The organism is Bacillus sp. Au-Bac7, from assembly GCF_021341655.1.
Lineage (GTDB): Bacteria > Bacillota > Bacilli > Bacillales > Cytobacillaceae > Niallia.
On the sequence record NZ_JAJTTG010000002.1, the window covers coordinates 1 to 883,260 of the forward strand.

Annotated in this window: 887 protein-coding genes, 21 tRNA genes, 17 pseudogenes, 12 riboswitches and 1 other annotated feature; of the genes and pseudogenes, 534 read left to right on the forward strand and 391 right to left on the reverse strand. The window is 36.9% G+C overall.

Going from position 1 to position 883,260, the window contains the following annotated elements:
• Window positions 1-234 precede the first annotated feature (234 nt).
• The 14 genes and pseudogenes from LXM54_RS28455 to LXM54_RS08590 form a co-directional block, all read left to right on the forward strand.
• Window positions 235-1,275 (forward strand): annotated as a pseudogene (locus LXM54_RS28455) (sensor histidine kinase); the annotation flags it as partial.
• Between the two features lie 15 nt (window positions 1,276-1,290).
• Window positions 1,291-2,217 (forward strand): methyl-accepting chemotaxis protein, encoded by a 927-nt coding sequence (locus LXM54_RS28460; RefSeq protein WP_442780451.1) that lies wholly within the window; start codon window positions 1,291-1,293, stop codon window positions 2,215-2,217.
• 351 nt (window positions 2,218-2,568) lie between these two features.
• Window positions 2,569-4,413 (forward strand): bifunctional homocysteine S-methyltransferase/methylenetetrahydrofolate reductase, encoded by a 1,845-nt coding sequence (locus LXM54_RS08535; RefSeq protein WP_233314799.1) that lies wholly within the window; start codon window positions 2,569-2,571, stop codon window positions 4,411-4,413.
• Between the two features lie 88 nt (window positions 4,414-4,501).
• A complete protein-coding gene (gene metE / locus LXM54_RS08540) occupies window positions 4,502-6,793 on the forward strand; it encodes a 5-methyltetrahydropteroyltriglutamate--homocysteine S-methyltransferase (protein ID WP_233314800.1) in 2,292 nt (763 codons plus the stop codon).
• Between the two features lie 326 nt (window positions 6,794-7,119).
• Complete coding sequence (locus LXM54_RS08545; RefSeq protein WP_233314801.1) at window positions 7,120-8,379, forward strand: hypothetical protein; 1,260 nt, start codon at window positions 7,120-7,122, stop codon at window positions 8,377-8,379.
• A gap of 518 nt (window positions 8,380-8,897) precedes the next feature.
• On the forward strand, window positions 8,898-9,206 hold the full coding sequence (locus LXM54_RS08550; protein WP_233314802.1) for a PTS sugar transporter subunit IIB: 309 nt from the start codon (window positions 8,898-8,900) through the stop codon (window positions 9,204-9,206).
• 35 nt (window positions 9,207-9,241) lie between these two features.
• On the forward strand, window positions 9,242-10,513 hold the full coding sequence (locus LXM54_RS08555; protein ID WP_233314803.1) for a PTS sugar transporter subunit IIC: 1,272 nt from the start codon (window positions 9,242-9,244) through the stop codon (window positions 10,511-10,513).
• A 30-nt stretch (window positions 10,514-10,543) separates the two neighbouring features.
• On the forward strand, window positions 10,544-10,828 hold the full coding sequence (locus LXM54_RS08560) for a hypothetical protein (RefSeq protein WP_233314804.1): 285 nt from the start codon (window positions 10,544-10,546) through the stop codon (window positions 10,826-10,828).
• Between the two features lie 37 nt (window positions 10,829-10,865).
• Window positions 10,866-11,992, forward strand: a pseudogene (gene anmK, locus LXM54_RS08565) (anhydro-N-acetylmuramic acid kinase AnmK).
• A gap of 18 nt (window positions 11,993-12,010) precedes the next feature.
• The gene (locus tag LXM54_RS08570) at window positions 12,011-13,096 is read left to right on the forward strand and encodes a DUF871 domain-containing protein (RefSeq protein WP_233314805.1); all 1,086 of its coding nucleotides are present in this window, start codon (window positions 12,011-12,013) and stop codon (window positions 13,094-13,096) included.
• Between the two features lie 173 nt (window positions 13,097-13,269).
• Entirely contained in the window at window positions 13,270-14,133 is an 864-nt protein-coding gene (locus LXM54_RS08575; protein WP_233314806.1) for a MurR/RpiR family transcriptional regulator, read from the forward strand.
• 26 nt (window positions 14,134-14,159) lie between these two features.
• Window positions 14,160-14,666, forward strand: coding sequence for a kinase (locus tag LXM54_RS08580; RefSeq protein WP_233314807.1), 507 nt, complete (start codon window positions 14,160-14,162; stop codon window positions 14,664-14,666).
• 462 nt (window positions 14,667-15,128) lie between these two features.
• Window positions 15,129-15,731, forward strand: coding sequence for a hypothetical protein (locus tag LXM54_RS08585; RefSeq protein ID WP_233314808.1), 603 nt, complete (start codon window positions 15,129-15,131; stop codon window positions 15,729-15,731).
• 25 nt (window positions 15,732-15,756) lie between these two features.
• The gene (locus tag LXM54_RS08590; protein ID WP_233314809.1) at window positions 15,757-16,401 is read left to right on the forward strand and encodes a hypothetical protein; all 645 of its coding nucleotides are present in this window, start codon (window positions 15,757-15,759) and stop codon (window positions 16,399-16,401) included.
• Window positions 16,402-16,442: 41 nt separating this feature from the next.
• Here LXM54_RS08590 and LXM54_RS08595 read toward each other — a convergent pair whose 3' ends face one another.
• On the reverse strand, window positions 16,443-16,913 hold the full coding sequence (locus LXM54_RS08595; RefSeq protein ID WP_233314810.1) for a DinB family protein: 471 nt from the start codon (window positions 16,911-16,913) through the stop codon (window positions 16,443-16,445).
• A gap of 118 nt (window positions 16,914-17,031) precedes the next feature.
• Between LXM54_RS08595 and LXM54_RS08600 the strand changes: the two genes are divergently transcribed.
• The 7 genes from LXM54_RS08600 to LXM54_RS08630 all read left to right on the forward strand — a co-directional run bounded on the left by LXM54_RS08600 (window position 17,032) and on the right by LXM54_RS08630 (window position 23,169).
• A complete protein-coding gene (locus tag LXM54_RS08600) occupies window positions 17,032-18,072 on the forward strand; it encodes a hypothetical protein (RefSeq protein ID WP_233314811.1) in 1,041 nt (346 codons plus the stop codon).
• A 92-nt stretch (window positions 18,073-18,164) separates the two neighbouring features.
• Window positions 18,165-18,332 carry a hypothetical protein gene (locus LXM54_RS08605; protein WP_233314812.1) on the forward strand — a complete coding sequence of 56 codons (168 nt, stop codon included), beginning with the start codon at window positions 18,165-18,167 and terminating at the stop codon, window positions 18,330-18,332.
• A gap of 150 nt (window positions 18,333-18,482) precedes the next feature.
• Window positions 18,483-19,736 (forward strand): DUF445 domain-containing protein, encoded by a 1,254-nt coding sequence (locus LXM54_RS08610; protein WP_233314813.1) that lies wholly within the window; start codon window positions 18,483-18,485, stop codon window positions 19,734-19,736.
• A 125-nt stretch (window positions 19,737-19,861) separates the two neighbouring features.
• A complete protein-coding gene (locus LXM54_RS08615; RefSeq protein ID WP_233314814.1) occupies window positions 19,862-20,347 on the forward strand; it encodes a hypothetical protein in 486 nt (161 codons plus the stop codon).
• Window positions 20,348-20,483: 136 nt separating this feature from the next.
• Complete coding sequence (locus LXM54_RS08620) at window positions 20,484-21,818, forward strand: 6-phospho-alpha-glucosidase (protein WP_233314815.1); 1,335 nt, start codon at window positions 20,484-20,486, stop codon at window positions 21,816-21,818.
• A gap of 80 nt (window positions 21,819-21,898) precedes the next feature.
• Window positions 21,899-22,687 (forward strand): MurR/RpiR family transcriptional regulator, encoded by a 789-nt coding sequence (locus LXM54_RS08625; protein WP_233314816.1) that lies wholly within the window; start codon window positions 21,899-21,901, stop codon window positions 22,685-22,687.
• A complete protein-coding gene (locus LXM54_RS08630) occupies window positions 22,684-23,169 on the forward strand; it encodes a PTS sugar transporter subunit IIA (protein WP_233314817.1) in 486 nt (161 codons plus the stop codon). Before LXM54_RS08625 ends, LXM54_RS08630 begins: the two co-directional genes overlap by 4 nt.
• Window positions 23,170-23,203: 34 nt before the next feature.
• Here the strand turns inward: LXM54_RS08630 and LXM54_RS08635 are convergent, their stop codons facing one another.
• Window positions 23,204-23,947 carry an SDR family NAD(P)-dependent oxidoreductase gene (locus LXM54_RS08635; protein ID WP_233314818.1) on the reverse strand — a complete coding sequence of 248 codons (744 nt, stop codon included), beginning with the start codon at window positions 23,945-23,947 and terminating at the stop codon, window positions 23,204-23,206.
• A gap of 223 nt (window positions 23,948-24,170) precedes the next feature.
• On the opposite strand from LXM54_RS08635, the gene LXM54_RS08640 reads away from it, so the two are divergent.
• The 5 genes from LXM54_RS08640 (at window position 24,171) to LXM54_RS08660 (ending at window position 28,917) form a co-directional block, all read left to right on the forward strand.
• Window positions 24,171-24,701, forward strand: coding sequence for a sugar O-acetyltransferase (locus LXM54_RS08640; protein WP_233314819.1), 531 nt, complete (start codon window positions 24,171-24,173; stop codon window positions 24,699-24,701).
• 160 nt (window positions 24,702-24,861) lie between these two features.
• Window positions 24,862-26,310, forward strand: coding sequence for a MocR-like pyridoxine biosynthesis transcription factor PdxR (pdxR, locus tag LXM54_RS08645; RefSeq protein WP_282581442.1), 1,449 nt, complete (start codon window positions 24,862-24,864; stop codon window positions 26,308-26,310).
• 4 nt (window positions 26,311-26,314) lie between these two features.
• Window positions 26,315-27,223: a D-alanine--D-alanine ligase gene (locus LXM54_RS08650; RefSeq protein ID WP_233314821.1), complete on the forward strand. Its 909-nt coding sequence runs from the start codon at window positions 26,315-26,317 to the stop codon at window positions 27,221-27,223.
• Between the two features lie 101 nt (window positions 27,224-27,324).
• The gene (locus tag LXM54_RS08655) at window positions 27,325-28,203 is read left to right on the forward strand and encodes a DMT family transporter (RefSeq protein ID WP_233315610.1); all 879 of its coding nucleotides are present in this window, start codon (window positions 27,325-27,327) and stop codon (window positions 28,201-28,203) included.
• A 276-nt stretch (window positions 28,204-28,479) separates the two neighbouring features.
• On the forward strand, window positions 28,480-28,917 hold the full coding sequence (locus tag LXM54_RS08660; RefSeq protein WP_233314822.1) for a S1 domain-containing RNA-binding protein: 438 nt from the start codon (window positions 28,480-28,482) through the stop codon (window positions 28,915-28,917).
• A 160-nt stretch (window positions 28,918-29,077) separates the two neighbouring features.
• On the opposite strand, the gene LXM54_RS08665 is transcribed toward LXM54_RS08660, so the two are convergent.
• Entirely contained in the window at window positions 29,078-29,956 is an 879-nt protein-coding gene (locus tag LXM54_RS08665) for a VanW family protein (RefSeq protein WP_233314823.1), read from the reverse strand.
• Window positions 29,957-30,295: 339 nt separating this feature from the next.
• On the opposite strand from LXM54_RS08665, the gene LXM54_RS08670 reads away from it, so the two are divergent.
• Complete coding sequence (locus LXM54_RS08670) at window positions 30,296-31,081, forward strand: class I SAM-dependent methyltransferase (protein ID WP_311315930.1); 786 nt, start codon at window positions 30,296-30,298, stop codon at window positions 31,079-31,081.
• A 38-nt stretch (window positions 31,082-31,119) separates the two neighbouring features.
• Here LXM54_RS08670 and LXM54_RS08675 read toward each other — a convergent pair whose 3' ends face one another.
• Together LXM54_RS08675 and LXM54_RS08680 are read right to left on the reverse strand one after the other, a co-directional pair.
• Complete coding sequence (locus tag LXM54_RS08675) at window positions 31,120-32,274, reverse strand: MFS transporter (protein ID WP_233314825.1); 1,155 nt, start codon at window positions 32,272-32,274, stop codon at window positions 31,120-31,122.
• Window positions 32,275-32,327: 53 nt separating this feature from the next.
• Window positions 32,328-32,951, reverse strand: coding sequence for an RraA family protein (locus LXM54_RS08680; protein ID WP_233314826.1), 624 nt, complete (start codon window positions 32,949-32,951; stop codon window positions 32,328-32,330).
• Between the two features lie 253 nt (window positions 32,952-33,204).
• On the opposite strand from LXM54_RS08680, the gene LXM54_RS08685 reads away from it, so the two are divergent.
• From LXM54_RS08685 to LXM54_RS08715, 7 genes are all read left to right on the forward strand, one after another.
• Window positions 33,205-33,384: an isocitrate/isopropylmalate family dehydrogenase gene (locus LXM54_RS08685; protein ID WP_233314827.1), complete on the forward strand. Its 180-nt coding sequence runs from the start codon at window positions 33,205-33,207 to the stop codon at window positions 33,382-33,384.
• A gap of 44 nt (window positions 33,385-33,428) precedes the next feature.
• Complete coding sequence (locus LXM54_RS08690) at window positions 33,429-33,857, forward strand: substrate-binding domain-containing protein (RefSeq protein ID WP_325169571.1); 429 nt, start codon at window positions 33,429-33,431, stop codon at window positions 33,855-33,857.
• 25 nt (window positions 33,858-33,882) lie between these two features.
• Window positions 33,883-34,275: an aspartate/glutamate racemase family protein gene (locus tag LXM54_RS08695; RefSeq protein WP_233314829.1), complete on the forward strand. Its 393-nt coding sequence runs from the start codon at window positions 33,883-33,885 to the stop codon at window positions 34,273-34,275.
• 41 nt (window positions 34,276-34,316) lie between these two features.
• Window positions 34,317-34,556 carry a hypothetical protein gene (locus tag LXM54_RS08700; RefSeq protein ID WP_233314830.1) on the forward strand — a complete coding sequence of 80 codons (240 nt, stop codon included), beginning with the start codon at window positions 34,317-34,319 and terminating at the stop codon, window positions 34,554-34,556.
• A 147-nt stretch (window positions 34,557-34,703) separates the two neighbouring features.
• Window positions 34,704-35,624 (forward strand): hypothetical protein, encoded by a 921-nt coding sequence (locus LXM54_RS08705; protein ID WP_233314831.1) that lies wholly within the window; start codon window positions 34,704-34,706, stop codon window positions 35,622-35,624.
• A 158-nt stretch (window positions 35,625-35,782) separates the two neighbouring features.
• Window positions 35,783-37,864 carry a TerD family protein gene (locus LXM54_RS08710; RefSeq protein ID WP_233314832.1) on the forward strand — a complete coding sequence of 694 codons (2,082 nt, stop codon included), beginning with the start codon at window positions 35,783-35,785 and terminating at the stop codon, window positions 37,862-37,864.
• 345 nt (window positions 37,865-38,209) lie between these two features.
• Window positions 38,210-38,362, forward strand: coding sequence for a hypothetical protein (locus LXM54_RS08715; RefSeq protein WP_233314833.1), 153 nt, complete (start codon window positions 38,210-38,212; stop codon window positions 38,360-38,362).
• 143 nt (window positions 38,363-38,505) lie between these two features.
• Here LXM54_RS08715 and LXM54_RS08720 read toward each other — a convergent pair whose 3' ends face one another.
• Window positions 38,506-39,321 carry an alpha/beta hydrolase gene (locus tag LXM54_RS08720; protein WP_233314834.1) on the reverse strand — a complete coding sequence of 272 codons (816 nt, stop codon included), beginning with the start codon at window positions 39,319-39,321 and terminating at the stop codon, window positions 38,506-38,508.
• Between the two features lie 121 nt (window positions 39,322-39,442).
• Here LXM54_RS08720 and LXM54_RS08725 point away from each other — a divergent pair, with 121 nt between their 5' ends.
• The 6 genes from LXM54_RS08725 to LXM54_RS08750 all read left to right on the forward strand — a co-directional run bounded on the left by LXM54_RS08725 (window position 39,443) and on the right by LXM54_RS08750 (window position 46,677).
• Entirely contained in the window at window positions 39,443-41,059 is a 1,617-nt protein-coding gene (locus LXM54_RS08725) for an ABC transporter substrate-binding protein (protein WP_233314835.1), read from the forward strand.
• Window positions 41,060-41,148: 89 nt separating this feature from the next.
• Window positions 41,149-42,105: an iron-hydroxamate ABC transporter substrate-binding protein gene (locus tag LXM54_RS08730; protein WP_442780434.1), complete on the forward strand. Its 957-nt coding sequence runs from the start codon at window positions 41,149-41,151 to the stop codon at window positions 42,103-42,105.
• A gap of 60 nt (window positions 42,106-42,165) precedes the next feature.
• Window positions 42,166-43,176, forward strand: coding sequence for a FecCD family ABC transporter permease (locus tag LXM54_RS08735; protein ID WP_233314836.1), 1,011 nt, complete (start codon window positions 42,166-42,168; stop codon window positions 43,174-43,176).
• A gap of 13 nt (window positions 43,177-43,189) precedes the next feature.
• Window positions 43,190-44,185: a FecCD family ABC transporter permease gene (locus LXM54_RS08740; protein WP_233315612.1), complete on the forward strand. Its 996-nt coding sequence runs from the start codon at window positions 43,190-43,192 to the stop codon at window positions 44,183-44,185.
• A 9-nt stretch (window positions 44,186-44,194) separates the two neighbouring features.
• Entirely contained in the window at window positions 44,195-44,929 is a 735-nt protein-coding gene (locus LXM54_RS08745) for an alpha/beta hydrolase (protein WP_233314837.1), read from the forward strand.
• 341 nt (window positions 44,930-45,270) lie between these two features.
• Window positions 45,271-46,677, forward strand: coding sequence for an MFS transporter (locus LXM54_RS08750; protein ID WP_411411380.1), 1,407 nt, complete (start codon window positions 45,271-45,273; stop codon window positions 46,675-46,677).
• 85 nt (window positions 46,678-46,762) lie between these two features.
• On the opposite strand, the gene LXM54_RS08755 is transcribed toward LXM54_RS08750, so the two are convergent.
• Complete coding sequence (locus LXM54_RS08755) at window positions 46,763-47,932, reverse strand: ROK family transcriptional regulator (RefSeq protein WP_233314838.1); 1,170 nt, start codon at window positions 47,930-47,932, stop codon at window positions 46,763-46,765.
• Between the two features lie 229 nt (window positions 47,933-48,161).
• On the opposite strand from LXM54_RS08755, the gene uxaC reads away from it, so the two are divergent.
• The 13 genes from uxaC to LXM54_RS08815 all read left to right on the forward strand — a co-directional run bounded on the left by uxaC (window position 48,162) and on the right by LXM54_RS08815 (window position 60,645).
• Window positions 48,162-49,565, forward strand: a complete 1,404-nt coding sequence (gene uxaC, locus LXM54_RS08760) for a glucuronate isomerase (protein ID WP_233314839.1) — start codon at window positions 48,162-48,164, stop codon at window positions 49,563-49,565.
• A 201-nt stretch (window positions 49,566-49,766) separates the two neighbouring features.
• The gene (locus LXM54_RS08765) at window positions 49,767-50,612 is read left to right on the forward strand and encodes an AraC family transcriptional regulator (protein WP_233314840.1); all 846 of its coding nucleotides are present in this window, start codon (window positions 49,767-49,769) and stop codon (window positions 50,610-50,612) included.
• 19 nt (window positions 50,613-50,631) lie between these two features.
• Entirely contained in the window at window positions 50,632-51,519 is an 888-nt protein-coding gene (locus tag LXM54_RS08770; protein WP_233314841.1) for a sugar phosphate isomerase/epimerase family protein, read from the forward strand.
• Window positions 51,519-52,682 (forward strand): Gfo/Idh/MocA family protein, encoded by a 1,164-nt coding sequence (locus LXM54_RS08775; protein ID WP_233314842.1) that lies wholly within the window; start codon window positions 51,519-51,521, stop codon window positions 52,680-52,682. The genes LXM54_RS08770 and LXM54_RS08775 overlap by 1 nt, the downstream gene beginning before the upstream one ends.
• A gap of 26 nt (window positions 52,683-52,708) precedes the next feature.
• Window positions 52,709-53,719 carry a Gfo/Idh/MocA family protein gene (locus LXM54_RS08780; RefSeq protein WP_233314843.1) on the forward strand — a complete coding sequence of 337 codons (1,011 nt, stop codon included), beginning with the start codon at window positions 52,709-52,711 and terminating at the stop codon, window positions 53,717-53,719.
• Window positions 53,719-54,570, forward strand: a complete 852-nt coding sequence (locus LXM54_RS08785; RefSeq protein WP_233315614.1) for a sugar phosphate isomerase/epimerase family protein — start codon at window positions 53,719-53,721, stop codon at window positions 54,568-54,570. The genes LXM54_RS08780 and LXM54_RS08785 overlap by 1 nt, the downstream gene beginning before the upstream one ends.
• A gap of 252 nt (window positions 54,571-54,822) precedes the next feature.
• Window positions 54,823-56,091 carry a lactate racemase domain-containing protein gene (locus LXM54_RS08790; RefSeq protein WP_233314844.1) on the forward strand — a complete coding sequence of 423 codons (1,269 nt, stop codon included), beginning with the start codon at window positions 54,823-54,825 and terminating at the stop codon, window positions 56,089-56,091.
• 19 nt (window positions 56,092-56,110) lie between these two features.
• Window positions 56,111-56,881 carry an SDR family oxidoreductase gene (locus LXM54_RS08795; protein ID WP_233314845.1) on the forward strand — a complete coding sequence of 257 codons (771 nt, stop codon included), beginning with the start codon at window positions 56,111-56,113 and terminating at the stop codon, window positions 56,879-56,881.
• Between the two features lie 58 nt (window positions 56,882-56,939).
• Window positions 56,940-57,767, forward strand: coding sequence for an ATP-dependent sacrificial sulfur transferase LarE (larE, locus tag LXM54_RS08800; RefSeq protein ID WP_233314846.1), 828 nt, complete (start codon window positions 56,940-56,942; stop codon window positions 57,765-57,767).
• Window positions 57,768-57,840: 73 nt separating this feature from the next.
• A complete protein-coding gene (gene larB, locus LXM54_RS08805; RefSeq protein WP_233314847.1) occupies window positions 57,841-58,620 on the forward strand; it encodes a nickel pincer cofactor biosynthesis protein LarB in 780 nt (259 codons plus the stop codon).
• On the forward strand, window positions 58,601-59,506 hold the full coding sequence (locus tag LXM54_RS27930; protein ID WP_267913334.1) for a LarC family nickel insertion protein: 906 nt from the start codon (window positions 58,601-58,603) through the stop codon (window positions 59,504-59,506). Before larB ends, LXM54_RS27930 begins: the two co-directional genes overlap by 20 nt.
• Window positions 59,503-59,985, forward strand: a complete 483-nt coding sequence (larC, locus tag LXM54_RS27935) for a nickel insertion protein (protein ID WP_396953821.1) — start codon at window positions 59,503-59,505, stop codon at window positions 59,983-59,985. The genes LXM54_RS27930 and larC overlap by 4 nt, the downstream gene beginning before the upstream one ends.
• 15 nt (window positions 59,986-60,000) lie before the next feature.
• Window positions 60,001-60,645 carry a HupE/UreJ family protein gene (locus LXM54_RS08815; RefSeq protein WP_233314848.1) on the forward strand — a complete coding sequence of 215 codons (645 nt, stop codon included), beginning with the start codon at window positions 60,001-60,003 and terminating at the stop codon, window positions 60,643-60,645.
• A 47-nt stretch (window positions 60,646-60,692) separates the two neighbouring features.
• Here the strand turns inward: LXM54_RS08815 and LXM54_RS08820 are convergent, their stop codons facing one another.
• The 3 genes and pseudogenes from LXM54_RS08820 to LXM54_RS28470 all read right to left on the reverse strand — a co-directional run.
• The gene (locus LXM54_RS08820; RefSeq protein WP_233314849.1) at window positions 60,693-61,214 is read right to left on the reverse strand and encodes a CBO0543 family protein; all 522 of its coding nucleotides are present in this window, start codon (window positions 61,212-61,214) and stop codon (window positions 60,693-60,695) included.
• Window positions 61,215-61,325: 111 nt separating this feature from the next.
• Complete coding sequence (locus tag LXM54_RS28465; RefSeq protein ID WP_442780452.1) at window positions 61,326-62,273, reverse strand: methyl-accepting chemotaxis protein; 948 nt, start codon at window positions 62,271-62,273, stop codon at window positions 61,326-61,328.
• Window positions 62,274-62,288: 15 nt separating this feature from the next.
• Window positions 62,289-63,032 (reverse strand): annotated as a pseudogene (locus tag LXM54_RS28470) (HAMP domain-containing protein); the annotation flags it as partial.
• A gap of 1,048 nt (window positions 63,033-64,080) precedes the next feature.
• Between LXM54_RS28470 and LXM54_RS08830 the strand changes: the two are divergent.
• The gene (locus LXM54_RS08830) at window positions 64,081-64,881 is read left to right on the forward strand and encodes a carbonic anhydrase (protein WP_233314851.1); all 801 of its coding nucleotides are present in this window, start codon (window positions 64,081-64,083) and stop codon (window positions 64,879-64,881) included.
• A 61-nt stretch (window positions 64,882-64,942) separates the two neighbouring features.
• On the opposite strand, the gene LXM54_RS08835 is transcribed toward LXM54_RS08830, so the two are convergent.
• Both LXM54_RS08835 and LXM54_RS08840 read right to left on the reverse strand, forming a co-directional pair.
• On the reverse strand, window positions 64,943-65,251 hold the full coding sequence (locus LXM54_RS08835) for a spore coat protein (protein WP_233314852.1): 309 nt from the start codon (window positions 65,249-65,251) through the stop codon (window positions 64,943-64,945).
• Window positions 65,248-65,457 carry a hypothetical protein gene (locus tag LXM54_RS08840; RefSeq protein WP_233314853.1) on the reverse strand — a complete coding sequence of 70 codons (210 nt, stop codon included), beginning with the start codon at window positions 65,455-65,457 and terminating at the stop codon, window positions 65,248-65,250. Before LXM54_RS08840 ends, LXM54_RS08835 begins: the two co-directional genes overlap by 4 nt.
• Window positions 65,458-65,874: 417 nt before the next feature.
• Here LXM54_RS08840 and LXM54_RS08845 point away from each other — a divergent pair, with 417 nt between their 5' ends.
• Genes LXM54_RS08845 through LXM54_RS08855 form a run of 3 tightly spaced genes read left to right on the forward strand, consistent with a single transcriptional unit; the run spans window position 65,875 to window position 67,615 of the window.
• Window positions 65,875-66,102, forward strand: a complete 228-nt coding sequence (locus LXM54_RS08845) for a spore coat protein (RefSeq protein WP_233314854.1) — start codon at window positions 65,875-65,877, stop codon at window positions 66,100-66,102.
• A complete protein-coding gene (locus tag LXM54_RS08850) occupies window positions 66,095-66,463 on the forward strand; it encodes a spore coat protein (protein WP_233314855.1) in 369 nt (122 codons plus the stop codon). The genes LXM54_RS08845 and LXM54_RS08850 overlap by 8 nt, the downstream gene beginning before the upstream one ends.
• Window positions 66,464-66,478: 15 nt before the next feature.
• A complete protein-coding gene (locus tag LXM54_RS08855; protein ID WP_233314856.1) occupies window positions 66,479-67,615 on the forward strand; it encodes a zinc-dependent alcohol dehydrogenase in 1,137 nt (378 codons plus the stop codon).
• A gap of 66 nt (window positions 67,616-67,681) precedes the next feature.
• Here the strand turns inward: LXM54_RS08855 and LXM54_RS08860 are convergent, their stop codons facing one another.
• Window positions 67,682-68,128 carry an Rrf2 family transcriptional regulator gene (locus LXM54_RS08860; RefSeq protein ID WP_233314857.1) on the reverse strand — a complete coding sequence of 149 codons (447 nt, stop codon included), beginning with the start codon at window positions 68,126-68,128 and terminating at the stop codon, window positions 67,682-67,684.
• Between the two features lie 202 nt (window positions 68,129-68,330).
• Between LXM54_RS08860 and LXM54_RS08865 the strand changes: the two genes are divergently transcribed.
• From LXM54_RS08865 to LXM54_RS08890, 6 genes are all read left to right on the forward strand, one after another.
• On the forward strand, window positions 68,331-69,197 hold the full coding sequence (locus LXM54_RS08865) for an SDR family oxidoreductase (RefSeq protein ID WP_233314858.1): 867 nt from the start codon (window positions 68,331-68,333) through the stop codon (window positions 69,195-69,197).
• 33 nt (window positions 69,198-69,230) lie between these two features.
• Window positions 69,231-69,833 (forward strand): NADPH-dependent FMN reductase, encoded by a 603-nt coding sequence (locus tag LXM54_RS08870; RefSeq protein ID WP_233314859.1) that lies wholly within the window; start codon window positions 69,231-69,233, stop codon window positions 69,831-69,833.
• Window positions 69,834-70,169: 336 nt separating this feature from the next.
• Window positions 70,170-70,874, forward strand: coding sequence for a response regulator transcription factor (locus tag LXM54_RS08875; RefSeq protein ID WP_233314860.1), 705 nt, complete (start codon window positions 70,170-70,172; stop codon window positions 70,872-70,874).
• On the forward strand, window positions 70,871-71,872 hold the full coding sequence (locus LXM54_RS08880) for a sensor histidine kinase (RefSeq protein ID WP_233314861.1): 1,002 nt from the start codon (window positions 70,871-70,873) through the stop codon (window positions 71,870-71,872). Before LXM54_RS08875 ends, LXM54_RS08880 begins: the two co-directional genes overlap by 4 nt.
• Before the next feature lie 86 nt (window positions 71,873-71,958).
• The gene (locus LXM54_RS08885) at window positions 71,959-72,723 is read left to right on the forward strand and encodes an ABC transporter ATP-binding protein (protein ID WP_233314862.1); all 765 of its coding nucleotides are present in this window, start codon (window positions 71,959-71,961) and stop codon (window positions 72,721-72,723) included.
• Window positions 72,698-74,557 (forward strand): ABC transporter permease, encoded by a 1,860-nt coding sequence (locus LXM54_RS08890; RefSeq protein WP_233314863.1) that lies wholly within the window; start codon window positions 72,698-72,700, stop codon window positions 74,555-74,557. Before LXM54_RS08885 ends, LXM54_RS08890 begins: the two co-directional genes overlap by 26 nt.
• A 50-nt stretch (window positions 74,558-74,607) precedes the next feature.
• Here the strand turns inward: LXM54_RS08890 and LXM54_RS08895 are convergent, their stop codons facing one another.
• Window positions 74,608-75,378, reverse strand: coding sequence for an SDR family NAD(P)-dependent oxidoreductase (locus LXM54_RS08895; RefSeq protein WP_233314864.1), 771 nt, complete (start codon window positions 75,376-75,378; stop codon window positions 74,608-74,610).
• 156 nt (window positions 75,379-75,534) lie between these two features.
• On the opposite strand from LXM54_RS08895, the gene LXM54_RS08900 reads away from it, so the two are divergent.
• On the forward strand, window positions 75,535-76,131 hold the full coding sequence (locus LXM54_RS08900) for a TetR/AcrR family transcriptional regulator (protein WP_233314865.1): 597 nt from the start codon (window positions 75,535-75,537) through the stop codon (window positions 76,129-76,131).
• Between the two features lie 130 nt (window positions 76,132-76,261).
• On the forward strand, window positions 76,262-77,161 hold the full coding sequence (locus LXM54_RS08905; protein ID WP_233314866.1) for a 3-hydroxyacyl-CoA dehydrogenase: 900 nt from the start codon (window positions 76,262-76,264) through the stop codon (window positions 77,159-77,161).
• A 38-nt stretch (window positions 77,162-77,199) separates the two neighbouring features.
• Here LXM54_RS08905 and LXM54_RS08910 read toward each other — a convergent pair whose 3' ends face one another.
• Window positions 77,200-78,099 (reverse strand): LysR family transcriptional regulator, encoded by a 900-nt coding sequence (locus tag LXM54_RS08910; protein WP_233314867.1) that lies wholly within the window; start codon window positions 78,097-78,099, stop codon window positions 77,200-77,202.
• 110 nt (window positions 78,100-78,209) lie between these two features.
• Window positions 78,210-78,941 carry a rhamnogalacturonan acetylesterase gene (locus LXM54_RS08915; RefSeq protein ID WP_233314868.1) on the reverse strand — a complete coding sequence of 244 codons (732 nt, stop codon included), beginning with the start codon at window positions 78,939-78,941 and terminating at the stop codon, window positions 78,210-78,212.
• A gap of 298 nt (window positions 78,942-79,239) precedes the next feature.
• Between LXM54_RS08915 and LXM54_RS08920 the strand changes: the two genes are divergently transcribed.
• The gene (locus LXM54_RS08920) at window positions 79,240-81,471 is read left to right on the forward strand and encodes a helix-turn-helix transcriptional regulator (RefSeq protein WP_233314869.1); all 2,232 of its coding nucleotides are present in this window, start codon (window positions 79,240-79,242) and stop codon (window positions 81,469-81,471) included.
• Window positions 81,472-81,527: 56 nt separating this feature from the next.
• Here LXM54_RS08920 and LXM54_RS08925 read toward each other — a convergent pair whose 3' ends face one another.
• On the reverse strand, window positions 81,528-82,412 hold the full coding sequence (locus LXM54_RS08925) for a carbohydrate ABC transporter permease (RefSeq protein WP_233314870.1): 885 nt from the start codon (window positions 82,410-82,412) through the stop codon (window positions 81,528-81,530).
• Between the two features lie 367 nt (window positions 82,413-82,779).
• Here LXM54_RS08925 and LXM54_RS08930 point away from each other — a divergent pair, with 367 nt between their 5' ends.
• The 10 genes from LXM54_RS08930 (at window position 82,780) to LXM54_RS08975 (ending at window position 93,045) form a co-directional block, all read left to right on the forward strand.
• Window positions 82,780-83,691, forward strand: a complete 912-nt coding sequence (locus LXM54_RS08930; RefSeq protein WP_282581473.1) for an ABC transporter permease — start codon at window positions 82,780-82,782, stop codon at window positions 83,689-83,691.
• 24 nt (window positions 83,692-83,715) lie between these two features.
• Complete coding sequence (locus tag LXM54_RS08935; protein ID WP_233314872.1) at window positions 83,716-84,378, forward strand: YesL family protein; 663 nt, start codon at window positions 83,716-83,718, stop codon at window positions 84,376-84,378.
• Window positions 84,329-85,855, forward strand: coding sequence for an extracellular solute-binding protein (locus LXM54_RS08940; protein ID WP_233314873.1), 1,527 nt, complete (start codon window positions 84,329-84,331; stop codon window positions 85,853-85,855). Before LXM54_RS08935 ends, LXM54_RS08940 begins: the two co-directional genes overlap by 50 nt.
• Window positions 85,856-85,915: 60 nt before the next feature.
• Entirely contained in the window at window positions 85,916-87,037 is a 1,122-nt protein-coding gene (locus LXM54_RS08945; RefSeq protein WP_233314874.1) for a glycoside hydrolase family 88/105 protein, read from the forward strand.
• 2 nt (window positions 87,038-87,039) lie between these two features.
• Window positions 87,040-88,374 (forward strand): glycoside hydrolase family 28 protein, encoded by a 1,335-nt coding sequence (locus LXM54_RS08950; protein WP_233314875.1) that lies wholly within the window; start codon window positions 87,040-87,042, stop codon window positions 88,372-88,374.
• Window positions 88,371-89,270: a dienelactone hydrolase family protein gene (locus LXM54_RS08955; protein ID WP_233314876.1), complete on the forward strand. Its 900-nt coding sequence runs from the start codon at window positions 88,371-88,373 to the stop codon at window positions 89,268-89,270. Before LXM54_RS08950 ends, LXM54_RS08955 begins: the two co-directional genes overlap by 4 nt.
• Window positions 89,240-90,163, forward strand: coding sequence for a pectinesterase family protein (locus LXM54_RS08960; protein WP_233314877.1), 924 nt, complete (start codon window positions 89,240-89,242; stop codon window positions 90,161-90,163). The genes LXM54_RS08955 and LXM54_RS08960 overlap by 31 nt, the downstream gene beginning before the upstream one ends.
• 14 nt (window positions 90,164-90,177) lie before the next feature.
• Window positions 90,178-90,639, forward strand: coding sequence for a hypothetical protein (locus LXM54_RS08965; RefSeq protein ID WP_233314878.1), 462 nt, complete (start codon window positions 90,178-90,180; stop codon window positions 90,637-90,639).
• On the forward strand, window positions 90,596-92,140 hold the full coding sequence (locus tag LXM54_RS08970) for a glycoside hydrolase family 43 protein (RefSeq protein WP_233314879.1): 1,545 nt from the start codon (window positions 90,596-90,598) through the stop codon (window positions 92,138-92,140). Before LXM54_RS08965 ends, LXM54_RS08970 begins: the two co-directional genes overlap by 44 nt.
• A 146-nt stretch (window positions 92,141-92,286) precedes the next feature.
• Window positions 92,287-93,045, forward strand: a complete 759-nt coding sequence (locus LXM54_RS08975) for an NAD-dependent epimerase/dehydratase family protein (RefSeq protein WP_233314880.1) — start codon at window positions 92,287-92,289, stop codon at window positions 93,043-93,045.
• A gap of 161 nt (window positions 93,046-93,206) precedes the next feature.
• Here LXM54_RS08975 and LXM54_RS08980 read toward each other — a convergent pair whose 3' ends face one another.
• The 6 genes from LXM54_RS08980 to LXM54_RS09005 form a co-directional block, all read right to left on the reverse strand.
• Window positions 93,207-94,097, reverse strand: coding sequence for a sulfite exporter TauE/SafE family protein (locus tag LXM54_RS08980; protein ID WP_233314881.1), 891 nt, complete (start codon window positions 94,095-94,097; stop codon window positions 93,207-93,209).
• A gap of 202 nt (window positions 94,098-94,299) precedes the next feature.
• Window positions 94,300-95,292, reverse strand: coding sequence for an ABC transporter ATP-binding protein (locus tag LXM54_RS08985; RefSeq protein WP_233314882.1), 993 nt, complete (start codon window positions 95,290-95,292; stop codon window positions 94,300-94,302).
• Window positions 95,282-96,289, reverse strand: a complete 1,008-nt coding sequence (locus LXM54_RS08990) for an ABC transporter ATP-binding protein (protein WP_233314883.1) — start codon at window positions 96,287-96,289, stop codon at window positions 95,282-95,284. The genes LXM54_RS08985 and LXM54_RS08990 overlap by 11 nt, the downstream gene beginning before the upstream one ends.
• Window positions 96,286-97,188: an ABC transporter permease gene (locus tag LXM54_RS08995; RefSeq protein WP_233314884.1), complete on the reverse strand. Its 903-nt coding sequence runs from the start codon at window positions 97,186-97,188 to the stop codon at window positions 96,286-96,288. The genes LXM54_RS08990 and LXM54_RS08995 overlap by 4 nt, the downstream gene beginning before the upstream one ends.
• A gap of 14 nt (window positions 97,189-97,202) precedes the next feature.
• Window positions 97,203-98,156 carry an ABC transporter permease gene (locus tag LXM54_RS09000; RefSeq protein ID WP_233314885.1) on the reverse strand — a complete coding sequence of 318 codons (954 nt, stop codon included), beginning with the start codon at window positions 98,154-98,156 and terminating at the stop codon, window positions 97,203-97,205.
• Window positions 98,157-98,240: 84 nt separating this feature from the next.
• Window positions 98,241-99,791, reverse strand: coding sequence for an ABC transporter substrate-binding protein (locus LXM54_RS09005; protein WP_233314886.1), 1,551 nt, complete (start codon window positions 99,789-99,791; stop codon window positions 98,241-98,243).
• A 292-nt stretch (window positions 99,792-100,083) separates the two neighbouring features.
• Here LXM54_RS09005 and LXM54_RS09010 point away from each other — a divergent pair, with 292 nt between their 5' ends.
• From LXM54_RS09010 to LXM54_RS09020, 3 genes are read left to right on the forward strand one after another with little or no spacing between them, the layout of a single operon-like run.
• On the forward strand, window positions 100,084-101,418 hold the full coding sequence (locus tag LXM54_RS09010; RefSeq protein ID WP_233315615.1) for an LLM class flavin-dependent oxidoreductase: 1,335 nt from the start codon (window positions 100,084-100,086) through the stop codon (window positions 101,416-101,418).
• Window positions 101,419-101,443: 25 nt separating this feature from the next.
• The gene (locus LXM54_RS09015; RefSeq protein ID WP_233314887.1) at window positions 101,444-101,776 is read left to right on the forward strand and encodes a hypothetical protein; all 333 of its coding nucleotides are present in this window, start codon (window positions 101,444-101,446) and stop codon (window positions 101,774-101,776) included.
• A gap of 45 nt (window positions 101,777-101,821) precedes the next feature.
• Window positions 101,822-102,994, forward strand: coding sequence for an amidohydrolase (locus LXM54_RS09020; protein ID WP_325169572.1), 1,173 nt, complete (start codon window positions 101,822-101,824; stop codon window positions 102,992-102,994).
• A gap of 169 nt (window positions 102,995-103,163) precedes the next feature.
• Here LXM54_RS09020 and guaD read toward each other — a convergent pair whose 3' ends face one another.
• Window positions 103,164-104,528, reverse strand: a complete 1,365-nt coding sequence (gene guaD / locus LXM54_RS09025) for a guanine deaminase (RefSeq protein ID WP_233315616.1) — start codon at window positions 104,526-104,528, stop codon at window positions 103,164-103,166.
• Between the two features lie 168 nt (window positions 104,529-104,696).
• Window positions 104,697-104,798, forward strand: a riboswitch (purine riboswitch).
• Between the two features lie 154 nt (window positions 104,799-104,952).
• Between guaD and LXM54_RS09030 the strand changes: the two genes are divergently transcribed.
• The 7 genes from LXM54_RS09030 (at window position 104,953) to LXM54_RS09060 (ending at window position 113,429) form a co-directional block, all read left to right on the forward strand.
• Window positions 104,953-106,296, forward strand: coding sequence for a nucleobase:cation symporter-2 family protein (locus LXM54_RS09030; RefSeq protein ID WP_233314889.1), 1,344 nt, complete (start codon window positions 104,953-104,955; stop codon window positions 106,294-106,296).
• A gap of 22 nt (window positions 106,297-106,318) precedes the next feature.
• A complete protein-coding gene (locus tag LXM54_RS09035) occupies window positions 106,319-107,308 on the forward strand; it encodes an aromatic ring-hydroxylating dioxygenase subunit alpha (RefSeq protein WP_233314890.1) in 990 nt (329 codons plus the stop codon).
• 224 nt (window positions 107,309-107,532) lie between these two features.
• Window positions 107,533-107,997, forward strand: coding sequence for a hypothetical protein (locus LXM54_RS09040; RefSeq protein WP_233314891.1), 465 nt, complete (start codon window positions 107,533-107,535; stop codon window positions 107,995-107,997).
• A 67-nt stretch (window positions 107,998-108,064) separates the two neighbouring features.
• A complete protein-coding gene (locus tag LXM54_RS09045) occupies window positions 108,065-108,910 on the forward strand; it encodes a hypothetical protein (protein ID WP_233314892.1) in 846 nt (281 codons plus the stop codon).
• 181 nt (window positions 108,911-109,091) lie between these two features.
• The gene (gene licT / locus LXM54_RS09050) at window positions 109,092-109,934 is read left to right on the forward strand and encodes a BglG family transcription antiterminator LicT (protein WP_233314893.1); all 843 of its coding nucleotides are present in this window, start codon (window positions 109,092-109,094) and stop codon (window positions 109,932-109,934) included.
• Between the two features lie 126 nt (window positions 109,935-110,060).
• Window positions 110,061-111,926, forward strand: coding sequence for a beta-glucoside-specific PTS transporter subunit IIABC (locus tag LXM54_RS09055; RefSeq protein WP_233314894.1), 1,866 nt, complete (start codon window positions 110,061-110,063; stop codon window positions 111,924-111,926).
• 63 nt (window positions 111,927-111,989) lie between these two features.
• Window positions 111,990-113,429: a glycoside hydrolase family 1 protein gene (locus LXM54_RS09060; RefSeq protein WP_233314895.1), complete on the forward strand. Its 1,440-nt coding sequence runs from the start codon at window positions 111,990-111,992 to the stop codon at window positions 113,427-113,429.
• 166 nt (window positions 113,430-113,595) lie between these two features.
• Here LXM54_RS09060 and LXM54_RS09065 read toward each other — a convergent pair whose 3' ends face one another.
• Window positions 113,596-114,054: a DUF2262 domain-containing protein gene (locus LXM54_RS09065; protein WP_233314896.1), complete on the reverse strand. Its 459-nt coding sequence runs from the start codon at window positions 114,052-114,054 to the stop codon at window positions 113,596-113,598.
• 437 nt (window positions 114,055-114,491) lie between these two features.
• Between LXM54_RS09065 and LXM54_RS09070 the strand changes: the two genes are divergently transcribed.
• The 4 genes from LXM54_RS09070 to cydC are packed head-to-tail and all read left to right on the forward strand — an operon-like array spanning window position 114,492 to window position 120,331.
• A complete protein-coding gene (locus LXM54_RS09070) occupies window positions 114,492-115,844 on the forward strand; it encodes a cytochrome ubiquinol oxidase subunit I (RefSeq protein WP_233314897.1) in 1,353 nt (450 codons plus the stop codon).
• On the forward strand, window positions 115,841-116,854 hold the full coding sequence (locus tag LXM54_RS09075) for a cytochrome d ubiquinol oxidase subunit II (RefSeq protein ID WP_127739823.1): 1,014 nt from the start codon (window positions 115,841-115,843) through the stop codon (window positions 116,852-116,854). Before LXM54_RS09070 ends, LXM54_RS09075 begins: the two co-directional genes overlap by 4 nt.
• A 28-nt stretch (window positions 116,855-116,882) precedes the next feature.
• Window positions 116,883-118,616 (forward strand): thiol reductant ABC exporter subunit CydD, encoded by a 1,734-nt coding sequence (gene cydD, locus LXM54_RS09080; protein ID WP_233314898.1) that lies wholly within the window; start codon window positions 116,883-116,885, stop codon window positions 118,614-118,616.
• Window positions 118,613-120,331 (forward strand): thiol reductant ABC exporter subunit CydC, encoded by a 1,719-nt coding sequence (cydC, locus tag LXM54_RS09085; protein WP_233314899.1) that lies wholly within the window; start codon window positions 118,613-118,615, stop codon window positions 120,329-120,331. The genes cydD and cydC overlap by 4 nt, the downstream gene beginning before the upstream one ends.
• A 210-nt stretch (window positions 120,332-120,541) precedes the next feature.
• On the opposite strand, the gene LXM54_RS09090 is transcribed toward cydC, so the two are convergent.
• On the reverse strand, window positions 120,542-120,844 hold the full coding sequence (locus LXM54_RS09090; RefSeq protein WP_233314900.1) for a hypothetical protein: 303 nt from the start codon (window positions 120,842-120,844) through the stop codon (window positions 120,542-120,544).
• Window positions 120,845-121,503: 659 nt separating this feature from the next.
• Here LXM54_RS09090 and LXM54_RS09095 point away from each other — a divergent pair.
• The 4 genes from LXM54_RS09095 (at window position 121,504) to LXM54_RS09110 (ending at window position 126,419) form a co-directional block, all read left to right on the forward strand.
• Window positions 121,504-121,719 carry a hypothetical protein gene (locus tag LXM54_RS09095; RefSeq protein ID WP_233314901.1) on the forward strand — a complete coding sequence of 72 codons (216 nt, stop codon included), beginning with the start codon at window positions 121,504-121,506 and terminating at the stop codon, window positions 121,717-121,719.
• A 780-nt stretch (window positions 121,720-122,499) separates the two neighbouring features.
• Window positions 122,500-122,805, forward strand: a complete 306-nt coding sequence (locus LXM54_RS09100) for a hypothetical protein (protein WP_233314902.1) — start codon at window positions 122,500-122,502, stop codon at window positions 122,803-122,805.
• 860 nt (window positions 122,806-123,665) lie between these two features.
• Window positions 123,666-124,475 carry a class I SAM-dependent methyltransferase gene (locus tag LXM54_RS09105; RefSeq protein ID WP_233314903.1) on the forward strand — a complete coding sequence of 270 codons (810 nt, stop codon included), beginning with the start codon at window positions 123,666-123,668 and terminating at the stop codon, window positions 124,473-124,475.
• A 504-nt stretch (window positions 124,476-124,979) separates the two neighbouring features.
• Window positions 124,980-126,419, forward strand: coding sequence for a glycoside hydrolase family 5 protein (locus LXM54_RS09110; RefSeq protein ID WP_233314904.1), 1,440 nt, complete (start codon window positions 124,980-124,982; stop codon window positions 126,417-126,419).
• Between the two features lie 66 nt (window positions 126,420-126,485).
• Here the strand turns inward: LXM54_RS09110 and LXM54_RS09115 are convergent.
• From LXM54_RS09115 to LXM54_RS09140, 6 genes and pseudogenes are all read right to left on the reverse strand, one after another.
• Window positions 126,486-127,676 (reverse strand): annotated as a pseudogene (locus LXM54_RS09115) (chromate transporter).
• A 196-nt stretch (window positions 127,677-127,872) separates the two neighbouring features.
• Window positions 127,873-128,829, reverse strand: a complete 957-nt coding sequence (locus tag LXM54_RS09120; RefSeq protein WP_233314905.1) for an MSCRAMM family adhesin SdrC — start codon at window positions 128,827-128,829, stop codon at window positions 127,873-127,875.
• Window positions 128,830-128,855: 26 nt separating this feature from the next.
• A riboswitch (cyclic di-GMP riboswitch) is annotated at window positions 128,856-128,942 on the reverse strand.
• Between the two features lie 332 nt (window positions 128,943-129,274).
• Window positions 129,275-129,619: a hypothetical protein gene (locus LXM54_RS09125; RefSeq protein WP_233314906.1), complete on the reverse strand. Its 345-nt coding sequence runs from the start codon at window positions 129,617-129,619 to the stop codon at window positions 129,275-129,277.
• Between the two features lie 130 nt (window positions 129,620-129,749).
• The gene (locus LXM54_RS09130) at window positions 129,750-130,427 is read right to left on the reverse strand and encodes a VOC family protein (protein ID WP_233314907.1); all 678 of its coding nucleotides are present in this window, start codon (window positions 130,425-130,427) and stop codon (window positions 129,750-129,752) included.
• 303 nt (window positions 130,428-130,730) lie between these two features.
• Window positions 130,731-130,913: a DUF1272 domain-containing protein gene (locus tag LXM54_RS09135; protein ID WP_233314908.1), complete on the reverse strand. Its 183-nt coding sequence runs from the start codon at window positions 130,911-130,913 to the stop codon at window positions 130,731-130,733.
• Between the two features lie 63 nt (window positions 130,914-130,976).
• Window positions 130,977-131,537, reverse strand: coding sequence for a cysteine hydrolase family protein (locus tag LXM54_RS09140; protein ID WP_233314909.1), 561 nt, complete (start codon window positions 131,535-131,537; stop codon window positions 130,977-130,979).
• Window positions 131,538-132,112: 575 nt separating this feature from the next.
• Between LXM54_RS09140 and purB the strand changes: the two genes are divergently transcribed.
• From purB to LXM54_RS09175, 7 genes are all read left to right on the forward strand, one after another.
• Window positions 132,113-133,477: an adenylosuccinate lyase gene (gene purB, locus LXM54_RS09145; protein WP_233314910.1), complete on the forward strand. Its 1,365-nt coding sequence runs from the start codon at window positions 132,113-132,115 to the stop codon at window positions 133,475-133,477.
• Window positions 133,470-133,982: a GNAT family N-acetyltransferase gene (locus LXM54_RS09150; RefSeq protein WP_282581469.1), complete on the forward strand. Its 513-nt coding sequence runs from the start codon at window positions 133,470-133,472 to the stop codon at window positions 133,980-133,982. The genes purB and LXM54_RS09150 overlap by 8 nt, the downstream gene beginning before the upstream one ends.
• Before the next feature lie 5 nt (window positions 133,983-133,987).
• Window positions 133,988-134,773 carry a transporter substrate-binding domain-containing protein gene (locus LXM54_RS09155; protein ID WP_233315618.1) on the forward strand — a complete coding sequence of 262 codons (786 nt, stop codon included), beginning with the start codon at window positions 133,988-133,990 and terminating at the stop codon, window positions 134,771-134,773.
• Window positions 134,774-134,787: 14 nt separating this feature from the next.
• On the forward strand, window positions 134,788-135,465 hold the full coding sequence (locus LXM54_RS09160; protein ID WP_233314911.1) for an amino acid ABC transporter permease: 678 nt from the start codon (window positions 134,788-134,790) through the stop codon (window positions 135,463-135,465).
• Window positions 135,466-135,477: 12 nt separating this feature from the next.
• Window positions 135,478-136,218 (forward strand): amino acid ABC transporter ATP-binding protein, encoded by a 741-nt coding sequence (locus tag LXM54_RS09165; protein WP_233314912.1) that lies wholly within the window; start codon window positions 135,478-135,480, stop codon window positions 136,216-136,218.
• Between the two features lie 5 nt (window positions 136,219-136,223).
• Window positions 136,224-137,363, forward strand: coding sequence for an amidohydrolase (locus LXM54_RS09170; RefSeq protein ID WP_442780435.1), 1,140 nt, complete (start codon window positions 136,224-136,226; stop codon window positions 137,361-137,363).
• Between the two features lie 180 nt (window positions 137,364-137,543).
• Window positions 137,544-138,872, forward strand: coding sequence for an LLM class flavin-dependent oxidoreductase (locus LXM54_RS09175; RefSeq protein ID WP_233314913.1), 1,329 nt, complete (start codon window positions 137,544-137,546; stop codon window positions 138,870-138,872).
• 522 nt (window positions 138,873-139,394) lie between these two features.
• Here LXM54_RS09175 and LXM54_RS09180 read toward each other — a convergent pair.
• The gene (locus tag LXM54_RS09180) at window positions 139,395-142,049 is read right to left on the reverse strand and encodes a YhgE/Pip domain-containing protein (protein ID WP_233314914.1); all 2,655 of its coding nucleotides are present in this window, start codon (window positions 142,047-142,049) and stop codon (window positions 139,395-139,397) included.
• Between the two features lie 333 nt (window positions 142,050-142,382).
• Here LXM54_RS09180 and LXM54_RS09185 point away from each other — a divergent pair, with 333 nt between their 5' ends.
• From LXM54_RS09185 to LXM54_RS09200, 4 genes are all read left to right on the forward strand, one after another.
• Window positions 142,383-142,721 carry a hypothetical protein gene (locus LXM54_RS09185; RefSeq protein ID WP_233314915.1) on the forward strand — a complete coding sequence of 113 codons (339 nt, stop codon included), beginning with the start codon at window positions 142,383-142,385 and terminating at the stop codon, window positions 142,719-142,721.
• 262 nt (window positions 142,722-142,983) lie between these two features.
• Window positions 142,984-143,751: an SDR family NAD(P)-dependent oxidoreductase gene (locus tag LXM54_RS09190; RefSeq protein ID WP_233314916.1), complete on the forward strand. Its 768-nt coding sequence runs from the start codon at window positions 142,984-142,986 to the stop codon at window positions 143,749-143,751.
• Window positions 143,752-144,163: 412 nt separating this feature from the next.
• The gene (locus LXM54_RS09195) at window positions 144,164-144,625 is read left to right on the forward strand and encodes a YrhA family protein (protein ID WP_233314917.1); all 462 of its coding nucleotides are present in this window, start codon (window positions 144,164-144,166) and stop codon (window positions 144,623-144,625) included.
• Window positions 144,626-145,400: 775 nt separating this feature from the next.
• Window positions 145,401-146,384: an NAD(P)-dependent alcohol dehydrogenase gene (locus LXM54_RS09200; RefSeq protein WP_233314918.1), complete on the forward strand. Its 984-nt coding sequence runs from the start codon at window positions 145,401-145,403 to the stop codon at window positions 146,382-146,384.
• Between the two features lie 248 nt (window positions 146,385-146,632).
• Here LXM54_RS09200 and LXM54_RS09205 read toward each other — a convergent pair whose 3' ends face one another.
• Window positions 146,633-147,166 carry an MEDS domain-containing protein gene (locus LXM54_RS09205; RefSeq protein ID WP_233314919.1) on the reverse strand — a complete coding sequence of 178 codons (534 nt, stop codon included), beginning with the start codon at window positions 147,164-147,166 and terminating at the stop codon, window positions 146,633-146,635.
• A gap of 437 nt (window positions 147,167-147,603) precedes the next feature.
• On the opposite strand from LXM54_RS09205, the gene LXM54_RS09210 reads away from it, so the two are divergent.
• Window positions 147,604-149,007, forward strand: a complete 1,404-nt coding sequence (locus LXM54_RS09210; protein WP_233314920.1) for a M24 family metallopeptidase — start codon at window positions 147,604-147,606, stop codon at window positions 149,005-149,007.
• 357 nt (window positions 149,008-149,364) lie between these two features.
• Here the strand turns inward: LXM54_RS09210 and LXM54_RS09215 are convergent, their stop codons facing one another.
• Complete coding sequence (locus LXM54_RS09215; RefSeq protein WP_233314921.1) at window positions 149,365-150,000, reverse strand: pentapeptide repeat-containing protein; 636 nt, start codon at window positions 149,998-150,000, stop codon at window positions 149,365-149,367.
• A gap of 925 nt (window positions 150,001-150,925) precedes the next feature.
• Between LXM54_RS09215 and LXM54_RS09220 the strand changes: the two genes are divergently transcribed.
• The 4 genes from LXM54_RS09220 (at window position 150,926) to LXM54_RS09235 (ending at window position 155,099) form a co-directional block, all read left to right on the forward strand.
• Complete coding sequence (locus LXM54_RS09220) at window positions 150,926-151,477, forward strand: DUF5412 family protein (protein WP_233314922.1); 552 nt, start codon at window positions 150,926-150,928, stop codon at window positions 151,475-151,477.
• Between the two features lie 393 nt (window positions 151,478-151,870).
• Complete coding sequence (locus LXM54_RS09225; protein ID WP_233314923.1) at window positions 151,871-152,854, forward strand: metal-binding protein ZinT; 984 nt, start codon at window positions 151,871-151,873, stop codon at window positions 152,852-152,854.
• Between the two features lie 115 nt (window positions 152,855-152,969).
• Complete coding sequence (locus LXM54_RS09230) at window positions 152,970-154,511, forward strand: metal ABC transporter solute-binding protein, Zn/Mn family (protein WP_233314924.1); 1,542 nt, start codon at window positions 152,970-152,972, stop codon at window positions 154,509-154,511.
• A 417-nt stretch (window positions 154,512-154,928) separates the two neighbouring features.
• Entirely contained in the window at window positions 154,929-155,099 is a 171-nt protein-coding gene (locus LXM54_RS09235; RefSeq protein WP_233314925.1) for a hypothetical protein, read from the forward strand.
• A gap of 55 nt (window positions 155,100-155,154) precedes the next feature.
• Here LXM54_RS09235 and LXM54_RS09240 read toward each other — a convergent pair whose 3' ends face one another.
• The 4 genes from LXM54_RS09240 to LXM54_RS09255 all read right to left on the reverse strand — a co-directional run bounded on the left by LXM54_RS09240 (window position 155,155) and on the right by LXM54_RS09255 (window position 157,426).
• Window positions 155,155-155,310, reverse strand: coding sequence for a hypothetical protein (locus LXM54_RS09240; protein ID WP_233314926.1), 156 nt, complete (start codon window positions 155,308-155,310; stop codon window positions 155,155-155,157).
• Between the two features lie 75 nt (window positions 155,311-155,385).
• A complete protein-coding gene (locus LXM54_RS09245; protein ID WP_233314927.1) occupies window positions 155,386-155,526 on the reverse strand; it encodes a hypothetical protein in 141 nt (46 codons plus the stop codon).
• Between the two features lie 61 nt (window positions 155,527-155,587).
• The gene (locus LXM54_RS09250) at window positions 155,588-155,758 is read right to left on the reverse strand and encodes a hypothetical protein (protein WP_233314928.1); all 171 of its coding nucleotides are present in this window, start codon (window positions 155,756-155,758) and stop codon (window positions 155,588-155,590) included.
• Window positions 155,759-156,088: 330 nt separating this feature from the next.
• Window positions 156,089-157,426, reverse strand: a complete 1,338-nt coding sequence (locus LXM54_RS09255; protein ID WP_233315620.1) for an aminotransferase-like domain-containing protein — start codon at window positions 157,424-157,426, stop codon at window positions 156,089-156,091.
• A gap of 116 nt (window positions 157,427-157,542) precedes the next feature.
• Between LXM54_RS09255 and LXM54_RS09260 the strand changes: the two genes are divergently transcribed.
• From LXM54_RS09260 to LXM54_RS09295, 8 genes are all read left to right on the forward strand, one after another.
• Window positions 157,543-158,472: a DMT family transporter gene (locus LXM54_RS09260; protein WP_233314929.1), complete on the forward strand. Its 930-nt coding sequence runs from the start codon at window positions 157,543-157,545 to the stop codon at window positions 158,470-158,472.
• Between the two features lie 197 nt (window positions 158,473-158,669).
• Window positions 158,670-159,188, forward strand: a complete 519-nt coding sequence (locus LXM54_RS09265; protein WP_233314930.1) for a general stress protein — start codon at window positions 158,670-158,672, stop codon at window positions 159,186-159,188.
• Window positions 159,189-159,248: 60 nt separating this feature from the next.
• On the forward strand, window positions 159,249-159,806 hold the full coding sequence (locus tag LXM54_RS09270) for a hypothetical protein (protein WP_233314931.1): 558 nt from the start codon (window positions 159,249-159,251) through the stop codon (window positions 159,804-159,806).
• 638 nt (window positions 159,807-160,444) lie between these two features.
• The gene (locus LXM54_RS09275; protein ID WP_233314932.1) at window positions 160,445-160,726 is read left to right on the forward strand and encodes a hypothetical protein; all 282 of its coding nucleotides are present in this window, start codon (window positions 160,445-160,447) and stop codon (window positions 160,724-160,726) included.
• A 175-nt stretch (window positions 160,727-160,901) separates the two neighbouring features.
• On the forward strand, window positions 160,902-161,342 hold the full coding sequence (locus tag LXM54_RS09280) for a MerR family transcriptional regulator (RefSeq protein ID WP_233314933.1): 441 nt from the start codon (window positions 160,902-160,904) through the stop codon (window positions 161,340-161,342).
• A 305-nt stretch (window positions 161,343-161,647) separates the two neighbouring features.
• Window positions 161,648-162,250: a GNAT family N-acetyltransferase gene (locus tag LXM54_RS09285; RefSeq protein ID WP_233314934.1), complete on the forward strand. Its 603-nt coding sequence runs from the start codon at window positions 161,648-161,650 to the stop codon at window positions 162,248-162,250.
• Window positions 162,234-163,226: an alpha/beta hydrolase family protein gene (locus tag LXM54_RS09290; RefSeq protein ID WP_233314935.1), complete on the forward strand. Its 993-nt coding sequence runs from the start codon at window positions 162,234-162,236 to the stop codon at window positions 163,224-163,226. The genes LXM54_RS09285 and LXM54_RS09290 overlap by 17 nt, the downstream gene beginning before the upstream one ends.
• Window positions 163,227-163,397: 171 nt before the next feature.
• Window positions 163,398-163,886, forward strand: coding sequence for a pyridoxamine 5'-phosphate oxidase family protein (locus tag LXM54_RS09295; RefSeq protein ID WP_233314936.1), 489 nt, complete (start codon window positions 163,398-163,400; stop codon window positions 163,884-163,886).
• 69 nt (window positions 163,887-163,955) lie between these two features.
• Here LXM54_RS09295 and LXM54_RS09300 read toward each other — a convergent pair whose 3' ends face one another.
• Entirely contained in the window at window positions 163,956-164,372 is a 417-nt protein-coding gene (locus LXM54_RS09300; RefSeq protein ID WP_233314937.1) for a hypothetical protein, read from the reverse strand.
• Window positions 164,373-164,589: 217 nt separating this feature from the next.
• Between LXM54_RS09300 and LXM54_RS09305 the strand changes: the two genes are divergently transcribed.
• The 4 genes from LXM54_RS09305 to LXM54_RS09320 all read left to right on the forward strand — a co-directional run bounded on the left by LXM54_RS09305 (window position 164,590) and on the right by LXM54_RS09320 (window position 167,706).
• Entirely contained in the window at window positions 164,590-164,976 is a 387-nt protein-coding gene (locus tag LXM54_RS09305; protein WP_233314938.1) for a hypothetical protein, read from the forward strand.
• Between the two features lie 52 nt (window positions 164,977-165,028).
• Complete coding sequence (locus LXM54_RS09310) at window positions 165,029-165,673, forward strand: NAD(P)-dependent oxidoreductase (RefSeq protein ID WP_325169559.1); 645 nt, start codon at window positions 165,029-165,031, stop codon at window positions 165,671-165,673.
• Between the two features lie 585 nt (window positions 165,674-166,258).
• A complete protein-coding gene (locus LXM54_RS09315) occupies window positions 166,259-166,465 on the forward strand; it encodes a hypothetical protein (RefSeq protein ID WP_233314939.1) in 207 nt (68 codons plus the stop codon).
• A gap of 113 nt (window positions 166,466-166,578) precedes the next feature.
• Window positions 166,579-167,706 (forward strand): SH3 domain-containing protein, encoded by a 1,128-nt coding sequence (locus tag LXM54_RS09320; protein ID WP_233314940.1) that lies wholly within the window; start codon window positions 166,579-166,581, stop codon window positions 167,704-167,706.
• A gap of 121 nt (window positions 167,707-167,827) precedes the next feature.
• On the opposite strand, the gene LXM54_RS09325 is transcribed toward LXM54_RS09320, so the two are convergent.
• The gene (locus tag LXM54_RS09325; protein WP_233315622.1) at window positions 167,828-168,700 is read right to left on the reverse strand and encodes a YitT family protein; all 873 of its coding nucleotides are present in this window, start codon (window positions 168,698-168,700) and stop codon (window positions 167,828-167,830) included.
• Between the two features lie 214 nt (window positions 168,701-168,914).
• On the opposite strand from LXM54_RS09325, the gene LXM54_RS09330 reads away from it, so the two are divergent.
• Both LXM54_RS09330 and LXM54_RS09335 read left to right on the forward strand, forming a co-directional pair.
• Entirely contained in the window at window positions 168,915-169,424 is a 510-nt protein-coding gene (locus LXM54_RS09330; RefSeq protein WP_233314941.1) for a CBO0543 family protein, read from the forward strand.
• A gap of 54 nt (window positions 169,425-169,478) precedes the next feature.
• Window positions 169,479-169,634, forward strand: a complete 156-nt coding sequence (locus LXM54_RS09335) for a hypothetical protein (RefSeq protein ID WP_233314942.1) — start codon at window positions 169,479-169,481, stop codon at window positions 169,632-169,634.
• 103 nt (window positions 169,635-169,737) lie between these two features.
• Here LXM54_RS09335 and LXM54_RS09340 read toward each other — a convergent pair whose 3' ends face one another.
• Window positions 169,738-170,187 carry an RrF2 family transcriptional regulator gene (locus tag LXM54_RS09340; protein WP_233314943.1) on the reverse strand — a complete coding sequence of 150 codons (450 nt, stop codon included), beginning with the start codon at window positions 170,185-170,187 and terminating at the stop codon, window positions 169,738-169,740.
• A 165-nt stretch (window positions 170,188-170,352) separates the two neighbouring features.
• Here LXM54_RS09340 and hmpA point away from each other — a divergent pair, with 165 nt between their 5' ends.
• The 31 genes from hmpA (at window position 170,353) to LXM54_RS09490 (ending at window position 183,893) form a co-directional block, all read left to right on the forward strand.
• Window positions 170,353-171,549: an NO-inducible flavohemoprotein gene (gene hmpA, locus LXM54_RS09345; RefSeq protein WP_233314944.1), complete on the forward strand. Its 1,197-nt coding sequence runs from the start codon at window positions 170,353-170,355 to the stop codon at window positions 171,547-171,549.
• A gap of 311 nt (window positions 171,550-171,860) precedes the next feature.
• A tRNA-Glu gene (locus LXM54_RS09350) sits at window positions 171,861-171,935 on the forward strand.
• Window positions 171,936-171,941: 6 nt separating this feature from the next.
• Window positions 171,942-172,017: transfer RNA gene (locus tag LXM54_RS09355), tRNA-Val, on the forward strand.
• A gap of 7 nt (window positions 172,018-172,024) precedes the next feature.
• A tRNA-Thr gene (locus LXM54_RS09360) sits at window positions 172,025-172,100 on the forward strand.
• A gap of 16 nt (window positions 172,101-172,116) precedes the next feature.
• Window positions 172,117-172,192: transfer RNA gene (locus LXM54_RS09365), tRNA-Lys, on the forward strand.
• A 5-nt stretch (window positions 172,193-172,197) separates the two neighbouring features.
• Window positions 172,198-172,282, forward strand: a tRNA-Leu gene (locus LXM54_RS09370).
• An 18-nt stretch (window positions 172,283-172,300) separates the two neighbouring features.
• Window positions 172,301-172,375: transfer RNA gene (locus LXM54_RS09375), tRNA-Gly, on the forward strand.
• A 7-nt stretch (window positions 172,376-172,382) separates the two neighbouring features.
• Window positions 172,383-172,459, forward strand: a tRNA-Arg gene (locus LXM54_RS09380).
• A gap of 3 nt (window positions 172,460-172,462) precedes the next feature.
• Window positions 172,463-172,539 (forward strand) — tRNA-Pro (locus LXM54_RS09385).
• Window positions 172,540-172,560: 21 nt separating this feature from the next.
• Window positions 172,561-172,636, forward strand: a tRNA-Ala gene (locus LXM54_RS09390).
• A gap of 29 nt (window positions 172,637-172,665) precedes the next feature.
• Window positions 172,666-172,742: transfer RNA gene (locus tag LXM54_RS09395), tRNA-Met, on the forward strand.
• A gap of 6 nt (window positions 172,743-172,748) precedes the next feature.
• Window positions 172,749-172,825 (forward strand) — tRNA-Ile (locus LXM54_RS09400).
• An 18-nt stretch (window positions 172,826-172,843) separates the two neighbouring features.
• Window positions 172,844-172,936, forward strand: a tRNA-Ser gene (locus tag LXM54_RS09405).
• Window positions 172,937-172,958: 22 nt separating this feature from the next.
• Window positions 172,959-173,032: transfer RNA gene (locus tag LXM54_RS09410), tRNA-Met, on the forward strand.
• A 3-nt stretch (window positions 173,033-173,035) separates the two neighbouring features.
• A tRNA-Asp gene (locus LXM54_RS09415) sits at window positions 173,036-173,112 on the forward strand.
• Between the two features lie 29 nt (window positions 173,113-173,141).
• Window positions 173,142-173,225, forward strand: a tRNA-Tyr gene (locus LXM54_RS09420).
• A 12-nt stretch (window positions 173,226-173,237) separates the two neighbouring features.
• A tRNA-His gene (locus LXM54_RS09425) sits at window positions 173,238-173,313 on the forward strand.
• Window positions 173,314-173,331: 18 nt separating this feature from the next.
• Window positions 173,332-173,403, forward strand: a tRNA-Gln gene (locus tag LXM54_RS09430).
• A 34-nt stretch (window positions 173,404-173,437) separates the two neighbouring features.
• Window positions 173,438-173,511: transfer RNA gene (locus LXM54_RS09435), tRNA-Gly, on the forward strand.
• Window positions 173,512-173,520: 9 nt separating this feature from the next.
• Window positions 173,521-173,597 (forward strand) — tRNA-Ile (locus LXM54_RS09440).
• A 9-nt stretch (window positions 173,598-173,606) separates the two neighbouring features.
• Window positions 173,607-173,681, forward strand: a tRNA-Asn gene (locus LXM54_RS09445).
• Between the two features lie 37 nt (window positions 173,682-173,718).
• A tRNA-Arg gene (locus tag LXM54_RS09450) sits at window positions 173,719-173,792 on the forward strand.
• 287 nt (window positions 173,793-174,079) lie between these two features.
• Window positions 174,080-175,159, forward strand: coding sequence for a GGDEF domain-containing protein (locus LXM54_RS09455; protein WP_233314945.1), 1,080 nt, complete (start codon window positions 174,080-174,082; stop codon window positions 175,157-175,159).
• Between the two features lie 411 nt (window positions 175,160-175,570).
• Window positions 175,571-176,995, forward strand: coding sequence for a D-xylose transporter XylE (gene xylE, locus LXM54_RS09460; RefSeq protein ID WP_233314946.1), 1,425 nt, complete (start codon window positions 175,571-175,573; stop codon window positions 176,993-176,995).
• A 233-nt stretch (window positions 176,996-177,228) separates the two neighbouring features.
• Window positions 177,229-177,374: riboswitch (cyclic di-AMP (ydaO/yuaA leader) on the forward strand.
• A gap of 75 nt (window positions 177,375-177,449) precedes the next feature.
• Window positions 177,450-177,596, forward strand: a riboswitch (cyclic di-AMP (ydaO/yuaA leader).
• A 42-nt stretch (window positions 177,597-177,638) separates the two neighbouring features.
• Window positions 177,639-177,803, forward strand: coding sequence for a hypothetical protein (locus LXM54_RS09465; RefSeq protein WP_233314947.1), 165 nt, complete (start codon window positions 177,639-177,641; stop codon window positions 177,801-177,803).
• On the forward strand, window positions 177,800-177,880 hold the full coding sequence (gene kdpF / locus LXM54_RS28475; protein WP_396953832.1) for a K(+)-transporting ATPase subunit F: 81 nt from the start codon (window positions 177,800-177,802) through the stop codon (window positions 177,878-177,880). The genes LXM54_RS09465 and kdpF overlap by 4 nt, the downstream gene beginning before the upstream one ends.
• Before the next feature lie 20 nt (window positions 177,881-177,900).
• On the forward strand, window positions 177,901-179,574 hold the full coding sequence (gene kdpA / locus LXM54_RS09470; protein ID WP_267913336.1) for a potassium-transporting ATPase subunit KdpA: 1,674 nt from the start codon (window positions 177,901-177,903) through the stop codon (window positions 179,572-179,574).
• 14 nt (window positions 179,575-179,588) lie between these two features.
• Window positions 179,589-181,643, forward strand: a complete 2,055-nt coding sequence (kdpB, locus tag LXM54_RS09475) for a potassium-transporting ATPase subunit KdpB (RefSeq protein ID WP_233314948.1) — start codon at window positions 179,589-179,591, stop codon at window positions 181,641-181,643.
• Between the two features lie 27 nt (window positions 181,644-181,670).
• On the forward strand, window positions 181,671-182,234 hold the full coding sequence (gene kdpC / locus LXM54_RS09480) for a potassium-transporting ATPase subunit KdpC (protein ID WP_233314949.1): 564 nt from the start codon (window positions 181,671-181,673) through the stop codon (window positions 182,232-182,234).
• A gap of 67 nt (window positions 182,235-182,301) precedes the next feature.
• Complete coding sequence (gene kdpDN / locus LXM54_RS09485) at window positions 182,302-183,474, forward strand: KdpD-like non-kinase potassium sensor (protein ID WP_325169560.1); 1,173 nt, start codon at window positions 182,302-182,304, stop codon at window positions 183,472-183,474.
• The gene (locus LXM54_RS09490; protein WP_233314950.1) at window positions 183,471-183,893 is read left to right on the forward strand and encodes a CBS domain-containing protein; all 423 of its coding nucleotides are present in this window, start codon (window positions 183,471-183,473) and stop codon (window positions 183,891-183,893) included. The genes kdpDN and LXM54_RS09490 overlap by 4 nt, the downstream gene beginning before the upstream one ends.
• 41 nt (window positions 183,894-183,934) lie before the next feature.
• Here LXM54_RS09490 and LXM54_RS09495 read toward each other — a convergent pair whose 3' ends face one another.
• The gene (locus tag LXM54_RS09495) at window positions 183,935-185,131 is read right to left on the reverse strand and encodes an ornithine--oxo-acid transaminase (RefSeq protein WP_233314951.1); all 1,197 of its coding nucleotides are present in this window, start codon (window positions 185,129-185,131) and stop codon (window positions 183,935-183,937) included.
• Between the two features lie 285 nt (window positions 185,132-185,416).
• Here LXM54_RS09495 and LXM54_RS09500 point away from each other — a divergent pair, with 285 nt between their 5' ends.
• Window positions 185,417-186,154 carry an IclR family transcriptional regulator gene (locus LXM54_RS09500; RefSeq protein WP_233314952.1) on the forward strand — a complete coding sequence of 246 codons (738 nt, stop codon included), beginning with the start codon at window positions 185,417-185,419 and terminating at the stop codon, window positions 186,152-186,154.
• Between the two features lie 71 nt (window positions 186,155-186,225).
• On the forward strand, window positions 186,226-187,890 hold the full coding sequence (locus tag LXM54_RS09505) for a M20/M25/M40 family metallo-hydrolase (protein ID WP_233314953.1): 1,665 nt from the start codon (window positions 186,226-186,228) through the stop codon (window positions 187,888-187,890).
• Between the two features lie 8 nt (window positions 187,891-187,898).
• Here LXM54_RS09505 and LXM54_RS09510 read toward each other — a convergent pair whose 3' ends face one another.
• Entirely contained in the window at window positions 187,899-188,372 is a 474-nt protein-coding gene (locus LXM54_RS09510) for a CBO0543 family protein (protein WP_233314954.1), read from the reverse strand.
• 107 nt (window positions 188,373-188,479) lie between these two features.
• Complete coding sequence (locus LXM54_RS09515; RefSeq protein WP_233314955.1) at window positions 188,480-189,682, reverse strand: CynX/NimT family MFS transporter; 1,203 nt, start codon at window positions 189,680-189,682, stop codon at window positions 188,480-188,482.
• A gap of 292 nt (window positions 189,683-189,974) precedes the next feature.
• A riboswitch (SAM riboswitch) is annotated at window positions 189,975-190,076 on the forward strand.
• A gap of 76 nt (window positions 190,077-190,152) precedes the next feature.
• Between LXM54_RS09515 and mmuP the strand changes: the two genes are divergently transcribed.
• From mmuP to LXM54_RS09540, 5 genes are all read left to right on the forward strand, one after another.
• Window positions 190,153-191,559: an S-methylmethionine permease gene (mmuP, locus tag LXM54_RS09520; RefSeq protein ID WP_233314956.1), complete on the forward strand. Its 1,407-nt coding sequence runs from the start codon at window positions 190,153-190,155 to the stop codon at window positions 191,557-191,559.
• The gene (gene mmuM, locus LXM54_RS09525; RefSeq protein ID WP_233314957.1) at window positions 191,534-192,469 is read left to right on the forward strand and encodes a homocysteine S-methyltransferase; all 936 of its coding nucleotides are present in this window, start codon (window positions 191,534-191,536) and stop codon (window positions 192,467-192,469) included. The genes mmuP and mmuM overlap by 26 nt, the downstream gene beginning before the upstream one ends.
• 802 nt (window positions 192,470-193,271) lie before the next feature.
• The gene (locus LXM54_RS09530; RefSeq protein WP_233314958.1) at window positions 193,272-194,393 is read left to right on the forward strand and encodes a CdaR family transcriptional regulator; all 1,122 of its coding nucleotides are present in this window, start codon (window positions 193,272-193,274) and stop codon (window positions 194,391-194,393) included.
• A gap of 123 nt (window positions 194,394-194,516) precedes the next feature.
• Window positions 194,517-195,785 carry a GntP family permease gene (locus LXM54_RS09535; RefSeq protein WP_233314959.1) on the forward strand — a complete coding sequence of 423 codons (1,269 nt, stop codon included), beginning with the start codon at window positions 194,517-194,519 and terminating at the stop codon, window positions 195,783-195,785.
• Window positions 195,786-195,809: 24 nt separating this feature from the next.
• On the forward strand, window positions 195,810-196,940 hold the full coding sequence (locus LXM54_RS09540) for a glycerate kinase (RefSeq protein WP_233314960.1): 1,131 nt from the start codon (window positions 195,810-195,812) through the stop codon (window positions 196,938-196,940).
• 34 nt (window positions 196,941-196,974) lie between these two features.
• Here LXM54_RS09540 and LXM54_RS09545 read toward each other — a convergent pair whose 3' ends face one another.
• On the reverse strand, window positions 196,975-197,748 hold the full coding sequence (locus LXM54_RS09545; RefSeq protein WP_233314961.1) for a DeoR/GlpR family DNA-binding transcription regulator: 774 nt from the start codon (window positions 197,746-197,748) through the stop codon (window positions 196,975-196,977).
• A 219-nt stretch (window positions 197,749-197,967) separates the two neighbouring features.
• Here LXM54_RS09545 and LXM54_RS09550 point away from each other — a divergent pair, with 219 nt between their 5' ends.
• The 6 genes from LXM54_RS09550 to LXM54_RS09575 all read left to right on the forward strand — a co-directional run bounded on the left by LXM54_RS09550 (window position 197,968) and on the right by LXM54_RS09575 (window position 203,952).
• Window positions 197,968-198,720, forward strand: coding sequence for an ABC transporter ATP-binding protein (locus LXM54_RS09550; protein WP_233314962.1), 753 nt, complete (start codon window positions 197,968-197,970; stop codon window positions 198,718-198,720).
• The gene (locus tag LXM54_RS09555; RefSeq protein ID WP_325169561.1) at window positions 198,713-200,044 is read left to right on the forward strand and encodes an ABC transporter permease subunit; all 1,332 of its coding nucleotides are present in this window, start codon (window positions 198,713-198,715) and stop codon (window positions 200,042-200,044) included. The genes LXM54_RS09550 and LXM54_RS09555 overlap by 8 nt, the downstream gene beginning before the upstream one ends.
• Before the next feature lie 307 nt (window positions 200,045-200,351).
• A complete protein-coding gene (locus LXM54_RS09560) occupies window positions 200,352-201,365 on the forward strand; it encodes an extracellular solute-binding protein (RefSeq protein ID WP_233315625.1) in 1,014 nt (337 codons plus the stop codon).
• A complete protein-coding gene (gene phnW / locus LXM54_RS09565) occupies window positions 201,362-202,450 on the forward strand; it encodes a 2-aminoethylphosphonate--pyruvate transaminase (protein WP_233314963.1) in 1,089 nt (362 codons plus the stop codon). Before LXM54_RS09560 ends, phnW begins: the two co-directional genes overlap by 4 nt.
• Window position 202,451: 1 nt before the next feature.
• Window positions 202,452-203,291: a phosphonoacetaldehyde hydrolase gene (phnX, locus tag LXM54_RS09570; RefSeq protein WP_233314964.1), complete on the forward strand. Its 840-nt coding sequence runs from the start codon at window positions 202,452-202,454 to the stop codon at window positions 203,289-203,291.
• A gap of 166 nt (window positions 203,292-203,457) precedes the next feature.
• Window positions 203,458-203,952: an LURP-one-related/scramblase family protein gene (locus LXM54_RS09575; protein ID WP_233314965.1), complete on the forward strand. Its 495-nt coding sequence runs from the start codon at window positions 203,458-203,460 to the stop codon at window positions 203,950-203,952.
• A 371-nt stretch (window positions 203,953-204,323) separates the two neighbouring features.
• Here the strand turns inward: LXM54_RS09575 and LXM54_RS09580 are convergent, their stop codons facing one another.
• Window positions 204,324-204,956 (reverse strand): esterase/lipase family protein, encoded by a 633-nt coding sequence (locus LXM54_RS09580; RefSeq protein ID WP_233314966.1) that lies wholly within the window; start codon window positions 204,954-204,956, stop codon window positions 204,324-204,326.
• A gap of 324 nt (window positions 204,957-205,280) precedes the next feature.
• On the opposite strand from LXM54_RS09580, the gene LXM54_RS09585 reads away from it, so the two are divergent.
• Window positions 205,281-205,775: a hypothetical protein gene (locus LXM54_RS09585; protein ID WP_233314967.1), complete on the forward strand. Its 495-nt coding sequence runs from the start codon at window positions 205,281-205,283 to the stop codon at window positions 205,773-205,775.
• A gap of 346 nt (window positions 205,776-206,121) precedes the next feature.
• Here the strand turns inward: LXM54_RS09585 and LXM54_RS09590 are convergent, their stop codons facing one another.
• Complete coding sequence (locus tag LXM54_RS09590) at window positions 206,122-206,529, reverse strand: helix-turn-helix domain-containing protein (RefSeq protein ID WP_233314968.1); 408 nt, start codon at window positions 206,527-206,529, stop codon at window positions 206,122-206,124.
• A gap of 348 nt (window positions 206,530-206,877) precedes the next feature.
• Here LXM54_RS09590 and LXM54_RS09595 point away from each other — a divergent pair, with 348 nt between their 5' ends.
• Window positions 206,878-207,342, forward strand: a complete 465-nt coding sequence (locus tag LXM54_RS09595) for a hypothetical protein (protein WP_233314969.1) — start codon at window positions 206,878-206,880, stop codon at window positions 207,340-207,342.
• Window positions 207,343-208,007: 665 nt separating this feature from the next.
• On the opposite strand, the gene LXM54_RS09600 is transcribed toward LXM54_RS09595, so the two are convergent.
• Together LXM54_RS09600 and LXM54_RS09605 are read right to left on the reverse strand one after the other, a co-directional pair.
• The gene (locus LXM54_RS09600; protein ID WP_233314970.1) at window positions 208,008-208,298 is read right to left on the reverse strand and encodes a GNAT family N-acetyltransferase; all 291 of its coding nucleotides are present in this window, start codon (window positions 208,296-208,298) and stop codon (window positions 208,008-208,010) included.
• A gap of 30 nt (window positions 208,299-208,328) precedes the next feature.
• Window positions 208,329-208,544, reverse strand: a complete 216-nt coding sequence (locus tag LXM54_RS09605) for a (4Fe-4S)-binding protein (RefSeq protein ID WP_233314971.1) — start codon at window positions 208,542-208,544, stop codon at window positions 208,329-208,331.
• 1,226 nt (window positions 208,545-209,770) lie between these two features.
• Here LXM54_RS09605 and LXM54_RS09610 point away from each other — a divergent pair.
• From LXM54_RS09610 to LXM54_RS09650, 9 genes are all read left to right on the forward strand, one after another.
• On the forward strand, window positions 209,771-210,109 hold the full coding sequence (locus LXM54_RS09610) for a hypothetical protein (RefSeq protein WP_233314972.1): 339 nt from the start codon (window positions 209,771-209,773) through the stop codon (window positions 210,107-210,109).
• A gap of 19 nt (window positions 210,110-210,128) precedes the next feature.
• Window positions 210,129-210,584 carry an Imm6 family immunity protein gene (locus LXM54_RS09615; protein WP_233314973.1) on the forward strand — a complete coding sequence of 152 codons (456 nt, stop codon included), beginning with the start codon at window positions 210,129-210,131 and terminating at the stop codon, window positions 210,582-210,584.
• A 428-nt stretch (window positions 210,585-211,012) separates the two neighbouring features.
• Entirely contained in the window at window positions 211,013-211,519 is a 507-nt protein-coding gene (locus LXM54_RS09620; RefSeq protein ID WP_233314974.1) for a hypothetical protein, read from the forward strand.
• Between the two features lie 153 nt (window positions 211,520-211,672).
• Window positions 211,673-212,278 (forward strand): DUF6060 domain-containing protein, encoded by a 606-nt coding sequence (locus tag LXM54_RS28230; RefSeq protein ID WP_233314975.1) that lies wholly within the window; start codon window positions 211,673-211,675, stop codon window positions 212,276-212,278.
• Between the two features lie 94 nt (window positions 212,279-212,372).
• Entirely contained in the window at window positions 212,373-212,591 is a 219-nt protein-coding gene (locus LXM54_RS09630; RefSeq protein ID WP_233314976.1) for a hypothetical protein, read from the forward strand.
• A 474-nt stretch (window positions 212,592-213,065) separates the two neighbouring features.
• Window positions 213,066-213,914 (forward strand): BglG family transcription antiterminator LicT, encoded by an 849-nt coding sequence (licT, locus tag LXM54_RS09635; protein ID WP_233314977.1) that lies wholly within the window; start codon window positions 213,066-213,068, stop codon window positions 213,912-213,914.
• Between the two features lie 109 nt (window positions 213,915-214,023).
• Complete coding sequence (locus LXM54_RS09640; RefSeq protein WP_233314978.1) at window positions 214,024-215,895, forward strand: beta-glucoside-specific PTS transporter subunit IIABC; 1,872 nt, start codon at window positions 214,024-214,026, stop codon at window positions 215,893-215,895.
• Window positions 215,896-215,910: 15 nt separating this feature from the next.
• Window positions 215,911-217,359 (forward strand): glycoside hydrolase family 1 protein, encoded by a 1,449-nt coding sequence (locus LXM54_RS09645; RefSeq protein WP_233314979.1) that lies wholly within the window; start codon window positions 215,911-215,913, stop codon window positions 217,357-217,359.
• A 50-nt stretch (window positions 217,360-217,409) separates the two neighbouring features.
• Window positions 217,410-218,162: an SDR family NAD(P)-dependent oxidoreductase gene (locus tag LXM54_RS09650; RefSeq protein ID WP_233314980.1), complete on the forward strand. Its 753-nt coding sequence runs from the start codon at window positions 217,410-217,412 to the stop codon at window positions 218,160-218,162.
• Window positions 218,163-218,533: 371 nt separating this feature from the next.
• On the opposite strand, the gene ycaC is transcribed toward LXM54_RS09650, so the two are convergent.
• A complete protein-coding gene (gene ycaC, locus LXM54_RS09655) occupies window positions 218,534-219,178 on the reverse strand; it encodes an isochorismate family cysteine hydrolase YcaC (protein WP_233314981.1) in 645 nt (214 codons plus the stop codon).
• A 1,336-nt stretch (window positions 219,179-220,514) separates the two neighbouring features.
• On the opposite strand from ycaC, the gene nirB reads away from it, so the two are divergent.
• The 10 genes from nirB (at window position 220,515) to rbsB (ending at window position 231,048) form a co-directional block, all read left to right on the forward strand.
• Entirely contained in the window at window positions 220,515-222,926 is a 2,412-nt protein-coding gene (gene nirB / locus LXM54_RS09660; RefSeq protein ID WP_233314982.1) for a nitrite reductase large subunit NirB, read from the forward strand.
• Between the two features lie 15 nt (window positions 222,927-222,941).
• Entirely contained in the window at window positions 222,942-223,262 is a 321-nt protein-coding gene (nirD, locus tag LXM54_RS09665; RefSeq protein ID WP_233315626.1) for a nitrite reductase small subunit NirD, read from the forward strand.
• A gap of 21 nt (window positions 223,263-223,283) precedes the next feature.
• On the forward strand, window positions 223,284-224,123 hold the full coding sequence (locus tag LXM54_RS09670) for a formate/nitrite transporter family protein (protein ID WP_233314983.1): 840 nt from the start codon (window positions 223,284-223,286) through the stop codon (window positions 224,121-224,123).
• 24 nt (window positions 224,124-224,147) lie between these two features.
• Window positions 224,148-224,927 (forward strand): uroporphyrinogen-III C-methyltransferase, encoded by a 780-nt coding sequence (gene cobA, locus LXM54_RS09675; RefSeq protein ID WP_233315627.1) that lies wholly within the window; start codon window positions 224,148-224,150, stop codon window positions 224,925-224,927.
• A 461-nt stretch (window positions 224,928-225,388) separates the two neighbouring features.
• The gene (locus tag LXM54_RS09680) at window positions 225,389-226,375 is read left to right on the forward strand and encodes a LacI family DNA-binding transcriptional regulator (protein WP_233314984.1); all 987 of its coding nucleotides are present in this window, start codon (window positions 225,389-225,391) and stop codon (window positions 226,373-226,375) included.
• Window positions 226,368-227,246 (forward strand): ribokinase, encoded by an 879-nt coding sequence (rbsK, locus tag LXM54_RS09685; RefSeq protein WP_233314985.1) that lies wholly within the window; start codon window positions 226,368-226,370, stop codon window positions 227,244-227,246. Before LXM54_RS09680 ends, rbsK begins: the two co-directional genes overlap by 8 nt.
• 2 nt (window positions 227,247-227,248) lie before the next feature.
• Complete coding sequence (rbsD, locus tag LXM54_RS09690; RefSeq protein ID WP_233314986.1) at window positions 227,249-227,647, forward strand: D-ribose pyranase; 399 nt, start codon at window positions 227,249-227,251, stop codon at window positions 227,645-227,647.
• Between the two features lie 14 nt (window positions 227,648-227,661).
• On the forward strand, window positions 227,662-229,143 hold the full coding sequence (locus LXM54_RS09695) for a sugar ABC transporter ATP-binding protein (RefSeq protein ID WP_233314987.1): 1,482 nt from the start codon (window positions 227,662-227,664) through the stop codon (window positions 229,141-229,143).
• 43 nt (window positions 229,144-229,186) lie between these two features.
• The gene (rbsC, locus tag LXM54_RS09700; RefSeq protein WP_233315628.1) at window positions 229,187-230,110 is read left to right on the forward strand and encodes an ABC transporter permease subunit; all 924 of its coding nucleotides are present in this window, start codon (window positions 229,187-229,189) and stop codon (window positions 230,108-230,110) included.
• A 17-nt stretch (window positions 230,111-230,127) separates the two neighbouring features.
• The gene (gene rbsB / locus LXM54_RS09705) at window positions 230,128-231,048 is read left to right on the forward strand and encodes a ribose ABC transporter substrate-binding protein RbsB (protein WP_233315629.1); all 921 of its coding nucleotides are present in this window, start codon (window positions 230,128-230,130) and stop codon (window positions 231,046-231,048) included.
• A gap of 39 nt (window positions 231,049-231,087) precedes the next feature.
• Here rbsB and LXM54_RS09710 read toward each other — a convergent pair whose 3' ends face one another.
• The 3 genes from LXM54_RS09710 to LXM54_RS09720 form a co-directional block, all read right to left on the reverse strand.
• Window positions 231,088-231,687, reverse strand: a complete 600-nt coding sequence (locus LXM54_RS09710) for a response regulator transcription factor (RefSeq protein WP_233314988.1) — start codon at window positions 231,685-231,687, stop codon at window positions 231,088-231,090.
• Window positions 231,684-232,817: a sensor histidine kinase gene (locus LXM54_RS09715; RefSeq protein WP_233314989.1), complete on the reverse strand. Its 1,134-nt coding sequence runs from the start codon at window positions 232,815-232,817 to the stop codon at window positions 231,684-231,686. The genes LXM54_RS09710 and LXM54_RS09715 overlap by 4 nt, the downstream gene beginning before the upstream one ends.
• A gap of 110 nt (window positions 232,818-232,927) precedes the next feature.
• Window positions 232,928-233,959: a fatty acid desaturase gene (locus LXM54_RS09720; protein WP_282581466.1), complete on the reverse strand. Its 1,032-nt coding sequence runs from the start codon at window positions 233,957-233,959 to the stop codon at window positions 232,928-232,930.
• Between the two features lie 221 nt (window positions 233,960-234,180).
• On the opposite strand from LXM54_RS09720, the gene LXM54_RS09725 reads away from it, so the two are divergent.
• From LXM54_RS09725 to LXM54_RS09750, 6 genes are all read left to right on the forward strand, one after another.
• The gene (locus tag LXM54_RS09725) at window positions 234,181-234,798 is read left to right on the forward strand and encodes a hypothetical protein (protein ID WP_233314990.1); all 618 of its coding nucleotides are present in this window, start codon (window positions 234,181-234,183) and stop codon (window positions 234,796-234,798) included.
• A 337-nt stretch (window positions 234,799-235,135) separates the two neighbouring features.
• Complete coding sequence (locus tag LXM54_RS09730; protein ID WP_233314991.1) at window positions 235,136-235,612, forward strand: DUF2975 domain-containing protein; 477 nt, start codon at window positions 235,136-235,138, stop codon at window positions 235,610-235,612.
• A gap of 10 nt (window positions 235,613-235,622) precedes the next feature.
• Window positions 235,623-235,835, forward strand: coding sequence for a helix-turn-helix domain-containing protein (locus tag LXM54_RS09735; RefSeq protein ID WP_233314992.1), 213 nt, complete (start codon window positions 235,623-235,625; stop codon window positions 235,833-235,835).
• 20 nt (window positions 235,836-235,855) lie between these two features.
• Window positions 235,856-236,089, forward strand: coding sequence for a hypothetical protein (locus LXM54_RS09740; RefSeq protein WP_233314993.1), 234 nt, complete (start codon window positions 235,856-235,858; stop codon window positions 236,087-236,089).
• A 296-nt stretch (window positions 236,090-236,385) separates the two neighbouring features.
• Window positions 236,386-237,087, forward strand: a complete 702-nt coding sequence (locus LXM54_RS09745) for a CPBP family intramembrane glutamic endopeptidase (protein WP_233314994.1) — start codon at window positions 236,386-236,388, stop codon at window positions 237,085-237,087.
• Window positions 237,088-237,276: 189 nt separating this feature from the next.
• Window positions 237,277-237,414 (forward strand): hypothetical protein, encoded by a 138-nt coding sequence (locus LXM54_RS09750; protein WP_233314995.1) that lies wholly within the window; start codon window positions 237,277-237,279, stop codon window positions 237,412-237,414.
• Window positions 237,415-237,856: 442 nt separating this feature from the next.
• On the opposite strand, the gene LXM54_RS09755 is transcribed toward LXM54_RS09750, so the two are convergent.
• The gene (locus LXM54_RS09755; protein ID WP_233314996.1) at window positions 237,857-238,525 is read right to left on the reverse strand and encodes an O-methyltransferase; all 669 of its coding nucleotides are present in this window, start codon (window positions 238,523-238,525) and stop codon (window positions 237,857-237,859) included.
• A gap of 109 nt (window positions 238,526-238,634) precedes the next feature.
• Between LXM54_RS09755 and LXM54_RS09760 the strand changes: the two genes are divergently transcribed.
• The 12 genes from LXM54_RS09760 (at window position 238,635) to LXM54_RS09815 (ending at window position 248,397) form a co-directional block, all read left to right on the forward strand.
• Window positions 238,635-239,543 (forward strand): LysR family transcriptional regulator, encoded by a 909-nt coding sequence (locus LXM54_RS09760; protein ID WP_233314997.1) that lies wholly within the window; start codon window positions 238,635-238,637, stop codon window positions 239,541-239,543.
• A gap of 362 nt (window positions 239,544-239,905) precedes the next feature.
• The gene (locus LXM54_RS09765; protein ID WP_233314998.1) at window positions 239,906-240,229 is read left to right on the forward strand and encodes a hypothetical protein; all 324 of its coding nucleotides are present in this window, start codon (window positions 239,906-239,908) and stop codon (window positions 240,227-240,229) included.
• Between the two features lie 692 nt (window positions 240,230-240,921).
• Complete coding sequence (locus LXM54_RS09770; RefSeq protein ID WP_233314999.1) at window positions 240,922-241,581, forward strand: suppressor of fused domain protein; 660 nt, start codon at window positions 240,922-240,924, stop codon at window positions 241,579-241,581.
• A 161-nt stretch (window positions 241,582-241,742) separates the two neighbouring features.
• Window positions 241,743-242,657 carry a DoxX-like family protein gene (locus LXM54_RS09775; RefSeq protein ID WP_233315000.1) on the forward strand — a complete coding sequence of 305 codons (915 nt, stop codon included), beginning with the start codon at window positions 241,743-241,745 and terminating at the stop codon, window positions 242,655-242,657.
• 3 nt (window positions 242,658-242,660) lie between these two features.
• Window positions 242,661-243,269 (forward strand): DUF4166 domain-containing protein, encoded by a 609-nt coding sequence (locus tag LXM54_RS09780; protein ID WP_233315001.1) that lies wholly within the window; start codon window positions 242,661-242,663, stop codon window positions 243,267-243,269.
• Entirely contained in the window at window positions 243,238-244,812 is a 1,575-nt protein-coding gene (locus tag LXM54_RS09785; protein WP_233315002.1) for a YndJ family protein, read from the forward strand. Before LXM54_RS09780 ends, LXM54_RS09785 begins: the two co-directional genes overlap by 32 nt.
• A 168-nt stretch (window positions 244,813-244,980) precedes the next feature.
• Window positions 244,981-246,165: a YhgE/Pip domain-containing protein gene (locus LXM54_RS09790; RefSeq protein ID WP_233315003.1), complete on the forward strand. Its 1,185-nt coding sequence runs from the start codon at window positions 244,981-244,983 to the stop codon at window positions 246,163-246,165.
• A 43-nt stretch (window positions 246,166-246,208) separates the two neighbouring features.
• A complete protein-coding gene (locus LXM54_RS09795; RefSeq protein WP_233315004.1) occupies window positions 246,209-246,745 on the forward strand; it encodes a PadR family transcriptional regulator in 537 nt (178 codons plus the stop codon).
• Between the two features lie 91 nt (window positions 246,746-246,836).
• Complete coding sequence (locus LXM54_RS09800) at window positions 246,837-247,223, forward strand: PTS system mannose/fructose/sorbose family transporter subunit IID (protein ID WP_233315005.1); 387 nt, start codon at window positions 246,837-246,839, stop codon at window positions 247,221-247,223.
• A 34-nt stretch (window positions 247,224-247,257) separates the two neighbouring features.
• Complete coding sequence (locus tag LXM54_RS09805) at window positions 247,258-247,899, forward strand: copper homeostasis protein CutC (RefSeq protein WP_442780437.1); 642 nt, start codon at window positions 247,258-247,260, stop codon at window positions 247,897-247,899.
• A 211-nt stretch (window positions 247,900-248,110) separates the two neighbouring features.
• Window positions 248,111-248,272, forward strand: a complete 162-nt coding sequence (locus LXM54_RS09810; protein WP_233315006.1) for a Fur-regulated basic protein FbpA — start codon at window positions 248,111-248,113, stop codon at window positions 248,270-248,272.
• Window positions 248,269-248,397: an FbpB family small basic protein gene (locus LXM54_RS09815; RefSeq protein ID WP_233315007.1), complete on the forward strand. Its 129-nt coding sequence runs from the start codon at window positions 248,269-248,271 to the stop codon at window positions 248,395-248,397. The genes LXM54_RS09810 and LXM54_RS09815 overlap by 4 nt, the downstream gene beginning before the upstream one ends.
• Before the next feature lie 45 nt (window positions 248,398-248,442).
• On the opposite strand, the gene LXM54_RS09820 is transcribed toward LXM54_RS09815, so the two are convergent.
• Both LXM54_RS09820 and LXM54_RS09825 read right to left on the reverse strand, forming a co-directional pair.
• Window positions 248,443-249,483 (reverse strand): HAMP domain-containing sensor histidine kinase, encoded by a 1,041-nt coding sequence (locus tag LXM54_RS09820; protein ID WP_233315008.1) that lies wholly within the window; start codon window positions 249,481-249,483, stop codon window positions 248,443-248,445.
• Window positions 249,480-250,154 (reverse strand): response regulator transcription factor, encoded by a 675-nt coding sequence (locus LXM54_RS09825; protein ID WP_233315009.1) that lies wholly within the window; start codon window positions 250,152-250,154, stop codon window positions 249,480-249,482. The genes LXM54_RS09820 and LXM54_RS09825 overlap by 4 nt, the downstream gene beginning before the upstream one ends.
• 164 nt (window positions 250,155-250,318) lie before the next feature.
• Between LXM54_RS09825 and LXM54_RS09830 the strand changes: the two genes are divergently transcribed.
• The 8 genes from LXM54_RS09830 (at window position 250,319) to aroQ (ending at window position 257,809) form a co-directional block, all read left to right on the forward strand.
• A complete protein-coding gene (locus tag LXM54_RS09830; RefSeq protein WP_233315010.1) occupies window positions 250,319-250,537 on the forward strand; it encodes a hypothetical protein in 219 nt (72 codons plus the stop codon).
• A gap of 200 nt (window positions 250,538-250,737) precedes the next feature.
• The gene (locus LXM54_RS09835; protein ID WP_233315011.1) at window positions 250,738-251,682 is read left to right on the forward strand and encodes a ring-cleaving dioxygenase; all 945 of its coding nucleotides are present in this window, start codon (window positions 250,738-250,740) and stop codon (window positions 251,680-251,682) included.
• Window positions 251,682-252,287 carry an alpha/beta hydrolase gene (locus LXM54_RS09840; protein ID WP_233315012.1) on the forward strand — a complete coding sequence of 202 codons (606 nt, stop codon included), beginning with the start codon at window positions 251,682-251,684 and terminating at the stop codon, window positions 252,285-252,287. Before LXM54_RS09835 ends, LXM54_RS09840 begins: the two co-directional genes overlap by 1 nt.
• Before the next feature lie 152 nt (window positions 252,288-252,439).
• Window positions 252,440-253,456: a LacI family DNA-binding transcriptional regulator gene (locus LXM54_RS09845; RefSeq protein WP_233315013.1), complete on the forward strand. Its 1,017-nt coding sequence runs from the start codon at window positions 252,440-252,442 to the stop codon at window positions 253,454-253,456.
• Between the two features lie 517 nt (window positions 253,457-253,973).
• On the forward strand, window positions 253,974-255,173 hold the full coding sequence (locus LXM54_RS09850; protein ID WP_233315014.1) for an MFS transporter: 1,200 nt from the start codon (window positions 253,974-253,976) through the stop codon (window positions 255,171-255,173).
• A 40-nt stretch (window positions 255,174-255,213) separates the two neighbouring features.
• Window positions 255,214-256,392, forward strand: coding sequence for an MFS transporter (locus tag LXM54_RS09855; RefSeq protein WP_233315015.1), 1,179 nt, complete (start codon window positions 255,214-255,216; stop codon window positions 256,390-256,392).
• 48 nt (window positions 256,393-256,440) lie between these two features.
• Complete coding sequence (locus LXM54_RS09860) at window positions 256,441-257,340, forward strand: quinate/shikimate dehydrogenase (RefSeq protein ID WP_233315016.1); 900 nt, start codon at window positions 256,441-256,443, stop codon at window positions 257,338-257,340.
• 25 nt (window positions 257,341-257,365) lie between these two features.
• Entirely contained in the window at window positions 257,366-257,809 is a 444-nt protein-coding gene (gene aroQ, locus LXM54_RS09865; protein WP_233315017.1) for a type II 3-dehydroquinate dehydratase, read from the forward strand.
• A gap of 47 nt (window positions 257,810-257,856) precedes the next feature.
• Here aroQ and LXM54_RS09870 read toward each other — a convergent pair whose 3' ends face one another.
• Complete coding sequence (locus LXM54_RS09870; protein ID WP_233315018.1) at window positions 257,857-258,492, reverse strand: NAD(P)H-dependent oxidoreductase; 636 nt, start codon at window positions 258,490-258,492, stop codon at window positions 257,857-257,859.
• 73 nt (window positions 258,493-258,565) lie between these two features.
• Window positions 258,566-258,883 (reverse strand): winged helix-turn-helix transcriptional regulator, encoded by a 318-nt coding sequence (locus LXM54_RS09875; RefSeq protein WP_233315019.1) that lies wholly within the window; start codon window positions 258,881-258,883, stop codon window positions 258,566-258,568.
• A gap of 378 nt (window positions 258,884-259,261) precedes the next feature.
• Between LXM54_RS09875 and LXM54_RS09880 the strand changes: the two are divergent.
• The 4 genes and pseudogenes from LXM54_RS09880 (at window position 259,262) to LXM54_RS28235 (ending at window position 262,774) form a co-directional block, all read left to right on the forward strand.
• Window positions 259,262-259,759: pseudogene (locus LXM54_RS09880) on the forward strand (VOC family protein).
• 18 nt (window positions 259,760-259,777) lie between these two features.
• Complete coding sequence (locus LXM54_RS09885) at window positions 259,778-260,974, forward strand: DUF4085 family protein (protein ID WP_233315020.1); 1,197 nt, start codon at window positions 259,778-259,780, stop codon at window positions 260,972-260,974.
• Between the two features lie 196 nt (window positions 260,975-261,170).
• Window positions 261,171-262,262: a low temperature requirement protein A gene (locus tag LXM54_RS09890; RefSeq protein WP_233315021.1), complete on the forward strand. Its 1,092-nt coding sequence runs from the start codon at window positions 261,171-261,173 to the stop codon at window positions 262,260-262,262.
• 86 nt (window positions 262,263-262,348) lie between these two features.
• Window positions 262,349-262,774 carry a PH domain-containing protein gene (locus tag LXM54_RS28235; RefSeq protein WP_233315022.1) on the forward strand — a complete coding sequence of 142 codons (426 nt, stop codon included), beginning with the start codon at window positions 262,349-262,351 and terminating at the stop codon, window positions 262,772-262,774.
• Window positions 262,775-262,809: 35 nt separating this feature from the next.
• Here the strand turns inward: LXM54_RS28235 and LXM54_RS09900 are convergent, their stop codons facing one another.
• The 4 genes from LXM54_RS09900 to LXM54_RS09915 all read right to left on the reverse strand — a co-directional run bounded on the left by LXM54_RS09900 (window position 262,810) and on the right by LXM54_RS09915 (window position 266,160).
• Window positions 262,810-263,541: an ABC transporter permease gene (locus tag LXM54_RS09900; protein ID WP_233315023.1), complete on the reverse strand. Its 732-nt coding sequence runs from the start codon at window positions 263,539-263,541 to the stop codon at window positions 262,810-262,812.
• Window positions 263,534-264,457: an ABC transporter ATP-binding protein gene (locus LXM54_RS09905; RefSeq protein ID WP_233315024.1), complete on the reverse strand. Its 924-nt coding sequence runs from the start codon at window positions 264,455-264,457 to the stop codon at window positions 263,534-263,536. Before LXM54_RS09905 ends, LXM54_RS09900 begins: the two co-directional genes overlap by 8 nt.
• Window positions 264,458-264,524: 67 nt before the next feature.
• Window positions 264,525-265,502 carry a sensor histidine kinase gene (locus LXM54_RS09910; protein ID WP_233315025.1) on the reverse strand — a complete coding sequence of 326 codons (978 nt, stop codon included), beginning with the start codon at window positions 265,500-265,502 and terminating at the stop codon, window positions 264,525-264,527.
• The gene (locus LXM54_RS09915) at window positions 265,456-266,160 is read right to left on the reverse strand and encodes a response regulator transcription factor (protein WP_233315026.1); all 705 of its coding nucleotides are present in this window, start codon (window positions 266,158-266,160) and stop codon (window positions 265,456-265,458) included. The genes LXM54_RS09910 and LXM54_RS09915 overlap by 47 nt, the downstream gene beginning before the upstream one ends.
• Window positions 266,161-266,288: 128 nt before the next feature.
• Between LXM54_RS09915 and LXM54_RS09920 the strand changes: the two genes are divergently transcribed.
• Window positions 266,289-266,444, forward strand: coding sequence for a hypothetical protein (locus LXM54_RS09920; RefSeq protein WP_233315027.1), 156 nt, complete (start codon window positions 266,289-266,291; stop codon window positions 266,442-266,444).
• A gap of 29 nt (window positions 266,445-266,473) precedes the next feature.
• Here the strand turns inward: LXM54_RS09920 and LXM54_RS09925 are convergent, their stop codons facing one another.
• Complete coding sequence (locus LXM54_RS09925; protein WP_233315028.1) at window positions 266,474-266,827, reverse strand: VOC family protein; 354 nt, start codon at window positions 266,825-266,827, stop codon at window positions 266,474-266,476.
• A 174-nt stretch (window positions 266,828-267,001) separates the two neighbouring features.
• Window positions 267,002-267,083: riboswitch (cyclic di-GMP riboswitch) on the forward strand.
• Window positions 267,084-267,236: 153 nt separating this feature from the next.
• On the opposite strand from LXM54_RS09925, the pseudogene LXM54_RS28480 reads away from it, so the two are divergent.
• The 3 genes and pseudogenes from LXM54_RS28480 to LXM54_RS09935 form a co-directional block, all read left to right on the forward strand.
• Window positions 267,237-267,593: pseudogene (locus LXM54_RS28480) on the forward strand (PAS domain-containing protein); the annotation flags it as partial.
• A gap of 135 nt (window positions 267,594-267,728) precedes the next feature.
• Window positions 267,729-268,031, forward strand: a complete 303-nt coding sequence (locus LXM54_RS28485) for a methyl-accepting chemotaxis protein (protein WP_442780454.1) — start codon at window positions 267,729-267,731, stop codon at window positions 268,029-268,031.
• Between the two features lie 241 nt (window positions 268,032-268,272).
• Window positions 268,273-268,737, forward strand: a complete 465-nt coding sequence (locus tag LXM54_RS09935; RefSeq protein WP_233315030.1) for a C40 family peptidase — start codon at window positions 268,273-268,275, stop codon at window positions 268,735-268,737.
• Window positions 268,738-268,807: 70 nt separating this feature from the next.
• Here the strand turns inward: LXM54_RS09935 and LXM54_RS09940 are convergent, their stop codons facing one another.
• Window positions 268,808-269,284: a hypothetical protein gene (locus LXM54_RS09940; RefSeq protein ID WP_233315031.1), complete on the reverse strand. Its 477-nt coding sequence runs from the start codon at window positions 269,282-269,284 to the stop codon at window positions 268,808-268,810.
• A gap of 179 nt (window positions 269,285-269,463) precedes the next feature.
• Window positions 269,464-270,444: a CgeB family protein gene (locus LXM54_RS09945; RefSeq protein ID WP_233315032.1), complete on the reverse strand. Its 981-nt coding sequence runs from the start codon at window positions 270,442-270,444 to the stop codon at window positions 269,464-269,466.
• 162 nt (window positions 270,445-270,606) lie between these two features.
• On the opposite strand from LXM54_RS09945, the gene LXM54_RS09950 reads away from it, so the two are divergent.
• Entirely contained in the window at window positions 270,607-271,218 is a 612-nt protein-coding gene (locus LXM54_RS09950; RefSeq protein WP_233315033.1) for a polysaccharide deacetylase family protein, read from the forward strand.
• Between the two features lie 25 nt (window positions 271,219-271,243).
• Here LXM54_RS09950 and LXM54_RS09955 read toward each other — a convergent pair whose 3' ends face one another.
• From LXM54_RS09955 to LXM54_RS09965, 3 genes are all read right to left on the reverse strand, one after another.
• Window positions 271,244-272,320, reverse strand: coding sequence for a tetratricopeptide repeat-containing glycosyltransferase family 2 protein (locus tag LXM54_RS09955; RefSeq protein ID WP_233315034.1), 1,077 nt, complete (start codon window positions 272,318-272,320; stop codon window positions 271,244-271,246).
• A 58-nt stretch (window positions 272,321-272,378) separates the two neighbouring features.
• Window positions 272,379-272,657 carry a hypothetical protein gene (locus LXM54_RS09960; RefSeq protein WP_233315035.1) on the reverse strand — a complete coding sequence of 93 codons (279 nt, stop codon included), beginning with the start codon at window positions 272,655-272,657 and terminating at the stop codon, window positions 272,379-272,381.
• A gap of 126 nt (window positions 272,658-272,783) precedes the next feature.
• Window positions 272,784-273,572, reverse strand: a complete 789-nt coding sequence (locus LXM54_RS09965) for a HipA family kinase (protein ID WP_233315036.1) — start codon at window positions 273,570-273,572, stop codon at window positions 272,784-272,786.
• 222 nt (window positions 273,573-273,794) lie between these two features.
• On the opposite strand from LXM54_RS09965, the gene LXM54_RS09970 reads away from it, so the two are divergent.
• From LXM54_RS09970 to LXM54_RS09980, 3 genes are all read left to right on the forward strand, one after another.
• Window positions 273,795-274,382: an NAD(P)H-dependent oxidoreductase gene (locus LXM54_RS09970; protein WP_233315037.1), complete on the forward strand. Its 588-nt coding sequence runs from the start codon at window positions 273,795-273,797 to the stop codon at window positions 274,380-274,382.
• Between the two features lie 251 nt (window positions 274,383-274,633).
• Window positions 274,634-277,393 (forward strand): sensor histidine kinase, encoded by a 2,760-nt coding sequence (locus tag LXM54_RS09975; RefSeq protein ID WP_233315038.1) that lies wholly within the window; start codon window positions 274,634-274,636, stop codon window positions 277,391-277,393.
• Between the two features lie 45 nt (window positions 277,394-277,438).
• On the forward strand, window positions 277,439-278,260 hold the full coding sequence (locus LXM54_RS09980) for a CheR family methyltransferase (protein ID WP_233315039.1): 822 nt from the start codon (window positions 277,439-277,441) through the stop codon (window positions 278,258-278,260).
• A gap of 29 nt (window positions 278,261-278,289) precedes the next feature.
• Here LXM54_RS09980 and LXM54_RS09985 read toward each other — a convergent pair whose 3' ends face one another.
• Complete coding sequence (locus tag LXM54_RS09985; protein WP_233315040.1) at window positions 278,290-279,429, reverse strand: PP2C family protein-serine/threonine phosphatase; 1,140 nt, start codon at window positions 279,427-279,429, stop codon at window positions 278,290-278,292.
• Window positions 279,430-279,677: 248 nt separating this feature from the next.
• On the opposite strand from LXM54_RS09985, the gene LXM54_RS09990 reads away from it, so the two are divergent.
• Window positions 279,678-279,986: a nucleoside 2-deoxyribosyltransferase gene (locus LXM54_RS09990; RefSeq protein ID WP_325169573.1), complete on the forward strand. Its 309-nt coding sequence runs from the start codon at window positions 279,678-279,680 to the stop codon at window positions 279,984-279,986.
• 47 nt (window positions 279,987-280,033) lie between these two features.
• Here LXM54_RS09990 and LXM54_RS09995 read toward each other — a convergent pair whose 3' ends face one another.
• On the reverse strand, window positions 280,034-280,189 hold the full coding sequence (locus LXM54_RS09995; protein WP_233315041.1) for a hypothetical protein: 156 nt from the start codon (window positions 280,187-280,189) through the stop codon (window positions 280,034-280,036).
• A 113-nt stretch (window positions 280,190-280,302) separates the two neighbouring features.
• On the opposite strand from LXM54_RS09995, the gene LXM54_RS10000 reads away from it, so the two are divergent.
• The 9 genes from LXM54_RS10000 (at window position 280,303) to LXM54_RS10045 (ending at window position 289,829) form a co-directional block, all read left to right on the forward strand.
• The gene (locus LXM54_RS10000) at window positions 280,303-281,184 is read left to right on the forward strand and encodes an aldose 1-epimerase family protein (protein ID WP_233315042.1); all 882 of its coding nucleotides are present in this window, start codon (window positions 280,303-280,305) and stop codon (window positions 281,182-281,184) included.
• A gap of 321 nt (window positions 281,185-281,505) precedes the next feature.
• A riboswitch (TPP riboswitch) is annotated at window positions 281,506-281,615 on the forward strand.
• Between the two features lie 80 nt (window positions 281,616-281,695).
• Window positions 281,696-281,801: riboswitch (TPP riboswitch) on the forward strand.
• 54 nt (window positions 281,802-281,855) lie between these two features.
• Window positions 281,856-282,365 carry an energy coupling factor transporter S component ThiW gene (gene thiW / locus LXM54_RS10010; RefSeq protein WP_233315044.1) on the forward strand — a complete coding sequence of 170 codons (510 nt, stop codon included), beginning with the start codon at window positions 281,856-281,858 and terminating at the stop codon, window positions 282,363-282,365.
• 21 nt (window positions 282,366-282,386) lie between these two features.
• The gene (locus LXM54_RS10015; RefSeq protein WP_233315045.1) at window positions 282,387-283,727 is read left to right on the forward strand and encodes a solute carrier family 23 protein; all 1,341 of its coding nucleotides are present in this window, start codon (window positions 282,387-282,389) and stop codon (window positions 283,725-283,727) included.
• The gene (locus LXM54_RS10020; protein WP_233315046.1) at window positions 283,724-284,860 is read left to right on the forward strand and encodes a LuxE/PaaK family acyltransferase; all 1,137 of its coding nucleotides are present in this window, start codon (window positions 283,724-283,726) and stop codon (window positions 284,858-284,860) included. The genes LXM54_RS10015 and LXM54_RS10020 overlap by 4 nt, the downstream gene beginning before the upstream one ends.
• A 2-nt stretch (window positions 284,861-284,862) precedes the next feature.
• Complete coding sequence (locus LXM54_RS10025; protein WP_233315632.1) at window positions 284,863-286,320, forward strand: acyl-CoA reductase; 1,458 nt, start codon at window positions 284,863-284,865, stop codon at window positions 286,318-286,320.
• 15 nt (window positions 286,321-286,335) lie between these two features.
• Complete coding sequence (locus tag LXM54_RS10030) at window positions 286,336-287,103, forward strand: 3-oxoacyl-ACP reductase (protein ID WP_233315047.1); 768 nt, start codon at window positions 286,336-286,338, stop codon at window positions 287,101-287,103.
• A 402-nt stretch (window positions 287,104-287,505) separates the two neighbouring features.
• On the forward strand, window positions 287,506-288,078 hold the full coding sequence (locus tag LXM54_RS10035; protein ID WP_233315048.1) for a VanZ family protein: 573 nt from the start codon (window positions 287,506-287,508) through the stop codon (window positions 288,076-288,078).
• 111 nt (window positions 288,079-288,189) lie between these two features.
• Window positions 288,190-288,627: a YfmQ family protein gene (locus LXM54_RS10040; RefSeq protein WP_233315049.1), complete on the forward strand. Its 438-nt coding sequence runs from the start codon at window positions 288,190-288,192 to the stop codon at window positions 288,625-288,627.
• A 380-nt stretch (window positions 288,628-289,007) separates the two neighbouring features.
• Window positions 289,008-289,829 carry a uroporphyrinogen-III synthase gene (locus tag LXM54_RS10045; RefSeq protein ID WP_233315050.1) on the forward strand — a complete coding sequence of 274 codons (822 nt, stop codon included), beginning with the start codon at window positions 289,008-289,010 and terminating at the stop codon, window positions 289,827-289,829.
• Between the two features lie 40 nt (window positions 289,830-289,869).
• On the opposite strand, the gene LXM54_RS10050 is transcribed toward LXM54_RS10045, so the two are convergent.
• Window positions 289,870-290,184: a DMT family transporter gene (locus tag LXM54_RS10050; RefSeq protein ID WP_233315051.1), complete on the reverse strand. Its 315-nt coding sequence runs from the start codon at window positions 290,182-290,184 to the stop codon at window positions 289,870-289,872.
• Complete coding sequence (locus LXM54_RS10055; RefSeq protein WP_233315052.1) at window positions 290,184-290,519, reverse strand: DMT family transporter; 336 nt, start codon at window positions 290,517-290,519, stop codon at window positions 290,184-290,186. The genes LXM54_RS10050 and LXM54_RS10055 overlap by 1 nt, the downstream gene beginning before the upstream one ends.
• Before the next feature lie 68 nt (window positions 290,520-290,587).
• Window positions 290,588-290,691: riboswitch (guanidine-I (ykkC/yxkD leader) on the reverse strand.
• A gap of 141 nt (window positions 290,692-290,832) precedes the next feature.
• On the opposite strand from LXM54_RS10055, the gene LXM54_RS10060 reads away from it, so the two are divergent.
• Window positions 290,833-291,411 carry a hypothetical protein gene (locus tag LXM54_RS10060; RefSeq protein WP_233315053.1) on the forward strand — a complete coding sequence of 193 codons (579 nt, stop codon included), beginning with the start codon at window positions 290,833-290,835 and terminating at the stop codon, window positions 291,409-291,411.
• Window positions 291,412-291,751: 340 nt separating this feature from the next.
• On the opposite strand, the gene LXM54_RS10065 is transcribed toward LXM54_RS10060, so the two are convergent.
• The 3 genes from LXM54_RS10065 to LXM54_RS10075 form a co-directional block, all read right to left on the reverse strand.
• A complete protein-coding gene (locus LXM54_RS10065; RefSeq protein WP_267913343.1) occupies window positions 291,752-292,498 on the reverse strand; it encodes an amino acid ABC transporter ATP-binding protein in 747 nt (248 codons plus the stop codon).
• Window positions 292,499-292,514: 16 nt separating this feature from the next.
• Entirely contained in the window at window positions 292,515-293,174 is a 660-nt protein-coding gene (locus tag LXM54_RS10070; protein ID WP_233315054.1) for an amino acid ABC transporter permease, read from the reverse strand.
• Between the two features lie 66 nt (window positions 293,175-293,240).
• Complete coding sequence (locus tag LXM54_RS10075; protein ID WP_233315055.1) at window positions 293,241-294,014, reverse strand: amino acid ABC transporter substrate-binding protein; 774 nt, start codon at window positions 294,012-294,014, stop codon at window positions 293,241-293,243.
• 564 nt (window positions 294,015-294,578) lie between these two features.
• Between LXM54_RS10075 and LXM54_RS10080 the strand changes: the two genes are divergently transcribed.
• Together LXM54_RS10080 and LXM54_RS10085 are read left to right on the forward strand one after the other, a co-directional pair.
• Entirely contained in the window at window positions 294,579-294,803 is a 225-nt protein-coding gene (locus LXM54_RS10080; RefSeq protein WP_233315056.1) for a hypothetical protein, read from the forward strand.
• An 8-nt stretch (window positions 294,804-294,811) separates the two neighbouring features.
• Window positions 294,812-295,129 (forward strand): hypothetical protein, encoded by a 318-nt coding sequence (locus LXM54_RS10085; protein ID WP_233315057.1) that lies wholly within the window; start codon window positions 294,812-294,814, stop codon window positions 295,127-295,129.
• A 102-nt stretch (window positions 295,130-295,231) separates the two neighbouring features.
• Here LXM54_RS10085 and LXM54_RS10090 read toward each other — a convergent pair whose 3' ends face one another.
• Both LXM54_RS10090 and LXM54_RS10095 read right to left on the reverse strand, forming a co-directional pair.
• Window positions 295,232-295,705, reverse strand: coding sequence for a DUF3278 domain-containing protein (locus tag LXM54_RS10090; RefSeq protein WP_233315058.1), 474 nt, complete (start codon window positions 295,703-295,705; stop codon window positions 295,232-295,234).
• A gap of 4 nt (window positions 295,706-295,709) precedes the next feature.
• A complete protein-coding gene (locus LXM54_RS10095) occupies window positions 295,710-295,901 on the reverse strand; it encodes a helix-turn-helix transcriptional regulator (RefSeq protein WP_233315059.1) in 192 nt (63 codons plus the stop codon).
• A gap of 397 nt (window positions 295,902-296,298) precedes the next feature.
• Here LXM54_RS10095 and LXM54_RS10100 point away from each other — a divergent pair, with 397 nt between their 5' ends.
• The 21 genes from LXM54_RS10100 (at window position 296,299) to LXM54_RS10200 (ending at window position 310,665) form a co-directional block, all read left to right on the forward strand.
• On the forward strand, window positions 296,299-296,973 hold the full coding sequence (locus LXM54_RS10100) for a response regulator transcription factor (protein ID WP_442780438.1): 675 nt from the start codon (window positions 296,299-296,301) through the stop codon (window positions 296,971-296,973).
• Window positions 296,970-298,397 (forward strand): HAMP domain-containing sensor histidine kinase, encoded by a 1,428-nt coding sequence (locus LXM54_RS10105; RefSeq protein WP_233315061.1) that lies wholly within the window; start codon window positions 296,970-296,972, stop codon window positions 298,395-298,397. Before LXM54_RS10100 ends, LXM54_RS10105 begins: the two co-directional genes overlap by 4 nt.
• A gap of 96 nt (window positions 298,398-298,493) precedes the next feature.
• A complete protein-coding gene (locus LXM54_RS10110) occupies window positions 298,494-298,637 on the forward strand; it encodes a hypothetical protein (protein ID WP_233315062.1) in 144 nt (47 codons plus the stop codon).
• A gap of 69 nt (window positions 298,638-298,706) precedes the next feature.
• Window positions 298,707-299,189 (forward strand): DUF456 domain-containing protein, encoded by a 483-nt coding sequence (locus LXM54_RS10115; protein WP_233315063.1) that lies wholly within the window; start codon window positions 298,707-298,709, stop codon window positions 299,187-299,189.
• A gap of 185 nt (window positions 299,190-299,374) precedes the next feature.
• Window positions 299,375-299,776 (forward strand): hypothetical protein, encoded by a 402-nt coding sequence (locus LXM54_RS10120; protein WP_233315064.1) that lies wholly within the window; start codon window positions 299,375-299,377, stop codon window positions 299,774-299,776.
• Window positions 299,777-299,883: 107 nt separating this feature from the next.
• Window positions 299,884-300,159: a hypothetical protein gene (locus LXM54_RS10125; protein ID WP_233315065.1), complete on the forward strand. Its 276-nt coding sequence runs from the start codon at window positions 299,884-299,886 to the stop codon at window positions 300,157-300,159.
• Window positions 300,160-300,475: 316 nt separating this feature from the next.
• Window positions 300,476-301,138, forward strand: a complete 663-nt coding sequence (locus LXM54_RS10130) for a hypothetical protein (RefSeq protein WP_233315066.1) — start codon at window positions 300,476-300,478, stop codon at window positions 301,136-301,138.
• A gap of 336 nt (window positions 301,139-301,474) precedes the next feature.
• Complete coding sequence (gene pssA / locus LXM54_RS10135; protein WP_233315067.1) at window positions 301,475-302,008, forward strand: CDP-diacylglycerol--serine O-phosphatidyltransferase; 534 nt, start codon at window positions 301,475-301,477, stop codon at window positions 302,006-302,008.
• The gene (locus tag LXM54_RS10140) at window positions 301,999-302,487 is read left to right on the forward strand and encodes a DedA family protein (protein ID WP_233315068.1); all 489 of its coding nucleotides are present in this window, start codon (window positions 301,999-302,001) and stop codon (window positions 302,485-302,487) included. Before pssA ends, LXM54_RS10140 begins: the two co-directional genes overlap by 10 nt.
• 137 nt (window positions 302,488-302,624) lie before the next feature.
• Window positions 302,625-302,801 carry a DUF2500 domain-containing protein gene (locus LXM54_RS28245; RefSeq protein ID WP_233315069.1) on the forward strand — a complete coding sequence of 59 codons (177 nt, stop codon included), beginning with the start codon at window positions 302,625-302,627 and terminating at the stop codon, window positions 302,799-302,801.
• Window positions 302,802-302,822: 21 nt separating this feature from the next.
• Window positions 302,823-303,038 carry a DUF2500 domain-containing protein gene (locus LXM54_RS28250; protein WP_411411222.1) on the forward strand — a complete coding sequence of 72 codons (216 nt, stop codon included), beginning with the start codon at window positions 302,823-302,825 and terminating at the stop codon, window positions 303,036-303,038.
• 243 nt (window positions 303,039-303,281) lie between these two features.
• On the forward strand, window positions 303,282-303,434 hold the full coding sequence (locus tag LXM54_RS10155) for a hypothetical protein (RefSeq protein ID WP_233315070.1): 153 nt from the start codon (window positions 303,282-303,284) through the stop codon (window positions 303,432-303,434).
• A 228-nt stretch (window positions 303,435-303,662) separates the two neighbouring features.
• Entirely contained in the window at window positions 303,663-304,109 is a 447-nt protein-coding gene (locus LXM54_RS10160; protein ID WP_233315071.1) for a hypothetical protein, read from the forward strand.
• A gap of 535 nt (window positions 304,110-304,644) precedes the next feature.
• Window positions 304,645-305,742 (forward strand): polysaccharide deacetylase family protein, encoded by a 1,098-nt coding sequence (locus tag LXM54_RS10165; RefSeq protein ID WP_233315072.1) that lies wholly within the window; start codon window positions 304,645-304,647, stop codon window positions 305,740-305,742.
• 60 nt (window positions 305,743-305,802) lie between these two features.
• Window positions 305,803-306,441: a DUF3885 domain-containing protein gene (locus LXM54_RS10170; protein WP_233315073.1), complete on the forward strand. Its 639-nt coding sequence runs from the start codon at window positions 305,803-305,805 to the stop codon at window positions 306,439-306,441.
• A 143-nt stretch (window positions 306,442-306,584) separates the two neighbouring features.
• On the forward strand, window positions 306,585-307,448 hold the full coding sequence (locus LXM54_RS10175; protein WP_233315074.1) for an aminoglycoside phosphotransferase family protein: 864 nt from the start codon (window positions 306,585-306,587) through the stop codon (window positions 307,446-307,448).
• 170 nt (window positions 307,449-307,618) lie between these two features.
• Window positions 307,619-308,008 (forward strand): hypothetical protein, encoded by a 390-nt coding sequence (locus LXM54_RS10180; RefSeq protein WP_233315075.1) that lies wholly within the window; start codon window positions 307,619-307,621, stop codon window positions 308,006-308,008.
• A gap of 81 nt (window positions 308,009-308,089) precedes the next feature.
• Entirely contained in the window at window positions 308,090-308,713 is a 624-nt protein-coding gene (locus tag LXM54_RS10185; protein WP_233315076.1) for an alpha/beta hydrolase, read from the forward strand.
• Window positions 308,714-308,774: 61 nt separating this feature from the next.
• A complete protein-coding gene (locus tag LXM54_RS10190; protein ID WP_233315077.1) occupies window positions 308,775-309,593 on the forward strand; it encodes a hypothetical protein in 819 nt (272 codons plus the stop codon).
• A gap of 265 nt (window positions 309,594-309,858) precedes the next feature.
• Window positions 309,859-309,999 carry a hypothetical protein gene (locus LXM54_RS10195; protein WP_233315078.1) on the forward strand — a complete coding sequence of 47 codons (141 nt, stop codon included), beginning with the start codon at window positions 309,859-309,861 and terminating at the stop codon, window positions 309,997-309,999.
• A gap of 111 nt (window positions 310,000-310,110) precedes the next feature.
• Window positions 310,111-310,665 (forward strand): hypothetical protein, encoded by a 555-nt coding sequence (locus LXM54_RS10200; protein ID WP_233315079.1) that lies wholly within the window; start codon window positions 310,111-310,113, stop codon window positions 310,663-310,665.
• A 107-nt stretch (window positions 310,666-310,772) separates the two neighbouring features.
• On the opposite strand, the gene LXM54_RS10205 is transcribed toward LXM54_RS10200, so the two are convergent.
• The gene (locus tag LXM54_RS10205; protein WP_233315080.1) at window positions 310,773-310,952 is read right to left on the reverse strand and encodes a hypothetical protein; all 180 of its coding nucleotides are present in this window, start codon (window positions 310,950-310,952) and stop codon (window positions 310,773-310,775) included.
• Window positions 310,953-311,132: 180 nt separating this feature from the next.
• Between LXM54_RS10205 and LXM54_RS10210 the strand changes: the two genes are divergently transcribed.
• Together LXM54_RS10210 and LXM54_RS10215 are read left to right on the forward strand one after the other, a co-directional pair.
• Entirely contained in the window at window positions 311,133-311,948 is an 816-nt protein-coding gene (locus tag LXM54_RS10210; protein WP_233315081.1) for a lipid II flippase Amj family protein, read from the forward strand.
• Between the two features lie 63 nt (window positions 311,949-312,011).
• The gene (locus tag LXM54_RS10215; protein ID WP_233315082.1) at window positions 312,012-312,515 is read left to right on the forward strand and encodes a DNA topology modulation protein; all 504 of its coding nucleotides are present in this window, start codon (window positions 312,012-312,014) and stop codon (window positions 312,513-312,515) included.
• 200 nt (window positions 312,516-312,715) lie between these two features.
• Here the strand turns inward: LXM54_RS10215 and LXM54_RS28255 are convergent, their stop codons facing one another.
• A complete protein-coding gene (locus LXM54_RS28255; RefSeq protein WP_233315083.1) occupies window positions 312,716-313,249 on the reverse strand; it encodes a DUF6241 domain-containing protein in 534 nt (177 codons plus the stop codon).
• A 194-nt stretch (window positions 313,250-313,443) separates the two neighbouring features.
• On the opposite strand from LXM54_RS28255, the gene LXM54_RS10225 reads away from it, so the two are divergent.
• From LXM54_RS10225 to LXM54_RS10235, 3 genes are all read left to right on the forward strand, one after another.
• Entirely contained in the window at window positions 313,444-313,965 is a 522-nt protein-coding gene (locus LXM54_RS10225; RefSeq protein WP_233315084.1) for a ClbS/DfsB family four-helix bundle protein, read from the forward strand.
• Window positions 313,966-314,043: 78 nt separating this feature from the next.
• The gene (locus LXM54_RS10230; protein WP_233315085.1) at window positions 314,044-314,598 is read left to right on the forward strand and encodes an SF0329 family protein; all 555 of its coding nucleotides are present in this window, start codon (window positions 314,044-314,046) and stop codon (window positions 314,596-314,598) included.
• Window positions 314,599-314,675: 77 nt separating this feature from the next.
• Window positions 314,676-315,110, forward strand: coding sequence for a hypothetical protein (locus LXM54_RS10235; RefSeq protein ID WP_233315086.1), 435 nt, complete (start codon window positions 314,676-314,678; stop codon window positions 315,108-315,110).
• Window positions 315,111-315,278: 168 nt separating this feature from the next.
• On the opposite strand, the gene LXM54_RS10240 is transcribed toward LXM54_RS10235, so the two are convergent.
• Complete coding sequence (locus LXM54_RS10240; protein ID WP_233315087.1) at window positions 315,279-315,986, reverse strand: YceI family protein; 708 nt, start codon at window positions 315,984-315,986, stop codon at window positions 315,279-315,281.
• Window positions 315,987-316,286: 300 nt separating this feature from the next.
• Here LXM54_RS10240 and LXM54_RS10245 point away from each other — a divergent pair, with 300 nt between their 5' ends.
• Both LXM54_RS10245 and LXM54_RS10250 read left to right on the forward strand, forming a co-directional pair.
• The gene (locus tag LXM54_RS10245; protein WP_233315088.1) at window positions 316,287-316,982 is read left to right on the forward strand and encodes a response regulator transcription factor; all 696 of its coding nucleotides are present in this window, start codon (window positions 316,287-316,289) and stop codon (window positions 316,980-316,982) included.
• Window positions 316,963-318,210 (forward strand): sensor histidine kinase, encoded by a 1,248-nt coding sequence (locus LXM54_RS10250; protein ID WP_233315089.1) that lies wholly within the window; start codon window positions 316,963-316,965, stop codon window positions 318,208-318,210. Before LXM54_RS10245 ends, LXM54_RS10250 begins: the two co-directional genes overlap by 20 nt.
• Before the next feature lie 45 nt (window positions 318,211-318,255).
• On the opposite strand, the gene LXM54_RS10255 is transcribed toward LXM54_RS10250, so the two are convergent.
• From LXM54_RS10255 to LXM54_RS10265, 3 genes are all read right to left on the reverse strand, one after another.
• Window positions 318,256-319,266: a FecCD family ABC transporter permease gene (locus LXM54_RS10255; protein WP_233315090.1), complete on the reverse strand. Its 1,011-nt coding sequence runs from the start codon at window positions 319,264-319,266 to the stop codon at window positions 318,256-318,258.
• A 5-nt stretch (window positions 319,267-319,271) separates the two neighbouring features.
• Complete coding sequence (locus LXM54_RS10260) at window positions 319,272-320,249, reverse strand: FecCD family ABC transporter permease (RefSeq protein WP_233315091.1); 978 nt, start codon at window positions 320,247-320,249, stop codon at window positions 319,272-319,274.
• Between the two features lie 64 nt (window positions 320,250-320,313).
• Window positions 320,314-321,276: an ABC transporter substrate-binding protein gene (locus LXM54_RS10265; RefSeq protein ID WP_233315092.1), complete on the reverse strand. Its 963-nt coding sequence runs from the start codon at window positions 321,274-321,276 to the stop codon at window positions 320,314-320,316.
• Window positions 321,277-321,599: 323 nt separating this feature from the next.
• Between LXM54_RS10265 and LXM54_RS10270 the strand changes: the two genes are divergently transcribed.
• From LXM54_RS10270 to LXM54_RS10305, 8 genes are all read left to right on the forward strand, one after another.
• The gene (locus LXM54_RS10270; protein WP_233315093.1) at window positions 321,600-325,352 is read left to right on the forward strand and encodes an alpha-L-arabinofuranosidase C-terminal domain-containing protein; all 3,753 of its coding nucleotides are present in this window, start codon (window positions 321,600-321,602) and stop codon (window positions 325,350-325,352) included.
• 151 nt (window positions 325,353-325,503) lie between these two features.
• The gene (locus LXM54_RS10275) at window positions 325,504-326,514 is read left to right on the forward strand and encodes a serine hydrolase domain-containing protein (RefSeq protein ID WP_233315634.1); all 1,011 of its coding nucleotides are present in this window, start codon (window positions 325,504-325,506) and stop codon (window positions 326,512-326,514) included.
• Window positions 326,515-326,620: 106 nt separating this feature from the next.
• A complete protein-coding gene (locus LXM54_RS10280) occupies window positions 326,621-326,821 on the forward strand; it encodes a helix-turn-helix transcriptional regulator (protein ID WP_233315094.1) in 201 nt (66 codons plus the stop codon).
• Entirely contained in the window at window positions 326,818-327,501 is a 684-nt protein-coding gene (locus LXM54_RS10285) for a DUF3169 domain-containing protein (RefSeq protein WP_233315095.1), read from the forward strand. The genes LXM54_RS10280 and LXM54_RS10285 overlap by 4 nt, the downstream gene beginning before the upstream one ends.
• Before the next feature lie 56 nt (window positions 327,502-327,557).
• Window positions 327,558-327,845, forward strand: coding sequence for a DNA-binding protein (locus tag LXM54_RS10290; RefSeq protein WP_233315096.1), 288 nt, complete (start codon window positions 327,558-327,560; stop codon window positions 327,843-327,845).
• A 160-nt stretch (window positions 327,846-328,005) separates the two neighbouring features.
• Window positions 328,006-329,229, forward strand: a complete 1,224-nt coding sequence (locus LXM54_RS10295; RefSeq protein ID WP_233315097.1) for an MFS transporter — start codon at window positions 328,006-328,008, stop codon at window positions 329,227-329,229.
• Window positions 329,230-329,295: 66 nt separating this feature from the next.
• Window positions 329,296-329,619, forward strand: coding sequence for a hypothetical protein (locus LXM54_RS10300; RefSeq protein ID WP_233315098.1), 324 nt, complete (start codon window positions 329,296-329,298; stop codon window positions 329,617-329,619).
• Window positions 329,620-329,658: 39 nt separating this feature from the next.
• On the forward strand, window positions 329,659-331,239 hold the full coding sequence (locus LXM54_RS10305) for a hypothetical protein (protein ID WP_233315099.1): 1,581 nt from the start codon (window positions 329,659-329,661) through the stop codon (window positions 331,237-331,239).
• Window positions 331,240-331,277: 38 nt separating this feature from the next.
• On the opposite strand, the gene LXM54_RS10310 is transcribed toward LXM54_RS10305, so the two are convergent.
• The 3 genes from LXM54_RS10310 to LXM54_RS10320 are packed head-to-tail and all read right to left on the reverse strand — an operon-like array spanning window position 331,278 to window position 335,011.
• Window positions 331,278-332,642 carry an MFS transporter gene (locus LXM54_RS10310; RefSeq protein WP_233315100.1) on the reverse strand — a complete coding sequence of 455 codons (1,365 nt, stop codon included), beginning with the start codon at window positions 332,640-332,642 and terminating at the stop codon, window positions 331,278-331,280.
• A 33-nt stretch (window positions 332,643-332,675) separates the two neighbouring features.
• The gene (locus LXM54_RS10315; protein ID WP_233315101.1) at window positions 332,676-334,211 is read right to left on the reverse strand and encodes an FGGY-family carbohydrate kinase; all 1,536 of its coding nucleotides are present in this window, start codon (window positions 334,209-334,211) and stop codon (window positions 332,676-332,678) included.
• A 23-nt stretch (window positions 334,212-334,234) separates the two neighbouring features.
• Window positions 334,235-335,011, reverse strand: a complete 777-nt coding sequence (locus LXM54_RS10320; protein ID WP_233315102.1) for an SDR family oxidoreductase — start codon at window positions 335,009-335,011, stop codon at window positions 334,235-334,237.
• A 214-nt stretch (window positions 335,012-335,225) separates the two neighbouring features.
• Between LXM54_RS10320 and LXM54_RS10325 the strand changes: the two genes are divergently transcribed.
• From LXM54_RS10325 to LXM54_RS10390, 14 genes are all read left to right on the forward strand, one after another.
• Window positions 335,226-336,350: an ROK family transcriptional regulator gene (locus LXM54_RS10325; protein ID WP_233315103.1), complete on the forward strand. Its 1,125-nt coding sequence runs from the start codon at window positions 335,226-335,228 to the stop codon at window positions 336,348-336,350.
• Between the two features lie 130 nt (window positions 336,351-336,480).
• Window positions 336,481-337,233: a GNAT family N-acetyltransferase gene (locus tag LXM54_RS10330; RefSeq protein WP_233315104.1), complete on the forward strand. Its 753-nt coding sequence runs from the start codon at window positions 336,481-336,483 to the stop codon at window positions 337,231-337,233.
• Between the two features lie 147 nt (window positions 337,234-337,380).
• On the forward strand, window positions 337,381-337,680 hold the full coding sequence (locus LXM54_RS10335) for a hypothetical protein (RefSeq protein ID WP_233315105.1): 300 nt from the start codon (window positions 337,381-337,383) through the stop codon (window positions 337,678-337,680).
• A 168-nt stretch (window positions 337,681-337,848) separates the two neighbouring features.
• Complete coding sequence (locus LXM54_RS10340; protein WP_233315106.1) at window positions 337,849-338,445, forward strand: YdeI/OmpD-associated family protein; 597 nt, start codon at window positions 337,849-337,851, stop codon at window positions 338,443-338,445.
• 124 nt (window positions 338,446-338,569) lie between these two features.
• Window positions 338,570-339,445, forward strand: a complete 876-nt coding sequence (locus LXM54_RS10345; protein WP_233315107.1) for an AraC family transcriptional regulator — start codon at window positions 338,570-338,572, stop codon at window positions 339,443-339,445.
• 129 nt (window positions 339,446-339,574) lie between these two features.
• Window positions 339,575-340,282 carry a DNA alkylation repair protein gene (locus LXM54_RS10350; protein WP_233315108.1) on the forward strand — a complete coding sequence of 236 codons (708 nt, stop codon included), beginning with the start codon at window positions 339,575-339,577 and terminating at the stop codon, window positions 340,280-340,282.
• 24 nt (window positions 340,283-340,306) lie between these two features.
• A complete protein-coding gene (locus LXM54_RS10355) occupies window positions 340,307-343,468 on the forward strand; it encodes an ATP-binding cassette domain-containing protein (protein WP_233315635.1) in 3,162 nt (1,053 codons plus the stop codon).
• A 22-nt stretch (window positions 343,469-343,490) separates the two neighbouring features.
• Window positions 343,491-343,913 (forward strand): hypothetical protein, encoded by a 423-nt coding sequence (locus LXM54_RS10360; RefSeq protein WP_233315109.1) that lies wholly within the window; start codon window positions 343,491-343,493, stop codon window positions 343,911-343,913.
• A gap of 345 nt (window positions 343,914-344,258) precedes the next feature.
• The gene (locus LXM54_RS10365) at window positions 344,259-345,773 is read left to right on the forward strand and encodes a DHA2 family efflux MFS transporter permease subunit (RefSeq protein WP_233315110.1); all 1,515 of its coding nucleotides are present in this window, start codon (window positions 344,259-344,261) and stop codon (window positions 345,771-345,773) included.
• A 545-nt stretch (window positions 345,774-346,318) separates the two neighbouring features.
• Complete coding sequence (locus tag LXM54_RS10370; RefSeq protein WP_233315111.1) at window positions 346,319-346,948, forward strand: hypothetical protein; 630 nt, start codon at window positions 346,319-346,321, stop codon at window positions 346,946-346,948.
• A 431-nt stretch (window positions 346,949-347,379) separates the two neighbouring features.
• Window positions 347,380-348,351 carry a LacI family DNA-binding transcriptional regulator gene (locus LXM54_RS10375; protein ID WP_233315112.1) on the forward strand — a complete coding sequence of 324 codons (972 nt, stop codon included), beginning with the start codon at window positions 347,380-347,382 and terminating at the stop codon, window positions 348,349-348,351.
• 447 nt (window positions 348,352-348,798) lie between these two features.
• Window positions 348,799-349,533, forward strand: coding sequence for an SDR family NAD(P)-dependent oxidoreductase (locus tag LXM54_RS10380; protein ID WP_233315113.1), 735 nt, complete (start codon window positions 348,799-348,801; stop codon window positions 349,531-349,533).
• Window positions 349,534-349,650: 117 nt separating this feature from the next.
• Entirely contained in the window at window positions 349,651-350,157 is a 507-nt protein-coding gene (locus tag LXM54_RS10385) for a DinB family protein (protein WP_233315114.1), read from the forward strand.
• Between the two features lie 133 nt (window positions 350,158-350,290).
• A complete protein-coding gene (locus tag LXM54_RS10390; RefSeq protein WP_233315115.1) occupies window positions 350,291-350,863 on the forward strand; it encodes a cysteine hydrolase family protein in 573 nt (190 codons plus the stop codon).
• A gap of 305 nt (window positions 350,864-351,168) precedes the next feature.
• Here LXM54_RS10390 and LXM54_RS10395 read toward each other — a convergent pair whose 3' ends face one another.
• Complete coding sequence (locus LXM54_RS10395; RefSeq protein WP_233315116.1) at window positions 351,169-351,630, reverse strand: MerR family transcriptional regulator; 462 nt, start codon at window positions 351,628-351,630, stop codon at window positions 351,169-351,171.
• A 365-nt stretch (window positions 351,631-351,995) separates the two neighbouring features.
• Here LXM54_RS10395 and LXM54_RS10400 point away from each other — a divergent pair, with 365 nt between their 5' ends.
• From LXM54_RS10400 to LXM54_RS10425, 6 genes and pseudogenes are all read left to right on the forward strand, one after another.
• On the forward strand, window positions 351,996-352,847 hold the full coding sequence (locus LXM54_RS10400) for an aldo/keto reductase (protein WP_233315117.1): 852 nt from the start codon (window positions 351,996-351,998) through the stop codon (window positions 352,845-352,847).
• A 52-nt stretch (window positions 352,848-352,899) separates the two neighbouring features.
• Complete coding sequence (locus LXM54_RS10405; protein ID WP_233315118.1) at window positions 352,900-353,910, forward strand: quinone oxidoreductase family protein; 1,011 nt, start codon at window positions 352,900-352,902, stop codon at window positions 353,908-353,910.
• A gap of 169 nt (window positions 353,911-354,079) precedes the next feature.
• Window positions 354,080-355,246, forward strand: coding sequence for an MFS transporter (locus tag LXM54_RS10410; RefSeq protein ID WP_233315119.1), 1,167 nt, complete (start codon window positions 354,080-354,082; stop codon window positions 355,244-355,246).
• 189 nt (window positions 355,247-355,435) lie between these two features.
• Window positions 355,436-355,645, forward strand: coding sequence for a cyclase (locus tag LXM54_RS10415; protein WP_233315120.1), 210 nt, complete (start codon window positions 355,436-355,438; stop codon window positions 355,643-355,645).
• Between the two features lie 327 nt (window positions 355,646-355,972).
• Window positions 355,973-356,137 (forward strand): hypothetical protein, encoded by a 165-nt coding sequence (locus tag LXM54_RS10420; RefSeq protein WP_233315121.1) that lies wholly within the window; start codon window positions 355,973-355,975, stop codon window positions 356,135-356,137.
• A gap of 129 nt (window positions 356,138-356,266) precedes the next feature.
• A pseudogene (locus LXM54_RS10425) lies at window positions 356,267-356,618 on the forward strand (glyoxalase superfamily protein).
• Window positions 356,619-357,275: 657 nt separating this feature from the next.
• Here LXM54_RS10425 and LXM54_RS10430 read toward each other — a convergent pair.
• Entirely contained in the window at window positions 357,276-358,694 is a 1,419-nt protein-coding gene (locus LXM54_RS10430) for an MFS transporter (RefSeq protein ID WP_233315122.1), read from the reverse strand.
• 608 nt (window positions 358,695-359,302) lie between these two features.
• Here LXM54_RS10430 and LXM54_RS10435 point away from each other — a divergent pair.
• Complete coding sequence (locus LXM54_RS10435; RefSeq protein WP_233315123.1) at window positions 359,303-360,535, forward strand: MFS transporter; 1,233 nt, start codon at window positions 359,303-359,305, stop codon at window positions 360,533-360,535.
• Window positions 360,536-360,547: 12 nt separating this feature from the next.
• The gene (locus LXM54_RS10440) at window positions 360,548-362,017 is read left to right on the forward strand and encodes a glycoside hydrolase family 32 protein (RefSeq protein ID WP_233315124.1); all 1,470 of its coding nucleotides are present in this window, start codon (window positions 360,548-360,550) and stop codon (window positions 362,015-362,017) included.
• Between the two features lie 41 nt (window positions 362,018-362,058).
• Here LXM54_RS10440 and LXM54_RS10445 read toward each other — a convergent pair whose 3' ends face one another.
• Window positions 362,059-362,889, reverse strand: a complete 831-nt coding sequence (locus LXM54_RS10445) for a helix-turn-helix domain-containing protein (RefSeq protein WP_233315125.1) — start codon at window positions 362,887-362,889, stop codon at window positions 362,059-362,061.
• Between the two features lie 151 nt (window positions 362,890-363,040).
• On the opposite strand from LXM54_RS10445, the gene LXM54_RS10450 reads away from it, so the two are divergent.
• The 5 genes from LXM54_RS10450 to LXM54_RS10470 all read left to right on the forward strand — a co-directional run bounded on the left by LXM54_RS10450 (window position 363,041) and on the right by LXM54_RS10470 (window position 368,964).
• The gene (locus LXM54_RS10450; RefSeq protein WP_233315126.1) at window positions 363,041-364,186 is read left to right on the forward strand and encodes a Gfo/Idh/MocA family protein; all 1,146 of its coding nucleotides are present in this window, start codon (window positions 363,041-363,043) and stop codon (window positions 364,184-364,186) included.
• Window positions 364,183-365,076: a sugar phosphate isomerase/epimerase family protein gene (locus tag LXM54_RS10455; protein WP_233315127.1), complete on the forward strand. Its 894-nt coding sequence runs from the start codon at window positions 364,183-364,185 to the stop codon at window positions 365,074-365,076. Before LXM54_RS10450 ends, LXM54_RS10455 begins: the two co-directional genes overlap by 4 nt.
• Before the next feature lie 132 nt (window positions 365,077-365,208).
• Entirely contained in the window at window positions 365,209-366,702 is a 1,494-nt protein-coding gene (locus LXM54_RS10460) for a sugar porter family MFS transporter (protein ID WP_267913345.1), read from the forward strand.
• A 398-nt stretch (window positions 366,703-367,100) separates the two neighbouring features.
• Window positions 367,101-368,156, forward strand: a complete 1,056-nt coding sequence (locus LXM54_RS10465) for an acetamidase/formamidase family protein (protein ID WP_233315128.1) — start codon at window positions 367,101-367,103, stop codon at window positions 368,154-368,156.
• Window positions 368,157-368,331: 175 nt separating this feature from the next.
• Window positions 368,332-368,964: an esterase/lipase family protein gene (locus tag LXM54_RS10470; RefSeq protein ID WP_233315129.1), complete on the forward strand. Its 633-nt coding sequence runs from the start codon at window positions 368,332-368,334 to the stop codon at window positions 368,962-368,964.
• Window positions 368,965-369,016: 52 nt separating this feature from the next.
• Here LXM54_RS10470 and LXM54_RS10475 read toward each other — a convergent pair whose 3' ends face one another.
• Window positions 369,017-369,793: a hypothetical protein gene (locus LXM54_RS10475; protein ID WP_233315130.1), complete on the reverse strand. Its 777-nt coding sequence runs from the start codon at window positions 369,791-369,793 to the stop codon at window positions 369,017-369,019.
• A gap of 200 nt (window positions 369,794-369,993) precedes the next feature.
• Here LXM54_RS10475 and LXM54_RS10480 point away from each other — a divergent pair, with 200 nt between their 5' ends.
• The gene (locus LXM54_RS10480; RefSeq protein ID WP_233315131.1) at window positions 369,994-370,629 is read left to right on the forward strand and encodes an esterase/lipase family protein; all 636 of its coding nucleotides are present in this window, start codon (window positions 369,994-369,996) and stop codon (window positions 370,627-370,629) included.
• A gap of 51 nt (window positions 370,630-370,680) precedes the next feature.
• Here the strand turns inward: LXM54_RS10480 and LXM54_RS10485 are convergent, their stop codons facing one another.
• The 5 genes from LXM54_RS10485 to LXM54_RS10505 all read right to left on the reverse strand — a co-directional run bounded on the left by LXM54_RS10485 (window position 370,681) and on the right by LXM54_RS10505 (window position 374,595).
• Complete coding sequence (locus LXM54_RS10485; RefSeq protein WP_233315132.1) at window positions 370,681-371,331, reverse strand: ABC transporter ATP-binding protein; 651 nt, start codon at window positions 371,329-371,331, stop codon at window positions 370,681-370,683.
• Between the two features lie 20 nt (window positions 371,332-371,351).
• Window positions 371,352-372,203 (reverse strand): hypothetical protein, encoded by an 852-nt coding sequence (locus LXM54_RS10490; RefSeq protein WP_233315133.1) that lies wholly within the window; start codon window positions 372,201-372,203, stop codon window positions 371,352-371,354.
• The gene (locus LXM54_RS10495) at window positions 372,190-372,969 is read right to left on the reverse strand and encodes a hypothetical protein (RefSeq protein ID WP_233315134.1); all 780 of its coding nucleotides are present in this window, start codon (window positions 372,967-372,969) and stop codon (window positions 372,190-372,192) included. Before LXM54_RS10495 ends, LXM54_RS10490 begins: the two co-directional genes overlap by 14 nt.
• A gap of 1 nt (window position 372,970) precedes the next feature.
• A complete protein-coding gene (locus LXM54_RS10500; protein WP_233315135.1) occupies window positions 372,971-374,104 on the reverse strand; it encodes a hypothetical protein in 1,134 nt (377 codons plus the stop codon).
• 146 nt (window positions 374,105-374,250) lie between these two features.
• On the reverse strand, window positions 374,251-374,595 hold the full coding sequence (locus LXM54_RS10505; RefSeq protein ID WP_233315136.1) for a hypothetical protein: 345 nt from the start codon (window positions 374,593-374,595) through the stop codon (window positions 374,251-374,253).
• Between the two features lie 356 nt (window positions 374,596-374,951).
• Between LXM54_RS10505 and LXM54_RS10510 the strand changes: the two genes are divergently transcribed.
• The 8 genes from LXM54_RS10510 (at window position 374,952) to LXM54_RS10545 (ending at window position 384,727) form a co-directional block, all read left to right on the forward strand.
• Window positions 374,952-376,496 (forward strand): alpha-amylase family glycosyl hydrolase, encoded by a 1,545-nt coding sequence (locus LXM54_RS10510; protein WP_233315137.1) that lies wholly within the window; start codon window positions 374,952-374,954, stop codon window positions 376,494-376,496.
• A gap of 425 nt (window positions 376,497-376,921) precedes the next feature.
• A complete protein-coding gene (locus tag LXM54_RS10515; protein ID WP_233315138.1) occupies window positions 376,922-377,464 on the forward strand; it encodes a hypothetical protein in 543 nt (180 codons plus the stop codon).
• Window positions 377,465-377,643: 179 nt separating this feature from the next.
• Window positions 377,644-378,510, forward strand: coding sequence for a MurR/RpiR family transcriptional regulator (locus tag LXM54_RS10520; protein ID WP_233315139.1), 867 nt, complete (start codon window positions 377,644-377,646; stop codon window positions 378,508-378,510).
• 279 nt (window positions 378,511-378,789) lie between these two features.
• Complete coding sequence (locus tag LXM54_RS10525) at window positions 378,790-379,827, forward strand: zinc-dependent dehydrogenase (protein ID WP_233315140.1); 1,038 nt, start codon at window positions 378,790-378,792, stop codon at window positions 379,825-379,827.
• Between the two features lie 37 nt (window positions 379,828-379,864).
• Window positions 379,865-380,689 carry a class I fructose-bisphosphate aldolase gene (locus LXM54_RS10530; RefSeq protein WP_233315141.1) on the forward strand — a complete coding sequence of 275 codons (825 nt, stop codon included), beginning with the start codon at window positions 379,865-379,867 and terminating at the stop codon, window positions 380,687-380,689.
• A 14-nt stretch (window positions 380,690-380,703) separates the two neighbouring features.
• Window positions 380,704-382,245, forward strand: a complete 1,542-nt coding sequence (locus tag LXM54_RS10535) for a xylulokinase (protein WP_233315142.1) — start codon at window positions 380,704-380,706, stop codon at window positions 382,243-382,245.
• Between the two features lie 81 nt (window positions 382,246-382,326).
• Window positions 382,327-383,661 (forward strand): MFS transporter, encoded by a 1,335-nt coding sequence (locus tag LXM54_RS10540; RefSeq protein ID WP_233315143.1) that lies wholly within the window; start codon window positions 382,327-382,329, stop codon window positions 383,659-383,661.
• A gap of 100 nt (window positions 383,662-383,761) precedes the next feature.
• Window positions 383,762-384,727 carry a 2-hydroxyacid dehydrogenase gene (locus LXM54_RS10545; protein WP_233315144.1) on the forward strand — a complete coding sequence of 322 codons (966 nt, stop codon included), beginning with the start codon at window positions 383,762-383,764 and terminating at the stop codon, window positions 384,725-384,727.
• A gap of 56 nt (window positions 384,728-384,783) precedes the next feature.
• Here LXM54_RS10545 and LXM54_RS27970 read toward each other — a convergent pair whose 3' ends face one another.
• The 3 genes from LXM54_RS27970 to LXM54_RS10555 all read right to left on the reverse strand — a co-directional run bounded on the left by LXM54_RS27970 (window position 384,784) and on the right by LXM54_RS10555 (window position 386,400).
• Window positions 384,784-384,915 carry a hypothetical protein gene (locus tag LXM54_RS27970; protein WP_267913346.1) on the reverse strand — a complete coding sequence of 44 codons (132 nt, stop codon included), beginning with the start codon at window positions 384,913-384,915 and terminating at the stop codon, window positions 384,784-384,786.
• Window positions 384,916-385,196: 281 nt separating this feature from the next.
• On the reverse strand, window positions 385,197-385,763 hold the full coding sequence (locus tag LXM54_RS10550) for a hypothetical protein (RefSeq protein ID WP_267913347.1): 567 nt from the start codon (window positions 385,761-385,763) through the stop codon (window positions 385,197-385,199).
• A gap of 121 nt (window positions 385,764-385,884) precedes the next feature.
• Window positions 385,885-386,400 carry a DnaA N-terminal domain-containing protein gene (locus LXM54_RS10555; protein WP_233315145.1) on the reverse strand — a complete coding sequence of 172 codons (516 nt, stop codon included), beginning with the start codon at window positions 386,398-386,400 and terminating at the stop codon, window positions 385,885-385,887.
• Between the two features lie 648 nt (window positions 386,401-387,048).
• Here LXM54_RS10555 and LXM54_RS10560 point away from each other — a divergent pair.
• The 4 genes from LXM54_RS10560 (at window position 387,049) to LXM54_RS10575 (ending at window position 390,654) form a co-directional block, all read left to right on the forward strand.
• Window positions 387,049-387,420: a DUF956 family protein gene (locus LXM54_RS10560; RefSeq protein WP_233315146.1), complete on the forward strand. Its 372-nt coding sequence runs from the start codon at window positions 387,049-387,051 to the stop codon at window positions 387,418-387,420.
• A 490-nt stretch (window positions 387,421-387,910) separates the two neighbouring features.
• Window positions 387,911-388,885 carry a mannose/fructose/sorbose PTS transporter subunit IIA gene (locus LXM54_RS10565; RefSeq protein ID WP_233315147.1) on the forward strand — a complete coding sequence of 325 codons (975 nt, stop codon included), beginning with the start codon at window positions 387,911-387,913 and terminating at the stop codon, window positions 388,883-388,885.
• Window positions 388,886-388,917: 32 nt separating this feature from the next.
• Window positions 388,918-389,724: a PTS mannose/fructose/sorbose transporter subunit IIC gene (locus LXM54_RS10570; protein ID WP_233315148.1), complete on the forward strand. Its 807-nt coding sequence runs from the start codon at window positions 388,918-388,920 to the stop codon at window positions 389,722-389,724.
• An 18-nt stretch (window positions 389,725-389,742) separates the two neighbouring features.
• Complete coding sequence (locus LXM54_RS10575; protein WP_233315149.1) at window positions 389,743-390,654, forward strand: PTS system mannose/fructose/sorbose family transporter subunit IID; 912 nt, start codon at window positions 389,743-389,745, stop codon at window positions 390,652-390,654.
• 88 nt (window positions 390,655-390,742) lie between these two features.
• Here the strand turns inward: LXM54_RS10575 and LXM54_RS10580 are convergent, their stop codons facing one another.
• Window positions 390,743-391,435: an ArsR/SmtB family transcription factor gene (locus tag LXM54_RS10580; protein ID WP_233315150.1), complete on the reverse strand. Its 693-nt coding sequence runs from the start codon at window positions 391,433-391,435 to the stop codon at window positions 390,743-390,745.
• Between the two features lie 135 nt (window positions 391,436-391,570).
• On the opposite strand from LXM54_RS10580, the gene LXM54_RS10585 reads away from it, so the two are divergent.
• Both LXM54_RS10585 and LXM54_RS28490 read left to right on the forward strand, forming a co-directional pair.
• Window positions 391,571-392,461: a DMT family transporter gene (locus LXM54_RS10585; protein ID WP_233315151.1), complete on the forward strand. Its 891-nt coding sequence runs from the start codon at window positions 391,571-391,573 to the stop codon at window positions 392,459-392,461.
• A gap of 301 nt (window positions 392,462-392,762) precedes the next feature.
• Window positions 392,763-392,960, forward strand: a complete 198-nt coding sequence (locus tag LXM54_RS28490; protein WP_396953806.1) for a DUF3953 domain-containing protein — start codon at window positions 392,763-392,765, stop codon at window positions 392,958-392,960.
• 194 nt (window positions 392,961-393,154) lie between these two features.
• Here the strand turns inward: LXM54_RS28490 and LXM54_RS10590 are convergent, their stop codons facing one another.
• From LXM54_RS10590 to LXM54_RS10600, 3 genes are all read right to left on the reverse strand, one after another.
• Window positions 393,155-393,301, reverse strand: a complete 147-nt coding sequence (locus LXM54_RS10590; protein WP_233315152.1) for a BH0509 family protein — start codon at window positions 393,299-393,301, stop codon at window positions 393,155-393,157.
• 674 nt (window positions 393,302-393,975) lie between these two features.
• Window positions 393,976-394,806 carry a sulfite exporter TauE/SafE family protein gene (locus LXM54_RS10595; RefSeq protein ID WP_233315153.1) on the reverse strand — a complete coding sequence of 277 codons (831 nt, stop codon included), beginning with the start codon at window positions 394,804-394,806 and terminating at the stop codon, window positions 393,976-393,978.
• A gap of 149 nt (window positions 394,807-394,955) precedes the next feature.
• Window positions 394,956-395,837, reverse strand: a complete 882-nt coding sequence (locus LXM54_RS10600; RefSeq protein ID WP_233315154.1) for a LysR family transcriptional regulator — start codon at window positions 395,835-395,837, stop codon at window positions 394,956-394,958.
• A 608-nt stretch (window positions 395,838-396,445) separates the two neighbouring features.
• Here LXM54_RS10600 and LXM54_RS10605 point away from each other — a divergent pair.
• The 28 genes from LXM54_RS10605 to LXM54_RS10735 all read left to right on the forward strand — a co-directional run bounded on the left by LXM54_RS10605 (window position 396,446) and on the right by LXM54_RS10735 (window position 425,273).
• A complete protein-coding gene (locus tag LXM54_RS10605) occupies window positions 396,446-397,381 on the forward strand; it encodes an HNH endonuclease (protein ID WP_233315155.1) in 936 nt (311 codons plus the stop codon).
• Window positions 397,382-397,640: 259 nt separating this feature from the next.
• On the forward strand, window positions 397,641-398,414 hold the full coding sequence (locus LXM54_RS10610; RefSeq protein ID WP_233315156.1) for a sunset domain-containing protein: 774 nt from the start codon (window positions 397,641-397,643) through the stop codon (window positions 398,412-398,414).
• 195 nt (window positions 398,415-398,609) lie between these two features.
• On the forward strand, window positions 398,610-399,224 hold the full coding sequence (locus LXM54_RS10615; protein WP_233315157.1) for a hypothetical protein: 615 nt from the start codon (window positions 398,610-398,612) through the stop codon (window positions 399,222-399,224).
• Between the two features lie 473 nt (window positions 399,225-399,697).
• Entirely contained in the window at window positions 399,698-400,534 is an 837-nt protein-coding gene (licT, locus tag LXM54_RS10620) for a BglG family transcription antiterminator LicT (RefSeq protein WP_233315158.1), read from the forward strand.
• A gap of 96 nt (window positions 400,535-400,630) precedes the next feature.
• Entirely contained in the window at window positions 400,631-402,526 is a 1,896-nt protein-coding gene (locus LXM54_RS10625; protein WP_233315159.1) for a beta-glucoside-specific PTS transporter subunit IIABC, read from the forward strand.
• 29 nt (window positions 402,527-402,555) lie between these two features.
• Window positions 402,556-403,995, forward strand: a complete 1,440-nt coding sequence (locus LXM54_RS10630) for a glycoside hydrolase family 1 protein (protein ID WP_233315160.1) — start codon at window positions 402,556-402,558, stop codon at window positions 403,993-403,995.
• On the forward strand, window positions 403,982-404,659 hold the full coding sequence (locus LXM54_RS10635; protein WP_233315161.1) for a YczE/YyaS/YitT family protein: 678 nt from the start codon (window positions 403,982-403,984) through the stop codon (window positions 404,657-404,659). The genes LXM54_RS10630 and LXM54_RS10635 overlap by 14 nt, the downstream gene beginning before the upstream one ends.
• Before the next feature lie 169 nt (window positions 404,660-404,828).
• Window positions 404,829-406,457, forward strand: coding sequence for a PAS domain S-box protein (locus LXM54_RS10640; RefSeq protein WP_233315162.1), 1,629 nt, complete (start codon window positions 404,829-404,831; stop codon window positions 406,455-406,457).
• A 115-nt stretch (window positions 406,458-406,572) separates the two neighbouring features.
• Window positions 406,573-406,929 carry a hypothetical protein gene (locus LXM54_RS10645; protein ID WP_233315163.1) on the forward strand — a complete coding sequence of 119 codons (357 nt, stop codon included), beginning with the start codon at window positions 406,573-406,575 and terminating at the stop codon, window positions 406,927-406,929.
• Between the two features lie 434 nt (window positions 406,930-407,363).
• Entirely contained in the window at window positions 407,364-407,579 is a 216-nt protein-coding gene (locus LXM54_RS10650; RefSeq protein ID WP_233315164.1) for a hypothetical protein, read from the forward strand.
• A 155-nt stretch (window positions 407,580-407,734) separates the two neighbouring features.
• Complete coding sequence (locus tag LXM54_RS10655) at window positions 407,735-408,163, forward strand: hypothetical protein (protein ID WP_233315165.1); 429 nt, start codon at window positions 407,735-407,737, stop codon at window positions 408,161-408,163.
• Between the two features lie 327 nt (window positions 408,164-408,490).
• A complete protein-coding gene (locus tag LXM54_RS10660) occupies window positions 408,491-409,957 on the forward strand; it encodes a DHA2 family efflux MFS transporter permease subunit (RefSeq protein ID WP_233315166.1) in 1,467 nt (488 codons plus the stop codon).
• A gap of 213 nt (window positions 409,958-410,170) precedes the next feature.
• Window positions 410,171-412,210: a penicillin-binding protein PBP4(5) gene (gene pbp4, locus LXM54_RS10665; protein ID WP_233315167.1), complete on the forward strand. Its 2,040-nt coding sequence runs from the start codon at window positions 410,171-410,173 to the stop codon at window positions 412,208-412,210.
• A gap of 87 nt (window positions 412,211-412,297) precedes the next feature.
• Window positions 412,298-412,690, forward strand: coding sequence for a BlaI/MecI/CopY family transcriptional regulator (locus tag LXM54_RS10670; protein WP_233315168.1), 393 nt, complete (start codon window positions 412,298-412,300; stop codon window positions 412,688-412,690).
• The gene (locus tag LXM54_RS10675; RefSeq protein WP_233315169.1) at window positions 412,690-414,486 is read left to right on the forward strand and encodes a BlaR1 family beta-lactam sensor/signal transducer; all 1,797 of its coding nucleotides are present in this window, start codon (window positions 412,690-412,692) and stop codon (window positions 414,484-414,486) included. Before LXM54_RS10670 ends, LXM54_RS10675 begins: the two co-directional genes overlap by 1 nt.
• A 105-nt stretch (window positions 414,487-414,591) precedes the next feature.
• The gene (locus tag LXM54_RS27975) at window positions 414,592-415,950 is read left to right on the forward strand and encodes a penicillin-binding transpeptidase domain-containing protein (protein ID WP_267913348.1); all 1,359 of its coding nucleotides are present in this window, start codon (window positions 414,592-414,594) and stop codon (window positions 415,948-415,950) included.
• A 1-nt stretch (window position 415,951) separates the two neighbouring features.
• Window positions 415,952-416,629: a penicillin-binding transpeptidase domain-containing protein gene (locus tag LXM54_RS27980; protein ID WP_267913349.1), complete on the forward strand. Its 678-nt coding sequence runs from the start codon at window positions 415,952-415,954 to the stop codon at window positions 416,627-416,629.
• Window positions 416,630-417,094: 465 nt separating this feature from the next.
• On the forward strand, window positions 417,095-417,748 hold the full coding sequence (locus LXM54_RS10685) for an LXG domain-containing protein (RefSeq protein ID WP_233315170.1): 654 nt from the start codon (window positions 417,095-417,097) through the stop codon (window positions 417,746-417,748).
• On the forward strand, window positions 417,742-419,340 hold the full coding sequence (locus LXM54_RS10690) for a pre-toxin TG domain-containing protein (RefSeq protein ID WP_233315171.1): 1,599 nt from the start codon (window positions 417,742-417,744) through the stop codon (window positions 419,338-419,340). The genes LXM54_RS10685 and LXM54_RS10690 overlap by 7 nt, the downstream gene beginning before the upstream one ends.
• A gap of 9 nt (window positions 419,341-419,349) precedes the next feature.
• Window positions 419,350-419,898: a hypothetical protein gene (locus tag LXM54_RS10695; protein ID WP_233315172.1), complete on the forward strand. Its 549-nt coding sequence runs from the start codon at window positions 419,350-419,352 to the stop codon at window positions 419,896-419,898.
• The gene (locus tag LXM54_RS10700; protein ID WP_233315173.1) at window positions 419,895-420,110 is read left to right on the forward strand and encodes a hypothetical protein; all 216 of its coding nucleotides are present in this window, start codon (window positions 419,895-419,897) and stop codon (window positions 420,108-420,110) included. Before LXM54_RS10695 ends, LXM54_RS10700 begins: the two co-directional genes overlap by 4 nt.
• Window positions 420,111-420,569: 459 nt before the next feature.
• Window positions 420,570-420,926, forward strand: coding sequence for an SMI1/KNR4 family protein (locus LXM54_RS10705; RefSeq protein ID WP_325169574.1), 357 nt, complete (start codon window positions 420,570-420,572; stop codon window positions 420,924-420,926).
• Between the two features lie 504 nt (window positions 420,927-421,430).
• Complete coding sequence (locus LXM54_RS10710) at window positions 421,431-422,039, forward strand: immunity protein Imm33 domain-containing protein (RefSeq protein WP_233315175.1); 609 nt, start codon at window positions 421,431-421,433, stop codon at window positions 422,037-422,039.
• Between the two features lie 140 nt (window positions 422,040-422,179).
• Window positions 422,180-422,563, forward strand: coding sequence for an immunity 22 family protein (locus LXM54_RS10715; protein WP_233315176.1), 384 nt, complete (start codon window positions 422,180-422,182; stop codon window positions 422,561-422,563).
• 348 nt (window positions 422,564-422,911) lie between these two features.
• Window positions 422,912-423,439, forward strand: coding sequence for a restriction endonuclease (locus LXM54_RS10720; RefSeq protein ID WP_233315177.1), 528 nt, complete (start codon window positions 422,912-422,914; stop codon window positions 423,437-423,439).
• A gap of 35 nt (window positions 423,440-423,474) precedes the next feature.
• Window positions 423,475-423,657 carry a hypothetical protein gene (locus LXM54_RS10725; protein WP_233315178.1) on the forward strand — a complete coding sequence of 61 codons (183 nt, stop codon included), beginning with the start codon at window positions 423,475-423,477 and terminating at the stop codon, window positions 423,655-423,657.
• Window positions 423,658-423,865: 208 nt separating this feature from the next.
• Window positions 423,866-424,927 (forward strand): NAD(P)/FAD-dependent oxidoreductase, encoded by a 1,062-nt coding sequence (locus LXM54_RS10730; protein ID WP_233315179.1) that lies wholly within the window; start codon window positions 423,866-423,868, stop codon window positions 424,925-424,927.
• A 151-nt stretch (window positions 424,928-425,078) separates the two neighbouring features.
• Window positions 425,079-425,273 carry a hypothetical protein gene (locus LXM54_RS10735; protein ID WP_233315180.1) on the forward strand — a complete coding sequence of 65 codons (195 nt, stop codon included), beginning with the start codon at window positions 425,079-425,081 and terminating at the stop codon, window positions 425,271-425,273.
• A gap of 90 nt (window positions 425,274-425,363) precedes the next feature.
• On the opposite strand, the gene LXM54_RS10740 is transcribed toward LXM54_RS10735, so the two are convergent.
• Window positions 425,364-425,603 (reverse strand): DUF378 domain-containing protein, encoded by a 240-nt coding sequence (locus tag LXM54_RS10740; protein WP_233315181.1) that lies wholly within the window; start codon window positions 425,601-425,603, stop codon window positions 425,364-425,366.
• 180 nt (window positions 425,604-425,783) lie between these two features.
• Between LXM54_RS10740 and LXM54_RS10745 the strand changes: the two genes are divergently transcribed.
• The 19 genes and pseudogenes from LXM54_RS10745 (at window position 425,784) to LXM54_RS10830 (ending at window position 441,352) form a co-directional block, all read left to right on the forward strand.
• Window positions 425,784-426,074 carry a hypothetical protein gene (locus LXM54_RS10745; RefSeq protein WP_233315182.1) on the forward strand — a complete coding sequence of 97 codons (291 nt, stop codon included), beginning with the start codon at window positions 425,784-425,786 and terminating at the stop codon, window positions 426,072-426,074.
• Window positions 426,075-426,248: 174 nt separating this feature from the next.
• Complete coding sequence (locus LXM54_RS10750; RefSeq protein WP_233315183.1) at window positions 426,249-426,854, forward strand: hypothetical protein; 606 nt, start codon at window positions 426,249-426,251, stop codon at window positions 426,852-426,854.
• Between the two features lie 249 nt (window positions 426,855-427,103).
• On the forward strand, window positions 427,104-427,370 hold the full coding sequence (locus LXM54_RS10755) for a hypothetical protein (protein ID WP_233315184.1): 267 nt from the start codon (window positions 427,104-427,106) through the stop codon (window positions 427,368-427,370).
• Between the two features lie 302 nt (window positions 427,371-427,672).
• Window positions 427,673-429,076 carry a glycoside hydrolase family 1 protein gene (locus LXM54_RS10760; RefSeq protein ID WP_233315185.1) on the forward strand — a complete coding sequence of 468 codons (1,404 nt, stop codon included), beginning with the start codon at window positions 427,673-427,675 and terminating at the stop codon, window positions 429,074-429,076.
• A gap of 23 nt (window positions 429,077-429,099) precedes the next feature.
• Window positions 429,100-430,425, forward strand: coding sequence for a PTS sugar transporter subunit IIC (locus tag LXM54_RS10765; protein WP_233315186.1), 1,326 nt, complete (start codon window positions 429,100-429,102; stop codon window positions 430,423-430,425).
• Window positions 430,426-430,557: 132 nt separating this feature from the next.
• Window positions 430,558-431,280: a GntR family transcriptional regulator gene (locus tag LXM54_RS10770; protein WP_233315187.1), complete on the forward strand. Its 723-nt coding sequence runs from the start codon at window positions 430,558-430,560 to the stop codon at window positions 431,278-431,280.
• Between the two features lie 263 nt (window positions 431,281-431,543).
• Window positions 431,544-431,891, forward strand: coding sequence for a hypothetical protein (locus tag LXM54_RS10775; protein ID WP_233315188.1), 348 nt, complete (start codon window positions 431,544-431,546; stop codon window positions 431,889-431,891).
• A gap of 182 nt (window positions 431,892-432,073) precedes the next feature.
• Complete coding sequence (locus LXM54_RS10780) at window positions 432,074-432,496, forward strand: hypothetical protein (RefSeq protein WP_233315189.1); 423 nt, start codon at window positions 432,074-432,076, stop codon at window positions 432,494-432,496.
• Window positions 432,497-432,622: 126 nt separating this feature from the next.
• Window positions 432,623-433,084, forward strand: a complete 462-nt coding sequence (locus LXM54_RS10785) for an HNH endonuclease (RefSeq protein ID WP_233315190.1) — start codon at window positions 432,623-432,625, stop codon at window positions 433,082-433,084.
• Window positions 433,085-433,181: 97 nt separating this feature from the next.
• A complete protein-coding gene (locus LXM54_RS28495) occupies window positions 433,182-433,373 on the forward strand; it encodes an IS3 family transposase (RefSeq protein WP_442780455.1) in 192 nt (63 codons plus the stop codon).
• 105 nt (window positions 433,374-433,478) lie between these two features.
• The gene (locus LXM54_RS10790; protein ID WP_233315638.1) at window positions 433,479-434,261 is read left to right on the forward strand and encodes a transporter substrate-binding domain-containing protein; all 783 of its coding nucleotides are present in this window, start codon (window positions 433,479-433,481) and stop codon (window positions 434,259-434,261) included.
• A gap of 29 nt (window positions 434,262-434,290) precedes the next feature.
• The gene (locus LXM54_RS10795; RefSeq protein ID WP_233315191.1) at window positions 434,291-434,956 is read left to right on the forward strand and encodes an amino acid ABC transporter permease; all 666 of its coding nucleotides are present in this window, start codon (window positions 434,291-434,293) and stop codon (window positions 434,954-434,956) included.
• A gap of 26 nt (window positions 434,957-434,982) precedes the next feature.
• Complete coding sequence (locus LXM54_RS10800) at window positions 434,983-435,711, forward strand: amino acid ABC transporter ATP-binding protein (protein ID WP_233315639.1); 729 nt, start codon at window positions 434,983-434,985, stop codon at window positions 435,709-435,711.
• A 407-nt stretch (window positions 435,712-436,118) separates the two neighbouring features.
• Window positions 436,119-436,384, forward strand: a pseudogene (locus tag LXM54_RS10805) (hypothetical protein).
• 543 nt (window positions 436,385-436,927) lie between these two features.
• Complete coding sequence (locus LXM54_RS10810) at window positions 436,928-437,536, forward strand: hypothetical protein (protein WP_233315192.1); 609 nt, start codon at window positions 436,928-436,930, stop codon at window positions 437,534-437,536.
• Window positions 437,537-437,802: 266 nt separating this feature from the next.
• Entirely contained in the window at window positions 437,803-438,516 is a 714-nt protein-coding gene (locus tag LXM54_RS10815; RefSeq protein ID WP_233315193.1) for a lipoprotein YvcA, read from the forward strand.
• Between the two features lie 4 nt (window positions 438,517-438,520).
• On the forward strand, window positions 438,521-440,422 hold the full coding sequence (locus LXM54_RS10820; RefSeq protein ID WP_233315194.1) for a DUF6792 domain-containing protein: 1,902 nt from the start codon (window positions 438,521-438,523) through the stop codon (window positions 440,420-440,422).
• 15 nt (window positions 440,423-440,437) lie between these two features.
• A complete protein-coding gene (locus LXM54_RS10825; protein ID WP_233315195.1) occupies window positions 440,438-440,785 on the forward strand; it encodes a hypothetical protein in 348 nt (115 codons plus the stop codon).
• A gap of 288 nt (window positions 440,786-441,073) precedes the next feature.
• The gene (locus LXM54_RS10830) at window positions 441,074-441,352 is read left to right on the forward strand and encodes a hypothetical protein (protein ID WP_233315196.1); all 279 of its coding nucleotides are present in this window, start codon (window positions 441,074-441,076) and stop codon (window positions 441,350-441,352) included.
• Between the two features lie 255 nt (window positions 441,353-441,607).
• On the opposite strand, the gene LXM54_RS10835 is transcribed toward LXM54_RS10830, so the two are convergent.
• Window positions 441,608-441,988 carry an HAD-IA family hydrolase gene (locus LXM54_RS10835; protein ID WP_267913377.1) on the reverse strand — a complete coding sequence of 127 codons (381 nt, stop codon included), beginning with the start codon at window positions 441,986-441,988 and terminating at the stop codon, window positions 441,608-441,610.
• A gap of 387 nt (window positions 441,989-442,375) precedes the next feature.
• Here LXM54_RS10835 and LXM54_RS10840 point away from each other — a divergent pair, with 387 nt between their 5' ends.
• The 20 genes from LXM54_RS10840 (at window position 442,376) to LXM54_RS10935 (ending at window position 461,356) form a co-directional block, all read left to right on the forward strand.
• Window positions 442,376-444,043, forward strand: a complete 1,668-nt coding sequence (locus LXM54_RS10840; protein WP_233315197.1) for a DUF262 domain-containing protein — start codon at window positions 442,376-442,378, stop codon at window positions 444,041-444,043.
• 252 nt (window positions 444,044-444,295) lie between these two features.
• Window positions 444,296-444,571 carry a DUF4145 domain-containing protein gene (locus LXM54_RS10845; RefSeq protein ID WP_442780441.1) on the forward strand — a complete coding sequence of 92 codons (276 nt, stop codon included), beginning with the start codon at window positions 444,296-444,298 and terminating at the stop codon, window positions 444,569-444,571.
• A gap of 19 nt (window positions 444,572-444,590) precedes the next feature.
• Complete coding sequence (locus LXM54_RS10850; RefSeq protein ID WP_233315199.1) at window positions 444,591-446,510, forward strand: hypothetical protein; 1,920 nt, start codon at window positions 444,591-444,593, stop codon at window positions 446,508-446,510.
• 4 nt (window positions 446,511-446,514) lie between these two features.
• The gene (locus LXM54_RS10855; protein WP_233315200.1) at window positions 446,515-447,366 is read left to right on the forward strand and encodes a hypothetical protein; all 852 of its coding nucleotides are present in this window, start codon (window positions 446,515-446,517) and stop codon (window positions 447,364-447,366) included.
• The gene (locus LXM54_RS10860) at window positions 447,356-448,117 is read left to right on the forward strand and encodes a hypothetical protein (RefSeq protein ID WP_233315201.1); all 762 of its coding nucleotides are present in this window, start codon (window positions 447,356-447,358) and stop codon (window positions 448,115-448,117) included. Before LXM54_RS10855 ends, LXM54_RS10860 begins: the two co-directional genes overlap by 11 nt.
• Window positions 448,118-449,107: 990 nt before the next feature.
• Window positions 449,108-449,563, forward strand: a complete 456-nt coding sequence (locus tag LXM54_RS10865) for a PTS sugar transporter subunit IIA (protein ID WP_233315202.1) — start codon at window positions 449,108-449,110, stop codon at window positions 449,561-449,563.
• A gap of 2 nt (window positions 449,564-449,565) precedes the next feature.
• Window positions 449,566-449,889, forward strand: a complete 324-nt coding sequence (locus tag LXM54_RS10870) for a PTS fructose transporter subunit IIB (RefSeq protein ID WP_233315203.1) — start codon at window positions 449,566-449,568, stop codon at window positions 449,887-449,889.
• Between the two features lie 18 nt (window positions 449,890-449,907).
• Window positions 449,908-451,023, forward strand: a complete 1,116-nt coding sequence (locus LXM54_RS10875; RefSeq protein WP_233315204.1) for a PTS fructose transporter subunit IIC — start codon at window positions 449,908-449,910, stop codon at window positions 451,021-451,023.
• 137 nt (window positions 451,024-451,160) lie between these two features.
• Window positions 451,161-453,794: a mannosylglycerate hydrolase gene (gene mngB, locus LXM54_RS10880; RefSeq protein WP_233315205.1), complete on the forward strand. Its 2,634-nt coding sequence runs from the start codon at window positions 451,161-451,163 to the stop codon at window positions 453,792-453,794.
• A gap of 153 nt (window positions 453,795-453,947) precedes the next feature.
• Window positions 453,948-455,867 (forward strand): BglG family transcription antiterminator, encoded by a 1,920-nt coding sequence (locus LXM54_RS10885; protein ID WP_233315206.1) that lies wholly within the window; start codon window positions 453,948-453,950, stop codon window positions 455,865-455,867.
• 143 nt (window positions 455,868-456,010) lie between these two features.
• Window positions 456,011-456,484 carry a DUF1672 family protein gene (locus LXM54_RS10890; protein WP_233315207.1) on the forward strand — a complete coding sequence of 158 codons (474 nt, stop codon included), beginning with the start codon at window positions 456,011-456,013 and terminating at the stop codon, window positions 456,482-456,484.
• A complete protein-coding gene (locus LXM54_RS10895; protein ID WP_233315208.1) occupies window positions 456,444-456,902 on the forward strand; it encodes an AHH domain-containing protein in 459 nt (152 codons plus the stop codon). Before LXM54_RS10890 ends, LXM54_RS10895 begins: the two co-directional genes overlap by 41 nt.
• Complete coding sequence (locus tag LXM54_RS10900; RefSeq protein ID WP_233315209.1) at window positions 456,902-457,387, forward strand: hypothetical protein; 486 nt, start codon at window positions 456,902-456,904, stop codon at window positions 457,385-457,387. Before LXM54_RS10895 ends, LXM54_RS10900 begins: the two co-directional genes overlap by 1 nt.
• Window positions 457,387-457,815 (forward strand): SMI1/KNR4 family protein, encoded by a 429-nt coding sequence (locus LXM54_RS10905; RefSeq protein WP_233315210.1) that lies wholly within the window; start codon window positions 457,387-457,389, stop codon window positions 457,813-457,815. The genes LXM54_RS10900 and LXM54_RS10905 overlap by 1 nt, the downstream gene beginning before the upstream one ends.
• 337 nt (window positions 457,816-458,152) lie before the next feature.
• Entirely contained in the window at window positions 458,153-458,494 is a 342-nt protein-coding gene (locus tag LXM54_RS10910) for an EndoU domain-containing protein (protein WP_233315211.1), read from the forward strand.
• A 13-nt stretch (window positions 458,495-458,507) separates the two neighbouring features.
• Window positions 458,508-458,918: a hypothetical protein gene (locus LXM54_RS10915; protein WP_233315212.1), complete on the forward strand. Its 411-nt coding sequence runs from the start codon at window positions 458,508-458,510 to the stop codon at window positions 458,916-458,918.
• Window positions 458,919-459,694: 776 nt separating this feature from the next.
• Complete coding sequence (locus LXM54_RS10920) at window positions 459,695-459,865, forward strand: hypothetical protein (RefSeq protein ID WP_411411965.1); 171 nt, start codon at window positions 459,695-459,697, stop codon at window positions 459,863-459,865.
• A 17-nt stretch (window positions 459,866-459,882) separates the two neighbouring features.
• On the forward strand, window positions 459,883-460,185 hold the full coding sequence (locus LXM54_RS10925) for a barstar family protein (RefSeq protein WP_233315642.1): 303 nt from the start codon (window positions 459,883-459,885) through the stop codon (window positions 460,183-460,185).
• Between the two features lie 216 nt (window positions 460,186-460,401).
• Window positions 460,402-461,007, forward strand: coding sequence for a hypothetical protein (locus LXM54_RS10930; RefSeq protein ID WP_233315213.1), 606 nt, complete (start codon window positions 460,402-460,404; stop codon window positions 461,005-461,007).
• A 19-nt stretch (window positions 461,008-461,026) separates the two neighbouring features.
• On the forward strand, window positions 461,027-461,356 hold the full coding sequence (locus LXM54_RS10935) for a hypothetical protein (RefSeq protein WP_233315214.1): 330 nt from the start codon (window positions 461,027-461,029) through the stop codon (window positions 461,354-461,356).
• Window positions 461,357-461,683: 327 nt separating this feature from the next.
• On the opposite strand, the gene LXM54_RS28500 is transcribed toward LXM54_RS10935, so the two are convergent.
• Window positions 461,684-461,926: a VanZ family protein gene (locus LXM54_RS28500; RefSeq protein WP_442780457.1), complete on the reverse strand. Its 243-nt coding sequence runs from the start codon at window positions 461,924-461,926 to the stop codon at window positions 461,684-461,686.
• A gap of 108 nt (window positions 461,927-462,034) precedes the next feature.
• On the opposite strand from LXM54_RS28500, the gene LXM54_RS10940 reads away from it, so the two are divergent.
• The 7 genes and pseudogenes from LXM54_RS10940 to LXM54_RS10970 form a co-directional block, all read left to right on the forward strand.
• Complete coding sequence (locus LXM54_RS10940) at window positions 462,035-462,514, forward strand: hypothetical protein (RefSeq protein WP_233315215.1); 480 nt, start codon at window positions 462,035-462,037, stop codon at window positions 462,512-462,514.
• 78 nt (window positions 462,515-462,592) lie between these two features.
• Window positions 462,593-462,958, forward strand: coding sequence for a YwqJ-related putative deaminase (locus tag LXM54_RS10945; protein WP_233315216.1), 366 nt, complete (start codon window positions 462,593-462,595; stop codon window positions 462,956-462,958).
• Window positions 462,942-463,403, forward strand: coding sequence for a toxin-antitoxin system YwqK family antitoxin (locus tag LXM54_RS10950; RefSeq protein WP_233315217.1), 462 nt, complete (start codon window positions 462,942-462,944; stop codon window positions 463,401-463,403). Before LXM54_RS10945 ends, LXM54_RS10950 begins: the two co-directional genes overlap by 17 nt.
• Window positions 463,400-464,104: an endonuclease V gene (locus tag LXM54_RS10955; protein WP_233315218.1), complete on the forward strand. Its 705-nt coding sequence runs from the start codon at window positions 463,400-463,402 to the stop codon at window positions 464,102-464,104. The genes LXM54_RS10950 and LXM54_RS10955 overlap by 4 nt, the downstream gene beginning before the upstream one ends.
• Before the next feature lie 310 nt (window positions 464,105-464,414).
• A complete protein-coding gene (locus LXM54_RS10960; RefSeq protein WP_233315219.1) occupies window positions 464,415-464,675 on the forward strand; it encodes a hypothetical protein in 261 nt (86 codons plus the stop codon).
• 206 nt (window positions 464,676-464,881) lie between these two features.
• Window positions 464,882-465,391, forward strand: a complete 510-nt coding sequence (locus LXM54_RS10965) for an ankyrin repeat domain-containing protein (RefSeq protein WP_233315220.1) — start codon at window positions 464,882-464,884, stop codon at window positions 465,389-465,391.
• A gap of 659 nt (window positions 465,392-466,050) precedes the next feature.
• A pseudogene (locus tag LXM54_RS10970) lies at window positions 466,051-466,216 on the forward strand (recombinase family protein); the annotation flags it as partial.
• Window positions 466,217-466,227: 11 nt separating this feature from the next.
• Here the strand turns inward: LXM54_RS10970 and LXM54_RS10975 are convergent.
• Window positions 466,228-466,305: pseudogene (locus tag LXM54_RS10975) on the reverse strand (recombinase family protein); the annotation flags it as partial.
• Between the two features lie 445 nt (window positions 466,306-466,750).
• Between LXM54_RS10975 and LXM54_RS10980 the strand changes: the two are divergent.
• From LXM54_RS10980 to LXM54_RS11035, 12 genes and pseudogenes are all read left to right on the forward strand, one after another.
• Window positions 466,751-467,155 carry a DUF302 domain-containing protein gene (locus LXM54_RS10980; RefSeq protein WP_233315221.1) on the forward strand — a complete coding sequence of 135 codons (405 nt, stop codon included), beginning with the start codon at window positions 466,751-466,753 and terminating at the stop codon, window positions 467,153-467,155.
• 220 nt (window positions 467,156-467,375) lie between these two features.
• Window positions 467,376-467,636 carry a metal-sensitive transcriptional regulator gene (locus LXM54_RS10985; protein ID WP_127742315.1) on the forward strand — a complete coding sequence of 87 codons (261 nt, stop codon included), beginning with the start codon at window positions 467,376-467,378 and terminating at the stop codon, window positions 467,634-467,636.
• 76 nt (window positions 467,637-467,712) lie between these two features.
• Window positions 467,713-467,940, forward strand: a complete 228-nt coding sequence (locus tag LXM54_RS10990) for a sulfurtransferase TusA family protein (protein WP_233315222.1) — start codon at window positions 467,713-467,715, stop codon at window positions 467,938-467,940.
• 59 nt (window positions 467,941-467,999) lie between these two features.
• Window positions 468,000-468,479, forward strand: a complete 480-nt coding sequence (locus tag LXM54_RS10995; RefSeq protein WP_233315223.1) for a DsrE/DsrF/DrsH-like family protein — start codon at window positions 468,000-468,002, stop codon at window positions 468,477-468,479.
• 44 nt (window positions 468,480-468,523) lie between these two features.
• Entirely contained in the window at window positions 468,524-468,886 is a 363-nt protein-coding gene (locus tag LXM54_RS11000) for a rhodanese-like domain-containing protein (RefSeq protein WP_233315224.1), read from the forward strand.
• Window positions 468,887-468,913: 27 nt separating this feature from the next.
• Window positions 468,914-469,210 (forward strand): rhodanese-like domain-containing protein, encoded by a 297-nt coding sequence (locus LXM54_RS11005; protein WP_127742323.1) that lies wholly within the window; start codon window positions 468,914-468,916, stop codon window positions 469,208-469,210.
• A 53-nt stretch (window positions 469,211-469,263) separates the two neighbouring features.
• Window positions 469,264-469,839: a sulfurtransferase TusA family protein gene (locus LXM54_RS11010; RefSeq protein WP_233315225.1), complete on the forward strand. Its 576-nt coding sequence runs from the start codon at window positions 469,264-469,266 to the stop codon at window positions 469,837-469,839.
• An 18-nt stretch (window positions 469,840-469,857) separates the two neighbouring features.
• Entirely contained in the window at window positions 469,858-470,253 is a 396-nt protein-coding gene (locus tag LXM54_RS11015; RefSeq protein WP_233315226.1) for a DsrE/DsrF/DrsH-like family protein, read from the forward strand.
• 39 nt (window positions 470,254-470,292) lie between these two features.
• Window positions 470,293-471,427: pseudogene (locus LXM54_RS11020) on the forward strand (MBL fold metallo-hydrolase); the annotation flags it as partial.
• Window positions 471,428-471,450: 23 nt separating this feature from the next.
• Window positions 471,451-471,678, forward strand: a complete 228-nt coding sequence (locus tag LXM54_RS11025) for a sulfurtransferase TusA family protein (protein WP_233315227.1) — start codon at window positions 471,451-471,453, stop codon at window positions 471,676-471,678.
• A gap of 49 nt (window positions 471,679-471,727) precedes the next feature.
• Window positions 471,728-472,504: a sulfite exporter TauE/SafE family protein gene (locus LXM54_RS11030; RefSeq protein ID WP_233315228.1), complete on the forward strand. Its 777-nt coding sequence runs from the start codon at window positions 471,728-471,730 to the stop codon at window positions 472,502-472,504.
• A 489-nt stretch (window positions 472,505-472,993) separates the two neighbouring features.
• A complete protein-coding gene (locus tag LXM54_RS11035) occupies window positions 472,994-473,464 on the forward strand; it encodes a ferritin-like domain-containing protein (protein WP_442780458.1) in 471 nt (156 codons plus the stop codon).
• A 41-nt stretch (window positions 473,465-473,505) separates the two neighbouring features.
• On the opposite strand, the gene LXM54_RS11040 is transcribed toward LXM54_RS11035, so the two are convergent.
• Window positions 473,506-474,216: a DUF421 domain-containing protein gene (locus LXM54_RS11040; protein ID WP_233315229.1), complete on the reverse strand. Its 711-nt coding sequence runs from the start codon at window positions 474,214-474,216 to the stop codon at window positions 473,506-473,508.
• Between the two features lie 808 nt (window positions 474,217-475,024).
• On the opposite strand from LXM54_RS11040, the gene LXM54_RS11045 reads away from it, so the two are divergent.
• From LXM54_RS11045 to LXM54_RS11055, 3 genes are all read left to right on the forward strand, one after another.
• On the forward strand, window positions 475,025-475,966 hold the full coding sequence (locus tag LXM54_RS11045; RefSeq protein ID WP_233315230.1) for a DUF1672 family protein: 942 nt from the start codon (window positions 475,025-475,027) through the stop codon (window positions 475,964-475,966).
• Window positions 475,967-475,979: 13 nt separating this feature from the next.
• A complete protein-coding gene (locus LXM54_RS11050; protein ID WP_233315231.1) occupies window positions 475,980-478,091 on the forward strand; it encodes an SA1320 family protein in 2,112 nt (703 codons plus the stop codon).
• A 104-nt stretch (window positions 478,092-478,195) separates the two neighbouring features.
• Entirely contained in the window at window positions 478,196-478,477 is a 282-nt protein-coding gene (locus tag LXM54_RS11055; protein ID WP_233315232.1) for a hypothetical protein, read from the forward strand.
• A 143-nt stretch (window positions 478,478-478,620) separates the two neighbouring features.
• Here the strand turns inward: LXM54_RS11055 and LXM54_RS11060 are convergent, their stop codons facing one another.
• Window positions 478,621-479,091, reverse strand: a complete 471-nt coding sequence (locus LXM54_RS11060) for an SHOCT domain-containing protein (RefSeq protein WP_233315233.1) — start codon at window positions 479,089-479,091, stop codon at window positions 478,621-478,623.
• A 1,109-nt stretch (window positions 479,092-480,200) separates the two neighbouring features.
• Between LXM54_RS11060 and LXM54_RS11065 the strand changes: the two genes are divergently transcribed.
• From LXM54_RS11065 to LXM54_RS11075, 3 genes are all read left to right on the forward strand, one after another.
• Entirely contained in the window at window positions 480,201-480,521 is a 321-nt protein-coding gene (locus tag LXM54_RS11065; RefSeq protein ID WP_233315234.1) for a hypothetical protein, read from the forward strand.
• A 5-nt stretch (window positions 480,522-480,526) separates the two neighbouring features.
• Complete coding sequence (locus LXM54_RS11070) at window positions 480,527-480,970, forward strand: FAD-dependent monooxygenase (RefSeq protein WP_233315235.1); 444 nt, start codon at window positions 480,527-480,529, stop codon at window positions 480,968-480,970.
• 372 nt (window positions 480,971-481,342) lie between these two features.
• Window positions 481,343-482,098 (forward strand): SDR family oxidoreductase, encoded by a 756-nt coding sequence (locus LXM54_RS11075; protein WP_233315236.1) that lies wholly within the window; start codon window positions 481,343-481,345, stop codon window positions 482,096-482,098.
• 453 nt (window positions 482,099-482,551) lie between these two features.
• On the opposite strand, the gene LXM54_RS11080 is transcribed toward LXM54_RS11075, so the two are convergent.
• Window positions 482,552-482,914, reverse strand: coding sequence for a hypothetical protein (locus tag LXM54_RS11080; RefSeq protein WP_233315237.1), 363 nt, complete (start codon window positions 482,912-482,914; stop codon window positions 482,552-482,554).
• Window positions 482,915-483,351: 437 nt separating this feature from the next.
• On the opposite strand from LXM54_RS11080, the gene bla reads away from it, so the two are divergent.
• The 7 genes from bla (at window position 483,352) to LXM54_RS11115 (ending at window position 488,756) form a co-directional block, all read left to right on the forward strand.
• Window positions 483,352-484,326: a class A beta-lactamase gene (gene bla / locus LXM54_RS11085; protein ID WP_233315238.1), complete on the forward strand. Its 975-nt coding sequence runs from the start codon at window positions 483,352-483,354 to the stop codon at window positions 484,324-484,326.
• A gap of 93 nt (window positions 484,327-484,419) precedes the next feature.
• Window positions 484,420-485,022, forward strand: a complete 603-nt coding sequence (locus LXM54_RS11090) for a hypothetical protein (RefSeq protein ID WP_233315239.1) — start codon at window positions 484,420-484,422, stop codon at window positions 485,020-485,022.
• A 272-nt stretch (window positions 485,023-485,294) separates the two neighbouring features.
• Window positions 485,295-485,981: a hypothetical protein gene (locus LXM54_RS11095; protein ID WP_233315240.1), complete on the forward strand. Its 687-nt coding sequence runs from the start codon at window positions 485,295-485,297 to the stop codon at window positions 485,979-485,981.
• Window positions 485,982-486,323: 342 nt separating this feature from the next.
• The gene (locus LXM54_RS11100; RefSeq protein ID WP_233315241.1) at window positions 486,324-486,605 is read left to right on the forward strand and encodes a hypothetical protein; all 282 of its coding nucleotides are present in this window, start codon (window positions 486,324-486,326) and stop codon (window positions 486,603-486,605) included.
• 89 nt (window positions 486,606-486,694) lie between these two features.
• Window positions 486,695-487,162, forward strand: coding sequence for an Imm6 family immunity protein (locus LXM54_RS11105; RefSeq protein WP_233315242.1), 468 nt, complete (start codon window positions 486,695-486,697; stop codon window positions 487,160-487,162).
• A 358-nt stretch (window positions 487,163-487,520) separates the two neighbouring features.
• On the forward strand, window positions 487,521-488,261 hold the full coding sequence (locus LXM54_RS11110) for a hypothetical protein (protein ID WP_233315243.1): 741 nt from the start codon (window positions 487,521-487,523) through the stop codon (window positions 488,259-488,261).
• A gap of 300 nt (window positions 488,262-488,561) precedes the next feature.
• Entirely contained in the window at window positions 488,562-488,756 is a 195-nt protein-coding gene (locus LXM54_RS11115) for a hypothetical protein (protein ID WP_233315244.1), read from the forward strand.
• A gap of 74 nt (window positions 488,757-488,830) precedes the next feature.
• Here the strand turns inward: LXM54_RS11115 and LXM54_RS11120 are convergent, their stop codons facing one another.
• Both LXM54_RS11120 and LXM54_RS11125 read right to left on the reverse strand, forming a co-directional pair.
• Window positions 488,831-490,315, reverse strand: coding sequence for an aldehyde dehydrogenase family protein (locus tag LXM54_RS11120; protein ID WP_233315245.1), 1,485 nt, complete (start codon window positions 490,313-490,315; stop codon window positions 488,831-488,833).
• A 184-nt stretch (window positions 490,316-490,499) separates the two neighbouring features.
• Window positions 490,500-491,375 carry a LysR family transcriptional regulator gene (locus LXM54_RS11125; RefSeq protein ID WP_233315246.1) on the reverse strand — a complete coding sequence of 292 codons (876 nt, stop codon included), beginning with the start codon at window positions 491,373-491,375 and terminating at the stop codon, window positions 490,500-490,502.
• 124 nt (window positions 491,376-491,499) lie between these two features.
• Here LXM54_RS11125 and LXM54_RS11130 point away from each other — a divergent pair, with 124 nt between their 5' ends.
• The 12 genes and pseudogenes from LXM54_RS11130 (at window position 491,500) to LXM54_RS11185 (ending at window position 504,245) form a co-directional block, all read left to right on the forward strand.
• Entirely contained in the window at window positions 491,500-492,411 is a 912-nt protein-coding gene (locus LXM54_RS11130) for an ACP S-malonyltransferase (RefSeq protein WP_233315247.1), read from the forward strand.
• Window positions 492,390-494,042: a malonate decarboxylase subunit alpha gene (gene mdcA / locus LXM54_RS11135; protein WP_233315248.1), complete on the forward strand. Its 1,653-nt coding sequence runs from the start codon at window positions 492,390-492,392 to the stop codon at window positions 494,040-494,042. Before LXM54_RS11130 ends, mdcA begins: the two co-directional genes overlap by 22 nt.
• A 1-nt stretch (window position 494,043) precedes the next feature.
• Entirely contained in the window at window positions 494,044-494,868 is an 825-nt protein-coding gene (locus tag LXM54_RS11140) for a triphosphoribosyl-dephospho-CoA synthase (RefSeq protein ID WP_233315249.1), read from the forward strand.
• 18 nt (window positions 494,869-494,886) lie between these two features.
• Window positions 494,887-495,186 carry a malonate decarboxylase subunit delta gene (locus tag LXM54_RS11145; protein WP_233315250.1) on the forward strand — a complete coding sequence of 100 codons (300 nt, stop codon included), beginning with the start codon at window positions 494,887-494,889 and terminating at the stop codon, window positions 495,184-495,186.
• Entirely contained in the window at window positions 495,176-496,849 is a 1,674-nt protein-coding gene (mdcD, locus tag LXM54_RS11150) for a biotin-independent malonate decarboxylase subunit beta (RefSeq protein ID WP_233315251.1), read from the forward strand. Before LXM54_RS11145 ends, mdcD begins: the two co-directional genes overlap by 11 nt.
• Window positions 496,843-497,457 (forward strand): malonate decarboxylase holo-ACP synthase, encoded by a 615-nt coding sequence (locus LXM54_RS11155; protein ID WP_233315252.1) that lies wholly within the window; start codon window positions 496,843-496,845, stop codon window positions 497,455-497,457. Before mdcD ends, LXM54_RS11155 begins: the two co-directional genes overlap by 7 nt.
• A 111-nt stretch (window positions 497,458-497,568) precedes the next feature.
• Window positions 497,569-497,820, forward strand: a complete 252-nt coding sequence (gene cdiI, locus LXM54_RS11160) for a ribonuclease toxin immunity protein CdiI (RefSeq protein ID WP_233315253.1) — start codon at window positions 497,569-497,571, stop codon at window positions 497,818-497,820.
• Between the two features lie 462 nt (window positions 497,821-498,282).
• A complete protein-coding gene (locus tag LXM54_RS11165) occupies window positions 498,283-499,677 on the forward strand; it encodes a M20/M25/M40 family metallo-hydrolase (protein WP_233315254.1) in 1,395 nt (464 codons plus the stop codon).
• Complete coding sequence (locus tag LXM54_RS11170; protein ID WP_233315255.1) at window positions 499,649-500,893, forward strand: MFS transporter; 1,245 nt, start codon at window positions 499,649-499,651, stop codon at window positions 500,891-500,893. Before LXM54_RS11165 ends, LXM54_RS11170 begins: the two co-directional genes overlap by 29 nt.
• The gene (locus LXM54_RS11175; protein ID WP_233315256.1) at window positions 500,862-501,509 is read left to right on the forward strand and encodes a GntR family transcriptional regulator; all 648 of its coding nucleotides are present in this window, start codon (window positions 500,862-500,864) and stop codon (window positions 501,507-501,509) included. Before LXM54_RS11170 ends, LXM54_RS11175 begins: the two co-directional genes overlap by 32 nt.
• 13 nt (window positions 501,510-501,522) lie before the next feature.
• The gene (gene menC, locus LXM54_RS11180) at window positions 501,523-502,647 is read left to right on the forward strand and encodes an o-succinylbenzoate synthase (protein ID WP_233315257.1); all 1,125 of its coding nucleotides are present in this window, start codon (window positions 501,523-501,525) and stop codon (window positions 502,645-502,647) included.
• Between the two features lie 676 nt (window positions 502,648-503,323).
• Window positions 503,324-504,245 (forward strand): annotated as a pseudogene (locus LXM54_RS11185) (glycoside hydrolase family 1 protein).
• 89 nt (window positions 504,246-504,334) lie between these two features.
• Here the strand turns inward: LXM54_RS11185 and LXM54_RS11190 are convergent.
• Window positions 504,335-505,285 (reverse strand): site-specific integrase, encoded by a 951-nt coding sequence (locus LXM54_RS11190; RefSeq protein ID WP_233315258.1) that lies wholly within the window; start codon window positions 505,283-505,285, stop codon window positions 504,335-504,337.
• A 388-nt stretch (window positions 505,286-505,673) separates the two neighbouring features.
• On the opposite strand from LXM54_RS11190, the gene LXM54_RS11195 reads away from it, so the two are divergent.
• The 6 genes from LXM54_RS11195 (at window position 505,674) to phoU (ending at window position 510,677) form a co-directional block, all read left to right on the forward strand.
• The gene (locus LXM54_RS11195; RefSeq protein ID WP_233315259.1) at window positions 505,674-506,564 is read left to right on the forward strand and encodes a phosphate ABC transporter substrate-binding protein; all 891 of its coding nucleotides are present in this window, start codon (window positions 505,674-505,676) and stop codon (window positions 506,562-506,564) included.
• Window positions 506,565-506,632: 68 nt separating this feature from the next.
• Window positions 506,633-507,556: a phosphate ABC transporter permease subunit PstC gene (pstC, locus tag LXM54_RS11200; protein ID WP_233315260.1), complete on the forward strand. Its 924-nt coding sequence runs from the start codon at window positions 506,633-506,635 to the stop codon at window positions 507,554-507,556.
• On the forward strand, window positions 507,556-508,443 hold the full coding sequence (gene pstA / locus LXM54_RS11205; RefSeq protein WP_233315261.1) for a phosphate ABC transporter permease PstA: 888 nt from the start codon (window positions 507,556-507,558) through the stop codon (window positions 508,441-508,443). Before pstC ends, pstA begins: the two co-directional genes overlap by 1 nt.
• Before the next feature lie 16 nt (window positions 508,444-508,459).
• On the forward strand, window positions 508,460-509,218 hold the full coding sequence (gene pstB, locus LXM54_RS11210) for a phosphate ABC transporter ATP-binding protein PstB (RefSeq protein ID WP_233315262.1): 759 nt from the start codon (window positions 508,460-508,462) through the stop codon (window positions 509,216-509,218).
• A 12-nt stretch (window positions 509,219-509,230) separates the two neighbouring features.
• On the forward strand, window positions 509,231-510,004 hold the full coding sequence (gene pstB, locus LXM54_RS11215; RefSeq protein ID WP_233315263.1) for a phosphate ABC transporter ATP-binding protein PstB: 774 nt from the start codon (window positions 509,231-509,233) through the stop codon (window positions 510,002-510,004).
• A gap of 13 nt (window positions 510,005-510,017) precedes the next feature.
• Window positions 510,018-510,677: a phosphate signaling complex protein PhoU gene (gene phoU, locus LXM54_RS11220; RefSeq protein WP_233315264.1), complete on the forward strand. Its 660-nt coding sequence runs from the start codon at window positions 510,018-510,020 to the stop codon at window positions 510,675-510,677.
• Window positions 510,678-510,880: 203 nt separating this feature from the next.
• Here the strand turns inward: phoU and bglA are convergent, their stop codons facing one another.
• Both bglA and LXM54_RS11230 read right to left on the reverse strand, forming a co-directional pair.
• Window positions 510,881-512,320 (reverse strand): 6-phospho-beta-glucosidase BglA, encoded by a 1,440-nt coding sequence (gene bglA, locus LXM54_RS11225; RefSeq protein ID WP_233315265.1) that lies wholly within the window; start codon window positions 512,318-512,320, stop codon window positions 510,881-510,883.
• 14 nt (window positions 512,321-512,334) lie between these two features.
• Window positions 512,335-514,233, reverse strand: a complete 1,899-nt coding sequence (locus LXM54_RS11230) for a beta-glucoside-specific PTS transporter subunit IIABC (protein WP_233315266.1) — start codon at window positions 514,231-514,233, stop codon at window positions 512,335-512,337.
• 158 nt (window positions 514,234-514,391) lie between these two features.
• Here LXM54_RS11230 and LXM54_RS11235 point away from each other — a divergent pair, with 158 nt between their 5' ends.
• Window positions 514,392-515,102, forward strand: coding sequence for a GntR family transcriptional regulator (locus tag LXM54_RS11235; protein ID WP_233315267.1), 711 nt, complete (start codon window positions 514,392-514,394; stop codon window positions 515,100-515,102).
• Window positions 515,103-515,183: 81 nt separating this feature from the next.
• Entirely contained in the window at window positions 515,184-516,464 is a 1,281-nt protein-coding gene (locus tag LXM54_RS11240; RefSeq protein WP_325169563.1) for a glycosyl hydrolase family 18 protein, read from the forward strand.
• Window positions 516,465-516,511: 47 nt separating this feature from the next.
• Here the strand turns inward: LXM54_RS11240 and LXM54_RS11245 are convergent, their stop codons facing one another.
• Entirely contained in the window at window positions 516,512-516,784 is a 273-nt protein-coding gene (locus LXM54_RS11245) for a hypothetical protein (RefSeq protein ID WP_233315268.1), read from the reverse strand.
• Window positions 516,785-516,894: 110 nt separating this feature from the next.
• Window positions 516,895-518,013: a tyrosine recombinase XerS gene (gene xerS, locus LXM54_RS11250; RefSeq protein WP_233315269.1), complete on the reverse strand. Its 1,119-nt coding sequence runs from the start codon at window positions 518,011-518,013 to the stop codon at window positions 516,895-516,897.
• Window positions 518,014-518,371: 358 nt separating this feature from the next.
• On the opposite strand from xerS, the gene LXM54_RS11255 reads away from it, so the two are divergent.
• Complete coding sequence (locus tag LXM54_RS11255) at window positions 518,372-519,205, forward strand: Cof-type HAD-IIB family hydrolase (protein WP_233315270.1); 834 nt, start codon at window positions 518,372-518,374, stop codon at window positions 519,203-519,205.
• Window positions 519,206-519,255: 50 nt separating this feature from the next.
• Here the strand turns inward: LXM54_RS11255 and LXM54_RS11260 are convergent, their stop codons facing one another.
• Complete coding sequence (locus LXM54_RS11260) at window positions 519,256-520,272, reverse strand: Gfo/Idh/MocA family oxidoreductase (RefSeq protein ID WP_233315271.1); 1,017 nt, start codon at window positions 520,270-520,272, stop codon at window positions 519,256-519,258.
• A gap of 169 nt (window positions 520,273-520,441) precedes the next feature.
• Here LXM54_RS11260 and LXM54_RS11265 point away from each other — a divergent pair, with 169 nt between their 5' ends.
• Window positions 520,442-521,305: a MurR/RpiR family transcriptional regulator gene (locus LXM54_RS11265; protein ID WP_233315272.1), complete on the forward strand. Its 864-nt coding sequence runs from the start codon at window positions 520,442-520,444 to the stop codon at window positions 521,303-521,305.
• A 43-nt stretch (window positions 521,306-521,348) separates the two neighbouring features.
• Entirely contained in the window at window positions 521,349-522,143 is a 795-nt protein-coding gene (locus tag LXM54_RS11270) for a MurR/RpiR family transcriptional regulator (protein ID WP_233315273.1), read from the forward strand.
• Between the two features lie 24 nt (window positions 522,144-522,167).
• Here the strand turns inward: LXM54_RS11270 and LXM54_RS11275 are convergent, their stop codons facing one another.
• Window positions 522,168-523,151: a Gfo/Idh/MocA family protein gene (locus tag LXM54_RS11275; protein ID WP_233315274.1), complete on the reverse strand. Its 984-nt coding sequence runs from the start codon at window positions 523,149-523,151 to the stop codon at window positions 522,168-522,170.
• Window positions 523,148-524,167 carry a Gfo/Idh/MocA family oxidoreductase gene (locus LXM54_RS11280; protein WP_233315275.1) on the reverse strand — a complete coding sequence of 340 codons (1,020 nt, stop codon included), beginning with the start codon at window positions 524,165-524,167 and terminating at the stop codon, window positions 523,148-523,150. Before LXM54_RS11280 ends, LXM54_RS11275 begins: the two co-directional genes overlap by 4 nt.
• A gap of 421 nt (window positions 524,168-524,588) precedes the next feature.
• On the opposite strand from LXM54_RS11280, the gene LXM54_RS11285 reads away from it, so the two are divergent.
• The 8 genes from LXM54_RS11285 (at window position 524,589) to LXM54_RS11320 (ending at window position 531,731) form a co-directional block, all read left to right on the forward strand.
• Entirely contained in the window at window positions 524,589-525,905 is a 1,317-nt protein-coding gene (locus tag LXM54_RS11285) for a PTS sugar transporter subunit IIC (RefSeq protein ID WP_233315276.1), read from the forward strand.
• Between the two features lie 197 nt (window positions 525,906-526,102).
• Window positions 526,103-526,393 (forward strand): hypothetical protein, encoded by a 291-nt coding sequence (locus LXM54_RS11290; protein ID WP_233315277.1) that lies wholly within the window; start codon window positions 526,103-526,105, stop codon window positions 526,391-526,393.
• A gap of 208 nt (window positions 526,394-526,601) precedes the next feature.
• Entirely contained in the window at window positions 526,602-527,009 is a 408-nt protein-coding gene (locus tag LXM54_RS11295; RefSeq protein ID WP_233315278.1) for an ATP-binding protein, read from the forward strand.
• Between the two features lie 31 nt (window positions 527,010-527,040).
• Window positions 527,041-527,385 (forward strand): STAS domain-containing protein, encoded by a 345-nt coding sequence (locus LXM54_RS11300; protein ID WP_233315279.1) that lies wholly within the window; start codon window positions 527,041-527,043, stop codon window positions 527,383-527,385.
• A gap of 24 nt (window positions 527,386-527,409) precedes the next feature.
• Complete coding sequence (locus tag LXM54_RS11305) at window positions 527,410-528,747, forward strand: SpoIIE family protein phosphatase (protein WP_233315280.1); 1,338 nt, start codon at window positions 527,410-527,412, stop codon at window positions 528,745-528,747.
• Between the two features lie 26 nt (window positions 528,748-528,773).
• Window positions 528,774-530,813 carry a LuxR C-terminal-related transcriptional regulator gene (locus LXM54_RS11310; protein ID WP_233315281.1) on the forward strand — a complete coding sequence of 680 codons (2,040 nt, stop codon included), beginning with the start codon at window positions 528,774-528,776 and terminating at the stop codon, window positions 530,811-530,813.
• Window positions 530,814-530,948: 135 nt separating this feature from the next.
• Window positions 530,949-531,089 carry a hypothetical protein gene (locus LXM54_RS11315; RefSeq protein WP_233315282.1) on the forward strand — a complete coding sequence of 47 codons (141 nt, stop codon included), beginning with the start codon at window positions 530,949-530,951 and terminating at the stop codon, window positions 531,087-531,089.
• A 291-nt stretch (window positions 531,090-531,380) separates the two neighbouring features.
• On the forward strand, window positions 531,381-531,731 hold the full coding sequence (locus tag LXM54_RS11320) for a hypothetical protein (RefSeq protein WP_233315283.1): 351 nt from the start codon (window positions 531,381-531,383) through the stop codon (window positions 531,729-531,731).
• 1,379 nt (window positions 531,732-533,110) lie between these two features.
• Here the strand turns inward: LXM54_RS11320 and moaA are convergent.
• Window positions 533,111-534,124 carry a GTP 3',8-cyclase MoaA gene (gene moaA / locus LXM54_RS11325; protein ID WP_233315284.1) on the reverse strand — a complete coding sequence of 338 codons (1,014 nt, stop codon included), beginning with the start codon at window positions 534,122-534,124 and terminating at the stop codon, window positions 533,111-533,113.
• Window positions 534,125-534,241: 117 nt separating this feature from the next.
• Between moaA and ric the strand changes: the two genes are divergently transcribed.
• Window positions 534,242-534,949 carry an iron-sulfur cluster repair di-iron protein gene (gene ric / locus LXM54_RS11330; protein ID WP_233315646.1) on the forward strand — a complete coding sequence of 236 codons (708 nt, stop codon included), beginning with the start codon at window positions 534,242-534,244 and terminating at the stop codon, window positions 534,947-534,949.
• A 42-nt stretch (window positions 534,950-534,991) separates the two neighbouring features.
• On the opposite strand, the gene LXM54_RS11335 is transcribed toward ric, so the two are convergent.
• Genes LXM54_RS11335 through LXM54_RS11390 form a run of 12 tightly spaced genes read right to left on the reverse strand, consistent with a single transcriptional unit; the run spans window position 534,992 to window position 547,502 of the window.
• On the reverse strand, window positions 534,992-535,564 hold the full coding sequence (locus tag LXM54_RS11335; protein WP_233315285.1) for a molybdenum cofactor guanylyltransferase: 573 nt from the start codon (window positions 535,562-535,564) through the stop codon (window positions 534,992-534,994).
• Window positions 535,565-535,581: 17 nt separating this feature from the next.
• Complete coding sequence (locus tag LXM54_RS11340; protein WP_233315286.1) at window positions 535,582-536,298, reverse strand: YwiC-like family protein; 717 nt, start codon at window positions 536,296-536,298, stop codon at window positions 535,582-535,584.
• A 28-nt stretch (window positions 536,299-536,326) separates the two neighbouring features.
• Window positions 536,327-537,016: a Crp/Fnr family transcriptional regulator gene (locus LXM54_RS11345; RefSeq protein WP_233315287.1), complete on the reverse strand. Its 690-nt coding sequence runs from the start codon at window positions 537,014-537,016 to the stop codon at window positions 536,327-536,329.
• Between the two features lie 30 nt (window positions 537,017-537,046).
• Window positions 537,047-537,529, reverse strand: a complete 483-nt coding sequence (gene mobB / locus LXM54_RS11350; protein WP_233315288.1) for a molybdopterin-guanine dinucleotide biosynthesis protein B — start codon at window positions 537,527-537,529, stop codon at window positions 537,047-537,049.
• Window positions 537,526-538,788 carry a molybdopterin molybdotransferase MoeA gene (locus LXM54_RS11355; RefSeq protein WP_233315289.1) on the reverse strand — a complete coding sequence of 421 codons (1,263 nt, stop codon included), beginning with the start codon at window positions 538,786-538,788 and terminating at the stop codon, window positions 537,526-537,528. Before LXM54_RS11355 ends, mobB begins: the two co-directional genes overlap by 4 nt.
• Window positions 538,789-538,833: 45 nt before the next feature.
• Window positions 538,834-539,484, reverse strand: coding sequence for a response regulator (locus LXM54_RS11360; RefSeq protein ID WP_233315647.1), 651 nt, complete (start codon window positions 539,482-539,484; stop codon window positions 538,834-538,836).
• A complete protein-coding gene (locus LXM54_RS11365; RefSeq protein ID WP_233315290.1) occupies window positions 539,480-540,538 on the reverse strand; it encodes a sensor histidine kinase in 1,059 nt (352 codons plus the stop codon). The genes LXM54_RS11360 and LXM54_RS11365 overlap by 5 nt, the downstream gene beginning before the upstream one ends.
• A 4-nt stretch (window positions 540,539-540,542) precedes the next feature.
• Window positions 540,543-540,995, reverse strand: coding sequence for a GAF domain-containing protein (locus LXM54_RS11370; protein ID WP_233315291.1), 453 nt, complete (start codon window positions 540,993-540,995; stop codon window positions 540,543-540,545).
• Between the two features lie 35 nt (window positions 540,996-541,030).
• On the reverse strand, window positions 541,031-541,720 hold the full coding sequence (gene narI / locus LXM54_RS11375; protein WP_233315292.1) for a respiratory nitrate reductase subunit gamma: 690 nt from the start codon (window positions 541,718-541,720) through the stop codon (window positions 541,031-541,033).
• Window positions 541,717-542,295: a nitrate reductase molybdenum cofactor assembly chaperone gene (gene narJ / locus LXM54_RS11380; protein ID WP_233315293.1), complete on the reverse strand. Its 579-nt coding sequence runs from the start codon at window positions 542,293-542,295 to the stop codon at window positions 541,717-541,719. The genes narI and narJ overlap by 4 nt, the downstream gene beginning before the upstream one ends.
• Complete coding sequence (gene narH, locus LXM54_RS11385) at window positions 542,288-543,850, reverse strand: nitrate reductase subunit beta (RefSeq protein WP_233315294.1); 1,563 nt, start codon at window positions 543,848-543,850, stop codon at window positions 542,288-542,290. The genes narJ and narH overlap by 8 nt, the downstream gene beginning before the upstream one ends.
• A complete protein-coding gene (locus LXM54_RS11390) occupies window positions 543,840-547,502 on the reverse strand; it encodes a nitrate reductase subunit alpha (protein ID WP_233315295.1) in 3,663 nt (1,220 codons plus the stop codon). The genes narH and LXM54_RS11390 overlap by 11 nt, the downstream gene beginning before the upstream one ends.
• 480 nt (window positions 547,503-547,982) lie before the next feature.
• On the opposite strand from LXM54_RS11390, the gene LXM54_RS11395 reads away from it, so the two are divergent.
• Window positions 547,983-549,482 carry a nitrate/nitrite transporter gene (locus tag LXM54_RS11395; RefSeq protein WP_233315296.1) on the forward strand — a complete coding sequence of 500 codons (1,500 nt, stop codon included), beginning with the start codon at window positions 547,983-547,985 and terminating at the stop codon, window positions 549,480-549,482.
• A gap of 125 nt (window positions 549,483-549,607) precedes the next feature.
• On the opposite strand, the gene LXM54_RS11400 is transcribed toward LXM54_RS11395, so the two are convergent.
• Window positions 549,608-550,093 (reverse strand): Lrp/AsnC family transcriptional regulator, encoded by a 486-nt coding sequence (locus LXM54_RS11400; protein ID WP_396953803.1) that lies wholly within the window; start codon window positions 550,091-550,093, stop codon window positions 549,608-549,610.
• A 356-nt stretch (window positions 550,094-550,449) separates the two neighbouring features.
• On the opposite strand from LXM54_RS11400, the gene LXM54_RS11405 reads away from it, so the two are divergent.
• Complete coding sequence (locus tag LXM54_RS11405; RefSeq protein WP_233315297.1) at window positions 550,450-551,643, forward strand: hypothetical protein; 1,194 nt, start codon at window positions 550,450-550,452, stop codon at window positions 551,641-551,643.
• 120 nt (window positions 551,644-551,763) lie between these two features.
• On the opposite strand, the gene LXM54_RS11410 is transcribed toward LXM54_RS11405, so the two are convergent.
• The 3 genes from LXM54_RS11410 to LXM54_RS11420 are packed head-to-tail and all read right to left on the reverse strand — an operon-like array spanning window position 551,764 to window position 553,693.
• Window positions 551,764-552,555 (reverse strand): ABC transporter permease, encoded by a 792-nt coding sequence (locus LXM54_RS11410; RefSeq protein WP_233315649.1) that lies wholly within the window; start codon window positions 552,553-552,555, stop codon window positions 551,764-551,766.
• A gap of 2 nt (window positions 552,556-552,557) precedes the next feature.
• Window positions 552,558-553,457 carry an ABC transporter ATP-binding protein gene (locus LXM54_RS11415; RefSeq protein ID WP_233315298.1) on the reverse strand — a complete coding sequence of 300 codons (900 nt, stop codon included), beginning with the start codon at window positions 553,455-553,457 and terminating at the stop codon, window positions 552,558-552,560.
• Window positions 553,454-553,693 (reverse strand): PLD nuclease N-terminal domain-containing protein, encoded by a 240-nt coding sequence (locus tag LXM54_RS11420; RefSeq protein WP_233315299.1) that lies wholly within the window; start codon window positions 553,691-553,693, stop codon window positions 553,454-553,456. The genes LXM54_RS11415 and LXM54_RS11420 overlap by 4 nt, the downstream gene beginning before the upstream one ends.
• 166 nt (window positions 553,694-553,859) lie before the next feature.
• On the opposite strand from LXM54_RS11420, the gene LXM54_RS11425 reads away from it, so the two are divergent.
• On the forward strand, window positions 553,860-554,399 hold the full coding sequence (locus LXM54_RS11425; RefSeq protein WP_233315300.1) for a helix-turn-helix domain-containing protein: 540 nt from the start codon (window positions 553,860-553,862) through the stop codon (window positions 554,397-554,399).
• 45 nt (window positions 554,400-554,444) lie between these two features.
• Here LXM54_RS11425 and LXM54_RS11430 read toward each other — a convergent pair whose 3' ends face one another.
• The 5 genes and pseudogenes from LXM54_RS11430 to LXM54_RS11445 form a co-directional block, all read right to left on the reverse strand.
• Window positions 554,445-554,858 (reverse strand): VOC family protein, encoded by a 414-nt coding sequence (locus tag LXM54_RS11430; RefSeq protein WP_233315301.1) that lies wholly within the window; start codon window positions 554,856-554,858, stop codon window positions 554,445-554,447.
• Between the two features lie 111 nt (window positions 554,859-554,969).
• The gene (locus tag LXM54_RS11435; RefSeq protein ID WP_233315302.1) at window positions 554,970-555,233 is read right to left on the reverse strand and encodes a hypothetical protein; all 264 of its coding nucleotides are present in this window, start codon (window positions 555,231-555,233) and stop codon (window positions 554,970-554,972) included.
• 115 nt (window positions 555,234-555,348) lie between these two features.
• The gene (locus tag LXM54_RS28505; RefSeq protein WP_442780459.1) at window positions 555,349-556,296 is read right to left on the reverse strand and encodes a methyl-accepting chemotaxis protein; all 948 of its coding nucleotides are present in this window, start codon (window positions 556,294-556,296) and stop codon (window positions 555,349-555,351) included.
• Window positions 556,291-557,424: pseudogene (locus tag LXM54_RS28510) on the reverse strand (HAMP domain-containing protein); the annotation flags it as partial. The pseudogene LXM54_RS28510 and the gene LXM54_RS28505, both read right to left, overlap by 6 nt.
• Window positions 557,425-557,620: 196 nt before the next feature.
• Entirely contained in the window at window positions 557,621-558,181 is a 561-nt protein-coding gene (locus LXM54_RS11445) for a GNAT family N-acetyltransferase (RefSeq protein WP_233315304.1), read from the reverse strand.
• Window positions 558,182-558,320: 139 nt separating this feature from the next.
• On the opposite strand from LXM54_RS11445, the gene LXM54_RS11450 reads away from it, so the two are divergent.
• Window positions 558,321-559,148 (forward strand): GNAT family N-acetyltransferase, encoded by an 828-nt coding sequence (locus LXM54_RS11450; protein WP_233315305.1) that lies wholly within the window; start codon window positions 558,321-558,323, stop codon window positions 559,146-559,148.
• A gap of 48 nt (window positions 559,149-559,196) precedes the next feature.
• Here the strand turns inward: LXM54_RS11450 and LXM54_RS11455 are convergent, their stop codons facing one another.
• From LXM54_RS11455 to LXM54_RS11490, 6 genes are all read right to left on the reverse strand, one after another.
• Window positions 559,197-559,913: a hypothetical protein gene (locus LXM54_RS11455; protein ID WP_233315306.1), complete on the reverse strand. Its 717-nt coding sequence runs from the start codon at window positions 559,911-559,913 to the stop codon at window positions 559,197-559,199.
• Between the two features lie 174 nt (window positions 559,914-560,087).
• Complete coding sequence (srtB, locus tag LXM54_RS11460; RefSeq protein WP_233315307.1) at window positions 560,088-560,837, reverse strand: class B sortase; 750 nt, start codon at window positions 560,835-560,837, stop codon at window positions 560,088-560,090.
• A 78-nt stretch (window positions 560,838-560,915) separates the two neighbouring features.
• A complete protein-coding gene (locus LXM54_RS28260) occupies window positions 560,916-563,087 on the reverse strand; it encodes a phosphatase PAP2 family protein (protein WP_325169564.1) in 2,172 nt (723 codons plus the stop codon).
• A 199-nt stretch (window positions 563,088-563,286) separates the two neighbouring features.
• Entirely contained in the window at window positions 563,287-563,766 is a 480-nt protein-coding gene (locus LXM54_RS11480; protein WP_233315308.1) for a DUF2628 domain-containing protein, read from the reverse strand.
• Between the two features lie 141 nt (window positions 563,767-563,907).
• Window positions 563,908-564,387: a hypothetical protein gene (locus LXM54_RS11485; RefSeq protein WP_233315309.1), complete on the reverse strand. Its 480-nt coding sequence runs from the start codon at window positions 564,385-564,387 to the stop codon at window positions 563,908-563,910.
• 35 nt (window positions 564,388-564,422) lie between these two features.
• Window positions 564,423-565,313 carry a helix-turn-helix transcriptional regulator gene (locus LXM54_RS11490; RefSeq protein ID WP_233315310.1) on the reverse strand — a complete coding sequence of 297 codons (891 nt, stop codon included), beginning with the start codon at window positions 565,311-565,313 and terminating at the stop codon, window positions 564,423-564,425.
• Window positions 565,314-565,438: 125 nt separating this feature from the next.
• Between LXM54_RS11490 and LXM54_RS11495 the strand changes: the two genes are divergently transcribed.
• Window positions 565,439-565,909, forward strand: a complete 471-nt coding sequence (locus LXM54_RS11495) for a hypothetical protein (protein WP_233315311.1) — start codon at window positions 565,439-565,441, stop codon at window positions 565,907-565,909.
• Between the two features lie 32 nt (window positions 565,910-565,941).
• Here LXM54_RS11495 and LXM54_RS11500 read toward each other — a convergent pair whose 3' ends face one another.
• From LXM54_RS11500 to LXM54_RS11535, 8 genes are all read right to left on the reverse strand, one after another.
• A complete protein-coding gene (locus LXM54_RS11500) occupies window positions 565,942-566,778 on the reverse strand; it encodes a Cof-type HAD-IIB family hydrolase (RefSeq protein WP_233315312.1) in 837 nt (278 codons plus the stop codon).
• A 102-nt stretch (window positions 566,779-566,880) separates the two neighbouring features.
• The gene (locus LXM54_RS11505) at window positions 566,881-567,642 is read right to left on the reverse strand and encodes an alpha/beta fold hydrolase (protein WP_233315313.1); all 762 of its coding nucleotides are present in this window, start codon (window positions 567,640-567,642) and stop codon (window positions 566,881-566,883) included.
• A 198-nt stretch (window positions 567,643-567,840) separates the two neighbouring features.
• Entirely contained in the window at window positions 567,841-568,899 is a 1,059-nt protein-coding gene (locus LXM54_RS11510; protein ID WP_233315314.1) for a PrsW family glutamic-type intramembrane protease, read from the reverse strand.
• A gap of 207 nt (window positions 568,900-569,106) precedes the next feature.
• Entirely contained in the window at window positions 569,107-570,798 is a 1,692-nt protein-coding gene (locus LXM54_RS11515; protein ID WP_233315315.1) for a DUF6044 family protein, read from the reverse strand.
• Between the two features lie 152 nt (window positions 570,799-570,950).
• The gene (locus tag LXM54_RS11520) at window positions 570,951-571,769 is read right to left on the reverse strand and encodes an ABC transporter permease (protein ID WP_233315316.1); all 819 of its coding nucleotides are present in this window, start codon (window positions 571,767-571,769) and stop codon (window positions 570,951-570,953) included.
• A 12-nt stretch (window positions 571,770-571,781) separates the two neighbouring features.
• Window positions 571,782-572,552 carry an ABC transporter ATP-binding protein gene (locus tag LXM54_RS11525; RefSeq protein ID WP_411411811.1) on the reverse strand — a complete coding sequence of 257 codons (771 nt, stop codon included), beginning with the start codon at window positions 572,550-572,552 and terminating at the stop codon, window positions 571,782-571,784.
• Window positions 572,553-572,622: 70 nt separating this feature from the next.
• Window positions 572,623-573,624, reverse strand: a complete 1,002-nt coding sequence (locus tag LXM54_RS11530) for an ABC transporter substrate-binding protein (RefSeq protein WP_233315317.1) — start codon at window positions 573,622-573,624, stop codon at window positions 572,623-572,625.
• 27 nt (window positions 573,625-573,651) lie between these two features.
• Window positions 573,652-575,088, reverse strand: coding sequence for an aryl-sulfate sulfotransferase (locus LXM54_RS11535; protein ID WP_233315318.1), 1,437 nt, complete (start codon window positions 575,086-575,088; stop codon window positions 573,652-573,654).
• A 401-nt stretch (window positions 575,089-575,489) separates the two neighbouring features.
• Here LXM54_RS11535 and LXM54_RS11540 point away from each other — a divergent pair, with 401 nt between their 5' ends.
• Entirely contained in the window at window positions 575,490-575,846 is a 357-nt protein-coding gene (locus LXM54_RS11540; RefSeq protein WP_233315319.1) for a hypothetical protein, read from the forward strand.
• A gap of 205 nt (window positions 575,847-576,051) precedes the next feature.
• Here LXM54_RS11540 and LXM54_RS11545 read toward each other — a convergent pair whose 3' ends face one another.
• The 5 genes from LXM54_RS11545 to LXM54_RS11565 all read right to left on the reverse strand — a co-directional run bounded on the left by LXM54_RS11545 (window position 576,052) and on the right by LXM54_RS11565 (window position 580,340).
• A complete protein-coding gene (locus tag LXM54_RS11545; protein ID WP_233315320.1) occupies window positions 576,052-577,068 on the reverse strand; it encodes a 2,3-butanediol dehydrogenase in 1,017 nt (338 codons plus the stop codon).
• Window positions 577,069-577,389: 321 nt separating this feature from the next.
• Window positions 577,390-578,217 (reverse strand): methyl-accepting chemotaxis protein, encoded by an 828-nt coding sequence (locus tag LXM54_RS11550; protein ID WP_233315321.1) that lies wholly within the window; start codon window positions 578,215-578,217, stop codon window positions 577,390-577,392.
• Window positions 578,218-578,228: 11 nt separating this feature from the next.
• On the reverse strand, window positions 578,229-579,065 hold the full coding sequence (locus LXM54_RS27985) for a methyl-accepting chemotaxis protein (RefSeq protein ID WP_325169565.1): 837 nt from the start codon (window positions 579,063-579,065) through the stop codon (window positions 578,229-578,231).
• Between the two features lie 538 nt (window positions 579,066-579,603).
• A complete protein-coding gene (locus tag LXM54_RS11560; protein ID WP_233315322.1) occupies window positions 579,604-580,089 on the reverse strand; it encodes a kanamycin nucleotidyltransferase C-terminal domain-containing protein in 486 nt (161 codons plus the stop codon).
• A 20-nt stretch (window positions 580,090-580,109) separates the two neighbouring features.
• Window positions 580,110-580,340 (reverse strand): nucleotidyltransferase domain-containing protein, encoded by a 231-nt coding sequence (locus LXM54_RS11565; RefSeq protein ID WP_233315323.1) that lies wholly within the window; start codon window positions 580,338-580,340, stop codon window positions 580,110-580,112.
• Between the two features lie 247 nt (window positions 580,341-580,587).
• On the opposite strand from LXM54_RS11565, the gene LXM54_RS11570 reads away from it, so the two are divergent.
• Entirely contained in the window at window positions 580,588-581,070 is a 483-nt protein-coding gene (locus tag LXM54_RS11570) for a PH domain-containing protein (RefSeq protein ID WP_233315324.1), read from the forward strand.
• Between the two features lie 93 nt (window positions 581,071-581,163).
• On the opposite strand, the gene LXM54_RS11575 is transcribed toward LXM54_RS11570, so the two are convergent.
• The 5 genes from LXM54_RS11575 to LXM54_RS11595 all read right to left on the reverse strand — a co-directional run bounded on the left by LXM54_RS11575 (window position 581,164) and on the right by LXM54_RS11595 (window position 586,079).
• On the reverse strand, window positions 581,164-582,081 hold the full coding sequence (locus LXM54_RS11575) for a hypothetical protein (RefSeq protein ID WP_233315325.1): 918 nt from the start codon (window positions 582,079-582,081) through the stop codon (window positions 581,164-581,166).
• Between the two features lie 545 nt (window positions 582,082-582,626).
• Window positions 582,627-583,157 (reverse strand): SMI1/KNR4 family protein, encoded by a 531-nt coding sequence (locus LXM54_RS11580; protein ID WP_233315326.1) that lies wholly within the window; start codon window positions 583,155-583,157, stop codon window positions 582,627-582,629.
• 88 nt (window positions 583,158-583,245) lie between these two features.
• Window positions 583,246-584,160, reverse strand: coding sequence for a tetratricopeptide repeat protein (locus tag LXM54_RS11585; RefSeq protein ID WP_233315327.1), 915 nt, complete (start codon window positions 584,158-584,160; stop codon window positions 583,246-583,248).
• Window positions 584,161-584,260: 100 nt separating this feature from the next.
• Window positions 584,261-585,175, reverse strand: coding sequence for an iron-hydroxamate ABC transporter substrate-binding protein (locus LXM54_RS11590; RefSeq protein ID WP_233315328.1), 915 nt, complete (start codon window positions 585,173-585,175; stop codon window positions 584,261-584,263).
• 241 nt (window positions 585,176-585,416) lie between these two features.
• Window positions 585,417-586,079 (reverse strand): serine/threonine protein kinase, encoded by a 663-nt coding sequence (locus LXM54_RS11595; protein ID WP_233315329.1) that lies wholly within the window; start codon window positions 586,077-586,079, stop codon window positions 585,417-585,419.
• Window positions 586,080-586,282: 203 nt separating this feature from the next.
• Between LXM54_RS11595 and LXM54_RS11600 the strand changes: the two genes are divergently transcribed.
• On the forward strand, window positions 586,283-586,831 hold the full coding sequence (locus LXM54_RS11600) for a flavodoxin family protein (RefSeq protein WP_233315330.1): 549 nt from the start codon (window positions 586,283-586,285) through the stop codon (window positions 586,829-586,831).
• Window positions 586,832-586,870: 39 nt separating this feature from the next.
• On the opposite strand, the gene LXM54_RS11605 is transcribed toward LXM54_RS11600, so the two are convergent.
• From LXM54_RS11605 to LXM54_RS11630, 6 genes are all read right to left on the reverse strand, one after another.
• Complete coding sequence (locus LXM54_RS11605) at window positions 586,871-587,401, reverse strand: dihydrofolate reductase family protein (RefSeq protein WP_233315331.1); 531 nt, start codon at window positions 587,399-587,401, stop codon at window positions 586,871-586,873.
• A gap of 134 nt (window positions 587,402-587,535) precedes the next feature.
• A complete protein-coding gene (locus tag LXM54_RS11610) occupies window positions 587,536-588,594 on the reverse strand; it encodes a BtaManbiosPhlase (protein WP_233315332.1) in 1,059 nt (352 codons plus the stop codon).
• Complete coding sequence (locus LXM54_RS11615; RefSeq protein WP_233315333.1) at window positions 588,591-589,535, reverse strand: DUF1861 family protein; 945 nt, start codon at window positions 589,533-589,535, stop codon at window positions 588,591-588,593. Before LXM54_RS11615 ends, LXM54_RS11610 begins: the two co-directional genes overlap by 4 nt.
• A gap of 30 nt (window positions 589,536-589,565) precedes the next feature.
• On the reverse strand, window positions 589,566-590,396 hold the full coding sequence (locus LXM54_RS11620; RefSeq protein WP_233315334.1) for a carbohydrate ABC transporter permease: 831 nt from the start codon (window positions 590,394-590,396) through the stop codon (window positions 589,566-589,568).
• The gene (locus LXM54_RS11625) at window positions 590,383-591,261 is read right to left on the reverse strand and encodes a carbohydrate ABC transporter permease (RefSeq protein ID WP_233315335.1); all 879 of its coding nucleotides are present in this window, start codon (window positions 591,259-591,261) and stop codon (window positions 590,383-590,385) included. Before LXM54_RS11625 ends, LXM54_RS11620 begins: the two co-directional genes overlap by 14 nt.
• Window positions 591,261-592,580 carry an extracellular solute-binding protein gene (locus LXM54_RS11630; RefSeq protein WP_233315336.1) on the reverse strand — a complete coding sequence of 440 codons (1,320 nt, stop codon included), beginning with the start codon at window positions 592,578-592,580 and terminating at the stop codon, window positions 591,261-591,263. The genes LXM54_RS11625 and LXM54_RS11630 overlap by 1 nt, the downstream gene beginning before the upstream one ends.
• A 294-nt stretch (window positions 592,581-592,874) precedes the next feature.
• Between LXM54_RS11630 and LXM54_RS11635 the strand changes: the two genes are divergently transcribed.
• Window positions 592,875-593,897: a LacI family DNA-binding transcriptional regulator gene (locus LXM54_RS11635; RefSeq protein ID WP_233315337.1), complete on the forward strand. Its 1,023-nt coding sequence runs from the start codon at window positions 592,875-592,877 to the stop codon at window positions 593,895-593,897.
• 35 nt (window positions 593,898-593,932) lie between these two features.
• Here the strand turns inward: LXM54_RS11635 and nrdF are convergent, their stop codons facing one another.
• From nrdF to nrdI, 4 genes and pseudogenes are all read right to left on the reverse strand, one after another.
• The gene (gene nrdF, locus LXM54_RS11640) at window positions 593,933-594,919 is read right to left on the reverse strand and encodes a class 1b ribonucleoside-diphosphate reductase subunit beta (RefSeq protein ID WP_233315338.1); all 987 of its coding nucleotides are present in this window, start codon (window positions 594,917-594,919) and stop codon (window positions 593,933-593,935) included.
• A 59-nt stretch (window positions 594,920-594,978) separates the two neighbouring features.
• A pseudogene (locus LXM54_RS11645) lies at window positions 594,979-595,938 on the reverse strand (ribonucleotide-diphosphate reductase subunit alpha); the annotation flags it as partial.
• A gap of 551 nt (window positions 595,939-596,489) precedes the next feature.
• A pseudogene (locus tag LXM54_RS11650) lies at window positions 596,490-597,623 on the reverse strand (ribonucleotide reductase N-terminal alpha domain-containing protein); the annotation flags it as partial.
• Window positions 597,583-597,984, reverse strand: coding sequence for a class Ib ribonucleoside-diphosphate reductase assembly flavoprotein NrdI (gene nrdI, locus LXM54_RS11655; RefSeq protein ID WP_233315339.1), 402 nt, complete (start codon window positions 597,982-597,984; stop codon window positions 597,583-597,585). The pseudogene LXM54_RS11650 and the gene nrdI, both read right to left, overlap by 41 nt.
• 1,134 nt (window positions 597,985-599,118) lie before the next feature.
• On the opposite strand from nrdI, the gene LXM54_RS11660 reads away from it, so the two are divergent.
• A complete protein-coding gene (locus LXM54_RS11660) occupies window positions 599,119-599,244 on the forward strand; it encodes an FbpB family small basic protein (protein WP_233315340.1) in 126 nt (41 codons plus the stop codon).
• 220 nt (window positions 599,245-599,464) lie between these two features.
• Window positions 599,465-599,860: a sporulation protein gene (locus LXM54_RS11665; protein WP_233315341.1), complete on the forward strand. Its 396-nt coding sequence runs from the start codon at window positions 599,465-599,467 to the stop codon at window positions 599,858-599,860.
• A 50-nt stretch (window positions 599,861-599,910) separates the two neighbouring features.
• Here the strand turns inward: LXM54_RS11665 and LXM54_RS11670 are convergent, their stop codons facing one another.
• Window positions 599,911-600,165 carry a hypothetical protein gene (locus tag LXM54_RS11670; RefSeq protein ID WP_233315342.1) on the reverse strand — a complete coding sequence of 85 codons (255 nt, stop codon included), beginning with the start codon at window positions 600,163-600,165 and terminating at the stop codon, window positions 599,911-599,913.
• A 202-nt stretch (window positions 600,166-600,367) separates the two neighbouring features.
• Between LXM54_RS11670 and LXM54_RS11675 the strand changes: the two genes are divergently transcribed.
• The 4 genes from LXM54_RS11675 to LXM54_RS11690 are packed head-to-tail and all read left to right on the forward strand — an operon-like array spanning window position 600,368 to window position 605,572.
• Entirely contained in the window at window positions 600,368-600,664 is a 297-nt protein-coding gene (locus tag LXM54_RS11675; RefSeq protein WP_233315343.1) for a hypothetical protein, read from the forward strand.
• A gap of 22 nt (window positions 600,665-600,686) precedes the next feature.
• Window positions 600,687-601,013 carry a hypothetical protein gene (locus tag LXM54_RS11680; RefSeq protein ID WP_233315344.1) on the forward strand — a complete coding sequence of 109 codons (327 nt, stop codon included), beginning with the start codon at window positions 600,687-600,689 and terminating at the stop codon, window positions 601,011-601,013.
• 13 nt (window positions 601,014-601,026) lie between these two features.
• Complete coding sequence (locus LXM54_RS11685; protein WP_233315345.1) at window positions 601,027-604,683, forward strand: multicopper oxidase domain-containing protein; 3,657 nt, start codon at window positions 601,027-601,029, stop codon at window positions 604,681-604,683.
• A gap of 22 nt (window positions 604,684-604,705) precedes the next feature.
• Entirely contained in the window at window positions 604,706-605,572 is an 867-nt protein-coding gene (locus LXM54_RS11690; RefSeq protein WP_233315346.1) for a hypothetical protein, read from the forward strand.
• A 29-nt stretch (window positions 605,573-605,601) separates the two neighbouring features.
• On the opposite strand, the gene LXM54_RS11695 is transcribed toward LXM54_RS11690, so the two are convergent.
• Entirely contained in the window at window positions 605,602-606,414 is an 813-nt protein-coding gene (locus LXM54_RS11695; RefSeq protein ID WP_233315347.1) for a hypothetical protein, read from the reverse strand.
• A 161-nt stretch (window positions 606,415-606,575) separates the two neighbouring features.
• Here LXM54_RS11695 and LXM54_RS11700 point away from each other — a divergent pair, with 161 nt between their 5' ends.
• Together LXM54_RS11700 and LXM54_RS11705 are read left to right on the forward strand one after the other, a co-directional pair.
• On the forward strand, window positions 606,576-606,986 hold the full coding sequence (locus LXM54_RS11700; protein WP_233315348.1) for a hypothetical protein: 411 nt from the start codon (window positions 606,576-606,578) through the stop codon (window positions 606,984-606,986).
• A 13-nt stretch (window positions 606,987-606,999) separates the two neighbouring features.
• Window positions 607,000-607,410: a FixH family protein gene (locus LXM54_RS11705; RefSeq protein ID WP_233315349.1), complete on the forward strand. Its 411-nt coding sequence runs from the start codon at window positions 607,000-607,002 to the stop codon at window positions 607,408-607,410.
• 1 nt (window position 607,411) lies between these two features.
• Here LXM54_RS11705 and LXM54_RS11710 read toward each other — a convergent pair whose 3' ends face one another.
• The 6 genes from LXM54_RS11710 to LXM54_RS11740 form a co-directional block, all read right to left on the reverse strand.
• Window positions 607,412-608,944, reverse strand: coding sequence for a copper resistance CopC/CopD family protein (locus LXM54_RS11710; RefSeq protein WP_233315350.1), 1,533 nt, complete (start codon window positions 608,942-608,944; stop codon window positions 607,412-607,414).
• A gap of 148 nt (window positions 608,945-609,092) precedes the next feature.
• Window positions 609,093-609,872, reverse strand: coding sequence for a hypothetical protein (locus LXM54_RS11715; protein WP_233315351.1), 780 nt, complete (start codon window positions 609,870-609,872; stop codon window positions 609,093-609,095).
• 171 nt (window positions 609,873-610,043) lie between these two features.
• A complete protein-coding gene (locus LXM54_RS11720; RefSeq protein WP_233315352.1) occupies window positions 610,044-610,466 on the reverse strand; it encodes an SMI1/KNR4 family protein in 423 nt (140 codons plus the stop codon).
• A gap of 41 nt (window positions 610,467-610,507) precedes the next feature.
• Window positions 610,508-611,050, reverse strand: a complete 543-nt coding sequence (locus LXM54_RS11725) for a GNAT family N-acetyltransferase (RefSeq protein WP_233315353.1) — start codon at window positions 611,048-611,050, stop codon at window positions 610,508-610,510.
• A gap of 592 nt (window positions 611,051-611,642) precedes the next feature.
• Window positions 611,643-611,807: a hypothetical protein gene (locus LXM54_RS11735; RefSeq protein ID WP_233315354.1), complete on the reverse strand. Its 165-nt coding sequence runs from the start codon at window positions 611,805-611,807 to the stop codon at window positions 611,643-611,645.
• Window positions 611,808-611,907: 100 nt separating this feature from the next.
• Window positions 611,908-612,276: a hypothetical protein gene (locus tag LXM54_RS11740; RefSeq protein ID WP_233315355.1), complete on the reverse strand. Its 369-nt coding sequence runs from the start codon at window positions 612,274-612,276 to the stop codon at window positions 611,908-611,910.
• A 282-nt stretch (window positions 612,277-612,558) separates the two neighbouring features.
• Between LXM54_RS11740 and LXM54_RS11745 the strand changes: the two genes are divergently transcribed.
• The gene (locus LXM54_RS11745) at window positions 612,559-613,836 is read left to right on the forward strand and encodes an MFS transporter (RefSeq protein WP_233315356.1); all 1,278 of its coding nucleotides are present in this window, start codon (window positions 612,559-612,561) and stop codon (window positions 613,834-613,836) included.
• 31 nt (window positions 613,837-613,867) lie between these two features.
• Here the strand turns inward: LXM54_RS11745 and LXM54_RS11750 are convergent, their stop codons facing one another.
• From LXM54_RS11750 to LXM54_RS11770, 5 genes are all read right to left on the reverse strand, one after another.
• Window positions 613,868-614,431, reverse strand: coding sequence for a CBO0543 family protein (locus tag LXM54_RS11750; RefSeq protein ID WP_233315357.1), 564 nt, complete (start codon window positions 614,429-614,431; stop codon window positions 613,868-613,870).
• 36 nt (window positions 614,432-614,467) lie between these two features.
• Window positions 614,468-615,049, reverse strand: coding sequence for a CBO0543 family protein (locus LXM54_RS11755; RefSeq protein WP_233315358.1), 582 nt, complete (start codon window positions 615,047-615,049; stop codon window positions 614,468-614,470).
• Between the two features lie 130 nt (window positions 615,050-615,179).
• Window positions 615,180-615,863, reverse strand: a complete 684-nt coding sequence (locus LXM54_RS11760) for a DUF554 domain-containing protein (protein WP_233315359.1) — start codon at window positions 615,861-615,863, stop codon at window positions 615,180-615,182.
• Between the two features lie 87 nt (window positions 615,864-615,950).
• The gene (locus LXM54_RS11765) at window positions 615,951-616,769 is read right to left on the reverse strand and encodes a MerR family transcriptional regulator (protein WP_233315360.1); all 819 of its coding nucleotides are present in this window, start codon (window positions 616,767-616,769) and stop codon (window positions 615,951-615,953) included.
• Window positions 616,770-616,851: 82 nt separating this feature from the next.
• A complete protein-coding gene (locus LXM54_RS11770) occupies window positions 616,852-618,792 on the reverse strand; it encodes an LTA synthase family protein (RefSeq protein ID WP_325169575.1) in 1,941 nt (646 codons plus the stop codon).
• Window positions 618,793-619,172: 380 nt separating this feature from the next.
• Window positions 619,173-619,278, forward strand: a riboswitch (guanidine-I (ykkC/yxkD leader).
• 70 nt (window positions 619,279-619,348) lie between these two features.
• Here LXM54_RS11770 and LXM54_RS11775 point away from each other — a divergent pair.
• The 5 genes from LXM54_RS11775 to atzF all read left to right on the forward strand — a co-directional run bounded on the left by LXM54_RS11775 (window position 619,349) and on the right by atzF (window position 627,709).
• Window positions 619,349-620,719 carry an APC family permease gene (locus LXM54_RS11775; RefSeq protein WP_233315361.1) on the forward strand — a complete coding sequence of 457 codons (1,371 nt, stop codon included), beginning with the start codon at window positions 619,349-619,351 and terminating at the stop codon, window positions 620,717-620,719.
• Window positions 620,720-620,791: 72 nt separating this feature from the next.
• Window positions 620,792-620,898, forward strand: a riboswitch (guanidine-I (ykkC/yxkD leader).
• 47 nt (window positions 620,899-620,945) lie between these two features.
• On the forward strand, window positions 620,946-621,674 hold the full coding sequence (locus tag LXM54_RS11780) for an urea amidolyase associated protein UAAP1 (RefSeq protein WP_233315362.1): 729 nt from the start codon (window positions 620,946-620,948) through the stop codon (window positions 621,672-621,674).
• Window positions 621,674-622,324, forward strand: coding sequence for an urea amidolyase associated protein UAAP2 (locus LXM54_RS11785; protein ID WP_233315363.1), 651 nt, complete (start codon window positions 621,674-621,676; stop codon window positions 622,322-622,324). The genes LXM54_RS11780 and LXM54_RS11785 overlap by 1 nt, the downstream gene beginning before the upstream one ends.
• A 17-nt stretch (window positions 622,325-622,341) precedes the next feature.
• The gene (gene uca / locus LXM54_RS11790; RefSeq protein WP_233315364.1) at window positions 622,342-625,995 is read left to right on the forward strand and encodes an urea carboxylase; all 3,654 of its coding nucleotides are present in this window, start codon (window positions 622,342-622,344) and stop codon (window positions 625,993-625,995) included.
• Window positions 625,955-627,709, forward strand: coding sequence for an allophanate hydrolase (gene atzF, locus LXM54_RS11795; protein WP_233315365.1), 1,755 nt, complete (start codon window positions 625,955-625,957; stop codon window positions 627,707-627,709). The genes uca and atzF overlap by 41 nt, the downstream gene beginning before the upstream one ends.
• A 44-nt stretch (window positions 627,710-627,753) precedes the next feature.
• Here the strand turns inward: atzF and LXM54_RS11800 are convergent, their stop codons facing one another.
• The 19 genes from LXM54_RS11800 to LXM54_RS11890 form a co-directional block, all read right to left on the reverse strand.
• Window positions 627,754-628,200, reverse strand: a complete 447-nt coding sequence (locus LXM54_RS11800; RefSeq protein WP_233315366.1) for a GNAT family N-acetyltransferase — start codon at window positions 628,198-628,200, stop codon at window positions 627,754-627,756.
• A 118-nt stretch (window positions 628,201-628,318) separates the two neighbouring features.
• Entirely contained in the window at window positions 628,319-629,509 is a 1,191-nt protein-coding gene (locus LXM54_RS11805; RefSeq protein WP_233315367.1) for a GTP-binding protein, read from the reverse strand.
• 61 nt (window positions 629,510-629,570) lie between these two features.
• Window positions 629,571-629,930 carry a hypothetical protein gene (locus LXM54_RS11810; protein WP_233315368.1) on the reverse strand — a complete coding sequence of 120 codons (360 nt, stop codon included), beginning with the start codon at window positions 629,928-629,930 and terminating at the stop codon, window positions 629,571-629,573.
• Between the two features lie 67 nt (window positions 629,931-629,997).
• Window positions 629,998-630,267: a 30S ribosomal protein S14 gene (rpsN, locus tag LXM54_RS11815; RefSeq protein ID WP_233315369.1), complete on the reverse strand. Its 270-nt coding sequence runs from the start codon at window positions 630,265-630,267 to the stop codon at window positions 629,998-630,000.
• A gap of 73 nt (window positions 630,268-630,340) precedes the next feature.
• On the reverse strand, window positions 630,341-630,490 hold the full coding sequence (rpmG, locus tag LXM54_RS11820) for a 50S ribosomal protein L33 (RefSeq protein WP_084347913.1): 150 nt from the start codon (window positions 630,488-630,490) through the stop codon (window positions 630,341-630,343).
• 179 nt (window positions 630,491-630,669) lie between these two features.
• Entirely contained in the window at window positions 630,670-632,856 is a 2,187-nt protein-coding gene (locus LXM54_RS11825; RefSeq protein WP_233315370.1) for a bifunctional diguanylate cyclase/phosphodiesterase, read from the reverse strand.
• 111 nt (window positions 632,857-632,967) lie between these two features.
• A complete protein-coding gene (locus LXM54_RS11830) occupies window positions 632,968-633,192 on the reverse strand; it encodes a hypothetical protein (protein WP_233315371.1) in 225 nt (74 codons plus the stop codon).
• 1 nt (window position 633,193) lies between these two features.
• The gene (locus LXM54_RS11835) at window positions 633,194-635,392 is read right to left on the reverse strand and encodes an alpha-galactosidase (protein WP_233315372.1); all 2,199 of its coding nucleotides are present in this window, start codon (window positions 635,390-635,392) and stop codon (window positions 633,194-633,196) included.
• A 19-nt stretch (window positions 635,393-635,411) separates the two neighbouring features.
• Window positions 635,412-636,434 carry a LacI family DNA-binding transcriptional regulator gene (locus tag LXM54_RS11840; RefSeq protein ID WP_233315373.1) on the reverse strand — a complete coding sequence of 341 codons (1,023 nt, stop codon included), beginning with the start codon at window positions 636,432-636,434 and terminating at the stop codon, window positions 635,412-635,414.
• Between the two features lie 248 nt (window positions 636,435-636,682).
• Window positions 636,683-637,927, reverse strand: coding sequence for a sensor histidine kinase (locus LXM54_RS11845; protein ID WP_233315374.1), 1,245 nt, complete (start codon window positions 637,925-637,927; stop codon window positions 636,683-636,685).
• A 140-nt stretch (window positions 637,928-638,067) separates the two neighbouring features.
• Complete coding sequence (locus LXM54_RS11850) at window positions 638,068-638,511, reverse strand: cell wall hydrolase (protein ID WP_233315375.1); 444 nt, start codon at window positions 638,509-638,511, stop codon at window positions 638,068-638,070.
• A 173-nt stretch (window positions 638,512-638,684) separates the two neighbouring features.
• Window positions 638,685-640,226 (reverse strand): MFS transporter, encoded by a 1,542-nt coding sequence (locus LXM54_RS11855; protein WP_233315376.1) that lies wholly within the window; start codon window positions 640,224-640,226, stop codon window positions 638,685-638,687.
• 570 nt (window positions 640,227-640,796) lie between these two features.
• Window positions 640,797-641,276, reverse strand: coding sequence for a hypothetical protein (locus tag LXM54_RS11860; RefSeq protein ID WP_233315377.1), 480 nt, complete (start codon window positions 641,274-641,276; stop codon window positions 640,797-640,799).
• Between the two features lie 166 nt (window positions 641,277-641,442).
• Window positions 641,443-641,646 (reverse strand): DUF3953 domain-containing protein, encoded by a 204-nt coding sequence (locus LXM54_RS11865; RefSeq protein ID WP_233315378.1) that lies wholly within the window; start codon window positions 641,644-641,646, stop codon window positions 641,443-641,445.
• Window positions 641,647-642,285: 639 nt separating this feature from the next.
• The gene (locus LXM54_RS11870; protein WP_233315379.1) at window positions 642,286-642,708 is read right to left on the reverse strand and encodes an OsmC family protein; all 423 of its coding nucleotides are present in this window, start codon (window positions 642,706-642,708) and stop codon (window positions 642,286-642,288) included.
• Window positions 642,709-642,811: 103 nt separating this feature from the next.
• Window positions 642,812-644,458 (reverse strand): FAD-dependent oxidoreductase, encoded by a 1,647-nt coding sequence (locus LXM54_RS11875; RefSeq protein ID WP_233315380.1) that lies wholly within the window; start codon window positions 644,456-644,458, stop codon window positions 642,812-642,814.
• Window positions 644,459-644,485: 27 nt separating this feature from the next.
• Window positions 644,486-645,784, reverse strand: coding sequence for an arsenic transporter (locus LXM54_RS11880; RefSeq protein ID WP_233315381.1), 1,299 nt, complete (start codon window positions 645,782-645,784; stop codon window positions 644,486-644,488).
• 14 nt (window positions 645,785-645,798) lie between these two features.
• The gene (locus tag LXM54_RS11885) at window positions 645,799-646,158 is read right to left on the reverse strand and encodes an ArsR/SmtB family transcription factor (RefSeq protein WP_233315382.1); all 360 of its coding nucleotides are present in this window, start codon (window positions 646,156-646,158) and stop codon (window positions 645,799-645,801) included.
• 241 nt (window positions 646,159-646,399) lie between these two features.
• The gene (locus LXM54_RS11890) at window positions 646,400-647,254 is read right to left on the reverse strand and encodes a YitT family protein (protein ID WP_233315383.1); all 855 of its coding nucleotides are present in this window, start codon (window positions 647,252-647,254) and stop codon (window positions 646,400-646,402) included.
• Between the two features lie 326 nt (window positions 647,255-647,580).
• On the opposite strand from LXM54_RS11890, the gene LXM54_RS11895 reads away from it, so the two are divergent.
• Entirely contained in the window at window positions 647,581-648,579 is a 999-nt protein-coding gene (locus LXM54_RS11895) for a DUF3231 family protein (protein ID WP_233315384.1), read from the forward strand.
• A 48-nt stretch (window positions 648,580-648,627) separates the two neighbouring features.
• Here the strand turns inward: LXM54_RS11895 and LXM54_RS11900 are convergent, their stop codons facing one another.
• The 5 genes from LXM54_RS11900 to LXM54_RS11920 form a co-directional block, all read right to left on the reverse strand.
• Window positions 648,628-648,846, reverse strand: coding sequence for an RNA chaperone Hfq (locus tag LXM54_RS11900; protein WP_233315385.1), 219 nt, complete (start codon window positions 648,844-648,846; stop codon window positions 648,628-648,630).
• Window positions 648,847-648,973: 127 nt separating this feature from the next.
• Entirely contained in the window at window positions 648,974-650,338 is a 1,365-nt protein-coding gene (locus LXM54_RS11905; RefSeq protein ID WP_233315386.1) for a cytochrome P450, read from the reverse strand.
• 126 nt (window positions 650,339-650,464) lie between these two features.
• On the reverse strand, window positions 650,465-651,013 hold the full coding sequence (locus tag LXM54_RS11910) for a hypothetical protein (protein ID WP_233315387.1): 549 nt from the start codon (window positions 651,011-651,013) through the stop codon (window positions 650,465-650,467).
• 142 nt (window positions 651,014-651,155) lie between these two features.
• The gene (gene celB, locus LXM54_RS11915) at window positions 651,156-652,469 is read right to left on the reverse strand and encodes a PTS cellobiose transporter subunit IIC (RefSeq protein WP_233315388.1); all 1,314 of its coding nucleotides are present in this window, start codon (window positions 652,467-652,469) and stop codon (window positions 651,156-651,158) included.
• 231 nt (window positions 652,470-652,700) lie between these two features.
• Window positions 652,701-653,945, reverse strand: a complete 1,245-nt coding sequence (locus LXM54_RS11920; protein ID WP_233315389.1) for an ATP-binding protein — start codon at window positions 653,943-653,945, stop codon at window positions 652,701-652,703.
• 262 nt (window positions 653,946-654,207) lie between these two features.
• Between LXM54_RS11920 and LXM54_RS11925 the strand changes: the two genes are divergently transcribed.
• Window positions 654,208-654,720, forward strand: coding sequence for a DUF3231 family protein (locus LXM54_RS11925; protein ID WP_233315390.1), 513 nt, complete (start codon window positions 654,208-654,210; stop codon window positions 654,718-654,720).
• 44 nt (window positions 654,721-654,764) lie between these two features.
• Here LXM54_RS11925 and LXM54_RS11930 read toward each other — a convergent pair whose 3' ends face one another.
• From LXM54_RS11930 to LXM54_RS11970, 10 genes are all read right to left on the reverse strand, one after another.
• Entirely contained in the window at window positions 654,765-655,226 is a 462-nt protein-coding gene (locus tag LXM54_RS11930) for a hypothetical protein (protein WP_233315391.1), read from the reverse strand.
• 163 nt (window positions 655,227-655,389) lie between these two features.
• Window positions 655,390-655,776, reverse strand: coding sequence for a hypothetical protein (locus tag LXM54_RS11935; protein WP_233315392.1), 387 nt, complete (start codon window positions 655,774-655,776; stop codon window positions 655,390-655,392).
• 24 nt (window positions 655,777-655,800) lie between these two features.
• Entirely contained in the window at window positions 655,801-656,211 is a 411-nt protein-coding gene (locus tag LXM54_RS11940) for a hypothetical protein (RefSeq protein ID WP_233315393.1), read from the reverse strand.
• 2 nt (window positions 656,212-656,213) lie between these two features.
• Window positions 656,214-656,426 (reverse strand): helix-turn-helix transcriptional regulator, encoded by a 213-nt coding sequence (locus tag LXM54_RS11945; RefSeq protein ID WP_233315394.1) that lies wholly within the window; start codon window positions 656,424-656,426, stop codon window positions 656,214-656,216.
• Between the two features lie 148 nt (window positions 656,427-656,574).
• A complete protein-coding gene (locus LXM54_RS11950) occupies window positions 656,575-657,894 on the reverse strand; it encodes an ATP-binding protein (protein WP_233315395.1) in 1,320 nt (439 codons plus the stop codon).
• A 318-nt stretch (window positions 657,895-658,212) separates the two neighbouring features.
• Window positions 658,213-658,626, reverse strand: coding sequence for a GNAT family N-acetyltransferase (locus LXM54_RS11955; RefSeq protein WP_233315396.1), 414 nt, complete (start codon window positions 658,624-658,626; stop codon window positions 658,213-658,215).
• Between the two features lie 81 nt (window positions 658,627-658,707).
• On the reverse strand, window positions 658,708-659,910 hold the full coding sequence (locus tag LXM54_RS11960) for a diguanylate cyclase domain-containing protein (RefSeq protein WP_233315397.1): 1,203 nt from the start codon (window positions 659,908-659,910) through the stop codon (window positions 658,708-658,710).
• 147 nt (window positions 659,911-660,057) lie between these two features.
• On the reverse strand, window positions 660,058-661,374 hold the full coding sequence (locus LXM54_RS11965) for a hemolysin family protein (protein ID WP_233315398.1): 1,317 nt from the start codon (window positions 661,372-661,374) through the stop codon (window positions 660,058-660,060).
• Between the two features lie 244 nt (window positions 661,375-661,618).
• Window positions 661,619-662,083, reverse strand: a complete 465-nt coding sequence (locus tag LXM54_RS28265) for a CBO0543 family protein (protein ID WP_325169566.1) — start codon at window positions 662,081-662,083, stop codon at window positions 661,619-661,621.
• Window positions 662,073-662,570, reverse strand: coding sequence for a CBO0543 family protein (locus LXM54_RS11970; RefSeq protein ID WP_233315399.1), 498 nt, complete (start codon window positions 662,568-662,570; stop codon window positions 662,073-662,075). Before LXM54_RS11970 ends, LXM54_RS28265 begins: the two co-directional genes overlap by 11 nt.
• 147 nt (window positions 662,571-662,717) lie before the next feature.
• Window positions 662,718-662,817: riboswitch (purine riboswitch) on the forward strand.
• A 55-nt stretch (window positions 662,818-662,872) separates the two neighbouring features.
• Between LXM54_RS11970 and LXM54_RS11975 the strand changes: the two genes are divergently transcribed.
• On the forward strand, window positions 662,873-664,069 hold the full coding sequence (locus tag LXM54_RS11975) for an MFS transporter (RefSeq protein ID WP_233315400.1): 1,197 nt from the start codon (window positions 662,873-662,875) through the stop codon (window positions 664,067-664,069).
• Between the two features lie 190 nt (window positions 664,070-664,259).
• Here LXM54_RS11975 and LXM54_RS28270 read toward each other — a convergent pair whose 3' ends face one another.
• On the reverse strand, window positions 664,260-667,796 hold the full coding sequence (locus tag LXM54_RS28270) for an NTTRR-F1 domain (protein WP_325169567.1): 3,537 nt from the start codon (window positions 667,794-667,796) through the stop codon (window positions 664,260-664,262).
• A 189-nt stretch (window positions 667,797-667,985) separates the two neighbouring features.
• A complete protein-coding gene (locus tag LXM54_RS11990) occupies window positions 667,986-668,753 on the reverse strand; it encodes a TSUP family transporter (RefSeq protein ID WP_233315653.1) in 768 nt (255 codons plus the stop codon).
• 112 nt (window positions 668,754-668,865) lie between these two features.
• Here LXM54_RS11990 and LXM54_RS11995 point away from each other — a divergent pair, with 112 nt between their 5' ends.
• The 3 genes from LXM54_RS11995 to LXM54_RS12005 all read left to right on the forward strand — a co-directional run bounded on the left by LXM54_RS11995 (window position 668,866) and on the right by LXM54_RS12005 (window position 671,669).
• Window positions 668,866-669,651 carry a TrmB family transcriptional regulator gene (locus LXM54_RS11995; RefSeq protein ID WP_233315401.1) on the forward strand — a complete coding sequence of 262 codons (786 nt, stop codon included), beginning with the start codon at window positions 668,866-668,868 and terminating at the stop codon, window positions 669,649-669,651.
• An 84-nt stretch (window positions 669,652-669,735) separates the two neighbouring features.
• Complete coding sequence (locus tag LXM54_RS12000; protein ID WP_233315402.1) at window positions 669,736-670,596, forward strand: HAD family hydrolase; 861 nt, start codon at window positions 669,736-669,738, stop codon at window positions 670,594-670,596.
• Between the two features lie 197 nt (window positions 670,597-670,793).
• Complete coding sequence (locus tag LXM54_RS12005; RefSeq protein WP_233315403.1) at window positions 670,794-671,669, forward strand: DMT family transporter; 876 nt, start codon at window positions 670,794-670,796, stop codon at window positions 671,667-671,669.
• Window positions 671,670-671,913: 244 nt separating this feature from the next.
• Here the strand turns inward: LXM54_RS12005 and LXM54_RS12010 are convergent, their stop codons facing one another.
• The 4 genes from LXM54_RS12010 to LXM54_RS12025 form a co-directional block, all read right to left on the reverse strand.
• Entirely contained in the window at window positions 671,914-673,779 is a 1,866-nt protein-coding gene (locus LXM54_RS12010) for a beta-glucoside-specific PTS transporter subunit IIABC (protein ID WP_233315404.1), read from the reverse strand.
• A 71-nt stretch (window positions 673,780-673,850) separates the two neighbouring features.
• Complete coding sequence (eutH, locus tag LXM54_RS12015) at window positions 673,851-674,924, reverse strand: ethanolamine utilization protein EutH (protein WP_325169568.1); 1,074 nt, start codon at window positions 674,922-674,924, stop codon at window positions 673,851-673,853.
• Window positions 674,925-674,950: 26 nt separating this feature from the next.
• A complete protein-coding gene (locus tag LXM54_RS12020) occupies window positions 674,951-675,985 on the reverse strand; it encodes a Gfo/Idh/MocA family protein (protein WP_233315405.1) in 1,035 nt (344 codons plus the stop codon).
• Between the two features lie 28 nt (window positions 675,986-676,013).
• The gene (locus tag LXM54_RS12025; protein WP_233315406.1) at window positions 676,014-677,294 is read right to left on the reverse strand and encodes an apiosidase-like domain-containing protein; all 1,281 of its coding nucleotides are present in this window, start codon (window positions 677,292-677,294) and stop codon (window positions 676,014-676,016) included.
• Window positions 677,295-677,525: 231 nt separating this feature from the next.
• Between LXM54_RS12025 and LXM54_RS12030 the strand changes: the two genes are divergently transcribed.
• Window positions 677,526-678,578, forward strand: a complete 1,053-nt coding sequence (locus tag LXM54_RS12030; RefSeq protein WP_233315407.1) for a LacI family DNA-binding transcriptional regulator — start codon at window positions 677,526-677,528, stop codon at window positions 678,576-678,578.
• A gap of 83 nt (window positions 678,579-678,661) precedes the next feature.
• Here the strand turns inward: LXM54_RS12030 and LXM54_RS12035 are convergent, their stop codons facing one another.
• The 4 genes from LXM54_RS12035 to LXM54_RS12050 form a co-directional block, all read right to left on the reverse strand.
• Window positions 678,662-679,378 carry a DUF4386 domain-containing protein gene (locus LXM54_RS12035; RefSeq protein ID WP_233315408.1) on the reverse strand — a complete coding sequence of 239 codons (717 nt, stop codon included), beginning with the start codon at window positions 679,376-679,378 and terminating at the stop codon, window positions 678,662-678,664.
• A 47-nt stretch (window positions 679,379-679,425) separates the two neighbouring features.
• Entirely contained in the window at window positions 679,426-679,644 is a 219-nt protein-coding gene (locus LXM54_RS12040) for a helix-turn-helix transcriptional regulator (protein WP_233315409.1), read from the reverse strand.
• Between the two features lie 2 nt (window positions 679,645-679,646).
• Window positions 679,647-680,093, reverse strand: coding sequence for a hypothetical protein (locus LXM54_RS12045; protein WP_233315410.1), 447 nt, complete (start codon window positions 680,091-680,093; stop codon window positions 679,647-679,649).
• Window positions 680,094-680,301: 208 nt separating this feature from the next.
• On the reverse strand, window positions 680,302-680,700 hold the full coding sequence (locus tag LXM54_RS12050) for a cytidine deaminase (protein WP_233315411.1): 399 nt from the start codon (window positions 680,698-680,700) through the stop codon (window positions 680,302-680,304).
• 218 nt (window positions 680,701-680,918) lie between these two features.
• Between LXM54_RS12050 and LXM54_RS12055 the strand changes: the two genes are divergently transcribed.
• On the forward strand, window positions 680,919-681,413 hold the full coding sequence (locus LXM54_RS12055; protein WP_233315412.1) for a DMT family transporter: 495 nt from the start codon (window positions 680,919-680,921) through the stop codon (window positions 681,411-681,413).
• Between the two features lie 372 nt (window positions 681,414-681,785).
• Here LXM54_RS12055 and LXM54_RS12060 read toward each other — a convergent pair whose 3' ends face one another.
• The 9 genes from LXM54_RS12060 to LXM54_RS12100 form a co-directional block, all read right to left on the reverse strand.
• A complete protein-coding gene (locus LXM54_RS12060; RefSeq protein WP_233315413.1) occupies window positions 681,786-681,971 on the reverse strand; it encodes a hypothetical protein in 186 nt (61 codons plus the stop codon).
• A gap of 121 nt (window positions 681,972-682,092) precedes the next feature.
• Window positions 682,093-682,275: a PspC domain-containing protein gene (locus LXM54_RS12065; protein ID WP_233315414.1), complete on the reverse strand. Its 183-nt coding sequence runs from the start codon at window positions 682,273-682,275 to the stop codon at window positions 682,093-682,095.
• 32 nt (window positions 682,276-682,307) lie between these two features.
• Window positions 682,308-682,784, reverse strand: a complete 477-nt coding sequence (locus LXM54_RS12070; RefSeq protein WP_233315415.1) for a small multi-drug export protein — start codon at window positions 682,782-682,784, stop codon at window positions 682,308-682,310.
• Between the two features lie 76 nt (window positions 682,785-682,860).
• The gene (locus LXM54_RS12075) at window positions 682,861-683,196 is read right to left on the reverse strand and encodes an MmcQ/YjbR family DNA-binding protein (protein WP_233315416.1); all 336 of its coding nucleotides are present in this window, start codon (window positions 683,194-683,196) and stop codon (window positions 682,861-682,863) included.
• 41 nt (window positions 683,197-683,237) lie between these two features.
• A complete protein-coding gene (locus tag LXM54_RS12080) occupies window positions 683,238-683,450 on the reverse strand; it encodes a DUF6366 family protein (protein ID WP_233315417.1) in 213 nt (70 codons plus the stop codon).
• A gap of 99 nt (window positions 683,451-683,549) precedes the next feature.
• Window positions 683,550-684,320 (reverse strand): PHP domain-containing protein, encoded by a 771-nt coding sequence (locus tag LXM54_RS12085; protein WP_233315418.1) that lies wholly within the window; start codon window positions 684,318-684,320, stop codon window positions 683,550-683,552.
• Window positions 684,321-684,350: 30 nt separating this feature from the next.
• Window positions 684,351-685,160: an energy-coupling factor transporter transmembrane component T family protein gene (locus LXM54_RS12090; protein WP_233315419.1), complete on the reverse strand. Its 810-nt coding sequence runs from the start codon at window positions 685,158-685,160 to the stop codon at window positions 684,351-684,353.
• Entirely contained in the window at window positions 685,139-686,842 is a 1,704-nt protein-coding gene (locus LXM54_RS12095; protein WP_233315420.1) for an ABC transporter ATP-binding protein, read from the reverse strand. The genes LXM54_RS12090 and LXM54_RS12095 overlap by 22 nt, the downstream gene beginning before the upstream one ends.
• Entirely contained in the window at window positions 686,839-687,696 is an 858-nt protein-coding gene (locus tag LXM54_RS12100; protein ID WP_233315421.1) for a cell division protein FtsQ, read from the reverse strand. The genes LXM54_RS12095 and LXM54_RS12100 overlap by 4 nt, the downstream gene beginning before the upstream one ends.
• Window positions 687,697-687,859: 163 nt before the next feature.
• Between LXM54_RS12100 and LXM54_RS12105 the strand changes: the two genes are divergently transcribed.
• The gene (locus LXM54_RS12105; protein WP_233315422.1) at window positions 687,860-688,675 is read left to right on the forward strand and encodes a MurR/RpiR family transcriptional regulator; all 816 of its coding nucleotides are present in this window, start codon (window positions 687,860-687,862) and stop codon (window positions 688,673-688,675) included.
• Between the two features lie 44 nt (window positions 688,676-688,719).
• Here the strand turns inward: LXM54_RS12105 and LXM54_RS12110 are convergent, their stop codons facing one another.
• From LXM54_RS12110 to alsS, 11 genes are all read right to left on the reverse strand, one after another.
• Window positions 688,720-691,500, reverse strand: a complete 2,781-nt coding sequence (locus tag LXM54_RS12110; RefSeq protein WP_442780446.1) for a family 78 glycoside hydrolase catalytic domain — start codon at window positions 691,498-691,500, stop codon at window positions 688,720-688,722.
• Window positions 691,490-692,830 carry an MFS transporter gene (locus LXM54_RS12115; RefSeq protein ID WP_233315424.1) on the reverse strand — a complete coding sequence of 447 codons (1,341 nt, stop codon included), beginning with the start codon at window positions 692,828-692,830 and terminating at the stop codon, window positions 691,490-691,492. The genes LXM54_RS12110 and LXM54_RS12115 overlap by 11 nt, the downstream gene beginning before the upstream one ends.
• A 205-nt stretch (window positions 692,831-693,035) precedes the next feature.
• A complete protein-coding gene (locus LXM54_RS12120) occupies window positions 693,036-693,293 on the reverse strand; it encodes a DUF2798 domain-containing protein (protein ID WP_233315425.1) in 258 nt (85 codons plus the stop codon).
• Between the two features lie 23 nt (window positions 693,294-693,316).
• Window positions 693,317-693,643 (reverse strand): antibiotic biosynthesis monooxygenase family protein, encoded by a 327-nt coding sequence (locus LXM54_RS12125; protein WP_233315426.1) that lies wholly within the window; start codon window positions 693,641-693,643, stop codon window positions 693,317-693,319.
• Between the two features lie 124 nt (window positions 693,644-693,767).
• Entirely contained in the window at window positions 693,768-694,208 is a 441-nt protein-coding gene (locus LXM54_RS12130) for a MarR family winged helix-turn-helix transcriptional regulator (RefSeq protein ID WP_233315427.1), read from the reverse strand.
• A 155-nt stretch (window positions 694,209-694,363) separates the two neighbouring features.
• A complete protein-coding gene (locus LXM54_RS12135; protein WP_233315655.1) occupies window positions 694,364-694,732 on the reverse strand; it encodes a DUF2750 domain-containing protein in 369 nt (122 codons plus the stop codon).
• 215 nt (window positions 694,733-694,947) lie between these two features.
• Window positions 694,948-696,384 carry a glycoside hydrolase family 1 protein gene (locus LXM54_RS12140; protein ID WP_233315428.1) on the reverse strand — a complete coding sequence of 479 codons (1,437 nt, stop codon included), beginning with the start codon at window positions 696,382-696,384 and terminating at the stop codon, window positions 694,948-694,950.
• A gap of 301 nt (window positions 696,385-696,685) precedes the next feature.
• Window positions 696,686-697,585, reverse strand: a complete 900-nt coding sequence (locus LXM54_RS12145; RefSeq protein ID WP_233315429.1) for an NAD(P)/FAD-dependent oxidoreductase — start codon at window positions 697,583-697,585, stop codon at window positions 696,686-696,688.
• A 79-nt stretch (window positions 697,586-697,664) separates the two neighbouring features.
• Complete coding sequence (locus LXM54_RS12150; RefSeq protein ID WP_233315430.1) at window positions 697,665-698,090, reverse strand: Rrf2 family transcriptional regulator; 426 nt, start codon at window positions 698,088-698,090, stop codon at window positions 697,665-697,667.
• 196 nt (window positions 698,091-698,286) lie between these two features.
• The gene (gene budA, locus LXM54_RS12155; RefSeq protein WP_442780447.1) at window positions 698,287-699,060 is read right to left on the reverse strand and encodes an acetolactate decarboxylase; all 774 of its coding nucleotides are present in this window, start codon (window positions 699,058-699,060) and stop codon (window positions 698,287-698,289) included.
• Between the two features lie 51 nt (window positions 699,061-699,111).
• Window positions 699,112-700,827 carry an acetolactate synthase AlsS gene (gene alsS, locus LXM54_RS12160; protein ID WP_233315431.1) on the reverse strand — a complete coding sequence of 572 codons (1,716 nt, stop codon included), beginning with the start codon at window positions 700,825-700,827 and terminating at the stop codon, window positions 699,112-699,114.
• A 152-nt stretch (window positions 700,828-700,979) separates the two neighbouring features.
• On the opposite strand from alsS, the gene alsR reads away from it, so the two are divergent.
• Window positions 700,980-701,867: an acetoin biosynthesis transcriptional regulator AlsR gene (alsR, locus tag LXM54_RS12165; RefSeq protein ID WP_233315432.1), complete on the forward strand. Its 888-nt coding sequence runs from the start codon at window positions 700,980-700,982 to the stop codon at window positions 701,865-701,867.
• A 92-nt stretch (window positions 701,868-701,959) separates the two neighbouring features.
• Here alsR and LXM54_RS12170 read toward each other — a convergent pair whose 3' ends face one another.
• The gene (locus LXM54_RS12170; RefSeq protein ID WP_233315433.1) at window positions 701,960-702,883 is read right to left on the reverse strand and encodes a LysR family transcriptional regulator; all 924 of its coding nucleotides are present in this window, start codon (window positions 702,881-702,883) and stop codon (window positions 701,960-701,962) included.
• A gap of 131 nt (window positions 702,884-703,014) precedes the next feature.
• On the opposite strand from LXM54_RS12170, the gene LXM54_RS12175 reads away from it, so the two are divergent.
• Window positions 703,015-704,058: a 2,3-butanediol dehydrogenase gene (locus LXM54_RS12175; RefSeq protein ID WP_233315434.1), complete on the forward strand. Its 1,044-nt coding sequence runs from the start codon at window positions 703,015-703,017 to the stop codon at window positions 704,056-704,058.
• Between the two features lie 43 nt (window positions 704,059-704,101).
• Here LXM54_RS12175 and LXM54_RS12180 read toward each other — a convergent pair whose 3' ends face one another.
• The 6 genes from LXM54_RS12180 to LXM54_RS12205 form a co-directional block, all read right to left on the reverse strand.
• Window positions 704,102-704,482: a VOC family protein gene (locus LXM54_RS12180; RefSeq protein WP_233315435.1), complete on the reverse strand. Its 381-nt coding sequence runs from the start codon at window positions 704,480-704,482 to the stop codon at window positions 704,102-704,104.
• A gap of 24 nt (window positions 704,483-704,506) precedes the next feature.
• A complete protein-coding gene (locus LXM54_RS12185) occupies window positions 704,507-705,067 on the reverse strand; it encodes a maltose acetyltransferase domain-containing protein (RefSeq protein ID WP_233315436.1) in 561 nt (186 codons plus the stop codon).
• A 25-nt stretch (window positions 705,068-705,092) separates the two neighbouring features.
• Entirely contained in the window at window positions 705,093-706,292 is a 1,200-nt protein-coding gene (locus tag LXM54_RS12190) for an MFS transporter (protein ID WP_233315437.1), read from the reverse strand.
• A gap of 360 nt (window positions 706,293-706,652) precedes the next feature.
• Complete coding sequence (locus tag LXM54_RS12195) at window positions 706,653-707,840, reverse strand: Ger(x)C family spore germination protein (protein WP_233315438.1); 1,188 nt, start codon at window positions 707,838-707,840, stop codon at window positions 706,653-706,655.
• Window positions 707,841-708,014: 174 nt separating this feature from the next.
• On the reverse strand, window positions 708,015-709,007 hold the full coding sequence (locus LXM54_RS12200; protein ID WP_233315439.1) for a DUF3231 family protein: 993 nt from the start codon (window positions 709,005-709,007) through the stop codon (window positions 708,015-708,017).
• Window positions 709,008-709,156: 149 nt separating this feature from the next.
• Window positions 709,157-709,735, reverse strand: coding sequence for a DUF6944 family repetitive protein (locus tag LXM54_RS12205; RefSeq protein WP_233315440.1), 579 nt, complete (start codon window positions 709,733-709,735; stop codon window positions 709,157-709,159).
• A 179-nt stretch (window positions 709,736-709,914) separates the two neighbouring features.
• On the opposite strand from LXM54_RS12205, the gene LXM54_RS12210 reads away from it, so the two are divergent.
• Window positions 709,915-710,124, forward strand: coding sequence for a hypothetical protein (locus tag LXM54_RS12210; protein ID WP_233315441.1), 210 nt, complete (start codon window positions 709,915-709,917; stop codon window positions 710,122-710,124).
• A 94-nt stretch (window positions 710,125-710,218) separates the two neighbouring features.
• Here LXM54_RS12210 and LXM54_RS12215 read toward each other — a convergent pair whose 3' ends face one another.
• A complete protein-coding gene (locus LXM54_RS12215) occupies window positions 710,219-711,010 on the reverse strand; it encodes a phosphotransferase family protein (protein ID WP_233315442.1) in 792 nt (263 codons plus the stop codon).
• A 140-nt stretch (window positions 711,011-711,150) separates the two neighbouring features.
• Between LXM54_RS12215 and LXM54_RS12220 the strand changes: the two genes are divergently transcribed.
• Window positions 711,151-711,939 carry a PhzF family phenazine biosynthesis protein gene (locus LXM54_RS12220; protein ID WP_233315443.1) on the forward strand — a complete coding sequence of 263 codons (789 nt, stop codon included), beginning with the start codon at window positions 711,151-711,153 and terminating at the stop codon, window positions 711,937-711,939.
• Between the two features lie 251 nt (window positions 711,940-712,190).
• Here LXM54_RS12220 and LXM54_RS12225 read toward each other — a convergent pair whose 3' ends face one another.
• The 5 genes from LXM54_RS12225 to LXM54_RS12245 form a co-directional block, all read right to left on the reverse strand.
• Window positions 712,191-712,574 (reverse strand): DUF3221 domain-containing protein, encoded by a 384-nt coding sequence (locus LXM54_RS12225; protein ID WP_233315444.1) that lies wholly within the window; start codon window positions 712,572-712,574, stop codon window positions 712,191-712,193.
• A 93-nt stretch (window positions 712,575-712,667) separates the two neighbouring features.
• Window positions 712,668-713,216, reverse strand: coding sequence for a DUF4240 domain-containing protein (locus tag LXM54_RS12230; RefSeq protein WP_233315445.1), 549 nt, complete (start codon window positions 713,214-713,216; stop codon window positions 712,668-712,670).
• 160 nt (window positions 713,217-713,376) lie between these two features.
• Complete coding sequence (locus LXM54_RS12235) at window positions 713,377-713,961, reverse strand: hypothetical protein (protein ID WP_233315446.1); 585 nt, start codon at window positions 713,959-713,961, stop codon at window positions 713,377-713,379.
• A gap of 117 nt (window positions 713,962-714,078) precedes the next feature.
• The gene (locus LXM54_RS12240; RefSeq protein ID WP_233315447.1) at window positions 714,079-714,735 is read right to left on the reverse strand and encodes a hypothetical protein; all 657 of its coding nucleotides are present in this window, start codon (window positions 714,733-714,735) and stop codon (window positions 714,079-714,081) included.
• Window positions 714,736-714,754: 19 nt separating this feature from the next.
• Window positions 714,755-715,492, reverse strand: a complete 738-nt coding sequence (locus tag LXM54_RS12245) for an alpha/beta fold hydrolase (RefSeq protein ID WP_233315448.1) — start codon at window positions 715,490-715,492, stop codon at window positions 714,755-714,757.
• 303 nt (window positions 715,493-715,795) lie between these two features.
• Between LXM54_RS12245 and LXM54_RS12250 the strand changes: the two genes are divergently transcribed.
• Entirely contained in the window at window positions 715,796-716,341 is a 546-nt protein-coding gene (locus tag LXM54_RS12250) for a PadR family transcriptional regulator (protein WP_233315449.1), read from the forward strand.
• Between the two features lie 42 nt (window positions 716,342-716,383).
• On the opposite strand, the gene LXM54_RS12255 is transcribed toward LXM54_RS12250, so the two are convergent.
• From LXM54_RS12255 to LXM54_RS12285, 7 genes are all read right to left on the reverse strand, one after another.
• Window positions 716,384-717,244 (reverse strand): phosphotransferase, encoded by an 861-nt coding sequence (locus LXM54_RS12255; RefSeq protein ID WP_233315450.1) that lies wholly within the window; start codon window positions 717,242-717,244, stop codon window positions 716,384-716,386.
• 141 nt (window positions 717,245-717,385) lie between these two features.
• The gene (locus tag LXM54_RS12260) at window positions 717,386-717,943 is read right to left on the reverse strand and encodes a histidine phosphatase family protein (protein WP_233315451.1); all 558 of its coding nucleotides are present in this window, start codon (window positions 717,941-717,943) and stop codon (window positions 717,386-717,388) included.
• Window positions 717,944-717,993: 50 nt separating this feature from the next.
• Complete coding sequence (locus LXM54_RS12265; protein ID WP_233315452.1) at window positions 717,994-718,203, reverse strand: hypothetical protein; 210 nt, start codon at window positions 718,201-718,203, stop codon at window positions 717,994-717,996.
• Between the two features lie 225 nt (window positions 718,204-718,428).
• On the reverse strand, window positions 718,429-719,382 hold the full coding sequence (locus tag LXM54_RS12270) for an NAD-dependent epimerase/dehydratase family protein (RefSeq protein WP_233315453.1): 954 nt from the start codon (window positions 719,380-719,382) through the stop codon (window positions 718,429-718,431).
• Window positions 719,383-720,200: 818 nt separating this feature from the next.
• The gene (locus LXM54_RS12275) at window positions 720,201-720,398 is read right to left on the reverse strand and encodes a hypothetical protein (protein WP_233315454.1); all 198 of its coding nucleotides are present in this window, start codon (window positions 720,396-720,398) and stop codon (window positions 720,201-720,203) included.
• 476 nt (window positions 720,399-720,874) lie between these two features.
• Window positions 720,875-721,756, reverse strand: coding sequence for a MurR/RpiR family transcriptional regulator (locus LXM54_RS12280; RefSeq protein WP_233315455.1), 882 nt, complete (start codon window positions 721,754-721,756; stop codon window positions 720,875-720,877).
• Window positions 721,757-721,802: 46 nt separating this feature from the next.
• The gene (locus LXM54_RS12285; RefSeq protein WP_233315657.1) at window positions 721,803-722,366 is read right to left on the reverse strand and encodes a TetR/AcrR family transcriptional regulator; all 564 of its coding nucleotides are present in this window, start codon (window positions 722,364-722,366) and stop codon (window positions 721,803-721,805) included.
• A gap of 158 nt (window positions 722,367-722,524) precedes the next feature.
• Between LXM54_RS12285 and LXM54_RS12290 the strand changes: the two genes are divergently transcribed.
• Window positions 722,525-723,445, forward strand: a complete 921-nt coding sequence (locus LXM54_RS12290) for a DsbA family protein (protein WP_233315456.1) — start codon at window positions 722,525-722,527, stop codon at window positions 723,443-723,445.
• Between the two features lie 15 nt (window positions 723,446-723,460).
• The gene (locus tag LXM54_RS12295; RefSeq protein WP_233315457.1) at window positions 723,461-723,769 is read left to right on the forward strand and encodes a monooxygenase; all 309 of its coding nucleotides are present in this window, start codon (window positions 723,461-723,463) and stop codon (window positions 723,767-723,769) included.
• A 660-nt stretch (window positions 723,770-724,429) separates the two neighbouring features.
• On the opposite strand, the gene LXM54_RS12300 is transcribed toward LXM54_RS12295, so the two are convergent.
• The 7 genes and pseudogenes from LXM54_RS12300 to LXM54_RS12330 all read right to left on the reverse strand — a co-directional run bounded on the left by LXM54_RS12300 (window position 724,430) and on the right by LXM54_RS12330 (window position 728,820).
• Complete coding sequence (locus tag LXM54_RS12300; RefSeq protein WP_233315458.1) at window positions 724,430-725,263, reverse strand: hypothetical protein; 834 nt, start codon at window positions 725,261-725,263, stop codon at window positions 724,430-724,432.
• A gap of 170 nt (window positions 725,264-725,433) precedes the next feature.
• A complete protein-coding gene (locus tag LXM54_RS12305; protein ID WP_233315459.1) occupies window positions 725,434-725,871 on the reverse strand; it encodes a GNAT family N-acetyltransferase in 438 nt (145 codons plus the stop codon).
• A gap of 84 nt (window positions 725,872-725,955) precedes the next feature.
• Window positions 725,956-726,753, reverse strand: coding sequence for a phosphotransferase enzyme family protein (locus tag LXM54_RS12310; RefSeq protein WP_233315460.1), 798 nt, complete (start codon window positions 726,751-726,753; stop codon window positions 725,956-725,958).
• Window positions 726,754-727,084: 331 nt separating this feature from the next.
• Entirely contained in the window at window positions 727,085-727,396 is a 312-nt protein-coding gene (locus LXM54_RS12315) for a DUF6980 family protein (protein ID WP_233315461.1), read from the reverse strand.
• A 98-nt stretch (window positions 727,397-727,494) separates the two neighbouring features.
• Window positions 727,495-727,674 carry a hypothetical protein gene (locus LXM54_RS12320; protein ID WP_233315462.1) on the reverse strand — a complete coding sequence of 60 codons (180 nt, stop codon included), beginning with the start codon at window positions 727,672-727,674 and terminating at the stop codon, window positions 727,495-727,497.
• 237 nt (window positions 727,675-727,911) lie between these two features.
• Window positions 727,912-728,556, reverse strand: a pseudogene (locus tag LXM54_RS12325) (LysR family transcriptional regulator substrate-binding protein); the annotation flags it as partial.
• Window positions 728,557-728,583: 27 nt separating this feature from the next.
• On the reverse strand, window positions 728,584-728,820 hold the full coding sequence (locus LXM54_RS12330; protein WP_233315463.1) for a LysR family transcriptional regulator: 237 nt from the start codon (window positions 728,818-728,820) through the stop codon (window positions 728,584-728,586).
• Between the two features lie 112 nt (window positions 728,821-728,932).
• Between LXM54_RS12330 and LXM54_RS12335 the strand changes: the two genes are divergently transcribed.
• Window positions 728,933-729,382 (forward strand): rhodanese-like domain-containing protein, encoded by a 450-nt coding sequence (locus tag LXM54_RS12335; RefSeq protein WP_233315464.1) that lies wholly within the window; start codon window positions 728,933-728,935, stop codon window positions 729,380-729,382.
• Window positions 729,383-729,593: 211 nt separating this feature from the next.
• Here LXM54_RS12335 and LXM54_RS12340 read toward each other — a convergent pair whose 3' ends face one another.
• From LXM54_RS12340 to modA, 6 genes are all read right to left on the reverse strand, one after another.
• A complete protein-coding gene (locus LXM54_RS12340) occupies window positions 729,594-730,292 on the reverse strand; it encodes a hypothetical protein (protein ID WP_233315465.1) in 699 nt (232 codons plus the stop codon).
• 674 nt (window positions 730,293-730,966) lie between these two features.
• Complete coding sequence (locus LXM54_RS12345) at window positions 730,967-731,566, reverse strand: histidine phosphatase family protein (protein WP_233315466.1); 600 nt, start codon at window positions 731,564-731,566, stop codon at window positions 730,967-730,969.
• Between the two features lie 250 nt (window positions 731,567-731,816).
• On the reverse strand, window positions 731,817-732,452 hold the full coding sequence (locus LXM54_RS12350) for a LysE family transporter (RefSeq protein ID WP_233315467.1): 636 nt from the start codon (window positions 732,450-732,452) through the stop codon (window positions 731,817-731,819).
• A gap of 138 nt (window positions 732,453-732,590) precedes the next feature.
• A complete protein-coding gene (locus LXM54_RS12355) occupies window positions 732,591-732,806 on the reverse strand; it encodes a hypothetical protein (RefSeq protein ID WP_233315468.1) in 216 nt (71 codons plus the stop codon).
• Between the two features lie 80 nt (window positions 732,807-732,886).
• The gene (modB, locus tag LXM54_RS12360) at window positions 732,887-733,543 is read right to left on the reverse strand and encodes a molybdate ABC transporter permease subunit (protein WP_233315469.1); all 657 of its coding nucleotides are present in this window, start codon (window positions 733,541-733,543) and stop codon (window positions 732,887-732,889) included.
• Between the two features lie 5 nt (window positions 733,544-733,548).
• Window positions 733,549-734,358, reverse strand: a complete 810-nt coding sequence (gene modA / locus LXM54_RS12365) for a molybdate ABC transporter substrate-binding protein (RefSeq protein ID WP_233315470.1) — start codon at window positions 734,356-734,358, stop codon at window positions 733,549-733,551.
• Window positions 734,359-734,507: 149 nt separating this feature from the next.
• Between modA and LXM54_RS12370 the strand changes: the two genes are divergently transcribed.
• Entirely contained in the window at window positions 734,508-735,431 is a 924-nt protein-coding gene (locus tag LXM54_RS12370; protein ID WP_233315471.1) for a helix-turn-helix transcriptional regulator, read from the forward strand.
• 39 nt (window positions 735,432-735,470) lie between these two features.
• Here the strand turns inward: LXM54_RS12370 and LXM54_RS12375 are convergent, their stop codons facing one another.
• Both LXM54_RS12375 and LXM54_RS12380 read right to left on the reverse strand, forming a co-directional pair.
• Entirely contained in the window at window positions 735,471-736,013 is a 543-nt protein-coding gene (locus LXM54_RS12375; protein ID WP_233315472.1) for an RBBP9/YdeN family alpha/beta hydrolase, read from the reverse strand.
• Between the two features lie 37 nt (window positions 736,014-736,050).
• Entirely contained in the window at window positions 736,051-736,467 is a 417-nt protein-coding gene (locus LXM54_RS12380; RefSeq protein WP_233315473.1) for a hypothetical protein, read from the reverse strand.
• 116 nt (window positions 736,468-736,583) lie between these two features.
• Here LXM54_RS12380 and LXM54_RS12385 point away from each other — a divergent pair, with 116 nt between their 5' ends.
• The 3 genes from LXM54_RS12385 to LXM54_RS12395 all read left to right on the forward strand — a co-directional run bounded on the left by LXM54_RS12385 (window position 736,584) and on the right by LXM54_RS12395 (window position 738,974).
• Window positions 736,584-737,099 carry a CBO0543 family protein gene (locus LXM54_RS12385; RefSeq protein WP_233315474.1) on the forward strand — a complete coding sequence of 172 codons (516 nt, stop codon included), beginning with the start codon at window positions 736,584-736,586 and terminating at the stop codon, window positions 737,097-737,099.
• 241 nt (window positions 737,100-737,340) lie between these two features.
• Window positions 737,341-738,405, forward strand: a complete 1,065-nt coding sequence (locus LXM54_RS12390) for a saccharopine dehydrogenase family protein (protein ID WP_233315475.1) — start codon at window positions 737,341-737,343, stop codon at window positions 738,403-738,405.
• A gap of 89 nt (window positions 738,406-738,494) precedes the next feature.
• Window positions 738,495-738,974 carry a hypothetical protein gene (locus LXM54_RS12395; protein ID WP_233315476.1) on the forward strand — a complete coding sequence of 160 codons (480 nt, stop codon included), beginning with the start codon at window positions 738,495-738,497 and terminating at the stop codon, window positions 738,972-738,974.
• A gap of 30 nt (window positions 738,975-739,004) precedes the next feature.
• Here the strand turns inward: LXM54_RS12395 and LXM54_RS12400 are convergent, their stop codons facing one another.
• A complete protein-coding gene (locus LXM54_RS12400) occupies window positions 739,005-739,271 on the reverse strand; it encodes an HPr family phosphocarrier protein (protein WP_233315477.1) in 267 nt (88 codons plus the stop codon).
• A gap of 38 nt (window positions 739,272-739,309) precedes the next feature.
• Window positions 739,310-740,482, reverse strand: coding sequence for an MFS transporter (locus LXM54_RS12405; protein WP_233315478.1), 1,173 nt, complete (start codon window positions 740,480-740,482; stop codon window positions 739,310-739,312).
• A 232-nt stretch (window positions 740,483-740,714) separates the two neighbouring features.
• Between LXM54_RS12405 and LXM54_RS12410 the strand changes: the two genes are divergently transcribed.
• Entirely contained in the window at window positions 740,715-741,602 is an 888-nt protein-coding gene (locus LXM54_RS12410; protein ID WP_233315479.1) for a LysR family transcriptional regulator, read from the forward strand.
• 67 nt (window positions 741,603-741,669) lie between these two features.
• Here LXM54_RS12410 and LXM54_RS12415 read toward each other — a convergent pair whose 3' ends face one another.
• The 5 genes from LXM54_RS12415 to LXM54_RS12435 form a co-directional block, all read right to left on the reverse strand.
• Entirely contained in the window at window positions 741,670-742,710 is a 1,041-nt protein-coding gene (locus tag LXM54_RS12415; RefSeq protein WP_233315480.1) for an NAD(P)-dependent alcohol dehydrogenase, read from the reverse strand.
• Between the two features lie 142 nt (window positions 742,711-742,852).
• The gene (locus LXM54_RS12420) at window positions 742,853-743,092 is read right to left on the reverse strand and encodes a hypothetical protein (protein WP_233315481.1); all 240 of its coding nucleotides are present in this window, start codon (window positions 743,090-743,092) and stop codon (window positions 742,853-742,855) included.
• A gap of 29 nt (window positions 743,093-743,121) precedes the next feature.
• Window positions 743,122-743,262: a hypothetical protein gene (locus tag LXM54_RS12425; RefSeq protein ID WP_233315482.1), complete on the reverse strand. Its 141-nt coding sequence runs from the start codon at window positions 743,260-743,262 to the stop codon at window positions 743,122-743,124.
• A 111-nt stretch (window positions 743,263-743,373) separates the two neighbouring features.
• On the reverse strand, window positions 743,374-744,150 hold the full coding sequence (locus LXM54_RS12430) for an AraC family transcriptional regulator (protein ID WP_233315483.1): 777 nt from the start codon (window positions 744,148-744,150) through the stop codon (window positions 743,374-743,376).
• Window positions 744,151-744,173: 23 nt separating this feature from the next.
• Window positions 744,174-744,752, reverse strand: coding sequence for a LysE family translocator (locus LXM54_RS12435; RefSeq protein ID WP_233315484.1), 579 nt, complete (start codon window positions 744,750-744,752; stop codon window positions 744,174-744,176).
• 164 nt (window positions 744,753-744,916) lie between these two features.
• Between LXM54_RS12435 and LXM54_RS12440 the strand changes: the two genes are divergently transcribed.
• From LXM54_RS12440 to LXM54_RS27990, 4 genes are all read left to right on the forward strand, one after another.
• Window positions 744,917-745,231, forward strand: coding sequence for an ArsR/SmtB family transcription factor (locus tag LXM54_RS12440; RefSeq protein WP_233315485.1), 315 nt, complete (start codon window positions 744,917-744,919; stop codon window positions 745,229-745,231).
• 82 nt (window positions 745,232-745,313) lie between these two features.
• On the forward strand, window positions 745,314-745,742 hold the full coding sequence (locus tag LXM54_RS12445; protein WP_233315486.1) for a DMT family transporter: 429 nt from the start codon (window positions 745,314-745,316) through the stop codon (window positions 745,740-745,742).
• A gap of 12 nt (window positions 745,743-745,754) precedes the next feature.
• Window positions 745,755-746,222, forward strand: coding sequence for a DMT family transporter (locus LXM54_RS12450; protein ID WP_233315487.1), 468 nt, complete (start codon window positions 745,755-745,757; stop codon window positions 746,220-746,222).
• Between the two features lie 230 nt (window positions 746,223-746,452).
• Window positions 746,453-746,575 (forward strand): hypothetical protein, encoded by a 123-nt coding sequence (locus LXM54_RS27990; protein WP_267913362.1) that lies wholly within the window; start codon window positions 746,453-746,455, stop codon window positions 746,573-746,575.
• A 57-nt stretch (window positions 746,576-746,632) separates the two neighbouring features.
• On the opposite strand, the gene LXM54_RS12455 is transcribed toward LXM54_RS27990, so the two are convergent.
• The gene (locus LXM54_RS12455; RefSeq protein ID WP_233315488.1) at window positions 746,633-747,148 is read right to left on the reverse strand and encodes a GNAT family N-acetyltransferase; all 516 of its coding nucleotides are present in this window, start codon (window positions 747,146-747,148) and stop codon (window positions 746,633-746,635) included.
• Between the two features lie 126 nt (window positions 747,149-747,274).
• Between LXM54_RS12455 and LXM54_RS12460 the strand changes: the two genes are divergently transcribed.
• Window positions 747,275-747,910, forward strand: a complete 636-nt coding sequence (locus LXM54_RS12460) for a YczE/YyaS/YitT family protein (RefSeq protein WP_233315489.1) — start codon at window positions 747,275-747,277, stop codon at window positions 747,908-747,910.
• 43 nt (window positions 747,911-747,953) lie between these two features.
• Here the strand turns inward: LXM54_RS12460 and LXM54_RS12465 are convergent, their stop codons facing one another.
• The 9 genes from LXM54_RS12465 to hutP all read right to left on the reverse strand — a co-directional run bounded on the left by LXM54_RS12465 (window position 747,954) and on the right by hutP (window position 759,386).
• The gene (locus tag LXM54_RS12465) at window positions 747,954-749,180 is read right to left on the reverse strand and encodes a TolB family protein (RefSeq protein ID WP_233315490.1); all 1,227 of its coding nucleotides are present in this window, start codon (window positions 749,178-749,180) and stop codon (window positions 747,954-747,956) included.
• 112 nt (window positions 749,181-749,292) lie between these two features.
• Complete coding sequence (locus tag LXM54_RS12470; RefSeq protein WP_233315491.1) at window positions 749,293-750,063, reverse strand: TerC family protein; 771 nt, start codon at window positions 750,061-750,063, stop codon at window positions 749,293-749,295.
• Between the two features lie 275 nt (window positions 750,064-750,338).
• Window positions 750,339-751,505, reverse strand: a complete 1,167-nt coding sequence (locus tag LXM54_RS12475) for an FtsW/RodA/SpoVE family cell cycle protein (RefSeq protein WP_233315492.1) — start codon at window positions 751,503-751,505, stop codon at window positions 750,339-750,341.
• Window positions 751,506-751,631: 126 nt separating this feature from the next.
• Window positions 751,632-752,957 carry an amidohydrolase family protein gene (locus tag LXM54_RS12480; RefSeq protein WP_233315493.1) on the reverse strand — a complete coding sequence of 442 codons (1,326 nt, stop codon included), beginning with the start codon at window positions 752,955-752,957 and terminating at the stop codon, window positions 751,632-751,634.
• Window positions 752,958-752,970: 13 nt separating this feature from the next.
• Entirely contained in the window at window positions 752,971-754,230 is a 1,260-nt protein-coding gene (locus LXM54_RS12485; protein ID WP_233315494.1) for a Zn-dependent hydrolase, read from the reverse strand.
• Complete coding sequence (hutI, locus tag LXM54_RS12490; protein WP_233315495.1) at window positions 754,227-755,501, reverse strand: imidazolonepropionase; 1,275 nt, start codon at window positions 755,499-755,501, stop codon at window positions 754,227-754,229. The genes LXM54_RS12485 and hutI overlap by 4 nt, the downstream gene beginning before the upstream one ends.
• Before the next feature lie 14 nt (window positions 755,502-755,515).
• Entirely contained in the window at window positions 755,516-757,174 is a 1,659-nt protein-coding gene (gene hutU / locus LXM54_RS12495) for a urocanate hydratase (RefSeq protein WP_233315496.1), read from the reverse strand.
• A 64-nt stretch (window positions 757,175-757,238) separates the two neighbouring features.
• Complete coding sequence (hutH, locus tag LXM54_RS12500; protein ID WP_233315497.1) at window positions 757,239-758,750, reverse strand: histidine ammonia-lyase; 1,512 nt, start codon at window positions 758,748-758,750, stop codon at window positions 757,239-757,241.
• 207 nt (window positions 758,751-758,957) lie between these two features.
• Complete coding sequence (gene hutP / locus LXM54_RS12505; RefSeq protein WP_233315659.1) at window positions 758,958-759,386, reverse strand: hut operon transcriptional regulator HutP; 429 nt, start codon at window positions 759,384-759,386, stop codon at window positions 758,958-758,960.
• 397 nt (window positions 759,387-759,783) lie between these two features.
• Between hutP and LXM54_RS12510 the strand changes: the two genes are divergently transcribed.
• The 8 genes from LXM54_RS12510 to LXM54_RS12545 all read left to right on the forward strand — a co-directional run bounded on the left by LXM54_RS12510 (window position 759,784) and on the right by LXM54_RS12545 (window position 769,069).
• On the forward strand, window positions 759,784-760,377 hold the full coding sequence (locus tag LXM54_RS12510; RefSeq protein WP_233315498.1) for a GNAT family N-acetyltransferase: 594 nt from the start codon (window positions 759,784-759,786) through the stop codon (window positions 760,375-760,377).
• 51 nt (window positions 760,378-760,428) lie between these two features.
• Window positions 760,429-761,226: a MerR family transcriptional regulator gene (locus LXM54_RS12515; RefSeq protein ID WP_233315499.1), complete on the forward strand. Its 798-nt coding sequence runs from the start codon at window positions 760,429-760,431 to the stop codon at window positions 761,224-761,226.
• Between the two features lie 193 nt (window positions 761,227-761,419).
• Window positions 761,420-762,229, forward strand: a complete 810-nt coding sequence (locus LXM54_RS12520; protein ID WP_233315660.1) for a TrmB family transcriptional regulator — start codon at window positions 761,420-761,422, stop codon at window positions 762,227-762,229.
• Window positions 762,230-762,305: 76 nt separating this feature from the next.
• Window positions 762,306-763,037, forward strand: coding sequence for an AzlC family ABC transporter permease (locus LXM54_RS12525; RefSeq protein ID WP_233315500.1), 732 nt, complete (start codon window positions 762,306-762,308; stop codon window positions 763,035-763,037).
• Complete coding sequence (locus LXM54_RS12530) at window positions 763,028-763,366, forward strand: AzlD domain-containing protein (RefSeq protein ID WP_233315501.1); 339 nt, start codon at window positions 763,028-763,030, stop codon at window positions 763,364-763,366. The genes LXM54_RS12525 and LXM54_RS12530 overlap by 10 nt, the downstream gene beginning before the upstream one ends.
• 294 nt (window positions 763,367-763,660) lie before the next feature.
• Window positions 763,661-764,299: a nitroreductase family protein gene (locus LXM54_RS12535; RefSeq protein WP_233315502.1), complete on the forward strand. Its 639-nt coding sequence runs from the start codon at window positions 763,661-763,663 to the stop codon at window positions 764,297-764,299.
• A 486-nt stretch (window positions 764,300-764,785) separates the two neighbouring features.
• A complete protein-coding gene (locus tag LXM54_RS12540; protein ID WP_233315503.1) occupies window positions 764,786-767,494 on the forward strand; it encodes a beta-glucosidase in 2,709 nt (902 codons plus the stop codon).
• Between the two features lie 93 nt (window positions 767,495-767,587).
• Window positions 767,588-769,069: a glycoside hydrolase family 30 protein gene (locus LXM54_RS12545; protein WP_233315504.1), complete on the forward strand. Its 1,482-nt coding sequence runs from the start codon at window positions 767,588-767,590 to the stop codon at window positions 769,067-769,069.
• Window positions 769,070-769,212: 143 nt separating this feature from the next.
• Here LXM54_RS12545 and LXM54_RS12550 read toward each other — a convergent pair whose 3' ends face one another.
• From LXM54_RS12550 to argS, 3 genes are all read right to left on the reverse strand, one after another.
• On the reverse strand, window positions 769,213-769,539 hold the full coding sequence (locus LXM54_RS12550; protein WP_233315505.1) for a hypothetical protein: 327 nt from the start codon (window positions 769,537-769,539) through the stop codon (window positions 769,213-769,215).
• A gap of 338 nt (window positions 769,540-769,877) precedes the next feature.
• Complete coding sequence (locus LXM54_RS12555) at window positions 769,878-770,177, reverse strand: hypothetical protein (protein ID WP_233315506.1); 300 nt, start codon at window positions 770,175-770,177, stop codon at window positions 769,878-769,880.
• Between the two features lie 109 nt (window positions 770,178-770,286).
• Window positions 770,287-771,969, reverse strand: a complete 1,683-nt coding sequence (gene argS, locus LXM54_RS12560; RefSeq protein WP_233315507.1) for an arginine--tRNA ligase — start codon at window positions 771,967-771,969, stop codon at window positions 770,287-770,289.
• A gap of 40 nt (window positions 771,970-772,009) precedes the next feature.
• Window positions 772,010-772,234: a binding site (T-box leader), on the reverse strand.
• Between the two features lie 505 nt (window positions 772,235-772,739).
• On the opposite strand from argS, the gene LXM54_RS12565 reads away from it, so the two are divergent.
• Window positions 772,740-773,846 (forward strand): GGDEF domain-containing protein, encoded by a 1,107-nt coding sequence (locus LXM54_RS12565; protein ID WP_233315508.1) that lies wholly within the window; start codon window positions 772,740-772,742, stop codon window positions 773,844-773,846.
• Window positions 773,847-773,891: 45 nt separating this feature from the next.
• On the opposite strand, the gene LXM54_RS12570 is transcribed toward LXM54_RS12565, so the two are convergent.
• Together LXM54_RS12570 and LXM54_RS12575 are read right to left on the reverse strand one after the other, a co-directional pair.
• Window positions 773,892-775,301: a 6-phospho-beta-glucosidase gene (locus LXM54_RS12570; protein ID WP_233315509.1), complete on the reverse strand. Its 1,410-nt coding sequence runs from the start codon at window positions 775,299-775,301 to the stop codon at window positions 773,892-773,894.
• 22 nt (window positions 775,302-775,323) lie between these two features.
• Window positions 775,324-777,249, reverse strand: a complete 1,926-nt coding sequence (locus LXM54_RS12575; protein ID WP_233315510.1) for a beta-glucoside-specific PTS transporter subunit IIABC — start codon at window positions 777,247-777,249, stop codon at window positions 775,324-775,326.
• 189 nt (window positions 777,250-777,438) lie between these two features.
• On the opposite strand from LXM54_RS12575, the gene LXM54_RS12580 reads away from it, so the two are divergent.
• Both LXM54_RS12580 and LXM54_RS12585 read left to right on the forward strand, forming a co-directional pair.
• Window positions 777,439-778,260, forward strand: a complete 822-nt coding sequence (locus tag LXM54_RS12580; protein WP_233315511.1) for an STAS domain-containing protein — start codon at window positions 777,439-777,441, stop codon at window positions 778,258-778,260.
• Between the two features lie 146 nt (window positions 778,261-778,406).
• Complete coding sequence (locus tag LXM54_RS12585; RefSeq protein ID WP_233315512.1) at window positions 778,407-779,243, forward strand: STAS domain-containing protein; 837 nt, start codon at window positions 778,407-778,409, stop codon at window positions 779,241-779,243.
• 39 nt (window positions 779,244-779,282) lie between these two features.
• Here the strand turns inward: LXM54_RS12585 and LXM54_RS12590 are convergent, their stop codons facing one another.
• On the reverse strand, window positions 779,283-779,414 hold the full coding sequence (locus tag LXM54_RS12590) for a YuzL family protein (protein WP_233315513.1): 132 nt from the start codon (window positions 779,412-779,414) through the stop codon (window positions 779,283-779,285).
• Window positions 779,415-779,486: 72 nt separating this feature from the next.
• A complete protein-coding gene (locus LXM54_RS12595; RefSeq protein ID WP_233315514.1) occupies window positions 779,487-779,978 on the reverse strand; it encodes an HIT family protein in 492 nt (163 codons plus the stop codon).
• A gap of 273 nt (window positions 779,979-780,251) precedes the next feature.
• Here LXM54_RS12595 and LXM54_RS12600 point away from each other — a divergent pair, with 273 nt between their 5' ends.
• From LXM54_RS12600 to LXM54_RS12610, 3 genes are read left to right on the forward strand one after another with little or no spacing between them, the layout of a single operon-like run.
• Entirely contained in the window at window positions 780,252-780,626 is a 375-nt protein-coding gene (locus tag LXM54_RS12600; protein WP_233315515.1) for a DUF2089 domain-containing protein, read from the forward strand.
• A complete protein-coding gene (locus LXM54_RS12605) occupies window positions 780,627-781,016 on the forward strand; it encodes an SHOCT-like domain-containing protein (RefSeq protein WP_233315516.1) in 390 nt (129 codons plus the stop codon).
• Window position 781,017: 1 nt separating this feature from the next.
• Window positions 781,018-781,290 (forward strand): hypothetical protein, encoded by a 273-nt coding sequence (locus LXM54_RS12610; RefSeq protein WP_233315517.1) that lies wholly within the window; start codon window positions 781,018-781,020, stop codon window positions 781,288-781,290.
• A 188-nt stretch (window positions 781,291-781,478) separates the two neighbouring features.
• On the opposite strand, the gene LXM54_RS12615 is transcribed toward LXM54_RS12610, so the two are convergent.
• Both LXM54_RS12615 and LXM54_RS12620 read right to left on the reverse strand, forming a co-directional pair.
• A complete protein-coding gene (locus LXM54_RS12615; protein WP_325169569.1) occupies window positions 781,479-782,513 on the reverse strand; it encodes a glycoside hydrolase family 88 protein in 1,035 nt (344 codons plus the stop codon).
• Window positions 782,514-782,561: 48 nt separating this feature from the next.
• The gene (locus LXM54_RS12620; protein ID WP_325169570.1) at window positions 782,562-783,713 is read right to left on the reverse strand and encodes a DUF2264 domain-containing protein; all 1,152 of its coding nucleotides are present in this window, start codon (window positions 783,711-783,713) and stop codon (window positions 782,562-782,564) included.
• Window positions 783,714-783,880: 167 nt separating this feature from the next.
• Here LXM54_RS12620 and LXM54_RS12625 point away from each other — a divergent pair, with 167 nt between their 5' ends.
• Window positions 783,881-784,753, forward strand: a complete 873-nt coding sequence (locus LXM54_RS12625) for an AraC family transcriptional regulator (protein WP_233315518.1) — start codon at window positions 783,881-783,883, stop codon at window positions 784,751-784,753.
• A gap of 25 nt (window positions 784,754-784,778) precedes the next feature.
• On the opposite strand, the gene LXM54_RS12630 is transcribed toward LXM54_RS12625, so the two are convergent.
• The 5 genes from LXM54_RS12630 to LXM54_RS12650 all read right to left on the reverse strand — a co-directional run bounded on the left by LXM54_RS12630 (window position 784,779) and on the right by LXM54_RS12650 (window position 787,591).
• Window positions 784,779-785,204: a stage III sporulation protein AH gene (locus tag LXM54_RS12630; RefSeq protein ID WP_233315519.1), complete on the reverse strand. Its 426-nt coding sequence runs from the start codon at window positions 785,202-785,204 to the stop codon at window positions 784,779-784,781.
• Between the two features lie 51 nt (window positions 785,205-785,255).
• Window positions 785,256-785,756, reverse strand: a complete 501-nt coding sequence (locus tag LXM54_RS12635; protein ID WP_233315520.1) for an NUDIX hydrolase — start codon at window positions 785,754-785,756, stop codon at window positions 785,256-785,258.
• 55 nt (window positions 785,757-785,811) lie between these two features.
• On the reverse strand, window positions 785,812-785,994 hold the full coding sequence (locus tag LXM54_RS12640) for a hypothetical protein (protein WP_233315521.1): 183 nt from the start codon (window positions 785,992-785,994) through the stop codon (window positions 785,812-785,814).
• Window positions 785,995-786,053: 59 nt separating this feature from the next.
• Entirely contained in the window at window positions 786,054-786,647 is a 594-nt protein-coding gene (locus LXM54_RS12645) for a hypothetical protein (RefSeq protein ID WP_233315522.1), read from the reverse strand.
• Window positions 786,648-786,754: 107 nt separating this feature from the next.
• Window positions 786,755-787,591: an AraC family transcriptional regulator gene (locus LXM54_RS12650; RefSeq protein ID WP_233315662.1), complete on the reverse strand. Its 837-nt coding sequence runs from the start codon at window positions 787,589-787,591 to the stop codon at window positions 786,755-786,757.
• 157 nt (window positions 787,592-787,748) lie between these two features.
• Between LXM54_RS12650 and LXM54_RS12655 the strand changes: the two genes are divergently transcribed.
• On the forward strand, window positions 787,749-789,467 hold the full coding sequence (locus tag LXM54_RS12655) for a glycoside hydrolase family 2 protein (RefSeq protein WP_233315523.1): 1,719 nt from the start codon (window positions 787,749-787,751) through the stop codon (window positions 789,465-789,467).
• A gap of 75 nt (window positions 789,468-789,542) precedes the next feature.
• Here LXM54_RS12655 and LXM54_RS12660 read toward each other — a convergent pair whose 3' ends face one another.
• Both LXM54_RS12660 and LXM54_RS12665 read right to left on the reverse strand, forming a co-directional pair.
• Window positions 789,543-790,001: a DUF2691 family protein gene (locus LXM54_RS12660; protein ID WP_233315524.1), complete on the reverse strand. Its 459-nt coding sequence runs from the start codon at window positions 789,999-790,001 to the stop codon at window positions 789,543-789,545.
• Between the two features lie 36 nt (window positions 790,002-790,037).
• The gene (locus LXM54_RS12665; protein WP_233315525.1) at window positions 790,038-790,451 is read right to left on the reverse strand and encodes an Lrp/AsnC family transcriptional regulator; all 414 of its coding nucleotides are present in this window, start codon (window positions 790,449-790,451) and stop codon (window positions 790,038-790,040) included.
• A gap of 127 nt (window positions 790,452-790,578) precedes the next feature.
• Between LXM54_RS12665 and LXM54_RS12670 the strand changes: the two genes are divergently transcribed.
• On the forward strand, window positions 790,579-791,340 hold the full coding sequence (locus LXM54_RS12670; RefSeq protein ID WP_233315526.1) for an MBL fold metallo-hydrolase: 762 nt from the start codon (window positions 790,579-790,581) through the stop codon (window positions 791,338-791,340).
• Window positions 791,341-791,472: 132 nt separating this feature from the next.
• Window positions 791,473-791,841, forward strand: a complete 369-nt coding sequence (locus LXM54_RS12675) for an MmcQ/YjbR family DNA-binding protein (protein WP_233315527.1) — start codon at window positions 791,473-791,475, stop codon at window positions 791,839-791,841.
• A gap of 285 nt (window positions 791,842-792,126) precedes the next feature.
• Here the strand turns inward: LXM54_RS12675 and LXM54_RS12680 are convergent, their stop codons facing one another.
• From LXM54_RS12680 to LXM54_RS12700, 5 genes are all read right to left on the reverse strand, one after another.
• Window positions 792,127-792,585 (reverse strand): hypothetical protein, encoded by a 459-nt coding sequence (locus LXM54_RS12680; protein WP_233315528.1) that lies wholly within the window; start codon window positions 792,583-792,585, stop codon window positions 792,127-792,129.
• Window positions 792,586-792,835: 250 nt separating this feature from the next.
• Window positions 792,836-793,087 carry a hypothetical protein gene (locus LXM54_RS12685; RefSeq protein WP_233315529.1) on the reverse strand — a complete coding sequence of 84 codons (252 nt, stop codon included), beginning with the start codon at window positions 793,085-793,087 and terminating at the stop codon, window positions 792,836-792,838.
• Window positions 793,088-793,171: 84 nt separating this feature from the next.
• Window positions 793,172-793,630 carry a YrvL family regulatory protein gene (locus LXM54_RS12690; RefSeq protein ID WP_233315530.1) on the reverse strand — a complete coding sequence of 153 codons (459 nt, stop codon included), beginning with the start codon at window positions 793,628-793,630 and terminating at the stop codon, window positions 793,172-793,174.
• Between the two features lie 120 nt (window positions 793,631-793,750).
• A complete protein-coding gene (locus tag LXM54_RS12695) occupies window positions 793,751-794,710 on the reverse strand; it encodes a LacI family DNA-binding transcriptional regulator (protein WP_233315531.1) in 960 nt (319 codons plus the stop codon).
• Between the two features lie 122 nt (window positions 794,711-794,832).
• Window positions 794,833-794,979, reverse strand: coding sequence for a hypothetical protein (locus tag LXM54_RS12700; RefSeq protein ID WP_233315532.1), 147 nt, complete (start codon window positions 794,977-794,979; stop codon window positions 794,833-794,835).
• Between the two features lie 170 nt (window positions 794,980-795,149).
• Between LXM54_RS12700 and LXM54_RS12705 the strand changes: the two genes are divergently transcribed.
• Both LXM54_RS12705 and LXM54_RS12710 read left to right on the forward strand, forming a co-directional pair.
• Window positions 795,150-795,500 carry a hypothetical protein gene (locus LXM54_RS12705; RefSeq protein WP_233315533.1) on the forward strand — a complete coding sequence of 117 codons (351 nt, stop codon included), beginning with the start codon at window positions 795,150-795,152 and terminating at the stop codon, window positions 795,498-795,500.
• Between the two features lie 210 nt (window positions 795,501-795,710).
• The gene (locus tag LXM54_RS12710) at window positions 795,711-797,345 is read left to right on the forward strand and encodes an alkaline phosphatase (protein ID WP_233315534.1); all 1,635 of its coding nucleotides are present in this window, start codon (window positions 795,711-795,713) and stop codon (window positions 797,343-797,345) included.
• 68 nt (window positions 797,346-797,413) lie between these two features.
• Here LXM54_RS12710 and LXM54_RS12715 read toward each other — a convergent pair whose 3' ends face one another.
• The 23 genes from LXM54_RS12715 to LXM54_RS12825 form a co-directional block, all read right to left on the reverse strand.
• On the reverse strand, window positions 797,414-798,016 hold the full coding sequence (locus tag LXM54_RS12715) for a hypothetical protein (RefSeq protein ID WP_233315535.1): 603 nt from the start codon (window positions 798,014-798,016) through the stop codon (window positions 797,414-797,416).
• A gap of 42 nt (window positions 798,017-798,058) precedes the next feature.
• Window positions 798,059-798,571 (reverse strand): GrpB family protein, encoded by a 513-nt coding sequence (locus tag LXM54_RS12720; protein WP_233315536.1) that lies wholly within the window; start codon window positions 798,569-798,571, stop codon window positions 798,059-798,061.
• Window positions 798,572-798,584: 13 nt separating this feature from the next.
• Window positions 798,585-799,169 carry an AAA family ATPase gene (locus LXM54_RS12725; protein ID WP_233315537.1) on the reverse strand — a complete coding sequence of 195 codons (585 nt, stop codon included), beginning with the start codon at window positions 799,167-799,169 and terminating at the stop codon, window positions 798,585-798,587.
• A 174-nt stretch (window positions 799,170-799,343) separates the two neighbouring features.
• Entirely contained in the window at window positions 799,344-800,585 is a 1,242-nt protein-coding gene (locus tag LXM54_RS12730) for an MFS transporter (RefSeq protein WP_233315538.1), read from the reverse strand.
• Window positions 800,586-800,962: 377 nt separating this feature from the next.
• Entirely contained in the window at window positions 800,963-803,245 is a 2,283-nt protein-coding gene (locus tag LXM54_RS12735) for a glycoside hydrolase family 3 N-terminal domain-containing protein (protein WP_233315539.1), read from the reverse strand.
• Window positions 803,246-803,259: 14 nt separating this feature from the next.
• Window positions 803,260-806,385 carry an alpha-mannosidase gene (locus LXM54_RS12740; protein ID WP_233315540.1) on the reverse strand — a complete coding sequence of 1,042 codons (3,126 nt, stop codon included), beginning with the start codon at window positions 806,383-806,385 and terminating at the stop codon, window positions 803,260-803,262.
• 26 nt (window positions 806,386-806,411) lie between these two features.
• On the reverse strand, window positions 806,412-809,408 hold the full coding sequence (locus LXM54_RS12745) for an endo-beta-N-acetylglucosaminidase (RefSeq protein ID WP_233315541.1): 2,997 nt from the start codon (window positions 809,406-809,408) through the stop codon (window positions 806,412-806,414).
• Between the two features lie 444 nt (window positions 809,409-809,852).
• A complete protein-coding gene (locus LXM54_RS12750) occupies window positions 809,853-810,767 on the reverse strand; it encodes an ROK family protein (RefSeq protein ID WP_233315542.1) in 915 nt (304 codons plus the stop codon).
• A gap of 4 nt (window positions 810,768-810,771) precedes the next feature.
• Window positions 810,772-812,157: a glycoside hydrolase family 1 protein gene (locus tag LXM54_RS12755; RefSeq protein ID WP_233315543.1), complete on the reverse strand. Its 1,386-nt coding sequence runs from the start codon at window positions 812,155-812,157 to the stop codon at window positions 810,772-810,774.
• Window positions 812,158-812,177: 20 nt separating this feature from the next.
• The gene (locus LXM54_RS12760) at window positions 812,178-813,683 is read right to left on the reverse strand and encodes a response regulator transcription factor (RefSeq protein WP_233315544.1); all 1,506 of its coding nucleotides are present in this window, start codon (window positions 813,681-813,683) and stop codon (window positions 812,178-812,180) included.
• Window positions 813,676-815,460: a sensor histidine kinase gene (locus LXM54_RS12765; protein WP_233315545.1), complete on the reverse strand. Its 1,785-nt coding sequence runs from the start codon at window positions 815,458-815,460 to the stop codon at window positions 813,676-813,678. The genes LXM54_RS12760 and LXM54_RS12765 overlap by 8 nt, the downstream gene beginning before the upstream one ends.
• A gap of 96 nt (window positions 815,461-815,556) precedes the next feature.
• Entirely contained in the window at window positions 815,557-817,011 is a 1,455-nt protein-coding gene (locus LXM54_RS12770) for an ABC transporter substrate-binding protein (RefSeq protein WP_233315546.1), read from the reverse strand.
• A 209-nt stretch (window positions 817,012-817,220) separates the two neighbouring features.
• Window positions 817,221-818,675 carry an ABC transporter substrate-binding protein gene (locus tag LXM54_RS12775; protein ID WP_233315547.1) on the reverse strand — a complete coding sequence of 485 codons (1,455 nt, stop codon included), beginning with the start codon at window positions 818,673-818,675 and terminating at the stop codon, window positions 817,221-817,223.
• 23 nt (window positions 818,676-818,698) lie between these two features.
• Window positions 818,699-819,688, reverse strand: a complete 990-nt coding sequence (locus LXM54_RS12780; RefSeq protein WP_233315548.1) for a carbohydrate ABC transporter permease — start codon at window positions 819,686-819,688, stop codon at window positions 818,699-818,701.
• Between the two features lie 48 nt (window positions 819,689-819,736).
• Window positions 819,737-820,666, reverse strand: a complete 930-nt coding sequence (locus LXM54_RS12785) for an ABC transporter permease (protein WP_233315549.1) — start codon at window positions 820,664-820,666, stop codon at window positions 819,737-819,739.
• 183 nt (window positions 820,667-820,849) lie between these two features.
• The gene (locus tag LXM54_RS12790; RefSeq protein WP_233315550.1) at window positions 820,850-823,960 is read right to left on the reverse strand and encodes an alpha-mannosidase; all 3,111 of its coding nucleotides are present in this window, start codon (window positions 823,958-823,960) and stop codon (window positions 820,850-820,852) included.
• Window positions 823,961-823,977: 17 nt separating this feature from the next.
• Window positions 823,978-825,858, reverse strand: coding sequence for a beta-N-acetylhexosaminidase (locus tag LXM54_RS12795; RefSeq protein ID WP_233315551.1), 1,881 nt, complete (start codon window positions 825,856-825,858; stop codon window positions 823,978-823,980).
• 19 nt (window positions 825,859-825,877) lie between these two features.
• On the reverse strand, window positions 825,878-826,501 hold the full coding sequence (locus tag LXM54_RS12800; RefSeq protein ID WP_233315552.1) for a YesL family protein: 624 nt from the start codon (window positions 826,499-826,501) through the stop codon (window positions 825,878-825,880).
• 15 nt (window positions 826,502-826,516) lie between these two features.
• Window positions 826,517-827,842 carry a glycoside hydrolase family 125 protein gene (locus tag LXM54_RS12805; RefSeq protein ID WP_233315553.1) on the reverse strand — a complete coding sequence of 442 codons (1,326 nt, stop codon included), beginning with the start codon at window positions 827,840-827,842 and terminating at the stop codon, window positions 826,517-826,519.
• Complete coding sequence (locus tag LXM54_RS12810; RefSeq protein WP_233315554.1) at window positions 827,839-830,541, reverse strand: alpha-mannosidase; 2,703 nt, start codon at window positions 830,539-830,541, stop codon at window positions 827,839-827,841. Before LXM54_RS12810 ends, LXM54_RS12805 begins: the two co-directional genes overlap by 4 nt.
• Window positions 830,542-830,801: 260 nt before the next feature.
• A complete protein-coding gene (locus LXM54_RS12815; RefSeq protein WP_233315555.1) occupies window positions 830,802-831,557 on the reverse strand; it encodes an SDR family oxidoreductase in 756 nt (251 codons plus the stop codon).
• A 306-nt stretch (window positions 831,558-831,863) separates the two neighbouring features.
• Window positions 831,864-833,063 (reverse strand): MFS transporter, encoded by a 1,200-nt coding sequence (locus LXM54_RS12820; RefSeq protein WP_233315556.1) that lies wholly within the window; start codon window positions 833,061-833,063, stop codon window positions 831,864-831,866.
• A 197-nt stretch (window positions 833,064-833,260) separates the two neighbouring features.
• A complete protein-coding gene (locus LXM54_RS12825; protein ID WP_233315557.1) occupies window positions 833,261-833,662 on the reverse strand; it encodes a MerR family transcriptional regulator in 402 nt (133 codons plus the stop codon).
• A gap of 168 nt (window positions 833,663-833,830) precedes the next feature.
• Between LXM54_RS12825 and LXM54_RS12830 the strand changes: the two genes are divergently transcribed.
• Window positions 833,831-834,163 (forward strand): carboxymuconolactone decarboxylase family protein, encoded by a 333-nt coding sequence (locus tag LXM54_RS12830; protein WP_233315558.1) that lies wholly within the window; start codon window positions 833,831-833,833, stop codon window positions 834,161-834,163.
• Between the two features lie 4 nt (window positions 834,164-834,167).
• A complete protein-coding gene (locus LXM54_RS12835; RefSeq protein WP_233315559.1) occupies window positions 834,168-834,563 on the forward strand; it encodes a cupin domain-containing protein in 396 nt (131 codons plus the stop codon).
• A 43-nt stretch (window positions 834,564-834,606) separates the two neighbouring features.
• Here LXM54_RS12835 and LXM54_RS12840 read toward each other — a convergent pair whose 3' ends face one another.
• Window positions 834,607-835,521: an AraC family transcriptional regulator gene (locus tag LXM54_RS12840; RefSeq protein WP_233315560.1), complete on the reverse strand. Its 915-nt coding sequence runs from the start codon at window positions 835,519-835,521 to the stop codon at window positions 834,607-834,609.
• 187 nt (window positions 835,522-835,708) lie between these two features.
• Here LXM54_RS12840 and LXM54_RS12845 point away from each other — a divergent pair, with 187 nt between their 5' ends.
• The 3 genes from LXM54_RS12845 to LXM54_RS12855 all read left to right on the forward strand — a co-directional run bounded on the left by LXM54_RS12845 (window position 835,709) and on the right by LXM54_RS12855 (window position 838,603).
• Entirely contained in the window at window positions 835,709-835,996 is a 288-nt protein-coding gene (locus LXM54_RS12845) for an HPr family phosphocarrier protein (RefSeq protein WP_233315561.1), read from the forward strand.
• A gap of 281 nt (window positions 835,997-836,277) precedes the next feature.
• A complete protein-coding gene (locus tag LXM54_RS12850; protein WP_233315562.1) occupies window positions 836,278-838,011 on the forward strand; it encodes an ABC transporter ATP-binding protein in 1,734 nt (577 codons plus the stop codon).
• A gap of 175 nt (window positions 838,012-838,186) precedes the next feature.
• Window positions 838,187-838,603 (forward strand): DUF1284 domain-containing protein, encoded by a 417-nt coding sequence (locus LXM54_RS12855; RefSeq protein WP_233315663.1) that lies wholly within the window; start codon window positions 838,187-838,189, stop codon window positions 838,601-838,603.
• A 46-nt stretch (window positions 838,604-838,649) separates the two neighbouring features.
• Here the strand turns inward: LXM54_RS12855 and LXM54_RS12860 are convergent, their stop codons facing one another.
• The 16 genes from LXM54_RS12860 to LXM54_RS12935 form a co-directional block, all read right to left on the reverse strand.
• Window positions 838,650-839,114, reverse strand: a complete 465-nt coding sequence (locus tag LXM54_RS12860; RefSeq protein ID WP_233315563.1) for an NUDIX domain-containing protein — start codon at window positions 839,112-839,114, stop codon at window positions 838,650-838,652.
• 2 nt (window positions 839,115-839,116) lie between these two features.
• Entirely contained in the window at window positions 839,117-839,662 is a 546-nt protein-coding gene (locus LXM54_RS12865) for a uridine kinase (RefSeq protein ID WP_233315564.1), read from the reverse strand.
• A 27-nt stretch (window positions 839,663-839,689) separates the two neighbouring features.
• Complete coding sequence (locus tag LXM54_RS12870) at window positions 839,690-840,298, reverse strand: transglutaminase-like domain-containing protein (protein ID WP_233315565.1); 609 nt, start codon at window positions 840,296-840,298, stop codon at window positions 839,690-839,692.
• A 54-nt stretch (window positions 840,299-840,352) separates the two neighbouring features.
• Complete coding sequence (locus LXM54_RS12875) at window positions 840,353-840,550, reverse strand: acetyltransferase (RefSeq protein ID WP_233315566.1); 198 nt, start codon at window positions 840,548-840,550, stop codon at window positions 840,353-840,355.
• A 109-nt stretch (window positions 840,551-840,659) separates the two neighbouring features.
• Window positions 840,660-841,295, reverse strand: a complete 636-nt coding sequence (locus tag LXM54_RS12880; protein ID WP_233315567.1) for a GyrI-like domain-containing protein — start codon at window positions 841,293-841,295, stop codon at window positions 840,660-840,662.
• Window positions 841,292-842,182 carry an anti sigma factor C-terminal domain-containing protein gene (locus LXM54_RS12885; protein WP_233315568.1) on the reverse strand — a complete coding sequence of 297 codons (891 nt, stop codon included), beginning with the start codon at window positions 842,180-842,182 and terminating at the stop codon, window positions 841,292-841,294. The genes LXM54_RS12880 and LXM54_RS12885 overlap by 4 nt, the downstream gene beginning before the upstream one ends.
• A 140-nt stretch (window positions 842,183-842,322) precedes the next feature.
• Window positions 842,323-843,057 carry a polysaccharide deacetylase family protein gene (locus LXM54_RS12890; RefSeq protein ID WP_233315664.1) on the reverse strand — a complete coding sequence of 245 codons (735 nt, stop codon included), beginning with the start codon at window positions 843,055-843,057 and terminating at the stop codon, window positions 842,323-842,325.
• A gap of 474 nt (window positions 843,058-843,531) precedes the next feature.
• Window positions 843,532-844,128: an NADPH-dependent FMN reductase gene (locus LXM54_RS12895; RefSeq protein ID WP_233315569.1), complete on the reverse strand. Its 597-nt coding sequence runs from the start codon at window positions 844,126-844,128 to the stop codon at window positions 843,532-843,534.
• A 16-nt stretch (window positions 844,129-844,144) separates the two neighbouring features.
• The gene (locus LXM54_RS12900) at window positions 844,145-845,128 is read right to left on the reverse strand and encodes a ring-cleaving dioxygenase (RefSeq protein ID WP_233315570.1); all 984 of its coding nucleotides are present in this window, start codon (window positions 845,126-845,128) and stop codon (window positions 844,145-844,147) included.
• 144 nt (window positions 845,129-845,272) lie between these two features.
• Complete coding sequence (locus LXM54_RS12905) at window positions 845,273-845,662, reverse strand: DoxX family protein (RefSeq protein WP_233315571.1); 390 nt, start codon at window positions 845,660-845,662, stop codon at window positions 845,273-845,275.
• Window positions 845,663-845,752: 90 nt separating this feature from the next.
• On the reverse strand, window positions 845,753-846,691 hold the full coding sequence (locus LXM54_RS12910) for a ring-cleaving dioxygenase (protein ID WP_233315572.1): 939 nt from the start codon (window positions 846,689-846,691) through the stop codon (window positions 845,753-845,755).
• 231 nt (window positions 846,692-846,922) lie between these two features.
• Window positions 846,923-847,540, reverse strand: a complete 618-nt coding sequence (locus LXM54_RS12915) for an NUDIX hydrolase (RefSeq protein ID WP_233315573.1) — start codon at window positions 847,538-847,540, stop codon at window positions 846,923-846,925.
• Between the two features lie 12 nt (window positions 847,541-847,552).
• Window positions 847,553-847,927, reverse strand: a complete 375-nt coding sequence (locus LXM54_RS12920; protein ID WP_233315574.1) for a nuclear transport factor 2 family protein — start codon at window positions 847,925-847,927, stop codon at window positions 847,553-847,555.
• Window positions 847,928-847,941: 14 nt separating this feature from the next.
• Window positions 847,942-848,190 carry a hypothetical protein gene (locus tag LXM54_RS12925; protein ID WP_233315575.1) on the reverse strand — a complete coding sequence of 83 codons (249 nt, stop codon included), beginning with the start codon at window positions 848,188-848,190 and terminating at the stop codon, window positions 847,942-847,944.
• 241 nt (window positions 848,191-848,431) lie between these two features.
• Entirely contained in the window at window positions 848,432-849,334 is a 903-nt protein-coding gene (locus tag LXM54_RS12930) for a DMT family transporter (RefSeq protein WP_233315576.1), read from the reverse strand.
• Window positions 849,335-849,433: 99 nt separating this feature from the next.
• Window positions 849,434-850,342, reverse strand: coding sequence for a DMT family transporter (locus tag LXM54_RS12935; RefSeq protein ID WP_233315577.1), 909 nt, complete (start codon window positions 850,340-850,342; stop codon window positions 849,434-849,436).
• Window positions 850,343-850,466: 124 nt separating this feature from the next.
• On the opposite strand from LXM54_RS12935, the gene LXM54_RS12940 reads away from it, so the two are divergent.
• Window positions 850,467-851,348, forward strand: coding sequence for a LysR family transcriptional regulator (locus LXM54_RS12940; protein WP_233315578.1), 882 nt, complete (start codon window positions 850,467-850,469; stop codon window positions 851,346-851,348).
• A gap of 59 nt (window positions 851,349-851,407) precedes the next feature.
• On the opposite strand, the gene LXM54_RS12945 is transcribed toward LXM54_RS12940, so the two are convergent.
• The 6 genes from LXM54_RS12945 to LXM54_RS12970 form a co-directional block, all read right to left on the reverse strand.
• A complete protein-coding gene (locus tag LXM54_RS12945; RefSeq protein WP_442780462.1) occupies window positions 851,408-852,403 on the reverse strand; it encodes a glycosyl hydrolase family 18 protein in 996 nt (331 codons plus the stop codon).
• Window positions 852,404-852,766: 363 nt separating this feature from the next.
• A complete protein-coding gene (locus tag LXM54_RS12950) occupies window positions 852,767-853,213 on the reverse strand; it encodes a GNAT family N-acetyltransferase (protein WP_233315580.1) in 447 nt (148 codons plus the stop codon).
• Window positions 853,214-853,288: 75 nt separating this feature from the next.
• Window positions 853,289-853,666 (reverse strand): VOC family protein, encoded by a 378-nt coding sequence (locus tag LXM54_RS12955; RefSeq protein WP_233315581.1) that lies wholly within the window; start codon window positions 853,664-853,666, stop codon window positions 853,289-853,291.
• A 155-nt stretch (window positions 853,667-853,821) separates the two neighbouring features.
• A complete protein-coding gene (locus tag LXM54_RS12960) occupies window positions 853,822-854,787 on the reverse strand; it encodes a DUF4097 family beta strand repeat-containing protein (RefSeq protein ID WP_233315582.1) in 966 nt (321 codons plus the stop codon).
• On the reverse strand, window positions 854,788-855,387 hold the full coding sequence (locus LXM54_RS12965; RefSeq protein WP_233315583.1) for a DUF1700 domain-containing protein: 600 nt from the start codon (window positions 855,385-855,387) through the stop codon (window positions 854,788-854,790).
• Window positions 855,380-855,700 (reverse strand): PadR family transcriptional regulator, encoded by a 321-nt coding sequence (locus LXM54_RS12970; protein WP_233315584.1) that lies wholly within the window; start codon window positions 855,698-855,700, stop codon window positions 855,380-855,382. The genes LXM54_RS12965 and LXM54_RS12970 overlap by 8 nt, the downstream gene beginning before the upstream one ends.
• 240 nt (window positions 855,701-855,940) lie before the next feature.
• Here LXM54_RS12970 and LXM54_RS12975 point away from each other — a divergent pair, with 240 nt between their 5' ends.
• Both LXM54_RS12975 and LXM54_RS12980 read left to right on the forward strand, forming a co-directional pair.
• Window positions 855,941-856,408 carry a flavodoxin domain-containing protein gene (locus LXM54_RS12975; protein ID WP_233315585.1) on the forward strand — a complete coding sequence of 156 codons (468 nt, stop codon included), beginning with the start codon at window positions 855,941-855,943 and terminating at the stop codon, window positions 856,406-856,408.
• The gene (locus LXM54_RS12980) at window positions 856,398-857,282 is read left to right on the forward strand and encodes a hypothetical protein (RefSeq protein WP_233315586.1); all 885 of its coding nucleotides are present in this window, start codon (window positions 856,398-856,400) and stop codon (window positions 857,280-857,282) included. Before LXM54_RS12975 ends, LXM54_RS12980 begins: the two co-directional genes overlap by 11 nt.
• 77 nt (window positions 857,283-857,359) lie before the next feature.
• On the opposite strand, the gene LXM54_RS12985 is transcribed toward LXM54_RS12980, so the two are convergent.
• The 7 genes from LXM54_RS12985 to LXM54_RS13015 form a co-directional block, all read right to left on the reverse strand.
• Entirely contained in the window at window positions 857,360-859,102 is a 1,743-nt protein-coding gene (locus LXM54_RS12985) for an ABC transporter ATP-binding protein (RefSeq protein WP_442780463.1), read from the reverse strand.
• 85 nt (window positions 859,103-859,187) lie between these two features.
• The gene (locus LXM54_RS12990) at window positions 859,188-860,945 is read right to left on the reverse strand and encodes an ABC transporter ATP-binding protein (RefSeq protein WP_233315587.1); all 1,758 of its coding nucleotides are present in this window, start codon (window positions 860,943-860,945) and stop codon (window positions 859,188-859,190) included.
• A 288-nt stretch (window positions 860,946-861,233) separates the two neighbouring features.
• A complete protein-coding gene (gene cls, locus LXM54_RS12995) occupies window positions 861,234-862,685 on the reverse strand; it encodes a cardiolipin synthase (protein ID WP_233315588.1) in 1,452 nt (483 codons plus the stop codon).
• 196 nt (window positions 862,686-862,881) lie between these two features.
• Complete coding sequence (locus LXM54_RS13000) at window positions 862,882-863,385, reverse strand: MarR family winged helix-turn-helix transcriptional regulator (protein ID WP_233315589.1); 504 nt, start codon at window positions 863,383-863,385, stop codon at window positions 862,882-862,884.
• A 312-nt stretch (window positions 863,386-863,697) separates the two neighbouring features.
• A complete protein-coding gene (locus LXM54_RS13005; RefSeq protein ID WP_233315590.1) occupies window positions 863,698-864,369 on the reverse strand; it encodes an NAD(P)H-dependent oxidoreductase in 672 nt (223 codons plus the stop codon).
• 101 nt (window positions 864,370-864,470) lie between these two features.
• Window positions 864,471-864,764: an HPr family phosphocarrier protein gene (locus LXM54_RS13010; RefSeq protein ID WP_233315591.1), complete on the reverse strand. Its 294-nt coding sequence runs from the start codon at window positions 864,762-864,764 to the stop codon at window positions 864,471-864,473.
• 344 nt (window positions 864,765-865,108) lie between these two features.
• Window positions 865,109-865,306, reverse strand: a complete 198-nt coding sequence (locus LXM54_RS13015; RefSeq protein WP_233315592.1) for a hypothetical protein — start codon at window positions 865,304-865,306, stop codon at window positions 865,109-865,111.
• 298 nt (window positions 865,307-865,604) lie between these two features.
• Between LXM54_RS13015 and LXM54_RS13020 the strand changes: the two genes are divergently transcribed.
• Complete coding sequence (locus LXM54_RS13020; RefSeq protein ID WP_233315593.1) at window positions 865,605-866,351, forward strand: SDR family oxidoreductase; 747 nt, start codon at window positions 865,605-865,607, stop codon at window positions 866,349-866,351.
• A 173-nt stretch (window positions 866,352-866,524) separates the two neighbouring features.
• Here LXM54_RS13020 and LXM54_RS13025 read toward each other — a convergent pair whose 3' ends face one another.
• Window positions 866,525-867,607 (reverse strand): transposase, encoded by a 1,083-nt coding sequence (locus LXM54_RS13025; protein WP_233315594.1) that lies wholly within the window; start codon window positions 867,605-867,607, stop codon window positions 866,525-866,527.
• A gap of 346 nt (window positions 867,608-867,953) precedes the next feature.
• Window positions 867,954-868,208 (reverse strand): HPr family phosphocarrier protein, encoded by a 255-nt coding sequence (locus LXM54_RS13030; protein ID WP_233315595.1) that lies wholly within the window; start codon window positions 868,206-868,208, stop codon window positions 867,954-867,956.
• A 318-nt stretch (window positions 868,209-868,526) separates the two neighbouring features.
• Between LXM54_RS13030 and LXM54_RS13035 the strand changes: the two genes are divergently transcribed.
• The 3 genes from LXM54_RS13035 (at window position 868,527) to LXM54_RS13045 (ending at window position 871,045) form a co-directional block, all read left to right on the forward strand.
• Window positions 868,527-868,937 (forward strand): MerR family transcriptional regulator, encoded by a 411-nt coding sequence (locus LXM54_RS13035; protein WP_233315596.1) that lies wholly within the window; start codon window positions 868,527-868,529, stop codon window positions 868,935-868,937.
• A 195-nt stretch (window positions 868,938-869,132) separates the two neighbouring features.
• On the forward strand, window positions 869,133-870,308 hold the full coding sequence (locus tag LXM54_RS13040) for an MFS transporter (RefSeq protein ID WP_396953854.1): 1,176 nt from the start codon (window positions 869,133-869,135) through the stop codon (window positions 870,306-870,308).
• A 29-nt stretch (window positions 870,309-870,337) separates the two neighbouring features.
• A complete protein-coding gene (locus tag LXM54_RS13045) occupies window positions 870,338-871,045 on the forward strand; it encodes an SDR family oxidoreductase (protein ID WP_233315598.1) in 708 nt (235 codons plus the stop codon).
• 52 nt (window positions 871,046-871,097) lie between these two features.
• Here LXM54_RS13045 and LXM54_RS13050 read toward each other — a convergent pair whose 3' ends face one another.
• From LXM54_RS13050 to LXM54_RS13070, 5 genes and pseudogenes are all read right to left on the reverse strand, one after another.
• Window positions 871,098-871,994: an EamA family transporter gene (locus LXM54_RS13050; RefSeq protein ID WP_233315599.1), complete on the reverse strand. Its 897-nt coding sequence runs from the start codon at window positions 871,992-871,994 to the stop codon at window positions 871,098-871,100.
• Window positions 871,995-872,234: 240 nt separating this feature from the next.
• Window positions 872,235-873,188 (reverse strand): sensor domain-containing diguanylate cyclase, encoded by a 954-nt coding sequence (locus LXM54_RS13055; protein ID WP_233315600.1) that lies wholly within the window; start codon window positions 873,186-873,188, stop codon window positions 872,235-872,237.
• A gap of 101 nt (window positions 873,189-873,289) precedes the next feature.
• The gene (locus LXM54_RS13060) at window positions 873,290-873,484 is read right to left on the reverse strand and encodes a hypothetical protein (protein ID WP_233315601.1); all 195 of its coding nucleotides are present in this window, start codon (window positions 873,482-873,484) and stop codon (window positions 873,290-873,292) included.
• 136 nt (window positions 873,485-873,620) lie between these two features.
• Window positions 873,621-874,169 (reverse strand): GNAT family N-acetyltransferase, encoded by a 549-nt coding sequence (locus LXM54_RS13065; protein ID WP_233315602.1) that lies wholly within the window; start codon window positions 874,167-874,169, stop codon window positions 873,621-873,623.
• Between the two features lie 46 nt (window positions 874,170-874,215).
• Window positions 874,216-874,677: pseudogene (locus LXM54_RS13070) on the reverse strand (GNAT family N-acetyltransferase).
• 100 nt (window positions 874,678-874,777) lie between these two features.
• Between LXM54_RS13070 and LXM54_RS13075 the strand changes: the two are divergent.
• A complete protein-coding gene (locus LXM54_RS13075) occupies window positions 874,778-875,599 on the forward strand; it encodes a MerR family transcriptional regulator (RefSeq protein ID WP_233315603.1) in 822 nt (273 codons plus the stop codon).
• Window positions 875,600-875,703: 104 nt separating this feature from the next.
• Here the strand turns inward: LXM54_RS13075 and LXM54_RS13080 are convergent, their stop codons facing one another.
• From LXM54_RS13080 to LXM54_RS13095, 4 genes are all read right to left on the reverse strand, one after another.
• Window positions 875,704-876,282, reverse strand: a complete 579-nt coding sequence (locus LXM54_RS13080; protein ID WP_233315604.1) for a hypothetical protein — start codon at window positions 876,280-876,282, stop codon at window positions 875,704-875,706.
• 607 nt (window positions 876,283-876,889) lie between these two features.
• Complete coding sequence (locus tag LXM54_RS28515; protein ID WP_396953853.1) at window positions 876,890-877,093, reverse strand: YjcZ family sporulation protein; 204 nt, start codon at window positions 877,091-877,093, stop codon at window positions 876,890-876,892.
• A 145-nt stretch (window positions 877,094-877,238) separates the two neighbouring features.
• On the reverse strand, window positions 877,239-878,090 hold the full coding sequence (locus LXM54_RS13090) for a protein-glutamine gamma-glutamyltransferase (protein WP_233315605.1): 852 nt from the start codon (window positions 878,088-878,090) through the stop codon (window positions 877,239-877,241).
• 217 nt (window positions 878,091-878,307) lie between these two features.
• Window positions 878,308-878,694: a collagen-like protein gene (locus LXM54_RS13095; RefSeq protein ID WP_233315606.1), complete on the reverse strand. Its 387-nt coding sequence runs from the start codon at window positions 878,692-878,694 to the stop codon at window positions 878,308-878,310.
• Window positions 878,695-879,477: 783 nt separating this feature from the next.
• Here LXM54_RS13095 and LXM54_RS13100 point away from each other — a divergent pair.
• A complete protein-coding gene (locus LXM54_RS13100) occupies window positions 879,478-880,524 on the forward strand; it encodes a hypothetical protein (protein WP_233315607.1) in 1,047 nt (348 codons plus the stop codon).
• A gap of 789 nt (window positions 880,525-881,313) precedes the next feature.
• The gene (locus LXM54_RS13105) at window positions 881,314-881,892 is read left to right on the forward strand and encodes a CBO0543 family protein (protein ID WP_233315608.1); all 579 of its coding nucleotides are present in this window, start codon (window positions 881,314-881,316) and stop codon (window positions 881,890-881,892) included.
• 187 nt (window positions 881,893-882,079) lie between these two features.
• Here the strand turns inward: LXM54_RS13105 and LXM54_RS13110 are convergent, their stop codons facing one another.
• Entirely contained in the window at window positions 882,080-882,883 is an 804-nt protein-coding gene (locus tag LXM54_RS13110; protein ID WP_233315609.1) for a glycosyltransferase family 2 protein, read from the reverse strand.
• Window positions 882,884-883,260: the final 377 nt, after the last annotated feature.

Below are 883,260 nucleotides of genomic sequence, written 5' to 3' on the forward strand. Positions count from 1 at the left end.
TTTTAGGACAGTCTTTTTTAAAACAGAATAAGACTTCGGTAATGTTTCCCATGTTCCTGCTAAATTGTTCTTACTCATTGATTCTAATAATAATACACCGATATATTCTGTAGGAAGGTTTTTTGAGGCAACATTAAATTTTGATAGGAAGCAGGAAAACAGGTGAAACGAATGTCCATAAAAGCTAAAACATTGGTGTTCTTAATGCCATTAGTATTTTTAACACTGTTAGTGATGACTGTTGTTTCTTACAATACCTCTCACGATTATATATCTAATGAAATTGATCAGAAATTACATTATCAGTTAGAGTCTGTGACGGGTGACATTCAAGGAACGATAGACAGGCATACTGCCTTTTCAATAGGAGTTGCTGATGTCTTAGAGCAGAATGCAACTAGCTACACGCTTCAAGATCTGCACGCTATTTTTGAAGGACAACTAGCGGGAAATCAAGATGTTTACGGAATGGGAATTTATTTTGAACCGTACCAATATAAAGAAGGCACCAAGTATTTCAGTACGTACAGCTACAGAGAAGGGGACAAGACTACCTCGACGGAAATCTATAATAATCCTGATTATGATTATCCTAATCAGATTTGGTACAAGGTTGGTAGCGAACTTGGGAAGGAAGCAGGGATAGCTTATACAAAACCGCTGTTTGATGAAAGTACGAATGCGACACTAATCACTGCAGCAATGCCAATATACAACGGCAAAGATGAATTGCAGGCAATTGTAACTAGTGATATTAATTTAGGAGAAATTCAAACACTTATTTCTGAAACACAAGTTGGAGAACAGGGTTGGGCATTTCTTCTAGATAATGAAGGCGAATATATCGCAGCAAAAGACGAAGATAAAGTTATGAAGTTAAACATTAAAAATGAACAAAATAAAGATTTAGCAGCACTGTCTGCTTCCATGCTTTCCGGTAAAGAAGGGGAAAGCTACTTCACGGAAGACGGGGAAGAGTACTTTGTGCAATATACTCCGATAAACGGTACAAATTGGATATTAGGAATGGTAATACCGAAAGCAGAATTAACAGAAGCATCTCAATCAATATTGTATTATTCGCTGGCTATTGGAATTGTTGGTGTCCTTATTATTGCAGCAGGTATAATTTTCTACTCTTCTTATTTGTCACGAAATGTTAAGAAAGTGAATGATCTTTCTGTAGATATGTCAAATGGTGACTTAACGAATGAACTCCATATTAACAGCTCTGACGAATTTGGTGTAATGGCTGCTAATTTTAACAAAATGATCGGAAACCTTCGAAATATGATTAGAGAAGTTGCCGGGAATTCTGAATCAGTTTCTAAAACTTCTTATGAATTAAGCGAAGGGGCATCTGAAACGACGAAGGCAACAGAACATATTGCAGCAGCAATACAAGAGGTTGCGGAAGGTTCCAAGGTCCAAACAGACAGCTCGCAACAAATAGTTGCAGCAATGGAAGAAATGAGTTCAGGTATTCAAAGAATTGCCTCTTCTTCAGTCGATATGTTGGAGAATTCGTCTGACGTCATAGAAAAAGCAAAAGATGGCCGTCATTCACTAGAAAAGACGTCGACACAAATGCAATCTATTCATGCAAGTGTGTCGCAATCTGCTGAGGTTGTGAAGAGATTAGGAGAACATTCGCAAAGAATAGGAGATATAGTGAAGGTAATATCAGATATAGCTAATCAAACGAATCTTTTGGCACTTAATGCTGCAATTGAAGCAGCACGCGCAGGGGAGGCTGGCAAAGGATTTGCTGTAGTAGCTGAAGAGGTTCGTAAGCTAGCAGAAGAATCTGACGCATCTGGTAAGGAAATAGTAGAAATTATTTCTACCATCCAGAAGGATACAACGCTTGCAGTCGATGTGATGGAAAACGGAACGAAGGAAGTGCAAGCAGGGATGGACGTAGTTCATGAGGCTAATGCTGCATTTTTAACAATCTTAGAATCTATTCAATCCGTTGACAGTCTAATCCAGGAAGTTTCCTCATCGTCTCAACAGATGTCAGCAGCATCTGAGGAAATTACAGCTTCTGTAGAACAATTGTCAGATATTGCACAGAATGCATCTGACAATACCCAAAATGTTGTTGCTAGTACAGAGGAACAGCTTGCAACAATGACAGACTTAAAGAACGCAAGCAGCCATTTACAAAGCATGTCACAGAAATTACAGGAACAAATTTCACAATTTAAAATATAAAGCATTGTTAAAGGCATGAGTTCAAGCGTGAAACTCATGCCTTTTTAACTTTTTACGGGCAATAAATATGACTGCCATCCCCTCATTATATAGTGACTTTGACAAAAAAAGGGTATAGCTCTTAATTATAACAGCTGATTACTTTTATCCGTTACACTATAGCCATTTAATCATGATAAGCTACATACAACGTTAGAGAGACACAGAAAAGGAGGTGGCATTCCCTACCGATTTCTAGAATAACAATTAGGAATTCGAAAGTGCATTGCGAGTGTTTTGAATATTCAATTATATATTAGTTTTAGATTTTGCTTACTAAAGTAATAGGCTGACTAAAGGAGGAGGGATAGAATGAATTTTCGGGATGAGTTGAAAAAGCGAATTTTGATTGGTGATGGAGCCATGGGTACCCTTCTCTATTCAAACGGAATTGATAATTGCTATGAAGAGCTCAATATTACCCATCCTGATCGGATTGAAACGATTCATACTGCTTACTTGGAAGCAGGAGCAGATATACTCCAATCCAATACATACGGTGCGAACTACTTTAAATTAAAACGATATGGCTTGGAGGAAGATGTTAGCAGCATCAACAGAAAAGGCATATCCATTGCCAGAAAAGCAGCCAAAGGAAAAGCATTTGTATTTGGAACTATCGGTGCGTCAAGAAGCTTTCGTAAGTCTGATCTCGAGTTGGATGAAATTAAAAGAAGCTTTCGTGAGCAATTATACAGCCAGCTGATGGAGAATCCTGATGGCCTGCTTTTAGAAACGTATTATGACTTAGAAGAATTAGAGACAGTATTAAAGATTGCTCGCAATGAAACGGAACTTCCAATTATTGCTAATGTTTCTTTGCATGAAAACAGCTATTTACAGGATGGTGTCCATTTAAATGATGCCTTTCTCAAATTAGAGGCATTAGGCGCAGACGCTGTTGGAATCAATTGTCATTTAGGACCACATCATATGATTCGCTCTCTCGAAGAAGTGCCGCTCCCTAACAACGCCTTTCTTTCCGTCTATCCGAATGCCAGCCTTCCAGAATATATAGACGGACGTTTCGTTTACGAAGCGGTCCCTGACTATTTCGGCTCAAGTGCCGTAAGTTTGCGTGAACAAGGAGCACGGATTATTGGGGGCTGTTGCGGAACAACACCAAAACATATTGCAGCAGTAAAAAAAGCACTTGGAAATCTTACACCAATTACGGAAAAACAGATTAAAGTGCGTAAAATCGAAGTAATAGAAGTTGCTAAAAGTGAAAGTAAAAAAGGGCTGCATGAAAAAGCGAAGTCCGAACGAACGATTCTTGTTGAACTGGACCCGCCCAAAAAACTGGGGATTAAAGAATTTATGAGAGGTGCGAAAACACTGCATCAAGCAGGTGTCGACTCCATCACACTAGCAGATAATTCTTTAGCCAGCCCGCGCATAAGCAATGTCGCTCTCGGAACGAAGCTGAAGAACGAGATTGGCTCAGAGCCTCTTATTCATATTACTTGCCGTGACAGAAATATGATCGGCTTGCAGTCCCACCTGATGGGCTTGCAAACTCTTGGACTAAGTGAACTATTAATTGTGACTGGCGACCCTTCCAAGCTTGGTGATTTTCCAGGGGCAACAAGTGTTTATGATTTGTCATCATTTGATTTAATTAGTCTTGTCAAACAGTTTAACGAAGGGTTGTCGTATTCGGGACAAAGTCTAGGGCAGCGCACCAATTTCAAAATAGCAGCAGCCTTTAATCCGAATGTCCGCCATCTGGATAAAGCAGTCCAACGACTAGAGAAGAAAATAGCATGCGGCGCTCAATCTTTTTTGACCCAGCCAATTTTTTCTGTAAACCAGTTGGAAGAGGTATATGAAGCTACTAAACATCTTGAAACACCTATTTTTACTGGTATTATGCCGCTAACAAGCGCTCGAAATGCTGAATTTATCCATAACGAAGTGCCAGGCATAAAGCTGCCCGATGATGTCAGGCAGGCGATGGCCTCATGCGGCAATGACCCATTAAAGGCCCGGCTTGAGGGAATTGCAATTGCTAAGGAACTAGTAGCTGCCGCTGCAGAAAAATTTAAAGGAATTTATTTAATCACGCCTTTCTTACGATTTGAAATGACGGAGGAGCTAACAAAGTATATTAGAGAACTGGACAGTGAGCGCTTTGTTGAAGTGACTGCTACCTGAGTAATGACATAGGATCATGTTTTTACTGTTTTAATACCAATTAATTCTATAAGAAAACCTAATATTAAGATGCAGGAGGAATATAATAATGAAATTAATTAGTACTGTTATTGGCTACCCTTACATTGGTGAAAATCGGGAATGGAAGCGTTGTGTCGAATCTTTTTGGAATCAGAAAATTTCAAAAGAGCAATTTATTGCTGATATGAAAGCAATTAGACTGAATAACTTGAAACGCCAGCAAGCATTTGGCCTGGATTTACTCACTGTCGGAGACTTTACTTTTTATGACCGTATGCTTGATTTAGCTGCAATGTTCGGTTTAGTGCCAAGCCGTTATGAGTGGTCTGGAAAAGAAGTAGATTTGACAACATACTACACAATGGCACGCGGCGGGAAAGATGCTGTAGCTTGTGAAATGACAAAATGGTTTAACACAAACTATCACTATATTGTTCCTGAATTTGAAAATAAGCAATTGTCGCTGACAAATAACTATATTTTAGATTATTTTATAGAGGCAAAGGAAGAATTAGGACTTTTAACAAAGCCTACAATTATTGGACCGTTTACGTTCGTACAGCTAGCGAAAGGTTATGATAAAAAAGCAAAAGAATCGTTTGTATTAAAGCTTTTACCACTGTATACACAAGTGTTTCAACAGCTTATTGATGCAGGAGCAGAGTGGATTCAGGTCGAGGAGCCTGCATTAGTACTGACACTAAGCGAAGAAGATATTAAGCTTGTTAAAGAAATTTACAAGCAATTATCAATAGAAGTGCCAGCCGCAAAAATCATGCTGCAAACGTACTTTGAAGCACTTTCCGCATATCAGGAGCTGACACAACTGCCTGTTGCTGGGATTGGTCTTGATTTTGTTCATGGAGGAGAGGGAAATATCCGCTCTATCCAAAAATATGGTTTCCCTAAAGAGAAAGTATTAGGGATTGGACTAGTAAATGGACGAGATATTTGGAAGGCAGATTTAGTAGAAAAAGCGGCAACAACACAGTCTTGTTTAGCATTAAGCGGTGTTAAGGAGGCTTGGATTCAATCATCCTGCAGTCTGCAGCATGTACCTGTTACAACTGTTTCTGAAAAAGCACTAGATGCTGCTTTACAGGATGCTCTGTCGTTCGCAGATGAGAAAATAGCAGAGTTGATTCAAGTAACGTCTTATGTACGAAACGAAACGTTGACAAATGAAATTGCCCTTACACAGAGTAAACTGAAAATTGATGCACTGGCAAGGCATGAAGCAAGAAATAATCACAATGTTGGTCAGCTAGTTTCTAGCGTGCAGCCTCAGCATTTTTCACGACCTGCTGTCTTTAAGGAACGACAAGCATTACAGCAAGAAGAACTGCAATTACCGGATTTTCCAACAACAACAATCGGCAGCTTCCCGCAGTCTGATCAGGTGAAGCGGACACGAACAGCATGGCGTAAAAAGGAAATTACCGATGCTGAATATGCACAGTTTGTCAAAAATGAAACAGCACGCTGGATAGAAATCCAGGAGGACATCGGACTTGATGTGTTAGTAACTGGAGAATTCGAGCGGACAGATATGGTCGAATACTTTGGTGAAAAGCTTAGAGGAATCGCCTTTACAAAGCAAGCATGGGTCGTTTCATATGGTTCACGGTGTGTGAAGCCGCCAATTATATATGGCGATGTAGAATGGATCGCTCCGATGACAGTGAAAGAAGTCATAGAAGCACAAGAGTTAACGGAAAAATATGTGAAAGGCATGTTAACAGGGCCAATTACCATTCTAAACTGGTCTTTCGTCCGTGATGATATATCCCGAGAACAAGTAGCAAATCAAATAGCGTTAGCATTGAGAGAGGAAATTAGCGTGTTAGAGGAAGCGGGCATTGCGATTATTCAAGTAGATGAACCGGCACTGCGTGAAGGCCTGCCGTTACGTAAGGAAAAATGGGGGGAATATTTAGAGTGGGCAGTGAATGCATTTAAGCTTGCCACATCAAGTGTAAAGAATGAAACACAAATTCATACACATATGTGCTATTGTGAGTTCAATGACTTTTTAGACACTATTCGCGCCTTAGATGCAGACGTCATTTCAATTGAAACGTCGAGAAGTCACGGAGAGCTGATTCATTCACTTAAGCAAAACGCATATGAGCTAGGCATTGGATTAGGTGTGTATGATATTCACAGTCCGCGTGTTCCAAGTATTCAAGAAATTGAAACAATCTTAAACGACAGCCTAGAAGTTATTGCAAAAGAACAGTTCTGGGTGAATCCTGACTGCGGCTTGAAAACACGACGCGAGGAAGAAACAGTACAATCCCTTAAAAACATGGTAGCGGCAACACAGAAATTGCGTGAGCAGGTTAAACAAACGGTATAACAATAAATGGGGCAGCATATACAGGTCCTGCTCCACAATATTTATTAGTCTAAAAAATGATTGCTAAATAGACAAAAGGTCTTCTATGCACCAACAGATAGAAGACCTTTTGTTTTTTTGGGTATTTTTTTGCTAAAACTTTTTTTATCAGAACTCCATTATATCCGATAAAAGGCGGAAATCTAGAGAGGACCATTAAAAGTAAATATAAAGTAATGAGTTTGTAATCCTGTGATAAGAAAGAAACAGTAAAAAAGAAGTTTCCGAATGATACAGGCAATTGCTGGTAATATTAATAAAGACACCGAGTCGAGGGGGACTAACATATGCCGCATCAAAAATTCCAGTCAGCTAACATAAGACCTCGTTATGCAAAAGGCACAATATCAGCATGGGGAGTAAATTCTGCATATCCTCGCACTCCATGGGTTGCTGCTTGGTGGTCTGCTGCCTTTCCAGGGTTTGGGCATATGTTTCTCGGTAAGTACCTCCATGGTTTTATGCTGATTATTTGGGAGCTCGTTGTAAACAGTCAGGCCAATGTAAACATGGGGATTATCTTATCCATGCTAGGAAGATTCGAGGAAGCAAAGGCAGAAATTAACGAAAATTGGTTCCTGCTTTATATGGCAGTGTATGTATATAGTATATGGGACAGTTACCGCTGTGCCGTAGAAATTGCAAAAAGCCATGTACTTGCAGAAGTGGAAGACGCTCCTATCTCTCCATCTGCTGTAACCTTTTTCGATGTTGTCATACTTGATAAGAAAAATCCCTGGGTAGGATTTTTCTGGTCGTTATTATCGCCTGGCTTAGGTCAACTATATGCCGGCAGTACAATCGTTGGCACCTTAGTTTTAGCTTGGTGGATATATGTTGCTTATCAAGCAAGTGCAGTTAGTGCTTGGCTTCATTCGTTTCTCGGTGATTTTCCGAGTGCAACAGCTGCTCTTGATTTGCAATGGTTTCTTTTTCTACCGTCAATGTATGCCTTTGCCATATATCAAGCATATACAGCAGTAATAGAAACAAATACATTATATGATATTGAGCAAATTCGTTTCCTTAGAGTGAGGGATGAAAACTTGTCAGAACACAACACATTAGATAATAATACAGTCCAAATTATCGCTACATTTGAACATTCTCCCTTTGTTGAAATGGTCATTCATGAAATGGAAAAGCAGGGAGTAAAGCCGCAGAATATTGTGGCTTTACCGATGGAAAATCTTGATGATCAATTACATATAGTAGACTCTATCCATTCCGTTGACGGCAGAAGTATTCTTGATGGAGCGATGCTTGGCGGTTCTATCTTTATGGTTTTAGGCTCTATCTATGGATTCGTCTTGTATTTAGGACCAATTATTTGGGGCTTGCTTGGTCTAATTGGTGGTTTTTTAATAGGTTTGTTTATTGAAATAGCACTTAAGAAGAAAAAGAAAATTAAATTTTTCTCTAATCGTAAAAGCGAGGTACTATTACAGGTAACTTGTAATAAATCTCTGCAGGAGCAGATGATTAAGATTCTTAAATCCCGGAAAGCCAATAGTTTTCTGGTGATGCCTCAACGGATTAATAGTTAATGTTTATCACGATAAGGGTGCAGATAATATCTGCACCCTTTTTGTCATTCATGTTTAGTATGCTTACCGCGATTAAAATTTACGAGTGCTTCTAATGCAAATGTACCAATACCTAATGAGATTAGAGAAGGCAGCCGGATGTTTTGTTGCCTTTACATACATGTTTTGAGAACGAATCCAGCCTTTGTTTGTGCCTCTTTCATGTAACATGTAACCTGCATGGTATAAGTTGCTTTCTTCCCGGGGATTTGAGGGTCTATTTACATATTGGCTGGGCGGTATCCATATTTCCATTACTCTGTCCAGATTGCCGAGAACTTTTAAAAAATTAGTTTGTGAGCCAACAAAAACATCTCTTAGTGGATTCTCGGCAGCTATTAGCAACACTTTATAAAGATAGTTATATTTGAAATTTTATAACATATTATTTAAATATAAGTTGAAACATTATTACAAAAACGTTATACTCATTTTTAGAAAGCGCTATCAAAATTTGGATATGTAAAGGAGAGGTTAATATGAAAGTTTTGTTTGTATGTTCTGGTGGAATGTCTAGTTCCATTTTGGTGAACACACTAAAAAAAGAAGCCAAAAATGATGGCTTAATATTGGATGTATTAGCAGTTGGCGCGACTGACTTTGCTTCGGAAATCCGCAACGGTTGGGATGTGGCAATGGTTGCTCCTCAAGTCAGACACCGTTATGACAGTTTTAAAGAATCTGCTGATGAAGCAGGTGTTCCTTGTGGGGTTATCCCTTCACAAGCCTACAGCCCCCTTGGCGGACCAGCTTTATTAAAGCTACTGCACGAATTAACCAAGAAATAACAGGTGAGCTAGTGAACAATTAGGAGGGAATATAAATGGATAAGTTTGTAGACTTTTTAGAAAGAAATCTTTCTACTCCCATGGCAAAGCTATCTGAGCAAAAACATTTACGGGCTATCCGCGATGGGGTGGTTTCCGCATTGCCGTTTATAATCTTTGGCAGTATCTTTCTGATTATTGCTTTTCCACCAGTGAGTGCTGATTCTGCTATTGCAGCTTGGGCGAGTAAACATGCAGCAGAAATCTTAATTCCGTACCGGTTAACAATGTTTATCATGACTTTATATATCACGTTTGGAATAGGCTATAGTTTATCTCAAAGCTATAAGATTGATCCTCTTTCTGGTGCGCTGCTTTCTACTGCTGCATTCTTATTTACGATTGGTGTCCAAACGGTAGAGGAGGTCGGCTTTGTCCTGCCGATGGCTAATCTTGGAGGACATGGTCTGTTTGTTGGTATGATCGTTTCGATTTTTTCTGTAGAAATTCTCCGTTTATGCAAATCGAAGAAAATTATGATAAAAATGCCAAGTTCTGTGCCGCCTTCTGTCGCAAGGTCGTTTGAAGCGTTAATACCTGTGACCCTCGTATTAACCGTTATTGCGCTTATTACTGTCGTTTTTGGGATAGATACCCATTCGATTGTAGGCAAAGCAGTTGCACCACTCATTAAAGCCGGTGATACGTATCTTGGAGTCATTCTGCCAACATTTTTAATTACTTTCTTTTGGTCCTTTGGAATTCACGGTGTCTCCGTTGTTGGAGCAGTTGCCCGCCCCGTTTGGGAAGTGTATTTAGCTAATAACTCCGCAGCAGTTGCGGCTGGAAACAATATTCCGCATATTGCTCCTGAAACATTTTTTCAATGGTTTATTTGGATTGGCGGATCTGGTGCAACATTAGGATTAGTCATTGCGATGTTATTAACAGCAAAATCAAAATATAGTAAAGCAATGGCAAAGACTACGATTATTCCAAGCTTATTTAATATTAACGAGCCGGTAATCTTTGGTGTCCCGATTGTATTAAATCCACTATTAATTATTCCATTCATTATTACGCCATTAGTGGGAGCAACTATTGCCTATATAGCAACAGCAATCGGAATGGTCAGCCCAACCTATGTAATGGTGCCATGGACCTTGCCAGCTCCAATTGGTGCCTATTTAGCAACAGGCGGGGACTGGAGAGCTATTGTAATAGTTCTTATTAATCTGGTTCTTTCTGTGCTTATCTATTTACCATTCTTTAAAATATATGATAATAAGCTCGTCACCCAAGAAAGCGAAGAAAAATCCGCAGCGTAAGGTAATGTGTTTATTACAGGGGGGAAGCAAATGAGAAAGACACAAAATCTGCTCTTTTTTAGCTATAAAAGTGCCGCGATTTTCTTTAGCTTAATACTCATTTTTAATCTTGTCTTTGTTCCTCTTTTAAGTGCTACTGGAGTAAATCAGCAAGCTGCATTAAGTATTGTCAATAGCATTGGAATCAGCAGTGCTTTAACATTTGTGATTGTCTGGATTGAACGTAAATTAAACAATAAAAAGCATGTAATTACATTATTTCTAGCATTATTAGTAGGCTGCTCATTAGGTTGTTTCTTATTAGTATTTGGATAAATGGAGGTGTACTTATTTGGCATATGTTGTAGGCCTTATGTCTGGAACATCATTAGATGGAGTTGATGTGGCATTAGTCAAAATAGACGGCTGCGGTATGAAAACAAAGGTTGAACTGATTGAATTTATGTCGTTTCCTTATTCCAAAGACATAAAAAAGGAAATCCATGATTCATTTTCAATTGAAACTTCAAACAGCGCACTAATCTGTTCTTTAAATTTTAAGCTCGGTGAAATTTTTGCAGCTGCTGTTACCGATGTTTGTAAAAAGGCAAAGCTTGCCTTGGAAGACCTTGATGTCATCGGATCACATGGACAAACCATTTATCATCAGCCCTATCAAACAGAAGGCTTGAGCCCGTCTACCTTTCAAATTGGCGAGCCAGCCGTTATTGCCTATCAAACAAAAACAGCTGTAGTATCTAATTTCCGTACAATGGATATGGCGGCAGGAGGACAAGGTGCACCACTAGTTCCATATACAGAGCTTCTTTTATATGGCAGCAGGGAAAAATCGATAATTCTTCAGAATATAGGCGGTATTGGAAATGCCACCGTTTTGCCGAAGGCTGCTGCCATAGAAGATGTGCAGGCGTTTGATACCGGTCCGGGAAACATGATAATAGATTATCTTTGCGAAAAGTTTTACGGGGTTCCTTTTGATAATAAAGGAGAAATTGCAAAAACCGGCAATGTTAATAAAGAATTGCTGGAACACTGTATGGAAATTCCGTTTATCCTTGCTTCACCACCAAAATCAACAGGGAGAGAATTATTTGGCACAGCATTAGTAGACTCCCTAGTAAATGCCTATCCGCAAGTTTCCGAACATGATTTTGTGACAACAATGACCATGTTTACCCAAAGTCCATAGCTGAAAACTATAAAAAGTTTATCTTTCCCACTACTAAAATAGACGAAGTTGTTATTGGCGGAGGCGGGTCTTACAATAAAATGCTGCTTGTGATGCTACAACAAGAGCTTTCAGAGTTTTGTCAGGTAATAAGGCAGGAGGATTTAGGTTTTTCATCTGAAGCAAAAGAAGCAATAGCGTTTGCTATCTTAGCAAACGAAACGATGAATAATTTACCAAGCAATGTTCCTAAAGCAACAGGAGCTAAGCAGGCGCTTATCCTTGGTAACATTACACCAGTTCCATTTTAAAATAGAGAGGAAACTTTCATGAAAAAGTTAGGAATATCCCTATATCCTGAGCATTCCACAATGGAAAAAGATAAACAATATCTTCAACTGGCCCATAAGTACGGCTTTGAAAAGGTGTTTACATGTCTGTTGTCCGTTAATGGTCAACAGAAGGACATTATGAAAAATTTTCAAGAAATTTGTTCTTTTGCAAATGATCTAGAGATGAAAGTAATGGTCGATATAGCACCGAGAGTTTTAACTGCTTTAGGAATTTCCTATAATGACCTGTCATTCTTTGCAGACATGGGTGCTTATGGCATTCGCCTAGATGCAGGTTTTTCTGGAAATGAAGAAGCAATCATGACACATAATCCCTTTGGGCTAAAGATTGAAATTAATATGAGCAATGCTACTAATTATTTAGATAATATTATCGCTTATCAGCCTAATCGAGATAATTTAGTAGGTTCCCACAATTTTTATCCGCATCGTTATGCAGGTTTAAGTTATTCCCATTTCAACAAATGCTGTGATCTGTTTAAAAAGCATAATATAAGCACAGCTGCTTTTATTAATTCACAAGCAGCAACATTTGGCCCGTGGCCAGTTACTGAAGGGTTGTGCACACTAGAAATGCATCGTAACCTTCCAATAGAAACACAGGCTAAACACTTATTTGCGACAGGTCTGATAGACGAAGTGGTCATTGCTAATGCCTATGCTTCAGAAGCCGAAATGAAGGTGCTAAGTCAGCTTAACAGCAACATACTGACCTTCAAAACAGAATTATATAACACGATCACAGAGCTTGAGAAAAAAATTGTGCTAGATGAATTTCATTTTTACAGGGGTGATGTTTCCGATTATTTAATCAGGTCTACGCAATCACGAGTGAAATATAAACAGGAAGACTTTAAAGCAACAAACACGCCTAACATTCGCCGCGGAGATATTCTTATAGAAAATGAGCGATACGGGCAGTACAAAGGAGAGCTGCAAATCGCTCTGCAAGATATGGAAAACTCGGGAAAGACAAATGTGGTTGGCCGTATTGTTCCTGAGGAAGTATTTTTATTAGATTTTCTGCAGCCATGGGGGAAATTTCAATTTACATTAGAATAGTTTAGAGTGGCAAGCCTCAAGCATCTTGTATCTTTGAGGCTTGCTTTTCGCTAGTTTTTAGAGTTTTAATCAAAAACCTATTAGTCAGGTAGCTTTTCTTGATAAAATAAATTCAGTACTATAACACTAAGTGGATTATTTTTTACAACAGAGAGATTGAAAAGGGGGAAACTATGACTTCCGTTAATATATTAGTGAGAATTGAAAGTATTATTGAAGAGCTGCCCAAGTCAGAAAGAAAGGTCGCACAATACATATTAGAAAATGCCAATGATATTGTACGAATGTCTGTTCATGAATTGGCTATGCATGCAAATGCCAGCAGTGCTGCGGTCATCCGCTTATGCCGTTCCATTGGAGTGGAAGGTTATTCAGATTTAAAGCTGTCTCTTTCATCCCAATTTTCCCATTCTTTGAAAAGCAGCTTTTCTGATATTGAAAAAAACGAAACAACCCAGTCCATTAAGGAAAAGATTGTCTCGAATTCAGTACAGGTTATTAAAGAAACTGCTTTAGAATTAGATGATGAAATGATTGATAAAGCAATTGAAAGTATAAAGCATGCAGATGTTGTATATGTGTATGGTTTAGGAGCTTCATCTCTTGTAGCAAATGATATTATGCAAAAATGGTCCCGCTTAGGAAAAGTCGTTGTAGCAATCCAAGATGCCCATATTTATGCTTCCATCCTTTCAGGAGCTTCAAAAAATTGCATCTTCTTCTGTGTGTCGAATACAGGTGAGACAACGGAAGTACTTCGCCTTGTTGATATCGCAAAGGAGTCTGGCTGTCAAACCATTGGACTAACCCGTTTTGGTCATAATACCTTATCACAAAAGGTTGGATTATCCTTACAATATGTGCGCGCACCAGAAGCACAGTTCCGCAGTGCTGCTACAAGCTCGATATTCGCCCAATTCCTAACAATCGATATTATCTTTTATGCCTACGTATCTAAGTATTATGATGATAGTATTGAAAAAATTGTAAACTCGCGAAACGCAGTAATGGAGTTCACCCAGAAAAATAAAGGATAAATATTTTCTAAAGGGGACCATTAATAATGGAATCTAAGTTAATAATTTTGCGTGGAAATTCAGGCAGCGGTAAAACTACTGTAGCAAAGAGTATTCAAGACCATTATGGTACTGCCACACTGTTAGTTTCCCAGGATACAATCCGCCGAGATATGCTAAAGGTTCACGATAGAGAAGGGAACCTATCTATTGATCTGATTCGTCAAGTTGCTGAATATGGAAAGAGCAAATGTAAATATGTTATTGTCGAAGGGATACTGAATAAAATCCGCTACGGTAACATGCTCCATAACCTAATTGATTTCTATGATGGAAAGGCATTTACCTATTACTTTGATCTAACATTCGAAGAAACAGTCAAACGCCATAATACCCGTGATAAGAAGTTGGAGTTTGGAGAAGATGCCATGCGCTCCTGGTGGATTCCTAACGATTACTTAGGAGTGGCTGGTGAAAGAAAATTGACTAATGAATTGTCACAAAAAGAGGTAGTAAAGTTAATTGTGAAAAATCTGGAAGAAGAAGGTAAATGAGTGCCTGCAGCGAAATAGTATAGAAGAGGTCGTCCTAGTTGGACGGCTTTTATTTTTGAAGAATTTATTATATCAAAGAATATCACTCTCATTTTTCCCCTGGAGGTAGCAACTCTATGCAGATTGAAACAAAGCATCTACTAATAATTATTTTGATTAATACAATATGTATAGGGTTAAGCACATGTTTATTTTTTTCGGTTTAATGAATATAAGATTTTATCGTCACTGGATAAGCATTTACTTAGGCTTATTCTGTTCAATTGGTTTTTCCTATTTTTTTAATATATTAAATGTGGATATTTCAACCGATTCACCGCCAAGCGAGGAGTATTTCGATTTATTTTTGGATATTATTGTATTTTCCTTTCTACAACTAATCATTTTGCTTTGTTTAAACGGAATTACCTCTATTATAAAAAAACTTACACAAAGAACTACATAGGAAGAGGGGGCTTGTTCTTGACCAAGATTCATATAACAGCAGAGCCATTTAATTCAGAGGAGGATTATTTACTATTTGAAGAAGCTCGAGTATTGTCTAAAATATATATTGGTCCTTCGGAATATGAGAATTATGATGAGGAAACGAAGCAATTTTTATATGACTTTCTATGTAAACAAAATGAATTCTCCCTTTTTGTTGTATTTGAAGCATATAAAGACTGTACAGAAGAACTGGAATCTAAATTAAAACAGAAAAGCATTCCATATTCATTAGGCTATGTAGAACCAAAACAAAAGGGATATCCGGTCTTTAGAATTACAATAAATAATCCTTCTGCGCTGAACCTTGTTTTAGAGGAAAGCTTTTGGTTTGCAGGATCTAATCAGTTTTATGCTGTTTCTTTTTCAGATAATATTACCTATAAGCAGAAACTTACTAAAGGTTTATTTGGCAGACAAAAGCAATCTCTAGTTCCGTGCTTTAATATGAAAGAAGCAGCAACGGTTATTGTAATTTGGCATGATGGGCAAGGGTTTACTATCTATACGAATGATCTCCGTTATGCATCATTGGATGAGCTAATCAATCATCTGCCGAGCGGAACGATTATAGACTAATAGCGGAATGTAAAGGGTGAAATCAATGGATCAATTATGGTTAAAGGAAGAGGATTTGCAGGAGGTGTTGAAAGAGCATTTTTTGCCTGTTAAAACTGAATTTTTGCAGACTTCGCCTAAAGTTTACTATCTCAGCGTGGATGAAAAACATGATAACAGTGAGCGAGATTATTTAAAGAAATTCTTATTTGCTGCTAATACCTTTCCTTTATATCTATCACTTTATTTGGAAACTAATAACGTCGAAGAATACTTAACTGACTTTGACGCACTAAGTTTAGAATACAATGTCCAATATTCATTAGAAAAAAGAATCTACCATAGTTCTAGAAGAATAAGAAGTTTCTATCATCCAGCGTATATAACTGTGAAGTTTATGGATATAGATACTCTTTCGCAAATTATTAATGATACCTATATACAAGCGGTCATGAATGATTTTTATGCCATTTCGTCAATCAATAATGTGCAGTTCCATTATAAGAAGAGAACAGCAGTCGTTCCTTTAAAACCAAATTCTTTTTACATTTCGATTGGTCATGACGGGCATGGTTTTTATTTGTTTTCTAATGAAAAAAGATATTCAAGCATTAATATGGTGATGGAAAATCTACCAGCGGAAACAGAGCTTACACAAATTAATGATAAACTTGTGGAGGATATGGAATAGAGCAGAACTGGTGGTGCATAATACTTATGCACCACCTAAACTCAGTCCCAGATACGAACTCTTGGGATATCGGCTGTTCTTAAATAATCCAGGAGCTGACCGGTGTGAACAGACTCATGATAGGCGACGCGCAACAGCATATCTCCTAGCTCTCTTATGTAACCAGATTCAGAGCGGTCAATTTTTATTTTAATTAAATCTTCTTCTGTAAAGGATTTTATCGTATCTAGAAAACTATTACGATAAGGCTCAGCAATTTCTAATTCTGCATCAACAGTTGAATATGGTCTGCCTTCAAAGGGGGAATCAAATACAGCTAAACTTGCCCTGTTTTTAATGGCCAAATGATAATAATGCTCGCTTTCAAGTACATGTCTAATCATTTCAATACAGCTCATTGCTTCATTGTCCGGCTTCCAGAATAATTTTTCTGAGGGGATAGATGTCCACACTTTTATACTTCTTCTTCTGACTTCTGCAAAGTTTAATAGAATTAAGTCAATTGAATTCATCTAAAAACCTCCTTTACTAATATCTATCATTATACAATAATGGAACTTAAAGTTAATTCTAAAACTTGGAACTTATTTCATACTGATTCGTATTAGTGTGTTGGAGGGAGTAAATGGAATGAGCAGACTAACAAAACCATTGCCGGTATCAATCGTTTTAGGAATACTTGTATTGGCATTTCAATTTACGAATGTCGCTACTTTTGCTAATTTTACAGGGATATCCTTTTGCTTTTTACTGCTGACGTTATTGATTCATGAACTAGGTCATGTGTTGTTCGGAGTTTGGGCAGGGTATCGGTTCAACTTTTTAACGGTAGGACCACTAACAATTGAAAACAGTGACAGAATGCATATTAAAGCGAATGACAGCTGGTTCTTGTTTGGTGGTGCAGCAAGCTGTTCCCCTTTAACAGACGACCTGACTGCAATTGCCAAGCAGCATAAGCTGTTTGCAGCAGGGGGACCAGTCTTTTCAGCGGCTGCTGCTTTAATCAGTTTAAGTATCGGAATACCAATGGACTTAGATCTAGCTATATATCTCGGATTGTTTAATTCGGCTATTTTCATTGTAACGATATATCCAACCAATGGGGCGTTAAAATCAGATGGAAGTGTTTTACTCGAGCTATCAAGAGGGGGAGAACAAACGAAAGAATTTCTGGTATCGCTTTTGTTGCTGAAAGAAATGAATTCTCCCTTACATCCCTCCGAGTGGTCCGAAGAATTAATAGACCGGGTAAAAACAATGAAGCCTTCTTCTGACAATATTATGATTGCGTATATGATTTTTTACTACACGTTATTGAAGGATGGCTATGACTGTGCCAGTGCTTTAATTGAACCGTATAAGCAAATACCAGTAACGAAGAAGAATAAATTATCTCTGCAATTTATCAGCCATATCCGACAGTTAGATTCTATTTTCAGTGGCAATAAAAATCTTGAAGAGATGAAAAAACTTCATGAATACTTGAGTCCGCTAGAGCCTGTCAGTTATAAAAGAAGTGAAGCTATTTTAGCAAAGTTAAAAGGTGATGAACAACAAGCGCATCAAAAAATAGCAGAAGTTTTGAAGGAAACAAAAAAAAGGAAAAAAATATACGGTTTCTTTTATGCAGAAGAACAATTAACGGAACTATTAAAAACGAAACAATAATAGAATCATACTTGTTCTTTCTGTTTGTTAAAAGCAGTAAATATAGATATAATTAACCAAAAGGCTTGTACAAGAAAAGTGGGGTTTTTTACGTGAGTTGGGTAGATGTTAATTTATTATTTATTCCTATTATATGGTTAGGGAAAATAGGGATTTTTATATTTGCAGTTTGGTATGCTTGGAAGCTATTGAAAATACAAAAAGAAAAAAACAGTATTCTTAGAGAAATCTCTGCAAAACTCAATCGACTGGACAAATAATAGAATTTTTTATAGATTGTATAGAGAGCCGGATGAAAAATTCGGCTTTTTTGCTTAGTGCTGCTCTTAAATACGATATTTTCTGTGATTGGCGGTTATAATAAGAAAAGAATAGATAAATTTTAATATTATTTAAGGATGAGGAAAAAGATGTCTATGAAAACAAAATCAAAAAAATTAGCTGTATATTCCTTGATTATTATGGGGATTGGTTATATTGCAACAGCACCGTTTGATGATTCTATTTGGATCAGATTGCTGCAAGGCGGATTTGAAGCCGGTCTTGTTGGTGGGTTAGCAGATTGGTTCGCAGTTACCGCATTGTTCCGTCACCCCCTTGGACTGCCGATACCCCATACTGCATTATTGCCTAATAATCGAAAAAGGGTTACAAATGGATTGGTTACAGTCTTGAAAAACGATTGGCTTTCTAAAGAAAGCATCCAAGATAAGATAAAGGATATCTCTTTTACAGATAAGCTCCTTCCAACCATTACAGATCTTATAACGAAAGGTTCTTTAAGAGTTGGAATCATTAAAGGGATTAAGAAGCTTGTTAGCAATATAGAGCTTGAAAAAATGGTCCCGTTTATTAAATCACAAATAACACTGACACTATCTACTGTTGAAGTGAAAAAAATTATTGAAGCGATAAGCTCAAAATTAGTTAATGAAAATTTCGATGAAAAAGTATTAGACCATGTGCTAAAAAAAGCCGATAACTGGTTAAGGCAAGAAGAAACAAAAAGCAAGCTTGGCAGTGTTTCCATGAATGTAATTAACCGGATTGAAGCAGATGGAATGCTTAAATTTGCGTTAAGGTCCATTGAAAGCTTGCTCAGCGAGGAGAAACTTGGCAACATCGTGCAAAATTTACTGTTGAGCGGTGTAAGAAGCTTGCAGCATAAAGGACAGCCAAACCGTGAAGCTTTAGTCCAGTATATTCGCAAAGAAATGGAAGCAATGAATGAGAATGAACAGCTGATAGAGGGAATCGACAAGTGGAAAAATCAGTTGATTTCTGAATGGGATTTAGACAGCACTATAATGGAAAGCCTACAAAAAATACAGCAAAATATCCTGCTTCAATTGGACGATGAAGAGTTTATTGATGCTTATTTGATTCCAATGTGCTTACACTTTCTTGGCATGGTTCAGAGCAACAGCAAGACTATTGATGCATGGTTACAAACGCAAATTACAATCCTGATTGAAAAGAACCATGCAAAAATTGGTGATCTTGTGCAAGAAAACTTAGATAAGCTTGATAACGAAACAATGATTGACATGATTGAAAACAATATTGGAAAAGACTTGCAATGGATTCGTGTTAACGGAGCTATTTGCGGGTTTATTATTGGGATTATCCTGACGGGTATCCATGGTTTAATTCAGTTAATGTAATTAATTAAAAAAAGCTGCGTGAAGCAGCTTTTTTTACTATTTTCTAGCATGTTATCTGAAACCTTTTCCTATTAAAGTGCGTATCTGTTTAAGCATATCTAAAAAGTAAAAGGGAGTTATATAATTTGAAGTTCTTTATATCAGAAGATCACTGGGATCTAGCAGGATATCAACAAAACTTGCAAAGTATTAGCCATCGCTTTGATTCAGACACAGCTGAATTCGTTCTTAATCATTCCTTTCATGATGCCAGCATCAAGGATATGAAACTGGTTAATCATTTTGACAACAACAGCAAGGAGGATATGGAAGACCCAACAACTATCATAATGATTATTAAGCATTATGATGACTTACTGTATGAAGTAATATGGAGCCAAGTTAGAAGGTTTTTCTTTGACTTTGATATTACACGAAATGTGTATGCTAACAGTGATAGCATTGCCTTTGATGGGATGCGAGGTATTGATGAGTGGGGCTATGACGAAATTACCGCTATTGATGATAAGCTGTTATCACATGAAATCGATTTGTTTTCGCAAACAAAAATTATCATTATATGTACAAGTATTCAAATAAAACTTTATACTGGCAAATCTTCAAAGCTTTAAATAGCAGCAAAACGAACCAACCGCTGGGACTTTTCCCAATGTCCTTCGAAACACTTATTTACAATAAAAAATCGAGTATACTCGCCTTAAGGATTAGTTCATACTAATCAATCAAACTAGAGGTGAGGGATTTTTTATGAAAAAGAACTCAGTTGTTATTGCTGGCGGAGGAAGTACTTATACTGCGGGAATTGTGATGATGCTAATTGAAAACCAGGATAAATTTCCTTTAAGAAAGCTGAAGTTTTATGATAACGATAAAGAACGTCAAGAAACAATTGCGAATGCTTGTGAAATTATCATTAAGGAACGTGCTCCTGAAATGGAGTTTGTTGCAACAACAGACCCAGAAACAGCGTTTTCTGATGTTGATTTTGTGATGGCACATATTCGTGCTGGCGGTCTGAAAATGCGTGAACAGGATGAGAAGATTCCTTTAAAATATGGAGTTGTTGGCCAAGAGACATGCGGTCCTGGTGGCATTGCCTATGGAATGAGGTCTATCCCAAAAGTAGTGGAATTAATCGACTATATGGAACAGTATTCACCGAATGCATGGATGTTAAATTATTCAAATCCTGCTTCCATTGTAGCGGAAGCTACCCGGATTTTGCGACCTGACTCAAAAATTATCAATATTTGCGATATGCCTGTAGCTATTAAAAAGTCCATGGCAGACATATTGGGGTTAGAATCTGAAAATGATATAATCGAACGTTACTATGGTTTAAACCACTTCGGCTGGTGGACAGAGCTTTATGATAAAGCGGGCAATGACTTAATGCCACAGCTGAAAGAGCATGTTAAAAAATGGGGCTATGGAGCTAAAAATGACGGCATTAACAATCCGCTGTTAGCTGAATCCAGCTGGATGGATACATTCACAAAAGCAAAAGATATATATGCTGTAGATCCAGACACTTTACCCAACACCTATTTAAAATATTATTTATACCCAGATTATGTTGTCGAGCATTCTAATCCATCCTTTACGAGAGCAAATGAAGTAATGAATCATCGTGAGAAGAATGTGTTTGCAGAATGCAAACGTATCGCCGAAGCTGGTACAGCAGAAGGGACAAGCATTGAAGCAGGAGAGCATGCAGAATTTATTGTTCAGCTTGCCGGTGCCCTTGCGTACAATACGTACGAAAGAATGTTGTTAATTGTTCCAAATAATGGAGCGATTGCCAATGTCGATCCGAATGCAATGGTTGAGATTCCTTGTTTAGTAAGCAAAGCAGGCGTTGAGCCAATATCAATCGGCACCATTCCTCAGTTCCAAAAAGGGTTAATTGAGCAGCAAGTATCTGTTGAAAAATTAGTTGTACAAGCATATTTAGAAAAATCATATCAAAAGCTTTGGCAAGCACTGACACTTTCACGAACAGTGCCAAGTGCAAGTGTTGCAAAAGATATATTGGATGATTTAATTGAAGCAAACAAGGATTTTTGGACAGAGCTTCATTAAGAATAGATGTATTGCTAAAATGAAGTAACAGGGTAAGAAGTTCATACCCTGTTACTTTTTTACAATGGAAGGAGATTCCGATGAGTCTGGAGGAATTAATTAATAATAACTATGACTATTTAAGTGATACAGATTTAACGATTGCTAAATATGTGCTTGCAAATAAAGAAAAAATCGGCAAGCTAGGAATTAATGAATTAGCTAAAAATAGTTTAGCCTCTAAATCATCCATTTTAAGATTTTCCCAAAAGTTAGGGTTTAGCGGCTATAGTGAATTTAAAAATTTTGTAAAATGGGAAATAAATGATTCTGAAGATACTCCAGAGCAGAACGAGCTTTTTGATCAAATTCTCCAAGATGTTCAAAAAACGATGCAATATTTAAATAATGTCGATCTTTTACCCATTTATAAAGCGATTGAAGCAAGTAAAAATATCTATGTTATTTCTACAGGCTTTGCACAGACAAATCAAGCTGCAGAGCTGCAGCGTTTGTTCTTATTGATTGGCAAACCAGTGCAGCTAATTCCGGGAATGTCGCATACGAATGAATATAAGCGTATTATTGAAAAGCTGACAAGCGATGATTTAATTATATTGCTGTCATTGTCCGGAGAAAATCCAAATCTGCAAGGCTTACTGGATATACCAGCAGTAAAAGGAGCAAAAATTATCTCGCTTACCAATTTTAAGAGTAATTGGCTATCAGGGCATTCGGATTTGAATTTATATGCATCAAGTTCAAAGAACCCTAACCCTAAAAATTGGTGGATACAATCAGCGTCGGCTTTTTTCATTGTGGTAGAAGCGTTAGCATTTGGCTATATCGATTATATAAATAGTAAGGGGCAGGAAGGGGAGACTGAATGATGAAAAGGAAAAAAGCACAGGTTTGCATACATAGTCCTATCAGCGGCGAAATCATTCCGTTAGACAGTGTGCCAGATCCTGTATTCTCAAGAAAAGTATTCGGAGAGGGTCTTGCAATCATTCCTGTTAACGGCGATATTCATGCACCAATAACAGGCACAGTGCTCCAAATTTCCGAAGCAAAGCATTCTATTGCCATAATGACAGAAGAGGGACTTGAAGTATTGCTGCAGTTAGGGTTAGAAACAGAAGAGTTAAACGGAGAAGGCTTTCACATTTTGGTTAAGCCTGGGGAGAAGATCCATGCTAGAGACCATATTGGGATATTTAATCTATCCATTCTTGAAGAAAGAGGGAAGGAAATTATTTCGGTGCTTGTTTTTCCTAATTTAGAAGATAAGGACGGAGAAATATTGGTAAAGGGCTTTGGGGAAGTTAGAGCTGGTTTAGAGATAGCTTCTATAAACTACGATAATAAATAACCCTCGATTGCTAACAATCGAGGGTGAATTTTTATTATATTGCAGTATAACCACCATCAACAAACACTGTTGTACCTGTAACAAAGTCGTTTTCTGCTAAGAACACAACAGCATGTGCGATTTCCTCTGGGTTGCCTAAACGGCCAATTGGGTGTTTTGCAACTAAACCATCGTAGAAATCACCTAAAGCTTCTTTGCTAACCATGCCAGACTCGATGAATCCTGGAGCTACTGCATTTACACGAATATTGCGATCTGCATATTCTAAAGCTAATGATTTTGTAATTTGGTTTACTGCTCCTTTACTTGCAGCATATGGAATGGAAGTTGGTTCGCCAACAGATCCTAAGATAGAAGAAGTGCTGATAATAGAACCTCCGCCAGTTTTTAGCATTTCACGAATTGCATATTTTGCACCATAGAATACGCCGTCTTGGTTAATCGCAATTACGCGTTTATATTCCTCAGCTGTTAGCTCATGTGTTGGTTTTTGTACTCCTACACCAGCATTATTAAAGATGATATCTAGTTTGCCAAAATGTTTAACCGTTTCAGCAACTAAATTTTCAACTTCACTTTCTTCAGCTACATTTGCTTTTACAAATAAAACGTCCTCATATTTTTCTTTGAGTTCTTTTTCAACTTCTGCTCCTGCTTCTGCATTATAATCAGCTAAAACAACTTTTGCTCCTTTATCTAGGAAAGCCTTTACAGTTGCTAGTCCAATACCAGAAGCACCGCCTGTAACAATTGCCACTTTGTCTTGTAAGTTTGTCATGAAGAATTCCTCCTATTTATTTCTACGTTTTTTTATTATCTCTTATCTACACTTTTATAGTACTCCTATTGTCGAAACTTGTCAATTAAAGAATCTCAAATTAATATATTTCGTTTATAGAAATAAAAACATCTACATATAATCTAGATAGATATTAGTTTCAGCAGAGAATACGATTAAATACTATGTTAAAATAAGTAAAACCATATAGGAGGACATATATATGAAAGAGAAGATCTTCTATGAACGGGGTACAGCTGATTTAAAAAGAAAGACTATTCGAGCACACAAGCTTGTTCGGGAATTTAATGAAAGTGCAGTGGAAGATTCAGCAAAACGAGAGAAAGTTATAAAGGAGTTATTTGGCAGTGTTGGCGAAAATCCTTCGATTGAACATAATTTCCACTGTGATTTAGGCTACAATATTCATGTTGGTGATAACTTTTACACCGGCTATAATTGCACTATTTTAGATATGGCAGAAGTTAGAGTCGGGGATAACTGTATGATTGGCCCCAATGTTGGAATATATACTGCTGGTCATGCAATTGAACCTAAGGATCGGAATAAAAGTGGGTATGGAATTCCTATTACGATAGGCAACGATGTGTGGATTGGCGGCAGCTGTGTAATTTTGGCTGGGGTCAATATCGGAGATAATTCTATAGTAGCGGCAGGTTCTGTTGTGATAAAAGATGTTCCGCCTAATACAGTTGTTGCTGGAAATCCAGCTAAAGTCATTAAAAACATCTAATACTGAATTTTTTGTAGAGCATAGCTGCCTTCTGGCGGCTTTTTATATTTTACTTAGCCACATAAATCTTCCGAACCACTAAATGTTAAAAATACACTTTAGGTGGACCTTTTGAAAATGCTGTGAGCATGTAAAAATGTAACTTAAGGAGATGAATAAAGTGTTTAATGATTTTAAGCTCGTCGAGGGGCGACCTGTCTATATTCAGCTTAAAGAATATTTAAAAAGAATGATAACTAACGGGCATTTGGTTGAACATCAAAAGCTGCCGTCGACGCGGGAGCTCAGCTCAGAATTATTCATTAGCCGCAATACCGTTTTAACGGCATATGCAGATTTAGAACAGGAAGGACTTATTTATGCGGTAAAGGGAAAGGGTAATTTTGTTAGCCGTGTTGAAACCTTTAAGTCTCCGTCTATACAAGTAAATTGGGCAGAAAAACTGAGTGAGCAAACACTGCTCGCAGAAAAACACGATCTGATGAAGCATGGAGTGCGCCGTAACAAAGATGTGATTTCCTTTAATAGTATCGCACCTGACGAAAAGCTGTTTGATGTCGAAAATTTCAAACGGGCTTTTCTGAATCGAATGGCTATAGAAGGAGACGTTGTCCTGAATTATGGCTATGCCAAAGGGTATAAACCGCTAATCGACTACTTGCTTCATTATATGGAAGTAAAAGGCGTTGATATTAAAGATAAAGATATATTAATTACAAATGGATTTACAGAAGGTCTCGATATTCTGCTTTCATCTCTAAACAGGAAGCAGCGCCGGATTATTTGTGAAAATCCAACCCATCACTCTGCACTTAAATTATTCAGAATGCATGGCTATGAAATTGACGGCATTGACATGGAAGATGACGGCATCAATATTGATATGCTTGAGGACCTCTTGGCAAAAAATAATTATGACTTTGCTTATTTAATACCGTCCTATCATAACCCAACCGGAATTGTTACATCTTCTGAAAAAAGAAAGAAAATAATGGAGCTGTACTCAGCATATCAAATTCCAATTGTGGAAGACGGTTTTAATGAAGAATTGCGGTACTCTGGCGCACATTTAGCGCCATTGGCAGCATTCGCGGGGAACGGCAATAATGTCATTTATACAAGCAGCTTCTCTAAAATACTGTTCCCAGGTTTAAGAGTCGGCTGGATTTTAGCAGACAAAGAGTTAATTTATTATTTGGAGAGCATGAAAAGAGCTCGTACCATTCATACATCTACTCTAGATCAGGCAATATTGTATCAGTATTTAAATGATGGCTACTTTGAAAAATATATAAAAAAAGCAAGATCTGTTTATAAGAAAAAGTATGAATTGGCAGTTCAGTATTGTAATAAATACATTCCATTGCGAAGAATAACCGGCGATGGCGGTCTCCATCTATTCATTGAATTGGATAAGTCGATCGATTCACAAGAGCTCTTAAAGAAATGTTCTCAAAAAGGCGTGGTTTTTGCCCTTGGAAATGATTTTTATACAGACAACAGCGGAAATCATACAATGCGGTTAGGATTTTCGAGACTAAAGGAAGAAGACATTATTACTGGGATTAAACTGATAGGAGAAACCTTAAAAAAACATTATGGAGGTTAGAAGAATGAGAGTTGGCGTAATAATGGGTGGAATTTCATCCGAAAAACAAGTTTCTTTGATGACAGGGGAAGAAATGATTGCGCATTTAGACAAAAATAAATATGAGATAATCCCAATTTGTCTTGAGCATAAAGAAGAAATAATCGCTAAGGCAAAAAATCTGGATGTCGCACTTCTGGCGCTTCATGGCAAATTTGGAGAGGATGGTGTTATTCAAGGCACTCTGGAAACGATGGGTGTTCCTTATACAGGCAGCGGTGTGCTTTCCAGCAGTTTATGCATGGATAAAAATATCTCGAAAAAAATCATCCGCTATGAAGGCGTGTCAACGCCAGACTGGATTCATCTTACTAAGGCAGAACTTAAGATAGAGAAAATAGAACAGATGGGTTATCCGGTGATTGTAAAACCTAATTCTGGCGGGTCAAGTGTAGGAGTGAAAATTGTCTATGACCGAAAAAACTTACTAGCCGCCATTAATGAAGTATTTAAATGGGACACTGAAGCAATTGTTGAAAAACATATCAAGGGTGAAGAGATTACTTGTTCCATCCTAAACGGAGAGCTTTTACCTGTCATATCAATTCGCCATAAAGGAGAGTTTTTTGATTATAACTCGAAATATGATGACACAGCTACTGTGGAAGAAGTAGTCCAGCTGTTGCCAGAAATGGAAGCACGCGTTTTTTCTGCTGCGATGAGCTGTTATCAGTCTTTAAAATGCAGCATTTATGCACGAGTAGATATGATGCTAGAAAGTGGGATTCCATATGTCCTTGAAGTTAATTCATTGCCAGGTATGACGAAGAACAGCTTGCTGCCAAAAAGTGCAGAGTCTGCAGGAATTTCCTACAGTAAGCTCCTTGATTTAATCATCGAGTCTTCCATTAAGGAAAGGAAAATGCATGCATGATGCATAAGTTTACCGATCTCCAACATTAAATAGGGAATACTACAAAGAATTACTACTATGTAATAAAGAAAGGCAGGCAAACATAGTTGGCTAGAGAAAAAATGGGTATGCTGCTTGGATTAGTTGGTGTCATTTGCTTTAGTTTAACACTCCCTGCTACTAGTGTTGCAGTTGATTACTTTGGAACGACAGTTGTCGGGTTAGGAAGAACAGTTTTCGCCGCTATTTTAGTTGTAATCGTATTGATTGTCCACAAGGAAAAGCTCCCTTCCTTTCACCAATTCAAAAGTCTTATTATCGTTGCACTAGGAGCAGTGTTAGGGTTTCCGCTCCTAACGTCCTGGGCAATGGAGTCTTTGCCAGTTTCTCATGGAGCTGTTGAAGTAGCTCTGCTGCCATTAGCAACAGCTGGGTTTGCCATATACAGAGCAGGCGAAAGGCCTTCTCTTAAATTCTGGCTTTCAAGCTTCATAGGTTCTGCTGCTGTTGTTATCTATGCGCTGAATTTAGGGTTCGGCCAATTACAATTAGCTGACATTGCCCTGCTTGCCGCAGTAATACTGCTCGGATTTAGTTATGCAGAAGGCGGAAAGCTCGCAAAAGAACTAGGAAGCTGGCAAGTGATTGCCTGGGCAATTATAATTGGCGCTCCCTTTTTTATTATCCCAGTTGCCATGCATTTAACAGCTGATATGCTTCACGCACCATTCACCGCGTGGCTCAGTTTAAGTTATCTCGCAGTTGTAAGTCAATTTCTAGCTTATGTCGCCTGGTATAGCGGAATGGCAATCGGCGGGATCGCCAGAGTTAGTCAAATTCAATATTTGCAACCGTTTTTTATGATATTGTTTTCAGCTGTTTTCTTAGGAGAGACTATTTCTGTTGTAACAATTGTGATTGCTGTAATCGTTGTTCTCTCTGTAATTATTGGCAAAAAAACAACTGATGGTAAAAATTTTATTAAAAATGACAAGGGATAATCTTAAGCTGCCAATTGGCGGCTATTTTATTGGGTTTTTTAGGACATTAAAAAGGGAAAATCAACAAAATGACAGAAGTGTTTTTATTTTATTAACGATACTTTCAGTCAGAGTGTTGATACTGATATTATGGCAGTTCTATCGTTAAACTTGAATTAATATTAAATGCAGCCGACATGACAGAGCAGGAAATGATACATTGGGAAAGCGTCTTGTCAACAAATCGAATTTTTGTTATAATTAGTTGTTTTGTATAAGATAAGGAGGCAAAAGATATTGTCTATTGAAATAGGAAGTAAATTGCAAGGTAAAGTAACTGGTATTACTAATTTTGGAGCATTCATTGAGTTACCTGAGGGAAAAACAGGACTTGTGCATATTAGTGAAGTGGCAGACAGCTATGTAAAAGATGTAAATGATCATCTGAAAATTGGTGATATGGTACAAGTAAAGGTTTTAAGTGAAAAAGAAGGAAAGATTGCTTTATCTATTAAGCAAACGATAGAAAAGCCGGAAGGTCAGTCTTCTTATAAACCACGAACTCGCCCAGCACAAGGACGTGGAAACAATGACCGTTCTAAAGGGAATTTTAAACCAAAAGAAACATTTGAAGATAAAATGGCAAAATTCCTAAAGAGCAGTGAAGAGAGCTTATCATCTCTTAAACATAATACAGAAGGTAAAAGAGGTGGACGAGGAGGCAGGCGTGGATAATAATGCATGTTTTAGCTCTTATTAATGTTAAATAATGATGAGCTTTATACTTGCGCGCTTGCAACTGCAATAGAGTCTACTTGATATCTATCTTTGATGGGTTACTTTGATTCATAAAAAATACTCCCAAGTTAGTTAACTTGGGAGTATTTTTGTTTTTCTAAGGAAGATATGGCACCTGCTTAGGTGTGTATGTAATTACATCAGAAGAATAAATATCCACTTTAATATGGTTATTGATGGATCGAGCAAGTATGAGTATTGGCTGATTATAATCATTTTTAAAAACCAAATCAGGTCCATCCCAGCTTACAGTGGCATCTCGATTAACAGGAACGTAAGAAACACCTCTGCTATGTGTAAATCGCTGGACAATATTTAAGCCTGCGTTATCGACTGCATTAAATAGAGTAGAGGAAACTTGGCAAATTCCTCCCCCAAATTGTTCAGAGTATTCCCCGTTTACAATGGCTGTAGATGGTAAATAACCTCGTTCCATTGTTCTTTCACCAACCACTTTATTAAACGAAAAGCTTTCCCCTGGAAATAGGACATAATTATTGATTGCTTTTGCAGCAAGATTAATATTGTTATTACGTTCTTTGTTATATGGATTAAAGAAAGTAATATACTGTCCAATTTTTTCTCCTCTAATATTGCCGAGCAATTCACTATCTACTCGAGGATAATTGGCTCTTATAGGAATATCCAGCGCAGCTGAACCGTTAGAGAAAAAATAGTCATACACCTTATCTGTAAAAACGGCCCTGTTTAATCGGTAGCCAACCTGTTCTGAGATAATACTGCCGTTTGTATCAATAATCGCATTTTTAGGTTTTTTACTTATTTGCTGATCTATTTCATCCATAAAACTCTCCAGCTTATCTGTATCTAAAAAAGGCAATACAGGGTATTGCATGGAAAAGTTAGAACGATTAACTACAAACATTTCCTCGCCTTTGTTAGTAATTATTAAATCATCTGTCATCGTCATTTGTTGAGTATACATGATTAGTGCAAGCATCCAACTAAAATACATATCCAAAAACCCCCTATAATAAGTATGAAATGAAAGCCTGCATTTTATGTAGTCTAAAATGCTACGAATACTAACAAGGATGTCATCATGTATTGGTAGACGTTCTCATTCTTCCATTGATAAGTAATAGTAAGAGGGATGAATTTGGAATAGCCTGCCATTTGTGGTAATGGCTATAGTATTAGGTATAACGCATCTTTTGTGCGGGTATGCGGATTTTTTATTATTGTTTTTAAGAAGAAAATGCAGCGTAATAATTAAATGTTATGGAGAACCATTAGTATTTCCGATGATAATCTTCATTAATATGATTGTATAGTATAGGTAGAGGTGATGAGAATGAATGATAAAAACTTCAATGATGTAAAGGCGGAGGTAAAGCTACAATTTGGAAAGAACGCTAAAAAATATGTAGAAAGCAAAAGCCATTCAAAAGGAGAAGACTTACAACTTTTGCTAGAATGGACTGCGCCGAAAGAGAGTTGGACTGTCTTAGATATAGCTGCTGGGGGCGGTCATGTTACAAAGCTCTTAGCTCCTCAAGTTAAAGAAGTGTATGCAACAGATTTAACAGTTGAAATGTTAAAGGAAGCAAAACAGTTCTTAGATGTATATGCATCCAATATACACTTCATTGTGGCAGATGCTGAAAATCTGCCGTTTTTAGACGAAAGCTTTGATTTAGTGACATGCAGAATTGCGGCACACCATTTTCCGGATGCCAAGGAATTTTTAAAAGAATCACATCGGGTTCTTAAACCGGGAGGAAAGCTGCTATTAATTGATAATATAGCACCAGATGAGAGTAACTTTGATGAGTTTATTAATACATTAGAACGATTACGCGACAGCAGTCATGTTCGCTGTTACACGCGGAATGAGTGGGAAAGCTGGATTGACGAGACTGGTCTTGTCCTTGTGAAATCCAAAGTTAGAAAGAAACAGATGGAATATAAAAGCTGGGTAGAACGAACAACATCTTCTCTAGAGCAGATTAAGAAAGTTGCAAAGTACATCGATAATACTGAAGTAAATGTACTAGATTACTTTGGGTTTCAATTGGAGGAAAGTGAGGTGCTCTCCTTTAAACTCGATGAATGGATGGTGCTTTTGGAGAAGAAATGAACACGAAAAAGATAAGCTGCCACCAGCTTATCTTTTTATTATTTGTTTATTTCAACTGTACCTCCACCATTAGTCTTGTTTTCTTTAATAAACCAAGAACCACCAATTAAGAAAAAGCCGCTAAAAAGAAAAACAGATAAAATTCCCATCCACGTGCCTACTATTCCGAAAAATATTGGTGCAATTAATTGGGATAGTCTATTGGTAGAAAGTCTTAACCCTAGCACTTCCCCAGTTCTGTTTAACGGTGAAGCGTTATAAGTAGTAGTCAGAGATAACGGCTGGCCACAGCCAAGACCAAAGCCCATCAAGCAGCTAAAGACACAATAAAAAGTCAGACTTCCGGTAAATGGAATAAGCAGAAAAGATGCACCGGCCAGCAGAACAGAGATAAATAAAATATAGTCTCTGCCCATAATTAAAAGCAGTCTCGGTAAAATAAAGCGAATTATAATCATCGCTAATCCTTGTAATGAAATAACGAGCCCAATTTGTGAATTGGATAAATGTGACTCCTTTGCAAGAATAGGAAAATAGGCAACGAAAATATCTCTAGAATACAAAACTAAGGCACTTGAAAATAAAGCCTTCTTTAATAAGGGTATTTTTAATAACCCAATTGATTCGATAATGCTTTTCTTCTCACCCACATCCTTTTTAATGGCAGGTATTTTTAAGCTTATGATAATAGGCAGGATAGATAATAGCAGGGAAATGAGAAACACACTATTATAATTATAGTGTTCAGAGATATATCCCCCAAGCATCGGACCTAATACAGAAGCAGCAGCAACTGCCATGCCAAACATACTGAAATATTGATCTCGATTCGATTCGGTAGCTATAGTACCTATAACATTTTGCAGAGAAACAGCGATAAAAATATTCGATATCCCTACAATTAACTGACTAATATACAAAGCCGAAATAGAGGTGGAAAAGTATGGGAAAAACATACCTACAGCTAATCCAATCATCCCAAAAATAACCGGATAACGATCTCCATACTTATCAGCTATTCTGCCAGCATGTAAAGCAAAAAGAAGTGGGAAGAAGGAGAACGCAGCGGTTAATATACCTATTTCAAATGTATTTGATCCTAAGTCAGATGCATATAACGTAATAATTGGACGAGTAATATTAATAATTAATTGAAAAGCAAAAACAGAAAATATTATTATTCTCAACATCATATTTATCTCCCCATAATAAAAAGGAAGAGCAGATGTCTTCCTTTCATGAATACTTATTTTGCAGAATGAATCATTTGATCAAGATATATAATAATTTCTTCTTTATTGCCTGAGATTTGTTCTTCTCTTGCTTTATCTTTTTCCACTCTATCAAGTGAGTTTGCCAATATTTCTTCTTCCTGTTCCTGTGGAATTACGACAACACCGTCAATATCGCCGACAATGATATCACCTGGTTTTACCGTAACACCTCCGCAAGAAATCGGGATATTAATCTCTCCCATGCCAGCTTTTCCTCCAGCTGCTACAGTTGTCCCTTTACAAAAAACAGGGAAATCGAGATCTCTAATGCCATTTATATCTCGGATTGCACCATCTACAACAAATGCACCAGCCCCAAGCGTTTTTGCCATACCAATTACAAAGTCCCCGGCAGCAGCTCTGTATGTATCTCCCTTAGCATCGACAATAATAACATCATTAGGTTTTGACTCTCTGATGGCTTTTAGAACGGCCAAATTATCACCAACTGGAATTTTAACAGTAAGTGCTCTGCCAGCAAAAGAATATTCATCCTTAATTGGCTTTATAGAAGGGTCCAGATTATTTAATCCATTCATAGAATCGGAAATCGATGTAGTAGGAATGCCTTTAAATTGCTCTATTATGTTCTCCATAAGCCTCTCCCTTGTTATTATATTTTCTACCATTATACAAAAAAACCACTATATTATAGAAATCAATATAAGTTATTGTTATCGATAAAAAAAAGTAATGGTTAATATGATCACACCGGTGGATAGGAAAATAAAAAATAGTTATGGATAAACATAAAAAAGCGATATTTCATTTATCGTTAGCTTTATATTACAGTGATAGTAGAAATTCAATATTGAAAATCTATAAGCACAAACGAAATAGGGAGATGAGATGATGAAGGCATATAAGTTAGGAGTATTACAAGGTGATGGCATTGGGCCAGAAATTGTAAGCGCTACAGTAAAGGTTTTTAAAGCAGCTGCACAAGAGTTAGATGTAAAGTTTGATTGGATAGAGCTTCCAATGGGGTGGGAAGGAATTGAAAAGATGGAATTGGTCCTGAAATTGTAAAAGCATAAATTCATATTGGATTTGTAAGAGGAGATTACAAGTGGATTGGAGGAAAAAGATTATTACTAGAAGAGAACTTATCATTAGTATCTTATAGTAAAATCGATTTGGCAGAACTTCCAACATTACCCCGAATTGATTATATATGTGATGTTAAACTTCAAGATATGATAGATACATGGTGGTCAGAGAACTTTTCCGTTCCCCCGAAAGTTGGAATTAAAGTAGATAAAACAGACACTTGCAGGGAAATGGTAGCACATGATTTAGGGTATGCGATAATGCCCAGCTTAGTTATTAAAAACACAGAGAATTTATATCAGCTGCCCTTAAATGATAAAGATAATAATCCAATAACTAGACACACTTGGATGTTCTACAATCAAGATGACTATAATTTGAAATTAGTAAGAACCTTCATTGAGTTTATGGACGAAATAAACTTCCAAGATATGATATCTAAACAAAATTAAATTTTAAAGTGATGGAGTGTAGAACATGAACAAATATAAAGTCGGTTTAATCCATGCTACACTAAATTCTGTTAACCCAATACTGGAAGCTTTTGCGAAGAATTTTCCTGATATAGAAACGATTAATTTCATGGATGAGGGACTGCTCAGAGCGCTAGATAAAGAAGGAGAAATTACAGCAGCATTAGTAGAACGCTTTGCGAGTTTGCTAGAACGAGCGGTGGATACAGAAGTAGATGGAATCCTTCTATCCTGCTCTGCTTACAGTCCGACAATTACCGAAATGCGCAAAAGGTTTCCGCAGCTTCCAATTGAAAATGTAGATGATGCCATGATTGAACAAGCCGTTAAGCTGGGGAGTAAAATAGGTGTCGTTGCAACAGTAGCTACTGCTGTCCGACTACGGAAAAAGCAGTAAAAGACAAGGCTGATATCTTGGGAAAAGAGGTAGAGGTTTTAGTGGAAGTTAATACAGAAGCATTTGCTGCTCTAAATAACAAAGAATTTGAATTGCATGACAGCCTTATTGCAAGCAGTGTAGAAAAGCTTCTCAATAATCAAGTAGATCTAATCATACTGGCTCAACTTTCAATGGCAAGAGCAAAGACTGCTCTAAAGCATGTTGCCATTCCGATTTTAACTAGTCCAGAAATTAGTTCTAATAAGATTGTTAGTGAAATCGAAGCATTTTACCGCTAAAATAAGTGAGACCTTCATTAGAATGAAGGTCTTTTTTCATTATCAAAATAACTTTCTATAAATGAATTATAATTGCCATGTTATACTTGTATTGGAATTATAATACATATATCTGGAGTGAGACAGCATTCCAGACAGGGGGACTTGATGATTTCATCTATTGTTTACATAGTGTTAGTAGTTGGGGGATTATTGTATTTAATCAAGAAAAAGAGTGATTCAGAAGCCTATTTTTCTTTAAAAATAATTGGCTATTATATATTAGGTGTATTTGCATTTAAATTTAATGGAATTGCCTTACCGCTTGGCTTTATCATTTATTTACTGTTTTTCCGACCTAAGTTAAATACGCCTATTAAACGTCAAGCAGCCATCTTTGGTTTCATTATATTTATAATCGTACAATGGATCACACCAATTGCTGTAGATAAATGGGAGAGCCGCACGATAAATCTTGAACATGAAATTGGTTCGGTATATAAGCTTAATTTTGATAAAGAGAACGATTTGGTTATGAAGAAATTAAAACTTAAAGATGGTGAAATTAAGCTCACAAATTTTAACTTGCAATATACTAAATCAGGCAAGCCGACAGAATTAAGCTGGGATTTAATTCAGCAAGATCACTTTGACATAGTATATTATAGTATTAATTATGTAGTGGATAAGAATAGGTATGAAATTTCTAAAAGTCATTTTGAAGCCTGGGATAATCTTATTTCTTTAGTAGATGCCAAGTATTTCTTTGTAAATATGAACGCGCTTAATATTGCAGACATTACAAATGCTAAAGGAAGTTTGTCTACTTTTGCGATACACAGCTTTGGCGAAAGAACGCAATATGGTTTTGCTGAAAATGAACCTCATGTTATTTCAAATGGAGAAATAAAGAAATTAGATGAAAAGCAGTTACCAGTTGAAGGTTTTTCTATCTCAACATATGCTCTGAAAAAAATGAGTGAAGAGACAGATGAGCAAGGTAATATTACTCAAGAGGGATGGGAAGGTACAGCAACAACTGATTATCTCTTTGATATAACTGCTGTTGAGGAAGAAGAAGAATTTTAGTAGTAGATTACCATATACAAAGGCAAACCTTTCAAAGGTTTGCCTCTCTTTATTATTAAACTGAGTTTCCATATTATATTAATTATGTAAGTTATTATTTTATTTTTTTACTAAATGATGATATAACTAGAAAGGTATTTATTTATAAGAGGTGAATAATGATTAATCAAATCTACTTACGAAGAAAAAATAAACTCATCCTAACCAAAGGCAATGACCATACGCCTAATCTCCATTACATAGCCACCATCTTAGCCAATTTTGAATCACTAGGCTACACATTTTCTAAATCTATCATTGATACACTATATACATATTCCGCAAACCAGCTTAATGAATTCTATTTATCCACCATCGATAATTTGAAAGAATTATTGGGTGCAAATAAGACCTATAAGCCAATGTATCCGAACTTTCCGCAGCAGGTGATGGAAGCGAGCGATGCAGAACTATTTGTAAACGCGCTTATACATTATTTGTCAGAGGGGACAATATTGCCTGAATATGAGCAACAGACAAGACTGCCGTTGTATGACAGAACAGAGCAAAAAGTGATAGCCCTTGGTTCGACTGACGATTTTTTGATGATTTTCCGAAACTTGCTTTCTTCAAAAACGTCCCTTTCAGCAACTGACAAGGCAGACTTGGAGTATGCCTTCTCAAGCTTTCCTGAAATGGCCTGGCAGCTTATACCGCGAGAAGTGCCTTTGAAGGAGAATATTGCTTTACTTGGAAAGTTATTATTGGAGAACAACTTAGATCATAAGATTCTGTTTCAATATGTTAAAACAGCTACAGATGTCCTGCGGATTGCTGTGTCTCTTTCGGATGGGGATGTCAGCTTAGCTGCAAGTACACGATTTAAGAGCTTTAAAAGAAAGGAGAGACGTTTACTTCTAACGCTTCTTGAAAACTGCGGCAATATCGAAGAGGATATGAAAAGGTATAAGAACAGATGGATTAGGTTAGGAGAGCGGCTCCATCCAGGAGAATATAAGCAATTTAAAAAGGCGAACGAAGCTTTTTTCAAGCTGAGAAATAATGAGCATATTCCTACATTTAATGGTCTTGTTGCAGAGGCACTGTGCACAAAGCGAATGGATGATGCTATGACTTTTTTGTCTGAAAGACCAGGTGAATTTGCGCGCAAGCTTGATCACCTATTAAGACTTCATCACCAGCCTGAGATTGTGATCGAGAATTTTAAGGCAATTGCTGAAAAAGTAGAAACGACGGTGCTGTTGCAAGTAAGAGAACATTTTAAAAACAGGAATGCAGGAAATGAAAAAAGATCATTTTTTCCTAAAGGAAATGTAGCGAAGATGTTTGTAATAGACAATAATCTCCCTGACATTGCAGAGGAAGTTTGTGAGGAAATTGTGTGCATTTGTGACAACAGTTTAATCAGTATTTATAAGCAAAGGGGTCCGATTGGAAAGGTTTATTTGGACGAAGCACTAAAAAATTATCTTGTGCCATTTTCCCAGCGCTCCGCTAATAAGTCGGTTAAAGCTGTTGTGAGAGGATCTAAGCTGGATGTGGCAGAGTCCATGAAGACAATTAGAACTTTTCTTTATTGGAAAGACGGCTCGAAAGATTGGGGCACAGATATCGATTTATCCGCCGTTATGTATGATGAAGCCTGGGGATATTTGGAACATGTTTCGTATACGAACTTAAGATCAGCTAAGTATAAATCGAGTCATAGTGGTGATATTACTTCAGCACCAGCAGGCGCAAGTGAGTTCATTGATTTGGATATACAGTCGGTCCGTAATTTCGGCGGAAGGTATATTGTCTTTTCTATCCATTCTTTTAGCGGTGAGGCATTTAATGAGCTTCCAGAATGCTTTATGGGCTGGATGAGCAGAGAAAATCCTAATTCCGGGGAAATATATGAGCCAAAAACAGTCGAGAATAGAATGGATATTACATCTGATTCTAAGATATGTATTCCAATGATACTTGATTTACAGGATAATAAAATTATTTGGACAGATGTTGCACTTCGAACGGATCCATATTTTGCTAATAATGTAGAAGAAAATCAAATGGGAATGGTGTTGATGGGAAAGGCATTAACTTCACTTGTCAAACCGAATTTATATGATTTATTTAAACTTCATATTGAGGCACGAGGAGAGTTTTGTGCTACAATAGAGGAAGCAGATTTAATTTTCTCTGTTGATAAAGGGATTACTCCTTTTGATCTTGATCTCATTGTTTCAGAATATCTATAGTATGAATACATATTGGGCTATTATCTATCTTCCTTCTAACTCTTATATCTTGTAAATCGTTAGATGGATTGCTTTCCCAATTAATATAAAGGCTATGCTATACCTTCCTTCTTAAACTCTTAAGTTTTATCGAACTTAGGTATGGCAGTTTCCTTTATAAAGTCAGGCTTTATAATAAGCCTGGCTTTATTTATTGTTGTTAGGTGATTTATCCTAATTTATGAAACTATTTGGAATGTAAAGAAAAACCTACCAAAAAAGTGTATAATAGAAGTGAACTACATATATTTGATGCGGGTGGTGCTGGTCACTCTTTCCCTTATGGTGAAGGAGGTGAACACGCCAATGGATTTTCTAAAGACTCTGCTGGAGAATACTGTCACAGTATTTTTCACTGCTTTTGCTGCAGCTTACGCACAGCGCTTAGCGGGCAAAAGGAAAAAAGAGCAAAGAAAAACCACCCCGCGCCACAAACGTAAGGGTGGTTCTTCTCGCTAATCTAATATATTAGCCTGACCGCACCGCCCGATATGGCAGTAGTTCAGGGCCAAGGAGTTACCCGCTCCTTGGCTTTTTCTAGTTTATGCTTATAGTTACATATTATACCCAAGCTACTATTAATTCAAGCAAAACAGTATAGTTTATTTAATTTGCTGTTTAATATCATTCATGAACAAAATCGTTTTGTTAATGAGCGGCAGGAGAACTGTCGTGTGATCCTCTCCTGGAAATTCGAGAAATTCACTATCAAACTTAGCAGAAACATGTGTTTGAAGTTCATCATTAAGTTTCTTCGCTTTTTCATTCATTTGTGAAAAATGATCTCTTTCCAATTCTCCGCTTGTGATAAGGAGCTTCGCTTTCGGCTCAGTTTCCATAAACTTTTGCTTTGCAGTATTTAAAAAGTCTTCATTCCAATGGATGGAGGGGCTGCTTGCCACATAATACTGAAAGGAAGAAGACGAAGTAAATAATGCAGAAAGTACGAATAAACCGCCAAGAGAATGACCGACAATCGTCTGTTTTTCGGTATTAACCTCATATTTTTGTTCAATTTGGGGCTTAAGTTGTTTTTCAATAAAAGAAAGAAACAAGCTTCCGCCGCCCCCTGGTGGAAAGTCCCTGTCTATGGGATGGTAGGATAAGAAATCTATCTCAGGTGAGAAGGTAAAGTCAAAATATCTACTGTCATTAAATGGTTCTGTTGTTTCATAACCGATGCCCACAATAATATGCGGTTTTTTTCCTGTAATCTCTCCCCGTCTAGTCTGCAGATTCATACTTTCTGTGAAACTGGCAAAGATAGAGTTTCCATCTAGTACATATATAAGTGGAAAACCATCTTCAGGCGCAGGTGAATCAGGAACAGATACGAATATTTTATATAATTGCTGATTTCCTTGTGACAAGATAGACCAGCATTCTGTATGCGGCAAGGTATATGGTTCTGTCTTCATACTTTCCTCCGTTTCATTTAAGTGCAGGCTATCTTTATTAATTGGTTAAATTTTGGTATTATTAATGAAAATGATTATCAATATCATCAAATATTTTAAAGGGAACTGGTGAGGAAAACAAGTGGCAATCATAAAAAATAATAATATTTGGAAAAATTTCTATTTAGACTTGAAGAGCATCAAGCGCATTCACAAGCAAAGCAAGGAAAATAAAATTACGTCTTATTTCGATTTAATATATATTCAGACTGGCAGAGGAACCATTACGATCAATAAAGAAGTGAAGCAATTTGCCAGCCACCAGCTCCTCGTCATCCCGCCAAGCAGTACATATAAACTTACATTTGCTGGTGATGTAGATTATTATCTTATTTCCTTTCAAGTGTTCTTGAAAGACAAGGAGGAAGAGATTCAGCCCTACTTAGACAGCTTGGCATGTATGCAGCAGCAGGTAATACCTTATCATCAAGAGGCGGCAGTACTAATAGAGGAAATGTATCGCCTTGAAGGGGAGGACACCCCTTACCTCCATTTTCTGCAGAGAGCTAGGCTTGATGAGGTATTCTTTCATTTATTGTCCTATAAAAAGCACGACACACCTAATGATACTCTCTTAGCAATCGAGGAAACAAAAAGGTATATGGAAGCTCATTTTCATGAACGCTTAAAGATTGATATGCTGGCACAGCAGGCAGAGCTTAGTCCTAAATATTACTCAGAAATGTTTAAAAAACAATACGGTATTACGATAAGCGATTATATTACGAGATTACGTGTAAATAAAGCTAAACAACTATTGCTGATGACAAAAGACAGCATTCGTTCTATTGCCAGTTCTGTCGGCTATGCGGATGAATTCTACTTAAGCAGAAAGTTTAAACAAGCAGTCGGCATTTCTCCATCGGCATATCGGGAGAAAAGACATAGAAAAATAGCTTCCTATGATTTCGCAACAACAGGACATCTGCTGGCGTTGCAAATACTTCCATATGCAGCCCCCATTCATCCGAAATGGACGCTTGATTATTATGAGCAGTACAAAGATGATATTATCTTCCATCTCGAGTCTTATCGAAAGCATACAGAATGGCGCAAAAACATTGTGAAGCTAAAGAGGGCAAAGCCCCATCTAATTATAGCGAAACAGGAAATAACTGCAGACGAAAAAGCAGAATTAGCTAAAATTGCTCCTGTCTTTTATTATTCAGAGCAGGACAATTGGAAAGATCAGTTTTTTCAGATAGCAGAATATTTGAACTGCACAAAAGAAGCAAAGGATTGGATGGATTTCTATGAAAATCAGGCATTAAGTGCATCTGCGCAGCTAGCTCCATATTTAAGCGGAAAAAAAGGACTAGTCATCAGTCTTTTCAAGGATAATTACTATTTAAACCGCTCTAGAACCATTATAGAAGTAATCTATGAAGAGCTGCAGATAGGCTCTGCACAAGAGAAAGACAAATGGAAGCATAATGAACAAATATCAATAGATACTGTTATGGAAATGCAGCCAGATTTCCTTTTAATGAATATACGCCAGGATGAGGAAACGCTAAAACATTGGGAGACTGTCAGGACATCGGTGCATTGGAACAATATTGAAGCTGTGAAACGCCAGCAAGTTTATTACATCCAATCAGATCCTTGGAATGAATGCTCTGCAAGCTCTCATCTTCGTGTTATTCATAATCTATTAGAATTGATTACGGAAAAAGTACAAGTAAATGAGAGGAAATAATCCATGTTCCAATAAAAGATAGTTTTGTATAATCCTAATTGAAAGTGGTTATCAATATCAATTAGACTATATAAAAGGGGAAGATCTTCGTGAAAAAATATGCATTTATTATAATGTTAGGTATCCTGCTTGTAATTGCAGCTGCCTGCGGAAAAGAAGAGTCTGCAGGTAGCAGTGAAAAACCTGCAGAGGAAGCAAGTGCTGATACGACAAAAACCATTACATTTTTAGATAAAGAATATGAAATTCCAAGCAATAGTACTAAAATTGTTACAGCAAGTCAGGAAGCAATGGAAGATGCAGCTGTGTTAGGAGTTAAACCAGTAGGAGCAGTAGCAACTGGTGGCGAGTTTCCTGCATTTTTAGGAGATTCCATGTCTGAGGCTCAAGAAATTGGTGACAAATTCCAGCCGAGCACAGAGAAGCTCTTGCAATTAAAACCGGATGTCATTCTTGGAACAAGCAAGTTTCAAGCAGATGTCGTGGAAAGCTTAAATAAAGTCGCACCAATGATTCCGATTTCTCATATTTCTACTCATTGGAAGGATAATCTGCTTGTTTTGGCAGAGATTACGGGTAAAACAGCGGAAGCTGAAAAGTACATTTCTGATTACGAAGCAAGTGTAAAGGAAACAAAGACAGCAGTTGCGGAAAAAATTGCTGATAAAGAAGTTGTAATGGTCAGAATTCGCAGCGGTAGCATTTTTATATACCCAGAGAGTGTGTATTTCAATCCAGTACTTTACACTGATTTAGGACTTACAGTACCAGAAGAAGTAAAAGCAGCTAAAGCCCAAGAACAAATTTCATTGGAAAAGCTGGCTGAAATGAATCCTGATTACTTGTTTGTGCAATTTGAGGAATCTGAAAATCAAGAAAATAAAGACGCATTGAAGGATTTCGAAAGCAATGCTATATGGACGAACTTGAATGCAGTTAAAGACGGACATGTATATGTAAATGCAATTGACCCAATGGCAGCAGGCGGTACAGCTTGGAGTAAAACAAACTTCCTAGCAGCTTTTAAGAAAGAATTAGGGCTGTAAAATAACAGTACTTGTCCAGAACTCCTGGACAAGTACTAATTGTATATAAGGTGAATATGTATGTATCAAAAAAAACTGGCAACCTATTTAATTATTATATTATCTCCAATCTTGTTTGCGCTCGTAACGCTTCTTTCCATCCGATATGGTGCAACAGACACATCCTTTAAGGATATTTTTGCAGCTGTTTTCCATTATGATCCAGATAATATGCAGCAGACAATCGTGAGGAGTTCAAGAATACCAAGAGCAGTTGGTGCCTTACTGATTGGGATACTATTAGCTGTTTCGGGAGCATTAATGCAAGGCATCACAAGAAATTATTTAGCATCTCCATCCATAATGGGAGTGACAGACGGCTCTGCTTTTTTTATTACCATTTCATTTATCTTTTTGCCTAATTTATCTTCCTTTCAGCTATTATGTCTTTCATTTTTTGGATCACTGTTTGGCGTGGCACTTGTAATGGGCTTGGCAGCATTCGTGAAAAACGGCTATTCGCCAGTCAAGCTTGCGATAATCGGGACGATTATCGGAACATTTTTAAGCGGTGTATCCTCCAGTCTCGCCTCCTATTTCCAAGTTTCCCAAACAATGAGCTTTTGGTATAATGCGAGGCTTCATCAAATCGATTCACCTTTATTAACGTTTGTTATTCCATTTGCCTTAGTTGGAATTATTATATCGATGTTTTTATCGAAATCAGTGACAATCCTGTCTTTAGGCAAGGATCTCGCGACAGGATTGGGACAAAAGACAAGATGGATTCAGCTGTTATCTATGGCAGCAGTCGGCTTAATGACAGGAATATCAGTGGCATTGGTCGGAAAAGTTGGCTTTATCGGACTGATTATTCCCCATATCACAAGATATCTTGTCGGAAGTGACTATCGGGCCGTTATCCCGTGCGCCGGCATTTTAGGCGGAGTATTTTTAGTTTTCTGTGATGTGATCAGCAGGTTTGTCAATTACCCATTTGAAACACCGATTGGCATCATTACATCCTTCATCGGTGTTCCTTTCTTTCTCTATTTAATTAAGCGAAAGGGAGGAGGCGATCAGCGTGTTTAACAAAAGATTTTACATAACCGTATTTGTTCTGATTGTCCTTATCCTTGCTGCAGGTTATTACAGCATCACAAATGGTGTGTATCCTATCACCTTCTCGCAGTTTTATGAAAGTTTGTTCCGCATACGTCCGCAGGAGGATATTGATTTAGTACTATTTGAATTAAGGCTGCCAAGACTTGTGCTTGCCTTGCTGATTGGCTTTGGCCTTGGTGTTGGCGGTGCGGTCCTTCAAGGCATTACAAAAAATGGACTTGCAGATCCGGCCATTCTTGGTATAAACAGTGGAGCCGGAGCTTTTATTGTTGCATATATGCTCCTTTTTCAAGGAACCTTCTCTGGCGATCAGCTCCTGATGAAGCTGTTAATGCCGCTGATTGGTTTAATCGGCGGATTGTTTGCTGCTACGATTATATTCCTGTTAGCATGGAACAGAATTAGCGGCCTTGATTCCCAGCGTCTGCTCTTAACAGGAATTGCAATCAGCACAGGGTTTGGATCACTGTCCATGTTTCTGTCTCTAAAGATGAAAGCACAGGACTTTGAAATGGCAACTGTTTGGCTTAATGGGACCATCTATAATGCTACATGGACATATGTCATTTCCATACTTCCATGGTTTTTACTTGTCGTACCCTTCATCCTCTTTAAAGCTTACAAGCTCGATTTATTCCGCCTCCAAGAAAATGTCATGAAAGGTCTTGGCATACAAGTGGAGAAGGAGAAGTGGCTGTTGATGGCAGGTGCCGTTATATTAGTAAGTTCATGTGTGGCAGTTTCCGGAAGCATTGGATTTATTGGACTAATCTGTCCTCATATCGCTAGGCTTCTAGTTGGATTGAAGAACCGTCATTCCTTGCTAGTTTGTGGGCTTGTCGGCATGCTGCTTTTGACAGTAGCTGATTATATCGGCAGAAGTGTTGTCGCACCGGCAGAAATATCTGTAGGTATTATACTAAGCATTATCGGAGCACCATATTTCATCTTTTTATTAGTAAAAGCAAAAGTTTAGGAGGCAAGAATGGAAGAGTTAATTGAAAAAACAGTTGGCGGCAGGAAGCTGTACATCTGCTTGCCTCCAAGCTACTATCAAACAGATCAGCATTATCCTGCCGTGTATGTGCATGATGGACACTATTTATTCTCCAGTAATTTGGCTAAGTTAAAAGAGTCTTATCAAGTAAATGAAATCAAAGAAGTGATTCTTATTGGAATGGAGCCTGTTGATAGACTTCATGAATATACTCCATGGCCTGCGGAGAGTTTAGTACCAGCCTTCCCTGATTTTAAGGGGGAAGGAAAAGAATATTTGCATACTTGGGAAGAGTCTATTAAAGCATATATAGATAGTCAATTCCGCACAATACCTGATATGAAGGAAACGGGTATGCTCGGAGCTTCTTTAGGAGGACTAATTACGCTGTTTGCCTTGTTTTCTACCAGTGAGGTAATCGGGAAGTACGGTCTACTATCCCCATCCTTATGGTTTCCAAATATGCTCGAATTTTTAGAGAATGAAGAGTGCTCTCCTGAGAAAAAGAAGCTGTATTTATATGTTGGCAGTGAAGAAGGAAAAGGAAAAACGAATATACAGCAGGAAATGGTTCAGTCTGTGCAAAATGCGAATGGCATCCTTGAACGAAAGGGATTTTCTCAGCAGCAGCTGCTTTTTGAAGTAAGGCAAGCTGCTAATCACCAGCGGGAATACTTTATTGAGCAATTTATGGTGGCATTGCGCTGGCTATATAAGAAATGAAACGATGCTTTTTAAAAGCATCGTTCTTTTTTGTATAAAAATTTAAAAAAGCGCTTTCAAAAAGTGTTTGACGAACGAGTTAGAGGGTGTTAATCTAATAACGACCAATTAATTAGTTCATTAAACAAATTAATTATGGCATCATCAGTTAGTTTGGTCTAGTGTGTTTTATGAAATGTAAGGGGTTACAAATTGTGAAGCAGAGGGGAGGAATAATGTTTTTCTATGCTAACAACGGATTGAATGTTCATAGCTTACAGTACATCTAAAGATAATTGCATAAGCACCGACTGATTTATTTGAAATTTCCGTCTTATAATTACAATTCTGTTGGAGGGATAATGATGGCTCAAACAAACAGAGAGCTAGTAATACCAGATGTAGACAGGAAAGTACAAAAATTTGGAGTTAAAGATCAGTTAGGTTATTTATTTGGTGATTTTGGCAATGATTTCTTTTTTATACTAGTAGGTTCGTTTTTAATGGTGTATTACACAGATGTCTTTGGTCTAAGTCCTGCAATGGTAGGAACGATTTTCCTTATTGCTCGTCTTTGGGATGCAGTTGCAGACGTAACATGGGGCCGTTTTATTGACACGAGAAAGCCAAGTAAAAATGGAAAGTTCAAACCATGGATTTTCAGAATGTCTTTTCCTCTCGTGTTTTCAGGAGTGTTGATGTTTATACATATTCCCGGCATGTCAACAGGCTTCTATGAAGCATATGCCTTTGTGACATATATTTTATGGGGAACATTGTATAGTACGGTAAACATTCCTTACGGATCAATGGCTTCTGTCATTACAAGTGATCCTGTCGAGCGTACGTCTCTGTCAAGTTTCCGAACAATGGGGGCAACTTTAGCTGGGTTAATTGTAAACGTGATAGGACCGTTAATTGTATTTGTCGATAATAAAGCAGATCCTAGCCGTTTTTTTATGGCCGCCATCATTTTTGCAGTTCTTTCACTATCCTGTTATATGGCATGTTACAAGATGTCAACGGAACGTATTACAGAGACAAGAAAGGAAGGCAAAACCTCGCTGAAACGGACATTACAAGGGGTAGGGAAAAACAAGCCGCTTCTGATTATCCTTATTGCTTCACTCGTTTTTATTATGAGCTCTATGTTAAAGGGAGCTGTTGATGTATATTTGTTCAAAAATTATTTTGATAATGCAAAAGCATTAAGTATTTCAGGGCTTATTGCGACAGCTGCCATGTTTATTGCGATAGTAATTGCAAAACCGCTAGTTGCAAGATTTGGGAAAAAAGAAGTGGCAGCAGCAGGCTTGCTGCTTTCCGTAATAGATTATTTGCTGCTCTATTTCTTATCAGATATTAGCGCTAGTCAATTCCTTGCAATCTCTGCAGTTGGAATGTTTGGTTTTTCGTTCTTTGGGATTGTTGTTTGGGCATTTGTCACAGATGTAATTGATTATCATGAATTCATAACAGGCATGAAGGAAGATGGGACGATTTACTCTATTTATTCATTTGCTCGAAAGGTAGGGCAAGCAGTTGCAGGTGGATTAGGTGGAACGGCACTTGCTGCAGTTGGTTATAGTGCGTCATTAGACGTGCAATCAGAAAGCACGTTGCAAGGCATTCATACCCTTGCGACATTGTTGACAGCAAGCTCTTTATTTCTAGTTTTCTTGCTGCTTGTATTCTTATACCCGCTCAGCAAAAAGAAAACGCTACAGCTTGCACAAGATCTTGCTGATAGAAGGAATGCTGCTAAATAAATATGGGAAGGATAGCTGGATTGCAGCTATCTTTTTTTTGCCAAAAGCAAACGAAGCCCCAACTTAGGTGAGGCTTCGTTTAGTCTTAAGCATTGCTTTCAAGAGAAAAATTGAGCATTGGCACATCGAGAAAGTTTTTAATTGCTAATGCACACGCACCTAAAACTACAGCACCTTTACCCAATGGGGAGATTAACAGCCCTTGATAATGGCTGGTGGAAGAGGTCAGATTCGCTTTAATTTTTTCGAGCGAATCAGGATAGATATGCAGCAATTCACTCTCCAGCACAAGTGTATCAGGATTGTACATGTTAATTAAATTATTCAGACCGATGGAAAGGTAGTAAAGAAGCTGTTCCATTAAGTCAATTACCTCTTGGTCGCCGCTTTCAATCCAAGCTTGGATTTGGTCATACGTTAAATCCTCCAGATTTCTGGCTGAAGAAAGCTGTTCAAATATACTTGCTTCAGAAGCATACTTCTCCCAGCAGCCCTTGTTTCCACAATTACAGGGCTTTCCGCCAGGAACGATAATCATATGGCCGGCTTCCCCAGCGAAGCCATCATACCCACGGAAAAACTCATCATTCATCATCATACCGATGCCAATACCAGAGTATAGAGTTGTACACAATAAATAGTCAGTTTCATGGTGCTGATAGACCCTTTCTGCAAAAGAACAGAGATTAGCATTGTTCTCTATATATAAAGGAATGTCTATTTCCTTTTTTAAATCTTCTTTCAGATGGATGTTGCTCCAGTTAAGCCGAGGGACGAAATGTATAATTTCATCCTTTGATACTAATCCGTGAATAGCAATCACAATACCGACAATTCCATATTCGCTTACAGGCGTATTTTCTTGGAAATTCTTTATCTCCTCTATGAGGATATGTAAAATCTTAGCGTAATCATTGGTTTTCAATTCAACAGATTTAGTGGAAACTGGCTGGCCGAGAAGGTCTGAAAGAATGAAGGAGATTTTGCCGCTATCCAAATCAATACCAAGAGCAAAACCTGCACTTCCATTTAAGGAAAGCATAATTGGTTTTCGGCCAACTGAATTATGCTCAAGCTGTGTCTCGACAATTAAACCTTCCTCTAAAAGATCAGCCACTTGAACAGAAATGGTCGCTCTCGTTAAATCTGTAACCTTAGACAAATCTGCTCGTGAGATCATACCTTCTTTAATAATATTTCTTATAATTGAGGAGCGATTAATTCTTTTTATGTATGCTGCATCACCAGTAATCATGTGATCCTCCATTGGTTTTATATATTGATATATTTAATATTAGACTACCCTTATTATACCAGCAACATTTAACAAAACCTCTGTTAAATCTGTAATCTGCATTGACTAACAAATTTAAACATGTTACATTATGTGTGGAATTAATTTGTTTAGTGAACAAATTAATATAAAATAAAATGTAAATGCTTACAATAACTTGAGAAAACATATGAATGGGAGAGGGGAGCATATGAAGAAATTTCTAGATAATGATTTCTTATTAGATACGAATACGGCAAAACAGTTATATGAAAATGCGGCTACCAGTTTACCAATTTTTGATTTTCATTGCCATTTAAATCCGCAAGAGGTTTGGGAAGATAAAACATACGAGAATCTGACAGAGCTATGGCTTAGTGGAGACCATTATAAATGGAGAGTCATGCGTATTCATGGTGTGGATGAACATTTTATTACTGGAGATGCCAGTGATTGGGAGAAGTTTAAGGCTTGGGCTGAAACAGTGCCATACCTGATTGGCAATCCTTTATATCACTGGACACATATGGAACTAAAAATGTATTTTGGTATTGATCAACTGCTTAGTCCACAAACAGCCTCTGAGATATATGAACAGTGCAGCCAATTGCTTAAGACATCGCAATTCACTGCAAGAGCATTGATAAGAAGATCAAATGTTACATTTATCGGAACAACAGATGACCCCATTTCCCCGTTAACATACCATCAATTATTGAATAATGATGAGACATTTAAAACGATCATTGCTCCTACTTTCCGGCCTGATGGGGCACTATTTATAGAAAGACCAGCATTTAGTGAATGGTTAAAAAAATTAGCAGACGCTTCTGGAATTCAGATTGATAATTTAGACAGCTTATTAGCTGCATTGAAAGAGAGAATTGATTTTTTTCATCAAAATCGCTGCTGTGCATCTGATCATGATATCCCTAAGATGGAATATATGGATACGACAAAGGAAAACATTGAAAGCATCTTTCAAAAAGGTATGAAAGGTATCGAGCTGACAGAAGAGGAAACAGGATGCTATCGTTCCTTTTTGTTAAAAGAGCTAGGGAAAATGTATGCGGAAAAACAATGGGTCATGCAATTACATATAGGGGCGATGCGCAACAATAACACAAAAATGAAGAAGCTTATTGGACCAGATACTGGTTTTGATTCAGTCGGAGAAGCTAATCATGCGCAAGCGCTGGCTGCATTTCTTGATGCCCTTGACCAGGAGGGTGCTTTGCCGAGAACCGTTTTATACAATCTTAATCCAAAAGACAATCCCGTACTTGCCGGCATGGTTGGAAATTATTCAGAAAAGGGTGTGTCTGGAAAAATTCAATTTGGTTCAGGCTGGTGGTTCAATGATCATATCGATGGTATGGAAAGGCAAATGAAGGATCTTGCGAATGTAGGGATGTTGAGCCATTTTATTGGAATGCTGACAGACTCACGGAGTTTTCTCTCATATGCCCGCCACGATTATTTTCGCAGGATTGTATGTAATCTTTTCGGTAATTGGGCAGAATCCGGTTTGGTACCATACGATATGGACCTGCTTGAGGAAACAATTAGAAACATTGGATTTCAAAACGCAGAGCGATACTTTTTAGTAAGGTAATTGTTAGCATGCAGGGTGTTTCTAGAAATTTTACTGAAACTGCTTTTAAAAAAGCAATTTCAGTAAAAAAAACAGCAGATTTCAGCATTTTTAGAGAATGTATTATGTTCCAGAAAGCAATACAATAGAAACAGGTTCTTACTTTAATAAAAAAATGATAACGCTTACCAAATGGGGTGGTTTTAGCTGGAGCAATGGATAATGGCCTATTACAGGATGCGAGGAATGGAGACGGCAGGCTTTGAGTTTCATTCACATCACGAATACGAGATATATTTTTTTCACTCGGGAGACTGCAAATATCTAATAAATAACCGGATTTATGAACTGCAGCCGGGAGATATTTTATTGATGGACGGATTAACATTGCATAAACCGAATCCATCGTTAGAAACCCCCTATATTAGAAGTGTCATTCATTTTTCACCAGCTTATTTACAGGAAATTTTGCATGTGCTTGGAATGGAAGCTTTGCTGGACCCCTTTCGAAAACTGAACAACTGCCTCCTTCGAACAGGCTATGATAAGTCAGCAAAGCTGGTGGAAGAGAAAATGAGTCAAATCAGTAGCCTATTTGCAATCCATCATAAACAGGAAAATAATCAACCAGACATATTAGAGGCAGAAGTGAAATTAGAACTTGTACAGCTGCTTGTAGAGATTTACAAAATGAGCAAAAAAGATTTACAGATGTTTCCGGCAAAAAGACCAGAAAAGGAAATTCATGCCGAGATGATAGCATCGTGGATTGATGAGCATTTTACGGAAAAAGTCAGTTTAGACAGATTAGCTAAAGAACGAAATTTAAGCAAATATTATACATCTCATGTCTTCAAGGAAATTACGGGGTTTACGGTGATGGAGTACTTAATGGGCTGTCGTCTTAATCATGCCAAATATTTATTAGAAGTGGAGCCACATCTTCCGTTATCTCAAATTGCGCAGAAATCAGGCTTTGAAAGTATTTCTCATTTTAGCAGGTACTTCAAAGAAAAGGTAGGAAACACGGCAAGAAATTATCGAGCACTAAAGACTGGCCAAAAATAGTTAAGGAGGCTTTATAAAGATGAATAACCTATTGATTTCAGGGTTTTCAGATGAGATTTCTGCTGACTTTAATACACAGCTTGAGGTAGTTAAAAAGCTTGGCATGCATTATATATCCTTGCGTGGAATTGACGGAAGAAATATTGGTGATTTTTCGGTAGATGAAATAAGGGATGATGTTTTACCCCGTTTGCAAAAAGCAGAAATCGGTGTTTCGTCTATAGGATCTCCAATAGGCAAGATCCTAATTGATGACGACAGCGGCTTTGAAGAGCAAAAGCAAATGCTCCACACAATATGCAAGATTTGCAGCTTGCTTGATTGTAAGTATATCCGAATTTTCAGCTTCTATATTCCGAAAGGGGAAGAAGCAGACAAATATCGAGAGAATGTTATTAGTAAATTAAAGGAATTGGCTGCAATTGCTAAATCATATGATATTATTTTGCTCCATGAAAATGAGAAGGATATTTATGGGGATATTGGCCGGCGCTGTAAAGAGATTTTGCATGAAGTAGGCTCAGCTTCTTTTAAAGCAATTTTTGATTTTGCTAATTTTGTACAGTGTGGTGAGGAACCAAAAAAATGCTATGACCTTTTGAAGGATGACATCGTCTATATTCATATAAAAGATGCAGTATCAGAAACTGGACAGAATGTAGTATGCGGTACTGGGCAAGGCAGAATTACAGAAATATTGGAACTGGCAATGGACGAAGGCTATCAGGGATTTTTGACACTGGAACCGCATCTTGTGTTATTTGATTCGCTAAAGGACTTGGAGCTGGAAGAATCGCTTCACTTTATCGAAAACAATGAAGCACTTACAGGAGCGAGTGCCTACAAGCTGCAATATGAGTCATTGCTAGACATTCTTAACCAAATTACAAGTAAGGAGGAAGTATAATGGGCAGCAAAGTGAGATTAGGTGTTATTGGGTTAGGAGCTCAAGGAGGAGCATATGCTGACTTTTTGGCAGAGGGGCGAGTCGCAAATATGGTGCTAGGGGCGATTTGTGATATTGATCCAGCAAAAAAGACAGCAGCAGCTGAGAAGTTTCCTGGTATTCCTTTTTATGATAACTATATTGACATGGTTAAAGGAAGTGAGATAGACGCAATCGTCACATGCGTTCCTCATTATCTTCATCCTGAAATGGCGATTGAAGCATTAAAAAGAGATATTCATGCACTTGTTGAAAAACCAGCAGGTGTTTATACAAAACAAGTCAAAGAAATGAATGATTTTGCAGCAACAAAACCGGAATTAACCTTTGGGATTATGTTTAATCAACGGACAAATCCACTTTACCAAACTTTAAAGAGTTTAATAGATACAGGGGAAATTGGCAACATCCGCCGCACAAACTGGATGATAACAACATGGTGGAGGCCGCAAGGATATTATGACCAAGGAGCATGGAGAGCCACTTGGAATGGTGAAGGCGGCGGTGTCCTTGTGAATCAGGCGCCCCATCAAATTGATTTGCTGCAATGGATTTGCGGGATGCCAAAGAAAGTTTATTCTAATGTGAAATATGGATTTCAGCGCAATATTGCTGTGGAAGATGAAGTAACTGCATTGCTTGATTACGGAAATGGTGCGACAGGTGTGTTCATTACTTGTACACATGATGTAATAGGGACGGACCGTTTTGAAATATTGGGAGACAAGGGGAAAATCGTTGTTGATGACAGTCAGAAAATAACGATTAAACGCCTTGTTAAACCAGAGTCAGAAATGAGTGCTACTATGAGCATGCATGAGGTGACAAAAATATTTATGGGCGGCAATACACAAGAGCTCTATTCAGAAGAGGTGCTAGAATTCGAGAGTGTTTGGGGAGAGCAGCATATCGCTGTTTTGGAAAATTTTGCAGCTAATATTATAGACGGCACGCCGCTCCTTGCCCCTGGTTCTGATGGAATCAATGGGGTTGCACTGGCAAATGCCATTCATCTGTCGAGCTGGTTAGACAAAGAAGTAGAGCTGCCAATTGATGAAGAGGTATATCTAGCTGAGTTAAACAAAAAGATAGAAGCGGAAAAACTAAACCCAATTAAAAGCTGACATGGGTTGCAGGAGGGGAGATTGGAATGCTGAAAGCAGCGGTAATTGGACTTGGTGATATCTCAAAAATTCATCTTGCCGCCATACAGGCAAACCCAGATGTGGAATTAACGGCAGTATGTGATGTAGACCCGAAGCGTAAAGCAATAGTGCCTCATGTGAATTTTTACGAAGATTATGAAGCAATGCTGGCAGAGGAAGTGCTGGACTGTGTACATATTTGCTTGCCGCACTATCTTCACTATCCTGCAACAGTAGCTTGTGTGGAAGCGGGCATTAATGTCTTTCTCGAAAAGCCTATCGCATTGACTCATAAAGAGGGTTATTCCTTAGTGGAACTAGAAAAAAAACATAAGCATGTGAAAATCTGTGTGTGCTTACAGAATCGGTACAATAAAACAGTTGAAGTGCTGAATGAAATGGTTGAAAGCGGCCATTATGGTCCAGTTCTGGGAATAAAGGGGCTGGTTACATGGAATAGGCCAAAGGCTTATTATGACGTAAAACCGTGGCGAGGCAAGATGAAGTATGCCGGCGGTGGCGTAATGATTAACCAATCGATTCATACTTTAGATTTAATGCAGCTCCTCGGGGGAGACATAGATTCAATCAGAGGATCAATCGATCAATTACTTGATTATGAAATAGAGGTGGAGGATACAGCAAGTGCTCATATTCAATTTGCCAACGGTGCCACAGGGTTGTTCTTTGCGACGATTTCATATGAACGAAACTCCAGTGTAGAGCTGCAAGTCACATTTAAGGAAGAAAAATTTACGATTAAGGACAGTATTTTAACAAGAGCTAATGAAGAGGACAAAAAGATAGAATTAGCAACAGATGACAGACTTACTGGGACGAAGTTCTATTATGGAGCGAGCCACGCTAAGCTTATTAATCGGTTCTATCAATGTATTGCATCAGACAGCGACAAGTATACCCATGTGAAGGAAGCCCTTATGTCCATGAAAATGATTGATGCAATCAGGCAATCATCAGAAGAAAAAAGACGTGTCAGAATGGAGGAGCTAAATTGATGAAAAGCGGAAAAATAGGTGTTCAAATGTTCAATTTAAAAAATAAAATAGAAGAATTGGGCGTCTATGAAACAATGAAAAAAATTCATGAGCTGGGCTACCACTATGTAGAAGTCACACAAGTTCAAATGACAGAGGAAAATGTGTCTGAATTGAGAAGAGCAAGCTTAGACTTTAATATCAAAGTCGCAGCGATCAGCGCCCCCCTTGATTCAATGCCAGGGAGCCAAGGTGAATCTTTAACAGCAGATTTTGATAAGATTGTCAGTGATTGTATAACATTAGATTGTAATTTTATTAGAATTGGTATGATGCCTGTTAATTTAATGGGAGATAAAATCAAGGCGATGGAGTATATTACCGAAGCTGAAAAGATGGCCGAACGGCTCAAACAGCATGGAATAGAGCTGTATTACCATAACCATCATATTGAGTTTGAGAAATATGACGGGAAGTGCCTGCTGGATATTATGAGAGAGCAAACGTCCAATCTCGGCTTTGAACTCGATGTTCACTGGGCCCAAAGAGGAGGCGCAAACCCGATAGATGTCATCAATCGTTTTGCCGGGCGTGTCTCACTCATTCATTTAAAGGATTATCGCATCGGACCAATTGATTTAGGAGATTTAAGGGATATGTCCGATTTCATGAGCAAATTTACAGGTAATATTGAATTTGCTGAGCTTGGCACAGGCAATCTGGACATTAAAGCGATTATGGAGATTGGAAAAAAAGCGGGCGTTCAATATTTTCTGATTGAACAAGACGACACATATGGAAGAGATCCATTTGATTGCCTTAAAGAGTCAGGAGACTATTTAAGACAATTAGGGTATGCAGATTTGTTCTGATAATCGGAACCTCATGCTTAATTAATAGTTAGAGGTCCTAAATATTGGGACTTCTTTCTTATTGGTTTTAGTTTGACATCGGATTTAGCATCTAATAAATGATTGACGCAAATTTCCGATAATGATAATATACATTTAATTAATTAGTTTGCTAAACAAATTAATATTTACGTACCAATAGATTCTAAAATTAATATATTTTTAAGGATAAATGGAAGGGTTTACAACGCAGTGGGCTAAGGAGTGATGTAGATGGGTATTCTTGAAGAATTATTAAAAGACATACCAGTCCCAAAAATGGCAAAAGTGAAGGTTTCATTTGATGATAGCAAAATAGATGATCTCGGTTCCGTCTTAATGAAGAAGTTACAAAGTGAGCAAATAGTAAAAAATATTAAATCAGGCATGGAAATAGCCGTTGCTGTCGGAAGCAGGGGGCTAGATCGAATCACCGAGCTTACTGCTGTAACAGTGAAATTTCTCAAAGGTTTAGGTGCAAAACCTTTTATAGTCCCAAGCATGGGCAGCCATGGTGGAGCAACGGCAGAGGGCCAGAGAGCCGTTCTCGAGCATCTTGGTATTTCGAAAGAATCAGTAGGAGCAGAGATTCGTTCCTCCATGGAAGTAGAGCAGGTCGGCAAATTAGCGAATGGTTTACCAGTATATGTAGATAAATATGCCTTGCAAGCAGACGGCATCGTGGTGATTAACCGCATCAAGCCACACACAGCCTTTCGTGGACCTGTTGAGAGCGGCATTATGAAGATGATAAGCATTGGTCTGGGCAAACAAAAAGGTGCTGAGGCCTGTCATCAAATGGGATTTAAATATATGGCAGAAAACGTTCCTGCCATGGCAAAGGTCATTATGAAGAAAACCCCCTTTCTGTTCGGTGTAGCGACAGTGGAAAATGCATTCGATAAAATAGCCACGATGGAAGTGCTGACACCAGAAGAAGTGATTGAAACGGAGCCTGCCTTGCAGATAAAAGCAAAGTCATTATTGCCTAAACTTTTTTTTGACCAGCTTGATGTCCTTGTGATTGATGAAATCGGCAAGAATATTAGCGGTGACGGAATGGATCCCAATATTACTGGCCGCTATCCTACGCCATATGCATCAGGCGGCCCAGATGTAAACAAGATGGTTGTGCTAGATGTCACTCCACAATCAGAAGGAAACGCGAATGGTGTTGGAACGGCAGATTTCACCACACAACGTTTGCTCAACAAGATGGACAGAGAAGGGACGTATGCTAATGGCCTGACCTCCACTGTTGTAGCACCAACAAAAATTGCCACAACATTGCCAAACGATAAAATGGCTCTTCAAGCAGCAGTGAAAACATGCAATATCTTAAACTTTCACGATGTTAAACTTGTTCGCATTAAAAACACCTTAGTATTAAGTGAGATTGAAGTATCTGAAAGCTTACTTGAATATGTGAACAATCATCCTAATATGGAGCAAATTACTGGCCTTTATGAAGTTCCTTTTAATGAGCAAGGCAATTTATTTTAGACGATGAGGAGAGAAATTGATGTCAACACTATTTGATTTAAGCGGTAAAGTGGCGGTTGCAGTAGGAGGAAACGGTGTGTTAGGATCCTCGATGGCAAAGGGCTTGGCAGAACATGGTGCAAAGGTAGCGATTGTTGGCCGCAATTTAGCTAAAGCAGAAGAAATAGTCCACGAAATAATCCAAAACGGCGGCGAGGCAAAAGCATTTTTTGCAGATGTTTTAACAAAGGACTCACTCTTAAAAGCAGCAGACGAAATAGAACAATGGGCTGGCTGTTGGGATATTCTTCTTAATGCACCTGGCACTAATAGTGCAACACCTTTTTTTGAGATTGACATGGATGAATGGGATCGAATCATGGATGTTAACCTAAAAGGGATTGTGTTAACTTGTCAGATTTTTGCTGAGAAGATGATAAAACATGGCAAAAAGGGCAGCATTATCAATATCTCTTCTGTTTCTTCCACAACACCCCTCTCAAGAGTATTCACATACTCGGTTTCAAAGGCAGGGCTCAATAGTGTCACCCAATTTTTAGCTCGTGAATTTGCTCCGTATGAAATTCGTGTCAATGCTATTATTCCAGGTTTTTTCCCGGCAGAGCAAAACAAAAAGATTCTTGATCAAGAAAGGATAGAAGACATAATGAAGCATACGCCGATGAAACGATTCGGGGAAGCAGAAGAGCTTCAAGGTACAGCGGTTTGGCTTGCCTCTGATAAGGCGTCCAGTTTTGTGACAGGCGCTTTGATTAGGGTAGATGGCGGATTTGGAAGTATGACAATCTAATGAAAGAGCGTATCAATGCTTTTGTAAAAAAATCTAGATTAGGAAGGGTGCTAAAGACATGCCTGCAAAAAAATATGAACTTCTAATGTCTATACTTCAGGAAATGAAAACGGTTGTTGTTGCATTTTCAGGAGGTGTGGACAGTACCTTTCTATTAAAAGCAGCGGTAGATGCTCTAGGAACAGAAAATGTTCTGGCAGTAACCGCAGACTCCGAAACATACCCGACAAGCGAGTTGGAAGAGGCGAAGTCACTTGCGGTACATATTGGTGTTAAACATATCCTTATAGAAACCTCTGAATTAGCGATTCCCGGTTACTCGGAAAATACAAAAAACAGATGTTATTTTTGTAAAAGCAGTTTGTTTGATCATATTATTCCAGTTATGGAAGAGGCAGGATTTAACAATGTCATCTATGGGGTCATCGCTGATGATAGGAATGAATTTAGACCAGGCATGAAGGCAGCAAAAGAAAAAGGGATTCGGGGACCGCTTCAAGAAGCGAATTTGTTTAAAGCGGAAATCCGCGAGCTTTCGTATGAGCAAGGACTGCCGACTTGGAATAAACCATCCTTTGCATGTCTTTCCTCAAGAATTGCCTATGGCGATAGGATCACAAAGGAAAATCTTACAAAGGTAGAAAAAGCAGAAGCATTTCTAAAAACACTTCAAATCCGTCAAGTGCGAGTCCGCACCCATCAGGATATCGCCAGAATTGAGGTAGAGCCAGATGATATGAGGAACGTACTGGAAAAAAACAAGTTTATCGTGAGTGCATTGCAGGAATTCGGCTACAAATATATCACTTTAGATTTAATAGGCTACCAGAGTGGCAGCATGAACAAGGCACTAGCAGTAAAGGATAACTCAAACTTTTCTATTTAGAAAAGATAGCACAATATGTGTAAGGTATGCATCTCTAATTTAAATCGAAAAACCATCTCTGAGGGGGACCAACATGCTGGAGGAAATTTTGTCTCAAGTTCAAAGTGGTATGTTAAGCATAAATGAAGCTAAAAAGAAGTTAGCAACATTTGAGAACTTAGGATTTGCGAAAGTAGACCATCACCGCAATAAACGTCAAGGCTTCGCAGAAATCGTCTACGGGGAAGGGAAGGAAGCAAAGCATATTATTTCCATCATCCAATCCTTAAAAAAGCGGAACAATCAGGTTCTCGTGACGAGAGTTTCTAAAGAAAAAGCAGAAACGATTCAAAGCGTATGTCCAGAGTTTATCTATAATAAAACAGCTCGTGTTCTCTATTGGAAAGAACCGATTGAGAGGGAAGCTAAAGCTACCGATAATGGCTATATTGCAGTCATTTGTGCGGGCACATCGGATTTAAAAGTGGCAGAAGAAGCGGCAGTCACAGCAGAAGTGCTCGGAAGTGAGGTGCGTCGCATTTATGATGTAGGAGTTGCAGGAATACATCGCCTGTTCAATCATCTGGAGGAAATCCAGAATGCAACTGTTTCTGTAGTTATAGCTGGAATGGAAGGAGCACTGCCAAGTGTTGTTGGCGGCCTTGTGTCACACCCGGTAATCGCTGTGCCGACAAGCGTAGGCTACGGTGCCAATTTCAACGGCTTATCCGCATTATTAACTATGTTGAATTCCTGTGCATCAGGAATAAGTGTTGTAAATATAGATAATGGCTTTGGCGGCGGCTATAACGCTGTCCTAATCAATCAAATCGCACAGAAAGGAGTAAGAAAAAATGAAAACGCTCTACTTTGATTGTTTTTCTGGAATAAGCGGTGATATGGTAATTGGCGCATTAATCGATGCGGGAGCTGACCCAGAATTCTTAGTTCAAGAACTGTCCAAACTTAAGATGGAAGATGAATACAAGCTTGTATGGAAGAAGGTTGTCAAAAATGGAATCAGCAGCACGAAATTCGACGTAATTTTGGTGGATAATTTAACAGAACATAGTATTGCTGGCGACAGTGGGGACCATAGCCATAAACACACACACAGCCACGACGATGATCCTAACCATGAGCATTCACACAGCCACGACGATAATCATAACCATGAGCATTCACACAGCCACTACGATGATCATAGCCATGAGCATTCACATCATCACAATCATAATCATAGTCATCAACACCGCTCTTATAAGGACATTGTGGAGCTTATACAGAGCGCTGACTTTTCTGATGATATTAAAAATACAGCATTGAAAATATTTGAGAAAATTGGCCGAGCTGAAGGACATATACATGGTATGCCCTTAGAACAAGTGCATTTTCATGAGGTTGGTGCAGTAGATTCCATTATTGATATTGTTGGGACTGCTATCTTAATCCATCATCTGGAGGTTTCTGTCATTAAGGCTTCCGCTCTCCCTGTTGGCACTGGCAGAATTAAGATTGATCACGGGATATATCCTGTACCTGCTCCTGCAACCCTGGAAATTCTGAAAGAAATTCCAATTGAACATACTAAAATTCGGGGCGAGCTGACTACTCCGACAGGTGCCGCTATTGCTGCCGCATTGGCAGACGAATTTTGTGCATTTCCATCTATAATGGTGCAATCTATCGGTTATGGTGCTGGCACAAAAAATTTTGCTGAACATCCAAATGTTCTGCGTGTAATTATTGGGGAGCAATGATGGATAATCTAGTTCATCCTTCTAATGAGGAGCATATCGATAGAAATATGATTAAAGTGGAAGTGAACTTAGATGATATTTCTGGGGAAGTGCTCGGTTATGTAATGGATTTATTGTTCGATGCTGGAGCCAACGATGTTTTTTATACTCCTATTTACATGAAGAAAAATAGACCGGGAATACTGCTGCAATTGTTGTGTTCACTGGAAAAACTAGCAGAAATAGAAAAGGTTCTTTTTATAGAAACTACCACACTCGGTGTACGTTATTATCCAGTTACTGTCCATCGGCTTGAAAGAAGATTTAGATATGTTGAGACAGAGTGGGGGACAGTAAAAGTAAAAGAGGGCATCTTGCAAGGACAGATTGTGCAGCGGGCGCCAGAGTATGAAGAGTGTAAAAAAATAGCAGTGCACCATCAAGTTCCACTGAAAAGAGTATATGAACAAGTGTGGCGAAATGGGGAAGTCAGGGAATAAAGGGGGGAGCCTGTGATGATTTTTCAATTCATATCTGTGTTATTTTTAGGATTAATACTTGGCATAAAGCATTCATTAGAACCAGATCATATTATAGCTGTATCTACTATTGTCAGTAAGGATAAACGACTTTCCAGATCAACTTTAGCAGGCGCCTTTTGGGGAGTTGGCCATACAGCAACATTATTTGTTTTTGGAATATTGATTGTATTGCTAAAAGGGGAACTTGCTGATAAATGGGTAATGACCCTCGAATTTATAGTTGGTATAATGCTCGTATATTTAGGCAGCAAAAATATTTTTTTTGATAAAATCAAGAATATTAATAAGCAAGCTGAACGGACTTCACTTATTAAAGTTACTTTTATAGGAATTATTCACGGTCTTGCAGGAAGTGCAGCTATGGTAATATTAACGATGTCAACCGTCTCTTCTGTTTGGCAGTGTGCCTTGTACATACTCGTTTTTGGAATAGGAACAATTATTGGAATGCTCGTTTTTACCACAATTATTGGCATACCATTTGTGTATAGCACGAAAAGTGTTCGGACAAATAAGCTGCTAGTAAGATGTGCTGGGTCGATAAGCTTTGCATTTGGTCTTTATTATATGTACTCAATCGGGATAACAGATGGATTGTTTAGTCTCTGGATAAAATAAATTCGTATATAGAAAAAGATAGCTGCCTAAGTTGCTGCTATCTTTTTCTACATCCACAAATTTCTAAAAACATTCCCCAATGACTTCTTTTTCCAGTGACTTTTTCCAAAGAACCAGACATGGAACAGACGCGAGCAGTAATAAGTAAGCCAAACAGTCGTAAAGCTCCAATACCATTTCCAGTTTTCATATTGAATCAGCTTCGTGTATTTAAGTGCTAATAATTCACCAATAATGATAAAACCGGTATGGAGAAAGTAGTATCCTATTTTAACTAAGGGTCCTTTTTTTTCAGGATAATAGGAATTAAATAAGGCGCATAGTGCTGGGTATCCAATATATTCAAAGGTAAAGCTGCCCTTATATGTTTTTTTGAAAAAAAGCCGTACAGGATAGTTGATGGCATCCTTCTCTACCACTAATAAACCAAAAAGCCAGGTAATCACTAGTTTGAATAAGAAAGCCAAGACTGCTGTTCGTGACTTTTTCTTTGGGATAAGTTTGAAGAGAATGATTAAGCTTAAGGCCAATACAAAACCTTCGATGATTTTTTCCTTTTTATACTTCATTCAGCTCACCTCATATACTGAATAATGTTGCCAAAAAGGTTAATCTTATGTAATTTCTCTCCAGAAAATCATAAAAAATGCCCAAGGTTCATTTACCTTGAGCAGTTTGATTCAATCATTTATTTCTCCATCTGCAATCTTAAAGCGGTGAACTAATTTTTCCAGTTCTTCAGACAGCTTAGATAAAGCAGTCGCTGATGCAGACACTTCCTGGAAGGAAGCAGTTTGCTCTTCTGTTGCAGCAGCGACTTCTTCTGTGTTTGCTAATGTTTTGTTAGAGCTGTGTGCGATTTCTTCCATTGACTGCTGAACGCCTTGCACCTCTGTTGTAATTTGGTCTGTTGTAGAAGCAACTTCTTTAATATGACCAGCAACAACCTCGATGCTGTTCAGTATTTCTTTAATATGTGAATTAGTTCGATCCGCCAGTTCCATTCCAGAATTCACATTTTCCTTTACAAGGGTCATATTCTCCACTGTTTCTAATGAATGATTCTGAATAGTGTTGATTAATGTATCAATATGGTTGGCAGAAGTACTTGTCATATCTGCCAATTTTCTCACTTCATCAGCAACGATGGCAAAGCCTTTACCATGTTCACCAGCTCTTGCCGCCTCGATAGCCGCATTTAGGGCAAGCAAGTTCGTTTGTCCGGAAATTTCCTGAATATTGTTCAAAGTATCTTTTATTTCATTGATGCTTGAGACTAAGGAGTGCAGGCCATTTTCTGCTAATCCAACCGAATGGTGGATAGTGCCCATCTGTCCTTGCATTTCGGCCATTGCCTGTTCACCATCGTTTGCTTTTCCTTTAATACGGTCTGATTCTTTTGCTACATGGTTCGCTTTAGTTGATACATTTAAGACATTTTGTAAGGAATTATTAACTCTGTTCAGACTTTGCTGTGCAGAATTGTTTTGCTCATTACTGTTTTCCGAAATCATCTGTATCGAGTCAGCGACTTGCTCTGCTGTTACTCGTGATTGCTCCATGCTTGCAGCAAGCTCATCTGAGGATTGGGCAACAGACTTAGAAGTTTGTCCAACTTGTGAAATCATGGATCTTAGAGAAGCAACAAATTCATTGAAGGAAGTTGCCAAATGAGCAAATTCATTCTTACCACTTACCTTCACACTTTTAGTCAAGTCTCCGTCACCTGATGCAATTTCAACCATCTGCTTATTCATGATGTTTAATGGGCGTAAAATCGAACGCAGCAGTATAAAACCTAATCCAATACTTAAACCTGCTGCTAATATAATGATAGTAATTAATGTAGTTTTTGCCATATCACTGTTTTTTTCATTATCTGCTTCAATTTGACTAACATTCTCATTTATTTGTTCTACCAGCTTGTCAACAGCAGGATCAAGGACTTCTTTTCTTACATTTCTTAAGTCACCAAAATGCAATGCCTCCGAATCAGAAGGACTATTATTGAATGTGTTGACAACTTTGTCACTCATAGACGTATAAGATTGGAAGCTAGTTTCTAGTTGCTCAATACTGTCTTTATACGTTTGATAAATTGATAACTTCTCCATAGAAGTTAGCGTATCTTCAATGTTTACAGCCTTTTCTTTAATTCCATCTGTATACTGGCTGTCACCTGTCAGTAAGAACCCTCTCTCATCATTGGACATTCCTGCAAGACGATACTGAACATGTGTAACGAGACGCTGCATCTCTTTTGCTTCATTTAATTTTTTAGAATAATCCTCTGCATTATGAAGGCTGTTATTGCTGTAAATACCAATACCAACTAAAGAAAAAAGCAAAACAGTCAGTATGATAATTAATTGTGTTTTAATTTTCATTCTCCAACCTCACTCATCTTAACATATATTTCTAGATGTTATATCGGTCCGTTTGAGTGAATTTGAAGAGGTTTTTCGGAAGATGATGTGGAGTTTAGGAAGAGGGAAAGGTTGTGAGCGATTACAAATTTTTTAAATCAATTTTTTTTATATACATAATGAAGAACACAATACTAGTAAGAAAATAATAAATACCTAGAATAGGTAAACAATCGGCGGCTATAACTATTAAACCACCTGTATTCATTAATAATCTCCAAATAAAAAAACTAATTAGAAATACGAACGGAACAACAATGAAAAGGACAGTGAAGATAAAGTTAATTTTATTCGCCACTATATAAATCTCCTTTACTATATTAATTCCAGCTGGAATTGGTAAGTAACAATTTTAGAGTTGCAATCATAATAGAAAAGAAGGCTTATGAAGACTCTTTAGTTTTGCTTTTACGATATTTTACAATGTCATATATAGCTCGGAGTGAAAAAATGATAATACCTAAAGCAATAATCCTTTTATCGTTATCAATAACTCGAATAAACAAAATAACAAGTATGACATAGCACAATAGATTAATAATTAAATTTGTTAACTCAGATTTGAACACGAATATCATTCCCTTTAGTTTGTTTATAAATATACGATTAATAATTAATAATGTTTCAGATATTTAATTTAGTCATTCGACTTTATATTAATTATCACTTTTATTACAAATATTTACTTTGTTTAACGCAATATACATTCATATATGAAAGAGGTTAATAGACATCCTGCTTAGAATGCTTGTGTAAAATTGGGTGAGCACTCCTTGTTGCAAATTCCAAAGTACTCAATATCTGTATTTTTATAGGTTTGTTATTAATCATACATCTATATTCATGAATAGTTAAGAGAGTCTAGTTTTTCGAATAAAGTTAAAAATGGTAAAATAAATCTATTTTTCATATGTAAGCGATTAACAAAAAATAACTATGTATGTATTATTATGGAAATTTAGTATCTTATTAATATAAGTTTTAATAAAAGAATGGGGAGACATTAACGATGAAAAAGATACTTGTATATCCATTGTTAGCTGTTGTCAGTGTATTTGGGATGGGAGCCTGTTCGACAGAAACTGGTGCAGGATTAAAAGCAGAAAAAGAAAGAGAAATCGATGCTGCGCATTGGTCTTATGAAGGAGACACTAGTCCTGTTCACTGGGGAGAATTAGGTCAAGCAAACTTAGCTTGTGTTGATGGAACGGAACAGTCACCCATTAATATTGATTTCTCTCAAGTAGAAGCAGAGACATCTGAAGGGGAGACGGAAATTAAGTATAAGTCTTCGTTCTTTACTCTTCAAAACAATGGGCATACAATTCAAGCAAATGCAGTAGACAAAAGCAATACGGCTGTAATTAACGGGAAGGAATACAACCTTGCACAGTTTCATTTCCATACCCCGAGCGAACATCAATTTAACGGAAAAAATTATGAGATGGAGCTTCATTTAGTTCATAAAGATGAAGATGGGAAGATTGCAGTTATTGGTGTAATGATTCAGGAAGGGAAAGAAAATAAAATATTAGCTGATTTATGGAATCAACTTCCACAAGAAGAAACAAAGGCAGATATCTCCTTAACTAAACCAGTTGATTTAAGTGCATTGCTTCCAAAAGAGCAAACTGCCTTTCATTATGATGGATCTTTAACAACACCGCCGTGTACAGAACAAGTAAACTGGACTGTGTTTGAAACACCAATTGAAATGTCGAAAGAACAAATTGAGACATTTCGACGAATTTTCCCTGACGACCATCGTCCCGTTCAATCTTTAAATGAACGAATCATCATAAAGAGCTAAGGAAGGCAAATCTGAACAACAAAAGCTAAACAATTTAGCTTTTGTTGTTTCTATAACAGTGTTACTTATCCTGCTTATTTGGAAGGCTTAAGGCTGTGTCTGTTGTTTGCAAGTCTACATTCAGCTGTTCATTCACATTGCTGGGATGATAGTAGCCGTTTGCTACCATATAATCACTGATTTTGCCATGTAAGTCTATCGCATCATGCAATTGTTTGTTCAACACGCAACGGACCTCCGGGGTAGCAGCCTCCGTAATCGCAAAAGCATAGTTTCTTATGCCAGATTTGGCGGAAATTAATAAATCTGTGGCAATAACCTGATCCGTAATATCTCCTAAGCCGATAAGGTTTTGCATAATTCCATTCATAATACATTGCCTCCTTGCTGAGCCAGCAAGCTCCTAAGTGCTTCGACAGCCTCACGAGATTGTGCCGCATCTAGATTAAGAATATCTTGAAGTGCGGCATCTTTTGCTAAAGTACCCATCGTTGTTGATTTAGTCAAGCATGTATTTTTAAATGTAAGAAGTTCATGAAGTTCTAAGCTTTCATGCAACCCTAAATTTCTTGGCATATGTTAATCCTCCTTCATAACACTTGCATACATAGTCCTTGTTATAATTTCACTAATAAAAGAGTTTATGCACTGTCTTACACTCATCCTGAGTTCCTGAATTTTCCTTCCAATTCCGTTCATTTTCTCGGCTGATTTATACAAAATAAACAGGAGAGATGAGGTGGAAATATGCCAAATGGCAGAGGTACACATGGGTTTGCAAATATAGAATCATTTGATTCTAACCGAAAAGTGCAAGAAAGACCGAGTAAAGAAAAGTTCGAACAGTCAAAACCAAAAAAATAAATAAAATAGAAATACTTCAACAGGTATAGTCTTGTTGAAGTATTTTGTATTAATCTGGAATTTTTGCAATCCGCATAAAGGAAAGATTGTAAACGAAAAATACTTTAGTAAACCTATGGAGGTGAGTGTATGGAGACTAATGGCTTAGCAAACCATGAGACATTAGAGCTGCATGAAATGCTGAATTTCAAAACAACTTGTGTAATTAAATCCAAGATGATGTCCGGTGTCGTCTTTGATCAGGAATTAAAGGCGTTAATGGAGAAGGATGTGGAGCAATCCATTCAGGCACTGGAATATTTGCAAAACTTTTATAAAATGCCTAACCCAGTTTCGGAGGAGAACTACAATGATTAAAGATTACTTAGAGGTGGAAAATGCGGAAGGCATGCCGGAAATGGCTGATTCTGCATTAGCGCTGGAGTTTTTGCTGAGCATTAAGACTGGTGTTCGAAATGCTGCGACTGCCTTGTCTGAAACGGTAACACCAGATTTACGGGAAGCTTTTCGGATTCAGCTTGAGGCAGGGTTGGCTTTACATGAAGAAGTGTCGAGCTTCATGATGAAAAAAGGGTGGCTGCATCCATATAATTTAGAAGATCAATACAAGATGGATTTAAAGTCTATTGAAGGTGCTTTAATGATTGGAAAGATGGATTTATTTCCTGGAGATACTTCCCGCCTTGGCATGATGGCGCAAATAGATGACGATGAATAAGAAAGGATGTAAAGAATGAAGGCTGTTACTTTCCAAGGCATTAAAGATGTAAAGGTTAAAGAAGTGCCGAGTCCAAAGATTGAAAAGAGTGATGATATTGTTATAAAAGTCACCACTTCAGCAATATGCGGATCTGATCTTCACTTAATACATGGAATGATTCCGAACTTTCCAGAAGATTATATTATCGGACATGAGCCAATGGGGATTGTCGAAGAAGTGGGACCTGACGTGAAAAATCTCCAAAAAGGGGACAGAGTTATCATTCCGTTTAACGTGGCTTGTGGGGAATGCTTCTTTTGCAAAAATAATCTAGAAAGCCAATGTGATAATTCTAATGACAATGGTGAAATTGGTGGTTTTTTTGGTTACTCCGATTTAACGGGAGGCTATCCTGGCGGTCAGGCTGAATATTTGCGTGTGCCATATGCCAATTTTACCCCATTCAAAATACCCGAAAATTGTGAAGTTGAGGATGAACAATTGGTACTGCTGTCAGACGCAGCTTCTACTGCTTTTTGGTCCGTTGATAATGCAGGTGTAAAGGATGGAGACACAGTGGTAATCCTCGGCTGCGGTCCGGTAGGTTTGCTGGCCCAAAAGTTTGCATGGTTTAAAGGCGCAAAAAGAGTTATCGCTGTGGATAATCTCGAATATCGCCTGCAGCATGCAAAAAAAACAAATAAAGTCGAGACAGTTAATTTTGAGCATCATCCCAATACAGGTGAATACTTAAAGGAGATAACAAAGGGCGGAGCGGATGTTGTCATCGATGCAGTTGGTATGGACGGGAAAATGACACCGATGGAATATCTCGCTACTGGCTTAAAGCTCCATGGCGGAACATTGAGTGCATTAGTTATTGCCAGTCAGGCTGTTCGCAAAGGCGGCACCATTCAAGTAACCGGCGTATATGGCGGAAGATATAACGCTTTTCCTTTAGGCGACATCTTTCAAAGAAATGTTAATATCCGTTCAGGACAAGCTCCTGTCATCCATTATATGCCTTACCTATATAATCTTGTATCACAAGGCAAGATGGATTTCGGTGATGTAATCACACATGTCATGCCCCTTAGTGAGGCAGAAAAGGGCTATGAATATTTTGATACACGAACAGACAACTGTATTAAAGTTGTCCTTAAACCTTGAATTAATAAAAACTAACCCACAAACATTCCGTGCAGCTATGCAATGCTAGTGGGTTAGTTTTTTTATTTATGAGCTACTTGTCATATCTTTCTCTTTTTGCTCAATATCTTTAATGATATCCTCAATTGTCACATTTTCCAGCTCTTTTTCTAAGGCTGTTTGGGCTGATGATAAAACAGGCGTAATCGAATCCTGAATGTTTCTGCCGACAGGGCAGTCACGCAGCGGATTTTCATGTACACTGAATAATTCCTGCTCTTTAACCACATCAACAGCTTTATATACATCTATCAAGCGGATGTCAGTAGGAGGTTTTGCAAGTTTAGCCCCTGCAATCCCCGGCTGCACTTCAATCAACCCGTTTTTTTTGAGCATCCCCATAATTTTCCTGATTAACGTTGGGTTTGTGTTAACACTTCCCGCCAAAAATTCAGAAGAACTGACTCCCGCTTTATTAATTTCCAATAAAGCTAATATATGAACACCAACAGTAAATCTGCTGCTTATTTGCATTTAACTCACCTGCTTATACGATTATGATGATCTTAAATAGAATAAAAAGTATTATACATGATATTCCCGAAAAAATAAAAAAACATTCTCGTTGACAAACACTATAGAAGTATCTATGATGAATACAGGTATTCGAAATAATTACAGCAATAATATGCATGATAACATCATTACATGAATAAATTTACTTGGAGGAATTGCAATGAAACTATTAGTAACTGGAGCAACTGGCAAATTAGGAAGCAAGGTGGTGAAGGAATTACTTAAAAAAGTGCCTGCAGAACAACTGGCAGTGAGTGTCCGCAATCCAGAGAAAGCAGAATGGATTTCTGCGCTTGGAGTGGAAGTTCGCCAAGGCGATTTTAATCAGCCTGAAACTTTGGCTGCAGCTTTTGCAGGGATTGACCGTTTGCTTATCATTTCAGCAGATGGAGATAACGAAACAAGAATCCGCCAGCATACAGATGCAGTAGCCGAAGCCGAGCGTGCTGGAGTGAAATTCATCGCATACACAAGTATCGGCAATGCACAGGCAAGCAGCAATTTCCTTGCTCCAACACATAAAGCAACAGAAACAAGAATTCAAGAGTCTGGTATACCATATTCTTTCTTGCGCAACAACTGGTACTTAGAAAATGAAAGCTCCAGCATCCAAGGAGTTCTAGCAGGAGCAGCATGGGTAACATCAGCAGGAAACGGCAAAGTCGGCTGGGCATTACAGCAGGATTATGCAGAGGCAGCAGCGATAGTGCTTTCTGGAACTGGTCACGAAAATACAATTTATGAACTTTCTGGCCCATTGCTAACAACGGATGAAATTGCCGCAGAGCTTGGTGCTGTTATTGGGGCAAATGTTGCTGTACAGCATGTGGATGATGCTGCTTACACAGAGATTATGAAGGGCGCAGGTGTTCCAGAGTTTCTCCTGCCAATGCTTGTTAATATTCAAAAAGACATCCGTGAAGGAACATTAGAAATTGAAAGCAATGACTTTGAAAAGGTGCTTGGACGTCCAGTAACATCTATTCGTAAAGGATTAGAGCAAATAGTCAAAGAAAACACTAAATAAGAGATCTTTCTCTTGTGACAGGTGGTTGATAAAATGAGTTTTTTCAAAAAGATTTTTGGGAAACAAACAGAGGAGGATGAGACAATGGCAGTTGAAAAGCTAAATATCGGGATTATTTTAGGAAGCACTAGAGAAGGTAGAGTAAGTCCGCAAGTAGGGGCATGGGTGAAAGAAATTGCTGACAAACGCGGTGATGCTAATTACGAAGTCGTTGATATTGCTGAATTTAATCTGCCGTTTCTTGGCACTACAGATGGCAGTGAGCCAAGTATAACGGCATGGAATCAAAAGCTCAACAGCCTAGATGGATTTGTCTTTATCGTTCAAGAATACAACCACAGTATCACAGGAGCATTAAAAAATGCCCTTGATTCAGCTCGCGAAGCCTGGAATAACAAAGCAGCTGGGATAGTAAGCTATGGTTCAACAGGCGGAGCTCGAGCTGCAGAACATTTAAGAGGGATTTTAGGGGAACTATTGATTGCCGACGTGCGTGTTCATCCAACTTTATCCTTATTCACAGATTTCGAAAATGGCTCTGTATTTAAGCCAGCTGATCTGCATCTTACAAATGTAAATGCAATGCTTGACCAAGTAAATGCTTGGAGCGGCGCTTTAAAAACAATAAGAAAGTAAAGATTTATTATAGATAAACCGGGCATCCGAAAGGATGGCCGGTTTTTTGCTTCATACGTTTCAGCTAAAAAAAGTGTTGATTTTCTCGCTCCGGAAATTGGAAATATGGCTATCGCATACGTTTAACTCTATTATTATAATTTTTAAATGGCCTAAATTAGCGCAAGCGCCTAATCCGTTTTATCAATTATAAGTACCAATTATAGATGTATACATCGCCTATACATCGCCTTTAAAGATGCTGCTTGTGCAGAGAGCGTTTTACGATTTTATGAATTTTTTGTCGCTGCTCCCATTCTATGCCATAATGGAAACTGAAATAAGGAGTGATCAAACATGCAAAAAATAATGATTGTTGAGGATGACCCTAAAATTGCAACCCATTTAAAGACGCATATTGAAAAATATGGTTATGATGTGACGTGTGTCATTGATTTTGAACATGTAATGAATACATTTTATGAAATAAATCCAAATCTAGTGCTGTTAGATATTAATTTGCCAAGCTTTGATGGTTATTATTGGTGCAGGCAAATTCGCAAGGAATCGGTTTGTCCTGTGATTTTTCTTTCTGCAAGGATAGGGGAGATGGATCAAGTGATGGCATTAGAGAATGGCGGAGATGACTATATAACAAAGCCGTTTAGTGCAGAAATTGTAATCGCAAAAATCCGCAGCCAGCTGCGCCGTGCTTACGGGGAGTATGCCAGCATTCCAGAAAGCCGAATATTAGAAAACGCTGGTCTAAGATTCTATCCAGAGAGACTCGAGCTTACCTATAGAAGCAAGAGTATTTCTTTATCAAAGAAAGAAGCAGATATTATTGAAAGCTTGATGGAACGATATCCTCGTGTGGCTGGACGAGAGGATTTACTGGAAAAGCTGTGGGATGACCAAAGCTATGTAGATGAAAATACATTGAATGTTAATATTACAAGAGTCCGTAAAAAGTTTCAGGAAATTGGCTTACACGATGCAGTGGAAACTGTAAGAGGAGCAGGATATCGGTTACATGTATCATGGTCGGCGGAAAAGAAATGAGATTATTCTTAAAAGAGCATACGTTGTTGATTTTTGTGCAGGCTGTGCAAATGCTCCTTTTTCTTTCGATTTTTTGGTTTGATGGCTATCGAGATATTAAGCTGTTTGCTTACGCTGTTTTTCTCAACTTTTTCATCCTTGTTAGTTATTTCCTATATTATTATTTATCACGGCAGAAAATGTACAAGCGTTTAAATCAGCCGCTGGAAACGCTTGATGACAGCTATCAAAAAACAGATGATGCCCCGATTTCTAAAGCCTTCGATGAGTTGATGCGAACTCAATACAAACTTTTTCAAAATCAATTGAAGCTAGTTGAAAAAGAGCAGGAAGAGCATCGTAAGTTTATGGACCAATGGGTGCATCAGATGAAAACCCCATTATCAGTAATTGAACTCACTGCCCAAAATTTAGATGAACCTGAGTCATCCAGCATCCGCGAAGAGACGGAAGTAATGAAGACTGGTCTGAACACAGTTTTGTATATAGCCAGGTTAAAAACAATAGAGCAGGATTTTCATATCAAGCCGGTAAATCTAGCAAAATTGATAGATGAAGTGAACGGTGAGAATAAACGCTTTTATATCAGGAACAAGGTTTATCCTAAGCTAGAGGTGCAAAAGCCAGGAATGACAGTCGAGACTGATGAGAAGTGGCTGTTTTTTATTCTCACCCAGCTTATTAGTAATGCAGTTAAATATTCTTCTGGGATTAGTAATCGGATTGTTATTTCCATTTATGAAAGAGAGAAACAAGCCATTCTGGAAGTAAAGGATTTTGGAATTGGCATACCAGAAAGCGATAAAAAGCGGATTTTCGATCCCTTTTTTACCGGAGAAAATGGCAGAAGGTTTCGGGAATCTACAGGGATGGGACTGTATTTAACGAAGGAGACGCTGAAATATCTCGGTCACCAGATTGAAATGGAGTCAGCATCAGGTAAAGGTACAACTTTTCGCATCGTTTTCTCGGACACGCAAAACCTTACAAGCTTGTAAGGAAAGTGTAAGAAGAATCGATAGTTAAGCACTACTTTTGCAAGGTATACTAATCACAGGTCAAAAGCAGAAAAGGAGATCTTGTGATGTTAGAAGTGAACCAGGTCAGTAAAATATATGAAGGCAAAATTGCTTATAAAGCATTAAATAATATAAATTTATCTGTTGAAAACGGCGAATTTGTAGGAATTATGGGACCCTCTGGCAGTGGGAAAACGACTCTTTTAAATATGATAGCAACAATTGATGAGCCAACGACTGGCGAGATATTGATCAATGGTAATAATCCGCATCAGCTCAAAAGAGAGGAGCTGGCAAAATTCCGCAGACGGGAGCTGGGCTTTGTATTTCAGGATTTTAATTTGCTGCATACCTTAACGGTAGAAGAAAATATTGTTCTTCCGTTGACACTCGATGGCAAAAAAGTAAAAGAGATGAAACAAAAGGCACAGGAAATCGCGGGAAAATTGGGGATTACCGCTATTATGAATAAGCGCACCTATGAGATTTCTGGAGGTCAGGCGCAAAGGGCAGCAGTGGCAAGGGCGATGATTCATGTCCCTAAATTGCTGCTTGCTGATGAACCAACCGGAAATTTAGATTCGAAGTCGTCCAAAGATGTCATGGAAATGCTGGAAACGATAAATAAACAGGAGCGCACAACGATGCTACTTGTGACTCATGATCCGCAAGCAGCCAGTTACTGTAATCGGGTAATTTTTATTCGGGACGGCAATTTTTATTCGGAAATTCATCGCGGCGATAATCGCCAAGCCTTCTTCCAAAGAATAATTGATACACTTTCTTTACTAGGAGGAGATGGGCATGACCTTTCGCAGATTCGCGTTTAATAATGTTATCCGCAACAAACGACTGTATGCAGCCTACTTCCTAAGCAGTATGTTTACGGTGATGGTATTCTTCACATTTGCGATTTTCGCCTACCATCACGTTATATCTGGAAGTGACATGAATTCCTCCGTACAACAAGGGATGAATATTGCAGGAGGAATCATCTATGTCTTTTCCTTCTTCTTCATACTATATTCTATGAGTTCCTTCTTGAGCACCCGGAAGAAAGAGTTAGGGTTATTGATGATGCAAGGGATGTCCGTTAGGCAAGTTCGTCTCATGATATTCATGGAGAACATGGTAATCGGTTTTTTTGCAACCTTAGGCGGTATTTTATTAGGATTGATTTTTTCTAAAGTGATATTATTAATCGCAGAAAATGTGCTTGTTTTGGATGACGCGCTAAACTTTTATTTTCCTACACAAGCCATTATCATCACATTTCTTTCGTTTATATTGTTGTTTTTGTTTATTTCGTTATTTGTTTCCTATATACTACGCAGTCGCAAGCTCATCGATTTAATCAAAGGAAATAAGAAGTCAAAAGGTGAACCAAAAGCTAATATCTTTTTAACGATTTCTGCAGTATTGCTGATTGGAGTTGGCTATGCAGCTGCTCTAATAGTAGAAGGTGCTGTCGTGATTGTCGCGATGCTGCCAGTAGTAATAGTCGTAATTATCGGTACTTATCTGTTGTTTACACAGCTGAGTGTATATATCATCCGCAGATTGAAACATAACAACAACATATTCTGGCGAAAAACAAATATGATTCTTTTTTCTGATTTATCCTTCCGGATGAAGGATAATGCCCGTACTTTTTTTATGGTTGCCATTATATCTACAGTAGCCTTTAGTGCAATCGGAACATTGTTTGGGTTTCAAACCTTCCTAACGGCAGGGCTGAAAAATAACAATCCTTATACGTTTGACTATATAACGGTAGATCAAGACAAGGAAGATGTTGCTTTTATAAATGAAACAATCAAGGAAGAAAAGATGGAAGCAAATCATGAGCAAACCCAGCTCCGCTATTATGAGGTAGGACAAGATCATATCTTTATAACTAGTGAAACAGAATTTAATCGATTTGCTGTTTTATTGGGAGAAAACACAATTAATATTGGCAAAGGTGAGGTTAAGGTAGTTGAATTTACCGGCAATGAATTTGGCCAAACGGAAGAATTACTTAAACAACCGTTAAAATTGAATTCAGGTACATCCTTGGTTCCAAAAGAAGTGATTTATTCCAGAGCCCTTCCAGCAACGGATTCTTATTATGTAGTTTCTGACCAGGACTTTGAGGAACTGCCAGCTCCTTTAAGTGAGGAGAGCTATCATGCATGGCAAGTCACAGAAGGGCAAGACAATATTATAGCAGCTTCCAAAAAGATAGAAGAAGTAGTTCCTCCTTATGAATTTTCTGCTAAGGATTATAGTATCTATCAGCTCAATAAGCAATATGGCTTAGTATTATTTGTAGGCTTGTTTATTGGAATAGTCTTTTTTGTTTCAGCGGGAAGCTTTCTATATTTCCGACTGTACGCAGATTTAGAGGAAGACAAACAGAAGTTTCGGTCTATTGCCAAAATGGGATTAACAGAGAAAGAATTGAAGAACGTTCTTACAAGACAAACGGCAATTCTATTCTTTACGCCGATTTTGGTGGCACTGATTCATGGGGCAGTTGCACTAACAGCGTTATCACATTTATTTTATTATGATTTAACAAAAATATCCACAGCAGTACTAGGTGTATTTACATTAATCCAAATAATTTACTTTGCGATTGTCCGCTTTTTTTACACAAAGCAGGTTAAAAATGTCCTTTGATGAAGGAAAAAAAGCAGCAGCTCGATGATGGAGCTGCTGCTTTCGTATGATTATCTGCTTGTATAACCAGCATCAGCATGGATAGTTGTTCCTGTTACATAAGATGATTGGTCGGAAGCTAACCATAGGCTTGCTTGTGCGATTTCAGCCGGTTGGCCAAATCTTCCTAACAAGCTGAGCTGAGGAGCGAATTCTTCTTCTGTCTGCCCTGTTTCTTCCAAGGAGCCGCGCAGCATTGGTGTATCGATTGCACCTGGTGCAACTGTGTTGACACGGATATTTTTGTCGCCATTTTCTAATGCAGCAACCTTTGTCATTCCAACAACGCCATGCTTTGCAGCCACGTATGCAATATTGTTCGGCTGAGGACGGAATCCGCTCACAGAAGAAATGTTGATGATGCTGCCGCCTTCACCTTGTTTAATCATTTGCTGTAATTCATATTTCATGCAAAGAGCTGTTCCAGTCAAATCAACAGAGATTAATCTGTCCCAATATGCCTCATCAAATTCAGCCGCTGGAGCATTGTCTGGAGTTAATGCTGCGTTATTTACTGCAACATCAAGACGGCCGAATTTTTCTACTGTCTTTGCAACAAGGTTTTGGACTTGCTCTGATTTAGAAATATCAACCTTTACAAAGTAAGCTGTACCGCCAGCAGCTTCGATTTCAGCTACTGCTGCTTGTCCTTTTTCTTCATTAAAATCAGCTACTACCACTTTTGCCTTTGCTTCTGCAAATAGTTTTGCCGTTGCAAGACCCATGCCCATTGCAGCACCAGTTACTATGGCAACTTTTCCGTCTAGTACAGGAAATGTCATACTATATCAATCCTTTCGAGTTTTAGATTATATTTATCTGCAATTAAAGCTTAGATTATTTATGAAAGGGCTTCAATATGCAATAATAATGAATATGTACGAAAACATACAAATGATAATCATTTGTCTAGTAAAATTATTAAAGGAGTCCTTCCATTGTCTACTATTTATCCAGATAAACGGGTTAAAAGAACAGTTGAAAATTTCAAGGCAGCGTTGTTGGAATTAATGAAAAAGAAGCATTTTCAAGATATTACCATCACTGAAATTGTTCATGCTGCAGATTATAATAGAGGCACCTTTTATGCACACTATAAATGTAAAGAAGAGCTTTTAGATGAGATTATAGAGGACATGTTTGAGTTGATGGATGAAGCATATAAAAAGCCATATGAGCATTTATCTATCATTGATTTTCACAAGCTGTCTGCCAACGCTATTGTATTATTTGATCATTTTTTGGAGCATAAGGAGTTTTACAAGCTGATGCTGTCTCCTGAAACAAATTATTCCTTTAAGGAAAAAATGATTAACAGGCTAGATCAGCTTTTCAGGTCCGAATTTGAGTTCTTCACAGATGATGTAGATTCTGATATTGATATCAACCTTTTTTCTACTTATAGAATTCATGGGATAATCGGCATTCTGCTGCAGTGGATCGACAGTGATTTTCAGGAACAGTCCGATTATATGGGAAAACAGCTTATACATATATTAAGGTTTTCTACACCAACAGTGTCCGTAAAGAAATAAGACAGCACTTATCTTAAATAAAACTTAAAGTAAATTAAGTTTTATTAACTTTATTTAATATATAATCTATTTTAAAATAGTATTGTAGTACTAAATAGTTTATTAATTGTACAAAGGGATGGTATAAATCATGGAATTCAAACAAATCACAGTTGCAGGCAGCGGGGTTTTAGGAAGCCAAATCGCTTTCCAATCAGCTTTCCACGGTTTCAATGTAACAATTTATGATATTAATGATGAAGCACTGCAATCAGCGAAGGAAAAAATCAACATATTAAAAGGTCGTTATCAGAAGGATCTAAATGCCAGCCAAGAGCAGGTAGATGCAGCCTTTGGCCGTATTTCTTATTACAGTGACTTGGCAAAAGCAGCTGCTGATGCAGATTTACTAATTGAAGCAATACCAGAAATTGTGCCAATAAAAACAGAGTTTTATCAAAATCTTAGCAAAGTAGCACCAGAAAAAACTGTTTTTGCCACAAACTCATCGACATTATTGCCGAGCCAGTTTGCTGAAGCAACTGGGCGTCCAGAGAAGTTTTTGGCACTTCACTTTGCTAATGAGATTTGGATTAACAATACAGCGGAGATTATGAAGCATCCAGGAACAGACATGAAAGTGTTTGATCAAGTAGTCGACTTTGCTAAAGCAATTGGAATGGTGGCGCTGCCTCTACATAAGGAGCAGCCAGGATATATTTTGAATTCCTTGCTTGTGCCACTTTTAGACGCTGCTGAGCTGCTTTTGTCAAGAGAGGTTGCTGACGTTGAAACTATCGATAAAACATGGATGATTGCTACTGGCGCTCCAAAAGGACCTTTTGCAATCCTTGACGTTGTCGGCATCACTACATCTTACAATATTGTGAAAGCCAAAGCAGAAGCAACAGGAAATCCAGAATTCAAAAAGTTGGCAGAGCTCTTGAAAACAGAGTATGTTGACAAAGGTAAACTTGGGGTTGCAACAGGAGAAGGCTTCTATAAGTACCCAAATCCTCGCTTTATGGACCCTGATTTCTTGGGAAATTAATATAATAGAAAGCCTTCCGAATTCGGAAGGCTTTTTTGCTATATTAAATCCTGCAACAGATGCTCTGTAAACTGATCAATCATTTCTGGGCATTTTTCATTTTTTCGTGTCACACGCCATAAATAATTAGAAAGGGTAAGATACTCATTGATAGAAATCGTCACCACCTCATCTTTTAGATGTGGCGGCAATGCTCGAATAATATAGTCATTTGTAATCGTGATCGCATTCCGTTGCAGCACCATTTGTAAAAGCACGTCCCCATTATTTGTTGTCAATGCAATCCTGTTCCTCAAGTTATCTGGAAACAAATCGTCGGCAATTTTCTTCAAATAAGGATCATTGTACAGGACAATTGATTCATTCATTTCGTTAATGATTTGGTCAAGAGAGATTTTATTGTTGAATCTCAAGATAGAGCTTTTATTCACGGCAAGCACCACTTCGACCCTTTTAATCGGTTCCCAATCTAAAGCCACATCATGATTGTTTGATCCAAGTGAAACAAATCCCATATCTGCATGGCCGTTTTTAACCTGTTCGAGCACTGCAGCTGTATCTTCCTCCATCACCTGGACATTAATATAAGGATAGTTTTCACGGAATTCGAGGGTATTATTAATGATTTGTGAGACTAGCCCGGGAATCGTGGCAATAACAATATTTCCGTACTGATTGTTTTTTGAAACAGCAATATCATATTTGAGCCTGTCGATTGTTTTCAAAACGGTAACAGCATGCTGGATAACTTTTTTGCCTTCCGCTGTTGGGGTTACACCTTTTCGTGAACGTGTAAACAGCAATACGTCTAATTCTGCCTCTAATTGCGTAATCGAGAGGCTGATTGCTGGGACTGTCATTAAATTCTTTTTAGCGGCATCAGTAAAGGAGCCTAGTTCTCCGACGTCCACTAAATATTGAAGCTGGGTTATATTCATGTTTGTCACCTTAAATATTTTTTAAGATTAGCTTTTGTTCCTTAAAGATATTTTATCAAATATTTTGAGAAGAGGGGTAAAATGATAGGTGAAAAACTTAAAGTAAGTTCCTAGTTGTGGAGAAAACCGCTGAGCTTTTCATTGTCCGAAGTATCTAAGCCGTTTAATAATTCTTTTATCGGTAGATTACTTTCCTGCATTGCCGCGACAATTAATTGAGCTGTCATTGCAGCTCCTGCTTCATTAAAGTGGGTATTGTCTATAATACCTTCTGGATAGTTTTCAGATTGGCCAGGAGGTAGATGTAAAAAATAATCCTTTGATTTTTCTTCACCGGCAGCATTCAAAAACTCGCGAGTTATTTTATGAATATCCAGTACTGGCACCTTGTTTTGTTTGGCAAATTCAATCATTGCCTTTGGATAATCGCCAACTGAGTTCTCGGCAATCTTATTTCCAACAAAATTGCGTCTAGTAACAGATGTCAATAATAAGGGATGGGCATTTACACTTTGTGCAACCTGAACATATTTAAGTAGGTTTTGTTGATAATCTTCATAAGGATGTGTACCTCTTTCAGGATCTTCAAGTTTTTGATCATTATGGCCAAATTGAATAATCAGGTGATCTCCTGATTTAATGCTCTTTTCAATTGCTTCTAAATGACCTTCCTTAATGAATGATTTCGTACTTTTGCCATTAATCGCACGATTATCAAGTCTGACATTCTCCTTAACATAAGCTTGGAAGGCTTCACCCCAGCCTGTTTCTGGTCGCTTTTCCGGTACTTTAATCGCAGCTGTCGAATCTCCAGCTATGAAAATAGTTGCTTTTTTTCGCATTTATACCACCTCTTCTTATTATTTATCCAATTTTTTCAAATTAGGTATATGCACACGTTAACACTATTATGTATAATCATATTAGTACGATTGTTTTTGATAATTATGAATTATGAGTTAACGCTTACATATTATAATTTAAAGGTTTAAATGTCAATTACAATTAGAAAACTGGATTACTATAGACTAGTGGCATATGAAGAAAGCTAATTAGACCTCCTAATATGATGGAAATTAAGGTATTATAAAATGATAACGCTTACAAGTTGCGAGGAATTTTAATGAAGGAGTGATGGTATTGTTTAAAAAAACGCGAGTGTTTTACAGTCTTTTTATTCCGTTTTTCTTAGTAGGAGTCGGACTTGTTGCAGGGTTTAGTATTTTTATTTATAACTCTACCTACGAATCTGTTGAGGAAAGTTTTTTAACAGATAAGAAAAATTATACAAACCAAATCCTTCAGAACGTGGAACAGAAGGTAAGAACAATCGAATATGGATTTACGGCATACAGTTCCACTTCCAATTTTGAAAATATTTTTAATAATCCATTATCAGGAAAAGATTTCTCTGTTTATCGCGATATCAAAAAAGAAATGAGCTATATCGAAATGATGGGGATTGAAGGAAGTCACTATAGTTTGATTAGCTTAACAGAGCATTGGGGAATTATCGAAGGTTCTTTAAAAACTCTGCCGAAGGATGAAGTAACAACTTATCAAAAAGATTATGTATCTGATTCGAGCAGAAGTCTTTTTTGGAAACCAATCAAGAATGGTATTCAAATGGTTATGACTTTACCTATTTATCAAAGTGAAAAATTTGCGTTAGGAATAGCCAATATTCCCAAGTTAAGCATTGATAAGATCGTTGGTGATAATAAACAACTGGTGCAAATATATAATCAAAAGGAAGAGTTGATTTATTCACGTACAGGAAATGATAGGAAGTTGTCGGAGGAAAGCTCTAAAAAACTAACAGCAGCTGCAATGGAAAATGGACAAAGTTCGAGTGTAATAGATACTGAAGACGGCAAAAAATACGTTTTTACCCGCTCAGATTATAATCATTGGCTTTACATAGTAGAGATTAATGAGGGGGAAATAGGAAGTATCATCCATAATACGCGAATAGGGCTTTTGATTGCATCAGCAATTTTAGTTCTGCTTGTTGGCTTCATTTCTTTTCTGTTAGCTGAGTCCTTTTCACGTCCGATAAAAAGAATCCAAGACAAGCTAGACATTCAAAGGGTAAATCTTAAGCAAAATGAACTTTCCTTGTTAGCAGAATCTGTAGAAAGAGTAGTTGGACAAAAAGAGGTTCTGACAGCAAGTCTTACCATGCAAAAACCACAGTTAGAAACCTTATTTGTTTTGAGTTTATTTAGAAAACGCATAACAGAAAACGAGGTCATTCACCGTCTGGAGCAGTTTGGTTACCATTTCGATGAAAATAAGGTATTTTATACTGGGTTAATTCAAATAGACAGCATAGATGAACAGCTAATGGACGATAGAAACATATTTTTATTGGCTATTAATAATATTGTGGAAGAAATGATTCCGAAGACGGAACGATTAATTCCGATTGTTTTAAATGATGAGATGCAAGCAGTCATCTTTGTCCTTGATAAAGAGGACCAAGAAGCTGAGCGGCGGATTATGAAGTATTATGAAGAAATTCAAATAGCTGTAAAAAAATACTTGAATATTGTGATAAGCGCAGGTATAAGCCCTGTTTATGATACTTTAATAGAAAGTAAAAAGGCAGTGGACTTAGCTAAAGAATCACTTCATTATCGCGTGAATGTTGGTTCAGAATCGATTATATTCTATTATGATATCGCTTCGATTCTAAATGATGCGTCCATTTCAAAATTTCCTGTCGAGTTACAGAATGAGTTAATGAATGCGATCCGGTCGGGGGACGAAGAAGTTGTCATTGCGATGGTTGGAGTATTAGTGGACGAAATTTTTCGCTTAAATAAAAACCCGATAAGCTTAGGAGTTACCTTAATAAGAGTCATAAATGAGTTAGTCCAGTTAGGCCAGCTGTTAGGTGCAGAATCAAAAATCTTTGAAAATATAAAAAAGATGTATCAAGCAGCGATAACAGTCTATCATCCGGAAAAAATTAAGCAAATGCTAATCATTGATTTAATAAAGCCAGTAATCATTAGCACGCAAGATAAAACAGAGCGTGGCTTTAAATCTCTGTCAGAAAAAATGGTCTATATTATCCAAACGGAATTTGATGAGGAGATATCTCTTGATATAATTGCTGACCGCTTGCATTATAATCCTAACTATTTAAGCAATGTCTTTAAAAAAGAATATGGGCAGACCTTCGTGGATTATTTAATGAATTATCGTTTACAAATGGCTCAAACCTGGTTAAAAGACACAGATTTAGCGATAAAAGATATCGCAGAGCGTTTGAAATATCGGAACCCGCAAAATTTTATCCGTTTTTTTAAAAAGAAATTGGGCATAACGCCAGGGGACTACCGAAAAGAATATCGGCATTCCTAAAGAATACAATAGAAAAAGCTTCTGCTGCGCTTCCAGAAGCTTTTTCTTGTTAGACATTACCCTTTGACAGATCCAACCAAGGCACCTTTTACTAAGTACTTCTGTACAAATGGATAAGCAATAAGCATTGGAACCGTTGCAATTACAATGACAGCCATTTTAATTGTTTGAGCAGGAGGAACCACATCTACAGAGGAACCCTCGGCTTGCATACCGCTAGATACAATAACTATCTGGCGTAATAATACTTGAATCGGCCATTTAGAGGAATCATTGATGTATAAGATTGCTGTCATATACGTATTCCAATAGGTCACTGCATAAAAGAGGGAAATAGTTGCAATGGATGGCAAGGCAAGAGGCAGCATGATTTTTAAGAATACACCAAAATCGGTGCAGCCATCCATTTTCGCAGATTCTTCCAAACTATCGGGAAGGGCTTGGAAGAAATTCCTCATTATAATAAGGTTAAAAGCATTAATGGCGACTGGCAGAATTAAAGACCAATAAGAATCAATCAATCCGACTGATTTAACAACTAAGAAGGTTGGTATCATTCCTCCGCTGAACAGCATCGAGAACACAACAATGAAATTAACGAAATTTCTTCCGAATAAATATTTCCGGGATAGACCATATGCCATTAAAGCAGTAAGAACCATACTCACCAAGGTTCCAATACCAGTAACCCCAATCGAAACGGCTAAAGATTTAAATAGAGTTGGAGTTGATAAAATATACCGATAAGCATCGAGAGAGAAGGTACGAGGAAATAAGATAAACTTTCTCGCTACCACTTCCTGTGTGGATGCAAACGAACTGGCGATCACATTGACAAATGGGAGGAAACAAATGAGTGCGATAATAATTAATATCGTTCCATTAATTATGGAAAAAGCCCGGCCTCCTTTAGTCATTTTTTTCTTTTTTGTTTTCATCATATAAATCCTCCTTCATTTACAGTTTAAAGATAAGCCTACCTTATCATTCAAAATAATATTACGTATATAATCACTATCCTACATTGATAAAAAAGAATGAAGAAAACGCTTTCTATGTGTTCGTGAAGAGAAAAAACAGGATAATCATTTCAGGGAAAGAAGGATAATCAAAATCAAATATTATCGTTACAAACGTTGGTAAAACAAAGTTTGTAAGCGTAATCATAAAATGATTATGTACGTAATTATTTAGATTCAGTAAGCTTAAACCAGAAAGATATTTCACAATTAAAGGAGGAGTAAAATGGGAGGTGCTGTGAACCCAAATCATACTTTGCCAACCTTGTCTGTTAAGCAGGAAAAAGTAATGCGGAGGCAAAAGATCCTGGCAGGGATAAAAACGAATAAGCTCCTATATTTGATGATTTTCCCTGGAGTGCTTTATTTTTTAATATTTAAATACTTACCGATGGCGGGACTTATCATCGCATTTCAGGATTATCAACCATACTTAGGAATTCTGGAAAGTCCGTGGGTGGGTCTTAAACATTTTATCCGATTATTTACGGAACCTACTTTCTTCATGTTATTGAATAATACGTTAATTTTGTTTGCCTTAAATATTGTAATCTTCTTTCCATTACCGATTATCCTGTCACTCATGCTAAATGAAGTGAAAAACAAATATTTCAAATCAGGAATCCAAACCTTGATTTATATTCCGCACTTTATGTCTTGGGTAATCATTGTATCCATCACTTATGTTTTCTTAAATGTAGATGGTGGGGTTATTAATGAATTATTAGCAACCATGGGATTTGAGAAAATCAGCTTTTTAACGTCCCCCGATTGGACACGAACGGTTTATATTAGTCAAATAATATGGAAGGAATTAGGATGGTCAACGATTATTTATCTAGCTGCTATTACTGCTGTTGATACACAATTATATGAAGCTGCTGAAATGGACGGTGCTGGTGTTTTAAGAAAAACCTGGCATGTTACGCTACCAGCGATTCGTCCTGTTATAATTACGCTCCTAATCTTAAAAATCGGAAGTACCTTAGATTTAGGCTTTGAGCATATGTATCTTTTACTTAATTCATTAAACAGAAGTGTTGCTGAAATATTCGACACCTATATTTATACAGCTGGGCTGAAGAATGGGCAGCTAAGCTTTAGTACAGCAGTAGGTTTATTTAAAGGTATTGTTGGATTGATATTAGTTATTTTAGCTAACAAACTAGCTAAAAAATTTGGAGAAGATGGCGTGTACTAATAATTCCAGAAAGAGGGGACTACGATGCTCAAATCGGTAGAAAAAATAAATTCCATTTTTACCAGCATCCTAAATTTAGTTTATGTAAATATATTGTGGGTTTTATTTACTTTATTAGGATTAGGTGTGTTTGGGATCGGCCCTTCTACTTACGCCTTAGTTAGTATATGCCGGCAATGGATTCGCGGAAACAGCGTCCCTGTTTTTAAGACCTATTGGCAGTATTATAAAGAAAACTTTAAGGAATCGGTTATCATTAGTTGGATTTATCTTTTTGTTGGCTTTGTTTTAGTTGTCGACTTATTGACCGTGACCAATTGGTACTTAAGAGTGGCATTATTGATTGTAGGCTGCATCTATTTGTTATCTCTCGTATATATCTTTCCAATTATGGCCCATTATAATTGGAATGGAATATTCTTGAAAATAAAGATGTCCTTTCTATTTGGCATAGCCTGTCTGCAATATTCGCTGATCTTTTTTCTAGTGGCAGGTGTACTTTATTGGGCAGCGATCACTTTTTTTCCAGGCGTTTTAACCTTTTTTGGAGTAAGTTTCCTCTTCTTCCTAATCACTTGGACTGCCAATCAAGTGTTTACCAGAATGGAAATCGAAGATGCTAAAGAAGCAAATATAAATGAAAAGGAGAATTGTAATGAAAAAACCAATGGTATCAAAGTTAGCTAGCGTTAGTCTTGCAAGCATGCTGCTGCTTGCAGGATGCAGTGGGGCAAAAACTAGCAATAATTCAGCAGATGGTGAAAAGGATAATGGCAAAGCAGAGATCACCTGGCTGAATATTCTCCATACCGCTTCACCTCCAACAGATACTATATTAAATGAACTTGAAAAGAAAACGGATACAGAAATTAAATTCTCGTGGATTCCCGATGCTTCAAAAGAGGAACGTATAAATACTGCATTAGCTTCAGACTCTTTGGCAGATATTGTTACGTTAACGATTTTAGAAAATTCTTCAGTCAGAAACGCACTGAAATCTGGTATGTTCTGGAATATTGAAGAGTATCTAGATGAATTCCCTAACTTAAAAGCCATTCCCGAAGATATGCTAAAATCAGCTTCTACAGAGGGGAAGCTTTATGGTGTACCATTCCAAAAAGACTTAGCAAGAAATGGTGTGGTTCTTCGTAAAGATTGGTTAGATAACTTAGGTCTTGAGGTTCCTAAAACAACAGAAGAATTAATGGAGGTTGCAAAAGCATTTACAGAGAACGACCCAGATGGCAACGGTAAAGATGATACAACTGGTTTCATGGACCGCAGTGATTTAGTGTATGGCGTATTCAAAACAGTAAGTTCTTATTTTGGAACACCAAACACTTGGGAAGTGGACTCCAAAGGCGACTTTGTAGCAGAGTTTGAAACAGACGGATACATTGAAACAATGGATTATATGAAAAAGTTATATGAAAATGGCTGGATAAATAAAGATTTTGCTGTAACAGCGAAGACTGACCAGCAGCAAAACTTTGCTCAAGGAAAAGGAGGTATTTATGTTGGTGCCTTATTTGACGCGAAAAATCTCGAAACAATGGCAGCAGGAATCCAGGATAATATGGAACTTGCTCTAGTTAACGATATGACATCAGCGTCTAATTCTGATAGAGCGATTTGGTCTGGAGGTAATGGGATTGGCGGATTATTAGCATTTCCACGTTCAGAAGTTAAGGATGAAAAGGAATTGAAAAAGCTATTAAAATTTGTTAATGATTTAATAGATGAAGATAACTATACATTAATGACATATGGAATTGAAGGTACCCATTATAAGCTTAACGATGATGGTGCCTATGAAATTATTAATCAGGATTTATGGCAGCAGGAAGTTCAGCCATTTGCATCTTCGCGACCTAATGAAACCGGTTACAACTTGAAGGATCCTAACCCAATCAAGGCCGAAGCTGATGAAAAAATAGCTGAAAACGCAGAATACGCCCTGATGAATCCTGCAGTTCCATTAGAATCTCCAACTTTTACAACTCAAGGTTCTGAATTACAAAAGATTATTACGGACGCTACCTATCAATATATCTTAGGTGAAATCTCCCTAGCTGACTTTAAGCAAGCAGTTAAGAATTGGAATGAACAAGGAGGAAAAACAATCAAAGAAGAATATAAGGAAGCATATAAAGCTACAAATTAATGGTTTTCTCCATTGAATGGTGAATTAAAAAGTTAACTTCTGAAAGAAAAGGAGTAGAACATGAAAATGAACTGGTCTGTTAAAACAGCGAACTCCATTATGGAAAGACTGCCCCGCTTATATGAAGACAGAGGCAACAATGGAAAATGGTCCTATGATTATGGAGTTATATTAAAAGGCTTTGAAAAAGTGTGGAGGCAAACGGGAGAACAGAAGTATTTCAACTTTATTAAGGACAATATAGATTATTTTGTACAGGAAGATGGTTCCATAAGAGGCTATCACTTAGAGGAATATAATATTGATCACATTAACAATGGAAAGCTTCTATTTGTGCTATATAGAGAAACCGGGGAAGAGAAGTATAAAAAAGCTTGTGAACTATTGCGGAGACAGTTAGAAGAACATCCGCGCACATCTGAAGGTGTATTCTGGCATAAACAAATTTATCCATACCAAATTTGGCTGGACGGATTGTATATGGGCTCTCCTTTCTATGCAGAGTATCAGACAACTTTCGCTAATGGGGAAGGTTTAGAGGATATCATTCGGCAGTTTAAGCTAAGCTATGAGCATTTACTAGATCGAGAGACAGGGCTTTTGTATCATGCATGGGATGAACAAAAAGTGCAGCCATGGGCCGATCAAAGAACAGGATTGTCAGCAAATTTCTGGGGCCGTTCGATAGGGTGGTATTTGTTAGCAGTAGTCGATACGCTGGAAATACTTCCGGAAAAAACGTTAGGCCGTGATTATCTTGTCCGAATTTTAGAGAACACACTGCAAGCACTAGTAAACTACCAAGATGAGAAGAGCGGTGTTTGGTATCAGGTAACAGATAAAGGAAATGAAAAAGGAAATTACTTAGAAGCGTCATGCAGCAGTATGTATGTGTGTGCGATAGCAAAAGGTATCCGTTTAGGAGTTTTGAATCGAAAAGCATGGGAAGCACAATTAAAGAAATCTCATCAAGGCTTATTAGAGGAATTTGTTCTGTTAACGAAGGAAGGCTGGGTGAATCTAAATAAAACTTGCCAAGTTGCAGGACTAGGCGGTGCTGATAAAAGGGATGGCTCGTATGCCTATTATATTAGTGAACCGATTATTTGTAACGACCAAAAAGGGTTGGGAGCTTTTTTGCAGGCTTTAGCTGAATTTGAAGAAGTAATAAAAGAGGTGTAGCCATGACAACTTATACGATAAAAGGGATTGAAGTACTAAAGGATGGTGAATTATGTACCACATCTATCCAAACAGCGATTGATGAAGCCTATGAAAATGGCGGTGGTACGATAAATATTCCTGCAGGTGAATACTTAACCGGAGCGTTATTTTTAAAAGACAATATTGAATTGAACTTGTCGAGAGGTGCTGTATTGAAATTTTCCAACAAGCAGCATCATTACCCTGTGGTAACATCTCGTTGGGAAGGTGTCAAAAGAGAGGTTTATGCATCTTGTTTGTATGCTGAAAATGCAAAAAACATTTCTGTAACTGGATTTGGAACGATTGATGGAAATGGAATGGAGTGGTGGGACATATTCCGAAACCAACGGGAGAAGCTCGCCTATCCACGTCCCAAGCTTATTAGTTTTGATGGATGTGAAAATATCACCATTAAAGATGTGACACTAATTAACTCACCAAGCTGGACGGTTAATCCAATCCGTTGCAACAATGTGACCATTGATAATGTGTCGATCTTTAATCCGTCAGACTCACCGAATACAGATGGAATTGATCCGGAATCTTGCTCCAATGTAAGAATCAGCAATTGCCACATTGATGTAGGAGATGACTGTATCGCCATTAAATCCGGAACAGAAGATACAGCAGAACGTGTTCCTTGCGAGAATATCACGATTTCAAACTGTACGATGATTCATGGGCATGGAGCTGTTGTATTGGGCAGTGAAATGAGCGGTGATATCCGCAATGTGACCATTAGTAACTGTGTTTTTCAAGATACAGATCGAGGGATTCGCCTAAAATCACGCCGGGGACGCGGCGGTGTAGTAGAGGACATTCGCGTTGATAATATTGTGATGGACAGAGTAATGTGTCCGTTTATATTAAACTTGTATTATTTCTGTGGTCCCCGCGGAAAAGATAAATATGTATGGGATAAAAATCCTTACCCAATAACAGAGGAGACTCCGATGTTTAGACGGATCCATTTCTCCCATATTACAGCTCGCAATGTCCATGCAGCAGCAGGCTTTATTTATGGGTTAGCGGAACAGTATGTGTCAGAACTCAGCTTTAATCATATCGATATCTCCATGGCTGAAAATGCTATTACAGGGAAACCGGCAATGATGGCTGGAATTGAGGATATGAATAATCGCGGTTTTTATGTTGGCTATGCCAAAGATGTCTTGTTTAATCGCGTGTCAGTTGAGAACCATGAAGGCCCAGCCTTCCATATTGAATATTCAGAGGATATTGAGGTAACTCATTGTAAGTCCAAGAATACTAAAGCGGAAGAAGAACTTCTTAAAGAAGTGGAGGTCAAGTGAAAGACAAACAGCTAAGGAAATTATTTGAACTTTTAGGAGAACGCTCAAAACCAGAAGCCTTATCTGCAGAGATAGTTAGGCTGGAGGAACGAAACGGATATATATTGGAAAGTTTAATGCTGGGATTAAATGGCTTCGAAAAGGTGCCAGCCTATTTTGCCAAACCGCAGAACGCAGACGGCGCACTACCAACAATTATCTTTAATCACTCCCATGGCGGGAATTTTGATCAAGGGAAAGAAGAACTCCTAACTAGCAGTACGTATTTACAAAATCCCTCCTTTGTAGAAGAGATTACAGGGCTTGGCTTTGCTGTTTGCTGCATTGATATGTGGGGATTTAATGAGCGAAAAGGGAGACAGGAAAGTGAACTTGTTAAAGAGATGCTCTTAAATGGCCAGACATTGTGGGGGATGCGTTTATACGATAACTTGACACTGCTTGATTATTTAGAAACCCGGCCGGATGTAGATTCTAGCAGACTAGCAACCATCGGTATGTCTATGGGCGGTTTGATGAGCTGGTGGTTAGCTGCACTTGATGACCGTATTAAAGTGTCTGTTGACATAGCTGGTCAGGTTCATATCGAGACACTGATTCAAAAACGCGGTTTGGATCATCACGGTTTCTACTATTATGTGCCTCGGTTTTTAAAGTGTTTTTCCACTTTAGGAGTTCAAGAGCTGATAGCGCCAAGGCCGCGCTTAAGCCTGGCAGGCAGGGATGACAGAATGTGTCCAATAGAAGGTGCCAAATATTTAAACGAACAACTGCAGAAAACATATACAAACCAACACGTTCCTCAAAACTTTGAAGGCTTTATGCTTACAGGAGGGCATCAAGAAACAAGGGAGATGAGGGCATTATGGAAAAAGTTCTTAAAGAAACATCTTTAAAGAGGTTAATTGTTGGCAGAAATGAATTTTGTGATTTTTCCAGTATTCAATCTGCATTAGATTATTGGCAGGATGAACAAGGACCATTTGAGCTAACGGTTTTGAGTGGAGACTATTATGAAAACATCCTTCTGTATCAATCAGACATTTCCATAATTGGTGTTGGAACGGTAAGAATTATTGGCAATCGGTTTGCCTTACAAAAAAATGAGCAGCAGCAGGAAATAGGAACCTTTCAAACAGCCACTTTTTTTATCAATGGATCTAATATAGCAATCGAAAATATTGACATGATTAATAATGCAGGACCAGGAGAGAAGGTGGGGCAGGCGGTAGCTCTCTATAATGAAGGAACTAATGTTATGTTCAAGAGTTGTTCTTTTAGAGGTTATCAGGACACGATTTGTCTCGGGCCATTGCCGCCCCTGCAAAAGAACGGACAATTATTCTCCACTCCTGAAATCAAAACATCTTTAGATGAGCACAGCTGTCATTTTAGCGATTGTTATATCGAGGGTACAGTCGATTTTATCTTTGGCGGTGGTGCAGCGGTATTTCAAAGCTGTGAAATTAAATCATTAAGAAGGCCGAATAACGCCGAAGGCTTTATAACGGCAGCCTCCACTCCTGAAGGCAAGAAGGGGTTCCATTTTGAACACTGTTATTTAACAGGGGAAGAAGACGTTGCAAATGTGTTTTTAGGAAGACCATGGCGTTCGTTTGCAAAAACTACTTTTGCCAATTGTCGTATCGGCGCACATATTCATCCAACGAGATGGGATGATTGGGATAATCATCACAACCGAAAAACGGTTATGTTTAAAGAATATAAAAATATCTATTACTCTAAAAAAGAGTTAGTCATGTTGGATTGGATTAATTTTATGGAATAGAAAGGGTTTGAAGAATGAAGCGAAAATGGGAAGTAATCATTGGCTTGGCAGGTGTTATTCTTTGTGTCATTCTTTTGGGCGGTTTTTCCTTAACCATTACGACCATGGAGGAAAAAACTTTTGCAGACACAGTCTTTCCGATTCTGCAGGAGGATGTTTCAACGAACTATCTGTCTGAGAGTTTCACAGCAGTGAAAGCACTGGCTGTATGGTTTGGCGTTACCTTATTGATTGTGCTTAGTTTAACTTTACCAGCGACAGTATGCATCTGGAAAAACAGGTATCCTAAGTGGGCAGCTTTTCTTTATTTGGCAGCCGGTCTGACAACTTTAATTGGAACCCAATTTATTGCTTTCCCATTAGCTTTTCTCTTTTTTATAGCTGCAAGCTTATGTTTATTTAGAAAAATAAAGAATGGAGAAGGAGCAGATTATGTATCGATCAAAAGTCAAAAATCCAATATTGCCCGGGTTTAATCCAGACCCTAATGTCCTGAAGGTCGAGGATACTTATTATATTGCTGTTTCTTCATTTGAATGGCTGCCGGGAGTACGTATCTATCAATCAAAGGATTTAGTCAATTGGGAGCATAAGACAGATATTTTAACCTATCAAGTCGATTTACGGGGAAACCCCCAAAACGGAAGTATCTGGGCTCCGCAAATTAGTTATGATAAGGGATTATTTTATCTCCTCTATACAGATGTGAAAAGTACGAAGCGGCCATTTAAAGATTCTCACAATTATTTAATTACTGCCCCAAGTATTGAAGGGCCTTGGTCGAAGCCAGTATATTTAAACAGCAGCGGTTTTGATCCATCCTTATACCATGATGCAGATGGACGGAAGTGGTTGTTAAATGAAATTTGGGATTATCGCATGACAACCGGAAATAAATCAGCAGGAATTGTGATGCAAGAATATGATAGTGAGAATCAAGCATTAATAGGACCTGTTTATAAAATTTTTGATGGCACAGAATTGGCTAAAACAGAAGCGCCTCATCTATACCATCATGGTGATTATTACTATTTAATTACCGCAGAAGGGGGTACAGGGTCAGGCCATGCTGTGACAGTATGCAGATCGAAGGAAATTACAGGTCCATATGAGGTGGATCCTCATTATCCGATGCTGACAGCAAGGGATAAACCAGACTCCCCCTTGCAGTGTTCAGGTCATGGCAGCATCGTTCAAACGCCAACAGGAGAATGGTATATGATCTATTTATGTACGCGGCCCCTGCAAGGAAATGCCGCTATATTGGGACGCGAAACTGCCATCCAGGAGGTTTATTGGACAAAAGACGGCGGCAATGGTCCGTTGTTAGAAACAGAAATCGTTACTGTAAATGAAGTAGATCAAAGAAAAAGTACCGATTTTAAAGATGATTTTAACGGTAATCTCGATAAAGAATGGAATACACTGCGGATTTTGGCAGATGAAACATGGTGCGATGTAAAGAGCCGTAATGGGTATTTACGAATGTCCTCTGGTGACTCGATTCAATCCTTATTTGAGCATCATATACTCGCCGTCCGCCAAAAGGATTTTCATTTTAGCGCTGAAACAAAGTTAGACTACACTCCAAAAACATATAACCAAATGGCAGGTTTACTCTTGTATCTCAACGATACTAATTATTTGTATGCCTACTTAACATTTGATGAAACACACGGCCGCGTCATTCGCTTAATGAAATGCGCAGATGGCGAATTTACTTTAAATCCAGTGATTGTAAAGCTTGAACAAGGAGAGGTAGAGCTTAAGGTGGAAGTGAATGGACCTGTTGCTAATTTTTATTATCGTATGGAACATATCTCTGCTTGGCAGGAAATCGGAGCAGCCCAAGATGTGATGTTCCTATCTGGAGGATTTACCGGGAACTTTGTCGGGATTGCTGTCCATGATATGGACCGAAAAGCGAGCTCTTATGCAGATTTTGCTTACTTTGAGTATGTTGGATTGGATAGCTAATAGTTTTAGAGGAGTAAGAGAGAAGTGATTGCACTAGCAAATTACTTCTCTTTTTTGTATTCACAATGTTTATTATTCTGCCTGATGGATATCTTTTTATATAGAAGTAGTAAATATTACTAGGCTTAATTTAATGGAGGAGAATAATGAAAAAGAAAGTTACCATTATTGGCGGTGCTGGGACAATTGGGTCGATTTTATATCAAGGTCTGCGCAGCAAATACAAGATTGTCATACTTGATAAAAAGGCACCTGAACAGGCAGTTGATTTCGTAGAGGTAAATGCAACAGATTACGAATCGCTCCTTCACAGCATTCCCAAAGATTCAGATGCATTGATTAATTTACTAACGATTAAATCTCATAATGACTTAAAGAATGTAGATAAGTTTAATGATATGACGAAAATTCACTTTATGGCTTCGTTTTATGTTATGCATGCTGCAATTACGTTAGGAATTCCTAAGGTAGTCTATGCGAGCAGCAATCATACGACAGATTATTATGAGAAAGATGGTTTTTCAAGGTTAGGAAGGGAAATTACAACAGCGGATTATCCTTACTCGAATGGACTATACGGCGTTCTAAAGCTTGCTTCCGAAAATATTGGCCATATTCTTACACATCAGCCTGAAAATAATCTTTCGGTAATTAATTTACGAATTGGAAGTGTACATCCAGACGAAATTCAAGCTGTAGAAGAAAATGATCGTTTGCACAGAACCTTGCTAACCCATGAAGATGCGGTCCAGCTTTTTGACTTGGCCCTTGAGTCAACAGTAAGATATGGTACCTACTATGGTGTTTCAGAAAATCCTCATAAACCATGGTCAACAGAAAACGCATGGAAACAGCTTGGATTTCTTTCACAGTCCAATGCAGCAGATATTTTAAAAAGAAACTAAGACTATTTTTCATGTAGAAAATGTTAACGTTAACATAATTCTGCTTTATAAGGAGTGAAGTGCTAAACGAATAGGTTGATTTATCATTTTTTGAATAGCGCATGACAATAAAATAACATCCCTTGAATCATATGACGATACAAGGGATGGCTGTTTCCTTTTTATGCAGAAATATTAGTATTGCTTTGTTTCTTATAAGCTTTAACTTTGTTTACAGCATAAATGATAGATATTACCCACACTACAATAATGGCAGCATATATATATGGATAGGCAGCTTCATTAGTAATCCATGAAGTCAAGAGTGTGCGAGCATTCACCAATATGATAAATCCACCAACCAGAACACCCATCAGCTGGGCATGCAGCTTGCGGACAAGCCATGCTGCGATTGGTGCGGCGATTATGCCGCCGATCATCAAGGCACCTACCCACAGCCAGTTAACCTGTTCCCAGCCTAAGGAAATGAAAAATCCTAATGTTGCAGATACTGCAATGGCGAACTCACTTGTATCAACAGTTCCAACCACTTTACGCGGGCTGATCCCCTTCTTTGATAGCAAAACTGGTGTTGCTATCGGACCCCAGCCGCCGCCGCCTGTCGCATCTGCAAACCCAGCGATTAGTCCTAGCGGAATGGATTGCTTGCGGCTTAGTGATAAGCTCTTTTTTTCTTCAGAGGGACGGAAGTTAAATAAGAAACGTACTAACACATATAGTCCTAGTAATAATAGGAACAAGGAGATATAAGGTTTTGCTAAGTCACCTGGCAGATTGCTTAAAAAAGTTGCCCCTAAGAAAGCCCCGATTGAGCCTGGAATAATCAAACGATAGACTGTTTGCTTATCGACATTGCCAAACTTAATATGCGATGCCCCAGAAGCAGCTGTAGTGACGACTTCCGCTAAATGAACAGATGCAGAAGCAACAGCAGGTGCGATTCCGAAAGTAAGCAAGAGCGACGACGATGTAACTCCGTAAGCCATTCCTAATGATCCATCAATCAATTGTGCCAACAGGCCGATAAATGCAAAAATAATCAATTTTTTCATGTTCAATACCCCTTAATATTATTGAAAGTATAAAAAAAGGGCGTAATCCTATATATGCAGTAATTGCAATAAAGGTTACGCCTTCGGTGTTCCGATCAGCTTGCCGATTTTTTAATTTTCTAAATTAAGATGATTATAAAACACACAATTCCTACCTGTCAACTTATATTTAATATATTAATATCCATATTAACTTCATTATTTATCCTTCGTACAAATGACATTTCACAGTCCGTTCCGTTTGTACCTGTATATTTTTCGGTACTTCTGTTTTGCAGCGATCGAAGGCGACTGGGCATCTAGTGTGAAATACACAGCCTGACGGCGGATTAAGAGGGGAGGGGATCTCTTCCTTTATCACCATTTTTTCTCGTTTGCTCTCTGGATTTAACAGTGGGACTGCTGAAATTAATGATTTAGTATATGGGTGCAATGGGTCTGTAAATAATTCCTCTGTAGGAGCTTGTTCGACAAGGTTGCCTAAGTACATAACTCCAACTTTATCTGCGATATGTCTGACAACACTAAGATCATGAGAGATAAATAAATAGGACAAGTTCAGCTCTTTTTGCAGGCTTTTTAACAGATTAACAATTTGTGCCTGGATAGAAACATCTAAGGCGGAAACTGGCTCATCACAAATGATTAACTTTGGCTCAAGGACTAGCGACCGGGCAATACCAATACGCTGTCTTTGGCCGCCGGAGAATTCATGTGGATACCGACTGTAATGTTCTTCATTAAATCCCACCTTTTTTAATATCTCTAATGCTAGGTTCTTTCGTTCCTGCTTTGCTCCTATCTTATGAATCGCCAGTGATTCCTCAATAGAATAGCCGACTTTTTTTCGTGGATCCAATGAGGTATGAGGATCCTGAAAAATCATTTGCAGCTCTTTGCGCACATATTTTAAAGCGGATTTTTTCAGCTTGAAAATATCTTTATTCCGATAAAGCACCTCGCCATTTGTCGGCTCGACAAGCTTTAAGAGCGTTCTTCCTGCAGTGCTTTTTCCACAGCCTGACTCACCTACTAATCCGAACGTTTCACCCTCGTAAATGTCAAAAGAAAGGTCTTCGACTGCTTTAATAAAGGCTTTTGTTTTTCCTAACGAAGTTCTCACAGGATAATATTTCTGCAAATTTTTCACTTGAAGGATCGGTTTTCCTCTGTTTAAGGTTTGCTCAGTCTGCATACAGTGTGTCTCCTTTCTTTACCTCATCATAATGCCAGCAGCGGACACGGTGGTTTTTTGCGACTGTTTCTAAAAGAGGCATTTTACTTTCGCATCTGCTTGTTGCATACTTGCATCGCGGTGCGAACCGGCAGCCTTTTGGAATTTGAAACAGGGAAGGAACAGTGCCCGCAATGCTGTGTAAATAATCAACTCGTTCACCCTCAATTTGAGGCACAGACTTCATTAAACCAATTGTATAAGGATGAAAGGGCTGTTTGAAAAGAGTCTGCACATCTGTTTCTTCAATTACCTGCCCTAAATACATCACAGCGACTTTTGTACACATATTGGCAATCACACCAAAGTCGTGGGTTATGAGGATAATCCCCATATTCAGCTGTTTCTGAAAAGAAGTAATTAATTCGAGAATTTGTGCCTGAATAGTTACATCCAATGCAGTTGTCGGCTCATCAGCAATCAACAGCTTAGGCTGGCATGATAACGCCATGGCAATCATAACCCGCTGCCGCATCCCGCCGGAAAGTTCATGAGGGTATTCCTTTGCCCTTTGTTCAGGGGAAGGGATTCCAGTGAGCTTCAGCAGTTCGACAGCTTTTTGGTATGCCTCTTTTTTTGTGGCAGATTGATGAATCCGAATTGATTCTGCGATTTGCTTGCCGATAGGCATTACAGGATTCAGTGAGGACATGGGATCTTGAAAAATCATCGCAATATCATTGCCGCGCAGCTTCTCCATCTTTTTCTTGTCATACTCCAAAAGGTTTTCCCCGTTAAACATAATCTTTCCATTATAAAAGGTGCTTTCTTCATCGAGCAGCTGGAGTATGGCTTCTGCTGTCACGCTTTTTCCGCAGCCGGATTCCCCGACAACTCCCAATATTTCACCTTCCTCCAGTTCGAATGAAACACCGTCAATAGCCGAGACCTCTCCTTGATGTGTGGCAAAGTCCACTTGCAAGTCCTCGATTTTAAGCAATGGCAGCACCTGGCTCATTTTCTTTTCCTCCTCCTCACAGTTTGTTTGCTTTTTGGATCAAGATGATCTCTTAAGCCATCGCCGAACAGGTTGAGTCCAAGCACGATTAGTATGATGAACAGGCCGGGAAATACGGTCATCCACCAAGCATTGTATATAGCAAGCTTCCCATCATAAAGCATATTGCCGAGGCTTGGCAGGGGAGCAGGAATACCAGCACCAAGAAAGCTGAGTGATGCTTCCGTTAAAATAGTGACAGCAAAGACAAATGTCACTTGTACAATGAGCGGAGCAAGGATATTTGGAGCAATATGCAAAAAGAGAATTCGCAATGAACTCGCTCCTTGTGCTTGTAATGCCTCAATAAAAACCTTTTCCTTCACAACTAAGGCAGCGGCCCTGACAATCCTTGCTATAGAAGGGATGAAGACAAGAACAAGGGCGATGATAACATTAATTGATTTTGGTCCAAGGGCAGACATAATCGCAATCGCCAGCAGAATAGACGGAAAAGCAAACAACCCGTCACATATCCGCATAAAAATATGATCGAGCAGCTTGTAATAGGAAGCTAGCAGCCCGACAGTCAGACCAATACCAGAAGCGATTAAGGTTACAGTTACTCCAATCATTAAGGAGATTCGAACACCGTACATCGTCCTGCTGAACACATCTCTTCCAAAATTATCGGTCCCAAACCAATGGGCATTAGACGGTGCAGCTAAGCGGTTTTTTGGGTCGATTTCTAAAATCTCGTACGGAGAAACAAAAGAGGCGAACACTCCTATTAGAGTAGTTATAGTTAGCAGAATACTTCCCGTAAGCAGCAATCTGTTGGAAAAAAACCGGCTCTTTTTTTTGACTGTTTTTCTGCTGGTTAATGGCTTATTAACTAGTACTTTCGTGCTTTCTGACATGTTTTTCTCCTTTCTTAGACTTGATAAGAATTCCGAACCCGTGGATCAATAACGGCATATAACAAATCAACGAGCAGGTTCATCAGTACATAGACAACTGTTATCATCAACACAGCTCCTTGTATGACTGCATAATCACGGCGATTAATGGACGAGACAATCAGCTGGCCAAGACCGGGAATATTAAATAGTGATTCGGTAACAGCAGCTCCAGTGACAAGCCCTGCGAAGGATTCGCCAATCACAGTTAAAATCGGGAGAAAGGCGACCCTCAGAGTATGCTTTAACAAAATGGCCTTTTCACTGACACCTTTCGCCTTTGCTGTCTTGATGAAATTTTCCGATAAAGTATCAAGAAGGGAGGACCTTGTCATTCTCGTAATAAGTGCGGCTTGAATCGTTCCAAGAGTTATCGAAGGCAAAATAAGATACTTTAGATGCTCCCAGATTCCTTGACTTAAAGGAGCATAGCCTGATACTGGCAGGATTTTCAGCTGAACCGCAAAAATCATAATCAGAAATGAGCCTAATAGAAAGCTAGGTATCGAAATTCCGATTAAACTAGTTCCGGAAATCAAATCATCTTTAACCCGTCCTTGGTTTTTAGCTGCAGTTATCCCAAATAAAAGGGCGATGCTGACACCGATAAGTTGGGAAAGAACAGCGAGAGAAAGCGTCGGACCGGCATTTTCCAAAAATGCTGTAAGAACTGGCTTTCCGAGAAAATAAGAAGTGCCAAGATCACCTTGTGCGATATTAGTGAGCCAAATGAAAAATTGAGCCAACAACGGTTTATCAAGACCGAGTTTTTGATTAAGTTCTGCTATTTGCTCAGGAGTTGCACCTTCTCCTAAAATAATCATGGCAGGGTTACCTGGCGTTATATGGATGATTAGAAAAACAACGACAGCAACGACTAACAGTACGGGAATGAGTGACAAAAGCCGTCTTATAATATATCCGCCCATGAAATCTTCCTTTCAAAATTGATAATTAAAATGGAAGAAGCAAGACAGGAGTAAGTAAGCACAAGTCTTGCTTCTTAAGTAGTATTAATTGTTTTTTAGACTGATATTATAAAAGACAGGTCCAAGATTGAACTCATAGCCGTCTACTTTATTGGTAACAGCATTTAAGGCAACTTTATGTCCAATTAAAGTAAATGGCAGTGTATCCCACACATACTTTTGGGCAGCATCAATCGCAGGTCTGGCGTCCTCCACATTGTCAGCAGCCTTAATAGCTTCTAAATATTTAGTTGATTCTTCAACAGGCGCACCATATGAAGTCCAAAAGCCTTGGAAAATCGTGGAGCGTGCAGCCCAATCAACAGGGTAAAGATCCCAGCTACTTGTATCCGTTAATTTTTCACCGAATGTTGCCCAATCATATACTTCCAGTTTTACATTGACACCAATATCCTCTAATTCCTGTTGGACAACCACAGCGGTATTATATTGATCCTGATAGTCACGGGAAGTCAAAATCTTGATTTCTTCGCCTTTATAGCCAGCTTCTTTCAAATATTGCTTTGCTTTATCTTGATCATGCTGATTATATGCTGAACTGCCAGCTTCACTGTAATAGTTCGGGAATTGCTTATTAACAATAGAAGAAGTTAACTCATAGAAATCAGAACTTCCATAAGAGCTGGACAGGATGTCTTCAGCATTTATGACCGCATTGACTGCTTTTCTTGCGTTTAAGTCTTTGAAAAATCCTTCTTGTGAATTATAAAAAAGACCTAAGAAACCGCCAGGCGCTGATTCAAGGGTAGCAGTCTGTGCCCCTTCGACTTGCTGTGCATTATCACTGGATATTCCTAATGCAATATCAAATTGTCCAGTCGTCAATCCAGAGATTCTTGTAGATTCATCGGTAATAAAACTGATTTTAATTTCATCTAGATGTGGTTCTTTTTTTAGTTCTCTGCCATCTGAAGAGTAGTCAGCAAATTTTTCTAAAACTAAATATTGATTTTGTTTCCATTCCTTCACTTTGTATGGTCCAGTTCCTATATATTCTGTTGCCCCTTCATCTGGCGCATTTTCAATAATTTCTTTAGGCATAATAACGGCTGCGGGAATTGGATCGGCGAGCAGTGCAAGCGTATTTACATTAGGTGTTTTTAAATGGAGCTCCACTGTATAATCGCCTGTTTTTTTAACGATTGCTCCAATAAAGTTTGTTTTGCCGAGAGAAGAAAGCTTAATCCATCTATTAATAGACGCTTCTACATCATCTGCCGACATTTCTTGGCCATTATGAAACTTTACGCCTTTACGCAACTGGAATGTATATACTTTCTTATTTTCACTTACATCAATTTTTTCGGCTAAATCTGGTACAACATTGCCGCTGTCATCAAGAATAACGAGCTTTTCATAGATACTCCTTGTTGCATCCTTTACGGAAGAGTTACCGGTGATTTGCGGATCAAGTGTGGTAGGCTCACTTTGAAAAGCGATATTCAACGTTCCTCCATCTTGAACTTCATTGTCCGTTTTGTCAGAACTGCTTGTTGTGCCAGTATTGTTGCTGCAACCAGCCATTACGAATACAACAAGTAATAATGACAGCCATTTGTACTTTGTTTTTTTCAAAGTAATACCCCCTGTAGCGTGTAGTTTAATTCCTACTATTTAACTTTGTATTGTAGGATTAGTGCTTATGCTAACATCTGACAGAAGATTTGTTAAATTAAAAAAACTAATAAATGACTTTAAAAATACTGATTTTTGGAATTGAGAACCGTCTAGTTACCCGTATTAATAAAATTAAAGCATGACTTTAAAAATACTAATTATACATTTTCAAATTTTTGGTTTATGATAATCAAAACTATTCCTACAAGATTTGTTGGTATTTAAAAAAAGCTAATGGAGGATGAGAATGATGACAAAGAAAAAACAAATTCAATTTGGTGTTATGCTGCACGGCCCTGGAGGACATATGAACGCATGGAAAGATGAATCTGTTCCTGCAGACGCTAGTGTAAATATCGAATATTATCAATCTATCATTAAGCAGGCAGAAGAAGCTGGGTTCACGTTCGCTTTTGTTGCTGATGGTCTTTATATTAATGAAAAATCGATTCCTCATTTCTTGAACCGATTTGAGCCGTTGACGATTTTATCTGCGCTTGCCACCATTACTAAAAATATCGGTTTAGTCGGGACAGTATCTACTTCTTATAGTGAACCATTCACGATTGCTCGCCAGTTTGCTTCGTTAGATAAGCTGAGCGGCGGCAGAGCAGGCTGGAATGTTGTTACTTCTCCATTAGAAGGATCAGCAGAAAATTACAGTAAAGCAGATCATCCTCACCATGCGTTAAGATACGAAATTGCCGAAGAGTACTTGCAAGTGGCCAAAGGCTTGTGGGATTCGTGGGACGATGACGCATTTGTAAGAGACCGCTCAACGGGACAGTTTTTCGATCCAGAAAAATTGCATACCTTAAATCATACCGGCAAGCATTTCTCTGTCAAAGGTCCATTAAATATCGAACGTTCAAAGCAAGGTCAGCCGGTTATTTTTCAAGCTGGCTCATCTGAAGCAGGGAAATACCTTGCTGCAAAGGACGCTGATGCTGTTTTTACTAATTCGAATTCATTTGAACAAGCTAAGGCTTTTTATGATGACGTCAAAAATCGGGCAGAGCAGCTTGGCAGAAGCAAGGATGACATCAAAATCTTCCCTGGCATCCACCCGATTGCAGGCAGAACTATTGAAGAGGCGGAAGAAAAATATGCAGCTATTCAAAATCTTGTATCCATAGAAGAAGCATTAAATTACTTAGGAAGATTCTTTGACCATTTCGATTTCAGTGCCTTTCCTCTTGATGAGCCTTTTCCTGAAATTGGGGATGTCGGTGCAAACAGCTTCCGTTCTACAACAGACGGCATCAAAAAACTGGCGAAGGAAAATGGCCTATCATTAAGAGAGGTTGCCCTGCAAGTAACAACCCCGAAAAGCGCTTTTTTTGGAACATATGAGCAAGTGGCAGACCAGCTGATTGCTTGGATTGACGGTGGTGCTGCAGATGGCTTCATATACGGTGCCCCAGTGCTTGGCAGCGGTTTGTCTGATTGGATTGAACACATCCTGCCAATTTTGGAAAGCAAGGGCTATTACAATAAGGAGTATACTGGTACAACGCTCCGCGAGAATTTAGGTTTAGCATACAAGCATAGCCAATACGAAAAACAGCCAATTAATCAAAAATAAACTTACAGGGGAGGAAGGAATTCACATGCTGCTGGATTATGGGCTTGTCGTCTCAAAAAAAGTATTTCGAATCAAGAAAAGGGAAGCATTTGCTCATTGTGAATATCTTCATTTTCCCGAAGTTCGGTTCTTTCAATGGTGCAATGAAAAATACAAAATAAATAAAGGGATTTACCATACAATTGATGAATGGTTTTATTCACACGGAATTCATAATATCATCAGCAGACGGATTCATGTTATTGCTTACTTAGAATATTTGTGGGAACAAGAGCAATTCCAAACAGACAGCAAGTATGTCAAATTTGGGAGCGGCGGGTTAGTTAAATCACTTAAGCAATTTCTGGAGGAATCTTAAAAGCAGCTTATCGGAAAGGGAGGATGAAAATTGGGATTAAATATAGTGAGCGATAATAAGAATGAACTGGAAAGTCATTTAATTGATGTTCGCAGGAATCTTCATGCTGAACCTGAACTTTCTAACCAAGAAATAGAAACTTCCAAGAAGATAAAGAAATGGCTGGAAAACGCAGGGATTTCCGTGCTGGATGTACCATTGCAAACAGGTATCATTGGCGAAGTTAAAGGAAAGTCTGATGGGCCGGTTGTTGCTATCAGGGCTGATATTGATGCCTTGCCAATTAATGAGGAAGCTGTCAGCTCATTCCAATCTACTATTCCTGGTGTAATGCATGCATGCGGCCATGATTTCCATACAGCTGTTATAATTGGAGCCGCTTATTTGCTGAAAAACAGGCAGGACAGATTGCGGGGAACAGTCAGAATTATCTTCCAGCCGGCTGAAGAAACTGGCCATGGTGCCAAATCTATTATAAATTCAGGCGGTTTGAACGCAGTGGAGGCAATATTTGGCCTACACAATGACCCGCTTAGTGAGGTCGGTGTCCTTGGTGTAAAGGAAGGCGTGTTAACAGCGGGAGTTGACCGGTTCGAAATTAACATAAAGGGAAAAGGCAGTCATGCTGCAAGACCACATGAAGGTATTGATCCTATCGTAATTGCCGCTGAAATTATTTCAAGATTACAAGCAGTTATAAGCAGAGAAACGAAGCCGAGTGAAACAGCCGTTATCAGCGTCACACAAATCCGCGGCGGCAACACTTGGAATGTAATTCCTGAGACAGTTTACTTAGAAGGCACTGTAAGGACATTTAAGGAAGATATTCGCGAAACGATACGAAAAAAAATCGAGCGAGTCATTAAAGGAATAACAGAAACATATGGCGCAAAAGGGGAACTAAGCTGGCATGCTGGCCCGCCATCTGTTAATAATGACCCAGAATGGACCAACTTTGCGAGCCATATTGCAAAAACAAATGGCTATAAAGTAGTCGAAGTTGAACCAACATCAGGAGGAGAGGATTTTTCCTTTTACCAGCAATTAATTCGTGGTGCTTTTGTTAATATCGGCGTATCTGGTGAATATGGTCTTCATCATCCAAAATATACACTGAATGAAGAAGCGATATTGCCGGCGGCTTATTACTTTGCAGATCTTGCAGAACAGGCGTTAAATAAGATTTATGCAGAAAATTTTGCAAAAAAATCTAGCTGAGTGGAAGTAGATTATAAGCTTAAAAGGACCCTATGAAGAGTCCTTTCAAACGGAAGACAAACTCTCTATTATTAAAGAGTTGTCTTCTTTTTTTATTTTTACGGGGTGAAGTCTCATCTCATAACACAGGCAAGTGATAATGAATGTTCGTGTTTTGCTAATTCTATTACTAACGTGAATGAACCTTCTCTCCTTGGACCCACACTTCTTTAATGTTTTCTGGACGAACAAGGTATAGTATTTTTTGGAAAATATCATCTAATTCTTCCTCTGAATTAAAAATAGGAAGCTTAGCTGCGGGCGCTTTTGTATCAATAATTTGAACGTCCCACGAATAGTTTTCTGCTATTTTTCCTATAGGCAGACTTAAGCTTTCACCACCGCCAGCCGTAGCTAAATAAAAGGCTTCATGAATGGAAATGCGAGAATCTGGCACACCGCGCTCTTCTGCAGAAAGTGCAGTGCTGACACCATCTTCTAGCATGCGAGACGAGACGACTGCTTGCTTTGCATTGTCATAAATACTTGGCGTTGCGCCTGCTGAAATATCGGTTCCAAGGCCAATATCAATTCCCATTGCTTGAAATCGTTTTAAAGGTAAGACACTGTTGGCGAAATATGCGTTCGATAATGGACAATGACTAATGGCAGTGCCGGTGCTTGCAAACAATGCAGCATCGTTGTCATCAAGGAAATTGCAGTGAGCCATAACTGATTTTTCGCCTAGCAATCCAAAATCATTAAGTGCAAAAGCGTCATTTTTTTGCAATCTATCTTTTACATATTGGTGTGCCCAATCACTTTCACTGCAATGGGACTGTATATGAGTGTCATATTTAGCAGCCAAATCACCTAGTCCTTTCAACGCTTCGTCTGAACAGCTTGGTATAAAGCGAGGTGTAACAACAGGGTAGACGCCTTGCTTCACATCTTTGGCTAATTCCTGTACGGCAAGGATAAACTCCTCTGTATCTTTAAGAGCTGTTTCTGTATCAGCATCACGGTAATAGAGAGGATTTTGTTCTGGATCATCCATCACTACTTTTCCTACAAGGCCTCGTTGTCCTTTTTTTGCACAAATCTCTGCTAATAATAAGCTTGCTTCTTTGTGAACTGTCGCGAAATAAAGCACAGTTGTAGTTCCATTGGCGAGTAAGGTGCTAACTAAATCTTCATATACTGTCTCAGCAAATGATAAATCTGCATATTTTGCTTCAAGGGGGAAAGTATACGTATGCAGCCAATCATATAGCGGGAGATCAAGGGCAGTCCCTGATTGTGCCCACTGCGGAGCGTGAACATGTAAGTCGACAAAACCAGGTAAAAAATATTGGCCTTCATCTAATTGCCGAAAGTTGGCATCTTCTTTGTGTGCAGTTAAAAGGGAAGCATAATCCTCTTCTTCAGGGCTAACAATCTTTTCGATTAAGCCTTCAGCATTTACAAAGAAGAGATGGTTTTTCAAGATATTTACTTTTTCAGGAGAATAACTAGTGAATGCAGTGCCGTGAAAAATATACGTATAATTAATAATAAACACCTTCCTATTGTTCGTGTTTTATGTTAATATAAACATTGTAATGGATGATTAGTAGCTAGTCTACAGAAAATCATATCGCTTTGCTAGATTTAAAGAAACAAGAAAAATTATTTTTGAAAAATATCTTGAACTTAATAAATTTCGTGGTATTGTAGTAACAAACCAAAATTAAATAGTGTTTTTCATATAATCGTGGGGATATGGCCTACAAGTTTCTACCTGTTTACCGTAAATAAACTGACTATGAAAAGCTAAAAGAATGGCTTATGAATATAGGTCTATTCTTTTGATACTTTGAACTATGAAGCTCGAAGTACATGCTTTTCTGTTGTCTGGAAAAGTATGTATTTCGAGCTTTTTTGCTGGTAGAAATTTTTGATTATATGAATGTCTAATAACCTATAGGGGGAATGGGGAAATGGAAAAAGAGATGAAGGAGACTATCACGGAACAAAAAGAAAAAATTTCCGTTGGCAAGTCGATTTTTCTAGGTTTACAGCAAGTATTAGCAATGGATTTATTTATTCCGCCAATTATTTTGGCCGGGTTACTTTCTTTTTCCGTATCAGATAGTGCCTTATTGATTCAAATGACGTTTATCGCATGCGGAATTGCCACGATTATTCAAGCAGGATTTGCCATGAGGCTTCCAGTTATGCAAGGGCCGTCTTTTGTCCCATTAAGCGCATTAGCAGCGATTGGCACAACGTCAGGTATCGGTGCCATGATTGGCAGTTTAATTCCTGGTGCATTAATTGTTGCTTTATTAGGTTATCCGCTCAAGGTTTATAGCAAGGTTGTCAGAAAAATCATACCGCCAATCGTTGCAGGAACGGTTATAGTGGTTGTTGGCCTTTCGTTAATGCCGAGTGCCATCAACTCCATTTATACAGCAGAAGGCAGCTTTGGAGAGAATATCCTAGTAGCTACCATTACTGCGGCTGTTCTTATCTTCTGTATGTATGTCGGAGAAAAAGCTAAATCCAAATGGAGATATATTAAAATTGTATCAGTTGTTTTAGCACTTATTATTGGCTCTATTGTTGCGTCATTCTTTGGATTAGTTCATTTTGATTCGTTAAAGCAAGCAGCATGGTTCCAAATGCCAGGTCTATTTTCTTTCGGTATGCCAGAGTTTAATCTGCATGCCATTCTAGTAATGGTCGTTGTTTACTTTATTGTCACTATTGAAACTACTGGAACATGGTTTACTGTCAGTAAAGTAACTGGAGAAGAGCTGGATGAAAAGCGATTAAATGGCGGCGCTCTTGGGGAAGGGTTAGGCTGTTTCGTTGGTTCCTTCTTTGGGGGGACACCTGTAACAGGTTATTCTTCTAATGCAGGTATTATCGCGATAACTGGGGTGAAAAGCCGTAAACCAATTATTGTTGGTGGAGTAATCTTAGTGCTGCTTGGCATGATGCCAAAGCTTACAAGCTTAATTGCCTGTATCCCAAGTGTAGTAATTAATGGTGTGTTTGCGATTTTATGTGTTGTTATCATGATGAATGGTTTTAAAGTTATTAAAGATGAAGCATTTACAGAAAGAAATATGCTTGTTATCGGTGTGCCGATTATGCTTGCATTATTCGCTGTATTAATGCCTGCAGATGTGTTAGCTGGATTGCCAGAAATCGTTACTTATTTTGTATCATCTGGAACAGCTATCGGAGCGATTGCTGCATTAGTTCTGAACCTAGTGCTTCCACAGAAAAAAGACGATAAAGTAAAAGTTAATGATGTTTCCATGAACGTAAACTAGAAAAAGAGGAGAGTCTTACACAATGCAACAAGATAGATTATGGAATGAATGGCATCCAGTATGTAAAGCAGAGGAATTATTAGAAGATCCAAAACAAGTATTTGTACTTGGAGAAAGAGTCGCTATTTTCCGCAATGAAAAGGGAGTTCATGCCTTTAAGGATTTATGTATCCACCGCGGCGCTGCCCTTTCGCTTGGAAAGGTGAAAAACGGAAATTTAGTGTGCGCTTACCATGCGTGGGAATATGATTGTGTTGGAGCCTGTGTAAAGATTCCAGCCCTTCCAAATGGAAGAGCTATTCCAAAGAAGGCAAAAGCAACTGTATATCATTGTGAAGAATATCTTGGTCTAATCTGGGTTAATTTAGGTGACAATCCAGCTCCGCTTATTTCTTATCCAGAATTCAACATGGAGAATCATCGTACTGTCATCTGTGGTCCTTATGATGTAGGAGCAAATGCACCAAGAATTATCGAGAACTTTCTTGATGTTTCACATCTTATGTTCGTACATGAAGGTTTACTAGGAGACGAGGAACATGCGGAAGTAGTAGATTATAAAGTAGAATTTATCGATAATCGCTATATTACAAGCAAAATTCCTGTTTATCAGCCAAATCCTGACGGACGTTCAAAGGGTGGCTATGCAGATTATGTATACGAAATCTTAAATCCAACAACAGCTCGTTTTACGAAGACCTCAGAAGGCTCAGACGATGCATTAACTATTTTACTGATTGTTAATCAAGTAGATAATGAACAATCACAAGCATATATGCTGTTAACAAGAAACTATGATTTAGATATGCCTGACGAACCATTTGTTGAGTTCCAAGACACTATCTTTTATCAAGATTTAGATATTGTACAAAGCCAAAAGCCAGAACTGCTTCCGTTGGATTTACAAGCAGAACTGCATCTTAAATCAGATGCCCTAACTATAGCTTATCGCAGATGGCTGAATCAGTTAGGTGTGGAAAATGGGACTACACCCGTTCATGTGAGAGTGTAGCCTGAGATATTGATTTCCTCTGCAGGAGTACTTTAAACTTAATACACTTTTAAGCACGGGGAAACCCGTGCTTTTTTGAATGGGAGAATTGTTCCTAGAACTTTATAATAAGTGTTATTAGTGGCAAAATCATGGAAAGCTTTGCAAAGGATTTATAGACTAGCATTAAAATAGTTCATCCTTGTTATGCTGTTAAGATTAAATAAAGACAGGAGCTTACGCTTATGACTGACTTTCATGAAATCAAAGTTTTACATACAACAAAAAATAAAATAATAGACATTATTTATATTCACGATGATTTTTTGTGTTATGTAGGGGAGGCTCATCCTCGTCAAACGGAACTAATCAGTACTATCCCAGTATTTTATCCGGATAGTAAAGAATTCGAGCAATTAGCTGTAAATGACTTAAATTTTGTAAATAAATTCCATAATAAGATAGCAACAGAAAAAGGAATTGCTTTAGCAGGAATCTGTATAATAACTGCTTCTTCTTTTAAAATATTAGCAGACATAACGAATCAGTTAATAGCTATAGCTCGTAATTTAGACGAATATACACTCCTTCATTTCGATAACACTTTTACAAAGGATGAAAGTATTAGTAATCTTTCAAAATTATCAACCATATTGAAAAATATTTCTTTATATCACACAGAATATATTTTGCTGTGGGAAGGTATTTAAAAGTGTACAAGCACACTATAAATTACTGAATATCATATAGGAAGATATGAAAAAGAGTGTGATGAAAATGAATAAGAAAAGAAGGGGTAATTCTGTCTCTAACCCTAGTACATTAACACAGTCTAATTTACAGGCTTCATCCGGATATAATGTCAACATAGCAGTTATTGGCGATAGTCATGTAGGCTATTTAAATAGCCAAAGTATTTTTAATAACTTCCTCCCCCGCGTTTTAAGCACTGGGAACAAAAGATATGTCATTTTTGGTGGAGACAACGCCCATGCTTTAGGAGCTTTTACAACAGCAGAAGCGCGAAGTTATTATCAGCAGTTTAAAAATATTGTTGACCATAATCTGGGACCTAAAAATATATATTACCGAACGTCGATAGGAAACTGGGAAGATACTAGCAGGAATGACAGCAGAAGTTTATTTCTGCAATATTTTAACCCGTTAACAGGCAGAGTGAGTATTCCAAGGACTCAAGGGTTAGTGCAGCATGTTTGGCTCGATAATGGTACGGGAACATTCAGCCAAGACAGCATTGACCTCCTAAATAATCTGGATAACAATCATTACTATATTATCGATACTCATTGGCCGCTTTATGTACCAGGAATTTATAATACTGTCAGCTCAGATCATGTGGTGAGCCGACAAGAAACGGACCGTTTTTTTAATGCCATTCCTGCTAATGTTAGAAATAGAATCCTCGGGATCTTTACACATCACGCCCATGTTTTTTATTCCAAGCTAACCAATATCCATTCCAATTTTCCTAATACTCCATTCTTTGTAACAGGATGTTCAGGTGATTATAAATGCTCTTCTTTTGAAAGTGGTTACTACGATGTAGACGTTACGATTCAGAATAACCAAGCCTTCTTACAGGCTAGGAAAGTCATTCTTTAATATGGAAAATAATGAGCTAAAGTACCCTTGATAAAAATTAACTTGCTATTTTTATTATTGTTTGATAAGATGTAGGAAGCGTATACAGAACGGATTGTAACTGTTAAATCAGGCAAAACCGATTACCTTATTTTTAAAGGGTGGGTTTTGCCTTTTTCTCTATATATCGGAGGGTAATAAAGTGAACATCGAGAAAATATTAAACAATAATGCAGTTATCTCTGTAAAAGATAAGCAAGAAATTATCATCATTGGTCGTGGAATAGCTTTTCAAAAGCGGGCTGGTGATCTTATAGATGAAGAACAAATCGATAAGATTTTCACTTTAGAAAACGAAGATATAATGACGAAATTCAAAACCTTGATTGCTGATATGCCGATTGAATATATGCAATTATCGGAGAAGATTATTGCATATGCGAAGATGAAGCTTGGTAAGAAATTAAACGAAAGCATTTATATTCATTTAACGGACCATATTTATTATGCAGTGGATCGATTTAAGAACCACCTTCCTATAAAAAACGGATTACTATGGGAAATCAGACAGCTGTATAGAGATGAGTATGAGGTAGGATTAGAAGCATTGAATATGATTTGTGATCAATTTGGTGTAATATTGCCAGAAGATGAAGCAGGCTTCTTGGCACTTCACTTCATCAACGCTGAATTGAATGAAGAGATGCCAGTTGTTCATGATATGACAAAGATTATGCAGGAAATTTTAACACTTGTCAGGTATCACTTTAAAATTGATTTCAATGAGAATTCCCTGCATTTCTATCGATTTATTACCCATCTCAAGTTTTTTGCGCAGCGTTTAGTGAAAGGAAATCACTATAACAGCTCTACAGATGATGATTTATATCAAGTAATTCAGATGAAATACCCGGAAGCACATAAATGTGCGCTGAAAATAAAGAAATTTATCGAAAGCATGTATACTTATGTGTTAACAGATGAAGAAATGATCTATTTAACGATCCATATAGAACGAGTTGTCAAAAGCAATAATGACAAATAGGGTTGTAACCTTGCGGGCAAAACCTAAATCAAACAGAGATGTTTTGATTTAGGTTTTTTTTGTTGGAAAATTTCACGTCAACAGGGAAATGAATATAAGTGTATTAAATAAAAAGGAGAAAAGAAAATGAGCTACAATAAACTTGCTAACGACATAGTTGATTTAGTCGGAAAAGAAGAAAATATCTCAAGCCTTGTTCACTGTGCAACACGCTTACGTTTTAAATTAAACGATAGCAGCAAGGCGAATAAAGAAGCACTGCAAAACTTAGACGGGGTGCTTAGTGTTGTAGAAAGTGGCGGACAGTTTCAAGTGGTTGTTGGAAGTCATGTTCCGGAAGTAAATAAAGAAATAAACAAGATCGCTAATATTGGCAGTTCGGAGCAAACATCTGAAAATGCACCGAAACAAGGCATTGGGGCGCAAATTTTTGAAGTAATATCACGAAGTTTCTCCCCATTAATCGGAGCGCTTGCCGGTGCAGGTATGTTAAAAGCAATCTTAACAGTCTTAACAATGACTGGGTTATTATCAGAGACAAGCGGGACATACTTTATTCTGTCTGCGGCTGGAAATGCAGTATTCTATTTCCTTCCGATTCTTTTAGGGATTACAATTTCTACTAAGCTTGGCGCAAATCCTTATGTTGGTGGAACAATTGGGGCTGCATTACTTGAGCCTAACTTTACGGGGTTAATGACAGAGACAAGTAATGTTTCTAGTTTCCTTGGAATTCCAGTTGTACTAATGGATTATTCGTCTACTGTATTCCCTGTGTTTATTGCTATATGTATTTATGCACTACTAGATAAATTCTTAAAGAAAATTATTCATAAAGACTTGCAGCTATTCTTGGTGCCGATGCTTTCATTAATGATTATTGTGCCATTAACTGTGCTGGCATTCGGTCCATTTGGGGTGTATGTAGGAAACTGGATTGGTGATGGTATCAGCTTCTTAAGTTCGAAGAGTGGTTGGTTAGCAGGTGCCGTTATGGGTGCAGGCTGGACTTTCTTAACAATACTTGGACTACACTGGGGCCTTGTGCCGCTTATCCTGCAGAATTTAGCAGAAGGATATGATCCATTAATGGCTATGCTTTCCGCCGCTGTGTTTGCCCAAATGGGATTAGCAGTGGGGATATTCTTAAAGTCAAAAGACAAGAAGGTAAAAACTGTTGCTGGTTCTACTTTTTTACCAGCAGCATTAGCAGGTGTAACAGAGCCAATTATCTATGGACTGCTGCTGCGTAATAAACGAACAATTCCTTTCGTTGCCATTGCTGGTGCAATCGGAGGAGGAATAAGTGGCGCTCTTGGTAATAAAGCTATGTCCTTTGCGTTTCCAGCTTTCTTAACAATTCCAGCTTACACACCAATTGTGTCATTTATTATTCCAATGATCATTGCATTTGTAATTGCTTTAGTATTAGTACTAGTGCTTGGTTTTGAAGATAAAAAGAAGAACGAAGAAGCATCGAATGAACCAGTTGAAAAAGAAGCAGAAAAAGTAGAAGAAAAAGCACAACCACTTATAAAACAAGAAGTAATTTCTAGCCCATTAACAGGAACGGTACTGCCATTATCAGAAGTAGACGATGTTGTATTTGCTTCAGAAGCAATGGGGAAAGGAATAGCGATTGAGCCAACAGTTGGAAAAGCTATTTCACCAGTAAATGGAACGATTACGACCGTTTTCCCGACAGGTCATGCGATAGGTATTACTTCAACAGATGGAGCAGAAATATTAATTCATATAGGCATCAATACTGTTCAATTGAATGGTCAATACTATACACCGCATGTTAAGCAAGATGATGTAGTAAAGCAAGGCGATCTGTTAGTAGAGTTTGATATTGAGAAAATTAAAGAAGCTGGTTATCCAGTAACAACGCCAGTGATTGTCACTAATACAAGTGAGTATGTAGAAGTCGTTGGAACAAGTGAAGAAAATATTGTCCAATCCGAAAAACTATTAACGGTTATCGTTTAAAGCAATGTGAATAAGGAGAGAGTGATACACTATTCTCTCCTTCATATAAAGGAGGAAACAAACATGACATCAACATTTAAGTTCCCAGAAGGATTTCTTTGGGGAGGAGCAACTGCAGCAAACCAATTAGAAGGTGCCTCAAATGAAGGTGGAAAAGGCTTAAACACACCAGACGTGCTTCCAGGCGGGAAAGTTCGATTAAAAGTGCTTTCAGATCCAGGCTTTGATTTTGAACTAGACACAGAGAAATATACGTACCCAAACCATGAAGCAATTGACTTTTACCACCGTTACAAAGAGGATATTGCCCTTTTCGCTGAAATGGGATTCAAAACTTTCCGTATGTCCATCGCTTGGTCCAGAATCTTTCCTAATGGCAATGAACTTACGCCAAACGAAGAAGGCTTAGCATTCTATGATCGAGTGTTTGATGAGCTATTAAAATACAATATTGAGCCAGTTGTGACAATTTCTCACTATGAATTGCCAATTCATCTAGTAAAAGAATACGGTGGTTGGAGAAGCCGTGAGTTAGTAACATTCTTTGAGAGATATGTAACAGTACTATTCAACCGTTACAAAGATAAAGTAAAATACTGGATGACATTCAATGAAATTAACAGCAGTCTACATATGCCAATCCTTGGTTTAGGATTTGCGATTCAAAGTGAAGAAGACCGCTACCAGCCAACATTCCAAGCATATCACCATCAATTTGTAGCAAGTGCAAGAGCGGTTCAGCTTTGTCATGAAATCATTCCAGGTGCACAAATTGGCTGCATGCTTGTTTACCTGCCAACTTACTCTGTAGATTCAAACCCAGAGAACGTTCTATTCGCATTGCAAGAAGAACAAATCTTCAACTACTTCTGTGGAGATGTGCAAGTGCGTGGTCATTATCCAGCATTCATTAAGCGCTATTTTAAAGAACATGGAATTGAACTAGATATTAAAGAAGGCGACTTAGAGCTAATTAAGGAGCATACAGTTGACTATGTTGCACTCAGCTACTATATGTCTCGAACAGAAAAGAAAGACAAGAAACCAGAAGAAGTGGGCCAAGGTAACATCCTAGGCGGAATAAAAAATTCCTTCTTGAAAGCAAGTGATTGGGGCTGGGAAATTGATCCAACTGGATTAAGAATTTCTCTAAACCAACTATATGATCGTTATGAAAAACCTCTATTCGTTGTCGAAAATGGTTTAGGTGCTTATGATAAAGTAGAAGCAGACGGAACGATTAACGATGATTACCGCATTGACTACTTGCGTGAACATATAAAAGCAATGGGAGAGGCAGTTCAAGATGGAGTAGAGCTAATGGGTTATACACCATGGGGCTGTATCGACCTAGTAAGTGCATCAACTGGCGAAATGTCTAAACGCTACGGTTTTATTTACGTTGACAAGCATGACGACGGCAGCGGAACATTAGAACGCAGCAAGAAAAAATCATTTGACTGGTACAAAAATGTAATTGCAACAAATGGGGAAGAGCTATAAAATTAAGGAAGCATGAGACTTGTTCTCATGCTTTTTGTTTGTTTAAAAGGATTATTGGTAAAATCTATTAAATTGGCTCTGATAAAGGTCATTTTTGATGTTTATTTTAATAGAAAAGACCAAGACTTTAGTGTTTGTCAAAAAAATTTAAAAAATCAAATTATTTCTATACATCAGCCCTTAATAACACATAATTATTATCAAAGTAAGCATGTATTCTATGCCCAACAAATAAATCTCCATCATCATATTCACAGTAAATTTCATTTGCTCTAATTTCGATGTCATAAAGGGTAATTGCTTCCTGAAAATTTTCTTTTGTTATATCATATTCCCCTGCATCTACAGCATCCCAATTTAAATTTTCATCATCCTCATCATACTCGGGCCAAAAATCATTTTTATAATCAATCAATTTCTCTGCTATGGATACTTTTGCATTTTTATCAAATTCTTCTATACATGAAAAAAGTTTTTCTGCTTTTTTCAACATCTCATCTACATCAACAAATTCATTTCTTATATCTAATTTCCAATGTATTTTCCCTTCATTTGCCTCATATACTTTTAAATCGTCATTATATGTAAACACTCCAATGAATCTACTTTGTATTGATTTTTTCATCTCCTGGCACCTTTCTATTAACATAATCCTCTATTGATTACATCACTATTTTCTTGCTTTTTTATCTATAATTCATTATAGAAATTAATTAACCCTTCTTCCACTAACTACACCGATAGTTAAAAAAGGAAAATCAACATTATTCTCTATCAGAACTTTAAATTAATAATTCGAAATAATATGTTATTTAAATATTGTCATTTGGGAAAAAAATCCTTCGAAAAATGGACATAAATTTTTATAGAAATCCATGTTAACATTATAAATATAGTGGAAATAGAAAAAGAAATACATATACTACGATGAATTAAAAAGGTGGATATGTGGTTTTTTAAATGAAAATGAAGGAATGATACATTTTATTGTGCAAAGAGTAACAAAGTATGCAATAACTTGTTCATTATTTCACATAAAATTACATTTTGAGGAGGGTGAAAATGGAGTTTGATACAGTTACGGTAAGCAGATTAATTACTGCTATGACTCTAATTTTTCATATTGTTTTTGCTACATTAGGTGTAGGAGTACCATTATTTATTTCTTTAGCTGAATTTATTGGAATTAAAAAGAAAGACAAACATTATGAATTATTAGCTAAACGCTGGTCCCGTGGTTTTGTAATATCTGTAGCTATAGGTGTGGTTACAGGGACGGCTATAGCCTTACAGCTATCGTTAGTATGGCCTAACTTTATGGAGCTTGCAGGTAATGTAATTGCATTGCCGCTGTTTATGGAAGTCTTTGCATTTTTCTTTGAAGCAATTTTCCTGGGGATTTATTTATATACTTGGGACCGATTTAAAGGGAAATATACACACTGGTTATTATCTTTACCTGTCATCATCGGTGCAGGTATGTCCGCAGTATTCATTAGTACAGTGAATTCATTTATGAATTCACCAGACGGATTTACAATGGTGAATGGTGAGTTTACTGCTGTAAATCCATTGCAAGCAATGTTAAACCCGTCAACTCCAACAAGAGTTTTTCACGTCTTAGGAGGTTCATATTTAACAGTTGCTGCAATTTTAGCTACCATTGCTGCGTTTGCACTATTAAAAAAGAAAGGTGCTGCAGAATATCATAAGAAAGCATTAAAAATGACTGTTATTTCTATGTTTGTGTTCTCTATGCTAACTGCATTAGGTGGAGATTTATCAGCAAAGTATCTAGCTAAGCACCAGTCAGAGAAATTAGCAGCTGCAGAGTGGCACTTTGAAACAGAGGGAAATGCCGATCTAGTTCTGTTTGGATGGTTAAATGAAGACAATGAAGTCGTTGGAGCTATTCGAGTCCCAGGTTTTCTAAGCTTTTTAGCTCATGGTGATTTTACGAGTGAGGTACTAGGACTTGAGGAAACCCCAGAAGGTGAGCGACCACCATTAATCATTCACTATTTGTTTGATTTGATGGTTATGATTGGCTTTTTCTTATTAGGAATTTCATTCCTATATCTAGTGTTAAGTAGATTTAAACGATGGGATGTCCATAACAAGTTTGTATTATGGTTACTCGCTTTAGGAGGCCCACTTGCGATGTTAGCAGTCGAATTTGGCTGGGTATTTGCAGAGCTGGGCAGACAGCCATGGATTTTAAGAGGATATATGACAGTGGAAGAGGCAGCAACTAAATCTCCCTATATTGTTCACATGTTTTTCTTATTTTTAGCACTATACTTAGTGCTTGGAACCCTATTTGTCCTTACATTAAGGAAATTATTTAAAGATAAGCCTGTGGAACTCGAATTAGAGAAATACTACCCTGAACTTAATAAGGGGGATAAAAAATGAGCTATGAAGTAATTGGGATTAGTGTATTATGGATATTTTTATATGGATATCTAATAGTGGCATCCATAGATTTCGGTGCAGGCTTTTTCGCTTACTATGCAAAAGTTACGAAACAAGATCACATTATCAATAAAATTATTTCACGTTATTTATCTCCAGTTTGGGAGGTAACAAATGTATTTTTAGTATTCTTTTTTGTTGGTATTGTTGGATTCTTTCCATCAACAGCCTATTACTATGGATCAGCATTACTTGTACCCGCAAGTTTTGCCATCATTTTGATAGCTATTCGCGGTTCCTTTTATGCTTTTGAAAATTATGGGTCAAAACAAAGTAATATTTATATGTTTCTATATGGTGCAACAGGGCTATTTATCCCAGCCTCTCTATCGGTTGCCTTAACGATTTCTGAGGGCGGATTCATTACAGAACAAAATGGACACGTATCATTAAAATACTTTGAGTTATTTACTAGTCCATTGGCTTGGAGCATTGTTGGTTTGGCTATTGTCTCTGTCCTGTTTATTAGTGCGAGCTTTATAACGTACTATGCATCAAGAGCAAATGATATACCGGCACTTCATTTAGTAAGAAAATGGGCACTTTTTTGGGCAACACCAACCATTATTATGGCACTTACAACCATGATAGCTTTAAGTCAGCGCAATCAGCAAAATTACGAAAATATGATTGATTTATGGTGGGTTTTTGGTCTATCGATGGCATTTTTCTTAATTGCGATTAGTCTATTGTATATTGGCAAGTATTATGGTGTTGCTTTTATAGCGATTATGCTGCAATTTCTTTTTGCCTTTTTTGGATACGGCATGGCCAAGTTTCCATATTTACTATATCCGCAAATCAGTATAGAAAATAGTGTTACAAATCCTTCGATGGGAATTGCACTTATTGTTGCATTTATAGCTGGACTGCTATTATTAGTTCCTTCCCTGATTTTGTTAATGCGTCTGTTCTTATTTGATGCAGATTACGCGAAGGGTAAAAAATAATGAGATTGAACAAAGGGCTGAATTGATTATGCAAAAATTAAAGCAGACCATCTGGTTATATAAAAAAAGAATTTTTCTTTTAATGGGATTAACATTAATACTTGGTATAGCCGTTATTACACAGGCTTTCGCAATGACGAATATAGTGGATGGTGTCTTCTTGAATCATCAAACCTTTTCAGCAGTTATACCATGGTTAATCCTATTATTATTCATACTATTGATTAGATCTAGTTCTGATTATCTAAGTAAACGTATCGGTGTTTCCATTGCGAGCGATGTAAAGAATGCTACGCGTAAAGAATTATTAACGAAATATGCTGGTAGCTCTATTCAGTTAGCAGAAAAAGGGCAAACAGGTAAAAAGGTTAGTATGCTGCTTGATGGTGTGGATGAGATGGATAGCTTTTATAGTCAATTTATTCCGCAAGTGATGCAGAGCACCTTTGTACCGATTTTAGTGCTAATAATCATTTTTACACAACATATCAATTCAGGTTTAATACTATTAGTTTCCGCTCCTTTTATTCCGATCTATATGATTATCATCGGAATTAAAACGCAAAAAAAATCAGAAGAGAAGTTAGAAAAACTAGCTTCTTTTTCTGGTAACTTTTTAGATGCATTAAAAGGGCTTGTTACGTTAAAGTTATTCGACCAAACAAAGCGTCAAAAAGACGAATTAGAAAAGAGTAGCTTAAGTTTTCGTGATACAACTCTTGATATATTAAAGATAGCTTTTACACAATCCTTTGCACTGGAACTTATCTCTATGCTAAGTATAGGAATTGTTGCACTGGAATTGGCTATACAGATGATTATTTATGAAAACATGTCATTCTTCACGGCCTTTTTAATTCTTATATTAGTTCCTGAGTTTTTTACTTCATTAAAAGAACTAGGAACAACATTCCATAATGGCAGAGCAAGTATGGGAGCGACGAAAAAAGTATTAGAAGAATTTGAGGAACAAGAAAACTTGTTGTTATGGGGAAAAGAAGAGCTGCAAAAGCAGGATGTTCCTCCAACTATATTCCTTGATCAAGTAGGATATACCTATCCTGTTGGGGACTTTCAATTAAAGCCGGTCACTGCTACGTTCTTGCCAAAACAAAAGATTGCCATAGTTGGTGCAAGTGGAACAGGGAAATCTACTTTACTTAACATATTGGCAGGAATGATAACTCCAGATCATGGGTCAGTTAAAATTAATAGTAGAGAGCTGACTAACTATACAGAAGCTTCCTGGTTAAATCAGATCTCTTACATTTCACAACACCCTTATATTTTTTCTGGTACGATAGCTGAAAATATATCAATGGGGATTACAGATAAGGTAGACGAAACAGCTATAGAAGAGGCTGCAAGATTGGCTGGGCTTTTACCACTTATAAAATCTTTAGAAAAAGGGTTTCAAACAGAAATAGGGGAAGCAGGCAGGGGATTATCCAGCGGCGAGAAACAAAGGGTATCCATTGCCAGAGCCTTTCTGAAAAAACCGAATATAGTTTTACTTGATGAGCCAACACGAGGACTTGATCTTGCTACGGAAAGTATCTTGCAGCAATCGATTGAAATGCTAAGTGAAAAGGCGACTGTTATAACGGTAGCACATCGATTGCATACCATTAAAAATGCAGATCAGATTCTTTATCTAGAGAATGGGCAGTTACAAGCAACTGGTACGCATGAATACTTGGTTGAGAATATCCCAGCATATAAAAAAATTGTTACCATTCAAAAAGGGGGGGCTAAACAATGAGCGCTTTGCTAAAAGTAATTAAACTAGTTTTAATAGAGAAAAAAGATATCGTTATTGCGGTTATCTGTGGCTTTATTGCTGGAATTAGTAGTGTAGGTTTATTTGCAGCAAGTGGTTATCTTATTTCTAAATCGGCCTTAACCCCTCCCTTTTATACATTAATTGTATTAACATCAACTGTAAAATTATTAGGTCTAGTTAAAGCAGGGGCAAAATACGGAGAGCGTCTTTATTCCCACAGAGCAACATTTACCATTTTAAGTAATTTGCGAGTGGCTTTTTTTGAAAAATTAACTCCACTTGTTCCAAATGTTTTTCAAAAGTATAGAAGTGGAGATTTACTAGCACGTGTAGTTGGAGACGTAGAAAGTTTACAAAATTTCTTTCTGAGAGTTTTTTACCCACCAATGGTGTTATTACTTGTTTTTATTAGTACCATTTTCTTTGCTAGCTTCTATTCAATGGAGATTGCTGTAATCCTTTTAATTGGATTTTTATTGACCACCGTCCTTATTCCAGCGCTATTTACCTTAAGACAAGTGAAGATTAATGGCAAAGTTAGAAATGAACGTGGTGAATTATCCACATATATAACAGAAATGATGTTTGGCTTTCGTGATTTAAAGTTATTTCAACAATTACAAACAAAACAAAATCATTTAATAAGTCAATCAGAAGCCTATATTGCTCAACAAAAAGCTGAAAATATAAATAAAATATCCAGTCAATCGTTTAATGGATTTATTACCTTTGTAGTCAGCTGGTTTGTCTTAGGCTTTGGAGCATATTTAGTTACGAATGGTACATTAGAAGGGATATTTTTGGCAATGCTAGTCATGGTTTCCCTTACTGTCTTTGAGCCTGCAGCACCAATGGCCGTCTTTCCAATCTATATGCAAGAAAGCAGTGATGCATCCAAGCGTTTATATGATGTAGTAGAAGACCCAGACATACAGGTTAATGAGACTAAGGCGACTATATTTAAATTACCGGATAATGCCCCAACACTACACTTTAAAGAAATCCAGTTTACACACCAAGGCGATTGGCGGACAACAATCCCTAATCTTTCATTAACGATACCATCTAAATCGAAAGTAGCAATTGTAGGTGCAAGTGGTTCTGGAAAATCCACATTACTGCAAATTGCCTTAAAGTTACTACAAGTTCAAAACGGTAAAGTATTCTGGGATAAACAAGATACAGCAAGTATTGCAGGCGAAGCAATCTGGGAACAAGCAAAGGTAGTGTTGCAGGAAAATCATTTCTTTTATGGTACCATCCGAGAAAATCTAAAATTAGCTGGAGCTGAACTTACAGATGATCAGTTGAAAGCTGCCTTAACTAACGTAAATCTTGAACAATTTTCATTAGATCAGCAAGTATTAGAAAACGGTGAAAATCTTTCAGGAGGAGAAAAACAGCGATTAGCCATTGCTAGAGCTTTCCTAAAGAAAGGACATCTGTGGTTATTAGATGAGCCCACTTCATCATTAGATGCACTGACAGAACAAAGTATTTATCAGCGACTTTTCGAATATGCAAAAGAGGATACTTTAATACTAATCAGTCATAGGCTGCAAGGATTAGACAGAATGGATCTAATTATTGTAATGGACCAAGGAAATATTATAGAATCCGGTTCCTATCAAGAGCTTATGAACAAACAAGGATACTTCTATGAAATGAAAACATTAGAAGAAAGTTTACTATAAAAAAGTATAAAAGTTAATATTAATACAGAGAACCTTGTGAAGAAATGTACTTAAATAATCTGAATTCCAATAAATCCAGCTGTGAATAGCTGGATTTTTTTATAATAAGCTGGATTATATTCTTGTTGGTAAAGGAGCTTACTTATAAGTGAAATTGTTTGTAAGGATTTACCCATAAATAAGCACAAAAAAGCCTCCAAGTAGAGACTTTTATGGTCCTCCTATCCCATATGCTACTAACAGCAAAAAAGTAAACAAAGATAACAGTACAAAAAAGATGGAATTAGAAATAATACTGAAAACCATGATTGGCTTATCTTTCGTTTTTATTCCTAATATCATTGCTACTATAAACCCAATGTCGATTATAAAATATAGGGTTATACTAACCAGCATATGTACATTGGGAAAGTATCGAAAAACAGAGAACACTATAAATGCTAAAACAAGTAAAGTAACAGTAAGTGCAATTGGGTTAAAACCTTTTCTAATTTCCTGAGTCTGTTCACTCATATTTTTTTACACCTCCTTAGATACCTAAAAAATGGGTTGCAGTACAGTCTAATCACCTTTTTAATACTATTACGGTTCTGAAATTCCATTTGCCAATGCTAAAAGAAATGTAATGATTGACATTATCACAATTAAAACAGGACTTGATACTATGCTAACAACAAACAGGGCAGAGTTTATCCTGTTTTTAAAAGATAAAATAAAGGCTACAATGCTTCCGGCAATAACTATTAAATAGCAAATTACCACTTTATCTAAACTAAATGTATTAGGATGATGTCTAGAAATATACAACACTACAATTACAGCAATAAATGCATGCACTAATTATAATGGATACAAAATTATTTTGTTTTTCCTTCCTTAGAACAGTCATTTAATCACCTATGAGTAATTTTATCAAATTATTGTAATTTTTACCAAATAAAACGATGTATTCTAAATGTTAAAAAATGGTATAAAAGGAGGCTGAGGTGATTATGGCTAAACCCTATAATGATTAGAGAAGATTATAAAAGAGTGACTATGCTTTTGAAAAGGCAGGGGCCTGTCCTTGTGAAACAATCTGTGTAGGATAGTTTAATAGTGAAACTTTAAAAATTCTCATACGTATTTAAAAATACAGCAAATGCTGTGTAAATGAAAGGGATGGTTTTACTATGTTATGGATTTTTTCTCAGGATAAACAAAGTTTGATAAGTGTAAAAGAGGTTACTGTAGAAGGAAAAAAAATAGTAGGCAGTTCAAATGAATGGAATAAAGCTTTAGGGAAGTATGAATCTAATGAAAGAGCATTAGAAATTCTTCATGAGATATTTACGAAAATACAAGAAAGCAATGATATTTCTGTGACATACACTATGCCTATAAAATAAAAGTTGATTTTTTATGGTAGCAGGGCACTAATCCAAGAAGGATTAATGCCTTGTTTTTTTATGTCTTTTCTGAAGCTGCAAATGAATGGTTAGCGTAAGCGTAATTCTTCACAACAAAAAATCAGCAAGAATTGGATAAGTGGCGTATCCATAATGAAAAAGGGATATTATCCTATATTAGGTGAAGCCTTCATTAACAGACCTTCTTAAAGGTGTTCCATGATCCTAGGACACCTATTTTATTTTTGTGAAGAAGAAGAGGATTTCCCATGAGGCCTAAGTTTTAAGAGTTAAGGTGTTTATAATTGAGGGAGATTAGTGCAATAAGAATGTCAATAAATTTAAGTATCTAAACGAAGCAGTTTAGAGATATAATAAACACACATACAAACAAAAGGGAATTTACTCAAATATTAGGATGAAGAGAAAAAAATGACTACTCCGGATCTATATTCAAAGTTAGTTTTAGCACCTACATACATACTTGTATTAATAATATCAATTCTTTATCTGTTATTAAATTTTAAGAAAAAAGGGTTCTTTGCATTTACGTTTAAAATATATGCGATATTTATTTTAGGTAATTACGTATTAGCACTTTATTTTCGTTTTTTTAGTTAAGTAAAAAAATTCACTAACCACCTTATTTGGTGGTTTTTTCATGTTATAAATGAGATTGAGTAAAAAATATATATAAAACATCCCTAATCGCTAATACTTATGTTATTATTAGTGTAATATTATACTTTTATATAAAAATTACACAAGGGGAAAAGTTTAATGCAAAAGAGTCACTTAGTTTTATGGCTGTTAATAATTACTGCAACAGCATTAGGAGTATATGGACAATCACTAGCCTATTTTCTTGAGGGGATAATTAATACGACAGATAGCATTTATTACTTAACTATAATTACTGTAATTAGCATAAGTATATGCTTAGTTACTCCCGTAATAGGATTTTGGATGATAAAATTAAAAAAAGTTGAAAAAAAATACAGTCTTTTATACATTTTTGTTTTTGGAACAGTAGGAACCTTTGTATCAATGTGGTCATTATTTGTTTGTGCAATGTGGTGGGGGTAATTTATGTATTGCTAAGGTGCATTCATATACATATTGTCATCTCTTAAGGTGTTGGTGTTGCCCTTATTATAGAACTATCTGGCTGTAATAAGTGAAGAGGGCCATCTATAACAGTAGAACAAGGAACATAACAACCACTTACAATAGATTGATAAGTCTGGTACAATAGTGGTGCTTATTTTACCAACTGTTTTATTGTAATAGTTTTGATTCATGGAGAGTGTAGTAATGAAAAGGTTCTTAACAGCCACACTATCTGTTGTTTTATTTGCAGTATTATATTCTTGTATTTTCTATGCACCTGATTTTGGTTTCTTTTGGTCCATTTTATTACTTTATAGGAATACCGGTATCACTACTTATAGATGTTGGCATGGATAACATAGTAATAGAATCAAAAAAGGTAAGATATTTTCTCGTTTTGGGAATGTATTCAGTAGCTGGTATTCTTGCTGGTGTTCTATTTTTAATTATAGGGTCTCACTCTTTCCTTATTAAAGATGCCATTATATTTTCAATAATAGGAATCATTGCATCAAATATTTATTTTCATTTATCATTGTTGTTATCAAAAGTAAATTTAAAACCAATATGAATTTTACATGGAGACAGCTACTATTATGTGGCTGTTTTTTATGTAATTAGGGATTATTCCTTTTAATGATGAAAGTAAAAAACAGACACTTGTGAAAAAATGCACTGCTGTTTTACTTAAAAGAATAAGCTTAAATTTCTTGTGAAACCTCATCCATTCCATTCTGGAATTAAATTGGCACTTATAATTTATTAGAGTACTTAATAATAATTGATAAAATAAAAGCAGTGGAATTAACATTTAGTTGGTGGGAAGGGGAAGTTATATGGATACAAAGATGGCGCGAAATAGGGCTGTGTTATCAGGAAAGTTAACTAATGTTCTAGATTCTAGAACGTTAGCAAACTCTCACAAAAGGCTTAAGGAAATACTGACTGAAGGTATGACAATTCTCGATGTGGGCTGTGGCACAGGATCAATAACATATGGAATTGCAGAAGAAGTGGGTCCTAATGGTCGCGTGGTAGGGATCGATAGCAATCCGAATCTAATAAAAAAAGCCCGTCAAGCTTATGGCGAAACACCAGGATTGTTCTTTGAAACAGGTGATATCTATAATCTCCCCTATGATCAAGAATTTGACATCGTTACTGCATCAAGGGTTTTAATTTGGTTATCGGAACCATTAAAAGCATTAAAAAAACTGACTTCTGCTACTAAAATAGGAGGTCGTCTAATCATTGTGGATTACAATCATGAGAAAATTAATTGGCAGCCACAGCCGCCCTCAAGTATGCTTGCCTTCTACTCTGCCTATTTGAAATGGCGTTCGGAAGCAGGTATGGACAATTCGATTGCCGATAATCTCCCCAATATGTTTCAGAAAATAGGAATTGGAGAAATTACCATAACTCCCCAACACGAGCTAACAACGAAACCTCATCCTGAATTCCAAACTCGCATTGGAATTTGGGCAGATACTGCTTCAAGCAGAGGAGTTCAAATGGTAAGAGACGGTTTCATAACGGAAAAAGATTACCTAAGGGCAGAAAATGAATATCGAGAATGGATGGTTAGGGATGCTGAATCATTAATGATGTATATGTTAGCTGTTGAAGGGAAGCGGCTCAAATAAATTAACCTCATTCTGAATCTTTAAAAGAGCTGCATTTATTTGCAGTTCTTTTTATCAGGAAAATGGCAGCATTCTTGTAATATCGGATAAAAAAAGTAGAGCATTCCTTTAATGATGGGGAATGATTTTTTTATGAGATTAAATGACAGGCTGGTTTAAGTAAATTAATTAACAAAGTAAGTAATTTAGTTGATTAGCTGCATAGTAGAAAAACACCAGTGATAAGATTCATATAATTTTTATATTACACAGATCTAAACGCCTAAATGGATAGCCTTCAGACTCTTTAGGTCTTATTATTCATTTGGGAAAAATTGATGGAAATAAATTGTTTAATTATGAATTAATGTTATTATTACTTTATAATTACTTAATCGATAAATTAATAATTAGAATAAATTGCTTTACTCTTATGCTTTTAACTCTTACTTTTTTATAGAAAGGAGGTATATGTAAAAAAAGAAAGAGTTAAAATAAAAATTTTAAAATATTGGGGGATTGGTTGTGAAAAAATTATCAAGTTTTATTCTAATTTTACTGTTAGTTACTTCTGCTTTGTTTATTACTGATTCAAAAGCAAGTGCTGCTTCGGGATTTTATGTAAGCGGTACCACTTTATATGATGCTACGGGTAAACCGTTTATTATGAGAGGTGTAAATCATGCTCATTCTTGGTTTAAAGAAGATTCAGCAGCTGCTATTCCAGCAATAGCAGCAACTGGAGCAAACACAGTAAGAATTGTTTTATCTGATGGTGGACAATACACCAAAGATGATATTAATACTGTTAAAAGCCTTTTGTCATTGGCAGAAAAAAATAAACTGATTGCAATTCTGGAAGTTCATGACGCAACAGGAAAAGACGATGTGGAATCTTTAAATCGTGCAGTCGATTATTGGATCAGCTTAAAAGACACATTGATAGGCAAAGAAGATAAAGTGATAATAAACATTGCGAATGAATGGTATGGTACTTGGGATGGTGCGGCATGGGCAGCTGGTTATAAACAAGCTATTCCAAAGTTACGGAATGCAGGCTTAAATCATACTCTAATAATTGATTCTGCTGGATGGGGACAATACCCAGCTTCCATTCATAATTATGGAAAAGAGGTATTTAATGCGGATCCATTGAAGAATACAATGTTCTCCATACATATGTATGAGTACGCTGGTGGGGATGCAGCAACTGTTAAGTCAAATATTGATGGTGTCTTAAACCAAGGATTAGCTTTAATAATAGGAGAGTTCGGACAAAAACATACAAATGGAGATGTAGATGAAACAACCATCATGAGTTATTCACAGCAAAAAAATGTCGGTTGGCTTGCATGGTCTTGGAAAGGAAATAGCACTGATTGGAGCTATCTGGATTTAAGCAACGATTGGTCTGGTAACAGTTTAACTGATTGGGGTAATACGGTTGTTAATGGGGCAAATGGGTTAAAAGCCACTTCAAAACTAAGCGGAGTATTCGGTAGCTCAGCAGGAACAAATAATATATTGTATGATTTTGAAAGCGGTAATCAAAACTGGACTGGATCAAATATCGCGGGTGGACCTTGGCCTACAACAGAATGGGCAGCAGGAGGCAAACAGTCATTAAAAGCTGATGTCCAACTATCTTCAAATTCCATCCATTATTTATCCCTATCTCAAAGTTTGAACTTTAGTGGGAAATCTAAGTTGAAAGCTACTGTTAAACATGCAAACTGGGGAAATGTCGGCAATGGAATAAGTGCAAAACTATATGTTAAAACGGGTGGAGACTGGAAATGGTTCGATAATGGAGCAGCAAAAATATCTTCTGATACGTCTCTAACACTTGATTTAACTACTATCTCTAATATCAATGACATTAAAGAGGTGGGTGTTCAGTTTACAAGTTCAGCTAACATTAGTGGTCAAACATCGCTTTATCTAGACAATGTAACAACTCAATAAATGTTAGAGCTAATCCTTACAACAGTGAAGGATTAGCTTTTTATAGCAGCACTTAGTGAGCAATAGTTATACAATAAGAGAGCCGCCGATTGCCCCAGTAATAACTATTACCCATGGAGGAACTTTCCAATATACTAGCAGACTAAACAGTATTGCTGCCAAAGCAAAATCACGGGGAGAAAGTATGGAGCTAGTCCATATTGGATCATAAAAGGCTGCAATTAAAATCCCCACAACTGCGGCATTTACACCCATTAGGGCGCCGTTTATTTTTGGATTACGCCGTAATAAATCCCAAAATGGTAAGAACCCCACTATGAGCAAGAAACCCGGCAGGAAAATTGCAAATGTAGCGAATAAACCACCTTGCCATCCATATATAACAGTCCCGAGATATGCAGCAAAAGTAAATAATGGACCAGGAACAGCTTGGGCAGCACCATATCCTGCTGAAAATTCACCTTTATTTAACCAACCAGCAGGGATAAGTTCATTTTGAAGTTATGGCAAAACAACATGTCCACCACCAAAGACTAATGATCCTGAACGGTAAAAACTATCAAATATGGCTATCCAATTCGATGAGGTTATTTCTCTTAACAAAGGTAAAAGAAACAGTAAACTAAAAAAAACAATCAAACAACAAATGGAGAGCCATTTAGAAATGGGAAACTGTAGTTTTGTATTATAGTTGTTATCTGGATGGCTTCTATATAAAAGAAAGCCGATAATCGCTGATAGGAGTATAACGCCTATTTGAGTAAATACAGATTGCCAGATTAGTGTTCCAACTAATGAAAGTAAAGCAATTGTTTTTCTCTTTAAATCTGGGGTTAAACTTTTTGCCATTCCTAATATAGCTTGAGCAACAACTGCGACTGCGACAATTTTTAGACCATGTATCCAGTCAGCTTCACCCACAAACCTTCCTCGGAGAAGTAAAGCAAAAATTATTAATGCTAAAACAGAGGGAAGTGTAAAACCAATAAACGAAACAATACCTCCAAGAATGCCTCCCCGTAAAACACCAATGCCAATTCCAACTTGACTGCTAGCTGGTCCGGGTAAGAACTGACATAAAGCTACTAAGTCAGCATAACTTTTTTCATCCATCCATTTTCTTTTACGGATATATTCATTATGAAAGTAGCCAAGGTGAGCAATAGGTCCCCCAAAAGAAGTAAATCCAAGTTTACTAGAAACCAATAGGATTTCTAAAAGAGATTTAAATCCCTTATAATGTTTGCTATTCTTCATTTGCTCTCTCTTTTCAATCTGAATTTATAAGCAAAAGTGTAACAGTTTAGGAATTTTATACAATAGTATACAAAGTAAATTAACAATATCTTAACTTTTGAATTTAATTTATCAGCCTTAGACTAGTATTACAGGATACTCACTTGCTATAAACAAAAAGGCATATACTGGATATCAGCATATGCCTTTTTTATTATTAATCTAAATCCTCTGTCTCATCGATTGAGCTGTCTGTAGAAGCATCACCGCTAGTGTCAACCGCTGCATATTCTTGCTCTACCTTCAGTTCTTGTCCGTTTGCAAATTCTGCTTTAATACTGATTTTAATAAAGGATTGTAATCCTGTAATTTCTTTAATTTTATTAATAAGTTCTTCATCAGTTGCAGTATGTGTCAAACCAGTCGTAAATTGTGAGAAGAAAGTATTTGCATTTGGAATGCCGATATTATCCTTTACCATTAACTTAGATTTTTTGCCAAGCTTGAATTGAATCTTAAACTCTTTGTCGTTTTCATTCAATAACACAACTTTTAGCTCGTCCAATTCATAACTGTTGCGTATACCATCTTTATCTAAGTCTTCATCAGCATCTTTGATTCCGTCATTGTCACTGTCTTTATCTTTAGGATTATATCCAAGGTCAAATTCAATGCTATTAGTTAATTTATCCTTATCTGTATCTTCATTTCCGTCATTAAGTCCATCTTTGTCTGTATCTACTAATGTTAAGCTAGTACCCACGTAGATTTCCTCTTTGTTTGTGAGATTGTCACCATCTTCATCTTCTTGTGAATCAATGATTCGATCATTATCTGTATCTGCTTTAAATGGATTGAGCTTCCATTTAACTTCTAGACCGTTTATAAGTCCATCTTTATCCTTATCTTCGTTGCTGTCAGAAATCTTATCCCCATCAGTATCCTTTTTAATTGGATTTGAGTTAAGCTGGTATTCGAGCACGTTAGATAATCCATCTTTATCAGGATCTTTTTTAGCTGCTGCTTTTCCATTCCCAAGCTTGTATTTCTTTTGCCAGTCATCTGCTATCCCGTTTTTATCTTTATCGACAACTGTACTTTTCTTTGCCTCAGTTTGTAACCCTTGAGAAAAAATCAAGGACGTTGCCAAAACACCAATTGCTAACTTTTTCATTTCTCATTCACTCCTTACTTATTGTGAACGGCAGCTGGCTGACATAGCTTGGCATCACCTTAGTCCCTATAGCTTTGCGCCCCTAATTTTCATTAGGTTTGCCCCGTTTAATGTGAGTATACAAAGGGTGTCGAATTTTGTCATTATTTATTTTTTCGAAATATATTACCTTGTTAAAGGGGCTGTTTTTTGGTTTTTGTTAGTACAAATTTTTATATAGGAATCGGTTCCTATATGATTAGTGAAAGTACATTTTCTTAAATTAAAAGAGGGTGGCTATTAACTGCTATCCTTAAATCGCTGTTCCAAAAATCCTTTGAGAATAAAAAAAATGGCTAAGGCATGATGAAAGAATTGGATAATAGAAACGCACGTCAAGAAGATATATTTAAGCAGAAAAAACAATCAGGCTGTTTGCGCTGATTGTTTCCAATTTATTTGTGCATTATTTATTTATCCTTAATTTGGTTACTACTTTATTATTGATATGATTATTTTCGACTTTTTCTTTTACCCATAAACAAACATCAAATTTTTTATCTTCTACAAATTCATCCTTTAACTGCTTCATACTAGAAATATCACCATTAAATACTGTATTATCATCGAGTAAAACCTCATACGATTCATAGGAAGCTTCAGGATTAACATCTTCTTCTCCTACAATGATACTTTGATCACCTACTGCAAGAATGACTCCTTGAAAATCAGCATTGGAATGATTAGTTTTACTGCAGCCAATTAAAAACAATACGATAGTAGCTGCAATAAAAAGAGGTGGTTTTTTCATTCTGTCCCTCCCGTATTATTAACAATTTAATCTCTAATATTTATGGGGGTTTTTAGCTAACTCAAGTTAGATTTAGAAGACCATTTTAATGCAACAAACTACTTCCTTAATATCGTATTAATATGAAGCGTTATTCTTTTATTAGAAATTCATTCTTTGTATTAACTATTAATATTTTATTATTATCTAATACTATTTCCAGTGGGAAAATAGCCGAATATTTTTCTGAAAAAAGCCATTTTCTATCTGGTTGAGCTAATATAACAAATATCCCTTTATGTTTTTTCCCCATAAAGTTTAAATATTTATCACTAATTGAATTATTATCTCGTTCAAAAATCCCGTTATTAATCATTTTTTGGCCAGTTTGCATTACATCTTCAACGACAAGACCAATTTCAGAAATATTAAGGATACTTTCTGGAGTAAATGGAAGGTTACTATTGGAGTTTATCCCATATCTTGCAATAAATTCAACTATATTACCAGAAGGATCATAGAAATAAAATGCATGGGCAGGTAGATGAGAGAAATCAACTTCATCTTCTCCATTTTCAGTTAATAAATTTAATCTCTCCTTAGTCCATTGTTTCGCTTCGCTAAATTTATTAGCGGGAATATTAAATGCAAAATGATAAAATGGGTTATTCGAAGCACTCTGATTAGTAAACGTTAATTTGCTTGAGCCTACCATTATTTGAAAATTATTGTCATCCTCATCAACTAAAGTAAAACCAAGCGTTTTAGTATAGAACATCTTTGTTTCTACTAAATTATTTGAGTGTAAAGTTAATGATTTGATTTCCATTGTTTTTTCCTTTCTCTAATTATTTAAAATAAAGATACCACATACTGGAATAATTTAGAATTTTAAGAACTTGAAAGTTTTAGTTATTGAAAAGGAGGATAGAAATGAACTTAATCAAGCGAGGGTAATCTAAAAAGGTGTAGCCGTGTATGTTATTAGTGCAACATGGTTCAAAGAGGGGAGAGGAGTACAATGTACCAAAAGCTAGAAAGGCTCCCATATACACGACTAATAAAAAATAAGAATCAGTTTATGTTCAAAAAAATAAGCAGAGAAAAATCTCTGCTTATCCAGGAAAGATGATTATCTATTTAATTGTTTTCTAGGTCTTCTAACTAGTTCTCCGCCACAGTTTGGGCAAATTTGTTTCATATTTTCTGTACAAGGTTCGCAAAATGTACATTCGTGAACACAAATATAAGCAATTGAGCTTTCCGCTAATAAAGAAGTACAGCGTTCACATTCTTTTCTCATTTCCAAAGCCATTATTATATTCCTCGCTTTTCAATTGTTTTAGATAAACATGCTTCTGCACTTAAACTCGTTTTACTATTCTCTGTAAGAATCATGTGATGGTGTATACAAGTCTTCCACTGAATTCCTGACAATTGAAAAGTGATCAACATTGTAATGGCCATGAAGAGTATCATTATGGTGATTTATAATTTGTTCTGCACGTAAAAAATCATTGTCTGTTGTTGAATGGGCGTCGCCTACTAATGTAACGTCAAAGCCATTGACAGTGGCTGTTCTAACGGCTGTATCTATGCAATGCTGTGTTTTACAACCAGCAATAACGATATGTTTTATGTTTTGTGATTTCAGATGCTTCAAAAGATTTGTCCCATGAAAGGGATTCGTTGCAGTCTTATCAAAGAAGATTGGATCAGAAGGCATATTAATTTCATTGTGAACTTGAAATCCGCTCCCTACACCTCCTGCAACTTCTGAATCTCTTACAAATAATACGGAGACATTTGCTTCTGCCGCCTTTTTGATTAATAAATTTATATTTTTAATCAGTTGTTCTTTATTAAAAACTACTCCTTCTTCTTGATTGCCATCAATTATTTCTTGCTGGGCATCGATGATTAGCAATGTTTGGTTCAAATTATTTTCCCCTTTCAGAATTTGGGAAAACGCTAAGTAGTTAGATTACTTAATCGTAATCCCTCGATAGATTTTTACGTAAATATTTTTTTTGTTAGTCATAATACCTACCTCCTACATTTTTTTATCAAAAGTATCTGAATTATCAGATGTTTAAATTGTAACATAATTATTTTCATGATAGGCTAAGTTGTAGAAGATAAATAATGAATTTTTCCTTTTATAATAGAAGCTTGGAAAAATATAAAAAGATTTTAATAGATGATTTGATAAAGCAAGATATTATAACCTATAGAATTAACTAATAGGCAACTATGCTTGGGTTGGTAACGGCTTTAGCAACTTGCTTGTTTTAGGTTATAAACTAACAGATTGGCAGTTTCTAGTAGTTAATTAGAAGCTGTTTCCATTTTAAATCGTTTCCAATTTATATGTACATTTTCAATTTTAAATAAATTGTTGCAAGTTAAAAACACTATGTTATAATTCACACTATAAACATAGGAATTATATATTTTATGAGTTAAAGGACTAACTGGTATATTCTGGATTTCAACATGGGAGTGTTAACAAAAATGGGTTCACATGTTTTAGACTTAAAAATGTTGCAAAATAACTTTAGTACAGAGGAAATGCGTGCTGTATGGAATGATGAAAATAGATTACAGAAAATTCTTGATGTTGAAGCTGGATTAGCGTTGGCGGAAAGTGAACTAGGAGTTATTCCCGAAAAAGCGGGAAGTGTAATAAAAGATGCTGCAAAAATAGAAAACTTCGAAATTGACAAAATAGCAGCAGAGGCTGCGAAGCTAAAACATTCATTAATGGCAACTGTTAATCACTTGCAATCACTTTCTGGTGAGTATGGTGAATTTGTTCATTATGGAGTAACTACTCAGGATGTAACGGACACAGGTATGATTCTTCAGTTGAAAGAAGCAAATCACATACTTAAACGAGATATTAAGAAAGTAGCGGAGCTTTTAATTGGATTAGCTTCTACCTATAAAGATACGCCAATGCCTGGAAGAACACACGGAATGCAAGGATTACCAACAACGTTCGGCTTTAAGATGGCAGTAGTATTAAGTGAGTTTGAACGTCATTTAGAAAGATTACAGGCTGTTGAAACGAGAGTCTTTACTGGTGTGCTAGCAGGAGGGGTCGGAACCTACGCAGCATTAGGCAGTATTGGTCCTAAAGTAGAAGCAAGAGCATTAGAAATTCTAGAATTGGATACCCCAGATATTTGTTGGCATTCCTCTCGTGATAGAGTTTCTGAATATGGTTCTGTACTTGGTTTGATAAGTGGATCTCTAGGGAAGTTAGGGAATGAATTTTATAATTTAATGCGTACAGAAATTGATGAGGTAGAGGAGCCATTTAAAACAGGAAATGTTGGCTCAACTACAATGCCTCATAAACGCAACCCGGCTATTTTTGAAGGTATCGCAAGCTTAACGAAACCTATTTTGCATAGTGTTGCATTGCTCCATGAATCATTAGTGATGGAGCATGAGCGAGATGCAATGAGCTGGAGAAGTGAATGGATTGCTTTACCTGAAATTTGCTTATATCTTTCTTCTCAGTTGAAAAGCACAATCACTGTTCTTGAAGGATTAGTAGTAAAACCTGAAAATATGATGAGAAACTTGGAAATGCAAGGTGGTCTTGTCCTGTCAGAACGTGTCATGTTTGCATTATCTGAAAAGGTTGGGAAGCAAACTGCTCATCACCTTGTGTATCAAATCTCTATGGAGTCAGTCGAACAAAAAGTCCCATTTAAAGAACTTCTGTCAGCAAATGAGAAAGTAGGCTCGGTGCTGTCGAAAGAACAGATTAATCAGCTGCTAGATCCAAGTCAGTATACTGGTCTTGCAAGCCAAAAGGTAGATGAGGTTATTCAATCTATTAAGAATGGAGGGTTATTAGTTGAGTAATTTGACCTTTCATCAAGCTACTAATAAGGATATCAAAGCATTACTAGATTTATCACTACGCGGTTATGCTTCCATCCGTGAGCTTGGCATTAATTTTGCAGCAGCCACTGCTGATGAGCAGTTAGTAGAAAAAAATGTCAATGAAAATATATGTTTTTATATGAAGGATGGCGACGAGATGGTAGCGACTGCTTCTATCCGTATGCCATGGAGCAGCCATCATGGGCCATATGAAATACCGCATATTTGGTGGGTTGCTGTTGCTCCTGAGTTTAAACGCAAGGGTTATGCATCAAAACTCTTAGATTTCATTGAAAATGATTACTTGCGAGACACGCTTCATTGTCCTTCTGTTTCATTAGGCACAGCAAAGGAGCATCCTTGGCTTGCAGACATGTATCTAAAGCGTGGCTATGAAAAGGTTGGAGAGTCCGATTTAGGTAAAGGACATGTAACAATCTATTTAGAAAAACTATTATTAGCAAAAACATATAAGAAAAGGTAGGAGACATCATGAAAAAGAAATTACTTGTAGTTATTACTATGGCAGTTATGTTGTTATTAGCAGCTTGCGGAAGTGGAAATGAAGAATCAGGGGATAGCAAAAAGAAAGTTCTTCGTGCAGGATCAACGGCACAAAGTTATCCGAACGGCTATGAAGAAGATGGTAAATTAATTGGATTTGACGTAGAAGTATTTGAAAAGATTGCTGCAAACTTAGGCTATGATGTGGAGTGGGTTAAAACGGACTTCGCAGGTTTAATGGGACAATTAGAAACAGGGAAAATTGATACTGTTGCAAACTTCGTTGCTGTAACGGAAGAAAGAAAAGCAAAATATAATTTCTCTGAGCCATATGCTTATGCTGGGGCTACAATTGTTACAAACAAGGACAATGATTTTGATAGTTTAGATGATTTAAAAGGGAAAACAGTTTCTGGCGTTTTAGGCTCTAATAATGTTGTAAATCTAGAAAATTTTGATCCTGAAATTATCGCAAAAACTTATGAAACACGCGATGGCGCAATGAATGACGCAATCAACAATCGTGTCGATGGCTATGTTAACTCAAAATCATCTTTAATTGCTGAGATTGATAAAGGCGATCTACCATTGAAGTTTGTTGGTGACCCATTTGTGTACGAAGATGTTTCTTTCCCATTCGCAAAAACAGAAGATGGTGAGAAATTAGCAGAAGCATTTAATGCAGAAATTAAGAAATTACGTGAGGATGGAACATTAGCAGAACTATCTAAAAAATACTTTGCCGGTGAAGACATCACAGTTAAGGAATAATTTGGAGGAACAAAATGAATCTTGAACTCGATTTTGGTTACTTTATAGAAATTTTTCCGGCGCTATTGAAATTAATACCATTCACCTTATTTCTTGCTGTCATATCCATGTTCTTTTCTGTTATTGGCGGCTTAATACTTGCTTTGATTACTAGGTCGAATATACCTGTTTTAAAGCAGCTTGCAACCATTTATATTTCATTTTTCCGTGCAATTCCAACATTAGTACAGCTGTTTTTAATCTATTACGGATTGCCGCAAATCTTCCCAGCTCTAACTGGAATGACCGCAGTTACAGCAGCTATTTTGGGACTCAGCTTAAAGCAATCGGCGTTTTTAGCGGAAATTTTCCGAGCAGCATTAAACTCTGTCGATAAAGGGCAAGTAGAGGCTTGTTTATCTGTTGGAATGACGAGGGCACAAGCTTTGCGCAGGGTCGTATTACCACAAGCAACTCGTAATGCGATTCCAGCGAGCAGCAACGTTTTTATTGGTCTAATTAAAGAGACTTCCCTAGCTTTTACATTAGGTATCGTTGAATTATTTGCACAAGGAAAGATATTAGCAGCAAGCTCCTTAAAATTCTTTGAAACATACTTAGCATTGGCATTGCTTTATTGGATTCTAATTATAATAGTTACTTTAATCCAACAAGTAATCGAAAAGCGAATGGAAAAACCGTATATCAGTTAAAGGAGTCTTACCATGATATCTGTAAAAAACTTGAAAAAGAGTTTCGGTAAAAATACCGTTTTAAATGGTGTTGATTTACACGTCGATCGTGGCGATGTATTGGCCATTATTGGACCGTCTGGATCAGGGAAATCAACATTACTACGCTGCTTAAATTTATTAGAAGTACCAGATGAAGGGACTATCCATATTGGAGAAACAAATGTAGATGTAGCTAAAATGGGACGAAAAGACGTCCATAATTTGCGACAGGAAACAGCGATGGTTTTCCAAAACTATAATTTGTTTAAAAATAAAACAGCTTTGCAAAATGTAACGGAAGCACTAATTGTTGCCAAGAAAATGGATAAGCAAGAGGCAGAGAAAATTGGTAAAGAGCTGTTAATAAAGGTAGGGCTTGAGGATAAATTCCATCAATATCCGTCTACATTATCTGGCGGTCAGCAGCAGCGTGTCGGGATTGCCCGTGCGCTTGCTGTAAACCCGAATGCCATTCTGTTTGATGAACCAACATCTGCCCTTGACCCTGAATGGGTTTCTGAAGTACTTCAAGTTATTAAAAATATTGCTAAGCAAAACACGACAATGATTATTGTTACACATGAAATGAAATTTGCTGAAGAAGTAGCAAACCGTGTCATCTTCATGGCAGACGGAAATATTGTCGAGGAAAATGATCCAAAGGAATTATTCCATAATCCAAAAAATCCACGAACGAAACAATTTTTAAAAACACTGGAAAGAGATGAATAATAATCATGAAAATGTCTCATGAACTATTAGAAGACTTAATTGGAAAAAGAAGATATTTACATGAAAATCCAGAGCTTGCTTTTGAAGAATTTAATACAACTGCTCATATTAAAAAGTGGTTACAAGAACACAATATATCCATTCTACCTCTTGATTTAGAAACAGGTGTTGTGGCGGAAGTTAAGGGTGCGTTTGCTGGACCGACTATTGCAATCCGCTCAGACATTGATGCCTTGCCAATTAAAGAAGAAACAAAGGTACCGTTTAAATCGAAAACAGACGGAAAAATGCATGCATGTGGTCATGATTTCCATACTGTTTCCATATTAGGAGCGGCGATTCTTTTGAATGAGCAGAAGGATAACCTGCACGGAACAGTGAGATTTATTTTCCAAGCAGCAGAGGAAGTTGCCCAAGGCGCGAAGCTTGCTGTCGAAAAAGGAGCATTAGAAGGAGTTTCTTCTATTTTCGGAATGCATAATAAACCGGATTTGCCAGTAGGTACTATTGGTGTAAAATCAGGGGGATTAATGGCAAGTGTCGATAAATTTAAGATTAATTTCCATGGTGTAGGCGGGCATGCGGGTATTCCTCATAACGCGATTGATCCTATTGTTATTGCTAGTCAATATGTAACCTCTGTCCAAACTATTATTGCTAGAAGACTGAATTTGTTTGATAATGCGGTCATTAGTATTACAAGTATCCATGGAGGAAACACATGGAATGTCATTCCTGACGTTGTAATGCTTGAAGGGACAGTTCGGACATTCCAGCCTGAAGCACGAGCAGCGATTCCTGGTCTAATGAAAAACTTAGCAGAATCGATTGCTCAAGGAAATGGCGGTTCTGTTGAGTTTATTTGGGATGATTATTTACCAGTAGTTAATAATGATGCCAACTTGGAGGAAATTGTTCGCGCTACTGCTGACGAAGCTGGCTATAATGTTGTCGATGCTGTGCCTAGTGCCGGTGGAGAGGACTTTGCGTTTTATCAAACATACATTCCAGGCTTTTTTGTTTGGATGGGTGTAGATGGACCGCAGGAATGGCATCATCCACAATTTGATTTAAAGGAAGACGCGATTAAAGTTGCGTCTGAGTATTTTGCTAATCTAGCAGTAAATGTATTGAATAAGAAATAATGATGTCGGCTAACTGTTTTGAACAGGACGGTTTTTGAATAAAAGTAAATGCTTCGCAAGCGTAAACGACGAATTTATGTTTGCGAAGTACTGTTCTTCTAGTTATGATCTTTCTTCTGCAGATAGAAGAAGGATTTTATTTTTGTCAAAAGGGTTAAAAAGCAAAGGAGGAAAATCAACATGAACGAACAACCAAAAAAGGTGAAATTAGGTTTGTTTCTAGCTGGAACAGGTCACCATGTTGCTTCATGGAGACATCCACATGCTGTACCGAATGCATCTATGAATCTAACATATTTTAAAGATATCGCACAGACTGCAGAAAAAGGGTTATTTGACCTATTATTTTTAGCAGATAGCTTGTCTGTTGATGAAAATTCACATCCAAACATTCTAACTAGATTTGAGCCAATGACGTTGTTAGCCTATTTAGCGTCCGTAACTAGCCGTATAGGCTTAGTTGCAACAGCATCCACTACATATGAAGAACCTTTTCATGTTGCTCGAAAGTTTGCATCATTGGATCATATAAGCGCAGGACGTGCAGGTTGGAATGTTGTTACGACATCACTAGCTTCCACTGCAGAAAACTTCAATAAGACAGAGCATTTAGAACACAGTGCCCGCTATAGAAGAGCAACAGAGTTTATGGAAGTATCCAAGAAGCTATGGGATTCGTGGGAAGAAGACACATTAGTGATTGATAAAGAGTCAGGACAGTTTATTGATACAAGCAAGTTTCATCAAATCAACCATCAAGGTGAATTCTTCTCTGTTAGAGGGCCGCTAAATGTATCAAGATCGCCTCAAGGTCATCCAGTCATTGTACAAGCAGGGTCATCAGGTGATGGTCAGCGATTCGCAGCTAAATATGCGGAGATTGTCTTTACTGCTCAAGCAAATAAAGAGGATGCAATTACCTTTTACAATGACCTAAAAGGTCAAATGGAGATTTTCAACCGAAAGAAAAGCGATGTAAGTATTATGCCAGGATTAATGCCTATAGTAGGAGCGACGGAAGCAGAAGCCCAAGAAAAATATGAAGCATTGCAAGAGTTGATCATACCTAAAGCTGGACTTGCTATTTTAGGCAGATACTTCGGCGACATAGACTTTGCAGGCATTCCGCTCGATACAGAATTTACAGATATCAAACTTCCAGAGACTGTTAATGCTATCCAAAGCAAGCATGAAATGATACTAAAGAAAGCAAAAGAAGAAAACTGGACATTACGTCAGACTTATCAGTGGGTAGCAGGTTCGCGGGGACATCATATAGCCATTGGAACCCCAACTCAAATTGCTGATAAGATGGAAGAATGGGTTAGAGACGGTGCTGCTGATGGATTCAATATCATGCCTGCGCTTTTGCCAGATTCACTAACAGACTTTGTTACCTATGTCATTCCTGAACTGCAAGCTAGAGGAATCTATCGAACGGCGTATGAAAGTAATACATTACGAGGGAATTTAGGATTAGGGCTGCCGGTAAATTCATACTCAGAATAAGTTATTATCGAATACTTCAAGTAATTATTGAGATAAGGATTAAGAGGATTCTAGGGTGACTGTTAAGAAATTGAATATATATGATAGTAGTTTATTGAAACTCATGCCAGGTTACTTGGTGTGGGTTTAATTTTTATTGAAAGAGGGATTAGTCTGTTTTTATAATATTTAAATTCATTCTAAGAGTGATTAACGCTTTTCTTAAGTGTAAGCTCATTTATTTATTTGCGTGTAACTGTGTATTTAAGGAATTAGTGTATATAGAAACTAAAAAGAGTGAAATTATTTAATCATAATACTTAAAAAAGAGAGCTATACTTTTGGCTATTTCCCACACTTGTAATTTGCAGGAAAGTCAAAGATGGTAGGTATCCCGAACCAACTATACCATAAGGGGGCGCAAAACTGCGTATATTATCCTATATAAGCTGAAAAAACCTGCAGATGAAACACAAATTTAAAGTGTTTCGACTACAGGTTTAAAATACAGCCTTCATTCTTTTTCTAAACATCACTTTTCCATTAGTGAATAATTTCGCTTGATTTAGCTTTTTCTGCCGTTTTTTTCGTAGCATTAGCAAGTGGTTTTTTCAGGAAAACGGCAATTATTATTGCAACCACACCAAACAGGAGCAACATGCTTACAGTATGAAAAACTGTTTCATTTACCATTCCACCAACTGTTTCACGTAATAAGTTAATTGCATACGTAAATGGCAAGAAAGGATTTATGGCTTGGAAGAATGGTGGAGCAACTTGAATCGGGAATGTTCCACCTGCACCTGATAGTTGTAATACAAGGAAGATGATGGCGATTCCTTTTCCGATATTACCGAAAACCGAAACTAATGTATACACAATAGTCATGAAAACCATGCTGATAAGAATACTGGACAATACAAAAGCGGTTGGATTGGCTACATAGGCTTTTAAGATGAATATATCTCCTAATGTAACAATCAGACTTTGAAATAATCCAATCGTTAGAAAAGTTAAACCTCTACCAAAATAGATTTGATTAGAAGTATAAATTCCTTCTGGATCTCTGACATCCACACGCAGCAAGGAAATCAGTAATAATCCTCCAACCCATAAACTTAGTGTTGTGTAGAATGGTGAATTGGCAGACCCGTAGTTAGGTATTGGAAATAGAGAATGTTCATCTAAAACAACTGGGTTTGCCATAAAATCACTTTCTTCATTAATATCATTTTTTAACAGAGAGATAATTTCACCAAGATCATAATTATCTTCAAAATCCCGAATAGAATCTGCTGTATTAGTAAGGGTGTCCTTTAGGCCTGGTAATTCCTCTCGAACTAGATTTGCAACCTTATGAACAGAATCTTCCAATCCCGGCAAATCATTTCTAATGATGGACGCAACCTTAGAAAGTTGTTTTTCTGCTTCAGGAAGGTCATTACGCACAAAGTCCGCTGCTACATGCACTTTCTCTTCTAAGGATGGAAATGTGTCTGTATAGAAGTCTGCCGCTTTATCTATTCCTTCTAAAACATCATCAATATTATCTTGAATGATGCTAGAAACTTCTTTAACCTCTTTTTCAATTGCAGGTAGATTGTTTTGAAGTTTTGATAAATTTTCCTGTGCAAGAGTGAGTGAATCTTTTGTAGTAACTAAAATTTCTTTAAGTTTCGGTAAGTTCTCTTGAGCACTTTTTAAATCTTCCCCAGCATTTTGTGTCGCTTCTTTCAGTGCATCTAGGGCATTATTAATGCTAGGTGCTGTTTGCGTATCATAACGATTAAGCATTGTAGTGCTCAGATTAATAGCTTCTTGAGATAATGTTAACAACTCTGTTGCTTCTTTATTTTCTTGGATAGTACCAAGTAATTCTTTTTCTTTATTAAAATTTGTTTGCAAAGATTGCAAGTCCGTTATTTCTTGTTGTAGTGTTGACTGCCCATTTGTAGTAGCAGTGTTTAATGTCGTAAATAAAACAATGGAACGATTTAGGCTGTCTATACTTGTTTGTACTTGTGCCTTTAATAGGGACGCTTTTTCTGTTATTTCTTGATCAGATAGTGAACCACTTTTAACTAAAGTTGCATACTGATGTACAGCATCCGCTGTTTTTTGATATAAGAGCAGGTTTTGTTTATATACAGGTCCTATTGTATTAAAAGCTTCCTGATTTTCTTCCATAAAATCAGGAAGAACTTCTGCTATTTGTTGCCCATTAGTAATGCCTTGTTCTATTTCTTCTAAAGAGCCACTTGCAGTTGTAATAAATTCTTGCATCTTTTCGACATTAGTGACAGCTTTTGAAACAGTATCACTAATTTCGGAAAAATGAGTTTCTAATTCAGTTACTTTTCCTGCAACTTTTTCGATTTCAGGAGCTTTTTCCTGAAGCAGAAGAATACCTTCGCCTACTTTTTCAAGTTCTGGTAGTTTTTCTTCTAATAACAAAATATTTTCAGATGCTTCATTTAATTGTGGAATAGCTGATTCTAACGCTAAAAGTTTTTGCGCTTGTTCATCTATTTCAGGTATTTTTTCCTCTAGATTTAAAATCTTCTCAGATAAAGCATCCATTTGAGGAATATCACCCTCTAGTGTGAAGATTTTACTTTCGATATTACGAATAGTAGGTAGCTCTTCTTCTAATTTAATTCCCGCATCATTAAAGATAGTCAGAACAGATTCGCTGACTGTTTCCACGAAGCTTTCCTTTACAGACTGTACAATAGTGGAAGCACCGCTGGAAGTCATTTTTGGAGCAATGGCATTCAATTTCTCGTTGACCGTATATTCAATTTCAGGTTTTATTTGTTTATCCTCTAACACCGTACCTATTTTCTCAGAAAAGTCTTCCGGTATATAGAGACTTGCGTAATAAGTACCTTTTTTGACCCCTTCATCAGCTTCTTTTTTGCTGACAAATGTCCAGCCAAGCTTATCATTCGCTTTTAAGGTTGCAACAATCTCATCCCCAATATGAACTTCCTTATCACGAATAACAGCCCCTTCATCCTCATTGGTTATAGCAATCTTAATTCCGCTTGTGTTGGAATATGGATCCCAAGAAGCCTTCAAGTTAAACCAAGCATAGAGGGAAGGCAATATCATTAATGCAATGATTAAAAATAAAGCAACAGGAGCTTGGAAAATTCGTATCCAATCATTTTTGTAAATAGTAAATATGTTTCTCAATGACTTAATCACCCTTTGTTCATTATGCATGAATATTTATTATATGGATTACTCTACCATTTCATTCTTTGTTAAATTCTATATACTGTCAATCAATTTTTTGAAATAATAATAAAATAGGACCAGTACATATGTATTAGAAACCATATAATTAGACTGCATTTAGTGGTTTAATTCAAGAAATTTTATCTGTAATAAGAGGGGGGGGAAGACTTGTATTAAATAGAAAATGGTAGGAATATAGTTTAATATAAGATTATGTTAATAATGGGTATTTTTGCTATAATAATTTAGAAAGTATAAATTGGTGGCAAAAAACGAGGAGCTTTTAGCGTGATTGATTTGATTATTGGATTGTTAATAAACGGTTTAGCAATAGTAGCATTTTTAATTTTAAATAAATTTAATGCTAAAAAAGTAAAATTATCAATAGTAAGTTTTATATCAACTATAATTTTTGCTGTAGTTCCTAGTGTAGGTCATCGATTTGAAAAGAGCTTTGGAGATTATTATTTTGGTTTTCCTGCAGATATTCCAGTTTATCATGGTGGAATGCTGTTTTCAGTTATCTCGTTTGGGCTTTTATTTAACTTTTATTGGATGTTTAAACTTATAGTCAAATTAGGAGTTTTTATAAGACCTGTGAAAAAAGGAAATATTGGTGATATTTAAAAGGAGCTGCTGAGGCAGCTCCTTTTCTTATGTAACAATCCTAGTTTTTTATTTCTTGGATCTTTTAATATTCAAAGGTAAAAAAATCTTTATGTAGATTCAACACATTAACTCGAAAAAGAAAACACAAACATCAATAATTAACATTATGAATTTTGATAATGATAAATATCTGAGTTGAATTATTGGTTATTTAAAATAACCTATGTTATTATTAATTTGAGATATCGCAATTCAAAATATATAAAAAGGGGATTTAAACATGAATTTTAAAGACAAAGTTATTATTGTAACAGGAGCAGCAGGCGGTATAGGGAAAGAAGTAGTGAAAAAAGTAGCGAATGGTGGGGCAAAGGTAGTACTAGTTGATTTAAACAAAGAAGCAATTGAATCGGTACAAGCAGAGCTTCAATTAACGGAAAATAATAGTTTAGTTGTACAAACTGACGTATCGAATGAAGAGAATGTTAAAAATTATGTAGACCAAACAATTGCTAAATTTGGTCGAATTGATGGTTTTGTTAATAATGCAGGAGTTGAAGGACCAGCTAAACTAATTGAAGAAATAACAGAAAAAGAATTTGATTTTGTCTATGGTATTAATGTTAAAGGTGTGTTATTTGGTCTTAAACATGTTTTGCCTGTGATGAAACAACAGAATGCTGGCTCTATTGTTAATACATCATCTGTAGCTGGGTTTACTGGAGCACCAAGTATGGTATTATATAATTCATCCAAACATGCTGTAATGGGTATTAATAAAGTAGCAGCCCTAGAAGCAGCAACCTATAATGTCCGTGTGAATACTGTTAACCCAGGTGTCATTAATACTCAAATGATGCGTAATATTGAATCCAATGTTTCAGAAGATGCTGAAGCTGCAAAACATGCATATAATGATGCTGTTCCGATGAAACGATATGGTGAACCTGAAGAAGTGGCAAATGTAATTGCATTTTTACTATCAGATGAATCTTCTTACGTTACTTCATCTTCTTATACTATTGATGGTGGTTTATATAACGTTTAAAATAATAAATATTGAAAAAGCAAGCAAAAGGAGTAGATGTATTTCTACTCCTTATTTTGTATTACTTTCTTAAGTCACAAATATGGCAGCATTCCTGTAATATATGCAAGACCATTTCTTATGGAACAGTCGGACTGGATAGTGACAGAATGTTAGTTAGAAAACTACGTAACAGGCACTGTTATATAAAGGATTGGCAAGTACATCACAATTTACCTTTAGATGATGGAGGAAAAAATGATTTTGCTAACTTAGTACTGATAAATAATGATACTTTTCATAAATCGGTTACTAATGAACAAAACTCTTTGAATAAAGGCTTATCACCAAAACAAAGTATTACAATAAATTGACCTATGTATAAAGATGAGATACACCCGCCAAAACCTTTTGAAAGAAGGGAAGAGTAGATATGTTCCAATGGACGAAATTTTTGGACGATATTAGAAAAATAGAAGAAAAGTATGGTTCTTCACTTAGAAGTCCAGTAGCAGATGCTGAAATTATTAAAATGAATCATAAAATTAAGGATGAATTAGGCGATGTTGTATTACCTAGCTCGTATATTGAATTTCTAAAGAACATAAACGGATTAGATTTTAATGGTTTAGTAATATATGGTGTTGATGAAAACTTACTTGATAGAGAAGTAAAAGAAGACATCCATGGGTTTATTGAAACTAATGAGCTTTGGCATGAAAATGATTGGCAAAAACAGTATATATTTTTTGGTGATTCTGATACAGCATGGTATTGTTATGATCAAAAAGAAGGTTTATATGTTGAACTTGATAAGCCTTCAGGAACTTTAATGGAGTCATTTGAAAGTTTTGATACTATGTTAAGTAATGCTCTTGAAACCACTCTATTGTGATGAGAATTTTAGATTTATAAGGATAAACTTCCGCATCAACATATAGTACCAAACCCTATAATATTACAAATAGAAAGGAAAAAATCACTTGATTGCATTTTTTGCAACAAGTGATTTTTAATATAATTTTCGAATTAAACTCACCAGCTATCTGGAAAGAGCAAGAAGTAATTTTTCCATTGCAAGGGAAATCAATATTAAGTATCAAAAAAGTAAAAAGGAAGCAGGTGATGTGGGTTTGGTATTTGAAACAAAAGATTAGCGTGAAACTAACTATTATGCTAACTCGGTAGTTTAAGGAAGAAGGATACTAAAAGAAAATCGTAGGAGGTAAAGCCTTGTATATTTAACCACTCCAACAAAAAATACAAAATCAATTATAATCCTTCATGTATTGGCGAAAATGAGGGGAAAGTTAAGGTATGGCCTCGAGTACATTTCATAGCATGTGTAGTTTGAAAAAGTTCATATACATTGGTCATAACTAATACCTGTTACTGTGTTATTAGAACAGAAAAAGAAAAAACAAGTTCCCCCCCTGCCACTGTTCATCGTTTTATAAACAATTAACTGAAACAGCGCCATTTTATTAAGGTACTATAGTGGTAGCATTCGGGTATTAAATAAAGAAAATTTTTTCTTGTGTTAATGCAATAGATGTTGAAATCCCTTTTATTTCAACAAGACATATATTTTATACTTCATGTTCATAAACTCTCTAATGGCATATAAAGAATTGTTTTGTACGAATAAATTCTTAAAAGGAGATTTCTTCATGAAGGCGATAATATATGAAAAATATGGAACGACAGATGAGCTTGAACTCAATGAAATAGACATTCCGTATCCTCAGAATAATGAAGTACTGGTTAAAGTTCATGCTGTATCCGTAAATTCGTGGGACTGGGATCTATTAAGAGGTAAACCGTTTTTAACCCGTTTGGGGGGAATGATAAAACCGAAACACAGGATACTGGGAGCGGACATATCTGGCAGGGTCGAAGCGGTTGGCAGTCATGTAAAGCACCTTGTAGCAGGAGATGAAGTATTTGGGGACATATCTTGGTGTGGCTGGGGCGGTTTCGCAGAGTATGTGTGTGTACATGAAGATGCAATGTCCATAAAACCAGCTAGTATGACATTTGATCAAGCGGCCGCCATTCCGCAAGCAGCTGTGCTCGCCTTGCAAGGATTACGTATTGGCCGCCAGAATACAAAAAGGCAAACTGTTTTAATTAATGGTGCCGGTGGGGGAGTGGGCACGTTCGCCTTGCAGCTGGCAAAATTACATGGTGCTGAGGTAACCTGTGTGGATAGCACCCAAAAGCTTAATATGCTAAAGTCATTAGGGGCAAATTATGTCATTGATTATAAGAAAGAAGACTTTACCCAATTGGATAAGTCGTATGATTTAATTCTCGATGTTGTTGGTACGCGGTCCATATTTAATTGCAAGCGAGTATTAAATCCTAATGGTACATATGTTATGGTTGGAGGGTCGTTATCACTAATCATCCAATTATTATGTCTAGGGCCTTTGTTTGCAAAAACAGAAAATAAGACGCTGAAAGTTCTTGTACATAAACCAAATAAGAAGGATCAAGATGCTTTAACAAAACTTTATATGGAAGGTAATTTACTACCTGTAATTGATAGACGGTATAATCTAAATCAAGTGAAAGAAGCTATACGCTACCTTGGTGAAGGACATGCAAAGGGAAAGATAATTGTTAGTGTGGTAGATAATATTCAAACCTGAAAACGTTCATCCTATCAGATGAACGTTTTTTTATATAGGACTTTGTTAAGCTATTTTCTAAAGAGATAGATATAGAAATGGATATTGATGAAGATGAAGAAGAATAACCATAAGTGTTAGTAATCTCATTTCTGCAAAGTTGCTGCCTCACAGCAACTTTTTTTATGGGATTACTTTTGGCAGGATATTATAAGAAGGTAAAAAAACAGCTTCATTCCGAAAAAAGAGTGGGAAACTGTATAATTTTTCTAATTCCTTATAAGAAAGTTATGGTGACATTGAAGGTTTGTTTTAAGCTCCTCGCTCATTCTATCTGAATCATAGGCACAAACAGACAGAATTCCCTTTCTACTGACTATTATTTCAGCTTCCTTTTCAGACTCTGTTAATTTGTTATGTATATAACTAATATCTCCCCATTCTATATGGGCCCAGCTACGTACACGAAATTCTTGTTCATTATAACCCTTATAAAGTCTAGGAAGATAATCAAAAATAGAATTGCATGCAAAATCTCCGTTTGCAAAGTAGAAGTCATAATTATTGATGAATTTAACTTTGCTAATTTGACTTTCATTCAATAGCACAGCAAGTTTTTTTTCTATCAATGGAACAATCCGATCATTCTCAATGATTAAGGAATATTGGTTATGATCCAATCCAGAGATAACAAAATCAATAATATTATTTATATAAGCATTTATATCTTCGAAGAAATATAATACATGACCTTCTGTAAGGTCATTGAGTTGATTGATAACTTTGACATCCCGCTTCTCCAAATTTATAACCGCCTTTAATGGATTAAGTTGTTAAACAGAGGTAAAGTAACGGCCTGGTTATTACTTTCAACAGGACAAAGCCAATGATTATTCTGTTTATACTTACTTACTAAAATAACATTGGTATAAGGAATTTAATAGTAAAAGTACTTATAATGAGTAAATAGTTATAGGGACGATTTTTTATGAGGATTATATGGAAAATTTAGCGTAGAACTATCGATTATGAAAGGGTGATCCTTAAAAGAAGAGGCAATATTTGAGCTGCTAATATTTCTGTATTCATTATGATATGATAATGGTTAAGCAAGAAAATTTACTTTCTAAAATAAATTCAAGTTTTAAAATGGTGTATTAAAAATTAGCTGTTACATATCAATTTATCGACAAATGAATTTTCCGATAAATAACAATTAGAGAAGTGGAGTGAAGCTTTTATGAAGTTTGGCTATAAGTATGAAAATGTTACTTTAAAAGAGATAGAAAGACCGTTAAGTGATTTTAATAATAATACTGTTGTTCTTTCAGATGAAACGATGAATCAACGTAAAAATAGGCTTTTAAATAAAATGAAAGAACATAATATTGATACGGCGATTATATATGCTGACCGTGAACATGGTGCGAATTTTGAATATCTCACAGGTTTTATACCGAGATTTGAAGAAGCCTTGCTAGTTATAAGTCAAGATGGAGAAGCTTACTTATTATTAGGGAACGAAAATCTTAAGATGGCAAAATTTTCACGATTAAAGGCAGAAGCAATTCATGTTCCTCACTTCTCCCTTCCAAATCAACCGATGGAAAACAGCATGAATTTTGCAGATATTCTTAAAACTGCCAATATAAACGAGCAATCAACGATTGGGCTTGTAGGCTGGAAACTGTTTACTAGCAAGTATGATGATAATAAACAGTTATTTGATATTCCTTATTATATGGTGGATTCGTTAAAACAAATTGTTGGCGATGGTGACAATATTATTAACTGTGCAGAACTTTTTATTGGGCAAGAGGGAGTTCGAATAGTAAATAATGCTGATGAAATATCTTATTATGAATATGGTGCCAGTTTATCATCAGATTGTGTATTAAAAGCAATGGATGAAATAGAGCTGGGTAAAACAGATATGGAGCTTGCTAGTTATTTATCTGTTTATGGCCAACCGCATAATGTAACGAATATTTTTGCAACAGGAGAACGATTCACAAATGCTGTTCTTTATCCGCAAAATAAAAAAGTTCACCTAGGAGATAAGTTTTCCATTACTACAGGATATAAGGGTGGTCTAACAAGTAGAGCAGGTTATATTGTAGCTGATCAAGCAGAACTACCGGAAACTGTAGGAGACTATTTAGAGAAAGTGGCAAAACCCTATTATACAGCTGTTGTAGCTTGGTTAGAAAATATCAAAATTGGTTTAAGCGGGGAAGATATGTATAACTGCATTCAAAATGTCCTGCCTAAGGAACAATTTAATTGGTCATTAAACCCAGGCCATTTAGTAGCGGATGAGGAATGGATGAGCTCCCCAATATACCCAGAATCAACAGCGAAAATACGAAGTGGTATGCTGTTTCAAGTAGATATTATTCCGTCTGTTCAAGGCTATGGTGGTGCTAGTGCGGAAACAGGAATTGCGCTGGCAGACGAAGAGTTAAGAAAAGAAATACAGGAGAACTATCCGCAATTATGGGATCGGTTTGAAAAACGAAGAGAATATATAAAAAATGTACTAAATATAAATTTACATCCTGAAGTTTTGCCTTTATCAAACACGGTAGGCTATTATCGACCATTTGCTTTAGCTAAAGACAAAGCATTAATTTATAAAAATTAAGATGAATGATATATTCCTTTTGAGATGAGGAATAGCTTTTCATTACAGTTGCCAATGGCAACTGTTTTTTTTATCAGAATCATCTGTAACGCATTTATTCGGGGACTAAAACCAACTTTCGTATAATATGGTAGAGCAAAGCTAGTAAACAAAAACGATTAAGGTTGATCGGTAAATGGGGCCTTAGAAGGAAAACTTTTTATGGAGGTTTCCTTCTATGTTATATAAACATAATTACCCAGTAAAAGATATACTTCTTTTTTACCTGCTACTTTGTAAATCGCAAAAATTAGCGTTCACATTTCGAGACTTAGAGTAATAGTTTAATTATCCCTATCTATGCTAGAGTTAAAATCATTAATCTTTTATAACTAGTCCCATTAAGGCAGAAAATTGAATAGCTTGATGAGTAGAAACGGTACAACCATTTAAATTATCAATGGAGACGATAAGCGATTCAAAACTAGACGAACTAATGTCTATCCCTTTAAGAGGTGTTTGTTCAAAATTCGCACCATCAAGGTCACATAATTCAAACTCTACCTTTTTAAGTTTACATTCATAAAAATCACTATTCTTTAGAGCGGCTTCTTGAAATACTACTTTTTCTAGTTTCGAATGCCCAAATGCAGCCAAATTTAATATGCTATTATTAAATTTCACATTACCAAGACTAGACTCTGGAAACGTGGTTCCTAATAATTTGCAGTTAGTAAATTCAACTCTATGGATAGAGGATCCACTTAAATTAGCATTGGAGAAATCACAATTCTCAAACACAACATCCGTAATAGAGATATTACTAAAATCAGTGTTAGTGAACTTACAATTCTTTATTAAAGCCTTGTCTAGCCGAACCCTGTTTAAGGACTCATATGTAAAATCTGAGTTTGTTATTGTACACATTTCCAATATGGGATCTTCCTCATAATAAATATCACTAAAATTCTTCGCAGGTAATTCTAGTGAGATTTTAGGTGCTGCAATCTTCATAAAGCAACCTTCTTTCATTATATTAAATAGGTATTAACTAGCGAGAAGTATAGCATATCCAATAATACCTAGCTAATTATAATGTTAAATTTCTTGTTAGCTTATTTTGTAAAAGAAGCTATTAGCATCCTAGATGCTTATATATGTAGAAAGGAATGTAAATCTTCGCGTATAGAAAAGGGTTAATGGCTAAAGAACCACAAAAAGGCTATTTAGCTTAATCCAATTCACAGAAGATGGATATATTTTGAGAACCAGCTCATGTAGATGTATCTAACAAGTTCCATTGCGAGTAATTTCTGTAATATGAACTAATTTTATCGAAAAAGGATGTTTTTTAATCTCTACGAAACCGCTCTCATAAATGTATAAAATCTCATATTTTTCTGAACAATGTAGAACCTTTTCGCCTACTTTGTACATATGATCACTCCTTTTTTTCTTCATCATTACTAATAGAATTGCATACTTCTAAGAACTATTGCAAAAGTATTTTTATTTAGTAAATAGGATGAAAAGAGGAGAGTAAAAAATGGTAAAATATCCTATAAGTTTTAACACTTACATTTTGTAAAATTTGTAGAAAGAGCTTCGTAAAACATATACTATATTTAAGCAGAGTCCTCAGGCACTTTTTTACTTAAGTTATTGAAAATTGGTAACGTTTTTGAAGATGTACTGCCGTACTATACGGTACATCTTATTTATTGTAGGTAAATACCTATACCTTAATAATTAAAAATAATAAGATATATTGTCAGCCAGTAATTAAACTTTTTTCTTTGCTCCACTAATACAATTTTTGTCAACCTTCTTAGGTTGACCCTTTTACATAAATGTCAGTAAATTTAACGCTGCATTTTTATAAAATGTACAATGTATAATAAACAATATTAGCTATAAAGTAACAGGAGGATCTATATATTTGTTGAATATAATCGGTTTTTTACTATCCATATTGACAATACTCTTGCTAATTGTTTCTTTTATTTATTTAATAATCTACTTTTTGAATAAGAAACATTTTCCCAAAAAGCTACTACTTGTCACTTTGACAAGTTCACTTCTATTTATAGGAGTACTACTATATGGGATTTATTTTTTTTCGTTTGATAATATTAATAAAGATTATACCCAAAAAGGACCTGGACCGTTATCGTCACCCACAGAAAAGTATACAGCTAATGCTTTTTATGAACTATATGGAGGCGCTGCCGGGGGAGTTAATGTATGGATTGAAGTCACTAATAATGAGGAAAATAAAGTGAAAACTATATATTATAGTGATGCAAAATCTACTTTTTCTATGCATTGGAAGGATGAAGATACTTTGTATATTGTAAACAACGATCCTGAATATCCAAATTCAAATAGAAGCATTGAATTAGAAGTTGATAAAGAAATTTATCATGAAAATGGTTTGGCTTGTACTAGTTGGCTCATGAAAGACGAATTTGAGCAATGTTATCAAAATTGACTACACCTAATGAGTATAACGGGTTTTTTCTAATCAAACAGAAGCTAAAAAGCTTAGAAAAACCGACGACTGTAAGTTGTAGTTGAAAAAAGTTTTCATTCCGTACAAAGATGATTTTTTGGGTGTTTATTATATTAAGATATCGTTAGCTCTCTTTGGTTTAAAGGAGAGTTTTTTAATTAGAGCACATAAAAACCAAGTATAAGGTATTTAGATATCAATGAAATAGGACAGCGTGTTAAAATATTATATTTAAAAAACGTTATTGTTCTTGTCACTTTCTATTTTTTATTAAATAATTATTAGCAATGCTTGACAGAAGGCTAAGTAAGTGTTAGTTTATAAAACGTAATAATTACGATTTAATTTTACATAAAAATAGGAGGGGAAAAAATGAAAAAGTTATATCTTAGCTTATTTAGCATGTTATTAATTAGTGTACTTTTAGTAGCATGTTCAGGAACAAAAAGTGAGGAAGTAGATGGAGCAGGGGCGAAAGAATCAGAAGTACAGGAAGATGAAGTGAAAAATATAGATGATGCTCCAGAAGATATAAAAATTGAAGGAATTGGAGATCATTATCATACCGGTGATAAGATTGAGTTAACTGCAGTTTTAGATAAAGAAACAGAATCTGGACATTGGCACTGGTATAGTAGAGAAAATGCCAATGAAGAATGGAAAGTAGTTGAAGGGCAAGAGAGCGAAATCTTTACAGCTGAAGCAACGGTTAATGGATTAGAAGTAAAAGCTGCTCTGTTTGACAATGACAACAAACCAAGTGCCCAATCAGCACCAGCTAAAATTGTCATTGATGATCATCATGGAACTGACGAAGAAAGTAAAAAAATATATCAAGGATATTTTGAAGATAGTCAAGTAAAGAACCGTGAATTGTCTGACTGGGAAGGTGACTGGCAATCTGTTTATCCATATCTTTTATCTGGAGATTTAGACGAGGTATTGGAACATAAAGCAGAAAACGGAGATATGACAAAAGAAGAATATAAAGAATATTATACAGTAGGCTATAAAACGGATGTTGACCGCATCCTCATTAAAGACAATGTTGTAACTTTTTTTGAAGGTGACAAGGAGTATTCAGGAAAGTATGAGTCAGACGGATACGAAATTCTTACCTATGAAAAAGGGAATAGAGGAGTGCGTTTCATTTTTAAATTAGCAGACGGAACAGAGGACATGCCTAAATACATTCAATTTAGTGATCATGGTATCTTTCCAGCTGATTCCCATCATTTCCATCTATATTGGGGAGATGACAGTGAGACATTGCTAAAAGAAGTCACTCATTGGCCAACATATTATCCTTCTAATCTAGATGCAGCTGGTATAGTGCGTGATATGTTAGCTCATTAATAAATATCGAAATTATTAAGTTATTAATATACTAAGTTTGAATTAAATTCTAAAATCTAGCTTTTAAATCGTAATTATTACGCTTTATTTGGTTGTTTGGAGGTTTATAACGCAAATGAAAAAAAGTTGGTTAATTTTCATTTTGATGATGTCCACTTTTCTTTTTGGGTGTCAAAATGCAGAAGAAAGCAGTACGAATGATGAGAAGCTTTCTGTTGTAACATCATTTTACCCTATGTATGAATTTGCTCGTCAAGTTGCAGGAGAACGAGCGGATATAAGTTTAATGCTATCAAATGGAGAAGATCCCCATCACTATGAGCCAAGTGCAAAAGATGTCGCTCGTGTCAATGATGCAGACGTTTTTGTATATAGCAGTGAAGAAATGGAGTTTTGGGTAGGAAGCTTATTAAAGACGATTGAGAACGATAAATTAGTGATAGCAAGAACGGCAGATGGTGTTGAATCAGAGCACCATCATGAAGATGAACATGAAGTATCTGATGAAGATGCAGAAGGTATAAAAATTCAAGGTGTTGCAGATCATTATCACACTGGTGATAAGATTGAATTAACAGCAGAATTAGAGGATGATTCAGGTTATGAACATTGGCACTGGTACACAAGAGAAAGTGCTGATAAAGAATGGGTTACTGTCCCGAATCAAGGCGGACCTGAATTTAATTATGAAGCTGCAGGGAAGAGTTTTGAAGTTCGAGCAGTATTGTATGATGATGCTCACAATGAATTTGCCGAGTCCCAACCAGTAGAGATTGTTATTAATGATCATGGACAAGCTCATGGAGACGGTGAAGAAGCTGATCATCACGATAACCATGGAAGTGAAGAAAGTGCTGGACCAATAGAGATTATTGGCTTAGCAGATCACTATCATACAGGCGATGTCGTTACACTTGTTGCTGAGCTGCAAGAAGAAGCTGACTATGAGCATTGGCATTGGTATACTCGTGGAAGTGCTGATGAAGAATGGGAAGCAGTGTCAGGACAAGGAACTGATCATTTTGAGTACAAAACAACTGGTGAAAGCTTTGAAGTAAAAGCAGTACTTTTTGATGATTCTCATAATACATATGCAGAATCAGAGCCAGTATCTGTTTTAATTGATGACCATGAAAGCCTTGATCCACATATTTGGTTAGATCCATTATTGGCACAAGAGCAAGTAAATATTATTCGTGATGCACTCATTGAAGCAGATCCAGATGGAAAGGACGATTACGAAAAAAATGCAGCAGCTTTTAATAAGGAACTTCAAGCAGTACATGAAGAATACCAGGCTGCGTTCGAAAATGCAGAGAACCGTGTTTTTGTCGTACAACACCAAGCTTTTGGATACATTGCGGAGCGATATAATCTAAAGCAAATCGCAATTGGCGGTTTATCTACAGAAGTGGAACCGAGCGCATCACGTATTGCAGAAATTAGAGACTTAGTGAAAGAAAATGATGTACCAGTTATCTATTATCAACAAGGTGCTAACTCAGCAATTGCAGAAACAGTAGCAGCTGAAACAGGAACAAAGACAGCTAGTCTGTATGATTTAGAGGTTTTATCTAAAGAATTACAAGATAAGAAATTAGGCTACGTAGCAGCGATGCGTGAAAACTTGAAAGCTTTACAGTTAAGTATTAAATAATTATTCAAAAAAGGAATTGCTTTTTCATAAGCAATTCCTTTTTTATTCGCATAATCTGATGAATTAACAGGAATGCCTCTGACGGGATTCGAACCCGCACTCCTTTCGTAAGCATAGGCTAGGGGGAACACGCTTCCCTACGGACTTTCACCGGCTAGGAATTTCACCTGCCTCAGCTATTTTTGCTTTTCGGTGCTTCTGAAACCCTTGCCTTGCGACCCGGTACTAACAATGTTTTCCGGCGCTCTTCCCTTCTATAGCTACAGAGGCGAAAATAAATTATTATTTAAATGTATCATGATTATACCACATTAAAAAGGAATAATATGTAATAATTTTCTTGCTGTTTTTATATCCTTATTTTGATAAAATCGAGTAAAATAGCTCAACTTAAAAAGAATAATGGGAAGATATAAAATGAAAAGATATAAAGTGAAAAGATATAAAATGAAAAATAAAAGCAGAATAAGAGAATTTTTAAAAGAGAGCTTTTTCGAGGTAGTAGGTGAAGTGATTTGGAATATCTTAATGTTTATACCTAAAATGATAATCCGCTTAATAGGTCGCTTAATAGATAACATTTGGTGAAGTGGTTAATAAAAAAGCATTAATCAGAAAGAGTTAATGCTTTTTTGTGTTCATTTTACATGTAAATGGAATGCTCATTTAATCTTTTTACTTTAAATGAAAATACTGTAGTAATTAATGCTGCTAATACGGTTATTCCCCCAATCCAACCTAGATTATGAATAGAAGTATACTCAACAACCAAGCCTCCTAATCCTGCTCCTAACGTCATTCCAATATTCATTAGTGCTGTATTAAAACTTAGAACTATTTCAGATGATTCTGGTTTTAAAGTTATTAAATAATATTAATTAGCTGGAGTAGTTATCCAAGCAGATGTGCCCAATACCATAAGGACAATAATAATACCGATTGTTGAAGTTGAATTGGATGTAAATGTAATTAAGATAAATGAGTGAATGATTAAGCTAATGATAATTGTCCGCATCGGCCCCCGTTTATTAACAGCAAATCCTCCAACGCGAGAACCGATAAACGAAGAAACACACCTAGAATAAATAGAAGCTAATTCTTGCTGATGGGATATTTAATAAGTTGTTTAGTAATGGCGCAATATAGGCAATTACCATAGTTTTCCCAAGAATCCAAAATACGGTTGTTAATAGGCCAGTAAATACTTTCGTATCTTTAATAATAGAGAATTGCTGCTTGAAAGACATAGAATTGTTACCAGCTAAAGGAGGAATTAATTTAGATAATAGTAGCAGGCTTATCAGTGTAATAAAAAGATATACCGCCAATTAAAAAAGTTGGCAATTAATGTTCCAATCGGCACCCCTAATACTAATGAAACCGTAAATCCAGTAATAACAGATACAATCGCACTACCTTGTTTTTCTGGTAGACTAATTTTTGCAGCATATTAAAGGATAGCTATAGTGTTACATTGAACTTTTTCAATGAGTTTATTTTTGAAGAGTTAAAAGGGAGAGGGATATTATAAGACAAATCACACTCAATCCCTTTTTGCTTGCGAAGCAAGGCATTCATTAAAAATAGTTTTGAGGATTTTTTAATGCTCTTGCTATTTTGAGAATTCCCTCTTGAATTCGATTGTCTTCTACATTGGAAACATTCAGCTTCAAAATCCGTTCTTGGTAAAAGCCATCTAAATAATTTCTTTTAACTGAATCTAGTTGTATGCCTTGGTTTTGCAACTGGTAAACTAATGATTTTAAATTCATACGCTTGTCTAAATGAATATGATTATGCATAACAATTTCTGATGATGATTCGTAAGCAGGTAAATAATCTTGTATAGACTGATGCAGAATTTTAGCACGTGTATGATAGATGGTACTGACTTTCGTTTTATTGTGTTCATAAATTCCATTTTTTAAATAGAGATATAATGCGGCTTGTGAAATCATAGAGCTGTCGATATCTGTTGTCATTTTGTATTTTTGAAAGATATTAAGGATAGAGGGAGGTAGAACTGCCAATCCAACTCTTAATCCTGGAAACATAATTTTAGAAAAACTTTTTAAATAGATCACTTTATCATGTAAATCATCTGCAAAAAGAGGGTCATTCTTCGGGTTGAAATCAAAATCTGCTAAATAATCATCTTCTAAAATAAAAACATTATATTTCTCTGCTAATTGTAATATAGCTGCTTTTTCTTTTTTACTGTATGACGAGCCTAAAGGATTATGGAAGCGTGGCATCGTATAAAAGAATTTAATTTCTTTTTTATGAAATAATTGTTCAAGTCGTACTAAATCAATTCCTTTTGCGGTGCGTTGAATTCCTATGACCGGTAGTTGTAACGTTTTTAGTAAATCCATGTATAAATGGTAGCTAGGTTGCTCTACTAGTATAGTGGAACGATTATTTGGAAAAGGCATCAAACTTAATATAGAAAGAGCCTGCTGAATACCAGAAGTGATGAAAATTTGCTCTTCATGCGTAAAAACTTGGTATGATTCTAACAGTTTTTTTGATGCTGCTATAAGCGGAGGCCAACCGTTGGGTGTTCCGTAGCGAAATAATTCTTCTTGATACGTATCAATAGCTTTATTTATACAGTGTTGAAATTCCTTGTAAGGAAAAGCATGCCAAGTAGGAGCAGAGCTTGCAAAGTCTATTATGTCCGTGGCCGATGGGGTTTTGAAGACATGATTATCTACAACATAATATCCACTTTTCGGTAGTGCATAAATAATATGTTGTGCCTCCAATTTTTTTAAAGCGGTCAAGACCGTGCTTTTACTACAAGAATATTGTTGTGTTAAATCTCGAATGGATGGTAATTTTGCACCGGTTGAAAATTTATTAGACTGAATTTGCATAAGAAGAGATTGATAGATTGATTCATATTTAAGCATCATAAGCCTCCATTGCATCTGTATCGGTACAGATCGGTATTTTTTATATCGTAAAGGTTAGCGTAATCTCTTACGATAATGGTACCGGCCGGATCATCATAAAGGGGGTAATGAAGATGAATGAAAAAAGAAATGCATATATCGCTGCAATCATCTATGCATTCATTATCGGTTTGTCATTTATGTTTGTTAAAGTGACATTATCTGTTGCAACACCGTTAGATACACTTGCACATCGGTTTACTATTGCATGGATTGCTGCCACTGTGTTGTTGTTAAAAAAAGGATTAGATAAAGTCAATGTAACAAGAAAAGATGTACTGCGAATTGCCTTGTTAGCCATCTTATATCCGACACTCTTTTTTAGCTTTCAAGTATTTGGGCTAGTGCATACTTCCTCTTCAGAAGCTGGTATTATTCAAGCAACAATACCAATTTTTACGTTAATTCTTGCAAGTATCATCTTAAAGGAAACAACTACCAGTAGTCAAAAAATAGCAGTTAGTTTATCAGTATTTGGTGTCATATCTATTATGTACATGAACGGGGCAGGAGGTACAAAGGCAAGTCTTGTTGGAACGGGGTTAATCTTGCTTTCAGCACTTACCTCCTCCTTATACAACGTATTTGCTAGACAATTAACACAGCGATATTCATTATTCACGATCACATATATAATGACCTTGTTTGGATTAATCGCTTTTAATGGAGTCGCACTGACAACTCATGTTATAAATGGTACACTCCGTCAATATATGCAACCTTTTGGACATTGGGATTTTGTTCTTGCGATTTTGTATTTAGGTATCTTATCGTCTTTAGGAACCTCCTATCTATCTAACTATGCATTATCTAAAATAGATGCATCAAAAATGAGTGTTTTCAGTAACTTTGCTACACTCATTACTATTGTAGCAGGAGTTATTTTTTTAAAAGAGGAGTTTCATTTATATCACATAGCAGGTTCCATTATGATCATTCTTGGTGTTGTTGGTACAAATTATTTGGGTACAAGTAGAAATTTAAGTAAAAAAACTTCTCGCTAATTGTATGCCTACAATGAGATATATAAATTAGAAACAAATGACGAAAGTTCTGTAGTAGCTAAAAGGGCTAAAAGGAGGAAACTGAAACCTTTTAGCTCTTTTTCCGTAGTATTGAATAAATAAGTCAGTGGAAAGGGAGGCGTTACTAAGAAAATATCAACAATTACGATTGGTAAAAAATTTTATAGGGAGATATTATGAAGAAAACTTTAGAAAAAAGATTGAAATATTTATTTTCTGGGGAATTAACTTCCCTTATAGTTTTCCTTTTTTTAAGTTACCTATTAAATTACGTATATCCTAATTTACACTTATATTCGTTAGGGTCATTTTGGATTTCATTTTTCCTGCTAGAGTTTTTATTATTACAGGGAACAATATATTGGCATCTTAAACTAAAGCAATTAAAAAAACAATATACTCCTAATACAACTATTAATAGTATCCAAAAGTTTAAGTTTTTAAAGAAGCTTAATGGTTTTCTAATTTTTGCTCCTTTTATAGCGTTCGTAACTGATTTGTATTTGTGGAAATCGAACTTACCTGTTGGGGGGGTAAGTATTGCGCTGTTCATATATCTCTTTGCAGTCTTAGAGTATATTAACTATTATTATATTCAACTTTCCTATGATAACATCTCGGATATAAATTATTTATGGAGGACTAAAAAGTTGAAGAGGGCGTGTTTAGATAAAGACTTTAAACGGTTTTATTAACGAGAGAAACCTGCCTGTTCATTTATTGTTTTTCAAATCTACACCAAGGGGAGATAACCTATGGAAATAGAAATTATCCAGAGTATTGAAAAGGAACAAGATTGGGTAATCGTGGATGGGGAATTTGAGCAATTTCATATATCAGGAGATAATATTGACTATGTGGAAGATACGATAAATCTGATGCAGAAGGCAGCAATTACCTGCTTTAAGTATCCTTTTTATATTCACTTTGAAGGGTATGATGATGGAATAACATCGGTATTAGCAAAGAGAGATAAATTAGAAATATATTATCAAAATACAGGAAGAAAAGTGCATACAATGTCCAATGGTAAATCCTACCATGCGGAGATACCAGCATACTCTGTGACCATTCCGAACTATGAAGCATTACAAACAGCATTTTCAGAATGGTTTCAATTGGCTCAAGATAATAATATGTGGATGATAACACAAGGCTCATGTGTTCATTATAAAAGTAAGTTTGCTTCTACAAATATAAGCCAAGAACCTATCATTTTAATCCCTGGACACGATGCACAAGAGTTGATTTTTATTACAAACCAGCCTTCTTATCAAAAAGAAGACAGCTTGCGTGTAATCTTTGAAGAATAATTGCCAAAATAACAGTCCATTCATAAAGGACTGTTATTTTATTTCATGAAATATCTCTTCTTTATTACTTGAATAAATATGACAACATCTATAGGCTGCTTCACTATGTTATTCTTTGTTTGTTGGATGGATTAAACCATTTCGTGGGCATATTTATTTTTATTATCCTCATCAAGTTCTGAGTTATTTTTTACAGATAACTGTATGTAATAAGGGAATTTTTCTTTAGATTGTTTATCCATTAAATATTATTCTTGGAGAATATCAAAATTAATACTTTCTTCTGTGTAATATGTTTGGTAGTAAAAAAAGACTCTTTAATAAAGTTATTCTGAATTAGCTGTAAAAGAATCGACAGAACCAAGAAAAAAAAACGGTCTGTTTGCATTTTCACTCTGCATTATCATTTTTTCTTTATTTAGTCTAATAAATGAGGACAATATTAATAAGTTAGACGAGGGGGAAATACACGATATAAGGTAACGGTCGCTTATTTGTCAGAAAGTGAGCATGGAAGCATTGTAATTTCTATTTACTGGTTAATTTGAAACTTTTAAGATAGCAAAACGTATATATAATTACCAGATAATATTAATTAATACTATAAATGGAAGTATAGAGAAAGAAGTGAAGATGATATGGCAAAAGATAAATGGAAAGGTTTCGTTGCTTTAGGGATTTTACTAACTGCTATTGGATTTATTCTACTATTTTTCAGTATTAAATTTGGTACATTCACTGCTGAAAATTGGCTTATTAAACAAGGAGGGGCAGACACTCCTACATACCATTTAGTAATGAAAGGCTACATAAATAATTTTTTGACTGCTGGCAGTATACTTTTTGGAATTGGTCTTGTCACAACGCTGGTTGGGTATTTTAAGATGCTTACTTCTTCGTCACTTAATAGAATGAACTAAAATCGGGCGCTTACCCATAGAAATTATGGGTGTGTCTTTTTTTATGTTAGCCAATGGTGTTATAAAGCAATCATTAGGCTGATATTTCTTTATGGCTTGTAAAAAGTAAATGGAAAATGATTGACTGTGTGGTAACCACACGGTTTTTGCTGTAAATATGATTGGAGGAATAAGCATGCAGCACTTAACAAGTGGAGAATTAGCTAAATTACTGAATATAACGAAATACGTGGTAAGGCATTATGAGGAACAACAATTAATACAGCCCGCATTTATTGATGTAAATGGCTATCATATGTATGGAGAAGCGGAAGTGTATGCGATGTCACATATTTTGCTGCTAAAGCAATTAGGATTTTCGTTAAAAGAAATAAAAAACATTGTGGAGAAGAAAACAGATTATACAGAAGCATTATCTAGTGTACTAGTACATTTCGAGAATGAAATTACACGTCTTACTAAGTTAAAGGGGAATGTACAAACCATTCTCGAGCTTCAACAAACTGAAACATACAAGCTGGTCGAAGAGAATAAAGAAGACAGATATTTTGCCTGCTTTGAGGATGAATTTGTAGATGAAGCATACAACCTAAATTTGAAAAAGCTAGCTAAATAGAAAAATGGCAATAGAAATATTGTAGAAGATGTCTCTTATGCAATATTAGAGAATGGAAGTAATGTCAAAGTAATGTATAGAACGAGTTTGGAAGAAGCAGATTATGCTTTTCGTGCAGGAACCTACTATTGTAAGAAAATATGTGTAGAACTAGAAGACCAACTTTTAGAAGAGATAGAGTGTTTTTACAAGAATCTCGATCTGATAAATGCCAAATTTGAACATGATTTATTGATACTAGAGGAAGCGAATTTATCAGCATTTTATATCAAAGAGATGGTATATAGTTTAGAGGTTAAGGCGAAATGAAGCGAGGAATTGCTAGTTCTAGAAAGGATATAGAAGAGATAGCGGTTCTATTATTGGAAGGATTTCAGGAAGAATTTCAAGCACTAAACTTGCCAGAAGTCGAGCGGAGTTTTGTTTTGCGTTGCCTAGCAGAGCATATTTTACAGAATCACCGAGATAATTTGCTCATAGTAAGAGATAAGAAAATAGAAGGAATTTTATTTATTAAACCAAAAAAGTGGAAGGGACTAAAATTATTGGGTCGGTTGTTTATACAGTTAAATTTACAAGCATTTTTTAAAACATGTATTTTCCTTGTAGCGTTCGATCATAGAAGCAAAGCTAAAGAAATTCACATAGACTTTATAGCCGTAACTAAATGTAACCGAGGAAAAGGAATTGGTACACAGCTTATTAAATTGGTTAAAAACTTGGTGAAGGGTGATCAGTATGTAACATTATATGTTTCTGCAACTAACGCTGCTGCTAGTAGACTTTATGAAAGACTAGGATTCCAGATAAAGAAAAAAGGAACAAGTTTAATAGGAAGGCAGTATGGAATAGAGAGGTGGTATTTCATGGAGTGGAAAGGGATAAAAAATAATGAATACGAGGTTTAAATTACTTATTAGCATTGTATTGATAATAATGACAATCGCTAGTTTCCTTTATGAAAATGACTACGCTATGCTGGAGAAAGAGGTGAACATTAAAACCAAGCAAGGAAATTTAGAAGGCTTTCTTGCCATGCCTAAAGAGAAGAATGAAGGAATTGTTATATTTGTTCATGGAGATGGACCGCAAAACGCAACACAGGATGGAGGTTATAAGCCTTTAATGGAACGGTTTGCAAAACAAGGCTATGCATCTGTATCTTGGAATAAACCAGGAATAGGAGATTCAGCAGGGAATTGGTTAGATCAAACAATGGACGATCGAGCGAAGGAAGTAGAAGAAGTAATCGAATGGGCAAAGCAGCAGAAATCTATGAATACAGAGAAAATCATCCTCTGGGGAGCTAGCCAAGCTGGCTGGGTAGTTCCAAAAGTACAGCAAAATCGCACCGATATTACAGCAGCTATTTTAGTGGGTCCTGCCATCAATTGGCTTAGACAAGGAGAGTATTTTACGACCATGGAAATGAAAAGAGCTGGCAAAACGGATGAAGAAATACAGAGTGAACTAGACAAGGATGAACAAGCGTCTAATCTTATTGAATCAGGCGCTTCCTATAAAGAATACATGCAAAAAACGAATGACAACAGCTTATCCGAAGATAGATACACATTTGTGCAAAAGAATATTTCAGCAGATGGGACAGAAGATATTAAGAAAATTAACTCCCCAGTATATTTGATATTAGCTGAAAATGATGAGAATGTGGATTCTAAGGATACAGTGAAGACATACAAAGAATGGTTACCGGAAACGCAATTAACAGTAAAAACGATATTAGGAGTCAAGCATTCTATGTTAAATCCATACTTGCATGATTCAGAATTTTTAATCTATGTAAGTGCCATCTTAGCTCCAAAGGATACACTGATAAGTAAAGTCTATTTGGATTATTGTGAGGAAATAGTTCGTCACATATAAAATAAGGTTTAGATTTTCGTATTAAAAAACTTTGTATAATGCTTGATTTAAGGAAGCATTTCGCAGAGATATTATTAAATAATTCAACTAATCATTATTAAGCAGTCCTCCCTGATTAAAAGTTTTGGAAAAGGGTAATATACCTCTATAAACTTAAATGAGGTGATGGAGATGTCTAACATGATAAAACAAGAAGAGTTGGAAACATTAAGAGAGTTAATTAAAGACATAGACACAGCCATGCTAACGACGGTAACAGAAGAAGGGCTTGTGTCTCGTCCTATGAAAACACAAGAAGTAGAGTTTGATGGTGATTTGTGGTTCTTCACGAAAAAAGAGACGGATAAATATGAAGAAATCTTACATGATCAAGACGTTAATGTTGCTTATGCAGGTAAATCCTATGTTTCTGTTCGCGGAAGAGCGGAAATCGTAGAGGATTTAAATAAGAAAAAGGAATTATGGAGCAAAGCATACGAGCAAATTATGCAAACTTCTTATGATGATCCTAGCGTTGTCTTAATAAAGGTGAAAGCAGAAGCGGCTGAATATTGGGAAACAGGTAATTTCACGAAGAAGATGGCCTTTTTCTATAAACGGATGACAGGGCAAAGCTCTAAATCTACAGATGTTAATGAAACAGTTGAATTGAATCAGTAATAAAATGGGTTGTCTGAATATCAGGCAACCCATTTTATCTTTCTCTTGCTATTAATAATTGCATTTATATTATTTGATTTCGATTGTATCTTTATGAGATTTTCCATCTTTCTCATAAGTAATAATTAATTTGTATACATGTCCCTCAACTAGTTCGTCTCCTAATAGAAAGTCAGTAAAGAATGGGTTTGCGTTTGTTACAGAACCATCTTCATCTCTTCCATGACTAAACTCATCCTGCTCAGCTATTATTTCACCATTATCCATATATTCTAATTTGGACACATTAACTTTTTCGTTATTTAATTGCTTTATTTTACCTTGCCAACCGCTTGGCGCACTTTCATCAAGGTTTTTCTTGTATGTATATTTCCACATACCGTTGTCAGATTTACCAGAAATAGAAATGCTTGAAATGTATGCATATATACCAGAAAAAATAATGAGGAGACTTAAAAATCCAATCAAAAATCTCTTTTTCTTCAACAATTTCTCTCCTTTATGTTTAGTGGGGGGCTTTATGTTATTAAAATAGCAAATACATTGTGTCAATCTTGAAACATTAGACGATGATAAATTGGAAAAGTTTCTTTTTATGTATAATTATGGAACTTTTTTATTTTCCGTTCGTATAGAGAATAGATCGCTTTTTGTAACGGTTTAATAAAAGAGTATCCTGATTAACCAAAAAGGAGTATCAATTATGGTAAAAAGACTTTCTATGATGTTAGTGATTATGATATTGGCAGTCATTACTTTATTCCTAGCTGCTAAAAATCCGACAGGCCCTAATACTGTTTCATTTGATGAACCGCAAAATTTTTTAACGTCCCTTGGTACACTTATAGTTCTGTTATTACCACCATTGATTTTAGCTTTTTTTAATCATGTTGCTTTAAATATTATTTCTGCAGTTTATCAAGCGTTTATAGTACTGACCTTTTTAGGGGTAGTTATCGTAGGTTTAGTGATTCCCAGTATTTTAATAAGCATTATTGGTGGTTTAGGAACCATTGTTGGAATAATTAGTATTGTTATGACCCTATTTGACCTTGGGAATGGAAGGAATTCAGTGGTAGTAAAAAAATGAGGGCGTGGCAAACTCTGAATAAATGGTATAGTGACTATTTTACTTGAGGTGGATGATGGATAATCTAAATAAGATTGCTATTATTGGAGGAACAGGAAAGGTTGGACGTCGAATTGCTGTTAAAGCGTTAGAAAACGGCTATCAAGTTCGAATGCTTGTTAGAACTCCCAAAAAGTTATCTTTAAATGACGATAGGATAGAAATAGTAGAAGGGGCTGTCCAGAATAGAGAAGATATTCAAAAGCTGCTAAAGGATTGTCAAATAGTAATTAATACTTTTGGGCAACCCCTCAAAGAGAAACCGATTTATAGCAGTGTTACGAAGACAATTATTGAGATAATGGCAGAATTACAAATTGAACGTTATATAGGTGTTACTGGAGGTTCCTTAACTATTTCTAACGATAAAAAAAGTCTTATAAATAGACTTGGTGCAAAGCTGTTTGAAAATTTTTACTCTGATATGATGATAGATAAGAAAAAAGAATGGGATTTTCTTAACAGTAATGAACAGATTATAAAATGGACTCTAATTAGGCTGCCATTCATCACTGATCAGGAGGATATAGGATACATAAAAGAAAATCTAACAGATTTACCAGGAATAAAAATAACAAATGGAGATATCGCTACTTTTATAATTAACCAAATTGAAGATTCGAAATATATACAAAAAGCACCTTTTATTTCCAATTAATTTTATTTAAAATGGTAGGTTCTGTAATAAAATGAATTAAAGCAGACAGTAATTGTAACTTTGGAGGAGAGATATGAGAATCTTCTTTTCAATCTTATCAATAATATCCACACTGTTAGGATTTCTTATGATTGTATCATTTTCTAAGGATGGAGAAATTTGTGAAACATTATCTTTTGGAACAAAGGGAATGTCATTTATGTACATACTAAACCTTTATAATTTTCTAGGAGTATTGTTTGCATTTCCTGCAGAGAGGAACAAATACAGATTCATATTGTTCACTTTTAGCACCATTATGCTCTTGATAAGTCTAAGCCTAACCTTTGTTGGTTTGTATGGATTTCAAGAACCTTAAATTTAAGTAAAATGAAAACAAAACTGGTCATAAACTAATAAGACACGTCGAATATCAATTGGCAAACTGATTCCTTCCTAATTTTCTCCCAAAAATAGATAATATAAATAACAATAATTAGCCATCACTACATACGGTATAAATTAGAGTAAGACCAGAAGGAGAATCAGTTACTTTAATGGTGAATTTTAAACGGATTGGTTAAATTATCTCTTAGGAGTGATGACATGAATTTTTTGCATTGGTATGATTGGATACAGCCTACAACACCGTCTGCATCGATTATTTTCGGAATTCTCTTCACTGTGATTGCCGCAGCAACTGTGTGGTTTAATACAAGAAAAAAGAAAAGTACTGGCATTGCCTTTTTAACAGGATTGAGTGTAACGGTTATAGGGGTATATATTTTAGTAGTAACAGGGTTCTATAGCTGAACCCTGTTAAATGTATGTCAACCATTACATTTTGGTGATTTTTATGTGATGGAAACTAGTAATCAGCAAAAAACTGCTACAATATGGTGGTTGTGTAGAAAGGGAGTGATAGGATGAAAAAGTATATTTATATGGTAGTAACCTGCTTTGTGCTAAGTGCAAGTCTTGTTGCAGGTCAAGGGATTTTAGGAATGCCCTCTGCAAAAGCTGCCAGTTCTGTAACATATACAGTAACAGCTGATACACTGAATGTAAGAAGTGGTTCGAGTACAAAGCATAAAGTGATTGGTTCAGTAAAAAAAGGTAGTAAGCTGTCTGTACAAAAGAAGGAATCGAACGGCTGGTATAAGATAACCTTTAAAGGAAAAACAGGTTATGTGAGCGGCACATATGTGAAAGCGGCTTCAGCAAGTACTACAACTTATACGGTAACCGCAGACACTTTGAATGTAAGAAGCGGCTCGAGCACGAAGTATAAAGTGATTGGCTCTGTAAAAAAGGGAACAAAGCTTACAGTTCAGAAGAAGGAATCAAATGGCTGGTATAAAATTGATTTTAAAGGGAAAACAGGCTATGTCAGCGGTACATATGTAAAAGCAGCAACATCATCTAGTGTTTCATCAAGTTCTTCCATTGAGGATACTATAAATAATATGAAGACACTTGGTAAGGCCCAACAGTTGATATTAGTGACATCATCGAATGCTTCTTCTAAAACAGCGACAATACGTACATTTGAGAAGACTAATGGCAAATGGAAACAAGTTCAATCGATGACAGGCGTGCTTGGCAAAAATGGAATGACTGACAAAATGTCAGAAGGCTCTCAAGCTTCACCGACAGGGAAATATACAATTGGGACAGCCTTTGGGAGAGGAGCTAATCCAGGTACGAAATTGCCATATCGCAAAATTACAAGTGATGATGTTTGGGTAGATGATCCAGCCTCCTCCTTATACAATACTTGGCAAAAGGCTTCTAAAAACAATGGACGCTGGAAAAGTGCCGAAAAGATGAATATTCCTGAATATGATTTAGGATTTGTTATCAATTATAATACGAAAAACCCTGTTGCAGGAAAAGGAAGCGCGATTTTCTTCCATGTTGCAGGCAAGTATGGCTATACAGCCGGCTGCACAGCCACTTCTAAAGCTAATGTAACGACAGTGTTAAAATGGCTGAATCCAGACAAAAACCCTGTAATTATTCAAACGCCAGATTCTGGTCTAGGCAAATACTAGGTTTATTACTGTCTGTCTTAAGTAAAAGGACAAGCCTCACTCTTCGTGAGTGAGGCTTGTCCTTTCATTAGTAAATAGAAAAAAGGCGAGAAAGAATATTTTTCTTTCTCGCCTATGTTGTTTAATGGATATCTTTCTTTTTGAAATTACCGCCTTTAACTTCTGCTACATCATAAACTGTAACGAAGGCGCCACTGTCAATTTCATAGATGATTTCTTTCATTTTGCTTTCTTCCAGTCTATTGATGACACAAGTGATTTCTTTAAATCTTTCACTAGAATAGGCTCCCTGTACTAGACTGTATGTAGCACTTCTGCCTAGTCTGTCACGGATAGTCTCTACCATCAATTCTGGTTCATTTGTAATGATTTTAAAGGTTTTAGATCCGCTTAAACCTTCTTCGACGATATGGATTACTTTAGAGGCGATAAAGTAGGCGATACCAGAGAGGATTGCTCCTTGTAGACCGAATACGATTGATACAATAGCAAATACAAAAACATTAAGAAATAAAATAAGGTCGCTCGTACCAAAAGGCAATTTTCGTGACAGTAATACTGCAAGCATATCAATTCCATCAAGTGCTCCACCGTTACGCAAAGCAAGACCCATACCAAAACCGATGATGATTCCGCCGACTACAGTAACAAGCAATGTATCTCCATGAATAATCGTATTGATATGGTGCATAAGCACTGTACCTGCAGCCAGTGAGGCGATGCCGATTATGGAAAATATCGCAAAACTCTTACCTATTTGCTTATATCCTAAAAATACAAATGGTAAATTTAAAATAGCAATCAAAATGCCTAGCGGTAAATCTGTCAGTTGGGATATAACAATGCTGATCCCGGTAACTCCACCGTCGGAAACATTGTTTGGAATTAATACTGCTTCAAGTCCATAAGCTGTAATGAACCCGCCAATAATTACTAATAAAATCCGCGATAAAAACTTAACATTATTGGGCTTTTTTTTCGTGATCACACTCATTTCTTTTTCCTCGTTTCTTTCTACACTTTTTTTATTTAGCACAATTAATACTACCATAAATTCCGCCTTTTTTCACAAAAGGAAGGTTATTAAGACAAATTCCAAGCATTTTTTACATCATCTTTTCTTACTATGGAAAGAATAGATTCAAAGGACCTCGGTCATTTGTACTAAAGGGATTTGCTGTTTATATTATTACCTGAAAGGGCTGTGTATGATGCACGTCGCCATCACACTTCTGACTATTATAGCCTCTCTTAAATGGGGAGATTGGAAAAACTGGCGAAAATATCATGCCAGTATGTTTTTTATATCTACAGGTGGTCTGCTTTATGAGTATATCGTGAATGAAAATACACTTTGGAAGTTTCATCCCGATTTTTTATACAGCCACGAGATGATTGTCGTTATTTATGCACTTATAACCATGCCGATTAGTATCTTTCTCTTCTTGTCCCATTTCCCTGAAGGGTGGGTAAAGCGCATAATTTACATAGTAGTCTGGTCTGTAATCTATATAGTGATAGAGTGGATACTATTTTTGACAGGAAGAATATCGTACCAAAACAGCTGGCAATTTGGATATTCCTTTTTGTTTGATCTTATTATGTTCTCTGTCATTGCATTGCATCAGCAAAAACCAGGTCGAGCATATATAATATCTATAATCGTTATCGTTTTTCTTATTCTTTGGTTCGATGTCCCATTTAAAGTGCTAAAATGATTTATATGGAGATATATGTATATAATTAACCAACGATTGAGGGGGATGTTTCTATTGGAAAAAATAATCATGAATAATGATGATTCAAGCAAGGGCTTTTACTTATGTATGCAATTGTTATCACTTATAACATGTAAAAGAGTCAGCTTAATAGAAAGATGGAAGGAACAGTTTGAGAGTTGTGATGTAAGAGACAATGAAAAGATTTAATAAAAGCATGCAGTGTCTTCAATTTAAGCAGTATAAACAATGAAGACGTAAGGATAAAGAGGTAAACCTCAAACGCAGTAGTTTGAGGTTTTTTTGTACTCATTTATTTATTAGAAAATGGATCTCCAATTAAGGCATTAAGTTCGTCATCATTATGAAGGAAATCTTCTAGCGTATAGCTGTTAAGAACGGACAAGAATGCCTGAAGCGCCTCATTTAGAGCATGCTTTAGCTTACAGGAAGGGGTTAGGATGCAGTAATTTCTTCCTTCAGTGAAGCAGTTGACAATATGGAAATCTTCTTCTGTTGCTGTTACTACTTTCCCGATATTGATCTCATTAGGTTTCATAGCGAGTTTTAATCCGCCATTTCGCCCTCTGATTGTTTCAATATAGCCAAGTTTTCCTAAGTGATGAATGATTTTCATTAGATGGTTCTTAGAAATATTATATGTATCGGCAATTTCTTGAATAGTACTTAATTGACCGTCCTTTTTTAATCCTAAATATACTAACACGCGTAAAGAATAATCCGTATAATTTGTTAATCTCATTAGAAAACCTCCATTGAAGCTCTCTTTATTATAGCACCTAACCTCTTAATGTGTAATTGTGACAAATTTATGAAAGATGTATTCAAAATATATCTTTTGTAATTAAGTTAAGTATAATGGAAACATGTAGAACAAATACATGTTTAAATGATGGGGGAAATAATCATGTTAAATGAAAAAACAATTGAAATTATTAAGAGTACTGTGCCTGTATTAGAATTGCATGGAACAGAGATAACAACTCGCTTTTACAAAACACTATTTACTAATCATCCAGAACTATTGAATATCTTTAATCATGCTAATCAAAGAGAGGGTAAGCAGCAAACGGCTCTCGCTAATGCTGTTTATGCAGCAGCGGTTCATATTGATAAGTTAGGTGCGATTATTCCGGTTGTTAAACAAATTGCGCAAAAACATAGAGCGCTAGGTGTATTGCCAGAACATTATCCAATTGTTGGGGAAACGTTATTACAAGCTATCAAGGATGTATTGGGCGATGCCGCAACAGATGAGATTATCGGTGCATGGGCAGAGGCTTATGGTGTTATTGCAGATGCCTTTATCGGTATTGAACAAGATATGTACAGAGAAGCAAAAGAACAAACAGGCGGCTGGGAAGGCTTCCGAAACTTTGTCGTTACAAAGAAAGTAGCAGAAAGTGATGTAATAACATCCTTCTATTTAGAAGCAGAAGACGGACAGGAAATTGCATCATTCCTACCAGGTCAATACTTAACAGTAAGAGTGCATCCAGAAGGAGAAGAATATTCACATATTCGCCACTACAGCTTATCTGATGCGTCAGGCAAGTCTTACTATCGTATAAGTGTGAAGCGAGAAGAACATGGGGTAGTTTCCAATTACCTTCATAATGAAATCCAAGCAGGTTCTGTCTTAGAAATAAGTGCACCAGCTGGGGAATTTGTTCTTGACCAAAAGGAAACTCCAGTTGTACTAATCAGTGGCGGTGTCGGCATTACCCCAATGATCAGCATGCTTAACACAATTGTCAAAGAGCAGCCAGAGCGAGAAGTAGTGTTTGTTCACGGTGCATTGAACAGCTCTGTTCATGCAATGAAACAAGAATTGCAACAGCTAACTGATAAGCATACTAATATAAGAAGTTATGTTGCTTACTCTTCACCAACAGAAAAAGATATAGAAGCTAAGGTATTTGATAAAGAAGGCTATATGGATCTTGAATGGCTGCAGTCAATTGTTCCAAATAAGGATGCGGATTTCTATTTCTGCGGACCAACTGCATTTATGAAACTAATAAACGCTCATTTAAAAGAATTGCATGTGCCAGCGGCGAATATTCATTTTGAATTTTTTGGTCCAGCAAGCAATTTGGAATAGTTGAATAGGGAGGAGCGGGCAAATGTCCGCTTCTTTTTCATCTATTCTAAAAATCAATCTTCGTTTTCATTCGTTTTTTTGGTGCAAAGGGTGCTTTTTTTTAAAACATATTTCGTTTAAAATAAAAAAACCGTCTTAAAAACAGGGCGGTTTTCCTTGATATGACGGCATTTTGCAAAAATGAGCCTATTTTTTTAAAAAAGTTTTAAAAAAGTGTTGACGTTAACTCGCATAGAGTTATATAATACTACTTGTCGCTGATACAACAAACGAAATAAACGCTGAATCAGCAAGGAAGAAATATAAAAACTGGCCCATTGGTCAAGCGGTTAAGACACCGCCCTTTCACGGCGGTAACACGGGTTCGAATCCCGTATGGGTCACCAATATTCGGAGGATTAGCTCAGCTGGGAGAGCATCTGCCTTACAAGCAGAGGGTCGGCGGTTCGATCCCGTCATCCTCCACCATATAAATGCCGATGTAGCTCAATTGGTAGAGCAACTGACTTGTAATCAGTAGGTTGGGGGTTCAAGTCCTCTCGTCGGCACCATCTTTTAAAATGAGATGAGTCATTAGCTCAGTTGGTAGAGCATCTGACTTTTAATCAGAGGGTCGCAGGTTCGAATCCTGCATGACTCACCATTTACGCGGGTGTGGCGGAATTGGCAGACGCACTAGACTTAGGATCTAGCGCCGCAAGGCGTGGGGGTTCGACTCCCTTCACCCGCACCATTTAATTTCACACTCTAAGCGGAAGTAGTTCAGTGGTAGAACACCACCTTGCCAAGGTGGGGGTCGCGAGTTCGAACCTCGTCTTCCGCTCCAAAAATATGCGCCCGTAGCTCAATTGGATAGAGCGTCTGACTACGGATCAGAAGGTTATGGGTTCGACTCCTTTCGGGCGCGCCATATCGGGAAGTAGCTCAGCTTGGTAGAGCACTTGGTTTGGGACCAAGGGGTCGCAGGTTCGAATCCTGTCTTCCCGACCATTAATATTCTAAAATAATAACGGGGCCTTAGCTCAGCTGGGAGAGCGCCTGCCTTGCACGCAGGAGGTCAGCGGTTCGATCCCGCTAGGCTCCACCAATTTTATAAAAATGTATGGATGATAATATGGCGGTGTAGCTCAGCTGGCTAGAGCGTACGGTTCATACCCGTGAGGTCGGGGGTTCGATCCCCTCCGCCGCTACCATATTTCGGACCTTTAGCTCAGTTGGTTAGAGCAGACGGCTCATAACCGTCCGGTCGTAGGTTCGAGTCCTACAAGGTCCACCATCGGAATGCTTTTATCAAGGAGGAATACCCAAGTCCGGCTGAAGGGATCGGTCTTGAAAACCGACAGGCGGGTCAAACCGCGCAGGGGTTCGAATCCCCTTTCCTCCTCCATTAGTTAAATAAATAATATTATCGCGGGGTGGAGCAGTCTGGTAGCTCGTCGGGCTCATAACCCGAAGGTCGCAGGTTCAAATCCTGTCCCCGCAATCTGGTCCGGTAGTTCAGTTGGTTAGAATGCCTGCCTGTCACGCAGGAGGTCGCGGGTTCGAGTCCCGTCCGGACCGCCATTTTTAAAATATGTTTGTAATATAATATCGGAGGGGTAGCGAAGTGGCTAAACGCGGCGGACTGTAAATCCGCTCCTTCGGGTTCGGCGGTTCGAATCCGTCCCCCTCCACCATTTATAACCTTGGCGGTTGTGGCGAAGTGGTTAACGCATCGGATTGTGGCTCCGACATTCGTGGGTTCGATTCCCATCAGTCGCCCCATATTTTCTTCATATTCATTGGGCTATAGCCAAGCGGTAAGGCAACGGACTTTGACTCCGTCACTCGTTGGTTCGAATCCAGCTAGCCCAGTCATAAGGGAATGATTTATTCCCTTTTTATCCTTGCGGGTGTAGTTTAATGGTAAAACCTCAGCCTTCCAAGCTGATGTCGTGAGTTCGATTCTCATCACCCGCTCCAAAATAATATGGGCCTATAGCTCAGCTGGTTAGAGCGCACGCCTGATAAGCGTGAGGTCGATGGTTCGAGTCCATTTAGGCCCACCATATTATTGTTCCGCAGTAGCTCAGTGGTAGAGCACTCGGCTGTTAACCGAGCGGTCGTAGGTTCGAATCCTACCTGCGGAGCCATATAAATTAATATATCTACATAACGAAAACAAAACATGCGCCTTTAGCTCAGCTGGATAGAGCATACGCCTTCTAAGCGTACGGTCAGAGGTTCGAATCCTCTAAGGCGCGTACCAAATGCAGTTGGACTTACTGCACGGAATGCCTTTCGATACGTAATGACCCAGTTTCATTGCATATCGGGAGGTGTTTTTATTTTGCAAAAATTTGCTTGTTCGTTTAAAAAATAGTCCCAAAAAGATATTATAGATTTTCTGATTATTCCCAATTAATAAGATTTTTTGTAAAAAATATATTGTTTACACAAAAATAAAATCGCTGTAAACCTATATAATGCTACCGATATAAACAGTAATTGGGCAGTTAAGCCATTAATAATAATTAAGGTGATAAAAATAATGACAATCATTATTATCAAGGACTTTTTTGTAAATTTAACAATATTGATTTCTGTCCTTTTTTTCTATTCCAGAGTCATGAAGGATTCACAGCTTCATCAAGATTCTCCACTTCATATAAAACTACTTATGGGTTTTGCAGGGGGAATTATTGGCATACTTTTAATGATATTTAGCATTCATGGCAGCTTTTTAATCGATCTGCGCCATTTACCAATTATCTTGCTTGCATATTACGGTAGGGGAATTCCTGCTTATCTTTGTGCGGCGTTAATCATTTTCGGTGATTTTTTTATTAACAGAGACTTCTCTTTTGTAGTGATAATCGTCTTGTTTTTAATAGCCTTTGTTTCTATCTTTATTGCTAATAGAAATATTTCAGGTAAGCATAAGGTATTTGCTACTTTAACTACGACAAATATTATACTAACGACGATACTTTATTTTTTTGTATTAGACGATATAAAACATTATATTTTCTCGATGTTTTTGCATGTTATATTCACCTATGTAGCTGGTTATGCATCTTTTAACGTAATCGAGTACATTAGAGCAAGCCAGGAATTATTTAATAAATACAAGTTAGAATCAACGATAGACAGCTTAACAGGCCTAAATAATGTTAGAAAATTTGATTATATTTGTAAGAAACTGATGAAAATAGCTGCAACAAGGAATGAAGCTTTAACACTTCTATATATCGATATCGACTTTTTTAAAAAAATTAATGATACGTACGGGCATTTAGAAGGAGATATGGTGTTAAAAGAGGTTGGTAGCATTCTCAAAAATTCCACAAGACCAACCGATATCATTAGCCGGAACGGCGGGGAGGAATTTACCGTTATTTTAGTAGACTGTTCAACCGAATTGTCATCTGAAATTAGTGAACGGATTAGAAAATCGGTAGAAGATCACGTATTTATGTTAAGTAATGGAGAAACAATTAACATCACTGTTTCCATAGGGGTGGCAGCTTTTGATAAAGCTGTAAATGATATTAACTTATTTATAAATAAAGCGGATAAAGCATTGTATCAAGCGAAAAAGCTGGGACGTAATCAAGTTGTTTATGATTAGAGCGTTGTTTATACAACGCTTTTTGCTTTTCTCAAGTTAAAGTAGTGAACCTTCACATGACCAAATGTAAAAGTAAGCAGCAATAAAAATTTTTCGTCATTACGACATCTTTTTAATAGGATACAGTATTAGTTTTATTAAGCGGATAGGTATTAGTCTAATTATAATTACAAAAACACTTAGTTTGTTGATTGCACAAACTAAGTGTTCGAGATATAATTAAACCGTATTAAAACGCTTTCTTTACATAGGAGAGGAGATGGAATGATGACAAGAATTAGCTGCAGGTAGCATTTTAAGCTAAATTCACCGCTAAATGAAAGTTTGCCTAGTTTTTCAAACACATAAAATAGAAGGAGGTATAGGCAGAGCAGTTTGCAGAAAGCAAATTAATACTCTGTCTAGAAGACTATGAAGCAGAAACGAAATTCACTCTATATCTTCTCATTAACACTCGTAGCAGCAATTGGCGGCCTTTTATTTGGATATGATACAGCAGTCATTTCTGGGGCTGAAAAATCCGTACAAGCATATTTAATTACAAGCTTAGATTTAGGAACATTAGCGCATGGTGCAACTATTTCGAGTGCACTTATCGGCTGTATTATCGGAGGATTAATATCAGGTTATTTTGCGTCTGCATTTGGTCGCAAGAAGTCGCTTATCATTGCAGCAGTCCTTTTCTTTATTTCGGCATTAGGGTCGGGATACCCTGAATTTCTCTTCTTTCAGCAAGGGGAGCCAAGCATTGCATTGTTGTTTGTGTTTAACTTGTATCGAATCATTGGCGGAGTTGGCGTAGGGCTTGCATCTGCAATTACTCCAATGTATATTGGGGAAATTGCCCCAGCGGATATTCGCGGTAAAATGGTCTCTTTTAACCAATTTATGATTATATTTGGAATGCTGGTCGTTTATTTTGTTAACTGGGGGATTGCAAACGGACAAACGGTAGAATGGGTTAATGAAATTGGCTGGCGTTATATGTTTGCTTCGGAAGCAATACCTGCAGTGCTGTTTGGTCTGCTGCTCTTTTTAGTTCCGGAAACTCCGCGCTACTTAGCGTTTAAGAGAGAAGATACTAAAGCAATGCATGTGTTAGCCAAGATAAACGGTGCAGAACAAGCAAAAACGATTCTACAAGAAATTAAACAGACATTGAATGTAACACAAGAACCAACAAAGTCTGCTAAACTTTTATCTTTTGGAAAGCTTGTCATTGTTATTGGGATAATGCTGTCTGTTTTTCAGCAGTTTGTAGGAATAAATGTTGCTTTATATTATGCTCCTCGAATCTTTGAAAGCATGGGTGCGGCAAAAGATGCTTCGATGCTGCAAACAATCGTTATGGGGCTTGTTAATGTCGTTTTCACTGTTATTGCTATATTTACCGTAGATAAGTGGGGTAGGAAACCGTTATTAATAACTGGCTCTATCGGGATGGCAATAGGAATGTTTGGTGTAGCCGGCCTTGCTTTTGCCAATATCATTGGAATCAGCACATTAATTTTTATTATTGTTTATACAGCATCTTTTATGATGTCATGGGGACCAATCTGCTGGGTGCTTATTGCAGAAATATTTCCTAATAAAATCAGAGGGCAGGCAGTAGCAGTTGCTGTTGCTGCACAATGGGCAGCAAACTATTTTATTTCCTCTACCTATCCGATGATGATGGAATACAGCGGTGGGTTAACATACGGTTTTTATGGCGTAATGAGCATTCTATCAGCAGTATTTATTTGGAAATGGGTCCCTGAAACAAAGGGAAAAACACTTGAATACATGGATAATTTTTGGATCAATAAGACGAAGAGTCAAAAAAAGGCATCATAAATAAAACATACAGGTAGTGGCAAGACTTTGAAAGTTTTATCTCAGGTCTTGCCACAAGTATTTTTTTGTAAACTGACAATATATTAAGATATTTAAAGAAATTTCGAGCTGGAGTTATATTTGGACATGAAATCTCGGTTAAACGAGTAAATAAAGAGTAATTTATACAAATTTGAACAATTAGCTGTCTTTACAAGAAAATATTGGAGGAGTATGATTGCTAACATAATATTAATTCTTATTCGCTGAGTCTTTTTAAGAGCGGGGGACCCAATCTGTGATGAACAATCACATGGGGTGAATCCTTCTGTAGAAGGTAGGGCTACTCTTTTGGCCCGAATCCGACAGCTAACCTCGTAAGCGTAAAGAGAGAGGATGTGTAACTGGTGATCGAAAAAATCAACTCGACCACGGGGTAATCCTCCGCGGTCTTTTTTCTGTAATTAAATAAAAATATCTTGTATCGCTGAAATCCATTTGGAGCGGGGGACCCATTCAATACGTGAGCAAAACTCACCGGGGTGAATCCTTTATGAGAAGGTAGGGCTACTATCTTGGCCCGAATCCGGCAGCTAACCTCGTAAGCGTTAAGACAGAAGGTATTACCTTGGATTTAAACCCCTTGTGTAATACAGGGGGTTTTTTGTGCAAAATTTTAATGGGAAATATTAACAAAAATGAAAAGGGGCAGTATATGGAAGACTTGCTTATGCTTGCGATTATTGGGATATCAACAGCCGCTATGTTTGGATTAATTACTTGGTGTGAACAAAAAACAGCTGTAGGCGAACAGGAGGAAAAGAAATGATTACGTTTATTTTTGTCCTGGCACTAGGTGTTGTCATCTACTTGCTGTATGCGTTACTGAACCCTGAGAAATTTTAATATAAACGGAGGGGAAACAATTGGTTTTCACCATATTATCAATCATTCTTACACTTCTGCTCATAGTGCTATTAGTAATTCCTATGGGAAATTATATGGCGGTCGCATTTAATGAGCATCCTACAAAGCTGGATAAGATATTTTATCCTGTTGAAAAGTGGATATATAAACTCGGCGGAATAAAAAATAACACACAAACTTGGAAACAATATGCTTTGTCTATGCTTGCAGCAAACAGTTTTATGATTCTATTAGTCTATTTGATTTTTCGATTTCAAGGGTTTCTTCCTTTAAATCCGAACCATATTGCTGGCATGAGTCCTGATTTAGCTTTTAATACAGCAATAAGCTTTATGACAAATACGAATTTGCAGCATTACAGCGGAGAATCAGGGTTATCGCTGCTATCACAATTGATTGCGATCATCTACATGATGTTTGTCGCCCCAGCATCTGCTCTTGCAGTTGCCATTGCATTTATAAGGGGATTAGCGGGGAAAAGGCTTGGCAGCTTTTTTATCGACTTAACCAGAAGCATAACAAGGGTACTGTTGCCGATTGCATTTGTCACTAGCTTTATATTTATTGCTCTCGGAGTTCCACAAACAATGAACACAACAATGGAGGCCGAGACGCTCGAGGGAGATGTACAGACAATAGCAACAGGTCCAATTGGTTCCTTCTTATCGATTAAGGAGCTTGGTAATAATGGCGGAGGATATGTAGGAGTTAACTCAGCGCATCCTTTTGAAAATCCTAATGCACTTTCAAATACACTGCAAATTATCTTAATGTTCTTATTGCCAGCTTCTATTCCGATTACTTACGGAAAAATAATCGGAAATAAAAAACAAGGTAAAGTATTGTTTATTTCGATGGCTATGATTTTCCTTGTGTTTCTCAGCACCTCCCTTTATCAAGAATATCAAGGAAATCCTGCTTTTACTAAGATGGGATTATCAGCTGAAAACGGCAGTATGGAAGGCAAGGAAGTTCGGTTTGGCATTGTTCAGTCAGTCTTGTTTGCGATAACAACAACTGCAACAGAAACAGGTGCTGTTAATACGATGCATGATACGCTGACACCTATTTCCGGGATGCTAACATTGTCGAATATGCTCTTAAATACCGTTTACGGCGGTGTTGGCTCTGGTTTTATCAACATTATGATGTATGTGCTGATTGCTGTTTTTCTTTCAGGGCTCATGGTTGGAAGAACACCTGAGTTTTTAGGGAAAAAAATTGAAGGGAAGGAAATGAAGCTGATTGCCGTTACCTTGTTGATTTCGCCATGTCTAATACTGACAGGAACTGCTTTAGCTTTATTCACCCCATTAGGCAATGAAGGAATTTCTAATCCAGGATTCCACGGATTGACACAGGTGCTCTATGAATTTACTTCATCTGTTAATAATAATGGCTCAGGCTTTGAAGGGCTTGGTGATGCGACTCCTTTCTGGAATATATCAACAGGTGTTGCTATGTTCATCGGACGATTTTTTCCGCTTCTTACGATGCTAGCAGTCGCAGGAAGTCTGGCATCCAAAAATATTGTGCCAGAAACTGCCGGAACATTCAAAACAGATACTTCTTTATTCGGTGGGTTGTTTATTGGTACGGTTTTTATCGTCGGAGCTTTGACGTTTTTTCCAGTCCTTGTCTTAGGTCCGATTGCTGAATTTTTGACATGGTGATGGAGGGTTAAATAATGAATTTACAAGAGAAAGTACAAATTCAGAAAGAAACAGCCTTAATGAATAATGATATTATCAAACATGCTATGAAGGATTCCTTCCTAAAGCTACATCCTAAGCTTATGGTGAAAAATCCAATAATGTTTATTGTGGAATTAGGATTCTTTATCACTTTCATTCTTTCCTTTTTTCCTAATATATTAGGAGCACATGAAAGTGATCGCTGGTTTACTATCACTGTTTCTATCATTCTGTTATTCACCGTCTTGTTTGCAAATTTTGCAGAGTCCATTGCAGAGGGAAGAGGAAAGGCACAGGCCAATGCGCTTAAGACTTCCAAGACAGATGTGTTTGCTAACCTGCTTATTAACGGCAGCATCATGCAAGTTCCGTCTTCCTGCTTAAAAAAAGGGGATATCGTTCTAGTTAAACAAGGAGAAATGATACCTGGTGACGGGGAAGTGATTCAAGGGTTGGCATCTGTTGATGAATCGGCAATTACAGGTGAATCAGCACCTGTGCTGAAAGAAGCTGGAGGAGATTTTAATTCGGTAACAGGTGGAACACTTGTCGTCAGTGATGAAATAAAAGTGAAAATAACAAGCAATCCTGGCGAGTCCTTTTTAGATAAAATGATCTCATTAGTCGAAGGTGCAGAACGGCAAAAAACACCGAATGAAATTGCTTTAAACACGGTGTTAATCAGCTTAACACTTATCTTCCTATTCGTTGTCATGACATTGCCATTCTTTACAAACTACTTAGGCTTTCAGCTGCAAGTGCCTGTTCTTATTGCCTTGCTTGTTTGCTTAATTCCCACAACAATTGGTGGGCTTCTTTCTGCAATTGGAATCGCAGGGATGGACAGGGTGACCAAATTTAATGTTCTGGCAATGTCGGGTAAGGCAGTCGAGGCAGCAGGAGATATTAACACTATCATTTTAGATAAAACAGGCACCATCACCTTTGGGAACAGGATGGCAAGTGAATTTGTGCCAACTGGCAATACGAATAAGAATACGCTTTATAAGTGGATTGCCGCAAGCTCTGTTAAGGATGAAACCCCAGAAGGGCGCTCGGTTCTGGAATTGTTGGAAAAGGAAGGCTATGCAATTGATTTATCCTTGGCAGCCGGAGCAGATATAGTTGAATTTAAAGCTGAAACAAGAATGAGCGGGTTAAATCTGCCTGATGGCAGACTTGTTCGCAAAGGGGCAGTCGACGCAATAAAACAATGGGCTGTTTCAAACGGCGGAAATGTGCCAGAAGATTTGGACAGAAAAGCAAATAAAATAGCCCAAGCAGGAGGCACTCCATTAGCAGTGGCAATCGACAACCAAATTATTGGGCTTATTTATTTAAAAGATACCGTTAAACCAGGGATGAGAGAAAGATTTGACGAACTGCGGCGGATGGGCATCAAATCAATTATGTGTACTGGCGACAATCCATTAACTGCAGCAACGATTGCCAAAGAAGCAGGTGTGGATGAGTTTATTGCTGAATGTAAGCCTGAAGATAAAATCGCAGTAATAAAGCATGAACAAGCAAAAGGGAAATTAGTAGCTATGACTGGAGATGGCACGAATGATGCGCCTGCACTGGCACAAGCGGATGTTGGTTTGGCGATGAACAGTGGCACAACTGCAGCAAAAGAAGCTGCTAATATGGTTGATTTAGACTCTAATCCTACTAAATTGATTGAAGTAGTTAGCATTGGCAAACAGCTATTAATGACAAGAGGTGCCTTGACTACTTTCAGCATCGCCAATGATATTGCGAAGTACTTTGCGATAGTGCCTGCGATGTTTATGCTGGCAATCCCTGAGGTCAGTGCGTTAAATATTATGGGGCTTCACTCGCCAGTTACAGCTATTCTGTCAGCATTGATCTTCAATGCAATCATTATTCCGCTCCTCATTCCACTGGCAATGAAGGGGATAGAATATAAACCAATGAGTTCAGATGCACTATTAAGAAAGAACCTGTTTATTTACGGAGCAGGAGGTGTGATTGTTCCATTCATTGGAATAAAGGTAATAGATATATTAATTTCGTTCGTAATATAACAGTTACGGAAGGAAAGGGATGAAACCATGTTTGCAACCGTTGCAAGAACAAGCTTATTATTTATGCTTATTTGCGGAGTGATTTACCCATTAGCAGTTACTGGTATTGCTGCTGTTTTGCTGCCAGAACAGGCAAATGGCAGTCTCGTCTACAATAACGAAGGGAAAGTGATTGGCTCTGAGTTAATTGGACAGTCTTTTGCTGATGAGGGCTTCTTTCATTCAAGAGTTTCAAGTATTGATTATGATGCTTCTAGTTCTGGGACAAATAACTATGCTCCAACAAATGAGGAAATGCTTGAACGAACAAAAGCGTCTATTACAGAATGGCAGTCTGAGAATCCAGATGTATCATTAAAAAGCTTGCCCATCGACTTAATAACAAATTCTGGATCGGGACTTGATCCGCATATTACTCCAAAAGCGGCATTAGCACAAATTAATAGAGTTGCTGAACATACTAATGTACCGAAGTCAGAGCTGAAAAGCTTGATTGAACGTCACACAGAAGAAAAGGAATGGGGATTGTTCGGAGAGGAAAGAGTAAATGTGCTTAAACTTAATATATCATTAATGGAATTGACCTCTTAATATTTTCCAAGCTTCCTGCTGCTAAAAGGGCAGGGAGCTTGCTTAAAGAAAGGAGCTAGGAATAAATGTGAAGGAAAATCATCCATATTTCAGAAGAAAGACAGCGGAAGAAATTTTAGCAGAAATGGATAAGGAAGGAAGGGGTAAGCTAAAGCTGTATATAGGAGCAGCGCCTGGTGTTGGAAAAAGCTACAGAATGCTGCAGGACGCAAACGAACTGCGTAAAGAAGGTAAGGATATTGTTATTGGCCTGATAGAAACACATAACAGAGCAGAAACAAAAAAACAGATTGGCGTGCTTGAAACGGTTCCGCTCCTTGAATTGAACTATAAAGGCAAGGTATTTTATGAAGTGAATATTCCTGGAATTCTGAAAAGAGTTCCAGACATCGTCATCATTGATGAACTCGCACACTCGAATATAGCTGGATCAAAAAATCGGAAAAGATATATGGATGTAGAAGAAATATTGGCAGCAGGCATTGATGTCTATTCTGCCGTCAATATTCAGCATTTGGAAAGTGTCCATGATATTGTCGCCAATATTACAGGAGTAAAGGTAAACGAAAGGCTGCCTGACCTTTTTATCAATAAAGCAAATGAAATTCAGCTAATCGATATTTCTCCACCAGAATTAAGAAAAAGGCTCCAGGATGGCAAGGTATATGATAGTCCTAAAATTCAGCAAAGCCTACAAAACTTCTTTACAGAGGAAAATCTTTATGCGTTAAGAGAGCTTGCGTTAAGAGAGGTGGCTGATGACGTAGATGGAAAAATCGAAGAGAATAATGGCCATCTATATCAAGGGCCAATCGGTCTCCAAGAAAAAATCCTAGTTTGCGTACAGTATAGCCAAACTGCAGAAAAGCTTATTAGAAGAGGCTGGAGAATGGCAAACCGCCTAAAGGCGAAGCTGTATGTACTGCATGTAACAGACAGCAAAGAGCAGGATATGCCACAGTGGAAACAAGAAAAAATCACAGCATGGAGGGAATTAGCCCTGCAATTCGGTGCCGAATTTCTGTTGAAAAACAAAAGAATGCAAAAGCCTGCTCATATTATCGTAGAAGCGGCGAATGAACATTTTATTACACAAATATTGCTGGGACAATCTGCACGAACAAGATGGGAAGAAATCAAAAAAGGTTCCATCGTCAATGAAATAATGAGACAAACAACAAATATTGATATTCATATAGTTGCAGACAGCAAACCAATCAGAAAGGACAAAAGCCAATGAATGTTGCCTTTTTTCTCATACCAAAACACGAAGTTGCATTCGTATTCCAGCATTGGACAATGAGGCAGGTTATGGAGAAGATGGAGTATCACCGCTACAGTGCCGTTCCAATCCTTGATAAAGCTGGCCGCTACTTGGGCACTGTAACAGAAGGTGATCTGTTATGGAAAATGAAAAATACTGGAAATCTTGACTTCCAACATACTAATGAGGTGAAACTTCAAGACGTACCTCTTCACGCTAGTAATGAAGCGATAGCTGTGAACAGTGAGATAGAAGCAATCGTCAGCACGTTACTAGAACAAAACTTCGTTCCAGTAGTCGATGATTCTGGAGTTTTTATCGGAATTATTAGACGGAGAGAAGTGATACAATGGCTTTCGGAGGAGAGCGGGAATGTGTGGAGGAAGAGAAACTGATTAGGAATGTCCTAATCAGTTTCGTGACTTAATCTATTCTATTATTCTGCAGCAAATACTTTAGTAATTCTCTCCATTGCCCAATCAAGCTCCTCCTTCGTAATAACAAGGGGCGGAGCAAACCGGATGACGGTATGATGTGTTTCTTTGCAAAGCAATCCTAGCTCCTTCAACTTCTCACAAAAAGGTCTAGCTTCTTCATGTAATTCCATGCCGATAAATAGCCCTCTGCCTCTTACTTCTTTAATGACAGAACAATTTAACCCTTGAAGTTTGGCAAGAAAATAAGTACCGAGTTGTTGAGATCGGTCTGCGAGCTGTTCGTCCTCTATAACTTCTAATGATGCAATCGATACGGCACAAGCAAGCGGATTTCCGCCAAATGTTGATCCGTGTGAACCAGGATTAAAGACGCCAAGAATGTCCTTATTGGCAACAACACAGGAGATAGGAAATACCCCGCCTCCTAGAGCTTTTCCTAATATGAGCATGTCTGGCTCGATATCCTCCCACTCATAAGCAAACAGCTTTCCTGTTCTGCCGAGTCCGACTTGAATTTCATCTGCGATAAAGAGAACATTATGCTGCTTACATAATTCAAAGGCAGCTTTCATAAAGCCGGGAGGGGGAAGGATAATTCCTGCTTCACCTTGTATTGGTTCAATTAAGAATGCTGCTGTATTAGGTGTAATCGCTTCTTTTAAACTATTTAAATCACCGTATGAAATGAGCTTGATACCAGGCAGCAAAGGACCGAACCCGCGCCTGTACTCTGCTTCGGAAGATAGAGACACAGCTGCCATTGTGCGCCCGTGAAAATTCCCAGAGCATGCAATTATTTCCGCTGAATTTTCATCTACACCTTTAACATCATATGCCCAGCGCCGTGCAGCTTTAATAGCCGTTTCGACAGCCTCTGCACCGGTATTCATCGGCAGAGCCATATCTTTTTTTGTCAGTTTGCACAGCTTTTCATACCACGGGCCAAGCTGAGTATGATGAAAAGCCCTGGAAGTCAAGGTAACTTTATCTGCTTGATTCTTTAAAGCAGCAATGATTTTCGGATGGCAATGTCCTTGGTTTACAGCTGAATAAGCACTAAGCATATCCATATACTTGTTTTTCTCAGGGTCCTCCACCCACACTCCTTCTCCTTTTTCGATGACAATCGGCAGGGGATGATAATTATTTGCTCCGAATTCTTCACTTTGTCTAATAAATTTTTCTGACATAGACATAAGGATTCCTCCAATCATTAGGTGGTTTTCGAAACGAAAGTTTATATCATATCGTGTATGGTACGTACATAAAATAAGTTATCACTTTCCGCATTATGGAAACTTCATCTATAATTTGGAAACTTAATTTTATTGTCAAATAATTATGAGATTATGTCAATGGGTCTTCTAGTTAAATTTCTTATTATTCATACTTTTGTAAAAATTATATTGCAGAATGTATTTCAGTCTGCTACATTGATGGTGTAAAAATATTTTATATGTCAAAAAAGAATGAAGGTTATTATGGTACAGTCTATTGATAGAGCAATGAGTATTATAAAGCTGCTTGCTTCTGATAATGGAGAATGGTGGTCGATTTCAGAAATTGCCGACAGTCTTAGTCTGCCTGTAAGTACAGTTCACCGCCTCTTAAATACGCTTATCCAGCATCAGCTAGTACTGCAAAATGCCGATACAAAGCATTATAAACTCGGCAGTTTATGGATGGAGATTGGTTTGCGCCAGCTCGAGAAGGCAGACTATCGAACGAAGGCGCGCGAAGTAATGGCAGAATTAGCACAGCAAGTGGAGGAAAGTATTTATTTTAATATCCGTGACGGAATGGAATCCATTATTATTGAACGAGTCGACAGTCCTACTAATGTTAGAATTATTGACAAAATCGGCTTGCGGATTCCGCTCTCAATTGGGGCGCCAAATAAAACGATTCTGGCAAATATGCCAGAAGAAGAAACGCAAAGAATCGTTAAGGAATTGCTTCCATCTTCTAAAGCAAAACAGAGTCAATTATTTGATCAATTGTCTTTAATAAAAGAACAAGGGTATGCGGTAAGCTATAGTGAAAGAACAGATGGCACAATATCTGTTGCAGCTCCCGTTTTAGATTTTAATCACCAGCTGGTAGGGGCAATCAGCATCGGAGTCGTCCAATATCGTGTTAGCGAAGAACGTTTATCCTACTTAATTCATTGTATAAAGAAAGCGGCAAAAGAAATTTCTACAGCATTAGGCAGAACCTGAAGTCAGCGGGTTCTGTCCATTTTTATATAGTTAATGGAAACAAATTTCATCATATGGAAAAGAGGGCTAACATGGAAAAATGGAGCACAAAAGAGCAATTAGTTGACCTTTTATGCAAGCTTGTCAATATACCTAGTATTACAGGCTCTGACGCAGAGAAAATTCTTCCTGACTTTGTCGTAAATGAGCTAAGAAGCTTAGATTATTTTCAGAAACATCCAGATCATCTTCAAAAAAATCCAACAGGAGATGGCAGATATTTTGTTACAGGCCTTGTGAAAAATCAACTTCCAACAAAAAAGACAGTAATTCTGATCAGCCATTTTGACGTTGTTGATGTGCAGGACTACGGCAGATGGAAGGAACATGCTTTTGATCCGAAGAAACTAACAGAAATTTTTCAGTTGCATAAGGAAGAACTTCCACAACAAGTCAAGAATGATATGGAAACAGGAAATTGGTTATTCGGCAGGGGAACGATGGATATGAAATGTGGATTGGCCCTTCATATGTCGATGATTGAAAAAGCATGTAATGGAGAGTTTGAAGGCAATATCTTGTTAGTGACAGTTCCTGATGAAGAAGTAAATTCAATTGGAATGAGAGCAGCAGTTCCAATATTGCTGGAACTTGCTGAAGAATATGACTTGGAATATGTGACTGTTTTGAACGGTGAGCCGATGTTTATGAGATATCCTGGTGACAATAATAAGTATATTTATACAGGATCCATCGGCAAGCTGTTGCCAGGTTTCCTTTGCTACGGCAAAGAAACACATGTCGGCGAACCTTTTGCCGGGTTGAATGCAAACTATATGGTATCTCTATTAACAGAAGAAATCGAACTGAATACCGATTTATGTGAAATAGTAGAAGGTGAAACGACACCGCCGCCAACTAACTTAATTCAGTATGGCATCAAAAAAGATTATTCTGTGCAAATACCGCATCGCGCTGTTACGTTATTTAATCTGTTTTTATTAGAAAAGAAAATGGATGATGTGGTGCAGTTACTCATGGAGAAAGCCGGCAATGCAGCTGCTAAAATAACAAAATCCTATTCATTGCAAGCCGCCGAGTTTGCTAAATATACTCCCTTTTCGCCGCCTAGAATGAATGTTTCTGTATTAACATATGATGAGCTTAGTCAATATGCAGTAACGAAGTATGGAAAAGAAAGTGTAGAAAGCATCCATACCTCGATTTTGCAAAACAGGGGAGAAATGGATGACAGAGAAGCAACCATTGAGATGGTCGATAAACTAGCGATACTATGCAAAGAACTTGCCCCTATGATCATCGTGTTTTTTGCGCCACCCTTTTATCCTGCTATTAGTTCCTATAAACATCCATTAATAACTACAGTTGTTCAGCAAATACAGACATACGGAACAGCTGCTCACGGCATAGATTTTGAAAAACGAAATTACTTTAACGGTATATCCGACCTAAGCTATGCTGGTTTGCAATATCCAGCAGAATCGATGATATCACTTACAGCCAATATGCCAATTTGGGAGAGAGGTTACACAGTCCCTCTTAGAGAATTAGAGCTGCTAAATGTACCTGTATTGAATATCGGGCCGGTCGGATTTGATGCCCATCAGTGGACAGAACGATTAGATATTGATTATGCCTTTCATATATTAAAGGATATTCTTGTTGACAGTATAACTACTTTATTTACAGAGGCATATATTTCTGCTTCACCGAAAGAGAATAATACACTTGACTAATTACTAGCTTATGCTTTTTCAACTTTACGAACAATCGATATAAAGGTTCGAACAAATAAGAAGGTAAACGCAATCGAAAGGAAACTGAAAGAAGAATTCCAGCCTTTTTTATATTGGACCAGCTTTGTATGCTTCTCGATAAAATGTTCTGCAACTGCAGAAGGAAGACTAAAAAGCAGACATTTAAACAATATTCCCGGCAATCTTGAATTTTTTGTTGCTTGATTGTAATAAACACAAGTGACAGGAAAGATCAGGTAGCTGAAAAGCACACTAATATCAAAAGATTTGAAAATCCTGACAGGGTATGTAATATAGCCTTTTTTGACAACGAGGTAATCTAAGATTGAAGCAATATAGCTTTTAAACAAAAAGATAATCAGCCAGTCCTTTAAAAGTGGTTTTCTAATCAGGTTTAAGAAAAAGCCAATACTGACAACAAATAAAATTCGTAAAAAGATAAGTTCATTTCGTTTAGACATTGCTTTCTCCTTTGGTTTTTTCTTAGTTTGTCCGTATGAATTACAATTATTTACTATAAAATACTAAAAAAACGGTACACAATAATGTGCACCGTTTTTTATAAAAATTATATATGTCTATCCCGACCTGACAAAATCCCAAATATTGTCACAATCCCTGCAATAATGATTAATAGCACGATTGGGATTGACCAAACATGTGTCCAATCAAACAAGGAACCGATAAATAGTGGGCCAACAGCAGCTAAGATATAACCTGTTGATTGGGCCATCCCAGACAGTTCTGCTGCCTGTTTAGCATTTTGAGAACGGAAGCCGATTAAGCTGAGAGCTAATGGGAAAATTCCGCCAAGTGCCAAACCGATTAGGATGATACTGATAATTAGGATTGGATAGTGATCTGCACTAAACAGAAGACCGCTGTATCCTAAAATAGCACAAATGCCTAAACCGCAGGCAATCAACGACTGGGAACGAAGACGGCTTGCTATAAACGGGATGAAAAAGCTTGCAGGTAAACCTACCAGCTGCGTAAAGGACAGCATCCAGCCTGCAGTTTCAAGACTCATTCCATAACTATGCAGGATTTCTGGCAGCCAAGAGATGGTCACATAAAATAAAAACGACTGAAATCCCATGAACACGGCAATTTGCCATGCAATCGGTGATGACCAAACTTTTGTTGAGACTGGCTTTGCACCAGTAATGACCTCTTTATCTTCTCTATTGTATTTCAATAAATAGAACCATACAATAATCGCAGCAACTGCAGGAATTCCCCAAACCATTTGAGCACCTTGCCAGCCCAAGCCTTGTCCGTCAGCTAATGGGACACTTAATCCGGAAGCTAAAGACGCGAACACACCCATTGATGTGGAGTAAACGCTTGTCATTAACCCGAACTTTTCTGGGAATTTATCTTTAACAATGGCAGGGAGCAAAACATTGCCAATTGCAATCCCTATACCGACGAGCAGAGTACCGGCGAAAAGAAAGAACGTATAAGGAATTGACCTAGAGCATATGCCAGTCAATAAAATGATTAAACCGAGAAGCAATGTCTTTTCATTTGATAATCTGCTGGATATTTTAGGGACGAGGGGTGACATGACAGAAAACGTGATCAAGGGCAAGCTCATCAGCAAGCCAGAGCTCCAATGGGCTAGTCCAACATCTTCTTGTATGAAGCCGACAAGCGGTCCTAATGACGTAATTGCCGGTCGAAGGTTGAAAGCGACAAGCACGATGCCTGCAATAAGTAAATAAATAGAAATAGATTTGTTGTAATCAGATGATTTTGATAAGTCCATACTAGGTAACTCCTCTCAAATGTTGCAAACCTTATACAGTATAACATAAGAAAGCAAGTTTTTTTGAGAAGGAATTCACAGGATGTAAGAACTAATAGAATGATATAGCTACTTTTAAAAGAAAAAATTTTGCTGATTTTTGTTATTTCAAAATACTGCTTATACAATCCTCCATTTAGATAATAAGCATAATTACTCTTAAAAAAGAAATGTAAGAATAACTCTCTGCTAACTTAGTCAAAATTGCCCCTATTGACAATAATTTCATAGATTGTTAATGTAATAAAAATATTTCTTATCCAGAGAGGCGGAGGGACTGGCCCTATGAAGCCTCAGCAACAGGTCTTTTTGACACTGTGCTAATTCCAGTCGGGTGACTCCTGATAGATAAGAGCTTATGTTATTTATTAGTCAGCAGCGCACTCTATTTTAGGGTGTGTTTTTTTCTGGATATTTTAAGGAGAGTTAAGATGGAAAAGAACAAACAACAATTTCAGCGGAAAATGCAAACAAGACATTTAGTGATGCTGTCACTTGGAGGAGTAATTGGAACAGGACTCTTTTTAAGTTCAGGCTACACTATACAGCAGGCAGGTCCTATCGGTACAATACTGGCCTACCTTATTGGTGCGCTTGTTGTGTATCTAGTAATGCTGTGCTTAGGGGAGCTGGCTGTGCATATGCCAGAAACAGGAGCCTTCCACAGCTATGCCGCTAAATACATTAACCCAGCTACTGGTTATACAGTTGCCTGGTTGTACTGGCTAACGTGGACTGTTGCATTAGGATCAGAATTTACAGCTGCAGGACTTCTCATGCAGCGCTGGTTTCCATCTGTTAATGTGTGGATTTGGAGCTTAGTATTTGCAATTTTAATTTTCATACTTAATATACTTACAGTCAGATTGTTTGCTGAATCTGAATTTTGGTTTTCCTCTATTAAAGTAATTGCCATTGCCCTTTTTATTATTTTAGGATTAGGAGCAGTGTTCGGGCTTATTCCAATGACTCATTCACAGTCTGCACCGCTGCTGAGTAATTTTACAAGTGGCAGTCTTTTCCCGAACGGTGCTGTCACGTTGTTTATGACGATGCTTGCTGTTAATTTTGCTTTTTCAGGAACAGAGTTAATTGGAATTGCCGCAGGTGAAACGGCAGATCCGCAAAAAAACGTCCCAAAAGCAATTCATACAACATTATGGCGTTTAATCATTTTCTTTGTTGGTACTATTTTTGTATTGTCTGCCCTATTGCCAGCATCCGAAGCCGGGGTGTTAGAAAGCCCATTTGTAACAGTGTTTGAGCGGATTGGAATTCCATATGCGGCAGATATCATGAACTTTGTAATCTTGACCGCCATTTTGTCTGCTGCTAATTCAGGCCTTTATGCAGCTTCGAGAATGCTCTGGTCACTTGCAGATAAAAATACAATTTCACCGAAGTTTAAAAAGCTGTCGAAAAAAGGGGTTCCAGTTTATGCCGTGATTTTCAGCATGTTGGGCGGAGGATTAGCGCTTTTATCAAGCATAGTAGCTCCAGATACAGTTTATATCGTGCTCGTGTCTATTTCTGGACTAGCTGTTGTCGCTGTTTGGATGAGCATTAGTGCTTCACAGTTTTTGTTCCGCAGACGCTTTATTAAAGAAGGAAACTCTGTCGACAGCTTAGTCTATCGCACACCGTTGTATCCATTTGTACCGATTGCTTCTTTCTTATTATGTCTTGCATCATGTATTGGTATTGCCTTTGACCCAACACAACGGATTGCCCTGTATTGCGGAATTCCATTTATCCTATTTTGCTATGTTAGCTTTTATGTAATGAAGAAATTAAAAAAAGGAGAAGTAAAGTATGTCGATCAGCAGCAATCCAATTAACAATATTTTATCAGATTATCCGCTGATGATTTTAGACGGAGCATTAGCGACAGAATTAGAAGCACATGGCTGTAATTTAGATGACCCGCTTTGGTCAGCAAGAGTGCTTTTAGAAAAGCCAGAGCTTATTTATCAAGTGCATACAGAATATTTTCGCGCAGGAGCAGATTGCGCCATCACCGCAAGCTATCAGGCCTCGATTGCAGGCTTTGCAGAAAGAGATATAAATGAAACAAAAGCAATAGAGTTGATAAAAAAATCCGTTGCTCTTGCCAGAAAGGCTAGAGATGACTTCTGGAAAGAGCACGAACAGTCAAACAGACCCAAGCCGTTAGTCGCTGCATCAGTCGGACCATATGGCGCATACTTGGCAGATGGATCTGAATATGTCGGGAACTATGATGTAACAAACAAAGTACTTACAGACTTTCATCGGAAAAGAATAGTAGCATTAATGGAAGCAGGAGCTGATATTCTTGCATTTGAAACAATTCCCTCTTTGCAGGAAGCAACCGTACTGACTGAAATACTAAAGGAATTTCCGAATACATACGCCTGGCTTTCTTTCTCATTAAAAGATGAAACACAAATCAGTGACGGCACACCATTAAAGGATTGTGGCAGACAATTCACAGAACACGACCAAATTGCCGCCATCGGCTTTAATTGTGCATCAGCACAAATCATCACAGAAGCAATCAAAAATATAAAAGAAAGTACAAATAAACCAATAATTGTCTACCCGAATTCAGGCGAAACATACGACCCGACCACAAAAACTTGGCATGGCGAGGAAGCATGCGCAAGTTTAAGCCATAAAGAATGGTTTAAAACAGGAGCGAGCATTATCGGCGGCTGTTGCCGAACATCACCGCGGGATATTGCAGTAATTGCTAGAGAATTGCGGTAGTGAATAATTCTGAGACTTGGATATAATCCAAGTCTTTTTTTATAAGGAAAGAGAAAATTCAAGTCTATAATTTATTTTAAATGGAGAGAAGTAAATTTGATAAGAGATAAATAATATAGTTTTTGTAAGTATATCTATAGTTATATATCTTTTTTATAGGGCATTTATATTATATTTTGAAGCGATAGGATAGTGGGTTGATATTCAGGTTGTAACACCTGAAGATTTAAATTAAGATGTGATTAGAATGGTGAATAGAGGAGGTGTTTTTCATTTCAAAAATAGCATACAGTTCTTTTTGGAAACAAAGTACTTTAAGCTGCTTCATTGTATTGATTATAACTTTCTTTCTTCATGACTTCATACAAAATAATGTTGAATTTATTTTGATAGTAGATTTTCTTATATTTGCGGTAATCTTCTTTGTTTTGCATACGATTTTCTTTCTTGTTGCCCGTCCTAAAATTTCTTCCCACAAAATATAATTACATCAATAATAAACACTTTTGTATTCAGAATAGTTATTCCTAAGTGAAATATAGTTTTTTTATTTCATATAATATGGTGGGTGCCCTAATTTTTAGACTACATTAAGATTAGGGTGCTTTTTTATGGATATCGTTTGTTGCTAGTAAGAGGACCTACGTGATTATAAAGAAAAGGTTGCATTATATTTTTAATAAGATGTTTAATAGAAAGAATAACTTAAAAAATTAAGTGAAGTCAGAATAGACTGCTATGTTAAGATAAATATAATCTTAATAAAGAAGGATATCCTTTTGTACCAGAAAAGAGGGTTCAGATGAAATACTTAAACAAGGAGCTAGCACAGGAAATCGTCAATCGCACGATGACAATTATAAATTGGAATATTAATGTTATGAATGAAAAAGGGGTTATTATTGCCTCAGGGGATGAGGATAGAGTTGATTCTATCCATGAAGGTGCAGTAAAGGTAATCGAAACGCAGACTGGTTTTGAAATTGGTGTTACTGAAGCAGATAAGTTTCATGGGGTGAAAGCAGGTATAAACTTGCCGATTACTTTTCATGAAAAAGTTGTTGGTGTCATTGGGATAACGGGAGCACCTGAGGAAATCCGTAATTATGGAGAGCTTGTCAAAATGGCTGCCGAAATGATCATCCAGCAAGCCTTTTTAATGGAGGAAATGCAATGGGATGAGCGGTTAAAAGAAGAGCTTGTGACGATGCTGCTTAATGGACAGGAAGACTTTGATTCACTCTATTTTGACCGAGCTAGGCGGCTCGGCATGGACTTAACTATTCCAAGAACGGTAATAATTATGGCAGCAGATGATAATGCTAAAGTTTTTAAAACCATTCGTGCAAAGCTGTCAAAGGATGATCTATATGTTGTCCACCAACATTATATTATTCTATTAAAAAGGATTGTGTTAAAAAATGGCGTCTGGAATCAAGCAGCCACAAGAGCTGAGCTGGAGAGATGGATGTCTTATCTCGAAAAACAGGAAGAGCTGGCAGTCAAATTTTCTCTTGGAACATACTACAGCGGCTTGGAAGGGATACGTATTTCTTATCAGGAAGCTGTACATTCTTTAAAGGTTGGTAAAAAGCTAGATCCAGATAAGAACATCTATTCCTCAGAGGACAGAAAGCTGCCGATTTTTCTGTCGCAAGCAAAAGAACAGGGGCTAGATGTTAAGTTTGGTACCTATATCGAGAGGCTGAAGCAACAGGATAAAAAAGGGGAATTGCTTGAAACCTTGCTTATGTATGTAGAGGAAAATGGAGATGTGAACAAAGTGGCAGCAAGGCTGTTTATTCATCGCAATACACTTCGCTACCGTTTAGAGCGAATTAATGAGCTGACAGGTAAGGACCCGCGGAAAATAAAGGAGTTAGTAGAGCTTTATCTTTCTGTTCTTCAAAATCAACTTTCATAGACTTGTGCAAATGCACAAAAAAGCTTGGAGCTTCCAAGCTTTTTTTTTTGGAATGAACGAAGAAAAACATTTAGGAAACGCTTACAATTATTAATAATTACAAACAAATGAGGAGGAGCTATTTTGGACATTCAAGTAAGCGCTTTAGGAGCAATTGTAGCACTTGTTGTAGCAATTGTATTAATACTGAAGAAAGTTTCTCCTGCTTATGGCATGATTGCCGGCGCCTTAGTCGGTGGACTAGTCGGAGGAGTAGATATAGCTAATACAGTTTTGTTAATGATAGAAGGTGCGGAGGGGATTATTCCTGCAGTGCTAAGAATTCTGGCAGCTGGGGTGCTTGCTGGTGTCTTGATTGAATCTGGTGCGGCCGCTGTTATCGCAGAAACGATTGTAAAAAAGCTGGGAGAAACAAGGGCGCTCCTCGCTTTATCATTAGCGACGATGATTTTGACCACAGTAGGTGTGTTTGTTGATGTTGCCGTTATTACAGTAGCACCGATTGCTTTGGCAATTGCTAAAAAGGCCGGCATTTCTAAAACCGCTATTTTGCTGGCAATGATTGGCGGAGGTAAGGCAGGGAATATCATGTCACCAAACCCGAACGCGATTGCTGCTTCGGATGCCTTTAATGTTCCGTTAACATCCATTATGGCTGCAGGTATCATTCCAGCTGTTTTCGGACTCGCCATTACCTATTTGCTTGCAAAAAGACTTGTCAAAAAAGGGTCAGTCGTCCAGTTAGCGGAAATTGACTCTCCTAACAGCATGGAGCTTCCATCCTTTTTAACAGCGATTGTGGCGCCGATTGTAACGATTTTGTTATTAGCATTACGGCCGCTATTTAATATTAGCATCGATCCAATGATTGCCTTGCCGGTTGGCGGAATAGTCGGTGCAATTGTGATGGGGAGAGGGAAAAAGATTAATGATTATGCTGTATCTGGCTTAGGAAAGATGTCCGGTGTTGCGATCATGCTGCTTGGAACAGGCACATTAGCAGGAATTATTGCTAATTCTGGTTTAAAGGATGTGCTCATTGATGGGTTAAATGTCCTTGGACTTCCAGGTTATGTGCTTGCACCTGTATCGGGAATTTTTATGTCGGCAGCAACAGCTTCTACTACTGCAGGAACAGCAGTGGCAAGCCAAGTGTTCAGTTCTACCATCCTTGACATGGGTGTGTCAGCCCTTGCCGGTGCTGCAATGATTCATGCTGGTGCTACTGTTCTAGATCATCTTCCACACGGAAGTTTTTTCCATTCTACAGGCGGCAGTGTCAACATGGACATGAAGGAACGCCTAAAGCTATTGCCATATGAAACACTAGTGGGCTTAACATTAGCAATCATATCAACCCTTATTTATGGGGTGTTTAAACTATTTGGCTAAAAAATATAGAAAGGAGCAATAAAGATGAAGATTGTCCTTGCACCAGATTCCTTTAAAGAAAGCTTATCAGCATTACAGGTAGCAGAATCGCTTGAAAACGGCTTTAAGCAAGTATTTCCTGATGCTGAGTATGTGAAAGTGCCTATGGCTGATGGAGGAGAGGGTACTACGCAGTCATTAGTGGATGCAACAGGCGGAAGAATTATCACAAAAACAGTGACTGGCCCGTTAGGCGAGAAAGTAGAGGCGTTTTTCGGAATACTTGGTAATGAAACAACTGCAATAATCGAAATGGCGGCAGCCTCTGGGCTTTATTTAGTACCATCAGAAAAAAGAAATCCCCTTGTTACGACAACAAGAGGCACTGGTGAATTAATTGCCGCTGCACTTGAGCATAATGTCGACCATATTATTATCGGTATTGGCGGCAGTGCGACTAATGACGGCGGTGCTGGGATGGCAAGCGCGCTTGGTGCCCGTTTCCTTGATAAGAACGGTCAAAAATTAGAAGATGGCGGCGGTTTCCTCAGCAGTCTTGCTGCCATCGATTTATCGCATTTGGACTCAAGGTTAGCTGGTGTCAAAATCGAAGTGGCTTGCGATGTGGATAACCCCTTGATTGGTCCAAAAGGAGCTTCTGCCATCTTTGGTCCGCAGAAAGGTGCCACTCCTGAAATCGTGCACCAACTAGATGAAAACCTAGCTCATTATGCAGCAGTCATTGAACGAGAATTAGGCATAAAAATAGCTGAAGTACCTGGGGCAGGAGCAGCAGGCGGACTGGGCGGCGGTTTGCTGGCATTTATGCAAGCTGATTTGAAGCGCGGCGTCGACATTGTGATTGAAGCAACCCGGCTTTCTGAGCTTGTTGCTGATGCTGATTTAGTCCTTACAGGAGAAGGAAAAATAGACAGTCAGACGATTTTTGGGAAAACCCCAATCGGCGTCGCTAAGACTGCCAAAAAACATGGTGTCCCTGTAATAGCCATAGCTGGTAATGCTGCAAGTGACAGTGATGTTGTTCATGAACACGGCATTGACGCAGTCTTCAGCATCATTCCAGGTGTTATATCCTTACAGGAAGCATTTCAGAATGCAGAGGAATATGTGGAAAGAACAGCCCGGAATATTGCTGTTGTCTGGGGGATGAAATAAGAAAGGGGAGTCACCGTTGTGTGACTCCCCTTTCTTATTTTTCCGTATTTTCTGCGAGTATTAAAGTGCAATTTGTTTCGCGGAACTGCTCGACAATACTATCAGATAAATTGGCATCTGTAATGATGTAATCAATACTCTCTAGCGGGGCAATGCTAACGGTCACGTCTTTACCAAACTTCGAACTATCAGCAGCTACATAAATTTCCTTGGATATTTCAATCATTTTCTTCCTTGTTAAGACTTCCTCTAAATTATAATCAGAAATTCCCTTTTCTAGCGTAATCCCGCTTGTACAGATAAATGCTTTATAGATATTGAGCTCTTGAAAGTTAAATAGATAATCAAATGTTACTACTGAATTTTCTTCTTTACGGATTTTGCCGCCAATCACAATTAATTCCACATCGCTAGTCATTAGCTCGGTTATGATTGGAATGGAGTTGGTTACGACCGTCAAGTTTTTCTTGTTTTTAATATATTTGGCGATTTGATAGGTTGTAGAGCCGCTGTCGAGAAAGATACAATCGCCATCATTGATGAGATTGCTGCATGTAAGGGCAATGCTTTCTTTTTCAGTCAAGTGGCTGACCATCCGCTCTCCCATAGTCGATTCACCTAAGAACGATTCAACTAGCTTCACACCACCATATATTTTCTCAATTTTCCCCTCATTCGTTAGCGTTTGAATATCTCTGCGTAAAGTATCAACAGAGATGCCAAGCTCTGAAGTTAATTCTGTCATTTTAAGGACTTTTTTGACCATCAACAATTCTATAATTCTTTTTTGTCTTTCTAGTGGAAACATGCTTTTTCCCCTCATTCATTTTAATAGTGAACTTGCCTCTATTTATACTTTATACGTAGAAAAAAAGCAAGAAACACTAATTAATTAAAATGAATATATACAAAACTAATGTATAACTTATGCTTAAAATATGCATATTTTACATTCGCTTAACAAAAAACAGGTTTGTCATTTACATATAGTATTTATACTGAAGTTGTGCAAGAGGAGGTGGAAAGTTTGCTTCAACTACAAAATGTCAGCAAACAATTCGGGGATAAAGAGGTTCTGTCAGATATTAGCTTATCCATCCAAACAGGGGAAATCGTCTCCCTTTTAGGTAAAAGTGGAAGTGGAAAAACAACTCTATTAAAAATCATATTAGGATTAGTAAAAATGGATAATGGCAAAATACTTTTCAATGAGGATAATGTTTCAAAAGTTCCAATGGAAAAACGAGGATTTAATATTGTATTCCAAGACTATGCACTATTTCCTCATTTGAATGCATATGACAATATCCGTTACGGATTAAAAAATAAAAAAGGCAGCATTACAGAACAAGAAATTCAAGAGTACATTGATTTCCTTGAACTGCAGCCTCATTTGACTAAACGAATTCATGAATTATCAGGAGGGCAAAAGCAGCGAGTCGCACTAGCGAGGACACTGGTGACAAAACCGAAAATTCTATTATTGGATGAGCCTTTGAGTGCTTTAGATGGGGTTATTAAAGAATCGATTAAGGAAAGAATTAAAACAATCGCTAAGGAGTTTAAGCTAACGACAATTCTGGTTACACATGATCCGGAAGAGGCGATGACGATGTCTGATAAAATTCTCATCATCAACGACGGTAAAGTTCCCCAGTTTGGAACACCAGAAGATATCATGCAGCGTCCACAAAATGAATTTGTACGCAGCTTTATTTTGAAACAGCTGGAGACGAAAAGACAAAGCATTCTGTCCTTATATGGTGGCGCCCATGTATAGTGTCAAAAAAGAGATGCGCCTTATTTATTGGCTCGTTGTTCTTCTGTTCTCGTTATTTATGCTTGTTCCGCTCATTCTGCTGTTTATTCGGTCGGTGCAGGGAGATGAAGGTTTATCGTTGCTTCATTTTCAGACAGTAATAACAGATAAAGCTTTTGGTGAAGCAGTTTGGAACAGTGTGAAAGTGTCAGGGCTTACTGCTGTATTAACAACCGTTATCGCGTTTGTGCTGGCATACAGTATTCAATGTACTAGGATGTTTCAGCCACTGAAAAAAGCGGTTAGAATTGGCATTCTTGTTCCAATGCTGCTCCCGACAATAACATATGGCTTTGCGATTATTTATTCATTCGGAAAGCAAGGCTTGCTGACAAACATATTTGGCGGGAAATTATTCAATATTTATGGCTTTAATGGCTTATTGCTTGGCTATGTCATTTATACCATTCCACCAGCATTTTTGTTAATTCACAACTCCTTTATGCAGGTAGACAAGAAATATATGATTGTGTCGAAACTAATGGGAGATGGGGTGTTCCGCAGTTTTAATAACACGGTGCTTCGCCCGTTAATTGGAACATTAGGTGGAGCGTTTGTGCTTTCGTTTATCCTAAGCTTCACAGACTTTGGTATTCCGGCCTCTATCGGCGGGACGTACAATGTTGTCGCAACACAGCTTTATCAAGTAATGCTTGGATCTATTCCTAATTTTAACCATGGGGCAGTAATCGCTGTAATGATGCTTTTGCCAAGTGTAATTGGCATTTTCCTGTTAAGCTATTTGGAAAAATTCAATTTTCATAATGACAATGTCTCTGATATGGAGCTGCTGGAGAATAAGAAAAGAGACAGTGCTTTCGGTATTCTGTCTGCACTGATTATCACAGCTATGCTGTCTGTATTTGCGGTTATATTTATCGCACCATTCGTAAACAGTTATCCGTATGATATGTCTTTTACTTGGGGGCATTTTCAATCAGTACTTGAATCTAGTGAATTAATTTTCGTTTACAAGAATTCGATTTTAATAGCAGCAAGTACAGCTGTTTTTGGCACAGTAGTAGCTTATTTCGCGGCATTACTAGCAGCGCGAACAAGTATGAAAACGAAGGTGCTGGATGTTATCTCTATCATCTGTAATACAGTTCCTGGCATGGTATTAGGATTATCTTATTTACTGCTTATCAATGGTAGCACTCTAAAAGGGACATTTTTAATTATCATCTTATGTAATATCGTTCATTATTTTACAACACCATATTTGATGGCAAAAAACACGTTAGCAAAAATGAATCCAAATTGGGAAACAGCAGGAGGTTTATAGCTGGTTCAAAACAATTTGGAGAGTTATCTTACCTAACTCTATAACAACAATTATCGAAATGTTCAGTTATTATTTTATCAATTCGATGGTTACCATCAGCGGGATTATCTTTTTAGTATCGACACAGACAGTTGTGCTTGCGAGCAAAATTAAGGAGCTGCAGCATTTTGCTAAATTCAATGAAATATTTGTTCTGTCGATTCTAATATTTGTTACAAACTTAGCAGTAAAGCTTATCTGTGATTATGTCCAAAAACATAAAGCAGCAGGCTTTGTTTCAAAATCCAAAAAAAGTGAGGGGATTAACATGCAAAAAGCGATGAAACAAGTGGCTTTGTTATTGATAACCGTCAGTCTGTTTTTTGTGACGGTTGCCTGCAGTAACAGCAGTGCAGCGTCAGAGAAAGTAGTGATTGCCACAAATGGTGATGAAGAGGCAATAACAGCAATGGAAAATGCATTAAATGCAGCAGGTTATGAAGGCAAATATCAATTACAGTCTTTAGGAACTTCTGAACTTGGCGGGAAACTTATTGCCGAAGGAAAAGACATAGAAGCAGATCTGGTCACAATGAGCTCCTATTTCCTTGAAAGTGCACAACAACAAAATGATATGTTTACAGATTTAACGTTTGAAACAAAAGCAGTTGATGAACATCCAGCCTTTTATTCTCCAATCCTTGCAATTACTGGTGCGATTTTTGTCAACACAGAGGTACTGAAGGAAAATGGTTTAGAAGCGCCAACGTCTATTATGGATTTAACAGAACCTGAGTATAAAGATTTAGTCTCAATTCCAAATATTGCAGATTCATCAACAGGGTGGCTGTTAGTACAAGCCATTCTAACAGAATACGGAGAAGAAGAAGGGAAAGAAGTGTTGGAAAAGCTGATTGCTAATGTTGGTCCCCATTTGGAAAGCTCAGGGTCTGGTCCTATCAAAAAAGTTCAAGCTGGAGAAGTAGCTGCAGGATTTGGTCTTCGCCACCAAGCTGTTAAAGCGCAAGAGGAAGGAGCACCGATCAGCTATGTTGATCCGACAGAAGGGAATTTCTCTTTGACAGAATCAGTTGCAGTCGTAAACAAAGATGATAAGGAAAAAACAAAGCTTGCCATGGAAATGGCGGAAACAATTATCAATGATGCCAGACAGGAATTAATCACGAATTATCCAGTAGCCATTTATGAAGGCGAAACAGTAGATGACATTAACAAACCTGCTCATGCCAAACAGTATGCAGAGCAATTAACTGTAGAACTATTAGAAAAGCATCAGCAATTATTTACGGAAGCGAAACAATTAGGAGGAAGACAACAATGAGAAACTATAAATTACTAACACCTGGACCATTAACAACAAGCAAAGCAGTAAAAGAAGAAATGCTGTTTGACCGCTGTACATGGGATGATGATTACAAGCAAATTACCCAAAAAATTAGAGCACAGCTACTAAAACTGGCGGGTGCACCGGAAAGCGACTATACAGCAGTATTAATGCAAGGGAGCGGCAGCTTTGTAGTAGAATCTGTGTTGCATACAGCTCTTTCGGAGCAAGATAAACTGCTTATTATTACTAACGGGGCCTATGGCGAGCGGATTGTGAAAATGGCGAAATATTTGCGTCTTAACTTTGTAGAATACCGTACAGCGTATAATGAACATCCAAACGAAGCAAAAGTGAGAGACATTCTTGAGGCAGATGAGACGATTACCCATATTGCGATGGTTCATTGTGAAACAACAACAGGAATCTTAAACCCTCTAACTCTAGCAGCTCAGTTAGCAAAGGATTATGATAAAAAGCTGATAATCGATGCAATGAGCAGCTTTGGCGGTGTGGAAATGAACATAGCAGAGCTGGGAATAGATTTCTTAATAAGCAGCTCAAACAAATGCATCCAAGGAGTACCTGGCTTCGGTTTTGTATTAGCCAACAAGCTTGAACTGATTGCATGTGAAGGCAATGCCCGCAGCTTATCGCTAGATCTGTTTGATCAATGGAAGGAAATGGACAAGGACGGAAAATGGCGCTTTACATCCCCAACACATGTAGTAGCAGCATTCTCAAAAGCAATCGATGAACTGCTAGAAGAAGGCGGTGTTTCTGCTAGATTTGAAAGATATCACAAAAATAATTCAGTACTAAGAAGCAGGCTAGCAGAGATCGGCTTTACCGCTTATATTACAGAAGAAAAGCAATCACCAATTATAACAACCTTTCTGTATCCAAGTGAAACTTTTAGCTTCATTGATTTCTACTCGTATGTTAAAGAAAAAGGTTTTGTTCTATACCCAGGTAAACTAACTGATATAGACACATTCCGTATTGGCAATATCGGCGAGATCTATGAAACAGACATACAAGAACTATGTGATGTTATTAAAGAATATATGGGAGGACTTTAATATGAACAGAGTAGAAGGCATTATTCTAGATTGGGCAGGAACAGCAGTAGATTTTGGGTGCTTTGCACCAGTAAATGTGTTTATTGATATTTTCCACAATGCCGGAATCGATGTAACAATGGCAGAAGCAAGAGAACCGATGGGGATGCTGAAAATCGACCATATCCGAGCAATGCTTTCCATGCCAAGAATCTCAAGCCTATGGAAAGAGCAATACGGACGTGAGTTTACAGAAGCAGACGTAGAGCGGCTATATGCTGAATTCGAGCCAGCCCTGCTCGCAAGTTTAAGCGAATATACCAATCCAATTCCAGAAGTGCTTGAAACAGTCCAAGTTTTACGCGAGCGCGGCATCAAAATCGGCTCCACAACAGGCTACACAAAAAAAATGATGGACATCGTCGTACCAAACGCTAAACAAAAAGGCTACAGTCCAGACTTTCTCGTTACTCCAGACGAAACAGATTCATATGGCAGACCATATCCATATATGATCTACCGTAATATGGAGGAATTAAAGCTGACAGCCTCTTGGAGCGTTATAAAAGTTGGCGATACAGTATCCGACATAAAGGAAGGCATTAATGCAGGAGTCTGGTCTGTAGGAGTTGTAATTGGAAGCTCGGAAATGGGACTAACGCAAGAAGAATTCACAGCACTTACAGAGGAAGAAAAGGAGCAAAGCATCTACACAACAAGACAGCGTTTTATTGAAAATGGTGCAGATTTTGTTATCCAAACGATGGGAGAGCTTCCTCTATTAATGGAGAAATTGGAAGAGATGATAGAGGCAGGTAAAAGACCTGGTGCAGGTGCTGAAATAAAGATGCCAATTGCTTAAAAAAATACACTTGAAATATTAACCGTTGCAAAAGCCTTCCGTTAGGGAGGCTTTTGCTTTTTTTGCAATGGACGAATCTTTTGGTATGGCTAATACGTATTGTTAACAAATAGGAAAACTTAAAAATCAGCACTTTTGGATTGCCCAATTTTACAGGAGGTGCCTTATGAAACAACTTTATATAAAGCAAAAGGTATTCAGTTTAAGTGGAAAGTTTACAGTGAAGGACCAAACAGAGCAGGATATTTATTATGTGGAAGGAAGCTTTATGCAAGTCCCAAAGACCTTCTCCATAATGAATACAAATAGACAAGAAGTTGCCCTTATTACTAAAAAGGTATTCAGCTTTTTACCGAAGTTTTTTGTAGAGGTAAATGGCCATGAGGCGTTAACGATAAGAAAAGAGTTTTCATTCTTTAAACCACGGTATACGATAGATGCAGCAGATATTGAGGTACAGGGTAACTGGTGGGACATGGATTTTCAAGTCAAACAGCATGGCAATGTGATTGGTACCGTGAGCAAGGAATGGTTTACTTGGGGAGACAGCTATAAGGTTCAGATAGAGAATGAAGAGATGGAGGCTATTATTATCGCGTTAGTTGTAGCAATTGATTGTGTGAAGGCTGATGAAGCAGCGGCTGCTTCGGCAGCGACATGATGAAGATGCAGAAATAAATATGCAGATGGAAAAAAGATAATTAGGGAATCATCACGGCTATATTTTACTTGATAAAACCTCATTTATATATGGTACGTATTAGTACTATAAATAAATGAGGTTTTATCGGTCTTGCTCTAAATTAAATGCGGAGAATAGTGAGTATAGAGGTAGTGAGTCCGAACAGAATTAAATTTTCAAGCTACGCTATAAAGATAATCTATATTAATGAAGATTATGCTTGCTCAAATATGATAAAGGGGTAGTACCACTTACTAGATAATTAAATCAAAACTTTTTCATAATTATGAACGGATATACTGATGAACTATAAAAAGAAACGTAATAGTACGGTTCCAAGGAATTGTCTTTTAATTTGTATTAAGGCCTCCACCATTTAACCCTTCTTTGATATAACCATTTACTTGGATGTTAGACAATAACCCGATATGACCAATTCCATACAGTTGAATATTTCTAGCACCTTCTAATCTAGATAAGTATGGATATACAATCCTATCACCTGTACTATAGATAGATGTATAGAGAATTTTTTGGTTTGGATCTGTTCCTGGTAGTGCAGTAGAGGAAACAAGACCGTTAGCACCACCAAGTGTTACCACATTTCTAATCTTATCTCCTCCACCTAGATACTTAATGTAATAGAGAGTATTTGCTCCCCCCATACTATGAGCAACAATGTCTATTTTATCTGCTCCAGTCTCTGCTAACACACCCTCTATATATCTAGAAAGTTGTGGTCCATTGTTTGAATTTCTACCAGTTTTGTCTAAGAAATCAATTGCATAGAGACTGTCTCGATTCCAACCTTGACTCACTAAATAATTCTTTATAGCATAAAAGTTATAGCTATTGCCACTAATGCCATGAACTAAAACAACTGGATTATGGTCAGTGGCTGCGTTTGTGTTAGTTGGATGTATCCCAACTGCAGACAAAATTAGAATGATACTTAGTATAAAACCTACTAATAGTTTTTTCATTTAACTCCCTCCAAAAATAATAATTTACTATAAAATTATACTTTAAATTACTAATTTGTTAAATAGTTCCTATTTATTTATAGTTTGTATTCTTGAATAGTTTTAATATCTATAAGAAGAGGAATTTTAAGTAATGCAAATTCGTGGTATTAACGGGGCAGTATAGAGAAAGAAGGGATACTCCCAGTTTAAATATTTTTAATTAGAAGGTTTTGTGTACAATAATTTTTTTAAAAGCTAATCAAAAAATAACATTCATGCTTATATTCAACGTTGCATTTGGTATATAATGGATATTAATATACAGAAGTTTTGGAGGTTTTTATGTTTTTAGTTAACAAGACTATGGATACACTTTTAGAAAGCCTAAATAAATATACGGATACTCTGATAGAAAAATTAAAAGAAATACAGAAATATAATTTTTCGCCTGATATTGATTTATTAGACTTTGTAGTTTTTATGGATCAATCAACAATTGACATTAGAATGTTTTCAATGGATAGAGATAATAATGAAGTTTTCAAAGAAACGGAGGATTCATTGCTATTTGCTGGTAGCAAAGGAATACTCTCAGACGTGGAATTTAGACACCTATCAGATGAACAGCTTGATGAATTTTACAGCTTTTATGAGGCAAATGAAGAAGAGTTAGTCCCAAAGGAAGAAGGAGCAATAGCAGAATGGTTTCAGAATTGCTGGAGGATGGCAGATGCAGATGCATTAGTATTACCTTCTTATTTTGTTTTCCATGATGCAGTAGTCGCATTCGATTTAACTACTTGGAAATGGATCGATGAAAATGAAAAATGGTTATGATTATTCTATAGATACTCTCAACATTCTTAATTAATAAAAACAAAAAGCATACTTTTTGGAGTGCAATTTTTTAGTTTCAATCCTATATTTCGGCGGCTTTCCTTAAATATAGGGAGATGCATTTATTATGTTAAAACGAGGCACCATTTCTGAGACAAAGAAAATTAGTACTTTTATGCAGAAATCATGGCAGGTTAACGAAAGTTACTTGTTTGCAAATGAATGAAACATAAGAAATTGGAAAAGTGCTGTATCCATATAGACAAGGGATATGACATATATTTGGTGAATAGCTAGCCGGACTCCCTCAAGTAATTTCAGTCATCCGTCTAACCATTATGACTTGCTATTGTCGACCTTCTTCTATGGAGCAGCCTACATCATTCATTGGTTCCATTCTATTCTCTAACAACATCTCTAATAATACTTTCACGTTTTCTTTATCCTTATATGTTAATTCAATGCCCCTATAGTTAATGTTTTCGTGTGATAGAATCCAATCTATATCTGTTGGAGATTTTGTTTGTTCTACTTTTTCGGGGCTTCCTAATAGATAATCAGTTGTAGTATCAAAAACCTCCGCAATCTTTGACAATAATTCCATTGGTGGCAGACGAAGTTGAGACTCATAACCAGAATACATAGATGCTCCTATTCCGATTTTTTCAGCTGTATGTTTGATAGTCCAGTCCCTTTTAAGCCGGAGTTCTTTAAGACGATTTACAAGCTCCCCAGCAAATTGGTTGTTTTTCATATTGACCCCCCTTTATTTCGTTCTTTATTAAGAATTATTTAGAATATTATACCAGAATCTTCTTCAGAATTCATACATTAATTAACGCTTCACAGAACTAAAAACAAAGAAGGAGATCAAGTTTCCAGTTTAATTATTGTAAAGGGGCATGAAAACACTAACAGCCAAATTTTGAACCTCTTCCGAATAATTATATTTTATTAATGGTTTAAATAAGGGGATTGAACTAAAGGAAACAGGTAATTTGATTGGAACTCCGTTTCTAGAACACAGAAGGGTCAGTTTAAGCTTTACACTGCAGATATATTGGGGTAAACGGGCAACTAACTTAAACAAATGAGGTGTGATATGAAAGTAGTTATTAAACTATTTATAGGATTGATTTTTACTTGTACACTAACAGGGTGTTTTGCAGAAGATTATGATGTTGGAGTTCCAACTGCCCACTTGAATTTTGATATTTCATCTGTTCAATTAAAAGAAGCAAATATTAGTTGGGATACAGCAAGTGAAGATGTGCAAAAAAAAGTAGAAGATATTGAAAAATACGCATCATCACTGGATGAAATCAAGGTTTTTTCAGATCAAAAAGTGTCTTTGGAGTTTAAAGAGAACGATAAAAATGGTGGAGATATTTGGACTGACCCAGATATAACAGTTGCTCTATTAAAAGATAAAAAAGATACGGAACTTGCATTGGATGACTCTGGGGAATTTACATTTCCTAGTGACAAAGGGAAATATGTTTTAAAAGTTGAATTTATTAATTCAGCGGGTAGTGCTCAATATGTAGGGAACGTTGTAATTGAATAAGTTGCATAAACAAAAAAATAGGTGCATTAAATTGGATTTTAAATTACACATCACCAAAACGCTCGGAATAAAATCGGAGCGTTTAGTTTTGTTTAAATATTAGTAAGTTGTTAGGTTTGTGTAGTGTTTTACTTAAATTAGGGGGAGCTTTGATCCAGTTAGATTATGGTTCTGCCTTGTTCTGGTGCTAACTCGGCAGGTTAGTTTAACAAGCATTCCGAAAGTATTATGGTGCTTTAAGAAAAAATGATTTTTGGGAGGGGTTGGGAGAAGAAAGAAAATGAAAAAATTATTGTTAAATCCCTTTTTAATAAAGATGAATAACAAAGAGTTTTATTTAACCATTAGGGCTTTAAGTGGTAAATGTTCTTCTAGTCCTGGTCATACTAGCATTCCGAATAAGATATAATCGACTTCCGAATTTAGTGGTAACCATCGCAACTTGACAAGGTGCCTCCAAGTCCATACTTTTGCCAGCCAGAAAACCAGATGGAAAAGATATCTGGCTTGCTAGCTAGGCTAGCATAACCGCCTCTCCTAGTATTGTTGCTAGTATGAATCTCTTATACTAATTAGCAGTATGCCCTGATTTGGTGATTAGTCGACTGGACCTTATTTTTTGTCCAGTTATGTGTAGCTCATTCAACACATGTAATAAAATGGAATTATTTTGCTAGTACATCTTGATATTCTTCTTTACTTTCAAGAACACTTTTTGCGTAAGGACATACAGGAATAATATATAAGTTTTCATCTCTTGCATATTCAACTATCTTGTTTACTAATTCTTTGCCTAATCCACGGCCATTATGTCCCTCGTATACAACTGTATGGTTTACAATAATTAAATTTTGTCCATTTACATCTTTTCCACTTGGGATAAATTGAATTCTTGCAATAATTTCATTAGATTCCTCAATATAGAATTCATTCTTGTCCATTTTAATTTCAGTCATTTCCTCATTCTCCTAACTTTTTAGTCCTGTTTATTTTTGTTCATAAGTAAGTGCTCTGCTTGGACAAAGATCAATCACTTCCATGATTTTTTCAGCTGTTGCATTCTGTGGTGATACCCAAGGTCTGTTCTGGGTATTGAATACACTTGGCAATCCCTTTACACATTCTGCTGCATGTTTGCAATTACTGGGTTTCCAATATATTTTGATACCTTCAGTATCATAAGTTTTAATTTTTTCGCTCATAATATCCTCCTTCTGATAGTTCCATGGTAATAGTTTTGAATTACTCTTAATTCTTACTCTAATTGATATTTCACAAATATGTATGATGGGTTTTTACCAGCAAAAGAGCTATTCAGTAGCAACATTATAAATTTTTGAAAAACAATATTAATTTAATAGTACTATAGGTTAAGCGGAATCTCCAATTCGAGACTTGTTATTTAAAAATAAAATTATTGAAACATAGTGAAGTTATTTATAATCAGATTTTATTCCACAGAAATAAAAACAGTAAAGGTGCAGTATTCCTTTAATAAGTGGAAGCCTGCCTATTGAAGAAAAGTAGCTGGTTATTGGAGGTGATTGAATATAATGAAATGTCTTTAAAAAGGATTATCTACTTCAAAAAATGTTTAATTTGATAAGAAGGAATTCTAGCAAAAACCAGAAGCCAAATTAAGATTTCTGGTTTTTAGTTTTATTATATCTTACTATGTCATATACAGCTCGAAGCGAAAAAATAAAAAGTATTAGTATCATAATACTAGAGGTTATCCCTGTTTTATAAGAAAGTAAAAAAACGAGTATTGCAGATAATATTAGGTTAGCAATTAAGTTTGTAAACTCTGATTTGAACATAGTTAACTTCCCCTTTATTCTTGTCTTTCTTGTATTCTATTAATTTGTAAATCATATAATAGGCGGTAGGTAATTTTATATGTTATTAAAACGAATTGCTTAGAATAAGGAAGAACCAATAAAATGAATTAAGTAACCGAGGTGCTTCCATATGACATATAACTAACAAACAAACTCTCTTCGAATAAACTTTCCAAACCTAAAAAATACCTCACTTATCAAACCTCCGTTATAATAAATATGAAGTCAATTACAGTATATACATTTAATACCATTTTTGTAAAGAACCATTTAATTAAGACTGAGAGATTATATAATACCAGGTTGTTATGTTAAATATAAGCTGCCAATTATGAAAACTTATCTTCTTCCTAAAGGGGAGAAACCAAGGATGAAAAATGTTAATAATATTAGGGAAATCCTAAAAAGGAATTCCTATTTATATAGAGAAGAAATCCATTTTCTATCATAGGTATGTAGCAGATTCAGTACACTATTGGCAACTTCAATGTAATCTTGGTTTCTTTTTACAGATTCAAAATTAAATCATATACCGTCTTCTTCTAAAGATTCACTTCCTAGTCTAAACCGATCATTCGCCGATTCAGATGCCTGATAGAAATATAAAGGCTCCTAGCAACAATCCGCTTTTTACAAGACATGCAGAAGAAGGAGTTCTTAATGAGAATGATGCTGCTGTAATTCAGAAGGGATTGAATCCAGAAGAAGTAACAGGTACATTAAGATTACATCAGTCTAATCCATCTGGTGTTTGTAGAAAATGCTATCAAGGATTAGCTAATGATAAAGTACCTGCTGGCATTTTAAAGCAATTAAGTCAGCGTTATCCTAATTTAACTATTATAGTTACATCTGAAACCAATGAAGCTGTTAAGGTTACAGGTAGGTTAGAATTAAATATTAGAAATGGAAAATACATAGAATAAAGATTTATAGGAGGGTATTATGGAAGAACATACATTTAGCCATTTAACAGATGAAGGAAAAGTACTCTTTTTTATTCTGCTATCAAAAGAAATTTTAAGTGACTTTTCACAGATTGAAGATAGACAGCTAGCACAAAATGCTCTTTCAAAAAGTTTGGAATGGGTAAAAAACAAAGAAGAAATTGGTTACGAACTTTATAATCTGTTGGATAATGAAGAGAATGGAATAACAATTATTCAAGAGATGTCCGAAAATGAGAACGATATTGCTGCATGGAATTGTATTATCGACACAGTTGCTTATACAAGTCGAAAAGCTATGGAAAAGGAGGGTGTAGAATACTTTCCAGAACCAATTGCCCTAGTGGATGATACTTTAGTGGAACATTTTATTAGTTCAATTGAACAAATTAAAGGTAATGCTACTCTCCTAATAAAGAAGACTTACGACCAACTTTTAACAAACTTAGATTAAGCGTAAAATAAATAATATAAATTTATATCTGTTTTTAGGGATGCCGATATCGTTGGATGTCGGCATTTTGAAATTACATACTTAAGAAAGATTCTAGCGAGAAACTAAACCAAGACTTAGAGAATAGATATATAGAAAAGCAAGTTATTATCATTCTTTGACTCTAATCGTATGTGTAACAGAAGTTAGTATATTGTTTATAAATCAAAAATATTAAATAAATTTTATACTCTCCCTTATATTAGGATAATTTTTGAAATGTAAAGTCCAAAATAAAAGTTATTTGGTTAAAACTTAAATATTAAACTTCTGCATATCTTAAGTAATTATGTGAAAAAATGTTAGATAAAGGGCTTGTCTTATTATTTTGAAATCTTTATATTTGTTAGAATATTGACATACGATCACTTACATAGGAGGACTATTTAATGAAAAAGGGAGTATTTATTTTTGCTACGTTGGTTTTAGTAGCTCTTGTTGTTTTTATATTTAACAAATTAATCAATACTGAAAAAATTGAATCAGAAGTTCAATTTGATTCGGAGGCAGAGGCATTAGAATATGCTAAAGATGAATCTCCATATATTGTTGACTTCATCAGTCAAACAAAATTAGTAGATAGTGAGAAAATGGTAATTTATAAATTTAAAAAAGATGAAGCGGTTGGTATAGGTACTGGAACTTTGGTATGGAAAAACAAAAAAGTTTCATGGTATAAAAATGGAAATGATGTAATTATTAGCGATAAAAACAATAATACGAATATTATAGGGGATGTTGAATCTTATTCAGGAAAAAAATTCAAATTGTATGCTGGTATAACAAATTCAAAAAATATTAAAATTGAAACAGAAACAGATAGTGAAATCTCTCCCCATATTGATGATAACTCTGGTTTATATTATTTATTAGTTCCAAGCTTGAGACAAAAATAATTAAATATTGGTAATATTAGGATGCTTTAAGAGAGGATTGGTGTTAACTTTGAAAAAGTATACTATTATTTTATCAATTTTTATTTTAGGCATTTTTAGTTTTTCTCAAGGCATGCAGAAGAAATTCAGAAGGTTAATGTTAATGCTAAAGGTGTGGCAACATTTTACGATGAAGAATTAAAAGCAGAAATTTCACCTTTTAAAGTGACTGAATCTGGTCTTATTCCTGTTTCTGAAGAAGAATCTACGAATATATCAGAAGTGGAAAACTTAGAAAATGAATTTATTGATAATAGTGAAAGTTCAGTTGCTAAACTAGTTACGACAATTAATAGTAACCAAACAGTCACTCCTTACGCAGATATTGATTGGGTAACATGGAGATACAAAGAAAAATCAGCAACAAAATATTATGGCGATTCTATTAAAGTTTCTGCTAGCATTGACTGTAATACAAAAACTTGTAGAGTAGATAAACAATGGTCAGCAACAGTCTCTAAATCTTATAGTGCTAGTGCTAAAAAAGAAGTTAAAGCTATTGACGTAGGAGCAAGTTTTACTTTAACCACAGCAAAATCAAGTTCTAGTACATATTCATTTACTGTTAATAAGGGCCAAGCTGGATATGTAGCTTTTAAGCCTTATAAAAGAAAATCTACAGGTACACTAAGTCAGGTTTCAGAAATGCGAGGAGTACTCAAGAGTAAATCAGCATATGCAAGGTCTGCTATTAAGTTAAAGTCTGGAGAATTTAGATAATTTAATGATTACTTCTCCAAGAATGCATCAAGTTATTTTGGATCCTACATATCACTTTGGAAAGAAAGGGAATTAATTAAGGATGGTGGATAACATGGAAAATAAAATGTCAAAAGAAGAATTAGTGCAATCAGTAAATAAGATAATAAACCCATTACTTTCTGACGAAGAGGTAAGTGAGTATATTGATATTCTTGAAAAGAATGTACCACACCCAGCACCGAGTGATTTAATTTTCTGGAGTGATAAAGAATTAACACCAGAAGAAATCGTAGATATTGCCCTAGCCTACAAAGAACAAGAAGACGAGTAAGGGGTTCTTGTCAATGTAGATACATAAAAGAAAACACTCTAACTATGTGTTAGGGTGTTTTTTTATTAGAAGAGATAGTTTGGCTATCTTTTAAAAAGGAGAGAATGTAATGTTTAAAAAAGAAGTAATCCAGCTCTATAAATATAATGGATAGAGATGGATTAAAAGAAGAGTCTTTCATAATAAAATTATGTATCCGTCTATAAGAGTAGATTGTGTTCTTACAAATTCCCTTTTTTATACGAGTTATATGTTAGATGGATAGGGATGATACAATAATTTCAAAGTTATATTGTACATATAAGTTTATTGACAACGTTTTCTTTACGTGTTAAGCTTATATCAAAATTTAGGAGTGTTACTGATTCGATCAGGCATAACCAATTATAATTGTAATGGAAATAGGGAACCTATCTATCCATGCGATTATAATTGGTTTTTTTTATTTTATTCATAAAGTAAGAGGGATTATCAATGAAACTAAAACAGGCATTTAATAACAACGTTGCTCTAGCTTTAGATAATAGTGGAAACGAAATCATCGTAATGGGAAAGGGGGTTGGTTTTAATAAGAAAAAATATGAAGAAATTAATCCTAAATTAGTTGATAAAGTATATTCTTTAGATTCTCCTGAGTCCAATCAGTTAACAAGTATTCTAAATAGTATTCCAGCCGATTATATCTTCTTAACAAATCAAATTATTCGTTTGGGCGAAGATATTTTACAAAAAAAGTTAAGTGATGCCTTTATTGTTACTTTGGCCGATCATTTAAACTTTGCCTTAGAAAGACATCAAGATAACCTATTAATAAAGAATCCACTTCATTGGGAAGTTAAGAATCTTTATAAGGAAGAATATGAAATAGGCGTTAAATCCCTTAATCTTATTAAGAGATTTACTAACATTTCATTGCCAGAGTATGAAGCGACGTCTATTGCCTTGCATTTTGTTAATGCGCAACATAAGAGTGAAGAAATGAAGGTTACTCTACAAATCACAGAAATTACTAATAAAATTCTTGATATTATTAGCTATCATTATCAAATGAAAATCCAAGAAGACTCAATTAATTATTCAAGGTTACTGACGCATTTACGTTACTTTATTTTAAGGCAATTAAATCATGATGAAAAAACCATGGAAGAAATTACGTCTCTATATAACATCATAAAAGAAAGATATCAAAACGCTTATATCTGTGTGAAGAAAATTGAAAAGTATTTAAACATCGAGTATAACTGGCATCTGTCCAACGATGAACTGGCATATTTAGCAATTCATATACATCGAATGACTTCAAGGAATGAAAAACAAAATTAGGGTGTTACTGTTAAATCAGGCATAACCTAAATATACTTCAGAACAAAATTTTGTTTTGAATTATATTTAGGTTTTTATTTTGTCTAGAAAAAAGAATAGGAGTAAACAAATGAGTCAGGAAAAATTGGCAAAAGATATTGTAAATAGAATTGGTGGCAAAGAAAACATAACAAGAGCTTGGCATTGTGTAACAAGGCTTCGTTTCCATGTCAAAGATGAAAGTAAAGTCGATGTGGAGGGAATTAGAGAGTTAACTGGAGCAATGGGGGCTCAATTTCAAAACGGTCAGTTCCAGGTGATTATTGGAAATAAGGTTATGGAAGTATTTAAAGAGGTAGAATCGTTAGTTGGAAGTAATAGTGAAAGTGGTGTTGATGAATCAAGTGCAAGCAAGAAAAAGCTTTTAGGTAGGTTCTTTGATATGATCTCGGGTGTATTCTCTCCTGTCATTCCAGCAATTGCTGGGGCTGGGATGATGAAAGGGATACTTGCTTTATTGCAAGTATTAGGATGGATATCAGTCGAAAGCGATGCGTATCAAGTTCTTACCATTATTTCTGATGCCGCATTTTATTTCCTTCCTTTCTTATTAGCAATATCAGCTGCTAAAAGATTTAAAGTGAGTGAATATTTAGCGGTAGCATTAGCGGGTGCATTACTGTACCCAACTATTACAGCTGGGGTAGCCAGTGGAGAAGCAGGATTAAAGTTCTTAGGTATGTCTGTTCCTTTCATAGGCTATAGTGCCACTGTTATTCCAATTATTATTGCTGTTTGGGTTCTAAGCTATGTTTATAAAATAATAAATCGAGTTGTTCCAAATACAGTGAGAGTGGTATTAACACCAACACTTGTTTTCCTAATTATGATTCCTTTTACATTAATTGTTGCTGGTCCAATTGGATTTATAGTTGGCGATTATGTAGGAATTGCAGTTGCGTGGATTTATGAGCATGGAGGAGTATTTGCTGGGATTTTAATTGGTGGTTTAATGCCTGTGTTTGTAGTTACCGGAATGCATTATGGTTTTGCTCCTATTATTCTACAGAATATGGGTAAGTATGGTTATGATAATGCTATTTTGCCATTAAATATTGTAAACAGTTTAGCACAAGCAGGTGCAGCATTTGCAGTTTCATTTAGAACCAAAAATAAAAAGTTGAAATCTTTAGCAGTTTCTACGGGTGTTTCTGCGTTATTAGGTGTTACAGAACCTGCTGTCTTTGGAGTGAATTTGAAACTGAAACGACCATTATATGCAACCATGATAGCTGGTGCAATAAGTGGAGGAATGGTTGTTTACTTTGGAGTAAAATGTTTCGGTTTTATCTTACAAGGTTTAGAGGCTTTCCCGGTTTATATTGATCCTGTTAGTCCTATGAATTTAGTGTATACCATTATTTCTATGATTGTTTCCTTCATTATTGCTTTTGTAATGACACTTATATTAGGGTTTGAAGATGTTCGTGCAGATGAGGAAGAAAGTACAGAGAAAACAAAAACAACTAGATTATCCCAAGATGGGGAAGAAATAGGTAGTCCATTAACAGGTAAAGTTTTGCCTCTTCAAGATGTACCAGATAAGACTTTTTCAGGTGAAATTTTGGGGAAAAGTATTGCAATTGATCCTTCAGCGAATACATTAGTTTCTCCCTTTGATGGTACAGTTGCAATGATTTATCCGACAAAGCATGCAATTGGTTTACGTTCTGAAAATGGTTTAGAAGTACTTATTCACATTGGCCTTGAAACAGTAAATTTAGAAGGCAAGTTCTTTGATGTAAAAGTAGAACAAGGTCAATATGTACAAAAGGGTCAAGAGCTTATTACCTTTGACCGAGTGGCAATCAGTAACGAAGGATACAATATGGTTACTTTAGTGATACTGACAAATAGTGATCAATATAGTTCCGTAGAGAAGTTGGATTTAGATTATCAAGAAATAAAGACAGAAGAACAACTATTTAATATTCAAAAATAAGAAGGAGTGTTTATTATGGCTAAAAGATTTCCAGAAGGGTTTTTATGGGGTGGAGCAACAGCTGCCAATCAATTAGAAGGCGGTTATAACTTAGGTGGAAAAGGTTTGTCAACAGCTGATATGATACCATTTATACCTAAGGAAGAGCGTGCTGGTGACAATGCAGTACATATTACATCTGAGCAGTTTGAGGAAGCATTTAAGGAAGACTCTAAAAAGCAATACCCGAAAAGATGGGGAGTGGATTTTTACCATCGCTATAAAGAAGATATTGCTTTGTTTGGAGAGATGGGTTTTAAAACATTCCGATTATCTATTTCTTGGGCACGTATTTTTCCAAACGGTGATGACTTACAGCCGAATGAAGAGGGACTACAATTTTATGATAATGTCTTTGACGAATTAGCTAAATATAATATTGAACCTCTTGTAACGCTATCACACTATGAAATGCCTGCTGCTCTTGTTAAGAAATATAATGGATGGATAGATAGAAAAGTAGTTAATATGTTTACGAAATACGCAGAAACAGTATTTAAGAGATATCGTAATAAAGTAAAATATTGGTTAACATTTAATGAAATCAATGCTATTGCTTTAGCTCCATATAATGGTGGAGGTTTAATAACAGACCGTTTTGAAAATATAGATCAGGCAATCTATCAAGCCCTACACCATCAATTTATTGCTAGTGCAATGGCTGTAAAGCTATGTAGGGAGATTAACCCCGATGCGAAAGTTGGGTGTATGCTTGCGAGACTGGAAACATATCCAGAAACATGTAATCCACAAGATGTGTTAAAAACGCTAAAACAAGAGCAGATGAATTTCTTTTATACAGATGTTCAAGTTCGTGGATATTATCCAAACTTTATCAAAGAATATTTTAAAGAGAACAATATTAATATAATTATGGAAGAAACGGATGAAGATCTTTTATTACAAAATAAAGTAGATTATATTTCCTTCAGTTACTATATGTCTTTAGTGGAAAGTGCCGGACCACATGGAGAAAGAGCTCCAGGTAATTTATTCTCTGGTTTAAAAAATCCATATCTTGAATCATCTGACTGGGGATGGCAAATTGATGCTGTAGGACTTCGTGTTACTTTGAATAAACTGTATGATAGATATCAGGTTCCGCTATTTGTAGTAGAGAATGGACTAGGTGCAATCGATACACCAGATGAAAATGGTTTGTTTCAGGATGATTATCGCATTAACTACCTAAGAGAGCATATTGTGCAAATGAGAGAAGCTATCTCAGATGGTGTGGAACTAATGGGTTATACTAGTTGGGGACCAATTGATATTATTAGTGTTTCAACTTCTGAGGTAAGCAAACGTTATGGTTTTATTCATGTCGATATAGATGATTACGGAAATGGAAGCTTCAAGAGAACAAAAAAGAAAAGTTTTGAATGGTATAAAGAAGTAATTAACTCGAATGGTCAAGTGTTGTAAAATAATAACAAGGTTATAATTAAAGTTTTGTTTTTTAAGGAGGAACTTCTATGAGTCAAAATAAAGTAGCTATTGTAACTGGTGGCGGTAGCGGGTTAGGTCAAGCGGTAGCATTAAAATTAGCAGATTCAGGTGTGTCTATTACGGTTGTGGACATTTCAGAAAGAGCAGGAAAAGAAACAGTAAGCTTAATTGAAGAAAAAGGAGCAAGAGCAATCTTTGTCCAAGCTGATGTAAGCAAGGCAGAGGATGTTAAAAAATATGTAGATAAAACAGTAGAAGAATTTGGCACAATTGATATGTTCTATAATAATGCAGGTATTTCCGGCCCAGGGGTAAAATTCGCGGATAATACTATTGAACAAATCCAACAAGTGGTGGGTATTAATCTATTAGGTGCATTATACGGAATTAAATATGTAACAGAAGTGATGCTTAAAAACGGTGGCGGTTCGATTGTTAATACTTCGTCTACTGCAGGAGTAGTAGGACAAGCTACTGTTGGTACGTATTCTGCGACAAAGCACGGCATTGTCGGTATTACTAAAACAATTGCTGCGGAATATGCAGAGCAAGGTATTCGCTGTAACGCTGTTGCACCTGGCACGATTGAAACACCTATGGTAAAAGAATACCGAGAAAAGAATCCTGAAAATGTTAAAGCGGTTGTAGAAGCCATCCCGCAGAAACGTCTTGGAAATCCTGAAGAAGTGGCAGAACTAGTTACTTTCTTGCTGGGGGATACAGCTAACTATATTAACGGAACAGTAGTATCTATAGACGGTGGCTTTACTTCCATTTAAATCCCTGAATACAAAAAAGCAATGGACTGATGCCATTGCTTTTTTTAATTACAAACAGAAAAGTTTTACTTGGCAATATAGAAAAGGAAAATATTATGTTGGTTTTGCTATAATTTATGTTCAAGAAAAAGGCCGCAAATTTCATTTGTGGCAATAGACAGTAATAAAATTAAATTTGACAGCCTCGCTACACATACTTTGTATAAATCATTACTACTAAATCCTAATAATTATTAAGCCTCAAATCTATACTCCTAAGTTGTGATAATTTAAGTAATTATTAGCTCAGCCATAAACCGTACTGCGATCCGTCTTAATTAAAAAAGCGCTGAATAAATCAGCGCCATCTAGCCTATTTCTTAGGAATAAATCTATGCATTTTGTTTACTAAGATCTCGCTGTGCACCCATATAGCTTCCAATTACATTTTGATAGCCTGGGAGATTACTAGCAAGTAAATTCCCAAATCCTTCAACATCGTTGCGCCAATCACGTTGTAATTCGCATGCTACGCTAAACCAGTTCATAAGTTGCACGCCATTATGTGCCATACGGGTATTGGCTGCATCTGCAACTTGTTTGTTGAAAGTCCCTGAAGCATCAGTAACAGCAAATACTTCATATCCAGCATTAATAGCGGAAAGTGCTGGGAAAGCAACACAAACATCTGTAACTACGCCTGCGATGATAAGTTGTTTTTTGCCAGATTCTTCGATTGCCTTAACGAAATCATCATTATCCCATGCGTTAATTTGTCCAGGGCGTGCTATTTTTGGTGCGTTAGGAAACAGATCAACCAATTCCTGCATAAGAGGTCCATTAGGTCCGTTTTCAAAGCTTGTTGTTAAAATAACTGGTAATTCAAAGAACTCAGCAGTGCGAGCAAGAGCTAAAACATTATTTTTGAATTCATCAACACCATAGTCACGAACGAGTCCAGCCATCAGGCCAGTTTGGTGATCCACTAAAAGAACAACAGCATCATCCCTATTAATACGAGAATAAAGATCAGACATTATGTATTCCTCCTAAAAATTAGTAATCGATGAAAATGGTTCGTTTGTTAAATCGGTTTATAGCTAATTGATTATTGATAGTTGATAAATAAACTTATGAGTCGGAATCACTCTTTTCATGTATTTGCTTAATGCTGATACAATTTTAAAATAATTTCAAAATTGTACTCTGGACATACAAATAATGACTATGGACTTTTCAATAGCTGTCTAAAATGATGTTACTTGCTTCTAGTGCACTACCAACTTCTGTAATCCTCATTACTTCGGGAAAGTTTATTCATTTTCTAGCCAGATTGGATACATCCATCTGTGACAATAATTGGATTTTTAGAGTTTTGCGTAAACTACCATATTTGACGGCTATTGTTTAAGTCATAAAATTCCTCCTTTGTTAAAATCAATTTATGTTACCATATAATCCCAATAGTCATTAAGCGGCTATATACCTAATTTTCAAACTAATAAGTGTCTCTTCAAAACTAGGATGGAAACAATTCTTGTTTCTTAGAAGGACAGGAAGATTATACAGCGAACTTATATAATAAGAAATTCATGTGCCAGAAAGTAGACTAGAAACGAGGAGGAGTGGGGGAGAACACTTTGAGCGAGAACGTATTCTTTAGAATCATACGTTTGTCAGTTTTTATTGTAATTATCTTAGTTCTTGTTTATGGCTATTTTCTACAAACAAAAGGGATGTTAATGCCCTTTATAAAGAGCTCTGTAGTGCCTATGTTAATCAAGATCATTAGCGCTTATGGAATTGTTATATTGGTGGTAATGGCTATTTTCTCTTTTGGTTATTATTGTGGCAGAAGACATGGAAGCAAATCAGGATGATTTAAATATAATCCATTATTGTAATATATTTTCCTTCTATTAGGGAGGAGAAAAAAGCTAGTCTGGACTTATGAATATAAGTGCCAGTCTTTTTTTGTATTTTTTTTCAGCTCTGTAAGTGGAGTACCTTCAATTTCCATGAGTTCCCGAACATTCACCAAGAATAGTTATCTAAGGTGCACGATGGTAGTACCTGATTTATGCATATGGAAATATTTGTATATTGGTAACGGAAACCACTATAGGTCTTTAGATGTTTTTTTGTTTAAACAGAGACTGAGTTAGTAAATGTTTGATAACGGTTTCATCCTTGGTTTAATCAAAACAATCTAAGCAACAGCGATATAGGAGTAACGCTTTAATACGGAAATGTAGCAAAATGAACATGTGAGAAAATCTAACAAGTTGCTTGCATAACTATTACGTAGCCGATTAAACTAGGCACTAGAATATTGTCGGAATTATCTAACTTTTATTGAGGGGGCTGCCAGTTATGTTACAGCGAAAGTTAATTTTGATTGGAAATGGAATGGCCGGAATTAGGACGATAGAAGAAATATTAAAAATTGATCCTGATGAATTCGATATAACTGTTTTTGGAAGTGAACCACATCCAAACTATAATAGAATCCAATTATCAAAGGTTTTGCAGGGAGATACAACTGTTGCAGATATTACTTTAAATGATTGGAATTGGTATGAAAACAATAATATTCGCTTATATCCAGGGGAAAGTGTAATTAATATTGATACAAAAAAGCAGATTGTTTCTACAGATAAGAACCGTGAAGAACCTTATGATAAGTTAATTATCGCAACGGGCTCTAATCCATTTATGTTGCCTTTACCTGGTTCAGATAAACAAGGTGTGACGGCATTTCGCGATATTAAGGATTGTGAAACAATGCTGCATTACTCAAAAAAGCATCAGAAAGCAGCAGTTATCGGAGGAGGATTATTAGGACTCGAGGCTGCTCGTGGTTTGCTTAATCTTGGAATGAAGGTAGATGTTATTCATATTAATGATTATCTTATGGACCGGCAATTAGATCGGGATGCCGGAAAAATGTTACAAAAAGAGTTAGAAAATCAAGGTATGAACTTTTTATTAAATAAACAAACTACCGAAATTCTTGGGAAGAAACATGTAACAGGACTACGTTTTAAAACCGGCGATAAGATTGAAGCAGACTTAGTTGTGATGGCAGTCGGAATAAAACCTAATGTTGAATTAGCTAAAAAAACTGGCATTCCTGTTAATCGGGGGATCGTCGTAAATGATTTTATGGAAACAGAAATTCCTAATATATTTGCTGTCGGAGAATGTGCAGAGCACAGGGGAATGGTTTACGGCTTAGTTGCCCCGCTTTATCAACAGGGGGAAGTGTTAGCTAAACGAATTTGCAATGTATACAGTGAGGGATACAAAGGGTCCGTTCTTTCTTCACAATTAAAAGTGTCTGGTGTAGATGTCTTCTCAACTGGAAAAATCCTAGAGGATGAGAATACTAAGGCGATTAAAATGTTAGATGATTGGAATGGAACTTATAAAAAAATCATTATCGAGCAAGGGAAAATAGCTGGAGCAGTCCTGTTTGGCGAAACGAAGGAAGGTAATCGGTTATTAAATTTAATCAAGAATGGTGCATCTATAGAGGAATACACTGAATCTAATCAGACGGAGGAAACAGGAAGTAGCTTAGTAGCCCAAATGACAGATGATGAAGTGGTATGTGGATGTAATGGGGTAACGAAGGGGCATATTGTCTCGGCAATAAAAAATGATGGACTTACAACAGTTGAACAAGTGAAGGGGTGTACGAACGCATCACGTTCCTGTGGTTCATGTAAGTCATTAGTGGCTGATCTATTGGAATTTACACTCGGTGATAAATATAGTGAAGATCAAAAGGAATCGATCTGTGCTTGTACCACTTTATCGAGGGATGAAGTTGTTAATGAAATAAAGGAAAAGCAGCTTACACATACAAGGGAAGTTATGAATGTATTAGGATGGAAAAATGATGAAGGATGCTCTAAATGCAGACCAGCATTAAATTATTATTTAGGCATGCTTAATCCAACAGAATATAAGGACGAACGGGAATCTCGTTTTGTTAATGAAAGATTGCATGCGAATATTCAAAATAATGGTACCTTTAGTGTCATTCCAAGAATGTATGGCGGTGTTACAAATGCAGATGATCTTAGAAAGATTGCTGATGTAGCAGATAAATATAAGGTAAAAATGATTAAATTAACTGGTGGACAACGTATTAATTTGCTTGGTGTACAAAAGCAAGACTTACCAAATATTTGGGCAGAACTTGGTATGCCGTCAGGACATGCATATTCTAAGGGACTGCGTACAGTAAAAACTTGTGTTGGTGCTGACTTCTGTCGCTTTGGTACTCAAGATTCAGTAGGGATGGGGATTGATTTAGAGAAAAAATTTGAAGGGTTGAATGGACCGCATAAAATAAAAATGGCCGTATCAGCTTGTCCAAGAAACTGTGCTGAAAGTGGTATTAAGGATGTTGGAGTCGTTGGTTTAGATGGAGTTTGGGAGCTCTATGTAGGCGGCAATGCAGGTACAGATCTTAGGGAAGGTGACTTACTCGTTAAGGTTAAAACGAAAGCCGAGGTACTGGAATGGACTGGAGCCTTTTTACAGTACTATAGAGAAACAGCGAATTACTTAGAAAGAACATCTGTATGGGTTGGCCGTCTCGGGATTGATAAGGTGAAAGAAAAACTTGAAGATAAAGGCTTGCGCGATGAATTAAATAAACGCATGGATATAACTTTAGAAACGGTGCAAGAACCATGGAGTGAAACACTTAAGGATGAAAGTTTAGTAAAAAGACTTTATGAAACAGTTAATGTTCCAGTAACTTCTAAATGATAGATAGGGGGAGTAATTATGGAAAATACAATAGGAAGAGTATTAATCGGAAAATATTCGGATTTGCCAGACCGCCTAGGGAAAACAGCTTATATTGGAAAAGAAGAAATTGCCTTATTCAAGCTGGCAAATGGGGATGTTCGTGCCATTGAGAATCGATGCCCCCATAAAGGGGGAGTGCTTGCGGAGGGAATGGTTAGCGGAGACCATGTATTTTGTCCGATGCATGATTGGAAAATTAATGTGTGTGACGGTCAGGCTCAAGCGCCAGATCATGGTTGTGTTAAAGCATATAAAGTGGAAGTGGAAGAGAACCTTGTATACATTGTCATCTGATTTTACTAAAGGAGGGGTATTATGTCATTCGTAAAGACAGATCAAGTAGTGCAGGGCATGATTGAGGCTGGTGAAGCAAAAGCAAAATTATCTATTATAGATATGTTAATTAGAGGAGGGCTGGCAGGTGCCCTCCTTGGGTTTGGGACAACATTGGCATTTACCGCTGAAATTCAAACAGGAATGGGGATTTTGGGAGCAATCTTATTTCCAGCTTGCTTTGTATTAGTCATACTGCTTGGGCTTGAACTAGTAACAGGGAGTTTTGCGCTCATACCTTTAGCGGTTTTAGAGAAAAGGGTTTCTATATCCCAAATGCTCTCCAACTGGTTTTGGGTCATTATTGGTCATTTAATAGGAGCAGGGCTGTATGCTTTTTTATATGTGATTGCAATTACACAACTTAGTCATGTTACTGATAATGCTATTGCAGCAAAAATTATCGCAGTTGCAGAAGCAAAAACGCTATTGTATGCAAATCTAGGCAGTGATGGTTTAATCGTCGTGTTTGTGAAAGCATTACTATGTAATTGGATGGTAACATTAGGGGCAGTCATGGCAATGACATCGACAAACACAATCGGGAAAATTGTTGCCATGTGGTTGCCGATATTAATCTTTTTTGCACAAGGCTTTGAACATGCTGTCGTAAATATGTTTGTGATTCCTGCAGGGATGATGTTAGGTGCGGATGTTTCTTTAGCAGATTGGTGGCTTTGGAATCAGCTCCCTGTGCTATTTGGGAATTTGGTAAGTGGGGTTATATTTACAGGTTTAGCATTATACTTTACTCATCATAAAGTGAAAAAGAAAAAAGAAATGGTTGTTTCAAAGAAGGAAGACTATATTGCTGAAACATAACATGTGATTTAAGGGGGGAAGATGATGGGAAAAGTATATATAGTTGGAGCGGGCCCTGGTAATTTAGACTTACTTACAATTAAAGGATTGAGATGTATACAGCAGGCTGATGTTATTGTATATGATCGTTTAGTCAATAGAGAATTGTTACGGGAAGCAAAACCTCATGCAGAATTCATTTATTGTGGAAAACAGCCGAAATTTCATACCATGCCACAAGAAATGATTAATCAGCTATTAGTCCATTATGCTCGCTTAGGAAAAGTGGTTACTAGACTTAAAGGGGGAGACCCCTTTGTGTTTGGCAGAGGGGCGGAAGAGATTGAGGAATTGGTAAAGAACAATATTGCTTACGAAGTCGTACCAGGTGTAACAGCTGGGATTGCAGCCCCAGCTTATGCCGGAATTCCCATCACACACCGAGAACTTGGCAATTCATTCGCAATCATTACAGGTCATTGCAAAAACGGAGAACCAGCAGACATCAAGTGGGAAAGTCTTGTCAAAGCGGTTGATACATTAGCTATTTATATGGGAGTAGGGAATTTACCATATATATGTGAACAATTAGTCAAGCATGGTAAGTGCAAAGATACACCTGTCGCCATTATTCAAGAAGGTACCACGCCTGAACAGAAGACAATAACAGGTACAATTGGAAGTATTGTAAGCCTTGCTCAAAAGGCGAAAATAAAGAACCCAGCTATGATAGTTGTTGGAGAAGTAGTTAGCTTCAAAAATAGAATAGAACAAATCCAAGAAGCGAACAACAAAGTAACCATCGGACTTACTTCAGGAAACTGATTATATGGAGAAACTGTTGACAAGGCAAGCTGTTACGAGAAAGGAATCGGGTGGACTAAGAAGCAATTGATTTTGTTTAAAGGTGCTGGGAATTATAGATGTATCGATCTTGCTGTCCACTCCAAAAGCGAAATTTCCGAGTTTCTAGAACAATTGAAACCGGAGAATTAATACTAAATCCACTAGGTGTTCTAGATATTCTAATAGAAAGAATGTAAGAATAATTTCAGCTTAGTGAGGAAACAGAAATCCTCTTTATTGGTCGGGGAAGCAGCAATCTAGATGCTGTAAAGGATAAGCAACGAATTGCAGACAGAGAATAAAAGCGTTTCTGTAGTAGCTGTTTTCTGATTGCTGCTTTTTTTTATGGATTAAACCGGCTGGCCATAATATTTAATGTTGCATAGGAAATAATACTATGATATTATGTGTGTAACCGGTTACACAAGAGAGGTGAATTCATGGCTACTATACGGGATGTTGCGAAAAGAGCTGGAGTATCTGTGGCGACCGTCTCAAGAGTATTAAACAATAAAGGGTATGCACATGAAGATACTAGGAAGCTAGTAAACGAGGCAATTAAAGAATTAAATTACAAACCAAATGAAGTGGCAAGATCTCTTTATAAAAAAAAGTCACGATTAATTGGATTATTGCTTCCCGATATCAGAAATCCCTTCTTTCCTGAGTTAGCTCGAGGGGTAGAGGACGAAATGCAGGAGCAGGGACTTCATTTAATTATTGGGAATGCTGATGAAAAATTAGAAAAAGAAATAGATTACATACAGACTTTTAACCAAAATAATGTAATAGGCATTATTTCAGCAACAAATCAGGCGGAAACAAAACTTTACGAAAACCTGTCTTTTCCTGTCGTCTTACTGGATCGAATAACAGGCACTTATCCTTCTGTGTATGCAGATGGATTGGCTGGAGGAAAAAAAGCAGCACAAGAAATGGTTAGAAGAGGCAGTAAGCGAATTGCTTTACTTCGAGGTCCGATTGAACTAAGGACAGCACAAGACAGATTCAAAGGTGCTGTTGATGAGCTATGTAATGCTAATGTAGACTTTCAGGTAATTACTTCATCGTTTGGCTTTCACGATGCTGAAAAAATGGCTAAAACTCTATTTGAGAAATTTCCTGAAACAGACGGGGTAATTGCAAGCAACGACCTTAGTGCAGCAGCTATTCTACATGAGGCGTTGCGAATAGGAAGATCTATTCCCGATGACTTACAAATTATCGGATATGATGATATACCGCTTAGCAAGCTGCTGTTCCCGTCCCTTTCTACTATTAGACAGCCTGCTTATGATATGGGAAGAGAAGCAGCAAAACTATTAATAAATCTAATCGATAATAAGCCGTTAGTGAATAAGAATATCCAAATGCCTGTTACCTTTATTGAAAGGCAAACAACAAGAAAGGTTGAGAAAAATGATTAAAATGACGATTATTGGTAGTTCTTCTATAGATTTAGTTGTAACAACTTCCAAACGACCAAATCAAGGGGAAACGATTATAGGAGAAAGCTTTAAGACAGTCCCTGGTGGCAAAGGAGCTAACCAGGCTGTCGCAGCTGCCAGACTTGGTGCTGAAGTATTTATGGTCGGTTGTGTAGGAGAAGATAATTTCGGTGAAACGATCGTTAACAATTTCACTGCTAATGGTGTTAATACAACCTATGTGGAACGGGTTACACATTCGGAAACAGGTACAGCGCATATTACCTTAGCAGAAGGTGATAACAGCATTATCGTCGTGAAAGGTGCTAATGATTATGTCACACCTGATCTAGTTGAAAAAGCATTGAATGTTATCTCTGAATCAGATGTTGTCCTAATCCAGCAAGAAATTCCTGAGGAAACAGTAGAATATGTAGCAGAAATTTGCTTTGCAAATAATGTGCCTTTATTACTAAACCCAGCGCCAGCAAGACCTATTAGTAAAACGGTCATTGAAAAGGCTACTTATCTTACACCAAATGAATCGGAAGCTGCTATTCTTTTTGAGGACAAGGATATCCATGAAGTATTAAAAGAGTTTCCAAATAAATTGCTGGTTACTGAAGGTAAAAATGGAGTTCGTTATTATGATGGAATCAATGAAATAGTTATCCCCGCTTATTCTGTTGAGGCAGTTGACACAACAGGTGCAGGCGATACCTTTAATGCGGCTTTTGCCGTTGCTGTAGCTGAAGGGAAAAGCATGGAAGATAGCATTCGTTTTGCGAATCGGGCTGCCTCCTTGTCTGTAACAAAATTTGGTGCACAAGGCGGAATGCCAACAAGAGAAGAAGTAGAAGGGAGTTTGTAAAAATGAAACGTTATGGAATTTTAAACAGTCACATTGCACAAGTTTTAGCTGACCTAGGTCATACCGATTATATTGTAATCGCAGATGCTGGTTTGCCAATTCCCGATGGTGTTAAAAAGATAGATTTAGCGATTAAGGCTGGTTTTCCAACATTTATTGATGTAGTGAATGCTGTTGAAGAGGATATGATTATCGAAAAAGTGATAATCGCCTCTGAAATAGAAGCAGGAAATCCAGAGCATGCTGACTACTTAAAGGGAAAATTCGCTGATGCTGAAATTGAAAACGTTTCCCATGAAGAATTTAAACAATTAACGAAACAAGCTAAAGCAGTCATTCGAACAGGTGAGATTACACCATATGCAAACTGTATTTTACAATCAGGCGTATTTTTTAAATAGATGAGGTGGTAATTATGCGAATTACAATGGAAAACATCCATAAAGCATTTGGAACCAATCAAGTTTTAACAGGTGTTGATTTCGATTTGCTAGATGGGGAAGTACATGCCCTAATGGGGGAAAATGGGGCAGGAAAATCAACGATGATGAACGTACTTACAGGACTCCATGCCCGTGATAACGGAAAAATCACAATTGATGGAGAAGAAATCTACTTTAAGAATCCAAAAGAAGCAGAGCAAAATGGAGTCACCTTTATCCATCAGGAATTAAATATTTGGCCTGAAATGACAGTTCTTGAAAATTTATTTATTGGCAAGGAACGAAAGAATTCCTTTGGTTTTTTAAAAACCGCCGAAATGAAAGCGTTAGCAAAAAAGCAATTTGATAGATTAGCAGTATCCATTCCGTTAGATAAAGAAGCGGGAAGCTGTTCTGTTGGAGAACAGCAAATGATTGAAATCGCGAAGGCATTAATGACAGAAGCAAAAGTGATTATCATGGATGAACCTACTGCTGCACTGACAGAAAGAGAAATCAACAAACTGTTTGATGTGATTACTTCTTTAAAAAAGGAAGGGGTATCAATCGTGTACATTTCTCACCGAATGGAGGAGATTTTCTCGATTTGTGACAGAATTACCGTTATGCGTGATGGGAAAACCGTTGATACGAAGGCCATTCCAGAAACAAATTTCGATGAGGTTGTTAAAAAAATGGTTGGCAGGGAATTAACAGACCGGTTTCCTAACCGAGAGCCTCAACTGGGTGAAACGGTTCTACAAGTAAAGGGTTTAACAAAATCAGGACAATTTGAAGATATAAACTTTTCTGTTCGTGCTGGAGAAATAGTTGGGGTTTCAGGCTTAATGGGAGCTGGCCGAACCGAAATCATGCGAGCAATTTTTGGTCTTGATGGAATGGATGGCGGTGAAATTTGGCTGGAAGGTAAGAAAGTGAGTATTAAGACACCAGAACAGGCTGTAAAGTTAGGTATTGGTTTCATTACAGAGGATCGCAAGGATGAGGGGTTAATTCTTGATTTCTCCATAAGGGATAATATTGTGTTGCCAACGCTTGCAAGCTTCGCACCAAAAGGAATTATCCAGGAAAAAAATGAGACAGACTTTGTTAATATGCTTATCAAACGCTTGACAGTAAAAACGGAATCGAAAGACATTGCTGTTGGAAAGCTTTCAGGCGGAAATCAGCAAAAAGTCGTCATTGCCAAGTGGGTAGGAATTGGACCAAAGCTGCTCATATTGGATGAACCAACTAGAGGAGTAGACGTTGGGGCAAAGAGAGAAATTTATCAACTTATGAATGAATTAACAGAACGAGGTGTAGCAATTATCATGGTATCCTCAGAATTACCAGAGATTCTTGGCATGAGTGATCGAATCCTCGTCATTCATGAAGGAAAAATAAATGGAGAATTATTGAAAGAAAATGCGACCCAAGAAAAAATTATGACATTGGCAACAGGAGGTCAATAAAATGAATCCTATTAATACAGTAACACAACCTAGCAAGACGAATATGATGAATGCAATTACACAAAAGTTAGGACCATTACTAGGTTTAATAATATTAGTTATTATTGTGTCCATTTTAAATCCTAGTTTTCTAGAACCATTGAATCTCTTAAATCTTTTAAGACAGGTTGCGATTAATGCACTTATTGCTTTTGGGATGACCTTTGTGATTTTAACTGGAGGAATTGATTTATCTGTCGGAGCTATTCTTGCTTTATCTAGTGCGTTGACAGCAGGGATGATGGTAGCTGGTGTAGATCCGATTGTGGCAATCTTAGTTGGCTGTATTCTTGGTGCTTTGATGGGAATGGTAAACGGACTATTTATAACAAAGGGAAAAATGGCTCCTTTTATTGCAACACTAGCAACAATGACGATTTTCAGAGGATTAACACTTGTTTATACTGGTGGAAATCCGATAACTGGTCTTGGTGATAACTACCTGTTTCAGTTATTTGGTCGTGGTTATTTCCTAGGTATACCTGTTCCAGCTATTACGATGATTCTTGCATTTGCTTTCTTATTCATTCTTCTGCACAAAACGCCATTTGGTCGCAAAACATATTCGATTGGTGGAAATGAAAAAGCAGCTTTAATATCAGGTATTAAAGTACCAAAAGTAAAAATCATGATTTATAGTCTGTCCGGAATGCTTGCAGCTTTGGCTGGTGCAATTCTTACTTCTCGCTTAAATTCAGCACAGCCTACAGCTGGCACTTCCTATGAACTTGATGCGATTGCAGCAGTTGTATTAGGTGGGACAAGCCTTTCAGGAGGAAAAGGAAGAATTTTCGGGACACTTATCGGTGCGTTAATCATCGGTACCTTAAATAACGGCTTGAATCTTCTTGGAGTTTCATCCTTTTACCAAATGGTAGTTAAAGGAATCGTTATATTAATTGCAGTGTTACTTGATCGTAAAAAGTAGTATAGGGAGAGATCATGATGAAAAAATTAATCGTTTTATGTTTATCACTAACACTTATGCTTCTAAGTGCGTGTTCCATGCAACCGCCTAGCTGGGCAAAACCAGATAAAAAGAAGGATTTAGAAGATATTAAAATTGGCTTATCGGTTTCTACATTAAACAACCCATTCTTTGTTTCTTTAAGAGATGGTGTGGTTAAAGAAGCGAAAAGCTTAGGGATGGAAGTTATTATCGTCGATGCACAAAATGATTCTGCCAAACAAGTTAACGATGTGGAGGATTTAATTCAGCAAGGGGTAGATGCTTTGCTTATAAACCCAACCGATTCGGCATCTATTTCAACAGCAGTTCAATCAGCAAATAATATTGGCATACCAGTAGTTACTTTGGATCGTTCTGCAGATAAAGGAATAGTAGAAGCATTAGTAGCTTCAGATAATATAAAAGGTGGAGAAATGGCCGCAAACTATATGATAGAAAAGTTAGGAGAAAAAGCACAAGTTATTGAATTAGAAGGAGTTCCAGGGGCATCAGCTACAAGGGAAAGAGGTCAGGGCTTTCATAATATAGCAGATGAAAAATTGACTATCATTGCTAAACAGGCAGCAGATTTTGATCGGACAAAAGGATTAACTGTTATGGAGAATCTTCTGCAAGCAAACCCAGATGTTAAAGCAGTATTTGCTCATAACGATGAAATGGCATTAGGAGCAATCGAGGCAATTAATAGCTCTGGTAAGGATGTTATGGTCATTGGATTTGACGGAAATGACGACGCATTAAATGCGATTAAATCAGGAGACATGGAAGCGACAGTTGCTCAACAACCTGAGTTAATTGGTAAGCTTGCTGTGGATGCTGCAAGAGATGTTTTACAAGGTAAAAAGGTAGAGGAAATTATCGCTGCACCGCTTAAATTAGTTACAAAAGATAATTAAATGAAAGAGAAGTAAAAAGGACTGGGGTGCCAGTCCTTTTTACTTGAACCATCCTTTTTCCTTAAATCTGGTGATGGCTTCTATGCGATTTTTAACTTCCAGTTTATCCAGTATCATGCTGATATAATTTCGCACTGTTCCTGTCTTAATGGATAGCTCTTGGGCAATTTCTTTTGTGTTTTTTCCATTTGCAACCAGCATAAGAACTTCTTTTTCCCGCTCTGTAAGGGGATTTTCTTCTTTGTATACATCATCAATTAATTCTGGTGCGTAAATTCTTTTTCCTTCCATCACACTGCGGATGCTTTTTGCCAAATCATCACTTGGACTATCCTTGAGCAAATAGGCTGATACGCCCGCTTTCAATGCACGCTGGAAATAGCCTGACCTGGCAAAGGTAGTTAAAATAATGACTTTGCATGGATGGCTCATGAGTTCTTCCGCTGCTTCCAAGCCTGTTTTGGCAGGCATCTCTATATCCATTATACAAATATCAGGATTTTTTTCCTTGACTAGCTGGATTGCTTCTTCCCCATTGTTTGCTTTGCCGACAACCGTGATATCATCTTCTAAATCAAGCAATGAACCCAATGCACCTAAAAGAAGGCGCTGGTCTTCGGCAATGACAATCCTGATCATAGTAAGTCCTCCCGTTCCATTATTTTTCCATCATGTGGAACAGATATATGTAATATCGTTCCTTCTTTAGCGGTAATCTCGATAGTACCGTTGATAAAATCCAATCTTTCTCTCATGCCTGCTAATCCGTTTCCTTTATGAGCATCTTCTTCCTTAAAAGGACTGGTGCCATTATCTTTGATTTTCATAATTGTTTCTTTTTTGTTTTGGCTGATGCTTATGTAGCAAGAGGTGGCATTGCTATGCCGAACTACATTAGTAACAGCTTCTTTTAAACACATACTCATAATGTTTTCTGCAATTGAAGAAATTTTAAGATTGGAAGCTATATCACTAATTAGGCTTATTTCGGCTGCTTCTAATATTTTTTTTACAAGGAGGAGCTCGTCTTTTAATTTTATACCGCGCATTTCAGAGACCATTTTTCTGACTTCATTTAATGCAGTTCTTGAAGTATGCTGAATATCTTTAAGCTCCAAGCGCGCTTGTTCTGGGTCCTTATAGACTAATTTTCTTGCTAAATCACTCTTTAAGCCGATAAGGGATAGCTTTTGACCAAGTGTATCATGAAGATCTCTTGCTATTCGCTGTCTTTCCTCTAGTTTAACTAAATTGGATATACGCTTATTCGCATCTTCCAGCTTTTCCTGCAGCTGGCCTCTCTCTTTGCGGTTATGGATGGTCAATGGCAATAAAATAACGCCAAACCAGATGATTAACACAAAGGGAAGCTGCTTTAACAGCAAGGGATCACCAATTATCACCTTGAAGTAAATGGCGAATGTTGTAACTGCCAGGTGTATAAAATATAAGATGAAATAAGGAATCTGTTTCTTTATATTTCCGATAAAATAGGATAGGAAAAAAGAAAAATATACATAGCTGTATGCATAAATAGCAAAAGTGGATATCCCGATTAAAAGGGACGGCCATAAATATATCGTCCAACCTTTTGAAAGGTAAGCAAATCTGTAAAATAGAAAAAATAAAATAGTAAGGATAATACCAGATATCACATCAACTGCTGAAGAGGCGTGGAATATAAAATAAAAGGGCAAAATAGTAAGTAATGTCCAAATATAAGGAGAAATACCGGTGCTTTTTTTTAAAACCTCTAATCTTTTTATCATCAGTTTCTAACCTCATTATTTATTAGCTGTCATTCGTCCATTTTAACATAATATAGCAGCAATTAAATGGCATAAAACCTTATAATTGCTGCTCTTAAAGTTTGTTTGTATTATTGGATTTCTGATCCGGCAGACAAGTCAAGGGACTTCTTTTGTTTTTTCCATTCATGGAAACTGATAAACTTTTTGTCTTTTTCATCCCACAACCGGAATTTTAAAGAACGAAGACTGCTTGCCAGTGTGACAGTTGGCACATTTCTCAGGGGCTCGGTCTGGTTATGAACAAGCTCTAGATTGTAATTAGGAACCCTTGGACTTAAATGGTGCACATGATGATAGCCAATATTGCCAGTCAGCCATTGCATCCATTTAGGCAGGTGATAGTAGGAGCTTCCTTCTACAGCAGCCTTTACATAATCCCAATTTTCATCTTCCTCAAAGTAAGTATCTTCAAAAGTATGCTGCACATAAAATAACCAAACTCCAACAGAGCCAGAAATAAGAAAAATAGGCAGCTGTACAAGCAAGAAAGAGGACCAGCCAAGCGTACTGCCAAGGAGAATAACTAATAACACAATGGAAATATTAGTTGCGTACGTATTTAGCCGTTCTTTCCATCTAGCACCTTTACGGTTAAAGCGATTAGCTAAAAGGAATTCATAAATAGGTCCTAAGATAAACATAATGAATGGATTGCGATACAAACGATATTGTATCTTTACAAAAAAAGAGGCATTTTCATACTCATCAATCGTCATCATCCATAAATCACCGACACCACGCTTATCCAGGTTGCTGCTTGTTGCATGGTGAATAGAGTGGCTATGCTGCCATTTGCTGTAAGGAAATAAAGTCAGGATTCCTGTAATTGTCCCTAAAATCTTATTAGCCTTACGATTCTTAAAGAAAGAAAAGTGGCAGCAATCATGGAAAATGATAAAAATTCTTACCAAAAATCCTGCCGCAGCAATTGAAATGACAAAGGTTAAAATATAAGAAATACTCAAGCTTTTGTAGGCTAAGTACCAGAGTAAAACAAAGGGCAGAATAGTATTGGCAAGCTGCCAGATACTTGCTTTCATAGCGGATTTCTCAAAGGGCGCTACAGCCGTTCTCAATTGTTTTAAGTTTTTTATATTCATTATTAGATTCCCTTCTATTAATGGATATCTCCAGTATAATTATAAACCAAACATAATTGCAGACATACATGTCATATACGCTATATGACATTTGTCATATAGAAGGGTTTAGTAAGCTTTATGGTGAATAAGTTATCAGGCTGTCAAAAGGTACTGGTCTTGTTCTAGCACGAGGGAATATATAAATCTTAAATCTGTATGTTTTACAAGGAGATGAAGAATTGAAAATTGGAATAGGTTTTTTACCAAAACATTATTATAATACAGAACCAGATGCAGGAGGATTTTTTCCTTTTGGGATGGTCAAGACGCCCTTATATGTCTTTATTTTAGATAAGTTTTATCTTCCGAGATGCAATCCGAATTTAATACCGTCGTGGATGGAAAATATTCAAGCATTTCCTCTATATTTTTGTGCTGAGTATTCTGACTACTGGAAGCGTAACCTTGAGAAAGCATGTCTCAAAAATGATATAACTATTAAATATCTATACAAAAAACGTGATAGATTCCTATCTGTATCAACAGTAGAGACTATAAGTCAGTTAAAGAAAATTCTCCCTCGATATATTTCAATGGGGAGTTCAAATGATCTAGTTATGTGGTCTACCAATAAAGATATATTTTCAACAGAAGAACGTGTATGGCAGGGTAATTGGGAAGGCAAAAGGGATGAAGTGCCAGTTGTAAAATTTGATAAAGCGGTTAGTTTATTTTGGATAGGATATGATGGTGATAGTGTAATTGGGCTTTCCAATAATACAAAGTTTTCTACTTATGAAAATATTTGTGCGACTTTACCATCCTTCGTTAGACCTGAGCTAGAGGAGTATGAATAATGTAAAGAGATGTTCAATTAGACATCTCTTTTTGTTTATACACCTAACTCATTCCTGCGCCCTTCATCATTTCTCCACTATGATTTTAATTAAATTCTGCAAAATCCCTCAGCTGGTTTTCTTCTATAAATCCTATTAAATACAGCAAATACGTTTAACTCTTGGTTCATTTTATTTAATTGTTTGTATATAAATATTATCGGCATTCCCAGCAGATACACTTTTTGAAAATATGTAATACAATAATAAACTAATAAAAAGCAATAATTATTTATTGTAATACGATAAAATATATGGTAAATTCATTTTGTAAATTATTATAGCGAGGTGTTTTTAAATGAAACGAGGTTCCACTTCTTTTTTAAAATTAGCTGTTTTTCTTTTAGGGATTCCAGTTTTAGTTCTAGGGATTTTAGGTTTAACTTGGTTGCCTTCACATACTGCAAATCCAGACTATGCTGAAGCTTTATATCCTATAGTTACTATAATGTATGCATCAGCAGCACCTTATTTTTATGCGTTGTTTCAAGCATTCCGACTTTTAAATTATATTGATCATAACCATGCATTTTCTGAAGAATCAGTGGTTGCTTTGAAATGGATAAAATACTGTGCCATTTCAATTAGTTGCTTGTATGTTATTATGCTGCCATTCGTATTTTTTGTAGCACAATTAGACGATGCTCCCGGACTTGTCCTTTTTGGTATGGTTCCTATTTTTGCAGCAATCGTCGTTGCAGTGTTTGCTGCTGTCCTTCAAAAGCTACTAAAAGAGGCAATTGTAATTAAAGATGAAAACGAGCATACGATTTGAGGTGTATAACATGGCAATTGTAATAAATATAGATGTGATGTTAGCGAAACGAAAAATGAGCGTGACAGAGCTCTCGGAGAAAGTCGGCATCACCATGGCGAACCTCTCCATCTTGAAAAACGGGAAAGCAAAAGCAATACGGATTGCTACTTTGGAAGCAATTTGTAAGGCACTGGATTGCCAACCTGGAGACATTTTAGAGTACCGGCCAGATGAAATTTAATATTATATAGAGGTGAAAGTATGAAAGTCGTTGAGGAAAAAAGGGAGCATAACAGCAATGGCAATCATGAGAATCCTCCGTTAGGATTGCAATTCATCTTCGATGGTTGTAGATTCTCCATTAAAGAAATGGATGATGTAAACAATATGATTATATGTGTATCAAAAACACAAGGAGTTACCTATTTTGGTTTTAAGGAACTAGAAGACTATTTAGATGAGGGCAAAGCGGCTTTTGTAATTGATAGGGAATAGGCTTAAGGCAAGGGGACTATTGCTTATACTTGTTGAGGAGGGCTTTAGTTGTTAGCAACGTTAATAAGTGAAATCTGTTTTTATTTTTTTCATAAATTATTGCTAGTTAATACTTACTAGACTTGTTGAGAAGTATAAAAAAAGAATTACTGTGCTGAATTAATAAAACCATTTAAAAAAATATAAAAGTACTATATAATCATTTGTGGGATAATATGGTTTTATATACTAAATTTAGAAATAGGTTCCCTTGGAATCTATTTCTTTTTAATTACGTGAATATTTAGGAGTGGGCAATGAAGAAATACATACTTAATTATTATTTATGGATTTTTATTTTATATTTGTGCTGTATGAAATTCATTCCATATCTGGTGTTATATCCGTTTTACTGGATGGGTGTTGGAATTGAGTCGACTGCTTTTGATGGATATCTGGAAGTTAATAAACCAATTCAGTACTATATTACTTTTTTTAAACTACTAGCAATACTTTTTTGCATAATAGCTTTATATAAATGGTCAAACTTGTTCATTAAAAGAAAGCTAGTAATTAAATGGGCTGATTTAGGATGGGCTATATTGTTGCTGTTTCTAAAATTTATTCTTACTGCACTGTTAATAGGGCTGCTTTTTCTATTAGGAAAAGATCCAGACTTCACAGTTCCTAAAAATCAACAGAAAGCAGAAGAGTTTATACAAATGACTGGCCTTTCTGTCATTACTATTATAATTTTGGCTCCAATTATCGAAGAATTCTTTTTTAGAAAGATTATTGTTGGGCATTTATTTTTTAGGCATAAATATATAGGTGTTATCGTAAGCGGACTTCTATTTGGGGGCGTACATGTTATAGCAGGTTTCACCTTGCAGGCTTTTATTGCTTATACGGTGATGGGCTTGTTGTTTGGATTCGTTTACGTTAAGACAGGAAGATTGGAAACTTCTATAATTGCACATGGTGTAAATAATCTTATTGCATTATTAAAATTGATTTAGTGAAGGGGAATCACATGATAGGATCGACAGCAGTAGTATTAGTAATAGGGATAATAATGTTAGTAAAAGGTTTATGGAAAAAGCAAAAACGATGGATTGGACTTTCTCTCATACCTTTAGCAATAGTATTAATAGGAATTCTAACCCTATAGAATAATAGGTTCTACTTTAAAAACTTGGAGGTAAAAAATGTCTGTTGAAAATAGGTTAATTCAAGGGGAGAGTGAGTTTTTCTATGAACCTTTTTATATTCCTTATTTCTTAGTAGCTTTAGGGCTATTTATATATACTGATTGTTTTTATCAGTTTCGTAAAAGTGAAGTATAATTGGATAGGAAAAAGCTTGCTGGGAATTTCTATTTTTACATATTTGTTAGTTGGTGCATACATGATGGGATCTGGTTATTATTCTGACGGCTATAATTCTGATATATACATATTTTTTAGGGTTTGGTTTTCTTGAGCTGAACCTGTTGGCGTATCCATACATTTTCCTTGCCCTTGCTGCAGGATAGGGAAAAAGGGTAATTAGGACAATTGTCTTTTCAGGATGGACGGTATATAATTGTTATGTTTTTATATCTATTAATCTAGAAAGAAGCGTTTTTAAGTTGAAAAATCTGTTTGTTTTCTTTTCGATTCTTTTTATTATCTTCTCAAATGGCGATCATCCTAAGGGAGGATACAAGGAAGAACGGAAGCCTCGATCTAAAGAGGAAACAACCCTATGATGTGAGAAACGGAAGAGCAATGCTCTTCCGTTTTTTCATTAATGAACCAATGTTAATACAAATCCGTCATATCCTTTTTCTCCTACTGTCTGGATACCAACAGAATCAACTCGTTTATCTTCTGCAAGGATGTCGATAAATTTCCTGACTCCAATTACTTTTTCGTCGGAGCTGTTCTTATTTATCACTTCTCCGTCGCGAACCACATTATCGGAAATAATCACCGCGCCTTTTGCAGCCAATTGGATTGCCCATTTTATATAATGGGGATTATTCGGTTTGTCTGCATCGATGAAAATAAAATCAAACTCACCGAAGCCTGTGTTTTGTAATGTAGGCAATGTGTTTAATGCGTCACCTTCTATAATAGTAACTTTATCTGTTAATCCTGCTGAGTTTAAATTTTCTTGAGCTGTTTTTACATGGATGGGATCTGTTTCTAGGGTGACTAGTTTGCCGTCTTGGGGGAGTGTTCGGGCCAGCCAAATGGTGCTGTAGCCGCCGAGTGTGCCGATTTCTAAAATGTTTTTTGCTCCTTTAAGCTGTGCGAGCATGGCGAGAAATTTTCCTTGTGTTGGAGTGACATCAATTTCGGGAAGGCCATTCTTTTGATTATTGTCTCTAACATACTCCAATTCTTTACTTTCTGGCTGAAGCCGCTCCGTAAAATAGTGGTCAACGGAACTCCAAGTTTTATCAATTTTCATTGTAACCAACTCCTTTTGGATTATATATCCATTGTAAGATATAATTTTACATAAATAAAATATATGTTTTTTATATTTATATAAATAAAACTTATAAGGAGGAGTTAAAATGAACCTTCACGGATTAAGGCTGTTTCATCATGTAGCTAGTGTTGGCAGCTTTACTAAAGCTGCTGAAATTCTGCGGATCAGTCAGCCAGCTGTTTCTAGCCAAATAAAGCAATTTGAAAGTGAACTAGGAATTCCTTTGTTTCATAAGAATGGAAAAAAGTTTACGATAACCCCGTTTGGAGAAACGTTAGCGCAAAAAGCAGCGTTGTTTTTTGCTCATGAAAAACAACTAGAACAATTTGTGCAAGACTATAAAACAGCGAAAAAAGGACGGCTTCACATTGCTGCAACCTATCTGCCTGCTAACTTCTTAATCCCGCAATGGGCAGCAGCATTCAAAGCAGATAATGAAGAGGTAGAGATTAGCATTACGACGAGAAATTCACAGGATGCTTTTGGTGAATTGATTCATTATAAGGCGGATATAGCCATGTATGCAGGCGGAAGGGAAGAGCAAATGGAGGAAGTAGAGTGGCGGGAGCTTTTTCAGGATGAGATTTGGTTCGTCGTTTCCCCGCAGCATAGGCTTGCGAACTGTACGGTATCACTTGAGGATGTTATGAAAGAGCCTTTTATCATGAGAGAAGCAGGAAGCTCAACAAGGGAAAGACTCTTTTCCTTATGTCAAACACATCGGGTAACGCCGCCAAAAATTGCTTTGCAGTTTACAGGCTTAAATGAGGCTGTCCGTTCTGTTATGACAGGCTATGGCGTTAACTTTGTGTCCTCGCTAGTTGTTAAGGAGTATGTGAAGACAGGACAGCTTGCGAGGGTGTTTGTTGAAGTAGCGCCAATAAAGAATATTATTGCCATTTGTACACGCAAAGGCGAGAATCTTCCTCCCGTAGTAAAGGAATTTATTCGCTTATGTATGGAAAGCAGCAAGCACAATGATGCAAAAAAATAGATGTAGGTATGAAGAGACGCGAAGAAAGTCTCAATTTAAAATAGGGACAAGCAGTAGTGAATAGCCAAGGAAGGGAACTGGCAATACTGTAAACAAAGCTAATAACCCCTCCAAAATACAAATCCCAATAAAATTTGCAGCACTCCTAAAAAGCCTAATAAAGTTCAAATAGAATAGGAATATTTTCGCCAATTAATTAATATATTTAATTCTGATAAGGATATTATGTGGTTTTTCCTTTTTGTGGTATTGAAAGGGGGGATGTGTTGCAGGAAAAAATAAAGCTTAGCCCGAGTCGTCTATTCGCACTTACGCCAAGGAAACTTTAGGACACTCTTCGTTGTCACGGAGGTGATTTAAACATGAAGAAGGTGCTTCTGTCCATTTCTAATTTTCTCTACGGCGGGTTTGTATTGACTGCCATGTTTGAAAATTTTAAGCGGATTCGCGATGGGTTTGTAGACGGAACTGTTTCATTCTCCAAAACGCCAATTTTGGATATGGTTCAATTCTTAATGGACGACTGGGCATACAAGTGGTTAGCAATCTGGGCTGTTGTTGGGCTTATCCTTTATTTTCTGCACGCCAATACAGAAAGAAAGAAAAAAGCCGAAGCCGCAGACAAGGAACGCTTATTTCGTTGGTTAGACGAATACCGAAATAAACAAAATAAAAAAAGCAAATAACCAATTATTTCTTTAACGCACATTCGCGCCAACGAATGTGCTTTGCTTTTTATATACTATGATACTCTTAATAAAAAATGACTGATTAAACTCAATAAGTTCAAGCATAGATTTTGCTTGTCTAAAGTAAAGCATAACTTATCAAAAGGGCTCTGAACAAGCGATATAGTTAGTTTTCCCAAGCTGAACAAAGAATATTCAGCTCGGAATCTTTAAAAAAATCTTTGAAAATATGAATCTAGAATTTTTTTATATCCATATATTGGATGTAAATGCTAAAATGGTAAGTACAGATTAAAATAATATTCGTTTGGGAGGGAGTTTATGCCATAGTAATGTTAACAAAGCTAGTATTTATTACGAACTTGTTGAAGTGGCATTCCTTTTTTATGATTCATGGATTTCTCCAGATTATTAACGCATAGAAGGGTTTACGAAGCCTGTATTCGCGCGCAAACAGACGGGTGGGTGTCATCCTTTGCTTGCTTGGGACTGGAGTTAACAATTGCATAATATGAAATCAATTGTTCTGAGGAAATGCTTGTTACGGTTTTAGTATCTGAGAGGAAGCTTTGTAAAACTGGATCCCAGCAGGACATTATTTACAAAAAACCTATACGGAAATTTTCACAAGTATTATCGAGAATATGGCTTAATAAAATGAGGGAATTCTAGGAAGGAGTTTAAATACAATGGATAAACAAGAATATAAAAGATTGGCAGCTGAACAAGAAGATTGGGCACCAGGGTGGGATGCTATTGATGCTGTATTTGAGAACCTGTATCCCAATCAGGAACCCTCGCATTTTGGTACAGACCTGCACGCAAGAGCGATTTTTGGCGGTGATCAATATTTGGACGGTTATAGTATTTACGAATCGTCTCATGGATACAAACATATCGTTACATACGGCATGACAGAGCTGTATACAGACACAGAGGCCTTTGGAGGGGAGTGGAGTAAATGGGGCTATGAAATGACGATGAAATTAAACGAAGACACTCTTGATGATTGTATGTGGTCACTTGATATGCTCTCCAATCTAGCTCGCTATACATTTACACAACAGCGTTTTTTTGAACCGCTCCAATATATTGCTGGGAATGGAACTTCCATTCATATCGGAGTAGAATCCGATATTACAGCATTATTAGTCGTACAAGACACAGAAGCGGTTGGGATGGACACTGTTCATGGCAGGGCGGATTTTCTTCAATTGGTGGGAATAACTGAAAAAGAATTAGAGGTACTGAAAGAGGATCATGCGAGAGCAGCTGAGCTTGTTGCAAAAATGAAGCGAGACAATCCCCACTTAGTAACAGATATGAAAAGGAAGCACTCTTATTTATGATAACAAGCTGTCTAACAGGCAGCTTGTTTCTGATGAAAGAGGAAAAAATTTCAAGAAGGTCCTTTATAAAATAGTGAAAGCTGATATAATGGCATTATAACGGAGGAAGCTTTTTGTTAATATATTTTGTGAAATAAATCACATAAACTAGAGGTAGTGTTATGAAACATAAACCAATATATGTAGAGCTTCCAATTAAAGCCGACCTAAAAGAGGTATGGAAGAAAACACAAACACCTGAACTGCATGAGCAATGGGATATTCGGTTTTCTTCCATTTCATATTTGCCGAAAGATACCGAAGAAGAACCGCAGTTCTTTCTATATGAAAGGAAAATTGGCTTTGGTGTAAAAGTGGCAGGGTGGGGAAAAAGCGTTGGGGATCATAATAAACAGGACGGTACAAGAACATCCTCCCTTCATTTTGGTACAAACCAAAAAATTTCTCCCATTAAGGAAGGAAAGGGATACTGGCAATACCTACCCACCGATGAAGGGATGATATTCTTAACACAATATGATTATGAAATACGTCAAAAAGGACTGTTTGGAAGGATGGTTGATTTCTTTTTTCGACCGCTAATTGGCTGGGGGACTGCCTTAAGTTTTGACGTATTAAAGCGGTGGCTCGAAAAGGGAGAATTGCCAAGGCTCCAATACTTACGGTTTTGCTGCAGTGCACTTATTACAGCACTATTCTTTCTAGTTTGGGTTTATCAAGGTCTAGTGCCAAAGCTATTAGCGATGCATTCTGCAGAGCTGACAATACTATCCCACTTAACTTCTATCGAAGGAGAAAAGGTTCGACTGCTATTGCGGCTCATTGGAGCTGCTGAAATAATGTTTGGTGTAGTTTGGCTACTATACCGCAAAAAGACTGTATTGCATGCACTTCAATTAATTATTTTCCCTATATTAACAATGTCTGCAGTGATTGCAGACCCGTCGATTATGACACATCCCTTTAACCCGCTAACATTTAACTTGAGTCTGTGGATTTTATCATTTGTAGGTTTTCAGCTTGGAAAAGATTTGCCGACAGCTGCTAACTGTATCCGTACTAGAAGGAAGGGTTAGTCAATGATTTATAAAGAAATTTTAGGTGAAGAGTTCAACAGGCTGCATCCAAAACTGCAAGAACGCTATTCGATTTCACTACAACATCCGTTTCATGGCAGGGGAACAATGCTGTCCATCATCAGCGGAAAAAGCTGGCTCAAGCCCTTTTTAAAATTGGCCGTGCGTTGGAAGTTTCTTTTCCCAGAAGAGGGAAGCAATATTCCATTTACGATACGAAACACTGCAAAACAGCTTCCAAATGGAGAACAAGAAATCTATTGGGAGCGGACCTTTTATTTTCAACATGTTACTAGACAATTTAACGCGTTTATGACGATTGATGCAAAACGAAGGATTGTAAAAGATTATTTAGGAGAACCGAACTTGTTTTACTCTGATTTAAAATTCATTGTTACCCAAGAGGGGAGCTTACAGATTCAATCTGGAGCTCAGCGTCTTCTGCTTGGAAAATGGGAAATTCCTATACCTAAGCTTTTTGAAGGAAAAGTAACGGTTATGGAGGGGTATGATGATATCAACGACGTTTATACGATTCAAGTTCGTATCCACAATCCGATTATAGGAAGGTTGATGGCTTATGAAGGCGGGTTCACATCTGAACAGCTCTAACACTTTAATAGTTGGTGGAGTTATTTTATTTCTGACAAACTGTTTTTTGACAACTGAGCCGTATATTTTGTTATTGACTGCAGCACAGCAAATCCTTGTACCAATGACACTTCAGTTGATAATGGAACTAAACAAGAAGCAGATTATTTTTATCTGGACAGGGCTTTTTTCTGTACTTTTACTGCAAGTTATCACTATACATACTGGACAAATGATATTATCTATAATTTACTTACTATTTACGCTTACAGTAGCATTGTCAGGTCTACGTCGTTTTTTAAAACGCGGTTTTGTAAACTGGGCGGAGATTTCAATTGATATAGGAATGATGTATCTGTTTATGGGGGGAATTTGGTTTTTCATTCATATAAATGGGATTAATACTGGTTTTAGTCACATGCTCAACTGGCTGACAGCAATACACTTTCATTATTCTGCATTTATACTGCCAGTATCGATCGGTTTATTTGGCCGAATTCATACATCCAAACTTTATAATATCCTCGTGCCGATAATATTAGCTGCACCTATGTTAGTAGCTGTCGGTATTACGTTTTGGCCGCTGCTTGAATTTATATCTGTTATTTTCTATATTTTTGGCATTTATGGATTAATTTATTTAGCGATGAAAACAAAATTCCCTGCCTTTCTGCAAGGATTACTCATTCGTATTTCTTATAGCTCACTTGGTGTTACTATTCTATTTTCTCTTATCTATTCAGTAGGGCGAGCCTTTGGAAAGTGGTATGTGACATTGGATTTTATGCTCATTTTTCATGGTTTAGTGAACTGCCTGTTATTTGGACTGCTAGGAATAATTGGCTGGGCAATTCACCTGCCGAAAACGAAACAGCCTGCTTGGAGCTTTCCAGTCAGCAACATAAGGGGACAATTAACCCCAGAAAATACAGCCAAGTCTGGGCTCGTCGATGATTTAAGCATGTTTGTGGACATAAGAAGATTACCGCCGATGATTGTTGATTTTTATGAGCATACAGACAAATACCGGTTGTTTGCGGCAGTCCATTGGGCAGGCTGGTTCAAGCCGCTACTATTAATCTATAAGCCTGTCAGTAGATTAATTCAGCAGTTAAATCTTCCTGTATCGAAACAAGTAGTGGAAATGAATGGGACAATTCTAAGCGTAAATGAAGCTTTAGATGGCAGAAACTCTCCGAGGGCATGGATACGTAAAGTCAATGGCCGTACTGTTTTCACTGCTATATACTCCAGCCATAAAACGCAAGGAAGAGCCTATATGAATATAGCGCTCCCTCTTCCGTTCTCAACCATGATAGGCATATTAAAGCTCGATTGCATTACAGACACTCTTGAGTTATCAAGCACAGGGGGCGAAGATCCGGGTATATATTTGGCAATTGGTACATGGCTGTTTAGGCTACCGCTATCTGAAAACTTTGTAATTGAACAAACAACAAAAAGAGAACTTACAGCGATTCATAAAATGAAGCTGTTTGGTGTTCCTTTTTTGAAAATCGATTATCGGATTATAACGAGAGATGAAGCTAAACAAATAAACTAGTTAAAGAGGCTAAAACTACTAGCCTCTTTTTTATATGCTTTTAAAAAGCTTGTCCTCTTACAAGAATTTCTTAGTTGACAGCAAATGAATAATACCATAAAATGATGAAATACTTTATTAAAAGTACTCAAATTTGAGTACTTCAATTTTTATAAGGGGATGTAATCTATGAAATTTAAGCAATTTTTAAAAACAAGGGGAGCAATTGCCGCAATATTCATGGGGATTTTCTATGCGATTGCGATGCTTGGTATCTTTTTGCCAGGGTATTCAGCAATCCCAGGAAATGTAGATAAATTGCCGATTGCTATTGTTAATGAAGATGCCGGCGAATATGGTGCACAGATTGCAAGTCAGCTAGAGGAAAATCTGCCATTTAAAGAAATTGAAACAGACTTGTCTAACAGTCAGGCATTAGAGGACTTAGAGAAAAATGACTTAGCATTAGTTGTTCATATACCAGAAACATTCTCTGCTGATTTACAAAAAGGGGAAGTTTCATCTAGCATTGATTTCACAATTAATGAAGCAGGAGCAACAACTGTATCGTCAACGATGAACTCAGTAGTTACTCAAATCAATAATCAACTAAGCACACAATTCTCTCAGCAAACAGCTCAAGGAGTACTAATGAACTTTAATGTTCCAGAAGACCAGGCAGCAGAATTAGCGAATAAAATCGAAACAGCTTATACAGGGAATGTTGTCTCGATAAATGAAATTCCAGACGGGATGAACAATAATATGCTGCCGATGTTTTTAACAATGGCAGGCTATGTTGGGGCAATGATTGGTGCGATGCAGCTTGTAGCTGCTTTTAAAGCGAGCCGTGGTAAAGCAAGCAAAACGAGGTTATTTGCTTATGTACAATCTACTGCATTATTAATTGCCGTAGTTTCTTCACTAGTCGCAGCAGGAATCGCTTATTTAGTGAACCAGCCTAGCGGTGACTTATTCTTTGGTTTATTAGGACAACAAATTTTAAACTATATGGTTTGCTTCAACTTCACAGCGATTTTAATTTTCTTAGTAGGAGAAGGCGGGATGATTCTCAACTTGCCAATTCTTTTAGTCCAAACACTAGCAAATGGTGCCACAATACCACGTGACATGATGTACTTGCCATATGAATGGATGAGTCATATTTCACCAATGTATTACTCTGTGCAGGCATACTTTGCAAATATGTATGGAAGCATCAGTCCAAGTCCATATATTTGGTCAATGGCAGTAATTGGGGCAGCAGCAATGCTAATTAATATTGCTATCGTCGCATTTGTTCACAAACCTGTACCACTTGAAGCTCAAGAAACAGAAGCAGCATCAAAAAATGGGGCTGAAATTACAGCTTAAGTTTGCTAGAATAAGGATAATTAGCCTTTAAGGAGCTTAAATAATGTCCATTCAAATATTTATCTTAAGCAGATTGATGGAGGGTAATAATTATCCTTATAAAATCAAAAAACAGCTGTCAGCACCTATTTCCCTTGATCAGCTTGTCGGATTGACAGAAAGCAAGCTTTACTATCATTTCGAATCGCTGGTTAAGCAAGGATTAATTGAGATAGTTGAAATTATTAAAGAGGAACACAGACCAGATAAACAAGTCTTCGGTATAACAGATAAAGGTCGGGAAGAATTGCCGAAGAAAATTTACAAGCTCTTTGAAAATGCCGATGCCATTACCGATATGCTTGTAGGTTTATCGAATTTGAAATACGTAGAACGAGATAAAATCATTTCGATTTTAGAAAAGAAGCTCGTCAGCTTCACAACGCGCTGGGAAGAAATTAAGACATTTGATAATGTCGACTTCTACCCAGATAAAGAAAAACTGTTGAATTTTATCAGCGGGTATTACTCAACAAGAACAGAACATACCATTCATTGGATGGAAGAGCTTATAAACAGGTTAAAGAATGAGGAAATATAAGAGTACAAGCCGGAATTTGATTCTGGCTTGTTTTTTTTGTTGGCTGTGTTCTCACTGATAAATGGAACTAGTGTTAGAGTTTTTAAGAAAAATGGAGATAACTGCAAGAATAAAGAAAGGAATAGCAGTGATTCCGTATGCAGCACCTTCAAAGCCTCTTATACACTTAAAGCCGATGAAGAACAAAATAATGGATAGAACAGACCCTATAATACCGATGATAGTAGCCGCTGATGGTTTTAATACGATACTCCATATGGGTGAAGTTGAAGTTATACTTGGAATGGATATTTTTAAAACAGTTGATGTAGAATTAAATATTCAAGAAACAATGGACCAAATTATGCCGATGATGGTTCCTGCTCTTTTAGTTGGTGTCATTTATTGGTTATTAGGCAAAAAATATTTTAACTCTACTAGAGCGATTCTTTCCATTATTGTTTTAGCAATTATTTTGAAAGCTTTAGGTATAATGTAAGTGATGTGGTCAAGCAATTTAGGAGGAATAAAAGGTGAAAGATGTGATTAAGGAGTTTTGTGCTGAGAACTTAACGAATATTCCTGCTGCTATTAAAGCGGGAGCAAAGAGGATTGAGCTTTGTGATAACTTAGCTGTTGGCGGGACTACTCCTTCTTATGGGGTAATTAAAAAAACGGTTGAGCTCGCTCATCATGCTGGTGTTAAGGTTATGACAATGATCAGACCTCGAGGTGGGAATTTTGAATATAGTAGTGCAGAGGCAGAGATGATGGCTGCTGATATTCAAGTCTGTTTGCAACTTGGTTCGGATGGAGTCGTTTTTGGCTGTTTGAAGAATGGTTGGATTGATGAAGAGTTGACTGCTCGTTTAATTGATTTATCAGCAGGTATGGAAATTACTTTTCATATGGCATTTGATGAACTGGCAGAAGAGGACCAATTTAGAGCTATTGATTGGCTTGCGGCAAGAAAGGTTGCTAGAATTTTGACACATGGCGGCAGCCCTGAACAAACAATCGAAGAAAACTTTCCTCATCTTAAAAAGTTAATCGAATATGCAGCAAATCGAATCATCATTTTACCAGGTGCAGGCATAAATTATCAAAACGTAGAAGGTGTATTAGACGCTTTGCAGGTGGAAGAAGTACACGGAACGAAAATAGTAAAACTATGATCCTCATTTCTAAGGGAAGAGAACCGGTTGTTTAAGCACCTAACTCATAAGTATAAGCCTTCATTCTAGAGCTGCCATGTGCAGCTTTTTTATTTAACTAGAATTGTAAGAATTTTATAAATTTATGGTGTGAAAGTTGAATTTTTTTCATCTATCCAGTATGATGATAATGAGAATGAAAATTATTATCAATTAGAGGAGGATGTTTCCTTTGTCTATATGGAATAACGCAGTTGAAGTCAGAAAGGCTTTTATTATAGATCAATTATTAAACATCGGTATTTATAAGAAAGAAAATGTCCAGTTATATGAGCTTAGTCTTAGTGAATTGGAAAATGAGTATATGATACATATGGGGAGGAAGAAGCGGTGAGAAAGAAGACCTTTAAAGAACTAGTGAATGAAAATAAAAAAATGATTTTAGAGGATCGTAAATCAGTGGAGCTAATTTATAAGAAGATTGACGATAAGCATATGCAGCCTCAGCCTCAAAAATGAAATAAAGCCGATAATTTTCATATTTGAAATTATCGGCTTTTCTGTTTAACATTTTGGCAGGCTTACTGTGAATTTACTGCCTTCATTTATTTCACTTTCGACAGAGATGTCACCGCGGCAAAGCTGGATAATCCTCTTTACAAGTGATAATCCAAGTCCATTTCCTAGCTTTGAATGAGAGATGTCACCTTGATAAAATTTATCGAAAAGGCGTGCTTTCGTTTCTTCGTCCATGCCGACTCCTTCGTCTTGAATGGAGAACTCGATTTTGTCCGCCTTGATAGCCAGCATAACATGTATAAAGCTGCCGTTATGGGAGAACTTAATGGCGTTATCAAGCAGGTTAACCCAAATCTGCTGTGTTAAATCTTCGTTGCCGCAATATGTTACTTCATCCAATTCCACATTTATGCTGATGTCTTTACTAGACCATTTTGGTTCCATTAAAACGATAGCTTTTCTTATTTGTTCATCCAGTCTAAACGGCTCTTTATCAGAAATAATTTCGAGATTTTCATATTTAGACAATGTAAGAACATTCGTAGACAAAGCTGCTAACCGCTCTGATTCGGTCATGATAATATCAAGGTATTCTTGCCGCTCCTCTTCGGGCAAATTATTTTCTTTCAAGAGCTTGGCAAAGCCGCGAATGGATACAATCGGGGTTTTGAACTCATGAGAGAAATTATTGACGAAATCACTTCTCAAAGTTTCGATACTGGAAAGCTCATAGGTCATTTTATTGAAGCTTTGTGACAGTTCCTCTAATTCACCAATCCCTTTTAAATTAACCTTTACGGAGAAATCACCGCCAGCAACCTTATGGGTCGCATCAATGACCTTCCGGATTGGATTTAATGCTTTTTTACTGAGAAAAGCAGTTAGGGAGGTTCCAAGGAGGATGCAAAACCCTACAAATCCAAAGAAAGGAAGTGCTTTTGTCATATCACTATGTTTTACATAGCCGATATAGTTTAAAAAAATCGTAATCGCCAATGCTATAACAAACGTTGCTAAAAATACGAAAAAGACAAAAATTACTAATGTAATCGCAAGGCTTAACCGTTTCGTGAAAAAATCCTTCATGCTTTTTTCACTGCCTTGTAGCCAAGGCCCCTTACGGTGATAATATCAAACTCTGTCCATTCCTTAAACCTGTCCCTCAGGCGGTTAATATGTACATTAAGAGTGCGGTCATCTGTGTCTGACTCCATTCCCCAAATTTCATCCATCAGCTGCATGCGAGTGAAAATCATATTCGGATAGGACAACAGCTTAAATAAAAGATAAAACTCCTTAGGTGGCAGTGTGATTACTTCAGCCCTTCTGGAAACGGTCAATGCATCATAATCAAGAATAACCTCTCCGACTGCGAGCTTATGTTCACTCGCAATTTGTGCTCTTCTAAGCAAGGCTTTAATGCGGAGAATCATCTCCTCCTCATCAACTGGCTTTGTCATATAATCATCTGTGCCGGCAAGAAACCCTTGCTTTTTATCGTTTGGCTCCTGCTTTGCTGTTACCATTAAAATCGGCAAATGCTCCCATGCAGCTCTAAGCTGTTTTGTTAATTCATAACCGTCCATATTTGGCATCATTAAATCAAGCACCACTAAATCAACATGCTGTTTATCCATAAAGCGAAGTGCTGCAATGCCATCTTCTGCAGCGTATGCGTCAAACCCATACTGCTTAAGTACAGCACACATCAGCTTTCTTGTATTTTGGTCATCTTCTACAACTAATATTTTAAACATAACCTTAGCGCCTCCATATCACTATTATGACATAAATAATTTTAACGAAGAAATGTAAACTGAAAATCAATTTATTCCTACACTAAGTTTATATTGAGTTTACTTTCCAAGGATATAGTAGAAACACAAATAAAATAATGTATATAAACAGGGGGAAAGTGTAAGTGTTTTATTCCATATTATTCAGTTATTATGAGGTAAGCGGGGAAGAAGAACGGCTGATTGAGGAGCATAAGCTGCATATAACAGATAATAAAGAGAGTTTAGAGGCATTATTGAAGCAGCTTAATTATCACTTTATTGGAAATGATGACTTATGGGGGTTTCGCAGCAATAATTTTATGGGCATTGCCGAAATTATTTCCTTTACAGAGAGGGAGTAATCTGTAAAGGAATGGCAAAAATCTTTTTTATTTTATATTGACACTTATGGAAATATAGCTTATTATTATCTTGTGTTCAAGATAATTTAATTCGAAATATTTTTTTAAATTAATATCTCGAATTCGAGATATTTTAAGACTTCCTGGATTTTAACATAAAAGCCTAAAAACCAATAAATTGTGGAAGGCGGAAAAAGACAATGTTGAAAACATTAGGTATTCACCATATAACAGCAATGGTAAATGATGCTCAAAGGAATATAGATTTTTATGCAGGCGTGCTCGGTTTAAGACTTATTAAGAAAACAGTCAATTTTGACAGACCAGAGGTTTATCATCTTTATTTCGGCAATGAGACAGGAGACCCTGGTACAGTTATTACGTTTTTTCCTTGGGAACAGCAGCTCAAAGGCAGAATAGGAACAGGTCAAGTCGGTGTCACTAAATATATTATTCCAACCGGGTCAAGTGCCTTTTGGGAAAATCGGTTAAGCAGCTTCGAAGTCGAATTCACTTCATTTGTACTCTTTGGAGAGAAAACAATCAAGTTCAGTGATCCAGATGGACTGCAGCTGGAGCTTGTCGAAAGAAGTGAAGGACCAGTAAATACTTGGAGTACTGATGAAATAGCAACTGAAAATGCAATAAAGGGCTTTGGCGGAGCGGTGTTATATTCTGCTCAGCCTCATAAAACAAAGGCAGTGCTTGAAGATATATTAGGCTTAGAATTCGTCGGCCAGCAGGAAGAAATTCTAAGATTCAGATCAGCAGGGGACCTTGGGAATATTATTGATATTCAGCTCCATCCATCTATACGCGGTTTAATGGGTGCAGGTACAGTTCATCATATTGCTTGGAGAGCGAAGGATGAAGCAGAACTGTTAGAATGGAGAGCTCTACTAGAGGAAAAGGGCTATTACCCAACAGAATTACGGGACCGTAATTACTTTAAAGCATTGTATTTTCATGAAGAAGGCGGCATTCTTTTTGAAATAGCAACAAATCCGCCAGGCTTTACAGCAGATGAACCTATTGACACGCTCGGAAGCAAGCTGATGCTGCCAGAATGGCTGGAAGCTAAAAGAGAAGAATTGGAACAGACATTACCAAAAATAGAGATACGTTCTTTAGGAGGAGATAAATAATGAAGCATATATTTAATAAAGGAACCAGTCCTGAAAGACCAACATTATTAATGCTGCATGGCACTGGAGGAACAGAATTAGATTTGCTTCCGCTTGCCGGTTTAATGGATGATCAGGCATCTGTATTAAGTGTTCGTGGAAATGTATCGGAAAATGGCATGCCAAGATTCTTCCGAAGACTGGCAGAAGGTGTTTTTGATGAAGAAGATTTAGTATTCAGAACAAATGAATTGAATGCATTTCTGGATGAGGCAGCAGTTAAATATGGGTTCGACCGCCAAAATATTGTCGCAATCGGCTACTCTAACGGAGCTAATATTGCAGCAAGCTTATTATTTCACTATAAAGACGCATTAAAAGGTGCTATTCTTCATCATCCGATGGTGCCAAGAAGAGGCATTGATTTGCCAGATCTCTCGGGGAAATCTGTCTTCATCACAGCTGGAACGAATGATCCAATCTGCTCCCCATTGGAGTCTGGTGAACTCGAGTCACTGCTGCAAAAAGCAAATGCCGACGTTGAAATGCATTGGGAAAGCCGCGGCCATTCCTTGACAGCAACAGAAGCAGAGGCTGCATCTCGCTGGTATAAAAAAGTCTTTTAAGCGTTTTTCCCGCATTAAGTCTGATAAGTCATCTTATCGGACTTTTTTTCGTGTATGAAAAGCTTAAAATAGTTAAATTAATACAACAAATGATGCAAACAGCAGAATATCGATTATAATAATAGATAACTTATAAAGATTAGATGGTGATTTTGTTGAAACAAAGAAAACGGAGGATTACTTTGCAAGATGTTGCTAAACATGCCGGTGTTTCGACTTCGACTGCTTCTTTAGTCATTCGCAACAATCCTCGAATTTCAGATGCTACTCGAAAAAAAGTATTAGATTCTATTGAAGAACTAGGATATGTATACGATCGAGTCGCAGCTAAATTAAGGTCACAAAGCTCTAAAATTATAGGAGTGATAGTGACGGATATATCGAATAAATTTATTTCCGAATTTTTAATAGGTGTTCAACAAACACTTGAGAAGATGGATTATACCGTATTACTGGGAACAACCTTTGATTCTGTGTTAAAACAAGAACGGTTAATTTCTACTATGGTTGAACATAGAGTGGATGGTCTGATTATTAATCCAGCATCAAAAAGCAACAAAAGCACAGTAAGTCAATTGAATCATTTAGAATTGCCAGTCGTGCTTGCAAACAGAGAAGTAGATCATGCGAATTGTGATTATGTTGGGATTGATTACATAAAGGGAACTTTCCTTGCTGTAGAGCATCTTTTAAAAAAGGGACATAAGCGGATTGCTTTTCTTGGAGGCATAAAGATGTCAACCACATGGAAAGACCGGATGAAAGGCTTTCAGGAAGCACATTCTATGGCTGGTTTAGAAGTGGATAAATCACTCATAATCGATGGTCTGCCGACGAGTGAAGGCGGCGTTCAAACAGTTTTAGAGGTGCTTAAAAACCCCGATCCGCCAACAGCTATTTTTTGTTTTAGTGATCTTGTTGCATTTGGTGTACTGCAAGGTTTAGGAATGAAGGGAATGACTCCAGGCAAAGATATTGATATTGTAGGCTTTGATAACATTCCTGAAGCGGAAATATATCATCCTCCGTTAACAACAGTCTCCTCCTTTCCTCGTACGATAGGAGTTAAAGCGGCGACGATTTTATATAATAAACTGGAACAGGACGATCCAATTCAACAACGAATTATCTTAAATCCAGAACTAGTTATTAGAGAAACATCTACATAATACTAATGAAGATAATGAAGCGGAGTATCCAAATTAAAGTTTTTTGGTGCTTTGTTATCTTCTGCATCCCCATATAGTGCGGTTTGGAGCTAGTTTCACACTTTGACACCTTGTTAATACAAAATTTAATTCTTGACTCTAAGTAATTTTAGGATTATTATAGGTACGTAAAGTAACCGAGGTTACTAAAAATAACTTTTTTTATTAGATCCTTTTGTATCTATAAAAAGTATTTTAGTAGAACGATGTACTAAAATACGTACAAGATTAATTTATAGGTGCAAGGAGATATTTTTTATCTATTTAGTAGAACGATATACTAAAAGAGAGGTGATAGAATTTTAAATTGTTATAAGATAAGGAATTTATTCTAATTAATTTAGTAGAACGATGTACTAAATAGGTTAATAAAGCTAATGAAGTAATCAGCTTGTAAAACGGTGATTTAACGTATAAAAACAAGTTGAAAACAAATAGTAATGGTTGTAAGCGTTTAACCTAAAATTAGGAGTATCAAATGAAACATAAACATTTAAACATGGCGCTAGGCTTGTATTTGAGTTATTTCCTGTTAGGAATGGTCAATATTATCTTAGCTTCCAATATGAGTTTTTTATCTGAGCAACTAAATGTGGAAAAAACCGATATCAGTTTGTTAATATCAGTCGTCGGGATAGGGCACTTACTATCTATTAATATTTCAGGCCGATTTTCCGATCGGTATGGAAGAAAGCCGCTAGTGGTGGCTGCTGCCTTGCTGTATATGGTTTTCCTAATAGGAATCCCACTGACATCGCATTATCAAATTGCAATGGGACTGGCCTTTGTCGCAGGTATCTGCAATTCTTTGCTCGATTCAGGTACGTACCCTGCACTAAATGAAGCCTTTAATGAAGCTGCCGGAACAGCAACCGTTCTTTTAAAAGCCTTTATATCCTTTGGTGCATCATTGCTTCCAATAATGATTAACTTTTTTATCGTGCATGAACTGTTCTATGGATTAGTATTTTTTGTTCCTGCCTTACTGTTCTTATGCAATGGGCTGTTGTTAATGAAGGTTAGCTTTCCAAAAATCAAGGAAGAAAAGGTGTCTCAAGAAACTAGATCAGAGACTGCATCTTCGACTGGACCAAAGCTTTGGAAAGAAGGTGCTGCACTTATATTATTAGGATTTAGCTCTGTATCTTTATTTACGGTCGTACAAACATGGCTGCCAACATACGGACAAGAGGTTCTTCATTTAGACAAGATGAAATCAATTGGATTACTGAGCTTTTACAGTACAGGCGGGCTTATCTCCATTCTATTGCTTGCTGTCCTGTTAAAAAGAACGATAAAACCGATTACGGCCATAGTTATTCTACCAGCATTTGCGTTCCTTGCATTATTGTTGTTAATCATTAATAAAAATCCGACATTGATTGCTGTGAATGCCTTCTGTCTAGGATTGTTTATGTCAGGGATATTTCAGTTAACTGTTACGGTCATGATTGAACTATTTCCACATAACAAAGGAGTAAGCGTTTCGTATATAAGTGCTGCTGCGAGTATCGCCTTTATTGTAATCCCTTTCATTACGGGGCTATTTATCAAATATTTAGGAGTTTCCTCTGTGTTTGTGTTAGACCTTGTTATTGCTTTTATAAGCACGATTCTTGCTCTGTTTATATATATGCGCAAAAGGAACAAGCACAGCGAATTAATTTTAGAGAAATAATTTCTTATTTAAAAAAGCTTTTGTATTTAGGAGTGTAAAAATGAAAAATCCTTTTATCAAGTCATCATTTGGAATGTATATGAACTACTTTATGCTCGGCATGATCAATATTATTATCGCCTCCAATATGGATAATCTTTCGGAACGTTACGCAGTTTCTGTTGGACAAATAAGCCTGCTCGTTTCTGCGATTGGAATTGGGAAATTAATAGCCTTGTTTTTTGTTGGCCGTCTTTCTGACAAATTAGGAAGAAAGCCAGTCATTATAACGGCTAATTTCCTCTATCTTGTATTCTTAATTGGTGTTCCAACGACAACCAATTATATCGTAGCATTTATCTTTGCCATATCTGCTGGTATCGCCAATTCACTGCTTGATTCAGGGACGTATCCAGCTTTAACAGAGTCATTCCCGAAGAAAGCAAGCTCAGCTTCTGTGTTAGTGAAAGCATCTGTATCAATCGGTGCTACATTGCTTCCATTTATCATGGCAATCTTAGTAGCTAACGGTATTTTCTGGGGCTGGACATTCTTTGGACTTGGAGTGTTATATCTACTAACTGGTATTTACTTAATGTTTATGCCTTTCCCAAATCATAAAAATCTTACAAAAGCAGATGGTGCTGCTGAAACTGTGTTTAAAGCACAGCCAAAGTTTGCTGGGGAAGGAATTGCCGTTATTTTAATGGGCTTCACCTCAACAGCGTTATTTGTTGTATGGCAAACATGGCTGCCGCAGCTAGGTAAACAATTTATAGGACTTGATTCAAGCCAAGCAGTGCAATTGCTTTCTTACTTTAGTATCGGCGCACTTGTTTCCGTATTGTTACTCGCTGTTGTGTTAGATAAATTCATCTCGCCAATTATGGTGGCAATCGTTTATCCAATCGGTGCTTTTGTATCCATGCTTGTCTTATTTATGGTCAACTCTTACGGAATTGTTTTGGTTTGTACCTTCTTAATGGGGCTGTTTACATCAGGAATTCTGCAATTAGCATTAAGTATTATGATGAAGCTGTTCCCAGCAAATAAAGCAACTGCATCTTCGTATGTAAATATTGCTTCAAGTGCATCCTTTATACTTGTTCCAATCATTACTAGCAGTTTAGTAGGTTCGGCGGGAATATCGATGACATTAGTATTCGATATGGTCATCGCAGTAGTCAGTGTTCTTCTTGCTGTATACGTATTAAGCAGATTCAAAAAGATTTTTGCTTAATATTTAAATATAAAAATACAAATTTATGAAATAAGGGAGATTACTAATATGTCAAACGTACACGAAAAAAATATTGATGGAAAAACAAAATTAGTAGGCTTACTTGCTACACCAATCGGGCACAGTCTTTCACCACGTATGCATAATCTAGCATACACTTTAACAGATTTAAACTATGCTTATCTTGCTTTTGAAGTTGGTAATGATGAGCTTGAAGCAACAGTTAAAGGCCTAAAAGCAGCAGGGGCAGCAGGCTTCAATGTATCTATGCCGAACAAAATGAAAGTGTTAGAGTATTTGGATGAACTGGATGATTCGGCAAAATATGCTCGTGCCAGCAATACAGTAGTGAACCGTGACGGAAAATTAATTGGATACAATACAGACGGACAAGGCTATGTGAAGAACTTAATCGAACATGGTGTGAGCCTTGAAGGCCAAAAAGTAACACTAGTTGGTTCAGGCGGTGCGGCGACTCCAATTGCAATCCAGTTAGTACAATCAGGTATAAGAGAAATCAGCATTTTCGCTCGTAATGATGCTTTCTTCGTGCAAGCTGAGGAAAATGTAGATTACATTAATAAGGAAATGAAGCAATTCGGCGTAAAAGCTAATCTGTTTCCACTAGAAGATAAAGAAGCATTCCGTCGTGAAGTAGCAGAGAGTGCAATTCTTGCTAATGGTACAAGCCTTGGCATGAAGCCGCTAGATCATTTAAGTATTATTGACGACACTTTAGATGTGCTACGTAAGGACTTAGTCGTAACAGATGTTGTTTACAACCCGCAAAAATCTAAATTATTGGCACAGGCAGAAGAAGCTGGCGCAACAGCTATTAACGGTTTAGGAATGATGTTATGGCAAGGTGCTTTAGGGTTTAAGCTGTTTACAGGTGTTGATATGCCTGTTGAGCAAGTGAAGGAAATTTTATTCGGAGACAATCAATAATTATAAACGATTGGAGAGAAAAACAATGAGCAAAAAATTCCTTATGTTACACGGCGTCAACCATAATATGTTCGGTAAACGTGACCCGAAGCAATACGGCACAATTACATTAGAGGAAATCAACAGCAATATTCAAAAATTAGCAGATGAGCTGCAAATTGAAGTTGAAACATATCAAACAAACCATGAAGGGGAAATGGTTGAAAAGATTCATGAAGCATTCCTAAATGGTATAGATGGTGTTGTGTTAAACGCAGGAGCATGGACACATTACAGCTACGCAATTAGAGATGCATTAGCTATATTGACTGTACCTGTAGTAGAAATTCATATGTCTAATATCCATTCACGTGAAGAATTCCGTCATACATCTGTTTTTGCAGATATTGCAACAGGTCAAATTTCTGGATTCGGAGAAGAAAGCTATGTGCTCGGTATTCGTGCAGCGGTAGCAGCAAGCCAAAAATAAATGAAAAGGCCAGATATGTTGATATCTGGCCTTTTTTATATGCTTATTTAAAAATTGGCAGCGGCCTCTTGTGCTTGAATAATAGCCTTTGCTTTAATTTCCTCTGCTTTTTCAGGAAATCGCTGCTGTCCCTCAATAATAATACTTTCAAAAGAGGAAACTTCGAAGAAATTCATCATAACCTCTAAATAGCGATTGCTCATTTCATTCTTAGCTTCAGAGCCATGCGTGTAAATATCACCGCTCGATTGAATATGGAATGCTTTTTTACCTTTTAACAGCCCTACAGAACCTTCTTTTGTGTACTTGAAGGTTTTTCCTGATACAGTCACTGCATCGATATATGTTTTCATAACGGCAGGAATGGAGAAATTCCACATAGGGTTCACAAAAACATATTTATCCGCCAATAAGAATTGTCCTCCTAACTCTGCAAGACGGCCTGTTTTTAGTCTTTCAATATTGGAAAGCTGTTCGAAAGGGGTGCCTGCTTTTAGTTTTTCCCAGCCGTTAAATACATCTCTATCTAAATAGGGGATATCTGCTTCGTATAAGTCTAGGTGAACAATATGATCCTCTGGATGTAATGCTTTATAAGCTTCGATAAATTCTCGTCCTACTGCCATACTATAGGATGTTGTCTCATCATAGGGATTAGCTGTGATATATAGTATATTAGCCATTTTCTGCTCCTTTTTCGTCGATAAAAGTTTCGTCATTTATTTACTTTCCATCTGCATGCAATTTTGTTGCTAACTAGTCACTCATCCAACTTTCACCCCATTGGCTTATCGGACCAAGAATCTTTCCTAATTCTAACCCTTTTTCTGTCAATAAGTATTCTGCTCGCACTGGCCTTTCGGTGATAATATGCCGAATCACTACTCCATGATCCTCTAATTCCTTCATTCGTTCCGTAAGCATGCGTTTGCTTAAATCCGGTATGATTTTGTGTATCTCACTAAAGCGCTTAGGTCCGCTTAACAAAACATAAATAATTAAGCCCGTCCATCTTTTTCCGATAAGTTCAAAGCTTTTTTCCACTTTAGGGCCTAATTGATGCTGTTCGTTCATTAACATATATCTCCTTCAAGATAGATTTCTTCGTTATTTATTATGATTTTTTATATTTATATTATAACTAATATTTGTGAGGAATTTAACAAATTAACATTATAGTAACTAAGAAAAGTAAAAACAGTACATGAAAGCGTGCAAAAATGATGCAGAGTATAGGAGAGTAGTATCTGTCTTAGTTAGTAATGAAAAAGTTAGAAAGCAATAGAGCTGAAGTTTTTGAGTGCGATTTGCTAAATAAAGATTTTGAATTCTTGTTTACATAATAAAATTATAATAAATTTGTTTGAGTTCCTTGCTGAAATGAAACTTTACCATGCAAAAATACGTAGGAAGAGTTAACAGCAATAAATTAAACTTGTCAGGAGCGTACTCATGTCTACTATTCAAAAAATCACAGCAAATCTTTGGTTTAATACAGAGGCAGAAGATGCGGTGAGGCACTATACGTCGATTTTTAACAACTCTTCCATTGGCAAAATTACACGTTACGGTAAACAGCGTCAAATAATCAGCGGGATTTCCGAGGGAGATGTAATGACGATAAGCTTTACTATCGAAGGGTAGGAATTCGTCGCATTAAACGGTGGCAGCACACATAAATTCACGGAAGCCATTTCATTTATTGTTCATTGTGCAACACAAGAGGAGCTTGATTATTATTGGACTAAGCTGTCAGAAGGCGGCGATGAGAAGGCCCAAGTGTGCGGGTGGCTGAAGGACCGTTTTGGTGTATCCTGGCAAATAGTCCCAGTAAGTTTGAATGATATGATAGCAGATCCTGACCCGGACAAATCACAGCGAGTAATGAACGCTGTGATTAAAATGAAAAAAATTGACTTAAGTGTATTAGAGGATGCTTATACACAATAAAACGAGGAGTTGTTAACTATGTGGAATCTTACATTGGAGGCAAAAAAAGCTTTTACCCAATGTAATCTACTGCCGATAAATGAAACCGATGAGGAATGGGGAATGGTGTTATCGGAAGCAAAAGAAGAGGGCGAAGATATACATACAGCTTTAAAAGATGAACTGGAGGATGTGAAAGCAGAATTACAGGAAGTTTTGCCAAAGTTGTTTCTACCTTATTTGGAAGATGGCACATTAAATCAGCCTGATCTTCCTGCAACAGTCCGTGCAGATTATTTGCAATGGATAAAGGAGCAAGAAGAGAAATTTGAAGATATTTTAGATGCTGCCTATATGCAAACAACTGAAGCCGCTGCATCACTATCTTCAACAGCACAAGCGGTTTTTGCAGCAGGAATACATGATTTTGTGGTAGAGCGGTTGGAACGGAAGGGAAATGAGTTGCATCTTTTTGTTAATACAGAAGGAGGTTTTTCTACAGCTTCTTATATACACTTCCATTTTGAAAATATTACAGCAGAAGAAGATCCTTGTCTGATTATGGCAGGACAATATATGCTATACAGTGAGTTAAAGAAAACGAAAGATGGTTTTGCTTTACGTGTGCTGCTTGACTGTCCTGAAACAGAATGGACTATTCATATGGAGAAAATAAATGCGGCATGTTATTATCGCCCAAGTATTTACACGCAATATAGAGCGGAGGAAAAGCTGGAAGATTTAGCATGGAATGACTTTGTGAAGCAGCTGAACGGAGAGCATTCATATTGGCTGATTACACAAGACATACTCTCACCTATTCAGTCCTTTACAAACAACGTTCAACTCGTAAATGGCAAGGTTGAATTCGAAAAAAATAAGATCATTATCACATCAAAAAACAGCCAATCACAATATAGCTTAGCTGAATACCATCTAGCTGATTTTCTTTATACCGATATTTATGAAGATCCGGACAGTCAGTCTAATGAACCGCTGGCAGTAGAAGAATTAGAAGCAGCAATCTTAGAAGGCAGTATAGAAATGCAAGTTCGTGCTTGGAATACCATTTATCATAACCCTGAAAAACATCTAGATTTAATCAATTCGTTATTATTACAAGTGGAAATTACAGAAGAAAATGAAATGCTGTTAAGTGTCTATCTAACATATTTTTATGAAAAAGATATATTAACAGATGAAGTAAGCAGGAAATATCAGTCCCTTCTTCTGTAAAACTTCTGAGGCTGCCTTTTGGCAGTTTTTTTGTAGTTTTGGAAGGAGGTGAAAACAATATATTACCTATTTATACGTTGCTTATTCTGTTAAAATAAGCTGTAGAGCATTCTTTATCTGAATATCAGGGGAATATTCTGAATCTTACATAAAAAAGAAAAATTATATTTTAAGGGGAATGAGGAGGAATTCTAAATTGCATGAAAAGAAAGTGACATGGTTAGAGCTTTTTTATGATTTACTGTTTGTTGCATCTGTTGCGGTCGCTACACATGTTTTGCTACATGTGGAAGACGGACATATACATACAGAATATTTGTTTAAATTTGTGCTGATATTTGTGCCGATTTGGTGGGCATGGGTAGGACAAACGATGTTTGTTAACCGCTTCGGACAGGATGCGTTTCATCAGCGAATCTTTTTAATTCTACAAATGTTTTTTGCGTTACTTATGACTTCAAGCTTATCGGTAGATTTTGATCCGTATTATCTGTCCTTCTTAATCGGGTATATTGGCTTAAGAGCTGTAACAGCTGTTCAATATTTGGTCGTGCAACGGATTGAAGAGGGAGACCGGAAGCTGGCAGCACAATTTTTCGGAAGATATTTCTGGATAGGAATAGCCGTTTCGTTATTGTCACTGTTTTTCGAGTCGTGGATTCGTTATGCCATCCTGTATGCAGGAATTCTTATCGATATAATTGTGCCGATATTAGGCCGTAAATATTTAGTTAAAGTACCTACAGACACAGGGCATCTTTTAGAGCGTTTCGGTTTATTTACAATTATCCTCTTTGGTGAGTCACTTGTCAGTACATTGGCAGTCATTCAGCCTACTCAAGGAGATTGGGAATCAATCAGTTTTGCGATTGGAGCATTTTTACTGATTATTGCGATGTGGTGGCAGTATTTTGATAACGTCGAGAAAAAAGTAGATAAATCCATCCAAACTGCCGGTCAAACAATCATTTATGGACATCTATTTATACTTATGTCATTAAGTGCAATTGCTGCATCCATCAGACTGATGGTTTTACATGAGATTGACTATCATTTTAGCTTATATTTCACCTTCGGATCTGTGCTGCTGTACTTCTTTTCGACAACATTTGTTTTCCATCAGTACAGACATGTGCATCATCGTCTAAAAATCTATCACTTAGGTTTGTTTTTAGGCATGCTGGCAGTGTTCTTTATTTTTAATTTACTTGTTCCTGTTTCGTCAATAGTAATAGTAGTGGAATTAACATTCTTTTTTATTGTTTATGCAAAGCTGACAACAACTTAAGAAAAAGCGTGATACCTATTCTTTTAGACTGCGATTTCTGCAGTCTAAAAGAATAAATAAACTAACTTTTCTCGGAGGTGACTTCAGTGAAGTTTAAGTCAAAAAAAGACTGGTGGTTAACCGTTATTATTTGGGGAGCATGTATTTTTGCTATAGGCAGTGGCATATATGGACTTATGGTAAAACCATTCAGTATATATGTGTTCATAATCGTTTTGCTTGGCGCCATTATTTTACCACTAATTATGCTGTGGTTTTGGCTGGCTACTTATTATGTCATCACAGACGACAGCTTAATAATTAAATATGGACCATTCCAGAAGAACATACCGCTCCATCGTATACAATCTCTTAAGAAAACAAGAAATCCCTTATCAAGCCCCGCCTTATCCTTACAGCGAATTGAAATCTTCTACGATAAATACAGCTCTGTTCTTATCTCACCGGAGAAAAGGGAAATGTTCATAAAAGTTCTTTCTAGCAAATGTCCTCATATGAAAGTCAGTAACTAAAGCGGAGAAATGCTCTTTTTCCCCGCCAATTAACCTTATAACTCCTGATTCTTGAAGGAATAGAAGGACATAAATAGGCCAACAATTGCACATATGCTTATAGAAGCATACGCTATACCGAAAAACACGTTTACTCCTGGAGCGGTTAACAATGCAACCGCAGACCACGGTACGATGCTGCTTAGTGTTTCCGGCCAGTATAACCCAGCAAATCCAATCGCACTGAAAATAAGGGAACATAGCAAAGAAGGGTAGAAGGTTTTCCTTTGCATAACAGCTATCCAAATGACAGGAGTGAGTGTGCAAAAGTTGTATACTCCGGTTTTTCCCACCATTTCTATCATTTCAGGGACAGATTCGCTCGAAGACTGACTGCCATATAAGAAGTAAGCTCCAGCAAGAATAATGCCAAGATAAAGCAGGGTTATTATCATATGCCACACAGCCCAAACAATTATCTTTCCAGCCAGAAATTTTTCACGTTTAACAGGTGCGGTCATCGTATTGATCATTGTATGGTCACTATATTCTTTTTGAATCAGAAATGTCAGTAAAAAGGAGCTCAAGATTGGGTAAATAATTAACTGACACAATAAGGATTGGCTAAAAAGCCAAGTCATAACAGGATCATCAGGAGTTGTGCCTTTGTACTGGTAAAGGTCATCTGCAATGAGCAGGCATGGCAGGAGAAGAGCGAGACAAGTGCAAACTAGCATTAGTTTATTGCGACGAAGCTTCATGCATTCTGCAGCAAGAACATTAAGCAATGCCTGCACCCCCTGTAATTTTTTTGAAGTATTCTTCTAGATTATCATTGCATATTTGAATAGTAGAAACACCCACACCAGCTGTTACTAAGCGCTTATTTAGTTCTTCAGGATTTACAGTAGTATCGTAAATTCGAATAGAGTTGTCTGCTTCGACGGAATAGTCGGAAATAGCAAGGCTGTGTTCAAGAACATGCGCTGCCTGTGATTGAGATGAAACACAAACACGAATATACTTATTGTTCTTCTTTTCAAGCTCTGCCATTGTGCTTTCTTCTAGTAGAACACCTTTGTCAATAATGCCGATATCATCTGCCATTAAGGCAATTTCTGAAAGAATATGGCTGGATATAAGAATCGTTTTTCCATACTCTGTACTTAAGCTGCGGATGAAAGCACGAATTTCTGCAATTCCAATTGGATCCAGACCGTTTGTTGGTTCGTCTAAAATCAATAATTCCGGATCATTAAGTAGGGCGTTTGCTATCCCAAGCCGCTGTTTCATTCCTAAAGAATAGGCTGCAAACTTTTTGCTGTCATTATAAGGAAGGTCCACTGTTTCAAGGGCACGCTTTACTGCGTCTTTTTTTATCGTTCCTCTCAACCTAGCAAATATCTGCAGATTTTCCGTTCCAGTGAGATTAGGATAAAAGCCTGGAATTTCTACAATAGACCCAATCCTTGGGTACAGCTTACTTTGATTCTTATTAAGTGGTTGCCCGAACAAGTGAACTTCACCAGCAGATATGGAGGATAATCCTAATAACATTTTCATTATTGTCGTTTTGCCTGCACCATTCCTTCCTAGCAGACCGTAAACATGTCCTCGCCGTACATTTATATGTACACCGTCGACCACTGTATTGTTTCCATATTTTTTTGTCAGATTTTTCGTTTGAATAATATAATCGCTCAAATCAATCAGCTCCTTTCCTTACAAGAATAACAGGCTAACCTTGCTTAAACCTTGCCGTTAACTTGAATTATTCTTGTTTGCTTGAAGGGAGATGTAAAGGCAGCTCCATAAAAAAAGCTGTACCTTGCTTTAGAGTGCTCTCTACGGTTATCTTTCCTCCGATTCCTTTAACTAATTCCTTCACGATAGCTAGACCAAGTCCGTTGCCTTTCACACCACGAGCAGAATTTCCTTTATAAAGCCTATCAAAAATATGTGGTAAATGAGATTCAGCAATTCCAATCCCATTATCTCTTATTTCCGCATAGACATTACTGTTTTTTATGTAAATATATATGAACAGAGAGGAAGCAGAACTATGATTCAATACATTTTGTAAGAGATTGTCTAATATACGTTTCCATGCTGTCTTATCTGTTATCATATACTGCACTTCTTCTGGAATAGAAATAACATAGTCCATGCCAGCATCCTCCAGCTGAGGAATCCAGTCAGCTACTATTGTTCTTGTATATTCAAATATCTCCACTTCATCCAGTTGGTATAGCCGTTCACCTGATTCCAGCTTCAGCCATTCAAACAGAGTATCAATGAAATGATGGAGGTCATGCGCTTTTGATAAGGATATCTTCAAATAATGGTCTTTATCACTATCATTAACTAAACCTAGTTGTATTGCTTCAAGATAGCCGGTTAAAGAGGCTAAAGGAGTTCTTATATCATGGGACAAGCTTGTAACCAACTGCCGGTATGCTTTTTCAGATTGTTTATGGTGGACAATTTCACTCTTCGCATTAATAACAACTTCGTTTATTTTATAGCTTAACTCTGCAGCAATGGAATTTTTAGCAATAACGATACGCCTGTCCATATTTCCTTGTGCCATCTCATCGACTACAAGGGTAATATCGTTCAGCTCTTTTTTTATACTACGTATATAAATGAATAGGAAAATAACAATGAGCAGCAAAATAACAGAAAAAATAATAGATAAAATATTAACCATGATGATTAAACCGATAACCAACTCCGCGAATAGTTTCAATAAATAAGAGGCCTTTGGCGGGATTCTCAATTTTTTTTCGTAATTTACTAATAAAGGACATGATATTGTTATCATCAAAAGCATATTCATCATGCCAGACTTGATTGTATAACTGGCTTTTTGTGAAGATTCTGCCTTTGTTACAAGCCAAAAAATACAGCAAGTCAAACTCCTTTGCTGTCAGTTTCACAAACTCACTATCTATGAAAACAGAGCGATTGTCTGCATCGATAGTAATAGTAGGAAAGGTTAATTTACTATTAAGAGCCTTCGAATCATGAGCGTTTAAAATGGTATTTCTCCTGATTAAAGATTCAATTCTGGCCAGAAACTCTCGAATACCAAAGGGCTTTGTTAAATAATCGTCTGCACCAAGCTGCAAGCCTTTCACTTTATCTGTCTCATCACCTTTAGCTGTCAGCATTAAAATGGGAATATTGCTGTTTTGCCTAATCTGTTCTAATAAACTAAAGCCATTAATATCAGGGAGCATCACGTCAAGTATCGCAACATGATAATGGCCGTTAAGGAAGAGGGATATGCCGTTCGAAGCAGTATGAGCAACATCTGCTTCAGTGCCAGCTGTGGCCAGACAATTCTGAAGCAGTTTGCAAAGCTCTGTATCATCATCGATAATTAATGCCTTATGAGTAGTCACAAGATCACTTCTTTCTATATTTACTAATTGTCATTTGTTTTTCCTCTAAAAAATTCCATATTTGGAGTTTGCTATAAATTATACGCAGATAAAGCATATGTATCAAGACCAGAGTATTAGGGAGGAAGGTGAAGGTCTTTAAAGAATTCATTTGGTGTATAGCTGCCTTTGTTTTAGGCTTAATGGGTGTTGGCACAGCAACATGTTTCACGGGCTTTATCGTCCTCGTTTTTGTAGTAAAGAAAGTAAGTAGCTCAAATCCTGTTACAAATAACTCCGTTTGAAGAGATCAGCTAACCTGATCTCTTCTTATTTAACATTTACAAACCATTAAATGATTTCCATCCGGGTCTTTGAAAGTGAAATAATGTTCATGTTGAATGGTGGTAACTAACTCAATTTGTTTTTTTTCTGAGTACGCATATGCTGCCTTAATATCTTCTGTATTAAAATGAAATAATGGTGTATTAATAATGTTTCCTTCTGCGTATATTTTGCTGTCCAGCACAATGCCAGTTCCTTCCATTGGCAATACATACAGATGATCAAACAAGATTTCACCATTTGCAGGCAAACCTAAAAAGTCACAGTACCAATCTTTTGCTTTTTCAATATCGCTAACAGGGATAAAGATAGTTCCCACATGATTTTTTATAGGCCTGGTCATTCTACTCCTCCTTCAATAATACTCCTCTAAAAAAACTGCTTAGTAGTTTTACTTCCACATTATCAAGTTCTCATCCTTTAATAGGATAAAATATAGGAGTAATTTCCTATTTTAAACATTGAATTACAGCCGTTATAAATAGTAGCTGGAAATTAATTAGAAGTAGAATCAAACTCTAGAAAAAGGCAAACTTGTTGAAAGATAAGGACGCAAAACCACAGGTCTAAGGAAATTCTACGATGGCTGGGTTACCGAAGGGAGAATAACGATATAAATTGAAGAGACTGTGATTTATAAATATTAAAGCTGTACGGAACTAGTAGTATCTCTAAAAATTGTAATTAAAAACTAAATAGAAAAAGGAAGAACGAACTTGAACACAACTGGAGAAATCAACAAAAGTACTCAAGTGTTAGAAGCCAACTCTGTATTAGCAGCACTAGAATCTAATTTGGCAATTGTTGAATTTGATTTGACTGGTAAGGTCATTTGGGCAAACGAACATTTTGCAAATACACTTGGATATAGTGTGCATGCATTGAAAGACATGCTTCATAAGCAGTTTTGCACACAAGAATTGCAAAACAGCAGGGAATATGCACTTTTATGGGAAAACTTAAGAAAAGGCACTAAGTTCCAGGAGAAAATCCAACGAGTTGGCAGAAGCGGAAATTTATTATGGCTGGAAGCCACCTATATTCCTGTATTAAACGATAATGGGGAAGCAGCAGCAGTACTCAAAATAGCTACAGATATTACAGAGCGTGAAAACAAAACATTAGAGCTTGTTTCCTTATTAAAGAATCTTTCCTTAGATCTAGGTGAAATAGTCAGTGATAACGCTAAGGAGAATATGCAGGCGATTCAATCCTTACAGGAACAAACAGATTTAATTAGAGGACTGTCTAAATCCATTCAAAATATATCTTTACAAACCAATATACTCGCATTAAATGCAGGAATTGAAGCTGCCCGAGCAGGCGAGCATGGACGTGGTTTTAATGTGGTTGCAACAGAAGTAAGGAAACTAGCTGGAAATGTGGAAGACGCTATTAAAAAAATCAACAGTAATATTGAAAATATAGCAACAGAGGTAAATAAGGTTAGTGAAGTCACCAAAAACTCTCAAGAAGTGGTAAGTTCCACGCAATCAGAGATTTGTGGGAAAATGAACGAGTTTGAAGGTTTAAATAATAGAGTCTAAACTACTTTCTTACAAAAGTATAACCGCCTTTTTAGGCGGTTATTTTTTTAGAATTGGCAACCCTTCCTTAATATTCCTCTATCATTTCAAAAACTAGCGAAATTTGTAATACTCGTAATATTTCTTAATGAAAGTGTAATGAGAATTCACTATATTTTTCTGAATATATTGATATACTGAGATAGTTAAAACGTCGAGATACATAGCCAATGGAAAACACATAATTTTGGAGGTTACCATCATGAAGAAGGCCATTATCGCAGTATTGGCAAGTTTAAGTTTACTCGCAGGAGTATTTATTCCGTCTCCACTTGATTCAGGAAAGGTAGAGGCTGCTTCTGCTTCCTATAAGGATAAAGCAGTTAAAGAAGGCAAAAAGGTAATAGGAACAAAATATAAATGGGGCGGCACGACAAAAGCTGGTTTTGATTGCTCAGGCTTTGTTAACTATGCGTTTAAAAAAGCAGGCAAAAGCTTGCCAAGAACTACCGCTGACCTATACAAAAAAGGTCAAAAAGTCTCTAAAAGCAAGCTGAAAAAGGGAGATATGGTATTTTTCCAAACCTATAAAAAGGGCGCTTCCCATGTCGGTATTTACATAGGTGACAATAAATTTATTCATGCAGATTCTACTAAAGGCGTAACAATTACAAGTTTAAGCAACAGCTATTGGAAATCTAAATACTACAGTGCAAAGCGTATTTAAAACATAAATCATCAAACAGAGCAGCCACAGGATGCTCTGTTTTTTTATAGAGACTTTTAATGGAAAGTGGTTACTCTTTTTCTTCCTTAGGGAGTAAATTTAGAAATTTAGCAAGAGAAAGCAGTGTAGAAGACCGTTTTTCAAACAAATATTCTTTATTTGTGTACTCTTCCATCTCTGCTTTTATATTTTCTGGGATATATTCTTCTGGAATGAGGATCGAAACATGGGCTTTTATTTTTGGAATATCTAACTGATCGGAAAGGTAAGATAGATGATTTCCTTCCCCGGCAGCAGCATACTTCCCATTAGGAAGACGGACTAAGTGTAAATCAGCAAGCAATTTATCATCCCAGCCTTTTGTTTCAACAGATTTCTTTAGTTCAATCAGCTTCTCATCATTTTTAATCTCCTTTGGTGTATGGCTTAAGCCTATGATATCTCTAGGTGATACGGAAGTGACGCCATAATCAACCGTTACATACGGCTTATAAGGGCTGACCGCTTGATCAAAGAGTATCCACCGTTTTTTAAAGATTTTTAGCAATGGAAACACCTCCTGCTATAAAGCTATTTACTACGGAGCTATTTCATTCCAATAAAATCAAAAAGGACAGATACATGACCTCACAGCTTTCTATATGGAGTGTGTATACATACATTTCAGTGAGAGAGCGTTATTCTGTCTTTGTAATGCGAAAACCTACCGACAAGAGGGAGTTAGGATTATTTAATTATTCCTTCTTTAATCAGTGTTTGGATAGCTTGTTTAGCTCTTTTCTCATAGGAGTGATTAGAAACAGTTTTATGTCCTTGTATTTTGATTTTTGTTCTTTCTTCTGGATGGTTCAAATAATAGTCGACTAAACTAAGCGTTTGCTGCTTGTTAGAAGATACAACCAAGTCTTTTCCGGCTGTGAATAATTCTCTAACCCCCGGAGTGTCAGAAGTGATTAAGAAGCCTCCAGATCCTAAAATCTCATACGTACGTTGCGTAACCTGTGATTTGTAATTTTGCGGTCCGATGATTATTTTTGCACTATTGTACACTTTATAAGCATCTCTATATGGTAAATAACCATGAATCCAATCATTTGGGATATTTACGCCAAGTACATTGCCCATTTTATCCCAATCTGCTCCCCAAAAGTCAATGCGGATACCTTCCTCAACTAATGGTTTTATCAGAGTTTGCAGGGATTTATTCCGATAATGCTCAGGAGCTTCTGTAAGAATATGAGGATAGGCGTTTGCCACCACTACAATATCATAGATATTTTGAGCATTAGAAACAGGATAATGAATGCTGGGCTCAAAGCCGAAATCAAGATGAGCAGCAGGTATTTTTAGTTTCTTGTAGAAATCCACTAAACTTGTACTTAAGGTGAAAATAAAGTCTGGCTTCATTCTAGCGATCAGAGGAAGAGTAAAGTCAAGTGTGAAATGGGGATCCTCTACAGCCCAATATATATGTGGTATACCCGAAGCCTTCACTTGTGAACTTATTAATTTCTGCTTCCAAGGACTATCATTTTCTTCAGACCATCCCTCAGTAAAAATAAGCTGAGGCCGGAAGCTCGCAATTAAATTAGGAATTGTCTTTTCGTCTATTTTTCCTGAAACCAAAACTTCATGACCCGCATCCCTGAACCCGGCTGCTAACCCATACATTAAAAGTTCATTACTATCAATAAAGAGTATTCTCAAAAGGAGTCACCACCAGCAATTTTTTATTAATATATGAAAAGATGGACAAACATGAAACGGCTTGTATGAAATAAATTTAAATATGGTACAAATGGGAAAAACATTGATAACAATTTGACATATTTTATATATAAACTATTTTGCAAAAGAAAGGGGATAATTGTGGAAGCTGACTCTAAACGTTTTATCGCTTTAACATTTGATGATGGACCATCACCCTATACACTGGAGATTCTTCAAATCCTTAAAACACTTCAAGTAAAAGCAACTTTTTTTATCCTAGGTGAAAGTCTAGACAAATATCCTGGAATTCTTCAAGCGATAGTGAAGGATGGGCATACGGTGGCAAACCATACAATGAACCATCCAGACATTACTAAAATATCAAGGAATGTTTTGCTAGAAGAAATTGAAATTCTTAATCTGGAGCTCAAGAAAACTGCCAATCAAGATGTAAAGTTCTTTCGACCGCCGTATGGAGCGATTAATGAGGAGATTTACCGGACTATACATGAACTTGGACTAATACCAGTATTATGGGATATTGATACAAATGATTGGGATTTATCTCAGGAAGACCAAATTGAAGAACGTGTGATGGAAGGTATCAGAGCCGGGAAAGAAAATAAAATTGTTCTCATGCATGATGGAGGAGGGCCTAGGGAAAGGACAGTGCAAGCATTGCCTAGGATAATTGAAAATTTGCGAGAAAAAGGCTATGAGTTTTTAACAATGCAAGAGTACTTTTATAAAATTTATAACATAAAAACATAAGTGTTTAGAAGAACAAACTCCTCCATTAATTTAGAGGAGTTTGTTTAATATGCGTTTCTAACAAATATTTATTTTCTATGATTAAACTGTTGGTAGGATTGAATTTGTGAGCGATTACAATATGCTGGTATGCTTTCTTGCTATTCCCCAGCATAGAGTGGCAAACGCATAACTGTAAATGAGGAATCCATGTAGAACAGCCATGGTAAATAATGCCGCCTTCATCTACTTCTGGAAGAATTGTCGCATATTGAAACCAATGAAGTGCTGTTTTGGGATCATCCTTTTGCAGGAAAAGAAATCCGAGACGACAACAGTCTTCAGAACGGGGAAATCCACATTGAAATGTTTTTAATGCATACTCAACAGCATGTTCTATGTTAGACATTTGGGAATGGCATTCAGATATTTTGCGATAAGCAGTTCTTTCATCCTCCAGCCAATGATCTTCAGTCTGAATAAAATCCATATAGACAGGAATCGCTTCTTCATAAAAGCCATTATCATATAGTTCATTTCCATAATAGAACAGGTCGCGCGGCGTAAAAGAAATTCCTTGATTTAGAAGGTTCTTGTAAATGAGCAAGTTCCTATTATGATTAAGGTGAATTCTTTTATGGCTAATGGTTAAATCACTATGATAGATTTCTCCGCTCACATCTAGATATTCATGAACTGCTCCGTGCCATTTATATTGTTTGGAGCGTTTCACAAGCCTAAATTGCCTCAGGCTTGCTAAAACATTGCCTGCCTCATCAAAAGCGGCTTGGTATTTCATTGTGATTGCATCCACGGTTGATGGAAGTGTTTCTTTCAAACGGGATAACTTTTCTGTATCATCAAAGATGTCATCTGCATCCATAGTCAATATATATTCCTTGCTCGCATGTTCAAAGGCGAAATTTCTGGCAGCTGAAAAGTCATCAATCCATTGAAAATGGTAAATATTATTCGTATATGTCCGGGCAATTTCAATGGTGCGGTCTGTCGAGCCTGTATCTACAATAATGATTTCATCTACCATATCTTTTAAGGAATCTAAACATCTGCCGAGTGTGTTTTCCTCATTTTTGACAATCATGCATAAGCTAATTGAAATCATACGTTCCTCCATATAAATATATCTGCATCCCGTTATAGGATGCAGACAATCATGTTGTTTAGTCTTCAGGATTAATATACTGGTTGTACAAATCTTCAATCCATGTTTGATAATCTTGATCATTTGTCATAGGATTCTGATTCTGTGAAACTGTCATTCCGGCAACTCCGGTCATCCCAGTCATCCCAGTCATCCCAGTCATCCCGGTCATTCCAGTCATTCCAGTCATTCCAGTTAATCCGGTAACTCCCTTAAGACCTTTTAACTTGTGCGGAAGATGGTGTTTTTTATGGGGACCTTTATGATGCTTTGGAGGTTTTGGGGGTTTAGGTGGCATATTCATCAACTCCAATTTATAAGTTACTATAAAATATTACTTTAAGGAGAAAATTGTTCTAGGACAAACACTACAAAAATGAACTTTTTTCTTTTGCTTTTTGAGAATCTGTACATAAAAGCTGTATTAGAGTCTTGAAGAATTCCAAATCGGGAAGTAACTCCTTAAATCAGCAATTGTCTTCTTCATTTGTTGTTTTTTTATTATCAGATGGAACAGCAGCATTTTTACTTCTTCCTTTGAGACTTGCCAATCGGAAGGAATATCTTTACCAAATGCAGCGGCAATCTCCTCGTCTTTTATAGAATAAAGCTTATTTAATGCCAATCCGAAAGGGTCGGCGTTATCGATGAAGGGTACAAATTCTTCATAAGTAGACCCCCAGATGACATGATTGTTCCATGTATAATAGTTGAGACTTTCAATACTCCACTCAGGACCATAAAAGGCGTCAGCGTGATCAATAAATGCCAATTGGTATGGATTATTGCCGGATAGCAATATGTTTTGTCGTTCTTCCCTTCGATCGTAATTCGATATCCAATTGTCGAACATAATAATTTCAGGGAGTGTGAAAGTATTATTACAATGGTAGAGCTTATCAGATGAATACAAGCTTGCATTTTTAATAAGTAAGCTTCCAAAATGAGGTCCTTCTTCAATAGCCATTCTTTTTAATAATTTTGGATCTTTAAGTTTCTTTTTTGAGAAGATAATTATTTTACCTGTCGCTATTGGGAGACCTAGAAGCTCGCCTAATCGATACGATACTAATTCATTGAATAACGATCTCTTTCCGTTTGGGTTTGACATCAATTTTACAATATACACATTTCCGTCACTGCACAGGAATAACTTTGCAGCCATTTCTCCTTCCTCAACATCTTTTATATATTCAACTGCATATACAGACATTTGCTTCCTCCTTTACAGCTATCGTGTATAGATCCTTATATTTTATTTGCTTATTTATAGTTGGTGAGGCGCAAAGCCCTAAGAAAAGAAAAACAAAATTTGTATAATAAACACTTTATTAAAAGATAAAAAAGGTTTTTATTGTTAATGTGAGAATATTAAAGGGATTACTGTTTAACGTGATAAGCTGAACAAAGTTTTATAACAGAAAGAGGTGTTCGAATGAAGATGTTAGTAGTATATACATATCCAAATCATAAAAGCTTGAATTATGCGTTCTTCCAACAAGTGCTGAAGGGGAGTAAAGAAAATAAAAACATTAAAGAAATCCAAGTTCTTGATTTATATGAAGAAGGCTTTAATCCCTTATTACTGTTCAATGAACAAAAACGCAGGCGAGACATGCATATTGATCCGGTCTTAGAAAAATATAGGCAGCAAATGAAATGGGCTGATAAGTTGGTTTTTGTTTATCCGATTTGGTGGGGCAGACCGCCTGCCATGCTTTTAGGATATATTGACCAAATGTTTGCTTCTAATTTTGCTTATAAAGATAAAAAAGGGCTATTTCCGGAGGGGCTTTTAAAAGGAAAATCTGTTGTTTGTGTTTCTACCATGAAAGGACCTACTCATTATCCGCTCCTTTGGTTGAATAATGCTCATAAGATTCTAATGAAAAAGGCATTATTTAATTTTGTCGGAATAAAAAGAGTTAAATTCTTTGAACTTGGAAATATGGAGAGCAAAAAGGGAAAACAAAGCAAAAAGCTGCAAAAGGTTTATGACTATTTTAAAAGGATAGACAGGTAGATTTAAAGCATCCCCAAGAATTAATCAGCGGAAGTTCTTTTTTCATTTAGCGAAGGAAAGTAATATCAATTATTTTTGTGATATAATTACTTCTTGGATGGAACGACTAAGTAGAGTAAGATAATAGATTATTATTGAAACTCTTAAATAGTATACCTATTAACATACATAGAGACTTAGATGTAAATTAGTAAACTAGCAAAAAGTTTGTTATAGTTGATGGTATAGACAAGTAGAAAGAAGGAACTCGTGTGGGCTACAAAAGAAAGCAATATTTTGGTTTAGGATTGACCGTTTTATTTATGGTCCTCTTAATGGGAATCATACTTATTATGATGCAGTCCATTAGAGACAATATGCTAGAGATTGTGCAGGACCGCTATCATAAAGTAAATGAAGCAACAGAAATCAGACAGCAGATCTATTTAGAAGACCGCAATATGTTGAATTTGATCAGCAGCAGCGAGGAAAATAATACGAAATTTGTTGAATCGTCAGCAGAACAAATTTCGCTTCTAAATACAAGAATAACAGAACTTGAATCTATCTTAAATACGAACAAATCAAAGGTTCTTCTCAGAGAAATCAGTAATTTATATGAGAATTTTTCTCAAATGGAAAGCAGAATGATCACTTTGTACAATGATAATCGCACAAAGCAAGAGCTTCAAGCGGTTTATGATGAAGGGATTTCTAACCGGAGGGATTTGTTAAGTAAAATAGATGAGTTTAAAAACTATCAAGAATCCTTGATGGGTGATGCCCTCGATGAGGCAAACGCAACATATAAACAGCTTGTTATTGCCCTTATTTCGGTTGTTTCTGTCGCACTTATCCTGATTGTCACTGTCATGCTGTGGGTTATTAGGAGCACAACTAGAAATATTAATTCCATCGTTCATGTCATTAAGGATGTTGATTTTACTAATTTAGTGTCTGTGCCGCGCATTGAACTGGAAACGAAGGATGAAATTGGGGATATCGCGAGAGCATTTAATACAATGGCGGCATCCCTTGAAAATTACACGGTAAAAGAAAAGCAATTTGTTGCAGAAATATCTGAGCAAAACTGGGTGCAATCCAATTCTGCGGAAATTATCAAGCTTTACAGCCGCCATGTTTCTGTAACCTCACTTGCTGAACAGTTCCTTAAAAAAATTGTTACAGCAATAGATGCAAACCTTGGAGCGTTTTATGTACAGGATGATACAGGTAAAGAGCCTGTTTTCAAAAAAGTCGCTGCTTATGCTGATTCAGATGCAGGAAGACAAACATTTACTGCTGGTGAAGGTATTATCGGGCAAACGGTGCGTGACAAGAAAATAGTTGTTCTTCCTAATATTCCTGAAGATTTCCGATTTATTTCAACTGGATTAGGGGAGGTTAGACCGAAATCTGTGCTGATTGCACCAATCTTGGTGAAGGATGAGGTTGTCGCTGTTCTGGAAATAGCAAGCGTTAAGGAATTTACCGCTTCAGATCAAAAACTGGTTGAAAATGTTCTCGAAACCTTAGGTATTGGAATTATGAATATACTAGGAAGAATGGAAGTAGAGCGGTTATTGCTTGAATCACAAGCACAAACAGAAGAGCTTCAAACCCAATCGGAGGAACTGCAGGCCCAATCGGAAGAGCTGCAAACACAGACAGAAGAACTGCGGATGATTAATGAGCAGCTCGAGGAAAGAACGAATGATGCAGAACTGAAAACAGAGGAACTGCAGACTGTGAAAGAAGAACTGGAGGAGCAGGCAAAGCAGCTTAAACTTAGCTCGAAATACAAGTCCGAGTTTCTTGCAAATATGTCCCATGAGCTTCGAACACCGCTTAACAGTATTTTGCTGCTTTCAGAAATGCTGGCAGATGACCTTGACAGCGAATTATCTTCTGAGCAGAAGGAATTTGCAAAAGTCATCAATTCGTCTGGAAATGATTTATTAAATCTTATTAATGATATTCTCGATCTTTCTAAAGTGGAAGCAGGAAAGCTGGAAATAAGCTTTGAAGAAGTGTACTTAAGTGAATTCGTTGACAGATTGAAACGAAACTTTACGCAAATAGCGAAAAGCAAAAGCTTAGATTTTGAGATTGATTTCCATGAGGATGTTCCGCCAATCATCTATACAGATGAACAAAGATTGCAGCAGGTTATGAAAAATCTGTTATCAAATGCATTTAAGTTTACAAAAGAGGGCAGTGTTAAGATTTCTGTCAATAAAGCAGAAATGAATGAAGTGAAGCAGCTTCCGCTCTCCAATTATGCGGATATATGGGTGAAGATGTCTGTAACAGATACTGGTATTGGTATCCCAGCAGATAAACATGCGATGATATTTGAAGCATTCCAGCAGGTTGATGGAGCAACAATGAGGAAATACGGAGGAACAGGTCTCGGTTTATCCATTTCGAAGGAATTCTCCCAACTCCTTGGAGGCACGTGCTTAGTAGAAAGCAAGGAAGGAGAAGGAAGTACATTCACGATTTTCATTCCGAACTTGCCGGGAGGAATCCCTCTAATTGGCATAGACAGCATAGCGGAAGATCAAGCAGCATCTGCAATTGGTTCTGACGAGGCCGAGCCTGAGAATGCAGCAGCAGTAAATGAAGAGAGTAATACAGAACACTCACCATCTACTGTACTGCAAGGGAAAACAGTCATTGTAGCAGATGATGACCATCGTAATATCTTTGCATTAAAAAATGCTTTAAATAAAGAAGGCATGAATGTTATTACCGCAGAAAATGGCGCTGAATGTCTTGAAAAGATGGATGAATTAGAGCATTTTGATATTGTGTTAATGGATATTATGATGCCTGTCATGGACGGCTATGAAACAATTAGAAAAATTAGAGGTATGGAGCAAAACAATGACATTCCAATCATTGCATTAACAGCGAAAGCAATGAAAGGTGACCGCGATAAATGTATAGAAGCAGGGGCATCTGATTATATCAGCAAACCTCTGAAACTGGATCAATTATTATCTGCCATGAGGGTATGGTTGTCATAATGCTGTATATTCTTCTAAGTAGAAAAGACAAGGAAATGAATTAGTATGGAAAAAGAAGAAATTGAATTAGATTTACTTTTGACAGCTGTATACAAATTGACTGGGTATGACTTCAGACAATATATGCGTTCGTCCTTAATGCGGAGGGTCCAAAATCGGTTAAACAGAGAAAAGCTGCTAACCATTACTGGACTAACAGAGAGAATTATTCATGACGAAGATGTTCTCTATAAGCTGCTCCGTGACTTTTCTATTAATGTTACTGAGATGTTTAGAGACCCCTCCTTCTTTAAGGCTTTCCGAGAAGAGGCAGTTCCCTTATTAAGGAAGCTCCCTGAAATCAGGATCTGGCATGCAGGTTGTTCTACTGGTGAAGAAGCCTATTCTATGGCAATTATGCTAGAGGAGGAAGGATTGGCACATAAGGCCAAGATATACGCTACTGATATGAATGACGTTGTGTTGGAAAAAGCTGCAGCAGGGGTAATCCCCCTGCAAAAAATGCAGGCTTATACGAAAAACTATCTTGCCGCTGGCGGCAATAGTTCCTTCTCCGAATACTATACAGCAGACAGCAGCGGAGCTATTTTAAAGCCGTCAATCCTGAAAAATATCGTGTTTGCACAGCATAATCTAGTAACAGACAGGTCATTTAATGAATTTCATGTAATTATTTGCCGCAATGTCCTGATTTATTTTAATCTGGAATTACAGCAGCAAGTATATGAATTATTCAATGAAAGTTTAAGCCCGGGAGGCTTCCTTGGCTTAGGAAGCAAAGAGACAATTCGCAGTGATTCTGCCTACTTTGAAAATTTTAATACACAAGAGAAAATATTCCGTAAAAAAAGCAGTGCTTCCTATTAGGAAGCACTGCTTTTTTATATGGATCGCCTTCAATCTGCTTGAATTAAGACTACACACATATCGTCTGTAGCACCTTTCTGGTGGTCTTTAGATGTAATTAAGTCAATCGGTTCCGCTGTCTTCGCATCAGCAAGTCGGCAGGAAGCAGCCTTCTTTATCAAGTCGATACCCGTTTCTCCATATTTGTCAATCGCTTCATGGACACCATCTGTACACAGAATAAGCTGAACAGAATTCGAGTAGTGAATGATATTCTTCTTTGTTCTGATATCATCAAAGAAGCCGACAGCTGTCGTATTGCTTTTCAATTCTACTGTTGTTGTACCATCAATTAGGGCATAACCGTCCAAATGTCCAGCATTTATGTATTCTATCGTTCGTTCATTTGTATCTAGTACTAAGTATATCGCTGTAAAATAATATGGTATTTTTTGATTTGAATTTAGTGTGCTCATTCGGCGGTTTAAATCTTGTATCACATTCTCAGGATCAGGATTTTTTTGAATTGTGTCACGCAATACAGAGGAAATAAACATGCATACAAGCGAAGCGGAAATTCCGTGGCCCATCATATCAAGCTGAATGGCGGCATAACGATGATCGCTAATCTCATACCAAAAGTACATATCTCCCGCCAATTGAAATGCAGGCAGATAGGATGCCTTAATAAGCAAGTTTTCTTTATGTATAGGTGGGCTGAGCACGCTTGTTTGTACTTGTGTTGACAGCTCCAATTCATTTCTGATTTTCTCTTCTTGTTTCTTATGCCAGTCTTTTTCATATTTTAACCTGATTGCAACGCGAAGTCTTGCGAGCAGCTCTGTTTTGTTAATCGGCTTCATTAAATAATCTGTGCCACCGGCATCTAATGCTTCAACCACTTTGCATGAGTCCTCTAGCGCTGTGACAAAAATGACTGGAATATCTTTCAGATGCTCTACTTGCTGGAGCTGTTTACAAGCTTCTATTCCATCAATTTCCGGCATCATTATGTCCATTAAGATAGCATCAACCTGACTCTCTATTACAAATGGTTTATCTGAATATAAATAGTTAAACATATCCTGTGCAGAAGTAAACGACAGATAATCTGTATACCCAGCACGCTGCAACAGCTTTTCTATGACGAATAAATTAGCTTCATTATCATCAACAATCAGTATTCCCAAGAATTATCCCCTCACTTACTATCAACTTTCTATATACAACATTTTTTAATACCCTGTTTAATATAATTATAAACATAAATATTAAATTTTTAATAGTTGCTGAGGTGTCCGTATACCAAATAATGTTATAATGGCTATAGGAATTGAGGGAGATAGCAAATGCAGCAACGAACGTTTTATATTGCATCAAGCTTTAAAAATAAGAATGAAGTACGAATATCAGTAAACTGCTTATTGATAAAGGATATATCCATACATATGATTGGACATTAAATAACAGAGCAACATCCTTACAAGCTTTAGAGAAAATCGGACAAGAAGAGTTAGCAGCTGTGAAAAATAGTGATTTTATAATTGTTATACTTCCGGCTGGAAAAGGGAGTCATATTGAATTAGGTATAGCAATTGGTTTGGGGAAAAAGATATTCCTCTATTCCCCTAATAAGGAAGTGAATAATTTAGAAGCGACAAGCACCTTTTATCATTTACCGGAAGTTAACAAATGTTATGGGGAAGTCGAGGATTTAATAGAGACGGTTATTGCGCTAACTATCTAAATTTGTGGCTTATTTTTTGGAGTAGTGGGTATGTAATGGATAAGCAATTAATGTGTAACAATGAATAATAGCTTACCAATACATTCACCAATTTTTTCTGAAAGACTAAATAAGGAAAAGCTCATAGCGATGACAATGGAGAGCAGTCCAAACTTTATTATAGCTTTCGGTACTTGAAGATAATCTGAAATACGATTGATCATGATCGAGCTCCTTTATTAAATAATAGCTAAATGATAACAATAATTATATTAAATGTAAATAAAAGGTTATTACGTTGCATTCTTATAATATTAATGGGAAAGAGGTAATTTCAATGACAACTGTAATTGAAAATGAGTGGTTAAAGGTAGAAATTGCAAGCAGCGGTGCTGAAATTCGTAAAGTGCAGCATAAAAAGAATGAACTGGATTATATGTGGACAGGGGATAAAGCATATTGGGGACGAGTTTCTCCCGTATTATTTCCGATTGTGGGCCGTTTAAAGGATGATAAATATGAACTAAATGGAAAATCCTACCCGATGTCGCAGCATGGCTTTTTGCGTGATGCCGATTTTGATATAGAGAAGAAAACAGACAATGCTGTTTCCTTTGTTGTTAAGTCGGACGGGCGTTTTCTTGATGTTTATCCTTATGAATTTACAGCGTATATTCACTATTCTTTGCTGGAGGATTCTCTTTCTGTCCGCTGGGAAATAGTCAATGACAATAAGGATGAGATGTTTTTCTCCATCGGTGCACATCCTGCCTTTAGAGTTCCGCTGTTAGATGATGAATCTGCCGAGGATTATGTCCTCCATTTTACAACAGCTGAAAACAAAGATGTTATGGAATATGAGCTGAAGGATTCGCTTATTCATGAAAAAGGGATTGCTAATGATATTGATTCTATTCAGGTGAAGGATTCTCTTTTTGAAAATGATGCATTAATCTACAGTCATATTGATGCGATAAAACTAGTGTCAGATAAATCAAGTCATGGGGTCGAAGTTACATTTAAAGATTTTCCTTTTGTAGGGATTTGGTCGAACTACTCTAAACCAGAAGGAACAATGGCTCCATTTGTATGTATTGAACCATGGTACGGGATTGCTGATCTATATAACACAACAGGAAAGTTAAATGAAAAATTCGGAATGAATAAGCTTGAAGCAGGGGAAACCTTCCAAGCAGGGTATGAAATAAAGTTTGTTTAATAAAAAGGTAAGGGAACTGTTTAAAATAAGGTTCCCTTACCTTTTTTTATTACAGTTCTCGCAAATAAGGGTTCCTTCATTTTTTAAATATGCCTTTATTTCGGTCATTCCTTTACGCATAGGATAGCGCATTTTTACATACACAATGTCATTCCCCCTAATTTCCTTCCTGCATACGGAACATTCAGATTTGCTATTGAACATACTAAACACCTCCACTTTATTTACGAATAAAACAATAGATAGTTCCTATTGCAAGTAAAAAATCTCTTTACATTAGAAACAGTTAGGTTTATGATTAAGCTAAATTTTACATAACCATTTAACTACTAGGGGTGCCCGCATGGAGGGCTGAGAGAAAAAAGCAATTTTTTTAACCCTTCGGACCTGATCTGGATGATGCCAGCGTAGGAAAGTAGTCAGTGAGATTCTTTATTTACTGCTATTTAAAGCCAGGTCTTAAAAGTGAGACCTGGCTTTTTTATATTAGCATGGTTGTAAATTGAATAAGAGATTGCACTGGGGGAGCCGAACGGCTGAGAGTAGACTTTACAGTCTTGACCCTTTTTGGACCTGAACTGGATAATGCCAGCGTAGGAAAGTGTTCGTATTAGATTAGTCTTTTTTGACTGTCTAGATCCCTCAGTGCTCATTACTGGAGGGATTTTTTTATGGAAAAAACACGAAAGCTTACATTAACGGCGATGATGGTCGCAATCGGGACAATGACTAGTAATTTTTTCTTCATTCCGATTGGGTTTACGAAGGTGTTTCCTGTACAGCATTTTCTCAATGTTCTTTCAGCAGTATTACTAGGTCCGTATTATGCCGTGCTGCAAGCCTTTAGTGTCTCGCTTTTACGAAACCTCATGGGAACAGGTTCACTGTTTGCATTTCCAGGAAGCATGGTCGGAGCACTGTTAGCGTCACTATTATTCTTAAAGACTAGGAAGCTGTATATGGCATTTGCCGGAGAGGTTTTTGGAACTGGCATACTTGGGGCAATATTAGCATATCCAATTGCGGCAGTTCTTCTTGGACAAAAGGCGACATTGTTTGGCTTTATCCCGCTCTTTATTTTCAGCTCGATTGCTGGAGCATTGATTGGAGCGGTTGTATTAAGCATCTTTGTGAAAAAGCAATCGGCTGTATTAACAAATACGAGCTTGCTCAAAAAGTAATGGTACTAGAAGGAGACACGAATGGAAGACTTAAAAACTATTGATAAAACGAATGAAACACCAGAGGAACAACTATTAACAGTGGGGCTTGATGAAAAGCTTCCTCCTCTTAAAAGCTTTTTATATGGTCTGCAGCATGTATTTGTTTCAAATGTATGGCTAGATCCTATTTTTGTGGCAGCAATGATTGGTTTGCCTTTTGCTTTATCAGCAAATATCGTTAATTCCATTTTTATTGCAGCCGGTATTGTTACATTGCTGCAGGCAGCAAAGTTTGTAAAGCTGCCAATCGTCCAAGGACCATCAGCCGCCTTTGATTCCATCATGATCGCAGCAGGCAAAGCAAATGGTCTTGCTGCTGCGAGCGGGGCAATCCTTGTCAGTGCAATAATTGTATTCATATTGTCTGTTACTGGGTTAATAGGCAAGCTGAAGGTATTATTTACGCCAGTTGTTTCGGGGACCGTTATTTTTCTAGTTGGTATTTCTTTATCAAGCTTTACATTGTCTGAGTTTCTCGGCGGTTCACCAGGAGATGCAGGCTTTGCAAGTTCAACTGTATTAATGATGTCCATTCCAACAGCTTGTATCGTTTTAATTTTATCTATATTCGGAAAAGGCTTTTTAAAATCTTTTTCCTTTTTAATAGCATTAGTTGTTGGTGATATTATTGCGATTTGTTTAGGAGAAGCTGATTTTGGAATGATAGCAGAAAAGGCTTGGTTCGGTCTGCCGACATTCCTGCCTTATGGAAATTTAGAATTCGAATGGACAACTTTTCTCACATTTTTTGTTGCGTATATAGTGGCTGTAATTGAAGCGATGGGTGTTTATCAAGCATCCTCCACCATTTTGAAAACAGAGATAAGTGCAAAGCGAATTAGGAATGGTTTTGCAGGCGAATCGGCAGGATCTATGCTGTCCTCTCTTATTGGCGGTTTTCCAACAACTGCCTATGCCCAAAATGTTGGTTTGCTTCGTTTGACAGGAGTTGGTTCAAGATATCCTGTGATGATTGCAGGTGTTATCTTCCTAGTGCTTGGCTTTGTACCGAAAGCAGGTGCCTTGCTTGCTTTAACGCCAAGCCCTGTTGTCGGCGGAATCTTCCTGCCGGCTGCTGCGACGTTAGTGTTTACTGGTATTTCCTTACTAGCAAAAGTGGAACAATCGGATCGCAATTACATGATTATTGGACTTTCCATTTTACTAGCAATCTCTTTGCCAAGCATTTCAACAGGTTTTACAGGGGCAGCAGGAGCCTTCCTGTCAAATACGATATTAATCGGGGCATTTTCTTCAATTATTTTACATCTGCTGTTTGTTAATATTCCAAACTGGATAGAAAAGGGGAAGGGAATATGAAAGAAATCTCTATTGTTATAACAGAAAAAGTCCTCACTTTTATCGAAAAATATAAGAATGGCATTTTGAATAAAGAAGAGCATGACCAAGAATTTAATAAACTTGCTCTAGAATTGTTTTCCTATCAATTTCAGCATAACATGCCTTACAAAAAATATTGCCAAGTGAAGAAAAAGAACCCCCTCACGGTTAAGCGTTGGCTTGATATACCGCCAATGCCAATACAAGGTTTTAAAGAGCTGACATTAGCGTGTGAACCTATTGAAGATGCAGAGGCTGTATTTATGACTAGCGGAACTACTAATCCTGACCAAAAGGGCAGAAATTATCATCCCTCATTAAAGGTATGGGATGCATCGATGAACCATCCATTTAAACAGTTTGTTCTGCCAGACAGGGAGAAGATGACGATATTTGTATTATCACCAGCTGCAGACATGAATGAAAATTCCTCCTTGTCTAGGTATCTTTCAAATGCAGCAGCTTATTTTGGGGCAGAAAACAGCCAATTCTTCTTCGGGAAAAAAGGATTAGAGATGGAGAAATTGGCGAGTGAGCTGCGTAAGTGTGAACAATCAGAAGAACCAGTAATGCTTATGGGCGCAACATTTGCTTATGTTCATCTTCTTGATTATTTAAAGGAAAATGGACTGCAATTTCAGCTCGCAAAAGGAAGCAGGATATTTGATACAGGCGGCTTTAAAGGTCAGTCTCGTGAAGTAGAGATGGAAGAGCTGTATAAACAGTTTCATACAAGCTTCCAAGTTGACCGTTCTCTCTGCATAAATATGTATGGCATGACCGAATTAAGCTCGCAAATTTATGATCAAAGTATTTTGTCGAGCTGCTTAGAAGGAGATATTCGTTTAGAAAAGACAGGTCCTGCATGGGTGAAAACAGTCATACTTGACCCAGACACATTAAAGCCAATCACAAATGGTCAAGCAGGGGTAATTGCACATATTGACTTAGCAAACTGGAATTCTTGTATAGCGATTCTAACTCAGGATGAAGGCTGTCAAACAGATAACGGGTTTAAGCTCCTTGGCAGAATAAAGGGGGCAGAAGCCAGAGGCTGTTCGATTGCAGTGGATCAGCTGATGCAATCTGCATTAGGTGGTGCATCCATTTAGTGATGGAAACAGAATTAATAGAAGCCTATTATGTACCAGAATCAATAAAGCTCACAGATTTTCGCCAAGAGTCAATTCAGGTGAAAGGCCGGAAGTACATCGTAAAATATCCAGAATTAACTGCCGAGCATATAGAGGAAATCGGGGCATCATTGCAAGCAAACAGAAAAGATTATCTTGCTCAGCTTACTACTAATGAAGTAGTCGACAAGATAGACCAAGCTATCCAGCTATGGCTGAATCCAAACTACCGATTGAGACGTATTGCCGACGCATTAATTCCTGCAGTCACCGGGTATGATCAAGACATGGTTCGGCTCGAGTTGAAAAGGTATATGAGGACCTTTCGCAAAAAGGAGCTGCTGCGCTTCCTTGATGAGGAATTTGACCAGCCTGCCATACTCGATGACTTTCGGCCAAGAAAATCAGGCGGAATGAGTCGTGCGTATGGACCAAATACTATTTTTCATTTATTTTCTGGTAATGTGCCAGGCGTGCAGTTATGGAGTTTAATAATGGGGCTTTTGCTTAAATCAGCGGCAATCGGCAAGACCTCTTACTCAGAGCCCCTCCTCCCTGCCCTCTTTCTCCAATCCTTAAAGGAAGTGGACGAGAGATTGGCTGATGCCATCGCCATCCTGCCATGGAAGGGGGGGACAGAGTCCCTTGATAATATGGCAGTCAATTGGGGAGAGGCTGTAATCGTTTATGGGTCGAACAAAACGGTCGCGGAAATAAGGAAGAAGACACCAATTCACAAAAAGCTGTTGTCATATGGTCATAAAATCAGCTTTGCTATGATTGGCAAAGAAGCATTAACGGCTGATCATTACAGTGAAACACTCCATAAGCTTGCCGAAGATATTTCCATCTATGACCAGCAAAGCTGTCTTTCTCCGCAATGTGTTTATGTGGAGCAAGATGGGGTGGTAAGCCCGAAGCAGTTTGCACAAGGATTAGCAGCAGAGCTTTCCCGATACCATAAAAAAAGACCAAGAGCAAAGCTGACAGGGGAAGAGGCAATGTCCATACAAAACTTCCGAAATGAGCATTCCTTAAAAAGCCTGCAATCACAGAAAACGGCAGTATACAGCAGTAAAGACGATACAGCATGGACGGTCATTTACCATGAGGAACCTTCTTTTAGCGGTAGCCCGTTAAACAGAAGTGTTCATGTGTATGCAGTGGACAGACTTGAGGAAGTTGCTGACCATTTCCAGCAATGGGAGAGCTATTTACAATCATGCGGGCTTGCCGTAGAACCAGCAAGATTGTTCTCGCTCGCCAATATTTTAGGTGCTGCTGGCGTTAATCGGTTCAGCCCAATCGGAGAAATGAACCGGGCAAAGCCAGGCTGGCATCATGATGGCGGTTTTAATTTAATGGAGCTAGTTCGCATGGTTGATTTGGAAAGGGACCTTGAGTATGGACTTGAAAAATACGACAGTGATGTGGAATAGAAAGGACGAGGAAAGTTGAATCTTCAAGAAAAAATTGTTTTAGTGACAGGTGCAAGCAGAGGAATAGGCGCAGCTATCGCTAAAAAAATGGCTGCTGAAGGTGCATTTGTCATTATTAATTATTTGAAAAACAAAGACCTCGCCGAAGCAGTTGTCAGTCAAATCGAAGCAGCAGGAGGGCAGGCTGTTGCCATTCAGGCAGATGTTCAAAAAGAAGAACAAGTCACCGATATGGTCGCACAGATTGCTGATGCATTCGGTACAATTGACATCGTTGTGAATAATGCCTTGAGTCATTATACCTTTAACCCCAAAACAAGGAAAACAGCATGGGAAATCAGCTGGGCCGATTACAACAGCCAGTGGGAAGGCAATGTTCATGGCACCTATAATGTCTGCAAAGCAGTGATGCCATATATGAAGGAACAAATGCAAGGCAGGATAATCAATATTGTCAGCAATCTAATCGATTTTCCGATTATTCCATACCATGACTACACAACATCAAAAATGGCCTTGTTAGGCTTTACAAGAAATCTAGCCAAAGAGCTTGGCCTATTTGGAATCACCGTGAATGCAGTCGCGCCAGGCTTGACCTATCCGACAGATTCCAGCTCCGAAACACAGGAATCTGTGCGAGAATCAATCATTCAAATGACACCAATGGGCCGTTTGGCAAGTCCTGATGATATTGCAGGAAGTGTGCTGTTTTTAGCATCAGATTTGGCAGCGTTTGTGACGGGGCAGTGTTTGAATGTAGATGGAGGATTGGTGATGCGATGAGTTAGGAGAGCTTGCCTGATGGGTAGGCTCTTTTTTTATGTTTTTATCAAACAAAAAGAGAAACTCAATCGGAAGTCTATGCATTCGACATATTGAGTCCCTCTCTTTTCAAAAAGGATTTAATATATGTCCATAGTTGAAATGTTAAGAAACCTAATATAGATATTGATAAAAAAGTAATCTGTCAGATTGGAATAGTATGTTTCATTTTTTTAGCTTATATGCTCCAACAGTTGCTGTAAAACCTAATAAGATCAAGAAAAAGAAGTGACATTTGATAAAGAGTCTGCTTTCTCTTACTCTTTTTTGTATCATACGAAATGATATAAAAAGGATAAAATACAAACTTTTTAGTAAAGAGTTTCGTCTAAGTATTGGATTAAGGAAAGGGGTTAAGATACTATGTATTCGTCGATTTATGATATTGTCTTTTTTGGAACAATTTTTTTAATTATTTATATCGTAGTGGATTTTATTAGAATGAAAACAAGTGGTTTAATGAAAAGATTGATTACTTATAGCTTTCTATATTATTTACTGCACGTTGCGCAATTAACAACTGGAGGAATTATATTGCCTCCTCAACACGATTTTTTGCCAACTATACAGCTAGTGCCGTTTTATTTTATTAAAGATTGGTACAATCTTTATCATTATCAAGGATTCGACTGGTTCTTTTGGAATTCTGTAAAGTTATCTTTTTATAATTTAATAATGCTTTGTCCATTAGGTGTGTATATATCGTTGTTATTTAAAGCAAGAAAATTTTCAAAAGCGATAGGATGTATTTTTCTAGTAAGTGTAACAATTGAAGTGCTGCAGCTTTTATTAGGTTATGTAGGTATTGTTGAAGGCAGGGCATTTGATGTGGATGATCTGCTGTTAAATACTATTGGTGGCGGAATTGGCTATATTATAACAGAAGCAGTAAAAAAGAAAGTTAGATTATTTCGTCAAAAGCAAATGGTTAATTAAATTGGATGGTCAATAATTCTGCCAATTGGATGGTCAATATTGTTTCGAAATCCAGTATGATAGTTATGTGATATACTTAGCATGGTTATTATAATATTGGAGTGAGCATAGATGACTTGGATTTCCATCATAGCGTTAGTTCTATTTTGTATAGTTAAGGTTTTAATGACATGTTTGCCGACAGGTGTGGTCGAATGGCTGCTTGGAAAATATAAATTGCATTTGAAATTGTCAGAAGTTAATACAGAAGTTCTCTATAATGGCAGAAAAATTGAAGGAGCGCTTAAAACTGATATTTTAAAGCTGTTTAATGAGGCAACTGTCAGAGAAAAATACAGTTTATATCCTGGAAGTGAAGAAGGGTATCTTCACCCTGAGAATGCAGATTATTCTTTAACGATTGTTACAAGAAACGGCAAGAAGGAGTTAAAGCTGTTATTGTCCAGTTATAAGGACCGTATGGATATTGTTAAACAATATAAAAATAAAATTGTTGTATATAGCACATATCCGCTTGAGATGGATATTAATAAAATGATTCAAGCTTAAAAACTTTCTTAAAGGGCTGAACACAAAAATGGTAACGAAACAAGTGTTTGGAACTATTTAACAGAGCATAAACTCGGCCGCTTTCCTTTTCCTTTAAAACAGGAATTAGTCCAATCAAATACACCATACAAAAAGCCGGAAGGTATACAGTGGGAACTGGTAACAGAAGAGGAATGGGCGGAGATGTCTGTATTAAAGGAAATAATTGAATTAACGAAAGTGAAAGAAGGAAAAAGGCCATTTTTGTAATAGAAAATGGCCTTTTTTTCGTATTAACTTAAAATTATAAGAATATTGCATAAAAATATTTTCTTTTTCTACGAGCCTGCTATTATAATAGAAAATATATGTACATAGATGAGGGAAAAGAGGTAACTAAAATGGGCAAAGGATTAGAAGGGAAGCGTGTGGTTATTGGAGCTTCTCGTAAAATAGAAGAAATCAGCAAATTAATCGAAAATCAAGGCGGTATTCCAGTTGTCCGCTCTTTACAAGGTACCGTTTTCTTAGCGGAAAAAGAGGTAGAACCTGCTCTGATTAAGTTTGTGAACGAAGGGGCAGACTGGGTCATCTTTACGACAGGCATCGGTACAGAAACACTTGTAAATATCACGGAAAAGCTAGGTGTAAAAGCGGAATATCTTAAGCGATTGGAAGCGGCTAATATAGCGATCAGAGGCTACAAGACAAAAAATTACTTGAAGAAAATTGGCGTAGTGCCTGATATTCTCGATGAAGATGGGTCAACAAGAGGATTAATTCGTGCGCTTGAAGATGTTGATTTTGCAGGGAAAAACGTATTGGTTCAGCTTCACGGTGAGACAGCGCCTCGACTCATCCAGTTTTTAGAAGATAAAGGAGCAAGCGTTGCTACTATCCTGCCATATCAGCATATCGCTCCAGAATGGGATGCTGTGCAAACACTTTTTGAGGAAATGCACGATAACAAAGTGGATGCCGTCTGCTTTACGAGTGCGATTCAAGTACGATCTCTTTTTACATTTGCAAAAGAGAAGGGTGTAACAAAAGAAATCCTCGATGCATTCCAAGACAATACATTAGCAGTTGCAGTTGGAAAAGTAACTGCAGAGGCATTATCGGAAGAAGGAGTAGACAAAATCGTTGTTCCTGAGCTTGAACGTATGGGTGCAATGATTATTGAGTTGTCTCGTTATTATGAAGGCAATAATGTGAACTCTTGAGAGAAACATGTAAGAAAAGAGCTATTCAGCTCTTTTCTTATTAGGAGACCAATTTTAAACCTACTGCTGCACCTAACACCATAGCTATAAAGACAAGTCTTCGCCAATCTTTTGATTCACCATATAGTAACATGCCCAAAATAGCTCCACCAGAAGCACCAATTCCTGTCCAAATTGCATAAGCTGTTCCCATTGGGAGTGTTTCCATTGAATAGGAAAGGAAGATAAAACTAGCACCAAATCCTAATATTAATAGTAATACGGATTGCCAGTTACGGTCTTTATGCAATTTGTTTATCATAGCCACACCAAACATTTCACACAGACCTGCTAGTATAAGAGAAATCCAAGCCATTACGATTCATCCCCTTCTTGAGTTTTATTTTTTGTAACCAATTTTAAGCCGATTACGCCTCCTAAAAGGAGTAAGATGAAGAGAACCTTTTCCACTTTAAAAGCTTCCCCAAAGAATAGAAGTTCAGAAAGTACAGTTCCTGCAGTACCTAAACCAACAAACACTGCATAAACAGTCCCAACAGGCAGCTTTTTCCCTGCCATAATCATTACGTAGAAGCTGATGATAATACAAACAACTGTCCCCGCCCACATCCATAGGTTATCAGAGTGCTTTAAGCCAATAACCCAAAATACTTCAAAAAATGCTGCGATAAAAACTTTAATCCAATCCATTTCTAAAACCTCCAAATTAATTTTGCATAAAAAAAAACAAAAGCCCGGGAGCAAACTGATAAGTCAGTTTCTCCCAGGCTTTTGTCCTTCCGTGACACAGCAAAGCTGTGAGTTTTCTCTCGGACCAGTCCAACACAATAATATATGCTGCGGAACCCTAGAAAACATTTTTGTTTATGCAATTACCTTGAATTATACACAATTTTATAGATGTGTCAAACATGGCTATTCAGATATTAGCTGATTAATAGTAAAAAGGTTGTATTTTACCAGAAGAATGGTGATAATAGAGGAGAAAGGGAGGATGTAAATTTTGGAAAATGCATTAATTATGATGACAGATCGTTCGACCTCTTTAAACTTCCTAATATACTTGCAAAATATATATATAAATCAAACAAACAATACCGAAAAGATAAAGTTCCCTTATTTCTCTGCAAAGATTACTTTTAAGGATGACTTTAAATCAAGGTTTCAAAACCTATGGAAGAAAGTCTCTCAAATTGTATTTCTTAATGATGTCAACGATACAAAGCTGTTTTATGAGGAAAAGGAAATTTTTTATCATAGTTTGTTTTGTGAAGATGCTGAAGGTCTAACTAGTTTTCATGAAGTTTATAAAAGCTTTCAAGCTTGGTGGGGAGACTTTACTGGCGGTTTTGTGATAGAAAGGTCTATTGATGAAGCAGGCTATAATTTATATATGGATTTAGTAGGTTATTATAAGGAAAGCGGAATTAAGGTGCAAAAAGATATTTATATTTCTCTGATATATGATGAATGCCTATTAGCAAATACTCAAACTTCATCTAATTTTGCTGTCATTCCAATTAAAGATTATTTCATAAACTATGATGAATTAGTAAAGAGATTGAAAAATAATTTTCTATAAGTATAAAACAGCGAAAAAGATGCAGCTGTTTATTTCTTCAGCTCTATTTTGCCAATAATTGCTTCACTTGAAATGCCACCTGAGTCCCCACGTATTATTTAATGGTCATTATAATAAATAGTTTTTACGGGAATTTCTAATGTTTGGTGTTATTATTTATTTTACACAGAAATCCTTTATTTATTGCGCGGTTTACAGTTTAATAAAGGGTTATCTATAAGATTAACTGGTTTACCAGTTATAGTTATGGAATTAAATCAATAAAAAAGCCAACCAGAATAAATTCTGGTTGGCCATTAAGTTTGCTAGGATGGTAGTTTATTATGAAACTGCCTTTTGCTTATTTTAAACTGCGGTTTAAGAACGCTTTTGTTCGTTCAAACTTAGGATTTGTAAACAAATCTTTTGGAGCACCAGATTCAACAATTTCCCCATTGTCCATAAATACGACTCTGTCAGCAACTTCTCTGGCAAAGCCCATTTCGTGCGTTACGACAATCATGGTCATGTTTTCTTGAGCCAGGTCCTTCATCACTTGCAATACTTCACCAGTTAATTCTGGATCAAGAGCGGAAGTAGGCTCATCAAATAACATAATATCTGGGTTCATCATTAATGCTCTGGCAATTGCCACCCTTTGTTTTTGTCCGCCGGACAGCTTAGCTGGAAACGAGTTCGCCCAGCTGGAGAGCCCGATTTTTTCTAGCAGCTCATTGCTTCTTTTCTGTATGTCAGCAGAGGCTTCTTTTTTGACCATTTTTGGAGCAAGCTCTAAATTTTCTCTCACAGTCAGATGAGGGAAGAGGTTGAAGTGCTGGAAGACCATCCCCATTTTACCTGTGATTTGTTTAATGTCTTGCGGTTTAACGTATTGTCCATCTTTTACTAAATAATCGCCGCTCACACAAATACTGCCGCCATCAATCACCTCAAGATTAACAAGACTGCGAAGCATGGTGCTTTTTCCAGATCCGGAGGGACCAATAACCGCTACTACTTCGTTTTTATTTACATTAAATGTAATTTGCTTTAATACGTCTAAATTGCCGTACGATTTTTTTAAGTTAGAGATTTCAATAATAGCCATATTCACCAACTCCTTCTTATTCAAATTTGAATCGGCGTTCAAGCCATTTAAAGATTAACGTTAATAGAAGCGTCATGATTAAATAAATGACACCTGCCACAACAAATGGCACAATTGTAAAGTCGCGATTAACTGCAGCTTGAGCAAAGTGCAGCAATTCTGGTACAGCTACCGCATAAAGGAGTGCTGTATCTTTAACAAGTGTTACAGATTCGTTCGCCACAGCCGGAAGGGCGATGCGGAACATTTGCGGAAGAATAATCTTTCTTAAAGTCTGCCATTTGTTTAAGCCAAGTACTTGTGATGCCTCATATTGACCTTTATCAATGGCAATAAGACCGCCGCGGAAGATTTCGGCAAAATAAGCAGCATAGTTTAAAATAAAACCTAAACATGCAGCTACAAAACGATCTAATACTAAATATTCACCAACTACAGGAATCATTGGCAGACCGAAACAGATAAACAATAGCTGCAGCAATAGCGGTGTTCCGCGAAGCACATAAATATAGCCTTGAGCAAACCAGGAAAGAGGCTTAAAGCTGCTTCTTACAGCTAATGTTAATAAAAAGCCTAGCGGTATGGACACTACAATCGCAATGATAAACAAGAGGACAGTCATCTGAGCCCCTTCAAGCAAAGGCATAATTATTGATTTAATGTATTCAAAAGACATAAAAGTTACCTCCGAAAACAAAACGGACTTCCTTATCGGAAATCCTGTTTTGCCAGTAATTAGTTATTATTTCAACACTTTATCTTCGCCAAACCACTTTTCAGAGATTTCTGATGCAGTGCCATCCTCGTTCATCTCATCAAGTGCTTTTTGTAGTTTATTAAGCAGATCCTCATTACCTTTTTTAACGCCTACTCCATATTCTTCAGGAGCAAGAGATTCATCAAGTACTTTGAAAGTGCCTTCCTCTTTTGTCATATAGTAGTTAATAACAATTTCATCAATTACTACTGCGTCTAAACGGCCACTCTTTAAGTCATTCAAAGCAGAAACATTGTCAGCAAACTCTGTTACTGTTTTAATTTTTGATTTAATAGGATCAGCATCTAATGCATCAGATGCAGAAGAAAGTGATTGAAGACCAACGACTTTTCCTTCTAAATCATTAAGTTTAGAAAGAGAAGAATCAGCCAATGTTACGACAACCTGTGCATTTTTCAAGTAAGGCTCTGTAAAGAGAACTTTTTCTTTACGCTCATCTGTAATGGTGTAACCGTTCCAAATAAGATCAATACGACCGCTGCTTAACTCAGATTCTTTCGTTTTCCAGTCGATAGGTTGAAATTGAGCTTTCATGCCCATTTTTTCAGCTGCTGCTTTCGCATAGTCAATATCAAAACCAACAATCTCATTATTTTCATCACGGAACCCCATAGGAGCAAATTTATCATCAATACCAATTACCAATGTATTGTCATCTTTTTCGGTAGATTTAGAGCACCCTGCTACAATGGTGAAAATCGCTGTTACTGCTAAAATCATCGTTACTAAACGTTTCATATATTATAGAGACCACCTTTAATTAAGTATTTTGCTTTAGTACGCTACCATATTATCGAACTATAGTATTGTAACACTATCATCCAATAAATACAATTAGGTTTTTCGTATAAAAGTAGATTATTATCAGTAAATTACAAATTAGTAACTAAAATAGTAGAAACCTTAAAAAAAAGAGCCCTTCATTAATAATGGAACTAATAAATCGCGATTAAATGAAACCAAAGAAGAGCAATAAACGTATTAAAGTTATTACAATTAATCTATGAGAAGGATAAAGAAATGCATAAGAAAAGAATTGTCATAAATCTAATTGGTTGGCTCTATATAGGTGTTCTAACAATAGTGTACTATTCTGAGCGATACCCGTTTATCACTATTGGTTTTAGCGGATTTATTATTTTTATGGTTGGAGTTTGTATGTGTTTATACAGTCCTAAAGTAGACGAGGTTTTAAAAAAATGGTTTGGAAAAAAATAATGGAAGTAGTAAGAGTAGTTAGTGTCTTTGCTAAATAAGATTACGTACGAGGAGAATTACAGGTGAAAATACCTTTTGGAGGTAATGATGAAGATAGAAGAAAAAGATGATTTGGTTATTATAGATGGTATCGAAATAGACGGTTCAATTGATATGGAACAGCACTGTAAAAAATGTCAACATAACTTGGTTTACTATGAAGATTATGATGCTTATTTCTGTCCTTCCTGCAATGAATGGACTGAGGTGAAATGTGAAGACCCTAATTGTTCTTATTGTCCAAAACGACCAGAAAAACCATTACCTTAGATGGAGTAATGATTCTAGAAAGGAAGCACTATATGCATGAAATCATTCCATTATTTTTAGATACGGAAATCTCTGAACAAGAATATTATGATGGCATCATTTATTTTATTTATTCTAGCAATATTAGAAGTGGAGAATATGAGTGTAATCAATTTGTAGTTAAAAAAATGGATCATTTAAATTATATAATTTTTGAAGAATATGTCATTAATAACAAAAGAGAAATTCATCACTCCGTTTCCATTTCGAAAAGTGAATTGGTAAAGGTAATCAATACGTTTGCGGAAAATCAAGGATTTGTCGTTAGAAGTTATGATGGGACTTGAGTGTAGATGTTTTCTTTTTATGAGGCATGAAGAAACACCCCTTAAAATTCACTTCGTTAAGTGTATTTTAAAGGGTGTTTTATTTGAAAAACATGTTAATGTTTAATCCAATAAATCAATGTTTTTATGATAGGATTTTTTGAGTGAAGTATAGCTTATTATAAAATTAAAGAAGGATATAAAAATCGCTGGTAAAAACAACTGAACTGAACTTGTCATGTTAGACGGGATTCCTTGTATTACTACTAACATAACGGCAATAAGAACCATCATGATTAAACTGCGGTTTATGATTGCTTGTTTTTCTTTTTTAAATCGTCTTTCACTTATAATATCAGGATATTCTATGCCTGACATTATATATCTTATTAGTACATAGGCAACTAGGAAACATAAAGAAAGCAAGGTGACAGTTCCAGAAGCAGACCCTCCGTAAAAAGAAAAATTATTAATCAATGCATAAATAAATAACAATATGGCAAGCAGCACAGCAGATTCAGCTATATAGTAAAGCATTTTCTTTTCTTTGTATTCATCCTTAGGTAATACCTTAGACAGCCATGATTTTTGTTCCATAAAATTACTCCTCCCAAAATAAGTCATCGAGTGTTTTTTCTAAAGCCTTAGCAATGGAAATACAAAGCTGCAAGGTAGGGTTGTAGTTCCCTTTTTCAATAAGACCAATTGTTTGTCTTGTAACATTAACCTTTCTGGCTAACTCTGCTTGAGTCATGGATTTCTCAGCTCTGGCTATTTTAATACGATTTTTCATAATTTCACCGACCGAACTAAATTACACAATGTAATATTTAAGTTGCATTATGTAATATATATATTACGTTGATTTCCTTAAAAAGGCAATAAAAAGCAAAAAAATTCTATTTATTATTTTCATAATCTTCTCCTAACATATTTAAGATTAAAAAATTTTCATTAAAATTTTAGAAAGCATCATGATACATTTTACCGTTATTTCATTACGGTTTTGTATGATTATAGAAAGGATTAATCTTATTAAGAAAGGAGAATAGTATTAAATGCATATAAATCCCATAAGCAGGTCACTTTCATTTTAAAAAATCCTCACTTAATACAAATTAATGCATTAGTATCCAATATAATTTAGATAAGATATAATTCTGACAAGATAATATATGGAGGTAAAACAGTTGAATATTTTAGTTATTGAAGATGAAGAAGCGTTATCAGAATTTATTCTTTTGGAGCTAATGCACGAAGGATATAATGTTACGCCTGCTTATGATGGAAGGAAAGGGTTAGAGCTTGCATTAGAAAAGAATTGGGATGTTATCCTGCTTGATTTAATGCTGCCAAAATTAAATGGTATTGAAGTTTGTAGACGGTTAAAGGCAGTAAAGGATATTCCAATCATTATGATTACTGCCAGAGATAGTATTATGGACAGGGTCTTAGGATTAGATATCGGTGCTGATGATTATATTCCAAAACCCTTTGCCATTGAGGAATTGTTAGCAAGAATTAGAGTTATTATTAGAAGACAAGAGAAACTGAAAAATTTACCGGAGATGACTTTGTCCTTTAAAGATCTTGAGCTTAATATTGAGTCAAGATTGTTAAAAAAAGGGGAGCAGCTAATAGAACTGACTAAAAAAGAGTACGACTTGTTATTTCTGTTTATGAAAAACATTAACCGAGTTTTAACTAGAGAGATTATTCTAGAAAATATTTGGGATTATCATGCAGACATAGAAACAAATGTCGTAGATGTTTATGTGATGCATCTTCGCGGGAAATTGGAAGCTAATGATAAAGAAGGCTATATACAAACGATTAGAGGAATGGGATATGTTATGAGGGAATGAAAAGTGTGAAAGCATTATTACCTAAAAGTATCAAGATAAAATGGAAATTAACATTTTGGGCCGCATTACTAATCCTCTTCTTATTTTTATCCTATACCTTCGTTCAGTATGTTGTCATTATGAAGTGGGTTAATAATCATGAAAGACAAACAATTCAAAAAAATATGGAAGAAATTTATGCCTATTTATTAGAAGCAGATTCAGAACAAGAGATTTTAGAAAGTAAAGCGTATATAGATATCTTGAATGAACATCACCAATTAATAAGGATTGTTAGTGAAAATAATTCCGTATTATTTACAATAACAAATAAAGTGCCAAAAAATTGGGTCTCATCACAATCAGCTTTAAAAGAAGAATTAGTGGAAATGTCCCCTAAGGGAGATCGACTGCTTGTATACCGAAAGCCTTTTGAAGTAACCGGTTTTAAAGGTACGATAGAAATTGTCCGAAACTTAGAGAACTTCGAAAGTTTGATAAATCAAATAACGACATTAGTAATAATTACAGGATTAGTGGCTATCATTTTAAGTTTTGTAGGGGGAAGGATTCTGTCCTTTCAGTTATTAAAACCAATAAATTCTATGATTAGGACAATGAAAAGTATAAAAGAAAATGGTTTGAATAAACGGGTGAATATCGATAAACAGCATGATGAAATGACAGAGTTAGGAATTATGTTTAATGAATTAATGGATAATCTCGAGACATCTTTCCAGCAACAGCAACAATTTGTGGAAGACGCTTCTCATGAATTAAAAACACCATTAACAATCATTCACGGTCATCTATCCCTTATAAATCGCTGGGGAAAAGATAATCCGCAAACATTAGAAAGGTCACTTAACTTGAGTTTGAATGAAACCAATAGATTAATCCGTATGGTTTCAGAATTGCTGACCTTATCAAGAGGAGATTTCTCCACAAGTACTGCTGTATTAGAGGATATAAAAATAAAAGGTGTAGTAGAGGATGTTGTTGAAAATTTCTTAACTTTGAATCCAGACTATAATATTTCCTCTTCAATAGATATTAGTAATGATTTCACCTTAAAAATATTCAAAAATCATCTTGAGCAAATAATAATTATCCTGTTAGATAATGCCATAAAATATTCAAAAAACAAGAAGGAAATCGAGCTTAAAGTAAAACATAGCGAAAACAGCTTAGCTATTGAAATAAAGGATTACGGTGTTGGAATTCCAGAAGAAGACCTACCATTGGTGATTAATCGATTTTACCGTGTTGATAAAGCAAGAAGCAGAAAAAATGGCGGAAATGGGTTAGGATTAGCAATCGCCAAAAGGTTATTGGAATATTATAAAGGGTCGATTGAAATTCAAAGTGTTTATGGTGAATGGACAAAGGTAATTATTAATATCCCTTTGAGAAAAGATTCTGATGTACTGTTCCGAAAAAAATAAAATGAATTAAAGAGGTGGAAAGAATGTTTAAAAAAATTATGAAAACGATTAAGCAATTTTCTCACAGCAGTCATAGATCTAGAAGCTATAGTAGAAGTGATAGAAAAAGGTATAAAAAATACAGCAGCAGTGATAGAAGAGGATATAAAAAAAGCAGCAGCAGTGATAGAAGCAGAAGGTATAATCCGTATGGCGGCAGTCACCGCTATAAAAGTCGCAAGCATAGCAGCAGCTAAATAACGAAAGGAAATCTTGTTCTGAAAGAGCAAGATTTCTAAATGTTAGAATTTTAAAAAGGCAGGTTTTTTGATGGAATTCGTATGGTGGGCAATAACCATAATATTATTTATATTAAGTTTTGTGGGGATAGTTTATCCGATTATTCCCTCTGTAGTAGCAATATGGGGAGGATTTTTGGTTTATCAGTTTTTGATTAATCCTAGTGAGCTGTCTATATGGTTCTGGATAAGTATGGGATTGTTAAGTGCTGTATTAATAGCAGCCGATATCATCGCAAATAGTTATTTTGTGAAAAAATACGGCGGGTCAAAGATTTCTGAAACAATAGCTGCAATCGCAACAATAGTCGGGTCCTTTATTCTCCCTCCATTTGGAATTATCCTCGTACCATTTGTAGCGGTTTTAATTACGGAATATATCTTGCATAAAGATATGAAGAAGGCGGCAAAGGTTGGATTCGCTACGGTAATAGGCTTCTTAGGAGGCAGTGTAGCAAAAATATTAATACAGGTTATTATGATTATTTGGTTTTTTACTGCAGTAGTTGTATAGGTTGATTTATCAATCTCTATTGAGAGGAATTCTAATGAATTCCTCTTTGTTTTTTAGATAATGTAAAGTAAAAATGATTAATTAATATGGGTTAAAGGACTAAAGGGGGTAAGTGAAAGCATAACTATAATATGAGTCCCACTTATAATAAAAAATTAGAGGAATAATAAAAGCGAGGTAGATATATGAAAGAAAAACTTAGAAAAATCAATCTACGTACTGCTTTAATAATGGCTATTTGTTTTTACTCTTTAACAATGGCACTGCATATCCTTGTTATCAGCAGTGTTATTCCGTTCTCTTGGGTTAACGGAGGGCGATCTGATTCGTTTGATTCTCAGCTGCCAATATCTGTTGTTGGTATGGTTGTTTGCATTATAGGCGGTGCTTTTACCATTTTTGCTGGCCAAAAAAAGCGTTATTTACATAAAAGAGGAAGATCTATTATATGCTGGTGTTTCGTGGCACTTTGGACCTTTGGCTTTTTTCAACAACTACTTGGAACATCTTTTGAAAAACTGGTATGTTCGTTTCTATTGCTTCTTGGAGTGGTATCACACTTGCGTATGGCTATTGAAACAAGATAATGAATAAGGAATTAGTAGTTAAATTGTTTTGATTTCTAATTTTAATTTACGGGTAATAATATTGGTAAAGATAAGTATATTTTAGTTTAATGTATTGGAGGGGTTTTATGGACATGGTGATAATTGTTATTATCACACTTGCATTACTTTTCATCCCTGTTATGTTTTATTATAAAAATACAAAAAAATTATTATTATCATTGTTAGCTTATTTTATATGTGCTGCTCCAATGCTGTATGTGGTTATTGATGATGTAATAAATAATTATGAAGATGCTAATATTGGCTTAGGATTAGGGATTTTTCTTACTTGGGGTCTTACTGCTTGTTTATATTTAATTTTAGGAATCTCAATTTTTGTTAGATTAATACGAAAAGGGTAGTGTATATTGATTTATCTCCGCTGCTAAAGCAGCTTTTTTATTTTTTGAGATATGCTTGATTATATGAAGAAATTCGCTAGAAACAGATGCAAATCCGATATCGCAAATAAGATGCAACCGTAAAAAGTCAGACAGTGGTATAAATGTCTGACTTTTTTTGTGTTAATGGAAGTTACATCTCTTGTTGCAAAATAAACAGAGTTTCTATGTGACAGAAAGAAATTTTAATATATGCGTTTGGGAATAAACACCTTTGGGAAAAGAGAACTTATAAGTTAAATATTGTAAAATGAAATAGTGATGGAGGATTTTGGAGATGACAGAAAAAAAGCAAAGCTTATTAGGTAACATTTTTTTAGCATTACTACTGGTTATAGTGATAAGCGGTTGTGGTCAAAAAGACGAAGCTCAGGAAACAGAGGGGAAAGCTGAAAATACAGCAGCAGCTACAAAAGCAAATACAGAAGCAACTGCAGATGCTAGTGAACCGAAAAAAGTGTCGGCAGCAGAAACGGATGGAAAAACAGTTTTTGATAGGAACTGGGATAGCTTGAAAAATGAATGGAATAAAAGTATGACTTCCGTTAATCCTGACTTGGCTACTCTGAATGATTTAGAAGAAAAGGATAGTGCTTATGGATTACTTCGTACTGGCACTATCAATGAGAATCAAACAATTGTAGTATCTGCAGCAACGGATAACGATACTGGCAACCTTCGGACAGCAGCAATTTTTGGAATTATGGATGATAGCGGAGACGTTACTTCTGCAGCAGTTAACTTAGTTAATATAGCAGATTCAACCATTTCGGCAGAAAAGAAACAAGAAATTAATACAGCATTAGGTTTAGTCGACGGTAGAATTATTGATAGTGGGCAAAGTACATATGAGGAGAACGGGCTGATGTATACGGCCATTTATGATGCTCCAGAGAATTTGGAGCCTACATTAGGATTGTCCATACAAGAGGTTGAATAGAATTTATTGTATTTGTTTTAGTTTTCTTTAGAAAAGAACACAAAGCAGTCTGCCTATAGGTGACTGCTTTTTTGGTGTATATTGTCTTTAGACGGAAATCTAGCTATTAAATAAAAAAAAACAAAATAAAACAAAAAATAGTTTGTTTTTTTATCTAATTAAAAGGTTTTTTTATGAAAAACACATAGAATCCACATTGGAATTTTATAATTTGAAAGAATAATAAGATTGCTCGTACTTTTTGAGATGAAGAAAAATTCACATAGAGTAAGGGTGAACCATAATTATACTAGGAAGATGAATAAATAAACAATCGTTTTGGAGGCTGGTTATATTTTGATTTATTTAGCTAATATCATTACCATATGCAACTTTATCTGCGGGGTGTTATCTATCTATTCCTTGCTATTAAATAATACATTTTCAGCGATGATGTTTATCTGCTTTGGCATGTTTTTTGACCTGTTTGATGGCAGGGTTGCGCGAAAGTTTAATACCGTATCTGAGTTAGGGAAAGAGCTTGATTCTCTTTCTGATTTAGTAACATTTAGTATTGCACCCGCCATGCTGGCATATAGTATTTCTTTAAGTCAGCTTTCCCTCGTTGGTTTGGTTTGTGCACTTGCATTCAGCATTTGCGGACTGCTGAGATTAGCCCGTTTTAACGTAGAACAAAGCAATCTGGCAGTATTTATTGGATTGCCAGCACCGGCTGCTGCTATGTGCTTGTTAGTACTTATGACATTACATAGCCCAGTTATTTTGTGCATCGGCATATGCATCCTGGCATTTCTAATGGTCAGTCATATTAAAATTCCAAATTTCAAGAAACAAGACAATGAAAAAATGGAAATTCACGGATGGAAGTAGCTAACGAGTTAATCGGTCAATATGGTTATTTTGCTGTTTTCCTATTGCTCAGTTTGGGAATAGTGGGGTTGCCAATTCCTGATGAAGCACTGATGACGTTAATAGGATACTTTACGCATATAGGCACTCTTAATTATCAGCTTGCTATTTTAATCAGCTTTAGCGGGACTTTTCTAGGCATGATGATTAGTTATATGATTGGTAAAAAAGCTGGAAGACCTCTGATAGATAGGTTTGGAAAATGGATTGGGCTAAAGGAGAAAAGATTTTTAAAAGTTGAATCATGGATAAAGAAGTTTGGACCGTATTCCCTGTTGATCGCTTATTTTATTCCAGGAGTACGCCATCTCACATTTTACTGTTGCGGGATTGCACATATGAGGCTAAGAATATATTTGATGTATGGCGGAATTGGGGCCTTGATGTGGTGTTTTGTTTTTATTACAATTGGCAAATTGTTAAATATAATGGGAGTTTGAGAGGAATGCAGAATCATACAGAGGGCATAATTCAGCTCTCTATTGTTGTTTCATAAATTGGGAAAAATGGTTGAATTATGAAACTTATTATATACATAGTCGTAAGTATTATAAGCTGTTAAAGAAGGAGGCTTTATATGGGGGGGGATTTGTTTTTTCAAGAAGATTTAATCTTTCAAATCGGTCCTATTATTATTGCAATAATTTTTATTATTGTAATCAGCGGCTTCTTTTATTCCATTTTTAAAGGAATTGGTCAGTGGCGCAAAAATGAGCAATCACAACAGCTTAGTGTGACAGCTGTTGTGAAATAAAAACGAACAGATGTTAGCGGAATTTCAAATGCTAATTATCAAGAAGAAAGCAACTTTTCATCAAGCACTTATACATTTTATTATATTACCTTCGAATTTGTAAGCGGTGATCGTTCAGAGTTTCATGTTTCTGGTAAAGAGTATGGTCTGCTTTCTGAAAATCATATTGGAGTATTGAGCTTTCAAGGCAGTCGTTACTTAGGATTTCAAAGGCAGATGGGAATTACTAATAATTAAGATTTTATCCTTTGTGAAGATGTTACCCATTAAATACTCAGCAAATATTAATATTTTTACTATAATTCACAATAAAAAGATGAAAAAATCTGCTTGGATAGTGAAACTTTATGCTAAGAAATTTCGTTTATATTAATACAAACAGTATGTTTATTTAAGAGCTTTTAAAAATGTTGAAGATTGGTACAAAAGGGGCTTTTAATGTAAGATTATGTAATTAGATTGGTGTTTGGAACCATTACAATGGGAGTTTCAACAGGATGTCTTTTACTATTTAACAAACAATGGTTACAAGAGCCCAATTTAGAAAGAAATCTGTTTTTATTACTAATAGGTTTTGTTGGCGGTTGGGGTGGCTGGTATGTATTAAAAATCATTAAATATAAAAAAATTTAGTAGCTGAAATTTGTTAAATACTCTCATAAACTTCAGATAATATACTTCCGTTACCTCTACTAATTGTATATACATAAAGTGAATTTTTCAGCTATGCTAAGTCATGCTACTGCTATTCTCCTCTCTTTTTTATATTCTTTTATGAAAATATTCTTCCTTTAATAAGTTTGAGTGAAATTAATAGCAGTTTGCTAAAAAATTAGATTCAACATTGCTAGGAGTGTTCAAATGAAGAAATTCTTATTGATCACAGGCGTAACGGTATTAGCAGGGTTATTAGCATTCATTATTTATAATGTTAATTTTAAGGATAAAAATTTCACTGCAATAACTAACATGGAAAATGCGGAGATAACTTCATTAGAAGTCAAAAAAATGAGCCGGAATAGTGATGAAGAACTGTTAGTGACCGTAACTAATCATGAAGAAATTAAAAAAATAATGGCTGATTTTAGAAATTCTAAATGGGTTAGAGAACCACAGAGTTTTACCGCAGAAGAATACTATAGTATTGCTATGAAGAAGGATAAAAATTCCTTAGGTGAAATACTGATAATTGGGAATGAATCATTTCTAGTATCTATACATAAAAATCCTAGCTATAGTAAATCAAAATATTTCATTTTTAAAAATGAAAATTTAGAGATTGATAATTTATTTAGAGAAAATAGTTAACATAACGCTACTCTAGAGAGCAGCCCCCAGAAAAAATTCGTAAAGCTCTTAAATACTAAGGACTTTATAAAGGATACTCCTAAAAAAGAAGCGTATTATAGGAAATCTAGTATGGAGTTGATATTGCCTAAATATGGATGTATAGGGACTATAGTTCTATTATTCCAAATAGTGTAAGTTAATTAATCTTTTAATACAGTTTTTATGTTAAATTAAGAGATGTTTGTTAAGGAAAAAAATGTGAAATAAAAATGCGTTAAAATGAAACGTTAAGGAATAGATGGGAGGAATGTAATTAATTTGTTTGGATGAAGCTTTCAAAAGAATATAAATCTAAAAATACAATACTGTATGAACCAGCATGGTGTTTATAATAAAGAATTAGGTGTTTGTTTTTACTTCTATCTTTTAATATAAAAAGAAGGTCAAACAATTGCTTTATTAGAGTTGTTTGGCCTTTTTGTGCTTATTCGTACAAAAAACTCTCAATATATTAATTTACATAATGTTAAAGTAGAAAGTGAAGGACAGGAAGATGAAAAGAATAGGGATTATCGTTTTTTGTATGTTGTCAATATTAATTTTGTTAGTTGTTACGGAAAAAAATAGAACTTTATCAAGTGACTCTACGCCCCGACAAATGGCTGAAGACAATGAAATAGATAAACACGAAGAAGTACAAACAGATGAAAACAAAGACAGTAAAAAACCAGCTGAAACGCAAGACGTTGAGAAAGAAACGGAAACGAAAGAAGCTGAAAAAACAATCGAAGAAAAACCTGATGAAAAACCAGTAGAAACGAAAGACGCTGAAAAAGCAACAGAAGAAAAGGCTGATGAAAAATCAGTGGAAACAAAAGACGCTGAAAAAGCAACAGAAGAAAAGGCTGAAGAAAAACCAGAAGAAACAAAAGACGCTGAAAAAACAACAGAAACAAAAGACACCGAAAAACCAGAGGAAACAAAAGATACTGAAAAAGCAACAGAAGTTAAGGCGAATGAAAAAGCAGTTTATTTAACCTTCGATGATGGTCCGACTTCTTCTACTTTTGAGATTTTAGATACCCTTGACAAGTATAATGTAAAAGCAACATTCTTTATGTTAGAACCTGCTATGAAGACTTATCCGAAAGCGGTTAGTCGAACGGTTAAGGACGGACATGGAGTTGGTTTACATGGCGTTACCCATGATGTAAATAAATTTTATCAATCAGCAGAGTCAGCTTTAAATGAAATGCAAGTAGCTCAAAAAACATTACAGGACATCTCAGGTGTTAAAACAAACTTAATCCGCACGCCGTATGGAAGCATTCCTTATTTAACAAATTCTTTTAGAGACGTTTTAAAAGAGAATAAATTTGTCATCTGGGATTGGAATGTGGACAGCAGTGATTGGAGCGTTTCCAATAAAAAATATGTACAAAATATAATTGAACAACTAAAACAATTAGATCCGTCTAAGCATTCACCAATAATATTAATGCATGACAGAAGTGGCACAGCTTCTGAACTTCCTACTCTATTAAACTATTTAAAGGATAATAACTATCAAGCAGAAATCATAGATGAAAAACTTGAACCGTATAGTTTTGAATGCCATGACCGTTGTTATCCAATCACTCAAGCTCAATAAGAATAACTAGTAAACTTTCTGTAAGAGATTGAGAAGTAAGAATAAGAAAAGCGGTGTAGCATGCTATTAAATAATTATATGAATACAAACTTCCCGGCTTTAGAACTGAGACCGCCCTTGTTTTATAGCTGGGATATCGGCATTCGTTTTGAACTTGGGGTTAATTGGGAAAGGGAATATGACTATCCAGATAACCCGTATATACTTGGGTGCTATCATAGGGCGATTTCCTTGTTTGAAGCATTACATTCCCCTGAGGAAGATATTTATGTAGTGATGGATATAAGTGATTTTCATAAGGGGAGAAATATTAGACGAAATCTAGGGAACTTTTCGTCCTATGTTGAAAAATCCTTATTGTACAGGCTGAGCCATGAAATCAAAGCTTATGTTTTTCCTGAAGATGACGAAGCAGGAATATACAAAACACATAGATTTACTCTAAAATGTAAAGCAGCAGATCTCAACTATATTCCGCTGTTAAAAGCAATTTGTAATCAAGATTTGGCACTAAAACCAAGTATTTATCATAGAGTCTATTTTATTAATATTGATAGAAAAACAATCTTTCATGTTTACGATGATAGAGGCTGTGATTTATTAGCTGAATCACCAGAGAATATAAGAAGTATTTATAAAACTTTTAATGATTGGATATTAGATTACGATCGGAATTTGATTGACAAGGTTTTTAAATAAATTGTAAGGGTGGTTCAATACTGTTGAATCGCCCTTATTTTTTAATTTTTCTAGAGTGGCAGGATAATCAGATGGAGTGGTATAATTTGGAATAAAAGGAACGGTTAGCTACAATTGAAGCATAGAATAAGGAGGTAATACTAATGATAAATAGAATCATTCAACATTTTAGACTAGATGTATTATCAATAAGTGAGGTTGAAGATTCATACAGTTCCACAGTCTATATATGTAATTTGCAAAATGGTGAAAATGTATATGTGAAAATTCCTTATTCAAAATTAAAGTATCACCGAGAATTGGAAGCATATAACCTTTTAAAGGGGAATGTCTCCATTCCTGAAATGTTGGACTATTGGTCAGGCGATGAGGAGTGCTGCGGTGCTTTTTTATTATCAGCATTGAAGGGGAGACCGCTAACAACTGCTGCTTCACATTCAGTGGCATTCCAAGTTGGAGAAGTTCATGCAACCATGCATACAATCAAAGCAAACTCTGGCGAAAAGTTGAATACGATCCAAAATGCGTTTCCCAACTGGTCTGTATTCATAGAAGACCAGTTTTATAGCTTTGCAGAAGATGTAAAAGACATCTTACCAACCACCTTATATAAACAAGCACTCGAAAAGTTTGCGGAAATGAAACTTCAACTCCCCACACCTGATGGACCTAGCTTTATCCACATGGATTTTCGTCCTGCAAATATATTAGTTGATGATGATAAAGTTTCTGGAGTGATAGATTTTGAAAGTGTTCGGTTTGGTTCCACAGAAATTGATTTCACTAAATTGTACCGTGATTTCCTGAGTATTGATTCTGCTTTGTATAAGGCTTATCGAGAAGGCTATGAGAGTATCAGACCCTTAATTGATTTAGACAATGTATTGCCTTTTTATCAATTTACTGATGCGTTTAATAGTATTGGCTGGTGTAAACGTCGTGGAGTGGAAGCGAATGCTGTGTTTATGGAGGAAAATTTGGGGAGATTACAAGCCTTTTTGAGATAAAAAAACAGCTGGAATTTATGGAAGGAGGGGATTTTTAAATCAATTTCTTCTCTGGATTAATAAAAGATTGGAACTATCCTTATACTTAATATAAATTAAGGACTATAAAGTTGGCTGTTCCCTTTTTATGGTGAAAGTAAATTAAGAACCACATACATAAGGAGTTTAATGTGAAGAAAATAGTGTTATTAATAGTGATTACTATAATAGTAATTTTTGCGGGGAGTTTAGTATATATACAATTGACAGATGAAACTTATAAAGGTATGTCAATTATCCCTGAACAACATGAAGATATACCTTTATTTAAGGGTTTAGAACCTACAAGAGTAAATTATGTTAGGAATGGGGACCACTTGAATGAAGTCTATGAGTATTATGTTAATAAACTGCCTGAACTAGGGTGGAAGAGTGAGTATATTAAATCAGAATTTGATGATGAAAATCCAGGCTTTTATTCAAGATGGACAAAGCAAGGTTTTGAAGGTGAATTAACGATTCTAGGATCATATAATACATTTGAGAAGCAAACGGAAGTAAGTTTTGATCAACAGAAATAACGTGCGTACTGAAGAAGGAAACTAATTAATAGTTTAAGAAAAAAATTAGAGAACCGTAAAACTATTGGGAGTGATAAAACAGTGACTAATAAAGAAATTTTTGATTCTTACAGTATTCCATTCAGATTAATAGAACAGCAAGAAACAGCGGATAATTTAGTTATTATCTTACCAGGGGCGGGCTACACTACACAGGCTCCGTTGTTACACTTTACAACAAGCTTGTTTTACACTAAAGGGTTTGATATATTACATATTAATTATTCATTCAGTAAGCAAGAGTTATCTTACTTAAGTGAAAAGGATTTTACAATAGAAATACAACGTACAATCGACAAAGCCATTGAGAACAAGAAATACAAAAATATTTTTGTAGTGGCAAAATCAATAGGAACGATAGCTCTGAGTTATTTGCTTCATAATAAAATGTTGAAAGATGCAAAAACTATATGGTTAACTCCATTATTGCAAAGAGATGATGTATTTAAAGCAATGGTCACTAGTGAAAATAAAGGACTGTGTATTATTGGTGATAAAGACAGTTGTTTCATTGCGGAACGATTTGAAAAATTGAAAAACAATCGACAACTGACTTTCCATCTGGTAGAAGGAGGAAATCACAGTTTAGAGCTGGATGGACTTCCTATAGAATCTGTTGAAATTTTGAAAGGTGTACTTATGGAAATAAGTAATTTTGAAATATAGAATATTAAGCTGATTTGCACCTAAAAACGGATTGCCCATAAACTAAAATGAGGTGATTCAAATGTCATTAAGAAACCAGAATCAATTGGACCAAGAAGCACATCAACAACAATATTTCCGGCCTTCCTGCTTACCAGCATTAAATTTAAGATTTAATTTTGAGTTCTTTGACCAATTTGGGGAGAACTACTATAACCAGATACAATTACCCGCAGAGTTGACTAAAACTCCTGAAGATACTGTTGTTAATTATTTTAGCATTTTGCGTGAGGCAGAAAATCTATATGTCAGAAGCTGTGGATCAGTTGGAAATGCAAAGACGCCATATCCAATTGCCTACAATTTGTTTAGTAATGCATTACGAGGTAAAGTTCATTATGAGGATTTCATTAACTCATTTGCAGGGATAGGACATATTAGTCTTATTAAGCTTTGCAGGCTACCAGGTGAAGAAGAATTACGTTTTTTTTATGAACTAGAAACAATCCATGGTTTTAAAGAAACAGCTGCTGAATTTTTTGGTTACTCATATGGATTTATGGAGCTTAGTTTTGAAGGAAATGGCTACCGTATAAACAATATTCAGCAGTTCAGTGAAGATTTTTTATGTGCTCCATATCATCTTTGGCAACATAATGCCGAATCCGTTGTAGATGTAAAGTATGGTGATTGGTGTAAATTAATCAAGAAAAGATATCCAACAGTAAAGCAGGGATATGTTAAAAATATTTATGTTCTTGGTACTGACGGGGCTTATTATTGTTTTCTATTTTTTACTTTAACTAATGGTACAGACGTAGAAATCGCGCAATTTCGGAAAATGAACGATGGTAAATGGAAACTTCTGAAGATGAATCCGGACGAATGTATTGCAGAATAAAGTCTAAATTAGCAATAGGTCAGTATAACATAGAGCTTTCCTTAAATGGGAAAGCTATTTTATTCGAGGAGTAGTCCGAAAGAATGTAGAGCGTCCTTATAATGTCAACAGTCTATCAATATACCTCTAAGTGAAACCAAACAGTTAAAGAAACGTATATAAATATAACAAGATAGTATATGTCAACATCACAGGATTTTTAATATTAACAACAGCTTTAGAATAATCTGTTTTAGAGCAGTGATATAGAAGGAGTAATAATATTATGGGGATTTATAACGCTATATTAAAGAAGGTTAATGAACAGAGTGAATTTATTAAAGTTAGTATTTATGTAATGATAGGATTCTCAATCATTTTAGTTGGATATGGAGTAGGCCGGATGATTGGTATGGTAGCTTTTTAGGCTGGATTTAGCACATTTAATCGATTTTTCCTTATACATAATTACATTTGGTTTTTCAATATAGGGCTAGTATTTTGTTTGATGAAGTTAGTACCATCTGGAGGATATTTAATGAAGCAAAAAGTAATATTTATACCTTTTTTATTTTTATTTCTATTAGTTGGTTTTCTTTATTTCTATATTAATAATGATTACGTTATTGATGCTAATAGCCAATCAATAGAGTCCAGTTTAACTGAATGGGAGAATAGAGGGGAGGAAGAAAAAGTTAAGATTAAAGTCTTAGATGTAGTCACATTGGGAAATTCAAATACTTCTGTTGTGCTTTTTGAACTAGATAATAAATATACTGGTTACGCACAATTAAATAAAGGATGGAATGGAAAATATAAAATAAAAATGTCAGGGTATGGTACCAGTAAAGTATCATATGTAGATATAAAAACAAATAGCGGAGTTTATGGCATAATTTATGGGGAAAATCCTAATAAAAAAATTGCTCAAATTACTGCAGCTTTATTGAATGAAAATTATAGTTTAACTTTTACTGTTTCAGAGGAGGAAACTTTTTTGAAGTATGACAAAATTCCAGATGATTTAACTCAGACCTTTCCTGCAGAAACAACTTGTTTTGATGCAAATCATCATGTTATTAGGGGAATTTAAATGTTTTTTTGCTGTAGATAGAATTTTAACTAACAAAAACGAGCTTAACTTAATTTTTTCAAAAACAAAAAAAGTACCTGTAGAAAAAGGTACAATGAATAACAAATTTAAGTTAACTTGCTGGGATTCACAATCTTTATAGAAATAACTTCTCCACAGTTTAAACAGTATGTATAGATTTTCTCAGAACCAATTGCCATCTTTTTGTTTAATGGTCTAAGGTTAATATAGTCACTTCCTTGAGAAAAAGAAGTTCCCCCACACTCTGAGCATTTTTTACCTTCCATATTAAAACTCACCTCCGTTTAATTGTTAGTATTTAATACGTTTTCAATAATGTAAAGTTTCATGATTTTATTTAATAAGTTTAATATTATTTTCCTAAGATTGGAGTCTTTATATTATCAATTTTTGTATAATGGTCTATAATAATCTAAGATATTTAAGTTAACTAATGAGGAGTTATTATGGATCTAGTTACAGGTAAAGTCTTATTAATATCATTATTTTTATTGTTAGTAACAATGATTGAAACATTAGCATATTCTACTAGAATTTCAGGTGCAAGGGTAAAGTTAATCGCAACAGCTTTATCTTTATTTAGTACATTGCTTATTGTTTCTAGGTTTTCTACGATGTTTCAACAACCTTTAACAGCAAAGCTTATTGCAGAAGCACCAAGTATTAATCCAATGCATTACATTGAAGAGCAATATAGAGTTTTGATAGGTGTTACATCTTTTGGTGTATTGTTAGGAATATTTTTATTTCCTACATTCATTAATATTTTCTCGAGAGCCATCATTCAACTTTCTCAACAAAGTGGTTCTGTTGTAGCTTTATTTATAAAAAATTTTAATAAAAATGGTTTTAAAAAGGTGGTAATGTGTTTTCGTCTTCCGAGGTTTACATATTTAAAAGGGATTACTCTTAAGACTATTCCTAAACGACTTTTTATCATTAATGTAGTTATTTCTGCAGTGTTTACGATTGGTGTTTTGTCGTCTATTTATGCTTCAATGCTCGTACCTGAAACGTATGCTCCGGCTGCTTTAATGTCATCTGGCATCATAAATGGAATAGCGACCATATTGCTAACTTTATTTATAGACCCAAAAGCATCTGTTCTAGCAGATAAAGTCATGAAGAAACAGGTTGATTACATTTATCTAAAAAGCTACTCTCTCACAATGATAGGTTCCAAGTTTGTTGGTACGATTGTTGCACAACTAATATTTATACCAGCTGCATATTATGTAGCATGGTTTGTTAAGTTAATTTGATTTAACTAATACGAAGGCTGCCATATGGCGGCTTTTTGTCATTATAGGGGAGGTGTAATATGAATGAAGAAGATTGTATTGATTGGTTCTGGTGGATCTGGTAAATCAACTATGGCCAGGCAATTAGGGGAAAAGTTAAATTTGAGGGTATATCATCTTGATGTATTATTCTGGAAGCCTAATTGGGTTGGCGTCCCGAAAAATGAACAAATAAATATTCAAGTTGAATTAGTGAAAGAAGAAAGCTGGATTATCGATGGGAACTATGGCGGTACAATGGATATAAGGCTGAATGCAGCAGATACAATAATTTTTCTTGATATTTCTAGATGGACTTGTATGTTTAGAATGATTAAAAGGATACTAAAATATCATCATAAAACTAGGCCAGATATGGGAGAAGGCTGTGAAGAAAGATTTTCTTTTGCATTCTTTAAGTGGATTTGGAAGTATCCACATACGAAAAGACCTGTTATATTGAAAAGTCTAGAGGTTTTATCTAAACATAAGAAAGTGGTTATAATTAATACTCCAAAACAGGTTCGTTTATTTTTAGAAAGACTTTGATACTAAGTAATTCCATTTGCATTAGAGGTTATTCTAGTTAAGAAAATAAGATGTAATAAAAGCATGTATTGAAAAATTAAACATGCTTTTATAGTCCATCCAATCATAATAAATATGTTTAGGCACAGAACGGAATAATTACCATAAGTAGCTGACAAACAGTTTAAATAAGGTATCATTGTTCAAAAGTCATAATGTCATTAATCCACATCAAAATGCTCTTCAATAAACGCTTTTTCTTCCTCTGTTGATAATACACCTGTCGCTTCACCGACTGAACCGCCTTGCAGCCTCCAAATAGCGTTATGATCTTTATCTGCTTGTGAAAAGTCTCCATTTGACCAGCGGTTAAGTATTTCTAAATACAGAGATTTGTGTTCATAATTACCGCTGTTAACAACTTTAATCAGTCTCTTGATTCGCTCTTGAGTCAGCGGCAAAAATCCCCACTTTTCATCTGCTTCAATTTTTTGATGTGACATTTTATGTATTGCTATTTGCACTTCGCCTTCACCAATATTTAGCGGGAACTCTTCCTCAACTGGTTTAGCATTAGTTTCCTCAATTTCAATAAATGTTTTTGTGTTTGAATCCGATTCAGCTGTGGCTGTTACTTCATTAACTTTGACATCAGCTTTAGAAAATTGTAAATACGCAGAGTATCCTGCTGTTCCAGCAATAAGGATAGAACAAATTATAATTAATGTATTTTTTCTCCAAAATTTTTTCTTCACAAACATACTCCCTTCTTTATTAAGAACGTATCAATATATATTATAAATTAACAATTAAAAAAATTCTGTAAAAAATAATATATATCTATTTATTCTTATACATAATTTTAGAGATTTTTCCAGTTTTTTAGAAAGTACAATAAAAGACCGTATGTTCTTATGTTAATATATAGTAAAAGTGAGGGGATACGCCTATGAAAAATGAAAAAGAAAAATTATTAATAAACTGCGATATAAATTTGAAAACATTGTTAGAAATAATTGAGTCATTGCCTAGCAGAAAAAGGACTCAATCTATTGAAACTCAAGAAAGAGATAAGAATTTTCGTGATGTATTAATGCATCTTTATGAGTGGCAAGCAATGCTTGAAAGATGGCACAGAGAAGGTATGGATGGGGACATTCCTTGTATGCCGGCACCAGGATTTAAATGGAGTAATCTGAAAGAGTTAAATATGCAAATTTGGGCTAACTATCAAGATGTAACATTAAATCAAGCGATAAAAAAATTAAAGCTAAGCCATGGAAGGGTCACGAATCTTATTAAATTACATACTAATGAAGAAATCATGACAAAAAAATACTATAAGTGGACAAAAACAACAAACTTATACAGCTATTTCACAGCAAACACTGCTAGTCATTATAGCTGGGCTATAAAAAAATGTGAGGTTATCGCTAATTCTATTACGAATGATAGTAGAGTTATAGATTAAGTATTATAAACAAAATGCAGATTAGTTCTCCAAGAGCGTTTAGATATTTAGACAGATTAAAAAGTGAAGGTGAATGTTTTGCAATGGAGTAAGTTGAAAACTACATTGGAAGGTTTTCTAAGTGATAAGCTAAAAGGAAGAATTCAAATACATGCAGCGGTTTATCGGAAATATCATGATAGTCCAAGTAGGGTATGGATTACTTTGGACAAACATGAAATATTAACAGCATCTGATGTTACATATGCAGTTAAACATGAGAAGCTATATCAACAGATTAAGGATGAAAAAGTACTAAAGGAAATCCCCTATAACCAAGATTGGAATGTAATGCTTAACTCCCTCGAACGAAGAGAATTATTAGTAGCTTCAGATGCTGCTGAAGAGATTATGATAACGCAAAGCATTTTTCAAAGTTACCATCTTTATGCAGCACTAATCAATTACAATTCTCTAACTATTGAGCAAGCTATAAACTCAGAAAATATTATTATTCAGGCTTTTTCTATGTTAGATAGAAGGTTAGGTAAAAGAAGGTTAAAAAAATTAAATCTATCTCGGGATACTCATCCCATAATTACCAAGTTCTATTCTATTAGGTGTGGTGTGGAAGGGATAAAAATCTCGAAGTGAGTTTTTTGAAATGGTAGGATTCTGGAAGAGCGATGCTATAATATAAGCAACAGAAGAATAATGATAGGGAGAGAAAAATGTTTTTATACTACTTGATGCTTAGCCTCGGAGTGCTGTTTGTAATAGCAGCAGTTATTTCCTTTATTGTAATTTATCGTGGTAAGGATTATTCATTATTAAAAATAATAAAAAATGGTGGAGTTTTATTGATAGGTGTTTTAATGCTAGTGATTACTCTTCCAAGCGTGAAATATGTTGTACTAAAGGAATATGATGTTGTCACTGGAAAATGTGTTATTGAAATAGATACAGCTGGTCGCTCTTCATCAGCAGAATTTAACATGCTCAACAAAGATGAATGGTTTTCCTTTAGGAATATTCCTGAACTAGATGCTTATGGAAAATCAATCCCTTACTATTGTGAAGTGACAGTTACAAAAGATCATATGGTTGAAATTAGTTACAAAATTTATGATGAAAAAACTAGAAAGTTAATAATATCAGGCAGTTAAATTTTAATCATTACTAACAAAGGGTCCTTATTTACTTAATAGAAAAACTAAAAATCTAGATGCTTTGTAAACATGGTAAAGGGAAGCGTTGCAGATTAGAATGGAATGATTATTAACCCCGAGAAAAAAGACAAAAACGCCAACATCCATTGGCGTCTTTATCAGTTATTATGCCTTATCTAATACAAGCTCCAACTGTACAGTAAGGTCATTCTCTGTGTCTAAGGCTACTGAATGTGGGTTTTCCATTCCGAAATCAGCGAATGTCACAACAGTAGATCCTGATAACAGAAGCTGCCCGTTTTGGTACATTGCTTCTGATTCAAATTGCACATCCTTTTCGATGCCTTTAATAGTGATTGTTCCATCTATCGTTACGGGTACAACAGTTCCTTCTGTCCAACTTGTTGGTAATTCTGAAAAGGTGCTTGTCGCAAATGTTGCTTCTGGAAATTCGGTAACATTTAAATACTCAGCGCCTTCTTTGACATGATCATCTCTTTGGGAATTCCCTGAATCCAATGCATTCATATCGACAATTCCTTCACCAGACATTGCTGTTGGGTCATTTATATCCACTGTCCAATTGCCTGTTACCTCTTCATTGACAAAGTTAACTGTTTCTTGTGATGTTGTAACAGACCAATATACACTTGAAGCGTCAGCAATTTGCCAATCACCGTTTAAATCTTCTGCAGAAACAGGTGTTGCATCAGAATCTGCACTTGCTTCAGATGTACTAGATTCCTCATTTTGATCTAACACAGAGTTTATCTCCACATTATTTCCCATAAAGCTGTTAAGTAATGTGTAGCCTCCGATTCCTAGTATAAGTACAGCAACTGCTGCTATTGAAATAATATATTTTTTCTTCATTTATATTCTCCTTTTATTATAGATATTTAAATTTAGATGGACATATTAATTACTCCCAAAAGACTTCGCATTACATATTTAATCAATTAATGATCCTTTGTCCGTACTGGAAGTAAAAGTAACAGCAGCTCCTCCTTTTCTTTCTGTTCTGTGCTAAGACTATCTTATAAACCGAACCTTAAATGAATCTTAAATGGAAGAATCAATGAATAAATTTTAAATTTGACTTTGAAAAGTGTTATGATTATCCTCATGAAATATGTTTTTAGACTTTTATTAAACTAGGTTAGGGGAAGTATAATGAGAATCTTAATCGTCGAGGATGAAGTGGGTCTTGCTGAAGCATTAGCGCAAATTCTGAGTAAAAACAATTATTATGTGGACATGGTGCATGATGGAGAAACAGGGCTGGATTTTATCCTCACCGGCATTTATGATTTAATACTGCTTGATATTATGCTGCCTGAACTAGACGGAATAACAGTTTTGAGAACAATTAGAGATAGGGGAATCGCAACTCCTGTTGTAATGCTGTCTGCAAAAGGAGAAGTTCCAGATAAAGTTTCAGGACTTGATAATGGTGCAGATGATTACATCGCAAAACCGTTTGCTACTGATGAACTGCTGGCAAGAATAAGAGCGGCACTAAGACGCAATAATGAAGTAGTTCCAGAAGATTCCTTGAAATTTGGTGATCTGGAGTTAAATATGTCTACCCTTATGTTAATGTGTAAAAGCAAAGATTTGAAATTAATTTTAAAAGAGGGCAAGTTATTAGAGCTGCTTTTAATTAGAAAAAATACGGTCACATCGAAAGAGCAAATCATTGAAAAATTATGGGGGCTTGATTCAGATGTTGAACATAATAATGTGGAAGTATATATTTCTTTTTTACGAAAAAAACTAGCTTTTTTAAATTCAATCGTCCAAATAAAAACAATAAGAGGGGTCGGGTATATTTTGGAGGTGGCATCAGATGTTCACAAAATTACGTAATCGCTTCTTAATTGCCAACATGGCTACCATCATCATTATTATGCTAGCAGCATTTATCTCTATCTACATTATTACTTGTCAAAAAGTAAATAGTGATATAAACATTAATCTAGAAATGGTATCTGATTATTATCACAAAAAAAGCAAAATCAGCAAGGATGACAAATCACCACCTTCTCAAGGTGAACAAACCGGCTTTTCAAAGGATGAACTTTTACCATGCTTTGAGCTGCGGACAGATGACAAGTGGAATATACTATCTTCACAATCTAAATTAGACCTAGATAATGCATTCTATGAAAGAGTTATAGAGGAGATATCAACAAGTGACTCTTCTAAAGGACGCTTAAAGCTAAATGATACTAATTGGGCATATATGGTGGAAGAAAATCAGTCAGGCTATTATGTTTATGCGCTTGATGTTACGGCCGAGTTAAAAGTCGTCGATAATTTAATTTATACCTTTATTCTTGTAGGTATTATTATGCTAATTATCGTGTTTATAGTTAATAGGTTTTTGGCTAACCGTTATATCGCGCCAGTCAAGGAAGCGTTTAATAAGCAAAAGCAATTTATTTCTGATGCTTCTCATGAATTAAAAACACCGCTATCTGTCATTCATACCAATACAGATGTACTATTGAGCAATCAGGAAGATTTAATTGCGAATCAATTAAAATGGATTCATCACATTAAAACAGAAACAGAAAGAATGAAGTTGCTTACCAATGACCTGCTTTACCTGGCAGAAATGGATGACAAACGCTCTGACTTAGTTTTTGCTCCTTTCAATATAAGCAAAGTAGTCGAAAGTGTCATTCTGACAATGGAAGGTGTTATCTATGAAAAGGAAGTCAATCTTGAGTATCATATCGAACCTGAGTTAAACACTTTTGGTAATGTGGAGCAAATGAAGCAACTAGTGATGATTTTAATAGATAATGCTATTAAGTACACAAATCTTCAAGGCTTAATTACAGTAGATTTAAGAAAGCGTCATAATGAAATATTACTAGAGGTAACAAATACGGGAGAGGGGATTATATCAGAGCATTTAGAAAAAATATTCGACAGATTCTATCGTAATGACCCTTCCCGTTCGCGGAAAAATGGTGGAAACGGCCTTGGTTTAGCTATTGCTAAATCGATTGTAGAGAAACATAAAGGGAAGATAACAGTGAAAAGTACTCCAGGTGGTATTACTACTTTTACGGTGCGATTGAGTTAAAAAAGGAGGAGCAAAAATAATTGCTCCTCCTTTTCCATTTGAATTTCACCGAGTCAACAATCCCTTCTTCGACGATTGCTTCCACAGCAAAAATAGAAAATTTGGTGCCCCAATTAAGGCAGTGACAATCCCTGCTGGAATTTCAATTGGAGGGATTATTCCTCTCCCGATACAATCAGCAAAAAGCAGCATTATTGCTCCAATTAATGTGGTTGTTGGAATAAGATAATGATGAACTGTGCCAACTAGCTTTCTGGCAATATGGGGACTGATTAGTCCGACAAAGCCAATCATTCCTGCTGCAGCAACACTTGCACCAGTCAATAGGACGGATAATCCCATTAAAATTGCAGTGGCCGTTTCTGTTTTGATACCTAGACCGATTGCCGATTCTTTTCCTAGGATGAAAATATCGAGAGTTTTTGCTAGAAAAAGAGTAACAGTTATTAAGATAACTGCCCATGGCAGGAGGTCAATTACCGATTGCCATGTACGTCCAAATAAGCTGCCGTTCAGCCAAAGCAAGGATGTCTGCAGGTTTGTATTCATCTTTAAAATAAAGAGCTCTACACATGAACCGCAAAATGCACTAACAGAAACACCGACTAACGCCAATCGGGCAGGTTCGGTACCGGTGCGTTGATAGGTTAGTAAATAAACAGCTGCCGCAGCAATAGTGCCGCCGATAAAAGCGGCGATACCTGTCAGGGAGGGAGACGCTGCCGGAAACAGCAGGGAAAACCCGATTGCTCCAATGCTTGCTCCGCCTGTTATACCTAATGTATCTGGTGCAGCCAATGGATTTCGTAATATTGATTGAGCTATTACACCAGCAACAGCTAAGCATCCGCCAACGAGTAAGGCTAAGACAATTCGGGGCAGTCTGTAAAAAACTATAATGTATGTTTCGTTGTATTCTCCTAATCCGATCAAGGAAGAGATGACTCGAAGTGGTGGGATGGGCACTGCTCCCAGACCAATATTAATAACAGCCAGGGTTAGGAGGACTACACACAACCCCATCATAATAAAAAGCGGATGTCGTTTATAGTTCACATAACTCAACTCTTCTCTTTCATTTTTTTAGTGCGTGACAGGTAGACAAAATAGACGGAACCTAATAAGGCGGTTAAAATTCCTACCGGTGTCTCTGCAGGGAACATGATAAACCGGGAAAGGATGTCTGCAACAACTAATAAACAGCCGCCATATAAAGCACTTAATGGAAGCACCCATTTATAATCTTGTCCGGCCAAGTAGCGGACAATATGGGGGATGATTAAGCCGACAAAGCCAATCGGTCCGACAATGGATACGGTTGCGCCGGCGAGCAGTATGACTAGTATGCTTACATAAAGCTTGATCGCCACAAGTCTTTGCCCTAAATTAATGGCGACTTCTTCTCCTAACAGCAATATGGACAAGGAGCGATGGGAGCAAAAGGCAAAAAAATAAACCAGCAAACTAAGCGGCAGCAGAAGATAGACATCGTCCCAAGTGGAACCTGCTGTCATACCAGCCAGCCAAATAAGAATTGTTTTGATGGATTCTTCATTAAATATTAAGATTGATTGAGTTGCAGACGAAAAAAACGCTTGAATAGCAATGCCAACGAGTGAAATGCTAACAGCGATATTTCCTCCTCGAAATACCACACTCATGATAAAAATAAGCAATGCGGCGACAGTAGCACCGATAAATCCTGTAATGATGAGCCAATAGCCGGTAATCGCCGGAAAGAATACTAAGCAAGATACTACCGTTAAAGAGGCCCCAGCATTAATGCCAAGTACACTCGGTGAAGCAAGAGGATTGCGCATTAACGCTTGAATCAATGCCCCAGCAACAGCTAGATTTGCTCCAGTAATCATAGTAATAAGTAATCTTGGCATTCTAACATCCTGGAGAATGATTGCAGACTCTGATTCTGAGTTTGAAAACAAATCGGTTATTATTTGGGTGGATGAAAAGGAAAATGCACCAATCTTTAAAGAAAAAAAGCTGGATATTAGCAGAATTACTAGTCCTGCTGCAAACACGAATGATAGATTAAACCGGGAAGCTATGGAATTTCACCTCCAAAAAAAGAGAACGACTATAAAGTCATTCTGCATTTTCTGTTTTCATATTTTGTAAGATTTCTGTAAGTTTCTCTTTATTATCCTCAATAGCTAACAATGTTCTCCGGCGGGACCAGTCATTATGACCAACCTCGTAAACTTGCTTGCTGCTGACAGCAGTCAGCTTATTCCACAAAGGATCCTCTTTTAATGTTTCCAAAACAGAAGGAGCATCTTCCGTAATGGTCACAATTAATGTATCCGGATTGATTTTAAGAAGCTGTTCAATCGTTAGCTCTTGAGTTGTTGCAGTATCATCTTGCAGTGCATAATTAACACCTAGCGTTGTTAAGAAACCAGGTGTAAAAGCAGAGGAAGTCGATACACTAAATACATTTCCTTCACTGTATCCTGCTTGTAATACTGTCTTATCCGTTACTTCCATCTTTGATTTTAGTTCCTCACTTAATTGATTATGCTGTGTAATCAGTTTTTCTGCTTCAGACTCTTTATTTAATGCTTCACCTAGCTTTGTTGTAGTTTCTACTACCGTTTCATAGTTTGCGGCATCGTCTTTAAAAGCAACGGTTGGCGCAATTTTTTGTAGTTCCTCGTAAATGCTCTCATGACGGTCAACATCAGCAATAATCAGATCAGGATTAAGACTTCTAATTACTTCTAAATTTGGCTGGGCACGTGTGCCGACTGATGTGTATCCATCGATTAATTTCATTGTATCTTCAGCAATTCTTTCTGGCTTATCATCATCTGCAACACCGATTGGTATCACGCCAAGAGCAGCAGCCGTTTCTGTTAAGCCAAGCTCTAATGTAACAACTCGCTCCGCTTTATCAGGAACCTCTGCTGTTCCAAGCTCATGTGTAACAGAGTGTGTAGCTACATTTTCGCTATTTGTATTTTCTTGACCTGCTGAACATCCAGCTAGGAATAAAGAAAACAGTGCAGCAACTAGGACAGGTTTTGTTTTAAAAGATGTTATGTACATTTTTCCCCTCTTTTTTCTATATTTTAGTTATATTGAGAATGATAATCATTGTAGATTGGTTTGTCAATTTAATATTTTAATATTCTTTTAATTAAAACTACTAGTCTAATTAAAATGAACCATAAAGAGGGGAGTTATAGGTATAAAAATTATTAACTAGATAATTTTATTCGAATATTAAGTTTAGATTTGTAAATTATATTGGAAAATTTCATTGTTCAATATTATAATAGTTGTAAGTATAAGTTTGGTTTTAATGGTATTTGGTGCATACAAGTAAGTGTTTTAAGTAAGCGCTTAAATAATTTTAAAGGAGATACTAAATGAAGCGAAACGATGAAAGTAACTCATTGGCTGAATCAATTGTTGCTCAATATCAATTTAATGATGCAGATAATATAGGAAGAGACAGTTCCAAATATGAAAATCATGCAACTGCTGAAGGGAAGATTAAACCAGTGGCAGAAACTGTTGGCGGGAGAAGTGCTGTTACGTTATCAGGCGGAGCGAGCGGGACATCCTATTTAAAGCTTCCAGCTGGGTTGCTTGAAGGAGTTACCGATCAGACTGGATTGACCGTCAGCACTTGGCTTTCCTTAGGGAAAGGGTCCAATGTTTGGGAAAGAATCTTTGATTTCGGAAAAGGGGAAACTGGACCGTACCTATTTTTAACGAGAAATTTACGGGGCAATTGTTTTGCTGGTTCGGATTTAATTGCTGATGCTAATAGAACATACTCTTCTGGAGAATGGCTACATGTGGCGATGACAGTCAGAGGCACAGAAGGTGGAACGTTAAGCAGTGCAGGTCCAGTTATTTATGTGAATGGTGAAATTGTTGCAGACGGAACAATCAGCCAGACTTCGAGCGGTACATATGCAAAGCTGCGCGAATGGTTTGAGACTTTTACTGATCAAGATAACTACAGCAATAATTTTATTGGAAAATCGCAATTTGAGGCAGATGCTGACTTTTGCGGCTCGTTGTCCGATTTCCGTGTATATAAGACTTGTTTAACACAAGATGAAGTAATTGAAGTGATGTGTGAAACACTTTCTGATACGGAGATTGTCGAGCTTGCCAGAGATAAATATTTATCATTTCCAATTACGGTCGTTTCAAAGGATGTTACACTTCCTGAAAGTCTTATGGGAGCGAAGGTGGCAGTCACATGGAAATCAAGTAATCCAAGCTTACTGTCAGATGAAGGGAAATTAGGCGAAATTAGCGAGCCGGAAGGAGTTACTTTGACAGCTGTGTTGCGTAAAGGAACGGAAACAGCGGAAAAGGAATTCTCATTGTCTGTCCTGCCTGAAGGAGTTCCATCTCATTTATTAACAATCGACGGAAATCAAGAAATCTTAGATATAAGCAAGACATTATATGGCTTGTTTTATGAAGATATTAATAACGCCGCAGACGGGGGAATATATGCCGAACTTGTCCAAAATCGTTCCTTTGAATCTTTTTTATTCGATACATATTCGCATACATCCGGTGTGTGCGGCTGTTCAACAGGAAGAAATCATCAGCCGCTTCATGCCTGGTATGGCGATATCGAGTCTGTTACCATCCACAATACAGGCGGGTTAAATGAATTTTTTGACATAATGGATAAAGACGTTAATACACATTATCTTACTGTTCCAAATGGCAGCACACTTATCAATAAAGGCTTCACTGATTCTAATCATCATTGTGCTATGTCTATTAAAGAAGGAGATAAATACAATTTTACTATTTGGGCAAAAGCAGAAAATCAAGGAAGCATTCATCTGCAGCTTCAGGATAAAGATGGTGCAGCAATCAGCGACACAGTAACGATTCATGTTGACAACAACAACACATGGAAAAAATACGGGGTAGATGAAAGTGTTGTTCTTACAGGTTCGCAGTCCATGCTTGGACAGCTGGCCTTAACATTTAGCGGTGACATTTCAATTGATATGGTATCCTTAATGCCACAGGATGTTTGGGGAGCTAGTGAGGAAGGAAGATCAGCAACTGCACATGAAAATTATCAAGGAAATCCGAACTACCGACTGCGGAAAGACTTAGTGAATGCATTAGCAGATCTGCATCCAACCTTCCTTCGTTTTCCAGGCGGCTGTATTTCAGAGGGCTCTTATATATGGGAGAATGTGTATGAATGGAAAGACTCTGTCGGTCCTATCGAACTGCGTAAGGAAAACTTTAATGTTTGGGGCTATATGATGACCATGGGTCTAGGCTATATGGAGTACTTCCAATTGGCTGAGGACTTGCACGCAATTCCGTTACCGGTTATGGCTTGCGGTGTGCTTTGTCAAGCGCGTTCTGATTATGTCCATCCTGCAGGCGGGGATTTAAGAGATTACTTTGTTAAGAGCTTTACAGATTTAATTGATTTTGCGATCAATACAGATTTTGAAGGTAATGAATGGGCAGCATTGCGTAAACAAATGGGCCATGAAGCAGCATTTGAACTTCCTTATTTAGGGGTTGGCAATGAAAACTGGGGTACAGAGTTTTTTGCGAACTTTGAATATTTTAAAGCAGCAATTGATGCGTATATGGTGAAGCATTACCCAGACCATAACCTGCAAATAATCTCAACAGTTGGTGCGCAAGCGGATGATGATGCCTATCAGGAAGGCTGGAAATTCTTAAGCGGTAACTTAATAGAAGCAGCAAACGTCAGCTTTACAGACGGCAAAACAGTTACCGAAGAAACAGTAACATGGTATGAAACACAGCCTAATTATATGGATACAATCGCAGATGAGCATTACTATCGTTCCAATGATTATCTGTTGAATAACGCAGATAGATACAATTATTACTATAGAGCTTATCAAGCTGATGGCAGCATAAATGAGGCAGAAATTTCAAAAGTGTTTGTCGGCGAGTTTGCGTCTACTGACAAGAATACATTAGCAGGTGCAGTTGCTGAAGCAGCCATTATGACTGGGTTTGAAAGAAATTCAGATGTTGTCCGTCTGGCTGCCTATGCACCACTGTTCAACAAAGTACTTACAGATGGAACTTACCGTTGGACACCAGATTTGATTTGGTTTGATGACGAAACAGTCTGGTATACGCCAAATTATTATGTACAACAGCTGTTCGGAAAATATCTTGGTACGAAATTGCTTGGAACATCCTTTTCTTCTTACCAAAATGGGAGCTTGACTGAGCTTACAGCAAGAGGCGGCATTGAAATAGCTTCCGGAAATGCAGAGGTTGAAGTGAAGTCTGTTAAGGTGATTGAAAACAAAAGCGGAGAAGTATTGTTCCAACAAGATTTCAGAGAAGAATTGCATGCTGCATGGCAGATGATTCCAGGTGCAGCAGGGTATACGCTTGATAAAGAAAGAGGCCTAGTATTAAAGCCGCAAAACAGTGGTCTAAACGGCTTGTATATCCAAAATGCAGCATGGACGAATTATAAAGTAGAAGTTGTAGCATCGAAGGTCTCTGGCAATGACGGTATATATGTAGGTGTCGGATTAACCGATATTTCGCCAGAGAAAAAGGATGTACTGGAGTATGCGATCGGCTATAATGGCAACGCAACAGGAGTGAAGGTTTATAAGCAAGGCGTTGAAGGTTATAGACTAGGCGATTACTCATCCAGCACCGCAGCAGGAAATCTCCGCTCCAGCAGCTATGAAGAGCTTGCTGTTAATACGCCTTATTTAATTACGGTTAATTACGGCGGAGAAACAGGCAATCGACTCATCTGTTCATACACAGACGGAACCTTCAAAAGCAAAGTGCTAGATTATAAACTTGAAGCTTATAATCGGGATATCTACCACTCTGTCACAAAAGATGATAACCATGTATATGTGAAGCTCGTAAATGCAGATCCATTTGAAAAAACAACGAAGCTAGAACTAAAAGACATAGTTGTCAATCAGACCGGCAAGATGATAACAGTTACGGGAGATGCTTCGCTAATTTCTACTCCGAATGTAAACAAGAAAAATGCAGAGCTGATTGTACCAGCAGAAACAGAAATAAGCCTTGAGGGTAATGGTATAGTGGTTACTTTAGCTGCAAATTCGGTGAATGTGCTTGTGTTAAAGCGATAATGATCATTTAAATGAATGCATCTGATTTTAAAATCAGGTGCATTTTTTTAAATAGTGGCGTAGTCTATTTCACTATATCATTTCATCTGGTATCATTTGGTTAAAAATAGGGAGTGGTGGTACAGTGCAAAACATAAATATCCCTGAGCGCATGAAGCATTATAATGTAGCAGGTTTAAGTGTTTCTGTTATTAAAGATTGTCAGATTTCCCAAATTGATAATTATGGTGTTCTTGAAGCAGGTACGAGTAAAATAGTGAACAATCATTCCCTTTTCAGTGCTTGTTCCATCAGCAAGTTTTTAACAGCTGTCTTGGTAATGGTGCTATCAGAACAAGGGATTCTTGATTTAGATGAGGATGTAAATAACAGGCTGACATCATGGAAAATCCCCAACAATTATTTAACTAAAAAAAAGGGTGTAACATTACGGAATTTGTTATGTCATCAATCTGGGATACAAGATCCTAAAGATAGTTTTATAGAACGAAAAGACACGGTTCTTCCCACTATGGAAGAAATATTAACTGGTGAAACGCCATATTGCCAGTCTCCGATTGAAGTGCAGTATGAACCAGAAAGTGACTTTCAATATTCGGATGCTGGATATTGTATTATCCAGCTGCTCATAGAGGATGTAACTAGAAAACAAATAGAAGAAATTATAGAGGAGTTCATCTTTCAACCATTAAAAATGGCGAACAGCCGTTATCCAAGCCGTATAAGTGACATATCCCATAATTATTGCTGTGGCCATGACAAGGATGGAAATGTCATGCAAGAAAAGTATCCATTATATCCATATCCCGCAGCGGCAGGACTTTGGACAACTGCAGCTGACTTGTCACTATTAGTAATAGAAGTTATGAATGCGCTAGGTGATCAAAGTAAAATCGGCATTTCTCCAACTGCAGCAAGAGAACTAATTACCGCACAAGGCTGCAGAAGCTGGACAGGACTTGGCGTGTTTCTCGAAGGCGGAGAGATTTCATCACTAGGTTGGGGAAGTGGATTTCAATGCATGATGGTAGCGTACCCTAAGTTAAGAAGAGGGTTAATTATCATGACTAATGGTAATACAGGTGTTCACCAATTTAAAGGAATTATCGGAGAAATATATGATTCTTATATTAGAACAAAAAAGACATCTTACAAAGAGTAAGATGTCTTTTTTGTTATTAATTTGACCAATATAATTATCATTTTGACAAATATACTTGTCAAAACAAAATGCATAATTTACAATAAATGTATGAGGTGAGAAAATTATGAAAAGTCGTTTAAAGGAGCTGCGGGCACGGGACGGTTTAAATCAAACTCAACTCGCCAAGCTTGCCAAGATAAGCAGGCAAACAGTCAGTTTAATTGAACGGGAGGAGTTTATTCCTTCGCTATTAATTGCAGTGCGGCTTGCCCGGATATTTAATGAGCCTGTCGAAAATGTATTTTTTATAGAGGAGGATGAATGATGAGAACATGGATTAAAATCATTGTTAGTGCAATTCTCGGGTTTTTTAGCTCGATTCTGATCTTGAAAGGCTTTGAAATAAATTTTGATCCATATGTAGATGAGTTTGTAATTGCAATATTTATTATTATTGTGATTGTAATGGGGGTAAGCTTTGGATTATACAAGCAGATTATTAGTTTAAATAATAAAGATGTCGATGGAGAGGAAGAAGATGCAATAGACATCCAAATTTATAAAAAGCTTTCAGATTATGCGTTATTGACTTTTTCTAATTTCATTTTTTCTTTGCTAGCGTTATGTATTACGCTCATTACCAATAAAGAAATTGTAATTATTATACTCTCCTTAATTACCGTTTTAATTTGCTGCATTTTAATGTCAATTATGATGAATCTGTATAGATTGGTGCAACCACATCGCCCAATCATTCCAAGGTCTTCGCATAAAGATTATGGTAATGCCCTATTAAACGTCGCTGATGATGGAGAAAAACATGTGATGTTAATAGGTTTTTATAAATCATATCATCTTTTTTGCACAGCTTTACTAATAGCAATTATGTTCGCCACATTCTATTCCATCTCATCAGGTAATTCACAAATTTTCTCCATAATAGCTATGAGCATTGTTCTAGTGCTGGCAAATGGCAAATATTATTTATCCATTCGCAACAAATAGGTAACTTTTTGCAGTTGATACTCGTATTAATGATAAAAAAAGAGAGGGTTGAAGACGTGGAAATTGATTTTTTCTGGATAGGTGCAGGGTTGGCATTGTTGGGTTATTTCATCGGAAATGGTTTGAAAAATTTTAAAAATCCTAAAGGCAGTCCATCAGGAACTCCTTTATTAATTAAAGAACGAGATTTATTTGTTTATTTAAGATTACGTCCTGAAGAGGTTAGAGAACTGTTGGAAAAATATCCTGATGCACCTAAATTGGTATTAAAAGGAACTACCTATTATCCATACGAACAATTGGTTCAATGGTTGTCGTCGGAGGATTTGTATAAAAAACAATGATATTTGCCTGCTGCCTTTAGGCGGCTTTTTTTCTAACAAATAATGGTACAAATAAACAGATTTATGGTATTCTTGATTTAGAATATTTTGACAGGAGGCTATCCAATGTAGAATTCCCCGCTTTCTTAAAACTTAATAAATTAAGAAGTGAGGGCTACCTATGTCAAAATTTAAAAATGAGATGTCATTTAGGTTTCTTTGGCTTGGCCAAATGTTAGCTAATCTAGGTGATGTCATCTATACAGTTAGTTTAACAACAATTGTTTATAAAGCAACTAACTCTGTAACATTAATGTCGCTAGTGCCATTTGTTATCACCATTATGGCATTATGCAGCGGTTTTTTTGCGCCGATTATTCTTGATCAATATAAACTGAAATGGATTTTATTTTATTCGCAAAGTGGTAAGACGCTGCTGCTTTTCCTGCTTTGTATATTAATACCGACGATTCAGTTAGATAACTTGATTCTATTGTATATACTGATTGCCTTCATATCCTTTTTAGATGGATGTGCTACGCCAGCCAGAAATGCACTAGTCCCAGTTCTCGTACAAAAAGAGAAACTCGTCAAGACAAATAGTTTTTTAGCTGTTCTTGACCAAATAACGCAGTTAATCGCCTGGCCGATTGGGAGCATACTGTTAGTTATTTGGGGAGGGAATCATCTTCTTTGGCTGACTTTCTGTTTATTCATTATTTCTTCATTGTTTATGTTTTATATTAAACAAGATCAGCAACCAAAAAACGAAGTGATTATTTCTAAGTGGTCCTCCATTAAAGAAGGCTGGATAATTATTTGGGAGAATAGACAACTCCGATCTATTAGTTTAATGAATATTTTTGAAACCTTTGCTAATGGCGTTTGGATTGCTGCGATTTTATATGTATATGTAGAAGAAGTTCTTCATAAGCAAGAGTTTTGGTGGGGGATAATAAATGCATCCTTCTTTGCAGGCATGTTTTTTGGTGGTTTAATTGTCTATCGAATTGCAGATAAGCTGGAGAAAAAGCTGGGGTATTACATTATCTGGTCCACCTTCTTACTAGTGATTCTTACATTAGCCTTCGCGCTAATCTCTAATGCTTGGATTGCCTTAATCATTTCGTTGTTATTTGGATTTCCTCAGATGGTTAAAGACGTAGCTGAGGTTTCCATTTTCCAGAAAGCAGTTAGGCAAGAGGCGCTTGCTAAAGTGTTTTCTGCAAGAGGGACTTTAATGTATGCGGCATTCGGTATTTCGTCTGTTTTTTTAGGATGGCTTACTGAAGAGTTTGGGGTGGTATGTACTTTCCTAACGGCCACAGCTTGCTTTTTGCTTTCTTTTATTACCGGGATACAGAACCGTATGTATTTAGCAGCGAAACAAGAAACTTTAAGATAACTGCCAAGTTGGCAGCTATCTTTTTTTATCAAGATAGCCACATTATTGTAGAAAGGAATAATAGATTTGTTCAAGAAAAAGAGGTATGTGGCAGCGAGTATTATTATAGTTTTATTTGTTTTTATGTGGTTTACTACCCCTTCAAATACAGAATTTGATCAATGGTTAATTGCAACAAATGGACTTGACTGCAATTCAAATCAAATATGCTCATTAGACAATATCATGATAAGCAGCAGTACTTCTAATCTATCTAATTTCGGCGTTTATGCAACTTATAAAAAGGAATTTTATTTCGAAAATGGAGAAAAACTAACTGTAAGAACGTTAGGAGTTTTCAATAAGATGCTTACGATAGAAGATGAAAGAGTTTGGGAGATAATTGATTAATTGCTAAAGCCTTAGGTTTCCGTTGGGAGGAGATATCCATTGAAATGGCCGTTTTCTAAACGTAAAAAAGACAATCCTGCAGACAGATTTTCAGATGGCTATATAGAAGAACTGCTTAAAGATACAGACAATATCGAGCTAACAAGAATTCCCGCTATTTTTCCCTTATTGTTAACACGTTCTGATGTGTTGAAAAGAAGAACAGCTAGTATGCTTACTAAACATGTTGCGTGCTTAACCATCCTTGAATTGGCAAAACTTGATGCCTTGTTTCGAGAACGAACTTCATTAGACTGGTCCATGGATTGGAGTAAGGAAAACCCGGAGAATTTATTATTGCCAAATATGCCGGAAGAACAGAGAGTGATTATTTTAGGGTTGTGCAGCTTTCACCCAAATGGCTATTTCCGTGAAAAAGCTTTAATTCTATTAAATCAATACACTTCAGGTAAAGAGTGGCCATTTTTACTTTTGAGATGTAAGGATTGGGTTGCAGCAGTGAGGGGAGCAGCTGATAAATATGTGGAGCGTCGCTTAAATGATAAGTATATGGCTGAAATTGTCTCAAGTCTTCCTCTTGTTTTTAAGTGGCAACTTAAGAAAGAGCATCTTTTTCAACAAGTTGCTCAAGTTTTATCACAGCCAGAATCATTGCCTTTTCTGAAAGAGGGGACAAGCGCAAAGGATAGGAATGTCCGGTATTTTTGTTATCAAATGATCATGCACGCAAATCTATATGATAAGGAATTACTAGTAAACCTATATAAAAAGGAAAAGGACCCTCTTGTGCGGCAAAGTTTGTTTAATGAATTAGTAAGTAGTCTCAAAGCTCATGAATTTAAAGAGCATTACTCCATTTTTAAAAGAGATAAGTTTCCTTCGATTCGTTTAAAGGGATTGGAGGTATTTCACTCCTACTTTCCAGAAATAAGTGGCAGGGAATTGGAAGCGGCACTTTTAGACAAAAGCAGTACTATTCGCTATTTTGCTAGATTTTTATTAAAGAAGCAAAAAACATCCATAGATTTCAGCAGCTTTTATATGGGTATGTTGAATGCTAACCAGTATATTCGTGAAAGCTTATTAGGAATAGGGGAGACAGGCAGTAAAGAACAAGCACAGCTAATACAGCCGTACTTGTATCACAGCCGTATTTCCATCACAAAAGCTGCTATCCATGCTATATCGAAGTTAGATGGAGCAAAGTATAAGCAAGAATTTATTCAGCTTCTGCAATCGGAAATGATAGGCATATCCAAGGCTGCACGAAAGGCAATAGCACAGCTTTATTACGAAGATATAAAGGATTATTTATATGATATTTATAAGGAAGCAAGCTATGAACATACTAAATATAATATAGCCATTTTATTATGTTCTTTATCCAAATGGGAAGCAATTTTTTATAGTATAAGTTTTTATGTTCAATGTGAAAACAGAGAAGTTTCCAGATTAGGTAAGTCTGCTCTTTTGAAGTGGATTAATCATTTTAATCGCAGCTTTGTGACACCATCATCAGAGCAAATGAATGCATTAAAAACTTTATTATCAAGCAATCGTGAAAGACTTCAAAACGAAGAAGTAACAGCAATTGAGTTTTATATGAAAGGCTTTCATTGAAGATAAGAGGATAGCGGTATCCGCTATCCTCTTAACACTTAATGTGCTTCGTTTAAAGCATCCTGCTCGGTATTTTTGTTAATCTTTGCACGTCTTCGTTCGAGTTCAATATCCATTTCGGTCCGTTTGTCATCTAACTTATAGAAAACAATCGTTATGCCAATCAGCACACAAATAATAAGCGGAACCCAGATAAAGCTGATTTCAATATATTTTAAAGCGCTTTCAGTTTGTGTTGCATTAGGTACATATCCACCGATTTTAAGGAAAACTCCTACAAGGGCGCTGCCAAGACCTAAGCTGACTTTTACAAAAAAACCTTGGAATGCGGCAATCATTCCAGAAATACTGCGATTATTTTTGTACTCGGAATAATCAATAACGTCCGGCTGTATCGCAAATGTTGTCCCAAAGATGCCGTAAATGCCAAGACCAGTTATCGTTAAGCCGGCAATCAGCATGGCAGGGGATGTTTTTCCAAAGTAAAGGACTAAATCTCCAACAATATAAATTAAGGTGCTTAAAAGCAAAACATTTTTCTTTGCCATCTTTTTTTGGAGCCAAGGCAATAATAGCAGGATTGGCAATCCGGAAAGAATTCCGAATATCCCTACAAATGTGAGCCAATCGGTTCTGCCAAGATTATAGGTGAAATAGTAGATAACAGTCGTATTTCGGATAACATATAGACTAAAGTAGAGAAAGTTTAATATAAAAAATATAGCAGCAGGGGCTGTTAATCCTTTGAAATCCTCTTTAAAGGAGGACTTGCCAGGCTGGACGGTCGGCGGCACAACTTCCTTTGTATTCATAAAGGTGAACACAAAGACAAGCACAGCGACAATGCCATATATAGTCATTGTAACTAAATAACCTTTTTGGTCATCTCCTTGACCGAAGAAATTTACCATCGGTGTGGTGATGGTCATTACTAATGCAGTCCCAAGCAATGCGCAGATCATTCTAGTTGATACTAACCAGTTGCGCTCATGATTATCGGAAGTTAACCGAGGTACAATCGTGTTTAATGGAATATTTACGACGGTATAAGCAATGTTCAACAAGCAATAAGTGATATACGCCCAAAGAATTTTGCCTGACATGCTGAAATCAGGAACGATGAAGGTCATAATAGTAAACACAGCAAAAGGAAGTGCCCCAATAATGAAGTAAGGTCTCCCTTGACCCCATCTGGTTTTCGTTCTGTCCACCAATAATCCCATGCCAGTATCAGCAAAAGCATCGATGATTTTCGTTACTAACATTAAAGTACCTGCAACCGCTGCCGAAATTCCGAAAACATCTGTATAAAAGAAAAGGAGGTAGGATGCCATTGTACTAAATACGAGGTTGCAGGCAAAATCGCCCGCCCCGTATCCAATTCTTTTTCTCCATTTATCCATATTTATCACAACTCCTTTTTACTGCTGCTAAATTCATACTGTAGCTGCTGATAATTTTGTCAACGTTTTCATATCTGTTTTTAAGTTTTGGTAAATAGATTTATAAACTTTGTAATAGTCGTTATATTTCTTGTGATTGTCTTCAATTGGCATAATCTTCTCATCAAGAACCTGCCATTTTTTCACATCTTCAAAGGAAAGCAAACCAGTACCAATTCCAGCCAGCATTACATCCCCCATATTTGCTTCGACATCGTGAATAGGACATACAACTGGATAGCCTGTCACATCAGCAAAAATTTGTCTCCATAATTTTGATTTAGTAACACCCCCTGCAAGCAAGATTGATTCACCTACATTTTCGCCTGTTGCTTCAATGGCATCTCTTAAACTGTAGGCAACCGCTTCCAAAAAGGCGCGATATATATGTGCTTTCGTATGTGCTAAAGATAAACCGACAATGGTGCCTTTCGCATCTGAATCCCAGACAGGACTTCTTTCGCCCATAAAGTAGGGAAGAACAACTAATCCTTCACTGCCAGCAGGTATATTGGCAGCCTGTTCATTTAATACATCATAAGCATTTTTCCCGCCTGCTTTTTCTGCTTCTAATTCAAATTGACATAGCGTTTGTCTAAACCACTTTACGATTGCTCCTGCAGTAGCTCCACCAGCAAAATAGTATGATAGTCTTTTAGCATCGAATAAATACGGCCAAACAATTAAGTCTTTTCCTTTCACTGGCTGATCAGAAATCAATGCGGCGCACATGGACGTGCCAATAGCTGCTGCATATTTGCCAGATTCAAACACACCAAGGCCAATATTAGCTGCACCACAGTCAATCCCGCTGGCGATAACAGGCATTCCTTCTGCAAGTCCTAACTCTGCAGCTGCTTCTTTTGTTAACCCGCCGATGATGTCTGTTGATTCAACAATTTTTTCTGGCATCATGGAATAGGGGATTCCCATTGCATCGAGCAATTCCTTTGACCAAGTGCGGTTATTCATATCAAAAATCCCGCCAATATTACCAGCTGAAGAATAATCAATCGCCACTTCTCCGGTCAGTTTATAAATAACATAATCATTCGGAGGCAAGAACAGCTTCGTTTTTTTCCAGTTTTCCGGTTCGTGATTTTTCATCCATAATATTTTCGTGTAGCCGTAGTAAGGATCGGCGCCATTATGGGTAATTTCCAGCAGCTTTTCTTCCCCGATAGTATCTAACACCCATTGCGTTTCGACAGAAGCTCTGCGGTCCATCCAAATCATACAAGGTCTTACAGGCTCCATATGCTCATCTAGTGGAATGCCTGATCCGCCGTACAGTCCGCTAATAGCAAGTCCGCGAATGTCTTCAGGATGAATACCTGCTTTTTCAACCGTGTTGCTGATAGAAGCTTTTGCAGCATCAAGCCAAACATCAGGCCACTGTTCAGCCCATAAAGGCTTTGGTGTTAACACATCATATTCTTGGAGATCTTGAGCAAGCAAGTTTCCTTCTGTGTCCATTAAAATGGTTTTCGTACCAGATGTTCCGATGTCTGTACCGAGTAAGTAGTTCATTATGATGACCTCCTATGAATCTATTAAATAGCAGTGAATGCACCATCGATGACAAAGTCAGATCCTGTTGTAAAGCTGCTCGTATCGCCAGCAAGATAAACACAGATAGATTGTAATTCATCCGGTCTTCCCATCCGTTTAAGCGGTGCCATTTCATTCCATTGAGCAATTAATGGCTGTAAGCTTGGCGAATTCAAGGTAAGCTCTGTGCCGATATATCCTGGGCTGATGGAATTAACGCGCACATTTCTTGTTGCCCATTCTACTGCCAATGATTTAGTTAATTGAATAACTCCTGCCTTTGAAGCATTGTAAGAGCATTGCGGTTGTGGAACATTAACAATATGACCTGACATGGAAGCTGTATTAATAATAGACCCGCCGCCTTGTTTTAACATGACTTTTCCAGCAGCTTGGGCGGTTAGAAATACACCAGTAAGATTAATGTCGACTACTTTTTTCCACTGTTCAAAGGTCATATCTTCAGCAGGGATATTCATGCAGATGCCGGCATTGCAAAAGGCAACATCTAAACGGCCAAAATGTTCAAGCACAGTATCAATCATAGCGTTTACATCTTGTGGGTTAGTAACATCTGCTTTGATAGCGATAGACTTAATCCCATTGTTAGCTTCTAATTCTTTTGCAGTCTTGACAGCTTCTTCAATATCTAAATCTACAATAGCGATATCTGCGCCAGCTTCAGCGAAAGCGGTTGCGACACTCTTTCCAATACCTCTAGCACCGCCTGTAACGAAAATCTTTTTTCCATCCAGTCTCATTTTTTCAATAATGCCCATATTTATCATTCCTTTTCGTTAAGTTATTTTGTAAAATAGTTTTATAAAATACATTTACATAATAAAACGTCTTTTGATAATAGTCAATCTATTTAAAAGTAAAAATTGTCAGACGCTTTTTGACAAAGCTGTAATTGGATATGCTCGTATGTTATATTTAAAGGAGTTAAGATAAGTATTTTTATAAAATTGGTTTATCAAATGAGGTATTTTCATGGAAAATAACATCACATTTAAAGATATAAAAAAAAGCAATTATTCGGCTATCTATCATCTCATCTATCAAAATGGGAAGCTTTCCAAACAAGAAATTGCTAACCAGCTGCATTTAAGCTTGCCGACAGTAACGCAAAATTTAGTCCGTTTGGAGCAAGAAGGGTTAATTGAGAAGAGTGGGCAGTTTGAATCTTCAGTGGGAAGACGAGCAGCTGCTTATGCTATCTGCCCACAGGCCCGAATCAGCATTGGAGTGGAGATCCAAAAATCTACTGTACAATTACTGGCAGTTGATTTGCTTGGAAAAGCATTTCAGCAAAAACGGTTATCCTTGGGATATGCTAATGAGCATCACTATTACAAATGGTTAAGTCAAGAAGTTCTAGCCTTTATTGATGCCTTACAAGTGAAAGAAGAGCAGGTTCTCGGAATTGGCTTTGCTGTACAAGGGTTAACATCGAATGACGGCAAAAAAATAACCTATGGAAAAATATTAATTTCTACAGGCTTGGATATTGAGGTGTTTTCACAGCATCTGCCATATCGCTGCATGTTTTTACATGATGCCAAATGTGCAGCAACAACAGAGCTTTGGGTAAGAAATGATATGGATGATGCTGTCTACCTCTCGATTGGTCCCCATCTTGGCGGAGCGATTATAATCGACAGGCAGATTTACATGGGGAAAGAAGGGCATAGCGGAACGGTTGAACATATGACAGTAAATCCAAACGGGCCCCCGTGCTATTGCGGTAAGAAAGGCTGCATGGAAACATACAGTTCTGTCCATGCACTTCTAACAGAAGACGAATCATTAGAGTCATTTTTTGAACAACTGCGAAACAATTCTCCAGTTTATGTTGCGAGATGGAATGAATTTCTTAATTATTTAGCCATTTCCATTAATAATATCCACCTTGTATTGAATAGAGAATTCATTTTGGGTGGCCATATTACTTCATACTTAAGAGAAGAGGATATTAATATTCTTCATGAAAAAGTAAATGAAAAGACAGCATTTCCAAGCAATGATCCTTTTATTTATATAAGCCGTTCTCCAGAAAATGGCGTGCTTTTAGGTGCAGGTATACCATTTATTCAATCGTTTTTAAATACTATTTAGAAGCATGAAGAAGTTTTCATGCTTCTTTTTGCTATGAAAAAAATATCATGTTAGGGAAGAAGGAATTTGTGTAATTTTGTATAATTATTAGTTAATAAGTATTTTTATTCAGTTAAACAGGAGGGGTAAAATGTCGAGAACAAACTGGATTCAAATTATAGAGGAACTGTCCATGAACGCCTTACCTGCTTTACAAACAAATATGTATGATGGATGGGTATTGCGTTTTGCTGATGGCTATACCAACAGAGCAAATTCCGTCAATCCGATATATTCTTCCTATCAAGAGGTTGCTAATAAAATTAGTACTATCGAACAAACCTATCGTAACAGAAATTTAAAGCCAATTTTTAAAATGACGAAGCAAGCTTTACCGGAAAACTTGGATGAGAATTTAGCGAAAAATGGCTATATTCAAGCTGGGTTAACCGCTGTTCAAGTATTGCCTTTAGAAGATGTAAATATTGCAGTAGTACATAAGGCTGAATTTTATCAAACTTTCGAAGAACATTGGTTTAATTACTATTGCCACCTCAATCATATTAGTGGGAGTAATCAAGTAACATTAGCGAAAATGCTAAAAAACATTGTGGCGAAAACTGCCTATTTTCTGCTGAAGAACGATAGTGGTGAAATACTTGCATGTGGGATGTGTGTATTAGAAAGAGGATATATCGGATTATTTGATATCGTCACAGCCAGCAACTGTCGTAATAAAGGGTATGGGACAGTGCTAATTCAAAATATCCTGGACTGGGGCAAGGATAATGGAGCGCAATATGCTTATCTGCAAGTAATGTTAAATAATGAACCTGCTTTAAAGCTTTATTCCAAAATCGGCTTTAAAGAAGTGTACCAATACTGGTACAGAAGCAAAGACTAATCGGAGCAGGCAAAATGTTTACTCTTATAATTTACTGGGAACTGTTTTTTTAAAGATGTAAATTTTACAAGTCATGATATAGTCCATTTTTTGAAAACATATTAATAAAAGTTTGTTTATGATTAGAACAAAGAAATGAGGGTCGAAATGGACAAACAAATTCAACAACTGCAGGATCAATTAAAAATGGAGCATAAGAATGTAGCAAAATACACGCAGCATGTGTTTGAAGCACTTGATAAATTAATTGATGAACATCGGAGAATCGTATCATCAAACGCCTTAGCAGGAATTAAGCATGAGGGCTGTGAAGAGTATGCCTTTTATAAAACGATGCATGACGTAAAGTATACACTTATGAATGAGTTGCGCAAAACGGTTGATGATTTCACTCATTTAGGAGATAAATATCATGCGAAGAATTATCCTGATGGTGTAAAAAAATAATGACTGTATTGTAAAAAATCCAGCACTATTTTAGTTGCTGGATTTTTTACGTCGCAGTCTCAGGCTGTTTAACACAAATAGCACATATTAAAACATATAATAATCGATTATAATAGAACCACATACATAATTGTCAGGTAAACGAAACGCGAAAAGGAGTATTTTTTCATGTCAAATTATAAAACTAATCCTAAGGTCGATGAATTTTTGAATAAAGCAAAAACATGGCAAGAGGAATATAGAATATTACGTAATATCATTCTTGACTGTGAGCTTACAGAGGATTTTAAGTGGATGCATCCTTGTTATACACTTAATGATAAGAACGTCGTATTAATCCATGGTTTCAAAGAGTATGTTGCTCTTCTGTTTCATAAAGGCGCATTAATAAAAGACCCACAAGGTATTCTTGTTCAGCAAACAGAGAATGTACAAGCAGCCCGGCAAATCCGGTTTACTAATGTTCAGCAAATAATAGACATGGAAGCAGTCTTAAAAGCCTATATTAAAGAAGCTATTGCAGTAGAAGAGGCCGGCTTAGAGGTTGAATTAAAGAAGAATGAAGAATACTCCATGCCTGAAGAGCTGCAGATAAAATTTGCAGAAATCCCAGCATTAAAGTCTGCATTCGAAGGATTGACACCTGGAAGACAAAGAGCATATTTATTACATTTTTCACAAGCAAAACAAGCAAAAACTCGAGCCGCTAGAGTAGACAAATATGTACAGCATATTCTTGACGGCAAAGGCTTAAACGACAAGTAAATTAAAAATGAAACCTTCCACTTATATTTCGATTGGAAGGTTTTTTTAACCCTGCATAATCGTGCACAAAATGTCGGGTTGCTGGCAATCATTTCAGCTATTATTTGGTTGAGGAGGTCGTAAAATGGATTCGCTAAAAAACATGAATGATGCAATGAAATATATTGAGGAGAATTTAACGAACGAAGTAGACTTTAAAGTGGTAGCAAGGTTAGCACATTGTTCAGAGTATCATTTTAAAAGGATGTTTTCCTTTTTGGCTGGGATTTCTCTTTCAGAATATATCCGCCGCAGACGTCTTAGTTTAGCAGCACTTGAACTAACTAATAGCAGCATAAAAATAATTGATGCAGCTCTAAAATATGGGTACAATTCGCCTGATGCATTTACTAGAGCTTTTCAACAGCTGCATGGTGTTACCCCATCAGAAGTAAAACGCAAAAGTATTCAGTTAAAAGCGTATCCGCACATGACCTTCGAATTATCTATTAGAGGAGGTAATGAAATGAATTACCGTATAGAACAGAAAGACCCCTTTCAAATAGTTGGTATTATGAAAAGAGTTCCAATAATATTTGAAGGAGAGAATCCAGAAATAACAGCGATGTGGCAGTCATTAACGATGGAGAAAATAGCACAATTGCAGCAGCTGTCCAATTTAGAGCCTAAAGGAATGATACAAGCATCTCTTAACTTTTCAGAAGGGCGGATGGAGGAAAAAGGGGAGCTTGATCAATATATTGGTGTAGCTACAACGGAAAGCTGTCCGGAACACTTTTCTAAACTTGAAGTGCCAGCTTTGACTTGGGCGGTTTTTGAATCTATCGGCCCATTCCCAAGTACACTGCAAGCAACATGGGGAAGAATATACTCAGAATGGTTTCCGTCTTCTAACTATGAAGCAGTAGAAGGTCCTGAGATTCTGTCCATTAAAAATAAAGATTTAACTTCACCAGCTGTTAAAACGGAGATTTGGATTCCTGTTGTAGCAAAATACTAGTAGAAGATTCAGAGCTGTTTCGGACAGCTCTGTTTTATTTCATCTATATCAAAAGTAGGAGAATACAGGCAAAAAAATAATGGTAAAATGGAAGATATGAAAGAGCTTAACTAGGAGAGGAAGAAGACAATGGATTTTCAAACGGTAATGAGTGAGCTTGAAGCACTTGGCAAGGAACGCACAAAAAAGATTTACATGTCCAATGGTGCTCATGAGCCTTTATTTGGTGTGGCTACAGGTGCTATGAAACCAATCGCTAAAAAAATTAAAATTAATCAATCATTGGCAGAAGAGCTATATGCAACTGGGAACTATGATGCAATGTATTTCGCAGGCATTATTGCAGACCCAAAAGGCATGACAGAATCGGATTACGATCGGTGGATAGATGGTGCTTACTTTTATATGCTGTCCGATTATGTGGTAGCGGTAACATTATCTGAGTCTGATATTGCCCAAGAGGTTGCTGATAAGTGGATTGCAAGCGGAGACGAATTGAAGATGTCTGCAGGCTGGAGCTGTTATTGCTGGATGCTAGGAAATCGCAAAGACACCGAGTTTTCCGAGAGCAAGATTTCAAGCATGCTAGAAAATATTAAAGAAACAATTGCAGAATCGCCTGAACGAACAAAATCTGCTATGAATAATTTTATATATACTGTTGGTGTTTCTTATTTGCCGCTACATGAAAAGGCAGTTGAAACAGCACAACAAATAGGTATTGTCGAAATGAAACGAGCTAATAAAAAAAGCAGCTTCTTACATGCTTATGAAAATATTCAAAAAGAAGTGGATAGAGGAAAACTGGGATTTAAACGTAAATATGTCAGATGCTAATTAGAATGTAAGGAGAGAATAACGATTAAAATCAATCAGTTAATTGCCAACAATATTAACCGTTTAGATGCAATCTTGCCAGAGGATCGGTCGCTCGGAATTGCAGGCTTATCCGGATCTGGAAAAACTACCTTTTGTCAAACAATAGGGGAGGAATCAAAAAAACGGCTTGTTTCTCTATTGCCTAAAGCGGAATACCAATATTTATTTGCAGATATTATGGAAACCAATTTTAGCGCTATTAATATGGAGAATATGCCGTTAGTGCTTTTTCTTGGAAAATCCTCGATTTCTTCCAATCCACGCTCTACTATTGGCACACATACTGGTGTTTTTAAAGAGATACGAAATAAGTTTGGAGAAATATTTCATCTGTCACCAGAGGTATTTTCTTTTAATAATGCGTTAGGATGGTGCCCTGCATGCAAAGGGCGGGGAACGACAAAAAATGTTGCATGTAAAAAGTGCGATGGCAAGCGTTATAGTGAAGATGTAGAGCAACATCTGCTAAAGCTTAGAAATCATCCTCACAGCATTTCTGATGTGAATAATTTAAGTGTTGAAACGATCTATTCCTTGGCGGAGGAATTAAATATTAGTGAAGAAAGACAGCTTGTTCTTCGCAATATTATCAATATGAATATAGGTTACTTAACATTAAACCGGATAATGGGCACCTTATCGGGCGGAGAACTAACCCGTCTATATTTGGCAGAATTTATGTCTGCCAGCAGCAATACGGTGATTATTATTGATGAAATATCGGTTGGTCTTGATCATGACACGCTATTAAAAATATTAGAACAGGTTCAACAATTAGGCTGTAAAAACCAAATTTGGCTGATAGATCATTCAGATAGTGTATTAAATGCAGCAGATAAGCAATTGTTCTTTGGGCCAGGCAGCGGTAAATACGGAGGAAAGCTAGTGAAAGAATCTCCGCGTCCGCAAGCCATACTTTGGGAACGGAATGAGGAAACTCCAACTGAATTCTATCCATTTTACGATTTGTATTGCCGCAATATTCAAATGGCGGAAATCGAGATTCCAAAAAATAGACTTGTAACCTTTACAGGTGAATCTGGCTGCGGTAAATCAACTTTAGTAAATGAGTGTATTGCAAGGGATTTTCTGAAGCGATACCCAAAAGACAAACTCGTAATGGTAGGTCAGGACCGGAATCAGTCCATCACGAGCAGGTCAACCATTGCGACATTTCTTGATATAAAAAGGAAGCTATCAAAATATAGCAGCGAAATAGAAGATGTTTTTCAGCGCTCAATTGAAGATATTGTTGAAGAGCTTCCAAAAGAAGACATTGTCCATAAACGGCTAAGTTTATTGATTAAGCTTGGGCTCGGATATTTAACATTGGAACGAAAAACACAGACACTGTCAACAGGTGAATTTCAATGTGTTCACTTAGTTTCAGAGCTGTTTGCCAACACCAGAAATCCGCATACACTATTTATATTTGATGAGCCTTCTAAAGGGTTATCACAAAATATCTTAAATCAATTCATTGATAGTGTAAGAATTATTTTGGAAGATCAAACAGTCTCCATCATAATGATTGAACATAATGCTTATATGCTTGAAAGCTCTGATTTTATTGTAGATTTTGGAAAAAGACAGTCCGAACCTGTGCAGCATCTTGATGTGGTCAGTCATGATGAATATTTCAGCCAAAAAAATACTGAGAAGAATGATGAATCGATACATATATCATCCCAATTAGATTCAGTAAAGGGAATAAATTATTTAACGGAAAATCATATCAGTTATTTTAAACAAGCTGAAAACGTCTATAAAGGCGGCATTCTAAAGAGTCTTTCTTCTATGGCACGATTGATTTACGGCGAATATGAATCTGATAAAATTGCACCAGTCATCGCTATTGATTTAGAGAGGCACTTATATAGCCAATACAGTTTTCTTTTTGAAATAGGCGGAATAATTAATCATATCGTATCTGCTCATCCAGCTAATAAAGATACAAAAAGCTTTGATTTTTATAGTCAAGCTAATCACTGTCCAAGCTGTTCCGGGCGCAGAGAAATGGAAAAATTTGATTTTGAGTTAGTGATTCAAGATAAAACAGTTCCATTTTGGGACGGCTTATTACATCCTGATGTGATGGAAGTGCTGAAATATTATCAACATGCAAAAATACAATTTCTTTTCGAGGAAATAAAAAATGAATTAGGTCATGATTTGAGTAAGAGCTATAACGAGTTAACAGAAGCAGAAAAACATACCTTCTTATATGGCTATTGGGACAAGTCATTTTATGATAAAGCGACAAAGTCTTCAAAGAAATGGGAAGGCTTCAACTTTATACTTGGCCGTTATATGGTTGTGTCAAAATCCATCATTAAAGAACAGATGAAGCAATCAAAAGAAATGATACCTTGCCCAATTTGTAATGGCACTATATTAAATCACGAGAAAAAGCTGTTGTTTAGTGACGTCGATATCCGGGAGTTAATTCAACTTCCTATTACAAAGATTATTAATATCGTCGGCTCATTACCAGTTTTAGAGAAACTTAAAGCAATCGTCGGCAAAGACATGCCACTGACGCAGGATGTTTCCTTGCTGCCTCGAAAAACACAAGCAGCCCTTAAAATGCTGGAACTTGAACTAGCAAGCTTTGTCGGCTATGAAATTGTTTTGCAAAATGTGTTGCCGTTCTGGGGCAGTATTAAAGGCAATATCGAAAACTTAAGCAGTAAAAACAAGCTGACAATCTGTGATTTTACTGGTATTGATGAAACGAGAGAAAGTATTATTGATAAATATTTCACGAATGGGAAATACAAAAAGCTGACCTATGTATATGAAGCATTCGGATATAAAAAAATTGTAACCCAAATTAATAAAATAAAAGCAAGTCATCCATGTCCTTTCTGCAAAGGCAAAAAGGTTATCTCGGAAGATAATCTTCATGATGGTGTCATGAAATTATCGGTGCCGTGTGTCAGCTGTCATGCGAGCGGGATCAATGAAGAGGGATTAGAGGAACTAGTTGAAGGTGTAAAAGTACAAACATGGCTGACTGGTACGGTAAGCGATGTGGTTACAGAAGGCACTGCAGAGGAAGTCAAAGAAATTCCAATATTCAACCGCATTCGAGAATTAAATAAGCGAGATATGATGGCTGTATATCACAGCTTGGCAAAATAACAGAAATGGAGCAACGGATATTATGAAACAAAGTCTAGGAAATGCTGTTCAAGACTTTTGCGGAACATGGAAGTTGTTAAGGGAAGAATCTAATTATTCATTAGGCAGTCCGCCTGCTTCAGGCACGTATAATATCAAGCTAGTTGGCGAGAAAGTGCTATTTCATGTCAGCTGGGAGGAACAAAATGAACAAACATATCAAGTGGAATTTTCCGGGATTCCTGACGGGGAAAAGCATCCTTTTAAAGGTCAAGGAGTCAATTTTGTTAAGTATGAAATAACTGCAGATGGAAAATTCATCTCTGCTGCATATAAAGATAGAAACATCCTTAACGAGGCAACGAGATCATTATCAGCAGATAAAACACAAATGTTCGTTACACAACGAATACTTGGACAAGATGGACAGCTGCATGCTAATTATTCCGTTTATAGTAAAGAATAAACAGCCTGCCGCAAAAAAAATAGAAGTGTGTTCAATGAACGCACTTCTAATAAAAAATTACATAAAAAAATATGTAATTCACCATTGAAAAGAGTTATTAAATATGGTAAATTTACATAGGTATGCATTTTATATTTAGTTATTATCGTATATTATCCCTATCTTAATTATACGATGTATACCATGCTTTCGTCAATCCTTTTTTGAAAAAAATTTAAAAGGAGTGTTTTTGTTGTAAATTCAATTATTTAAAACAGAAACAAAGGAATTATTGAAACGGAGAGGAAGAGGGGAGCTTTACAGATTTGAAGGGTAAATTAAATAAGAAAGAAGGACTGATTCCACATGACAAAGGAAACTAATTCACCTCCATATGGCATGATTGCGATTTTATTTATCGGCGCCTTTGTAGCGATTTTAAATGAAACCTTGCTTAACGTTGCTCTTCCAGCAATTATGGAGGAATTCGACGTCAATGCGACTGCAGTACAATGGCTGTCTACAGGTTATATGCTCATTAATGGGATATTAATACCAGCTAGTGCGTTCTTCATTCAGCGTTTTTCTGATAAAAAATTATTCTTAACAGCCATGTTATTATTTACTTTAGGAACGCTCTTAGCAAGCGTTGCTCCAGCATTCAGTGTGTTACTAGGAGCGCGCATGATTCAGGCAGCAGGATCAGCGATCATGATGCCGTTATTAATGAATGTGATGCTTACAGCATTTCCAGTTGAAAAAAGAGGGGCAGCAATGGGGATGTTTGGTCTGGTGATGATTACAGCTCCAGCAATTGGGCCAACGCTCTCAGGCTGGCTGATTGAGCATTACAGCTGGAGAATGTTATTTGATATTGTTCTGCCAATTGCAGTTTTAACTTTAGTTTTTGCCTTTATTAAATTAAAAGATGTAACGGCCCAACGAGATATTAAGCTTGATATATTCTCATTAGTTTTATCGAGCATTGGCTTCGGTGGGTTGCTGTATGGCTTTAGTTCTGCAGGAGAGAAGGGCTGGGATAGCCCATACGTATATGGAACGATTATTATTGGTACAGTTGCATTGCTTACTTTTATCCTGCGCCAGCTTCGGATGGATGAGCCGATGCTTGAGTTTCGCATCTATAAGTATCCTATGTTTGCATTGTCGTCAGTTATTTCCATTGTTATTTCAGTCGCAATGTTTTCATCTATGATCCTGCTGCCAATCTATGTGCAGACCATCCGCGGCATTTCTCCAATGGATTCAGGCTTGTTAATGCTCCCTGGAGCGATTGTAATGGGAATAATGTCGCCGATAACAGGGAAACTCTTTGATAAGTACGGAGCAAGAATACTAGCCGTAATTGGCTTAACAATTACAGTTATAACGTCTTATTACTTCAGCAAGATTGGCATGAATACTGCATATTCCACACTTGTCTTATTGTACACCTTGCGTATGTTCGGAATGTCCATGGTCATGATGCCAGTAATGACAAACGGATTAAATCAATTGCCGCCGATTAACAATCCACACGGAACAGCATTGAACAACACTTTACAACAAGTATCAGGTGCAATTGGGTCAGCGTTATTAATTACCGTTATGCAAAATAGAACGAAAGCAGAAGCAGAGGAATTAGCTGCCAATGCAATGGCAAATATGGATGCAAGTACAGCACAGTCGGCAACGGAAATTCAACAACAAATCATGAATGAAGCAATGATACATGGAATTAACTTTACCTTTATTGTTTCTACATGGATTGCAGTGCTTGCACTAATACTCGCATTGTTTATTAAACGAGTAAAACCGCATTATGGAAATCAGGCGGCTAAAGAGGAAGTTAGTACGAAGCTTGATAGTATAAAAGAGTAAGAATAAGACACAGAAAAACGGGTTGCCTAAGCACTAGGCACCCGTTTTTATTAATTAAAGACTGTAATAAACATCTCAATCTGAATACATAGTAACCCAATATAATTATTATTTTAATATAAGGAAATAACAAGGATTAGTGAAGGTATTAAATGAGTTACTCAAGTATTTTAAAAGCGAATAATTGGGGCAAAATTTAAAAGGAAAAGATTCTTTTATTATAACTAGGATTGTAACTTTTTGTAAATTATTCCGTCTAATCTCCAAATAAAACTAGGAGAGAGAGCCGTGAAACTATCATCTTTTTTTCAGACAAGAAAAGGAAGAATTACGAGCTTCAAATAGCACAGGAGGGGGCGATGACAATTAACGAAAAGAATGGGGCTGAAATGTCATTATTATCCTTTGATAATTACATATATGTCGGTAAGGAATAGAGTTTAGAATAATTCGATTATTAGAGATTGCTAGAAATGACCTCCTATTATATGGTATTGTACTAAGGTACGTAAATACAATATATAGTACAGTAGGGGGATTCTTACATGAAAAAATTTGGGTTTTTGTTATTTTTAGCCATTACGGTGCTTGCACTTGCTGCTTGTGGAGCTGACAAAGAAGCAAGCAAGACTTCAAGTGACAAGAAGGAATCAGAAGAAACAGAGGATTTTGCTGTAGACAAAGGTCTGCTAAATGTGGAAATTACAATGCCAGCATCTTTTGTTGAAGGCGAGGACATTGATAATACCATTAAAGAAGCGGAAGCAGAAGGTATTGAGGTAACAAAAAACGAGGATGGTTCTTTAACGTATAAAATGTCTAAATCAGAGCATAAAAAAATGATGAAAGACATTAAAACAAATGCCGAAAAATCATTAGATGAAATAAAAACAGACGGCACTTTCCCATCTGTGAAAGATATTACTTACAATAACTCGTTCTCTAAGTTCACTTTAACGGTAGATAAAGCAGCCTATGAGAACAGCATGGATTCATGGTCCATTATCGGTATTGGTATTACGGGTATGATGTATAACCTCTTTAACGGAGAAGACATGGATAAAATGAAGGTAAATATCGATGTTAAAGACGAAGCAACAGGAGAAGTATTTGATACGACAGTTTATCCTGATGATTTAGAAGAAGCAGAAGAGGAATTAGCTACAGAAGAATAAAATAATGAAAAGCCCGAATTCTTATGCGGATTCGGGCTTTTATTATGCACTATTTCGGGGCATATCATGAAGGAGCGACAAGCTGAGAAATATTTTCCGTATTTTATGTTGTATTTCCTGAGAAATCGCATGATATGACAATGTTTGCGGTTTTTTTACATCGTTTATCTATAGAATAAAGACAAAATGAAAATAACTGAATTCTGACTTTAAAACAAAAGTAATCTTCATGTCTGTTAACCCAAGATTTGCTGATTAAACATACAAACAAGAAAATTCAGAGTAGAGCTTAAAAATGGAAGTGACGGCTAATGTTAATAACGTGATGAGCACTTTTTCTTCCTAAAATGTTATAAATCTTTCATCTTGTAAAACAGCGGATAATCTTTTGTACTATAATATACTTAATTGGTTTTTTAGGAGGAACAGAAATGAAGCCTAAAATTGAAGATGTGGCGAAAAAGGCTGGTGTTTCGCCAACTACTGTTTCGCGTGTTTTGAATAACCGCGGGTACATAAGTGATAAAACTAGGGAAAAAGTCCAAGAAGCGATGAATGAGCTTAATTATTTTCCAAATGATGTTGCTCGGTCTTTATTTAACAAGCGGTCTAACTTAATTGGCTTGATATTGCCGACAACGGCAAACCCTTTCTTTGGAGAACTGACTTTTCACTTAGAAAACATTTGTGCAACGTTAGGGTATAAGGTGTTGCTTTGCAATAGTTTAAATCAGATTGATAAAGAAGAAAAATACTTGGAAATGTTATTACGAAATCAGGTGGATGGAATTATTGTCGGCACACATAATCGCGGTATTTTTGATTATCATAAGCAAGGTTTAGCTGTTGTTGCTATAGATAGGTATCTGTCTGAAACCACCCCAGTTGTCGGCTCTGATAATTACGAAGGTGGGAAAATCGCAACAGAATTGTTAATTGAAAATGACTGTAATTGTATTGTGCTAATGGATGGAATTGGAGAACTGGAAACGCCGGCCAGATTAAGAAGAAAAGCATATATAGATCTTATGGAGCAACAGGGCAGGACGCCAATTATTTATGAAATATCAGAGGTTTTTGCTCAAAATAGTTATATACATATAATAAATGAAATTTTTAACGACCATCCAGAAGTAGATGGTGTATTTGCCACTAATGATTTATTTGCGGCAGCATTTTGGAATGAAGCAAAAAAACGAGGAAAAAACATTAAGGTAGTCGGCTATGATGGGACAGAAACAGTTCAAACATTATTACCAGAACTTACAACCATTAGGCAGCCAGTCGATCTAATAGCGAAAACAGCTATCGATATTTTATTGAAAGAAATAGAGGGAGAATTCACAGACATTCATTTAGAAACAAGGCTGCCTGTTCGATTATTAAAAGGAACTACAGCTTAAATATTGCTTTATTATATGGTGGTAGGGATGCTGGTTTAATTCGCTTTTATTTTGACTTAGGAAAGAAAAAAGGTGACTATTTTGATTGAAGTTTTTGCTATTTTTAGCTTTTACTTATTACCCATTTATTGTATTGTTTTTTGTTTAAATCTTGTGTCATTGTTAAAGAAGATAAAGTATGAAGAAAATACAGCTAATAATACCGTATGGTTTACAATTTCCTTAGTACTAATCATTATGACCATAGCTTCACTCACTACGCTTGAGTAGAGAAAACAGAAAGAATAAGAAATGTTATTTAAAGAACCCAGCTGAATAATGCTGGGTTCTTTGTTATGTTACGAATATTGTTACAAAGTAATTCCTCCACTTTTTCCATTTGTTTCATTTATAATTTAAAGAAGATAAAATTTTCAAAAAAATCAATATAGAGAGGAGTTATAAAAAATGCTCAAAAAAAGAAAAGTTATAGTAACAGGTGCAGGCTCTGGAATTGGAAAGGAGATTGTCAAAGGATGTTTAAATGAGGGTGCATCGGTAATTGCTTGCGATATTAATGGCAACTCTTTAAATAATTTATCACTGGCAATGGATGATCGTAATGTTTTATATACATACCAATTAGATGTCAGTAAATATGAAGCTGTTACTAAATTTTTTGATTACATCGAAGCAGAACATTCTGACGTAGATTGTTTAGTTAACAATGCTGGAATTTATTTAGCAAAAAATATTTTGGATTATCAAGCAGATGAAATGGATAAAGTTTTAGACATAAATGTAAAGGGATTTATTTATTTTTCACAAATGTTTGGCAAAAAATTATTGGAAGAGAAACGGAAGGGAGTCATCATTAATATGTCTTCAGTTTCAGGGATGGAAGGCAGTTCAGATGCGATTTACGGACTTTCGAAAGCAGCTATACTTGGTTTAACTAAAAGCTGCGCCATGAATTTTTCACCATATATTCGAGTTAATGCTGTTGCGCCTACGATGGTAAATACAACGATGATGGGGATAATACCTGATTGGAGAAAAGAAGAATATTTAAGTCACCAACTCATTAATACCCCTGTCCTACCTGAAGATGTGGCGGAAACGGTTGTTTTTTTATTATCAGATAAAGCAAAGCATTACACAGGAGCAACGTTTGATATTAATAATGGAGGATATTTACGGTAGTAAAAGACTCCACATTATGTCGGTACGAAATGGAAAATTAGTGTTTAGTGAAAAGCTTCATTTATGTATAATAAGAAGAATATTCAGTTATTATCTTTATAAGTGGGGGATAGTGAGATGGACAAACAGGAATATGAGTGGGTAAAACAAACAAGGCAGATTTTACTAGACCAGTGTAAAGAATTGAATGAAGCTGATTTTACAAAAGAGTTTGGATTTGGATTTCAAAATATAAAAGATTCCTTAGTTCATGTCGCGGGTTGTTATCATGCTTGGTTAGGTTCTTTTGTGCTTGCCAAAACGGATGCACCATTATTATCAAAGGAAGCAATCAAGGAAATGAAAATGGAAAATATCCAACATTATTTTCAGCAGGCAAATATATATGTAGATAATGTTTTCGATCAATTCGCTGATAGAAATAATGAACTGATCGTTAAAGAGCCTTCTTGGAAAGTAGGCAGTGGGGTTATAAGAAAATCGCCACACCAATTACTATGCCATTCTATTACACATGAATTTCATCATAAGGGGCAAATTGTAGCAATGCTGCGGTTACTCGGTTATTTACCTAATAATACAGATATTTTGGGACTATCTGAAAAGGAATTTTCATTTAAATAGTTTTAAAGAAAATCACCTAACAGAAATAAGTGCTAAAGGCAGCAATGATATTTTTCTTATTACATAAGATGGTAGGTTAAATGAACAAAAGTGATTTAAAATGTAGTGAAAATTAATGATAGGAGGATATCTTATGGAGGAAAAGAAAAAAGCTTTAATTATAGTCGATGTGCAAAAAGCTTTCGATAATAAAAAGTGGGGAGAACGTAACAACCTTAATGCAGAAGAAAACATTAGTAAGATACTAAAATTATGGAGAGAACAAGAATGGTTAGTAATACATATACAACATACATCTGATAATCCTAATTCAGTATTTCATCATAAAAATGAGGGGTTTGCTATTAAAGAAATCGTTAAACCTATTGATAAAGAAGTAATAATAAATAAGAAAGTAAACAGTAGCTTTATTGGTACAAATTTAGAAGAGATTTTAATAGAAAATGAAATAAAAACAGTTGTAATTACTGGTTTAACTACACCTCATTGTGTATCTACAACTACAAGAATGAGTGGTAACTTAGGTTTCGATACATACCTGATTTCAGATGCAACAGCTGCCTTTGGTTTAAAGGACCAAAATGAGATATATTATGATGCAGAAGCTATTCATAATATATCTCTAGCTACATTGCACGAAGAATTTGCCACAATACTTACAACAGATAAATTGATAAACGAGTTCTTTTCTAGGCATATGTACTAAAAAATGCATTCTTTTCATAAAAGGGAGCGTCTTTTCTAGTACAATTAGAGCAGAATTCCTGTAATACAAAAATGTAGGATAAAAACATTCCTGTATCTGATATATTCATCAAGCCTGCACTAATTAGTTGGCACTTTATTTATTCTTTTCTGCTGCTTTAGCTTTATAAAATGTTAAATTTAAGAATAAGTGTTTGTTTATTGAGAGATTTATAGTGTATGGGCATCATAAAGAAAAAGTCGATATTCCATAGGAACATCGACTTTTAACTATTAATGGATAATTTATATTATAAATAATTCTTTCTAATCAGCAATCTTAGCCTCATTAACGGGTTGACAAGATTGGCTGTCACTCTTTGGCAATCTACCATTATGCCAAAGGGCAGGGTTCGTATCATCTGGAATAACCTGATTCATAATATTACGGTAGTGCTTTTCTTTATTTAGAATATATTCGGCCATTAATTTTGCTTCTTCTAATTGCTTCAGGACCAGTTCTTTTTGCTTCAATATTATTTCAAAACGTTCCGGAATAGTAGAATCACCTTCCAAACAGAGCTCAACATATTTCTTTATATCATCAACTGACATTCCACTCTTTTTTAAGTTTTTTGCCCCTCTAAGCCAATTTATAGAATCATCCTTAAAGATGCGATTATTATTTTTATCTCGCTGTAGATTAGGAACTAACCCCTTATCTGTATAGTAACGTACAGTGTGGGAGGTTATATCAAGTAATTTAGCAACTTCTTTTACCGTATACATATATTAAAAAACTCCTTTTCTTTAAATTTAGGTTAATTTATATTATTGACTTCGTGTAACACGAAGGTGATATTGTAACGATACTCAGAATTTCAATCTTGTAATACCTATATAAATATAAAAAATACTATCTTTTCTTGACTTCGAGTAACACGAAGCTGGTAAGGTAATGATACTCAGGATTTCCAATCTTGTAAATACCTAAATCGATTTAAAAAATGCTATCTCTTTCTTGACTTCGTGTTACACGAAGGAATTATATTTAAAGCTGTTCAAAGAATCTGATAGTAAAATTTCGCAATAAAACATGCAAGAGTAAAGGATTTACTTTGAATAAATCAGAGACTATTTTTGGAGGTTTTAGTATGCAAAAAGTGACTTTAAATAATGGTGTTGAAATGCCTTTACTCGGATTTGGAGTTTGGCAGATCCCAGATGCTGAAGAATGTGAACAGGCAGTTTACGATGCACTTATTGCTGGTTATCGTCTAATTGATACTGCAGCTGCTTATGAAAATGAAGAAGCGGTCGGGAGAGCTATCATACGCAGTGGAGTGCCTAGAGAGGAAATATTTGTTACAACAAAACTGTGGGTTCAGGATGCTGGTTTTGAGCGTGCAAAAATAGCTTTTGAAAAATCATTGGATAGGCTGCAATTGGACTATATAGATTTATATTTGATTCACCAGCCATTTGGGGATATATACGGATCTTGGCGTGCGATGGAGGAATTGTATGCACAAGGAAAAGTTAAAGCAATAGGCGTAAGTAATTTCCAGATGGATCGTTTAGTAGATTTGATTTGTCATAACGATATTGTTCCAGTTCTAAACCAAATTGAAACCCATCCATTTTACCACCAATTGGAAAGTGAAAAAATTATGAAAGAATACAATATCCAGATGGAGTCTTGGGGTCCGCTTGCTCAAGGTAAAAATAACATTTTTCAAAATGAAATTTTAGTTACATTAGCTAATAAGCATAAAAAGTCTGTTGCTCAAGTAATTTTAAGGTGGTTAACACAAAGGGGAATTGTTGTGATTCCAAAGTCTGTTCACAAGGAACGAATTATCGAAAACTTTCGTATTTTTGACTTTGAATTAAGCCAAGACGATATGGACGCAATTTCAACTTTAGATACAAATACGAGTCTATTTCCTTCCAAAAACAATCCAAATATTGTGAAGCAATTTGCCAATTGGAAATTTGATATTTAATTTAATTTTCTCTGAAATAGAGAAAGACTTAGCCATGAAAGGATAGATTTATATGAAAGCAATAATGTTAAGAGAAACAGGGGAACCAAGTCAATTAAAGTTACAAGATATAGAAAAGCCAAAACCGGGTCCGAATGATGTCATCGTTCGATTACAAGCGGCATCTCTTAACCGAAGAGATCTTATGGTTGTAAAAGGGCAATACCCAGGGATGAAACTGCCAGCTATTCTTGGTTCCGACGGTGCAGGAAAGGTCGTCGAGGTTGGAGGCGAAGTTCAAAATGTCTTTATTGGTGACGAAGTCATTATAAACCCTGGAATAAACTGGGGAAATGATAAAGATAAAAAAAGTACCGACTTCCAAGTTCTTGGTAATCCAACTGACGGAACATTCGCTCAATATGTAAAGATATCAGTGGAAAATGTTTACGCAAAACCTACTCATTTATCTTGGGAAGAGGCAGCAGCACTACCACTCGCTGGCTTAACTGCCTACCGTGCTCTAATCACGAAAGGTAAAGTGAAGAAGGGGGAAACCGTACTTATTCCAGGTGTTGGCGGAGGCGTAGCTACTTTTCTTGTTCAGTTTGCAGCTGCATTAGGAGCAAAAGTTTACGTAACATCAAGCAAAGAAGAAAAGATAGAAAAGGCTAAAGAATTTGGTGCGGTGGGAGGTGTCAACTACACAGCAGATGATTGGTCGGAGAAATTAGAGAAATTAACTGGTGGTATTGACCTATCTATTGACAGTATTGGTGGAGATTCGTTTTCAACCTTAGTGTCACTTGGGAAAATTGGTAGTAGAATTGTCAGTTTTGGAGCAACGAGAGGTGCAGTACCGAATTTATTCCTTCCAAGTATGACTGTAAAGGAGATGTCCCTGATAGGTTCTACAATGGGAAGTCCCCAAGACTTTGCTGAGATGCTTAAATTTGTTGAAGAACACCAAATTCATCCTATTTTGGACGAAACTCTTTCGTTGGAACAGCTACCAGAGGGATTATTCAAAATGGAACAGGGAGAAAACTTTGGGAAAATCGTTTTAACTATTCCACAAGATTAAAAAAATATCCAGTATATAAATGATTTATAACTAAGTATAAATAGAAGGCTCACATGAAATATGCTTTAAACCATAAGCTGGAATCATTTCCGGTCCGCTAATATTAGTTAGCGAAAATTTATTTATAAAAATATCAAATGAAATTTTTTGTTAAAAAGGGAGTACTATTTTGGAGAAACATACTAAACTACTTATTTTTATTTTAGCATTTGGAGTATTTGGGGTATTGAACACGGAGATGGGTGTAATCGGTATTTTACCTTTACTGGCAGAGCATTACGGAATTTCTGTCACAAGAGCCGGATTGTTGGTTAGTCTGTTTGCACTTGTTGTTGCTATTACAGGTCCAGTATTACCAGTTTTATTTTCAGGTATTAATCGTAAAAAGGTAATGCTTATTTCTTTAGGAGTATTTGTAGTCGGCACTGTTTTTTCTATTTTTGCAACTAATTTTAACATTGCATTAGTCGCTCGTATAATTCCTGCATTTTTTCATCCAATCTATTGTTCATTGGCATTAACAATTGCAGCTACGGCAGGGGATGAAAAGGAAGCTCGGAAAGCAATAACCATTATTGTTATGGGAGTTTCTGCAGGTATGGTGCTTGGTGTACCTATCACTACATTTATTGCAAGTATGGCTTCAATTGAAATGGCGTTACTGTTTCCTGCTGCTTTAAATGCAGTAGCATTTTTATTAACTTTGTTCTTAGTACCTTCTATGCCAGTTGCAGGGAAAACATCTTACGGAAAGCAGTTAAGCGTATTGAAAAGACCAGTTACATGGTTAAGCATTTTTACGATTATTTTTCTAACCGCCGCAGTTGCTGGAACGAATAGTTTTACCTCTGAATACTTGACTAGTGTTACACAAGTATCTGGGAAAACTTTAAGCCTAGTACTCTTTTTATTCGGTGCAGCAAGTATCGTTGGAAATCTTCTGGCTGGGAATTTTCTTACTAAAAGTGCAATCAAAACAGCCATTATTTTTCCGATAGTAATGGCATTAATTTTCATCGTATGGTTTTTTGTAGGAGAGCTTCTAGTTCCGATGGCAATAATTATGATTATATTCGGCATTTTGTTCTCCATTCAAAATAATTTGAACCAATATTGGATAACTTCTGCTGCACCAGAAGCACCAGAGTTTGCTAATGGATTATTCGTCTCGGGCTCTAACTGGGGAATAAGTATTGGAACTGCTGTAGGAGGCTTATTCATTACAGGCATTGGGATAGAATATATTGTTTGGGGAGGAATATTGTTCTTAGTGTTAAGTTTGGTGACTATTTTACTGAGAGGTTATATTTCTAAACCAGCTAAAAAACTGTCATAAATAATGTAGGCTACATTTGTAAAAATATTAATTAGAAAATGGCGATTCTTATAGATGAGGATCGCCATTTATCGTGGGTTATGAAATATTATGCCTTAATTGAGTTAGGATAGCTGTAAAAAGTCATTGTTTTACTTTATAAGAATATATATAATATCGACACAAAACTAACTAGAGGTGGATATAAAAATGGATAAAAGAGTCCAATTCGACTTTGAAATCGATTTTACTAATGGCGGTGGTTTACAAGGACAGGATTTTCGTCTCGATATCCATGGAGATGACATTTCTGATGATGAGTTAGCGAAATATATCGTAGAGGATATGAGGTTGCTAATGGTTGGAAAAGTCAGGATACTCAACAAAAAAATAATTAATGAAAAACACAAGCGAAAATAAGAACCAGCTGCTATAATAGGCGGCTGGTTCTTATTTTACTATGAAAGGGTAAGTTTGTTGAAGAAGGAATATTTGTTTAACTTTCAGTGTTGTCTTTCACTTTGTTCTGAATTTACAAATGTAAACTTCCATTTAGTTGATGTAATTCCGCTTAATTCAGCAATATAATGGATTTTTAAAAACAAAAAGCTTTTCTTTTTAACATGTGAAGCAAATAATTTTCTCATGCTGTTGGGATTTTTTGATTAGGTTGACGAGGAAGCCCTATTTTTATAAATTAAAAAGGAAGTTAAAATAAAAGATAAAAAGCGTTTGAAAGGAGTTCCTATGAAGAAAATTATTTCTATTGTGTTGATAGCTATTATAGTTGTGTCTATTTCATATTATTCATTTTCGAAAGAATCCAATGATAAAACAGAAAGTGTCATAACAGATAAAAATGGGAATTTAATTGAACCAATTAGTAGTGATAACAATAATATTGGACATTGATAGAAATTCCCCTTATAGTGTCTGTCAACGAGGAGCATTAAGGAGTTGACGAATGCAAAACTCGATTAATTCTTATCAATATGTATGTAAGTTTGGGTCTTTATCTAGTGTGCACAAAAGGAATAATATATGATTATACCTATCTTTCGTGTTTTGATATTGAAAAAGTTTATTCGTTTTATATAAATTATTTAGGATTTAGAATAGATTGGGAACATAAATATTCGGAAAATATGCCAGTATATCTCCAAATTTCTTTAAATGATATAGTTATACATCTATCTGAACATAATGGAGACTCTTCTCCAGGGAGTTCAATTAGAATTAAAATTAATGATTTAAAAAATTTTCATTCCTTACTATCAAGAAAAGAATATCCATAATCTAATTCAGCTATTGAAAAATGCCTTGGAACACTATCGAATTAACAGTTATTGACCCTTTTTCAAATAGAATTACATTTTATGAGGAAATTGAGTAACAGAACAGTTCAGAAAAACTAATCATGTAAATCTTGTGAAATTTAAAGAAGGGATCCATGAATTAAGAAGGGTTCTTCCTTGTTATCTTGAATGGATAAAAGCTAAAAAGCGGGATTTCCTTTTAGACAGAAAAAAGAAGGATTTAATAGTTGTTTTTCAACAGTTAGTGATAGAAGGAATTGTCAGAGTAAGATAGAATACATATGGTTAGAATAACTAAGGAATAGAGGATTTTGGATAAGTGGATAGACAACGAGCCCTTTTTTATGGATTTATATTGGTGTAGTTTTATTAATTACTCCCGTACCTCATGTATTATATTGGATGGATGATAATGAAGAAGTATTTCGTTATTTTGGATTATTTATATCTGTAATCTGTGCTGTCCCATTAATTTTTGATGTTGCTAGAGTATATAAAAATATTCTTAAGAGGTATAGTTAACGAGAAAATGAAGAAAAGCTGTCCGTTATGGGCAGCTTTTCTTCATTCCCTAAAAGAGGGTAAACTGTTTAAATAGTTGCCTTGCATTACTATTTAAACAGTCCAATAAATATGCTCTTACAGGAATTCAACTCAAAAAAGCACCAGCAAAATGCTGATGCTTTAATTCTGTTGAGAGTTCTATCCAGTTGATAAATGGAACCAATAGATTGTTAATAAAGTTTGTTTTCTTCTTGTTCAGCCTTCCACCATAGGGCATCTGCTGGATTCTCAATAACTTCTTTATAATCAGACTTTGTAGCAACTGTTGGGTAAGATCCTTTTAAGGATTTTCCTGTTGTACTCTTAAATAAGAATAGAATTACAAAGAATCCGATAAGGCTTATGATTGTTAAGTACCAGGCAGGTGCTAAGTTATTGCCTGTTTGGTGAACGAGCCAGGTGGAAACTAATGGTGTAGTACCACCAAATATAGAAACTGAGACATTAAATGTTACAGATAGTGTTCGGTAGCGTATATCGGTATGGAACATTGCTGGTAGCGAACCAGGCATGGAGCCTTCATAGGTTGCAAGCAGTACACCCAGAATTAGAATACCTAATGAAATAAATATTAGGCCACTCATGTTTACGAAATAAAAAGCTAGCGCCGATAAAAGGGTCAAACCGCCTAAACCGATTAAGAAGACTTTTTTATTACCAATATTATCACTTAGCTTACCGAATAGTAATGTGAGTGGCACCATGATGACCATCACAAGTGTAATTAATATAGTACCGGTAGTGCTTGATAAACCAATAATTTCGTTTAAATAGGAAGGCATATAGGATAATAACATATAATTGGTAACATTAAAGAAGGCTACAGATACGAAACAGACAATAATATCTTTTTTATGATTTTTTAGTATAGAGAAGAAGCTTTCTTCTGTTTGTTCTTGAGCATCCGTAGTAGAAATTTCATTTTCAAAAATAGGTGATTCCTCTAGGTTCTTTCTCAAATACAATCCAACAAATCCTAGTGGTAAACCAAGCAAGAATGGAATTCTCCAACCCCATGAGGCCATTTGTTCATCTGATAAGGTGATAAAGAGTATGCTTGCTACGAGTGAAGCTAATATATATCCTGCAAGGGTACCAATTTCTAATCCGCTTCCGAGGATGCTGCGCTTATTGTCAGGAGATGATTCAGCAATATAGACCATTGCACCGGCATATTCGCCTCCAGTTGAAAAGCCTTGAATAATTCTTGCGACTAATAACAGGATAGGAGCCCATATTCCAATTTGATCATAAGTAGGTAATAAACCAATCAATAAGGTCGAAAAGGCCATTAAAATAATGGTTGTAGTTAAGACGACTTTTCTTCCGGCTTTATCACCAATTTTACCAAAGATAATACCGCCTAAAGGTCGCATTAAGAAGGCAATTGCAAATGTGGCAAAAGTAAATACTAATTTTAACTCGTCATTTTGTACTGCACTAAAAAAGTTCTGACTAATAATAACAGCTAAGTAGGAATATAAACCAAAATCAAACCATTCCATTGCATTTCCTACTCCTGTAGCAAACACACTTTTCTTCGCTGTTTGAATATCTACAATGTTAATCTTCTTCTTGTTAAATTTCATTTTTTCAACTCCGTGATGTGCGGTTATACAAAAATAACAGATTAGTTCAATCTAGTGTTACTCATGTATCATATTGTGGGGAAAAGCATTTGAGGTAAACTGAAAGCACAAATAATTAATATAGTGCCAAATTCGTCAGGTCAAACTAACACTGATCTCAAGTGATTAGTTGTTTCCCTCCTTTCATTTTTTTATAATCCTAACGATTTCTAAACCTTGCTATCATTCACTACAATAAATCTGCTTATATAACCTATATTTTTTGTCTCATACTAAATACCCGAACAGATTTTACTTTAAACATAATGGAATATTACAAAGACTTTTTAGGAAATAAGATTCTTTATAATATAGGACTTAAAATACTGTGGTTTAGCCATTTTGAAGTTAATAATGGAACCAAATAAAAATTAAAACTTTTTCTCAAGTAGGGAAGTAAGTTGAACATTTACCATAACTTTAGATGTTTCGATATTAGTAGACCTAAAACTAATTTAAGAAAAATCTATGTCAACCCGTTGACATATGAAACCGGTTGACATAAAATGATGTTGAAAGTGCTTTCAATTTAGATTTGTACTCCATTACATCAAAAAGGGGAAATTGAAATGAATGGTTCAAAACGATTGTATTGGCAATTAAGTGCTTATTTTTTCTTTTTCTTTTTCACTTGGTCTTCTAGTTATTCCTTATTTTCCATTTGGTTAGGTCAAGAAATAAACTTAAACGGAGCAGAAACTGGCATTATCTTTTCTGTAAACGCTATCTTCGCTTTATGTATGCAGCCCATATACGGATATATTTCAGATAAAATTGGTCTGAAGAAAAATATTCTGTTTTTCATTAGCTTGCTGCTTGTTTTTGTTGGTCCGTTTTATATTTATGTTTACGGACCATTATTACAATTTAATGTGCTATTAGGGGCAGCGGTTGGGGGCCTTTATCTTGGAACAGCCTTTTTAGCCGGCATCGGTGCAATTGAGTCTTATATTGAAAAGATTGGCCGGAAATATCAGTTTGAGTATGGCAAATCGAGAATGTGGGGCTCGCTGGGGTGGGCCGCAGCTACTTTCTTTGCCGGGCAGCTGTTTAATGTTAACCCGAACATCAACTTTTGGATTGCCTCTGTGTCTGCGGTCATCCTCGTTGCAATCATTTTATCTGTAAGAGTAGAGATGACTCATCATGAAATGGAAAGAGCCGACTCTGTTACCTTGAAAGATGTAGGACAGCTGTTTCTCTTAAAAGATTTCTGGTTTTTAATGATGTATGTTGTTGGTGTCACTTGCGTTTACAGTGTATATGATCAACAATTTCCAATCTATTATTCTTCTTTGTTTGCATCTGAAGCCCTTGGTAATCAAGTGTTTGGCTATTTAAATTCATTCCAAGTGTTTTTGGAAGCAGGAATGATGTTCTTAGCTCCATTTCTTGTGAATAAGCTTGGAGCGAAACGAAGTTTATTGCTGGCAGGTTTTTTGATGGCTTTCCGCATCATTGGCTCCGGTATTGTAATAGGTCCAATTGGAATTTCTTCGATGAAGTTAATTCATGCAGTGGAGCTGCCAATCATGTTAATTGCTATCTTTAAATATTTAGCTGCGAATTTTGACACTAGATTGTCATCAGTCTTATATTTAGTCGGCTTTCAATTTGCATCTCAAGTCGGTGCATCGATTCTATCTCCTTTGGCCGGCAGATTATATGACAGTATTGGATTTAGACAGTCCTATTTATTAATGGGATTATTGGTGCTCGTATTTTCGATTATTTCGATCTTCACATTACTCAATTCGAATAAAACGATAAATAATAAGAAAAAACTGCAAATAGTTAATTAGGAGGAATTGTACATGTTAACAACTAATAAGCTTCAACTAGCGCAAGAAGCCATCGAAAAGGCAAAGCAGCAAATGAATTCCCGCTACAGATTAGGCTATCATATTATGGCGCCTGCAAATTGGATAAATGATCCGAATGGTTTAGTCCAATATAAAGGGGAATATCATGTGTTTTATCAGCATCATCCATTTGATGAAAACTGGGGTCCGATGCATTGGGGCCATGTGAAAAGCAAGGATTTAGTTCATTGGGAGCACTTGCCAATTGCCCTTGCACCAACAGAAGCATACGAAAAAGATGGTTGTTTTTCTGGAAGTGCTGTTGATGATAATGGCATTCTTACCTTGATTTACACAGGCAATATATTTATAGACAAAGAGAAAGATATTCTCGATCAGTCCCAATGTATTGCTACTAGCACAGATGGCATTCACTTTACAAAAGACACCGCAAATCCGGTAATATCCAAGCATCCTGAAGAAGGATCTGGTCATTTCCGTGACCCTAAAGTATGGAAGTATGAGGACTTCTGGTATATGATATTAGGCACAAGAAAGGAAGATACCGGCAAAGTTGTTTTATATAAATCAAGTGATCTACGAGAGTGGCAATATATTGGCGTATTAGCAGAGAGTGATGGATCACTAGGTTATATGTGGGAATGTCCAGACTTCTTTGAGCTTGGAGGAAAGCATGTACTATTATTCTCTCCGCAAGGCATGGAGGCACAAGGTGAATTATATAATAATATCTTCCAAACAGGCTATATAGTTGGAGATTACAGTTATGAAACAAATAGCTTTGAAGCAGATGATTTCACAGAACTGGATAATGGCCATGACTTTTATGCAGTGCAAACATTTTTAGATGACAAAGGCCGCCGCATTGCGATTGGCTGGATGGATATGTGGGAATCGATTATGCCGACAAAGGAAGACGGCTGGTGCGGCGCCTTAACACTTCCCCGCGAGTTAACACTTGATCAAAATAACAAAATCCTCATGAAACCAGTAGAGGAATTGTCATTGCTGCGAACAACAGAGCAAAAGGTGTGCACAAACAAACATCTAGCTGAAAGCTATCTCGTTGAAGCAAATAATGATCTTATGGAATTAAAGCTTGATATTGATTTAACAAAAACAGCAGCACAAACAGTGGGCGTGAAAATCCGCGGCATCAATCAAGAGGAAACCTTGATAAAATATGAAACGAAAGAACAGAAGCTAGTGTTAGATGTGTCTAAAGCTGGAAAAAGCGAAGATGGAGTAAGAGGCACTACACTTAAAGCTGACACACAACTTTCACTAAGGGTGTTTATCGACAGATCCTCTATCGAAGTATTCGCAAATGATGGACAAGTGACAATGACAAGCCGTATATATCCTAACGAAGCAAAACTAGGGTTTGAACTTTTTGCAGAAAATGGAGCAGCTGAAGTAATCGATTTTACTTATTGGGAATTGAAAGATATATGGGAATAATAATAGAAGGAACAAGTGTATACCACTTGTTCCTTCTTTCTTTAAAACGGCAGATTTCTAAACTTCTTTGGTGTTAATTCTGTATGCTCTTTAAAAATTTTTATGAAATGAGGCACACTGTTAAATCCACATTCAAATGTGATTTCCTGAATAGATAAGTCTGTGTTGTGCAAGAGCTCTTTGGCATGATTAATGCGGAAGTTAATTAAATATTGATAGGGAGAACAGTTCAAATGTTTTTTAAATACTCGTGAAAAATGATATGGACTTAATCCTGCACAATCGGCAATGTCCTGAAGCTTAATTTGGTTAGGAAAGGAGCTTTCTATGTAATTAATCGCCTCTAAGATAGATTTGAACTGCAAGGAATCCACTTCACTCGATTTCTTTTTTAATTCATACAATATCTTATGTATATAAATAGATACAGCATCCTCTTCTACATGATTTTCTTTGGCTGCATGGAGAATACTAGTCATATAGTCTTGAATTACATAATTGTTTGCAATCGAAAAAACACATCCTCCTGCTTCATATAGGAGATTATAATAATCTTCACTCGCATTACCAGAGAAATGAATCCAATCAAATACAGTTTCCTCTTCGGCCTGATATTTATGTGGTTTATAGCAATTCAGAAACACAAACGAGTTTTCTGAGGCGGTATATTCCTTTCCCTCATAAAAGATTCTCATTTTTCCCTTCTTTACAATCATAAATAGATAGCTGTTCCAATTGTTCCGCTCTACGATATATTCGTTACTGCAGCAGAACGTACCAGAGTAAGATAAATAGAAAAGTGCATCTTTCGCGAAATCACTAGGTGTATGAAAATACATTTTTGATTGTGATAAGACTCCTTTTTCCACCATATAAAACTTCCTCCTACATATCTTTTACACGCATTATAAAGACAGCAAGAATATTACATTATTTAGCAATATCCTATAATGACATTGTAAATAGAGTTTATTAATATGTACATAAGGAAAGCAAAAATAAACAATAAAGGAGTTAAATAACATGGAAATTAGAATTGGACTGATTGGTGCAGGTTGGATGGGGAAGGCTCATACGAACTCATTTGTAAACGCTTTATTGGACTTTGGTCCTGAATATGGCAAGCCAATTTTTGAAGTTGTATCAGATGTTAGTGCAGAAGCAGCTCAAAAAGCAAGTGAGACATTAGGCTATTCTAGATGGACAACAAACTGGCAGGACGTAGTCACTGACGAACATATTGACATCGTTGATATTGCGACACCAAATGCATTTCACTATGAAATTGCAAAGGCTGCACTAGAGAACGGCAAGCATGTATACTGTGAAAAACCTTTAACTCTATCAAGTGAACAATCATTAGAGCTTGCGGAAATTGCGAAGGCTAAAGGAGTCGTCAACTATGTTGGCTACAATAATGTGATGAATCCAGCCAGTGCTTATATAAAAGAACTAGTAGACACTGGGAAACTAGGCGACATCGTCGGCTTCTTCGGAACGTATGCACAAGATAGCCTGCTTGACCCAAATTTGCCTATTACGTGGAGACATATTAATAAGTATTCTGGTTCTGGCGCACTAGGTGATTTAGGCTCCCACTTGTTAAGTGTTTCCCAGTTTATTTTGGGAAATATTGAAAGCGTTAATGCAACAGCGAAAACTATATTTAAACAAAGACCTTCATCTCCTGGTTCTTTAACTTTAGCAGAAGTAGAAAATGAAGATATTATTGCAATCCTAACAAACTATGAAAATGGAGCAGTCGGCACAATTTCTTCGAGCCGGATTGCAGCAGGAAGAAAAAATTACTTAACATATGAAATCCAAGGAACAAAAGGCACTGTTCACTATTCTTTAGAACGTATGAATGAAGTAAACGTGTATTTCACATCAGATAATAGTGCAGACAGAGGTTTCCGAACAGTATTTTTAGGTCCAGATCATAAAGGCTATAGTGCATTTTATCCAGCAGCTGGTATTGCAATCGGTTATAACGATATGAAAGTGCTTGAAGCACACGAATTGCTGTCAGCACTATCAAAAGGCACTGCCTATGCTTGTGATTTTGAATTTGGCGCACAAATTGATAAAACAGTTGATGCCATTCTAGCATCAGCAGTACAGCAGCAATGGGTTCGTGTGAATGAAGTGGGAGGTGTAATCGCATGAATATTAAAATAGGAACAGCACCAGACTCCTGGGGAGTATGGTTTCCCGAAGATGAAAAGCAAGTGCCGTGGGAACGGTGCTTAAATGAAATGGAAGAGGCAGGCTATGAGGGGATTGAGCTTGGACCATGGGGCTATCTTCCGAATAATTATCAGCAATTAAAGCAAGAGCTTGAGAAACGCAACTTAACCCTGACAGCAACAACATTAGTTGGTGATCTTACTTCTGAGAAAAAAACACAGGAAATGATTGCTCTACTCGATGAAATGGCAGAGCTTCAGCTGAAGTTTCCAACTGCGAAATATGTAGTGTTAATCGATGATTGTTATACAGATTTGTTTTCAGGCGAACTTATCCGTCCGCAAATATTAAACGATGACGAATGGAGCTCATTTATCCGCAATGTAGAACAAATAAAAAACCATGCAAAATTAAGATACGGCTTGGAAGTAGTGTTTCATCCACATGCACAAAGTCATATTGAGACAGAGGAGCAAATCGAAAGACTTCTGCATGACACAGATATAAATCTATGCTTAGATACAGGACATCATGCATATGCAGATGGTGAACCAGTTGCGTTCATGCGCAAACACCATGCTCGTATTCCATACCTTCACATTAAAAGCTGTGATCTCAAGGTAAGAGAAAGAATGCAAATAGAGGGCTGGTCCTTTGCTAAAGCAGTGAGTGAGGATATTATGTGTGAACCTGAATTAGGTGTAGTCGATATGGAGGCTTTCTTTAAAACTTTGCAGGACATAAACTATAATGGGTGGGCAGTTGTCGAACAGGATATGTATCCTGCACCATTTGATAAGCCATTTCCAATTGCAAAGCGGACAAGTGAATACTTAAAAACTATTACTAACGTAATTAATACCAAATAAACAGTTCTTTACAACTCTATCATAAAGAAGATCCATCATATGATAGAGTTGTAAAGCTAAGAAAGCATCCGTTTTATTTGATTATTTTTGAAAGCGGATACAAACACTCTGGCGAAAAAGGAGGAATGGGCAATGGATAATGCAAAGTTGTCTAATCATTACTCGATGGAGACAGGAAAGGGTAATAAAGATCCAAAAAAAAATCTCCGGTTAATTACGATTGTAGCGACCTTTGGAGGATTGTTGTTTGGTTATGATACAGGTGTAATTAACGGTGCACTGCCATTCATGGCTCAGCCTGACCAGCTTAACTTAACTCCTTTTACAGAAGGTTTGGTCGCAAGTTCACTTGTTTTGGGAGCGGCAATTGGTTCCATCTTCGGAGGCCGGCTCTCAGATACTAGGGGACATCGAAAAACGATTCTTTATTTAGCGATCTTATTCTTCTTCGCAGCGCTTGGCTGTGTTATCGCTCCAAATACAACCATCATGATTTCATTCCGATTTCTGTTAGGGCTAGCTGTAGGCGGAGCATCCGTTATCATCCCCTCTTATCTTGCAGAAATGTCACCAGCAGAACGACGCGGCAGATTAGTAACACAAAATGAATTAATGATTGTCACTGGTCAATTTCTTGCCTATGTTTTTAATGCTGTTATCGGAAATACCTTTGACGAAGCAGGACATGTCTGGCGATATATGCTAGTGATTGCTACACTACCAGCCGTTGCCTTATGGTTAGGTGTTCTTATATTGCCAGAAAGCCCACGCTGGCTCGCATCAAAAGGGAGAATAGCAGAAGCACTGCATACACTAAAACAAATTCGTGAAGGAATTTCGGCTGAGAAAGAATTAAAAAGTATTCAAGCAAGTATCGAAGAAATGAAAAATACCAAAAAAGTTACCTTTAAAGATTTAGGCATTCCATGGATTAGAAGAATCGTTGTCCTTGGAATAGGAATCGGAGCGATTTCACAATTAGTAGGCATTAATTCAATCATGTACTATGGCACACAAATTCTCCAAAACTCTGGCTTTGGAACAAAGGCAGCATTAATCGGAAATGTCGCAAATGGCTTAATTTCCTTAGTAGCCGTCATTATTGGCATGTCCATCATGCATAAGGTAAATAGACGCTCTATGTTTCTGACAGGATTAATTGGTGTTACCGCAGCTCTCCTTTCAATCGGAATTTCCACACTGCTTCTTGCGGATTCCCCAATGCTGCCATATGTCGTCCTTTCTATGACATGTTTATATTTAGCGTTCTTCCAAGGAGCAGTCGGTCCAATGACATGGCTCACCTTATCAGAGATATTTCCAGCCAGAATCCGAGGAATAGGGATGGGGATGGCAGTCTTGTTTCTCTGGCTTTTCAATTTTTTAGTTGGTTTATTCTTCCCCGTACTATTAGACAGTGTTGGCTTATCGGCAACCTTCTTCCTTTTCGCCGTATTTGCGGTTGGAGGGATTGTGTTTATAGGAAAGTATTTACCGGAAACAAGAGGATTGTCGCTGGAGCAGATTGAGGAGAATTTTATCGGGATTAAAGGATCTTATAATTGTTATTTAGAGTTGCATCTGAATGGATGCAGCTCTATTTTTTGTATTCATGCAAGCTATTAAAATACTTTGTTAAATAATCTGACAAGTTGCTTGCCTGTAAAGAAGGAATAAATTACGATGAATTGCAAATACATCGACTTATTTACCTTTCATTTGAACGAAAATCCCAGAATAACTAGGTACGTCTTAGAGAATGCTCCGAAGAAGTTGCAACATACTAGGCTAGCGATTTTTCTGTTTATAACAAGGTAGCCGCCGAATAGGTAAAAGGTGAATTGCATAACAGGCTGTCAAGGTGATGGAAAACTTGAAAAAGACTTGGACAGCTGTAACACACAGATGTTTTCTTCAGAGAGATTAATGCGGTAAGCATAATTCATAGTAATACTTTCATGGAGGATTGTCAGCACAAACCTATGTGACTGTATCGGAGGAAAAACCGAGAGGGGAGAGGTACAATGGCTGTAAATGATACGAAAGTACAAGAAACATCGCTTCATACACTGAAAGCAACTTCAAAAACGGTGCATTGGGGCTATTTTGATAATTCTGTTAAGCCAGCGTTAGAAATAAACTCCGGTGATATCGTGAGTGTAGAAACAGTAACACACCAAGCGGGGGACGCACCTGACTTGATGATGGATGACGGGATTAAAGAAATATACGATAATATTCCTTTTGAGCAAAGAATACCAGGTGCTCATATTATGACTGGACCGATCTATGTTAAGGATGCAACACCTGGAGATATGCTTCAAGTAGAAATTCTGCAGCTAACTCCACGCTTACCTTATGGTGCAAACTTGCTGGCGAATTGGGGCTTTTTATTTAATGAATTTGATAAAAAGGAACGAATCACTATTTATGAATTAGACCGAGAAGGCAAGTGGCTGAATGCTAAATTTGCTTACGACTACCCTTATGAATACAACATCAATGGCAGAATTATTGCACCTGAAGAGGCTATAAGGGAGCCTGCATTAACAAATATGCAAATACCAGCAAGACTTCATATCGGCAATATGGGAGTCGCACCTAAGGAAAAGGGTTGCTTTAGTTCAACACCTCCAGGAATGTATGGAGGAAATATCGACAACTGGAAAATTGGTGCTGGTGCTACGATTTATTATCCAGTCGGAGTAGAAGGCGCATTGCTGTCCCTAGGTGACGGTCACTTCGCGCAAGGAGACAGTGAACTGAGCGGAACTGCAGTAGAAGCATCATTAAATTGCTTGTTAAAAATAAATGTCCGTAAAGACATGGCCTTTCACACTCCCTTGCTTGAAACAACTGATGCATGGATAACCCATGGTTTTCATCCGGATTTAGAGCAAGCCGCAAAAAATGCAGCGTTAGAAATGGTTGGATTTCTGAGTTCAAGATATGGGCTGTCAAGGCAAGATGCATACTCGTTAATCAGCGTTTGTGGCGATTTTTCGATAACACAAGTGGTGGATGAAAATAAAGGAATTCATGTATCAATCCCAAAAAGTGTATTGCTGCCTAAGGCTTAGGATATATCCTAAGTCTTTTTATTATTCTTCTCCAAATTCTGTTTATTCCGATCAGAAGCTGAAATGTAAAAAAGCTTCTATTTTTCTAACAGATGTTACCGTGAATTTCTCCACAAAAATTGTCCATAATAAAACAGTCATGAACAGCATAATTTTTAGGAGGAAATGAAGAAAAATGAGAATGTTACATTCACTAATAGCATGTATGACGATTCTTTTATGTGCAGTCGGTTTAAACCCAACTGTCTCCGAAGCACAGCGAGTAACAAATGATCCTGTAATTTTCGTGCACGGATTAGGGGGAAACAGTACTAACTTTTATTTCATTAGAACCTATTTGAAGCAGCAAGGCTGGGCAGATAATGAGTTGTACGCCATTGAATTATTAGATAAAACAGGGAACAATATTACAAATGCGAAGCAGCTGTCTACTTATGTAGATGATGTGCTCAGAAAAACGGGTAAGAAAAAGGTTGATATTATAGGACACAGTGCAGGCGGAATTAATGCGTTAACTTATATTCTGACTGATGGGGGAAATAAAGTTAACGATGTAGTAACATTAGGATCCCCAAATCGAGTAATAACAACAAAAGCACCCGTCGGAACAGATCCAAACCGCAAAATCCTTTATACATCCATCTACAGCAAAAACGATTATATAACACCTAACAAACTTTCCATCCTCGATGGAGCAAAAAACATTGAAATAACTGGTGTTGATCATTTTGGGCTTGTTACTAGTAAAAAAGTAAATGACTTGATTAAGGTTGCTTTGAATGGCGGCGGGTTGAATACGAATAAATAATTAAAACCCTATTATGTGGACATGAGGTTAACATAATAGGGTTTTAATCTATTTACAATTCGTCCAGTATTGTTGTTACAGAGTACTCTGCCACATAAGGCTGATTCTCATTTAAAATGTCATCTGTAAAGTTTATTCCATCTACAATAACTGTTTTCTCGTTATTCTTAGTATGGGAGAGGCTAATGCTTACTACTGCATCACCATTATAGATATTCAGCGGTGTTAATGTTTCATTTAGGCTATCATAGAGCAGCAAATCTCCGTTTATTACAGTCCCGTATACGTAACTTTTGACAACTAATATGTATTGATCATCAAGCCATAGTGCTTGCTTCGGATAGTAATTGTTTTCATTCTCGTTATCCACTTTTACTTCTACCGTACCCTCATCCTTCATGTACACAAAAAGACTTCCACCTTCTTCAAAACCACCGAGGGGATTAAGCAGTATGTTCTGATAAGAAGGGGAGTAAGAGATAACATCGTTATTGTTTAAATAATTAAAAGTACTTGTTTTTCCATCATTTGTAGAAACGACTAGTTTTTCTTCAAAAGGTGTATATGTTAACTCGAAATTATCGATGCTTTCTGTTGTCGAGTCATCTTGAGGTAATATGTCATTATTTGCTGTAATGACAGCCGTATCCTTACTGCCAGTTTTAGTTTTCTCGTCCATTGATGGTGCTGAATTTGATTCTTTTTTCTTTTCAGATGCTTCTTCAGAGTAACTTTGATATAAAATACCCCCGTAAAAAGCTCCTCCAAGCAATAATACGATAATTATTCCTGTGATACTGATTTTTCGTTTTTTCTTTTGCATTCTCATTAATAACTAGACCTCGCTTTTTCTTAATAACGTACAAAATAATAACATAATTAAGAACATTTAAGAATAGCAAATTTAGTAGTTATTAGTGATATAAAAAAATAGAATACACTTCCTAACAAATCTTACCGGTTGTTTCTCCTCTCGAAATATATAACAATAGTTATAGCAAGATAACTTCTAAACCATAGGGGGAAATAATGAAGACTACTAAATTACTAATTTCATTAGTTGCATGTATGGCTATTATTGTTTCTGTTGTTGGAGCGAAACCTTCTGTTTCCAAAGCAGCGTCAAGTCATGACCCGGTTATTTATGTGCACGGAACAGGCGGTAACAGCACAAACTTCTATGCAATTAAAAGTTATTTAAAATCACAAGGCTGGGCAGATAATGAGCTTTATGCTATTGAATTATTAGATAAAACAGGCAACAGCTATACAAATGCCAAGCAGCTTGCAACATATGTAGATCAAGTATTAAAGAAAACCGGCAAAAGCAAGGTCGATATCATCGGACACAGTGCAGGCGGTATTAATACATTGACTTATATCTTGAACACTGGCGGAACAAAGGTGAATGATGTTATTACATTAGGATCGCCTAACAGATTTGTTACATCAACAGCACCAGTTGGCAAAGATTCTAACGATAAAATTCTATACACGTCTATTTACAGTTCAAATGATTATTTAGTGCCAACATGGCTTTCTAACCTTAAAGGAGCAAAAAACGTTGAGCTTAGTGGAATTGGCCATTTAGGGTTGGTTGCTAACAGCAAGGTGAATGAGCTTATTAAAGCAGGATTAAATGGCGGCGGTCAGAATACAAACTAAAATGAATATAAAAAATGACTCAAGAGCTGTCTTGAGTCATTTTTTTATATATCAGAATTTAGTATTCGAGTTTATTATTTTGCCGAGATCCAACTCATGTACTGTGTCACACAGAATCTCAATATCCTCTTTACTATGGCTGGCGAGTAATATTGTTTTTCCTTGATTTTTCAGCTCTAAAAGGATTGTTCGAATATCTTTAACTCCTTGGTTATCCAAGCCATTCATCGGTTCATCAAGTATAAGGATATCAGGATCTTCCATCAGTGCTTGAGCAAGACCAAGTCGCTGCCTCATTCCGAGTGAATATTTGCCGACATGTTTTTTACTTTTAGAATCTAATCCAACTTTTTCAATTACATGTAAGATTTGTTCCTTTGATATTTGCTTTTTGATTGCAGCAAGAAATTTTAAATTAGTGTATCCATCATAATTAGGCAGAAATCCCGGTGCTTCAATAATGATACCTATATTTTCTGGCACATCACAGTCCTGACCGATTTGCTGATCATCTATCTTGATACTTCCAGATGCTGGGATAACGAACCCGCAAATACACTTTAAGAGAATGGTTTTCCCAGAACCATTTCTGCCAACTAAACCGTGAATTTTGTTTTTTTCAAACGATAAGGAGATGTTATTTAATACAGTCGTTTCTCCAAACCTTACTGTTAAATCATGAACCTTAATACCTGCATGCATCTTAACTACTCCTTTCTTGCTTATATAGGTGGTAACACATTAATCGTTTGCTTGCGATTAATTACAATGGCTAATATTATCATTATCCCGATCAGTAGAGCAAAACTAATATAAATATAGGTAATCGACGGCATTGGAGTTGTTCCATTAATATCAATCCGTGCAAGATTGCTCCATGACACAGGTGAAAAGCGGTATAAATAATATCTATTGGTAACAGCCGCATCTAAAACTAGCAGGAAGGATGCCGTTAATATTCCAAACACTCTAGTGTTCGAAAAGGAATTAATAACATAAATAATAAGCCCTAAAAATACTCCGGTTAACCACGAAAGCAGGAGAGAAAACCACAATGCTTGAATGGGCGAAAAATAGTGTAAAACATCTGAAGGAATAAATGATTTTAAATTAACTACATCGGCTGCATTAGTATTTGCAAGTGTGCCAAGAACTTTTCCCCATTCCATTGTAAATTGGATATTGAAAAGGTTAAGCCCGATAGATAGGAGCAGGAGAAAGATAAAATAAACTGCTGAAGCAATGAAAATATACCCAATTTGTCCGATGCTCCATGGAATTCTGCCGCTTCTTGCGATTATATAGGGCTGGTTCTCGTCAATAAAAGGAGCATCACTGAACAGTAATAGTAAGGGGAAAAAGAACAGTAGCTTAATAAATTTCTGAGTAAAAAGAAACGGAAACATCCATGGCGAGACATTAATATCAATGTCTTTTCCAAAATCTACGATTTCCTTCGTAAAGCTATGTGTCAAAATGATCAGCAGAATAGCGATAATCCAAACTCGGTAATTGGAGGACCATTTGCGGAAATTTTGCAAACACACAAATCTTGCTGTATTAAACAACTTCATTACGCACCCTCCTCTTAACTTGATAAGAAAACAGCCATCCAGCTAGTATTGATAACATAATAAAAATAAAACAAAAGTAGATAAAACTGATGAGGGGACCTTGCTGAATGACATCTGAACTTCTTGTAAGTAAGTACAGGTTAAATGCATTTGGAAGTAGGATGGTAACTTCTTCTAAAACATAACTGGCAATAACGGGTGCAACTATTGCAGCAAAGTGAATTGGTATAAACGCAGAGAAGGTTAATCCAACAACTGTCCATAATGCTGCTGCCATACTAAAAACAAAACTTTGTGCTAGTAAATATAAAGGCGGGTAAATACTGGTACTAAGTGATTTAAATGGTGGAAACAATACTTGGTTTAAATCTTCATTTGGAAACAAGGGGAACTTAAATGACAGTAAGATGATAAATAGGATTTGTCCTATAAATACAGTTAATAAACCACTGACAAAACAAGTAATAATTTTTGACCACACATATTTGCTAATCCCTGTACGGATGACAACTGGTTTTATAAATTGGCATTTCCAATCACTGCAGAAGCTGGATACATAAGGAAAAGCAGCAAATAAAACTACTAATTTTTTAAACATTGTTAAGCCTATAAAAATATCAAAATAATAAGCTACATCTCCAGCAACACTGTTAATTTCTTCCCAGACGCTTATAAAACAAAGTAAAGTAACACCGATGATGGAAAGGTAAAAAACAGGAGCCGAAAATACTTGCATAAACGACATAGTTAATGCTCTGCTTTTCATATTAATAGTCACTTCCAATACGCAATTCTTGGCCCGTATCTGCATCGATTATGATAGTAAAATAATCGGATGCTGTGTTTGTGCCTTTTTCATCACTAGACGTTACATCCTGTTTGGCGGTAAAGACCCATGCAGGGGTTAGTTTATAGCTGATGGAATCCTGCTTGGACACAATTGGAACATACTCTAATGCTATTTTTGATATTGTTATTGGGTCTGTTAATAAGACGTCTTTGTACTTGTTTTCAATCATGTTTAAGGCGTCTTCCAAGGAAATCGGATTTACTTTATTTTGTATTGTTTTGCCTGTATCATAAATGCCGTCTAGAGTTAAGGCAATTATTCCATCTTTATTAACAACACCTACTATCCGGCTTCCTATTACCGGTATTTCAGCAGCATTACTAAAATAACCTTTGTTTGTTATGATTAGATTGTTTTGTACAACAGGAAAGGTGACTACATATGCTTCATCAGCCTTTTCCCATTTGCGAGGATGACCGCCGTCCTTTTGTTCGTAATCCTCCCATTCATTTTCTAATGTTTCTAAATCTAAAGCAATCACATCTGGATTTCCAAGGTTGGTTATACCGTATTCATTTGCTGCCTTTTTAACCTTTTCAATGGCATCGTTGCTATTAATATTTTCAAGTGCTGTTTTTTTGTATATATCGTGCAAATCAGACCGTATATTGGGTTTTGCACCATATATAACATCAGAATATTCACGATCACTGTAAAATGAATCCTCAAACCTAACAGTACCTAATTCTATCGACATATACGATCCATCCGTAAATTCAAAATATACATCTTTATAGTCTGGTTTAATCTCATTATTGTTTTCAAAAGTATCTGTTAATTCTTTATTATTTACAAGTTCCTGCTTTAACGGATCGTTCTTAAAGTCCTTCGGTGAGACGGATAGTGAGGGATAATCTTTATTTTCTCCACCAGCTATATCTGCTTTTACAAGCAAGTTTTTGTCCAATTCCACATCAAGATTATCAGGTGTTGGTTCATTTGATTTGTTTGCCTGTTTCGAATCAGATGCAGCGTTTTGTTCACCTGTTGGAAAGCAGCCAGAAAGCACGACTAGAAATGTGCAAAGCAGCAATAACCATATTTTTTTCAAGACTTATACTCCTTTCAAAAATGATTAAGTAATAATCAGAGACCGATGCAGGTAGTCGGTCTATGTTAATTTAGACGATTTAGCTTGTTAAGAGTACCAATAACCTTCTGAGTGTACAGAGTATTTATCTGTATCCGCTTGCAGAATTAAACTTTGACCTTTGTTCGCTTTTTTACTATAAGCTTTGACAATTTTTTTGCATTAGAGGGAGTTACCCTAATGTAACCAGTGTAAGATGTTGCACTAGTTGACGGGCTTTTTCTTATGTTGTAGTAGTATATATCAGAAGATATTATATTGTGCTTTGTAGTGTAAATATAGCCTTTTTGTTCAGTATCATCTTTCGGGTTAGGTGCAGAATACGCTACACCACTATTTTGCGACGGAGTTACATTAAACGAGAAGGATTTTTTCTGTGCAAACCCAGTAGGAGTCAAGATTGAAAAAAGAAAAGCGGTAATTAATAAACCAGGGATAAGTTTCTTTTTCATTGTTTTTCTCCTTTTAATCATTTTTTTATAATCTGTCAGGGACCTGCATGCCAGATTACATGTAAAATATAACACGGCTAAAGAATTAATAGTTTTGCGAATTATGACATTTTTCTATTAATCTAGTATTTTAGAGTTAAAGTCCTGAAGACTGTGACATTTTTCGTAACTGAAATAAGCTAAAGGATGTGGTATTGTTTAAAAGCTGTTTTAGATTATGTTTAAGAAAACTTCTTTTTTAAGCTGCTGATAATTATCATGTAAAAAGAATCAATTTCCCCCAAATATTTGCAACGTGCTGTCCATACAGGTATAGTTAAAATGTAAACGATTTCATTTAAAAAGGGGGAAGGCAATTGAGAAATTGGTACGGAGTAAAATTGTCATTGCCGCAAACTGTTAGTTTATCATCTCAGGTAAGTGCTCAAAGCGGGGAAAGCCAATATGATAAAGACGGTGTTTTTTATGAAATCTATGTGAAATCTTTTTATGATTCTGATAGTAATGGCCATGGTGACTTAAAAGGGGTTATCAGTCAGCTTGATTACTTGAATGACGGCAATAGGAGCACCAGTAAAGACTTGCAAGTAAATGGAATGTGGCTGATGCCGATTAATACGTCACCAAGCTACCATAAATATGATGTGACAGATTACTATAATATAGATCCTGAATATGGAACGTTGGAAGATTTTCGTAACCTGACTAATGAAGCACATAAACGGGGCATGAAGGTAATTATGGATTTAGTTGTTAATCATACGAGCAGTGAGCATCCTTGGTTTAAGGAAGCCAGTCAAGATATAAACAGTAAATACCGTACTTATTATGTGTGGGCAGATGAACATGCCGATTTAAACGAAACAGGATCATGGGGTCAGCAAGTATGGTATAAAAACCCAAACGGAGAGGGCTATTACTATGGCACATTTTGGTCTGGCATGCCTGATTTGAATTTTAATCATCATGACGTTAGAGCAGAAATGATTAAAATTGGGCAGTATTGGCTCAGCCAAGGGGCCGACGGTTTCCGGCTGGATGCGGCGATGCATATCTATAAAGGGCAAACTGAAGATGGTGCAGCTAATAACCTCGAATGGTGGAAAGAATTCAGAGCTGTGATGCAGCAGAGTAAACCAGATGTGTATTTAGTCGGTGAAGTTTGGGATTTGCCAGAGGTAGTTGCACCGTACTATGAGGCATTAGATTCAGCCTTTAATTTCCATTTAGCAGATAAAATCATCCTTTCTGTTAAAAGCGGCACAGATCAAGGTATTACCGCAGCAGCACTTTCAACAGCAGCGCTTTACCACACTTATAATCCCACTATAATCGACGCCATTTTCTTATCCAATCATGATCAAAACCGTGTTATGAGCGAGCTGAATAGTGATGCTGCTAAAGCGAAGTCGGCTGCATCCATTCTGTTGACATTGCCTGGCAATCCATTTATCTATTATGGGGAAGAAATCGGTATGACAGGCGCAAAACCAGATGAGTTCATCCGTGAGCCATTCCGTTGGTTTGAAGGCGACGGGGAAGGCCAAACAAGCTGGCAAACACCAACCTACAATATTGGCGGAAATGGTATCTCTGTTGAAGCACAAGACAACGATCAAGCTTCCCTGTTAAACCACTATCGTAAAATGATCCGTGTTCGCCAAGGGTATGACGAGTTACTAAAAGGAAATTTAGAAGCGATGGAAGTCAATAATGCAAAAATAGTCGCCTATAAACGGACCCTCCACCAAACCATCCAGATTTATCATAATATTTCAAATGAGACAGTTGCAGTAACTATTGCCGGCAATGGAGAAGTAGTTTTTTCAAGTGAAGCGGGTGTAATAAAGAATGATTCGATGTTAACTATACCTGCTAATACTACTGTATTAGTAAAATAAATATCCAGTTAGATCCTGTTTAGGCAGGATCTTTTTTAGTGGGAAATTAAATGAGTGATTCAGGGGTCACTATTGTAAGGGTCTATGATATATTTACGTAAATGGAAGAGTGGTTTGTTAAAAGGTGAAATTTCAATAAACCTGTTATATAAAGGGTTGAATAATAGTGTCTAATTATAGTCACTATAATGTCAAAAATCTCTTAACTTTTATAGCAATGTACTCATAATGCATAAGTTTACAGCCATTTTCTTAAATGTGCGTCACTATGTTAAGACCCTATTATTCCTTTTAGGATTTATAGAGCATGTCAGATTAGGAATAGAAGGTATGCAATCCGAGCATTTTAAACATATATCTATATTTGATATGTTATAGTTATTAGAGAGATTTTTTACAAACATAGAATAAGTGAGGTTAAGATTTTGACAAAATTATTTTACAGTCTGTTTGCTGTGCTAATATTGCTTGCAGGATGCAGCGATAATAATTCAACTCCGAAAGAGGAGACAGAACAAACTGAAGACAAAGCTTCTCAGGAAGAAACACAAAAAGAAATAGTTAATTTCATTAATAATGATATTGCAAAGGTTTCTGCCTATGAAACAGAAGCAAATGACGAATTGGCAACTGTTTCTGGTGACAATTACAGTTCAGAGGATAAGCTATATGATGTGCTGACAAATAAAGTAATTCCTACATATGAAAAAGCTGTTAGTGAAGCAAAAAATATACAAGTGAATTCTTCAGAACTGGAACCATTGAAAAAGCAAATGGAAGATGCAACAAGCACTTACTACGAAGCTTTGCAGCTTGAAAAAGAAGCGCTGGAAAAGGATAATGAAGAACTGTTCGGGAAATCTAACGCAAAAGCACAAGAGTACTTGTTGATGTTGAAAGATTATCATGAAGATATGGCAAAACTAGCGAAAAAATATGATATTGATTATCAGCAAGGCGCTGAATAATTAATTAGGAGGTAAGCCGATGGTTTACCTCCTATATTTATGCCCTAAGATAAATCTGCTTTACTTGAATCATTTTCATAGCCATTCTGTTAAAATGGAGAAATTAAGTAGGAAATTTGCCAATAAATATTATAAAATTAATGATAAATTAGTATGTGAAAGAAAGTGGAGGGGTATCCATGAACGAATTGAATATCAATACAAATCCTGGTTTTTTCACAAGAATAAATGCTGCCATGTCAAAACTAAGGGATTCTGAGAAAAAGATTATAGAGTTTATTGAACAAAACCAAGATGAGATAATTCATCTTTCCATTACAGAAGTCGCTGAAAGAAGTGAAACAAGTGAATCTTCTGTTGTCCGTTTATGTAAACGCCTTGGTTATAAGGGGTTTCAAGACTTAAAAATAAACTTGGCAAAGGAAGTCATTGCCCCTGAAAAACAAATTCATGAAGTGATTGAAAAGGGCGATGACGTTGTCATGATTAAAAAGAAGGTATTCCAGTCAAATATTCAGGCACTTTATGATTCAATCGAGGTTTGCAGTGATGATGAATTAAGAAAAGCAGTGGACGCTATATCAAAAGCTCGCGTAATTGAACTATATGGAACGGGCGGCTCAGGGGCAGTCGCAGCGGATGCTCATCATAAACTGTTAAAGCTAGGTATAAAATCATTTACCTACAGCGATCCTGTCCTTCAGGCTATGTCAGCAAGTGTACTCACACCTGAAGATGTTGTTATCGCCATTTCACATACAGGCTCTAACACAGACGTTTTAGCGGCGGTGAAAATTGCAAAAGAAGCAGGAGCTGCCATCATATGTATTACGAATTCTTCAAAGTCTCCTATTACTAAAATTTCGGATATTGTGCTGCAAACAGCTTCTAAAGAGACCTTATTTCGAACAGATGCCATTTCATCAAGGATTGCTCAATTAACTATTATTGATATTTTAGTTGCTTCTGTTGCGAATCAGCAATATGAACTGTACTATAGCAACTTGCAGAAAACCCGAAAGTCCACTACTGATAAAAAGATGTAAGAGTGTGATTGAAAAAAATCTTCAAATTTTCTAAAAATATCTTGAAGGAAATTACCACCCTGTGATATGATGATTGTGCAAAAGGAAATAACAGAAAATTCTATACAACTAGACCGTACTTCTTGTTTTTTGAAAATACAGCGTAGAAGGAGGGATTTACCAAGATTCTCTTATTGTCATGTGAGAAATAGAGGAATTGTTTCACACTATTGGTAAATTCCTTCTATTTTTTTGAATTTATTGTGAAGGAAATTTTCTTCATAAAGGAGAGAACAGAAAATGAAAGCAGCTGTATTTCATGGTCCTAATAATATGAAGCTGGAAGAAGTAACGAAGCCGGAAATTAGTGAAAACGAAGTGCTTGTAAGAGTAAATGCAAGTGCTGTATGTGGCACAGATATTCGTATTTATGAAGGCAAAAAAACAAAGGGCGTTCGAACTCCGTCGGTGATTGGTCATGAGCTTGTCGGCACCATTGCAGAAGTCGGTGCAAAGGTAATGGAATTTAGTGTTGGTGACCGAGTGGGAATAATGCCAGTTATTCCGTGCAGGAAGTGTTACTACTGTTTAAATGGCAGGGAGAATGTTTGTGCAAATCGTACTGCGATTGGCTATGAATTTGACGGCGGTTTTGCAGAATATGTGAAAATTCCAAGTACAGCTCTTGAAGCTGGCAACCTGGTGAAGATTCCAGATAATTTGTCCTTTGAACAGGCAGTCATTGCAGAACCGCTTGCATGCTGCATGAACGGCCAACGAAAAGCAAATGTAAAAATGGGCGACGTTGTAGTAGTTATTGGCGGAGGACCTATTGGGCTGATGCATGTACAATTAGCCAAAATAGCAGGGGCGACTAAGGTGATATTGAGTGAACCAATTGATCATCGCCGTGCTAAAGCGGTTCTTGCAGGTGCCGATTATGCTGTGAACCCGGAGGAAGAATCACTTGAGGATATTGTTTTAAGTGAAACAGATGGTTTAGGGGCAGATGTAGTCATCATGGCAATAGGCATTCCTTTCTTAGTTAAAACGTCCGCCAATCTATTAAAAAAAGGCGGTACATTAAATCTGTTTGCTGGATTTACAAATGGCGTCTTGGCGGAGATTGATCCTAACATTATTCATTATAATGAGATTACCATTAATGGAACCTCTGCTTTAACAAGAGCTGATTATCATAAATCATTGTCTCTCATTGCATCAGGCAAAATCAATACGGCTGCTATTATCACAACAGGCTACACTCTTGAAAATATCGAACAGGCAATTTTGGATGTAAAGAATGGTAATCATATGAAAACAGTCATAACCCAATAACAAGTAGAAATAATATGAGAATAGGAGTGTTATTTATATGTCATTATTAGGTAAAGAAGTTCGTATGAATCGTCTATTAAATCAAAAGTCTGGAAAACTATTAGCTGTTGCAGTCGATCAAGCAATGGCACGGGGTATTTTTGAAGAGCTGATGCCAATTCAACGTAAATTAGATGAAATTGTAGCTGGTGAACCTGATGCCATTACGATGCATAAAGGCATTGCGGATATGTGTTACCGTCCTCATGCTGGCAAAACAGGCTTTATTTTGAAGTGCTCTACGTTCTCCCCTTGGCAGCCAAATTATGATGCATGGGTAACAGAAGTAGATGAAGCAGTGCGACTAGGCGCAGATGCAGTGTCGATGGGCTGTATTGTAGGCGGTGATGATCAGCCTGAACAATTACGCAATCTAGGTATCATTGCTGGTCAGGCTGCAGCTCACGGCTTGCCAATGATTGCACATATTTATCCAAGAGGAAACCAAATTCCTGAGAATGAAAAAAATGATTGGAAGAATGTAGCCTATGCAGTTCGTGCTGGCGCTGAGCTTGGTGTGGATATCGTGAAAACAAAGTATACCGGCAATCCAGAAACTTTCGCTAAAGTGGTTGCTTCCACTCCAGGAAAGGTAGTTGTCGCAGGCGGAGAAAATGGAAATAATATTGATGACTATTTCCAAATGGTTTACGATGTTATCGATGCGGGCGGGGTAGGTATCACGTTTGGCAGAATGGTATGGAATAATCCTAATCCAACAGCGGTTGTGTCAGCGTTTAGAAATATTATTCATAATAAAGGAACTGTTAAAGAAACAATAGAACTTTATAATGAGTTAATGAATTCTCCATTGAGTGTATAGAGGGTGGTATAGTTATGTCTCATATCATTGGCATAGATATTGGCACTAGCGGGATAAAAGTTGGTGCAATGAATAAAAAGGGAGAATTAGGGTTTCTTGAGTATGAGCCCTATTCTCTTCTTTACCCTGCCATGGGCTGGATTGAAATTGATCTTGATGATATTTGGAGTAAAACGAAAACATTGCTGTTAAAGGTGTGGCAGCAAGTTGAGCTTGAAAACACAGGCAAAGTAGAAGCAATCTCTCTGTCTACTTTTTGTAATAGCTCGGTGTTTTTAAATGCAAAGGGCGAGCCCCTTTATCCAGGCATTATGTATTTAGATCAAAGAAGCACACAAGAAGCAGCTTGGATCAAAGACCAAGTCAGTGAGAAATCTCTGTTTGACATTACTAAAAATCGATTAGAACCTGGAATGTATACGCTTACAACTCATTTATGGTTTAAAAACAATTATCCAGAATTATATGCGCGCACCTACAAATGGGGGAATCTTTCTACCTTTATTCTGCACAAGCTGACAGGCAATTTTGTGATGGATTGGACGCAAAGTTCCTTTAGCGGGATGTATGATGTCAAAAACTATCGTTGGTCTCCTGAAATATATGAGGCGGTTGGTATAAACCCTAAGAAGCTTCCTGAGGTTGTTGATCCAAGTTCTATCGTTGGGGAATATGTGCATCCAGTAATTGCGTCCGTCCGCATACCTGTGATTGCCGGTGCAGCAGATACAGCATGCTCCACTGCCGCCCTCGGAATCGGTGTCAATGAAATGTTCGAATCTGTCGGGACTTCGAATGTTTTAACTGTTTGTACAGATAATCCAGAGCTGTTAGATAAGCGATTTTTAAATAGATGCCATGTTATAAAGAACCATTGGTTGTCTCATGGAGCCATGTCCTTTCCTGGTGCAGCTATACAATGGTTTTACGACCAATTTCTAAAGCCGGAAGGATACACGAAAGCTGAGTTAGAAGAATTGTGCAAACAATCAGCACCAGGAGCAGGCGGTGTCTTTTTTCTGCCTTATATGCAAGGAGAGCGAGCCCCGATTTGGGATCCTAATGCAAGAGGGGTCTTTGTCGGCATACATTTAAATACAACTAAAGCCGATATGTTTCGAGCTGTGTTAGAAGGCTGTTCTTTTGGTTTGAAACAAATTAATCAAATTATTGAATCAGACTATCAACTCCGCGTTAAAAGCTACCAATCTATCGGCGGCGGGGCAAAAAATCGGGAATGGGCCCAAATTAAAGCAACTGTACTAAACAAAAGCGTTCATATTAAAGATATTTCGGAGACAGGTGTATTAGGAACATGTATGATTGCTGGCACCGTAATAGGCTATTTTGATTCATTGGAGGAGGCGGTTGAAAAAATTCACAATAATACGATTTCCATAATAAAGCCAGACTTGAGTAAGCGAGTGCTTTATGAGCAGTTAAATAATGTGTTTCATCAAATTTACCCGTCTTTAAAAACATTTTTTGCATTAAGCAATCAAACACTTTCTAAAGCTGACAATGAGACAGAAGAGGATGAAGAGGTAATTATTTAGTATTTTTTGTAAACCCTTACAAAGAGAAAAATAGCAGTTTTTATGAGGAAAATACTATTTTTTATGATTGGGGGAAATGAAATGAGTTTACCTGAATCCAAGGTCAATCCAGGATTAGAAGGGAAGAGAAAGTCAGGATATCGTTGGTTAGTTCTTTCCCTTATTTTTGTGGTCTATATTGTTTGTTATGCTGATCGAACGAATATCGGTGTTGTGCTGCCATTTATTCAACAAGATTTTACGCTTAACAACTTTCAAACAGGGGCTATATCAAGTTTTTTCTTCCTAGGCTATGCCATTTCACAAATCCCGGCCGGTTTCCTACTCGGCAAAAAAGGAACTCGCGGAATAGTAGCTATTGCAGTTATTGCCTTTTCCTTAGTCACCTTTTTCCTTGGGATGGTTTCAAGTGCTGCACTTTTGATTTTACTTCGTTTACTGCTAGGTTTAGCAGAAGGTCCTGTTCCTGTCAGTATGTCAACCACCATTAACCACTGGTTTCCGGCTAAAGAAAAAGCTACCGCAACAGGAATTTATATTGCTTCTACACAGCTTGCCCCAATCTTTGTACCCATCATTGCTACAGCTATTGCCATGTCTTTCGGTTGGCGTTATGTTTTTTACTGGTTTGCTATCCCTGGATTTATAATTGCGATCATTTGGTATCTGGTTGTCAGAACAAAGCCTGAAGACAGTCCAAAGGTATCAAAAGAGGAGCTAGAATATATTCGCCAAGAAGAAGTGCCGACAGAGGCTGCAACGGAAAATAGATCACTAGGCTGGTTAGATAAAGCTATTCGTTACCAAAAAGTCGCTAAAATCAGCACATCTAAAGAAGTTTTTACGTCTTGGAATATTTGGGGTAATACATTAACTTATTTTTTAATGAACAGTGTATTATACGGCATGTTGACATGGGTACCTATGTATTTAGTCAACGCAAAAGGCTACTCCTTTATGAAAATGGGCTTTGTCGCGTCTACACCTGCAATCGGCGGTCTGTTAGGTGCTCTTTTAGGCGGAATTATTTCTGACAAAGTATTCTTAAAAAGACGTAAGCCAACCATGTTAATTACAGCCATCGCTACCGCATTGATGATGCTTGTCGTGATGAATATTCCAGATAACGCCATTCTTGTTTCCCTTAGCTTAGGGCTGGCAGGCTTCTTCCTTAATATTGGCTGGCCCGCATTTACTGCTTATCCGATGGGGTTAACAAATAGAAATACATTTCCTGTCGCGATTGCAACAGTAAACAGCGGCGGAAACCTAGGCGGATTCTTTTCCCCAATGATTGTTGGCGCAATCCTTGATGCAACTGGAAATTATAATATCGCCTTTGGATTCTTTGCGGTCATGCTAGTACTTGGCTTCTTCATTATTACCACTTTAAAGGAACCAGCACTAGAAGGATAAATTCATAGTCATTTATAGGGCAGAGGAGTTTTCCCATGCCCTGTTTTATTGTAAGCTATAATTATTGAAATACTTTCCAGTTGAAAAGGTGGAGATTGTCTTGAAACAAACTGTATATATTACTAGAAAACTGCCAGAAGACATAATTAATACACTTTCCCTTCATTTTCATGTGAGAATGTGGGAAGAAGAGAATATCCCCGTGCCAAGGGATATTTTACTTAAGGAAGTAGAAGATATTGATGCTCTTATTTGTCTATTAACAGATAAGATTGATGAAGAAGTCATCGGCAGAGCTCCACATCTAAAGATAATCAGCAATGTCGCAGTAGGCTACAATAATATCGATATAGCAGCAGCGGTAAAAAGGGGAATACAGGTTACGAACACACCTGGAGTGTTAACAGAAACAACTGCAGATTTAACATTTGCTTTGCTGATGGCGACAGCTAGAGGTGTGACAACTGCTTCTGAAGCTTTGCGTAACGGAAAGTGGGGCGCATGGTCTTTAATGGAATTTACCGGACAAGATATTTATAGTGCCACATTAGGGATTATCGGCTTAGGAAGAATTGGCGAAGCGCTTGTTAAAAGAGCAAAAGGCTTTGATATGAATGTGCTTTACTATAATCGTTCCCGAAAGCAAGACAAAGAACAGGAGCTTGATATTCACTATGCAGAATTAAACGATTTATTGCAGAAAGCCGATTATGTGTGTCTGATGATTCCATATAGTACTGAGGTGCATCATCTGATTGGCAAAGAGGAATTGTCCCTAATGAAGCCTACTGCCATTCTCATCAATACAGCGAGAGGCGGACTGGTCGATGAAGATGCTTTATATCAAGCTTTAAAGAATCGAGATATTTGGGCAGCTGGGTTAGACGTCTTTGAAATTGAACCAGTACCTGCTGATCACCACTTGTTATCCTTAAATAATGTGGTGACATTGCCTCATATTGGCAGTGCAAGCTACAAAACAAGAATGAGTATGGCTCAGCTTGCTGTCGAGAATGTTGTAAGCGTACTAGGTGGTGGTGAAGCCTTAACTCCTGTTCAAATGTAAATTCTGTGTACCTCCATTTATGAAATAAGTGGAGGTTTTTACGTGGAATTACTCCTTTAGTCTAGTATTAAATCTTTGACAAAAAAGAAAAACCACCAAGCAACAATCATTAAATGTGCTGCTGTTACAGTGAGTGCCCATATAGAGCCCTCTTGCAAACCAATACCGATATACTCCCATTCATTCAATCCATCACTGCGGCCTAATGCAATGCGAATAAAAAAGAAAGAAATGGTGTGATTAAAGTTACAATTGCAGTGAAAACAGATAGAGCCCTTTTTCGTTTACGGATTGCATTATAAATAGCTGCAGCTAATGTCGCGATAATAAACAAATAATAGAATAACCAAACCCAATTAGGACGAGTCTCCGAACATCATAGTTCAATCTTCTTTCAGACGTTTCTCATCATAAACACTATATGCGTTATACGTAAAAAAGAAGCATATCAGATATGCTTCTAGCGTTATTATGATGGATACCATGAAAGCTTGCTATCACTGTCCAATGGAAGCGATTTTGTTTCAGCACTCAAGGAATCAAACCATTTGCTTGCAATCTCTTCCTTTGCCAGTTTTGCATTAGCATCATCTTCCCAAATGATATGGGAAAACCATGCTCCCGTCGCCGATTCGAATTGCAGTTCAGCAAAAGCAATCAAAGAATGTTCAGCCTGTGCGAAATTGCCATTAACTGCCGAGGCGACAGACGCTGCTTGCGGCATTAATTCATTCTTAATTTTATCCTTTATGTTAGCATCTTCAAGCTCATCCCACATTACTAATTTCCCATCGAGCTGATAGAAAATTTCAAAAGATGGTTGTGTTCTCATATCCACTAAAATAAAGGCACGTTCCACGGAATTGTTTGCTGCCTTAACAGTATTTACGATAATATTTTGCGCCATCTCCACCCAAAAATTGATGGCTTCCTCTTCAGGTGAGCCTAAGTAAAACTCTTCTTCAAGCTCTGTTGCAGCAGCTTCTCCTTTGTTAACGTCTTCGACTTTCTTAAAAAACCGATTAAAAAATCCCAACTTATACACTCCCATTCTAGTATAATCTTAATGCAATTATTATAGATTATTTTACAGTTTTAACCAAATGTTTCGTCGGTCATGGTATTGATTCCTCCCTTTTTCCTATTGAACCAATACTTTAATTAGTAACAATAAAGCTTAATGACGGCCTTATTCCCATAATTTTTTCAAGAGAGCTGGCAATCAAGCTTGCATATCGTTCTTCTAACCAATCACGTGCGAAGGTATTTGGACAAAATATGCGAACATATTGCGAATCTTTCATTTCAATCGTTGTGTCTTTGAGCCATGTATGAAAAGAGGGAGCAGATAATTTCCCTTTGATATCATTCAATGTTTTTTGCCAAATTTCTTGATTAGCAGGGGCATTGTATTCTTCGTTCTGATTTTCTTCCTGCGACAGACTATTATTCCTTTTCATAGTCTTCATTTCCTCTTTTAGCTTCAGATAAGTACTAAGGTCCTCTATATCAAAATCGATAAATGATTCAACTAAAACTCCAAACTCTTCATAAGATAGTTCAGAATACTTGAATAACACAAATGCCCCTTTAAAGTCTTCCTTTTGTAATGCCATCTCAATTCGCTGCTTATCAATTGTTTTGTATATATCCTTCATTGTTAAAGTATCCATTGTAGCCTCCTTAGATGGAAAGAGTGTAAAAAAATTATAAAATGACTTAGCAGCGAGCACAAATATAAATAGACCTAGCAAATCATAGAGGTAATTTGATATAGATAGAGGCAGAAATTAAGATTTAGCAAGTAAAGATAGTATTCTTTTAATGTAAAATTAAAAGGAAGTTTGGCACTCGAAGTGGTAAAAATATTGGACATTTGCATCAGCTGTCTTGCTAAAAAAATAGTGAAAAACACAGACAAAGTTGATGAGAAAGAGCATGACATTCGTCCATTTATGATTAGATAGCTGAACAGCCTTGGTGCAATGGTGCTTTACGCTGCTCCTGCCTATGTTTTATCTTGCTAGACTACTAGTTTTATAGCAGGATATGTTGGTTGTCGTTGGCAGTAAAAAAACATTGTAATAAAAACAAGGAAATGCTGATCAGACATAGTGTTTGAGGGACTTTTTTATTAAATGGTACAAATAGTGTCTATAATAAGACACTATTTGTAAACTAGTTAAAATATGTCCTAAAGTTAGAGGGACTTTCCAATTATTTTTAAAGATAATTTTCCTTGCTGACACCATATTTTTTTTGCACAAATGAAAAAAACACGTATAATAATGTTAATTAATATTAGAAATGGAGTACACAAAATGGTCCAATCAATTAATACAAAAGTCGATTTAGTTAGTGATGCAACTTCACATATGGGGATTTCAGAATATGGAAAAATCATGATTGGCGACAAGGGATTTGAATTCTTTAACAGTCGTGATGCTCGGAAGTTTATTCAAATACCTTGGGATGAAGTTGATTTTGTTACGGCATCAGTTATGTTCAAAGGGAAATGGATTCCTCGTTATGCTGTTCAAACGAAACGAAATGGGAAGTATATATTTTCTTCTAAAGAGCCTAAAAAAGTTTTGCGCGCCATTCGCAATTACGTAGATCCAAGCCATATGGTCCAATCTTTAAGTTTCTTTGATGTTATTAAACGGGGTTTTAAGAGTAAAGTAAAAAAATAGTTTTGCCTACCATTTTGGCAGAAAAATTATATTACAGTGATTATGTTGTCTACAATTCCGTTTGAATAAACCAGCCAGAAGGGCTGGATGTATTCATGCTGCAAGTATACTTGGTGAGAATCGTTAAATTTTTTTAAAATCTTTCTTGTAAGCGTTATATTAGTGTGCTATAATTTCTTTGGAAGCTCAGTAAAGAGGCATCCAAATTTTTAACTATTAATTTAAAGCGTTTACATAAAACTGGATATTTATCATATTTTTTACGTGTTACTGATTCGATCAGGCATGAGTTAAAAGTATTGATTTTTTTGAGGATTAAGGGGCAATCTATACCTATATTCTCATTTAAAATCGACTTTTTACTCATGCCTTTTTTGTTATTTATATCGAAAATGTAACCGCTTTAAATGAGTTGAAAAAAACAGCTGAATAATATTTGGTTAAATCACCATGTTATTTAGCAGTAACACTAATAAAAGGAGGTAAAAAGATGGTAGGAATTATCATTGCTAGTCACGGTGAATTTGCCACTGGTATCATGCAATCTGGAGCAATGATCTTCGGAGAGCAAGAAAATGTAAAAGCAGTTACTTTGATGCCGAGCGAAGGACCTGATGATGTCAAAGCAAAAATGAAAGAAGCAATCGCCTCTTTCGACAACCAAGACGAAGTATTATTCTTAGTCGATCTTTGGGGTGGAACTCCATTCAACCAAGCTAACAGCTTGATTGATGAACACAAAGACAAATGGGCAATCGTTGCTGGTATGAACTTACCGATGTTAATTGAAGCATATGCATCACGCTTCTCGATGAACACAGCCCATGAAATTGCTGCCCATATTTTAGGAACAGCAAAAGAAGGGGTTAAAGTAAAACCGGAAAGCTTAGAACCAGCAGACACAACTGCTGCAGCTGCTGCCCAAAAACCTGTAAATGCAGGTGCGCCTGGTAAATTTGAATATGTGTTAGCACGTATTGATTCTCGTTTGCTTCACGGCCAAGTAGCAACAGCATGGACAAAAACGACACAGCCTACGCGTATTATTGTGGTATCTGATGCAGTGGCAAAGGATGAGCTTCGAAAGAAATTGATTCAGCAGGCTGCTCCTCCAGGTGTTAGGGCACATGTTGTACCAATCAAAAAAATGATCGAGCTTGCCAAAGACGATCAACATTTCGGCGGTCAACGTGCATTACTTCTGTTTGAAAGCCCGCAAGATGCACTTAGAGCGGTTGAAGGCGGTGTTCCATTAAAGACAATTAACGTTGGTTCCATGGCACACTCACCTGGTAAGGTTCAACCGAATAAGGTTTTGGCCTTTAGCCAGGAAGATATCCATACTTTCGCTAAACTGAAAGCAGCGGGCCTAAACTTTGATGTACGGAAAGTTCCGAACGATTCAAAAGGCAATATGGATGAAATTCTTAAAAAGGCTCAAGAGGAATTAAATAAACAAAAATAATCGTAAATAGAAAGAACGGGAGGACTAATAACATGGATTTAAATATGATTCAAATAATATTAGTCATTATCGTAGCATTTTTAGCTGGTGTAGAAGGTATCTTGGATGAATTCCACTTCCACCAACCTATCATTGCTTGTACGTTAATCGGCTTAGTTACAGGAGAATTAGTACCATGTCTTATTTTAGGTGGTACCCTGCAAATGATCGCTTTAGGCTGGGCAAACATTGGAGCTGCAGTAGCACCTGATGCTGCGTTAGCATCTGTGGCATCCGCAATTATACTAGTTTTAAGTGGACAGGGCGAAGCTGGCGTGTCCTCTGCAATCGCGATTGCTGTTCCTCTTGCAGTTGCAGGTTTATTGCTAACAATCATCGTTCGTACAATTGCAACAGCATTAGTACATTTGATGGATGCAGCAGCTAGAGAAGGAAACATTAGAAAAGTGGAAATGTGGCATATCGTAGCTATCTGTATGCAGGGCTTACGTATTGCTATTCCTGCTGTATTGATTTTAGCTATCGGAGCAGGTCCTGTTAGAGAATTGCTAGAAGCGATGCCAACATGGTTGACAAGCGGCTTAGCAATCGGCGGGGGAATGGTTGTAGCAGTTGGTTATGCAATGGTTATTAACATGATGGCTACGAAAGAAGTATGGCCATTCTTCGCAATTGGTTTCGTATTAGCGACAGTTTCACAAATCACACTTATCGGTCTTGGAGCTATCGGTGTGGCTCTTGCACTTATCTACTTAGCACTTTCTAAGCAAGGCGGCTCAGGTGGCGGCGGAAATTCCAACAATGGAGATCCACTAGGCGATATTATCGATAATTACTAAGAAGGAGGGGAATAAACAATGGAAAAAGAATTGAGATTATCAAAAAGAGATCGTATTTCTGTTTGGTGGCGTTCCACTTTCCTTCAAGGTTCTTGGAACTACGAACGTATGCAAAACGGCGGTTGGGCATTTTCAATGATTCCTGCCATCAAAAAATTATATAAAACAAAAGAAGATCGTGCAGATGCACTAAAACGTCACTTAGAATTCTTTAATACACACCCATATGTTGCTTCACCTATCATTGGTGTAACACTAGCACTTGAAGAAGAACGTGCTAACGGTGCACCTGTTGAAGATACAGCCATTCAAGGTGTTAAAGTCGGAATGATGGGACCTTTAGCAGGTATCGGAGATCCAGTTTTCTGGTTTACCATTAAACCAATCCTTGGTGCATTAGCAGCGTCCCTGGCATTGACTGGCAACATCCTTGGTCCAATTATTTACTTCTTTGCATGGAATATCATTCGAATGGCATTCACATGGTATACACAAGAATTTGGCTACAAAGCTGGTTCCAAAATTACAGACGACTTATCTGGTGGAATACTTCAAAGTATAACAAAAGGTGCCTCTATACTCGGGATGTTCATCCTCGGAGCGTTAGTTAACAGGTGGGTATCCGTCCAATTCACACCAACAGTATCATCTGTTGAATTAGACGAAGGTGCTTATATCGACTGGGATAACTTGCCTGCTGGAGCAGAAGGAATTAAAACCGCGCTGGAGCAGCAAGCAGCTGGTCTCTCCTTAGATCCAGTTAAAGTAACAACTTTACAAGCCAACTTAGACAGCTTAATCCCTGGTTTAGCAGGATTGCTGTTAACACTTCTTTGCATGTGGCTGCTGAAGAAGAAAGTTTCTCCAATCGTTATGATTCTTGGATTGTTCGCAGTTGGTATCGTATTCCATTTAATTCACTTGATGTAATTTAAATAGCACTTCCTGTTATGATGAAATGATTATAATAGGAAGTGCTTTATTTTTTATAAAGAAATCATGAATTAAAATCCTTCAATTAAAGCAGATTCTCGATTCCAAAAAATTCTTGGAATCCAGACTTCCCTCGCGCTGTAATCATGATTTCCCGAGAATTCTCTTTTGCTTCAATCCAGCCTAATTCAATATACCTCTCAAATAAACCGTTTCCTAATGCTCCTCCTAAATGATGAGTACGTTCACTCCAGTCAAGACATGCATGTGAAAAAGAGCGGCGTTTCTTAGATAAACCTACTAAATCTAATCCTAATTTTTGAAAAAAGGATTCTCCTTTTGCTGTTACGATGAATTGTTTATCACTTCTTTCTATGTATCCTGCATCTTCCATTATTTTTGTTAGTTGTACACTTACGCGTCCCGCTAGATGATCGTAACAGGTTCTCGCATTTTCTAGCCTTTTTAATTGACTTGATTGTTTTAATGAACGAATTTCTGGTGGTGGAGAGATAGACATTAATATCTCAAGTGTATTCGCTACTTCTTCATTTGCTAATCGAAAATATCTGAAACGTACATTTTTTTCCGTAGTCACAAGATTATTTTCGACTAGTTTTGCAAGGTGGAAGCTGGCCGTTTGTGGTGTGATTTTGGCCATATATGCTAGTTCGCTGGCTGTATGGTACTTTCCATCCATTAAACCTGCCAGTATAGTTGCTCTTGATTCCTCTGTAAGTAAAGCGGTCATGGCCGTAATATTCGGACTTATACTCAATTTTCAACACCTCTGTAATCCATACTTCGATAAGCATCGTATTATATAGCTCTTATAATAATAGTAAAGAAACGTAATCACAAGGGAGGGCAAGGTTTTAAATTTGGAGAAAAAAGCTTGGGAGGGTCTGAACAAATGACTAAATACAACTTTTTTATATTAATTATCTTGACTACTGCATTAATGGGCTCATCATTTGCCATCGGTAAAATAGGTTTAAGCTATTCAAGTCCTTTATTATTGGCTGGGTTACGATTTGTTCTTGCTGGCATTATTATGGCTGTTATCGTAAAGAAATTTAAAAGACCGCAGCCTAGTGGTTATAGAAATTGGCGAAGAGTCCTAATTATCGGAGCTCTACAAACAGCAGGCGTAATGGGGTGTATTTTTATTAGCTTAAGAACAATTACAGCCAGTGAATCTTCCATCCTAACTTTTATGAATCCTTTATTAGTAATTATTTTTGGGACTATTTTTATGGGTAACCGTTACAGATGGTATCAATGGAGCGGTGTTGTCCTAGGATTTGTTGGTGTTGGAATTATATTGGGCGGAATTAAGGATTTTAATATAGGCATAGTTTTTGGAGCTTTCTCCGCTGTTTTTTGGGCAATTTCAACATTATTAGTTAATAAGTGGGGGAGGCATTTTGATACATGGGCACTTTCTGCCTATCAAATGCTATTTGGTGGGGGAATACTCCTCTTTTTAAGTTTCTTACTCGAAGATCCTTTCTTTTATATCAATAAAAACTCGATATTAATTCTTTTATGGTTAAGTATCATGTCTTCAATCGTTCAATTTGCGGTATGGTATTTTCTCTTACAAAAAGGAGATCCAGGTAAAACAAGTTCTTATTTGTTTTTAGCTCCATTTTTTGGTGTTTTAACTGGGAATATATTGCTACAGGAGGTTATTTCTTATTCGCTTATAAGTGGAGGAATATTCATTTTGTTAGGAATTTATCTTGTAAATAACAACTTTAAGAAAGAAATTGTTAGCAGCAATAGTTATCCCTTACGATAAATCAAAATGTAGGAGGAGCGTTTAAAGATGGAAAATAAAACGTGGAAAGATTATTTTTATGAAATAATTAAGGCATTATTGCTTTATAAATAAGGAACCATTCGACGACTATGGAAAATACTTAGTTTACGAAGTAAATACATACATTGTTAACAATTTCTGCTCAAGTTATCTTAATGAAACATTTACTAACCTTATACGTATATTTAGAGGGAAAAGTGATTATTGCGGAGGTAGATAAATGGCAGGAAAAAAATTCAATCTATTATTATTACTTCAAATGATTTTGACGCCTATTGTTATGGTTATATGCATTTATAATGTAGTTACCCAAAATTTCACCTTGCAACCATTAGCGTTCCTGCTTCTGAGTGCAATAGTCATTATTATCGGATTGCGAGAATATAAAAGAACGAAGAGTTTTAGGTGGGGTATCTTTTATCTATGCACATCGCTTTTTGTTTTATACGTAGCTGTCCAGGGGTTTATGTATAATTAATAATTTTATTATGTAATAAACATAGTGGGTTAATTCAAATGTAATTCCGGATTTTCAGCCATTTTAGTAAACAGAAAACATAAGGGATTCTTGATAAGAAAGAGATTGAGACAAACCATTTGGAAAAAATACCGAAAACAAACCGGGAAAATCGGCTTAAGGATTTTCCCGGTTTTTATTATTTTATATGGTTGTTACATATAATCATAAACTGAATCAACAAAATAGAGCCAGTGATAATATTCAATCTGTGAATCCGTCATTTTGGCGGTTTCTTTCTCATTGAATAAATGCTGCTCAAGTAATTCTTGAACTTTTGAATTTCTTTCGATTCGGCTCATTATAAATCCTCCCTTTAGTTTGAGAAGTAACGAAGTTTTTGAATATTATTGAAAACGTTTTCCATATATGTTTATTATATATCTCAATATGAGATTAAACAAATATTAAAATTAGATGGTTTTTCGAAAAATAATACGTAAATGTTATTTATCTTCATTCTTTATTAAGCATGACCGTATTTCTTAAGCTTTGTTCATTAGTGGGAAGGGAATGGATTTGAAGAATGGTTAATGCAATTTCAGGGTAACATTGTCAGGCAACCAATTCAGACCCTAATTTGGCTTTTGTGAATTGGCATGTTAATGAGGTGTTTCGAGGGCCCAGTTACGAGATTCATTAAATAATTTAGCCTAGCCCATAATCAAACAGTAGGACGGTAATTTTGAAAAGGCCGTTCTGGTTTGCATTATGGGTAACCAATCATAGAGACTAAACTATAAAAAGATGAGTTATATATTCAATAAATCACCAAAATACTTAAGATTTTTCAGCAGGCTGCAGCATAATAGTGACTATATTTAGACACTATAAATAAACCTTGATATAAAAGGTTTTTTATCTAAGTTGAAACATAGATAATAATTGTTTGAAAAAGACAAGTGACTATTCATTGGCACCTTCTAATAACGAAATATGGCAATATCAATACTTCTCCTTTACGAACGAAGAATGTTCAACTTAAATACATCCGAAAACCAATTATAATCAACAGCACAGACAGCATTTGCAAAATCACCTTGCCTGGAATTTTTCTCGACAGCAGCACACCGATCTGTGAACCGATAATTACGCCAATACTGCCCCATAAGACTGTGTTCCAATCAATACTGCTGTAGAACAATTGCAAAAAAACTCCGACTAGAGAATAAATGGTTAAGGAGAAGATAGATGTTGCTGTAGCAATATGTGTTGGCAATTTAAAGGCGTAAATCAATATTGGAACTAGCAGCCAGCCGCCCCCAATTCCTAAGTAGCTTGAAAGGATGCCCATAAAAAACCCGATTGGGAGAATAGAGACTAATGGCAGACATGCAGTCTCCTTAAAATCAGGAGTTTTCTCAACTGCAGCAGCTACTTCATCTTCACCACTGCCTTCTTTGCTTAATAGCCGCCTTTTCTTTTTTAAGCTCGCAAATGGGGGATTTTTAGTAAATAGGAAAATCCCTAAAGCAACTAAAACTGTTGCGAATATGACATAAAAATAGCTGGATGAGTAGATTTGCAGCAGCCAAACTCCGAGTAGGGAACCAGGAATGGCGCCAGCGCTAAGTGTTAAGCCTGTATGATAAGAAATTCGTTTTTGTTTTGCATATCCTACAACTCCTGAGAGAGAGTTTATTAACACAATCACTAGACCAGAGCCGGCTGCAAGTTTTGGATCCATATGGAATATGAGCAGAAGAGCAGGTACAAAGATAAAGCCGCCGCCAGACCCAACTATTGTGCCGTAGCCTCCAGCAATGATGCCAACGATAACCAGTAAAATACAAATATAAATGTCCAAGATACTTTCCTCCTAACCCTTATACATTAAGGCTATCAAAGGAATGAGTTATTGTATATTTGAATAATTTTATATCCTATAAGCAACTGTTATACCCATGACGGACAACCTAAAAAAGCAGGTGCTTCCTAGAAGCACCCTGCAAAAAATTAATGGCGAATATATTGAATGAAGTATTTTAACCCGGACTTTTTAAAGCGGTGAGATTTTTGCACCATCCATAAATCTCGGGAAATCAGGAAATTGCTTATTTTAACTTCATGCAATGTTCCGTATTGGATCTCCCTGGTAACCGTTAACTTTGGGAGTATGCTGACACCTAAGTCTGCTTCTACCGCACTTTTAATTGATTGATAGCTACCCAGCTCCATTGCACTTTTAATCTTTTCAAGTACGCCATGTTCAGCTAATGCAGACTCAACAATCACGCGTGTACCTGAACCAATTTCTCTCCAAATCATTTTTTCATCAAGCAATTCCTGAATACCTATTTGCTCTTTATTGCTCCAAGGATGGGCAGGAGAGGTTACAAGGATAAGCTCATCATCCGCAAACTTCTCTCGAATTAAGCTATCGTTATCAACCCCACCTTCAACAAAAGCAATATCGATTTCGTTATTTTCAAGTTTAGCTAAAACCGTAGGTGTGTTTCCGAACGAAAGACTGAATTTCAAGTCAGGATAGCTCTTGCTGAATTGTCCTAATAATCCTGGCAATAGGTATTCACCAATTGTGGAGCTGGCTCCAATATTTAAAACGATTTCCTCGTTTCCAGTCAATTCCTGGATAGCCTCAAAAGAAAGCTTAGAATACTCGACCATCTCTTTTGCATATGGATAAAGAATTTCACCTGCTTTTGATAAGGTCAATTTTCCAGCGTTTCTCTCAAACAGCTGTGCTTGATAGATTTCTTCGAGTTGTCTAATCTGCCTTGTCACAGCAGGCTGTGTAACAAAGCTTAGGCGGGCTGCTTGGCTGATTGTACCTTCCTCAACAACGAGGCAAAACATTTTTAAGCTGTCTATGTTCACATCACAACCTCCAATATAAATGAACGACTTTATAGTCAATATCCAATAGTTTATATAGTGAATTGTATCATTTTCTCTATGGAAGAGCTTATGTGTTTGCTTTTTCATATGCAAACAACAGAGACTAGTTAGGGACTTAATATAGTCTCCAAAGGATAATATTCAACAGAAATAAACTATAAAAAATTGACGGAAATCTTGAAAAAACGATAGCAATCAATAGGATAGTCACTATATATAGACACTATTGTGTATACATAGATAATTCAACACTTATTAATAAAGATTCATTTTTGAAAAAGGTCAGTTTAACAGCTAAAATTCTATTTAGCGGCATACTATGGTGACTTCAAAAATGCAATGATTTAAAAACTTGTCATAATAAGTCGAATTGTAGTGTTTTAGAGAGCCGTTAATGTCGATACTTATGATATAATTTAAGTAGTAATGAAGAACTAAATATCATCTGAATCAAATGCATCTAAAGCTTAAATATAGATAGTAAATTATACGCATCCAACAATTATCTTAATAAAAAGATAAAGCATTAATAAAAAATTAAACGGAATTATAAGAATCACAGCAAGCGGGTTACAGGGGGAAGCAGTTTGAACACATATATCGTAATGCAAGGAAGCAAGTATCATGAAGTAAGGGATTTAGGAATCATTTGGTCGCCTCAAATAGATAAGGGCGGCAATATAGAACATTCCTGGGAAAGAATGAAGGAAGTTAAAAAGGGCGACCGGATTTTTCACTATGTGAAAGGAAATATTGTTGCTATCAGCATTGCTAAAGAGGACTGCATCGAATCAAGAAGACCTCTTGTTTTACAATCTGACCTTTTTGATGACGAAGTAGGCTACTTAGTTGAGCTAGAGTATTATGAGCTGGATAAATCAGTTAATGTAAAAGGGAAATTTGCGGAAATTCTCCCAGTGCTACCTTTAAAATATTCACCATTTCAAGAGGATGCTAGCGGCAATTCAGGCTACTTATATCCATGTAACGAAGAACTAGCAATCAAGCTACTAGAGTTAATCGGTGAATTGAACATCTATTTAATTGATACAGAGCAATTGGAATTATCCATGGATTATATTAAAGTAACAGAACATAATACTTTGATTCCAGTAATTGCCGAAACAGAGTCAGAGGTTAAAACAAAAATCAGACTAGGTCAGCAACGATTCAAAAAAGATTTGTTGCAACTGTGGGGCTGTAAGTGTGCCCTTTGTGATATAGACCTTCCAGAACTGCTGCGAGCAAGCCGCTCTAAGCCATGGAAAGACAGCACGAACGAAGAGCGAATTGATCCATATAACGGCTTACTGCTTTGCTGCAATCATGATGCATTATACGAAAACGGCAAAATAGCATTTGATGGGCAAGGAAGATTGAATATATCTCCTGAAATAAAGGAGGAGGACTACTTGAAATATAGCTTATTAACGAAGAAGAAGATTAAGCTGAATCCGGAGAATAAAGTGTATTTTAAGTGGCATAAGCGAAATGTATTTGGTAAAAATCAAGAACTTTCTTGAACAACTATTTAGAGGCTCATATAGAGCCTTTTTTTTGTGGGAAATTATAAAATTATTAAAAGCCATTTTATTAAAAATAAGTAGGGATTCCACTGGTAATAATTACTATGATAAAAATTGTAAGACTGTGGTAATATCTTCTTGGGTCTAATAGACCATTCTAGAAAGAAGATTACATAATAATAGTTTTAAAGGATAATTTGTATAGGTGAAAAGTTGAGGAGGATAACTAGAGCTTTAAGTAATTTGGAGGTAAAATGTGAAATTCTTAAAAATATTTTTTTGGATAACTATTGTCTTTTTTATACTTTCTTTTATAGTATTTTCCATACAATGTCTACTATCTGATTGGTGGAATATCATCTTATTATTAATTATTTTAGTAGCGATTTTTTGGATTAAAAAAAGGAGACAAAATCAGCAGTCTTTTTGGCAAGGAATAATAGTTATTATTATTTCGTTGCTTTTATTTGCCTGGTTTTACATTCCGTGCGTAATAGGGCATTACAAAGAATTATTCTCGGAATCAGATACTAAAGTAACAGAGTCTCATGAACAACATGATAGTAGTAATAGTATGTCTGATGAGAACAAGGAAGAGGAAAAAGCAGAACAAGCAGAACAAGCTAAGAAAGAGCAAGAAGAAAAAGAAAAAGCAGAACAAGCTAAGAAAGAGCAAGAAGAAAAAGAGAAAGCGGAACAAGCTAAGAAAGAGCAGGAAGAAAAAGAGAAAGCGGAACAAGCTAAGAAAGAGCAGGAAGAAAAAGAGAAAGCGGAACAAGCTAAGAAAGAGCAGGAAGAAAAAGAGAAAGCGGAACAAGCTAAGAAAGAACAAGAAGAGAAGGAAAGAGTAGAACAAGCTAAAGAGCCAGAAATAGAGGGTACTTGTGACATAAAAGGTAATATTTCTAATTCTGGAGAGAAAATCTATCATATCAAGGGTGGAAGGTATTATGAGATTACTGATCCCGAGGAAACTTTTTGTTCAGAATCTGCGGCTATAGCTGCAGGATATAGAGAATCAAAAAGGTAGGAAACGAAGTTTTATTCAGATTCATATAATTATTATGTTCCTAATCAAGTCCTATTCAATGTTTTAATAAATCCTTTTTAAACTAATACACAATACTTTCTAGAAAATCGCTATATATTAACTATCTGAGATAGAGAATATAATAGTAACATACAATTTATAGGATAATTTTAATAATTGAGGGGAAACAATCGAATGAGAACAGTATTATATATAATGATGATTGGTTTGTTTTTTCTTGTTGCTTGTTCTGAGCAGCAAGAATCGAATAAGTCTACTTCAAACCATGTATCAACAGAAGAAGAAATAGAAGTGTCTACAAGTGAAGCGGCTTCAAAAGAAGAATCAGGAGCGTTTGAGGAAGAGAATAAAGAAGAGGATGAAGAGACACCAGTAATCAGTGAAGAAGTAGCTGGCGACGCTGAGGAAAAAGTTTCTGAAGAATCCTCAGAGGAAGAGACTGAAGCAGAGGAAGAGACAACTCAACAAATTACGACAGATGAAATCAAAGAAATTATTGAGTACTATTCACTGGGAGAAGATGATTCCTTAGGAAATTATTCCTTAGAAAATGGAGAAATTAAGGCAACAGTGGAACTAGCTCCAAGTGAATTATTTCCTGCAGAAGATATGGCAGTAAATGCTTACAGTCAATTATCAGATGAGTTATTGTATTATGACGGTTGGGATTTATTAACGGTTACATATGCTGGTGTTGGAACTATTAGTATGAATCGAAACGAAAAAGAAACCAATGAATATGGTGATTATTTTCCTACATTGGTTATAGAAGATAGATTAAGCTATTAAAGACTTCTTAAAACAAATATAAGAAAACGAGAGCTAGGAAATTCATTCTAGCTCTTTTCGTATTTTAAGCTATCCTTGGAGAGTTGCGTCCATAATATATATAGACAAAAAGTTAAGATGTAATCAATTTAATTGGTTGAAGAATAGAGCTAAGTGAATTTTTTGAAATTTTGCATTTGACAATGAAAACGGTTTACGTTATGATTTTAGCAATAAGTGGCATTGTTACTAAATACTATATTTATAGTTTTGAGAATGCAGACAAAGTCTACATTCGCTGAATTTCAAGTTGATTAAAAATGATGGTCTTACAAGGCGCGAACCCTAAATCGGAGCGGAGTTACCCTGCGCATTCGAGACGGGGTGAGAATGCAGTAAGTGAGCGTTTGTCATCAGCTTCACAACTAAAATATAGATTTTTAGGCAAAACCCATTGAACGTTTTAGGCAATAAATATATGGGAGGTCGCCGTTTTGTTGATCCATAAGGTACTCAACAATAATGTTGTTATATGTAAAGATGCTGAACTGAACGATATTATTGTTACAGGCAAAGGAATCGCTTTTCAAAAGAATAAAGGCGATGAAATTGATACAGCATCTAACATGAAAGTCTATACCTTAAATAACTCAACGGTGAAGAAGAAGTTCCAGGAAGTAGTATCGAAGATTCCAATTGAGTATATGGATATTAGTGAGAAGATCATTGATTATGCCAAACGGTCAATTGGAAAGGAAATAAATGATACTATTTATGTAACTCTCACTGATCATATTTACAGTACATGTGAGCGCTATCGCCAGCAAATTAAGCTGAAAAATGATTTGTATTGGGATATTAAGCGGTTATATAAAGAAGAATTTAAAGTCGGTGAAAAAGCGGTTGATAAAATCAGACAAGTGTTCCAGCTGGATATACTTGATGATGAAGCAGCCTTTATAGCGATGCATTTCGTCAATGCTGAGCTCGATAATAACGTCAATGACGTTGCGAGCATTACAATCGTTATTAACGATATTTTAAATATCGTTAAATACCATTTTAAAATCAGCTACGATGAAGACAGTATTAGCTATGGCCGTTTTATAACCCATTTAAAATTCTTCAGTTATCGCATACTAACCAAAAAGCCCAGCTTAGTGGAAGACAGGGAGCTGTTAAGCATCATTGCAGACAGATTTCCTGAAGCGGAGAAGTGCGCACAGAAAATTGAAAAAATGCTGTTGGAGCATTATGATCATCAGTTAACCATCGATGAGAAATTTTACTTAATTATTCATATTGACAGAATTGTGAAAGAAAGTTGTTAGGATTGTTACCTTAAAGGCAAAACCTAAGCATTCACTAAAAGATTATTTTAGTGTTCATGCTTAGGTTTTTTTTCATACAAAAAAGGAGGAAAAACCATGGATTATACAAAAACTGCCAAAGAAATATTAACGGAAGTCGGTGGAGAGGAAAATATAGTATCAGTCGTGCATTGCTATACAAGGCTGCGATTTACTTTAAAAGATGAGTCCTTTATTGAGGATAAAAAGGTGGAGGACATTGATGGTGTTCTCGGTATTATGAAGTCTGGCGGCTTGTACCAAGTCATCATCGGCAATGATGTCGCCAAATGCTATAAGGAATTAATGAAGATTACGAACTTAGATGATGACGATTCAAAACAGCCTGAGGGAAAAAAAGAAAAACAAAACATCATCAACCGCTTCTTTAATATGATTTCCGGCTGTATGGCACCAGTCTTACCTGCCTTAATTGCCGGAGGGATGATGAAGGTCGTTCAATTGATTATCGTCATGCTTGATATTTTGCCTGAAGAAAGTCAAAGCTATCGCTTATTTACAGCAATCGGTGATGCACCGTTCTTCTTCTTGCCAATCTTACTTGCTGCATCTTCCGCTAGATACTTCAAAGTGTCACAAACTTTGGCAGTAGCAGTAATTGGCGTTCTAGTATATCCAGACTTTATTACGATGATGGGGGAAGAAAGCGTTCACTTCTTCGGAATCCCAGTAACAGCAGCTTCCTATTCATATTCCGTCATACCTGTTTTGTTAATCGTTTGGGCCATGAGCTATATTGAACCATTTGTTGATCGCATTGTGCCAACAGTTGCGAAGAACTTCCTATCGCCATTGCTAGTTTTACTTATTTCTGCTCCACTCGCTTTTATCGTATTAGGACCAATTGGTGCGATTGCGAGTAATTATTTCACAGATGCACTGATGTTTATTTACGATACAACAGGTGTTCTTGCAGTAGTTCTGCTATCTGCATTTATGCCACTGATTGTACTTACAGGGATGCACCAGGCTTTTACACCAATTATTCTATCAAGCATTACAACACTAGGCTTTGATCCATTAATTTTAGTAGCACAGCTTGCGAGTAACTTATCTCAAGGAGGAGCATCACTTGCAGTCGGGATGAAATCAAAAGTGAAAAAACAAAAACAAATCGCTTATTCTGCAGCATTTTCTGCCCTATTAGGCGGTATAACAGAGCCAGCGATGTATGGGGTAACAGTTAAACTGAAAAAACCAATGATCGCATGTATCATTTCCGGCGGTTTAGTAGGTTTATTCACAGGATTATTTCAATTGAAAACATATGTTATGGCAACACCTGGCTTGATTTCAATCGGTGAATTTTTAGGCGGTGTCGGCAATAAAAATATCATTGTTGCGGTAATTGCAAGTGGTCTAGCAATTGTCCTGTCCTTTGCTCTAACATGGATTATTGGCTTTGATGAAAAAGAAGCAGAGGTTGAAACAACTAATAAACAGCAATCTAATACTGCAGCAACTTCAAAAACAGCTGAAAAAGAATTAGCGGTAGACAGTCCAGTCAGCGGCACATTTGTACCATTAACAGAAGTAAAGGATTCTACCTTTTCTAAAAAACTAATTGGTGACGGTATTGCTATCTACCCAGACCAAAATAAAATTGTAGCTCCGTTCGATGGAGAAATTGAAGCATTTTTTGATTCGAAGCATGCGATTGGTTTAAAAAGTGATGACGGCATTGAAATCCTTATTCATGTTGGCTTGGAAACAGTTAATCTTAACGGTCAATACTTTACTGGTCATGTTAAAAAGGGTGACCGAGTTAAAAAAGGTGATGTGCTGTTAACCTTTGATAGGAAAGCCATCCAAGAGGCCGGTTTTGATATAGTGACACCGATTATCGTAACAAATTCAGATGATTTTAATGTAACGATTCCTACATTGAATCATATCAGTAAGTTCGATGAAATCATCTATGTCAGCAAAGCTAATAATGCACTGGTTGGTTAATAAATAGTAATGAAAGCGAGGAAAATAACATGACAATAAAAGGATTTCCCAATAACTTTTTATGGGGCGGCGCAACTGCTGCCAATCAACTAGAAGGAGGCTGGAATCTTGGCGGTAAAGGGCCGAGCATTGCAGACATGTTTACAGGAGGCAATAAAGACAAAGCTAGAAGAATAACTCCAGAGCTTGAGCCTGATACATTTTATCCAAACCATGAAGCAGTCGATTTTTACCATCATTACCAAGAAGATATTCGTTTGTTCGCAGAAATGGGCTTTAAAGCATACCGTTTCTCTATCGCTTGGTCTCGTATCTTCCCAACTGGAGAAGAACAAGAACCAAATGCTGAGGGGTTAGCATTCTATCATAAAGTGCTCGACGAGTTAGAAAAATACGGAATTGAACCTATTGTAACAATGTCTCATTATGAAAACCCATTTCACCTTACAAAAACATACGGCGGCTGGAATAATCGCAAGCTTATTGATATTTTTATGCCATATGCGGAGTGTATTTTACGAGAGTACAAGGATCGTGTAACTTACTGGATTTTGTTTAATGAAATCAACTTGCTGACACAGCCAATGGGCGGTTATTTTGCTGGAGGCATGATTTTAGAAGGAGTTGAGAATGAGGAGGAGCTCCGGTATCAAGCGATGCATAACCAGCTTTTGGCCAGTGCGAAAACCGTTAAACTAGGAAAATCCATTTCTGCCAAATTCCAATTTGGCTGTATGATTGCATATGTTGGAGCTTACGCGTTAACTTGTAAGCCAGAAGACGTCAGAGCTCAGCAGCGAACAGACCAAATTCATAACTGTATTGCAGGAGACGTGCATGTTCGCGGTCAATATCCTGCATTTGCACATCGTTTTTTTGCCGAAAAAAATATTGATATCAACATGCAACCAGAAGATGAACAAATATTAAAAGAAGGAGTAGTAGATTATTATACCTTCAGCTATTACACAACAAACTGTGTGGCAGAGAATCCCGAAGGCGCAAAGGTGTCCGGCAACGGCAGCGGCGGCTTAATGAATCCGTATTTGAAAAACAGTGATTGGGGCTGGCCGATTGACCCAGAAGGAATTCGCTGGGCATTAAATAATATTTATGACCGCTATCAGCTTCCTGTGATGATAGTAGAAAACGGCTTAGGCGCAGTTGATGTGGTGGAAGAAGACGGCACTATTCATGATGATTATCGCATTGCCTATCTTGGGGCACATATTGAACAAATGAAGGAAGCAGTTAAAGACGGAGTCAAATTAATCGGCTATATGCCGTGGGGCTGTATTGATCTAGTGTCTGCATCAACAGGCGAAATGAAGAAAAGATATGGATTTATTTATGTAGACAAACACGACAATGGATCAGGAGACTTCGGTAGAAAGAAAAAGAAATCCTTTGAATGGTATAAAAAAGTTATCGCATCAAACGGAGAACTGCTGGAAAATGAGGCCAAATAAAATCACCTTAATCATGATGCTACTCGGAATAACGCTGATAGGATTTTGTATCGCTGTATTAAGGTTAATCGCTTTTGGTACAGATCCTTATAGTGCTATGAACCTTGGGTTTACAAAGATTACTCATCTATCCTATGGTACAACACAGCTAGTTGTAAACCTCGTATTGCTGTTGTTTCAACTATGCTTTGCGAAGAAAACAATGGGAATTGGCAGCTTCATAAACTTAATCTTATTAGCATATTTATCCGATTATTTTTTACTCATTTTAAACGCAATACCTTTAAACTATGAAATTCTTCATATTCGCATACTGCTTTTACTTGTAAGTTTAATATGCTTAACATTAGCTATCTCGCTCTATACAATCAGTGATTTAGGCATTGCCCCATATGATTGCCTATCTATTTATATGTCCGAGCGCTGGGGAATAAAATATCATTGGTGCCGGATAATGACAGACTCTACATGTATTGCATTTGCCTTTTTATTAGACAGCGAAATAGGGGTTATAACTCTTTTTCTAGCATTATGCACAGGACCGTTCGTTGCTTACTTTAATAAGAATGTAAGCATTCCGTTAAGGTTAAAGTATGATGGTATATATCGGACGGCACATAGTTTAATTCCGCCAAAAGCAAATGAAATTGGAGGCGGTGCTTAGAACCCCCTAGTTGACCCTTCCGATACACGGGAGAGTTTATTGAGTTTGTATAAACCATGATGTAAATGTGTGTATATAAGCAAATATTTAAAATGGATATTTAATCCATGTCAATTAGTACTCCAATTATAGTAAAATAGGGCTATTGATGTAATTAAGGAGAAATACAATGTCAAAAAAGAATTTTCTTTATTTATATATAGTAGTCAGTTTACTATGGATCTTCGGAACAGATTATTTACTAAATTTTGTCGACAGTAAATCGACTATGCTGTTTCTGCAAAAATTAAAAGGAATTTTATATGTTTGTTTTACTAGTATTCTTATTTATGTTCTCATTGTCAGAAAAGAGGAATTCGAAACCGTAACAGAAGAGAAAAAACAGCTGCAAACGCTGATTAATTCAATGGTTGATTTTGTGAAGTTTAAAGACGGAGACGGCCGGTGGCTTGAGGTAAATGAAGCTGGTTTGAAGTTTTTTCAGCTAGAAGGTCTCGATTTTAGAGGGAAAACGGATTCCGAAATGGCGAAGTTTACAGACTTTTATCATGATGCACTTGTTAGCATTGAACAATCAGATGAAGAAGCATGGAAGTCTGGCAAAGTTACGCGGCATTTAGAATATCTCTCACTTCCTAATGGGGAAATGAGAACATTTGATACAATAAAAGTCCCTAATTTCAATGATGATGGAAGCCGCCATTCATTAGTAATAATTGGCCGTGATATTACAGATCATCTAATGACAGAAAAGGACTTGAGCACAACAAAGCAGCAATATCAGTCCCTCTTTGAAAATAACCCGGATATGGTGTATGTCCTTGATTTAGACGGAAAAGTAGTGAATGTAAATCGCCAGTTTGAGAAAATAACAGGCTACAGCGCAGAAGAGTTTATTGGCAAAGAAATCGTCAGCTTAGTTACAGACGAATTTCAAGAACTTCTCAGGAACTCATTATTATCTCATGTTCTTCAAGGCAAATCATCTACAAAAGAAACAAAAATAAAAAAAAGAGATGGCAGTATCAGTGATATATCCTGTACTACTTTTCCGATGATGTTGGACGGCGAAATCGTCGGTGTTATAGGTTATGGCAGAGATGTTACCGCAATAAAAGAAACGGAAGCGATGCTCCGCAAAGCAGAAAAGCTGTCTGTCGCTGGTGAATTGGCAGCAAGTGTTGCCCATGAAATCAGAAATCCACTTACCTCCATACGCGGATTTATTCAGCTAATGAAATCAGATAACAAACCATCAGACAAAACCTTTCATCAAATTGTCTTAGATGAAATCGACCGAATTAACGATATCGTTAGTGAGCTATTATTACTAGCAAAACCACAAGAACTGGCATATGAAAAAGCAAGAGTAGAAAGCATTATGAGCTCTGTATTTGGATTGCTTGAATCTCAATCAAATCTGTATGGAGTAGAAACAAAATTAGAAGTACTAGGCGCACTCCCAGAAATAGATTGTGAGCCAAACCAATTAAAACAGCTGTTCATCAACATTATTAAAAATTCAATCGAAGCAGATTCCAACAAAGTAAACATCACCATGAAAAATACAAAAGACGGCTTCATCCGAATAAAAGTAAAGGACGATGGCTGCGGAATAGAAAAGGACAGAATTAAACGACTCGGAGAACCATTTTATTCAGCAAAAGAAAAAGGAACAGGCTTAGGGTTAACGGTCAGTTACCGGATTGTTCAGGCACATAAAGGAAAAATCCGTTATGCAAGTGAGGTTAATGAAGGTACAGAAGTGGAGATTTTGCTCCCGATTAGCATAGATTAAAGAGTAGGGACATTTTAGCTTTTCTAAAATGTCTTTTTCTTATTTGAAGAAAGGAATCGAACGTACATATTTATGCTAAATAATCTGAAATATTCAATATGTTATATTAGGTGAGGTGATCCTACTGAAAAAAGCGTCAGTCCTTATAATCATTTTTATAGTTTTGCTATTAGGGGCATGTAATCAAGCAAAAAGCAATGTTTATTATGCAATGATAGTTGTAGCCAATAACAAAGAATATAATGGAAGTGAAACGGTCTGGGATGACAATATTAAAATCGGAGAAATGTTAGGTGAGGTTGAAAAAAAGACGCCAGCAGATGTAATGCCGGAAAATAACCAGTCAAATTATTTCAAAGTTGGATCAAAAATTTACTCAGTTAAAGGTACAGACCAATTTATTATTGTTAGAGACAACGAAAATGGAGAGCATTTATTAGAGAGGGCGCCAAGGGGTGAAGAATCTCCTTAAAGTTCAAAACATTGCAGAATAAATACCATAAACCTCAAAAATTGTTTTAACATTTATTTTAGAGTTCCTTTTAGCATAGGAGTTATCTCTTCTAATATTGTTCATAAGATTTGAGTGTGTCGATTAAGTGTTAATAATACTACCTATATAATCATAGTTGAAATAAAAACTAGGAACATAGAAAAGCCTACTCTCAGCATAATGGCAAAGGAGTAGGCTTTTTATTTGAAAAAATTTCGAATAGACTATGTACGTTGAAAAAGATTACATATATACTAATAATTGGGTATTTATTAATTTTATGTAAATATATTGAAAAAATAGAAAACTCCACTGTGAGTATTTTTATCGATATTTCACTATTAATTAGTATTAATTCCCCTTTCAGTCATAACTTTTTAGTACAGGTAAGCATCAAGAAAGGAGCATACATATTGAAGGAAAGTAAACCAAAGATTACGTGGATAGGGGTAGTATTAATTTTTGTTGTTTGCATGGTGATTGCTGGATTCACTAAACCAAGAGGTAGAGTTGATTCAACAGAAAGCATGGAAACAGACAAACCCTATGATTTTGAACTAACGCATTTTAATGATAATTTCGGTCATTTTATCAATGTTTTTCGCAACCAGGATTTATGGCAGTACTAACTTTTTTGCGTATCTAAACAGAAGGTTAGGAGATTCTCCTAATCTTTTTTATGTATTTATCATACTTGCAGCTATAATAACACGACATATGAAACTTTCATGGACCCTGTATCGTATCCTATATAACATATTTTTACAGAGGGAGAGGACGGAAGTTGTACAGATTTTTAACGGCAGCGCTATCTGTCATTATATTCGGTTTGTTTTACGCTTGGTTTTCTTACGTTCCTGTTGCGAATCAAAATGAGGACGTTCTTTATTTTAGTTTTTTCGATATCTTCCTCTTTTTCTTTCTTATTGCTGGACCTATTTATTTCATTGCAGCAGTACCTACTTCGATTTTTCTTGATAACCTGCTATTAAGGGTCACTTCCACATCTAAAATGTTGAATTATTGCATAGGTATAGGTTTATACTCTATTGCAGGAGCAATTTTAGGTTTTTTTTACGTTATTATTTATAATGAGAATATTAATAAGTTTGTATTACGAGAAGAGTATCCGTATATTGTATGCTGCTTAGCAGCAGCTTTGCTATATTACCACCTGTCCCTATTGTTAACACCAATACTAAAGAAATACTAACTTTTGGTTGGTGCTGTAAAGTTTGGACAAACAGAAGGAACCAACTGTGAAAATTAATTGAGGAACATATCCTATAGCTTCTATCACTCAAGATAGAGGCTTTTTACTATATCCTCAAATGAAGAAAGGTTTTAATACTTAAGAAAACAGGTAAACAAAATAGGAAACATAGTGAATTTCAGCGGATTAATAAAAAACTTACTTTTTTTTAATCTAATTTTAATTCTACTAGTATAGTATTTCTCTTTATGAGCATATTAGAATTTGACTATCTAGTCGTTCTCTGTTGACTTATAAAGGAAAACTAAATAAAAGGAGAAAAGACAATTGAATACTATTGCTAAAGCTGCAACGAAACCTTCTAGTACAACACCAATATTTGCTGTTCTGCTGGCAGGGGCTTTTGTTGCGTTTTTAAATCAGACGGTTATAAATGTAGCGTTTCCTGATATTATGTCTCATTTTAAAATTGATGCAGTGCAAGCGAACTGGTTAAGTACGATATTTTTGTTAACGAATGGTATCGTTATTCCGGTTACTGCCTTTTTGATGGAGAGATTTACGACAAGGCAATTATTTTTATTTTCAATAGGAGTATTTGCTGTTGGTACATTAATCTGTGCAATGGCTGGCACGTTCCCAATCATGCTTGTTGGACGGGTAGTACAAGCAATCGGTGCGGGTATTTTATTCCCATTAATTACGAATGTGATTTTCACTATTTTCCCACTAAATAGACGCGGATTTGCCATGGGTATCTTCGGTGTGGCAATGAACTTCGCTCCTGCAATTGGTCCTACATGGGCTGGCTGGATTATTGAATCCTACAATTGGCGCGTTATCTTTTACATTATTGCTCCAATTGCTCTCATCGACTTTATTCTTGCGATCTTCTTCGTGAAAAATGTCACACAAACAAGCAGACCAAAGTTAGATTCCTTAGGAGTTATTCTTTCAACAATTGGATTTGGCGGAATTTTATACGCTTTTTCAACAGCTGGATCAAAGGGTTGGTCTTCAACAGAAGTAGTAACAATGTTTATCATTGGCGGCATCAGCCTTATCCTGTTCGTATGGCGTCAGCTTGTTGTTAAGCATCCAATCTTAGAGTTCAGGATTTTCAAGTACAAGCTGTTCACATTAACAACAATCATCAACGTTGCTGTTACAATGTCCATGTTCTCTGGAATGATTTTAATGCCGATTTACATGCAAAACATCCACGGTTTCAGCGCTTTAGAAGCTGGCTTCATGCTGTTGCCTGGGGGAATTGTAATGGGAATCATGTCTCCTATCACAGGTAAACTGTTTGATAAATATGGCGCAAAATGGCTTGCTATTATCGGATTGGCAATTACAATGGTGACAACATTTGCGTTAACAAGATTAGAAGTAGACACAAGTTATTCCTATATTCTATGGGTTTATACAATTAGAATGTTCGGTATGTCTCTCATCATGATGCCAATCTTTACTGCAGGACTTAATGATTTAGGTCTAAGCTTGAATAAATATGGAACTGCTATGGTTAACACATTCCGAATGGTTGCTGGCGCAATCGGCATGGCCTTCTTCGTATCAATCATGACAGATCAAGGCACAAACCATGCTAAAGACTGGATGAAGCTGCATAACATACTGCCGACAGATAAGCTTGGCATGGCTCAAGCAGCGAAGGAAGGAACAGTCATGGGAATCAATGATGCCTTTATGATTGCCACTTACTTGACAATTGTTGCATTTTTGTTGGCTTTCTTTATTAAAGGATCTAAGCCTGGAGAGAAGAAAGCTTAATATAATACGTTAGAGCGTTGAGAATTCTCGACGCTCTTTAATTTTTTCGGAAAGTAGTACATGCCCATTGCATGCTACTTCCATCTATAAAATTACCTAAGTTGATTTGCCTTTGGAATAATCTATGCTATAATTTCATAAATACTACAAATGTAGTTTTGTATTAAATACTACATTTGTAGTATTATAAAAAAAGAAAAGAAGTGATTGAGCTTGAATAGTAGAGTCGAAAACAATCGTAAGAGATTTAAACCTTATTTACTATCGTTTTTAATCATTTTATTGAGTATCGGGGGGATTTATTTAGTTCTAACATTACTGAACAAAAATGATTATGCTTCATTCGAAGGAGCAGCAAAAAGTTATATTCAAATTTTAGAAAAAAAGGAGTATAAGAAGTTAAACAATGTACTCGATGAACAATCATATAAATCGTTAGATTATACATTGGCAGAAGTAACAGATAAATATAATCGTATATTCAATGGTTTAAATATAACGGATATACATGCTTCACAGATTTCATTAGAAAAGGTGAAAACCAATCTTTATGAATTGTCTTATCAATTAAGCTTCACAACTCCTTTAGGAAGTTTAGAGAATTTGAAATATAAAACAGAAATAATTAAGTCGGATGATAATTATGTAGTGAAGTGGGAACCTTCGTTAATTTTCCCTGGCATGGAAGGCAAAGATAAAATAGCATATCAATACTTTAAAGCAGAACGAGGAGAGATTCAAGATCATCTAGGGAATGGCTTGGCAATCAATGAAAACTTTAAGTCGATGGGAATTGTTCCGAAGGATTTAGGCGAAGGACAGGAAAAAGAGGATAATCTTCAAAATATAAGCGAACAATTTGATCTATCGCTAGAAGAAATAAATAAAAAGCTAGATCAAAGCTGGGTCAAAGATGATTTATTTGTTCCGATGAAAACAATGGAAGCAAGTAAAGCGAAACCAGTGACAGGAGTGTCCTATCAAACAATTAAACTGCGGTATTATCCTTTGAAAGAAGCGGCCGCGAATTTAATTGGTTATATCGGAAAAGTAACGAAAGAAGATATCGACAAAAATCCCCGTTTAGCTGATGGAGATATGATTGGAAAAGCAGGGTTGGAAATGGCCTTTGATAAGCAATTGCGTGGCAAGGACGGTGGAGAGATATCAATTGTTGCTGCAAATGGCGAAAAGAAGCAAGTCATTCAACAAGTAGAAAAAGCAGATGGAGAAGATATTCAGCTGACAATTGATTCTTACATACAATCAGAAGCATTTAAACAACTTGCTGGCAAAGCAGGCTCAACTGTTGTCATGAACCCGAAAGCAGGCGGGCTATATGCTTTAGTAAGTTCTCCGTCCTATGATCCTAATAAAATGGTTCAAGGCATTTCTCAACAGGACTATGATTTCTATGCGAAGGACGAGGATAAACCATTTATTTCCCGATTTGCGGTTGGCTATGCACCTGGCTCAACATTCAAAACAATAACCGCCAGTATTGGCCTTGATGCTAATGTCACTTATCCAGATAAGCTCCGACATATTAATGGTTTGAGCTGGCAAAAGGATGGAAGCTGGGGAGGCTATTCCGTTACCCGCGTTTCCGATGTGCAAAATGTAGATATGCACAAGGCGTTAATTTATTCTGATAATATTTATTTTGCGCAAGAGGGACTGGAAATGGGAGAAGACGTGTTTAGAAATGGGTTAAGTAAGTTTATTTTCGGCGAAGAGTTAGAATTGCCAATAGCCATGAATCCAGCACAGATTTCTAGTGAAAAAACATTTAAATCAGATATCCTTCTGGCAGATACGGCTTATGGTCAAGGTGAATTATTGATTAATCCTATTCAACAGGCTGTCATGTACACTGTTTTTCAGAATGAAGGGAAAATAGTTTATCCGACATTACTCGCAGATAATGGCAGTACCAAAACAAAAGAAGCTATTTTAAGTTCAACAGCGGCAGAAATGGTAAGAAGCTTAAAAGAAGTGGTAAGCAATCCAAATGGTACCGCACATCTGCTTTATAACCCACAATATCAGCTAGCTGCAAAAACGGGAACAGCAGAATTAAAATCGAAACAAGGCGAAAATGGCAATGAAAACAGCTTTTTGCTCGCCTTTGATACAGAGCAAGATAATTTTCTGATGCTTTCCCTTGTAGAGAATTATACAAAAGGAAGCTCAGCCACCCAACTGAATAAATCATTAATCGAAAAGCTGTATGCCTATTTTGGGATGCAGTAAGGGGAAGTTAAATGAGAACGATGCTTTAAGCAACGAAGCCTTCATGCTATAATAAATACTACAGATGTAAAAGTAGGAGGTTTCGTTGTGAGTAAAAGTCCCCAAATATCAGAAGCAGAATATGAAGTGATGAATATAGTTTGGAAATATGAGCCAATCTCGACACCAGAGGTAGTGGAGAAGTTGTCCGCTAAAGATTTTGACTGGAAGCCGAACACAATCCATACGATGCTGGCTCGGCTTGTAAAGAAAAAGGCATTGCAGGCCAAAAAAAGCGGAAGAGTTTTTATTTATACTTCACTCGTTGAAAAGCACGAATATATTGAGCAAAAAAGCGATAACTTTCTTAATCAGTTCTTCGGCGGTACCTTAAATTCGATGGTATTAAATTTTATCGAAAATGATAAATTGTCCAATGAAGACATTTCAGAATTAAAGCAAATCTTAGCAATGAGGGAGAAAAATGGAGGCGATAAATAATGGATGTCGTCATAAAACAGCTATTGCTTAGTACGATTGCGGTATCCCTTCTTATTTGCACTATTCTCTTGCTAAAAAAATTATTAACCAAACATCTCTCAGTAAAAGCGCATTATCGTATTTGGCTATTTCTGTTTGTGCCGCTCCTAGCATCCGTCTTGCCATGGAAATTTTTCGGGTTAAGTGAAGGACTGCAATCACTTCAGAGCTTGCTGACGTTTTCGGACAAAACAATGTCTCATGGTGAAGCAATAAGTGGCGCAACCGCTTCTCAAGAAGCTGATACGGAAATAATGCGTGATTTTTCTATTTCAGTTAACAATACAACTCCAGCAATCGTCCATGACAGTTTATTTGCTGTCTGGATGATCGGCATGATAGTTTGCCTTGGATTCTTTTTTTATTCAAACTATCAAATTAGCAGGTTGAAAAAATCTGCTGTTACGATTAACAATACTAGAGTCAATGAGCTGTTGGAAGAGTGCAAACAGGCCGTAGGGATTAAAAGAAAAATAATCCTCAAAGAAACTGGTCTTATTACAACGCCAATTACGTTTGGAGTCTTACAGCCGTATATTCTTGTGCCAACAAACATGCAGGAAGCTTTCACCATCAAGGAAATGAAATATGTATTTCTGCATGAGCTGACACATCATCGCAACAAAGATATGCTGGTTAATTATCTAATGTGGATTTTACAAATCGTATATTGGTTTAATCCACTAGTATGGTATGCCCAAAAAAGGCTGCGAATGGACCGCGAATTAGCTTGTGATGATTCTGTTCTAAATCTATTGGATGAGGCGGGCTATCTAGAATACGGCCATACGATCATTCACTTTGCAGGTAACAAACAAGGGAAGTCTTTTGAATTGTTTGCTTCAGGTATCGGCGGAACAAAAAAACAAATCAAACAAAGAATCCTGCATATTGCCAGCTTTTCGAAAGAATCCAGCTTGTTAAAATGGAAAAGTAAAGCAGTTTATCTGTTTTTAAGTGTATTAGTGCTCTGCATAACGCCACTGACAACAGTATTGGCTACTTCAAATGATGTGTTTCATTTTAACGGAAAAAATACTACGTATGAAGATTTAAGTAGTTATTTCGAAGGCTACAAAGGCAGCTTTGTTTTATACGATGCAGCTAGTGAACAGTATCAAATATACAACCAAGAAAGAAGCAAAAAGAGAGTTTCACCTGATAGTACCTACAAGATTTATTCAGGGCTATTCGCTTTAGAAGCTAACGTTATATCTAATCTGGAGTCTGAACAGAAGTGGAATGGACAACAGAACCCGTATAAAGAATGGGATAAAGACCATAACTTATCCTCTGCCATGCGAAATTCAGTCAATTGGTATTTTCAAAACCTGGATAAAGAGCTAGGCAGACAGCAGCTGCATGCTTATTTTGATAAGCTAAATTATGGGAATAAGGATATTTCAGGTGATTTGGAAAACTATTGGATGGAATCTACCCTGAAAATATCACCAATTGAACAAGTGCAGTTATTACATGGACTATCAGAAAATAAGCTTGGCTTTAAAGCAGAAAATGTTCAAACAATTAAAGATACGTTGTTACTTGATGACGATTATAACAGCCAATTATATGGAAAAACAGGAACAGGCACGATAAACGAACAAGATGTTAATGGCTGGTTTGTTGGTTTCATAGAAAAAGGCAAGCATAGCTATTATTTTGCAGTCAATATCCAAAACAATGGAAAAGAAGCTAGCGGAAGCGAAGCGATGAAAATTGCCAAGCAAATCTTAAAGGATAAAAAACTATACTAAAAAGTAACCCAAAAAGATTTTCTAGTCTTTTTGGGTCTATTCTTCATCAAATACTACATTTGTAGTATTTAATGAAGAATTCCAATACGGAAAGGTAAGATTACTTTGAAGCAAAAAACTAAAAAAAGTAGAAAAGCAAATCATCAATTACGGCTAAGACTTACTGGTCTTTTTTTCGCCGTGTTTATATTGTTTTCCGTACTTATCGTGCGCCTTGGCATCATCCAAATTGTGAGTGGTGAGGAATATGCCGCTCAAGTGAAAGCAACGGAAGTTACGCCTGTTAGCTCCTCCGTACCACGCGGAAAAATATATGATACAAATCATAAACTAGTAGTATATAATATTCCGGAAAAGGCAATCACCTTTACACCGCCGCTAAATCCCCAACCGGAGCTGCTTGAACGGTCCAAAAAAATAGCCGGATTTCTTGTAATGAATAATAAAGACATAAAAAAAGTAACATCACGTGACTTAAAGGATATATGGCTTCTAGAACATGACAATGGCGAAGAGCTGCTTACAGAGCCAGAAAAGAAATTATATGAAGAAGAGAAAGTAAAAGACAAGGATTTATACAAAATAAAATTAGAGCGTATTAAAGAAGAGGAGCTGCAAACGATTGATAAAAATTTAGCAGCCATATACCGTAAGCTGTCGACAGCGCCAGCATTCTCAAAAACTGTGCTAAAAAACGAAAAGGTAACAAATGAAGAATATGCAATAGCAGCTGAAACACTTGAAAAACAGCCGGGAATTGATGTAACGACAGATTGGAAGAGAGCGCACAACTTCGGAAACACCTTTATTAATATGCTTGGTGAGGTAACGAGTACAGATGAAGGTCTTCCCGCAGATAAACTAGACTACTATACAGCTAAAGGGTATGAACGGAATGATCGGGTCGGCAAAAGCTATATCGAAGAGCTTTACGATAGTGTGCTGCAAGGCCAAAAAAAAATCGTAAATACGATTACGAACAGAAACGGAGAAATCATAGACTCAGAGATTGTGTCTAAAGGAAAAAGCGGCAATGATCTCGTGCTGACGATAGATATGGAATTCCAGGCACAAGTGGAAAAAATTATGCAAGAAGAGTTAATCGCATCCATTCAAAAGCCGCATACCAATCTTCTCGACACAGCTTTCGTTGTGGCAATGGAGCCGAAAACTGGCCGGATTCTGGCAATGTCAGGACAAGTGTATGACCGAAAGACAAAGAAATTTACAGATTACACACCAGGAACCTTTACATATGCCTTTGAACAAGGGTCTGTCGTTAAAGGAGCAACAGTTTTAACCGGTTATCAGACAGGAGTTAGAGACATAGGCGAAACAGAGCTAGATGAAGTGATGAGATTTAAAGGCTCAGGGACCTTTTCTTCCTACCAATCCATGGGGGTACTCAATGATTTAAAAGCCCTTGCGATCATCCAACGTATATATGTGGAAGACCGCGATTGAAATGATGGACGGCAAGTATATCCCTAATGGCACATTAAATATCAATCCAGATAAAATAGAGACAATTCGCTACTATTTTAACCAATTCGGCTTAGGCATTCCGACAGAAATTGGCTTTCCGAATGAAACCGCAGGAATTAAAGGCAAAAATATCAGCACCTATTTTCAAATCGCTATTGGCCAATTAGACACCTATACACCAATGCAAATTGCCCAATATATTACCACGATAGCCAACGGCGGTTACCGCATGAAACCACAGCTTGTCAAAGAAATCCGTGAAGCCGATAATACAGACAACGGGCTTGGAAAAGTAGTGGATGAAATAGAACCTGTGGTACTGAATAAAATAGATATGAATGATGAAATGTTAGAAAGGGTTCAACATGGATTCAGGCAGGTAACTCATGGTTCGCAAGGAACAGCCAGAAGCTATTTTGCCAATGAAGCCTATGATGCCGCAGGGAAAACAGGAACTTCTGAATCCTATAAAAAAGGTGTGAAGACGTGGAATCTCTCATTCGCAGGGTATGCACCTTACGATAATCCGCAGATTTCGATAGCGGTTATTGTACCTAATGCTTATCTTGATGGCTATGCCCAGCCGCATAGTGCAGCTAATGTGATTAGTCAGAGAGTTTTTCGAGCTTATTTTGAGGGGCATTCAGGGGGAGAATGAGGATTATTTTTCAAGAGCATTGAAATCCTTCATGCTCTTTTTTTGTTGTATCAAGAAGCTATGCGTCAGCTATTTTTTTTGTAAATAATTTATTATAGAAAGAATACAGAGTATAAAATACAATATTAATGATATTGGTAGTAAAGCGCTAGATGGGTTTAAGTAAATATCAATACCAATGCAAATACCCATTATAGACATTAAAATTATTAGTAGTTGTATTACTCGCATCTACAATCACCCGCTCCTTCCTGTTATTACACCTATCATAAAGGAAATTTTAAATAGATTAATCCCAATTTTGTATTCATGTGTTTTAGATTTGAGACTAATATTTAACTGTATTTTCCAACTAATTTCCTATTTAAACACCTATCCATCTTTTTTACAATAAAAGGATATGGGAATATCCTGGCTATTTATTAAATAAAGGACCTATCATCCGTGTAAAAGAGAGGCGAAAAAATGAAAGTTTTAGATGCATCTAGTTTACGTGATACAATGAAAGGAAGGGCCAAGCACTATAAAGAACTGCGCACACAGTTTACACAGCTGCACAAAGCCTTCCAGGAAATTGTTGATTTAGATGACTTTGAAGGCAAAGGTGCTGAATCAATTAAAGGTTTTTATCAGGGTCAGCTGGAAGTGGTAGAAGCATGGCAGCGGCTCATTGACAGACAGATTGCCTTCTTTGAAGGCGTTAGCGCAAGGATAGAAGATAAAGACTTAGGCGGCCATTCTCGTGTGGAAACAGCTTTTTTAGAAGAAGAGCTTGCACATAGAGAACGTCGTGCAGACGAAATGATTAGTGAGCAACGAAAAGCGTTAGAGAAAATTTTTAGGGACATTGATGATCTAGTGTCTTTAACACCCTTTTCTCGCTCCCGGTTTGGCGATCTGATGATGGATGCAAGCAAAAAACGGACCAAAACGGTGGATGCAGTCGAGGAAGTCGATCAAGAGTTAAAAGACGAATATCTCTCTTCACAAGGAGAAGAGTATTATGTTCAAGCCCTTTTCCAATCTTTAAGGAAGCAACAAGACAAGGCAGCAGTATTTCACCCATCCATTTTGATGCAAAAGCCTATCAATCTAGTGATGCATATCAGTCCATGGTAGAAGCAAAGACACAAACTAACAGCTACCTCTCCTATAAAAAGGAAGAGAAAGAAGCAAGGGAAATAGCAAACCGCCCATGGTATGAAGACCTATGGGAGGGCACGAAAACCTTCGCCGGCGAGTTAACCGGTTATTATGATTACATACGAGCTAAAGACGGAGTTGATCCCGTTACAGGTGCAAAGCTGACAGAAGGACAGCGAGTAGCCGCAGGCGCAATGGCAGCCGCAGGCTTCATTCCAATTGTCGGCTGGGCGGGCAGAGCACTGAAGGGTGGCAAAGGCATTTATTCAGCAACAAAAGCGATTAATACTGCAGATCATGCGCTTGACGCTTATAAAAATGTCCGCACCTTTACTAAACTAGAACAAACAGAAATGGGCATATATGGCCTTATTTCAGCAAATGGACTATCGGAATATCTAACAGGAAAAGATATGTTTGGCAACAAGCTCACTAATGAACAGCGCCAAGCAAGCATTACCCAAAGCATGATTGGAGCAATACCATTTGTCCCAAATGCCCCTGGCATGATAAAAGAAGCCGTTCGAATCAGTGAAATACCAGTCCATAAAACATACCAGCTAGTGCAAACTGGATTAAGCAAAAGCCAATTAACATATAAAGGCTTTCTGACAAATATTTATCAACCTAACAGCCAACTCTCTCCACTTGGTCCAAGTATGGCTATGTTTAAATCACACGATGTAAACAATAACGTAAAGCAAGTTTCCAATCACTCCGTTAAAAGCACCAGCAGAGTAAACACCACTAAGAAAACCGCTGGCAAAACAGAAGTGAAGTATGACTTCAGTCAATACGAGAAAAAGCTCGTAGGCAATACATGGGTCCTCAGCAAAAACGGTCGCACAGATCAAGATGCAGCCAAAGCAAGCCTAGCATATAATGAGGCTATAAAAAAGGGAGAAATCAAGTTAGACAACGAGCCTGACTCAGATATTTACCTCGAACAAATCCAAGCAGCAAAAGACGGATACAATCTCTGGACTGGAGAAGAGTTATCGAAGCTAGAATCTAATTCGATTATCTTTAGCAGTTTAATTGGGAGTGTTTATGGTTTTAGAGGCGGGAAGATTTCTGGTAGGTCGATTAAGGTTTCTAAGGGTGATTTGGGGAAGATTAAAGAGAAGGTAAAGGGAAATAAGGCTAATACTGAAGTTACTAAGGGTACGGGTGATGATGTAGTAACATATAGACGAGTTCAAGGTGGAGAGGGTACTAAGTCAAGCCAACAGCGTATACAAGTAAATGAAGATGGTACAGTAACAATACCCAAAAAAGATACTGATTTAAATATAAGTATAGATAATGGGGAGCATTCAAATTACTTTAAAAATGAAGTGAGAGGCGGAAATGCTGATATTGTTGAATTAGACGTTCCAAGGTGGTTTGACGATTTCTTAAAAGAAAATACAATACCTCAAGCTGGATACAAATCAAATCCTTTAAACCAAGGTGGAACAGCTCCAAAACTCGTAGACCCAACAAAACCAGGCTATTCATTTGAAGTTCCAGCACCTTGGGGTGAGTGGATAGAAGAGCATGCGAAAAATTCGCGAATAAAAAAATAATAAGGGGAGTTGAGTAATATTTTATTAGAACCTAAAGCGCTGGAAAATATTATAGTAGGTTTATTAGTTGATAATAGTTTCAAGTGGTATGTTTCGCCAAAAAATTTATGGTTTCTGGATAGGAAAAAGCAAGCAGACGCATATAATAAGAAATTTAAAGAAATTGGACTTAAAAATATTGGAAACTCCATAGAGGAAGATGATGAAAGGAAAGGTATAGAAGTTCTAGATGAGCGTTCATTTATAGAGTTTATTCCAAGAATAGATAAGTATTCAGTTTCAACCGAAGAATTAAGAGAGTTACTTAAATTAAATATGCTTACTAAATTAAAAGAGGATACATTTTACAGTTTTTTACCTTCATTATATGTAAACCTTGATAAAAAAGAACTATACTCATTGTATCCAGAACCAGCCTCCTACGAGGATTTTGTACCAGGAAATTGGAGGGGGATCTATGAGGACTTTTTGTCGAGGATAGATAGGGAAGATAAATACTGGTATGATGAAAACGGAATTGATTTATTAAATTTTGAGAATAGTGGTGGAAAGATATGAGTGAAAATAAAATAAGTATACTATCTGAAAAGTTTGAGAATGAAAAAACTGGTGAACAAGTCGAAGGTATAACGATTATGATAGATGGTAAATTAAAAAGTATGTTAGACATCATCATTGAAAAAGAGGGTGGATATAATAACTATACAGAGCTAATTAAAGATTTAGTGTTTGATGGTATAAATCAATTTGTTGAAAAGCATAAGAGGTAGAAAACAGCTTTATTCAAAGCGATTGAACTGCGGCCATTTAAAGTTTCAAACCTATTGGCGATAACCCGTGTCTTAAAATTCATAGAAGAAAGAGATAGTAACAGCTAATTGGATTTTTTATTATAAAGGTCTTCATAGAGAGCACAGTTAAAATATATAAATAGTTTGAATGAATTCGATTACCTTGATTGGCTATATGCCTTTCAAGGTATTTTATTTTAATTTATATTAAATCAGCTGATATTTAAGTGAGAAAATAAGAGAATGATTTACTTGAGAATCGAGAGCTCATGATGGTAGTACCATCATGGAGTTTGGTTTTAATACTCGGATAAAGTGACAAGTACGATAAATAGGCGAGATGACATTTTACATGGTAGGGGTACTTACGATATGTAATGGCTACAAACTAACGAGATCGTACATGCTCGTGGCGAAAAATAATGGGTAACGTATAATATAAACGTGAAGATAGCAAGGCTAGGTGTAAAAGCATCGGATACTTTCCAAGAATTTTATATCCAGTATGCAGGACCTTTTTGGGAAGAGCATGTACCCTTTGAATTACTAGATATAGCAGATGAAGAAAACAATATTGAATCATACACACTCATTTCTAGAAAAGAACATGGTTTTCCGAAGCAATATCTGGTTTTAAGTGAAATGTCAGCAAATGCTGTATTAGTACTGGATACTGTAACAGATAAAGTTTATATAGTTAATTTTGAGGGTGGAGATGAACTACTTATTAAAGGTGAATTAAAGGAAAGTTGGTCATCGTTTTTTGATTTCTTGAAGACATATTTTAATTGTTAATTATGGTCCAATAAAAGTTAATTCAGAGAGAAACTTAAAACCTTGATTGGCTTAATATGCCTTCAAGGTTTTTTGACTTTAAGAACTTTATGGTTAAAACAATATCACTTTTGAATCAAAAACTCATGATGTAGCAAACTTACGAGATTGGTTACAGTGACATATAAAAAATACAACCACACTTACTACATGGTTTATATTTGCACACGAGAATGACAAAGCAAGTAAAGCTAAAGGTGGCAACATACAAACACATAAACTTAGTAACAAAAAGGAAAGATGTGTAAGAAATATAAACAATGCTTAAATAAAATTCAGAGCTCATGAAGGTAGTACCATCATGGAGTATTGATTTTATATTTGGATTTTGAGAGAAGTACGATAAATAGGCGAGAGGACATTCTAAGATGGGTGAGGTTCCTGTTAATGTTAGAATGGAAATGCTAGAAAAAGAGAAACATGCTAGAGAAGCTCTAAAGTAGCTATAGAAGAGAGGTTGAAGAAATGAAGAAATTTGAAAAGATTATTATGGGAAAAACCATTATTATGACTGCCCAAAAGGAATTAGAACCTCAAATAGAAATTTTGTTTGCTAAATTAGAACAGGTAGACCGTAATAAATTAATTCATGGATTCTCTTTACAAGTTGGTTGGTCCGTCTATTATTTACATGAGAGAGAAACCGGGAATTTTATACTGACTTCTCCAGATTACTCTAGAAATCCATTTGAAGATACAACAAAAGATTTAACTTTAACACTGTGGGTACAATTAGATCAAGGTCATTTTTTGAGAAAGTTAAATGTTGATGGTTTATCAATAAAATTTAGTGATAAAATCATACTTTCTAAAGGTGTATTAGAACTCGAGAAAATATATTTACAAAGAAATGGAGATGTTGAAGTAGGAGATTCAGGTTGGTATATAGGTCCTGTAGAGGATGATAATACTATAGAGTTGTATGCTTTATATGCTTATCAACTACTAAAAATTAAACCAGAGATTATACAAGTTCTTGCTTTACCAAATGACTATATGGTTGTTTTTGAGAATAATGAAATAAAAGCAGTATTAAACGAAAACGATGTAGATGTTTTTAAAGACTCTTTATAGATTTTATTTATGGGAATTCTAAAAATAATTAATTCAGTTCTTGACAATGATAGTTTTGTTAAAGGAGTAAACGAATAGACTAGTAACAGATTGAAGAATGTTGTTATGGATTACCAGATGGCTTTAGGAGGAAATAAGATATGAAAAATTATGTTTCTTTGTGGTTGGGAAACTTTACCGAATTTGATGAGTTAGAAAAGTATATAGAAGTGAAATATGATGAAGATGGAGATAGTATTCCTTCAACTTTTGAAAGGGAATTTAAAATAGGCTACTATGATAGAGATTTAATAGAGAAGGATTGGATACTAGATGCTAAAGATAATATAAAAGAGCTATTAATGGGTTTTTCATATGATGATCAGCTGATAAAGCTGTTTATGGATGTTAAATTATGTTCTAACTACAATACCATTATTTTGATTTACAACTACAATTATATTAAAGATGGTATATCTATAAATTCAGTAAACAATTATGAATACGAACTTAATTTTGTAGGTACAGCTGAGTATGTAGATTAATACTCGGAGTAATTTATTTTCCAACTATTGAACTAACCCCACTAAATTGGCTAAATAAAATTAGTGGAGCAAGTGAAAGAAGCAGTAAAAGCAAAATAACATATCATTAAAAGAAAACCTTGATTAGCCTAAACTATCAAGGTTTTTATTAATAATTTTCAAGAGCCCATAAGTTATAAATCTAATGATAAGCTATCAGTTATTTACAGAAATGCAGTGTTAAAACCTAAAAAAAAACTATTAGAAGTTTGAAACGGGTGAATACAAATACTAGAAACAATATTTTAGAAATTCAATGGTAAATATATGCTATTATATATAGGTAATTAGTATTGGGAGGGGATTGTTTTGCCAAGTTTTTCAGAATCTTTTGGTATGGGATTTGATTTGTTTTGGGGTATTTTAACTGCCGATCCAGCTTTGACTTTTGGATTAATAGTGTTTTTTGGAACAGGGCTATTGTTAGTTTTTATCATTAACCTTATACAGTACAACAAAATAAAAAGATCAGGTATTTTGGAAATAGATAAGATGAAAGGAAGCCTTTTTGAGGATTATCTATATACTTTACTAAAGTCAAAAGGGTATGTAGTTAAAAAGACACCTGTCACAGGGGATTATGGTGCTGATTTAGTTTTACATGGCAATAATAAAAAAATTATCGTTCAAGCAAAAAGGTATAAAAATAAGGTAGGGATTAAAGCTGTTCAAGAAATTGCAGCTGCAAAAAGCCATTATAAAGCAGATGAGTGCTGGGTAATAACGAATAATTATTATACGAAACCTGCAAAAGGGTTAGCGACATCAAATGATGTCAAACTTGTTGACCGTGATACTCTTATAAAGTGGATGAATGAGATGAGAAAAAGCGCTTAAATACTGAAGGACTTATAAATCAGAAGGAGTATTATATGAAAGTAAGAGAAGTTCTAGAAATAATAAAGGACTTTAATCAAAATACAGAAATTAATGTACTTCTTCCGCTAGCTAATCGTCCGTATGGTGGAGGAAACTTAGAACCGATACATAGTGTTAAACATGTAGTTGATCAAGATATAAATAAGATTAAATTTAGATCCAGGCATTGGAGATGAAGGTCGTTTTCAAGCCTATTTAAATGAAAGAGAAAAGCAAAATCTAGATAAGCAATTAACAATAGAGGTGTTAGTTTTTTAGATTTACACTATTCCCAAAGTGTATTTGCGGAAAATATCAGAAACAGATACAATTAAGTAGATTGCTTGATTTACTTTTATGTTTTGATTTATGTATCTAAATTTGCTGACAAGGTAAGGTGTTTACATGAAGAAACTAGTAATATTAGGCGGAGGTTACGGCGGGTTCCAGATACTGCAGGACCTATTAAATAAACAATTACCAAAAGATGTTCAAATTACTGTAATTGACCGGAATCCCTACCATTGCTTGAAGACCGAATTCTATGCTTTAGCTGCTGGAACGGTGTCTGACAGACAAGTAAGAATGACTTTTCCTAAACATGACCAAGTGGACTATGTGTGGGGGGAAGTAATTAAAATTGACAGTGATAAAGATGAAATCGTGATGGCAGACAGAACGGAGCCAGTTCCTTATGATTATTTAGTCATTGGGTTAGGCTGTGAAGATAACTATCACAATGTGGAAGGCGCAGAGCAATATTCAGAAAGTGTGCAGACTATCTCTAAAGCAAGAAGAGCGGCACTGGCAGTGAATGAATTAAAATCCTACCAGCATGTTGCCGTTATTGGTGCAGGGTTGAGCGGAGTGGAAGTGGCTTCAGAAATACGCGAAAGCCGTCCAGATTTAAACATCAGCCTTTATGACCGAGGTAAGGCAGTACTTAGTCCGTTTGCACCAAAAGTTCAACAATATGTTGAAAAATGGTTTAAAGAAAACGATGTTAATATCATTCACCAAGCTAATATCGAATACTTGGAACAAGGCGCAATTTGCAATAATGGTGTCTGTACTTCAACAGATGTAACCCTATGGACTGCAGGTGTGAGACCAAATCGGTTAGTTCGTGAGCTTCCTTTTGAAAAGGACAGATACGAAAAGGTTATTGTTAATAATTTTCATCAAGTTCCAGAAAAACCTTCTGTATATGTAGTAGGTGATTGTGCATCCTCCACTTTCTCACCAAGCGGACAATTAGCACAGCATCAAGGAGAACAAATCGCCAATATCCTCCATGATATCTTTACAGGCAGAGAACCAAAAGCACCTGGAGAAATCAAACTAAGAGGAACATTAGGATCACTCGGCAAAAATGATGGTTTCGGCAACATGTTTGAAAAATCATTCACAGGACTTTTGCCAAGACTCGCAAAAAGCGGAGTGCTGTGGCTGCATAAGAGACATTAATAGTGAATATAAATTAGAGGGAAAGCATGAAGCTTTGCCTCTTTTTTTAAGCTTTTGTAAAGCTTCTATGAAGAGAAAGGTATTTAAGAATCCTCCACCGAATTATTGTAGAAAGTAAGGGGTCAATATATTGAAAAAAGGAGATGCAATCATGCAAGATAGACAATTTTTATTTCAAGTTTGGCGTTGGATTGATCAGGCACAAAGAGTAAACGAGAATGCTAACGGGAAGAAAATTGTAGCACTGCCATTAAACGAATGGGAAGAGCTAAGAGCAGAAATGTTAGAAATCATTAATGAAATGGATGGACCAGTAACGAATGAAGAGGCTTTAGAAGTCCGTTAATACATATAAAAACTATCAGGCATCCAAGTGGATGCCTTTTTGCATGATTCAAAATAAAATGAGCTGGCCAATTGACCAGCTCATAAGTAATTAATGGTTTGTCGTGTAATTACGCCCAGCTTCCAAGCTTGTTCTGCTATTATTAAGAATACTGATGCTGATTAGACCTGATATACCAACTAGAATAAAGATAAATCTGGACATCCCAGCATCCTCCCCACCAAAGATTGCTGCAACAAGATCAAATTGGAAGAAGCCGATTAAGCCCCAGTTGATGGCGCCGATGATGCTTAGAATTAGGGTGATTTTTTGGAGAATGGATAAAGACATTAATAGGACCTCCTATGAAAAGTTTTAAGTTCTTATACTATGTATATACACTTTTTTGAGAAGCTTGAAACAGCTAACAGGTCCAATAAACCTTCAAAACGCCTGATAATTTATTGTAATAACATACAGAAAGAGATATTCTATAAATACTTAATAGTTTTATACAAGGAAGGATCAAATATGGAAAAAACAATCGCAACACTACAAAAGGTACAACAATCAGCAGTGAAATTAGAAACAGTTCTTCATGAACTATGGAGCCTTGTCGGAGAACTGGAAGAAGATGCCCAATTCATTGAACTGATGGAAAAAGCGAAAAAGAAAGGTTCAGATAAAAGCTTAGCTGAATTAAGTGGACTGATAAATCAACTTGAAAACGGGCTTGGACAAATACCGGAAGACGGGACAGTGGCAATTGATTTGGAGGATCATTTAGAGGAGATTATTGAGTGGGTTAAGAGTAATAAATAAAATAAACCGTATATACTTTCATTTTATATATCTTTCGTTTATTAAGGATATATAAATTATATACGACTTTCTATTGTTAGTGGTAATAATAGAAGTAGAGACCTCCTTTTTGGAGGTTTTTATTATATTTATATAGAACTTAGTAAACAAATAAACTCATAGGAGTATGGGAAAATGGATTTAGATGCTATCTACAAACTAGTCGAAACAGAATATAAAGTGATTCAAAGTGAAAAAGATGTGATTTGTGTTGCTCCGATAAGTGGAGAAAGCTATCCTGAAATTACTGTTAAATTAACATTCAATAAAGTAAGTAATCACTATGTGCTATATGAAGTTGTTAGAGGAAAAGAATACAAAGTAGATGTATTTTCAGATGAATATAACTCTGTATTGGCATTATATATCTTTTCGAAAAGTAAGTTAGAAGTTAGGAAATATGATGTAAACGTTGAAAATGAAATTGAGGGAGCAGACTCCTTAAATTATGTGCAAAAGATTCTCAAAACCCATTCAGATGAAAAGTGTTATTCTTTTTTAGAAGTAAAGCCAGATAGAATAATATTAGAAAACACAAATGATAGATATAATGTTTTATTTTTAGGGAAAAATGACTCTAAGATTTATATAGATAAATCTAGGGAATTGAATAGTGCCGCCATAGTTTTATATCATTTTTCTTGCAAATTAAGCCAATTTTATGAACTTATTAATAAGCTTGAAATAAAAACGGATTCTGATTTTATAGATAACCTAAAAGAATTATATCTTTTAGGTTAAGAAATGCAAATATATATGTTACAGAACAAATTTCTAAAACTGAGTGTTTATCCATCAGGCCTTTGTAAACACTATGCAAACTAGTAGAGTACAGAATTATATGAACCATAACAGGATTGTGTAGGCACAGTATACTATAAACTGGTGCATTACTAGAAAGCGATGGAAGCCCAATATACTACTACAAGGATGACACCCCTGAATGGAAAATAGAGACACGAGAGGTTCCGAGTAGATTGGAGAATAAAAATGGATAAGAAAAAGCAGTTAATTGACCAAATAAAAGTAGTGATAAATAAATTAGAAGAAGAGTATGCTAAAGATATAAATAGTGGTGTTTTGAAGCTTCTATATTCAAGATATAAGAAGGCGTTAGAAATATTAGAAAATAATGAGGATATTAAAAGAATAAATATTTTAGGTGGTGTACGAACATATATGGATAGCTATAATGACTATCAAAACACACTTTTAGGAGAATTGCATAAGGCTGAAAAGCTAATGCAAGAATTATGATGAAAGTATTTGTTGATGTTTTGCTAAACCATTAATAGATTGATAGCATAGTATAAGTTAGAAAGATTAATGCAATTAAAAAAGGGAAGGCTCTTAAATTCCAAGAGACTTCCCTTTTTTATTTTCAATGGATAGCTAAAGTTGCTAAAAATGGTCAGTCGATATGATTATCTTGATGCATGTAATTCAGCTAATTCAACAAAATTTATTTGTATTTTCAAATTATAAAAATTGTATTTACAAATTTTAATAAAGCGCTTACACTAATGGTGTAAATATTTGAAATAAATGGAGGGTGAAAAATGGCAGACAGGTTAAAAGACGGTTTTTTATGGGGCAATTCTGTTTCTAGTATGCAGACGGAAGGAGCTTGGAATGTAGGCGGTAAGGGATTATCGGTTTATGACACTCGTGAAGCTTCTGAGTTTGCATCAGATTGGAAAGTAGCAACAGACAGTTATAACCGCTATGAAGAGGATTTTGATTTTATGCAGCAGCTTGGCATGAGTTGTTATCGCTTTCAAATTTCCTGGAGCAGAGTTAATCCATCTGGTGACGGTGCTTTCAACGAAGAAGGAATCGCATTCTATGACAAATTTATTGATGGATTAATTGCACGCGGAATTGAACCGATGATTTGTCTTTATCATTTTGATATGCCGCTTCATTTGGCTGAAAAGTATAATGGTTTTGTCAGCCGGGAAGTGATGGATGCCTTTGTCCGGTATGGAAAGGAAATGGTTGACCGCTTTGCTCATAAGGTAAAGTATTGGATCACCTTCAATGAGCAAAACCTCTATCATATTCCTGAAGCATTCAGAATCAGCGGCTATTTAAGCGGCGAGAAAACATTGGATGAGCTTTATAAAATTCAGCATCATGTTATGATGTCACACGCTAAGGTTGCCAACTATATTCATGATAATCATGAAAATACATTAATCGGCGGCATGCTTGCTTATATGGAAGTCTATCCAGCCACCTGCAAACCAAAAGATATCCTCTATGCCAGAAAGGTTGACGAATTTTTCAACCATAACCTCCTAGAAGCATTTACATTCGGAAAATATTCAAGAGAAGTTTTGACCTATGTCGAGCGTGAGAACATTGATATGGGCATTCAAGCAGAAGATTTAGAAGAGCTGTCCAAACTTCGAAGCGACTTCTTATCCTTTAGCTATTATGCCAGCACTACGATCAACACTGACTTGGTTCCAGAGGGAACAGCAGTCAATTATTATATGCATCATGGCAAACAAGATAATCCGTATCTAGAGACAACGGAATGGAATTGGCAGATTGACCCGCTTGGATTCCGTGACGTTATAAATAAGATGTATGACCGCTACAAATTACCAGTTTTCCCAATTGAAAATGGCATCGGTGTGATTGAATCATGGGATGGCCAAAATGAAATCCAGGATGACTACCGCATCGCCTATCATAAGGAACATTTCCAAGCCATGAAGGACGCGATTTTTATTGATGGAGTCGATGTGATTGGATATTTGGGCTGGGGGTTAATAGATATTCTAAGCTCGCAAGGTGATATGCGCAAACGCTATGGTGTAGTGTATGTCAATCGAGAAAACCATGATTTGAAAGATATGAAACGTGTACCGAAGAAAAGCTTTTGGTGGCTGCAGAAAGTGATCAGCAGCAACGGGGAAGACCTCGAGCCATTGGAGAACAAAGTGAATCAATAAAAATAACGAGAAGGTGAAACGGTATGAGTAAAGGTCAAAGTGACACTGCTGAAAAACTGTCGTTTATTGATAAATTCACCATGTTTGCCGCCAAATTAGGCGGCCAGATTCATCTAAGATCCTTAAGAGATGCATTTGCAGTAATTATGCCGCTGTTTATTTTAGCAGGGGTAGCAGTGCTGGTTAATAACGTCATCTTTCCATGGTTTTTTGAAGGTAATACACTAGCAAATGCCCAATACTGGGGAACCACCATCACTAATGGTACTTTAAATATTGCCGGCCTTTTGCTTGCTCCAATGATTGCTTACAGCTTATCAAGAAATCGGAACTTTAAGGATCCCTTGGCATCTGCCGCAATTGCGTTAGCAACACTGGTCATAATGATGCCCAATACCGTTTCGCTGACTCCAGTCGGCGCAGAAAAAGCAGTTGATATTACAGGCGTTCTGACATTCGGCAACCTTGGCACAACTGGAATGTTTGCTGGAATTATTATCGGCTTGGTAGCGACTGAAATCTTTATAAAAGTTTCTAGTATTAAGAAGCTTGCAATTAGTCTTGGGGACAATATTCCTCCAGCTGTGAGTAAATCGTTTAATGTCATGATTCCCGCCATCTTGGTATTATCCTTATTTGGTGTGATCTCATTAATTTTGGCAGTAGCATTTGACACTAACTTAATTTCGCTAATTTCTAATATGATTCAAGAGCCATTACGAAAAATTAATACGAGCTTGATAGGGACAGTAGTTATTTACAGTATTGGAAACTTCCTGTTTTCTATCGGCATTCATCAAACAGTTGTCAATGGCGCATTACTCGATCCGCTGCTACTGGCCAATATGAATGAAAATATGCTCGCTTATGCAAATAACGAGGCAATCCCACATATTATCAACAGCTCTTTTGTGCATACATTTGGCATGATTGGCGGTACAGGCAGCACGATTTCATTGATTCTCGCTATCTTCCTATTTGGAAAAAGCAAGCCAGGGAAGGATATCGCCAAGCTAGCTACAGGACCAGGACTGTTCAATATTAATGAGCCGGTTATTTTTGGCTATCCAATTGTCTTCAATATTCCAATGATGATACCATTTGTACTCCTGCCAGCCATCGGCATCATCGTCACTTATTTTGCCACAGCTGTCGGGTTCATCAGCAAGACGGTCGTTTATATTCCATGGACAACACCGCCACTTTTGAGTGCCTATCTGGCAACAGCAGGTGACTGGAAGGCTGTACTTCTGCAGGCTGTGATTATCATCGGTGGTGCATTCCTATACCTGCCATTTATGAGAATAAGTGAACGGGTCAGCCAGATGAGCAACGACAAAGCAGCATAAAATACTTTAGGTATCTGTATGGAACATGTTATGATACTAATATAGGGAAATCGTCCAATAATTGGCGATTTCCTTTTTTTAAAACAGCAAGCCAAAGCCATTCTAAATAATAAATTCTTTGAGGTGTAAAAAATGGTCAAGTATAAAAATATTGCCGAACAAATTCGAAATAGAATCATCAACAATGAATATGATGCATCAAAACCCCTTCCAGATCAGGAAAGGTTGGCAAAAGAATTTGGCACGAGCAGAGTGACTATTATAAAAGCCTTAAATTTATTATCAATCGAAGGCTTAATATACAGTAAACAAGGATCTGGAACATTTATCAGGAAAAACGCCTTACAAATGTCCAAGCTCGATTCAAGGGCAGATGAATACGTAGGAGTAACAGAACAGATAAAAGGCAACGGTACGATCTCAAGCGTTATTATCTCCTTCAACGTCCGCTTTCCAACCGAAGAAGAGTGTGAAAAACTGATGATTACCAAAAGCCAGCCTATTTATGACATTATCCGCTTCAGGCTGTTAAACGAAGAACCGTTTTTAATGGAGCATACCATAATGCCAGTCCATGTAATCCCAAATATAACAGAAGAAATCCTGAATAAGTCCATCTATCAATACATAAAAAATGACCTTGGCTTAACAATGCTGGGTGCCAACAGACGCATCCGTGCAGACCAGCCAGATGAACTGGATCAGCAATATTTAAAGTGCACGGAACGAGATCCTGTACTTGAAGTAATTCAAGTTGTTTATTTGGATAATGGGGTTCCGTTTGAGTATTCACGTACGCGGCATCGGTATGATATGGGGGATATTTTGGTTGTGGATATGAAGTATAAGAATTGACCATAAAAAGTATTATAAATCAAAAACTGGAGAAATAGAGTAAGTCTATCTTGTTTCAGAATGGGTGAGATTAGTAAGAACTTCTATAAAGCATTTTCGAGGTATTAGAAACAAAAAAGCATTTAGTTTAGCACAATATAGGATGCATCAGTATAGTCTTGGAATGGTGCATCAAACGAATAGAAAAGTAATAAGAACTTGAAAAAATTATTGATGTACCAGGTGTTGCCGGAGTTGAATACAAAGTTAAAAGGAGTATAAATATGACAACAATATATGTAGTCGTAGAAAAGGATAGTAATCTAACAAAGTATATACCGGCAATTAGGAAGAATACCTATTTAGGTGTATCTGATATAAAAAATAGAATTGAATTTGGAGACCCAATAATAGAATGGGAGCTATTTAAAGAGGAAGAACAGGATGGAAAAGTGCAAATTCTCATAAAGTTGCTGTTAGATGCAGGAGCAGGAATTAAATATTACAAAGGTCAGTTAACACCTCGTAATGAAGTTAAACTAGATTATATACTAAATGTTATAAATCGTTATAAGGAAATACAAGAACAAATTCAAGACTTAGATGATCTTATGTTCGGTAAAGATGAATAAAACAGGTTAACTTTTAATGTTTTTTGTCATTAATAGGTTACTGTCACCTTTCTTATTTTCTTCAAAACCTCCCATTTTCTAGTGTAAAACTTTATATTTTTAAATTTGTAAAGCTGTTTCTGAACGATGCGGAAAGAATTTTATTAATAAATGTTAAGGGGAAATTAACAGAGGAGGAAATCATGGCAAGCACAATTACTATATATAAAAATGAGGAACTTTTACTTAAAGCAGGAAATATCCAAGAAGCAACAATATTTCTAGCAAATTATCTAAATATTAATGAAAGTAAATTGGTTGATCCTATAGAACGTGGATATGTTTATAACATACCTTATTATGTGGGAGACGATGAATATTATATAGTTGCACCTTCTGAAATGGCGGATCGTCGCCGTAAAGAACTAGAAGAAAGTGATCATCGGAATGCTAGACGAGTTTGGCTGATACCGGCTAATCCAAAAGAATATGACTTAGAGAGTGCATTTATGCGCTATGATTCTTTATATTGGCGCCGCTCCTATAACTATGAAAATGGCGACCTTATATTTATTTATGTATCTGGCAATGATAAAAAGGTTCGTTATAAGGTAGAAGTAGTATAAGGGTTTGTACCATCTGATGAAATTACATATAACGATATTTTTTGGAATGATAAAGAGAAATATGAGCAGTCGAAAGAATGGGATTGGACGTATATTCGTTTGTGAGATGTTGTAGACAATCCTGATTTGTCTCTACATCAATTACGCGACCATGGCCTAAAAGGCAATATTCAAGGCTCTATGAAGATTACTGGTGAACTGCGTGATTATATTATGCCATGCTTTAAAGGGAGTCTAACTACAAGTACTTTTCCAGATGAAGTATCTGAAGTTTTAGAAGAAGGTAAACGCAAATCGGTTACTGTCAATGTGTATGAAAGAAATCCGATTGCTCGAAAAAAATGCCTAGAGCATTATGGTGTGAACTGTCAAATTTGTGAAGTGAATTTTGAACAGGTATATGGAGAAGTTGGAAGGGACTTTATCCATGTACATCATATAAAGCCGCTTTATGAAATAAACAACGAATATGTTGTAGACCCTGTGAAGGATTTAATTCCAGTTTGTCCGAATTGTCATGCGATGCTGCATCGTAAGGAAAATGGGGACTATTTGACAGGAGAACAATTACAGAGTCGTATAAAATAAACAGGTAGTTATCCTGCTAATAGATTCTTTTATATAATGGAGAATAGCATTTAAATAGAAGATATGAATGGGAATTCAACATTCTGAGTGATTTACCATTCGTTCGTGTTGGGAACTAGAAACCGAACTCCATGATTATATTCATTGTTTTAACCATATTAGAACGTATGAAACACTAGGATACATAAATGCTAGTACAATGCAAAAAGTCTTTATAAATATTGTCCAGTTTAGTATGGACATTACATTAGATATACAAAAAGTGTCAGGAACCATTATCGGTGCCTGACACTTTTTGTTTTATAGAAAATAATTGGGGTATATATTTTCATAAGCAAGAGATTTAGTTAGATAGTGTTGAAATAAATGAGAGGGAAAAGGGTTGATAGCCAACATGTTGTTGAATAAAAAGTACATATTGTTTTTCAGTTTAATCATTGTCTGCTTGTTAACTGCTTGTACCGAAAAAGAGAAGCTTGCTGACGGATCTGAACTGATACATAAAAATCAATTTGTTTTTGCTGCTTCTGGTGAGTTTAAGCCATTTAGTTATATAAATGATGATCTCACCATGTCGGGCTTTGATATTGAGGTTGGCGAAGCGATTGCAAAAGAAATGGGCCTTGAGCCGGTTCAGAAGCGTATTAAATTCAAAGGAATTGTAGAAGGAGTAAAAACAGGCCGTGCGGATGCAGCTGTTGCTAGTCATACGATTAATCCGCAGCGGAGCAAATATGTTTCCTTCTCGACACCGTACTATTATTCTGGACCGCAAATTTTCACCAGACCAGATAGTCAAATTAAAACGGCCGAGGATTTAGCGGGCAAGGAAGTAGCGGTAGCGAAAGGCTCGACATATGCCGATACAGCTTCCAAGTATACAGACAAAGTAAAAACCTATGACAGTGATATCACAGCATTACAAGCATTAAGCAGCGGACGTCATGATGCAGTAATCACCGATTTTGTTACAGGCAAAAGTGCTGCAAAGGAAGGTTTTAAAATTAAAGCACAGCAGTTAATTAGTCGCAGTGAACAAGCAATTGTACTGCCTCAGGATAATCCAAAGCTATTGAAGCGAGTAAATGAAGCTTTGGAAGCACTCCGAGAAGATGGGACACTAACAGAGATTAGTCTCAAATATTTTGGTGAGGACATTACCAAAAAACCAGAATAAATCAACCTGGAAAGAAAGGAAGTATAACATTGCCAAGTTTTTCGCATTTTTTTGACGTATTAATAGATACAAAAGGTGTATTTATAAAAGCAATGCTTTTAACATTAGAGCTGACAGCTGTTTCTATCTTACTGGGAATTGTCATCGGACTTGTCTTTGCTCTATTAAAAATCTCTAAAATAAAAATATTAGAAGTTATTTCAGATACATATGTCTATTTAGTTCGTGGTACACCGCTGATTGTACAAATATTTATTCTCTACTTCGGAATTAGCGGCATTTTCCTCCTGCCAGATTTTTGGGCCGCTTCCATCGCCCTAGCTTTACATAACGGAGCCTATATTTCCGAAATCCTGCGCGGAGCGATCCAAGGCGTTGACAAAGGTCAATTGGAGGCAGGACGCTCTTTAGGAATGACAAAGACATTGACATTAAGAAGAATTATTCTTCCACAAGCATTCCGCCGAGCGCTGCCGCCTTTAGGCAATCAATTTATCATAAGCTTAAAAGATTCCTCGCTAGCCGCATTCATCTCCATGAATGAGCTGTTCAATGTGGCAACAACACTAGGGTCCAATAATTTTGACGAAATGACCTATTTACTCATTGTAGCAGTCTACTATTTATTACTAGTAGCACTGTTGACATTTGTAGTAAACCGAATTGAATTAAAACTATCCGCAAGTGACAGATAGGAGTGAACACATTGGACAAGAAGGAAATGATTAGAATAAATCAATTAAATAAATCATTTGGAGACCTGCATGTTTTAAAAGATATCAATATGACCGTTCTAGAAAGCGATGTTGTTTGTCTTATAGGATCCAGCGGTTCAGGAAAAAGCACCCTTCTTCGCTGTTTAAACTTTCTAGAAAAGAAGGATAACGGCAAAATTATCATTGAAGGAAATGAAGTCAATCCTCAAACCGATAATCTCAACAAGATTAGGGAAAAGGTAGGAATGGTGTTTCAAAATTTCAACCTGTTCCCGCACAAAACTGTTCTGGAAAATATTATTGAAGCACCTGTCATGGTAAAGGGTGTGGACAAAAAGAAGGCTATCTCTAAAGCAAAACAATTACTGAATAAAGTAGATTTAGAGGATAAGGCAGATGTCTATCCTAGCAAACTATCAGGTGGACAAAAACAACGTGTGGCCATTGCTAGAGCACTTGCGATGGAACCAGATATTATGCTATTTGATGAGCCGACCTCCGCACTCGATCCCGAGCTTGTCGGAGAGGTTCTGACAACCATGAAAGACTTAGCTGAAGAAGGAATGACAATGGTTGTTGTAACTCATGAAATGGGTTTTGCTAAAGAAGTAGCGGATAAGATTGTGTATATGCACGATGGAAGAATTGTTGAACACGGAACAGCTGAGGAATTTTTTAACCATCCAAAAGAGGAGAGGACTCGGGAGTTTTTGAAGGCTACCATGCTGAAATAGAAAAGGAGGTCCTGTCTGGTTGTTTAGGCAGGACCTTGTAATTTTGTTGTGGGTGTCATTTTTAATATGTATTTTTTTAGTTTGTAATACATAGGGAACCCTGAGACTGACTTAATTTTTAGAATATTACGTATACCTGTCTGTTCATGTGCAGTTCCGGGCACCTATACAGTAATTTTTGGCTCTTTTATTTTAGGCATGATGGAAATATAGATAATAAGAAGAATTCTAGAATGAAAAAATATAATAGAAGTACCAAAAGGCAAATTTTAAATATAGGAAGAATAGTGATACAGTATACAAAAACTAGAGTATTACTAGAAGGCTATGGAGATCAAATATTAGCACAAGGATGGCCCTCTGAATAAAAGAGAAACGAGAGGTTCTGAGTAGATAGGAGAATATAAATGGATAAGAAAAAGCAGTTAATTGACCAAATAAAGGTTGTGATAAATAAATTTGAGGAAGAGTATGCTAAAGATATAAATAGTGGTGTTATACAGCTTAAATATTTAAGATATAGAAGGCATTAGAAATATTAGAAAATAATGAGGATATAAAAGGGATAAATATTTTAGGTGGTGTACGTGCATATATGGATAGCTACAATGACTATCAAAATACACTATTAGAAGAATTGCATAAGGCTGAAAAGATAATGAAAGAATTATGATGAAAGTATTTGTTGATGTTTTGTAAAAACCATTTTACTCATAGTTTTGTATAATGAGAATAACAAAGCTCGTAACAATTAACTGAAAACATGAATAGATAGTTGAAAACCAAAGTAGATGTAAAGTGTAAACAAAAAAGAAAAGGCCATTTTGAATAAAAGACTCTATGAAGGCCTACCGTCATAGGCTACCCCTATCTCTCGTGACAAAAAATACGACAGACGAGCTTTGGTTAGATGACCTTTTACTGTACGTCGGTTACAAAAAAATGGAACGTAAAGCACTTGATTGTCAAATATGGCAACGGGTGCTTTCTTGTGTTTTAACGAAAAAATAAGTGGATACATATATAATGTATTAAGTGTTAAATTAATAGACTGTAATTCGTTTCGTACAGTGTACGATACTACTAGAGAAAAAACAGTATAAAAAATAAGGGTTCTAATACTTTTTGAAGTCATTGTACAGTACGTTTTAACGAATTTACATTATGAACACGTTATCCTTGGAAAAAGGGTAAACGTTACAGGGGAGTATGGAATATGGATTTAAGTTGTATATATAATTTAATTGAAACAGAGTTTAAAGTGATTCATAGAGAAAGTGATAGCATTTGTATTGCGCCAATAAGTGGAGAAAGCTATCCTGAAACTACTATTAAGTTAACATTCAATAAAGTAAGTAATCATTATGAGTTATATGAAGTTGTTAGAGGAAAAGAATACAGTGTAGGTGCATTTTCAGATCAATATAACTCTGTATTGGCATTATATATCTTTTCGAAAAGTAAATTTGAAGTTACAAAATATGATGAAAACGTTCAAAATGAGATTGAGGGTGCAGACTCTTTAAATAATGTGCAAAAGATTTTCAAAATCCAATTAGATGAAAAATATTATTCATTACTTGAAATTAAGCCAAATAGAGTGATATTAGAAAAAGGCGTAAATGATAGATATAATGTATTATTCTTGGGGAAAAATGATTCTAAAATTTATATAGAGGAATCTAGAAAATTGAATAGTGCAGCGGTTGTACTTTATCATTTTTCTTTTAAATTAGGCCGATTTTATGAGCTTATCGATAAAATGGATATGAAAACAGATTATAATTTTCTAGAGACTTTGAAAGAATTATATCTTATAGGTTGAAGTGTATAAATATATAGGACCAATCCAATGTATAAAGAGGTCTTTTATACCTTCTTAGGAAAGAATATCAACCGATTTACCTATTTAATTGTATAGTTACATAAAGTACCATAAATAGTATAATTACATTATTTTCTAATGAAATGACATTTTTTGAATAATGATTTGTGCTAAAAAATACAAATATTGGGTATAGGGCATTGGAGCGTTGCGTTTCAAAGGAGTATTAATACTACATAGACATATGTTTTAACTGGAGGTTTTTGATGAATAAAGCATTGGTTATTTTATCAACACTAGCAGTTTTATTAGGGGGTTGCGGAGTGAAAAAAGAGGAAGCTAACCAAACACAAGCGGGAGAAGAACAAAAAGCTCCGAAGGATTTGGATGCAAAGGACTTACCACAGGTAACGGCCTTCCAAGATGAAGCAACAAGAGAATACATGGTATCAACCGAAGAAGTGGAGCCTGGATACTATTTACTAGAATCTAAATCTAAAAAGATTAGAATGTTATTCCCAGAAGAAGGAAAGTACTCAGATTTATTATCTAGTTTTAATAAAAACGAAGAAAACATTGGTTTTGATGAATTTGATAAAGAGGCAAATATTTTGATGAATGGTCAAATTACCTATTACTATGGACAAAGTTTTCTGCAGAAAACCGATACAATGCTAGAAATCATTAGTGGAAAAAATAAATACTCAGAAGAATATCAGAATGAAAATACGGATGATACTGAAATGTATTTGGGATATAAAAAAAGTACTTTTGATAATTTGGACAGAAAATATAATTACTCCTATAGATACTTCGGCTTGGTTAAACCAAATCAAAGCGTAGATGAGGGAGTGGAATATTCTTTTATCTTTACATGTAAGGATGATAATCAATCCTGTTCTTTAGATGAAAAAAGTGCAAGAGATAAAGTGAAAAAAATGATATCTTCCATCCAATTCATCAGTAATAAAGAGGAATAGAAAAATGAAAAATGTGGATATTTTTGCAAATGAAAAAGTAAAGCTGCGATTAATCCAATTGGAGTATTCTTATAAAGATGATTTTAATGTTACCGATCCATCTGATTTAGAAAAGGTAAAAGAAAGATTCGAAGCAGATGTTAGACGCATCTACATGGAAGAGACACAACAGGAACTCCCGAAGCAAATAGAAATATACTCTTCCAATGAACTCATCAAGCAAAACAATGACTTAGATTCCTCTATTGTTCATTCTGGTTATGATGGAACAGCTATTTATATAGAAGATAAAGTGAATCAAATAAACCAGGTACATATTATTTCGCAAGGAAGTCAGGAACAGGAAGACTGGATTTACAATGCATTTGGTTTATTCCTTGGTATGGATGCTAGTCAATATGAGGCTGCAAGGGAATTTACAATAGAAGTAAATCAAAAAATTAACAATCCAGAAAGTTTGAAGTCATACGCTATGGGACATTCCCTTGCCAATAACAATCAGGTAATGTTGCAATTAATAAATGGAGAATTTGATGGGGTATATGGAGTCAATGGTGCTCAAGTAAGTGTTCAACATTTACTAAAAGCTGATGTTGAATTACGAGACTATATTATCCAATTAACAGCAAATGAATATGGTTCTATTGATAATATACCTCCAGAAAAACTGAAGACAGAAATCATTAAGTATTATGAAGACAAGGGAGTAACCTCAAATATAACACAACGTATTTCTTATGATGATCCCTTATATGGGGTAAGTGGTAAAGCAGATTTTATTACCTTTGGAACGGTTGAAATGTCTGACACAAATATGGAAGTCGAAGGAATTAGAAATATTTTAGATTCCATTCCAGATGATAAGGTTCGAGCAATTCAAAGCTATCTCCGTAATTATGAGGCAGACTATGTAGAAGGAGGCCTTAACGGATTTATAATGGCTTCAACTGGCATTGATATAGATTTGATTGAATCAGTCATGAATGCAGATGGATTTATTGCAAAAGCGGGAGTGGTTATTAATAACAAAGATGATTTAATAGCCATGGTGGTTAAAGTTTCCAACAATCTTCCGGCATTCTTAGATGTGTTTCATAAAATTATGGAGGGTAGTGACCTGTTTATTGATGGTCTTGCTAAAAATGGCTACCTCGATAAAGTTACACAAGCAAAAGTAAAAACAAAACTCCAGCAAGTAGATCAGCACGTAAGTAATATAGAGGAACAGTTTAATCAACTGATGCAACACCTGGAGAACAAAGAGTATATAAAGGCTTATGATACCATCGTGGATATTTGGAGTGAATATCAAGCTATTAAGGATGCATTAGGTATTTTACAAGAAGAGTTAGAGGGACCATTAGAAGCGATAGCAGAAGGACATAGTATTCTCCCTCTGTTAAACGCAATGTCAGCCCTAGAGGGGATTAGTTACACTAAAGGTGACATTTGCTTTACAGGAAAAAGTAGTTCAGGACAAGAAATTAAGTGGAATATCTCCTCTGCCGTAAGGATTTATCAACAAGGCATGAAAATAATCGAAGATATAGAAGATGCTATTCGAACTTATGAACGAATTTATAAAAATGAAATTGAAGATGATTTCCAGACTAAAAAACAAAGATTGATAAATGAGATACACCATATAGAGGCTAATCCTTCTGATTATCTATGGGACTTTCAATTACTTCTTCCTAATCTAGGACACTTGGGGAGCAAGATAGAGAGAATTGATGTTCATGAATCCTTTTATACGGCACCCTTACCAGATAATAGCAATATTGTGATGGAATTAAGAAAACAGGCAACAGAGAAGAAGCGATTCATAGAAGAAATCAGGGATAGTATTGAGTCACTCTTTGAAAAGGAAGAGTTAATTTCTCAACTGTTTGATTTTAAAGGTTAAAGGGGGCATGATGGCATGGCAGATTTTTCTTCTGAAACGGAAAAAGTACATACAATCTATCGTTTTCTATCTGAAGATGAAATGAAGGGTAAATCCTCCTCCTTAAACAACCCATTAGATGATGTGCTGGACGATATAAATAGATTAGATAATTTATTAAAGGATGAACTTGGCAACCAAAGTGGAGCTATTTCCAAAAAGATTGAGGAAGAATGGAATAATAAGGCGAAAAAAGCTCAAACTTCTATCTCGCATATAAAAGAAGAAAATCAATCCCATGTTCAAACATACAGGAATATTGCAGAGGAATTAAGAACGCAGGAGATTACACTTTACTATAAGAGAATGATACCTAGTTTTTAAATCGGGTTTAAAAAAATGGGAATCTTGTCTAGAAGAAATTAACTAAATATAAATCTAATGGCACTTCAGTCTTTAATAGAACAGCAGAGGGTTTTCTAATAAAACTGAATAGGTTACTTTGGGAAAGATAAGGTGAAAATCAAGGAAAAGGTAAACGTAGTAGAGTCGATTTGAAGGGAAAGATTCTTTCGAGTTTTTTCGAAATTAAGAGGAACTGTACAATTTGTTGCACAGATTAATGGCGAGACATTAGAAGTAATCGCATACCAAAATATTAAGGTGATAAATATGTTTAAGAATGAGTTCCTAAAAAAACTTAAAGCGGAAAAATTAAATACCGGTGAATATATTATTGTCGTTGATTATATTACGGATGAACCACTTGTGATGGGATGCGCACAAGAAAATGGAGTTTGGAAAATATACGAAACGAAACAGCGGGGAGGGAAGTATATTTTAAAAGAACTAACTGACGAACATGAGGCGTTTGACTATTTTTATCAATTGTTATTAAGTAGGCACAATTATTTAACACAGAATAACCATGATAACAGCAGAAAATCCTGATAATAATGATCTGGAACATTATTAGGAAAAACGCAAATGTCAAAGCTCGATCTAAGAATCAAATACAGTTTTTAAATCCTTAGAAATAATACAATTAAAGGTAAGAATTAAAAACTTCAAAACAAGAAAATATATCATAAAAAAGACTCGGAGGGGGAAAACCTTCGAGTCTTTTTCGAAGGAAAAGTTATGTTTTTAATACCCCTAAAAAAATTTGTTAACAACACCCACAAAGAGACAAGGAATATAAAAAAGTTATCTTGCTAGCTCGACAATTGTATCAACATCAAGTTGAGCCGTTGATGAATATACAACTTTCGCATCACTTAACACACCTCTATCACCAACGCCAACAGAAAACATCCCAGCCCCATTAATCGCTTGAATACCAGAATATGAATCTTCTATTCCTACACACTCGCTTACAGGCAATCCAAGCTGCTTAGCTCCCTTAACAAAGATTTCTGGATTTGGCTTTCCATTTGAAAGAGTAGCTGGATCAACTATAGTTTCAAAAAAATTTTCAACTTCCAATTTTCTTAGCAAGAAGGGGGCATTTTTACTAGCAGAAGCTAATCCGATTTTAAAACCTCTTTCTTTCAGGGAGTGTAAGAATTCTTTAATACCTAGAAGCAGATCTTTGCCTTTCGGGAGGAAGAGTTATGATAAAAGCCGTAGTAAAGCAAAAACGAACAAAACGTGAAGCTGCAGAAATGATTCAAGGATATACATTCTTGCTGCCAGCCCTTCTAATTGCAGCCGTATTCTTTTAAAGATGCATCATATAATGGATTCTTTAATCCAGTTGACTTATAAAAGTTTATTAGGGGCATAATTTCTTTATTGAAAAATAGAGATTTTGTTGATTCCTCTCGTAAATAAGAGTTAAGCCATTGAAAGATGTTATTAACTACCAAATTATCAAAGAATTAAAGAGACTATATTTAATAATAAATTCATGGTATTATTTTACTAGATTATATTTCACAAATTTTTCAAGTGAATTGTAGGATGGTGCAGGAATTGACAATAAAGAAGTTTAACTTCTACACAGTAGAACAATTTTTAATAAGTGACAAATTTTATATTCCTGATTATCAAAGGGAGTATTCGTGGGAAAAGGAAACACAAATAAAAGACTTTTGGTTAGACTTAGTGGATTTGGTTGAAAATGAAAGGGATAATCATTTTTTCGGACAAATTGTAATTCATGATGATTACGATGAAAAAAAGAAGTATATTATAGATGGCCAACAAAGAAGTTCAACATCAATTATTTTTTTATCAGTAATTCGTCAATTATTTGATGAATTCTATACACATACAAAGAGGGACGGGGCTCGTAATAAGGTTGAGGATATTCGGCTAAAGATAATTGGTCGCTGGAGTGAAGAGGAAAACGAGCTTCAGTTTCATCTTGGTAAAATAGATAATACTTTTTTTAGAGATTATATACAGAGAGGTCTACCTGTAACAGAGGAACTCACTGAGCCTTCACATATTCGGATTAAAGAAGCATACGAATATTTATATAAACAATTAATAAATAAACTTAGAGAACTTGATGATACCGAACAGTATAACAAATTAGTTGAATACTATAATGGATTTAAGAATAAGTTTACTTTGATGTGTGTTGAAACTGATGATATGAACGAAGCATTTATAATTTTTGAAACACTTAATGCTAGAGGAAAAGAATTAGAGACCTCAGACTTGTTAAAAAACCATTTATTTAAAACTTCTGATAATCTGATAGACGATGTTAAAAAAGAATGGTTAAAAATGCAGGAACAAGCAGAAGGTATAGATTTAACTCGATATTTTAGAACATTTTGGAATTCAAAATATGATTTTACAAGGGAAAGAGAACTATATAAAAATTTAAAAGGGGTCGTCACAACTCCAGGTGAGTGTTTAAGTCTTACCCAGGAACTTGTAAAGAGTATAAATGTATATAAAGTTCTTTTAGATCCAGTGAATGAAACGTATTTTAAGGATAAAGAAATTGAAAAATATATAGAAAATCTAAAATTGTTAAATGCAAGTACGTATCATCCTATTATTATTGCTATGACCAATAGTGGTTATTATTATGAGGAAGAAATAAAACGTGTTGTTGAAGCGATTGAAAGTTTTATAGTTAGGAATTGTGTAATTGCGGGAAAAGTTGCAAATAGGTACGAAATAACATTTGCTAAATTAGCTAGATTAATATCAGAAAAACACATGACCTTTGAGGATATTGTACAAGAATTAAAAAAAGACACATTAACTGATGAAGAATTTAAATCCCATTTTATGGTTTCTTCAATAAAAAGTGCGCCAGTAGCAAAATTTATTTTACGTAAAATAAATGACTATCAAAAGAAAGAAATAATTACTAATCCTAGTAATATGAAAATACATTTAGAACATATTATGCCGAAAAAGATTGGGAAATGGAAGGTACACGAAGATATACATCAAAAATATCTTCATAGAATTGGTAATCTTACCTTATTAGCTGAAGAATATAATAAATCGATAAAAAATAAGGAATTTGATGAAAAGAAAAAAACATATAAAGAATCTAGTATAGAAATTACAAAAAAACTAGGATCATATAATGAGTGGACATCTACTAGAATTGAAGAAAGACAGAATGAACTGTATGAAACTGCAAAATACGTTTGGAAAAATTTTGTTTAATTAAAGTAATTTAGGCTGCCAACAAACTGGTAAAAAGTTTGTTGGCAGTTTTTTTGTGAGATTTGTGATTTAACCCTAGTTTTAATCAATTGATAAGACTTAGCCTGTTGAACTTATATTATGATCTTTATCCATTATAAGATGAATTCAAACTAATTATACAAAATAATAAATAAAAATATTATTTAGTTATCTATTTAATACTATATATTGGTTATTTAGTACTATATAATGCTTTTATAATTAGTGAGAATGTACTACAATGTAAATATAGGAAAAAATGGAGGGGAATTGGTGAATAAACTAGAAAAGTTCGAGGAACTTGGAGAAAAACGAATGAACGAAGCTATTAAAAAAATTAGATTAATTGGGAATTTAGCAAACCGTAATAACTATGATTACACTGATGAACATGCAAAAGAGATTTTCCGTACGTTGGAAACAGAAATTCAAATATTAAAAACTAAATTTAGACGTAATGAACATTCAGAGATTTCGTTTAAGTTCAAAAATACAAAAGATAAATAAAGTAGCAGGAGAGCATGAAATGATGGATTTAGCAAAAAATCAACATTGGCAATTTTCACCGATTCCTAATATTGAGGAGTCCAATTTTAATAAAATTCTAGAACGTTTTTATAATATGAAAGTGAAGGGACTTGTACGGGAAAATATACAAAATTCCATGGATGGACGACTCCATGAAACGGCAGAACCAGTAACAGTCGTCATTAAAATGGGGAAACTAAAAAGAGATGATATACCAGGGATTGAAGAGGTTGTTAAACGCATAGAGAGTTTAAAGGGACGCAATAGTTATACTAAAGAAGCTATTGAACATATGCGAAAAAAAATGTTGCAGTATGAAGTGGCGTACATATCTTTTGAAGATCTCAATACACGTGGGCTAAAAGGAGCGAAAAATGGCCAAAGTGATTCGAAAGAAGATACTTGGTCTATTTATGCCTACAACAAAGGGGTTCACTCAGAGGAAGAGGATGAGGCTCTTGAAACGGCGCGCGGCGGTTCCCATGGTGTTGGAAAAATAGCCTCTAATGCAGCTTCCGATTTAAATATCATGTATTTTGCTAACTGTGATGCAGAGGGGAATCAGCATCTCGGCGGAACAGTGCAATTGATCGAACATAATTATGAAGATCAATGTTATCGATCTTCAGGATATTTTACTAAAATCCAATCACTTAGTTCTACTAAAACAAAGTTCTATCCGTTTGAAAATACATTTCATTCTGCTTTTGAGAAAAAATCAAGGGGATTAAAAATTATTATCCCGTTTCTTCGAGATGAGTATAATGACGAAAAAGAAGTTATTCGAAGTGTATGTGAAAGCTTTTTTGTTTCTATTTTGCAAAAAAAACTGGAAGTAGTGATTAACAATAAAAAGATAACTCATAAGACCATTCGTAATTATGTAGAAAACACAGAATACTATGTACAGGAAATGGCGGAAATGAAGCATGAGTTCACTCCTCTTTATGTTAGGACATATTCAGAGGAAACACCGAAAACTATAAGTGTTTCTGATGGGGTAAGAGATTATGAATTTGCTTTGTATTTCCGTTATGACGAATCCATTCCTAAAGGTAGAGTTGCAATCGTAAGAACAATTGGAATGAAAATAGAAGATAAAAAGATTACGGGACATGTAAATAAACCATTCAACGCTGTATTGATTGGCGGACCTGCAGAGGATGGATACTTAAAATCATTGGAAAACGAATCTCATACAGAGCTTTCTCATGAACATATAAAGGACCCGATTTTAAAAAAACAAGCCAAGAAGTTCATTAACAATCTTTCCAAAAAAGTAGCTGCTGTTGTAGAAGAAGCAATGAGACAGAAGAATCCAACGGACGGCTTAATGAATACAAAGGATATCTTATATACTGTTGAAAATGAGTTTAAGCAAGAATTAGCAGGTGCTTCAGAAACAGTAATGATTAATAAAGGAAAATCAGTATTAAAGATGACTGATACAGTCCCTAAAAAGAAAAGAAAAGCGAAAACTAAAGGAAATGGGGAAGAAAAACCTAAAGATCCTAAACCTGTAAGGAAGGTTAAACCTAGAAATCCTGTATCTGAAGAAGATGATCAAAATAAAGCAAAAGAAAGATATATTACTCAGCCTGGAATAGTTAAAAGAATCGTTGTAGGAAATAGAGAGATGATCCAATTTAACTTTAAGGACAGCAAAGAAATAAATAAGGAACCTTCCTGTAATATCTCCCTCTCTGTAATTGATGGCATGGGTGTGGAATATCCGGATGAGTTTAAAGTAAAGGGAAATTACCAGAGAGTTATTGATACTGCAACGGGAAGAGAATGTCCCGTGAAAGACAATGTAATTCAAAATGTTACGATCAGGGATGGATTGGCCCAAATGCAGTTAGAACTGAATAGCAACTTTAATAAAGCACTGAAATTTATTTATTACGTCGAGGTGTAACATCATGATATATAAAAAAGACGTTAACTTTCCCTATCCATTGTTAACAAACACATCCACCAGCTATGACAGCAGCGACTTCATTTTTGAAGTCGAGTTGCAGGAGAATGCCCGCAGCTATCATTTTATAATAAACTATGAAATAAGCTCAGATTTTATTACTAGATTGCTAGTTAGGGGACAAGCGCAACTTGTCTTAGTAATACAGTCTAAAGACAATAAGTTTTATAGACTGTTGCCGACTCAAAAAAGTGTTGAAATTGCTAAATCGCGCATTTCTTTAAGTAAACGAACTACTTTACAGTTGCATCTTCTATCAAAGGAAGAGATCAGCTTTGCTGAAAATGGCGACCTAAATGAGTTTTATAATCTTTTTAGAGACGAAATAGTGGTACCAAAGAACTCTATTCTTGGCTTCTCTAATATAGTTGTATTTGAAGGAAGTCTGGCAAAACCATTAGATCTATTTGAGAAAAAACTTGACCCTGAGTTGCGCAGTGATATAAAGATAGAGCTTGGAAGTGAAACAATCATTATTCACTACAAACATGAAAACCTTCAGTTCAATGATTTGCCGATGAGCAATAGATTAAATAATCCTTTCATATATATGGGACTACAGAAGGCGCTTCATCGTTTCATCGTAATCCATGGTGAAGGGGAAGAATTTGTAGATTTACAGGAGATCGATGTTCCAAGCGATGAGCTCGATTTAAAACTGTACAATTTGATGAAAAAAAAGGCAATACAGGAATTAAGTATTGATACAATAGACGAAGTTATTTATGCCATTTCAGATCGAATTATGGAAAGATATATGAATGCAGTCAGGGGGTTAAGTGTAAGTGGAAGTTAAGCTACTAAAAAAAGGCTACAAAAAAAACGAACAATTTTACGATGACTTTATAAATGATCAGCTCAAATATAAAGATGAATACTTCTCAGGAGAGGTCGTCGAAATTAATGAAGCTCCCGATTTTCCTATTTATATGGGAAAGGGAAGTGAAGAAGAGAAAAGGCTGCTGTTTTTAGAAGCCTTTAAGGTGTTGTCTTGCTCCTATTTACATACGGATAGAGACCTGCATTTCGATGAACTTTTCTGGCATTCACTCCTAGTAACAGAAAAAAGGGAGTACTTACTAGAAAATTATCCGCAGATAACAAGCAATATAAAAGAATTTAATAATATCGTCCTTAAGAAATTTGATTGGGAAAGTTATATTTATAAATGCGTACTTGGTGCTCAATATATTAACGATATAGTATCTAGTGAAGCAGAGCGTTTAAGGTACTATGAATTGTTGGTTAATAACCTGGATGTATATAACTATATTATCAAATATGAAATTTTCAGAAATGATAGCTTCCTTATAAATATTTTGGATATTATTGATGAAATGGATCTCTCTAAGGTGATGAAAGCAAAAATTACTGGTCGAGATGATTTGGGGAAAGACGAAAGGGTAGGAAGACGGGTTATTTTTGAGTTTAATAAGAGTTACCCGATTGTAATGGCACCAATGATGGAGAAAGAGGAACTGAAAGAGGTATTTTTGGAGTATTTAAGTTTGTATTATGAAGTTTCAAAATTGTATGAGTTAGTTTAACAAAGAGAAGGACTATAAATGGTCCTTCTTTCTAATATCTTTATTAATTTTAGTCTAAGTTTATAGAAGTAATATAGCACTATATTTGGGGAATTTATATCTCAAATAAATATGCTTATCTTATAACCAATTAATTAGGGATAGGAATCATTGAAGCCAAGTGATACTTATTCCAATAGTTAATAAAAAGGAATTAGAGGGGGGTGTAACAAACTTATTTTTTATCCTTGATACTTCAATGCCTTAATCGTCTTCAACGTGAGTAATGTTGATTGCGGAGGAATACTGCAATGTCCTACTTGATTACTATGTTCTATTTATCTGTTATTGATATCAATTCATTCAAGTCAGATAGAACAAGAAAACCTAGTGTCATAGAAATAGATCTGATTGCAGAGTTGGAGTAATTTATTTCTCAAAATACATCGGGGAAATATCCAGCTCTTCTTTGCAGCTATAATAATGTCATGTTTAAATTCTGAATATTTTCCTTTGTAGTCTTCACAAACCAACTCATTTGTTAAAAACATTCATAACCTAGAACACATTTTCTATTTTACTTTAAGTTTACCTAATCGCATATAATTTCTATTATATGCGAATAAAAACAATATATTAACACTTAATTCCCTTATTAGATATACTGTGTTAACTGGTATTCGGACTTAAAAAGGCTCGCTGCCGTAAAAGATGTTTTATGCGGCATTCCTGTCTTAATTTAAAAATGAAAATCTTAATTTCATAGCTATATAATGAAGAGCCTTTCCTTCAACAAAGGAAAGGCTCTTTTTTGTACATAGCAGGTTTTCAGATAGATTATAGAAAGATATAGTTAAATCCAACCTATCAATTCACCTCATAAAACAATAAGTCAAACCAAAAAACACCTAGTACAATTTATTCCAACTCTACTGGCCAAATTCCGCATTAATAATTCCACACAATTACCTTATAATCAATTTGTAAGCGATAACAAAAGGAGGGTTAGGGTTGCTTTTAAATGATAATCAAATATTTTTAGATTTAGAGTTAAGTAATCGAGATGCAGTATTAGAGTTTATTTCTGTCCAGGCACAGCAATTAGGGGTAATTGAAGATCAAGAAATTCTGTTAAAGGATTTTATTAGCAGGGAAGACCAGTATCCTACTGCTTTTCAGGAGGGAATTGCTATTCCGCATGCTAAAAGTGTGACCGTTAAGAAAGCGGCTCTATTTTTTATTAAAACGAAAGAAAAAATGGATTGGAACTCTCCTGATCATTTTAAAGTGAAATTTATTTTTGCTATTTTGGTTCCGGCGATGGAGGCGGGTACAAAGCATATTAAAATTCTGTCAGCACTTGCTGGGAATCTACTGGAGGAGCAATTTCAAGAACGTCTTTTTAAAGTGGACACTAAAGAGGATATTTTGAATTTATTTAAGTGTGTTGAAATGGAGGTTGTGTAAAGATGAAGTTTGTAGGAGTAACAGCTTGTATTGCGGGGTTAGCTCACACACCTATGGCGGCTAAAGCATTAGAAAAGGCAGGAGCTAAGTTAGGGCATTCGGTAAAAATGGAACAGCAAGGAGCTATGGGCTTTATTAACGATTTAACAGAGGCAGATATACGCGAGGCGGATGCAGTGATTATTGCTGCAGATAAGGCGATTGAAGGGGAGGAACGTTTTAAGGGGAAGCCGGTTGTACGGGTGAAATTGGGTCAGGCCGTTTCCCATGGTGAAGCTGTAATTGAAAAAATTGTTCAGGCTATAGAAAAAAGAAAGCAATCCTAATGCTATGGAGGAAAGAAGATGAAATCACAAGCCAATGCATTTAAAACCCATTTAATGACAGGTATTTCCTATGTTCTTCCGGTTATTATCGCTGGTTCGTTAGTTGTAGCACTTGCGAAAATCATAAGCTTTTCAGCGGGTTATACAGATTTAAGTCAATTTGCTGAAACAAGTGGTTTCCTGCATTATATATACTTATTTGAACAAGTCGGCTGGACAGCAATCGGGTTATTGAACTTGGTGTTAGGAGCTTATATAGCTTTTTCCATTGCAGGTAGGCCGGCACTGGCAGCAGGTCTTGTCGGTGGCGCCTTAGCAAGCTCAACAAATGCTGGTTTTATTGGTGCTGTTGTGGCTGGTTTCTTTGCCGGGTGGCTTACAAATTGGGTGAAAAAGCGGATTGTTATTAGTGGTTCACTCGCAAGTGCAGTACCATTAATTATCCTCCCACTAATTACTGTGGGAGCGATCGGAATTTTAATGGCATTGGTCTTAGGTGGACCGTTAGGCTGGATTAATACATCCTTATTAAACTGGATTACGGAAATGACGCAAAGTAATGTTAATAATGTTGTTTTAGCATTGGTGCTTGGTGCCATGATTGCTTTTGACATGGGAGGACCAGTAAACAAGGCAGCATGGATGGCAGGTAATGCACTGCTGATGAGTGGCATATACCTGCCTGCGATTATAGTAAATATTGCAATTTGTATACCGCCATTAGGTTATGGAATTGCTACATTACTTAAAAGGAAAAACTTCTCTCCAGAGCTTTTAGAGTCAGGTAAAGGATCATTAGTGATGGGGATAATTGGTATTACAGAGGGAGCAATTCCCTTTACATTAAAAAGTCCATTAAAACTGATACCTTTGAACGTTGTGGCAGGTGCTGCGGGAGCAGCCACTGCTGTGCTTCTTGGTGCTCATGAAATTATGCCGCCAGTTGGTGGAGTATATGGCTTCTTCACTGTAGGTAGTAGCTGGGCATATTTAGCTGGTATTTTAGTTGGTGCATTTATTATTGGAATCGGATCTAATCTGTTAGTTAATTTCCGAGATGACAAACAACTGGAAAACAAACAAGCTGATAAGCAAAAAGAAGAATTGGAAGAGCTTGATATTAGTTTTGACTAAAATATCATAGCAGCAATTAATCCAGGAATAAATATTACTATTTCTTAGGTGGATTCCTGTCTAAAATCTATCAAGGCAGGAATCTATTAGATAAAAATATGAAGTGTCCACTAATTATAGATAAGGAGTTTTGTATAATGAAAAAAACAAAAGTCCATGTAGTTCCACATACTCACTGGGATAGAGAATGGTACTTTACATCGTCTAGATCAACTGTCTATTTAGTAAAGCATCTTCGAGAGGTTCTTGATACATTGGAAACCAATAAGGATTTCAAATATTACTTGATGGATGCTCAGACATCCCTTATTGAAGACTATTTAAAATATCAACCAGAGGATAGAGAAAGACTTGAAAAATTAGTTGCTGAAAAGCGGCTTTTAACGGGCCCTTGGTATACTCAAACCGACCAATTAGTCATTTCACAGGAATCTGTCGCAAGAAATCTTCTCTATGGTACTAAATATGCAAAACAATTGGGACACTCTTTTGAAATTGGTTATGTACCTGACGCATTCGGTCAAGGTGGAAACATGCCACAAATATACAAAAACTTTGGTATTAATCGTTTTTTATTTTGGCGTGGTGTGGCTGACAACCGCTTAAAACAAACCGAGTTTATTTGGGAAGGTGATGACGGAAGCCAAATGCTGGCTGAGCAAATACCTTTTGGATATTACCATGGTGGCAATATCCCGGAAGAAGAGGCGGATATAATCCCGTATATAGAGGATTTTGTAGGTAAACTAGAAGAAAAAGCCTCAACAAGTAACGTGTATTTTCCTAATGGATTTGATCAGGCACCTATTAGGACGAATCTTCCTGAACTTATTGAAAAATTTAATGAATTGGATCCTAGCCGAGAATATATTCTCCAATCACCGGAGAAATTCTTTGATGCACTGGAACAAGAGGTAAACAACCTTCCTGTGATTAAAGGGGAACTAACGGAGGGAAAACATAGTAGGCTGCACAAGTCGATATTCTCGACAAGAGCAGATTTAAAACAAGCAAACAATGAGATTGAAAACTTCTTAGTAAATGTTCTAGAACCAGTACTTTCCATTAGTTTTTCTTTAGGAAATTTGTATCCGCATAGAGAACTTGAAGAAATCTGGAAGCTGATGTTTGAAAATGCAGCTCATGATAGTATTGGCGGATGTAATAGTGATACAACTAATCAGGATGTGAAGTTTCGTTATAAGTTAGCGAAAGAAAAAGCGGAAAACCTTTTGGATATACATATGCGGTTAGTGACGGAAAGAATACCGTATCAACATCAGTTAAACTTTACTCTATTTAATCCGCTTCCTTATCAACGGTCCGGAGTCGTAAAGGTGGGGCTGTATATTCCAGAAGAGAACTTTGTTATTAAAGATTATCACGGAAATATCATGCCATTTGCTATTCTAAATAAAGTGGAATTAACTGATTATGTTTTAAAGCAAACGATTCGATTGAATCCAAGCAAAGAGATCTATATTCCAGAAAAGGTCTTTTTAGCTGAAATTTTAATACATGTGACGAATCTAAATAGTTTTGGCTATGATAGCTACTATTTGGAGCTGAATGACGGCGAATCAAATAACTTTAAAGAATCTACTAAAGCTGTGATTGAGAATGAATTTTATGCGATATCCGCTGCTGCAAATAATACACTAACTATTTTAGACAAAGCATCTGGAAAAGAATATAAAAACCAAATGATTTTCGTTGAAAATGGAGATGATGGGGACTCCTATAATTACTCTCCTCCTAGAGAGGATTTGGTCAGCTATTCAACAGATTCTGAATTAATCAGTGTAAACTATTTTACCTCTGAGGTAGAAGAACATCTTGAAATAACGCTAAACATGCAAGTGCCTTACAATCTCGAGGATAGGGCAAAAGGGATTGCCAACCAGGACTTTATCATCACCGCAAAGGTTAGCCTTCGGAAAAATGAAGAATTGATTCGTTTTGAAATTGATATGGACAATCAAGTACTAAGTCATCGAGTTTGTGTTCAATTTAATACAGAAATAATAAGTAAATTCTCTACTTCCGATCAGTTGTTTGGAACGGTTACTAGGCCGGTTTATTTACCAGAAATGGAGGTTTGGGAAGAGGAGAAGTGGGAAGAGGCTCCAATTTCGATCGAACCAATGCAAAGTTTTGTTTCCTTACATGAACAGAATCGTGTCGCTGCAATTTTCACAGAAGGCGTGCGAGAATATGAGATTGTTGGAAACTCATATGACACTATTCAATTAACTTTATTTAGAACCTTTAGTCATATGGGGAAAACGGATTTACTCTATCGACCAGGGCGAGCATCTGGAGAAACCATTGTTGAGACTCCAGATGCCCAGTTACTTGGAAAATTAAAGGCATCCTTTGCTTATTATATGAACAATAACCAATCCTTTGATGAAGCCAATATTGCCAGAATGGCAAAGGAATATTTATCGCCCATTCCGTATTACCAATTCTCTGACTTTCTAAATGGAAGAATGATTTATGCTTATCGTGATGAAGAAAAAACCAATCATTTATCTTACAGCCTGTTTACGTTTGAAAAGATGAATTCTGTTATTAGCACGATTAAGAAAGCAGAAGAAAGTAATAATCTAATTGTCCGTCTCTTTAATCCTTATATAGATAAAGTATCAACAATCGAAAAAGAACTAGTTGATAAAGGAGGCTTTGTGATGTTAGATGAAACAATGAAAGCAGAGGTAACAGAAGAATTACAGCCTTATAAATTCTGTACCATCTCTATCGAATTATAGAAGAATTCCACCTGCTTCTTAAAGTGGGTGGAAGTTTTATATATAGACTTTTTAGTACACTTAGATACGTTACAATTTGATTGATAAAAAGTGGTGCTAAGCTTTGTTTCTTTGCTGCGTCAACTAATCCTTCTAGGAAAGGAGAAGCTTAACATGTTTGCTGAAAACCGGAAAAATAAAATTTTTACCCTACTAGAAGAAAATCTGTGTAAGTTGAATGGCGAAAAAATTGGTGAAGTATTATCCATTTCTGACCGAACTGTTCGTAAGGAGATTAAGGGGATGAATGAAGTTGGTAAGAATCATGGGTTTATTATCAAAAATATGCGTGGGAAAGGATTTTACATTGATGTATGGGACCAGCAGAATTTCCGCCAATTTAAAAACAGTAATTTAACTTCCCCCATTTATTTCGATATCAATACAAAAGAAGGGAGAATAAAACAATGTATTATCATTCTCCTAAATGCGCATCAATTTATGACTTTGGAAGAATTAGCTGAAAAAATGTATGTTGGAAGAACTACTTTAAGCCTAGAGATAAAAGAAATAAGGATCCTTCTTAATAGCTTCAACCTCTCATTACACTCTAAGGTTGGAAAAGGAATATTGATTGAGGGCTCAGAGCGTAATAAACGTTGTGCATTATTATCACTTATTGATGAAACCTTTGAATATTCTCAAATAGAGAGTTATTTTGGAGGGAAGAATCAACAACATTTTTTGGAAGCGCTACATAAAAAGTTGCCACCATTATTTAGTTCTTTTCATCTGTATTTTAGTGATGAAAACTTAAAAAACTTTATCTTTCACCTAGTTATAATGGCGGATCGAATACAGAATCAATTTGTACTAGAGCTTGATTATGGGCGTGATAAGTGGGGACAATACACTGAATTAATGGATAATTTGATTAAATTATTATCTGAGGTTTTTTTAATAGATATTCCTCAATCAGAGCAAGATTACCTTTTTATTCAAGTGAGAAGTAAAATGATTACAGCTGTGGATCAAAATCAGAATATAAATAATCTAGTTAATGACTACATCAAATTGTTTTTAGATAAAATTAATGAAAATTATTTCTATGACCTCAACGATGATGAGCAGTTAAGAAGTGATTTACAGAGCCATATTAACTCGATGTTATTTCGCGTGAAAAATAATATTAGAGTAAGAAATCCAATGGAAGAACATATAAAGAAATATTTTCCGCTTGCATATGAAATAACGTTATATGCAGTGAAATCAATCAAAAATGAGTTGAGTTATGAAGTGAACCATGGAGAGATTGCCTATTTATCTTTGCATATAGGTGCTTCCTTGGAGAGGAATTATCAAGTTAAATATGAACGGCATAATTCCTGCTTAATCGTTTGTGGGTCTGGTATAGGAACTGCGAGGGTTATTGAAACAACCATTAAACAAACGATTCCAGATTTATTTATAACAAAAACAATTTCTGCACAGAGGTACAGTACATTACCTTATGTGGAAGAAGATGTTGTAATTACGACCATTGATATCGAGGAAAAAAATAAACCGATTTTCAAAATAGAAAGCTTGCCCTCAAGGAGGCAGATTATTGATTTGGATAAAAAAATTACTAAAGAGCTAAGTCATACAACAGATCTTTTACTCAACTATTTTTCACCTAAGTTATTTATAAAGAAGTCTTTTAAACATAAAGACGAGGCAATCAAAGCACTGACTTCTGCTATGGCATTAGAAAAAGTAATTGATAATGAACAGGAATTTTTAGCTGCTATTTTAAAAAGGGAGGAAATGGGATCAACAGTAATTGGCGAAGGAGTGGCAGTACCACATCCTTTAAATCTTCTTTCTAAGCGTACACAGATTGGTATAGCTTTAACAGAAGAACCTATTGATTGGGGAAACGGACAGAAATCCCAGTTGATCTTTCTCTTGGCCATTAGTAAAGAAGATTACGAAGAAGCAATGGGCATTTATGATTTTCTTGTCGATATTATTCGAGAGAAACAAGCGACTGAACTTAGTACTGCTAGAAATTTTAATGAATTTATCTTGAAAGCTAGAATGATTTATTCGTAAGTAGAGCTAATATATATATCTTTCAAACTTTTCTCCTATTTCTGCGTGAAAAGGGTAATTTTTCACCTATCAATTGTAAATATATAATTTTATCCTCTACAATAATAGATGTGGCACAGTCCTTTAGGGAGGATATACTAACTATGGTCCAGAAAACATTGCTCGGAAGTATTGGGTTATCAATAATACTTGGAGGATGTTCAAGTATGAATAGTACAAATATTAATAATGAAAATGAAGAAGCTAAGGAATCACAAGCTGCACTTTCTAGTGACAGCTTAGTGAGCGTTCAGGATTACTCAGGTGAAGGTTATGCTCTTCCATATGGAAAAGAAACCGATAAACTTGCTGAAAAAAACCGGACTCAGATCGAAGAAGCAGCTATAAAGTTTTTTAAGGAAAACTACAAAACGGATGTTTATGTTCATAATGTAGTCGGTAACCGTGATGTGGCAACGATTTTTGTAGAATCCAAAGGAAATGTACATTTCTATACATATGCTGTCGTACCAATTGATGAACAAGGAAAGCAAGTGTTGACAGATAAAATTTGGGCAGACGAATTCCAGGTGGAAAATGCCATTAAGGGCTTATCAAGCACAACATATTATTCCTAAGGAATTTAGAAGTCATCCTGTATTACAAAAAATAGGCATGGATATGGACGATGCTTCAAATGGATTTTTTCTTCGAGTTCCAGATGCAGATGTTAGTGTAACTTCTAGACATAAAGGATATCACGCAGTTTATAGTAATTTTGTGAGAGGAAAATTGGATGAAATAGATATTAGACAAGATATATCTTTAATAGAAAAACTAGTTTTTGAATTGCAACAAAAGTTAAGACTACTTCAAGAAAAGGGATTACCACTATACATGCAGGATAATTACCTTGAAAATGAACTTAAAAGGATTAAGGAAATTGGAATGGAACAATACAAAAAAGAAAGAATGGACAAAGAGGTTACGACCCCTGTATGGAAAAGAGGAGGAGGGGCAACAGTTGACCTTTGGGAAAGGTGGTATAATAAGTAATGAGCTATGGTGTATTTAATAATTTAGTTGAAGAGGTAATTCGGTTCTCGAAAAATTTCCAGAGCGAACATACTAATAATATATCTAATAAAATTGTTATTATTAATGATATAAAAAAAGCAGAGCATTTAGCTTATGATGAGATTTTTGGCGAGGATGAGTATAATTGGAAAGATATCAGAGAATTGGAAATGAGTGAAGTTTGGGGTATTTATTACGCAATGTCAGAAAATGAAAAGCCTAAAGGATTGGAAGGATTATTAGAAGTTATTGCTGATAATGTGAGAAAAAGCTCATTTAAATATAGTATATTTTATAACGATGTTGTTGCTGACCTTACTAATTGTGCTATTAATAGAGCGATAAACGGAAAGAGTAGCTCTTTTTTTGAAGAATTGTTTGAGGTATATCAACTCGGTGCTTTTCCTTGCGGTTGGAATGGTGATTATCCTGAAGGAAAAATTGTTGCTTTTAAATTGGATTAATGAGTATATTGCCTGAGAGACTAGATGAAGTTCTAGGAGAAGAAATATATAAACGTGAAGATAGCAATCTAGTACAGGATGCTTTAATAAGGCTAGGTGTAAACGCATCGGATACTTTCCAAGAATTTTATATCCAGTATGCAGGACCTTTTTGGGAAGAGCATGTACCCTTTGAATTACTAGATATAGCAGACGAAGAAAACAATATTGAATTATACACACTCATTTCTAGAAAAGAACATGGTTTTCCGAAGCAATATCTGGTTTTAAGTGAAATGTCAGTAAATGCTGTATTAGTACTAGATACTATAACAGATAAAGTTTATATAGTTAATTTTGAGGGTGGAGATGAACTACTTATTAAAGGTGAGTTAAAGGAAAGTTGGTCATCGTTTTTTGATTTCTTGAAGGCATATTTTAATTGTTAATTATGGTCCAATAAAAGTTATTTCAGAGATACTTAAAACCTTGATTGGTAATATACCTTTCAAGGTTTTTGACTTTAAGAACTTTATGGTTAAAATAATATCACTTTTGAATCAAAAACTCATGATGGTTAGCAAACTTAAGAGATTGGTTGCAGTGACATTTAAAAAATACTGCCACACTTACTACTCGATTTATATTTGCAAACGAGAATGACAAAGCAAGTAATGCTAAACGTGGCAACATACAAACACGTAAAGCTAGTAACAAAAAGAAAGATGTGTGAGCAACATAAACAATTCTTAAATGAAATTCAGAGCTCATGAAGGTAGTACCATCATGGAGTATTGTATATCTAACTATGCTACAGAATCTATTAAAATCAACCCTGATGGTACAAAAGATATCAAATATATAACTCAATTTCCTGATGGGAAACTTTCGAAAATAAAAAATAGTACAATATTTCCTGAAGGTTGGAGTGATATTAAAATCTTAGATAGTATAACTGATATTGGTAATTCTCCTCCAATAAGTATTAGAGGTAGAGATGGAGCAACTTTCCATAGGGGGATTGTTGATGGTGTAGAAATTGATGTTATTAAAATAGGTGATACGGTAGTTAGCGGCTACCCAACAGGACAAATTAATGCTCCATTACCAGGTGGATTTAGTAAATAGAGGAGGAAAGTGAATGTACGAAAAAGTAGATGAAGTATTATCTGAAAATAGCGCAGATAATTATTTTTATGACGATGAATTTATGTATGTGCAAGAATTGATGAGTGAGTTTACTAATATTGATTGGGAGAATTTATTTCGAGGATTAAAAGATAAAGATGATAAATATAAAATTAGATTAGCCTACTGTATAGATGAAGATAACGGAGTATATGGATTTAATTTATTATTAGATTTACTTAATGAGAGTGATGAAGTAGCTGAATATGCAATAGATTCTTTACGTTCTTTTGATGGTGAAGAGTATAAAAAATTAATTGCTTCTAATAAGCAAATAAAGGACAAAGTAGAGAAATTACTAAAAAATGCTAGTTTACCTATTGAAAGGATTTTAGTAGCATTTTTACAACAAAACAAATTATAAAAATTCGTAAATATTATTAAACTTAAAAAATGTACAAAATCACTTGATTTCCTATGATTTGGGGTGAATTGTAGCTTTATGGTGAAATGTCTCAAATCTTGTGAAAGCTAAAAAGTCATACTATATTATTGAATAATTAGATGATTATATAGTGAAATTAATTGATAAGCATTATGAAAAAATAGACATAGGTGACTAGTATCTGAGTCAATAAATCTTAATACAATTCTTAAACCTTGATTGGCTAAATACTTTTCAAGGTTTTTTACTTTAGTTTAGATTAAATCAGCTGATATTTGAGTGAGACAATAAGAAGATGATTTGTTTGAGAATCGAGAGCTCATGATTACCAAAGAAAACTAAAAGAAGGCAAAACAAAGGGCCAAGCATTGGTTTGTATCATGAGAAGGATTGTGAACAATGTTTAGCATGATTGAAGCAGTAAAGCCTATAAATTGCCGTGCACGAGAAAGAAGTAGTTGATAGGGTGGTAAAATGACAAATTTTTTTATATTTAGCTTTTAAGATTACAACATAGGGTACGGATTAATCCGGGGCAGACAATATCGATTACATGCTACATACAAGGAAGTTCTTAAAGTTACAGAGTCAGCTAATCCAATAGTAGATAGTTTAATATAAACTGGAAATTAACCTTCAAATTATGTTAATAAGGATGTGGCTGTATATTAAACGGCTGGAAACCGGGAAAAGCGCTTAATAACTATGTATCTGGTGGGCAACTTGGTGGAGATGTTTTTAAAAATACTACAAATGTGCTACCTAATGCACCTGGAAGAGTGTGGTATGAAGCGGATGTAGGCCTAAATAACACAATGGCAAAAAGTAAACAACCCGGTTCAAGACTACTTTATTCTAACGATGGGCAAATGTATATAACTACTAATCATTATAAAACAGTTCATTTGATCGGAACTTATAAATAAAGAGAGGGATTATATTGATGACACAGGAGAATGAATCAAAACAAGATAAACTTATATTGGATGTGAGTGCAGTTCAAAATTCGACTGATTTTCATTATTTGTTAAAAAAGAATCTTGATTTACCCGATTTTTATGGAATGAATTGGGATGCATTTTGGGATGCAATTACTGGACTAATTGAATTACCTGAAACTTTGATTTTTGAGGGATGGAGCAATGTTGAAGAGAGGCTACCAAAAGATTCTAAAATCTTCATTAACCTCTTAAATGATTTTAACGAACAAAATCCACATTGGAAATGTAAAGTCGTTTATAAATAATATTTTAAAACCTTGATTGGCTAAATGCTTTTCAAGGTTTTTTACTTTAGTTTAGATTAAATTGGCTAATATTTGGATGAGACAATAAGAAAATGGTTTGTTTGAGAATCGATAGCTCATGATGGTTATACCAACAAGGCATTCTGTTTTAGTACCGTGATTGTGAAAATAATTAGATAATTATGCGAGATAGCATTTAAATCTACTGGAGAACAGTTGTCGAAGCTAGAATCTAATTCCATTATCTTTAGCAGTTTAATTGGGAGTGTTTATGGTTTTAGAGGTGGAAGGATTTCTGGTAGGTCGATTAAGGTTTCTAAGGGTGATTTGGCTAAGAACAGGGAGAAGGTTAATAGGAAGGATCGAATAGTTAAGGCGAAGGAAACAAGTAAAGTTTATGATGCGTTTAGGAAAAATCCAGCAGATCCATTAAAAGAAATACTTGGAGCCGGGAAACAATCACATCCGGAACAGTGGAATAGCATAATTAATACTATGAAATCCCAGGGAGTGGAGGTAGTTTATAAGGATGGTGTAATGGCATATTCTCCAAGTAGGGGAAATCCAGGTCAGTTGGTCATTGACAAAAATTCTTCAATTGGTGCATTAATACATGAATACACTCATTATTTAGATGATATGAATCAGGGTTTCCCTGGTATGAGCTATCATTTCCAAACAAAAAATAGAGTTAAGATGGAATTAAATGCATATATGAGAGAAGTAGAATTTGCTGAGAGTATAGGGCGAAGAGATATAGCGAATATGTTATTTGAAAATTATATTGAAGAGCGGGGATTATTAACTTCTCATTTAAAATAAGAGAAAAGGAGACCAAACGATGAATCTAGTGGATAAAATTAACGAAGGGAATTGCTCCGCTGATGAGCTGGCAAAATTATTAGATGACAATAATCCTATAATTTTATATCATGTTATGACTGCAATTGGAAACTATGATATATATAATGAACAAGTTAAGAAAAAATTATATGAACTAACTTTCAAACGGGGAACAACTGATAAATTGTTAGGATATTATAAAATTGGTGACTTAGCAATTGTAACCTTACAAAAGATTGGAGAAAATATAGATAGTACTTCATACGAAAATTTAGATGACTTTGATATGAAAATGCTTTTACAACTAACAAAAGAAGTAGGTTGGTAATTTTTTAAAAAGTAAAATTAAAATCTATGCAATGTTAAACCAAGAAATAAACTATTAGAATGGCAGTTGCAAATAGTTATTATAAAGCAAATGAGTACTGGGTAATTTCGTATAATTATTATACGAATTCTGCAAAAGGATTAGCGACATCATCATTTCAACTAGTTGACTGTGATACACACTTTCACTCCACACAACCTTGCACTAATGACGATAACAGGCTGGTAGGATTTTAATTCATTTGTTATGATTGTTAAGCTATATAATAGCATTGGTTTTATCAATAGTATTTCTGCTAATAGGAATTTTAAAAAACTGAGATAGGAACTAATTTGAATTAAAAAAAGGGTCAACTAGGATATTTCTACTGTTGACCCTTTTTTTAATTATTCTTTTGAAAGTAAGATAGAAGAAACGGAATACAATTAATCCAATAATTGTACCTAATGTATTCATCATCAGATCATCTATTATCTTCTGCTCTGTATTATAACCTATGATTACACGAGCTACAGTTTGAAGGATTTCAATTGTAAGGCTTACGGCAAAACCAATTAAAATAATTATTATTTAGTTTTGGTATCATGACAGGTAATGCATAGCCTAGTGGTATAAACAATAGCATATTTAAGATATATTGCTTTAATTAACTAAGAAGAAAACCGCTGGCAAAATAGGGTGAAATATGACTTCAGCCAATACGAGAAAAAGCTCGTAGGCACTACGTGGGTTCTGAGTAAAAATGGCCGCACAGATCAAGATGCAGCCAAAGCCAGCCTAGCATATAATGAGGCTATAAAAAAGGGAGAAATCAAGTTAGACAACGAGCCTGATTCAGATATTTACCTCGAACAAATCCAAGCAGCAAAAGAAGGATATAATCTTTGGACTGGAGAAGAGTTATCGAAGCTAGAATCTAATTCCATTATCTTTAGCAGTTTAATTGGGAGTGTTTATGGTTTTAGAGGAGGGAAGATTTCTAGTAGGTCGATTAAGGTTTCTAAGGGTGATTTGGCGAAGATAAAAGAGAAGGTAAAGGGAAATAAGGCTAATACTGAAGTTACTAAGGGTACGGGTAAAGTTTCTAATAGTAGTGAAAATTTAAGTAGAATAGAAACTTGCGTAATAAATATAATCGATTTACGAATTAAATCATAGGATTAATTTGCGTGGTATGTAGCGCAAGAAGTTGAAAGATTAAATAAACTTGGTATTTCTAAAAGAGAGATGGGGCCTGTGGTTGCTGGAACTTTTGATAAAACAACAGGTAAGTATTACTTTGGAATCAATAATACTTCAGGTAAGATTCCAGAAGAGTTACACCCTTTAATAAAACAACGGATTATCAATATGCCGAGAAATATTAAAGAAGGATATACATTTACGTATGGGGCAGGATCTCACGCGGAAGTTTACTCATTAAATCAAGCGTTACTTGCAAACCCACAAGCGAGTACTTCAAATTTTATCACCCATGTAGTACGGTCTGGTAAAAAATTAAAACCGGCAGGTATGATGATGCCAACCTGTCCACATTGTAATTTTATTACTGAAGGATTTGAATTTAGTTCAGAGGTGAAAAAGATTGGAAAATCAAATTGATATATTAAGTAAAGAATATGTTATGGAACATGGGACTGACTTTGACGAAGAGTTATGGTTTACATCTTACAGTGATGAAGTTTTAGATAATCCTGAGGATGAGAATGGGAAACCTTTTACCGGTTTAGCTTATGAATTATATGATAATGGTAACTTGATATACTATACAAATTATTTAAAAGGTTTTATAGAGGGTGAGTTAATAGAGTTTTATAAAAATGGCAATTTAAAATCAGTGAAAAATTTAATTCATGGACAAAGTAATGGTACCGAAAGAATCTGGTATGAAAGTGGAGAATTAAAATTTGAAGGAGAATATAAATTTGGTATAGCTCTTCATTATATAGAATGGGATACTGAAGGCCGTATCATAAAACAAAAACTTTCTCCTACAGAAACCGATTTAAAATTGATTGAATCTTTTTCTAAAAGTGATACTCAATGAAAAAGGTAGAATTAAATAATATGAAATTGATAAATGAATTTACCAATATTCAGAATGAATTGTTACCCAAAGTAAATCTTGAGAATAGCTTTGACATTAATGAAATCAAAACCATTGCGGGAGTAGATCTAGCTTATTGGGATGTAAATAACACGACGTATGGTACATGTTGTATTGCTATGATTGATTATTATACAAAGGAAGTTGTCGAAAAAGTATATAGTTATGGAGAAATAAATGTTCCTTATATTTCAGGATTCCTCGCTTTTCGTGAGTTGCCTTTAGTAATTGAAGCTGCGAAGCAATTATCTAATGAACCTGATTTATATATGTTTGATGGAAATGGGTATTTACATTATCGTCATATGGGAATTGCTACTCATGCTTCAATGTATTTAAAGAAACCAACAATTGGCGTGGCAAAGAGCTATTTAAAAATAGAAAATGTTGACGCTATGATGCCTAAAGACGAAGTAGGTTCTTACACTGACATTGTAATTCATGGTGATATATATGGTAGAGCTTTGAGGACTTCGCACCGTGTAAAGCCAATCTTTGTTTCATGTGGAAACTGGATTGATTTAGATACAAGTACTGAAGTTGTTATGAACTGTATTAATAATGAGAGTCGTTTACCTATTCCTGTAAGACTAGCAGATATAGAAACACATAAAATGAGGAAGCAGTTAATGGACGGGTAAAATAGAAAATTAAGACATTGAATGATTATAAATTTTTTAATAAATAAAATAGTGTATTCTATATTTATTAGGCGACAATTATAATGAGCGTAGGTAATAAATTAATGAATTCATACAAGCTTGTAAGTTTTAAGGTAGTACTTGTCGCAACATATAAAGGCTGTCGTACTGTTACTATAAAACTTACAAACTTAATGCTACATAAAACACATGAACTTAAAGCACTTGATTGTCTAAAATAGGCGACGAGTGCTTTTTTGTTTTAGCATGAAAAGGAAAAGAGCGTTATAAACTTATTGATGCCGATAAGATGAATAAGCTTAAAAATGGTATACAGAATAATACTTTTAGTGTAGATGAGCTGTCTCAGATTAGAAAAAAGATGTCTGAATTAGGCATTACTAAAGAATATGATGAAGTATTAATTAAAATGGATTTTGGCAAATATCTCAAAGGACTAATAGGTGATCCACCTACTATTATGATAGATCCACATGCACATCATATTTTATTTAAAAAGGGTTTAGGTGAGGCTCAACAAAAACTCGTTCAAGAAGGTCAAGAATATTAAGGAAAAATGGTATTGAGCCTGTAATTGGGAAAAAAATTTAGTTTGGGCACCAAATAGAGTTTCCGGACAACATAGTTTTGCAGCTCTTGAAAATGTTGTTAAGCAGTTGATGCGGCTGGTGCAGACATAGATGATATCATAGAAATACTAGAAGACCTTGGAAAACAAACTGCTTCAAGGAAATAGAGGTTAAAGGAGAAATTAATATGGATAAGAATCAATTTGCTAAAGATATTAGAAGTGCCATAAAAAGTGGTCAATTGGAAACTTTAAGAGATTTACTTGAGAAAGAACCAGAAATGTTAACATGGATGACACCTTTTGGTACTTGGTTACATGTAGCGACAGCACATGGACATTTAGAGATAGTAGAATATCTTATTAATGCTGGAATAGATATTAATGCACAAGGTGGAACTTTCTCTACAAATGCTCTTGAAAGAGCGATTGCAAAAGGACATTTAGATATTGCTGATTATCTAATTAGCAAGAATGTGGAGATTGATATTAGTGAACCAGATAGAAATCCTCTTTTTGCTGCAATATATGGTGGGCATTTGGAGATTGTTAAATTATTAGTTGAGAATAATATAAATATATCTATTAAATACACTGGAGAAACCATGAAAGATATGGATGCTTATGCATTTGCCATAGAAAGAGGACAAACAGAAATTGCTGAATATTTAAAACGAATGATGGATGAAAAAGAATAAATAAAGAGTTACGGTATAAAATCCTACAATAAAGAAATTAATAGGCTCATTTGTTTAAGATAGAATTTATAACTATAAAGCACTTGATTATCTTTTAGGCAACAAGTGCTTTTTTGTATGGAACGTACTCGTTAGATAACATAAATAATGACTGTATGAAATTCATAGCTCATGAAGGTAGTACCCTCATGGCATTCTGTTTTAGTACTGTGTTTGTGAAAATAATAAGATAAATAGGCGAGATGACATATTACATGTCAAGAAGACTTATGATACTGAAAAACCCACAAACTAAAAACAATGACAAAGCTCGTAATGCTAAAGGTGATAACGATACGGATACATAAAGATAGTGAATAATAAAAAGTGAAGATTTTTGAGTGAAACAATAAGAATGTGATTTGTTTGAGAAGCGAAAGCTCATGATGGTTGTACCATCATGGAGTATCATTTTAATACTTGGATAGTAAGAAAAGTACGATAATTAGGCGAGATGACATTTTATATGGTGGATAAAAAGTAGGTTACGTAAGAAGGTTACTAGTTTAGCATCAGGGCAGACAAAAATTGGGTTGTATTTTTACAAGAGACGGTCGTATAATACTCGCTATTCGTTTAAAAAGCGTTACATAAATTTTAATTACCGTAACGGGAGAAAGTTGAACGTTGTTGGATATATACGAGTCTCAACTCAAGGGCAGGCAAGAGATGGATATAGCTTGAAATAGCAAGAAGAGGAAATTAAAGCATATTGTAAGGAACAAGGGCTTAAACTTGATTCATATTTTTAGAGATGAAGGAATTAGTGGCGCCAAACTAAATGAATAAGCATTAGAAATTTCTCGTTGTACCAGTACCTTCATTATATCTGACCGCCATAATCGGCTTGTGTTCAGCACCACCAAATAGGTTACTTAAAGTGTGTAGCAAATACGGTACTTAGTATTAATGCAAGCGCTGTACCCTTGGCCATAAGAAAGAATTTAAGAGTAATCTGTATTTATTTAAAAGGTTTTATAGGAAGAATTTAGCCCATCGTATGTCTGAGAAAATAACAATGAGAAATTGAGCTTTGGGCAATTCAATTCCAAATGGGAGAAGAGATATTGGATTGATTATGGTACAAGTCTCATCAACTTTGATTTATTGGTCGAAGATGGGCTAGTATTTTAATGAAAAAATTGATGGATGGAATGAACGTTGAAGGCAGATAATAGTAGTAACTTGTTTAGAATTTATGTAATAGATTAACCTGTAAATTTAAATATCCAAGTTAAATTTTTAAAGTAGTTAAATTTAATAAACAGTACACCTGGAAAAAGCAGTGATTATCAAAAAGAAAAGAAGGTAGTGTTAAGTGTGTTTGATTATACAGTTCATACAAATAAAAGCGTAAATCATGCTATTAATAGGTTAGAGGCAAGCTTAAAAGAAGAAAAATTCGGTGTTTTGTGGATGTTTGATATTAAGGAAAAGCTTCAAGAGAAAGGGTTAGAATTTCAAAAAGAGTTTAAAGTTCTAGAAGTATGCAACCCAGATGAAGCACATAGGGTGCTGCACGTAAATGGAATGGCTGGATACTTTTTACCTTGTAAAATTGTTGTTTATGAAGATAATGGACAAACTAAAATAGGAATGCCTAGGCCAACAGCACTAATAAGCCTTCTAAATGATAATGACATGGAGTTATTTGCTAAAGATATAGAAGAACGCTTAATTAGATGTATTGATAAAAGTATCATGATAAACGGACTTACTTCTTAACGCCCTATATCCTTTTTACCGCTAAACTAATAGCGGTCTTTTTTATAAAATATATTATTGACAATATACCTCGCGGGGTATATTATAAAACTTGTCAGTGAAAATATTTCAACTGCTGATACTTTATAAATGAAAATCCTGATATAAAATGAAAAATTAAAACACTAATTATAAGTGGCATCATTACATGATTATTTACTATAAAAAGAGGTGAACAAAAATGGATTATAATGAACAAATAAAAAATAGAGTAAAGCGTATAGAAGGGCAGTTAAGAGGAATTTTGAAAATGATGGAAGAGAATAAAGATTGCAAGGAAGTAATTACACAATTATCTGCATCAAGAACTGGAATTGACCGAACAATAGGATTGATTGTTAGTTCAAATTTAATTGAATGTGTTCGGGAAGCTGATAAAAATGGTGAGAATACAGAGGAATTAGTAAAAGAAGCTGTAAACCTACTTGTAAAAAGCAGATAAGAAAGAGTTGCCACCTTCTCTTTTTTAATTATTATTATACCCATAGGGGTAGTGGTATTAGAAAGGGTGATTACTAGTGAAATTCGACAAATTGTTAGATGCAAAAGGATTAGCATGTCCGATGCCAATTGTAAAAACAAAGAAGGCAATGACTGTACTTGAAACTGGTCAAATATTAGAAATTCATACAACAGATAAAGGGGCAATAAATGATCTTTCAGCCTGGTCTAAAACAGTAGGTCACGAATTATTGAGTCAAAAAGAAGAAAATGGTGTATTGAAGTTTTGGATTAAAAAGGGATAATTTTTGCTTTTTATAATACCCATGCGGGTATGGGTTAAATTAATACTGGAGGTAACAATATGACTGAAAAGAAAAAAACAACCATTGTACTATTTAGTGGTGATTATGATAAAGCAATGGCTGCTTACATTATAGCTAATGGTGCTGCAGCTTATGATCATGAAGTAACTATTTTTCACACTTTTTGGGGTTTAAATGCTTTACGTAAGGACGAAGATATTGCAGTAAAAAAAGGGGTTATGGAAAGAATGTTTGGCAAGATGATGCCTAGAGGTGCTGATAAAATGGGGTTATCAAAAATGAACTTTGCTGGATTGGGTCCTAAGCTGATTAAGGATATTATGAAAAAGCATAACGCTATGTCTTTACCACAATTAATTGAAATGGCTCAAGAACAAGATGTAAAACTTGTAGCTTGTACCATGACAATGGATTTATTAGGACTAAAACAAGAAGAGTTATTAGGTAACATAGAATATGCAGGTGTTGCTGCTTATTTAGCGGATGCTGAGGATGGAAATGTTAATCTATTTATCTAACTATATAAAAGTAAAAGTTCTCTTGATTAAAAGGAGGTTTTAATATGACATATTTAAATTATCTTGTCCTTGCATTGGTACTATTTTTCATAATGAGAAGGTTTTTACCAATAAAGGGAATTAACAATATTACCACTAATCAATTAAAAAAAGAAATAAATAATAAGAACAAACAATTTGTGGATGTTCGAACAAATGGAGAGTTTAAAGGAAACCATATTAAAGGTTTTAAAAATATACCACTCCATCAACTAGCTCAAATAGCAGAAAAAGACCTTTCAAAGGAAAAAGAAGTTATCGTAATTTGTCAAAGTGGAATGAGAAGTCAACGAGCAAGTAAAGTCTTAAAAAGGTTAGGTTTTAAAAACGTAACTAACGTCAAAGGCGGCATGGGTGCTTGGTTTTAAAATAAACAGAAGGAGAAGAACTAACTAATGAAACAAATGACTGTAAAAGAAGTAGAGGCTCTAATAAACGAAGGAAAGAAATTAAATATTATTGATGTGCGAGAGGTGGATGAAGTTGCCACTGGGAAAATACCAAGTGCTATAAATATCCCATTAGGTTTAGTTGAGTTTCGCATGCATGAATTAGATAAGACTATTGAATATATCATCGTTTGCCGTTCTGGTGCAAGAAGTGGTCGTGCCACACAATTCCTTGAAGATTATGGATTTAATGTGATTAATATGACTGGTGGAATGCTTGCTTGGGAAGGAAAAGTAGAATAAATTTTTTTAAAACTAATAATACCCTAACAGGTATAAGTGATGGAGGCTGAAAAATGGAGAACTTAAAAGCAAATACAATTTTAGATGCAAAAGGTTTAGCATGTCCGATGCCAATTGTTAAAACAAAAAAAGAAATGAAAAACTTAGAGGCAGGGCAAGTATTGGAAGTTCAAGCGACGGATAAAGGCTCTAAAGCAGACATGAAAGCGTGGGCTGAAAGCACTGGACATCAATATCTAGGAACAATAGAAGAAGGGGAAGTGCTGAAGCATTATTTGCGTAAATCTTCTAATGAAGAATCGAATGAAAAAAAACACCCAAATATTATTAGCAATGAAGAACTAGAAAAGAAAATAGATGTGGATAAGAACATTGTAGTTATTGATGTTAGAGAAAATGCAGAATTTGCTTTTAACCATATTCCTAACGCTATCTCTATCCCATTGGGAGAATTGGAAAACAAAATGAATGTTTTAAACAAAAATGATGAAATTTATATAGTTTGTCGAACAGGAAATCGTAGCGATCTTGCTGCACAAAAGTTAACTGAAAATGGATTTAATAATGTAATTAATGTTGAACAAGGTATGAGTCAATGGAGTGGGAAAATAAGTAGTATAAATGATTAAAAAATGGGGGAATTAACGATGAACAAAAAAGTAGCAATTATTGCAAGTAATGGTGGATTATTTGATGCTTATAAGGTTTTTAACATTGCAACTGCGGCAGCAGCAACTGATCAAGAAGTATCTGTTTTCTTTACTTTTGAAGGGTTGAATTTGATTCATAAGGAAGCATATAAGCACTTAATCATGCCTGAAGGTAAAGAACAGCTTGCTGAAGGATTTATTAAAGCGAATGTACCTTCCATTCCGGAATTAGTGTCTATGGCAAAAGAAATGGGAGTTAATTTTATAGGCTGTCAAATGACAATGGATGTTATGGGATTAGAAAAAGAAAATTTTGTCGATGGAATGGAAGTAGGCGGAGCAGTAACATTTTTGGAATTTGCAAAGGATGCAGATGTAACTTTAACTTTTTAAAATTATATATTTTTTTAAATAAAATAATACCATAGGGGGTATAAAGGTGACTGTTTCTGTAATGACTTCAAAAGATGTGACGAAAAAAGTTTTAAATAAAGAAGAGTTGTTTATTCTTGATGTTCGTAATGAGAGTGATTTTAACGATTGGAAGATTGAAGGGGAAAACTTTGAATATTTAAATGTTCCTTATTTTGAATTACTTGATGGTGTGGATGACATTATAGGTGAAATCTCCACTAAGAAAGAAGTACTAGTTGTTTGTGCAAAGGAAGGTTCATCTGTAATGGTAGCAGAAATGCTTTCTGATGTTGGATTAAATGTTTCCTATTTAAAGGGTGGAATGAAAAAGTGGAGTGAACATTTAGAACCGGTTAAAATAGGTGACTTGAATGATGGTGGCGAAATTTATCAATTTGTTCGAGTTGGTAAAGGCTGTCTATCTTACATGGTGTTATCGGAAGGAGAAGCAGCAGTAATCGATTCAACGCGTATGACGGATATCTATCTTGATTTTGCAGTAAACAAAAATGTAAAAATTACACACGTATTTGATACGCACCTTCATGCTGACCATATTTCCGGAGGACGTACAATTGCAGAGAAAACTGGTGCTGACTATTGGTTACCACCTAAGGATGCAACGGAAGTGACTTTTGCTTACCAACCATTAGAAAACGGAAATGATGTAACCATTGGTAATACAACTATTAATATTACGGCTTTGTATTCACCTGGACATACGATTGGTTCTACTTCATTTATTGTGGATAATAAATACTTGCTGTCAGGTGATATTTTGTTCATTGATTCTATCGGAAGACCCGATCTGGCAGGTATGGCGGAAGACTGGGTCAGTGATTTAAGAGAGACTTTATATAAACGCTACAAAGAATTGTCAGAAGAACTAATTGTTCTACCAGCACACTTTATGATTATAGACGAGTTAAATGAGGATGGTAGTGTTGCAGAAAAACTTGGAAAATTGTTTACCAAAAATCATGGACTGAATATCGATGATGAAAATGAGTTTAGAAAATTAGTAACAGAAAAATTGCCGCCACAACCAAATGCATATCAAGAAATTCGTGAAACAAATATGGGGAAAGTTAACCCGGAATTAGAGAAACAACGAGAGATGGAAATTGGACCTAACCGTTGTGCCGTTCGTTAATTATAAAATAGGAGGAATAACAAATGGATTCAAATAAAGTATTAGATGCTAAAGGCTTAGCGTGCCCAATGCCGATTGTAAAGACAAAAAAAGCAATGGGAGATATTGACACAGGTGAAGTATTAGAAGTCCACACAACGGATAAAGGAGCGCTAAACGATTTAACAGCCTGGGCTAAATCAGGAGGACATGAGTTATTAAAGCATGAAAACGAAAATGGAGTGTTAAAATTCTGGATTAAAAAGGGTTGAAAATAAAGGGGACCAATAAGGTTCCCTTTTTCTAAAGAGGTGTAACAAAATGGATATAACTTTTATAGCTACAATTTTTGTTATTGGATTTGTTGGTTCTTTTATTTCTGGGATGTTAGGAATTGGTGGTGCTATCATCAACTATCCCATGTTGCTATATATACCGGTAATGTTAGGCGTAGGACATTTTACAGCTCATGAAGTTTCAGGGATTACAGCCATTCAAGTGTTTTTTGCGACACTCGGAGGTGTTTTAGCCTATCGTAAGGATGGATTTCTAAATAAAAAATTGATTATTTACATGGGAGTAAGCATTTTAACTGGAAGCTTTATAGGGGGACTAAGTTCTACTCATATGCCGGAGAATGGAATAAATATTGTTTATGGAATCTTAGCTCTTATTGCCGTTATTATGATGTTTATTCCTAAAAAAGGGGTTGATGATGTTCATTTTAATCAAGTAAGGTTTAACAAATGGCTTGCATCCTTGTTTGCGTTCATAGTGGGTATTGGTGCGGGTATTGTAGGTGCAGGAGGAGCATTCCTGTTAGTTCCTATTATGCTAGTAGTCCTAAAAATACCAACAAGAATGACGATTGCATCCTCCTTGGCCATTACATTGATTTCATCTATAGGAGCTGTTTCAGGGAAAATCGCAACAGGAAATATACCTATACTACCTGCTTTTATTATGGTTGTGGCAAGCTTAATTGCTTCGCCTATAGGTGCCAACATGGGTAAAAAATTGAATACAAAAGTGTTACAAGGCACAATGGGTCTATTAATTTTAGCAACTGCAGTGAAGACTTGGATGTCAATTCTATAGAGAAAAATTATGAAATTTTAAAGTTAAGTAACATATTTTATTTTAAACAAGTAGGCTCTTTCTTCTTTATTGGTTTGGACAATTAAAATGACATAAATAAGTTTTACAGAACTGCAGGAATCTGCAGTTTTTCCTATTCTATGGTAAGTTAAATCACTAAGATTAGTTAGAAGGTAGGCAACAGTGCACTGCAAAAGAAAGTTATTGGGAATTAAAATATATTCGAAAAGTAAACAATATGTTTTCTCCTATATTAGATGTAGTCTGATCTTCAGCTACACGAATACCTAATTTTAAATAGACAACCTTCTATTACCTGCTTCATGCATAAAATAAGTTAAAAATTGGAGGTAAATACACATGTATCGTTCTGTAACGACTGGCCTGGATGGAGTAATCTACCAAGGCTATTCTCATGCTCATCATGGTCCTTGGGGTCAACCTTTACACTGCGCTGGTCCTTCCTGTCATGTTCACTACGGTCAGAAGATGTTTAACATACAACATCCACCCCATTATCCATTTAATTACTATCAATTTCTTGGTCCAATCGTTCCACCAGCTCATAGACAAAATGACATAATCCCTTTAATTGAGAAATCTATAGATGGTGAATTTTCTGCAATAGCTTGCTATCAACAACTAATAAATATGGCACCAACAAGAGAACAAAAAGAAATAATCACTGAAATTAGGAAAGATGAAATGAGACATTTAAATACCTTTTCTAAAATTTATAGTCAACTAACAGGGCAAAAATATAATCCAAAAATAACTGAAGAGTGTCCTAATAAATTTAAAGCAGGATTAAATTTTGCTTTTCATGATGAACAAAAGACAGTTGACCATTATTTAGAAATAAGTTCCAAAACTGATAATGAATATATTAGAGAGCAATATAAAAGAGCAGCCAGTGACGAACAAAACCATGCGGTATGGTTTCTATATTTTTTAAAGTAATATTCATTACTCATTAATGTAAAGATGAAACGAATTTGATACTACTCTTTATCAATAGGTGAGCTAATAAAGTCATTGTAGCGATCAATATAAAGATTATTTTGAACAAGTAGAACGGCATAAAACACATCTTTTAATTCTAGTTGACGTTCCTTGAGTTCATCATCCAACCACTGTGTTGAAAGGTTATTTTGTAGCAAATTTTCTTCTATGACCGTTCCATCCATAATTAACTCTATAGGAAGCCTTTTTTCAGAAGATATATATAAGTGCATGTCCTGCATGGTAACATTTCTATACTGTGGTTTTTTTAATACCGTTAAAGTACCTTTTGTCTCCACTAATGCATATAACACTTCCTGTATATTAAAGACATCTTTCTCTCTTAGCTGTTGATTTAAATAGTCAATTGTATAACGCATTTTTTTCATATTATCTTCTAATATCTTTCCATTTTGTATAACTACAGTAGGATCTCCTGATAGAAATTTTCTTAATTTACGATTTTTCATCGCTATCACCGCAGTTAATATAGCTGTAAAAATAAAAATGAAAAAGGCAAGGAGTAAGTGATGTATTTTAATATCTAAGTTAAAAGCCAAATTACCTGTGATTGCTCCTATAGAAATAGCAGAAATAAAATCAAAAATTCTCATTTGGGAAATGGTCTGCTTTCCTAATAAACGGGAGCCAATTAATAACATAATAAATGCACCTATAGAACGCAGGATAACCTCATAATGTTCAGCCATTGGTTCCTCCTAAGATAATTTCATATTTTGTATTTTTTACTAATGGTTAGTTATTATTCCAGATGAATTACTGTATAGATAAAATTCATAAATGTGTTAAAGAAAAATATGGAGATAAGGAGGGATTTAAGATGAATATGTTATCTTATACAAGACATAAAGGTGTTGGTCATTTTGGACATGTGGGCCCGATTGGACACATTGGTATCAGTGTAATTGGGCATCTGTAGGTCCTATTGCTCCTATAGGCTATGTTGGAACCCCATATTGGTTCGCTAAGCCATATGGTTATGCTCTTGTAACCATAATTTTTTAAAGTAGTAATATTTCTATTGCAAAAAGGAGAAAGGAGACAAAATTTAAGTAAAGTTAGGTTAATTCTCTTTTTTCTACATATCTTTTTTTGTTAATATTGGGGTTTAAGAATTGTAATAGATATGGTAGTGTTTTTTATGAATTAACTAAAGTCATAATGAGAATGTGAACTTTTACACTTAAACTAACAGGGGCTTTAGTAAAAAAAGATACAAAAAGAAAATGAGCTTGGAGATATATTCTCCAGCTCATTTTATTTTTGTATTTTAAATCAACCTTTACCTTTAACATAGCCTTTATTTACAGAAGAGAAGGCAGCATTACTAAAACACACGCGTTGTCTTGTATTGTATTATTGTATTTAGCTCCTTCCAGACTTTCATCCTATTTCTGCGTAAAAAGGGTAATTTTTCACCTTTTTAATTGTAAATATATAACTTTATCAGCTACAATAATAGGTATGGCACAGTCCTTTAGGGAGGATATACTAACTATGGTTAAGAATACAAAATTTTTGCTCTGCACTATTGGGTTATCAATAATGCTTGGAGGATGTTCGGGTATGAATAGTACAAATACTAATAATGAAAATGAAGAAGTTAAAGAAACACAAGCTGGAACTTCTAGTGACAGCTTGGTGAGCGTTCAGGATTACACAGGTGAAGGTTATGCTCTTCCATATGGAAAAGAAACCGATATACTTGCTGAAGAGAATCGGAACCAGATAGAAGAAGCAACTATAAAGTATTTTAAGGATAACTATAAAACTGATGTTTATGTACATAATGTAGTCGGTAGCCGTGATGGGGCAACGATTTTTGTAGAATCTAAAGGGAATCTACATTTCTATACGTATGCGGTTGTACCAATTGAGGAACAAGGAAAGCAAGTGTTGACAGATAAAATTTGGGCAGATGAATTCCAGGTAGAAAATGCTATTAAAGGCGGATTATATCACATGATCTTTAGTGATGAATTCAAGAAGCTCGATAGTTACCTTGAGTCGCTTGCAGCAAAAGGGCAAATTACTGGCAAAACTATAGAAGCCCTCCAAAATGTTGGCGGACATGGATATATGACTCCATATTACTTTATAGCGCTAACAAGTAAAGAAGAGGCGATTAAACCAGTTTATGACCTATATATAAGCAATCCTAATGAAAGTGTAGAAAATTTGCGGAATGCCTATGATGAGAACATGTTTAACGCCGAAAATTTCAAAATTAATATTCAATTATTTATGACTGATAAGCAGGCAAAACCAAGTGAAGAAATATTTAATCAAGTCACAAAAGAGTTAGAGGAAATGGACTCAATACCTAATGGTACCTACAGTTTCTCGCTCAATGATAACTTCATAGATAAACAGAGTGCTGAAGGTGCTAAGGAAAACTCTTTAAAACGTGGTTTCCCGGATTACATTACTAAGGAATAAAGCAGGTGAATATATGGAGACACTTAAAGGTTCACCAAATATAAATACAAATATAGCAAATAATGATAAAGATTTAGTTGAACTTGCAGGCTTACATGCATATACCTATCCGCTTTTTGAATCGGTAATACAAGTAAATGATACAGATTATACAGTTATTGATACCCATTATGAAGATCCAACCGGCCTTGATTCTATGACAGTTGTAAATATGGAGACAGAGGAAATATCCATTATTTATGTCGGAACAGATGCTAGTGGAAAATATGGCAAGCAGGATATCATTACAGATGCGCAGCTTTTAAGTGACCTTACTCCTGTACAGCTAGAAGCAGCAAGAAATTATTACACAGAAATGAACCAAAAATATAAGAACGTGGGCGGCGTTAAATCTATTGCAGGTAATTCCCTTGGTGGAGGGCTAGTTGGTGCAGTAGCGGTAGAGAATCCAGAAGTAAATGCGGTTACTTTAAACCCCGCCCTTCTTCCTGAAGGGATGGTGGATCCTAATCAAACTTATGATAATATCACAAACTACTTCAGCAGCTACGATGTACTGACTCAGACTTTAATCGCTTTAAATCTTCATGACCGTATTCCAGGTAAGCAGTATGAAATTTTCAATGGTATTCCTGAGTTTTCAAAGCTTGCTACAAACCATACAGGATATTTAAGAAATGAAGATGGCTCCCAGTTCTATGTGATAGGAGAAGTAGGAAAGCCGGGATATGGCAGGATTTATATCGATGCGGATTCACACATTGTATCTAGTATATGGACGGGGGTTCCTCTATATGGTGGACACTCAGACCGCATTGAAATAAATAAAGAAAACCTGGATATACTTGCCGCCTCTCTGCAAAACAATGTGATGGAAAGACTGAACCTTGTTCACGAATATCTTGGCAATTCGGTTGCCATTGTGGAGGATGAAAGTAATCGTTTTAACGAGCGGCTTAATGGGCTGCAGAATACTTTCGAGCATTTGTTTGAAAACATGATCAGTGAGCCGCTATTTCTTGGCATCACTTCATTAAGCAATAGATTGACAGCGGAAATTGATTATTTAATTTCATTATTAAATATCGCAGAAAGCCAAAGCAAATCATTGAATTACATATTAAATTCTCCACCGGCAGAGCTTCTTGAGCATATCTTCAAGACAAATGTCAGTGTAGAAAGCTTGTTTTCAGAGATTCGCAACAATCTATACGAACTAAAGGCTGATATTCATAACATCTCAAGAAACATTATTAACATTATCTCAGATAAAATTCCCGAACTATTTAGAGGCGGAAAGGATGCCTGGTATGATGCAGTAGTCGGTGAGTTAAATGCCCATTATGGTATTGTCAATACTAACAGAGATATACTTCTTTCTCATATTAGGGAATTCAAAAAGCAAGTACAGGATGTTGCCACAAACTTTCAAATGCGTGATCAATCTCTCGGGCAATCTATTAAAAGTAAATCTACTCATTCCGACTCGATTTCAGTACAGGGAACTAATAATTACAAGTTGGAAGATTCCCCTTACATGGAATGGAAGATGAAGATTAAGGAAATCCAATTAGATACTTCTTACACTTCCTTTACTTTATCGACTCAGGCACTGCTTTACCCTGTTCTGGAAAAAGGACAGATTTTGACTTTCGCCATCGAAAGCACATTAGAAATCCTATCATCAAGTATAAAAGGAGCGACCCATCTTGCTCTAAGTCAAACCATTCCAGGGAAGTTACTTAGTCTCTTTTCAGACTTTGATGATAAAATCCGAACCGGTGTCGCTAACACTCTAAAGCCATTGGATGAACTAGCCGCTACCATCGAAGGGGTCCGTAAAGGATTAGGCCGTTTAATTAATGAATATCCAACTCTACTAAACAATTTTAGACCTTATGTAGAAAGTGCCATATTTAATAATAGTGGTTATTTTAATGTTCATCTTTATAACCTGGCATCTATCGCCATTTTAAGAGAGATGCAAATGCTATTTAATGATGTGGTTTATCAATTAGGAAACAACAAAGCTGAAGCAATTGAAGTATTATGTGAAGTATCCATGAAATTGAAGGAAAATATGGGCATTTTTTATGAACAGGTGAATCGTGGGACATTAAACTGACTTATTCAGCAAGAACCCTCAAGTATATTGGGGGTTTCTTCAAGTTGTGCAATAATGCTAATTATAATGTAACTTTTCTCCATAACTTGAAGGAGGGTACCGGAATGAAGTTGTACTATAAGGAAGAATACTTAGGTGACATTCAGGATGTAAATAGAGAAGGCGCTTGGGTATATGGAACTTTCAAACCGACAGCAAACATAAAAAGATATAAAACATTCTTAGAAGCTCTTACAAATGAAGAACATGATTTTGAAGAAGACCAATTTGATGCAGAATGGTTAAATGAGAGCAACTGGTTTATCGCTGATGACCAGGGGAATAAAGAGGGAATAGAAACTCCTGCTGTTTTTAAAGATGGGAATATAAATTGGCGTTGGAGATAATCGAATAGAGGATAGTGAAAAAGCTGCTGTTTGCGGCTTATTTTGTAGTTAACTTAATATTAATAAAAAAGTATACCTAAGATCGTTGGCGTATCAGTATGCACAGAAATAGCCCTGCTCAATGAGCGGGGCATTTTTTATATTTATAATCCCAATAATTGATTTTTCTTTTGTTGAAATTCTTCTTCTGATATAATCCCATCGTCTAATAATGCTTTAAACTTACGAATTTCTTCTGCTGTATCTGTCTTTGTTTCTGATAGAATCGTAGGTTGATGCTTAGATGCTAAGATTTCTTCTACATAAGACTTTATTTCATCAGCCATTTTTTGTTCCTTCTTAGCAAACATAACTGTGTTTTCATCTTGTGTAGCGGCCATAAGTCCACCTTTACTTTCCCTGCTTCCCAGAATTACAAATTGAATATAACCATTTGTTAATGCACCAGCTTTTTTCATTTGTACACCGGAAATATTGTTTATATCAATTGACTTTTCCCCATCTAAGCCATGATTAGCAAAGTTCAATAAACCTTTTCTTTTAATTCTTAAGAAATTCCCCTCAAGTGTAACTGTTGTTTTTCCAGCCGCTTTAAATTCGAGTACTTTAGACATAGTATATTTCTCCTTATAATAATAATATCCGTTTAAATAATAAAACTTATAGTGAAAAAAGCATATAGATTCGACAAAATTAGACAAATAGTAATTTTATACATCTTCAATCGAATACTACAGTCATCCATCTAAACTTTTAATAACCTAGCTAATTTAAAGCTTGATGTATACACTTTTGAGCAGAAAGTTTAGGATACGGAGAAATTATTTTGCTAGTAACGGAGAAGAATGAGAGTAGAACTATATTGAAAAAGAAAGAGTCTGCTATTATTTCATTTAAAATCTAAGAAAAACGGAATGTACAGTTTTTATTAGATTTAGAAACATTTTATCAAATTTAGAAGTAAATGTAATGCGTTTATGTGAAGAATTCTTCATATAACCGTAAATTGAAGGTCAAGAATATTACTTGCCCCTATTGAAAACGTTGATGAGAGCCTTGTAGAACAATTTGTAGATGGGTTCTATCAAATAAGACAAGTTAATAGGTCTACTGCGGAAAGACTAATGACAATCTTAGAACAATTAGATGAAAATCAGATACCAGGATTAATTCGTAATCATGCTCAGCTAGAGGTTTTTAGGGATCCTCAACACTTTCACAACTGAAGAATATATTCTATCACTTTATCCCGAATGACACATATTGTATATAGTCAATCAATATAAACCAGCACTATATAACAAACATAGGCAGCTACCTTTTATAAAATTAGGGTAGCTGCTTAACTATTTATGAAAACAAAGGATGCGAGCCAATGCTGTAATCAGTAGAAAAGAATACTCTTATATAACAATCTGGTGCAGGATAGCTTAATTGCTAAACAGAGTAACTTCCAAAATAAGAGTAATTGGAGCATCTTTTTCAAAAAATTAACATATTGTTTATGTTAGTAGGGCTTAATGAAAATGAATAAAAGCTATCTACACCTGCGGGGAAAATCCTCCAACAGACGGACTCAGCTCTAATTGGCCGCAAGTATGGACTTGACAATGTTGCCATTGAGCGAGGAAAACTCTTAGAGTTGCTAATAAACTCCTTAGGTCTAGCACAAATTGTTCATACCGGAAAGACTTGTATACGTTTTGAACAAAGTGACTCCCGTGTGAAAGTGTGGTTTGAAGACGGTACATCAGAGGAAGAAGATTTACTAATTGCTGCGGACGGTATTCATTCTACCATTCGTGATACTCTAATGCCAAGTGTTAAACCAAGGTATGCGGGATACACCTGTTGGAGAGCTGTTGTAGAGACTAAACCGAACTTGAGAGGATACAATCCGAAAGTATTTATAGAAACTTGGGGCCGCAAGGGACGCTTTGGTTTGGTTCCTTTACAGGACAATCGAATCTATTGGTTCACATGCGTTAATGCCAAAGTTGAGAATTCTCCATTAAGAAACTTTTCTGTAACAGAACTTCATTAAGATATTTGAAGGTTGAAGGTTACCATGATCCAATCCCTGAGATACTGGCGCAAACCTCTGATAACCAATTGCTCAACCATGATATTTATGATCTGCCACCAATTAGCCGCTTTGTATTCGGAAACATTGTTTTGCTTGGTGACTCGGCACATGCTATGACGCCAAATTTGGGGCAAGGGGCTGGACAGTCTATTGAAGATGCAATCATCCTCGCAGGTCATTTAAAGACAAGTCCTACAATTAAGGAAGCATTGGAAAGATATGAACAAGAACGAACTGGACGGACAAGTGCAATTACCAGAATGTCAAATCGAATTGGAGTGGTTGCACAGCTGAATGACCGCGTTTCTGTAACTCTTCGAGATGCATTATTCCCTCATGTTCCATCCATAATTATGGAAAAACAGTTGAAATACCTCTATGAAGTGAATCTTGAGGGGTTACTTTGAATATTTCTCCCTTTATATAGACTGCTATAGCTAAGAAAAGTTTTACGTTTTTTATGATTTGAATACTTTGGTAATTGAAGTGAACTTAGCTTAACCTTAGGAAAATCAGCATCCTGAAGATATTGCTGATTGCTCTGCTATTTCTGCTGGAATTTCGTTTTTCTTTCGGGGGTAAAATGGAGAAGAAATCGAAGAAACGCCAATGTTTCATTTAGCTTAGCTTTAATCTGTTTATTGTTATCCATTTATATAATTAGATTTCTAGCTGCCATTTGGTGGCTTATTTTGTATCACTCTAATAAGACGTATAAAGCAGTAGACAAATGAATAATAAAATATTAAGAAATAGTCCTCAGAAGGGTCGTGTTCTACGTGAGAGTGTTGGTAACAGGTTCAACAGGTTATTTAGGTTCCGCCTTGCTGTTACGTCTAAAAGATACAGAATACAAAGTGAAGATAACATCTAGAAATAGACCTCAAGATTGGCAACAGTTCGAGTGGATTTACAGCGACTTGGTATCAGGAGAGGGATTGGAAGAGGCTGTAAAGGATGTGGATGTCATCATCCATGCAGCAACAAGCCCGATGAAAAACGTCAAAAAGGTAGAAATAGAAGGCTTACGAAATCTGTTGAGTAAGATACAACATATACAGCACTTTATTTACCCCTCCATCGTGGGTATCGAAGAAATACCGTGGAAATACTATCAACTGAAGTTGGAAGCGGAAGAATTGTTAAGTAAAAGTACTGTTCCTTACACTATTGCACGTGCCACGCAATTTCATGGCTTTGTGGAAAACTTACTTTTATCCAAACCTCTCTTTAACAGATATGTCATTCCAGGGAGATGGAAAGTGCAGAGTGTAGACGTGCATGAATTTGCAACCCATCTAATTGATTTGGTGAATAATGGTCCCAAAGGAAGGGTGGAGGATTATGGCGGACCTGAGATAATGACAATTAGAGAGATGGCTGAAGTAAAAATAAACGCGAAGAAGGAAAAGAAGACAGTATTTGATGTTTCTTTGCCGGGGAGGTTATCCAAGGCTTTCATTGATGGAAAGAACACAAATATAAATAATCAGAAGGGGGAAGTTACCTTCGAACAGTTTCTGCGTAATAAGTAGAACAAAGTGATAATACAAAGAGTAAAAGAGGAATTTCTTTCTATTTTAAAATTGCTTAGGCCTAATAATTTCATTTTAATGTTTTTTAATAGCTTCGACCTCGATTGTTGTATTGATTTTATCTATAGTATTTTGGCTCATAAGATATTTAAGAAAGAAAACGAAATAAAATCACTATCTAGTCTTAATAAAAAGGGTATACTAGGAGCGTTCTTCTGTTGACCCTTCATTGTTCAGATAGAAAATAGTAATATTACATGGGGTTTTTAAGCAAAAACCCTTCTTCAAGCGTTCGTTCGTATGAATCGGTTCAAAACTCGTTTTTATATAGCGTGTTAAGCACCTCAAGATTTTACTCTATTTATATAAAAAGTACTATATTCATCTCAGTTAAATTATTAAAGGTTTGATTATAAAGGAATCAAAATACGAAAATACTTACTCCTTCATCCGTTAACTTATCAATGAATTGGAGTTGTCCTCAAAAGTATCTAACCTCTTTAAAGAAATCACAACATTAAAGTGGCTTTTTAATAAAGACCAATAGTCTGGATAGATGTAAATAAAGTCTTGCATCACTTCTTCGGAGTAATATAGCAGGTAATCTATTTTTTCTATTTCGAATTTTTCCAAATCGTATAAAAGGGCGTGTTGGATGGTGTAATACTCATTAATCTGATATATATTTGGTTTAACAATATTCAGGTTGTTTGTTTGGATGTATTTTAACAAGTTCTGTTTTTGTAGGCATACACTATCTTCTTTCGATAACCCCCCTAAGGATATCCGTTCATTTATGAAATAAATAGCATTCATACAATTCCTCCGTAATTCATGTTATTTCAATGATTGACAGAATTTGTATGGAATATTCTTGCTATTTACCAATAAAGAAATTTATAATTAATAAATCGTTAGTAGGAATTTGGTTAGTCAATTATATGTAATTAGAAAAAACCTTTAGACTGGCTAACAGGCTTAAATGTACCAAGACAATAATTAAACTAAACGTTATCGTTCTGTTATAAATTGGGATACTATAAAACAAAAAATATTGACATTATTGGATTAGATATGAAATACTACATTTGTGGTATTTAGTGTGTATTCAGTAAAACTGCTTGCATGTTCAATTCGTACATAGGAGCTTAATAACATAATTAGGAGGTCTACATTTATGAAATAAGTTAAATGATTCGGCTGCTATCCAGGAGAACATTTAAAAAATTTTTTAGGAAAGAGGTTGAATTTTTATGAAATCATTAAGCAACATACTTAACACTTCCACACTCAGAAAAATTGTGATTTTACTATTTCTTTCTTGTGCAACGCTTGGTTATTCAAACAATAACGTTCAAGCTGAGTTAACTAAACACAAAAAACAAGAAACTGTCACTAATTATAAGTTTGCGAAGCTTGAAGATAAATATGATGCTAAACTTGGTGTTTTTGCGTTGGATACTGGCACCAACCAAACAGTAAGCTATCATCCAGATGAGCGTTTTGCATATACATCTACTCATAAGGCTTTAGCTGTAGGAGCACTTTTACAACAGAAATCAATAGAAGATCTTAATCAAAGAATTTTCTATACACGTGAGGATCTTGTTAATTATAATCCCATTACAGAAAAGCATGTTGAGACGGGAATGACTCTGAAGGAGCTTTCTGATGCATCTCTCCGATACAGTGACAATACTGCTGGAAACCTCATCCTCAAACAACTGGGGGGACCACTTGGATTTAAAAAAGCATTGGAGAATATCGGAGATAATGTTACCAATCCTGAGCGATTTGAGCCAGATTTAAATGAAGTTAATCCTGGTGAGACTCATGATACTAGTACACCAAGAGCACTTGCGACTAGTCTTCAGGCTTTTACATTGGGAGATACACTTCCAACAGAGAAACGTGAACTTTTACTAGATTGGATGAAGAGAAATACTACTGGAGATAAGTTAATTCGTGCTGGAGTGCCGAAAGGTTGGGTTGTGGCTGATAAGACTGGAGCAGGATCATATGGTACACGAAATGACATTGCGATTATTTGGCCAACAAAAGGAGATCCTATTGTTCTTGCTGTACTTTCGAGTCGCGATAAAAAAGATGCTGATTATAACGACGAACTTATTGCTGAGGCAACAAAAGAAGTGATTAAGGCCATAAAAAATAAAAATAAAATTAATGCCAAAGATGAAGATTGGCGCCAGCAATGGCAAGAGGAATAAGAAGAATTCTCTTCTTTCAATTATAAGGAGACTGAACTTTTTTCGCGACTCCTGTTCCTTTTTAGTTCGAATTTGATTTTTAAGGGGGGTAACATGACGAAGAAGCTAAAAAAGAAAAAGAGGTTAACACGCGGAACTTGGCTAGGTAAGGATAGAAGGGAAATTATTGCTGGCCTAGTCGCATTTACTGGATTGTTATTCTTCATTATAACGCTAATTCTATGGGGGATATCCGAGCTAAGCGATGAAAACTTCATTTTTTCGGAAATGCTTGGTTCTTTTAGTGCTGCAAGCCTTTGTCTCTGCTTTGGTATTATTTTTATAGCCTTGATTATTGGGGCAGGAAATTGGTTTGCAAAGATCATTTGTTTACTTATTACCGTGTTAATGATGATAACGAGCTATTCATTTATAGAAACTTCCATAAATCTTTATAAAGATAAAACAGTTTTTGAAAACAAACAGTTTGAAACGGTTGTAGCAACACCAATTGGAGCGGAGTTTGATGACGCTGACTATGGAACTGAAATTCTAATGGAATTAGAATTTAATAATCTCACGTTAGACGTGTACAGCTTCAATATATCAAAAAATTATTACCAAGAAAACTTATCAGGAAAGACTCTAGAAATTTCCTACCTCCCAAATAGTCGTTATGCAGTTAGTATTAAGGAATATCTAATTGAAGCAGAATGAGTTTTATTTTTATTTTTTTAAAATAGAAGCTTAATAAAGCTGCCACAAGTTTCAAGATACATTATTTTCAATAAGACATTAAATTATGACATGCTTTTGCCCGAATCATCGTTCAGATATTTTTGAACGATTTTAATTTCAACCAATTTATATGCATTCAATTTGTCAAAGAAGGTTAATCAGCTAAAACGATTATTGTGATATAATCAATTGTATATAATTTGATTAATTTACATCAATTGGTATTTCGGTCGAAAGGAATGACTTATCAAATGAAGATGTTTTCTAGGTTAATTGGTTTACTTGGCGTTTTAATACTGTTGGGAGGATGCTTTGGTAAGGCAAGCGAAGAAACCAGTAATACATCAGGTAATTCTGCACCGAAGCAAACGGAAGAATCCTCGGAGAAAGACAAAAACACTCATACCAGCGAGGGTGAAAAAACAGACACGAACGAATCAACTAACACCATCTCGAAAGAACCAGCCAATTCTGGTTCTGAGGACAAATCAAATGAAAGTAACGACTCAAACACAAGTGATAAAGAAAACAAAGATCCGCTAGCTCCGTATTCCAGTGAACAAATCGAATATGCACGCGTTTGGTTGCAACTTGGAGCAAATCAGGATATAGATGAATTAAATATTCGACATATACCTGTTGGAGAACCCATCAATCCCAATATCGATAACAGCGCCACCTACCCAGAAGGCGTTATACAATTATCAGGGTCTCGTCTAATCGACGGATCCATAACCTATAAAGGGAACGGCGATGGCACAATAAATGTTTATAACGCACCAATGCGTTGGGAAGCACCTCCACCCGATGTAGATGAAAAAACACTTCAAGAAGATACAGAAGAGATACTCAACAACACTAAAAAGATTTATATCGAACCTGCAGAGGGTGAGAATATTATAAAATTAATTAATCTTCAGAGGCCATATCGCAATTAAAAAACCTCAATGAGTCCTTCTGTATAAAAGGCCTCATTGAGGTTTATATACCGTGAAAAACATGACAATTTAAAGAAGAATCACTAATAAAATATAGCCTGAAAAAAATCGAGATTCTATTAATTGGTATATTAATAGTAAAAAGATACGTCTTTGTTCCTTACTGACATTAGTGTATATTTATGTCTTATTCAGATTAGTATTATCCATACCAATGAGCTGTTGTATGGTTAGATAATTTCTTTTGTTCCAAATATTGATAACACTTGAAATAACCACATCCATCAGTAACTATAAAAATTCTTACTAATTTGTCTCGATAATGAAGAAGAAGGGTGTAAAATGAAGTTATACTTTAAAGAGAAATACATAGGTGGCATTCTGGATGTAAATAGAGAAGGTTCTTGGGTATATGGAATATTCAAACCGACAGGAAATTATGAAAAGTATAAAACATTTTTTGAGGCTCTTACGAATGAAGACAATGTGTTTGATGAAGACCAATTTGATGCAGAATGGTTAGATGAAAGCAATTGGTATATTGCTGATGATCAGGGGAATAAAGAAGGAATTGAGATTCCTGCTGTTTATCCAGATGGGGATATAAATTGGCGTTGGAGATAAGAAAAAAGTGAATAGTAGTGAAAAGAATGGCAATTTACGGATTTTAAATTTTATGCTGTAGTGAAGTGAATGATTGGTAGGGATTTACTATGGAAGAACATACATTTAGCCATTTAACAGATGAAGGAAAAGTACTCTTTTTTATTCTGCTATCAAAAGAAATTTTAAGTGACTTTTCACAGATTGAAGATAGACAGCTAGCACAAAATGCTCTTTCAAAATGTTTGGAATGGGTAAAAAACAACGAAGAAATTGGTTACGAACTTTATGATCTATTAGACGATGAAGAGAATGGCATAACAATTATTCAAGAAATGTCCAAAAATGAGAAAGATAGTGCTGCCTGGAATTGCATTATTGATACAGTTGCTTATACATGTCGCAAAGCAATGGAAAAAGAAGGTGTAATATACTTTCCAGAACCAATTGCCCAAGTGGATGATACAATAGTGGAACATTTTATTAGCTCTATCGAACAAGTTAAAGGTGATTCTACTTTGTTGCTTATAAAGAAAACGTTCGAACGACTACTTTTATCCACCTTAGATAAAGAATAAAACATATAATAATTTATCTGATTTTAAGGATGCCGATATAATAGATTTCGGCATTTTTTTATTGCATATTTAAAATATGCGGGCTAAGAACCTTATGTATTGACTAAGGAATTTCCATTGAATGTTCATTATTTTTTAAGATAAATTTCCTAACTTTAGGGAAATTCTAATAGTTAAAAGGAATAATCTATTAATGTGAAATAAATAGAATAAGGAGAAATGGTTAAATAGCAGGATGATCTTAAACTAGTAAAGGAAATAAAAGACATCCGTAGGATAAAGTGATTTGTGGATATACCCAAATATTGTATAGATAGGTATAATAATGAAGTACATAATTGAGGGGGAACCAACACAGATGAAAAAGAAAATAGTTAGATTCACAAGCGTCTTAGCTCTACCACTGTTGTTGCTTGTTGGATGCAGTGAATCTACCGATAACGGAGAAGCAAGCAAGACTAAAGAAACGAAAGCAGAGGCAGTGTCTAAGAAAAGTATGGAAAATGAAGTGAAAGAGAAGACTCTATCTAAGGAAAGTGCTGACACTGAAGAACAAACCGAAGAAACTACGGAGAATGCGGCTGCAGAAAGTACAAGCACTCCTCAACAAACGGAAGATCAAAACAACTTTTCTGAAAACGGTGTAAACACAACTACAGCTATCAGCCAAAATGCCATGCTTGAGGAATTCAACTACATGAGCTATGAAAATGCACGTTTTGGTTTTATTGTTCAGTATCCTGATACATTTAAAGCAGGACGGGCACCAGATAATGGTGATGGATTAGGATTTAGTAATGGGGAAGCTGAGATTTCAGCATATGGAAGTTTTGATGTTTTACAGGATAATCTCCAATCTTACTATGAATTTTCTACAGATGATGCAGTAAATCCTATTGCCTTACAAAAAAGAGGGGACAATTACTTTATCGTATCTTTTATAGATGCAAATGATAATATCGTGTATCAGAAGAGCAAGCTGCAAGCTGGTGTCATCTCAACAGTAAAGCTAACATACCCAGCTAGCCAGAAAGAAAAGTACGATGAAATGGTTAATCATGTGGTGGATACCTTTGTTCCATCAAGTGGCGATCGGTAAGTAAAAACTACCGGTATAGAATAACCAGTAATTATTAAGTAGGTAAATACCTTACCTGTTATTGCTCACGACTTCACAGGACTTTTTTACTTTATAATGATAAAACACAGTAACAAAAGCTGTCTTTGTTATGTCCTGCTAAATTGTTATTAAACAATCAAAGAAGTACTTTGTATTGTTACTAGTGGCCAAACTAATAATTAAACTACCAAAAGCAACAATGTTTAGTATTTTTAAGTCTTTAACTTTTCTACAAAAAAGATAAATTTTAAATTATTTTTGTATTAAGAGAGGGCAAATATGAAAAATAAACATAGATTTGTCATGAATAGGATTTTAATACTTCTATATGTGATGGTTTCCATTTTAGTATTAATAGTTTACGCTATTAAAGATGATTTGTCAGAGGTTTATGAAGCATTTATTCCTATTGCTATTACTGCCGCAGCTTGTATCATGTTGAATAAAATTAACAATGAGAAAGAGGAAGCTTAAGAAAGCCAGTAGCAGAAAAAAATGTTTGGAAGGTACTGAAACCAGTACCTTCCAAACATATAACAATTAAAACCTTAATCCAAAGAAACCCAAACACTCTTAACCTCCGTATAATTCTCAAGCGCATAGGACCCCATCTCACGCCCAATACCAGACTGCTTATACCCTCCAAACGGAGAAGCAGCATCAAACGTATTATAACAATTCACCCAAACAGTCCCTGCACGGAGCTTGCTCGCAATATAATGTGCTTTTCCAACATTCTGCGTCCACACACCTGCTGCTAAGCCATACTCACTGCTATTAGCACGGTTAATCAACTCATCCAAATCATCATATGGCATCGCTGAAATAACCGGACCAAAGATCTCTTCCTTCGCAATCGTCATTTCATCTCGCACATCAGCAAATATTGTAGGGGAAACGAAGTAGCCCTGTTCCTGTGGCTTAGTACCACCAACAACTAGCTGTGCACCTTCATTCAACCCTTTTTCAATATAACCAAGTACGCGATTCTGCTGCTCAACAGAAACTAGCGGGCCGATTTCTGTATCTGCATGAATACCAGCACCTTGTTGAATATTTTTAGCATGGGATGCCATATCAGCAACCACATTATCGAAGTGTTTCTTTTGGATAAACACGCGGGAACCTGCACAGCAAACTTGGCCTTGGTTAAACATAACCCCGTTTAGGGCACCAGGAATTGCCTTCGATAAATCAGCATCAGGCAAGATGATATTCGGTGATTTACCGCCTAGCTCCAATGTAACACGTTTTAATGTTTTAGAGGCATTTGCCATAATTAGTTTTCCGACTTCAGTCGAACCGGTAAAGGCAATTTTATCTACTAATGGATGATCTACTAGCGGCTGGCCTGCTGTTTCGCCGAAGCCTGGGACGATGTTGACGACTCCTTCTGGGAAGCCGGCTTGTTGGATTAATTCTGCGAGGTAAAGGGCTGACAGTGGTGTTTGTTCAGCTGGTTTTAGGACGACGGTACAGCCTGTTGCGAGTGCGGCGCCGAGCTTCCACATGGCCATTAGGAGCGGGAAGTTCCATGGAATGATTTGCCCGACGACTCCGACTGCTTCATGGCGTGTGTAGTTTAGGAATGGTCCGCTGACTGGGATTGTCTGGCCGACGATTTTTGTGGACCAGCCTGCGTAGTAGCGCATATGCTCGACTGCCAGCGGGATATCGGCATTGGTTGTTTCGCGGATTGGTTTGCCGTTATCTAATGTTTCGAGCTGGGCTAGCTCGGCGCTGTTTTCTTCCATTAAATCTGCGAGTTTGTACATGAGGCGGCTTCTCTCTGATGCACTGATTTTGGACCATGGACCTTCATCGAATGCTTTGCGGGCTGCTTTGACGGCACGGTCGATGTCTTCTGGGCCTGCTTCGAAAACAGTTGCTAAAACCTCTCCAGTTGCCGGGTTGTATGTATCGAAGGTTTTTTGTGAGGTGCTTTCAACAAATTCACCGTTAATAAATAGTTTTTTCTGGCCGTTTAGGAATCTTTCCACCTTTTCTTTTAGCACTCCAGATAATTGAGTCATCTAACTCCTCCTTATTTTTTGGAATCGCTTACAAAAGTAATGTTAACACTGTGAAAATAAGGAAACAACACTTATTTATATAAAAATTCTGATAATATTTGACAAAAACAAGCATTTCCTTGTAAGTTAACAGATAAATATCTACATATTTCAACATAATAAAAGTCATTGAAGGTTAAAAGCTTCAATGACCTTGTGATTCATCAATCTGTTCTTCAAAAAAACCAACGAGAAAATCGAATAGTGACTTCTCCACATTGGTAAACGAATGCCCGCTTGGAAAACATAAATAAATCGTCCGTTTACATTCAGGTTCCCTTATATGCAGCAGTTTAAGGGGATCCTGCCTGACATTTTTCCAAAGAATAGAAGGGATAAAGGAGATGCCTAGGCCTTCTTGAATCAATCCTCTTACTGTAGCGGGATCATCACTTTCGAAAATAATATCTGGCTCGTAATGAACTTGTTCGAATAATTTATTGGTTGTGTGCCGCAATGGTTTTCCACTCGTTAAGCTGATAAACTTTTCTTTTTCTAAGTCCTTTAAAGAAACAGAGTCTAAATGGCTTAGCGGATGGGAGATAGGAACACCCAGTAATATTTCTTCTTCCAGCAAGACGATATGCTCGTTACCTTCTAATGGCTCAGATGTGATGGCAAAATTATAGGAAATACTTTTATTTGTATGCTGTGTTAGATTAAAGCGTGTTTTTGGAAACTTAGTTCGAAACTGCTGAAGTAGCTTCGGCAGCAGCATCGAACCGACTGTTACATAAAGGGTAATCGTATCCATTTGCCCATTTTTTATGTCTTTCATTTCTGAAACGCCTTGTTCAAGGGCATAGAGTGATAGATTTACCCATTTTAGAAACTTTTCACCCGCTGAATTGAGAAAGATATTTTTTCCTTTTCGATCAAACAGCTGCATATCTAGTTCTGTCTCAAGCTTGCGAATCATTTTACTGAGGGCAGGCTGTGATATTAATAGTTCATTGGCAGCATGGGTGATATTTTCATGCTTTGCTGTTACTTGGAAATATCTTAACTGCAGTAAATCCATATGTAATAATCTCCTTATAACCATTTGGTTATTAATAGTGGCCGAAAATATATTTTTATTTTTAATTGAAACACATTAAAATAAAGATTGTAAAGAATTGTATAAACTTTTAGGAGCGAAAAGCATGAATATTGTCTTTACCTTTCCAGGGCAAGGAGCACAAGTTCCTGGAATGCTGAGTGATGTGCCAGACTATGTGAATAAGGTGAAAGAGAGTATCGGAATTACTTTGCGTGATGATGAGGAGGCTTTTCAGTCGACTTTTTGGGTGCAGTTAGCTCTATTTGTGAAAGGAGTAGCGGCTGCGAGAGAGTTAATGGAAAAAGGGATTACTCCGCAGTTTGTGGCTGGACATTCGATTGGTGCATTTGCGGCAGCGGTTATTGCTGGTGTATTGACTTTTGACGATGCTATTAAACTAGTATATCAGCGGGCAAAACGAACGGAGGAAGCATATCCAGAAGGTTATGGAATGGGTGTAATCAGCGGACTTACGGAGCGTGAAGTGAAAAAGGCAGTTGAACTTTCACATACGCAAGCATCACCTGTGTTTCTTTCCAATCTTAACTCAGAACTGCAGATTGCCGTTTCTGGAACTCTGAAAGGAATACATACAGCATTCAAACATGCGCAAGATCTTGGTGCCAGAAAAACAACAGTGCTTAAAGTAGCAATCCCATCGCACTGTCCATTAATGGCTGATGTTTCACGAGAACTGCTGGAGTTAGTAGGTACATTTACTTTAAATAATCCGAAAATTCCTTATTTGGCAAATCACACTGGAAGAGTTATAAGACAAAAAGATAAAATCGCAGAAGACTTGGCTTTAAATGTAGCCTATCCTGTGCGCTGGCATGACATGGCTGAGATATGTGTTGAGTCTGGTGCGGATACTTTTGTTGAAATGCCGCCTGGTAATGTATTAACGAATCTTGTTAAGCAAGCACATGGAACAACACGGCAAATCGCTGTCGATGAAGTCGGTCTGGAAGCAACATGTTATTTAATTAATAAATGGAAGGAGCAAGCAGAGTGAATAAATGGACGCAAAAGCGTGATAAAAAACGAGCGAAATTAGATAAAGCAAGCCGCTTGCTGGACGGAAAATTTGTAGACACCTCTCGGATTGTAGAGCTGATGGAATTACTGATTGAACCAGGCTCAAGAGTAGTGTTAGAAGGAGATAATCAAAAGCAGGCGTCATTCCTGTCTAAAAAACTGTTAGAAGTAGACCCTGCCAAGGTAAATGAGCTGCATATGATCATGTCGAGCATCTCAATGCCTGAACATTTAGATATATTTGAATACGGAATCGCTTCAAAAATCGATTTTTCCTACTCTGGTTCGCAAAGCTTGCGTGTTGCACAAATGATTGAAGATGGAACGTTAAAGCTTGGCGATATACATACCTATTTAGAGTTATTTGGACGTCTGTTTATTGATTTAATCCCGGATGTTGTTTTAGTTGCGGCAGATAAAGCAGATAAGGACGGAAACTTGTATACAGGTAATAATACAGAAGAGACACCAACGATTGTAGAAGCAGCTGCCTTTAAAGATGGCATTGTTATTGTGCAGGTTAATGACATTGTGGATGAATTGCCTCGTGTTGATATACCAGGGTCATGGGTTGATGTGGTAGTAAAAGCTGATAAGCCATATGTCATTGAAGCGCTTTTCACACGAGATCCGCAAAACATTACCGAATTACAAGTGCTGATGGGCATGATGGCCATTAAAGGGGTATATGGAAAACATAATGTTCAGTCCTTAAATCATGGGATTGGCTTTAATACAGCTGCCATCGAGCTGTTGCTGCCAACATACGGGGAACAGCTCGGTTTAAAAGGAAAAATTGCTAGACATTGGGCGTTAAATCCTCATCCAACATTAATACCGGCAATTGAAAGCGGCTGGGTCGAAAGTGTCCACAGCTTTGGCAGTGAAGTCGGCATGGAGAACTATATTGCAGCTCGACCTGATATCTTTTTCGTCGGCAAAGATGGTTCGATGCGCTCTAACCGTGCATTATGCCAAGTTGCAGGACAATTTGCGGTTGATATGTTTATCGGTTCAACACTGCAAATGGACGTACAAGCTAATTCATCAACAGTAACAGCAGGACGCTTAGCCGGGTTTGGAGGAGCACCGAATATGGGCCATGATCCGCGCGGACGCCGCCATGCTACACCAGCATGGCTTGATATGATTGAAAAACCGCATGAGCTGGCAAAAGGCCGTAAGCTTGTTGTGCAAATGGTTGAAACATTCGGTGCTAATAAAAAGCCAGTGTTTGTTGATTCTTTAGATGCTATTCAAGTAAAAACACAATCAGGACTTCAGGTTACACCAACGATGATTTATGGCGATGATGTTACTCATGTTATTACAGAAGAAGGCATCGCGTATCTTTATAAGTCTGACAGCTTAGAAGAACGGAAAAAAGCACTTGCCGCAATCGCAGGTGTAACGCCATTAGGGATGGATAGCAAAGAAAAAGATGTTAGGAGCCTGAGAGACCAAGGCATTGTCGCCTATCCAGAGGATCTTGGCATTGCCAGACAGCAAGCAAAACGCTCTCTTCTTGCTGCAAGGTCTGTTAGTGATTTAGTAGAGTGGTCAGAAGGTCTTTACGTGCCGCCTGCAAAATTCCGGAGCTGGTCTTAATATGCTGGCAGTTAAATCTGCAGCACTTGTAGAGGAATTAGCTTCAAAAGCAGTAAAAGCGTTAATCGATGAAGCAATGCTCACCCCAAAGCCAGGATTAGTAGATGCAAACAATAACGGCTCCCATGCTGATATGTCCCTTGAACTCATGCTGAAATCAGCAAAAGCATTAGAAGGAACATTTAGAGAGATTGCTTTCGTTTCTTATCTTCATCCTGTGAATCAAAAGCTTCGTGAGAAAATAGCAGCCATAGGAAGACAAGGGGAGCAGGCGATGCTTTCTGCTACTAATGGCATCAATACACATAAAGGTGCGATTTGGGCATTGGGGTTATTGGTTAGTGCAAAGGCTTCTCTTCCAGAGGAAAAGAACCCTATTAAGATATTAGAAACGGCAGGAAAAATTGCTTCCTTTAAAGACAGGTTCACACCAAATAATCAAACCCATGGACAGGCTGTAAAAAAGAAGTATGCAGTTATGGGGGCACAAGAAGAAGCACAATTCGGTTTCCCTCATATCCGTGATGCATCTTTACTTGCCTTACTTAAAGCTCGGGCTGCAGGAAAGCCAGAAGAGGAAGCACAAATAGAAGCATTGCTGGCTTTAATGGCAACCGTCGATGATACATGTATTTTACACCGTGGAGATTGGGCGGATTTAGTTGCAATAAAAACGATGGCAGGAGAATTTTTACTTTGGGATGGGTTCGCAACCACTAAGGGAAGAGAGATTTTCCAATGCTTATCTGATTACTGTAAAACAAAGCGCCTATCGCCGGGAGGCAGCGCTGATCTATTAGCAGCAACACTATTTTTAGTCAGTTAATTACGGAGGTGTTCATCTATGGAAAAACTACAGTTTCACTTTGAAACTTCTAAACCGATTCAAACTGCAGCACATATAGGTGTTGTCGGTTCAGGAGATTTGGAAATCATTCTAGAGCCGGCAGAGGGAACAAAAACAGAAGTCAGCGTGCTCACCGGCAGTGATGGCTTTGGTGAAATATGGGGCAATGTATTGGAACGTTTTTTCAATCGCTACCCTATTACCGCGAACATAACAATCCATGATTTCGGTGCAACACCAGGCGTTGTGCAGTTAAGGCTTACACAAGCATTGGAGGTGATCGGCTTTGCGGAATAGTTTAGTAGAATTAAATGGCCGTGAGCGGGCACAAGCATTAGTGGACAAAGGTACATTCCGCGAGCTGCTGGGACCGCTCGATAAAATGCAGTCACCCCATTTAGAGCCACAAGGAATTGTTCCGCAAAGTGATGATGGCGTTATCATTGCTCATGGACAAATTAATCAAAAGGATGTTGTCGTTATTTCGTTAGAAGGTGCGTTTCAAGGCGGCGGCATTGGTGAAGTGAGCGGTGCGAAGATTGCTGGCGCACTGGAATTGGCCCTTGAAGAGAATAAACAAGGCAACCCTGTTTATCCAATTATCTTATTTGATACAGGCGGCGTCCGTCTGCAGGAAGCGAATTACGGATTATTGTCCATTTCTGAAATCTGCAATCAGATTGTAGCCTTACGTCAATACGTTCCTGTTGTTGGACTAATTCCAGGGAGAGTCGGCGCTTTCGGAGGCATGTCCATTGTCGCCGAACTATGTACAACATTGCTTGCAACAAATAAAGCACGGTTAGGTCTGAATGGACCAGAGGTTATTGAACAAGAAGCTGGTGTCATGGAATTTGATTCAAGTGATAAAGCATTGATTTGGAATACGATTGGTGCTAGTCAGCGGGAGAGAACAGGATTGCTGGAGGAAGTAGTGGAGGACGATGTTGAGTCGATTGTCGCTGCTATTAAAGCGGCGTTTTCAACGGGAAAAAAATCGGCCAAAACAGAACAAGTCGACTTTCATCTTTCTTTATTAAAAGAAATGGATACTGCAATAGAATGGAATCCAAAACGATATGCTGAGTATTACAACCAGCATAAGGCAGTGAAGCAGTCTGTGCCAATGGCAACAGCAGGTGTTAGTGCTATGTCACAATCAAGAGGCTATAAATGGTTTTCTGCATTAACAGGTATCACACATCCGACTAGTGCAACACCATCCATTCTAGCTGCTGATGTAACTAAGAATGACCAACTTGCTCGTTATATAGCAATTGTACCGGATGCTAATAATCATTTTCCTAGAGCTCGGAATGGGGAAGTAGGTCTGCTTGAGGGCTGGACTGCTGCGCAAATAGTACGCGATGTCATCCATCAAGATGCAGACAAGGAAACAAAACGTCCGATTATCGCTATTATTGATGTACCGAGTCAGGCGTATGGCTATAAGGAAGAGCTGATTGGTATCAGCTTAGCATTAGCAGCAAGCGCAGATGCTTATGCAACAGCACGGCAAAAGGGCCATCCTGTTATTGGATTAATTGTCGGCAATGCTATCTCTGGCGGGTTTTTAGCTCATGGCTTACAGTCTAACCGGTTAATTGCACTTGACGATGACAAAATCAACATTCAAGCAATGTCAAAAGCTTCAGCAGCAAGAATAACAAAACGCACAATTGAACAGCTGGAAGAAGCAACGAAATCCGTGCCCTCAATGGCATATGATGTTCGCAGTTATCAATCATTAGGACCGCTGTATAAATTACTTGCCAATATTGATGCGGATTCTCCAACGGAAAAAGATATGGAAATAGTAGAGCAAACTTTAACAGAAGCAATTAATAGCACAAAGAATGCAGCGACTGATTTAAGCTTCCGTTTACAAACAGATGAAGCAAGAAACGGCGGCCGTGCTGCAACGATTAAAGTCCGTGAAATGTTGAGACAGCAATGGTAATTCAACCACATGATCTTATAAAAATAGCTGATTTATCACAGCTGCAATGGAAGGAAGACAACGAATGGGTCACTGCCTCGTTAAGGCAAGCCCCATTCGTTGTCGTGCGCCGAGCGGAACAAACTAGTGATTATATTCCTGTAGGTATCCGAGGGGAGCAACGTAATCAGCGGCAAGCAGCGTTATTACATCGCAACGGAATAGAAGAGATTATTACCCCATACATGCTAGCAGAACAAAAAAGCTGGAACTCATTAGACGCACAAAGACGAGAACTGCCGGTGTTAAGAAGCTTCAATAAAGTGGCAGAAATCTTGGGCAACTGGCAGTGGGGTCCGACAGGCAGTGCCGGCTTTGAACTAGCGACTGGATATCAAGCTTTAAAGGAAACAAGCGACCTAGATATTGTAGTACAAGCACCGCAACCAATTGTGATCACAGAGGCAGAAGAGGTACTGCAGCAATTAGATCTTTTACCAATTCGCACAGATATCCAAATAGAAACAGGTAACGGTGCGTTTTTATTGCGAGAATGGATAAACAAACGAATAGATAAAATAATTTTACGTACCCAAAAGGGACCAGAATTGGTTTCTAACCCTTGGTAATAGAGGGATTCAAATGAAAATTTATCATAGAAAAAGAGGGGAAGTAGTTGAAGAACAGGTATTATTAAGAACTTTTTCCCGTCTATTGTTAAAGAATTAGGTGATACAGATATGAAAGAATTATCAGAAGCAGAACAAAGACAGCTAATTAAATTTTATTATGGACATATGGGAAATGGGGAATTCTTAACTATATTAGAACAGTATTCCAAAGAATGGGGATATGGAGACGAATACGCGCGATATGTTTTTGCGAGTTATTACGAAGAATGGGAAGAAGATTACTTCGGTGAAGAAGGTATTATTTATTTCATTGATTATCCTGCTGTCGACCAAGATACCAAACGTTTTATCGATATCTAAAAGAAGACTGTGAAGAGTATTTACAAAAACGCCTAAAGAATAGAGAAAAGGTAAAGGAATATCTTCTGAAAATCAAAGGGAAATTTAATATTGAAGGATAGACTAAGTAGGTATAGCCCTACGAGTCCTTTAATTATAGTTATTTCTCATATACTATGCAGTAATTTTTACGCATCCAAAATGACAAAAAATTAATAAGAATTAGCAATAAAGTAAGACTATAGAAACTCTGTACTAGGTAAAAGTGGGACAAACTGTTTATCTCTCCATTTTCTGTAAAATCATGCAAACTTAGTTTCTATTTTAAAATAATAACCTCCCAGCCTTATCTCAAAATAGCATTGATAATAAATAAATCTAATATAAATAATTTTCTGAAAATATATTGACTTCTCTTTCCCTAGGTAGTAACTTATTGATTAGAAATTGTCGACAATCGACAATGAAGAAGGAGGTTTTCGTGTGGCAACTACCAATATTCAAGAATTTGTTGATTCTAACAGAACGAAGAATATAGATGAGCTTATCGCATTAGTTAAACAAAAAAGTATTAGCTCTAGCGGTGAAGGGATGCAGGAGACGGTTCTGAAAGTGTCTGAGCTGCTAGAAAGTCTGCAAGCAAAGACACAGGTCATTCAAACGGCTGGACACCCGATCGTGTTTGGTGAAATTAAAGGGGAGCAGGATTTTACGGTCTTATTGTATGGTCATTATGATGTGATGGCACCAGACCCAATTGATGCATGGGTCAGCCCTCCATTTGAACCAAGTATTAGAGATGGCCGCTTGTATGGCCGTGGTGTTGGTGATAATAAAGGTCAGCTAATGGCGCAATTACTTGGGATTAAGGCTTATTTAGAAATACATAAACAGCTTCCTTTTCATGTGAAATTTGTGTTTGAAGGGGAAGAAGAGCAAGGCAGTGCTAACCTTGCAGCATTTGTGGAAGAGCATAAAGATGGAATCTTACAATCTGATCTTGCCATTTCAATCGACGGCTCTTGTCATGAAAGCGGCGCACCTGTGCTTCGTCTTGGTGTTCGCGGCATGTTATATGTGGAGCTTGAAGCTGTATCTGCGAGCCAGGATAATCATTCCGGCAACACAGGCAATATCATTAAAAATCCGGCGTGGAAGTTAGTTGAATTATTGTCACAGATGCAGGGCGATGACGGCAAGGTGGCAATTAAAGATTTCTATAAAGGCGTACAAGCACCGAATGAACAAGAAAAAGCAATTTTAAACCGCATTCCTTATGATAGTGAAACATTAGCAGCTAAGATCGGGTTACCAAACCTGACTCTCTCCCAAGAAGAATACTTCACGAAATTAATGTATGAACCAACCTTAAACATTTCCGGTATCCATAGTGGTTATGTAGATGCAGGCGCAAAAACGGTTATACCGTCAAAAGCTTTGCTGAAGTTAGACATGCGTCTCGTCGGGAAGCAAAATCCTGATGAAATTTATCAAAATATCGAAAAAATGATTGAACCGCTTGAAGGTGTTTCTGTTTTAAAAATGGTATCCACTCCTCCGTCCAATACAAATATTGATTCCATTTTTGTGAAACCTGTTTTAGCAGCACTTGAACAAGGCTTTGGCATTAAACCTATTTTAGAACCAGTTATGCCGGGAACGTTGCCAAACTATGTGTGGACAGATATTTTAAATGTTCCTGTTCTTATTGTGCCTTACGCTAACTTCGATCAAGCGAATCATGCGCCGAATGAAAACTTGAAGCTTGTTAATTTTGAAAGTGGCATTAAATCTACTTATCATATAATCTCGGAGATTTCTAAAATAATAGAAGGCGGAGTGAAGGCGAATGAGTACGTTAAAGGGAACTCGATCTAAATATTTTGTATTTACACTTGTGTACATAGGCTATTGTATTTGTTATATCGACAGGGCCGCTATTTCACTTGCTTTAACGTATATTGGAGCAGAATTCAACCTTGATGCAACCCAGCTTGGTTTAGTTGTCAGTGTTTTCTTCTTCAGCTATGCGTTAATGCAAATTCCAGGCGGCTGGTTAGCCGATAAGTTTGGTTCGAATATCGTTGCACTTATCGCGATCCTGTTATGGTCGCTCTTCACTGCGATGACAGGTATGGCCTGGTCATTAGTTTCCTTAATGTTTATTCGTATCCTTTTCGGGATTGGTGAAGGTGCTTATCCAACAGCTAGTTTGAAGGCAGTGTCTGAAGTATTTCCACAGTCGCAGCGACCAAAAGCAGTAACTGGTATGCTGTCTTCCAATTATGTTGGAAGTGCCATCGCACCGCTGATTATTGCTCCATTAATCTTAGCTGTCGGCTGGAGAAGCACGTTTTATATTATTGGAGTTGTCGGTATCGTATTTGCAGTCTTTTACTACTTCTGGCTTCGCCCAATGAAGCAAACTACTGCCGCAACGCAAGCTAAAGCTAAAAATTCAATAAGCTATAAAGAGCTATTAAAAAGCACCATCATCTGGCAGTTAGTAATCATTTGTTTCGGTGTCAGTATCGTCAACAAAGGGCTAGATTCTTGGATGCCAACTTACTTGCTTAATGTTCGCGGTGTTGACTTAAAGGCAATCTCGATTCTCGTACCGCTCCCATTTATTGCTGCAGGTCTAGGGGCAGCAATGAGCGGATGGCTTATGATGAAGTTCTTCCAGCAAAAAGAAAAGTACTTGCTTAGTATTGTGTCTGTTTTAACAGCTGTTCTTATTTATGGAATGTATTCTTCTAAAACATTAACATCTGTTATCATCTTTCAAATACTAGTGTATTTCTTTAAATCCATTGCTTTTGGCTCTATCTTTGCTTTACTTGCAAGCTTCATCTTACCCGATAAGTTTGGTTCCGCTTCTGGAATTGTTAATTTCGGCGGACAGATCGCTGGTTTTGTTGCACCGCTTGCAATTGGATTCTTAATAGATTTATTAAATGGTTCATACAATGCGGCGTTTATGTTCTTGATTGCTGCTGTTGCCCTCTCCTTTATCGTTTCATTAACATTACGTGCTGTACCTAAAAGAAAGGAAGAAGAGGATGTTACTGCAAACCCAACAATTGCCCAATGAGATTTTTAATTATATGGTCAATCAAATCATTAATGGTGAATTGCCCCAAGGAAGCCGCATTCGAGAAAGTGATTATGCGGAAAAATTCTCTGTCAGCCGTTCGCCTGTAAGAGAAGCATTATACCGGCTCGAGCAGGAAGGAATTGCTGTTAAAAAGCCGCGGAAAGGCAGCTTTGTCAAAGAATTCTCGACGCAAGATGTTTACGATATTTTTGAAATCAGAAACAATCTCGAACAAATGGCGATACGCCGCTTAAACCAAATTGATATTTCTGATTATTCATTCAACTCTTTACAAGAAGAATTAAAGCAAATGAAAAATGTCAAAAATCAAGTGGACTATACGTTAATGAACTTTAACTTTCACTATCATATGATTTGTTTAAGCAATAGTGATGTTCTCCAAGAATTCTACTTGAAGCTGAAATATCCGTTGTTAATGTTCCAAAATCTTAACTTTACATTTGAAAATCGCATCAATCTCTCCATTTCGGAGCATGAAAAGATGCTTGATTTGATACAACAAGGCAAGTTTGACGAGCTGCAAGACATCTTGTTGACGCACAATAATCGCGTATTAACAAACTTAAAAGACTATTTAAAAAAACAATCTTAAGGAGTGTATGACCATGAAAATTGATAAAATTGTGTTAAGAAAAGTAGACATCCCGTTAAAAGCACCATTCGAAACAAGCTTTGCTGCAATGACTGCAAAAAAATGCATCATTGTTGAGATTCATGGCGAAGGGAAAATTGGTTATGGAGAATGCTCAGCATTTGAATTCCCTTTATACAACGAAGAGTTTGTAAATGGCTGTTGGGCAGCATTACAAGATTGCTTAATTCCATTATTGCTAAAAGAAGGAGATATAGCCCATCCTGACGAAACAAGCACTATCTTTGAACATATCCGTAAAAATAACTTAGCAAAATCATCTATTAACTGTGCGCTTTGGGATCTGTATGCAAAAATCGAAAACAAACCAGTTTACCAGCTCCTTGGCGGAACAAAATCACAAGTAGAAACAGGGGTCAGCATCGGTATTCAAAAGGATGCTGCTACAATGGTTAAAGTTGTGCAAGGCTATTTAGATGAAGGCTACAGACGAGTTAAAATTAAAATCAAACCAGGCAAAGATGTTGAAATTATGAAAGCTGTTCGAGAAGAATTCAGCGACATTATGCTGATGGCAGACGCTAACTCTGCTTACACACTAGATGATATCGAGGTATTCAAAGAGCTAGATAAACTCGATTTAATCATGATCGAACAGCCGCTTGATCATGACGATATCGTGGACCATGCAACACTACAAGCACAAATCAATACAAAAATCTGTCTTGATGAAAGCATCAACACAGTTGAAGATGCACGAAAAGCTATCGAACTAGGAAGCTGCGGTATCATCAACATTAAAGTAGGCCGTGTTGGCGGGTTGACAGAAGCGAAAAAAATCCAAGCACTTTGTGAGTCCCACGGTATTCCAGTATGGTGCGGCGGCATGGTAGATTCAGGTATCGCTCGTGCCCATAACATTGCTGCGGCAACATTATCAGGCTTCACACTGCCGAATGACATCGCAGCATCATCTCGTTATTACAACCAAGATATCATTAACCCAGCGATTGAATTAAACGGCACCTATGTAGATGTCCCACAACAAGCAGGACTTGGTTATGATATTGACGATTACGCACTAGATCAGTTTACTGTTGAAAAGAAAGTGGTTGTGAATGAGAGTGTAGCTGTCTAATAAAAAAAGTTCAAACTGAACTGTTATCACCAATGTAGAACAATGACCTTAGCTCAAGCTAAGGTCATTTGGTTTTTTGGCAAGCGTTTTGAAAATAAAAAGACAGAATGTGAGCGTTATCATGTTCTTATCCAGTTAATTTGACACTTATCAGCACAAGAAAAAAGTCTCCTGAAATTTTGATTTAATATTGTGCACCAAACCAGGTTGTCTACATATGATGTTAGGGAATTGCATGGAGGACATGCTGTTCAAAAAATACAATTCGCCTTTTGTATGGCAAATCCACTTGGTTCGCTTCCTTTCATTAAGTAGCCGCTCTTTTTGAAGAGAAGAGAGGGGCTGCTTTCTATACATATTTTACTCCTATTCCGCATCACTTTGACATAGCCTTTGTACATCCTATACATGATATAAATACACAGTTGAAGGATGAAAGATTTTCATTCCGAATATCTTAAAGAACCAATTAGTTAATTGGTTCTTCTTTTATTACAGATAAGACTTATATATTGTTCACTTTCCAACTTACGATAATATCGAAATCTACTAACCAATATATCCATAATAATCTGATACAGCACTGCATGTGTCTGAATATCTGTTTGGTGTGGGAAGTATATCAGCTGGTGCTAGTATTGAGCTTCCAACAGCAGATGAAAAGGTGGAGATTTAAATGACAGAGAAAAGCTATTTTCAAAAGGGATTTTTATGGGGTGGAGCGATTGCTGCAAACCAAGCAGAAGGTGCTTGGGATAAGGACGGTAAGGGAATGTCTGTGGCAGATGTGGCAATGTATAAGCCGAATATAGATAAAAGCGATTATGTCAGTCAGTGGCATGTTAGTCCAGAACAAATAGAAGAGGCCATGCAAACAGATGGTCCTGTTTATTATCCGAAAAGACGCGGCATTGACTTTTATCAGCGCTATGAAGAGGATTTAGCATTAATGGAAGAAATGGGCATGAAATGTTTGCGAGTATCTATTGCTTGGACGAGGCTTTTTCCAACAGGTACAGAAGAAGAGCCGATTCAAGCGGCTATTGATTACTATGTACGACTTTTTAAAGAAATGCGCAGAAGAAATATTGAAACACTTGTTACCCTGTCTCATTACGAGATGCCACTCTATCTAGTTAATCATTATGATGGCTGTGTTTCCCGTGAGGTAGTAGATATGTTTGTTACCTATTCGAAGGTATGCTTTAAACACTTTGGAGAGTATGTTAAGTATTGGCTAACCTTTAATGAAATTGACAGTGTTTTTAGACATCCATTTACAACAGTTGGTGTGGTAGAAGAAAAGTATGCGAGTAAAAAAGACGCAGAGGCAGCAATCTATCAAGCATTGCACCTTCTATTTGTCGAAAGCATTTTGAGCAAATGAACCTCGCCTGCAAGGAAGGAGTCGAAATGCTGGGCTATACATCATGGGCTGTATTGATATCGTAAGTGCGTCTACCTCACAAATGTCAAAACGTTACGGCTTTATCTATGTGGATGCAGATGATTTAGGAAACGGTTCTTATGACAGAATTAAAAAGGACTCCTTTTATTGGTATAAGAAGGTTATAAAGACGAACGGTGCAGAATTGTAACACTAAAAGAGAAATTGAGCCCACTCAATTTCTCTTTTTTTATGAAAAATCCGCCGGAAAAATCCGAGTTTCTTCCATTATATATACCCTCACAAATTTCGCAGCACACTACTCGCATTATTACGATATCTTTGCCCTGCCTGTACATACCGATCGACCATTTCTCTCGTCTTATGGCCAGTCTGTTTCATGATCGCAATATCGGTCATTCCCATCATCGCCGCACTTGTCGATAAGCCGCTTCGCAAGCTGTGTCCGCCAAACTGTCTTGGGTCCATACCGGCTAAGGCGACATACTTTTTAATGATTAAGGAAATCGACTTATCACTAAGTCTTCCATTTATATTGCCATGGCGATCAATGGAGCGGAACAACGCGCCGTTGAAAAGCTTTGCTGTTTCGATCCAATCCTCTGTTGCTTTGACAGGGCAATATTCATTATTTGAAAACACAACCCCTTTAATTAAATCATCATTTCTTGTTTTCGTGTCACGGACACTAACGTCCATGCCGAAATCATGAAATTCCAAATCATCGACATTAATCGCCACTAACTCTGACCGTCTGCTGGCAAGGGCAAAGCCTAATAAGATAATTGCTTTGTCGCGGACTCCTGCTAAGGTGGCAGTATCTATCTCACTTATTAAATCAGGCAGGTTTTGGAGCATCAATGCTTTCTTCGGTCTTTGCCGTGATCCTTTTTCTCTTCGTATCCCATCCATCAATGCAATCACTTCTAAGCTTTTCGTGGGACTGACATGCATGCTCATTTTATGTGCTTCACTGATAGATGCAATTCGTCTTCTTAATGTCGAGAATTTATGTGATTCAGCCAGCTCTGTTAAATAGAAGCAAATTGTTTCCACTTCGGCAGGGAGGGGGGAGACATTATGTAAGGCACACCAATCGGTGAAATGCTTCCAATCTGCATAATAGCTTTTTTTCGTATTATTGCTTTTCGAGTGGGAGATATAATAGTTTATCTTGTCCATTTGCTGCTTTGTAAATGCAGGGGTATTTTTATGATCTGGAACGAGCATTTGTTCCTCTCCTAACTGCTTTTCTTGACTTCCGATAACTATATATTATCGGAAGTCAGCTTAAATGAGAAGTATTTAAGCCATTTTTAAGTAAAAATTTCTTATTTAGCCATTGTTTTTTCCATAAAACAGAATGTTTCTGAGGAGCTCTACAAGGAAATTAGGTGAATGGTTATCCATTAAAGGAAAGTTAATTTCGTCAGAGAGCGAATCTCTGCATTCCTAATATTTGGTATAAAATGACTGCGATTGTATGCGATATTTTTAATCCTCGCATTAATAACTAATTATCTTGTAACACATACTAAGTTAGAAAAAATATTCCTTTCTACTAGAAGCAATCATGCCGGTAGTGAAAATATTTAAATATTTTATTGGAGGGCTATTAATGAAGAGCTTTAAAAGGTTTGGTTATGTATTAATGATTTTTGCATTAATGGTCATCGCTGCAGGATGCGGTGGCGGTAATGAAAATGCAGATAACGGTGACGAAAATTCTGGTTCCTTAGTTGTTTCTGGTTCCTCTGCTATGCAGCCGTTAATTGCTGCAGCGGCAGAAGAGTTTATGGCTGAAAATCCAAATGCAGATGTCCAAGTAAACGCAGGTGGCTCTGGTACGGGGTTATCTCAAGTATCTGAAGGTTCTGTTGATATTGGTAACTCTGATGTGTATGCAGAAGAAAAAGAAGGCATTAAGGCTGATGAGCTAGTGGATCATAAAGTAGCAGTTGTCGGTATCACTGCTGCCGTTAATCCGAATGTAGGAATTACAGATATTTCGAAAGAGGATTTAATTAAGGTTTTCACAGGTAAAATTACAAACTGGAAGGATGTTGGCGGTAAAGACCAAAAAATCGTCCTCGTGAATCGTCCTGATTCTTCTGGAACTCGTGCAGTCTTTAATAAATTTGGTCTCGATGATGCAACACCTGCAGAAGGGATAACAGAGGACTCGTCTAATACAGTGAAGAAAATCTTAACGGAAACAGAAGGTGCAGTAGGTTATCTTGCTTTCTCCTATTTTACAGATGATTCTATAACAGCACTGTCTGTTGATGGAGTTGAGGCAAAAGAAGAAAATGTGCAAAATGGAACATTCCCAATCTGGGCTTATCAGCATTCCTACACGAAAGGGGAACCAAAAGGCTTAACAAAATCATTTCTTGATTATGTGATGTCAGAAGACATTCAAAGCACATTGCTGAAAGAGCAAGGATATTTACCTGTAACAGAAATGAAGGTAGAAAGAGATGCTGAGGGTAATCTGAAGGATCTTTAAAAAATTGAACAGGGTAGATGCTTTTATATGCATTTACCCTGTTAAGCCATAAGGGGAGGTTTTTTAGCATGAGAGAAAAAACGATTCCTGCAAAAGACAGATTATTGAAATCAGCAAAAACAGGAGTAGGCAATGAGTTCCGCGGGAAAATTCTCGTGACATTATGTGCAATCATTATGATTGCTGTGACGATTTCTATTACAATTTTCCTTGGAGTAAAAGGACTGCAATCATTTATTAAAAACGGAATTAGCCCGCTCGAGTTTTTGACAAGCACTGATTGGAATCCAACGAATAAAGCCAATCCAAAATTCGGGGCATTTCCATTTATTTTTGGCTCCTTTGCGGTCACTTTTCTGTCTGCACTTGTCGCAGCGCCACTCGGTATAGGAGCTGCTATTTTCATGACAGAGATTGCTCCTTCTTGGGGGAAAAAGATAATTCAGCCTGTCATTGAACTGCTTGTTGGGATTCCATCTGTTGTGTATGGATTTATTGGATTATCCGTATTAGTGCCGTTTATTAGAGATAATATCGGTGGTCTCGGTTTTAGTTTACTTGCGGGAACAATTGTACTCTCCATTATGATATTGCCTACAATTACAAGTATTGCTACAGATGCAATGAGTTCTTTACCTAATAATTTACGGGAAGGTTCATTTGCACTCGGAGCTACTCGGTGGCAGACAATATGGAAGGTTCTTATTCCAGCAGCACTGCCAACTTTGCTTACAGCAGTGATTTTAGGGATGGCACGTGCATTTGGTGAAGCATTAGCTGTGCAAATGGTAATTGGAAATGTAAAGGATTTGCCATCTAGCTTTCTTGATGCAGCTGCAACATTAACAACGATTATTACGTTGAATATGGGCCATACAACATACGGCAGTGTGGAAAATAATACACTTTGGTCGATGGGACTGATTTTGTTAATTATGTCATTTATCTTTATTATCCTCATTCGTTATGTGTCATCAAGGAGGAAAATGTAATGAACAGTAAAACAGCAGACCGTGTTGCAACAGTTGTATTAGTTGCTATTGCCACCATCATAGTATGTATATTAGTTGGATTGTTTGCTTATATTTTATTTAATGGTTTACGTTATGTTTCCCTTGATTTTCTAACATCGCCTTCCAGTAATGTTCGTGCTGGCGGCGGGGTTAGGGACCAGCTGTTTAATTCTTTATATATTCTTGTAATTACCATGATAATTTCTCTTCCTCTTGGAATTGGCGGCGGAATATTTATGGCAGAATACGCCCGACCTGGAAAAGTAACCGATATTATTCGCTCTTGTATTGAAGTATTATCATCTCTCCCATCCATTGTTATTGGAATGTTTGGTTTATTAATGTTTGTGAACTTGACTGGCTGGGGATACACAATATTAGGGGGAGCTTTGGCGCTTACCGTTTTTAATCTTCCTGTTCTAGTCAGGGTAAGTGAAGATGCTATTCGAACTGTTCCAAGAGAACTGAAGGAAGGAAGTCTTGCTCTTGGTATTACCCATTGGCATACGATTAAAACAGTTATTCTGCCTAGTGCGTTTCCTTCGATTCTGACTGGTGCGATTCTTGCATCAGGGCGTGTCTTTGGCGAAGCTGCCGCCTTGCTGTTTACAGCAGGACTTTCCACACCAAGGTTAAATTATCTTGATTGGAATCCGTTTTCTGACAGATCACCGCTGAATATCTTCCGGCCTGCTGAGACACTGGCTGTCCACATTTGGTCTGTTAATACACAAGGCTTAATTCCAGACATTGAACAAGTTTCTAATGGCGCATCTGCGGTTTTAATTTTGGCAGTCTTAATTTTCAACTTATTAGCAAGATGGATTGGAACACTTATTCATAAAAAAATCACGGCAACGAAATAGAAGGCTGGTGAAAAAAATGAGCACACCTATTTTAGATGTAAAAAATCTCGAATTTTTTTATGGAGATAAGCGGGCAGTTAACGGGATTTCTATGCAGATTGAAAAGAATTCCATCACAGCGCTAATTGGTCCTTCCGGCTGTGGAAAATCAACGTTTTTACGGACTGTTAACAGAATGAATGATCTTATTCCAGGTGCGAGGGCACAAGGAGAGATACTGTACGAGGACATTAATTTATTATCAGACGATATAAATGTCGTTGCATTACGAAAGGAAATCGGGATGGTTTTTCAAAAGCCTAATCCATTTCCGAAATCAATTTATGATAATATTACGCACGCTTTGAAATATAATGGAGTAAGGAAGAAAGCAGAGCTTGATCGCATTGTAGAAGAAAGCTTAACGAAAGCCGCCCTATGGGAGGAAGTAAAGGACAGGCTTCATAAATCAGCTTTATCTTTATCTGGTGGTCAGCAGCAGCGGCTTTGTATAGCGAGAACCATAGCCATGAAACCAACTGTGATGCTCCTTGATGAACCGTCCTCTGCACTAGATCCGATTTCTAATGCGAAGGTAGAAGAATTAATATTAGAGCTGAAGAAGGATTATACCATTATCATTGTGACCCATAATATGTCACAGGCATCACGTATTTCGGATAAAACCGCCTTCTTTTTCTCTGGTGATTTAATTGAATACGATGTGACGGAAACGATATTCACGGCGCCTTCTAATCAGAAGACGGAAGAATATATTTCCGGCCGGTTCGGATAAGGAGGAAAAGAATTGTCTACAGATATTAGTACGAAGGCGATTTTCGATTGTGTCGATCTCAATTTATGGTATGGTGACCATCATGCATTAAAGGAAATCAACTTTCCTATTAATGAAAAGGAGGTTACCGCGATCATCGGTCCTTCCGGCTGCGGGAAGTCGACGTTCATCAAAACATTGAACTTAATGATCAAATATGTGCCGAATGTAAGGATGGCAGGAGAGATCAACTTTGACAAACAAAATATTTTAAGTGACAGACTGGATCTTGTTGAATTACGAAAGAAGGTAGGAATGGTATTCCAAAAGGGTAATCCATTTCCTCAATCGATCTTTGACAATGTTGCTTATGGACCTAGAATACACGGCATCAAGAAGAAAGAAGAACTCAATAACATTGTGGAAAGCTCCCTGAAGGATGTTGCTTTATGGGATGAGGTGAAGGATCGTTTGAACGGTCCAGCACTTGGCTTGTCAGGAGGACAGCAGCAACGATTATGTATCGCAAGAGCGCTTGCAACAAAGCCAGATGTACTGTTGATGGATGAACCGACGTCTGCATTAGACCCGATTTCAACCTTAAAGATTGAGGAATTAATTTTAAAATTAAAGGAAAAATACACAATTGTCATTGTTACCCATAATATGCAGCAGGCTTCAAGGGTATCAGATAAAACCGCCTTCTTTTTAATGGGTCAGCTTATTGAGCTGGATAATACGCATAAGATATTCTCGAATCCTGCCGATGAACGGACAGAAGGCTATATCTCAGGAAGATTTGGATAATGGGAGTGAGCTCATGAATATAAGATCAAACTTCGATAGTAACTTGAATCAATTAAAGGATATGCTGATGGAAATGGCCCGCCTTTCGGAGGTTTCCATCCAGGACAGCATCCAAGTACTTATTAAGCAAGATTTGGAACAAGCGAAACAAATTATTGACCGAGACACAGCAATTGATGATTTAGAAAATGATATTAATGATAAAGCCATATCTTTAATTGCGATGGAAGCACCTGTTGCAAGAGACTTGCGCAAAATTATTGTTGCTTTGAAAATATCTTCTGAAGTGGAGCGCATTGCAGATAATGCAGTGAATATCGCAAAATCAACATTGCATATCGGCAACGAAAAACTGATTAAGGAAATAGTCGATATCCCAAAGATGATGGATATGGCATTGAAAATGCTTAGCGATTCCTTACAGTCCTTTTTGCAGGAGGATGTTGCTCTAGCAAGACAATGTGCACAAGAGGACGATAAAGTGGATGAAATGTATGGCATGCTTGTTAAAGAGTTAATGGGCTATCTCAAGCAAAATCCTGATAATACAAACCAGATAACACAGCTTGCCTTTGTGTGCAGATACATTGAAAGAGTAGCAGACCATTCAACCAATATTGCGGAGCATGTTATTTATTTAGTTACTGGAAAGCGCTATGATTTAAATGCATAAAAAAACAGGAGCAGGATAGAATCCGCTCCTGTTTTTGATTATCGCAGCATTGTTAGTGTGTGAGGTGGGGGATGCGGCAACTTAATCATATTGTAGAGCATAAATATATCAAAAGTATGTCCGGATTTTGTTAAAACTTAAAATAAATGGCTGTAATAGAAAAAAACCTTATCCTGTTAAAAGGATAAGGTTTTTTTCTGTCATTAAAGAACTTCGCCGTTTGTTTCAATAACTTTTTTATACCAGTTAAAGGATTCTTTCTTAAAGCGTTTCATGCTGCCGTTGCCTTCATTATCACGGTCAACATAAATCATTCCGTAGCGTTTCTTCATTTCTCCTGTAGTGAAGGAAACGATATCAATGATACCCCAAGGTGTGTATCCGATAAGATCAACGCCGTCGTATTCAACTGCTTTTTCTAATGCTTCAATATGAGATTTCAAGTATTGAATTCTTTCTGGGTCATGGATAGAGCCATCCTCACTGATTGTGTCGATAGCGCCAAAGCCGTTCTCTACAATAAACAACGGAATTTGATAGCGATCATAGAAGCGGTTTAATGTATAGCGCAATCCTGTCGGATCAATTGCCCAGCCCCAGTCACTTGACTTAATATAAGGATTTTCTACACCATTTCGTAATGCGCCGTTAACGATGTTGCCAGTGTTGTCATTTACTACATCGCTTTTTACAGTCGTTGACATATAGTAGCTGAAGCCTAAATAATCAACCGTACCATTGCGTAATATCTCGTCATCGCCTTCTTCGAATTTGATATTATAGCCTTCTCGTTCAAATTCTTTTAATGCGTATTTTGGATAAACGCCGCGTACATGCACATCAGGGAAGAAGTAGCGCTGTCTCATTTCTTCTTCTGCAAGCATGATGTCTTCTGGATTAGAAGAGAACGGGTAAATAGGAACATGTGATACCATTGCCCCAATTTGGAATTCTGGATTGATTTTCTTGCCTGCAGAAACAGCTAATGCACTAGCAATCAATTCATGATGACCTGTTTGGTACATAACTTCTTTTGGATTTTCGCCATCTTTAATCGTAACACCAGAATTTGTCCATAAGAATAATGGGTTGTCTACATCCATTTGGTTATTAATTTCATTGAATGTCATCCAGTATTTCACTTTATCTTTATAACGGTTGAAAACAACCTCTGCGAACTTCACAAAATAATCGACGACTTTACGATTGCGGAAACCGCCGTATTCTCTTGCTAAATGCAATGGCATTTCAAAGTGAGAAAGAGTGATAACAGGCTCAATGCCATTGCTTAACAATTCGTCAAACACATTATCATAGAATTGCAAGCCTTCTTCATTCGGTGTAGCTTCATCACCTTTCGGGAAAATTCTGCTCCAGCCGATAGAAGTTCTTAGGCATTTTAAGCCCATTTCAGCAAACAATGCGATATCTTCTTTGTAATGATGATAAAAATCGATTGCTTCATGGTTAGGATAAAACTCATTTTCCTCAATCGTATCCGTGATTTTTCTGGCAACACCATGTTCACCAGCTGTCAAAACATCGACGACACTTGGACCTTTTCCGCCTGCATTCCAGCCACCTTCAAATTGGTGAGCAGCAAGTGCGCCGCCCCATAGGAAATCTTTTGGTAATTTACTCATGTTTGTATTCCTCCTCATTTAATTACTGTAAATAATGTTTGATTAAAAGTACAATTTTCCACTTTCTCGATGATAACTTCTTCGTAAGCGAATGTGTTAGTAACAATGACAGGTGTGATTGTCTTTAATCCTTTACTCTCAATATAGTCTTTATCAAATTCAATTAATAAATCACCTTTATTGAATTTTTCTCCATCTTTAACCTTGACGGTGAATGGGCTGCCATCGAGTGTAACAGTATCCAAACCAATGTGAATAAGCAATTCAACACCAGTGTCTGATCTTAGGCCTATTGCGTGTTTTGTTGAGGCAATCATTACAACAGTTCCTTCAAATGGTGCAATCACTTTATTTTCTGTTGGTTCAATGGCCATTCCTTGCCCCATGGCACCTGAACTAAATACTTCATCAGGCACTTGAGAGAGAGGAACAACCTTGCCGCTAATTGGAGAGTTAACAGTAAGCTCTGTGATCGTTGTTGCTGCAATTTCCGGAGCGCTTGATGTGTTAGTATTTTTTAGACTTGCTGTTTTGCTGCTGTCATTTGTTTCTCCATAACCGAAAATTTGCACAAGCACAACCGGAAGGATGATGGCAATTGCTGCCCCAATCAATATTCCCCAAACGGACATTGGATAGTCTTCATTGATGCCGTTTACGATTGTTAACGGACCAGGCAAGCCTGCATATGCAAAGTAGTATGGGTTAAAAAAGCTTGCTGTAATCGCCCCAATACCGCCGCCGATACATCCGAAGATGAATGGCTTTTTGAATCGTAAGTTAACCCCATAAATCGCAGGCTCGGTAATTCCGAAAATACCAGTTACGCCTGCAGACACACTAACTTTTCTTGTTTCTTGGCTTTTGGCCTTTAAGATTACCCCTAAAACTGCTCCAACCTGTGCGATAACAGCAATCGTTTGATAGGCTTGGAAGGAATCACGGCCGTATAAATCAAAGTTGGCCAATACCATCGGGGTAACTCCCCAGTGAACACCAAAGATGACGATAACTTGCCATAAGGAGCCGATGATAGCACCAGCAACAATTGGTGCATTTTCTGCCAAGAAATTATAGCCGTTAGCAATGCCGTTTGCGCCCATTGTTGTTAGCGGGCCAATAAGTGTGATGGTTAACGGTACCATAATAACTAAACTGAAAAAGGGAACAAATAATGGCTTGATTACTTCATTGATGTACTTATTTAAGAAACGTTCCAAATAAGACAAGATCCACACTAAGAAGAGCGGAGGTAATACGGATGAAGTATAAGTTGTTTCTGTTAAAGCGATTCCAATAAAGTTAATATTTGAACCTTCAGAAATTTGTGCAGCCATTTCTGCCCAAGTCGGGCTCACTAATGCAGCACAACAGGCCACTGCAATATAAGTATTTGTTTTAAAATGCTTGGACGCAGTAATTGCGATAAAAATCGGCAAAAAAGTGAATGGAGCCCAAGAAATAAAGCTCAATACTTGATAGGTGCCAGTTTCTGCGAAACTATCAAACAATAAGTTTATGATAATCAATAAACCTTGCAAAATACCAGCTGCTGCCAAGATATAAACAAATGGCGCAAACACTGCAGACATCGTGGCGATGATACGGTTGAGAATGGTTCCTTTATTTTCATTTTCCGTATGTACTGCATCTAAATTAATCAGATTAGAAAAATGCTCATAAACCTCTCCGACATGCTGACCAATTACAACTTGAAATTGTCCGCCGTTTTCTACAACCGTTACAACTCCCGGCATTGCAGAAATTTCTTCTTTCGCTTGCGGGTTAGAGCGCTTTAATACTAAACGCAATCTTGTCGCACATCTTGTTGCACTGACTATGTTGTCCTCACCACCGACAGCGCTCAAAATATCTTTAGCTAACTTCGGATAATCTCTAACATTTCCTGCCAATTTGTACCCCTCCTTCAATCCTTTATACGCTTACATTATAATTGTATCGGTATAATTTATCAAGTACCAACAAATTATTTTGTACCATCATAATGATAAATGAGATTTTTGCTGATTTATGCTATAATCCTTCTATAAATAATTAAAGAGGAATGTATATGTTAAAGTACCAGCAAATCGCAGTAGAAATAGAAAGATATATTGAGGACCATTCCCTCCAGCAAGGGGACAAACTTCCTGTCATCGAAGCATTAATGAATCAGTTTGAGGTCAGTAAAAGCACAATAACCAAGTCTCTTGATATGCTCGAGAAAAAGGGCATTATCTTTCAAGTAAGAGGCAGCGGTATTTTTGTAAGAAGACACCACCGCAAAGGCTATATAAGCTTACTTTCGAATCAAGGGTTTAAGAAGGATTTAGAGGGTTTTCAAATAACGTCACAAGTAATTGAATTCGATGTAAGAAAACCGACAGCTGAAGCTGCACAAAGCTTAAACTTAAAGGAGACGGAAGATGTTTACTATGTAAAAAGGGTAAGGTATATTAATGGGCAAACTTTATGTTTGGAAGAATCCTACTATCATAAAGGCATCATTTCCTACTTGAATAAAGAAATTGTTACTGAATCGATTTTTCATTATATAACAGAGGGATTAGGACTTAAGGTTGGTTTCTCAGATATGTATCTTCAAGTTGGGAAACTGGATGAGGCGGAAGCAGGTTATCTAGGACTAGTGAGTGGAGATCCGAAGCTTTCTGCTGAGACCATTTTTCATTTAACAAACGGCCAGCCCTTTGATTTTTCAAAGGTAACGTATAATTACGAGCAATCACAGTTCTTCCTCCAAGGAAACAGTCATATACTGTGAGTTCATAAACATACATGACCATATGATAAAACCTGTATAATCTTGAACATCTCCCATATAAATGGATTAAAAGGGGGTGTTATGATGACTGTTCATGTCGTAAAGAGCGGGGAAAATCTATGGTCAATTTCTGCTCGTTATAATGTGGCGGAAAATACGATTATTACTACTAACGGTTTAACTTCCTCAAGTATTGTGCCAGGACTTGCCCTGTACATCACAGATAATGCTTTACCTGTTCGTGCCTATAAAACAATTAACGGTGATAACTTATGGGAAATCGCACAACAATTTAATACAACCACTCCAGCTATCACGGCTGCGAATGAAGGCGTTTCTTTAAATCCTTTGCAAATTGGGCAAATAATTAATATACCCTCTCCGACCAAACTGACAATAAGCACACTTGGTTTTATTGTTCCATCCAATACAATAGCAAATCTTGCCACTATAAATTCCCTTGCTGCACAGCTAACGTATATTGCTATTGTCAACTATTCCTTCACAACGGAAGGCTATTGCTTTGCACAAACAGATGATAGTGCATTTATCAATCGATGCCGGCAGCTTAACAGCATTCCCTTATTAATGATCCGCAATTTTACAAGCAGCGGTTTTAGCCCAGAACTTGCGGGTGCTGTTTTGGAGAACGCCGTATACCGGCAAAACTTAGTATCGAGCATTGTTAATCTCACAAATACTCGCGGCTTTGGAGGCGTAAGTATTGATTTTGAGTTTATTCCGCCAGCTCGCCGCAATGATTTTAATTTATTTTTACAAGCATTAAAACAACAGTTAGGAAGTTTGTTATTGAATGTGAATGTCCACGCCAAATCGGCAGATCTTCCAGCAAACCGGATTGTTGGAGCATATGATTATGCAGCTATAGCCAGGAGTGCGGATTTAATGGCATTGATGACCATTGATTACGGCTACCCTGGCGGTCCGCCTGAACCTGTTTCGCCTATTGCCTTTGTCGAACAGGTTGTTGCCTATGCTTTAACATTGGTTAGTTCCGAGAAACTGATGATTGCAATGGCGCTATATGGATATGACAAAGTAGTCGCTACAAATGCGACACAAGGGGTATCTGTCCTTGCCGCCCAAAATACAGCAATATCCTTACTTACAGACATTCAATACGATAATGCCACTAAATCTCCGTGGTATGAATACTGGTCAGGAAATAATCAGCATATCGTCTGGTTTGAAGATATCAGGAGTTATCTAGAAAAATACAAAATAATCGACGTAAACAAGCTTGCTGGAACAACCTTTTGGCAAATCAGCTTGCCGGCACCGCAAAACTGGGCCTATCTACAAAGAGAAGTAACCATCATCAAAGGAGCTAACAGCCTTTAAACAATTAGAAAAACCCCGGCAAGCAAACCGAGGTTTTTTTAATTGATTTATCTTTCATAAGATGATAACGCATGGCTAACAGCATTATATGCTTCTCCAAACGCAGCAGATGAAGAAATGTCGCCTGAAATATTTAATTCATTTTTTGCATGATTCGCTTGTGCCAATGCGCGAATCATATCTTGCAGCAGTGTTCCTTTATCACCGTAAAGATCTTTTGCTGTTTCTAATAGTTCAATACTTGCTGTTAAGTCATTTGCTCCAGGTTGGTCAAAGGTTCTTTCCAGATTTTCTTTTACTTGCTCGAGTATTTCCCTCATAAACGGCACACTCCTTAAAATTAATCAAAGGTATTTTGTGCGAAAAGAAAGAAGCTTATCCTATAGAAACAGAAGGAGAAAAAGCACTCCTGGTAGTCAGAAGTGCCTGGTTATTCGTCCTTATTTTGGCGCCGTTTATCCATTAATTCTGCAGCCATTTTTGCTTTTTCCCTCGATGTGTTGATATAAAGCAGGGAAATATCTGATTGGGTATGGCCTAATTGGTTCATGATTAAGGGGATATCACCGCCGGTATGCTCTGCTAAATTGGTTGCATATGTATGTCGCAATTTATGGGGTGACATCCGCTTATCAAAGGACTTCGTATATTTATATACAATGTCCTCAACTGCTCTGTTTGTTAATGGTTCGGGATTCCCTTTATACAGTTTAATGAACAAATACTCGTTTTCGCCGCTGCCTGCCTTATACTTAGTCGCTCTCACTTCCAAGTATTTAATAACATCCTGGAGAGAGGAGGGAGTAACAGACACCGTGTCCTTTTTGCCTCCTTTGCGAATGACACTGATTTCGCTTGCTGCTAAATCAACATCCTTTAAGCGAAGGGAGGTTAATTCATTTACACGAATACCGCTGCCAAGGAATAGGGACAGTATCGCAAAATTCCTCTCTTTATCCCGCTTATAATATCGCAGCTCTGCAGGTGTTAATGTTTCCTCATAATGATGCTCGATATAATGTAGGAACTCGACATCATTATCGTTAATAAAGATTTTTTCCGTTATTTTTCGCGCTCTTTCATTAAATGTTTCTGAGACTTTTTTTATCGGAATTTTTTTCATCACATTACGGTGAAAATAAGGTTCACCACCATCAACCTCTGCTTCTAATGACAGGTAGTTGAAAAGAGAGCGGAGGGCTGACTTTTGCCGATTAACAGTTTTCGGACTGATTTTTTTTGTCACATCATCTTTTTCCGTTAGTTTGTACTTTTTCCTTGCTGCATATTTGAAGTAGTTCTGCACATCAGAAAGAGGCAGAGCGCCTAATGCTTCCACTGGAATTTCCTTCATGCACTCGCAGGAAACAATACCTTCTGCAAGCAGCCAGGAGAAAAACTCTTTATAATCCCTCACATAATTAAACAGAGTAAGAGGCGAGCGAATATCCAATTTATCGTCTACATATTCAACGACATAATAAGGCATTTCCTTCAGCAATTCCTCAAGCCGTTTTTCATACATTTCATGTTGTTTTGTTATTGCCATGATCACACCTCATATCAGGAATAAGATCTATTGCCTGAATTTTTATTTCTGTACATCCACCAATTTTATAGGCATCAGCTCTTACCGAATTTATCGGTTTACTTTATTAAAACGGAATGATAAAAGACTCCTAATTTGGTATATATGTTTATTTTATCAAACAGAACATTAGTTCGTCTATCGGAAGTGTCTATAAATAATACTTTTTTTGGAGAAGCCCGGGGAATATTTTTGAAAGTGATTTAAGAACCATATGTATTTACTATATAATAAGTATAGCAAAGAATAATAAATATTTCTGTTTATATTACGCATAGAGGAAAGAATGGCATAATTAAACAATAGAGTAGGTGTGTTTATGCAAAAAATTATTTTTTTGGATATTGACGGAACACTTGTAGATGACAATGGCATTATACCAGATTCAGCTAAGCTTGCTGTTAGAAAGGCGAGAAGCAATGGGCATTTCGTTTTTCTTTGTACGGGACGTTCTAAATCGATATTGTTTCCGGAAGTATTAGAGATTGGCTTTGACGGCATTGTTGGTGCGGCAGGCGGTTATATTGAGCTAAACGGAGAAGTGCTGTTTCATGAAGTTATAAAAAAGAATAATCTTCAATTGGTGGTGGACTATTTTAATCAGCATGAAATTGAGTTCTTCTTAGAAACAAATGAAGGCCTATTTGCGAGTAAAAGCTGTAAAGACAGCATCCGTGCACTGATTGATACTGTTTTTGAAACACAAACAGCACAAGCAGAATTACGGAAGTCGATGCAGTCATTTTATAACAGTATCAGTGAAGCGGAAGACTTAGTGAGAGATGATATTAATAAAATTGGGTTTTTAGGTTCTGCTGTTCCGATTGAGCGTATTATGGAACAATTTCCGTCTGTTTTTACTGTCATTCCTAGCACCGTGCCTTTCTTCGGAACTAACAGTGGAGAGGTGTCAATCTTTGGAATCCATAAGGCGTCGGCCATTGAAAAGGTAATCGAGCATCTCGGCCTAGAAAAAGAGCATACATACGCATATGGTGATGGTTCAAACGACATCGAGATGCTTGAATTTGTTCAATACGGTGTAGCAATGGGCAATGCTAAAGAAGAAGTGAAACGGGCAGCTAACGATATTACCGACAGACATGACGAGGATGGTATATATAACAGCTTTAAGAAATATGGGTTAATATAAGTAAAAAAGAAACCTTCATTGACTGTGAAGGTTTCTTTAAGTTAAACATCTTACTTACATTGCTTAATTCCTTGTTCAAGTATTTCCATCGCCAAAAGTGTTTGCTCATCTTTAATTTGTTTGTCTGCTCCATTGATGATAGCGTTATAAATATCATCATAGACGCGACCATAATCTCCAACTTCGGAAACAACCTTTTCTTCGTGATAAACTCCCTGTTCATCCATATATGTCAAGGTGCCGTAATGCTGAGGTAAATCGATTCCGAAATCAGCATGGTGTGGCATATAAAACAGCTTTAAATGTTCCTCTTGTCGATCCTCTGTTTGTTTGACAAAAACACCTTTTTTACCATAAAGGACAAAACTAGGACGCTGTACCAAACGAAAGAAGCTAGATTTGACGGAAACCTTCAGCTTGTCATAATAAAAATCTAAATCAAAATAATCGTTCATTCGGCCAGTACCAAGAAGCTGTCTGACATCATAATGGATATGGTCAGGCTTACCAAAATAAGAAATTACCTGATCAATCGTATGGGTGCCATGGCCGTATAAATAACTATGATAGTAAGTAAACGTATGAGTAGATTCTGGAGTTTCCGGTCTAAAATAATCATAATGCATTTCTACTTCAAGCAAATCGCCTAATTTACCGCTTTCCAAAACTTTTTTTGCTGTTAAGAAGTCGGAATCATAGCGGCGGTTTTGATAACACTGGGCAATCAAACCTTTCTCCTTAGCAAGAGCAAATATTTCTTCTGCTTCTTCCTTTGTCAGCATAAACGGTTTTTCCACTAGCACATGCTTATTATGCTCGAGTGCCATTTTTGCATATTCGAAATGCGATTCTACTGCTGTATTAACGACTATCAACTGAATTTCTGCATCGTTCATGATTTCAGTAAGATTAGTAGTATAATGAATAGAAGGATGTGCTTCCCAACTATCACGGTCAGGATTCCTGCGGTAAATAGTTTTTACCTTAATGTTTTCACGCTGTAGTACAAAAGGCAGATGATAACGATTTGTACTTTTACCATTTCCAATATAACCGATTGTTAACATGCTTCTCACTCCTAATTAGCTCTTGATAGCTTTAATTATATGGGTGCGAGGGGAAGAATGCTATAATCATCTTTGAAAACGCTTATTTAGGTAAAATAGTTCCGAATTTTTTGTTCATACTTTAAATATATTGGAAAAATAGTTCAGAATTAAAGGAGAATGGAGCGGCTTGTTAATAAAACAGATTGCAGCATATACAAAATTCACAACAACAGAGCAAACTATTGCAGAATATATACTCGCAAATACAAGCTCGATGGAAAATATCTCGATTCAGGAATTAGCGAAACGAACCTTCACTTCTAATGCTTCTATTATTCGTTTTGCTCAAAAAATGGGATTTAGGGGCTTCAAGGAGTTTAAGATTCAGCTGTTGAAATCAATCGAACAACTTGATGGACCGCAAAAAGACATTAATCCAAATATCCCTTTTGAGGACCATTCCCCGCTGATGAAAATAAGTGAAGATATGATGCATTTAACACAGCAAGCAATTAAAGAAACGTATCAGCTCTTAAATGAAGCACAGCTTATGGAAATGACTAAACATTTATATAATGCCAAACGTATTTTCCTGTTTGCGGCTGGTGATTCTCAAATTCGTGCCGAAAGCTTTCAAAATAAACTTTGGAAGATTAATAAATATGCTATTCTTGCTAAAGAGCGAGAAGAATGGGCATTAAACGCTGCGAATTTATTAAGAGATGACTGCGCCTTTTTCATCAGCTATGATGCAAAAGCTATGAATGACTTAGTTGCAGCAAGATTGATAAAAGAGAGAGGCATTCCTATTTTGTTGCTGACATCATATCCTGACAGTGAGCTCGGAAAACTGGCAGATGTAATTATTACCGTATCAAGATTAGAAACGAAGGAAACAGAGAAAATTTCCACCTATTCTTCTCAAGCAGCATTTGAATACATATTAAATGTATTATTTTCCACTCTTTATCAAATGGAATACCAGGAAAATCGCCAAAGACAATTATGGAGAGCAGAAGTGTTACAGCAATTCGAAGAGAAACCTTTTTAGAGGATGTGCCAATGTTCGGCAGTAAGAGAAGGGGAAGTATGAAATGCTAATTAAAAAGATGAAATACAGCTATAATTTAACGTCACAGGAGCAGTATATCGTAAACTATATACTGGAAAATCCGACAGTTGTATTTAACGCAACAGCTAATGAACTGGCTAAATTAACTTTCTCCAGTTCCTCGACAATTGTTCGTTTATGTAAAAAACTAGGTTTAAAAGGATATCCTGACTTTCAGCTGAAATTGGCACTTGAATATAAGCAAGACGGGAAAGCAGAAAAAAAACACACTGATTTCTCTGAAACCAAAAGCAGCATATACGGGATAGATTTAGTTCCAGGGTTTTATGAACGAGCATTTACCGAAACGAGAAGAATGTTTAACCATGCCAGTTTAGAACATATAATCGAGTGGTTAAGAACCGCTGAACGGATCGATGTTTATGGTGTTGATATCAATTATTATATCGCCCAGCAAGCTTGCGCCAAATGGAATGAAGTCGGCATGATGGCAGTTGCCTATAACAGTGCCAATCAGCATTATTTAACTAATCTCAAAAATACGTCATCTACTATTTCTTTTGTCATTTCCCATACAGGAAGAAACAAAGCAATGATTGATATTGCAAAAAGGCTTCAGAACAATCATATGAAGGTAATCGGTATTACCGGGAGCCGCGATTCTGCATTAGCAAAATTATGTGACGAGGTAATCATGACATATTCTTCTGATAAGCAACTTGAGTTATCTAAAATCTACAACATGATGTCATCTGTTTATATTTTTGATGTATTGTACATGAATTCCTTATTACTTCAACAAGAAAAAGAGAGCTGAAAAAAATTTCAGCTCTCTTTTCTGTTAAATATTATCTGCCGCGAAAATAATATTAGCGTCCATGCGCGCTTCTACCACTTTTTCCATAACAGAACGACTATAATCAAGCAAGCTATAGCAGCGGTTATAATCCTTCGTTTTATAGATGTCATTAAACTTGAGCAGTTCATAGTATAAATTGTTCATAGATGTTTGCTCATTAAATTCTGTCTTAGCTTCGTCATTGTGAAGAATTACCCGTCTGCAGCCATTTGCTCCGTTTTCAACATGAATATAGCCTTTTTCTCCTTGAATCATCACAAAGTTCTCGCTGCGAGTATCCTTTGCACCGGCACACACGGCAATAAAGTCTGGATAAGTTAATAACAGGACGCCAGATGTATCGATACCATTTGAATGTTTATTGGCGGTATAGCTCAGTTTCTCTGGGGTACCAAAGAGACCCATCACAAAATGCAAGTTATAGATATTAATATCAACGAGAGAGCCGCCAGAGAACTGCGGATTAAAGACGTTTGGTGTCTCGCCGGCAAGCAATGCATTATATTTGCTGGAATATTGACTATAGTTGCATTGGACAAGCTTTATTTGCCCAATTTTATTGATATTTTCTTTTATAATTTGATAGTTTGGCAAATGGATGGTTGTAATTGCTTCAAATAACATTAAGTTATTTTGTTTTGCTAACGAGATCAATGTATCTGTTTCTTGAAGGGTAGAGGTAAACGGTTTTTCACAAATCACATGTTTCCCATGCTCCAGCGCACGATAAGCCTGGTCAAAATGGAGACTGTTTGGTGATGCAATATAAACGATTTCAACAGAGTCATCGGCAAATAAAGCATCTAAGTCGGTATAGATTTTATTTACTTCATATTTTGCTGCAAGCGGCTGTGCAGTTTCCTCTTTACGGGAGTAAATTGCCACACACTCTGCACTTGCTATTTTCTCTAAGCCTTGTAAAAAGGCCTCAACAATAAACCCTGTACCTATTGTAGCTATTTTCATTGAGAACACCCCGATTTCTTCGCTGCTTCCACACCATCATTTAATATTTTTAAAACGGCTAAAACTTCTTCATCTTTCACTGGCTTTTCTGCACCAGTTTTTATACTTGCATATAATTTTTCGTAAAGAATACCATAATCGGTTATTTCAGACTTAACCGATTCATTATGCTCTATCCCATTTTCATCAATATAGGAAAGCTCTCCCCAATTACTTGCTGGTTCCACTTCAAACGATGCTTTTGTCACACCGTCTGGATTTTTTTGCTGATGACCGCTGCTGTATTTTATAAAGCTGCCTTTGTCGCCATGGACAATAAACTTCGGATGATTAATCTTTACAGCTAAGCTGCATTTTACCGTAGTCTTTAACAGGCCGTAATGGAAGTCGATATCGACATAATCATCTGATTCTCCTGGATGATTTATACTTCTAACATCATAATGAATTGCTTCTGGCTTACCGAATAAGGAATACAACTGGTCAATCGTATGAACCGCTAATCCGTGCAATAAGCCAAAACCCTTTTGGATATGCTGCGGATTAAAGTAGTCATAATGGGACTGTATTTCAATAAGTCGACCAAGCACACCACTGTCGATTACTTTTTTCAATGTAAGAAAATCACCATCAAATCGTCTGTTTTGATTGGCCATCGCAATCAGTCCTTTAGACTTAGCCAAGTCGAAAATTTCCTCTGCCTCTTCCACAGTTGGCGCAAATGGCTTTTCCACAAGGACATGCTTATTGTGCTCTAACGCTTGCTTTGCATAGGCAACATGACTGTCAACATGAGTACAAATAACGATTAATTCTATTTCATCATCATTTAATACCTCTTCGAAGCTTGTTGTGAAGCGGATATCAGGATACCAGGCTTCTCGTTCTGTATCTCCAATACGATCTTCTTCTCTTCTAAAGATACTTTTCACGTTAATCTGATCTTTTCTTTCTAAATATGGTAAGTGATAATTTACGACGGCATTTCCAAAACCTACAAACGCTATGTTTAACATATGAACTCTCCTTTGCAATTTCTTAAAATAATCATAGCATCGAAATGACTATTAAAAACCTATCGTTGTCATTATGGTGATATCTTTCTAAATGCAGTTGAGACCATACGAAACTTGAAATCTGATTTCATTTCCCAAAATATAAATGAGGAAAAAAGTAAAAAGATTAAAAGCCAAAGAACCGCTAATTCATGCTATTTATGTAATGAAGATGCTTGCTGCGAATTGGGAAATAATAAACCCTTTTTTACGCTTAGAAGAGGATAACCATTTATCAGCAGCAGAAATAACAAAAACCTCTCTAGACAAATAATTGAGCAGTATCCTATAATCCGATTAAGAAAGATAGCGCTTACAAGGTTGTTGTCGACAAATAACCAACATGCAGGTAGTGTAACTGAATAAAAGGGGAGAGGTTAAAATGATTAAACCTAAGACATCATTTTTAGAAAGAATCTCTAATATTGTTGTAAATCGATTAGCCGGACCAATGGCAAAGTTTGGCGGTATCCCCGTTGTTGCCGCTGTAAAGGATGGTTTAGTCGCAATTGTTCCTATTGTGATTATTGGAAGCTTGTTTTTATTACTAGCTATGCTCGGTTTACCAGGTACTTTCAGTGAAGGGGCCCTTATCCCAGCATTATCTAGTCTAGCTCCAAAGCTGCTAGTGTTTTTCCATATAACCATGAATTTTCTCTCGTTATATGCTGCTGTTGCGATTGGCATGAATTATGCCAAACACTTTAATATTGATTCCACTAATGCTGCCTTATTAAGTGTAGCGGCATTCTTTTTGATTAATATAAATGATTTAACAAATGGGATGGATGTGACGAATTTTGCTGCAGGAGGATTATTTGCAGCAATTATCAGCAGTTTAATCAGTATTAGAATTTACCGATTTTTTTTGGAAAAGAAAATTACCATCCGAATGCCAGATGGGGTACCGCCAAATGTGACGAATGCGTTCGTTGCGCTCATACCGTTTTTGGTCATCTTAACGGTTTTATGGATAGTCCGTTCTATACTGAACTTTGATATCACAGTTTTTCTGAACTCCGTGTTAGGGCCAGTATTCAGCGGCACAGATAGTATTTTCGTGTATGTACCAAGAGTGTTTATCGGACTTTTGCTTTGGTCTGTTGGCATGCATGGAGATAATATGATAGGACCAATTTTTGAACCATTAAAACTGCAATGGGTAGCGGAAAATGCAGAGGCTTTAGCGAATGGAGTTAACTTAAAGGATTTGCCTCATGTGTGGACGACAGTGGTCGAACGAATCACAATCTGGCCTGCTGCTGCGTGGGGAATTTTGTTCTGGATGTGGCGCTCTAAATTAAAACAAGCTAGAACGTTGGCAGGCATTGTAACACCTGCAGCTGTATTTACAATTATTGAACCAATTGTTTTCGGCTTGCCAATTGTGTTAAATCCTTTTTTCCTTATCCCTTTTATCCTATCAGGGACCATCGCAGCTATAGTAACTTACGGGGCATTTTCCCTACATCTTATAAATAGAGTCTTTGTTGAACTGCCATGGGCTACTCCGCCGTTTATATCAGGCTATGTTGCCACAGGCGGTGACTGGAAGGGAGTGCTTTTAGTTATTATCAACTTTGCTATCGGCATAATCGTATATTATCCTTTCTGGAAAGCCTATGAAAAAGCTGAGAAACAAAAGGAAAGCGTAGAAAACGAAAAAACAGCAAATAATGATTCAACTTTATCTCTTTAATTTGAACATTGGGAAGGACCTATTTCTAGGTCCTTTCTCATATTTTTACGATTGGATTAGGAGGTCTTACTACATAGGACCCTCTTCCTCAGGAACGGATTCCTATATATCTTTACCTAGATAATAGGTATGATAAATCTATTATACAGAAGAGTAAAAACAACTTAGTCTGGATTCATCAAGGAGGGTTAACATTTATGATTGAAATGACAGTAGACAAAAAACCAGTTTTAATAACTTTATATGATATGGATAAAAATTATCTGAAAAATAACTTACGAAAAGAAAAAGCTTTTAAAGTACCTACTGCAACTGGAATGACTATTATGGAAAGCGACTATTTATGTGATTTGATCATAGATGTTCAATCTAAGGATGAAATCAGGCAATTAGTTGATATGCTCAGAACAATCAAAAAACGAAATATGCCGGTTAGATCGTTATTTCAAACGTTAGCAATCGGATTAGTTTCTAAAGGGATTCATTAACCACCATTTATTTGTAGTTATCCCTTAATACTATTAGATAAAAATTGTATATCTATGGCATGGAATCGGCAGTATCGGTCTCATGCCTTTTCCTATTTTTTAGCCGAAAAATTGATTTTAAAAGTTTGAATCAAGAAGAGGTTAATAATTCTTTATATGCATATCCTAACAAATAATGAGCAGGTGGATTATCGTTTGAGGTGTAAACATGACATTAGCCTATACAATATCCCGATATGAGGAGCTTGAGGAAAAGCTTCCTGCTATCGAGGAATATCTCCAGAAAATAGCATATGGAAACCATGTGAAGATTTTGTATGCTTTATTGGAAGCAGTCAATAATGCCTTCGAACATGGAATCCAAACAGTTAAAGACGGAAGCATTACTTTTTCCATAAAGATAAGCGACAAAAAACTTTATGTTGATGTGTTGCATAATGGAAACGGTTTTAATTATGAACAGAAGATTGGGATGATTGGCAATCCAGATGTGTTTTTTAAAGAGCATCAAACATGTATGCGCGGCCGGGGAATAGCCATCATGCAGAAGCTTGCTGATAAGCTTATTTACACAGAAGAAGGCAAAAAACTGACTCTTATCTTTAGGATAGAGTAGTTTACTAAAATTTAAAGAAAGTGTGGCAGAAATGAAAGTCATAAAAAAAGCTCATATCCACATCCTTGAAATGAACGAAGATATTACGATTAAGAACAGCGAACACTTCCGACTAATGATGGGGAAGTTTCTGCATGAATCGACTGCCTCTTTAATACTTGATTTAAATCATGTTTCCTATTTGAACAGCTCAGGACTCGGTGTAATCGCTGATGGAGCTATGAAAGCAAGAAAAAATGGAAAGGAGCTTGTTGTTTCAGGAATTACGCCACCATTGGATGAGATATTCGAAATCGTTAAATTCAACACTTTTATGGAGCTATTTCCTACATTGGAACAGGCTGAACAATATTTTGAACAAAAGAAGACGCTTTAATGCTTAGAAGGAAAGGGAAGTGTAATGAAGCAGATAAATAGATTATCGGGAAGTAAATGGACAGGTGTCCTACTGGCTGCATACGTAGTAATGGAGCTGTTTATCTTCCTTAAACTTTCTTACAAGCTGAAAACAGGCATGGATATTCATCTTTTTGAAGAATATCAAACATTAAGTTTCTTCTTGCATCTTCCATTAGGTTTATTTATCGTTTGTCTGTTTTGGAAAGAAAGGAAAGAAACAATACGAAAAAAAGAGCTTATATTCGACTTAGAAAAAGTAACACTTAGGCATTTTACCTTATTTAATAATAATCTCTATCTGGCAATTATCGTCAATAACGAAGGCACAATAACAGAAGTTAACGAACGAGTAACTGACGTGCTAGGAGATAAGTTGATTGGGTCTCATTTCAAAGATCTGCTTTTTCATAAAGAAACCTCCAAATCACTTGAAAATTTCGAGGATGTACTAGAAGGGAAAATGGTGGACAGTACAGACATCATACGAGATAAGCATGAAAACCCAGTTTATATAGAATATAAAAGCATTCCGTTAATTATGCAAGGAAGAATAGATGGTGTCTGTGTTATCGCAAAGGATATAACAGAAAAGAAAAAACTAGAAGAGGAAATGAACAAAGATCTTGAACTCGCGACCATTCTGCAGCAAAGTGTACTCTGCAAGCCGCTAATTACGGAGGAGGTTCAGATAGAAGGGCAGTATATTCCAGCACATAATATCGGAGGAGATATGTATGTCTGGTATAGGATTAATGAGCATCAATACGGAGTGTTAATTATGGATGTAATGGGACATGGTGTTTCAGCTGCCCTTGTTTCCATGAGTATACGGGCACTGTTAGAAGGATTGATTGTCAGGGTAAAAGAACCTGTTCTTGTCATAGAGACACTAAACGCTCATATGCATAAATTGTTTAATGATCATACCAGCTCCTTACAGTTTTTCACTGCACTATATGCAGTTGCAGATACAAAAGAAATGAACTTAACATATATTAATGCCGGCCATCCTCCAGGGCTATTGGTACAGTCTGATCATGCAGAGCTTCTTAAATCCAATTGTGTTCCTTTAGGAATACTTGAAGAAATCAAGCCAACCGCTGAAACAGTACCTTTAAAAGATTCTTCGCAGTTACTTCTATTTACAGATGGACTATTAGAAAATATTGACGGTACAGCGATGTACCATGCTGTTAATAAATTGAAGGAATCTGTACTCGCTAATTCACAACTAGATACAAAAGGGTTATTGGAGATATTGCTTCATGATGGGGAAATAAGTAAACAAGATGATATTTCGTTTGTTAAGATGGCAATCAGCAAGTTCCGACATATATAAAACATTATAATATAGGATGATTAAAATTGAATGTAAATACTTTAAACAATGACATAGTAACAGCACTGATAGAAACATATGAAAGCACCATTCGATTGCCAATCCACCTTGTTAACAGCAAGGGAGGGTATGTAATTCGAAATACAGACATCATGCTGCTCTTTAAAGAATATTCTACAGAGCTTCTCGACGTACTAAATATAGCTTACCAAATAAAAAAACCAGTAGTAATAACACCAACAGATGAGAATATTGGATGTTATAAATACATCCTGTCACCCTTTTTCCAATATAGAGAAGACTCGTATTTAATTATTACCGGTCCTTTTGTGGAAGATGTATGCGGAAGCAATATAGTGTCTACCGCGTTAAACAAAGACATTCCTATTCTTACCGTAAAGGAGAAAGAAAGCGCCTTAGTAAAGATAAACGATCTACATTATAGCTTAATGTTTGTAAAAAGCTTACGACAAGAGATGACGTGGAAAAATCAGCTGTTGACACTTTATAAAAAGCAGCTCGCTTATATGGAGGATTTCTCTATAAGTAATATTTTAGATTACGCAGTAAAAGAGGGCTTTGTGGACTTTATCGGTATTGCCAAAAGAGAAGAAAATGCTATTTATACCATCCAACATGTAAACGGGGATGCAAAACAATTGGAGGGAAAAAGCTTCTTTATCGGAGAAGGTTTATTAGGACATGCTGCTGCTACAAAAAAGATCTTTCATTTTGAGTCTATAAAAGAATCACCAAAAGCAGGATTCTTTCATCAGTTTGACATATACCCTCAGCATATTTTTGGTTTCCCTATCCAACAGGCTAAAGAAACAGTAGGAATTATGTTTGGAGGCTCCTTGACTAATAAGCCTGTGAGCAAAGAGCTAACAGAGCATTTACAAGCACTTGCACAAGCAGCCGCTCAAACAGAATTTTTAATCCAGCAATTGAAGCTTGTTGACAAACAAAGAGATGTACATGCAGCCTTTTTGAATTTAGCTGACATACTATTGCATACAAATGATCCAATCAGTGTTTTGTACAGCGTTATGGACGTTTGTCATAAATGGAGCAAAAATTGTTTAACTATCTTTACAGCGAGAAGTGGAAAATTGTACAAAAGAGGCAAGGCTTCACAGGCTGCTGAACAAGAGCATCATAAAGTTGCTGAACAACTCTTTTCTAACGGTCACCGAGTTGAAGTAAACGCTTCTAAAAAAGGCTTAATTCATAAGGCAATCACTTTAAATGAGCAAGTTTTAGGTCTGTTTACCATTCACTTCGAGGAAGAGGGGCATTTAGGAGATAAGAGGCTAGAGGCAGAGCTTAAGTTATTAACCGAGGTTTTAGCTGTAAGCTTTGGTTCAAAAAGAATTATTGACTTAGAGGTAAAACAAGAGCCTACTGAAATACTTTTCGAAAGCTTAAAGGAACTAAAACCAGAGGAATTTCATCTTACTTGTAAAGCGACGGAACTACTGAAAGGGTTTATGAGCAAACAAAGCTGGCAGGATTCTGCTGTTGAGGAACTGTTAGAGACATGTAAGGTAATCCCATTCAGTCTAGACTTTCTTCACGATAAAATAAGTGCAGAACGGCTGAAGATACTTAGAGAATATCATCATATACTAAACGGAGAAGAGCAAAGAAGCATTCTGACTGAAGAGGCGCAGCTATTAGTATTAGCTTTTTCTTATCTTAAAGGAATCACAATTCCCTTTAAAGACATAAATAGTCCATTAGCCGTTCAATTCCGTGAATATATCATCGCCCAGAAAGCAAGTAGCAGCAAGGAATTAGAAGCGGATCATGCTACAATCGGAATCACGGAAATTGAGGATTTGAAAGATGTGAAAAGCGTAATAGATAATCTTTCATTAACAAGCAGAGAAAAGGAAGTTCTTCATTTAATTCTTGAAGGTTTAAATAATCAAGAAGTTGCCGATTTACTGTTCATTAGCGCCCATACTGTCAAAAACCACCTAACAAATATCTTTCGAAAACTCGATGTGGCAGATAGAGTACAAGCAATGGCGAAAATTTATCGGATAAAGTATGAACAATAAGTGAATTTGAGGTATATAGCTACACACTGCCAGGCAATATCTCTTTAGTTGTGATGAATTATTGAACGTTTTGGCATTTGATAGAAAACTTCTAATGTACTCCTGTATAAAAGGGTAACTAGGGAGAGTAACAAAATGTCGAAAGGAATCTCATTTAATAACAAGGACGTTTTCTTTAAATTTACAAGCGAGCTATACGCAGATGTAACGCTTGATGTTTTTGGTCTTCATCAGATACCGAAAATTAAGACGCTATTGCCAAATGAATTCCGATAAGTTACTGCAGATGAAATAAGATCAGATACTGTTTTCCAGCTGGAAGACGGCTTAATTTTAATGTTAGAATACGAGAGCAATAACAGATTCAAGGAAAATCATTTGAAGTACATGAGGTAAGGACATCGTATTTTACAACGATACTTTCAAAGGAAAAATAACATAAAAAAGATTCACTTAGTAGTTGTGTACACAAGTGATGTAACAAAGGTTTTAGATAGTTTAGACGCAGGATTCTTTCGAATTTCCTCCAATCCTGTATTGTTATCAGAGTATAACGGTGATGCTATCATGGAGAATATAAAGGGAAAAATACGTGATAATGTTGAATTAAACCTTGTGGAGCTGTATAAATTAAGTTTTGTGCCATTAATGTACAGCGCAAAGGGTCGTAACGAATTAACACATGAAACAGTAGAGCTAGCGAAATGTATAAAGGATGAACATATACAACTACAGGTAATTGCAGGAATTCTTAGCTCAACAGATAAATTCATTGATAATAACTACACCATCAAAGTAAGGGAGTGGTTAAAAATGACAAAAGTTGGACGGCTTTTTGAAGAAGGCAAGCAAGAGGCTGTTGCGGCGGCAGTTAAAGAGGCTGTTACAAAGGTAAAAAAAGACAAATTATTGAATTAGCTAAGTCTTTATTAGATGTGCTTGCACCAGAAGTAATAGCAGAGAAGACAGGAGTAGATATCAAGGACGTCGAAAAATTACAACAGGAAAAGAATGTACTTAATAACTAAAGAAATAGAATGATTTAAAGCATGGGCCTGATACAGTATAGGAACCATGCTTATTTTATTGCAGATAAATAAAGGTATGAAGACTAAAAAAATGTAACTCAATGGACTTTTCTATCTTAATCAAATAAATAAGAACAATTGTTCGTATAATACAATTTTTACGAATACTAGTTTACATAATTAATTTATGGTAAATAATAAATAACCAATAGTATAAAAAATTTAATGGTGCTTATACTTATCAATAACGGAATCTGCATCCTTGCAATATATAAATCTATTAGTGTATGTCTGCTAAACGTAAAGTAAATGAAGAAAAGGGAAGGGGAGTTGTTTGCCAAGAGCTGAAATAGTACCTTGTTTATTAATAAATACAGTTTTCTTGCCATTAGATTCTATTATTATGTACCTGCAAGATCTACTGGTAGCAATTCGAACTACACTTTATCTATACAGGGTTTGATGATATCTCCAAAAATCTTAGCATTTTGCCGTTTTTACAGACTTTTAGCTTAAATTTTTCTTTTACAGTCGTTAAATTTAACTATTTAACTAAACTTATTTATATATTGTTTAACATTGAATATTTTACAAATATCGACAAATATTAAAATGTTATCATAGTTTAAGCACTGCAATTTAACGGCTGCTATGCAGTATGTGATAGCAACGCAACCGCCAATTAAATACACTAATTAACCTTAACATCATGGTACATTTGAATTCATAAACAATTCCTAATAATACTATTCGTAAAATTAGTATTATACGAATAGTTGTATATTTCTTTTCCTGTGCCCCCTTAGCATTATAATTAATAAAAACAGTAAATTTTATTAAGGTTATTTGATGCAGTAAATTCTGCACCAACATTTAATTGCGCACAGAATTCAACTGCGCTCATAGTTGCGACAGATTTTTCATTCATTTAACTTTAGTTTGTATTTATTCGATGTAATTTGAGGATTATTTAATTAAAATTAATTCTCCGCTTATTAATTAATTATTTGTTAACAAATTCAAATCACGTTAACTATTATGTAACTATTTAACCTGTAAATATAATTGCAATTCAAACTAAAACACAAAATTTATCCGATATATCGCATTTTCACCCATATAACACACAATAGCATACCATTCACCTATACTTGCCTTATTTGCACAGTTTCTTAAAAAATACATTTCGTAAAACAGGTCTTATACGAATAGTTCTTTTATATCTCTTCATCCAAGAAAAAAGACAATCACTTTAAGTGATCGTCTGCATTACCCGCCAATTGAAGACATTTCGATTTTCTTTTTTTGTTTTATAGATAGATTACTTCGCTCTTCTGAGTAACGATCATGTCGACCGTTCCAAATTTGCGATATTTTATTGATAATAATGTCGTCATTTTGTTCACTGCGTATTAAGCTGCGTAAGTCATGGCCTGCTGATGCAAATAAACAGGTATATAATTTTCCATCTGCTGATAACCTTATTCGTGAACATGTTGCGCAAAATGTGTCTGTTACGGAAGAAATAATTCCTATTTCTTGGCTACTGTTCAAATATTGATAACGTGTTGCTACTTCACCAGTATAATTTTCTTTGATTTGTTTAACTGGCATCTGCTCATTTAGTTTGTTTAGTATCTGCTGTTTAGTAACAACCTCTTCCAATTGCCATCCATTTGAATTACCTACATCCATATATTCAATAAATCTTAGAATAAGCTTATGTTGTTTGCAAAATTTGGCCATTGGAATGATGTCTTCCTCATTTTGTCCCTTTTTAACAACCATATTGATTTTAACAATCATTCCTACGTTTAAGGCAGCATGTATGCCGTCCATTACGGTTGTTAATTTACATCTGTGCCCATTTATCATCGAAAACCGCTCTGCATCCAATGAATCTAGACTTACTGTGATTCTCCTTAATCCTGCTATATATAAATCCTTTGCAAATTTCTTTAGCAAAGAACCGTTTGTAGTTAATCCAATATCATCTAGTCCCTCGATATTATGAAGCTCCTTAATTAAGGCTGGTAAGTCCTTTCTAAGCAGTGGCTCTCCTCCGGTTAGGCGAATCTTTTTTACACCTAGCCTGACAAATAGCTTAGCTGTTCTTACAATCTCATCAAATGACAGCATCTGTTCTGACGGCATAAATGTATACCCAGACTTAAATAATTCTTCTGGCATGCAATATACACAGCGGAAATTGCAGCGGTCTGTAACCGATATACGTAAATCTCTTAATGGACGCTGTAATTTATCTAACAGGTTACTCTTCATGCTGTCATCTCTTTTCTATTATTTTTCATTAAATGTGATGTATATCACAAGTTTAAAGCGGGATACTTGTTATTCTTAATTAGAGCAACAACTAATCAAAGTACTGGAGGCTATATGATGAATCAACCATTTAACGAGCATTCTATTATTAGTGAGATTGTTACCGAGTTTCCAAAGGCCAGTGATCTCTTTAAAACATACCGTATTGATTTTTGCTGTGGCGGTAATCGCCCGCTGATTGAAGCAGTTACTGAAAGAAATTTATCAATAGATGAAGTGTTAACAAACTTATCTACACTTTACGAACAAACAAATTTATTAAATGAAGCAGCGATAGACTGGAAAAAAGCTTCTTCTAGTGAATTAATAGACCATATTGTCAGTAAGCATCACCGTTTTTTACGAGAAGAATTACCACTGTTAAGTCCATATGTAACAAAAGTTAGGCGTGTTCACGGTGAAAATAATCCTCATTTAGTAAGAATACACAAGCTGTTTTTTGAACTGAAAGCAGAATTAGAGAACCATATTCACAAAGAAGAAAATGAAGACTTTAAGCTAATCTTGGAATATGAACAACAGCCAACTGACGAAAATTATCAAAAATTAACTGCTATTGTTGCAGAGCTTGAGAGCGAGCATCAAAACGCTGGAGACATTTTGAAGGAACTGCGTGACATTACAAATGACTTCACACCTCCAAGCAATGCATGCGGCACCTATCGTCTTGTTTATCATCGTCTTTGTGCCCTTGAAGCAGATATGTTTCAACATATCCATTTAGAAAATAACGTATTGTTTAAACGAGCAATTAAACTAGCTTAATTTTTAGAAAGAGCATGACAGATTTTGTTCATGTTCTTTTTTTCATGTAATAAACTTGATATAGTCCCTTTGTTCGTTAATATTAATAAAACTATCTTCGTTAAACTCCTCCACAAATTTCACATGAAGCTGTGTCAACAAGCTATTCATCGATAAATCTTGGCTTTTTAATGCAGAAAAGAGCTTTTTTTTGATTTTAAAGTTGTAAATAGAAATTAGAGGCTGAGGTTTTTCGTTTACAATTGGAACGATTGCTTCATATCCGTCTTCTAAATGAGCTAATAATACCTCCATACTCTGATGCGTAATAAACGGGCTGTCAATTGGCAAAACGAAATACCATTCAGCTTGCTCTCTTTCCATGACGCTATATATTCCAGCAAGGGGTCCATACCCTTGAAAACTGGGCGTGTCTTGAATGATGGTTACTTCCTTATCAATAAATCTATCTGTAATGGCAGGATGTGAAACTAAATAGATTTTTGGGGTAATAGCTTGGAGTGCTTCTATAGAATATTGATAGAAAAATTTATTCTTTCTCCTCGCAAAGGCTTTGTGTTCACCAAATCTGCTAGACTGTCCGCCGGCTAATATAGTACCTATATATTGATGCATATGCCCTCTCCATTTCGTTACTTAAGAAAAAATAAGCTTACTAAAAAAAACACAATTCCATTAATGATCTCTATAATGCCAATTCTTAGCGGTTTTATTGGCCTCTTTCTTGTAGTAAAAAAATCTTTGCACACACTTGGCAAGTACGCTATCGTCATCCACGGTACGGCTATTAACAAAGGAAATAGTAGTAATAATAGGTGGAAAATATGAGACTTTCTTTTAAAAGCGGGATTTTTTCGCTCCCTGATTAATGATTTCACGTAAAAGGCACTGCTCATAAAATAGAGCGTGGTAATACATAACAGTAGGATTGCCTCTTTCGTTAAGCTTCCTTGCCCAACTATATAAGCAGCTGTTCCCCCGAGAGAAAAAATAAGAATGCCGCTTAAATTATTCCATAAGCTCCTCTCTTGCTTTTTTTTAATGAAATATCTACTAACAAAGAGCAGTGGTAATAATAAGAATATGCCCCATAAGAGAATTGGCTGCATCCATATAATTGGAACGGTAAATAGGATAGCAGCTGTACTATACTTTAGTACCCATGGAAGCATATCTTTCTTTAATTTTGGCTTACGGATGATATTCAATAGTGGTGTAGATGTCAAAAAAATAAAAAACCAACCGATTAAAAGAACAAGATGAAGCCAATTAGCTCCAGACAATATCATTCCGAGCAGATATGGAAGAAAAAACATCATCCAAGTTCCGTGTTCTCTTGGCAAAACCATATGAAATCCTCCCATTTCACTTGCTTGATTAGTTAAGTTCAGCTGTTAATTTTTCTAAATGTATTAATAAATTACCTTCCGTAGTAGTACTGACTAACTGCTTTTTTCGTAATTGATTAAGTGTGCGGTTTATTGTTTCTCTTGATGATCCAATCATGTTAGCAAGCTCTCGATTAGTAAAGTGTGTAGTAATGAGATATAAATCTTTAGTAAAAGGTACTCCATTTGACTTACATAAACGTATTAACAACATCACTATTTGATCATAGGAACTGTGCAGGATTTGTTCGACCAATCGGTCTTGCAAGTCAATGATTTTTTCAGCGAGAAACGTAAACATTTTCATACATAATTCAGGATGTTTTATTAGGATTTGTTCAAATTCAGTGATTGGTGTGACAACTACTTGAGCATTTTTAAGTACTTCTGCATGTGCTGGAAAGCTCCCTTTCCGAAATAATCCAACATGAGGAAACATTTCGCCGACTTGTGGCACTGCTACGATTTGTTCCTTTCCCGTTACATCTGTGCGATGGATTTTAAGTTTACCTGCGTATAGAAAAAATACTCTATCAAGCGGGTCACCTTGCATATAAATAAATGATTTCGTTTTATATAGCTTCATATAGGAAATGTCTGCAATAGGAAGAAGCTCGTCATCTGAAAGCTCTTTAAAAAGCGTTACACTTCTTAAATAGTTAAATATTACGTCTGACATCTATATTACTCCTCTACAGTGAATAACTTGTTAAACTAGCTTCCTCTTCGGTAATTCCTGTTCAATCCAAGCAACCAATTTGTTTATGTATGCCTTCTTATCTGCTAATAGATCACAGAATGGGATGATGGAATGAATATTTGAGAGAAACTGCAACTGATCGAGATCACGTTCTGACCGTGTGAAAACGACTTTAGGAAATTGCTCCTGTTTATATCCTTCTATTAATAAAAGATCATAATTTAAACAAGACAGCAGCATATGGATTTTTTCGATATCCCACTTTTGATTAGTTATCTCTAAATGGAGAACTCCCTCACCCTCTACTATACTTGCAACAGCACCTGCATCGCTATACTTTGTGGAATCTTTCACAATATTGTCAGGAATGCCGCCGTGTCCATGATGCTTGACTGCGATGACATTATAGCCTTTCTCTGTTAATTGCTGAATCGTCCACTCCATTGCCGTTGTTTTGCCGCTGTTTTGAAAGCCTACGTATTGAAGTATCAAAATAGGTCACTTCCTTCGTGATCTTCTAATAAGAGCACTTCAACTTCCATGCCTTTTTTATAACCTCTCGTTCCTCCAGGAAGGACCATCAGGCAGTTTGCATAGGCAAGTGAAAAGATAATATTGGACTTATCCATACCAATTGGCGCTACGAATAACTGTGTTCCGCCAGTAAAAAGCTTGCTGCGCACAAAGCGTGTAAACGGATTAGCCTTAGGAAAATCAACGTCTAAAATCGCTTTTACTTTTTTCAAAAAAGGTTTATTGCTGCCCAAGCTATGCCGAATGATGGGGCGTGCAAACAGTTCAAAACCGACATAACAAGCTGAAGGATTCCCAGATAACCCATACAATAGCTTTCCATCTAAGCTTGCAATTGTTGTAACACTTCCTGGCCTCATCGCTATTTTATTGCAAAGAATGTCTGCTCCAAGCGCTTCATATACTTTTGGCATATAGTCATAGTCTCCAACTGAAACTCCACCTATTGTAATCATCATATCTACTTCAGCAATTGCCTTGTGTATGGCGTCATATGTCGCTGTAAAGGTAACTGGTATCTTTCCATAATGGATTGCTTTTGCACCGCTTCGTTTAATTTGTTCTACAATCATATAGCTGTTGCTGTTACGTATCTTCCCGGGAACTAATGGTTCCTCTACATTCAATAGTTCATCACCTGTAGCAAGAACCCCGATTTTCGGTTTACGCATAACGGCTAATTTTTTGTAACCAAATGTTGCTAACAAGGATTGAATTCCAGGATTTATTTTTGTTCCTTTCCTTACTAGCAGTGTTCCAGACTTAATATCTTCTCCACGAAAGGATATATTGTCTCCCTTTTTTAGCTTTCGAGTAATTTGGATAAAATTCTTTCCGTCTCTTTCTATCTCCTTCACTAGCTCCAACATGATGACCGTATCACAGCCGGATGGAATTGGTGCTCCTGTCATGATTCGAACTGCTTGGAGGCCACCAATTCTTTTATGTGATACTGAGCCTGCCCCGATTTTATCAATGACCTCGAATTCTATCCTATTCTCTGATGATGCCCAAGCAGTATCCTCTGCACGCAGCGCAAACCCATCATATGGTGATTTATCGAATGCCGGTACATCCGTTTTTGCGATAATATCCTCTCCTAAAAAACGGTCTGTATTGTCTTCTATAGCAACGATTTCTGTCATGCCTGGATTATGATGCTCCCAAATTCTCTCGATCACTTCGTTAATTTGGACTGGTTTTCGAGATAAGTTCATTTAACTTCTCTCCTTAGTGTTAGTAATGTAACTACTAGGCAAACCTTATAAATCTATTAAATTCTTTTTTATTGCATATTGGACAAGCTCAGGCCTTGTCGTAAGGCCTAACTTACTCATCATATTTGCTTTATGTGCTTCCACTGTTTTCACGGAAATAAATAATTTGTCTGCAATTTCTTTATTTCCATATCCTAGTGCAACTAACGGAAGCACTTCCTGCTCACGGTTTGATAATAAATAATAGGAATCCACGATTTCAGGATCTTGCTCTGGACTCTCAATATGTTCACGAACCATTTTAGTCGAGACTTTAGAGTGAATATATCTTTCCCCTTTCATTACTGCACGAATAGCATGAAGCAGCTCATCATCTTTAGCATTTTTTAAAATATAGCCTGTTGCACCTGATTTAAAAGCGTGATATAAATATTCTTCATCATCATGCATCGTTAGTATTAAGACTTGAATAGGAGGAAAAGCCTTTTTGATTTTCTTTGTTGCCGAAAGTCCGTTTTCTCCAGGAGGCATACTTAAATCCATTAGAACAACATCTGGCTGAAGTCTTTCTACTAAATAAGTAACTTCAAAGCCATCAGCTGCAGTCCCAACTACTTTCATATCCTCTTGTGCGTCAATTAAGAAGGAAAGACCGCTTCTGACGATGGCATGATCATCAGCAATTAATACATTAATCATCTTCATGCTCCTCCTGTTCTAGTGGGATGACAGCTAAAACCTTGGTCCCGATTCCAATGGATGTTTCAATGGAAAATTTTCCTCCAAGCAGAGAGATTCTTTCCTCCATATTTCGCAGACCAAGACCTGTTCCCTTTACATGGATATTATGCAAATCGAAGCCTAAGCCTTCATCCATTACTTCAACACGCAGCTGTTTTTTGCCAGCCAGTAAGTAGACGACAACCTCATCTGTGTCAGCATATTTAGCGGCATTAATAAGCGCTTCCGTACATACCCTGTATACCATTGTTTCAATCTTGCCTGTATAACGTTCTGTTTGAATATTGCTGTAAAGCTCAACCTCCATGCCGAATGTTTCTTCAAATCGTTTACAATAGGACTTTAACGCTGCATAAAGTCCCATATCATCTAAAGCTGCCGGACGTAAATCGATGGCCATCGATTTTATCGAGTTTAGAGATTTTACGATAATTGTTTCGATACTGCTAGCTGTTTCTTTCACTTTTTCGTAATCATTTGTATATCTCATAGATTGTAATTGTATGAGGGCACTGTAGATTTCCTGTGCCAAGCCATCATGCAACTCTCGTGAAAGCCGCTTTCTTTCTTCTTCTGATGCATGGATAACATATTCTGTTAAAGATTTTTGGAATTGAAGCTTTTCTGTTTCTTGTTGGTTTGTTAAATTTCGTAAGATAAGCACATTTACGTCATCGACTTCCTCAAGAGGAAAGTAGCTGCCGCTAAACGGTGTATCATCTGCATGCTGATCGTTCTTTTTTGATAAAAATAACTGAAAAGACTCTAGATTTTTTTCTCCTTCAATAAAACAATTTGAGCAGGTTTGATAACCTGTTTCATTTGTCATGCCGTTGCAAAGATGGCATATCGATGACATATTGGCTACATTCACTTCAAATTTATTAATAAGCTCAATGGCTTTTGGATTCATAAACAGAACTTCATTTTCATGCAAAAAAAAGACTGCATCATTCATTTTATTAAACATTGCTTCAATCAATTTCTGTTTAGAAATGGCAGTTCCCATTTATTCATCCCCTTAACTCATCTAATAATGGGTTTATTTCTGTACAAATAGAAATCAATTCATTGATAAAGGTTTGATTCAATTTTTTCTTTTTTCTAAAGCCGCCTAATAAAACAGCTTGAACTTCCTGTCCGTGTAATAGAGGAATTGCTGCCATACTGACTAGCTGCTCTGTAATAGTTAATGGGAAGTCTTTCGTTTCCTGTATATCTTTTTTTGCATCTTCTATCACATAAGGGCGAGCAGTTTTCCAAACGATGCCAGCAATTCCTTTCCCTACTTGCAGGACAATTTTTTGATAGCGGTTATTGCGATTGTTTGAAACATATTTCCACTTGATCACTACATCGCCATCTTCATTCTCAGCTGCCATGGCCAAACCGACAAAATCTACTTCCAGCTGAAGTCTTATTTCAATTAATAAGTCGATTATTTTCTGTTCTACACTAAGCGTCAATTGATTTCATTCCCTTTTCTAGCATCATATTTAAATTACTTACGCACCACATTTTTTTGATAGATTATATATCGTCTTTTAATATATCCTATTGGCAAGCTAAATGCATGTACTAATCTGCTGAAAGGAAACAGAGCAAGCAGGGCAAAAGCAGAAATGATATGTAATTTAAACAGCAGCGGAACTCCGCTCATCAGGCTGCCATCCGGCTGAAGAATAAATAACTGTCTAAACCAAATCGAGATTGATTCACGATAGTTAAAATCCGGCTGACTGCTCGTGCCAAAAAATGTGCTGAAAATACCTAAAGACATAACGATGATTAAAATGATATTAATAGATATATCTGAGAAAGTACTAATGGAGCGGACACGTACATCTGATAATCTTCGCCATGTTAACAGAATGATTCCCACATATGCCATGAAGCCGAAAATGCCGCCGACCCATACGGCAATCGTATGATACAGATGGTTACTGATACCAAAAGCTTCTGTTACTTCAATCGGAACAAGCAAGCCTCCCACATGGCCAAAAAACACAAAGATAATTCCGATATGAAATAGACTGCTGCCAATCATTAATTTCTTCTTTTCTAGTAATTCACTGGACTTAGCTGTCCATGAAAATTGATCATAGCGATAGCGAAAGATCATCCCTAACACAAAGATCATCAAGAATATATAGGGAATAACTGTCCAGAAGAGCTGGTTTACACCACTCATTGTATATTCGCCTCCCTCTCTGACTCCATACATGCTTTTAAAGAAAGTCGAACAGCTTGAATCACATACTGATACGGATTGTCTTTTTGTTTCAATTCTTCCTGGAGAAAATACGTACCATCCTCCACTATCGCGAATATTAGCTGCCATTTCTGAAGACGATTATTGTGTATCCATTCTCCATTTGCTAAAAACTCTAGCATTAAAGGTAAGTAATCGGATAGCTCTTTTGAGTCCAATTCTAACCCGCACATGGCGTACATCAATTTTAATTGGACAAGTATTTGCCCTCTTTCTTTGGCATCTTCATATTTTACATAAGTCATGTGAAGTGGTGTTTTTTTACTGAAGTCGAATGTTTGCACATAATACTCTTGCTGCTGGAGCAGAGTTAATTCGCTTATATAGTCAAAAAAACGATTCATATTTTCCGATATTTGTTTATTGCTTTCACTATATAACTCTATTAAAGGAAAATCCTGCTGCTTTAGCCGTCTTTCTTGGGGATAAAGCAGCATCAAACTAAATTCTTGGAGTATGGGTCTGTATTTTTCAAATTCACGTTGATTAATCACGCCATATCCCTCCATAAAAATTCTTTTCATATAAGCTTTGATTTGTTGTGTCGACTGGTGGGTTGTTGTTTGCTCCCATACCGCCCCCAGACAACGAGCAGCCATTGCATGCACTAAAACCTGAGGTGCCTTGTTCTGTATAGGGATCTAAGTATGCTTCTTTATGTGAAGTTGGAATAACAAAACGATCTTCATATTTTGCTATGGCAAGTAAACGATACATTTCCTTCGTCGTTTTTTCCGTTAACCCGACACGTTCTAATCGGGAGGTATCAAATTCTTTATTAGTTGAAACAGCCCGCATATATTGACGCATCATAGCCATCTTCTGCAAAGCAAGTGTTATTACATCCGTGTCACCTGCAGTCAGCATGCTGGCAATATAACTGACAGGAATGCGCATTTCTTCAATAGCCGGGAAAATCATATCCGGATTTTGAATGGAATCCTTGCCTTCGAAATAGCTCATTATCGGGGAAAGGGGCGGCACATACCAAACCATTGGCAATGTCCGATACTCTGGATGCAATGGGAAGGCAATTTTATATTCAATCGCCATTTTATAGATTGGTGAATGTTGTGCTGCTTCAATAAAGGACTCTGCTACCCCATCTTTTCTGGCCTGACTGATTATCTCTGAATCATTTGGGTCTAAAAACAGCTCCAGCTGTGCTTTATATAAATCTGTTTCATTGCTGACAGATGCCGCTTCTTCCACACGATCTGCATCATATAAAAGAACGCCTAGATAGCGAATACGTCCTGTGCATGTTTCAGAGCATACGGTCGGAAGTCCATTTTCAATTCTTGGAAAACAAAACGTACATTTTTCTGCTTTGCTTGTTTTCCAGTTAAAATACACTTTTTTATAGGGACAGCCTGACATACAGAAGCGCCAGCTGCGGCATTCTTCTTGATTGACTAGCACAATCCCATCTTCGTCCCGTTTATACATAGCTCCGCTTGGACAGGAAGCAACGCAAGCTGGGTTTAAGCAATGCTCACATAATCTTGGCAGATACGTCATAAAAGCATGGTCAAAGTTCAATTTGATTTCTTCTTCGATTTTTTGGATGTTCGGGTCAAGCGGTGCTGTTTCAGGAGCCCCTGCTAAATCATCTTCCCAGTTCGGTCCCCACTCAATTTCCATTTCCTTGCCGCTTATTAATGATTGGGGACGTGCAACAGGCTGCTGCGCACGTTCCTTCGGCGAGAAAAGGTTATCATATGAATAGGTCCACGGTTCATAATAATCATCAAGCTTCGGCATATCTGGATTGTAAAATATTTTCCCTGTTGCTACTTTATTGATTTTCGAGCCGGACTTAAGCTGCAGCTTTCCTTTTTTATTCAACTCCCAGCCACCCTTATAATGCTCCTGGTCTTCCCAGCGCTTTGGGTAGCCTATCCCTGGTTTTGTTTCAACATTGTTGAACCACATATATTCCGCACCTGGCCGATTTGTCCATGTATTTTTACATGTAACACTGCATGTATGACAGCCGATGCATTTATCTAAATTTAATACCATTGCGATTTGCGCTTTAATCTTCAAGCCAGTCGACCTCCTTCAGCTTCCGAACAACAACATACAAGTCACGTTGATTGCCAATCGGACCATAATAGTTAAACCCGTAGCTAAGCTGTGCATATCCGCCTACCATTTGTGTTGGTTTTACATGTATTCTTGTTGGTCCATTGTGACTTCCCGGGCGATTTCCTGTAAGCTTTGAACCAGGCATATTAATGTGGCGGTCCTGAGCATGATACATAAACAAAGACCCCCGCGGCATGCGGTGACTAACGACCGCTCTGGCAACTGTTACACCATTGCGATTAAATACTTCAAGCCAATCATTATCTTTAATTCCAGCTTTCTTTGCATCTATATCACTTATCCAGACAGTAGGACCACCGCGGAAGAGAGTAAGCATATGCTGATTATCCTGATACATACTGTGGATATTCCATTTACCATGTGGTGTCATGTATCGAAGAATTAAGTTAGCTTCAGCTGCCGGCATATTATCCTGTTCATCAAAAATAATTTGCGGCAATGTCGGTTTATAGACTGGTAAGTTCTCGCCATATTCAAAGAACAATTCATGATCGAGATAAAAATGCTGACGTCCTGTCAATGTTCGAAAAGGCACAAGCCTTTCGATATTTGTTGTAAAAGGTGAGTATCGTTTGCCATCATTATTAGAACCGGTGAAAATTGGTGTTGGAATAACCTCTCTTGGCTGGACGGTCACACTTTCGAACGTCATTTTTTCACCTTGCCGTTTTATTGCAATATCCTTTAACGGCATGCCTGTTTTCTCTTCCATCGTTTCCCACGCTCTAACAGCTAACTCTCCGTTAGTTGCACTTGATAGTGCTAATATACTGTTGGCGACTTTTTTTTCATCGGCAATGATTGGCAAACCGTTTTTGATTGTATCATCATCATAAGTGCCTAACGATTGTTTTAATTCCTCATATTGTTCAGTTGTTTTGTAATTAACACCATGGGCCCCTGTTGGGTACGTACCAACTTTTGGTCCTAATGTGATAAACTTGTCATAAATTTGCCGATAATCACGTTCTACCAGTGTAAAGTTTGGCATGGTCTTGCCAGGGATTGCATCGATTTCGCCTTTTTTCCAATCCTTCACTAATCCATATGGCTGCGCAATTTCCGAAGGTGCATCATGGTTGAGCGGAACGGACACTACATCAATCTCAGGAGCATCAAACTGGGACTGAGCCATTTCTGTAAAAGATTTCGCAAGTCCCTTAAATATGTTCCAGTCTGATTTAGACTCCCAGACAGGATCAACTGCTTTATTAAAGGGATGAACGAATGGATGCATATCTGTACTGCTTAAGTCTTCCTTTTCATACCAGGTTGCTGCTGGCAGAATAATATCGGAGTACATCGGAGTTGCAGTCATACGGAAATCCAATGTAACTAATAAATCAACTTTGCCTGTTTGTTCCTCCTCATGCCATTTCACTTCCTCTGGTTTAAAGCTATGACTTGGAGAAGCTAACACATTTTCAGTCGTGCCAAGCAGATGCTTCATAAAATATTCCTGCCCCTTACTGGAGCTGGACATTAAATTGGAGCGCCAAACAAATAAACCACGCGGAAAGTTCACTGGATTATCAGGGTCTTCAATAGCAAAGGATGTTTCTCCTGACTTTAATTCCTTTACCAAATTAGGAATTATGTCTTCCGGATTTTTATTGTTTTTCGCAAAGTTTAATGAGTTTTTATTAAACTGCGGGTAAGAAGGCAACCAGCCTAATCTGGCAGCAAGCACATTATAATCAGCTGGATGTTTATATGTTATATCCTTCACAAGCGGTGAAGCATATAGTTTGTTGCCTAGCTCTTCTTCCTCATAACGCCACTGATCAGATGTAAAATAGAAGAAGGAAGTTCCATTTTGCTGACGAGGCGGTGCCTGCCAGTCCTTCGCAAAGGCTATCGTTCCCCAGCCTTCATACGGACGGCATTTCTCCTGACCAACATAATGAGCCCAGCCACCTCCGTTAACTCCCTCAGATGCTGTTAAAATAACTAAGTTCAAAATGGCTCGGTAAATCGTATCACTGTTGTACCAATGATTGATTCCTGCCCCCATGATGATCATCGAGCGACCTTGTGTGTCAATCGAGTTTTGGGCAAATTCTTTTGCTATTTGCTCGACGATGCTTGCTTTAACTCCAGTAATCGGCTCCTGCCAGGCTGGCGTGTAAATATCATCTTCAATTAGGACCGCCGGATCTTCTGAAACACCATATTGGGCAAGCATGACATCATAAACAGTTGCAGCAAACCCGGTGGAACCATCTGCTAATAAAATCGGAATAGCGGAAATTGGCCGGTCAAAAACTTTATTTCCACTTGATTCAAATAACGGAAATTGTATCTTTACTTTTTCTGCATTCTCTTGTGAATAAGTAGATAATAAGGGCGAAATTGCTTCTCCTCTTTCTGTTTCCAGCTTTAAATTCCATTTTTCGTTATCATTCCAACGCTGGCCAATCGTTCCATTTGGCACTACAATGCGATTGGAATCTTCATCTAAAAGAACTGGTTTCCATGCGCCATTAACCATGTTGTCATCGTTTTTCAGCTCTTCTGCTCGAAGAAATCGGCCTGCTTTAAACTTGCCGTCACTAGTTGGCTCAAGCTTTAACAAAAATGGTAAATCTGTATATTTTTTTGCATAGTTAATGAATGCTTCTTCTTTCCGGTTTATATAAAATTCCTTCAGAATTACATGTGTCATCGCTTGTGCCAAGGCTGCATCTGTTCCTGGGTGAGGAGCTAGCCAGTTGTCTGCGAATTTAACACTTTCTGCATAATCAGGCGCCACAGAAACAACTTTTGCACCTTTATAGCGCACCTCTGCCATAAAATGCGCATCTGGTGTTCGTGTTAATGGAACATTCGAGCCCCACATCATGATATAACCGGCGTTATACCAATCACTAGATTCTGGTACATCTGTTTGTTCCCCCCATATTTGCGGAGAAGCAGGCGGTAAGTCTGCATACCAATCATAGAAGCTTAGTAGCTCTCCTCCGATCAAGCTTAAAAAACGGCTGCCTGCAGCATAGCTGATCATGGACATCGCAGGAATAGGGGAAAACCCGGCAATTCGGTCAGGTCCATATTTTTTTATCGTATAAATAAGCATAGCGGAGATCATTTGATACGCTTCTTCAAATGTCACGCGAATCATGCCGCCCTTTCCTCTAAGCTTCTTATAAGAGTCTGCTTTTTCTTTATCCTCGACTATACTTCCCCATGCTTTGACTGGGTCTTGATAATGTTGTAATGCTTCTTGCCACATTTTCCAAAGCCGTCCTCGCATATATGGAAATTTAATGCGCAGCGGGCTGTACTCATACCAAGAAAAGCTTGCTCCCCGCGGACAGCCCCTTGGTTCAAACTCTGGCATATCAGGTCCGCAGCTTGGATAATCTGTTGCTTGATTTTCCCATGTAATAATGCCGCTCTTAACGAAGACCTTCCAGCTGCATGAACCTGTGCAGTTAACACCGTGAGTTGTCCGCACTTCTTTGTCATGCGCCCATCTCCCCCGGTAAATATTTTCCCATTCGCGGTCTGTTTCTTGTAAAACAGACCAGTTACCATTAAATTTTTCTGTTTTCTTAAAAAAGTTTAATTTCTTTGTCCGTTTAGCCATTATGAGCCCTCCTGTTTAAAACCGACTCGATCTACTATTCCATTGTATCGACCTTTCTTTCGAACTAACTATTAGGGAAATTCCCTATATTGGCTTTTCAAGAGGTGAAAACAGTCAATTGTCGCAGAATGTTCAAATTTACGCTTTTTGGCAGCCGGAAATTGATTAAGGGAATCCCCTGATTTTTCCGCTCACTATGCTGATAAAATGTTGTTTTTTCACAATATCCCTGGATAGAAAACAAAAAACATCAAGCTATAAAGCTTGATGCTACAATGTTTATTCAGAAAAAAAGCCCAGTAAGTTATTTATTATTTCACAAACTTTATATGCCATTTTCGCTATTGCAGGCTCATTGGCAATCATGTACCCTATGGATTGTAGCGAGTACCAGCGCTGATTTAAGGCCTCCTATTAAGAATTTTTGTTCATCAATTCACACTTGCATGATTAAGAACAATTTTAGAAAGGATGTTTACAATGGGTACACTTAGAAGCGTACAATTATTTCTCCAAACATCAAGTTTAATTGCAGGATTTATGGTATGGGTTCTTATATCCTCACTCATTCCACTCATAAAAGAGGATATTCCGCTGACAGACGGCCAGACTGCATTAGTGACAGCTGTCCCTGTTATTTTAGGATCATTATTGCGGATACCAATCGGATATTTCACCAACCGGTTTGGTGCAAGGATCATTCATATCATTAGTTTTATTCTGCTGATGCTTCCTGTCTTCTTAATAAGTAAAGCGGATTCAATGGCTGATTTAATTATAGGAGGATTATTTATTGGTATAGGCGGAGCTGTATTTTCAGTTGGGGTTACCTCGATCCCTAAATACTATCCAAAAGAAAATCATGGATTTGTAAATGGTATTTACGGCTTAGGAAATGCAGGTACGGCAATCAGTACATTTGCGGCACCAGTGGTGGCAAAATCAATTGGCTGGACGCAAACGGTTCAGTTATATTTAATACTTTTGCTCGTATTTGCCGCATTAAATATCTTCTTCGGTGACCGCAAAGAACGGAAAGTAACAGTTTCATTAATAGAACAAGTGAAAGGCGTATATAAAAACTCTACGCTATGGTTTATTAGTTTATTTTATTTCATTACTTTCGGTGCTTTTGTTGCCTTTACAGTTTATTTACCAAACTTTTTGACAACCCATTTTGGATTAGACAGTGTTGACGCAGGGTTACGGACAGCAGGCTTCATTGTTTTAGCAACTTTGATGCGTCCAACTGGCGGGTGGTTAGCAGATAGATTTAATCCATACAAAATATTAATGATTGTATTTTTTGGGCTGGCATTTTCAGGCGTGCTCCTTTCATTCTCCCCGTCCATTGGTCTCTATTCTGTTGGTGTATTGACAATCGCGTTATCTGCTGGGATAGGAAATGGAACGATATTCAAGCTAGTGCCGCTTTATTTTTCGAAACAAGCTGGCATCGTAAACGGAATTGTGTCGGCAATGGGTGGTTTAGGCGGCTTCTTCCCGCCGCTTGTTCTGTCGTTTGTTCTTAATGCAACTGGTCACTATTCAATTGGATTTATGGCTATTTCAGAATTTGCCTTAGTCAGCTTTGTTATTGTAGTATGGCTATTTTATAAGGATAATCTTTTCATTGAAAAACAAATCATCAATGAAACGAAGGAAGCTATTTTAATTACTAATCCTCATGGAATTATCGAAGATATTAATCTATCATTCTCCACATTAACTGGTTACTCAAAAGACGAGGTAATCGGCAAAAATCCAAATATCCTGCAGTCAGGAAAACATGATGACGTTTTTTATCAGCACATGTGGAATATGATTAAACAAAAAGGCTACTGGGAAGGGGAAATTTGCAATAAGCGTAAAAACGGTGAACTGTACCAGCAATGGATGACGATAAGTGCTATTAAAAGCAAATCTGGCGAAGTTAAAAAATATGTTGGTATGTTAAATGATTTAGCAGTTAAAAGCTAGCAAACTAGTAAAAGGGTGTCCTGATTAGGAGGATATCCTTTTTTTGTGTATGTCGATTAAATTATATAAATATAACGAAATCCTCTTTGTATTTAGTGTATTTAAAGGGGATATCATTCCCCTTTTTACAGTTTCATTCCCATTCTGCTTTTGTATCTTTTAATCAGAATTTGGCAATCGACACTAACTACTCCTTTTAGCGGATAAAGTTTTTCGGTCAAAAACTTTTCCATTTCTTGATTATCACCAAAGATACCATGCATATGTAATTTACTAGGTCCTGTCATATGATACAAGCTAGTAACAGAATGTTCTTCAGCAAGCTTTGCTGCTACTTCTTCTAAATGCTGGGGCTCTACCTCTACATTAAAAAACGCAGATACATGAATACCGATTTTAGTTGGATTAATCACCGTTGTAAATTTTTCGATTACGCCTTTCTCTGTTAGGTTGTTAATACGCATTTGCACAGCAACCCTTGATAAATCAACTTCTTTTGCGATATCTGTGTAAGAAATGCGGCTGTTCTCATGCAGCATAGATAAGATGGTTTTATCTATTTCATCGAGCACTAAATTTGGAACGCTATAATTGGAAGACAAATTTATCATACCTCTCTTTCCTTTTGTTTCTATTATTTTCGAAAAACGTTATTGAGTGTATTTAACCATATAGAAATTTAATAGTAAATAAAAAAGAACAGAGTTTTCATATAGTAATAAAACAAAACATATTTCATTAAATAATAAATATTTTGCAAAAGAACTATTACATTTCGTAACGATATATGATATAAATAAAAATATTAATTTGTATACAAACTATTCACTATCATATGAAAAGTCAGAATTTAATATTTGAAGATCGACTTTTACAGAAAGGAGATGGATTTTTTTAACTTTTTATTTCTGAAAATTTTTAATTTTGTATTATTACTCACCATGACATGAACTTTAGGAGGATTTATATGACTATTAACGAACCAGTATATGCAGCCATGTTAGTGCTTGCATTAATAGCGATTGGCGAAATTGTTTCCATCTTAACACGAGCACGCGTGCCAATGCTGCTTATTGCCATAATGGGCTTTCTTATTTTAATTTGGACAGGGATATTCCCTGAAGACATCGTAGATACATCTTCTTTTAGCACAATGGGTACGTTACTGACAGGTCCTCTCGTTGTTCACTTAGGAACACTAATCCCGCTTACCTTAATGGGTAAACAGTATCGGGCTGTATTGATCGCCTTAGGTGGAGCGTTAGTTGCGTTAGTATTTGTACTTCCTGTAATTACAATGCTCTTTGGTTATGAGACTGCTGTAGCTGGTACAGGACCGTTAGTAGGTGGAATTGTTGCTTTTATTGTTACCTCTGATGCATTAAATGCAGCTGGATATGAATATTTAGTCGCAATACCGGCGCTAGTACTCGCCATACATAAGTTATTTGGATTACCAGTGGCATCAATGTTTCTTCGTAAATACGCATTAATTCTGCGTGCTAAATGGGATCAAACGGATTCAAGTTCTTATATTGCTGCAGCCGCAGAGGTTCCTTTGCATCATGGTGCAGAAGCAGTCAGCAAACCTAAGGTAAGAAAGAAATATGAATTTAACACGGCCAATATTTTATTGTTTAAGTTGTTCGTAGGAGCATCGCTTGGAACAGTACTCGGAGAACTTACGGGGATAAGCGGAACAATCTGGTGTTTATTCATCGGTGTTATAGGCACGAAAGTAAACTTTTACAATGAAAACATCATGGATAAAGCAAAAGCATCTAGTATCGCTGTATTAGGTACAATATTTATTGTTATTGCTTCCATGAGTAAAGTAAGTCTTACAGAGTTCCTGCATTTTATTCCACAGGTTCTAACCATAATCATTATCGGTGAAATAGGCATTCTTGCAGGTGGGTTCATTGTATCAAAACTAGTAAAATGGCACCCTTATAAAGGGATGTCGCTTGCATTGACGGCGATGTTTGGCTTCCCTGCTGATTATATTTTATGCCAGGAAGTAAGCCGCAGTGTTGGACGAAATGAAGAAGAGGAAAAACGACTGTTAAATGAATTATCACCGCCGATGCTGATCGGAGGATTTACAACAGTAACGGTCGCATCTGTTATCATTGCTAGTATTTTAGTTAAAACATTGTAAAGAATGTTAGAATAATAGAATGAAAAACACTTATCATAATCTCTTTTAGTAAAGGAGGATTTTTGATAAGTGTTTTTTTCATCGATACTGTTCTTATTTTAGTTTTTACTCCCGTAAAAATTAAGAATTGTCGTATTTCTTCTTTGCAATCCAATCTTTCGATATCAGTATTGCTGCAAAACATAAAATCAAGGTAATGAGTAAGTTTGCTGTTAATTTAGAATGGATGATTCCTGTCATAAGGATTTCAACAGCATGTGCACTCATCATTGCTGGGTTAATTAGATCTACAAAAGAATTAATGCCAACGAGAGATCTGCATAATAATAAAAGAACAATAGACAGTAATGCAATAATACCTTGATTGTTAAATAACGTGCTAAACATGGTCGTAAAGGAAATAATGAATAATACCCATACTAAATAAAACAGCAGTGCTAATAACATATCAGCAAAGCTGACATTGGAAAATAAAAGGTTCACATATGCATATGAGGCGAGGTATCCTATTGCGACACACGCTGCAACAAACCAATAATTAGAGAGGACCTTTGCGCCAATGTATTGAGACACACTGACTGGTCTTGTCAAAATAAAGGCTAACATGCCATTTGCTTTGTCAGATTGCACGGCACCCATTAAGGAAATGACGATAATTAATAGCCCTAATTGATCAAACTGTGACTCAAGTGTAGTCGCTAGCACCTCTCCCCCTTTTAGCTGTTCAAAAAAGCTCGGGTCAATCGTTATTCCTTGATCTCCTCCCATGGCTTTTAATAGAGCAGGCAAGTAGTAGCTGAGGACCGGTTGCATCATTCCTAAAAGGATAAACACAAGCGGGAACCAAACTATTTTGAAATCACGAATCATTTGAACAAATTCTTTTTTTGATAATATCGCAACATTATTCATCATTACACCACCAGCTTAAGGAATATTTCTTCTAGTGTATCGTTATCTACTTCAAATTTTAAAATATCTACATTATTTTCTAATGCACTTGCTAATAGCATATTTTTATTGACGAGAATATTATCCACTTCGATTTTCACAGTAGTACCGACTGCCTCTGCACCTTTAACATAATCCAAACTTTTCACAATCTCCAGCCAGCTGAAACTTGCAGAAGTTATTTCCATTAAGATGCTATTGCGGCTGTGCTTATTCAATAAGGCTTCTTTTTTAGTATCTTCAATCTTTTGGCCATCCTTAATAATCACAAATCTTTCACAGATATCTTCTGCATCGTTTAAGATATGTGTCGACAAAAGAATGGTGGTGTCTTTTTTGATAGCTTGAATGATATTGATTACCTCTCTTCTGCCAATGGGATCTAATGAGGATACAGGTTCATCCATTACAATAAGAGAAGGTTTATGCAGCAAAGCTTGGGCAATTCCCAATCTTTGTTTCATGCCGCCGGAAAATGTTCTAACCCGAGCGTTGCTGTCTTCCTTTAAGCCAACTTTAGTTAAAAGGAGCGGTATCTCCTTTTTTAACGCCTCTTTTTTCATTCCTGACAGCTCTCCCATAAACATCAGTGTTTCAAAGGCTGTCATCCATGGAAAGAAATTTGGATATTGAGGCAAATAACCGATTTCCTTTTTCATATCCGTAATTTTCTTTCCATTAAGAAATACTGCTCCCGAACTTGGATGAATAATATCTGAAATGATTTTAATTAAGGTTGATTTACCAGCTCCGTTTGGCCCGATTAAACCCACACATTCTCCAGCTTGCACTTCCATAGAAAAGTTATGGACAGCTGTTTTGTTATTAAAATTCTTTGTTATATTTTTAATTTCTAATTTCATACTCTTTTAGTCTCCTTTCTACTTAATACAAAATAAAGGATTGGACCGAATAGGTTAATAAATATAATGAGTAGTGTCCAAATTAATAAATGTTGCCGGTTTTCTCGGTTACGATATAAATCGATTAAGGCAATAGCAATTAGGATAAAGTTTATAAAAACGAACGGCAATACAATAGGCAAAATCGAGAAAAAATCAAAATCCTTTATATCATTTAATCCATAATGAAGATTCAAAATCTTACTCCTCCTTATATATTTTTATTATCATTATTGATAACGATAACATAAGTTTTTAAATATTGCACTATTTTTCCATTTTTATTGTCGTTTTTATTATTATTTTTTATAATGATAACATTATCAAAATGGTGAATATATCACGTACAGATTGGAGCAGGTTATGGTAAATAAAGCGGATGCATTAATACACCCAGTAAGAATCAAAATTTCACAGGCTTTAATGAGAAGTGGTGAAAATGGATTAACACCGTTAGAGATGGTGAAAATGATTAAAGACGTGCCTCAGGCAACGCTGTACCGGCATATTCAAGTATTGCTGGATGCAGGAATTATTCGAATTGTGAAGGAAAAAAAAGTCCGATCTGTCGTAGAAAAATATTATGCATTAAACGGAGAGGAAGCAAAATTAAGTCCAAGTGAATGGAAAGAAACTTCTAAGGATGACAAGATAACTTATTTTTCTTACTATCAGCTCTTCCTCCTAAATCAATATCAGAGCTATTTAACAAAATCAGAGAAAAATGGCAATGCGGAGGATCCGACCTTTTCTTTTGTCGAAATGAAGCTTGATACACAGACCTTTCATGGATTTCAACAAGAACTCAATGAATTAATGGTTAAATACTATAACAACTCATTAAAAAACGATAATAGTGAACCTACTCGCACTGTAGCTGTTACAATCATACCAGAATCTTAATACTGGCAATCAAAAAGGATAGAGGCACTAACGCCTCTATCCAAATTAACTATCTAAATAATCACACAGCTCAATTAATGTTCCATTCGTCGAAGCTGGGTTCAGATAGATTAGCCGTCTTCCTCGTAAGTTTACTCTCCGTGTATCCTCCAGAAAACGGATGCCTTTTTGGCGTGCTTCTTGGATGGCATCATCTAGGTTATCGACACGATATGCAAGGTGATGCACCCCTTTGCCTCGCTGCTTTATAAAACGTGCCATTGGCGATTCCTTTGTTGTCGGTTCTAGTAATTCAATGACTTTGTCTGCGGTTTTGACTACTGCGACATGCACCTCCACTCCTTTGGCGTCACTTGTGTAACGGTCCTCCAGGCTTCCGTTTAATACATCCAGGTAAAAAGGCAATGCATCGTCTATGCTTCGTACAGCAATTCCGACATGATCTAAAATATAATTCAAAAGAAGTCCCCCTGTTACTTAATAGGTATGCTTTGATTCATTATACACGAATCTATTATGTTCTTTGCATCCAAGCTATTAAAAAAGACAATCGGAATTAATCGATTGTCTTTAGGAATAACGTCTCATTAATTCATCTATGTATGCATTGCCGCGGGGCGTCACTACTGCTTCCTTTAAGAATACAACGAGCACTTCGCCATGTGCGCCTCTTGCGTATTTTACGTTTGCTATAATACCTTCGTTTTCCATTCTTTCTACTTCTGCATTAAACTCTTCAGGAGAAACGATACCAACATCTTTTGGCATTGGTTCGCGCCCCTCTAATAATCCTAGAAGTACAGCAAATCTTATTGGTATTGCATTGTCTGTCATGTGTAGCACCTCCGCTTTATATTATACGCAAATACTGTGTGGATGTCTTATGATTCGATTTGGTGCTCCCGTAAATAATAAAACGGCTGCAGATAACAGCCGTTTTGTGATTTCTTTATACTTTAAATTTACTTACCGTTTCTTGCAGCTCTTCTGCTAAACGAGATAGAGTGATGCTTGATGCCTCAATTTCTTCCATGGAAGCTAATTGTTCCTCGGTAATGGATGAAATATTTTGTGTGCCTTCAGAAGATACTTGGGCAATTTCGGAGATTACCTCAATAGAGCCAACTACTTGTTCTGCTCCTACTAGCATTTGCTGTGCTGCTGCAGATACTTGGCCAATTTGTTCGGCTACCTCACTAACTGACCCTTTAATTTCAGCAAAAGAGTTGCCTGCAGTAGAAATAGCGGTGATTCCGTCTGTTACTTCTGCTGTTGCTGCATTCATCGTTTGGACTGCTTTTTCTGTTTCTTTCTGGATAGAAGTAATCAGCTGGCCAATTTGCTGTGCGGAAGAGGCAGACTGCTCTGCAAGCTTGCGCACTTCATCAGCTACAACAGCAAATCCTTGGCCATGCTGTCCTGCTCTCGCTGCCTCTATTGCTGCATTAAGGGCAAGCAGGTTAGTCTGGCCAGCAATATTGGTAATAACATCAACGATTTCGCCAATCTGCAAGCTTCTAGCGCCTAACTCTTTAACTACTAATGCTGCGTCATTAACAGAATGATTAATAGAATTCATTTGGTTTACAGCTACTTGTATCGCCTGTTCTCCGTCTGCTGCATTAGTCGAGGCGTTTGCTGCTGTTACTGTTACACTTTGTGCGTTTGCTGCTACTTGTTGTATTCCTGCAGATACTTCGTTCACTACTGTTGAACTGTCATTAACACTTTCTACCTGCTTTTCCGTTCCAGCAGCAACATCTTGTACAGTAAGCGTTATTTGTTCAGATGCTCTGCTTGTTTGTTCTGCACTTGCACTCAGCTCGGCACTAGAAGAAGCGAGATGCTCGGCACTGCTTTTAATATGATGAATAAGGGAGCGCAGATTTTGGATCATGTCATTAAAGGCAGTCTCAACATCCTTCATTTCATCTTTCGTCTGTAAATCGAGCTCTGTTTCTAGGTCCCCATCTGCAACATGTATAGTTACTGCTTTTAATTTTTGGACTGTGCTGCTGATAGACAGATAGAATCCTACAAAAATATAAATGGTCAAAATAAATATCAGCACAACTACTGCAATAATGGCCGCTTTAGTAAGCTTCAAGTCTTTAGCCTGCTGGGTCATTATGCTGTTCAATGCTTTTGTTTCCAGCTCATACAGTTTAAAGCTAGTGTCGATTGTTGCTGTTGCCATATTATAAAACTCATCCGTATTAACAGTAATAGAAGTATTAGTACTAAATTCTTTTTGCACAAACTCTAAGAATTTATTTGTTTCTTCTAATGTACTTTGACTTGCCTCACCTAGACTGTTTTCTAGAGATGGCTTATTAGTAAAAATGATAGCTTTCCCGTGCTCAAGCAGTTCAAGTGAATTCTGAACAGAGGCATATAAGGAAACTAATTGAATTTTTTGGTCATCGGTGATTTTTTGTTCTGCGGCAATACTCATCCCAACAGCTCGGATTTGCCCAAGATGTTCTGTCAAATTAGGCAATGTAGTTGTTACATCGTTAATAATGTAGTAATTTTCTGGTGCTTTCGCTAAGAATAATTCTGATTGGTCCCCAACCTCGACCATAAAATCTAAAATATTGCCTAAATAATCAATATGCATGCTTGTTGCTTCCTGTAAGTTCAGGCTCTCAACATCTGATTGAAGTGTATTCCACTGTTGTTTCATTTCTGCCCATTGATCTGACACTTGGATAGAACTGCCTGTTCCTTTTACAAATGCATCCATGTTTGCAATGTCTTCTTGAATTTCCGCTTGCTTTTCTTCTAGCTTGGGCTTGTCTGAAGAATCGCCGCTAATGACACTTACGGAAATAGCGCGGTGCTGCTGAACATCCTGCAGGAAATCCTTCAACAGAGTATTATACTCCGTACCTACTTGTCTTTTTTGAATAGTGTCGATTTCCTTATTCGTTGTGCTTAACAGCATAAAGCTCATAATTAAAATTGGTATCCCTAAAATCCCGCCGATTACAGCAAATTTTTGTATATATTTTAGTCGGTTCATCAGCGCGATGATTGGCAAAAAAATCTTCAAAAGTATCCCCCCTATAATATAGATAATCTTTAATAAGGGAGTAATTTTCTCCAGTAAGCTTATTAAAGATGAACAAAGTATATATCGGTTTCACAGAAGGATACTCGATGAAAACAGCGAAAAATAAGAACAGATTCCTATATAGGAATAAAAAATAGGACTGAATTTAATCAGCCCCATCATTTTTCTTTTCAAGAAAAGACAATCTGTGAAATTTATTAATATATGTAAATAATTCTTCTCCAGTTATCTGTTGCATGCCAGCAAGAGGTATATACAGTGCCTTGTATTTTTCCGGTACCCAAATGTACGTGTGAATATAATCAGTAGTAAGAAAGCCGCATGATTGCCAAAATTTTATTCTTTTTCGATTATCTGCTGTTTCTGCTGACTCCGCTTCAATAATGAAGGTCTTAATTCCATCTGCCCCAGCCTTTTGCTTTAAATACTCAACAAATTGTCTGCCAATCCCTTGATTACGTTCTTTTTCTGATACGGCCAAATAATCAATAATCATGATCTGCTCTTGATTAAGCTTACCAACGAGCGCCATGGCAATTGCCTTCGATTCGTTATAACCGATATAAAGCTCGGCAATCCCTTTGGTGAGCATATTTTGAATGATTTTAACTGGCTTTGCTCCCTTTTCACCAAATGCCTCTGCATAAAGTGGCCCGGCATCCTCCCAAAGCTCCTGATCCCATGTGGACGTTGTTTTTATTTTCATAAAGTAATCTCCTTACTAGCCTTTTTTATTATTTTACACGAAAACAAATATAGCATCCTTGATTTACTCTTTATGATAATATATATGTAAACAAATTCCTGAAAATTAGGGCAACTTTCAGGTGAAAGGTGTTAGAAATATGTTAACTAATGAAGAGTTAAAGGCTATTAAGGCTCTCCAAGAAATTTGCGAAAGCATTGATACATGTCAGCTTAAGCTAAATTTTGATATGCTTGAGAACAGATCTGGTAACACAAAGGAAGACTATTTTCATTACGAAAAAGACAAGCTGGTCGGATTTCTTGGCAGTTATGGTTTTGGTAATAAAGTTGAAATTTGCGGCATGGTTCATCCGAGTTATCGACGGAAGGGGATATTTTCTAGACTATTAACAGAGTGTATGAAAGACTTAAAGCGCCGCAATGTTCATACCATCTTATTAAATGCTCCTTCAGAATCTCAATCAGCCAAAGATTTCTTAAGAAACCAATCTTGTTCCTTTTTTATGTCAGAATACCAAATGATGTGGCAAAATACGGAGTTATCATTAGATGACGGAGTAGTTCTGAGGACATCTGATTCTCCAGCAGATTTGGAAGCAGAGGTACAGCTTGATATTCTGGCATTCGGATTGGAAGAAAAAGAAGCCCGTGAATATAATAACCATTTGAAGGAAAGTAACACAGAGCAGCACTATATCATTGAAGTAAATGGAACAACAGCAGGAAAAATGAGGGTAGCGGAATCAAACGGAGAAGCTTGGATTTATGGGTTAGCGATATTTCCTGAGCTTCAAGGCAAAGGTATCGGCAGAAAGGCTTTATCAAGGATAATAAAGATGGAAAGTCAAAAAGGTTTACCCATCTTTCTCGAAGTAGAAGCGAAAAACGCCCATGCGCTTAAACTCTATCAATCATGTGGTTTTAGAAGCTACCACTCTCAGGATTATTATAAATATCAAAACTAGTTAAAAGGCTCAACGTGATAGTTGAGCCTTTTCTTAAAGGACCTCTCTTTATAAAAACTCCTTCTTATATAACCTATCTTTGCAAAAAACATAAAGCAGTTTACCACGCATTAAAACATGTCCGCTGATACGTTTACCCTTGTCATCAACAAAAGTTACGTTACCAGCCGGAATAATCGTTTGATTGCTAATGTTATAGCGCATCAACGTATCACAATCAATTTCTACAAGCAAGTCTTGTTGGTCAAATAGGAATTGCTGAAATGTATCATCCCCCTCTACTACATAGCATGCCGTTTCCATAAAGTCTTTGAGCTGAACGAGCTTATATTGATCATAGTAGTAAAAGTTAACTTCTTTAGAGCTGACGATATTCATGGCATAGCAATCTGCCATTTCATATTCTTTTGCTCCCCATAATTTCTGTCCGCTTTTTGAATAGGCGGCAAGTCCGTCTGCGCCCATTGGCTCGAGATCGTCAATTGCTCCAAAGATACCTTCATCAAAATAACTTACCCAAATGGTGTCAGTTTCGTCTATCTGCACTTGACTAATACCGTCACCGAGAAGGAATGTATCCATTAATTGTCCTTCCAGATTATATATTTGGGCGTTTGGTTCCATTTTTGCTCCGTCTGTGCTGCATCTGCCTTGGACAAGTAAAAGGGAGCCGTCCGAAAAAATATCTGCATCTGTCGGAGAAATCGGTATATTTTTAATTCTATTTTTCTTACGTTTCCGTCTTTTATTAATGTTATCGTACAATCTTGATTAGAAAGGGAAAAATCTATTTCCTCCTGAGGTGTTTCTATTAGCAGCAAAGCACCATCTCTTGTTATTTGCCCATTAAACCATTTCGTGCTAATAGGGTATGTGCTACAACATATCTAATCGAATTTCCTCTATTTTCATCACCTTATTTTCCCTGTTTTTAAAAAGCTATTGTATCTCTGTTATTTTCCCATGAACAACAAATCTGCCTTCTTTCGGGTCTGACAGATTGCTGCATGTTGATAATGTGATAATCTGGTCTTGTTCATTTAATTCTACGTTTGTTGGAAACGCAGATTTTACTGAAATAGTTTGCAGGAAATCCTTGTATTGTTCATCTGTAGAAAACTCTGTTTTTAAATAATCGAATTCGGTGGTTGTTGCATAAACAGAGAAAATTTCGACTTTGTAGTTTCCGGCCTTCGTTTTATACTGGAAGGTATGGTGCTTGGAAAAAAAGTCTTCATCTAATAATTTCTCTAACTCGCCAAACATTGCCCCATTTTTCATTTCATGACCATAGATGATGGTATGAAGATTGTCTGCGCCTTGCTTGTTTCGATAATCCATAAAAATACTTCCTGCTTTTGACTCTTCTTTTTTATAATTCCGATTCAAATAGTATTCATTATCCGTGCTTTGTAAAATCGGATAATCTATTTTTGTATCATCTATCGTCAGCCACCCGATAATATCTTCATTGATTTCTGTCATGCTTTCAAGTGGATCTGCTGCCTTACTTGTCGTGCTTGTGTCTTTGTGATACACTTCTTGAATTTCTGCCATTATCTTATCATTTTTCACATAGCCGTACACAATATGACCAATCTTAAATAGGCTAAAAAGAAAGACACCGATTGAAAGAATAAGCACGATTTGCTGTAGCCAATTGGATTTTTTTTGCTCAATGATCGTCAAATTCACTCCACCTTTACTGCTTTAAATGAAAGATGCTCCCATAAAGCTAATTCTTTAGGGGAGCAGTGTTGTAATTAATTATTGGTTTGCTCGTTTCATTTTTCGCTTCCAGAATACAATGGAAGCTGCTACTGCTGATGCTAATAATGTGCCTACATATAGGAAAATATTCGTATTATCCCCTGTTTGCGGGTTTTTCACAGAATTTGTGTCTGCTGTTTTGCCCGAATTGTTCACATTTTCGTTGCTGCTGCCAGTAACAGGTGCTGCTTCTTCCTTGTCCTCCTTATTTATATTATCATTGTTATCCTCTGTATTTTCTTCGTTATTATTGTCTGAATCTACTGGTGCTGGGTTATTACTGTTATTTTCTTCGTCGTTATCAACTGTTTCATCTGGATTAGAAGGAACTTCAGGAGTGTTGTCTTCTTCTGGTTCTTCTTTTTCAGCTGAAACTTGAAGTGCATTTTCCCCATAAACGATTTGATAGTTTTCAGGAAGTCCTGTTATTTCTACAGAAGCAAATTTGCTGTCACTCGCTAAAGTGCTGTAGCTGATAATATCTGCATCTGCTGCAGGTACATAGCCATCAGTAAAGTTTAGCTTCAATGTACCGCCAAACGCTGCTTCTCCGTCAATTTTCAAAACTTCTTCCTTGCTGCCAATGTTTAATTCAAGTGTACCACTATCTGTTTGGGTAAAGCCTTCTCCGATTGTGATACTGCCAGTTATATTTTCATTCATTGTACCGCCGTTATTAACAACTTCACCAGCACCAAAAGCTGTGCTTGAGTTTGCGATAAGGGAACCTTCTTCCAATACTGTTCCACCGGTATATGTATTGTTGCCTGTTAATGTTAAGGCTCCTGTTCCATCCTTCGTTAGACTGCCTGTTCCAGAGATATCATTTTTCCAGCTGTCAGCAGCATTGAAGCCGCCAAGAGAGCTGTCCATCGTTACATTAACATCTGTTTCAAATGCATCATATCCTCCTGCTGCTGCAAAAAGATTCAAACGGCCCCAGCCTTCACTGTCGTCTAAAACAGGGTAACCAGATGGCAAGCCTGTTGTATACAGCACCCAGCGGCGTTGCATGTCATCTAAATATGGGAAGCGAGTTTCCAGCAATACTTCAGCACCCTTTGGCACTACCATTGGTTTTGTTGTGTCGCCAATTTGTTGGAATCCGTAAGTAAGACGCTTTGTATAGTTTTGTTTATTTGTTTCGTAATCACTGTAAGCATCATATGAAGTGCCTTCTTGTGTTAGTAGCACTTCATGTGCTTGTTTGTATGCTGCGTCTTTTACACTTTTGTTCGCAGGATCATTCAGTGCTGCAGCTGCGACAGCTGTTGACATCACTCGGCCGCCGATTACATCCAGTGGTGAATGCATTCCAGCTACGATTCGGCTGTTGCCAAGCTCTGATGCTCTTGTCATCATTTCTTCAAAGCGTTCTGGCACTGCATAAGCAAGTCCGTATGATGCTAAATATGCTGCATTTGTATGTCCGCTTGGAAAACCGCCATCACTAGATGGGTCGTCCTTTTTAGCGGGAACAAGTGTCGGCAGTATGCTTACATCTTCACTCCAACGGAACGGGCGTTTATAGCTATAGTAAGCTTTTGCTGAAGAGGTAGAAGCTCCTGTCCAGCGGATTGTATTTATCAGGTTTACCATACTTCCAAGACTGGAATCAGTATCTGCCCAATTGCCGTTGCTGTTTCCGCCGTCTTCATATTTCACACTTGTCGCATCTTGAGGAATTTCATCTGGAATCGTTGTTCCAGCGTTAGACCCTGCTTTAAAATTATCTGCATAAGGCCCAAGACCTGTGATTACACTATAGTTTTGATTGCGGCGATCACTTAAGTAAGCATCTTTTGCTTCCGCTTCTGTGCGGTTTTTTGTAATGGAGATAGAAGTATCGATATTATGTTTATGTACACTCTCATTTAACACTGTTCCGTTATCCCATGAATCTCCCGGCTGCCAAATGTCTAAAAACTTCGAGAGGACACCAATAGAGGAGTTTGTCTCAGGGGTCATGTTTGAACTTTCATTACTGCCATATACGTCTACATAGTATCCGTAAGCTCCCGGTTTTGGTTCAATTGCAGAATGATCAGTTGCTGCAGAAGCGGAATAGGCACCTTGTGTAGTTAATAGTGTTGTTAATAATAGAATCGGTATTTTCGACTTTTGATTTTTCTTATTATCCTTTTTTACGCCTTTATTTGACAAATTCATTCACTTCTCTCTCTGTATTTTTACTTTCAACGTTAGTTTAATGATAGATTGTAAATACAGTGTGAATTTATCGCTAATAAACGTATAGTTTTTGAAAATGTTGTATATTTTTGTATTTTTTCGGCGAAAGATGAAACCTGTCTGTATACGTTCATTTGTGAAAATAAAAATAGAAGCCTGCAGCTGCAAGCTTCTATCATTAAATCAGAATTTGAACTACTGACCCTAAAATTATGGTAGCAAGCACATACACGAATACTGCGGCAACGCTTGTCCCTCCTAGTTGGGATAATTCCTTTTTGCGTTTCTCTGTGCTTACGTTTTTTTGGGCTGCTACTGCTTTTTTTGCTTTTTCTAAGTAAAAATAGTTAACAAAAACCGTTAATCCTAACCAAATAATCATATCAACGAGTCCAATTGCCGATAGCTCGTCACCAATTATATTAACAATAAGCTCTAAAATAAAATAAGCTGCCAAATACCCGTATGAAAGCCTATACATTTTGCGATAGGACATCCAAAATGGACCAAAAAAGAAGCATGCCCAATTCCACGATAATTTGGAACGGCGGTCAGACATGCCATACCATCTTTTTTTATAACTGCTTTCATATTTCGCTCCAACGAATGATTGCAAATCTTCTTTCGTAGTTGCGTCTAATTCTGCCAGAAATGCCAAAGATTTCCCCTCTTTCTTCTCTTATGTATAATCAAAATATTTACTAGTCTTTCTACCCTATTATAATATAAATTTCCTATTGAAGCGCTTTTCAAGTATAACAAAATAAAATAAAAAAGAAGCCTGTACGGCTTCCATTATTTATACTATATCGTCAGGGCCCCATATCGCCAGTTCATCACCAGGGCATGCAACAATTTCCCAATACTCACCATCACTGTCTCCAAAAAAACCTGCTTGCCAAGACTCATACATATTATCATGACCACATATGAACAAAACCTCTCCAGTCTCAAATGTCAGCAGCAAATGAGGAATTTCATCATGTAAGGAAACATCTGCTATTTTCATCAAGCTAAGTTCACAAAGGATTTTACATGCATCTTTGGCGTTTCGTTTTGGCAAGTCATCAAGGACAGGAAGTGTGTCAGCCTTAGATTGGATGATGGCAAACTCGCTTTCAATTGTAATATAAATCTGGCCATCACCCAATCGTTTCGAATTCGTTTCACTTTCTGTGAGAAGGAGCTTTGGACCGTAAAAGCTAATCCCTTCTACTGTTGCGCCAATACATAAATATTTCAGCAGTTTCTCAGCACTTAACTTATCTTCTTTGTTCATATGTGTACACCCTCTCTCCTTACATCATTTTATCATTAGTGTTCGATCCATTCCTCAAAGGATAAGTTTACAGGCTCATCTAACAGTTCTTCTGTAAAATCCATGTTTGTTGTAGGAGTATGTTCATCTACCTCTTCAAATCTAATTCCATCTACCCAAACACTGCCATTCCCTGAAAGTAAAACACCAAAGGCAATTACTGCACTGTTTTTTGGAATATCTAGTACGATGGAGTAGTGATTCCATTCCGTGTCGCCAGTAATCGGCCGATTGCTCATATTATCAAACTGTAAAACATCGCCAAGCCTATCATCGATTCGCATCCATAGACCACAGGATATATCAACATCCTTCGTTTTAATAAAACCAGTCAGCTTTAATCTTTTGTTAAGATATTTATCTGCTTTAAACTGCTGCATCATGGTTGCAAAATCTTGTGAGGCAGAAGGCTGAATTGCTTTCAAACAGCCTGACGCTTTGCCTTTGTGAACATTTTTCCTGTCGATCGCCATTTCATAATGAAAAGGGTTTGATCCGCTTAAATTCCAGCCTTTTAATAATTGACTATCTTTCATGGTTATTTCCTCCCTTTGTAGTGTAAGCTTGCTCATGAGTTTCCGATATTGTCCTGGCGGTATTTGATAATATTTTTTAAAGGAGCGTGTAAAGGATTCTTGTGACTCAAAGTGATAGTAAAAGGCAATATCAATTATTTTTTCATCTGTGTAAAGAAGCATATGGGCAGCGTTGGCAAGCCTCCGGTATCGAATATATTCAGAAGCGGAGACGCCAATTTCCTTTTGAAAAATGCGATGAAAGTGATATTTAGAAAATCCTGCTTCTTTAGCAAGAATACTTAAAGATAGTGGTTCATGGATGTTCGTTTCAATAAACTCGACTGATTGCCGTATCATTTGACTGTACATCTCTTACCTCCCTATAGATAGAATAGCAAAATCACCAGCCGTTTTTTTGACAATTATTGCTTTTTTCTGAATAAGAAAAAGAAAACAGCTAAAATTAAGAAGACATTATGTTAAGGATTGATACTATGAAGAAAAACAGATGGATTGTTGTTTTAATGGCCGTTTTACCATGGATGTCCCTCCCGCTAATGGGAAAAAACATTTTTAAGAAATATGCATTAGCAGCGCTTACGATGAGTACATACCTTGTACTTGAAGGGAGATTTGCTGAAAAAAGAAAATGGTGGTGGTTTCCTTATAATGTAAGACCAAATGTATTAGCAGAGTTACCTTTAATATTTGGACCATTTTTCATTGGCTCCATCTGGATTTTAAAATACACATTTGGAAAGTTTAAGCTTTATTTTTTAGTGAATCTTATAATAGATTCCCTGTTTACATATATAGGGATGGATTTGTTCAAAAAAGTTGGTTATGTAACCTTAGTCAGATTGACTAAATTTCAATTATCTGTTGTTTTCTTAATAAAAACCTTTTTGTTGTATGGATCTCAGCTACTTTACGGAAGCCTGTCTAATCATTTTAAAAAGAACTAAGGAGCAAAGCAATGCTTTGCTCCATGTTCTCTTTATAGCAATCCGTATTTCTTAAAACTGTTATAAATACCATGTTCATCATGAGTATCTGTTATATCATCGGCTGCAAGTTTCACTGGTTCTTTTGCATTACCCATTGCGATACCGTATTGAACGTATTCAAGCATTTCTAAATCATTTAGGCCATCGCCATATGCAAATGTGTTTTGTTTGTCAATCTTCAAATGATTTATGAGTATCTCAATTGCCGTAGCTTTATGAATGCCAGGAACCGATAATTCCCCGCTGTTTTCACCAAAGATTGGGACTGTACTTGAAATGACCGTAAACTTAGCTTCAAATTCTCTGCTGATCTCTGATATAGGCACATCCGAACCTAAAAATGATATTTTATTTATATCATCTCTAATTGGATTTTCTCCTTCTATCAGGCAGTCATGAAATGGCTGCAATCCTTTCTCCACTTCTTCTCTTGCATGTGGATTTTCCATTAAGAAGTTATCAATAATCTTCCGTATATGAGCTTTGCAGTTTTTACTGGCAAATAAGCCGCCATTTGACTCTAAATAATAATCAATTCCATGCTCATCGAAATAGGCTACAAGATGCTCTACATCCTCTGTACTAACTCTTTCATGCAGCAATACTTCTTCGTCTATTTCAATATATCCGCCGGCTGCCCCAATAATGCCGTCGAAGCCGACTTCTAGTATTTCCGGAAACAGTTCTGCTTTAGACCGGCCCGTACAAATAAACACTAAATGGCCGTTTTCCCTTGCTTGCCTGACTGCCTGTTTTGCTGAATCTGGAATGATGCCATGATCATTAACCAATGTTCCGTCAATATCCATAAATATGATTTTTTGCATGTATGCACCTGCCTATTATTCTATTGAAATCGCTTTTAATTTTCAAAATCATTAGCTATGAAATAATAGTAGCAAAAATGGCTAATCAGCACAATGTAATATTTATTCCAGTTTGTCCTTATAATTCTGTACAGCTTCCAAAATGGTAGTTATCACAATCTTGTGGTCTGTCAATTGCGGAAAATGACCGCTGTTTTTGGCTATTATTTGTTTGCTGGTTTTCGCTAATGTCAACAATTCCAGTTGATTTTCTTGTCTTCTTTTTAGTGCTTCCTTTGGGATAAGTCTGTTGGCCTTTCCCCCTGTTATGACATATAACGGGATTTCAGGAAATGAGGGATGCTCGTTAATCTGCTGTATTGTCTTTTTTACAAAATGAATTTCATCGAATTTTTTATGTGCTGACAAAGTATCAAACCTTGACAGCATTTTATTAACTGATTTAACAATCTTTCCATAATGTTCATCCAGCAGCATATCATTCGGATGGCTGGCCTCTAGAAAGACAACTCCGTAAACTTCATCAGGATAGAGCCGTGCATATAAATTGGCATATAAACCGCCGAGGGAATGTCCTACAAGCAAGTATGGCGGCTTTATGTTGAGGACCGCTAAAGCTTCCCTGAGTGTTTCAATTATTGTAATTCCATCTTGATTTTCTTTCGGTTTTTCACTGTCGCCCACACCTAGACGGTTATAAGCAAAGACAGCAGACATTTTAGAGATTTCCTTGATGATCTTCATCCAGCCTTCAATCGGGCCGGAGCCGCCGTTCATTAAAATAATATTCGGCTCTCCTTTTCCAGAAATAGAATATTCTATTATTCCTTTTGAAGTCGGTACCTTTTCTTTTTTTGTCTGCAAGCCAAAAACACCTCACCCTTATCGTTTTGTAAAAGGATTAGAATTGTAAGTTGTATAGTAACTATACGAAACAGAATAAACAAAGTTCCGTAAAATGAATTTTTAATAATTCCTAATTGCTTTGTTTAATAATTTATTAATATATGTGAGTGCGTAAAATTATTTGCTTAATAAAAATAAGAAGCAGCGCGCTGCTTCTTAGATCTTTAATTTCATTGTTCCTATCTCTTTTAAGCCTGCACGTATTAACAAAAATACTGCGACCCATGATGCTGCCATCAGGGAGAGCTGTCCATAAGGAAACATCCAAGGAGCGTCAAAATCCCAAAAAGCATGCAATAGCACAACTAAGATAAATACTCGTAAAAACCGGAAGCGCATGAGCATGCTCAGTTTAAATGGCTCGTCTCCCTGCACCCTGCAAAAGGCAGCTCCTGCCAGTGCAGACCAAGCAACATGTCCGCCTGGAGCAAGAATCCCTCTCCATAAAATCGTATAGTACAAATGCGATCCTCCGCCGGAAAGCAAAGCTCTTAACGCATATCCTGCTGTTTCAAATGCTGCAAATCCAACACCGACAGCAGCACCAATAAGCAGTCCATTAAGAATAAACCGGTATTTTCGGTAACGGACAAATGAAATAACTGTGATCGTTTTGGCAAGTTCTTCGACAATTCCAGTTGTTATTGCATTAGACGTATTCCGTAATATATCAAAAAATAATAATGCAACAAGCATCGAAAGAATTCCGCCTAACAAAACAATGTACATAATTCTATAAAAGGCAATATTTTGGGGAGCATTCATCTCCCAAAAGAAAATCAATGTCGTGAATGGAACAGCAAAAGACCCTGTTAAAATCAATCCGGGGATAAAGTTAGCATTTTTAAAATAGCTGACACCTATGTAAAAACCTGCGAATGTAAGAAGAGCGATTATAAATACCCTTGCAAACAGCCACGGTTTAGGCCATGTATCTGTCACTTCCGTAATCTTTGGTGTTGTCAATGCCGTTCCCACAATAAACAGCCGTTCTGCTTCCAATTCACTATGATCATGAAAAACGCGGGAAAAGATATTATGGAATTTAGGATTAACAGAGCGTTCTCTTTTCGGTACCATGTCTACATAATGGGCAAATTCGTAAAAAAAGCTATTGTCATCACCCATCGTATTGTCCTTGATGAATTTTTCACCACAGTTAATGCAGAACTTCACACCATCTGGATTCGTATACACACATTGTGGACACTTCAAATACCTTCCCCCCTCATACTTATTGGATTCACTACCAAAAAGTATTTACCAAAGCAGGCAGAATTATTTGAAAAGGAGTATTTAGTAAGATATTTAATGTTTATTTTATTTGTACATGGGTAATATAAAACTAATCATGATTTACCGAAAATATATTTCATTACCTTTTGAAGCCTTCCCATTCATTTGGGAAGGCTCTTTTTCTAATTATACGCCTTCTATATCTGTTACCTTGTACAAATATATTTTCCATACTGTATTGTTCGATGTAAATTGACCGTCAAGCTGCAGGTGATTTTCAGCAGCATTCTCAATGGGCACAGCAGAGAAAATATAGCGTCCGCCCATTTCTGCAAAATGCTCCATATTTAATTCTAAGTTCTTAATTTTTTTAGTAGATGTTTTTTCAAACATATAATGTTTGCCCAGCTCAGCTGTGAATATATAGCAGCGCCCGCCCCATTCATCAAAATAAGTCCGAATTGTTTTGTTTTTTGCCAGCTCATGCTCCATGATTTTCCGAAAACTATGCTTATAGGCTAGCGAATAAAAATTATTATATGTATCAATAGTGTAAAATCCGTTATATTGGGAGACAGCCGGATGCAGCCCAATGCTTGCGACACGATAATCCTCTTTAGGTAAACCAATATGTGCTTCAATATCTGCGAATACATCTTCCGCATAAAACTCTTTAACAGTCGGCTTATCATGATAAATAATTTCATCATTAAAAGCAAACAACAGCAAAATCTGACCGATTAGCAGAAATTTAACTGTCCCTTTCCATTTCGGCGAGCTCTCTATTAGGATTTTCAAACCGAGAGCAAAGCTTACGTAAATGACTAAAGGCCGTAAAAAATGAAACCGGGCAAAATTAAAGGTATCTAAAAACTGAAATCTCTCTGTTAATGGCAACCAGCCTCGATAAAACCAGAAAGCATACCATGCTGAAAGAATAAAGTTGAGAGCAAACAGCCATATAAACAGCCGTTGACTGCGCCACTCTTTGTTTTTAACAATAAGGAGGAGAGAAAGAATGATGGCTGCCAAAACAAGCAGCCCATGAACGGTCATGACATGGTTATGTCCGAAGACAAAGTTTTTAACGGTCAGTTTCAGCGAATGAGCAAACGTAAGTCTTGCATGGAAGTACTCGTCCCTGCTTGTCGGTTCCTGCTCGAATAAAAAGGAGTATACAAGCCGGTATTCAACGATTAAAAACACAAAGCTTATATAAGCAATCCCAAGCAGGAAGGGAATATTCAAAGTTTTTTTCCTAATGGCCTCATACAGCCAAAATAAACCGATTGCTGCTAAAAAGAAGAAAAAGCCAAGAACAATACTCGCATAAAATGGCACTAATGTTAATGTGAGATAGTTTTTCCATGACCGCTCCCCATTGCGGATATTTAACAATGCCCATAGTACGAGCGGCATTCCTAATGTACTCAGCATTCCCGACGGCCAAAACGGTGTTAACGCAAAGGCCACAGCTGCCCCAACTGTAATAAAACTAAACTCAGGATTTTTAATAATATGCTTTTTTAAAAGCAAGTACATGCCGATAAAGGCAACAACCCTTGTTATTGCTTGGCTAAGTGTATAAGCAACCATTGTTGGAAAGAATTTATAAAGCCAAACAATCAGCGTAAATTCCGAACCGAAAGCATTACGTGGAAGCCCATTGATGATTTGCGGTGTAACAGCATCTAAAGTGCCGATGAGCTCTCCGCTATTTGCGAGCACTTTATACCATGCCAAATTTGAATCGAGATTATCATGGACCCGAATATGGGCGTTTTCCCCAAGCACAATTAAGGGAGATAAATACAGAGCTAGTAAAATAAAAGCTCCTGCAACTAATTTTTGCTCATGCTTGAGATTTGAAAAGAACAAGTGTATCACCTCAAAATAATCGCTAATGTTATTTTTATCCATAAAAGGATAATTATAACCTACTTATAGATAACGACTTTGTTCTCCTGTTTGTTTCATAAAAATTTACAAAAATACAAAAAGACCTTACAAATTGTAAGGTCACAAATACTTTAAGAAACAATATTATATCTCTTCAAAAACTTCCTGCCTGCCCAAGCAAATATCCGGTCCATTGAAAAGCCCATCAATCCTAAGACCACTAGACCAACAAAAATCCAATCTGTTTGAAAATATAATCGTGCATTCCAGATCATAAAGCCTATCCCTTCATTGGCTGCAACCATTTCGGCGCCAATGATTGCCATGAAGGACGAACCCATCGCAAGCTTTGCCCCTGTAAAGATAAAGGGAATGGCTGCTGGAATGACAACATATCGCAATACTTGCAGATCACTTGCTCCCATGCTTTTAGCAGAACGTATTTTATCCTCAGAGATGGAAAGCACTCCAGTCAGTGTATTAATCGTGACAACAAAAAATGTAGCATACATAATTAAGAATATTTTGGATTGCTCGCCAATCCCAAACCAAAGCATAAATAATGTAATAAATGCAAGCGGCGGGATAAAACGGACAAAATTTATCACTGGTTCAACGAGAGCACGAACGGTTTTATTGCTGCCGATAAATAATCCCAGTGGAATCGCAACAATATTTCCGAGAAGCCAGCCTATCAGGACCCGGACTAAACTGTATGCCATATAAATGAATAAGGACCCATCACTACCAAGTTCGATAGCGCCGCGCAATGTAGCAAGCGGACTTGGTAAAAATTGCGGATCAGAGAAATAGGCAGCAATTGTCCAGATGAGCAGCAGCCCTATCCAGGTGATTATCCCTGTTTTTAAAATCTTTCTCCAGTAGGCTTTTACAGGCAGTTTCTTCACTGTTGGCTTTATATTTATTTCCTGCTGAATGGTCGTTTTCATTCTTAATCCTCCCTAGTCAAAATGCGACTGAACTACTTTATAATACTCATTAAAATCAGGACTAGTTATTTCTCGTGGATATGACATGTCGATTTGATAGGATTGAATTATTTTAGAAGAAGGTCCAACTGACATTATTCCAATCCGCTGCCCTAGCATTAGAGCCTCCTGAATATCATGGGTAACAAATATCACTGTTTTATTTGTTTCTGTCCATATTCTAATAAGCTCGTTTTGCATCGTTCTTCTTGTCATTGCATCTAAGGCGCCAAATGGTTCATCCATCAAGAGTATTTGCGGATCATTTGCTAAAACACGTGCCAATTGCACACGCTGTTTCATTCCGCCGGATATTTCCTTAGGAAACTTTTGATTATGCCCTGCTAACCCAGCCAGTTTAATATAATAATTGGCAATTTCTTTTCTTTCTGCAGCAGGAACCTTCTTCATTTTCAACCCAAATTCCACATTTTCTTCTACCGACAGCCATGGAAAAAGGGCTGAATCAGCTGATTGAAATACAAAGCCTCGATTTTCTTCCTGAGGTGCTGATTGGCTTTGAATCGTCAACTCACCGCTTGACTTCTCAATAAATCCAGCAAGAATATTTAATAAAGTTGATTTTCCGCAGCCGCTTGGACCTAGTAAAATATAAAATTCTCCGCGGTTTATCGTTAAATCAACATTTTCTAATACATAGCTTCCTTGTTCTTGAGTTTCAGAAAATGTTTTTGATAACCCCTTTAAAACAATATTAGGAGCATCTGTTTGAACCATTGTCATTTTATCTACTCCCTTCTTTCTTGGATGATGGTGGATTCACAAGTTGAAACAGAATCCACCTCCCCTTTATTTACTTGCTTTTATAGGTTACTTCTTCAGGTAATGCCTTCTGCAGCGCATCTAACGCCAGCTTATCTTCGATATTATAGTCTTTTTTTAATAGTCCCCTGTCTAGGAGCCATTGTTTCATATCACTTAAGTGCTTAATATCCTCTTCTGTAAAACCAATCGTGTAATTGATATTTTCTAGGTCGCGTAAGGTATCCTCTTTTTTCACTTTCAATTCCTTATAGGCAATTTCTGCTGTTCCATCAGGATTTTCTTTTACATAAGCAATCCCTTCTTTAATGGCTTTCAACAGATTTACGACAGCTTCTTCGTTGTTTTCAACAAATTCTTTATTGGCGACAAGATAACTGCTTGTGGAAATATTGGCTGAGCTCAAATTATCGATGGTATGTACGCCGTCAATCGCTTTTAATTTCTCTAATACTGCTCCGCTTGATAAAACGGCATCAATATCCCCTTTTTTCACGCCCACGATTGCTTCATCAGGTGTGCTGAATGGCACGTATTCAATATCCTTTTCACTTACGCCAATTGTTGCTAGATAATTAGCCCAATGATATTCCGATACTGTTCCTTTTGCGACACCGATGCGTTTTCCTTTTAAATCAGCAGGCGTATCTATTCCTTTTACAGCCACAAACTCAGATTCTTTAATAGTTGCTTCTGTGCTATGACTTAAAGAAGAAATAACAACTAAATCTCCTCTATTTAAGGAATTTAGAAGTACATAATCTGCTGCTAACCCTGTGTCAGTCTGTTCTGTCAGTAATGCATTGATAGTATCAATACCATAAGCAAAGTTAGAGATTTTCGGGTCGATATCCAGGTCTGTAAAAAACCCTTCTGCATTTGCCGCCCTAATTTGCAAGGAACCGCCTGCCGCTGTATCAATTCCTATCTTTATAGCGTCCTTGTCTTCACTTCCTGAAGTGGAGCTTGAGCAGCCTGCTAAAAAAACAGATAAGATCAGGCTGAAAGCTGCTAGTTTATATTTTTGCTTCATGAAGAAATTCCCCCCTTTTAAAACTTGTTATTTTATCTCTTGTTCATCAAACCGTGCAACGCAAAGTGCTCCTTCTCCAATTGATGCTGCTCCTTTTACTTCAACCGCGGAATTAATTCCGCTTGGCGCCGCATTTGGCACTCGAAATGTTTCAATCTCCAATGGCTGTATTTCTATTTCTTCTGGTTTCTCAAGCTGTGGAACCCAGCCGTAAGGAACTCTGTATGCTCTGTATACCATATTGGAATTACGAGCATTTTTGAATGGCGAAATATATTCCCAAACAATTTCATGGTCTGCTGTTACTTCAAATATACGGCCGTTGGAGCCCTCTGTTATTAATGTGTTGCCATTTTCTAACCGCTGAGCTGAACTAATATATGGACTGTAGAACCGATAGGAATCTGTAGGAGCTTGATAGTTTGCTTCTTGACCTGTATATTGCCAAACTATTTTTAACGTGATCGGATCTATTTCCAATACGCGGGAATGATCGCGCAAAGCGTTTTTCGTACCGTCTGGAGAACCAGGATTCGGAGCGCCATATCCTCCCCAGCCGCCGTTATCAAACACAAGCAGATTTCCTTCACCAGGCAGCCCTTGCGGAATAATATGAGCATGGTGCTGTCCGATAATCCAGCCAATCTCCTTTAGCTCCTCAGTAGAATAATCTGGTCCGATTTGCCAGACAATCTTACCAGAACGTTTATCCGTTATGCCAATGATATTTGCTTCCCTTGCATCCCAAATGATATTGTCTGGGTGAAATCTTTCATCTCCATTGTCATAATGACGGTTTGGACCTACTGCAGAGATTGAATTTATATGAAGCCAGTCACCAGACTCATTTCCGAAGAATCGGCGGTTTGGCTGTTCATAAATGGTTTTCTTTGCTTCCTCATCAAATTGCAATTCATCAAAATGATCGCTGAATGACCATTCCCAAACAATATTGCCGTTCCAATCCACTTCTAGAATGACATCATCTAACAGCTCAAACTTCGAAATATTCGAGTTGACTACATTACGGTGAGCTAGAATTAACGTATTGCCTTCATCAACTTTCGGCTCCTGCCCTGGCGCGTAATATCCAACAGAACTGCCTTCACGCTGATAGTCATGATGTGCTCTAGCAATCCATCTCCCCTCATAGCCTGGATCCGTAATAAACTCATGTTTATCAAACTTCCAGACAATATTGCCGTCAAAATCTACTTGCGCCAAATCTCCTTCATCCTGAAAACCATGTTGCGGGTCTCTGTTAAAGGTGTGTCCTAATACATAGCCACCAGGGAAAATTTTATTCGGAAAGCCTCTCAAGCCTTTCCACAAGTGGACCTCTCTGCCATTCATATCAATCAATAATGCCCCTAGATCTGGTGCTTGAAAAATAGTGTAGCCGCTCCAAGCTTTAGTAGGTGAATAGATTGTTGCTCCTGTCGGATAAATTGTAGGATGTCCCATATTTACTCTCTCCTTTTCTATTTTTCAAATTGGTTTAATCGGATTAATGCACAAAAATGTCTAATCTCTCTTTTTTTCATACCCCCTACTTCCTTATCGACCGATAAACAATAATAAAAAAAGAGACTCAACAAAATGCAAATGCAGCATTTCATTGAATCTCTAGTGATCTAGTCGATTCTTTATCTATTTGTTTGTTTCTTGAGAATTATCATAACAGGACTTAAAAGGAAGTGTCAACGATTTTTTAACTATTCAGATAAAATTACTAGGTATTCAACCAACTTTGTTACAGCTGCTGAATTATTGAAAAATCCATGCCTGTCCTAATGTAACTAACCAGCTCATTTTATCTTTGCTGAATAAACTATGTAATGAATAAGGACAAGGAGGGATTTATAATGAGTAGAAGACCGTGGTTCTTCGGAAGAAGCAATAATGGTGGGAATTCAAACCAAAGCAACAACTCTAATTCACGTTCAGGCGACAGCGACAGCCGTTCTGATGCAAATGTAGACTTTGATGTAGATAACGACTTAAGAGTAGACACAGAAGTAGATAACGATAATACTGTCAAAAACCTTGATAAAAACACGAACGTCGCTAAAGTCAACGATTCTGGTAATGCTAAAATCGACTTGAACATTGATGTTCATTCCGATTCCAAAGCTCGTGTCCAATCACGCTCCCGTGCTAATGCGGATGCTGATCAAGACCAAGATAACGAGCAGGACAATGACCAAGATCAAGACAGCTAAAAATCCGCATTACAGAACGAGAATGGCAGCATTCTCGTTCTGTAATGAAAAGATATGTTTTCATTACTGCAACTCTAGGTTTTAACCTTACTTATGGACTGTATTATACTGACTGTTTAGTTTAACAACTCCCACATGGCGAAAAAGGCAATGAAATAACATAATAGTAAAGAAGCGGCAGATAGGCTCTGCCGCTTCTTTTTAATTAGTTCGGACGAACTAAAATTTTGCATTCATTTTTATCATTAATTAGTTTTTCAAACCCGTCTTCCACAATGTTATCTAATGCTATGATACTTGTGATGACTGGCTCAACATTCAATGATCCCTTTGATAACAAATCAATCGCTTGGGCAAAGATGTTATTATAACCGAGAGAAGAATTGATTTTTTTCTCACTGACTACTTGTGTTGTAGGGTGATACTTAACAGGATTTGCAAACACACTTACAATCATAAACTCACCATTTGGTTTGATGCAATCAAGTGATTGGTTGAATGTAGCCTCTACTCCAGCAACGTCAAAGGAAACATCTACTCCCCCATTGGTATGGTTTTGAATAACTTGAACAGCATCCTCTTCCAGCGGATTTATTACTACATCCGCACCCATTTTCAATGCTAGTTTTCTGCGTTCTTCACTAACTTCTGCCACAAAAATCTTACTTGCTCCTGCTGCTCTCAAGCTCTCGGATAACAGCAGCCCGATTGGTCCTGCTCCAAAAAGTGCGACGCTATCGCCAATTTTGAACTTACTTTTTCGAATTGCCTGCAATACAACGGCAAGAGGCTCTACTAAAGCGGCAAATTCAAACTTGAGTGTATCAGGCAATAAAAATACATTTGCTTCTTTCACGACAACATATTCAGCGAAACCGCCATTTTCGTGAATGCCATATGATTTCATATTAGGGCAAATATTATAATTTCCAGTTTTACATGTTTGACACTCACCACATCCCCAAATCGGTTCAATCGCAACTCTGTCGCCAGCTTTAAATTTAGTTACATTATTGCCGACTTCCACAATTTCTCCTGTAAATTCATGGCCTAAAATCATTTTATTTTCTGTTACAAATGTTTTATGTAGATATTCGTGTAAATCTGTCCCACATATACCAGCGAATTTAACTTTAACTTTTACAGTACCTTCTGTAACTACCGGTTCAGTGACTTCTTCAATTTTTACATCTTTTGAACCGTAATATACTAAAGACTTCATAACATTATCCCCCCATTTTCCGTAACCAGCCGCTATATTAATGACATTCATTGCTGATGGTTCATCTTATCCACTGATTACAATCTCGAATTAAAACTATTCTAACTAATTATATGTAACTTAGTTACTAAAACACAATTATCCTGCTTTTGCGTATTAAAATACTTTTCTATCGTTCTACTTAAAACTGCACGCAGAATATCATTTGGCAAGTTATGCTGGATAAAATAGTGCATAAGCAATGCCTAGTATGCGACCAACTAGGTCGCATACTAACTCGTAACTAACAAGTGAAATGTCCCTTTGTTTCTATGATTCTGTTCAAGATGTAATATTTTTGATGTATTGTCCGATATCATTGCTTTGTTCATTTAGATTTTGGATATCTTCCATAAACTCAACCATGACACGAGATTGCTCTGCTGATGCAGTGGATACTTCACCAATACTCACTGTCAAATTCTCCATGTTTGTTCGTATTTCTTGAAGAGATTTACCAATCGTACCTACTGCATCCTTTGTTCCAATGGAAAGCTTGCGTATTTCATCTGCCACAACACCGAAGCCTCTCCCAGCATCGCCAGAACGGGCTGCTTCAATGGCAGCATTCAAGCCAAGCAAGTTTGTCTGTGATGAAATATCTTCAATTAATTTAACAACCTTACTAATCTCCTGAGAGTTCTCATTTGCATGAGCTGCTTGACCATTTATATCTGTGCTGGTTGCGGAAAGTTCCTCCGCTTGAGCGGCAACTTGTTGTACTTTTCCCTGCAGACTGCTGACGATCGAGCGTAATTCATCCAAATCTTCATCTAATAGTTCTTCGTCTTTCAATGTTTTGGTAATTTGGAACACACCGACAATCTCACCGTTTTCATCACGAATAGGATTTGCGGAATAGTGCATACCAACGCCATAGCGTTCTTTAGGAATATGTATTTTTATTTTTTCTCCGTTAAGTGCTTGACGCAGGATATCGTTATCTTCCGTAAATGCAAAGTCACCGACTTTAACACTATAATCTAAATCTTTTGACTGGGAGGAAAAGATGAAATTCTCTGTGTCGGTAACGACAACAGCACAATTTTCACCAAGGTTTTTTTTGATTTCAGGTGCTAGTTTAACCAACGCTTGTAGTGTTAAATGCATATTTCCATCTCCTATTCCTGGTTAGTTACTATTTTCATTTTTTCAATTATCTGTTTGCTTTTTGCATCCAAAGCCTGAATTTCATCCATGAATTCAACCATGATAACAGATTGCTCATCTGATGAAGTGGAGACCTCATTAATGCTGAGTGTCAGATTCTCAATGCTGGCACGGATTTCCGTTAAGGATTTACCGATTGTCTTCACTGCTTCCTTCGTATTGTTAGATAGTTTTCTAATCTCATCTGCCACAACACCGAAGCCTCTGCCAGCATCGCCAGAACGAGCTGCTTCAATAGCTGCATTTAATCCAAGAAGATTTGTCTGTGTAGATATTTGTTCAATTAACTGAACTACTTCGCCAATTTGGCGAGAGTTTTGACTTGCACTTTTTGCTTGGTCGTTAATATCGCTGCTGGTTGCGGAAAGCTCTTCTGCCTGTGCGGCAACATACTGAACCTTACCTTGCAACGCATCAATTACTTCATTGATTCTGCTAAGCTCTTTATCTAGCTTATCTTGATGCTCCAATGTTCGCGATAAAGATAACAAGCCAACAATTTCGTTTGTATCTATATCCCGAATTGGCGTAATGGAAGTCACGACAGGCACACCGAAAATTGCTGCATCTTCTGTTTTAGAAATAATTTGTTCGCCTCTAAGTGCGCGCAGATAAACTTCATGCTCATCCAGTCTTGTTTTTCCTGCTTCAACATCCAAATTCAAGAGCGTTGACGGCGAAAAGTAAACAAACTTCTCCGTATCCAGCACACCCATTGCGGCTGTTGGTCCTAGCGTATCTTTTATAATCGGGGCAATATTGACTACTGCCTGAATAGTAGAATTCATAAAACAAGCTCCTCCATATGTATTTTTCCTTTATATCGGCAATAAGTACTAAATGTGAAGCAATTCACTAAAAAAAGTCTGATTTTGTTATATTTTGTAGAAAATCAGACTTTTTTAGTGAAGGAGATAGTAAAAATGTATGATATATAACTTTTGGCTTTTGCCAATAGCATAATTAGTACTGGGTATGGTAGCTGTTAATGAGTAAACGTTTCCTATAATAGAAAATAAAAAAACTGCAAGTATGAGCTGCAGTCTTGTTTAATATTATATAAATGTGGAAAATAAAAAAATTGATTGTAGTTTAAGTGGCTATATATTTTTAACATTAGATTTACATCTTATTGTTTGTTTAGTTATTAACCCAATCAGTAATCCAGCAATAATTGGTAAAATAGAGATTTCGGTATATGAGAGTGAAACTTTAAGAATAAGAATATCTATTTCAGTAATAAATCCGACAATATATAGAAGTACCATTGTTCCAAATCCTGCGCTAAAGGGAACCCAATGGGATTTACTCACAAAATCACATCTGTTATAAAAAGGATAAATCTTTTTTCGAGATTCCAGCCCAATTAAGAGTTGCGACCCATAATTCTCCTACATTCTTTTTTAAATTTTGGACATCCGTCTTTAAAGATAATAAGCCACGTATCCTCTGTTCAAACGCTTCAGATAAAGAATCCAACTCGAAACATTCTTTGTACATAGTCCGACTTGATAAAAATGTGTGTTTATTTTTTAATCCAACCGACATTACTGCCCAATAAGCCACTAGTCTTGCTTCTTGAGCAATTATTGTAACTGTTTCACTTAATAAAAACAACTTATAAACATGTTCATACATATCTGTAATCGCATCTTTAAATAGGCTGTTTAAGTCTATTAGTTCTTCTGCTTCTTTTACGGTTTCTCTTAATTCTTCATAGAAATTAGTTAGATCATATAAAACTTTACATGTATAAAGAACATCACTTTTTACTGACCACTCTAATTCAATATTTGTTGCTTTTGATATCATTTTTTCTGGGGACCTAAAACTTATTCCAACAAACATACCTTATAGAAAAATGCTTCCAAACTACTTTCTCGCTCCTTTATTACTACTCTTAATTCTAAGTCGGATTCAGGACCGTCCAATCCCTTTGCTGTGGAACCCTCTAACGCAACAGAGAGAAGGTTTTGCTTGTATTGCTTTATTAACTCTATAAGTATTTTATTAGCAATTTCAAATCTTTCCTCAGTAGAGAACTTTTTAGGCTGCCAAGTCATCTATTTTACAACTTCCATTCACATATTACGGGCATATATGCCATATTCTCCATTTATTTTAAAAGGGGTTCAACAAAACATTTGATTTTCCTGTTAATTACATTTATTTCTTCTTCCGTTAAACTGGCAAGATTGTTTTTTTGAGAAACTGTTTGAATAAATTTTAAACAGAACCCTCTATACTTGTATACTAATTGGGCTACTCTTAAGACATTTGATATAATTTAAATTAAGGAGGGATAGTAAATTGGCGAAAAAAAGCAAGCATATTATGTATATTGAAAGCTTACTAAAAGATGATGAAGAAATTTATCATGTCTACGAATGTATAAATGATGATGTCCTGGGGGCATTGGCACATACTGATACACGACTGATATTTGGTACGGATGGTATTTGGACAGGCGAATCCATAGAAGAAATAGATTATGAAAAGATTGGTTCAGTAGAATTAAAAAACAATTTTTCAGGTTCAATTCTAAGTATATATGTTAAAAACTCCCAACAAGTTATGGAAATAAAAAGTGGTTCTAGGGAGAACCTTAGTAAATCAAGAAGTTTAATTGCTGACAAAATTGAAGAATATAATAATGATAAAGAATTAATATCAGAGGGAAAAACGAATTATTTTATAGCAGATGAATTATTGAAACTTGTAAAATTAAAAGAAGATGGTCATTTATCTGCTGCAGAATTCGAGCTTATAAAAACAAAACTTATAAATCAATAATCTCTATTATTGATTATTACTATCTTAATTCATATGGATACGTGAAACCTTTAGCAGCGTTAAAATTGCTAAAGGTTTTGAACGTACTTATATCTACCTTATAATCTCCCATCTATTCCGGAAAAATGTTCTTTGTGCTAATTTGTCCTCATTGGTATGACTATAAACATCCATACTAATGGAATATGGATCTACTTCTTTTTCTATGTATGTTTCTAAGGATGCTGCAAGACTTAACTTTTTACTATTCGTTAATTCAGACCATGATTCTTCATCGACATATACATCAAAAAAGATAGTCTCTATACTATTTTCTTTAACTTCTATACTTTGGACCACATTATACTCTTCAATTAACTTTTCAATTCCGTTATTTTTAAAATCAATTATTGCTTTTCCTTTATTCTCTTCTAATTCTTGTTGTTCTTTTTTTCTTTCTTCTTTTTCTCTTGCTCTTTCTTCCCTTTGTTTTTCTCGATTCTCTTGTTCTATTGCTTGTTCCTGTCGAATATGTTTTTCATTTTCTAGGAATGCTAAAAACCCTACAATATTTACATAGATGAAAATAAAATAAAAAATACTAGCAATGGCCATCTTCCATATTTTTTTAGAGCGAAAACCTAAAATTTTATTGTACCATTTTCTTTCTAAAACTTTTGCAGTTATCCCTATATCAACCAATTCGTTTTGTAGTTGAAATTTATCCTTTTTCTCTGCGGGCGCATATACGCTTATTTGTAAGTTATTCGAAAAAACATATTTTGTAGATAATACAAAATAATCAATGGTTACATGGCTTAGTTCCGAAAGAGGATATTTTTTAATAATATTAATGCTATCAATTACTTCTGTGTACCCACGAGATTTCTTTTTTGCCTGATAGAATTCAAGATTACCGTCTCTTATAATCATAAATTCTCCAGCTTTATTACTAACAATAGGATATACGTTTTGACTAAAATATTCTTTGACAAGTAGTTCCAATTTAACTTTTTTAAATTGTTTTGCCATGTAATGCAAGATACCTCCTTATTTATTTCTCTAACAATTGTACCATTGAAATATATACGGTAATGAGCTAATAAGGTTTCATATGTATAAAGCTCCTTTTATGCAATGTTCAGCTTCGGATAGTTGAATCCAATTTTCCTTATTTATGTTTCCGCCTTCTATAAAATTAACGGGATTATTATAGCATTTCGTAATTACTGATTGAGTATATATTCTCCTTAATCAAATAAGAAAAAGATCTCCAAAGAAAATCTCTTTTGTCGTATGTACACTTTTCTTCTACTCACAAAAAAATTTACTTTTTTATATTTTCAACATCCTGTATAGCATTTTTTATATTTTTAAAGAAATTCCCTAAATACAATATCTAAAATTTCCATTTCTAAATAATTTGACTGCGTAAAATTTAATTTGTTTATCTAGCTTCCAAACGGAAATATCTTCTTTCCAGCTCACTATGAGAAATTTAATACTTCCCTTCAACTAGATAAAAGGACTACAGATTAACATCTAATAGTCCTTTTAATCCCTCTCAGCATATTAATTTATTCGTCTTCAAACACATCGTCAGTGGTAAGACCTTGAATAAAACTTTCAAAGTCTTTAGCCAACCAAGTGATTTTGTAATCATCTTCTTGATCGATATGTACGACACACGGTTCGCCTTCTGGGCCGCATTCTCGATAATCAAGAAAAACCATATCATGTCCAGCTGATGGACAATCACAAATAGCTATGCCGATATTAGGATATCCCCATTCCTCCATCCAAAATTCAGTGCTATAATCACCACCTAAAGAATTGCTTTTGCTGTATCCTATACCATATATCCCACTTATTGCAATGTGATTTTCAGACCAACTTGTCGGTACTGTAGTAGGGTAACAATCTTTTACTGGAATTCCGCCATTATGTTTTTTCATTAGCCAAATATAAGACGCAGGCAGTTTATATCCTAAGTCTCTTTCAAGTTTAGAAATATCCTCTTCTGTAGGTGAATCAGAAATATATTCCTCTTTAGCATACTCGCTGTCATCCCAAAAACGGTCTAAGTCTACTCCCTTAAAATAGCTCATTTCTATTCCTCCATTATTTAATCTATGTCTATTCCTTGTGTATTGTCATATAAAATTAAATTCTTTCATTGATTAGCCAATAACAGTTCTAGTCATTATATTCTGGATGTCCATGACGCTCGCAACCGAATAAATAACATGCTTTTTCGACTTGCGGCGCATATTCCATTGGCTCTTTGATGCCGTTAATTGCCTGCTCGAGCATTTGTTCATATAGCTTAATGTGCATTTGGATTTCTTCCATATCTTCTTTTTTGTCTTCCTCTGTCCAGGTTTCATCGCATTCTTCTTCATAACTTTCTTGGAGCTCGATTTGCTTATCCTTTATCAAGTTATCCAATACTCTTCTTGCCTTCTCCCTCTCACCTGTTTGAACAAGACAATAGGTGTAGCGGCTGACCCAATTGGGCTCTTTCCAATAACTTGCCCATCCTTTTTCAAACCAAAAGTTTGCCTTATGATGGGCATTTATTTCTGCATATAAATCTGCCAAGTCTACTGTACCGACAAAATCTCCCTCCTTATCGGAGAAGGTATCTAGTATGCTCTCCGCCTCTTCATATCTCTCTAAATCAGCAAGGCATTTCACGTAACTATACATTGTGTATTCAGAAGGTTTTGAGGCATGAAAAAAGCATTGCAACGCTTTGCTTTTTTCGTCTTTATGATAATACGCTACACCAAGATTATTGTAAGCTTCTAAAGTTGGCTCTAATTCAATCGCCTTTATTAAAATGGGAATGGCGGAATCCCAATCTGCTATTGTTATGTATATTTCACCTAATAGATTGTATGGAAAATGGGAACTTGGAGTACTAGCAATCACTTCTTTTAGAAGTGGAATTGCAGCTTGGGTATTCTCTTCTTCTCTATATAGCATCCAAGCGAAGTTATTTAAAGATTGCACGCCTCTATTATTCCTTATCTCTTGCTTAAAAATCTCCCATGCTTTATCTAATTCATTGTTTTCATAAAACTTAATCGCCTTTGTGTTTTGACTCATTAAAAAATCCTTTCTGCCGTTATGCTTGTTGTCTAGTATTATAACATTCTCTCCATTTAAAAGAAGAGTGCACTTTTCGTTAAAGTGCACTCTCTACATCTTATTTCAAGAAGTTTTCTTTAAAGAAATCTAATTGGTAATCTAAAGAAATTGGATCATTAAAGATAAACTCATATGCATTAGCTTCTAATACATGGTTGTTTTTTACTGCAGGAATATTTTTGTATACATCTGTTTCCTGGTAAGAGTTATCTTGGTCATTATATTTGCTTATTACAAGATAATCACCAACATATTCTGGAAGGACTTCAGAAGACAGCGTGTAGTAGCCTTCTTTTTCCGTCATTTCTTTTACTTTTTCAGGCATTTTTAAGCCCATTGCTTGATAAAGAATTTCTGTTCCGCGGCCCCAGCTGTCACCAAGGATATACATGCTTTTATCATAGCTTTCCAATACGGTAACAGTAGCATCTTCGCCGATTTTCGCTTTAATTTCCTCGCCGGCAGCTTTTGCACGAGCTTTGAAATCATCAATCCATGCTTGTGCTTCTTTCTCTTTATTCAAGAGCTTGCCGATTTCTAAATGCAGCGTTAAGTAATCCACTTTGTTATAAGTGTATGTTACAGTCGGAGCGATTTTTCCAAGCTTATCAATGTTTTTAGTTGTGCTTGCTGCGATAATTAAGTCTGGTTGCAGCTCAGCAATTTTTTCGATATTCTCTTCGGAAACCACTTCCACATCCTTCAATTCGTCTGCATAACGTGGATTCGTCATCGACCATGAATCTACACCTACAAGATTAACGCCAAGTTTTAAAACATAACCTGCATTTGTTAAAGCAACAACTCTTTGTGGATCTGCTGGAACTTCGATTGGGCCATTTTCTGATTCATATGTGATTGTGGAATCTTCCTCTTTTTTTGTTTCTTCGCCAGATGTTCCTGTTGTCTTATTGCCGCAAGCACTAATAATTAATACAAGAAGAAGAATGAATGGTATAAGTTTTTTGCTCAATGTTTGCTACCCCTTTTAAAATAAAATAGTATGTATATATTTCTGTATTACTAGTTTACCTGTTTATTTCCCTCCTGAATGGATGATAATGAGAATGATAATCATTCTTGGATTAATCATAATCTCGTATCTAATTTCTGTCAATAGATTTTGAGCCTTCAAATTAAAAATTTTGTGACAACTAAAAAAGGCCGGTCAAATTGGCCAGCTTTTAAGAGATATAAAATAAAATGAACGGCTTTTATTGGCTTTGCCAATGGAGCCTGCGTCTGATTTTTTTGTAAAACCGATAAGTATGCCTGACAACATCCAGTGCTTTAAAAGGAATTTTTACTGGGTACTTATAAATAGTTTTTTTATATAGTTTATAATATGCCTTCACTAAATCTTCCCATTTTTCATCTTTGCCTTCTTTATAAAAATCCGAGACGTCGACAACATATCCTCTGCCATCCTTCATCATCACGTTTTTTCCGTGGATATCATATGGATTCAGACCACATCTTCTCGCATATTCGAGGGCTTCATTAATATCTTCGATGACAGTTTCCGGTATCCTAATTCCTTTAGCAAAGGCATTATAAAGCGTGATTCCTTTTAGTCTTTTTAAAACTAAATAGTTATCTCCTTCATACACTAGATGAGAGTAGCTCGGATGAATGCCAAGTTTTCTGTATATATCTGCTTCCTTTTTTAGATTTTCTTGTTCTACTACATTGACTTTAACGACGAGATCTGGCTCTGTATCATGCATAAAGACAGCTGCATAATTGCCTACTCCAACACACTTCCATCCAAGTGGTATGCGTTTTACCACGACTGGATTATGCACTTTTTCTCTTTTTAACACTACTTTCTTTAAAAGCTCTGTTTCTATTAAATGAATAAAATTCTTCTTCATCATTCCCCTCCGCTACTTGCTATTTTATCATCTTTTCCTTAGTGTTCCCTTAACTTGAACAGAGAAATTTTTACAAACTGAAAAATAATAATAGAGTAGCTATTTCTATCGAAAGTATTGATTAATTCAATCAAAATAATCAGCTTTCCTTACTATATCTGTCCTCATAAAATAGAGATAGTAATGGAGAGAAGGGAGAATTTATTATGACAGTTGCCGTTATATATGGGGGAAACCGCCCGAATGGAAATACAGAATTGCTGACAGACTTAGTAATTAAAGGGGTCAAGGTCGAAAAAATTTATTTAGGAGATTTCCATATTGAACCAATAATGGATATGCGACACGAAGAAATTGGCTTTCAGGATAGCAAGGACGATTACTATACAGTCATAAACCGTATCCTCCCACATGATACTATTCTATTCGCTACACCTATTTATTGGTACAGCATGACAGGAATCATGAAGAACTTTATTGATCGCTGGTCCCAAATGCTAAGAGATGCTAACTACCCTGATTTTAAAGGAAAAATGGCTTCCAAAAAAGCATACGTCATCGCTGTTGGCGGCGATTCACCTACCATTAAAGGTCTGCCGATGATTCAGCAATTTCAATATATCTTCGATTTCGTCGCTGTTAATTTTGCCGGCTATATTCTTGGTGCTGGCAACAAACCTGGCGATATTTTAACAGACAAAAACGCACTTTATGCTGCAACTGAGCTCAATAAGCAATTATTAGCGAGAGAATAACGAAAAAGTCTGCATCAGTTGCTGCAGACTTTTTTCTATTCATTTCTTTACTTCATATTGTAGTTCAACAAATTGTCCAAAGCTTCGTGTACCTTTCAGCTGAAGGTTCAGCTTATAATTACCAGCTTTAAATAACGGAATGCCGTCTCCGATAACAGTTGGGGCAATTGTCACAATCAGTTCATCAACCAAATTGTTTTCCAAAAAAGCCTGAAGCAGATTACCTCCGCCAACCATCCAAATATTTTTGCCTGCTTCTTTTTTTAATTTGTTCACAAAGAGCAAAATATCCTCTTGTATAAATTGAACATATTCTGTATTCTCTTTAGGGGTTCGAGAGAAGACATAGCAATCCTTTCCTTTATACGGAAAATCACCTTTTTCATAATCCATAATCCACTCATATGTACGATTACCGATCAGAATAGTATCAACTGTTTCATAGAACTCGGAGTAGCCGTTATCCCCTTCTCCCTCTACTTGGAATAACCAGTCTAGTGAATCATCCTTTGTAGCAATATATCCATCTAAGCTTTGAGCAATATATAATACAAGCTTTCTTTCGTTCATTGGGCATCATCCTTCACAAACAAGAATATATGTTCTTGTTTATTATATACTATAATCTAATTTTTTAGGATAGTGCTGTAACATTTTTAAAGAGTGTATTTTAACAGCTGCCAAGCCTGTATCACCTTTTGGTATTACAAGTAGGTTAAGGAATCAAGGACTTCCTCCAAACTTAGTTCAGCACAAGCCATGGATGTGTCTGCTGCCCCATAATACAATTTAATGATGTCCTCTTCTGTCAGCACCCCGCAAGAAAACACAACTCCACCGAAAAATCCTTCTTTTTCATACTGTGCTTCCGGTTCAACTATAGGATTCTCCGATCGTGCAATAACTTTCGCTGGGTTTTGTAAATCTAATAAGACTGCCCCCATACAGTAACGGTGATCCTGTGATGCACCATGATACAATTCTAACCAGCCTTTTTTTGTTCGAAACGGCACTGCTCCTCCTCCGATTCTGCCAGAATCCCATTTTCCTGCTCTCGTGCCAATTAAATGACGGTGATTCCCCCATTGCAGCAGATTTTCAGATTCTGCAATCCAAATATCTGGAGAGCCATTACTATTTGGAACAGGGCGATGCAAAGCATAATACTTTCCATTTATTTTTTCTGGAAAGATCGCTACATCTTTATTTTCTGGAGCCAAAATCATTCCATGATTTTCGACTTGAACAAAATCTTTTGTTGAAACCATGACAACGCCTACACCTTTAGGAGATGTTGCACTATAGTAAATATAGTACGTATCTTCTATTTTAGTAATTCGAGGGTCTTCAATGCCAAAGGTCTCCAGTTCATTGGCTGGATAAATAAACGGCTGTTCATCCACTGTAAAGTGACGGCCGTCTTTACTGCGGGCGATTCGCAAATAAGAAAGAGAGGTTAAGTAAGACCACTTACTATGATTTGCTCTTCTGATCACACGAGGATCGGAAAAATCGTAATTAGGGTCGTCCCGTTGAAATTCCATAATATCGAGCTGTTTCGTGTTTGGATTATATATAGGTGATTTCACTGTATTATCTCTATTGCTAAACGGTCTTTCTGCAATTCGAACAAGCATGATTACTTCCTTCTTATACTCCGTAATTCCCGCATTAAAAGCCCCGATAACTTCAAATCCTTCGTGAAACGGTGTTATATCTTCTGGTGTAAGCAATGGATTTTGTTCGTAGCGATAAATATTCATATGTTCAGCTCCTTCGTTTCATATGGTAGAAATGGATCTGGAATCGTAATTTTCTGTGCTTCTGCATCACTAGTTCCTGCATACAAATAGGCAGTTCCATCACTATTACGTATTATGCCGCCACTAAAAACGACATCCTTTAAATCTGGTCTTTTAGACGGTCCCTTCTGAAAGTTCGCCCGTTCAGCTATGATTTTCATTTCTGACGAAGCACCCGTTTTCGGATTAAGCATGAATACCATCGGATAATAGTGGCGGTGTCCACGTTCGTCAAATTTAGCAATATGACCTAACACACCGATCATTCCGTTGGACAGGAGTTGAGCTTCATTAACTCCTCCCCATTCTTCGTCAGTAAATTGCTCCAGTAATGGTGTATTTTCTATCTCTTGAATGGTTATATCAGCTAAGGTTAGCAGACGCTTAAAACCAATCTTTCCTCTGCCTCCTTTTTTTCCTTGTGGACGGGTAAACATCCCGATTGAACCATCACTTAATTCAACTACTCGCAAATCTTTCATACCATCTGGACCAGCTACAAACTCTTTTAAAGTAGCAATCTTGTCTCCTTTCATTAGGATCGTCCGCCAGCCTAATAAATCTTTATTCTTTGGATGGGGAAAGGTTTCTACCCCTCCAAAAATTAACTCGCCACCAATTTTTGTCATAAAAGGATCTTGCAAAGCAAACACTGGTGCATCCTGCAGAAGTATCCATTTTCCATTTTCCTCTGTAAAGAAATGGACGGACGATTTTTCACTCTCCCGGAATTCAACTCTCCCTGCAATCATCATCTTTCCGCCTTCTTCAAAAGGTGCGGTTATATTGTATACATCTTTTCCTTCCAGCCCAGTTATAGTAAGTTTTTGTGGATTGGTGGGCTGAGGCTGCTGTTGAAACTCCCGTAAGATTTTCTCTAATGCTTTTACTGGTTTTTCCATAGACAAATTCCCTTCTTTTAAGTGCACTGTTTACTTTAAAGTAAATTGCATTCCTTCCTGAAATTTTTTCGTAAAGAAAAGGAAGAGAATGATAATTGGCAGTGTTAATAAAACGGAGGCTGCATACATCGGTCCTGGATAACCGCCATATGGTCCGAACATTTGCGATAAAAGCACATTCAATGTCAGCATATTCTCACTCTTAATGACAAGCATATCCCATAGTAACTCTGACCATCTCTCCATAAACAAGAACAGAAAAACGACCGTGGTAATTGATTTTGACATCGGCAGCACAACCCTCCTCAAAATTTGCAGATGACCTGCGCCGTCCAGTTTCGCTGCTTCTATAAAAGTGTCTGGGATAGCACGAAAAAAGTTCGTATACATAAACACCGCCCATAAACTCATTGCTTTTGGAATAATCATCGCCCAGTAAGTGTCATACAGCCCTGCATTTTGGATGATTAAAAAGGACGGAACTAACAAAATAATCGCCGGAAAAAACATTTGAAACAAGATGATATTGTGGACAGTTTCCCGGCCTTTAAAGTTCATTTTTGCTAATGCATAGGCTACAACAGCTCCGGTGACCATCATGAGGACAGTAGACCCTGCTGAAACAATAACACTATTGAAGAACGCTCTTATCCATGGTCTTGGTACAGCTACATCTCCTCCTCCGAACAGCCATTCGTAAGAGCGAAGTGTAAACTGTGTCGGCACCAAGCTCTTATCGACTTGATCCCAGACCGCAAATGAACTCATTACCATATACAGATAAGGAAAAACCATTATGCATAATAGAATACTTGCGACAATATAGCGAAGCAGCAATCCTTTCCTTTTAGACCCAACCATTGCGCTTTCCCCACAGTTCTAATAGTTTTCTAATGATAAAGATGGATAAAAACGTAATCACAGAAGCGACGATTGCCACCGCAGATGCATAACCAGCCTGTAAATTCTTAAATGCTTGTGTGAAGATTTCCATTTGCCATGTATTGGTTGCGTAATCTGGCCCGCCTCCTGTCAATTGATATACCTCTGTGAAAATTCCAAAGGTAACACCGATAGACAAAATCATGACTGTGTAAATTGCCGGATATAATAATGGCAGTGTGATCTTAAAGAACCTTTGCCAGCTAGAAGCACCATCGATTTCTGCTGCTTCATATATTTCTGCATTGATGCTTTCAAACCCAGAGGTTAATATCAATGCATAATACCCAGTAAACTTCCAAGCGATTATTACTGCGACGACACATAATGCTGCTAGAGGCGAACCAAGCCAATCGATATCGATTCCAAACTTTCCTCTTAAAACAGTGTTAAGCGGACTATTGTATGACAGCAATCCTTTGACAATAAAGGATGACACCACACCAGATGCTAAATATGGCAGGAAAAAACCAATCAGGAATATACCTTTGAATTTCGGAAGACCATGGACAATTGCTGCAACAATCATAGATGAAATAATAACTAACGGAACGAAAACAACCATAAATTTAAAGGTAACAAGGAATGCCGCTTGGACACCGGGAGACCGAAACACTTCTATGTAGTTGGCAATGCCCTTCCCATTATATTCTGGAGAAATTAAGTTCCAATCTGTTGTAGATAAATAAAACGACCATACTAATGGAATGGCAAAAAACAGGACGGCATAGAGGAGGTATGGACTGGCAAACAGCCAGCCCAACCCATTGCTTTTCCTCAACATTAAAGCCCTCCCTCTATTGCCTTTTTCATGTCATTCCAGCCGTTTTTAGGCGTTATTTTTCCTTTTACAACAGGATTCACAGCATGTTGGCCAATAAAGGTTTGCAGCTCGTTATATTTTGGATTATCGATAGATGGAATTCCATTTGGGACAGCATCTGCATACGGCTGCAGTGCCGGGTTTTCGCTGAAGAAGGCTGTGAATGCTTCATTTTCAGCTAAGTCGTCCCGGGCAGGCGGCAGATTGGTTTGTTCAAGCCACTTTAAATCATGCTCAGGATTGGAATATACCCAACTCATGAATTTCATAGCCGCTTGTTTTTGTTCCTCTGTTGCTGAAGCATAAATAACTAATCCTTTCGTATCTGCAAATGTTTTAACATTTTCTGTGCTCATTTCATCTGGAACAGGCGGAGGTGCAAGTGTAAACGTTTCTCCGTATACCATTTTCGGAAACTTTTCCTCCCAATATGTCAGTGTCCACGGACCAATGTCAGTGAAAATTCCGACTCCTGTTTCAAAGGGATCAGTAACTGTTTTTAACAAATAGGCATCTTCTTTTCGCAGATCATCCATGAAATCCAACACCTTTATTCCCGCATTATCATCTGCAACTAGCTTGTTTCCTTCAATGAAGTTATTACCTGCTGATGCGGCATTATATAGCATGAAGAAATCAAACCATCTTTTCCACGCTGTAGGGTCTGCTAAGTCCGGCTTGGCCCACACGAATTTTTCAGGATACTTTTGTTTAAGCTTCTTGGCAGCATCAAGCATTTCGCTGTATGTTTTAGGAGCCTCATTAATGCCAAGATCTTTTAAAATATCCAGCCTCCACCCAAAAAGCATTGGGTTGGAGTAGATTGGCAGTACATACTGATTTCCATCGGAAAATTTCCACGGCTCCACTGTTTCGTTCATGTTCCGATTTGTGATAATGTCTTCCCAGCCGTCTAATTCATTAAGAGGCACGAGCGCTTTACTTTCAGCAAGCTGTGCTGCAAATCCGCGGTTAATATTTTCTGACATCGTCGGAGCGCTTTTACCCGCTATTGCGGATTGAATGCTCGCTTCAGATGAAGGACTTTCTTTGATAGCGCTAACATTTATCTTAATCTTTGGATTGTCCTTTTCAAATTCCTTGGCCATTTCCTTCCAATAAGCTTGTTGAGTAATATTCGGTGCTGCCCAAAACTCTATCGTTGTCTCCCTGTTTTTATCTGCATTCTTTTTACCTTCCCCGCTGCATCCTGAAAGAATCGAAACAGCAGCGGTTGCTGCCATAAGCAGAGAAATCACTTTTTTAGATTTTTTCTTCATGTTATCACCCCGTTTAAGATTAATTACTTTACCAGTACATCAACATGTGGATTATCATTACAATTACAAAAGGGAATTACAATTCTTTTATACGAAATTATTGTAACGTTACAATTAGAATTATCACATTGTCTTTTATATTATTCAACGCGATTTTCGGACTAAACACCAAGTATGAATTGTAGTTAATTCACACTAATATTAAAGATAAAGACTTTGTTGCATGACATTATTTTGTCATGTATGTTAGTATAATGAATAATATTGTTTTCAATTAGTTGAAGGAATGATTTCATGACAAAAAAAATTACGATGCAAGATATCGCAGACCAGTTAAATATTTCGAAAAATTCTGTTTCCCAAGCGTTAACAGGCAAAGCCGGTGTAAGTGAAAAAACGAGAAGTTTAGTGGAAGCAACAGCCCGCGAGTTAGGCTATGAATATTTGCCTGCGCGTAAAAACTACCAATATAACATAGACAGCAAAAATGTTAAAATTGCGCTTATTGCATCTGATTATGCCTTTTCTCTTAAAAGCTTTTTCGGTGAAATTTACTTAAGTATTGAAAAGGAGATAGCAAGTCAAAACAACAGCTTAATGATTCAATCGATAAACCAAGCAGCCATACAATCCCTGGAATTACCTACCTTTATTCTCAATGGTTCGGTTGACGGAGTATTAATTCTTTCCCACTTGAATACAGAGTATATTCAAAAAATTATATCAACAGGCATCCCTGCTGTGTTAGTTGATCATCATCACCCACACATTAAAGCTGATGCAGTATTAACAAATAATCGGTTTGGAGCATTTCTGGCGGTAGAGCATCTCGTTCAATTAGGGCACAGAGAAATTGGTTTCATCGGCAATATTTCGATTTCGCCGAGCTATTATGAAAGATTGGAAGGATATCATTTGGCATTAAACCATTATGGAATAAAGCATAATGAAGCATTGCTTCTTTCCGACATAGAAGAAGATGAGGATGGTGTTAGAAAAGCGATGCACCAGCTGCCTAAACAGCCAACTGCCTGGTTTTGTGTTAATGATGGCTTAGGCTTTCTCGTCAGCTCGTATCTCGTGCATGCAGGCTACAAAATTCCTGAACAGATTTCCGTATCGAATTTTGACAATGGTCAATTATCGAAACTTGCTACACCGAAAATCACAACAATGGATATCGACCTTGAACTTTTCGGCAAAAGAGCGGTAGAACAGTTAATGTGGAGAATCAGCAATAAAGATGCAGCTAATCAAGAAATACTTTTGCCCACCACTTTGCTTGTCCGAGAGTCCACTGGACCTGCCCCCAATTAAAAAAACCAGCTTCTATTTAGAAGCTGGTTGTATCGTTATTCGTTCGTTTTCCAGTCAAACACAAAATCATCATCTGACAACGGCTCCACTTTAGTAGCCTTTACATAACCATTTCCTTTAACAGAGAAGAAGTCATGGTTTTTCGTATCTGTTTTCATCCCGTTCTCCACGATCGGGTTGATTGCCTCTGACTCAAATACTGCTTCATATCCAAGGTTCATACAAGCTTTGTTAGCATTGTAGCGAATGAATTTATTTACTTCATCTACAAGACCAATCTTTTCGTATAAGTCCTGCGTATATCCTAACTCATTTTGGTAAAGAGTTTCCATTAGATCAAGTCTTTCTTTTGCAGCTCGTTCCTGCTCTTCGATTGTAAGCTGACCGTACAGCTCTTGCGCTATTAGACCAACGTAAACTCCGTGTATACTTTCGTCACGAATTATTAAGTTTATTATTTCTCCAGAAGCTGTCAGCTTGCCTTGCCCTGCCAAGAATAATGGATAAAAGAATCCAGAATAAAATAGGAATGATTCCAAGTAGACAGAAGCAACTGTCGCCATATACAAGTCATACTTGCTTACTTCTGGCTTAAAGAGCTTTTGGTAATATTCAGAGATAAGCTTGCCCTTTTTTTGCAATTGAGGATGATTGTGCACCCAGTCAAATACTTGGTCTATCTCTTCCTCTGTAGCAAGCGTTGTAAAGATGGTTGAGTAGGATTTTGCATGGATTTGCTCCATCATTCCCATAAAGGAAAGCACACCTTTACGCTGCAAGCCGCTTACGTGCATGCTGATCAACGGCATACCTTCGCCGCCCTGCTCTGTATCAAGAAGTGTCAAACCGCCAAGCACTTTCATGTATGTGTCTTGCTCTGTAGCTGACAATTCACCCCAAGTATTTTTATCAGATGAAAGACTGATTTCTTCCGGCAGCCAAAACTGTCTCGTATTTTGTGTATAAAACATCTGTGTGTAATCATCTTCATGCTGATTCCAGTTAACAGCATACTTAGTCATTTTCTTTCCCCCAGTGTTACAAAAAATAAAGGGGAGACTTAGGCTCCCCGTGTATTATCTTAAACTGCACATGCGATACATTCGTCAATCGCCAAGTTGCGTGTGCGTGTGTAGTAAAGTGATTTCAAGCCAATTTCGTTCGCATAGATATAATAGCGCGCCAATTCTTTTGTAGAAACGTCTGAGTTTACATAAAGAATGGTCGAAATACCTTGATCGACATGCTCTTGTGCTGCAGCAATCAAGTCCATAATCTTAAATTGATTCATATCGAATGCTGATTTGTAGAACCAGAAATTCGTTTCATCCATATAAGGCATTGGATAATATGTTGTAGAGTTCGCATATGTGCGGGACTCAATTTGGTTAACAACAGGCATTACAGATGCTGTAGCGTTTTGAATATAGCCAATGGATTGTGTTGGGGCAACAGCTAAACGATAAGCATTATACATACCGTGTTCTTTAACTAAAGCAGCTAGTTCTGCCCAGTCTTCACAAGTAGGAATATAGATGCCATTAAACAATTGCTTCACTTTATCTGTTTTTGGCGCATAGCTTACTTCTTTGTATTTTTCGAAGTAAGTGCCTTTCGCATACTCAGACTTATCAAAGTCCTTGAATGTTTCGTTTCGTTCTTTTGCAATCAGCATACTCTTTTCGATTGAATAGTAATTCATCATCATGAAGAATGTTGCAGTGAAGTCTTTTGCTTCATCTGATTCATAGCTGATGCGGTTCTTAGACAGGTAACCGTGCAGGTTCATGGCACCTAGCCCTATCGCATGCAGCTCTTCATTTGCTTTTTTAACAGACGGTGCGTTTTGCACATCTGAAATGTCTGAAACGGTTGTTAAAGCTTCAATTCCAACATGAACAGAATCTCTGAACACATCACCAGGCTGCATCACATTAGGAATGTTAAGGGAACCTAGATTACAGTTAATATCACGGCGGATAATATCTTCTTGGCCGTAATCGGTAATTTCAGAAGTTTCCTGAAGTTGGAAGATTTCTGTCCTCATCTTCAACAGAGCTCGTTACACTCAGTCCGTTTTCTAACTGCTATAGGTCATACCCTATAGAGGAGACTATATCATCACCCTCAGCTCGACCTGATGGGGTGCTCTGCTTTTCGATTTAAAGGATTTTACAGCTTATGCCATTCCGCATAAGCAACCTACCACTTGGCTCTACTCTACTCGCTTCTTCACTGAAGTCTTTCATTCAGCTATGCTTTCGATAGTCGTTAGGCATTTACTTATCTTATTCTTTCAGAAAGTCTCTTATAAGCAGGAAATTTGTGGATATTTTATTTCACCAATGTATTTCATACCATTAAGTTTATTAACGGTCTCATAGACAAACCCATAAGGCACTTTCTGATTCATTGCGTTTCTCCTTTTCATCTATCATGTTAAACATAAACTTTTAAAGGGAGTAAAGCATTATCATAATAAGATAAGATTTAGCACGGCAGGTTATCGCTATTGCTCTCACACAAATAGGACTTCCCCCGTTTAACAGAGTTATTCGACAGCCATTACTGACTGAAGGTGCTAGAAAGTTAACACAGATTGCTCATTTTAATCTGGCCAATGTCTTTAAGCGCATGCGCTTTGTTTGCATTGGATTTGTTCATAAAGTATGGATAGCCTGATTCCAGCTGAATTTGGGCAATCTTTGTGATCATTTCACGCGCCGTCATTGCAACACGTTTTTTCACATTTGGATTTGCCACTAACTCGTCATACATTTCATCCATGCGCATATCATCTAAATGTACACCGTATTCCTTAAACACACTGAACGGTGCGAAAACATAAAAGTCTTTGTTTTCCTTTGCTAATTGGAAGAACTTGTTTTCTACGATTAATCCGATGGAAAGTGTTTGAATACGGGACTTCTCGTCGGCATTTATTTTTTTTGTATCCAAAAATTCAACAACATCCCAATGGAAGATGTTTAAGTATGCAGCTCCTGCCCCTTTACGCTGGCCAAGCTGGTTTGCGTAGGAGAATGTATCTTCTAACAGCTTCATAACAGGAACAACACCTGATGCTGCATTATCGATGCCTTTAATTTGTTCATTGCGGGCACGCAGCTTCGAAAGGTTAAGGGCTACTCCGCCGCCTATTTTCGAAAGCTGTCCGGATGTATTGATATTATGGAAGATGGAGTTTAATGAATCGTCCATTTCCAATAAGAAGCAGGAAACCATTTCTCCGCGACGGCTTCTGCCTGCATTCAGGAATGTCGGCGTTGCCGGCTGGTAGCGCTGCTCAATCATCGCGATTGCTGTTTTCTTCGCTTTTTCAGCATCTCCTTGTCCTAAAAACAGGGCGACGATGATAATGCGGTCTTCGTATGTTTCTAAGTAGTTCTTCTTGTCATCTGTCTTCAAGGCATAATCTTTATAGAATTTTGAAATAGCCATGTAAGACTGGAATTTAAATTCATAGTTGTAAACGGCATTTGTTATGTCTTCAATGTCAGATATGCTGTATTGTTCCAGCACTTGTGGATAATAGAAATCTTTTTCCACCATATAAGTAAATTTTTGTGCCACAGATTCAAAACGAATCAATTTCGGCTCGATTTCCGATACAAGGAATTCAGCCACTGCCTCTTTGTCTTTTTCCAGACGGAAGAAACCTTTTTCGTTAAGCTGTGTCACTTCGTTGTTTAATTCTATGTGTCTCATAGCTAATATTTTGCACCCTTTCCCTAACTATCTCCACATCCTCGGGCATGCCGCTCATCTCAAACTTATGAAGAATCGGTACCCCGTACATATTTGATATCTTATTTGCACTTAAAGCAAAGTTTTGCCCCCAATTTTTATTACCACTCGATACGACTGCATAGAGATTGGTGTGATTTGCCTTAAGGAAGTCTAAAGTTGTTTGAGGAACCTGCCCCATTCCAGTTGTATAAGTTAATAGTATAAAAGGTTCATAGACTTTTAGTCCAGCCTTTAGTTCTATTAAATTGTGCTCTGGAAGCTCTAGTTTTTGCACAAAGCGGCGCACATTCCCGGTTTTACTGTCAAACACGATAAACAAAATTATTCCCTCCTTAAGAATTTTGATAGAATAGGGGCAAAAGCAATATTCTATCCTATACCCTAAAAACATACAAGGGCTACTAAATACAGATGTTTTTTATAAATATATCTCAATATGTTGTGTCTAAACACTATTCAACCCTTTTTTGGTACTAGAGTCAATAGAGTCTCTTTGAATTTTTTTGTCAACAATATTACTCAACTTTTATCGATTTTTGAGTTTATTTGAACCTAAAAAAATGCAAAAAGTCTGATGAGAGTAGTCCTCATTAGACTTTTTTTATACGAAAATATATTCTATTTATCTTACTTCCCACACAGCAACTATATAAAACCTTCCTACTTTTTTTACTTTTTCAAGATGTGCTGAAGGATTTCTCCTGTTCGCATTTTATCCATAAAAAAAATTCTATTTGATTATAACACCCTTACAAATTGTCCGAAAACAATAATTAACTTTTGGAACTGCCAAGTGTATCACTTTCCAATAAGCTTTTTTCATGATCACTTTCATTCCATTAATCTTGAATTAATTTTAGCAACTTTCAAAGGAACTAACCGCAATATATGTACAAATAAAAATTACCGGTGTATTTGCCGATACATTTTTACAATGTTAAAAAAGTTAAAAGAATTTTCCATCTTCCATTAATCTTTTTACTCACAGGTAGATTGGAAGATTAATTATCTACATTCACATCCCCCTTCATCCTTTAGCATGTACATTTAAATAACCACATCATTTCGAATGCATAATTATAATCCGTCTCTTTAATAAATTAAGTTTCCGGTAACCTTAAGATTTTAAAAGGAAACTTTAATTTCCTATATATATAGGAAAGAAAATGTTATTTTCTAAATTTAAAGAATTATATTTGACGAATTTACTTCTCTCTTATATGATAGATATATACATTTCGAATATCCCTAAAGGGGAGTAGCTTTTACAGCAAAGTCGTCATTACAGAGTGCATGCACTCTCGGCTTTGTTGGCAGCTGACAAGCTGTTAGCAAGACCTTTACATGTGAACGTGTAAAGGTCTTTTATTTTTCAAAAATCCTTTACCGTCAGCGGTAAAGGATTTTTTTGTTTAATATGTCCAAAAAATAAAATAAAAAAAGGATGAGAACAATGAAAAAACAAGTTAAAATGAATATGTTTGAACTGATTAAAAAGAATAAAGAAGAACTTCTAAAGGATAGAAGCTTAATGGAAAAGATTGAAAAGCGGGTTGATGAAAAGATTATCAAACAATAAGACCAGCAATCAGTTAAAAAAAGACAGCAAAATTCTATTATATTATTTAAGAAGAACACGTATAATTGGATAGTGAAACGCAAAGACAATCATTTTATATTTTGTTATTATATTAACATTAAAGACTAGCGAAACCGCGTCTTATGACATTACAACTGTTCATGTCATTTCAAAAAATCAAACAATATCCTATAAAATTATAGGACTGGAGGATTATAGTTTGTTTACTTTATTGACTAATTTACTAAAATCAGGTGCCCCTACTGTTGACCTTTCTCTATCACAGCAATCAGCTGCTCCAGGAGAGGTTGTCACAGGCCAATTCCATATTCAAGGGGGACGTAAAAGCTGTAAAATTAAACGATTAGAATGCACCTTAGTAAAGGAATTCGAGGATGGCAAAACCGAAACGGTTGAAGAAGTTACGACCATTTTGATGTCCCGAGTTATAGGCAGTGAAGAAAAAATCGAACTGCCATTTTCTTATCTCATTACAGACAAGCTTGAGCCAACTGCTACTTCCTTTTCTTACAGACTGCATACTAATCTTGTTTTCGCAGAAAATATGTCAAGAAAGGACCATGATGAATTAGTGATAGTCGATAATAGGAAATAAAAAGGAACCATTTAAGGATGTGCCAAATTGGCACATCCTTTTTTTACAATTTATGCTAATTTGTATTTATGATTCAATTCATACGCCAACACAGCTTGTCTCTTAAAAAATATAATATAAAGAATACAATTGAAAGGTGGGATAAATGAATGTGTAATTCCAATTCCAGATGCTGCTGTAATCACGGTTTCCATCATGGCTGCAATCACGCTTTTTATCACAATCGCTGTAATCGTTGTCAGCCTTTTATCCGAATCAATCACTGCAACCCTTGCCACTTTTGTCATCACCATCATAATTGCCACAACTACTTCCCTTTCTTCCCAAACAATATTTGCTGCCGCTGTAAAAAATAACGGATAGAAACACCAATTTTCAAATTTTTTTTGAAACCGCAGATTGCTGCGGTTTTTTTTATTTGGCTGTCAAGAGAGATAAAAGCACAAACATGTCATTCAACCATACATACAATACGACTAAAACAAATAATGAGAAGGAAGGTTATGTATGAACGCAGATAAATACCCATTAATTCCAGAAAACTCGATTTTTAAAGGTCTTGAAGGCACAGACATTTTAGTTGTGACAGATGAAGACCAATTGAACATACTTGGGCAAACATTTAGACCGATTTTCACTGGAACAGTAAGTGAAGTGACAAATGGTTATCTTACGTTAAATCCCGCTATCATCAAAATGAGTAATGCTCCGAACTATCGGTTCCCGACACCTTTAAGCATTCCGTTAGAAGCAATTGCCTGGTTTACTCCTTGGGATCCAGAACGACGTCTTCCATTAGTCTAACTTACTTTAGAAAGGTGATATTATGTCTACGAAAAATAAAAGCAAACTGTTGAAAGAATTAGGACTTAACGGTGAAGCAGATGTGAATGCTATCCGCCAAGCGGTTGTAACAAACAAGTTCAGACAAAGTATAGGGAAACGAACATTTATCCTATTAGGACCATACCCGTTTATGGTTATTGGAACAATTCTTGAAGTTGTGTCTGATTTCGTCAGAATTAAAGTAGAAGTTACGAATATTTCTGAATTAGATGGAGAAATTTTCAGCCTCCATTTAGACGAAATTGATGTTTTCTTCATTGAAGATGGTAAATACAAAATACCTAAGCTGAATGTTGGTTCGCAATAAAGGAGGGATAATTATGCTGCGAAAATTTCATATAGTAGCAATCCCCATCAGAATCGTCTTTAATAAATTCGGAGATTACGATCCTGATGGCATGATGTATGTATTAAAAGAAAATGAAGAGAAAGTGAAAGCGCAAGTTGCAGCAAACCCGTTCATGCCTGTTGACCTAGTTGAACCACTCGTTCTCCGCGCAAACCGCGGTGATGATATTGAGATTTTATTCGAAAACCAGCTTCCTTTTAGCACATCTCTTCATATTCAAAAAGCAGAATATAGTGTCTTCACTTCAGATGGCGCCTTTGTTGGGGTAAATCCCGATACTACGGTGCCTCCTTGTGGACAAATTATTTACCGCTGGCATGCAAATGAACAAGGTATATGTTTCTTCTCTGACATGGGCAACACCTTATCAAGTGAATTAGGGAGTAATGTCCACGGCCTGTACGGAGCTCTTTTAGTACAGCCAAGAGGTTCCTATTGGACAGATCCCGTTACTGGTTTGTCTATTAACAGCGGTGCTTTTGCTGATATTCACAATGCTATGCTCCCTTCTTACAGGGAATTTGCCTGGTTTTTCGCAGACGAACCGGAAGTTCGTGATTTAACAGGACAGAATCCAATCAGCCCGCACACCTTGCAGCCTGAGTCAACATTTCCGATCAATTACCGATCGGAGCCAATGCGAAACAGGTTAAGATTGATCCAAGAAGGTGTCGTAGCACCAGAGTGTGAAAGCGAAGAGGTTCATCATGATTCATGGGTATTCGGTGATCCTTCGACTCCGATTCTCCGTGCATATGTTGGAGATCCAATAAAAATTCGCCTTATCCATGGTGGTGTAAAAGAGACACACACTTTTCACTATCATGTTCATCAGTGGCTGCAAGAGCCAACCGACCAAGATTCAGAAGTTGTCGATGTACAAGCAGTCTCCCCACAGAACAATTATACAGTTTCGCCATTGTACGGTGCAGGCAGCCTGCAGAGAGCAAAGGGTGATGCAATTATTCACTGTCATCTCTACCCGCATTTTGGTGAAGGTATGTGGGGTATCCAACGGACTTTTGATACATTGCAAGATGGAAGCCAATGTTATCCAAATGGTGTACCGATTGCTGCTCTTCAACCGCTTCCAACCCAGCCATTGCCACCAGAGCCTACAGCTGAAAAACCAGGATACCCGAACTTCATTCCTGGAATTGCCGGCTGTAAAGCACCAAGACCGCCGCTCGTCGGAGACAGAGAATCAACCGTTCTTGAGATGAATGCCTTTGACAGTCGTCCAGTCCCTGGAGCAGCATTTACAAATCCATGTCCCCCGGGAGCGCCGGTAAGAGAATATGATATTTCTTTGATTCAAATGCCGATAGTATACAACAAACAAGGCTGGCACGATCCAGAGGGACGCCTTTACGTCTTAGCGAAAGATGAAGAAGATGTTCTAGCAGGCAGAAAGTCACCGGAACCGCTCGTTATCCGTGCAAATGCAGGAGAGTGTCTAAGGCTTCACTTTACAAATAAACTTCCTGAAGTATTAGGCGGTAATGCCTTCCAGCTTGTCAATCGTACGTATGAAGCTGGCATGCATGTCCACTTCGTAAAGTTTGATCCGCTTTGTTCAGATGGTGCTAACGTTGGCTGGAATTATAACTCAGGCATCTTGCCTGGAGAAACAATCACCTATCAATGGTTTGCAGATGTTGAATTAAAAGCAACCTTTTGGCATGACCACTTATTTGCCAATGAACATCAGCAGCATGGTGTATTTGCCGCAATTAATATAGAATCTAGATTCTCCCGCTTCCTTGATCCACACACTGGAGAAGAAATAGAATCAGGAACGCAAGCAATGATTGTGAACCCGCTAAGTCCTGACTTCCGAGAGTTTCATTTGTTCGTTCATGATTTTTCATTACTGTTTGATGCAAATAATCAGCCTTTAAACCCGCCTCCTTTTCCTGGTTCACCAGATGACCCTGGCGTAATGGGCATTAACTACCGAAACGAGCCGCTGCAATACCGGATAAAGGAACCTGACTGTGATCCTGCCTATACCTTCAGTTCATGGGTTCATGGTGATCCAGTCACGCCGCTTTTAGAGACGTACAACGGCGACCCAGTCCGCATCAGGCTTATTCAAGGTGCTCATGAGGAGTCACACAGCTTCAATTTACATCGCCAGCGCTGGCATCGTGAAAGAGGTGACTTGGATTCAGAGTTAGTGCAGCAGCAGCATATCGGTATATCCGAGTCCTTTACCTTTGAATTTTTCATAGATGGTGAAGGCGACTTTGATATGCTCTATCATTTCGGAACAATCGATGATGTTTGGCTAGGAAACTGGGGATTAATGCGTACATTTAAGGAGAAGGTATCGCATTTGCTGCCATTGCCTGACCAGCCTGCACCGCCGCCACGAACAGAAGCCTTGCCTGTTCCGGCCGGCTGCAGACCGCCTATGGCACCGCATCCTGGAAACCCAGCACCTCCTGGCGCACCAGTCCGCAAATATGAGGTGGTTGCACTCCAGATGCCAATCGTTTACAACAGCTTTGGCGATCATGATCCGCATGGTCTTATATTCGCACTTGCTGAGGATGTTCCAAAGATAGTAAGCGGCGAAAAAAATCCTGAACCGCTCATATTACGTGGTAATGTTGGAGAATGTGTGGAAGTGACGCTCTACAATCAAATATTTGGTCCGTTTCATAATGAGGATGATCTACTGCATGGCTATCCAAGTGTGCCAGTCGAGGCTCCCTTCCCTCCGTCTCGACGCATTTCGATGCATGCACAGTTAGCTGAATATGACGTCCGATTCTCGGACGGTGCAACAGTTGGCTATAACTATGACCAAACAATTGGACCAGGTGAGTGTATCACCTATCGCTGGTATTTAGATCAGCCGTTTGGATCAGCAAATCTCTGGGATATGGCCGATATCCGCAATCACCGCCACCATGGGGCCTTCGGAATGCTGATCACAGAATTCAGAGGATCCAGTTATCTTGATCCATGTACAAGAGAAATAGTGAAAACCGGTGATCAGATTATCATCTCCAACCCTTTTGGTGAATATAGAGAATTTGCTGTAGTAATGCATGACGGTATCCGTCTTGTTGATAAAGATGGCAATCTTATTATCGATCCTGAACCATTGTTACTCGATATTGAAGACTTTGAATTAGAGGATTTTGAAGATCAAGGATCGCGGGCCTTTAATTACAGGGCGGAAAGATTTAAACACCGCTTAGCACAGAATCCGGATATATCAAAAGTGTTCAGCTCCCTTGTCCATGGAGATCCAGCAACACCGCTATTTTTAGCCTATGCAGGTGACCCGGTTGTTATAAGGTTTACCTTCCCTGCTGATAGAGCCCGGGCCCACTCCATTACCTTCCATGGCCACAAATGGCTCGATGATGATGATGATGTAAACTCACGAATCACTTCCATTGAAGGACAGATAGCTGTCGGTCATGCAGATGATTTTGCTTTAAAATACGGAGCTGGCGGCTATTTGAACTTGCCAGGAGACTATCTGTACCGATCTGGTCTTATTCGCTGGGATATCGAACTCGGTGTGTGGGGAATCATGCGTGTTTTAGATATGCCTAGTCCTTATTTGGCTCCGTTGAATCCGAATTTCTCTCCATTTAGATACGATTAAGAAAAGAGGTGTTTAAATAAAGATGTCAGAAAAATATTGTGATTGTCCTTGTCACCATAATCAGGGTATTTGCCCCGAAGGCGGCTTTTGCTGCCCTGAACGAATACCAGAAAGTGTTCCAAACAATCGCTTTGGTTCTCCAAATATTTGTCCACCAGCCATTCCGACACCGCGTTACAACTCGCCGAGCAGTTCGCTGCCGCTTCGGGAGTTAAACGCCTTACAGGCTTGTATTGAGGAAATTAATGATACCCTTCGCACCATCGGCAATCCCCGTGATCCACAAGACCCTGAACAACAGCAGCGGCAAAGACAGCTGCAGCAGCATTTCCGGGCACTTCGCTTTTCTCTTGTGAAAGTAAACGTCACTTGTGATGATGAAGAAATGGAAATACTAGGGATATTAGAGGATGCAGGTTCTAATTTCATCAAGCTTAATACACTCGGAGACAAAAAACTGATTCTATTTAACCGAATTTGCCTTTTGAAGCATGAAAATAACGATGCAGAAACGTTTGAACATCAGCAGGAGCTTCTAAACATTGATATGTGCCTGCGCCGTGAAGTCACCTTGCATTTTGGTGAAATTGTCGGGCGCAGCCCTGAGCTCATCAATATATTTTTCGGGATTCCTCTTTATTTGTTCCTGCTGCCTGTTATCGGCTGTAAGATACGCGTAAAAACAGATGGAGAGAATATCTCAGGCATTCTTTGTGAAGTCGATGAAAATCAATTCAGGATTGAATGGATAGAGGAACCAGAGCAAGCTGAAGAGGAAGAGGAAGAGGAAGAACCAGAGCAAGAGAATCCTATTGATCCGTGTGCAGAAGAAGATGGAGTCCGTACTATTAATTTTGACGAAGTCTGTTTTATTTCCATAGATTCATAGCAAAAAAGAAGAGTCTGATGCCTACGGCATCAGACTCTTCTTTCTCCTATCTTTCTCCGTTTCGGCCAAATATTATGGCAGGTTTCCTTGACCCACTGAACAAAGGTTGGAAACATTTGAAACGGAGTACTTCTTTTCAATAAATTTATCTCTTTCATATTTATAGTAGACAGCTCTTTGCCGTGCTTTAATGTCAGCTTCCCAGCTTCAAGCTTTACTAGCTTTCCCTTTCGCTTCTCTCCACCTGTAAAAACTGTTACCTTTGTGTTCTTCCATGCCTGAAGATGCACTTCAAGGGATTCTTCGTAAAACTGGCGCTTTAATACGTCATTTTTTAGGACGGTTGAGGAAAAATCAAACAACAGCTTCCGCCTCAATGTATCATCATATATGACTTGCTGGTGGTTATTCGGCATATCAGAAATCCCATAAGGAACACTTGCCGATTCAATTGCCGCATAAGGAATCCAATAGCGCTCTGTTACAGTTGTTAATGCCACAAAGTCTCTGCCGACAACACTGACTCTGCCAAGCAGCTCTACTGCTTCTTCACTGACAATAGCATGAACCTTCGTCTGCTGATTGCGCCTTCCTTTAAGAAATCTGGACAGCATAATCGGCTTTTTATATTCGGGAAGACTTTGACCAATCTGCTTCAAATTAATTCCTTCCATGTAATCCCGCAGCAGATTCAGTTCATGTGCAGGCATAGTGCTTGGCGGAGAGGTATAGCCATCTCCCCTTTTTAACGTATAATAATCATTTTTCAGGAATTTCGTTTTATTAGTGAGTCCCTCATAATATTTCTTCTCCTCATCCGGCCCCATCTCTCTTCTCTCCACAGCGATCCCTCTCTTTAGCTTTTTTTATACAGTATGAAGGGAGACTAAAAAAAGGACGGAAACGAGTAAGGGATAATCGCACATTTTTTTAAGGGACTAACTAGGAAGTGGCGCAACAAAGTATTTTATCTCATACATATAGGAACAAGGGGTGATCAGTGGTGTTATCTTTTACATGGGTTCTTTTTGTCAGCTATTTTATTACAGCTGCGGTTTCTTACTTTTATTTGCATAAGGCAAGAAACTTAATCAGCTACCATTTTGGCATGAATATTGCGATGACTTCAAGCGGAGTCATGGGAATATCATGCGGCATTATCCTTGGCAGTCAATTCCCGCTGTATTTTTCTGAAGTGACCGTGTTAACGCTGATTATCGCTGTCACTGTCGGAGCAATCTTCGGCTCCCTTGTTGACTACCAGACACTTTTGACAGGAGTTTCAAGCGGCATTATGGCAGGAGTAATGGGACCAATGCTTGGCGCAGCAGCAAACTTTACTCTCATTGTCGTTGCGACCCTGCTAGTATTCTTAAGTTTTGGACTGCTGTGCTTTTCATTAAGATCATTATAGAGGAGTTAGGAAAATGAACAAAAATAGGTTACGACTAATGACTGTTGCCTGCGTGAGCACCATCTTTTTATTTGGCTGCACAACGACAACCGAGCATGAACAAACATCAGAAAATGAAACACATGAGCATTCAAATGAAGTGAGTATTGAAATCAAGACACCGGTAAGCGACCAAGTTAACAAGGAATTAGATTTAGAAGTGGCAGTTATGGATGGGAATAACCCTCTGACCGATGCTAAAGTTGGCTTTGAAACATGGAAAGAGGGAGACACAACTCATCCGTATTTTGATGCAGAAGAAAACAAAGACGGACACTATAACGCAAAACTTCTGTTTGAAGAATCAGGTGAATATACAGTCAAAGTACATGTGGAAAAAGGCAGCATTCATGAACATAAGGAAATATATATTACAGTAGAGTAAGCTACTCCTTACTTTCTGTTTTAAATATTCGAAAACCTTTAGTGAAGTTCTTCTCTGCTCCATTCTGGTCTACGATTTTAAGATGTGCGACCCACTTTCCGTCAAAAGGAAGATAATAACCTTCTGCCACATACAATCCGTCTGTCTCTGCAGGCTTTAACGGGACTTGGATTGGAGCGATTTCTTCACTGTTTTCATATTGTAGCCACAGCTCTGCCCTTTTGATTGTATGCTCGGTAAATTCAACTTGAAAGCTATTTTTACCTGGAGCATTTGGAGTGATTGTTAAAGTCATATCTGTTTGGCTGCTTTTTTCTTCCCATTTCAAAGGCGTATTTGCCGGAACAGGGCTTAAATAACTTAATCCTCCAACAACAAGCAGGATCAATACCATAAAACCAAAGTCTACTTTTAACCATTGCCAGTTTTTAGTGAATGATTTCTTTTTTAAATAATAGCGGATAATACCTGCTGTCAAGATAACAAGGAACACTAAAAACACTTTAGTCAGCAGGAAAATCCCCCAAGGCGTTACCCATAAATAATCCAAACTAGGCAAATAGAGAACAGTCAACGCAATCCCCGACATAAAGAGGATTAACATGCTTATAAATGCTCCTTTTGAAAACAGCGGTATAAAATCCTTAATATGAAGACGGTGTTTTTTCCAAAAAATCACTATATACAATAACCCGCCAGTCCAGACTGCTGCACCAAATAAATGGAGAAAGTCGATTGGTACAGATATCCACATCGGTCCATAAGAAGCAGAATGACCGTTGAAGCCTTTCGCTGTGAGCATCAGTATTATCCAAATACAATCGAGCCATTTTGCTTTAAAAAGCAGGAAAAATCCCAGCAGTGATAACAACAAGGAAAATATCCAGGAAAGACCGAAACCGGTGTTTAAAGGAATGCCAGAGACAGTCGTATTCATAAGCCACTGAACTGCAATTAATATAATTAAACATAACAGATGATATTGCTGCAAGATAAGAGAAACAAACCGAAATTTACGTCTTTGTATATCATTGTGTTTGCTTTCTTGAAGTACTCCCCATAATATCCAGCCAGTGACACTAAGCAAGCCAAAATAATAGGCAGCTCTTGTCACAAATACAGGGATTTCGTATGAATTATCTCCGCTTATTTCTAAATTAGCCGGCAGTGCTGCATTGCCGACCAAAAATACATAGGAACCACTTATTGGATGCCCATCTGCTGAGATAACGGTATATGAGACTAAATAAGCTCCTTCAGAAAGTGCAGGAAGGCGTGTTTTAAGCTGTTTATTATCATTGCTTAAAGTCGTCTCAGCCTCTGTAATTAATTCTTTGTCTTGATTCATTACTTTAACAGCAGAAAGTCCTGCTTTAATCGCTTCATTGAAGAGAAGAACTATTTCCTCTGGACTCTCGTCAAGCCTGGAGTCTGCCGAAGGATTTGCATTTGTTAAGACAGCATGAGCTGCTGCTTGAAAAGGGAAAAGAAACGGACAAATCAGGATAATGAATAGAATAACAACCTTTCTCATATGCCCCCCTAAAAGTTTGCTTTATGTGTATCCTATTCAGCTCCTGCCTAAATGATAATCAAAAACCGCGTTCTATATCTGTCTAAGTATGTTAAATAAAAAAAGAGTCTTTTCCGCATTAACACGGAAAAGACGATCTGCATTGCAATTAAACTTCTTCTTCTTCCTCTTCATCATGCTTTGCGCCACATTGCGGACAAAAATGATCATCCTCACACGGGAAGTAACAAACCGGACACGGATTGCAATGCTTGTCCAGCCATTCAATCTTGCAAATATGCTCAATCAGTACAGTAACAACCTTCTCGTCAAACATAAGAATATCGACAAAGTTAGTACCCACATTACAGATAACGCCTTCCACTTCATCTGACATATCAGGACATTCTAAAAATATTTTTACTTTGCAGCCTTTAAAACGGAAGAGCTGGAAAGCAAGGTTTCCATTCAACCCGTTGAAGTTCAGCCGTGGATTATTGATTCCGAAAAAGAATGGTGATACTTTTAACGGAACATCACAATCCTTGCCGACAAAATGTCCGTTATTACAGTTGTTATGAAGCGGTTTAAGCAGAAAATTCCCTTGTCCCCGTCTGTCATGATGTTTACCGCAGTTACAATTAGAGTGATGATGGTGGCCACAGTTGCAATCAGAGTAATGATGCTTATTGCATTCACAATCTGAATGATGATTGTCGCAGCCACAATCACAATCTGAGTGGTGGTTATAATTGTTTTGTGAATGGTGATGTGGATAGGAAGGATCATTTGAGTAAGTGGAATAGTTTTGATAATTGTTATTAGAAGGATAATGATGATTATGCTTGTCCTCCGAATCCCAATTATTGATTACTCCGTGCAGTGATTTCAACAAATGCTTTGATATTTTACGTGCTTCTCCCCTAACAGAAAAACCCAATATACCCATTAAAATGCTCCCTTCTGATCTTGTTCATACTAATATATGTCACCTTATTCCACTGGTTATGTACAAACGTTTACTATGTAAAAAATTGACTTTTGTCCTCATTGAATAAATGTCTACAAAACTGTTTTGTGAAAATAAAAAAATGATCAGCCCGTTAAAAAGCGATCACTTTTACTTGCAATTATTCCTTTCCGTCATGGAAATAATAAATTGTTTTAAGCTCGGAGCAAGCTCTTCAGCTTCTCCGCTTTCATGGTACCAGAGAAAGATTTGTTCCCTCATCAATCCATTAACTTTTTTTAAGCATAATTTATCACCTGTACCATTTTCGCCAATAACAATCCATTCGTCTGCCATTCCAATATAACGAACTTCAGTATTTTGTCTGACAATATCATCCCATGTTTTCTTCACATTTTTGCGGTCTTTAATCGGAAATAGTAACCATTCTCCAATTTCAGGGTTATTTACTAAATGGTACAGCTGCACAAATTGTTCTGGAAACACTGCTTGAAGTTTTTCTTCTGCTGCCTTAATATCTATCTCGTCTACACCAGGCTTTCTAGTTAAAATCAACTTACGGACTGTTTCCATCTGCTTCTCTCTCCTTTATAAACGATATCGCTCTCTGAATCTCAGCTGTCCCATTCCTCTGCCAACATTCCATAAACGATATGATCCACATAATGATCATACAACCACTCTGCCTGCCTGATACAGCCTTCCATTGTGAAATGAAGACGTTCCGCAATACTTCTACTTTTCTTATTCCCTGACGCAGCCCTTATTTCTACTTTATCGAGCTGCAGCTCTAAAAAGGCATAATCAGTTAATGCGTGCACAGCATTTGTCATTATTCCATTGCCCTCATAGCCCGTCCCGAGCCAATAGCCAATATAGGCTGTTTTATTCGCCCAGTTTATACTATTAAACCCAACAACTCCAACAATTTCGCCTTTATAAAGAATTACTGTTGTTAAACTTGTATTCTCAGAAAATCCTTTTAAGCAAAATTGGATAAATTGCTGTGTATCCTGCAGCTTTGTTGTTGTGTCAAGCCAAGGCAGCCATGTTCTTAAGTTCTCTCTCGAAAGCTCTGTTAACGCAAACACACGCTGTGCATCATGTGGCTGTATTAATTTTAGTGCTAAATCTTCATTTATTTTATGTATGAACATGAAAGCTCCCCCCATTGCCTTTTTTTGTATTTTACCATAATATTGAAAGTTAGGGAGAAGGTCATAAAAAAGAACAAGGAAGCTCTCTACCTTGTTCTATATTTTCCTATTAAATTGCTTTCGCCTTAAAAATAAATCTGTGCTGCTTAACTTCAAAGTAGCCTATTCCCTAGATTTGTTGATGAATATGATATAATTCATCTTCCAATTGGCCAATGTTAAAGTTTGGTACTTGCCAAGGGATTACTTGAAGATATTGACACTCCCACAGCTAAGCAATGGGATTCTAAAGTGCTATTGCGTTCACATTTTCTTATTTGTTGCAGCGCCAAGCTTCCATATGACCAGGAAAGCTTAGCACTCGCTGTTCGTCCTGTTTCTGATAAATACGAGAAATCTCAGCCATTAAATACGTGATTTCCCGCTTTTATTAAGTCTAAAAATAGCTGATCCTGCTCCATGTTTGCCTCCTGTAGAAGTTAGTTCTCATAAAAAACTTTAAAGGCGGCACTCTAAGCCAGATTGATTGATAGAAGGGAGTGTTTTTCAAAAGAAAAATCTGCCGCTTCCTTAAACTTCCACAACCTTAAAGCTATTTCCTCTTTTCTGACCGAACAGATAAGATATTTGCTTCTGCACCATATTCAAGGCGGATTGTTTTTCTTGCATCTACAGGTGTGCGCGCATTGATTGGCTTCACCTGTTTTTCGCCGTTTATCTCAAGCTCCACTAAAAAGCATTTCGCTCCACATCTCAAAAGCGCTCCTCCTTATCTACTCACAAGCCTATCATACTTATATCTAGTAAGAAAATCTGCTTTCTTCCATCCTAAAAAAAGAAGATCACTAAGATCTCCCCTACTCTTTGCTTATAGCACCTAAGCCTTCTAACAAAACTTTCGCATCAGAATTCAAATAATTTCGTGCTGATTTTTTCAGCAATGTTTGTTCATTGCCTTTCACAATCATTTTTAATCCTCTCACATCAAACTTAGAGGCATAGGTGTTGATGGAATGATAAATTGCAAGCTCCTGCCTTGTTGGTTGTTCATAGCCTGATTGGATGGAATCAGTAATGAACTTGAGCAGCTCTCTTCCGTTTTTCTTCAATTTCCTTTCATTTTTCTTTAAGTATTCTATGTTCTCTTCCATCAATTTTCTTGCTGTCACTAGGTCAAGCTCTTCTACCTTCTCATTTATTGTTTGAATTAATTGCTCTATATACATGTACATTACCCCTTCCTATCTTTATATCGGATGGTATTCCATCTAAACGCACGTCTAAAAGAACTATTTTTTCGCTTCTAAATTTTGCAACTATACTCACAGAAGCACTCATTAGCTATAAAGAGAGATGAGACAGCACTGGATAATTGCCGTAAAATGGAAATATACAATAATTTGTAGTTGTTCTTCCTATTCTTTAATACTACAATGTAAGAAGCGGTTAGGATTTAAAATTCAGCACGCCATATTTGTACGGTATTGAAAAGAGGAGGCGCATCAAATTTGGACTTAGACAAAAAAGAAAGTGGTTATAGATGGATCGTATTCAGCGCCGTCTTGTTTGCCTATTTCTTAATCGTAAGTCAAAGAACAGCTCCAGGACTTATTACGGAGCAGTTAATGAATGATTTTCAGATTTCAGCATCAACCGTTGGAATGATCAGCAGTATACAATTTTTAGCGTATGCAGGACTGCAGATTCCTGTCGGGTTATTATCAGACCGTTTTGGTCCAAACCGGTTTCTTATTATTGGAACATTGCTTACTGGAATAGGCAGTCTTTGCTACAGCATTGCTCCTAATGAATATATTTTGATTGTATCGCGCTTTATCGTCGGAGTCGGAGATGCAGCAATTTTCGTTAATGTAGTCTTAATTATGAACGAATGGTTCAAAGGCAATGAGTTTGTTAAATTGATGGGAATGGTAGCACTAATCGGCGGAATTGGTTCCTTATCGGCGACTCTGCCTTTTTCTATGTGGATATCCCATGCGGGCTGGCGAGTTCCATTTTTAAGTGTCAGCATCATATTGATTGTAGTTTCATCTCTGCTTTATATAGTATTAATCTCAAAGTCGAGGAAATTATTTAAACCAGAGTCACAGCCAAAACCGAGTACACCTGTTAAAAGAGAGAGTGTTTGGAAAATTCTCCGCCGCGTCGTCACAACGCGTCAGGCTTGGGCAACATTTCTTTGCCACTTCGGTGTAGTCGGGACATATGTTGGGTTTATCGGGTCATGGGCAGTTCCATACGGAATGAATGTTTTTGAGCTAACACGCTCAAGTGCAAGTCAACTCGTTATGTATGCCCTTGTTGGTACAATGATTGGCGGACCATTACTCGGGTGGATTTCCAGTAAGACTGGCCAAATTAAAAAGACGTACACGATGGTTCATTTAATTGTCATTATCGGCTGGGTCGGATTATTCAGCCTAAATACAAACCCGCCATTTTTGATGGTGTTATTAATGCTATTTGTTTTAGGTTTTGGAAATGGTGCGAGTGCATTGACATTTGCCATTGTCCGCAAGTCTTTTCGTATGGAAGAAGTCGGTGTTGTAACGGGCTTTGCTAATATGGGCGGCTTTTTAAGTGCTGTATTGCTGCCGATTATTTTTGGGCATGTTTTAGATTTCTTTCCGAAAGATTCCGTCAGCCTCGGCTATCATTACGGCTTTATCGTGCCTGTTATCTTCGCATTGTTCGGTCTCGTTGGCATTCTGTTAGCTAAGGAAGAGAAACAATCAGATGCGAAAAAGGTTTTACCTGCTTCTTAAACAAAAGGGGAGTCCAATTAGACTCCTCTTTTTACTGCTCTTGTTTAGGTTTATTAAAGTTGCTTTTATTAATAAAAAAGTGGCTTAATAAATAAAAAACAGTCAGAATAAGAAATGAATAGGTCAACGCCCAATTCACTTTTTTGTATAAATCAATGGCACTTAGCAGAGGCAAACCTATATAAGCACCAAAGGCACCAAACCCTATTGCCTTAATAAACGGATTTAACTTTGGCTTGTATTGCATTAATAGCATTACAACAACTGGCAAAACAGAAAGCCGAAAAGAGAAATTAATCGTTGCCACTGGAAAAACCTTAACTGGATATGTCCACAAACCAAACATAACACCAATTGTATCTAATATTTCTGATAAAACCATAATTAAAAGACCGGCAGCCAATAACCTGCCTGCGCTTTTTTTATCACGAATAAATATCCAAACCGTCCAAGGCACAATAATCATACCTACAGCAACCCACCATTGCCATGACCATAAGAAGCCATGGAGGATAGCATCAACTATTAGTTTATTTGCTTCCGTAATTTGCTTATTCGCCTCATCGACGAGACTTAGTGCCTCTTGATACTCCATTCACATCACCTTCATACTAACAATTAATTATGGTTTTCAGCTTGCTTTTTGTTCGGTCATTTTTAAAAAGAAATTAGTAATTCCTTTCGAAAATAGAACGATAATAACATACCCTAAAAAAATATGGAAATAATTAGTACCCTTCGTTAAGATAAACAAGTTCCCTGCTGCTAGTATTGGTTTGAATATAAATGTAATCAGAAAAATTAATATTAACGAATGGAGATAAAAATTCGCCTTTTTTTCAATGGTATATTGGTACATGAGTATGAATAAGACGGGAACTAAGGAGGTATCCATACCGAAATGAATCGGAAACATTGGAATTGCTTTATAGGGATAGCCAATATAATTGGCCCTTGTTGCCATACCATCCAAATAAGCACTCCATATATGTATATTGAATCCAAAAAAAAGCAGTAAAAACAGTCTCTTGCGGTCAATAAATAGATAAAGAAAGATTAGCGGTAGGACAATCATTACTATATTTAACCAAAATTGCCAAGTATCAAAGCCCGAATAGTCCCACCAATACTGATTCCAAAGATCAAACACTTTCTCTTGGGCAGCTTTTAATTCTTCGTATTTTTTAGCTTGCTCTGTCGGAAATACAGACATTTTCAGTTCTCCTCCTTTGCTATTTTCATGCCACTAGGAGTGATTGTATGTTGTTATTATGCTTCAGTATAAGGCAGGCTATTCCATAGCGTAATTTTAATTTTCATAAAAAAAACTGCCAAACGGCAGTTTATATATTCAGTAAATGCATAAATAAAAATACGATTGGCGGCACGATTAATGCTGGCAGGAGATTAAGCGTTTTGCATTTTTTTATGCCAAGGATACCTAAACCTGATGCCAAAATTAAAATCCCGCCAACTATTGTGACTTCATTTAAAAGATCGGTACTTAAGGAATTTTCCATCAATAGAGCAATTAAGTAAATCGAGCCTTGCCATGCGAACAAGACTATTGCGGCAATGGCAATTCCGATGCCAAATGTCGAAGCTAACACAATGGAAGTAATTCCATCTAGCATACCGTTAGCCAGTAAGTACGTATAGTCTCCCTTAAGAGCAGCCTCTACTGGACCTAGGATAGACAAAGATCCAATACAGAATAACAGAATTGCAGTCGATAAGCCTTCCGCTAAATTTCCTTTGGAGAATTTACTTACTAATCCATTAAATCTTGTTTCTAAATCAAGCTTTTGACCAAGCAGTCCCCCCACTGCCAAACTCACGATAAAAAGGACCGGATATTTGCTTGGAGGCAAATGCTGGACAATTGCATTGATGCCCAAACCCATCGCCACTAATCCCATTGCCTGCATTAAAATCTCATGGTAATCATGCTTGATGCCCTTTTTAAAAATACTGCCAATAATGCTGCCAGCTATAATCATACCGACATTGAATAATGTTCCAAACATATCTTTACCCCTTTAATAAAATACTTTTCATACCCTAAAATAAAATTAAACCCTCCAGTAACTAGAGGGTCAAGTATTTCTATGAAATTATTTTCTTGCAAATGGCAGCAATATTTCTGTTACATGCTTATCAAAGTCATTGGTTATTCCATAATCGATTAAAGTTATTTCAATGGAATCATCTATCAGCTGATAATCGTGCTCTATTATATAAGAAAGTAACTTATCATAGTAATACGCTGCTTCCATATGGGTACCTTGAAAGCGAACTCTTAGATACTCCCTTGCAGGTATCGCAGCATAAGCCGAATCAGTCTCATCCCCTTCTTCTAACACCATAAACACACTTGAATAAGTAGTAAGTTCACCAGCGGCTAAATTATCTATCGAGATGGATAGGCCGATCTTCCCTAAAAAAACCCCTCCATTTATACCAAAGCTGTTCCTTAATTCTGTGATAGGATACTCCAGATCCTCTCCTAATACATATTGCTTTCGTAAGTATGCTAAACGCATTTCAGGAAGAGTCACTTCACAAATAACATCAAGAGGTGTGTGTACAGCATCATCTATTTGCGTTAAACGGCGGCTAATCTTTTTTTCCATCAGTTCTAATTCTTTTCGTTTCTTTCTTACTTCTTCCTGCTGCTCTTTCAGCATATCAATAAGGGTATCAATATCCCGATAGTTGAAAAATTCAATAATTCTGTTTATAGGTAAATCGAGTGCCCGCAAGTACTTAATCGAGTTCAGCCGTTCGAACTGCTGTGTGGAATAATAGCGGTAATTCGTTTTTTCGTCAATAAATGCTGGAGCTAATAAGCCAATTTCATCATAATATCGGAGTGTCGCAATCTTAACTTGAAATAGCTTTGAGACTTCTCCGATTGTGAAGTATTCTTTCATTTCTTTAAACACCTCTGTTATTTTAAAAAAACTGCCTCCCTTTTCCTAATAAATCTTTTCGGTAAAGGGGGCAGTTCTTCGTTTATTCCTCAGTTGTTAAGCTGTAATTATATTGTGTACGGTCAACTGGAGTAAAGTTCTTCGGCGTGTAGAATCGCAATAGGTCACCATTGACCACTTTATCGGAAAGTCTCAGTGTTTCTTCGACACTTGCCTGGTACTCAGCAGCTTTTTCAAGCTGTTCTTCCTCTTCAATCAGTTTACCTGTTTTTGAATTATAATACTTGCCATCCTTTAATGTAAATTCCGGACTGACAAATTCTCCATTACGGAATGGTATTAATTCATCGTGTTCCTCTGACAGGATGTCTGTTCCAAAATGGATATTATCCTTCGTATCCTCACCTAATAAATGAAGCAATGTCGGAAGCAGGTCAATTTGTCCTGCATATTGATGCATTGTCCCGCCTTCCATGCCAGGAACCCGTATGAACAGCGGAGTTCGCTGAAGTCCGGCACTTTCAAAGGAATTCACTTCTTTTCCGATTACTTGTTCCATTGCTTTATTATGGTTTTCGGAAATACCGTAATGGTCTCCGTACATGATAATAATTGAATTATCATATAGACCATTCTTTTTCAGGTCTGCAAAGAATTGTTCCATTGCTTCATCTGCATAACGAGCTGTCTGGAAGTAGTTATCAACAATTTTGTTGCCTGTATTATTTGGCTCTATCGTTGCTTCTTCTTGATTCATCGCGAAAGGATAATGGTTCGTCACGGTAATAAATTTCGTATAGAATGGCTGTGACATAGAACTCAAGTATGGCAGCGACTGTTCAAAAAACGGCTTGTCCATAAGGCCATAATCAGCAAGCTGATCAGGATTCATATCATAAGCGCTTGAATCGTAAAATTGGTTGTAACCAAAGGATTTATATATTTCATCCCTGTTCCAAAAGCTTCCCGTATTCCCATGAAATACGGCAGAAGTATAGCCAAGCTGGCCTAGAATTCCAGGTGCTGCCTGATAGGTGTTTAACCCTTTAGTCGTGAAAGCAGAGCCTTGAGGAAGGCCATACAGAGAATTCTCAATCATAAACTCGGCATCAGCTGTTTTCCCTTGAGCTGTTTGGTGGAAGAAGTTATCAAAATACAATGTATTTTCGTCTTCTACCAATGAATTAAGGAATGGAGTAGCTTCTTCCCCGTTCACTTCATAGTTGATAAGGAAATTTTGAATTGATTCCATATGAACGTAAATGACATTCATCCCTTTTCCTTTACCGAAGTATTCGGGATTAGGCTCGGCATAATTGGATGCTGTATAGTTAACAACCTCAGCCATATCATCTGTATCTGCAAGCACCCGTTGCGCAGATGCTTTCGTGCTTTGCACTGCATCATAGATTGTGTAGTTATACATTCCCAAGTATTTCACAATATAATTCCTGTCAAATCCCCTTGTCAGAAGCTCTGGGCGGTCGATTTCTGCTAACGCGAGATTCGTTCCAGAAATCCCTAAAGCTAAACCGATAATACCTATCCCTTGCTTGAATCCAACTGCCTTACTGTCCATTTTCACAACTTTAAATACAAGCAGTGCAAGAAGCAGTAATGTATCTGCAAAAAACAAGAAGTCATACGGCTTTAACAATGCATAAATACTGCCGCTAACATCACCGAAGTTTTGCGTCTGCGTTAATGTCGGCAATGTAATAAAGTCATTGAAAAAACGGTAGTACAAAACATTCGCATACAATAGAAAAGATAACACAAAATCAATAATTAACAGCGCATAGTATTTTCTTTTGTTTTTGAATGTCAGGGCTAAGCCAAGAAACAGCAGCGAAGACCCTAAGGGATTAAGAAACAGCAGAAATTGCTGAAGTGAGTTTCCTACACCTAAATCAAATTGTGTCAATTGCACAATATACGTTTTAATCCATAGAAAAAATACAGCCGCAAAAAAGAATAGGATATATTGTTTATTTGTGTCTTTGTTTAAGTTTAATTTTTTTATTTCAAACACCAACCTCTATCAATCATCTCTTTACATCATTTACAAAAATTTAATAATACAAGTGTACCATTTTTTCACCACAAATTTAAATATTTTTGCGTATTGTAGAATAATGGCAATTTTAATTTGTGTTTTACAAGGAATTATCACTTGGGAAATAATTGGTAAGACACTAGGATATAGAACTGATTATACTATCTCTATTTAAATCATCTACTTATTATACGATAAAACATAGAAAAAAGTTTCACTTGCGATGGAATCTTCTCCCAGCAAAAATAATGTGTTATATAATCTAACAAGTTAATTGACGGTCTTTTCTTTCTCATAGATACTCAGTACTATCAAACAAAATAACGGTTCTCATCATAACGGAGAACAAAAATGCTGTCTAGGGTTCCGGTTTAAAAAACGTCTGGACCGAGAGACGGCGTACAGTATTTTATGAAAATACTGTATACACGGAGGGATAAAAGCCCGGGAGAATTTTGCAAAAAAATTCTCCCGGGCTTTTATTTTTTTCCTGAATTTCAATTAGAAAAGAGGAGAAAAAAGGATGACGAACAAACCGACACTTGAGAAATCGTTAAAATTACCCCAAGTTGTATTTATGGGGCTTGCATGGATGACACCAATGATTTTTTTCACTGTTTATGGCGTAGCTTTTGAAGCCGCCGGCGGCATGATGGCTGCTGCCTATATTATTGCATTTGTAGCAATCTTCTTTACTGCGTTCAGCTACAGCCGGATGGTTAAGGCATATCCGATTTCCGGTTCTGCTTATACGTATACAAAAAAATCTATCCACCCGAAGGCTGGTTTCCTCGTCGGCTGGGCACTTCTGCTGGACTATGTATTCTCTCCAATCATTGCAATCTTAACTTTCGGGATTTTTATGCATACTGAATTTCCTGCTGTCCCGGTATTTGTGTGGATAATTATCATGAATATAGTGCTGGTTGTTGTTAATGTCGTTGGCATTAAGTCTGCTGCTCGCATCAGCAGTTTATCTGTCCTAATTCAAATCGCCTTTATTGCTTTGTTTTGCGGCTTGATTGTGAAAGATATTCTTGCAGGTGACACACAGGCAGCTTCCCTCTTTTCACTATCTCCCTTCTTTGGAAACGAAGGTTCATTAAGTGCTGTATTTACAGGAGCTTCTCTAATCTGCTTTTGTTTTCTTGGATTTGATGCTGTCACCACCATGTCAGAGGAAACGATTGATGCTGATAAAACAGTATCAAAAGCCATCTTTTTAATTGTCCTGATAGCAGCGGTTATGTATATTGCTATCTCCTATTTGACACAAGTCGCTTTTCCTGACTTCACTTTTGCCAATCCAGATAATGCAGCATATTCCCTTGTACAGCTTGTTGGCGGAAACTTGTTAAGCTCGATATTTATTATGGTGTTAATTATTGCGACCTTCACCCAAGGTGTTTCTTCTGTAACAAGCGTCAGCCGTTTTCTGTACGCTTTAGGACGAGAATCGATTCTTCCAGAAAAGCTGTTTACTTCCTTGCATCCGAAATACAGAACGCCTGCTGCAAATATTATCTTTGTCGGGATTATTTCTTTTGCTGCTGTCTTTTTTAATCTTGATACAGCAGTAACCTTTGTCAGCTTCGGTGCATTAACGGCGTTCACATTTGTCAATCTGTCTGTTATTGCTCATTACTTTATTAAACAGAAACAACGTTCCTTCAAGTGCACACTTCTATATCTTGTGTTCCCGCTGATTGGAGCTGGCTTTATTTGCTGGCTTTTGACACTGCTTAACAAACAGACACTACTTTACGGCGTTATTTGGCTGGTTGTTGGCTTTATTTACTTAGGTATACGAACCATGTGGCTCTCCGCAAAAGTTAAGCAAGCAGCAGAAATAAACCAAACAGAAAAAACCGTGTTAGATAATCTGACAAAATAATAGTTTTTATTTTCAGAATTGTTATACTTTTACTCAAGATCTTAATAAAGGTTTCCACTTAAGAGTTGGAAACAAAAAGCTGTCTAGGGTTCCGTTTAAAGTTATTCACTTTAAAGACTGGTCCGAGAGAGAGCGTACAGCAAGTGCTGTATACACGGAAGGACAAAAGCCTGGGAGATTATCTCCTATGTGCTTTTGTCCTTTTTTCATTTTAAGGAGGTTAATTATGAAGCTAAACGTTATGAAGTATGTTCCTGGCGGAGGTAAATGGTCCGGCACAATCAAACGAGGAAAATCAATCAAGTTTACTGCACTGGAAGATGGCGCTAATATTTCTCTGCTTTTGTACTCAGCATCCGATACTGCAGAACGGTACAATATGCCGGACACGTTAAAAGCACAGCACACTTCTCATTTAACAAAGGGCCATGTGCTGATGAGTGATAACGGCCGTGTACTTACAAGTATTACAGATGATTCACTTGGCTGGCATGATACTATTTCCGGCTATATAACGCGACGTATTGTTGATGAACGCTACGGAAAAACCACTTATCAAGATAATCGAAATGAATGGTACCGAAGCGGAGAGGAAAATTTCGCCGTCGAGCTTTTTCGTAATGGATTGTCCGTCCGTGATCTTGTTCCGGCAGTCAACTTATTTTCTAAGGTTTACTGCACAGAGGATGGAAACATGCATTTCGTGCCAGCACATGCTAAAAAAGGGGATTATATCACATTAAGAACGGAGCAAGACGTTCTGCTTATTGTATCCAATACACCAAACGCTTTAAACCAAACAATAAACTATCCCTCTGTACCTATAAAGATAGAGATAACAGATGCAGGCAAACTTTCCGATGATGATTTATGTTTGCATTTTTGTCCAGAAAACAAGCGTGCCTTTGAAAATACATGGGATTATGCAGCCTTACTTGAAGGAGGAATTAAATAATGGCCATATTAAGCCGGATTGAAAGCAACCGCAAGCAAGAAAATGCTTTTTTTAATAAAACAATCGAAGCAGGTGACGGCTGGACATATACACTTGAACCTGGGCAAGTCCTTCGCATTGTTGATTTGGAAGGAAACCAGGCCGCAGACACACTTTTTTATGATGCCGACAATCCGACAGACCATTATAGTGCTGTCAATACAATCACAAATCAAAGCAATATCTACTTAACTGCTGGTTCCGTGCTGTTAGCTGAATCCGGCAAAGAGCTTGTTAAAATAATAGCAGATACTTGCGGAAATCATGATACGCTCGGAGGCGCCTGTTCTGCCCAAAGCAATACCGTTCGTTATGCCCATGAGACTTTACCGATGCACAATTGCCGAGATACATTCATGCTTCAGCTCTCAAAGAATGAACCGTGCCTCTCTAAACGGGACTTGGCACCAAATGTGAACTTTTTTATGAATGTTCCGGTAACTCCTGACGGCGGATTAACATTTGCTGATGGTGTTTCGGCACAAGGCTATTATGTAGAAATGCAGGCAATCTGCCGGGTGCTTGTCTTAATCAGCAATTGCCCTCAACTAAACAATCCATGCAATGCTTATAATCCAACACCTATTCAGGTGCTAGTTTGGGACAAATGACAAAAGGAGTGACAGCAATGTATTCAAAAGTATTGATAGCAAACAGAGGTGCTATAGCAGTTCGGATTGAGCGCACTCTAAAAAAATTAGGAATTGCTTCTGTTGCCGTATACACAAAAGCAGACCAAGACAGCCTGCACGTTGATCTAGCAGATGAAGCGGTTTTGATTGGTGAAGGGGCGGCAAAAGACTCTTACTTGAACGCCGAGTTGCTCCTTAAGATTGCCAAAGATACAGGAGCTCAAGCAATTCATCCAGGCTACGGATTTTTAAGTGAAAATGCTGATTTTGCAAGAACGTGCTTTGAAAATGGCATCTCCTTTATCGGACCAACACCTGAACAAATAGAGCTATTTGGCTTAAAGCACTCTGCGCGGGAAATTGCTAAAAAAGCTAATGTTCCGATGCTGCCTGGCACATCGCTAATTACCGATCTGCCAACAGCGCTTACCTCGGCCGCCAGCATTGGCTATCCAGTGATGCTAAAAAGCACTGCTGGCGGCGGCGGAATCGGGATGCGAGTGTGTGAAGACGAGTCCGCCCTGCAGCAGGCATTTGAATCAGTAAGCCGATTGGCAAAGTCGAACTTCAATAACGGCGGTGTATTTCTGGAAAAATATATCCAACAAGCCCGGCATGTGGAGGTGCAGATTTTCGGCAATGAATATGGCGAAGTAACAGCACTAGGTGAACGTGACTGTTCCATTCAGCGCCGCAACCAAAAAGTTGTCGAGGAAAGCCCCGCTCCCCTTCTTTCTGCGACTATCCGCGTGCAGATGCACCAAGCAGCTAAACGCCTTGCAGAAGAAGTTGGTTATCGAAGTGCTGGAACGGTTGAGTTTCTGTATGATCCGAACAGCCAGCAATTCTATTTTCTTGAAGTAAATACCCGTCTGCAAGTTGAACATGGTGTTACCGAAGAAGTTCTTAGCATTGATTTAGTGGAATGGATGATTCGGGAATCTGCAGGCGACTTGCGTGGACTTGATGAATTGTATAAACAACCTGTTGGGCACAGCATACAGGCCCGCATATATGCAGAAGATTGCCTGAACGACTTCCGTCCAAGCGGCGGTCAACTTGATCATGTTCGGTTACCTGAAGATGCCCGAATTGAAACATGGGTGCGAGATGGCATTCAAATCACCTCCCTATACGATCCTATGTTGGCAAAGATCATCGTCCATGGAAATACACGGGAAGAAGCGCTAGGAAAACTGCACAAAGCTCTTGGAGACACTCGCTTTTATGGTGTGACAACGAATATTTCCTATATTCGCTCCTTGTTAGTGGAGGACAGCTGCAAGAGCGGTCTCGTTCATACACGGATGCTGGACGGATTCTCCCCTGCTGAACAGGCAGTTGAGGTGCTGGACGGCGGGATTCAAACAACAGTGCAAGACTGGCCAGGCAGAATCGGCCATTGGGATGTTGGCGTTCCACCATGTGGGCCGATGGATCCTCTATCCTTCCGCATTGGCAACAAGCTGTTAGGAAACGCAGAATCGTCAGCAGGTCTGGAATTAACACTTCGCGGCGGAACGTACCGTTTCCGTGGTGATATCGCATTTTGTATAACTGGAGCTGATATGCACGCCGTCCTTGATGATAATATTATCCCGATGTATACAGTTATTCATGCGAAACGGAATCAAGTGTTACGGTTTAGTGAAGCAGAAACAGGCATGCGCACTTACTTACTCGTTGCAGGCGGCTTGGATATGCCTCTAAACCTTGGCAGTGCAGCAACTTTCACACTCGGCGGATTCGGAGGGCATGGAGGCAGAGCTTTGCGGACTGGTGACGTATTATCTGTTAAGGTCACTTCTGACCCAAAAGTGAACACTCTTGCTTGTAACAGTCAGCCTCATTTTAAAAAAGAGTGGACGATTGGTGTTATTCCTGGTCCCCACTGCACAACAGAATTTTTACTGCCAGAATATTTGCAGCAGTTAACAGACGTAAGCTGGGAGGTACACTTTAACAGTTCTCGTACAGGTGTGCGCTTAATCGGCCCTTCTCCCCTCTGGGCACGAACAGATGGCGGAGAAGCAGGTTTGCATCCATCAAATATCCATGATAATGCTTATGCAGTGGGAACCCTTGATTTAACTGGAGATATGCCAATCTTGCTCGGTCCGGATGGTCCTAGTCTTGGAGGATTTATCTGTCCTGTTACAACCGCTTCAGCTGAATTTTGGAAGATTGGCCAGCTTCATCCAGGCGACCGCATCCGCTTTAAGCTGATTACATTGGAAGAAGCAAAAGCTCTACGCCATGCACAGGAACAATACCTTGAAAATATCTGTATGGAGGAAAATTTATTACTGCCAGAGCTGAACAAACAGACAAACGAGCTGACACCTGACTATCCTATCCTGCTTGAGCAGTCAAAAGAAAGATTTCCACTGGTAATCAGAGCAGCTGGTGATAAGCATGTGCTCATAGAATATGGCGAGATGGAACTTGACTTGCTTCTCCGCTTTCAAGTGCATGCTTTAATGGAGGCAATACAAGCTGATACAAGCCTCCCTGTTGTTGATTTAACGCCAGGAATTCGTTCCTTGCAAGTCCATATTAATCCAGCTCAAATGTCTGTAATCGAACTAAGTAAAAAAATCGCGGCCATTAACGAAACATTGCCGCCATTGGAAGAAATAGAAGTGCCATCACGCATTGTCCGTCTTCCCCTCTCTTGGGATGATCCAGCAACACAGCTTGCGATTGACCGCTATCAGAAGAATGTGAGACCAGATGCGCCTTGGTGTCCTAGCAATCTTGAATTTATTCGACGCGTTAACGGATTAGACAATATAGATGATGTAAAAAGGATTGTATTTGACGCAAATTATCTTGTACTAGGACTTGGGGATGTCTATCTCGGTGCGCCAGTAGCAACACCACTAGACCCAAGGCACCGTTTAGTTACGACAAAATACAATCCTGCGCGAACTTGGACACCGGAAAATGCAGTCGGCATCGGCGGAGCGTATATGTGTGTCTACGGGATGGAAGGTCCTGGCGGCTACCAGTTTGTCGGCCGTACTGTTCAAGTTTGGAATAAGCAACGAGAAACAGAAAGCTTCCGGCAAGGCAAGCCTTGGCTGCTTCGCTTCTTTGACCAAATATCGTTTTATCCAGTCACTGCAGATGAATTGCTGGAAATGCGCGAAGACTTCCCGCGCGGCCGTTTTGAGATTGAGATAACAGAAACAACCTTTAAACTTGGAGATTACTTAGCTTTCCTTGAATCCATCAAAAAAAGCACCAATGAATTCAGAAGCACACAGCAGACTGCCTTCCATCAGGAGAGGGAAAGATGGCAGGAGCTTGGTCTTGCTGAATATGTTTCTGAAACAGAGCAAACACCGCAGACGGAAGAAACACTTCCAGAAGGTGCTGAAGCAGTCCGCAGTTCGATGCCAGGCAGTGTTTGGAAGGTTCTCGTGTCTGCTGGTGATGTTGTCAAAAAAGGAGATCCGCTAATAATTGAGGAAAGCATGAAAATGGAGTTTCCTCAGCTTGCCCCATTTGATGGAGCAATTGAGGCTGTACATGTTGTACCTGGTGAAGAAGTCCATGCAGGCCAGCTGATTATTTCTATTAAAAAAGCAGAAAGCGGTGATAATAATGCAAACAATTCCGTATCCAATGAAATTATCCATTCATGAATTACAAGCAAACTATGAGTCAGGGAAACTAACTCCTGAGAATGTTATCGAGCATATCTTAGAGAGAGCAGAAGCTGATAAAGATATGAATATATGGATAACTCCCCCTTCCTGGAGCTTCATTAGACCCTTTTTAGAAAATCTATCCAAGATGGAGCGCTCACACGCTCCTCTATGGGGAATTCCGTTTGCGATAAAAGATAATATAGATCTAGCAGGGGTGCCAACGACGGCAGGATGTGCGGAGTTTGCTTATACACCAGACAGAAGTGCTGTTATTGTACAGCGTTTGATTGATGCAGGTGCCATTCCAGTAGGAAAAACAAATTTAGACCAGTTTGCTACTGGCCTTGTTGGTACTAGAAGCCCTTTTGGGGAAACGAAAAACGCATTAAGACCAGAGTTAATCAGCGGCGGTTCCAGCTCTGGGTCTGCTGTATCTGTTGCCAGAGGGCAGGCTGCTTTTTCCCTAGGCACAGATACAGCCGGCTCCGGCCGCGTCCCTGCCGCACTAAACGGATTAATCGGATACAAACCAAGCCTCGGAGCCTGGCCAGTTAAGGGTGTAGTGCCGGCATGTGCCAGCATTGACTGTGTTACAGTATTTTCACATAATATTTCTGATACAATACTTGTTGATGAAGTGGTTCGAGGCTTTGAAGAAGAAGATTCTTGGTCAAAAGAAGTAGAGCGTAAAAAGACAGCTCTTCCGAAAAAAATCTTCATTCCTGAACAAACACCAGAATTTTACGGACCGTTTGCTGCCGAGTATAAAATTGCCTGGCAGAATACATTAGAGAAGCTGCACAAATTGGATATACCGCTCGAAAAATTAGATGTCAGCTATTTATCGGAAGTAGCGTCTGTTTTATATGATGGGCCATGGGTTGCCGAAAGATGGTCTGATTTAGGAAGTTTTATTGAAACCCATAAAAATACAGCACTAGCTGTAACAGAAACGGTCTTGCGAACAGGTGCTAAAGAAGACTACAATGCAGCATCGGTTTTTCAAGCTATGCATACACTGCAGGCTCATAAACGGAAAGCCCATCTCGACCTGCAGGATGCTGTATTAATTATGCCAACAGCCGGTGGTACTTGGTCCAGAGAGGATGTGCGAAAAGATCCTATTCATACAAACAGCCAAATGGGGGCTTTTACGAATCATTGTAATTTACTGGATTTATCTGCTATCAACATCCCATCTGTTGCTCCAGATGAAACATTGCCATTTGGTATCACCCTATTTACCGGCCCTTACGCTGAACATTTATTGATCGGCTTTTCTGATTTGTATTTAAATAATATTTCTGTTTCAACAGTAAGGAGCACTGAAATGGTGGCTGTGTGCGGACTTCATATGAGAGGATTTTCATTAGAGAAGCAAATGCTAGAACATCAAGCTGTTTATATTGGTCCAGCTAAAACATCAGCACAGTACCGAATGGTAGAATTAACGACCAATCCAAATAAACCAGGACTTATTCGTGCTGATAAAGGCAGTGCCATCGAAGTTGAGCTGTGGGAAATGCCTATTAGCCAGTTAGGTTCATTTGTCTCGCTGATTCCGTCACCACTTTGCTTTGGAACAATTGAGCTAGAAAACGGCTCTGCAGTTAAAGGCTTTCTATGTGAAGCGAATGCAATGGAAACTGGTTTAGACATAACCAGTTTTGGCGGCTGGCGAAATTTTGTTGCAAGCAGCATAAAGTGAAAAATGGCGGAGGGTATATACCCTCCGCCATTTTTCTTTAGCTCCTAAATGTTTAATTCCATATACTCATCTGTTTCGATAAACCCAAATTTTTTATAAACTGGTCTGCCCATCTCTGAAGCCCCAAGCCATAATTTTTTTATGCCTGCTTCCTTCGCTTCCTCAACGAGTAATTTTAATAGCTTTGTAGCAATCCCTTTGCCTCGGTAGTCTTTATTAGTATACATATTGGTTATATACGCTCTTTTTCCACTTCGGTTCGTAAAGCTTGGCGGAAATGGATAAATGATGAAAGCTCCACATGCAACAACCTCCTCATCCTCCTCTACTAAATATTGAATTAAGGACCCACCACTTAACTGTTTTTCAAAAAAATGATACAGTTCCTCGTCAATATCTATATCTGCCTCTAACCCTTCGTCCACTAATTGGGCTTTTCGTAAATGCATCATTGCTTTAATATCCTGTCTTGTTGCTTTACGGAAATTCAACGTAAACACTTCCCATTCTAAGATATTTATATTTATAATATAACTCATTTCCCATACGGAACCTAATGGTAGCATCTCCTCTTTGAGAACGTAAAAAAAGCTGCTTAAAGCAGCTTAATTATGAAAGCACCCAATTATAGGGATCCTCCAGCTTGTTCCACTCACTGTTGTATTCAGCTTCTGTCAACAAACACTCATCTAATTCCTTCGTGATGACATCAATATCTAAATCCATTCCAATAAACACTAGTTTCGTATGTCGGTCGCCGTGTTCCTTATCCCAATTCTCCATTAACTGAGGGTTACTTTGAATAATCTCTGCTTGTCTGTTTTCAGGAAGAGAAGCAACCCAATAAGAAATTGGTTCAATCTTAACAGATGGTCCTGCTTGTGAAAGCAATAATGCTAAATCATTGCGAGAAGCACACCAGGCAATGCCTTTTGCGCGGACAATCTGCATAGGCATGGAGCTGCACCATGTATGGAATCGTTCTGAATGAAAAGGTCTCTTACGGTAATAAACAAAAGAACTTACGCCATATTCCTCTGTCTCTGGCGTATGTGCTGCAGGTCCTGCTTGTAACTCTTTAAGCCAGCCTGCTGATTCACTAGCTTTTTCAAAATCAAATCTGTTCGTATTCATAATTTCCTTTATGTCTATCAAACTGTTTTCCGTGCGGATAATTTTTGCTTCAGGCTGTAAAGTTCTCAAGACATTCTCTAGATTTGCGGCTGCCTCTTCTGTTACTAAGTCACATTTATTCAGTAAAAGGATATTGCTAAATTCAATTTGATCAATAAGCAAATCAGCAATATTCCGTTCATCATTTTCACCGACTGCTTCCTTGCGGTCAAGCAAAGAATCACCAGATTCATAGTCATGCCAAAATCGGTTTGCATCCACAACGGTTACCATTGTATCCAGCCTGCAAAATCTTGTCAGGTCAATCCCTAACTCGTCATCGATATAGGAGAAGGTTTGGGCTACAGGAATGGGCTCACTAATTCCTGATGATTCAATGATGATGTAGTCAATATCCCCTTGATTAGCTAATTTCTCTACCTCGATTAATAAGTCTTCCCGTAATGTACAGCAAATGCACCCATTGGACAATTCAACCAATTTCTCTTCTGTTCTTGAAAAACCGCCCTTTGTTTGAACTATTTCACTATCAATATTTACTTCACTCATATCATTAACGATGACAGCAATCTTCATGCCTTCCCGGTTATTTAAAACATGATTCAGCAAGGTTGTTTTACCTGCACCTAAATAGCCGCTTAATACTGTGACTGGTATTTTACTCATACCGCATCCCCCTATTTATATTCATATGTATCACATACGATTTACTGTTGTGTTTTTGTAATTAGCTGACAAAAACATATGTCCAGTTCTTTCTTTCTGTGTCATTGGTATTAGAATCGTCACTCATATCTACCCATTTTATTTGCTTTAGTCTCTCTACTATCTTGTTGTCAATTTCTGCTTGTGCTTCAGTCATTATGTTTTTAATTGTTTGAAAGTCGAGAGAAAAATGACTTACCGCCGCTTGAAATGGAGACTTTTCATGAAACAGCTGTCTAAAGTGGCTCTCATTGACCGCCTCCATCTCGAGTTCGTCCTCCCTGCTTTCTATGAAGCGGTAAATCTCTTTGTATTTATCTGGCAAGCTTTCAATTGCACTGCGATATAAAAACTGGACTAAGACAGGATTAAGAGTATGCATGCCCACTTCCCTCCTTTCCCTTTATTATACTTAGCCGCCAAATCTTCTCTTTGGCGGCGCTTAACATTTACCAACTGGCTTTTTTTACTCCTGGAATTTGCCCTTTATGCGCATACTCCCTAAAAGCAATACGAGACATGTTAAATTTTCTCAAATAGCCTCTTGGTCTGCCTGTGACTTCACATCGGTTCTTAAGTCGTGTTGGTGAAGAATCCCGCGGTAGCTTTCGTAGCGCTTCATAATCTCCCTTCTCTTTTAATTCCTTTCTAATAGCTGCGTACTTTTCTACCATTACTTGGCGTTTTTTCTCTTTTACTACTTTAGACTTTTTTGCCATTAGTTCTTTCCTCCTGTTAAAACGTAATAATTACGATTTAAATTTTATAGAAACTTAAATTCCTCGATAGCCCTTACTTTGTTTCTCTATGCAAAGTACGCCTTTTTAAACGAGGGCAATACTTCATTAATTCAATACGGTCAGGATTGTTGCGTTTATTTTTAGTCGTGATATAATTTCTGTCCCCTGTTTCTGTACAAGCTAATGTAATTTTTACTCTCATAATTATTCCTCCTAGTTATTAGGATAAATGTAAATCATAATAATTACGATTTACAAATCCGTTATAAACATTTATTTTAATGAAGGAAAAAGGATTTTGCAAGTTATTTTATTATTTTTTTGTTTTCTAAGGATTTTTCATAAAAAAAATCAGATGGACACTGCCACCTGATTTTTCCTTTATTCGTTTTTCTCTTCCTCCAATAAACAAAGCTCTTCAAGAGGCAGAGGCTTGCTGTAAAAGTAGCCTTGCGCTTTTTCGCATTTAAAACCTTTTAAAATTTCAACTTGTTCTTCTGTTTCTACCCCTTCTGCAATGACCTTCAGCCCAAGATTATGGGCCATGACAATGATGGTTGAAGCAATATTATAATCATCTTTATTCACTACGATGTTTTGGATAAAGGATTTATCAATTTTTAAGTAGTCGATTGGAAACTTTTGCAAATATTGCAGAGAACTGTAACCAGTCCCAAAATCGTCTATGGAAATTTCCACGCCAAGCTCCTTCAATTGATAAAGAATTTGACTAGCTTTTTCAACATCCATAGTCATACTCTCGGTGATTTCCAGTGTTATATAAGAAGGTTCAATTCCTTCCTCTTCTAATATACTTGCCATCGTTGTAACAAGATTGCTGTCAAAAAACTGACGTAAAGATAGATTGACAGAAAAGTTTATTGGAATAAATCCTCTTCTGATTCTTTCTTTAATTTCTTGGCAAACTTTTCGTATTACCCATTCCCCAATCGGGATAATCAGACCAGTATCTTCGGCAATACGGATGAATTTATCTGGGGAAATGAGTCCAAATTTAGGATGCTGCCATCTTATTAAGGCTTCAGCACTTGTCACAGCATTTGTCTTCAAATCAATAATCGGTTGAAAATGTAAGATGAAGTGTTTAGTAATGTCTGCCTTTCTTAATTCTGTTTCTAATACCAACAGTTCTGATGATTGAAAATCGAATTTCTCATTATAAAACTGATAATTATTTCTTCCTTTTTTCTTTGCTTCATACATGGCAATGTCTGCGTTACGGATAAGTGTCACATCATCATCACCATCTTTTGGGTGCATCGATATACCAATACTTGGAGTAATAAATATTTCATGCCCGCCGATTAGGAAAGGCGAAGAAAGGATATCAATTACCTTATTTGCTTTACTTCTTACTTCTTCTTCAGTAACATTTTCAAGCAGGAGAATAAATTCATCGCCCCCCTGTCTGGAAACTCCCCCATTCGTTCCAACACAATGCTTTAATCGATCTGCAAACTCTTGTAAAAGTTCATCCCCAATATGGTGACCAAGTGTATCATTAATAACTTTAAAGCGATCTAAATCCATAAACAGCAATGCTAAATGCCGAATGCTGCAAGTAGGTTGAAAGTTAGTGATTGCCACTTTTAAATTATCAGCAAAAACCCGCCTGTTAGGCAGTCCAGTCAGATCATCGTGGTATGCAAGGCGATGGATTTTTTCTTCAGCTAAACCTCTTTGAATAACGAGACTCGTTAGATAGGTAGCCTCCTCTATCAGCTTTTTTACATTCGCACTTGGAGCCGTCGGTATACGGTGATAAATAGCAAAACAACCAATTACATCGTTATTGCTGTCAAAAACTGGAGTAGACCAGCATGCTTGCAGTCCATGCTTTAATGCGATATCCCGATAGTCTGCCCATAAACAATCATTTGAAATATCTTCAACAACTACCTGCATTTTTTTATAGGCAGCAGTTCCGCATGATCCTGTATTTGGTGCAATCGGAATACCGTTAATAAAGTCAATAAACTCATCTGGCAGATTAGGAGAGGAAGCTGTATAGAGCTTTTTCGCTTCCTGATCGGCAATCATCACAGAACAAAGGCAATCTTTTGCAAAATTTTCAACAATCGAGACAATTTCATCAAGGATCAGCGTATATTTTGTTCCGCTAACAATCATTTTTAAAATTTTATTTTGTTCTTTTACAAGTGATGCAATATAATTTTTACTAGTGACATCCTTCGCCACACCAACAATCCCTATTGTCCTCTCATCTTTATAGATTGGAAGGGCCACTATAGATAATTCAATTCTCTCTCCCTGTTTGTTTTTGATCGTTAACTCAGCATTCTCAGCATGACCATGAAGCAATTTTTCGATACCGTTAAGGGTATTTTCTAACTGAGACTCATCAATTAATTCGGCGTATGATAATGATGAAAACTCAGCACTGGTATATCCAGTCAAGCTTTCTGCCGCTTTATTAATATGCAAAAAGTCACCATTAATGCTTATCGCAAAACATGGATCACTATTATTATTAAACAAAGACTTATACATATCGAATATCGAATCATTTCGTAAAGGATTATCCATCTAGTTCTCTTCCTTCTTTACTAACAATCATAAATAGTAAGTTATACTCCATATTATATCGGTATATTTATAAATTTTTTAACATGAATAAACAATTGTTGTATAAATCTTTCATTCTGAACAAAAGAACAATCTTTTTCGGCGACTCCCTGGCAAGGATACGTTATTGACAATGTTATAAGAAGAATGTGCAGAGATGCCAAATAATTGTCCGCCTCTCCCTAATTTTAAAGTGATTTCTTTGTTATTTTTCCTTACCGCCACTGCATTTGATTTGTCTTTAACAAACGAAAGAAGCTGCCCGTCAGGCAGCCTCTTAATTTCATATTCTAACACTCTATAAAGCTTTCAAATGCCAGCAAAAGCTTTGAAAATCGCCTTGTATCATTTCAATAGGAATACTTAATCCGGCAAAAGCAAGTTCATCTCCACCGTAAACTGTGTCTGTGCCGTTTACTTGATACTCTTTATTTACATCAATCCCTCTCAGCTTCAAAACAGAAGCTGAAGCGGCTGGTTCTGCGAGCACTTTAAAGTAATAGACGATTACTTCCGTTTTTTCCTTATTAGTAAAAAGCCATGCTGTTTCATTTCCTTCAAAGGGGCTTTTCAAGCGGTAAAACTCACCAAACTGAATGAGGCTTCGGATTTCTTTATAATAGGAAACCTGATTTTTAACGGCGATTTTATCTTCTTCTGACAGCCTTGTTAAATCCAATTCATAGCCTAAGTTGCCTGACATTGCCACATCGCCGCGCATACTTATAGATGTAGTCCGCTGCACCTGATGATTAGGGACCGCTGAAACATGTGCTCCAATTGAAGAAACAGGATATACTAAGCTTGTTCCGTATTGAATCTTTAGTCTGGATACTGCATCCGTATTATCACTCGTCCAAGTCTGCGGCATATAATGGAGCATCCCTGGATCGAATCTTCCGCCGCCACCTGAGCAGCTTTCGAAAAGTACATGTGGAAAAGAAGCTGTTATTTCTTCAAGTATTTTATATAAGCCGAGCATATACCGATGAGCTGTTTCTCTTTGCCTGTCAGGTGGAAGAAGTGCAGAACCAATCTCTGTCATGTTACGGTTCATATCCCATTTCACATAGGAAATAGGCATATTTCCTAAAATATCACTAACTCGCTTCGTAATTTCTTTACATACATCTTCTCTCGATAAATCCAAGACCAATTGGTTTCTGCTTTCGGAGCTTTGCCGTCCCGGAACATGGAGGCACCAATCTGGATGCTCACGGTATAAATCACTGTCAACGGATACCATCTCTGGTTCAAACCATAGACCGAATTTCATCCCTTTCGCTTCAACATCTGATGCCAGCTTATTTAAGCCATTTGGAAGTTTACGATTATTGACAAACCAGTCTCCAAGTGATGTTTTGTCATTATCTCTTTTGCCAAACCAGCCATCATCGAGAACAAATAATTCGATTCCAAGCTCTTTTCCTGCTTCTGCAATTTCCAAAATACGCTCAGCAGTAAAGTCAAAATAAGTTGCTTCCCAGTTATTCACAAGAATTGGACGTTCTTTATCTCGATATTCTCCTCTAATTAAATGGGTTTGATACAGGTCATGAAACGTTCTTGACATGCTCCCAAGTCCCTCTGACGAATACACCATAACCGCCTCTGGTGCCTGAAAAGCTTCACCAGGTTCTAGCTTCCAGCTGAAATCAAAAGGATTAATCCCCATTGTTACTCGTGTACAGCTAAATTGATCCACTTCTGCTTGTGCCAGAAAATTACCGCTATATACAAAGTTAAAGCCATAAACCTCTCCTTTATCCTCTGTTGTTTCTTTTCTAAGCAGCGCTATAAACGGATTATGCTGATGACTGCTGGAGCCTCTGCTGCTTTCAATGGATTGGATACCATGGCGGAGCGGCTGTCTTTCAATATGTCTCTCCCTAACATGAGCACCATGTAAGTGCAGAAAATCGAAATCGGCTTCGCGGAAGTCTACACATAGACTCTGCACATTTAACAGCTTTAAGGACTGCTCGCCGTCATTAATGATTTTTACAGATCTTGTAATCACATTGAAGTGTTCAAATACACTGTAGCTCAATACCACCTGTAATCCAATAAGCTCATCGACCATCGTAATTTCGAGTGTTTCTGCTTCCTCTTCCTTCTCAACAAAGGTAGCCGGCAATCCTTCTAAAGGCTTCTTTCCTTTATAGATTAAATGTGATTGATACCGCAAGTCAGTTATAGTTGAACCGTTTTCGAGCTGAATTTGATAGCTGGGCTTTCGAAAATCTGAATTGCCGTACTGTGGGTACTCTAGCGGCAATGTATCTAGTGAGAAGGTTCGATCCTCTTTATGCTGATATGGGTTCCCAGAAAAACCGCGATCCATGAGCTGCAGAAAATTAGAATGGCGGTATTCCTTTACCTTTCTTCCCCAATAAAGATGCAGCAAATAGCCGTCTCTGGCAATTTCCATGACATAACTTGTGTTACGTGCTTGCAGATGAAAAATTTTCCTGTTCGAATCAAACAAAATACCCATCAACTCTCACTCCCCTATATTAGTTCAAACCTTTTACACTTTCGCGCAAAATCAATTCAACAGGTAATGTCACTTGCAATGGTATTATTCTCCCGTTCAATTGATCATGCAGAAGCTTAACAGCTGTTTTCCCCATTTCCTCCCCATGAATCTTTACTGTAGAGAGTCTTGGATTCATAAATGCTGCTGCTTCAATATCATCAAAACTGATAACAGAAATTTCGTCGGGAACCTTTATGCCTTGTTCATGCAAGCAGCTGAGCACACCTAATGCCATCGGATCACTGGCAACAACAATGGCTGTTGGTCTCGGAGTTAAGTTAAGCAGCTTTTGTGTAAGAGCGTACCCGCCTGTTGGCCCCCAATCTCCTTCCAATATCCTGCTTGCTTTATTTAATTCCTTCTCTTTTAGAAAATTTTCAAAGGCTTTTCTGCGCACATCTATCTTGTCCGTTGTTTCAAGATTACTGACTTTAAATACCCTGCCCTCGCCTCCTATATAGGCAATATCAGTATGTCCGAGTGTTAGAAGATGGTCTAAAACCATGTTTGTAGCACAAACGAAATCGGAAATAACAACATCCACATTTGCATTTTTAGGAATCTGATCAACAGCAACTATATGCTTCGCTTCAGGATAGATTGTCTTCAGGTCAGCAATATCGACATCGCCTATAACAATTAAGCCATCTAAGGAGTCGAGACCGCTTCCTGTAATCTGGTTTTTGCCTATAATCATAGTGGAAGCAAGATTCATTGAATACTCATGGCATATACCTTCTATACCAAGGCGAATTGACTGAAAATAAGGATCGATTGTTTCATCATTCAGAATGATAATGCCTATTTGATAGGTACTTACTGCTTTTATTTCCTTCGTTTGCTTCTTTCTGGATGGCTTGTAATCAAGCTCATCAACCACTTGTAACACCCGTTTTCTTGTTGCTTCTGTTACAGAGAGGGTCTCGTCTTTATTAAGTATTCTGGAAACTGTCGCCGTGGATACATTGGCTTTTTCTGCAATATCTTTGATTGTTGCCATGCTTTCACCCCCTTTTTAGTAAATTTAACTAAAGTCTTTAGCGAAAATATAACACAGAATACGCTTACACACAATAATATTCTGAAAAATTTAGCATTCTAGCTATTTTCTAAGTAAATAATCGATAAAACCAGCCAATATTTTATTATTTATTAGTAAATTTATAGTTATGTTTACTAAATATAATTGTAAATCCACTATAAAACATCATAAAAAAAGCATTCCTTCACAAAAGGAATGCCTCTCTTTTATATTTCACTAAAAGTAATATGGAACATAGTTCCCCTTTTTTTGTCGCTGGTTACACGCCACTTTCCGCCTAATTCCTTAATGATTTGCAAAGTGACCATCAAGCCTAAGCCTGTCCCTTTTTCTTTTGTCGAGTAAAAGGGTAATCCAAGCTTATCCAGCTGGTCTGCAGACATCCCTTCTCCGTCATCACAGATAAAGATATGGACTTCCTTTTCGTTTTGCCGAATGGATACTTGAACGTTTTTAGCCGCTGCTTCTATAGCATTTTTGATGAGATTCACAAACATTTGTTGAATCTGCGCTGAATTGCCCATAATGACTGCTCGCCCTTGAATCTCAAAAGCAACATCCACATTAAACAGCATCGCATAAGAAGAAAGAGAGCTTATTGATTTTTTTGCTTCTAGCTCCAAATCAAGGACACTATGTTTCTTTCTGCTTTGGCTTTTTCCTAACGATAAATAATCAGAAATAATTTCATTGGCTCTGTTCAATTCTTCTAAACTTATGTTTAAATATTCCTTTTGCGGAGCTGATAAATTGTCTGCTTTCGTAAGAAGCTGCAAAAAACCTTTAATACTTGTCATCGGGTTTCTTATCTCATGAGCAACACTTGCAGCAAGCTCCCCGACAACTTGCATTTTTTCATTTCTTTGGATTTCTTTTCTTAACAGCATTTTTTCCCGGTGTGACTCAATCAAATAGATAGAGAACCAGGCAAGAAGGCCGTTTACAAGAACAAAAAGACTATAGTTCAATAATGTGGTCATTGTCGTTAGGTCTTTCCCAAATAACAATGCAATGATTGGCAGCATGGCAGATGAAAAAGAAACGAATAAAACGGATAAATAAATCTTCTTTTTCACTATTAATGTATGAAACTTATTTTTAGTCCAAAAAATAAATACCACCGAAATAAGCATTCCAATAAAGGAAGGAACCATACCGATTCCTCCATATAACAATCGAACAATAAAGAAACAGACGGTTACTAGAATTCCGGCATAATTACCGCCATATATAAATGCTAAGTACCACGGCACCATGCGCGAATCAAGGCGGATGCCATCAAGAATAATGGAAAAACTGACAGAAAGCCCCATCGTAATGGCACATAATATACCCCACAGCACGTTCTCTCCAGCTTTATCACCGCGGTCATTTGATATTACTAAATAAAGAATAATAGGTATTTGAACAATCAGCATTTGTAGCAGCAGCTGGTCATATTGAAATTGCATTGTTTTCTCCTAAATTGTAAGCTTAACATTTCTCATGTTTTTACATCATCATTATATACATATACTAACAAAATAGATAGTGAGATTATGAATGCAATACACAAAGGGAATATCCTGTTATAGGAAACTCCCTTCAAAATTCAGCCACCAGTATAGACACTTTCACAAGTCCCTGCTTTAGGTTCATAATAACAATGATTTTTATATTGACCAGATTGAGGCTGACCGTACCATGTCGGAGGGCATGGAGCATATGGATTGAAATACCAAAGAGCAAACTTACCTGGGTGATCTCTCCAATAATCTAAGTTCATTTTAGCCAATTTTTTTTCGGCTGTTCTCGCTCTTTGATAAAAAACATTTCCCTTTTGAACCGCTTCAAAGGAATAGTTATTACCTTGCACTTGATAAATGACTTGAGGTATCGTTCTTAATCCTTCAAAATCAGAACAGTTCGCTTTCAGACGATTGACAATAACATTGCCAACATACAGCATACCTTGCTGGCCTTCACCTTCTGCTTCTGCTCTCATCATTCTTGCCATTAAATCAACATCTGAACTTTTGTAATTTACACGCGGCATTTTCTCACCCCCAAAATATAGTATGAAAAAAACCGCCTAATGATGTCATTGTTTAAACCATAGCGATTTGTTTTCGCTAATTGATGTTATTAGGTGCATCAATTATCAAATCAAAAAAGAACTGCCCAGATTGTCCAATCCAAAGGCAGTTCTTTTTTAACTGAAAGGCAGACTCAGCTGCAGGCTGATTTTATTGGAACTTCCTTCTCATCGTCTTCCCATATATCGTCATATTTGTATCCTGTTAATGCTTCCACGACTTCTCGTGTTTCTGGATCAACCTCTTTCTTTGAACCGTTATTTTTTAATCTTTCGATTTCATCAACAAGAATCTTATGCGTCTTCTTGTTCAATTTAAAAGTGAACACAACCACTAATGCTGCGATTAAAAGCAAGGCTGAACCAAAAACTAATGTGTAAACAATCGTGTGCACTGCTTGAGGAGATTGTGTTGATTGGCCTGCAGTAAAACCGCCAAATTGCAATACAATTCCGACAAAAAATGTAGCAAGGGCAACCGTGCTTTTACGAGTAAATGTCATCACAGCAGCAAATACCCCTTCACGACGCTGTCTTGTGACAATTTCATCTATATCAGGTATGAACGGAAAGACATTCCAAGGCGTAAAGTCTAATATCGCTCTACCAACTTGGTACAATGCTGAAATAATAAACACATACATAATCATGGATTCAGGTTTCATTAAATACACAGCATAAAACGCAGCTAAACAAACAATCATCGTAAGATATGACACTTTATATAAGCTGTTTGGACCGAACTTAATCATCAGATATCCAGCTAAAATAGTAATAGGAACTCCAATAATACTCAGTGACAGCATGTCCCCTGCCAGAGAAGAGGAAATACTTAATGCAAAAACACAGAAATACACAAATACTGCATTAAAAACATCCTTCGCCGTATAGGAGAATAAATAAATCATTAAATGCTTGCGGAAGCTTTTAATTTTTAAAGTAGAGAAATAAACCTTAATAGTTTCACCAAATGCTGCTAATAATTCCTTGGCACCTTTTCTATTAGTAGTTTCTCTGCTAGCAATCCATTCTTCTTCCTCTTCTGGAGTTAGCGTTTTTTCCCATGTTACTTTATAAGATATAAAAATACAGATTGCAAAAATAATAGCGAAAAATACTGCATTAATGAAATAGGCATACCCATTATCTTCTCCGAAAAAGGAAATTAGTCGTCCCGGAATAAAAGTGGCCAGAAATACACCTAACCCTGATAAAAACATTCTTGCAGTAGATAATTTTGTACGGTCATTAAAGTCTTTTGTCATCTCTGATGGCAGTGTTTCCCACGGAATCAGTACTAAAGCCATCACAATTTCAAACAATAAATAGCTTAATAAATAATACCAGTAATTCATCCCCGTTATCCAAAGCAAAATATATGTAAACATTAAAGGAGAGCCAATTAAAAGAAAGAAGCGTCGTCTTCCAAATTTTCTGCCTATTTTATATTTATAAAGGTTATCGGTAATGCTTCCAATTGCTAAAGAAACAATCGCATCAACAATGCGGGCAATAGCAATAATCGAGGCCCCTTCAACAGGAGTTAAACCGACAAATGTTGTATAGTAGTATAACAGCCACGCAGATATAATGGTAAAAGCCCCGCCTCCCATAATATCCGTTAATCCGTAGCCGATACTTCGTGGAATCGTAATTTTCTTCGTTGTGTTTTTCATATAAGCTCCTTCCCCCTGCTAGAAAAAATGTATGTGTAGAAGATTGACCGGTCTTGTATGCGTACGCTTTTTTATTTGTAGTTACTTATTCCCAGGTAACTTGCTAACTAAACAAAAGTTTAATAAAGCAGCATTATAAGGTTGTAACTCTATTTGAAGACAATTCTTATATAGGAATAGAATTATAAAGAAGAAACATACTAACTAAAAATATGTAAGGGTGAGTTATGTGCTTTATAAAAATATTTCTAAAGGCTTAATGGTAAGTACCATCTTATCTTCCTGTTTCAGTATCGCTATTATTATTTTTTCGGTGTATCATCATTTTACTGTTTTGTCTCACTTGCAACGAAATAATAAAATGCAGTAAAAACCGGCTTTTTATGGTATGTAAATTGTCTATAAAAGCTACGGAAAAGGTGCGCTTATAAAAAGCAAACCTTTTCCTGCAAGAGAAGGATCGTGCGAGGGTTAATGTGAGAGGAGTATAAGAAGAACACATTAAAGAGGAGAGTCCCAAAATCAGTTTGGAGAAATGTTGTAATCTATTTAAACAGCAGGTTAATTAATTTAAGCTCCTACTGAAACAAACTTAGCTTCTTTAACTGGAATACGGTATAGAATACCGGAAGCCAAAATTAACGCAATTGCTTCTTTAGCGTCTTTAATGATTCCTTGGAAGATTCCTGTAATAGCAGGGGTTGCATGGTTGTCTGTATAAACAGTTACAGTAGTTCCGACTGCAACTCCAGCAAAACGTCCTAGCTTTACAATTGGAAGGTAAACAGCGTGAAGTTTCATTGCTTCTTCTTCAGGCAGTTCTTTCATCAATGCCATTGTATCATCTCCTTTTACATGATTTACAGGAGGTGCACACAACTCATCCTCAAGTTGCTGGACAACTGCATGATCTTTTTCAAACTGACAGTTATCCTTTGGCTTGTCCATCATTTCACACTTGTCCGCTTTTGGAGGATGAGGACGAGTATGCTTTTTGTTTTTATGATTCTTATGCTTTTCAAACAACATTACTTCCAAAGTAAATTTCATGGTACTCTCTCCTTTCACTAATGAATTCTTTTATACAATACAGTATATTATTGCTTGTCCTTAACAGAGATAACATTTCCCCATGACAACATCCATTTTTTTGAAAATAGTAAAAATACATAAAAAAACAGCCACTTTTCGAGTACTCGAAATGGAAGCTGCTCATTCATAATATCCCCTTCAGACTAATGCCAATAATAAAGAAAATACCAGCCAGAATATAGATCCATCCCATTGCTTTATTTTTTAAGTTGATATTATCAATCCCAAACGCTATCATTGCTGTACTAAAAATTAGAAATGCAATATTATAGTGAAAAAACACCATAATCAAAGATATGGCTGAAAGAATTAGTCCCATTTTCCCCATCAAATTTGCCTCTTTCTTAAATATAAGTTAATTACTCTTAAACAAGAAAAACCTCCACGTAGGACAGGTGTAAGTTCCTCTAACTTTTCTATAACTCACTATATTCATACGAGAGTTATCCTTGTAATTATAACATGGAATTAATTGTATTTTTTTAAAGAATCCTAATATTAATTTACCTTATAGCAAAATAACCTATTACAGTGCCTACTCTTTTTTAAATTGGAACGATACCGTTCTTTCTTCACTAGTGCGCATATCCTTTATTTTATAATTATTCCCTAATAAAAATATCCTCCAATGTCCTTCTAATATCCCTTCTTAATCGTTCCTTTTCTGGTAAGTAATCTTGTGTGCCTTTTACATTTTGGTAAATCATTTTTTTCATTTTTATAAGCCCCATTTTTTAATAAATAAAAAAACCGCATCAGATCTAAGTTTTCAACTTAATCAATGCGGTTTAATAGTAAATAGCCTTCCTTTTCTGATTAAAAAATCAAAATAGCAAGGCTAATTTTTATGATGATGTTTTGGAGACAGGCAGGAATAATTGCTATAATCTTGCATTGTTCTCACCTCTTATCCAATTAAGGTAACATAATATAAGATGGCTAACAACAGATTCAACTAAATTTTTCCTTAAAGCTGTTTTCTCTCTGCTCCATTCAGCGTGTAACTAACAGCGATTTCTGCATTTAGTGAGTTAGATACAGAGCAGTATTTATCCTTTGACAGTTTAATCGCACGCACAACTTTATCTTCAGGCAATTCTCCTTGAAGTGAATAATGGATATGTATACCTGTAAAGCGCTGAGGATATTCCTCTGCCCGCAAGCCTTCTACTTCCATTTCGAATGAAACAATCTTCAAGCGCATTTTTGTCAAAATAGAAACAATATCAATACCTGTACAGCCTGCGGTAGCCTGCAGCAGTAATTCAGTCGGTCTTGCGCCTGTATTATTGCCGCCGGATTTTTCTGCTGCATCCATGATAATCTCATGCCCAGAAGGCGTTTTACCTGTAAACGCCATCTGTCCATTCCATGTAGTTGTTACTTTCATGCATTCACATCCCTTACTATTATTTTGACTTTCTTATAAGTATTCCCTAAAGGTTATGTTCATACCGTGATGATGTGATTTTCTTATAACAAGTAAGCAATCATTATTGCTTACTTGTTATAAAGCTTTGATAGTTTTTATTTCCGCCAGACAGATTATATAGATCCGTAAATCCTATATTGCGAAGAATATTTTGCGCTGCATTTCCAGTGACTCCACTGTTACAATATGTTACAGTAGGCAAGCTTGGATCTAAGTCCTTGCACTTTTCTCGTAAACTGCCAAGCGGAATATTAATTGCCTTGTCTACCCTCGATACATTGAATTGCTTTTCTGCTCTTGTATCGATGATTTGGATAGTCTCTCCTGCTGAAACTCTTTCTGTTAACTGAAGAGGTGTCATCAATTTATTCTTCTTTTCGATCGCATTTTGCAACGCCATTCCTATGTACATAACAGGGTCCTTCGTTGTACTGAATGGAGGAGCATATGCAAGGTCTAGATGAAACAAGTCCTCTGCTTTTGCTTTAAAAGTCATCGCCGTAACAAAAACATCAAGTCTTTTATCTACGCCTTCTTCTCCGATAATCTGCACACCTAGAACTCTGCCAGTTTCTCTGTCTGCAATGGCTTTAATCACTAATTCCTTGCCGCCAAGATACTCTGCTCTTGCTGGTTTAATATTATGAAGCACTTCAATTGTATAGCCTTCTTCGAGCGCTTCTCGTTCATTCATTCCAGTCTGACCAACAGCGAGGTCAAACACTCTCAATATGCCAGTGCCTAATATGCCACGATGTTCTAAGTTTCCTCCTGTGATAACATCTCCGGCTATTCTCCCCATCTTGTTGGCAGTGCTCCCTAATGGACGATATAATGGTTTCCCTGTAAGAACAGAATAACTTTCTGCCACATCGCCAACGGCATATACATCCGGTAAGTTTGTCTGCATTTTTGGATTAACCGCGATTGCCCCTGAAGACCCAAGCTTCACACCTATGCTTTCAGCCAATAGAGTGTTTGGACGCACACCTGTTGCGAGTAAGACTAAGTCTGTTTGTATTTTTGTACCAGACCTTGTTATTACTTCCTGCTTGTTTATTGCTGTTACTTCCTCATTTAATAAAAGGCTAACTTCTTTATTTTTAAGATAGTCTTCGACTCTTGCAGCCATATCCTTATCCAAGTGGCTCATGATGTGATTGCCTCGTTGTACAATTGTTACATCTAAGCCTTTCAGTTTAAGCTGTTCTGCCATTTCTAATCCAATGTATCCTCCGCCAATAATTGTAGCTTTTTTCGGCTGGTTTGCTTGCATATATTGATGTATAGCAGCCGTATTTTGGATTGTCCTCACTTGAAAGACATGCTCCTCGTTTACACCTTGAATAGGCGGTGTTATTGGTGAAGCACCGGTTGCGAATACTAATATATCGTAGTCATCTGTTTTTACTTCACTTGAATCAAGATTCTTAATCTCCACTTGTTTTTGTTCAGCATTGACTGAGATAACTTCATGACGAGTAAAGATATCCACGTTGTATCTCTTTTTAAACCAAGCAGCATTTCTTGGCGTTAATGTTTCTATCTCCTCTATCTCTCCTCCAAGAAAATAAGGAATTCCGCACGCTGAATAAGAGATATCATAGTCTGCATTATAAAGGGTGATGACAGCATCTTCATCATTTCTTCTTGCCTTTGCCGCAACAGAAGTACCTGCTGCTACAGAGCCTATTATGATTATTTTCATGATATACCCTCCTGTTTTAAACTTTCTTTATGAAATGATAGTTAGCCATAAGTATAGGCCGATAAGTGTAACCAGCAAGGTTGGCACAGTTAAAATAATACCTGTTTTAAAATATGCTCCCCAAGAAATCTTCACATTTTTTTGGGATAGTACATGCAGCCATAATAAAGTAGCTAATGAACCGATTGGTGTTATTTTTGGTCCTAAATCAGAGCCAATAACATTTGCATATATAAGTCCTTCTTTAATTACTCCCGCTGCATTTGTATCCGCAATTGCCAACGCATCAATAAGCACAGTAGGCATATTATTCATAATAGATGAGAGAATGGCTGCAATAAAGCCCATACTGATTGTTGCGACAAATAAACCCTGGTCTGCAGCTGCCTGAATAACACTTGAAAGCAAGTCTGTCAATCCCACATTTCTCAGCCCGTAAATGACTACATACATACCGATTGAGAAGAATACAATCGCCCACGGCGCTCCTTTGACCACTTGTTTAATCGAAACAGCCGGGCTTCGTCTCGCGAATAATAGGAAGATTGCTGCGATTGCAATTGCAATGAACGAAACCGGGATAGAAAGATATTCACTTCCAAAATAGCCTATCAGCAATACTGCCAGTATACCCCAAGACAGACGAAACATTTCTTTGTCTTTCAAAGCCTCTTTCGGAGCTTTAAGCTGGCTCCTATCATATGTTTTTGGAATGCATTTGCGAAAATATAAATATAGAACGATAATGCTTGCAAGTAAGGAGAAGATATTTGGAATAATCATCCTTGAGGCATACTCTGCAAACCCAATGTGAAAGAAGTCAGCCGAAACAATGTTCACTAAATTGCTTACGACTAACGGCAAGGAAGTAGTATCTGCAATAAATCCACTTGCCATAATAAAGGGAAAAACCATGTTCTCTTCCAGCTTTAACGCCCTCACCATCGCTAACACGATCGGCGTTAAAATAAGGGCGGCTCCATCATTGGCAAACAATGCGGCAACAATTGCACCAAGTATGGAAACATAAATAAACATCTTCAGGCCGTTTCCTCCCGCAAACCGGGCCATATGTAAGGCTGCCCATTCAAAAAAACCAATTTCATCTAGAATGAGCGAAATAATGATAATGGCAATAAATGCAAGAGTTGCATTCCACACAATCCCAGTCACATCGACAACATCATGGAAGTCGACTACGCCTGCAAGCAAGGCTAAGACAGCCCCTCCACATGCAGACCAGCCAATTGACAGATTTTTAGGCTGCCATATAACAAATGTAAGTGTTACTAAAAAGATAATAATAGCTAAAAATATTTGCAGCAAAATGTTAACCTCCACTATATACAAGTAATTCTAAGTCCACTTTCTTCCAGCCAGTCCAATTTAGCCTGCTGACTTGGAACATGCTCTAATAAGTCGCTTATTAACGGATAGCAGTTACTAGCCCTATTAATAGAATAAACGACCCATTGTCCCTTTCTTTGCTCTTTTACGAGCCCAAGATCCTTAAGCTTTCTTAAATGCTGACTAATTGCTGATTGGGACATATTAAAAATATCAACAAATTCACAAACACAGCAATCCTGACTTGACAGCATGCTTATCATGGACAATCTTGTTTTATCCCCTAACAGTTTTAAGACAAGTGCCGTTTCCTCTATAGCTGCCTTATTAAAAGAAGTACCCTTATTTGTCATTTTCAAGCCATCTCCATTCTATCTGCACAATAGGATATAAGCATATGCTTATATCCTAAATTACATTATCATATGTGTCAATGACATTTAGTTTTACCTATTGTCAGGCTTCATAATTAAAACATTACATTAATTTATAGAACTATTAATGCCGAAATAAAAAACTGCCAGCAACTATTATCTTTTGACTGGCAGTTTATGAATGTTTTTTCAGAAAACCTTCTGATGCCCTGCGGGATACTCATCCCTTCCCTAAACTAAGACTAGGCGGCACAAACCCTTCTCCAAATACTTCAGTTGCATCACTCATAATAATAAAAGCACTATGGTCAATGCTTTGAACCAATGTTCTTAATTGATTTACCTTTGCTGTATCAAGAACAATCATCAAAATGATTCTTTCTGTATTCGTATATCCTCCTGCACCTGTCAGTTTTGTCATACCTCTGTCAAGTTTATGTAAGACAGCATCGCTTATATTTTGTTCATAATCTTTAGCTGTTATGATATAAGCAATCTTCGGTCGCTTGTGTTTCCCTTGAACAACATCCATTGTTTTGCGTGTTACAAACGCCCCTACAAGAGCGTATAATGCATTCTCTGCTGAAAACACTAAACCGCCTGCAACCATGACAAGAGCATCTAAACATACAATAGTTGTACTATGCTTAACTGATTTATACTTATACAATAACTGGGCAATCAACGTAAACCCGCCTGTATTACCGCCTGCCCGAAACACTATTCCAAGCCCTATTCCTACTCCCAATCCACCGAATATTGCAGCCAAGAGCGGATCGTTAGTTAACACCGGCATGCCGCTTGTAAGCAATACGAATAACGGTATTAACAGTGATCCAATAACGGATTTCAAGAAAGAATTCTTTCCTAAAAAATAAGAGCACACAAGCAACAAGAGCATGGTCGCTACCCATAACAGCATCGTTGACGGCATATGCAAGATAGAGCTTAGTACTAGAGCTGCACCTGTTAGCCCTCCTGATGCAATATGATTTGGCCCTTGCAATAACGTAAATGATAAAGAAATGATAAAAGTCCCTATTATTAATAAAAGGTAATATTTTAATTGCTTCATATTATTTCCTCCCTTTCATACAAAAGCATTATAAACACAATTTCACTTTAGCGCAATAAAGTGAATTAACGCTTTCATGTATTTACACAGCTTTGCTTTCCTGCTTTTATTTATCAAAGCAAAAAAGGAGATGTGCAGTTCACGCACACCTCGTGTATTAAAGGAGTTTAGGTTTGTCATACATAGAGATATGTGATGAATTATCCTGATACTATCCTATTCATCTTGTCCATTCTTGTACAGGCACTTGCCCTTTCGCTAAAAAAAATTTATCAAAATAACTTTTACTGGATAACATAAGGTATAAAAGTTAGGGAGGTAGCGACATGACTTCGAGGGACGTTCCTATCACTTCATCAGAATTGGCAAATTTGTGGATGACTTATCAAGAAAAGACGATGATCCTCAGAATGCTCGAACATTTTTTAGAACATGCAGATAGTGAAGCAAAACAGCTATTACAAACCCATTATGAGAGTGCTGGTAAAGCTATTGATATCATTACAGAAATTTTCAAGCAGGAAGGTGCAGCTATCCCTGTCGGATTTACAGCAAATGATATAAATAAAGGAGTTCCTAAGCTGTTTGATTTCCTCTATGATATTATGTATTTACATATGATGACGAAAGTGGAAATGAGTTTATTCTCCCTGTTCTGCGGCATTTCCTATCGCAGCGACATTAATGACCTTTTCATCAGTTGGACAGCTGAGTCACAAGCCCTCAATAATGAGGTGACCCAATTCCTCCTTGAAAAAGGCGTGCTTGTTCGTCCAGCTTTTGTTTCGATGCCAAAAGAGGTGCATTTTGTACAGGAAAATCATTATCGAAAGTTCGGATTGTTTGGAGAAAAGAGATCGTTAAATACAATTGAGGTTTCCCTTATTCATCATGCTATTGAAACCAATTTGATTGGAATGCAACTAATGATTGGCTTCGCTCAAGTTGCGGAGAATAAAGATGTGCAACAATACCTTGTTAAGGGCATGAAACTATCGAAAAAAATCGAAGTCGATTTAGGCGAATTTTTGCGGCAAAGCTATATTGAACCACCTGCAACACATGCTGGTAAAGCAACTTCTTCCCAAATCGCACCCTTTTCTGACAAATTAATGATGTATAATACCAGTTTATTGACTTCCTTTGGGCTTGGCACAAACGCAATCGGCGGTGCCTTCAGTTTGCGGAATGATCTGCCAGCGAAAATGTCATTACTGGCAAAAGATATTTTTACATTTGCTCAAGAAGGTGGAAAAATTTTGATAAAAAACGGCTGGATGGAGGAGCCTCCTCAAATGGAGGACCGAAATCAGCTGACTCAATAAAGTTGAATATGCCCCTAATAACGCTTGATGTTATTAGGGGCATTTCTTTTAAAATTTTATTAGTTGTTTCCCGGCAGATATTGTGCTGACAGCGCTTTTAAAGACTAACTGCTGCTTACCATCTACTTCTAATAATAATGTGTATGTATCATTCCCTTTAATCTTACATCTGATTGGAACACCTTTTTTCCCCATAAATACGGTTACGATCATCTCTGTTTCGATGATGTTACGGATGATGCTGTTTTGTAAATCAATAACTGCCATGTTAGCCCTCCTTCTTTGTCTTATATTTATACTTTACTACAATTAGTCACTACTTTTGAGAATTTTTTAGCTGGATTAAAGAAATCCAGCATCTATCCGTCTTAAGAATACATGCTGGAGCAGATTTTTAGGAAGGATTTCTTTTTTGCAGAATCATTCGCAGTCCGCTTCTTGGCCTAAGTGTAATGGATGGAAATGTTTTAATTGGATGATGTTTTGGCGCTAATTTAAATTTGAACCGTTGAGCTACAGAAACAAGGACAAGCGCTGCCTCCATTATCGCAAAGTGATTGCCAATGCATACTCTTGGTCCTCCGCCAAACGGAAAGAATGCATATTGGGGAATTGTCTTAATAAAATTATTTTCAAATCTTTCTGGTATGAATGACTCCGGATCTTGGAAGTATTCTGCCTTTCTATGCATCGCATACTGACTGACAAGAATCATATCCCCTTTTTTAAAGCGATATTCACCAATCTCAACATCCTTATCCACTTTCCGGCTTGTTACAAAGGATGGTGGATACAAACGCAAGGACTCCCAAATGAGGTTTTGTGTGTAGGTTAATTTCATAAAATCAGAAGGAGCTGGTGGTTTTTTTCCTAGTACACTTTCTATTTCACTAAATAACTTCTCTTCAGCCTCCGGATGCTGAGATAATAAATACAATGTCCAGGACAGTGCGTTAGCAGTCGTTTCGTGTCCTGCAATAAAAATAGTCATTACCTCATCTCGCACCTGCTTGTCTGTCATCCCGATGCCATCGACATCATCTCTGGCATCCATTAAAATACCAAGCATATCCTCATGCTTAACTGGGTCCTTTCTGCGTTTCTGGATTATCTCCATAACGACAGAATCGAGTTCCCTTATCGCCTTCTTCGTATCACGATTAAGCTTTGTCGGAACCCATAACGGCATTTTTTTAAGGCTTCTCATTCGTTTAACTGCTAATATTAAAGCAGTTTCAAGCGGTTTTCCGATGACCTTGTAGCCTTCTTTAAAGTCCATGTTGAACATTGTTTTACAAATAATTCCGAGTGTTATGTTCATCATATCATTCGTGATAATTCGTTCTTCCTCGTCTTTCCATGTCGATAAATAATCATTCGTTATATCTATCATATCTTGTCCATAATCCATGATATGAGATTTTTTGAATGCTGGTTGGATCAGCCTCCTTTGCCGCATATGGAAGTCTTTATCACTCGTGAGCAGTCCTTCACCGAAGATTGGTTTTAATGCTTTAAAATCATCAGATTTAACAAAGTTTTTCTGCTTTGTCACCAGGATTTGCTTAATCATATCCGGATTTGATACTAAGAAGACATTCTTCAAAGGACCTAAACGAAACTTTGCAACATCACCATATTCAGCCGCCATTCTTTCAAGGAATGCAGGCGGATCTGCTCGGAATTCAGCCAAATTGCCTGTCAACAGCTTCCCTTTTGGCCCTTTTGGTGTTTTAAATATGGCAATCTCGTTACTCAACTATTTTTCCCCCTTTAAATTTCCATACTTCTTTTATAGTATGGTGCAATGTTAAAGCAGGATTGTACTTAAGTGGAGGACAGTAAAAAAGAGGACATAATAATTACAATACCGGCACAGACTCATTCAATCATTTGTCTGTTCGATTGTTTGTAAGCGTCCCTTTTCTGGAGTTCGTTCATTCCAGGCATATTGTATAATGTATGTTTTATTCTCTTCTACCAATTGAAATTCATTAAAGGATACATTCAGCTTTATATTTTCTATTTTAACATAGTATCTTCTATCTTCTTCAAACTTTTCTTTGATTGTATACGCCCCAAAAGTAACCATTTCAGTGGATTGATATGCCGTAATATAGATAATGACAGAGAGAGACGCAATGATGAATATTGCTTTAAAACTGATTCTTTTATAACGCCTCCCTCTCCTCAGCAAAGTCCTAATGAACAAATAAAGATAGAGGATGAATAGAATTGGCACTACATATACTGCCATAATTATAGGTATTTTCGGCATTTCGAGAAGTGCATCATTATGAATGAAAAGAGCTTGGATGTTTTCAACTTGCGAGCAAATAAAGCCTATATAAATAAATGATAACAACAAGTATAACACCCATTTTTGAGCAGCAAACCTTCTATCTGTTTCTTTCTCTATATGATTTTGACTCATTTTGTTTCTCCTTTAAAAAAGTAGGTTCATTATTTAATTCTATAGTATGTAAGAAATTTCCTTCACCTGCTCTTAATTAGTCAGAATAATGTAATACTTCCATAAAAAAATACGCGCCCAGAAATGGACACGTACAAATAACTTACTCTTTCCCAGATACCGAATTTTCTTCCTCGGCTTTCTGTTTATCCCATATTCTAAAAAATGGGAAGTAAATGATAAAGGAAAGCAGAATAATGACTAATTGAAGGATTGCTCCTGAGATACTGCCAGTAATTAAATAGCCTTGAATAATTGGCGGCATCGTCCATGGCGGCACAATACCGATTGGCTTGGCAACAAGTCCTATATCCATAGAAACATAGGCGACTATAACAGACAGAATTGGTGTCAACACGAATGGTGCCATCATTAAAGGGTTTAGTACAATTGGCATACCGAAAATAATTGGTTCATTAATATTAAAGATACCTGGGCCTATACTTAACCGTCCAAGCTGTTTCATTTGCTGGCTTTTTGAAAAAAATAACATGGCCAGCACTAATCCTAAGGTTGTTCCAGAGCCGCCGATAAAAATGATGTCATTAAATTGATCTGTCACAATATGCTCTACAGGTTCACCTGCTCCAAAGGAGATGGCATTTTCGTTTGTTAACGTCAGCCAAACTGGTGTCATTACAGCACCAACTATGCTTGCGCCATGCAATCCTGTCGTCCACAGCAAAGTAATAAGGAAGAAAATAAAGATTGTTCCTAACAAACTTGTTCCTATTTGTGTTAATGGCTCTTGCAGTAATACTGTCACGATATTATGCAAGCTGCCAAAATCCCCTACATTTTCAACGATTAGTCGTAAAATCCACACAACAGAAATCGCAAAAAATCCAGGAATTAAAGCGGTAAACGACTTCGCGACAGCAGGTGGAACTCCGTCTGGCAATGTGATTACGATGTTTTTCTGCAATATTTTCCGATAAATCTCTGTACATAATACTGCTATAATCATTCCAACAAACAATCCTTTACTTGTGAAAAGGGCGGTTTGATAGGCTGTTTCAACCACATCAACCCCTTCTGGCGTTTTCCCAATTACATAGGAAACAAAAGGTGTTCCTACAAAGTAGGCAGCTAGCGAAATGGCTCCAGAAGCGAGCGGATCGACCTTATACGATTCGGCCAGCCGATAGGCAATACCAAAGGTTGCAACTAATGCCATGATTTCAAATGATCCTCGATACGGGTAAAGAATGCTTGCTTTAAGCTTCGGATGCTCCGCCATATAATCTAAATACCCTTGAAAAGGCAGATTTGCTAATATCAAAAATACAGAACCGATAATAATAAGGGGCATAGAAAGGATAATACCATCTCTTAATGCTTGTAAATGTCTTTGCTCAGCTACTTTCGCAGCGACAGGCATTACTTTTTCTTCTAAAAACGTATTAAGCTTACTCACATAAATACCTCCTCACACATAATGAAAACGGTTACATTATTATATGTGCAGATTCTAGATTATGTGATATTTTTAAAATTATTTTTTATATTTACCTGCTTTATCCGATAGAATTTATCAACTTAGTAATGTCTCTATCAAATCAACTAGCAACTAAGCAACTAATCAACTAATCATTATACCCGCTTATTAATAAAACAGCTGCTTTTTACAGCAGCTGCCTTTCAAATACTAGATTGCCGGCAATAAAATAATAAATTCTGTCCCTTTGCTTCTTTCACTGTTCACCATAATTTTACCATGAAAGGAATGAATGATTTGAAAGCTTACCATCATTCCCAATCCTGTTCCTTTTTCCTTTAAGGAGTAAAACGGCGATCCTAGACTGTCTATTTGTTTTTTCGTCATGCCTATCCCTTCGTCTTTGACACTGATCTTAATTTGACCGTCAGCTGTTTTTGAACAGGTGATCCAGACCGTTCCACCGTGCGGCATAGCTTCAACGGCATTTTTTAAAATATTGATTAATGATTGATTCAATTTTTGGGAGTTGGCAAATATCCAGCATTCGTCCGTCATATCTGTTTTTATACGGACATTATTGTTTAAAGCATAGTTTTCAAGAATATTAATTACCCGTTCTAACTGGTGTGCGGCATTAATTTTTCCATTATTATTTATGGCAGGCTTACCTAATGATAGGAAATCATTGATGATGTCGTTTGCTCTGTCTAATTCTTCTATTGAAATCTTAATATACTGCTTTTTAGTTTCTGGGAATTCGGGATCATCTAGAAGCTGCAGAAAACCTCGGGTAACTTGCATAGGATTTCTAATTTCATGTGCAAAGACACTTGTAAGTTCACTTATTACTCGTAATTTTTCCGCATTTTGCAACTCAAGGCGCAGCTGTTGTATCTCTCTGATTGTTTCATTTAACATCGTAAAAAACCACGTTACACATACAACAAATAATAGATGAATAATCTGTACTTTCAATGTATCCAAAGAAAATCCACGGATTACTCCTAAAAAAGTGAGGCCAACAAGACAATAATATGAGGAAAGACCTACTGCGATCATAACCCTCTTATCTTTTGATGAACGAATAAATAATCTTTGGAAAAAGAAAATAACCGGCATCGTTAAGAGCAGAACTAATACTGTATTGTAAAAACCTGCACTGATCCCAAAATTAAGACGGTAGACAATAACTAGACCAGATAGTAAAATGCCTGGCCAAAATCCTCCATACAACGCCCCAAATAGTAAAGGAATAATTCTGATATCCAATCTGTTTTCACCAAAATTCAGCGGAAAGGACATGCATAACAAAATTGAAATTCCCCATAATACGGTCATTAGAATCGTCTTATTTCTATCACTCTTTACTCGTTCAGTGATAATTGTGAAATAAATAAATATGGGCAACACCATTAGCGTCATTTGTAGTAAAAAATCTTTTAATATACTCATATTGGCTACCTTTCCAAGTTAGGAGCAGTTTTGTAAAAATGCTAAATTTGACATAATTATACTCTATATTTATCATATTTTGTCGGTTTTTGCCGAAAAAAATATTGTTCGACATGATTTTCATATCACATAAAGAGTATTATCTCCTTTCTATTGTTTCGGCAGAAAACAACCTCACTTTTATCTACATTCCGACAAATAATAAAAAAAAATGTGGTTAATCTAATTAAGTAAATAGTTTAACTAAATTAGGAGGATTATTATGGGTATTTTAAGCGGCAATCCGAAAGATGAACCACTGCATTATGGTGAAGTTTACGATATTTGGTCATCAGTATTTGGAGCTAATGGTATGATTGGCAGTTATCAGATCATGAAAAACCATACAGGTGACGATGACTTGAAAGAGCTGCTGGATGAAGCAATCAATTTATGCAAAAAGCAAAAAGAACAATTAGAAAAAATCTTGAAAGAAAATGGAATTGGCTTACCTCCAAGCATGCCAGAACCGCCAGAGGCTTGCTTAGAAGATATCCCCGTAGGTGCCAGACTTCCTGACCCTGCTGTTGCTAGTGCATTATCTCTTGATTTAGCTGCAGGGCTTGTTTTAATGAGCCAGATTATGGCCAAAGCCATTAGAGAAGATGTTGGGATGATGTATGAGCAATTTCATACTCAAAAGACCGCCCTTGCTGCAAAAATGCTTCGTTTAAACAAAGACAAAGGCTGGCTTGTACCTCCGCCGCTGCATGTAAATAAACAAGGTGATTGTTAAAAAACAAACCTGTCCACTTGCTTTAGTTGGACAGGTTTGTTTTTTTATCGTCTCGTCTGCTCATATAAATACTGCACACCGTATAATAAGTACGCTTTGTAATTTAAATATATAAAAAACTGAATATGATTTAAGCCATTTAAACTAATAATCCGATATTTTTTTAAAATATCAATTAACAAAAAGGCAAACAGTCCATCTGAAAGGAGATTAAGCAACACATACTTTTTAAAGTTTCCATACGAATATTTTAAAATCCACATAGAAAGGGGCATATATGGACCAACACTAAAAGGAAGTTCATCCTTTAAGAAGGATTTATGGCCATCGTATGTTTTCCACCAATTCCGTCTATGTCCATAAATATGATTAATGATTTCAAACACGACAATAAAAATACCTGAAACAGAGTAGCGTTTAAAGCTTTTCTTCCCGATAAACAGCAAAGTTAGCCACGGGAAAATAATAATGGATAAATTAAATAGTAAATGCCTTCTAGTAATCATGTTATTTCCCCTTTATGCCGATTTCTAATCCACCATGTTATTTTATGGCATTTTATTTATTCTATACTGTTACTCTAATTATTCTTAGTTTTGACTTAAAACTAAAAAAGACCCTTCTACTCGATAGCAGAAAGGTCTTGTCAGTATATACTATTTTTTAAAATCATGGAGCCAGTGAAACAACCCAAAAATGACTGTTGGCTGCATCAATCACCGTTTCTGAAAACTGGATATCTTCTTCTTGCTCTGGAAAAAAGTAAGTGTATACCATAAAGCCCTGCACAGCCATTTCTCGTAAATTCACACTTCGACCGATCGTAACAAAGCGGCTTTCGGTTTCCTCGGCATGCTTCTTAGCAAACTCCGTTACGAGTTCATCTTTTTCTTTAAGATATGCAAATACCTCCATTGGTTTTGAGCCTTTTGGAATTCTAACCTTTTCTTTTGCAAGAAAGTATGTTTTATTTTTAAAATCGATTTTGGCAAAATTAGTTCTTCTTAGTGTTTCGTTGATTTCTTCTATCGTTTCTTCATTAAGTTTTAAAATCACAGACTTACCTCTTTCTAATAAAATTTATAGTCTTTTTATAACAAAGGCGCCAAGAATAACGACAATATAGATTACTCCTAAACAGACGATCAGCAGCCCTGTTTCAATTAAATGAATACCCATAGAGTAGACAACTATTAATGCGGCGCCGCTTCCTAATAAGATAACATAAAGTGTTATCATAAAATAACGCTTTAAAAGCATAATACTGCGTTCATCAACCTCTGGAACATTACCATTTCTCTTTTTAGATAACTTAGCAGCAATGAAATAATACAACAGACCTATAGCTGTACCAACTACGACAGCACCAGCTAAGTCATAGTCAAATCCGCCTGTTTCACCTCTAATCAAATATACTCCTAACAATCCGCCTGTTAGATTACAACAAACCATAAAGACTAAAGCAATTATCAGCAGCTTGTTTTTTTTCATAACTACTCTCCTTTCGTCTTCTCCAAATAAAATAACTCTTCAATTGGAACATCAAAATACTCCATTAACTTTAAAGCTAACTCAAGGCTGGGATTGTACTTATTCTTTTCAATTGCATTGACAGTTTGTCGAGTAATTTGCAAATCCTCCGCTAATTTAACTTGAGTTATCCCTTTTTTCAAACGAATTTCGCGAATATGGTTTACCACTTTCATATACATGCCTCCACACCGGAAGTAAAGATATCTTTACACTTATTATATGCAAACCAACTAGGATATGTAAAGACATCTTTACACTTAAGTGGAGAAAAGTAAAAAAACGCCAGATGAAAATCTGACGTTTTTCCTAAAAAACTTTATTTTAGATACCCTTATTTATCGGAATAGTGACTCTTGCGATTGTCTGATTATTATCAGAGGTAATAGCTATTTCTCCACCGTACCTGCTTACAGTTTCCTTTACAATAAACAGACCTTGTCCTCGCAGTTTTCCGTGCTGTTCTTTTTTTGTTGAGTAGCCGCTTTTGAAAATAAGGTCTTTATCCTTTTCCCGAATAGGATTTCCAGTGTTAGCTACTTCAAAAATATAGTGTTTAGCATCGACTTTACACACAATCTTCATTTTTCTTTTCTGCTCTGGCAATTCTGTTGTAGCATCAATCGCATTGTCTATTAAATTGGATAATATCTTAATTAAATCTGTTGTCGTTAAAGTAGAATATGAATCCTGGACTACCTCAAACTCAATATGTATTTGATGATTTTGGGCAGCCAGCTTTTTCGTTTGCAACAGAACCGAAAGTCCTGGGTTATTAACATCTAATGCAATAGATTTAATCATATGAATTTCTTTAGCAAGAATGGATAAGTATTCAAGTGCCTTATCTGTTTGGCCAAGTCTAAGTAAACCATGAACGACCTGAATATGATTGGAATAATCATGGCGTAAGGATTGAACAGATGACACTAATGATTGCAGTTCAGTTTGATAGGTATCCTCTGTATCGCCTATTTCCTTTTTTAATTCTCGTGAATACCAATTTTGCAGAACAAAAAAAGCGGCAACCATCAGGATAACAAACAGACCATTAAACACGAAGCTTGAAATACTGCTTCTTAATGCTTTATCACTAATATTATTAACAATGTCTGCACTTATATCAATACCAAGATAGCCGATAATTTCATCAGACTTATCCTTAATCGGCACGCCAACCGTTAAATAATCACCATAAATCGGGTCTGAAATAATGTTTGTGGAAAAAATTTTCCCAAAGTAGGCCATTCTAACTTGTTCTTCTGGAACAGTACAAATGCCCCCGATTGGAAATTCCTCCTTCTCCTCATCTGACATGGCGACAATCATTGCTCTTGATACATTAGGATTATTAACTAATAGTGTGTACACATGAAGTGCACCGTTTTTTTCCCTGGCATCCTCTAAATAACCCTTCACTTCATAATAATATTCGTTTTTCACTGGATTTCTTAGAAATAACTTATAGGTTTCTGTATCCATTGAGGCAGCAATTGATTTGGCAGCCTCTATATTTTGATTCACAACGGAGTTTACCGCTGTTTTTTTTATATTAAAGTAGGAAGAAAAGATATTAACAATCATAAACATTACTACTATAAGAATGGATAAAAGAAAGATAGATTTTAATTTTTTATTTTTCATTGTTGCATCCTCTTTAGTACTTTGTAGAAATTAACTCAAAACGATATGATATCACTATATTTACCTAGTTTACCATACAATCTTAAACCTTTCGTACTAGGAAGCTAGATTTATTTTATTCAGAGCTTAATAACTAGGAATTAATAACCAATTGGGTTTTAAAACCATTTTAGAGGTTAGTATTGGGAAAGGCGAGAATGTGGGGGATTAGGCTGTTTTTTTATTAAGTGCTTAATTTTTCAAGTAACACCAGCAATATGCCAACAAGAATTATCTCCCAAATGCCAGCCCTTCTAGCGAACAAAATGCAAATAATGCTTAGCCAATTTCTCTTTCCATAATCACATACTCTTTGTCTTCTTTTTTAAAGCTTTCGCCTGTTTCATGCAAACTGAATTTCTGATAAAAAGCCGCTTTATTCTTTCTCGCATTACACCAAATTTTCTTTATGCCAAGCTTTTCTGCTTCCATTAGTACATATTGCAATAATGCACTGCCATATCCCTTGCCTTGTTCTTCTGAAAGTGTGGCAAATTTGCGAAATTGAGCTTCCTCATCTGAAACAAACAGAGAAATAACCGAAACTAGGTCGTTTCCTTTAAAAAGCCCATAGTGGATTCCTGTATCATCATCAGCTAACTTAATAAAGTCAAAATGCTTTTCAGGCCACATCACCTTATGCCTAAGCTCCCATGCCTTTTCTTTATGTATGGCCGAAATGATAGTTTCCATAATATCTCTCCCTCCAAATATATTTAAAGGCTGTCATGCAAGAATATGGTGACAGCCTCTAAACATCGTTTCTTATTCTGTTCATTTTAGTTGATTTTTGGCGCGGTACATCTCCGCATCTGCTTTTTTAATCAGTAATTCAACAGAGTCACCATCCACAATAGAGATTGATAAACCGATGCTTGCACCAATCTTTAGCTGTTTGCCCTCAATAATAAGTGGTGCTGAAATTGCTCTTTTAATGTTTTCCATGAGCAATTGGAGATTAGCCTTGTTTTCGATATTGGCGCAAATAACTGTAAATTCATCCCCGCCCCAGCGAGCAACCAATCCCTTATTTCCAATGGCAGCGGAAAGTCGGTTCGCTACTTCAATTAGAAGCTGATCACCTATTTCATGGCCAAAATTATCATTAACGAACTTGAACCCGTCCAAATCAATCAACATCAGCCCATGAACTTGCTGCTTACTATCATCAAGCAGCTCTTGGACTTTTTGTTTGAATAATCGTCGGTTTGGCAGTTCTGTGACAGAATCGTGATACGCAAGGTGGGAAATTAGTTCCTCAGCCTCTTTGCGTTCCGTCACATCTCGACCGACGCCAATCTTTTGCAGGATATTCCCAGACTCATCACGGATAACTTCAACTGTTGTTTCATACCAGCGATATTCACCATTCTTATGCAGAACTCGTCCCGTAAATCGTACTGTATCCTTATCAATATGGTAAGTATTCTGAGTATCAAGCAGCCTGGCATAATCATCAGGATGATTAAAGTTAATCTGTGGTTGTCCAATAACCTCCTCTGGTGTATAACCGAGCAGTGCCGTCACAGTTGGTGAAATGTATGTAAACATTCCGTCGCTTGAGAAGGAAGATATAATATTTTGGGATTTTTCAGAAATGAGTGTGAACATTTCTTGTATATTTAATAATCCCCTGTTCTGTTTCAAGTATTGGGTAATATCTTCGAATGTAAGCATCTTGCCAACTTCTTTTCCTTCACTCATAAGGGGTATAACTGTCAAATTTACATATAAAAGCTGCCCCTGTTTATGCGGAATGGCTAATCTTTGCCGAGAATTGTCAGCAGTGCCATTCATTAGCTGCTTTAAAGGAATTTCTAACAGCTCTTCTTTTGTATAACCAAATATATTTAAAACAGCAGCATTTGCGTCTACCATTTGACCGTTCATATCCATAAGAATGATTCCGTCTGGATGATAGTCAAAAAAACGTTGAAAGACACCATGTTGCTCTAATATTTTATTTTGCAGTTCCATGTAACTATCCACCTTTAACGACATCTGGACTATTGAAAATTATTAAATCTTATCCTTTTATTATATTTCCTGCTTACAAATGAAAGCAAAGGAAATTTCTAGTTTTTGATGATAAAAAAGATGACTGCGAACAGTCATCTTCACTCTTTATATATCCTCTGTTTTTTCTTGTTTTGAAATCAATACTTTATCCACTCTAAATTGATCCATATCGACTACTTCCAACACTAAATCCTCGATTTGAATTGTATCCTTCACTCTCGGTATATTTCCTAAGCTATTGGTGATCAATCCGCCAAGTGTGTTATACCGTTTATTCTCTATATCTGTTGCTGTTTTCTCTAACCCGAAATACTCTAGAAAAGTATCGATGGAAACGAGCCCATCTGCCAACCAGGAAGTTTCTGTTCGTTCAATGATATGAGGCTCCGCTTCATCTTCTCTCTCCGGCATATCTCCAACTATATTCTCCACAATATCATGAAGTGTGACAAAACCTTCTATTCCTCCGTATTCATCAATAACAATCGCTTCATGTTGACCAGCATTTTTCAAGCTTTCAAGAGCTTGATACACTTTCATTGCTTCTGGCAGCACTAATGTATTTTCTATACAATCAGCTAATTGGAAATCTTGGTTTGCAACCATTTTGGAAAAAACATCTTTTGTATGAATTATCCCCTTAAAGTCATCCAGACTCCCCTTTCCAACTGGAAACTTAGAAAAAGGACTCTGTTCCATCACACGAATACTTTCTGAAAATGAATCTTCTAAATCAATCCACACCAATTGCGTACGTGGTGTTAAGATATCTCCAAGGCGCTTGTCTCCTAAGTAAAAGATTTGTTCTACAAGATCTTGTTCAATCGCTTGAACCACTCCGCTGTATACACCTTGTTCAATTAATTGAGTGATTTCTTCTTCCGTAACATCTGGTTCAGCAGCAGGTTTAATTCTTAAGAGGCGTAACACTAGTTCTGTCGATTTACTTAAAAACCAAATAATCGGCTTGCCTATTTTTGAAAAATAATACATGGGTTTAGCGATGAGACAAGCAACCTTCTCTGGATTTCCCATCCCTATCCTTTTCGGCACCAATTCTCCAATAATTAATGATAAATAGGTAGATAAACCAACAACGATGATAAAACTTATTTCATAACTGAATCTTGACAGCACTTCTATTTTCTCGACGTAAACAGCTAGTTGACTGGCAATCGTTGCTCCTCCAAAGGCACCAGTTACAACCCCGATTAACGTTATCCCAATCTGAATAGTTGACAGCAGCTGATTCGGATCTTCCGCTAATTTTAAGGCATACGCTGCCCGTAAATCGCCACTTTCTTTTATTCTTTCGAGTCTGTTCTGTTTAGAAGTAACAATCGCTATCTCCGTCATCGCAAATATTCCATTTGCAATAATTAATATGAATAAAATAAGAATGGAAACCCATATGCTCTCCAATAGACTGTCACCAACCTTTGGTAAAATGTTTTATTATTATTTGTTAATACCCGTTTTATCAAAATTATCTCGTGTAATGACATATAATTTGGGTGTTATAAGGTATTTTTAAGTCCTCGGTTTGTTATATGAGCAAAAAGCGGACTTTATTGTATGTTCCTACAAAAGAACTCTCAAGTTGGCTGGTCCTAAAACTCATTCTCGTTAATGTATTCAAAAAAGGATAAGCAAGGAAAAAAACTTTTTAGAGTAATCCCTTATTAAACCAAAATACAAATCTTCTTACGATATATAACATAAAAAAGTTAATGCCTACACTTAAGAAAAAGTTCCAATGCTTAAATTCAATGAGCGAACTATATTTATTTAATAAAAAAGTATAGGTTGCTAAAAGCAAATTGAATAGAAAGGTATGAAAAAATTTTCTTAATGTGCTTTTATCTGTCGGATAATAAACAATAAAAAAAACAAAAAATGTAGGATATACTGCGTAATGCAAAGAAAAACTTAGTTTAGTCGCCTTTGCAAACTCTCTGTATGGAAATTCCAATAGTCCAAACAGTACCTGTATATACTCATAAACCCATGCGATTGTGGAAGAAAACAAAAATGCTATGATAGATACTCTAAGATATTTCTTCGGAATTAACAGCAGTAATAAGCCTATGGAAATTACCCACGAGACGATTAAGATGAGTTCATTTTTCATTCATTTGCACCTGTTTTAGACCTTTTTTAAACCATTTATAAGCACTATCATTTAAAAAAAGAGCGATATTCACGGTAATAAATGTCCAATACCAGTTCCATTTTATATATTTCACTAATGCTGTAAATTTCTCTAAAAGCACCTCAATTGTGGTAAAAAAAACTGAAATTCCAACATAATACAATATAATGATTAGCCAATGTTTACTTCGCGGAAAATATAGGCTAAAAAAGATAGCTACGACTGGAAAAAAGAAAAATTCAAACGAAAAGCTAGACTTATTATAGAAGTTTGTATTCGGTAATAACTGTGTCGGATACTCAATCCACCCTAACTCCACTGTAAATAAGCCTGCCGGCCAAGTAATAACCTGTAAGAATAAAAACAAAACCCACGCATCTCTCCACTTATGTTTAGGGATAAATCGCCATAATGCAAAAATACAAATTATAATAAAGCCGATTAGAAACCATCTTTCAAAATTCAATTAAGATCACCAAGAATATTTTTAACTTAGTGTGACGAGATTATGTATTTATCAACTTAAATATAAATTTTTATCGCCAATTTTACTCATACAAAAATTACTACTTGAAAAAACAGCTAGGAACTAGTACACTTACACAAGTGCTCATTTAACTTCATATCAATACCCTGTATAACCTTAAGAATATGGCTTAAGGGTCTCTACCAGGAACCATAAAATCCTGATTACAGAAAATGATTTAATCATTTTTTGTAATCAGGATTTTTTTATTTTATTTAATTAGAAAGGATGTTTTCTCTAATATGAATTTAAAGGTTTTTATACTCGCAATATCTACAGTCGCTGTTGGACTTGTAGAACTTATTCTAGGCGGAATACTGCCGACAATAGCTGACGATTTTAATATTTCCTTAAGCACGGCAGGACAGCTCATTTCTGTTTTTGCACTTGTCTATGCAGTATCTGGTCCTGTTTTACTCGTGTTAACCAGTAAAATAGAACGAAAAAAATTATATCTAGTGTCTTTATTTATTTTCTTTCTCGGAAATATCATGACATATTTCAGTCATACCTTTACCTTTATGATGATTGCCCGAATCCTGACATCAATGAGCACGGCATTAATTGTAGTATTGTCCTTAACACTTGCTGCTAAGGTAGTCGCTCCTGAACATCGTGCAAAGGCTTTAGGACTTATTTACATGGGGATTAGTTCATCACTTGTGATGGGTGTGCCGCTTGGAATACTCATTTCCAATTCATTTGGCTGGCGGATTATATTCTTAGGAATAGCGGTTTTATCAATCGGTTCCTTTGTACTTATTTCCGTTTTTCTAGAAAAAGTTCCGGGAGAAAGCACCATCCCACTTTCTCAACAATTGCGGGCTGTTGCTAGTACAAAAATCGGCAGTGCCCATCTTGCTACTATGTTTATGCTCGCAGGTCATTATACGATTTATGCATATTTCACACCATTTTTAGAAACAGAGCTTCACCTAAATTCTAATTGGATTAGTCTTTGTTATTTATTATTCGGACTAGCTGCAGTTAGCGGCGGTGCATTTGGTGGAATATTATCAGACTCTATTGGAGCACAGAAAAGTATTATCGTAGTTATCAGCGCATTTGCTGTAGTACTTTTCTTATTGCCATTTACAACTTTCTCACTTATCGTATTTATCCCAATCATGATGGTTTGGGCAGCATTAAGCTGGAGTCTCGCACCGCCACAGCAAAGCTACTTGATTCAAACAGACCCAGCCACATCTGACATCCAGCAAAGCTTTAATAATTCAGCATTACAAATAGGGATTTCCTTAGGTTCTGCCTTCGGCGGAATTGTGCTAACACAAACCGGAACTGTTTCCAAAACAGCGTGGTTTGGCGGTGTCATTGTCATCATTGCCTTATTATGTGCAATCTTCTCACTAACTCGAAAAACAGTAAATAGATCGAAGGCAATTGTAATTTCATCCGTACAAGAAGAAAATATTAATTAGTTCTAGAAATACAAGTAAGACACTATTCTTCAGATGTGTTTTACTTGTTTTTTATTATTTTTAGAACTTTTCTAATGGATTTTTTCTTATTGTATACACATCAAACTTGCTGAGACATCTGCACTTATGTAATAAACCATTTATTATAAAAAGGATGAGAAATGGGAAAACCCATTCCTCAATAAAAATCCTATTGAATGAAGCGAGTAACATTTAGCCATCTTACTTCAGAAGTTACGGTTGTTACTGCTGTTGCTGTTGTTGTTTGTATGCTCACTGTATAAACGATATTCCCAGATGTAACAGGAGGAGTATCGACATAGCTGAACGAATCATTAAACCTTTCAATAGCTCCAAGAATACCAACACTTCCCGCTCTTGTAACAGTCTGTTGCGCAATCGCTGTACCATTCCTGCGAATAATAATATTGAAACTTATGCTGTAAGATAAATTCAAGCCAATAACAAAGGCCAATTGCTGTGAAGTATCAATCTTTATTTCATTATTACCTGTGACCGCAATACTTACTGTATTTACAGTCGTTTCTGTACCTAATGGAATTGCTGCCGTTGTAGTTGGCTGATCAAAAGTGAGAGCGGCTATAGATGGGAAACCGGCTGTACCTGCTGGGCCAGTTGGACCGGTTGGACCGGTTGCTCCCGTTGGGCCTGTCGCACCGGTTGGACCCGCTACTCCCGCTGGACCTGTTGCTCCTGTCGGACCCGCTACTCCTGCTGGACCCGTGGCTCCCGCTGGGCCCGTGGCTCCTGTTGGACCTACTGCTCCTGCTGGGCCCGTGGCTCCGGTCGGACCCGCTGCTCCTGCTGGGCCTGTCGCACCAGTTGGGCCCGCTACTCCCGCTGGGCCGGTTGCTCCCGTTGGACCCGCTACTCCCGCTGGGCCCGTGGCTCCTGTTGGACCTACTGCTCCTGCTGGGCCTGTTGCTCCTGTTGGACCGGCTACTCCCGCTGGGCCTGTTGCCCCGGTTGGTCCGTTTGGTCCCGCTGCTCCTGCTGGACCTGTTGCTCCTGTTGGACCGGCTACTCCCGCTGGGCCGGTTGCCCCGGTTGGTCCCGCTGCTCCTGTCGGACCCGCTACTCCCGCTGGACCGGTCGTTCCTGTCGGACCGGCTATTCCCGCTGGGCCTGTTGCCCCGGTTGGTCCCGTGGCTCCTGTTGGACCTACTGCTCCTGCTGGGCCCGTGGCTCCTGTTGGTCCCGCTGCTCCCGCTGGGCCCGTTGCTCCTGTTGGACCTACTGCTCCTGCTGGGCCCGTGGCTCCTGTTGGTCCCGCTGCTCCTGCTGGACCCGTTGCTCCTGTTGGACCTACTGCTCCTGCTGGGCCCGTGGCTCCTGTTGGTCCCGCTGCTCCTGCTGTACCCGTGGCTCCTGTTGGACCTACTGCTCCTGCTGGACCCGTGGCTCCTGTTGGACCCGCTACTCCCGCTGGACCGGTTGCTCCTGTTGGGCCTACTGCTCCTGCTGGGCCTGTTGCTCCTGTTGGACCGGCTACTCCCGCTGGGCCTGTTGCCCCGGTTGGTCCCGTGGCTCCGGTCGGACCGGCTATTCCCGCTGGACCGGTTGCTCCTGTTGGACCTACTGCTCCTGCTGGGCCCGTGGCTCCGGTCGGACCCGCTGCTCCTGCTGGACCGGTTGCCCCGGTTGGGCCTACTGCTCCTGCTGGGCCCGTGGCTCCTGTTGGTCCCGCTGCTCCTGCTGTACCCGTGGCTCCCGTTGGGCCTACTGCTCCCGCTGGACCTGTTGCTCCTGTTGGACCGGCTATTCCCGCTGGGCCTGTTGCCCCGGTTGGGCCCGTGGCTCCTGTTGGTCCCGCTGCTCCTGCTGTACCCGTGGCTCCCGTTGGGCCTACTGCTCCTGCTGGGCCTGTTGCTCCTGTTGGACCGGCTACTCCCGCTGGGCCTGTTGCCCCGGTTGGTCCCGCTACTCCCGCTGGACCGGTCGCTCCTGTCGGACCGGCTATTCCCGCTGGACCTGTTGCTCCTGTTGGACCTACTGCTCCTGCTGGGCCCGTTGCTCCGGTCGGACCCGCTGCTCCTGCTGGACCGGTTGCCCCGGTTGGGCCTACTGCTCCTGCTGGGCCCGTTGCCCCGGTTGGTCCCGCTGCTCCTGTCGGACCGGCTACTCCCGCTGGACCGGTCGCTCCTGTCGGACCGGCTATTCCCGCTGGACCTGTTGCTCCTGTTGGACCTACTGCTCCTGCTGGGCCCGTGGCTCCGGTCGGACCCGCTGCTCCTGCTGGACCGGTTGCCCCGGTTGGGCCTACTGCTCCTGCTGGGCCCGTCGCCCCTGTTGGGCCCGCTACTCCTGCTGGTCCCGTGGCTCCCGTTGGACCCGCTACTCCCGCTGGGCCCGTGGCTCCTGTTGGGCCCGCTGCTCCTGCTGGTCCCGTGGCTCCCGTTGGTCCCGCTGCTCCCGCTGGACCTGTTGCTCCCGCTGGGCCCGTGGCTCCTGTTGGTCCCGCTGCTCCTGTTGGACCGGCTACTCCCGCTGGACCGGTCGCTCCTGTCGGACCGGCTATTCCCGCTGGACCTGTTGCTCCCGCTGGGCCCGTGGCTCCTGTTGGACCTACTGCTCCTGCTGGACCCGTGGCTCCCGTTGGACCCGCTACTCCCGCTGGGCCGGTTGCCCCGGTTGGTCCCGCTGCTCCTGTCGGACCGGCTACTCCCGCTGGACCGGTCGCTCCTGTCGGACCGGCTATTCCCGCTGGACCTGTTGCTCCTGTTGGGCCCGCTGCTCCTGTTGGGCCTACTGCTCCTGCTGGGCCCGTGGCTCCTATTGGGCCCGCTGCTCCCGCTGGACCCGTGGCTCCTGTCGGACCGGCTACTCCCGCTGGACCTGTTGCTCCTGTTGGACCCGCTACTCCCGCTGGACCTGTCGCTCCTGTTGGACCTACTGCTCCTGCTGGGCCTGTTGCTCCTGTTGGACCCGTTGCTCCCGTTGGACCGGCTACTCCTGCTGGACCCGTTGCTCCCGTCGGACCGGCTACTCCCGCTGGGCCCGTGGCTCCCGTTGGACCCGCTACTCCCGCTGGGCCCGTGGCTCCCGTTGGACCCGCTACTCCCGCAGGGCCCGTGGCTCCTGTTGGACCGGCTACTCCTGCTGGGCCTGTCGCTCCTGTTGGTCCCGATGCTCCTGCTGGGCCTGTCGCTCCTGTTGGTCCCGTTGCTCCGATCGGACCTGCTGGGCCTGTCGCTCCCGTTGGACCAGTAGGCCCCGCCGGACCAATTATTCCAGTAGCAGATAACAATGCTACATCATCAACTAAAACATCAGAAGCGCCTTCTAAAGGTATTACGTTTATAAGCAAATATGCCTGTGTTGTTCCTGCCGGGGCTGTTCCGGTAGTTAAATATATTTCCTTCCATGTGCTAATTTGAGCATTTGGAAGCCTGTTTGGAGGTATAAAATTTGAAGCACCTGTTCCTAACAACTGTAAATTTTGTCCAAAAAAGAAGACTTGAATTAATACAGCAGGCGCTTGAAGACTATTGGGGCGCGCAAGTGAAAGAATAAGCTCTAAAGTATCACCAGTAGCTGCAGGCACGAACTGACCAATATAAGAAGGAATTGTTCCTTGCTGCAACAAAGCTGCATAAGTGCCTGAATGAGAGTTAACATTGGTAGTAGTCGAATTAGATCCAGTAACCCAGCCATTCAGGTTTCCAGTTTCGAATCCACCGTTCGTAATTAAATTCAGTAAACTCATTTTTCTCTCCTTTCAAAGTAAATACTTATCCGTATATACTATGAAAAGGAAAAAATGATGGATAAGCTGTTATCCTTACTCTGATGATGTTTCTTGCTTTTTTTATCATATAAACTACTAAGCTCCTATTTTAACTTTTAAATTCACAAAAAAAGCCGCCAAACGGCAGCTAATATTGTCTACAAAATGTTATTTAATATAATCATAGATATTTTTCACCAACAATAAACAGGTTACTGTAATAAACAGCGCGCGAACAAAACTGCTGCCTTTTTTTATGGCATATTTTGAGCCGCAGACAGCTCCTGCAAGCTGTGCTAACCCCATAATTATTCCATATGTATAATTCACTTGTCCTAAAAACATAAACATTAGCAAGCCAGCAATATTACTGCCAAAATTCAGAAACTTTGCATTACCTGCTGCCTTTAGAAAATCAAAACCTATCAACAGAAAAGCAAAGATCAGAAAAGAACCTGTACCAGGGCCTAAAAACCCATCGTAGAATCCAATTGCAAAAATAGCTGCTAGAAAAATAGTATAATGGCGAAATGATAATTTTTTCGGGGTAGAAACGCTGCCCCAATCCTTTTTGAAAATTGTATAAACTGCTACTGCTGCAAGCATTATCAGCATTAAGGGTTTAAGCATTTGCGGATCCATTAAGTGTACACACCAAGCTCCTAACATCGAACCAATAAAGGTGAGCGGAAATAATTTATACACTGATTTTAAATCAAGCTTGCCGGAGCGATAAAACATCAATGTACTCGTTAAGGAGCCCATTGTTGACGCTAGTTTATTAGTAGCTACTGCTGCTGCTGGATTCATTCCTGTAAATAAAAGGGCTGGTAATGCAATCAAGCCTCCTCCGCCGACAACTGAATCAATGAATGCAGCCAAAAAACCAAACACAATCAAAATTATTAATACCGTTGGGTCTAAATCAAACAATATCGACAGCTCCTCTATTAGTCACTATTCAAATAGTAACTAAATATTTGATAAATGTAAACAGTTATTGTATCGTTTAAACTATAGAAAATGTATAATTGGAGGACGTGGAAAAGTGAGCGATATTGTACAGCAGCTCAAAAAACTTGGTTTTAATGAATATGAAGCTAAAGCTTATGTATCTTTAGTAAAATCAGGCCCTGTAACTGCCTATCAAGTTAGCAAAGAATCAGGTATTCCAAGGGCAAGAATTTATGATGTTTTAACTACGCTCGTGGAAAAAGGGATTGTCTTAAAGGAAGAAATTAATGAGGCTGCTCGCTATTCACCGCTTCCTGTTGAGATTTTTCTGCAAAAAGCTAAGTCAGAATGGCAATCAACTTATGAAGTAATTAATGATTCATTAAAAGAACTTGAAACGTCTGCGAAGGAAGTCGACAATCGGGTTATTACTTTAAAGGATTATCAAACAATCATTAGCTATTGTCAGACATTAATTAATAAAGCAGAAAATCGTATCGTTATTTCCATGTGGGATGATATGTATTCAGCATTGGAGGGTTATCTTGCTGCTGCTGCTAAAAGAGTGGCAGTAAAAGGGATAACCATACATGTTAACAAACCGCTTAAAAACATAGAAACACATCGTGTTACGTCCTTTACGGAGACATCCTCCACTGAGCATTGGTTTATTTTATCGATTGATTCTAAAGAGATGATTTATGGTCCTTCTTTTGAGGAGCGCAGCATTGCTTTTTATACAGATGACCCTGTCCATATTTATTTGTTAGAGGATTATGTATGGCATGATGTTCTTGTCAATCGGCTTGTACGGCGCAGTTCCGATGACTTGGAAAAATGGATTACAACGGAACGCCAAGCCTTTTTTAAGAAAAATTAAGAATATAAACTTCTTACGAGAATAACGTTATATGAAAATATTCGGTCCACTTACAGCTAAGAAACTTTTATAGGGGGAATTAAAGTGTCATTTAAACCTAAAGCCATCTTTTTAGACATGGATGGTACCATTTTAACTTCTGTAAATAAAGTAAATATGAAAACAAAAGAAATAATTGATGATCTACGAAGCCAAGGCATTTTTGTTTTTATTGCTACTGGAAGAGCTTTCGATGAGATAGCAGATTTAGTTCCAGAGGGCTTTCAAGTAGATGGCTTTATTACATCAAATGGAATGGCAGGATATATTGGAGACAAGCCAATCTTTCAACATTCCTTGTCTATAGATTTAGTAAAAACAGTGATTGAAAAAGCACGTCAAAATAAAATATATTATGAGCTTTTTCCATACGGGGCGTCTCGCATTACTTTAAATGAAGACAAAGATTATGTAGTAAATGAAATCAGAGATCCAAAACCAGACGATGTGGAAATTAATGAGTGGCTATCACGCAAACAAGCAATTAAAGAAGAAATCGCTTGGAAGGATAAGATTGAAGGAGATATGTTTTCGAAGTTTTATTTCTTTGCCAGAACAAAGGAGCATATTAATGAATGGAAGGAAGTCCTTCATGAATTAAAACAAGAAATGGATTTTACTACTTCCACCTCTTCCAGTCATAATGTTGAATTAATGTTCGCAAATGTTAACAAAGCAACAGGAATTAAACAAATGTTAGCTCATTTCGAATTACCGGAAGAAAATATATTGGCTATCGGTGACAGTTATAATGATTTGCCTATGTTTGAGTTTGTCAGCTTTGCAGTAGCAATGAAAAATGCAGCTGAGCCAATTAAGCAAATTGTTGATGATGTAACAGAATTCACTTGCGATGAAGATGGCGTTCATCATTATTTAACTAGATTCTCTACTGTGAAAATCTAGTAAATTAAGAAGTTCTTATTCATATAGATTGGTTCGCTATAATTAAACAAAATTTACCGAGGTGATAAATATGTTTTGCAAGCCATTGTTTGAAAATGATGTACCAGCAGCATCCTCCTGCTTCTAATGGATGTGATGGCTGCATCTCTCCGTTAGGGCATTTATTGACCTGAATAATAATCGGAGGGAATATATAAATGAAAAACACCTTATTAGGTTCATTATATTTAATATTAGCATCCAGTATTTGGGGCGGTATGTATGTTGTTGTGAAAGTGGTCGTAGCGGTTATACCTCCCCTAGAATTAGTATGGATGCGCTATATGGTCGCCATTCTTGCACTTCTTTTAATCGGATTACTTACAAAACAGAAGTGGAGAATTGAAAAACGTTATATCCTGTTAATTATAGCAATTGGCATAATCGGCAATACCATTTCCATTGTTGCTCAAGAAACGGGTACTATGCTGTCGACTGCCCAAATGGGTGCGATTATTACATCCTCGACACCAGCCTTTATGGTTATATTCGCACGCCTTATTCTTAAAGAACGCTTGACTATAAAAAAGGCAATTTCTGTTTGTTTAGCTACAGTTGGAGTGGTATTAATTGTTGGAATCGGAAATATGAGTGTGTCAAACACACTTGGCGGTGTATCACTTGTAATCGCCGCCTTAACATGGGCATTAATGTCCGTTCTCGTAAAACGTGTGCCAAGTGATTACTCACAAATAGTTGTCACAACATACGCCACATTGGTGGCGCTAGTATTGCTGACGCCGTTTGTTTTACCGCGTCTGTTTGCAATCAACTTTTCTGAACTTACTCACCCTACTATTTGGGGAGGTCTCTTATATTTAGGAGTTATCTCAACAGCAGGCGGATTTCTGCTATGGAATCGCGGCTTACAAATGCTGAATGCTTCAAGCGGCGGTATCTACTTCTTTTTCCAACCAGTTGTCGGAACATTACTAGGCTGGCTTCTGCTTGGTGAGAGGATTGGCATTATGTTTTGGATTGGCTCCTTCCTAATTCTTATAGGTGTCTTATTCGTAATTAGAGAGGATAAATAGTCGGTTGAACCCCTTCATAGGAAGGGGTTTTTTATTATCTAAGAGGATTCTTTTCGGTATTGCAGACAAAAAAATCAGGCCATCGAGAGATATCTCGACAGCCTGATTCAAATATGTTTACTCCAAGGAACAAGATGTTTGCAACAAAAAGGATAATCTCACTAGTTAGGTCATCAAATTACCTAGTGCTGCTAACGAAAAAGTACAGCTTTTTTTTACAGAGTTACTTCCTAAAATCTATACCTCACTTATTTACAGATAGAATCTGCTCACCTGTTATAACCGACTGACTATCAACAACTAAAATTTCACGATAGTCAGTAGAATTTGTAACAATAATAGGTGTAATTGTATTCAAACCAGCTTCCTTAATTTTTTCTATTTCGAATTCTAAAAGAACATCACCCTTGCTGAAATAATCCCCTTCTTTTAGGTTTAAAGTAAAGTATTTTCCTTCTAAGCTGACAGTATCAATACCTACATGGATTAACAGCTCTGCTCCTGTATCTGATTGCAAACCAATCGCATGCTTGGATGCCATCACCGTAACTATTTTCCCATCAAAAGGTGCCTTGACGATACCAGCTGCTGGTATTATTGCAGCCCCTTTTCCCATTAACCCGCCAGCAAATACTTCGTCAGGGACAGATGAAAGCGGTACTAATTCACCATTCAATGGACTAAAAATATTAGTGTTTTTTTCTTGTTTTTCTTTCGGCTCTGCCGCTGGCTGTTCCTTAGTGTTAACTTTACTGTTTTCTTTATATCCGAATAAATAAGTCAGAATAAATGCTAATACGAATGCAAGGACGATGGAGATTAAAAATCCGAAAAAGCCTTGATTAATGCCGTCAGGACTAATAAACAATGGAATTCCAAAAATACCGCCTAAAGCAAATCCATATACAGTGGATCCCATTGATCCAGCAATAGCCCCTGAGATAGCTGCACTGATAGAGCCTAAAATAAATGGAGTTTTCGTTGGCAATGTTACACCATAAATAACTGGTTCTGTTACACCCATAATACCTGCTATTGTTGCAGATGTTGCTGTTGGTTTCAATTTCTTGTCCTTTGTTTTTAGTGCAACAGCAAACGCTGCACCGGTTTGTGCAAATGTTGTACAGAATAACATTCCGTTAATTGGATCAAAGCCATTTGCAGTAATGTTGTTTAGTAAAATCGGAATAAATGCCCAATGCAATCCAAAAATAATTAGAATTTGCCATACTCCTGCTAAAATAAATCCGGCAACTAACGGACTTAAATCATAAACACTCATTGCCCCTTTTGCTAAAAAGTCACTAATAGTTGTAGAAATTGGGCCTACTACTAGAAAAACTAGGGGCGATGCAACAACAATTGCCACTAATGGCACAATAAACATGCTGATTGAGTTATGAACTACCTTCTTAAGAAGATGTTCTATTTTTGCTAAAATAAACGCTCCAATAATAATTGGCAATACAGAAGATGTATAGTTAATTAATGTAATAGGAATCTGCAAAAAGCTGAGTTCCGTGCCATCATTAACAGCTGTAGTAAATGTAGGGTATACTAAAACGGCCCCCAGTACTGCTGCTAAATAAGGATTACCATTAAACTTTTTACCTGCTGAAAAACCTAAAATAATAGGAAGGAAATAAAATAGTGCATCTGATGTCGCATACAGAACTTTATATGTTCCCATTTGGTCTGTCAGCCAGCCAAGTGATGTAAATAAAGATAATAGCCCTTTTAATATACCTACTGCAGCCATAACACCAACAACTGGCATAAAAATACCAGATATCATATCAACAAACCGGTTAAACAAATTGCCCTTCTCTTCTTTTTCATCACTTTGAGCAGAAGCTGCTGCTTCGCCGCCCATAAGTGCGGTCACTTCTTTATAGACATGGGGAACTTCATTTCCAATAACTACTTGGAATTGTCCTCCGCTTTCCACTACTGTAATAACTCCATCTATTTGTTTAATTTCCTCTTTATCTGGCAGATTAGTATCCTTTAACTTAAAACGCAGCCGTGTCACACAATGTATGACACTGTTTACATTATCTTTTCCCCCAACTGACTTTAAAACTTCTTCTGCCGTTTTTTTATGGTTCATTCGTAATCACTCCCCTATATTAATACACTGAATACGCTTTCTTATTTCTTAGAAAGAAAGAGCATTTTGCTCTAGTTCCCTCTTTTTTCCGTAAGATTTCTTGTAGTTACACAAGCAATGATAACAGCGATTATTCCCCCTGCTAATTTTGCAACTATCATTGGCACGATCATTTTCTGATTGATGCTGGCGATAAATCCTAAATGCCCTCCCAGAACAAAAGAAGCACTTACCGCAAAAGCAATCGATATGATTTTTCCCCTTGGCTCCATATCTTTGACGATCATAAACATCGGAATATTATGTGCTAAGGAGGCGATCATTCCACCTGTTGTATTAGTATCAACAGACAATACTCTTCCTAACTTGACCAACGGCCGCTTTAGCAGAACTGTTAAAATGTGGACGAGCGGAAAAGCCCCCGCAAGAATAATCGCTATCTTACCGACAATTAAAATCGACTCTGACAAAGGAACTAAATTAGGCAATATCGTAAAGCCAGTAATTGTTTGTATTCCGATAAATGCCAGACCTATTATAGACATAACACTTATCATTTTTCCAAATAAACGAAAAAGGACGACTGTCTGTTTCGGAAAGAGCTGTAACCCAATAATGATTAATATAGATAATCCGATAGGAATAATAAGATTATAAACAATAATTGCCCAATCAAATCCTCCTACAACTCCACCTACGATGCATCCAAAGGGAATTGCTGCAATTCCAATCAGAATGCCCTTTGAAAAAAATTCATAATCGTCTTTTCTGACAATTTCAAGCGCAACTGGAATAGTAAACACTAATGTTGAGCCAAAGGTTGTGCCAAGAAAGACAGAGGAAAAAAGGCCTGCTTGTTCATTTAAAGCCATTTCTTGCGCTAATGAATATCCTCCCATGTCAACAGCAAGGATTGTATTGGCAAAAGATGCAGGATCTGCACCGATAAAGCTGTAAATCGGTGTGATAATCGGGATCAGGGCATCAGCCAGCAGCGGGGCTAATGAGACAATTCCAATCATGACTATTGCCAAAGATCCCATTGTTTGTATACCTTCATAAAATTTCGCTCCAATGCCGAAACGATTGCCAAAGCTGTAGTCTAAAGCTCCTACAAAAAACAGCAGAGCAATAATAATCATCAATAATGTATTTATGATCATAGCAGATGTTAAAAATGAATCACTTGCTTATTCTGGCTGCTTTCATATGTGCCAAATACAAGCTGTAACGTTTTTAAATTATCTTCCCCGCTTGTTTGGAAATCTGTTCCTTCATTTAAGCATTCAATGAAGTGAGCATGCAGCTTTTTATGACTTTCAATATAATTGAGCTCAGTTGATTCTATATATGTCTTCTCCGCACCTTTATTATCGATAATAGATATTCTGCCATTGTTATACAGCTTAATGGTAGCTTTATCTCCTTCAATAATTAATTGCTCTTTATGATCAGGCAATACTTGTTCTGGCACTTCGGCTTCTAAATCTCTTCTAGTCGCCCAGCTCATATCCATATAGCCGAAGAAGTCATCATAGCCCAACATAATTAAACCGGTATCCTCCCCTTCTATAAACGGACTAATTTGTTTCGTTTCTGCATAGAGGCGTTTTGGTTCCCCAAACAAAAATCTCCACGTATCAAACCAATGTACACCCATCTCAAAAAATAACAGCTTTGGCATATCGCGAAAGAATGGCTGAGGCAGGTTTTTTTCAGGTAAAAACCTTGGTGAATACCAATCTGTATGGATGTAGCGCACTGTTTGAACTATTCCTGCAATGTTTTCAGCCAACATGCTTTTCATAATTTGGAAAGGCTCTAGCCAGCGCCAGTTTTCCGTAACCATTAAACGCACTCCTGCCTCATTTGCTATTTTCACCATTTCTTCTGCTTCTTCTAATGTATTAGCGAACGGCTTTTGGCACATGATATGCTTTCCAGCCTTTGCTGCCAGCTTCACAAGTTCTAAGTGCGTCTCAGGAGGCGTCACAATATCAATTACATCTATATCTGCATTTTCCATCATATTAATGATATCCAGATACAGGTTTTCACTCGGAATATGAAACAATTCGCCTTTTTCCTTTAACAGTTCCGCATTTTTATCGCAAAATCCGTTAATTTGAACCGTTTCAATGGACTGCCATGCTCTTACATGCTTTTCAGACCAATAACCAGCCCCTATAATTCCAACTTTCCACATCTTAAGACACCTCTAGCTTTCTATAATTCTAGTTGTTTCGTGTTCCTATTATCAGGACATCATTTGTAAAATCGTGTAAAGGGATTATTGTGTTCGCCTCTTCTGATGCTACTACTTCTGTTTGACTAAATCTTCTATTGACTAAGTCGATAGTAGTGAATGCATAATCACTGCTGTCAAGCTCAAGCTTCAATTTCGTATTAACAGGCATATAGATTACAATCGTATCTTCATTCCCAGCAGCTCTAATTTCTTTTGATTTGTCTTTAATAATATCCAACGGTTTTAAACCATGCAGACAATACAATTCCATTAAGTATTTCAAGAAGGAATAATCCCATGCTCCTTCAAACTTTAAGGCATCTCGCCAATCATATGGTGTGTCAAACCCTTCCCCTTCAACGATTCCGAAGCTTTGTCCTTTTTTATGCCAGCTCCAAATACCATGTGCTCCATAAGTTATTCCCGAAGCTCCGCCTGCAAGCACGCTTTGCCAAGCAGCTTTTCTGACATCAAATCTTGTAAATCTTCCATATATATTACGGCTGTAGCTGATTTCTTCATAACATGGCTCCCCGTTAACAACAGGTCTTCCTTCTGAACTCTCGTACAAATATTCAGCAATTTCATAGGCAGTGGGCTGAAATTGAGAATTATGTCCTGATTGGTACATATAAAAATCCAAATCACGTCCTTCTGTAAAGACATCCGGTATCTCTCTGAGCCTTCCTTGAATATGAAGAGTTGTTACACTTTCAGGACTGATTCTTTTCACTGTTTCCAAAGCTTTTTCATAGTAAGCAATAGATCGCTCTGTTGGGAAATTCGAATCACCGCTAACTAAATAAATCGGTGAGAATTTAGCATATCTTTGCACTACATACTCGACGTATGGCTCAACATTTTCAAGCGGCATTTTGTTATCAGCTTGAAACATGTCTGCCCAAGTGTCTGGTACATAATTGCACCATAATAGTACAAGTGCTGGGGTAAAACCATGTTTGACTGCCATTTCCAGCATAACTTCAGCTCGGTCAAAATACTCTATGTCCATTGAGCCGTAATCATATGTGCCATCTTCCATTTGTTTAAATGGATGCAGATTCAGATTTGATCCACTTGCATCCCACTGTCTTAACATATTGATTTGGAGTACATTAAACCCTTGCTTTTTACGGTAGCTGAGGTAGTCCTCCCATTCTTCCAATGTTGCATTTGTAAAAGCACTCCATACGGTGTCAGCTAAATAAAAAAATGGTTTATTATTTTTTATAAAAGTCTTTTCCTGTTTATTGATTTTTATGGTCATATTTTTCTTAACCTCCTAAATTAAAAATAATAATTTTAGTTAAGTTTATATAAACTTTATTAAATGTATCCGCTTCACAATTAGATATTAACACCACCATCCTTTAACGTCAATGTATTTTTCAGTATTCTTCACATAAATTTACTAAACTATACTAAACTAAATCCACTAAACTAAACAGAGTAAAAGTGATATAATTAAGTTACGATGAGAAATATAGGAGGAATACGATTGAAAATAGATGATATTGCAAGATTAGCCGGTGTTTCTAAAACAGCTGTTTCCTTGGCTTTTAATAATAAACCCGGCATCAGTCAGCAAACAAAAGATCATATCTTGAAGACAGCTTCGCAATATGGTTATAAACCTAGATCCGTAAAAAAAAGAAATGAAACGCCACTAAAGAAAAATCATATTATCCGCTTTGTTGCTTGTAAAAACACAGAAGTAATTACGGAACAATACGATTCCCAGCCCTTCTTTAGTGAACTGCTGAATTATTTAACAGATATCGTAAGGGAAAATGGATTTACATTAGCTATCTCTTCTATTGATATCCATCAATTGGCGGATGACTTGTCCCAATTGGAAACAGAGCAAGAATCAGCAGGGATTCTTTTACTGGGAACAGACTTAACATTAGAGAAGATTGAAGAAGCCAGATCTGTGCATCCTAACATCGTTGTATTGGATACTCTTTTTGAAGCATCAAATACGAGTTTTGTTTCCATTAATAACTTTCTCGGCGGATACCAAGCTGGAGAATTTCTGTATAATCTAGGACACCGAGAAATTGGCTTTATTAAATCAAATATGCGTATATATAACTTTTCACGAAGAGAGGCTGGTTTTCTGCAAGCATTGGACAAGCATGGCCTTAGTCTGAGGGAAGCTAATGTGTTCGAAGTGCCGCCTATGCAAGTCTTGGCACAAGAGAGCTTAAAAAAAGCTATTTCAAACTTGAAGAGCCTTCCTTCTGCCTTCTTTTGTGAAAATGATTATATGGCCATTAGTACTATTAAAACACTGCATGAGCTTGGCATCAAAGTACCAGAACAAGTATCAATCATGGGCTTTGATAACATATACGAAGCAAACATTATAAGCCCTGAACTCACAACGATTCAGGTAAGAAAAGATATTCTGGCTAAATCAGCTGTGGAAAAACTAGTCACATACCTTGCCAATGCTAATATTGGCGCTACTCAAAGCCTTGTCAATACGGAGATTATCCAAAGAAATTCTTGTATACCTTATAAGCTTCAGCAGGAAAGGTCCCTTTAAATCTCAACTTAATAAATGCAAAAAGAATCCGCTTAGCTTTCTAAAAACTAGGCGGATTTTCTTTAACTATTCTTCAATTCATGTTAACTAGCATTTTGTTTTCTGTTTTGAGGCAGATTGTTTAGTGATGTTTCATTAAACCCCTTTAAAATGAGCCAAACTGCCAACGTCATTTCATTTACTGCTACTGGCAAAGCTAATATCCCGCCCCAAACAGATACTTGTTCAATCACATCAAACATTACTAATAGAGAACAGCTAAATACAAGGACAGCACCAGTCATACCTATCATAGGGATAAACCTTGGAACAAGTTTAGATTTATAAAATATATAACTGTACATCATAGTATTGATACCAAGCATAAAGTTAGGACCAAGTAAAAACGTCCAATCGTGAATCGCTTTTAAAACCGTTCCAGAAGCATGATATGTTTCTGAATTTGGAGAGTTTGCTGCTATAAATTCTTGGCTTAATGTCAGCAATGCCAAGACACTAATAATGCCAATTGCAATAATAACTGCTTCAAAAAACCGGAAACTAACATGCCAAAGTGCAATCGTTTCATCATATTTCTTTAGATAAGGAAACATCGTGACAGCAGTGCCAATTGCAGAAACAACCAGAATCAATTCCATAACCGCACCGACCAGGATTTGGTTTGAATGCTCAGCTCCTGCAGTAAGATAGTCAGAATTAGATAAAATTGGGTCATACATTAATAATCCTACAACTGCACTAACGGCTGCTAGTATAAAAAATACTCCTACAATTCTAGCCTGCTTTTTGTTTGAATTCATAAAAATCCCCTTTTCTTAATAAATTCAAAAACGGTTAAACGGTCACCTTAAACATTTTTTTCATAAAAAAATATTTCTTCTAACGGCAATTGAAACACATGGGAAATACGAAAGGCTAGTTCTAATGATGGGGAGTAGTTGCCCTTTTCGAGTGCCACGATTGTTTGTCTTGTTACGCCTACCTTGTCAGCCAATTGCTGCTGGGTCATTTCGTTATGGCTGAATCGCAATCTTCTGATATGATTGCCGACAAGATGTTTACCCATGATTAAACTCCTTTTCTGTAGTGATAAAGTTTTGTGACAGATCCAGTCATATCAGCAATAAAACCAGCTGCGATGAGGATGATAAACATTACTTGCAATGGTTGCAGAAGTACTAATGCTGTCATGGAAAAAAGAAAGCCTAAGATAAATATAAAAAAGGAATTGCGGTTTGCTTTAAGAGCAATAATCTTATCTAGTTCATCTTCAAAGGATGGTTCCTTTTCATTGGTCGTTATTCTAAATACAATATTAAAAATAATGCTAATAAAGATATGGGCCATGATAGAAATTAGTGTCAAGAGAAGAACAAAGGTACCCCAAAAACGTAAGGTTTCATTTACTATCAAATCTCCTCTAGGGTACTGGGGGGACATGTAAAATGAAAAAGCGGCAAAAATAACAATCGAACTGATAATCGATACAATACTTTTCTTTTCTTGATAAGTCATCCTCAACATCCTTTGTATATTTAATTTGACAATTAGTAAAGTTTCTTATACATAATGTATAGTAAACTTTACATCAAATCAAGGAGTTTAGAATAAATTGAGCAAATAATCTTAGTTTTCTGACTTTTTTCTAATTCTCTTGCCCTATTTGTTTGAAAACAATAAAAAAGCAAGCTTTGAAGATTATTCAAAACTCGCCCTTGTTTTATTACATATCTAAATCTGTAAAAGCGTAAGGCAATAAATCCTTTAAACTCAATTCTAATATTTCTTTCTTCTCATTTGTTAAATATACAGGCATATCTGGCAAACAGAATTCCGCCAATACTTGTCTGCAAATACTGCAGGGCGGAAGATAATCTTCCGTATTACCGGAAACAGCAATAGCACTAAAGTCTCCTTTTTTATATCCATTAGCAATTGCCGTGAAAATAGCTGTTCGTTCGGCACAATTTGTTGCACCTAATGATACATTTTCAACATTAACTCCATTAATTACGGTGCCATCTTTAAGCAATAATGCTGCACCAACTGGAAACTTAGAGTAAGGTGCGTATGCGCTTTCCTTAATCTTGCGTGCACTTTCCACCAATTGTTCTTTATTCATACTAGCCATCCCTTTCAAAGAAGAATGAACTTTTCAAAGTTCCCTTTATGCCAAACATTTAATTGGCAGGACTTTCATATTAAAATTTTCCGAAATATTTGTCAACCAAAAAATTCTGCCGCTCTATACTACTTCAATTTTTTTTATCCCATTAACATGGAGTTAACTCCAGCCATTAGGATAATAACTGCACTATTATATAAAAGGTTGTATGTAAGATGTTAAAAATCATTATTTCTATTATTATGGTCACATTTATTTGGGGTTATTTATGGGTTCCGATGAAAATCAGGCTTAACTATATGCCTCCTTTCCTTTTTACTGCCTTGCGTCTTTTAATTGGCGCTATCCCATTATTTATTGTCCAAGCTGTCCGAAAAACAAAGTTATTTCCGAAAAAAGCTGACTGGGGTAAATTAATAATTATGAGTACATTGATGTGCTTAGGTTATTATGGATTATCTACATTTGGCATGCAGTTTGTCAGCTCAGGCCTATCTTCTGTACTAGTTTATACCATGCCTATTATAAGTGTACCAGCTCATTATTTCTTAAATGAAAGATTAACAGCTAAAAAAACGACAGGGTTCGTTATTGGGGCCATAGGACTCTTCCTCATTATTGGTCCACAAATAAAACATCTAAGCTTTGACCGAACAGTTTTGGGAGAAGGTCTAATTGTTCTGGCTGCCTTCTTTTGGGCATGTGCCTAATTACGACACAATAAAAATGACTACATGGCAAATGCTAATAGGCGGATGTTTCCTGTTTGTCATTGTAGTTTTAACGAATCCATTACTGATATTACTTTTGCTCCGCCTTTAATTTGGTCATTATTATACAGTGGCTTATTCTTGTGAGCAGTAAAGAAGGACCAGATCAATTTGATGATTTTAAGCATAATAGCAGCAAATATTTTTCGCGGTAGAAGCTTTTGTAGCTATCGTCTTAAATTATATGAAGAAAACGACCAATCAATTATGATTACACCATAACGAAATTTCCGAGCAAAAAAGAAAGTTTCAAATAAAATTCCTTTCCTAGATAAAAACAAAAATCTCCCCTGCATCCTGCGGGGAGCTTCATCATCTTGCACTATGCTTTTCTTTTCTTCTCCTTCTTGTAAACTTTCTGAGATTAACAACACCTATACTCATCATAGAAAAACCTACCAGTTTATAAATAATCGTTTTAACCAATTCATCATGAAAGGTAATACTAAGCAAAATACTGCCAATAATAATAAGAATAACTGCAAAGACTGCTCGCAATGTAATTTAATCTCCTTTAATCAAGCACTTATTATATTGCTTTTTTAATTATCATTTGTTTATATATGATGCTGAAAACAAGATGAAACATATTGAAAGTCACCCTGTTATCAAAGAAAAATTATAAGGATGGAGGACTATCGCCCATTATATTTACTAAAATTAAATAAATCAGTACATTTCCAGGCAAAAAGATAAATACCAATCTTACCGAAAAAGAAGAAATGCCAAAGTGCTCAGCCAGTCCTCCGCAAACACCGGAAATTGATTTGTCTGTTGCTGATTTTCTGATAGTGTGTTTCACGATTCATTCCCCCATCCTATATAATCTAGTTATTAATAATTAATAAGGTACGGAAGGCCATAAACAGAGGCAATGGTTGTAACAACAGACCAAATTACTAGACTAATACCAAGCCAAGAAATCACTCTAACTTTAGATAATCCGAATAAAAGTGCCATTAGCGCAGCTAAATCTGTTCCAAGAATGGCGGGTGAAAGTAATGCAAATACGGGAAGACCGTATTTTTCCCAAATATGTCTTGCTCTTGTTTCTCTTTTAGTTGGCTCTAATTTCCCCTTTTTTTGTCTCCGTCTATTTCTCCAGTCAGAGATTTGTTTAAAGAATATTGCAAAAACTAACACCATAAGAAAATTCCCTAAAAAAGCAATTATACCGACAGCAACAGGTGACATATCTAACAAAATTCCAGCTGGAATAAGGTAAAAAACATCAAGGAATGGCAATAAAGAAACGATAAATAACGCCGCATATTGCCATATTCCATCTGCCTGTTGAACCCAATCCATCATCTAAAACAGCTCCCTTAATTTTTGGTTAATATTTAATACGACTCATGATGGAAAAAGTTTCTATAATCTGCGCGTTTTATCGTTTTTTACTAGTCAGCCGGTAGCTTTGTTGAATCATATCAGATATTTCAGCCTGTGGAACTGAACCATCAAGAATTATTGAATTCCAGTGGTTTTTATTAAGATGAAATGCCGGTACTACTGAGTCATGGATTTGACGCCAATACTCGAGAAAACCAGGCTCTGCTTTTACATTAATCCAAATACGTTCATCTTTTTCAAAGATCCACGCAAACACTTTCTTATTTTCTTTATGACGGATTACCGTCCAATTCTTATCACGAAACGGGTAATCTTCATATGTATTTTCTAAACGCAAACAAAAATCAATTGCTTCCTTTCTGCTTTCCATTGTTGCCCCTTTTCCAAGGATTAAATTTCTGTCCTTTCCATTTAACCTAATAGAGATACTACTATAACTGCAATAATGATGACAAGAATAAGTATTCCCGTGCCCTTCCCCCCTAAGCTGCCGACTAAATCAACGAGGCCGCCAGTCTCTGCTCGATTGAAAGAATCACGCAAATTTCCTGCTGGATTTCCTTTTATCTCTTGTTGTCGTAATCTTTCTCGTTTTCGCTCCGCTGTTTCTTTCGTTTCTTTCATGTAACTCCTCCGCCTCTTACTTTTTTTACCATTATAACATATTAATTTGCTTCTTTTATTACAACAAAAAAAGAGACTGCCATAAGCAGTCTCCATTATTTATTTAATTGCTTCTTTTTTAGCAAGCAGCTGCTTCAAGAGCTTTTTAGCTAATGTGGCCGAACGGACACGCAGATGAAGATCAGGTGAAATCTGTACTGAATACTGTCTATTCTGAATTGCTGTCTTTAATTCTGTAATCGTCGAACAGTCTGTTTCTAATTGGTTATAAACGGAACCGTATTGAAGAAATTGATGTGTATCACTTCCGGCAACAACTGGAATATCTAGTTTATCAGCCAGCCAATATACACTTTCGCTGTTTTCTTCTATGCCTATCGAATAGAGGTCTTTTCCATTTAAGTCAAGCGCATCTAGTCTTTTTAACTGGCCCGGATCATGCTGGGTAAGAGGTGTGCTTGGCCGGAAGGGATGACCGCCAATTTTGACTGCATGATATGAATCAGCAAGATCGATTAAGGCAGCAAGTGAGATGAAATTCTCCTCCTCTAAATGAGATTGCAGCTTATTAAACATCTGCACAATAGATTGACGATTACTTATGATAAGAATATGTCCAACTTCTTTTACATCTACCTCCATTCCGGGGAAGATCTTAATCCCTTCTACTTCATAATAGTCTTCTATATAAGCATAATGACGATCCAAATAGCTATAAACGTCCAGAAAGTTTTGAGTATTAAAATGCTCAGTCAGTGCAATGGCATTTAATCCAGCATCTCTTGCCTCTTTTAACATTGTCGTAAAATAGTCTGGTGAAAACTCCGATTTCTTAGAAATTTTCACATGTGTATGTAGATCTATCTTCATGATTTTAAGCTCCTTTAAGATTATTAGTTTTTAAGAAAATAAAAATAACGAAATAACATAAAGACTGCTGATTGCTAAAAATACGTAATCATTTTTGCGAATTTTTAGTGATTGCAGCTTTAATTTTTTTACATCAGGATTTTTGAAAGCATTTCTGCTCCCTTTTGTTTCAAGCGCTTCCACCGTTGTTCTTGCACGTTTTGCAATGCTGAGCAGAAGAGGATAAAAGGACAAGACTGCCAGCTTAATAAAGTAACAGGTTATTCTCCAATACAGAAATCCCTGCCTTTGTGGTGCTCTCCCTCTTAACCTATATGACATAAACACATGGTTATATTCCTCAAGGAGCAACGGAAGCATTCTGTATCCGTAGGAAATCGAAAATGAAACTTGGCCTGGCACCCCAATACTTAATAAACCTACACTCAGTTTTTCAGGGCTCATTGAACAAAAAACCGTAATACTTGCAAGGGATATGACTGCCAGCTTAACGGTCAGTGTGATTAAAGGCAATAATACAATGAAATCTCCGCCAAAAAATAATGTGGCAATAATGAGATAGCCCCCTTGACCGAGGATTCCCAGAATCAATACAACTAAAATCAGCCTGCTCACTTTCGTCATTACAGTTGTCACAATGGTGGCAGCAAGCATTCCTGTTAAAATAGCTGCATTATGGATAAACCATGGTGCAATTCCGAAAAAACCATACCAGATAAATAGGATACGCGGGTCTAATTTTGCAATGAACGTATTATCATTCGCATAAGCTGTGTTCATTAATTCGATTTTCATTTGCTCTACATTCAGCTTGTCTATCATGTTTTTTGCATAATCCATCCTGGTTCCTCCTGAAAAAGTTCAATAAATGAGTCAATCGTATATTTCGCAGGAGTTATGTTTAATTGATGCGATAACTCCACAATTTGCGGTGGAATGATTCCTGCCCTTCTCATCAGCATAGGGTTAGAAAATAATCCGTCTTTATTGCCATCATAAATAATTTGGCCATTATTCATTACCACCACACGTGTCGCCCACTCACTGACAAGCTGCATATCATGGGTAGCCATTAAAACTAGCTCCGTTCTGTCAGCCAATTTATCAATAAATTGAATTAACTGCTTGCGTGTGGCAATATCAAGATTGGCTGTCGGTTCATCAAGCAAGATAACAGCTGGATCCATAGCAGCTCCTATAGCTAAAGATGCTCTCCTCTGTTGGCCACCACTCATAAGCCTGCTGTCTTTATTCTGCAATTCTGTTAAATGAAAAAGTTCAAGAATATAATCTACGGTTTCTTCATATCCCTTTCGGTTACGTGCTTTTAAATAGAATTCCACATCTTTGCGGACAGAATCTTCAATAAACATCTGTTCTGGATTTTGATAGATATATGTGACAATATCTGCAAGCTTTTCTGGCGACTGTTTTGCAGTAAGCTTTCCCTTTACGTAAACTTGGCCTGATTGAGGCTTGCGAAAGCCTGTCAATAACCGAAGCAGCGTGGATTTTCCAGCACCATTATTGCCGACGATTGCCACCTTCTCGCCTTGATAAAACGAGATATTTATGTTTTCTAGTATCTTTTTATACGACCGCTCCACCGTTTGATAGGAGAAATCTACCTCTTTAAATTCTGCTACTGGTTTTGATATGGATGAAGAACTGACACCATTACTACTAGACAATTCGTGTCTTTTAAACTCTGCAAAGGTATCACAAGCTTCTCTTAGCGTAATTGGCAATGTTTCAAGTTTAAGTGCGTTTGCTGCCTGAGTTACTTGCGGTGGAAAAATATTGCGTACCGTTAAGTCAGAAACTGCAGTCAGCGCTTCTTTAACAGATTTCTTCCAGACAATCTTCCCTTTATCTAATAACAGCACTTCAGAGCAATATTCAGCAATAAACTCTGTATGATGTTCAATCACAATTATCGTTTTATTGTGCTCGCAATGAAGCTTTCGCAATATCTCATACATCTGCTTCGCATGGTATGGGTCAAGCTGTGCAATCGGTTCATCTAATACAATAATTTCCGGATTTAAAGCGAGACATCCTGCCAAAGCCAGCAAATGCTTTTGCCCTCCGCTCAGCTGCCACACAAATTCGTCCTCATAATCTTGTAAACCGACAATTGTAAGGGCGTTCCGTGCTCTTTCCAGATAATCGGAATAACCAAAATGCAATGGAGCAAAGGCTGCATCCTCTAAAACCCGCGCCTGGACGATTTGGTTTTCGAAATCTTGATACACATAGCCAACATGCTCAGACAGCTCTGCTACCGTACTTGTTGCCGAATTTAGACCATTAATGACCGCTTCTCCTTCAAAATCGCCTGAATAATAATGAGGAATTAAGCCGTTTAAAAGCTTGCATAGTGTCGACTTCCCGCTTCCATTTCCTCCAATAACAGCTAAAAACTCTCCTTTTTCTACTGTCAGATGGACATCCTTAAGGATTGGTTCTTTCTCGTTTGGATAAGTAAAGCTTACATTCTTTATGTCTATTAATGAGTTCATGCTGCTTTATTCCTTTCCTTCTTAGAACGTTTTAAAAGAGCAATAATGATAGAAACAGTGACTATTGCGGCAACAACGATGGAAATCAGTGTTAGCATCGATTCTGACAAACTTGAAAAGGATGCCTCCCATTCGAATATGTTTAAATCTGTTTCTGATAAGTACTCAAAACCAAATGCAGCCATTGCCAATACAATAGAAGGAATAATTAACTTCGGATGCAAGATACCCGTAATAGCATAAGAATTATCAGGCGTCCGCGGCTTCATACCTAGCAATGGTTCTATCTTGCCGTAAAGGCGCGGGACAAGATACAGTGTTGGCAGTAAGGCAAATAAGATTCCGGAAAATAGAATATCATTCAGGAAAGAAAAGCCCTCTACTACTACAACACTTTCGGCAAGACCTGGAAGTGTTTCAAAATCATCTACCCCTATCCATACTTTTCCAATATCAACCATCATGCTGATTAATTGATGAATAGTTACTCCAGTTATCGCAGCAATCCCAACCTGCCGTTTATTTCTTGGATCTTTGACCATTATTCCAGCTATATACATGGCTAGAGAAAAAGAGATAAACTTCTCCAGCTCGCCAAACCCTCCGAATTGACCGAGCATTATTTCTCCGAAGATAATCTCTCCTAATGCCGCACCAACACCAGCAATTAGCGGGTGAAACAAGATACATAATGTAAGAGGAATAAAAGCAAAGTACTCAATGGAAAATTCGACTGGGCCTAAATAAATGGAAGGTACAAGTTCAGTAATCATGTTGGACAGGCCGTAAAGTGACATAGACAAAATAAAAACCATCATTTTTTGTGACTGGGTAAGTGTGTACTTTTGTTTCATAGTGCTAGCTCCCTTCTTAGTTAAACTTCTATTTCATTGTAAGAAGGCAATATAAATATCCGATATGACAATTGTAAGAATACTGTAAACTTTTTATCATTTTCTTACATTTTGATATTTTTTTATCACTTCATGCTACGATGAAAGAAAAAGGAGAGAATCGATGTTTGACCTAAATTCGTTGTCACCAAGTCATTGCAGAGTTGGAAATTGGATTGTTCACAATGAATCTGCTGTTCTTATTTCTACTGAAAAGGACATAGCAAAGGCAGCCGGTGTTAGTATTGCTTCTGTATCTCGTTTTTGGAATGCAGTCGGCTTTAAAAACTTGAAGGAATTCAAACAATTTTTGAAGGAAAAACGAGATGTTACACCAGCTAAAAAATTGCTGAACACGATGACAGATTTAGAATATTCCAACTTGCAAAGCCATCATTTAAACCGGAGTATTCAGCATCTGCAAGCTACCTTGAATTTTTTCCAAAAAGAGACGTTTGAACAGGCGGTATCTTGCATTCGCAACACTAATAAGTTATTTATCTATGCTCCTGGTCCTTCTTTTGGTTTAGGTGAGCTATTATGCTATCGGCTGCGCCGTTATGGACAGGATGTACGGATTATCCGGTGGCTGGGGAGTGAAATAATGGAGGAGCTTATACACATCGATGAGCATGATTCTGTTCTGCTCTTCAGCTTTGGAAGGCTTTTGAAGGAGGCAGAGGTACTCCTAAAGCATGCTAGTCAAAAAAAATGTAAAACCATTGTTGTCAGTGATCAATCTGTATTGGAAGCTCCTGTAAAGTTTGACATTTTGCTTTATGCAGATAGAGGCGAAAAAAATGAATTCCATTCGATGATTGCCCCTCTTTTTCTGATGGAAAATTTGATTGTGGAAATAGGCAAATCAGGTACATCATTAAAAAATATGGAGCAGCTTGATTTACTTCGTAAAAGATTTAAAAATTATCTGCCTCGTTAAAAAAAACAACATCCTGTCTGTTTGGGAAGGATGTTGTTTTCTTATCATGATTGGGGAACATAATTGTCAGCAAAATCAAATTGATAAGAACCGCTGCCAATTTGAATTTGTAAACGTTCATTTTCATCATTTTCAAGGACTGTACCATTTAATCGTATATTTGATTTATGTGACAGCACAACTGTTGCTGTCGTATTAGCAGGCACCTCAACAATCAATGTCACCAAATTGTCTGTTTTTGTCCAAGAGGAGCTTAATTTTCCGTACTTCGTATTTATTTCAGCAGCTGCCGACGTTAATCCACAATCTGTATGTGGTTCAATGATGCTCGTTTTATATCCAGGCTCGCCTGGATTAATCCCGGCAATATAACGATATAACCAATCCCCTACACAGCCAAAAGCATAGTGGTTAAAGGACATATGGCCGACCGTTCCGTCTGGAGCAATTGCAGACCACGACTCCCAAATCGTTGTTGCTCCATTTTCCACCTCATATAACCAGGAGGGACATTGTGTTTGAAAAAGCAAACGGTAAGCTGTTTCGTGCTCGCCCTCTTTACACAACACATCCATTAAGTATGAAATCGATAAAAAGCCCGTGTCTAACTTATATCCATTCTCTTTAATTAATTGAATCAGCTGGTTTACTACGAGAGGACGTTTACTATCCGAAACCATATTCATTTGCAGCGCTAAAATATAGATCCCTTGTGTAGGTGAGGATACTCTGCCGTTCTTATCTATATACTCTTCTTCAAAGGCTTTTCGAATCTGTTGATTTAATTCCTCATACATAGCTGCTGTTTCTTTTTTGCCAAGGATAATGGAAATTTTCGCTAAAAGCAAAGCCGAATTGGCATAAAAGCATGTGGCTACAAGTTCTTTTGTCTTAAGTGCACTTTCAATTGGATCCTTCATGCTTGGTATGAGCCAATCTCCAAAATGGAAGCCTGTGTTCCATAAATATTTTTGCCGATTTAAGCGAACAGCATCTTGTTCATCCTTTAAACTGTCAGGAATTTCTGACTCTGCTGTTTGCCGAACATAATTCAACCACTTTGTCATTGCAGTATAATTCTCTTCTAAAATTCTTGTATCACCATATCTTTCATACAGCACCCATGGGACGATAATGATAGCATCTCCCCAGCCTGCACTTGAAAGATTTCCAAAACTAGCTTTACTTTCATTCACATAATATTTTCCAGTTGGTACATAGTTAGCAATTTGCCCGTCAGGAAACTGTTCTAAACGAACATCCTTAAGCCACCTCGTTAGGAAGGAAGAAACATCCATATTATATGCAGCTGTAGGAGCAAACACTTGAATATCACCTGTCCATCCAGCCCGTTCCCGCTGCGGACAATCTGTCGGGATCGACAGCATATTTGTTTTTTGGCTCCACTGAATGTTTTGCTGCAGGCGATTTAGGCGCTCATCTGAACAAGTGAAGTTCCCTGTCATCTCCATATCGCTGTATAAAACAACTGCTGTAATATCTTCTGTTTGAATAGGTGTCGGATGACCAGTTACTCGCACATACCGGAAGCCATGGAACACAAAGCTTGGTTCATATGTCTCTCTGTCATCTCCTTTTGCCACATAAAAGTTCGTTTGATCTTTATTTCTGCCCATAATATTCATAAAAAATTTGCCGTTTTCATCTAATACCTCACTATGCTCAAAAATTATCCTTGTATCTCTAGGAACAGTCATTTGAATACGCATGCGGCCAGCGATCACTTGGCCAAAATCAATGATTTGAGCTCCATCCTCTTCATAATGTATTTCTCGGGGAGCAATTTCCTCCATTGCTTTTACAACAGGACCATATTGGGCAGAAAGATTTCCCAAGGAATATTCTGCTCTTTTAACCGGAGTCCATTCTGCAGCAACATACTCTGCACAGCTCCAATTCTCTTGCTCTAGACGGGCATCATAGCTTTCGCCTATAAACAAATCAGCATATTGCCAAGGTCCTGAGCTTGACACAAACTGTTCATCTGAGGTGATAATTTCTTTCGTTCCATCCTCTAATTCAATCTCTAATTGGAGCAGCACACCTAATTTATTACCATATTGGCAGCTATGGCCTGTTAACTGAATCCGGCCGATATACCAGCCATCTGCCAATTCTACACCAAGGGCATTTTCTCCTTTGTTTATATATCCAGTCACATCGTATGTCTGATATTGCAAATGAACATTATATGCTGTAAAGTCTGGAGCAAATTCAATATTTTCTAGTTTCCGCCCGTTTAGTTCCAGCTTATAAATACCATGACTTGTTATATAGAGACGGGCTTTTTTTACCGTCTTATTAATTGTAAACAATCGTCTTAACCGCTTTGGCGGATGAAGATTTTTTGTTCTTTCCTCAAGACTCTCCCCCTTTAACGCTCCTGAAAATATGTCTTGAACAGTAATCTCCGCTTCCTCAACTGCCTCTTGCTGCTCTGGTTCTATCCATGCTGCCAGCCAATCTTCTTTGCATAATAAACCCATTTCAAGATTTTGCGGCACACTCCAATTTGTCTCATTTCCATGATTATCCCATATCTTAACTTGCCAGCTGTAACATGTTCGAGACTGGAGGGGAGAGCCATTATATTCAATCCATACTGACTGATCCGTTTCTACTTTGTTTGAATTCCATACTTTTATCCCCTGCTCATCTGTCACTATAATGTGATACGCCGTTTGCAAAACATTATGATTAGATGAAAGAATTGTCCAGCTAAATCGTGGTTTCATTATATCTATTCCCATTGGGTTTACCTGGTTTTCTACTTTTAAGTTATCCACCTTAACCTTACAACACATTGGAACGGTCACCTTCTATCTGTGAGTTTATTGCTTCTGCCTTATTGGAGTTATAAAACACCATTAATATAGAAAACAAAAGGGCACAAGCTGCTGGTATTAATGCAGATGTTACGAGAATTCCTTCTAAGCTTTGAGGAGTTGGCGCATTGCCTGTTTGATAGCCATATGCAGCTAACACAAAGCCAGCAAGACCGCCGGCAAGGGAAGTTCCCAGCTTTTGAATAAAGTTGTAAAGAGAATAATAAACACCTTCTATATGCAACCCATTCCTTTTAATAGAATAGGAAATGGCATCTGGAAGCATGCCCCAACCAGCAAACATCGTTAATCCAGTCAATGTTCCTGCCATAATATTAAGCGTTAAAACAAGTGGAATATTGCTTACTGGTGTAAAGTAAATCAAGAGAAAATCTATAACAGTAAATGCACCTACAAGAATATAATATTTTTTCATGCCTATCCTCAATGCGAGCAATGGAGACAAGAATGTTAAAACTAACCCGATAATTCCGCCAATACCAGAAACGATACTGAATAGATTGGCGTTGCCTACATTATAGATAAAGTAATAGATACCGGCAGCACCGCGAATTCCTAAGCTAAGCTGGGCCAATAGGAACGAAGCACATAATATCAAGAATGGAATATTTGTCATGACAGTTTTCAGTGCAAGTCTTAACGGTACTGATTTGTTATCCGTATTTGTAAACTGTTCTGTTGTTCCCCTAAAACAAAGTAGAATAAAAATGATCGCTAACATTCCTAATGATGCTCCCATAAAAAAATAGCCGCTCTTTTCATTTGGAAACAAACTAACAATCGGAACAGTAATAACTCCTGCTACAGCTGCAGCGATTCCTGAGAACATAACCAAGTATTTAGAAAGATGTGCTCTTTCTTGAATATTATCTGTCATTACTGTGTTTAAAGCTGCATGAGGAATGCTGACAATACTGTATAAAATGCTAATCAATAAATATAAAGTGAAAGCATAAAAAATCTTTCCTGACTGAGAAAAAGCAGGAGCATAGAATAAGAATGCAGCGCAAGCTCCGTAAGGAACCGCTCCAAATAGCAAGTACGGTCGCAGCTTTCCCCATCTAGTCCTCGTTTTATCCACTAAAAAACCAAAAGGCAGATCAAACAGCGCATCTACAAGGCGAACGATTAAAAGGATAGCACCAGCTGTTGTCGCCGGAATCTGCAGTACATCTGTATAAAAGTACAAAAGATACATCGATATAAAGATATAAACAAAATCCTTACCGAAAGCACCCATGCCAAAAGCAAGCTTTTCTTTTAATGCAAGTGAACCAGTATTCTTCATATTAAAACCTCCTTTAACCTTAATTTGTAAACGTTATCATATTTATCATATAAGGATTAAAGCAAATTTTTAATATCAAAATATATCTCGTTTTATGGCAAATGATAACCTTAATGAAAAAAAACTGCTTCACTATCATAATAAAAATAGAACAAAAAAGCGAAGCTTAAGTCTATGTAAAGACAGCAGCTTCGCTTATTAGTAATTATATCCCTTTTGACTCTTTAACCTTCGTTTCCACAAAGCTAATTTTTATCATAATCTTATGGATAAATTTGGGGAAGAAGTAAGCTCCAAAAAATGCACAAATGAATGCTTGTCCCCACATTTTTAACCATTGTGGGAGAAAATGACTGCTGTATCCAAAATTAATGGATACAAGAATAAAAGAAATAAATACGCTCATACTTAACGACATAAAGAATGCAAATACAAGCTGTTTATATTTTATATGAATCTTCATAAATACCCCTTACAAAATTCTTATTATAAAGCAGAAACCTCTACCGTTTCGTATTGAACAATCGTCTTTTTCATCACAGGCTTCTCACTAATGCCTTGTTTCTTCTGTTTAATCATTTCTTTATGCTCGTTAACATGCTCTTCTCTAGATAACCATGCTGTGAAGTCCTTTTTTGCTGTCCATTTTGAGACAATTACATATTCGACTGTATCGGTTTTTTCTTTTTTCCAAAACTCAACAGCATGCAATCCTTCTACACCACTCAAGTCCTCTTGCGTTTTTTTCATCTTGTTTATTAATTTATCTTCATTGTGCTTCTCCCCTTCAAAATGGGCCTGATTAACAAACATTATGAATACCTCCTTTATATTATTAAATAATTATCTTACTAACTAAGATATTAGTTAGTAGTAAAGTTATCATTGTTACTGATAATAGTCAATGAGAATTTATATCAATTAATGATAATATTAGTTATTTTAGTTTTTTATTTAATTTACGAAATACGTTTAACATTTGATCAATTTCTGTTTCCTCTAAATCTTGCAGAAGTTCTACAAACGCAGTTGCTCTGCTTTCAATAATTTGATCAACAATTTTCTTTCCTTCAGGTGTTAAAGTAAGCTCTACGACTCTTCGATCACTTGCAGACCTTTGACGATTGATTAAATCATGCTTTAATAACGTATCAGTTAATACCGTTCCCCCACCTGATGTTATCCCTAAATATTTAGTAATATCGGATGCTGTGCAAGTCTTGATTCTGTACAAATAAGTCAAAATTAAGATGTGACCATCACTAAGATTGTATTCTGTTTTCGGGAAAAAATTATGCTGTGTTTTCGTTTTACTAAAAATATTTTCAAACAGCTCCTGAAATTCTTTCAGTTTCTTAAATCGTTGCTCAGACTCCATATCTTCCTCCATGTCCATATATTAAAGGGAAGCAGCAGCATTCAACAGCGGCTCCCCCACCTTAAAGTCAATATAAAAATAAAGTCTAACTCAAATATTTTTTCACCTGCTGTTATATTCAAAATCTTAATGATAATGAAACTTATGCGTATCTGTTAAATATTACGTATCATTTCTATTATTTCTTCCCTTGTTTGAATACTTGCATCCTTTTGGTTTGGAAAGATAGCTGCTGCACCGCCGTCATTTTCCACATCAATTAGCAGCTCCTCTATGAATTGGCTCAATGGCATGTTAAATGCTTCATATGGATCCTCTAAATGGGTTGACTCCATTTCGGCAAAGCTTCTGCTTGGCCAGACTGGCAGTACAAAAGAATACTGTTCATCGCCTTCTAATACTAATAAGTCATCTTCTTCATTACGCAATAGCCAGACTTGTTCATCTGTTGCCACAACACCGTAGAAATAGGCCATTCTTTTATCAGCAGGACGATTTAACATAAACTGTTTAATTAACTTCATCACAGGTCATTATCCTTTTGCAGTATATTTTTAAAGAATATACCAAATAAAACAATAAGTTACTAGATTTATTTTTACTCTAGCAGGATAATAACCACTATCAAGGCATATATTTATTAACTTCCTAGAAGACTATATACCTTTGTAGTGAAGGCCGTTAAGGAATAAATGCCTATAACAAAAGCGCTTGGGATAATCCCAAGCGCTTCATATTATTAAAGATTTTCACCATTTGTTGCAATTACATCTTTATACCAGAAGAAGGATTTCTTCTTGCTGCGGTCAAATGTACCGCTTCCGTCATCATGTTTATCTACATAGATATAACCATAACGCTTAGACATTTCTCCTGAAGATGCACTTACTAAGTCAATACAGCCCCATGAAGTATAACCCATTAACTCAACACCGTCTTCGATAGCTTCACCCATCGCTCTAATATGTTCACGAAGGTAATCAATGCGGTAATCATCGTTAATAGAACCATCTTCTTCTACTTTATCGTATGCGCCTAGACCATTTTCTACAACGAACAATGGTACTTGGTAGCGGTCATACAGATTGTTTAAAGAGATGCGAAGTCCAGTCGGGTCAATTTCCCAGCCCCATTCACTTGCATTCAAGAATGGGTTTTTAATTCCGCCGATAAGGTTACCTTGTGATTTTTCCTCATCTGTTTTAACCTTTTTCTCTGTACGAGACATATAGTAGCTTAAGCTGATGAAATCAACTGGATATTGCTTTAACAATTCCAAGTCGCCATCTTCAATCTTCAGATTAACGTTATTTTCTTTAAAGTAGCGCTTAGCAAAAGTTGGATATGCTCCTCTTACTTGAACATCACCACACAGATAGTTAAACACTTGCTCCTCTTTAATAGCATGAAGCACATTTTCAGGGTTGCTATCATACGCATAAACCGGTGCGTAAATTAACATACAGCCGATTTGTGCATCAGGAATAATTTCATGTCCTGCTTTAACTGCTAAGCTGCTAGCAACAAATTGGTGATGCAAACCTTGGAAGCTGTCTTGCAGCTTTGTTTCCTCGTTTTCAGGAGAGAAGCCTAGTCCTAAAATAGGCATATGTGTTGCACCATTGATTTCATTGAATGTTAACCAGTATTTTACTTTGTCTTTATAGCGGTTAAATAACACTGTTGCATAACGCTCAAAGAATGTAACTAGTTCACGGCTTCTCCAGCCACCGTATTCTTTAATTAAGTGAAGCGGTGTTTCATAGTGAGAAATAGTAACAACTGGCTCAATACCATATTTAGCTAGTTCATCAAAAACTTTGTCATAAAATGCTAGGCCTTCTTCATTCGGCTCTAGTTCGTCGCCATTTGGGAAGATACGAGACCAAGCAATACTCATGCGGTATGCTTTAAAGCCCATTTCAGCAAATAGTGCAATATCTTCTTTGTAACGATGATAGAAGTCAATTCCATCATGGTTTGGATATACATATTTTGATTTATCGATTTCAAAATCAAAGCCAGTTTGAGCGATAACTTTTAGACGGACTTTTCCACCTGGCAATACATCTGCTAGGTTTAGACCTTTACCGCCTTCATTATATCCACCTTCTAATTGGTTGGCAGCAGTAGCTCCGCCCCATAAAAAGTTTTCTGGAAAGTTAAGTTTTGACATGAGTGACTTCCTCCTATTTTAACTAAGATCTAGTAATAGATTTTGTAATATCTAACCTAATGATACTATTATCAGTCGAAAAAAACTGGTCTGAAAGAGACTAGTTTTGTAATTTGCATTTTTATCAAAAGTAAATATAGTAAAGGCTATGTAAGAAAGTTTAACTTAGTAAAAGACGAGCTAATTAGTTATTTAACTGGCTTCTGTTACTATTCCCATACTTCTGAGTTCCTACCATATTAAATAAAAAAAGGGCCATTTCTTATAGGCCCTTGTGCGTTATATTTTAAGAATTACATTTTTAAAAGTCCTCATTCACTAAATCACCAACAACTGCCATAGCGGCTTTGCTTCCCTCTGCTGCTGCAACAATCAATTGAGCTGGCGCAATAACAGCATTATCTCCGCATGCGTACACTCCTGCAATATTCGTTCGGCCAGAATTGTCTGTTTCGATTCCGCCCATATTGTTCAAACTGCATCCTAATACTTGTGCTAACGGTGATGCCTGTTGCAAACCTGCTGTTACAAAGCCTCCAGCTCTTGCAATTTCTCTCCCGCTTTTCAATATAATATGGCGAAGCTGCCCTTTATCTCCTTCTAAGTATTCTATCTCTTCTTCAATTAATTCTATATTGTTATTAGCTAATAACTGCTTTTGCTCGTTTGTAAAAACAGCTTTTCCGTTTGTACAAACAACAACATCTTTGCTCCAATTGTATATCATCTTTGTTATATGAAAAGCGCGCTCATTTTCTGATATCACAACTAAAGGGCGGTCTTTCAATTCCCAGCCATCACAAAATGGACAGCTGAATATGCTTGTTCCATAGTAATCATGTATACCTTTAATGTTTGGCAATATATCTTTAAGTCCTGTTGCCAGAATTATCTTACGCGATTGATAGGTTAGGCCGTCACTTGTTAGAATAACAAAATGATCATTTTCTGTTTTTATATCGTATACCCTTTGATTTTTTATGGTTATTTCCGGGTATGCCTTTAAATCTTCCAAAGCAATCTGTTTAAATTCTGAAGGTTTTATCTTATCTCTAGTAATAAAACCGTGAGATTCATGTGTAACAGCATTTCTTGGTTTGTTTTCATCAAATAAAATGATCTTCTTTTTCGCTCTTCCTAATACAAGTGCGGCATTTAATCCTGCTGGCCCTCCGCCGACTACTACACAATCTAGTAACATAATCCAGTTCCTCCTATTAAATATATTAAAGACTCTTAATATCTGTAATTACACGAAAAAAATTACTTTAAGTCTGTAACTACTGTTTTTCTTTTTTTGTTTTTTCTAATTTTGCAGCAATATCAATGATGTACTTATTTGCCAGCTCATCAGCCATATTTCTTTCTGCTTCCATCATGACATTTTCAATTAAACATACACCATTTTTAGCATCCTCATGCTCCCGCGAACAGCTGAACAATGATGTTTTCCCTTCAATTGCCTGAATTACATCTAAAAAAGAAATTTCACGTGAATGTTTCACAATACTATAGCCGCCATTCACTCCCGGAGTTGATTCAATTAGGCCAGCTTTCACTAATTTAGTTAATATCTTTGACAAATATGTCGGGGAAAGATCTTGGATTTTAGCTAATTGCTCTACTCCAACTAACTTTCCTTTCGGCATTAATGATAGATATACCATTGTATGCAAAGCGTAGTTAGTAGCTTTTGAATATTTCATAAAAATCCCCTTTAAGCATATTAAAGACCTTTGATGTCTATTATTAATAGTAAACTAAAAAAGGATATATAACAAGTTATTTCACTTTATCAATATTTATTCCTAAAAAAGGCCAAAACTACAATACTATCACTTGCTGTTCTTAAACAAAAAAAGCGAGGCCCGTTATAGTTCAGGCTTCGCTTTTTACGTAAAATTATCTCTTTTCTGGACTTCCTTCTGCTTCGGCGATATCATTGGCGAGATCAGCGCGATCTAAATCGGCTTTAAAAAACTCTTCTGTCTGAGGCAGTCTTAAGTTCATTATTTGTTTTTTACAAATACGAATTGTGACATTCTCTATCGTAAAATCGAAAACATGGCCGCCGCTTTTTCTGTCTTTATCAATAAAATGTAAATGGTAGCCAGCAACTGCTATACCATTTGCATATTGTGGTGTGCGGAATCCAGCAATCGTACCTTCTATATGCTCTAAATTAAAAATTGGCTGTGTTTGAACTGCCTCAATCATTGGTACATATGGTTTGCATTGAGCTTCTACTGTTCTAGTTTGGACCTTTTTAAACGCACCGTCCATCCTAATAGCATAAAATACGTTTTTACTAGGAAGAATTTCGTCTAATTCTTCTCCTAATTGCTCTAATGTCAGGGGCCGATCCACACGATGAACAATTTCCGTTTCAAAGAATGTCAGGGAACAAAATGGCGATTTGTCGTTTTCTTTCACAGGTGTTGCTGTTCCATCTGAGCGGAGCCTGTAAAACTCTCCGTCAAACCCAATTAATTCTCCGTCTAATTTATTAAAAGTGCCAATCCCGAAATCTCCGTGTTCAGGTATTTCTCCTAAACTAAAGTCTCCGTCGTAAACGCCATCCAGAAGTGCAGTCATGGTGGATACTTGATAAACTTCCTGCTTTTGATCTTGTTCGTCTTTTATTATGTCAGCATGTATTGATTTAACCATCTCCATGCATAATCACCTCTATTCTTTAAAATTCACTTATAAATGGGATGTGGCATATTAGATGGAAGAATGCCACAGTTCTTTTTCCATCATTTGTTGTTTAAAATAATCCGGCCATTTTTGGTTAGCCAAATCCATATTCTCACTGTAGTCGATTGGAATATCAATAATCACAGGTCCTTCTTGCTTTAAGCCCTCTTCTATTACTCTTGCAAGCTCTTTAGGAGAGTTTACCCTAAGTCCTGTTGCTCCAAAACTTTCAGCATATTTAATGATGTCAACTTGCCCGAAATCGACACATGAATTGCGGTTATACTTCATTTTTTGCTGGAATGAAACCATATCATATGAGCTGTCATTCCAAACTAAATGCACAATGTTTGCCTTAACTCTGACTGCTGTTTCAAGCTCCATGCTTGAAAAGAGGAAACCTCCGTCTCCAGAAACGGAAACGACCTTTTCATCTGGATTTATAATGCTGGCCGCAATAGCCCATGGCAGGGCAACACCAAGTGTCTGCATACCATTGCTAATCAGCAGTTTATTAGGCTGATATGTTCTGAAATGACGAGACATCCAAATCCCATGAGACCCAATATCACATGTTACAGTTACATCATCTGCAATCTGCCTTCTTAACTCATGAATTACATTCAGAGGATGAGACAATCCGTTTTCTTCTACCGTTCGTGGAGCTTCCATTTCCGTGTGAAGCTCTTTTAGTCGAGAAAGAAAGTGTTTATTTTCTTCATTTAATCTAACTTGGGCAGAAAACATTTCCATTTTATCTGCAGTTGCCGGGATGTCACCAATCAATTCATGAACAGGCTGATAATAATGGTCTGCGTCTGCTTGAATCTCATCGATATGAATAATAGGAGACTTCTTTTTATTCCAAAACTTCGGATCAAATTCGATAGGATCATAGCCGATAGAAAGAATTACATCTGCCTGCTCAATCAAAAGATCACCTGGTTGATTAGGAAAAAGACCGATTCGTCCATAATATTGATGCTCTAGCTCTCTTGAAAGAACGCCAGCTCCTTGATATGTTTCAACAAAAGGTATTTGGAGTGTTTGCAATAAGTTCCGGATAGCTTTGACAGCTGCCGGTCTACTTCCTTTCATTCCTACTATGGCAATAGGAAATTTTGCTGTTTGGATGTTTGTAACAGCTGCTCGAATGCTGCTTTCACAAGCAGGGCCGAGTGCTGGCACAAACAGCGGTGCTAAAGCTTCAACTGAAGTTTCTTCTGTGACGACATCTTGAGGAAAGCTGATAAATGCAGCACCAGCCTGGCCTGATTGAGCTGCCCGAAATGCATTAGTCAGTGCTTCTGGTATGTTTTTAACATCTTGTACTTCCACACTATATTTGGTAACGGGTTTAAACAAAGCTGCGTTATCTAGCGATTGGTGCGTACGTTTTAATCGATCCGTTCTAATGACATTACCAGCTATCGCAACAACTGGATCTCCTTCTGTATTAGCTGTCAACAAACCTGTAACAAGATTGGAAGCCCCAGGACCTGAAGTAACCAAGCATACTCCTGGAGTCCCTGTCAGCCTGCCTACGGCCGCTGCCATAAATGCTGCATTTTGTTCGTGTCTGCATAGAATTAATTCTGGGCCTCTGTCTTTAAGCACATCAAACACTGCATCTATCTTTGCACCAGGTATAGCAAATACATGTGTGACACCTTGAGCAATCAATGTATCAACAATCAGCTCAGCTCCACGTCTTGTAATGTTTGTTCCTTCGTGAGAATCCATTCTTTGTTCACTCCTTAAAAATTGAAATTCTTTCTATAAGTTGGAATTTCATGATATGATTTACTATACATTTCACATGATATTTTTTCCAATATCCATTTAATGTGTTATTGATATGTTTTACGAATGAATTAGTAAGGTGGGAATATATAATGGAGCTTAGACACTTGCAGTATTTTCAAACAGTGGCCGAGGAGCTTCATTTCGGAAGGGCGGCTGCCAGACTGAATATGACACAGCCCCCTCTTAGCCAGCAAATAAAACAGCTGGAGGAAGAATTGGGTTTCCCCCTGTTCCATCGCTCCAGTCGAGCTGTGGAGTTAACAACTGCCGGAGATGTGTTTTTAGGGCAAATTCGGTCTATCTTAAGTCAATTAGACAGAGCAGTTGATACAGCACGCCATACAGCCAGAGGCGAACTTGGAAAAATCATTATCGGCTTTGTCGGTACCGCTACATACGAAATTTTGCCGCCAGCTATTAAGGAATTTAGGACTATTTTCCCGTCAATTGATATTGAATTGCGGCAATTATCAGCGCCAAATCAGCTGAATGCGTTATTGAACGGTGATATTGATATCGGCTTTTCCCATCCTCCTGTAGCAAGCTGTGAGCTTATCAGCAGAAGCTTGAAAAAAAGTGAATGTGTGATTGCTATACCTAAAAATCATCGTTTAGCTGATAAACAAGCTGTTGCGATAACAGACATGATGAATGAACCGATTATCTCCTTATCGAAGGAGGCGTGGCCTTCCCTCTACGAGGACTTTATCCAACTATGCAATAAGCATGGATTTCAGCCGAATATTGTTCAAGAGTCCACTGAATACCAAATGGTAATTGGTTTAGTCACCGCTGGTATTGGCATTGCCGTTGTGCCTGTCTCTGCTAAAAAGCTGTTTAATCTAGATGTGCTTTATAAAAAACTGGATCAGGAAGAACTAATAGCTGAATGGATTATTTCTTACCGGCGAGAAAATCATAACCCAGCTCTTTTTCACTTAGTTCACCATGTATTACAGCGCACGAGCTTATTTTAGCTCCTCTAAACCTTCTTCTAAACTATTAAAAAAGCTGCCCATCGGCAGCTGACAAAAGCTAAAAATGATAACGCTCTCTAACCATCTATCTTTTACATTTTACTCCCATTGTTAACATCGCTTGCTTTTATCGTTCGATGAATACGCTTTAAAAATTCTCTAATAATACGGGATAACCCATTGTTGGCATTATAAAAATAGCCAAAGGAATATGTTTTGTAATGAGGTTCTGCAAAGTTAATGACCACATATTTATCACTTCTTGATAATCCCGCATCTGTTTGAAAGGCATAATCAAATCCTATATTTATGGCAGTATTATTTTCAAGCGTATGACGGATGGTATCCACATTATTTGTTGTGAACAGGATATCGTAGGGGAGCGAGCTAAAACTCTTCATAAATTCCTGAATATATATATCATTGTAAAGAACGATAGGCTGGTTAATTAACATTTCTTGTTTAATGAGTTTGTTACGGGCCAATGGGGAGTCCTTATTAACCGCTACCACCATGTGTCCATCCAGCAGCTTCTTAAATACGAGATTCTTATACTTTTTTTCCTCTTTTTCGGTATAAGTTATAAAACCAACATCCACTTCCCCTTCTAGCACTTTCTCAATAATATACTCCGTGCTATTTTCATAGATAGATGCCTTAATACTCGGATATTCACATTTTATGTCAGAAATTAAACCAACGAGCATTTCCATCGGTCCAGGATATGTTGCAATCTTGATTTCACCATTCATTGTATTCGTGTAAGCTTCGGCCTCATCCATAAACTCCTGTAATTTCTGCAAAACTGAATTTGCCTTTTCCACAAGCTTTTGTCCCTCATCAGTCGGAACAGATCCTCTTCTGGAGCGATGAAAAAGCATAATATTTAATTCTTTTTCAAGATTTTTAATAGATTGACTCAACGCAGGCAGTGTTACATGCAGATTATCAGCCGCCTCCTTTAGCGAGCCTGTCCGTGCTATTTCTACCATGTACTTCAGTTGTTCAATATTCATCAGTATCTATTCCTTTTAATCTCTTTAGTTAAGCAGCCCTTAACCATAGTTAATATTAACTAAATTTATCATAAGTGAAACTAGCTGTATACTAATATTTGTAAACAACATTACATAAGGAGCTGTTTTGAATGAAGGCATTGAGATGGCATAATCAAAGAGACATTCGTTTAGAGGAAATAGACGAACCAACAGTAAAACGTGGCCAAGTGAAAATGAAGGTTAAATGGTGCGGTATTTGTGGCAGTGATCTTCACGAGTATTTAGGCGGACCTATTTTTATTCCTGTTGATCAGCCTCATCCGTTAACAAAAGAGGTTGCTCCAGTAACATTAGGACACGAATTCTCTGGTGAAGTCGTGGAAATTGGCGAAGGAGTAACAAACTATCAAGTTGGCGACCGCGTTGTCGTAGAACCAATTTTCGCTACATATGGACACCAAGGGGCGTATAATCTTGATGAAAACATGGGCTTTTTAGGCCTTGCTGGAGGCGGCGGCGGTCTTAGTGAATATGTTGCTGTAGATGAAGAACTTTTATTTAAATTACCGGATGATTTGTCATATGAACAGGGTGCACTCGTTGAACCAGCAGCAGTAGCACTTTATGCTGTCCGTTCAAGCAGAGTGAAGGCCGGCGACAAAGTGGCAGTTTTCGGATGCGGACCAATAGGCTTACTTGTTATTGAAGCACTAAAAGCAGCAGGAGCTACCGATATATATGCTGTTGAGCTCTCTCCTGAAAGACAGGCAAAAGCAGAAGAGTTAGGAGCAATCATTATTGACCCGTCTAAAATTACAGATACTGTTGCAGAAATTGCCCGCTTAACAGACGGCGGTGTTGACGTGTCATTTGAAGTGACAGGTGTGCCAATTGTGCTTCGCCAAGCAATCCAATCTACCGGAATTGGCGGGGAAACTATCATTGTCAGCATATGGGAAAAAGGCGCCGAAATTCTGCCGAATGATATTGTTATTAAAGAGCGCACTGTTAAAGGTATTATCGGCTATCGCAATGTTTTTCCTGCAGTCCTGTCTTTAATGCAAAAAGGCTATTTTTCGGCTGAAAAGCTTGTGACGAAAAAGATTGCTTTAGACGATGTTATTGAAGAAGGATTTGAAAGCTTGATTAACGAAAAAAAGCAAGTGAAAATCTTAGTTAAATCAGAGCAATAATAAAAAAAGCAGGCTGTCTTTAACGACAGCCCTGCCCTGCACATTATAGAGTTAACTCTAACAAGTTCCCTTCCGAATCTTCTATAACACTTTCATAATAGCCGTCACCAGTAACCCGAGGACCATTTACGTGACGGTAACCGTCATTTTTTAATCTGGCGGTCATATCATCCACTGCCTCCCTGCTTCCTAAAGAGATGGCAATATGAGCCCAGCCGAGTATTTCCTCGTTGCTCTTCTTATCAATACCTGCTTTGCGCATTATCTCTAATCTTGCACCTGAGTCAAATGAAAGAAAATAAGACTCGAATTCCTTTACTTTATTATGATACTTGCTTGATGACTTACCATTAAAATACTTTTCATAAAAAGCTTTCGTCGCTTCCAAATCATTGACCCAAATGGCCACATGCTCTATTCTCATTTCTGAATCACTCCGTTTTCTGTATCATAGTTCAATATATTTAATGATTCTTGCCGGATTTCCACCAACGACTGCATTGTCTGGAACATCCTTTGTAACAACCGCACCTGATGCAATAACAACATTATTCCCTACTGTCACTCCTGGATTAATAATCGCACTGCCGCCAATCCAGACATTGTTTCCAAATGTGATTGGTTTACCATATTCCTTGCCTGAATTTCTGTCTGTTGGATGGAGCGGATGTGTTGCTGTGTAGATTTGCACACCTGGAGCCAGCATGCAGTTGTCACCAAAACGGACTTCACACACATCAAGAATAGTGCAATCGAAATTGGCATAAAAGTTTTCTCCAACATAAGTGTTTCTTCCATAATCAAAACGGATATTAGGTTCCATATAAATGTTTTGTCCTGTTGCCCCAAGTAAGTCTTTTAACAATGCAGCCCGTTTTTCGCCCTCCGTTTCTATTGTTTGATTATATAGCCTTACCTTTTGTCTTGCTTCCTTACGCTCACTAGTTAGTACTGGATCTGCTGGATCATACATTTCTCCCGCAAGCATCTTTTCTTTTTCTGTTTTCATGACGAGTCCTACCTTTAATATGTTTTTATAAAGCAGTTTTTGTATTTCTTTTTAATAGTTGGTTCAATTTTTCAGAACATAACAGCATTGCCGCAGCAAAGATAATGATACAAATTGGAAAGATTCCAATTGTTAAAGAAGATGAAATAAACCCAACGAGCGGCGGCATGAAGGTTGTGCCAGTATAAGCTAATGCCATTTGGTAGCCCATGATCGTTTGTGAATGTCTCTTTCCAAAACGGGCAGGCGTTTCATGAAGCATACATGGGAAAATCGGTGCTAACCCTAAGCCTATAATGATAAAGCCTATTAGTGAAAACAGTGATGGCAGTGGTAACAATAATATGATTGCACCAAGCAAGGCAATTAATTGCCCTGAACGTATTAATGTTCGATTAGTCAATTTGAAGGTGATAAACCCTGTTAAAAACCTGCCCACAGTAATTCCTGCATAATATAAGGAAACCCATTGTGCGGCAGATGCGGCACTTAGTCCTTTCACGTTTACGAGAAAACTACTGCCCCATAGCCCTAATGTTGCTTCCACACCACAATAAAACAAGAACGTCGCCATAGCCAGTTTTACCCCTTTAACCTGTAAAGGCTTTAGCGCTTTTTCATCATCAACAGAAGCAGCTTCTAATAACTCTTCCTGTACAGATGTATTATGATTATTACCGACTCTTTTCCATAAAGGCAATGTGAACAAAAGAATGAATACTAATACAAATTGAATGGCAGAGATAACAAAATAGCCACTTCTCCACATATTTCCCTCTGAGATAAACTGAGCCATAATAATTGGGCCAAGAGTAGCCCCCACTCCCCAAAAGCAATGCAGCCAGCTCATATGATGGGCTTTATAATGAACAGCTACATAATCGTTCAAGCCTGTATCAACGGCCCCCGCTCCTAAACCAAGCGGGATAGCGCATACAATTAGCCAAACAACAGAGGGCGCAAAGCAAAATCCAAGCAAGGCAGCAGCTGTCATTAGAACACTGACAAATGTAACCTTGCCAGTTCCGAAACGTTTGAGCACCTTACCGCTGATTAAACTCGAGATAATTGTACCGCCCGCAATGACCATAAAAAGCAAGCCGGCAGTCTCAAGCGGTGCGCCAAGGTCTAATTGCATGACCGGCCATGCAGCCCCAAGCAGCGAATCCGGCAAGCCTAAGCTGATAAATGCCAAGTAAATAATGATTAATAGAAATAATGCCATAGTTAACCTCGCTCATCATTATTTTAGTAATTTATTTGCCGCTTCAAGGACTTTTTAAAACCATTTAATAAGTCTCCAAAAACTTTTTAAACAACTTTAATAAGTTATGAAAATACTATAACATATAAAATTATCCAATTCAATTACGATTATTAAATCCTCATTTTATAGTTATTTATATTACTATTCTAGATGATTAAATTTAATGTCTATTTTTAAGCAATCAATTCATTATTGTTACCTATACGATATTACTTTCATTATATCAGGGCTTTTTTAAAATATAGGATCCCTTTCTTTTCATATAAAAAAACAGCTGCAATCTGCAACTGAAATTTATTTTTAAATATACATTATTTTCTATTTCATGATAAGACGTTCATTTCTTAGTCCAGTTCTTTTTATTTCCGAATCAAAAATAATTTGGATCTTTGATTTTGCAAACCCCTCATCCCAATTATTCTTATATTTTTTAAAATGCTTGTAGTCTTGTTCTCTTAGCAGTTCTCCCAACCCAAATATGTCTGCATTAAAATCCTCTTTCATTTTTTCAATACTATCGGTTATTTCTTTTTCCATCAGAGTGTTAATTGCTTTTTCAAAGTCCTCAAATGCATATGGCTTCTTAATATTAGTTAGGCATTGCGTCCCTAGGAGAAATCCCTCTGTTTTAACTTTTATTGTAAAGGTTGGTACCCCTTCCTTTTCTGCTGCAGTTACTTTTGTCAGCGAATTTGTAACACGATAACCTATTTTTTTATCATCTTTCCCACACACAGCAGAAATAACGGTACTTTTAATATTATTTTGGACAAACAGCATATTTCTAACATCGTAGAAAGAGATATAACCAAGCAATTTACCACCTTTTACAATACCGAGAGAATCAACGTCTACTTTACTTTCAGGAGTTACACTTTTCATATTTTCAATATTGCCGCCTTTTTTCGGGTCTCCTCTAACCTTCATCGCTACAAGTACAGGCGTTTGTCCGTCAGAATTATAAATTCGAATAAAATCATTCAGCTTTAATTCAGGCACCCCTCCCCAGTCTTTATACATGGATACGAGCTGTGTATAAACTTTTAAGGATGCACTTTTTTTGTACATGTTATTGACTTTTAATACATCGGCAGCATCGCCGCCTCTTGCGATAACTACTTCAAAATCATCGCGTATTTCCCGATTCCTATCCAAAAAATCCATAAATTCAAGCATGCCTTTTTCTGCTATTTCTTCACTAATCACTAACAGCCTCATATGGGAAAGTATAAAACTTTGTTCACTTGTAATATTAAATTTATGGGTAATCTCCGCAATCGTGTTACCTTCTAATGTCTGAACGTTTGCAGGAGCAAAGCCTTCCGCCGTACGAGGACTGACTTCTGAAGCTGCCGTAGTTTCAACAGTCAGTCTATATTTTTGATTATCACCCTTGTCCACCGCCATCCCTGTAACAATGGAAACATTCATCAATTCTTTCCGATCCCAACAACCGCTTAAAAGATTAACTAAAACAATCAATATTATTAATTTTGTGATTTTCAAAAAATCCCCTTCTTTAATCAGCGGCATTTTCGCTAGGAGTGAGACACTTCCATTTATTATGCTTTTTATTTTGAATTTTTATCCGATACCACCAATTTACTTGCTATTAACAAATTAAAAAAGTGAACAAGGAAGCTGGACGGAGCTCCCTATGTTTTGCTATTTCCAGTTTAGTTAATTTCTGTCGGCTGACACTGGCGGCTGTTCTAACCACTCATGATCAATCATGATATTTGAACCGTCTTCAGAGAGCTTCAACACTTCCCCAATTAAACGCAGATAATCCGCAACTAAATCGCTTCTCTGACTTTCAGAAATAGATATTCCATAGTTGCCAATCCCAGCATAAACCATCAAACTAAAGTGGAACATCATGAGTTTATCCGAAAAAGGTGCTTCCATTGATTCTGTTATTTCGTGAACAGCAGACATGGGAGTCGGCAGTGAAGCCATTTCTAAATAACTGTCTAACACCTTCACATGCTTGATAGCAATTTCTTTCCCTCTTAAAAAATATTTACGAACCTTTTCATTTTTTGTAACTTGGCTAAAAGCCATCGCTAAGCATATTCCTGTATGATTTGTTTGGACATTAGCAAACAGATTGGTTACCTCAGTGCCAGATAGTACCCTCCTTCTGCCAAAACCTTCTAAAATAAAGGCTTGCTTGTGTACGAACTCTAATTTTTCGGGATATGGAATAACAGGTGGACGAACTGCTATTCCTTTTTCTAATAACAGGCTAGTTATTTTATTATCAATTTCAATTGTCTCAGTTAGGCAAGCGGTAAAAAAAGTACGTATATCTTGACGGTAAGTGTTCTGCAATACTCTTCCATGTGTAGCTAGCCCGCCTTTAGACATATTTCTAAGATAAACTAAGTAAAAAGTATCTGAAAACAAGCGCTTAACATTTAAATTGACATCTTCCTCAGTAAATCCTTGGGGTATTTGTATTTTTTCCATTGAATATATCTGTCTAATAAATTCAACATGTTCTTCTGAGAGCTTCATTGCATGAATAATAATTGATTTAATATCTTCATCTTCGATATGTTTAAGAAAATACTTAAAAACACAAATAGACATACTATCTGCAAGGAAGGTAGCCCATAAGTAGGACAATTCTGCAGCAGTTAATTTAATTCGGTCGTGATTTACTTCCATTTTACTCCTCCATCTTTATCCTTACTATTGGCCTTAATATTGTTCCCTTACTTTTCCTAAAAATATGTCCAAAAGTTAAAGTAAGCTGATTGTTTTGGATTTTTGACCAACGAATCTACATATAACAACTACTAATAGTCTGTAATAATTTATTCATTAATATTAAGCCGAATTTCCTCCAGCTCCTCTTGTATTTGCCCAATAAGGGAGATGACAGAACCTGCAGCTTGTATCCAGCTGCCAGCAACCCCTGTTTTACCTTGGTTTAAGTTATTTGTGTTTAACGCTTGCACACCACCTACAGCTTGTAACGAATTGCCGATTCCTTGCAGCAGATTACCGATAATATTCTCTGCCCTGCCCATTTCTGTTGAATCAAAGAATTCATCGGCAAGACCCACAAAGCTCCCTAATGCTTGAAGCCAGTTACCAGTAATAATAAGTCTTTGCTCCGTTTCTGTATTAGAAGTTCCATAAAGGATCAGACCAGTAATGACTGTCGAATTACCAACAGCCTGGATTTCGTCCCCGATCTTTTCTAACGATACGGTTCCTTGACCATCAGCAGATAATGCACTCCCAGAAGCCTGCAGCACATTACCCACTAAGCGGAGTTCATAGTTTTGATTTTTGCTCAAATGAAAATCAGGAGTGCTCCCAATCGCAGCTTGGATCGTACCAATTGTAGAAAGAAGGGAACCAGTTATTTCTTTCCAATGACCGTTCATATAACACCATTCCAAATAAAGTAATTGATGTATCTTATTCGTCAGGCAGCTGTTTGGTTAGTGGAGTGATTCTAGTTAACGAGTGCAGAGCTTCGGACGTCCGTATTAGCAATATTGTTTATCCTTTTCATGTATGGGCCATAATGATTTTATAAACTAATTAGGAGGGATTTAAAAATATGAACAATCCTACTTTGAAAATAGCAATCGAGATAGATGACAAACAAAAGGAATATTTAGAAGTAATAAAATATCAAATTAAAGAAAGACTGGTTGATTCTAATCAAGGCTATTTCAGCATAATTGATGAATCGAATGAAAATATATCTATTGCTTTTTCTCCTAATACTTATTCCATCCAAATGAATATGCTAGCATTAGAAAAATAATTTTGTGTCATCCAATAAAGCCTTCACAGTAATGTGAAGGCTTTATTACCATATCGAGCTTATTTCATAGGCTCATTAAGAAGAGAGGGGAGCATTAAAAAAATTCATACAATCCATTTACATAAAAATCGTAAATATTTTCATCTATAATATTATCTCCATATCCTTTAAAAAATAGTTCTTTATCTCCTCTTTCATCAAAAATATTGGTTCTTGGCTGTACAGCTAAGGCTGCATCATATCTTGGATCGCCAAAATCCCCGCGTCCCCAATCAATGACACCAGTTATTTCGCCAGCAGACACTAATACATTATCAATCGTAAAATCTCCATGAATGAGCGTTGATACATAGCTTGTAGGTTTCGTTTTCTTCATTTTTTCTAATAACTCCTTATTTCCATCCACCTGATAATTTTCTAGGTAGAAGTCCGCCTCCTCTAGCATGCGGCTTAGCCAATGCGTGTTCCTTAGTTCACCAGGACATGGAGTGGCATGAATCTGAGCTAAAGTTGCGCCAAAATTAACCAATATTTTTCGCCTCTGCTCCTTATTTTCTTCTTTCGATAAAGCCGCTCTCACTGTTTCTCCCTCTATAAATTCAAGAAGAGCCCAGCATTCATTTAGCTTGGCTTGTTTTACATACTTTATCACTTTTGGAACAGGTAATGTTGTCTGATTACTTAAGCAGTTTAAAACAACTATTTCTTTGTCCAGCCATGAGCAATAAAGGTCACCCTTTGCCCTTTTTAGCGCATAAGTTCCTTGTGTACTTTCAATTATTCCAACATCTGAGGTGCATCCCTGCCGAGGAAACTTAATTGATTTAATATTTTTAAGATAATCTGTTATAGCAGCTGGAATTTCCGTAGTTTTGATAGGCTGCATTCAAATCCCCCCTATTTATTATGAAATAATTCCCCATAATTTATGGCTGTTTACAAATTTCACTTTTACTATTGATTGCATACAAGCTACATGATATTTTAATATTTATAATTATTCGAACCTTTAGGAGGCTAATAGTAATGAAATGTTATTTTGTCGATGCTTTTGCTGAAAAAGTATTTGAAGGAAATCCAGCTGCTGTGTGTATTTTAGAGAAATGGCCTTCTGATAATCTCATGCAGTTAATTGCCAAAGAAAATAATTTATCAGAAACTGCTTTTGCTGTAAAAACCGGTGATAAATATCATTTAAGATGGTTCACACCAGGAGGAGAAATTGATTTGTGCGGCCATGCTACCCTTGCGACAGCTTTCGTTTTAGCCAATTTTTATACGAAAGAAGCAAAACAATGGATATTCCAAACACTAAGCGGTGATTTAACTGTATTAAAAAAAGGAGAATTATTTGAAATGGATTTTCCAAGCAGGATGCCAGCTAAAATAGACATCTCTAATAATATAATAAACGCACTAGGCGTTACTCCTGTTGCAGCCTATTTAGCGAGAGATCTTATGTTAGTTTTGGAAGATGAAAATAATGTGCTTCAAGCAACTCCTAATTTCACTGCACTGAAGGAAATAGAAGACGGAGTCGGTGTCATCTTAACAGCTAAAAGCAATCAGTTTGATTTTGTCTCAAGAGCTTTTTTCCCGAAATTAAATGTTAACGAAGATCCTGTGTGCGGCTCTGCACATTGCCAGCTTATTCCCTACTGGTCAGAAAAATTAAACAAAACAGAAATGGTAGCAAGACATCTATCTGAGCGGGGCGGAACTTTATATTGCAAGCTGGATGGTGAGAGAGTCAGAATCAGCGGCTATGCTGTACTCTATTCAGTTGCAGAATTGCAATTAGGAGCAGACTATTAACAGGGGTGATATTCTATCACAGCATGCATAGTTAGCGCTGTACTGAAAGTTATATATTTATTTCCAAAAAACGGAAGCAGCATAAGCTGTAACTCAAATAACCAATGGACAATCTAATAGCTGATTGTTTTTTGGTTTTTTAAAGGAATTGTTGCTTTAATCACTCCATGCCTCAATCGTATTAACTCCTTTTCCAAAAAAGAATATTGATTTGGTTTGCTAAAAACACTGCTAACTTTTCTGTATACTTCCTATTCATCTACAATGGTTACCCAATAAGCATCACCACCGCCAGGAGCAGAAGCTTCAACTATCCCACTATAGTAAATTTTCACTTCTTGGCCTTGAGATAGATTTTTTATTACTTTATCAGGAATATAGGCTGGCATATCAAAAACAATCCCTTGGTATTCATACATCTTCCTTAATTCTCTTTTCGTTTTATTTGTGGTGTCTTCAGGGGAATATTCCTTAACCCATATGGAAGGGTGCCTATCTTGCTGATTATTTTGCTGAACTTCTAAAACGGTACCATGATAAATCGGGGTAACAGTGAAAAATAGCAAAACACCTATTGCTAATAGTCCTAATATCGCTGCTGCAATGATAAGAAAAAGTTTTCTTCGTTTTTTCAAAGTCACAGCACCTCCACCATTTTAAGCAGCGTCAATTCCAATTAATTAGAATCAACGCCGCGTCAGTGTCTAAAACATGCCCTTTATGTAAATTCATCCAAGAGGATTTTCTCCAAATCTTTTCCATAGTATTGGAAATAAACCCTCTAAATCTTCTTCTTCCCAATCAAACTCTATTTCTTTTGCAGGCTGTAAGCCCTTCTGATCAAGTGCTTCTAGAAACTCATCATAAATACTATCATTCCATTCTGTATCACCTGTTTTAATGAGACTATAAGCATCTAAGCCAGCAGAAAGCAATTCTTCATTTTGAGGGAAACCTTCTTCGTCAAGATTATCTTCGCTGATATACTCTGCTAGAAACTCAGGGTCTTTCAATACTTTATTGAACACTTCCTCTCCTTGTCCAATCAGCCATCCTCGAAAATAATCAAAAGCATCGTCAGAACATCCGCCCATTAATACATATGCCGCTCCCCATAGGCGAGATTGATAACTGCTATTCATCAGTGATTGGAAATGACATTCAAAATCTATCACTTCCTCTATTTTTTTCTGAGCTAGTTCCTCAATTATCCATTCTGCTTGATCATCACCTGATTTAGACAATTCTATTAAGCTCCACAAGTCCTTCTGTTCCACTATAAAACCTCCATTATGTTTTATAAGTTTATGTTCGACATATTGTAAACGACTTCCTTCCACCATAAATTCAATATTGTTTAAGTTATTGTAAATAAAAAAAAGCGGACTCTTTTCATAAAGAACCAGCTTTATAATATAATAAACAAGTTACACATAATTAGGATAATCCTCTAAATACAATACCTCTATTTCTATTAAAGTTATAATGTAAATGTATGAACAAAGTAAGCCATAACCAACAATCCTCTTCATATGCTGACTCTACTTCAAAGCTATGCTTATCCTCACTGTGATGCTGATATTTTGCCACAAACGATTTGTCCTTTAAAATCTCAAATGTTAAGCCATCATCATCAAAAAATAGTTGATAAATCTCATCATTAAAGGGAAATTCGTAGAAATATTTTACGGTTTCATTGTGATATGTGAGTGTAATGGTTTGGCTGCTTCCAGCCTTTTTATAAACCACTTCTCTATTTAATACACGATTAGCTGCTGATGACATGCTTGTATCGCATGTCGCTTTTATTTTTATTGTCTCCGAAGCATTTTGAATTGTGATATGGTTTTGTCTGACAAAAACCTCTTTTTGGCCAAGAATACTTCTTTTTGCTAATTTTTTAGTTGTCCCCTCTGTTTCTAATCTAATAGTACCTATTACATTTCCGTTGCCATCTTGCATATTTACAATCGTATCAAAAGAAGAAAGCGCTTTATATTGCCAAGGAATTACTTTTATCATATTAAAACCCCCGAATAAGTATTACCTATATATACGGAAACGTATGAAAATGGTTTCATTAAATCTTTTGAAACAGCCCAAAACCCCTCTTTATAAAAGAGGGGTAATAAACTTCTATTACTTTACTGGATTTCTTGCTTGGAATAAACTTGTTGATAACAATGATACTACTAAAACGACTTCAAAAAGATTAGTAACAGCATTACTGTTTATTGGTATTCGTACGGCACTCATAACAATCATTAAAAAAGCTCCGACAAAAAACCAAATCCATTTTTGTTTAATTAGAACGATAATAGCAGCAATCAAAAGAATAATAGAAACAAGGATAACCATAATAGGCGGCCCGCCGCTGTGCTCTGAACTGTATGAAAGAACACCATACTCCCACTTAGGAACGATTCTCAGGCCAACCACTTCTGTATAAAGTTCTATTAGTATTAATAATGGCGTTACGATAAAAGGCGCTATTTGAAAACTAACACTCTGACCAAAACGGCTGTTTGTTTTCTTTATCGCAGCCCAAGCATAAAAGACCAGAAAAGGTGTGAATAGTGCATGAAGAAGAAAGCGCAGGAGATTTAAGTTCTCTGCTAGCGTTCCTTCTCCAAGAAATTTCCCTATTGTAATAACACCATTATCGTATAAAAGGCCGATTACGACTGGTAATAGGAAAAACAGGCTTAAAATAGAAGATTTTTTTAATATTTTAAGGATTATAATAAGGATAACTAAGTATATAATCGTAAATAGCAAAAATAACAAACTGTCCATACATTACTCCTTACTCGAATTATTTAGTCCAATTATGCTCTTCTGCCCATTTTTCTATATTGTCTACGATACTATCTTGTTGTTCCTTCACACTGATTTTGGCTTCATTATCGCCAGACTGCTCACCATAAACACCAAATTGAGCATGGTTTCCACCTGCGATTTCAACATACTCAGCAGTATCAGGCAGATAAGGTTTATTTTCTTTAATTTTTGCTTGTGTACTTAAGCCATCTTCTGAACCACTAATGGATAGCACTGGCAGACTGGAACTAGACAGCGTTTCATTTTCAGCTGCGTAAGAACCTAATAATACTAGCCCTTGAACTTTATCAATATTCTTATCGGCATACATCGCAGCTGCCGCTCCGCCCATTGAATGTCCGCCTAAAATCCAATTTTCCACACCTTTATATTCACCGATCAGCTCATCAGCTTTACTATAATCGAAAATAGGCAAATTCAATGTTACATTTGGAATAGCTACCAGCATATTATTTTTAGCAAGCTCTTGTGCTAAGTAACCGTAAGCTTCAGGTTCCACTTTTGCTCCAGGATAAAGGATGATACCTGTTGTACTGTCCTTATCTCCATAAATTAGCCAATCACCATCCTTAGAATATTTATTGTCCATCTTAATTGCTGGATCATCAATTGCTTCATAAGTGATCTGTGTCCAGACAAAAAATGCTGAAACAGCTAATAAAATAACGATTAGTAAAGAAAGAAGAACTTTTTTGTTAAATATTTTTTTCATATGTCTAATACCTTAATTGCCTAAACATGGATGAATTGCGGCAATTATTTGCCCTTTCTAGTTTTTTCTTTAGTAGTTAATATTTCCGTTAGCCTTATAACTTAAAACAGCAATTACTAACTTCGGATTTAGAATCCTTTAGTAATTTTATTCACTTGTATACATCTTCACTCCTAACCTAAATAGTCATATGTCTAAAATGACATATGTTAATAATATAATAATATATGCCTTTATTCAACTTAGACAAGGAGTTATGGTATAATTTGATAACATTATAAGAATGGAAAAGAGTGGGATACATTGAGTTTACGGTATGCTTTATTAGGAATAATTGCAAAAAAACCTGTTAGCGGTTATGAGGTTGTGAATATTTTCAAAGAGCAGGTAGTGTATTTTTGGAACTCTACCCATAGTCAAATTTATACAGAGCTTCATAAATTAGAAAACGAAGAGTTGCTGCAGCATGAACTTATTATCCAAAATTCTTCACCTAATAAGAAAATATATACGATTACGGATACGGGAAAAAAAGAATTATTGGATTGGATACTCCATAGCCCATTAAAGCCTGCCAAAATAAAGGATGAATTTCTAATTAAGGCAGCAGCATTTGATATTATGTCAAAAGCAGAAATTATTCAGTTATTAGACGAAGTTATTACAAGAGAGGAAAGAGTGCTGAGCATGACAAAAGAATGGCAGGAAAACTTCTCTGAAAAATCTCCAAACACAAATTTAGGCTCTGTAATAACTTCAGAATATGGTATCCGTTATGCAGAAATGTATTTAAATTGGTGCAAATGGGTGAAGGAATATTTACACAATTATAATTCGGATAACAACTAAAAGAGTAAAAGCACAAAGGCAATAATTGCTCTCTGTGCTTTTTTATTTCCTATTTATTTCTTCAACTATCCTGACCCAGTAATTCCATGCAGTCAAATAGTCTTCTAAATCGCTTGGGTGATGCTTTATGCATGTTGCAAGACGAAGATATAATCCAATAAGTACTTCTTCATAGAGGGAAGCTTCGTTCAGATTATGTTTGCTTGCTAGCAATCCTACTGCACTGTTGAACGTTTCTTTCGTCAAATCATCTGGGCTCGAACAAAAGGCGTATATTAAGTCATAAAGAGGTTCGCCAATTACTGGGGTTGGATCAATAACACCTGCTAATTGCCTGTCATGAAAGATAAAATTGTGCACACCGCAGTCGCCATGCAATAAATATTGTTTTCTTTCACCGCTTCTTTTAGTAGCAACATTCAATATGTACTGATAAACATAGTTGTCTAAATAGTGCTGTAAAATGTCATTCGCTTCCTTCATTTCCGCGGTAATAAAATCTTCCCAAGATACCGATGGCTCATCAGCCCAACCCCACCCACTTTCAGTTGCTACAGGGGTATATGTATTTAAAAGACCTTGTACAAGCTTTTGTAGCATATCTTTTTTATTTACTCTCTTGTCATTCACAGTGCCTTCAATGAAGGAATAAACAAAATATCCATTTGTTTGTTCAACAAATAAAAGCTTAGGTAGTAACGAATTATCCTTGTAGCATTGCAAAAACTTTGCCTCTGCTTCCACTATCTTTGGCTGATTTTTCTTCACTACCACTTTACTATTATCAAGGTTTAGAACATACAACTCACTTACCGTTCCACCATTTAACCTGTGATAATCAAGTGGTGCTTCATGAAGAATGTTATTGTGCAGCAATAGCTTTATTACTTTTTGTATATCCATATTTTCTCCTATATCGTGATTTTATCTTCTTTTATAATGGCTAATCCATACTGCTGTCTGTTAAAGACAATTGGTTGCATTTTGTAATAAAAATAACTGTATCTTTTTCAACTATACCTTCAAAGTCCCAGTGAACATCTCTTACCTATGCCAGATTTTAACAACCTCTTTCAATACTGTTTTATCAAAGCTTAATTTATAAATATCCGGCATATCCAAACCTCTCCAGAAATTTAAATCGTATTGTTTATCGAAATAATTCATTATTAAAGCAATCAGATTACCGTGTGATCCTACTACAATATTTTTACCTTTAAATCTTTCCAAGGTATTTAACGTTGCATAGACTCCACGTTTTTGTGCAATTAAATTCGATTCTCCGCCTTCCCAAGAAAAAGATGGCTCTTCCCATAATTTCGAAATCGCCGTTTGAAAGTCCTCTACAGCATTTTTTGAAAGCATTCGTTCCTTAAAGCTGTTATCAATAATTATCTCTCTGCTACTCTTTAGGCCAACTTCCTTGACAGTTTGAATTGCCCGCTTATAAGGACTAGAAATAACCACATGTATATTTTCTTTATTCAGGAGATCTGTTACTTTTTTTACGTCGGCAAGCCCCTTTTGTGATAAAGGCCTCCCTGATTCATCAGAAGAATAAATAGAGTGAGCGTGGCGTACAAAATACAAATTTGTTAGCAATATTACCTCTCCTAAACTTTAAAGTTTACTAAAAAATTTCCGCATACATTTTATACCCCAAAAAACTCTGGTAACTGAACCCCCAGATCAAATAATGTACTCATTATAAAAAAGAACAGAATGATTACTACACAAAGGTTTACAATAATTTTTCCGATAATATTGTCATCTTGTTCTATTTCTTTCTGTTTTTTTATCTCTCTGTATATTCCTTGAACCTTTTTTTGCATGCGGATTTTATGTTTTGCTTTTTCATTCATACATTTTCCTCCTGTATTCAAGGGGTGATAAACAATCTCCAATTACCAACAATTTTACCATATTGATACATCTATGTATCTTGTGATTTGACAGAAAATTGACTTTTTTATGTCTGCAGCTAAACTATTATTTACCAACTTAAAAAGACTGCCCACTATAGAGGCAGTCTTTTTAAGTTATATGAAGTTAATAGTCTAGAGGTATTCATTAGAAACAGATGCTTTCTAGTCTATTTTAATAATATTTCGCTCCAAGTAGCTTTTCACACTTTCTTCAACTGTTTCTAAAATAGTATGACGGGGACGAAAATCAATAAGTCTTTTTGCCTTTTCCATACTAAAGTGACCACTGCGTGCAAGATGGTAATAGGATGAACTGATGTCTTCTTCCTTTTTAACATGCTCACACCATTTTTCCCACGGCAGAAATTTTATGTTTGGCTCTTGTCCAAAGAAACGATACATAGCTGTCGCAAAACCAAATAATGTCATTGATTCATCAGCAACTGCATGGAAGCTTTCGCCTATAGCTTGGTTTCTATGTGTAATCGCATTCATAAATACTTGTGCAACATCGTCTGCATGCACATGATGCAATGTTTCCATTCCAAAATTAGGCAAGAATATCTCTTCGCCGTTTGCAATTCTTTGGAAAGTATCAGGATTTACATTTCCTAATGGGCTTATAATATTCCAGCCTGGACCTGAAATTTGCCCCGGCATAATAGTAGTTGCAGGGAAACCCTTTAAACGATATTGCTCTTGTAAATATTGTTCACATTTAAGCTTTTCCAATCCATACTCATCAAGTGGCTCTTTAACACAGTCCTCTGTTACAGGTAAGCTTCGCGCCCTGCCATGTGCCCATATGGACGAACAAAATAAATAATGAGTTAATCTTGTTGCTTGCAGTGCTTCTACCATATTCTTTGTATCTTCTAACGTAAAGTTAATTAAGTCTATAACTATATCTGCATCCATGCTTGCAATTTTCTGAGCAAATGTCTCATCATTTTTTCTGTCTAAAACAACATTTTTGACTTCATTCCATGCATAATCTTCCTTATATGGTTTGCTTTTACCTCTGCTGATATTTATAACTTCGTTTCCAGCTTTAACTAGCTTAGGTACTAAGTAAGATCCAATATGACCACATCCACCTATAATAACAACCTTCATCCATCATTCCTCCCTTAAATCTGAGATTAACAAAATCCCTTAAAAAAGAATATAGCTTCCATCAATCCTTGAAGCTTTTTCTATTTTTATATGATTTTTCAGAGATAATATGTAAAAGATTTTTCATTGCCCTTCAATCAATAGCTTGTTCGGCTAATTCCGTCAGTATGTTGGTTTAGCTATATCTTCATTTCTCAAAAGGGTCATAAATACTCCTATATCATTACATAACAACGGGTAATGTAAAATAATTTATATATACAGAATAAGCCAAATGTTGAAATTACCTCCTAACAAAAACTCAAAAATTATTGTAGGAGGGATAAGTATGTCCTGGCGGATATAAATAGGAATGGAATAGAGAAAGGATTTAAGCATCCAGATCCTATTAAACTTAGAGAGAAACTTGATGTTCTTATCTTGAAAAACAACAAAAGAAAAGATGTTAAAAATATCGTTAAATAAAATACAGGAGATTTTGTTCTTTATTTTAGTAAAGAACAAAACCTCTTTCTCCGTTGAATCAGAACATAAGTTTAAGAATATTACATGATATTAAGGAGAAGAATTTCATGAATAGGGATAGCAGGAATATTAAATCAAAGCAATAACGCTTCCTGAACATCTTGTTAAAATAACCTGCCCATTTTAGGTGGAGAAGGATAGCTGCGATTGAGATGCTAATTCATGAAGCAATGGAGTATAACTTGCTGCTAGAATTTTAACCAATTAAGATTGTTTCCACTCATTATCTGTCACTTTTTTTTATAAACATAGCACTCAGCATTATCCCTAAACAGTATAAAACTAATAAAAACTTAATCGCTTAAAATAAAATTCAAAAGAAAATAAAGCATGGTTGACAATACAATAACGGGTATAATCCCTACACCAGCACGTGCAAGATATAGCTTAACACTACTTGATTGATATTTAGTGAATTTTAACTTTTTTACATAATTAGACACCACAATAATTGAGGCGACTGTAACTATAATAGTGACTGTGCTACTCATCACTGTGACCCACCTTTTTAAGAAAAATATTTTTCCCAAATCTAAAAACTTTACCATGTTTAATATTTGTACTTAAATGAGCTTTTATTTATTTATCCTCCTCATAAGTATATTTATCTAACTTATAATATGATATAACAACAACATATTTAAAAACTACTAAATTATGAAAATGTATACAAAAAAATACATTTTATCTCATGATATTTTTTATTTATAATTGTGATATTTTTAAAAAAATTACTGTTGTTACTGCCGTAACAAATCCAGCTGATATTTTAAATAACGGCAAGAAATGAAGTGCTTAGAAAAGGGATTATAGCTAGTTCTAGTTGGTGGACAGACAAATTCTATGAAGATAATAAAAAAGACAGCTTACGCTTGTATTTTTTTAAAGAACGTTTTTATTTTTCATCTTCCTTATCTTCAATTAGTATTAAATTAAGCTTTTTTATCAATAATATCTTATGTTTGTATCATTCTTCGTCTTCTTGTATAATCTGATTATTTATTTGACGTGTTTCCGTTTTTTGAGCTAACTTTACTTTAAAATCATAGTTACTATGATATTTAACAGAAAACAAACTAGAATATAGGATATCTAAAATAAGAGAAATCGATTCAAGTGAAGCGAAGCCTGCTATTTTAGAATACGATTTTTCTCTTGTTGTTATATGTAATGTTACATCAGCAATTCTTGATAAACTATTTTCCCCCATACTTGTAATGGCAATAAGCGGAACTTTGTTCATTTTTAAATATTGAGCTGTTTCTAATAATGAAGATGTTTCACCAGAATAAGAAATACAGATAGCACAGTCATCAGAAGATGTCATCACAGCCTCTTGATACATCATACTTTCAGTAGGATTTGTATCAGCCTTTTTACCAATATGTCTTAATTTATATACAAATTCTTGTCCTAAAAAAGTTAAATTAGAAATGGTAAATACTTTAACTTCACGGCAGTTACTCAATATTTGAACTGCTTTTTGCAAAGAGTCATGGCGAATGAGAGCTAATGTATCTTTTGCACTTTCAATATGAAGCTGAGTAATTTTACTGGCGATATTCATCATAGGATCACGATGGGTAAAAGGGGTATTTGCATCGATGTCTTGAAAATTCGTTTTTAAGTATGCAACCTCTTTAAGAAATGCCCTTTTCCATTCATTCCAACCGTTAAATCCTAATTTTTTTGATATTCTAACTAAGATGGAAGGAGAAGTGTATGTTTCTTCAGCAATCATTGTTGTAGAGTATTCCTCTATAAGTTCCTGTTTGTCTATAATAAAATCCAGAACAATTCTTTCATTAGGAGAGAACTTTAAATTTTTCATTTTCTCTTGTAGTAACACTGTTATCACCTTTTCTACAGGATGTGGAATGAATGTATCTTAATTATTATTTATCGGTATCACTACTATAAAAGCCATTCTCAAAATAAGGAATTGCAAACTTAATATATTCTTCTGGTTGTAATTCCCTGTTCTTGCTCCACTCCATTGCAGCTCCATATATTCCCCAGCTTAACAAAACAGCGGAAACTTTTGTGCTAGTTTCTGCTCGACCTTGCTTTTGCAGCATTTTATAAAAGATAATTTCAAGCTGTTCTTTAATAATCCGTGCAATGGTATCTTCATAGCCGCGATGACAGCGATTATGTAAAGTACTATGAAAATTAGTTATTGCTGTAAATATATTTATAATAACTTCTTCATTCAGTATATATCTTTTTATTAATTCATCATTTAAATTTATTAAGAACACCTCGGACAGTACCTTTTCCAGCAATTCATATTTATCAACAAAATGATAATAAAATGTTGCTCTGTTTATCATAGCCTCTGTCGTAATATCCTTTATGGTAATATCCTTAAAATCCTTCTTCCCCGAGATTTCGATAAACGCATCCATAATTGATTTACGGGTACGAACATACCGTAAATCCTTTTTTGTTTCTTTCATCATTGTTTCTCCTTTTTAGACAAATAGCTGAATATGTCGTATATACGATAATAATTCATTTTTATTGGTATTGTTGTTTTTCATTATGTACTAACATAATATCGTAAATCAACTTTAAGCCAGCTTCTTGGTTAGAATGATAGGAGTGAAATGTAAATATGAGTAAAAACCCAATGGCTTGTGATTTGGAAACAGGAATTTGTGGGGCAGCCGAAGAGGAAGCAATGGAAGTAATCGATTTTAACAAGTCTGATATATCCCTTAATTTATACTATGTAACAGATCCAATTTGTTCTCATTGCTGGGCACTGGAACCAGTACTTCGCCGTTTTGTCTCTCAATATGGTCACTACTTTAATTTCCATACGATAATGGGCGGCTTGTTAGAAAAATGGGAAGATTTTAGTGACAGTGCAAATGGTATTTCTAAACCAGCTGACGTTGCAGATCATTGGCGCGAAGTTGGTGAACATAGCCGCATGCCAATAGATGGCTCACTTTGGCTAAATAACCCGATACAGTCTTCTTTCCCTCCATCGATAGTGTTTAAAGTTATTCAGCAAAGAGATGATTCTTTAGCAACCGAGTTTTTGCGCCGTGCGAGAGAAGCAGTTTTTGCTTTTAATCAAAATATTGGAGATCCTGTTGTGCTCCTAGATATAGTAAATAAATTAAATCTTGATGGAAAATCTATATTGAAAGACGCTCAACAGGAGATTGGAAAAAATCTTCTCAACGAAGATTTTCATTTAGCGGCTAGTTTAGGAGTGAGAGGATTTCCATCTATTATCATTGTTAATAAAGATAATAAAGGTGTAAAAGTTGTTGGTGCGCGTCCATTAGAATATTATATAAACGGACTAAAGCAAGCGCTCAATCAGGATAAACTCCAACCAAAGACTCTGCCTTCTCTTTCAGAACTACTAAAGAAGGAACAGCTGTTATTCTCAAAAGAACTGGAAATCATGTATAGCATTAAACAAACAGACATCCACTCTTTTATAAAAAAAGAACTTTCCTCAGATAGTTACGAAGAAAAGGAAATACTAGGCGAAGCTTATTATCTATCAGCATATTAACTTAAGGAGAATAAAATGGCATATATTTTACAAATAGATTTTAACATGAATGGTCCCTTTGGTGATGAAATGGCGGAAGCTTTTTCAGAACTGGCAGAAAGCATTAATAAAGAAGAAGGTTTCCTGTGGAAGATTTGGACAGAGAACGAGGAATCTCGTGAAGCTGGTGGTATCTATTGCTTTCAAACAAAAGAAACAGCTCAAAGTTACTTAGAGATGCATTCTAAAAGGTTAGATAGCTTTGGTATTACTAATATTAACACTAAAATTTTCTCCATTAATACGAAATTAACAGCAATTACAAAAGGAATAAATTCACAATAAACAACGCTAGAGAAAAGGACATCCCCTTTTCTCTAGCCCTTTTTTAATCTGTCATATATTCATTTATCAGCTCATAACATCTTTCCTTTGTTGATTCGTATGAAGAAATATAATAAGCAATCCATTCATGTGTTTTCCCACTGTACTTTAGTCATTCTTCATTGCTGACAGATACAGTCGCAAGAAGTTTCACCATTTAAAAAGTTCGAAGAAAAACGGCACATAAGCCATGTTTAATACAATAGCAAGAACTGATTTGAGAAAGGATTCTTTTAATACGATCGCTCCTATTCCAAGTAAGACTCCACAAAAAGCAAACATCGGACTTAAAAGAAACAAAACATTTATATATGTGACAGGTGTAAAGGCAAGTATAAGTAAGGCTATATTGAAAGCTATACAAGAAAATGAAAGGTTGTTTGCAGGCATCAGAACTCCCCATTTATAAATGGTATATTTCAGCATAAATGTACGAAGAATTTCTAGATAAATATAATAATTGTAAATAGCACTCTGCTTTAGTATCCTTCAATAAAAAATTTTCTTTTTAGTATCCTTTTTCGCTGTTCCGTTCGTTGTAGTTTTTGATTTCTGACATTCCTATTAAAAATAGAATACTTGCTCATAAATAAAAAAACGGTTCTTTTTAGACGGCTTCAATTAGATACTTTCGGATAATCGATTGACTTCATCAATAAGACCTAAATTGACCATTGTCTCTATTACTATTTGAGCTAGTTCTGGGTAATCTTGCAAAACATAATTAAACTGTATGTCCCTAAACACTGCAAGTCGTGAGGCAACTGGTGCAGAATTAAGATATTCCCGCAACAAGTTCAAATCCAAATCTTTTTCCTTATTAATCTCAAATGGTTTATGATTTTCACATGGAAGTAGTGGAGTAATAATGCCTAATCCATCCTGTGTAGCAATACTTACATTTCTTTTTCGCTCCAATTCAACCTCTTGAATATATCGAAACGGATTCTCAATAAAAGGTATTTGAAAATTATTCATTATATAATTTTCGACCCTTTCCTGAGTTAACGTCTCATTTTTTGTTTGGTGGTAAAATGAGTGAGCTTCCTCTTCTTCCCATTGTTCTCTAGCTGCTAAATAAGCACCTTCACTATTAAATTCATTATAAAACAGTTCACTATTCGAAACATTTAATCTTAAAAATTCACTGAGGCTTTGGGCAATAATACGGACTGGCCTGTCAAAGTCAACGGGACAGACACAAACTATAGGTGCCTTCTCAAGATTCATAACAAGACCATAATCAGTAAGGAATCCATAATGAACACCATCTACACCAATATTTCCAAAAACAACTACATCACTTGGGGTATTGAAATATCTAATATCGTTTTCTAGAGAAAGGTAAAAATGAAGACCAAGATAAAATTGTTCAGGATCACTAAGTAATTTCTCTAATTCAACTAATCTTTGAAGCGTGGCTGGTACTTCGTATTTACCAAAATTAGTATTCATTTTGATAGCCCCCTTAAGTTATGGAATATAATTTACACCATTGATATAATCACCCATAAGTTACTTGCAGAGTGTAACAAATAAAGAAATTAATTCCATACCCTAAACCTCTAAACCTTCTTCTTTCCGAATCATGCAAACAGTCCACATCTTAACATTCACTGATTGACTCATTGTTTCCCTTCCTTTAATTCCTTTTTCAAATAGTAATGCTTATGTTCTCTCCCCACATTATCTAAAGTACCGTATACTTGGTAACCATTCTTTTCATAGAAGCCTAATGCTTGAAAGCTTAAAGTATCTACCTTTATGAAATCACAATCTTTTTCCACTGCTATTTTCTCAACCTCTGCTAATAATTTCGTACCATAACCAGATTTTCTCATGTCTTCATCTATCATAAATGTATGGATTTCTAACCAATTCCAGCATACTTCACTCAGGATTCCGCCACGGACTGTTCCTTTATCGTCCTTCAGAAACAGACATATTTCTTCGAATCTGCCTCCTAAATCTTTAGGAAAATGACTTAGGTTATACTTGTACAGTGCTTCTTCAATGTATTGTTTATCTTTTTTATTTACCTCTCTCGTAATTTGCAATGTCACTTGAATTCCCCCTGTCTGTCTCTTTTAATAATATTCAGATTATCTAAAAAAATAGCGTCAAAAACTGACGCTACGATAACCTTCCTAATTCCACTCGTTTCCATGTTCACGAATAAATATAATGTCTTTTTGATAATGTTCGAGATGTCCTTGTTTCAGCATATTTTGAAAAGCAACATCACCTTCATTTGCTTTTTTTATCATATATTTACATAACCCAGCCAACCTTAGCAAAACCATCTCTAAATAATTCTCTTTCAGCCCCTCGATCCCGTAAGCTTCAAAAAACACGTTCACTCTATTTTTAATACGTTCGGCATCTTTTATAGAATAATAATAGATTTCCTCTCCATTTTCGTTGTGATAAAGTCGACTTAAAGGAACGCATGTGTATAGAGTATACGCTATGTCCCAAAGTCTCGGACCAGGTGCAGCGACATCAAAATCAATTATCCCAACTGGCTTTTTGTCATGAAAAATGATGTTGTATATAGCAAAATCATTATGACAGATAACCTCCATCTTATCTGGAGTATTAACCATAGGAACCCATTCATCTGTTATCGGAAAATCACTGACAGCATCATGATATTGACGAAGCATTTTTGCTATCTCTGCTAAAACACTATTAGACCACATATACTCTTTCAAAGGATAATTTCCCGCTTCTCCTTCAATAAATGTTAAAACCTCTCGACCTTTGTCGTCAATGCCTAATAACTTTGGAGCATATCCAAACCCTTTATTTTCCAAATGGTTTAATAATTTATGAATTTTGCTGCTTTCTTTTTTTAGTTCACGGCGAACAGTATCTCCTGCACGATAGACATTGGAAATATTACCGCCTGTTAATATTTCTTCCTTTTCAAATTGATTTGTCATTAAAAAAACCCCCAATTAGGGTATTTATGAATGTGACAATAGCGATGTTTTTTACTCATAAATAAAAGCAGATTAGAAAAGTATCTGCTTTGAAAACGGGAGTTTCTATTGTCCACACCATGAATCCCGAAAATGATTACAGACAGACTTATAAACTTTCGTTACTACTCTATCAATTAGATAATCATTACAAAGTCCACATGTGCAGTATAGATTCCCCTTTCTTTACATCTCTACTTCATATTACCAAAAGATGTTAATTATGTGAATCAATTTGCAGAACTATTCCGTTTATTCGATAAGTCTCTATACTCCGTAAACATAAAATCTCTCATTTACCTTTTGTATACCACTTATTTGTATGAAATTCCTTTGGAATAATTTGCTCCACTGGATCGTCAAACCCTAATTGTGCTAATGTATCAAACCATAAGTCACTTTTTGATTCTGGTAATTTTGTACCGCACCACGGACTGAAAAATATCTGTATACTCGAACTTCCTCCATTATGGATAATTAAGCCATATTCATCAAATTTTTCATGATAACTTACTAAAATGTCTGGACAATCTGATTCGTTTGTATGAAATTCACCTTTATAATTAATTTGCCCTGTCATCATTTCACAGCAGTGTTTACTCATGTAAGTTTCCTTTCTCCTAAAGAAAGTATGTTCTTTATTCTCAAGAAAATAGTCTTAATGTAAATCTTCGGACCACCTATACCAACCTTCATATAGATTCACTTCTCCTTTTCCCTTCCATAGGCATAGAAACAGTAAATGGCTATCGCAATTAACACTAATGGCAGTATTTGAAAAATAGAATTATATTTTGCAGAACTCACTTCTTTCAATCCGTATAAATAAATAATCATCCAAAAACTGCAACAAAGCGATATAACAGCACTTAATAATTTCATATACTCCCTCCTAATCAATTCAACAAGTTATTGTTAATATTTCTTATTTAAGTTTTTGAACTGCGCTATATAAAATGAGGCCAAACATCCTTAAAGCATCAAGATAACAGGAATATTTTAGAAGTGTAAGATAATGCAGCATAATTTGCAGTTAACATAACATTATTCCCCAGCCGACTGTAACATTACCTATAATAAAAAAACATCCTCCATGATTAGGTGCTAGTAATACGGTTATTAAATCATGGAAGTTTCAAAAAAACTTTGATGAGGAAACCTAGACTTTTTTGCAAAGAGATTTATGAAGTATTGATAGACAGGAATGTCAGAGCTGCTTTTCCGATAAAGTAATTGGCTGTAAAAATGGAAATTTTCATCCTGAAAAGGAATCCCGGTAACTTGATCATGGTCTTCCATACTAAACTCAGGCAAGAAGCCGATTCCCCATTTATTCTGAACCGCTTTTTTAATTGTTTCAATGCTGCTTAGCTCCATAGATAAGGTAAATTCAATATGATTTTTTTGTAACTGTTTCAATATATAAGCTCTGTATGTACAGCCTTCTTCTGTTAGAATAACTGTTTCATCCTTAAAGTCTTCCAACGTAAATAATGACTTTCCTGTATAAATATGATCAAGAGGTAATACGACTTTCATTTTTTGTTTTTCAATAGAGAGACTGTTGATTCTTTCTGACACAAATGGTTTATCAATTATTAGTCCAAAATCTAGTTCTTTATTATAAATTTTTTCAATTATTACTGCTTCTGTATCAGGAATGATTTGCACTTTTACATCAGGATACTGCTTTTTAAATTCGGATAATATTGCGGGCAGTTCATAAATTGCTAACGATTCAATCGACCCAATTCTTATCGTTTTTACTTCTTGGTTTTGTAATCTTTGCTGTTATTCATCAAATAATGCGAGCATTTTCTCTGCATAGCTATAAAGAAGCTCACCTGATGGAGTTAATTTCATTAATTTCCCATGTCTTTCTAATAAGCGCGTTCCCCCATAAAGTGCCTCCAGCTTTTGAATATGGGTTGTAACACTTGATTGTGCATAGTCCAATACATACGCAGCGCGTGTATAATTGCCGCTTTTCACAACTTGAATAAATGTTTTGAAGTATAACAGCTCCATCTTCTCACACCCTAACTATCAGTATTATTGATAGTATAAATCAATAACTATCAGATCAGCGAATACTTTTTCCATTTATACTGAAGAAGAAATCAACTAAGGAGGAATTATTTTGAAAAAAGAACCTAGATATTCATTAACATTGGACATTCAGCCAAGTGAACCAGAAGCAGCCTATGCTCATTTTATGAAAAAACTATCCTTTGAGGCAGATGTTGCTGATTTATTAATTGATTTGAAAAAGGGATACCAAGGCCTGACTGTTATTGATGTTAGAGATGAATTGGCTTATGAAGAATGTCATATTACGGAGGCTATTTCTTTTCCAGGAAATAAAATATCTGATCGTACTGTTGGTACACTACCTAAAGATAAACTAATCGTAGTTTATTGTTGGGGACCAGCTTGCAATGGTGCAACAAGAACATGTGCTAAACTGTCCAAATTAGGATTTAAAGTTAAAGAATTGATCGGCGGGCTTGAATACTGGCGGAAAGAAGGCGGCGCAGTAAGCGGGACATTAGGTGAAAAAGCGCCTATGTATTGGGCCCATAAACATTAACTCCTGTTCCCCATATAAAGTTAGAAGGAACCTTAAAATATTATTCTAAGGTTCCTTTTTGCACAGTCATCTTAACAACTTATGACCATACTTTATCAAGAAGTTTTTTCAAATATTTCGGGGATTCATTATTTGCTTATTAACAACATTACATGTCTACCTTGATTTAAAAAGGACCTCATAGATTCAGCAATTTTTCTATAAGTGGTAGTTATCTATATTCATATATTGCCCAAGGCAGCCACAAAACTGGTTCGGTTTCTACTTCCTCATCATTACAATAATGACAATAGCTGATTGCTTCTTCTAAAGAGCTGATAAAGCCATTTTCATTTAAAGTAAATCTAAAGTTCTCTTTAAAATCCTTTTCCATTCCGTTGCACAAATAGGTGTGAAATTTCCCACTTTCGAATCCAAGGATTTCATAGCCCAACATCTTACAATCTGCTTTTGACATCAAATTCTTATTTAAAAGCTTCTTTTCTAGTACATATTGGTTTTCTTCCGGTTTAGTTTCAGATTCTTCTTCTGCAATAAACTCATGTACCAATCCTTCTGGCAAACCAATACCAAAAATTTTGGTATCCTGTAAATTACTCAAATATTTCTGTTTATATTTTCTAGCAACAGCCACAGTTGTAAATAGATTTGGATAAGTAATTTCACCTAATTCAAACATTTCTTCAACCTCTGCTTCTAAATGATAGTAAGTATTTTCAGATATTCGCAGTTTTTCACTATATTCTTTTTTGCTCTTTTTAGAACTAGCCCATAAGATATTTATATCAGGATGAATATCACATAGACATTCACTCGCTGAGTATATTAGCTCTGGAATAACTTCTTTATCTAAATATTCAGGCCGTTCTGATGAGGAAATAATATAATACCCACCTAAAATATGTCTCATATCACATCCTCCTTGCCTCTGACATGTTAGTAATTCTTTAAAATCCTTTTTAATATAAAGATAATCAGTCACTTCATCATTAATAAAGAGCTAACTAAAATGAAATTTTAATAATTACTCAGCTACAGTAATGACAAATTCAAGGCTGGTTGGTTTTCTTTTAAATGGTTCATTGTATTCCTTGAACAGGAATTTAATTTTTGACATATCGTCAGGGAGGGGCGGTGACACTATGTACTGATAAGATATATGTCCATTTGAACCTCCTCCTACTCTAATTTATAATTCGACTTTAACATATAATGGGTATTTATTAAAACTTATACTAAGGTGAGTATTTACCTAAAGTTCACACAAATATGAACCTACCATGACCTGATTTTACTGATAATATATTATTTTTTCTTTCAAGCTAATATTTCTGTTCCCACAGTTCCCTTTAAGGCAGCTTGTGTAATGTAGACAGTATGAGGGCATTCCTTTATAGTAACCTTGAAATATAAATACAACCCCTGACATCACAGGAGTTCTTATATCTCTTTTTCTGTTTTTTGCAGTTCACTGATAAATAAGTCATATAGAGCTGTGGATGGTTCCTAATGATACTACCACCATACGCAATAATTTTTTCAAAACAAAAAAGACACCCAACTACAGGGTGTCTTCACATGAATTTAAGAAACAACTGGTAATTCACCTTTTACATCACTATCGTTCTGGTTGATAATTTCCACTAGTTTAAATTCTTTGTTTTCATATTCAAACTTCATGATGCAGCAATTTCCAATTTTCTGTAGCTGATTGATCGTGCTTGTATGTTCCCAAACTCTCATAAAGTTTCGGCATGCTCCCCCATGGGATACTGCCAACACTACTTCATTATCTTCTTCCATTATTTTTTGACATGTCTCAGCCATTCTCTGCTGTACTTCCTTCTGGTCTTCTCCTCCGTACTGTACAAAGAAATCATTGTAAGGCAAAGGCGGATTTAAATCTTCACTTTCTCCTTCAAATGTCCCAAAATTCCATTCCTTTAACCCTTTTAATCTTGTATATGGTAAATCTGTAATAATCTCTAATGTGTCACTTGCTCTTTCTGAGGTGGAGCAATAAGCTTGATCGAAGACAATATTTTGCTCTTTAAAATAAGCTGCAGCAGCCTCTGCTTGCTTAATCCCCAATTCTGTTAGCGGTGAATCACACCAGCCTTGTACTTTTTTTCGTAAATTAAACAATGTTTGACCATGTCTCATTAAATATAATGTCTTTTTCACGTGTATCCCCCTCTTTTTTATAAAGAACATCTTTTTAGTCAATAGCATTTCAACTACCTTATTAAAATTATCCTCTAAATCGAAAAAAAGCGTTATCATAATTCTCTTAAATCATTGCCTAAAACTCTCAAAGTACATCTTAATAACACTTTCCCTATATCTTTATTTACGTTAAAATCTAAAAATGACAAATAAGCATGAAAAAGACAGCTGCAATTGTTAGCAGCTGTCTTTACCTTTACATTACCTTTTAAGAAAAAAGCGACTGAATACCTATGTAGAATTCATATAAGAAATAAAACCCAAATCCAAATAATAAAATGCCTGCAATGATGGAAGTCCATTTAATCATTTGGCGGTTCATTATTTTTCTGGTGAAAGACACAATTGTCAGTAAGCCAATATCGTGTAATAAAATGCCTGAGATAATTCCTAGCGCTACAATAATAAAGCTGTTTGAATCACTGCCTTCATATGAATCTGCTAAAACAGCTCCAAATACCGAAATCCAAAACACTAAATTCCCAGGAGAAACAGCTACAAGCAGACCATTACGATATGTTTTGAAAAGTGATTTATTAGCTTTCTCCCCTGCCATTGTTATATCTTTATCGGCATTTTTTATGGAATCATAGGCTAGAAAGAATAAGAAAATCGCCCCGACTATCCATAATGGCATTTGAATAAAAGGAATCGCCAAAACTTTTGCTAATCCAAAATACAGGGCAAATATTAAGATCAGATCAACTGTCATTCCGCCAATACCAACTGCCCAGCCATGCATAAAACCATTTTTCAAACCTTGCTTTGTCATTTCAACTGTAATTGCACCTACTGGCATTGCAATAGCAAGTCCCACCATTACATAAGCAAAATACAAACTCACATAAACACTTCTTTCAACTTAAAGAATAGCTTCTTACGTCCGTTTTATATGCATTATTATACATAAAATTCAATAAAAATAAAAGATTAATAGACAAATTAAAGAAAAAACCAGTTAGTTTATACTAACTGGGTAAAATTATCTTCTAAATGTTACCGGCAAATTTGGTCCTAAATAAGGAAAAAAAGGATGTGCCCCTGGAGGTCTTGGAGCAATATTATATTGTTGCCCTCCTAACATATAGTGATATGGTGTGACTCCAAGCAGCTTTTGATTCCAAGCTCCATATGATGGATTCGGAAAGTTTTGATAAAGTGCACCACCATTTAACCCAGTAATAATACTCGGATGCATAATAATTCCTCCTTACAGTTTGTTTATTATATGCTGCCGAGGTTAATTACGCTTAAGTACAAATAAGGGCGATATATCCTTTAAGACCTTATAAAATATACAACTGCCAACATAAAAAACGAAATAACTATTATACTCGTTACCCACAGCCAAGCCATGTCCATATTGCCTGAATCAATAGCAACATAGATAGCTGTTGGGATTGATTGTGTTTTTCCTGGGATATTGCCTGCAAACATTAAGGTTGCTCCGAATTCCCCTAATGCTCTTGCAAAGCTCAAGATTGCTCCAGACACAATTGACTTTAAGGTGAGCGGAATGGAAATAAACATCATTAAACGTAATTCACCGGCTCCATCCACACGTGCTGCATTTTCTATATCTGCATCAATCGCTTCAAAGCCTGTTCTGGATGACTGATACATAAGAGGAAATGCAACAACTGTAGAAGCAATCACTGCTGCCCACCAAGTAAACATTATCGGCTGATTAAAAACCCATTCGATAAATTGACCTGCAGGGCTGTTCCGGCCAAAAATAATAATTAATAAAAAACCTACCACCGTTGGAGGCAGTACTAAAGGTAAAAGCAAAATTGTATCAACTAATACTTTTCCCTTAAATTTTCTGCCTGCCATCAGTTTCCCGAATATTATTCCAAATACAATGACAAATAATGTTGAAACAGCTGCAATTTCAATTGATAATATAACAGGTGCTAAAAAGTCAGCAGTCATCTTTTTTACTTCATCCCTTTAAAACCATATTGTTCTAATATTTTTAAGGAATTAACACCTTGCAAATAGTCATAGAAGGTCTTTGCTTGTGCATAGTAAGTACTATTTTTGATCACCCCTGCTGGATAAATAATCGGATCATGGCTACTTTCCTCTGCAGTTGCAGCTATTTCCACTTTATCGGAAGTTAATGCATCTGTTTTATATACAATCCCGGCGTCCACATTATTTGTTTCAACATATGTAAGTACTTGGCGCACATCTTTGGCGTAAATCACTTTATCCTCTAACTTAGTCCAAAGATTTAAACTTTCTAATGTATCCTTACCGTATTGTCCTGCAGGCACAGATTCAGGCGTACCAAGAGCTATCTTACCTGTCTTTGTTAAATCTTCAAAGCCCTTAATCCCTTTATCCGAATCTCTAGGGACTACCAATACAAGTTCATTTCCAACTAAATCTGTACTGTCACTCTTTTCCATAAGTCCATCATCCACCAAAATCTGAAATTTATCTTCTGCTGCCGAGACAAATACGTCAACAGGTGCTCCTTGGGAGATTTGCTGCTGCAATGCTCCTGATCCGCCAAAATTAAAATGGAGGATTATGTTTGGGTTTTCCTTTTCAAAGTCTGCTTTAATATCAGTCAAAGCATCTTGCAAACTCGCAGCAGCAGAGACCGTCAATTCCACTTTATCTTGACTAGCATCTTGTTTATTACTATTTTCTGCAGTCGTTTTGTCGTTTGCTGAACACCCGCTAAGGATAATCAATAGCAAAAGCACACTTAATACGGAACGATAGTAATTCTTCATTTTTTATCCCCTTCTTATAATTAGTTATAATTGATTATAACTAATTATAACTAATTGCTAAATCGAAAATTGTGAAAACTTTTAGAAATTTTTATTTACTTAATTATTTTTTTAACGATTACGTTAAAATATTAATGGAGGGGTGCACAATGTCAAAAGAATTTTCTTATACGATTGAAGAGGTATCTCAACTATTAAAAGTTTCCAAGCTTACCTTATATGATATGGTTAAAAAAGGAGATATCCCAGTTTTCCGTGTTGGGAGGCAGATGAGGATTGATTCAAGAGATTTAGATGTTTATATAAATAACCATAAAACAAAACAAACTTCGAACCTTTCTGTAACTGTACCGAAAGGCGAAACTGATGCGAAAACCATTGTAATAAGCGGACAAGACATGGTTCTTGATATTCTGAGTAAATATATGGAGAAACACTCATCTTATCAAGCATTGCGTTCCTACACGGGAAGCTTAAACAGCCTGATTTCCATGTACAATGGCAAAGGAGATATTGTTAGTTTACATATGTTTGACGGAGATACTGGAGACTATAATGTTCCTTATTTAAAAAAAATATTAGTCGGACGCCCCCTTATTTTACTTAATCTCTTATCAAGAAAAGCAGGCTTTTATGTTCAAAAGGGCAATCCGTTAAGCTTGACTGCTTGGACAGATTTACAGCGAAAAAACATAAAAATCGTCAATCGTGAGAAAGGTTCAGGAGCACGAATTCTCCTTGATGAACAGCTCAGAATAAACAATATCCTTTCAAGTGAGGTAAATGGATATGAAAAGGAAGAATCGAACCATTATAGTGTAGCAACAGCTGTTGCAAATGGAATGGCTGATGTTGGGGTTGGAATTGAAAAAGCCGCAAAAATGGTCGGAATCGACTTTGTACCGTTAATATCAGAAAGCTACGATTTAGTTATGTTAAAAACTCCTGAAAATGAACCGTTAATCCAGACAATAAAAGATATTTTAAACTCTGCCCACTTTCGGGATGAAATACAACTTTTAAGAGATTATGATATTTCTAGAACTGGAGATATTGTTTATGAAACATTTTAAAGGAGACTGCATTTTTTGCAGTCTCCTTTTTAATGTCTATCAAAGCCACTGAGAACGGATGATATCCTTAACACAATTCATTTCAATTACACCCTCACCTGAAGTAAAATGCCCTCCATCAGGCAATAAAATAAATGGAATCCCTAATTTTTCTGCTAACACATTCGTTATCTGCCAATCAATTATCTGATCTGTTCTAGAGGATATTATAAAAGACTTTCCTAATAAATGCGTGATTTTGTTTAAATCTAAGTTATCCATATAATTATCGAATTGTGGAAAATCTTTAATTGCTTGTGCAAATCCTGATACAAACACCGCTCCCTTTATCTGTATATGATGACGAAGAAGAAATCTTAAAAAAGTAACACAACCTAAACTATGACATACAAAATACGCATCTTGCGCATTGCTGACAGCTCGGTCTAAGTCACTGTCCCATTGTTTTACATCTGCAACTGAGACAGTCGTGTATTCCACTACTAGTATCTCTAAAAAATCTTTAAAGTTTTGTTTAATATCAGCAAGCCAATTTATATCAGGTGAGCCGCCGAATCCATCTATCAAATATAGTTTATCCAAGATTATTCTTCTCCTTTTATGCCGTTGTGTCTTTTATTTATTTCTCCTCTATAAGTATTTCAAACAGTTCTGCCGACCTTTTATCGTCGCTGTTTAGTTGCATATATTGGTTTTCAGAAGATGGGACAATAAATTCTACTTTATCTTTCTCGTCATTTAGCCAAATATCATAGCTTAATGATTTAATTTCTGTGTCAGAATCATCAGACTGCGCACTGTATCTGTAATCTGCTGGGCGTATATCTATACTTCCGTTATTCCATTCTAATCCGCCTACAATCTGATTCACTCTTTCAATCTGCTTTTGTTTAGTGATCTTTTTGAATTCCTTGTAATCAGCATTTTCTCCTGCACGTTTTTCAACGACTATATAATATCTGTCATTACTTAAACAGCCGCTCAACAAAATTACTAATAAACCAAGACTTATGAAAAAACAGTTACTCTTTTTCAAAAAAAGCCCCCCCTAACAATCGATTTAAAAAGCTGTAATCCAAATATTGCATAATAATATTTCTGTAAGCTGAAAATAAATACAAAATACATTTACTTAGGGGTTTTTATGCAATTATGCAAACAATGTTTGTTGTATTTTTTATCTTCATTAGTTTATTTTTTGGTGTTTGGAGACGTTTTAATGAATGGTATTCGACATTATTATTTTGGATAATTGGTGATTTGCTGTACGCTTCCCTACTTCATGATTTTAGAGTGTGGGAGTTTCACCCTGTCTGGGTTGATCACTTTATTCTCCCTACCCACACATTAATTAGCACCGCAATCGCATTTTTTATTTATCCGTCTGTTATTGTTGTGTTCTTAGGACGATTTCCTTCTTCTTTCTTTCATAGAATTGGTTGGATTATATTATGGGCTGTGATTTTTGAAAGTATTGAAATAATTGCTTATGTGAATAAAAGTATTTTCCATCATTACGGCTGGACTCTTGGCTGGTCCTTTTTGTTTAACATCATTACTTTTTCTTTATTAGCTGTACATAAATGGAAACCTTGGGTCGCTTGGCTATTATCCTTATTAAGCATAAGCTCGCTATGGTTTATTTTTCAGCCTCCCCTTCCTAAGTAATGGAAAGGGAGGGCGCTTACTTTATAGAGACTGCTCTTAATAGTACTAATAAAGTTAACTACTTGACCCTCCGATAATTCCACTAACTTCACCTCTTTCAACAAAAACCTACTAAGCACATATTAACACTTCCACACTTTTCCATAAATAAAAAATATCCCATGATTCTGGGATATTTTCTTAACTTACCTTTCTATACACTGTTCCTATAGTTATGGAAATTTAGAAAGGTGTGGTTTTTTTGGAAAGGAAAGATATTGTTATCGTTGGTGGTTATGGACATGTAGGAAGATTGATATGCAGTAAGTTAGGAGAAATTTATCCCGGCTATGTGTATGCTGCTGGCAGAAGCATGGAGAAAGCGGAAACGTTTTCTGCATCAACAAATGGAAAGGTATTGCCGCTGTTACTAGATATCAATAAAGCTGTTCCTGCATCCTTACTGGCGAGTGTAAAACTCGTCATTGTTTGTCTGGAACAAGAAAATGCTCTATTTGCTACCACCTGTCTTCAAGCAGGGATTGATTATATCGATATTTCTGCATCATACCGGTTTTTAGCTGAAGTGGAACAGCTCCATGATTTAGCAGTTAACTCCAATGCTGCAGCGATGCTCAGTGTCGGGTTAAATCCGGGAATAACGAATCTACTGGCTAGTTGGATGGCAGAAAAAGTCGACCATACAGACGCAGTGGATATTTTCTTAATGCTCGGGTTAGGAGATACACATGGGCATGCTGCCATTGATTGGACAATACGGCAAGCAAAAACGGACTATTATAAATGGATAAAAGGTAAACAGGTGAAGTTGAAAAGCTTTGGCGGCATGAAGTCTGCCTATTTTGGTGAACAGCTTGGCTGGCGAAACGCTTATCATTTTGATTTTGCAGATCAACATGTTTTGCATCATACAATAGCAGTTGATGATGTCACCACTTATCTTTGTTTTGATTCACGCTTTGCAACTGGTGCTTTAGCCTTTTTGAAAGCAATTGGACTGCTTCGTTTCCTGCCTATTCGCTTGTCTACAAAATTGTTAACTAGAATTTCAATTGGAAAGCCGATGTTTTGTGTAAAAATTACCGTTACCGGACGTAAATCAGGGAAGCCAATCGTGTTAGAAACAGAGCTTTATGGGAAAGAAGAAGCAAAAATAACTGCATTGGTAACCGTATGGGCTGCTTGCTATATGTGTGAAAACAATTCCTGCACAGGTGTTTTCCACATGGAAGAAGTATTGGATTGGACTGCTCTTCAGGATGAATTAAAGAACTATATTATTTGGGAAGCTCCGCAACTTTTATAAAAGGAACAATGAACAAATTTTGCTAATTTATACAAATAACTGGAATAACCACTGTCTTTCTATCCAAACTATAGTAAAGGAGGGTTTATATGAAGAAAATCGGTAAATTCCAGGCGATTATGTGGAGTATTGCGTTACCAGGTTTCAGCCAATTATTAACTGGACATTTCTTTAAAGGTACATTATTTGTACTAACAGAGATTCTTATAAACGTATATAGTCATTTTAATACTTCCATTATGTACAGCTATTTAGGGGAATTCTCTAAAGCAGAAGAAGTAATCAATTATGAATGGTTATTATTTTATGCTTGTTTATATTTCTTCGCTATGTGGGATGCATATCAATACGAGATGCCTGCTGATGAACAATTGTCTTTTCTTCCCTTTTTATCTGCGGCTGCTTTCGTTACACTCGGCTTAATTTATTCTAGTAAGATTACTTTATTTGGCCAGTCACTCGGCCCTGTTTTTTTGCCAATGATGTTTGTAATTCCTGGGGTTGTTATTGGTTTTATTATTAGATACATACTGCTTAAGTTTTCCAATGAAAAAAGAAGTTATATCTAAATGAGATTAACTTCTTTTTCATTTTGGAAATCAGATTTCGGCATTTATTTCTTCTACTAGACAATACTTAAGCTTGCTAATGGCAGCCTGCTCATCTTCCCCATTTACAAATAAGGTAACTTTATCACCTTCAGCTACAGATAAGTCCATCACTTTCATTATATTTTTGCCATTGGCGGACCTTCCTTTTTTAGTCAGGATAATTTCGCTGCGAAAGGTCTGAGCTATTGCCACAAAAAGGGCAGCATTTCGCGCTTGAAGCCGATTTACTTCCACTGTAATCCTTGTTATTAACAAATGCTTTCCACCTGCCCATTTATAGTGCTCGTTAGATATTATCCAGCAAGCTGATTAGTTCTAGAACGATATTTATAGTTTCTTAGCAAGATTGAGATGGTCCCGAAAATTAATGATATAAAACCTACTAAGACTACATATTGAATTCCTAATTGAGCTATAAATAATCCGCCAGCAGCAGCGCCAATCGTTGTACCTAAATTACAAGCTGAAATAAATAATCCATTAGCAAAGTCTGGAGCTTCTGGTGAAGAGGACATGATCCAATATTGATTGATATTGCCGCCCACCCCAGCTAGAATTCCCCAAATAAACGTTATGATTGCCATTGGGATGGAGAAATGACCAAATAGGAACAACACCATATAAACAGCTCCTAATAAAAACGGAAATGCGATGACCGTTCTTCGAGCATTATTCGTCAACAGCTTTCCTGCTGTTATATTTCCAATAATATTGGCTGCACCGAATACAGTCAGCATAATAGTAATCGAGGCAGAAGACATGGATGTTACTGATGTTAAATATTCAGCAAGATAACTGTATACACCAAATATTGCAGAGTTAAGGAAAACGACTGCAATGATAGACTGCCAAGTAATCAGCTTTTTCAAGATGGCTAACTGTGAGCCGTATGAAAGCTTTTCTTTAACAGGCATGCTTGGCACGAATAAATATGTCGCAATAAACGCGATTATATTCACTGCAGCAAAGAACGACATCGCCAATTGTAATGACATACTGCCAGCGATAAAGCTTGCGACTGGCACACCAATGACCATTCCGGCAGATACTCCTATGAATACTTTAGCAACAGCTTTAGGTGCTTCTTCTTTACGGACCGAAGCACCTGCTACCGAAAACGCTAATGAACAATAAATAGGATGGAACAGCGCAGGTACAACTCTAGCAGCTAATGCAATGGTAAAATTAGTAGTAAAGATGGACACAATGTTACCGATAATGAAAACTCCAAGCACAAGTAGCATTACTTTTTTTCGGTCTAAGCCTGAAAAAAATAATGGCATTGTCGGCCCAGAAACTGCGATAACAAGGGCAAAGAGACTAACCAGCAGGCCTGCTTTTGAGACACTGACACTAAAGTGATCAGCAAGAGCAGGCAATATTCCGATAACCCCCATTTCTGTATTGATAATGCCAAATACACCGATGGTTAATATCATGATAAGCAATTTATTATTCTTGACCAAAATTACACCTCAAACTTTCTAAGAATTTCAAAACACAAAACCCCGTAATGATGACTACTTTGTTGGCAATTACGGACATTTTTTTATGTTCCCTTCATATGTGATTTAATCATTTGCTTTTATTTTAGCTTCGATTTTCACATATAACCAATACTTATATCTCATATCTAGAAATGCCTGTTAAGCATTTCTGGATACATGTATACTTAAACATAATGAAGGGGGAATACAGATGGAAATAAGGGTGTTACGCTACTTCCTCGCAATTGCCAGGGTTGGTAATATCACAGCTGCTGCAGACCTGCTGCATGTTACACAGCCGACTTTATCAAGACAAATGAAAGATTTGGAAAAGGAATTAGGAAAAAAATTGTTTATTCGCAGCAGTCACAGTATCATTCTTACAGATGAAGGCATTTTGCTGCGAAACAGAGCAGCAGAAATTGTTAACATGGTCGATAAATTGGAATCGGAATTTCATTCAATGGAGGAAACTATTAGCGGAGATGTTTATATCGGCGGCGGTGAAACGGATGCGATGAGATGGATTGCCCGTGTAATTAACGACGTAAAGTTAAAGTATCCTAATATACGCTATCATCTTTACAGCGGAAACGAGGACGATGTTACAGATCGGCTTGACAAAGGGCTGCTCGATTTTGGCATCCTAATTGAACCTGCAGATATATCCAAATACAACTATATGAATATCCCAGCTAAGGACGTTTGGGGTGTTGTTATGCGCAAAGACAGTCCTCTCGCTGATAAACCGGCAATACGAGCAGCTGAACTTTTGGAGCTGCCTTTAATATGTTCACGACAGGCTATCAAACAGACATACTCGACAAATAAATTTGCAGACTGGTTCGGTGAAGATTTTGATAAATTAAATATTGTCACAACATATAATCTTGCCTATAATGCCGCCATTATGGTGGATGAAGGGATTGGTTATGCGGTTACTATTGATAAAATAGTGAATACATCGAGTGATAGCAATTTATGCTTTAGACCGCTAGAGCCTAACCTTGAATCTGGTTTAAATATTGTGTGGCGCAAGCATCAAGTTTTTTCTGAAGCTGCTAATGTCTTTATTAAAGCTATCCAAGCGAAATTTTAAAGCTTTCTGATAAAATTTGTAAACAGCTAAAAAGGATGCCCCTTTGGGACATCCTTCACTCACAAAATCACATGGTGCTTGTATCAATAACGAATCGATATTTTACATCAGAAGCTAAAACACGTTGATATGCTTCGTCAATTTCATCTGCAGAGATAATTTCAATATTAGGAACAATATTATGCTCCGCACAGAAGTCGAGCATTTCTTGTGTTTCTCGGATACCGCCAATCATAGAACCAGCAAATGAACGGCGATGGCCGATTAAAGACATCACATTTAGTGACAAAGGCTCGCCAGGTGCGCCAACATTCACCATTGTTCCATCAAGGGTTAACAAAGAGAAATACGCATCAAGGTCAAGCTTTGCACTTACTGTATTGATAATAAGGTCAAATTTTCCAGCAAGCTTCTCAAATGTAGCTGGATCGCTAGTAGCATAATAATCAGCTGCCCCAAATTGTAAGCCGTCTTCTTTTTTGTTCAATGTTTGAGATAAAACAGTAACCTCAGCACCCATCGCATGGGCAATTTTCACAGCCATATGACCAAGTCCGCCTAACCCAACAACGGCTACTTTTTTACCTGGTCCAGCATTCCAGCGATTCAGTGGTGAATATGTTGTAATTCCTGCACATAGCAGCGGTGCTGCCACATCTAATTCAATATTATCAGGAATTCGGACAACAAAATCTTCTATTACAACGATATGTGTAGAATAGCCACCTTGTGTAGGCTCGCCATATTTATCTACACCAGCATAAGTAGGAATATTTCCTTTCAGGCAGTATTGTTCCTCTCCTTTTTGGCAGTTTTCACACTCGCCGCAAGAATCAACCATACACCCGACTCCAACGCGGTCACCTACTTTATATTTTGTTACTTCCGCTCCGATTTCCGTAACAATACCAGCAATCTCATGACCTGGAACAAGAGGGTAATTTACAGGACCCCATTCGCCGTGGGCAGTATGAATGTCAGAGTGACATATACCTGCATATTTAATTTCAATTAAAACATCATGTAAATCAAGGTCCCGTCTCTTAATTTCTGCCGCTCTGAACGGTTTGTCTGGACCATCAACTGCTCGCGCTTTAGCTGTTGTCATGTTTCTTAGCCTCCTAGTAGTTTCATTTTTTTTAACATTACTAGAATACGCCTTCTAGTTAACTCTAAGTCAAGTAAAAAGACTAAAAAAAACACCTGAACGTTATATAAATTAGTTCAAGTGAATTTATTACATGTGTATATCAACCCAGTCCTTCTATTAAAGTACCTAAATTATCTAAATCCTGTGTGATATTTAAGATAATCACAAATCTCCACTCTTTATTAATTTTGCCTAGCTTAACTACTTGGTGGACTTCAATCTGATCATTAGAATAAGTTCTGTGAGAATCACAAATCTCGTATAAAGTTGCTGCAAAATTTGTATTGTTCCAATCTCTAATTTCTAACGAAACATATTCTTGGCTTTTTTTAAGATTCATTTTTAACTCCTATTAAGGTTATTGCCTTGCTAAAATAAAATTTTGTATCCAATGATGATAATGATGATTCCGATAACAATAAAGCCACCGATGGTAGGACTGCCATACAGCGCTCGATTCCAACTGTCGTCTGTTTCAATTTTACTTTTCTCTTCATCATTATTTTTCAAAAAAGCCCTCCTATCCATTTCTTCATAATCCGGTAATGTTACATACGTTTATTCATCAGATAAGTTTCATCCTCCTCATGCATAAAAAAACTGTTAGACAAAGTCTAGCAGTCAATTTAAATTAGACAAATATTCATATGCTGTCGTTCCATAGACACTTTTAAAATGTTTATTTAAATGAGGTAAATCTACAAAACCGCATTCTGCTACAGCAGCATAGATATCTCTCTTTCTTTCTATTAACTGCTTTGCTTGTTCTAGCTTGCTGTTTAGAAAGTATTGATATGGGGAGATTCCTGTATGAGCATTGAATATTCGGATAAATTGATATTTTGATAAATCAAGCTCACCGCTTATATCGTCAAGCTTAGGAACGGCCAGTAAGTTAGCACGAAGCATCTCCTTTGCTTTTCTTATCAGAACATTATCTTTTTTATATTCTTGAGAGAGGTTTGTTTGAACAAGACTCTCTGTTAGCGACAGCAGCAACTCACTGCAGACAGCTTCCCCTTTTTTATTAAGAATAGCATTAGCTAGTCTTATAACTTTTTGCTGAAGGATTTTATCGTATACAATAGGTGTTGAAAACTTGATTATTTCCTTTTTCTCCGATACCTCTAAGAACAGTTGTGGATCGATATAAAGCATCACATAATCAAGGCCTGCATCATCATGTGCCATCCCGTCATGAGCTTGTTCTGGATTAAAAAACATGACGCCGCCTTTATGGGACAACTGCAAACTGCCATCTAAATGATATCGTTGAATGCCGCGTAATGTGACCCCTATTGCATACTCTTTATGAGCATGCTTTTTATAGGTAAACTCATACATACTGGCTGCTAAGGCAGTTATGCCAGCTGATTTTTTATAAATAAATTTCTCCACTGCAACCACCCCTTTATTCTCTGCTAAAACCACATCATTCCAGCGGCGTATACTAGAAATAAAGCCATTAGAAGATTGACTGCCTTTTTATGTTTTTGCAAAAAGGCTTTAAATATTGCGCCGAAAAGCACCCAAGTAATAAAGGCTAAAAAACCGATGAAAGTAATACCGGCTATACTTGTCATCAATGCTGATGCTGACTGGAAATACGGCATGATATAGCTTGGAATAATGGTCATCGTAAACAGAATTACTTTAGGATTTACAAATTGCATGATAAATCCAGATAAAAACGTGCCTGTATTATTTATTAAATTGCCTTTTGCTGAATCACTTTTATATATTTGCACTGCCAAATAAATCATGTATAAGCTGCCGATAATCTGCATCACCATTAAAAGCTTGGGTATGATTGTATAAAGCACAGAGTTCAGAAAAGCAGATACAACAAGCAGTAGGCCGAACGCAACCGTTGCTCCATATGTATATTCCATTGCCTTTCTAGTACCAAAATTGTGCACTGTTGATAAAATAACGATATTAGTAGGACCTGGTGTGAATGTTACGATAAAGCAGTATATTATAAATGATGTAATATTCATGAGGGAACTCCTTTCCTTTTGTCCTTATGAATATTACATCTATGTTTATAATGTATATAGTATATTATTGCAGATATTAACTCATTTACTCAATAAAAGGCCGTTAAGCATTTCTTATAAAAGTAAAAATTGACATATCTAAAAAAACCGATATAATCGGTACCATGGAACCTATTCATGTATTTAAAGCACTCTCTAATGAAACAAGATTGAATATTTTAGAGTGGCTGAAGGAACCTGAGAAGCATTTCCCAAAACAAGGCGCTCATTTGCCTAAGGAGGTAAGCTACAAAGGCGGAGTTTGTGTTGGGGATATTCAAGAAAAGGCTAAAGTTTCTCAATCTACCGTTTCTAGCTACTTAAACATGATGCAAAAAGCTGGACTGCTTGACTCTATTCGTCATGGTCAATGGACATACTACAGGCGAAATGAGGAGTTTATTCAACAGCTAGCAAAGTATTTTCAAACAGAAATCTAACTTTGCATGGATTTCTGTTTTTTTAAGACTCTATATCTATATTTCTAGATATATAATTATTCAAAAAAGGAGAACTGATTTTATGCGCTATCTTTCTTATTTGTTAGCCCTTCTGGCTGGAGCAGCGCTCAGCTTTGAAGGAGCTATTTATGCTGAACTGGGAAAAACAATTGGACAAATAGAAACAAGTTTTTATAACTTCTTTATGGGCTCTATTATTATGGGGCTATTATGGATTTTCTTTGGTAAAGGAGATCTTTCTTATACATTAAAAGCACCTAAGTGGACATTGCTTGGCGGCGGATTAGGTGTCGTTTATTTAACTGCTATTGTTATTAGTGTTCCATACGTCGGTGTTGGAATCTCAATGGTTGCAGTCATCATCGGACAACTGGTGATGAGCATGGTAATTGAGCATTTCGGATGGCTTGGCAGTAAAAAGACTAAAATTAACAAGGAAAAGATATTTGCCGTAATCTCTATGATTATCGCACTTATATTAATAAACTAGGAGGTTATCAATTTGGGGTTATTTATGATTTTATTCACATTAATCGGCGGTATCACACTAAGCGCTCAATCTTCTATCAATGGTACATTCAGCCGCAAAGCAGGCACAATTGAAACTACTTTTTTAACTTTTCTAACTGGAACCTTGTTTCTTACTGTTTTCATTATCTTTTTTGGACATGGGGATATTCTTGCACTTTTAGAAGCACCTAAGTGGCAATTAAGTGCAGCCTTTTTAGGCACAGCCTATTTGCTGCTGACTGTTATCGCCGTTCCTCGAATTGGGGTAATCGCAACAAATATCGCGGGGATTGCCGGTCAACTAGTAATTGGAGTGATAATTGATCATTTTGGCTGGTTCAATAGTTTAGTTATTGAATTAGATATGAAACGGGCCTTTGCATTACTATTTATGATTATTTCTTTATACTTCATCTATAAAGGCAATAAGCGTTCGAATGAAGAAGCACAAAATTCTTAACAACCTGATAAAAGGTGGTGTTCCTAACAATAGGAACACCATCTTTTTTTGATATATCAGCTATATATAAAATTGCATTGCAAGATAATTCAGTGTGTACGGCATATCAATACACCGTCAGGACATAATCGTTCCGCTTAAAGGAAGATCCATACCATATAATAATTTTTAATATAATAAGACAAGTAGCAAGAGCTGTTCGTACTTCCCTTCTCGTAGACGAAAAACACATGCAACCAAAGATGGTGTTAGATGACCCTATACAAGGAATTAATGATGTTTATCTTGTCGTTGGATTGCTGCCGAATGGAGCAAAATACAGAGACTGCTTTCTAAAAGTGCTGAAGCGTTAAAAGACTAAGCAAAAGAGAAATGAACGTTATTCTTGTTCATTTCTCTTTTGCGCCTTATTAAAGTGTTTTACACATGATAAAGTCAGTCTGTTCTTCATCACCCATATAAAAGGAATGAGCTCCCTTTTGCCTAAATCCCATTTTCTTATAAAAGGCTATAGCATTTTCATTTTTTTCCCAGACGCCAAGCCATATTTTCTTTTTATTGTTTTCTCTGGCAATATCAAGTGCTTTTTGGAAAAGAACCTTCCCAAGTCCGTGTTTTTGAAATCGGCTTTTGATATAAATCCTTTCGATTTCAAGTGACTCAGTCCCCATTTCCTCAGTTTGTGCGTCATTCATATTTACCTTTAAATATCCAGCCAATTCCTTATCTAAATATAGAAAGAAAAATTGGGATGAAATGTTGGACAGCTCTTTCTCTAACTGCTCTAAAGTAAATGCTTTATCTAAGTAGTTCTTCATATTTTCAGGTGAATTTTGGTCTTTAAATGTTTCATTAAAGGTTTCATAACTGATTTCTCGAAGCTTTTGTAAATCTTTAACTGTACATATTTTAAGTTCTAATGTCATTTGAAATGCTGCTCCTTTTATTTATAATAAGCCCACTAATTTTATTGCAAATGCAATAAAGATATCTTATATTAAATATAATGTATTTTTGTTGCATTTGCAATAAAATCTCAAGGAGGCAATCATGTGAAATATGTATTTTATGTAATAGGGATATTTATTTTAACCTGTGGAATTTCCTTAACGATTCAATCGAATCTTGGAACTTCACCTTTTGACGCCCTTTTAGTTGGCTTATCTCAAAATATAGGGCTGACTGTCGGCAGCTGGGAATTTATCTTAGCAATTATCTTGATTTTATTTAACTCCTTGTTAAAAAGACAGCAGCCTGAAGCTTTAGGATTGGTAACAGCTTTTATAACTGGAATTGGCATCGATTTATGGCTGTTTTTATTGCACGGTTTAATAACACCTGAAATTTGGTATAGCCAATTGATTTGTTTTATTAGCGGCTTAATTGTGATTGGATTTGGAACCGCCATATATTTACACACAAACTTCGCTCCAATTCCAGTCGATCGGTTAACATTAATTATTCAGGAACTAACTAACACAACTATTTTTCTTTCGAGAACATTTATTTATTTAGTATTTTTAATTATTGCATTCAGTTTAGATGGACCAATTGGCATTGGTACGTTACTAACGGTTTGTTTAGGAGGACTTGTTCTGCAATACTTTATGCCAGCAGCGAAAAAAGTATTAAACATGTTTATCGCAGATTCTAATCCGTCTACACATGATAAAAAGCAGGCCATATAAAAAGACGTGAGACTTCTCCATACTCACGCCTTTTTACAAGCTGCTATAATTTATGCTTCTCTATATAAAAAACAGGTTCAGACTCAACATTTTTAATCCATATACTATCTTTGCCTTCAAGCCCTTCTCTAATCCAAACATTATTTTGCTCATTTTCCATATGCCGGACCCAAGTTATATAGCCATTAACGGCTTGAGGGGTATCATCTCGTTCCTTTTCTTTAGGTGCTGTCAATTGCTTTTGGTCATTAGACTTCAAATGAATGGAATAAAGGCTAGTATACATTGTAGGTACCGGGCCTTCCTTCCATTCTTTATTTTCCTTAGAACGAGCAACAATCACTACATCAGGAGAATACCATGACAAATCCAAGTCAACATCCCCCTTTGGTGTATAAACTTTCTGTCCGATAAAAGCAGGCATTTCTGCGATGGTTGTCCGCTTATTTTCAACGAGAAATCTTCCTTCACCAGAAATATAGGCAAGCTGATTTTTATTCGGGGCCCAATTAAACCAATCCTGATTGTTCAGCATTTTGCCGACTTCTTGAAAACGTTCTCCCTTTGCTGTAATAACACATAATGAATTACTGTCATTGGACCAGGATGCTGTCGGAATAGCCAGAAAGCTAAGCCACTTTCCATCATCACTCCACTTAAACTCCTCTGCCGTTATTGCAAATAAATCTTTATTAGTCAGGATTGTAAAAAAGGGATGAATCTTTTCTTGTTGTAAGTTTGCATCAGCTGCGACTTTAAATAATTCAATGGGGCCCCAACCTGTCGGTAATAAATTGGATTGAGAAGACACAATAAATTCTTTGCCGTTCGGAAACCATTCAAATCCGCTGACACCTAAAGAAACGTTCTCAAACATTTCAGGCCGTCCATGTTTTATTTTAGTGACGTTTAATATTCCTTGATCATTATAAGCTAACTGATTATTATTTGGTGACCATTTGTAATCCGTTGCACTCACTTGCACATATGGTTGATAGCTTTCGTTTTTGACCATATCATAAATATACAGATCAGACTTTTCACCTTGCTCATCCCCATCTATATACGCAATAAAACGGCCATCAAAGGACCATTTAGGGTTGTATACATGCTGAGAATAGGTGAGCTGTCTTTCTTCACTTCCCTCCTTCACCCACAGCTGATTGTTGCGCACAAATGCAGCTGTTAAAGGCACTTCCCCTGCGGCTCCAGCAGCAGTAGATAAACTAAAAAAAATAACAAAAAGAGATAAGAGCATTCGATAATTCATAACTAGTCCTCCATTCTGCTACTAAGATGCCCCGAGTTATTATTTCTAATGCTATAAAATACACTAAAAAAGCTCTACTCCCAAGTGGATAAGGGAATAAAGCTTTTGATTTTTACGCAGGGTCTTTCTTAGCCTTATTTTTATTGTTTGGCGCAAACCAGCCGATTAATGCTACCGCTACTAATACTCCATAAAAGATTAACGTCCAGCCAGTGCTATGGGGAAAATGATGGTCCAGTACACCAATATCTTCGTGTGCCAGGGTAATTACGCTAAGCTTGACACCGACCCAAGCTACAATTACATATGCTGTTGTTTCTAATGCAGGTCGCTTATCAAGCAGCTGTACAAACCATGTGGCTGCATATTTAATTAAAACTAGGCCGGCAATCCCACCAAGAAGAACAACGAGAAACTGTCCTCCATCCATACCGCCGAACTCACCAAGCGGTGAATCAGGAAGGCCGAGGGCAAGAGCAACTGCCGCTAAAATGGAATCAATCGCAAAAACTAAATCTGCTAATGCAATCTTTCCCACAGTAGGTAAGAAGCCCTTTCCTTTAGCCTCTTCTTCCACTTCCGTATGCGGCTTTTCTTTCTTAAACCATGCCTTAAAGATATGCTTTAAGCCTAAATAAAGCAGATAAACGGCACCGATTGCCTGTACCTGCCAGACGTTTGCAATAAATGATATCGCAAACAGTGCTGCAAATCGAAAAATAAAGGCGATAATTATACCGTAATTTATTGCCCTTTTTTTCTCATCTTCAGGTAAATGCTTCGCAATTACTGCAAGAACCAATGCATTGTCAGCAGATAACAACCCTTCTAAGCCAATTAAAATCAACAATGCCCAAGCATATTCCAACCATATTGACTCCATTTTTTTCTCTCCTTTCTAATATGTATTATGTGAAAGGTTTAAGCTGACAATAAAGAAAATTAAATAAGTCTGCAAATTTCCAAATAACCCTGTAACTTTATTTATTCCTTAACAAGGGTATTTATTTATAAACTTATTTAAAATTTCTTTAACTTTCTCCAGCCACACCAAACTAAAATACATAAGAGAATAATCTTCTTTGGATAACTCAATAAAGTATACCCTTAATTCCGTATAGTTATGCTTTGTTAGTTTTTAGTCTGCCAATAACAATGCTAATCATACTTATTTCCTTCAAACATATAGTATTTCGTTTTAGCAGAGATATTTAATACTAATGTTAAGGACAGTATCGTTCCGAAAATGGAGCTACCGCCATAGCTTAATAAAGGCAGAGGAATACCGGTAATCGGCACAAGTCCTGTTACCATGCCAATATTCTCAAAAATATGGAAGGTTAACATTGATATAATTCCAGCCGAAATGATGCTTTCGTATTCTCCTTTGTTGTTTATTGAGATTCTAATAATTCGATAGATTAGCAGAAAATATAAAACTAATACAACACTTGCCCCAAAAAATCCATATTCTTCCCCAATAACGGAAAATATAAAGTCCGAGTGGGCTTCGGGGATAATGACTTCTCCATTGGAGTAACCTTTGCCTGATGTTGTCCCTGAGCCAATGGCCAAGATTGATTGTGTTAACTGATATCCTATTCCTCCTCTGTATTCAAACGGGTTTAACCATGAATCGATTCTCTCTATTTGATATTGATCTAGAAATAACAATAAAGTATCAGGTTGATATATATAGATATAAACGCAGGCACCAATGATGGAAATTACGCTCGAGAAGAATATGACAAGCAGCTTCCAATTTACACCTGACACAAAAATAATCCCAAACATAATGGTGGCAATAACCATTGCTGTTCCTGCATCTGGCTGCTTTAAGATAAACAGGATGGGAATCGCTGTAACTCCCAAAATCTTCCCAATTAATTTTATATCAGTCGCAATTGTTCGATGAATGGTGTTCTTGTTATGGTCGACGGTGACCTTTGCTAAGAAAACAATTAAAAATACCTTCATGAATTCGGCAGGCTGCAAGGAGCCAATCTTATCAATCACAAACCAGGCTTTCGTTCCCTTAATAACAGGTGCAATCGACGAAGGAGCAAAAAATAAGGCAACAAGCAATAATACTCCTAATAAATAAGCATAAAAAGACATTCTTTTTATTTGTTCAAAATCAAAATAATAAACGACAGCCGACATAACCAGTCCAACTATGTACCAAAATACTTGCTGGCCAGCAAAATTTGCTGTGTATGGCAGAAATTTTTGAGCACTTTGGATATTTATCGTGCTGATTATCATTAACAGCAGAATGATTAACAATAAATAATAATCAAACTGCGATTTGTTTTGGTTGTTCATACTTTCCATCTCCAACAAAACTTGAATAAGTCCTCTATTTTTATTACCAATACTTATAACGGAGTTAGGAATTATATTGTTTCAACAAAAAGATGCAACCAGCATTTTTTTGGTTGCATCTTTTTATTATTCTTGTATGCTTTGCCATTTTTCCATTAAGCTGTCTACCCTTTTCACAATTTCCGCTTCTGAAACTGTCTTAATTTGACCGTTTTCTACTATCAGCTTTCCATCGACGATAACATCTGAAATAGCATTTGGCTGCATGGAATAGACTATATTGGCAAATAGTTCAGATTTAGGAGAAAGAGATAAATCATTTAAATCTAATGTAACAAAGTCTGCTTTCATGCCTACTTTCAACTCTCCAGTTGGAAGCTGCAACATCTCAGCTCCTGCTTTTGTGCCCATGTCGAATACTTGTTTAGCATTAATGCATGTTCCATCAAGGCGTGTAACTTTTTGCAGCAGAGAACACATTCTCATTTCTTCAAAAATACTGATGCGGTTATTGCTGCAAGCTCCATCAGATCCGAGTGAAATGCGAACTCCCGCATCCAGTAAGTCAGGAATTCTTGTTACTCCATCTGATAAAAACATATTGCTGGATGGGCAATACGCAAGCCTTGCGTTTTTTTGGCCTAATATTTTTATTTCACTATCTTCTAACCACACTAAATGAATAGCAATCATGCTTTCATCTACCACACCAAGTGAATGGAGATAATGAACTGGACGCAAGCCGTATTTTTCAAGGATTTCATCGACTTCAAATGTTTCTTCTGCCACGTGAATATGAAAGGGTGTTCCTAGCTCCTTAGCGAGGCGATGTCCTGCTTGAATCATTGCAGGAGAAGCTGCATGAGGACTATGAGGTGCAGGATGAATGGAAACCATGGAATCACCTTGATACTTAATCGCTAATTTTCGTGTCCGGTCCACTGCCTCTCCCACTGTTTCCCGATAACTTATTGGGGCCCCTTCCCAATCGTACATTGTTCTTGCAAAAACGAGACGAATACCTAAATCTTTAGCAGCTTGAATGACAGCTTCATCTGTAGCAGTACCGCCATTATGAACATAGAAGAAATCACTTACTGCCGTAACTCCGTATTTCAGCATTTCTCCAAATGCAAATAAGGCACCTGTATAAATTGCCTCCTCATCTAGTAAGGGAGTATAACGGTAAAGTGCTTGATCTCTCCATTCTAGAAATGGGCGATCTACAGCAATTCCTCTTAATAAGCTTTGAAAAGAATGATTATGAGCATTCACAGTGCCAGGCACAATTGCTTTTCCTTCCCATTCAATTACAGTAACGCCTTTGTATTTTTCTAATAAGCGATTTTTAGGACCAATTTCTTTAATGACTCCGTCTAAAACATAGATTGCTTGATTTTTTTGAAATTGATTATTTATATAAATAGAATCGGCCATATATAAAACACTCAATCTATTATCCCCTTTATGTGTCTAATTTTTGATCTAGCATAAGAATTGTATGCAGCAAAGTATTTGCTGCTTTTTCAATGTCTTCCAAGCGGCTTTCCTCGTCTGGACAATGGCTCTTTCCGCCAAGACTTGGAACAAACAGCATCCCGCTTTTGGTGATATTCGCCATATGGGCAGCATCATGACCCGCCATACTGCCAAGGAGATAATAAGGATATTCCCAGTTACTCACAATTTCTTTCATCGTATCAATTATGAATGCATCCATACTTGCAGGCGATTGATTAAGCAAGACCTTCCTGTCTATATGAACAAACCGCTTTTCTGTCACTCGTAAGCACTCTGTCGTAAATGCCGCCAATATATCTTGTATTTCTACAGATGATTTCCCTCTAATCTCTAAAGTCATACACACTTTGTGAGGGATAATATTTGGCGCATTAGGGAGTATGTTCATCCTGCCGATTGTGCCAACCACTTCATTCGAAGGATGATTTAAGCAGGCACGCTCAAGGGATAAAATAAGCTCCGAAGCGGCAGTTAAAGCATCTTTTCTATCTTCCATAATTGTCGTTCCCGCGTGGTTCGCCTCGCCAATTACCGTAATGCTCTCACGATAAATTCCGGTAATGGCCGTTACTATCCCGATGGGAACGGACCTATTTAGCAATCTTTTGCCTTGTTCTATATGCACTTCTAAATAGGCACTTAACTCCTCAGGCTGAAGCACACAATTCTCAAAAGTATCCAGATCGCCGCCTGCTGCCTGTAAGGCATCAGTTAGTAAAGTTCCTGCTGGATCTGCTACATTTAAAATTTCCTCTGTTGTTAATTTACCAGTAACTGCTCTGCTTCCAAGTGTTGATAATCCAAAAGGGTTCGGCTCTTCCGCACTAAAAGACACTAATTGTAACGGATGTCTTGTCATTATTTCGTTTTCTTCAAATACTCTCATGATTTCAAGCGCAATCAGCACACCCAACGCTCCATCATATTTCCCGCCATTTGGAACAGTATCAAGATGTGAGCCGAAAACAATGCTCGGAAGCTTTTCTTGTCCTGTACGCTTGCCCCAAATATTAGCTGCCTGATCCGTTTTAACAATCAAATTCACTTGATGAAGTTGATCTTTCAGCCAATTTCTTGCTGCCAATTCACTTTGAGTAAAGGTGGTCCTGTCAAGACCACCTAAAGCATTTATGCCAATCTGGCCGAGCTCATCAATATCTGTCATTAAGCGAGCTATATGAATGGAAAGTTTCTTTCCTTTCAACAAATCGCACCACCTTTGACTACAATTTCGCCGCTTTTAATAACTGTATCTACGAGATTAACTGCATAATTGTATTGAAGTGTTTGATAATTAACAGCATCAAATAAAACTAAATCTGCTTTTTTGCCTACTTCAATACTGCCGATCTCTTCAGCTCTGTTAATGGCATGGGCTGCATTAATAGTGCAGGCTGTCAGCACTTCTTCTGGTGTCATCTTCATTGTTAAACAAGCTAAATTCATAATAAAAGGCAATGATTCTGTTGGAGAGGAGCCTGGATTCCGATCTGTCGAAAGGGCAATTGGCACGCCTGCTTCTATCATTTCTCGGGCATTGGCTGGTTCAGTCATTAAGAAAAAGGCAGTCCCAGGCAACAGCACAGCAATCACCCCTTTTTCTGCCATTGCCTTTATCCCCTGCTCTGAAGCACGTAACAAATGATCTGCTGACACAGCACCTAACTCTGCTGCAAGTTCCGCCCCCCCAAAAGAGACAATTTCATCTGCGTGAATCTTTGGTAATAACCCCAGCTTTTTTCCTTCCTCCAGAATACGTTTTGATTGCTCAATTGTGAAAACACCTTCCTCACAGAAAACATCACAAAACTCAGCCAGTTTTTCTTGAGCAACGACAGGGAGCATCTCCTCTACAATCAGCTGAACAAAATCGTCAGGATTTTCTTTATATTCAGCAGGAACAGCATGTGCGCCCATAAAGGTTGAAACTAAATCAATGGGATGTATGTTATTTAGCTTTTGGGCTGCCCGTAATTGCTTTAATTCAGCTTCTAAGGTTAATCCGTAGCCGCTTTTCGCCTCCAATGTTGTGACACCATGTAATAAAAACCGATTTAATCGCTTAGCGGTCTGTGCGATCAGTTCTTCTTCAGAAACTGCTCTTGTCGCTTTCGTCGTGCTTAAAATGCCTCCGCCAGCTTTTAAAATATCCATATACTTGGCGCCTTTTAAGCGCATTTCCAATTCTTGTTCCCGGCTCCCTGCAAACACAATATGTGTATGAGGGTCGATCAACCCTGGAGTTAACACTTTGCCTTCACCACTTACAAAAGTTACAGTCTCAGGTTGCGTGTTAACAAATTCCTCTGCTGCTTGATCTGTACCGACATATACAATGCGTTCACCGCTTATTACGACACTGCCATTTTCAATGACGCCTATTTCAGCCATTGCTTTTCCAGATTTCGGCTTGTCACTGCTTCCGCTTACGGTAATTACTTGTGAAGCTTTTTTTATATAAAGAAGATCTGTCACTTGTATCTCAACCTTTACTTTAGATTTGGAATATGGATACCTTTTTGCTTTGCCGTTTCAATTGCAGCTTCATAGCCTGCATCCACATGCCGCACAACGCCCATTCCAGGATCTGTTGTCAGCACTCTTTCAAGGCGCTTGGCAGCATGCTCTGTGCCATCTGCAACAACAACCATTCCAGCATGAAGGGAATATCCCATTCCCACACCGCCTCCATGGTGAACAGAAACCCAGCTTGCACCTGCTGCCGTGTTGAGCAATGCATTCAATATCGGCCAGTCTGCCACTGCATCACTGCCATCCTTCATTGCTTCAGTTTCCCGGTTTGGTGAGGCAACAGAGCCAGCATCTAAATGATCTCTTCCTATTACGATTGGTGCAGACAATTCCCCGCGTGCCACCATTTCATTAATGATCTTTCCAAATCTGGCCCGCTCTCCATAACCTAGCCAGCAGATCCGCGCTGGCAGGCCTTGAAATTCTATCTTTTCTCGGGCCATTCTGATCCAATTGCACAGATGCTCATTATCAGCAAACTCTCGTAAAATAACTTCATCTGTTTTATAAATATCTTCCGGATCGCCTGATAATGCTACCCAGCGAAATGGTCCCTTTCCTTCACAAAACTGGGGACGAATAAAGGCTGGAACGAATCCTGGAAAGTGAAAAGCATTTTCTACTCCTTCATCAAAGGCAACTTGACGAATGTTATTGCCATAGTCAAAGGCGACAGCTCCTTGCTCCTCCATTGCCAGCATAGCTTTTACATGTACAGCCATGCTTGCTTTTGATTTTTTTACATACTCTTTTGGATTTTCTGAACGAAGCCTCTCTCCATCTTCCAAAGAAAAATGAGCTGGCAGATAGCCATTAAGTGGATCATGGGCAGATGTTTGGTCTGTAATGATATCTGGAATAAATCCGCGCTTCACCATTTCTGGCAGCATTTCAGCTGCATTTCCAAGCAAGCCGATTGAAAGCGGTTTGCCCGCATGCTTTGCATCTTTTGCTAGTGCAATTGCTTCATCTAATGTTTCAGCAAGTACATCACAATAACGAGTCTCGATTCGCTTTTCAATCCGGCTTCGATCGACATCAATGCCAATTAACACACCGCCAGCCATTGTTACAGCCAGTGGCTGGGCCCCGCCCATTCCACCAAGTCCTGCTGTTACGGTAATTGTTCCTTTTAACGTTCCATTAAAATGCTGGTTCGCGCATTCAGCAAACGTTTCATACGTTCCTTGAACTATTCCCTGTGTGCCAATATAAATCCAGCTTCCTGCCGTCATTTGGCCATACATCATCAGTCCTTTTTTATCAAGCTCATGGAAGGTATCCCAATTTGCCCAAGCCGGCACAAGATTAGAATTAGCCAATAAAACACGGGGTGCTGCTTCATGTGTTTTAAAAACGGCCACTGGTTTGCCTGATTGAATAAGCAAGGTTTCATCGCTTTCTAACTCTTTTAATGACGCAACTATTCGTTCAAAGGATTCCCAGTTTCTAGCCGCCTTGCCAATCCCTCCATATACAACCAGTTTTTCTGGATGCTCCGCTACTTCTGCATCTAAATTATTCATTAACATTCGGAGAACAGCTTCCTGCTCCCAGCCTTTCGTATTCAAAGCAGTTCCCCGCGGCGCTTTAATTGCATTTTTTTCAAGTTTCATTTTCCATTCCTCCTGCTACTCATTTATATAATTAGATGGATAATCTTCTACTTTTATTCCTTAGCTAGAGTGATAGTTTCGCAGCAAAGGACCATTCTTGTGTTTTCATAGCTTGTGCTAAGTTTTCAATATCTGTGGAAAAGATACGATCGCTTGTGATTAATGGCACCTCTGCACGAATTTTTTCATGCAATATCTTTGATTGGGGAGAGAGTTTTTCAGCACCTCTAATATCTGCTGCCTGTGCACCGCATATAGCTTCAATTGCAAGCACTTTCCGTGTGTTTTGCACGATTTCATAGGCATGGCGTGCCGCAGTAGCTCCCATGCTGACATGATCTTCTTGATTTGCAGACGACGGGATGGAATCAACACTGGAGGGATGTGCCAATGTTTTATTTTCCGAAACAAGGGCCGCAGCAACATATTGGGTAATCATTAATCCTGACTCAAGTCCTGGATTAGCACTTAGAAAGGCTGGCAGATCATTTAACTGCGGATTTACGAGTCTTTCAATTCTTCTCTCTGAAATATTTGCCAGCTCTGCAGTTGCAATACTTAAGAAATCCATCGCAAATGCGATAGGCTGACCGTGAAAGTTCCCTCCTGATATGACTTTTCCGCTTTCAGCAAAAATCAATGGATTATCTGTTGCCGCATTTATTTCAATCATCAGCTTTTCTTGTACATAATTTAATGTTTGCCATATAGCACCATGTACCTGTGGTATGCAGCGTAAAGAGTAAGCATCTTGCACGCGGAGCTCTCCCTGCTTTGTAGTTAATTGACTGCCTTTTACATAGGAAAGAATACGTGCCGCTACTTCCTGCTGCTCTGGATAAGGTCTTACTTGATGGGATTCAGGAGAGAATGCATCGACTATTCCTCTAAGTCCTTCTAACGTCAAGGCAGCTACTCTGTCTGCTAAAACAGCGAGGGATTGTGCTTCTAAATAAGCTATCACGCCTACTGAAGTTAAGGCTTGCGTGCCATTTATTAAAGCAAGCCCTTCTTTCGCTTTAAGCTGTATCGGTTTTAAGCCAGCACGCTTTAATGCTTCCTTGCCATCCAGCTTTTCCCCTTGATAAACAGCCTCTCCCTCCCCAACTAAGACGAGGGCCAGATGAGCTAATGGTGCAAGATCACCGCTTGCTCCAAGTGAGCCTTGACTCGGAATGACAGGAGAGATTCCGAAATTTAAACAATCAACCAGCAGTTGGAGCGTTTCCGGGCGAATTCCTGAGAAGCCTTTCGCCAGAGCATTCGCTCTCAACAGCAGCATCAACCTGCATATATCTTCAGAGAAGGCCTTACCGACACCACAAGCATGACTTCTAATAAGGTTAATTTGTAAATGCTCTAAGTCTTCATTTGAAATAACCGTATCACTAAACTTGCCAAATCCAGTGTTAACACCATAAATAACCTTTTTCTCCTCAATAAGCTTCTCCACAACAGCTCTGCTATTTTTTACATTTTCCCAAGCTTTTTCATGGATGGTTACCGTCGCTTTGTTGGCTAATACTAATTGAATTTCCTTTAACGTCAAATGGTTCCCATCAAGTAGGATATTCATGATCCTTCAACCTCTCTTTATGCTTTTTTTAAATAAAAAAGGGGCTGCACAAAGAAAATGAATTCTTCATACAGCCCCCTAATAGACTATAAACTATGGGCATACAATTTATTTGGTTTTATAAACTAATTAAAAATCGGCTAAATGGCTAATAACTGAATACCATTATTATATATGTAGACAGAATATTTTGTAAATATTTATTTATTAAATATGATTAAATCCAAGCCCTAAAGCATCATGCTCAAAACCCTTTTTTGGTGCACCGATTGTCCCGAAAATACAGACACAGATCCATTCCCCATTATATCCGTACTTTTCAATTTCCCCTCGTACAATACCAAATGTCAAACCGACTGTCCGCAATATTTCTCCAAATTGAACATTGCCTCTCCCTACACCTTGCAGTGCTTCTAAAATAGTATGATATAGAGCATGAACCTCTCTGTAGGAGTCTCCGTCAATTATCTCATTTGACTTTGCAGTCGTTTCAATAGCGGCAATAACTTTAAATAAGTCCATTGCTCCTACTTTACCAACAGTATAGCGGTATCCTCTTCTGCTTAGTTCATCTTTTAGTGTTTGCTCGCTGCTGCTGTTATTTAAAAGTGTTAACAATGAAGTTAACTTACCCATTGAGTAGTTTTTCACGAAGACAATCCTCCTCCCTGTAGTTTGTTTTAGGTATACAACAAAAAAACCTCGCATGAAAGAACAAAAAAATTCCTCTTGCCAAGTCTCCTTCTACTAACTAAACACTAAACTAAGACTCATATGTATGTACCTAATTCTACAACCTGCACTGTATTTCTTGCTCTTACTTACTTCTCTTACATCTGTTTATTGAACTAAATATCTATTTCTATTTTCTTACATCTCCAAATAGGTGTCAATATAGATTTCTTAATTTTCCGAATCATCCACTTTTTATATATAGCTCTCACTTCACAAATTAGTGTTTGACCTTAGAATTACTAGAAGGTTTATACTTAAGGCAATAATAAATATATATAAATGGAAAGTTGGTTTAAAAATGATTAGAATAGCTTCACAGAAGGATGCGAAGGCGATAGCGTCCTTACTATGGGAAATATTCGAGGACATGGAATTATCATTGCTCAAGAAAATACCTAAAAACACATTATTAGAAATGGTAGCAGAAGCAGTTGCAGACCCTGTTTACCGATATGGCTTTAAGAGAGGTATTGTATACGAACTAGATGGAGAAATAGCTGGTGTATGCTTTGGATACAAGGCTGTTGATGAGCCGGTCATTGATGACCCATTCATGGAAATATTAGTAAATAACGGGTATGATAATAACGAAAAATTATTTGTTGATAAAGAGGCATTACCGGACGAATGGTATTTAGACTCTATTGTTGTTAATCCAACATACAGAGGGTTAGGGATTGGTTCTGCGTTACTAAGAGAAATGGAGCAAATGGCGTTAAAGGCAGGCTCTAAGAGAATCGGGCTCAATGTAGATATTGCCAACCCTAAAGCAAAAAAGTTATATTCAAGTATAGGCTATACAAAGGTGGCAGAGCTTGTCTTAAGCGGCCATCGTTATGAACATCTATGTAAAGCATTATCTAATACTGCTGCAGCAGTAGTACAAAAATAATCTGCAGAATTGCCATTTCAATAGAGATGGGCGCAGTTATGGAGCGGAATTATGAATTGGAAAATAAACGAAATCGCTAATCTTTATGACATTAGTGCACATACTTTGCGCTACTATGAGGAAATTAATTTAGTAGTCCCTAGCAGAGGCGAAAATAACTATCGTATTTATACAGATGAACATTTACAACAGCTGAATATCATCCGTGATTTAAGGAAATTTAATATACCATTAGAAGAAATTAAAGACTATTTAGAGAAACGCACGGTTGAGAAGACCTTAAACTTATTGAAAAAACAGCAAAACTTTCTTGAACAAGAGTTAGCTGCACTGCAAGAAATGCAGCATATCGTCGAGGAAAGAATTGATTTATTTACACATACTGCCCAAATGTCTGAAGGTGAATGTCAGGTGATTGAGTACCCTGACAGATATGTGATTGCCAGTAATGATAAAGATACTGATGGTGAACATGTAGACTTATCATTGAAAGAGCTGTATAAAAAATACGAAAACAATCTTCCGTACTTAGAGCAACAGATGATTGGCAGCTTTCTGTACGTTAAAACTTCAACTAATTCGATTAATCACCGTGTATTTTATTATATCGAAAATGATTCAGACCCGAATACAATGATAATACCTAAAGGAAAATATGCATCTACTTGTTATAAAGGCAATTATAAAAAAACACAGCAGTATATTACGAAGCTGAAAGAGTATATCAAAACAAACAATTACACAGCCGATGGCCACCTTTTTGAAACGTATCTCATTGATTTTCATGAAACTCATATAACAGAAGAATATGTGACAAGAATGGAAGTAAGGATTAAAGACCCTATATAAAGTTTAGTGCATGAACAGATTTGTTCATGCTTTTTTTGCGCTTCATTGACAATTCCCCTATTCTATTCACTCTTTTTATTATAAAAGTACAAAAATTCTTGAAATTATTATTAGTAGGTATTAAACTAACTACTATAAATATACGTAAGTATTACCCTAACTACTAAAGTAGTAAAAGAAAGGACGTGTTATGTTGGACGAAATCTTTAAAGAATTGCAGAAGCTCGGTTTTTCCCAATATGAATGTAAAGCATATGTCAGCCTTTTAAAGCATTCACCTATGACAGGCTATGAGATTAGCAAACGATCCAGTGTCCCTCGGTCTATGATTTATGAAGTGCTTGGAAAACTGCTTGATAAAGGTGCTGTGTACATTGTTCCTTCTGAACCTGTCCAATATGCGCCGCTGCCAGCAAAAGATTTAATTTCCCGACTGCGGCAGAACTTTGAACAGTCTTTTGATTATTTAGAGAAAAACTTAGCAGCACTTAAAAGTGAACAAGAGGTAGATACTATCCACCGGATTAGCGGTGATGAAAATGTACTAGCAGAAATGAATAATTTGATTTTACGAGCAAAAGAAGAAATTTGGCTATCTGTATGGGCTCCGCAAATACCGCCTATTGAGGATGCTGTATTACGGAAAGAAAAAGAAGGTGTTGCAGTCACCTCCATTTTATTTGGTGCGCCAAACACAACGCTTGGCTATACAACACATCATGATTATATGTCTCCTAAAGTCGCAGAGGAACGTACAAACGGCCGGCTGACCATTGTGGCTCGTGATAACGAAGAAGTGATTATTGCGAATTGTTCCCCAGCTTCCCAAGGCTGGGCTATAAAAACACAAGATCCTGCCCTTGTATTGGTAGCACTCGAATATATTGGCCATGATATTATTTTTGCAGCATTGACAAATGAAATTGGCGAACAAAGAGTAGAAGCTCTTTGGAGAGATAATAAAGATTTATTGCGGGTTGTTACAGGAAAACGGTTCAAATAATTGTTTGAACCGTTTTATTAGCAATTTTTATTAGTAGTTAGTTTTATAACCTCTACTGAAGAAAGGAGCTTTACTTATGCAGCTTGACAGTCCCAACTACAGCATAGTAATGAAAAAAGGATCAGAGGAAACATTCTTACAAGGAGTCAAAGCATGTATACCAACATTATTAGCTTACCTAAGCATTGGCTTTGCCTGTGGAATCGTGCAAAAAACAGCAGGACTCAGCATTGCTGAAATAATATTACTAACCTTATTTGTTTATTCAGGCTCCGCTCAGTTTATTGTGGCTAGTATGTATCTTATCAGTACTCCACTTGCTGTAATCACAACGATTTTCTTTGTTAATATACGTCACTTACTTCTAAGTGCTGCTCTATCACCTTATTTTCAGCATTTGTCCCCTTTTCGTAATATGTTAATTGGGGCAGTGTTAACAGATGAAACTTTCGGTGTGGCTATCCAAAAAAGTGCAGAAAAGAACAATATAAGTGAAAAATGGATGCACGGTCTTAATATAACAGCGTATGTAAATTGGCTAATTGCTAATTTGGCAGGTGCTTACTTTGCAAAGTGGATAACAAATCCTGATGCACTTGGTCTGGAATTTGCGTTGCCAGCTGTTTTTATTGGTTTATTAGCTATATCCATTTCAGTCAGAAAAACTGTGCGTATTGACATACTTGTCAGCATAATAGCAACAATAATGATAATAGTGTGTTCATGGTGGCTCTCAGGCAGTTTAAGCATTATCATTGCCACTATTTTAGCAGCCACTATCGGGATGGTGATGACCAAATGGAAATAAACGCTGCTGTACTTTTAATTGTAATTGGAGGAGCTATCGTAACCTTTATACCAAGAGTTGTGCCTATAATGGTACTCAGCCGATTAAAGCTGTCAGATAACGTTCAAACCTGGCTGCATTTTGTGCCTATTGCCATACTCGCCGCTATAATTGGACAGGAATTATTTATGGAAGATAACAAAGTACAGATAATGCTAAACGAGGAGCTGCCAGCAGCCATTATAACAGCTCTTATTGCCATTAAGACTCGCAGTTTATTATGGACAGTTGTTGCTGGAGTTATTGCGTTTGTATTAATGAGATGGTTACTTGCTGGATTTTCAATATGAAAGAATATAATAATTGCACCTTTTTTAGGTGCAACTATTACCTTTAATCTATCTTAGAAAATTTGTACCGTTCTCATCGTTAAATGCCATCTTCCTTTTCTATGCATGAATGTTTAAAAATGTACTCCCCTATCCTCCAACTAAAATATAGACAAAATCTCTAAAAAAAGAATTCCCTAAACTTATGACTTGCATTTTCCGTAAAAATATATTATTATTTGACGTATCAATAGTTGATATGTCAAATATTGATACGTCAATAAATAACTTTAATTATAAAGGAGACAGTTTACTATGAGTAAATTTCAAAAAATAAATGATTTCAATGAGATTGTATACGGACGCCGTTCTATTAAGGTGTATGACCCTACTGTTAAAATCAGCCGTGAAGAGATGAGTGAAATCTTAACACAAGCTTCTAAAGCTCCATCTTCTATTAATATGCAGCCATGGCGCTTTGTAGTTATTGACAGTGAAGAAGGAAAAGCTAAACTAGCTCCTCTATCACGCTTTAACAAAGATAAAGTTTTGAGCTCTTCTGCTGTTATCGCTGTGTTCGGTGACAAGAAGAACTTTGATTATGCGGAGGAAATCTACAGCAAGGCTGTTGAGCTTGGCCTAATGCCTCAAGAAGTAAAAGACGCTCAATTGAATGCTTTTACACCATATTATGAAAATATGTCCGAGGAAGTCATGAAGGATACTATTATGCTAGATGCTGGTCTTGTTTCTATGCAATTAATGCTGGTGGCACGTGCTTACGGATATGATACAAACCCTATCGGCGGATATGAAAAAGATCAAATTGCTGAAAGCTTCGGCCTTGAGAAAGACCGCTATATTCCAATTATGCTTCTGACTATCGGTAAAGCAGCACATGAAGGTTTCGAATCATACCGCCTCCCTGTTGAAACAACAACAGAATGGAGATAATAACTAGTTTTTACATTTACTTTAAAGAATACTAGGAAGAAAAGAACCAGGGACAATCTTGACCTTGGTTCTCTTTTTTATATCTCTCCCATTTTTCCGTAATAATATTACAAATCTAAACACCAATATTTCTTAAAATGACGCTTATTTTTTATTGTTACATTCTGTTGTCTAAGCTATTGCTAATATTTCAGAATAGTTTGTCATAATTATGTAATTCACTTTTTTCAATAGATATTTGGTCATTTTCTCTGTAACCGTCACTCATTCCTTTATTTACAAATTTCGCAGGAGAATCAGATGATGTTCCTTCAACAATCTTCCTTTTCTTAGCCAAAATCTCACTTTTTCCTCTCTTAAAAATTACAACATTCTCTCTATGGTCTTTCTGACTCACTCCGCTATGATGTTAGGTGTTCAAGCGGTAGGCCAAACTAATTAGAGACAAATATTACAAGGCCTACTCAATATAAAAAAAGGAGTGAAATGATGGCTTTATTATCAGAGGGGAAACGCAAACTGACAAAAGCCAGCATCTTATTTACAATGGTGCTCGGTCTTGCAGCGCCTCCATTGGAAACATCTGCTGAAGAGTTTTCATGGATGGACAAGAGTCTTTCTGCTGAGGAAAGAACTCAAACTTTAGTAGAAGCTATGACATTGGAGGATAAAGTAGACTTTATTACTGGCAATGTTAACAACTATTACGGATTTTATAACGAAGGATTAGAGAAATACGGTATTCCTGCCTTACAAATGGCAGATGGGCCTCTAGGTGTCCGCATTGCCAATCCTGAAATTCAAAACAAACAATCAACTGCTTTGCCTTCCGCAATCGGCCTTGCAGCAACATGGAATACGGAGACAGCAGAAGAATATGGTGATTTGATTGGAAATGAAGCATTCAATACAACACATAATGTTATGCTTGGCCCTGGGCTAGATATTGCCCGCAATCCTTTCGGGGCAAGAAACTTTGAATCTTTAGGCGAGGATCCATACTTACAAGGACAAATGGCATCTAGTTATGTAAATGCCATTCAAAGCAATAATGTCTTGGTAACAGCCAAGCATTACTTATTGAACAATCAAGAAAAGGACCGCTTTACAAGCGACTCTCAAGCTAGTGAACGAGCAATCAATGAAATCTATGCAAGACCTTTTGCAAGCGTCATTGAAAATGCTGATTTAGGAAGTGTTATGTGCTCTTTCAATAAAGTAAATGGCGTTTATGCATGCGAAAATCCTGATTTACTGACTGATTTGTTAAGAGACAGCTTAAACTTTGAAGGTTTCGTGATGAGTGACTACGGAGCTAATGTCAGCACAGCTGAGTCAATTAATGCAGGACTCGACTTAGAAACACCAGGTGAGCCTTTTGGAGTATGGGGCGAAGAGCTCTTGCAGGCTGTGAAGGATGGAAAAGTAAGTGAAGAAACAGTTAATCAAAGTGCATACCGAATTCTTTACCAAATGTTTGATAAAGGATTATTCGATAACCCAACACAAAACAACCCAATCGATGTGGCCGCACATGGCGAAATCGCCCGACAAATAGCTGCAGAAACGATGGTGTTACTGCAAAATAAGAAGGACATTTTGCCATTAAATACAGATAAGCTGGATTCAATTGCTGTTATTGGACCTGATGCTGATACTGCATCAGCAGCTGGCGGAGGAAGCTCCCTAGTTAATCCAACATATACAGTAAGTCCGCTAGAAGGTATTAAGAATCGTGCAGGAGCAGATGTACAAGTTGAATATGCGCCTGGTACAGATTCCATCAGTGCTGGAGATATCTTACCAGGTCCTGATGCCGTTCCATCTTCTTTCTTAATGCCAGAGGCTGATTCTGATGAAAATGGATTAAAAGCTGAATACTGGTCTAATAAGAACATGGAAGGAAATCCAGAATATGAGCATACTGCTAAACAAGTAAACTTAAATCTTGGTTTCTATAACTATGAAGGTTTTAATGCACAATCTTCAAAATTGGACAGCCTGCCAACAAGCTTAAACGGCATGATGTCTGCAAGATACACTGGTGTAATCAATGTTCCAAAGTCTGGAGAGTATAACCTTTCTACGACAAGCTATGGTTCAAGCAAAGTGTATCTTGATGGAACTCTAGTGATTGATAACGCTGGAGAACAATTGAATACAATTGAAAAAACAGTTACTCTGGAAGCAAACAAAAATTATGATGTAAAAATCGAGTATAAAACAGACTACAAAGAAGCGTCTGGAAATGATAATGGCGGTCAATTACGCTTTGGCTGGGAAGCTGCAGACAATATTGTTGACGAAAATATTGCTGATGCTGTTGACTTAGCGAAAAAATCAGATGCAGCTGTTATTGTAACAAGAACATATGATAGTGAAGGTTATGTAGATCGTTCGGACATGGAACTGCCTAATAACCAAGAACAGTTAATTAAAGAAGTAGCGAAGGTAAATAAAAATGTCGTAGTTGTCAATGAAAGCGGCATTGCAGTTAAAATGGGAGACTGGAAAAACAAGGTCGAATCGATCGTGCAAGCATGGTATCCAGGTCAAGAACAAGGAAATGCGATTGCTGATGTATTATTCGGCGATGTAAACCCTTCTGGAAAACTGCCAGTCACATTCCCTGTCGATGAAGATTCCACACCAGTTTCTTCAGAGGAACAATATCCTGGCATTGACGAAGCTGTTAAGTATTCAGAGGATATTTTTGTTGGCTACCGCGGCTATGAGCAATCTGGCATTGAAGCAGCCTTCTCCTTTGGACATGGCTTGTCTTATACAGATTTCAAGTATAACAAGTTAAAAACAAAGGTGAAAGGTACAAAGAAATCTACTGAACCAACAGTTGAAGTTACATTAAACTTAAAAAATACAGGTGATGTTACAGGCTCTGAGGTTGTCCAAGTTTATACTGGAAAGCTTCCTACTAATGTAGAGACAGCTCCTAAACAATTGGCAGGCTTCAGTAAGGTTGAGCTTAAACCTGGAAAAGAGAAGAAAGTGACCATTAAACTGGATGCAAAAGCCTTCTCTTATTATGATGAAAAGAAAAACGAATGGGTTACTCCTTCAGGTAATGTGCCTGTTTATGTGGGCAGCTCTTCCAGTGACATTCGTCTAAAAGGCAGTGTTACTATTTCTAAATCAACAAGCAAGCAGTTAAACAAAGCTAACAATACTAAAAACTAATAACAAACAACAACAAAGATAAAAAAGATAATCGAAAAGAAAATCCCCACAAAAAAGCTTTGTGGGGATCTTTTTTCAGGAGGAACTAAATTTATGATTAAATACAAAATATGGACGTTCCTGTTGCTGCTTATGCTCCTGCTAGCACTGCTTATCTTTGCATATATGAACCCTGTTAACAAGACGAGTAACCAAAAGACAGTGGACGAAACAGAAGTATTGGTCTGGCAGACGACAGGTGATCAGGCAGATTTACTAGAGAAAAAGGATTCCCTGTATTTTTCAAATCAGCACTCCCCTTCTCTCCCTACTGTAGCAATTGAACCGAATACTGCCTATCAACAAATGGACGGGTTTGGTGCTGCTGTAACTGGATCAACTGCCTATTTGCTACAGAATGAAGATGATTCTGAGCGAAACAGCATTTTAACGGACTTATTTACAAGCAAGGGAATTAATCTATCAATAGTCAGGCATACTATTGGCTCTTCCGATTTTTCTGTCGATGTCAATGGAAATCCAAGCAGTTATACGTATAATGACACAAACGGTGAACCAGATTATGATATGAACTATTTTTCTATCAAAAAAGACAAGGATGTTGTAGGGAGTCTGCAAGATATTCTCACATTAAATAAAGATATTCAAGTCTTGGGTACGCCTTGGAGTGCACCTGCCTGGATGAAATTCGGTGAAAAAACGTTGAATGGCTGGTATTTAGATTATACGAATGACAAAGTGTATAAAGCTTATGCTGATTACTTTGTTCGTTATGTTAAAGCATATAAAAGCAACGGAATAGATATTTCTGCCGTTACCATTCAAAATGAGCCAGAATTCACTTCAGCTAACTACCCTTCTATGAGTATGGGTGCCGAGGAGCAGGCTAAATTCATTGGACAGTATTTAGGTCCAGCTTTTCAGGCAAATAACTTGGAGACAAAAATCATAGGGTTTGATCATAATTGGGACAGTGCTGTCCAATACACAAGTGCATTATTTGAAGACAGTACAGCTTTAAAGTATATCGATGGAACTGCTTTCCACTGCTACGAAGGAACTCCTGCTGCTATGGCACAAATTCATGAAAATTTTCCTTCTAAACATATTTATCTTACTGAATGCAGTTCAGGTAAATGGAGTGAAAGCTTTGCTGATAATTTCAGCTGGCAGATGAGCAATCTTATGATTGGCGGCCCGCGCAATTGGGCAAAAGCTGTGCTAATGTGGAATATCGCACTAGATGAAAATAACGGTCCTGTAAACGGAGGCTGCAGTATATGTACAGGGTTGTTAACAATAGACAAAAAAACAGGCACTACAACGAAAAATGCAGAATACTATGCCCTTGGACATGCCAGCAAATTTGTCCAGCCTCATGCAGTAAGAATTTATTCATCCAATTTTCCAGGCACTATTGAAACGGTTGCTTACCAAAATCCAGACAAATCTATTATCCTCCTAGCACTGAATCCTATGGATAAGGAGAAAAGCTTTCAAATCGAGACTAACGGCACTTACTTTACTTACAGTCTTCCTCCCAAAAGCGCTGTCACATTCTCTTGGCAACCTTAATAGAAGATAGAAAAAGGTGCATTTCCATGAAATGCACCTTTTTAATAGAGGAATTTCATAAGATTTGAGGGTGTAAAGAAGAAAACATTAGGAAGGAAAGTTCTTAACATCATTTATTCAAATCACTTAATTTTTCTTAAATGTTACTCTTTTGGATATGAAGCACCTGGAGCTACAAATTTAGCTTCTTTAACAGGAATGCGGAATAGCACTCCGTTAGACAAGATTAACGCAAGGATATCTTTTTTGTCTTTCACAAGTCCTTGGAAATAACCATAGATGGAAGCATAGTAAGCATTGTCTGTATAAACAGTTACAGGTGTGCCAATAGCAATACCTGCAAAGCGGCCCATTTTTGCAATCGGAATATATGCAGCGAGTACCATCATTTCTTCTGCAGTTTCTTCCTCTTCTTCTGGCACTTCTGGCTCTTCAGGTTCAGGGAATACAGGTTTTTTAATTTTAGCCATAATATCTTCTCCTTTTATATAAAAAATGGTGGAAGGCTATAAACTAGTAAAATTGGCTTGTCCATTTTTTTGTAGTTAACAAAAATCCTTTTAAAATGTAGATGCAGCCTTCTTATATCAAACTGATTTTCACGGCGTTCTTTCCTATCACCAATGAATTCTTATTTACAATTACAGTATATTAACGCTCCCCCTTTGCAGAAACCGCATTTCCCCATAGACACATCCATTTTTTTGAAAATAGTAAAAGAACATAAAATTTAATTCATATAAAGAAACTGTCTAGCAGCATATATCCCTATCATTTTCCTTTTTTTGATAGGGTATAATTTATCTCTTTAGATACTACGTTTCCTTCCCTTTGCTAATTGCTTATTCAGCAGTTTCAAAAACCTTTCTTGCGTTTTTGTGCTGTTCTCCAGTCTTTTCACGCGAAATGGACTGTCCAAATAGTGGCGTATCTTATAATTTGTTATAAATAATTTCCGATATTTTTCCTCTGCAAATAGTTGTTGAAACCAAACCAGTTGATTTAATTTCTCTATGTGAGAATCAACTCTTCTCGTATCGAGAGTTCTCTGATTAGACATAGAACCCATCATCGCAATTATTAGATCAATGATATAGGATAATCTCATGTTTTTTACCTCCTTAATGATAATTAGTATGGTCCTTAAATTAGGAAAAAAACAAAATAAAAGGCAGGAAAGCTGCACTGCCTCCTGCCTTAAGTACTCCAATATACACTTACATTTCCTCTGGTGCTTTTAACCCTAACAGCCGGAGCCCTTCTTTCAAAACCATTCTCACTGCATATACAAGTGTTAATCTTTGTTGCTTAAGGTTTTCATCATCTAAAATGCGTACAGTTCCGTAATACTTATTAAAAGCTCTCGCTAGTTCCACAACATATTTAGCAATTTGAGACGGATCATAATCTTCCAGTGATTTTTTGACTGTTTCCGGAAAAGCATTTAACGTCATAATAATGGACCATGCTTCTTCCTCTTGAGTCCCTAAAGCTGCTGCCTCTGCTTTAAAATTACCCTTTTTCAGCAACGAAGCAGCCCGGGCATGGCTGTATTGTACGTACGGCCCAGTTTCTCCCTCAAACTTCAACATATCTTCGAGAGAAAACTCAATGTCGTTTTGGCGGAAGTTCTTTAAATCATGAAAGATAACTGCACCTGTACCAACTTGTTTAGCGATTTCCTCTTTGTTGCTAAGATTAGGATTTTTCAGTTTAATATCTTCCAATGCAAGGGAGATGGCACATTTTAGCACTTCTTCTAATAGAACAACCTTCCCTTTTCGCGTTGACATTTTTTTGCCCTCTTTAAGCATCATGCCAAAAGAAACATGCTTCATTCCTTGCTGCCATTTGTTTCCCATCTTATCTAACAGAGCAAATAATTGCTTAAAATGCAATGTTTGTTCATTGCCGACAACATATAGTGCTTGATCAAAGTGATATGTTTCCTGCCGGTAAATCGCTGCTGCTAAATCACGGGTTGCATACAGTGTTGCTCCGTCCCTTTTTTTAATTAAGGATGGAGGCATGCCTTCAAGAGGAACTAATTGTGCTCCGTCTGATTCTTGAAGCAGATTCAGTTCTTCAAGTTTTCGGATAACCTTATCCATCTTGTCATTAAAAAACGCCTCCCCGTCAAAGGTATCAAAGTGAATATCCATTAATTCATAAATTTTTGTGAATTCCTGTAAGGATTCAGCCCGAAACCATTCCCACAAAGCCACTGCTTCTGGATCTGCCTGTTCTAATTTTTTAAACCAATGCCGAGCATCACTCTCTAAGTCAGGGGATTGAAGCGCTTCTTCATGAAATTTCACATACAATTTCAACAGCTCTCTTATGGGCTGCTGCTTTACCTCTTCCTCATTGCCCCATAGTTTATATGCAAGTATTAATTTTCCAAATTGCGTTCCCCAGTCGCCTAAATGGTTAATTCTAATTGTGCGGTATCCACATTTTTCAGAAATTAATGCTAAAGCATTCCCAATTACTGTTGAACGTAAATGTCCCATTGAAAAAGGCTTCGCAATATTGGGAGAAGAAAAATCAATTGTCATTACCTTGTTTGTGCCAATACTTAAATCCCCGTATTGCGCTTTTTTGTTAAGCACCTGTTCCAAGACGGCCTGTGACACTTTGTTTTTATTCAAAAACACATTTAAGTAGCCGCCAACAGCTTCCACTTTTTCAAACTTTGATGCCTTCATTTTTGGAACTAATTCCTGAGCTATACTTTGGGGCGATTTTCGGAATACTTTTGCCAATTCAAAACAAGGAAAAGCCAAGTCTCCTAAATTTGCAAACTTCGGGTTTTCCATCATAAAAATTAGCTTGCCTTTATTAATTTCTCCACCTAAAGCCTCAAAAAGAATTTCAGCAAATTCACCTTTAATGTCCATTTCTTTCCCTCCAAATAAAAAGCTCCCGTCTCTTATATAAATAAGAGACGGGAGCTTTAATATTATCCCGTGGTACCACTCTAATTGTTTTCCAAAATGAAAAACCACTCCAGTTTTTAACGAGGCATTCCCCGGCATTCCCTATTTGATTTTTCAGGAATGCATCTCAAAAGTGCGGTTCATCAATTGCTTCATGCCAAGCTCCCACCATTCTTGACTCGCTTTACTCTCCACAACTGACTACTCTCTTCATCTTCGATTTTCTTAATATTATGGTTATTATATCCAATTATTAAGAAATAGCAACCATTTTTTTCATCTAATCGAAAAATTCTTTACATAATTTGTATCACTATCTCACTTCTTTTGTCGAAGCTCTTCCATCATTCTTACAGTTATTGCATAATAATTACTAGGTCTACAAATGAAAGGATAGTTGGATGATTCAAATTGAACTGATTTGCCATGAACTGAAACGATTAATGGACGATTACTATAAATGTGAAGATCCTGCAATCAAGCAACAAATACATCATGATATTAAGCTTTTAAGCGAAGGGCTGTTCCTAAGTGACCTCCCTGAAGTTTTATTAAAGACTATTAAATGAGTCAGCCCGATGGATAATTCCACCGGGATTTTTTCTTGCTTAGCATAAAGGTAAGCTTCCTCGTATTGATATGTAAGCACCATTAAAACTACCAAAAAGTTTGGTGAAAAGTACTAGTTACAAAACGGCTCTTGTTATGGTAAATTAGCTGTGGTGATAATTATGATATTAAAAGAACTGTTCGCAAATTTTGCCATTTTGACATCACTTATTTTTTTATATACACAACTTTTGAAAACACCATTAAATCGTAATTCTAATATGAACTATAAAATTTTTGCTGGGATAGTTGCCGGTATCTCGTCTGATATATTAATGTTTTACAGTATCCATATTGGCGATTCCATCTTTGATTTGAGACATATCCCTATTATTTTGGTGGGTTTCTATGGCGGTTTTATTCCCGTAACCATATCTTTGTTGTTCTTTATTGTCGGAAGGCTGTTAATAGGAATAAGTGTGACATCTTTAATAGCAATAGGGTATATCACGATTGTGTCATTATTTGCAGTCCTGTTTTCTCCTAAATCAAAAGGCAGCTTGCAGGTGAAAATTGCAATTCTTTTAACTACTAACAATATTATCTTGTCAGTTACGGCTGTTTTTCTAGTTGAAAGCACAGCAGCACTGTATGTCCTCCTTCCTATTTATTGGATCGCCTCTTATGCTGCCGGCATCCTTGCCTTTTATATGCTGGAGCTATTAAGAAAAAAGACAATACTATTTGAAAAGTATAAATTAGAGTCAACAACTGATGGACTGACTGGCTTAAATAACGTTAGGAAATTTGATGAGGTTTTTAATTCACTCGCTGAAAGTGTTGGGCAAAAAGGAGAAAAGCTTTCTTTTTTGTATATCGATATTGATTTCTTCAAGCATATTAACGACAATTACGGACATGGCGATGGAGATATCGTATTAAAAGCATTAGGAAATCTCCTCCATAATACAACCCGCTCTTTCGACATCGTGAGCAGAAATGGCGGAGAAGAATTTTCGGTTATTTTATTAGATTGTTCGCTCGAAAGGGCTTACGAAATTGGTGAACGCATCAGGAAAATCGTCGAAAATACACCATTTATTATTAGCTCGAATGAGACCATAAACATTACAGTGTCAATCGGTGCAGCAAGCTTCCCTGAAACAACGGATAATATTTGCTCCCTTATAGAAGAAGCGGATAAAGCCTTGTATCAAGCAAAAAGAACTGGAAGAAACAAGGTCTGCATCAATCAGGATGTTAATACTGTTCCTGTTTTAACAGTGTAAACAATCAGGACCCTATCTCTATTCTAGGGTCCTAATCTTTATGCGTTACAATACTTCTCCATTCGATTCAAGCACTTGTTTATACCAATAAAAGCTCTTTTTTCTTAGTCGCTCATTCGAGCCTTTTCCTTCACTGTCTTTATCTACATAAATAAAGCCATATCGCTTCTTCAGCTCTGCTGTAGAGGCACTGACTAAATCAATTGGACCCCAGGAGGTATAACCCATTATTTCTACACCATCACCAATTGCATTTTTCATTTCATAAATATGCTTCCGTAGGTAGTCAATTCGATAATCATCTTGAATGGTACCGTCTTCCTCCAGCTTGTCCACTGCACCAAGTCCGTTCTCAACAATGAATAATGGCTTTTGATAGCGGTCATACAGCTGGTTGCAGACTGTTCTTAATCCGACCGGATCAATTTGCCAGCCCCATTCAGATGATTCTAAATAAGGGTTTTTTACGCCTTCAAATAAATTGCCAGATGCCTTGCCTGCTTGATGTTCGGGGTCTGTGCTAGCTACAAATGACATATAATAGCTGAATCCGATATAATCAACCGTATAATCTTGTAAAAGCTCCAAATCCCCTGTATCCATTTCAATGTTAATGCCATTATCAGCAAAATAATTCGTCATATAAGTTGGATAGTATCCTCGAGACTGAACATCTGAAAAGAACAATGTCTTTCTGTCTTGAGTTAAAGCAGCAAACATATCTTCTGGTTTTGAACTGTATGGATAAGTTATCATTGAAGCAATCATACAGCCAATCTGCGATTCCGGAATTTCCTCATGACCTGCTTTCACAGCCAGGGCACTTGCTACAAACTGATGGTGTGCCGCTTGGTAAATGTCTTGTTCATTTTTAACGCCATCCTTAAACAATAGACCGCCTCCAGTAAATGGAGCATGCAGCAGTACATTGATTTCGTTAAAAGTCATCCAATATTTAACCTTATTGCGGTACCGCTTGAAAATAGTTTTCGCAAATTTTTCATAATAGCTTACAACTTGCCGGTTTTTCCAGCCGCCATATTTTTCAACAAGGTTAAGCGGCATCTCATAGTGGGACATCGTTACAACTGGTTCTATATTATGTCTTCGCAATTCATCAATCATGTCATCATAGAATTGAAGTCCGTTTTCGTTAGGCTGCTGGTCATCTCCATTAGGAAAGATCCGCGACCATGCAATGGAAAAACGAAATGCTTTAAAGCCCATTTCCGCAAACAAAGCAATATCCTCTTTATACTTATGATAAAAATCAATACCTTCATGATATAAATTAAATTTTTCCATCGAGAAATCAGGTGGACTCATGATTCCATTAGGAGAAACATCTGCTGTCGATAAACCTTTGCCATCCTCCTGATAAGCACCCTCCAACTGATTTGCAGCAACAGCACCGCCCCACAAAAAACCTTCTGGAAATTGCACAGACCTGCTCATTTTCATCACCTCTGTTCATTATTTAAGCTTTTATTTTTGTTTCTATTAATTGTTCTCCAACTTTTGTTTGCTTTTGTTCGGTTGGTGTTATTTGTTCAAAATCTCCTTGGTTTGTCACAATCACAGGTGTAGAAACAACATAGCCTGCTTTTTTGATTTCCGTTAAGTCGAAATCAATTAACAGCTGACCTTTTTTTACTCTCGTTCCATGGCTGACATGTGCGGTAAAAAACTTGCCATTTAATTCAACCGTATCCATCCCAACATGGATTAAGATTTCTGAACCATTGTCAGAAGTGATTCCAATTGCATGGTTTGTAGGAAAAAGCGCTGTGACAGTACCATCTACTGGAGAATATACTTTACCTTCAGAAGGTTCAATTGCAACCCCTTGACCTAACGCTCCTGATGCAAATGCTTCATCTTTAAGCAAAGATAATGATAAGACTTCGCCGTTTATCGGACTATATATAACCTCATCAGCGAGCTTAACTGCTGGCGGTTCCTCTTTATTTGCCTGGTTGTTAGCCGTCGAATCTGCTGTTTCTGTTTTAGAATTGCCAAACAAATACGTTAAAATGAATGCTAAGATAAAGCCGACAATAATGGCAATAACAGCACCCCAGAAGGCAAAAGTTATGCCAGCTTTTGGATCAATATAAGTAGGAATTCCGAAGATTCCCAACCCTCCGACCATATATATTTGCGACTTGGCAAAGCCAAGAATTCCTCCGCCGACAGCCGCTGCAATACAGCTGATAATAAATGGTTTTTTTAATGGCAACGTTATTCCGTAAATGGCAGGCTCTGTAACCCCGAATATGCCGGAAATGAATGCAGGAATGCTTAATGTTTTATATTTTTGCCGTTTTGTTCTTAACCATACACCAAGCACAGCACCAATTTGTGCAAAAGATGCAGCAAACATCGTGCCGAGTATCGGATCTGCTCCGTGCACAGTCAGGTTGTTAATCGCAATCGGCACAAGCCCCCAATGCAGGCCGAAAATAACAAAAACCTGCCATAATCCGCCGACGAAAATACCGGCAATAATTGGACTGAGATTATATAGCCAAAGTGTAGCTTGTCCAATTAATACGCCTGCCCAAGTGGCAATCGGTCCAATCACTAAAAACGTTATCGGCACTGCGATTAGAAGTGTAAAGAATGGAACTAAGAAGGTTTTAACAACATCTGGAATAATTTTTTTAAAAAACTTCTCCAGCTTCACTCCAAAATAAGCAGCTAGGATGATCGGTATTACAGAAGAAGCATAGCTCATTAATATAACAGGCACCCCTAAAAACGTAATAAATACTGGTGACTGAAACACAGTGCCTGAAAATAATGTAGTAATCGGTGTACCTGTCGTTAAAGTTGTTAAGGTCGGATAAACAAGGGAAGCACCTATTACCATCCCAATAAAAGTTGTGCCACCAAACTTTTTGCTGGCTGTATATCCTAGGAATATCGGGAAGAAATAAAATAAGGAATCACCGAGTGCATTTAATATTTGATAAGTTCCAGATGTTGCCTCAAGCCAGCCTAATGCTAAAAATAACGCATTAAACCCCTTGATCATCCCGGTTGCTGCCAAAACACCTAATACAGGTGTAAAGATGCTGGAAATAATATCAATGAATTGATTAAATATCCCTTGCTTTTCTCCGCCTCCGTTATCTTCAGACGACGATTGTGTATTAAGCCCGCCAACCTCCACTACCGCCTTATATACGTCTGGAACGTGATTTCCGATGACCACCTGATACTGGCCACCGCTTTTCATAACAGTTACTACGCCTTCCATATTTTTAATTATATCGGTCTGAGCCTTGCTTTCATCTTTTAACTTGAAGCGCAAGCGAGTAATACAATGAACAACGCTGTTGACATTTTCTTTACCTCCAACATTTGCAATAATATCCTTTGCCAACTGTTCATATTTCATTAATTCCACCTACTTTCCTTTATTGGGTAACTCATATATTTATTGTGTTGCAAAGATAGGAAGCTTATCCTTCCCCTAAAATATTTTGGTAATGAAACAATAATTGCTCTCCAAGCAGTATTTTATATATAATGATTTATAGATAAAGGGGTACATATTAATTAACAAAGCCAAGAGGAGTAGTTAAAAATGAATCCAATTAATAATATTAAAGATGAAGTAAAGATATTTATTAATGAAAATGGGGATAAGTTTGAAAGCAAATTGCTTACGGAAGCAGTTAATGTCTCAACAAAAATTACTGATATCTTAAATAAGGGAAACATCGATTTATTAAAAAACGCCAAAAAAATGACATTTTTCGTTATGGACGAAAAAGAGGAAGAATTGGTTTCTTTTGCTAAAGTCGAAGGAATTGCTTGGGCAAAGCACTCATTAACTTTAGAGTTAAAACTGGAGTGGGTGCAGGCAATTAGAAGAACAATATGGCATTTTATCTATATTATTGATGAACAGCAGAATATAATATCAGACCGCAATAATTTTTATATCTTAGAAAAAAGCATAAATGAAAAAATGGATAAATTCTTAAACAGCTTCTTTCTTAATTACTCAAACTTTAAAGATGAAATGCTATATAGACAAAGAGAAATGGTAGAACATTTGTCTGTTCCAATCATTCCAGTTAAGCAATCTGTTTCAGTATTACCTCTTATTGGAGCAATTGATTCGTATCGAATTAGAGTGATTGAAGAAAAGGTATTAAATGATATTGCAGATTCAAGAATTCAAACACTCATCATTGACCTTTCCGGGATTGCGAGAATGGAAATGGATGTGATTGATTACTTTGAAAAGATTTTAGCTGGAATCTCCATGATGGGCTGTAAGGCAATCCTTACAGGACTTAGACCTGAACTTGTCAAAAAAATGGTTCATGCAGGCATCCGCTTCGAAAAAGATGCGGAAACACGAGGTACACTGCAAGATACATTAAAAACCTATTTGTAAAATTATTTTACCATCCCCCATTAAGGGGGATTTTGTTTTACAATGCAGTAAAAATACATGATCACCACCCAATACTTTAGACGGATGAACTCAGATAGTGTAAAATTCTATGGACAACCTATAATTGCACCAACAGGAGGATTGAAATGTATTCAAATAATGAACTTTATCATTTTTTTGTAAAAAAAACATGGCAAATAACAGAAGACTGGTATGAAAGTCTAGATAAATCCAATAGCAGCGGAGTTTATGCTTCTAATGATCCAGAAATCATTAAAGGCGTGAAGCAACAAAACTATGAGTTCCACGAGAACTTTGCAGAAGTATTTCGTAAGGAAGAAGGAAAATTTTCAGCTGATTTTGAACAGTGGATACTAAAGGTAGCGCAGGATCAGGAACATTCGCAAACCCCGATTCATTTTATCATCCGCGAATTTCACAGAACGCAAAAGCAGTACCTTGATTTAATGACAGAATTTATCGAGGAACATAAAGATAATCTTGCCGTAAGCGAAATACATACAATATATCAGGTTGTTACAGAAACAATGGCTAATGTGATTGAATGGTTTACAAAAGAGTATAATCGCAACTCCGAAAAAAGACTGCATGCTCAGCAGGAGTTAATTCTTGAACTCAGCACACCTGTTATTGCCTTAAATAACCAAACAGCATTATTGCCATTAGTTGGGGAGATTGACACAGCACGTGCGAAAATCCTACTTGAGAAAACGTTAGAGCAATGCAACCGTTTAGGAGTAAACAGATTGCTTCTTGACCTTTCCGGTGTAGTCATTATTGATACAATGGTTGCACATCAAATCTTTCAACTAATCGAAGCATTATCATTAATCGGCGTTAAAACCGACCTTTCTGGCATTCGTCCTGAAGTTGCTCAAACCGCTATTCAGCTCGGTTTAAAATTCGATAATATCTCAGTCAATTCCTCTCTCGCAAATGCCATCAAGTTGGCGAATATCTAAAAAACAGACGGAGTCCGTCTGTTTTTTCTTCATCCAATATTAAGATTGTTTTTGCTTCTTTCGCGAAGAATCAGACTTTCTGTTCCCCGTTTCTTTCATTGTAGTACCTTGTCCTTGAACATTTGTAGAACCTAAACCAATTGTTGATGGATCAGCTTTTCTGTTAGACACTGTATTCACCTCCAACTATATTGTTCCGCAAATCGTGTATGTTATGAGATTTGTTTCGTAATGTACTAATTCCTAAACATCATTATTTAGCTTTTTCCTGAGAGAATTAATTGCAGCCATTACCTCATCTATATTTTCTTTATTATTCATTTCGTTTCTAGCATAAAGTAAGATTGGTCTTACTGATTCAATGGAACGTCCAAAGCCCGCCATCCAATCATACCTTGGGACCATCCAAGTATGAAAATGATGTGCTGTGTCTTCATTATAAAAATAATAAACATACTCTATTCCCAAAACTTTCCTTTGGGCATGCCTAATCTTTGACAAGGTCTTTATATAATCTAACTGCTCTTGGTCCGTTAGTTCATCGAAGCATTTTATATGCCGCTTAGAAGCTAATATCATTAACCCTTTAATTGGATAAGCAACATCTTGATGTGCGTGAAAATGTTCAGTTTCATATACTGCACCACCATCTGGTTCAATTATTCCGCTTGTTAAGGCACAGCTTAAACATTCAACTTCAACAGTGGTGCCGTTAGATAAGGTTATATTCTTCATTAGAATCCCCCTATTATGATAACCTTCTATTTCACCGGATAAAGATTATTTCTAGATTCCTTCCTATAACCCCTTCTCCTTTCACTAAATTTACCAATTCAAATAAAACAACCCAAGTTAAAATTAAAATCCACACACTAAAATAAAATTATTTAATATTTAAATTGAATATATTAAACTAATTAAGTTGTTTTTTTTGTTTATTTAATTTTATTGTTTATTTTATTTAATTATTAATGTATGATTGCATTATAAATAAAAAAGGAGGGAATTATGGCTTATCCTCTTATTTCAGAGTGCCCTGTTTGTGCAAAGCAATTAAAAATTACCCGGCTACAGTGTACTCATTGTCATACCACTATCGAAAATGAATTCGAACTTTCTAATTTTGCAAATCTTAACAAAGAACAGCTCAGCTTTATCGAGACTTTCTTAAAATGCCGCGGAAATATAAAAGAGGTTGAAAAAGACCTTGGTATTTCTTATCCAACTGTCCGCGGGAAATTAGATGATATTATCTCTTCTCTGGGTTATTCTACCACTAAGAAAGCAGATAAAATTGATCGTAAAAAAGTAATCTTAATGCTGGAAAAAGGCGAAATAACTGCTGAAGAAGCAATTGAATTATTAAATGGGGAGGAATCCTAAATGAGCGAAGAAATTTCAAGAGTTTTAACAATGGTTGAAGAAGGTAAGCTGAGTAAAGACAAAGCTGCTGAATTAATTGATGCCCTGCAAGGAAAAGACAACAAGGTCAATCTACAAAAACATACCTCAGCCTCCTATTTAAACAAAATGCTAAAGATCCGTGTTACTTCGGAAAACGGGGATAATGTCAACGTTAATCTGCCAATTAAACTTATAAAAGCTGTCTTAAATGTAGGCTCTAGTATTGCGGAGAGAATTCCCCAATCCGAAAAATATGTGAAGGATATTGACATTGCACTGTTAATAGATGCAATTGATAATGAATTGGACGGACAAATTGTAGATGTTACAGCAGCAAATGGTGACAAAGTATTGGTTACAGTTGAGTAACATGATGAAGGTAAAAGTTAAAGTAAATGGGAAACGCTTTATTATTCCAGTTCCATATGCTATTTTACATCTTGTCATTAGAATTCTAACTTCAAAGAGAATTCTCGTGCTTGTGAATGGTGCAATCGAAAAATCCGGAAAAACAAAATTTCAAATCCCTTATATTAGCAGGTATGACTTAAAGCCTTTGCTAAGAGAGCTTTCCAGCCAAAGCGGTTTACTGCTGGTTGAAACAAGCCTTAAAGATGGAACAGAAGTTTCTATAAGGTTATAAAGCACAATTCCTTTATCATGGAATTGTGCTTTTTTTCTTTTTTTTACCAGTACATCTTCCAGCTCATGACTGTGCGTATTAATGCTTCTAAATAATAGTAATCTCCCCAGATACAGCACTCGTCTACCCCATTATTGTCAGGCTTAGAGTAGACTGCATGCAACAAAATACCATTGGAGTGAACTTTTTTAGTAGTATAGCTTTTCAGCTAGTGACTTAATCATTTTTATGGCTGCATTTTCATAGACTTCCTTATATTGATGGGAAACTGGCAAGTGCTTGCTTAATTCGAGTAGTCCACAAGCCATGATGGCTGCAGCAGAACTGTCACGTTCCTCCTTTCCTTCTGTAAAGACTAAGTCCCAATAGCAAATATTATCATCAGGAAGACGATTTAAAAAGTAGTTTGCCAGTTTTTCAGCAATATCAAGAAACTCTCTATCCCCTGTATGTACGTAGCTTAATGCAAAACCGTATACTCCCCATGCCTGGCCACGGGCCCAGCACGATTGATCGGTATATCCTTGCGCAGTCTTTCCATAAAGCGGTTCACCATTCTCTGTATCCATATAAAAGGTATGGTATGTTGATGCGTCTTCTCTCACAATATACTTGGCTGCTTGTTTAGCATGATTTATGGCAATATTATAATACTTCTGATTACCTGTTTCTCTGGAAGCAAAATATAATAACGGCAAATTCATGTTACAATCTATAATCATCCTTCCAAGCTGTTCTGGGTCAGATAAATCGCCCCATGCTTGAATAATCTTCGCCTTTTGATGATACCGAGTAATCAGCTTATCAGCTGCTTTTATCGCTATTTCTTTTGCGGTTTCATCTTTCAGCACTTGGTAGCCCGCCACACAGGATAAAGAGTATAAAAAACCAATATCATGTGTTTCTAACTGAATATTCTTCGTTAAGCGTTCACTAAAGCTTTCAAGCTGGGTTTTTATTACATCAAGATATTTATCATTCCCTGTATATTCGTAAGCTAAATAAAGCATTCCAATCCAAAAGCTAGCAGTCCAATCATTATCATCTTCAGGAATATACATTAAATTTGTTGATGCAGCCGGTGGTACCTTCTCCGTGAATGGGTCTAGATTTTCATCGATTTTTTGCAAAACATACTGAATTTCCTCTTCAAGCCATTTTGAATCTAAAACAGCTTTGGCTTTAAATTTATCATGCTTCATTTCTTCGTGAATCGTACTCATCTCTACTTTCCCCTTTCTGATATGGACTTCATCAGATTCGTTCTAATATTATAAACAATGATCAATTGGAAAGTTATTCCCTGACCAAGCTCTTTTTGCCGTCCATTCCATTGAAGAATTACTCCAAAATGGATCTGATTCGGCCAAACCTAATGGCAAGAAAACGGCCGCACACAAATAAACACTGCCTGTAGAAATATATCCTTCCCCAATCCCTGGTTGATGGCCGCAAAAACCAATAGTCAGCCACCCTGACTCTGTAAATGTGCCCGGAGCTTCCAGTGTCCGTTTTATAACTTGAGTCAGTGCACTTCTAACTTGTTCTGGAGCAAGTGTCTTAGGTAAATCCTTGCGAAGTGCATGATGAGCTAAAGTTTGAAAAACACCAAAACGGTAAGCAATAGATCTTCCCACTGGCGGAAATGTTCCCTCCGGCGAAATCATGCGCTCTTGAATAACTGCATATCTTTTTGATCTTTCCATAAAGGTTTCCTTTTTTCCCAGCCAATCTGTGTACTCTTCACCAACAGTTTCTAATAAATCTACAAGCATAGGATGGATAACAAAGCTATTATAATAATCATAATGAAACTCAGGTCCATCACTGTATACACCATCTCCCAAATACCATTGATCAAATTGCTTTACAGCAAAATCAATACGCATCGGATCCCAATCCATTTCTCCCACTTTATATAAAAAGGCTTCAATTAATGCAGAAAATAAAAGCCAGTTAGAAAAGATTGGTTTTTTTGTTCGGGTAGCTTTCATTGCAAGTATCACATTGTTTTTAACCCTACCACTTAGTTTTTTCCATAGTTCATCAGGAGCTCTAAGAAAAGCATGCGCTAAAAAAGCAGTATCAACAATCGGCTGAAAATCTGTTGAAAAATTCATATAATCAGGAGAGTGAGGATCTGTGCCTGCATCAATAGCTATGCGTGCCAGCTCACCATATTCCATACGAAGTGCTTCTTCCTCCTTATTTTCACTTTTCCTTTCCAGCCATGGAGCCATCCCAACGAGCAGTCGGGACAGCGCTTCCAAATGAGTGAATTGTTGACGATTTGTTCCTTCCTTCATCTCGACTGGCATTACTTTTTTTAATGATTTATTTTTTAAGTTTTGAAGCACCGGACTTGCAATTTTCAGCATGGATTGCAGCCAATACTCTCGATCGTGATCATTTGAGACGCTCACATTTTCCTCCTCCGATTTCCTTTCTTTTTATCACCAAATTCTTTACTAAATTATAACTTACGTATTATTCTAAAAGTGTTTGTTAAATAACCAAAAATGTCGCTCTATTGTTCTTGAACCTTAAATAATAAGTTTTTCAATGTTTGAATACTATATGGAGGAATTATATGAAGAATTTATTTGAACAAATAGATCTTAAACCATTTAACTGGGTTTATCGCAGGGTTTCTGAGCAGAATTTCCAAGGATATTATCACTGGCATCAAGGTTGCGAACTTTTATTTGTATATCGTGGACAAGGGCGCGTAATAGTTAACCAACAGACTTATGAGTTAAAAAAAGGAATGCTTTTCTTTTTCCAGCCATTTCAATTACATAAGGTATATGTAGAAGTATCCCCCCGATCTCCTTATGAGAGAAGTATTCTTCACTTTGATACAATGTCATTCGGAGAGAAAAACCTAAATTTTTTCCCAGGACTGAGTGCCTTGTTAAAAAAATTACAGTTTGGAGTAAACGAACTTCAAGCTTTTGATTTAGAAAATGATTATAACTATATGTATGAGCTGTATGAACAATTTAATAAATCACTGCAAACAAACAACTGGGAAGAAGACAGCCAGCTTTTTTTAATGCAATTGCTCTCATGTATCCGTATAAACAGCACCGATGCTAATCCTGATCCAACCTCAAACAATAAATTACGGCCATTATTCTACTCTGAAAAGATAATGAATTGGATAGAAGCACATTATAAGGAGCCCTTTGACTTAGAACATTTATCAAATGAGCTTCATTTATCAAAATCATATATATCAAGAAGTTTCAAGCGTGAAACGGGAAGTAGTTTAACAGAGTATCTTACCATTCGGAGAATAAAAGAAGCTTGTCAATTGCTAGAAATGACAAATACGTCTATTGAATTAATTGGTGAAAGCTTAGGCTTCAAAAGTGTATCTTATTTTATCCAGTTATTCAAAAAACTCGTTGGAACGACTCCTCACCAGTATAGACTCTCCCACAGAAGGTCTCATAACTAAAAAAATTAAATACAGAGCTGGCAAATCACCGCTCTGTATTTAATAGAAATTCTCCCCACAAGGTCTCTTCCACTATAAAGTAGCCCTCGTGTGAACATCCAGCTAATATACATTTATCATTCTGATAAAACATTAAGTCTTCCGGCAATTTTGGATGGAGCCAGCTAAAAAGGGAATTGCTGTTTTCCTTCAGGAAATCCCTTGTGGCATTATTTAATTGAAAATAAGAAACATATGCGGTGGCCTCAGGAAGTTTCGTTGTTTCCCATTCTCGTTGAATTTTCCTTTCCAGCAAGTGTTCCTTTATATAAACAATCCTGGCATCAATTGCAGCATGGCTCACTTCCTCCATCTCATTCTCAACGAAGGCAAACTTATTACAATTTCTGGTAAGCAAATCCATTAAATGGTTATACCGTTTCCCTTTTACATTTTCTGTTATTATCAGCATGTTTATTTCTCCTCAGTTACACTGCTTTTTTACGTTAGAAATCGAGCAATCCTACTCTGGAAGCTTCTCTAGCCAATGTTTATTCCACTGAAAATAAAGCTCATCCCTTTTTTGTGAAAATATGTCTTTTGGATAAGGTAATGCAAGTTCCGGCATCCTATCTGGTCTAAAGTATTGAAGCTCTGCCGTTTCTTGATCATGAGGATTCAGATTGCCGCTGGTAATTCCGCACTGAAACATAAAAACGTTATATTCGACTTGATGGCCATTTGGATATTGATAACGAAATTCTTTTCCGCCAAACACTCCTACTAACTTTCTCGGTAAAACAATTAATCCGGTCTCTTCCCATACTTCACGAACCATTGCTTCGGCAGGTGCTTCTCCTGGCTCTATTGCACCAGCAGGAAGACTCCAATTTTCCCCATTCCCCTTGTTTTGTAATAAGATTTCCCCAGAATCATTCCTGATAATGGCAGCAACACTTGGCATTAATATTAGCTCGTTACCAATTTTCGAACGTATATTTTTATAGTATTCTGACATCCCCATTCACAAGCCACCATCTCTCGTAAAGTTATCTTCTAAAGTCAGCTATTACAATAACTCAATATTTATCTTGTTGTTTGTATAGTTGATGATATGCTCCTTTATATTTGAATAAAGAGCCATATCCTTTAATTCTGTCAGCTTTACCCACTTGATTGATATCAGGACTCTCTGACAGCTCAAGCATGAATCCATCTATTATCTTACATGAGCATGCCATAACCTTGATAGGAAAAGCCATAACATGTCGCCACCTTAAGTTATTTATCCATACATAGTTTTTTTGAAATATAAGAAAATCTAATCTTCCCAATAAAAGATAGCGTCCATAATTACATAATCGTTAGAATTACTATATATAGTTGGGATTTTTGCTTGAAAGGATAAAGGCTGGTGTATTTTTTCTGTTTCTAACCGTTCATATTCAAATTCTTTTAGCGCATACTCCAATTTTCTCACAATAGTCTCGTATTTCTCACTAATATTTAACAGATGTGGACCACCAAATAAACAACCGTATCCACCGCCAATTATTTCGTTCGTATCTGTCCGCATTGTCTTATATCTAGTATCTTCCCCCATAATTGCTACAGGTGCTAAACGACAAATATCAATAATAATTCCTTCTGTCTGTAACTCTTGAATGTTGTTAATTTTCTTAACGACAGTAACATCCTCTTTTTGATAACAAAAAAATTCAATAAAGGAGGCATAGCCACTGCCAAAATGATTCCATTCTGCTTCACAAACGATATTAGGTATTCGATTCATTCGATGAAATAACCTTCGGATATGTGCCTCAATTTCTTCCTCATTTTTTGTACAATAAGGAAAGCTATCGCCAACAATCTTTCCTTGAATTAAATCTTGCAACTGTTTGTTAGAAAAATTCATAAAGAATCCCTCCCCCTTATTACCTTTTATATAAATCAAACTTCCACCTATTTAAACTAAATTATATACGTGCCATTTCTTAAAGAGGTTCCATGCCTTTTAAAAGCTCACTCTATCTTTTTATGAATCTTCCGATATGAACTTGGTGATAGGTCATTTAATTGTTTAAACATCTTACTAAAATGATATTCTTCAAAATAACCGCATAATCTTGCAATCTCTTTAATTTGATAGTCTGTATATATTAAATAACTGCACGCTCGCTCGTTACGGATATAACTAAGATACTCTTTTGGTCCCATTCCTGTGTACTTAAGGAAGAGCTTGCGAAGATAGGTTGCTGAAATGCTGTATTGCTTCGCTAACTGTTCGACTTTAATGTTATCCTGGTATCCGTTTTCCATATATTTTTTTATCTTATTAAAGGCGCTTAATGTACTTGATTCATTTATGCTCCAATCGGGCTGCTCCATGTTGTGGAGCTTATGAAGCATTACTTTTAGTTTACCTTGGGAAACTGCAGCACCATGTGCAACTCCAGGCACCCATTCTTGATGAATTTCCTCAAAGAGCATGCCTAATTCCTCTGCCTGTTTGCAATTGTACTGATTTAAAAAAGGCAGACTCAGTTTCGCAACTCTCTTAACGTCCTTCCAAACTACATCGTAGTTAAGCTCCGCACAATCAAACAGCACCATTGTCATGCGTAGCGGCGCATGTATTTCTGAACGCATCGACATCTGCAGACCAGGTCTTAAGTAAACCATCATTCCTTTCTTCACCTTATGTTCAGTATTAGTATAAAAACTCCCTTCTCCTTCATGAATCCAATATAAACTATGAACATTCACCAGATTGCGGACATCCTTCCAACCAGGATATGTAACTTTGTCGAGCGTAAAATGAATATGCAAGACGAACTGATTCAAATCATATTTTGGCATTTTCAAGTTTCTATCTCTCCTTATAATTAAGCTCGATTTTTACAAGTAGACGCCGTTTTTTTTCCATTCAGAACGAGAATTTATCATGATACTATTCATATTATCAATCCCTCACCAAGATGGCTATGCAAGTATTAAAAATTAAGGAGGAATAGCTTTGCTAAGAACCTTTCAAGAACATCATATCCGTAAGACAAGTCTTTTAGATGGACCATGGGACTTTGTGTTAGATCCTGAAAATGTCGGTCTTAAAGAAAAATGGTTTGATCGTTTTCCACAGCCTGTTAAGTCCATTTATGTTCCCTCTTGCTGGAATAACGGGTTGCATATGTACGACTATGAAGGTGTTGCATGGTTTAGAAGAACAATAAGAATAGAGGATACTAACCATGTCCGATTAGTTTTTCATGCTGTGCTCGGTGCTGCCGATGTCTATCTAGACGGCCAACATCTCGGTTATCACTTTGGTGGATATACACCGTTTGAATTCATTATCCCATCCCTTTCAGCAGGAGAGCATGAACTTATTGTTCGAACAGATAGTACTCTTGATGACCTTACCATTCCGACAAGACTTGTGGACTGGTTTCACTATGGTGGTATCATTCGATCTGTGGAGATGCAATTTTTACCAGACTTATACATTGAGAAACTTAAGATTGACTATGAATTAGAAGGAGCCGATGCCGCCGTCATTTTCCAAGTACGAATTAGCTCACTCGCTCAAACCGATATGATTACAGCATTATCACTTTATGAAGATGGCCAAAGCTTATATTCTGACCATGTAGCTGTTTGTGCAAATCAAACTGTAGACCATACAATAAAGCTGAATTGGAACGAAGTGCGGTTATGGAATGTTGGCAAGCCAGAGTTGTATACGATTCAAGCATGCCTTGAACAGGATGATAAAGTGGAACGCATTGGATTCCGAAAAATCGAAACGAAGGATCACCAGATTCTTATTAATGACTCGCCTATTTTTCTTAAAGGCGTCAATCGCCACGAAGAACATCCTGAATGGGGATTTGCTTTTCCTCCTAAGCTGATGTATAAAGATCTTCAAATCATTCAAGAAATGGGGTGCAATACTGTACGCGGATCTCATTATCCTCAAAGTTCGTATTGGCTTGATTTACTTGACGAAAACGGCATCCTGTTCTGGAGCGAAATTCCCATTTGGGGTGCTCTCTTGCCAGACGAAACCGTCAGTAATCCGTTGTTCCAGGAGCGTGCACAGACGATGATGGCTGAAATGATTACTATGCATTATCACCATCCTTCCATTATCTTTTGGTCGATTCATAATGAGATTGATACACGTACAAACAGTGCTTACAAAATGACAGAGCAACTGCTACAAAAGACGAAACAACTCGACAACTCGAGACTGATTACATACGCTACCATGCATCCTCTAGAGGATATTCTTCTCCCGCTTTTTGATGTGATTGGCATTAATAAATACTTTGGCTGGTATGAAGGCAATGTAGGCGGCTTTAAAGAAATGCTGCAGCAGTTCCATAAGCGTGCAGAAGACATGGGAGCTGGTGATATACCGGTCATTATGACCGAGTTCGGAGGAGCAGGTATCTATGGTGATACTGGTTGGGAGCCGAGGCTGTTCAGTGAGGATTATCAAGCGAAAATCCTCACTGAAGCACTGACAATCTTTCGCAATGATCCTAAGATTAGCGGAACATATATATGGCAGTTTGCAGATACGCGAGCAGATTTGCAAAGCAATGGTGCCCATTTCCGAGATAGAGCTCGGAGCTTTAACAACAAAGGAATCGTTAATGAATATCGCAAGCCAAAATTATCGTTCCGAGAAGTGAAACGCATCTACCATTCTTGGTCATCTGGCAAACTTTGAATATATCAAAAAAACCACAAGTTACTATTGTGGTTTTTTCTTTCGTTATAGAAAATAGAAAGCTGAAAAGCTAGATCACCAAACAGATAACCTTATTCTTTCATCATTTTCCTCTGTAATATATTCAATTCCCCCATAGCCCTGTGATATTGCATGCTTATAAAGATGTTCAAGTGCGCGGCTATCCTTCACATAAATTGCAACAAAACTGCCATCCACTAATAACAGCACTACTTGACAATCACTCTTTAGAAAATCGTCATATGTATGAATCTCTTTTATTACCTTTCCTCTTGGAAAAGCTTTTAAATCAGCAAATATGCAATAATATAGATTGTCTTCTAACCTTTCAGAAAACCCCAACCCGTCCATCACATTAGCTGGCAGCAGCGGCTCCTTTAGCTCTCCGTTTTCCACAAGATAGGCTTCTCCATCCATACGCCAATTATAGGAAGAAATATCAATTGTTCTTAATATTTCCCCTAGATAATTCCCATGTGAATTTGGAATTTCGAAACTTACTCCTCGCTTCATCCTTTTCTCCTGTCTAACTCGATTTATTTAAATAGTTCACGCCTTCTTAATGACAAGGGATAATTTATAATTAGCATGCTTGTTAAGGCTGACTAAAAACTCGTCTAACTGTTCGTTAGAGGAGAACTTACATTCAAGTATGTAACAGCTGTCTCCACTAATCTTATAATTATTTAATATAAATTTCTCTTGCGTCCTAACAAAGGATAAATATGGTTCGTGGTGGGTGCTTTTGGTGAAAATATTGAGAAAGGCGTGAATATAATAGCCTAATTTTACTTCATTGACTTTAATGGTATATCCTTCGATTATTCCATTATCCTCTAGCCTGCCAACCCTTGTCGAAGCTGCTTGCCCTGTTAAATGAACCTTTTGGCCAAGCTCCTTCATTGTAATACGGCTGTTCGCGGACAGCTCATTTAAAATAAGCAGATCTGTATTGTCTAACAAACAAATCCAACTCCTTTCATTAATCAAGCAAAACAGCTAAAAGACTTGATTTAAGCTGTGTAAGTGGTTGATGCTCATAGTATAAACTATATACATACTTTAAATAAACAATAAAGGAGTATCCACAATGAATATCCAACAAATTCGCAACGCTACAATTATCGTTCATTACGCAGGTAAAAAGTTTTTAATTGACCCATTCCTTGCTGAAAAGGGCATATATCCCCCTTTTCCAAATTCCTTACGACAAGATCAAAAAAATCCGTTAGTAAGCCTGCCCATCTCACTTGAAGACATTGTAAAAGATGTTGATGCTGTCATTGTGACACATTTACATTTGGACCATTGGGATGAGGCAGCCAAAAACGTCCTTCCGAAGGATATAAAAATGTACGTCCAAAGTGCAGAGGATGCTGAAGAAGTTAAAAAAGCAGGTTTTCAAAATCTCGAAATATTAGCTGAAACCACTACATTTGAAGAGATTCAGCTAATTAAAACACAAGGCGAGCACGGCAGAGGCGACATACTTAAAATGGTTGGTTCTGTATGCGGTGTTGTCTTTAAGCACGAAAGCGAAAAAACACTATATATTGCAGGTGATACCGTCTGGTATGAAGGAGTCGAGTCAGAAATCAATACACATAAGCCTGAAGTTATTGTTGTTAATGCTGGCAATAATCAATTTTTGCAAGGCGGATCGCTAGTGATGGATGAAAAGGATGTTTATGAAGTTTACAAAACAGCCCCGCAAGCTACAATCATTGCCGTTCATATGGAAGCAGTTAATCACTGGACTTTATCGAGAGAGGAATTAAAATCCTTTGTAACAGAAAAAGGATTTTCAGCTAATGTATTAGTCCCTGATGATGGTGAGTCTTATACATTATAAATGTTATGAAGATCTCGGAGTCTATGAAGCAGCCCGGGATCTTTCTCGTTACTTGTCATTTATTGTCGATAAGGAAAGATTGTCCTTCCTCCACCTTTCTCTGATAATAGAGAAAAAGGGAGGCAGTTTTTTATGGAAGATACTTTGAAGCAATATTGTAAAAGTTTGTTAGGTGCAACAGATGATTTTCAAGGAGAATGGAATGCAAATCGTTTCCATGTAGGCGGGAAAATATTTGCCATGCTAAGCACCAATGAAAAAGGACAAAAATACATAACTTTAAAATGTAATCCAGCCGAATCAGAAGAATTACAAGAAACATATAAAGATGTTATCATTCAAGGATATTATATGAACAAAACGCACTGGATTACTGTTTACTATGAGTCAGATTTATCGGTTGAATTTCTTCATTATCTAATAGGAAATTCCCATCAGTTAATTTTCAGGAATTTAACAAAGAAACTGCAGAATGAGCTACGAAATGATAGTATTATTTGAAATACATTAGTGCTTTAGCTTTCCTTTGGCCTAGGATTGCTACTTGTATGCAAAAATAGTCGTTAAGTTTTTAAATCAACGAAGAAATTGCACATCTTTTCGTCCTTGTTGTGTCCATTTTCTGCAACAGCTGCAGCTTATTTTTGCAGTAGCCTTTTCTAATCTGCCGATGTTTTGTTTATTTTCCTATGCCCAATGTTAAGTTCCCATTATTCCATCAGACTTTTTGTCTAGCAGTCTATCTAATAAACGCATCACCTTTATCCTTCCCCCTAAAGCAATCCCTTAAATTCCGCTATGATATATATAAACTTCGCCGTCTAACAACTTCTCAGCCATTGTAATCATTCTTTCAAGCTGCATGATTACTAGATTACGGTTGAGGATTAACCTTTCGTACTCCCCTTCTTCCTTGTCGCTCCAGACAAAGCTGCCTGTAAGCTTCATTACCTTAGGTGCATTTTCAAATAAATCTCTCCATGCAGAAAAAACATTTCTGAGTGTGATAGCTGATTGGTTATCAAAAAGCGTTAAGCCATGATAGTTGATACCATATCCCGCTGGCATATTCCGAATGCCTGGATTTTTTGTTGGTATCCACTTTAAAGAATCCATGATATATAAAATTAAATCATCATGAAGGACTACACAGTCAAGGTATGTCCTTTCTTCATGTGTATACTGCCAATATTCTTGGATATTCGCAGTTTTCGGTATTAAATAAAATTCATGTTCTAATGCCATTTATTTCTCCAATCTTCCTTTCCTATCTTTCTGTAAATGTGCCATCTCTATAACCATAAATGATTTTTTAGAAATGCTTTTGCATCTGTTCCTGTTAATTTGTCTATTTTGAGTAATGTTTCTTCTAATTCATTTACGTTCATCTAAGGAAGGCATCCAAGAATTATCATTCCTATAGAACAAACCCCTCCTTCATTCTGAAGGGCGTTCCCTAATTCTTTATACTATTATGAAGAGACAGGAAGATTTTTTATTCTTCTTCCTCATAAGGTTTATGTTGAATATCAATCGTTTTCGTGCTGAAATCAATTTTGTGCTGGAGGTTGTAAACACTGTATTGAAAGGCTATTGATGATTGATCTAATGAGAAGATCGCAATTAAGTCATTCTCTCCGTCAATAATGCTGTATTTATTCTTAGAGTCGATTTCAGCGAATAATGAATATTTTTCATGAAAGATAAGGTTCCACTTATAGGCAAGCTTTACTTGTTTAATAGACATAGTAACCTCCAATATTTATATGCTTCCATTTAATTCTATTTATTATGAAGAAAAATGGCAAATAATAGCTAGCTATGTATTATATTATTTGTCTTCCTGTTTACTCTCTAGTTTTGCATCCATTATATAATCGACTAATGCTAAAACAATGGAAACTATTACTCTTGTGACGGCTTCCATTTCAATAGTGTGCATCATATTATCTAAAGTTGAAATAATAGTCAAACTTACAAGAAACGATAAGAATAGAAATCCAGCATTAATTTGCTTGTCAGACCATTTATTTGCCTTTCGCATAAAAATCCGCATGATATTTGTCAACAATTCACCTACTGCTCCGAATACTATATAGCCAGCAATAAACCAAGATAAGGCTGCAAAGGAGTCATAGTGTACACCTAGCAGCTTAAACAACCCGATAATTCCAAAGAAATATCCTGCCGTAATTACTCCAAATGAAGCCAAGAATAGTAACACTATTGCAGTGATGATGAATATTTTTGTACGAAGGCTTTCTTCTTTAAATGGTTTATCAGCACTCACTGTTACCACCTCCATTTTGCTTATATGGTTAGTTTACGGTTACTTACACAGAAAGGTTTCATGGTTAAAACAAGCTTTACATTAATTTAAAAAACTTTAGGATGCAATCACCCTAAAGTTTTAAACGGTTCCTCTTTCTATTAATTTAACTGAAATTTCTTTATTAGATACATCATCGCCCATTGCTTGGAGAAATAGATTGTTTCCTAACTCAACAAGCGGTATATCAATAGTGGTAATATTCATCATCTTTGCAATAGGCTCATTATTGAATCCGATAATCGCAAGCTGTTTCGGAATGGATAGTTGCTCCTTCTGACATGCTATCATTATACCTGCAGCCACTTGATCACTAGTGACTAACAGTGCAGTTGGTCGTGTATCAAGTCTCTTCATCTTTTCTATTACCTTTTCCCCATCTTCGAAATACAGGCAATCATCCATAATGTAGTCAGCATTAAACGGCAGCTCATATTTTTTTAAAAAGTCCATATAAGCCTGTTCTCGCAAGAAGCTGTTTGCACCAGTTTTCCTACCGACACAATAACCTATTTCTTTATGACCCTTTTGATACAAATACTCTAACGCTTGGAAGAAAACTTTATAATGATCAATAAAAGTTGAAGGGAGGCTTTCTTTCTTCATTTTTTCACAAAGGACAATTGTTCCATATTGGATATGCTCTTGAATCAGGGATAAATCGGATTTTCTTGAACAGATAATTAATGAATCAATCTGCTTTTGCTTAAGCATTTGTAACGCTTCCATTTCTTTTTCTTCCGCATAATCTGTTTGAAACAACACAAGCTTATAATCATATTCTAACGCCTTTTGAGCAATCCCCTTAAGCAGCAACGCAAAATATGGCGTATCGGTAAATGGCAGCACGACACCCATCAGCTGTGTTTTTCCCCTGCTCAAATGCACAGCATTAATATTTCTGTTGTAGTTCGTGGATTCAATTGCTGCTAAAACAGCTAGTTTTTTTTCTTCACTTACATATGGATGATTGTTCAAGACACGAGATACTGTCGAAACGGAAACTCCCGACATTTTTGCCAAATCTCTAATATTGGTCATATCCTCACCTTTTTCAGCCTGAATAGTCTGCACTTATTGAAAACATTTTAATGTATGAAACGGGTACCAGGTCAATCCACTAAAAAAAGGACCGCTACTGGTCCTCTCTATAAAAAGTTCACTTATCTTTTTCTGGATTTTGGTTGTGAATCAATAAAATAGTCATCAAATGTTTCAATCGGTGTGATGTCTGTTGATTCTCCTGCTGTTTTTATACAAGCATATGTGCCGCAAAGTATTATAAAGCAAAGTAAGATGAGTGACAGCATAAGTTCTCCTCACTTTCTTCTTATTTGCTTTTATCGTAAATTATGAAACGCTTCCCAGGTCAAATAATTTTTTATATGCAAGACAGCCTTGACTTGAAATGCGTTCCATACTTTACCTTTATGAAAGAAGTTATTTTGCAATAAAAATCAAGAAAAGGAAGGGATTTCGTATGGAGAACTTAAACGGCAAAGTTTTTTTATTATCAGCTCAGGATAGCAGCCTGTATTATTTAAATGACTCTATTTTTCACTATACGCAAGATAAGGATATCGTGACAGCTACCTTTTACAGCAAAAGCATTTGTTACGGAGAGCTTGTAGGATTAGTAAACAAAACTGGCATTCTCCATGTAATATTCAACTTTTTCTGTAAAGATTCAACCTTTCACAGCGGTACTTGTGATTTTGTTGAAAGCAGGGTCGCTGATTGTTTTATTTTATGTGGCAAGCTTACTATTGCTTGTGAGAATCAAATCACTAAAGAAATTAAATTGCAGGAAATAAGAATTAACACAAAATGAAAACGCTTTTAAATCAAGTAAGTAAATATTCCTATTTTTCCTGTTATTATCAATAATTTACATTTCCTTTACAATCTATTAACTTAACTGCTTTATACTCATAAGCAATTGATTATATTCTTTTTAGGGGTGATTACATAGTTTAATAGATTAACCGTTCTATACCATCCAAAAAAACTTAGTTCATAGTATGAAAGGGGAAACTTTAACATGAAAATAAACAAAAAAGTCATGGGAATTACTCTAGCAAGCTCGTTAGCACTTGGGACGCTTGCCTACACATCAGCAAATGAGAAAGTAGAAGCAAAAAAAGAAACGCAGCAAGCAAAAAATGTCATTGTGCTTGTAAAGGATGGAGTAAGCTCTACTACTACTACCCTATCTAGATGGTATAAGGGTGAACCTCTTGCAATGGATGAAATCCTGTCTGGTGGTGTCCGCACGTATTCTGCTGAATCGGCTGTCACAGACTCTGCACCAGCTGGAACGGCCATGGCAACTGGCAATAAGTCCAATGACAAGTTTGTTGGGGTTCTGCCTGAAAAGGTTGCGTCACCTGGTGTAGATTCTTCCCTTGCCGATAATCCGTATAAACCGGTGGCGAACGTATTGGAAGGAGCTAAGCTTGAAGGGAAATCTACTGGAATTATCTCGACATCCGAAATCCAGCATGCCACACCAGCTGCATTCTCATCACATGCAACACACCGGACTGATTATGACAGTATTGCTGAACAGCAGGTTTACCAAAACATGGATGTAGTTTTAGGTGGCGGTAAAACGTCTCTTGAAGCAAAAAACCGCAAGGACGGCGAAAATTTAGTTGATGTCATTGAGGACAATGGCTACGATATAGTCGAGACACGTGACGAGCTCTTAAATTCTAAATCAAAAAAATTGTGGGGAACATTCGCGCCAGCAGCTTTAGCTTATGATATGGACCGCCCGCAAACAAATCCTGAAGAGCCAACTCTTGCTGAAATGACGAAAAAAGGTATTTCAACACTTTCTAAAGACAAAGACGGATTCTTCCTGTTTGTTGAAGGAAGCAAGCCTGACTGGGCAGCTCATGCCAATGACCCAATTGGGATGATCAGTGATACACTTGCTTTTGACGAAGCGGTAAAAGAAGCGGTTGCGTTTGCGAAGAGAGATAAAAATACGTTAGTTATTGCTGTATCTGATCATGGTAACAGCGGAATTTCTATCGGAAACCAAAATACAAACTCTACTTATTCTTCTACTCCTGTCTCAGCTTATGTTGACCCATTGAAAAAAGCTGAAATGACTTTAGAAGGTGCATTAAAGCAGCTTAATAAAGATAAATCAAATGTGCTGGAAGTTGCGGCATTGTACGGGATTGACAATCCAACTGCAGAAGAAACAAAAGCATTAAATTCATCTGCAGACTTAAGCAAAACGCTTGTTCAGCTGCTTGCAAACAGAGCTAATCTTGGCTTTACAACAGGCGGCCATACAGGTGAGGATCTATTCATGTATTCTTACGGCCCAGGCAAACCGACTGGTTTAATTGAAAACACAGATGTCGCTAAGTCTGCCGCAAAAGCTTTAGGATTCAATTTAGGTGAGCTGGACAAAGAAGTTTTCGTTGAAGCAGAAGCTGCTTTCAAAAAAATTGGCGCAAAAGTCAGCATCGACTCATCTGACAAAAACAACCCTGTTCTTATTGTAACAAAAGGCAAAACAACTGCAGAAATTCCAGTAAATAAGAATATTGTCACAATCAAAGGCAAAGATAAAGAACTTAAAACAGTTACAGTTCAAACTAATGGCAAATTCTATGTTTCAAAAGAAGCGGTGAATATCGTTAAAAAAGGTAAATAAGCTTATATGTTAAAAGGCTCTCATATTTCGAGAGCCTTTTAACTTGTCGTCCGAGTCAACGTTTTTTCTTATAATCTATTAAAGTAAACGATGGATTTAAGTGCGTCCATTGCATCTAGGAATTCATCTGTAAACAAATCTTCATGTATATTAAAAGTCTTTAGGGATATCGCTTTTCCTTGATCTACTTTCAACAAATGGTACTTATCCAAGCCTTCCGTTACAGCTATCGCTAATGGTTTTTCCCATTCATTATTTCCATACAGCACTATATAATCGTCCCCGGCAAGTTTCTGTATTTCATAGACAGAGTCCCATGCTTTGAAATACAGACCATCTGTTTTAAATAATTTTGCGTCATAAACATAATAATCCTGTCTTATATGAAATGTATCATGAAGAATGATATTTTCATCTTTTTTCAAGATTTTCTCAACCAGCTCTTTTTGATCCATTATATAATGAAACTGTTCTGTTTTGGTGTTGTTCATTTGAACTAAATCAACATATGCCTCAACAAAACTGCCACAAGTCATGGGAGTTGTGTTACTATCACTAATATTTGCGTATATAGGATACTTTCCTGCTACGATTTGCACTTTCGCTTTTTTCCTATTGTTTGTAAGAAAAGTTCCTTCTTCTATTATAAGGATACCTAATTCCATCTTCATTGTGATTATTCCTTTACATTTTATAGACTGCTATTGTACTACTTAATCTTTCGTTGCTGCCAATTCAATTATTTTCCTAATAAATGGTCCTTTTCGGTCTGTATAAGCATGGCGGTCAAATTTATGTATATGTGCCAGTTCTTCTTTGAGGGAAGCATACTCCCTAAGTGCTTGCGAATGTTGGCGGAGATAATTACGAAAAAGTAATTTATCCCGCCATTCTGTACTGCCATATTCACAAATATGAAGATGGCAAATCCCTTGTCCCCACGGTCCTTTTCTAAAGAATTTTCTATCTGTAAACTCTGGTTTAGGCACATATTCATATTCTATTTCCATTAAGGTTGGTACCCATTTATCCACTTGCTCTAAATTAGGTACCCCTGCCATGATATCAATGATGGGCTTGGCTGTTAATCCTTTTATAGAGGTGCTGCCAATATGTTCAACTTCTATTACACCATCTATCGCGTCACGGATTCTTTTTTTCTCCCATTCAAATTGTTGTTCCCAATCAGGATTGTAAGGTTGAAGCTCGACGACTGATACTGTCATATTTTTATCCCGCCTATCTATCTCGTAATCTCAACTTAAAATGATCCCATTTTTTTCTTAAGAAGCTGCGATTATCAGGCAGCAGTTGAACATCTGACAATGCCGCAATTGTTTTAGCTGCTACAGCTACTGTGATATTATCTGTATTAATCCGATTTTCAAATACACTAGTAGAAAGGCCTTCCATACAGCGGTCAATTTGATTTATTGCCCAGGAAGCTTTTCTTTCGCCCCTCCCCTTTAGCCGACTAACTAAGGTGGGCTTGGAAGCCCACAATACATAGTGATGAATGGTGACACCTTCTGTTCTTAATTCACCAATAATTTCAGAAAAGTAGACAGGATTTACTATCGTCATCGGCACGATGATGACTCCCTTATATTCCTTATTAATATAAGATAATAGAGAATGATTAATGGTACGCCACATTGGCATGTCTTGAAAATCCCCTTTAAAAGTAGATGCAGGCAAATTTTCCCGCAAAAAATAACCGGCATTTTCTGGGTCATAGATACATGAGTTTGGTATTCTTCTATGTAACTCGTGTGCAGTTTGTGTTTTCCCAGCTCCAAATGCTCCGTTTATCCAAATTATCATCCTGCCACCCTGTCCTATATTTTACTAGAAAAATTTTTATGAAAACCTGCTGATGTTTGACTGCAAATTTAGAATTCTGATTAGATTATATCTAAAAATAACATTAGTGTTAAATATATACTTCCTTACTGTTATAACATGAAAAGGGCGAAGATTCATTCTTCGCCCTTCTAATTAAGATTCTGTTACAGCAGGCTGCCCTGCTTCAATCAATGCCTTGTTGCGGCTTAAGAATATTGTGAGAATCAAGATGAATAAACCAGTGCCTACCAACAGCCATTCGATATCAACAACATCTGCGAGTGGTCCGAAAATAAGCATGCCGATTGGCATCATAGAAGTAGAAATCATTCCCATTACACCAAAGACCCTGCCTAAATACTCTTCAGAAATTTTTTCTTGTAATAGTACTGTTGTAGGAGTATTAAAGATTGGCATTGCTGCCCCAAACACTCCCATGAAGATTAAATACAGCCAAAATGCCGGAGCAATGCCAAGTGCCAATGTACATGCTCCCATAATAACGCTTGCGAGTGTCATTGTACTGATTTTGTTGGAAAAACCGCCCCATGCAGCAATGATTCCTCCGCCGGCAATCATGCCGATTGAAAAAGCAAGTTCAATCGCAGTCAGCTGCCAAACATCACCGCCAAAGCTTCGCGTTACCTGAAGCGGTGTTAAGAATGCGGCTGGTGCCATTAACACGAAGAAGATGGCAAAGAATAAAAAGAAGGATTTAAGAAAACTGTTGTTGTTTATATATTGCAAGCCTTCTTTAAAATCAGCAAAATAACTTGTCGTCTGCTTTACAGCAGCTTTTTCATGAACAGCAATTTTCACAAATGTCAGCATCGTAAAAATTGCAATAGCGGCAGTAATAACATCGATAAAAAAGATTATCTCAATAGTCGTATTAGCTAACAGTGCAGCACTGACCATCGGTGATATGAACATAATAACAGCTTGAATGCTGCCATTTGCTCCATTTACTTTTGTAAGCTTTTCCTTTGGAACCACTTGAGGCAAAATCGCTGCAACAGAAGGCGTTTGAATTCCTGTTCCAAATGCACGAATCGCCGCCATCACAAAGAGGAGCCAAATCGAATCAAATCCCATCATAAAGAGAATCGCCAGTATTAAAGTCGAAAAGGCGATTAATCCGTCTGACACGATAATCAGCATTTTTCGATTATACCTGTCTGCCCACACTCCTGCGATTGGCGACAGAATAAAGGTCGGAATGAAGCCGCAAATAATATAAAGTGTCATCATTAGACCTGATTCTGTCGTTAAGGTGATATGCCACATAATCGCATATTGCACAAGTGACGAACCAAATAGAGAAATCGTCTGACTGCTTAAGAAAAGAATAATATTTCTTAACCACGACTTCTGTTGATCATTAACATTGTTCATTTATTTCACTCATTTCTTCCCTTTATTATGCTTCACCTACATTTACTAAAATTCGTTTTGTTCTATATATATTGGTTCGAAGACAAATGAAAAAGAGGACAGACATATCCCCTTTTTCAAACAACCGTTAAATAAGGTTTTCTTAAAAATAGACAGACCAATCCTTTAGCTATAAACATAGGTTTTAGCATTCAAACGTATTCCATTAACGAATGAACTTCCCTTATCTTAATCTCATGGATGCTGTCAAAAGAAAAACCTCCATTTCCTATGTAGTTATTCAATCATACCAAATACAGCCACCCCTTTCAAGCGCTTCCATTACTGAAATAAGAGGACTAACCAGTTAATGTCAGTCCTCTTTTATATCTGTTCAATCAGCAGATACTCAAGTCTAAACTTAAGCAAGTAACAGGATTGCCAACCTCAATTTCACATGATCCTTGTTCCACTTTATAGATGTTCTGACTGCTGAAAACTTGTAATTCTTCCTTCCCAAGTTCAAACGTAACTTCTTTTGTTTCCCCAGCGTCAACCCAGACCTTCTTAAAGCCTTTTAATTCCTTTACCCTTCGCGTAATACTAGAGCCCTTTCCCTTTATATAAAGCTGTATTACGTCATATCCGGCTCGTTCTCCTTTATTAGTGACGTCTACAGTTAGGGAGAATTTCTCCCCTGCTGATAATTGACTGACTGACAGCATTTGTCTTTCTGCTTGCAGATTTTTGTAGTCGAATTGTGTGTAAGATAAGCCAAAGCCAAAGGGATACAAGGCACTGCCAGACATATCAAAATAGTCTTTCTTGTATCCTCCTTCTTTGTAGTTATAAAAAACTGGCAGCTGTTTAGACGACCTTGGGATAGAAACAGGTAAACGACCGCTCGGATTGACATCCCCAAATAAAATCTCTGCAATCGCCTGACCACCCATTTGTCCAGGGTACCAAGCACTTATGACTGCCTTAGCGTGTTCTGCTATCCAGGAAATAGCATGAGGCCTGCCTTGAACGAGCACCACCGCAATCGGTGTGCCTGTTTCCATCACTTTTTTGAGGAGCTGCATCTGCTGCCCTCCCAGCTCTAAATCAGCTGTATCCACATTTTCTCCGCAATCCATTTCTTCCTCGCCAGTTGTATCGATAACCGCTCCGTTTACGTCAAATTGGGCATCAAAATTTCTTGCACTTGATCCGCCTACAACAACTATTGCTACATCTGAAGCTTTCGCTAAATCAACTGCTCTTTCTATTCCTTCCTCATCATGAGAACGAATACCGCAGCCTTGTTCATAAACAACCTCTGCCTCTTTCATTAGCGCAGTTATTCCTTTCAGGACTGTTATCACACTGCCTTCTCGTTGAAACGGTGTGTAATCGCCAAGCTGATTATAGACAGAATCTGCGTTAGGGCCGATTACAGCAATTTTACTAATAGTCTTTTTAAAAGGCAGAATTCCCTCATTTTTTAACAGCACAATCGACTGCCGAGCAGATTCCAGGTTAATTCTCTCATTATTCTCCTTCGTCTTGCTTTGTGCACGATTCATATAAGGTTTATCAAATAACCCCATTTTAAATTTGAGAGTTAAAACCCTTCTTACCGCATCATTCAGCTTTTCTTCACTGACTAGCCCCCTTTGAACGGCAGCTTCTAAAGCGGGATACACATCATCCCAAAGACTTATATCCACTCCATTTTCAAGTGCTAAAGCAGCTGCTTTTTCTTTGCTTTCCGTTAATGAGACTAAATTGTCAAGAGCACAGCCATCCGCCATTACCGCTCCTTTAAATCCAAATTCCTTGCGCAGAATCTGATTGAGGAGATAGCCATTGGCATGACAGGGAATTCCATCAATTTCATTGTAAGCTGCCATACAGGCTAGAGCTCCATACTTTATGGCAGCTATCATTGGCGGCAGATGAATTTCTCGTAATTCTCTTTCACCGATTGATGCCGGAGCAGCGTTCTTTCCACCTAGTCCGTTACCTTGTGCGGCAAAATGCTTTAAAACAACAGCCATTTTTTCAGCGGGAATAAATTCACTTTTCTCTCCTTGCATCCCTGATACAACCGCCTCTGTTAACCGGGATGCAAGATAAGGATCTTCACTGAAGCACTCTTCAGATCTGCCCCATCGTGGGTCACGAATAATATCTAATGTGGAAACTAAAGCTAAATGGGCGCCTTTTGCCCGAACTTCCTCTGCCACTGCTGCCATTAATTTTTCATGCAGCTCTGGGTTCCATGTCGCACCTATTCCTAAATTAACAGGCGTAATCAGACTGTCTAAGCCTTGATGGCCGTGGGAGCATTCCTCCGCAAGCAGGACAGGAATGCCCAGCCTTGTATGCTCCTTTACATATTTCTGAATCATATTGGCTACATCAGCACTTGCATCCTTTGTAATGCCATTGTCAAAATGGACAGCTGACCAAGGGTCGGATCGGAATAACCCATAAAGCACTCCGACTCCATCCCATATGCGAACATGCTCTTTAAACTTCTCTGTGAGGATATAACCTGTGTCAGTTTTCTCGTATACTTCCCAGCCATACAGCTTCTGATTAACCTGACCGACCTTCTCCTTTAAACTCATGTTTGCTAACAATGCTTCTATTTCATGATTGATTGTCTCATTCTCCATATTAGAAAGACTCATCCCCCTCAATACCGTTATAAATTAACGACGATCGTTTTTACTTCAAATGGCTTTAAGTTTAAGGACAGCCTGTTCTCTTGTACAAAGATTTCTGTCTGTTTCTCTTCCAGCAGATTTGTTTCATATGCCGAGAGAATATTCCGAGCAAATGATACATGAATCTCCCCTCTGCCGCCGCTTGACTCATACATTCTTAAAGTGAGACTCTTGCCGTCCTCTGACTGTTTAACTGTATCAAGGATGACGTGGCTGGATTCTGTTTTTATAAAAGAAGAGCAACTAGGCAAAGTTCCTGGATGGGCAGAAGCACGGTAAATAACAGCAGGGTGATTCAGCTCATATCCTTCCTTAACAACGGCCCCTTCTCTCCAGTCGCCTTTATGTGGGAAAAACGAATAAGTGAATTCATGATAACCAATGTCTGCCCCTTTATCTGGCCATTTAGGTGCCCGCAGCAAGGACAGACGCAACACATTTTGCTTTACATCATAGCCGTACTTGCAGTCATTCAGCAAACTGACACCATAACCAGATTCGGAGAGATCGGCAAAGCGATGGCCGCACACCTCAAACTGGGCTTTCTCCCAGCTTGTATTAGTATGTGTGGCTCTTTCTACTGAGCCGAACGGAATTTCAAACGTAGCTTTGTTACTCATTACATCAACAGGGAATGCAACCTTTAATAATTTGTGCTGCTCCTGCCAATCGACCCTAGTTTGAAAATCGATTCGTTGATTGTGGTGATATAAAATCAGCTCTTGTTCAATAGTTGACTGTGAAAGCTGCCATTTAAAGTGAATGATATCCTTTGTTGCTCCTTTTCCGATGCTTTGTTCTAACAGAGTAACCGTTTCTGCCGGCTGATTTGCAAATTCAGGGTCGATATCCCAAGCATCCCAAAGCATCGGGCGGTCATGGAACAGCTGCAATTGATTGGCGAAAGCACCATTAGGCAAGATTTCACGCTTGACCTTTTTATCGTATAAACGGGAAATTTCTCCTTGCTCATTCCACTCTATATGATAATATTCCGTCTCCCATTGGCGAACGTTCGCCTCTTCTACTTTACTTCCCTGTTTCTCCAAATCTTTTAACCAAATCACTTGATAACCCATTTCTGGGATTTCTGGAACGTAAACAGATAACTCTATGCGACCATCTTCTAATAGAATAATGTCTGTGGGCAGCTCTTCACCATCCCGAGTTACTGCTCCCTTTCCTGCCAATTCTAGTCCACCTGATATTTTCACTGTCTCCGACCTTTTCCAGGACAAGCTGTTAAAGAGAATAACTGGTATTCCATCACCTTCTGTGTCTATTTGCTGTTCCAGCACATGGATAGCTTCTTGTTGCACCTTTTCACCACAGGCAAAGATTTCCTTATAGTCAGCCTCAGAATCAACGTACACCTCAGGAATGGAAGATCCAGGGATAATATCATGAAATTGATTGAAAAGAAGCTGCTTCCAGCCTTGTTCCAATGACGAAGCTAGCTTCACTCCAGCGAAGTTTATAGCTGCGCTTCCCCACATTTCCGCATCCCGGTACAGCACCTCTGCCTTTCGGTTCCATTTCTTATTTCTGGCATGGGTCGTGTATGTTCCGCGATGGAGCTCCAAATACATATCACCAACCCATGTCGGCAAGGACGGATTGGACTTCGTTATTTCATCGAAAAATTCATGGGCTGTGCTGTTTACGACGGCTGGCAAGCCAGGCAAAGACGAAGACCGATCAATATAATCAATCATTTCTTGGGTAACACCGCCGCCCCCATCTCCATGGCCGTATAGCAGCATCTGCTTTGAATGGAGATTTTTTTGCTTATAACTATCCCAATGTGTCTTGATTTCTTCAGGATGGGTATATTCATTTAAGCCATGATTTAAGAAGGAAAGGATGCGCGTCCCATCAATTCCTTCCCAGTAAAATAAATCGAAAGGAAATGGATTGGTATCATTCCAATTCATCTTGGATGTCATAAAATAGTCAATGCCAGCACTTTTTAACAATTGCGGCAGTGATGCACAATAGCCAAATGTATCTGGGAGCCACTCAATTCTTGGCTGTTTGCTGAATTCTTCCTTGTAAAACTTCATTCCATAGAGAAGCTGACGAACTAATGATTCACCAGACGGCATATTTAAATCAGGCTCTACCCACATCCCGCCGACGACTTCCCAGCGCCCATCAGCAATTTGCTTTTTAACCCTTTCATAGATTTCAGGGTAATGCTCCTTTACGAAAGCATAGGCTTGAGGCTGGCTTTGAGCATAAGTAAAGCTCGGATTCTCATCAAGCAAGGTGCTCATTGTTGAAAATGTTCTGCTGCATTTACGAATCGCTTCCTTCACAGGCCATAGCCATGCCAAATCAATATGAGACTGACCTACCATCAGCATTTGACCTGCCGTACTGCTCGTCAACATATTTAACTTTTTCTGTAAGTCAGCCTCCATGTCAGCAATTAATAACTGATTCGTAAATGCTTCCGGCTTTTCTGACAGAATTCTTTTTTCAGCTTCCTGCAATGCCTCGATGATTTTAACTCGATCACTATCATCTTCCGGCAGTAATTTTGCAGTTTCATAGTAGCATTTCACAGTAGCCAGTAAACTTTGAACACCTGTATTTATTAAATCAAGGCTGGCTTTTAAAAGATTCAAGGGCGGCGGGTCGAATTCTGCTGGTTCATTTTGATAATTTAACTCATCGAGTGTTTGGCCAGCGTAATTATATAGTTCAATTTTTATGTTAACCTTTTCTTTCCCGCGAACCTCCTCTGGAAACGGAACATAGCATCGGTTGCGGTCAATACCGTGATGTGGCATGCCGTTTAATGAAACTAACCCTTCATGAAGAGTCCGGCGGTCCTTTGCACCAGAAAGGAATGTAAGTCCAAACGGCCGATTCTGCCAATCAGCTGGAATGGTTATCTCCTTTTCCAAAAGCATTGTGGCGCCTGCATTAATCAACCAGTCACCTTCATTTATAAGAACAGTATCGTCTGATTCAAATTCATACTCTCCCGGCTTAACATAGATGCCGCGCTTTGCTTGCCAATCATTGATCGAAATAGATTCCAAAAGCACATAATTCGATAAATGTTGAATAAAACGCTGAACCCTTTGTAATGTCAAAATCTTTCCCTCCTAATCTATCACTCTTACTTCTTCCAATTTCTTAGGAAATAATCAGCATTAGCTTTTAACCTATTCTTCGTGTCTTCTGAAACATTTTTCATTTCTTTATCGTTTAATTCATCCTTAAACTTATTAAGGCTGGTTGCTGCCTGCTTTAAACGGCCGCCGTCATAATGTTTCTTTGCAGCAGTTAAGGTTTTTGTCAGCTGCTCACCTGACTTATTATTCAATTCTCCACTTTCAACAAGATCATTAATCATACTGTAAAGATTATCTAATGTGGTTCTAATAACAGTACTGGCTTTGTTGCCAGAATAATCTTCCAGCACAAATTCTAAACTGCTGTCTGTTGCTTCCGTTTCAAAGGTGAGCTCTTTCGTATGTGTGCGGCCGCGGACAATATAAGGTTTGTGTCCTTGACTGTAGGTAGTATCAAATGTTTTCGCTTCACCATTTTCATAGACATACAGATAGTGCCAATCCCTTGATTCAGGTAGTCCCCATGTAACAGAATTCCCTTCTATCGTCACTTTTTCTGCTGAATAAGCTTCAATGGATTTATCAAAGAACGTGCCTCTGTAGCTAATCCAGTCATTGCTGCCGACTTTTATTTTAATAAGATATTTATCACCGTTAATTGGCATGTCAGGCAGTTTCACTTCTGTTTTGCCGTTTTTCACAGTGACTGTTTCGTTTACTTTCTTCGCATAGTCGTACTCTGTAGCAATATTGATAGAAATCTTACCGTCTATGTCCATTGGATTTTTCCAGGACACTACCATATCGCCGTTATCTGATTGCACGGTTTTAATATTACTTACACCTTTTGTTAAGTCGTAATGCACTGCTGCAGGGTCGCTTTCTTGACCGTCCTGACTCACAGCCGTCAACGTAATTTCACCAGATAGACTTTGCAAATTCTTCATGTAAAAGACTTCATCGTATATGCCGCCGACATAAACTCCATTATTATAGACATTGTATTGCTTCACATTATCGTAAGCTTCCATATCCCATGAAATATTCATTTCATTAGAGTCCCGTAAAGCTTTTGTAATTTTTAGCCCTGTTGGTGCCTGCGGTTTCTTAATAGAACCGTCACTTATTTTCACTTGCCCAATATTCATTTGATAATCATCGATTTTTTTATCGCCGTTAGCAAAATGGATGCCAAAGGATGCAATTTCTTTGCCAGCAAAATCAGCTAAATCAAGCTTAGCGGTTACCCATCCTGCTGTTTTCTTGCCGGAATCAGGAACTTTTACTTTCACAACCTTGTCTGGATTGTCCTTGAAAATGAAGCCGACACTCATTTCAGACGAATCGTCTGGCGATGTTTTATTATAAGTAAGGGAAAATTCTGAGCCCTGTTTAACTTGCAAATCAGTCTTATAAAGGTGTAAGAAGTTATCCGCATCTAGTGCGCCATTTACGACTAGCGAGCTGCCGCCATTAAAGGCACCGACTTTTTCATAGCTGTATCTTGAACCTGCATTATACTCAGGACCAAAATCAAAATCAGCCTGAAGCGGCGTACCTGTTGTTTCTAGCCACCACTGCCATGTCACTGGAATATCTTGAATATTAATATTGGACCATTCTTCTGCATTGCTTACCTTGCCATTGACATAATAAGCCTGACCGCGGCCCATATTAAAATCAGACACAAAATTGGCACCTTGAATCACGCTGCGCTCAGCGATATATGCCGCAACACCATCCCAGTTATCGCCTTTGGCTGCTACATCTGAAAGCTGTGCATTTGCGTTTCTTCCCGTTTTCGTCGGGTCCAAATTTGGTCCTGACCACCAAGCACGATCACGGATAAATGACATCCATTGATAATCACTGTCATTGCGTCGATTTGTATCTTCCCCGCCAAGATCTTCATCCAAGCCGTGATGCGTAAAATCAGACCCCAGCATAGCAATACTATTTAACGGCTTTCCGTTGCTGTCCAAATTATTTCGCAAATCATTACGCTGTTTATTAAACCTGTCGCCGCCCGCTTCAATTCCAGCAAACACTGTCTTCAATGAATCTAACCCTAGACTTTCGGCGTGTGCTTTAGAATTCACCATTTTTTGTTTGTTCCATAAGTAATTTAAGAAAATCGAGTTAGCCAAATCACCATACTGCTCATCCTTTACAAACGGACTATTAACTGCCGTAAATTCATTTTCATACCTCGTTTTGCCAGTAGTATTATGAACAGAATCGTACCATTGCACATACAATCCTTTGTCTCTTAACACCTTTAAAAACTCTTTATAAACAGGTATATCCTTCACAGCTACCCCTGAGCTAGCTTCTTCCTGGTTAAAGAAATAACCGTCATAACCATAATATTGAGCCATCTCTATCAGCTTTTCAGCAACAGGAAAGTTACCTTTCTTATCCTTTACCAGCATTTGTGTATACGTTTGCGGTCCCCTGTCATTGCTCGAGAAAAAAATAACCGCCAGAGATTTAACCCCGTTTTTATGTGCGGCATTTGTATAAGCAGGATTCGGAATATTAAGTACTCCAAATTCAAACCATCTTTCATACCATGGCAGGCTCGGATTATATAAGTAATTCGGCACATCAGCTGACGCTGTACCATGCCAATAAGAATAATAGTCAATATACTGCCAGTACGGGAATGTATATTGACCGAATTTATTCGTATACGCTGTGCTGTCCATAAAAGCATTGCCATAATCACCAGCAAGATTTAACATTTGTGTCTCAGAGCTTACATTTGGGTTAGCCTGTGTAGCAGAAAATGCCTGATTACGTTCTTGTAAAGGAACTCGTGACCGCAGCATTTCCGCATTTTTATCCGCTTCAGGAGTCCATTCTAAAATGTCATTCGCTGTATAACCGTGTTGAGTTGGCTGATTTAATCCAGTTGCACTGTCACCTGTGTATGGCAAAGTATCTCCCGCCAAAGCTGTAGACAAGCCTGTTTGCAAAGTAAAAAGCAACGAAACTGTGACGATTAGTGTTTTTTTAGTTTTTCCGAATCGCGAAAACATCCATTGTCCTCCTTTATTTTTACTACTGTATGTGATAACAAAAGAAGTTAAGTGAACGCTTTTTTGTTTAACCATTTCTGCAAAGTACTCACCACGTATTTCGTCCATGTTTGGAATAAGTGCTACTCTCCCCCCTTTTGAGACGTTATTTTCAATAGATGCCTAAATAAAATGTAAACCCTTACATAATTTTATCAGGACTATACTTCTCATCCTATTGGTAAAAGCATAGATTCATTGGTTAAAATAAAGAACTGTTTTTGCTGGGAGCAGTAGGCAACATGCCAACCGGAAAAGTCACTACACGCACTATCGTGTTCTAGATTCCCTTTCTCTTCCTTTATTTTTGGTTAACTAATAGGTTCATTATCTAAATATCTCCATAAAAAATAAAACCCACCTATATTCAAGTGCATTTCAGCACTTAATATAGGTGGGCAATTATCAATACTTGGTATTAAGAAAATGAAACAACGCTCCGACTAAATTTGCATCATTTCCAAACTGACAAGCTTCCACTTCTATTTGTAATGTAGAAACATCATTTCGCAGCTGCTGTAATTCACGGTTAATTCCCTCTATTACTTCTGGACGGCTGCTGACTCCGCCGCCAATTAGGATTTTTTCAGGGTCGAGGGCATATTTCAAATTATATATACCGATGGCAAGCCTTTTATAAAATTCAGCAATGCATTCTTTGGCAATCGAATCGCCTTCTTTTGCTAAGCGGAATACAGCTTCTCCATCGAATGTTCCTTCTTCTAGCTGTTTTCTCTTTTTTACTTCCTCTACTAGAGCATTCGTGGAAGCTGCAAGGCTCCATGTGCCTTGTAGTGGCTCTTGTGCTGGTGCTCCCATTATCATGCAGCCGAACTCTCCGCCGTGAAGAGTGGCGCCGCGTAAAATGGTTTGATTGAGGACGATACTGCCGCCTATTCCTGTTCCTATTACAATACAAATATAGTAATCTGTTGCTTTGGCTGCTCCTAACCAGCCTTCTGCCAAGGCTGCACAATTCGCGTCATTTTCTATTACTGTCCGAAGTCCGGTCTTTTCTCTGATGAGTGCTGTCATGTTTACCCCATGTATATAGGGGATAGCGCTCGCTCCGCCAATATAACCTGTTTTTATATCGACCGCCCCTGGTGAGCTTACTGCTATTCCTTGCAACTCAAAGTCAGCAGCATTTTCCTCTGCTACTCTTTGTATGGTCTGCAAGAAACTGTCCAGTCCATCCTTAGGTGTTGCCAGCTTGCCACTTCTTAGTTTTCTGGCAGACTCATCCATTACTGCGTATTTGATAAAGGTGCCGCCAATATCGAATACCATATAGGCTTCCATCAGAATTTCACTCTCCATTCTGTTAAAATCCGTTATTTTCTGCCAGCTGCTTGTACCATCGCCCTGATTTTTTCACAGTACGTTTCAGGCTATTCTTTAAATCTACCTCTACAAATCCGTAGCGGTTCTTATAAGCGTTTGTCCATGACCAGTTATCCATAAATGTCCACATATGGTATCCAAGGCAATTGGCTCCTTCCTGTATACCTTTATGCACCCATTGCAAATGCTCTCTCACAAACTCAATTCGGTAATCGTCCTCAATATATCCTGCGTCATTGCGGAACTTTTCCTCCCCTTCAACCCCCATACCATTTTCTGAGATGAAAAAAGGTATATTATCATAATTATCACGAATATCAATCATAATATCGTAAATTACTTCCTCTGCAATCTCCCAGCCGCGGTGGGGATTGATTTTTCGGCCTGGCATAATATAAGGATCAAATAGATGTTCAGGCATAAACGGAGCATTTTCTGATTCTTGGGTTTCTTTCGCTTTTACGCGGCGAGGCTGATAGTAGTTCACTCCTAAAATATCAATCGGATTATTGCGGATTACCTCCAAATCATCGGCCTCAACAGGCGGAAGCAACTCTCTTGCTTGTAAAATTTCAACCAATTCACGAGGATATACCCCCTTTGTGACTGGGTCGAGAAAACTGCGGTTAAAGAATACATCTGCAATATGAGCTGCTGCCCTATCCTCTTTGTCCTCGCTTCTTGGATAAGAGGGTGTTAAGTTAAGAATAATGCCGATTTTCCCAGCTAACTCTAATTTCCTAAATGCCTCGACGGCTTTTGCATGAGCGACAATGGTATGATGGGCAACGATGGCCGCCCGCTTAAAATCAATTACATTAGGATAATGCAAATCATATAAATAACTAGCCTCGACAGGCACAATTGGTTCATTGAAGGTAAACCAATACTTCACACGATCTCCAAATAACCGAAAACAGGTAGTAGCATAGTTCACATAGGCATCAATCACGTTTCGGTTCTCCCAGCCGCCTATTTCCTGCATGCACATTGGCATATCAAAGTGGTATAAATTAATAAATGGTTCGATATCATTGGCCAGCAGCTCATCAATGACCTGATTGTAGAAATCAACAGCCTTCTCGTTTACTTCCCCGGTTCCATTTGGGATTAACCGTGACCATTGGATAGATGTGCGAAAAGAGTTATGACCCGTTTCTTTCATTAACTGAATATCTTCTTTAAATCGATGATAGAAATCTGATGTATGGGTCGGTCCGACGCCATGATGAAAGCATTCAGGATTTTGGCTATACCAAAAATCCCACATACTTTCCTTTCTGCCATCAATCATAGCTGCTCCTTCTGTTTGCGGACCAGATGCCGCACTTCCCCACCAAAATTTTTCAGGAAAAAGATATTTCAAATTTATCACCGCTTCCTTTTTTAAATTTTCCGCCACTCACTCGGAGTTGTGCCAACCATTTTCTTAAATTGCTTATAAAAATAAGTCGTATCAGAATAACCTACTTTTTTCCCAATATCGCCTGCCCTGTAATGAGTGGCTTTCAATAATTCCTTCGCTTTTTCCAAGCGATAACGATTAAGGTATTCTGAAAAGACAACTCCTACTTCCTTTTGGAATAACTGACCTAAGTAAATAGCATTAACATGAAATTGCTGCCCTAGTGTTTTTAAGGACAAGCCTTGGTCAAAGTGAGCATGAATAAAGGTAAGAACATTTTGGACAATTGGACTTCGCAAATGAACATGATTATGAACAGTCAGAATCAGTTCATAGCAATATTCAGTCAAAATGTCCCTCATCTGCTCAATATCCGAACTATAGACAATCCGTTCCACAACAGCTGTATAAAGACAAAGATCATCTGGACGCACTGAATAATGAATATAAGAGATTAAATCAAATGTATATTTTTTCGCTACTTGCGGCGAGATAAGATTGTCTTTTTCTGTTAAATTCTTAAAAAATAAATCAACTAGAGCTAGCGATTCTTCCTCCGCATTCATAAGCATTTTCACAAGGCAATCTTTGAATTCCTGCTGCTGTTTCTGTTCATCATGCCGATCTAATGCCTGTTTATCTGTAATCAGCACATTAGGTTCTAAATATAACTGCATGGCGCTGCAGTCTCTTGCCATCGTAAAGCTTTCATTTAATTCATCCAGCATTTGAACTGGTTTGCCCATTGCCAAATAAAATAAGCCTATTCTTTTTTGTTCATTGCAGAGGTCAGTCACTAGACGCTGGTTTTGCTTTATTAGTTCCTCTTCACTTGAACCGTCAAATATAATGATGATCTCTTGATTCGGATTATGGAGACATAAGGCAGAGTACTTTGTTTCAATATAATGACGGATGTGATTTACAACTTCAGACTGCTGAAAATGTTCAATATTTAAGATAGAAACATTATAAAACGGCTTATTAAATTCAATGTTATACAATGCTAATCTTTCCAAGCAATCATGCTGGCTAACTTCCCCTGTCAGAAAGCCCCATAATGTATTATCCAGCATGGTAGTTGAGTCTTTTGTCTGGCTGCCAGCAGTTGCAACCTTTAATTTCTGTCCGACAGATTGCAGTGTTTTTAATAATTCCTCTTCATCAACAGGCTTAACTAAATAATTTTCAATCCCTAATAACAACCCTCGTTTTATATAGTCAAACTCCTGATAACCTGTTAAAACAATACTCTTTGTGTCAGACCGAATGCTTTTAACCTCTTGGATTAAATCAAGACCGGACATTTCTCCCATTAAAATATCCGAAATGAGAATATCAATCGGATTCTCTTTTATATAAGAGAGTGCCTCCTCGCCACTTTCTGCTGTATGTACTATCTCAAATCCGTAATCTTCCCAATCCAAAATCGCTGAAAGTCCTTTTGTAATAATCGGTTCGTCATCTGCCAACAGTACTTTAAACATGGTAAATCCCCTGAACTGGAATGGTTAAAATAACGGTTGTTCCTACTGCTGGACTGCTTTTTACCGAGAGCCCGTATTGGTCTCCATATTTTAGCTTTAAACGCTGATGAATATTTCTTAATCCAATTGATTTCATTTCATCGCCCTCTTCACAATTAATATGATGAACAATTTGGGACAGTTTTTCTTCTGACATGCCCTTCCCATTATCGTCAATCCTGATTTCAATTTTTTCGCCAAGTTTAACGCCGCTAATTGTTAAGAGATTGTCAGTTCGATCCTTTTTAAAGCCATGTACAAAGTAATTTTCAATAATCGGCTGAAGGATTAATTTTTGCACAGGTGTTTGCTCTACTTCCTCTGCTAAATGAAACTGAACCTCCAGCTTATCGGGATGTTTAAACTGCATTAATGTTAAATATTGTTTAACATATTCAATCTCGGTATATAATGGGACAATATCTTTCGATTCCAGTGAATAGCGGAACAGTTTTGATAAATGAAAGGTCATCTTACTGGAAGTTTTAGAACCCTCCAACATTGCCACCATTCTGATGGCTTCAAGCGTATTAAATAAAAAGTGCGGATTAATCTGTGCTTGAAGCGCCTTCAATTCTGCCTGCTGCTGCTTTAAGTTAAGTAAATAAAATTGGGCAATATAATTATTTAATTCATCGAGCATGGAATTTATATTAAAGGCAATCTTCGCTAATTCATCCTCTTCATCAGATGCAGGAATCCGTGCAGCCAGGTTTCCCTTTTCCACTTGACGAATGGTCGATACTATTTTGTTAATGCGGCGTGAGTAATTTTGCATAAATGTATAAGACATCAAAATGGCTGCGACTATAAGGAGAATTATGACGACCCACATCGTTCCCCTGACAATCGATAGCTTCTGCCAGCCTTCATTCGTTATGACACTGACAAATGTATAATCACCCTTATTGGCAACTGTATTAATGTAAAATTTTTTTGATTTATAACTTAGCTTCGTTTCATTCGTTTCTTGTTTAAATTGCTGGATTATTGCTGATGGCACACCTTCATTATGAGAATAAATGGTTTTGCCTTCAGCATCCAATAAAAAGAAAGAGGCTGGTGCGCCTTCATCCTTTTGGACCATCTTATCTAAATGTTCAGTCGAGTAAAAGATGGAAATTTCACCTATTTTCTCCAGTGTGACAGGATTATTTATGACCACCTTTTTGGTGATGGTATCCTTTAATCTCCGCCCTTTCGGCAGGCCGGCACTCCTTAAATTTGCTTCAGGTTTGTTCTCCGTTACTTCTGCGTTCTTCATGCTTTCATTCCAGCGAAGATAATTATTGATAAGCAAATATTCTACACTGTGACTATCCAATGAGCGGAGACTGATTGCATTAATATCACTATCTTGACTAAAAAAACCATTAAAATAAGTATCTAGATTGCTAGGAAAATAAGAATGGTCCTCTGTAAAGCGATTAAGGCGATACTCCAAATATTTTCCATATCCGTTATGAAGGGCAAAGGAGATATCATCAATGAGATCTCCTTGAACATAAATATCTCTAATTGCTTTATTTACATCTGAATCCTTGGCAGAAAAATAATCCTCTACCCGTTCTATCGTCCTTGTATTCACATTCACTTCCTTCTGAATGATGATTTCAGAATAATAGTTTGTAATAGTTACAATCAAAATGATAACGGTTACAATTATCGTAATAGAGGACGTTAAAAAAAGCTTATTAAACATCTTTTGCTGAAAGCGGCCTGTTTGTTTTAATTTCATTTTCAATCCCTCAAATATGATAGTTTACCTTTTTTAGTTTAACACAATGGAAAGGATCGAAGATGAGCTAATATACCTTGTAAGTTACTAGTACTCTTATTTTTGAGCGCTTTTCCACTCGTCAAATTGACTTTGAATCTCCTTTAATACCTTATCAACTCCCGCCTCTTTCAATTTCTGATTGAACTTCGGCAAATATTCTTCTGGGTCAACAGAGCCTGTTGCAAGAGCAGGGTAGAATTCTTTCGTAATGTTAGTGATGGCTGCGAGTTCTGAACGAACTGGGTCACTGCTAAATTTAAAGCCTAGTGAAGGTCCCCTTACTGCAGATTCATTAAATTCCTCGAACTTTTCCCATTTATCTTCTGGGTCACCTTTGTATAAATCGAGGATATAGTTGTTGCCTAATGTGTAGGATGGGATATTATAGCCGTCAATACGCGCAGGCAAATCCTCAATCATACCATCATCATTCTTTTTGTAGTGAGTTCCTTCAATCCCTTTATCGATAAGATTGCGAAGATATGGATCTGTGTTAAGGAGTGTCAGAAATTCCATGGCTTTTTGTGGATTTTTTGAGGTAGCGGAAATTGCTTGAATCGATCCAGATATAGAATCATTGACAATCGCAGCCGGTTCGGCAGGAATGGATACTACCTCATATTTAGCTGAACGAGACCATAATAAATCTGCATACGGCTGGTAATAGTTCATGCGCACAAACCAGTTTTCTACTTCCAATGGCCAGTTTTCGCTGCTTGTGGCCGCATCTTCTTTAAGAAATCCTGATTTATAGTACTTATGCATCGTTTTGAATTGTTGCATCGCAGTATCTGTTTCAAAATGGTTAATCACCTTGTCTGTTTCCCCTTCAAATGGAAATGCAAAGGGCATTTCACCATTAAAGACAATGTCAAAGCGTAAAGGTGCCTTAAATGAAGCAATCGGTGTTATTGAAGGCTCATTTTCTTTAATTGTTTTCAGCATTGGCTCGAGATCCTGCAATGTTTTTACCTTTGAAAGATCAAAGTTATATTTGTCCACAAGGCGTTTGTTAAATGTATAAACATTTTGTTTGGCAATCTCTTTATTTGCAGGAATACCATAAAGTTTTCCATCGACCTTATTTCCTTCCAGCAGAACAGGGTTAATCAGCTCTTTAAGTGCTTTCCCTTCCTTTTCTAACAGATCATCTACCGCGATAAATGCACCCTTTTGGGCATTTTGAACATATGGGTTCCCAAAGGTGAAGATAATATCAAATTCTTCGCCTGAATTGATCATCACTTGAGACTTCTGGTCCCAATCTCCCCAGTCAATTTGTGTCATTGTCACGGTCGCGTTAATTTTTTCCTTTGTATATTTGTTCACTTCTGCAAAGACTTTATCCGTATCCTTTTGTGGTGTTCCAAGTGTGTACCATTTGATTTCATAAGGCTTTTCATCCTTACCATCGTTACTTTGTGTGGCACTGTTTTTGCTGCAAGCAGACAATATCGTTCCAAGGACGAGAATAGTTACGAGAATAAGACTTAACTTCGCTTTCTTCATTTTTTTCTCCTCTTCTTTATTGATTACTTTAAACGATCAACAATTGTCAGACCGACATATAAGTTTGGAAAACTTATATAAGACTGTATTACCAATTTCAATCCCTTCGGTATGCAATGTTTACCGTTTTAAGTCTATTCAATGGAAGAGATCGAAAAAAATATAGTTAATGTCAAGCTGGAAGAGAAGATCCAGCTTGACTTGGTTGCTTATTGCTGGGCGCTTTTCCAGTCATCAAATTGTTTTTGAATTTCGGTTAATACCTTATCCACACCAGCCTCTTTCAGCTTTTCATTGAATTTTGGCAAATATTCTTCTGGATCAACAGAACCTGTTGCCAAAGCTGGGTAGAATTCCTGAGAAATATTCGTAATGGCCGCAAGCTCAGAGCGGACAGGATCACTGTTAAACTTAAAGCCAAGTGATGGTGCTTTTACTGCTGAGGCATTAAACTCTTTGAATTTTTCCCATTTATCCTTTGGATCATCTTTATACAAATCTAAAATAAAGTGGTTTCCTAAAGAGTAGGATGGCATATTGTATCCGTCAATACGAGCTGGAAGGTCCTCGATAGTGCCATCATCATTTTTCTTATAATGCGTTCCTTCAATCCCTTTATCGACAAGATTGCGAAGATATGGATCTGTATTAAGCAGTGTTAAAAATTCCATGGCTTTTTCCGGATTTTGTGATGTGGCAGAAATCGCCTGAATGGAACCAGATACAGAATCATTAATAATGGTCGGCTGCTCAGCAGGAACTGACACTACTTCGTACTTAGCAGAGCGAGACCATAATAAATCTGCATACGGCTGGGAACCCCCCATGCGGACAAACCAGTTTTCCACATCCATCGGCCAGCTGTCTTTGCTTGTTGCGGCATCTTCCTTCAGATAGCCTGCTTTATAGTATTCTCGCATCGTTGTGTATTGTTTCATAGCATCCTCTGTGTCAAATGGATTAATGACTTTGTCTGTCTCTCCTTCAAACGGGAAGGCAAACGGCATTTCATTATTGAACACATAGTCGTAGCGTAAAGGTGCTTTAAATGTTGCCATTGGAGTAATTCCAGATTCATTTTCTTTAATTGTTTTTAGCATAGGTTCAAGGTCCTGCAATGTTTTCACTTTTGAAAGGTCAAATTTATATTTATCTGCAAGGCGTTTGTTAAACGTATAAACATCCTGTCTGGCAACCTCTTTGTTTGAAGGGATACCATAAAGTTTTCCGTCCACCTTATTTCCTTCCAGCAGGTCAGGGTTAATAACCTCTTTAAGTGCTTTACCTTCCTTATCTAACAAATCATCTATAGCCAGGAATGCACCTTTTTGGGCATTTTGAACATATGACGTACCATTTGTAAAGATAATATCAATTGCTTCCCCTGAATTAATCATCACTTGAGATTTTTGGTCCCAATCGCCCCAGTCAATCTGTGTCATCTTTACAGTGGCGTTGATTTTTTCCTTTGTATACTTATTAACCTCTTCAAAAACCTTATCTGTATCTTTTTGCGGCGTTCCAATCGTGTACCATTTAATTTCATATGGTTGCCCATCTTTGCCGCCGTTTTCTGATGTGGAGCTGTCTTTGCTGCAGGCAGACAGAAGAGTACCTGCTGCCAAAGCAGCTGCGAGAATAACACTTAGCTTCTTTTTCTTCATACCTTTTCTCCTCTTTCTATTAGTTATTCTTTAACGCCGCCAATTGTCAGTCCGCTAATAAAGTACTTTTGGAAAAACGGATAAGAAACTGCAATCGGCAATGTGGCGATTACTACCATGGCCATTTTGGCTGATTCTTGCGGAATCGTATCGAATAAGCTCTTCTGCAAGATAGCAACATCCATATTCTTTCTCATAAATTCAAGATTTGCTTCTATTTTCATCAGCAATGCTTGAAGCGGCACGAGATTGGGATTATCGATATACAGCAATGCTGCAAACCAGTCGTTCCAATAACCGAGTGTGCTAAACAAGGCAATTGTGGCAATTCCCGGTAAGGAAAGTGGAAAGATAATCTGAAAAAAGATTCGCCATTCACTGGCTCCATCCATTCTTGCTGATTCTAAAATAGATTCAGAAACAGACTTCAGAAAGAAGGTTCTCATTATGATGATGTAAAATGCATTCATCGCTAGAGGCAGGATTAAAGCCCAAATCGAATTCTTCAAATGTAAAAATTGAGTAACAACGATATAAGTCGGCACCAGACCTCCGCTAAACAGCATTGTGAAAAATGCTAAAAAGGTGAAAAATCGACGATATTTAAATTGCGGTCTTGAAATTGCATATGCGTAAAAGGTAATCATAAACACACTGATAACAGTCCCCAAAATGGTGATTAAAATGGTGACACCATAGGAGCGGAATAAAGTCTCCTTCATACTCCATAAATACTTATAAGCATCAATGCTCCATTCCTTTGGGATTAGTTCAAAACCATTCCTGACAATACTTTCTTCATTTGTAAAGGAGATGATAATGACATAGATAAAAGGAAAGATACACGTAAACGCAAGGACCCCAAGCAGTATGCTAATAACAGCATTTGCGGCTGGATGCAAATGTTGGGGATCCCGATACTTTTTTCTGGAGGTTTTCGTCTTCCCCTCTTTAACTTTATCGATTGGGTTTGGAACAGCAGGTGTTGGCTGCGGTTGTTCTAAATTTGGCATACACTTAGCCGCACGGGCGACTTTTCCTCCCTTCGTATTGGAATGGCATTAAAACAATGCACTTTCCTCATCTACTTTTCTCACAACATAGTTTGTGATGATAACTAGGATAAAGCCAACAGCTGATTGATACAGCCCTGCTGCAGTGCTCATGCCGATGTCTCCTAAATTCATTAGTCCGCGGTAAACAAATGTATCAATAACATTTGTTACGCCATACAAAGCACCTGAATCTCTAGGCACTTGATAGAATAAGCCGAAATCGGAGTTAAATATGCGCCCGATATTCATGATGGTTAAGATAATCATCAGTGGCTTAAGCATTGGCAGCGTAACATGCTTAATCTGCTTCCATTTCGAAGCTCCGTCAATCATGGCAGCTTCATAATATGTTCGGTCGATTCCGACAATAGATGCTAAATAAACGATGCTGCCATATCCTACACCCTTCCAAATACTCATAAGGACGAGAATAAACGGCCAATATTTTGATTCGTTATACCAGGAAATAGAGTCAACATGAAACCAGCCAAGAATTAGATTTAACAAACCATGTTCTGTACTTAAAAACGTAAACACAAAGTAGCTGCCAATTACCCATGAAATAAAGTGAGGAAACAAGATAGATGTCTGATAAACCTTTGACAGCTTCTTATTGATTAACTCATTAAGCAAAACAGCTGTTGCGACTGCTGTAACAAGACCTAGTACGATAAAAATTAGATTATAAAGAATCGTGTTTCTTGTGATGACCCACGCGTCATTCGTACTAAACAAATATTTAAAGTTATCAAAGCCAACCCATTCACTGTTTATTACGCTGGCAAAAAAACCATCAGGATCAATCCGGAATTTCTTAAAGGCCAGCACTTGTCCGAACATCGGCAGATAGGAAAATAACAGCAACCAGATTGTTCCAGGTAAAACCATCAGCAGCCAAATTCGATTTTTATAAAGATCCTTTACTACCCTTTTCATTATTCTCCTCCTCTCATTAATGTTAGCGCTTCCATACATCTATCTTATAGTAAAACGCCCCCTATTTATAGTTGACTAATTTAGGATTAAGTGCAAAAATCTTAGAATTATAAAAAATTAGCGGAAATTAGTCAACAAAGCGCAAAAAAGACCGGAAAGTGTTGCTCTCCGGTCATCTTTATTCTACAAAACTCTAAAGGTTTTTATCTCATATGGTTTTATTTCAAACTGAATCGGTGAGGCAGACTCTTCTCCAAGCGGTTCCTCCATCAAATTGGTTTCCACCCATGATGTGCTATCCTTTAAGACAGAAAGATTCACCTTTCCTCTTCGGCCTTCATATTCATGCAAGCGGATAATAATTCCGTTGCCGTCGAAGCTTGGTTTAATCGCGTCTACCCAAACATGGTCTGAGTCAATTTCTAGGAAGGACGCTGCCTTTGTCCATCCTCCTTTAAAAACGGCAACAGGGTCGTTCAAATCCCATGCTTTCTCCACTGTACCAGCTTGGCGCCAATCACCCATATGCGGATAAAGAGAATAAGTAAACGAATGTCTTCCTTGATCTGCTTGCGGGTCAGGATGTGTCGCTGCTTTTAATAAGGAGATTCGCATTGTTTTATCTTTAATATCATAGCCGTATTTGGAATCATTCAGCAAGCTCACCCCGTAATCTGGTTCTGACAAGTCAGCCCACTGGTGGGCAACACCTTCAAACTTAGCCATATCCCAGCTAGTATTCCAATGGGTCGGACGCTTCACATTTCCATATTGAATATCATATGTTGCCTCCGTTGCACGGATTTCGACAGGAAAGGCGCTTTTAAGCAGCTTATGCTTTTCATGCCAATCGACCGTTGTATCGAAATCTATTCTGCGATCATTATGATAAAAGATGATGCGCTGGGAAATTTCCGAATGATGATAGGTCCACTTCGCCAGAATCGTAAATACCAATTCGCCATTTTCCACGACTTCAAATGAGCATAAATTCCGGATTTCTTCCATTTTTTCTTGATAGAAGATATCGATATCCCACGCATCATGAGCAAGCGGCTTATCCTCAAAAATCTGCAGTACGTTCCCGTTTTGCCTGCTGCTGAGCACTTGACGACCTGCTTCCTTGTCAAATATGGACGTCATTTGGCCATATTCGTTCCATTCAACTGTATAATATTTTGTTTCAAGTTTCTGATTTTGATAGAGAAAATTAGATTCTGCCTTTGGAACGGCTGCTGAATGGTCAAAATATAATGATGCTGCACCAAAAGCTGGGAGGGTATCCGCCTCAACAAGCCAGCTATTATTCCGCTTTTGCTGTGGCAAGATATCTCCTTTACTGTTCTTCCAGACACCTTCAGTCATATCATCAAATGAAGGCACAGCAACATTCCTCTTCCCTTTGTAGCCTGTTGCGTTCACTAACACAACAGACTGGTCATCCTTGTTCATATTCTGCTGAAGAATACGAGATTCCAAGCTTTCCACTAACTGAAGTGCTTCCTTATATTCTTCTCTAGCATCCTCATAGACTTCATGAATGGAGGAGCCAGGAATAATATCATGAAATTGATTCCGTAAAATAATCTTCCAGCCTTTTTTCAGCTCCTCGTTTGCAAGCTGCTGTCCAAATTCGGAAAGCCAAGCTGTTAGAAACTCAGCCCGTCTGTATAATAGCTCCAATTTACGATTAGTCTGCTTCATAAACGCTTGGCTTGTATAAGTGCCGCGATGATACTCCAAGTACAGCTCTCCATCCCATTTATGGATATAGCCATCAGCCTCTGAAACATTTTGATGGAGCTTATTAAAGAATTCCCCTGCTGTAGATGTTTTGACGTTCGGCATGCCTGGCAGCGAATCAAAGCGTCGGCGCATTTCAAGCATATGCCGGTTCACACCACCGCCGCCATCTCCATAGCCATAGGAAAGAAGCAAATCTTTAGATAAATCTTTATCACGATAGCCTTTCCATGATCCATTGACTGTTTTAGCCGTAATAAAGCCATTATACGTATAGAACCAAGAGTCAGGAGAATTCCATGGTTCAGGTGTTGTTATAAAATGCGTTAAAATTTCTGATCCATCGATTCCTTTCCAGTAAAATGTATCGTGTGGCATCCGGTTATACTGATTCCAGCTAATCTTTGTTGTCATCATCGTTTTAATACCAGATTTTTTTAAGATTTGCGGCAACGCCCAGCTGTAACCGAACACATCAGGCAGCCATAAATAGTCACAGTCCACTCCAAATTCCTCTTTAAAAAAATGTTTACCATGCAGAATTTGGCGGACAAGTGATTCTCCGCTTGGTATATTACAGTCAGACTCGAGCCACATTGCCCCGCCGGCTTCCCATTTGCCATCTGCAGCTCTTTCCTTAATTTGGGCGTAAATATCAGGATAATCTGTTTTAAGATAATCATAGAGCTGCGGCTGTGTTTGCAGAAATACATAGTCAGGATATTGCTTCATTAAATGTAAGACGGTTGAAAAGGAACGAGCTGCTTTCTCTCTTGTATTTTTTAAACGCCAAAGCCAAGCTACATCAATATGGGTATGCCCGACTGTATGAATTGTAATATCAGATGATTTAGTAACAGCTTGAATGGATTCTGTAAGGTTTACTTCCGCTGCATAACAAGATTCGTAAAATACAGGGCTGCCAGGCTCGGTCCAATTAATCCGCTTTAGAGCGTCCGAAATCAGTCTTTTTAAAATACTGTAGGCAGAATCAGACTCACTGATTTCTGACAATACCTCAAAAGCCGCTAAAAGCGTGTAATACAGATTATCTACCTGCTTATCAAGCCAACCGATTGCCGCCATTTCAAGCTTCAGCTCATTCTGAACAGGAATGCCTCCCCCTTCGAATCCTGACCAAAGTCTGAAATCCAAATGAATCGGCCCTTTGGCTGTTGCTGTATCAAAAAGAACTTCCTCATGGTTAGAATCGACACCTTGATAAGGGTTTCCATTCACAAAAAGTAAGGATTCAAAGCCGGAGTTATTACCTCCTCCTGTCTTGCCGAATGAAAAGAGACCGACAATTTGCTGATTGGTATGATGCAAATGCGTATCAACCTCTGTATGAAGCCAAATATAACGGTCTCTCCCTTTCCAGTAATCACCTATTCTCATTTTATGCTGTTCATCATAGACAGATGGAGGATATGTTCCAATTTCCCCATCATCTTCTTGTATATTAAACTGTGTGATTTCCACAAGATCCCGGTACCGGTAACCTGCCAATTCCTTAATACGCTCTTCAAATTTTCTATCTGTTAAAAACATTATTTTCACCTCGTAGATTATAATGAAAAGCTGCCGGCAGTGACGATACGATGATAGACATTGCCGCCTACCAGCCCATCAGCCATTTCCCAAGGTCCATCATGGTACAGCCGGTTTTCTGCTAACTCCTCTATTTCGGATATTCTTCCTTCCATCCACTCCTGAATCCGGTACTTGACCGAATCAATCCTTGTGATAACACCACCGTAACGTATATCCATTACTTCCCAGCCAAAGGGCTTGTATGCTGCAAACCAGAGACTGCGGTGTTTTTGTCTTAACAGATCTACATTTGCTTTGATGCTATCCAAAACGGTTAGAAGTGCTTTCAGTTGTTCAAAGTCCTTATTTTCGTATGCGCTTTTTAGCTTTATCCCGATTTCCGCTTTGTCTGCTAAAACTGTTGCGAGCTGTTCATATATACCAAACAAAGCTTCCCAGGCTGGATTGTTCTTTTTACTGATTGCAAGAACGGCTGCCAAGCGCTGATAATGCTCTCCTAGCGATAGACCGCGGACATTCTCATCATATAAACCTATTAAAATATCTTGGTAAAGCAGGACTTTAGACGTCATCGAGCTGTTCATGTTATCCTTCATAACACCGGGAGTTTCATCCAATAAACGCAAATTCATAAAATCGGCAAAAGTGCCGTCACTGCAAAATGCAAACCGCTCAGATACTTTCTCTAACGTAACTTCCTGCTGGTAGGAGTGCTCGGCAAATAATTGCAATATTGGGTAAGCAGCAACAAACGGCGTTTCTGCTCCGTTATCTCCCCATAGTGTTACAAAGATTTGCTCTACCCCTGTTTTTTTACAGGCAGAAAGAGCTGCTCTTGTGGTACTAATTGCCTTGCCGTAGTTCGGCGCCAGTCCATTCCAAGTCCAAGCACCACCAGCAAAAATTGGCTTCCCGCCAAGCAACTTATGCTTTTGGATATCTTGTTCATACACTTCTTGTTCGTTGCGGTAATAATTCCAGTACACATACTCAATAGGAGGAATTCCATTCATAATATCTGCTCGGATGTTTCCCGTTTCATCCTTATACGGGCTGTTTTCGGCAAACAATGGATAATACATATCACTCCAAATCATTGGTTGTAATCCAAGCTTATCGGTTATAGAGACAAGCTTTTGAAGATGACGATTCATAATGTCAATATGATGCTCATACCCGTGCTCTTCCAAATATTTTCCTAAGCCAAGCTGGAATGTCTCATCCATGCCAATATGAATCCTGTTTGTACGAAACGGCTCAGAAGCTGCCTTTAAGCAACTTTCTAAAAACTCATATGTCTCCGTTTTGTCGACTAGTAAAATATCATCTGTATCTTTAAAACTAGAAGCATAATTCCACTTAAGAGCTTCTCGTAAATGCCCCAAGGTTTGGATGCATGGGATTATGTCTATCCCAAGTGTCTCCGCATATTCATCGCAGGTCTTGAGCTCCTTGATAGTATATTTCCCACGCATATATCCGAAATAAGGGTAATCCTTCACCTCATACGTATCCTCTGTATATAGCATCAAAGTATCTAATCCTAGCAGCGCCATATGCTCGAGCAGCTTTTTCACTTCATGAACAGTTGGTACAGCATTTCGCGATGCATCCAGCATGACACCGCTCATCGTAAATTGTGGTGTCTCTGTTATATCGAATTCATGATTCTTTCGATAATTTTCCAGCCATAATCCAAGTGCTCGGAAGAAATGAATTGGCTTTGCAAACGATATTTCTCCTTTGCCGCTGCTACTAGTAATGCGCAACGGCCCCTGAACTTGTTTAACTTGAATAGGGTAACCATCACTTGTCAGCTTTATCTTTAATTTCTGTGTAATAAATTCAAGACCCGCTGCCACATTCGCTGTGTCTCCCTTTAAAAACAGTTCCATTTGTTTCCCCCTATGTTAGTTAATATTGCTGCTGTACTCTACTCTCTAAAAATGCAAATCTGCTCAGACAAACCTTCATCATCCAAAAAGCAGGAGCCACCGCAGAAATGAAGGGGATGAGACCGGGCATCTGATTAATCAGGCTCCCAATCACAAAAAAGCCGGCACCAATTCCTATCGTTGATGGTAAGCTCGTTAAAGTGATCAGAAATGATTGTTTAATATATTCCTTATTCGACAACTCGTAATGAACATAAACAGCAAAGAAATAGCTTACTACTAATAACAGAATCAGCAGCATAATGGAAAAAATGATAGACAGGAAGCTGGCCAAAACACCTGACATAAAGGTTTCTGTCAATCGGATATCAAGATAAAGAAACAGGCCTATGCTGTAAAAAACAAGGCCTATTTGATTGCTTCTCTTCCATTCTTTTAAATACACTTGCTTAAAGGTTTTCCATATTGGGAAATCTGTATCCTTCCGCAGCCATTTACGCACAATTGTAAACAGGGCGACAGTCGCTGGAAAAAAACCAAAAATCCCTAGTCCTAAGACGATAAAGGCAATCCAGCATAAGTTTACGAAGATTCCTCGCCATATCCATTCACACACAACAATAATCGATGAACCTTTCTTCAATTTTGGCCACCCTTTCTATTTGGTAATGTGTTTCTGCAATTGATGATACAGAGGACTCCCTTTAACTGCTTTACCTGTTAAACTGAGTACAAATTCGCTGAACATTGTATTAGCCCACGCAAACCAATCTCTTGTAAATTCCTCAGGACAATCTGCGTTAAAGCCTTCGTGCATAAAATTTGTGCCGCCATCTGTGTTTTTGAATGAAGCTAAAATCTGTTGTTTTTCCTCTGCACTTGCTGCTGTCATCCCTTGAATAGCTAAGGCAATATGCCAAATATAGTGGTCTGGAGTATGCGGGCTGCCAATCCCATTTGCGAATTTGCCTTCGTAATAATAAGGATTATCCCTGCTTAAAAGAAAATTCCGTGTGTTGAGATAGGTTGTATCATCAAAATGTTGGTACCCTAAATACGGAGCTGCCAGCAAGCTTGGAACATTGGCATCATCCATTAAATGCACACGACCTTCTCCGTCCGTTTCATAAACGTACATCTCACCGTAAATCGGATGCTCTAATTTCGCATACTGCTCTATGCCTTGCTTGATTTCCTTCTGAAGCCTTAAGCATTCTTCCTTTAAGGAAGCATCATTTAATACCTCACCACTTATTTCTGCAGCATATCCTAACACGACTACCGCAAACATATTAGCCGGAACAAGATATCCGTAGGTGCAGGCATCATCGCTTGGGCGGAAGGCGCTCCAGGTCATGCCAGTCGGGATCACCCGGCCGCCTTTTCCTTGGCGGATTAATGTATCTGATTGGCGCACATCTGCCCGCTCAAACCGGTATGATGACTTGTTTTCGTGATCTTGCTCTGTTCTCCAAACTTCAATAACCGTCTCACACACCTCTTTAAATGTTTCCTGTATATACTTAGTCCGTCCAGTTGACTTCCAAAATAAATAAGCAAGCTGAATGGGATAGCATAACGAATCAATTTCGTATTTCCGTTCCCAAATATGCGGAGTCATATCGGTACAATCGGTTTGGTGCCCTCTGCCGTTTTCTGTTTCGTTAAATGCGTTTGCATATGGATCATGCATAATGAAAGCAAATTGCTGACGAATGACTCCTTCAAGTAAATCAGCAAGCTCTTCATCCTCCTCTGCAGCAAGTAAATACGGGCGCACTTGGGCAGCTGAATCTCTTAACCACATCGCCGGAATATCTCCAGTTACAACAAAGGTTTTTCCGTCTGCCAGCTTTTTCATTGTTGTTGTATACGTATTAACGAAGCATTGTTCAAACATTTGCTGCAGCTTTTCATCCTCAGGAAAAAAATCCTTTACATGTTGAATTAATTTTTGCAATGATTTTGGAATTGCTGTTGTCATAGTCGCTCTCCTTTTTGAAAACCGATAGTTATAATTTCATGACCTGCTGCATTGTAGTGATTACTAGATTCATTGCTTCTTTCTTCAAGTATCGTACTCTTATAGGCTGCAAAATCTGTCCCTATAGAAGCCTTTAGATTGCCGCTTTCTGGGCTAGGGTTAAACCAACGAATCATTATGTCATCACAATCCTCTGCCAGTTTCATAGATGTCCACGCTAGCCCTTCTGACTCCCACTTCACAAATCTGTGTTCAGCAGGCAATTCCCCCTTATGTGCACTGGTTTGTATAACCTGAAGAGGAACTTTATATTGATAAGCGTCCACATATGCCTTTGATGCAATAACATCTTTCTCATGGATAAAAACTTGCCACTCAGCTGTTTGAGTCCCTAAGCATTGTGCTTCAGGTGTCGGGAAATATCCCCAGTCACCAAGCTCAGCTACAGAACGAAGTACGGTGATGGCAATCGTTCCGTCTTCTGGCAGAATTTCATATTCTTGAAGGCCATCCGTCACTACAGTGAAGCCCTTTTTTTCATCAGCAATGCTGGCAAAACGCTGCAGATGATGACAAAAGCTAGGGTTTTCCCACTCTTGTTCCGGAATATTGGGACGAGTCACAATCTCAAAAATACTGTCCGCACGATGTGTATCCGTTTCCATTTTTGTTGGAAACAGGACGCGCAGGCGATGATCTGTTGCTTGATTATCCATTGTCAGCTTGAAGGCTGGTCCCTTCATCCCCTTTTCGAGAATGGCTGTTGTGCGCAATATAATCTTTTTCGTATCGCATGATCTGCCTGCTTGCCTGTCTTTATGCCAAATTAAGCTGTTTCGTTCCATGGCAAGCTGATTGTCTGCTGAAGCAGGAATAGTTAAAGTGTGTGTGAATTCAAGCTCTGTTCGAAGGGATGTTCTTTTTACTAGACGAAATACAGCTGGAACATTCTTTGTAGTTATACGCTGCCCCTTTGCTTCCTTGAACATATATTCATTTCCAACATCCCCTGTGTCCTCGTAAATACCGAGGTGATTCAAGGTCTTGCCTGTTGCTTTATCTGTTAAATTATATGTACCATCATCATGAAAGAGGACGTGAACATATTCATTTTCCATTTCCATGGCTTTGTCAGCTGTGTGTTCCTGAATCTCTTCAGCAAACTGCTCCTGTGGGATAAGATAGAAGCTTTTATAGCCGAATGCTGGGATTCCTTCAGCAAAAAAAGACAGCTTAGCCCGCTTCGCAAAAAACGGCTGGCGAAATTTATCACTAGGCAAATCATAGTCAAACTCAATCATTGGCTCTTCCACAATACAGTTGATGCTCTTTCCGTCTTGATCAACTAATCTGTATGCAGGCATGGCTTTTTCCTGTAAATAAGCTGGTATTTGTTCAAAATGCATCTCTGAGAAATACACTTTTTCTAAATCGACTGTTTTTTCAACAACTTCATTTTTATCCCATCCTGTTGTATTTAAGACTACGAGCGGAACTGCCCCCTTTGGTGTGTTAGAAGTATCAATTTTACCTGCAAGCTCCGCACCGTGCTCACGAACGAATACTTCACCCATTTGCATAACTGTTTCAAAACGGGTCACCATTTCGCGATGAACTTCATCAACACTGCAGCCGCAAATACTGTCATGAGGATGATTTTTCATTAATGATTTCCACATGAAGCGCAAATATTCTCTTGGATACTTTCCTCCTGCTAAATAGCCAAAAGTTGCGAGCGGTTCTGCAATCTTTTCCATAAGAGTTTGACAATGATTGTTCCACTGCTTTAAGTAAATGCGGCTGGATGCTGTATTTACTAGCGTCGACCAGCCATCTGTTCGTTGATTGCGCAATTCTCCTTCAATAACTTGGAGTTCGTCAGGCAGATTTGCTTTTAACGCTTCTGTATAATCAGCGAAGCTGGAATGCTTAAAAGAATAGCCAGGGTAGAGGCGCGTTGCGGTTTCAATGGCCTTTGGAATTGTTTTTTGGAGCGGCTGATGATCACATCCGTTCATAAACAATAACTGATTTGTGGACGCATATTTTTCCGCATCCTGCAGTTTGCGGTCCCAAAATATTTTCGCTTCCGCTTCATCAACTGGTATTTCATTACCGTTTGAATACCAATTAGCAAAAAGAATTCCTAGTACTTCAGAGCCGTCTGGCGCCTTCCAAATCATCTCAGAAAAAGGTGATTCGAAATTAGGAGAATCTGACACCATATTATTAAAGCCAGTAGGTTTTACGCCTCTTCCAAAAGCAGCTGTATCAATGCCAGCTTGCTTTAACAGCTGTGGTGCCTGCCCGTAAATGCCAAAAGTATCAGGAAAATACCCAAGCTTTGATACATGCCCATAGTCTTTTGCATCATGCAAACCTATTTGCAAGTTCCGTACATTGGCTTCCGAACTTGTTAAAAAAGCATCCTGCAGCACATACCATGGTCCAATATGAAGCTTTTTGTTTTCTATTAATTGCTTGACTGCCTCCCGTTTCTCCGGATGAACAGCAAAGTAGTCCTCTAACAGTACAGTTTGACCATCCAGATGGAAGGATTGAAAAGCATTTCCTTCTGCTTGAAACTGGTCTAACAATTCATTCATCAGTTTTAGAAAATAGTAACGGTGCTGTTCAAAGGACAGATACCATTCCCTGTCCCAATGAGTGTGGGAGATAATATGTGCCGTTTTTTTCATTGATTTTACCCGCCTTTCTTTATGCCAGCTTTAAGAAAACGCTATCATTTTAGAATTATTGCTTTTCTTTCATTTTAATCATCCTGCATGACAGAGCAATAGATTGGGGGGAAGTTCTATAGATTTTACAGTGTATCTAATATTAGTCCATGAAAATGATTCATGCCATCAGGCTTGTCCCCTTTTTTTGCCTTTTCCAATAAATAAAAATCAACAAAGCTGTGCCAATGAATCTTGGCACAGCTTTGTTGATCACTTATTTAACCTCTAATAAATCCACCTTCTGAATGGATGATCTGTCCAGTTATCCACTTTGCTTCCTCACTTGCAAGAAAAGCAATGGTGGATGCAACATCTTCTGGCAGCCCAATGCGCCCCATCGGAAATTTAGGCAGCAGATGCTCTCTTATTTCATCGTTCATCCACGTGGAATCAGTAGGTCCTGGGTTTACGGCATTAACTGTAATTCCTAATGATGCAACCTCTTGTGACAGTGACTTTGTGAATGCGGAAATAGCACCTTTCGTTGCAGCATATGCAAGCTCTCCCGGCATTGGTCCGATATCTTGTCCTGATGTCATATTAATAATTCTGCCTGCTGTGAAACCAGACTTTGGAAAACGGCGGACAAACTCGACACAAAGCAGAAGAGTGGTTCTCATATTAACTGCATAATGTTCATCAAGCGTTTTAGCATCAAGTAATTTGTATCCATCATTCTTTGAATGAGCTGCGTTGTTTACTAGAATAGAAGGAAAACCAAGTTTGGTTTCCGCTGTATCAAATAAGACATATGCAGCATTTGCATTAGCTAAATCAATTTCTAAGCTTTCACAACGGACTCCTACATTAACCATTTCTTGCTGAAACTCCTCTACCCAATCATTTTCAGCTTTCCAATACGTAAAGAAGATATTTATCCCTTGTGATGCTAATTTTCTGCAAATGGCTGTTCCAATGTCTCGTGGGCTGCTTGCACCTGTTATAATTGCTGTTTTATTTTTTAATTGAGTCATTAATATCTCCCCTATTCAAGGGACACACCGATATAGAAAACAGATCCAATTGGACTCTGCTTAGCAGCGGAAATAAATAATTCCATACCCCGCATCCCTTTAATGATATTTAAATACCGCAACATACAACTTCCCTATCAGGATTTGTTTCGATTCGATAGTCATTAAAGAGTTAGCCACATATGAAATATTAATTCCCCTTTCTTCCATCTCTGCTTTTATTATATTTTCTTAGAACATTGGAGACAATTATTTTTAGAACATTTCCACAAAAAAGAACCTCCACCGTAAGTGAAGGCCTTTTGTTTAGTATGATACTTCATTTAACGCTTTTTCTTTCCACACGACAGTAAGGCATAAGCCTACTATCATAACAACGCCTGCAAAAAGGAATGGGAAATTAATATTTAGATCAAATAAAATTCCGCCTAGGGCAGGACCAAAAATATTTCCTAAGCTTGTGTAGGTTGAGTTCATTCCAGCAACAAAACCCTGCTGTTTGCCAGCCGCTTTGGACAAAAAAGTTGTCAATGCTGGGCGCAGCAGATCGAATGCTAAGAAAATAAAGCATGTAACAAGCAAGACAACGATAAATCCTGACATAAATGTCGAAACGAAGGCTAATACTGCACCAACAATTAAACAAAGCTGGATAACCCTTTTTTCACCAAGCTTATTTACTAATTTACCGAACCATGCAATTTGAACAATAACAGCGAAAATGGAACTAATCGTAATAATTGTGGCAATATCCTTCGGTGTGAAGCCAAACTTATGATCAGAGAACAGGCTGAACACCGTTTCATAAGCAGATAAACCAAAGGCAAGAACAAACACAATGATAAAGGCAATCAGATAAATCGGATGTAGTGATTGTTTCAAGTCTTTCAAGAAGTTAGTTTTCTGACTATTTTCAGCAAGCTCAGCAAGCTCACTCTTAGACAACGGCTCTTTCAAAATAAAGACAGATGTGAATGCTGCCAGGAATGCAATCGCAGCAGCAAAGAAAAACGGCATTCGAATGCCAAAGTCAGCGATAAAGCCCCCTGCTCCCGGGCCAATAATAAAGCCCGTGCTGATTGCAGCAGAAACATAGCCCATCGCTTTTGATCTTTCCTGAATGGTTGTAATATCTGCAACATATGCCGTTACAGCTGGCATAATAAACGCAGCGCTGACACCACCCAATATTCTCGATATATATAATACAGCAACATTGGTTCCCAATCCGAAAATCAATTCAGACACTCCAAATATTACAAGACCGATAACAATCATCTTTTTTCTGCCAAACCGGTCTACCCATCTTCCTGCAAAGGGTGACACAACAAGCTGCGAGAAAGCAAACACAGCAACAAGATAGCCCATTGTGCTTCCTGTTATATGCATCATGTTCATGAAAGAAGGCATGACAGGAATAATCAAGCCTATTCCTAAAAATACGATAAAAAGATTGCTTAATAAAATAACTAAAACCATTTTTTGTTCTTTGATTGGTTTTTGCATATGCACTCACTTCCCTAGTAAGATGTAATCTTTTATTTGCGAAACCATTCTAACGAACGGTCGTTAGTTATCATACCAAATAAAAGCACTTTCAGCAATTACTCTTACTTTTTTACAACAAATTTTTTTAAAACAGCCTCTTTAGGATGCTACATATAGAAGAAATTATAAGGCTAATGGGTTTATGCCCATTAGCCTTATTTTGACTTTTCATGATGATAAAGAACAAAATCGTATTTGTTACCGTCTAGCTGATCTTGATAAAATTCAATTTTACTGGTTAAGATATTCATACTTTCCTGCAGCTCTTGTATTTGCTTTGCTAGAAGACTTTTCCGTTTTTCGAGAAGATCTTTTCTTTCTATAATAGTCGATTCGCCTATTGCACGCCAATTTGTATATTGTTTCAGCTCTGTAATCGACATGCCGGAACTCTTTAAATGCAGCAAGAATTGAAACCAGCCAATATCCTGTTCTGTATATTCCCGCAGATTATTTTCATCTCGTCCGGGAGTTAATAGCCCTTCTTTTTCGTAGTATCTGAGCATGCTTGATGTTACACCGATAATCTTAGCAAACTCTCCAATAGAATAAGTCAAATGGTCCACCTCTATTTGTATATTGCTTTTAACAGCATTCACTTATGTAAATGCTTAAAAAAATAAACGATTTTCTTGAAAACTATCATCCATTCCCTTGCCTTAAAGTACACTTTAAGATCTATACTTCATCTTGTAAAGCGATAGTTTAAGAAAGGAATGAGCTAAATGGCGGAAAAACAAACAGCTGGACGAGATTTATTAGGAGATTTTGCTCCAAAATTTGCTGAGTTAAATGATGATGTGCTATTCGGAGAGGTTTGGTCAAGAGAAAAAGAGCTCTCACCCCGGGACCGCAGCATGATAACAGTTTCCGCATTATTAGCAGGCGGCAACTTTGAACAGTTAACACCCCATTTGCATAAGGCAAAGGCTAATGGAATAACAAAGGAAGAAATCGCCGAAATAATTACACATCTTGCATTTTATGCTGGTTGGCCAAAAGCCTGGTCAGCATTCAACATCGCGAAATCAATCTACGAATCAGAAGAAGGCAGGTAATAATATGGAAAACGAACAGTTGAATAACAGCATCATTTTTCCACGAGGAGAAAAAGTAACAGCAAATTTTAGCGGGGATGCCTATTTACAGATGGTTTTCACAGACCCAAGTCCCCTTAATACTTCCATCGGTAATGTTACATTTGCTCCAGGTGCGCGCAATAACTGGCATTCACATAAAGTCGGCCAAGTATTGTTAGTTACTGGCGGCGAAGGCTGGTACCAAGAAGAAGGGAAAACGGCTCAGCTTCTTAAAGCTGGAGACGTAGTCAATATACCAGCTAATACAAAACATTGGCATGGGGCAACCAAGGACAGCTGGTTTGTCCATCTTGCTTTGACACCGGGAGAAACAGAGTGGCTGGAGCCTGTAAGTGATAGCACGTATAATTCTTTATAAGAAAAAGCGGACCGAACTCATAATTTCGGTCCGCTTTTTACTATTAGGCATTTTTGCTGTGTACTTGGTTTTCCCTAAGCTGTTTAATGTCTTCTTTAGGCGGTAGCCCAAACATTCGGGAATACTCTCGGCTGAACTGGGACGGACTTTCATAGCCGACCTGGAAGGCAACTTCTGCTGCGTCTGTTGCTTCTGCCAATAAACACCTCCTTGCTTCCTGCAGCCTTAAGTTCTTTTGGAATTGTATCGGGCTCATTGCTGTAACTTGTTTGAAGTACCGATGCAGTGTCGCCACACTCATATTTACCTTTTCCGCAAGCTCTTCTATCCGGAAAGCTTCGACGTAGTGACGTTTAATATACTCAATTACTTCCCTAATTCGATAGACTTGGCTTCCTTCTAACGCCATTTGCTCTAATATGTTTCCATGTGGCCCTTGCAAAACTAAATACAAAATTTCTTTCTTATAAAGTGGAGCCAGTACAGGTATATCCTGTGGTCTATCTAATAAACGGGCAAGGCGAGTTACTGCATCCAACAAAACTGGTTCTGCCTTGTCTATGAACATTGCTCTGTTCATCTTCTGGTTTGCTCTTTCATTTCTAGCTTCATCTAAAAGCGATAAAATTTCACTCGGTGTAAATTCAAGCTTAAATGCCAAGTAAGGTATATCTTTAGAAGCTTTAATTACCTGTCCGGTTACCGGCAAGTGAACAGATGAAACAATATAGTCTTGAGGACCGTACCGGAAGCGGTCACTAGCAAGTAGCACTTCTTTTTCTCCTTGAAGAATGATGCAAAACGACGGTTTAAATACGGCATGAATTGGTTCAGTAATATCAGATTCCCGGATAAAAAATAATGACGGAATAGCTGTTTTATTTGAACCTTCACTATTTGTAAAACGGTTTATAAGCTTGCTCAGCTCATTCAATTGATTTGTTGATAGTTCTGTCATAACTGCCTCCTTAAAACCTCACTCACTATTAGTGATTATAAACCAATTCCTGTAATTTTAGTAAGTGCTGTGAGAGTATTAGGCAATCTTTTGCGATGATTAGGTTACCGGTACACTGTTTTTCTATACCATAATAAAGATACAGACATCCATATTTTACCTTGGATGAAAGGAGTAGTTTCAAAAAATGACAGAAATGCATTTTAACATTATTGCCATAACAGGATTTGCCCGCCCGGCATGTTTGTTAGTAAGCAGTGCCTCTATGTTTCAATCGCGAATTTTCCTCGAATATAATAACCGTTCAGTAAATCTACAAAACTCTCCCTGTGCCATAATGGAGGTTATGTCATTGGAAATAAAACCGGGAGCATATTTCAAGGTGTGGGCAGATGGTGCAGACGAACAGAAGGCACTGCAAGCAATCGCCAAAGCCTTAACAGAAGCATGGGGGCTTCTCCCTAATGAAGTCTAATTTTATACATAAAAAAGCAAGCGCTCTTAAGTTTGGTGCTTGCTTCCATCTATAGAGCGCAAAATGTAATTATTTAGGAAAAATTAACTTACATACCTGTATTCTAAATATTCTGACTGCAGTATATAATGAATCTATCTAAGCTAAGGAGGAATTCAGATGAAAAACAAAAAACATGATTTTATGCGCAGAAAACTATAAGGGGCGCACTGATTCATAATTTTTCAGATGTGTATCCCCTTATATGAATTATTTAAATAATACATTTAAGGGGTTAAAACATGGATTTTCCTATAAAGAAATTTCTTTCCTATTATCAGCCATATTTAAAGCAGTTTTTTTCCATTCTAGCTTGTGCTTTGCTCGCATCAACTCTAGCATTGGCTTTTCCATTGCTTGTGCGCTATATTACAAAGGATTTTCTAGCTGGAAGTTATTCGGCCGGATTGGATCAGATATATTGGGTCGGCGGGTTAATGCTTGCATTGGTTATCGTGCAAAATCTTATCTATTTTTATGTTGATTATAAAGGGCATGAGCTTGGTGCTCGCATGGAAACAGACATGCGAAGTGAGCTGTTTGCGCATATGCAAAGTCTGCCTTTCAGCTTTTTTGATAAAGAAAAAACGGGTCAGCTAATGTCCAGAATTACCAATGATTTGCTGCTCCTCTCAGAGCTGTACCATCATGGACCGGAAGATTATCTGAAATACAGCGTCCGCTTTTTCGGCGCTTTCGTTATTCTGTTTCATATCAATGCAGCTTTAACTATTGTTGTATTTTGTTTTACCCCAGTTTTGGCTATATGTGCCTTCTTGTTTAATAAGGTGGTTAATAAAGCGTTACGTAACAACAAAGAACGGATTGCCGAGGTTAATGCTCAGGTTGAGGACAGTTTAGCCGGTATAAGAACAGTGAAATCCTTTGTTAACGAACAAGAAGAAATACTAAAATTCAACCAAAAGAACAGCTCTTTTTTTGAAAGCCGTAAAAACACATATAAAGCAGAAGCAACTTTCTATAATATTTTTCAAGTATTGCTCCAACTAATCACTGTAACAGTAGTCGTCATCGGCAGTGCCAAAATTACCAACGAAACATTAGACTTAGCTGATTTGCTGACTTTTTTGCTGTATATCAACTTTATGATTGAACCTGTTTCTCATCTTGCACATATGAGCACACAGCTACAAGAAGGGATTACAGGCTTTCAGCGATTTATGGAAATTATGAAAACCAAACCTGAAGCAGAAACACAAAGCTTACCCAGAGCTGTCATAGCTGGAAAAGTGGAGTTTCGCCATATTTCCTTCCGCTATGAAGACCGTTTGCATAATGTTTTCGAGAATTTGTCTTTGTGTATACAGCCAGGTGAGTATGTCGCTTTAGTTGGGATGTCAGGAATCGGAAAGACATCATTATGTTCCCTCATCCCCCGCTTTTATGATGTGTCAGAAGGCAAAGTGCTCGTAGATAATATGGATGTCCGAGATTATAAACTCGATTATTTAAGAAGATCAATTGGCATTGTCCAGCAAGATGTTTATCTATTTACAGGCACCATTCTAGATAATATTCGCTATGGCAAGCCTGCTGCAACGATAGATGAAATAATCACAGCCGCAAAGCATGCTGATGCCCATGATTTTATTATGAACTTACCGAACGGCTACCACTCTGAAATAGGTCAACGAGGCATTAAGCTGTCTGGTGGCCAAAAGCAGCGCCTCAGCATTGCCCGAGTTTTTCTGAAAAACCCGTCCATTCTTATTTTTGACGAAGCGACAAGTGCCTTGGATAACGCAAGCGAAGCAGTTGTCAAGAAATCGTTGGAAGCGTTAACAAAGAATAGGACTACGATTGTAATCGCACACCGCCTGTCAAGCATTCGCAATGCAGACCGAATCATCATTTTAAATAAAGATGGTATTTTAGAGGAAGGCTCACATGATAAGTTAATTCGAAACTATGGAACATATGCCCAGCTTTACTCGCGACAATTCGATTTGAATTAGCTGCAAAAAAAATCAGCTTCCATAATATTGGCAGCTGATTTCTCATTAAATTGATTTTATTTAAACATGTAAAAACCATCTATATTTACGATAACATCATTAAATGTTATATTAATAATAAGTTAACCATATATTCTTTATGGTTAACTTATTATTTTTACGGAGGATTAGAATGATGTATAAATTGCGAGGTCATCATCTTTTTTGTCTATTAGGATACAGAGGCATGGGATATTCAGAGGAATATGTAAAAAACATGACAAAACTGCATCAAACATTGAGAAATAATCCTCATACATATATTCAAATCGTAAATGAACCTGATCATTTATGCGAAAAATACCCAAACTCAGGGAAGTATCACTGTCAGGATCCACATATATATGAAAGAGATGCTGCCATTCTCAAAAAGTTAGGCCTTCAAATTGGCGAGATACTGCAGTGGCGGAATATTGAAGCAGCTGTTCGAAATCGAACTGTGCCTGCCGATATTCAAGTAGTATGTGAAACATGCTCTTGGCGTTCATACGGGGTCTGTGAGGAAGGCATTCAAGAGATGCATGATGGGAAGAGACTGCGGGAAATAAACTAATCAATGCTGCAGTATCTTTCCTCCTTTTTGGTTTCAAAAGCGTATATTAATTAATGTCTCCTAAATATACAGGTGTGGTGATATTTTGTGTATAGTTAATAATTTGTTGAAGCAGTTCTTTCGGATATATCCTGTAGTCAAGTAACTTATCGATAGGCAGCCATTCAAGACCGACTTGATTAGTGTCAGGATTTGCTGGTTTTATTTTTTCACTTTGACCATTTTCTATATTACAAATAAAATAATGCTCAACTTGATGGAAGTCATAATCAAACGAAGCATGCTCATGGTTTTTGCCGATATATTCGCGAATAAAAACCAATGAACCGACTTCCACTTGTTCCCCGACTTCTTCCAGGCACTCTCTTCTAACGGCCTGTTCCAATGTTTCACCGTGCTCCTGCCCGCCGCCTGGGAATAAATAAAAATACCCTTCGTCGTCTTGATTCTTCGTTAACAATAACTTGTCATTATCTATGATTATTGCTTTAGCTGAAATCCTTATATTCATTACTACTTCCGCTCCTGTTTTATGTTAGTAAATATCCTAGCTGTTATTTCTTCCAGCTGTAATGTACCATCGATTACTATATCAGCGCTTGGCTTTACTTTTTCAACCATGACTTGATATGCGCGTCTGCCTTCATTCAAGTAACTTTGACAATTTGTTCGTATTTCAGTAATAGAGCTAAACTCATCACGAACTATCCTTCGGGCCATCGCAATATCTAACGGAGTGTCTATGTAAATAGATAAATCTATCAAATGCTGCAACTGGGTATTAAGAGTGGAGAACGGATAATCTAAAATAATAATTTCAACCGCTGGATTTTCAAGTGATGAGCAAATATCGACAACAATAGGTAGAACATCCCAATCATTATAATCTCCACTTTTCTTGGCCCATTCCCCAAAGTGATGCGGTCCTTTTAACTCATAGTCATCAAAATGAATAAGTTGCACTCCTTTATTCCACTTAGCTGCTAAGTGCTTTGCTACTGCCGTTTTGCCGCCGCCAGACACAGCAGCAATAGAAATAACGTAAGGTTTATGTTTCATAGGTTTTCCTCCACCGCTCTATTAAACTCAAAGCGCTTCTGGCAAACGCTCTTTATACATGGTAATCGCATCCTTATTTTCCTTAAGGACAGCAAGTACCTTCGGATGTGGATGAACGTATATGACAGGATAGTCCACTTCACCAAGCTCCTCGTTGATAGTAAAAGCTAGTTTTTCCTTTTCAATGGAAAACTGAGCATTAACCCCTTTTTTATTGCCTCTGGCATCCAATCTAATCCATTTTGAAAGGGATTTTATATACACAGCGTTTAATGCGTGCACACAGTATCCTTCTTCAGGAGTTTGAAACAGCAGCAGCCTCTGGTAACAAAAGCCTGTTGGAATTCCTTGTGACCGCAGAATTGCTGCTAGCAAATGCGACTTAGCATAACATATGCCTTGTTTATTTGCCAACACATCTGAAGCAGCACAAGTTACGAGCTTTCCTTGTATATCCCACGAATGATAAATTTCATCACGAACAAACTCAAAAGCCTTTTTAACCTTCTCCAAGTCTGTATATGTATTAACAAACAGCTCCTCTGAGGCAGCTTGAATGAGAGCATGAGAAAAATCAACTTCAACTTGTTCTTTTAAATAATCTTGAAGATTACTAGATTCCAGAATGAGATTCATAACTATCCTCCATATCTATTTAGGAACAATTACATTAACTTACTATAAAAATATTCATTCTTTTATTTTGCTGGGATTTTCCACAAACGAACCAATAATATACCCGCAATCTGCACAATAGTATGACAGGATTGGCGAAGGCTCGCTTCTTCTATTTTCGTAAGCGTACATATGCAAAGCATTAACACCTGATGCGATAATCCCCTTCTTGATGTCACTTCCGTTGCAATTCGGACAGCTTGATTGATTCATATTCCCCACTCCAATCGAGGTTACTTGCTTCCTTGCAATAATCATACAAATATTGGTAGGTTTTAGTCAACCATATAAAAAGGGAACTGACTAAGTTCCCTTTTCCCCCTTATATTTCTGTTTGCATATGACTAATCTTATATCTTAATACTGTTTTTAATTTCGCTGAAGCTGCCTTTCTCGCATCAGATAAATATATTTCCCGGTGTTCAAGGGATATTCTCTCTAAGTTATTATTCTTAGTAAACTCATGCATTATCGCGAAGGTTTCGGGTTCATTATCATATGGACCTACATGGAGCATCTGCACACATTCTTCTTGTTCTGCTGTTTGGAAATATGCATCCTCCAGATAAGGATGAGGCTTCTTTTTCTTTACTTGTTCCATTACTAATTGGGCTAATTCTTCTGATACAAAGTCCGGCTGCCTGATCATAATCGTGTATAAAAATTCATCTTTATTTAATTCCTGCAGCTGCCTGCCTTTTTCTGTTAAGCTCCATATCCCTTCTAAAGGATAAACAGTATATTCGAAATACCCTTGAGGTGTATAGCCGCCTTTTGGCATCATCCGAATTGCATATGCAAGGGAATATAAGACCTTAATCTTTTCTACAAATTCTTCTCCATTCGGATTTCCTTGTCCATCTATCATAAAAAACTTTTGCTCTGGAACAGTCACAAGCTCTGGTTTTGCTTTTGGCAAGTACAACCCCTTTTCATGTTTTCGCCATTCATGCTTCAAAGTGCCTGATACTCCTTTTGTTGAGTAATTTTAGCGCCAATTGTAGATGCTCTGATTATCTTTAATTTCGCTAGAGTCTGCAGCTGTTCCGGTGTTCCAGAAACAACGGTGCCTCTTGCCTTAATATCCGTAACAGATGGGGCAGAGGTTTTGTTAAGCGCTGTTAAAATAAGCTGAGCTTCCTTGCGATATGTCTCTTCCTGCATTTGTTTTGCTAGCTTATTAAGAAAAAGCTGCCCTTTTATTTCGAATCCAGGCCCATTTACTGGAAAACCGATAGCCGAATGCCCTTCCACATATGTGGTGTAATCTTCTGATTGTCCTTCCTCTTCTTTTAATTTTTTATCAACCGCTGAATCCAATTCGACCCATAGCCAATTAACATGCTTGGTGCCTAAAATATCTTCCAGCTCTGTTAATGAATAAGGCTTATCAAAGGAAATTGCGGCCTCCATCAATGTGTTTGTATCTTCTGTAACTGCTTTGTTCAGTTCTTGAGGAAGTGTAGCATACTCTACTTTCGGATCAAAAAAAAGCAGTTCATTGCTTTCTTCGCCCTCAACCTTCATCTCTGCGGAACTTATCAATTCCTCACTCCCAAGAATGTTTACCTTTTGCTCCATTGAACCAGACAAAATAATCTGATTTCCAACCTTTTTTTCCATTTGAAAATACGCAACTGCACTTAATAAATGATACTCCTTTCCATTACTCTTCCATTCTGTATTTGCACCCTTCACTTCATTTAAGACCATATTTTCCTGTTCCACTTGCCTTTTTAGATTAAGTATTGCTGCTGTGTAAATACAACCTATGATAATACATAATGCGATACCACCTATTAATAGCTGTCTATTTTTACTAATAGAAAGTTTCGTTAAAGTCATTCCTTTACATCCCCCCCTTTAATTAAGCTGCTTTTTTCTATCATATCTTATCTGATGGTAAGCGTCTTCACTTTAGCAAAAAATGCCATATAATATTCATATTTTTCGCCAGCTTGGCAAAGAGTACACACCATTCCACCCTAATTTCCTTCCACTATTTTTGTAAATTCATCCAATGAGGTTGTGTACTTAATATAAATACGAGGCAGCAGATACTCCCCATCTTTCAAGCCTTCGTTAGCGTAATAGGCAGGAGTTGTAGTAAGTCCAAATTTATAGTACCTCTTTGCTTGCTCCATAACGCTACTGTTAAAGCTCCCATACGGATAGGCAACTGCTATCACTGGTTTGCCAGTAATCGTTTGAATAGTGTCTCGCGATCCTTTTAGTTCTGCTCGATAGTTTGTTATTTTTGTTAAATCAGGGTGTGTTGCTGTATGAGACTGGATGGAGATAATCCCAGAATCAGCAAGTTCTTTTAGTTCTGCATTCGATAACCGATTAGAGCGACCAATAAAATCTGCGATAACAAAAAATGTTGCAGTCGGTTGGAATTGCTCTGTTTTCAATTTCCGAAAAATCTTATATACTTCCCAGTTATTTTTGTATCCATCATCAAATGTAAGAAAAATCGGCTTGTTAACCTTTGAAATGTCCTGCCAGCGCTCAAATGTTAATAAAGTGAAGCCAGCTTTTCGTAAATATTCAATTTGCTTTTCAAAGTTTTCAGGAGTAACATACAACTCTTTGGAGCCTTGTCCGGAAAATTCGTCAATTGAATGATAAATTAAGATTGGCACTTTTTGTTGAGCGGAAACAGAAGGTGGTATAACAAGGATGGTAAAAAGGAAAAGAAATATTCTAAGCATTTTCATCAATACAACCTCACCTTATTTTCTTTTTTTGTAGTTTCTCGCTATTAGTGGCTAATTATGTTTAGCCTTACTAGATAAGGTAATGGTCAAAGAGAAAATTTCAGTAGGTTAAATCTGTTATTAATGTTAATATTTTGTATAAGGAAGGAGCGTTTCCTATTTGTACAAACACAAACTTAATACAATAATAATTACAAGCATTTTTATTCTCATCATTGGTTTATTAGCTATTAACTTGATTGTTAAAAATCATCAGGAAAATAACCTTATTATTGAGAAATGTTTTGATCATTTCGAGAAGGTTGAGTCGGTAGTAATTAAGAAGGATAGTTTCTGGTCTCCAGTTACTTGTGAAAAAAAATAGATATATTACCTCAATAATCAGTGGGTAAGAAACTATAGAAAAGGATTCAATCAGCATTCTTCCAAAAAAAAGCCTGTGCACTGAAGCACAAGCTTTTTTTACTAACTAATTTATTTACGGATTGTTTTTAGAGCAGTAGACCATGGAATTACTTGGTCTAGCATTTGGTTAACAGAATCTGCTTGCACTTCTTTCGGTTTAAATTCTGTGCCGTTTTCAAAATCAGTGAACAAGGACAATGCTGGATGAACACGAACATCTGCAACTAGCAGCTCACCTAAAATGCCGCGTAAATGTTCTGCAGCGCGTGCTCCTCCGACTGAGCCGTACGATACAATTCCTGCTGCTTTGTTATTCCATTCATCACGCAGGAAGTCTAAAGCATTTTTTAAAGCACCTGTAATGGAGTGGTTGTATTCCTGCACAATAAACACGAATCCATCTTGTTTAGCAATAATTTCTGACCATGCTGCTGCACCTGATGCGTCTGCTCCTGGCTCACCAAGGAATGGCAATTTATAATCTGCAATATCAATGATTGTGTAGTTTGCGTCACCGCGTTTGTCTGCTAGTTCTTTTACCCATGCTCCTACTTGTGGACTTACACGTCCCTCACGAGTTGATCCTAATACGATTCCAATATTTAATTTTTCCATTTTTACTACCTCCTCTTGTTTTGTTCCAAATAATTTATTGAAAAAACCCATGTTCATTCCCCTTTTATTACAAGTATTCTTTGTCTATTTCTAAATTGCTGCGAACAGTGTTAATCGGACGGACAAGCTTCTCAATCTCTTCCCGTTTTGATTCAAAAAATGGTGGCAGTGATAATTTTTCGCCTAGTGTTTCATATGGCTCATCCCCCATAAACCCAGGCCCATCTGTTGCTAGTTCGAATAATATTTGTGGTGCAACATTAGAGTACAGTGATCCGAAGTAGTAACGCTCTACAAACCCGGAGTTTGGCAACTTAAAGCTTGCTAAACGGCTTTGCCACTGATCTAATTCTTTGCGATCGGCAACGCGGAAGGCAGCATGGTGAACAGTACCGAAGCCTTGTCTTGCTTGTGGAAGGGTATTATTGAATTCCACAATAACTTGTGCTCCGTTGCCGCCTTCTCCCATTTCAAACAGATGGAAGGAGCCTTCCTGAGCTGCTTCTCTCATTAAAAATACTTTTTCTAACACTTCTTTGAAATAATCAAAGTAAGAGGTGCGAACAAAGATTGGGCCAAGTCCAGTAATAGCATTTTCCAATGGAACTGGACCATTTTGCCAAGGTGTACCTGCTGCAACCCCTTCATTCTGTTCATCTGAAATCAACTGATATTGCTGGTCATCAAAATCAGCAAATGAAAGTATCTTTTTCCCAAATTGTTCTTGAATACCTTTATGCTTCACATCGTATTTGTCAAAACGTTTCACCCAATACTCAAGAGCTGCATCTGTCGGCACGCGGAAGGAGGTTTTGGAAATCTCGTTTGTGCCATGCACTCCCTTTGGAATACCAGGGAAATCAAAGAATGTCATATCTGTCCCAGGACTTCCAACATCATCAGTAAAGTATAAATGATATGTTTGAATGTCATCTTGATTGACTGTTTTTTTCACGAGACGCAATCCTAAAACGTATGTGAAAAATTCATAAATTTTTTCAGCGCTGCTAGTTATAGCGGTAATGTGATGAAGTCCTTTTAACTCATTCATGTAAGTTATCCTCCTATTTTTTATCTCGATTTCGAGATATGAGCGAAAAAAATATAAATACCTTTAATTAAAATATCTCTAATTCGTGATAATTATAACATTAACTTTTATTACGGTCAATACTAGTGTACCTCTAAATTTTCATTATAAACTTAATGCAAATGCTCCTGGACCAATTAATGCAAGTCCTATTGCCACAACTATTAGCATTAGGTTATATTCAAACCCGCCACCACCAGCAGCGAAGCCTTTAGAACCATGCACCTTTACAATTGCTCCTGCCATAATAATGGTTATAATAACTGCTGCTACAGGTAAAAACAAACCGAGAATCATTAAAATCCCACTTACAAATTCGCCCAGACCGCTTAAAAACGCTGCCGGAATACCTGGCTTTACACCGATTGACTCAAACCATCCGCCTGTTCCTTTAATACCATGTCCTCCAAATAAGCCAAACAGCTTCTGAGATCCATAATATAAAAACACAATTCCAACCATTATTCTAATTATAAGCAAACCTACATCTTCCATTACTATCTTCTCCTTTTTTATTCCATTTTATTTTACGAATGCTATCTAAAAACCTGGCGGGTGAAGCCATTGAAAATGGCTTCTGCCCTGTTAATCAAGTGGTCTTACTTCTATCGGAATAAGCACTTTTTCAAGCTGTGCTCTATGCTGCTCGTATTGAGCTGGCAGCTTTAAACTCTCTCCCATTGTTTGTTGAGATTCATCATGCGCAAATCCTGGAGGATCTGTTGCAATCTCGAATAAAATTTCTCCGTGTTCTTTAAAGTAAATGGCATTAAAGTAGTTTCTGTCACGAACAGCTGTTACTCCATAACCATTGTCTGCAATATATTCCTGCCAATCTAAGTGGTCTGCGTCATCAATAGCACGCCATGCAATATGGTGGACTGTTCCGACTCCCATCTGACCGCGGCCAATAGATGTTAATTTCAGATCGATGATATTACCAATATCAGCTGTTGCACGGTAGCGGGCAAAATCTCCTTCTTTGCCGACTAATTCAAGACCCATCACATTTTCCAGCAAGTCAGCCGTTTTTTCTGGCTGTGCGGATAATAAAGTAGCTCCAGCAAAACCTTTTATTGCGACTTCTGGAGTCACGCCACCAAAAGTCCATGTGTTTGTTTCTCCGTCTGCTCTTTCGACTATTTCTAGATGAAGACCATGTGGGTCATCGAATTCAAGATACTGTTCTCCAAATCTCTCCATTTTAGTAAATGGTATTTGGAAACTTTCCAGCCTTTTTTCCCAGAATGCCATTGCTCCTGCTGGCACTGCATACGCAGTAACACCAACTTGCCCATCTCCGATTACTCCTTGTTTTGCTCCGGCCCATGGAAAGAAGGTGATGATGGTACCAGGTTTTCCTCCTTCATTACCAAAGTATAGATGATATGTTCCTGGATCATCGAAGTTGACTGTTTGCTTTACTAATCTTAAGCCTAGAACCCCTGCATAAAAGTCTACATTTTCTTGTGGATGGCCGACAATTGCTGTAATGTGGTGAATTCCCATTGTTTTTTTGCTCATTATTTCTTCCTCCGCTTCATTAATTCATAATCTTTAGCATTTTCCATTTCATTGTTTACTTACACTTGTAATTGCATCCACTGTTAAGTGAATTTATTTCGAATTCGAGATATTTAACAAAAATAAAAGCAAAAACTTTTTTGTTTATCTCGATTTAAGATATCTTGAATATGAGATAATAATAAAACAAATATTAGTAAGTGTCAATACAAAAAAAAACTTTTTTAAAGATTAATCAAAATAAACTGGCTCATTAGCGTTATAATGATGTTTAAAAGCTATCTGGATTTGTGCTTCTGTATTTCTTGGCAGAGATAAAGGCGGCAACGCATCCTCCGCAAAAAATTGAACTTCACTTGTTTCTATTCCAACCTCAGCATTTCCGCCAATAATTTTACAGTGTATTAGTATCTTATATACATGTGAAGGAGACGGTGGATGGCCATGAAATTTCTTATCAAACACAGCCATTAATTTTGTTGCTTTCACATCAAACCCCGATTCCTCTTTCACTTCTTTAACAGCCACTTCACTTGGTGACAGTCCAATATCTCCCCAGCCGCCAGGTAGCGCCCATTTACCGTCAGTCTTTTCTTTCACCAATAAGATTCTGTTATTTTTAAACACAGCTGCTCTAATATCTACCTTTGGGGTGGCATACCCTGTTTCATTGGCAAACAAGTCTTTAATAATAGTGGAATCCACCTCTGTATGCATAGCCATTATCTCTACACTTATTTTACGGATTGCTTCGAACCTTTCTATATCATATACATCCTTTGAATACGATAAGCCTGCTTGGGAAATCGCTTGTAGTTGCTTCGACCATTCCAGCCATTTAGGTTCCATTTACTTACCCCCTTATACTCTTATTAAATATGTAGTCATTTCCTTAATGATATTTTTACCAGCACTAACGAAGCTGTAAACATGACAGAAGGAAATTTGGCTGTTATTAGCTGTTTTATAGCTGCCGTTAGCGGCGGCCGTACTGCCATGTGTAATAATATGATGGATTCCGACTTCCACTATGTTATCAGTGCAATTTTTATTGAAGCTATCTAATACTTCTTTTTTTCCACAAATTCTGTCACTCCCTGCTATTGTCCAAATAATATCAGCAGCGAAAGTTGCTTCCAGCTCAAAAATGTCTTTTTTTGCGGAAGCTATAAGATGATTTTGGATAAAAAGCTTCTTAGGGGAGTTCCCACAATCTTTTGCACTCACTACTTTCATGCTACCCCCCCTTATTAATTAAATGCCCCAGAACTATACTTATCCACCAACAATGACTGAATATATTCTCTGCATTCAGCTGACAAAAATGATCTTTTGGCATGTATAAGATCTCCGTACGGCATAGCTCCGACAAATTTCACCTCGCCGGCAAAGTTTTTCTCTAAGTTAGCATCAAAACCTGCTAACTTTACAAATATAGTTTGCTGACCTGTCTTTTCAAAGTCTATTATGGTCAGCTCATGATGACGTGCTTGTGACATTTGTTACCCCCTGATTGAAATTACTCCTATATGTTCATTTTATAAAAAGGCTATATCCACATTATTATGTTCAGGCGCGGGATGCAAGCAAAAATAACAAATTTCTTGGTTTTAATCCTTCGCAGCTTATGTAATATTCCACATTTTGTATTTTTTGATAGATTTTAATAAAATTTATAGTTTGCCGGCAAAAAATCAAAGAGCCTTTTACACACAAAAGGCTCTTTTCATGGAGATAAATTTATCCTTCTATTTGAGTTTTCACTCGTCTCGGTTTCAGCTTAATATTCACAAAACAGATACTGATGATGATACAGATAAGTCCAAGCACAAGCTTGAAAGTAATCGATTCATTTAAAACGATAGAGCTGCAAAAAATCGCAATCAGCGGGATGAGAAAGGTGTAGGAACCTACTTTGCTTGCTTCTCCAGAGCCTACTAGGGTGAAGTAAGCAAGCCACCCAAAGGCGATGACAAAGATGGAAATGAACAGCAAATTAGCAATAAACGGCATTTGCCACTCAATACTTGACCAGCTTTCTATGCTTGAACCTACACCTAACAGGAAAAGCCCTCCAATGAGGAGCTGCATTGTGACCATCCAAATAGAATCAACAGAACTACCTGTCTTCTTAACAAATACAGTTCCTAATCCCCAGCCAATTGCTGAACCAAGCGCAAGTAGAATACCAAGCATAGAGATATCACCTGTTAACCCGCCAGTACTGATAATGGCAACACCAGCAAAGCCAAGTATCAAGCCGATGATTTTCCACCCGTACATAGACTCTCCAAGCCAAATCCATGAGAATATTCCCAGCAGAACTGGTTCAATAAAGACGATGCTTGAAAATAATCCAGCTGGCATATAGCCTAAGCCTACTGTTTGAAATCCGTAAAATATGATGATGTTTAATATTGCAGAAATTACGTATAAGTGCCATGTTTCTTTAAATCTTAATTGCTTTATTCTTGGCAATGCAAACACAAGCAATATCAATCCTCCAAGTACTGTTCTAATTCCTGCAAACAGCAATGGAGGTGTGTAGCTAAGCGCCATTTTAGATAACGGCCAGTTGACTCCCCAGACAATAACGAGAAAAGTCAGAATCAATACTGTTCTTGTTCGAGATATTTTATTCATCGGTTTAACCTCTCCCCTATGTTTAAAAGCAGTATTTCTCCCATGAAAAGAGTATCTCAAACGTGTTCAGACTACAAATAATACGCTCTATTGTGATTTTTACACAGGCTGTTTTGTCTTTAGTTCAACTTGCTGCTTCCTTTTTGCTTTTCCTATCTTATCTGTGTTAATACTTGCGGTCAACACGCCACAAAGCACAAGTAATGCCCCTACATATCCTTGCAGGCCGATATTTTCCTGGAGAAAAACAAAGGCAAACACGGCTGCAAAAATCGGCTCCAGCGCAAATAAAAAACCTGTCATTTCAGGTGTAGTATGCTTTTGCGCAATCGGCTGCATTACAAATCCATATGCAGAACAAATCAGCGCTAAACCGAGAATTGCCAACCAATCCATCCCCGCTTGAGGCAGCGTGAGATTATCAAATAGGAATATCCCGCTAATCGCAGCATAAATGGCCGCAAAACCAAGCTGATACACACCGAGCTTTAATGGATCTGCTACCTTTATAAAGCGGTTTGTCACGATAATATGCACTGCATAAAAAAGTGCTCCAGCTAAACAGTAGAGAGCTCCAGCTGACAAGGCAAAATCATCGCCTAATGACAGAAGCGAAAGTCCGATAGACACAATGATAACTCCTAAAGTAATCTTTGTACTTGGCCATTTCCGATTAATAATTGCTTGCAAAACAGGAACTAAAATCACTGTTGTGCTAGTCAGGAAACCTGCAGTGGATGCGGTGGTGCTTTTCATTCCAATTGAAAGAAACATAAAAATTCCTAATAAAAGCAATCCTGTAATCATACTATATTTCAATGTCTTCCTATCTATTGGAAAAATCCGTTTTGAAAACAATAAAGCCATTACGATAAATGCAATCCCAAATCGCAGGGACACCATTGTCATAGGTGATACGGTATCAGCCAAAAGCTTCATAAAAATATATGAAGTTCCCCATCCCATCGAGACAGTAGCTAAAATCAAATTTGCCTTTTTTTGTGTCATAGTGCCTAAGCCCTTCCCTCTACTTATATTCTTCTGGATTTATATTAGCAACTGTATTTACATTAGTAAAACGAATATTTATAATTTAACCATTAGAAACCCTAATGCTTTAGGAGGGATGGAAATGAATCCATATTACGCCTTTATCAAAGCGATTGAAACAGGCAGTTTTACGAAAGCTGCCGAACAGCTTGGCTATACGCAATCAGCCGTCAGTCAAATGATACATACACTTGAAAAAGAGCTTTCATCTACGTTAATCATACGATCTCGAACAGGGATAACACTGACCCCTGACGGAGAAGAACTTCTCCCATTCATCAGGAAAATATATAATTCTCATCGAGAGCTGATTGAGAGACGAAAAGAAATGGAAGGTCTTGAAAGCGGGCTTATACGGATTGGCACCTTTTCGAGTGTCTCCAGCCAGTGGCTACCAAGACTAATGAAGGATTTTAAAGAGAAGTATCCAGCTGTTCATTTTGAACTGCATCAAGGAGATTATACGGACATCGCCAATTGGATTAAAGAAGGAAGTGTCGATTTTGGCTTTGTAAATCCATATGGAATAACAAATCTGACAATAATCAGATTACAAGCTGATGATATGCTTGCTGTCTTGCCAGTAGATCATCCATTGGCAAGCCTTGATCGTATTCCCCTCCACAGCTTGACCGAAGATCCCTTCATTCTGTTAGAGGAAGGTGAAGTCAGTGAAGCTTTGACTACTTTTGAGCAACACCGTTTTGAACCAAATATTCACTACCACGTACATGATGACTATACGATTATGTCCATGATAGAACAGGGACTTGGCATTTCTATTTTGCCTGGTCTTGTGCTCCAAAGATGCCCTTACCGCATCAGCACAAAACCACTCATCCCTTCTGTTGTACGCACCATCAGCCTTGCATACAAAGACAAACGAGTACTGCCGATTGCCTGCAGGCATTTTATTGATTTTGTATTAGAGAGATATCGGGAGCCTAAAGTCATTAAAAAATAGAATTAAAAACAGAGACAATTTGAAGAATTGTCTCTGTTTTAGTTCATAGAATAGTAAACTTATTTAATCCCTTGCTGAATCGCTTTCCAAAAGCTTGTTGATTCATGGCCAAGTGCATAGACTGATACACCGCCAAGTTTATATTTTTTTACGAGTTTTGTTTTCTTCTCAATGGTTGATACATTTTCATACCAGACAACATGCTTTCGCTTCTGATTATCATTATAAGTAAAAAATACAGACGCTGTCACTTTATCATATGTAGGTTTTACTTTATGTTTTTTCAAAAGCTCCTGAATATAATCCCACTGCACTAGTTTATTTTGTGCAGAGTCATCCAGATTCCAATCATATCCATACGCTGGAATCCCCATAAGTATTTTCTTTGATTTTATATTTTTTATTGAATAGTCCAATGTATCCTGTAACCAATCTCTACTTGCTATAGATCCAGAATCTCCCCAAGAACCATGTTCATCATACGTCATCACTTGAACATAATCGGCATATTTGCCAATTTGTTTGTAATCATACGGCCAAGTCCAATCATTCTTCTTATCATCGGATGATTTTGCCGGCACAGATACCATTGTTTTCACTTTTTCTTTATGCAGAGCGGAGGAGGCTGCTTTAATAAGATTAGAATAGTTTGAACGATCAATTGGGTTAATTGCTTCAAAATCGATATTAACTCCGCTATATCCATTTTCCTTCGATAAGCTTATCAGTTGTTTTATAAATCTATTCTTTGCTTCCTTATCCGTCATAATTATATGTGCTAACTCTGCATCAAAATCAGTTTCCCCAAAGTTAGAAATAACTGCATATGTTTTTATCTGCTTCTTTTTTGCATACCCCAGTTCATTTTCTGGTGTCGCTCCTACTATATAGCCATTTTCATTAAATGAAAAAGTATCTGTCGCTATCGTGTTTATATATTTATGAAAGGATGTCAGTGACTTATAAGAATCATTATCTCCAGTTGTATAGCCAAGGATCATTTCCTTATCTCCGTTAGCTTTAGCATTATTATAAATATAGGCACTAGCCACCATTGCTGAAACAGCGAAAATAATTATAAATATCCACGGTTTTTTCAAGTTTTTTCCTCCATTACTGCTTACATTATCCGAATAGTAATATTTTACCGTAAGATGTTAGGTTGGGGCTTATATGAAAGTAAAAAAAGAGGTTTTATCCATTTACATATCCTAATAGTTAAAGGTCATCAGGGAATTCTGATGACCTTTAACTATTAAAATATCCAATTATAGCACGGTTTTTCTGTTTTATTAATATCTCCAAATAAAGGAAGACTTGTCAGCATTTTCGCTAGAGCGACAGCGCGAATGGAAATTATCAGAAATACAGAGACCAATCATTTCAGCTAGTCGGATTACTAGAGAAAATATTAGCTGTTAAACTGTCCATTCATATTGAATATCAGGTAGATTCTCTTCATTTTCATGTCCTCTGCCAATGATCCTAAAACCATTCTTCTCATAAAAACGTTGTGCGTTTACATTAACTTCAAATGTATATAATGATAATTTCCCACTGGATTGTTCTTTTGCCTTGTCTAATAATGTTTGACCTATCCCGATTCCTTGATAGTCCAGATGGATATAAAGCTGGCTTATTTCCCTATCATTATAGGCAATCATTCCAACGATTTTGTCATCAGCTATCGCCAATTCTATTTTAAATTTGTCAGGCAATATATCATTTAAAAAGGTAATCTGGTTTTCCATACTATGAACTTCTTTTTGACCAATAGCTTTTTCCTTGCTGTCTCTCCACATCTTGACCGTCTGGTCAGCATACATAGGATGGTAAGGGCTTATGATGTAGTTGTGTCGGGCCATACTACGATACCTCTTCTCTCCGTTTCTATTTCCTCTTCCCATATTGTTTTTTGAGGAGATACTTATTTTAACGAGTTATTTTTCCATTACTGCAAAATAGTTTTCTTCATTATCTGCAAAGTTAAATACTCGGCCAGATGGCATATTTACAATCTCGCCAACTGTTATTTTTTTGTTTACTAACTCACTGTATAATTGATCAAGATTGTCTGTGAAAAACATTAAAGATGGTGTAGCAAGATTTAATCCTGGCGACATTTTAGCAACGAATTCTTTATTATGCAAAATGATGCTCGTTTCCGCTCCTTCTTTTGGAGCAATTTCAATCCATCTCATTCCTTGATTGTTGTTTTCTTCAGAGATTACAGCAAACCCTAATTTTTCTGTCCAGAAGTTCACTGCCTCATCTTGGTTATGAACATATAACATAATTTGACCGACTCTACTAAACATTTACCTTTCACTCCTTTTAAAAGACTGTGTTTATAAACTAATATTCTTTTTTATAGAGTAAAAATCCTTCATTAACCTTTCCTGATAAAAAGGCTTCCCAACTCTGGAAAGCCCCAATACGTTACCGTATAAATTTATTTGATGTTACCCTTTCTTTATTCCAAAGTAATCTCAACATCACCATCATTTGATTGAACGGTTAGCGTATCCTCTCCATTTACGGATTTAGACGCTTTGGAGACTATTTCTGTTCCATTAATAGTAATATCACCAAAATCATTGTCGACATCATAACTCAATTCTGATTCCTTGTTTGCTAATGCCAAGTTAATATCGCCAAATTTAGAATCTATGATTGATTGACCTAATAATTTACCTTTTATGTTGATATCGCCGTCTTTACTTTCGAGCTTAATGTCATGACTTGTAAAATCGCTTAAGTTAGTATCGCCAAACTGGTTAATCACACTTGCATTTTCTGTAATATCAATTTTACTCAACTCGGCATCTCCATCATTTATTTGGATAGCTAATTGGGCTGCTTCAACATTCGAAGCGGTAATATCGCCAAATTTGTTTTCAATCGCTAATTTATTTGATTTAACATTCTTTATTACGACATCACTATCATTAGATGCAATCTTAAAATTATTTGTAGTCACTCCATTAATGTTTGTATCTCCAAATTTACTAACAATATAAACGTCGTCAAACTCTGTACTTTCAGGAATATAAACTTTGATCTTCGTTTGTTGGATGGCCCCAGAGAAATTCATACTAAATGTAATTGCTGGAAAAGCTGTTTTATCGTTAATAATTAGTGTTTTATTTTTAATTTGATGGGTTATTTCACTGCCTTCCATTCTGTCTATTTCCAGTTTGTACTCATTAGAAGGAATTATCTCAATATCAGCATCAGCCAGATCAACTTCAAGATTTTTAAATTCATTTAATACCCATTCCTCATGCTTTCTATCTTCTGATCCAACTGCTTTTAAGCCAGTTTCTGTTTTTATAATCGATAATTTTGCACCAGAGAAAAAGCCAATAGCAGCAAGAAGGATGCCGAGCACAATTAATCCGCTGGCAATTATCGTAATCCGTCTTACAGGTTGTTTCATTTATATTTCCTCCTTGCGTTTCATGCTAAATGTATCGAGCAGTTTTTTTAGTAATTTAACAATACTCGCGCTTACCTTTTTGGAGAATTGGACAAATGGTGAAAATAAGAGTAAGCCTATTCCCAATGCAATAATGCCTATTCCTATAAAGAAAATAGCTGTTTGCCAATCTTGCAGAATAACTGCAGCGCCAGAAATAATGCTGAATAGGCCACAAATAGGTAAGCCTATGATAAAAATGAAAAAAGTAAGAATGGTAACACCGCATACTAAAATTAATGTTACTGCTAAGCAAATGATGAATAGTGCCAATGGCAAAGCTATGGGAGAAGCTACAGTAGCCAGGATGATAAACCAAATGGCGGAGAAATTCTTCTTGGTAGTGTTTTTATGAGTATCCAAGTCCTTAGTGGCATAATCTGCAAGAATTTGGGATGCAACAAATGCTGGAGAACCTAAGCTAGCAATCACTGCTTGGGAATTTTCTGCCCCAGCCTCCTCAAAATATTGATGATAATATTCTATTGCCTCATATACCTCCTCATCTGGCAATTTCTTAATCTTCGATTGGAGCTTTTTTAAATACTCTTCTTTAGTCATCTTTTATACCTCCTAATAGGACAGAATCAATTTTTTGCTTATGCTCCAACCATTCTTGAATAAGTTCTTGGTACTTTTCAATCCCACTATCTGTAATTCGGTAATATCGCCGATTTCTGCCTTGATATGGTTGATCATATGTTGTTAAGTAATCTTTCTTTTGAAGCCTGCGCAGTACAGGATAAAGTGTTGATTCGGAAATATCCATAATCTCACGCACTTGCTGTGTAAGGGAATAACCATATGCATCACTCTTAGCCAAGACTGCAAGAACACAGGCATCAAGTAACGAGGAACCAAGCTGAAAAGACATTTAAATGGAACACCTCCCATGTTCGTTTATAATATTATACGGCGTATAATATAAGAACGTCAAGAACCATTTCTGGATTTTTCTGGATAAATAGTAATCAATCGTTTCCTTTCTGGCACAATTGTAAAATTCATTCCCCTCTTGTCATAAAATGAATTATTTATTATGTTGACATTGATAATCATTATCACTTATAGTTAATAACAAATGAAAATTATTCTCATTTAAGAGGTGGACAGAATGAAAGTATTAATTGGATATGTAAGTTTGACGAGCAATACAGAGGATATAACTACTGTTATTAAAAATAAATTAGAATCTTTAAATTGTGACATAGACGTAGAGGAATTAGATTTAATTCCTCTTGAAAATTTATCATCATATGATCTCGTTCTTTTCGGAAGCTATACTTGGGGAGATGGGGATTTACCATACGAACTGGAGGATATGTATGATGAGCTATGTGAAATGGATTTACATGGAATGTCCTTCGGTATTTTTGGCTCTGGAGATACTTTTTATCCTGCCTTCTGTCAAGCTGTAGATACTTTGGCAGACAAAGTTAAAGAAAGAGGCGGAGAAGTATTTACCACTAGATTAAAAATCGAATTTAGTCCTGATAGTGAGGAGGAAATACAGGAATGTGAGCAATTTGCTCTTGGTGCATATGAATGGGTAAAGGAAAAGGACACTAGTCATGCACGCTAATGGAGCGACCGCTGTTGTCTCCCCTACCCCACATGAATTTTTAGTCTCCATTAAGGGGCATGGAATCTTCTCGTATAAACATAATAAATCGAAGCTAATGATTCCATTACAAGAATCCATTTACCAGCTGAAAAGAATTGGTGAGTATATTATGGGAGTTGGTGACAAAGGCAGATATATTAAGCTTCATTTGAAAACTGGAAGATGGCGCACCTCTTCCTTCCCAACTAGTCAACGCCTGTGGAATATCGTCGGCAATGACAGCGGCTTAGTTATTACACATGCTGGCACACAATTACTAGTATCCTATGATTTCGGACAAAAATGGAATGTGATTTCGCTTTTTAAAGAACTATCCGTTAGACCAGTTATTCGCTCCTTAACATTATTTGCTGATGAAATATACATTGGAACACAAATACATAAACAAAATGGCGGTCTGTGGAAATATTCGTTATCTACCAAGGTGCTAGAAGCTTTACTTTATGAACAAGAAAAAATGGTGTCATCCATTCACGTAGATCCCACTTACCTATGGATGACAACTGGCGCATGCCAGACAAATAAAGGTACCATCTCTTTTCGAAAACATGGGGAAACCATCTGGCATTCTCTTACTTCTCAAATAGAAGAGCGTGCTTTTTTACATATGGTTCATGCTGATGATAATATGTATGTTTGTTCCAGCAAGGACGAATATGGCTATTCCCGAATCTATCAATACGATTTTTCGCACATGAGTTTAGTGCCAGTTGAAACGATAAAAGGTCATTGTTTTTCGGCAGCTGTAAGTGCAGGAGACTTATTTTTAGCTGGTGGAGAGGAGTGCAAGTGGATACAAGAAAGCTTCAAGGCAAAGAAGGTACTTCATTAATTTGGAGTTAAAGACAAAAAAGTCTATAGAATATATATATCTATAGACTTTTACTAATTAATATTTTGGTAATCTTTTTAAGATGCCTCTTCAAATTGGCTATTATATAGTTCTGCATAGAAGCCGTCTTGGCTGATTAATTCTTGATGGTTACCAGCTTCGATAATATCGCCATCTTTCATTACTAAAATCAAATCGGCATTTTTTATCGTAGACAATCTGTGCGCGATAACAAAGGATGTTTTTCCTTCCGTTAGTTTATCCATTGCTTGCTGGATAAGCACCTCTGTGCGCGTATCGACTGAGCTTGTTGCTTCATCGAGAATAAGTAATGGCGCCATTTTCACCATAGCCCGGGCAATGGTAATCAGCTGCTTTTGTCCTGCAGATAAACTTGACTTGTCATTTAAAATCGTATCATATTTATCAGGCAATGTTTTAATAAAGTGATCTAGCCCTACTGCTTTGCAGGCTGCTTCTACCTCTTGATTTGATACATCATCCCTTGAATAAACAATATTATCGCGAATAGACCCCTCAAACACCCATGTATCTTGAAGCACCATACAGAACAGATCATGCAAACACTCTCTTGTCATTTGATTAGTCGAAATGCCGTCAATCGTGATTTCTCCGCCATTTAATTCATAAAATCGCATCAGTAAGTTGATTAGCGTTGTTTTTCCCGCACCTGTTGGCCCTACAATAGCAACTTTTTGCCCTGCTGCCACCTTTACAGAAAAATTCTTAATAATTAACTTATCTTCGTCATAACCAAATTGCACATGCTTAAATTCTACATCGCCATTAACATTTTCTAACTTTTCTAATTTGTTGCTTTCTTTCGCAAGCTCTTCTTCTCCTAAAAATTCAAAGACTCTTCCACTCGCTGCCGCTGTAGACTGTAAATTAGTGGCTGCTTGGGCCAGCTGTTGAAGCGGTTGTGTAAATAGCCGAATATAAAGCATAAATGCAACAATTACACCAAAGGAGATTGTGCCATTTACTGCAAGGGCAGCCCCAACAATACAAACGACTACATATCCAAAGTTTCCGATGAACATCATGAGTGGCATCATAAGACCTGACATGAATTGCGATTTCCATGCACTATCATATAATCTTGTGTTAATGACAGAAAAATCATTCTGCGCTTGTTTTTCGCCATTATATGCCTTTACCACATTATGCCCTGAATAAGTCTCCTCAATATGACCATTGAGCTTACCTAGGTCTGCTTGCTGCTGTGCAAAGTAGGTTTGAGATTTTGATATGATAAAGACCATCAATACAAACCCAACTACGGTTGAAAGCACAGCTGAAATTGCCATAATCCAGTTTGTGTAAAACATCATAATTAATGATCCTACAAACATAGTAATGGCTGTAATTAAACCACTGATGCTTTGGTTCATCGTTTGACCGACCATATCTACATCATTAGTTACTCGGCTTAACACATCTCCTGTTGTAGTCGAATCAAAATACTTCAAGGGAAGACGATTTATTTTCTCGGAAATATCATGTCTTAATTGCTTAGAAACTCTTTGTGTAACAGTCGCCATAATATAGCCTTGGATATAGTTGAAAATGAATCCTACGCCATACAAAAACACAAGTAAAATAGCAACATCGAAAACAGCGTCCATATCAATACTGCCCACTAAACCTTCTGTGATAAGATCTGTCATCTTGCTTAGCTGATTAGGGCCAACGATACTAAAGATGGCAGCCGCCATAGCAAGAATTAAGGCAATAATTATTGCTGGGAAGTAAGCCTTCGAATACGAGGCAAGCTCATTTAAGCTTTTTATATTCATGCCTTTTTGCGTGCTCTGAATGTTAGCATCTTTTGGTTGTTTATCTGGTTCCATGTTTGTATGCTCTTGACCAGCTTGACTTTTTTCATCCAATTTCAAGCTCCTCCTTTGACAATTGTGAATAAGCAATTTCTTGGTATACATCACATGTCTGCATTAATTCATCGTGTCTGCCAATTCCTACTATTTTGCCTTCATCTAGGACAAGAATGCGATCCGCGTCTTTGATTGTACCGATTCTCTGCGCAATAATAATGGAAGTAGCATCCTTAATTTCCTGCTTTAACTTAGAACGGAGGACACGGTCTGTTTTATAATCTAAAGCAGAAAAGGAATCATCGAATAGATAAATTTCAGGCAATTTATAGATGGCACGTGCAATGGATAGTCTTTGCTTCTGACCACCTGAGAGATTGGTACCACCTTGTGAAATAGCTGCCTCGTATTGCTGATCCATTTTTTCAATAAAGTCTTTTCCTTGCGCTATCTCTACGGCTCTCTTTATTTCGCTTTCAGCTTTTATGCTTTTGTCTGCTTCACCAAAAGCAATATTGGAAGAAACGGACCCGCTGAACATAACCGCCTTTTGGGATACATAGCCTAATTTATCTCTTAACGATTCTAAATTATATTCTTTGACATTAAGACCATCCACAAGAATTTCGCCTTCTGTTGCTTCCATAAAACGAGGAATCAAGTTAACAAGGGTACTCTTTCCGCTGCCTGTAGAACCGATAATAGCAAGCGTTTCTCCCTTAGACGCTTTGAAACTTACATTCTGTAAAACATATTCAGATGCCCCAGGGTATTTAAAGCTGACATTTCGAAATTCAATTTCTGCTTCTGTAGTTCCTTCTGTTGCTGTTCCATCCTTAATGCTCACTTCCGTATCAAGAACTTCATTTATCCTCTTTGCAGAAACAGCTGCACGAGGCAGCAAAACAAAAGTAATGGAAACCATCATAAATGCCATAATTATCTGCATCGCATAAGAAGAAAATACGACCATATCAGAGAATATCGTCAGTTTATTTGTCATTGGCGCATCATTTATTAATACGGCTCCAATCCAATAAATCGCAAGACTGATTCCGGACATAATAAGCGAAATAGTCGGCATTAATATAGCCATTGTTCTCGTTGTAAACAGGTTTGTGTCTGTTAAGTCGTTGTTCGCTATTTCAAATTTACTTTGATGGAACTTAGTAGAATTGTAGGCATGAACAACACGTATTCCCGTTAAATTTTCTCTTGTAACCATGTTTAAATTATCTGTTAATGTTTGAATAACTTTAAATTTAGGTAATGCGATTAAAACTATGATAGCAATTAACACCAATAGTACGAACACAGCGACTCCAGTCGCGGCAGTCCACTGCCAAGATTTCCCCATAATCTTCAAAATAGCCCAAACCGCAAGTATCGGGGCTTTCAAAACAACTTGCAACCCAAGTATGATGAGCATTTGAACCTGCATAATATCATTTGTGGAACGAGTAATTAAACTTGCCGTAGAAAAACTAGAAAGCTCCTGCATCGAGAAGGATAAGGTTTTATCAAACACCATTCCCCTTAATCTGTTTGAAAATCTCGCTGCTACTTTTGCGGCAAAATACACAGTGATGATGGAAGCGGCCATACTTCCCACCGCACACAGCAGCATAAATCCGCCTTGGGAAAGAACATCACTAATTTCACTTCCCTCTGTTTGAACAAGCCTAGTAATTTCCGACATATAATCTGGAAGCTTCAGATCAAGCCAGACTTGCATAACAATGAATACTAACGCACATGTAATTAACAGCCAATCTTTTCTTTGAAAGTGGCTAAATATTTTTAACATTGCTGAAATCCTCCCTTTGCATAAAACCTGCTCCTTTTGTCCATTTCAAAGTCTTGTTAGGTGTTAGTTCATTTCTGATTCCGAACCTTTTAATGCTTCAACATAATGTGCTTTTTCACCTGCCAAAACACAAGTAAATTTTTTACAGTAGTAACAATTCGCAAACTACATCGCACAGGATATATCGTATAATATGCATCTTATACGATATAATTTCGATTGTCAATTTTTAATAAAAGGATGTATTTTCATTAAAAAAACGGAAACTCTTCCGTTTCCGTTTCCATCTTATAAAATAGGCGCTAAAAGCCTTGATATAGCTTCTTTAAATTTTATGCTTAGTGGTCTTTCCTCATATCTTTCTATTGTTAAGTGGGAGCAGTTTTTTATATCCTCATGAAAGATATGTGCAAGCTCGTCTGCAATAGCTTTGTCATATACAGTTGCATTAACTTCGAAATTCAACTTAAAGCTTCTATTATCTATATTGGTCGTTCCAACAGACGATGTCTTTTGATCGACTACAATTGTCTTAGCATGCAAGAAGCCTTTCTCATACAAATAGATTTTAGCTCCATATGATAACAGTTCACCTGCAAATGCCCATGTGGCCCAATACACAAAGGGATGATCAGGCTTATTCGGAATCATAATACGCAAATCCACGCCAGATAAAAGGGCCATTTTACATGCGTCCATAAAACTCGCATCTGGAATAAAATAAGGTGTCTGGATATAGATACTTTTCTTCGCAGACATAATAAGTCTTACATACATATTTTTTAAATGCTCTGTTTTTGAGTTTGGGCCGCTTGAAACAATTTGAACAGGACTGTTTCCGTTATGCTCCCCTTTTGTAAAGGAGAAATCCTCTCCAGCTACTTGCTCAGCTTTACTTGAATAAACCCAATCCAAGATAAATCTTGCCTGCACGTGATTAACCGCATTACCCGTAATTTTTAAGTGAGTGTCACGCCAATACCCAAACTTTTTTTTCATGCCCATATACTCATCACCAACATTAAATCCGCCTATATAAGCAATATTTCCGTCAATAATACAAAGCTTTCGATGGTTGCGATTGTTAATACGAAAGTTAATTAATCTTAGAAAAGAAGGAAAAAAAACTTCGACCTCTCCGCCATTCTTAATAATCTCTTGATAAAAAGAGGGTGATATTTTCTTCGAACCAATTGCATCAAAAAGCAAACGCACTTTAACTCCTTCCTTCGCTTTTTGAACTAATAAATCTCTTAGTTGTTTACCAAGATTATCAGGTTGAATAATATAGTATTGTATATTCACTTCTTCTTTTGCCTTCTTGATATCCTTAAAAAGTGAAGCAAATTTTTCCTGCCCAGTGGTAAAGATACTAATTTCATTATCAGTAGTTAAGAATGCATTAGAAGAGTTTAAATTCATATTAATTAAATCCGAATATTGATCCAGCATTTCATTATGCGAATAATGTTCTTTTACCGCTTCTAGCTCCCTATTAACAGCCATCTCAAAATCACTTTTTTCAAAATCAGTTAACTTATAAAAATTCTCTTTTCTCACTTGGCGGCCTAAGAAAATATAAATAAGAAAACCTACGACCGGAACAGTAAACAGTATTAATAACCAAGCCCATGTATAGCCAACATCCCTTCTTTCGAAAAAGATAACAGCAATACCAAGCGCTATATTTATAAAAGAAATTAACGAAATTAACAGCGTTATTATGTTGCTTGTTTCCATATATTCAGTATTATCCTTTCTCCTGCAATAATCATTAAAAGTTATCCATACAAAAAAACGCTATTCATGATGAAAAGCGATTATTTTAAGTATATTGCTACTTGTAAACTTATATGTATGAGGCTTGAATGCTAATTCACCTAAAGTCTTTCATCATGCCCACTACAAGTATTGTTAATAACATTACAATAGAAAATTATTGTTTATTTTCATGAGTAGGAAATAGCATTACATCAAAGGACTCCTTATAGTTCATTCCTTCTGATGTCATTTTATCTTTTACGGCTCCGACGAGCAGCTGCATTCCCTTCATAACGATTTCTTGTTCTTCGGCATTAAGCTGACTCAGCGCACCGGTTATCATTTCATTTAAATGGGTGTAATCCTTTTTGTTTATTCCATCTTCTGCACCCTTCGTTAATGTGATAACCACTGAGCGTTTATCTTTAGGATTGGGAGTTTTCTCAAGTATGCCTTTTCCGATAAGTCTTTCCACTATATCAGAAACAGAACTTTGGGTCATTTTCAAATTATGAGTTAATTGCTTAATACTTGAAGTTTTATTTGTCATTACTTCCGCAATAACCCTAATCTGAGGCACTGTAAATCCATAGCCCTCAGCTTCCTTCTGCATACTTTTTGCTATAAACCGCTGTAAAAAATCGATCGACTCTCGAAGATAATCAGCTCTTTCTAACATTTTTTCAATCCTCTCATTAACATCAGTTACGATACATCGTGTTAGATATATTTATTAAAATACATCTTACATGATGGATTTATTAATGTCAATTGCCTATCTATGGTATAACTCTTTTAAGCACATAGTATTACTTGTTTTTTTTATAATGAGAAATATAGCCAAATTTACTACTACTATTTGTTTAATTTACGCTTCAGCGTTTCCCCAAGTTTTATCTCATATTTCCCCCTTATTCTTTGTGTATATGCAAAAAATAAGTCCATGCAGCCCAAACAATCGCTGCACAGACTTCTTAGTATCGTTTATCCATTAGTCTATCCACTGTACTACATCTTCCATAGCTCGGCGTGTTTTCGGACGGTCTGGATTTTCTGCGCGATAGCCAAAAGCAACCATAGCAGATACCGCAAGCTTGCCATTCTCCAACAAACCTTTTTCCTCCAAAAGCTGATTCACTTTTTCAGGACTAAAGCCTTCAATTGGACAAGAATCAATTCCGATTTGTGCCGCTGCTGTCATCATATTGCCAAGGGCGATATATGTTTGCTTGCTAGCCCAGTCAAACAATGCTCTATCGCTTTCCAACAGCTTCATACCCTCTTGAAAACTTTTGTACGCAGACTTCATCTTTTCAATTATATCTTCCGGTATGTGCTTCACGTTTTTTTGCAGTTGCCATACATACTCAGAATCGTATCTTGCATCTGTCCGTGCAAGAATGATAACAAAATGACTAGCAGTCGGAAGCTGACCTTGCGCTCCCCATGCAACCTCCTTCAATCGCTCACGAAACTCCTTATTTTGCACGATAAGAAATTTCCATGGTTCATAACCAACAGAGCTTGGAGATAAACGACCAGTTTCTAGGATAAATGAAAAGTCCTCTTTAGAAATTTTCTTCGTAGGGTCAAATACCTTTGTAGCATGACGAAAGTTAAATGCATCTAAGATTTCCTGCTTTTTTGTTTCGTAATTACTCATGATCGATTCATCTCCTTCTTACTGGATTTATCCAGTTGAATATGGATATTGTATCGGTTTTACATGCCACAAACAAAAAATTTGCTCTATGACTTCTTCCCTTAACAAGCATTAAACTTCTTATAATTGTCTCCAAGCCCTTTATCACCTAAAAGAAAACCTTTAAGAAAATACAATGCCTTTTGTTCATCCGTTCCTTTCGCAATAATCGTTATTTCCTGTCCCTTTTTCACGTTCAAATCCATAATTTCCATTATCTCCATACTGCTTGTAACGTCCTTATATGTAATGGTAATTTCACTTGCAAAAGACGATGCAATCGTAACGAAATCAACAGTGTTCTTAGCAGACTGAAGTCCTCTTGGAAGACTAACTATAACTCTACTTATCAACATAATCTTCATCCTTATACATTTAATTAGTTTTATATCCGTTTACAAAAGAATTAAACTCAAGATTCATCTTAACTACAGAAAATAAAGGGCAACTTATATTAATATCATAATCCTAACGTATTACTAAAGTAAATAAAGGCAACTAGTCTGAATTAGACAAGTGTCTTGCTTAAATTTACTATTCTTGCAGGAATATATGGTGAATTAAATCCAATAGAAAGATAGTTTGACAGAAATATTTGGAACATCTACGGCTGATCCATGTATCACAATTAAGTTGCATACATGTTGAAACTTTTCCTTAAGCAGTTGATAAAATGCTGGATTATTTTCGATTAAAATGATTACTGTGTCCTTATTTCTTCTTTCGATAACCTTTCGGTGAAAACGCCTGTTCCTGGGCCATATTCAATAATGTATTTTGTATCCTTAAAATGGATTGCTTCTATCATTTTATTACTGAGAAATTGCGAACTGGGCCGGACTGCCCGAACCGTCTTTGGATTGATTAAATATTGATAAAGAAACAAACTTTTTTTCATATAACTGCTCCTCTTCAGTGTTGATTTATAGATAAAATATAAATGCTAATCCTGAAGGGAAACTCCATAAAAACCTTAAGAATTCTTAAGATTAATTTCTCTTTTTATGCCTTTAGTCCAACATTCTCTGCTAATTTATTACGAATATCCCCATTATTTATTACTTATTTCATCCTATTTTATTGAAGGTATTATCTTCTCAAAAGTGAGATAGTTTAAAAGTTTTTCAAGCTTCCCCCTTGCATTAGAGTTAACTCTATCCTTTAAACTCTACCTAAATGTAAAGGAGGAATGAAACATGGCAGTGGAAAACAAAGTAGTTATCATAACTGGAGCATCTTCTGGAATCGGTGAAGCAACGGCAAAATTATTGGCCAGAAAAGGCGCTAAACTTGTTCTAGGAGCGCGCCGTGAAGACAAATTGAAGGCTTTGACTGAAGTTATTCAAAAGGCTGGCGGACAAGCGACATATCGTGTTACAGATGTAGTTAACCCTGATGATAATCATCAGCTTGTTCAATTGGCTAAAGATACTTTTGGTGGTGTTGATGTTATATTCTTAAATGCTGGATTAATGCCGAATTCACCGCTTTCTGCATTAAAAACGAACGAGTGGAACAGCATGATTGATGTTAATATTAAAGGTGTTTTAAATGGGATTGCAGCAGTATTGCCGTCATTTACAGCGCAGAAGTCCGGGCATATTATTACTACTTCATCGGTTGCCGGACTAAAAGCTTATCCAGGTGGTGCAGTATATGGTGCAACAAAGTGGGCTGTTCGTGACTTAATGGAAGTATTGCGCATGGAGTCTGCCCAAGAAGGCACAAATATCCGTACAGCCACTATTTATCCAGCAGCAGTCAATACGGAATTATTGGATACGATTACGGACGAGAATATTTCAAAAGGCATGACGGCAACGTACGAGCAATATGGTATATCACCAGATCGTGTTGCTAATGTTGTAGCGTTTGCTATTGACCAGCCTGAGGATACGAATGTTAATGAGTTTACAATTGGACCAACTAAACAACCTTGTTGACACTCCCACAGCTAAAGCAATGGGATTCTAAAGTGCTATTGCGTTCGCAATTCATTTCTGCTTTGAACTAGCCTTTAGTTAAGGGGTATGTCATTACCCCATCCTGTTACGTTCTATACACCTTTGGTGTATATGTACCTAAACAGGCGGTGCTGCTTTTACCACAACACTAGTTAGGATGCTTTTTTCTTTTTAGAAATACCACTTACAGATTTTGATATATTAAGTCCAGCATTCACATCAGCATGGCTTTTATATCCACATTTTCCGCACTGAAATAGATGATGGTTTCTATTATTTTTATCAACATGACCACATTTACACATCTGCGATGTGTTATAAGGATTTACATATTGAACTTCCATGCCTTCCATCTTTGCTTTGTATTCAATGAAAGTTTGAAGTTGATATTGTGCCCAAGAATGTAGATTTCGACCTGCTTCTTTCTTTGATTTTGCTGTTTTTCTAATGCCTGTTAAATCTTCCATTCGTATTAGACGAACACCGTTCTCTAATGCGAAGTTTACGATTTTTCGGCTTATGACATGATTTAATTCCTTCATCCATTGCGATTCTTTGTTTTTGGATTTGCGAATAGCATCCAACTTTTTGTTCTGTCCAAGGACTCGTCTTTTCGAAGCATATTTCCTGCGAATAAATGCTGCCTCATTTCCTTTAAAAAACAACGAAGTTGTTCCAACCATAGCAACAGCAAGATAGTTTAACCCTACATCAATGCCCATTATTGGAGGTTTAATAGATTCAAATTTCGGTGTTTTTGGTTCAAAAGAGATAGAAATGGAAACATACCAACGCCCCTTTTTCTCATACAACTCCGCTGCTCCTTGTTTTGCTTTCCCTTCCAAAACTTTATCTAACCAATGTTTTTGGTATGTTTCTATTACAACTGGTACACCAACACGTTTCTTAAGAGTAGGAAATGAAACTTTATAGAGGTTGTTTTCTTTCTCTACTTTCAAATTTTGGTTGTTGAACCCACACCAAAAACGGCGAAAAACCTTCGCTTTTTGATTATTTTTCTTAGATTTAACCTCTCGAATGGTTTGGTTCACAATAGCCCAGGAGAATTTCCCATCAGAAAACAACTTATAAACTTTCGATGTTGCATCCTTTAGACCTTGATATTCCAATAACCAGTTCGCAAAAGATGTATTGATATTTGTCATTTCTTTGTACATCTCTTTTTTAGCTTTAGTAGGATTTAATAATTCTAGTTTCAAAGAAATTGTTTCCAAGTTAGTTCACCACCCATCGAACGTACGTTTCTTACATTATAACAACAAGAGATTCAAATGCCTAGTGGATTACTCTGAAAAATAAAAAACCGTTCACTTTCATCCCACACCTCAAGGAATGGGCTTTCTCGTTCCGTAAAATCTGTAATAAGAAAAAGAGGGGTACCAATTCATTGGTTATTCCCCTTTTCTTTATGATTAACTTCAGCTGTATTTTCTGAATAGGAAAACTTCGTCGTCATGGACAGATGTGATATGAATTATCGGAATAACGTTCTTGGTAGTGAGTCTTTTTTGCAGATTGGTCATAGAAAATTCCAAGTACATAGACCCTTACTAAATATTTCTACTTATTAAATAGAAAATTTTTTAATGTATGGATGGCGTTCTTCTCATCTGGTCCATCGACTAACAAGGTGATTTCATCACCAGTGTTTACATTTAAGTCCATTACCTTCATAATTTCTTTTCCATTTGAAGCTTTACCATTCTTAGTTAGAAACACATCACTACTAAAAGAACGGGCTTTAGCAACAAATATCGTCGTATTTCTTGCTTGCAGTCCCCGGATCAGTCTTACCGTTTCCTTTGTTACCAACATGATAATCACCTTCCTATTAGAAATTCAGTTAACTGTTTTGGATATAAAATAACACCTAATAAAAAGCAGTTAACTTTCATGTTAATAATTTAGTTTAAACACAAAACAAATTACACTATATTCCTAGTTAAAACTTTTACTAGCAAATATGATAAACCTTAAAGTTAACTCTAAGTCAAGTGAATTATCCATTTTTATGATAATTTACAATATTTTTAAAATCAGCTTTGACAATCAGTAAAAAACCATGATAGAATTGGCCTCGCGTCCTAGAGTTAACTCTAAATCTATATTTATAGAAGAATAAGGAGTGAAACAATGAACACATACTCTATTAGTGAAGTAGCGAAAGAATTAAACCTTACCACCTATACGCTCCGTTATTATGACAAAGAAGGCCTTTTGCCTTTTGTAGAACGAACAACTAATGGAACAAGATTGTTTAAAGAGTCGGATATTGGCGCATTAAGGATCATTGAATGTCTGAAATCTACTGGGATGCCTATAAAGGAAATTAAAAGTTTCATTGATTGGTGTCAGGATGGAGATGCTACCCTCCAGCAGAGATATGACATGTTTTTAGAACGGAAAGCCGCTGTTGAAGCACAGCTGGCAGAAATAAATAAAACGATGGAAATTATTAAACATAAATGCGACTATTATAAGACTGCCTTAGAGGCAGGCACAGAAGATATTCATAAAACTGAAAAAATTGGCAGTTTAAATTAACATAGAGCCATCTAACCTACAACCAATAGGTTAGATGGCTTTTTTTATTAAATGCCCCTCCCTCCAAATAAAAAAAACAATTTTTTTCAAAAATACTTCTTGAACTAGAGTTAACTCTAACCTTTATACTTACAAAAAACTTGTCATCGCGTAATACCTTTGCTGCACCGGTAAAATGAAGAATTTTATGGAGGGATTTTTTTGTATAATAAAAAATTATTAATATTCATCTTAACTATAGGAGTTTTTGGCATCTTAAATACCGAAATGGGGGTTATCGGGTTATTGCCCTCGATTGCTGAACAATTTAATGTCAGTGTATCAACTGCCGGCTTGCTGGTGAGTCTGTTTGCACTTGCGATTGCTATTTCTGGTCCAATAATGCCGTTATTGTTTTCAGGGATAAATCGAAAAACAGTCATGTTAATTGTTTTAGGCATGTTTGTGCTAGGGAATATTGTGTCTGTATTTACTACTAATTTTACTGTTTTATTATTAACACGAGTCGTTCTAGGTTTTTTTCATCCTATTTATTGTTCGATGGCTTTTACAGTTGCTGCTTCCTCTGTCAGTAAAGAAGAAGCTCCAAAAGCTGTTTCTAAAGTATTTATTGGCGTATCTGCGGGTATGGTAGCCGGTGTGCCAATCGCAAGTTTTATTGATAGTGTCCTATCTTATGAAATGGCGATGGCATTCTTTGCTGTTGTTACTGTTATAGTCTTTATTGCGACATTCATTTTTGTCCCTTCTATGCCTGTCGAAGTAAAACAATCTTACGGTGCACAGCTGTCTGTCTTAAAGAAATCAATAATCTGGATTTCTATTGTGACAGTTATTTTATTAAATGCATCTGTATTTGGAGTTTACAGCTACTTCACGGAATATTTGAAGACAGTAACGAATATGTCTCCAAATACAATAACTTTAACGCTGTTTATTTTTGGCGGGGCCAATATGATTGGTAATATTGTCGCAGGAAAGCTGCTTACGCAAAACCCGATTAAATCTGTAGTATATTTCCCTCTACTATTAAGTGCTGTTTACATCCTCTTATTCTTCACAGGACAGTATCCGCTGCCAATGGCAATGCTTACTTTCATTTGGGGAATTTTAGCAGGGGGAATAATGGCGAATATTAATCAATATTTAATTACGTCTTCAGCCCCTGAAGCACCTGATTTTGCTAACGGACTCTTTATCTCTTCTTGTAACGTTGGGACAACTGTCGGGTCAGCTGCAGGCGGACTTTTAATAGCATCAATGGGTACGCAATATGTTGTATTAGTTGGAATTCTTTCATTAGTGTTAAGTTTAGTAACTATTGTACTTAGAAACTATATGATGACTCCTGTACATCAAGTGTCAAGATAAATTCCATTCTTTTCAAGGAGGATAATAATATGTTTACAGACTCAAAAGTTGCCCTAGTCACTGGCGGTAATCGCGGAATTGGCTATGAACTGGTCCGCCAATTGGCTTTGAAAGGTTTTAAAGTTATCTTAACAAGCCGAGACTCAAAAAAAGGGCTAGAAGCTGTTAAAAAACTTCGCAAATCAAATTTAGAAGTATCTTTTCTCGAGATGGATGTGAACAATCATGAAAGCATTCGCCAAGCCGCCATCACGGTAGATCAGCACTTTGGAAGATTAGATGTTTTGATTAATAATGCAGGTGTTTATTTAGACGAAGATGAAAGTTTATTAACTATGGACCCTGCCATTTTGGAAAAAACAATGGAAACAAACTTTTTTGGGGCTTACTATACCATTCAGTCCTTTCTGCCTCTCATGGAAAAATACGGATATGGAAGAATTATTAATATTTCTTCTGATTATGGCCGTTTAAGCCAATTAACATCTCCAGAAGTCGGAGCGTATAAATTGTCTAAGTTTGCTTTAAACGGTTTAACACAATTAATTGCGGGAGAAGTCAAAGATGATATCAAAGTAAACGCAGCCGATCCTGGCTGGGTAAGCACAGATATGGGTGGAACTTCTGCTCCAACGACACCGAAGCAAGCTGCTGAGTCCATTTTATGGTTAACTTCTATTGGGTCTGACGGACCATCGGGAAAATTTTTCAGAGGCAAAAACAGCATTGATTGGTAGCATGCAATAAACTGGAGCTGTCCATTAATTAATGGACAGCTCCGCATATCCCTTACCAATTGGGACTTGAAATATTTCTTGGTTTAAACATTTTGACATTACTCACCATAATGCCTCCTAATATGAGAGCAACACCAAACCATTGCCAAACACCTACTTGTTCACGCAGTATTAACGCAGACATTAATACTGCTACCGGAAGCTCTGAAGCTGTCAGGATTGTGCCGAGTCCTGGGCCGACTTTAGGCATACCAATGGATAATAAAAGCGGCGGAAGCACTGCACCAAATATTCCTAGTATTAATCCATATTGTATAAATCCGCCTAGAACAGACACATCCACAAAATAAACTGGTGGAAAGATGATAAAAACAACGATTAAGCCGCCTGAGGAAAGCAGTGCGCTTTTCAACAGCGGTTCCGTATTATGTCCAACTGTACCGCTCAGAAAAATAAACGTTGCAAAGGTTATAGCAGCAAGCAGTCCCCACATCATACCTTGCCATGTAATGTGAACACCAGTTTCCGAGGTAATCCCCGCAGCTAATAGCGACCCTGCCAGCAGAATACCTATTGCTATTAATTTTTCCTTCGAAGGCTTGTTCTTTAAAAACACCATTTCTAATAATGATCCTATCCAGATATATTGAAACAAAAAGATAATGGCTAATGAGGCATGAAGTGTTTGTAAGGATTGATAATAAAATATGCCTGTCAGTCCAAATGGAATGCCCGATAAAATTAACTTTATGGCTTGATTACCAGAAACTCCCCTCTTTTTCATAAACAAAACGAGTATCCAAATAATTAAAGTACCAATAAAATATTGTCCCCCCGTTACCTCGTTAACAGATAACCCAGCTCCGTATGCAAGCTTTACAAACGTAGATAATATTCCGTAACTGCAGCCACCTAAAAAAACAAATAATACATAATGCCATTTACTCAAATTTAAATCCCCCTTCTGCGCATAAAAAAAGCCACACAAATGTCTCACAACATTTGTGTGGCGAAAATAGAGTTCACTCTAGAAAAATCCACGACCTAAATAATTTTAGTATTCGAATTTCGTTTTTCATTATAATTACAACTAATGTAGAAGTCAATAAATAATTTCCCTGCTTATTTGCTTAGTTTTGGATATTTTTTGTGCTCTACTGGTTCTGCACATATAAATCTCATCCAAAAATCAAAAAAAGCAGTAGGTACTTTTCCCACTAGTTTTCGCCCGATATAAAGCATTATCTGCTTTTTTCAGCAGTTTATTTAACGTCAGTTTCATTGTATTTGTGTATTGAACAATGCCAATGCTCACAGATAAGTTAAACTCCTTGATTTGAAAATCCCAGGACGATAATCTTTCAATAAAAGCCTCTGCTATTTCCTCGATTTCTTGAACGCTTAATTTTCCAACTAAGTTAATAATAAATTCATCTCCGCCTAACCGAAATACCGCTCCATTTATATTCCTCTGCCGCATGACTGCCTCCATTCTAAGGGCGACTTCTTTTAATATCAAATCACCTGTATCATGGCCAAGGCTATCATTTATCTCTTTAAAACAATCTAAATCTAGAAAGAAAATTGCGCCATCCTCATGGGCAAATTCATTAAAATATCTTTCAAGAAAATGCCGATTATAACTGCCTGTTAAATGGTCTCTGTATGCTAATTGCTCTAGCTCTAAGTAATAAGAAAACATTTTCGCAATTTTTTCAATCAGCTTTATACTTTTCTCATTAAACTGTGCAGCCTTCTCATGAACAGCACATAAAGTCCCAAAAACCTCGCCATCCCTTAAGATTACCGGCACACCTAAATAAGCGTTCACATTCGTGTTAGAGTATATTCCCTTGATATCATCTAGGCTAGATTCCTTACTTATATCCTCATAGACTAATGGGATACCTTTAGTAAAATCAATCCTGCTGCAAACTGCCACTTTCAGCGGGAGCGATATTCCCTCTCTAATGTTAATATGCTCCGTATTAGGAGAAGTCTTCAAAATATGCTGTTCATTATTGACAATGGCACTTAAAAACAGAAAGCTGTCTGGTAATATCTCTTTTGCCAAGGTTAAAATATCAACGGCAAGTTCATTAAAGTTATCATATAATAGATACTCTTTTATATTAGTTATCATTAGTGTGCTCCCCAAAGTTTAGATACGTATTACATTTATCTACTTTTATTATACTCGTTAAGCCTTCATTGACAAAACCAGCCAAAAGTTATAAAAATACGTTAATTTCCATCTGCCTTTTGAAAGGACGAAGCGGACAATAATAAGGAAAGGCCAATAGGAATAAATAAGAAAGGCTCCATCTCCACAAAAAAGCTGCCTGGCAAATATCCACTAAAAAAAGCCAATATCCCCATTAGTACAAATAGCGTACCTGCAATTAAATTTATCTTTCCGATAGTCGATAGTTTTTTCATTTTGATTTACCTCCTTTTGGTTCAAGAGACTTTATTCGTAATAGGCTTTGTTTACATATACGAAATATAGAACAATAGGTTTCAGACATAAAAAAAGATCAAAGCCAATTTTTACATTAGCTTTGATATGTTGAATCTATCGGATAAATTTCGGCTTAAAAAATAGATATAGCAATCTTCCAGTAAATCGCTTTAACAGATTAGCGTATTCTGCTACTGTAACATCGCTGTTATTTACTAAAACTTCAAATAAATCATTACTATTCTCTTCTATCATAAGACTAGCGTTTTTAAACCCATTATTTATATAAAACTTCTTTCTTTTAACTCTTTGCTCATAATTACTTGCATTTTCTTTAACTGCTTCTATGTTAAGCATGATTCGATTATTTGGGCAATACTCCCTCAACTTACTAATTGCCATACTACCAAACCCCTTTGATCTATGCTTATTATCAATAGCAAAATACAAAACAAAGGTTAAATCTTTATGTGTAATTAAATAAATAAAACCTACTAACGAATTATCAGCATATACACCTAATAGGTCTACGAAGTTTTTCTTCGACTTCCATAGAAGAAACCAAAATGGAATTTGCTCATTTCTAGGGAATGATTCGGAGATTAATGCTTTCACTTTATTAAACTCCTTTGTAGTTTTAATAGCTTCGATTTTAAAATGCATTTGCTTATTGCTCCTTTTTTTCTGGTCTAAAATGATACATAAAAAGCTATACGATTAATTCCATCACTTTTTCTCCGTTAAAATCCAATTCTCCATTAAAGGTGAAACCATAGCGCTTATAAAGGCTTAAAGCATGTATGTTAGTATCATAAATACTTAAAAAAATCTTTGTGCATGCGAATTCATTAATTAACTTGCTGATTAGCGTTTTTAAAAATATACTGCCTAGACCTTGGCCTTGAAATCTTTCATCAATTAAATACCGATCTAGCCATACTTTTCCCTTTTTATGATTTTCATCATATTCAGGAAACCATCCGTACATGGCAAAACCAACTTATACACCTTCCTTATAAAGACCGACAGGCTTGTAGTAAACGCAATTTTTTGCGTCTTCTAAACACTGTTCGGTTGTTTCAATATAGTGCCTCTGGCTTTCATTGACTTTTAAGGCTAGAACTTCTGAAGCATTTGCTTTGGTTACTGGCCTAATCTCAATAGTTTTCATATAGACATCTCCATCCTTAAATGTGGACTACATAATGATTGATTTTGAAATCATCTTAATGTATATAGTAACTATATAGTCAAGAAGGAGATTCAAAAATATGGAACATGAAAATTCAAAATATTTCACTACTGGCGAGTTTGCCAAACTATGTAAAGTTAATAAGCAAACAGTAATTTATTATGATCAAATTGGCCTTTTATCACCTGTTATAAAAGACTCTAAGGGCTATCGTTACTATTCTATTCGCCAATTAGAGTTATTTATTGTAATTGATTTATTAAAAGATTTAGGAATGTCATTAAACGATATCCAACAATATACGCAGAATAAATCACCAGAAGAATTTTTATCACTAATGTATCAACAAAAAGATTTATTGATACAAAAAAGGAAGGAATTAGAGAAAAACGAGCAGATTATCGAAGCAAAAATTAAGCTAATGGAACAAGCCTCAAGCCTCAACTTTGAGCAAATATCACTAGAACAAATTTCTGTAGCTAACCTGTATTTAAGCAGGAATATAAAAGACATACCTGATGAAGAATTTGTGGAGGCTGTGTCTGATTTTATTACCGAACTATATGTGAAAGAACTAGATACAGGCTATCCAATCGGCGGTATGACTATGCGTGAGGAAGTACTAAAAGGAGAGTACACTAACTATACTTATTTATATATGGAGCAACCGAAACAAAAAGACAGCTACACATTCCATCCATCTTTAAAGGGTTATTATTTAATCGGCTACCACATCGGTTTAGAAAAAGACATCGATAAAACATATACGCGTATTTTTGCTGAAATGAATCGTTTAAATTTAACCTTAGGAGAGTATGTTTTTGAGGAATATATATATGATAATGTGGTCAAAAATCGAGAAGAAGAGTACATCACAAAAATTATGGTTCATGTCATTTAGTATTTAAAACCATCGATCATTTCTCTAAATGGAAAACCCAAAAGGCATCAACCTGATGATTAATGCCGCTAGTAGTTTAATCCATTTACTGAAAAAAAAACGCATTAAAAGGATTTTTCTAATTTGGGAACTAATTCTCTGTATCTAATAAAAAATTCCTCAATAGCTAAAACTGCAAAAGAAGGAGAGGACGGACTATTAGCTAATAAACATTTGTCATAAATTAAACTAATGTACAATGAGTTTTGTGGAGTTTTTCCCCTTTCTTTCAGTAAATTAGATAAATCCTCATATAATTTTCCAATCGTTGATGAATCAATGGATCTTTCCAGTGAAAAAGATCCTGCCAAGCTGTTCCACCATGCTTGAAAGCTTTTATAAATCTGATTAAAACATTCGGGGGCCTCTGTCTTACCCTCCAATAATCTATCGTAAAATAATTTTTTATCTTCATTGGATAGTTCATATATATAGCTATTATCTAGTTTGACCTTTTCTGTAATAGCCTTCCATAATTGTTCATATTGCTTGGGAAAATCCTCTTTAAAGGCTATTTCTGTTGATGAATAAGGGAATCTTATTTCTTCATCTGTTTGATTTTGATTGAGATAGATATTTTGTATATAAATTAAAAAATTTAATGTAAAAGATGTTCCTGTAACCAATAAAAGTGTATTTTCCACTTCTACTCTCCTCCATCCCCTTTTTGTTCCATTATTACCAATATGAAGTTTCATTACAACTATCTTGTAATGTCATAGAAAAAGCACTCCTATTCTGAGTGCAATTGTTAATGTTTTTTTCTTTTTCTATTTATTTCCGAACAAACCTAAGGCAGCGGCTACACCAATACCTACCGCAAACCATGAAGCGGTACTTTATATATATTCTTAAAAATATATAGATTATAGAATTTCTTTAATAGTTTAATTTTTTATTCACTATAACTATGGATGCGTAAATTCTATATTATTTGTTTTCTTCAACTAACGCCCCTATCGAATTATAAGATCAGCCAGAATTTCTTAATCAGTAAGCTTTTTTTAAAAATAGAATATGTAAACTGCCTTTTCAACAATCTACCTATTCGCATACAAAGAAAAGCACTCCCCTTTAAAAAAGGAATGCACTCCCCCACTTTATCTCTTACGTTTGTTATTACAGCTTTGCCACGACATTGCCAGGGGGACTTTCTATATTCTCTTGCATTGTAATTGTAAATCTCATTGTTACCGTATCTTTAATACCACCAAATGAGCTATATTTTTTCTACCTAAGCAGAAAAAATATTTAACAGATACATGCTCCCACAATGATTAATAAAATAAATAACACGACAATTAAGATAAAGTTATTATTTTGATATGTTGGACAGGCATAACTGTAAGCTGGAGCCGTATAGGATGGGAATGATTGAACAAAAGTAGGGGCCGTAGTCGGTTGAGGAGGAACATTTGCTCCGACAGTTGGAGGTGCGTTCACGTTTGCATACATATTTAAACATCCTTTCTTTTTAAGTAAGCTTATCACTACATGATACGCTCAAATATGAAAATGGAGCCCGTCTACTGAAAATTGGGTTTTTACCCGGTAATCAAAAATGCAATTTATCGTATAATTTGCTTATGCTTATTTTATCTTAGAAGAACTGATATCCCAATGAAATTATATAATTATAATAATTTAGTAATGATATGGAACTCCGGTTATGGTGCGCGACATGTTGTTTTATTTTGAAATCACTGCTAGTCTGTTGTCTGTTTGTTAATGCTGATAAACGGGAAAAAGAAGGTCTTGTCAACAAACTTGTCAGGACTGCGGACTGTTTACTCCCTTCCATTCTCTTTTTATTTAGAACCTGAACAATTTCTTCATCTGTCTTAATGGAAAATCCATGTCCGAAATATCTCCAATCATCTAAAAGTATGGCATTTACCCCTCTAAACCATGGTGTTTGTGAATTATAGTCGGGATTATCAAAATAAACAACGTCACCAGGTAAAAAACCATCTGAATAAAACGTAACTAGACCAAGATCTGTATCTGTATGCCAGCTATATAGATAAAGTTCTTGAAAATGTGCATTAAATAAATGATGTCCAATGGTCTTTAACGTAGCATAATAATAGATAATCACAGAAGCTGTTGCACATTCAAACGCATACAGCGAACTGTTCTTAAAAATGTCCATAATTGCATCAGAAGGCCTTACATCCGGTCTTAACAATAAACCACCAGCCTTAGTTAATTGCCAGTAATTCCGGTTACATCGAGCTTGCTCAAAAATAGTAAATTCAGGCTTGGTTTCATTCATTTCTTTTGCACTTTTAATAATATTTTTCCGTAATTTAATTTCAAAAAGTAATTCTCTCGAAGAAATATAAGAATATACGATATGATCTTCTTGCATATATTGCAGTATATTTTTTTCAACTTGATCCAATTCCAAATTCCCTTGGAATTCAAAGGATTTACCCATTACTTGTATCACTTTTATTCCTCCATTCTCTGCTTTTTTATTCCCGTCTTCTTTAAAAAATGAAATCAAATCTTGTTGGTAGGAAGCTATTTATGCATAATGACTAAGTAAATATTAAATCCTTGATTAAGTTGCTCCCTCAATAAACAGATTCTTTAATCTAAATGCCAATTCATTCTTAACTAAGTAAAAGGGCGATGCTCTAATGAAAGCATCACCCTAAATGTATTTAGTAACATGTAAATGAAATAATTCTTCTTGTGTCAATACCAAAAATCACCCAAGTCCTTCCATTCCATCTGAAACCAGCAACAGATCTTGGACCTACGAATACGGGATAAAACCAAAATCCTGTACCATTACTTAGCCAAATAAAAGTATTATGAAACAGGCAAAATCTTATTGCTCCAGGATCCACAGCAAATGGTGAAGCAGCTGCTTGTTGAGGAATAAATGGTGGAGGAGGAGCTGTTGGAGCTTGTGAAGGTTGTAATGGTGGTAGACCTGATGGACCTCCAAACCCAGGTCCCGGGAAACCAGGTGGACCTGATGGGCCTGGAAATGATGGTAATAAAAAGTTTAGAAATTGTCGATCATCATTTATATATTGATACATTTGAAACATCGCCACCTTATTTTAAATAAATCTCTAAAGGTATTGTATGTTTTACTGTTTTTTGTGAAGCTTATTCGCCCTAAACTTAGGCAGTGAAATTATAAAAGTTCAAAAAACCTTTAGGAATATAAAAAGCCTCTTAAAACGTCATTAAACGTTCTAAAAGGCTCATGCAGTTGATTGATAACATTGCACATTGATTCTTTTATTACATTTTACTATAAATTTTCACGGTTCGCAGAACTTCACTGTTGATTTTACTAAAAAAAAGAAACACGAAAACACCTTGTGTTTCGTAATTCTTGTTTAACTATTGCCCCCGTTTGTTTAAGTATAATACTTCACAATTTCCTTTTTTCATTTTATACAAAATTACTGTCCTGCATTTACTCTAACACACTGCTAGTAATCCTTATCATTTGATACCAGTTGCATTAATCAAACGCATTTATTAAATTATTTTTACTACAAAATTTCACCAATAAAACCCTAAACTTATACTGATTGAGAAAAAAAGTAATATTAATCTGAAATTAATTAATTAGAGTTCCATAAAGTAACATATTCGTTGTCTCCTACCTTCTCCCTGGACTTTTCAACAGTTGGACTAGTTCCATTTTTTTACAACATTTAAAATTTCCGAATATTAAAATAATAATATTTACATTTCTTTCTAATTCTATTAACATTTAGTTAATAGAAGCAATTTTGATTGTTTCTATATAAAAATAAAAGGAATTATTCGATTATATTTAAAAAAATATATTTTAGGGGGAACCAAAAGTGAAGCTAAAAGCTTTAGTTACAATTGCAGTTCTAATAACATTGTGTTTTACCATTCAATCGATTACTGTTAAAGCAAGTGAAGTTCCAAGTTTTAACAATGTTAATGGAATTGATATTACTGATTCTGAGTACAATAGATTGATAAATCTGGGATTTGATGATGAACAAATAGAATTCATGAATGCTGAAGAATATGAAATGAATAAAGGTATTACAGGTGAAGTAATAAGCACTAATAAACAATATGTTAAAACTACATATATTTATGAAGAGGAATCAGATACTGAAACTACTTCTTCTGCAAGAATAGCAACAAAATCTGTAGTTGAAATAGAAGAACCTAGTATAGTGGATGAAAAAGTTGAATATCTAACAAAAGAAGAGTTTGAAAATGAGCTAGCGAACGAAAGTGGGGCTAAAACTCCCAATGGCTCTATGGTGGTAGCCGCGTCAACTGATACAGGAACTAGTTCTACATCATACAAAATATTAACTGTAAAACTAGTTAAAATATCGAGTAAGGAATGGAAAGTGCAAACAACTTTGGAATGGAAAAAGATACCCTCTACTAGAGAGACTGATCTGATTGGGGCAGCAATAAGATATCCCGATAACTTTATTATAAATCACACTAAAAGATATGGTTCTCAATACTACCAAGCAAAAGGAGTAAATGCCAAACAACAAAGTAAAACCGAACGTGAACTTATTACTTATGCTGCGAATAGTGGTAAATGGCTAAATGACAGCTATAAAGGAGACGCACTTACACAAAACTTAAGAAATAACTATATGAAAAGTGGATATAACTACCGATTAAACGCTCTGAAAAATACAATGTATTTTCACTTTAATTTAAATGTGAAATCTTATCCTTATAACACAGTCCAAGTACGTGGAAATTATGCTCATCAAGTAAATTCCTCTCCACTTACATTATCAAATATTAGTTTAACTTGGGGTGCACCAAGTTTTGATTTTTCAGCAAGTGAAGGTAATAAGTTCGATACCCCTATTTCCGCACAAGCTTATGTAAATTACTAATATATTTTAAGCATGTGCATGGGCTTTAAGTGTAGTGTACATGCTTAGATTATCTATTCTAGAGGGAACAAGCTTTTATTTGGTTATTTATTAGCCAATTAAAACCATCAGATAAGTAACCATAATGGCTATATTGATATGAAAACCCTTCACAGATAAATCTCAAATTATCTATAATAAAAAACACTGTTAGTTTAAAATTTATTAATTACGGAGGAGAAATTATGAATAAAAGCCTTTTATACATACTTTTATCAGCTATATTAATAACCTTAATCTTTTTAGGTATAGAGATATTCCAATTGAATAATGCAATAGAAGAATTAAGCTATTCAATTGATAAATTAAGAATAAGGATTCCCGAATAATTCTTTATATCCCATAGCACTTATACTTTAAAGAGTATGTTGATTCAACTAACCATTAAGTAGAAAATTACTTATATATATTGCACCAAAATAAAAAGATTCCTAACCAAAAGTTAGGAATCTTTTTTATAGCATCAGAACAAACCTTTTACACGATTTCACTTAAACTAACCTTCAATGTTTCTTCCATAGTAAGTTTTTCATTTATTACAGGAATGCTGCCCTAATTGTCCCCCATACGAGAAAATCTCCAAATATAAAGTAAGTTCCCCTTCAGGCAGACCGGCCAGGTAAATTAAAAAGAAGAGCCTACACATGGAAAACTCTTTGTTATTTTTTACTTATCCTCTACCTTCTCTTAAATATTTTCTTTGAAACTGAAGATAATAAAAGCACTAATATCTAACTAGGGTGAATTAAATTGACAACTGAACAAATACAACAATTAAAACAAATCATAAAACAACAAGACCAAGTTGTAGAAATGTGGTTAAACTACTGGAGAGAATACTCAAATTGGGAGGATTGGCATTTTTGGTTTATTGTCTTAATGTTAATAGTCCCACTAATTATTATTTACTTCTTAATAGATAAGAAAAGAGCCTTTCATATCGGTTTTTTTGGCTTTAATATTCATGTGTGGTTTACATATTCTGATGCTCTAGCTACAAGGACAGCACATGTTATTTATCCATATCAAGCCATTCCCATTTTGCCAGTCAATTTCGCTTTAGATGCTTCACTTGTTCCAATATCATTTATGTTGTTATATCAATGGTGTCTTAAACACGATAAGAGTATTTTGATATATGGTATTATACTTTCAGCAATATTATCCTTTATTTTCAAACCAGTATTAAGCTTATTAAATTTAATTCAATTAGATAAAGGGATGAATTTCTTCTATTTGTTTTTAAATTATATTTTAATATTGTTATTTACAATTGGAATTACATATATCTTTAAACATTTAAATCAAAAAGCAAAAAAAATTAAGTGATTTTTACATTTTAAGAAAACAACTATAGAACTTTTTTTCATGATATTTTGTCAGAGTAATTTCAGTTGTTAATTACCCTTTGAGATGAATATGTATGTAAAAGGTGTGCTAAATTGCACACCTGGTATCCTATCACTTAAATTCCATTTCCCTATATTAAAACACTCCATTTATATGCTTCTATCCCCTATCCTTCATTCTTATTTAGATTATTTATAACTAAGTGATCTAATATCATATAGTCTCCTTCATATTTAAAAATTGGGCTATATATATCACCCCAACTTTTCAGTGTTTCTTCAATGGTGTATCTTAAAGCTGTGGCTGTTTCTGTAAGATTATTTGTATTATTACTATTATGTCTACGGTGATAGAGCATGAGTTCATCAATCCAACTAAATCGATGGTGTGGAGTTATTTTCAGCAACATTCTCATATCCTCCACATATCTACCCTCATAGATATCATCCACAGGCCAACCACCCAATTCCTTTATAGTAGAAGTACGATAGCATCTTGGCCAAACAGAAGAATTTGCTAATAAAAAGTCATAAGGGTTTGAATAATTTCTTCCCTTTCTAATAAGTGACCTAAGAACTTGTCCACTTTCATTTTCAAAGCTTACATTAATATTACCGCTTAATAAAGCAACATCTTCTCCACTAACAGCCGCTGCATCCATCAATTTTTCCAAAGTATTTGGATAAAACCAATCATCTGGGTCCAGCTGAACGAAATAAGGTGTATCAATTACTTGGAGACCTGTATTTAGACTTTTAGACATCCCCTGATTATACGAATGTCCTAATAAAGTTATTCTAGGATCTTCTAGATATGGCTGAATCAATTCTATACTGTTATCCGTAGAAGCATCATCTACTAATACCATTTTCCAATTAAAATAGGATTGAGCATAAATACTTCCAATTGCATCCAAAATATATTTCCCGGGATTATAGAAAGGAATTAAAACTGTTACCGAAGAGTTCAAAATTTCTTCCTCCTTTTTACACAATACTTGATTAAAATATGATATGCACTGATAAATCATCTGATTGTTTTACTGTCTAATCTAAAAACCAAAATTTAAGCATGAGCAAACAAGCATAACATTAATAAACCAAACACTTTTATGTAAAAGGGTCAACCTAAAAGGTTGACAAAAATCGTATTATGGAGAAAAAACAAAAGATCTTAATTACTGTAGGACACTATATATTATTCCTTTTACTCTATAAAGCGAGGGCATTTTTACTAATGAAAAAAGATGTACCGTTGTACTATCGGTACATCTTTTTTTCTCAGGTGTAAATACAAAGAATGGTGGGATTAATGCCTGATACATTTTATTCCCCTTCTTAAACTATC

Bases quoted from the DNA above. Each gene is read 5' to 3' on its own strand.
- LXM54_RS28460 (WP_442780451.1), top strand. From the start codon at position 1,291: ATGATTAGAGAAGTTGCCGGGAATTCTGAATCAGTTTCTAAAACTTCT.
- LXM54_RS08535 (WP_233314799.1), top strand. From the start codon at position 2,569: ATGAATTTTCGGGATGAGTTGAAAAAGCGAATTTTGATTGGTGATGGA.
- metE (WP_233314800.1), top strand. From the start codon at position 4,502: ATGAAATTAATTAGTACTGTTATTGGCTACCCTTACATTGGTGAAAAT.
- LXM54_RS08545 (WP_233314801.1), top strand. From the start codon at position 7,120: ATGCCGCATCAAAAATTCCAGTCAGCTAACATAAGACCTCGTTATGCA.
- LXM54_RS08550 (WP_233314802.1), top strand. From the start codon at position 8,898: ATGAAAGTTTTGTTTGTATGTTCTGGTGGAATGTCTAGTTCCATTTTG.
- LXM54_RS08555 (WP_233314803.1), top strand. From the start codon at position 9,242: ATGGATAAGTTTGTAGACTTTTTAGAAAGAAATCTTTCTACTCCCATG.
- LXM54_RS08560 (WP_233314804.1), top strand. From the start codon at position 10,544: ATGAGAAAGACACAAAATCTGCTCTTTTTTAGCTATAAAAGTGCCGCG.
- LXM54_RS08570 (WP_233314805.1), top strand. From the start codon at position 12,011: ATGAAAAAGTTAGGAATATCCCTATATCCTGAGCATTCCACAATGGAA.
- LXM54_RS08575 (WP_233314806.1), top strand. From the start codon at position 13,270: ATGACTTCCGTTAATATATTAGTGAGAATTGAAAGTATTATTGAAGAG.
- LXM54_RS08580 (WP_233314807.1), top strand. From the start codon at position 14,160: ATGGAATCTAAGTTAATAATTTTGCGTGGAAATTCAGGCAGCGGTAAA.
- LXM54_RS08590 (WP_233314809.1), top strand. From the start codon at position 15,757: ATGGATCAATTATGGTTAAAGGAAGAGGATTTGCAGGAGGTGTTGAAA.
- LXM54_RS08595 (WP_233314810.1), bottom strand. From the start codon at position 16,913: ATGAATTCAATTGACTTAATTCTATTAAACTTTGCAGAAGTCAGAAGA.
- LXM54_RS08600 (WP_233314811.1), top strand. From the start codon at position 17,032: ATGAGCAGACTAACAAAACCATTGCCGGTATCAATCGTTTTAGGAATA.
- LXM54_RS08610 (WP_233314813.1), top strand. From the start codon at position 18,483: ATGTCTATGAAAACAAAATCAAAAAAATTAGCTGTATATTCCTTGATT.
- LXM54_RS08620 (WP_233314815.1), top strand. From the start codon at position 20,484: ATGAAAAAGAACTCAGTTGTTATTGCTGGCGGAGGAAGTACTTATACT.
- LXM54_RS08625 (WP_233314816.1), top strand. From the start codon at position 21,899: ATGAGTCTGGAGGAATTAATTAATAATAACTATGACTATTTAAGTGAT.
- LXM54_RS08630 (WP_233314817.1), top strand. From the start codon at position 22,684: ATGATGAAAAGGAAAAAAGCACAGGTTTGCATACATAGTCCTATCAGC.
- LXM54_RS08635 (WP_233314818.1), bottom strand. From the start codon at position 23,947: ATGACAAACTTACAAGACAAAGTGGCAATTGTTACAGGCGGTGCTTCT.
- LXM54_RS08640 (WP_233314819.1), top strand. From the start codon at position 24,171: ATGAAAGAGAAGATCTTCTATGAACGGGGTACAGCTGATTTAAAAAGA.
- LXM54_RS08650 (WP_233314821.1), top strand. From the start codon at position 26,315: ATGAGAGTTGGCGTAATAATGGGTGGAATTTCATCCGAAAAACAAGTT.
- LXM54_RS08655 (WP_233315610.1), top strand. From the start codon at position 27,325: ATGGGTATGCTGCTTGGATTAGTTGGTGTCATTTGCTTTAGTTTAACA.
- LXM54_RS08665 (WP_233314823.1), bottom strand. From the start codon at position 29,956: ATGTATTTTAGTTGGATGCTTGCACTAATCATGTATACTCAACAAATG.
- LXM54_RS08670 (WP_311315930.1), top strand. From the start codon at position 30,296: ATGAATGATAAAAACTTCAATGATGTAAAGGCGGAGGTAAAGCTACAA.
- LXM54_RS08675 (WP_233314825.1), bottom strand. From the start codon at position 32,274: ATGATGTTGAGAATAATAATATTTTCTGTTTTTGCTTTTCAATTAATT.
- LXM54_RS08680 (WP_233314826.1), bottom strand. From the start codon at position 32,951: ATGGAGAACATAATAGAGCAATTTAAAGGCATTCCTACTACATCGATT.
- LXM54_RS08685 (WP_233314827.1), top strand. From the start codon at position 33,205: ATGATGAAGGCATATAAGTTAGGAGTATTACAAGGTGATGGCATTGGG.
- LXM54_RS08695 (WP_233314829.1), top strand. From the start codon at position 33,883: ATGAACAAATATAAAGTCGGTTTAATCCATGCTACACTAAATTCTGTT.
- LXM54_RS08705 (WP_233314831.1), top strand. From the start codon at position 34,704: ATGATTTCATCTATTGTTTACATAGTGTTAGTAGTTGGGGGATTATTG.
- LXM54_RS08710 (WP_233314832.1), top strand. From the start codon at position 35,783: ATGATTAATCAAATCTACTTACGAAGAAAAAATAAACTCATCCTAACC.
- LXM54_RS08715 (WP_233314833.1), top strand. From the start codon at position 38,210: ATGGATTTTCTAAAGACTCTGCTGGAGAATACTGTCACAGTATTTTTC.
- LXM54_RS08720 (WP_233314834.1), bottom strand. From the start codon at position 39,321: ATGAAGACAGAACCATATACCTTGCCGCATACAGAATGCTGGTCTATC.
- LXM54_RS08735 (WP_233314836.1), top strand. From the start codon at position 42,166: ATGTATCAAAAAAAACTGGCAACCTATTTAATTATTATATTATCTCCA.
- LXM54_RS08745 (WP_233314837.1), top strand. From the start codon at position 44,195: ATGGAAGAGTTAATTGAAAAAACAGTTGGCGGCAGGAAGCTGTACATC.
- LXM54_RS08750 (WP_411411380.1), top strand. From the start codon at position 45,271: ATGATGGCTCAAACAAACAGAGAGCTAGTAATACCAGATGTAGACAGG.
- LXM54_RS08755 (WP_233314838.1), bottom strand. From the start codon at position 47,932: ATGATTACTGGTGATGCAGCATACATAAAAAGAATTAATCGCTCCTCA.
- uxaC (WP_233314839.1), top strand. From the start codon at position 48,162: ATGAAGAAATTTCTAGATAATGATTTCTTATTAGATACGAATACGGCA.
- LXM54_RS08765 (WP_233314840.1), top strand. From the start codon at position 49,767: ATGGCCTATTACAGGATGCGAGGAATGGAGACGGCAGGCTTTGAGTTT.
- LXM54_RS08770 (WP_233314841.1), top strand. From the start codon at position 50,632: ATGAATAACCTATTGATTTCAGGGTTTTCAGATGAGATTTCTGCTGAC.
- LXM54_RS08775 (WP_233314842.1), top strand. From the start codon at position 51,519: ATGGGCAGCAAAGTGAGATTAGGTGTTATTGGGTTAGGAGCTCAAGGA.
- LXM54_RS08780 (WP_233314843.1), top strand. From the start codon at position 52,709: ATGCTGAAAGCAGCGGTAATTGGACTTGGTGATATCTCAAAAATTCAT.
- LXM54_RS08785 (WP_233315614.1), top strand. From the start codon at position 53,719: ATGAAAAGCGGAAAAATAGGTGTTCAAATGTTCAATTTAAAAAATAAA.
- LXM54_RS08790 (WP_233314844.1), top strand. From the start codon at position 54,823: ATGGGTATTCTTGAAGAATTATTAAAAGACATACCAGTCCCAAAAATG.
- LXM54_RS08795 (WP_233314845.1), top strand. From the start codon at position 56,111: ATGTCAACACTATTTGATTTAAGCGGTAAAGTGGCGGTTGCAGTAGGA.
- larE (WP_233314846.1), top strand. From the start codon at position 56,940: ATGCCTGCAAAAAAATATGAACTTCTAATGTCTATACTTCAGGAAATG.
- larB (WP_233314847.1), top strand. From the start codon at position 57,841: ATGCTGGAGGAAATTTTGTCTCAAGTTCAAAGTGGTATGTTAAGCATA.
- LXM54_RS27930 (WP_267913334.1), top strand. From the start codon at position 58,601: ATGAAAACGCTCTACTTTGATTGTTTTTCTGGAATAAGCGGTGATATG.
- larC (WP_396953821.1), top strand. From the start codon at position 59,503: ATGATGGATAATCTAGTTCATCCTTCTAATGAGGAGCATATCGATAGA.
- LXM54_RS08815 (WP_233314848.1), top strand. From the start codon at position 60,001: ATGATTTTTCAATTCATATCTGTGTTATTTTTAGGATTAATACTTGGC.
- LXM54_RS08820 (WP_233314849.1), bottom strand. From the start codon at position 61,214: ATGAAGTATAAAAAGGAAAAAATCATCGAAGGTTTTGTATTGGCCTTA.
- LXM54_RS28465 (WP_442780452.1), bottom strand. From the start codon at position 62,273: ATGATTTCACAAGTTGGACAAACTTCTAAGTCTGTTGCCCAATCCTCA.
- LXM54_RS08830 (WP_233314851.1), top strand. From the start codon at position 64,081: ATGAAAAAGATACTTGTATATCCATTGTTAGCTGTTGTCAGTGTATTT.
- LXM54_RS08835 (WP_233314852.1), bottom strand. From the start codon at position 65,251: ATGAATGGAATTATGCAAAACCTTATCGGCTTAGGAGATATTACGGAT.
- LXM54_RS08840 (WP_233314853.1), bottom strand. From the start codon at position 65,457: ATGCCAAGAAATTTAGGGTTGCATGAAAGCTTAGAACTTCATGAACTT.
- LXM54_RS08845 (WP_233314854.1), top strand. From the start codon at position 65,875: ATGGAGACTAATGGCTTAGCAAACCATGAGACATTAGAGCTGCATGAA.
- LXM54_RS08850 (WP_233314855.1), top strand. From the start codon at position 66,095: ATGATTAAAGATTACTTAGAGGTGGAAAATGCGGAAGGCATGCCGGAA.
- LXM54_RS08855 (WP_233314856.1), top strand. From the start codon at position 66,479: ATGAAGGCTGTTACTTTCCAAGGCATTAAAGATGTAAAGGTTAAAGAA.
- LXM54_RS08860 (WP_233314857.1), bottom strand. From the start codon at position 68,128: ATGCAAATAAGCAGCAGATTTACTGTTGGTGTTCATATATTAGCTTTA.
- LXM54_RS08865 (WP_233314858.1), top strand. From the start codon at position 68,331: ATGAAACTATTAGTAACTGGAGCAACTGGCAAATTAGGAAGCAAGGTG.
- LXM54_RS08870 (WP_233314859.1), top strand. From the start codon at position 69,231: ATGAGTTTTTTCAAAAAGATTTTTGGGAAACAAACAGAGGAGGATGAG.
- LXM54_RS08875 (WP_233314860.1), top strand. From the start codon at position 70,170: ATGCAAAAAATAATGATTGTTGAGGATGACCCTAAAATTGCAACCCAT.
- LXM54_RS08880 (WP_233314861.1), top strand. From the start codon at position 70,871: ATGAGATTATTCTTAAAAGAGCATACGTTGTTGATTTTTGTGCAGGCT.
- LXM54_RS08885 (WP_233314862.1), top strand. From the start codon at position 71,959: ATGTTAGAAGTGAACCAGGTCAGTAAAATATATGAAGGCAAAATTGCT.
- LXM54_RS08890 (WP_233314863.1), top strand. From the start codon at position 72,698: ATGACCTTTCGCAGATTCGCGTTTAATAATGTTATCCGCAACAAACGA.
- LXM54_RS08895 (WP_233314864.1), bottom strand. From the start codon at position 75,378: ATGACATTTCCTGTACTAGACGGAAAAGTTGCCATAGTAACTGGTGCT.
- LXM54_RS08905 (WP_233314866.1), top strand. From the start codon at position 76,262: ATGGAATTCAAACAAATCACAGTTGCAGGCAGCGGGGTTTTAGGAAGC.
- LXM54_RS08910 (WP_233314867.1), bottom strand. From the start codon at position 78,099: ATGAATATAACCCAGCTTCAATATTTAGTGGACGTCGGAGAACTAGGC.
- LXM54_RS08915 (WP_233314868.1), bottom strand. From the start codon at position 78,941: ATGCGAAAAAAAGCAACTATTTTCATAGCTGGAGATTCGACAGCTGCG.
- LXM54_RS08925 (WP_233314870.1), bottom strand. From the start codon at position 82,412: ATGATGAAAACAAAAAAGAAAAAAATGACTAAAGGAGGCCGGGCTTTT.
- LXM54_RS08930 (WP_282581473.1), top strand. From the start codon at position 82,780: ATGCGGAGGCAAAAGATCCTGGCAGGGATAAAAACGAATAAGCTCCTA.
- LXM54_RS08935 (WP_233314872.1), top strand. From the start codon at position 83,716: ATGCTCAAATCGGTAGAAAAAATAAATTCCATTTTTACCAGCATCCTA.
- LXM54_RS08940 (WP_233314873.1), top strand. From the start codon at position 84,329: ATGAAAAGGAGAATTGTAATGAAAAAACCAATGGTATCAAAGTTAGCT.
- LXM54_RS08945 (WP_233314874.1), top strand. From the start codon at position 85,916: ATGAAAATGAACTGGTCTGTTAAAACAGCGAACTCCATTATGGAAAGA.
- LXM54_RS08950 (WP_233314875.1), top strand. From the start codon at position 87,040: ATGACAACTTATACGATAAAAGGGATTGAAGTACTAAAGGATGGTGAA.
- LXM54_RS08960 (WP_233314877.1), top strand. From the start codon at position 89,240: ATGGAAAAAGTTCTTAAAGAAACATCTTTAAAGAGGTTAATTGTTGGC.
- LXM54_RS08965 (WP_233314878.1), top strand. From the start codon at position 90,178: ATGAAGCGAAAATGGGAAGTAATCATTGGCTTGGCAGGTGTTATTCTT.
- LXM54_RS08970 (WP_233314879.1), top strand. From the start codon at position 90,596: ATGTATCGATCAAAAGTCAAAAATCCAATATTGCCCGGGTTTAATCCA.
- LXM54_RS08975 (WP_233314880.1), top strand. From the start codon at position 92,287: ATGAAAAAGAAAGTTACCATTATTGGCGGTGCTGGGACAATTGGGTCG.
- LXM54_RS08980 (WP_233314881.1), bottom strand. From the start codon at position 94,097: ATGAAAAAATTGATTATTTTTGCATTTATCGGCCTGTTGGCACAATTG.
- LXM54_RS08985 (WP_233314882.1), bottom strand. From the start codon at position 95,292: ATGCAGACTGAGCAAACCTTAAACAGAGGAAAACCGATCCTTCAAGTG.
- LXM54_RS08990 (WP_233314883.1), bottom strand. From the start codon at position 96,289: ATGAGCCAGGTGCTGCCATTGCTTAAAATCGAGGACTTGCAAGTGGAC.
- LXM54_RS08995 (WP_233314884.1), bottom strand. From the start codon at position 97,188: ATGTCAGAAAGCACGAAAGTACTAGTTAATAAGCCATTAACCAGCAGA.
- LXM54_RS09000 (WP_233314885.1), bottom strand. From the start codon at position 98,156: ATGGGCGGATATATTATAAGACGGCTTTTGTCACTCATTCCCGTACTG.
- LXM54_RS09010 (WP_233315615.1), top strand. From the start codon at position 100,084: ATGACAAAGAAAAAACAAATTCAATTTGGTGTTATGCTGCACGGCCCT.
- LXM54_RS09015 (WP_233314887.1), top strand. From the start codon at position 101,444: ATGCTGCTGGATTATGGGCTTGTCGTCTCAAAAAAAGTATTTCGAATC.
- LXM54_RS09030 (WP_233314889.1), top strand. From the start codon at position 104,953: ATGGAAAAAGAGATGAAGGAGACTATCACGGAACAAAAAGAAAAAATT.
- LXM54_RS09035 (WP_233314890.1), top strand. From the start codon at position 106,319: ATGCAACAAGATAGATTATGGAATGAATGGCATCCAGTATGTAAAGCA.
- LXM54_RS09040 (WP_233314891.1), top strand. From the start codon at position 107,533: ATGACTGACTTTCATGAAATCAAAGTTTTACATACAACAAAAAATAAA.
- LXM54_RS09045 (WP_233314892.1), top strand. From the start codon at position 108,065: ATGAATAAGAAAAGAAGGGGTAATTCTGTCTCTAACCCTAGTACATTA.
- LXM54_RS09055 (WP_233314894.1), top strand. From the start codon at position 110,061: ATGAGCTACAATAAACTTGCTAACGACATAGTTGATTTAGTCGGAAAA.
- LXM54_RS09060 (WP_233314895.1), top strand. From the start codon at position 111,990: ATGACATCAACATTTAAGTTCCCAGAAGGATTTCTTTGGGGAGGAGCA.
- LXM54_RS09065 (WP_233314896.1), bottom strand. From the start codon at position 114,054: ATGAAAAAATCAATACAAAGTAGATTCATTGGAGTGTTTACATATAAT.
- LXM54_RS09070 (WP_233314897.1), top strand. From the start codon at position 114,492: ATGGAGTTTGATACAGTTACGGTAAGCAGATTAATTACTGCTATGACT.
- LXM54_RS09075 (WP_127739823.1), top strand. From the start codon at position 115,841: ATGAGCTATGAAGTAATTGGGATTAGTGTATTATGGATATTTTTATAT.
- cydD (WP_233314898.1), top strand. From the start codon at position 116,883: ATGCAAAAATTAAAGCAGACCATCTGGTTATATAAAAAAAGAATTTTT.
- cydC (WP_233314899.1), top strand. From the start codon at position 118,613: ATGAGCGCTTTGCTAAAAGTAATTAAACTAGTTTTAATAGAGAAAAAA.
- LXM54_RS09090 (WP_233314900.1), bottom strand. From the start codon at position 120,844: ATGAGTGAACAGACTCAGGAAATTAGAAAAGGTTTTAACCCAATTGCA.
- LXM54_RS09095 (WP_233314901.1), top strand. From the start codon at position 121,504: ATGTTATGGATTTTTTCTCAGGATAAACAAAGTTTGATAAGTGTAAAA.
- LXM54_RS09100 (WP_233314902.1), top strand. From the start codon at position 122,500: ATGCAAAAGAGTCACTTAGTTTTATGGCTGTTAATAATTACTGCAACA.
- LXM54_RS09105 (WP_233314903.1), top strand. From the start codon at position 123,666: ATGGATACAAAGATGGCGCGAAATAGGGCTGTGTTATCAGGAAAGTTA.
- LXM54_RS09120 (WP_233314905.1), bottom strand. From the start codon at position 128,829: ATGAAAAAGTTAGCAATTGGTGTTTTGGCAACGTCCTTGATTTTTTCT.
- LXM54_RS09125 (WP_233314906.1), bottom strand. From the start codon at position 129,619: ATGAAAAAACCACCTCTTTTTATTGCAGCTACTATCGTATTGTTTTTA.
- LXM54_RS09130 (WP_233314907.1), bottom strand. From the start codon at position 130,427: ATGGAAATCAAATCATTAACTTTACACTCAAATAATTTAGTAGAAACA.
- LXM54_RS09135 (WP_233314908.1), bottom strand. From the start codon at position 130,913: ATGGCTTTGGAAATGAGAAAAGAATGTGAACGCTGTACTTCTTTATTA.
- purB (WP_233314910.1), top strand. From the start codon at position 132,113: ATGGGTTCACATGTTTTAGACTTAAAAATGTTGCAAAATAACTTTAGT.
- LXM54_RS09160 (WP_233314911.1), top strand. From the start codon at position 134,788: ATGAATCTTGAACTCGATTTTGGTTACTTTATAGAAATTTTTCCGGCG.
- LXM54_RS09165 (WP_233314912.1), top strand. From the start codon at position 135,478: ATGATATCTGTAAAAAACTTGAAAAAGAGTTTCGGTAAAAATACCGTT.
- LXM54_RS09170 (WP_442780435.1), top strand. From the start codon at position 136,224: ATGAAAATGTCTCATGAACTATTAGAAGACTTAATTGGAAAAAGAAGA.
- LXM54_RS09175 (WP_233314913.1), top strand. From the start codon at position 137,544: ATGAACGAACAACCAAAAAAGGTGAAATTAGGTTTGTTTCTAGCTGGA.
- LXM54_RS09190 (WP_233314916.1), top strand. From the start codon at position 142,984: ATGAATTTTAAAGACAAAGTTATTATTGTAACAGGAGCAGCAGGCGGT.
- LXM54_RS09195 (WP_233314917.1), top strand. From the start codon at position 144,164: ATGTTCCAATGGACGAAATTTTTGGACGATATTAGAAAAATAGAAGAA.
- LXM54_RS09200 (WP_233314918.1), top strand. From the start codon at position 145,401: ATGAAGGCGATAATATATGAAAAATATGGAACGACAGATGAGCTTGAA.
- LXM54_RS09210 (WP_233314920.1), top strand. From the start codon at position 147,604: ATGAAGTTTGGCTATAAGTATGAAAATGTTACTTTAAAAGAGATAGAA.
- LXM54_RS09215 (WP_233314921.1), bottom strand. From the start codon at position 150,000: ATGAAGATTGCAGCACCTAAAATCTCACTAGAATTACCTGCGAAGAAT.
- LXM54_RS09225 (WP_233314923.1), top strand. From the start codon at position 151,871: ATGAAAAAGTTATATCTTAGCTTATTTAGCATGTTATTAATTAGTGTA.
- LXM54_RS09230 (WP_233314924.1), top strand. From the start codon at position 152,970: ATGAAAAAAAGTTGGTTAATTTTCATTTTGATGATGTCCACTTTTCTT.
- LXM54_RS09235 (WP_233314925.1), top strand. From the start codon at position 154,929: ATGAAAAGATATAAAGTGAAAAGATATAAAATGAAAAATAAAAGCAGA.
- LXM54_RS09240 (WP_233314926.1), bottom strand. From the start codon at position 155,310: ATGACGTTAGGAGCAGGATTAGGAGGCTTGGTTGTTGAGTATACTTCT.
- LXM54_RS09245 (WP_233314927.1), bottom strand. From the start codon at position 155,526: ATGCGGACAATTATCATTAGCTTAATCATTCACTCATTTATCTTAATT.
- LXM54_RS09250 (WP_233314928.1), bottom strand. From the start codon at position 155,758: ATGTCTTTCAAGCAGCAATTCTCTATTATTAAAGATACGAAAGTATTT.
- LXM54_RS09255 (WP_233315620.1), bottom strand. From the start codon at position 157,426: ATGCTTAAATATGAATCAATCTATCAATCTCTTCTTATGCAAATTCAG.
- LXM54_RS09260 (WP_233314929.1), top strand. From the start codon at position 157,543: ATGAATGAAAAAAGAAATGCATATATCGCTGCAATCATCTATGCATTC.
- LXM54_RS09265 (WP_233314930.1), top strand. From the start codon at position 158,670: ATGAAGAAAACTTTAGAAAAAAGATTGAAATATTTATTTTCTGGGGAA.
- LXM54_RS09270 (WP_233314931.1), top strand. From the start codon at position 159,249: ATGGAAATAGAAATTATCCAGAGTATTGAAAAGGAACAAGATTGGGTA.
- LXM54_RS09275 (WP_233314932.1), top strand. From the start codon at position 160,445: ATGGCAAAAGATAAATGGAAAGGTTTCGTTGCTTTAGGGATTTTACTA.
- LXM54_RS09280 (WP_233314933.1), top strand. From the start codon at position 160,902: ATGCAGCACTTAACAAGTGGAGAATTAGCTAAATTACTGAATATAACG.
- LXM54_RS09285 (WP_233314934.1), top strand. From the start codon at position 161,648: ATGAAGCGAGGAATTGCTAGTTCTAGAAAGGATATAGAAGAGATAGCG.
- LXM54_RS09290 (WP_233314935.1), top strand. From the start codon at position 162,234: ATGAATACGAGGTTTAAATTACTTATTAGCATTGTATTGATAATAATG.
- LXM54_RS09295 (WP_233314936.1), top strand. From the start codon at position 163,398: ATGTCTAACATGATAAAACAAGAAGAGTTGGAAACATTAAGAGAGTTA.
- LXM54_RS09305 (WP_233314938.1), top strand. From the start codon at position 164,590: ATGGTAAAAAGACTTTCTATGATGTTAGTGATTATGATATTGGCAGTC.
- LXM54_RS09310 (WP_325169559.1), top strand. From the start codon at position 165,029: ATGATGGATAATCTAAATAAGATTGCTATTATTGGAGGAACAGGAAAG.
- LXM54_RS09315 (WP_233314939.1), top strand. From the start codon at position 166,259: ATGAATTTTTTGCATTGGTATGATTGGATACAGCCTACAACACCGTCT.
- LXM54_RS09320 (WP_233314940.1), top strand. From the start codon at position 166,579: ATGAAAAAGTATATTTATATGGTAGTAACCTGCTTTGTGCTAAGTGCA.
- LXM54_RS09325 (WP_233315622.1), bottom strand. From the start codon at position 168,700: ATGAGTGTGATCACGAAAAAAAAGCCCAATAATGTTAAGTTTTTATCG.
- LXM54_RS09330 (WP_233314941.1), top strand. From the start codon at position 168,915: ATGATGCACGTCGCCATCACACTTCTGACTATTATAGCCTCTCTTAAA.
- LXM54_RS09340 (WP_233314943.1), bottom strand. From the start codon at position 170,187: ATGAGATTAACAAATTATACGGATTATTCTTTACGCGTGTTAGTATAT.
- hmpA (WP_233314944.1), top strand. From the start codon at position 170,353: ATGTTAAATGAAAAAACAATTGAAATTATTAAGAGTACTGTGCCTGTA.
- LXM54_RS09455 (WP_233314945.1), top strand. From the start codon at position 174,080: ATGACAATCATTATTATCAAGGACTTTTTTGTAAATTTAACAATATTG.
- xylE (WP_233314946.1), top strand. From the start codon at position 175,571: ATGAAGCAGAAACGAAATTCACTCTATATCTTCTCATTAACACTCGTA.
- kdpF (WP_396953832.1), top strand. From the start codon at position 177,800: ATGATTACGTTTATTTTTGTCCTGGCACTAGGTGTTGTCATCTACTTG.
- kdpB (WP_233314948.1), top strand. From the start codon at position 179,589: ATGAATTTACAAGAGAAAGTACAAATTCAGAAAGAAACAGCCTTAATG.
- kdpC (WP_233314949.1), top strand. From the start codon at position 181,671: ATGTTTGCAACCGTTGCAAGAACAAGCTTATTATTTATGCTTATTTGC.
- LXM54_RS09490 (WP_233314950.1), top strand. From the start codon at position 183,471: ATGAATGTTGCCTTTTTTCTCATACCAAAACACGAAGTTGCATTCGTA.
- LXM54_RS09495 (WP_233314951.1), bottom strand. From the start codon at position 185,131: ATGTCTATGTCAGAAAAATTTATTAGACAAAGTGAAGAATTCGGAGCA.
- LXM54_RS09500 (WP_233314952.1), top strand. From the start codon at position 185,417: ATGGTACAGTCTATTGATAGAGCAATGAGTATTATAAAGCTGCTTGCT.
- LXM54_RS09505 (WP_233314953.1), top strand. From the start codon at position 186,226: ATGGAAAAATGGAGCACAAAAGAGCAATTAGTTGACCTTTTATGCAAG.
- LXM54_RS09510 (WP_233314954.1), bottom strand. From the start codon at position 188,372: ATGTCTAAACGAAATGAACTTATCTTTTTACGAATTTTATTTGTTGTC.
- LXM54_RS09515 (WP_233314955.1), bottom strand. From the start codon at position 189,682: ATGGACTTATCAAAATCATCTGATTACAACAAATCTATTTCTATTTAT.
- mmuP (WP_233314956.1), top strand. From the start codon at position 190,153: ATGGAAAAGAACAAACAACAATTTCAGCGGAAAATGCAAACAAGACAT.
- mmuM (WP_233314957.1), top strand. From the start codon at position 191,534: ATGTCGATCAGCAGCAATCCAATTAACAATATTTTATCAGATTATCCG.
- LXM54_RS09530 (WP_233314958.1), top strand. From the start codon at position 193,272: ATGAAATACTTAAACAAGGAGCTAGCACAGGAAATCGTCAATCGCACG.
- LXM54_RS09540 (WP_233314960.1), top strand. From the start codon at position 195,810: ATGAAGATTGTCCTTGCACCAGATTCCTTTAAAGAAAGCTTATCAGCA.
- LXM54_RS09545 (WP_233314961.1), bottom strand. From the start codon at position 197,748: ATGTTTCCACTAGAAAGACAAAAAAGAATTATAGAATTGTTGATGGTC.
- LXM54_RS09555 (WP_325169561.1), top strand. From the start codon at position 198,713: ATGTATAGTGTCAAAAAAGAGATGCGCCTTATTTATTGGCTCGTTGTT.
- LXM54_RS09560 (WP_233315625.1), top strand. From the start codon at position 200,352: ATGCAAAAAGCGATGAAACAAGTGGCTTTGTTATTGATAACCGTCAGT.
- phnW (WP_233314963.1), top strand. From the start codon at position 201,362: ATGAGAAACTATAAATTACTAACACCTGGACCATTAACAACAAGCAAA.
- phnX (WP_233314964.1), top strand. From the start codon at position 202,452: ATGAACAGAGTAGAAGGCATTATTCTAGATTGGGCAGGAACAGCAGTA.
- LXM54_RS09575 (WP_233314965.1), top strand. From the start codon at position 203,458: ATGAAACAACTTTATATAAAGCAAAAGGTATTCAGTTTAAGTGGAAAG.
- LXM54_RS09580 (WP_233314966.1), bottom strand. From the start codon at position 204,956: ATGAAAAAACTATTAGTAGGTTTTATACTAAGTATCATTCTAATTTTG.
- LXM54_RS09585 (WP_233314967.1), top strand. From the start codon at position 205,281: ATGTTTTTAGTTAACAAGACTATGGATACACTTTTAGAAAGCCTAAAT.
- LXM54_RS09590 (WP_233314968.1), bottom strand. From the start codon at position 206,529: ATGAAAAACAACCAATTTGCTGGGGAGCTTGTAAATCGTCTTAAAGAA.
- LXM54_RS09595 (WP_233314969.1), top strand. From the start codon at position 206,878: ATGAAAGTAGTTATTAAACTATTTATAGGATTGATTTTTACTTGTACA.
- LXM54_RS09600 (WP_233314970.1), bottom strand. From the start codon at position 208,298: ATGACTGAAATTAAAATGGACAAGAATGAATTCTATATTGAGGAATCT.
- LXM54_RS09605 (WP_233314971.1), bottom strand. From the start codon at position 208,544: ATGAGCGAAAAAATTAAAACTTATGATACTGAAGGTATCAAAATATAT.
- LXM54_RS09610 (WP_233314972.1), top strand. From the start codon at position 209,771: ATGCCTGATAGAAATATAAAGGCTCCTAGCAACAATCCGCTTTTTACA.
- LXM54_RS09615 (WP_233314973.1), top strand. From the start codon at position 210,129: ATGGAAGAACATACATTTAGCCATTTAACAGATGAAGGAAAAGTACTC.
- LXM54_RS09620 (WP_233314974.1), top strand. From the start codon at position 211,013: ATGAAAAAGGGAGTATTTATTTTTGCTACGTTGGTTTTAGTAGCTCTT.
- LXM54_RS09630 (WP_233314976.1), top strand. From the start codon at position 212,373: ATGGAAAATAAAATGTCAAAAGAAGAATTAGTGCAATCAGTAAATAAG.
- licT (WP_233314977.1), top strand. From the start codon at position 213,066: ATGAAACTAAAACAGGCATTTAATAACAACGTTGCTCTAGCTTTAGAT.
- LXM54_RS09640 (WP_233314978.1), top strand. From the start codon at position 214,024: ATGAGTCAGGAAAAATTGGCAAAAGATATTGTAAATAGAATTGGTGGC.
- LXM54_RS09645 (WP_233314979.1), top strand. From the start codon at position 215,911: ATGGCTAAAAGATTTCCAGAAGGGTTTTTATGGGGTGGAGCAACAGCT.
- LXM54_RS09650 (WP_233314980.1), top strand. From the start codon at position 217,410: ATGAGTCAAAATAAAGTAGCTATTGTAACTGGTGGCGGTAGCGGGTTA.
- ycaC (WP_233314981.1), bottom strand. From the start codon at position 219,178: ATGTCTGATCTTTATTCTCGTATTAATAGGGATGATGCTGTTGTTCTT.
- nirB (WP_233314982.1), top strand. From the start codon at position 220,515: ATGTTACAGCGAAAGTTAATTTTGATTGGAAATGGAATGGCCGGAATT.
- LXM54_RS09670 (WP_233314983.1), top strand. From the start codon at position 223,284: ATGTCATTCGTAAAGACAGATCAAGTAGTGCAGGGCATGATTGAGGCT.
- cobA (WP_233315627.1), top strand. From the start codon at position 224,148: ATGGGAAAAGTATATATAGTTGGAGCGGGCCCTGGTAATTTAGACTTA.
- LXM54_RS09680 (WP_233314984.1), top strand. From the start codon at position 225,389: ATGGCTACTATACGGGATGTTGCGAAAAGAGCTGGAGTATCTGTGGCG.
- rbsK (WP_233314985.1), top strand. From the start codon at position 226,368: ATGATTAAAATGACGATTATTGGTAGTTCTTCTATAGATTTAGTTGTA.
- rbsD (WP_233314986.1), top strand. From the start codon at position 227,249: ATGAAACGTTATGGAATTTTAAACAGTCACATTGCACAAGTTTTAGCT.
- LXM54_RS09695 (WP_233314987.1), top strand. From the start codon at position 227,662: ATGCGAATTACAATGGAAAACATCCATAAAGCATTTGGAACCAATCAA.
- rbsC (WP_233315628.1), top strand. From the start codon at position 229,187: ATGATGAATGCAATTACACAAAAGTTAGGACCATTACTAGGTTTAATA.
- rbsB (WP_233315629.1), top strand. From the start codon at position 230,128: ATGAAAAAATTAATCGTTTTATGTTTATCACTAACACTTATGCTTCTA.
- LXM54_RS09710 (WP_233314988.1), bottom strand. From the start codon at position 231,687: ATGATCAGGATTGTCATTGCCGAAGACCAGCGCCTTCTTTTAGGTGCA.
- LXM54_RS09715 (WP_233314989.1), bottom strand. From the start codon at position 232,817: ATGATAAAAAGATTAGAGGTTTTAAAAAAAAGCACCGGTATTTCTCCT.
- LXM54_RS09720 (WP_282581466.1), bottom strand. From the start codon at position 233,959: ATGAATATAAAAAACTTAAAACAATTGAGAACGGCTGTAGCGCCCTTT.
- LXM54_RS09730 (WP_233314991.1), top strand. From the start codon at position 235,136: ATGAAACGAGGTTCCACTTCTTTTTTAAAATTAGCTGTTTTTCTTTTA.
- LXM54_RS09735 (WP_233314992.1), top strand. From the start codon at position 235,623: ATGGCAATTGTAATAAATATAGATGTGATGTTAGCGAAACGAAAAATG.
- LXM54_RS09740 (WP_233314993.1), top strand. From the start codon at position 235,856: ATGAAAGTCGTTGAGGAAAAAAGGGAGCATAACAGCAATGGCAATCAT.
- LXM54_RS09745 (WP_233314994.1), top strand. From the start codon at position 236,386: ATGAAGAAATACATACTTAATTATTATTTATGGATTTTTATTTTATAT.
- LXM54_RS09750 (WP_233314995.1), top strand. From the start codon at position 237,277: ATGTCTGTTGAAAATAGGTTAATTCAAGGGGAGAGTGAGTTTTTCTAT.
- LXM54_RS09755 (WP_233314996.1), bottom strand. From the start codon at position 238,525: ATGAAAATTGATAAAACTTGGAGTTCCGTTGACCACTATTTTACGGAG.
- LXM54_RS09760 (WP_233314997.1), top strand. From the start codon at position 238,635: ATGAACCTTCACGGATTAAGGCTGTTTCATCATGTAGCTAGTGTTGGC.
- LXM54_RS09765 (WP_233314998.1), top strand. From the start codon at position 239,906: ATGAAGAAGGTGCTTCTGTCCATTTCTAATTTTCTCTACGGCGGGTTT.
- LXM54_RS09770 (WP_233314999.1), top strand. From the start codon at position 240,922: ATGGATAAACAAGAATATAAAAGATTGGCAGCTGAACAAGAAGATTGG.
- LXM54_RS09775 (WP_233315000.1), top strand. From the start codon at position 241,743: ATGAAACATAAACCAATATATGTAGAGCTTCCAATTAAAGCCGACCTA.
- LXM54_RS09780 (WP_233315001.1), top strand. From the start codon at position 242,661: ATGATTTATAAAGAAATTTTAGGTGAAGAGTTCAACAGGCTGCATCCA.
- LXM54_RS09785 (WP_233315002.1), top strand. From the start codon at position 243,238: ATGAAGGCGGGTTCACATCTGAACAGCTCTAACACTTTAATAGTTGGT.
- LXM54_RS09790 (WP_233315003.1), top strand. From the start codon at position 244,981: ATGAAATTTAAGCAATTTTTAAAAACAAGGGGAGCAATTGCCGCAATA.
- LXM54_RS09795 (WP_233315004.1), top strand. From the start codon at position 246,209: ATGTCCATTCAAATATTTATCTTAAGCAGATTGATGGAGGGTAATAAT.
- LXM54_RS09800 (WP_233315005.1), top strand. From the start codon at position 246,837: ATGGAGATAACTGCAAGAATAAAGAAAGGAATAGCAGTGATTCCGTAT.
- LXM54_RS09820 (WP_233315008.1), bottom strand. From the start codon at position 249,483: ATGAAGGATTTTTTCACGAAACGGTTAAGCCTTGCGATTACATTAGTA.
- LXM54_RS09825 (WP_233315009.1), bottom strand. From the start codon at position 250,154: ATGTTTAAAATATTAGTTGTAGAAGATGACCAAAATACAAGAAAGCTG.
- LXM54_RS09835 (WP_233315011.1), top strand. From the start codon at position 250,738: ATGTTGAAAACATTAGGTATTCACCATATAACAGCAATGGTAAATGAT.
- LXM54_RS09840 (WP_233315012.1), top strand. From the start codon at position 251,682: ATGAAGCATATATTTAATAAAGGAACCAGTCCTGAAAGACCAACATTA.
- LXM54_RS09850 (WP_233315014.1), top strand. From the start codon at position 253,974: ATGAAACATAAACATTTAAACATGGCGCTAGGCTTGTATTTGAGTTAT.
- LXM54_RS09855 (WP_233315015.1), top strand. From the start codon at position 255,214: ATGAAAAATCCTTTTATCAAGTCATCATTTGGAATGTATATGAACTAC.
- LXM54_RS09860 (WP_233315016.1), top strand. From the start codon at position 256,441: ATGTCAAACGTACACGAAAAAAATATTGATGGAAAAACAAAATTAGTA.
- aroQ (WP_233315017.1), top strand. From the start codon at position 257,366: ATGAGCAAAAAATTCCTTATGTTACACGGCGTCAACCATAATATGTTC.
- LXM54_RS09870 (WP_233315018.1), bottom strand. From the start codon at position 258,492: ATGGCTAATATACTATATATCACAGCTAATCCCTATGATGAGACAACA.
- LXM54_RS09875 (WP_233315019.1), bottom strand. From the start codon at position 258,883: ATGAACGAACAGCATCAATTAGGCCCTAAAGTGGAAAAAAGCTTTGAA.
- LXM54_RS09885 (WP_233315020.1), top strand. From the start codon at position 259,778: ATGTGGAATCTTACATTGGAGGCAAAAAAAGCTTTTACCCAATGTAAT.
- LXM54_RS09925 (WP_233315028.1), bottom strand. From the start codon at position 266,827: ATGACCAGGCCTATAAAAAATCATGTGGGAACTATCTTTATCCCTGTT.
- LXM54_RS09935 (WP_233315030.1), top strand. From the start codon at position 268,273: ATGAAGAAGGCCATTATCGCAGTATTGGCAAGTTTAAGTTTACTCGCA.
- LXM54_RS09955 (WP_233315034.1), bottom strand. From the start codon at position 272,320: ATGATTTCAATTAGCTTATGCATGATTGTCAAAAATGAGGAAAACACA.
- LXM54_RS09960 (WP_233315035.1), bottom strand. From the start codon at position 272,657: ATGCCACCTAAACCCCCAAAACCTCCAAAGCATCATAAAGGTCCCCAT.
- LXM54_RS09965 (WP_233315036.1), bottom strand. From the start codon at position 273,572: ATGTCTGTATATGCAGTTGAATATATAAAAGATGTTGAGGAAGGAGAA.
- LXM54_RS09970 (WP_233315037.1), top strand. From the start codon at position 273,795: ATGAAGATGTTAGTAGTATATACATATCCAAATCATAAAAGCTTGAAT.
- LXM54_RS09980 (WP_233315039.1), top strand. From the start codon at position 277,439: ATGGAAAAAGAAGAAATTGAATTAGATTTACTTTTGACAGCTGTATAC.
- LXM54_RS09995 (WP_233315041.1), bottom strand. From the start codon at position 280,189: ATGATCAATCGTATTTCAGATTATCTTCAAGTACCGAAAGCTATAATA.
- LXM54_RS10000 (WP_233315042.1), top strand. From the start codon at position 280,303: ATGACAACTGTAATTGAAAATGAGTGGTTAAAGGTAGAAATTGCAAGC.
- thiW (WP_233315044.1), top strand. From the start codon at position 281,856: ATGGAAAAAACACGAAAGCTTACATTAACGGCGATGATGGTCGCAATC.
- LXM54_RS10015 (WP_233315045.1), top strand. From the start codon at position 282,387: ATGGAAGACTTAAAAACTATTGATAAAACGAATGAAACACCAGAGGAA.
- LXM54_RS10020 (WP_233315046.1), top strand. From the start codon at position 283,724: ATGAAAGAAATCTCTATTGTTATAACAGAAAAAGTCCTCACTTTTATC.
- LXM54_RS10025 (WP_233315632.1), top strand. From the start codon at position 284,863: ATGGAAACAGAATTAATAGAAGCCTATTATGTACCAGAATCAATAAAG.
- LXM54_RS10035 (WP_233315048.1), top strand. From the start codon at position 287,506: ATGTATTCGTCGATTTATGATATTGTCTTTTTTGGAACAATTTTTTTA.
- LXM54_RS10040 (WP_233315049.1), top strand. From the start codon at position 288,190: ATGACTTGGATTTCCATCATAGCGTTAGTTCTATTTTGTATAGTTAAG.
- LXM54_RS10045 (WP_233315050.1), top strand. From the start codon at position 289,008: ATGGGCAAAGGATTAGAAGGGAAGCGTGTGGTTATTGGAGCTTCTCGT.
- LXM54_RS10050 (WP_233315051.1), bottom strand. From the start codon at position 290,184: ATGGCTTGGATTTCTCTTATACTAGCAGGTCTGTGTGAAATGTTTGGT.
- LXM54_RS10055 (WP_233315052.1), bottom strand. From the start codon at position 290,519: ATGGATTGGATTAAAGTTTTTATCGCAGCATTTTTTGAAGTATTTTGG.
- LXM54_RS10065 (WP_267913343.1), bottom strand. From the start codon at position 292,498: ATGGCTATTATTGAAATCTCTAACTTAAAAAAATCGTACGGCAATTTA.
- LXM54_RS10070 (WP_233315054.1), bottom strand. From the start codon at position 293,174: ATGTCTTTTGAATACATTAAATCAATAATTATGCCTTTGCTTGAAGGG.
- LXM54_RS10075 (WP_233315055.1), bottom strand. From the start codon at position 294,014: ATGAAACGTTTAGTAACGATGATTTTAGCAGTAACAGCGATTTTCACC.
- LXM54_RS10080 (WP_233315056.1), top strand. From the start codon at position 294,579: ATGATGAAGATAGAAGAAAAAGATGATTTGGTTATTATAGATGGTATC.
- LXM54_RS10085 (WP_233315057.1), top strand. From the start codon at position 294,812: ATGATTCTAGAAAGGAAGCACTATATGCATGAAATCATTCCATTATTT.
- LXM54_RS10090 (WP_233315058.1), bottom strand. From the start codon at position 295,705: ATGGAACAAAAATCATGGCTGTCTAAGGTATTACCTAAGGATGAATAC.
- LXM54_RS10095 (WP_233315059.1), bottom strand. From the start codon at position 295,901: ATGAAAAATCGTATTAAAATAGCCAGAGCTGAGAAATCCATGACTCAA.
- LXM54_RS10105 (WP_233315061.1), top strand. From the start codon at position 296,970: ATGAAAAGTGTGAAAGCATTATTACCTAAAAGTATCAAGATAAAATGG.
- LXM54_RS10115 (WP_233315063.1), top strand. From the start codon at position 298,707: ATGGAATTCGTATGGTGGGCAATAACCATAATATTATTTATATTAAGT.
- LXM54_RS10120 (WP_233315064.1), top strand. From the start codon at position 299,375: ATGAAAGAAAAACTTAGAAAAATCAATCTACGTACTGCTTTAATAATG.
- LXM54_RS10125 (WP_233315065.1), top strand. From the start codon at position 299,884: ATGGACATGGTGATAATTGTTATTATCACACTTGCATTACTTTTCATC.
- LXM54_RS10130 (WP_233315066.1), top strand. From the start codon at position 300,476: ATGACAGAAAAAAAGCAAAGCTTATTAGGTAACATTTTTTTAGCATTA.
- LXM54_RS10140 (WP_233315068.1), top strand. From the start codon at position 301,999: ATGGAAGTAGCTAACGAGTTAATCGGTCAATATGGTTATTTTGCTGTT.
- LXM54_RS28245 (WP_233315069.1), top strand. From the start codon at position 302,625: ATGGGGGGGGATTTGTTTTTTCAAGAAGATTTAATCTTTCAAATCGGT.
- LXM54_RS10155 (WP_233315070.1), top strand. From the start codon at position 303,282: ATGGGAGTTTCAACAGGATGTCTTTTACTATTTAACAAACAATGGTTA.
- LXM54_RS10160 (WP_233315071.1), top strand. From the start codon at position 303,663: ATGAAGAAATTCTTATTGATCACAGGCGTAACGGTATTAGCAGGGTTA.
- LXM54_RS10165 (WP_233315072.1), top strand. From the start codon at position 304,645: ATGAAAAGAATAGGGATTATCGTTTTTTGTATGTTGTCAATATTAATT.
- LXM54_RS10170 (WP_233315073.1), top strand. From the start codon at position 305,803: ATGCTATTAAATAATTATATGAATACAAACTTCCCGGCTTTAGAACTG.
- LXM54_RS10175 (WP_233315074.1), top strand. From the start codon at position 306,585: ATGATAAATAGAATCATTCAACATTTTAGACTAGATGTATTATCAATA.
- LXM54_RS10190 (WP_233315077.1), top strand. From the start codon at position 308,775: ATGTCATTAAGAAACCAGAATCAATTGGACCAAGAAGCACATCAACAA.
- LXM54_RS10195 (WP_233315078.1), top strand. From the start codon at position 309,859: ATGGGGATTTATAACGCTATATTAAAGAAGGTTAATGAACAGAGTGAA.
- LXM54_RS10200 (WP_233315079.1), top strand. From the start codon at position 310,111: ATGAAGCAAAAAGTAATATTTATACCTTTTTTATTTTTATTTCTATTA.
- LXM54_RS10205 (WP_233315080.1), bottom strand. From the start codon at position 310,952: ATGGAAGGTAAAAAATGCTCAGAGTGTGGGGGAACTTCTTTTTCTCAA.
- LXM54_RS10210 (WP_233315081.1), top strand. From the start codon at position 311,133: ATGGATCTAGTTACAGGTAAAGTCTTATTAATATCATTATTTTTATTG.
- LXM54_RS10215 (WP_233315082.1), top strand. From the start codon at position 312,012: ATGAAGAAGATTGTATTGATTGGTTCTGGTGGATCTGGTAAATCAACT.
- LXM54_RS10225 (WP_233315084.1), top strand. From the start codon at position 313,444: ATGAAAAATGAAAAAGAAAAATTATTAATAAACTGCGATATAAATTTG.
- LXM54_RS10235 (WP_233315086.1), top strand. From the start codon at position 314,676: ATGTTTTTATACTACTTGATGCTTAGCCTCGGAGTGCTGTTTGTAATA.
- LXM54_RS10240 (WP_233315087.1), bottom strand. From the start codon at position 315,986: ATGAAGAAAAAATATATTATTTCAATAGCAGCAGTTGCTGTACTTATA.
- LXM54_RS10245 (WP_233315088.1), top strand. From the start codon at position 316,287: ATGAGAATCTTAATCGTCGAGGATGAAGTGGGTCTTGCTGAAGCATTA.
- LXM54_RS10250 (WP_233315089.1), top strand. From the start codon at position 316,963: ATGTTCACAAAATTACGTAATCGCTTCTTAATTGCCAACATGGCTACC.
- LXM54_RS10265 (WP_233315092.1), bottom strand. From the start codon at position 321,276: ATGTACATAACATCTTTTAAAACAAAACCTGTCCTAGTTGCTGCACTG.
- LXM54_RS10270 (WP_233315093.1), top strand. From the start codon at position 321,600: ATGAAGCGAAACGATGAAAGTAACTCATTGGCTGAATCAATTGTTGCT.
- LXM54_RS10275 (WP_233315634.1), top strand. From the start codon at position 325,504: ATGAAGCATTATAATGTAGCAGGTTTAAGTGTTTCTGTTATTAAAGAT.
- LXM54_RS10280 (WP_233315094.1), top strand. From the start codon at position 326,621: ATGAAAAGTCGTTTAAAGGAGCTGCGGGCACGGGACGGTTTAAATCAA.
- LXM54_RS10285 (WP_233315095.1), top strand. From the start codon at position 326,818: ATGATGAGAACATGGATTAAAATCATTGTTAGTGCAATTCTCGGGTTT.
- LXM54_RS10295 (WP_233315097.1), top strand. From the start codon at position 328,006: ATGTCAAAATTTAAAAATGAGATGTCATTTAGGTTTCTTTGGCTTGGC.
- LXM54_RS10310 (WP_233315100.1), bottom strand. From the start codon at position 332,642: ATGGATAAATGGAGAAAAAGAATTGGATACGGGGCGGGCGATTTTGCC.
- LXM54_RS10315 (WP_233315101.1), bottom strand. From the start codon at position 334,211: ATGAACTACTTACTCGGTACAGACATCGGAACATCTGGTACGAAAACC.
- LXM54_RS10320 (WP_233315102.1), bottom strand. From the start codon at position 335,011: ATGGGCATTATTGAAAAAATGAGACTGGATGGAAAAAAGATTTTCGTT.
- LXM54_RS10325 (WP_233315103.1), top strand. From the start codon at position 335,226: ATGGAAAATAACATCACATTTAAAGATATAAAAAAAAGCAATTATTCG.
- LXM54_RS10330 (WP_233315104.1), top strand. From the start codon at position 336,481: ATGTCGAGAACAAACTGGATTCAAATTATAGAGGAACTGTCCATGAAC.
- LXM54_RS10335 (WP_233315105.1), top strand. From the start codon at position 337,381: ATGGACAAACAAATTCAACAACTGCAGGATCAATTAAAAATGGAGCAT.
- LXM54_RS10340 (WP_233315106.1), top strand. From the start codon at position 337,849: ATGTCAAATTATAAAACTAATCCTAAGGTCGATGAATTTTTGAATAAA.
- LXM54_RS10345 (WP_233315107.1), top strand. From the start codon at position 338,570: ATGGATTCGCTAAAAAACATGAATGATGCAATGAAATATATTGAGGAG.
- LXM54_RS10350 (WP_233315108.1), top strand. From the start codon at position 339,575: ATGGATTTTCAAACGGTAATGAGTGAGCTTGAAGCACTTGGCAAGGAA.
- LXM54_RS10360 (WP_233315109.1), top strand. From the start codon at position 343,491: ATGAAACAAAGTCTAGGAAATGCTGTTCAAGACTTTTGCGGAACATGG.
- LXM54_RS10365 (WP_233315110.1), top strand. From the start codon at position 344,259: ATGACAAAGGAAACTAATTCACCTCCATATGGCATGATTGCGATTTTA.
- LXM54_RS10370 (WP_233315111.1), top strand. From the start codon at position 346,319: ATGAAAAAATTTGGGTTTTTGTTATTTTTAGCCATTACGGTGCTTGCA.
- LXM54_RS10375 (WP_233315112.1), top strand. From the start codon at position 347,380: ATGAAGCCTAAAATTGAAGATGTGGCGAAAAAGGCTGGTGTTTCGCCA.
- LXM54_RS10380 (WP_233315113.1), top strand. From the start codon at position 348,799: ATGCTCAAAAAAAGAAAAGTTATAGTAACAGGTGCAGGCTCTGGAATT.
- LXM54_RS10385 (WP_233315114.1), top strand. From the start codon at position 349,651: ATGGACAAACAGGAATATGAGTGGGTAAAACAAACAAGGCAGATTTTA.
- LXM54_RS10390 (WP_233315115.1), top strand. From the start codon at position 350,291: ATGGAGGAAAAGAAAAAAGCTTTAATTATAGTCGATGTGCAAAAAGCT.
- LXM54_RS10395 (WP_233315116.1), bottom strand. From the start codon at position 351,630: ATGTATACGGTAAAAGAAGTTGCTAAATTACTTGATATAACCTCCCAC.
- LXM54_RS10400 (WP_233315117.1), top strand. From the start codon at position 351,996: ATGCAAAAAGTGACTTTAAATAATGGTGTTGAAATGCCTTTACTCGGA.
- LXM54_RS10405 (WP_233315118.1), top strand. From the start codon at position 352,900: ATGAAAGCAATAATGTTAAGAGAAACAGGGGAACCAAGTCAATTAAAG.
- LXM54_RS10415 (WP_233315120.1), top strand. From the start codon at position 355,436: ATGGATAAAAGAGTCCAATTCGACTTTGAAATCGATTTTACTAATGGC.
- LXM54_RS10420 (WP_233315121.1), top strand. From the start codon at position 355,973: ATGAAGAAAATTATTTCTATTGTGTTGATAGCTATTATAGTTGTGTCT.
- LXM54_RS10430 (WP_233315122.1), bottom strand. From the start codon at position 358,694: ATGAAATTTAACAAGAAGAAGATTAACATTGTAGATATTCAAACAGCG.
- LXM54_RS10435 (WP_233315123.1), top strand. From the start codon at position 359,303: ATGAATGGTTCAAAACGATTGTATTGGCAATTAAGTGCTTATTTTTTC.
- LXM54_RS10440 (WP_233315124.1), top strand. From the start codon at position 360,548: ATGTTAACAACTAATAAGCTTCAACTAGCGCAAGAAGCCATCGAAAAG.
- LXM54_RS10445 (WP_233315125.1), bottom strand. From the start codon at position 362,889: ATGGTGGAAAAAGGAGTCTTATCACAATCAAAAATGTATTTTCATACA.
- LXM54_RS10450 (WP_233315126.1), top strand. From the start codon at position 363,041: ATGGAAATTAGAATTGGACTGATTGGTGCAGGTTGGATGGGGAAGGCT.
- LXM54_RS10455 (WP_233315127.1), top strand. From the start codon at position 364,183: ATGAATATTAAAATAGGAACAGCACCAGACTCCTGGGGAGTATGGTTT.
- LXM54_RS10460 (WP_267913345.1), top strand. From the start codon at position 365,209: ATGGATAATGCAAAGTTGTCTAATCATTACTCGATGGAGACAGGAAAG.
- LXM54_RS10465 (WP_233315128.1), top strand. From the start codon at position 367,101: ATGGCTGTAAATGATACGAAAGTACAAGAAACATCGCTTCATACACTG.
- LXM54_RS10470 (WP_233315129.1), top strand. From the start codon at position 368,332: ATGAGAATGTTACATTCACTAATAGCATGTATGACGATTCTTTTATGT.
- LXM54_RS10475 (WP_233315130.1), bottom strand. From the start codon at position 369,793: ATGAGAATGCAAAAGAAAAAACGAAAAATCAGTATCACAGGAATAATT.
- LXM54_RS10480 (WP_233315131.1), top strand. From the start codon at position 369,994: ATGAAGACTACTAAATTACTAATTTCATTAGTTGCATGTATGGCTATT.
- LXM54_RS10485 (WP_233315132.1), bottom strand. From the start codon at position 371,331: ATGCATGCAGGTATTAAGGTTCATGATTTAACAGTAAGGTTTGGAGAA.
- LXM54_RS10490 (WP_233315133.1), bottom strand. From the start codon at position 372,203: ATGAAGTTGTTTAATACAGCAAGATTTGTGTGTTTGCAAAATTTCCGC.
- LXM54_RS10495 (WP_233315134.1), bottom strand. From the start codon at position 372,969: ATGAAAAGCAGAGCATTAACTATGTCGTTTATGCAAGTATTTTCGGCT.
- LXM54_RS10505 (WP_233315136.1), bottom strand. From the start codon at position 374,595: ATGAAAAAGAAACTTATCCCTGGTTTATTAATTACCGCTTTTCTTTTT.
- LXM54_RS10520 (WP_233315139.1), top strand. From the start codon at position 377,644: ATGAACGAATTGAATATCAATACAAATCCTGGTTTTTTCACAAGAATA.
- LXM54_RS10525 (WP_233315140.1), top strand. From the start codon at position 378,790: ATGAAAGCAGCTGTATTTCATGGTCCTAATAATATGAAGCTGGAAGAA.
- LXM54_RS10530 (WP_233315141.1), top strand. From the start codon at position 379,865: ATGTCATTATTAGGTAAAGAAGTTCGTATGAATCGTCTATTAAATCAA.
- LXM54_RS10535 (WP_233315142.1), top strand. From the start codon at position 380,704: ATGTCTCATATCATTGGCATAGATATTGGCACTAGCGGGATAAAAGTT.
- LXM54_RS10540 (WP_233315143.1), top strand. From the start codon at position 382,327: ATGAGTTTACCTGAATCCAAGGTCAATCCAGGATTAGAAGGGAAGAGA.
- LXM54_RS10555 (WP_233315145.1), bottom strand. From the start codon at position 386,400: ATGGATACTTTAACAATGAAGGATATATACAAAACAATTGATAAGCAG.
- LXM54_RS10560 (WP_233315146.1), top strand. From the start codon at position 387,049: ATGGTCCAATCAATTAATACAAAAGTCGATTTAGTTAGTGATGCAACT.
- LXM54_RS10565 (WP_233315147.1), top strand. From the start codon at position 387,911: ATGGTAGGAATTATCATTGCTAGTCACGGTGAATTTGCCACTGGTATC.
- LXM54_RS10570 (WP_233315148.1), top strand. From the start codon at position 388,918: ATGGATTTAAATATGATTCAAATAATATTAGTCATTATCGTAGCATTT.
- LXM54_RS10575 (WP_233315149.1), top strand. From the start codon at position 389,743: ATGGAAAAAGAATTGAGATTATCAAAAAGAGATCGTATTTCTGTTTGG.
- LXM54_RS10585 (WP_233315151.1), top strand. From the start codon at position 391,571: ATGACTAAATACAACTTTTTTATATTAATTATCTTGACTACTGCATTA.
- LXM54_RS28490 (WP_396953806.1), top strand. From the start codon at position 392,763: ATGGTTATATGCATTTATAATGTAGTTACCCAAAATTTCACCTTGCAA.
- LXM54_RS10590 (WP_233315152.1), bottom strand. From the start codon at position 393,301: ATGAGCCGAATCGAAAGAAATTCAAAAGTTCAAGAATTACTTGAGCAG.
- LXM54_RS10615 (WP_233315157.1), top strand. From the start codon at position 398,610: ATGAGAACAGTATTATATATAATGATGATTGGTTTGTTTTTTCTTGTT.
- LXM54_RS10625 (WP_233315159.1), top strand. From the start codon at position 400,631: ATGGATTATACAAAAACTGCCAAAGAAATATTAACGGAAGTCGGTGGA.
- LXM54_RS10630 (WP_233315160.1), top strand. From the start codon at position 402,556: ATGACAATAAAAGGATTTCCCAATAACTTTTTATGGGGCGGCGCAACT.
- LXM54_RS10635 (WP_233315161.1), top strand. From the start codon at position 403,982: ATGAGGCCAAATAAAATCACCTTAATCATGATGCTACTCGGAATAACG.
- LXM54_RS10640 (WP_233315162.1), top strand. From the start codon at position 404,829: ATGTCAAAAAAGAATTTTCTTTATTTATATATAGTAGTCAGTTTACTA.
- LXM54_RS10675 (WP_233315169.1), top strand. From the start codon at position 412,690: ATGGATGTCGTCATAAAACAGCTATTGCTTAGTACGATTGCGGTATCC.
- LXM54_RS27980 (WP_267913349.1), top strand. From the start codon at position 415,952: ATGATGGACGGCAAGTATATCCCTAATGGCACATTAAATATCAATCCA.
- LXM54_RS10685 (WP_233315170.1), top strand. From the start codon at position 417,095: ATGAAAGTTTTAGATGCATCTAGTTTACGTGATACAATGAAAGGAAGG.
- LXM54_RS10690 (WP_233315171.1), top strand. From the start codon at position 417,742: ATGGTAGAAGCAAAGACACAAACTAACAGCTACCTCTCCTATAAAAAG.
- LXM54_RS10700 (WP_233315173.1), top strand. From the start codon at position 419,895: ATGAGTGAAAATAAAATAAGTATACTATCTGAAAAGTTTGAGAATGAA.
- LXM54_RS10710 (WP_233315175.1), top strand. From the start codon at position 421,431: ATGAAGAAATTTGAAAAGATTATTATGGGAAAAACCATTATTATGACT.
- LXM54_RS10715 (WP_233315176.1), top strand. From the start codon at position 422,180: ATGAAAAATTATGTTTCTTTGTGGTTGGGAAACTTTACCGAATTTGAT.
- LXM54_RS10725 (WP_233315178.1), top strand. From the start codon at position 423,475: ATGAAAGTAAGAGAAGTTCTAGAAATAATAAAGGACTTTAATCAAAAT.
- LXM54_RS10730 (WP_233315179.1), top strand. From the start codon at position 423,866: ATGAAGAAACTAGTAATATTAGGCGGAGGTTACGGCGGGTTCCAGATA.
- LXM54_RS10735 (WP_233315180.1), top strand. From the start codon at position 425,079: ATGCAAGATAGACAATTTTTATTTCAAGTTTGGCGTTGGATTGATCAG.
- LXM54_RS10740 (WP_233315181.1), bottom strand. From the start codon at position 425,603: ATGTCTTTATCCATTCTCCAAAAAATCACCCTAATTCTAAGCATCATC.
- LXM54_RS10745 (WP_233315182.1), top strand. From the start codon at position 425,784: ATGGAAAAAACAATCGCAACACTACAAAAGGTACAACAATCAGCAGTG.
- LXM54_RS10750 (WP_233315183.1), top strand. From the start codon at position 426,249: ATGGATTTAGATGCTATCTACAAACTAGTCGAAACAGAATATAAAGTG.
- LXM54_RS10755 (WP_233315184.1), top strand. From the start codon at position 427,104: ATGGATAAGAAAAAGCAGTTAATTGACCAAATAAAAGTAGTGATAAAT.
- LXM54_RS10760 (WP_233315185.1), top strand. From the start codon at position 427,673: ATGGCAGACAGGTTAAAAGACGGTTTTTTATGGGGCAATTCTGTTTCT.
- LXM54_RS10765 (WP_233315186.1), top strand. From the start codon at position 429,100: ATGAGTAAAGGTCAAAGTGACACTGCTGAAAAACTGTCGTTTATTGAT.
- LXM54_RS10770 (WP_233315187.1), top strand. From the start codon at position 430,558: ATGGTCAAGTATAAAAATATTGCCGAACAAATTCGAAATAGAATCATC.
- LXM54_RS10775 (WP_233315188.1), top strand. From the start codon at position 431,544: ATGACAACAATATATGTAGTCGTAGAAAAGGATAGTAATCTAACAAAG.
- LXM54_RS10780 (WP_233315189.1), top strand. From the start codon at position 432,074: ATGGCAAGCACAATTACTATATATAAAAATGAGGAACTTTTACTTAAA.
- LXM54_RS10790 (WP_233315638.1), top strand. From the start codon at position 433,479: ATGTTGTTGAATAAAAAGTACATATTGTTTTTCAGTTTAATCATTGTC.
- LXM54_RS10800 (WP_233315639.1), top strand. From the start codon at position 434,983: ATGATTAGAATAAATCAATTAAATAAATCATTTGGAGACCTGCATGTT.
- LXM54_RS10810 (WP_233315192.1), top strand. From the start codon at position 436,928: ATGGATTTAAGTTGTATATATAATTTAATTGAAACAGAGTTTAAAGTG.
- LXM54_RS10815 (WP_233315193.1), top strand. From the start codon at position 437,803: ATGAATAAAGCATTGGTTATTTTATCAACACTAGCAGTTTTATTAGGG.
- LXM54_RS10820 (WP_233315194.1), top strand. From the start codon at position 438,521: ATGAAAAATGTGGATATTTTTGCAAATGAAAAAGTAAAGCTGCGATTA.
- LXM54_RS10825 (WP_233315195.1), top strand. From the start codon at position 440,438: ATGGCAGATTTTTCTTCTGAAACGGAAAAAGTACATACAATCTATCGT.
- LXM54_RS10830 (WP_233315196.1), top strand. From the start codon at position 441,074: ATGTTTAAGAATGAGTTCCTAAAAAAACTTAAAGCGGAAAAATTAAAT.
- LXM54_RS10845 (WP_442780441.1), top strand. From the start codon at position 444,296: ATGTACTACAATGTAAATATAGGAAAAAATGGAGGGGAATTGGTGAAT.
- LXM54_RS10850 (WP_233315199.1), top strand. From the start codon at position 444,591: ATGATGGATTTAGCAAAAAATCAACATTGGCAATTTTCACCGATTCCT.
- LXM54_RS10855 (WP_233315200.1), top strand. From the start codon at position 446,515: ATGATATATAAAAAAGACGTTAACTTTCCCTATCCATTGTTAACAAAC.
- LXM54_RS10870 (WP_233315203.1), top strand. From the start codon at position 449,566: ATGAAGTTTGTAGGAGTAACAGCTTGTATTGCGGGGTTAGCTCACACA.
- LXM54_RS10875 (WP_233315204.1), top strand. From the start codon at position 449,908: ATGAAATCACAAGCCAATGCATTTAAAACCCATTTAATGACAGGTATT.
- mngB (WP_233315205.1), top strand. From the start codon at position 451,161: ATGAAAAAAACAAAAGTCCATGTAGTTCCACATACTCACTGGGATAGA.
- LXM54_RS10885 (WP_233315206.1), top strand. From the start codon at position 453,948: ATGTTTGCTGAAAACCGGAAAAATAAAATTTTTACCCTACTAGAAGAA.
- LXM54_RS10890 (WP_233315207.1), top strand. From the start codon at position 456,011: ATGGTCCAGAAAACATTGCTCGGAAGTATTGGGTTATCAATAATACTT.
- LXM54_RS10895 (WP_233315208.1), top strand. From the start codon at position 456,444: ATGCCATTAAGGGCTTATCAAGCACAACATATTATTCCTAAGGAATTT.
- LXM54_RS10900 (WP_233315209.1), top strand. From the start codon at position 456,902: ATGAGCTATGGTGTATTTAATAATTTAGTTGAAGAGGTAATTCGGTTC.
- LXM54_RS10905 (WP_233315210.1), top strand. From the start codon at position 457,387: ATGAGTATATTGCCTGAGAGACTAGATGAAGTTCTAGGAGAAGAAATA.
- LXM54_RS10910 (WP_233315211.1), top strand. From the start codon at position 458,153: ATGGAGTATTGTATATCTAACTATGCTACAGAATCTATTAAAATCAAC.
- LXM54_RS10915 (WP_233315212.1), top strand. From the start codon at position 458,508: ATGTACGAAAAAGTAGATGAAGTATTATCTGAAAATAGCGCAGATAAT.
- LXM54_RS10925 (WP_233315642.1), top strand. From the start codon at position 459,883: ATGACACAGGAGAATGAATCAAAACAAGATAAACTTATATTGGATGTG.
- LXM54_RS10935 (WP_233315214.1), top strand. From the start codon at position 461,027: ATGAATCTAGTGGATAAAATTAACGAAGGGAATTGCTCCGCTGATGAG.
- LXM54_RS10955 (WP_233315218.1), top strand. From the start codon at position 463,400: ATGAAAAAGGTAGAATTAAATAATATGAAATTGATAAATGAATTTACC.
- LXM54_RS10960 (WP_233315219.1), top strand. From the start codon at position 464,415: ATGAATAAGCTTAAAAATGGTATACAGAATAATACTTTTAGTGTAGAT.
- LXM54_RS10965 (WP_233315220.1), top strand. From the start codon at position 464,882: ATGGATAAGAATCAATTTGCTAAAGATATTAGAAGTGCCATAAAAAGT.
- LXM54_RS10985 (WP_127742315.1), top strand. From the start codon at position 467,376: ATGGATTATAATGAACAAATAAAAAATAGAGTAAAGCGTATAGAAGGG.
- LXM54_RS10995 (WP_233315223.1), top strand. From the start codon at position 468,000: ATGACTGAAAAGAAAAAAACAACCATTGTACTATTTAGTGGTGATTAT.
- LXM54_RS11000 (WP_233315224.1), top strand. From the start codon at position 468,524: ATGACATATTTAAATTATCTTGTCCTTGCATTGGTACTATTTTTCATA.
- LXM54_RS11005 (WP_127742323.1), top strand. From the start codon at position 468,914: ATGAAACAAATGACTGTAAAAGAAGTAGAGGCTCTAATAAACGAAGGA.
- LXM54_RS11010 (WP_233315225.1), top strand. From the start codon at position 469,264: ATGGAGAACTTAAAAGCAAATACAATTTTAGATGCAAAAGGTTTAGCA.
- LXM54_RS11015 (WP_233315226.1), top strand. From the start codon at position 469,858: ATGAACAAAAAAGTAGCAATTATTGCAAGTAATGGTGGATTATTTGAT.
- LXM54_RS11025 (WP_233315227.1), top strand. From the start codon at position 471,451: ATGGATTCAAATAAAGTATTAGATGCTAAAGGCTTAGCGTGCCCAATG.
- LXM54_RS11030 (WP_233315228.1), top strand. From the start codon at position 471,728: ATGGATATAACTTTTATAGCTACAATTTTTGTTATTGGATTTGTTGGT.
- LXM54_RS11035 (WP_442780458.1), top strand. From the start codon at position 472,994: ATGTTTAACATACAACATCCACCCCATTATCCATTTAATTACTATCAA.
- LXM54_RS11040 (WP_233315229.1), bottom strand. From the start codon at position 474,216: ATGGCTGAACATTATGAGGTTATCCTGCGTTCTATAGGTGCATTTATT.
- LXM54_RS11045 (WP_233315230.1), top strand. From the start codon at position 475,025: ATGGTTAAGAATACAAAATTTTTGCTCTGCACTATTGGGTTATCAATA.
- LXM54_RS11050 (WP_233315231.1), top strand. From the start codon at position 475,980: ATGGAGACACTTAAAGGTTCACCAAATATAAATACAAATATAGCAAAT.
- LXM54_RS11055 (WP_233315232.1), top strand. From the start codon at position 478,196: ATGAAGTTGTACTATAAGGAAGAATACTTAGGTGACATTCAGGATGTA.
- LXM54_RS11060 (WP_233315233.1), bottom strand. From the start codon at position 479,091: ATGTCTAAAGTACTCGAATTTAAAGCGGCTGGAAAAACAACAGTTACA.
- LXM54_RS11080 (WP_233315237.1), bottom strand. From the start codon at position 482,914: ATGAATGCTATTTATTTCATAAATGAACGGATATCCTTAGGGGGGTTA.
- bla (WP_233315238.1), top strand. From the start codon at position 483,352: ATGAAATCATTAAGCAACATACTTAACACTTCCACACTCAGAAAAATT.
- LXM54_RS11090 (WP_233315239.1), top strand. From the start codon at position 484,420: ATGACGAAGAAGCTAAAAAAGAAAAAGAGGTTAACACGCGGAACTTGG.
- LXM54_RS11095 (WP_233315240.1), top strand. From the start codon at position 485,295: ATGAAGATGTTTTCTAGGTTAATTGGTTTACTTGGCGTTTTAATACTG.
- LXM54_RS11100 (WP_233315241.1), top strand. From the start codon at position 486,324: ATGAAGTTATACTTTAAAGAGAAATACATAGGTGGCATTCTGGATGTA.
- LXM54_RS11105 (WP_233315242.1), top strand. From the start codon at position 486,695: ATGGAAGAACATACATTTAGCCATTTAACAGATGAAGGAAAAGTACTC.
- LXM54_RS11110 (WP_233315243.1), top strand. From the start codon at position 487,521: ATGAAAAAGAAAATAGTTAGATTCACAAGCGTCTTAGCTCTACCACTG.
- LXM54_RS11115 (WP_233315244.1), top strand. From the start codon at position 488,562: ATGAAAAATAAACATAGATTTGTCATGAATAGGATTTTAATACTTCTA.
- LXM54_RS11120 (WP_233315245.1), bottom strand. From the start codon at position 490,315: ATGACTCAATTATCTGGAGTGCTAAAAGAAAAGGTGGAAAGATTCCTA.
- LXM54_RS11125 (WP_233315246.1), bottom strand. From the start codon at position 491,375: ATGGATTTACTGCAGTTAAGATATTTCCAAGTAACAGCAAAGCATGAA.
- LXM54_RS11130 (WP_233315247.1), top strand. From the start codon at position 491,500: ATGAATATTGTCTTTACCTTTCCAGGGCAAGGAGCACAAGTTCCTGGA.
- mdcA (WP_233315248.1), top strand. From the start codon at position 492,390: ATGGAAGGAGCAAGCAGAGTGAATAAATGGACGCAAAAGCGTGATAAA.
- LXM54_RS11140 (WP_233315249.1), top strand. From the start codon at position 494,044: ATGCTGGCAGTTAAATCTGCAGCACTTGTAGAGGAATTAGCTTCAAAA.
- LXM54_RS11145 (WP_233315250.1), top strand. From the start codon at position 494,887: ATGGAAAAACTACAGTTTCACTTTGAAACTTCTAAACCGATTCAAACT.
- LXM54_RS11155 (WP_233315252.1), top strand. From the start codon at position 496,843: ATGGTAATTCAACCACATGATCTTATAAAAATAGCTGATTTATCACAG.
- cdiI (WP_233315253.1), top strand. From the start codon at position 497,569: ATGAAAGAATTATCAGAAGCAGAACAAAGACAGCTAATTAAATTTTAT.
- LXM54_RS11170 (WP_233315255.1), top strand. From the start codon at position 499,649: ATGAGTACGTTAAAGGGAACTCGATCTAAATATTTTGTATTTACACTT.
- LXM54_RS11175 (WP_233315256.1), top strand. From the start codon at position 500,862: ATGTTACTGCAAACCCAACAATTGCCCAATGAGATTTTTAATTATATG.
- menC (WP_233315257.1), top strand. From the start codon at position 501,523: ATGAAAATTGATAAAATTGTGTTAAGAAAAGTAGACATCCCGTTAAAA.
- LXM54_RS11190 (WP_233315258.1), bottom strand. From the start codon at position 505,285: ATGCTCGTTCCAGATCATAAAAATACCCCTGCATTTACAAAGCAGCAA.
- LXM54_RS11195 (WP_233315259.1), top strand. From the start codon at position 505,674: ATGAAGAGCTTTAAAAGGTTTGGTTATGTATTAATGATTTTTGCATTA.
- pstC (WP_233315260.1), top strand. From the start codon at position 506,633: ATGAGAGAAAAAACGATTCCTGCAAAAGACAGATTATTGAAATCAGCA.
- pstA (WP_233315261.1), top strand. From the start codon at position 507,556: ATGAACAGTAAAACAGCAGACCGTGTTGCAACAGTTGTATTAGTTGCT.
- pstB (WP_233315262.1), top strand. From the start codon at position 508,460: ATGAGCACACCTATTTTAGATGTAAAAAATCTCGAATTTTTTTATGGA.
- phoU (WP_233315264.1), top strand. From the start codon at position 510,018: ATGAATATAAGATCAAACTTCGATAGTAACTTGAATCAATTAAAGGAT.
- bglA (WP_233315265.1), bottom strand. From the start codon at position 512,320: ATGAGTAAATTACCAAAAGATTTCCTATGGGGCGGCGCACTTGCTGCT.
- LXM54_RS11235 (WP_233315267.1), top strand. From the start codon at position 514,392: ATGTTAAAGTACCAGCAAATCGCAGTAGAAATAGAAAGATATATTGAG.
- LXM54_RS11240 (WP_325169563.1), top strand. From the start codon at position 515,184: ATGATGACTGTTCATGTCGTAAAGAGCGGGGAAAATCTATGGTCAATT.
- LXM54_RS11245 (WP_233315268.1), bottom strand. From the start codon at position 516,784: ATGAGGGAAATACTCGAGCAAGTAAAAGAAAATCTGGAAAGAACCTTT.
- xerS (WP_233315269.1), bottom strand. From the start codon at position 518,013: ATGGCAATAACAAAACAACATGAAATGTATGAAAAACGGCTTGAGGAA.
- LXM54_RS11255 (WP_233315270.1), top strand. From the start codon at position 518,372: ATGCAAAAAATTATTTTTTTGGATATTGACGGAACACTTGTAGATGAC.
- LXM54_RS11260 (WP_233315271.1), bottom strand. From the start codon at position 520,272: ATGTTAACAATCGGTTATATTGGAAATGGTAAAAGTACAAATCGTTAT.
- LXM54_RS11270 (WP_233315273.1), top strand. From the start codon at position 521,349: ATGCTAATTAAAAAGATGAAATACAGCTATAATTTAACGTCACAGGAG.
- LXM54_RS11275 (WP_233315274.1), bottom strand. From the start codon at position 523,151: ATGAAAATAGCTACAATAGGTACAGGGTTTATTGTTGAGGCCTTTTTA.
- LXM54_RS11280 (WP_233315275.1), bottom strand. From the start codon at position 524,167: ATGTTAAACATAGCGTTTGTAGGTTTTGGAAATGCCGTCGTAAATTAT.
- LXM54_RS11285 (WP_233315276.1), top strand. From the start codon at position 524,589: ATGATTAAACCTAAGACATCATTTTTAGAAAGAATCTCTAATATTGTT.
- LXM54_RS11290 (WP_233315277.1), top strand. From the start codon at position 526,103: ATGATTGAAATGACAGTAGACAAAAAACCAGTTTTAATAACTTTATAT.
- LXM54_RS11295 (WP_233315278.1), top strand. From the start codon at position 526,602: ATGACATTAGCCTATACAATATCCCGATATGAGGAGCTTGAGGAAAAG.
- LXM54_RS11300 (WP_233315279.1), top strand. From the start codon at position 527,041: ATGAAAGTCATAAAAAAAGCTCATATCCACATCCTTGAAATGAACGAA.
- LXM54_RS11305 (WP_233315280.1), top strand. From the start codon at position 527,410: ATGAAGCAGATAAATAGATTATCGGGAAGTAAATGGACAGGTGTCCTA.
- LXM54_RS11315 (WP_233315282.1), top strand. From the start codon at position 530,949: ATGTCGAAAGGAATCTCATTTAATAACAAGGACGTTTTCTTTAAATTT.
- LXM54_RS11320 (WP_233315283.1), top strand. From the start codon at position 531,381: ATGGAGAATATAAAGGGAAAAATACGTGATAATGTTGAATTAAACCTT.
- moaA (WP_233315284.1), bottom strand. From the start codon at position 534,124: ATGAAGAGTAACCTGTTAGATAAATTACAGCGTCCATTAAGAGATTTA.
- ric (WP_233315646.1), top strand. From the start codon at position 534,242: ATGAATCAACCATTTAACGAGCATTCTATTATTAGTGAGATTGTTACC.
- LXM54_RS11335 (WP_233315285.1), bottom strand. From the start codon at position 535,564: ATGCATCAATATATAGGTACTATATTAGCCGGCGGACAGTCTAGCAGA.
- LXM54_RS11340 (WP_233315286.1), bottom strand. From the start codon at position 536,298: ATGGTTTTGCCAAGAGAACACGGAACTTGGATGATGTTTTTTCTTCCA.
- LXM54_RS11345 (WP_233315287.1), bottom strand. From the start codon at position 537,016: ATGTCAGACGTAATATTTAACTATTTAAGAAGTGTAACGCTTTTTAAA.
- LXM54_RS11355 (WP_233315289.1), bottom strand. From the start codon at position 538,788: ATGAACTTATCTCGAAAACCAGTCCAAATTAACGAAGTGATCGAGAGA.
- LXM54_RS11365 (WP_233315290.1), bottom strand. From the start codon at position 540,538: ATGGGAACTGCCATTTCTAAACAGAAATTGATTGAAGCAATGTTTAAT.
- narI (WP_233315292.1), bottom strand. From the start codon at position 541,720: ATGAGTGGTGTAAACCAGCTCTTCTGGACAGTTATTCCCTATATATTC.
- LXM54_RS11390 (WP_233315295.1), bottom strand. From the start codon at position 547,502: ATGGCTAAACGGACAAAGAAATTAAACTTTTTTAAGAAAACAGAAAAA.
- LXM54_RS11395 (WP_233315296.1), top strand. From the start codon at position 547,983: ATGGGTACACTTAGAAGCGTACAATTATTTCTCCAAACATCAAGTTTA.
- LXM54_RS11400 (WP_396953803.1), bottom strand. From the start codon at position 550,093: ATGATAAATTTGTCTTCCAATTATAGCGTTCCAAATTTAGTGCTCGAT.
- LXM54_RS11405 (WP_233315297.1), top strand. From the start codon at position 550,450: ATGACTATTAACGAACCAGTATATGCAGCCATGTTAGTGCTTGCATTA.
- LXM54_RS11410 (WP_233315649.1), bottom strand. From the start codon at position 552,555: ATGAATAATGTTGCGATATTATCAAAAAAAGAATTTGTTCAAATGATT.
- LXM54_RS11415 (WP_233315298.1), bottom strand. From the start codon at position 553,457: ATGAAATTAGAAATTAAAAATATAACAAAGAATTTTAATAACAAAACA.
- LXM54_RS11425 (WP_233315300.1), top strand. From the start codon at position 553,860: ATGGTAAATAAAGCGGATGCATTAATACACCCAGTAAGAATCAAAATT.
- LXM54_RS11435 (WP_233315302.1), bottom strand. From the start codon at position 555,233: ATGACAGACAATGCAATACCAATAAGATTTGCTGTACTTCTAGGATTA.
- LXM54_RS28505 (WP_442780459.1), bottom strand. From the start codon at position 556,296: ATGATCCAAAATCTGCGCTCCCTTATTCATCATATTAAAAGCAGTGCC.
- LXM54_RS11445 (WP_233315304.1), bottom strand. From the start codon at position 558,181: ATGAAAATAAAAACAACGTCCACATGGGATCAGGAGCTTTGGGAGGAT.
- LXM54_RS11450 (WP_233315305.1), top strand. From the start codon at position 558,321: ATGTTAACTAATGAAGAGTTAAAGGCTATTAAGGCTCTCCAAGAAATT.
- LXM54_RS28260 (WP_325169564.1), bottom strand. From the start codon at position 563,087: ATGAATTTGTCAAATAAAGGCGTAAAAAAGGATAATAAGAAAAATCAA.
- LXM54_RS11485 (WP_233315309.1), bottom strand. From the start codon at position 564,387: ATGAACAAAGAAGATAAGTTAAGTGCTGAGAAACTGCTGAAATATTTA.
- LXM54_RS11490 (WP_233315310.1), bottom strand. From the start codon at position 565,313: ATGTACAGTCAAATGATACGGCAATCAGTCGAGTTTATTGAAACGAAC.
- LXM54_RS11495 (WP_233315311.1), top strand. From the start codon at position 565,439: ATGAAGAAAAACAGATGGATTGTTGTTTTAATGGCCGTTTTACCATGG.
- LXM54_RS11500 (WP_233315312.1), bottom strand. From the start codon at position 566,778: ATGCAAAAAATCATATTTATGGATATTGACGGAACATTGGTTAATGAT.
- LXM54_RS11520 (WP_233315316.1), bottom strand. From the start codon at position 571,769: ATGAAAACGACCATTCAGCAGGAAATAAATATAAAGCCAACAGTGAAG.
- LXM54_RS11525 (WP_411411811.1), bottom strand. From the start codon at position 572,552: ATGACAATGGTTCAAACAGATGCTCCTAATATTGTTTTAAAGGGGTTA.
- LXM54_RS11530 (WP_233315317.1), bottom strand. From the start codon at position 573,624: ATGAAGCAAAAATATAAACTAGCAGCTTTCAGCCTGATCTTATCTGTT.
- LXM54_RS11535 (WP_233315318.1), bottom strand. From the start codon at position 575,088: ATGGGACATCCTACAATTTATCCGACAGGAGCAACAATCTATTCACCT.
- LXM54_RS11540 (WP_233315319.1), top strand. From the start codon at position 575,490: ATGAGTAGAAGACCGTGGTTCTTCGGAAGAAGCAATAATGGTGGGAAT.
- LXM54_RS11545 (WP_233315320.1), bottom strand. From the start codon at position 577,068: ATGAAGTCTTTAGTATATTACGGTTCAAAAGATGTAAAAATTGAAGAA.
- LXM54_RS11550 (WP_233315321.1), bottom strand. From the start codon at position 578,217: ATGCATTTAACACTACAAGCGTTGGTTAAACTAGCACCTGAAATCAAA.
- LXM54_RS27985 (WP_325169565.1), bottom strand. From the start codon at position 579,065: ATGAATTCTACTATTCAGGCAGTAGTCAATATTGCCCCGATTATAAAA.
- LXM54_RS11560 (WP_233315322.1), bottom strand. From the start codon at position 580,089: ATGATATCAAAAGCAACAAATATTGAATTAGAGTGGTCAGTAAAAAGT.
- LXM54_RS11565 (WP_233315323.1), bottom strand. From the start codon at position 580,340: ATGACTTGGCAGCCTAAAAAGTTCTCTACTGAGGAAAGATTTGAAATT.
- LXM54_RS11575 (WP_233315325.1), bottom strand. From the start codon at position 582,081: ATGGCAAAACAATTTAAAAAAGTTAAATTGGAACTACTTGTCAAAGAA.
- LXM54_RS11580 (WP_233315326.1), bottom strand. From the start codon at position 583,157: ATGAGCTATTTTAAGGGAGTAGACTTAGACCGTTTTTGGGATGACAGC.
- LXM54_RS11585 (WP_233315327.1), bottom strand. From the start codon at position 584,160: ATGAGTCAAAACACAAAGGCGATTAAGTTTTATGAAAACAATGAATTA.
- LXM54_RS11595 (WP_233315329.1), bottom strand. From the start codon at position 586,079: ATGATGAAGAAGAATTTTATTCATTTAATAGAAACAGAGCTTTTAAAG.
- LXM54_RS11600 (WP_233315330.1), top strand. From the start codon at position 586,283: ATGACAGTTGCCGTTATATATGGGGGAAACCGCCCGAATGGAAATACA.
- LXM54_RS11605 (WP_233315331.1), bottom strand. From the start codon at position 587,401: ATGAACGAAAGAAAGCTTGTATTATATATTGCTCAAAGCTTAGATGGA.
- LXM54_RS11610 (WP_233315332.1), bottom strand. From the start codon at position 588,594: ATGAATATTTATCGCTACGAACAAAATCCATTGCTTACACCAGAAGAT.
- LXM54_RS11615 (WP_233315333.1), bottom strand. From the start codon at position 589,535: ATGGAAAAACCAGTAAAAGCATTAGAGAAAATCTTACGGGAGTTTCAA.
- LXM54_RS11620 (WP_233315334.1), bottom strand. From the start codon at position 590,396: ATGGTTGGGTCTAAAAGGAAAGGATTGCTGCTTCGCTATATTGTCGCA.
- LXM54_RS11625 (WP_233315335.1), bottom strand. From the start codon at position 591,261: ATGTTGAGGAAAAGCAATGGGTTGGGCTGGCTGTTTGCCAGTCCATAC.
- LXM54_RS11630 (WP_233315336.1), bottom strand. From the start codon at position 592,580: ATGAAGAAAAAATCTAAAAAAGTGATTTCTCTGCTTATGGCAGCAACC.
- LXM54_RS11635 (WP_233315337.1), top strand. From the start codon at position 592,875: ATGACAAAAAAAATTACGATGCAAGATATCGCAGACCAGTTAAATATT.
- nrdF (WP_233315338.1), bottom strand. From the start codon at position 594,919: ATGACTAAGTATGCTGTTAACTGGAATCAGCATGAAGATGATTACACA.
- LXM54_RS11660 (WP_233315340.1), top strand. From the start codon at position 599,119: ATGAAAAAACAAGTTAAAATGAATATGTTTGAACTGATTAAAAAGAAT.
- LXM54_RS11675 (WP_233315343.1), top strand. From the start codon at position 600,368: ATGAACGCAGATAAATACCCATTAATTCCAGAAAACTCGATTTTTAAA.
- LXM54_RS11680 (WP_233315344.1), top strand. From the start codon at position 600,687: ATGTCTACGAAAAATAAAAGCAAACTGTTGAAAGAATTAGGACTTAAC.
- LXM54_RS11685 (WP_233315345.1), top strand. From the start codon at position 601,027: ATGCTGCGAAAATTTCATATAGTAGCAATCCCCATCAGAATCGTCTTT.
- LXM54_RS11690 (WP_233315346.1), top strand. From the start codon at position 604,706: ATGTCAGAAAAATATTGTGATTGTCCTTGTCACCATAATCAGGGTATT.
- LXM54_RS11705 (WP_233315349.1), top strand. From the start codon at position 607,000: ATGAACAAAAATAGGTTACGACTAATGACTGTTGCCTGCGTGAGCACC.
- LXM54_RS11710 (WP_233315350.1), bottom strand. From the start codon at position 608,944: ATGAGAAAGGTTGTTATTCTATTCATTATCCTGATTTGTCCGTTTCTT.
- LXM54_RS11715 (WP_233315351.1), bottom strand. From the start codon at position 609,872: ATGGGTATATTGGGTTTTTCTGTTAGGGGAGAAGCACGTAAAATATCA.
- LXM54_RS11720 (WP_233315352.1), bottom strand. From the start codon at position 610,466: ATGGAAACAGTCCGTAAGTTGATTTTAACTAGAAAGCCTGGTGTAGAC.
- LXM54_RS11725 (WP_233315353.1), bottom strand. From the start codon at position 611,050: ATGTTCATACATAAAATAAATGAAGATTTAGCACTAAAATTAATACAG.
- LXM54_RS11740 (WP_233315355.1), bottom strand. From the start codon at position 612,276: ATGTATATAGAGCAATTAATTCAAACAATAAATGAGAAGGTAGAAGAG.
- LXM54_RS11750 (WP_233315357.1), bottom strand. From the start codon at position 614,431: ATGGAGTATCAAGAGGCACTAAGTCTCGTCGATGAGGCGAATAAGCAA.
- LXM54_RS11755 (WP_233315358.1), bottom strand. From the start codon at position 615,049: ATGTCTGTATTTCCGACAGAGCAAGCTAAAAAATACGAAGAATTAAAA.
- LXM54_RS11760 (WP_233315359.1), bottom strand. From the start codon at position 615,863: ATGTTTGGAACATTATTCAATGTCGGTATGATTATAGCTGGCAGCATT.
- LXM54_RS11765 (WP_233315360.1), bottom strand. From the start codon at position 616,769: ATGAAAGAATACTTCACAATCGGAGAAGTCTCAAAGCTATTTCAAGTT.
- LXM54_RS11775 (WP_233315361.1), top strand. From the start codon at position 619,349: ATGACGAACAAACCGACACTTGAGAAATCGTTAAAATTACCCCAAGTT.
- LXM54_RS11780 (WP_233315362.1), top strand. From the start codon at position 620,946: ATGAAGCTAAACGTTATGAAGTATGTTCCTGGCGGAGGTAAATGGTCC.
- LXM54_RS11785 (WP_233315363.1), top strand. From the start codon at position 621,674: ATGGCCATATTAAGCCGGATTGAAAGCAACCGCAAGCAAGAAAATGCT.
- uca (WP_233315364.1), top strand. From the start codon at position 622,342: ATGTATTCAAAAGTATTGATAGCAAACAGAGGTGCTATAGCAGTTCGG.
- atzF (WP_233315365.1), top strand. From the start codon at position 625,955: ATGCAAACAATTCCGTATCCAATGAAATTATCCATTCATGAATTACAA.
- LXM54_RS11805 (WP_233315367.1), bottom strand. From the start codon at position 629,509: ATGAGTAAAATACCAGTCACAGTATTAAGCGGCTATTTAGGTGCAGGT.
- LXM54_RS11810 (WP_233315368.1), bottom strand. From the start codon at position 629,930: ATGCATACTCTTAATCCTGTCTTAGTCCAGTTTTTATATCGCAGTGCA.
- rpsN (WP_233315369.1), bottom strand. From the start codon at position 630,267: ATGGCAAAAAAGTCTAAAGTAGTAAAAGAGAAAAAACGCCAAGTAATG.
- rpmG (WP_084347913.1), bottom strand. From the start codon at position 630,490: ATGAGAGTAAAAATTACATTAGCTTGTACAGAAACAGGGGACAGAAAT.
- LXM54_RS11825 (WP_233315370.1), bottom strand. From the start codon at position 632,856: ATGGATAATCCTTTACGAAATGATTCGATATTCGATATGTATAAGTCT.
- LXM54_RS11835 (WP_233315372.1), bottom strand. From the start codon at position 635,392: ATGGGTATTTTGTTTGATTCGAACAGGAAAATTTTTCATCTGCAAGCA.
- LXM54_RS11840 (WP_233315373.1), bottom strand. From the start codon at position 636,434: ATGGCAACAATCAAAGATATTGCAGAAAAAGCCAATGTATCCACGGCG.
- LXM54_RS11845 (WP_233315374.1), bottom strand. From the start codon at position 637,927: ATGCAATTTCAATATGACCAGCTGCTGCTACAAATGCTGATTGTTCAA.
- LXM54_RS11850 (WP_233315375.1), bottom strand. From the start codon at position 638,511: ATGCCGCGTGTAAATTACAAAAGTTCAGATGTTGATTTAATGGCAAGA.
- LXM54_RS11855 (WP_233315376.1), bottom strand. From the start codon at position 640,226: ATGAAAAACACAACGAAGAAAATTACGATTCCACGAAGTATCGGCTAC.
- LXM54_RS11860 (WP_233315377.1), bottom strand. From the start codon at position 641,276: ATGAAATTTACTTTGGAAGTAATGTTGTTTGAAAAGCATAAGAATCAT.
- LXM54_RS11865 (WP_233315378.1), bottom strand. From the start codon at position 641,646: ATGGGGAAAATGGGACTAATTCTTTCAGCCATATCTTTGATTATGGTG.
- LXM54_RS11870 (WP_233315379.1), bottom strand. From the start codon at position 642,708: ATGAAAGTAACAACTACATGGAATGGACAGATGGCGTTTACAGGTAAA.
- LXM54_RS11875 (WP_233315380.1), bottom strand. From the start codon at position 644,458: ATGAAAATAATCATAATAGGCTCTGTAGCAGCAGGTACTTCTGTTGCG.
- LXM54_RS11885 (WP_233315382.1), bottom strand. From the start codon at position 646,158: ATGACAAATAAGGGTACTTCTTTTAATAAGGCAGCTATAGAGGAAACG.
- LXM54_RS11890 (WP_233315383.1), bottom strand. From the start codon at position 647,254: ATGAAGCAATTAAAATATTACCTTTTATTAATAATAGGGACTTTTATC.
- LXM54_RS11895 (WP_233315384.1), top strand. From the start codon at position 647,581: ATGACTTCGAGGGACGTTCCTATCACTTCATCAGAATTGGCAAATTTG.
- LXM54_RS11900 (WP_233315385.1), bottom strand. From the start codon at position 648,846: ATGGCAGTTATTGATTTACAAAACAGCATCATCCGTAACATCATCGAA.
- LXM54_RS11910 (WP_233315387.1), bottom strand. From the start codon at position 651,013: ATGAGTCAAAATCATATAGAGAAAGAAACAGATAGAAGGTTTGCTGCT.
- LXM54_RS11920 (WP_233315389.1), bottom strand. From the start codon at position 653,945: ATGAGTATATTAAAAGATTTTTTACTACAAATGACGCTAATGGTGTTG.
- LXM54_RS11925 (WP_233315390.1), top strand. From the start codon at position 654,208: ATGGGTATTTTAAGCGGCAATCCGAAAGATGAACCACTGCATTATGGT.
- LXM54_RS11930 (WP_233315391.1), bottom strand. From the start codon at position 655,226: ATGATTACTAGAAGGCATTTACTATTTAATTTATCCATTATTATTTTC.
- LXM54_RS11940 (WP_233315393.1), bottom strand. From the start codon at position 656,211: ATGAAAAAAAACAAGCTGCTGATAATTGCTTTAGTCTTTATGGTTTGT.
- LXM54_RS11945 (WP_233315394.1), bottom strand. From the start codon at position 656,426: ATGAAAGTGGTAAACCATATTCGCGAAATTCGTTTGAAAAAAGGGATA.
- LXM54_RS11950 (WP_233315395.1), bottom strand. From the start codon at position 657,894: ATGAAAAATAAAAAATTAAAATCTATCTTTCTTTTATCCATTCTTATA.
- LXM54_RS11955 (WP_233315396.1), bottom strand. From the start codon at position 658,626: ATGGAAACTATCATTTCGGCCATACATAAAGAAAAGGCATGGGAGCTT.
- LXM54_RS11960 (WP_233315397.1), bottom strand. From the start codon at position 659,910: ATGGAACTGCAAAATAAAATATTAGAGCAACATGGTGTCTTTCAACGT.
- LXM54_RS28265 (WP_325169566.1), bottom strand. From the start codon at position 662,083: ATGAAAAATGAACTCATCTTAATCGTCTCGTGGGTAATTTCCATAGGC.
- LXM54_RS11975 (WP_233315400.1), top strand. From the start codon at position 662,873: ATGAATTTAAAGGTTTTTATACTCGCAATATCTACAGTCGCTGTTGGA.
- LXM54_RS28270 (WP_325169567.1), bottom strand. From the start codon at position 667,796: ATGAGTTTACTGAATTTAATTACGAACGGTGGATTCGAAACTGGAAAC.
- LXM54_RS12005 (WP_233315403.1), top strand. From the start codon at position 670,794: ATGAAAAACACCTTATTAGGTTCATTATATTTAATATTAGCATCCAGT.
- LXM54_RS12010 (WP_233315404.1), bottom strand. From the start codon at position 673,779: ATGAACCATAAAAAAACGGCAGAAGAAGTTTTAAAGTCAGTTGGGGGA.
- LXM54_RS12020 (WP_233315405.1), bottom strand. From the start codon at position 675,985: ATGTGGAAAGTTGGAATTATAGGGGCTGGTTATTGGTCTGAAAAGCAT.
- LXM54_RS12025 (WP_233315406.1), bottom strand. From the start codon at position 677,294: ATGACCATAAAAATCAATAAACAGGAAAAGACTTTTATAAAAAATAAT.
- LXM54_RS12035 (WP_233315408.1), bottom strand. From the start codon at position 679,378: ATGAATTCAAACAAAAAGCAGGCTAGAATTGTAGGAGTATTTTTTATA.
- LXM54_RS12040 (WP_233315409.1), bottom strand. From the start codon at position 679,644: ATGGGTAAACATCTTGTCGGCAATCATATCAGAAGATTGCGATTCAGC.
- LXM54_RS12045 (WP_233315410.1), bottom strand. From the start codon at position 680,093: ATGACTTATCAAGAAAAGAAAAGTATTGTATCGATTATCAGTTCGATT.
- LXM54_RS12050 (WP_233315411.1), bottom strand. From the start codon at position 680,700: ATGAATAAAGAACAATTGGTGGAAAGTGCACGCAAGATTAAGGAAAGC.
- LXM54_RS12055 (WP_233315412.1), top strand. From the start codon at position 680,919: ATGTTAAAAATCATTATTTCTATTATTATGGTCACATTTATTTGGGGT.
- LXM54_RS12070 (WP_233315415.1), bottom strand. From the start codon at position 682,784: ATGATGGATTGGGTTCAACAGGCAGATGGAATATGGCAATATGCGGCG.
- LXM54_RS12075 (WP_233315416.1), bottom strand. From the start codon at position 683,196: ATGGAAAGCAGAAAGGAAGCAATTGATTTTTGTTTGCGTTTAGAAAAT.
- LXM54_RS12080 (WP_233315417.1), bottom strand. From the start codon at position 683,450: ATGAAAGAAACGAAAGAAACAGCGGAGCGAAAACGAGAAAGATTACGA.
- LXM54_RS12085 (WP_233315418.1), bottom strand. From the start codon at position 684,320: ATGAAGATAGATCTACATACACATGTGAAAATTTCTAAGAAATCGGAG.
- LXM54_RS12090 (WP_233315419.1), bottom strand. From the start codon at position 685,160: ATGGATTATGCAAAAAACATGATAGACAAGCTGAATGTAGAGCAAATG.
- LXM54_RS12095 (WP_233315420.1), bottom strand. From the start codon at position 686,842: ATGAACTCATTAATAGACATAAAGAATGTAAGCTTTACTTATCCAAAC.
- LXM54_RS12100 (WP_233315421.1), bottom strand. From the start codon at position 687,696: ATGAAACAAAAGTACACACTTACCCAGTCACAAAAAATGATGGTTTTT.
- LXM54_RS12105 (WP_233315422.1), top strand. From the start codon at position 687,860: ATGTTTGACCTAAATTCGTTGTCACCAAGTCATTGCAGAGTTGGAAAT.
- LXM54_RS12110 (WP_442780446.1), bottom strand. From the start codon at position 691,500: ATGTGTTGTAAGGTTAAGGTGGATAACTTAAAAGTAGAAAACCAGGTA.
- LXM54_RS12115 (WP_233315424.1), bottom strand. From the start codon at position 692,830: ATGAAGAATACTGGTTCACTTGCATTAAAAGAAAAGCTTGCTTTTGGC.
- LXM54_RS12120 (WP_233315425.1), bottom strand. From the start codon at position 693,293: ATGAAGATTCATATAAAATATAAACAGCTTGTATTTGCATTCTTTATG.
- LXM54_RS12125 (WP_233315426.1), bottom strand. From the start codon at position 693,643: ATGTTTGTTAATCAGGCCCATTTTGAAGGGGAGAAGCACAATGAAGAT.
- LXM54_RS12130 (WP_233315427.1), bottom strand. From the start codon at position 694,208: ATGGAGTCTGAGCAACGATTTAAGAAACTGAAAGAATTTCAGGAGCTG.
- LXM54_RS12135 (WP_233315655.1), bottom strand. From the start codon at position 694,732: ATGAAGTTAATTAAACAGTTTATGTTAAATCGTCCTGCTGATAAAAGA.
- LXM54_RS12140 (WP_233315428.1), bottom strand. From the start codon at position 696,384: ATGTCAAAACTTAACTTTCCAGAAAACTTTTTATGGGGCGGAGCTACT.
- LXM54_RS12145 (WP_233315429.1), bottom strand. From the start codon at position 697,585: ATGTTACTAGATTGTGTAGTAGTCGGCGGAGGGCCAGCAGGATTAAAT.
- LXM54_RS12150 (WP_233315430.1), bottom strand. From the start codon at position 698,090: ATGAAATATTCAAAAGCTACTAACTACGCTTTGCATACAATGGTATAT.
- budA (WP_442780447.1), bottom strand. From the start codon at position 699,060: ATGGAGATGGTTAAATCAATACATGCTGACATAATAAAAGACGAACAA.
- alsS (WP_233315431.1), bottom strand. From the start codon at position 700,827: ATGGATTCTCACGAAGGAACAAACATTACAAGACGTGGAGCTGAGCTG.
- alsR (WP_233315432.1), top strand. From the start codon at position 700,980: ATGGAGCTTAGACACTTGCAGTATTTTCAAACAGTGGCCGAGGAGCTT.
- LXM54_RS12170 (WP_233315433.1), bottom strand. From the start codon at position 702,883: ATGAATATTGAACAACTGAAGTACATGGTAGAAATAGCACGGACAGGC.
- LXM54_RS12175 (WP_233315434.1), top strand. From the start codon at position 703,015: ATGAAGGCATTGAGATGGCATAATCAAAGAGACATTCGTTTAGAGGAA.
- LXM54_RS12180 (WP_233315435.1), bottom strand. From the start codon at position 704,482: ATGAGAATAGAGCATGTGGCCATTTGGGTCAATGATTTGGAAGCGACG.
- LXM54_RS12185 (WP_233315436.1), bottom strand. From the start codon at position 705,067: ATGAAAACAGAAAAAGAAAAGATGCTTGCGGGAGAAATGTATGATCCA.
- LXM54_RS12190 (WP_233315437.1), bottom strand. From the start codon at position 706,292: ATGGCATTATTTCTATTAATCATTATTTACTTGGCATTTATCAGCTTA.
- LXM54_RS12200 (WP_233315439.1), bottom strand. From the start codon at position 709,007: ATGGAAGTAAATCACGACCGAATTAAATTAACTGCTGCAGAATTGTCC.
- LXM54_RS12205 (WP_233315440.1), bottom strand. From the start codon at position 709,735: ATGAACGGTCATTGGAAAGAAATAACTGGTTCCCTTCTTTCTACAATT.
- LXM54_RS12210 (WP_233315441.1), top strand. From the start codon at position 709,915: ATGAACAATCCTACTTTGAAAATAGCAATCGAGATAGATGACAAACAA.
- LXM54_RS12215 (WP_233315442.1), bottom strand. From the start codon at position 711,010: ATGCAGCCTATCAAAACTACGGAAATTCCAGCTGCTATAACAGATTAT.
- LXM54_RS12220 (WP_233315443.1), top strand. From the start codon at position 711,151: ATGAAATGTTATTTTGTCGATGCTTTTGCTGAAAAAGTATTTGAAGGA.
- LXM54_RS12235 (WP_233315446.1), bottom strand. From the start codon at position 713,961: ATGATAAAAGTAATTCCTTGGCAATATAAAGCGCTTTCTTCTTTTGAT.
- LXM54_RS12240 (WP_233315447.1), bottom strand. From the start codon at position 714,735: ATGGACAGTTTGTTATTTTTGCTATTTACGATTATATACTTAGTTATC.
- LXM54_RS12245 (WP_233315448.1), bottom strand. From the start codon at position 715,492: ATGAAAAAAATATTTAACAAAAAAGTTCTTCTTTCTTTACTAATCGTT.
- LXM54_RS12255 (WP_233315450.1), bottom strand. From the start codon at position 717,244: ATGGATATACAAAAAGTAATAAAGCTATTGCTGCACAATAACATTCTT.
- LXM54_RS12265 (WP_233315452.1), bottom strand. From the start codon at position 718,203: ATGAATGAAAAAGCAAAACATAAAATCCGCATGCAAAAAAAGGTTCAA.
- LXM54_RS12270 (WP_233315453.1), bottom strand. From the start codon at position 719,382: ATGAAGGTTGTTATTATAGGTGGATGTGGTCATATTGGATCTTACTTA.
- LXM54_RS12275 (WP_233315454.1), bottom strand. From the start codon at position 720,398: ATGAGTAGCACAGTCACTATTATAGTTACAGTCGCCTCAATTATTGTG.
- LXM54_RS12285 (WP_233315657.1), bottom strand. From the start codon at position 722,366: ATGAAAGAAACAAAAAAGGATTTACGGTATGTTCGTACCCGTAAATCA.
- LXM54_RS12290 (WP_233315456.1), top strand. From the start codon at position 722,525: ATGAGTAAAAACCCAATGGCTTGTGATTTGGAAACAGGAATTTGTGGG.
- LXM54_RS12295 (WP_233315457.1), top strand. From the start codon at position 723,461: ATGGCATATATTTTACAAATAGATTTTAACATGAATGGTCCCTTTGGT.
- LXM54_RS12300 (WP_233315458.1), bottom strand. From the start codon at position 725,263: ATGAATACTAATTTTGGTAAATACGAAGTACCAGCCACGCTTCAAAGA.
- LXM54_RS12310 (WP_233315460.1), bottom strand. From the start codon at position 726,753: ATGACAAATCAATTTGAAAAGGAAGAAATATTAACAGGCGGTAATATT.
- LXM54_RS12315 (WP_233315461.1), bottom strand. From the start codon at position 727,396: ATGAGTAAACACTGCTGTGAAATGATGACAGGGCAAATTAATTATAAA.
- LXM54_RS12320 (WP_233315462.1), bottom strand. From the start codon at position 727,674: ATGAAATTATTAAGTGCTGTTATATCGCTTTGTTGCAGTTTTTGGATG.
- LXM54_RS12330 (WP_233315463.1), bottom strand. From the start codon at position 728,820: ATGGAGCTGTTATACTTCAAAACATTTATTCAAGTTGTGAAAAGCGGC.
- LXM54_RS12340 (WP_233315465.1), bottom strand. From the start codon at position 730,292: ATGAGACATATTTTAGGTGGGTATTATATTATTTCCTCATCAGAACGG.
- LXM54_RS12355 (WP_233315468.1), bottom strand. From the start codon at position 732,806: ATGCATCCGAGTATTATTACTGGGTTAAATGGTGGTGCACTTTATCAA.
- modB (WP_233315469.1), bottom strand. From the start codon at position 733,543: ATGACTGCTGACTTTTTAGCACCTGTTATATTATCAATTGAAATTGCA.
- modA (WP_233315470.1), bottom strand. From the start codon at position 734,358: ATGAAGAATTACTATCGTTCCGTATTAAGTGTGCTTTTGCTATTGATT.
- LXM54_RS12370 (WP_233315471.1), top strand. From the start codon at position 734,508: ATGTCAAAAGAATTTTCTTATACGATTGAAGAGGTATCTCAACTATTA.
- LXM54_RS12385 (WP_233315474.1), top strand. From the start codon at position 736,584: ATGCAAACAATGTTTGTTGTATTTTTTATCTTCATTAGTTTATTTTTT.
- LXM54_RS12395 (WP_233315476.1), top strand. From the start codon at position 738,495: ATGAAGAAAATCGGTAAATTCCAGGCGATTATGTGGAGTATTGCGTTA.
- LXM54_RS12410 (WP_233315479.1), top strand. From the start codon at position 740,715: ATGGAAATAAGGGTGTTACGCTACTTCCTCGCAATTGCCAGGGTTGGT.
- LXM54_RS12415 (WP_233315480.1), bottom strand. From the start codon at position 742,710: ATGACAACAGCTAAAGCGCGAGCAGTTGATGGTCCAGACAAACCGTTC.
- LXM54_RS12420 (WP_233315481.1), bottom strand. From the start codon at position 743,092: ATGAATCTTAAAAAAAGCCAAGAATATGTTTCGTTAGAAATTAGAGAT.
- LXM54_RS12435 (WP_233315484.1), bottom strand. From the start codon at position 744,752: ATGAATATTACATCATTTATAATATACTGCTTTATCGTAACATTCACA.
- LXM54_RS12440 (WP_233315485.1), top strand. From the start codon at position 744,917: ATGGAACCTATTCATGTATTTAAAGCACTCTCTAATGAAACAAGATTG.
- LXM54_RS12445 (WP_233315486.1), top strand. From the start codon at position 745,314: ATGCGCTATCTTTCTTATTTGTTAGCCCTTCTGGCTGGAGCAGCGCTC.
- LXM54_RS27990 (WP_267913362.1), top strand. From the start codon at position 746,453: ATGCAACCAAAGATGGTGTTAGATGACCCTATACAAGGAATTAATGAT.
- LXM54_RS12455 (WP_233315488.1), bottom strand. From the start codon at position 747,148: ATGACATTAGAACTTAAAATATGTACAGTTAAAGATTTACAAAAGCTT.
- LXM54_RS12465 (WP_233315490.1), bottom strand. From the start codon at position 749,180: ATGAATTATCGAATGCTCTTATCTCTTTTTGTTATTTTTTTTAGTTTA.
- LXM54_RS12470 (WP_233315491.1), bottom strand. From the start codon at position 750,063: ATGGAGTCAATATGGTTGGAATATGCTTGGGCATTGTTGATTTTAATT.
- LXM54_RS12475 (WP_233315492.1), bottom strand. From the start codon at position 751,505: ATGAACAACCAAAACAAATCGCAGTTTGATTATTATTTATTGTTAATC.
- hutU (WP_233315496.1), bottom strand. From the start codon at position 757,174: ATGAAACTTGAAAAAAATGCAATTAAAGCGCCGCGGGGAACTGCTTTG.
- hutH (WP_233315497.1), bottom strand. From the start codon at position 758,750: ATGAATATCCTACTTGATGGGAACCATTTGACGTTAAAGGAAATTCAA.
- hutP (WP_233315659.1), bottom strand. From the start codon at position 759,386: ATGGGTAAGTTAACTTCATTGTTAACACTTTTAAATAACAGCAGCAGC.
- LXM54_RS12510 (WP_233315498.1), top strand. From the start codon at position 759,784: ATGATTAGAATAGCTTCACAGAAGGATGCGAAGGCGATAGCGTCCTTA.
- LXM54_RS12515 (WP_233315499.1), top strand. From the start codon at position 760,429: ATGAATTGGAAAATAAACGAAATCGCTAATCTTTATGACATTAGTGCA.
- LXM54_RS12525 (WP_233315500.1), top strand. From the start codon at position 762,306: ATGCAGCTTGACAGTCCCAACTACAGCATAGTAATGAAAAAAGGATCA.
- LXM54_RS12530 (WP_233315501.1), top strand. From the start codon at position 763,028: ATGGAAATAAACGCTGCTGTACTTTTAATTGTAATTGGAGGAGCTATC.
- LXM54_RS12535 (WP_233315502.1), top strand. From the start codon at position 763,661: ATGAGTAAATTTCAAAAAATAAATGATTTCAATGAGATTGTATACGGA.
- LXM54_RS12540 (WP_233315503.1), top strand. From the start codon at position 764,786: ATGATGGCTTTATTATCAGAGGGGAAACGCAAACTGACAAAAGCCAGC.
- LXM54_RS12545 (WP_233315504.1), top strand. From the start codon at position 767,588: ATGATTAAATACAAAATATGGACGTTCCTGTTGCTGCTTATGCTCCTG.
- LXM54_RS12550 (WP_233315505.1), bottom strand. From the start codon at position 769,539: ATGGCTAAAATTAAAAAACCTGTATTCCCTGAACCTGAAGAGCCAGAA.
- LXM54_RS12555 (WP_233315506.1), bottom strand. From the start codon at position 770,177: ATGAGATTATCCTATATCATTGATCTAATAATTGCGATGATGGGTTCT.
- argS (WP_233315507.1), bottom strand. From the start codon at position 771,969: ATGGACATTAAAGGTGAATTTGCTGAAATTCTTTTTGAGGCTTTAGGT.
- LXM54_RS12565 (WP_233315508.1), top strand. From the start codon at position 772,740: ATGATATTAAAAGAACTGTTCGCAAATTTTGCCATTTTGACATCACTT.
- LXM54_RS12570 (WP_233315509.1), bottom strand. From the start codon at position 775,301: ATGAGCAGGTCTGTGCAATTTCCAGAAGGTTTTTTGTGGGGCGGTGCT.
- LXM54_RS12575 (WP_233315510.1), bottom strand. From the start codon at position 777,249: ATGAAATATGAACAGTTGGCAAAGGATATTATTGCAAATGTTGGAGGT.
- LXM54_RS12580 (WP_233315511.1), top strand. From the start codon at position 777,439: ATGAATCCAATTAATAATATTAAAGATGAAGTAAAGATATTTATTAAT.
- LXM54_RS12585 (WP_233315512.1), top strand. From the start codon at position 778,407: ATGTATTCAAATAATGAACTTTATCATTTTTTTGTAAAAAAAACATGG.
- LXM54_RS12595 (WP_233315514.1), bottom strand. From the start codon at position 779,978: ATGAAGAATATAACCTTATCTAACGGCACCACTGTTGAAGTTGAATGT.
- LXM54_RS12600 (WP_233315515.1), top strand. From the start codon at position 780,252: ATGGCTTATCCTCTTATTTCAGAGTGCCCTGTTTGTGCAAAGCAATTA.
- LXM54_RS12605 (WP_233315516.1), top strand. From the start codon at position 780,627: ATGAGCGAAGAAATTTCAAGAGTTTTAACAATGGTTGAAGAAGGTAAG.
- LXM54_RS12610 (WP_233315517.1), top strand. From the start codon at position 781,018: ATGATGAAGGTAAAAGTTAAAGTAAATGGGAAACGCTTTATTATTCCA.
- LXM54_RS12615 (WP_325169569.1), bottom strand. From the start codon at position 782,513: ATGAGTACGATTCACGAAGAAATGAAGCATGATAAATTTAAAGCCAAA.
- LXM54_RS12625 (WP_233315518.1), top strand. From the start codon at position 783,881: ATGAAGAATTTATTTGAACAAATAGATCTTAAACCATTTAACTGGGTT.
- LXM54_RS12630 (WP_233315519.1), bottom strand. From the start codon at position 785,204: ATGCTGATAATAACAGAAAATGTAAAAGGGAAACGGTATAACCATTTA.
- LXM54_RS12635 (WP_233315520.1), bottom strand. From the start codon at position 785,756: ATGGGGATGTCAGAATACTATAAAAATATACGTTCGAAAATTGGTAAC.
- LXM54_RS12640 (WP_233315521.1), bottom strand. From the start codon at position 785,994: ATGGCTTTTCCTATCAAGGTTATGGCATGCTCATGTAAGATAATAGAT.
- LXM54_RS12645 (WP_233315522.1), bottom strand. From the start codon at position 786,647: ATGAATTTTTCTAACAAACAGTTGCAAGATTTAATTCAAGGAAAGATT.
- LXM54_RS12650 (WP_233315662.1), bottom strand. From the start codon at position 787,591: ATGCCAAAATATGATTTGAATCAGTTCGTCTTGCATATTCATTTTACG.
- LXM54_RS12660 (WP_233315524.1), bottom strand. From the start codon at position 790,001: ATGAAGCGAGGAGTAAGTTTCGAAATTCCAAATTCACATGGGAATTAT.
- LXM54_RS12670 (WP_233315526.1), top strand. From the start codon at position 790,579: ATGAATATCCAACAAATTCGCAACGCTACAATTATCGTTCATTACGCA.
- LXM54_RS12675 (WP_233315527.1), top strand. From the start codon at position 791,473: ATGGAAGATACTTTGAAGCAATATTGTAAAAGTTTGTTAGGTGCAACA.
- LXM54_RS12680 (WP_233315528.1), bottom strand. From the start codon at position 792,585: ATGGCATTAGAACATGAATTTTATTTAATACCGAAAACTGCGAATATC.
- LXM54_RS12685 (WP_233315529.1), bottom strand. From the start codon at position 793,087: ATGTCTATTAAACAAGTAAAGCTTGCCTATAAGTGGAACCTTATCTTT.
- LXM54_RS12695 (WP_233315531.1), bottom strand. From the start codon at position 794,710: ATGACCAATATTAGAGATTTGGCAAAAATGTCGGGAGTTTCCGTTTCG.
- LXM54_RS12700 (WP_233315532.1), bottom strand. From the start codon at position 794,979: ATGCTGTCACTCATCTTACTTTGCTTTATAATACTTTGCGGCACATAT.
- LXM54_RS12705 (WP_233315533.1), top strand. From the start codon at position 795,150: ATGGAGAACTTAAACGGCAAAGTTTTTTTATTATCAGCTCAGGATAGC.
- LXM54_RS12710 (WP_233315534.1), top strand. From the start codon at position 795,711: ATGAAAATAAACAAAAAAGTCATGGGAATTACTCTAGCAAGCTCGTTA.
- LXM54_RS12715 (WP_233315535.1), bottom strand. From the start codon at position 798,016: ATGAAGATGGAATTAGGTATCCTTATAATAGAAGAAGGAACTTTTCTT.
- LXM54_RS12720 (WP_233315536.1), bottom strand. From the start codon at position 798,571: ATGACAGTATCAGTCGTCGAGCTTCAACCTTACAATCCTGATTGGGAA.
- LXM54_RS12725 (WP_233315537.1), bottom strand. From the start codon at position 799,169: ATGATAATTTGGATAAACGGAGCATTTGGAGCTGGGAAAACACAAACT.
- LXM54_RS12730 (WP_233315538.1), bottom strand. From the start codon at position 800,585: ATGAACAATGTTAATGATCAACAGAAGTCGTGGTTAAGAAATATTATT.
- LXM54_RS12735 (WP_233315539.1), bottom strand. From the start codon at position 803,245: ATGAGTCTTTCTAATATGGAGAATGAGACAATCAATCATGAAATAGAA.
- LXM54_RS12745 (WP_233315541.1), bottom strand. From the start codon at position 809,408: ATGTTTTCGCGATTCGGAAAAACTAAAAAAACACTAATCGTCACAGTT.
- LXM54_RS12750 (WP_233315542.1), bottom strand. From the start codon at position 810,767: ATGGAGAGTGAAATTCTGATGGAAGCCTATATGGTATTCGATATTGGC.
- LXM54_RS12760 (WP_233315544.1), bottom strand. From the start codon at position 813,683: ATGTTTAAAGTACTGTTGGCAGATGACGAACCGATTATTACAAAAGGA.
- LXM54_RS12765 (WP_233315545.1), bottom strand. From the start codon at position 815,460: ATGAAATTAAAACAAACAGGCCGCTTTCAGCAAAAGATGTTTAATAAG.
- LXM54_RS12770 (WP_233315546.1), bottom strand. From the start codon at position 817,011: ATGAAGAAAGCGAAGTTAAGTCTTATTCTCGTAACTATTCTCGTCCTT.
- LXM54_RS12775 (WP_233315547.1), bottom strand. From the start codon at position 818,675: ATGAAGAAAAAGAAGCTAAGTGTTATTCTCGCAGCTGCTTTGGCAGCA.
- LXM54_RS12780 (WP_233315548.1), bottom strand. From the start codon at position 819,688: ATGCCAAATTTAGAACAACCGCAGCCAACACCTGCTGTTCCAAACCCA.
- LXM54_RS12785 (WP_233315549.1), bottom strand. From the start codon at position 820,666: ATGAAAAGGGTAGTAAAGGATCTTTATAAAAATCGAATTTGGCTGCTG.
- LXM54_RS12790 (WP_233315550.1), bottom strand. From the start codon at position 823,960: ATGTTTTTAACAGATAGAAAATTTGAAGAGCGTATTAAGGAATTGGCA.
- LXM54_RS12795 (WP_233315551.1), bottom strand. From the start codon at position 825,858: ATGGAACTGTTTTTAAAGGGAGACACAGCGAATGTGGCAGCGGGTCTT.
- LXM54_RS12805 (WP_233315553.1), bottom strand. From the start codon at position 827,842: ATGACAACAGCAATTCCAAAATCATTGCAAAAATTAATTCAACATGTA.
- LXM54_RS12810 (WP_233315554.1), bottom strand. From the start codon at position 830,541: ATGAAAAAAACGGCACATATTATCTCCCACACTCATTGGGACAGGGAA.
- LXM54_RS12815 (WP_233315555.1), bottom strand. From the start codon at position 831,557: ATGACTCAATTAAAAAATAAAACAGCAATTATAACAGGTGCAAGCAGC.
- LXM54_RS12820 (WP_233315556.1), bottom strand. From the start codon at position 833,063: ATGCAAAAACCAATCAAAGAACAAAAAATGGTTTTAGTTATTTTATTA.
- LXM54_RS12830 (WP_233315558.1), top strand. From the start codon at position 833,831: ATGGCGGAAAAACAAACAGCTGGACGAGATTTATTAGGAGATTTTGCT.
- LXM54_RS12835 (WP_233315559.1), top strand. From the start codon at position 834,168: ATGGAAAACGAACAGTTGAATAACAGCATCATTTTTCCACGAGGAGAA.
- LXM54_RS12840 (WP_233315560.1), bottom strand. From the start codon at position 835,521: ATGACAGAACTATCAACAAATCAATTGAATGAGCTGAGCAAGCTTATA.
- LXM54_RS12845 (WP_233315561.1), top strand. From the start codon at position 835,709: ATGACAGAAATGCATTTTAACATTATTGCCATAACAGGATTTGCCCGC.
- LXM54_RS12850 (WP_233315562.1), top strand. From the start codon at position 836,278: ATGGATTTTCCTATAAAGAAATTTCTTTCCTATTATCAGCCATATTTA.
- LXM54_RS12855 (WP_233315663.1), top strand. From the start codon at position 838,187: ATGTATAAATTGCGAGGTCATCATCTTTTTTGTCTATTAGGATACAGA.
- LXM54_RS12860 (WP_233315563.1), bottom strand. From the start codon at position 839,114: ATGAATATAAGGATTTCAGCTAAAGCAATAATCATAGATAATGACAAG.
- LXM54_RS12865 (WP_233315564.1), bottom strand. From the start codon at position 839,662: ATGAAACATAAACCTTACGTTATTTCTATTGCTGCTGTGTCTGGCGGC.
- LXM54_RS12870 (WP_233315565.1), bottom strand. From the start codon at position 840,298: ATGAATCTCATTCTGGAATCTAGTAATCTTCAAGATTATTTAAAAGAA.
- LXM54_RS12875 (WP_233315566.1), bottom strand. From the start codon at position 840,550: ATGAATCAATCAAGCTGTCCGAATTGCAACGGAAGTGACATCAAGAAG.
- LXM54_RS12885 (WP_233315568.1), bottom strand. From the start codon at position 842,182: ATGACTTTAACGAAACTTTCTATTAGTAAAAATAGACAGCTATTAATA.
- LXM54_RS12890 (WP_233315664.1), bottom strand. From the start codon at position 843,057: ATGAAAATGCTTAGAATATTTCTTTTCCTTTTTACCATCCTTGTTATA.
- LXM54_RS12895 (WP_233315569.1), bottom strand. From the start codon at position 844,128: ATGGGTTTTTTCAATAAATTATTTGGAACAAAACAAGAGGAGGTAGTA.
- LXM54_RS12900 (WP_233315570.1), bottom strand. From the start codon at position 845,128: ATGAATGAGTTAAAAGGACTTCATCACATTACCGCTATAACTAGCAGC.
- LXM54_RS12905 (WP_233315571.1), bottom strand. From the start codon at position 845,662: ATGGAAGATGTAGGTTTGCTTATAATTAGAATAATGGTTGGAATTGTG.
- LXM54_RS12910 (WP_233315572.1), bottom strand. From the start codon at position 846,691: ATGAGCAAAAAAACAATGGGAATTCACCACATTACAGCAATTGTCGGC.
- LXM54_RS12915 (WP_233315573.1), bottom strand. From the start codon at position 847,540: ATGGAACCTAAATGGCTGGAATGGTCGAAGCAACTACAAGCGATTTCC.
- LXM54_RS12920 (WP_233315574.1), bottom strand. From the start codon at position 847,927: ATGAAAGTAGTGAGTGCAAAAGATTGTGGGAACTCCCCTAAGAAGCTT.
- LXM54_RS12925 (WP_233315575.1), bottom strand. From the start codon at position 848,190: ATGTCACAAGCACGTCATCATGAGCTGACCATAATAGACTTTGAAAAG.
- LXM54_RS12930 (WP_233315576.1), bottom strand. From the start codon at position 849,334: ATGAATAAAATATCTCGAACAAGAACAGTATTGATTCTGACTTTTCTC.
- LXM54_RS12935 (WP_233315577.1), bottom strand. From the start codon at position 850,342: ATGACACAAAAAAAGGCAAATTTGATTTTAGCTACTGTCTCGATGGGA.
- LXM54_RS12940 (WP_233315578.1), top strand. From the start codon at position 850,467: ATGAATCCATATTACGCCTTTATCAAAGCGATTGAAACAGGCAGTTTT.
- LXM54_RS12945 (WP_442780462.1), bottom strand. From the start codon at position 852,403: ATGGTGGCTAGTGCCTATATTTATAATAATGCTAAAGCTAACGGAGAT.
- LXM54_RS12950 (WP_233315580.1), bottom strand. From the start codon at position 853,213: ATGGCCCGACACAACTACATCATAAGCCCTTACCATCCTATGTATGCT.
- LXM54_RS12955 (WP_233315581.1), bottom strand. From the start codon at position 853,666: ATGTTTAGTAGAGTCGGTCAAATTATGTTATATGTTCATAACCAAGAT.
- LXM54_RS12960 (WP_233315582.1), bottom strand. From the start codon at position 854,787: ATGAAACAACCTGTAAGACGGATTACGATAATTGCCAGCGGATTAATT.
- LXM54_RS12965 (WP_233315583.1), bottom strand. From the start codon at position 855,387: ATGACTAAAGAAGAGTATTTAAAAAAGCTCCAATCGAAGATTAAGAAA.
- LXM54_RS12970 (WP_233315584.1), bottom strand. From the start codon at position 855,700: ATGTCTTTTCAGCTTGGTTCCTCGTTACTTGATGCCTGTGTTCTTGCA.
- LXM54_RS12975 (WP_233315585.1), top strand. From the start codon at position 855,941: ATGAAAGTATTAATTGGATATGTAAGTTTGACGAGCAATACAGAGGAT.
- LXM54_RS12980 (WP_233315586.1), top strand. From the start codon at position 856,398: ATGCACGCTAATGGAGCGACCGCTGTTGTCTCCCCTACCCCACATGAA.
- LXM54_RS12985 (WP_442780463.1), bottom strand. From the start codon at position 859,102: ATGAATATAAAAAGCTTAAATGAGCTTGCCTCGTATTCGAAGGCTTAC.
- LXM54_RS12990 (WP_233315587.1), bottom strand. From the start codon at position 860,945: ATGTTAAAAATATTTAGCCACTTTCAAAGAAAAGATTGGCTGTTAATT.
- cls (WP_233315588.1), bottom strand. From the start codon at position 862,685: ATGGAAACAAGCAACATAATAACGCTGTTAATTTCGTTAATTTCTTTT.
- LXM54_RS13000 (WP_233315589.1), bottom strand. From the start codon at position 863,385: ATGTTAGAAAGAGCTGATTATCTTCGAGAGTCGATCGATTTTTTACAG.
- LXM54_RS13005 (WP_233315590.1), bottom strand. From the start codon at position 864,369: ATGAGTAATTACGAAACAAAAAAGCAGGAAATCTTAGATGCATTTAAC.
- LXM54_RS13010 (WP_233315591.1), bottom strand. From the start codon at position 864,764: ATGTTGATAAGTAGAGTTATAGTTAGTCTTCCAAGAGGACTTCAGTCT.
- LXM54_RS13015 (WP_233315592.1), bottom strand. From the start codon at position 865,306: ATGAAAAAAAGTTTGTTTCTTTATCAATATTTAATCAATCCAAAGACG.
- LXM54_RS13020 (WP_233315593.1), top strand. From the start codon at position 865,605: ATGGCAGTGGAAAACAAAGTAGTTATCATAACTGGAGCATCTTCTGGA.
- LXM54_RS13030 (WP_233315595.1), bottom strand. From the start codon at position 868,208: ATGTTGGTAACAAAGGAAACGGTAAGACTGATCCGGGGACTGCAAGCA.
- LXM54_RS13035 (WP_233315596.1), top strand. From the start codon at position 868,527: ATGAACACATACTCTATTAGTGAAGTAGCGAAAGAATTAAACCTTACC.
- LXM54_RS13045 (WP_233315598.1), top strand. From the start codon at position 870,338: ATGTTTACAGACTCAAAAGTTGCCCTAGTCACTGGCGGTAATCGCGGA.
- LXM54_RS13055 (WP_233315600.1), bottom strand. From the start codon at position 873,188: ATGATAACTAATATAAAAGAGTATCTATTATATGATAACTTTAATGAA.
- LXM54_RS13060 (WP_233315601.1), bottom strand. From the start codon at position 873,484: ATGAAAAAACTATCGACTATCGGAAAGATAAATTTAATTGCAGGTACG.
- LXM54_RS13065 (WP_233315602.1), bottom strand. From the start codon at position 874,169: ATGCATTTTAAAATCGAAGCTATTAAAACTACAAAGGAGTTTAATAAA.
- LXM54_RS13075 (WP_233315603.1), top strand. From the start codon at position 874,778: ATGGAACATGAAAATTCAAAATATTTCACTACTGGCGAGTTTGCCAAA.
- LXM54_RS28515 (WP_396953853.1), bottom strand. From the start codon at position 877,093: ATGTATGCAAACGTGAACGCACCTCCAACTGTCGGAGCAAATGTTCCT.
- LXM54_RS13095 (WP_233315606.1), bottom strand. From the start codon at position 878,694: ATGTATCAATATATAAATGATGATCGACAATTTCTAAACTTTTTATTA.